This is a genomic window from Paenibacillus sp. RRE4, from assembly GCF_031844205.1.
In the GTDB taxonomy this organism is placed as follows: Bacteria; Bacillota; Bacilli; order Paenibacillales; family Paenibacillaceae; genus Paenibacillus; species Paenibacillus xylanexedens_B.
In genome coordinates this window covers 1,267,879-2,190,624 of sequence record NZ_JAUZUT010000001.1, presented here as the reverse complement: position 1 = coordinate 2,190,624, position 922,746 = coordinate 1,267,879, and the positions used below count along the sequence as shown (strand labels likewise).

793 protein-coding genes, 4 pseudogenes, 1 riboswitch and 1 other annotated feature (2 of these 799 cut by a window edge) are annotated in these 922,746 nt (G+C 45.4%); of the genes and pseudogenes, 127 read left to right on the top strand and 670 right to left on the bottom strand.

The annotated features are described in order from the left end of the window. Positions 1-428, bottom strand: the 5' portion of a protein-coding gene (locus Q9R46_RS09840; protein ID WP_311279880.1) for a class I SAM-dependent methyltransferase. 313 nt of this gene lie to the left of the window's left edge; the window shows 428 of its 741 coding nt (coding positions 1-428); the start codon lies at positions 426-428; the stop codon falls past the left edge of the window. Positions 429-566: 138 nt separating this feature from the next. Between Q9R46_RS09840 and Q9R46_RS09835 the strand changes: the two genes are divergently transcribed. Together Q9R46_RS09835 and Q9R46_RS09830 are read left to right on the top strand one after the other, a co-directional pair. Beyond that, positions 567-1,769: an MFS transporter gene (locus Q9R46_RS09835; RefSeq protein ID WP_311279879.1), complete on the top strand. Its 1,203-nt coding sequence runs from the start codon at positions 567-569 to the stop codon at positions 1,767-1,769. Then, positions 1,762-2,403: a TetR/AcrR family transcriptional regulator gene (locus Q9R46_RS09830; RefSeq protein ID WP_311279878.1), complete on the top strand. Its 642-nt coding sequence runs from the start codon at positions 1,762-1,764 to the stop codon at positions 2,401-2,403. Before Q9R46_RS09835 ends, Q9R46_RS09830 begins: the two co-directional genes overlap by 8 nt. Positions 2,404-2,574: 171 nt before the next feature. Here the strand turns inward: Q9R46_RS09830 and Q9R46_RS09825 are convergent, their stop codons facing one another. After that, positions 2,575-3,612, bottom strand: coding sequence for a ketopantoate reductase family protein (locus Q9R46_RS09825; RefSeq protein WP_311279877.1), 1,038 nt, complete (start codon positions 3,610-3,612; stop codon positions 2,575-2,577). A gap of 13 nt (positions 3,613-3,625) precedes the next feature. Next, entirely contained in the window at positions 3,626-4,372 is a 747-nt protein-coding gene (locus Q9R46_RS09820; protein ID WP_311279876.1) for an acetoacetate decarboxylase, read from the bottom strand. Positions 4,373-4,537: 165 nt separating this feature from the next. Between Q9R46_RS09820 and Q9R46_RS09815 the strand changes: the two genes are divergently transcribed. Both Q9R46_RS09815 and arr read left to right on the top strand, forming a co-directional pair. Continuing rightward, entirely contained in the window at positions 4,538-5,425 is an 888-nt protein-coding gene (locus tag Q9R46_RS09815) for a LysR family transcriptional regulator (protein ID WP_311279875.1), read from the top strand. 236 nt (positions 5,426-5,661) lie between these two features. Further along, positions 5,662-6,078, top strand: coding sequence for an NAD(+)--rifampin ADP-ribosyltransferase (gene arr / locus Q9R46_RS09810; RefSeq protein WP_311279874.1), 417 nt, complete (start codon positions 5,662-5,664; stop codon positions 6,076-6,078). A gap of 71 nt (positions 6,079-6,149) precedes the next feature. Here arr and Q9R46_RS09805 read toward each other — a convergent pair whose 3' ends face one another. Both Q9R46_RS09805 and Q9R46_RS09800 read right to left on the bottom strand, forming a co-directional pair. Further along, entirely contained in the window at positions 6,150-7,394 is a 1,245-nt protein-coding gene (locus tag Q9R46_RS09805) for an MFS transporter (protein ID WP_311279873.1), read from the bottom strand. 21 nt (positions 7,395-7,415) lie between these two features. Next, positions 7,416-9,074 (bottom strand): glycoside hydrolase family 43 protein, encoded by a 1,659-nt coding sequence (locus Q9R46_RS09800; protein WP_311279872.1) that lies wholly within the window; start codon positions 9,072-9,074, stop codon positions 7,416-7,418. Between the two features lie 313 nt (positions 9,075-9,387). Between Q9R46_RS09800 and Q9R46_RS09795 the strand changes: the two genes are divergently transcribed. Beyond that, entirely contained in the window at positions 9,388-10,299 is a 912-nt protein-coding gene (locus Q9R46_RS09795; protein ID WP_311279871.1) for an AraC family transcriptional regulator, read from the top strand. A gap of 172 nt (positions 10,300-10,471) precedes the next feature. On the opposite strand, the gene Q9R46_RS09790 is transcribed toward Q9R46_RS09795, so the two are convergent. The 4 genes from Q9R46_RS09790 to Q9R46_RS09775 all read right to left on the bottom strand — a co-directional run bounded on the left by Q9R46_RS09790 (position 10,472) and on the right by Q9R46_RS09775 (position 16,317). After that, positions 10,472-11,938 (bottom strand): glycoside hydrolase family 1 protein, encoded by a 1,467-nt coding sequence (locus Q9R46_RS09790; protein WP_311279870.1) that lies wholly within the window; start codon positions 11,936-11,938, stop codon positions 10,472-10,474. Between the two features lie 235 nt (positions 11,939-12,173). Continuing rightward, on the bottom strand, positions 12,174-14,132 hold the full coding sequence (locus Q9R46_RS09785) for a beta-glucoside-specific PTS transporter subunit IIABC (RefSeq protein ID WP_311279869.1): 1,959 nt from the start codon (positions 14,130-14,132) through the stop codon (positions 12,174-12,176). 156 nt (positions 14,133-14,288) lie between these two features. After that, positions 14,289-15,137, bottom strand: coding sequence for a BglG family transcription antiterminator LicT (gene licT, locus Q9R46_RS09780; RefSeq protein WP_311279868.1), 849 nt, complete (start codon positions 15,135-15,137; stop codon positions 14,289-14,291). Positions 15,138-15,375: 238 nt separating this feature from the next. Further along, positions 15,376-16,317, bottom strand: coding sequence for an ArsR/SmtB family transcription factor (locus Q9R46_RS09775; RefSeq protein WP_311279867.1), 942 nt, complete (start codon positions 16,315-16,317; stop codon positions 15,376-15,378). 279 nt (positions 16,318-16,596) lie between these two features. On the opposite strand from Q9R46_RS09775, the gene arfA reads away from it, so the two are divergent. Continuing rightward, complete coding sequence (arfA, locus tag Q9R46_RS09770) at positions 16,597-18,105, top strand: arabinosylfuranosidase ArfA (RefSeq protein ID WP_186812399.1); 1,509 nt, start codon at positions 16,597-16,599, stop codon at positions 18,103-18,105. Positions 18,106-18,611: 506 nt separating this feature from the next. Beyond that, complete coding sequence (locus Q9R46_RS09765; RefSeq protein WP_311279866.1) at positions 18,612-19,730, top strand: IS110 family RNA-guided transposase; 1,119 nt, start codon at positions 18,612-18,614, stop codon at positions 19,728-19,730. A gap of 613 nt (positions 19,731-20,343) precedes the next feature. Here the strand turns inward: Q9R46_RS09765 and Q9R46_RS09760 are convergent. The 14 genes from Q9R46_RS09760 to Q9R46_RS09695 form a co-directional block, all read right to left on the bottom strand. Further along, complete coding sequence (locus Q9R46_RS09760) at positions 20,344-20,544, bottom strand: hypothetical protein (protein WP_311279865.1); 201 nt, start codon at positions 20,542-20,544, stop codon at positions 20,344-20,346. A 312-nt stretch (positions 20,545-20,856) separates the two neighbouring features. Next, complete coding sequence (locus tag Q9R46_RS09755; RefSeq protein ID WP_311279864.1) at positions 20,857-21,441, bottom strand: hypothetical protein; 585 nt, start codon at positions 21,439-21,441, stop codon at positions 20,857-20,859. Positions 21,442-21,573: 132 nt separating this feature from the next. Continuing rightward, positions 21,574-22,311 carry a GAP family protein gene (locus Q9R46_RS09750; RefSeq protein WP_311279863.1) on the bottom strand — a complete coding sequence of 246 codons (738 nt, stop codon included), beginning with the start codon at positions 22,309-22,311 and terminating at the stop codon, positions 21,574-21,576. 86 nt (positions 22,312-22,397) lie between these two features. Next, positions 22,398-22,877, bottom strand: a complete 480-nt coding sequence (locus tag Q9R46_RS09745) for a hypothetical protein (protein ID WP_311279862.1) — start codon at positions 22,875-22,877, stop codon at positions 22,398-22,400. After that, positions 22,864-23,655, bottom strand: a complete 792-nt coding sequence (locus Q9R46_RS09740; protein ID WP_311279861.1) for a MerR family transcriptional regulator — start codon at positions 23,653-23,655, stop codon at positions 22,864-22,866. The genes Q9R46_RS09745 and Q9R46_RS09740 overlap by 14 nt, the downstream gene beginning before the upstream one ends. A gap of 162 nt (positions 23,656-23,817) precedes the next feature. Next, positions 23,818-24,462 (bottom strand): hypothetical protein, encoded by a 645-nt coding sequence (locus Q9R46_RS09735; RefSeq protein ID WP_311279860.1) that lies wholly within the window; start codon positions 24,460-24,462, stop codon positions 23,818-23,820. A 108-nt stretch (positions 24,463-24,570) separates the two neighbouring features. Further along, on the bottom strand, positions 24,571-25,596 hold the full coding sequence (locus tag Q9R46_RS09730; protein WP_397386372.1) for an alpha/beta hydrolase family protein: 1,026 nt from the start codon (positions 25,594-25,596) through the stop codon (positions 24,571-24,573). Continuing rightward, positions 25,589-26,260: a GNAT family N-acetyltransferase gene (locus Q9R46_RS09725; protein WP_311279858.1), complete on the bottom strand. Its 672-nt coding sequence runs from the start codon at positions 26,258-26,260 to the stop codon at positions 25,589-25,591. Before Q9R46_RS09725 ends, Q9R46_RS09730 begins: the two co-directional genes overlap by 8 nt. Before the next feature lie 37 nt (positions 26,261-26,297). Further along, positions 26,298-27,107, bottom strand: coding sequence for a MerR family transcriptional regulator (locus Q9R46_RS09720; RefSeq protein ID WP_311279857.1), 810 nt, complete (start codon positions 27,105-27,107; stop codon positions 26,298-26,300). Positions 27,108-27,303: 196 nt separating this feature from the next. Further along, positions 27,304-28,110 (bottom strand): CPBP family intramembrane glutamic endopeptidase, encoded by an 807-nt coding sequence (locus Q9R46_RS09715; protein ID WP_311279856.1) that lies wholly within the window; start codon positions 28,108-28,110, stop codon positions 27,304-27,306. Positions 28,111-28,327: 217 nt separating this feature from the next. Continuing rightward, positions 28,328-30,085 (bottom strand): thiol reductant ABC exporter subunit CydC, encoded by a 1,758-nt coding sequence (gene cydC, locus Q9R46_RS09710; RefSeq protein ID WP_311279855.1) that lies wholly within the window; start codon positions 30,083-30,085, stop codon positions 28,328-28,330. After that, positions 30,082-31,842, bottom strand: a complete 1,761-nt coding sequence (gene cydD / locus Q9R46_RS09705; RefSeq protein ID WP_311280989.1) for a thiol reductant ABC exporter subunit CydD — start codon at positions 31,840-31,842, stop codon at positions 30,082-30,084. The genes cydC and cydD overlap by 4 nt, the downstream gene beginning before the upstream one ends. A gap of 97 nt (positions 31,843-31,939) precedes the next feature. Beyond that, positions 31,940-32,953, bottom strand: a complete 1,014-nt coding sequence (locus Q9R46_RS09700) for a cytochrome d ubiquinol oxidase subunit II (protein WP_311279854.1) — start codon at positions 32,951-32,953, stop codon at positions 31,940-31,942. Beyond that, on the bottom strand, positions 32,950-34,326 hold the full coding sequence (locus Q9R46_RS09695; RefSeq protein WP_311279853.1) for a cytochrome ubiquinol oxidase subunit I: 1,377 nt from the start codon (positions 34,324-34,326) through the stop codon (positions 32,950-32,952). The genes Q9R46_RS09700 and Q9R46_RS09695 overlap by 4 nt, the downstream gene beginning before the upstream one ends. A gap of 779 nt (positions 34,327-35,105) precedes the next feature. Here Q9R46_RS09695 and Q9R46_RS09690 point away from each other — a divergent pair. After that, complete coding sequence (locus Q9R46_RS09690) at positions 35,106-35,663, top strand: GNAT family N-acetyltransferase (RefSeq protein ID WP_311280988.1); 558 nt, start codon at positions 35,106-35,108, stop codon at positions 35,661-35,663. Positions 35,664-35,931: 268 nt separating this feature from the next. On the opposite strand, the gene Q9R46_RS09685 is transcribed toward Q9R46_RS09690, so the two are convergent. Beyond that, the gene (locus Q9R46_RS09685) at positions 35,932-36,846 is read right to left on the bottom strand and encodes a DsbA family oxidoreductase (RefSeq protein WP_311279852.1); all 915 of its coding nucleotides are present in this window, start codon (positions 36,844-36,846) and stop codon (positions 35,932-35,934) included. 160 nt (positions 36,847-37,006) lie between these two features. Between Q9R46_RS09685 and Q9R46_RS09680 the strand changes: the two genes are divergently transcribed. Further along, a complete protein-coding gene (locus Q9R46_RS09680) occupies positions 37,007-37,357 on the top strand; it encodes a winged helix-turn-helix transcriptional regulator (protein WP_311279851.1) in 351 nt (116 codons plus the stop codon). Here Q9R46_RS09680 and Q9R46_RS09675 read toward each other — a convergent pair. After that, positions 37,340-38,395 carry an alkene reductase gene (locus tag Q9R46_RS09675; RefSeq protein WP_311279850.1) on the bottom strand — a complete coding sequence of 352 codons (1,056 nt, stop codon included), beginning with the start codon at positions 38,393-38,395 and terminating at the stop codon, positions 37,340-37,342. The two genes, Q9R46_RS09680 and Q9R46_RS09675, sit on opposite strands and share 18 nt — an antisense overlap. Positions 38,396-38,564: 169 nt before the next feature. Between Q9R46_RS09675 and Q9R46_RS09670 the strand changes: the two genes are divergently transcribed. Further along, positions 38,565-39,428, top strand: coding sequence for a LysR family transcriptional regulator (locus Q9R46_RS09670; RefSeq protein WP_090916024.1), 864 nt, complete (start codon positions 38,565-38,567; stop codon positions 39,426-39,428). 137 nt (positions 39,429-39,565) lie between these two features. On the opposite strand, the gene Q9R46_RS09665 is transcribed toward Q9R46_RS09670, so the two are convergent. The 5 genes from Q9R46_RS09665 to codB all read right to left on the bottom strand — a co-directional run bounded on the left by Q9R46_RS09665 (position 39,566) and on the right by codB (position 45,210). Further along, a complete protein-coding gene (locus Q9R46_RS09665; protein WP_311279849.1) occupies positions 39,566-40,588 on the bottom strand; it encodes a hypothetical protein in 1,023 nt (340 codons plus the stop codon). After that, positions 40,585-41,079 (bottom strand): RNA polymerase sigma factor, encoded by a 495-nt coding sequence (locus Q9R46_RS09660; RefSeq protein WP_311279848.1) that lies wholly within the window; start codon positions 41,077-41,079, stop codon positions 40,585-40,587. Before Q9R46_RS09660 ends, Q9R46_RS09665 begins: the two co-directional genes overlap by 4 nt. 207 nt (positions 41,080-41,286) lie before the next feature. After that, positions 41,287-42,351 (bottom strand): polysaccharide deacetylase family protein, encoded by a 1,065-nt coding sequence (locus Q9R46_RS09655; protein ID WP_154889021.1) that lies wholly within the window; start codon positions 42,349-42,351, stop codon positions 41,287-41,289. 338 nt (positions 42,352-42,689) lie between these two features. Continuing rightward, complete coding sequence (locus tag Q9R46_RS09650; protein WP_311279847.1) at positions 42,690-43,964, bottom strand: cytosine deaminase; 1,275 nt, start codon at positions 43,962-43,964, stop codon at positions 42,690-42,692. Beyond that, a complete protein-coding gene (codB, locus tag Q9R46_RS09645; RefSeq protein WP_311279846.1) occupies positions 43,933-45,210 on the bottom strand; it encodes a cytosine permease in 1,278 nt (425 codons plus the stop codon). The genes Q9R46_RS09650 and codB overlap by 32 nt, the downstream gene beginning before the upstream one ends. 461 nt (positions 45,211-45,671) lie before the next feature. Here codB and Q9R46_RS09640 point away from each other — a divergent pair, with 461 nt between their 5' ends. Continuing rightward, a complete protein-coding gene (locus Q9R46_RS09640; RefSeq protein WP_311279845.1) occupies positions 45,672-47,093 on the top strand; it encodes an N-acetylmuramoyl-L-alanine amidase family protein in 1,422 nt (473 codons plus the stop codon). 48 nt (positions 47,094-47,141) lie between these two features. Then, a complete protein-coding gene (locus Q9R46_RS09635; RefSeq protein ID WP_311279844.1) occupies positions 47,142-47,708 on the top strand; it encodes a GerMN domain-containing protein in 567 nt (188 codons plus the stop codon). Positions 47,709-47,882: 174 nt separating this feature from the next. On the opposite strand, the gene Q9R46_RS09630 is transcribed toward Q9R46_RS09635, so the two are convergent. Further along, the gene (locus Q9R46_RS09630; protein WP_311279843.1) at positions 47,883-50,156 is read right to left on the bottom strand and encodes a glycoside hydrolase family 3 N-terminal domain-containing protein; all 2,274 of its coding nucleotides are present in this window, start codon (positions 50,154-50,156) and stop codon (positions 47,883-47,885) included. Positions 50,157-50,314: 158 nt separating this feature from the next. Here Q9R46_RS09630 and Q9R46_RS09625 point away from each other — a divergent pair, with 158 nt between their 5' ends. Next, a complete protein-coding gene (locus Q9R46_RS09625) occupies positions 50,315-51,082 on the top strand; it encodes a sulfite exporter TauE/SafE family protein (RefSeq protein WP_311279842.1) in 768 nt (255 codons plus the stop codon). A 164-nt stretch (positions 51,083-51,246) separates the two neighbouring features. Here the strand turns inward: Q9R46_RS09625 and Q9R46_RS09620 are convergent, their stop codons facing one another. The 9 genes from Q9R46_RS09620 to Q9R46_RS09580 form a co-directional block, all read right to left on the bottom strand. Further along, positions 51,247-51,594 carry a DUF4260 domain-containing protein gene (locus Q9R46_RS09620; protein ID WP_311279841.1) on the bottom strand — a complete coding sequence of 116 codons (348 nt, stop codon included), beginning with the start codon at positions 51,592-51,594 and terminating at the stop codon, positions 51,247-51,249. Further along, positions 51,591-52,250 (bottom strand): TetR/AcrR family transcriptional regulator, encoded by a 660-nt coding sequence (locus Q9R46_RS09615; RefSeq protein ID WP_311279840.1) that lies wholly within the window; start codon positions 52,248-52,250, stop codon positions 51,591-51,593. The genes Q9R46_RS09620 and Q9R46_RS09615 overlap by 4 nt, the downstream gene beginning before the upstream one ends. A 361-nt stretch (positions 52,251-52,611) precedes the next feature. Further along, the gene (locus tag Q9R46_RS09610) at positions 52,612-53,049 is read right to left on the bottom strand and encodes a DUF3237 family protein (protein WP_311280987.1); all 438 of its coding nucleotides are present in this window, start codon (positions 53,047-53,049) and stop codon (positions 52,612-52,614) included. Positions 53,050-53,272: 223 nt separating this feature from the next. Next, positions 53,273-54,247 carry a sensor domain-containing protein gene (locus tag Q9R46_RS09605; RefSeq protein WP_311279839.1) on the bottom strand — a complete coding sequence of 325 codons (975 nt, stop codon included), beginning with the start codon at positions 54,245-54,247 and terminating at the stop codon, positions 53,273-53,275. Between the two features lie 2 nt (positions 54,248-54,249). Continuing rightward, positions 54,250-54,876, bottom strand: a complete 627-nt coding sequence (locus tag Q9R46_RS09600; RefSeq protein ID WP_090915994.1) for a chemotaxis protein CheC — start codon at positions 54,874-54,876, stop codon at positions 54,250-54,252. After that, positions 54,866-55,240: a response regulator transcription factor gene (locus Q9R46_RS09595; protein ID WP_311279838.1), complete on the bottom strand. Its 375-nt coding sequence runs from the start codon at positions 55,238-55,240 to the stop codon at positions 54,866-54,868. Before Q9R46_RS09595 ends, Q9R46_RS09600 begins: the two co-directional genes overlap by 11 nt. A 356-nt stretch (positions 55,241-55,596) precedes the next feature. Continuing rightward, positions 55,597-60,072 (bottom strand): carbohydrate binding domain-containing protein, encoded by a 4,476-nt coding sequence (locus Q9R46_RS09590; RefSeq protein ID WP_311279837.1) that lies wholly within the window; start codon positions 60,070-60,072, stop codon positions 55,597-55,599. A 42-nt stretch (positions 60,073-60,114) separates the two neighbouring features. Further along, positions 60,115-60,993 carry a carbohydrate ABC transporter permease gene (locus tag Q9R46_RS09585; protein ID WP_123063459.1) on the bottom strand — a complete coding sequence of 293 codons (879 nt, stop codon included), beginning with the start codon at positions 60,991-60,993 and terminating at the stop codon, positions 60,115-60,117. Between the two features lie 18 nt (positions 60,994-61,011). Beyond that, on the bottom strand, positions 61,012-61,962 hold the full coding sequence (locus Q9R46_RS09580; protein WP_397351720.1) for an ABC transporter permease: 951 nt from the start codon (positions 61,960-61,962) through the stop codon (positions 61,012-61,014). A gap of 146 nt (positions 61,963-62,108) precedes the next feature. Here Q9R46_RS09580 and Q9R46_RS09575 point away from each other — a divergent pair, with 146 nt between their 5' ends. Both Q9R46_RS09575 and Q9R46_RS09570 read left to right on the top strand, forming a co-directional pair. Continuing rightward, positions 62,109-63,818 carry a sensor histidine kinase gene (locus Q9R46_RS09575; protein WP_311279836.1) on the top strand — a complete coding sequence of 570 codons (1,710 nt, stop codon included), beginning with the start codon at positions 62,109-62,111 and terminating at the stop codon, positions 63,816-63,818. Positions 63,819-63,827: 9 nt separating this feature from the next. Further along, positions 63,828-65,468 (top strand): response regulator, encoded by a 1,641-nt coding sequence (locus Q9R46_RS09570; RefSeq protein WP_311279835.1) that lies wholly within the window; start codon positions 63,828-63,830, stop codon positions 65,466-65,468. Positions 65,469-65,586: 118 nt separating this feature from the next. Here Q9R46_RS09570 and Q9R46_RS09565 read toward each other — a convergent pair whose 3' ends face one another. The 7 genes from Q9R46_RS09565 to Q9R46_RS09535 all read right to left on the bottom strand — a co-directional run bounded on the left by Q9R46_RS09565 (position 65,587) and on the right by Q9R46_RS09535 (position 72,899). Beyond that, entirely contained in the window at positions 65,587-67,224 is a 1,638-nt protein-coding gene (locus tag Q9R46_RS09565; protein ID WP_397351762.1) for an extracellular solute-binding protein, read from the bottom strand. A 220-nt stretch (positions 67,225-67,444) separates the two neighbouring features. Then, the gene (locus Q9R46_RS09560; protein ID WP_311279834.1) at positions 67,445-68,029 is read right to left on the bottom strand and encodes a hypothetical protein; all 585 of its coding nucleotides are present in this window, start codon (positions 68,027-68,029) and stop codon (positions 67,445-67,447) included. 182 nt (positions 68,030-68,211) lie between these two features. Next, positions 68,212-68,925, bottom strand: a complete 714-nt coding sequence (bglS, locus tag Q9R46_RS09555) for a beta-glucanase (protein ID WP_145330760.1) — start codon at positions 68,923-68,925, stop codon at positions 68,212-68,214. A 256-nt stretch (positions 68,926-69,181) separates the two neighbouring features. Next, positions 69,182-70,024 (bottom strand): formylglycine-generating enzyme family protein, encoded by an 843-nt coding sequence (locus Q9R46_RS09550; protein ID WP_311279833.1) that lies wholly within the window; start codon positions 70,022-70,024, stop codon positions 69,182-69,184. Between the two features lie 94 nt (positions 70,025-70,118). After that, on the bottom strand, positions 70,119-70,751 hold the full coding sequence (locus Q9R46_RS09545; RefSeq protein WP_145330756.1) for a glycoside hydrolase family 11 protein: 633 nt from the start codon (positions 70,749-70,751) through the stop codon (positions 70,119-70,121). Between the two features lie 40 nt (positions 70,752-70,791). Beyond that, positions 70,792-71,559, bottom strand: coding sequence for an alpha/beta hydrolase (locus tag Q9R46_RS09540; RefSeq protein ID WP_311279832.1), 768 nt, complete (start codon positions 71,557-71,559; stop codon positions 70,792-70,794). Positions 71,560-71,615: 56 nt separating this feature from the next. Further along, positions 71,616-72,899, bottom strand: coding sequence for an SGNH/GDSL hydrolase family protein (locus Q9R46_RS09535; protein ID WP_311279831.1), 1,284 nt, complete (start codon positions 72,897-72,899; stop codon positions 71,616-71,618). Positions 72,900-73,190: 291 nt separating this feature from the next. Here Q9R46_RS09535 and Q9R46_RS09530 point away from each other — a divergent pair, with 291 nt between their 5' ends. Next, entirely contained in the window at positions 73,191-74,333 is a 1,143-nt protein-coding gene (locus tag Q9R46_RS09530; protein ID WP_311279830.1) for a family 8 glycosyl hydrolase, read from the top strand. A 120-nt stretch (positions 74,334-74,453) separates the two neighbouring features. Here the strand turns inward: Q9R46_RS09530 and Q9R46_RS09525 are convergent, their stop codons facing one another. The 15 genes from Q9R46_RS09525 to Q9R46_RS09455 all read right to left on the bottom strand — a co-directional run bounded on the left by Q9R46_RS09525 (position 74,454) and on the right by Q9R46_RS09455 (position 95,674). Beyond that, positions 74,454-76,112 (bottom strand): ABC transporter substrate-binding protein, encoded by a 1,659-nt coding sequence (locus Q9R46_RS09525; RefSeq protein ID WP_397386335.1) that lies wholly within the window; start codon positions 76,110-76,112, stop codon positions 74,454-74,456. A gap of 17 nt (positions 76,113-76,129) precedes the next feature. After that, positions 76,130-77,056, bottom strand: coding sequence for a carbohydrate ABC transporter permease (locus Q9R46_RS09520; RefSeq protein WP_145413000.1), 927 nt, complete (start codon positions 77,054-77,056; stop codon positions 76,130-76,132). 27 nt (positions 77,057-77,083) lie between these two features. Beyond that, a complete protein-coding gene (locus Q9R46_RS09515) occupies positions 77,084-77,938 on the bottom strand; it encodes an ABC transporter permease (protein WP_397386371.1) in 855 nt (284 codons plus the stop codon). Positions 77,939-78,226: 288 nt separating this feature from the next. Then, positions 78,227-80,542: a helix-turn-helix domain-containing protein gene (locus tag Q9R46_RS09510; RefSeq protein ID WP_311279827.1), complete on the bottom strand. Its 2,316-nt coding sequence runs from the start codon at positions 80,540-80,542 to the stop codon at positions 78,227-78,229. Positions 80,543-80,860: 318 nt separating this feature from the next. Beyond that, complete coding sequence (locus Q9R46_RS09505; RefSeq protein ID WP_145330744.1) at positions 80,861-82,573, bottom strand: RICIN domain-containing protein; 1,713 nt, start codon at positions 82,571-82,573, stop codon at positions 80,861-80,863. Positions 82,574-82,664: 91 nt separating this feature from the next. Beyond that, positions 82,665-82,826, bottom strand: a complete 162-nt coding sequence (locus tag Q9R46_RS09500) for a hypothetical protein (RefSeq protein WP_311279826.1) — start codon at positions 82,824-82,826, stop codon at positions 82,665-82,667. Positions 82,827-82,895: 69 nt separating this feature from the next. After that, positions 82,896-83,843 carry a carbohydrate ABC transporter permease gene (locus Q9R46_RS09495; protein WP_311279825.1) on the bottom strand — a complete coding sequence of 316 codons (948 nt, stop codon included), beginning with the start codon at positions 83,841-83,843 and terminating at the stop codon, positions 82,896-82,898. Between the two features lie 17 nt (positions 83,844-83,860). Continuing rightward, positions 83,861-84,706 (bottom strand): carbohydrate ABC transporter permease, encoded by an 846-nt coding sequence (locus tag Q9R46_RS09490; RefSeq protein ID WP_311279824.1) that lies wholly within the window; start codon positions 84,704-84,706, stop codon positions 83,861-83,863. Positions 84,707-84,759: 53 nt separating this feature from the next. Beyond that, positions 84,760-87,330: a DUF5696 domain-containing protein gene (locus Q9R46_RS09485; protein ID WP_311279823.1), complete on the bottom strand. Its 2,571-nt coding sequence runs from the start codon at positions 87,328-87,330 to the stop codon at positions 84,760-84,762. Between the two features lie 16 nt (positions 87,331-87,346). Continuing rightward, a complete protein-coding gene (locus Q9R46_RS09480) occupies positions 87,347-87,982 on the bottom strand; it encodes a YIP1 family protein (RefSeq protein WP_145412998.1) in 636 nt (211 codons plus the stop codon). After that, positions 87,966-89,390: a hypothetical protein gene (locus Q9R46_RS09475; protein WP_397386370.1), complete on the bottom strand. Its 1,425-nt coding sequence runs from the start codon at positions 89,388-89,390 to the stop codon at positions 87,966-87,968. The genes Q9R46_RS09480 and Q9R46_RS09475 overlap by 17 nt, the downstream gene beginning before the upstream one ends. A gap of 66 nt (positions 89,391-89,456) precedes the next feature. Continuing rightward, complete coding sequence (locus tag Q9R46_RS09470) at positions 89,457-90,332, bottom strand: carbohydrate ABC transporter permease (protein ID WP_090915952.1); 876 nt, start codon at positions 90,330-90,332, stop codon at positions 89,457-89,459. A 2-nt stretch (positions 90,333-90,334) separates the two neighbouring features. Next, entirely contained in the window at positions 90,335-91,252 is a 918-nt protein-coding gene (locus Q9R46_RS09465) for a carbohydrate ABC transporter permease (protein WP_397386369.1), read from the bottom strand. Positions 91,253-91,310: 58 nt separating this feature from the next. Further along, a complete protein-coding gene (locus Q9R46_RS09460) occupies positions 91,311-94,208 on the bottom strand; it encodes an extracellular solute-binding protein (protein ID WP_311279820.1) in 2,898 nt (965 codons plus the stop codon). A 110-nt stretch (positions 94,209-94,318) separates the two neighbouring features. Continuing rightward, positions 94,319-95,674 (bottom strand): extracellular solute-binding protein, encoded by a 1,356-nt coding sequence (locus Q9R46_RS09455; RefSeq protein WP_145412997.1) that lies wholly within the window; start codon positions 95,672-95,674, stop codon positions 94,319-94,321. 274 nt (positions 95,675-95,948) lie between these two features. On the opposite strand from Q9R46_RS09455, the gene Q9R46_RS09450 reads away from it, so the two are divergent. Beyond that, entirely contained in the window at positions 95,949-96,713 is a 765-nt protein-coding gene (locus tag Q9R46_RS09450) for a helix-turn-helix domain-containing protein (protein ID WP_311279819.1), read from the top strand. Between the two features lie 128 nt (positions 96,714-96,841). Here Q9R46_RS09450 and Q9R46_RS09445 read toward each other — a convergent pair whose 3' ends face one another. The 5 genes from Q9R46_RS09445 to Q9R46_RS09425 all read right to left on the bottom strand — a co-directional run bounded on the left by Q9R46_RS09445 (position 96,842) and on the right by Q9R46_RS09425 (position 105,271). Continuing rightward, entirely contained in the window at positions 96,842-98,479 is a 1,638-nt protein-coding gene (locus Q9R46_RS09445; protein WP_311279818.1) for a response regulator, read from the bottom strand. Continuing rightward, a complete protein-coding gene (locus Q9R46_RS09440; protein WP_311279817.1) occupies positions 98,464-100,221 on the bottom strand; it encodes a sensor histidine kinase in 1,758 nt (585 codons plus the stop codon). The genes Q9R46_RS09445 and Q9R46_RS09440 overlap by 16 nt, the downstream gene beginning before the upstream one ends. Before the next feature lie 38 nt (positions 100,222-100,259). Next, on the bottom strand, positions 100,260-101,951 hold the full coding sequence (locus Q9R46_RS09435) for an extracellular solute-binding protein (RefSeq protein ID WP_311279816.1): 1,692 nt from the start codon (positions 101,949-101,951) through the stop codon (positions 100,260-100,262). A gap of 162 nt (positions 101,952-102,113) precedes the next feature. Then, the gene (locus Q9R46_RS09430; RefSeq protein WP_311279815.1) at positions 102,114-103,649 is read right to left on the bottom strand and encodes a glycoside hydrolase family 43 protein; all 1,536 of its coding nucleotides are present in this window, start codon (positions 103,647-103,649) and stop codon (positions 102,114-102,116) included. A gap of 92 nt (positions 103,650-103,741) precedes the next feature. Beyond that, complete coding sequence (locus tag Q9R46_RS09425; RefSeq protein WP_311279814.1) at positions 103,742-105,271, bottom strand: glycoside hydrolase family 43 protein; 1,530 nt, start codon at positions 105,269-105,271, stop codon at positions 103,742-103,744. 206 nt (positions 105,272-105,477) lie between these two features. Here Q9R46_RS09425 and Q9R46_RS09420 point away from each other — a divergent pair, with 206 nt between their 5' ends. From Q9R46_RS09420 to Q9R46_RS09410, 3 genes are read left to right on the top strand one after another with little or no spacing between them, the layout of a single operon-like run. Beyond that, on the top strand, positions 105,478-106,359 hold the full coding sequence (locus tag Q9R46_RS09420; protein WP_311279813.1) for a helix-turn-helix domain-containing protein: 882 nt from the start codon (positions 105,478-105,480) through the stop codon (positions 106,357-106,359). A gap of 32 nt (positions 106,360-106,391) precedes the next feature. Further along, entirely contained in the window at positions 106,392-106,844 is a 453-nt protein-coding gene (locus Q9R46_RS09415) for a ribonuclease domain-containing protein (protein ID WP_311279812.1), read from the top strand. 11 nt (positions 106,845-106,855) lie between these two features. Continuing rightward, positions 106,856-107,131, top strand: a complete 276-nt coding sequence (locus Q9R46_RS09410) for a barstar family protein (protein WP_311279811.1) — start codon at positions 106,856-106,858, stop codon at positions 107,129-107,131. A gap of 167 nt (positions 107,132-107,298) precedes the next feature. Here the strand turns inward: Q9R46_RS09410 and Q9R46_RS09405 are convergent, their stop codons facing one another. The 9 genes and pseudogenes from Q9R46_RS09405 to Q9R46_RS09365 form a co-directional block, all read right to left on the bottom strand. Beyond that, entirely contained in the window at positions 107,299-108,609 is a 1,311-nt protein-coding gene (locus Q9R46_RS09405) for a carbohydrate-binding protein (RefSeq protein ID WP_397386368.1), read from the bottom strand. Next, a pseudogene (locus Q9R46_RS28655) lies at positions 108,601-108,939 on the bottom strand (hypothetical protein); the annotation flags it as partial. The gene Q9R46_RS09405 and the pseudogene Q9R46_RS28655, both read right to left, overlap by 9 nt. Positions 108,940-109,031: 92 nt before the next feature. Then, positions 109,032-109,952: a carbohydrate ABC transporter permease gene (locus Q9R46_RS09395; protein ID WP_311279810.1), complete on the bottom strand. Its 921-nt coding sequence runs from the start codon at positions 109,950-109,952 to the stop codon at positions 109,032-109,034. Between the two features lie 15 nt (positions 109,953-109,967). Then, positions 109,968-110,939, bottom strand: a complete 972-nt coding sequence (locus tag Q9R46_RS09390) for an ABC transporter permease (RefSeq protein WP_145330708.1) — start codon at positions 110,937-110,939, stop codon at positions 109,968-109,970. A gap of 128 nt (positions 110,940-111,067) precedes the next feature. Next, positions 111,068-112,747, bottom strand: a complete 1,680-nt coding sequence (locus Q9R46_RS09385) for an ABC transporter substrate-binding protein (RefSeq protein ID WP_311279809.1) — start codon at positions 112,745-112,747, stop codon at positions 111,068-111,070. 123 nt (positions 112,748-112,870) lie between these two features. Continuing rightward, positions 112,871-114,607, bottom strand: coding sequence for a sensor histidine kinase (locus Q9R46_RS09380; RefSeq protein ID WP_311279808.1), 1,737 nt, complete (start codon positions 114,605-114,607; stop codon positions 112,871-112,873). Beyond that, the gene (locus tag Q9R46_RS09375) at positions 114,604-116,172 is read right to left on the bottom strand and encodes a response regulator (RefSeq protein WP_311279807.1); all 1,569 of its coding nucleotides are present in this window, start codon (positions 116,170-116,172) and stop codon (positions 114,604-114,606) included. The genes Q9R46_RS09380 and Q9R46_RS09375 overlap by 4 nt, the downstream gene beginning before the upstream one ends. 288 nt (positions 116,173-116,460) lie before the next feature. Next, the gene (locus Q9R46_RS09370) at positions 116,461-118,788 is read right to left on the bottom strand and encodes a glycoside hydrolase family 95 protein (protein WP_311279806.1); all 2,328 of its coding nucleotides are present in this window, start codon (positions 118,786-118,788) and stop codon (positions 116,461-116,463) included. Between the two features lie 184 nt (positions 118,789-118,972). After that, the gene (locus Q9R46_RS09365; protein ID WP_311279805.1) at positions 118,973-120,961 is read right to left on the bottom strand and encodes a hypothetical protein; all 1,989 of its coding nucleotides are present in this window, start codon (positions 120,959-120,961) and stop codon (positions 118,973-118,975) included. Between the two features lie 157 nt (positions 120,962-121,118). Here Q9R46_RS09365 and Q9R46_RS09360 point away from each other — a divergent pair, with 157 nt between their 5' ends. The 4 genes from Q9R46_RS09360 to Q9R46_RS09345 all read left to right on the top strand — a co-directional run bounded on the left by Q9R46_RS09360 (position 121,119) and on the right by Q9R46_RS09345 (position 124,314). Continuing rightward, entirely contained in the window at positions 121,119-121,850 is a 732-nt protein-coding gene (locus Q9R46_RS09360; protein WP_311279804.1) for an AraC family ligand binding domain-containing protein, read from the top strand. Then, complete coding sequence (locus Q9R46_RS09355; RefSeq protein ID WP_311279803.1) at positions 121,847-121,975, top strand: helix-turn-helix domain-containing protein; 129 nt, start codon at positions 121,847-121,849, stop codon at positions 121,973-121,975. The genes Q9R46_RS09360 and Q9R46_RS09355 overlap by 4 nt, the downstream gene beginning before the upstream one ends. 51 nt (positions 121,976-122,026) lie before the next feature. Continuing rightward, complete coding sequence (locus Q9R46_RS09350; RefSeq protein WP_311279802.1) at positions 122,027-122,908, top strand: AraC family transcriptional regulator; 882 nt, start codon at positions 122,027-122,029, stop codon at positions 122,906-122,908. 116 nt (positions 122,909-123,024) lie between these two features. After that, a complete protein-coding gene (locus Q9R46_RS09345; RefSeq protein ID WP_311279801.1) occupies positions 123,025-124,314 on the top strand; it encodes a glycoside hydrolase family 27 protein in 1,290 nt (429 codons plus the stop codon). Between the two features lie 122 nt (positions 124,315-124,436). Here Q9R46_RS09345 and Q9R46_RS09340 read toward each other — a convergent pair whose 3' ends face one another. From Q9R46_RS09340 to Q9R46_RS09315, 6 genes are all read right to left on the bottom strand, one after another. Then, entirely contained in the window at positions 124,437-125,849 is a 1,413-nt protein-coding gene (locus Q9R46_RS09340; protein WP_311279800.1) for an MFS transporter, read from the bottom strand. Between the two features lie 82 nt (positions 125,850-125,931). Next, positions 125,932-126,522 (bottom strand): TetR/AcrR family transcriptional regulator, encoded by a 591-nt coding sequence (locus Q9R46_RS09335; protein WP_311279799.1) that lies wholly within the window; start codon positions 126,520-126,522, stop codon positions 125,932-125,934. An 85-nt stretch (positions 126,523-126,607) separates the two neighbouring features. Then, positions 126,608-126,970 carry a hypothetical protein gene (locus Q9R46_RS09330; protein ID WP_397386334.1) on the bottom strand — a complete coding sequence of 121 codons (363 nt, stop codon included), beginning with the start codon at positions 126,968-126,970 and terminating at the stop codon, positions 126,608-126,610. 164 nt (positions 126,971-127,134) lie between these two features. Further along, complete coding sequence (locus Q9R46_RS09325; protein WP_311279798.1) at positions 127,135-127,863, bottom strand: amino acid ABC transporter ATP-binding protein; 729 nt, start codon at positions 127,861-127,863, stop codon at positions 127,135-127,137. Beyond that, positions 127,856-129,304, bottom strand: coding sequence for an amino acid ABC transporter substrate-binding protein/permease (locus Q9R46_RS09320; protein ID WP_311279797.1), 1,449 nt, complete (start codon positions 129,302-129,304; stop codon positions 127,856-127,858). The genes Q9R46_RS09325 and Q9R46_RS09320 overlap by 8 nt, the downstream gene beginning before the upstream one ends. A gap of 349 nt (positions 129,305-129,653) precedes the next feature. After that, complete coding sequence (locus Q9R46_RS09315; RefSeq protein ID WP_311279796.1) at positions 129,654-131,735, bottom strand: serine hydrolase domain-containing protein; 2,082 nt, start codon at positions 131,733-131,735, stop codon at positions 129,654-129,656. Positions 131,736-131,980: 245 nt separating this feature from the next. On the opposite strand from Q9R46_RS09315, the gene pdxR reads away from it, so the two are divergent. Next, complete coding sequence (pdxR, locus tag Q9R46_RS09310; RefSeq protein WP_311280984.1) at positions 131,981-133,411, top strand: MocR-like pyridoxine biosynthesis transcription factor PdxR; 1,431 nt, start codon at positions 131,981-131,983, stop codon at positions 133,409-133,411. Positions 133,412-133,475: 64 nt separating this feature from the next. Here pdxR and Q9R46_RS09305 read toward each other — a convergent pair whose 3' ends face one another. From Q9R46_RS09305 to Q9R46_RS09265, 9 genes are all read right to left on the bottom strand, one after another. Then, entirely contained in the window at positions 133,476-134,735 is a 1,260-nt protein-coding gene (locus Q9R46_RS09305; protein ID WP_311279795.1) for a serine hydroxymethyltransferase, read from the bottom strand. A 23-nt stretch (positions 134,736-134,758) separates the two neighbouring features. After that, the gene (locus Q9R46_RS09300; RefSeq protein WP_311279794.1) at positions 134,759-135,964 is read right to left on the bottom strand and encodes a benzoate/H(+) symporter BenE family transporter; all 1,206 of its coding nucleotides are present in this window, start codon (positions 135,962-135,964) and stop codon (positions 134,759-134,761) included. 20 nt (positions 135,965-135,984) lie between these two features. Beyond that, complete coding sequence (locus Q9R46_RS09295; protein ID WP_311279793.1) at positions 135,985-136,728, bottom strand: YggS family pyridoxal phosphate-dependent enzyme; 744 nt, start codon at positions 136,726-136,728, stop codon at positions 135,985-135,987. Between the two features lie 355 nt (positions 136,729-137,083). Continuing rightward, positions 137,084-138,016 (bottom strand): ribose ABC transporter substrate-binding protein RbsB, encoded by a 933-nt coding sequence (gene rbsB / locus Q9R46_RS09290; protein ID WP_145330672.1) that lies wholly within the window; start codon positions 138,014-138,016, stop codon positions 137,084-137,086. Between the two features lie 15 nt (positions 138,017-138,031). After that, the gene (locus Q9R46_RS09285) at positions 138,032-139,003 is read right to left on the bottom strand and encodes an ABC transporter permease subunit (RefSeq protein WP_090915883.1); all 972 of its coding nucleotides are present in this window, start codon (positions 139,001-139,003) and stop codon (positions 138,032-138,034) included. A gap of 1 nt (position 139,004) precedes the next feature. Beyond that, the gene (locus Q9R46_RS09280) at positions 139,005-140,486 is read right to left on the bottom strand and encodes a sugar ABC transporter ATP-binding protein (RefSeq protein WP_311279792.1); all 1,482 of its coding nucleotides are present in this window, start codon (positions 140,484-140,486) and stop codon (positions 139,005-139,007) included. 14 nt (positions 140,487-140,500) lie between these two features. After that, positions 140,501-140,902, bottom strand: a complete 402-nt coding sequence (rbsD, locus tag Q9R46_RS09275) for a D-ribose pyranase (protein WP_311279791.1) — start codon at positions 140,900-140,902, stop codon at positions 140,501-140,503. Positions 140,903-140,946: 44 nt separating this feature from the next. Further along, the gene (rbsK, locus tag Q9R46_RS09270) at positions 140,947-141,825 is read right to left on the bottom strand and encodes a ribokinase (RefSeq protein WP_311279790.1); all 879 of its coding nucleotides are present in this window, start codon (positions 141,823-141,825) and stop codon (positions 140,947-140,949) included. Next, entirely contained in the window at positions 141,818-142,807 is a 990-nt protein-coding gene (locus Q9R46_RS09265) for a LacI family DNA-binding transcriptional regulator (protein WP_311279789.1), read from the bottom strand. Before Q9R46_RS09265 ends, rbsK begins: the two co-directional genes overlap by 8 nt. Before the next feature lie 268 nt (positions 142,808-143,075). Between Q9R46_RS09265 and Q9R46_RS09260 the strand changes: the two genes are divergently transcribed. Continuing rightward, complete coding sequence (locus Q9R46_RS09260) at positions 143,076-144,110, top strand: DMT family transporter (protein ID WP_311279788.1); 1,035 nt, start codon at positions 143,076-143,078, stop codon at positions 144,108-144,110. 35 nt (positions 144,111-144,145) lie between these two features. Here Q9R46_RS09260 and Q9R46_RS09255 read toward each other — a convergent pair whose 3' ends face one another. The 3 genes from Q9R46_RS09255 to Q9R46_RS09245 all read right to left on the bottom strand — a co-directional run bounded on the left by Q9R46_RS09255 (position 144,146) and on the right by Q9R46_RS09245 (position 147,177). Further along, entirely contained in the window at positions 144,146-145,288 is a 1,143-nt protein-coding gene (locus Q9R46_RS09255) for a DUF4309 domain-containing protein (RefSeq protein ID WP_311279787.1), read from the bottom strand. A gap of 335 nt (positions 145,289-145,623) precedes the next feature. Then, the gene (locus tag Q9R46_RS09250) at positions 145,624-146,757 is read right to left on the bottom strand and encodes a serine hydrolase domain-containing protein (RefSeq protein WP_311279786.1); all 1,134 of its coding nucleotides are present in this window, start codon (positions 146,755-146,757) and stop codon (positions 145,624-145,626) included. 222 nt (positions 146,758-146,979) lie between these two features. Further along, positions 146,980-147,177 (bottom strand): hypothetical protein, encoded by a 198-nt coding sequence (locus Q9R46_RS09245; protein WP_145330658.1) that lies wholly within the window; start codon positions 147,175-147,177, stop codon positions 146,980-146,982. Positions 147,178-147,297: 120 nt separating this feature from the next. Between Q9R46_RS09245 and Q9R46_RS09240 the strand changes: the two genes are divergently transcribed. Beyond that, a complete protein-coding gene (locus Q9R46_RS09240; RefSeq protein ID WP_311279785.1) occupies positions 147,298-147,969 on the top strand; it encodes a cyclase family protein in 672 nt (223 codons plus the stop codon). Between the two features lie 124 nt (positions 147,970-148,093). On the opposite strand, the gene Q9R46_RS09235 is transcribed toward Q9R46_RS09240, so the two are convergent. From Q9R46_RS09235 to Q9R46_RS09220, 4 genes are all read right to left on the bottom strand, one after another. Beyond that, on the bottom strand, positions 148,094-148,882 hold the full coding sequence (locus Q9R46_RS09235) for a VOC family protein (protein WP_311279784.1): 789 nt from the start codon (positions 148,880-148,882) through the stop codon (positions 148,094-148,096). 30 nt (positions 148,883-148,912) lie between these two features. Next, complete coding sequence (locus Q9R46_RS09230) at positions 148,913-149,548, bottom strand: TetR/AcrR family transcriptional regulator (protein ID WP_311279783.1); 636 nt, start codon at positions 149,546-149,548, stop codon at positions 148,913-148,915. Between the two features lie 106 nt (positions 149,549-149,654). Further along, a complete protein-coding gene (locus tag Q9R46_RS09225; protein WP_311279782.1) occupies positions 149,655-150,527 on the bottom strand; it encodes a YitT family protein in 873 nt (290 codons plus the stop codon). 149 nt (positions 150,528-150,676) lie between these two features. Next, complete coding sequence (locus tag Q9R46_RS09220; protein WP_090915862.1) at positions 150,677-151,033, bottom strand: MerR family transcriptional regulator; 357 nt, start codon at positions 151,031-151,033, stop codon at positions 150,677-150,679. 275 nt (positions 151,034-151,308) lie between these two features. On the opposite strand from Q9R46_RS09220, the gene Q9R46_RS09215 reads away from it, so the two are divergent. Then, positions 151,309-152,091, top strand: a complete 783-nt coding sequence (locus Q9R46_RS09215) for an SDR family NAD(P)-dependent oxidoreductase (protein WP_311279781.1) — start codon at positions 151,309-151,311, stop codon at positions 152,089-152,091. Between the two features lie 131 nt (positions 152,092-152,222). Here Q9R46_RS09215 and nspC read toward each other — a convergent pair whose 3' ends face one another. After that, positions 152,223-153,350, bottom strand: a complete 1,128-nt coding sequence (nspC, locus tag Q9R46_RS09210) for a carboxynorspermidine decarboxylase (RefSeq protein WP_145412973.1) — start codon at positions 153,348-153,350, stop codon at positions 152,223-152,225. A gap of 1 nt (position 153,351) precedes the next feature. Next, complete coding sequence (locus tag Q9R46_RS09205) at positions 153,352-154,596, bottom strand: saccharopine dehydrogenase family protein (RefSeq protein WP_311279780.1); 1,245 nt, start codon at positions 154,594-154,596, stop codon at positions 153,352-153,354. 1,120 nt (positions 154,597-155,716) lie between these two features. On the opposite strand from Q9R46_RS09205, the gene Q9R46_RS09200 reads away from it, so the two are divergent. Together Q9R46_RS09200 and Q9R46_RS09195 are read left to right on the top strand one after the other, a co-directional pair. Next, entirely contained in the window at positions 155,717-156,334 is a 618-nt protein-coding gene (locus Q9R46_RS09200; RefSeq protein WP_311279779.1) for a TetR/AcrR family transcriptional regulator, read from the top strand. Between the two features lie 81 nt (positions 156,335-156,415). Beyond that, positions 156,416-158,740: an MMPL family transporter gene (locus Q9R46_RS09195; RefSeq protein WP_311279778.1), complete on the top strand. Its 2,325-nt coding sequence runs from the start codon at positions 156,416-156,418 to the stop codon at positions 158,738-158,740. Positions 158,741-158,914: 174 nt separating this feature from the next. On the opposite strand, the gene Q9R46_RS09190 is transcribed toward Q9R46_RS09195, so the two are convergent. The 4 genes from Q9R46_RS09190 to helD (Q9R46_RS09175) all read right to left on the bottom strand — a co-directional run bounded on the left by Q9R46_RS09190 (position 158,915) and on the right by helD (Q9R46_RS09175) (position 163,619). Next, complete coding sequence (locus Q9R46_RS09190; protein WP_145330643.1) at positions 158,915-159,340, bottom strand: MarR family winged helix-turn-helix transcriptional regulator; 426 nt, start codon at positions 159,338-159,340, stop codon at positions 158,915-158,917. 110 nt (positions 159,341-159,450) lie between these two features. Beyond that, positions 159,451-159,801 carry a DoxX family protein gene (locus tag Q9R46_RS09185; protein WP_311280983.1) on the bottom strand — a complete coding sequence of 117 codons (351 nt, stop codon included), beginning with the start codon at positions 159,799-159,801 and terminating at the stop codon, positions 159,451-159,453. A 331-nt stretch (positions 159,802-160,132) separates the two neighbouring features. Continuing rightward, positions 160,133-160,882, bottom strand: coding sequence for a gamma-glutamyl-gamma-aminobutyrate hydrolase family protein (locus Q9R46_RS09180; RefSeq protein ID WP_311279777.1), 750 nt, complete (start codon positions 160,880-160,882; stop codon positions 160,133-160,135). Positions 160,883-161,198: 316 nt separating this feature from the next. Continuing rightward, positions 161,199-163,619, bottom strand: coding sequence for an RNA polymerase recycling motor HelD (gene helD, locus Q9R46_RS09175; protein ID WP_311279776.1), 2,421 nt, complete (start codon positions 163,617-163,619; stop codon positions 161,199-161,201). 481 nt (positions 163,620-164,100) lie between these two features. Between helD (Q9R46_RS09175) and Q9R46_RS09170 the strand changes: the two genes are divergently transcribed. Continuing rightward, positions 164,101-165,081: an aldo/keto reductase gene (locus tag Q9R46_RS09170; RefSeq protein WP_311279775.1), complete on the top strand. Its 981-nt coding sequence runs from the start codon at positions 164,101-164,103 to the stop codon at positions 165,079-165,081. A 198-nt stretch (positions 165,082-165,279) separates the two neighbouring features. On the opposite strand, the gene Q9R46_RS09165 is transcribed toward Q9R46_RS09170, so the two are convergent. Then, on the bottom strand, positions 165,280-166,320 hold the full coding sequence (locus Q9R46_RS09165) for an NAD(P)-dependent alcohol dehydrogenase (protein ID WP_311279774.1): 1,041 nt from the start codon (positions 166,318-166,320) through the stop codon (positions 165,280-165,282). 211 nt (positions 166,321-166,531) lie between these two features. Here Q9R46_RS09165 and Q9R46_RS09160 point away from each other — a divergent pair, with 211 nt between their 5' ends. Next, a complete protein-coding gene (locus tag Q9R46_RS09160; RefSeq protein ID WP_145412965.1) occupies positions 166,532-166,954 on the top strand; it encodes a MerR family transcriptional regulator in 423 nt (140 codons plus the stop codon). Positions 166,955-167,103: 149 nt separating this feature from the next. Here Q9R46_RS09160 and Q9R46_RS09155 read toward each other — a convergent pair whose 3' ends face one another. Continuing rightward, the gene (locus Q9R46_RS09155) at positions 167,104-168,144 is read right to left on the bottom strand and encodes an ABC transporter substrate-binding protein (protein WP_311279773.1); all 1,041 of its coding nucleotides are present in this window, start codon (positions 168,142-168,144) and stop codon (positions 167,104-167,106) included. A gap of 339 nt (positions 168,145-168,483) precedes the next feature. On the opposite strand from Q9R46_RS09155, the gene Q9R46_RS09150 reads away from it, so the two are divergent. Then, positions 168,484-169,296, top strand: a complete 813-nt coding sequence (locus tag Q9R46_RS09150) for an undecaprenyl-diphosphate phosphatase (protein ID WP_311279772.1) — start codon at positions 168,484-168,486, stop codon at positions 169,294-169,296. Between the two features lie 143 nt (positions 169,297-169,439). Here the strand turns inward: Q9R46_RS09150 and Q9R46_RS09145 are convergent, their stop codons facing one another. Continuing rightward, complete coding sequence (locus Q9R46_RS09145) at positions 169,440-170,072, bottom strand: hypothetical protein (protein ID WP_311279771.1); 633 nt, start codon at positions 170,070-170,072, stop codon at positions 169,440-169,442. 273 nt (positions 170,073-170,345) lie between these two features. On the opposite strand from Q9R46_RS09145, the gene metE reads away from it, so the two are divergent. The 3 genes from metE (at position 170,346) to Q9R46_RS09130 (ending at position 173,438) form a co-directional block, all read left to right on the top strand. After that, the gene (gene metE / locus Q9R46_RS09140) at positions 170,346-172,643 is read left to right on the top strand and encodes a 5-methyltetrahydropteroyltriglutamate--homocysteine S-methyltransferase (RefSeq protein WP_311279770.1); all 2,298 of its coding nucleotides are present in this window, start codon (positions 170,346-170,348) and stop codon (positions 172,641-172,643) included. Between the two features lie 269 nt (positions 172,644-172,912). After that, a complete protein-coding gene (locus Q9R46_RS09135; RefSeq protein ID WP_311279769.1) occupies positions 172,913-173,164 on the top strand; it encodes a (4Fe-4S)-binding protein in 252 nt (83 codons plus the stop codon). Further along, entirely contained in the window at positions 173,157-173,438 is a 282-nt protein-coding gene (locus tag Q9R46_RS09130; RefSeq protein WP_311279768.1) for a GNAT family N-acetyltransferase, read from the top strand. Before Q9R46_RS09135 ends, Q9R46_RS09130 begins: the two co-directional genes overlap by 8 nt. A gap of 92 nt (positions 173,439-173,530) precedes the next feature. Here the strand turns inward: Q9R46_RS09130 and Q9R46_RS09125 are convergent, their stop codons facing one another. The 9 genes from Q9R46_RS09125 to Q9R46_RS09085 all read right to left on the bottom strand — a co-directional run bounded on the left by Q9R46_RS09125 (position 173,531) and on the right by Q9R46_RS09085 (position 182,445). Next, entirely contained in the window at positions 173,531-175,462 is a 1,932-nt protein-coding gene (locus Q9R46_RS09125) for a fructose-1,6-bisphosphatase (protein WP_311279767.1), read from the bottom strand. 862 nt (positions 175,463-176,324) lie between these two features. Next, on the bottom strand, positions 176,325-176,753 hold the full coding sequence (locus Q9R46_RS09120) for a nuclear transport factor 2 family protein (RefSeq protein ID WP_311279766.1): 429 nt from the start codon (positions 176,751-176,753) through the stop codon (positions 176,325-176,327). A gap of 271 nt (positions 176,754-177,024) precedes the next feature. Continuing rightward, positions 177,025-177,618 (bottom strand): redoxin domain-containing protein, encoded by a 594-nt coding sequence (locus tag Q9R46_RS09115; protein WP_311279765.1) that lies wholly within the window; start codon positions 177,616-177,618, stop codon positions 177,025-177,027. A gap of 13 nt (positions 177,619-177,631) precedes the next feature. Then, positions 177,632-178,345 (bottom strand): heme ABC exporter ATP-binding protein CcmA, encoded by a 714-nt coding sequence (gene ccmA, locus Q9R46_RS09110; protein WP_311279764.1) that lies wholly within the window; start codon positions 178,343-178,345, stop codon positions 177,632-177,634. Further along, positions 178,338-179,159 carry an ABC transporter permease gene (locus Q9R46_RS09105; protein ID WP_311279763.1) on the bottom strand — a complete coding sequence of 274 codons (822 nt, stop codon included), beginning with the start codon at positions 179,157-179,159 and terminating at the stop codon, positions 178,338-178,340. The genes ccmA and Q9R46_RS09105 overlap by 8 nt, the downstream gene beginning before the upstream one ends. A gap of 24 nt (positions 179,160-179,183) precedes the next feature. Beyond that, complete coding sequence (locus Q9R46_RS09100) at positions 179,184-179,786, bottom strand: nitrous oxide reductase accessory protein NosL (protein WP_311279762.1); 603 nt, start codon at positions 179,784-179,786, stop codon at positions 179,184-179,186. Continuing rightward, positions 179,783-181,180 carry a right-handed parallel beta-helix repeat-containing protein gene (locus tag Q9R46_RS09095; RefSeq protein ID WP_311279761.1) on the bottom strand — a complete coding sequence of 466 codons (1,398 nt, stop codon included), beginning with the start codon at positions 181,178-181,180 and terminating at the stop codon, positions 179,783-179,785. The genes Q9R46_RS09100 and Q9R46_RS09095 overlap by 4 nt, the downstream gene beginning before the upstream one ends. Positions 181,181-181,402: 222 nt before the next feature. Further along, a complete protein-coding gene (gene bshB2 / locus Q9R46_RS09090) occupies positions 181,403-182,080 on the bottom strand; it encodes a bacillithiol biosynthesis deacetylase BshB2 (protein ID WP_145330607.1) in 678 nt (225 codons plus the stop codon). 20 nt (positions 182,081-182,100) lie between these two features. After that, on the bottom strand, positions 182,101-182,445 hold the full coding sequence (locus tag Q9R46_RS09085; RefSeq protein ID WP_145330605.1) for a YojF family protein: 345 nt from the start codon (positions 182,443-182,445) through the stop codon (positions 182,101-182,103). Positions 182,446-182,677: 232 nt separating this feature from the next. Between Q9R46_RS09085 and Q9R46_RS09080 the strand changes: the two genes are divergently transcribed. Further along, the gene (locus Q9R46_RS09080; protein ID WP_311279760.1) at positions 182,678-183,448 is read left to right on the top strand and encodes a DUF817 domain-containing protein; all 771 of its coding nucleotides are present in this window, start codon (positions 182,678-182,680) and stop codon (positions 183,446-183,448) included. Between the two features lie 22 nt (positions 183,449-183,470). Here Q9R46_RS09080 and Q9R46_RS09075 read toward each other — a convergent pair whose 3' ends face one another. From Q9R46_RS09075 to Q9R46_RS09040, 8 genes are all read right to left on the bottom strand, one after another. Then, positions 183,471-184,190: a hypothetical protein gene (locus Q9R46_RS09075; protein ID WP_311279759.1), complete on the bottom strand. Its 720-nt coding sequence runs from the start codon at positions 184,188-184,190 to the stop codon at positions 183,471-183,473. Positions 184,191-184,395: 205 nt separating this feature from the next. Beyond that, positions 184,396-185,289: a UDP-N-acetylmuramate dehydrogenase gene (gene murB / locus Q9R46_RS09070; protein ID WP_311279758.1), complete on the bottom strand. Its 894-nt coding sequence runs from the start codon at positions 185,287-185,289 to the stop codon at positions 184,396-184,398. 300 nt (positions 185,290-185,589) lie between these two features. Further along, positions 185,590-186,579 carry an SDR family NAD(P)-dependent oxidoreductase gene (locus Q9R46_RS09065; RefSeq protein WP_311279757.1) on the bottom strand — a complete coding sequence of 330 codons (990 nt, stop codon included), beginning with the start codon at positions 186,577-186,579 and terminating at the stop codon, positions 185,590-185,592. Positions 186,580-186,826: 247 nt separating this feature from the next. Continuing rightward, on the bottom strand, positions 186,827-188,878 hold the full coding sequence (locus tag Q9R46_RS09060) for a serine hydrolase domain-containing protein (protein WP_311279756.1): 2,052 nt from the start codon (positions 188,876-188,878) through the stop codon (positions 186,827-186,829). 112 nt (positions 188,879-188,990) lie between these two features. Next, on the bottom strand, positions 188,991-190,289 hold the full coding sequence (locus Q9R46_RS09055; RefSeq protein ID WP_311279755.1) for a GHKL domain-containing protein: 1,299 nt from the start codon (positions 190,287-190,289) through the stop codon (positions 188,991-188,993). A gap of 1 nt (position 190,290) precedes the next feature. After that, on the bottom strand, positions 190,291-191,031 hold the full coding sequence (locus Q9R46_RS09050; RefSeq protein ID WP_311279754.1) for a LytR/AlgR family response regulator transcription factor: 741 nt from the start codon (positions 191,029-191,031) through the stop codon (positions 190,291-190,293). Positions 191,032-191,330: 299 nt separating this feature from the next. Then, the gene (locus tag Q9R46_RS09045; RefSeq protein ID WP_145332779.1) at positions 191,331-191,903 is read right to left on the bottom strand and encodes an esterase/lipase family protein; all 573 of its coding nucleotides are present in this window, start codon (positions 191,901-191,903) and stop codon (positions 191,331-191,333) included. 213 nt (positions 191,904-192,116) lie between these two features. Continuing rightward, the gene (locus tag Q9R46_RS09040; RefSeq protein WP_311279753.1) at positions 192,117-192,425 is read right to left on the bottom strand and encodes a hypothetical protein; all 309 of its coding nucleotides are present in this window, start codon (positions 192,423-192,425) and stop codon (positions 192,117-192,119) included. Positions 192,426-192,802: 377 nt separating this feature from the next. On the opposite strand from Q9R46_RS09040, the gene Q9R46_RS09035 reads away from it, so the two are divergent. Beyond that, positions 192,803-194,083, top strand: a complete 1,281-nt coding sequence (locus Q9R46_RS09035) for a stalk domain-containing protein (protein ID WP_311279752.1) — start codon at positions 192,803-192,805, stop codon at positions 194,081-194,083. Positions 194,084-194,218: 135 nt separating this feature from the next. On the opposite strand, the gene Q9R46_RS09030 is transcribed toward Q9R46_RS09035, so the two are convergent. The 8 genes from Q9R46_RS09030 to Q9R46_RS08995 all read right to left on the bottom strand — a co-directional run bounded on the left by Q9R46_RS09030 (position 194,219) and on the right by Q9R46_RS08995 (position 202,994). Beyond that, positions 194,219-194,437 (bottom strand): hypothetical protein, encoded by a 219-nt coding sequence (locus Q9R46_RS09030; RefSeq protein WP_145330578.1) that lies wholly within the window; start codon positions 194,435-194,437, stop codon positions 194,219-194,221. A gap of 77 nt (positions 194,438-194,514) precedes the next feature. Beyond that, positions 194,515-195,666, bottom strand: a complete 1,152-nt coding sequence (locus tag Q9R46_RS09025) for a Ger(x)C family spore germination protein (RefSeq protein ID WP_311279751.1) — start codon at positions 195,664-195,666, stop codon at positions 194,515-194,517. Positions 195,667-195,709: 43 nt separating this feature from the next. Next, positions 195,710-196,825 (bottom strand): GerAB/ArcD/ProY family transporter, encoded by a 1,116-nt coding sequence (locus Q9R46_RS09020; protein WP_311279750.1) that lies wholly within the window; start codon positions 196,823-196,825, stop codon positions 195,710-195,712. Between the two features lie 44 nt (positions 196,826-196,869). Beyond that, on the bottom strand, positions 196,870-198,534 hold the full coding sequence (locus tag Q9R46_RS09015) for a spore germination protein (RefSeq protein WP_311279749.1): 1,665 nt from the start codon (positions 198,532-198,534) through the stop codon (positions 196,870-196,872). Between the two features lie 164 nt (positions 198,535-198,698). Next, positions 198,699-199,580: a carbohydrate ABC transporter permease gene (locus tag Q9R46_RS09010; RefSeq protein WP_145330572.1), complete on the bottom strand. Its 882-nt coding sequence runs from the start codon at positions 199,578-199,580 to the stop codon at positions 198,699-198,701. Between the two features lie 15 nt (positions 199,581-199,595). Continuing rightward, positions 199,596-200,486: a carbohydrate ABC transporter permease gene (locus Q9R46_RS09005; protein WP_090915781.1), complete on the bottom strand. Its 891-nt coding sequence runs from the start codon at positions 200,484-200,486 to the stop codon at positions 199,596-199,598. A 269-nt stretch (positions 200,487-200,755) separates the two neighbouring features. Continuing rightward, positions 200,756-202,033 (bottom strand): ABC transporter substrate-binding protein, encoded by a 1,278-nt coding sequence (locus tag Q9R46_RS09000; protein ID WP_311279748.1) that lies wholly within the window; start codon positions 202,031-202,033, stop codon positions 200,756-200,758. Positions 202,034-202,118: 85 nt separating this feature from the next. Further along, positions 202,119-202,994 carry an AraC family transcriptional regulator gene (locus Q9R46_RS08995; protein ID WP_311279747.1) on the bottom strand — a complete coding sequence of 292 codons (876 nt, stop codon included), beginning with the start codon at positions 202,992-202,994 and terminating at the stop codon, positions 202,119-202,121. 197 nt (positions 202,995-203,191) lie between these two features. On the opposite strand from Q9R46_RS08995, the gene Q9R46_RS08990 reads away from it, so the two are divergent. Next, positions 203,192-203,617 (top strand): MaoC family dehydratase, encoded by a 426-nt coding sequence (locus Q9R46_RS08990; RefSeq protein ID WP_311279746.1) that lies wholly within the window; start codon positions 203,192-203,194, stop codon positions 203,615-203,617. A 74-nt stretch (positions 203,618-203,691) separates the two neighbouring features. Here Q9R46_RS08990 and Q9R46_RS08985 read toward each other — a convergent pair whose 3' ends face one another. The 23 genes from Q9R46_RS08985 to Q9R46_RS08875 form a co-directional block, all read right to left on the bottom strand. Then, positions 203,692-204,291, bottom strand: coding sequence for a TetR/AcrR family transcriptional regulator (locus tag Q9R46_RS08985; protein ID WP_221788680.1), 600 nt, complete (start codon positions 204,289-204,291; stop codon positions 203,692-203,694). Positions 204,292-204,307: 16 nt separating this feature from the next. Continuing rightward, a complete protein-coding gene (locus tag Q9R46_RS08980) occupies positions 204,308-205,225 on the bottom strand; it encodes a CPBP family intramembrane glutamic endopeptidase (protein ID WP_311279745.1) in 918 nt (305 codons plus the stop codon). Positions 205,226-205,412: 187 nt separating this feature from the next. Next, positions 205,413-206,603 (bottom strand): aminotransferase-like domain-containing protein, encoded by a 1,191-nt coding sequence (locus Q9R46_RS08975; protein ID WP_311279744.1) that lies wholly within the window; start codon positions 206,601-206,603, stop codon positions 205,413-205,415. Between the two features lie 163 nt (positions 206,604-206,766). Next, entirely contained in the window at positions 206,767-207,456 is a 690-nt protein-coding gene (locus tag Q9R46_RS08970) for a DUF421 domain-containing protein (protein ID WP_397386367.1), read from the bottom strand. Between the two features lie 205 nt (positions 207,457-207,661). Next, positions 207,662-208,801: an NAD(P)/FAD-dependent oxidoreductase gene (locus tag Q9R46_RS08965; RefSeq protein WP_311279742.1), complete on the bottom strand. Its 1,140-nt coding sequence runs from the start codon at positions 208,799-208,801 to the stop codon at positions 207,662-207,664. Beyond that, entirely contained in the window at positions 208,798-209,526 is a 729-nt protein-coding gene (locus Q9R46_RS08960) for an SAM-dependent methyltransferase (RefSeq protein ID WP_311279741.1), read from the bottom strand. The genes Q9R46_RS08965 and Q9R46_RS08960 overlap by 4 nt, the downstream gene beginning before the upstream one ends. After that, the gene (locus Q9R46_RS08955; RefSeq protein WP_311279740.1) at positions 209,513-210,670 is read right to left on the bottom strand and encodes a type III polyketide synthase; all 1,158 of its coding nucleotides are present in this window, start codon (positions 210,668-210,670) and stop codon (positions 209,513-209,515) included. The genes Q9R46_RS08960 and Q9R46_RS08955 overlap by 14 nt, the downstream gene beginning before the upstream one ends. Positions 210,671-210,975: 305 nt before the next feature. Further along, a complete protein-coding gene (locus Q9R46_RS08950; protein ID WP_311279739.1) occupies positions 210,976-212,529 on the bottom strand; it encodes a hypothetical protein in 1,554 nt (517 codons plus the stop codon). A 177-nt stretch (positions 212,530-212,706) separates the two neighbouring features. Beyond that, the gene (locus Q9R46_RS08945) at positions 212,707-213,612 is read right to left on the bottom strand and encodes an alpha/beta hydrolase (RefSeq protein WP_311279738.1); all 906 of its coding nucleotides are present in this window, start codon (positions 213,610-213,612) and stop codon (positions 212,707-212,709) included. 69 nt (positions 213,613-213,681) lie between these two features. After that, positions 213,682-214,035 carry an MmcQ/YjbR family DNA-binding protein gene (locus tag Q9R46_RS08940; protein WP_311279737.1) on the bottom strand — a complete coding sequence of 118 codons (354 nt, stop codon included), beginning with the start codon at positions 214,033-214,035 and terminating at the stop codon, positions 213,682-213,684. A gap of 106 nt (positions 214,036-214,141) precedes the next feature. Beyond that, positions 214,142-215,689, bottom strand: coding sequence for a DEAD/DEAH box helicase (locus tag Q9R46_RS08935; protein ID WP_311279736.1), 1,548 nt, complete (start codon positions 215,687-215,689; stop codon positions 214,142-214,144). Between the two features lie 105 nt (positions 215,690-215,794). Next, a complete protein-coding gene (locus tag Q9R46_RS08930) occupies positions 215,795-216,424 on the bottom strand; it encodes a pentapeptide repeat-containing protein (RefSeq protein ID WP_311279735.1) in 630 nt (209 codons plus the stop codon). Between the two features lie 56 nt (positions 216,425-216,480). Further along, on the bottom strand, positions 216,481-217,293 hold the full coding sequence (locus Q9R46_RS08925) for a methyltransferase domain-containing protein (protein ID WP_311279734.1): 813 nt from the start codon (positions 217,291-217,293) through the stop codon (positions 216,481-216,483). A 776-nt stretch (positions 217,294-218,069) separates the two neighbouring features. Then, positions 218,070-219,173, bottom strand: a complete 1,104-nt coding sequence (locus tag Q9R46_RS08920; RefSeq protein ID WP_311279733.1) for a threonine aldolase family protein — start codon at positions 219,171-219,173, stop codon at positions 218,070-218,072. Next, positions 219,170-219,631 (bottom strand): MarR family winged helix-turn-helix transcriptional regulator, encoded by a 462-nt coding sequence (locus Q9R46_RS08915; protein ID WP_311279732.1) that lies wholly within the window; start codon positions 219,629-219,631, stop codon positions 219,170-219,172. The genes Q9R46_RS08920 and Q9R46_RS08915 overlap by 4 nt, the downstream gene beginning before the upstream one ends. A gap of 181 nt (positions 219,632-219,812) precedes the next feature. Next, a complete protein-coding gene (locus tag Q9R46_RS08910) occupies positions 219,813-221,531 on the bottom strand; it encodes an ABC transporter ATP-binding protein (RefSeq protein WP_311279731.1) in 1,719 nt (572 codons plus the stop codon). Between the two features lie 174 nt (positions 221,532-221,705). Next, positions 221,706-223,838 (bottom strand): serine hydrolase domain-containing protein, encoded by a 2,133-nt coding sequence (locus Q9R46_RS08905; RefSeq protein WP_311279730.1) that lies wholly within the window; start codon positions 223,836-223,838, stop codon positions 221,706-221,708. Positions 223,839-223,987: 149 nt separating this feature from the next. Next, positions 223,988-225,340 carry an alpha/beta hydrolase family protein gene (locus tag Q9R46_RS08900; RefSeq protein WP_311279729.1) on the bottom strand — a complete coding sequence of 451 codons (1,353 nt, stop codon included), beginning with the start codon at positions 225,338-225,340 and terminating at the stop codon, positions 223,988-223,990. A 351-nt stretch (positions 225,341-225,691) separates the two neighbouring features. Beyond that, a complete protein-coding gene (locus Q9R46_RS08895; protein WP_311279728.1) occupies positions 225,692-227,062 on the bottom strand; it encodes a sensor histidine kinase in 1,371 nt (456 codons plus the stop codon). Further along, on the bottom strand, positions 227,055-227,732 hold the full coding sequence (locus Q9R46_RS08890; protein ID WP_311279727.1) for a response regulator transcription factor: 678 nt from the start codon (positions 227,730-227,732) through the stop codon (positions 227,055-227,057). The genes Q9R46_RS08895 and Q9R46_RS08890 overlap by 8 nt, the downstream gene beginning before the upstream one ends. A gap of 105 nt (positions 227,733-227,837) precedes the next feature. Beyond that, complete coding sequence (locus Q9R46_RS08885) at positions 227,838-228,380, bottom strand: GNAT family N-acetyltransferase (protein ID WP_311279726.1); 543 nt, start codon at positions 228,378-228,380, stop codon at positions 227,838-227,840. Positions 228,381-228,426: 46 nt separating this feature from the next. Next, entirely contained in the window at positions 228,427-228,723 is a 297-nt protein-coding gene (locus Q9R46_RS08880) for a hypothetical protein (RefSeq protein WP_311279725.1), read from the bottom strand. A gap of 24 nt (positions 228,724-228,747) precedes the next feature. After that, positions 228,748-229,881 carry an NAD(P)/FAD-dependent oxidoreductase gene (locus tag Q9R46_RS08875; protein ID WP_311279724.1) on the bottom strand — a complete coding sequence of 378 codons (1,134 nt, stop codon included), beginning with the start codon at positions 229,879-229,881 and terminating at the stop codon, positions 228,748-228,750. Positions 229,882-230,116: 235 nt separating this feature from the next. On the opposite strand from Q9R46_RS08875, the gene Q9R46_RS08870 reads away from it, so the two are divergent. Next, on the top strand, positions 230,117-230,932 hold the full coding sequence (locus tag Q9R46_RS08870) for a helix-turn-helix domain-containing protein (RefSeq protein ID WP_154889302.1): 816 nt from the start codon (positions 230,117-230,119) through the stop codon (positions 230,930-230,932). 43 nt (positions 230,933-230,975) lie between these two features. On the opposite strand, the gene Q9R46_RS08865 is transcribed toward Q9R46_RS08870, so the two are convergent. The 7 genes from Q9R46_RS08865 to Q9R46_RS08835 form a co-directional block, all read right to left on the bottom strand. After that, on the bottom strand, positions 230,976-231,617 hold the full coding sequence (locus tag Q9R46_RS08865; protein ID WP_311279723.1) for an HAD family hydrolase: 642 nt from the start codon (positions 231,615-231,617) through the stop codon (positions 230,976-230,978). A 42-nt stretch (positions 231,618-231,659) separates the two neighbouring features. Then, complete coding sequence (locus Q9R46_RS08860) at positions 231,660-232,250, bottom strand: DUF1349 domain-containing protein (RefSeq protein ID WP_311279722.1); 591 nt, start codon at positions 232,248-232,250, stop codon at positions 231,660-231,662. Positions 232,251-232,332: 82 nt separating this feature from the next. Continuing rightward, on the bottom strand, positions 232,333-233,577 hold the full coding sequence (locus Q9R46_RS08855) for an MFS transporter (RefSeq protein ID WP_311279721.1): 1,245 nt from the start codon (positions 233,575-233,577) through the stop codon (positions 232,333-232,335). A gap of 33 nt (positions 233,578-233,610) precedes the next feature. Beyond that, positions 233,611-234,642 (bottom strand): zinc-dependent alcohol dehydrogenase, encoded by a 1,032-nt coding sequence (locus tag Q9R46_RS08850; protein ID WP_311279720.1) that lies wholly within the window; start codon positions 234,640-234,642, stop codon positions 233,611-233,613. 44 nt (positions 234,643-234,686) lie between these two features. Next, positions 234,687-235,973, bottom strand: a complete 1,287-nt coding sequence (locus Q9R46_RS08845) for an aminotransferase class III-fold pyridoxal phosphate-dependent enzyme (protein WP_311279719.1) — start codon at positions 235,971-235,973, stop codon at positions 234,687-234,689. Between the two features lie 55 nt (positions 235,974-236,028). Next, positions 236,029-237,183 (bottom strand): glycosyltransferase family 2 protein, encoded by a 1,155-nt coding sequence (locus tag Q9R46_RS08840; RefSeq protein ID WP_186375418.1) that lies wholly within the window; start codon positions 237,181-237,183, stop codon positions 236,029-236,031. A gap of 321 nt (positions 237,184-237,504) precedes the next feature. Further along, positions 237,505-238,407, bottom strand: coding sequence for a LysR family transcriptional regulator (locus tag Q9R46_RS08835; protein ID WP_311279718.1), 903 nt, complete (start codon positions 238,405-238,407; stop codon positions 237,505-237,507). 125 nt (positions 238,408-238,532) lie between these two features. Between Q9R46_RS08835 and dapA (Q9R46_RS08830) the strand changes: the two genes are divergently transcribed. Continuing rightward, a complete protein-coding gene (dapA, locus tag Q9R46_RS08830; protein ID WP_311279717.1) occupies positions 238,533-239,402 on the top strand; it encodes a 4-hydroxy-tetrahydrodipicolinate synthase in 870 nt (289 codons plus the stop codon). Between the two features lie 225 nt (positions 239,403-239,627). Here dapA (Q9R46_RS08830) and Q9R46_RS08825 read toward each other — a convergent pair whose 3' ends face one another. From Q9R46_RS08825 to Q9R46_RS08750, 16 genes are all read right to left on the bottom strand, one after another. After that, positions 239,628-240,194, bottom strand: coding sequence for a TetR/AcrR family transcriptional regulator (locus Q9R46_RS08825; protein ID WP_145412924.1), 567 nt, complete (start codon positions 240,192-240,194; stop codon positions 239,628-239,630). A gap of 120 nt (positions 240,195-240,314) precedes the next feature. Continuing rightward, entirely contained in the window at positions 240,315-240,920 is a 606-nt protein-coding gene (locus tag Q9R46_RS08820) for a pentapeptide repeat-containing protein (protein ID WP_145412923.1), read from the bottom strand. An 86-nt stretch (positions 240,921-241,006) separates the two neighbouring features. After that, positions 241,007-241,615, bottom strand: coding sequence for a GNAT family N-acetyltransferase (locus Q9R46_RS08815; RefSeq protein WP_311279716.1), 609 nt, complete (start codon positions 241,613-241,615; stop codon positions 241,007-241,009). Positions 241,616-241,672: 57 nt separating this feature from the next. Beyond that, entirely contained in the window at positions 241,673-242,035 is a 363-nt protein-coding gene (locus Q9R46_RS08810; protein WP_311279715.1) for an Asp23/Gls24 family envelope stress response protein, read from the bottom strand. Positions 242,036-242,240: 205 nt separating this feature from the next. Continuing rightward, positions 242,241-244,352 (bottom strand): prolyl oligopeptidase family serine peptidase, encoded by a 2,112-nt coding sequence (locus Q9R46_RS08805; protein WP_311279714.1) that lies wholly within the window; start codon positions 244,350-244,352, stop codon positions 242,241-242,243. 18 nt (positions 244,353-244,370) lie between these two features. Beyond that, a complete protein-coding gene (locus tag Q9R46_RS08800) occupies positions 244,371-245,303 on the bottom strand; it encodes an ABC transporter permease (RefSeq protein ID WP_311279713.1) in 933 nt (310 codons plus the stop codon). A 15-nt stretch (positions 245,304-245,318) separates the two neighbouring features. After that, positions 245,319-246,236: an ABC transporter permease gene (locus Q9R46_RS08795; RefSeq protein WP_090915738.1), complete on the bottom strand. Its 918-nt coding sequence runs from the start codon at positions 246,234-246,236 to the stop codon at positions 245,319-245,321. 104 nt (positions 246,237-246,340) lie between these two features. Further along, complete coding sequence (locus tag Q9R46_RS08790; protein WP_145330499.1) at positions 246,341-247,912, bottom strand: ABC transporter substrate-binding protein; 1,572 nt, start codon at positions 247,910-247,912, stop codon at positions 246,341-246,343. After that, positions 247,909-249,120, bottom strand: coding sequence for a M20 metallopeptidase family protein (locus tag Q9R46_RS08785; protein WP_311279712.1), 1,212 nt, complete (start codon positions 249,118-249,120; stop codon positions 247,909-247,911). Before Q9R46_RS08785 ends, Q9R46_RS08790 begins: the two co-directional genes overlap by 4 nt. Further along, positions 249,117-249,869, bottom strand: coding sequence for a FadR/GntR family transcriptional regulator (locus Q9R46_RS08780; RefSeq protein WP_311279711.1), 753 nt, complete (start codon positions 249,867-249,869; stop codon positions 249,117-249,119). Before Q9R46_RS08780 ends, Q9R46_RS08785 begins: the two co-directional genes overlap by 4 nt. 278 nt (positions 249,870-250,147) lie before the next feature. Further along, the gene (locus Q9R46_RS08775) at positions 250,148-250,861 is read right to left on the bottom strand and encodes a glycosyltransferase family 2 protein (protein WP_311279710.1); all 714 of its coding nucleotides are present in this window, start codon (positions 250,859-250,861) and stop codon (positions 250,148-250,150) included. Between the two features lie 224 nt (positions 250,862-251,085). Beyond that, on the bottom strand, positions 251,086-252,171 hold the full coding sequence (locus Q9R46_RS08770) for a Gfo/Idh/MocA family protein (protein WP_311280982.1): 1,086 nt from the start codon (positions 252,169-252,171) through the stop codon (positions 251,086-251,088). Between the two features lie 12 nt (positions 252,172-252,183). Further along, on the bottom strand, positions 252,184-253,107 hold the full coding sequence (locus Q9R46_RS08765; protein ID WP_311279709.1) for an AraC family transcriptional regulator: 924 nt from the start codon (positions 253,105-253,107) through the stop codon (positions 252,184-252,186). Between the two features lie 135 nt (positions 253,108-253,242). Next, positions 253,243-254,250, bottom strand: coding sequence for a Gfo/Idh/MocA family protein (locus Q9R46_RS08760; RefSeq protein ID WP_483874819.1), 1,008 nt, complete (start codon positions 254,248-254,250; stop codon positions 253,243-253,245). 261 nt (positions 254,251-254,511) lie between these two features. Further along, entirely contained in the window at positions 254,512-259,791 is a 5,280-nt protein-coding gene (locus Q9R46_RS08755) for a S8 family serine peptidase (RefSeq protein WP_311279707.1), read from the bottom strand. Positions 259,792-260,439: 648 nt separating this feature from the next. Then, positions 260,440-261,900, bottom strand: a complete 1,461-nt coding sequence (locus Q9R46_RS08750) for an alpha-L-fucosidase (protein WP_145330483.1) — start codon at positions 261,898-261,900, stop codon at positions 260,440-260,442. 119 nt (positions 261,901-262,019) lie between these two features. Here Q9R46_RS08750 and Q9R46_RS08745 point away from each other — a divergent pair, with 119 nt between their 5' ends. Then, the gene (locus Q9R46_RS08745; protein ID WP_311279706.1) at positions 262,020-262,850 is read left to right on the top strand and encodes an AraC family transcriptional regulator; all 831 of its coding nucleotides are present in this window, start codon (positions 262,020-262,022) and stop codon (positions 262,848-262,850) included. 99 nt (positions 262,851-262,949) lie between these two features. Continuing rightward, positions 262,950-263,087: a hypothetical protein gene (locus Q9R46_RS08740; protein ID WP_186331597.1), complete on the top strand. Its 138-nt coding sequence runs from the start codon at positions 262,950-262,952 to the stop codon at positions 263,085-263,087. A gap of 155 nt (positions 263,088-263,242) precedes the next feature. Here the strand turns inward: Q9R46_RS08740 and Q9R46_RS08735 are convergent, their stop codons facing one another. Then, on the bottom strand, positions 263,243-263,536 hold the full coding sequence (locus Q9R46_RS08735; RefSeq protein WP_311279705.1) for a DUF3817 domain-containing protein: 294 nt from the start codon (positions 263,534-263,536) through the stop codon (positions 263,243-263,245). A 267-nt stretch (positions 263,537-263,803) separates the two neighbouring features. Beyond that, complete coding sequence (locus tag Q9R46_RS08730; protein WP_311279704.1) at positions 263,804-264,772, bottom strand: LacI family DNA-binding transcriptional regulator; 969 nt, start codon at positions 264,770-264,772, stop codon at positions 263,804-263,806. Positions 264,773-264,939: 167 nt separating this feature from the next. Here Q9R46_RS08730 and Q9R46_RS08725 point away from each other — a divergent pair, with 167 nt between their 5' ends. Then, positions 264,940-266,373: a glycoside hydrolase family 1 protein gene (locus tag Q9R46_RS08725; RefSeq protein WP_145330475.1), complete on the top strand. Its 1,434-nt coding sequence runs from the start codon at positions 264,940-264,942 to the stop codon at positions 266,371-266,373. A gap of 145 nt (positions 266,374-266,518) precedes the next feature. Here Q9R46_RS08725 and Q9R46_RS08720 read toward each other — a convergent pair. The 3 genes and pseudogenes from Q9R46_RS08720 to Q9R46_RS08710 all read right to left on the bottom strand — a co-directional run. After that, positions 266,519-266,893 (bottom strand): annotated as a pseudogene (locus tag Q9R46_RS08720) (sugar O-acetyltransferase); the annotation flags it as partial. Positions 266,894-267,195: 302 nt separating this feature from the next. Beyond that, on the bottom strand, positions 267,196-268,359 hold the full coding sequence (locus Q9R46_RS08715) for an MFS transporter (RefSeq protein WP_311279703.1): 1,164 nt from the start codon (positions 268,357-268,359) through the stop codon (positions 267,196-267,198). 149 nt (positions 268,360-268,508) lie between these two features. Beyond that, positions 268,509-269,261, bottom strand: a complete 753-nt coding sequence (locus Q9R46_RS08710; protein ID WP_145412911.1) for a TrmB family transcriptional regulator — start codon at positions 269,259-269,261, stop codon at positions 268,509-268,511. 382 nt (positions 269,262-269,643) lie between these two features. Here Q9R46_RS08710 and Q9R46_RS08705 point away from each other — a divergent pair, with 382 nt between their 5' ends. The 3 genes from Q9R46_RS08705 to Q9R46_RS08695 all read left to right on the top strand — a co-directional run bounded on the left by Q9R46_RS08705 (position 269,644) and on the right by Q9R46_RS08695 (position 272,114). After that, complete coding sequence (locus Q9R46_RS08705) at positions 269,644-269,772, top strand: DUF4023 family protein (RefSeq protein ID WP_090924048.1); 129 nt, start codon at positions 269,644-269,646, stop codon at positions 269,770-269,772. A gap of 295 nt (positions 269,773-270,067) precedes the next feature. Further along, the gene (locus Q9R46_RS08700; protein WP_311279702.1) at positions 270,068-270,730 is read left to right on the top strand and encodes a potassium channel family protein; all 663 of its coding nucleotides are present in this window, start codon (positions 270,068-270,070) and stop codon (positions 270,728-270,730) included. Then, complete coding sequence (locus tag Q9R46_RS08695; protein ID WP_311279701.1) at positions 270,717-272,114, top strand: TrkH family potassium uptake protein; 1,398 nt, start codon at positions 270,717-270,719, stop codon at positions 272,112-272,114. Before Q9R46_RS08700 ends, Q9R46_RS08695 begins: the two co-directional genes overlap by 14 nt. Before the next feature lie 108 nt (positions 272,115-272,222). On the opposite strand, the gene Q9R46_RS08690 is transcribed toward Q9R46_RS08695, so the two are convergent. Continuing rightward, the gene (locus Q9R46_RS08690) at positions 272,223-272,780 is read right to left on the bottom strand and encodes a helix-turn-helix domain-containing protein (RefSeq protein WP_311279700.1); all 558 of its coding nucleotides are present in this window, start codon (positions 272,778-272,780) and stop codon (positions 272,223-272,225) included. A gap of 129 nt (positions 272,781-272,909) precedes the next feature. On the opposite strand from Q9R46_RS08690, the gene Q9R46_RS08685 reads away from it, so the two are divergent. After that, positions 272,910-273,500, top strand: coding sequence for a LysE family transporter (locus Q9R46_RS08685; RefSeq protein WP_311279699.1), 591 nt, complete (start codon positions 272,910-272,912; stop codon positions 273,498-273,500). Between the two features lie 69 nt (positions 273,501-273,569). Here the strand turns inward: Q9R46_RS08685 and Q9R46_RS08680 are convergent, their stop codons facing one another. After that, a complete protein-coding gene (locus Q9R46_RS08680; RefSeq protein WP_311279698.1) occupies positions 273,570-274,547 on the bottom strand; it encodes an MBL fold metallo-hydrolase in 978 nt (325 codons plus the stop codon). A gap of 208 nt (positions 274,548-274,755) precedes the next feature. Here Q9R46_RS08680 and Q9R46_RS08675 point away from each other — a divergent pair, with 208 nt between their 5' ends. Further along, positions 274,756-275,736, top strand: coding sequence for an alpha/beta hydrolase (locus Q9R46_RS08675; protein ID WP_311279697.1), 981 nt, complete (start codon positions 274,756-274,758; stop codon positions 275,734-275,736). 107 nt (positions 275,737-275,843) lie between these two features. Here Q9R46_RS08675 and Q9R46_RS08670 read toward each other — a convergent pair whose 3' ends face one another. Together Q9R46_RS08670 and Q9R46_RS08665 are read right to left on the bottom strand one after the other, a co-directional pair. Beyond that, positions 275,844-277,325, bottom strand: coding sequence for a DHA2 family efflux MFS transporter permease subunit (locus Q9R46_RS08670; protein ID WP_311280981.1), 1,482 nt, complete (start codon positions 277,323-277,325; stop codon positions 275,844-275,846). Between the two features lie 70 nt (positions 277,326-277,395). Continuing rightward, a complete protein-coding gene (locus Q9R46_RS08665; RefSeq protein WP_311279696.1) occupies positions 277,396-277,983 on the bottom strand; it encodes a TetR/AcrR family transcriptional regulator in 588 nt (195 codons plus the stop codon). Between the two features lie 246 nt (positions 277,984-278,229). Between Q9R46_RS08665 and Q9R46_RS08660 the strand changes: the two genes are divergently transcribed. After that, on the top strand, positions 278,230-279,816 hold the full coding sequence (locus Q9R46_RS08660) for a collagen-like protein (RefSeq protein ID WP_311279695.1): 1,587 nt from the start codon (positions 278,230-278,232) through the stop codon (positions 279,814-279,816). A 198-nt stretch (positions 279,817-280,014) separates the two neighbouring features. Here the strand turns inward: Q9R46_RS08660 and Q9R46_RS08655 are convergent, their stop codons facing one another. Continuing rightward, positions 280,015-280,941 carry an NAD(P)/FAD-dependent oxidoreductase gene (locus Q9R46_RS08655; protein ID WP_311279694.1) on the bottom strand — a complete coding sequence of 309 codons (927 nt, stop codon included), beginning with the start codon at positions 280,939-280,941 and terminating at the stop codon, positions 280,015-280,017. Positions 280,942-281,372: 431 nt separating this feature from the next. On the opposite strand from Q9R46_RS08655, the gene cyoE (Q9R46_RS08650) reads away from it, so the two are divergent. Beyond that, on the top strand, positions 281,373-282,290 hold the full coding sequence (cyoE, locus tag Q9R46_RS08650; RefSeq protein WP_311279693.1) for a heme o synthase: 918 nt from the start codon (positions 281,373-281,375) through the stop codon (positions 282,288-282,290). A gap of 119 nt (positions 282,291-282,409) precedes the next feature. Here cyoE (Q9R46_RS08650) and Q9R46_RS08645 read toward each other — a convergent pair whose 3' ends face one another. The 4 genes from Q9R46_RS08645 to Q9R46_RS08630 form a co-directional block, all read right to left on the bottom strand. Next, the gene (locus tag Q9R46_RS08645) at positions 282,410-282,724 is read right to left on the bottom strand and encodes a hypothetical protein (RefSeq protein WP_311279692.1); all 315 of its coding nucleotides are present in this window, start codon (positions 282,722-282,724) and stop codon (positions 282,410-282,412) included. Positions 282,725-283,048: 324 nt separating this feature from the next. After that, positions 283,049-284,818, bottom strand: a complete 1,770-nt coding sequence (locus Q9R46_RS08640) for an ABC transporter ATP-binding protein (protein WP_311279691.1) — start codon at positions 284,816-284,818, stop codon at positions 283,049-283,051. Next, positions 284,815-286,560 carry an ABC transporter ATP-binding protein gene (locus Q9R46_RS08635; protein ID WP_311279690.1) on the bottom strand — a complete coding sequence of 582 codons (1,746 nt, stop codon included), beginning with the start codon at positions 286,558-286,560 and terminating at the stop codon, positions 284,815-284,817. Before Q9R46_RS08635 ends, Q9R46_RS08640 begins: the two co-directional genes overlap by 4 nt. A 631-nt stretch (positions 286,561-287,191) precedes the next feature. Then, entirely contained in the window at positions 287,192-288,430 is a 1,239-nt protein-coding gene (locus Q9R46_RS08630; RefSeq protein WP_311279689.1) for an MDR family MFS transporter, read from the bottom strand. A gap of 159 nt (positions 288,431-288,589) precedes the next feature. Between Q9R46_RS08630 and Q9R46_RS08625 the strand changes: the two genes are divergently transcribed. Next, positions 288,590-290,359, top strand: a complete 1,770-nt coding sequence (locus Q9R46_RS08625; RefSeq protein WP_311279688.1) for an ABC transporter substrate-binding protein — start codon at positions 288,590-288,592, stop codon at positions 290,357-290,359. A 144-nt stretch (positions 290,360-290,503) separates the two neighbouring features. On the opposite strand, the gene Q9R46_RS08620 is transcribed toward Q9R46_RS08625, so the two are convergent. The 4 genes from Q9R46_RS08620 to Q9R46_RS08605 all read right to left on the bottom strand — a co-directional run bounded on the left by Q9R46_RS08620 (position 290,504) and on the right by Q9R46_RS08605 (position 295,869). Next, positions 290,504-292,885: a polyprenyl synthetase family protein gene (locus Q9R46_RS08620; RefSeq protein ID WP_311280980.1), complete on the bottom strand. Its 2,382-nt coding sequence runs from the start codon at positions 292,883-292,885 to the stop codon at positions 290,504-290,506. A gap of 135 nt (positions 292,886-293,020) precedes the next feature. Beyond that, positions 293,021-293,818 carry a sulfite exporter TauE/SafE family protein gene (locus tag Q9R46_RS08615; protein WP_311279687.1) on the bottom strand — a complete coding sequence of 266 codons (798 nt, stop codon included), beginning with the start codon at positions 293,816-293,818 and terminating at the stop codon, positions 293,021-293,023. 488 nt (positions 293,819-294,306) lie between these two features. Continuing rightward, a complete protein-coding gene (locus Q9R46_RS08610; RefSeq protein WP_311279686.1) occupies positions 294,307-295,062 on the bottom strand; it encodes an SDR family NAD(P)-dependent oxidoreductase in 756 nt (251 codons plus the stop codon). A gap of 366 nt (positions 295,063-295,428) precedes the next feature. Continuing rightward, positions 295,429-295,869, bottom strand: a complete 441-nt coding sequence (locus tag Q9R46_RS08605; RefSeq protein WP_090924035.1) for a DUF6376 family protein — start codon at positions 295,867-295,869, stop codon at positions 295,429-295,431. Between the two features lie 172 nt (positions 295,870-296,041). Here Q9R46_RS08605 and Q9R46_RS08600 point away from each other — a divergent pair, with 172 nt between their 5' ends. Next, on the top strand, positions 296,042-297,010 hold the full coding sequence (locus Q9R46_RS08600) for a bile acid:sodium symporter family protein (RefSeq protein WP_311279685.1): 969 nt from the start codon (positions 296,042-296,044) through the stop codon (positions 297,008-297,010). A 100-nt stretch (positions 297,011-297,110) separates the two neighbouring features. Here the strand turns inward: Q9R46_RS08600 and asd are convergent, their stop codons facing one another. From asd to Q9R46_RS08580, 4 genes are all read right to left on the bottom strand, one after another. Beyond that, positions 297,111-298,196, bottom strand: a complete 1,086-nt coding sequence (asd, locus tag Q9R46_RS08595; protein WP_311279684.1) for an aspartate-semialdehyde dehydrogenase — start codon at positions 298,194-298,196, stop codon at positions 297,111-297,113. A 164-nt stretch (positions 298,197-298,360) separates the two neighbouring features. Then, positions 298,361-298,683 (bottom strand) — a binding site (T-box leader). A gap of 158 nt (positions 298,684-298,841) precedes the next feature. Beyond that, positions 298,842-299,141, bottom strand: a complete 300-nt coding sequence (locus tag Q9R46_RS08590) for a hypothetical protein (RefSeq protein WP_311279683.1) — start codon at positions 299,139-299,141, stop codon at positions 298,842-298,844. A gap of 142 nt (positions 299,142-299,283) precedes the next feature. Further along, on the bottom strand, positions 299,284-301,095 hold the full coding sequence (locus tag Q9R46_RS08585; protein ID WP_311279682.1) for an ATP-binding cassette domain-containing protein: 1,812 nt from the start codon (positions 301,093-301,095) through the stop codon (positions 299,284-299,286). Beyond that, positions 301,092-301,949 carry an ATP-binding cassette domain-containing protein gene (locus Q9R46_RS08580; protein ID WP_311279681.1) on the bottom strand — a complete coding sequence of 286 codons (858 nt, stop codon included), beginning with the start codon at positions 301,947-301,949 and terminating at the stop codon, positions 301,092-301,094. The genes Q9R46_RS08585 and Q9R46_RS08580 overlap by 4 nt, the downstream gene beginning before the upstream one ends. Before the next feature lie 113 nt (positions 301,950-302,062). Here Q9R46_RS08580 and Q9R46_RS08575 point away from each other — a divergent pair, with 113 nt between their 5' ends. After that, complete coding sequence (locus Q9R46_RS08575; RefSeq protein ID WP_311279680.1) at positions 302,063-302,653, top strand: biotin transporter BioY; 591 nt, start codon at positions 302,063-302,065, stop codon at positions 302,651-302,653. Positions 302,654-302,878: 225 nt separating this feature from the next. On the opposite strand, the gene Q9R46_RS08570 is transcribed toward Q9R46_RS08575, so the two are convergent. From Q9R46_RS08570 to Q9R46_RS08555, 4 genes are all read right to left on the bottom strand, one after another. Further along, complete coding sequence (locus Q9R46_RS08570) at positions 302,879-304,810, bottom strand: beta-glucoside-specific PTS transporter subunit IIABC (protein WP_311279679.1); 1,932 nt, start codon at positions 304,808-304,810, stop codon at positions 302,879-302,881. 216 nt (positions 304,811-305,026) lie between these two features. Continuing rightward, complete coding sequence (gene licT / locus Q9R46_RS08565) at positions 305,027-305,857, bottom strand: BglG family transcription antiterminator LicT (protein WP_090924027.1); 831 nt, start codon at positions 305,855-305,857, stop codon at positions 305,027-305,029. 294 nt (positions 305,858-306,151) lie between these two features. After that, a complete protein-coding gene (locus Q9R46_RS08560; protein WP_311279678.1) occupies positions 306,152-307,594 on the bottom strand; it encodes a 6-phospho-beta-glucosidase in 1,443 nt (480 codons plus the stop codon). Between the two features lie 289 nt (positions 307,595-307,883). Next, complete coding sequence (locus tag Q9R46_RS08555) at positions 307,884-308,714, bottom strand: amidohydrolase family protein (protein ID WP_311279677.1); 831 nt, start codon at positions 308,712-308,714, stop codon at positions 307,884-307,886. Between the two features lie 208 nt (positions 308,715-308,922). On the opposite strand from Q9R46_RS08555, the gene Q9R46_RS08550 reads away from it, so the two are divergent. Together Q9R46_RS08550 and Q9R46_RS08545 are read left to right on the top strand one after the other, a co-directional pair. Beyond that, positions 308,923-310,650: a cellulase family glycosylhydrolase gene (locus Q9R46_RS08550; protein WP_311279676.1), complete on the top strand. Its 1,728-nt coding sequence runs from the start codon at positions 308,923-308,925 to the stop codon at positions 310,648-310,650. A gap of 80 nt (positions 310,651-310,730) precedes the next feature. Further along, positions 310,731-311,630: a manganese catalase family protein gene (locus Q9R46_RS08545; protein WP_090924024.1), complete on the top strand. Its 900-nt coding sequence runs from the start codon at positions 310,731-310,733 to the stop codon at positions 311,628-311,630. An 82-nt stretch (positions 311,631-311,712) separates the two neighbouring features. Here Q9R46_RS08545 and Q9R46_RS08540 read toward each other — a convergent pair whose 3' ends face one another. The 19 genes from Q9R46_RS08540 to Q9R46_RS08450 form a co-directional block, all read right to left on the bottom strand. After that, complete coding sequence (locus Q9R46_RS08540; protein ID WP_311279675.1) at positions 311,713-313,701, bottom strand: sucrose-specific PTS transporter subunit IIBC; 1,989 nt, start codon at positions 313,699-313,701, stop codon at positions 311,713-311,715. Positions 313,702-313,727: 26 nt separating this feature from the next. After that, entirely contained in the window at positions 313,728-315,218 is a 1,491-nt protein-coding gene (locus Q9R46_RS08535) for a glycoside hydrolase family 32 protein (protein WP_311279674.1), read from the bottom strand. 176 nt (positions 315,219-315,394) lie between these two features. Next, complete coding sequence (locus tag Q9R46_RS08530; RefSeq protein ID WP_311279673.1) at positions 315,395-316,378, bottom strand: LacI family DNA-binding transcriptional regulator; 984 nt, start codon at positions 316,376-316,378, stop codon at positions 315,395-315,397. Between the two features lie 233 nt (positions 316,379-316,611). Then, positions 316,612-318,285, bottom strand: coding sequence for a ribonuclease J (locus Q9R46_RS08525; RefSeq protein ID WP_311279672.1), 1,674 nt, complete (start codon positions 318,283-318,285; stop codon positions 316,612-316,614). A gap of 349 nt (positions 318,286-318,634) precedes the next feature. Continuing rightward, positions 318,635-319,084, bottom strand: coding sequence for a hypothetical protein (locus tag Q9R46_RS08520; protein WP_311279671.1), 450 nt, complete (start codon positions 319,082-319,084; stop codon positions 318,635-318,637). 365 nt (positions 319,085-319,449) lie between these two features. Continuing rightward, the gene (gene rhaA / locus Q9R46_RS08515) at positions 319,450-320,706 is read right to left on the bottom strand and encodes an L-rhamnose isomerase (protein ID WP_311279670.1); all 1,257 of its coding nucleotides are present in this window, start codon (positions 320,704-320,706) and stop codon (positions 319,450-319,452) included. A gap of 14 nt (positions 320,707-320,720) precedes the next feature. Then, the gene (locus tag Q9R46_RS08510) at positions 320,721-322,790 is read right to left on the bottom strand and encodes a bifunctional aldolase/short-chain dehydrogenase (RefSeq protein ID WP_311279669.1); all 2,070 of its coding nucleotides are present in this window, start codon (positions 322,788-322,790) and stop codon (positions 320,721-320,723) included. 258 nt (positions 322,791-323,048) lie between these two features. Then, the gene (locus Q9R46_RS08505; RefSeq protein ID WP_311279668.1) at positions 323,049-325,424 is read right to left on the bottom strand and encodes a beta-galactosidase; all 2,376 of its coding nucleotides are present in this window, start codon (positions 325,422-325,424) and stop codon (positions 323,049-323,051) included. Between the two features lie 61 nt (positions 325,425-325,485). Continuing rightward, positions 325,486-328,809 carry a DUF5107 domain-containing protein gene (locus Q9R46_RS08500; protein ID WP_397386333.1) on the bottom strand — a complete coding sequence of 1,108 codons (3,324 nt, stop codon included), beginning with the start codon at positions 328,807-328,809 and terminating at the stop codon, positions 325,486-325,488. Positions 328,810-329,045: 236 nt separating this feature from the next. Continuing rightward, positions 329,046-329,756, bottom strand: a complete 711-nt coding sequence (treR, locus tag Q9R46_RS08495) for a trehalose operon repressor (RefSeq protein WP_154889417.1) — start codon at positions 329,754-329,756, stop codon at positions 329,046-329,048. A 57-nt stretch (positions 329,757-329,813) separates the two neighbouring features. Further along, the gene (locus tag Q9R46_RS08490; RefSeq protein ID WP_311279667.1) at positions 329,814-337,319 is read right to left on the bottom strand and encodes a fibronectin type III domain-containing protein; all 7,506 of its coding nucleotides are present in this window, start codon (positions 337,317-337,319) and stop codon (positions 329,814-329,816) included. Between the two features lie 175 nt (positions 337,320-337,494). Continuing rightward, a complete protein-coding gene (locus Q9R46_RS08485) occupies positions 337,495-338,517 on the bottom strand; it encodes an SDR family oxidoreductase (RefSeq protein ID WP_311279666.1) in 1,023 nt (340 codons plus the stop codon). 153 nt (positions 338,518-338,670) lie between these two features. Then, positions 338,671-339,096, bottom strand: a complete 426-nt coding sequence (locus Q9R46_RS08480; protein ID WP_311279665.1) for a cupredoxin domain-containing protein — start codon at positions 339,094-339,096, stop codon at positions 338,671-338,673. 102 nt (positions 339,097-339,198) lie between these two features. Further along, the gene (locus Q9R46_RS08475; protein ID WP_311279664.1) at positions 339,199-340,164 is read right to left on the bottom strand and encodes an EamA family transporter; all 966 of its coding nucleotides are present in this window, start codon (positions 340,162-340,164) and stop codon (positions 339,199-339,201) included. A 105-nt stretch (positions 340,165-340,269) separates the two neighbouring features. Then, positions 340,270-340,380, bottom strand: a riboswitch (purine riboswitch). Between the two features lie 135 nt (positions 340,381-340,515). Continuing rightward, the gene (locus Q9R46_RS08470; RefSeq protein ID WP_311279663.1) at positions 340,516-342,723 is read right to left on the bottom strand and encodes a DEAD/DEAH box helicase; all 2,208 of its coding nucleotides are present in this window, start codon (positions 342,721-342,723) and stop codon (positions 340,516-340,518) included. Then, positions 342,720-344,111: an ATP-binding protein gene (locus tag Q9R46_RS08465; RefSeq protein WP_311279662.1), complete on the bottom strand. Its 1,392-nt coding sequence runs from the start codon at positions 344,109-344,111 to the stop codon at positions 342,720-342,722. The genes Q9R46_RS08470 and Q9R46_RS08465 overlap by 4 nt, the downstream gene beginning before the upstream one ends. Positions 344,112-344,117: 6 nt before the next feature. After that, positions 344,118-345,698 carry a TerB N-terminal domain-containing protein gene (locus Q9R46_RS08460; protein ID WP_311279661.1) on the bottom strand — a complete coding sequence of 527 codons (1,581 nt, stop codon included), beginning with the start codon at positions 345,696-345,698 and terminating at the stop codon, positions 344,118-344,120. Positions 345,699-345,917: 219 nt separating this feature from the next. Beyond that, a complete protein-coding gene (locus tag Q9R46_RS08455) occupies positions 345,918-348,458 on the bottom strand; it encodes a diguanylate cyclase domain-containing protein (protein WP_311279660.1) in 2,541 nt (846 codons plus the stop codon). Between the two features lie 89 nt (positions 348,459-348,547). After that, complete coding sequence (locus Q9R46_RS08450) at positions 348,548-349,144, bottom strand: biliverdin-producing heme oxygenase (protein WP_311279659.1); 597 nt, start codon at positions 349,142-349,144, stop codon at positions 348,548-348,550. 314 nt (positions 349,145-349,458) lie between these two features. Here Q9R46_RS08450 and Q9R46_RS08445 point away from each other — a divergent pair, with 314 nt between their 5' ends. The 4 genes from Q9R46_RS08445 (at position 349,459) to Q9R46_RS08430 (ending at position 352,310) form a co-directional block, all read left to right on the top strand. After that, positions 349,459-350,283 (top strand): Nif3-like dinuclear metal center hexameric protein, encoded by an 825-nt coding sequence (locus Q9R46_RS08445; protein ID WP_311279658.1) that lies wholly within the window; start codon positions 349,459-349,461, stop codon positions 350,281-350,283. 356 nt (positions 350,284-350,639) lie between these two features. Beyond that, positions 350,640-351,065: a DMT family transporter gene (locus tag Q9R46_RS08440; protein WP_090924008.1), complete on the top strand. Its 426-nt coding sequence runs from the start codon at positions 350,640-350,642 to the stop codon at positions 351,063-351,065. Between the two features lie 33 nt (positions 351,066-351,098). Further along, positions 351,099-351,797, top strand: a complete 699-nt coding sequence (locus Q9R46_RS08435; RefSeq protein WP_311279657.1) for a Crp/Fnr family transcriptional regulator — start codon at positions 351,099-351,101, stop codon at positions 351,795-351,797. Positions 351,798-351,815: 18 nt separating this feature from the next. After that, positions 351,816-352,310, top strand: a complete 495-nt coding sequence (locus Q9R46_RS08430) for a DMT family transporter (RefSeq protein WP_311280978.1) — start codon at positions 351,816-351,818, stop codon at positions 352,308-352,310. A 176-nt stretch (positions 352,311-352,486) separates the two neighbouring features. On the opposite strand, the gene Q9R46_RS08425 is transcribed toward Q9R46_RS08430, so the two are convergent. The 5 genes from Q9R46_RS08425 to Q9R46_RS08405 form a co-directional block, all read right to left on the bottom strand. Then, positions 352,487-353,203, bottom strand: a complete 717-nt coding sequence (locus Q9R46_RS08425) for a YebC/PmpR family DNA-binding transcriptional regulator (protein WP_145332767.1) — start codon at positions 353,201-353,203, stop codon at positions 352,487-352,489. 152 nt (positions 353,204-353,355) lie between these two features. Continuing rightward, complete coding sequence (cysI, locus tag Q9R46_RS08420; protein ID WP_311279656.1) at positions 353,356-355,077, bottom strand: assimilatory sulfite reductase (NADPH) hemoprotein subunit; 1,722 nt, start codon at positions 355,075-355,077, stop codon at positions 353,356-353,358. Between the two features lie 53 nt (positions 355,078-355,130). Continuing rightward, entirely contained in the window at positions 355,131-356,966 is a 1,836-nt protein-coding gene (locus Q9R46_RS08415; RefSeq protein ID WP_311280977.1) for an assimilatory sulfite reductase (NADPH) flavoprotein subunit, read from the bottom strand. 274 nt (positions 356,967-357,240) lie between these two features. Then, positions 357,241-362,493, bottom strand: a complete 5,253-nt coding sequence (locus tag Q9R46_RS08410) for an S-layer homology domain-containing protein (protein WP_311279654.1) — start codon at positions 362,491-362,493, stop codon at positions 357,241-357,243. A 405-nt stretch (positions 362,494-362,898) separates the two neighbouring features. Beyond that, positions 362,899-364,455, bottom strand: a complete 1,557-nt coding sequence (locus tag Q9R46_RS08405; RefSeq protein ID WP_145330381.1) for an ABC-F family ATP-binding cassette domain-containing protein — start codon at positions 364,453-364,455, stop codon at positions 362,899-362,901. 193 nt (positions 364,456-364,648) lie between these two features. On the opposite strand from Q9R46_RS08405, the gene Q9R46_RS08400 reads away from it, so the two are divergent. Next, positions 364,649-365,110 carry an SET domain-containing protein gene (locus tag Q9R46_RS08400; protein ID WP_311279652.1) on the top strand — a complete coding sequence of 154 codons (462 nt, stop codon included), beginning with the start codon at positions 364,649-364,651 and terminating at the stop codon, positions 365,108-365,110. Between the two features lie 240 nt (positions 365,111-365,350). Here Q9R46_RS08400 and Q9R46_RS08395 read toward each other — a convergent pair whose 3' ends face one another. The 3 genes from Q9R46_RS08395 to Q9R46_RS08385 all read right to left on the bottom strand — a co-directional run bounded on the left by Q9R46_RS08395 (position 365,351) and on the right by Q9R46_RS08385 (position 367,805). Then, the gene (locus Q9R46_RS08395) at positions 365,351-365,959 is read right to left on the bottom strand and encodes a DUF1349 domain-containing protein (RefSeq protein ID WP_311279651.1); all 609 of its coding nucleotides are present in this window, start codon (positions 365,957-365,959) and stop codon (positions 365,351-365,353) included. Between the two features lie 184 nt (positions 365,960-366,143). Further along, positions 366,144-367,022, bottom strand: coding sequence for an NmrA family NAD(P)-binding protein (locus Q9R46_RS08390; protein WP_311279650.1), 879 nt, complete (start codon positions 367,020-367,022; stop codon positions 366,144-366,146). 198 nt (positions 367,023-367,220) lie between these two features. Next, entirely contained in the window at positions 367,221-367,805 is a 585-nt protein-coding gene (locus Q9R46_RS08385; RefSeq protein ID WP_311279649.1) for a TetR/AcrR family transcriptional regulator, read from the bottom strand. A 164-nt stretch (positions 367,806-367,969) separates the two neighbouring features. On the opposite strand from Q9R46_RS08385, the gene Q9R46_RS08380 reads away from it, so the two are divergent. Further along, positions 367,970-368,335 (top strand): iron-sulfur cluster biosynthesis family protein, encoded by a 366-nt coding sequence (locus tag Q9R46_RS08380; protein WP_145330367.1) that lies wholly within the window; start codon positions 367,970-367,972, stop codon positions 368,333-368,335. 944 nt (positions 368,336-369,279) lie between these two features. Beyond that, on the top strand, positions 369,280-370,056 hold the full coding sequence (locus Q9R46_RS08375) for a M15 family metallopeptidase (protein WP_145330365.1): 777 nt from the start codon (positions 369,280-369,282) through the stop codon (positions 370,054-370,056). Between the two features lie 207 nt (positions 370,057-370,263). Here Q9R46_RS08375 and Q9R46_RS08370 read toward each other — a convergent pair whose 3' ends face one another. Beyond that, positions 370,264-370,503: a hypothetical protein gene (locus Q9R46_RS08370; RefSeq protein ID WP_145330363.1), complete on the bottom strand. Its 240-nt coding sequence runs from the start codon at positions 370,501-370,503 to the stop codon at positions 370,264-370,266. 137 nt (positions 370,504-370,640) lie between these two features. Here Q9R46_RS08370 and Q9R46_RS08365 point away from each other — a divergent pair, with 137 nt between their 5' ends. Beyond that, positions 370,641-371,273: a nitroreductase family protein gene (locus tag Q9R46_RS08365; protein WP_145330361.1), complete on the top strand. Its 633-nt coding sequence runs from the start codon at positions 370,641-370,643 to the stop codon at positions 371,271-371,273. Between the two features lie 354 nt (positions 371,274-371,627). Here Q9R46_RS08365 and Q9R46_RS08360 read toward each other — a convergent pair whose 3' ends face one another. Then, positions 371,628-372,806, bottom strand: a complete 1,179-nt coding sequence (locus Q9R46_RS08360; RefSeq protein ID WP_311279647.1) for a leucine-rich repeat domain-containing protein — start codon at positions 372,804-372,806, stop codon at positions 371,628-371,630. A 244-nt stretch (positions 372,807-373,050) separates the two neighbouring features. On the opposite strand from Q9R46_RS08360, the gene Q9R46_RS08355 reads away from it, so the two are divergent. Beyond that, positions 373,051-373,515, top strand: coding sequence for an AraC family transcriptional regulator (locus tag Q9R46_RS08355; protein ID WP_311279646.1), 465 nt, complete (start codon positions 373,051-373,053; stop codon positions 373,513-373,515). A gap of 178 nt (positions 373,516-373,693) precedes the next feature. Here the strand turns inward: Q9R46_RS08355 and Q9R46_RS08350 are convergent, their stop codons facing one another. The 3 genes from Q9R46_RS08350 to Q9R46_RS08340 all read right to left on the bottom strand — a co-directional run bounded on the left by Q9R46_RS08350 (position 373,694) and on the right by Q9R46_RS08340 (position 378,352). After that, positions 373,694-374,938 carry an aminopeptidase gene (locus Q9R46_RS08350; RefSeq protein WP_311279645.1) on the bottom strand — a complete coding sequence of 415 codons (1,245 nt, stop codon included), beginning with the start codon at positions 374,936-374,938 and terminating at the stop codon, positions 373,694-373,696. Positions 374,939-375,050: 112 nt separating this feature from the next. Further along, entirely contained in the window at positions 375,051-376,664 is a 1,614-nt protein-coding gene (gene mbcS, locus Q9R46_RS08345) for an acyl-CoA synthetase MbcS (RefSeq protein ID WP_311279644.1), read from the bottom strand. A gap of 683 nt (positions 376,665-377,347) precedes the next feature. After that, positions 377,348-378,352, bottom strand: a complete 1,005-nt coding sequence (locus tag Q9R46_RS08340) for an aldo/keto reductase (RefSeq protein ID WP_311279643.1) — start codon at positions 378,350-378,352, stop codon at positions 377,348-377,350. Positions 378,353-378,565: 213 nt separating this feature from the next. On the opposite strand from Q9R46_RS08340, the gene Q9R46_RS08335 reads away from it, so the two are divergent. Beyond that, positions 378,566-379,402 carry an AraC family transcriptional regulator gene (locus Q9R46_RS08335; RefSeq protein WP_311279642.1) on the top strand — a complete coding sequence of 279 codons (837 nt, stop codon included), beginning with the start codon at positions 378,566-378,568 and terminating at the stop codon, positions 379,400-379,402. A gap of 45 nt (positions 379,403-379,447) precedes the next feature. Here the strand turns inward: Q9R46_RS08335 and Q9R46_RS08330 are convergent, their stop codons facing one another. The 10 genes from Q9R46_RS08330 to Q9R46_RS08285 all read right to left on the bottom strand — a co-directional run bounded on the left by Q9R46_RS08330 (position 379,448) and on the right by Q9R46_RS08285 (position 391,780). Next, positions 379,448-379,846, bottom strand: coding sequence for an Asp23/Gls24 family envelope stress response protein (locus Q9R46_RS08330; RefSeq protein WP_311279640.1), 399 nt, complete (start codon positions 379,844-379,846; stop codon positions 379,448-379,450). 114 nt (positions 379,847-379,960) lie between these two features. Further along, a complete protein-coding gene (locus Q9R46_RS08325) occupies positions 379,961-381,043 on the bottom strand; it encodes an AI-2E family transporter (protein ID WP_311279639.1) in 1,083 nt (360 codons plus the stop codon). A 195-nt stretch (positions 381,044-381,238) separates the two neighbouring features. Next, entirely contained in the window at positions 381,239-383,203 is a 1,965-nt protein-coding gene (locus tag Q9R46_RS08320; protein ID WP_311279638.1) for an FtsX-like permease family protein, read from the bottom strand. After that, positions 383,178-383,948: an ABC transporter ATP-binding protein gene (locus tag Q9R46_RS08315; RefSeq protein WP_311279637.1), complete on the bottom strand. Its 771-nt coding sequence runs from the start codon at positions 383,946-383,948 to the stop codon at positions 383,178-383,180. Before Q9R46_RS08315 ends, Q9R46_RS08320 begins: the two co-directional genes overlap by 26 nt. 307 nt (positions 383,949-384,255) lie before the next feature. Continuing rightward, on the bottom strand, positions 384,256-385,239 hold the full coding sequence (locus Q9R46_RS08310; protein WP_311279636.1) for a sensor histidine kinase: 984 nt from the start codon (positions 385,237-385,239) through the stop codon (positions 384,256-384,258). Next, positions 385,236-385,940 (bottom strand): response regulator transcription factor, encoded by a 705-nt coding sequence (locus tag Q9R46_RS08305; protein ID WP_145330337.1) that lies wholly within the window; start codon positions 385,938-385,940, stop codon positions 385,236-385,238. The genes Q9R46_RS08310 and Q9R46_RS08305 overlap by 4 nt, the downstream gene beginning before the upstream one ends. An 81-nt stretch (positions 385,941-386,021) precedes the next feature. Continuing rightward, positions 386,022-387,356, bottom strand: a complete 1,335-nt coding sequence (gene nagZ / locus Q9R46_RS08300) for a beta-N-acetylhexosaminidase (protein WP_311280976.1) — start codon at positions 387,354-387,356, stop codon at positions 386,022-386,024. Between the two features lie 459 nt (positions 387,357-387,815). Then, a complete protein-coding gene (locus Q9R46_RS08295) occupies positions 387,816-388,919 on the bottom strand; it encodes an NADH:flavin oxidoreductase (RefSeq protein ID WP_311279633.1) in 1,104 nt (367 codons plus the stop codon). A 325-nt stretch (positions 388,920-389,244) separates the two neighbouring features. Next, positions 389,245-390,558, bottom strand: coding sequence for a hypothetical protein (locus Q9R46_RS08290; protein WP_311279631.1), 1,314 nt, complete (start codon positions 390,556-390,558; stop codon positions 389,245-389,247). 172 nt (positions 390,559-390,730) lie between these two features. Then, on the bottom strand, positions 390,731-391,780 hold the full coding sequence (locus tag Q9R46_RS08285) for a 2,3-butanediol dehydrogenase (protein ID WP_311279630.1): 1,050 nt from the start codon (positions 391,778-391,780) through the stop codon (positions 390,731-390,733). A 372-nt stretch (positions 391,781-392,152) separates the two neighbouring features. On the opposite strand from Q9R46_RS08285, the gene Q9R46_RS08280 reads away from it, so the two are divergent. After that, positions 392,153-393,196, top strand: coding sequence for a LacI family DNA-binding transcriptional regulator (locus Q9R46_RS08280; RefSeq protein ID WP_311279629.1), 1,044 nt, complete (start codon positions 392,153-392,155; stop codon positions 393,194-393,196). A 60-nt stretch (positions 393,197-393,256) separates the two neighbouring features. On the opposite strand, the gene Q9R46_RS08275 is transcribed toward Q9R46_RS08280, so the two are convergent. Continuing rightward, positions 393,257-393,874 (bottom strand): TetR/AcrR family transcriptional regulator, encoded by a 618-nt coding sequence (locus Q9R46_RS08275; protein ID WP_311279628.1) that lies wholly within the window; start codon positions 393,872-393,874, stop codon positions 393,257-393,259. Between the two features lie 248 nt (positions 393,875-394,122). Between Q9R46_RS08275 and Q9R46_RS08270 the strand changes: the two genes are divergently transcribed. Then, on the top strand, positions 394,123-395,355 hold the full coding sequence (locus Q9R46_RS08270; protein ID WP_311279627.1) for an MFS transporter: 1,233 nt from the start codon (positions 394,123-394,125) through the stop codon (positions 395,353-395,355). A gap of 85 nt (positions 395,356-395,440) precedes the next feature. Here the strand turns inward: Q9R46_RS08270 and Q9R46_RS08265 are convergent, their stop codons facing one another. From Q9R46_RS08265 to Q9R46_RS08230, 8 genes are all read right to left on the bottom strand, one after another. Next, complete coding sequence (locus Q9R46_RS08265) at positions 395,441-396,553, bottom strand: HD-GYP domain-containing protein (RefSeq protein ID WP_311279625.1); 1,113 nt, start codon at positions 396,551-396,553, stop codon at positions 395,441-395,443. A 357-nt stretch (positions 396,554-396,910) separates the two neighbouring features. Next, the gene (locus Q9R46_RS08260) at positions 396,911-398,746 is read right to left on the bottom strand and encodes a UbiD family decarboxylase (protein WP_311279623.1); all 1,836 of its coding nucleotides are present in this window, start codon (positions 398,744-398,746) and stop codon (positions 396,911-396,913) included. A gap of 289 nt (positions 398,747-399,035) precedes the next feature. Further along, positions 399,036-400,973, bottom strand: coding sequence for an S-layer homology domain-containing protein (locus tag Q9R46_RS08255; RefSeq protein ID WP_311279621.1), 1,938 nt, complete (start codon positions 400,971-400,973; stop codon positions 399,036-399,038). Between the two features lie 66 nt (positions 400,974-401,039). Further along, a complete protein-coding gene (locus tag Q9R46_RS08250; RefSeq protein WP_311279619.1) occupies positions 401,040-402,431 on the bottom strand; it encodes an Ig-like domain-containing protein in 1,392 nt (463 codons plus the stop codon). Positions 402,432-402,631: 200 nt separating this feature from the next. Continuing rightward, on the bottom strand, positions 402,632-403,924 hold the full coding sequence (locus tag Q9R46_RS08245; RefSeq protein WP_311279618.1) for an amidohydrolase: 1,293 nt from the start codon (positions 403,922-403,924) through the stop codon (positions 402,632-402,634). Between the two features lie 77 nt (positions 403,925-404,001). After that, positions 404,002-404,295 carry a hypothetical protein gene (locus Q9R46_RS08240; RefSeq protein WP_311279617.1) on the bottom strand — a complete coding sequence of 98 codons (294 nt, stop codon included), beginning with the start codon at positions 404,293-404,295 and terminating at the stop codon, positions 404,002-404,004. A 119-nt stretch (positions 404,296-404,414) separates the two neighbouring features. After that, a complete protein-coding gene (locus Q9R46_RS08235) occupies positions 404,415-405,521 on the bottom strand; it encodes a saccharopine dehydrogenase family protein (RefSeq protein ID WP_311279615.1) in 1,107 nt (368 codons plus the stop codon). After that, positions 405,505-406,275 carry a class I SAM-dependent methyltransferase gene (locus tag Q9R46_RS08230; protein WP_311279614.1) on the bottom strand — a complete coding sequence of 257 codons (771 nt, stop codon included), beginning with the start codon at positions 406,273-406,275 and terminating at the stop codon, positions 405,505-405,507. Before Q9R46_RS08230 ends, Q9R46_RS08235 begins: the two co-directional genes overlap by 17 nt. Positions 406,276-406,407: 132 nt before the next feature. Between Q9R46_RS08230 and Q9R46_RS08225 the strand changes: the two genes are divergently transcribed. After that, the gene (locus Q9R46_RS08225) at positions 406,408-407,547 is read left to right on the top strand and encodes a LuxR C-terminal-related transcriptional regulator (RefSeq protein WP_311279613.1); all 1,140 of its coding nucleotides are present in this window, start codon (positions 406,408-406,410) and stop codon (positions 407,545-407,547) included. A gap of 77 nt (positions 407,548-407,624) precedes the next feature. On the opposite strand, the gene yidC is transcribed toward Q9R46_RS08225, so the two are convergent. Both yidC and Q9R46_RS08215 read right to left on the bottom strand, forming a co-directional pair. Beyond that, positions 407,625-408,584, bottom strand: a complete 960-nt coding sequence (gene yidC, locus Q9R46_RS08220; RefSeq protein ID WP_311279611.1) for a membrane protein insertase YidC — start codon at positions 408,582-408,584, stop codon at positions 407,625-407,627. Then, positions 408,521-408,871, bottom strand: coding sequence for a hypothetical protein (locus tag Q9R46_RS08215; RefSeq protein ID WP_145330305.1), 351 nt, complete (start codon positions 408,869-408,871; stop codon positions 408,521-408,523). The genes yidC and Q9R46_RS08215 overlap by 64 nt, the downstream gene beginning before the upstream one ends. A gap of 312 nt (positions 408,872-409,183) precedes the next feature. Here Q9R46_RS08215 and Q9R46_RS08210 point away from each other — a divergent pair, with 312 nt between their 5' ends. Continuing rightward, a complete protein-coding gene (locus tag Q9R46_RS08210; protein ID WP_311279608.1) occupies positions 409,184-410,968 on the top strand; it encodes an ABC transporter substrate-binding protein in 1,785 nt (594 codons plus the stop codon). 16 nt (positions 410,969-410,984) lie between these two features. Here the strand turns inward: Q9R46_RS08210 and Q9R46_RS08205 are convergent, their stop codons facing one another. Both Q9R46_RS08205 and Q9R46_RS08200 read right to left on the bottom strand, forming a co-directional pair. Next, complete coding sequence (locus Q9R46_RS08205) at positions 410,985-412,373, bottom strand: FtsW/RodA/SpoVE family cell cycle protein (protein ID WP_311279606.1); 1,389 nt, start codon at positions 412,371-412,373, stop codon at positions 410,985-410,987. Continuing rightward, complete coding sequence (locus Q9R46_RS08200) at positions 412,373-412,708, bottom strand: PadR family transcriptional regulator (RefSeq protein WP_145330299.1); 336 nt, start codon at positions 412,706-412,708, stop codon at positions 412,373-412,375. The genes Q9R46_RS08205 and Q9R46_RS08200 overlap by 1 nt, the downstream gene beginning before the upstream one ends. A 218-nt stretch (positions 412,709-412,926) precedes the next feature. Between Q9R46_RS08200 and Q9R46_RS08195 the strand changes: the two genes are divergently transcribed. Further along, positions 412,927-413,517 (top strand): P-loop nucleotide/nucleoside kinase family protein, encoded by a 591-nt coding sequence (locus Q9R46_RS08195; protein ID WP_311279605.1) that lies wholly within the window; start codon positions 412,927-412,929, stop codon positions 413,515-413,517. A gap of 718 nt (positions 413,518-414,235) precedes the next feature. Here the strand turns inward: Q9R46_RS08195 and Q9R46_RS08190 are convergent. The 11 genes from Q9R46_RS08190 to Q9R46_RS08140 all read right to left on the bottom strand — a co-directional run bounded on the left by Q9R46_RS08190 (position 414,236) and on the right by Q9R46_RS08140 (position 428,589). Then, a complete protein-coding gene (locus Q9R46_RS08190) occupies positions 414,236-415,210 on the bottom strand; it encodes a sugar phosphate isomerase/epimerase family protein (RefSeq protein WP_311279604.1) in 975 nt (324 codons plus the stop codon). A 117-nt stretch (positions 415,211-415,327) separates the two neighbouring features. Continuing rightward, a complete protein-coding gene (locus tag Q9R46_RS08185) occupies positions 415,328-417,022 on the bottom strand; it encodes a hypothetical protein (RefSeq protein WP_311279603.1) in 1,695 nt (564 codons plus the stop codon). A gap of 20 nt (positions 417,023-417,042) precedes the next feature. Beyond that, positions 417,043-417,915: a carbohydrate ABC transporter permease gene (locus tag Q9R46_RS08180; RefSeq protein WP_145330291.1), complete on the bottom strand. Its 873-nt coding sequence runs from the start codon at positions 417,913-417,915 to the stop codon at positions 417,043-417,045. Positions 417,916-417,975: 60 nt separating this feature from the next. Beyond that, entirely contained in the window at positions 417,976-418,878 is a 903-nt protein-coding gene (locus Q9R46_RS08175) for an ABC transporter permease (protein ID WP_311279601.1), read from the bottom strand. A gap of 112 nt (positions 418,879-418,990) precedes the next feature. Further along, positions 418,991-420,595: an extracellular solute-binding protein gene (locus tag Q9R46_RS08170; protein WP_311279600.1), complete on the bottom strand. Its 1,605-nt coding sequence runs from the start codon at positions 420,593-420,595 to the stop codon at positions 418,991-418,993. Between the two features lie 392 nt (positions 420,596-420,987). Continuing rightward, positions 420,988-421,359 (bottom strand): hypothetical protein, encoded by a 372-nt coding sequence (locus Q9R46_RS08165; protein WP_311279598.1) that lies wholly within the window; start codon positions 421,357-421,359, stop codon positions 420,988-420,990. A gap of 226 nt (positions 421,360-421,585) precedes the next feature. Continuing rightward, entirely contained in the window at positions 421,586-423,829 is a 2,244-nt protein-coding gene (locus Q9R46_RS08160; protein ID WP_311279597.1) for a helix-turn-helix domain-containing protein, read from the bottom strand. Positions 423,830-423,874: 45 nt separating this feature from the next. Continuing rightward, positions 423,875-425,098, bottom strand: coding sequence for an MFS transporter (locus tag Q9R46_RS08155; RefSeq protein ID WP_260989787.1), 1,224 nt, complete (start codon positions 425,096-425,098; stop codon positions 423,875-423,877). A gap of 61 nt (positions 425,099-425,159) precedes the next feature. After that, positions 425,160-426,176 (bottom strand): ROK family protein, encoded by a 1,017-nt coding sequence (locus Q9R46_RS08150; RefSeq protein WP_311279595.1) that lies wholly within the window; start codon positions 426,174-426,176, stop codon positions 425,160-425,162. Positions 426,177-426,251: 75 nt separating this feature from the next. After that, positions 426,252-427,490: an ROK family transcriptional regulator gene (locus tag Q9R46_RS08145; RefSeq protein WP_311279594.1), complete on the bottom strand. Its 1,239-nt coding sequence runs from the start codon at positions 427,488-427,490 to the stop codon at positions 426,252-426,254. 259 nt (positions 427,491-427,749) lie between these two features. Continuing rightward, entirely contained in the window at positions 427,750-428,589 is an 840-nt protein-coding gene (locus Q9R46_RS08140; protein WP_145330278.1) for a YitT family protein, read from the bottom strand. Between the two features lie 510 nt (positions 428,590-429,099). Between Q9R46_RS08140 and desA the strand changes: the two genes are divergently transcribed. The 3 genes from desA to Q9R46_RS08125 all read left to right on the top strand — a co-directional run bounded on the left by desA (position 429,100) and on the right by Q9R46_RS08125 (position 432,007). Then, positions 429,100-430,170 (top strand): Delta(5) desaturase DesA, encoded by a 1,071-nt coding sequence (desA, locus tag Q9R46_RS08135; protein WP_311279593.1) that lies wholly within the window; start codon positions 429,100-429,102, stop codon positions 430,168-430,170. Positions 430,171-430,262: 92 nt separating this feature from the next. Beyond that, positions 430,263-431,411, top strand: coding sequence for a sensor histidine kinase (locus Q9R46_RS08130; protein ID WP_311280975.1), 1,149 nt, complete (start codon positions 430,263-430,265; stop codon positions 431,409-431,411). Beyond that, positions 431,408-432,007, top strand: a complete 600-nt coding sequence (locus Q9R46_RS08125) for a response regulator transcription factor (RefSeq protein ID WP_145330274.1) — start codon at positions 431,408-431,410, stop codon at positions 432,005-432,007. Before Q9R46_RS08130 ends, Q9R46_RS08125 begins: the two co-directional genes overlap by 4 nt. A gap of 111 nt (positions 432,008-432,118) precedes the next feature. On the opposite strand, the gene Q9R46_RS08120 is transcribed toward Q9R46_RS08125, so the two are convergent. The 7 genes from Q9R46_RS08120 to Q9R46_RS08090 form a co-directional block, all read right to left on the bottom strand. Further along, positions 432,119-433,042, bottom strand: coding sequence for a hypothetical protein (locus tag Q9R46_RS08120; RefSeq protein ID WP_311279591.1), 924 nt, complete (start codon positions 433,040-433,042; stop codon positions 432,119-432,121). Positions 433,043-433,106: 64 nt separating this feature from the next. Then, complete coding sequence (locus Q9R46_RS08115) at positions 433,107-433,850, bottom strand: polysaccharide deacetylase family protein (RefSeq protein ID WP_311279589.1); 744 nt, start codon at positions 433,848-433,850, stop codon at positions 433,107-433,109. Between the two features lie 371 nt (positions 433,851-434,221). After that, the gene (locus Q9R46_RS08110; protein ID WP_145330268.1) at positions 434,222-434,725 is read right to left on the bottom strand and encodes a ferritin; all 504 of its coding nucleotides are present in this window, start codon (positions 434,723-434,725) and stop codon (positions 434,222-434,224) included. Positions 434,726-434,892: 167 nt separating this feature from the next. Beyond that, positions 434,893-435,012: a hypothetical protein gene (locus Q9R46_RS08105; RefSeq protein WP_017688846.1), complete on the bottom strand. Its 120-nt coding sequence runs from the start codon at positions 435,010-435,012 to the stop codon at positions 434,893-434,895. Between the two features lie 104 nt (positions 435,013-435,116). Beyond that, a complete protein-coding gene (locus Q9R46_RS08100; RefSeq protein WP_311279582.1) occupies positions 435,117-435,374 on the bottom strand; it encodes a YolD-like family protein in 258 nt (85 codons plus the stop codon). A gap of 160 nt (positions 435,375-435,534) precedes the next feature. After that, complete coding sequence (locus Q9R46_RS08095) at positions 435,535-437,241, bottom strand: hypothetical protein (RefSeq protein ID WP_311279581.1); 1,707 nt, start codon at positions 437,239-437,241, stop codon at positions 435,535-435,537. After that, positions 437,238-443,951 carry a DUF7507 domain-containing protein gene (locus Q9R46_RS08090; protein ID WP_311279579.1) on the bottom strand — a complete coding sequence of 2,238 codons (6,714 nt, stop codon included), beginning with the start codon at positions 443,949-443,951 and terminating at the stop codon, positions 437,238-437,240. The genes Q9R46_RS08095 and Q9R46_RS08090 overlap by 4 nt, the downstream gene beginning before the upstream one ends. A 232-nt stretch (positions 443,952-444,183) precedes the next feature. On the opposite strand from Q9R46_RS08090, the gene Q9R46_RS08085 reads away from it, so the two are divergent. Further along, positions 444,184-445,302, top strand: coding sequence for a GGDEF domain-containing protein (locus tag Q9R46_RS08085; protein WP_311279578.1), 1,119 nt, complete (start codon positions 444,184-444,186; stop codon positions 445,300-445,302). 119 nt (positions 445,303-445,421) lie between these two features. Here Q9R46_RS08085 and Q9R46_RS08080 read toward each other — a convergent pair whose 3' ends face one another. After that, positions 445,422-445,946, bottom strand: coding sequence for a hypothetical protein (locus tag Q9R46_RS08080; RefSeq protein ID WP_311279576.1), 525 nt, complete (start codon positions 445,944-445,946; stop codon positions 445,422-445,424). 91 nt (positions 445,947-446,037) lie between these two features. Then, the gene (locus Q9R46_RS08075) at positions 446,038-447,678 is read right to left on the bottom strand and encodes a diguanylate cyclase domain-containing protein (protein WP_311279575.1); all 1,641 of its coding nucleotides are present in this window, start codon (positions 447,676-447,678) and stop codon (positions 446,038-446,040) included. A 307-nt stretch (positions 447,679-447,985) separates the two neighbouring features. Here Q9R46_RS08075 and Q9R46_RS08070 point away from each other — a divergent pair, with 307 nt between their 5' ends. From Q9R46_RS08070 to mnhG, 6 genes are read left to right on the top strand one after another with little or no spacing between them, the layout of a single operon-like run. Continuing rightward, positions 447,986-450,940 carry a Na+/H+ antiporter subunit A gene (locus tag Q9R46_RS08070; RefSeq protein WP_311279574.1) on the top strand — a complete coding sequence of 985 codons (2,955 nt, stop codon included), beginning with the start codon at positions 447,986-447,988 and terminating at the stop codon, positions 450,938-450,940. A 1-nt stretch (position 450,941) separates the two neighbouring features. Then, the gene (locus Q9R46_RS08065) at positions 450,942-451,280 is read left to right on the top strand and encodes a Na(+)/H(+) antiporter subunit C (RefSeq protein WP_090920602.1); all 339 of its coding nucleotides are present in this window, start codon (positions 450,942-450,944) and stop codon (positions 451,278-451,280) included. Then, entirely contained in the window at positions 451,273-452,751 is a 1,479-nt protein-coding gene (locus tag Q9R46_RS08060; RefSeq protein WP_311279573.1) for a Na+/H+ antiporter subunit D, read from the top strand. The genes Q9R46_RS08065 and Q9R46_RS08060 overlap by 8 nt, the downstream gene beginning before the upstream one ends. Before the next feature lie 6 nt (positions 452,752-452,757). Continuing rightward, positions 452,758-453,234, top strand: a complete 477-nt coding sequence (locus Q9R46_RS08055; RefSeq protein ID WP_311279571.1) for a Na+/H+ antiporter subunit E — start codon at positions 452,758-452,760, stop codon at positions 453,232-453,234. After that, positions 453,234-453,518, top strand: coding sequence for a Na(+)/H(+) antiporter subunit F1 (locus Q9R46_RS08050; RefSeq protein WP_090920611.1), 285 nt, complete (start codon positions 453,234-453,236; stop codon positions 453,516-453,518). The genes Q9R46_RS08055 and Q9R46_RS08050 overlap by 1 nt, the downstream gene beginning before the upstream one ends. Continuing rightward, on the top strand, positions 453,502-453,894 hold the full coding sequence (gene mnhG, locus Q9R46_RS08045) for a monovalent cation/H(+) antiporter subunit G (protein ID WP_145330250.1): 393 nt from the start codon (positions 453,502-453,504) through the stop codon (positions 453,892-453,894). Before Q9R46_RS08050 ends, mnhG begins: the two co-directional genes overlap by 17 nt. A gap of 371 nt (positions 453,895-454,265) precedes the next feature. On the opposite strand, the gene Q9R46_RS08040 is transcribed toward mnhG, so the two are convergent. The 6 genes from Q9R46_RS08040 to Q9R46_RS08015 form a co-directional block, all read right to left on the bottom strand. Continuing rightward, positions 454,266-455,384, bottom strand: coding sequence for a rhamnogalacturonan acetylesterase (locus Q9R46_RS08040; protein WP_311280974.1), 1,119 nt, complete (start codon positions 455,382-455,384; stop codon positions 454,266-454,268). A gap of 139 nt (positions 455,385-455,523) precedes the next feature. Beyond that, positions 455,524-456,543, bottom strand: coding sequence for a dienelactone hydrolase family protein (locus Q9R46_RS08035; protein ID WP_311279570.1), 1,020 nt, complete (start codon positions 456,541-456,543; stop codon positions 455,524-455,526). A gap of 117 nt (positions 456,544-456,660) precedes the next feature. Beyond that, positions 456,661-457,380, bottom strand: a complete 720-nt coding sequence (locus tag Q9R46_RS08030) for a hypothetical protein (protein WP_311279569.1) — start codon at positions 457,378-457,380, stop codon at positions 456,661-456,663. Between the two features lie 35 nt (positions 457,381-457,415). After that, a complete protein-coding gene (locus Q9R46_RS08025) occupies positions 457,416-458,336 on the bottom strand; it encodes an ABC transporter ATP-binding protein (protein WP_311279568.1) in 921 nt (306 codons plus the stop codon). A gap of 205 nt (positions 458,337-458,541) precedes the next feature. After that, positions 458,542-460,692: an MMPL family transporter gene (locus Q9R46_RS08020; RefSeq protein WP_311279566.1), complete on the bottom strand. Its 2,151-nt coding sequence runs from the start codon at positions 460,690-460,692 to the stop codon at positions 458,542-458,544. Between the two features lie 181 nt (positions 460,693-460,873). Continuing rightward, a complete protein-coding gene (locus Q9R46_RS08015; RefSeq protein ID WP_311279565.1) occupies positions 460,874-461,494 on the bottom strand; it encodes a flavin reductase family protein in 621 nt (206 codons plus the stop codon). A 248-nt stretch (positions 461,495-461,742) separates the two neighbouring features. Here Q9R46_RS08015 and Q9R46_RS08010 point away from each other — a divergent pair, with 248 nt between their 5' ends. Beyond that, on the top strand, positions 461,743-462,381 hold the full coding sequence (locus Q9R46_RS08010) for a hypothetical protein (protein WP_311279563.1): 639 nt from the start codon (positions 461,743-461,745) through the stop codon (positions 462,379-462,381). 78 nt (positions 462,382-462,459) lie between these two features. Here Q9R46_RS08010 and Q9R46_RS08005 read toward each other — a convergent pair whose 3' ends face one another. Together Q9R46_RS08005 and Q9R46_RS08000 are read right to left on the bottom strand one after the other, a co-directional pair. Next, positions 462,460-463,698 carry a multidrug effflux MFS transporter gene (locus Q9R46_RS08005; RefSeq protein ID WP_311279561.1) on the bottom strand — a complete coding sequence of 413 codons (1,239 nt, stop codon included), beginning with the start codon at positions 463,696-463,698 and terminating at the stop codon, positions 462,460-462,462. Between the two features lie 45 nt (positions 463,699-463,743). Next, positions 463,744-464,490, bottom strand: a complete 747-nt coding sequence (locus tag Q9R46_RS08000; RefSeq protein ID WP_311280973.1) for a GTP pyrophosphokinase — start codon at positions 464,488-464,490, stop codon at positions 463,744-463,746. A 232-nt stretch (positions 464,491-464,722) separates the two neighbouring features. Between Q9R46_RS08000 and Q9R46_RS07995 the strand changes: the two genes are divergently transcribed. Then, complete coding sequence (locus Q9R46_RS07995) at positions 464,723-465,448, top strand: YoaK family protein (protein ID WP_311279560.1); 726 nt, start codon at positions 464,723-464,725, stop codon at positions 465,446-465,448. Positions 465,449-465,504: 56 nt separating this feature from the next. Here Q9R46_RS07995 and Q9R46_RS07990 read toward each other — a convergent pair whose 3' ends face one another. Next, positions 465,505-466,404, bottom strand: coding sequence for a LysR family transcriptional regulator (locus Q9R46_RS07990; RefSeq protein ID WP_311279558.1), 900 nt, complete (start codon positions 466,402-466,404; stop codon positions 465,505-465,507). 175 nt (positions 466,405-466,579) lie between these two features. Between Q9R46_RS07990 and Q9R46_RS07985 the strand changes: the two genes are divergently transcribed. Together Q9R46_RS07985 and Q9R46_RS07980 are read left to right on the top strand one after the other, a co-directional pair. Further along, positions 466,580-467,296: an O-methyltransferase gene (locus Q9R46_RS07985; protein ID WP_311279557.1), complete on the top strand. Its 717-nt coding sequence runs from the start codon at positions 466,580-466,582 to the stop codon at positions 467,294-467,296. A gap of 77 nt (positions 467,297-467,373) precedes the next feature. Continuing rightward, positions 467,374-468,708 (top strand): MFS transporter, encoded by a 1,335-nt coding sequence (locus Q9R46_RS07980; RefSeq protein WP_145330225.1) that lies wholly within the window; start codon positions 467,374-467,376, stop codon positions 468,706-468,708. Between the two features lie 84 nt (positions 468,709-468,792). Here the strand turns inward: Q9R46_RS07980 and Q9R46_RS07975 are convergent, their stop codons facing one another. The 15 genes from Q9R46_RS07975 to Q9R46_RS07905 all read right to left on the bottom strand — a co-directional run bounded on the left by Q9R46_RS07975 (position 468,793) and on the right by Q9R46_RS07905 (position 490,275). Next, positions 468,793-468,996 carry a hypothetical protein gene (locus tag Q9R46_RS07975; RefSeq protein ID WP_145330223.1) on the bottom strand — a complete coding sequence of 68 codons (204 nt, stop codon included), beginning with the start codon at positions 468,994-468,996 and terminating at the stop codon, positions 468,793-468,795. A gap of 73 nt (positions 468,997-469,069) precedes the next feature. After that, positions 469,070-469,333 carry a YkgJ family cysteine cluster protein gene (locus Q9R46_RS07970; RefSeq protein WP_090920646.1) on the bottom strand — a complete coding sequence of 88 codons (264 nt, stop codon included), beginning with the start codon at positions 469,331-469,333 and terminating at the stop codon, positions 469,070-469,072. Positions 469,334-469,370: 37 nt separating this feature from the next. After that, positions 469,371-470,225: a chemotaxis protein gene (locus tag Q9R46_RS07965; RefSeq protein WP_145330221.1), complete on the bottom strand. Its 855-nt coding sequence runs from the start codon at positions 470,223-470,225 to the stop codon at positions 469,371-469,373. Positions 470,226-470,468: 243 nt separating this feature from the next. Further along, the gene (gene treP, locus Q9R46_RS07960; RefSeq protein ID WP_145412815.1) at positions 470,469-472,463 is read right to left on the bottom strand and encodes a PTS system trehalose-specific EIIBC component; all 1,995 of its coding nucleotides are present in this window, start codon (positions 472,461-472,463) and stop codon (positions 470,469-470,471) included. Positions 472,464-472,500: 37 nt separating this feature from the next. Next, entirely contained in the window at positions 472,501-474,216 is a 1,716-nt protein-coding gene (gene treC, locus Q9R46_RS07955) for an alpha,alpha-phosphotrehalase (RefSeq protein ID WP_311279553.1), read from the bottom strand. Positions 474,217-474,499: 283 nt separating this feature from the next. Beyond that, positions 474,500-475,855: a C4-dicarboxylate transporter DctA gene (gene dctA / locus Q9R46_RS07950; protein WP_311279552.1), complete on the bottom strand. Its 1,356-nt coding sequence runs from the start codon at positions 475,853-475,855 to the stop codon at positions 474,500-474,502. Positions 475,856-476,095: 240 nt separating this feature from the next. Next, positions 476,096-476,788, bottom strand: a complete 693-nt coding sequence (locus tag Q9R46_RS07945; protein WP_311279550.1) for a metal-dependent hydrolase — start codon at positions 476,786-476,788, stop codon at positions 476,096-476,098. A gap of 183 nt (positions 476,789-476,971) precedes the next feature. Then, positions 476,972-478,675 carry a glycoside hydrolase family 13 protein gene (locus Q9R46_RS07940; RefSeq protein WP_311279549.1) on the bottom strand — a complete coding sequence of 568 codons (1,704 nt, stop codon included), beginning with the start codon at positions 478,673-478,675 and terminating at the stop codon, positions 476,972-476,974. Positions 478,676-478,857: 182 nt separating this feature from the next. Then, positions 478,858-479,727 (bottom strand): AraC family transcriptional regulator, encoded by an 870-nt coding sequence (locus Q9R46_RS07935; RefSeq protein WP_311279548.1) that lies wholly within the window; start codon positions 479,725-479,727, stop codon positions 478,858-478,860. A gap of 284 nt (positions 479,728-480,011) precedes the next feature. Beyond that, positions 480,012-482,444 carry a glycogen/starch/alpha-glucan phosphorylase gene (locus Q9R46_RS07930; RefSeq protein ID WP_311279547.1) on the bottom strand — a complete coding sequence of 811 codons (2,433 nt, stop codon included), beginning with the start codon at positions 482,442-482,444 and terminating at the stop codon, positions 480,012-480,014. Between the two features lie 332 nt (positions 482,445-482,776). Then, entirely contained in the window at positions 482,777-483,880 is a 1,104-nt protein-coding gene (glgD, locus tag Q9R46_RS07925) for a glucose-1-phosphate adenylyltransferase subunit GlgD (RefSeq protein WP_145330205.1), read from the bottom strand. A 34-nt stretch (positions 483,881-483,914) separates the two neighbouring features. Continuing rightward, positions 483,915-485,078, bottom strand: coding sequence for a glucose-1-phosphate adenylyltransferase (locus tag Q9R46_RS07920; RefSeq protein WP_311280972.1), 1,164 nt, complete (start codon positions 485,076-485,078; stop codon positions 483,915-483,917). Positions 485,079-485,667: 589 nt separating this feature from the next. Continuing rightward, the gene (locus tag Q9R46_RS07915; protein WP_311279546.1) at positions 485,668-487,008 is read right to left on the bottom strand and encodes a glycoside hydrolase family 32 protein; all 1,341 of its coding nucleotides are present in this window, start codon (positions 487,006-487,008) and stop codon (positions 485,668-485,670) included. Between the two features lie 217 nt (positions 487,009-487,225). Then, entirely contained in the window at positions 487,226-488,377 is a 1,152-nt protein-coding gene (locus Q9R46_RS07910) for an iron-containing alcohol dehydrogenase (protein ID WP_311279545.1), read from the bottom strand. Between the two features lie 203 nt (positions 488,378-488,580). Next, positions 488,581-490,275: a M3 family oligoendopeptidase gene (locus Q9R46_RS07905; RefSeq protein ID WP_311279544.1), complete on the bottom strand. Its 1,695-nt coding sequence runs from the start codon at positions 490,273-490,275 to the stop codon at positions 488,581-488,583. Positions 490,276-490,867: 592 nt separating this feature from the next. On the opposite strand from Q9R46_RS07905, the gene Q9R46_RS07900 reads away from it, so the two are divergent. Then, complete coding sequence (locus Q9R46_RS07900; RefSeq protein ID WP_311279542.1) at positions 490,868-491,623, top strand: hypothetical protein; 756 nt, start codon at positions 490,868-490,870, stop codon at positions 491,621-491,623. 120 nt (positions 491,624-491,743) lie between these two features. Continuing rightward, the gene (locus tag Q9R46_RS07895) at positions 491,744-491,956 is read left to right on the top strand and encodes a cation:proton antiporter regulatory subunit (protein ID WP_145330193.1); all 213 of its coding nucleotides are present in this window, start codon (positions 491,744-491,746) and stop codon (positions 491,954-491,956) included. Positions 491,957-492,069: 113 nt separating this feature from the next. Here Q9R46_RS07895 and Q9R46_RS07890 read toward each other — a convergent pair whose 3' ends face one another. Beyond that, a complete protein-coding gene (locus tag Q9R46_RS07890) occupies positions 492,070-494,823 on the bottom strand; it encodes a PAS domain-containing hybrid sensor histidine kinase/response regulator (RefSeq protein ID WP_311279540.1) in 2,754 nt (917 codons plus the stop codon). A gap of 203 nt (positions 494,824-495,026) precedes the next feature. On the opposite strand from Q9R46_RS07890, the gene Q9R46_RS07885 reads away from it, so the two are divergent. Next, positions 495,027-495,851: a protein-glutamine gamma-glutamyltransferase gene (locus tag Q9R46_RS07885; protein WP_311279539.1), complete on the top strand. Its 825-nt coding sequence runs from the start codon at positions 495,027-495,029 to the stop codon at positions 495,849-495,851. A 117-nt stretch (positions 495,852-495,968) separates the two neighbouring features. Here Q9R46_RS07885 and infC read toward each other — a convergent pair whose 3' ends face one another. The 20 genes from infC to Q9R46_RS07785 form a co-directional block, all read right to left on the bottom strand. Then, the gene (infC, locus tag Q9R46_RS07880) at positions 495,969-496,460 is read right to left on the bottom strand and encodes a translation initiation factor IF-3 (RefSeq protein WP_311280971.1); all 492 of its coding nucleotides are present in this window, start codon (positions 496,458-496,460) and stop codon (positions 495,969-495,971) included. 190 nt (positions 496,461-496,650) lie between these two features. Further along, complete coding sequence (locus Q9R46_RS07875; RefSeq protein WP_145330187.1) at positions 496,651-497,583, bottom strand: manganese-dependent inorganic pyrophosphatase; 933 nt, start codon at positions 497,581-497,583, stop codon at positions 496,651-496,653. 244 nt (positions 497,584-497,827) lie between these two features. Continuing rightward, positions 497,828-498,151: a (2Fe-2S) ferredoxin domain-containing protein gene (locus Q9R46_RS07870; protein WP_145412809.1), complete on the bottom strand. Its 324-nt coding sequence runs from the start codon at positions 498,149-498,151 to the stop codon at positions 497,828-497,830. A gap of 117 nt (positions 498,152-498,268) precedes the next feature. Continuing rightward, complete coding sequence (locus Q9R46_RS07865; protein WP_145330184.1) at positions 498,269-499,015, bottom strand: metallophosphoesterase family protein; 747 nt, start codon at positions 499,013-499,015, stop codon at positions 498,269-498,271. Positions 499,016-499,156: 141 nt separating this feature from the next. Beyond that, positions 499,157-500,164 carry an LLM class flavin-dependent oxidoreductase gene (locus Q9R46_RS07860; protein WP_311279538.1) on the bottom strand — a complete coding sequence of 336 codons (1,008 nt, stop codon included), beginning with the start codon at positions 500,162-500,164 and terminating at the stop codon, positions 499,157-499,159. A gap of 307 nt (positions 500,165-500,471) precedes the next feature. After that, a complete protein-coding gene (locus tag Q9R46_RS07855; RefSeq protein WP_397386332.1) occupies positions 500,472-502,421 on the bottom strand; it encodes an LTA synthase family protein in 1,950 nt (649 codons plus the stop codon). A 369-nt stretch (positions 502,422-502,790) separates the two neighbouring features. Next, positions 502,791-504,950 carry a putative PEP-binding protein gene (locus Q9R46_RS07850; RefSeq protein WP_311279536.1) on the bottom strand — a complete coding sequence of 720 codons (2,160 nt, stop codon included), beginning with the start codon at positions 504,948-504,950 and terminating at the stop codon, positions 502,791-502,793. Between the two features lie 210 nt (positions 504,951-505,160). Further along, positions 505,161-505,913: a fibronectin type III domain-containing protein gene (locus Q9R46_RS07845; RefSeq protein ID WP_311279534.1), complete on the bottom strand. Its 753-nt coding sequence runs from the start codon at positions 505,911-505,913 to the stop codon at positions 505,161-505,163. A gap of 80 nt (positions 505,914-505,993) precedes the next feature. Continuing rightward, a complete protein-coding gene (locus Q9R46_RS07840; RefSeq protein WP_311279533.1) occupies positions 505,994-506,236 on the bottom strand; it encodes a hypothetical protein in 243 nt (80 codons plus the stop codon). A gap of 283 nt (positions 506,237-506,519) precedes the next feature. After that, positions 506,520-507,926, bottom strand: a complete 1,407-nt coding sequence (locus Q9R46_RS07835; RefSeq protein WP_311279532.1) for a helix-turn-helix domain-containing protein — start codon at positions 507,924-507,926, stop codon at positions 506,520-506,522. Positions 507,927-508,296: 370 nt separating this feature from the next. Continuing rightward, a complete protein-coding gene (locus Q9R46_RS07830; protein ID WP_397386366.1) occupies positions 508,297-509,283 on the bottom strand; it encodes an ABC transporter substrate-binding protein in 987 nt (328 codons plus the stop codon). Between the two features lie 188 nt (positions 509,284-509,471). Further along, on the bottom strand, positions 509,472-509,666 hold the full coding sequence (locus tag Q9R46_RS07825) for a hypothetical protein (RefSeq protein ID WP_311279530.1): 195 nt from the start codon (positions 509,664-509,666) through the stop codon (positions 509,472-509,474). A 105-nt stretch (positions 509,667-509,771) separates the two neighbouring features. Beyond that, positions 509,772-510,971: a hypothetical protein gene (locus Q9R46_RS07820; RefSeq protein ID WP_145330175.1), complete on the bottom strand. Its 1,200-nt coding sequence runs from the start codon at positions 510,969-510,971 to the stop codon at positions 509,772-509,774. Positions 510,972-511,386: 415 nt separating this feature from the next. After that, positions 511,387-511,746 carry a hypothetical protein gene (locus Q9R46_RS07815; protein ID WP_145412803.1) on the bottom strand — a complete coding sequence of 120 codons (360 nt, stop codon included), beginning with the start codon at positions 511,744-511,746 and terminating at the stop codon, positions 511,387-511,389. Next, positions 511,743-512,429 carry a 3'-5' exonuclease gene (locus Q9R46_RS07810; RefSeq protein ID WP_311279528.1) on the bottom strand — a complete coding sequence of 229 codons (687 nt, stop codon included), beginning with the start codon at positions 512,427-512,429 and terminating at the stop codon, positions 511,743-511,745. The genes Q9R46_RS07815 and Q9R46_RS07810 overlap by 4 nt, the downstream gene beginning before the upstream one ends. A 5-nt stretch (positions 512,430-512,434) precedes the next feature. Then, on the bottom strand, positions 512,435-513,013 hold the full coding sequence (locus Q9R46_RS07805) for a histidine phosphatase family protein (protein ID WP_311279527.1): 579 nt from the start codon (positions 513,011-513,013) through the stop codon (positions 512,435-512,437). Continuing rightward, positions 513,010-515,169 (bottom strand): class I SAM-dependent methyltransferase, encoded by a 2,160-nt coding sequence (locus tag Q9R46_RS07800; protein ID WP_311279526.1) that lies wholly within the window; start codon positions 515,167-515,169, stop codon positions 513,010-513,012. The genes Q9R46_RS07805 and Q9R46_RS07800 overlap by 4 nt, the downstream gene beginning before the upstream one ends. Before the next feature lie 22 nt (positions 515,170-515,191). After that, the gene (locus Q9R46_RS07795) at positions 515,192-516,025 is read right to left on the bottom strand and encodes a phosphotransferase family protein (protein WP_311279524.1); all 834 of its coding nucleotides are present in this window, start codon (positions 516,023-516,025) and stop codon (positions 515,192-515,194) included. Positions 516,026-516,059: 34 nt separating this feature from the next. Further along, positions 516,060-516,650 carry a GNAT family N-acetyltransferase gene (locus tag Q9R46_RS07790; protein ID WP_311279523.1) on the bottom strand — a complete coding sequence of 197 codons (591 nt, stop codon included), beginning with the start codon at positions 516,648-516,650 and terminating at the stop codon, positions 516,060-516,062. 125 nt (positions 516,651-516,775) lie between these two features. Then, a complete protein-coding gene (locus tag Q9R46_RS07785; protein ID WP_311279522.1) occupies positions 516,776-517,672 on the bottom strand; it encodes an AraC family transcriptional regulator in 897 nt (298 codons plus the stop codon). Positions 517,673-517,797: 125 nt separating this feature from the next. On the opposite strand from Q9R46_RS07785, the gene Q9R46_RS07780 reads away from it, so the two are divergent. Together Q9R46_RS07780 and Q9R46_RS07775 are read left to right on the top strand one after the other, a co-directional pair. Further along, positions 517,798-519,087 (top strand): Gfo/Idh/MocA family oxidoreductase, encoded by a 1,290-nt coding sequence (locus tag Q9R46_RS07780; RefSeq protein WP_311279521.1) that lies wholly within the window; start codon positions 517,798-517,800, stop codon positions 519,085-519,087. Between the two features lie 209 nt (positions 519,088-519,296). Then, positions 519,297-519,722, top strand: a complete 426-nt coding sequence (locus Q9R46_RS07775) for a hypothetical protein (RefSeq protein ID WP_311279520.1) — start codon at positions 519,297-519,299, stop codon at positions 519,720-519,722. A gap of 179 nt (positions 519,723-519,901) precedes the next feature. Here the strand turns inward: Q9R46_RS07775 and Q9R46_RS07770 are convergent, their stop codons facing one another. From Q9R46_RS07770 to Q9R46_RS07715, 12 genes are all read right to left on the bottom strand, one after another. Continuing rightward, the gene (locus tag Q9R46_RS07770) at positions 519,902-523,075 is read right to left on the bottom strand and encodes a bifunctional cytochrome P450/NADPH--P450 reductase (protein ID WP_311279519.1); all 3,174 of its coding nucleotides are present in this window, start codon (positions 523,073-523,075) and stop codon (positions 519,902-519,904) included. 368 nt (positions 523,076-523,443) lie between these two features. Continuing rightward, the gene (locus tag Q9R46_RS07765; RefSeq protein ID WP_311279518.1) at positions 523,444-524,169 is read right to left on the bottom strand and encodes a LutC/YkgG family protein; all 726 of its coding nucleotides are present in this window, start codon (positions 524,167-524,169) and stop codon (positions 523,444-523,446) included. After that, on the bottom strand, positions 524,159-525,679 hold the full coding sequence (locus tag Q9R46_RS07760; protein ID WP_311279516.1) for a LutB/LldF family L-lactate oxidation iron-sulfur protein: 1,521 nt from the start codon (positions 525,677-525,679) through the stop codon (positions 524,159-524,161). The genes Q9R46_RS07765 and Q9R46_RS07760 overlap by 11 nt, the downstream gene beginning before the upstream one ends. Beyond that, positions 525,676-526,404, bottom strand: a complete 729-nt coding sequence (locus Q9R46_RS07755) for a (Fe-S)-binding protein (RefSeq protein WP_311280970.1) — start codon at positions 526,402-526,404, stop codon at positions 525,676-525,678. Before Q9R46_RS07755 ends, Q9R46_RS07760 begins: the two co-directional genes overlap by 4 nt. Positions 526,405-526,455: 51 nt before the next feature. Beyond that, positions 526,456-527,217, bottom strand: coding sequence for a DeoR/GlpR family DNA-binding transcription regulator (locus Q9R46_RS07750; RefSeq protein WP_311279515.1), 762 nt, complete (start codon positions 527,215-527,217; stop codon positions 526,456-526,458). A gap of 2 nt (positions 527,218-527,219) precedes the next feature. Further along, positions 527,220-528,716 carry a rhamnulokinase gene (locus Q9R46_RS07745; protein ID WP_311279513.1) on the bottom strand — a complete coding sequence of 499 codons (1,497 nt, stop codon included), beginning with the start codon at positions 528,714-528,716 and terminating at the stop codon, positions 527,220-527,222. Positions 528,717-528,969: 253 nt separating this feature from the next. Further along, entirely contained in the window at positions 528,970-529,461 is a 492-nt protein-coding gene (locus Q9R46_RS07740; RefSeq protein ID WP_260984520.1) for a DUF2500 domain-containing protein, read from the bottom strand. Positions 529,462-529,572: 111 nt separating this feature from the next. Next, positions 529,573-531,375 carry an oligoendopeptidase F gene (gene pepF, locus Q9R46_RS07735; protein WP_311280969.1) on the bottom strand — a complete coding sequence of 601 codons (1,803 nt, stop codon included), beginning with the start codon at positions 531,373-531,375 and terminating at the stop codon, positions 529,573-529,575. Between the two features lie 232 nt (positions 531,376-531,607). Further along, positions 531,608-531,982, bottom strand: a complete 375-nt coding sequence (locus tag Q9R46_RS07730; RefSeq protein ID WP_145330144.1) for a winged helix-turn-helix transcriptional regulator — start codon at positions 531,980-531,982, stop codon at positions 531,608-531,610. 181 nt (positions 531,983-532,163) lie between these two features. Next, complete coding sequence (gene hxlB / locus Q9R46_RS07725) at positions 532,164-532,727, bottom strand: 6-phospho-3-hexuloisomerase (protein WP_311279512.1); 564 nt, start codon at positions 532,725-532,727, stop codon at positions 532,164-532,166. A gap of 4 nt (positions 532,728-532,731) precedes the next feature. Then, positions 532,732-533,364 (bottom strand): 3-hexulose-6-phosphate synthase, encoded by a 633-nt coding sequence (hxlA, locus tag Q9R46_RS07720; protein ID WP_090920812.1) that lies wholly within the window; start codon positions 533,362-533,364, stop codon positions 532,732-532,734. Positions 533,365-533,876: 512 nt separating this feature from the next. Then, positions 533,877-534,959, bottom strand: coding sequence for a lactonase family protein (locus tag Q9R46_RS07715; RefSeq protein WP_311279510.1), 1,083 nt, complete (start codon positions 534,957-534,959; stop codon positions 533,877-533,879). A 222-nt stretch (positions 534,960-535,181) separates the two neighbouring features. Here Q9R46_RS07715 and Q9R46_RS07710 point away from each other — a divergent pair, with 222 nt between their 5' ends. Further along, positions 535,182-536,111, top strand: coding sequence for an AEC family transporter (locus tag Q9R46_RS07710; protein WP_154886230.1), 930 nt, complete (start codon positions 535,182-535,184; stop codon positions 536,109-536,111). On the opposite strand, the gene Q9R46_RS07705 is transcribed toward Q9R46_RS07710, so the two are convergent. The 5 genes from Q9R46_RS07705 to Q9R46_RS07685 all read right to left on the bottom strand — a co-directional run bounded on the left by Q9R46_RS07705 (position 536,089) and on the right by Q9R46_RS07685 (position 540,289). Next, positions 536,089-536,685: a DUF2062 domain-containing protein gene (locus Q9R46_RS07705; protein WP_145330134.1), complete on the bottom strand. Its 597-nt coding sequence runs from the start codon at positions 536,683-536,685 to the stop codon at positions 536,089-536,091. The genes Q9R46_RS07710 and Q9R46_RS07705 overlap by 23 nt on opposite strands. A gap of 58 nt (positions 536,686-536,743) precedes the next feature. Further along, the gene (locus Q9R46_RS07700; RefSeq protein ID WP_145330132.1) at positions 536,744-537,202 is read right to left on the bottom strand and encodes an OsmC family protein; all 459 of its coding nucleotides are present in this window, start codon (positions 537,200-537,202) and stop codon (positions 536,744-536,746) included. A gap of 42 nt (positions 537,203-537,244) precedes the next feature. Continuing rightward, positions 537,245-538,012: a DeoR/GlpR family DNA-binding transcription regulator gene (locus tag Q9R46_RS07695; RefSeq protein WP_311279509.1), complete on the bottom strand. Its 768-nt coding sequence runs from the start codon at positions 538,010-538,012 to the stop codon at positions 537,245-537,247. Between the two features lie 171 nt (positions 538,013-538,183). Next, entirely contained in the window at positions 538,184-539,317 is a 1,134-nt protein-coding gene (locus tag Q9R46_RS07690) for an NADH-dependent flavin oxidoreductase (protein WP_311279508.1), read from the bottom strand. A 294-nt stretch (positions 539,318-539,611) separates the two neighbouring features. Next, positions 539,612-540,289, bottom strand: coding sequence for an SOS response-associated peptidase (locus Q9R46_RS07685; protein WP_090920826.1), 678 nt, complete (start codon positions 540,287-540,289; stop codon positions 539,612-539,614). Positions 540,290-540,516: 227 nt separating this feature from the next. Between Q9R46_RS07685 and Q9R46_RS07680 the strand changes: the two genes are divergently transcribed. Next, a complete protein-coding gene (locus tag Q9R46_RS07680; protein ID WP_311279507.1) occupies positions 540,517-541,038 on the top strand; it encodes a zinc metalloprotease in 522 nt (173 codons plus the stop codon). A 59-nt stretch (positions 541,039-541,097) separates the two neighbouring features. Then, positions 541,098-541,763, top strand: coding sequence for a hypothetical protein (locus Q9R46_RS07675; protein ID WP_311279506.1), 666 nt, complete (start codon positions 541,098-541,100; stop codon positions 541,761-541,763). Positions 541,764-541,912: 149 nt separating this feature from the next. Here Q9R46_RS07675 and Q9R46_RS07670 read toward each other — a convergent pair whose 3' ends face one another. The 6 genes from Q9R46_RS07670 to Q9R46_RS07645 form a co-directional block, all read right to left on the bottom strand. After that, positions 541,913-542,953: a sensor histidine kinase gene (locus tag Q9R46_RS07670; protein ID WP_311279505.1), complete on the bottom strand. Its 1,041-nt coding sequence runs from the start codon at positions 542,951-542,953 to the stop codon at positions 541,913-541,915. Beyond that, positions 542,950-543,654: a response regulator transcription factor gene (locus Q9R46_RS07665; protein ID WP_311279504.1), complete on the bottom strand. Its 705-nt coding sequence runs from the start codon at positions 543,652-543,654 to the stop codon at positions 542,950-542,952. The genes Q9R46_RS07670 and Q9R46_RS07665 overlap by 4 nt, the downstream gene beginning before the upstream one ends. 117 nt (positions 543,655-543,771) lie before the next feature. Beyond that, the gene (locus Q9R46_RS07660) at positions 543,772-544,254 is read right to left on the bottom strand and encodes a stalk domain-containing protein (RefSeq protein ID WP_311279503.1); all 483 of its coding nucleotides are present in this window, start codon (positions 544,252-544,254) and stop codon (positions 543,772-543,774) included. Positions 544,255-544,457: 203 nt separating this feature from the next. Beyond that, positions 544,458-547,007: a beta-mannosidase gene (locus Q9R46_RS07655; RefSeq protein WP_311279502.1), complete on the bottom strand. Its 2,550-nt coding sequence runs from the start codon at positions 547,005-547,007 to the stop codon at positions 544,458-544,460. A gap of 266 nt (positions 547,008-547,273) precedes the next feature. Next, entirely contained in the window at positions 547,274-548,335 is a 1,062-nt protein-coding gene (locus Q9R46_RS07650) for a LacI family DNA-binding transcriptional regulator (RefSeq protein WP_311279501.1), read from the bottom strand. Between the two features lie 195 nt (positions 548,336-548,530). Continuing rightward, entirely contained in the window at positions 548,531-549,442 is a 912-nt protein-coding gene (locus Q9R46_RS07645; RefSeq protein ID WP_311279500.1) for a DMT family transporter, read from the bottom strand. 181 nt (positions 549,443-549,623) lie between these two features. Here Q9R46_RS07645 and Q9R46_RS07640 point away from each other — a divergent pair, with 181 nt between their 5' ends. Then, positions 549,624-550,505 carry a LysR family transcriptional regulator gene (locus Q9R46_RS07640; protein WP_311279499.1) on the top strand — a complete coding sequence of 294 codons (882 nt, stop codon included), beginning with the start codon at positions 549,624-549,626 and terminating at the stop codon, positions 550,503-550,505. Positions 550,506-550,550: 45 nt separating this feature from the next. Here the strand turns inward: Q9R46_RS07640 and Q9R46_RS07635 are convergent, their stop codons facing one another. The 4 genes from Q9R46_RS07635 to Q9R46_RS07620 form a co-directional block, all read right to left on the bottom strand. Further along, complete coding sequence (locus Q9R46_RS07635; protein ID WP_311279498.1) at positions 550,551-551,033, bottom strand: tetratricopeptide repeat protein; 483 nt, start codon at positions 551,031-551,033, stop codon at positions 550,551-550,553. Between the two features lie 187 nt (positions 551,034-551,220). After that, the gene (gene cyoE, locus Q9R46_RS07630; protein ID WP_311279497.1) at positions 551,221-552,078 is read right to left on the bottom strand and encodes a heme o synthase; all 858 of its coding nucleotides are present in this window, start codon (positions 552,076-552,078) and stop codon (positions 551,221-551,223) included. Positions 552,079-552,281: 203 nt separating this feature from the next. Next, complete coding sequence (locus Q9R46_RS07625; protein ID WP_311279496.1) at positions 552,282-552,848, bottom strand: hypothetical protein; 567 nt, start codon at positions 552,846-552,848, stop codon at positions 552,282-552,284. Positions 552,849-553,133: 285 nt separating this feature from the next. Beyond that, positions 553,134-553,487 carry a DUF3243 domain-containing protein gene (locus tag Q9R46_RS07620; protein ID WP_145330107.1) on the bottom strand — a complete coding sequence of 118 codons (354 nt, stop codon included), beginning with the start codon at positions 553,485-553,487 and terminating at the stop codon, positions 553,134-553,136. Between the two features lie 221 nt (positions 553,488-553,708). On the opposite strand from Q9R46_RS07620, the gene Q9R46_RS07615 reads away from it, so the two are divergent. Continuing rightward, the gene (locus Q9R46_RS07615; protein WP_145330105.1) at positions 553,709-553,918 is read left to right on the top strand and encodes a hypothetical protein; all 210 of its coding nucleotides are present in this window, start codon (positions 553,709-553,711) and stop codon (positions 553,916-553,918) included. 141 nt (positions 553,919-554,059) lie between these two features. On the opposite strand, the gene Q9R46_RS07610 is transcribed toward Q9R46_RS07615, so the two are convergent. The 27 genes from Q9R46_RS07610 to Q9R46_RS07480 all read right to left on the bottom strand — a co-directional run bounded on the left by Q9R46_RS07610 (position 554,060) and on the right by Q9R46_RS07480 (position 577,431). Beyond that, positions 554,060-554,974 carry an NAD(P)/FAD-dependent oxidoreductase gene (locus Q9R46_RS07610; RefSeq protein ID WP_311279495.1) on the bottom strand — a complete coding sequence of 305 codons (915 nt, stop codon included), beginning with the start codon at positions 554,972-554,974 and terminating at the stop codon, positions 554,060-554,062. 185 nt (positions 554,975-555,159) lie between these two features. Continuing rightward, on the bottom strand, positions 555,160-556,806 hold the full coding sequence (locus tag Q9R46_RS07605) for an S-layer homology domain-containing protein (RefSeq protein WP_311279494.1): 1,647 nt from the start codon (positions 556,804-556,806) through the stop codon (positions 555,160-555,162). 122 nt (positions 556,807-556,928) lie between these two features. Continuing rightward, the gene (locus Q9R46_RS07600; RefSeq protein ID WP_311279493.1) at positions 556,929-557,528 is read right to left on the bottom strand and encodes a nitroreductase family protein; all 600 of its coding nucleotides are present in this window, start codon (positions 557,526-557,528) and stop codon (positions 556,929-556,931) included. A gap of 100 nt (positions 557,529-557,628) precedes the next feature. Beyond that, complete coding sequence (locus tag Q9R46_RS07595) at positions 557,629-557,874, bottom strand: hypothetical protein (protein WP_311279492.1); 246 nt, start codon at positions 557,872-557,874, stop codon at positions 557,629-557,631. 246 nt (positions 557,875-558,120) lie between these two features. Next, complete coding sequence (locus Q9R46_RS07590; protein ID WP_311280968.1) at positions 558,121-558,963, bottom strand: AraC family transcriptional regulator; 843 nt, start codon at positions 558,961-558,963, stop codon at positions 558,121-558,123. Between the two features lie 83 nt (positions 558,964-559,046). Beyond that, a complete protein-coding gene (locus tag Q9R46_RS07585) occupies positions 559,047-559,595 on the bottom strand; it encodes a glutathione peroxidase (RefSeq protein ID WP_311279491.1) in 549 nt (182 codons plus the stop codon). Between the two features lie 109 nt (positions 559,596-559,704). After that, positions 559,705-560,193 (bottom strand): hypothetical protein, encoded by a 489-nt coding sequence (locus Q9R46_RS07580; protein WP_311279490.1) that lies wholly within the window; start codon positions 560,191-560,193, stop codon positions 559,705-559,707. Positions 560,194-560,246: 53 nt separating this feature from the next. Continuing rightward, positions 560,247-560,726, bottom strand: a complete 480-nt coding sequence (locus Q9R46_RS07575) for a GyrI-like domain-containing protein (protein WP_311279489.1) — start codon at positions 560,724-560,726, stop codon at positions 560,247-560,249. A gap of 75 nt (positions 560,727-560,801) precedes the next feature. Then, on the bottom strand, positions 560,802-561,647 hold the full coding sequence (locus tag Q9R46_RS07570) for a phosphotransferase (RefSeq protein WP_311279488.1): 846 nt from the start codon (positions 561,645-561,647) through the stop codon (positions 560,802-560,804). Positions 561,648-561,707: 60 nt separating this feature from the next. Beyond that, complete coding sequence (locus Q9R46_RS07565; RefSeq protein WP_397386331.1) at positions 561,708-561,989, bottom strand: hypothetical protein; 282 nt, start codon at positions 561,987-561,989, stop codon at positions 561,708-561,710. A gap of 236 nt (positions 561,990-562,225) precedes the next feature. Further along, a complete protein-coding gene (locus tag Q9R46_RS07560; protein ID WP_311279487.1) occupies positions 562,226-562,765 on the bottom strand; it encodes a GNAT family N-acetyltransferase in 540 nt (179 codons plus the stop codon). Positions 562,766-562,983: 218 nt separating this feature from the next. Further along, entirely contained in the window at positions 562,984-564,186 is a 1,203-nt protein-coding gene (locus Q9R46_RS07555; RefSeq protein WP_311279486.1) for a glycoside hydrolase family 5 protein, read from the bottom strand. A 228-nt stretch (positions 564,187-564,414) separates the two neighbouring features. Beyond that, positions 564,415-565,446 (bottom strand): alpha/beta fold hydrolase, encoded by a 1,032-nt coding sequence (locus Q9R46_RS07550; RefSeq protein WP_311279485.1) that lies wholly within the window; start codon positions 565,444-565,446, stop codon positions 564,415-564,417. A gap of 121 nt (positions 565,447-565,567) precedes the next feature. Then, the gene (locus Q9R46_RS07545) at positions 565,568-566,101 is read right to left on the bottom strand and encodes a GNAT family N-acetyltransferase (protein ID WP_311279484.1); all 534 of its coding nucleotides are present in this window, start codon (positions 566,099-566,101) and stop codon (positions 565,568-565,570) included. An 81-nt stretch (positions 566,102-566,182) separates the two neighbouring features. Continuing rightward, on the bottom strand, positions 566,183-566,665 hold the full coding sequence (locus tag Q9R46_RS07540) for a GNAT family N-acetyltransferase (RefSeq protein WP_145413091.1): 483 nt from the start codon (positions 566,663-566,665) through the stop codon (positions 566,183-566,185). 169 nt (positions 566,666-566,834) lie between these two features. Beyond that, a complete protein-coding gene (locus tag Q9R46_RS07535) occupies positions 566,835-567,302 on the bottom strand; it encodes a GNAT family N-acetyltransferase (protein WP_311279483.1) in 468 nt (155 codons plus the stop codon). Positions 567,303-567,323: 21 nt separating this feature from the next. Then, positions 567,324-567,842, bottom strand: a complete 519-nt coding sequence (locus Q9R46_RS07530; RefSeq protein WP_311279482.1) for a P-loop NTPase family protein — start codon at positions 567,840-567,842, stop codon at positions 567,324-567,326. A gap of 6 nt (positions 567,843-567,848) precedes the next feature. Then, positions 567,849-568,340 (bottom strand): GNAT family N-acetyltransferase, encoded by a 492-nt coding sequence (locus tag Q9R46_RS07525; RefSeq protein WP_311279481.1) that lies wholly within the window; start codon positions 568,338-568,340, stop codon positions 567,849-567,851. Positions 568,341-568,382: 42 nt separating this feature from the next. Continuing rightward, positions 568,383-569,366 (bottom strand): phosphotransferase enzyme family protein, encoded by a 984-nt coding sequence (locus Q9R46_RS07520; protein ID WP_311279480.1) that lies wholly within the window; start codon positions 569,364-569,366, stop codon positions 568,383-568,385. Between the two features lie 41 nt (positions 569,367-569,407). After that, positions 569,408-570,286 carry a class I SAM-dependent methyltransferase gene (locus Q9R46_RS07515; protein ID WP_311279479.1) on the bottom strand — a complete coding sequence of 293 codons (879 nt, stop codon included), beginning with the start codon at positions 570,284-570,286 and terminating at the stop codon, positions 569,408-569,410. Between the two features lie 150 nt (positions 570,287-570,436). Next, a complete protein-coding gene (locus Q9R46_RS07510) occupies positions 570,437-570,904 on the bottom strand; it encodes a DUF2691 family protein (RefSeq protein ID WP_311279478.1) in 468 nt (155 codons plus the stop codon). A gap of 17 nt (positions 570,905-570,921) precedes the next feature. Next, on the bottom strand, positions 570,922-571,449 hold the full coding sequence (locus Q9R46_RS07505) for an AAA family ATPase (protein ID WP_311279477.1): 528 nt from the start codon (positions 571,447-571,449) through the stop codon (positions 570,922-570,924). A 121-nt stretch (positions 571,450-571,570) separates the two neighbouring features. After that, on the bottom strand, positions 571,571-572,620 hold the full coding sequence (locus Q9R46_RS07500) for an ABC transporter substrate-binding protein (RefSeq protein WP_311279476.1): 1,050 nt from the start codon (positions 572,618-572,620) through the stop codon (positions 571,571-571,573). 116 nt (positions 572,621-572,736) lie between these two features. Continuing rightward, a complete protein-coding gene (gene yjfF / locus Q9R46_RS07495; RefSeq protein WP_145330067.1) occupies positions 572,737-573,711 on the bottom strand; it encodes a galactofuranose ABC transporter, permease protein YjfF in 975 nt (324 codons plus the stop codon). Then, a complete protein-coding gene (locus tag Q9R46_RS07490) occupies positions 573,701-574,744 on the bottom strand; it encodes an ABC transporter permease (protein WP_311279475.1) in 1,044 nt (347 codons plus the stop codon). The genes yjfF and Q9R46_RS07490 overlap by 11 nt, the downstream gene beginning before the upstream one ends. Positions 574,745-574,748: 4 nt before the next feature. After that, positions 574,749-576,281, bottom strand: a complete 1,533-nt coding sequence (locus tag Q9R46_RS07485; RefSeq protein WP_311279474.1) for a sugar ABC transporter ATP-binding protein — start codon at positions 576,279-576,281, stop codon at positions 574,749-574,751. Between the two features lie 124 nt (positions 576,282-576,405). Then, positions 576,406-577,431 (bottom strand): ABC transporter substrate-binding protein, encoded by a 1,026-nt coding sequence (locus tag Q9R46_RS07480; RefSeq protein WP_311279473.1) that lies wholly within the window; start codon positions 577,429-577,431, stop codon positions 576,406-576,408. 247 nt (positions 577,432-577,678) lie between these two features. Between Q9R46_RS07480 and Q9R46_RS07475 the strand changes: the two genes are divergently transcribed. From Q9R46_RS07475 to Q9R46_RS07465, 3 genes are read left to right on the top strand one after another with little or no spacing between them, the layout of a single operon-like run. Continuing rightward, positions 577,679-579,490, top strand: a complete 1,812-nt coding sequence (locus tag Q9R46_RS07475; protein WP_311279472.1) for a sensor histidine kinase — start codon at positions 577,679-577,681, stop codon at positions 579,488-579,490. After that, positions 579,487-581,085 (top strand): response regulator transcription factor, encoded by a 1,599-nt coding sequence (locus Q9R46_RS07470; protein WP_311279471.1) that lies wholly within the window; start codon positions 579,487-579,489, stop codon positions 581,083-581,085. Before Q9R46_RS07475 ends, Q9R46_RS07470 begins: the two co-directional genes overlap by 4 nt. Then, positions 581,078-582,088 carry a sugar ABC transporter substrate-binding protein gene (locus Q9R46_RS07465; protein ID WP_311279470.1) on the top strand — a complete coding sequence of 337 codons (1,011 nt, stop codon included), beginning with the start codon at positions 581,078-581,080 and terminating at the stop codon, positions 582,086-582,088. The genes Q9R46_RS07470 and Q9R46_RS07465 overlap by 8 nt, the downstream gene beginning before the upstream one ends. Positions 582,089-582,172: 84 nt before the next feature. Here the strand turns inward: Q9R46_RS07465 and bglB are convergent, their stop codons facing one another. From bglB to Q9R46_RS07420, 9 genes are all read right to left on the bottom strand, one after another. Then, positions 582,173-583,261, bottom strand: a complete 1,089-nt coding sequence (gene bglB / locus Q9R46_RS07460) for a beta-galactosidase BglB (RefSeq protein WP_311279469.1) — start codon at positions 583,259-583,261, stop codon at positions 582,173-582,175. Positions 583,262-583,296: 35 nt separating this feature from the next. Then, positions 583,297-585,852 carry a hypothetical protein gene (locus Q9R46_RS07455; RefSeq protein ID WP_311279468.1) on the bottom strand — a complete coding sequence of 852 codons (2,556 nt, stop codon included), beginning with the start codon at positions 585,850-585,852 and terminating at the stop codon, positions 583,297-583,299. A 5-nt stretch (positions 585,853-585,857) separates the two neighbouring features. Beyond that, on the bottom strand, positions 585,858-586,682 hold the full coding sequence (locus tag Q9R46_RS07450) for a carbohydrate ABC transporter permease (RefSeq protein ID WP_154886269.1): 825 nt from the start codon (positions 586,680-586,682) through the stop codon (positions 585,858-585,860). Next, on the bottom strand, positions 586,682-587,587 hold the full coding sequence (locus Q9R46_RS07445) for a carbohydrate ABC transporter permease (RefSeq protein ID WP_311279467.1): 906 nt from the start codon (positions 587,585-587,587) through the stop codon (positions 586,682-586,684). Before Q9R46_RS07445 ends, Q9R46_RS07450 begins: the two co-directional genes overlap by 1 nt. A 102-nt stretch (positions 587,588-587,689) precedes the next feature. Further along, entirely contained in the window at positions 587,690-588,961 is a 1,272-nt protein-coding gene (locus tag Q9R46_RS07440; protein ID WP_311279466.1) for an ABC transporter substrate-binding protein, read from the bottom strand. Between the two features lie 22 nt (positions 588,962-588,983). Beyond that, the gene (locus Q9R46_RS07435) at positions 588,984-589,865 is read right to left on the bottom strand and encodes a helix-turn-helix domain-containing protein (RefSeq protein ID WP_311279465.1); all 882 of its coding nucleotides are present in this window, start codon (positions 589,863-589,865) and stop codon (positions 588,984-588,986) included. A 596-nt stretch (positions 589,866-590,461) separates the two neighbouring features. Continuing rightward, positions 590,462-590,923: a GNAT family N-acetyltransferase gene (locus tag Q9R46_RS07430; protein ID WP_311279464.1), complete on the bottom strand. Its 462-nt coding sequence runs from the start codon at positions 590,921-590,923 to the stop codon at positions 590,462-590,464. Between the two features lie 112 nt (positions 590,924-591,035). Beyond that, complete coding sequence (locus tag Q9R46_RS07425) at positions 591,036-592,526, bottom strand: methyltransferase domain-containing protein (RefSeq protein WP_311279463.1); 1,491 nt, start codon at positions 592,524-592,526, stop codon at positions 591,036-591,038. Between the two features lie 129 nt (positions 592,527-592,655). Continuing rightward, positions 592,656-593,360 (bottom strand): rRNA adenine N-6-methyltransferase family protein, encoded by a 705-nt coding sequence (locus tag Q9R46_RS07420; RefSeq protein WP_311279462.1) that lies wholly within the window; start codon positions 593,358-593,360, stop codon positions 592,656-592,658. Between the two features lie 226 nt (positions 593,361-593,586). Here Q9R46_RS07420 and Q9R46_RS07415 point away from each other — a divergent pair, with 226 nt between their 5' ends. The 3 genes from Q9R46_RS07415 (at position 593,587) to Q9R46_RS07405 (ending at position 595,415) form a co-directional block, all read left to right on the top strand. Further along, complete coding sequence (locus Q9R46_RS07415) at positions 593,587-594,036, top strand: DUF1569 domain-containing protein (protein WP_311279461.1); 450 nt, start codon at positions 593,587-593,589, stop codon at positions 594,034-594,036. 126 nt (positions 594,037-594,162) lie between these two features. Further along, a complete protein-coding gene (locus Q9R46_RS07410; protein ID WP_311279460.1) occupies positions 594,163-594,990 on the top strand; it encodes a helix-turn-helix domain-containing protein in 828 nt (275 codons plus the stop codon). Between the two features lie 110 nt (positions 594,991-595,100). Then, positions 595,101-595,415 carry a cupin domain-containing protein gene (locus Q9R46_RS07405; RefSeq protein ID WP_311279459.1) on the top strand — a complete coding sequence of 105 codons (315 nt, stop codon included), beginning with the start codon at positions 595,101-595,103 and terminating at the stop codon, positions 595,413-595,415. A 97-nt stretch (positions 595,416-595,512) separates the two neighbouring features. On the opposite strand, the gene Q9R46_RS07400 is transcribed toward Q9R46_RS07405, so the two are convergent. The 64 genes and pseudogenes from Q9R46_RS07400 to Q9R46_RS07085 form a co-directional block, all read right to left on the bottom strand. Next, entirely contained in the window at positions 595,513-597,081 is a 1,569-nt protein-coding gene (locus Q9R46_RS07400; RefSeq protein WP_311279458.1) for a glycoside hydrolase, read from the bottom strand. Between the two features lie 175 nt (positions 597,082-597,256). Then, positions 597,257-598,270, bottom strand: a complete 1,014-nt coding sequence (locus Q9R46_RS07395) for a carbohydrate ABC transporter permease (RefSeq protein WP_311279457.1) — start codon at positions 598,268-598,270, stop codon at positions 597,257-597,259. Between the two features lie 20 nt (positions 598,271-598,290). Further along, a complete protein-coding gene (locus tag Q9R46_RS07390; RefSeq protein WP_090920925.1) occupies positions 598,291-599,190 on the bottom strand; it encodes a carbohydrate ABC transporter permease in 900 nt (299 codons plus the stop codon). Beyond that, the gene (locus Q9R46_RS07385; protein WP_311279456.1) at positions 599,187-601,859 is read right to left on the bottom strand and encodes a DUF5696 domain-containing protein; all 2,673 of its coding nucleotides are present in this window, start codon (positions 601,857-601,859) and stop codon (positions 599,187-599,189) included. Before Q9R46_RS07385 ends, Q9R46_RS07390 begins: the two co-directional genes overlap by 4 nt. A 22-nt stretch (positions 601,860-601,881) precedes the next feature. Next, on the bottom strand, positions 601,882-602,505 hold the full coding sequence (locus Q9R46_RS07380) for a Yip1 family protein (protein WP_090920930.1): 624 nt from the start codon (positions 602,503-602,505) through the stop codon (positions 601,882-601,884). After that, complete coding sequence (locus Q9R46_RS07375; protein ID WP_145330016.1) at positions 602,492-603,931, bottom strand: gluconolactonase; 1,440 nt, start codon at positions 603,929-603,931, stop codon at positions 602,492-602,494. The genes Q9R46_RS07380 and Q9R46_RS07375 overlap by 14 nt, the downstream gene beginning before the upstream one ends. Before the next feature lie 17 nt (positions 603,932-603,948). Further along, complete coding sequence (locus tag Q9R46_RS07370; RefSeq protein WP_123066752.1) at positions 603,949-604,812, bottom strand: carbohydrate ABC transporter permease; 864 nt, start codon at positions 604,810-604,812, stop codon at positions 603,949-603,951. 3 nt (positions 604,813-604,815) lie between these two features. Continuing rightward, complete coding sequence (locus Q9R46_RS07365) at positions 604,816-605,733, bottom strand: carbohydrate ABC transporter permease (protein ID WP_145332753.1); 918 nt, start codon at positions 605,731-605,733, stop codon at positions 604,816-604,818. A gap of 60 nt (positions 605,734-605,793) precedes the next feature. Further along, positions 605,794-608,667, bottom strand: a complete 2,874-nt coding sequence (locus tag Q9R46_RS07360; protein WP_397386365.1) for an extracellular solute-binding protein — start codon at positions 608,665-608,667, stop codon at positions 605,794-605,796. A gap of 147 nt (positions 608,668-608,814) precedes the next feature. Further along, positions 608,815-610,221: an ABC transporter substrate-binding protein gene (locus Q9R46_RS07355; protein WP_311279454.1), complete on the bottom strand. Its 1,407-nt coding sequence runs from the start codon at positions 610,219-610,221 to the stop codon at positions 608,815-608,817. Between the two features lie 34 nt (positions 610,222-610,255). Beyond that, a complete protein-coding gene (locus tag Q9R46_RS07350; RefSeq protein ID WP_311279453.1) occupies positions 610,256-611,647 on the bottom strand; it encodes an extracellular solute-binding protein in 1,392 nt (463 codons plus the stop codon). 388 nt (positions 611,648-612,035) lie between these two features. Further along, positions 612,036-612,626 carry an HAD-IA family hydrolase gene (locus Q9R46_RS07345; RefSeq protein WP_145330010.1) on the bottom strand — a complete coding sequence of 197 codons (591 nt, stop codon included), beginning with the start codon at positions 612,624-612,626 and terminating at the stop codon, positions 612,036-612,038. A gap of 105 nt (positions 612,627-612,731) precedes the next feature. Further along, positions 612,732-613,667 (bottom strand): acetamidase/formamidase family protein, encoded by a 936-nt coding sequence (locus Q9R46_RS07340; protein WP_311279452.1) that lies wholly within the window; start codon positions 613,665-613,667, stop codon positions 612,732-612,734. Next, the gene (locus tag Q9R46_RS07335) at positions 613,664-614,155 is read right to left on the bottom strand and encodes a DinB family protein (protein ID WP_311279451.1); all 492 of its coding nucleotides are present in this window, start codon (positions 614,153-614,155) and stop codon (positions 613,664-613,666) included. The genes Q9R46_RS07340 and Q9R46_RS07335 overlap by 4 nt, the downstream gene beginning before the upstream one ends. Positions 614,156-614,222: 67 nt before the next feature. After that, positions 614,223-614,735, bottom strand: coding sequence for a DUF6886 family protein (locus Q9R46_RS07330; protein WP_145330004.1), 513 nt, complete (start codon positions 614,733-614,735; stop codon positions 614,223-614,225). Between the two features lie 24 nt (positions 614,736-614,759). After that, positions 614,760-615,293 (bottom strand): hypothetical protein, encoded by a 534-nt coding sequence (locus Q9R46_RS07325; RefSeq protein WP_311279450.1) that lies wholly within the window; start codon positions 615,291-615,293, stop codon positions 614,760-614,762. Between the two features lie 55 nt (positions 615,294-615,348). After that, entirely contained in the window at positions 615,349-615,942 is a 594-nt protein-coding gene (locus tag Q9R46_RS07320) for a hypothetical protein (RefSeq protein ID WP_311279449.1), read from the bottom strand. A gap of 115 nt (positions 615,943-616,057) precedes the next feature. Continuing rightward, positions 616,058-616,576, bottom strand: coding sequence for a phosphotransferase-like protein (locus Q9R46_RS07315; protein ID WP_145329998.1), 519 nt, complete (start codon positions 616,574-616,576; stop codon positions 616,058-616,060). Positions 616,577-616,680: 104 nt separating this feature from the next. Then, complete coding sequence (locus Q9R46_RS07310) at positions 616,681-617,382, bottom strand: metallophosphoesterase family protein (RefSeq protein WP_311279448.1); 702 nt, start codon at positions 617,380-617,382, stop codon at positions 616,681-616,683. Further along, positions 617,379-617,978, bottom strand: a complete 600-nt coding sequence (locus Q9R46_RS07305) for a methyltransferase domain-containing protein (RefSeq protein WP_311279447.1) — start codon at positions 617,976-617,978, stop codon at positions 617,379-617,381. Before Q9R46_RS07305 ends, Q9R46_RS07310 begins: the two co-directional genes overlap by 4 nt. Positions 617,979-618,034: 56 nt before the next feature. Then, complete coding sequence (locus Q9R46_RS07300; protein WP_311279446.1) at positions 618,035-618,334, bottom strand: hypothetical protein; 300 nt, start codon at positions 618,332-618,334, stop codon at positions 618,035-618,037. After that, positions 618,331-618,876 (bottom strand): P-loop nucleotide/nucleoside kinase family protein, encoded by a 546-nt coding sequence (locus Q9R46_RS07295; RefSeq protein WP_311279445.1) that lies wholly within the window; start codon positions 618,874-618,876, stop codon positions 618,331-618,333. Before Q9R46_RS07295 ends, Q9R46_RS07300 begins: the two co-directional genes overlap by 4 nt. Positions 618,877-618,890: 14 nt before the next feature. Next, on the bottom strand, positions 618,891-619,205 hold the full coding sequence (locus Q9R46_RS07290; protein WP_311280966.1) for a GNAT family N-acetyltransferase: 315 nt from the start codon (positions 619,203-619,205) through the stop codon (positions 618,891-618,893). 157 nt (positions 619,206-619,362) lie between these two features. Then, on the bottom strand, positions 619,363-619,863 hold the full coding sequence (locus Q9R46_RS07285) for a helicase (RefSeq protein ID WP_311280965.1): 501 nt from the start codon (positions 619,861-619,863) through the stop codon (positions 619,363-619,365). A 63-nt stretch (positions 619,864-619,926) separates the two neighbouring features. Further along, positions 619,927-620,433 (bottom strand): annotated as a pseudogene (locus Q9R46_RS07280) (YfiT family bacillithiol transferase); the annotation flags it as partial. A gap of 147 nt (positions 620,434-620,580) precedes the next feature. Continuing rightward, the gene (locus Q9R46_RS07275) at positions 620,581-620,868 is read right to left on the bottom strand and encodes a hypothetical protein (RefSeq protein WP_311279444.1); all 288 of its coding nucleotides are present in this window, start codon (positions 620,866-620,868) and stop codon (positions 620,581-620,583) included. Between the two features lie 17 nt (positions 620,869-620,885). Continuing rightward, positions 620,886-621,355, bottom strand: a pseudogene (locus Q9R46_RS07270) (macro domain-containing protein). Between the two features lie 228 nt (positions 621,356-621,583). After that, positions 621,584-622,243 carry a hypothetical protein gene (locus Q9R46_RS07265; RefSeq protein ID WP_311279443.1) on the bottom strand — a complete coding sequence of 220 codons (660 nt, stop codon included), beginning with the start codon at positions 622,241-622,243 and terminating at the stop codon, positions 621,584-621,586. 64 nt (positions 622,244-622,307) lie between these two features. Further along, the gene (locus Q9R46_RS07260) at positions 622,308-622,742 is read right to left on the bottom strand and encodes a DUF6557 family protein (RefSeq protein ID WP_311279442.1); all 435 of its coding nucleotides are present in this window, start codon (positions 622,740-622,742) and stop codon (positions 622,308-622,310) included. A gap of 88 nt (positions 622,743-622,830) precedes the next feature. Beyond that, entirely contained in the window at positions 622,831-623,280 is a 450-nt protein-coding gene (locus Q9R46_RS07255; RefSeq protein ID WP_311279441.1) for a hypothetical protein, read from the bottom strand. Positions 623,281-623,343: 63 nt separating this feature from the next. Beyond that, positions 623,344-623,799, bottom strand: coding sequence for a hypothetical protein (locus Q9R46_RS07250; RefSeq protein ID WP_311279440.1), 456 nt, complete (start codon positions 623,797-623,799; stop codon positions 623,344-623,346). A 14-nt stretch (positions 623,800-623,813) separates the two neighbouring features. Then, positions 623,814-624,395 (bottom strand): hypothetical protein, encoded by a 582-nt coding sequence (locus Q9R46_RS07245; RefSeq protein WP_311279439.1) that lies wholly within the window; start codon positions 624,393-624,395, stop codon positions 623,814-623,816. Positions 624,396-624,425: 30 nt separating this feature from the next. Further along, positions 624,426-624,845, bottom strand: coding sequence for a GTP pyrophosphokinase (locus Q9R46_RS07240; protein ID WP_311279438.1), 420 nt, complete (start codon positions 624,843-624,845; stop codon positions 624,426-624,428). Between the two features lie 17 nt (positions 624,846-624,862). Beyond that, positions 624,863-625,192: a low molecular weight protein tyrosine phosphatase family protein gene (locus Q9R46_RS07235; RefSeq protein WP_311280964.1), complete on the bottom strand. Its 330-nt coding sequence runs from the start codon at positions 625,190-625,192 to the stop codon at positions 624,863-624,865. 23 nt (positions 625,193-625,215) lie between these two features. Continuing rightward, positions 625,216-625,689, bottom strand: a complete 474-nt coding sequence (locus Q9R46_RS07230; RefSeq protein ID WP_311279437.1) for a hypothetical protein — start codon at positions 625,687-625,689, stop codon at positions 625,216-625,218. A 40-nt stretch (positions 625,690-625,729) separates the two neighbouring features. Then, positions 625,730-626,212: a DinB family protein gene (locus tag Q9R46_RS07225; protein ID WP_311279436.1), complete on the bottom strand. Its 483-nt coding sequence runs from the start codon at positions 626,210-626,212 to the stop codon at positions 625,730-625,732. A gap of 91 nt (positions 626,213-626,303) precedes the next feature. Further along, positions 626,304-627,299 (bottom strand): phosphotransferase enzyme family protein, encoded by a 996-nt coding sequence (locus tag Q9R46_RS07220; protein ID WP_311279435.1) that lies wholly within the window; start codon positions 627,297-627,299, stop codon positions 626,304-626,306. Positions 627,300-627,390: 91 nt separating this feature from the next. After that, a complete protein-coding gene (locus Q9R46_RS07215; RefSeq protein ID WP_311279434.1) occupies positions 627,391-628,017 on the bottom strand; it encodes a Type 1 glutamine amidotransferase-like domain-containing protein in 627 nt (208 codons plus the stop codon). A gap of 53 nt (positions 628,018-628,070) precedes the next feature. After that, positions 628,071-628,616, bottom strand: a complete 546-nt coding sequence (locus tag Q9R46_RS07210; protein ID WP_311279433.1) for a GrpB family protein — start codon at positions 628,614-628,616, stop codon at positions 628,071-628,073. 139 nt (positions 628,617-628,755) lie between these two features. Continuing rightward, positions 628,756-629,664, bottom strand: a complete 909-nt coding sequence (locus tag Q9R46_RS07205) for a phosphotransferase family protein (protein ID WP_311279432.1) — start codon at positions 629,662-629,664, stop codon at positions 628,756-628,758. A 34-nt stretch (positions 629,665-629,698) separates the two neighbouring features. Continuing rightward, positions 629,699-630,112: a GNAT family N-acetyltransferase gene (locus Q9R46_RS07200; protein ID WP_311279431.1), complete on the bottom strand. Its 414-nt coding sequence runs from the start codon at positions 630,110-630,112 to the stop codon at positions 629,699-629,701. A gap of 13 nt (positions 630,113-630,125) precedes the next feature. Further along, a complete protein-coding gene (locus Q9R46_RS07195; RefSeq protein ID WP_145329966.1) occupies positions 630,126-630,593 on the bottom strand; it encodes a GNAT family N-acetyltransferase in 468 nt (155 codons plus the stop codon). 62 nt (positions 630,594-630,655) lie between these two features. Beyond that, on the bottom strand, positions 630,656-631,537 hold the full coding sequence (locus tag Q9R46_RS07190) for a GNAT family N-acetyltransferase (RefSeq protein WP_311279430.1): 882 nt from the start codon (positions 631,535-631,537) through the stop codon (positions 630,656-630,658). A 114-nt stretch (positions 631,538-631,651) separates the two neighbouring features. Then, complete coding sequence (locus Q9R46_RS07185; protein WP_311279429.1) at positions 631,652-632,263, bottom strand: alpha/beta hydrolase; 612 nt, start codon at positions 632,261-632,263, stop codon at positions 631,652-631,654. Between the two features lie 334 nt (positions 632,264-632,597). After that, positions 632,598-633,104, bottom strand: coding sequence for a hypothetical protein (locus Q9R46_RS07180; RefSeq protein WP_311279428.1), 507 nt, complete (start codon positions 633,102-633,104; stop codon positions 632,598-632,600). Positions 633,105-633,216: 112 nt separating this feature from the next. Further along, on the bottom strand, positions 633,217-633,744 hold the full coding sequence (locus tag Q9R46_RS07175) for a GNAT family N-acetyltransferase (protein WP_311279427.1): 528 nt from the start codon (positions 633,742-633,744) through the stop codon (positions 633,217-633,219). Positions 633,745-633,814: 70 nt separating this feature from the next. Then, positions 633,815-634,480: a P-loop NTPase family protein gene (locus tag Q9R46_RS07170; protein WP_311279426.1), complete on the bottom strand. Its 666-nt coding sequence runs from the start codon at positions 634,478-634,480 to the stop codon at positions 633,815-633,817. Between the two features lie 197 nt (positions 634,481-634,677). Then, complete coding sequence (locus Q9R46_RS07165; RefSeq protein WP_311279425.1) at positions 634,678-635,349, bottom strand: hypothetical protein; 672 nt, start codon at positions 635,347-635,349, stop codon at positions 634,678-634,680. A 900-nt stretch (positions 635,350-636,249) separates the two neighbouring features. Continuing rightward, complete coding sequence (locus tag Q9R46_RS07160) at positions 636,250-636,900, bottom strand: phosphotransferase enzyme family protein (RefSeq protein WP_311279424.1); 651 nt, start codon at positions 636,898-636,900, stop codon at positions 636,250-636,252. Next, entirely contained in the window at positions 636,881-637,255 is a 375-nt protein-coding gene (locus tag Q9R46_RS07155; protein WP_311279423.1) for an aminoglycoside phosphotransferase/kinase family protein, read from the bottom strand. Before Q9R46_RS07155 ends, Q9R46_RS07160 begins: the two co-directional genes overlap by 20 nt. Positions 637,256-637,466: 211 nt before the next feature. After that, positions 637,467-637,769, bottom strand: a complete 303-nt coding sequence (locus Q9R46_RS07150; protein WP_311279422.1) for a hypothetical protein — start codon at positions 637,767-637,769, stop codon at positions 637,467-637,469. Positions 637,770-638,017: 248 nt separating this feature from the next. Continuing rightward, positions 638,018-638,464 carry a hypothetical protein gene (locus tag Q9R46_RS07145; RefSeq protein WP_311279421.1) on the bottom strand — a complete coding sequence of 149 codons (447 nt, stop codon included), beginning with the start codon at positions 638,462-638,464 and terminating at the stop codon, positions 638,018-638,020. A gap of 357 nt (positions 638,465-638,821) precedes the next feature. Further along, positions 638,822-638,914 carry a competence inhibitor ComI gene (gene comI / locus Q9R46_RS07140; RefSeq protein WP_007431380.1) on the bottom strand — a complete coding sequence of 31 codons (93 nt, stop codon included), beginning with the start codon at positions 638,912-638,914 and terminating at the stop codon, positions 638,822-638,824. 746 nt (positions 638,915-639,660) lie between these two features. Then, the gene (locus Q9R46_RS07135; RefSeq protein ID WP_311280963.1) at positions 639,661-640,029 is read right to left on the bottom strand and encodes a hypothetical protein; all 369 of its coding nucleotides are present in this window, start codon (positions 640,027-640,029) and stop codon (positions 639,661-639,663) included. A gap of 182 nt (positions 640,030-640,211) precedes the next feature. Then, positions 640,212-640,844 carry a hypothetical protein gene (locus Q9R46_RS07130; RefSeq protein ID WP_311279420.1) on the bottom strand — a complete coding sequence of 211 codons (633 nt, stop codon included), beginning with the start codon at positions 640,842-640,844 and terminating at the stop codon, positions 640,212-640,214. 153 nt (positions 640,845-640,997) lie between these two features. Beyond that, positions 640,998-641,597 carry a GIY-YIG nuclease family protein gene (locus tag Q9R46_RS07125; protein ID WP_311279419.1) on the bottom strand — a complete coding sequence of 200 codons (600 nt, stop codon included), beginning with the start codon at positions 641,595-641,597 and terminating at the stop codon, positions 640,998-641,000. A 123-nt stretch (positions 641,598-641,720) separates the two neighbouring features. Then, positions 641,721-642,371: a DUF1643 domain-containing protein gene (locus Q9R46_RS07120; RefSeq protein ID WP_311279418.1), complete on the bottom strand. Its 651-nt coding sequence runs from the start codon at positions 642,369-642,371 to the stop codon at positions 641,721-641,723. A gap of 177 nt (positions 642,372-642,548) precedes the next feature. Then, positions 642,549-643,382: a hypothetical protein gene (locus Q9R46_RS07115; RefSeq protein WP_311279417.1), complete on the bottom strand. Its 834-nt coding sequence runs from the start codon at positions 643,380-643,382 to the stop codon at positions 642,549-642,551. Between the two features lie 298 nt (positions 643,383-643,680). Next, a complete protein-coding gene (locus tag Q9R46_RS07110; RefSeq protein ID WP_145412713.1) occupies positions 643,681-644,778 on the bottom strand; it encodes a Gfo/Idh/MocA family protein in 1,098 nt (365 codons plus the stop codon). A gap of 206 nt (positions 644,779-644,984) precedes the next feature. Continuing rightward, positions 644,985-646,157, bottom strand: coding sequence for a Gfo/Idh/MocA family protein (locus tag Q9R46_RS07105; RefSeq protein ID WP_311279416.1), 1,173 nt, complete (start codon positions 646,155-646,157; stop codon positions 644,985-644,987). Next, positions 646,154-647,074, bottom strand: coding sequence for a sugar phosphate isomerase/epimerase family protein (locus Q9R46_RS07100; RefSeq protein ID WP_145329928.1), 921 nt, complete (start codon positions 647,072-647,074; stop codon positions 646,154-646,156). Before Q9R46_RS07100 ends, Q9R46_RS07105 begins: the two co-directional genes overlap by 4 nt. A gap of 275 nt (positions 647,075-647,349) precedes the next feature. Beyond that, on the bottom strand, positions 647,350-647,847 hold the full coding sequence (locus tag Q9R46_RS07095) for a metallophosphoesterase family protein (protein WP_311279415.1): 498 nt from the start codon (positions 647,845-647,847) through the stop codon (positions 647,350-647,352). A gap of 17 nt (positions 647,848-647,864) precedes the next feature. Continuing rightward, complete coding sequence (locus Q9R46_RS07090; RefSeq protein ID WP_145329924.1) at positions 647,865-648,314, bottom strand: Rrf2 family transcriptional regulator; 450 nt, start codon at positions 648,312-648,314, stop codon at positions 647,865-647,867. A gap of 42 nt (positions 648,315-648,356) precedes the next feature. Next, positions 648,357-648,734, bottom strand: coding sequence for a DivIVA domain-containing protein (locus Q9R46_RS07085; protein ID WP_123067129.1), 378 nt, complete (start codon positions 648,732-648,734; stop codon positions 648,357-648,359). 200 nt (positions 648,735-648,934) lie between these two features. On the opposite strand from Q9R46_RS07085, the gene Q9R46_RS07080 reads away from it, so the two are divergent. Further along, on the top strand, positions 648,935-649,501 hold the full coding sequence (locus Q9R46_RS07080; protein ID WP_145329922.1) for a TraR/DksA C4-type zinc finger protein: 567 nt from the start codon (positions 648,935-648,937) through the stop codon (positions 649,499-649,501). Between the two features lie 201 nt (positions 649,502-649,702). Here the strand turns inward: Q9R46_RS07080 and Q9R46_RS07075 are convergent, their stop codons facing one another. From Q9R46_RS07075 to Q9R46_RS07055, 5 genes are all read right to left on the bottom strand, one after another. After that, positions 649,703-650,395, bottom strand: a complete 693-nt coding sequence (locus Q9R46_RS07075) for an ArsR/SmtB family transcription factor (protein WP_311279414.1) — start codon at positions 650,393-650,395, stop codon at positions 649,703-649,705. Positions 650,396-650,484: 89 nt separating this feature from the next. Beyond that, positions 650,485-651,744, bottom strand: a complete 1,260-nt coding sequence (locus tag Q9R46_RS07070) for an MFS transporter (protein WP_311279413.1) — start codon at positions 651,742-651,744, stop codon at positions 650,485-650,487. 299 nt (positions 651,745-652,043) lie between these two features. Next, entirely contained in the window at positions 652,044-653,060 is a 1,017-nt protein-coding gene (locus tag Q9R46_RS07065) for a Gfo/Idh/MocA family protein (protein ID WP_311279412.1), read from the bottom strand. Positions 653,061-653,062: 2 nt separating this feature from the next. Further along, positions 653,063-653,437 carry a replication termination protein gene (locus Q9R46_RS07060; protein ID WP_090921036.1) on the bottom strand — a complete coding sequence of 125 codons (375 nt, stop codon included), beginning with the start codon at positions 653,435-653,437 and terminating at the stop codon, positions 653,063-653,065. Between the two features lie 210 nt (positions 653,438-653,647). Then, on the bottom strand, positions 653,648-654,829 hold the full coding sequence (locus Q9R46_RS07055; RefSeq protein ID WP_311279411.1) for an acyltransferase: 1,182 nt from the start codon (positions 654,827-654,829) through the stop codon (positions 653,648-653,650). Positions 654,830-654,915: 86 nt separating this feature from the next. On the opposite strand from Q9R46_RS07055, the gene Q9R46_RS07050 reads away from it, so the two are divergent. Further along, entirely contained in the window at positions 654,916-655,293 is a 378-nt protein-coding gene (locus Q9R46_RS07050) for a YidH family protein (protein ID WP_145329914.1), read from the top strand. Between the two features lie 201 nt (positions 655,294-655,494). Here the strand turns inward: Q9R46_RS07050 and Q9R46_RS07045 are convergent, their stop codons facing one another. The 11 genes from Q9R46_RS07045 to Q9R46_RS06995 all read right to left on the bottom strand — a co-directional run bounded on the left by Q9R46_RS07045 (position 655,495) and on the right by Q9R46_RS06995 (position 670,313). Beyond that, on the bottom strand, positions 655,495-656,103 hold the full coding sequence (locus Q9R46_RS07045; RefSeq protein WP_145329913.1) for a general stress protein: 609 nt from the start codon (positions 656,101-656,103) through the stop codon (positions 655,495-655,497). Positions 656,104-656,451: 348 nt separating this feature from the next. Next, on the bottom strand, positions 656,452-658,980 hold the full coding sequence (gene hrpB / locus Q9R46_RS07040) for an ATP-dependent helicase HrpB (RefSeq protein ID WP_311279410.1): 2,529 nt from the start codon (positions 658,978-658,980) through the stop codon (positions 656,452-656,454). Positions 658,981-659,209: 229 nt separating this feature from the next. Continuing rightward, the gene (locus Q9R46_RS07035) at positions 659,210-660,016 is read right to left on the bottom strand and encodes an SDR family oxidoreductase (RefSeq protein WP_145329911.1); all 807 of its coding nucleotides are present in this window, start codon (positions 660,014-660,016) and stop codon (positions 659,210-659,212) included. Between the two features lie 206 nt (positions 660,017-660,222). After that, positions 660,223-661,065, bottom strand: coding sequence for a protein phosphatase 2C domain-containing protein (locus Q9R46_RS07030; protein ID WP_145329910.1), 843 nt, complete (start codon positions 661,063-661,065; stop codon positions 660,223-660,225). Between the two features lie 10 nt (positions 661,066-661,075). Continuing rightward, entirely contained in the window at positions 661,076-661,828 is a 753-nt protein-coding gene (locus tag Q9R46_RS07025) for a vWA domain-containing protein (protein WP_311279409.1), read from the bottom strand. A 34-nt stretch (positions 661,829-661,862) separates the two neighbouring features. Then, positions 661,863-663,917, bottom strand: coding sequence for a hypothetical protein (locus tag Q9R46_RS07020; RefSeq protein ID WP_145412707.1), 2,055 nt, complete (start codon positions 663,915-663,917; stop codon positions 661,863-661,865). Between the two features lie 156 nt (positions 663,918-664,073). Next, positions 664,074-664,349 carry a WXG100 family type VII secretion target gene (locus Q9R46_RS07015; protein WP_090921054.1) on the bottom strand — a complete coding sequence of 92 codons (276 nt, stop codon included), beginning with the start codon at positions 664,347-664,349 and terminating at the stop codon, positions 664,074-664,076. Positions 664,350-664,531: 182 nt separating this feature from the next. Next, the gene (locus Q9R46_RS07010) at positions 664,532-665,080 is read right to left on the bottom strand and encodes a WXG100 family type VII secretion target (RefSeq protein WP_311279408.1); all 549 of its coding nucleotides are present in this window, start codon (positions 665,078-665,080) and stop codon (positions 664,532-664,534) included. Positions 665,081-665,086: 6 nt separating this feature from the next. After that, entirely contained in the window at positions 665,087-665,917 is an 831-nt protein-coding gene (locus tag Q9R46_RS07005; protein WP_145412706.1) for a hypothetical protein, read from the bottom strand. 16 nt (positions 665,918-665,933) lie between these two features. Further along, positions 665,934-669,938 (bottom strand): type VII secretion protein EssC, encoded by a 4,005-nt coding sequence (gene essC, locus Q9R46_RS07000; protein WP_311279407.1) that lies wholly within the window; start codon positions 669,936-669,938, stop codon positions 665,934-665,936. 54 nt (positions 669,939-669,992) lie between these two features. After that, on the bottom strand, positions 669,993-670,313 hold the full coding sequence (locus Q9R46_RS06995) for a hypothetical protein (RefSeq protein ID WP_145329904.1): 321 nt from the start codon (positions 670,311-670,313) through the stop codon (positions 669,993-669,995). Positions 670,314-670,732: 419 nt separating this feature from the next. Here Q9R46_RS06995 and Q9R46_RS06990 point away from each other — a divergent pair, with 419 nt between their 5' ends. Continuing rightward, a complete protein-coding gene (locus Q9R46_RS06990) occupies positions 670,733-670,972 on the top strand; it encodes a hypothetical protein (RefSeq protein WP_090921063.1) in 240 nt (79 codons plus the stop codon). 104 nt (positions 670,973-671,076) lie between these two features. Here Q9R46_RS06990 and Q9R46_RS06985 read toward each other — a convergent pair whose 3' ends face one another. From Q9R46_RS06985 to Q9R46_RS06960, 6 genes are all read right to left on the bottom strand, one after another. After that, positions 671,077-671,229, bottom strand: a complete 153-nt coding sequence (locus Q9R46_RS06985) for a hypothetical protein (RefSeq protein WP_167375738.1) — start codon at positions 671,227-671,229, stop codon at positions 671,077-671,079. Between the two features lie 246 nt (positions 671,230-671,475). Beyond that, positions 671,476-672,957: an aldehyde dehydrogenase family protein gene (locus tag Q9R46_RS06980; protein WP_311279406.1), complete on the bottom strand. Its 1,482-nt coding sequence runs from the start codon at positions 672,955-672,957 to the stop codon at positions 671,476-671,478. A 144-nt stretch (positions 672,958-673,101) separates the two neighbouring features. Beyond that, positions 673,102-673,623 (bottom strand): GNAT family N-acetyltransferase, encoded by a 522-nt coding sequence (locus Q9R46_RS06975; RefSeq protein WP_311279405.1) that lies wholly within the window; start codon positions 673,621-673,623, stop codon positions 673,102-673,104. A gap of 131 nt (positions 673,624-673,754) precedes the next feature. Next, positions 673,755-674,093 (bottom strand): L,D-transpeptidase, encoded by a 339-nt coding sequence (locus tag Q9R46_RS06970; RefSeq protein WP_311279404.1) that lies wholly within the window; start codon positions 674,091-674,093, stop codon positions 673,755-673,757. Positions 674,094-674,150: 57 nt separating this feature from the next. Continuing rightward, positions 674,151-675,245 carry a ribosome small subunit-dependent GTPase A gene (rsgA, locus tag Q9R46_RS06965; protein ID WP_311279403.1) on the bottom strand — a complete coding sequence of 365 codons (1,095 nt, stop codon included), beginning with the start codon at positions 675,243-675,245 and terminating at the stop codon, positions 674,151-674,153. A gap of 460 nt (positions 675,246-675,705) precedes the next feature. Next, entirely contained in the window at positions 675,706-676,299 is a 594-nt protein-coding gene (locus Q9R46_RS06960; RefSeq protein WP_311280962.1) for a DUF2087 domain-containing protein, read from the bottom strand. 179 nt (positions 676,300-676,478) lie between these two features. Here Q9R46_RS06960 and Q9R46_RS06955 point away from each other — a divergent pair, with 179 nt between their 5' ends. The 3 genes from Q9R46_RS06955 to Q9R46_RS06945 all read left to right on the top strand — a co-directional run bounded on the left by Q9R46_RS06955 (position 676,479) and on the right by Q9R46_RS06945 (position 678,649). Next, complete coding sequence (locus Q9R46_RS06955) at positions 676,479-677,498, top strand: YpdA family putative bacillithiol disulfide reductase (protein ID WP_311279402.1); 1,020 nt, start codon at positions 676,479-676,481, stop codon at positions 677,496-677,498. Positions 677,499-677,503: 5 nt separating this feature from the next. Further along, complete coding sequence (locus tag Q9R46_RS06950; protein WP_090921075.1) at positions 677,504-677,947, top strand: DUF441 domain-containing protein; 444 nt, start codon at positions 677,504-677,506, stop codon at positions 677,945-677,947. A 189-nt stretch (positions 677,948-678,136) separates the two neighbouring features. Further along, a complete protein-coding gene (locus Q9R46_RS06945; RefSeq protein ID WP_311279401.1) occupies positions 678,137-678,649 on the top strand; it encodes an ADP-heptose synthase in 513 nt (170 codons plus the stop codon). Between the two features lie 100 nt (positions 678,650-678,749). Here the strand turns inward: Q9R46_RS06945 and Q9R46_RS06940 are convergent, their stop codons facing one another. Continuing rightward, the gene (locus tag Q9R46_RS06940) at positions 678,750-679,199 is read right to left on the bottom strand and encodes an NUDIX domain-containing protein (protein ID WP_311279400.1); all 450 of its coding nucleotides are present in this window, start codon (positions 679,197-679,199) and stop codon (positions 678,750-678,752) included. A 59-nt stretch (positions 679,200-679,258) separates the two neighbouring features. Continuing rightward, entirely contained in the window at positions 679,259-679,558 is a 300-nt protein-coding gene (locus Q9R46_RS06935; protein ID WP_145329887.1) for a HesB/YadR/YfhF family protein, read from the bottom strand. Positions 679,559-680,082: 524 nt separating this feature from the next. On the opposite strand from Q9R46_RS06935, the gene Q9R46_RS06930 reads away from it, so the two are divergent. Both Q9R46_RS06930 and Q9R46_RS06925 read left to right on the top strand, forming a co-directional pair. After that, complete coding sequence (locus Q9R46_RS06930) at positions 680,083-681,828, top strand: ABC transporter ATP-binding protein (protein WP_311279399.1); 1,746 nt, start codon at positions 680,083-680,085, stop codon at positions 681,826-681,828. Between the two features lie 12 nt (positions 681,829-681,840). Continuing rightward, a complete protein-coding gene (locus tag Q9R46_RS06925) occupies positions 681,841-683,934 on the top strand; it encodes an ABC transporter ATP-binding protein (protein WP_311279398.1) in 2,094 nt (697 codons plus the stop codon). 195 nt (positions 683,935-684,129) lie between these two features. On the opposite strand, the gene Q9R46_RS06920 is transcribed toward Q9R46_RS06925, so the two are convergent. The 5 genes from Q9R46_RS06920 to Q9R46_RS06900 form a co-directional block, all read right to left on the bottom strand. Beyond that, on the bottom strand, positions 684,130-684,762 hold the full coding sequence (locus Q9R46_RS06920) for a YdcF family protein (RefSeq protein ID WP_311279397.1): 633 nt from the start codon (positions 684,760-684,762) through the stop codon (positions 684,130-684,132). Then, on the bottom strand, positions 684,759-685,304 hold the full coding sequence (locus Q9R46_RS06915; RefSeq protein ID WP_311279396.1) for a hypothetical protein: 546 nt from the start codon (positions 685,302-685,304) through the stop codon (positions 684,759-684,761). The genes Q9R46_RS06920 and Q9R46_RS06915 overlap by 4 nt, the downstream gene beginning before the upstream one ends. 141 nt (positions 685,305-685,445) lie before the next feature. Continuing rightward, complete coding sequence (gene argS / locus Q9R46_RS06910; RefSeq protein ID WP_397386330.1) at positions 685,446-687,158, bottom strand: arginine--tRNA ligase; 1,713 nt, start codon at positions 687,156-687,158, stop codon at positions 685,446-685,448. 440 nt (positions 687,159-687,598) lie between these two features. Next, complete coding sequence (locus Q9R46_RS06905) at positions 687,599-687,934, bottom strand: four-helix bundle copper-binding protein (RefSeq protein ID WP_145329879.1); 336 nt, start codon at positions 687,932-687,934, stop codon at positions 687,599-687,601. Between the two features lie 72 nt (positions 687,935-688,006). Beyond that, positions 688,007-689,107: a CobW family GTP-binding protein gene (locus tag Q9R46_RS06900; RefSeq protein ID WP_311279395.1), complete on the bottom strand. Its 1,101-nt coding sequence runs from the start codon at positions 689,105-689,107 to the stop codon at positions 688,007-688,009. 167 nt (positions 689,108-689,274) lie between these two features. Here Q9R46_RS06900 and Q9R46_RS06895 point away from each other — a divergent pair, with 167 nt between their 5' ends. Further along, complete coding sequence (locus tag Q9R46_RS06895) at positions 689,275-689,793, top strand: MogA/MoaB family molybdenum cofactor biosynthesis protein (RefSeq protein ID WP_397386329.1); 519 nt, start codon at positions 689,275-689,277, stop codon at positions 689,791-689,793. A gap of 43 nt (positions 689,794-689,836) precedes the next feature. Here Q9R46_RS06895 and Q9R46_RS06890 read toward each other — a convergent pair whose 3' ends face one another. The 104 genes from Q9R46_RS06890 to Q9R46_RS06375 form a co-directional block, all read right to left on the bottom strand. Further along, positions 689,837-690,400 carry a hypothetical protein gene (locus Q9R46_RS06890; RefSeq protein WP_311279394.1) on the bottom strand — a complete coding sequence of 188 codons (564 nt, stop codon included), beginning with the start codon at positions 690,398-690,400 and terminating at the stop codon, positions 689,837-689,839. Positions 690,401-690,493: 93 nt separating this feature from the next. Continuing rightward, positions 690,494-691,501, bottom strand: coding sequence for an oxidoreductase (locus Q9R46_RS06885; protein ID WP_311279393.1), 1,008 nt, complete (start codon positions 691,499-691,501; stop codon positions 690,494-690,496). Between the two features lie 13 nt (positions 691,502-691,514). Continuing rightward, complete coding sequence (locus tag Q9R46_RS06880) at positions 691,515-692,159, bottom strand: hypothetical protein (protein ID WP_311279392.1); 645 nt, start codon at positions 692,157-692,159, stop codon at positions 691,515-691,517. A 405-nt stretch (positions 692,160-692,564) separates the two neighbouring features. After that, positions 692,565-694,019 (bottom strand): nicotinate phosphoribosyltransferase, encoded by a 1,455-nt coding sequence (locus tag Q9R46_RS06875; protein ID WP_145329869.1) that lies wholly within the window; start codon positions 694,017-694,019, stop codon positions 692,565-692,567. Positions 694,020-694,112: 93 nt separating this feature from the next. Beyond that, positions 694,113-694,670: a cysteine hydrolase family protein gene (locus Q9R46_RS06870; RefSeq protein WP_145329867.1), complete on the bottom strand. Its 558-nt coding sequence runs from the start codon at positions 694,668-694,670 to the stop codon at positions 694,113-694,115. Between the two features lie 48 nt (positions 694,671-694,718). After that, the gene (locus tag Q9R46_RS06865; protein WP_090921102.1) at positions 694,719-695,528 is read right to left on the bottom strand and encodes an NUDIX hydrolase; all 810 of its coding nucleotides are present in this window, start codon (positions 695,526-695,528) and stop codon (positions 694,719-694,721) included. A gap of 84 nt (positions 695,529-695,612) precedes the next feature. Next, positions 695,613-696,017, bottom strand: coding sequence for a PaaI family thioesterase (locus Q9R46_RS06860; protein ID WP_311279391.1), 405 nt, complete (start codon positions 696,015-696,017; stop codon positions 695,613-695,615). A 131-nt stretch (positions 696,018-696,148) separates the two neighbouring features. Beyond that, positions 696,149-696,562 (bottom strand): YlbF/YmcA family competence regulator, encoded by a 414-nt coding sequence (locus Q9R46_RS06855; RefSeq protein ID WP_090921137.1) that lies wholly within the window; start codon positions 696,560-696,562, stop codon positions 696,149-696,151. A gap of 241 nt (positions 696,563-696,803) precedes the next feature. After that, entirely contained in the window at positions 696,804-698,360 is a 1,557-nt protein-coding gene (miaB, locus tag Q9R46_RS06850) for a tRNA (N6-isopentenyl adenosine(37)-C2)-methylthiotransferase MiaB (RefSeq protein ID WP_311279390.1), read from the bottom strand. A gap of 308 nt (positions 698,361-698,668) precedes the next feature. Further along, entirely contained in the window at positions 698,669-699,241 is a 573-nt protein-coding gene (pduL, locus tag Q9R46_RS06845) for a phosphate propanoyltransferase (RefSeq protein WP_311279389.1), read from the bottom strand. A 218-nt stretch (positions 699,242-699,459) separates the two neighbouring features. Next, complete coding sequence (locus Q9R46_RS06840) at positions 699,460-700,461, bottom strand: dipeptidase (protein WP_311279388.1); 1,002 nt, start codon at positions 700,459-700,461, stop codon at positions 699,460-699,462. 120 nt (positions 700,462-700,581) lie between these two features. Next, complete coding sequence (locus Q9R46_RS06835; protein ID WP_007430104.1) at positions 700,582-700,842, bottom strand: stage V sporulation protein S; 261 nt, start codon at positions 700,840-700,842, stop codon at positions 700,582-700,584. Between the two features lie 117 nt (positions 700,843-700,959). Continuing rightward, entirely contained in the window at positions 700,960-701,754 is a 795-nt protein-coding gene (locus Q9R46_RS06830) for a TIGR00282 family metallophosphoesterase (protein ID WP_090923807.1), read from the bottom strand. A gap of 80 nt (positions 701,755-701,834) precedes the next feature. After that, positions 701,835-703,376: a ribonuclease Y gene (gene rny / locus Q9R46_RS06825; protein ID WP_145329856.1), complete on the bottom strand. Its 1,542-nt coding sequence runs from the start codon at positions 703,374-703,376 to the stop codon at positions 701,835-701,837. 311 nt (positions 703,377-703,687) lie between these two features. Continuing rightward, positions 703,688-704,470, bottom strand: coding sequence for a regulatory protein RecX (locus Q9R46_RS06820; protein ID WP_311279387.1), 783 nt, complete (start codon positions 704,468-704,470; stop codon positions 703,688-703,690). A gap of 174 nt (positions 704,471-704,644) precedes the next feature. Then, positions 704,645-705,709 (bottom strand): recombinase RecA, encoded by a 1,065-nt coding sequence (recA, locus tag Q9R46_RS06815; RefSeq protein WP_111268738.1) that lies wholly within the window; start codon positions 705,707-705,709, stop codon positions 704,645-704,647. 242 nt (positions 705,710-705,951) lie between these two features. Further along, the gene (locus Q9R46_RS06810; RefSeq protein WP_145412690.1) at positions 705,952-707,208 is read right to left on the bottom strand and encodes a competence/damage-inducible protein A; all 1,257 of its coding nucleotides are present in this window, start codon (positions 707,206-707,208) and stop codon (positions 705,952-705,954) included. A 109-nt stretch (positions 707,209-707,317) separates the two neighbouring features. Continuing rightward, positions 707,318-707,905 (bottom strand): CDP-diacylglycerol--glycerol-3-phosphate 3-phosphatidyltransferase, encoded by a 588-nt coding sequence (gene pgsA / locus Q9R46_RS06805; RefSeq protein ID WP_145329850.1) that lies wholly within the window; start codon positions 707,903-707,905, stop codon positions 707,318-707,320. A 316-nt stretch (positions 707,906-708,221) separates the two neighbouring features. Next, positions 708,222-708,713 carry a YajQ family cyclic di-GMP-binding protein gene (locus tag Q9R46_RS06800; protein ID WP_145329849.1) on the bottom strand — a complete coding sequence of 164 codons (492 nt, stop codon included), beginning with the start codon at positions 708,711-708,713 and terminating at the stop codon, positions 708,222-708,224. A 150-nt stretch (positions 708,714-708,863) separates the two neighbouring features. Further along, positions 708,864-709,028, bottom strand: a complete 165-nt coding sequence (locus Q9R46_RS06795) for a hypothetical protein (protein WP_167375816.1) — start codon at positions 709,026-709,028, stop codon at positions 708,864-708,866. A gap of 73 nt (positions 709,029-709,101) precedes the next feature. After that, on the bottom strand, positions 709,102-710,172 hold the full coding sequence (locus tag Q9R46_RS06790; protein ID WP_311279386.1) for a RodZ domain-containing protein: 1,071 nt from the start codon (positions 710,170-710,172) through the stop codon (positions 709,102-709,104). Positions 710,173-710,238: 66 nt separating this feature from the next. After that, positions 710,239-711,006 (bottom strand): DUF3388 domain-containing protein, encoded by a 768-nt coding sequence (locus Q9R46_RS06785; RefSeq protein WP_090923944.1) that lies wholly within the window; start codon positions 711,004-711,006, stop codon positions 710,239-710,241. 197 nt (positions 711,007-711,203) lie between these two features. Beyond that, complete coding sequence (locus Q9R46_RS06780) at positions 711,204-711,467, bottom strand: DUF3243 domain-containing protein (protein WP_145329845.1); 264 nt, start codon at positions 711,465-711,467, stop codon at positions 711,204-711,206. A gap of 173 nt (positions 711,468-711,640) precedes the next feature. Further along, entirely contained in the window at positions 711,641-712,405 is a 765-nt protein-coding gene (gene ymfI, locus Q9R46_RS06775; RefSeq protein WP_123064503.1) for an elongation factor P 5-aminopentanone reductase, read from the bottom strand. Positions 712,406-712,461: 56 nt separating this feature from the next. Continuing rightward, positions 712,462-713,742, bottom strand: a complete 1,281-nt coding sequence (gene yfmH / locus Q9R46_RS06770; protein ID WP_311279385.1) for an EF-P 5-aminopentanol modification-associated protein YfmH — start codon at positions 713,740-713,742, stop codon at positions 712,462-712,464. A 2-nt stretch (positions 713,743-713,744) separates the two neighbouring features. Beyond that, positions 713,745-715,028, bottom strand: coding sequence for an EF-P 5-aminopentanol modification-associated protein YfmF (gene yfmF / locus Q9R46_RS06765; protein WP_145329840.1), 1,284 nt, complete (start codon positions 715,026-715,028; stop codon positions 713,745-713,747). Between the two features lie 133 nt (positions 715,029-715,161). After that, positions 715,162-715,995, bottom strand: coding sequence for a spore cortex-lytic enzyme (gene sleB / locus Q9R46_RS06760; RefSeq protein ID WP_311279384.1), 834 nt, complete (start codon positions 715,993-715,995; stop codon positions 715,162-715,164). 179 nt (positions 715,996-716,174) lie between these two features. Further along, on the bottom strand, positions 716,175-718,958 hold the full coding sequence (locus Q9R46_RS06755; RefSeq protein ID WP_311279383.1) for an FtsK/SpoIIIE family DNA translocase: 2,784 nt from the start codon (positions 718,956-718,958) through the stop codon (positions 716,175-716,177). Between the two features lie 90 nt (positions 718,959-719,048). Then, positions 719,049-719,282 (bottom strand): YlzJ-like family protein, encoded by a 234-nt coding sequence (locus Q9R46_RS06750; RefSeq protein ID WP_145329835.1) that lies wholly within the window; start codon positions 719,280-719,282, stop codon positions 719,049-719,051. Continuing rightward, the gene (locus Q9R46_RS06745) at positions 719,279-720,043 is read right to left on the bottom strand and encodes a ClpP family protease (protein ID WP_311280959.1); all 765 of its coding nucleotides are present in this window, start codon (positions 720,041-720,043) and stop codon (positions 719,279-719,281) included. The genes Q9R46_RS06750 and Q9R46_RS06745 overlap by 4 nt, the downstream gene beginning before the upstream one ends. A 257-nt stretch (positions 720,044-720,300) precedes the next feature. Beyond that, entirely contained in the window at positions 720,301-721,950 is a 1,650-nt protein-coding gene (locus tag Q9R46_RS06740) for a ribonuclease J (protein WP_397351758.1), read from the bottom strand. Between the two features lie 512 nt (positions 721,951-722,462). Further along, positions 722,463-723,341 carry a 4-hydroxy-tetrahydrodipicolinate synthase gene (gene dapA / locus Q9R46_RS06735; RefSeq protein WP_145329831.1) on the bottom strand — a complete coding sequence of 293 codons (879 nt, stop codon included), beginning with the start codon at positions 723,339-723,341 and terminating at the stop codon, positions 722,463-722,465. Positions 723,342-723,388: 47 nt separating this feature from the next. Continuing rightward, the gene (gene dapG / locus Q9R46_RS06730; protein ID WP_145329829.1) at positions 723,389-724,606 is read right to left on the bottom strand and encodes an aspartate kinase; all 1,218 of its coding nucleotides are present in this window, start codon (positions 724,604-724,606) and stop codon (positions 723,389-723,391) included. Positions 724,607-724,910: 304 nt separating this feature from the next. Beyond that, the gene (locus tag Q9R46_RS06725) at positions 724,911-725,507 is read right to left on the bottom strand and encodes a dipicolinate synthase subunit B (RefSeq protein ID WP_145329827.1); all 597 of its coding nucleotides are present in this window, start codon (positions 725,505-725,507) and stop codon (positions 724,911-724,913) included. Further along, positions 725,504-726,403, bottom strand: a complete 900-nt coding sequence (gene dpsA, locus Q9R46_RS06720; RefSeq protein WP_145329825.1) for a dipicolinate synthase subunit DpsA — start codon at positions 726,401-726,403, stop codon at positions 725,504-725,506. The genes Q9R46_RS06725 and dpsA overlap by 4 nt, the downstream gene beginning before the upstream one ends. Before the next feature lie 189 nt (positions 726,404-726,592). Beyond that, positions 726,593-727,045, bottom strand: a complete 453-nt coding sequence (gene dut / locus Q9R46_RS06715) for a dUTP diphosphatase (protein ID WP_311279382.1) — start codon at positions 727,043-727,045, stop codon at positions 726,593-726,595. Then, positions 727,002-728,282, bottom strand: a complete 1,281-nt coding sequence (locus Q9R46_RS06710; protein ID WP_145329822.1) for a M16 family metallopeptidase — start codon at positions 728,280-728,282, stop codon at positions 727,002-727,004. The genes dut and Q9R46_RS06710 overlap by 44 nt, the downstream gene beginning before the upstream one ends. A gap of 102 nt (positions 728,283-728,384) precedes the next feature. Continuing rightward, positions 728,385-729,389 (bottom strand): polysaccharide deacetylase family protein, encoded by a 1,005-nt coding sequence (locus Q9R46_RS06705; RefSeq protein WP_397386328.1) that lies wholly within the window; start codon positions 729,387-729,389, stop codon positions 728,385-728,387. 171 nt (positions 729,390-729,560) lie between these two features. After that, on the bottom strand, positions 729,561-731,663 hold the full coding sequence (gene pnp / locus Q9R46_RS06700; RefSeq protein ID WP_311279380.1) for a polyribonucleotide nucleotidyltransferase: 2,103 nt from the start codon (positions 731,661-731,663) through the stop codon (positions 729,561-729,563). Between the two features lie 259 nt (positions 731,664-731,922). Further along, positions 731,923-732,192: a 30S ribosomal protein S15 gene (gene rpsO / locus Q9R46_RS06695; protein ID WP_056700672.1), complete on the bottom strand. Its 270-nt coding sequence runs from the start codon at positions 732,190-732,192 to the stop codon at positions 731,923-731,925. A 158-nt stretch (positions 732,193-732,350) separates the two neighbouring features. Continuing rightward, positions 732,351-733,289: a bifunctional riboflavin kinase/FAD synthetase gene (locus Q9R46_RS06690; protein WP_397351709.1), complete on the bottom strand. Its 939-nt coding sequence runs from the start codon at positions 733,287-733,289 to the stop codon at positions 732,351-732,353. Between the two features lie 69 nt (positions 733,290-733,358). Further along, the gene (truB, locus tag Q9R46_RS06685) at positions 733,359-734,282 is read right to left on the bottom strand and encodes a tRNA pseudouridine(55) synthase TruB (RefSeq protein ID WP_311279379.1); all 924 of its coding nucleotides are present in this window, start codon (positions 734,280-734,282) and stop codon (positions 733,359-733,361) included. After that, on the bottom strand, positions 734,276-735,253 hold the full coding sequence (locus tag Q9R46_RS06680) for a DHH family phosphoesterase (RefSeq protein ID WP_311279378.1): 978 nt from the start codon (positions 735,251-735,253) through the stop codon (positions 734,276-734,278). The genes truB and Q9R46_RS06680 overlap by 7 nt, the downstream gene beginning before the upstream one ends. A 19-nt stretch (positions 735,254-735,272) precedes the next feature. Beyond that, positions 735,273-735,638, bottom strand: coding sequence for a 30S ribosome-binding factor RbfA (rbfA, locus tag Q9R46_RS06675; protein WP_090923831.1), 366 nt, complete (start codon positions 735,636-735,638; stop codon positions 735,273-735,275). A 25-nt stretch (positions 735,639-735,663) separates the two neighbouring features. Next, the gene (gene infB / locus Q9R46_RS06670; RefSeq protein ID WP_145329810.1) at positions 735,664-738,243 is read right to left on the bottom strand and encodes a translation initiation factor IF-2; all 2,580 of its coding nucleotides are present in this window, start codon (positions 738,241-738,243) and stop codon (positions 735,664-735,666) included. After that, the gene (locus tag Q9R46_RS06665) at positions 738,236-738,565 is read right to left on the bottom strand and encodes a L7Ae/L30e/S12e/Gadd45 family ribosomal protein (RefSeq protein ID WP_123064487.1); all 330 of its coding nucleotides are present in this window, start codon (positions 738,563-738,565) and stop codon (positions 738,236-738,238) included. The genes infB and Q9R46_RS06665 overlap by 8 nt, the downstream gene beginning before the upstream one ends. Then, a complete protein-coding gene (rnpM, locus tag Q9R46_RS06660) occupies positions 738,558-738,866 on the bottom strand; it encodes an RNase P modulator RnpM (protein ID WP_090923834.1) in 309 nt (102 codons plus the stop codon). The genes Q9R46_RS06665 and rnpM overlap by 8 nt, the downstream gene beginning before the upstream one ends. Positions 738,867-738,893: 27 nt before the next feature. Then, positions 738,894-739,991, bottom strand: coding sequence for a transcription termination factor NusA (gene nusA, locus Q9R46_RS06655; RefSeq protein ID WP_090923835.1), 1,098 nt, complete (start codon positions 739,989-739,991; stop codon positions 738,894-738,896). A 123-nt stretch (positions 739,992-740,114) separates the two neighbouring features. Next, entirely contained in the window at positions 740,115-740,576 is a 462-nt protein-coding gene (gene rimP / locus Q9R46_RS06650; RefSeq protein ID WP_145329808.1) for a ribosome maturation factor RimP, read from the bottom strand. Between the two features lie 268 nt (positions 740,577-740,844). Then, entirely contained in the window at positions 740,845-745,167 is a 4,323-nt protein-coding gene (locus tag Q9R46_RS06645) for a PolC-type DNA polymerase III (protein ID WP_311279377.1), read from the bottom strand. Between the two features lie 148 nt (positions 745,168-745,315). Then, entirely contained in the window at positions 745,316-746,770 is a 1,455-nt protein-coding gene (proS, locus tag Q9R46_RS06640) for a proline--tRNA ligase (protein WP_311279376.1), read from the bottom strand. Between the two features lie 62 nt (positions 746,771-746,832). Next, positions 746,833-748,104: an RIP metalloprotease RseP gene (rseP, locus tag Q9R46_RS06635; protein ID WP_145329804.1), complete on the bottom strand. Its 1,272-nt coding sequence runs from the start codon at positions 748,102-748,104 to the stop codon at positions 746,833-746,835. Positions 748,105-748,217: 113 nt separating this feature from the next. Continuing rightward, positions 748,218-749,357 carry a 1-deoxy-D-xylulose-5-phosphate reductoisomerase gene (locus Q9R46_RS06630; RefSeq protein ID WP_311279375.1) on the bottom strand — a complete coding sequence of 380 codons (1,140 nt, stop codon included), beginning with the start codon at positions 749,355-749,357 and terminating at the stop codon, positions 748,218-748,220. Positions 749,358-749,429: 72 nt separating this feature from the next. Beyond that, positions 749,430-750,224: a phosphatidate cytidylyltransferase gene (locus Q9R46_RS06625; protein WP_145329800.1), complete on the bottom strand. Its 795-nt coding sequence runs from the start codon at positions 750,222-750,224 to the stop codon at positions 749,430-749,432. 16 nt (positions 750,225-750,240) lie between these two features. Next, a complete protein-coding gene (locus Q9R46_RS06620; RefSeq protein ID WP_311279374.1) occupies positions 750,241-751,008 on the bottom strand; it encodes an undecaprenyl pyrophosphate synthase in 768 nt (255 codons plus the stop codon). A gap of 89 nt (positions 751,009-751,097) precedes the next feature. Further along, entirely contained in the window at positions 751,098-751,652 is a 555-nt protein-coding gene (frr, locus tag Q9R46_RS06615; RefSeq protein ID WP_311279373.1) for a ribosome recycling factor, read from the bottom strand. Next, a complete protein-coding gene (gene pyrH / locus Q9R46_RS06610) occupies positions 751,652-752,380 on the bottom strand; it encodes a UMP kinase (protein WP_311279372.1) in 729 nt (242 codons plus the stop codon). The genes frr and pyrH overlap by 1 nt, the downstream gene beginning before the upstream one ends. A 230-nt stretch (positions 752,381-752,610) precedes the next feature. Beyond that, positions 752,611-753,261 (bottom strand): translation elongation factor Ts, encoded by a 651-nt coding sequence (gene tsf / locus Q9R46_RS06605; protein ID WP_056700641.1) that lies wholly within the window; start codon positions 753,259-753,261, stop codon positions 752,611-752,613. Between the two features lie 123 nt (positions 753,262-753,384). Then, positions 753,385-754,083, bottom strand: coding sequence for a 30S ribosomal protein S2 (gene rpsB, locus Q9R46_RS06600; RefSeq protein ID WP_024630243.1), 699 nt, complete (start codon positions 754,081-754,083; stop codon positions 753,385-753,387). A gap of 243 nt (positions 754,084-754,326) precedes the next feature. After that, positions 754,327-754,917: an endolytic transglycosylase MltG gene (locus tag Q9R46_RS06595; RefSeq protein ID WP_311279371.1), complete on the bottom strand. Its 591-nt coding sequence runs from the start codon at positions 754,915-754,917 to the stop codon at positions 754,327-754,329. Between the two features lie 2 nt (positions 754,918-754,919). Further along, positions 754,920-755,501 (bottom strand): hypothetical protein, encoded by a 582-nt coding sequence (locus Q9R46_RS06590; RefSeq protein ID WP_311279370.1) that lies wholly within the window; start codon positions 755,499-755,501, stop codon positions 754,920-754,922. A gap of 63 nt (positions 755,502-755,564) precedes the next feature. Then, complete coding sequence (locus Q9R46_RS06585) at positions 755,565-755,879, bottom strand: hypothetical protein (protein ID WP_145329792.1); 315 nt, start codon at positions 755,877-755,879, stop codon at positions 755,565-755,567. Between the two features lie 51 nt (positions 755,880-755,930). After that, positions 755,931-757,340 (bottom strand): flagellar assembly protein A, encoded by a 1,410-nt coding sequence (locus tag Q9R46_RS06580; protein WP_311279369.1) that lies wholly within the window; start codon positions 757,338-757,340, stop codon positions 755,931-755,933. A 59-nt stretch (positions 757,341-757,399) separates the two neighbouring features. Further along, positions 757,400-758,188, bottom strand: a complete 789-nt coding sequence (locus Q9R46_RS06575; protein WP_090923849.1) for a FliA/WhiG family RNA polymerase sigma factor — start codon at positions 758,186-758,188, stop codon at positions 757,400-757,402. 15 nt (positions 758,189-758,203) lie between these two features. Further along, a complete protein-coding gene (locus Q9R46_RS06570) occupies positions 758,204-758,644 on the bottom strand; it encodes a hypothetical protein (RefSeq protein WP_311279368.1) in 441 nt (146 codons plus the stop codon). Between the two features lie 3 nt (positions 758,645-758,647). After that, on the bottom strand, positions 758,648-759,145 hold the full coding sequence (locus Q9R46_RS06565) for a chemotaxis protein CheD (RefSeq protein WP_311279367.1): 498 nt from the start codon (positions 759,143-759,145) through the stop codon (positions 758,648-758,650). Beyond that, entirely contained in the window at positions 759,138-759,758 is a 621-nt protein-coding gene (locus tag Q9R46_RS06560) for a chemotaxis protein CheC (protein ID WP_145329787.1), read from the bottom strand. Before Q9R46_RS06560 ends, Q9R46_RS06565 begins: the two co-directional genes overlap by 8 nt. Positions 759,759-759,767: 9 nt before the next feature. After that, on the bottom strand, positions 759,768-760,229 hold the full coding sequence (locus Q9R46_RS06555) for a chemotaxis protein CheW (protein ID WP_123064468.1): 462 nt from the start codon (positions 760,227-760,229) through the stop codon (positions 759,768-759,770). A gap of 42 nt (positions 760,230-760,271) precedes the next feature. Further along, positions 760,272-762,344 carry a chemotaxis protein CheW gene (locus tag Q9R46_RS06550; RefSeq protein ID WP_311279366.1) on the bottom strand — a complete coding sequence of 691 codons (2,073 nt, stop codon included), beginning with the start codon at positions 762,342-762,344 and terminating at the stop codon, positions 760,272-760,274. A 32-nt stretch (positions 762,345-762,376) separates the two neighbouring features. Beyond that, positions 762,377-763,825 (bottom strand): protein-glutamate methylesterase/protein-glutamine glutaminase, encoded by a 1,449-nt coding sequence (locus Q9R46_RS06545; RefSeq protein WP_311279365.1) that lies wholly within the window; start codon positions 763,823-763,825, stop codon positions 762,377-762,379. A gap of 32 nt (positions 763,826-763,857) precedes the next feature. Next, positions 763,858-764,745, bottom strand: a complete 888-nt coding sequence (locus Q9R46_RS06540; protein ID WP_145329781.1) for a MinD/ParA family protein — start codon at positions 764,743-764,745, stop codon at positions 763,858-763,860. Continuing rightward, complete coding sequence (gene flhF / locus Q9R46_RS06535; RefSeq protein ID WP_311279364.1) at positions 764,742-766,106, bottom strand: flagellar biosynthesis GTPase FlhF; 1,365 nt, start codon at positions 766,104-766,106, stop codon at positions 764,742-764,744. Before flhF ends, Q9R46_RS06540 begins: the two co-directional genes overlap by 4 nt. Beyond that, positions 766,103-768,136, bottom strand: a complete 2,034-nt coding sequence (flhA, locus tag Q9R46_RS06530; protein WP_311279363.1) for a flagellar biosynthesis protein FlhA — start codon at positions 768,134-768,136, stop codon at positions 766,103-766,105. The genes flhF and flhA overlap by 4 nt, the downstream gene beginning before the upstream one ends. 24 nt (positions 768,137-768,160) lie before the next feature. Next, the gene (gene flhB / locus Q9R46_RS06525) at positions 768,161-769,270 is read right to left on the bottom strand and encodes a flagellar biosynthesis protein FlhB (RefSeq protein ID WP_145329775.1); all 1,110 of its coding nucleotides are present in this window, start codon (positions 769,268-769,270) and stop codon (positions 768,161-768,163) included. After that, the gene (gene fliR / locus Q9R46_RS06520; protein WP_145329773.1) at positions 769,267-770,055 is read right to left on the bottom strand and encodes a flagellar biosynthetic protein FliR; all 789 of its coding nucleotides are present in this window, start codon (positions 770,053-770,055) and stop codon (positions 769,267-769,269) included. The genes flhB and fliR overlap by 4 nt, the downstream gene beginning before the upstream one ends. 10 nt (positions 770,056-770,065) lie before the next feature. Then, positions 770,066-770,335 carry a flagellar biosynthesis protein FliQ gene (gene fliQ / locus Q9R46_RS06515; RefSeq protein ID WP_123064460.1) on the bottom strand — a complete coding sequence of 90 codons (270 nt, stop codon included), beginning with the start codon at positions 770,333-770,335 and terminating at the stop codon, positions 770,066-770,068. A gap of 25 nt (positions 770,336-770,360) precedes the next feature. Further along, positions 770,361-771,116 (bottom strand): flagellar type III secretion system pore protein FliP, encoded by a 756-nt coding sequence (gene fliP / locus Q9R46_RS06510; RefSeq protein ID WP_311279362.1) that lies wholly within the window; start codon positions 771,114-771,116, stop codon positions 770,361-770,363. Next, positions 771,113-771,649: a flagellar biosynthetic protein FliO gene (locus Q9R46_RS06505; RefSeq protein ID WP_145332742.1), complete on the bottom strand. Its 537-nt coding sequence runs from the start codon at positions 771,647-771,649 to the stop codon at positions 771,113-771,115. Before Q9R46_RS06505 ends, fliP begins: the two co-directional genes overlap by 4 nt. Positions 771,650-771,660: 11 nt before the next feature. Beyond that, entirely contained in the window at positions 771,661-772,026 is a 366-nt protein-coding gene (locus Q9R46_RS06500; protein WP_090923862.1) for a response regulator, read from the bottom strand. A 28-nt stretch (positions 772,027-772,054) separates the two neighbouring features. Next, entirely contained in the window at positions 772,055-773,356 is a 1,302-nt protein-coding gene (gene fliY / locus Q9R46_RS06495) for a flagellar motor switch phosphatase FliY (RefSeq protein ID WP_311279361.1), read from the bottom strand. Continuing rightward, the gene (fliM, locus tag Q9R46_RS06490; protein WP_090923864.1) at positions 773,346-774,344 is read right to left on the bottom strand and encodes a flagellar motor switch protein FliM; all 999 of its coding nucleotides are present in this window, start codon (positions 774,342-774,344) and stop codon (positions 773,346-773,348) included. Before fliM ends, fliY begins: the two co-directional genes overlap by 11 nt. A 39-nt stretch (positions 774,345-774,383) precedes the next feature. Then, positions 774,384-774,842 carry a flagellar basal body-associated FliL family protein gene (locus Q9R46_RS06485; protein ID WP_311279360.1) on the bottom strand — a complete coding sequence of 153 codons (459 nt, stop codon included), beginning with the start codon at positions 774,840-774,842 and terminating at the stop codon, positions 774,384-774,386. Further along, positions 774,842-775,063, bottom strand: a complete 222-nt coding sequence (locus Q9R46_RS06480) for a flagellar FlbD family protein (protein WP_056700597.1) — start codon at positions 775,061-775,063, stop codon at positions 774,842-774,844. The genes Q9R46_RS06485 and Q9R46_RS06480 overlap by 1 nt, the downstream gene beginning before the upstream one ends. Positions 775,064-775,129: 66 nt before the next feature. Further along, positions 775,130-775,945, bottom strand: a complete 816-nt coding sequence (gene flgG / locus Q9R46_RS06475; protein ID WP_311279359.1) for a flagellar basal body rod protein FlgG — start codon at positions 775,943-775,945, stop codon at positions 775,130-775,132. 81 nt (positions 775,946-776,026) lie between these two features. Then, a complete protein-coding gene (locus Q9R46_RS06470; protein WP_397351757.1) occupies positions 776,027-776,356 on the bottom strand; it encodes a TIGR02530 family flagellar biosynthesis protein in 330 nt (109 codons plus the stop codon). A 50-nt stretch (positions 776,357-776,406) separates the two neighbouring features. Continuing rightward, a complete protein-coding gene (locus tag Q9R46_RS06465; RefSeq protein WP_311279358.1) occupies positions 776,407-776,964 on the bottom strand; it encodes a flagellar hook capping FlgD N-terminal domain-containing protein in 558 nt (185 codons plus the stop codon). A 19-nt stretch (positions 776,965-776,983) separates the two neighbouring features. After that, a complete protein-coding gene (locus Q9R46_RS06460; protein WP_311279357.1) occupies positions 776,984-778,447 on the bottom strand; it encodes a flagellar hook-length control protein FliK in 1,464 nt (487 codons plus the stop codon). A gap of 40 nt (positions 778,448-778,487) precedes the next feature. Beyond that, the gene (locus Q9R46_RS06455) at positions 778,488-779,426 is read right to left on the bottom strand and encodes a MotE family protein (RefSeq protein WP_311279356.1); all 939 of its coding nucleotides are present in this window, start codon (positions 779,424-779,426) and stop codon (positions 778,488-778,490) included. A 43-nt stretch (positions 779,427-779,469) separates the two neighbouring features. Next, positions 779,470-779,919 carry a flagellar export protein FliJ gene (fliJ, locus tag Q9R46_RS06450; protein ID WP_311279355.1) on the bottom strand — a complete coding sequence of 150 codons (450 nt, stop codon included), beginning with the start codon at positions 779,917-779,919 and terminating at the stop codon, positions 779,470-779,472. A gap of 10 nt (positions 779,920-779,929) precedes the next feature. Then, a complete protein-coding gene (gene fliI / locus Q9R46_RS06445) occupies positions 779,930-781,249 on the bottom strand; it encodes a flagellar protein export ATPase FliI (protein WP_145329755.1) in 1,320 nt (439 codons plus the stop codon). After that, entirely contained in the window at positions 781,236-782,093 is an 858-nt protein-coding gene (locus tag Q9R46_RS06440) for a FliH/SctL family protein (protein ID WP_311279354.1), read from the bottom strand. Before Q9R46_RS06440 ends, fliI begins: the two co-directional genes overlap by 14 nt. Beyond that, positions 782,086-783,102 (bottom strand): flagellar motor switch protein FliG, encoded by a 1,017-nt coding sequence (fliG, locus tag Q9R46_RS06435; RefSeq protein ID WP_090923874.1) that lies wholly within the window; start codon positions 783,100-783,102, stop codon positions 782,086-782,088. The genes Q9R46_RS06440 and fliG overlap by 8 nt, the downstream gene beginning before the upstream one ends. A gap of 11 nt (positions 783,103-783,113) precedes the next feature. Then, positions 783,114-784,700, bottom strand: a complete 1,587-nt coding sequence (gene fliF / locus Q9R46_RS06430; RefSeq protein ID WP_145329751.1) for a flagellar basal-body MS-ring/collar protein FliF — start codon at positions 784,698-784,700, stop codon at positions 783,114-783,116. A gap of 131 nt (positions 784,701-784,831) precedes the next feature. Then, positions 784,832-785,146, bottom strand: a complete 315-nt coding sequence (fliE, locus tag Q9R46_RS06425; protein ID WP_145329749.1) for a flagellar hook-basal body complex protein FliE — start codon at positions 785,144-785,146, stop codon at positions 784,832-784,834. A gap of 54 nt (positions 785,147-785,200) precedes the next feature. Continuing rightward, positions 785,201-785,653 carry a flagellar basal body rod protein FlgC gene (gene flgC / locus Q9R46_RS06420; protein WP_090923876.1) on the bottom strand — a complete coding sequence of 151 codons (453 nt, stop codon included), beginning with the start codon at positions 785,651-785,653 and terminating at the stop codon, positions 785,201-785,203. 5 nt (positions 785,654-785,658) lie between these two features. Continuing rightward, the gene (gene flgB, locus Q9R46_RS06415; RefSeq protein WP_090923877.1) at positions 785,659-786,066 is read right to left on the bottom strand and encodes a flagellar basal body rod protein FlgB; all 408 of its coding nucleotides are present in this window, start codon (positions 786,064-786,066) and stop codon (positions 785,659-785,661) included. Between the two features lie 1,004 nt (positions 786,067-787,070). Further along, positions 787,071-788,477, bottom strand: coding sequence for an ATP-dependent protease ATPase subunit HslU (gene hslU / locus Q9R46_RS06410; protein WP_145329747.1), 1,407 nt, complete (start codon positions 788,475-788,477; stop codon positions 787,071-787,073). A gap of 116 nt (positions 788,478-788,593) precedes the next feature. Beyond that, positions 788,594-789,136 (bottom strand): ATP-dependent protease subunit HslV, encoded by a 543-nt coding sequence (gene hslV, locus Q9R46_RS06405; RefSeq protein ID WP_090923879.1) that lies wholly within the window; start codon positions 789,134-789,136, stop codon positions 788,594-788,596. 24 nt (positions 789,137-789,160) lie between these two features. Continuing rightward, positions 789,161-790,504 carry an FADH(2)-oxidizing methylenetetrahydrofolate--tRNA-(uracil(54)-C(5))-methyltransferase TrmFO gene (gene trmFO, locus Q9R46_RS06400; RefSeq protein WP_397351708.1) on the bottom strand — a complete coding sequence of 448 codons (1,344 nt, stop codon included), beginning with the start codon at positions 790,502-790,504 and terminating at the stop codon, positions 789,161-789,163. Between the two features lie 25 nt (positions 790,505-790,529). After that, positions 790,530-792,620 (bottom strand): type I DNA topoisomerase, encoded by a 2,091-nt coding sequence (gene topA, locus Q9R46_RS06395; protein ID WP_311279353.1) that lies wholly within the window; start codon positions 792,618-792,620, stop codon positions 790,530-790,532. A 331-nt stretch (positions 792,621-792,951) separates the two neighbouring features. Continuing rightward, positions 792,952-794,082 carry a DNA-processing protein DprA gene (gene dprA / locus Q9R46_RS06390; RefSeq protein WP_311279352.1) on the bottom strand — a complete coding sequence of 377 codons (1,131 nt, stop codon included), beginning with the start codon at positions 794,080-794,082 and terminating at the stop codon, positions 792,952-792,954. Positions 794,083-794,322: 240 nt separating this feature from the next. Beyond that, positions 794,323-795,252, bottom strand: a complete 930-nt coding sequence (gene sucD, locus Q9R46_RS06385) for a succinate--CoA ligase subunit alpha (protein ID WP_090923883.1) — start codon at positions 795,250-795,252, stop codon at positions 794,323-794,325. Positions 795,253-795,315: 63 nt separating this feature from the next. Continuing rightward, entirely contained in the window at positions 795,316-796,476 is a 1,161-nt protein-coding gene (sucC, locus tag Q9R46_RS06380) for an ADP-forming succinate--CoA ligase subunit beta (RefSeq protein WP_145329739.1), read from the bottom strand. A 250-nt stretch (positions 796,477-796,726) separates the two neighbouring features. Further along, positions 796,727-797,182, bottom strand: a complete 456-nt coding sequence (locus tag Q9R46_RS06375) for a MarR family winged helix-turn-helix transcriptional regulator (protein WP_145329737.1) — start codon at positions 797,180-797,182, stop codon at positions 796,727-796,729. A 439-nt stretch (positions 797,183-797,621) separates the two neighbouring features. Between Q9R46_RS06375 and Q9R46_RS06370 the strand changes: the two genes are divergently transcribed. Next, positions 797,622-799,232 carry a YifB family Mg chelatase-like AAA ATPase gene (locus tag Q9R46_RS06370; protein ID WP_311279351.1) on the top strand — a complete coding sequence of 537 codons (1,611 nt, stop codon included), beginning with the start codon at positions 797,622-797,624 and terminating at the stop codon, positions 799,230-799,232. A gap of 325 nt (positions 799,233-799,557) precedes the next feature. Here Q9R46_RS06370 and Q9R46_RS06365 read toward each other — a convergent pair whose 3' ends face one another. From Q9R46_RS06365 to rplS, 8 genes are all read right to left on the bottom strand, one after another. Continuing rightward, entirely contained in the window at positions 799,558-800,109 is a 552-nt protein-coding gene (locus Q9R46_RS06365; protein WP_311279350.1) for a nitroreductase family protein, read from the bottom strand. A gap of 177 nt (positions 800,110-800,286) precedes the next feature. Beyond that, a complete protein-coding gene (locus Q9R46_RS06360; protein WP_311279349.1) occupies positions 800,287-800,685 on the bottom strand; it encodes a YraN family protein in 399 nt (132 codons plus the stop codon). Then, positions 800,679-800,990 carry an EscU/YscU/HrcU family type III secretion system export apparatus switch protein gene (locus tag Q9R46_RS06355; RefSeq protein WP_311279348.1) on the bottom strand — a complete coding sequence of 104 codons (312 nt, stop codon included), beginning with the start codon at positions 800,988-800,990 and terminating at the stop codon, positions 800,679-800,681. The genes Q9R46_RS06360 and Q9R46_RS06355 overlap by 7 nt, the downstream gene beginning before the upstream one ends. Continuing rightward, a complete protein-coding gene (locus tag Q9R46_RS06350) occupies positions 800,987-803,095 on the bottom strand; it encodes a DNA ligase (RefSeq protein ID WP_311279347.1) in 2,109 nt (702 codons plus the stop codon). Before Q9R46_RS06350 ends, Q9R46_RS06355 begins: the two co-directional genes overlap by 4 nt. A gap of 31 nt (positions 803,096-803,126) precedes the next feature. Further along, positions 803,127-803,831, bottom strand: coding sequence for a ribonuclease HII (locus tag Q9R46_RS06345; protein WP_244159417.1), 705 nt, complete (start codon positions 803,829-803,831; stop codon positions 803,127-803,129). Positions 803,832-804,244: 413 nt separating this feature from the next. After that, positions 804,245-805,108 (bottom strand): ribosome biogenesis GTPase YlqF, encoded by an 864-nt coding sequence (ylqF, locus tag Q9R46_RS06340; protein WP_110893198.1) that lies wholly within the window; start codon positions 805,106-805,108, stop codon positions 804,245-804,247. 37 nt (positions 805,109-805,145) lie between these two features. Next, positions 805,146-805,766, bottom strand: coding sequence for a signal peptidase I (lepB, locus tag Q9R46_RS06335; protein ID WP_145329725.1), 621 nt, complete (start codon positions 805,764-805,766; stop codon positions 805,146-805,148). A gap of 304 nt (positions 805,767-806,070) precedes the next feature. Then, positions 806,071-806,412, bottom strand: coding sequence for a 50S ribosomal protein L19 (gene rplS / locus Q9R46_RS06330; RefSeq protein WP_024630190.1), 342 nt, complete (start codon positions 806,410-806,412; stop codon positions 806,071-806,073). Between the two features lie 402 nt (positions 806,413-806,814). Between rplS and Q9R46_RS06325 the strand changes: the two genes are divergently transcribed. Further along, positions 806,815-807,762, top strand: coding sequence for a polysaccharide deacetylase family protein (locus tag Q9R46_RS06325; protein ID WP_311279346.1), 948 nt, complete (start codon positions 806,815-806,817; stop codon positions 807,760-807,762). Between the two features lie 98 nt (positions 807,763-807,860). On the opposite strand, the gene trmD is transcribed toward Q9R46_RS06325, so the two are convergent. The 19 genes from trmD to Q9R46_RS06230 form a co-directional block, all read right to left on the bottom strand. Continuing rightward, complete coding sequence (gene trmD / locus Q9R46_RS06320; protein ID WP_145329723.1) at positions 807,861-808,622, bottom strand: tRNA (guanosine(37)-N1)-methyltransferase TrmD; 762 nt, start codon at positions 808,620-808,622, stop codon at positions 807,861-807,863. Position 808,623: 1 nt separating this feature from the next. Continuing rightward, positions 808,624-809,136: a ribosome maturation factor RimM gene (rimM, locus tag Q9R46_RS06315; RefSeq protein WP_311279345.1), complete on the bottom strand. Its 513-nt coding sequence runs from the start codon at positions 809,134-809,136 to the stop codon at positions 808,624-808,626. Between the two features lie 291 nt (positions 809,137-809,427). After that, the gene (locus Q9R46_RS06310) at positions 809,428-809,658 is read right to left on the bottom strand and encodes a KH domain-containing protein (RefSeq protein WP_090923895.1); all 231 of its coding nucleotides are present in this window, start codon (positions 809,656-809,658) and stop codon (positions 809,428-809,430) included. Positions 809,659-809,681: 23 nt separating this feature from the next. After that, entirely contained in the window at positions 809,682-809,954 is a 273-nt protein-coding gene (gene rpsP / locus Q9R46_RS06305) for a 30S ribosomal protein S16 (RefSeq protein WP_056700527.1), read from the bottom strand. 54 nt (positions 809,955-810,008) lie between these two features. Beyond that, positions 810,009-811,385 carry a signal recognition particle protein gene (gene ffh, locus Q9R46_RS06300; RefSeq protein ID WP_090923896.1) on the bottom strand — a complete coding sequence of 459 codons (1,377 nt, stop codon included), beginning with the start codon at positions 811,383-811,385 and terminating at the stop codon, positions 810,009-810,011. A 68-nt stretch (positions 811,386-811,453) separates the two neighbouring features. Next, entirely contained in the window at positions 811,454-811,804 is a 351-nt protein-coding gene (locus tag Q9R46_RS06295) for a putative DNA-binding protein (RefSeq protein ID WP_123064424.1), read from the bottom strand. A gap of 273 nt (positions 811,805-812,077) precedes the next feature. Further along, positions 812,078-812,725 carry a PAQR family membrane homeostasis protein TrhA gene (gene trhA / locus Q9R46_RS06290; protein ID WP_090923898.1) on the bottom strand — a complete coding sequence of 216 codons (648 nt, stop codon included), beginning with the start codon at positions 812,723-812,725 and terminating at the stop codon, positions 812,078-812,080. Positions 812,726-812,871: 146 nt separating this feature from the next. Beyond that, positions 812,872-813,885: a signal recognition particle-docking protein FtsY gene (gene ftsY / locus Q9R46_RS06285; RefSeq protein ID WP_145329713.1), complete on the bottom strand. Its 1,014-nt coding sequence runs from the start codon at positions 813,883-813,885 to the stop codon at positions 812,872-812,874. A gap of 98 nt (positions 813,886-813,983) precedes the next feature. Then, entirely contained in the window at positions 813,984-817,553 is a 3,570-nt protein-coding gene (smc, locus tag Q9R46_RS06280) for a chromosome segregation protein SMC (RefSeq protein WP_311279344.1), read from the bottom strand. Positions 817,554-817,741: 188 nt separating this feature from the next. After that, positions 817,742-818,440, bottom strand: coding sequence for a ribonuclease III (gene rnc / locus Q9R46_RS06275; RefSeq protein WP_090923901.1), 699 nt, complete (start codon positions 818,438-818,440; stop codon positions 817,742-817,744). 13 nt (positions 818,441-818,453) lie between these two features. Then, a complete protein-coding gene (fabF, locus tag Q9R46_RS06270) occupies positions 818,454-819,692 on the bottom strand; it encodes a beta-ketoacyl-ACP synthase II (RefSeq protein WP_311279343.1) in 1,239 nt (412 codons plus the stop codon). 174 nt (positions 819,693-819,866) lie between these two features. Beyond that, positions 819,867-820,100, bottom strand: a complete 234-nt coding sequence (gene acpP, locus Q9R46_RS06265) for an acyl carrier protein (RefSeq protein ID WP_024630176.1) — start codon at positions 820,098-820,100, stop codon at positions 819,867-819,869. Positions 820,101-820,251: 151 nt separating this feature from the next. After that, entirely contained in the window at positions 820,252-821,001 is a 750-nt protein-coding gene (gene fabG / locus Q9R46_RS06260) for a 3-oxoacyl-[acyl-carrier-protein] reductase (protein WP_145329707.1), read from the bottom strand. Positions 821,002-821,258: 257 nt separating this feature from the next. Further along, on the bottom strand, positions 821,259-822,197 hold the full coding sequence (fabD, locus tag Q9R46_RS06255) for an ACP S-malonyltransferase (RefSeq protein WP_311279342.1): 939 nt from the start codon (positions 822,195-822,197) through the stop codon (positions 821,259-821,261). Positions 822,198-822,222: 25 nt separating this feature from the next. After that, entirely contained in the window at positions 822,223-823,212 is a 990-nt protein-coding gene (locus Q9R46_RS06250; protein WP_090923953.1) for a beta-ketoacyl-ACP synthase III, read from the bottom strand. Between the two features lie 8 nt (positions 823,213-823,220). Beyond that, positions 823,221-824,216: a phosphate acyltransferase PlsX gene (gene plsX / locus Q9R46_RS06245; protein WP_311279341.1), complete on the bottom strand. Its 996-nt coding sequence runs from the start codon at positions 824,214-824,216 to the stop codon at positions 823,221-823,223. Beyond that, positions 824,213-824,761, bottom strand: coding sequence for a transcription factor FapR (fapR, locus tag Q9R46_RS06240; RefSeq protein ID WP_240036837.1), 549 nt, complete (start codon positions 824,759-824,761; stop codon positions 824,213-824,215). The genes plsX and fapR overlap by 4 nt, the downstream gene beginning before the upstream one ends. Before the next feature lie 397 nt (positions 824,762-825,158). Next, positions 825,159-825,332, bottom strand: a complete 174-nt coding sequence (rpmF, locus tag Q9R46_RS06235) for a 50S ribosomal protein L32 (protein ID WP_090923906.1) — start codon at positions 825,330-825,332, stop codon at positions 825,159-825,161. Between the two features lie 65 nt (positions 825,333-825,397). Beyond that, positions 825,398-825,904, bottom strand: a complete 507-nt coding sequence (locus Q9R46_RS06230) for a YceD family protein (protein ID WP_090923907.1) — start codon at positions 825,902-825,904, stop codon at positions 825,398-825,400. A gap of 512 nt (positions 825,905-826,416) precedes the next feature. On the opposite strand from Q9R46_RS06230, the gene hmpA reads away from it, so the two are divergent. Together hmpA and Q9R46_RS06220 are read left to right on the top strand one after the other, a co-directional pair. Further along, the gene (gene hmpA, locus Q9R46_RS06225; RefSeq protein WP_311279340.1) at positions 826,417-827,652 is read left to right on the top strand and encodes an NO-inducible flavohemoprotein; all 1,236 of its coding nucleotides are present in this window, start codon (positions 826,417-826,419) and stop codon (positions 827,650-827,652) included. 365 nt (positions 827,653-828,017) lie between these two features. Next, on the top strand, positions 828,018-829,262 hold the full coding sequence (locus Q9R46_RS06220; RefSeq protein WP_311279339.1) for a nucleotidyltransferase: 1,245 nt from the start codon (positions 828,018-828,020) through the stop codon (positions 829,260-829,262). A 338-nt stretch (positions 829,263-829,600) separates the two neighbouring features. Here the strand turns inward: Q9R46_RS06220 and Q9R46_RS06215 are convergent, their stop codons facing one another. Further along, on the bottom strand, positions 829,601-830,641 hold the full coding sequence (locus Q9R46_RS06215; protein WP_311279338.1) for a SepM family pheromone-processing serine protease: 1,041 nt from the start codon (positions 830,639-830,641) through the stop codon (positions 829,601-829,603). Between the two features lie 327 nt (positions 830,642-830,968). Here Q9R46_RS06215 and Q9R46_RS06210 point away from each other — a divergent pair, with 327 nt between their 5' ends. Next, positions 830,969-832,303 carry a nucleoside recognition domain-containing protein gene (locus tag Q9R46_RS06210; protein ID WP_311279337.1) on the top strand — a complete coding sequence of 445 codons (1,335 nt, stop codon included), beginning with the start codon at positions 830,969-830,971 and terminating at the stop codon, positions 832,301-832,303. Here Q9R46_RS06210 and coaD read toward each other — a convergent pair. From coaD to Q9R46_RS06125, 17 genes are all read right to left on the bottom strand, one after another. After that, positions 832,281-832,787, bottom strand: a complete 507-nt coding sequence (gene coaD, locus Q9R46_RS06205; protein ID WP_145332739.1) for a pantetheine-phosphate adenylyltransferase — start codon at positions 832,785-832,787, stop codon at positions 832,281-832,283. The two genes, Q9R46_RS06210 and coaD, sit on opposite strands and share 23 nt — an antisense overlap. A 1-nt stretch (position 832,788) precedes the next feature. Continuing rightward, positions 832,789-833,397 carry a 16S rRNA (guanine(966)-N(2))-methyltransferase RsmD gene (gene rsmD, locus Q9R46_RS06200; RefSeq protein ID WP_311279336.1) on the bottom strand — a complete coding sequence of 203 codons (609 nt, stop codon included), beginning with the start codon at positions 833,395-833,397 and terminating at the stop codon, positions 832,789-832,791. Positions 833,398-833,700: 303 nt separating this feature from the next. Beyond that, on the bottom strand, positions 833,701-834,063 hold the full coding sequence (locus tag Q9R46_RS06195; RefSeq protein ID WP_311279335.1) for a DUF3021 family protein: 363 nt from the start codon (positions 834,061-834,063) through the stop codon (positions 833,701-833,703). A 48-nt stretch (positions 834,064-834,111) separates the two neighbouring features. Further along, positions 834,112-834,927: an AraC family transcriptional regulator gene (locus Q9R46_RS06190; protein ID WP_311279334.1), complete on the bottom strand. Its 816-nt coding sequence runs from the start codon at positions 834,925-834,927 to the stop codon at positions 834,112-834,114. 262 nt (positions 834,928-835,189) lie between these two features. Then, positions 835,190-835,624, bottom strand: a complete 435-nt coding sequence (locus tag Q9R46_RS06185) for a hypothetical protein (protein WP_311279333.1) — start codon at positions 835,622-835,624, stop codon at positions 835,190-835,192. A 430-nt stretch (positions 835,625-836,054) separates the two neighbouring features. Beyond that, entirely contained in the window at positions 836,055-836,360 is a 306-nt protein-coding gene (locus Q9R46_RS06180; RefSeq protein ID WP_251502899.1) for a hypothetical protein, read from the bottom strand. 145 nt (positions 836,361-836,505) lie between these two features. Continuing rightward, the gene (gene lacZ, locus Q9R46_RS06175) at positions 836,506-839,556 is read right to left on the bottom strand and encodes a beta-galactosidase, LacZ type (RefSeq protein ID WP_311279332.1); all 3,051 of its coding nucleotides are present in this window, start codon (positions 839,554-839,556) and stop codon (positions 836,506-836,508) included. 180 nt (positions 839,557-839,736) lie between these two features. Further along, positions 839,737-840,567, bottom strand: a complete 831-nt coding sequence (locus tag Q9R46_RS06170; protein ID WP_145412658.1) for a carbohydrate ABC transporter permease — start codon at positions 840,565-840,567, stop codon at positions 839,737-839,739. Next, the gene (locus Q9R46_RS06165; protein WP_090923919.1) at positions 840,560-841,459 is read right to left on the bottom strand and encodes a carbohydrate ABC transporter permease; all 900 of its coding nucleotides are present in this window, start codon (positions 841,457-841,459) and stop codon (positions 840,560-840,562) included. Before Q9R46_RS06165 ends, Q9R46_RS06170 begins: the two co-directional genes overlap by 8 nt. A gap of 130 nt (positions 841,460-841,589) precedes the next feature. Further along, positions 841,590-842,888, bottom strand: a complete 1,299-nt coding sequence (locus tag Q9R46_RS06160) for an ABC transporter substrate-binding protein (protein WP_186331572.1) — start codon at positions 842,886-842,888, stop codon at positions 841,590-841,592. Between the two features lie 333 nt (positions 842,889-843,221). Next, positions 843,222-844,991 (bottom strand): cache domain-containing sensor histidine kinase, encoded by a 1,770-nt coding sequence (locus Q9R46_RS06155; protein WP_311279331.1) that lies wholly within the window; start codon positions 844,989-844,991, stop codon positions 843,222-843,224. Between the two features lie 23 nt (positions 844,992-845,014). Next, on the bottom strand, positions 845,015-846,550 hold the full coding sequence (locus Q9R46_RS06150) for a response regulator transcription factor (protein ID WP_311279330.1): 1,536 nt from the start codon (positions 846,548-846,550) through the stop codon (positions 845,015-845,017). Between the two features lie 276 nt (positions 846,551-846,826). After that, positions 846,827-849,901, bottom strand: coding sequence for a X2-like carbohydrate binding domain-containing protein (locus Q9R46_RS06145; protein ID WP_311279329.1), 3,075 nt, complete (start codon positions 849,899-849,901; stop codon positions 846,827-846,829). A 339-nt stretch (positions 849,902-850,240) separates the two neighbouring features. Then, on the bottom strand, positions 850,241-851,122 hold the full coding sequence (locus Q9R46_RS06140) for an SMP-30/gluconolactonase/LRE family protein (protein ID WP_311279328.1): 882 nt from the start codon (positions 851,120-851,122) through the stop codon (positions 850,241-850,243). Positions 851,123-851,136: 14 nt separating this feature from the next. After that, positions 851,137-851,796, bottom strand: coding sequence for an SGNH/GDSL hydrolase family protein (locus tag Q9R46_RS06135; protein WP_311279327.1), 660 nt, complete (start codon positions 851,794-851,796; stop codon positions 851,137-851,139). Positions 851,797-851,877: 81 nt separating this feature from the next. After that, positions 851,878-852,666 carry an alpha/beta hydrolase gene (locus Q9R46_RS06130; RefSeq protein WP_311279326.1) on the bottom strand — a complete coding sequence of 263 codons (789 nt, stop codon included), beginning with the start codon at positions 852,664-852,666 and terminating at the stop codon, positions 851,878-851,880. A 141-nt stretch (positions 852,667-852,807) separates the two neighbouring features. After that, positions 852,808-853,641 carry an AraC family transcriptional regulator gene (locus tag Q9R46_RS06125; protein WP_311279325.1) on the bottom strand — a complete coding sequence of 278 codons (834 nt, stop codon included), beginning with the start codon at positions 853,639-853,641 and terminating at the stop codon, positions 852,808-852,810. A gap of 126 nt (positions 853,642-853,767) precedes the next feature. Here Q9R46_RS06125 and Q9R46_RS06120 point away from each other — a divergent pair, with 126 nt between their 5' ends. Beyond that, entirely contained in the window at positions 853,768-855,798 is a 2,031-nt protein-coding gene (locus Q9R46_RS06120; protein WP_311279324.1) for a beta-galactosidase, read from the top strand. A gap of 128 nt (positions 855,799-855,926) precedes the next feature. On the opposite strand, the gene Q9R46_RS06115 is transcribed toward Q9R46_RS06120, so the two are convergent. Together Q9R46_RS06115 and Q9R46_RS06110 are read right to left on the bottom strand one after the other, a co-directional pair. Then, positions 855,927-857,441: a UxaA family hydrolase gene (locus tag Q9R46_RS06115; RefSeq protein ID WP_311279323.1), complete on the bottom strand. Its 1,515-nt coding sequence runs from the start codon at positions 857,439-857,441 to the stop codon at positions 855,927-855,929. Continuing rightward, entirely contained in the window at positions 857,438-858,955 is a 1,518-nt protein-coding gene (locus Q9R46_RS06110; protein WP_311279322.1) for a tagaturonate reductase, read from the bottom strand. The genes Q9R46_RS06115 and Q9R46_RS06110 overlap by 4 nt, the downstream gene beginning before the upstream one ends. Positions 858,956-859,148: 193 nt before the next feature. Here Q9R46_RS06110 and Q9R46_RS06105 point away from each other — a divergent pair, with 193 nt between their 5' ends. Continuing rightward, on the top strand, positions 859,149-860,027 hold the full coding sequence (locus Q9R46_RS06105; RefSeq protein WP_311279321.1) for an AraC family transcriptional regulator: 879 nt from the start codon (positions 859,149-859,151) through the stop codon (positions 860,025-860,027). A gap of 103 nt (positions 860,028-860,130) precedes the next feature. After that, positions 860,131-860,808, top strand: a complete 678-nt coding sequence (locus Q9R46_RS06100) for a tetratricopeptide repeat protein (RefSeq protein WP_311279320.1) — start codon at positions 860,131-860,133, stop codon at positions 860,806-860,808. Positions 860,809-860,918: 110 nt separating this feature from the next. Here Q9R46_RS06100 and Q9R46_RS06095 read toward each other — a convergent pair whose 3' ends face one another. The 13 genes from Q9R46_RS06095 to rpiA form a co-directional block, all read right to left on the bottom strand. Next, a complete protein-coding gene (locus Q9R46_RS06095) occupies positions 860,919-862,034 on the bottom strand; it encodes a phosphotransferase (RefSeq protein ID WP_311279319.1) in 1,116 nt (371 codons plus the stop codon). An 86-nt stretch (positions 862,035-862,120) separates the two neighbouring features. Then, the gene (locus Q9R46_RS06090) at positions 862,121-862,783 is read right to left on the bottom strand and encodes a GDSL-type esterase/lipase family protein (protein ID WP_311279318.1); all 663 of its coding nucleotides are present in this window, start codon (positions 862,781-862,783) and stop codon (positions 862,121-862,123) included. 184 nt (positions 862,784-862,967) lie between these two features. Further along, the gene (locus tag Q9R46_RS06085; RefSeq protein ID WP_311279317.1) at positions 862,968-866,135 is read right to left on the bottom strand and encodes an MMPL family transporter; all 3,168 of its coding nucleotides are present in this window, start codon (positions 866,133-866,135) and stop codon (positions 862,968-862,970) included. Next, on the bottom strand, positions 866,135-866,590 hold the full coding sequence (locus tag Q9R46_RS06080; RefSeq protein ID WP_311279316.1) for a MarR family winged helix-turn-helix transcriptional regulator: 456 nt from the start codon (positions 866,588-866,590) through the stop codon (positions 866,135-866,137). Before Q9R46_RS06080 ends, Q9R46_RS06085 begins: the two co-directional genes overlap by 1 nt. A 211-nt stretch (positions 866,591-866,801) precedes the next feature. After that, the gene (locus Q9R46_RS06075) at positions 866,802-867,239 is read right to left on the bottom strand and encodes a GNAT family N-acetyltransferase (RefSeq protein WP_154886428.1); all 438 of its coding nucleotides are present in this window, start codon (positions 867,237-867,239) and stop codon (positions 866,802-866,804) included. A 23-nt stretch (positions 867,240-867,262) separates the two neighbouring features. Beyond that, positions 867,263-867,976, bottom strand: coding sequence for a class I SAM-dependent methyltransferase (locus Q9R46_RS06070; RefSeq protein ID WP_311279315.1), 714 nt, complete (start codon positions 867,974-867,976; stop codon positions 867,263-867,265). 42 nt (positions 867,977-868,018) lie between these two features. Next, entirely contained in the window at positions 868,019-868,348 is a 330-nt protein-coding gene (locus Q9R46_RS06065) for a hypothetical protein (protein WP_311279314.1), read from the bottom strand. A gap of 31 nt (positions 868,349-868,379) precedes the next feature. After that, complete coding sequence (locus Q9R46_RS06060; protein ID WP_311279313.1) at positions 868,380-869,324, bottom strand: alpha/beta hydrolase; 945 nt, start codon at positions 869,322-869,324, stop codon at positions 868,380-868,382. Between the two features lie 81 nt (positions 869,325-869,405). Next, positions 869,406-871,106: a sensor histidine kinase gene (locus tag Q9R46_RS06055; protein WP_311279312.1), complete on the bottom strand. Its 1,701-nt coding sequence runs from the start codon at positions 871,104-871,106 to the stop codon at positions 869,406-869,408. A 15-nt stretch (positions 871,107-871,121) separates the two neighbouring features. Further along, a complete protein-coding gene (locus Q9R46_RS06050; protein WP_311279311.1) occupies positions 871,122-872,210 on the bottom strand; it encodes a cobalamin B12-binding domain-containing protein in 1,089 nt (362 codons plus the stop codon). A 210-nt stretch (positions 872,211-872,420) separates the two neighbouring features. Further along, positions 872,421-872,882 (bottom strand): MarR family winged helix-turn-helix transcriptional regulator, encoded by a 462-nt coding sequence (locus Q9R46_RS06045; protein ID WP_145329629.1) that lies wholly within the window; start codon positions 872,880-872,882, stop codon positions 872,421-872,423. 15 nt (positions 872,883-872,897) lie between these two features. Further along, positions 872,898-873,497 (bottom strand): GNAT family N-acetyltransferase, encoded by a 600-nt coding sequence (locus tag Q9R46_RS06040; protein ID WP_311279310.1) that lies wholly within the window; start codon positions 873,495-873,497, stop codon positions 872,898-872,900. A 34-nt stretch (positions 873,498-873,531) separates the two neighbouring features. Beyond that, on the bottom strand, positions 873,532-874,203 hold the full coding sequence (gene rpiA, locus Q9R46_RS06035; RefSeq protein WP_311279309.1) for a ribose-5-phosphate isomerase RpiA: 672 nt from the start codon (positions 874,201-874,203) through the stop codon (positions 873,532-873,534). A 511-nt stretch (positions 874,204-874,714) separates the two neighbouring features. Here rpiA and Q9R46_RS06030 point away from each other — a divergent pair. Together Q9R46_RS06030 and Q9R46_RS06025 are read left to right on the top strand one after the other, a co-directional pair. Further along, the gene (locus Q9R46_RS06030; protein ID WP_311280958.1) at positions 874,715-876,460 is read left to right on the top strand and encodes a methyl-accepting chemotaxis protein; all 1,746 of its coding nucleotides are present in this window, start codon (positions 874,715-874,717) and stop codon (positions 876,458-876,460) included. A 43-nt stretch (positions 876,461-876,503) separates the two neighbouring features. Next, positions 876,504-880,208: a non-ribosomal peptide synthetase family protein gene (locus Q9R46_RS06025; protein ID WP_311279308.1), complete on the top strand. Its 3,705-nt coding sequence runs from the start codon at positions 876,504-876,506 to the stop codon at positions 880,206-880,208. A 159-nt stretch (positions 880,209-880,367) separates the two neighbouring features. Here the strand turns inward: Q9R46_RS06025 and Q9R46_RS06020 are convergent, their stop codons facing one another. Both Q9R46_RS06020 and Q9R46_RS06015 read right to left on the bottom strand, forming a co-directional pair. Beyond that, the gene (locus Q9R46_RS06020; protein ID WP_311279307.1) at positions 880,368-880,988 is read right to left on the bottom strand and encodes a TraX family protein; all 621 of its coding nucleotides are present in this window, start codon (positions 880,986-880,988) and stop codon (positions 880,368-880,370) included. Positions 880,989-881,044: 56 nt separating this feature from the next. Beyond that, positions 881,045-881,545, bottom strand: a complete 501-nt coding sequence (locus tag Q9R46_RS06015; RefSeq protein WP_311279306.1) for a GNAT family N-acetyltransferase — start codon at positions 881,543-881,545, stop codon at positions 881,045-881,047. A 250-nt stretch (positions 881,546-881,795) separates the two neighbouring features. Here Q9R46_RS06015 and Q9R46_RS06010 point away from each other — a divergent pair, with 250 nt between their 5' ends. Genes Q9R46_RS06010 through Q9R46_RS05995 form a run of 4 tightly spaced genes read left to right on the top strand, consistent with a single transcriptional unit; the run spans position 881,796 to position 885,805 of the window. After that, a complete protein-coding gene (locus Q9R46_RS06010; protein ID WP_311279305.1) occupies positions 881,796-883,241 on the top strand; it encodes a spore germination protein in 1,446 nt (481 codons plus the stop codon). Continuing rightward, positions 883,238-884,413: a Ger(x)C family spore germination protein gene (locus Q9R46_RS06005; protein ID WP_311279304.1), complete on the top strand. Its 1,176-nt coding sequence runs from the start codon at positions 883,238-883,240 to the stop codon at positions 884,411-884,413. Before Q9R46_RS06010 ends, Q9R46_RS06005 begins: the two co-directional genes overlap by 4 nt. A gap of 49 nt (positions 884,414-884,462) precedes the next feature. Next, positions 884,463-884,669: a hypothetical protein gene (locus Q9R46_RS06000; RefSeq protein WP_311279303.1), complete on the top strand. Its 207-nt coding sequence runs from the start codon at positions 884,463-884,465 to the stop codon at positions 884,667-884,669. Between the two features lie 17 nt (positions 884,670-884,686). Further along, complete coding sequence (locus Q9R46_RS05995; protein WP_311279302.1) at positions 884,687-885,805, top strand: GerAB/ArcD/ProY family transporter; 1,119 nt, start codon at positions 884,687-884,689, stop codon at positions 885,803-885,805. 10 nt (positions 885,806-885,815) lie between these two features. Here Q9R46_RS05995 and Q9R46_RS05990 read toward each other — a convergent pair whose 3' ends face one another. Next, positions 885,816-886,289 (bottom strand): RbsD/FucU family protein, encoded by a 474-nt coding sequence (locus Q9R46_RS05990; RefSeq protein WP_145329603.1) that lies wholly within the window; start codon positions 886,287-886,289, stop codon positions 885,816-885,818. A gap of 209 nt (positions 886,290-886,498) precedes the next feature. Here Q9R46_RS05990 and Q9R46_RS05985 point away from each other — a divergent pair, with 209 nt between their 5' ends. Together Q9R46_RS05985 and Q9R46_RS05980 are read left to right on the top strand one after the other, a co-directional pair. Further along, complete coding sequence (locus Q9R46_RS05985) at positions 886,499-886,921, top strand: MarR family winged helix-turn-helix transcriptional regulator (protein ID WP_145329600.1); 423 nt, start codon at positions 886,499-886,501, stop codon at positions 886,919-886,921. A gap of 29 nt (positions 886,922-886,950) precedes the next feature. Further along, positions 886,951-888,297, top strand: a complete 1,347-nt coding sequence (locus Q9R46_RS05980) for an MFS transporter (RefSeq protein ID WP_311279301.1) — start codon at positions 886,951-886,953, stop codon at positions 888,295-888,297. A gap of 214 nt (positions 888,298-888,511) precedes the next feature. Here Q9R46_RS05980 and bcbE read toward each other — a convergent pair whose 3' ends face one another. From bcbE to yicI, 3 genes are all read right to left on the bottom strand, one after another. After that, positions 888,512-889,900 (bottom strand): bacillibactin exporter BcbE, encoded by a 1,389-nt coding sequence (bcbE, locus tag Q9R46_RS05975; RefSeq protein WP_311279300.1) that lies wholly within the window; start codon positions 889,898-889,900, stop codon positions 888,512-888,514. 95 nt (positions 889,901-889,995) lie between these two features. Then, a complete protein-coding gene (locus tag Q9R46_RS05970; RefSeq protein WP_311279299.1) occupies positions 889,996-891,078 on the bottom strand; it encodes a phosphotransferase family protein in 1,083 nt (360 codons plus the stop codon). Between the two features lie 126 nt (positions 891,079-891,204). Further along, entirely contained in the window at positions 891,205-893,523 is a 2,319-nt protein-coding gene (gene yicI / locus Q9R46_RS05965) for an alpha-xylosidase (RefSeq protein WP_311279298.1), read from the bottom strand. A gap of 169 nt (positions 893,524-893,692) precedes the next feature. Between yicI and Q9R46_RS05960 the strand changes: the two genes are divergently transcribed. Then, positions 893,693-894,628, top strand: coding sequence for a helix-turn-helix transcriptional regulator (locus Q9R46_RS05960; RefSeq protein WP_311279297.1), 936 nt, complete (start codon positions 893,693-893,695; stop codon positions 894,626-894,628). Positions 894,629-894,772: 144 nt separating this feature from the next. Here Q9R46_RS05960 and Q9R46_RS05955 read toward each other — a convergent pair whose 3' ends face one another. The 20 genes from Q9R46_RS05955 to Q9R46_RS05860 all read right to left on the bottom strand — a co-directional run. Continuing rightward, positions 894,773-895,702 (bottom strand): hypothetical protein, encoded by a 930-nt coding sequence (locus Q9R46_RS05955; RefSeq protein WP_311279296.1) that lies wholly within the window; start codon positions 895,700-895,702, stop codon positions 894,773-894,775. Positions 895,703-896,116: 414 nt separating this feature from the next. Beyond that, complete coding sequence (locus Q9R46_RS05950; protein ID WP_311280957.1) at positions 896,117-897,919, bottom strand: adenine deaminase; 1,803 nt, start codon at positions 897,917-897,919, stop codon at positions 896,117-896,119. Between the two features lie 388 nt (positions 897,920-898,307). Beyond that, a complete protein-coding gene (helD, locus tag Q9R46_RS05945) occupies positions 898,308-900,683 on the bottom strand; it encodes an RNA polymerase recycling motor HelD (protein ID WP_311279295.1) in 2,376 nt (791 codons plus the stop codon). Between the two features lie 289 nt (positions 900,684-900,972). Beyond that, positions 900,973-901,434 carry a pyridoxamine 5'-phosphate oxidase family protein gene (locus tag Q9R46_RS05940; RefSeq protein ID WP_311279294.1) on the bottom strand — a complete coding sequence of 154 codons (462 nt, stop codon included), beginning with the start codon at positions 901,432-901,434 and terminating at the stop codon, positions 900,973-900,975. A gap of 157 nt (positions 901,435-901,591) precedes the next feature. Beyond that, positions 901,592-902,659, bottom strand: coding sequence for an FUSC family protein (locus Q9R46_RS05935; RefSeq protein ID WP_311279293.1), 1,068 nt, complete (start codon positions 902,657-902,659; stop codon positions 901,592-901,594). A 319-nt stretch (positions 902,660-902,978) separates the two neighbouring features. Next, positions 902,979-903,644: an HD domain-containing protein gene (locus Q9R46_RS05930; protein ID WP_311279292.1), complete on the bottom strand. Its 666-nt coding sequence runs from the start codon at positions 903,642-903,644 to the stop codon at positions 902,979-902,981. Then, the gene (locus tag Q9R46_RS05925; RefSeq protein ID WP_145329571.1) at positions 903,644-905,083 is read right to left on the bottom strand and encodes an NAD-dependent malic enzyme; all 1,440 of its coding nucleotides are present in this window, start codon (positions 905,081-905,083) and stop codon (positions 903,644-903,646) included. The genes Q9R46_RS05930 and Q9R46_RS05925 overlap by 1 nt, the downstream gene beginning before the upstream one ends. Positions 905,084-905,354: 271 nt before the next feature. Next, the gene (locus Q9R46_RS05920) at positions 905,355-907,427 is read right to left on the bottom strand and encodes a beta-galactosidase (RefSeq protein ID WP_311279291.1); all 2,073 of its coding nucleotides are present in this window, start codon (positions 907,425-907,427) and stop codon (positions 905,355-905,357) included. A 54-nt stretch (positions 907,428-907,481) separates the two neighbouring features. Further along, positions 907,482-908,567, bottom strand: coding sequence for a glycoside hydrolase family 53 protein (locus tag Q9R46_RS05915; protein WP_311279290.1), 1,086 nt, complete (start codon positions 908,565-908,567; stop codon positions 907,482-907,484). A gap of 32 nt (positions 908,568-908,599) precedes the next feature. After that, complete coding sequence (locus Q9R46_RS05910) at positions 908,600-909,478, bottom strand: carbohydrate ABC transporter permease (RefSeq protein WP_090924410.1); 879 nt, start codon at positions 909,476-909,478, stop codon at positions 908,600-908,602. Positions 909,479-909,507: 29 nt separating this feature from the next. After that, a complete protein-coding gene (locus Q9R46_RS05905) occupies positions 909,508-910,398 on the bottom strand; it encodes an ABC transporter permease (RefSeq protein ID WP_123064365.1) in 891 nt (296 codons plus the stop codon). A 275-nt stretch (positions 910,399-910,673) separates the two neighbouring features. Beyond that, positions 910,674-911,498 carry a TrmH family RNA methyltransferase gene (locus Q9R46_RS05900; RefSeq protein ID WP_311279289.1) on the bottom strand — a complete coding sequence of 275 codons (825 nt, stop codon included), beginning with the start codon at positions 911,496-911,498 and terminating at the stop codon, positions 910,674-910,676. Positions 911,499-911,708: 210 nt separating this feature from the next. Continuing rightward, entirely contained in the window at positions 911,709-913,400 is a 1,692-nt protein-coding gene (locus Q9R46_RS05895) for a type 2 periplasmic-binding domain-containing protein (RefSeq protein WP_311279288.1), read from the bottom strand. Positions 913,401-913,523: 123 nt separating this feature from the next. Further along, positions 913,524-915,152, bottom strand: coding sequence for a response regulator (locus tag Q9R46_RS05890; RefSeq protein ID WP_311279287.1), 1,629 nt, complete (start codon positions 915,150-915,152; stop codon positions 913,524-913,526). A 26-nt stretch (positions 915,153-915,178) separates the two neighbouring features. Then, the gene (locus tag Q9R46_RS05885) at positions 915,179-916,933 is read right to left on the bottom strand and encodes a sensor histidine kinase (RefSeq protein ID WP_311279286.1); all 1,755 of its coding nucleotides are present in this window, start codon (positions 916,931-916,933) and stop codon (positions 915,179-915,181) included. A gap of 551 nt (positions 916,934-917,484) precedes the next feature. Continuing rightward, positions 917,485-918,183, bottom strand: coding sequence for a hypothetical protein (locus Q9R46_RS05880; RefSeq protein ID WP_311279285.1), 699 nt, complete (start codon positions 918,181-918,183; stop codon positions 917,485-917,487). Between the two features lie 173 nt (positions 918,184-918,356). Beyond that, positions 918,357-919,886, bottom strand: coding sequence for an ABC transporter substrate-binding protein (locus tag Q9R46_RS05875; protein WP_311279284.1), 1,530 nt, complete (start codon positions 919,884-919,886; stop codon positions 918,357-918,359). A gap of 143 nt (positions 919,887-920,029) precedes the next feature. Further along, a complete protein-coding gene (locus Q9R46_RS05870) occupies positions 920,030-920,938 on the bottom strand; it encodes a carbohydrate ABC transporter permease (protein WP_145329543.1) in 909 nt (302 codons plus the stop codon). A gap of 17 nt (positions 920,939-920,955) precedes the next feature. After that, positions 920,956-921,942: an ABC transporter permease gene (locus Q9R46_RS05865; protein WP_311279283.1), complete on the bottom strand. Its 987-nt coding sequence runs from the start codon at positions 921,940-921,942 to the stop codon at positions 920,956-920,958. 181 nt (positions 921,943-922,123) lie between these two features. Beyond that, positions 922,124-922,746 carry the end of a response regulator transcription factor gene (locus Q9R46_RS05860; RefSeq protein WP_311279282.1) on the bottom strand. 991 nt of this gene lie beyond the right edge of the window, so the window shows 623 of its 1,614 coding nt (coding positions 992-1,614); the start codon falls outside the window, past its right edge — the gene reads right to left on this strand; its stop codon occupies positions 922,124-922,126.

Genomic DNA, 922,746 nt, shown 5'->3' with positions numbered 1-922,746 from the left:
GGATTGCGCATTTCAAATGCGAATATGCCACCAGGCTCTAAATGCTTATACGCCGTTTGCAGCAATGCCTGCTGATCCTCATCGCTCAGAAAAGCCTGAAATGCATTTCCTGTCAGAAAAATCATGGAGAAGTGCTGATCGGATTCAAACGTACGCGCATCTGCTTCGATAAAAGCAACCGGTAGATCCTTCGCTTTGGCTCTCGCATACGCAAGCATAGGTTCTACGATATCTACACCGCTAATTTGAACTCCTCTTTCAGCTAAATAAAGTGTGGCTAATCCTGTACCACAAGCAAGCTCCAGCACATGTCCCGGATTTTTCTTGGCAAGTTGAAGAAAAAATTCGTATTTGTCCGTCTCGCCGCCAAATTCCAGATCATAATTCCTCGGGTCCCGATACTCTTCCTGATTGTTGTGATCAATCAATACGTCTCACCCTTTTTCCATCAAAAATGTATTTACAACAGGAATTATAACACACTATAATGGTTTACATTGAGTAAAGATTAACTATGTGTTAACCATAAAGATCTGTGCGTGATGGATAAGGAGAAATGTAAACGTATGAGTTCGATGACACAATCTACCCGCTTTCCGATGTTTATTCTGATGTTAAATCTGTTTATTGCTCTGCTCGGACAAGGGATGCTGATTCCGATATTACCGGAGTACCTTAAGCTGTTCCATGCAGGAGGCACCGTTGCCGGATTTTTGGTCGCGGCCTTTGGCGCAGCCCAGTTTCTGTTTTCTCCGCTTGGAGGACAATGGGCTGACCGTTTCGGACGTAAAAAGCTGATTATGGCAGGCATGTTTCTGGTTGTCGTATCAGATCTTATTTTTGCGGTATCCACATCTCTACCTCTGCTCTATATCGCTCGTTTCATCGGGGGAATCAGTCTAGGTCTGATGGTTCCGGCCAATCTGGCTTATGTCGCAGATATTACAACCCCGGAAACCCGTGCCAAGGGGATGGGGTATTTCGGTGCATCGATGAACCTGGGTATGGTGCTTGGGCCAGGTCTTGGCGGTTTTATTGCCGAGATGGGTGTGCGTATGCCGTATTTCGTCGCTTCCGGTTTGGGTCTGGTTGCGGCTATGCTTACCCTTCTCTTGCCAGAGACTCTTCCACCTGAAAAAAGAACGATCTCAACGTCGAAGAAAAAAGGGTTCACCATGGGCGAGCAAATCTGGAGTTCGTTCAAGGTTCCTTATTTTGGATACTTGTTGATTATTCTTGTGATGACCTTTGGTCTGATGAGTTATGAGACAGTCTTCTCGCTGTTTGCCAAATACAAATATGGCTTTAATGCTTCAACCATCTCGGTTATCATCACCATGGGAGCGATTATCGGCATAGTCATTCAGATCTGGTTACTGGACTTTTTTGTGAAACGCTTGGGCGAAATCAAGCTCATCCGTCTGTCCTTAATCATGACCCCGATTGCTCTCTTGCTCATGTTAATCAAGGTTAATCTGGTATTTCTTTTATTTGCATCGGCGCTCTATTTTGCATTTAATGCATTCCTGCGACCAACCGTCAGCTCCCTGATATCCAAAAGTGCCGGGGATCGGCAAGGTTATGCATCAGGCCTGAATACAACGTATTCCAGCTTAGGTACCGTCTTCGGCCCGCTTGTCGCAGGTATACTGTTTGACAAAAACGTAAACTTTCCGTATATTTTTGGTGCTTTTATGTTACTGGCAGCATTATCACTTACGATGAGCGCACAACGTTCCAGGAAAGGAAACCGATATGCAAATGAATGAGAATTGGCACCAGCAGTTAAAAAATCAGAATCGGGATGAACTGATCGAAGCGGGTAAGCAGCTTTTTCTAAAACACGGTCTGCTTCAAGTGAAGATTAAGGACATTTGTGCTGAAGCGAATCTAAGCCGAGTGACCTTCTATAAACATTTTCAATCGATCGATGAGCTGCTGCTCACCATTCAGATGCAGTTGGTTGAATCCATGACCCAGCACGTAGAGCAGGCTGCAAGCCCAAGTGGTAGTGGCCGTGAACAGCTTGCAACAATGCTGAACGCATGGGTTTCTTTTGCTAAGGAAAATCCGGACCATATTCGTTTTATTCAATTATTTGATATCAATTATGAGCTAGTCCATTTTCAGCAAGAACTGAAAGATACCTATGAACGGTTTATTCAAAACGGTAAAGAGAATCACTTCCTGCTTGATGCATTAAACTCAGGTATAGCCGACGGCAGCATCCGCAATGCTACCCCTCCGCTTAAGCTGGCGCAGTTCATATTTACGGTGATGATGGGTATGCTGCAGAAGATGTTTACACAGCGCTCACATGAACTTCATCAACTGGATGATCAGATGACAAAGCAGTTGGTTGATATGCTGTTGCATTATGCAGGCAATGAGGACAAGGCATAGGTTGGATTCCTTAAGCAAAGTAACCTGTTTGAATAGGGACCCTTTAGCTAAACTTCACAAAATAAAAGAAGCCCTCCCTCACACGTATGGTTCATTGTACTCGTGCGGAAGGAAAGGCTTCTTTGTTTGCATTTTTTGTTATGAATTTGTGATTACATCAAGCTTCAAGTTTTACACCTGTGACATATTCAAAAGCTGCTCAAACGCATGCATGTTAGTTGCAAACTCAGGTACGTTCTGTGCTTCTTCTGCGGCTTCGACCAGTTGAACGACCGTATCATTATACGGTGTTGAAATCCCGGTACCTTTAGCCTTGCTCGAAACTACACCGTTGATATAGTGAATTTCCGTTTTACGTTGTTTCTCCAGATCCTGCAACATGCTCGCTTTAAGCAATCTGGAAGGTTCCATTACATGGCGTAACGTTTCAATACGTGCGGGGACTTCCTTTTCGCTCTGTAGCTCCAATGAAGCCATATCGAATCCGTTCATCGTGACAAAAGAAACACCGTTCGCATGTCCGACCTTGATCGTTTCGTCAATGATATGAACCGCACTTCGAATGCCCGCTTCATGATCCAGAATATCTCCATACGTGCCGTTCAGTGCAGCAGATAAACCGCTAAAAGCATTGTTGATTAGCAGTTTTGACCATTTCGTGCCTACCAGATTATTCGAGATATGTGTACCTCCAACGAGATCAAGTACTTCTTTTACACGCTGAATTCGCTCGGTTGTCTCTCCATTCAATTCCCCGATCTGGAATGCGTACTGCTTGAATTGAGGATACGCCGTGGTCAGACTGGATACGCCGGGTTCCATGAATGTAGCACCAAACTCAACGGAACCCGCGATAACCCGGTGCTCCCCAACTATAGATGCCACGTTCTCTTCCGGAATTCCGTTTTGCAGAGAACATACGACACTGTCTTCATGCAGGTATGGAAGCAATTCTTTCAGCACCGATTCATTGAACAGTTGTTTTGTTAACAACAGCACAAGATCATATTGCCCTGACTTTTGTTCAGGGGTGATGGCTTTTACTTTGGCCTGAAACTCGGTCGTTCCTGTTACTTTTGCTCCTGTCTGATTAAGCACATCGACATGTTCCTGATATGCATCAATTAACTCCACATCCATTCCGCCATCTGCCAGATAAGCACCAACGATGGTTCCAAGTGAACCTGCACCTACAATTGCAATTCTCATATGTGTTGCCTCCTTATTTTTCTTCCAGATAGTTATATACAGGTTGTGCTGCATTCAAAGTTAAGTTCGTCAGGATGTGGGAAGCGGACACCACTTCAAGCACCGGCAAATCAGCCAAAGGCGCAAGCGCATGCTCAAAAAGTTGTAGCCGAGCCGGGCCTGTCCACGCTTCCTTCACCTCGATGTCGGTAATCTGGGTACGTATCAGGTCGCAGATCCGCAGATTCCCGGTATAATCCGTGGCGATTTTGATCATAAAGTTGGGACGGCAGATTTCTTTTTTGGCAAGCTCTTTATCCATCTCCACATGTTTGAAACCCATCGTTGCTGTGGCTACGCGCAGTGATCCATAGTCCAGCGTGCCCACGAGGGTATCGGAGTCCGTGTACAGTTTGGGGGCACCGAGCTTTTTGGGATAAGCCGTTAACTCTCGGCCACTTGCGATGGCGGGGAAGTTATCCACGTACATCGAATGCACATAATCCCCGTCTTCCCCATTGAACTGCACGGGAATGACCTGTCCAGCTTCTGTGTATGCGCCAAGTCCGGAGACGTCCGGCATCCACATCACTTCGAATTTCACCAAGGGTTCGGTGATTTGCAATGGCTCAGGAACAGCTGCCCGCAGAGCCTGCTCATCCGTTCGGTAGATAATGTTTAGATACTCGCGATTCACGAATTTATAAGGTGGCATTGGGTATGCCGGGGCTGTTAAAGGCGTGTTCAGGTTTTTAGCAATATTGTGCACATCGATTTTCATGAAAAAGACACCTGCCTTTGCATCGGGTTATTAGATTATTGCTTTAACTGATAATTTGAATTTGTTGATTGACTTATAAATAAAGTCTACATCTTTCTTTAAATTTAATATAATACATAATAAGTACTATATATATTTATTGAAACAAATAAGGAGTGCATACTAATGGAGCTTCTTCAATTGAAATATTTTCAAACCGTAGCGTATACAGAACATATCTCCAAAGCTGCTGCTCAGTTAAATATCGCTCAGCCTTCGTTAAGTCTTACGATCAAACGGCTGGAGGACGAAATGGGTACTTCTCTCTTTCATCGCAAAGGCAGAAACATTGAGCTGAATGCCGCTGGAGAAATTTTGCTGAAACATGTGAACCACATTTTTGTTGAGCTGGAGAATGCCAAGCTGGCCATTACGGAAAAAGAGGATGAACTGTCGAGGTTGATACGGATCTCCATCTCCAATTCAAGATTTCTATCAGGTTTGATACGTGAGTATATCGAAGTTTTCCCCGATTCACAGCTTCATCAAGGTATTGCAAGTCGTGTCGAAATTATTACGCAGCTGAAAAAAGGAGATATTGATCTGGGTATCACGGGCCACCCCATTCTGGATGAGGAGATTGAAAGCGTGGTGCTGGTTGAGGAGCAGATTGTGCTTGTCCTTCCTTCCACCCACGTTTACGGTAGAGAAAAACAAATTACATTGGATGTCGTTGCCGACGAACCTTTTCTCGCGCTCGCAAATAACGAAGAATATCGCCGTTTTACCACCATGTTATGTGAAAAAGCTGGTTTTCATCCGCATCTGGCATTTGAGGTCGATTCCCATACATTAGTTGAGATTATTAGGCTGGATCGGGGTGTGGCATTACTGCCAATCTCCGTCTGCCGTAATCTTGGACTGCACTATGTCTCCATTGCTGATGTAGCCGCGGTCTATCCAATCAGCTTGTCATGGCTAAAACATCGCAAGCTCTCGGCATCCCTCGCGCAATTCCGTGACTTTATTACCTCGTATTATGTATCCAATCGTTCGATGTTCAAGTTTGAATAAAGAAGCTACTTGAACATGAAGTAGTAACCAGCTTCTACAGCTTCATGTTAAAAACAAAAAAGCCGCTACGTTAGCGGCTTACGAATTTCAATGTAACAATTCATGGTCTGATCTGCCCGATCCTCTTCTCTCTACTCTAATTATAACGTTTTAAAACATTGGATAACAGACTGTTTTTTCACCAGCGCCTGCACTATACTTCTAAATACAAATCTAAAAAGTTGAGGTGTATCCATATGGATGACAATAAAATAGTCTTAGATCCGGGTCCTTTCTTTCACGGTACCAAAGCAAAACTAAAGATTGGCGATTTATTGGAGCCCCAATACTTATCCAATTATCAAGACAAAAAGTCGAATCACATCTACTTCACTGGAACCTTAAATGCCGCCAAATGGGGTGCTGAATTAGCACGATCTGATTCAAAAGAACGAATTTACATCGTAGAACCCTTAGGAGATTTCGAAAATGATCCCAACGTAACGGATAAAAGATTCCCTGGAAACCCGACCCGCTCCTATCGATCCAAATCCCCACTAAAAATTGTCGCTGAATTAGGTTCATGGGAACGACACACGGATGAAGAAATTGATCATATGACTTCATCTCTGAAAAAGTTAAGTGATGAAGGTAAAAATGTGATCTATGATTGATTTTTAAGGTACCAAATCGAATTGAGATGCCTTGCTAACGAAGTTCATTCGATAGTATGAAACTTCAAGACTTATCTGGATACTGACTTGATCATCAGAATACAGATTCCTCCAAAGATAGACAGTACAAATGACATCATAAATATAGACGAGAACCCGATCTGTGAGATTAAAAACGCTGCGATTACTGGCGCAATGGCCTGTGTCAACGTATTACCTAGATTGTAAATACCCAGAAACAAACCAACACGGTTTTTGTCAGGAATAACGTTGAGGTTCAACAAGTTGTCCAAGGAGTTCCATATTCCCATCCCTAAACCAGCCAAAAAGGCATAGATAATAATTCCCGTGTCGTTTTGCAAAAAGTACAAACACAGTGCACCAATACCCAAAGATATGGTAGACAGACCGACAGGATACTTTAACACGTTAAACTTGTCCGATAGCGGTCCTGCGACAAATCCCATCAGTATTCCGAAAATCAACATAATAATATTGATCAACTGAATGGACTGTTGTGTGGATGAGTTATCTTTCTGAAGAAAGTCTGTCATGATAAACAGAAGATACCCTGTAATGGCAAAGTTTCCGATCCCTTGGGATAACTTGCCGATGAGAGCCAAGTAATAGTCTCGGCCAACAGACCATTTTGGAAAAACGGCCATCGCCTCTTTCAAGGACAGTTTCTGACGAGTAGATGAATCCTCTCTATCCGTTGTTTCATGCAGATTGGATGGCTCACGGACAATCAAAGCTGCAATAAGCGTACCCACAAATGTGATGATGCCAAAAATGATAAAACCTAATCGAAATTGACCCAAAAAGAAAGCGGCCAGAATGGTGAATCCGTTATTACCCAAAGCCATACCAAGCCCACCGTATGCAGATGACGCGGAGCCTCTTCCACCTTCTGGAGCCAGATCTATCCAAGCAACCATCGGTGCTACAATAAAGTTCAATGCTACTTGGCCAATCATCCAGCTAAGGAGTAAAACAGGTACGTTTGGACTCATGGAGGCAAAGATCATGGCTAACATAAATACAAATGATCCAGCAACGAGCCAAGGAGTTCTCTTTCCAAAACGCGATCTTGTACGATCTGACAAATAACCGGCTGCCATGTTGGATATAGCAGCCACAATCATGCCGAGCGCTGAGAAAAGGGCTAAAATATTAATTTTATTCACCGCATCCAGATGCTGGATCAGGGCCGGCAAAAATAAACTAGACATCGCAATGTATGGTCCCAGCCAAGTGGCTGGTCCAATGATTAAACCTGGAATCAAACGTTTTAGCGGGATTGTTCGGGTATTCATGTCCTACTTCCTCTCTAGTTGCTATTCATTTTGAACGGAATAATATTTAAAATCTGCAAATGAATCATGCTGGTGGGCATCCACAGAGCCGATAAAATTAAATAATCCTGTAAATCCACCGATTTCTCCGGGCTCACCATTAACGCCTTCATCCGACAAATAGGATACATCGATTGCTTTCAGCAGTATTTTCCACTCCATCTGCTCTTCAAAACGATATGAAATGTCTGCAAAACCTTCATTGTAAACCAGTTTAAGTTCTGCCTGTTGTTCAGGCACAAGTACTTGATGATGCACATACTCGATACGCTCACCAAGCTTTGCCTGAAGTACCGTGAGCATCATTCCCTCAGTCCTTTCGGAATAGGTCAGATGGACGTATAACCAGTTATTCGAATCATAATAAAGTCCCATGCCGGCCGTTTCGGAATAGTGATCTGCATGAAACTGAACATGCGTCTTTAACTCATACTTGAAAGATGTGGCTCGTGTCGCCATAATGGATGGATTGACTTGTGAAAACAAGGAATTTTGTCCGTATATCCTCAAATGACCGGGACGTTCGGTTGCATTGACCCATCCCTCTTGCTGCTCTCGATAAGGTGTCATAAAATGTAGCCCTAGTTTCTCCTGCTCAAAATCGTCGAACACATCATGGGACACGGAGCCTGCACTCGATAAACCTGTCATGCCTTCGGTTTCCATCTTCGCCACATTAGAGCGGTCCTTCATCTGTAGCCATCCATCCTCTGTCCACTGCATCTTCTGAATGGAAGTTTCTCGCCCTAGCGGATTGAGAAGTTTATCCCCTAATGGACGCGACATTAAATGCGCGATGTACCACTCGCCGGTATGCGTTTCCACTAATGAGCCGTGACCTGCTTTTTGCATAATGGAATTCGGATTGTACATTTCAAAATGTCCTGCATCCGGATCACCGAGTGAGAATAAATGCCGCGGCGAAGAAGTGATGATTGGCTCTCCAGATGGATGCGGCTCATAAGGACCAAAGACATGCTTCGAGCGGCCAATCTCGACACCATGCGCATAACCTGTTCCACCAGCTGCCAGAAGCAAGTAATAGTATCCATTACGTTTGTATAGTTGAGGTGCTTCTGCACATCCACGTGTCGTGAAACCTTGCGTTACCCGGTGCCATGTACCGATAATTTTTCCGCTCTCCATATCCAGTTCAGCGATCACAATATGCCCTGGAGCCTGATACCCCGTACGGGTCTCCCATTCCAGTATGGCAACATAATGTTTACCGTCATCATCGTGATAAAGAGCAGGATCAAATCCAATGGAAGTGAGATAAATCGGTTCTGACCAAGGACCTGTAATATCTTCTGCCCACATAATATAAGAGTCGGCGTTAAATTCTCTACCAGCCATATTGACCATATGGGAAAAGGTTAACCAATATTTCTGACTGGCAGTATCGTAAGACAGATGTGGAGCCCAGATTCCCGCTGGTGTATTGGTTCCGCGCAGATTGATCTCACCTTTGTTCAAAGCTGATCCGATCTGCTCCCAATTCGCCAGATCACGGGATTGAAACAGTTGAATTCCAGGATTCCAATGAAAAGTAGAGGTTGCGATATAATACATTTCACCGACACGAATCATGGACGGATCAGGTGCCATACCCGGTATGACTGGATTGATAATACGATTCATATTCATTCTCCTTTCAGATGTAAAATTGCGATTATGCTTTCATACCTTGTTCTAACTGGAGCGATTCCAAATAAGCGCTTTCTTTTTCCTGACATGTGAGTTTACCCATTTCTGCTACAATCTCAAAATTTATGTTCATTGATCACGATCACAGCTTTGGCTATAATAACAGAGGCATTCGTTCAATGAAGAGCATTCCCCGTCAGGAAAGCGGTTTCTCATCACCTGATACGTATTATAAGCTCAATAAATCGATCAATTCGATTGTGTTAGTACAGATTAATTTACCCTTATCAAAGGTGGATTCAATTAAATGGAAATAAATAATCAAGATTATATGGTGGGTGACAGAACGGACCTTCTTCCACGGATTGATTGGAATATACGTTTTTTTGGTGCTCACAAACAGACGGTTCGTTCCGGATGGTCGGCGACAAAAGAATTTCACCATGCTTTTGAAATTTTAATTGTGCTGGATGGAGCACAAGAAACAAAACTGGAGAGTGAGTCTTATGAGATACATCGTGATGATATTCTTCTCATCCCTCCTGGCTTTGAACACACAAACACGAACATTGCAGTTGCGTCAATGACCTATTTCTGTGCACATTTTGATGTAGATGAACCTGCGTTGCGTATGAAAATCATGAAGAATTGTGACTGGGTATACACCCCCTCCAATCCGTCCTATAGCCGATTAAGAGCTTGTATTCAGCAATGGCTTGATCTTTTCGACGATACGGATATGACGGTATCTAAAGCTAAATTGAGAGCACAAATCGTTCTGTTTGAATTGTTGGAGATCTTAATCGACTTACAACCTGTGAATACAGAAACGCATGCGAATCAGTCGATGACCACGGCCAAACATGCTCGAGAAATTGCCGAGGCCATTAAAAGTCATTTCAGACAACAAGTGCGCGAAAAAAACGGTGACGCAGACGAGGATGATACGGTTCATATTCAGCCGATCATCGCATCGTTAGGAATCAGTCCTAACTATGGATTAGAGATATTTCAAAAAATTTACCATATGTCTCCGCGAAAGTATCTGTCCGATCTGAAGTTGCAAGAAGCTAAGATGCTGTTGCAACAGCCTGAGATCTCCTTGACCGAGATAGCCCTTCGTTTGGGGTATAAAAACCTGTCCCATTTCAGCAGGCAGTTTAAAAAGTGGACGCAGCTCAGCCCTACGGAATTCCGTAAATTAAAATTGAAAGCGTAATAAACGGCTTTCTGATATTGGAGTATTTATTACGACGCTTCATATTTAGATAACAAAAAAAAGGAGTGGCCTGTATATGGCCCTCCTTCTTTTGCTTTGAAATGACAACAATTAAATGAATTCGTATCTATTCGTTTACAAGGTTAAGAGTATACATTCGGATTTCGAACGTTTAAAGTATCTCACCATTAGACTCAATCACTTGTTTGTACCAATAGAATGAGTCTTTGCGTGTTCTATCCAGCGAGCCATTACCCGCGTTGTCTTGATCAACATAGATAAAGCCATAACGTTTACCCATTTCGGATGTAGAGCAGCTGATAATATCAATCGGTCCCCAACTGGTGAATCCCATCAGTTCCACACCGTCAGCTACCGCTTCTTTCATCTGCTCGATGTGGCTACGCAGGTAATCAATACGATAAGGATCATGTACAGATCCGTCCTCTTCCAGTGTGTCTGTAGCGCCGAGTCCATTTTCCACGATAAAGAGCGGCATCCGGTAGCGGTCATACAACCGGTTCAGCGCGATGCGAAGACCGATTGGATCGATTGGCCATCCCCATTCGGTGGCTTTCAGATGCGGGTTCTTGATCTGACTTACCAGCATACCGGAGTTGCTGTTGTCATTCGGGTCGTATTTTCCGATATACGTCATGTAATAACTGAATGCAATAAAGTCCACTGTGTTGTCACGGATAATCGCATCATCTTCAGGTTCCTTCACCAGTTCAATGCCTTGCTCTTCAAAATATCTTTGCATGTAGGACGGGTACTCCCCACGCGCCTGAACTTCCGGATAGAACAGGTTCATCTGATCTTCCTTCATCGTCTGCAGCACATCTTCCGGTTTGCTGGATGCAGCGTATGTTTCCAGACGGCAGATCATACAGCCGATTTGGGCATTAGGCATTTTCTCTTTCCCGCTTTTTACAGCCAGCGCACTTGCTACAAACTGATGATGTGTTGCTTGATAGGCTACCTGTTCAGGGGTGCCTTTGATTTTATCTTCCAGAATACCGCCGCCCGTATACAGGCTGGTCAGCATCATATTCATCTCGTTGAACGTAATCCAATATTTCACTTTGTCTTTGTAGCGGTCAAATAACGTGTTGGCAAATTTCAAATACAGATCAATCATTTCACGGCTTTCCCAGCCATTGTATTTGCGGGTTAACTCAATCGGCATCTCATAGTGAGAGATCGTGACTAGTGGCTCAATGCCGTATTTCAACAGTTCGTCGAACACTTTATCATAGAAAGCAAGGCCTGCTTCGTTCGGAACGCTTTCTTCTCCTGTCGGGAAAATTCGCGGCCAAGCGATGGAAAGACGGAAAACTTTAAAGCCCATCTCAGCAAACAATGCGATATCTTCTTTGTAACGGTGGTAAAAATCCACTCCATTCCGTTTCGGGAAATACACATCGGTGTTACCACTCAAATATTGTTCCAGTTCAACGGAGTTTACGTCAAAGGTAAAATCTTTACCATTTCGATCTTCATGCGGAACATAAGGTGCCATGTCAGAGGTGGAAAGTCCTTTGCCGTCTGCGTCAAATGCGCCCTCCAGCTGATTGGCTGCGGTAGCCCCTCCCCATAGGAATCCTTTAGGGAATGTGTGTTTTGTTGTTTGTGTCATGATGGTTTCTCTCCTTTTTATTATTTACACGTGCCACTTCAATGACAGACTAACCTTCCAATCGCTGTTATCCCCAGATTTTTTTGAATTATTTTTTAGTTGAGAAATATGGTGATAAAGGCGATCGCGTTGCTTTTCCAGGTTATTTCTGTCCTCTCCGTTTTTGTGTAAATATATCGTTAAATTCTATAACTCGGTTAAAATAGAAAGCCTTCATTCGTTTTGTAATAAGCTTTTAGCGAACGGTGAGTAGCAGTAATTCATTCATTGGAACCACCCCCTTCACCTGAACGGGTACTACATCAAGGTAATCTGGCGTGTTGGCTACAATGACCGGGGTGATCAGATCAATACCGGCGGCTTGAATGCTCTCGATATCAAATTCCAGCAATAAATCACCCTTGTTCACTCGTTGTCCGATGACAACCTTCTCTTCAAAAAACTTGCCTTTCAGGGACACCGTGTTAAGTCCAACATGAATGAGAATGTCGATTCCGCTGGAGGAAGTCAGCATGATGGCATGCTTGCTTTTCGCAATCATTGTGACCGTTCCGTCAAATGGTGCGGTTACACGCCCTTCCTGCGGATAAATTGCAATTCCTTTTCCCGTCATTTCCTCGGCAAACGTAGGATCAGGCAATTCTTTGAGTGCAACCAGTTCGCCGGTAAGCGGACTGAATATTTCACCTTTCTTTTCCTCAATCGAATGAACGGTCACAGGCGGTGGTGCAGGTTCTTGTTTAGACCGATTTGTTGTTCCTGATCGTTCTGCTAATTCCGATGTTGTTGTTGGAGCTATTGCTGACGAACTTGCCCCAGCAGGTTGCTGCGTAATCGGTTCATCCCACTTAAGCAATAAGGTCACTGTAAACGAAACTACGAAGCTGATACCTATACCGATGAGCGCGTACCAGAAATTCGCCATCCCCCCATTTGGACCAATGTATAAAGGCAACGACAGCAGACCCGGGACGGCAAAACCGAAACATTTTAACCCTACCGCTGTAATAAATCCACCGCCGGCTGCTCCACCGATGATCGAAGCATAGAACGGTTTTTTCAACTTCAACGTTACTCCATAGATTGCAGGCTCTGTGATGCCCAGAAAAGCAGATATACCGCTGGATAAAGCAATCGATTTCATCGATTTGTTTTTGGTTTTGAGGAACACCGCCATTACGGCACCAGCTTGACTCATATTGGCTACAAGGTTAAGCGGCAGTAACAGCACGTCGTAACCGAGTTTGCTCAAATTCTGTAATGTTCCCGGGAAAAATGCATAATGCATACCCGTCATAACGATCACTGGCATAAGTCCGCCCAGCACGATTCCTGTTAATGGGCCCGAGTGAGCAAAGAGCCAGGATGTACCGATCTCCAGATAAATCCCGATGTAATTACCGAGCGGTCCAATAGCTATTAGCAGAATCGGGACGGTAATCACCAGCACAATCATTGAGGTAAAAATGACTTTAACCGGACCAGGAATGAAACGATCCACCCAGCGGTGTACATAACTGAGAAGCCACACTCCAAGAATAATCGGAATGACAGACTGGGTGTAATTCACGATCGATACCGGCAGAGATAGAAAACGAATCGGCTCCAGATGATTTTCCAGGTAAGCATTCAAAATGGTTGGATATAATAGTGTACCTGCCAGGGTCAAGGCGATATATTCATTGACTTTAAACTTCCGCGCAGACGATACAGCGAGCAGGAAAGGCAAGAAATAAAAGGCCGCATTGGCTATGGACGCTAAAATCTGATACTCACCGCTAGTTTCTTGAATGGCCCCAAGTGTAACAAGTAATGCGAGAATGCCCTTCAGCATCCCGGTACCTACAATGGCTGGAAGAATCGGGGTAAAAATACCGGAGATCGTGTCCAATACGGCATTAAGACCTCTTGAACGCGGCGGTTCTGCTTTTGTCTCTGTTGCACCAGCTTGTTTCAACTGGTCCTCCAGCTCTTCATAGACGGCTGCAACTTTGTTGCCAATCACAACCTGGAACTGATCGTTTTGGAACTGTGCCCCAAGAACACCATCCAGTGCGCGAATCTGTTCAAGCTGCACTTTCTTTTCTTCACGAACATTAAAGCGCAATCGAGTGATGCAATGCCAGGCTTGCATAATATTTTCCTGCCCTCCTGTTAATCGGATGATCTCTTTGGACAACTCCCGGTGATTCATGCTGCTTCCTCCTTTTTTGGCGAAAAAAAAACCAAATGTAAGCCCGCCCCGCTACAGCAGCGGAATCGGAAACATTTGGTGGTGCCTGATCGTATCAGTAACACTCCATATTCAACTAATATGGTGATGGTGTATCTTCTAACAGTTGTACTGAGGTCAACCCGTGTCGGTACGGGACGTTACTCTTTCGATGTGAATCATGAGGTATACCATCTCATCGGGAGTAATCACGAATCCTCGCTGCTGCTCCATCGCCTCCTTTATCTTGAGTGCGCATTGGAAGCTGACAGGATATCGTTCCGACAATACATCATATAAAAACTGCTGATCCTTGAATGAAAGGACTTCCCGGTTCATTTGCCGAACAATGAAGTATCTCAGATGAGTGATGAACCTGGAAAAATCAGCAGACTCCTGATTCAGTGCCCTGCCAAAATGATCGGTCATGATCCCGAGAATGTCATTGATCATCTGTGTAATCTTGATCGTCTGGTTCATGCTAGCCGAATCAAATTGTGAATTTACAAAATGAAGGGCAATGGAGCTGGCTTCACCCGCAGGCAGTGCGACCAGAAAAGCTTCATTGATCTTGCGTACCGCCAACTCTCCAGCGCGGTATTCTGCAGGATACAGATGGCGAATATCCCAGTGTAGCGGATTTTGCATGTCTACACCTTTTCTGAAACGATCCAGAGCAAAATGGATATGATCCGCAAGCGTTAATAGGATAGAATCATTTAGCTTTTTCCCGATGATCTCCCTGCCTTCTTCTATAATCTGATCCGTGATATCGATAACTTGCAGAGGGATATCGCTAAGAAATTGCTCGACTCGCTGATATTTATCATTCGAGCCGATCCGGAACATTTTCTGAATCTGGCTTTGCTCGATCGGCTGTCCCTTTACTTTTTTGAAGCCTACACCTGTTCCGATGACAATGACTTCACAGCCTTCAGCATCCTCCGCCAGGGCGATATTGTTGTTTAACGATTTCTTGAACCTCATGATGTTTTCACCCCCCATATATGCAAAAAGCACCACCATGGCCAGGTACACAAGAAAATAAACTTGTGAGATCCAGACTGTGGTGGTGCCTGATCGAATCAGTGACACTCCTTATTTAGCTGTATTGTATACCAGCCATGTAATCGTTGTCAATACCATAACGCTGGAATGGGTATGTGCTTCATTTAAGTCGGCTTATGCACTCGCCTTATAGTAGTTTAATACCAAATTGCACATTCTATTCTTCTGAAGTGTTGTTATCTAGAGCATAATTATCATAATAATACCGAATCAGAATGTCCTGATCATAGTTGCCGAAACCTTTTCCAAATAGGGTCAGCCCACCTCGACCTGCTGCGCTCTCTTCGGGTTTTAATCCAAATGTCCAATAGGTAGATGCTCCTAAATCCAGATCCGAAATCGTGACATCCGAAATTTGTTGACCATCTATAAACGTACCTTCCTCGTTGATGCGCAGCACTTTTAACACGCCGTATTGATTCACATCCAGTTTCCACCATAGTGGAGTATGCTTGCCCTTTCGGTCTCCGAAATCGCCAGGACTTGTCCATGTACCGAGATCATTGCCGTTAAGCGTAAAACGAATATCGGAAGGCCAGTTTTCATTGACCTTGGGCGCTTCCGAGCTAAGTTCGAGTGAAAGTTCGATCTCGCGAAGATGCTGATCATTGTGAAGATAATTGGGAATCTTATATTCGAGAAAACCTCGTGCCATCCACAGAATTGCCGCGTTAACCCGATCAGGGTCCATAAAACAAGCGGGTGTGTCGTATTGGCCGATCATCTGAGTTGTCGTCGCCAGCCCGCAGGTTGGCCATGCCTCGTAATCCGTATAATGACCAACGGGTATAGACACTTCATAATACGATGCATCCATAGGCACTGAAGGCGATAAATTAATCGTCATGAACTCTTTTACAATATAACAATATTTGTAGGTCCCCCCGTTCTCTCGTTTCATTCGGCTACCTACAATGCCAGCCTTCTGAAGTTTGCTAACATGTGTACTGACAATGGCTTTGCTCAGATAGAGCTCTTGGGCGAGAGCGTTGATATGCATTTCCCTATTCTCTAGCAACAAACGTACAATATTTAAACGGGCTTCACTGGCTAACGCCTCGTAGACAAGCAATGAAGATGCATCTGTTCCAAGCATCATCGACTTCACTTCCTTTTGTATATTCAGCTTTTATATCAACTTGTACATTTGGTATCTCATTTCTCACATTTTAGAATTCGCTATTTAGCGAACTGCGTAAAATGAACTTGCTCTGTATATCCGCATTATGATACATATTAGATAACAAATCAATGTATTGATTTTGCTTTTAGGCGAATTCAATATAGATTACTGACATCATATGACATTACAAACGATTATATGTATTACAAAATCAATCACGTGCACTATAAAATTAATCTTATGGAGGTTTTCACTATGCTTAAATCCAAAATGCTGATCGATAAAGACTTTCAGATTGCTGAAGTAGACCCGCGTGTTTACGGTTCATTTATTGAACATCTGGGACGTGCCGTGTATGGCGGTATTTATGATCCAGGTCATCCAACCGCAGATGCACAAGGCTTCCGTCAGGATGCTATTGAAGCAATTAAAGCGCTTAACGTACCCATCGTTCGTTATCCGGGTGGCAATTTCGTATCCGGTTACAACTGGGAAGACGGCGTGGGTCCAGTAGCTGACCGTAAACGCAGACTTGAGCTGGCTTGGTGGACGATTGAAACCAATGCTGTGGGCACGAACGAATTTGCAGATTGGGCCAAGCTGGCAGGTACGGAAGTGATGATGGCTGTTAACTTGGGAACGCGCGGTATCGATGCAGCTCGAAATCTGGTTGAATATTGCAACCACCCTTCTGGAACATACTGGAGTGATCTGCGTATCTCCCACGGATATAAAGATCCACATAAATTCAAAACATGGTGCCTCGGGAATGAAATGGACGGTCCTTGGCAGATTGGTGCGATGACCGCATATGAATATGGCCGTATTGCCAATGAAACAGCCAAAGCGATGAAATGGGTTGATCCAGAGATCGAGCTCGTTGCATGTGGTAGCTCCAGCCGTGACATGAAGACATTTGCAGATTGGGAAGCAACCGTGCTTGATCTTACCTATGAAAATGTAGACTACTTGTCTCTGCATCAGTATTACAACAACAACAAAGACAACACATATGACTTCCTGGCGACCTCGCTGGATCTGGATCAATTTATTGATAGTGTGGCTTCGATCTGTGATTTTGTACAAGCCAAGAAACGTAGCAAAAAGAAATTGATGCTCTCCTTGGATGAATGGAATGTGTGGAAATCCATTGGTACTAGCCGTATGGAAGAACGCTGGCAGATTGCTCCTCCAGAGTTCGAAGATGTGTACACGCATGAAGATGCGCTGGCAGTGGGCTGTTATCTGATCACCATTCTGAAACATGCTGACCGTGTAAAAATGGCTTGCCTTGCGCAGCTGATTAACACGATCGCACCAATCATGACGGAAAATAACGGCGCAATCTGGTTACAAACGACGTATTTCCCGTTCCTGCACGCTTCCAACTTCGGACGTGGAACCGTGTTGCGTTCCATCACATCTTCACCGAAATATGATTCCAAAGACTTCACGGATGTACCTTATCTGGAATCGATCAGTGTGCATGATGAAGAAAATGGCACCATTACCATCTTTGCGGTAAACAGACATCTTGACGAATCAATGGAACTGAATGTTGACCTTCGCTCCTTCGGAGAAACGACATTTGTGGAGCACATTGTCCTGGAAAGCAACGACCTGAAAGCAAGTAATACCAAAGAAAATCCACGTAACGTATTGCCTCACAACGGCGGACATACAACCGTCGATCAAGGTAAAGTACAAGCTGTGCTGAACAAAGCGTCATGGAACGTGATCCGTTTGAAAACAAAACAAGCTTAATCGTGCAAATCGCGCTAGATCAAAAAGCCCAGAGCATACCTGCTTCTGGGCTTTAACTTTAGTATTAGCATTTGCTGAAGCAGCACTTCTAGCAATTAGAGGGTGACCGTTCGTCCACTATATTTCCCCCTTCTTTATGTGGAACTTCTAAACCCAATACAGCACTAACCAACTAGGCTATGTCCGAAAACGCTAGAGTAATTCAATTTTGGAATCCAATTGTGATTGATTTTGTTCCAAGCCAGGGAGGTTCACCGCAGGCGTGCCGGAGTACGTCAGGGGAAAGTGACGCAGTGGGGACAAAAAGGCGATAAAAGAAGCACTTCAGTGGGTTTAAGACACGCACATTATGTAGCTTAGATATGTGGCTTGGGTGTCTAGCCTAAATTCTAGCTATGATGAACGTAAACAAGGATAGCCCCCACATATTGCTGAGCATCGTAGGTTAAAATGGAAAGTGTCAAAACCACCATTTCAGAGCTACACAGCAAAGGAGAGCTATCACTATGCAGTCTACCACAAAATTCATCGGTTTAGATGTGTCTAAAGAAAAAATTTCAGTTGCCATCGCAGATGAAGGACAGGCCAAGCCTCGGTATTACGGATCCATTGCGCATACGCCTGCCGCGTTGCGTAAACTCATCAAAGAGCTGGGGCCTGCAAGTACTTTGTCCTTCTGCTACGAAGCAGGGCCTACCGGCTATGAAACCCATCGCTGGATTGAATCTATGGGTGCACATTGCATCGTTATCGCTCCTTCGCTCATTCCGAAACGGGCTGGAGATCGGGTGAAAACGGATCGACGCGACGCAGAACAACTCGCGCGTTTATTCCGTGCGGGTGAGCTCACGCCGATTTACGTTCCGGCTCCAGCGGATGAGGCTCTGCGTGAATTAGTTCGTGCACGTGAAACGGCGAAAGAGGATGCACACCGGGCTCGGCAGCGTGTGCTCAAGTTTTTACTCCGCCACCAGATCCATCCGCCAGAACAGATCAAACGGGCCTGGACGAAAAAATATCGGATGTGGCTGGGAACGGTCACTTTTCCACAAGTCTCGATGCAAACGGCGTTTACCGAGTATCTTCACACCCTGTACGAGGTGGAACAGCGGATTGGTCGATTGGAAAAAGCGCTGATTGAAGAAGCAGCTACCCATCCCAAAGCGGAAATGATTCGCATTTTACAGGGCCTTCGTGGCATTGGTTTCCTGACGGCGGTGACGCTGGTTTCGGAAATCGGATCGTTTGCCCGGTTTTCTTCCCCAGCGAGGCTCATGGCTTACTTGGGTCTGGTTCCCCGTGAGCATTCGTCTGGAGCCAGCACCAAACGAGGTTCCCTCACCAAAACAGGGAATGGGCGTCTACGTCGAACCTTAATCGAATCGGCCTGGAGTTACCGTCACCGACCTGCGGTGAAAGGAGATCTGGCCATCCGTTTAGAAGGTCTGTCTGCGGACGTGGAGCAGATTTCATGGAAAGCGCAACACAGGCTACATGCCAAATACCGCCGCCTGATCTTTGTAAAACACAAGCACCCCAATGTGGCAATTGCCGCTGTAGCGCGCGAACTGATGGGTTTTATTTGGGCGGTTGCCCGAACCGTAGAACAGCCGAATGCCCAGTAATTGGTGTTGCATCCGATCGAGACGTTCGTCACAAGGGGAACGGGTAAACCCGGAGTCTTAAGCCCGGGGGTTCATGGAAAGGTTCGGGAGAGAATCTGTGTTGATCGTTTGCACTAGGCTCTGTGTGAGCTGAACGTGCGTTTCTAGCTTACAACCGCTCTCCTTGACGAAGGCATAACATGTGGTAACCAACCCACGGATAGCAGCGTGCCAACCGTCGCTCGCATATGGACCCCCGCGCTTAGGACTTCGGGCAACAGCATTTTGTGCTGGGCTTGACTAAAACGTTCATAGCAACGATCTCAGCGGAGCTTATTTGGCTCCTTTGAGGTCATTTTTTATTCTAACGATCACAGGAGACGCTATTTCGGACAATTTGGGTGTTTTTAAGGTAAAATCACGTCTTTTCAACAAAATAAGCTCTCTCAGGATCGTTAAATGTTCAAAGCTCAATATCTACCCAAATAAGCTTCCTGGTGATCGTTAGCGCTTTAGGCTCAAAAAACTTCTCTTCACATCAAGTACGGAGAGAAGCTTGCAACGATTTAAAGAAATCTATCCTACATGTTATGCTACATTCGACTTTTAAAGTTAATCTAACAGGCTTTGAGAATCAGTTCTTCACCCTATAAAAATCGAACTTGATTACATAATCAAACAGAGACGTTATTGCAATGGATCCAAGCGGTAACAATAAATATACCCAGCGGGGATTATTGGAAGCTTCACCTGGCGGAGATTCAGTTAAGAAAATAAATAAAACAATACAATATATTATAGCCACTACAATACCTGTTATGTTTCTATTTTTCATTGCTGTTTCCTCCTCTTGATCATAGAAATGATTACGTATTGTATTTTACCTTAAAATATCATAACACATAATTTGGAATAATTTATCATTAATACTTAACAATGCTCCCTCCACTCGAAAAGTCTGAATTTACTGAAGCTAGTCCCCCCATATTGGATTTTTATCCTATTCCGAAAAAACTTAAACGATAAAAAAGCCGCTATAATAGCGACTTAGGAGCGCTTACTAGGCGCTTACTTATCTTCTCTCCTGCTCAAACATCAACATGTTCTTGATACTATACTTGTTTACTTTTACTCTTTTTCACTCTTATTACCCCCGTTGGATTTCCGCTTCAGCCTCATCTTCATTTTCTTGAGCTTGGCTTGCGGGTGACATCAAACCTTGCACGGCACCCATAAACGGCTGGATTTGTTTAATCATGCCGTAGCCCATTTTCACGACAGGCACAAAACGCTGAATCATGCCGAACAAACGCATGCCGCCTCCAAGCATACCTCCAAATGATCCGGCTCCGCCGAGGCCGCCCAATAAGGAGCCCATCATAGGCATGAAGGATGATACTTGCGCTTGACATGACGTCCTACGGGAAGTTATTCGAGATGATGCGGATGACTTGCGGGAATGATTGACTTTTTTTCGTCTCGGGGAGGATGCGTTTTTATTCGCTCCGGTAGCCCGGGGTTTCATTTTAGGCGAATTACTCCGCGCAGCAACTGTTTTCCTTGCTGGGGACGTTGGAGTTTGTGTTAATTTTCCGCCTCCGGTAAGCTCTACCCCTTCGTTACTCACGCCAGAGATGTACCCGATGTACGTCTCACCATTATGAAGAGTCACGCAGACCGGACGATCCTTGAATCGTTTTGCCTTGACGTGTATTTCATTGGTCTTAGCCATGGTATTCACCTCACTCGACTTGATCTACTTCAGTCTACGCGTTGGGTGGACGACTTGCCTGTGCGAATAGCACATCCGTGTGCCGAAAATATGAAGATACGGATGCTGTCAACACGGCTCATACCATACGGATCACTGAACCCAACCTAGATCATAAATAGCGTTAACCGATAACAGAAAGCCAACAATCCCTATAACCCAGGCTGCAGCACGCTGAGCATTTTTCATCAGCCAATTATCTATTTTTTCTAAAGGGTGTTTTAAAAAAGGGTAAGCGAGCAATCGTCCTGCCAGCAAAATGAGCGCAGGTAATATCATAACGAAACAATATCCCAGTAACAGGATACCCGACATAGGCCAAGCAGGTCCTTCAGTCACTAATATGCCAATGGCTGCGAGATAGGGCAGCATTGTTCCCAGTTCCAGGATGACCGCGGTCAGTGCAAGTCCAATAAGTATAGTAATAGAAATTTTGCTGGAAACCGTCTCCCCTGTAAAGCGAGTCCTCCATTTGAAAATATAACCGCCCCCACTCGCTGCACGTTCCGCAGCACGAGCACGAGATTTCTTGGTATCCATGAGTTGGCTTATGATCATTAACAATATGCCTATCACCAATTGTCCTACCAGGAATGGTTTAGATGCCATTTGAAGTGCGTAGTTGTTCAGAAATGCATCCGTTCCAAACATAATTATGAGGCCAATTGCAAAGTAACAACCGGCCACTGTGAATAAATAGATTAAAAACTGATCTACTCGAACACGCCCGGGTGTCATCAGTAACCATACAGGAATCAAGAGAGTGCCCAAACTCGTTGAATCTATTAGTGCCAACAGTACAAGGGTAGATAGTATTGCTGTTAACGTCATGATGTTCCTCACTCTCCGTTATGATTTTAAGCGCTTGCTGGATCAAAATGTAGAACATAGAACAGGACATCCACCTCCGAGTAAAGTTATCCTGGCCCTAGCTGGAACTTCTTCTCACAGACAGCCTTCGCACCGCTCCCTCGGGACTTGTGAGATGCAACTAACTCCCCATCATACTTAATGGAACAGCTTACCCAGCTTGCACTGTCATTTGCTTTTACCCTTACATGAGTGGAGAGCAGAGGGATGAACGTATCTTTTGGAATAACAAATCTCTCTTGATATGGAACTTCAATCGCATCCCAATATACACTCTCCGGATTTTTTCGAGCATTGATCTCTACCTCCAGATCAGATGCTGAATTAACATCACTTTCAACAAGCACCTCAACGACGATTCCATCCGAGTCATGCGCTGTATTTTGTTTGGACTCCTCATGATTCAGTTCATTCACAGTATCTTCTGCTGTCATTCCACAAGCTGTAAATAACATAATTAGACCTGAGAGCAATAACAGGAGCCAAAACTTTTTACTTCCAATCCTCTTTTGTTTACTCTCCATCATCAGCGTTGTCCTCTCGTTGTGTTAGAAAAATGCGGATCATCTCGTCGACATAGGACATGAATTCTTCATCCATGCCCATGACTACAGGCTCAAATGCTTCTCTTGGATTGATAAGTTCCCAATACTTGTCGAGTAATTTTTCATCATGATCGAATAGCTCCAATGCTGTTTCATACAATTGCTTCGCAATGACTTGGACCTCTTCAGAATAGGGAGATGAGGGCATTACGGATCGTACTCGTTGGAAAATAGTTAAAAGTTCCTCCATCCGCGGATCGTTACCCCCGAGAATAGGCAGATGATTCAGTATATCCATCTCCCTGGATGTTAACTGTAAATCATCGCTGAATTCGGCACGAATTATTCCTTCAGAGAGAGGCCGATCCTCCATTTGGGAAATAATCTGCAATAAACTTTCGAGATCGCTCATCCCTCCGAATTTCAACGTATGAAGGGTTGATCTGAGATAATATTGCTTCCGGCTTAATTCTTCTTTCTTCTGTTCAATCAGCTCTATTTGTTCGTTTAAAGAGGCTACCCAGTTTTCATGTTCTCCCTTATTTTCTTGGTTCTGAAACAGTTCTTTAATCTGTTCTAATGTATAACCGATGGACTTCAAAAGAAGAATTTTTTGCAGGCGAAGAATGGCACTTTCATCATAGTATCGATACCCATTCTCCGTAATAAGTGTCGGTTGTAACAGTTCGATCTGTTCATAATAATGAAGTGTTCTTTTGCTAATATTTGTTTTTTTCGCTAATTCTCCGATCAGGATCATGCTTAACTCCCCTTCCTGAAAACATTATAAACAATAACGTATACGTTAGGGTAAAGTCCTAAATTATCAATCAATAACTACGGCTGAGCAAAAACAAAAAGACGATGCTAGGCATCGTCCCCGTTGTGCTACAGTCGTTCTCTCTGGTTGATTTTCACTCTATCATTGCGCCTGCTGTTCTATAGAGTAATATCTTTCATATTCTTTCGTCATCGCGTATCGATTAACCCCTTTACTAGCTTGTACGGCTAGCGCAGCCAACTCTTCTGCTTCCTTGTAATGATTCAGCTTACGCTCAATTTCGGCTAGAAGGGCAAGTCGCATCCACTCTCTTTTAATGGAACTTAAATGCTCTCTGGCTCGTTCAGTCTCTCCTTCTTCGATCAGGACAAACGTTTCATAGTATGTGCGATAAACCGATTTACGCATCTCGCGTACCGCTTTTCTCACGGTAAACAGATCCTTCCGGTAAGCACCGTATGCTGCCTGATAGTTGGCCTTCGTCGACTTGCTGGCCGATGTATTGCTCATCAGCTTTTCCATCGTGAGCTCAACTTCTTCATCCAACCTGTTGGCTGTCGCATAATTAATATAAATATAGGGTGCATTTTGTTTTCTTCTTAAAAAAGCCTCTAACCGATCCATACGTGTTTCCCAGACCATAGGATATAAAACAAAAATGCTAAACATAATGAGTCCAGCAACCAGCACTGTACCTAACACTAGTAAAATCGATTGGTCATTCCACAACATCACAAGCGTGTAAACAAATATAGCAACATAAGAAACAATTTCCCACTTACTCACTCCTGGCCTTCATTCCTTTCATAGTGGATTACTTGTAGAACGGATAATCAAGATACCTCTATAGAATTTACTATTATACCAGAAGTACCAGGTCTTTTTGTATTACAACTATATCGCCACTTTCGTCAAAAACGTTTCAATCTCATCCATGTACCCTTCCGTAGTTATGCTTCTTGGCGCAAATAGAAAACGCAGCCCCATCTTCCATTCCGACCCGGCAATTGATGTGGGTAACATAGAGTGCTCAGTATTGGGGAACGTTTTGACATAAAGCAAATAAGAGGGATCGATCTCTTTACGATAGACACGCTCCGTGTCTTGAATATCCACATTAACGTCATCTTCTCCAAGTAGCAGCAACACCGGACTTTTGAAATGACGCAGACTTTCGGTGGCATCGGAATTAAAGTTTTTGCTGACAAAGTCCCATCGTTCGCGGGACATTGGTTCTTCGTCTTTCCGAATATGTTTCGTGTATTCCTCATAAGATCCGTGATGTTTTAAAATATCTTTAATCTGATTATCGTATTTCACCTGTGCTTCAATCTCTTGTTGTGTATGCCCGTCCTTGGCCATCTGACTCCGCGTATTGTATTCCCCTTGCTTCAGCCAGTTGATCGCTGGTGATACCAGAATGCTGAATGCGAGATCTTCCTTACCTGCAAGCTTGGGGATGACCCAGCCGGCCTGACTTGCTCCCCATACACCAATCCGGGAACCGTCAATCATCGGTTGTTTTTTGGCCCAAGCAATTGCCTGTTGTGCTTCAACGACACGATCATCGATACTCTGATCCAGCCAGTTCCCCTCTGAACCTCCGATGCCACGTTTGTCCAGTGACAAGGACGCATAACCGAGAGAGGCAAGGCGTTCCCACAGCGGTTTGTAACCTTCACTATGCGTTGCATCAATAGGGCCATCACCATGGATAAAGAGCACCAAGCCAAGCTTTTCTTTATCAGCACCCTTTTTAGGAAGTGTGAGAATGCCCGTTAATTTCCCTTGTGCGGTGGGAATCTCCACGGATTGCGAGGCCATATTATAGTCTTGCTGTGCAACGATATATAAGCCTGTACCCGCAAATAATACAATGATAATAAGGAATGAAATCCAGATTTTTTTGTGTTTAAACATATGCGGTTTCAACGTTGTTGTCTCCTTTGCGTGTCATGTAGTTCCATTGATGTTCACCAAGCAGCATGGCAGTTAGCAGACTGTTCGTGCTGCTTTGTTTGCGAAAATGATACCGTTCATATACCTGCATCGCTTTCTGGTTCTGACTAGCTACATGCAGGCTAAGATAAGATAACGGTGCCGTTTGAAGCATGTATCGCTGTGCCCGTGCGAGTAACAGTCTGCCTGCACCTTTACCTTGATGATGTGGGTGTACAACAATATCTTCGATATAACATTCTCCTGTTTCAGGCTCATGTTTGAGCAGGTGTATGCCTGCCATGATATGAAGCAACTTCCAGCACCCGATGTGACTGCGCATGTCTTTCCATTGAATTCGGGCTGTATCTGCCTTTCGGGCAACCTCACGGGTCTTCCACTTCAGAGCCATCGTGCCTATGAGCACATCATTCTCCATCGCTGCGAACCGCAGACTGCCTGTCTGATGCTGACTTGAAAGTAATAATTGTTCAAAGACAAAAGCAAGGTCCGCTGTAGATACGGAAGATGATCTTTGGAATTTGTGCCCGAAACCATAAGCCATTAGTTGTGCTGCAGCCGGATACAGTTCAGAAGTTATAGGTTGGATTCGGACGGGATTTGTTTGATCCAAGCTGGTGTTCATGAGATCCACCTCGCTGAGATGCGTGTTAAAAAGATGCTCATAACTCTCCCGCCTCCGGATTCGAAACATACGAAAGAAGTTCATAATGGAGCAGTTCTGGTGTGAACAGGGATAAGTATGATTTTTCCACCATGACCAACGGCCCTGAGCATAGGTATCCCATTTCTTCTGCATAAGCATAGAACTCCTGAATGGTTGTCGAGAGTCGTTCTTCATTTTGTACAAAAAGTGTACTTGAAAGGTATGAACCGGCACGCAATGTCAGATTACTCTCCCTTCTCTCCTCTTGCGTATACAAGCCGACAATGCCAGAATCGTTGTACACATAATGAATATCTGCTTCGAACAGATTGGAAATATTGCTTCCATGCTTGACTAATGTTTGAGCACTCAGACTTTCAGCCTCCTGCATCTCGAACCATAGAGACAATGGAACTTCGTCACGCTGAATGATTGCATACACACCTCCCTCTGTCAGCGCGGATTTTTGGGAAACCCACTCTTTTTCCTCCAGCAGCTTCTCAATAAAATGTTTGGTGTCCTGCAGCCTTTGGATCTCCGCTTCTGTATCTGACAGCGCCTGACGGAAAATCGGAGTGATCTGCTCGACAGTCAGATGGGACAAGCATTCTTGGATCACTTGCACAGACAAGCCCATCTTACGGAGCAATAAAATATGAGCTAGACGGTATACTTGATCCATGCCATACATTCGGTATTGATTTTCGCCGGTATATGCCGGGGTCAGTACCCCCTTTTCTTCAAAATATCGAATCTGATGTACGGATACTTGCATGAGCTTGGCCAGCTCGCTAATCGTAATTTCATCCTTCATACCTCTCATCATGATCCCCACCTTTGTTGTCCTGTCTGTTAACAGCATAAACCCTAGGTCAGACCTAAGGTCAAGACTAGTTTTCAATGCATTCATTATGAACCAATATCTATGTCTGAAAACATCACAAAGAAGAGCAAACCATTTAGCGGTTCACCCTTCACATATGTATTTTATAAAGTTTCAAAAGAGTGCGTTGGGCGTTTTCTTATCTTTTGAACTTCATATTTCCTTTGTGATGCGCGCTCATCAGCATAGGAATGGCAATCAGTAAACTGACGATGATGGGTACAATGGATGCCTCCAGTCCGAAGCTTCCACCTGTCAACCATGGTGATCCGGTTAGCTGTACATCAAAAAAGCCTTGTGTTGCTATGCCCGACACCGGTATACCCAACATTCCCTCCAGTGCATTCCATGCAAAATGAAGACCCATGACAAACCACAGATTACGCCGCCACAGAAATCCGGCTCCGAGCAAAATGCCTGCCTCAATGACAATAGCAACTGAACTCCAAAGTGTTGCTCCGGGATTTGGCAGATGGGCCAAACCGAAAAAAAGCGAAGTTATAGCCAACGCGAACCAGCTTCCAATTCGCTTTTCAATCGCTTGCAGGAACAAGCCGCGAAAGATCAACTCCTCCACAATGGCCGCACCGATCGCCAAAGCCAAAATAGAACCAACCGCATTCGTCGCTGACCATGTAAAGCTGTATCCGCCAAGCAACGTGATGATCCCGACAGAAAAACCAATCAAGATCAGACCGACTCCTGAGCCTAAGATTAATTCAATTCCTGCATGTCGAAGTTGCAATTCTTGTACCCTGCGCCCTGCCATGAATTTCATTACAGACCAGTAGATCGCAATGGAGACGATACCTCCTGCAAGTGCCAGTAGAATCGACAGAATGCCTTGCGAATCAACGAACAGCTTTTGGGTCATGAACCCGGATAGGCCCACGAGAATAACACCTGTAAACATCCATACGAGCGGAAACTGCGTTATTTTTCTCACCTCAAACAAACCTCCTCACATGATTGGACTAGTTACCTTTAGTATATATGTATGACATGAATGTTGCTTTCAAGCAACGCTTCGCAGGTGGATCGTCTTATTTATAATACTTTGGAGCAATATAACGATTCAGCCGTTCGTCTGTTCTGAATCTGACGCAAAAAAGCCGCTTATATGCGGCTTTGCTTCATAAGTGCTTCACAAGTGCTTCATAGAGTTAAGCTCCTTGCTCTCCAATCATCTGCAGTTCAATCTTCTTCATCTCGTAAAAATAACCTTTACGCTCCATCAATTCCTCAAACGAGCCTGTTTCTACAATCCGGCCTTGATCCATGACCACAATCTGATCCATCCGTTCAAGTCCTGTCAAACGGTGACAGACGAGTAATAGCGTGTCCTCTGCCGCTTGTGTCAGCAAATTCTGTAACACGCGTGCTTCCGTAACGTAGTCCAGCGAAGAGGTTGGTTCGTCCAGCAACCATAACCTTCCCTTGCGTAACATAGCGCGGGCCAGAGCCAGCCGTTGCTTCTCCCCATCAGACAGGTTTTCTCCTTTTTCGTATACGGTGTCGTCCAAAGATGTGTTGAACAGTTGAACTTGATGGAGTATATTTTGCACATATTCATCGGAGTGAGACTCACCACTGAGTAGCAGATTATCCCGAATCGTTCCCCGGAAAAAGTGGCTCTGTTGCAACGTGGCACGGGTATGTTGCCATATGCCTGTTTCATTCAACTCATTCACAGAGATGTCATTGAATTTTATTTTGCCAGTAGCAGGTGTCCGTAACTTGAGAATTAAATCCAAAATCGTAGATTTTCCAGAGCCGCTCGGTCCGACAATCGCCGTTTTGGACCCAGGTGCAAGGTAGAGTGAGACGTCATCTAGCGCAGATCTCCATTCCCCTTCATATTGAAAAGAAACATGAGACAGTTCAATCGTTACCGCTTCCGCTTCTGCATCGACTTGCAGAGATAAATGGGTTTTTGATGAATGAGCCTGACTAACATGCCCATTGGTCTGCGGTTCAAGCACCGTCTCAGCCAAACGTTTCGCAGCATGTTCACTGTCCAACTTATACGCTGGTAACACGACCATTGCTGCGGATTCTTCAAACATCGTTTGTGTTGCCAGAATCAACATCGCAAGATAAACTCCGGCAAAGACTCCGTCTGCAATGAGAAAAGCACTGATTACCAGCACACCCCATGTGACCAAATAGGTGACAAAAACATGCATGGATTGTCCCAGCACCAATTGTGTAGCAGCTCTTTGTTGTTGCGTTGCGAGTTCAGCAGATTCCCGCCGAAGCTGCTCTTCCCGCCCTGCCAATTGCCCATATACTTTCAAATCACGGAAAGCATACAACACTTCGGTTACCTCCGTAGATAGTTTTGCCCGTTGCTCGCGCACATGTTCGTTGATTTTCCGTTGACCGATCAGCACGAGGTTTGGAACAACAAAAGCTGTAATTAACATGCCAATGATGAGCAAACACGCAATCCAGAATGAAAAAACGGCTGTAAACAGGACGGTGCTCAGGAACACCATCACCACCATAATAGGCGGATAAGCCACACGCAGAAAATAATGTTGCAAACTCTCTACATCCCCTACGATTCGTGCCAGCAGATCCCCGCTTCGGTTTTTGTTCAAAATTCCAGGAGTAACCGGTATAAGCTTGGCAAAAAATGAGGTTCGTAAACGGCTGAGGATAGAAAAGGTTGCCCGGTGAGAAGCAAGTCTCTCCCCATAACGGCTAGCCGCTCGTACGAATCCGAGAAGTTTGACCATCGACGTTAGAACAATCAAGGTGTACAGCGGCGGTGCAAATACCGTCTGCGAGATGAGGTACCCACTTGCGGAGAAAAGGGCTACACCTGCTGTACCTGCAATGAATCCGCATAATATAGAGAGCAAAATATCTTTGTGCTCCTGCATCATCGCCTTGGACAGAACAGCTAACTCTTTCATGCGATCCCTCCTGTTCTCTGAATCTGCACCATTTCGGCATATCCAGGCACTCGTTCTAACAACTCCTGATGTGTTCCCGAATCTGCAAGTACACCACCCGACATGAACCAAATCTGGTCCGCTTGCTGAATCGTATACAATCGGTGTGCAACCGTAATGATCGTAGCCTGCTCTGACAATGTTGCGATAGAACGTTGCAGAATCTGTTCCGTACGCAGGTCGAGTCCAACTGTAGGTTCATCAAACAAAATGAGGGCAGGTTTCTTCAAAAAAGCGCGAGCCAGAGCTAAGCGTTGTTTTTCTCCCCCTGAAAGCCCACGTCCTCCTTCCCCGACAGGGGTATCCAATCCTTTATCCAGTTGAGCAATAAGGGATGTGAGTCCTGCGCGATCAGCCGCTTTTTCTATCTCTGCACGGAGTTCATCGTTTCCTGCACCTATAGCTATATTTTCAGCCAATGTGCCTGCAAAAATATAGGGATGCTGTGTAATATAACTGATCTGTTTAAACCAGTAGGCCTCGTTTATTTGTACAAGCGATCTTCCGTTAATCCAAACTTCTCCCGAGGTCGGACGTAACAAACCGGAGATCAGGTTCAATAACGTTGTTTTACCTGAGCCGCTTGGACCAACAATCGCGATTTTTTCTCCTGGTTTTACAGATACATGTCCTGTTTCAAGTACAAAGGAACCCGGGGCATAGCGAAACCGGACATTTTCTAATTCAATGAGTGGCGCCATATCTGGCTTCGATGACGACGGCCCGGCCAAAAATTGCAGAGGTGACGCCTTCGCGACATCTTCCTTGGTCTGTGAATTTTCACTTCGTTGTTCACTGTCCCCAAGCAGTTGCTCCACCTTACGGATAGCCCCCATGCTTGTTCGACCGCTGTGAAAGGCAGTGCCTGTATTTTTTAACAGACTGTAGAACTCCGGAACGAGTAACAACAACAGAAAAGCGGTATGAAAAGTCATCGATTTATACACGAGTAGCTGAATGGCAAGCTCTAACGCAACGATACCGATACTCAACATGACAATCGCTTCAAGCATGAACGTATTCGTAAAAGCAATCTTCAAAATGCTCATCGTGCTATCCCGATAACCTAGACTGCTGCGTTCGATCTCCTGTTGCTGGCGATTCACCCGTCCGAATATTTTCAATGTCACCAGACCTTGAAGCGAATCGAGGAACGTACCGGAAAACTCCGCCAGCTGTGCATACTTTTCTTCGGATTTATTTTTGGTCTGCAAGCCAACGAGAATCATGAACAATGGAATAAACGGTGCTGTACACAACAGAATCCAACCTGTGTTGGCATGTAGTGTGAAGGCAACAACCAGAATTACAATCGGAATCATCGAAGCTTCCATCATACGTGGCATGTACTGGCTGAAATAGCTGTCCGCCTCATCGACGGCGTCCAGGGCAACGCTGACCTTGCCTCCCGTCTGTCCCTGCAATGCAGAGAACATGGAAGCGTGAGTCAGATTTTGTAACACCTTGGCACGCATATTGGTTTTGGCACGTGCAGCCATATGCAAACCAACTTTCCCGTTGCCGTATGTTAACAGTGTACGTAGAGCCATAACGGTGAGTAATAACCCGAGAAGTGGCATAATGGATGATAAGGACGCCTTGTCTACAAAAATACGCTGTACAGCTTCTGCCATGAATACAGCCTGGCTTATGATCGCTGCACCAAGGGCCAGTGAAAAGGCCATAAGGAGAAGTCTGTTTTTTCGAAGTAAAGACATCTGCTGTTGAATCAGAATCGATTTTTGCCGACCCGACTGTTTTCCTTGCTGTTTGGTTCGCTCTTTCCTTTGCCTTTTCACAGGGCGACCCTCCTTTTTATTTGTTTCCTTTGACATAATCCGCATCAAACAGGAACAGTTTGAACACCAGAATCAGAGATGGAATGAGCAGACATAATCCTCCGATAAAGACGACAACCAATGCGAAACCCATAGCTGGCGAGGTAGCACTGCTCTGAATCGTGATGTACGGATCAAGGATGTATGGGTACTGACCGATACCATAGGCAAAGAACGCACAGAAAAACTGTAGCATGATGCAAATAAAAGCAAGTCCGTAGCGGCGTTCGTTATACAGCAGCCACATGGCAACCATGAAGAAAGCGACGGATAAGGCGAGCAGCCACCAGAGATCCATCATATTTTGAAAATGACGTTCATTGTGCTGACCCAAATATATAAATGCAGTCAGCGCTAAAATAATCGTAGGTGTGCTCCAAAATAAGGAATAATTCCGCATGAGCTTCAAGGCACCTTGATCTTCTGCCCGTGAGGCGTAGAAGGTTAGAAAAGTCCCGCTGATAAACAATACAGAGACAATCGCTAGTCCAACGATGCTCCAGGATAACGGGTTGGTGAATAACGCCCAGTAATCCAGTGAAACCGTCTCTCCCTGCTTCAGAATGAAACCACCTTCCGACAAGGTCAGGGCTACGGACAGAGATGCCGGAATCAACAAACCCGTTGCCCCATATAAAAACAGGTACAAGATGTTGTTCTTGGAACCGTAATTCTCAAAAGCATAGAACGAGCCACGGATTGCTAAAAGTATAACGGCGATACTTCCGGGAACGATCAAGGCTGCGCCATAATAAGAGGCCGTATCCGGGAAAAATCCAACGATACCAATATAGAAAAAGACAAAAAACACATTCGTAATCTCCCATACGGGCGATAGATAGCGAGAGATTAAACGGTTAATCAGATGATCCTGTTTCGTTAGACGTGCATAAAAGGCAAAAAATCCAGCTCCGAAATCGATTGATGCAACAATCAAATATCCGTACAGGAACAGCCAGAGTACTGAAATACCAATTAACTCATAACTCATGGGGATGCCTCTCCTCTCTCCGCAACTGTTGCCGTTTTATCTTGTTTGGCCTGCAACCACCGTTCCATTTCAACCTCGGCAGGATTATTATTGAACAATCGTTTCAACACGAGAGCACAGATCACGCCAAGCACGATATACAAAAGCAAGAAAACAAAAAATAAAATTCGCACACTCGGAGAAGATGTGGCGGCTTCTTCGACACGCATGTACCCCCGAATAATCCATGGCTGTCGCCCGATTTCGGCATAGAACCAGCCCATCTCCACAGCGAGGAAAGCAAGCGGCGCGCTCAGTGCAACGAGACCAAGCATCCACTTGTTCAACGGATTACGCTTCTTCCATAACACAAATAGGAAATATAAGCTGGAGATGGCGAGTAGAGCAAATCCGATGCCAGCCATTAGATCGAATAGATAATGCACCAGTAGCGGCGGCTGTTCATCGGGTGGAAATTCGTTCAGTCCGGTGACTTCTGCATTGAAGTCTCCAAAGGCCAGAAAGCTGAGCAACTTGGGCAGATGTAACGCGCCTATAATCTCATGTTCCGCATTCAGCCAGCCGAGCAGGATCAAATCCGCGCCGCTCTCTGTCTCGAAATGCCATTCTGCTGCTGCCAACTTCTCCGGTTGGTGTTCAGCCAAAAACTTAGCAGATACGTCTCCAGCGAGTGTATTAAGCAAGCTGAATACCAAAACCACAGCCATCATCAGGTTTAGGCCTTTCTTGTGGTAAGCAGATACCCCCCTCTTCAACATCGCAAGAGCCGCGATCCCGGCGAGCAAAGCCGCTCCTGTCAAATAAGCCGAGCTTAAGACATGGAACACTTTAGAGAACGTTGCTGTATTCAGCATGGCTTGCACGGGATTGACCGCTGTAAATTGACCAGACTGCATCACAAATCCTTCCGGTTGGTTCATGAATCCGTTCACGGTTGTGATGAAAACTGCGGACATGCCTGCTCCCAGAACAACGGGAATCGTCAGCAACCAGTGGATATACGGATTTTTGAATCGATCCCATGTATAAAGGTAAATGCCCAGGAAGATCGCTTCGAAAAAGAAGGCGAACACTTCCATAAATAGCGGCAATGCAATGACATTACCAGCCAGCTTCATAAAATTCGGCCACACCAGGGCCAGCTGTAGCGATATCGCTGTACCTGTCACCACCCCCACAGCCACCGAAATGACAAAACCTCGTGACCATCTTTTCGCCATAAGTATGTAGTGGGGGTCTTTCTTCCGAATACCGATAAATTCAGCAATCGCAATCATCAGAGGTACACCTACACCAAGTGTTGCAAAAATAACGTGAAATCCAAGTGTCAGACCCGTTACGAGTCTGCTCCATAACACAGTATCGACTGCCATTTTGTATTGCCTCCTCTCAAATTCCATTCATTGCTTCTTCTGTTTTACACATCCACTCCGATGACAGAATAACCTTACAATCGCTGTTATCCCCAGATTTTTTTGATTCCCTTTTCAAAGGGAAAATCCGGTGATAAAGGCGAAGCGTATGCTTCCGATGCAGCTTTCTTTCAGAAAGCTTTTAGCTCCGCTTTTTCAGGTTTTTTCTGTCCTCTCCGTTTTTGTGTAAATTAGTTAGTTGTTAGCTTTCAAGTGAATCGCAAATTCGCTATAGGCAAACTAGCCCAACAACTTATGAGAAAAAAATCACAAACCAAAATACAAGGATAGGTTGCCACATGTCCCGTGCATTTAATCCTGTAACACTTAAACGCTATCCAAGGTTGGATGTCTCTTCTCCTCTGATCCAGCTACGCCGTAATCATTGGCTTAGACTTAATAATCAAAATTATTATATCCTTAATTTTAAGCAATTCAATCGCTGATACCCCCTTGTTCATAAACGTTCAAGAAAGGCTCAACTCTTTCTGACAACTTCGTGAAAATAGGCACAATCACCCTTTAGGGCTATTGCATTATTCAGCTTAGCCGTGATATTGAGTGATAACCATATGAGGTGATTGCTCATTGATTGAGTTTGAATCCTTGAGAGACTGTCCAACCAACATTAGAAATGATCTGTGTTACACTAGAGTTACTTCTGTCCTGCGACAGAGAGACATGCAATTCATAACGATTAATAACGATGCATAGTGTAAGGAGATGTTCTATTGAGTAATATGAAAAATAAATTCGATTATATGTCAGAGACCGAAAGACTCGTGATCCGCCCACTACAAGATAAAGATTACGAGAACTGGCTTCACGGATTCGAGAGCCGTTTTCCCTCCCAGCATCGACACGATCCTGGAAAAATGGATATGAGCGAATGCACATTAGAATGGTTCGAGCGTCTGGTTGCAAGACATCAGGAACTGGCGTTTAACGATAAAGTATATATCTTCGGGGTTTTCCGAAAAGAAGATGGTACACATCTTGGCATGATCGATATTGCCACCTTGGCGAGAGAACCTTTTCAGTGGGCGAGCTTTGGGTACACGATTCACAATCAGCACTGGAAAAAAGGATACGGCAAAGAAGCGGTACGTCAGGTCCTCCGTATTGCAGCCGAGTCTTTAAAATTCCACCGTTTGGAAGCACATATCAATCTGGATAACCTGCCGTCCATCAAGCTGGCTGAAAGTGTCGGTCTGGAGTTCGAATGTATTCGCAAAGGTTTTATCTACGAACATGAGGAATGGACGGATCATCTGGTTTATTTCAAGAACCTGCTTTAAAGCGGTCTATTTATTTAAAAATAGATAACCTGAAAAAAAGCAGCTACCATCCAAGGTAGCTGCTTTACTTCAATATCAGATCGGACCAAGTGAACTAACAAAATACATTTACTTCACGATGTGGATTCAGATCAGAGATACACTTCATATATTATCAACTCATATTCACATGTATTAATGTGACTTTTTTAGAATACAAGCCTCGAGGATTTTGCAATAACGCATGGATAAATGTACTAATTTTGTTTCTATCTTTTTCCTGAATCAATTAAACCCGCTTGACAGCCATTTCATTTAAGATATGCCTTACCTGATAGGTACCATTTTCTAATTCAGATTGTACAAATGACTCCACTCGATCCTCCTCTACGTCATACAGTACTTCAATTTCTCTAGAGAACAGCAGATGTCCTTCTTTGATTTTGTTAGACAATGTAGCAATCTTCTTCGGTTTCGGCGCTTCACCCAGAATCTGCTGTAGCGCTTGAACGTAGGTTTCCAGAGGGCGAGCCCCAACCACTTTAATGCCTTGCTGCTCCTTGTTGACAATAATAATGGATGGGAAACCTCTTACGCCTAGCCGGGCAGTCATCTCAAAGTCTTCTTCCAACAAGTCTTGTGCAGATTGCCGAGCAGCACTGTCCACGATTTCTTTTCCATTCAGCCCTAGCCCATTCACAAGCTCAATCAGCACATCATCTTCTCCAATATTTTGATTCATCGCAAATACGGCTTCACGCGCAACTCTTAGAAAGGCTTGTTCTTTTCCGGGATACATTCGCTCAATGACTTTATACACACGGGAAGGCGGATAGGATGACTGGATCGGGTTCTCAAGCCATACAGAACCGTCAATCGGCATCCGTGAGTGCTCGCCTACTTCTCTCCAGTGGCCTGCCACATCCGCAGGTTTCTGAATGCCGTTTGCCCCATCAGAGAATCCTTCCCAGCTCGCTAATAAACCACCCATTTTGGTCTCCACATTAAAATAATGACCGTATTCTTCTATAAAACGATTCAACACAGGTTCCAGTGCCCAGCAGTGTGAACAAATGGGGTCTGTAGCATAATAAAGTGTTATTTTTTTCTCTTCCTGCTTTAGATTAATCACTTGCATTTCTTCTTCATCCGTCACACTGCATACGCCCGTTTCCAAATCACACATCATGGATTCATTACTCATCATTATCCCGCCCTTTTTGATCTTATCTATTGAATTAACTTTGTGTTAGTATGATTATAATATCTACAATCTACAGAACAAGTACGATTCTTTTTCTGACTAAGTATCAAAAAGTATACTATTGGACCGGAACAACAACTTTGGCTTGGAGGTTTTTTGTGTGAAATATGATTTTAATTTTGATCAACTCTGCCCGGCAACCTATGCTTTTCAGGTGATTGGCGGCAAGTGGAATCTGCCGATCCTAGCCATTCTGAGTGAAGATGACAGTATTCGATATAACGAATTAAAAAGAAGGCTCCCCCGCATAACACCAACGATGTTAACGAATTGCTTGAAAGATTTAATTCAATACGGAATCGTGCATCGGGAGCAATATAACGAAATTCCGCCAAGAGTCGAATATTCACTCACACTATCTGGCAAAGAACTCGTTCCTTTAATTGAATCGATGGTGTTATGGGGTAAGAAAAATATGCAGCAAGGATCAAATTCATCTCAAAACGGATAAATGCCTTGTGGCATCATACGTAGTTAGCGGAAGTCCTGTTGTCCATCTTTGTACCAAATCCGGATTGGCAATGAAGGGTCGACCAAAAGCAGCCAAATCAATTACACCGTCATTGATTGCCTCTTCCGCCCTCTCCAGACTGAGATCCCCTACTCCGATAATCATGTGCTCCCATTGTGTCCGAATGGCCTGATGGAAGTTAAGTCCATCTAACCAGACACTTGCATAACTTTCGGTTGAAGGGTGCAGAATGGTGATGCCCGTTTCACGAAACAGCGCCAGATAGGCGTGGAGAGTCTCGACTCTAGAGGCCCATGAATAAGAAGGATCGTCATCCTTTTTTTCGGAAAACCGGATGCTTATGCGTTCCACGCTGATTTCTTTTTTTACCGCCTCAATAACCTCTCTCAAAAAACGAAGTCTCTCCTGAAGACCGCCACCATATTGGTCTGTTCGTTTGTTCGTACGCTCATTGATGAATTGATCAATCAGATACCCATGCGCTGCATGGAGCTCAACTCCGTCAAACCCTGACAAAACAGCATTGCGCGCAGCAAGCTGAAAACGATAGATTACATCCCCGATCTCCAACGGAGTCATGGCTTGAGGGCATTCATAGGGCTTGTGAAGTTTATGCACCCTCCCCTTCGCTTGTATGGCTGAAGGGGCCTGGGGTTTCCTTCCGATTAAGTCGGAATGCGAAAGGCGACCCACATGCCATAATTGTGCGATGATCGTACCGCCGTGTCGATGAACAGCTTCCGTTACCTTTTTCCAAGAAGAGGTCTGTGCGTCCGTATATAATCCAGGTACCCCGTAGGTCCCTTTGCCTGAAAGCATCGGATTAATCCCTTCCGTAATGATCAAACCCACGCCATCTCTAGCTCGTTGTTCGTAATAAGCAGCGATTTCATCGGTTACCGTTCCGTCCGCATCTGATGCAAAACCTCTAGTGAGCGGAGCCATGACGATACGGTTGCGAAGCTTCCATTGGTTGATCGTTTCAGGTTGAAACAAATTTAAATTGATTTTAGACATGTCATTTCCTCTTCTCTGTTTGAATTAAAGTTATTGTAGAACGGATACGACATATCGTAAAATGATTAGAATATATAAGGATATCACTCAGAGTGATACCTTTACTTAAAGAAATGACGAAGAACTATCGTTCTTTTTCCGCTTAAAAATTGCTGTTCGGGAGGCTGTCATGGAACTATCTGATATTGATATTATGCTGGCCGTTGGACGCTCGGGCAAAATCTCACAAGCAGCCAAAGAACTAAACTATGCCCAGTCTAATGTCACAACACGGATTAAAAAACTGGAGGAGGAATACCAGGTTCAATTGTTTAACCGTTCTTCCAAAGGGGTGATACCCACGGAAAAAGGAACGCAGTTTCTTGCTTATGCGGCACGGATTCGAGGTCTGCTTCATGATTTGCAACAAGAGATGATCGATCCGGAGGAACCATCGGGTACGTTGAAAATCGGAATCGTCGAAACCGCCGCTTCACGTCGTTTCATGGAGATTTTGAATGAGTATCAGATGACTTATCCGGACGTGTCCATTTCGCTGGTGAACGCCACCTCCCCCAAAGTGCTAAGGCATAAAATTCAGTCTTCTGAACTGGATGGTGCTTTCATTAGCGGGGCCTGCGTGAAGGAAGGATTAAAGGTGGAATATGAGATGCAGGATACGGTTCACATCATCTCGAAACGAACGGATACGCTTCTGGAATCTTTTTGTCAGCTTTCGTGGGTTGTCTTTCCCCAAGGGTGCCCGTATCGTGAGCTTACAGAAAAGTTTTTGGCGGAAGAAGAACTTTCGGCCAAAAAATTGATTGAAGTCAGTACAATGGAAAATTTACTTAACTGTGTAGAATCCGGAATCGCTGTGACAATTATGCCCTGTAGCGTTGTTCACAATAAACCTGAGGCATACACGTTACACAATCTATCTGATGTATTTACACCAACCACTACCACATTTGTTCGTGGTGAAAATCGATATGTCAGCAGTGCCCTTAAGCAGTTCATGAGACTGTTACATGAGAAGTGTATAACCTTCTAGGTCTTCATTGAGAACCATTTTGCTGACTATTCGACCATTTATGTATAAAGAGCAGCCAGATGGCTGCTCTCTTTATATACTGTAACTCGTTCTACATACTGAATAGCTCATTCTGCTCACCCAAGCAGCTCTTTTATTTACTTAAGACTGTTCCATAATTGCTTGAATGCCCCCTGCTCTACTTCAAAAAATACAGGTATATGACCGTAACGCACCATGCCTTCCTCACCGAACAACACAAGCTGAACCTTTGTTTTATCTTTCAGGGTCAAATAAATCATTTTGCGATCTTCTTTGCCATAGAGACGTTCTTCCAGTTCAGAACTTGTTGAAACCGGTGTTGCTTTGTACAATGCTTCAATAAAACGGTTCAGTGACTCGTCTGCCGGAAGCTGCTGTAGCTGCCCCAGCCCGTTATTCCAGCTATCAAAGTTCTCCCACTGCGCTGCAGTCACATGGCCCTCGATGTTAAGCTTGCCAATTAGATCGGTGCCGCTGCTAATCGACATACCATTGGTTTTATCGAACAATTGGGCGTAAACTTGTCCATCTATTTCCGTATAAGACATAATCCGAAAATCAGAATCGTATCCGTTCACGCTGTAAATATCTGCTTTACCAATCGTCGAGGCCAGCTCTTTGTAGTCATCCTTACCACTTAGCTCATGGATGCCACCAGTCGTTTTGCCCAGTTTCTCACCTCGTAGCGCCAAGGCATCTGCACCTTCCACTGTTGTCGCAGATTCGGTATAGACGTTACCATCATAAACAACCAATCCAAGCATGTCTGCCTTAACATTCTGGTTATCCCCACTCGGCACCTCAATCTTCGGAATCTCTACAGGAACTATGTTTGAATTCTCAGTCTTGATCACGGTCTGACCTTCGGAAATCGAGCCTTTGATAACCTCTCCGGTATTTAACGCTGTCTCTTTTGCAGGTGCAGTCGTTCCACCCCATTGTTGCCAAACTGTCGGTGCTGCCAGCCCAATACCTGCTGCGACCACAACACTCGCTGCGATGTACAGCGATTTACGAGGACGTTTCGTCGATTGACGCTGGACATTCACGTTCTGTTCGATTCTTTTTTTCATCTGGTCATCTGGTTTCATCTGATCCACCGCTTTCTTATATCGTTGTTTGAATTGTTGTTCGTTCATGGTTGTTCCTCCCCCTCAAGCTCCAGTTTTAACAGTTGTCTTCCCCGTTGTAATCTCATCTTCACAGCTGATTCACTAATCTCTAAAATCTGGCTAATGTCCCGGATGCCATAATCTTCGTAATAATAGAGATGAACTACCGATCTATATTTCACGGGCAGAGACATCACCAGTTCAATCAAAGCCTGATCTTCAGGATTATCCAGCGTGACGGGTCCCACGGCTTCCAGCTTGACTTCCCGTTTACGCCAGCCTTTACGGAGCAGGGATTTGCAATGATTAGTAATCACTCGGATCAACCATGCTTTTTGATGTTCCGCATCGTTGAACGCAGGCGCTTTTTCCATCCATTTAATGAATGTGTCCTGAGTAGCTTCTTCCGCGTCTTCCCGCCTGCCGAGGTGAACCATTGCAATCCGGAACAGCGTATCCGCGTATGTATCATAGATGTTCGTGACTTCGTCACTTGGTTGGGATATGGTTTGCTGCATGGTTGTTGTGCCCTCCTTTATACCCTAAACACTCTTACGGACGACATTTGGTCACATTTTGTTTTCACTTTTTTATCTCCGCTCGCAAAACACGCAAAAAAGACTATTTCGCTGACAACACACTACCAAGTGCGTGTCATTGAAATAGCCCATTTCATATTGACATTAACGGTAAAATGCCCCGCTTTAAACGGGTTGATTCACTAACTAACTAATTTCCAAATAATCGAGATATGCGTCCCATGTACCGTCATCTGCTGTTACGATCAGCTCAATCACCTGATTTCCGGTGCCATGACTGATATTATTCAGCGTATACACTGCGGGACTGCTGCCTCCAAAATAAAACGTACCTTTCGTTTGCCCGCCAATCTTTAGATCCACTCTGGCCATATTGGCATTATTCGACGCACCTCGCAATGCGAATGAATGTGTCCCGCTTGAGAAGTTATGCGTCGTCCGCACGGCGTCGTTATTCGCATACAGGACAACACCATTGAACGGAGAGCTGATATTGCCAGTATACTGTCCGCTCTTGGTCATATTTTCTGTTTCGATTCTTACCGTCGTTGCGGGTGGATTGTTGGTTGCCCCATCCGGTGCAACAGCTCGTCCGGTGGATGGAGAGATCATACCGGCACACAGGCCTCGGTTTTTCAGATTTTGAGCAATCTGAGGAATAGCCTGAAGTGTTGTCTGGTACTGATCATGCATCAGAATAACATCTCCACTCGCCATACGATTCACGGCGGCTACTATCTGGGAGGCACTCGCCCCATTCCAATCCTGTGAATCGACGTTCCACAATACTTCTCTCAAGCCGTTCTGGCTAATGACCGACTTCACCGTTGCATTGGTAGCACCATAGGGGGGTCTGAAGAGTGAAGGCGATGAACCGGTAATGGAACGAATCGTCTGCTGTGTACGTGTAATCTCAGATGCCATCTGAGAAGTATTCAGCTTCGTCATATCCGCATGCGTATAGGAATGGTTGGCAATCCACATGCCGGCGGATACCTGCGCACGAACCAAAGCTTGATTGTTTTGCGAGTTTTGTCCGGTATTAAACATGGTAGCGCGCAGACCCGACTGTTTCAGTGCATTAAGTATATTGTTGGTATTGTTGGAAGGGCCGTCATCAAAAGTCAGACCTACATAACCGTTAGGACAACGGGCATCGGCTGCAGTCGCCGAAGGCAGTGGCGGAATAGCGAATAATGAACCTAAAAGGGCAACAGACATGGCAGCTTTAATGAGCTTGGATTTAAACATGAATACACCTCCAGTTAATTGGTTAACATCACATTCTTTATGTTTCAATCGATATGGCTTACTGCCGTACTTCGCTCTGCCTCCTCTCTTAACCAAAATCACCTTCCGATAAAAGCGCTTACATAGATGAATAGATTAAACTCTATCATTATGATGTTTCTAGCACTTCGCCCGGGTTGAATCTAGTATAAACGATGATTATATTGAAGTAAATTCAAATTATTACAATATATCCTATTTATTTTTCGATCCCAAAAAGAAAATCCTTGATACAGAGTCAACACCACCTAGAACATAGAGGGTTTAAACCTGTATCAAGGAGATAACTTTCACACTATTTATTTATTAAAGGTAACCTTTTCTACACTACCATCCAGAATAATGGATGTATCACGCGGTTTTGTTTCCGCAATTTTACGTCCTTCTCTGAAGGAGTACAGAACCGCTGCCTGTTTGCGCACCGCTTCGTATTCATTCTCTGCTTCCATAATAATGAAGTTAGCCGGCTTGCCTTCTTCAATACCGTAACGATCTTCAATGTGCAGTGTTTTGGCACTATTTTTTGTAATCAGATCGATGGAATTCACAATCTGGTCGTAACCCAGCAACTGTGAAGCATGAATGCCCATGTGTAGTACTTGCATCATATTGCCCGTACCTAGCGGATACCATGGATCGAAGATATCATCATGTCCGAAGCAGACGTTCAGACCCGCTTCCTGCAGCTCCTTCACCCGAGTCAGTCCTCTTCTCTTCGGATACGTGTCAAAACGTCCCTGCAGGTGAATGTTCACCAGCGGATTGGATACAAAGTTCAGATTGGCCATCTTCAGCAGACGGAACAGCTTGTACGTATACGCATCGTTGTACGATCCCATCGCTGTTGTGTGACTTGCCGTCGTGCGTGAGCCCAGCCCGCGTTCATACGCTTCCTTGGCAACAACTTCAACGAAACGGGATTGCTCATCATCAATTTCATCACAGTGAATATCGATGAGACGGTCGTATTTTTCAGCCAGATCAAAGGCCACTCTCATGGAATCAACGCCATACTCACGCGTAAACTCAAAGTGCGGAATGCCACCCACAACATCTACGCCCATTTTGAGTGATTCTTCCAGCAACTCGGCGCCGTTTGGATAAGAGTGAATGCCTTCCTGCGGGAAAGCAACCAGTTGAATATCGATGTACGGTGCCAATTCTTCCTTCACTTCAAGCATCGCTTTAACGGCGACCAGGCTTGGATCTGTCACATCCACATGTGTTCTCACATGCTGAATGCCTTGCGCCATCTGCCATTTCAAAGCTGTTTTGGAACGTGTTTTCACATCCTCATGGGTCAGAAATGCTTTGCGCTCCGACCAGCGCTGGATGCCTTCAAACAACGTACCACTCAGATTCCACTCCGGCTCCCCTGCTGTCAGCGTTGTATCCAGGTGAATATGTGGTTCAATGAATGGTGGCAACACCAGTGCTCCGCCTGCATCCAGTGTCTCTTCATTTGTACCCGAAGCTGGCTGTGGAACTTGTGTAATCTGCTCAAACTTCCCGTCTCTGACGACGATATTCCAGAGGCCTTCTTTACCCCGCAATTTTGCGTTCTGTATAATCATGTGTTTTCCCCTTTTCTTTGGATGATGTCATGGACACGATGCCCATGAGAGCTACATACGCCACGGCTGTACCGATCAGCGCATTAAGCGGTGTTACTCCGGGAGCCAGTTGCGCAAATGCTACACCTATAGCCCATGCAACCATAGCAACCCAGTTTACTTTTTTGAAATTCATGTCGGCAAATGGTGCATACGATCTGCGTTTTACAATGAAGTAGTCCGCAATGATGATTGCTCCAATCGAGGGAATTGCTGCGCCGAGCACATTCAGGAAACCCACGAAGTTGTTGTACATCCACATCGCAAATACGGTCCCGATGATCCCGTTAACGATAACAAAGAATTTTTTCGATATCTTCGTAATGTTGGCAAAACCAAGACCCGAAGCATATAAAGCATTGTCATTGGTTGTCCAGATGTTGAGGCCCAGTACGATGATTGCAGGAATGAGCAGCCCTTGCAGGAACATCACTTCCGAGATGTCAGCCAGATTGTACGCCATCGCGCCGACAGCCCCGAACAAGAACATGAGTGAGTTACCGAGGAAAAATGCAATCACCGTCGCCGTAACCGCCTGCCGCGACGTCCGGGAGAAACGTGCAAAGTCTGGCGTGAGCGTCCCGCCGCTTATGAAAGAACCGATACAGATGGTGAGCGCTGCGGCCGCGGTAATTGTCTGTGATGGCGTGTAATCCAGCAACCCTTGTAGCCCGCCCAGCGAGCCAGCTCCCTCAAACATGGAGTACCCTCCGAGAATCGCTATAGCAGGTACTGCAATATAACCAAGAATAACAAGAGACTTCATACCGAAGATCGCGGATGCGGTCATCGCCAGACCAAATACAAGGATCAACAGGTATACGTTCCAGTCCATCGCTTTGGCAACCGGAATGGCAAACATCGCTACCCCAACCCCGAACCATCCAACCTGTGTAAAACCGAGCAAGAACGAAGGCAGATAAGATCCTTTTTCACCAAACGAATATTTCGCCAGCAAATGGGTGGACAATCCTGTCTTGGCAGCGATATGCGCCAGCGCCCCGGTGTAGATGCCAAGCACCAGATTACCTGCCAGCACAATCGCCATAAATTCCATAAAGGTGAGGCTGACACCGAGTGTCCCACCAGCCAGCATGCTAGCCGAGAAAAACGTGAATCCAAGCATGACGGATAACGTCTTCCAGAAATGATTGCGCTGTGCCTTCGGCACCTCTTGCCATGAAAACTCTTGATCTTGTTTGCTCATCAGAAACCCTCCAGTTAAAAGTGTTCTGATACCATAAAAAAAGCAGAAAAAGAGGCTACTTGTCACGCTTATACGCTGACAAGTAGCCTCTTTATGCATCATAATCCGCGCGAAGACACAGAACATTCCTGTGCAGGAAATGCTCTGATTCTCGCGTGATTACAAAATCCGCTGCCCTTGCCAGCCTCTCTGGACTGAATTAAAGGTACCAGTATTCAATTACATTCTATTATTTTGGAAAAATGGTTGACTGTCAATGTCATTTTCATCCAAATTCATTAATATTCGCATCGCGAGAAACCGGTATCTAACTCATGATTCCAATTGTGGCTTGGCCTCCACGTCTTCCTTTGCTGCGCAAAAAGATGATCCAGTTTATTAAAAAAGAATTAATCACGTGGCAGGAACAATTCGCATAAATGTAGAATATTGTCACAAGCATAATTAAATAGAGGTGTGAAATGAGAAAATTCGTAAGTGTACTCTTGTTCAGTTTATTTTTTCTGATTGTCCTGCCCAATGTGGGACAAGCTGCCCCGCAAACTAAAATTATATTGGACGGTCAGGAGCTTGTGTTGCCGTCAGATGTCGAAGTTGTCAATGTAAACAACAATGTCATGATTCCCATTCGTGTTGTTGCTGAGAATTTGAAATTCAACGTGAAATGGGATCAGAAGAGTCAGAATGTGAGCATTGAACAAAATGCCAAGATCCTGTCTCTCAACGTAGGCAAGAAAGAAGCTAGGGTTCAGAATGAAAAAGTAACTCTGAACACGGCACCGAAATTAATCAAAAATACGGTCGTTGTTCCCCTTCGTTTTGTTAGTGAAGAGATGGGACTGTCCGTAAGCTGGAATAACAAAGAAAAAATTGTTGGCCTGACAAGCACTGAAGTTCCTCCTATTGCTGAGCCATCCCCTGCACCCACTGTTCCAGGTGTAGGAAATAACATCGTATGGGGCAAAGTTAATGATATTGGCTTTGCTAATCAGCAGCTTGTTGTATCTGTTGACAAAGAGGTTACGCCACAGATCACCAGACTATCCAATCCTGATCGTATCGTGGTTGATCTGCCGAATACCACCTTTGGAGATATCGGGTCAACATTACAGCAGGGCACGATGGGTAAGCTTGATGTTAGCGGTATTGCAAATGTAACAGAAATTCGATATGCCCTTTTCAAAAATGATCCGGCTCAAGTTAGAGTTGTCATTGAGTTGAATAATTTGAGCGATGTGCAGGTCAATTCTCAATATGTCAGTGGCAAACTAATTCTTGACTTAACGCTTACACCTACGATCGGCGTTCCAATCAGCCCCGTTGGTAATGAAGGTGGCAAAAAAATCGTTGTCATTGATCCCGGGCATGGTGGCAAAGACCCAGGCACCATCGGCATCTCCAACACACAAGAAAAAGATTTCACGTTGCCGCTAGCCCTCAAAGTCCAGGCTCTTCTGTTGCAGGAGCCGGATATTGAAGTTGTAATGACACGTGACACAGACGTTTACCCTACCCGCCCAGAGCGGGTGCAGCTAGCTAACACGTTAAACGCGGATGTGTTTGTATCCATCCATGGAAACAGCGTGAAAGCCTCACCACAGACCACAGGCACCGAGACGTACTATTACAAACGAAGTAGCAGTAAAGAACTGGCAGATATCGTACACAGACATCTCATAGAAGCGTTAGGCTTCAAGGATCGCAAGGTTAAGAACGGCAATTTGGAAGTGCTTCGCAATACAACGATGCCCGCTGTACTGCTTGAAATTGGATTTCTAAGCAATCTCGTTGAAGAACAAGCAATGCTTTCCGACAGTGTTCAGAATAAAGCAGCTCAGGCTATCGTGGATGGAATCAAGGAGTTTTTACACCAATCGCAATGAACAGTGAATGTAATTGAGAACTGAATGTGAAGATAAGGATGTGCTTTGATGAAAAAAAAGACAAATATGATGCTCCTGCTCTACCTTACGGCTGTATTGCTCATCCTTGCCGGTTGCGGTAATAAACCGGCTACAGACCCTGGAAATGCGGAGCCTGCACCTCATACGACTCCATCTAACGGCTCTTCCCCCTCTGCACCAGATGCCGAGAAAAAAAAATCACAGGAAATTGAAGTGGGTTATGTGGACTCGGAACTCACGCAAGTCAAAACCAAAAAAGCTCAAATTGAATTTTCAAACAATAACGAGAAATATACACAAGCGTTTGATGAGATGCAGCGCTCGGATGACCCAGAGTATATCTCGTTGTGGAGTGACATCGGGCTGGAATCACTTGAGTTTCACGAAGCCGACGGCGTACTTAAGTTAAACATTCATATTCCTGACGAAGCCAGACTCGGTTCTGGCGGCGAACTTCTTTTCCTGGATACGTTGAAACAAACCATGTTTCAGTTTCAAGAAATCCAGAGCATTCAGTTGCTGGTAGATGGGAAAGAAAGCGAGAGCCTGATGGGGCATGTGGAATTGGAGAATCCCATCGTTCGTGGTGACTAAGCATTAGCCACACTGTAAAGCGTAAAAAACCTTGCTACCTGATTCTAGTCAGGGGCAAGGTTTTTCGACGTTTTGCAGAAGCGTACGACGCAACACTCATTTTTCATTTCGAATCGGTGTACAAACACCATGCAAAATTGAAACTTGATCTTTCCTAATGTGATCCGATTCGGTTTATTCGCCGGACTGTCCGTAATCGATTGGAAGTTTGCCTTTTGCCTCAAGTTTTCCTAGCAGTACCTTGATAGCAGCGAGCGTGTTGGGCTCCTGTTTACCATACACAGCAAGGACTGAACGTACATTGTGCAGATGAAGCATTTCATACGGATTGCCAAGAGAGAGCAACGTATAGCGTACCTGGCGCTGGTTCAGTTCGTTGATGAATAACTGGATCTCATCCCAACGGAACTGACTCGCCACGTTGCGGAATTGATACGAAGCCATAAGAACATAGTCAGCCTTGTTTACGGTCTGAAGTACCGTTTTCATATTATTCGAGTTCAAGACAACCGTCATCGTTTCAATGGAAGTTTTACCTGAGATTTGCTTGAGCTGTTGTTGTAGCTGCTCAGCCTGATCGGCATCAGATGCCACAATGGCGACTCGATCACTGGCTCGAATTGTCTCTACGCTGTTGCCTTCCGCCCCAGCCAACGCAGTAACCGCCCGCTCCGCAATGCTACGCTCCACCTGAAGGTGAGCATCGGTCCCAATGATGCTTTTCAATTTGCTTAACTTTTGTGTCAGGGATGGACCGGACTCAAACAGATGATATTTAGATTTCACTGACAAAATACGTTTTACCGACTCATGCACCCGTTCCCTGGAAAGTGTGCCTTTATTCACAGCCTGAATGAGTGCCTCGTGTGCAGTGGACACATCTTGTGGCATTAGAATGATGTCTACACCTGCGGCAACGGCACGTCTAACGGCTTCCGTTTCACCAAAATGCTCGCTAATCCCCTTCATCGTGAAAGCATCAGAAATAATCAGACCTTTATACTGCAACTCTTCCCGAAGCAAGCCGGTTAACACCTTACGAGATAGTGTAGCTGGAAGCGGAACCGGTGTACCGTCCTTGCGTGAGGTTACTTGCTCGTTATCTATCGCCGGAAAGGCAATATGTGCCGTCATGATCATATCGACACCTTCGTTAATTGCCGCCTTGAACGGTTTCAACTCCACCGCGTCAAGTCGCTCACGTCCCTGTGTAAGCACTGGCAATCCCAAGTGAGAGTCAACGGATGTATCCCCATGCCCGGGAAAATGCTTCACGCCTGCAACAACATTCGACTGATGCAGTCCCTTGATCATGGCCAGGCCGAGCCGGGTGACCAGCTCCGCATTCGAGCTAAAGGATCGCATACCGATAATGGGATTGTCCGGATTGCTGTTCACATCAAGCACAGGCGCAAAATTAACCTGGATACCAAGCGCTTTTAACTCTTCTCCGGTCAGTCGTCCGGCTGCTTCTGCTAGTGTCAGATCACCCGTTGCGCCTAGCGCCATTTGTCCAGGGAGATTGGTGCCGCCTGGAATGCGGCGAATTACCCCTCCCTCCTGATCGATGCCGAGAAACAGCGGAATATCGCCAGTCTGGTTTTGGATTTGATGCGTAAACGTTGTAACCTGCTGTGCATCTACGATATTTTTTTCAAAAAGGATAAGTCCGCCCACATGCTGATCTTGGAGATTACGTTTCAAGCCTTCGTTTACAGTCGTTGTCGCTTTGCCGTTCCATTGCCTGATATCAGGCATAAGCATCTGGCCTACCTGCTCGCTAACCGTCATATATGAAATGAGCTTGTCCCAATCCTTTGCCTGAATCGCCGTCTCACGTTCAAATTGAATGACACGCGCCATAAATACAGCATATTCCGCTCGTGTTACGGTCCGATCCGGTTGGTACGTCCCATCTGGATAACCTCCAACGAGTCCGTTTGAACTCATAATCTGGATCGGCGCCGCACCCCAATGTCTCTCCGTATCGATCCACTGAGCGGTCAGAGTCCCTTGTTGAAGCGGATATGCTCGCGTCAAAAAAGCTGCTGTTTCGGCCCGACTAATCGGTATATTAGGTCGAAAGGAGCCATCTGGAAATCCACCAGCCAGCCCATGCTGCTCTGCGATGGCAATCTCACGGTAAAAAGGATGATTTATCGATACATCGGTGTATTTCAGCTTTTCCACTGGCTGTTCAAGCTGATCTGGATAAAGTTCACGCACCAAGAAGGTAATGGCCTGTCCTCGGGTTACGGATGTCTGCGGCTGGAACTTCCCATTGCCATAACCTGCTACTGTGCCTCTTTCGGCCATATACTGAATGCCATCCTTGGCCCATTGCGTATGCTGGAGGTCGACAAAGGTGGTTTCCGCATTGGCACTCCCCGCCCAGATCAACATGGAACCGAACGCTGCCGCCGCAATGGCTTTATACGTTAAACGCACTGCATTTCACTCCCTGTTCAATTGGCTTGTTCATGAAGGGTTAGACGCGTCCTCCCACCTTTTTGTTGCTCATGCATGATATAATCGAATTCATATCACTATTCGTCAAGAAAACGTCTGACACGGTTTTCGGGGGAATACGAGTTTGGAGACGTCTCATGTTAATGATAAATATTGTGCTTGTTATGTTTTTGCTAGGTCTTCTTCTTGGTTTTGTTGGCGCAGGCGGTTCCGGTTTCATTATATCGATCCTGACGGTTGCATTCGGATATCCTATTCATGTTGCTCTCGGGACGGCGCTTGCGGCGATGTTTTTTTCCTCGCTCTCGGGTTCAATCAGTCATTACCGGGAAGGTAATGCAATGCTCAAAACCGGTGTAATCGTTGGTCTGGCCGGTGCAACAGGAGCCTGGGTCAGCTCAGGATGGTCATCCTATATTCCTGAGGATCGGCTTGGTATGCTTACTTCTTTTATGCTTTTTGCATCAGGACTCGCGCTGTGGCTTCGCTTGATTCTTGTTTCGCGGCGCCCTGCTGGTTCTGAAATACAGACTGTCATACTCGGAGAAGGTCTGCGTTACTGGGTATATGCGTTATTGATTGGGGTAGTTACAGGTATGTTATCCGGACTGTTCGGTATTGGCTCCACGCCCTTTATCCAATTAGGACTTATGCTGTTGTTGAATATGCCTATGAGATATGCCGCTGGAACAACGATGTTGGTCATCATTCCTATAGCTTTGGCTGGCGGAGCCGGATATATGAGGATCGGTTATCTGGACTTGCAGTTGTTATTGCTGGTTGTAATCGGCACGATGTCCGGTTCATACGTTGGAGCGAAATTTACGAAACGTGTGCCTGCACTATGGCTGAAAGTGAGTATGGTCGTGACTCCGATGATTGGAGCAACTATATTATGGCTGTGACTTTCTTGAAGCGTTCTGTGTAAGGCGTGCTAGATGTAACGAAGAAGTTCATTGTTCAATTAAAAAAGGATGCCCCCTAACATCTCGATGATGTGAGAGACATCCTTTTTCGGGTGTCTATTTTTAAAGTAAAAATACTAATCTATCATAGATACCCTATTAGATTATACACGCTGGAGATGAGTATCCTTAAACTCCGTTTCATACTTCAAACCAAAACCAAACATGCGATCCATACCAATGTGAGCGATCCAGATGAAGCTGATCAGCATCAGAACGTCTATTTTCAACACGTAACCCGCTGCCAAAAATACCATAGGAATAATGTACGTATGTCCCACATTGTAGATGAAGGCGCCCAGTTTATTGTTAGCCACATAGCCAATCATGAACACATCCGGGACGAGAAGCAACAGCAGGAAGAGCCACCAGGAGTAATCATTGTAAAAGTAAATCGTTGTCGCTGCTGCGAGCACCAGCAAACCCTCTAATCGAATCCATAATCTAGTCATTTGGTTTGATCTCCTTTGTTTAAATGTAATTTATTTTGATTTTCATGTTCTCCATTGGGAGATTTTATTCCACTCAGCATCCACCCGACGCCCTGAGATACTTGTTCGTGTGAGAGCGGCTGAGTTGATAGCAATACAGGCGATTGTAACGTTAATCCGTCGAACACAGCTTGAATTAAGACTGCGAAGGTTTCTTTTTCACCTTCGTCCAGAGGCAGATCCAACCGATCAATGATTAATCGAATACCCGATTTCATCTCTTGATAGAGCTTTACTAACTCGTGCGCAAGTTTCTCATTACTGACACTTTCCGTCCAGAGACTGATTAACAGTGTAAACCACTCCGGGTTTGTTTTACGAAATTCAACGACGTGTTGTAACGCTTGCTGGAGCAATGCTGCAGGTTGTGCTGACATATCCAATTGTTGCAGTGCTTCCTTCATCCCGCGGTTAATCATCCATTCCCGCACAACTTCCACCAGAAGTGTTTCCTTCGTATTAAAATGGTAGCCGATCAATCCCTGTGCCACCCCGGCTTTAGCCGCGATTTCTTTCATGGTAGCTTTGGAATAGCCTACCTGACCGAACAATGTAAAGGCCGCTTGTAAAATGGCGTTTCTGCGCTCATCTTGATTTTCGGATTGTTGCTTAGACATTTAATTTCAACTCCAATACTGTTTGGTTGAACAGTCAATTTATATTCTTATCTTAAAACTGTTTGTTCGAACAGTCAACATGTTTTTTGACATTTCAAATTGTATGTTGCTTCCAAACGAATATGTTATACTATACACGTTATATTAATGGTTTATTTTAGGAGGTTTCAAAAGTGATGAGCAGTGTGGGATTTCCAGGTATGTTATTTGCAATAGTCTTTCTGATTCTAGTGATTATGCTGATTCGAAGAATATTGAAACGATGAGAAAGCGTTGTTTGCCATAACAACGCTTTCGAGATATAAAGTGTCTCAACCAATTTTGCAAGATGTGTTCACGCACCGCCGTTCCCTTCAGCAACTTAAACTAATGACTTCACCTTGAAAATCTTAATATTTACACCGCCGTCCGCCGGATAACCCTCACCAATAAGCGCATCCACGTTCAAATATGATAACGCCTGACTGTTGGTTATAATTCGAGGTGAGGTGCGAAACAGCATGTCACCCTTTACTTCTCCGATATACCCATTATTTTCGATGTAGATCTCACAAGCTTGCCCCGTATAATCTTGTCCCTGTAACATATATCTGGCTGACAAGCTGTGACGTTCTCCCGCTTTTCCAATAATTTGTGTATCCACGCCTCCCTCACGAACGAAGCCTTCGAAACAGGTTCCGGTGACATGTCCTGTAAACGTAATCATCACTACTGAGTCTCCCTCTGCGCTCTTTAACTCAATTGAATTTTCAATCTTAACGTGCACAGTAAACAACTCTTCCATCTCTAGCTTCGTCATCAATCATTGTCATCCTCTCTGTTTGTTATTTCGTGATTCTACCCATGTATTGACCCTACCTTACTTCACTTCGTCAGTTACTTAAGGACTCCTGCTAACAAGCGAGCTAATGAACAGCTTCTCCATGAAGCCTAACAAAAAAAGTTGCCAGAATAGCAACTTTGAGAGGTTGAGCATATATTTTATAAGGATTGGAAGCAGACGCTTATAAAAGAACAATATATTACCAGACTTGATCCAGCTCAGGATGAAAGAAGGCATAACCACACTTTCCATTTTTCTTGATTCTGTACATGGCCATATCCGCAAGTTTGAGAAGTTCCGTTGCATCTTGTCCATGCTTTGGAAACAGACTGATGCCAATACTGGCAGACAGATGGATCTCAATGGCATTAACATGAATCGGAGCTTCAAACGCAGCAGTCAAGTTCCTGGCAACGATCTCCGCATCATCATCTTCCTTAAGCTGGTTCAGGATAATGCTGAATTCGTCCCCTCCGAGTCTTGCTACGCAATCCGAACTGCGAACATTTGCCTTCAAACGTTGAGCCACTTCCGTTAAGACTTGATCACCTATATCATGACCATAGGTATCATTAATCTGTTTGAACCCGTCCGTATCGATATACATTACTGCAAACCGCGACTCACTTCTTAGCGCATTGCTGACAGCCCATGCAAGACGGTCTTTAAAAGCTAAACGATTAGGAAGACCTGTCAAGGAATCATGCAATGAAAGATGTTTGCTGATTTTCTCGGAAACTTTGATCTTGGTATACTCCGTATCCAGCTCCTTAATCAGGTTTTTGAGTTTGTACACGCGAGTGCTCGTATTGGTTGTGTCGCTAATCTGTAGCAGTGCATAACTGTGATCATTTTCATAAAGGGGTTCAACGTGCAGATTCTGTCTGTAAAAACTCTCATCTCCTCCATCCTTCGGAAGGACAAAAGATTTATGTAAAGCGCTGGAGCAGAACCTGCTCTGCCCGTGATACAGCGCATTTTGTATGATGTTCATGTACATATTAGCCTTGAATCTGGGGCAAATCTCGAGCAGGTTTTTTCCCAACACGTCTTCAGCGAGCATACCTGTTAAACGTTCCAACCAGCCGTTCCACACGAGAATTTTCAATTGTTTGTCGACAATCATAATGCCCATTTTGGTTTTGTTCAGCGCCTGTACAATGAGATTATCCATGGTTATCCTCCCAGTAGAGCATTTATCTTATCCAGCAGACTGGAGATGGAATCCATGCTCAATGCAATAACGATAATTCCTTTTATATCTGTATCCGCAAGTAAAAAGGAGGTATGCAACACCAATATGTACACTTCATTCTGAAGCAAAATTTGCGGGTCAGTTCGTGTAACGTGAAGCAGCTCAATATCAGGCAGTACATACTCCAGCTTTATTTCGAGAAAATTTCCGAATTCGCCAATTATGGCATTGAGCAGCACATTGCTGATTTCCTGCAACACATCGAGATCCGTATCCATTAATAGACAATCGTTTGCATCCACGTTCTCTGTCAATTCTCCGAGACACATATTCGCTAACACTTTTGCCTGCTCGGCAGGAAACATTAGGAAAGCTTTGCCTTGGAACTGATACCCGAACTGCAACGATGACCGAAAGAGATGGCCTTCCGCAAATAAAATGTTGTACCTACGATCCTCGGGGTCTACTTCTTTAATGGAAATTAGATCAACCTCGGGGATATTGAGTACAATATGTTTGTCTACAATTTCCGATAACATATTAGCAGCTTGTCCGACGTAAACATTGACAAGTTCAGTAAGCAGATCTTTTTGTAGCTCATTCAGCATGACTTGCCACCTGAATCATTTGGAGCAATGTACCTGCTCTTTCTGCAGTTAAAGGTTTATTCAGGAATCCTGAAATGCCCAGCTCCTCCACTTCCTCACGGGTAGCCTTCTGAATATCCGCAGACAAAATAATAATTTTGACATTCTGATCATTCTCTCTAATCAAACGCAACATATCCTGACCATTCAGTCCTGGCATCAAAAGATCTGTTGTTATCAAATCAGGTTTGTAATCTTGATAAAGTTGGTAACCGTCTTCTCCGTTGGTGGCCGTTCGAATTTCGCAATCCGGAATATGATCACTAATCAACTTGCTCATCAATTTCTGCACAAAAATCGAGTCTTCCACAATTAATACTTTCATGATTCTACTCAGTCTCCTTGATAAAGTTTTAAGGGCGCAAAGATATCAGGCGCTGTAGACAGTTTCTTGAGAAGGAGCTTCGCGCACAGGTGGAACCCCTTAAAAGTGACTGACGAATAAATTAGGCAAAACAATATAAATTATAGTTACTAGAAAAATAAATTGTCAACAATATTTAAAAATAAATTAAAACGTATTCATTTGTCAATGGAAGGGAAATCCCAAGGATACGCAAAGCAAAAAGGACGAGCAGAAAATCTCTGCTTCGTCGCTTCTTGGACTACGTGCTTGATAATCGGTTTACATTTGGAAACATCTCCATTAAAGATCGCTCCATTATATCTTATAATAACGTTTTATTGCGTTTTCCCCATATTAACCAGATTTACATCAGACAGTGTAATCGTGGTATCGGCTTGCTCATTACCATCGATCTTACCCATGTCAAACACAATTCGGCTGTTCGCATAACTCGCCTCGGTCGCCTGGAACGTAAACGTAAATTGTTGTTCTTCCGTCGTCAGATTCATTTGATTGCCATAGAATCCAGTCCACTTATAATTTGCAGGAATGTCTACCCATCCAATCCCAACACCCAGCTTGCGTGCTTTATCCGCTTTTGCTTTGAACGTCAGTTTATATGTGTATCCCTGCTGCATGGCAAAGCCTTCTTGGATCAATTGCCGATCCCATGGGTTCTCTCCGACTTGACCAACCCGTGCCTGCAACTTCTGATCATCCGCGCTGAGCACCAAGTCTTCCGGTTTATTACTTGCCGCATACGGGAACCAGCCGTTCGTTCCTTGCGTAAAGTCACCATTTTTGATCAAATTGACATGTACAGGTTGACCTCCCTCGTCTGCGCCGGGATTGACCTCAAACAACATTACATTTTGAATGGATACCACATGTTCGGCGGCCGGCTCCAGTGACTTACCTAGACCGAAGTTTAATAAACCCGCCTCATCCGCAGTATCTCCCATAGTAAAAGTATAGGCATATGGCTGTTTTGTTGTTGTTAGCTCAGCCGCCTGTTCCAAATACTTCACTTCATCACTGCCCGTTTGCGACACAACCACTTGCATTGGTTTCGGTACTGTAGCCGAAGCATCAAAGCTTAGACGATACGTTTTTCCTGCTTCAAGCGATAACTGACCTTGCTGTAATATAGCATCCCACCAATTCTGGGTTGTACTAGGAACAGTCAAGCTAATTCCCTGGTCGTTATTATATGTCGCCGTAGTTACACTAGCAGGCACCATCCAATCCGATGTTGCTGTACTTAGCTCGCCATTCTTTACTTTACTACGAGAGATGTCCAGCCAGCGTGTGTTGTATTCGTTTCCTTCAAAATTCACGTAATACGTTGTTCCTGCTTTCAAAGATACCGACGGAAAATATACCGTTTTATATGTTTGCCAGCCGCCGGTATCTCCTAACGTAAGATTAGAACTTGCAACGGTATGGCCTTCTTCATCTTTTACTGTAAAACGTACCTTTGCATCAGCTTTTGCACTTGCCATCCGTGTGGAGAAGGCATATGCACCTTCATTCGCTGCAGTAATTTTGAATTGAAGTAGATCCCCTTCATCCATATAGCTAACATGTTTGCCACCTTCATCCGAATTTTCAAGCTGCAATCCCTGCATCACGTAAGCATCTGCGGCAGGAATATGAGTATAATTCTGAATCGCTACCGGTTTTCCACGTTTCGTCAGCCGCACATTATCTACATAAAGCTTGCCAATAGCCCCGCCAAATAAAAGCTTTAATGTAGATGTTGCTGTAGCTTCACCTTCTCCGATCACAATTTCACCAGTGTATGTTTTCATATCAGACCCAATCTGAATCTGCTGGCCTTGATTAACTTGCACTTTATGGCCCTCCTCGGTAGATAAACCGATATCCATAACGCCTGTCGTATCTGCCTTGGCATCAAACGAGAACCCGTAGGTCGTGTTACCTTCTAACTTCATACCGGGCTGAACAACAGCTACCTGCTCAGGTTGACCATTTGTTTTCTTCACATCAACAACAAGCTGTCGTTCCATAATCGGGAATTTCAAGAAGTTATTGACGGATACCTGTGCTTCAGCACCCGACTGAATTTCAGTGTTCCAGAAGCCGAGCCGTTGTTTACCTTGATCAAATGTACCATTAAATACGAAATTGCCATCCGGGAGTGCTTTTCGTTCTACTGGAAGCGGGTCAGCCTCCCCAATCTCTGTCAGTCTCACGTTGGTTAGCGAAACTTCGCCTTCGTTTAATCCCAGATTAAATTCGAAGCGTGCATTGTTGTCGGAACCATTACGCATATTGAATTCGTATTCATACGGCTGCCAATCCGTTGTGACTGAAAATGCTTTTTCTTCAGAGTAATTCGTCCAGCTTTTCTCAAACTGAGTTACTTTGGAGCGGATAATCCGGTTTGCAGAAGCTTTTGCCTCAAACTGGACTTTATATTTTTTGTCTTTCTTGATATACATCGGCATTTGAGTGAGCTGTACCGAATACGTTTCCGTTCCTGCTTTGGCGATCGTTACTTTGGCAACTTTGTCTTTCATCGGATCATCGACAACTTCAACCTTGCCCTCTCCGCCAGCATTGGTAATGAACTTCCAGTCCGCAGGAACACCATTTGCATCTGCACCTTTGGTGAAGCGTTCATTGTAAATCTGGTTGCCGTCTGCCTGCGGTGCGCGCTGCTTCTCTGGCTCAATCGGACTGGAAGTCACGTCAGGCCATTGATCCATATTTTTATACGAATACACCCGCACAAAATCCACATTCATCTTCTCGGAAACAAAATCATTCTCCGGTGATCCCGGCCAGTCTCCGCCAACCGCAAGGTTGAGAATGAGATAGAACGGGCGATCAAACGGTGCAGGGAACGTGTAGCTTTCCGGCTGTCCGGCCGCCGTTGTCTGCCAGTTGTTAATCTGATGATGCAGTTTGCCATCTACATAGAACCGGATCATACCAGGTAACCATTCCACCTGAAAATCATGATATTCATCGGCAAATGATTCACCTTGAGGCAATGTGAATTTTCCCTGATCATGTCCGTGAGAACCATCTGCTTTCTTTGAATCGTAATGGATCGTGCTGTAGATTTCATGATCTTTGTTTTGGCCGCCGATCAACTCCATGATGTCAATCTCACCGGAAGCAGGCCATCCACCATAATGCGCTTCATCCGTAGGCATCATCCAGATGGCTGGCCACATGCCTTGCTGGATGGGAAGCTTCGCTCTCACAACCACTTTTCCGTACGTCCAGTCGCCCTTCTCTTTCGTAATAAGTTTACCGGAAGTATAATTTTTGCTGCCCTTCTGCTCCCGCTTTGCTTCTATCTGCAACACATTGCGGTTGCCATCTTTCACAATACGTGTGTTATTCGGGCTGTAATATTGCAACTCATTGTTGTACACAAGCTCCGTATCTTGAACGGTCCATTTGGATGCATCCACGGAAGGCGCATTGAATTCATCATTCCAGACCATTTCCCACTGCTCATCCGGAATCGTTGTTGCCGGAATTGGTTTTTCACCTGAAGGAGTGCCCGGAACGGATGGTGTCGTTCCTCCTGAATTGGAAGATCCGCCCCCGCCTGAGCTAGAACTACTGCCACCGTTAGAAGTACCTGATGTAGCAGTGTTTGGTTGCTCGGACTGTCCTGTCCCAGACGTAATGTTATCCTTATATTGCCCCGGTGCAACCGCTTTCCCATTTAGTAATACGTTGGTGGCATCTACGTCCAACAGTTTGATTTTACCTTTGCTGTCAATCATCGTATTACGGGCTTTACTATTTACTTTTAAAGTATTAATTGTACTCTCGGCAGACAATTCAACTGTAGCCTTGCGTTCGACAAATAGCTCTTCAACCTGTGTTGTCCCTGTGATCTTCACATGTACTGGACTCACGTTTTTGTCGACCACAACTCGATTCAATTTAGAGTTATGAATATCGATCGAGTGGCTTCCTCCGCCCTTCACGATTACACTTCCAGTGACCGTTACTCCGTCGAGCATCACTGTACCTTCTCCAATGGCTTCAGTAAGTAACAAGTTGCCGTTAACCGTTGTATTTTTCAACGTCACATCGGTTGAGCGAACGATCAGATTGCCATCTACATTGGATTCATAGGTGCCGGGTTTGCTATGAATATCTGCGATCAACGTAGACATGATCGTAGCAGCTTCCGCTCTCGTAATGTTGGATTCAGGTGTTAGATTTCCATTGTATCCGTTTACAATTTTATTATTTACGAAGTAGTTCATCGCATTTCTTGCATAATCAGCTACATCTTTTTCGTCTTTAAATGTAGAATCAAGCGCTTTATTCTCACTGCCTGTCGATAACTGAAACGCACGATCTGCCATCACGACAGCATCCTGCCGGGTAATCGGAAGCTGGGGAGACAGATGTGATGCATTAGTTCCCTGAATAATGCCTGATCGGCTTGCCCGTGTGACCGCATCATAATACCAGTCTTTTTCACTAACATCTGTGTATGACGCCACTCCTGAGCCTCCTGCGAATCCGAACACCCGATCAAGCATCACAACAAATTCGGCACGGCTGATACGTTCACTCGGTCTGAATGTGCCATCCGCATAACCTTTGGTTAGCGCCATATCCTGCATACGCATCACAGCATTTTCAGCCCAATGTCCCTGCAAATCTTTGTACGGCGCCCGAAGCAGGCCTGATGCCTGCCCCTGCTCCGTTACCGTTTGTTGCTTCATCTGTTCTGCCCCGACTACTGCCGGAGCTGCTAGTGAAACCATCATGCTTCCTGCTACGAGACAAGCCAACCCTTTTTTCACTCATATTCCTCCCTAGAATGTGTGGTCACTTGCAGGGCAGTACTACTCTTTTACTGCCCCAATGACGATACCTTTAACGAAAAAGCGTTGCAAGAATGGATATATGACCAAGATCGGCAATGCCCCGATGAAAATCTGTGCTGCGCGAACCGTACGCTGGGAAACATTCTCCAGCATGGATGGGTCCACATTGATTTTACTGAGGTCTTGTTGCACGATAATGGTTTGTAGCAAGGAAGCCAGCGGGTAATTTTTGACATCGGACATATAGATCATGCCGTCGAACCAAGAGTTCCACTGACCTACCATGGTAAACAAGGACAAGGTTGCAATCGCTGGCATGGACAGCGGTATATATACAAGCGCCAGCGTTTTAATGTGACCTGCTCCATCCAGATAAGCCGCTTCCTCCAGCTCTTTAGGCAGACCGCGGAAGAAGTTCATCATCAGAATGACATTCCACACGGACAGTGCACCTGGAAGCACCAGTGCCCAGATCGTATCCATCAAACCCAGCTTTTGGATCAGAATATAACTCGGAATCAAACCTCCGCTGAACAAAATCGTAAATACAAAGAACCAGGTGTAGATCGAGCGGCCTTTGAAATTGAGATCTTCCTTCGACAGCGGGAATGCGGTAAGTAACATAATCACCATACCGATCACCGTTGCAATGACTGTTCGTTTAACCGAAACTAACAAGGAATTAATGAAATTTGAATTGCCGAACGTTTTGACATAGGCATCTGTCGTAAAGCCAATCGGCCAGAAGCCGACCAGATTGGCTGAAGCCGGTGCCATGCTGCTGAACGAAACGGCCAAAATATGAATGATAGGCAGAATGCAAAGCAGTGATAATACGCCCAGAAAAATATAGTTTGCAACGCTGAATATTCGATAGCCTTTTGTTTTGTAATACAAGCCCTTTTCTCCTCTCTACTAAAACACGCGGTAATTCGCCAATTTGTAAGCCATGCGATATGAGATAACGATCAGAATGGTTGCCACGACCGATTTGAACAATCCTACAGCCGTTGCAAAGCTCATTTTGCCGTTCAAGATACCAAGACGGTATACGAAGGTATCGATGATATCTCCTTTGTCATAAACGAGCGGATTGTACAGGTTGAATACCTGATCGAATCCTGCATTCAAAATGTTTCCGATGGAGAGTGTCATGAGTACGATCGTAATCGGCATCAGGGCAGGAATCGTAATGTGCAACGTTTGTTTGAAACGGTTGGCGCCGTCCACCTCCGCCGCTTCGTACAGTGCAGGGTTAATACCGGACAGAGAAGCCAGGAATACAATCGTGCCGAAGCCAAACTCTTTCCATACATCACTAACAATCAGTGTTATCCGAAACCATGTTCCATCCCCCAGGAAAAAGATCGGATCTCCCCCAAGTGCAACCACCAGTTTGTTCACCATGCCGCCCTGCGGTGAAAGAATATCAAGCAATATTCCGCCCAGAATTACCCATGATAGAAAGTGCGGCAGATATACAAGTGTTTGACTAACCCTTTTAAAGGCATTTAAACGAACTTCGTTCAACAAAATCGCGAACAGAAATGGAGCAACTAAACCCGCGATAATTTTGAAAAATGCAATCACCAGTGTATTCCAGATGACCTGGCCTACATCCGGGTATAAAAATAAATACTTAAAATTATCCCAACCTACCCATTTGGATTCGGTAAATCCGAGGTACGGTTTAAAATCCTGGAAAGCAATCACAATTCCGCCCATTGGTATGTACTGAAATACAATTGCCAGCAAAACCGCTGGTACGAGCATCAAATGCAAGGACCAATTCCGTTGCATGTTCCAGCGCTGTCTTGCCTTGATGGCACGCCCCTTGCGAGGCGTTTCTAACGTATGTTCCTTCACCCCTACATCCCCCATGTTCTAAAAATTTGTATTTTACAAGTGGATATGAACTTGTATATTAAAATTATAGCAACGGTTATTAGCAATCTATATCCTAATATTGCAACAACGATAACAATATTTTAATGAGTTGAGGAGGCCACGCATTGTTCGCTCGTCTGAATGTCTTTACCAAAATTACACTGTTATTTGTAGCATTGCTTGTCCTGGTTTTATTCCTGTACACCTATTCGAACCGGGAAAGTGTACGGGTGATTGAACACGAAATTCAGAACAATACTATGAATCATTTGTCCACTTTTGCCGACTCTGTAGAATCCAATATTTACCAACTATCTCTCTATGGGATGTCCATTGGGCAAGATTCCAGCATACAGGAATATCAGCGCCCGGATTACAAAGATGTGCCTTATGAACGGGTCAAAGTTGGAAGTGCCATTCTTGAAAAAATGAATCTGTATAATGCAGCCAGCAAATGGCATTCCACCATCACCCTTTATTTTCCAAGGTTGCAAAAAGTCATTTCCACGGATTATTATGCTTATATCCCGTATTCGGAGGATGAATTTTCCAAGCCGCTTTCAAAATCATGGGCATATAAACATAATCAATTTGAGTGGTACACAACAGATCCAACGTCAGCAATGGTCACTCCCGGGAAGTCCAGACTGATTACAAAGATCAGCTTTCCGGTTCATCATTTGATCAGTATGCTGAATCAGAACAAATTGAATAACAAAGGTGACCCTTTTATGTTTCATCCCGAGTTTGGCTTAATTAGCAACAGCAGTGGAAATGGCACATTGACTGAGATTCAGTCCAAGCTGAAAGAGATGCCTTTACAAGGGAAAGGTGGATTCACCACGACGCTTGACCGCACAGAATACTATGTATCGTACATCCAGTCAGGAAGTCTGGGATGGTACTATGTTGACTACGTGCCTATGCAGCAAATTCTGGGCCCGATCACAAATAGCCGCAATCTTTTTTACGCTTCAATCGCCGTTCTGATTGCCATGAGTGTTGTTGTGTTGTATGTGCTGTATCGTAGTGTGCAGCTTCCTTTGCTTCAGCTCGTGAAGGGAACGAACCGTTTGTCTACTGGAGATTTTTCCGTTCGGTTACAACATTCATCTCGTAATGAATTCAGTTTATTGTTTGCACGATTTAACATCATGGCGCAACGAATTCAGGAGTTGATTGAGAACGTATACGAAGAGCAACTCCGAAGACGTGAAGCAACGTTGAAGCAGCTACAATCGCAAATTAATCCGCACTTCCTTTACAATTGCCTCTTCTACATCAAAAATATGGCAAGGATGAAAAATGAGAAAGCCGTTGTGGCGATGGCCCTTAATTTAGGCGAGTATTATCGATACATCACCAGATCCGAGAATGATCAGGCCACCATCAAAGAAGAGTTGAACATGGTGAAAAATTACTTGGAAATCCAGGCACTCCGGCTGGAACGCATGCATTTTACCATCGACGTACCGGACGATATGTCGCATAAAACGTTACCTCGTTTAAGTTTACAACCCATCGTTGAGAACGCTATCATTCATGGCATTGAACCTCGTACCGAAGACGGTCATATCAACATAACAGGGTATCATACGGATGAAATGTGTACGATCACCGTCGAGGACAGCGGGCTGGGTATGACGGAGACTCAGATGCAAGAGTTGGTCGATAATCTGAACAAACCGCTCGATGGCAACATGGGATGCGGAACCTGGAATGTTCATCAGCGTTTGTCTTTTTTGTATGGTGAAGATGCGGGTCTAAGCTATGAACATACGTCTGGCGGAGGCGTTAAAGTAAGTATTACATGGTACAACAATATCAATGAGTAGGTGAAGTACATGTTACAAATTTTGTTAGTTGATGATGAACGTTCGGTTGTAGAAACGCTGGCGGAAACCATTCCGTGGGAAAGCTGCGGGATCGGCACTGTACACGAAGCCTTGTCAGGTGCCGTAGCACTGGAAATTATGGAGAATCATGATATTGATATCGTCATCACTGATATTCGCATGCCGGAGATGTCCGGTATTGAGTTGATCACGGCAATTCACGAAAAATGGTCACATGTGCAGACCATTTTACTCTCGGGGTTTGCCGACTTCGAATATGCCAAACAAGCGATGGCTCAGGAAAGCTTTGATTATTTGTTGAAGCCTGTAAGCGATGAGGATCTGATCGAAACCGTACAGCGGCTTGTTGACCGGATCAAGCAAAAATGGGAAGCTGCCGCCTCCTATCAACGTGCCTTACATGCATTCCAGGATAACTTGCCGTTGTTGCAATCTACAATGCTCCATGAATTGCTGACAGGCAAAACCTATTCTCCCTCCGCACTCGCGGACAAGCTGGAATTACTGAATCTGCCCTATTCGGTTGGCGAGGAACTGGGCATGCTGGTCATTCGGATGGAAGAGCATCTATCCGAGATGGCTGACCATGATCTTTCCCTGATGCAGTACGCCATTAGCAACATTATTAGCGAGGTGACGCAGCACCATTTTCATATGTGGCATACGCGGGATGTCCATGATTATCTGGTTGTGCTGGTTAGTGTCAAAAAAAGCGGCATACATAGTGTGAGCAAAGAGGAGAAACCTCAAGCGTTGCTGGAACATTATGCTGCCCAAATTCAGACAAACGTTCAGTTATATTTAAAAGGGGCTATTTCCATCGCAGTCTCTCACTGGGGCAAGTTCCCTAATGAGATTGGAGAGATTTATGAGAGTGCCGTCAGATCCATGCGGAAGCGTATGGGACATGCTCAAGGTTTGTTTATTACGGCATCAGATGATAAGGATGTACATCCCCTCCCTGCCATCCGGTCTCTGTACAAGCCACCAACCTTAATTAGCCTTCTCGAAGCCGGTCGCTTTGACGATGTGGAACAGAAGATTGAGATCATTTTCGAGGAATTGCTCGAATCGGCGCAGCATCACGATATCGCAGAAACAACAATTGAGGTTTATCATGCTTTGGCAGGGGCCTTTGCTTACATCATCCACAAGAACGGAAAACAGATCTCTTCTGTCCTGCCTGCCGAAACGTATAAATACTTCCAGGCTCCAAGCTATGCTACCGCCCAGCAATTGAAAGACTGGTCGATCCGCACACTGCATTCCATCAGTGAGGACGCAGAACAGGAGCTTAAGGACAATCACAGCACCATCGTTCGCAGTGTCAAAAGCTTTGTGGACCTGCATCTGGCTTCCGATGTTTCTTTACCGGCTATTGCCGAACATGTCCACCTGCATCCTGTGTATCTTTCCAAAGTGTATAAGGCAGAGACTGGAGAAGCGCTGACAGCTTATGTCTATCGTTTACGGATGGAAAAAGCGGCTTATTATTTACGCTCCTCAAGCGCCAAGGTATTCGAAATTGCGGAGCTTGTCGGCTACAACAACACGGCCTATTTTATTCGGGTATTTAAAAAGTTTTACGATCTGACACCGCAGGAATATAGAGAGAATCTGCCGGTTTGAAGCATAAAGGCCTTGCTGGAATGATTTCCAGCAAGGCCTTTTATTTGTACTTTTCCACCTGCTTTAGCAACTTGGTTAGAATGAAATAACGGACAAGATCAAGTTACTTCGCTCGTACTTACTTGCCGCTAGTGACGGATTGGTACCACTCATTAACTTCCTTCGTATTTTGTTCTCCACCAGAAGAATTCCACTTTTCTACAAACGTATCAAAAGCATCGATCGAAGCTTTGCCATAGATGATTTGCGAGAACAGGTCCTTCTCCATTTTGGTTAAGATGTCGTTATTCATTTGCATTGACATCGTCGGCGCACCTGTGAACATCTGTTTTAATGCGATATCTTTTTGATCCTGAACAATCTTGGCCGCTTCCACCATTGCTTCCGGTACGCCAGATTTAAGTTTTTTCTCGAAAGGCGTTGTTGCTTCTTCACCGTTAGCGAATTTCGCAAGCGTGGCCATGTTCAGACTCGGGATACGTGCACCATCAAACGTTAATGTGTATTTCTCAGGCGCATAACCGCCTGTCACACTAGCATCCGTTGTTACTTTGCCGTCTTTCATTGCCCAGTCATATCCTTCAGCAAAGCCGTGTTCGAATTCATCTCCTGCTTTCGGATTGGCATAGTGATCAAAGAGATAGTTTTGATATGTGAAAAAGACTTCCGGGTTCTTCATATCTTTGTTAATCAGAATTACACCGTTATCGTTCGCGGTACCGCGTCTGCCTGCCTTGCCATCAGGTCCAGATGGAATCGGGTAAGCTTTGTAGTCCGCTTCCGGATTGTTTTTCTTCACATCTTCGAGCGGCCATGACGGCATCCAGTGAGGCCCGACAACAATGCCTGCTTTACCTGCCGTAAACTCTTCTGCTGCTTTGGTTTCATCATATACCCCGGCTTCTTCTGGAATGTATCCTTTTTTCATCCAGTCAGCCAGTGTTGCCAAAGCTTGTTTTGCACCAGGATTTACAGAACCGTACTCCAGTTTGCCTTCTGCGTTCAGATTCCACTGATTTGGCATCGTGCCGTAGGCTCCGAAGACCCAACCAGCATCAGACATCCATGTGCTGAGCCAGTTTTTGAATCCGATGGTCAGACCGTAGGTATCTTTTTTACCATTGCCGTCCGGGTCTTTATTCGTAAACGTTTCCATAATGACTTCAAGATCAGCCAGCGTTTCAGGTGCTTTCAAATTGAATTTCTTCATCCAATCCTCGCGAATCCACATCACTGGATCGCTATTGTAGGAGTAATCCAGAATCGGAATACCAATCCGTTTACCATCCTGCATGTACGGATACCACACGGAAGGATCTTCATTTACGGCAGCTTTCCAAGTATCACTTGCATATTGATCAAACAATTCACCAGCATCCACGAACTTGCCCGTTTCAATCAACTCGCGTGCCAGATTGAAATCGCCGCGATACGAGATAATGTCCGGCATTTCTGCATTGGAAGCCAGAGACAGGCGCAACTTCGTTTCAAACGCGTTGTTTGTGGATGGTGACACCCATTGATTTTTCAATTCAATGCCGAGCTTGTCTTTCGCCCATTTCGTGTGTACGTTATTGTCCTGATCTTCACCAGATTTGAATTTGATTTCCGGTCCCCAAGGACGCAAATAAGTAAGCTTTACGGGTGGATCATACTTCCCGTCCTTCAATTCCAGTGCAGTACTCGGTGTGCTCGGTGCAGCTTCTTTACTTGCTCCACTGTTACATCCGCTCAGAACCGCTGTAAGCGCCAACATTCCTGCCAAAGCCAAACCGCCAATCTTTCTTTTCTTGATTGTTCTCAACTTGTGTGTCCCCCTGTATGTAGTGATGTTGTCTACAGAGTCCATCATAATGAATGAACCATATGGATGCCCATACTAATATTGCAACATTTATTGTATTAATTTAGGATATTAAAAAGTGAATACGGATGTTGCATTAGTGCAACGTCTTACTTTTGTCTTCTCTTACTTATCAGGGGGCGAACACTTCCGGGAAATCACTTTGCCAGGCACCCATGCAACCAATTAAGCAAAATGTAACGCAAGTGATCACACTGCTGTCCTCATCCGTGTCGTATTCGACTGATATATTGATGCCGGATTTGCGCCAAGCCAGATAAGGGCCACTGCCGCCAAGCCAGTCACCTTGCTCATAGATATCCGGATGACCATATGCTTCAATCCATTCGTCAGGTGTCGCATTCATCGTCATCCCTTTGGGCAATTGTCCCGCAAACGGTTTTTTAATTCGATCGTCCGAACCCGGTGCAAGAAAATGAATCGCTCCAATGATCCACTCTTCCGCAGGGAGATCATCACGTCCGGTTAACGTATTGATCTTGGGAGAGCGGTACACATCAATACGCACAGATGCTTTAACAGACCAGAGGATGTCATCCTGAAAAGGACCGTCTGGCTTCGCTATTTTTTTCACACCGAAAGGTTCTAGTAAGGCTTGTATCTGCTTGGCATCATATGGTTGACCCAACAGTTCGATAAACTGCTCAGGTAATTGGTTGTTATTGGTATCGTTATTGGTATCGTTGTTGTTACTCATGTTCATGTTTTTCCACCCTCTCTATGCGGAGTTCATTTCCACCCTTTTCCCTCATCATCTTACGTTTCGTTTGTTCTGTAAAGCATGAAAATAAACATAAAAAAACAGAGGAATGCGGAAGTAATCCGCTCCTCTGTTTCATTCAGTTTATTGCGCTAGTTGTAAGTGCCCGTGAGCTTCTGTTAATTACTCGTATATTTCACCCAATCATATTCTGCATGCAGAGGATTAGCGCCATTATATGACCCAAGCCAGCTGTCCACGCCCGTTCCATTCCAGATATTCATCATAATTTTACCTGGTGTTTTTGGAATGTTGGTAGTAGCTGTATGTTTCAGCACACCGTCGACGTACCACTTAATGTGGCCTGGCTGCCAATCAAACGCATAGGTGTGAAATCCCTGGGATGCATCGAAGCCCAGATTAACGATTTTCTCATGATTGCCAACGCCGTTCGTATAATAATTGAATTGGACTTTCGTTGTGTCTTTGCCCAGGAACTCGATATCAATCTCATCCCATTGTGTGCCATGCGCAGGACCGGTATAGGTGAAGAAAGAGGATACAATCCCTGTATTTTTAGCAGGCTTCATGCTTACTTCATACAGACCATACCCGTAAGTATTCGTGGACCGATATTCTCCACAATCAAACTTGTTGTTTGAAGGACTTGTCAGACTCAACCGCAGCTTGCCATCATTCGTAAAATTAGCATTATTCGCCCGCCATGTACAGTTGAACATGGAACCGTTGGAATACCCATCCGCCTTCTGCCAGGTACTTGCATTGTGGTACGTCAGTGGTTCCCAAAACACCCACCCAGCAAAAGCACTAACCGAAATAAATAATGAAACCACACCCGATACCATTAATGTAAACCATGTCTTCCTCTTCATCATACACCTCCATTACTGATTCCAACCGGGTAAACGAATAAATGAATGAAACTTCCTTACTCTCTTAGATTCAACATGCAATGGATCGATTCAATCATTTTATAAAGCGCTTACATTGGTTGTTGTTTCCATTTTATATCCAGTACGATGGATGAACTATAGCAAAGTTTAAAGAACGCATATTCATTTTTAAATATTGCTATCCCACTTTCCCGGGCAAAATGCCAAAAGGCCCATCTTTAAGAAAAGGGCCTCGTTATTTACTACGTACGACTCGCAATCCCTGATCGGGACCAAGGCCATTCGCATCGAATTTTCCTGGATATGAAATCTCTTCTGTGTTTACGCTGCTGACCCAGCCGCCTCCCTTGCTGACTCTCCAAGTGTTATCCGGCGTTTCCGGATGTTTGTGCCAGTCCCAGCACCATTCTCTAACATTACCAGACATATCATAAATGCCTAATTCATTGGCCTTCAGCTGACCGATTGGCTTGGTTTGATTCCTATTATTTTCGATTGCAGGCCAGTTCCAGTCTCCTGTTAACGGTTTTTCTCCGGCATTCATCCAGTACCATGCTACCTCGTCGGGATTATTGCTTCCGCTATAGGTGAAATTCTGGCTTTTCTGACCTCCGCTCGCCGCGTATTCCCACTCTGCTGCAGTTGGCAGACGATATCCGTTCGCATCTTCATTAATGGTTACTGTCCATTTTATATTATCATTTCCATTTTTGTTCTCGGGATCCATCGTTTCTTTATCAATGTTGTAATACGGCTTCAAATTTTCCTTAATGCTGCGTGCGTTGCAATATTCTATTGCATCATACCAGGTCACTCGTTCAACAGGCCGGTCTTCACCTTTAAAACCAGAGGGATTGTCCCCCATAACGTCAGCCCATTGTTTCTGGGTTACTTCATATTTACCGATATAAAAGTCAGCCAGTGTGATGTCTTTGCCGCTATAGCTGGTTTTACTGCTCTTGAATGCCCCACCTTCTACCAATACAAGATCATCGCTCACAGTAGTACTGCTGCCTGTCGAACAAGCACTTAATCCAACAACAGCTACGATGAGCAGAAATACCATCCACTTTCTCATCTGGAAGTCTCCTTTAAAACGGGAATTGAGAGCAAGACAGATCCGCAGACCTGTCTTGCTTGAGTCTAGGCTTGAAAATAAAAGAGAATGGCAATTACCAAACAGTCACGTTTGAGCTACCGCTGCTTTGATATCCTTCGGTTGCCATAACTTGATAGGACCAGCTGTTACCCAGGTACATTCCTTTGCTTGCCCACGCATTTACGTGATTCTGGAACGTAATTTGGGAGTTTACGCCGATCGGACGTTTGGATTGTCTAACACTCCAGTATTGAGGGAATGTTGAATACCCATCAATGGATGGCTGATTGTATCTCATCGTTGTATAGATGTCGTACGTGCCTCCGTCACTAGTTACCGTGCCTTTGTAAGTTCCTGTAGGACGATATGTGCCCCAGTTATCCACTACATAATATTCAATAAGGGCATTACGGGTCCAGCCGTAGAACGTCAGATAACCATTGCCGGAAGGCGAGAATACGCCAGCATTGTAGTTAACTACACGATTAGGTGTTCCGTAAGTCCAACCTTTACCAACGACGAAATTCCCGGTATTTTGCCAAGTTACGCTGTAGTTCCCACCTGAACCGTTCACAGCATTAACGTACCCTCCGCCATCTGTCCAGTTCTGCCAGTAATCTGTAGCACCTGTAGTAGCGGCGAACACACCAAAACTCATGGAAGCTGCAAGAACAACAGTCAACAATTTTTTACCGAATTTGAACATAGGAAAAAACCTCCTGATATTTTTATTTTTTGTAATTCACTTACCTGAAGAGGCGCTGAGAAAAAAGATACAGATCATTTTTCCATACGGGCCAGTCGTGCCCTCCGCTTTCTTCATACCAAATATGAGGTACGCCATGCTGCTTCATATAGTCATGAACATCAACACTAATCTGAATCAGATTATCCTGATCCCCACAAGACACCCAGAGCAATGACAGAAGTGATGTCGCTTTAGCGGGGTCTGGAACGAGAACATCCGGCGCTTTCGTGTTCGGCGCTGCCGAAAAAGCACCGACCCATGCAAAATGATCCAAATTACGTAGTCCGATGTTCAAAGACTGCCCTCCACCCATGGACAAGCCGGCAATGGCTCTTTTGTCCCTCGTTTGAGCTACCGGGTAACAGGACTCCATGTACGGGATAAGATCCTGAATGAGATCGAATTCAAATTGTTCAAATGCCCGAATTTTCTCAGGATCAAACAGGTCACCTTCTGCAAGATCATTAGACATTGCGCGCCCGTTAGGACAAACAACAATCATTGGCTGGATGAGATGATCGGCATAGAGGTTGTCCAGGATGATGGCCGGAGAGCCATAAGTATGCCACTCCTTTTCATCCCCTCCAATTCCGTGCAGCAGATAGAGTACAGGATAGGTAAGCTCCGAAGAAAAGCCTGGCGGCGTATATACCATCGCTTTACGCACGTTGCCAACCGTCTTGGAATCATACTCTATCGTTTCAACTACGCCGCGTGTTATGTTATCACGATACTGGTCAAAACCAGCAGATGCTGAAGCTATCATTCGTCATACTCCCTTCACGGTTAGCAAAGTCCTCTAAACCTCAACTCAAGTTCCCGCTAATCAACGTAACCAAAACCCAGAATCGTGAACTGCTTGTCCTTCTGTCCAGGCGCCATGTCAATCTCAATAACATGTTCCCCCACTTCCTTGTTACTAAATAGAAGCATGGCATGGCAGTGAGTCCAGTTCACTTGGTGCGGATCCGCGTCTTTGACAAGTTCTCCATCCACTTTGATGTGGGCCGTTCCGAACTTATCACTGTCCGAGTCTTTAAAGATCAGGATGAGCCGGCTGCACCGCAAATGCAGCTCGAAACCTTTGTCATCTGCTGTTTCACCAGGAACATACATCCAGTTATTCGGAAAAAGCGGTGTACCATAATCATGATCGTCCATCTCGGTCATCTGTAGCTCTGTATCTGTGAGACAGAAGCTCCCTGATTCAATCCGGGCAATCTGTTCCCCGTTTTTCCGATCCAACAGTTTGACATTCACATAATCATTTCCAATAATCGGTATATCCGTTAATTCATCTTCTTTCTGATCGAGATTTGTACGATCTGTAACACCAAACAAATTCGCCAGTGCATCCGCCATGATCCGATGTCCCACATTGGTGGGATGATAAATATCATGGAAATACTGCTCTTTAGTTATAACGCCACCTTCATCTTTCGTCTTCTGAAATTGCTCTACAAGAGCATCCTTCATGCTCACCATAGGCAGATCATAATGAAAGCCCACGGGAGCGAGACGATCCTGAAGATTCCAATCATTTTTAAACACACTGAAAAGCAGGATGACCGCTGGTTCGTTACTTGAAGCAAGCGCTTTCAATACTAAGCTTTCGTAACAGTTTCCACGCGTCTCATCGTCAGCATCGTTTACCGCAAACTCGATAATGACAATGTCCGGTTGCACGTTACCATCCCGGAGCACATCCCGCTCATAACGAATGACGCCAAGTTGCGAAGGCGTCCCGCCTACACCCGCCTTGATCAGCCGTACTGCATTGCTGTCCATTGAAGCGAACATTTTTTTGAAGTGTTCATAAGAGTGGTAGGCATAACTTTGGAGATGAATCGGTGCTGCACCAGCGCCATGAGTAATCGATCCCCCAATAAAAGCAATGACAACAGGTTCACCACGTCTAGCTTTTTCGATCGCTCTCTTTAATCTGACGTTATTCCCCAAATTCAGGAGTGATCTGTCGATCATGTCAAGATAAGTCGGAGAGTTATAATCAAATTCAGCCTCAAATGATGAAACGGTAACTCCTACGGGGTCACGTGGTGCATGGGTTCCTTGATTCTCATCTACATCTCCTGAATCGCCAAGCATGTTACATCCTCACCAACCTTCCAGCAAAAATTTACACTCCGAGTATTGCCATGTGAAGAAACCTGAACTTGATTGATGTCGATATCAGGCGGTTCCTTCTCTCCGAGTGTAGCGCTTACATAATTTAACAACAACCTGATAAACTATAGGACTTGACTAAATATATCATCCATATCACCAAATGGAAATAGATGGTATAACAAACCTATAATTTTCCATGTAAACGCTTTAATTTGAGTAGTATTACGAATGATATACTTGCATATATAAGCATTTTTAAAGGAGGAACTCATGAATTTCACAGGAAAAGGCGCTTATGAGACCGGTGAATATGTCAATTTTTTCCACAAATCGGGGTATAGCGAAGAAGAAATCAACGTAAGACTGGAACGGATTTGGAATGATTTGTTCTATGGAGACGAACATACACGAATCTACTATCCTGTTGGCGAAGACAAAGGTTACATGCTGGATACGGGTAACGACGATGTACGTTCCGAAGGTATGTCCTATGGCATGATGATGGCTGTACAGATGGACAAGAAAGAGGAATTTGACCGTTTGTGGAATTACGCTGTGACATATATGCAACACACGGAAGGACGATATAAGGATTATTTTGCATGGCATTGCAAACCTGATGGAACCCGTCTATCTCCGGGGCCGGCTCCTGATGGTGAAGAGTTCTTTGCCATGGCATTATTTTTTGCCTCGAATCGCTGGGGTGATGGGCCGGCTCCTTACGATTACAAAACTCAAGCTCAAAAGATTCTACATGCATGTCTGCATCAAGGAGAACGAGGGGAAGGCGAGCCCATGTGGGAGCCGAGTAACCGGCTAATCAAGTTTATTCCAGAGTTACCTTTCAGCGATCCTTCCTATCATCTTCCTCATTTCTACGAACTGTTTGCCAAGTACGCCAATGAAGCAGATCAGACGTTCTGGAAAGAAGCTGCCGAAGCAAGCCGGGTTTATTTGCACAAGGCCTGTCATCCGGTAACCGGGCTATCACCTGAATACGCCAATTATGACGGGACTCCTGCCCCGATTCAGCCGCACGGGGATTTCAGGCATTTTTACAGCGATGCCTACCGCGTAGCAGCCAATATTGCATTAGACTGGGCATGGTTTGGTAAAGACCCGTGGCAAGTGGAACAATCCAATCGGATTCAGGCCTTTTTCAGTGATATCGACGTAGCGGATTATCGCCGTTATACGATTGAGGGTGAGGCTTTTGACGAACCTGCACTGCATCCCGTAGGTTTGCTGGCCACCAATGCGATGGCTTCACTGGCAGCAGACGGCCCTCATGCAGATGCTTTTGTTCGGTTATTCTGGAACACGCCGCTCCGCAAGGGAAAACGTCGTTATTATGATAACTGTCTTTATTTCTTCACGATGCTAGCCTTAAGCGGAAGATACAGGATGTATTAAAATATTTTAAAAAAAATTTGCTGCACCGGCTCTGTTTCGGATTGGGATATAGACGCAAAGACGACAAAAAAGACGGACCAAATCGCATATTGCGAACAAGGTCCGTCTTGGTTTTGTTTTTTACTTGGAAGATACGGATGATGCATCATAAGCGGACTGCATAATTTCCAGATAACGATTCATATTCAGCCCTTCCAGCCCTTTCACATATTCATCCCAGTCTTTCTCCAAACTCTTTGCTCCTGTGATAAATTGTAGTGCGTTCTGGTCGATATAATCCTTGATGTTGGTTTGCATCATGCTCGTTTCATCCGCAAGGGACGGATCAACCCACAATGCCCAATGCGGGAATACTTCTTTAGGTTCCTTTCCTTCCATCAACAGTGTCGCTTCATACAGACGACGTTCATACCCATCGTTAGCATAGATGTCTGTTCCCTGTACTTCCGCATCACGATATGCCCGGTGATGATTGTACTGGCTCAGCGCAGACCAGCTGTCATTCCGAGGCTCTTCCCCCGATGGAAGAGGGATGGCTTTGTAGAGTGGTTGCACCTGATCGTTCAAAGCAACTTCTCCCTCCTCCGGTTTGCGCCAGCTTGTGCCCTCTTCTCCCAGATATGAAGCCATAGCTCCTTCTTGCGTATAGAAGTAATCCAGCATTTTTATGGCTGTAATCTGCGTTTGCTCACTGGCTTTGTTGGTCAATACAAATGTTGCGCCAGGATCAACCGGATAGTTGTACGATGCATATTCAGCGTTCGGCCCTTTTAATGGTGGAATCGGATTATAATCATTGCCGTAAGGTGATCCTTCAGCTGTAGTTACGAACAAGGATGGATGCATGGCCGCTCCTGCACCCAGAAGCTGCGCATCGGCATTGTCTCCAATTTTTTTGAAGGCACCGACATTCTGTGTAAAAGCACCCGGATCAATCAAGCCTTCATCATATAAGGATTTGATGTACGTAAGACCTTCTTTCCACTCCGGTTTGTTCGCTACCGTTTCGACTTTGCCCTGATTCAGAATGAGGTAGTTCCGGTCATCGTCATAGATGAAACCATTCATCAGATAGGGAATGATGTGTACGCCAAAGTTCTCCGTTGAACCACTCAGCGGTACTTCATCTGCCTTGCCATTTCCGTTCGGATCTTTCGTTTTAAACGCTTTCAGCATTTCCCGGAACTCTTCTGTCGTTGTTGGTTCTTTGATATTCAGCTGCTCCATCCATTTGGTATTGACCCACATCTTGTTTGGATACGAACAGTGGAAACATTCATTCAGCCCGGTCAGTCCATAGATTTTACCGTCAGGCGCGGTATTCATCGCTTTGTAATACTCATTGCTATCCAGCACCTTCTTGATGTTAGGCGCATGCTGATCAATCAGATCGTTCAGCGGCAGAATTACACCCTGTTGCCCGAACTTCAACAAGTCTGTCTGTGAGAAACGATCCACCCAAGGGATAAGCAGGTACAGATCTGGATAGTCACCGGAAGCAAGGGAGATCTGTCTTTTTTCAGCTGCCCCGTCAAAAGGAACGGTCGTCCAATTAAACTTGATGTTGAACTTTTCCTCCATCTTCTTGGTGAATTTATTCGTAGCCAGGTTCATATCCGATCCTTGGTGCACAAATACATTCATCGGGACTTTTCCATTCGCATCTACTTCACCACTGCCTTTTTCCGAAGACGAGCAACCTGAAAGTACCAACGTAAGAAGCAACACACAAGCGAGTATCCATGCACTTGTTTTCCTCAATAAAATCCTCTCCCTCATGAAAGTTGTAATTAAACTTATCCTTTAACTGAGCCAATCAACATGCCTTGCACGAAATAACGCTGTACAAAAGGATAGATGATCAGAACCGGTAAGCTGGCCATGACAATCAAGGAGTACTTCATCAATTCAGCCATTTGCTGTTGTTTGATCATTTCGGAAGCGTCCATATTGCCCGAGCTGCCAAGAATAAGAATACTTCGTAAAATCAGCTGTAGCGGGTAGAGCGACTGCGATTTCAGATAAATGAGTGCGTCGAAATAGGCGTTCCATTGACCGACCGCGTACATTAATGAAAGCACCGCCACAATGGGCTTGGCAAGTGGTAATATGACACTGAAGATAAACCGAATATCACTGCACCCATCGATGTCAGCCGCCTCTGACAGCTCATCCGGTATGGAATTTTGAAAGAAGGTTCGCGCAATAATGACTTGCCATACCCAGATCGCATTCGGAATCAGAAGTGCCCAGCGTGTATCGATGAGTCCCAGGGATTTAACAACCAGATACGTTGGAATCAAGCCACCAGCAAAGAGCATAGTGAAGGTAATGAAAATCATCAGCGTACTGCGTCCAACAAAGGTCTTTTTGGACAATGGGTAAGCGATCATAATTGTTAATGCTACGCTGATAAATGTACCGCAGGCCGTATAGAACAATGAGTTGGCGTATCCCATCAGTACCTGTTCATTTCGCAATACAGCCTTGTATCCTTCGAATGACAGATCAACCGGCCAGAGCCATACTTTGCCAGAAGAAACGGCTGACGGACTGCTGAGTGATGAACTTACGATGTAGATCAGTGGATACAGCACAGCAACCAGCACGAGTGACAGAATGATGTAGATTGCCGTAATAAACAGACGATCCCCAAGCGATTCTCTGATGACAGGGTTTTTGTTCGCTCGTGAACGACCTGCCTGTGATTGTAAATTAGACATCCTTCAAGTCTCCTCCCCTCCGTGTGGTTACCATAGGCTTGTATTGGACAGCCGTTTTGCAGCTGCATTGACCGTTAACAACAAGATGAGATTAATGACAGAGTTGAACAAACCAACTGCCGTAGCGAAGCTATAGTTCGCATTGAGAAGTCCCATTTTGTAGACATACGTTGAGATAATCTCGGAAGCCGATAAGTTTAAAGGATTTTGCAGTAGATATATTTTCTCAAATCCTACCGCCATGATATTTCCGACACTTAGAATCAAAATAATGACGGCTGCCGGCAACAAGCCGGGTAAATCTACGTTAATAATCTTCTGCAGTCGATTGGCTCCATCCACTTTGGCGGCCTCATATAACGAAGGGTCAATGCCGGCAAGCGCAGCCAGATAGATGACTGCTGAATACCCCATACTTTGCCATACATCAGAAAAAACATAGATCGACCGGAAGATGTCTGGATTGCCAAGGAAATTCACCGATTCAAAGCCAAGTGCGCCTGCTATAGTATTGACAATACCAAGCCTCGGTGAGAGGAATAACATGATAATCGATACCATAACCACCGTGGATATGAAATAAGGCGCGTAGGTTACCATCTGTACGGTTTTCTTGAACTTCATGTTTTTGATTTCATTCAAAGCCAGTGCCAGCAAGATCGGGATCGGGAACCCGACAATGAGACTGTAAAATGAGATGAGAAGCGTATTTTTGATTAACATCATAAAAGCAGGATTCTGGAAAAGCAGGTCGAAATACTTGGTGCCAGCCCAAGGACTACCCCAAATTCCTTTGATGACGTTGTAATCCTTAAACGCGAGGACCGTATTTACCATCGGTACATATTTGAAAACGATAAAGTACACCACCGGAGGCAAAATAAGCAGATATAACTGCCAATGCCTCCTGAAACTTCTGGCTAGCGCATGCTGTAATGTTGATCGCTTGCGCTCCTTCACACCAGACTTGCTCTCACTTGTTATTGTTGTTCTCAGAATCATCCCCCCAGTCAGTGAACCCTTTGGTTGAAGTGAGCGTCACCTTGTATTGGTAGCGCTTTCTTTGTGCCCATATCATAAGTTCGACTTGAGGGAATCGTAAAGGTACATCTCGGACATCGGCGTACATTATACGCATAGATACTATATGGGCTACGTACATTCACCGACCTAATTATCCATCTTCCGAAATACACTTGGTGAAATGCCGCGTACACGCTTGAATGCTCTTCGAAATGAATGAGCACTGTTATATCCCGTAGAAAGTGCAATTTCATCAATGGTCTGATGACTTTCCCGAAGCAGTTCAGATGCTGCATTGATTCTCACCCGCTCCACATAATCGGAAAGATTCTCTCCGGTATGTTCTTTGAATAGTTGGGAGATGAATTTTTCGGATTTTCCCATATGTTCGGAAATGCGGCAGATCGTCAAATTCGCGTCTCCATATTGATTTTCTATATAACACGTAATTTCTTGTACGGTATCCGCATGTGTGGATGATCTTTTTCGTAGCACTTCTTTGCACATATCTTCGGTTAGGCGCTTGAATTTACCCCGTAATGCGGCAATGGAATCGGTAATCTGAATACTGGTTACACCATTTTTGTATTCTTCTGCAAAGGAATCATCGTGTTTAATTTTGGGCTCATCCAGCTTCAGGTATGTTCCCTTTAACTCCATTATAAATTGCTGTGCCATCTCATAGGAAAGTTCACGCTCCTCAAAATTGCGTACAAACAACTGATCCAAAATCCGAAGAGCCTCTTCCAGTTCCCCTGCCTTGATCGTATTCAGCAAGCGCTGTTCTGACTCAATGGGATAATAGTACATTTCATTTTCCTTCAATGTATCTTCGAATCGGACAAGCTCATCCACTCCCATATGAATCGCATATTCCATGGCTTGTTTGGCTTCATCAAATGAACGGCCTACGTCATTCCACACTTCGTATGCGGCTCCGGTACCGATTGTTGTTGATATCCGGTATTCCTTATAAATGAGTTCGGTTAATCTGCTGAGTTCGGACTCACAATGACGTATTGCTGGTTCCAGAGGCATCTTGGTTACGGGACATATAAAAGCAATCTGATCTGTGCCCCAGTCCGTCATCAGCACATCTGCATTCCATGCTGTCATTGTCTGTCTGATCATCAATTTCGCCACACCAAGCTCCTGAATCGTTTCTTCACTATCCAGACTCGCATAACCGTTCACCTTGAGCAGACCTGTGATTCCCTGGCTGTTCTCAATGGATAGTTGTGTCTGAGAAGAAATGGCTTCCAGCTCACGAGTCGTATAGAACTCACCCGTAAGCAGACGTTTGATGAATCCATCGCGCAAGAGCGGTATTTGTTCATTCAACGCGTTCTCCAGCGATTGATTATTGGCGATCAAATGATGAATATGGCTTGCCAGAAAATCATACTCATTGCGCCTTTTACCTGAAGGCTCACTGACTTGTTCTCTGAAGGCAGACAACAGTTTATAGATGGGGGCACTATTTCGATAGGCCAAGATCAGTCCAAAACCTAAACCAAGCGTTAATGTTGCAAGCGTAAAGGCCAATGTCACTTTTTTGATCTGATCCGCATTGGTCATAAGTGCTTTCTCGGGAATACCTGCCATGTAACTCCAGCCGTTTCGATCTGAATGAATGGATATGAGTAGCCGGCCAACTTCAATAGGCTGTACCTCATTCGAATGGTTACCAACATTTTGCGCCAAACGTTGCGCTTCTCCTTCATCAATACCCCGTGAGAAGATAATTTCGCCGTTCGCATCTCGAACCAAAGTCCAGCCGCCATACTGATCAACGATATGCTGCGTCAGGCTAGCCATCTCATCTTCATCAATTAAAACACCAATGGTAGCCTGTGGTTTATTGAAACTATTCAGCGGCAAGGATTGCAGAAAGGTAATTGCCGGTGCGGTGGTGCGCAAGTTGCTGCTTATTTCACGTTTGTAATTTTGAAGTGGAATAATCTCGTTAAAGTGCGGCTTTTTCAAAATCTGTTCACTCCACTGCTCGAAAGTCATCCCTTCCAAGGCGTTGGCTGCGTAATAATGTTCAGGTCTGTAATAAACCGTATTAGGTGTGATAATGACGTTATAGTTAGGAATGTAGATAAAAAAATGAGATAAGTATTCGTTTGTACTGCTGTACATGGATAAACTTCGTTGCATTTTACCTATGCCATAAACATTGTAGGCATCCAGTGGTTTGGGATCGGCAATCAAACGGTACAGCTCCTGATTGATGGCTAGTTGCCTCGTAAACGCTTCGACCTGTAGCAGATTCCGTTCAATGATTTCTTTTCCCAAATTCAGAGACTTCAGACTGTTCTCTATCGAGCTGGCCCTTGCCGCTTCGATGGATGCCCGATAAGAGGCGTATCCGGCGATCTGTGGAATCATTAGAATGATTAGATACGAAATCAAATAACGACGGAACATCGGTGAAAACTTGGACCATAGGAGCTTCAATGTACTCCCCCCTTTTTCTAATCAAGCGCTTACATTTCTCGGTTTATGATCATCATTTCATGATACAACGGGCATTTCTGAACAGTGAAGGTACAACTTCTTCCCTATGGTACATTTACACCTGTAGCTATACAATACTTGATTTCTATAGTGTAATGTGCCGCTTCACGAGACAAAGGCAATGAATAACACCCTTTTCGCTCATTCCATTTCGCTGTATCCATACATAAGTACAATAAAAATAACCTTCTCAAGTCATCAGATGACCTGAAAAGGTTATTTATTGCCACTAATTCGTGATGGAGATATCGATGTTCGTTAATTACTAACCGCTACGAATTTCCACTGTTGGTTCGTTGCACCCGTGTAGGTGTTCTGTTGAAGTTTGGCTCCATCCGATGTGGAAGCGTTCTCAACTTCAATGGCTTTATTGCTGTTCACATTGATAATGCTGTAGTACCCATTACCGAGATCATTCACTTTGAAATGTTGTGCCGTTGTATTGAGATTAGCCATGAGTTGCACGGCTTCACCATTGGTCTGGGTACCGTTACGAATGTCGATCACTTTATCCGGTGAGTTCACACTCGTCAGCGTGTAGTTGCCCCCACCAATGGAAGTCAGCACCCACTTCTGAGGGTTGCCGCCCAGATCACTCCACTGTTGTAATTGGAGGTTGTTCTGATTTTGACCACCAGGAACATCAATTACTTTGTTGGAATGACGTGCTACAATTTTGTACGTTGCACCGGAGACAAGGCCTGTAGACGGATTCGTTGGATTGGTTGGAGTACCGCTGCCATAATTCTGGGAGCGCTCATTGTACCAATTGAATAAGAAACGTCCCATCGCACTGCGTGAAGCATCTCCATCCCACTTCAGTCCTGCGGTTGGATCAGCAAATGAACTGCGTGCTCCCGGTTCGAGGATAAAACCATTCATATGAGCTGCGATGCTGACATTGCCCGCTGCATTGAAAATGGTTTTGGTATTCGTTCCAAAGCCTTCATTACTACCGTTGAACAGATTCCAATAAGCTGAATCACCCGGTTTGTTTTTGAACCACGTCACTTCTGTGATGTTAATTGGGTATTTATCCGCAGCTGCCTTCACATTGGTGTTCCATTGATCTTGCAGAATGTTGAAGTTGTCATAGGCTCCGTACCCTGGATACCAGTGAACTGCATAACCGTAGTTGTTCAGAGGGTCAGTCAGCGGATGACTTGCTGTCAGGCTGTAGAACTGGTTGTAACCCAGACCCGCAGCCCAGATGACGTTGTCTGCGCCCTGATTACGAATGGTGGAGATCATGGAATTTTGGAAGTTACGCAGGTCATTCCAATGATCCACGAAATCATTTTCCCCGTTGTATCCACCCCAGTGTCCGTTGGCATACGATTTCACCGGCTCATTAATCAGTTCGAAGTGAACATTGTCTGCACTTTTAATCTCTGGACGTGAGGCAAGATAACCCCAGATTTGATTGAACTTCTGCAAGTTGGCAGCTGTCGTAGCCTGATCATCCTTCAAAGTGAAGTCCAATCCCAGAACGACATATACGCCTTTTGTTTTTGCATACTGGATATAAGGAATGATGACGTTCTGCGTCACAGTCTGCACACCAGCAAAGTTGTATGTACCTGCCGCCACATCTCCCATGTCCTGACGATCAATGAACAGACGTACCTGATTCATTTTCCAGCCATGATTGCTACCATATTTCGGACTGGTATCCGCAAACGTGTCTGTGATGTCTTTCAGATAGGCCAATGTTGCGGCATGACGGTTGTTACCGTGAAGGTTGAGGTAATAATTACTGTCCTGATAAGTCCAGTATGCACCGGAAGGTTGATGCCAACCATTGAGAAGTACCGGTTGATTGTTGCTGTTGACCAAGTGTTTGCCACTCACTTTTAGTTTCCCCATAGGCATACCTACCCAAGCATCCGCTTTGCCGCCTCCCCATGGAGCAATTGTAATCAGTAATGCCAGAACGAGTAAAAGCTTACAAGACATCAACCATTTTTTCACTGCTATTCCTCCTGTTTGATTAAATTGGCTTACATTACTGCGATAGGAAGCTGCCGTCAAACCTGATTTTCAGCAAGATCAAGATATAGCCTCATCCAGACTCGGTCGGCGCGCGCTCCCTTAAGCCATTCCATATCCAATGATAACGCGTGTTGTAACACAACCGATTAGTTGTACGCCATTCTCTGAAATCCATCTCATCGAGGCAAGCTTCCTTGGTATAGTCCCTAATATAATTCTTGGAATCACTCATGAGATATGCCTCCTTTCGTTTAGGAATGTTTGAACAAGTTATAGCTGTACACCTCTTCGCTCTAAACGGCTATCCTACGATACCTGTACGTTCCACACTTTCCACGAAATATCGTTGCACAAACAGATAAATGATAATTAACGGGAGGATCGCAAGCAGAATACCCGTATCTTGAATCATGCTCAGATAGAACGGATCGGCCTGAGAGGCTGCACCGTCTGTAACCTGTTGAGCGAGATTGTACGGCAACGACGATAGCTGTGTTGACATGACCTTACTCGAAGTCAGATACGTTGTTGTATAGAAGCTGTCATTCCATTGCCATACGAAGGAAAACAGCATAACGGTGACCATGGACGGAATGGCATTCGGTAGCATGATACGAGTGAATGTGCGACTGATCCCGGCGCCGTCCACGTATGCCGCCTCCTCTACTTCTTTCGGAATACCTCTGAAGAATTGGCGGAATATAAAAATATACAAACCTGCTTTTAGTGAATTTGCGGTAACGGCTGTCAGGATAAACGGCCAGTACGTATTGAGCAGGTTTACCGGTTTCCCGGAAAACAGCGTCATCAGTCCCATCAGATCAAAGCTTTTCAGGTTCAGATACACCGGAATGAGAATGGTTGTTGTCGGCACCAGAATCGTCAGAATGACCCCTGCAAACAACCAGTTGCTTCCTTTGAACTTCAGTCTGGCGAATCCATAACCTGCAAGTGCGCATGAGGCTGTAGTCAACAGTGTTGTTGTGGCAGACAACGCAAACGTATTAAACAGCGTTACCCAGTAATCCATGACACGAATGGCCTGTTTAAAATTGTCAATCGAGAAGTTCTGCGGAATCCATACAACGACTGCCGAATAGAGATCGCCCTTGGCCTTGATCGATGTGGATATTTTTTGGAATATCGGAAATAAAATAACAAAGGAAAGTCCGGTGATCAGAACAAATCGGATGATAGACCACAGCCAACTCTTCCATTGCTCAAGCGATAATAATCGTGATGTCGTCACGCGGAATGCCCTCCTTTCTAATCTTGATAGAAGACTCGTTTTGAGAAAATGATCGATACGATCACTAGAATAATGGCAATGGCTACGAAATACACCCATGCCATCGCGGAGCTAAGACCAAAGTCAAATTTCACAAATCCCGTGTCCCGAATCAATTTGGTCATCGCATTATTCGCAAAGGAGTCAATAATCGTATAGATCGCGTTCACAAAAATAAGCGGGCTGACCATCGGAAACGTGATTTTCCAGAATGCCTCGTATCCTGTCGCCCCTTCCATCTTGGACGCTTCATAGAGCTGCGGGGAGATCGTTTGAATACCGGCAAGGAAGATCAAAATTTGTACACCCGATTGACTGACAATCTGGTAGATTCGATCAACTGCACCGCTTAAATACGTCACGATCCATTCGCTTACGCCTGCATTAAGCATCAGACCTTCCAGTTCCAATGTGCCAAAAGCACTTCCGCCTGTGCTGTTCTGGTTCACAGCTTCAATCAAACTTGAGCTTTCGAGCGACATTATGACGCCGGATGCCAGAATAACAGGCAAGAAAAAGATCGATCTGGCCACAGCACGGCCTCTGAATTTCTGATTCAGAATGACTGCAAGGAACAAACTGAAAATGACAATAAGCGGCACGTTCACAAGTACGTCTGTAATCGACTCAATCAGTGCCCGGTTAAAGCTTGTATTAACGGTAAGTGCCTGAATATAATTGGCGAATCCCGTAAATTGAATCGCAATTCCTTCTGCATTGGCTTGAATGGTGCTCATGCTGTATCGCAGAGATGCCAACAGCGGAACGAAGAAAAACAATACAAATCCGATCAGCCACGGAAGTACGTAAATGACACCCCACATTGCTTTTTGCTGAGCATACGTACGACTTCCCCATTTCGATTTCAGGAGTGTCTTCAGAGCTGCTCACCACCAGTCACATAGCTTAGGGCTTCAACGGTATGATTCTCTACTTCAACAGAAGAGTCATTGTAATTGACAATCACATATCCTCCGCCTTCATAGGTTGTTCGAAATACACCTTCACTCAAAGATTCATGAGTAATCATTGGACGTCCGATGAACGACCCGTTCACTTGGCTGACTTCGGTATAAATCTCCGCTGCCAGATCCATCCACTGCTCGTAATTTGCAGCATACAGGTTGTTATAGTCCGTTTCTTTCACCACATGGTTAGGCGCATTAAACCAGGCAAAATAAGGGCTCGCCCCATATTCAATCAGCTTCAGCACATACTGTCTTGCATCGGTATACGTGGACAGATTATACGGAGAACCGGTATAAGGAATACGGCCGTGAACGACCAGCTGAAAGAACGGAACTTCTTCATCCTCCAGTTTGAACCGGCTACTGCTCATCGGAGCATCCGTAAGGCCTGTAATGTAAGGAAGCGCGTAAGCGTTACCTCCTTCAGCCACAATGGAGCCCGCTTGTTGTTTAATTTGATCCAACGCTTTTCGAACCGTATCCAGTGCCTGCGTCCGATCAAGCAATTTCTTCGGATTCATATCACTGTTTAACTGCTCTGCCATATCTCTTAGGGAAATGCCTCCCGCCTGGAGTGATTCCATGTCCTTAAGCATATCTGTTGTCACATCGTCAATCTCATTCGGTGAGAGGACATATGAAGCTGATAAATCTTTCGCCCGTCGCTCCAAAGCCAGATCCATTGGATATAGAATCGCAGGTTCCTGTGTTAAAGACCGGGAAGCCTCACTCGATGGACTGAATCCTTTCTTCGATTGCACGTGAAGTACAGCTACATCGGGATAAAATCCAATTCCTGCTTCACTCGTAAAAGCGCCGAACTCTTTCATTCCTTTTTTCCCGCCAATTACTCCGTCCACCTTAATGGAATCCGGCAGTCGGTGATGCAGTCCGTCGTTGAACCATCCGGCATAACGTACTTGAATGTTCGATACGTTTTTTTCCATCAACTTCGAAAGAATCTCTTTTCCCTCATCAAAGGTCGTCAGAGCTTCTGTGGAGTTATACGGTATACCGAGCATATGCTGTCTCGTTGTCATTCCTCCAAAAAGCTTGAGATAAAAAGGGATTGAAGCCTGCTCCTCAGATAATTTCATCTCAGGAAGTCCTCCATTTTGTACCAGGTACTCCCGGTACAGTGAGGCCAGACCCGAATACGAAGCCTGCTCCGCACCTACAAATGCGTAACGAACTACAAAATCAGACGACGTCGGTTTATTCTGAAACTTCGGCAATGTACGAACCATGTCACTGGACTGAAGTGTAATATCACTTTTGTTCACGACATAGAAACTGGGATATACGTTATTGTAGCTGTTCAGCTTACCGCTGATATCCGCATTCACTACAGCCACCGCATCCCCTTCTTCGATAATTCCCAGAAAAGCACCTTCCGGACGAATCACGCCAAATACAGGCAATCTCGCTTTGCTTTCATTGGAACTGGCTTCACGCAGCTTCATCGTTAAGTCGGGGCCGTAAATATCTTGCTGGTAGGATGGGTATTGCAATTTACCATTGTTAAAATGAATCAGAGCTCCCGAACCGTCTGGTACGAGAATCGATCCATCCTCCTTGGAGCCTCCAGCTCCGAAATACTCCAGCACAGACAGAGTGTTGATTGGATACTCTTCTGGAAAATGAATACCGGAAGCTGGCACTCGTACTTTCAGCTGCTCTCCGTCCAGTTCATACTCCATCGTGAGCATGAACAGACGTGGCCCACTACGTTCTTGCTCAATGCCATGCTCCGCATGATCTTTGGCAAGGTCTTCTTCTGTGTATCCGGCGTCTTCAAAGGCTTTCAGAGCACGCGTCAACTGTAAACCCTGCATAGCTTTGTCGATCCGGTTGTACACGCCCTCATCTTTATCTTCCGCGTATCCTACTTTCAACGCCCGTTCGCCAGATTTATCGAGCTTCGCCAGCACGTATTGTTCAAAACGTTCCTTGCTAATTTTTACCGGAAGATCTTCAATGGATCGCTCCGTGTTGCCGAATTGATAGTGCACGCGCACCCCGTTTGGCAAAGCTTCATAGCTCACTTGTTTGTGCCGAACACTGTCCGTGTACGAATTCACCATACTGCTCTGGCCTGAACTGTTGAAAAAGCTAAGTCTGGATTGAGAGGACAGAAGGTCCTTGTTAATTCCGGCTGCAATGCCATCCTTCTCGCGTTCTTCCGGGTTACTGCGCCAGATTTGGCCGCTTTTACTGTGGATAACGGCAATCTCGGCGGTCTCTTCGTTGATCAACAATTGCAAAGCATTGTTTCGGGCGACGCCGATCATGCCGGGAATGCGGGCATCGCTAAAAGCAGATTTCAGTTTTTCTCCGGGAGGCAGGGAAGGAATCTCCACTTGACTAACATCTGCTGCCGTCTCGCGAGCTGCCGTAGATGGCGAGAACTGGCAACCGCTTAGAAGCAAGCTGCTCACCAGCAGTATTCCGGTTATTTTTTTGGCTGCGGCATATTTCATTGTGATTTCCTCCTTCCTAGCCCCGAAGCACTAATTCCTGATAGATGGTATAAACAAAAGAAACGATCTGCTGCACAAGGCTAAAGAACAACAAACATAGAAATGCCATAAATGCCATAGCTACTAGCGTGAGCAGCATCGTTAGAATCGTTTTGGCCGGTGTGTACTGATGTACGGTCATGTTGCCTACAAATAAAAGATACACGGTCCAGCAAACCGCAATCGCGTTAGAGAAGTAATAAAATGCCGTTTCCTGTGCAGAAATAGCGAGACTCAGCCAGATCCACGGGAAATGCACCAGAAACATCGGAACCAGGGCAAAACACGTAGACATGAAAATTTCAGAGAACTTGCCCTCGCCATCCATCAAGGTGGTTAACGACCAGTTGGCCACACACCAGAACAACACGGGAATAACAACGTACACCATCTCAAGTAGGCTGTTCAGGTACTTGGGATTGTTAAAATTAATCAGAAAGCCACTGTATTGGGCTTGCAAAATTTTAGTGAATACAAGCAACACCATAATCATCAAAGAGATCAGCAGTGTCGTTTTTTGATTCCGCTCATATTTCAATTCCCAATACCCGTCAAAGGGATGAAAAATAAGATGAAGCGGGTACTGATACAATTGTTTACTTGATGCCTGCATTCGTTGTCCTCCTTTTCTGCCTGCGAACGATGGCGATGGTGACGAACGCAGCTACAGCCAGGAATATACCGGACATCACCCATGAAAAGTGTTCACGCATCAGTTCTTTCCGATAGAGAAGAAAAGCTTTGGAATACCCTTGACGCTCCATGCTTTGCTTGAAGTATTGCGCCGACTCGGCATATTCTTTCTGGCGAAGCAGCGCTTTACCAATACCTGCATAGGCATATTCCAGATTGGCATTCATCTCGGCAGCCTTCGCAAACAGTTCCGAAGACTGATCTTCTTCTCCGTTGTAATAACTGCGCACGGCATCATGTAGTGTGCGTCCATACTCTGTCGTTTGAAATACGGTAATTTCACCGAGCGCTTTATCCAGTACAAGCATCCGGTCTCCCGCTCGCTCTAGCGCAACAGGTGTATTAAACATGCCCAAGCGGTTCCCGATACCGCCAAAAATATGGAGCAGATAGCCGTCGCCATTGTAGGTAAAGATACGGCCCCTGTTTGAATCGAGAACAGAGTACATGTCACTGTCGCCCACATCCACATCAATCAGACGTGATGGTCCAGCTTCCGTGGTATATCTCAGATCACCTTGAGGTGCTGAATATCCTTCTCTCCGCAAAATATCTGTTCCTTGAGCATTCAATTTCTTAATGGGATCTTTGCCACGATCACCGCTCGTTGCGTAGATAAATCCTTCTTTGTCCATATCCAGATTGGTGAACTCGGTTGGAGTGAACATGACCATCTGACTGCGCTGCTCCCGAGTAGCGAATCGTTTCCAGAGATATTCAACCGGATCAACCTGAACCCGATTCGCACCAATGAAAGAGGAAAACTCACCATCGGCGCTGAATTCCATAAATCCGTCAAATACACCTGCGGCCATTACGTAAATGCGCTCCCCCTGATCCATCACAATCCGAATGGGTTTGAATTGAAAGTCCTCATTTAACAAGTCCGACTTGGGTTCAGATACAATTTTCACAAGCTGTCCCTTGTTATTCAAATGCACAACCCGCTGATTATCCGAATCAGCAATCAATAAATCTCCTTTTTCCGTTACAAACAACCCTTGCGGGTTTTTAAACTGATCTTCTTTGCCGTCGTTTTTGAACGACTCAATGGTGCGCACAAGCTTAAAATTGCGATCCATTTCTACAATTCTTCCATTGCCCGAATCAAGCACATAGACACGCTCATCTGCGGTAACATGCATATCACTTGGTTCCTTGAAGGGCGTTAAATTCAGCTTCTCACCTGTAATAATCGTTGTGGCTTCGTAAGCAGCAGGAGCTGGAACGGTATCTCCGTAATAGGAATAATGATAGGCATCTGGCTCACCGTCTGCGCTCACAGGCAGTGCCGCTGAACTGAACAGCAGGAGGCAGACCATGCCCATGATGACCCATTTACGTTGTTTCCATGTGCTTTTTCGCGTGCTATGTTGCACTTTGCTGCCTCCTTTCTATTCTTTCATGCCCGAAGTAGCCATCGTCTGCATCACACTGCTCTGAGAGATAACAAACAACGTGATCGGTACGATCATGAGCAGTAGCGCTACTGCAGCACCAACCCCTGCTCTGGCAATCCCGCCTTGTACGATCTGACTGAGTGCATAATGCAACGTTTTGAGATTTTCACTGTAAATAAAACTACCGCCGTCTGTTCCCCATAGGGCAGGGAATTGCAAAATCATAAGTGTGAGCCATGCTGGCTTCACGTTAGGCATCACAATGCTCCAAAAAATCCGATATTCATTCGCACCATCAATCTTCGCCGCTTCCAGCAACGCATCCGGAATCTGTTCCATGAACTGTTTCATTAGAAACAGCCCGAGTGAGAATGCCAGCGAAGGCACAATGATGGAAGCGTGTGTGTTGATCCAGCCCAGCCAGGACATCACCATGTAGTTCGGAATTGCCGTAACGTGCGGCGAGAACATCAATGACAGAATAACAATGGTAAATAATATTTTTGATCCCGGAAAACGATATTTTGCCAAAGGGTAAGCCGCTGCAGAAGCAAGAAGAATGTGCCCAGCCGTGCCCACTAGTGTAATGAGAAGTGTATTAGCAATATATCTAGACAAAGGTACCCAGGAATTGCCCATCAGATTAATCAAATCTGCGAAATTTTCTGTCGTCGGATTGTTCACCCAGAAGCGCGGCGGGAAAATAAACAGCTCATCCAGCGGCTTAAAGGCATTGTTGACCGCATAAATCAACGGAAGCACCATAAATGATCCGAACACAGCCAGTAGCGCAAACAACATGAAACTGACGGTAAATGACCGGTTAAGTCTCTTCGGCATGCCGAAGACGGCACGTACTTTGCTGGTCATCGTCATTCACCTATCTTTCTCAGCATTTTTTGCGTGAAAATGTTCGTTCCAAGCATCAGTGCAAACAACACGGTTGCGATCGCTGAAGCATATCCCATCTCAAAGCGAATCGTACCAAAGTCCATTAAATGAGTGACTACCGTATGCGCTGCATAGTTAACACTTGGGAATCCAGCCAAGGCAATCGAAATTTCGGCTACTGCGAACGAGGCTGTAATCTGCATGACTGCACCAAACATCAACTGAGGTCTCATGGATGGCAGCGTAATATACCAGAGCTCCTGCCAGCGGTTCTTGATACCGTCCACCGTTCCGGCTTCCACCAGCGAGCGGTCAATCGTCTGCAAACCTGCAATAAAAGCCAAAAAGCTGGTTCCGAGGCTAAGCCATAGCTGCACCAATATAACGATGCCCAGTACATACTTCTCGTTGGTAAGCCACTGAATCGGCTCCAGAATCACGCCAAGGCGCATAAGGAATCCGTTCATATATCCGTAGCTGTCACCGGAGAAAATGATCAGCCAGATGAAAAATACATTACCCGAGATCGATGGTGCATAGAAAACCAATGTCATAACTGCCCGGACTTTAGGAGACAGCTCATTGATGATCCAGGCAAACAAAAAACAGGCAATATAACTGACTGGACCGGTGATCACTGCAAAAAGCAACGTGTTTTTGAGTGCGATTAGAAATACGTCGTCGTTCAGGAACAACCGGGAATAGTTTTGCCAACCGACAAAACGTGGAAATTCCAGCATATTAAAGTGAAAAAAGCTAAGACCGAGCGATATGCCGACCGGAATAACCGTAAACATGAAAAAGATCAGCATAAATGGTGCCATTAAGACGTAATAATGCCTGCTGAGATACAGATTCCTTTTCAATAAGGACCACCAGCCGACCTGGCGTGTATGCATAACAGGAGCGGCGGCTGTCTTGGATGTTTTTGCTTGCAACCGTTACCCTCCCTTTCCTTTATTTCAGATTAAATTCCTTGCGTTTCAGTTCAATCTCATCGTCAATATATAGTACATAGTCTGATAAAGCCTCACGTGGATTTTCATTCGCGTTAACCACTTTTCGGAAAGCATTATCCAAATGTCGACCTGTAAAATAGCCCCCTGGCATCTGCGGAATCCCTTGCACCCATTCCCATTGTTTCTCCAGGTTCTGGTAATCCTTCACTGGCCAAGGTAACTGTTCTAAAGCTTCAATGTTCGCTGTAGGATAACGAGCAGCCGCTCCCATCAGGCCTTCCATTTCTCGTCCATACTCGATCTGGGTTGACTCATCCGTCCACCACTTCATGAATTTCCATGCCGCTTCTTTGTTGCTGGCATTTTCGAGCATCATGACCGCACTACTCGCGCTAGCTACCTCATGCCGTATAGAACCATCCGGAAGCTGTGTGCCAGGCACAATCGTGAAGTCCCACAGGTTGCGGATTTCCGGTGCTAATACCGTCAGCATGTTATAAGTCGTGTAATCGGCAATGCCAATCGGCATTTCTCCTGTACGGAAACGGTTCGGGAAATCGGCTTTCAACGGAAATTTGTAATTCGTATAAAATTGCGTCCAGCGTTTGAATGCTTCCATCGAAATTTCCGAATCAAGAGCACTCTTTCTCCCGTCTTCGGTGTAGAAATTTCCGTCATTTTGATACAACAGCATCGCAAAGGTTGCGTTAGGAACCATGTTGGCATTGTTCAGCGTATCTTCAATCGGCAGATAGAACTCCATATTGTGTTTTTGCAACACAGCGATCGCATTATACACGTCCTGCCAAGTTTTTGGCGGCTCCAGACCCAGTTCATTCAATATATCCTTGCGGTAAAAAAGCATTGGGAAATGCTGTTGCTCCGGTAGTGCGTACACTCCACCGTCATACTCATAAGGTGTTATTCCGCTTGCACGGAATCTGCTGGCCACCTCTTTGAAATCCGGGAACTTGCTCAGATCTGCTGCCGCATTTCTCATCGCATAGTTCACAGGAATATCTTCACCCATTTGCATCGCTACATCGGGACCTTCCCCAGCCAGCGTGGCGGGTAACAAAATATTCGGCGGCACAAGTCTCAGTTGCACAGACACATCGGTATCCGGTGTAAACGTATCGTCAATCATGCCCTTAAGCACTTGAGCCTGATCCCGTCCGGTGGTGATCCATACGGTGATCGAGTCCTTCTTTTTCTCCACGTTACCGATGCTGTCATAGTCTTCCGTATAGGAAGCAACATAGGCACCAAGTTCGTGTTTCACTTGTTGGAACGCAGACGCTTCAGCCTTTGGCATTTCTTGTCCTGAAGGAGCTATAACCAGGTAATCCATCGTGATCGGTTGCTCACGTACGGTCAGAATCCATGTGCCTAGGCCACCGACGTTAATTTTGAATGTATCCAATCGTTTCGGAACGGTTTCCGGCCTTGCCGCCATATCCTTGAGCTGTACAACCATGGCATTCAGAATAGCTACTTTATCACTCTGTTCCCCGGTTGCTTTTTCGAGATACTCAGCGACAGATGTGAGTACAACAGCTTGTTTTTCAAAAACCTCAGTCATCTCTGGAATACGTTTCTCCAACTGATAATCCCGAAGTGGATCAGGTTTGTTGGAGGTAATCATTAGAATTTTGCGGTACATTTCATTTAATTCAAGTACGCTTGATTCTACGGTTCGAAGTAACGGGGCAATATCGCCAAGTGTGACCGTCATCCGTAAGCGGTGTTTTCCTTTCTCCAGATGGAACTGATAAGGCTCATCTTCACCGCTTCCAAGCACTTGTGTCTGCCAAGACGGACTATAGTTGAAGCGAATTCGCTTCATCTCTTCAAAAGGAGCTTTGCCGTTAATGGTAAGACTTCGTGTAGCATAGATACCCCGAAGCTGATCCTGTTTTACTTTTAACGCAATCTGGTACAAACCATCCTCAGGCACATCAATCTCCCATTCAACCCATTCCCCAGGAAGTTTCCAGTTCACGCCTCCGATGGCATTGATCCGAATTTTGGATACGTCGTAGGGTTCCAGGGATGGACTGGATCGATCCGAGATGGGCGCAAGTGTAGGTGAAGATTTGGTGATTGCTTCTTCGCCTTGCACTTTCAGCATGATGGGGCTGGCTGGCTTTAAACCTAATGAATCATACGTCTTCTGGATTTCGGCATACGTAGGAACGGCCTCTTCCTGATAGAGTTCGATGTAATCAATCGCCATACTCTCTCTGAGAGAAGTCAAAGATAATTGCTGGTTGCCTTTTTCAAAATAAAACTGGAACGGTTCCTCAAAATATCCGGCACTATCTCGAAACGAAGCGAGCTGCCATTCCGGCTTCTCCACCTGTCTTGGTCTGAGATCGTTGCCTCGATCATCCTGCCGGACGTGATCTTCGCGATTGCCCCATACCCTGTCGAACAGAAGTACATCCGCTTCCCGAAAAGGAACTTCTCCGTTTAACTCCAGCTTGCGCTCGATTCCGGAGCTTTTGCCTTCGACAGGATAATAGTGAATGCGAACCTGATATAAACCACTCACTTGAACGGGAACATCCCAGCGAATGGTTCCGGATTCGGGTGTAATGACTGCACTGCCGTCCAGCCCTTCATATCCTTGCACCACCTTGAACTCTCCGTTATCCGCCTCCGTATAAGCTTCACCTTGAATCCTTACGGTCGTGTCCGGTTTGGCAGTGCTCGCATACGTTTCCTGATAATGTTCATAACTTCGTGAATCCCTGGTGCCCGCTACAGCTTCAAAATCCTCAAGTGCATGCACTGTCCCGGGGTTCTGATTCTTGGATGGATAGATCACGATGATCGAGAACACCAAAGCCAGAACAAGTGCCAGAATCAGTACCTTTTTCTTACGTGACCGCATGTTTGCAAGTATCCCCTTTCCTGTGGACGTAGCGTATCAAAAATTGAAGGATTGACTAACCCGGACAGACCGCGCTTCTTACTCGCGCGTTCTGCCCGTATTAGCAGTGCTTATTTGTATACCTCATCTATTGCGGCTTGGAAAGGAGCCTTGTATTTCTCGATCAGCGTGGATACGGATACGCCTTCTTTCAGTTCTCCATCGAAATCCCAATAAGGAAGGGACGGGAACGTGTTATGGTCGAGAACAAGCATGCCAGCTGCCACTTCTCTGGCGTTGTTAATATCTGCTTCATCCGTCAGATGTCTTTCCAGTGTGGATTGTTCCGGATAATCATAGATGGAATCAATCTCATTGATTTTTTCCCAGATGTACATCAGTTGCTCCGGATTTTCTACCGCTTTAGGGATGGTGATCGCTTGATAACGGGATTCGCCAGAATGGTAGGCAGAAGCACTTGGTCCTTTCGGGTACGGCAAGAAGCCGATATCATAGTCGGGCATATCTGTTTTAATGCCTTCAATCTCGTACATTGCGCCAGAGTACATCAGTGTATTTCCTTGACGGAAGAAGGTAGCGGGTTCAGTCCAGTCACCGCCTTCTGTTGGTCTGCCCACTTTCTCTGTAGCCAATTTGTTCAAGAAATTAAGCGCTTCTTTTGTTTTTGGATCTTCAAGGTTCTGTTTATCCTCTTTGGTCAGTGAAGCTTCGTTGGAATACAGGATGGGTTCAAGCAGGCCCGTTTGAGCGAGGCCCCACGTATCCAGCTTCCCGTCATTATTCCGGTCTTTGTTGGCTTGCTTGGCAACAGCCAGGAAGTTATCCCAATTCCATTCGTCAGCATCGACATATTCCTGCAGTGGCTTCAGGCCAAGCTCCTGCATCAGAGTACGGTTGTAGAAAATACCGTTGATAAACGAAGACTTATCTTCCGTAAATCCGTAACCTTTCCCTTCGTACTGCATATATTCCTTGGTTGTTTTTTGATTGAATACTTGGTCGTTCTTGATATAATCATCTACCGGCCACAGCAGATCCTGTTTGGTCAGTGCCGGAATAGCGTAGTTTTTACCGAGTCTGACAAAGTCGCCGAGCGGCTCGCCTGCCATTAAGGAGGCTACAACTTTTTCTTGATATTCACCAAAATCGATGGATACGTATTCGATATTGAAGTTATGTTTTTTCTTCAAAGCTTCGAGGTTCTCGAGTCGTTTGATATTGTCCGGATTGTTATCTGTAATTTGCATATCCCACCACGCCACAACCTTAATCGTTCTGCCACCCATGTCAAAATCCATCTCCGGTGTAGAATTTTCATTTTTCGGCTCGGTTTCGGCTGGTGCTTGCTCTTCCTGTGGTGCCGGTTTTTCGGGTGCCGGCTCAGCAGCAGGTGCAGAACTACAAGCATTGATCATCAACATGACCGCAAACAAAAGACTCAGTAGCATAAACTTGTTTTTCTTCATTGTCTTCCCCCCTGATTGTCGTGTGCTACCAAAGTGTATCGTTCAAATGTAAGCGCAAACAACCTGCTTAAATACAGGTGTTTACCCGGTCAGATTATAGATCGGGTTCATTTGAGGAGTGATTTGGGGTATTTCGCCTGCAATTGGTAAAGAAATGCACTATCTGCAAAATAATGCACATTGTATGCGCTTTCTTTCCTTCCCATAATGAAACTAAGCCTTATTTCAGTTGAACAGTGGATCGGAATATCAGGAGAAGGTGAGGTCATGCTTCATGTACAGTGTTTTACTTGTTGATTATAGCCGCCGCTTGTGTAGAGAGCTTGAACAGCTTCTGCAAGATAACAAATTCCCATTTACAATTACAGAATCGGTATCCTCTTCAAACGCTGCTCTTGCCGCACTGTCTAACCGGGATTTCAGTGTTGTCGTCGTGTATACAGAGCAGTACGATACGGCGGGATTATGGTTGTGTCACCACATTCGAAAAACAAACGATATCCCTATTCTCCTGCTCGGTGGAAGGGATCAATTCAGACTGGTCCGCAAAGCATTAACTTATCAGGTGAATGATTATTTACCCTCACCTTTTAGCGCTTCCGCGCTTGTACACAGTTTATATGAACTTCTGAACAAACTTGGGCCTGTTCCCGTGAAAAAAAGCCCTGCCGTCAAGCCTACGATTCAGCTCAATGGCAAAGCGATGGATTCCAATCACGTGATTCGGATCGTGAAAGCTTATGTAAGAGATCATCTGAATGAAGAGATTACGTTGAAAAAGATCGCTGATATGTTACATTTCAATTGTGCCTATCTTGGTCAGAAGTTTAAAATGCAAGAAAAGGTTTCCTTTAATGACTATATGTTGAAGGAGCGAATGAAAAAAGCCAAACAGCTTCTCCTGTCCACCGACCTGCGGATTTACGAAATTGCTCTGGAGGTCGGATATCGGGATATCGATTGGTTTTATAAAAAATTCAAAGCTTACGCTGGGTCAAGTCCCAATGCCTATCGCAGACAAAAGACTCACACGGCTTAATTTAATAAGTAATATACGGAGCCGTTTGTGTTTCGGAGCGTATCCCAGGCTACATATATAGAAAAATCTATCTAATGAAAAGCACGCAGGATTTCCTATTCCCGCGTGCTTTATTATGTTCTTATCACTTACCGATCAGCCGAACGGGTAAGTTGAGTTTCCCGATACTCCTGAGGAGTCATACCCGTCTGTTTTTTAAACAGCCTGGTAAACGAATGTGCAGATTCATAACCGACCTGCAGTGCAACTTCCCGCACCATTAACTCATGGTTCATAAGCAACTCCTTGGCCTTGCGGATTCGGGTATCATCAATAAATTCGGATAAATTAATGCCCATCTCCTGTTTGAAAAATCTGGATAGATACGAAGGATTAAAGTGATGCAGTTCTGCCAGTCTTACTAACGTAAGATCTTTTTCCAGATTACTCTTAATATAATTACATAAACTCTGTACGACTATATTCGCACGTTCCTCTTCGTTTGATCGTTTGAAGTTGACCAGTTCATCGGCTGCCAGATAGAGATATTGAACGGCATCTTTCATGCTTGGAAAATGGTCCAAATGCAGAAAACTTCGCTGATCCGGGGTTTTCTGCTTCAGTCCCCAGCGATTAAATGCTCCGTAAAAGGTCAAAGCCAGATGATAATATGTCTCCATGGCTCGCTCCATCGTCATATCCTGTTGAAGGAGCTCTCCCACAAGCTCTTCGAAGATATCATAGAAGGATTGAAAACGTCCTGTCTCCAGATAACCATTCATTGCCTCTACCCGGCTTGAGATCCGCAGTGATTCCTTCGGAGTGCCCGCCTGAGCCTCCTTGTAATTGTCTGTCAGAACCATGGACATGCCATCCCCGACTTTCATCCACTGCAACAAGCGCAGACGCTCATATTGCTGTGGAATCTGGAACCATTCACACCCCCGCCCACTAAGAGTACATGCAATAGACAGGCCAAGTGACGCTAGACACGACTCCTGTACAAGTTCTAACGTACCTTCCAAGTATCTGGCGAAATGCTGATCTGCATCTCGCTGGCCATCTTTGGGCTGTAGTAGCCACACCGTATCCCCATAGTGATCCGTAGCACTGGCACATTCCGTATATTCACTCATCAACGATGTTCCAATAATCCGAATAGAGGATTCAGTACACCCTTGTTCAACTTGTGCCGGTTCATGTAGCTTATTCAATCGTGCAAGCACCAGAAACACCGGAGAATCAGCTTTTAGATGAATCTCCCTCTCCAGTAGTTCAGCCTGAAGTTCAATTAACGAAGCGGCAGTCGAACCTTCCTGAAGAAGCTTTCGGATGTATTCATCCTGCCTAAATGCGGTTAGCCGGGATGTAATCTCGGTTTGCTGTTTCAGAAGATTATGCATATCATGACTTTCCCTGATTTCTTCCATGATCTGCTCCACCATCTGCATCACTTTATCGTATCCTTCCGTCTTCAGCAGGTACCGTACATTGTTCATCTGAAAAGCCTTGTATGCATATTCAAAATCACTATGTCCTGTCAGGAAAATAACACGACACTGCGGCCAGCGGTTTTGAATCTCTTCCGTCAGCTCCAGCCCGCTCATGCCCGGCATACGAATGTCAGTCAACACAATATCAATTCTGGAGCGCCTCATCCAGGAAAGTGCTTCTGCAGCAGAGTAGGCTTTACATACATCCAGCCGATCCGGCATATGTCTCGCAAATGTTTCATACAAACTATCCGTAATGATCTCCTCGTCATCTACAATCAGAAGTCGATACATTCGTGTTCCCCCTCGTTCCACTGGATTCGAATGACAACCTTTAAACCTTGCAACTCACTTCGTGAAAGAAATAGTCCACTTCCTTCGCCAAATGTCAGAACCAAACGCCTATGGATGTTCATTAATCCCGTAATCTCATCCGTCGTTGCCTCACGATGCATGTTATGTTGCAACTTCTCTATGTCTTCTGTCTGGAGATCATGCCCGTTATCTTCCACCGTAATTTCCGCCCATGATGACTCCATATGGAATTGGATACGTAACAGACCTGCGGACGTATTTTTTTCAAGGCTATGCTCATAGGCATTTTCAATAATCGGCTGGATTACGAGTCTGGGAACCTGAATCTGTTGCATTTCCAGCGGAACCTCACCGAATTCTACCTTGATTCGTCTGGAGAATCGCAGTTGCTGGATATCCGTATAAATACGGGAATGATGTACTTCTTCCTTCAGTGGCACATGATCTGTCCCATTACGAGTAATAAAACGAAAATATTCTCCAAGCATATTCGTAAATTGTTCAATACGATCCGTTTCTCCTGTTCGTGCAAGCGAGTTCAGAATAAAGAAACTGTTGTACAAAAAGTGTGGATTAATCTGGGACTGGAGTTGCTTTAATTCAGCTCTTTGCATCATCATCGTTTTTTTGAAATCACGGTCAATCAGCAACTGCAGATTCTCAATCATATGGTTGAAGCGGCCATACAAGAATCCGAACTCGTCTTTGCGATGGTGTACGATCGGAATATCCAGCACCCCGCCCTCCATCTTTTTGAATCTTTTGACCAGCAATAATAAAGGAATGTGAATCAGTTTGTACGTAGAATATAGATAAGCTGAAATCGCAATAAACGACGTGATAGCAAAAATCCATGCCCATTTATAAAACTTGCTCAAGGGTTTGGTGACCATTTTCTCAGGCAAATATGTAGCAATGGATAAACCAAGAGGCTCCATATGATGTTGGTTCACGTGGTACGCTGTATCCTCTACATTTACACGAAAGCTGTCCAGGGGGTTCTTTTGACTATATTCACGGTAGTTTGCAAGAATGATCTCGCGCTCTTCCCGATCTAAAATAGCAAAACCTGTTTTGTCTTCAATAAGAAGGGAAGCACTTTCAGGGTATAGATTAAGTTGAGATAATTCATTCTGAAAAGCAACATTATCCAGTTCCACCTGAACAACAAACAGCGGTGCGTCTCCCATTTTGCCTGTTAAACGGACCGCACTCAGATTCAGGGTATCGTCTTTAACCATGAATCGAATGCTTTCTTCGTGCGTGAATGAACTGAAATAATCGTATGAGGTACTATTAAATTCATCGATGCCCTGCACTGCAGAGATACTCTTGTTGACTGTAGGAATATGTACGTAAACGTTCTTGATATAAACACTGCTGTTTTTGAAAGAGGCAAGCCGTTCGGACAAATAATTTAGTATTTCCCGTTTTTCAATCTGGTCCATATTGTTCCAGAGGATCGCCAGCCGATTCAGCTTTCGGTCCTCTGCAATGTCAAACTGCTGCAACTCCATCCACTCGATCTCCCGGTTAAGTTCTGTCGCGTATTGAGTTAACCGCCTCTCTGTCGATAAAGAAATTTCCTGACTTGCCGTATCGTAGCTCCAGTGGTACAGATACACGCCAAGAAGAATCAAAGGTATGACAAAAACCAGGTAGGTCATAATCAGCCGTGCAAATATACTGTTAAACCACGACTGTGCCGGTATCTTGAACAACGAACTCCCCTCCTGATTTCAGATCAAAGACACCTGCTTTAATAGGATAAAGCGAACGCCTGATGATCCCTGACGGCATCCGTTCTATACCATGCGTTCACCTCCGATGTAATCTCTTTTCCGCCCAGCTCAAGCCAATCTTCTACAAATTGATCGAATTCTTCGATAGGTGATCCATAAATAATATTCATAAATACTTCGAGCTGTAGATCCCGAAGGATAATCTGCCGATCTACCATCGTTTCCGTAATCCCACCTGTGAATTGATCATAAAGAAGCTGTCCATTCATATCGTAATCGTCCGCGATGCTAAACGCACCTGTTGGCCCATAAGTCTGCTTCCATCCCCACCCGCTCTTCAAACCTTCTGATTCATAAGCAACAATTCGCTTGTGGATTGCGAGCGCTTCGTTCTCGAGGATAGAGAAGTCACCTGTTTTGCGTGCATCCCGAATATCTCGATATGCATCTAAATTTTTGGTTCCCGGAAAAGGAGTTACCGGAGACAGCATCCACACCGCACGTGAGTCGTCATTATAGTAGGTTTCATATTCCGCATTCTGTCCCCAGTTTTTGTCCAAGTGCAGATTCATCAGTTTAACGACAACTTCAGGATGGGAAAAACCTTTTCTCACAGCAAAGTAGTTTCCTGTATTGGAACGAAGCGGTACAACCCTGTTTCGACCTGTCTCGGCTACGATCGGATATGCCTGCCATTCTGCTTCCGGATCTTCATCACGGGTAGACTGGACAACAAAAGGAGTCCACTGCTCACCATAGAGCATGCCAATTTTCCCCTGATGAATGAGACGGTATGCCTTGCTTCCATTTTTGTAAGCAAAGTCCGGGTCAAGCTGTCCTTCAAGGTACATGGTCTGTAATACTTCCAACGCCTTGCGCACCTCAGGCTGTATGCCTCCATAGGTCAGGCCGCCTTCGTGATCTTTAATCCAGATGTTCGGAAAAGCACCATACCCGGCCATAAATCCGGAAACGCCCATAACCGGGTCCCAGAGATAACTCGTTAGCGCAAGCCCGTAGGTGTCTTGTTCTCCATTACCATCCGGATCACGCGATGTAAACGCTTCCGAAATTTTCAACACATCTTCTATCGTTTCAGGTGCCTGCAGACCCAATTTACCCAGCCAATCTGTTCTGATCCACAAATACTGTGCCGTTTCAATGGATGAAGAAGATTCGGGGATTGCCATTAGCTTGCCGTTAATCGTAGCTGCATCAAATGCCCCTTTCCCTTCAGCCTCCAAAATATTTTTGGTAAGTGGCGTGGCGAAATCACGATATACTTCCGTCAAATCTTCAATTAAATTGGCATTGCTAAGTTGCCTTAGCTGATATGGGTTAACTCTGACGACATCCGGGAACCGCCCGGCGGCAAGGGAAACCCCTAACTTTTGATTATACACATCGCCCGTTGCAATCCAGTCATACCGAATCTGAATGCCAAGCTCCTGTTCATACAAACGAGTCCAGCGGTTATCGACCAGTGTCTCACCGGGTAGTTGCTCAATCATGCGCTGCAGATCTTCTCCCGTTTCTCTGACAAAAGAAACTTGAATGGGCGGGGAATAGGCCGCCAAAGATGAGGCCTGCTGATCCTTAGATAGGTTGTTGATGTGACCGAAGTCTCCCTGCGTATGTCCAGCAGGTATACACACGGTTAGAAAGATAATAATCGTCCATCTTGTTCTGTACATCCATCGCTTATGCATGGTGACATGCCCCCATTTTGATTGAATGAACGTATCTTTTTCTTTTTTTCCAGAATTGTTATCATTGTACAACATTTGCTCTGTCATGAGTACGAAAAAGCCGCCGTTTGGCGACTTTTATTTACAACTCTGAGCACGTACGGATTTCTGAGCACGACGGATTTACGAAGCGATATGATATTCAAAATCCGAAAAGTCGGCCAAGCCTCCAATCTCTTGTGTGGAGAACAGAAACAATCCAATTCTACAGCCCATGAAATGATCCAGCTTGTAGACCATTTTGTGCGGCGTCCCGAGGCTCTTCCATTCTGACCCATCCAGATAGGCAAAGCGACATTCATCCTGATTATCTACAAAATTGGCCGAGGCTTGCAACTTCACTACAGGCCCTGTTACAGGTATGCGGGCATACTCTGTGGCAGGCTCCTGGTCAATCATACTGCCAAATATGCTGTTATCCTGACTCGCTCTGGCCTGCATAACGAGATAGTACCTGCCTTCATTTTTGGTCATTGCAATCAAACCATACGTGCCAATCAGAAAACATAAACCCGCATAATCACCATCGTTCAGGCCGCTGCCATCTAATGTTACCGAAGCCACACAAGCCGGCCCCATGGCCCGCTGAGTGAGTGTATTCACTGCAAACGTCAGGTTAGGGCTAAGTTGACCCGTTCGAATTCGGTACACTCCCGGTACTTCCGTAACAGACCACAGATCATCATGCGGTGTATGATTCCACTGCCAAACGTCCCGAAGCCGAACCTTACCCTGATCATCCAGCGTATATTCGAAACGATCGCTTGCAACCAGCGGTTGGTAACGGTAGCCCGGCCTTGTGCTAGCTAGATCGATTTGTTTCGGAGCCTCTTTTGCAAATACGGGTACGCCTTCCTGGAAATGCATCGGTACCAGAACCGGAATTCGCCCTACGGCACCATGGTCTTGAAAAAGCACAGCGTACCAGTCACCATCCGGTGTATCCACGATTCCGCCTTGAGCAACCCCTGAATTAAAGTATCCCATATCATCATCGAACACTTCTCCGCCAACAAATGTACCGTCCAGCGTATCCGCCCTGTAACAAGCTTGCGTTCGTCGCCCTGCTTCCTTCGTCATATGAATCAGGAAGACATAATAGATACCTGCAATTTTGTAGAAATGTGCACCTTCATACCCCAAGTAGTGCGGCTGATGGTCTGTCACTAGGATGCGATGCCTCCCTTCCGGCTTGGGGCCGGAGAGATCGGTTTTTAATTCGGTTAAATGAATCTCTCGATTACCATGTACCAGATACACCCGTTCGTCATCATCAAAAAATAACGAGCAGTCGTGGTAGAATCCCTCTACAATCTGTTTATTCCAAGGTCCGGTTATCGTTTCGGAAGTATACAGATACGTTTTACGAGTATCATTGGCCACAAAAATGACGTAGAACTTGCCTTGATGATAACGGAGTGAAGCCGCCCACATGCCTTTTCCATAGATCTGCTGCCCGTTCTCCAGCCGCTGGGCTGGTGTATTATCCAGTCTGTCATACACATACGAAGCTGTTTCCCATTGGATCAGGTCATAAGAGCGCAGGATAACACATCCAGGCATCATATGCATGGTCGTACTGACCATATAATACGTATCTTCTACCCGAATGACGTCCACATCCGGATAATCGGCCCATATAATCGGATTTGAATACATCTTCTAGAACACCTCTTTTTTTGGAGTTCAGCATCATATCTGTTCACTCTGGCTCCAGCTCTCTAATCAGCAAGATAAATCCCTTCCTGATGTTAGGCTTCTTCAAACATCCAGTGGTTTAAAAGAAGGCATGGGTTTTCTTCTGAAGGCTTCAGTACAAGATACAGGTCGTGTTCATGCCGAGCGCCAGTTATTGAAGTCGATGCCTCCATCCATTCTTGACCTTCCGCTGAAGCAGGAATATGCACCTTTCCAATTAAATCGCCGTCTTCTCGTCCTAGTCGAAGTTCAAGAGTACATGATCCACCTTGACTGCATACGGTTGCAGTAAAGCTTGCCGCTCCTTTTTGACCGAAATCCACACGCGAGATCGCAATCCAGCTTCCTCCATGCATCACACTGACAACGTCATCTGGTTTTGGAGACTGGCCTTGTTCTGCTTGCTCCGAACCCGATCCGCTTAATTGACGGGTGATCACTCCCGCATTCCAGCCAATCGTTGACCCGCTGACCTTTTGATATGGATTGAATGATTTCAGTTGCTCTACACCAACGTAATCCGCTTGAATCGCTTTGATTCTTCCACTTGTCTCTTCATACTGCACCTTGTTCAGATGTGTTGAACGATACCCTTCCGGAATATCCATCGCCTGGCACAGAGTCTGCGCATGATAAGCAATATACCACTCATTCCCCAGTGGGAAGATGGCATGATGATTGTTACCGCCAATCCCGAAGAAGTGACCCGGGTTTTTGAGGATTGTTCCCTGATACGTCCATGGACCCATCGGCTGCGCACTTGTCATGTATGCAATTTCTCCCGGGGGCGGACTATCCTCGTCACGTTCCACTTGGAAAAAGTTAGAGCAATAAGTGTAATAATAGATGTTATCATACTTATGTATCCCCGAATTTTCAAACATAAAGGGAGCAGGAATGATCTTGGCCTTGCCCTCAACGCTGACCATATCCTTTCCAAGTCTCATCACTCTCGCCGTGTCCGGACGCTCTGGTTTCCCCTCAGGCACGCCTCCACCAAAATAAAGATAAGCTTGATGGTCATCATCCACAAGAACAGCAGGATCAAATAACCAGGTTACGTCTTCGACACCCGGCGTTTCTCTCGTCACCAGTGCTTTTCCGATTGGGTCTGTCCAAGGGCCGATAGGTGTTGGTGCGCTCAAAACACCAATACCGCTGGCATTATTGGCAAAATATAAATAAAAACGATCTTCGCCATTCAAACTGCGATGTGCAGCTGCTGGAGCCCAAGATTGGGAAGCCCATGTAGCTGCCCCTTCTGGACCTGCTACCTTGATCTCCCCATGATCTGTCCAGTTGATCAAATCATCCGATGAGATGACTGTAATTTTATTGATCGACTGATAACTGTTTTTCTGAGGAATCTCATTCGCATCATACTCCAGTTTATCACTGGTCATATAGAGGTAGACCCGGTTATTAAACACAAGTGCATATGGATCAGCTCCGAATTTATGTGCCATTAGAGGATTGGCGTTGGGACGAAGCTTCCCAATCTCCTTTTGTATATGTCGTGAGTGACCCGATAAGCCAGCTTCAGGCTTCTGCTCGTCAGCTTGTGCCATCGTTTCTTTATTCATTTCATTTCCTCCCGTGAATAGAATAGATCTTGCCATTATCTTCAAATCTACTTTGATATCTAATATTAGGGCATACCAAATAGAAAGCGTTTGCAAATCAAACGTTTTCATGATAATATGATTACATTTTAGGTGAAACTAAGTCCAATTTCATTGCGTAGTTTGCTTGTTTTATTGCGCGAAATGACAGGAGGTACTTCTACGATATGTCTTCTGATTATTTTTATGATGCGATCCAGCCAGAGCTTTTGTACCGCCATCCCCTAACAACCTACAGGTACGATTCCAGTTATCACCGCCACAACGCGTATGAAATCTACTTATTCCTGCAAGGGAATGTGCACTTTTATGTCGATCATCGTTGTTATCCCATGCAGCGTGGCGACTTACTTGTCATTTCTCCTGAGGAGATGCATCGGACACTTATTGTAGACGAGAGTGAATATGAGCGGATCACGATTAACCTCAAGAAAACCTATGTGTGCCAGCTATCCACAGTTTTGACGAATTTATTATCCTGTTTTGATCATCGCCCTGACGGAAGTGGCAACATCATTCATCTGAATGAGAACCAGCTAAATCAGCTTCTGTATTGGACCCGTCAGATTGAAGAATCCGCTGATTCTAACAGATATGGTGCAGACGTGCAGACCAATGCTGCTATGGCACAACTACTTGTTCTGATCAACCAGTGGTTTCAGCATAATTCCTTTGTACCTCAAGACATCATGCCAGATTTGGTACGCAGAACGATGGAATATATCGATAATCATATTACTCAAAATATTACACTTGGCAAACTGGCCGAGGAGTTCTATATGAACAGCACCTCTGTCAGCCGCCAGTTTAAAAAACATACCGGACTTACACTTCGTTCATATATTCTAGGCCGGCGCATCGAACTAGCCAAATTACTTCTGACCGATGGCATGAGCATCACTGACGTCTGCTTCCAGTCCGGCTTTAGTGACTATGCCAACTTTATTCGAAGCTTTACCAAAATCGTTGGGATTTCACCGGGAAAATATATGAAACATCGGCAAGCCGAGGTTAGAATTGATTTGTTGCCGCAAACCGATTACCATTAAGAGCATTGTCATGATTAAAAGGAGATCAAAACATGCTTTTAAGAAAATGGTTGTATCCACTCTTCATTTTACTTTCCGTATTGCTGGTTGCGGGTTGTAGCTCACAGTTCATTACCAATACCGATGCCAATACCAGTTCTCACGCTGGTCAGCCCTCCAAAAAGACGGGATTTCAGGAGGTCGCCGATTATATCAAAGAGCATCATGAACTTCCGCCCAATTATATTACGAAAAAAGAAGCTCGTAAGCTGGGCTGGGAGCCTAGTGAAGGCAATCTCGGTCAGGTGGCTCCAGGAAAGAGCATCGGCGGTGACGTATTCAGAAATCGCGAAGGGTTACTTCCCAATAAAAAAGGTCGGATCTGGTACGAGGCGGATATCCATTATACTGGTGGAAAACGCGGAAGCGACCGGATTCTATATTCAAATGACGGTCTGATCTATCACACCACCGATCATTATAAGACCTTTCAACAGATCAAATAACGGAGGAACACATGAATATCATTCAAATCGACGGTCGTTACCTTCTTAATAGGGAATCACTCCATCAGTCGTTACAGGATAAATTGAATCTGGACGAACACTACGGACACAATCTGGACGCTCTATGGGATGCCTTGACAGCTGAAGTCAAAATGCCGCTGACAATTCGCTGGAGTCATTTTGATGTAAGCAGAGAAAAGCTCGGGGATTATGCAGAGCAGGTGGTTGATTTGATGCGCGAAGCAGAGCAAGAGATTGATGAATTCACATTCGAGTTATGTTCGTAGTAAAACAGGCTGCCTAAGAGCAGCCTGTTTTACTAACTTCTACGATCTTCTATTTACTTCTATTCACTTCTAATTACTTCTTTTCCTCGTTCTTCTCGTTCTTCTCTTCCTTATTTCTATTCTTGCTTCTTACCTTCTTGCTTTATTCTCTTCATTAACATCTGTGTTTACGGTTGAACAACAAATGTTGTTACACTTTGGGCTGGCAGGTCCGCCGAGAATCCGTTGCCGGAAATCTGCAGGGCGGAGCCGGCCGCCAGATTGCGTGTGCTGTCCGTTACCCAGGAGGATACAGCCGAGGCTGTTCCATTTTGCACAGTAAACCGCTGATTCACGCTTGAAGTGTTTTTGTTGATGGCTACGATAACAATCTTGTTATCCGCTCCCTTGTATGCCGACACAAACACGCCGTTTGCCGGATTTTTGGTAGCATCTACTCTGACATCACCCGGACGCACGAATTTGGAGTAATGAGCCATACTATAGCCACGTTTACTTATCGTTCCATCCTCTTTAATCGGTCCATAATGTCTGCGGATATACCACCATACATACGTCTGAAAATTACCTTCTACCATCGCATTATACATATGCTCCGCTACTCCTAAAGCTTCAGGCCAGCGATCCGCGGAATTGGTCTCACTGTTCGGATAGTATACCTCTGTCATCCAAAGCTCTTTTCCTGCTCCCTTTTGTTCGAATAACGGATATGGAAAGTCGCTGTATTGTGTACCATACGTATGCGCCCCCAGAATATCCATGTTCGCAAGGGCTTGCGGATCATTCAAAATAGGGTCCGACATGTTTTTCACATAAGAGAAGGATTCCGGGGCAATGACCCGATTGTTGATGGAACCCGCGTTTTCTTTCATGAAACGAAGCATTTCCTCCGGAGACCACCATGTCCAGTCATGGGCATAGTCCGGCTCGTTTTGTACGGAAATCGCGTACAGGTTCACGCCGTTATTTTTCATAAATGTATCAAATTCATTCAAATATTGAGCGTAAGCCTCGTACTTGTCGTACTTGAGTCGTTTGGCCTGTGTAATCTGCGTATATGCAGTTACGTTGATGTTGTCAATGTTCGGTCCACCCGTTCCCGTAGTAACCAGCTTCAACGTGCTTGTGCCATTGACCATCGGTACCTGAATCGACTTGTCCTTCCATGTGTTTCCACTACCTGTAGCTTCAAATGGCACGTTACTAAGCGCTAATGAGCCGTTCACGTAAACATCCAGGTTACTCGTTCCTGATGGAAGTGAATATCGAATCTTAATGTTTTTGGTGCCCGTGCTGCCAATCAGAATCGTATTCCACTGAACAGCCGAGCCGCTCGCATTTTGGAAAGAAACATAACCTGATCCTGTATACCCTGTAAAAGAACTGCCCGCTACTGCACCAGTCAATGTTGTCAAGGATTCAGCTTCATACGTCGAACCACCACCCGAAGTCGTGCCGATGGTGACCAGTTCCGTCATATCTGTTGGTGGATTCCAAGGAGATGCAAATACAATCGCACCATGTTCAATCGCTTTTTTGGCTGTGTCCACTTCCCGTTGCCAGTTGTTCCTGTTCTCATCAATCGGAATTCGTAGTACAGAAAATCCAAGCTGGTTAGGTCCATTGCCAAAGGCCGTTTCCCGCTCAGAAGCAGTGAGATCACCAATCCAGCCGGAATGCGTCATACCTCCAAAACCCCGAATCACTTGTTTGGATGAAGCTACATTAATTACAGCATCGTTTGCAGCAGACACTTTGGAAGAAACGGGTACGTAAAACAGGGGCAGTGCTGTCATAGCTGCAAGCATTGTACAGAGTGTTTTTTTGATCAAAGCATTCACGATCTCTCATCTCCCGACCATTAGATTCGAACACAACAACCTCAACCTTAACCTCACTTTTATCCCTTTACGCCTCCAATAGTCATCCCTTGTACAAAATATTTCTGCAGGAAAGGATAAACCATCAGAATTGGAACGCTTGCAATAATGGTCATCGTTGCCCGAATTGAAGTTGGTGTCACGGCGATGCCACTGTTATCGGCAGATTGATACACATCACTTGCCGATGACGTTGCCGAAGTTGTGGATGTCTGCAAAATCTTCATCAGTTCATATTGAAGTGTGCTTAATTCCTTGTTAGATGAGTTATAGAGAAACACGTCAAACCAGGAATTCCATTGACCCACTGCCACGAAAAGAGAAACCGTTGCCATCGCTGGAATCGTCAACGGCAGCACCACTCGCATAAATGTCGTAAATTCTCCGGCTCCGTCAATACGGGCCGATTCCAGAATGCCCTCGGGCAATCCTTCGATAAAGGAACGAATGACGATCATATTGAACACACCGATTACACCCGGAATGATGTAAACCCAGAAAGAGCCAATCAGTCCGAGATCACGAATCAACAAGTACCCTGGAATGAGTCCTCCGCTGAAATACATCGTGAAGACAAAAAACATCGTAACAAACTTACGAAGTACAAATTCCTGCCGGCTGAGTGTATAGGCAAGCATCGCGGTACAGAAAACGGAGACAATCGTTCCGATAATTGTGCGCAGTGCCGAGATCAGCGTGGCATGATAAATGTCGGATTCTCCGAAGATATATTTGTAATTATCCAGTGTCCACTCCCGTGGCCACAGATAGATCCCTCCGCGTATGGCGTCATTCGCATCATTGAGAGATACAGCTATCATATTGATAAACGGATAGATCGTAACAATCATCAAGCAGATCATAAATGTGATGTTAATCGCATCAAACGCCCGATCCCCGGCGCTGCTGTTCCGCAAGCGGGATGATTTTGCTTTTGGCATGGCCTAGGCCTCCTCTTAGAATAGTCTGCTTTCTCCCATTTTTTTGGCGATATAATTGGCGGTGAAGAGGAAGATGAAGCTGACCACAGTTTTGAAAATCCCTGCTGCTGTACCCAAGGAGAAGTTCCCCATTCCCAAACCATACTTCAAGACAAAGATATCCAGGTTTTCTGAATAGTCCATGTTCATTCCGTTGCCCAGCAAATACTGAGGTTCAAATCCCGATTCCAGAATGCTACCCATATTCATAATGAGCAATATGACGATAACCGGTTTTAAGCCTGGCAATGTAATGTACAGCATACGTTTAAAACGACTGGCTCCGTCAATCTCAGCCGCCTCGTACTGAGCAGGATCGATGGCTGTAATCGCCGCCAGATAGATGATCGTGTTCCAGCCCACGTCTTTCCATACCTCGGTGGCCCCCAGGATACCCCAGAAATACTCACCTTTTCCCATCCACAACACCGGACTATCGATCAGGTGGAGTTTCATAAGTATCAGGTTGATAATCCCATCAGGTGACAATACGGTCAGCACGATACTTGAAGCAACAACCCAAGAAATGAAGTGAGGCAAATAACTGACGGTTTGTACAAAACGTTTAAAAATGATATTTTTCAATTCATTCAAAAGAAGTGCCAAGGTAATCGCTGTGACAAACCCAAGCACCAATTTAATAGAACTCATCACCAGCGTATTTCGCAGCACTCGATAGAACGTATTATCTTCAAACAGCGTCTGAAAATGCTTCATCCCCACCCATTGTTGATCCGCGAAAGCTCGTGCCGGTTTGAAGTTCTGGAACGCCATCGTCCATCCCCATAACGGCAAATATTTGAATACAAACGCCCATATCACAAAGGGAATGCACATAAAAGCCAATGTACGCTGCTGAAGCAGTCGTTTGTAAAAACTGGTTTCGCTTTTCCCTTTTCGACGGGAAGTCGGCGGAATCGGTTGGAGAGTTACATTAGGTTCCTCCATGATGCGGTTACTCCTTTCCCTATCTGTTATTCATGCGCGGAGAGAGTGAATACGGAGATATTCACCAGAAAGTGATTCCCTTTCTCTCCAGCGCACGTAACAGTTTATTTTATATGGTCTTGATTAAATCACCATTTACCTGCGACACGATTTTGAATGACTTCGGTCATCTTTTTCTCGTAGCCTGCTTTATCCAGCTTGCTAAATTCAGCCATGTAAGCATTCCACAGGTTATCAAAGTTCGAAGGTGCACTCAAAATCATCTCAGGCAAGTACTTGCGCTGTATGTCATCCGATTTGGTGGTGAAAACTTGTTCAGGCGAACCTTGTTCGAGCGCAATAGACCATGCCGGGAACCAAGGACGTTCCTCTGGTTTATTGAACAGCTCACTGAACGTCTTGATCCCATAGGCATCGAGGAATTTTTTGTCCCCTTCCGTATATGTTCCTGCTACAACTTCTGGCTGATTGCCTGGATTAAATGCGTTCCCATCGGACAGAGTCGATTCTCCGCCATAACGCGGCCAGTCATTACTGAAATAGGTAAATCCGAATTTACGGCCAAGCTCCACATCGTCGTGAATTCTACGTTGTTCATCATTCGCATAATAATAGCGCCCTTTTTCATCTACACTGTATGTCTGATCTTTGATCCCCCACTGGATCAGGATCTGATTCTCTTCTTTGAGCAAATTATCAAAATACTTGATGATCCGTTCCGGGTCTTTCGCATTTACGGTAATACCCGTAGCATAGTTGTTTACGAAGCCAGGAGGATCAATGTATTGATCTTTGATGCTTTTGTCGAAGACAATGGGAAGAGGTGCATAGCGCTTCTCATCTATGCCTGCTGCGAGCAAGTTTTTGGTTGCGTCTCCAACCTGCCAAGCGTAGTTAAAATAACCGAGAACACGACCCGAGGTCAGTTTCGCCAAATATTGATCCTTGTTCATTGTGAAGGATTCCGGATCAAGCAAGCCTTTTGCGTTAATTTCATTCAGCTTTTTGATCCAGCGTTTCTGTTCTTCCGTACCGGAAACGGTCCTTGCGACATGAGTTTGCATGTCTACCATAACGCCGCCGTCGTTAGGATATCCAGCAAGGTGCATGGCTGGATTTTGCAGGGTGAAAAAGTTATTGGCTACGCCAGCAAGAGATACAAACCCGATCGTTTCGGCTCCATCCACTGTCGGGTGCTTCTTCTTATAATCCTCGATCAGATCGAAATATTCATCCAGCGTCGTAATTTTAGGATAATTAAATTCCTTCAATACAGAACGTTGAATCCAGAAAGCCCCCCCGCCAATGTTAGGGCTACCTGAATATTCACCTTGGTTAGCTGTGTATGGCAACGCGTAAATTTTACCGTCTTCAGGATTTCTCATTTTATCGAAGTACGGGCCATACACTTTCTTAATATTCGGACCGTATTTTTCGATCAGATCATCTAACGGAATGTAAGCTCCGGCATCCAGCAATTTTGACATTTCTCCGCTGGAGGCAATGACGTCAGGATAATCTCCGGATGCAATCATCACGCCAGCCTTGGTCGCACTGTCACCGACCAGATATTCCAATTTAAAATCTACACCTGTCTGCTTCTGCAGTTCTTTACCAATCGTTGTTTCACTTGCCAAAGTATCTTTCTTACCCGAAGAAAACATGTAATATGAAAATGTAACCGGGCTGTTATCATCTTCTTTTGCTGTAGACGAAGCCCCTGGAGAAGAGCTGCCTGACGAGCACCCGGCCAACAGGGAGGCCAGCAATACGGCTAATCCTGTCGTTTTCAAAAGCGGTTTTAACATGTGTTTTGTTCCCCCTTTTTAGTTAAACGGTGTATGTAAGCATTTTCAATATATCAAGATAACGCTTTCATAGTTACCCATCAAAGTGTACATTGTTCTTTAAAAAGTATATCGAACCATCATTTACCTTTCGGGCTCTTCCCCATCTAGTGGGAGCCTGATTTGGATACTCGTTCCCTTGTCTTCCTCTGATTGAATGGAAAAAGAGAATCGATCTTTGTAACAAAGTTTCAACCGGCTATAGGCATTTTTCATCCCGACATGCTCACCTATATCCATATTCTGTTCCAGATATCCTACCAATTCTTTCAATCTCGCTGAGGACATGCCAATACCGTTATCCTCCAGGCAAATATGAAGATTCTTACCCTCCAATTGAACAAAAAGCCGAATAACCCCTTCTCCCGGTGTAGATTCAATGCCATGTATGCTGGCGTTTTCCACAAACGGCAGGATGACCATCTTTGGTATTCGGTACTTTAACGCGACAGGATCAGCTTCAATATAATACTGAAGTTTTTCTCCAAAGCGATATTTCTGGATTTGCAAAAAGCTTTCAATTAGCTCCAGTTCCTCCTTCACGGTCACGTCATGCTGATTCCAGCTAATGGACTTACGGAACATTTTGGCCATATGATGCACAATCTTAGCCGTCTCTTTTTCGCCCTTGATCAGACTCCGCATTCGCACAGATTCAAGCGTGTTAAACAGGAAATGAGGATTAATCTGACTATGTAACGCATGAAGCTGCGCCTGCTGCTGTTTGAGCTCCAGGTCTTTTTTTTGAATATCCGCAAGGTATACTTCATCAATAAGATTCCGAATCGTCTCGGTCATCCGGTTGAATTCGGTTGTCAATTGACCAATCTCGTCCCTTGCATCTTCAGGAGGAATGGTCTGGAAATTTTGTGTTTTTACTTTCTTCATATGTTTGAGAATACGTACCAGCCTAACGTGAATGGAGCGGGACATCGCCGCAATGATAATCGAAGGCAACACGAAATTGATACATGCCAGCCAGACGACGAAGGATCGTGATTTACGAACTTCCTGTAACACGATTTCCTCATCCATCACACCTTGCAGGGACCACCCTTCCAAATAGTTAATGCCAGAATAGACACGATCAAATCGAATGGTTTTATTGGGGAATTCCAATTTTCCGTACAGCTGTCCAATTGAAACATTCTCTGTGCTCATATCATTCGAGAAGCGAATGTGGCCTCCTGGATCAACCAAATACACTTTGCCATCGAATCCGCTGTTGCGAAACTGCTCTTGAAGTAGATCCATATTAAAGTCAATTTTGAGTAATTGTTCGATACCGCCCGTGTCCTGATTATTTAACCTCTGTACGAGGCTTAACATCTGATCGGTTGCAATCAAGGTTGGATAAGGTACGGCATTATTCTGTAATTGCTTATACCAGCTACTGTTGCGAACCGCTTCATTTAAGCGTTCAATGTATCCTGAGGACAAAATTGTTGGATTATCTGTATATACTTGGTACCAGCGAATGCCTTGACTCAGTTGACCGGAAAACTCTCCTTTGAGATAGGAGTTATATGCCCGAATATACTCCGAGTTACTTTCAAACGAACGAGATAACGTGTCATTAAATACTGGATCAGCATAGAGCGAATAAGACAGACCCACCCCTTGGTCAATCGTTACACGCAATTCGTTTTTCAGGTTGTTTAACGCCATTCCGGCATCACGACTTTTCTGATTACGGATATTAGCTGTGGTTACTTGATAAAAAACGACATTCGTTACAACAATCGGGATGAATACGGATAACACGTACATCAGCAATAATTTATCCCGAAGCTTCATGTAGTTCCATTTCCACCTGATCATTGGGCCCCCCGCTGTCCATCCTCTTTCAGAAGATTGCGGTAAGTTGTTGGCGTCATATTAACGATTTTCTCAAACTGGGTCACAAAATAATCCGCATTCTGAAATCCGATCCGGGCGGCCACCTCATACATTCGCAGATCCGTCTGGCGAAGCAACTTCTGGGCTTCCTGAATGCGGAGATTGAGCAGATATTCATTAAAATATTGATTGTAGCTTTTACGGAAGAGCCGGCCAAGATAGACCGGATTCATGTAAAACTGGGCTGCAATGCTTTTGAGACTGATATTCTCCTTATAATGGGCATCAATATATCGCTTGATCTTGTTGATGTCTCCTTTGGACTGCTCCAGCCGCAGTTGCGCAATATATTCCTCCGCTTCCTCCAATGCAGCTAAAAATGCAACTTTTAATAGTCGTAAATTCCATCCATCCTGACCTTGCTCTGCTAATAACTTGAGTTTCTGTAATCCTTCGTCCGTGCCTCCCATTTCGTGCACAACCGCGAGTATACCCGTAATGCAGCGCAACAGAGAACCTGTAACAGCCTGGGTAGAAAACCGGCGCGAGTGAAACTTGTTGAACATCTCGTACACAATGTCATGACAAACCTCACGATTTCGCTCTTCAAGGCTTAGAATCAGGGGGTCAACCTCTTGCTGATTTATGTTAAATACGTATAACGCTTTATCTTTCACTTCTGTATAATGGACAACACTTCCAGGCTCTGCAAATTTATGCTTGTATGCTTCCTCTGCTTCCCCGTAAGACCGGGGTGCATCGCTCATGTCATCTACCAATGTACCTGCATACAAGCCTACATCCGCGCCAAGATGGTCGCTGAGCATGTTTTGAATCCATTGAATCTTCTCGACTATACGTTGTTTTGGTGAGGGTTCCTTCAATAGAACAATCAAGGCAAATCTACCTAGTTGCTCCTCAATAACGTATAGGTTGAACCGATGATCTGCCAACGGATGAAGGATTTCATTAACCTGGTGAAGAGTCACTTTCCGATGCTCTGAACCCGTTTGTAGTTCAAACAGCACAATGATCAATGACGTCTGATGGTCAATACCTAACATTTCTGCATACCGGATCTCATCTTCTTTTCGAATCTGACCCTTAATCATATCTTTTAACATTATTCGGTTGGCTTGTCCTTCCTCCAAAAATACATGTTTTCGCTTATTCTGGATCAGGTTAGCCGCCTTCTGCAGCGTTGCGGTCATTTCTTCGTCATCAATCGGTTTAAGGATGTAATCCTGGACGCCGTACCTTATCGCTTGTTGTGCGTATTTGAAATCATGGTAACCGCTAATGATAATAAATACAGGCTCTAGCGTAGGTGACTTGTCAACAGCACGAATGAGCTCGAGTCCATCCAGGATAGGCATTCGGATATCTGTAATTATGACATCGGGACGTAGACACTCTGCCTTATTCAGCGCCTCCAGTCCATTCTCTGCTTCCCCCGCAATCTCCATACCAAGACTATGCCAATCAATCAGTTCATGCATCCCTTTACGGATATACATCTCATCGTCGACCAGAAGTACTTTTAACATATTATTTTCCCCTTCCCTTCAAGCAAAATCGTTGAATGAAATCAACAAAAGAACCTATATTCCAATTATAGTTAGAAACCGCTTACATTTCTGCGCCTATTTGCACAAGATTGTTACCATTCTATCGTTTGGCGTTTGCAAATTCATTGCGCGAATCGCTGATTTTATTGCGCCAAAGTACAGCCTATAGCCTCATAAAATAAAAAAAGCGAAACGGAGCCGAGTTTATCCCGGTCGTTTCGCTTAAGGAATAGAGATGAATTTCATCCTAAATCCATATCCTTCTAATCAAGAGGTCACTTTCCACTTTTCTCCTTTTAACATGATTGAATCTTGTGCACTCTGGAAATTCAGTTCCATATGTTGATCCAGATAAGAAACGCTGACTTTGCTTGCCTCGCTTGCACGTATGCTGACATGCAGCAACTTCCCTTCGTTCCATTCCATATCCACTTCGAATCCACCGCGCGCTCGCAACCCTCGAACTGAACCTTTTGGCCATGCCATTGGCACCGCAGGAAGTAAACGAATCTCACCGCCGTGACTCTGGAGCAGCATTTCGGCTATGCCTGCCGTACCTCCAAAGTTACCATCGATCTGAAACGGAGGATGATCACAGAATAAATTAGGCAGCGTCGAGGAGCGAAGCAGCTCCATAACGTTATCATGTGCCTGTTCAGCCTGCTCCAGTCTTGCCCACATGTTCAGAATCCAAGCCCGGCTCCAGCCCGTGTGTCCCCCGCCATGTTGCAATCTGCGCTCCAGCGTGATGCGGGCGGCAGTTGCTAATTCGGGAGTCGTTTTCGGAGTAATCTGTGAACCCGGATGGAGCGCAAACAAATGTGATATATGTCTATGACCTGGTTCAAGTTCATCATAATCCTTGCTCCATTCTTGAATCTGTCCGTGTTTTCCCACAGCGATATCCGGAATGCGAGTTAATGCTTCTTGCAACTGTGATGCAAATTCCTGATCTTGTTGCAGCATGTGTGCACTTTCAATACACCGCGTGAACAGCTCCCGAATAATCTGGTTATCCATCGATGCCCCGTAACAAAGGGCACCTGACTCCCCACTATCCAGAATGTAGATATTCTCCGGTGAGGAAGAAGGACAAATCGTGAGACTCCCTTCCGGGTCTTGCACCAGAAAATCCAGAATAAACAAAGTTGCCTCTTTCATCGTTTCATACACTTTTCTTAAAAAATCCTTGTCCCTGCTGTATTCGTAATGGTCCCACAGGTGAAGAGACAACCAAGCGCCGCCCATCGTCCAGAAGGTCGACGTTAGACATACATCCTGCGGAGCAGTATCTGCCCATATGTCAGAATTATGATGTGCTACAAATCCGTTGCAGCCATACATCTTACTTGCAGTTTCCCTTCCACGAACCTGTAGTCGCTCGATAAAATCAAATAAAGGGATGTGACACTCCGGCAGATTACAACTCTCCGCTGGCCAATAGTTCATTTCCGTATTGATATTAATGGTGTATTTACTGTCCCATACCGGAAGCATGTCTTTGTTCCATATGCCCTGCAGATTGGCAGGTAACGAACCGGGCCGGCTGCTGGAGATTAGCAAGTATCGCCCGAACTGGAAGTACAAACTTACGAGTTCAGGATCATCACCGCCTGCTCTAAGACGCGCGAGACGCTCATTCATCGGCATACTCATATAACTGGTATCTGTGTGTCCACCCTCCAGATGAAGATCCATTCGTGTGAACAGCGCCTGATAGTCAGCGATATGATCCTGAAGTAACTGCTCATATGTTTTGGCAGAGGCTACATCTATTCTTCGTAAACATTCCGCCTCCAGGTCTTCCTTGGCATAACGAAAATCGGTGCATGCCGATATTAGCACGGTGGCTGAATCCGCATTTGACAGAGATAGTTGACCGCTCGAATACTGAATCTCTCCTTGTTCGTGCATGACCCGAATCGCACAGCAAAAACGGATCCCCCCTTCTCCCCCGCTTCTGCCCCGGATGATCATATCGCCATGGCTACGTTGTTCGATTCGATCAATCAAAGATTGGAACCCGACCGGATGCCTTAGCGCCCCCGACAACGGCGACCAATGTAACACGGAACCTCTGCCAAACAAGGCTGTGAATGATAATCCGCCCGGCACGCTACTAGACAGACGGACTGCCATGACCTGATCAGGATAACTTGAAAAATATTCTCGCTTGTGTTTTGTATTGCCTGATGTGTACTGAACGCGAGAGACCCCCTGTTCCAAATCAAGATATCTCTGATACTCTGTCGCCTCCTCGTCTGCATGATGCATGGCCATATAGAAATCACCAAGCGGTTCATAATGTCGTTGTCCATCAGGCACACCAACTAATGAGGTTAGCGCCAGCTCCTCTGCCTGCCGAATCTGACCTTGGAACAGAAGTTCCCTTATGTTATCCAGTGTTTGAAGTGATTGCGGGTTGTTGCGCTCCATCGGTCCGCCGTACCAAAGGCTATCTTCATTTAACTGAACTCTTTCCAGATCTGTTCTTCCAAATACCATACCACCGAGGGTTCCGTTTCCAATCGGAAAGGCTTCCTCCCACTGCCCGGCAGGGTGATCAAACCCAATTTTATTTTTATTTGTATTCATCATTATACCTCCATTAGAGATGCCAAGGTTCACTGTTGCCCGGCAACATGACAAACAGAACTCAATATGACCCATCTTACAGGCCGTATAATCAGTTTACTTTGTTCACCCGGCTTCGTTGAATGAAGAAAACTAACCTAAACCTTCACAATGCTAACCCGTTTGGAGGCATGATCGTATCTATTCAATCGCTGGAGGTGAATTGATCCCAGTAGTCACCAACGAGACCTTCGATGATGGAGCCGCTGGCCCACGGCATCAGACAGAACCAGGTGCTTGCCGGCGTACCATCGGCATAAGTCTCCGTAACGAGTCCTTGCGAGTGACAAAAGCGCTCGGACATCCATCCTTTTTTGCCATAACCATATTCACCATCAACACGATTATAGGTTTGACAGCCCCAAGCGATCGTATCATTCATACGCTGACGGATATAGTCATCCTCACGATGCTGAAGATAATACAAAAGCTCATCAACGAGATTGCTCGACATGGGATGAATGTGCGGGTTAGCTACCGAAGTGACGCTTCCTCCAGAACTTGACCAGTTCAATGTACTCAGCGGCGGAATCTGCACTGGCGAGTTATAACAAAATTTAAAACTGAACTCATAGCTGATGGCGTCTCTCATATGATCAAGGAACGTTTCCTCACCGGAGAGTGCATGCAGGAAACGGAGAGCTTTGATATATGCCAGAATGCCTTCCGAATCCACTGCTTTGTCCGCATCAAGCGGAGCACCATAACATTCCATCTGTTTCACATAGGCATTGTAATAATGTGTTTCACTGCGTCTCATTTCCTCCAAATCGGATAACTTATTGGTCAGCCAGCTGTAATAAGCTTTCGCAGCGAGACACCACGCCCCGCTAAAAGCATCGTACTCCAGGCCTGCACCCGTGCGCTCGGACAATATCGCCGGATATTCGCCATCCGCATTTTTGCTCCGTTCCAGGCGTTCCAGTACTTGCTTCACATAGGCGAGCCAGTCATCATGTCTGATCTGCCTTATGCGGTATTCGTAGTCATAACATTTCAGGATATAAAACATGGCTTGTGCAACGAGATAGGATGAGTGCCCTGGTGTACGCATACCGTCAAACCACCAGCCCTTAATGCTCCAACTTCCATCCTGATAAGCATCATACGGAAGTCCTGACTCCGGATTCATCGCATTTTCGATAATGTTTGTGATGCAGGACAAGGCCTGCTGACGCATGGGTTCATCGTTCTGACGTAATGCTGCAATCAGCATGGGGGTTGCAATGGTCATGCCGTTGGTCCAACTGATCGAGATGATTTTGTTATATCGATAGCCTCCGCTTTCTGTGTCTTCATACACAAAAGTAGAATAGTGACGGTCATCTGGAAGCCAGGCGTAGTCTCGAACAGCAGCGGACATGTCAGATACGGCTGTGCGGATGTCGCTTCCTTGCCTCGGGTGCTCATGGTACTTTTGATAGACATGCTCTAATGCAGAATTAATACCCAAGGGCGAAGAGGATTCATAATCATATAGTTCAAGGGTAAACGTTACCGATTCTCCTGCTTCCAACACGAAGACGTTCTCTGCCAAGGCTGAGCGCTCTTGCACAAATCTTGATTTGATAAACAGCAACGGAGCATTCTCATACCCTAAGGTGTAACCAACGGTGCCTCTCTCGATCGAACATGTGAAACCTCCATATTGTAGAAAAGTACCTGTTTGACCCGAATACCATGGCTGCTTCTGTCCACTATGCATGCTTTCCACCCAATATGGGCTTGCGCTTAGCCCGACAATTCGCCCCTTATCATATACAAGTGCAGCCGGATGCGATAAACGATCACTTCGAACCATCCACCAAGGGGATGAAGGGCGGGATGGTTTTCCTTCACGAATTCTTGGAAATTCATTAGGTACATTTTGCGGTGCTTCTCCCCGATTACGACCGTACATAAAGGCAGGCAGAAAAAATCTGGGTTGCTGTTTGTCAAAAGCAAGCTCTATATGAATCACTCCGCTCCACCGTTGACTGTCTTCATTCTTAACGATAATCTGTGCCTGCTTTGGATCATCTGTCCTGCCTGTCCCGACAGTCATATTAACGTCAGCCCGAAGCTTATGTGTGCTCAAGCTGGTATACGCTGTCCCTTCCTGTCCTCTGCTGCGTGCGGTAAAAATCAATTCCATACAATCCTCCAATTCTGTTTTCCCTGTTCCTTCAGAAAACGCTTGCAAATTTTAAACCAAGATGCTAGGATGGTACCATTTTATAGGTTCAGGTTCGCAATTACATTGCTTAGATCGTGATATTTATTGCGCCAAACGATTAGGAGGCCTTCATGATATGAATGAATCGCTGGAGTACCTGTATGATCCCATTCAGATGGATCTGCTGTATCTGCATCGTGTCACGACCTACAATATGGGCACATTCTACCATCGGCATAATGGGTATGAGCTTTACATTTTTCTTCGCGGCAATGTGAATTTCTATATCGAGAATCGATGTTACCATCTGGAGCGAGGTGATCTTATTGTTTTAAATCCAGAGGAAATGCATCGGTCCTTTGCACTCGACAAGAATGAATATGAACGAATCACAATTAATCTGCAAAAATCATATCTTAATCGATTATCCACATCATCTACCAACCTCTCTGCCTGTTTTGATCATCGGCCTAAAGGTAAAGGGAATATCATTCATTTGAATGAAGAGGAGTTAGAGCCATTTCTCAATCTTACAACCCAAGTGGAGCAAATGTTGCTAATCTCAGACTACGGTGCGGATATTATGAGAAATACGCTGATCGCCCGACTGCTTCTCATGACCAATCTGGCTTTTAAACATACGGATTTTGTGCCCACCGACATTATGCCTGAACTGGTTCGTAATACGATGGACTATATTGAAACGAATCTGACCGAATCTCTAACCCTTCAGCACTTATCAGAAAAACTATTTACCAACAGCAGTTATATCAGCCGTCAATTCAAAAAACATACCGGACTAACGATTCGAAACTATATACTTAACCGCCGCATCGAGCTCGCCCAGATCGTTTATTGGAAGGTATGAGTATTACCGATGCCTGTTATCGTTCCGGATTCGGCGATTATGCCAACTTTATTCGCAGTTTTACCAAGATAGTCGGAACATCGCCAGGTAAGTTTCAACGTAAACATTCCACTGAAAAGTGTTAATTATCGTTAAATTACGCTACAAACCAAATGATCAAAGGACGGAGGATATGCATGGAACTTTCAAAAGGTACCTACGGTTTTCGATTCGCCGAAGATCGTGAACTTGAGCTATGCAAGCTGTATGCAACGGGGAGCGATATCATTACTGATCCATCGTATTACTGGGATGGGCTGGAACGAACGGATGGTCCTCTTCTTTTATTTCAGTACACCCTTGCAGGAGAAGGTATTTATGAAACGAATGACCGTACATACCGCGTCACTTCCGGACAGGCTTTTCTTGCAGAGATCCCGAGCGCTCATCGATATTACTATCATCCAGAGTCTGATGAGCCATGGCAGTTCATCTTCCTACTATTCCGTCCTGATCTCATTCAGGCTCATTGGCAGAAGTTTGTGCGAGAAACTGGTGAGGTCGCTTTTCTCCCTATGGATTCTGCTCCCATCCGTCTGTTGCGAATGATTGTAACGGATGCGGCGGCAGGGAGGATAACGGACCCTATGATTGCCTCATCCAGTGTGTATCAGTTCATGACAGAACTTGTTCGTTTACAGACAACTACACGTCATAATCGGGAGAACTGGCCGGAACATATTCAGCAGGCTACGAAGTACATGGAAACCGATTACGCCAGTATGATCAGCGTGGATCAGCTTGCAGAACGCGTTGCCCTATCCAAATACCACTTTATACGCAGATTCTCGGCTAGCACAGGTCTCACTCCAGGTGCCTATCTTACCCGCGTTCGGATCGAGAAAGCGATGGAGTTACTTCGCGGCACGACATTAAGCATCGAACAGATTGCGGTACAAGTGGGATACTCCAGCGGAAGTTATTTTATCAAAGCTTTTCGAGGTTTAACGGGGTTTACTCCAGGGGAGTTCCGAAGCGGCGGCGAGAGCCTCGTGTACCGCAGATTGTTTTTCGACTAACCGCAATATTTTGCTATTGAAGACTTAACATTACTGTAGATTAATGTATTTTACTTCATTATGATAAATGTGACTGGAGCAATAATTTAAATTACGTCAGATAAAGGAGCCTTCAAATGGATCATACTCTTGTTGCACCAACACCCCCTCTTGGCTGGAACAGCTGGGACTGCTACGGGGCTGCCGTCACTGAAAAGGAAATTCGCGGTAATGCGGAGTATATGGCTACACACTTGAAAGAATATGGTTGGAGCTACATTACCGTTGATATTCAATGGTATGAACCTCTGGCAAACTCATCGCAATATCGCCCTTTCGCTCCACTGATTATGGATGAATACTCACGTCTGATGCCTGCAGAAAATCGCTTTCCTTCAGCTGCGGATGGCCAAGGATTCAAGCCGCTTGCTGATTACGTACACAGCCTTGGACTGAAATTCGGCATTCATATTATGCGCGGAATTCCAAGGCAAGCGGTTCATGCAAATACAGCTCTGTTGGGAACCAACTCCACCGCCCGTGAGATCGCTCACACCAACTCCATCTGTCCTTGGAACACGGATATGTATGGCGTAGACCACAACAAAGAAGGCGCGCAAGCCTATTATGATTCACTGTTTGAATTGTATGCTTCATGGGGTGTTGATCTGGTCAAAGTGGATGATATCGCTGCCTCCAGATTATATGACACACATCAGCCTGAGATTGAGATGATCTCAAAGGCGATCAAACGTGCCGGACGCCCCATGGTATTAAGTCTGTCTCCCGGTCCTGCCCCCGTGGAATACGCTGAATTTTTTGCTGAACAGGCTAACATGTGGCGGGTCACGGATGATTTCTGGGATCAATGGCCTCTTTTGCTGGATATGTTCGATCGCTGCCGTAAGTGGCAGGGCCTTCCTAAGGAGGGATGTTGGCCGGATTGTGATATGTTGCCTCTGGGGCACATTGGTATTCGCTCTGTGGATGGAGGCGGAGCCGATCGGTGGACAAGATTCACTAAGGATGAGCAATTGACGATGATGTCTCTGTGGAGTATCTTCCGTTCTCCTCTCATCTTTGGCGGTGAGTTGCGGGATAACGATGCCTGGACGCTTTCCTTGCTGACCAACCGTGAAGTTCTGCGTATGCATCGTGAGAGCCATAGTGCAAGAGAAGTGTTACATCAAGGCGATCTGATCGTATGGACGGCATCTCATGTCGATGGTTCCACTTACGTAGCTGTGTTTAATGTTGGCGAGCAGCCAGTGCTCCCGGTGGAAATCAATCTCAATACAGTTGGTTTATCCCCTTCTGTTGCAAGCCACGGAATTGAATTATGGAGTGGCGATGTGACAGAAATTAACGAGGATATTTTACGCACTCATGTGCCTTCGCACGGTGTGCGCCTGTACCATTTTGCGTGAAGCACTTCGCCTGAAACGTTCCATAAAGAAGGGGCCTGTCGTTTATGACAGACCTCTTCTTCTCTATTTTTGAAAACCGACGGATTCTAACTATTGGCCCGCATGAGCACCTTCGACTTTATTTAAAACAAACGAGATGATCTATTCATCTGTCCTTCGGATTTATGATCAAAATGCCATCTATACACAAAAGTCATGACCACAACCAACATCGCAAGCACAATAAATAGATTACTATATACAAATGCAGACGTTAGGCTGATAAAAGGGTTGAAACGCATCTGCTGTGCTCCCCCGTCGATGACCTTGCCAAGAACAGTTGTGGATACAGAAGCCGCGATAAAATTAAACATCGACAGTAGTCCCATACCAATGCCGACCTGTTCTTTGAAGAGGGTCTGTGCGATCGTATTAGACAGCGCTATTTGCATATAGGATTGACCAAGGACTGCCAAGACTAGAAAAGATGAAACGAAAAACAATGACACACCGGCAGCAAACGATAGACTTAAGAAGCCGATAACAAGCATCGAGGAGGCTGTATAAATCAAATGGACATTACCTTTCTCATCAGCTAACTTACCTCCACGTCTTCCCAGTAATGCTGCAATCAGAGCCGACGGTAACATAATTAGACCTGTCAGAGCCGGATAAGAATCATACACATGGGTTAACAGTTGCGGGATAATAAATGGAATGCTAAATCCACATGCGACCAACACAAATGAAATAACCATTCCCCATGTGTAGGAGCGGTTGCGAAAAACAGCTGGTTGCACAAACGGTGATGCTGTGTGGAGAATTCGAAGGATAAACAAGCCTAAAACTGCAATACCCAGTAGCAAATACCACAAATTTAATTGAGTCAGTGCGAGCAAAATGGCTCCAATGCTTACGGCGAGTAGCATGCCTCCAAGATAGTCCATCTTTTCATAAGCTCCCCTTTCATCATTCAAATACTTTCTATAGAAGGGGAGCGTTAACAGCGAAAGTAGCGGAATCGCAAATAGAAACTTCCAATTCAGTGCACTGGATACGAATCCGGCAACAATAGGACCTAAAGCAGATCCCAGCGCGATTCCGATCGCAGAAGTACCGAGAGCCTGACCACGCTTGTTTGGCGGAAAATATCGAACCGGTATAATCATGGCCAGAGCTGGAATGACGGCAGCACCTGCGGCCTGAATCAGGCGTGCCAAAATAATCATAAAGTAGGAAGTCGAAAGAATTCCAATAGCGGAGCCAGCAGCCAACAATAAGAGTCCAAATGTGATTAAATGTTTAATGCTGTATCGATCTGTTAGCTTCCCGTAAGTGACTGTACCAACGGCGTATACAATTAAATATCCCGTAACGATCCAGCTTGTCTCGGAAGCTGACCGTTCGAATTGATCCCCAATGACGGGTAAGACAACATTAAACATCATTCCGTTCATTACAGAGATGATCAAAGTGAAGACAAGCACGCGAAGTAGTGCCTTTTCTTTTCCCGTTGCAGATGCATCCTGGATTTCTAAACTCTCTCTGGTCTTCATCGTTTCCCTCTTTTCCCTATACTGATTGAAAAGTGCATAAAATAGACTGTCAGTACTTACTGTCAAAATAAGATATAAAATACTAGGGCGTTAGCGCCCTAGTGAACGTCCATACACTTTCGGTAATCACATCTTCTAACGAAAGCCACGGAAAATGCACATGATCCTCCATATGGTTAATAAACAAGCCGTAATTCAATGCCATGAAGGAGAAAGCCTGTAATTCAGCGTTGATCTGAACCACCTTACCTTGCTCATACATCGTTTGCAGATATCGGGTTAAAAGCTCAAGTAACTGCTGGGGATGTTTTATCGTTCGTGTTCTTAACTCCGGCAAATGATTCATTTCCTTCAGACTGATCATGAATAGTTTACGGTTCTTATGCATGATTTCATGATAGGTTTTACTGACCAGCAATAAATCTGGATGCAGATTCCATACCAGCTTTTCCTCAAAAAGTCGTGTCATTTCCGCGACATAATGATATTCGTCAAATGCGCTCTCGAGCAGATTAAGTTTCGTACCAAAGTGGCGAAATAACGTCTTCTCACTTACGCCGGCGGTTAAGGCAATCTCCTGTGTTGTAACACTTTTATATCCCTTTACCGAGATCAGCTCAATCGCCGTTAACATTAACTTTTCTCTTGTGTTCCGTTTACTTGAATTGGACATGAAACTCTCCTTCTACTCAAATGTCAGTGATCACTGTCATAAAAGAAGGTTACCTTTTGAATCACTCTTTGTCAAGTATTTCAACTCATCTCTGTTCCATCGCCTGCACAGCAAGTTGAAAAGCTCGAATTCTTCTCTCCAGTAAAGTATGTTGTGGTGATCCAGCTACCGACTTATCTATCATTCGTTTAAGAGAAGGCAAGAGATTATTCATCACATGACGTGCCTCGGATATCTCCAGGCTGCTATAATGTTGATCAACTCTCTCATTCCAGGTGTGTTCCAATATATACAAACTGACATTTAGCGCATGAAGTCGCTTCTCTATCAACGATGTATTTGCTTCTTTCCCCACCATGTTCTTCAGAGCGTTCTCCGATTTTCGGATCACTGACTGAAAGGCTTCAATGGATTGCCGTTGTACAGTCTCGGATACGGATTCAATCATGGGCAAGTACTCCTTTTCATAAAATTTATAAATGGTGTTATGTAGATGTTTTATACAATATATTCACTGTTTCAGGAATCCTATTATATTCCATTACGGAATCAATGTACAAAACAAAAAGCCGCATATCGCGACTTTTTTGTTGAACTATGATAAAACCGGGATTAGAGCACCTTTTCCAAAAAGCTGATCGTACGTTCGTGCTGCGGTTTCCCGAAGATCTGTTCAGGGTTTCCTTCCTCAACAATATATCCGCCATCCATAAAAATAACACGGTCCGCAACTTCGCGGGCGAAGCCCATTTCATGGGTAACGATCATCATCGTCATGCCTTCGCTCGCGAGATCCTTCATGACACCAAGTACTTCCCCAACCATCTCCGGGTCAAGTGCCGATGTAGGTTCATCGAACAACATCACATCCGGATTCATCGCAAGTGCGCGAGCAATAGCTACGCGTTGCTTCTGTCCACCCGAGAGCTGGCTTGGAAAGCTCTCCGCTTTATCTGCCAGACCGACACGGTCAAGCAAGCGAAGCGCGGTTTCCCTGGCCTGTTCTTGATTTAATTTGCCAAGTTCCATTGGTGCGAACATAATATTTTTGAGCACACTGAAGTGCGGAAACAGATTAAAGTGCTGGAATACCATGCCAATGTTCTCACGAGCTTTATTAATATCGGTGTCACGACTATTCAAGTCCTGATCATCAACGATCACATGGCCTGCGGTAATGTCTTCCAGACAATTGATGCAGCGAAGAAATGTACTTTTTCCCGAACCGGATGGCCCGATGACACATACAACCTCGCCTTCATTAACAGCAATGTCGATGCCTTTCAGCACCTGATTGGAACCGAAGCTTTTCTTCAGACCTTCTACTTTAATTTTAGTCACGGCGAATCTTCACCTCCAGATAATCGGCAAGTCTAGTCAGTGCAATGATAACAATCAAGTACATTACAGCTACCGTTAACCATATGTCAAACGAGGATAACGTTCTGGCAATAATGATTTTACCCGACTGTGTGAGCTCAACCAGCCCGATAACGGACAAGATGGACGTATCCTTCAGCGTAATGACCATCTGGTTAATAAACGAAGGAATCATCACACGAACCGCCTGAGGAATGACAATTTTCATCATCGCTTTGCGATATGGAAGACCTAGTGAACGAGCGGCCTCCATCTGTCCACGATCAATCGATTGAATACCCCCACGGATAATCTCAGTAACGTAAGCTCCCGCATTTAAGCTCAGCGTCAGAATCGCTGCAAGGAACAGCGGCATCGTAAAGCCAAATGCCTGAGGAATACCGAAGTAAATGAAAAACGCGAGTACAAGCAACGGAATACCGCGGAAAATATCAACGAAAACGGTAGCAATGCCGCGCAACACTCTGTTACGCCCTACTTTCATAAAGGCGAAGATCAAACCAATAATAAACGCGAAGAATAGAGACATGATTGTGTATAAAAGGGTATTCCCCAAACCTTTCAACAAGGCTGGAAAAGATTTGTATATAAGTTCCATACGCCCCAATTGTGCAACGGATTCCGCATTGTCACCTATATACTTATCTACAATACGCTTGTATTCACCGCTTTCCTTGATGTTAGCAAGGCCTGCGTTGAACTTCTTCAGCAACTCCTGGTTTTTACCTTTACTTACAGCAAAACCGTAAGGTGCACCTTTTTCTGGTTCTGTAACAACCTTCAATCCGTTGTTCTGATTCTCCCCATATTTCAACACAGGGAAGTCATCAAAACAGGCTGCGGAATTCCCCGTTTTCACATCATCATACATCTGTGCCGAATCATCAAAAGGTACAATGGTAAACCCATACTTGGATGCATTCGCTTCTGCAAAACGATAACCTTCCGTCCCCGTTTTTACAGCTACCTTTTTACCACGGAGATCTTCATAGCTTTTTATCGTATCATTGCTCGCTTTAACGCCCATAACAACGCCTGATTCAAAGTACATATCGGAGAAATCGAATTTGGTTTTGCGCTCATCCGTAATACTCATACCTGCAATGACGCCATCCACCTGGTTTGATTCCAGTGCCTGAACGGCAGCATTAAATCCCAAGGCTTTGATCTCGTATTTAAAATTCTGATCCTTGGCGATCGCTGCCATGAGATCCATATCGATGCCGACAAAATCGCCGTTAATTTCCTGAAATTCAAACGGTGCAAAAGTAATGTCGGTACCGATAACATAAGTTTTGCCCGAATCCGACTGTGCCTGCACACTTCCCGTCCAACCTGTAAAGCCGGACACCAGAAGCAGCACCATGGTAAGTATAAGTAATGTAATCCTGTTATTCTTCATATGTCCTCCTCGTCTTGACGTCATGCCATACGTATGTCCCGAATCATGCTAAGGTTATTATTCTCAGCTCTTGACCAATCAATGCTCTTTCTACCCACCTTCATTTTTGTTTCCATGGCATTTCTTCATTCCACTTGTAAAAGTCCTCTTATACTTACCCTGGAGGTCAGGTTGTCGAAACTTAAATTTTAAATTTGAAACATTAAACGCAAAAAAAGCCGCAAAATGCGACTTTTTAGCTATCTTATGAATAAGCATTATTTTCAATCGATAAACTTTAATGGTTAAGATCGATCAGTTGCTATGCTTTAGAAACCGTATTATTTCGTTTATATCGCGGGTTCAAGCTTTATTTTAACGTAATCTCAAAGACTGATCCTGCTTCACCAGCAAAGACAATGTAGCCTCTCTCGGGCAACACCATTGTCGTTTGACCACTGACTACGCTATGATTCAGACTGGCACCAGACGCATCATACACAACAAATGAACCTTCGGCGGGTAGATCCACTTTCATTTCTTTGCCTCCAGCCGTAGTCGGAATTGAAAACCATTTGGCGTAACCGTTCGACTGAATCGTCGTTTTTGATTGCTGACCCGCATAGATTGGTTTCACAATATCCTGACTGGCATATATATTGCCTCCTTGTGAGACATATTCCACACCGTCATGCTTGAAAAAAGTGAATTCCATCGTATCTCGACCCGCTACACCCGGAATTTGCAATTGATTCACAGCCTGATCCCCATCTGTAATAGCATTTGTATAGATATAACCTGGTAACTCACTGAGCAACTGAATAGGGATCAGCGGCATTGCTGTATTATATAAAGTCGAGGTATGTTTTTCATTCACGAGCACATATGCTTTACCTGTACGTGACTGCCACGCTGCTTTGGCTTCATCCGACAATGGATTGGCTTGAAGCTTCTCAGCCTTATACTCCGAAGAAGCAAGCTGACCGAGCCCAGGTGCCGATTGATACGAACGTGTCCAAAGATACGTATTTCCGTTATCTTCCTTAACAAATTTCACTTTCTCTGTACCTGCCTCATTTACAAAAGAACCGTCAGCAATGTAGATGTATGTCTGTTTCGGGCTATTCGGAGCAGATAACATCGACATGGTGAGTTGTCCGTTCTCCTGCACATCCAGTTTCATCAACATGTTAGCGCCGCCGCCATAGATTCCCGAATGATTCATCTCTTCCTTCGGCATCTCTGCTTTCACAGGTACTCCATGTGACTTCTCCGCTTTACGCTCCGGAATCAGCTTCTTTTCTTCCAGGCTACTTAGCAACAGCTCTGTTGCAATCAATTGATTCGTTGAACTTGAACCTCCCGAAGATGTAACGGCTGCAGCCATATTATGCTCAGGCAATACAATCAGAGAGGCGTGATAGGCGATTGTATTTCCGCCTTTAGTCCATGCCTTGATCCCATACTGATTGAAAGGAAATAAGTTTACACTGTCCCAGCCAAGTCCATAGGCAATCGATGAATCACCATCCTCTGGCCACATTCCTCTCTTGTACTCTTCCTGTCCGGTAGCTTTCGCTGATTCTTTGGAAAGAACACCATTCTTCTCGTTCGTGAATACTTGTGACAGCTTGGCCAAATCTTCGGCTGTGGAATAGATGCCGCCTGAAGCAATCATATTGGTTGTCTCCAATGGCTGACGTTCCTTCTTGGCGGAGTACGTCGTTGCCATGTGTTTCAAATCGAGCGGATCTTGTGGCGTCTTGGTATGATTCATGCCAAGAGGTGTTGTGATATGACGGTGCATGAATTCCGTAAAACTCAACCCGCTAACTCGTTCTACCAGAATCTCGGCTAATGAAAACCCGTCATTACTATATACCGAGTAAGCTCCAGGATCTGCCTTCAAATGTTGTGAGGCTAACTGTTCCAATAATGTATCATGTGCGTGTGTATCTGGATCTTCGAACAGAATCGCGCTGTTACTGGATGTGCCAAGCAATCCCGATGAATGATTTAACAGCATACGTACTGTAATCTGAGCATAACGCTTGTCCTTCATTTTAAATTCAGGAATATAGTTCACTACAGGATCGTCCAATTTCACTTTGCCCTCATCAACCAACTTCATAACGGCGGTTGTGAGAAACATTTTACTTGTTGATCCTATGCCATACATGGTATCTGACGTGAGTGGTACACGATTCTCCGGGTCGTTAATTCCTGTCTGTCCAGAGAGAACGATCTCTCCTCCATCGATAAGTGCGTACTGTACACTCGTGACACCGTAGGTTTCGGTCAGTGTTTTCGTTTGCGCCGTGACTGCTTTTTGAGTCAATCCGTAGTCTAGTTTACCTGGAAGCTCGGCTGCATATGCAGCTGTGGGAGTTAACATTGCAAATGCCAAGGTCATGGCAACGATGGACGTTCTTTTTATTCGAGTCAAATTCATCTTCTCCTATTCTGCTCTGTGGTCGTCATGTTTGAGCTGTTACCTAACGCAGTATAAACGAAGAAAATGAACTGCTCGCGTCCTGAATATGAACTGGAAATGAACAGAAAAAATATATTCATCGTGATTCATCATTGCAGGTTGAACCATTGTCATGATAACATTTCCTGAAATGGAATGCCCAAATTTTCATTATGCGCAACAAGTATGCAATCCATAAATTCAACAACAACGGAGTTGTTATGATGTTAAAAGTGAACCGAAATGATGAGCGTCCCATCTGGCAACAGCTGCTTGACCAGGCTATTCACAACATTACAACCGGGAACTGGCCTCCAGGTGAACTGTTGCTTCCGTCACGTGAGTTAGCCGGGCGAATTGGTGTTTCACGATCTACCATTCAGATCGTTTACGAAGAATTATTCAGCCGGGGTTATACCGTAACTTCACGTCGCGGTGGAACAAGAGTCAGTAGCTCGATCCAAGTGCTCCGTTCTTTAGAAGAGGAGCCACCGTCCGGGCCTGTAACGCCCGCACTGCCCGTAGTACACGAATCCATTGCCAAGCTACAGGGCTGGTTTGGAGATCAAGATACAACGCAAATGGATATTGATTTTAATCCGCATGAGCCTTACATCGATGAAACGTTCACGCAATCCTGGAGAAAAGCATTTTTACAGGCATCTGCTGAACCCAATCTTGATATTTGGTCGTACGGCGATGCCCGGGGTTTACTTCCGTTGCGAGAACAGATCCAGCGTTACTTGTCACTAGAACGAGGAATTCATATTGAAGCTGATCAGATTTTGTTAACTTCAGGTGCACAGCACAGCATTGATTTAATTGCACAGGCGCTTCTGACTGAAGGAGACAGAGTATCCGTGGAGGACCCCGGTTTTCCTGCTGCCTGGACCACCATGAAATACCGCGGTATGCAGATTGATGCCGTACCGGTAGATGAGCAAGGACTATGTGTAGATCGCATCCACCCGGAATCTAGGCTCGTATTTGTCACCCCTTCTCACCAATGCGCCACCGGTATCATCATGTCAGAACCGCGCAGACAGCAATTCATGCAATCGGCCAGCAAACGTGGAATGTGGATTATCGAGGACGATTACGATAGCGAATTCAGATATCGTGGAGAACCGATTCCCACCTTGTTCAGCCAACTGCCGCAGAATACGCTTTATATGATGAGTTTCTCCAAAATGATTGCGCCCGGTATACGTTTATCCGCAATTATAGGACCTCAAGCAGCGGTTGAGCGGCTTACCCAGATTCATGAATTGACTTATCGCCATCTCCCCATAATGGAGCAGTTAACGCTGAATCATTTTATTGAGCGGGGGCAATTTATGCGCCACATGAGAAGAGTTCGTAACATTTATCGCCGCAGACACGAAGTCATGACCAAAGCGATCCATTCTTCAGGTCTTGGTTCGCGTTTCAGATTAAGCGGAGTAGAAACGGGATTACATATACTTCTTGAAGCAGATGCGTCATGTGATGAAGCAGCAATAACCGCTGCCGCCCGCAGGCAGGGTGTCTGTGTTTATCCGCTAAGTAGATACTGTCTGGAAAGTGATCGTAAGGGATGGGTATTAGGTTTTGCAAAAGTGGATGAGGAACGAATTGAAGAAGGTATCTCCCGATTTGCCCGCGCCGTATTATAACAATTAAATATAGCCCGTCAGCATTGCAAAATCGATAAGAAGATTGCAGACGGGCTGTATCTATTTATGAGGTGAACGATGTTCCTGCTTCGTACAGAGGAAACCGGGATGTGATCTCGCGCACACAACCTGATATGTGCTGCTTTACTTTGGTGTTCGCTGGATTTTTAAAAGCAAGTGCGATAAGCTCGGCAATTTCTTTCATCTCCCCGGCACCAAGTCCTCTGGTTGTCATGGCAGGCGTTCCAAACCGAATACCGCTTGTAACTAACGGACTTGCTGTATCATAAGGAATCGAATTTTTGTTTGCTGTGATGCCAACTTCATCCAGCATCATTTGAGCGTCTTTACCCGTAAGGCCAACGCTGCGCAGATCAACGAGAATGAGATGATTATCTGTCCCTCCAGAAACAAGAGTAAGCCCCTCATTGATCATCGTTTCCGCCATTACTTTGGCATTATTCAGAACGTTGCTCATATAAACAGTGAAATCAGATTGCAATGCTTCCCCAAAAGCGACCGCTTTTCCCGCAATAATATGCATAAATGGCCCACCCTGCGTTCCTGGAAATACAGCTTTATCGATGGCCTGTGCCCAGGATTCTTTACACAAAATAGCACCTCCACGCGGACCTCGCAGCGTCTTATGTGTCGTGGTTGATACAATATGTGCATGCGGTACGGGGTTAGGGTGTAATCCTGCTGCAACAATGCCCGCGATGTGTGCCATATCTACAAACAGTAAAGCTCCCACTTCGGAAGCAATTTGAGCAAAAATCTCAAAATCAATACGCCTCGGGTATGCACTTCCGCCTGCAACGATCATTCGCGGACGATGTTTGTGAGCCAGTTTTCGAACTTCGTCAAAGTCAATAAGACCTGTTTGTGGATCGACACCATAGGGAACAAAGTGATAAAATCTTCCTGAAAAATTAACAAGATTCCCATGCGTCAGATGGCCGCCATGAGCAAGATTCATTCCAAGAATCGTATCCCCCATCTGAACTGAGGCAAAATATACAGCCATATTCGCCTGTGAACCGGAATGCGGCTGCACATTCGCATGTTCAGCACCAAATAGTTGCTTCAGGCGATGATTAGCAATATCCTCCACCGTATCAACATGCTCGCAGCCACCATAATATCTTCTGCCCGAATAGCCCTCAGCATATTTATTGGTTAATACGCTGGCCGTGGCCTCCATTACGGCTTGGCTCACAAAATTTTCTGAAGCAATCAGTTCTATCGTATCCCGTTGTCTTGCAAGCTCGTGACGGGTTGCTGCTACCAAAGTTTTATCTTGGCTCTCTATATGTTTTAACATTCTGATCATCCCTTCCAGGTTTCTTAACCATTTGTTCCAAGTGGTTTTTTGGCAAATTTATAATGAATTAGCAGATGCGCCATGACTCCAGCCACAAGTCCCCAAAATGCACCGCCGATGCCAAACAAAGTTACATTAGCCGCTGTTGCCAAAAATGTAATTAATGCCGTCTCCCGTCCATTCGGGTCCGCCAGCGCGTTAGCCAAGCTGCCGCCGATCGTTCCAAGTAAAGCCAGCCCTGCTAATGTGGCGATAAAAGCTGCGGGAAGAATTAAAAATAATGCGGCTAAGGTCACGCCAAAAATGCCGACAGTTATGTAGAAGACTCCGCAGGCAATGCCCGCAATATAACGCTTGGACTTATCTTCATGCGCATCTTTCCCTGTACATATGGCTGCGGTAATGGCTGCCACGTTGAATGCATGTGAGCCGAATGGTGCAGCGATAAGCGAACCCAGACCGGTTACCGTTAATATAGGGTTGGCACTCGTTCGAAAACCGTCATTGCGGAGAACCAGCATCCCCGGCATGTACTGCCCTGTCAGTGTAATAATAAATAACGGCAGGGCCACACCCAGTAGCGCCTGAATGGAGAATTCGGGAGCTGTGAATACAGGTAAAGCCACCGCCAGCTGAATGGAGCTGAAATCGGTTTTTCCCATAATCACCAAATAGATCAGGCCGAGAATCAATATACCAACGATTGCATAGCGAGATGTAAACCGTTTTAACACGATATAGGCAGTGAACAACAGAATAACCAGTACGGGTTCGACCTTGGCCCCTTCAAACGCGGAGATACCAAACTGGAGCAAAATGCCTGCAAGTAAACCGGAAGCGATCCCTGGCGGGATTAATCGGACGAACCGTTCGAACAAGCCAGACATACCCAAAATGACAAAACCAACGGCTGATATCATATAAGCACCTACGGCTTCTGAATAAGGAGTTACAGCCAGCATGGAGACAAGAAAGGCTGCAGCTGGAGTAGACCACGCTGTAATGATAGGTTCTTTGTAGCGGTAACTAAGCCATATCCCCGTGATCCCGACGCCAATCGAAATGGACCATATCCAGGAAGCGGTCATTTCCGGGCTCAATCCCGCTACTTTGGCCGCTTGAAACACAAGAATGAACGTCCCTCCGTAATTAACAATTACAGAAATTAAAGCAGCGGTCACTGGAGATATTAGATCACGCCCGCGAATCTTATTAGATGCTGTTTTCAATGTAAACCCCTGCCCCTCAACTAATCTTCTATCTTTGTATGTTCGTTCCAGTAATATTCATCGGGCAGATAACGTGGCCCAAATACATTGGTTCCTACACGAACGATGGTTGCTCCCTCTTCAATCGCCATACTGAAATCACCGGACATGCCCATCGATAATATTTCCATCTCGACACGTGGGATGTTTCTCTCTCTGATCTGTGTGCTGAGCTGTTTCAACAAGCGAAAACATTGGCGGGTCTCATCAGCTGATGCATGCAGCTTCCCTATCGTCATTAATCCTTTTACATGTAGCGTTTCAAATTGAGACAATTGTTTAACGAGCTCCACTGCTTCGTCTGGAGAAGCGCCGAATTTACTTTCTTCATAGGACGTATTGATTTGTACTAAAATGTCCATTGTCCGCTGTTCTTTGACAAGCTGTTCATGCAAGACCTGCCCGAGCTTCAGACGATCCACCGAATGAATCATTGTCACATACTTGACTACCTGCTTTACTTTATTCGTCTGCAGATGTCCGATAAAATGCCATTCCACCGCTTTGGACTGCTCCATAAGAGGATATTTATCTCGCAGTTCCTGCACCTTGTTTTCTCCAAACAGATGTTCACCTGTCTGCACGGCGATCTGTAACTTCTCCAGCGGTACCGTCTTCGTGGCTAAAAGCAGCTGCACATCGTTAACATTTCGTCCAGAAGCCTTGCAAGCCAGTGCCATTTGTTTTCTAACCATTTTTAAATTGTCTTCAACCGGATGATTCAAGCAAGATCCCCCTTTCTACTCCCCATTTGAATGACAGTATAACAACCTATGGACTGAATACACATATCCAAAGATGCAATTTTCGTGCAATCCAAAATCTAAATTCAACAATCTTTGCTTTGAGTATTTTTTTATTTCCAATAAAAAAGAGCCGCACAGTGGCGACTCATGGTATTAAAAATGATTGTTCAATCCAGTTCATAGGGGGTTGAGTTTAATCACCGACTTGCCACAAGATAAATTTCTAAAGAACTGCATTATCTTGCAGGCTTAAATAAAACTTTATAACAAATATCAAGACAAAAATCCCATTCCGGCTTTTTTGTCCAGAACGGGATTCTCTTACTCGCTAACTTTATTGATTCACATTATCTTTCGTTACCAGCTTCAATTCAGCCGGGATAGATTTCTCCACTTGTTTACCACTCAGCACATCGAGTGCCGCTTGCAATGCAAGCTGTCCGATCAACTCAGGTTGTTGAGCTACGGTAGCTGTTAGTTTACCATCCTGAATCGATTTAATGGCATCATCGTTACCGTCAAATCCGATCACCGGGATATCTTTACCCGAGCTTTGGATTGCTTCAATGGCACCAAGAGCCATTTCGTCATTATGGGCAAACACGGCTTGCACTCCTGGGTTACCTTGCAACAAGTTCTCCATGACATTTAACCCTTTAGAACGGTCAAAGTCAGCGGATTGTTTGGCAACTACGTCCAGCTTTTGGTCTGCAATCTCGTGGAAACCTTTGCCACGCTCACGGGTAGCTGATGCACCAGGTACACCTTCAAGTTCAATCACTTTAGCACCTTCACCAAGCTGCTTCACGATATATTCAGCAGCCATGCGTCCACCCTTCGCATTGTCCGAAGCTACAAGCGCTGCAACTTCACCTTTATCCGCAGAGCGGTCAAGCGTAATTACCGGAATGCCAACACTATTAGCGGATTGAACCGCTGTCGAGATTGCAGCGGAATCGGCCGGGTTAATAAGCAAAGCATCAACGCCCTGCTGAATCAAATCGTCCACATCATTGGTTTGCTTCGCAGAATCGTTCTGTGCATCTACGACCACAACCTGAATACCTTGTTTCTGTGCTTCGGCTACGACACCATCTTTCAGTGAAACGAAGAATGGGTTGTTCAATGTCGAGATCGACAAACCGATTTTCTTCTGTTCTTTACCTCCGGCTGACTTTGGTTTCGCCCAGCCTGGCGGCTCCAGCGAACATCCGGCTAGAACAACGATCAGTATCATGCTAACAAGCGTTAGTGTCCATTTTTTCATGTTGTTTTCTCTCCCTTAAGCGGTTTTCTTGCGGTCCAGCAGGACAGCGATAGCAATAACGACACCCTTCACGACCATCTGGTAGAAGGAGTTCACACCGAGCAGGTTCAGACCGTTATTCAATACACCAATGATCAGCACACCAATCAATGTACCTACAATGCGTCCGCGGCCGCCAGAGAGGCTTGTTCCGCCCAGCACAACTGCAGCGATGGCATCCAGCTCATAGGATGTACCTGCAGTAGGCTGAGCGGAGTTCAGACGCGATGTTAGAATTGCACCAGCCAGCGCAGCAAGCATACCTGCAAGGGAGTAGATCATAATTTTGACACGGGATACTTTGATACCTGAGATAATGGAAGCTTTTTCATTACCGCCGATGGCGTACGTTTTGCGGCCGAAGGCCGTTTTATGCAAAATAGTCCACAGAATCACAAACGTAATCAGCATCGTAATTGCTGGTACTGGAATACCAAGCAAGTATCCGCGCCCGAACAATTGGAACAGAAGACTGTCGCCCAAACCTGTAATCGGATTACCGTTGGTATATACCAGCGTCAACCCTCTGAAAATCGTCATCGTTGCAAGCGTTGCTATAAATGGAGCCATGTTACCCTTGGTAATCATCAGTCCATTGACCATACCCATGACTCCGCCAAGCGCAACCCCGATAATGATCGACAGAATCGGATCAAGACCGGATAACATCATATTGGCTACGAACGCACTCGATAGTGCAAGTATAGAACCAACCGACAAGTCAATCCCGCCAGTAAGAATAACAAACGTCATGCCAAATGCAATCAAGGCATTAATGGAAACCTGGCGTAGCAAGTTCAGAATATTAAGCGGTTCCAAAAAGCTTGGATTGAGCACGGAAACGATAACAATTAGAATGATTAATCCAAGAAGTGGGCCGAGTTTTTGTGTTACGCTAGACAAGCGGAAACCGCTTTTGGCTGTTTTAGTGTCCTGCATTGTTGTCATGTTACTGTCCCCCTGTAGCTAGTGTCATAATTTGTTCCTGTGTCGCTTGTTCCTTGGGCAGCACGCCGGTGATGCGACCTTCATGCACAACAGCAATACGATCACTCATTCCGAGTACTTCGGGTAGTTCGGACGAAACCATGATGATCGCTACTCCGCGATCCGTTAGTTCGTTCATGAGTTGATAGATCTCACGCTTCGCTCCAACGTCTACCCCACGTGTAGGCTCGTCCAGAATAAGTACACTTGGACCAATACCCACCCATTTGGCAATGACAACCTTCTGCTGGTTCCCACCGGACAAATTCCGCGCTGCGGTTTCCGAGGATTGCGTTTTGATCTGCAATCTTTTGATAAGTGTGTCTACAAACTCCTGTTCTTTCGCATTCGAGATGAAGCCTTTGCTGGAAAAGCTGAACAGATTCGTCAGTGCCATATTTTCACGGATGGAAAAGTCGAGCACCAGCCCTTCATCCTTCCGGTCTTCTGTTATAAAACCGATGCCGTGCTTCACTGCATCCGCTGGTTTGCGGATATTTACTTTTTTGCCGCGTATCTTAATCTCTCCGCTATCCAATCGATCCAGACCAAAGATGGCTCTCATGATCTCTGTACGCCCCGATCCCATCAGACCAGAGAAACCGAGTACTTCACCGGCTTTCACGTCAAAGCTGATATTTTCAAATAATCCCTTCCGATTCGCTTCCCTCACCTCAAGCACGAATTCACCATATTTTGGATGACGGGACGGAAAACGCTCAGTCAGTTCACGACCTACCATCTTGCGCACAACTTCATCAAAGCTTGTCTCAGGAATGGCTTTGGTATCCACAGTTCGCCCGTCACGCATAATGGTAATGCGATCACAGATTGCGAAAATCTCCTCCATTCGGTGTGAGATGTATACAATGGATACGCCATTTTTTTGCAAGGAACGAATGACCTCGAACAACTTCTGAATCTCACGTTCGGTCAAAGCCGCTGTAGGCTCGTCCATAATAATCACTTTTGCATTGGTCATAAGCGCTTTGGCAATCTCAATCATCTGCTGCTGTCCGACAGAGCACTCTCCTGCAGGGCGCTCAAGCGGAATGTCCACCGATAATTTAGCGAATTGTTCACTGGCAAGCGCTTTCATTTGTTTTGTGTTAAGCAACCCCATGGAGGACGATATCTCTTTACCGATAAACAGGTTATCCAGTACCGTCATCTCTGGCCAGACATTCAATTCTTGGTGAATAAACGTAAGCCCAAGTTGCTCTGCTTCTTTCGGACTACCGAAGTACGTCTCTTTGCCATCAATCTCGATGGTTCCTTGATCCCGTTGGTGCAGACCGATCAAAATGTTCATCAGCGTTGATTTCCCGGCGCCATTCTCCCCCATCAGGGCATGAACCTCGCCTTCTTTTAATTCGAAATCCACACCGCTTAACACTTGATTTGTGCCAAACGCTTTATGGATATTATGCATCTGAATGTGCATGGTGCTGCCTCCTTTTAACCGAAATGAACTCCCGACTGTAAAATACAATTGGCATACGGTGTTGCCTCGCCTGTCCGAATAACGGCCTTTACTTGACGGGTCAATGCTTTAAACTGCTCATGGTTCTGGCTATCATCGATGGTCTGCGAATCAAATTTCTTATTCAGGTACGCAAGTGTCTGCGGATTTTCTTCATGGATTTCACTGGCGATGATCACTTTCTCAATAACCATGTCGTCCGCAATGACATCCAATACTTCACGAAAGCTTGGTGTACCGAGTTTAAGTGCCAGATCAATCTTGAGCACACCATCCGGAACGGGCAAGCCCGCATCCGCAATGGCAATTTGATCCGTGTGACCCAGATCAGACAAGATTTTAGAGATGTGACTGTTCAAGATGCCGTTTTTTTTCATATAAAGTTCCCCTTTATTTCATTTGCAGACTTTCCTTTAGTACGTTATAGGCTCTCCTCTACTTCGTCCCTGGTTGGCATACCGCCCTGTGCTCCAAACTTGGTTACGGATAACGATGCCGCCCGATTGGCAAAACGCACACTGTCCTGAATCGATTTACCTTCAGCCAGAGCGACAGCAAATGCTGCATTAAATGTATCGCCAGCTCCGGTTGTGTCTACAGCTTCAACTTTATAGGTTGGCACAAGGACTTCTTCATTCCCGTCAAAATATCGAACACCCTTGCTACCTTCCGTAATGAATAATTTGTTTGGATGTTGACGTAGAGCTTCTGCAGGCTTCATACCTTTGAACAAAATTTCAGCCTCATGCTCATTCGGTGTAATATACGATGCATTGTCGATCACCTCTTGTGGAACCGCACGGGCAGGAGCCGGATTGAGCAGCAAAGGTGTCTTGTATTGGGCACATAATTGGCTGACATGAATGACTGTTTCTTCTGGAATCTCTTGCTGGATCAGCACAATATCCGCGTTACGAATCGCTTCAGCAGCTTCATCCACATAAGCAGGTGTCACTTCGCGATTGGCCGCTTCGACTACTACAATGCTATTATCTCCCTCTGCCAAGATGATATGAGCTGTACCACTTTCGGAATGTGTAACCGGTTTCACATTGCTTGTATTTACACGATTCGCTTTAAAGTTTTCTAAAATATCTTTACCGAATGTATCATCTCCTACACGGCCGATCATGACAACCTCGGCTCCCAAACGAGCTGCCGCAACAGCTTGATTGGCGCCTTTCCCGCCGGGTACTGTCTTAAAGCTTTCACCAAGCACGGTTTCTCCCGCGCCCGGTCTTCTGGAAGATGTGACAACCAAGTCCATTGAACTGCTTCCAATCACACAAATGTTAGCCATCGTTTCTCACCTTTCTCGTTGTTCCCCGTTCAATGAAGGACACGGGCAACTGTATGTTTTTATTCTCCATGTTATTTTGCTCTACTAACTGAATAAGTAATCCTGCTGCTTCTCTGCCCATCTCATATGCTGGCTGACGAATCGTAGACAATGCCGGTGACAACAATCCACTCATCGGAATATCGTCAAACCCGATAACCTGCACGTCCTGCGGAACATTCTTCCCGATGCGATAGGCTTCGTGCAATACAGCCATTGCAGCGATGTCATTACTGGCAATAACACCGTCCGTGTCTGGAAATTTTCTAAACAGTTCCTCAGCCCATACCCCTGCTTCATTAAATGAAAACGAGGTGGTTTGAATGACCTCATGATCCAGCCCCGCTTCCCGGATGACTTCAATCGCTCCTTCAAACCGATCTTGAGCCGGTCGAATATGGGACGGTCCTTGCATAACGGTAATTCTCTTGCTGCCCCGTTTGATGATCTCCTTGGCAGCCAGCCTTCCGCCTTCTCTGCCATCGGCATAGACCGAAGGCCGATCCAGCGAAGTTCTGTCCAGAAAGACGACGGGAATCTTCAGCTTTTCATATATCGAAGAGTGAGGGTAATTGGTGGATGAGATCACACCCACTACGTTATTCTGGATAAACGTCTGGATGTAATCCTGCTCCTTCCGTTCATCCTCATCACTATTTCCAAATATTAATCGGTAATCCTGCTCCTGCATCCGATCCTCCACACCCCGCGCAAGCTGAGGGAAATAAGGATTCGCAATGTCTGGAAGCAGTAAACCAATCAGTTTCGACTTGCGTGTGTATAGTGAACGTGCCACTTCATTCGGTGAAAAGTGAAGTGCCTTGACAGCTTCTTCAACTTTCTTGCGAGTATCTGCGTGCACATAGCCCCTGTCATTAATCACTCTGGATACCGTGGCTACGGATACACCGGCCAGATTTGCTACGTCTTTAATTGTTGTCATGGAATGTTCTCCTTATGTGTAACCGGTTACAGACATAAATTATCACATTATTTTTCATTTGGCAAGCGCTCTTTTGCTGGAAATGAAATCCACATCCGCTTTTCTCGCGATCATCTCTGTAATTTCTCTCATCCACCCCATAACCAGGTTCCCTGCTCCAAGCCATTTTTCTTCCAACACAAAACCAGGTTTTTATGATATGGTCTATAAGGCATGATTGTTTATTCTTACATACAGATGTGCACAACAAGCGAGGAGAAGATTAAGCGTGATCGAAAGAGATTCAACACTCATTAGTCCACAGGCAACAGAACATACGCAAAGTGAAAGTACCGCACGAGAAAACAAAAATCAAGGCGAACAGGAACATCGGAGCAAATGGAGCGATCCATTCATTGTCATGCTCGTTGCAGGCCTATGCTGCTTATTATGGGGAAGTGCCTACCCTTCCATCAAACTCGGCTATGTTGCTTTTCACATTTTGCCCGAAGACATCGCTTCAAAATACGTATTTGCCGGGTATCGATTCAGTTTGGCAGGTATATTGCTGCTGCTGCTTTATCGCGTTGGTTTCAGACGCAAGTTGAAACTTAGCGGGCGTGAATGGGCAAGCTTGAGCATGCTCGGCGTATTGCAGACGGGACTGCAATATATGTTTTTTTATGTAGGCGTAGCCAACACCACCGGTGTCAAAGGCTCGATCATGAATGCAACAACCACGTTTTTCAGTGTTGTATTGGCCCATTTTATCTATAAAAATGATAAGCTGAGCCGTAACAAAATCATGGGCTGTGTGATCGGGTTTATTGGTGTCATTATCGTCAACTTTCATGCAGACTTGCTTACCTTTTCATTCTCTTTCACAGGAGAAGGATTTATCATTATGGCCGCTCTCGTTTTCTCGGTAACAGCTATTTACGCGAAGCGTTTAACTGCAACAATTGATGTTATGATGATCACCGGCGCTAGTCTTCTAGTTGGCGGATTGGTGCTGACTTTGCTCGGTCTGTCACTCGGAGGTCAAGTCACTCATTTTACATGGGAATCCACACTGAATCTGGTGTATCTGGCTTTGTTGTCATCCGTAGCCTTTTGCCTGTGGAATCTGCTTCTGAAGTACAACAAAGTAGGCAAAGTATCGGTTTATAATTTCTTGATTCCTATCTTTGGAGCTTTGTTATCCGCACTATTTCTGGGAGAAACGATCTGGGAACTGAAAAACCTTGTTGCGTTACTATTGGTATCTGTGGGAATTTATCTGGTCAACCGGGTAAACTCACTTCGAATGACAAAAAGCCGCTAATCAGCGGCTTTTTTCACCTTGTAAACAATACTAGATTAGTAAATTACAGTGTAATCAATCAAGTCTTCTTCTTCTTCATAATTGAACATAATACCATGTTTACCCCATTTATATATCATTTCGTATCCGCCAACGGCTTCATTGTAATATTCCGAAGACGGTTTTCCAAGCCACAACTTAATGTTATAAGGTGAAAGATATTGCTTTTCATTATAAAGTTCGATGTTGGATACGCGAGATTTGCTCTTCAATTCATGCAGATAGGAACCAAATCCGATACCAAAGTTTGCATATTTGTAAATAGCACCCCACTCCCCATTAGACTTGGATTTAGGTTTACCAAGCTTCTTTTGAACGGTTTGCAGAGTCACACCTGTTTTAATATCCGTTCTTCCTGGAAGCTGACCCTTGGAAGCAGCATCCTTGAGACCCTTCAAGTAAGCACGATCCCCAACACCCGAATTAGGCCAAGCTGCAATCTTTTGATTTCGAGTATCATCGAGACGCATCTGTAATTGGTTTGCATTCATTTTAAAGGTATTGAATTCGTAGATACCCTGTACATTATTATAATACCTGAATTGTACCCGACCATCTGACAAAGACCGAATTCCCTGATCCCTCATAGCAACAGTAGAGTCCCCACCGGTTTTGCCATCATTAAGCACATAACTCACGCGCTTCAACTCACCGGATTGAATCACAAACGTTTTAATCATATTCACATTCGATGAGCCCCACTCCGTGATCATTAACAGATCCGGGATACCAGACTCCTTACTGTTCACAACAAAATTCCAATTTTGACGTAAAATAATGGTATCCAGTTCCAAATTAACATGCTGCACCGTGCCGAATGCTTCTCCCGATTTGAGAAGTGCTGCACGATATGATCCTGTGTAAGTTACATCTCCTGCTTTATTATCTCCCCAGCTATCAAGTTCGGTTAAAGTACTCGCTTCCTCATCTTCAGCAAAAATATAAACCGTATATGCAGTCTGCTGTGCATCTCTTAATGTAAACGAAAGTCTACTTTGTTGCTTGAGTTGGTCGGCAGCAATTTGCTCTCCACTTGCTCCGGCCGTGCTTAAACCCAAGAACAAAGAACTTAGAACAGAGGCAACCAAAGTTAAGAGCATCAGAATTGCCCATTTCGTATGATGTTTCATATAAGTCATGATGTAAGCTCCTTTATGTATTTAATATATTTCTACAAACTTGAGTATTTCTTTTACGTTTAGATTTCTTATATTGGTATTTCTAATTGGATCTGAGTTAATTATTCTCTCTCTCGCGCTCTCCTTTCCGTTTTATTTGATCTGAAGGAAACATCTCCCTCTAGTTCCAATTGCCTAAACTATAATAACATACTTTCTCCCGCTAAAAAATGTAAATAACACGGAATACGTAGCCCACTCCTTACACTAGAAAACAAACAAGAAACCCTGCTGTTCTTCCTCAGCAGGGTTTGAAATAAATAATAGTACTTAAAACTTCCCAATATACAGCCGGTTTATAGGCAAGAGTACACTACATTACGCAAGCGGCGTTGCACATAATGCTCCTGACTGTTCAACAGGTGCTGCGCATACATCACCGTCAGTCCAGAATCCGGATCGATAATGGCCATACAGCCTGCCGCACCGGCCCATCCAAATTCGCCAACCGGACTCAGTGATCCACTGCCTGCTTTGGAGATATGTGTACGAACGCCGAGACCATAGCCGTAACCATACATATGATCCCATGAAAAGTCTAGTCGTGTCATGTCATTCAGATGATCAGCTCTCATGAGTTCGACGGAAGCCCGGGACAGAATTCGCACGCCTTCAGGACTTGTGCCAAATCCGGTCAGTGCATTAAGGAACTTGGCGTAATCGTTCACGGTGGATAACAATCCGGCACCGCCACTATCCAGTTCCGTACCTACACGGAAACCGTTGCCATCCATTCGTACCGCTTTATCTTGCTCCTCATCAAAAAGGTATTGAGGAATCAAACGAGACTGTTGCTGTTCGTTCAGATCAAAGGTCGTATCATGCATGCCGAGCGGTTTAATGATCTCATCTTGCAAATATGTGCCAAATCGTTTGCCACTTACAACCTCGACCAGCGCACCAAGCACATCATGACACATGCTATAATTCCAGTGTGTTCCTGGCTCAAACATCAGCGGTTCCTTCGCCACAGCTCTCGCAAACTCCCGTGTAGGCAGTGTACCGTGGGTACGTTCCACCGCTTCCTTGATACTTGGCGAATGGATATCATATGAAAAACCAGCAGTCATCGTAAATAGATCGCGTACTGTTATTGGTCTTTTCGCTTTCTCGTAATATACCTCGCCATTTGGAAGTGCCTTTTTCACCTGCATTTCTGCAAATTCGGGTAAATACTGAGAAATCGGGTCAAGTAAAAGGATATCTCCTTTCTCAACCAACTGCAACGCAGCCACACAAGTCATAATCTTGGTCATGGAGTAGAGATTAAAGATTGCGTTGTCGCGAATTGGCGTCTTCTCCTCCAGATTTTCGAATCCATTGCGATACTGGAAAACGGTTTCGTTTTGATGCATAATCAGCACTTCTGCCCATGGCACTCTCCATGAGGTTAAGCGATCAATTAATGAAGCAACAGGTGTAAAGTCCATATTTCCCCATCCTTATATGTAGAATTGTTTGGTCTGTGCCCTTCAAGAGCACTTAGCGAAATATACTTCTCTTCCGTTTAACATATACTACTATACGACCTTTTGAACCTGTTGACCAGTTTGATTAAATGTTAATTTCGTTAGGCCAGATTTTGCAATTCAAATGGCAAAAAGCCGATCCATAACTGGACCGGCTAATACACTTCATATCATATTTGCACGCTAATTTGGATAAGATCGTCTATTCTCAACCGATTTCATCCGATTCTGGTCATCCGTTACGTGATCCTGACTAAATTCCTGCCCTGCCTCCATCTCACCGTGACCGGATACGTTGCGGGAGAAATTGGTGAATTGTCTTTTGTGCTCGTCCTGTTCGTGCTTCTGTTTCAAAAGTTCCTGCGGGTCCTGCTTGGTCATCACACTGACCTCCTTTTTGTAATGTCATGTATTTCTTCACACTACTCAAGTTTTCCATTCAGAAGCCCTGCTTATGCAGGCAATCTAAGTCAATGCCCGGGAAAGGAGCTAACGCCGAAAATGAAACGTCTTCTCTTGTCTTATCCTTTGAGTGTGAACACGCCGGTATACAAAGATAATCCTCCAGTCGTGATACAGCAACAATCCAGTATCGCTCAAGGTGATCCTTACAACCAGTTTATTGTCTCAAGCCTTAATCATAATGGAACACATATTGATGCGCCATGGCACTTTAACCCTCAAGGAAAAAGGATCAGTGAGATTGCGATTGATGATTTTATTTTTACGCATCCGTTGGTGATTGATATTCCCAAAAGTGAAGATGAGTTGATCACCAAAGCTGATCTACAGCCTTTTGAACATCAGATCGCTGGTGCAGATCTGTTGCTTATTCGCACTGGTTTTGGCAAAATTCGCTCATCTGATCCTGAAAGATATGCTAACCATAACCCGGGTTTATCCGCCTCGGCAGCACAGTACCTGATGATTTTCAACTCTCTGCGTGCCATTGGTATCGATATGATATCCGCTGGTGCAGCGAATAATCCAGACGAAGCCGTTGCTTTTCACAAGATTATTTTGGGTAAAGGTCGGGTCGATGGCAAGTACATTCTCGTCATTGAAGATCTGAATCTGAATCAGGATCTCTCACACATAGCCAAGGTTTACGCGATACCACTGTACATTGAAGGTGTTGATAGCAGCTTTGCCACTGTTTTCACCGAAGATTAAAGCTCGCCAAGGGAAAGCCAAGAGTGAGGATGGTAAAGTCTATGAATGGCATTCAAGAACCGCAGTACCCTCGCAGTCGGGAAATTTCTGATTTCGTCAAAGGCTTTGAGACCACGTTTGTCTTTCAAGCCTGCTTCATATAGATAGCCGTTCCATCGGCCCACCCTGACGGTAGCGGAAGCTTTGTGGCAATCGGCTGTGAGGTTAGCAAATGAACTTCTGAAATACGGTACTGCTTGGCCAGCCTAAGTAGTACCGTATGGCGCTTTTCCAAAACAAACTCGCATTGCTGCCCATCGTCGGACCAGACCGCATCACCGAAGATCGCCTTATACTTGCTTACCCATTCTTCAAGATCTGGTACATCAATAACCAGTTTATGTATTCCAATCGCACCATTCCGATGTCTAAGCTCTTGTTCGCTACATGGGACCGCCGGGGTGTATGCGCTCATAAAAAATGGCAGGCGGAAATCTGCAGGTGTAGCTATCCACCATGTTTGCTTGCGCCCGTCTTGCAATGTCTTGCTCATATTTATTTTTTTGCCGATGGTTGCCCCGGCTTGTTTCATCTCCGCCAAGGTTGTCTCAACCAACTCGTGGGGCACAGAATCCAGCGCATAATCCGTTACTCCCTCTGTACTTCTGATGTAATGCATATATCGGCTAATTATAGACGGATGAAGGGGACGTATCAGTTGAAGCACAGCCAGAATAAGCTTATCCGGAGCTTTAATCGGCTTCGGATTGAACAACTCCAGAAAGGAGCCGTCGCGGAAATAAATAAGCGCATTATGTGCTGTCGCGGGGTCAGTGCGGTACGTAACGGTAAAGCCCCATTTCTCGTAATTCTTAACCATATGTTTCAGTTGCTTGGCTTTTAACAAAATATGTCCGATCGCAAATTTGTTCATGCATACGCGCCTCTTTTCTATTATTAATCTTTACCGCGGCGTGTCGGTCCTCTCTAAAATAGTGCGCCAGCCTGCACATAAGAATGGGACAAGTAAATTTATGTATTCATTCGCTTCCGCTCGGGTCATTTTGGATGTAACGATTTCGAGCAGCTGTTTATAATTTTGTTTGACCAGTAAGGCGATTACCCTTACCGGCAGGCTATTCTTTAACAAGCCGAGTTGAAGCATTTTGTCGATATAAGCTTGCGTGGAAGTGATATCCAGCTCAATCAAGGAGTTAATAAATCCCTCCATTGAGGAACCTGCCGAATGATTCAATAGTAAATCGAATACGTCAAAATTCTCATAAATGTAGTCTACGAATTGATGTGCTACTGTCTCTGAAGTCGTTAAATCTGTTATAAATTCTTTCGTGGTCAACAGTTCCAACTGGCGGCCTGCTATTTCCTCCAGCTTGCTCTGAATATGGTTGGCTGCCGGGCCTACGACTGCTTCAAATAAGATATCTTTGTTTGAAAAATAGCGGTAAATTGCCCCCGTGGTCATTCCTGCCCGCTGCGCAATGAAGCGCAAATTAGCAGCTGCGTAGCCCTTCTCCATAAATTCGGCTTTGGCGCATGCGAGCAACCTCTGTTCTGTCAATTCAGCTTTGCTGGTGCTCATCCTGAACAGCTCCTTTCACCTGTTCGTCCGCTTGATTGACTTATATGTAGTACCAAAAAATAAGAAAAAGCGCTGACAAGAGGGTTTCTCTTATCAACGCTTGTTCTTAGTGAATGTCTTTCTTCTTGAAATTGCCGCCCTTCACTTCGGCTACATCGTAGACAACAACAAAGGCTGTAGGGTCAATCTCGTTAATAATTTCTTTGATTTTACTCTCTTCCATCCGGTTGATGACACAGGTGATTTCCTTGAACTGCTCATTGGAGTACCCACCATACGCCTCGGTATACGTTGCTCCACGTCCGAGTCGATCACGAATCGTTTCCACCATGACTTCCGGTTGTGTCGTAATAATTTTGAATGTCTTCGAACCGCTCAAACCTTCTTCGACGATATGTATGACTTTAGAGGCAATGAAATAAGCGAGTCCTGACAAAATAGCGCCTTGCAAACCAAATACGGTCGAAACAACGATAAATACAAACATGTTCAGGAACAAAATCAGGTCACTCGTTCCGAACGGAAGCTTACGAGATAACAGTACGGCAAGCATATCAATCCCATCCAGCGCTCCGCCGTTACGCAGTGCTAGACCCATACCAAAACCGATGATGATACCGCCCACAACCGTAACCAACAGTGTATCACCTTTAATAATCGTAGGCACATGATGCATCAGACTGGCACTGATCGCAAGAGATGAAATACCAATGACGGAGTATAGTGCAAAACTTTTACCAATCTGCTTGTAACCGAGCCATACAAACGGTATGTTCAACAATCCAATTAATAATCCGAGTGGCAAGCCGAACAAATTAGAGCCGACGATACTGAGACCGGTTACGCCACCATCGGATACCTGGTTTGGAATCAATATGGCCTCCAGACCATAGGCCGTGATGAATCCCCCGATAATGATGAGTAGCACTTTGGAAAGGATTTTGAGCTGGTTCGACTTGTGTGGTTTGTGTTGATGCATTCCATTTCCCCCTTCATACTTAATAAACGATAAACACGATAAATTTTAACAAACATAAAAAATAGTCTATAACAAAAATCACACATTTGGCAATAGAAGGACAATGCAACGACAGTTCAGTCTGCCGATCACAACCAATCTCTGTTACATTATTTCCCGATGAAGGATCGATATGCCGTAATTTTAAGTTCAAGCATTTCATTCGCCGCATGAAGGGTATTCATCTGATCTTCAACGGCTTTTTTATGGTTCTCTAACAGCTTCAAGCGTTCGGGTGCCGTATGCTCACCTTCTTGAAATAAAGAAGCATACTGTTTGATAATCGCAATCGGCATTTGCGTTTCTTTTAGTTTGATGACAAACTGCAACCATTTAAGATGGGACTCATTGTAACGCCTGTCCCCGCTGGAGTCACGCAAAGGGATTATAATTTGTTCCTTCTCATAATAACGCAACGTATGTGCACTGATGCCCAGCATCTCGGCCACTTCTCCGATCGTATGCATGCTTGTTTTCACCTCCTCTTTCAGATGGCTTGACTTAGAGTAAACTCTAATCAGTATAATCAATTCGTGGTCATCCCACAATATAAATTGAATAGGGCGTGTCTGAAAACGCTGAAGAAAGCAGATTTTGCCGAATTTTCGTTCCAAGCAAGGAAGTTTCCCGCAGGCGTGCCGGGGCACGTCAAGGGGAAGTGACGTAGCATGGGGCGAAAAGGGGGTAAAAGATGCACTTCAGTAGGTTTCAAGACACGCCCTAGATCTCAGGAGGATTTCACATGAAATATACCGTTATTACCGGCGCCAGCTCAGGTATCGGATATGAAGCCGCTTTAGCTTTTGCAACCAGAGGCAAACATCTCATTTTAGCAGCCCGCAGAACAGAAGCCTTGGATACGTTGAAAAATAAAATTGCCGAAATCAACCCGGAACTCGATGTTGTTGTTCGTACAGTGGATTTGTCCATTGCCGCAGATGTACATGCTTTCTATGACAGCTTGAAAGGTTACTCCATTGAAACATGGATTAACAACGCAGGCTTTGGTAACTTTGCTTCAGTCGGTGAACAGCATCTACCCAAAATTGAGCAAATGCTTCATCTGAACATTGAAGCACTAACGATTCTCTCGACTCTGTATGTTCGGGATTATGCCAATACTCCGGGCACGCAGATCATCAACATCTCTTCAGGAGGCGGCTACACCATCGTTCCGGATGCGGTAACCTATTGCGCTACCAAGTTTTATGTCAGTGCCTTCACCGAAGGCTTGGCACAAGAACTTCAGAGCAAAGGCGCTCCAATGCAAGCCAAAGTACTCGCACCTGCGGCCACAGAGACCGAGTTCGCCGAGCGTGCCTTTGATCTGGATCAGTTCCAATATGAAGGCCGCGTGCCCAAGTTCCACACAGCCGAGCAAATGGCAGGATTTTTACTCGATCTGTATGACAGCAAACATGTCGTAGGTATCGTGAATGGGCTCACGTATGAATTCGAACTGAAAGACCCGATCTTCCCCTACGCTACAAGAGCTGCGACCAAACCTGTCGATTCAAACAAATAAAAGGAGTAGCCAAAAAAGGCTGTCCCCTGGTCACACGAACTCCGTGACCTTGGACAGCCTTTTGACTTATACTGCACTATTATTGCTCTCTATTGTAATATCTCTCTATTGATCGGATATATAATAAAGTATCAAGCCAGGCGCATTTTGAAATCCTGATATCCGAATTCACGTACAACTTCGCAATCGCCATCTTTGCGTTTCACAGCTATTGCTGGCAAAGGCATGCCGTTAAACGTATTGGTTTTGACCATAGAGTATATGGCCATGTCTTCAAATACGAGACGATCGCCTTCTTTCAAAGGCTCATCGAAGGAGTAGTCGCCTATCACGTCACCAGACAGACACGTTTGGCCACCCAGACGATACAAGTGCGCTTTCTCCCCTGCTTCTCCTGATCCGATCAATGGCGGACGATACGGCATCTCCAGAACATCTGGCATATGACAGGTTGCGGAAGTGTCCAGAATGGCAATATCCATGCCGTTTTTGTGGAAGTCCAGTACGGAAGTCACCAGATAACCTGCGTTGAGAGCAACCGCCTCTCCCGGCTCCAGATAGACTTCCAGACCATACTCATCTTGCATCCGTTTAATGCAAGCTTCCAGTCTTGGAATGTCGTAATCTTCGCGGGTAATATGGTGTCCCCCGCCGAAGTTAATCCATTCCATCTGCGGCAACCACTGTCCGAACTTCTCAACAACTGCATTCAGCGTTGTTTCGAGATCGTCCGAGTTTTGCTGGCACAGCGTGTGGAAGTGCAGTCCAGATACCCCTTCAAGCAACGCTGCACGGAAATCCTCCTGCTTCGCGCCGAAACGTGAACCTGGAGAACACGGATCGTAGATCTCGTGTCCTTCCTGCGTGGAGCATTCCGGATTCACACGCAAACCGACCTTACAGCCTGCTTGCAATGCTTTATCCTTGAATTTTGCCAGTTGTGAAAAGGAATTAAAAATGATGTGATCACAGATCGATACAATCTCATCCATCTCTTCCTCACGAAAAGCCGGAGCAAAGACATGATTCTCTTTGCCCATCTCTTCGTGACCGAGACGCGCTTCATACAAACCGCTCGCAGTCGCACCGCTCAGGTATTCTCCAATGAGAGGATACATCGCCGTCATAGAGAACGCCTTCTGAGCGAGTACGATCTTCGCTCCTGTACGTTGCATTACACCGTTCAGGATTTTCAAGTTTTTCTCAATAAGGGCTTCGTCAACAACAAAACAGGGTGTCGGTAATTGCTCGAACCGCATGTTAGCGAACAAGCTCCGATTCTTTGGCTTTGGACTCTTCTGGCAGCTCATCCACGAGAACCGGATTGAAGTCTTCTACCCAAGGAAGTCCCCATTTGTTCAGTTCTTCCATGAATGGATCCGGGTTGAACTCTTCCACGTTGTAAACGCCTGGTTTGTTCCACTTGCCTGTCATTACCATAGCTGCACCGATCATTGCCGGAACACCAGTTGTGTAAGAGATCGCTTGGGAACCAACTTCTTTATAGCACTCTTGGTGGTCACAGATGTTGTATACATAATATGTTTTGTCTTGACCGTCTTTTTTACCTTTGAAGATACAACCGATGTTCGTTTTACCTACTGTACGAGGTCCGAGTGATGCAGGGTCAGGCAGTACAGCTTTCAGGAACTGCAAAGGAATGATTTGTTTTCCTTCGAACTCGATCGGCTCGATGGAAGTCATGCCTACGTTTTCCAGAGCTTTCAGGTGAGTCAGATAGCTTTGACCAAATGTCATGAAGAAACGGATGCGTTTCAAGCCAGGGATGTTTTTCGCCAAGGACTCCAGTTCTTCATGGTACAACAGGTACATATCTTTTTCGCCAACTTCTTTGAAGTCGTACACACGTTTGATTTCCATCGGTTTAGTTTCGATCCATTCACCATTCTCCCAGTATCTGCCTTTCGCAGAAACTTCACGAATGTTGATCTCAGGGTTAAAGTTGGTAGCAAATGGGTAACCATGGTCGCCGCCATTGCAGTCCAGAATATCGATATATTCAATTTCGTCAAAATAGTGTTTCAATGCGTATGCAGAGAATACGCCAGTTACGCCCGGGTCAAATCCGCTACCCAGCAGTGCAGTGATGCCTGCTTTTTCGAAACGCTCTTTGTAATCCCATTGCCAGCTGTATTCGAATTTCGCCGTATCTTCCGGCTCATAGTTTGCTGTATCCATGTAGTTTGTTTTCGTAGCCAAGCAAGCATCCATGATCGTCAGATCCTGGTATGGCAGTGCCAAGTTCATTACGATATCCGGTTGGAACTCGTTGATCAATGCAATCAGCTCATCTACATTGTCCGCGTCCACTTGAGCTGTTGTAATTTTTGTTTTACCTCCGTCCAATTTTGCTTTCAGATCATCACATTTGGATTTGGTACGGCTTGCGATACAGATTTCTTCAAAAACCTCGCTGTTTTGAACGCATTTGTGTACTGCTACAGAAGCCACGCCGCCGGCGCCGATGATTAGTGCTTTTCCCATTTTCTCATTCTCCTATCCCCATAATTAGGATTTTTTAGTTTTTGTTTTTTTTCGTAAAATTCCAAGACGTTCGCAGTTGTATTGTTTCATTATGCAACGTCCACCCGCTCCTGATACAATAAAAAAAGCAAGGTGAAAAATGTCGCACTTTTGCGCACACCATCACACTTGCTTGTCGATATACATCATAAAAAAGACGTGAAGACTCCTTGACCAAAAAAGTCCATAAGAACCCCTTCAGCGGAAAGCTTCTTCATGTATATCAATATTGGATCAGAGTCTATATAGCAAATAATTCGCCTTTACCACTCTTATTGACCGTTTCACAAGTTGATGTGCAGATGCACTGGTTGTAAAGTAACCAACTTATAAAATTTGAGCTTTGAACTCAATCAATAAGGCAACAGAAGTTGCCAATCGGCATTTGACCCGGCTGTCCGTATGGCCTTAACTCCTCGGTAGAAGTGGTCAAAAATTATCTGCTGGAAAGCTCTAATTCATATTGATAAATCAACTTTCCAAAATCACAGGTATTACACTATCAGACGTTTCCCGAAAAATCAAGGGATATTTTAAAATTTATTTTTTATTTTTATTAGATCAGGAATCAACAGGTCGTCATAACCTCTAAAGTCATCTTTAGCTTTCTCCACTTGAGATCAAACGTTTCTGCATAAATATGCCCCCTCATTTATTCAAGTCCACTTCTCACGTAATTATAGATAAAGCAATGACTCTTATATTTTCACTTTAACCTCTATCCTTCCGTATTGATTTAATCGATATATTCTCCTAATGAAGCCATACTTTTTCGAAAAAATGTTTTTCCATTTGTCTATATAGTTCTCAGACAGCGATTTAAGAATAATTCAAACCATTTACGGGGATGTAATCCAAAGAGTAGCAATGCTTGCACTGTGTCTATAAAGTACAAATTTAAAATTGAAATAAGGTGCATATTAATAAACTATTATTGGATATTCATTCACGCCAAAATTTTGCACAATGAGTAAATTTGCACATTGAGCAAATTGTGTTATGATTATTTTCACAAATGAGATACTTAGATATTATCCTTTAATCCATCTTAAGGAGGTGAACGCATAGGCGGTATAACATTATGAAACGAACGTTGCGACACTTAAAAAAAGAAGCCACGGAGAAAGCACTTGCCGGAGTTGCTTTTAACCTGACGCTGGAGCATGGACTCGACGGCTTTACGGTAGAGGATATCGTGCAACAGGTCGGATGCTCGCGGAGAACATTTGCCAACTACTTTACATGCAAGGAAGAAGCTGTTGCGCTTGGAGCTCTGTCTGTGCCAAATACAGCCGAGCTTGAACATCTGATTACAGAGATTCCGGATCATGCCTCCCTGCTGGAAATTATGTATGAACTGGTTAAAATGCAACTCACGTCCGAATTAATCGGCAGACTGCATCAACTTGTCATCTTGTCCCGAACCTATCCCGTGCTTGAACCTCACTATTTGGCTGCGATGCACAGACTGCAAACTCAGGCGCAGGAAACCCTGCTCGACCTGTCGAACGGCCAAAACGACGAAATCTACACATACCTTCTGATCAGCGCGATTTATGGCACCGTGTTGCCCTTGATTGAAGGAAGACTTAATGTGCTGTTGCCTGGTAAGCAAATTCCCGCAGGCTCAGAATCAGATGCAGTCCCGTTTGAGCAGTTTATGGAAACGGTGTTTGATCATTTGCGAAAAGGATTTTAAGCCCCTTCTTTTATCGTCTTTTAATCATAATCCACCATTAGAATTGTCATACTTATAATAGAAGGAGTGTAAAAAAGAGAAATGTCTACCTTATTATATAAAATAGGAAAAACCGCTTTTCGCAAGCCCGGATATTTCATCATTGGCTGGGTGATCATTCTGGGGATCGTCATCTCCATGATCAGCATCAATGGCGTGCACATCAGCTCGGAAATGAAAATTGAAGGAACAGAATCACAGAAAGTTTTGGATCAGCTTGCAAAAGAACTGCCTGCCGCCTCCGGCGGTCAAGGAAGCGTTGTGTTCAAAGCGCCGGACAACGAGCGGCTGGATACACCTGAACGTACAGCTGCCATTATGAAAGGTGTCAGCGAAGTATACGGGCTGGATAAAGTGATTAATCCAGTCGACTATGCAGCTGCGCAAGCGAATAGCTCAGGGGCATCTGCGGACGCGGCTCAAGCGATGAACATGGCCCAGTCGGCTACAGCCTCGCCGCCTCCATACGGACCATTCATGGTGAACAACGTTCCCGTGCCAGGATTGTTAATCTCATCGGATGGTAGCACAGCACTGTTTCAGTTCCAATTCACGATTGAACAGTCTGCTATTACGCAAGATGTGTTTGATTCTGTTATTCAATCCGTCATGAAGGTTGAACAAGGAACACAGATTAAGGTATTGCCTGGTGAAACGCTTAAATCGGTGTCCATTGGGGTTGGTTCTGCTGAAATCGTAGGACTGGTTATCGCGGTAATCGTACTGCTTATTACCCTTGGTTCCGTTGTTGCAGCTGGCTTACCACTAATCACAGCCCTTCTTGGTGTCGCTATTGGGGTTGGGGGAGCATTCTCGATCTCCAAATTTGTTGATATGCCAAGTGTGACATCCGTTTTGGCTCTAATGGTAGGTTTGGCTGTCGGCATCGACTATGCACTTTTCATCGTCAACCGTCAGCGCCGGATGATTATTGATCAACGCCTGAGTGCACAAGAAGCTACAGCACGAGCAATTGGTACATCAGGCAGTGCTGTATTTTTTGCCGGATTAACCGTCATTATTGCCCTTTGCGGTATGCTCGTCATTGGACTGACTTTCTTGTCCACAATGGCACTCGTCGCAGCTGCCACGGTACTGATCAACGTATTCGTTGCATTAACCCTGCTACCAGCCTTGCTTGGTCTGGTTGGTGAACGAATCTGCTCGAAGAAAGCCCGTGCGAAGGCTACCAACTCATCAGAGGCGTCAAGTCATGGCGTGGCCAACAGATGGGTCAAATTTGTCATTAAACATCGCTGGGCAACTGTTATTGCGATTATTCTTGTTCTTGGTTTTGCTGCTACTCCGATTACAAAAATGGAAATGGGCATCCCGGGAGCTTCCTCAGCGAATCTGGATACGGATGCAAGACAGAGCTATGATGCCATTTCGAAAGGTTTCGGGGAAGGCTTTAACGGGCCGCTAATCCTGGTAGCTGAACCACGTAATGCCTCTGCCAAAATGACACCAGAGCTTATGGGTGGACTCGCTATGGAGTTGCAGGGTCAGAATAACGTGGCTCAAGTCTCACCTTTAGGGATGACGGAGGATTTGGCTATTTTCAGTCTGATTCCCAAGACAGGTCCTAACGATCAATTGACTAAGACGTTAGTTAACGACCTGCGGTCAGCAGACTCTAATATGGCTAAGACCTATGACGTCAAACTTGGCGTAACCGGACTTACCGCCGTAAACATTGATATGTCCGCCAAGCTGGCTCAGGTTTTCCCGATCTATGTAGGTATCATCATTCTACTTTCATTGATTATCTTGCTGCTCGTGTTCCGTTCGATCATCGTTCCGATCAAAGCAACGATTGGTTTCCTGCTTAGCATTCTAGCCACATTCGGTATGACAACCGCAGTGTTCCAATGGGGCTGGTTGCACTCCCTCTTTGGTTTCGATACAGGCGGCCCGTTGCTCAGCTTCATGCCTATAATCGTAACCGGGATTCTCTACGGTCTTGCCATGGATTATCAGGTATTCTTGGTTAGCTCGATGCGCGAATCCTATGTTCATGGTCACCGTGGAACGGAATCCGTTATACATGGTTATAATCAGGTTAGTCGTGTCGTTGTTGCCGCTGCGGTTATCATGGTTTCCGTATTCGCTGGTTTTATCTTTACTGATGATGTCATGATTAAACAGATCGGTTTCACACTCGCGGTAGGTATTTTAATTGATGCTTTTATCATTCGCATGGCTCTGGTTCCGGCCATTATGGCGATGTTTGGCGATAAAGCTTGGTCTCTTCCGAAGTGGCTGGATCGCATCCTGCCTAATCTCGATGTGGAAGGTGAAAAGCTGATTGCTTCCCTCAATGCCCAAAATGACGAAGTGAAACCCATCTCGGATTCCAAGTCATAAAGGCTCTTGAATAACGTTCTTCAACAAAAGACCCCCTCGGTTCGTGAGGAGGTCTTTTCATTTACATTTACATTGTATTTATATTAACCTTATGCTCTACATACACCATCCCCCAAACACATGCTATAGCATGTATGTATTATAAATACCTCTAACGTCCTGTTTTGAATTGACTTAATTCTCTCGCACATTCAAGTACAGCTTCTCTAATATTGCCTTTAATTGCTCCAGTTCCTCAGGCTCTATCCCTCGCGTAACATAATTATGAGCGTCCTTGACGGTTAACAACAATCGCTGTTTTATTTCTTCACCCTTGGGAGACAAATATAAGTGGTGTGAACGTTTATCTTGATCATTAACGATACGTCGAACCATTCCTTTACGCTCTAGTGAATGGATCATTCGAACGACAGTCGTTTGATCCCGATCGATAGCCTCTGCCAACTCTTTTTGAGTCGTAGCTTTATCGAAATCCATATAAGAAATAATACTCCATTGTTCAGGTGTGACCTCGTAAGGTTTCAATTGTTTGATAAAATAATTCGTAAGCTTGAGATCCGTCCGGTGAATTAAAAAACCAGTTACATTGTATAAGTCCATTGTTGTACCCTCATTCATCATTTTGTTACACCAATTATAGGTGATATGAATGGTTCTTACAAATGACTCTGGCCAAAGTAACTCGTTTACGCCTTCTCCTTATTCGGCACTTAGAAGAAATAATACAGTGATACAATCAAGCTGAGTACAAACAGAACAATGGCAGGAATGGCTTTTTGTATGGGATCTTTAGCTAAAACAATCAAAGTAAAGGCTCCAGCAAGCATTGTCCCCCCCAGTAGCAAACCTGCCCAAAATGCAACGCCAGGTACCCATATGCCAGCAAGCATACCCATAGCTCCAACAATCTCAAAAGATCCGGTCAAAACATTGAAAAATGAGGGCAATCCAAAACGTTTGAATTCATCGGCCATCTTCCCCGAAATAATTTTGCTTCCTGTGAACAGAAAAAAGACACCTAACAGAACCTGTAAAACCGTAATAAAAATGAACATAGCTATCCTTCTTTCTTTGAGTTATACATATAGATCGCAAATCAATTACATGCTAAAACATGTATCTGATCTGTAACTTTGCTAATGAAAAAGGTTATTTAGTTACACTGACAGCTCTCAAGTTTAACAACAACCATCAATCCAATTCGCATTCTATATGCTATAGCATATATTTTGTTTTAAATTTAATCTCATGTCAACCCTGGAGTATAACTTTATTAAAATGCAACCATTCATACGCTATCTCGAATAAAAAAAGATCACTTTCAAGTGTATGCTCTAACCTACACTCGAAAGTGATTTTTGTGTTCAACCTTTCATATCAATCGAACTAGAATCAAGCCGTAATGTCCTGCACAGGACTCTTAAATCGTGCTGAAGTGCATGCTCTGACGAAAACTGCAAATAACTGCCGACTGTATCCGTCAACGGCATAACTATACTCCGGATGCCACTGAACTGCGAGTACAAACGAATTGCCCGGCATGATGACAGATTCAACTAATCCATCCTCCGCAATGGCAACAGCCACTAATTGATCGGATAACGTTTTGATGCCCTGATGGTGATAGCTGTTAACCTGAATCCGATCCGTCTGCAAGATATCATGAAGCAGATTATCTTTTTCAATATGTACGGAATGTACGAGATTGGTGTATGGAGGTTTTTGCTGGTGAATAATCTTCCGTTCTACATCCATATCTGTCGGGATATCCTGATATAACGTTCCGCCTAAAATCACGTTAAACAGCTGTAATCCGCGGCAGATGCCAAAGGCTGGTTTACCGATTGCAATCACTTTTTTAAACAGAAAAACCTCCATCCGATCCCGCTCCATACACAACTCACCACAGACGCTCTCTATCCGCTCATCATAAAGCTCCGGATTAACATCATGGCCGCCGGTAAACAGGAATCCGTCAAAGACGTTCGCCAGCGTTGTGATCATGTCCTCGTCTGTCGTTAATGGCAGCATGACCGGTATACCTCCTGAATCTTCAATGGCCTTCATATAGTCAGGAAGCATCCAGTAACTTTTTTTGTCCGTGTCGTATAAGGGCAGTACCCCTATCATCGGTTTGTTCATCTCAAGCCACCTCCTGTTTTATATTGGATTCAACGCTCATTCGTTGTTTATGTCTTACCGGGATTTACATTCAGGTTTGTTTCATTTTATCAGAGTTTCCGCTTTACTACATGCACAAAACCTTGCATTTCCCTACCTGTTACATCCTCTGTTAGCATGAGAAAAAATAGATTTCAACGCAAAAAAAGCCGCTAGATGCAGCGGCTTTCCTTCGACGTCTTAGAGTGTAAATCGTTGAACCAGCTGTTGAATATTGTCAACCGTTTTAAATAAATTCACAGTTGAGGCAGAGATTCACACTATGGAAAAGGTGAACTTATACACTTTTTAAATGATACAAGTTTTCAGGCAATGCCTGCACGAAAGGCGACCAGTCTTTCGCCGTATAGAGGTGCAACCGATGCATAGCACGGGTACAAGCTGTGTATAGAAGTTTGCGATCATACTCCTCTCCATATTTGCCGGATGAAGCATCATGCACAAGCACTGCATCGAATTCCACACCTTTGGCAAGGTACACGGGAATGACCATCACGCCCTTTTCAAACTGCTCCGTGTCTTTCGTGATCAGCTTTAGTCCCTCTACGCCGGTCTCTCTTAAACGTTCATATGCAAGGTGACTCTCTGCCGCGGTCTTGGTTATGATGGCAATCGAACGAAAACCCTCTGTTTGAAGCGCCTCAATGTCAGATCGGATGAACTCGTCACGCTGATTCTCTCCTGCCTCTACCCGGATTAATGCGGGTTTGTGATCGCTTCTGTCAAAAGCAACAATTTCTTCGCCGCCGGGCAGCATAGCTCTTGTGAATTCTACAATCTCACGTGTTGAACGATAACTTTGCAACAGCCGGATAAGTCTCGTTTCCTTCTCACCATACAACCCGGATAGTGGGGAATCCGCAGCGGCAAGCTCCGTAGCCTGCATATAGATTGCTTGCCCGAAATCGCCTAGTACCGTCATGCGGGCACGGGGAAACAGCTTTTTGATATATTCGTATTGAAATGCCGAATAATCCTGCCCCTCATCCACAAATACATAACGGATATCCGTATTGATACGCACACCTTCAATAATTTCTTTGACATATAGATACGGAGTAGCATCTTCATGGAAGAGCTTGTTCTGACGCAACATGTCTTTGGTTTGTTTGCAGATTTCATCCCACTGAGTTGGAACTGCTGCTCCATACGTACGTTCTTGATAGGCTGCGGCATCTACAAATAGTTGTTCATACGCTGACTGAACATTGACGAACTTGAACTTTCGTACTCGTTGCCTTAACGGCTTGAACGTCTGTTTCACTATTTTTCGCCGGAGCAATTCTTCTTCTCGTTCCAGAAAATCAAACGAGCCTTCATCCAGGTCAGGGCGCTTGCCAGCATTTTCCCGGGCTGCATACTGCTCAGCCACTTCGAATACAGGCTTTTCCTTATGCAGCTTACCATACGCATCTGCGTAATCGTCGATATCGAGATAATTCAACTCTTCCTCCACCCAGTCCGCTTGCCGTTCCTGCTGCTCTAGAACTGTCAGTTGTTTTAGTAACCATTCCTGCAATAACAATATCCGACTGGGTAACGAAAGATGGACATCGTACGTAGAGAATTGTGCCTTCATCTGAGCCGAAGTAATAAACTCCCGTTCACGGAACCCGATGCTGATAAAGTTTAATCCTTCACGTCCAAGCCATTCCCCATAGTTCTTCAAAGCTTTCATAAATTCCGCGGATGCTTTATAGCGAATGCCTTCCATACGAGCGGCGTAACTTGGTTCCCCATCGGCAGTAAGCACATACTCCATCTGGTCAAGGGGATCTTCCGGACGCAGACTAGATCCTAGCCAGTAATTCACATATTCCTGAAACGTCGTCTGTTGAATATTTTCTTCACCCAGCTCAGGCAATACGGTCGAGATATAACTGGCAAACATCGGATTTGGCGAAAAAAGAACCATCTGATCTGCCTTGATCGTCTGGCGATGTTTATATAATAGATAGGCCACTCGCTGAAGCGCAGCGGATGTCTTGCCGCTACCTGCGGCGCCCTGCACAATCAGCATTCGGCTACGATCATCACGGATTATGGCATTCTGCTCCTTTTGAATCGTTGCCACGATGCTTTTCATCTGAGAATTGGCTCCTTTGGAGAGTACCTCCTGAAGCAGTGCGTCTCCAATCGTCTCACTGGCATCAAACATGCCAAGTAGCTGGCCATCCTGAATCTGAAACTGACGTTTCAACTCCACGGTGCCTTCGATTCGTCCCATTGGTGTTTCGTAATCTGCCGGACCAGAGGCATGATCATAATAAAGACTTGCGATCGGAGTACGCCAATCATAGATTAGAAAATTCAAGCCTTCTTTATCCGTGAAAGAGGACACACCGATGTAAATCGTCTCTGCAAAGCCAAGATCCTTTTCCTTGAAATCAATGCGTCCGAAGTAAGGTAAGGGCAACAAACGGTTCACATTTTTCCACTGTTGCACCAATAACTTATGTCCACGTTCTCGCTCAGCCAGTACTCTCGCTTGCTGATTAATGGTATAAAAGGCTTCTTCAAAATCCGTGTATGATCCGGTATTAATCGTGACTTCTTCCCAGAAACGTTTGCGAATCTCCGTGGCCTGATCGGCAAGCCCTTCAACTTGGGGTTCAAGTTCGTCAAGTCTCGCCTGCAGTTCATTTCGCACGTGAGCCAATCTTTCTTTTTCCAATTGCCACTCGTTCGTTTCTGTCATATAAGTTAACCACACTCCTCAACCCATTTTTTGGAATGAAAAAACGCGTTGACAAATCGTAGAATTCGATGTAAAATTAATTTAGGGTAAAAAATGATACATCATTTAAATATTTTAACGAAATGTCAACTGCGCTCATGATTATATCACAGCGCATTTTTGCGTTCAATCTTTTTCTATGCTCATGAAACTTCTTTCTTTCAAAGGACCAACATTTCATTTTATAAAACTACTTATAAAACTTTACTTACCTTTTAGCCTCTTGGTCTGTTCCAAGGGGCTTTATTTCATTTGATGCTCTACTCAACGTTTCTATACGTAAAGGAGTGCTACTCCCCATTTTGATCGGATCAGGCAAACTTTTGATTGAAATGCACTACAGTTTCATTATAGATTCATGACATAATAGAACAGAAAGTAGCCATCCTATTAAATATGTGAAATACGTGGCAATTTTGAGTAGAAAGGACATGTGATTACGATGGAATACGTTAAACTTGGCAATACAGGGCTCGATGTCTCGCGCTTTTGTCTCGGTTGTATGGGGTTCGGGGACGCCAGTAAATGGGTTCACGAGTGGGTGCTGAACGAAGAAGACTCCCGATCCGTGATTCGTAAGGCACTGGATCTTGGTATTAATTTTTTTGATACGGCCAATATCTACTCACTCGGCACAAGTGAAGAATATTTAGGACGGGCTTTGAAAGACTACGCAGACCGTGATCAGGTCGTGATTGCGACCAAGGTTCATGGACGAATGCATGAAGGTCCCAACGGCTCCGGGTTGTCCAGAAAAGCCATTTTAAGTGAAATCGACAAAAGTCTGAAACGTCTCGAAACGGATTATGTGGATCTATATATCATTCATCGCTGGGACTATAACACGCCTATTGAAGAAACCATGGAAGCACTCCATGATGTGGTGAAGTCCGGGAAAGCCAGATATATTGGTGCTTCCGCCATGTTCGCATGGCAGTTCCAGAAAGCGTTATATACAGCGGAGAAAAACGGCTGGACCAAATTTGTTTCCATGCAGAACCATTTGAACCTGATTTACCGTGAAGAGGAACGGGAGATGCTCCCTCTGTGCAAAGAGGAAAAAATCGGCGTCACGCCATACAGCCCACTCGCATCCGGCAGGTTGACAAGAGATTGGTCGGTGACGACCCATCGCTCTGAAACGGATATGATTCAGAAATCAAAGTACAATGCCACCAGTGACGCGGATCGCATCGTTGTCGAACGGGTGGCGGCTATTGCCGAGAAGTATGATGTGCCTCGTACACACATAGCGCTGGCATGGCTGTTACAGAAAGAGACCGTGACTGCTCCGATTATCGGCGCAACCAAACATTCACATCTCGATGTTGCCCTGGGCGCACTGTCTGTGAAGCTTACTTCAGAGGATGTCGCTTTTCTGGAAGAGCCTTATGTTCCGCATCCTGTCGTGGGTGCTCAGTAAACAACCTTCAAGGAGCACAACAAAACATATTTATGATCCGTCAACGATATGGTCGTAAGGTTTACGGTTTTCAAAATGTTATGGTAACAACAATAGCCCCTCCTTTCCTTTGCGGAAATAGGGGCTATTTGCTAATACATCATTTTTATTTTATTCATAGGTGAAGGCGTTAACTAAACTCTCTTCCCCTCTGCTCTGTTAAATAGTGCTTGCATCAATTACAAAGCGATATTTTACATCTGAAGCGAGCACACGTTTATAAGCTTCATCAATCTGATCTGCCGAAATAACCTCAATGCTCGGGACGATATCATGCTCAGCGCAGAAATCAAGCATTTCTTGTGTCTCACGTATGCCGCCAATCATGGAACCTGCGAATGAGCGGCGATGTCCGATTAGCGAGAATGCATTGACGGGGAGTGGATCAGGCGGAGCCCCTACATTAACGAGTGTGCCGTCCAACTTGAGCAGCGAGAAATAAGCATTGATATCAATGCTGGCACTTACTGTATTAATGATCAGGTCTAATGAGCCTGCCAGCTTTTCAAATGTTTCCGAATCGCTCGTTGCGTAGTAGTGGTCTGCCCCAAACTGCAATCCGTCTTGCTTTTTACTCAGCGTTTGGGAGAGGACCGTAACCTCAGCTCCCATCGCATGTGCGATTTTAACCGCCATATGACCGAGGCCACCCATCCCTACGACTGCGACCTTCTTACCCGGACCAGCGCCCCAGTGATGCAACGGAGAATAGGTGGTAATGCCGGCGCATAGCAGCGGTGCGGCAGCATCCAGCTCAATATTGTCAGGAATGCGCACTACAAAATTCTCGGTTACCACGATATGTGTGGAATAACCGCCTTGGGTCGGCTCACCGTATTTGTCTACTCCTGCATACGTTGGAATATTACCTTTCAGGCAGTACTGCTCTTCTCCTTTACGGCAATTCTCACATTCGCCGCAAGAGTCGACCATACATCCAACGCCTACGCGGTCGCCTACTTTATATTTCGTTACACCACTGCCTACTTCAGTCACAATCCCGGCAATTTCGTGGCCCGGTACGAGCGGATAATTGACAGGTCCCCACTCCCCATGGGCTGTATGAATATCCGAGTGGCAGATACCGGCAAACTTAATCTCAATTAATACATCCGTGGTATCCAGATCACGGCGGTTAATTTCTGCGGAACGGAAGGGTTGATCGGGTCCATCCACGGCTCTGGCTTTAGCTGTAATCAATAGTATAACCTCCTTATGATTTTGGAATCCTCTCTATCTTACGCCCTATAGTTAACTCTAGGTCAAATGTTTTGCTCTACTTTTTTTAAAAAAATTGCTCGTTTTGACATCACTCCTGACCGCATGATAGAATTCACTCGCATCAACGAAAGCCCTGTACCATACATGGTTTAATCTCGATCTGATCTAGAATGGAAAGGAACAACTCGATATGACATATTCCATAAGTGAAGTCGCTAAAAAATTGGATCTGACTGTGTATACATTGCGCTATTATGACAAAGAGGGACTCATGCCCTTCGTCGAACGTAATTCGACCGGAACGAGACAATTCAAGGACTCCGATATTGATTTTCTGAAAATAATCCAATGTCTGAAAGCTACCGGAATGCCAATCAAGGATATCCGGGAATTCATAGCCTGGTGCTCGGAGGGTGATGCAACCTTGCATCAGAGGTATGACATGTTTACCGAGCGCAAAGCCAGCGTTGAGGCTCAAATGGAAGAACTCCGGAGAACAATGGAGGTTATTGAGCATAAACGCAGTTATTATCAGCAGGCCATCGAAGCTGGAACGGAGAATATTCACAAAATCGCATTGGCTCCTAACCCTCAGCATATAGCAAGCTCCTAGAGTAATGCAGGATATTAAATGATTGGGAGGGGCCTACTGATTTTCCCTCCAACATTATCTCGCTTCACGCAAAGAGGCTCCTACCTAAACGGTCGGAGCCTCTTTTTTCCTTCGGTCTATTTGTTATAAATGAAATCTACTTGCTGAAACTACTTGGATGCTGAAAGTAAGCTATCCGTAATAAATTTAAGCTGTCCTTCCAACGATACCGGGTCGTTATAGGTATCTGACGATGGATCTAGCTGAAATACATGATTGGCTTTGACAGCGGGGAGGTTCTTCCATAGCTTATTTTCGTAAATCTTTTTGGAATCACTCGTGTCCCCGGACCACGGGCTGGTGAAAATAATATCCCCTGCATAATCCGGCAGCACTTCTATCGAGATGGAAGCCCAGCCTGTGCCGCTGTCAATCGCTTCTGCCTGAGCCTTGGCTGGGGCTTTAAGTCCAAACTCGCTATAAATAATTTCTCCCCCGCGCCCATAGTTATGACCGAAGACATACAACCCTTTATCATATGGATTCAGGATCGATACGGTACGATTACCCACTGCTGCGTTTACCTTCGGTTTTAAATCGTTGATCTGAGTTTCCCACTTGCTGATCCAGGCTTTAGCTGCATCTTCTCTGTTTGTGAGTTTACCCATCTTCAGCATCAAGTCTTTGTAGTTATGCTTACCATACTCGATTTGAACAACAGGTGCGATTTGAGACAGCTTATCAATGCCTTCTGTACCTGTGTAGACAATAATCAGATCCGGTTTTAGAGCAAGCAGCTGCTCCGGCGTAGGCAGTTGATCACCTAAATCTGTTGCGCCTTGGGAAGCAAGCTGATCTTTGATGTATTTATTTTTCATCGAGCCCGATAATGCTCCAACTACTGGAGCATCCAGTGCTACAAAGTACCCTGTGTTGAAGGCTGTTAAATCCACAATTCGCTTCGGATTTTTAGGGACTTGCACTTCACCTGCATCAGACTCGAATGAAACCATCTCATCTTCTGCACCTGCTCCCGTGTCGGTCGAACCAGATGAATTGTTACTTGTTTTGCTTGTAGTATCTGAGGATGTAGCAGTCTTCTCTGCCCCATCTTTAGCTGTATTCGAAGCAGACTGACCACATGCACTCAGGATGAGCACGAACACCAGCGCCATCATGATCCATATTGAACTTCTTTTTGTACTACTCAAAATAACCCCACCTTTAATATATTGTATTCTTTGAATCAAATGATATTGATAATCGTTATCAACGATATCACGACTCTATCTTTTTTACAATACAAGTTTAATATATTCATTCCGAACTTCGTCTATTAATTGCAAAAAGAGACTTCACATCACATTTTCTCTGACAATTTTATTCCAAACTTGCCATCTGGTAAGTTAAAAGGCTATCATCATTAGAGTGGATAGAGAGATTTAAGAAAGAGAATAATCTTAGAGTATGGTTTTGAACATGGTTTTAGAGAGAGTATGGTTGAGAACATGGTTTTAGAGAATGAAGAGAAATGTTTCAAGGAGGACAAGATGGATCAGATTATACTGTGGTTAAAGTACTTTTTTCTGGGCATTGTTCAAGGTGCAACGGAGCCGATTCCGGTCTCTTCCAGCGGCCATTTAATTATTGCCCAGCGGCTCATGGGGCTGAAGCAAAACGGCCTTTCATTTGAAATTTTGACGAACACCGCTTCATTAATTGCCATTGTTTTTATTTTCCGGGAAGACATCATGAAGCTGATTACCGGTGGGTGGGGTTATTTAACAACTCGCAAATCGGAATATCGGGCAGACTTTATGTTTTGCTTATATATCGTCATCGGTACAATTCCTGCCGCCGTTGCTGCAGTGCTGTTCAAAGATCAGATTGAGGACATCTTCTCATCTGTTTATACGGTTGCAGTGGCCCTGCTAATTACGGGTGTAGCTCTCTGGCTTATTCGTAATCTGCGCGGTCGCAAGCAGGACGGTGATTTAAAGACAAAGGATGCTGTGCTGGTTGGACTCGCTCAGGCTGTCGCTCTTATTCCGGGGATCAGCCGTTCGGGTGCTACCGTCATTTCGTCCATTGCGGTCGGCATGAAACAGGATACCGCGTTGAAATTTTCTTTTATGCTCTACATCCCGATCAGTATCGGCGGTCTGATTATGGGTGCATCTGATATTGCGCATGATCCAAACCGCGCCCAGCTTGCTATCCCTTACCTGATCGCGTTTATCACCACGCTGGTCGTTACCTATTTCTCTATGAGATGGTTTATGGGCATTATGGCCCGAGGCAATCTGAAGTATTTTTCATATTACTGCTTTGCGGCAGGAACATTGTTACTCATCTTTCTATAAAAAAATTCTCTATGCACAACAAGGGGCAACCATGATGGTTGTCCCTATTATGCTTATAGTTTGTTCAATGTGCTTTGTTCCTCTCATTTACTTGATACTTCTTTTATTCTTACTATTTCAACGCTCAACCGAAGCCGGGCTTATCACTTGGCATATTGCAAAATCGCGGTTGCCGCTTGGACTCTCAGCCGTTCATCCTTGCTCTTTAATGCTTCTTTAAGTACTTGCAATGCGGCCTCAATCGTGGATTGATCAACCCGTGCGGGTGTGTGATCTTCTGTCTCCACAATCCCCGTTGCATTGCTATTGCCCCTAAGGGCCTGATCCAGCCTCGCCTGCGTTACAGGCAACCTGAATTGAGCAACAACGTTTGGATCATGCAACAAGGTCTGCATATGTTCATTGATCTCCTCCAGCGGTACCCGTCCAAGCCAGGTTACGCCCCTGCGGTGGCAGATCAAGTCATCGCTTGTGCCAATCGAGTCGTCATAATAATAATCGCCGAGGTCTCCGACATACATCCAATCCTCATCCTTAATCACGACATAATCCCCATCACTCATCCCGTGTGCAAACAGCTGGATCGATTGCAAAACTTCGCCTGATTTATCCGCGACAAGGCCATAGCGCTGCTCCAACAGTTCACGTAATTCCTCCGATGACGCCTGCTCCAGATCGCCAAGCGCTGACCACGGGATGCCGATATAGTTATCCTCCAGAAAGCTTTTCACCTTGCTGACTCCATCTACAATCGATTGAACATAAAACAAATTCACAGATGCCGCCTTCCCTTCCTTCTTGCCATAAACCTAGTTAACCATCGGAACGCCCGTATGTCTACTTCCAGACAAGATTACCTCTTTCCAGTAGAAGCGTTATGGCTTTGTTCCCCCTTCCCTCTTCACTTCCATCGTCCTTGTTCTATATCTTGTTCGTGATCTCCCCTGATATAGGCCAAAGCTATAGCTAGATATAATTTAATGGAATTACTTAATAGCCATGCTTATATGATACCTTACTGTTAACACATTGCAGAGGGGTTAGGACAAATGACAAAAAGCAGCGTATTGGGGTATCCGCGAATTGGCGCCGACCGGGAATGGAAAAAAGCACTTGAGGCATTCTGGTCAGGAAAATTGCAAGAACATGAACTTCATGCGAGACTACAGGAAATTCGTTTCGATCATTTGCAAAAGCAGCAAGCCAAAGGCATCGACCTGATTCCAGTGAACGACTTCAGCTATTATGATCATATTCTGGATACAGCCGTGATGTTTGGTATTGTGCCAAAACGCTTTGCTTATACCGGAGGCGCTGTGCCTCTCTCCACCTATTACGGCATCGCCCGTGGAACGAAAGATGCCGCAGCCAGTGAAATGACCAAATGGTTCAACACGAACTATCACTATATTGTACCTGAACTGAACGATGCTTCGCCGATTTTAACCGAGAATAAACCGCTGATCGCATACCTTGAAGCCAAAGAGAAGCTCGGCATTGAAGGTAAACCAGTCATCGTTGGACCGCTGACCTTCCTGAAGCTCTCCAAGGGGTATGATGCATCCGAAACCGATGCTTGGCTGGATCAGTTGGTTCCGCTTTACACTCAGGTATTACAAGAACTTGCGGACGCAGGCGTACAGTGGGTACAGATCGATGAGCCGATTCTTGTCACCAAACTGCATGACCAGGACGTACAGCGCTTGAACAAAATCTATACAGCCTTTGCATCCGCTGTTCCTGGCTTAAATATCTTGCTGCAGACATACTTTGAGTCCGTGGAAAACTACAACGAAATCATTCAATTGCCAGTGCAAGGCATCGGTCTTGACTTTGTACATGGACTTGAAGGCAACCTGCAATCCATTCAAACGAGTGGTTTTCCAGCAGATAAAGTGCTTGGCGCAGGCATCATTGACGGACGCGGTATCTGGAAAGCCTCCCTTCAGGACAAGCTGACATTGTTGGGCACCCTTACTTCAGTCGTCACAGCTGAAAGGATAATCGTACAGTCCTCTTCCAGCTTGCTGCATGTGCCTGTGACAACAGCAAAAGAAACCAAGCTTGCTGCTGAACTTAAAGAAGCACTCGCATTTGCCGATGAAAAGCTGGATGAGATCGTTATTTTGACCAAAGCACTCAAACAGACCGATGCAGACATTACCGCTAAAATCAACGAAGCCGAGCTGAAACTGCAAGCATTGCAGCGTTCTGAAGATCGTAATCGTAAGACAGTACAGGATGCTGTGGCTTCTATCCGGGTACAAGAGCCTAACCGCTCACGTCCGTTTGCACAACGTCATATAGCACAACAGGACAAATGGCAATTGCCTCTGTTTCCAACGACAACGATTGGTAGCTTCCCGCAAACAACGGAGGTTAGAAAAGCTCGCCAGCAATGGCGCAAAAACGAGTTGAACAATGAACAGTACAGTTCCTTTATCCGTGATCAGATTGACAGCTGGATTAACATTCAAGAGGAGATCGGCATTGACGTGCTGGTTCACGGTGAGTTTGAACGTACGGACATGGTTGAATTTTTCGGAGAGAAGCTTGCTGGCTTCGCCTTCACCCAATATGGCTGGGTACAATCTTACGGATCACGCTGCGTGAAACCGCCTGTTATTTTCGGAGATGTTGAATTTGTAGGTGAAATGACGGTGGAGGAAACAAAGTATGCGCAGTCGAAAACAGATCGCCCTGTCAAAGGTATGCTGACTGGCCCGATCACCATCATGAACTGGTCTTTTGTTCGGGATGATATTGAACGGGAAACGATTGCGTATCAATTGGCATATGCACTCAGACAAGAGGTTGAAGCGCTTGAAAAAGCTGGCATCGGCATGATCCAGGTGGATGAACCTGCCGTTCGTGAAGGCTTGCCGCTCAAAGAACATAAACAAGCCAGTTATCTGGATTGGGCGGTCAATGCTTTCCGTATTACGACCTGCACTGTACAGGATACAACCCAAATTCATACCCATATGTGCTATTGCGAATTCCACGATATGATCGACTCTATTGAAGCGATGGATGCCGACGTCATCTCCATTGAAACCTCGCGCAGCCACGGCGAGCTGATTCACAGCTTTGAAGAGAATACCTATGAGCTAGGTATTGGACTTGGCGTATATGACATTCACAGTCCGCGTGTACCAAGCGTCGAAGAAATGAGCAATATGATTGACCGCGCTTTGCGTGTGCTCGATCCGAAGCTGTTCTGGATCAATCCGGACTGCGGTCTGAAAACCCGTGGACAGGAAGAAACCGTGGCTTCTCTGAAAAACATGGTGGATGCAACCCGAATTGCACGGGCAAAGTATAATGCTACTCCTGTTCTGAACTAGAAAAGTTGAACAACTGATGATTTATACGGACGCTTCAATTATTATAAGCCGGAAACCTGTATCATGCAGGATTCCGGCTTTTTAATGTGATCACGTTTTAAAATCAGTATTACATCAACGTATTAGGTCATTCGTCACGTTGACTAATCCATGATTCCTCATTATAATTCGGACATCAAGAGCCGCCTGGCAGACATGTTTACCATGAATGCATGGGATAGCAATCTGTATACAAACTCATACTCTAAAGTGAAAGATGTGAAGAGATTATGACGAAGGAGAAGTTATACTACGGTAAAGATATCGAGGTCATGTTTAATTCGGATGTATGCATTCATTCCGGTATCTGCGTAAAGGGCCTCCCTGCTGTTTTTGATTTGAGCAAGCGTCCTTGGGTTGATCCCGATGGTGACACTTCAGAGGCTGTTGCCCGGCATATTGACACATGCCCAAGCGGAGCATTAACGTATAAGCTTCTGAACGATGAATTTTCAACAAAGAAAGAGGATGAACATGCATAACGTAGAACATGAAGCTGCCAATAAAAGATTTGTTATTCAAGATAACGGCGACATTGCTGCGGTGATGACCTATGTAATCTCAAGTCCAGAGCTGTACACTATTGATCACACATTGGTCGAAAATGCCTACCGGGGACAAGGGCTCGGTGATGAGCTTATCAAAGCTATGGTGGAATACGCACGGGAAAACGGTATTAAGATTTTACCTTTATGTCCTTTTGCCAAGGGACGTTTCGAGCGTATCTCTGAATATGCAGATGTTCTCCATCAATAATGCTACTAGTTGCAGTTGATTTTTATAAGTGCAGAAAAAAGTACAAAAAGCCTCCCTCGCATGGGGGCTCTTTGTACTTTTAGCATTTGCTCTCATTTCATATAGCGATAGTCTAGTAGGTCCTTCAAGTTTGAGATTTTCTGCTGCAGCTTCTCCCCAACATTGGTTTCCTTCACCAGTTTCCGTTCCAGCTCTTTATCCACAAGTCTTTTTACAGACAATACGTCCGTTCCGTTGCATAACACCTCTTCTTTTGAATTGAATTTTTGATGGGCGACGAGCTGCATGCCAAAAGAGTTGTAAAGCAAGGTATATCCGGCAATGCCTGTTGTGGATTGATAGGCTTTGGAAAAACCGCCGTCAATCACGATCATTTTTCCGTTGGCTTTCACAGGGCTCTCTCCACTAATTTCTTTGACCGGCGTGTGGCCGTTAATGACATGTCCATGATCCGGATTCAAATCAAACTCCTGCAAGATTCTTCGACAGATCTCTTCATTTTCACGTAAATGGTAATAAGGATTTTTTCTCTCCTTATGTGCTTCTTTTTCTTGAATAAAATAACGTTCAAAAGTGGTCATTTCTCTCTTGCCAAAGAGTGAAGAACATTCTCCTGTCCAGATGTACCATACCATATCCGTCGCCAGATCTTCTGTCTCTTCCGGATGCGCAAATGCGTAACGTAAATATTCCTCAAAAACATCAAGCAATTGACGGCCCGAATAGGTCTTGTCTTCAATCTGCATTTCTTCCATATTTCCTTCTTCATCCATAGGAATGCAGCCGTGGATTAACAAATTCCCGTTGTATTTTAAATAAAGGCTTCCCTTCTTCATGAGGAAGTTCATATGTCTGGCCAGCTTTTCGGAATGCTGAACGGAGAACAGCAGTTTCTCCATCACTTGGCGTTCTTCCTCCAGCAATTGTTCAGGCTTTTGCGGATTTACGGTTGTAAAACAGGTGTTTTCCAGCTTGTACGTTTTTCCGCAGATCTTGATTTCATTTTTGTCGTAATCAATCTGCTCCAGCAAAAGTCTTTCAGACATATTAAAGTATGGCCGTCTCTTGATAATCGGGCTTTCAAGTTTAAACTGTATCATGGCAATGGCTTGGTGAATTTTGGTGATCTGCAGTATTTCCTGCTCTGATACATGATGGCCAGCCTGCACCTTAGGTCTGAAAGGCAGATTGTCTTCATAGTATTTCTCCGCCAAGTTTAGCAGTGGGCGCAGATTAATTCCGTATACATCTTCTATGATGTCCAGATTATCGTATCTGGCACATATTCGGATAATATTAGCGAGGCAGACCAGAGAACCCGCGTACGCCCCGATCCAGAGGACATCATGGTTTCCCCACTGAATATCTACAGAATGGTAATGGATTAGTGTATCCATAATTTTATCGGGGTCTGGACCACGGTCATAAATATCCCCAACCACATGAAGATGGTCAACCACCAGGCGCTGGGTTGTATAAGCAAGGCCGATAATGAGCTTGTCCGCTTGGCCCAGGGCTATAATTTGCCGATATATTTCCTCATAATAAGGATCTTTATTGTTGGTCGAATCCGTCTTGTATAGAAGCTCCTCTACAATATATACATATTGTTCCGGCAGAGCTTTACGCAATTTCGAGCGTGTATACTTGGAAGAGGCATAAGAAATAAGCTTAAGCATGTGTTCAATTGTTTGTCTATACCACTGGCTTAGAGCCGATTTATTACTCAATTCCGCTATAACCAGCTGTATTTTTTCTTCTGGATAATAAACCAGAGCTGCAAAATCATTGATTTCCTGATCCGTCCATACCTCCCGGAATAATTCCTTGATTTTTTCTTTGACGGTACCCGAACCATTTCGTAGTACATGCTGGAAAGCCTGAAACTCCCCATGCAAATCACTGACAAAATGCTCGGTTCCCTTAGGGAGATTGGAGATCGCTTCAAGGTTGATGATCTCGGTGATGATTTTTTCTTCAGTATCATATTTCTGCGCCAATAAATCTAGAAACTGCTCATCCAAAACAGATGTCCCCCTTCAAAGAAGTTATGTGGTATTGATTGTATAGTAAGTTTCCAAGGGACTTTTACTTATATGATGATTATCAGCATTGTCCTCCCTAATCATACTCCAGTTCATCCTATATGAACAAATTTCATCGAATGAATTTTGATTGAATTTATATTGAGACAATGTACTGGAGTTAATTTAGATAAATGATTACTATTGTTGTGTATACGAGAAGAAACCCAGAGTCTACAAATGACTGGGGTTTCTTGAACCGATGTAGGGAGCGTAATTACTCCTACATACGAAAATTTGAGGTGATGATCTACATAAATTTAAGATACACGTACAAGTATTCGTCCGAAAGTTTTAGAATGTAAAACTGTTGATACTGCCTCAGGAACCTCCTGAAGTGAAATTTCACGATCTATCAGTTTCTCTAAAGTAGTGCGTTTCATTTCTCCTGCCATTTCTTTCCACAAAATATTTCTTTCTTCTTGTGGACAATAAACCGAATCAATACCTAACAGATTAACTCCACGTAAGATGAACGGTAGTACTGTTGTTGGAAGGTTGCTACCACCAGTCAAGCCACTAACTGCAAAAAGCGAACTGTTTAGAAACCTCCAGATGTGAAGTTGGAAAGAAATCCGTCGGTGGTCATAAATAACGAGATCAGTTTACTCGTATATGAACATATTTTTTCGTTAAAAAAATAAAAACCGATGGGCTTATACATTTGTAAAGGTCCCATCGGTTTCTTTAGTTTTAGAATAGTTCGGTTGCTTTAAAAAAAGGGTTACTTGGGTTACTATGTAGCAAACCAGTGATTATTGCATACCAGAGGCCTATAAAGTAACACCTACATATATTTATCTTACGAATTATATTCCTTGTAAGCATCTTCAGTCGTCTGCACGTTCTTCATATACATAATCTTTCCCTCTTCATTTATACGCATAATATCTATACCTGCTTTGGTGAAAACCGTGCCATCTACCGCTTGACCGCATACCACCCAGTTCGTTCGATAACTGCCGTCGGGCTGAAGAACCCATGCATCCCACATATGTTTAATGTCTTTGTTGTATTCATAAATAGTCTTAACAACGACTTCGAATCCTGTACGACTGCTACCGTTTGAAACAATTTCAGCATCCTGCGTGAACAGGGATAACAAATCCTTCATAGCCCGATCGTCAGTGCGAGATGCATCAAACAAGCGGAAATAGTTATTTAACATCGTGATGTTTGCATCGGTATTCAGAGAGTTAGTAGTGTTACCAGCGGTTGCTGTATTAGACATAGTATTACCTCCTGTATTTTTACATTATTTTATGTAGCATAATTTAGTTCGATTTTTTTCGAACTGTTTGGCACGAAAAGAAATATATCACACTATCCACAAAGCAGCAATAAATAATTCGAAAATTTTCGAACAATAAAAAGAATTCAGAAAAATAACGCTAAAAAAATGATCAAACAATCTGAAATTCCTTACATTAAGGAACCAGCTTGTTTGATCATTATTTTGAAATGCCCTTTATTTTTAACAATCATATATTAATCGTCGACATTCACAACCTTTCCTCCAACCATTGTTGCAAAGGAATATCCTCTGTCAGTTCACCGAGCAAGATATGGCTGAAATGCCCCCCTTGATCAATAACCATTGTGGCTGGCAGGCCATTGATACGGTACAGTTTGGATACCTTGCCCGTTGCATCAATGATTACCGGAAAATCGAACCGATGACTTTTCATAAACTCGGTAATGGTCCCCTTGCTCTCCCCCACGTTAACAAACAGTGTCTCCACGTTGTTTTGATTTTGCTGTGCCAGCTCGTGAACCAAGGGCATTTCTCTTACACATGGCGTGCACCAGGATGCCCAGAAGTTAATCATCACGGCTTTGCCCCGGTAATCAGACAACTGGACTTGCTCCCCTTCGGAATTAACCGCTGTAAAATCAGGAGCCTCGACTCCTGTACGAATTGGATTGTTGCTCTTCGCATCTGAGTTCGATAGATTCGCCAGCACGGCCCATACTCCCGTAGCCAATGCTGCCAGTGCAATCAACATCGTAGCAATCCGTCTTATTTTCGGCCCTTTCTTTTTTTGTCCGTCCTGTTGCGCACTGTTCGTATCCCTGCTTTGCGGCTTGTTTAGCATGATCACATCACCTTCACTTTATTCCCAGACTCTGATGAAAAGCAGCATGAAGTGAACCATACTGATTTCGAATATCTTCTGCGGTGCCTTCCCCGACATTTGAACCCTGATTCATAAACATCACCTGGTCTGCAATGTCATTCGCCACTTCAAGCTGATGTGTGGAAAACACAACTATGTGCCCTTCCTGCTTGATATCTCCCAGTAAGTGTACGAACTCCTGCATCCAGAATGGATCTAGTCCATTGGTAGGCTCGTCCATGATCAGAAGAGCGGGCTTTGCAAGCATCGCCTGAGCAAACAATACACGCTGCCGCATGCCTTTGGAGAAGGTGGTCACTCGTTTATGTTTTTGCTCGCTGAGTCCCACCATCTCTAACACTTCCTGCACCCGCTCTCGGGGAAGCTTACGGAGCGAAGCCCAAAATAACAAAGCTTCCCCGGCCGTAAGACCTTGGCTGAACTGATAGTCATCCGGCATATATCCGATCTGATTTGCGTACCTTTTGCGATCCTGTGACCAGCGGACGTTATTTACCGTAACCTCACCTGATGTCGGGCGCAGAATGCCTGCCAGCATACGCAGCAACGTACTTTTGCCTGCACCGTTTCCGCCGCAGACGGCAAGCACCTGACCCGAATCAAGACGAAAGGAGATATCTTTGACGATGCTCTGACTTTTAATTTGTTTGCATAGTCCCTTCACAATAACTTCCGGTTCAAGCACGAGAGCGCCCCCTTTCCCAGATAGCGTAGACAATGAGAATGGAGAAGCTTATCCATAACAGACATATTCCGATAAATAGGGTACTTCCCCATGGCTGTTGCACCCACATTACCCATTGATAATACTCGGGCCCCAGGATAGAACCACCGCCGAGCCTGATCACAATAAACAACCTTACCAATTCAGCAGGGTTCAGAAAGGTCAACACCACCAGCAACGGTTTTATCCAGAGGTACGGCAGTAACCCTAGTATCGAAAGTAATAATGTCGGCCAGCCAATAACGGCGAAAAACCAGATCGATACGGAAATCGTCAAAGCTTGCCAGCGGTTACGGGACAACGATCCAATCCATAACGCAATACTTAGAAATAAAAGCACAAGTCCACAAGAAAACGCCAGAAATAGCAGATAGGTCAGTAGATCGATCGGATTTCCAAGCAACCCGCTAACCAGCCCCATCAGGCCGTAGCCAAATGTCACGATGAGTAGTAACACGGCGGCTAGTCCAAGATATTTGCCTGTAATGAAGGAGAACGTGCCGATGGGATACGTCGATAGAAGCTGCCAGCTTCCGTCTTCCTTTTCAGCAGTCAATGAGAATGAACCCAGGAACAGCGTCATCAGCGGTAAAAGATACAGAATCAGGTTCAGCATGGAACCAGTCGTGCCCGAATATCCTTGAACCGGATTCTGTGCATTCAGAAGTAACAGACTTAAGCTAAATGTGCAAAAAAGAACGAGAAACGAATACGACCAGGGGTTACGAAACCCCGTTTTCAGCTCTCTTTTTGCTATGTGTAACATATCAGACATCGGCTTCACCACCCCCTATCCGCATCAGTGGTTGCCTGATCCTTCTTTCGATTCACCTTCTTGATGCATATCTTTGCTCATATCTTCACCCGTATCATGCTTCGAACCTTGATCCGTCACGCCCTCATCGTGACCATGCCCGTGCCCGTCTCCGTCCATATTCATGTTATCCATATTCTGAGTCCAATCATGAGAAGAGAGTTCCTCCGCAGTCATGAGTTTGCCTACACCCTGCTCGGCCACGAATGCCTCGGCAGAAGCTTTATCCTTGAAGTTAACAATGCCATACGCCATAGGTGTTCTGAGTGAAGGGTCATATACATAGGTCGCTTTATTGAATTCGATCCATTCTTTATCGTTATAATCACGCACATAGTCCATGCCAATATTGTCTGTGCCATTTTCTTTTTTCCATTCGTTCATGCAGCCGAGGTCATCAAACTTGAAGTTTTTACCGTCCTTCGTTGTAAGCTGTGTAGCAAACGCATCATCCTTCACCTGCATATTACAGATCGCACAGATATCCACATCCTCGTTAATAGGCACAGCCGCATACTTCTGCCCACAGGCCGTTAACATCACAGTCCCTAACAGCAACACCATTGCCAAAATCCATCGTTTATTCATTTTCTCCATACCCCCATATAGATCATCGTACTAGCAGACAAACCAAGTAAAAGTAAACCAATTATCATAACCGTACTTGACCGGCTTTCCACATTTCTTGCATCTGTACCGAAATTTCCGGATGTTTCTGAAACATCATTATGCTCGTTTACAATGCTCATTTGCGGTGATTCATCTGTTGTCCAATTGCTCTTCCCTTCCGAATGCAAGTCACTCAGAAAGACCATGCCCGGTGATTGAAAAAAGAGCTGATAAGCAGCATTTCTGCTTATTAATTGCTCATAGAACGGGTTAATTGCATAAGAAAGCTCGCTGATTCCATCCTGATTCAGATCCAATCCCTGAAAGGAATCCCAATAGTTTTCTTTCAAAATATTATCCTTGCTGTCCATTGTCGAAGCATCGATAACGTTGGAAACAAATCGATTTTTCGTAAATTGATTTCCCTCAGAAAGCACCATCTGAATTCCTACAAAATTGCGGATCAAACCGTTGTCGTAGATTTTATTATCCGTGGACTCAGCGATATTCATGCCCACACGATTGCCCTCTACTGTATTGCTGCGGATCTTGGACTGATGCACGTCATAGAGCAAAATACCTTGGGAATGAACATTCGAACTTTGTTTGCGAAAGGTATTGCCTGATACAACCGTATTTTTAACCCCCATGATCATGGCACCAGTCATGTTACCTTCTCCTGTGTTATTCGTAACAGATGATCCATCGATATACATGCAATGAATACCGTACCTGGTTTGCATGAAACGATTATCGTTCACTGTTACGTTTCGACTGTTCTCCAGATAGATACTATCGAGCACGCCCTCAATCTGATTACCCTCAATCCTACTGTTATGTGAATTGTAGAGATCGATCCCGTTGCCTTTTTGACTGCTGGATGCTGTGCTTGCACCTGCCCACTCAATCGTATTATTTCGTATGACAGAAGTAGCAGCATCACGCACAAGCAAACCAGCGCCTTTGGTGCGAATCATAAGTTCAGATATTTCGTTATTGCTACCCGTTATCTGCACAGCTGCTGCTGGCTGACGACCGTGCTGTTCAATTGTAAACCCTTCCAATTTCACACCTTCCGCCTGAATGGATATCGCACTTTGTTCCTGTTCATTATGGATGGTAACCGAATCATCCCCAATGAGAGTGAGTGCTTTAGAGATGTTTACGGGGCCTGCATATCGACCAGATTCAAGATGAATAACCGCTCCTGTATCCGCTTGGTCTATAATGGGCTGAAGCAGGATGGATTCACGATCTTCAGTGACTCCAGTAGCATTCAGGGTAGTTTGAAACACTGGAAGGAGCCCCAGTCCGATCACGATCAGAGTACTTACTGCAAATCTACGGATACTGAATCGTTTATTACTGTTCATATTTTTGTTCCTGCATTTTTCATCCATCTCATCACCGCTTCCCTCCGTTCCTTCATTTGCTGTTACATAAATGCGTTATCCCAGTCCTTCACACAGTGTATCGAAAATGATAAATTTCCCATATAGCCCCATCAGGCTATAGGTTGCTTACTTTTGTGTCCAAATTGTGATTGAATGAAAAAAAGCCGCCAACTTGGCGACTTTAGACATGACATGTTCAATTTATGCAAAGGTATAGGTCCAGAACCGTTCACGCCCGAAGCGTGCTTGAAGTTCTTCATCGTTCAACTTGCGATTACCGAGCAACTCGGCCGCCTGAAACTGCGAGCGATGGGCGCGGATCGAGGCGAGCTTTTGCGCAAGAAATTGGGAGACATCTACGATCACATCAGGCTTGCCAATATGCTGCTCATGATTATTAGAAAAAGCCACGCAATGAACAACAGGACGCTCTTCCAGCGGTATACGGCTGACAGCCCTGATCACCGCGGCTCCTGTCGCATCATGATCGGGGTGAACACTGTATCCGGGATAAAATGTAAAGACCAGCGAAGGTTTAATCTCCTCAAGAAGAGCCATAATGCTGCCATCCAGCAGTTGAGGATCTTCAAACTCTACCATTTTATCGTGAAAACCTAGCATCCTTAAATCTTGAATACCAATCGCACTCGCTGCTTCAATAAGCTCCTCTTTGCGGATGGATGGCAGGGTCACGCGGTTCGCAAACGGCGGAATGCCCATGTTACGTCCCATCTCACCCAGCGTCAGACAAGCATATGTAACGTGTGCTCCAGAATCAATGTATTTGGCTAACGTGCCCGATACGGAGAATGCTTCGTCGTCTGGATGGGGATAAACCACCAGGATGCGTTGGTGCTCATCGTGTGCATTCTTTGTCATATGTTGTTCCTCCGCTCCCATTAGAACTTCTCCCGGCTCAGCTGTAATGCGACAACCAGTTTGCCTTGGCTGTCATGGCCGGCCATAATCAATCTATTTTGTTCCTGCTCATCAATATGGGTGAGCCCTTCAGCATAGACCCAGCCATCTGTCGTCTTAAGACCGACACGGTAGGGTCCCTCACCTGAAATAGAGCCCTGCGTATATCGAATGGCGGCATTGGTGATAAAAGCTGAAGCCGGATGCCGTGAACTATCGTAATGTTGAGCGTAAGCGCCCGTTGTCATCTCAAGATGCATATACACATCCTGATCAACAAAGCGATCAAGCCGAAGCTGGATATCTTGTGGTTGTATCAGTTGCATGACGGCCTCCCTGTTTCTTATAAAGTATGAACTCCATTTTATCATATGCAACAAAGAATATACATTTAAAGCTGCTCTGCTGCGTAAAATGACAGGGCTTTAGCCAAAACATGAACTTTATTCTTCATTTTTTTCTATTTTTCAAATGGTACAAAATCGATTAGATTAATATAAGTGATCATGCACATTCAAATTTACTCCAGATCAGAAGTGTCAAAGGGAGCTACTTCCTATGAAATCAATCATTCAGTTATTGCATTTCGGCTACCATCAGGCCATGAGCTGTATTTTTCCCGTAGCCATTTTTGGCACGCTGGCTCTTTCAACGATCATTCCATTTCCTTACATCCAGCGCTATGATGCCATTCTGCTTATTCTGCTTGCTGTTCAATATTTGATGTTTCGCACCGGGCTGGAAACGTTGGACGAAATCAAGGTCATTTGTGTATTCCACGTGATCGGTCTCCTGCTCGAAATATACAAAGTGCATATGGGATCATGGTCTTACCCGGAACCAGCATATAGCAAAATATTCGGTGTTCCGTTATACAGCGGATTTATGTACGCCAGTGTAGCCAGCTTCATGTGTCAGATCTGGCGAAGGTTGCGTATGGATATGACCGGCTGGCCGGGCATGGTTCCCTCCATGTTACTCGGCGCAGCGATCTATCTTAACTTTTTCACGCATCACTTTATCCCGGATTTTCGCTGGTGGCTGACAGCACTCGTCTTTGTTGTCTTCTGGAAAACGTGGATTATCTACCGGGTACGCCATACAACCTACCGTATGCCTTTATCCCTTGCTTTCATCATTGTAGGTTTCTTTATCTGGCTGGCAGAAAATATCGCTACCTTCTTTAACGGCTGGAAATATCCCGATCAGCATGAGAGCTGGCAGCTGGTGAGCTTCAGCAAAATCAGTTCCTGGTTTCTGCTGGTTATTATCAGTGTAATCATCGTCGCGCAACTTAAATATGTGAAAGCCAGTCGCACTGTAAAATAATTTAAAGAAGTACATGTCCGGATCACATTGACGCTGACCTTTTCCCCAGCGTCAATGATCCGCTATCATTTACCATTTCACTTTGCTTGCTTCCAATTTGTTTTCCCTCTTCATCGTATATTTTAATGGTGTAGGGTGTACCCTCCGGTGAAGGTAACATCACAAACCAGACATACTCTTCCACATCTGTTCTGATCAACTTGGCTTCCGTTATGGACATGGATCCGTTCTGTTCTGTTTCAGCAGTTACACGCTGGATCCCCGGATGCTCGACTGTACCAAACACCATTGGAAAAAGAGTGTCTATCCCTTCTAGCTTCGGTAAGTTCATATAATACAATGCATACTCAGACGGATCTATATCTCCGATTCCATAACCTCCGCCCCACACCCACTTCCACCCAAAACTATTTTTTCTCACGTACTCCAGCTGCATATTACTTGATGCTTCACTGTTGCTTCTCTGAGTGAACAAGATCATACCATCGTCCACAGGCTCCTGATGAACTGCACGGACATTAGGAGTTGCATTCCTGAATTGTTGAACTGCATCTTCTGGCGTATTGCCGATCGGAATCGACATGGTTTCATCCAGCCCCATAGCCTTGGACAAGGTCTGATCCGCCAGACCACCCGGTTTTTCTTTTATATACATATAGGTGTATACCGATACCACAGTAAGTAATAAGAGCGCTATAGTTGCGACTATAATCTTAAAAATGTTTCCCTTTTTTTTGCTCATGTTGAAGCCTCCTTATTCGAAATGGATAAATTAATAATATAACATAAAAACCCATCTAATATTACCATAATTTATCATAATCATTTTTTCAATATCTATAAGATACGGCAAAAAAGCCGCCAATTGGCGGCTACATCTTATTAACGGCGCATAGTTATGTCTTAGACATCCTCCAGCGCCCCAGTCTTCATAAACTGTGCCTGAATTAATATTCTCCAAGAAAAATGACTTCTGTCTCCAATTCAACCTGGAACGTATCCCACACTTTTTTCTGAATAAACTGAATCAGATCCTCATAATCCTTGGCAGTGGCGTGATCCACATTCACGATAAATCCTGCGTGTTTGGTTGAGATTTCAGCCCCACCGATGCGAGTACCCTGTAGCTGACAATCCTGAATTAGTTTACCGGCAAAATGTCCTTCCGGACGTTTGAACACACTTCCGCAAGAAGGGTATTCCAATGGCTGTTTCGATTCTCTCAGGAACGTTAATTCCTCCATTTTGCTGGAGATCTCCTCTTTGTCTCCTTCGCTAAGCGTAAACTCGGCATCCAAAATAATATAATGATCCATCTTGAAGAGACTATTGCGGTAACTCAGCTTCATCTCTTCACGTGGAATTACGACAACGTTGCCTTCACGGGTAATGACCGTCGCCTTTTCGATCACATCTGCGATCTGACCACCGTAAGCGCCGGCATTCATATAAAGAGCGCCTCCCGTACTGCCAGGAATGCCACAGGCGAATTCCATACCCTTCAGGCTATGTGCCAAAGCAGTTCTGGATACGTCAATAATATCGGAGCCGCTTTGTGCCATGATACGTGTCCCACTTACTTCGATCTGATCGAAGCGGCTGAGCGAAATCGTGACTCCCCGGATGCCTCCGTCCTTAATAATAACGTTGGAGCCTTTGCCAATAACGGTCAGCGGCAACTGATGGTTGTTCGCAATTTCAACCACTTTGGTAATCTCCTCCACAGTGGTTGGATGAACAAGAATATCAGCCTTGCCTCCAATTTGGATAAACGTATGATTTTTTAGCGGTTCATTAAATTTCACTTTTTCGTTAGGTATGTGGTTCTCAAAAATATTCATGATTTTCTCTCCCTGCGTTCTTCAAAAAGAACATGATTCCTACATTGTAAATCGAAACACACTCCGATGACAATCTATCCTCATATTTCCCTTTACAGACTGATGAAATTCAAACGTATTATTATAATGATATTCGCCTGTTTGCTGAATAGGTACTCGAGTACACTTTAAATTATAAATGAACAGCATTTTTCGGATCGTCAGGCATAAAAAAATAGCGCCGCGGATTTATAAACCGCAACGCTTGAACATTCTACCACATATTTTTAACATTCTCTATCTTCTAAATAGAAGTCTCGTTCATTCTCGTCCGTCGACTGGAATATCCGTCTTCGTCAATTCAGCAGATAACGCCCATAAGCGCTCCGCCTGCTCAGCATCAATTGCATATGGCTTCACGCCGTAAAAACCGCCATCTTCGGGAGCCATCTCACTGATATTGCAATCTTCACAGTACACACCGCCCAGGCCTTCAAGCTTGGGAGAAGTCGCAGCCCACACTTGAGTTGCCGCACCCTGCTCCGGTGATTTAAAGCCCGGATTAGCCACGTTCCCGGATTCATCAATCCAACCGAGAACAATCATCTCATCTTTGGGCATATAACGCTGTAATGGAGTCATGATTCCGCCCGGATGTACAGCAAATGCACGAACTCCATGCTGCTTGCCAAGTCTGTCGAGTTCTACCGTGAATAAGCTGATCGCTGTTTTGGACTGACCGTATGCCGGGAACTTCTCGTATCCCTGTTCAAAATGAATATCATGCCAGCGGATTGGTGAGAAATGATGTCCTGCAGAGGAAAGCGAAACGACACGGGCTCCACCTTCACTGACCAGCGCAGGCCACAATTGATTGGTTAGCGCGAAATGTCCCAGATGGTTCGTAGCAAACTGCGCTTCCCATCCCGGACCAATCCGGGTCTCGGGACAGGCCATGATACCTGCATTCAGGATTAACATATCGATACTGCGTGCACTTGCCAGAAAACGTTCCGCAAACGCAGCAACACTGGACAGGTCAGCCAAATCAAACTCGTGCACTTCCACGTTCTCAAGATCAGCCAAAGCTTCGCGCGCAACATCTGGTCTGCGCGCTGTCACAACAACGTGTGCTCCCGCTCTAACCAATGCTCGTGTTGTTTCCAGTCCCAGACCGGAATATCCGCCTGTCACTACGGCGAGACGTCCTGACAGATCCAGTCCGCTTAATACCTCATCAGTTGTACTACTTTTGTCAAAACCTGAATGTATGTTATGTTGCACTGTTCTTTTCTCTTTGTTTATGTTCATCTGCCTCAGCTCCTTCATATTCGTACTTCTAACTTCTTATAGTAATTATCCCTGTTAGGACTTCTATAATCAGTCTACACCTTAGAGTAAACTCAAAGTCAAATGATGTCCCTTAAAACGTCTATCCTGAAAATTCACCATTAATCTTCATTCGCCAATCAGGATGAACGAAAAAGCCGCCATTCGGCAGCTTTTTCCGTATAGATACATTTAAAAAAACTGAAGCATTTAACCATTTCGATTCTCTTTATTTCAGACGAATGTGGAAAACGTCACCGGCGTTACCCCCAAATACGATAAAGCCTTTCTTCGGTAGCTTCGTGGACTGTTCTCCAGTTGCGGTAGAGAACTGTAGCACCTGGCCTTGATCATTATAAACCGCGTAACCACCTTGCTCAGGAGAATCCACCGTTATCGTCTTTTCAGCAGATTTCCCTTCAATTGCATACCATCGTGCCTGACCATTCGCTGGAATGGTCGCCATTCCTGATTTCCCACCGAAGATAGGCTGAATCGCCTTTTCCGAGATGAACTGCTGTCCGTTCTGGGTGAGAATCTCAGCATCTTTTTTCTTCATTAATTCCAAGTCAAAAGCATCTCGGCCATTCATGATCGGGATTTCCGCAACATTAACGGCATGATACACATCTTTAATTTGCGTCCCATTCACATAACCGTGTTCTGCGTTGACCTTAAAATTTTTAATTAGCTGTGATGGAACCAGGTAGAAAATCGATGTGATTTTTTCGTCCAGCGCAAAATAGTTCAAACCGTTTCGTGCAGCCCACTTCTCCCGGGTAACTGCATCCAGCTTGTTAGGCTCCAGCTTTTGATAATCGTACGTGCTCATGCCCATCTGTCCCAGTCCCGGCAAGCTAAGGTATCCTTGAACTTTAACATAGGTCTTGGTATTGCGTTCCTTCACAAAGCTCACTTTCACACTTCCGTCCTTGCTGGTAAAATACCCGTCACCTGTATACACATACTTTTGTTCAGCAATCAGTCCGCCCAGCATAGCTGGTAATGTGAATGCTTCATTCTGAATATCAATTTCTGTAGTACTACCAACGTTCCCATACAAACCGGAGTACTCTTTCAACTCAGCAGGCATCTTGGTCTGGACTGGCGCAGAGAAGGTACGATCGGGTTTAATGTTGTCAATGATACCTTGCTCCTTCAGCACTTCAAGCAACACTTTGGTGGCAAACATCTGGTCAAAAACAGAGGATCCACCTGAAGATAACACAGCCATGGAAATGTCGTGCTCTGGAATCGTAATTAAGGAAGCGTGATACATCATCGTATCCCCGCCCTTGGTCAGTGCTTTAATGCCATATTCACTAAATGGAGCAAGTTCTACTGCATCCCAGCCCAGTCCGAAGTTGAACGAATTGATTTCGTCAGATACCCAGATGCCTTTGCGATATTCCGGACTTTGCATCGCTTTAACCGAAGCCTCCGATAGAAGATCCGAACGGTTACCCATTAGCAGTTCCGCAAATTGCGTTAACTCCTCAGCCGTTGAATAAATACCACCCGTGCCGATGATATTGGCATTTTCAACAGGCATCTTCGATTTAAAAGTTGGCCAATAGGTTCCAGCTAATTTGTCTCTATTGAACGAATCAAGTGGTGTTTTCGTTGAATTCAGCTTCAACGGCTTGCTGATAGAATGTTCTACATATTGACTGTAACTTTGCCCACTCACGCGTTCCACCAAAATCTCCAGCAATTGAAAGCCATCATTGCAATAGACCGAGTATTCCCCCGGATTAGACTTGAGACGTTCGGCCTGAAGTTTGATTAGCAGTTCATCATGGTTACGTGTGTCGTTATCATCAAACAGCATGCTGTTTCCATACTGCGAACCATATAATCCGGATGAATGATTCATTAACATACGCGGTGTGATTTCTTTATAGCGAGAATCTGCCATTTTGAAATCGGTAATATACTTAGTAAGTGGCTGGTCCAAGTCAACCTCACCAGAATCAACCAACATCATGACAGCAGTTGTCACCACCATTTTGCTTACGGAGCCTATGCCGTACATGGTGTCTCTGTCCACGGCTTTCTGGCTCGCCTTATCATGAAATCCAGCACCGTCCGATAAAATCATTTCCCCCTTGTCCATAATCGCATACTGCAGACTTGTGACACCGTATTGTTGAACCAGCATGTCAGCGAGTTGTTTAGCTTTCGCTTGGGTTGTCTGCTTTTCTGTCGCCTCAGCTTTGACATCTGCTACAGGCATAATGACAAGCATGAATGCACATAAAACCATAATTATCCTTTTCATTCAGACTTCCTCCTTTAGATCGATATACGTGAATAGATCCATCATACCCGGCCAAAGTGTCGCCTGCGGAAAAGAACCCCGAATGGAAAAAAAACAACCCCTGAACGACAGTTCAGACGTTGTTTGTGTTGTAAGGAAGAACGACCATATTGTTAAAAGACCCTTGTCCTTGCTCAATGGTCATATGTCCTCCATATTTGCTACATATTCTGGATATATTGGTCAGGCCAAAACCATGAAATTCCGAATCCGTTTTGTCACTTTTCAGATCCGTTGCCGGTTGGTTGGTATGATTCATAATCTGTATTACCAGAGCAGAAGCTGTAGAATGAATAGATACTACGATATAACGATCCTCGGCGACCCGTACTTTCTTGGATGCTTCAACAGCATTGTCTAGAATATTTCCGAGCACCACGCACAAATCATAACGCTCAATGCCTATGTGCTGGGAATGGAGCTGGATGCGCGTATCGATTCGAATGCCGTTTGCTTGCCCGACGGTCAGCGTATTCGTAACGAGAGCATCAATGACCAGATTACCGCTATTCACACGTTGGTAAGCATGCTCGATGGTGTTCATCGTAACGTGCATATGCTCTGTTGCTGCCGCAAGCTCGTTGCGTTTCACACATTCTTCGATATATAGAAACTGCTGATTGATATCGTGGATAATACTTTTGATACTTTTGAAACTGTGCACGGTCTTCTCATAATTGGCATCCTGATAATCCATCTGCCTCTGCAATTGTTCATTCTCATGCGCAAGCTGCGCTTTCTCCACGATATTATCAAATACATACACGATAAATACATTGAGAAAAAGCGAGCCGAGCACCGAAAAAATATAAAAAATATTTTTTTCGCTGTATATCGAAATGACATTAATCTGGTACACCGTAATCGCAGTTACGATCAAAAATAAAAAGTAAGACCGCCGATGCACCTTAAAGCTCCTGCGTTTGGCAATGAGATGAACAATGGGAATCACAACAAACATAATGCTACATCCTAACAGCATAACTTTGGTGAACATCCATAGCGCTTCCGGTCCATATATTGCCTCTTTCAAATAGTCTATTCCATCGATCACACTCAGAATATACACTGAAATGATGTTCACTGTTGTTAGCAGTGCTGCATACATAACCGTAAACATAATCTTCAGTTTTAATTCTACCCGGTAGGATTGTGCAAGAGTGAAGATAAAGATCAATGCAAGCAAAGTCGAAAGAAAAGAAGGTAATCGCGTGGCCAAATAAAAGAAATTAAGCAGGATAAACACAAAAAAATAGATCGTTCTGCGTGGTTTACGTCTGGATTTACCCAGTACAGCATCAAAATAATAATTGGCTTGAAAGGTCATGAGCAGGGTCATAACAATGACGGGTACCAGTTGCAGGATATTCATCCTACTGAACCCTCATGATCATATATTTGGTATACGTATCCTTGACTTCTTTGATTTTGGAACGACCTATAGGCAGAGAGGTTCCATCCAGCATCGTGACCTGTGCACCCGTGAACTTGTGTACATGCATCAGATTAATAAGCACGGATCGGTGAATTTGCATAAAACCATGCTCTGTCAGCGTTGCAGCATAAGCCGATAGAATACCCTTCGTTTCATAAGAGTTATCACGAGTAATCACTTTTAGCTTGTTTTTAACCGTGAGGCTTTTGACTACCTCAATCCATAAAATATCTTCATATTTCAACATCAAATCATCGTAATCTGATTTAATCACCAGGTACTTGTTATCCATAGCTTGAAAATACTGATGCAGTTTGATCAGCTTCTCTTCCAGCACGCTCTCTTGAATCGGCTTGATCAAATATTGGAACGTCATGACATCGAAACTTTGAACCATATACTCGGGATAACTGGTCAAAAACATGATCTGCACATCCATGATCTTCAGTTTTCTGATTTCATTTGCCGTCTGTATGCCATTCAACCCACCCATCTCTACATCCAGAATGAGCAGGTGAAACGTCTCTCTCTGATCCTTATAATGAGTCAGGAGTTGTTCTCCTGAACTGAACATGGTGATATGAAACTCGATATTGGTTTTGAGCGAGAACGCTGTCAGCATATGCCTCATCAGTTCTCGTTGCTGCTCGTCGTCGTCACATATCGCTACATGATACATCCTATCCCGCCTTCCTCGAACACAAGCCGTTTTTATCCATTCTAATATACTATCTTATCACGCTCAGACCGTTAAGAATGGATTGAAAAGCATTTACGCTACCCTGAAATGCAGGGAAACGCATAAAGAACAACACAGCGATGATGCTGAGTTGTTCTATCCCTTGGTTGTTTTTCGTTCTTTCCACTTGCGGGGTTGTAAGAAACACCTTCGCCTTGAACAAAAAAACGACTGACCAGTAGTGGTCAGTCGTTTAATAAGCGCTAATATATGTGAGGATATAAGTTCTTAAACCACAGCTATTCGATAAGTGCGGCCTTAATCAATGCATTTACCCTTGAGTTATAGAGCAATCCGATATGAGATACCAGACTAACGGAAATATTGTTCGCCCCGTCCAGTCTGGATAAAAGAGGCGAAACAATGGTGTCGCTGGTGGAATAGATCGAGGTAACTCGAATGCCGCTGGGTGCGCTGTTCGTTGTCAACCGATTTGCCCCGCCCAGCGTAATCAATTTATCCACCTTATCTATGCCACCGCGGTTCAATATATAATACAGGCTGTTAGCTCCACCCATGCTATGTGCAACGATATGAACTTTGGAATGCCCCGTTTGGCGAAGAACATCGTCCACAAATCGGCTGATCGCCGCCGAATTCAACAGTTGATTGCCTGCTTTGCTCGGGAGATCAATGGCAAATAGCTCATCACTCGACCATCCCTCACCGCGCAGATACCTTTCGATTAGGGCGAAATTACTGTCCGAGCCCGTCAATCCATGAACAAAGACAATGGGTGTCCGTGCAGTGGCAGCAGAAGCGGTCGAACTCTGCCCAATCCCGGGTAAAGCAAAAGCAAAAATCGCACTCATCAAAACAATTAGCAGTGGTCTTAACCTTCTCAATCAGATCATCCTCCTGTGAAATGAGATATCCACATTTTACAATTTAAAAAATGTAAATAAAATGGTATTTTAGTCTCATTTAACCAATCGAGTATGATGTTTACTGCTAATTATTTTGTCGAAATACAGAGATTCTCCTCTTTCAGCTAGGCTCATCGTGCGACTCGGAGCACGAGACAACTATCCCTCTACAATATCCGCATGTAGATGCGATGCCGCTTCCATCATAACCGGAACAATCGCTTCATTGGAAATAGCAACGTACAACTCTCCCATATACAATCGGAATGGATATTGTTGTCCTTCATGCTCCCACATAAAAAAGTCACCCTTAATGGTCATTGTACTCTCCGCCCCGACAATATTTAGCACTGTGGAGTAGGTAAATTCCGGCTTGGTGGCAAAATAGGCTTTGCATTCCTCCAAAGAAATATGTTGTTCCCGATTGTTTTCCTGCATCGATCTCGTTATTTTAAAACGCTGGTTCATCTTGTTATGCCTCCAACTTCAAATGATTTGTTTTTCTTCATATCATAGAAAGGTATTTTCTCATTTCATTCTTGATGTGTCAAAACATTGCCTTTCAGGCGCTTCCCAGATTATGTCCTGAGCGGTAGATCTTTGAGTTAAAATAGCAGGAGCGGCGGTAGCGAGCAGATTAAAACGTAAACCCTATAGAGTTCGGCAAAGAATCACACTCCTTCCACACCATACACTCCACTATACTTTCCAAGAAGCTTGTGTTATGCAGATTCTATGTTTTCTCGTATTGGAACAATATGAAAATTTTGTTATGATAGATTTGCTTAATTTCATTCGTTTGATAGATTTACGCAAAACCACAACGCTTGGAGGTACACCTATTTATGTTCATACAACGTACTGGAAAAATCGCTGTGGCAGCCGTCATGGTAATATCCATGATGGGCAGTATACCTGCAACTCAATCCCATAAACTTCAAGCATCCCCTGCGATCTCTGTTCAATTGGACCATGTACCCTTAACCTTCGATGCAGCACCCCGGATTGATAAAGGGGTTACTTATGTTCCATTCCGTACAGTCGGAGAAGCACTCGGCATCGATATTACCTGGAACAGCAAGACACAGACCGTAACGGCGGTGAATACATCCAAAGGAAAAACAACAAAAGTTGTGCTTCAGGTGGGAAGCAAGACCGCCACTGTAAATGGTACGAAAGTGAACCTACCTGCTCCACCTGTGCAACGGGAAGGCCGTGTGCTCATTCCTCTAAGTTCCTTCAGCAGCCAGTTCGGTGTCCGCACAGGCTGGGACCAGACGACACGAACGGTTTCGATGATTTCACCGCAACGTGAAATGCATCTCCGGGCGTTCTATGCCGTAAGAGCGTACCACGAAATCGATCTGTTACCTTCTATGAATTCGGTTGCTTTCGGCTGGAGCCGGATTGACCGGGATGGTACGTTTACGCTGGAAGGGAAAGAATATCAGGTTCCCGTTGCCGCTGGTGAAGTAACTCCTAAATCTATTGTGGCTGACGCGGCCAGTCAACAAATCCAGCCCAGTTTGATGGTGTATGCCCTGGACGGAAATGGCGAGCTAACTAAAGTACTGAGTGACAGCACTTTAAGGCAAAAATCCATTGAAGGCATTCAAGCAACCATTCAGGAGTATGGCTTTGGCGGAGTTGTGCTTGATTTTGAGGGACTCGGCTTCAAGCTGGACGCTAAAGAGCAACAGCAATTGCTGAATCAGTATGTGAAACAGCTGAGAGAATCGCTGCCTCAAGAGATTGCCATCTCTCTCGCAGTTCCTCCGCTCAATAGCGCCTACAAAGGGTATGATTACAAAACACTGGCTACGCTGGCGGATGACCTTATCATTATGGCTTACCAATATAACCCTGCAGGAACCGAAGCCCAAGTTGCAGAGCCAAACAGTCTGGTCAATCAGGCGATTGTGCTCGCACTCAAGGCAGGAGTGCCCAAAGAAAAACTTTTGCTTGGCATCAGTATTAATAGTGAGACACCTGCATCTGTCGGGGACAAACTGGGGCTTGCGAAGCGTTACGATCTGAAAGGTGTAGCCTTCTGGAGGCTTGGCCTATTCCGTACGTACAGCGCTGATATGCAATCTGCTGTGCAAGCATCGGTAATCAAGGAATAATAAGCTTGTCTTCTCAAATCTATCATTCTCATATCTATCATCAACTTCTTGATCTGATTCAAAAGTAGCAAGAAAAAGCTACGTTCCCTGTGCAGTCAACAAGGAGCGTGCTTTTTTGTGTATTGGTTCCTCTTCTTATTTCATGACCTTATCTATACCGCCAAACAGCAGCTTAATGATTAAACCTGGTCCCGGCAACTGGGGATCAAATAACAGGATCATGCCAATAACCGCACTTACAGCGCTGACGCCTGCGGTGATCATCCGGACTTTTTTTTCTTCGCTTCGCTTCCATTCCACATAGATGATCGTTCCGGCTAACAACAGGATACCTAGCATAGATGCAATTTTCATGACTTCTCACCTTCTGTCTGTCATATCTTATCTCTGCATGAGCGATATCGTTACGGTTACAACTACGGCTAAAACGGTTATCTCCCCTGCTCATCCGGTATTCCTTGAGGCCCGGCGGATTTGCCTGTACGTACAACCTTCGCGTGGATCTGGAGATCTACATCCATGTCGGAGTAGATCTGCTCCCATCTCTTCTCCTGCTCCTTCCACTGTTTCGGATAGTATCTGCGAAACTCCACCGCGAACTTAAACAGATCCGTTCGCATCTCTCGCTGGGATAACCGAAGGGCTGATTTAGCCATTTCTTTCAGCTGAGATGCCCAGGTTTCCTCCAGCTTTTTCAGTACAGCAGGATCTGTGAGATTCCCGTCTGTTGTATTTAACAACACCTCTCCCCGTGTCTGTACATCCACCTGCATGCTCCACTGCCCAGCCGAAATTTTCGGCTTCAAAATGGTCTTCACTTCGAGCGGCTGGATCGAAAAAGAACCACTCTCCGGCTCTACATTTACAGGCATGATAATGTTGTTTAATTCATTGGCAAGCATTAAAATGCCGACGGTTAACGGCTCCTGTGCACTCCGAATAAACGTATCGCCCTTATAGAGACTTAGTCCTTTGATATATGGAGTCGACGTTAATTTATCCTGCCCCTCTTCTGGTGGAAGTGACAACATACGGGACAAAATGACAGATTGACTAGGGCCTTCAATGGATTGAGCGAGCTCCAAAACGGTGATCCGTGTACCCAGTTTCATATTGGCCATCTCGCGCAAGGATTCGGCAGAACTTCGTTCCAATGGGTCAAGCAAGGCAAGAATGTTTTTGGCAGGTTCAGGTGTCGAAAACACGTAAGCGTGTTCCCTGATCTGGGGATATCGAAGGAAAAAATCGATAAATTCACGTATGCCTTTTTTTCCGGCGTCTTCACTAATTAAGATCACTTCGCAGTGTCCCCAAAACATATTTCTCGGCATTTTCCGTTGCAAACGATTCAGTGCCTCTGCAATGGTATGACCTTCGGCAGATCGAGTAAGGGTCACTCCACTTGGACTGCCTCCACTACCCGTGCTGTCCCCTCCTCCAGCTTTGCGGGGAATAAAAATCTGTGATGTTAATTCGATCTGATCATTTTTGTAGTCCACTCCGGTTGCCAGTACAATGGCGAGATCATTAATCTCGATCCGATCCCAGCATCCCGTAAGTAATGTGCAACATAACCAGATCATAAGCCAAATCCTGCATGCTGAAATCCTTCTTTTTTTCATGGGATCAAACATCCGTACGTTTTTTTCGCACATAAGCCCACCCCTTTTTCACCCAAGCTATCCCGTATGTCAAACCTGGAAGAACCAGCAACACGGCGATGGTATATAAATTGGCTGAAGGACTCACCAAACTGGATAACCCGGAACTGCTCGAAGCTACCCAAAACGAAAAAATCATACAGAGAAAGGAAAGCGGGCTTACTAGCGGTTTGTAATCCTTCAGACCAAACCATTCCGCTGTCGACGTCACAGATATATACAGAAACACGGAAACCTTCACAAACATGCCAAAGATCCACACGGCAATAATAATCGATTCAATATGTTGTAAAAAGTCCGCTATCGTAATGTACCTGGCGGCGATCATCACCGGGAAAACAAACGTATCTGTCAAATCTCCAGTTAAAAAGAGACACACGACATTAATGACGGTCATCACTACCGTTGTTGTAAATAACGAGCCAAGCATCACACGAGTGGTTCTTTTTTGACGATTCACATACGGCAGGAGAAAGGCAATCACAATATATTCACTGAACCAGGCGGCAGGAGCGAGCGCTCCTTTGACAGCAGGCATTGGCCCATTTTCCATAAAAGGAAACAACTCTGACGGATGCAATTCCCCGATGAGCAGCACAAAGACAAGTCCGAGCATAATCATGACCAGTGTCACAAATACCTGTGCTGTCCTGCCAACCACTTCAATGCCAAGTCGGACATTAATCGCACACACGAGCATCATCGTGCCCATAATTACAAACATCGGTGTGCGTGGAAGCGCATTGTTGGCGATAAACTCCCCATATTCCCGTATAATCAGCCCGGTTAAATGAGGCATAAACAAAATATAAATAAGTCCCACCAGCTTGCCTGGAATGAGACCGGCTGCGAGTACACTGGATTGAATGAGAGATTTTCCGGGGTACATTCGTGCTAGTCCAAGTGATACACCAATGGCGGCAAATCCTACAACCGATCCAATAATGGGAGATAACCACATATCATGTCCGGCATAATGCATTGTAATTCCAGGTACAGACAAGATCGCAGTGGCAATCACAGCCGGGAAGATCATGAAAGCCAGCTGTGTCTCCGATATTTTTCCTTGGTCCGTTAACATGAATCCTCCCGCCCCTCTCCTAAATCATGAATGCAATTCGATGCCTATCGCGGCTTGTTCCAAGGTGCTGGACGCCACCACAAATCCTTCAACCCTTTGGCATTCGTCGGTGCCACCGGAGATAGATACGGCGCCCCAAATGAGCGAAGACTGCTCAAATGAATGACGATCAAAATGATGCCCAGCATGACCCCGATTAGCCCCAGCGTTCCAGCCAAAATCATAATGGGGAAACGAAGCAGCCGTGTCGAGATGCTGGCGGAGTAACGAGGAATCATAAAGGATGCAATGCCTGTGATCGCAACGATGATAATCATGGGAGCAGAGACGATACCAGCCGTGGTTGCAGCTTGTCCAATGATGAGCGCGCCGACGATGCTGACCGCGGAACCTACCTGTTTCGGCAGGCGAACACCGGCTTCCCGGAGCGCTTCAAAGGCAATTTCCATAATCAGTGCCTCTACAAGTGCGGGAAAAGGAATCTCTTCTCTGGCTCTGGCAATACTGAGCAACAGTACTGTAGGAATCATCTCTTGGTGATACGTCGTGATTGCGACATAAGCCGAGGGGAGTAACAAGGACAGAACATAAAATACGTATCGCAGCCAGCGGAGAAATACGCTCATAAACACATATTGATAGTAATCTTCAGGCGACTGCAGCATGGAAAATAGTGTTACAGGAGCCACCAGCGTGAACGGTGTTCCGTCCACCAGGATCGCAAAGCGCCCTTCCATCAGGTTGGAGGCCACAACGTCCGGACGTTCGGTAGCAATCATTTGAGGAAAAGGAGAGAATCGCTGGTCGATGATATCTTCCTCAATATACTGACTTTCCAAAATGTCTCGAACTCTTAACCGATCCAGTCGCTGCTCTACTTCTGTCACCAAAGAAGCATCAATAATGCCTTCCACGTACGCAAGTGCAATACTGGTATTAGAGCTTTCTCCAACGGTTCGTGTTCGGAATTTGAGTGCAGGTGTTTTGAGCCGTTTGCGAACCAAAGAAAGATTCGTTGCCAGCGACTCGGTGAAGCCATCCCTTGCACCACGAACCGTCGATTCAGCTAGAGGCTCTTCTGTTGAACGATTGGCGGCTTTATACAGCGGATACGTTGTTGCCACATTAGAGCCTTCCAGCAATAGCAGTGCTTCGCCTTCCAATATCGCTTCTGCGGCCTCTTTCGACGTTTCTACGGTTTTTACGGAAGATAGAGGAACCTGAGCAGCCTCCATGCCAATCTCCTGAACGGGCGTTAACACCTGGCGCTCAAGCCGCTCCGTATCACATAAACCCACGCAATATACACATAGTGCCGAGGTGAAGCCCGCGGTCTCGAATGAATGAAATATGACATCGGAACAGTCCGTAAATACGGCGCGTAATGTCTCTTCATCAATAACCAAATCTCCTGTTAAGGGCAAGTCCTGCTGCGTTTCTTGTTTTTCTTGATCCGATTGATCCTTATTCTGTTTTGATTTTTCTCTGTTTTCGCTGTTTTCGTCGTTTTCTTTTTCTTGCTGATCTTGTTTTTGTTCTTTCTGTTCCTCTCTTGTATCCTGTTTCATATTTTGTTCGGTTGACCGCTCTGTACCTTGCTTCGAATCCTGTTGTTCCGTGGTGCTTGTGTTGCTACTTGTACTTGAGTTCGTATTCGTATTTGAGTTTGTTCCTGAGTTGGTATTTGTATTTTGACTGTTTTGACTCATGCGCTCCCCCCCTTTCCACCGATTCGTCCAAGTATTCTCAGTAAAAGATATCATTTGCTTCCTTCACCAGAAATATGCAATCCGAACGACGAAAAGAGCCGCTCCGTGAGCGACTCTCTTCTAAACTAACATTTAACTGCCACTGCACAGATTGTGTGCAGTAGCTATCCTTTTACAGCACCCAGTGCCACACTTCCGATAATCTGCTTGGAAAATACGGCGAACACAACAATAATCGGCAAGATAGAAATCGCTACGCCCAGATACAACAATCCGTAATCCATACCGTAGTAGCCCTGAACGAGAGCGACCAACACGGGTAGCGGATACTTATCCAGGGAGAAAAAGAGTACGAGTGGTGTCAGGAAATTATTCCATGACCCGATGAAGGTGAAAATCCCCAGAGCCGAGATCGCTGGCCCAAGGATGGGCAGTACAATCTGATTAAACGTCCTGAACTCATTCGCACCGTCCACCCGGGATGATTCAATGATCTCATCCGGAATGCTGCTCTCCATAAACTGTTTGATAAAAAATACGTTAAAGGCATTCGCAGCCGCAGGTAAAATAATCGCCGCATAACTGTCCAGCAGGCCAAGCGTACTGAACAACCGGTATACCCCGATTAGCGCCAGTTGACCCGGAACCATCATTGTGGCGAGCAGAAACAGAAACAATCCGGTACGCCCTTTGAAGTTAAACTTGGCAAAACCATAAGCCGTTAAAGCACCGATATACAATGACAGCACTGTAGAACTGCCAGCAATAAAGAAACTGTTGGCGAAGCCACGCCAAATGTTAATTTTTGAAGCCATATTCACATAATTGTCTATCAGAAAGGCACCAGGAAGAAACGTAAAGCTTGAAGCAATCGACGCATTGTTATGTGTGGAATAGATCAGCATCAGGTAAAACGGAATCACACACAAGACAGCGAGGGCGATCAGAAACAGATAAACGAGGATTTTGCCCAATGTCAGCCGCTGACGAAGCGCATGATGTTGAACTACGGCCTCCCGCTGCGCGGCAACTTTAGCAGTTTGCATACAATCTCTCCCTCCCTATGAACGGCTCTTCCGTTTGGTCATGATGAAGGATGCAACCGATAACAAAATAATAATGATGAACAGACAAAATGCAATGGCAGCTCCATAACCAAAACGTGTACTCTGGAACGCTACATTATATAGGTACATGATGCTGGTCATTGCCGCACGGTCCGGCCCTCCCGTACCATTGGTCAACGTAAACGGCTGGTCAAAAATCTGAATGCCCCCAATGATTGAGGTAATAATCTGAAACAATATAATGGGTTTGAGCATCGGCACGATGATGTGCAGAAAAATATGTTTTTTCTTGGCACCATCGATTTGTGCAGCTTCTTGCAGCGCCGGGTCTATCCCTTGTAATCCAGCCAGATAGATGACCATTGAATAACCAAAGTATTGGAAGAACAGAATGGATGACACGATCAGCCGCATAAACCAAGGATCATCTTTCCAATTGATCGGGTCCTGAATTAACCCTGTCTGCACGAGAAAATGATTCAGTCCACCCGACTGCCAATCAAAGATCAGACTGACAAGCAAACCGAGCGAAGCAGCCGTAACGATGTTAGGGAAGAAGTATACCGCCCGGAAAATATCCCGTCCTTTTAACAACTTGTCGTTCAAAATAAAAGCAAGTACAAGGGATACCGTAAGTTGCGGTACTACTGATACACCCCAAATGAAGAGGGTATTAAACAATGTTTTGTAGAACAGCGGGTCTTGAAGCACCGCGACATAGTTACCGATCCCGACGAACTCAGGCGTGGTGATCCCGTCGAAATTCGTGAAACTGATATATAACGAGTACAGAATCGGATACAGTCCAAAGATGGCAAACACGATAAAAAAAGGAGCAATAAAGTAGTACCCGTAATGGTCTTTTCGAATTGTCTTGGCAAACATACGCTGTCCTCCAATCATTAATTGACCTAAAGCGAACTACGATGGTTACACAAGCACTCCGATGACAGAAGAGTCTTTCAATCGCTGTTATCCCCAGATTTTTTTGATTCCCTTATTTTAAAAGGGAAAATCCGGTGAAGCGTATGCTTTCGATGTAGCTTTCTTTCAGAAAGCTTTCAGGCGACCGCTTCGCTTTTCCAGCTTTCTTCTGTCCTCTCCGTTGTTTGTGTAAACGCTTAGTTAACTTCGTAGGTTCTGGAGTAGTAAACTTACTCTACCTGTAGCTCTGGGAACCTTAAGCGCACGTCACGTTTGATGCGTTTCACCACTTCTTCCTTCGTCTGAATATCGCCGTTCAGATACAGCTGTAGCAAGTTTCTATAGATATCATTGCTGATAATGCCGTCATATTTGGTGCGTTCATACACCGGAACCTGCTTGGCGGCCTCCGAGAAAAATTCAAAATGTTTCTGTCCACCCAGATAGGCCGAGGTAAGTGAGTCCGCCAGCTTGTCATTTACGACCATGTTACTCGTAAAGTAATCCTGCTCCTTGGCAAGCCCTGTCAGAAATTCATGATTAAAATTGTAAAATTCGATGAATTTCCAGGCCGCATCCTTCTGATCACTTTGGTTATACATCGCAATGTAGGTTCCTCCTGAACTGAAGGACGAAGGCCCGTGTGCCAAACCCCATAACCCTTCGGTATCGGGTGCGTTCGCTTTGAATGTAAACTGCAATCCCCAAGTCGCCGCAGGATAGAACATCACTTCACCTTTTTGCATGGACGCCGCATACCCTGCACTTCCATCCTCGTATTCAGCCAGAACACGGCGCTCCCTTGCCTCACGCACCAGATCAAGCACCTTCATATACGTAGGATCAATGACGAGCTTCCCATCTTTCACCCAAGGAATGCCTCCGTACGAGTTAGCTATCCCGTTCCAGTTCGCCAGTGCATGTACCTTGTTGCCACTTTGTTCTTGTACTTTTTCTCCGATAGCAAAAATCTTCTCCCATGTATCAATCTGGGCGCTGACTTTCTCTGGATCGTCAGTGCCCAAATATTCCTTCGCCAGATCACGGCGATAATAGATGCCTCCCGGTGTACCTTGATAACCGATGGCGCGGACATTACCCTCACTATCCTGCTCATTAGCCTGTACAAAAGGGTACTGTTCCTTAATTAGCTCGTTTGCGTTGTAAGGCGCAGCTGATAAATTTTCCAAATACTGAACATCAATGAGTTCACGGATATTTGCATTTTCGATCATAAACACGTCGGGTGCTTTCGAACTGGTCTGAAGTGCTGATTTGAGCTTGGTCAGATAAAAGTTACCTGGAATATTAACGAAATTTACTTTGATATCCGGATACTTCTCTTCGAATTTCTCAATGGCATAGCCTGCCTCATCCGTGAAACTCCAGACCGTAATCTCCTGCTGCTTCGCTTGATTGGATGCACCTGTCTGGCAACCCGCGAGTAATAATACTGAACTTGCAAGCAACGTGACTGGTACAACAAACCGCTTAAACCATCTCTTCATAAAGTACCCTCCCTGAAAAGGAAACGCTTACAATTTATTTGAGTATAAGAATTTGAGCGGTGGCTTTCTCCACAAATATTGTCAATCATCCTTGATATTTTGCGATATTGGAACGATGACGTTTGCGAAATTCGGACGGCGTGCAGTTATTGTATTTCTTAAAAAGACGATTATAGGAGTTCACATTGTTGAATCCGTGACTGATCGCAATCTCCAAAATGGATTCCTGACGAAACAGAAGCGCCCACTCCGACTTAATAATACGGAAATGATTCAAATATTCCATTAGCGTGATGCCCTTGATTTCTTTGAATAGTTTGCAGATATGGAACTTACTGAACTTCATATGTTCTGCCACCTGCTCCAGCTTAATCGGCTCGGCATAGTGCTCTTCCAAATATTCGCATACAGATTCGAGAAACTCGAACTTTTTGGAAGATACGCAGGGCCAGCATGGCGACGAATCCGATTGTGAAGCTAGGGGCGTGGTACGTAGTAACAAGACGATCAGATCATATAACCGAGATACCATAAGCCAGCGGTAACCAGGGTTCTGATTTGTTTTCTCCGCGGCAATCGCATCAATATAAGGACCGGGGTTGGACTGACTGTTAGACGGAATGATGGATGTTTGATTAAAAAGTGTCCCCAACTCTTGCATCTCCGCTTCACTCGTGAAGCTCCCGGTTAACAATTCAAGCCGAAACAACAAAATCGTCAGCCGTCCGGTGCCTGGCATAAAATAATGCACGTCCCCCGGTTTGATCAGAACCATATCCCCTTGGTTCAGTTCAAATATTTGCTCATTTACACCGATCCGTGCATGTTTTCCAGTTACGATAACAAGTTCCACTTCATCATGCCAATGTGCCGCATAATTGAATTCTGCACCTGTATAAATTAACCGAATGGGAAACCCGTCGGCCATGTGACCTGTTTCGAGAAAAGTAGGTACGCCCATGTCATTTGCCTCCTCTTTTTTCCATACACATCTGCCTCATGTGTCTATACTTATGCCTGAATGTACTTCCCCGTTTCTCATATTCTATCTAAAATAGGACCAAACATCCAAATTTTCTGATCTCAATGGTTAGGGAGATTGAACATAAGCATGTTAATATAAGCTAAGGAAATCCAATGAAATCGGAGTGGTCAGACATGAAATTCAGCGATTTTAAAATAGGACAGCGTTACGAAACCGGGTCGGTTCTTTTAACGAAGGATGACATCCTACATTTTGCCGAACTTTACGATCCGCAATACATGCATCTGGATGAGGACAAAGCGAAAAAAGGACGCTTCGGAGGTCTGATTGCATCGGGCATGCAGACTCTGAATGTCACGTTCCGACTATGGATCGATGTTGGCGTGTATGGTGAGCATATTATCGCTGGCACGGGCATGAACCATATTCAATTTCTGAAACCTGTCTATCCAGGGGATGAACTTCACGTTATCGCTGAAGTCACCGAGCTTCGTCCGAGACGAACCGGGAATGGCACGGTGACGGTATTGCTCAGTACATATAACCAAAAGGGCCAGAATGTATTTCGGGCGGAATTGAGTGCGCTGGTGGACAATTAAAAGACTAAAAAAGAGTCGTCTACTCGGTAAAATGTTTGTACCCTACAAACAACCGAATAGTGACGACTCCCTAGTCAACCTATAGCAATTCCCTTTAAAAGCAACTTAACCGCTTTGACATGCAGAGCCGCGTATTCATCCCCGCTTAGATTTGGCTTAGTTAAGCAGAGCTGGGTTGCTCCAGCCAAGGTTGACATGACCCCAAAGCTCAATGTTTCGATGTCTTCATTCATAAAAATGCCCTGATTAATCCCCGTCTGTAACACCTGCCTAATTGCAGTATAGGCTACTTCTGTGATCTCCTTTAATGTAGTCAATGACTCGGATTCGCTAGAAAGTGTTCTGGAATACTCTTCAAGCGCCTGGATTAATGGACTTTCACAGTCTCTTCCGAATAAATCAGCCATTTCAAGCAGTTGTTCGCTGGGAGACGAAGTATGCTCCATCAAACGAAGCCATTTTTGTGACATTTGTTCAGTATGCTGAGTAAGCAGTTGGAGAAACAGTACCTCTTTATTTTTAAAGTGATGGTATAAGTTTCCTTTGCTCATCTGTGTCAATGCACATAAGTCATCCATCGTAGCTCGGTCATAGCCTTTTTCGATAAATAACTGTTTAGCATGGTTTAAAATGATTGTTTTAGCTTCCTCTGCTGGCAATCTTCTTCTGGTCATGAGTCCTCCCGAAACCTTACGAACGGTTCCTTTTATGCTTGAATAATTGAAAAGCGACATATGAGATAACGATAACAAAAATCCCAAAGAATGCAAATGGCATGTCTAATGTGTGGCGGTATACAACATTTTGCAGACCCATGTTTTCCAAAGTCGACGTTCCATATCCCCAGATGGATGTATTAAACATGTTCGTGGCAAAATGAATACCGATGGGAGCAGCCAGACCATTCGTATGGTAAGCTACGATTCCCAAAAAGAGCGCTACCAGCAAATAATACAGGGGCCCAAAAATCCCGTAATGCAGCATTTCGGGGTTAAACCCATGGAGCAGAGCAAAAATCAGGGAAGTGACCAAGATAGACCAGAATGCACCGCCTCTTAATGATCTGAACATACGGTACATATAACCTCTAAATAAAATCTCTTCAGCAGCACTTTGAAACAAAACCAAAGGAGCAGTTACTACGAGTACACCTAACCACGGAAGCGGATCAAAATTAAGCGTAAAAGCTTGAGGATGCAAAGCGATATCGACAAGTAAATACAGGATAAGCGCAGACAAGTACCATGCAAAATAAATAGCAAACTTGCGGAGATCTGGTCTTTTAACTTCAAACAAAAATGTACTAAAAGGGATTTTAAAGAAATACCTGGTGATCATGTAAACGCCGAGAATCAGGAAAGAAAAAGACAAATATAGTGTGATCAATTGAGGTAATCCGGAACGGGTAGCAGGAATCAGAGTATTTACTAAATGAAACCATAATATAGTACCACCCTGCCAAATGAACAAAATAAGTACGAAGCCTGCCACGGATTTTAAACTTAAAGGTATCGGCGGTTGAAGGCCATAATTTCTTTCCATGATACACACCCATCTCTTATTGTATTTACCGACTATATAGTCGGTAAATACAATATATATAGCCACGTGGACTTCTGTCAACATTGAACAAAATTTTAATGTTTACTGGCGTGCAGATAAATATTCGGTTATGAAATGCTGTACCAGACTTACAGCTTCTATTTTACCTTGTTATGCAAACTGTCTAGTAACGACTGGCTAATCTGATCATACATAAAGCCGCCCATGGGCGGCTTCGTCATAAATTTGTTTTTTACGAGAACGAGTTCCTTAACACTTGTCCAAGGATCTCCACACCTTTGGCAATTTGTTCATCAGATGGTGTTGAGAAATTCAATCGAATTGCATTGCAAGGGTCTTGCTCATTCACCAAGAAGGCATTTCCTGGTACCACAGCTACACCTTGTGCAGCCGCCGTTTTGGCATAATCCACCATCGGTACATGAGCAGGCAGATCACACCATAGGAACAGTCCGCCATCTGGACGAGTATAGGTCACAGCATCGCCTAGATGCTCTTGTAGTTTGTCCATCATCAGTGTAGCCTTTCGGAGGTAGACTTCACGAATGTGATTGATGTGCCCGGCGTAATCATACTGCGTCATAAAACGATGAGCCAGAATCTGCGGAAGCATCGCTGTATGTACGTCTTCCCCCTGCTTGGCTACAACCATCTTCTCCACGACTTCATGCGGAGCCTGTACAAAGCCAACTCGCAGTCCGGCCGACAAAATTTTGGAGAACGATCCGACATAGATGACCAAGCCCTCTTCGTCCATAGACTTAATCGTTGGCACGTCCTCACCATTAAATCGAAGCTCTCCGTATGGATTATCCTCCAGAATCATAACACCATATTTCTTAGCCAGTGCATAGATCGCTTGGCGCTTCTCCAGACTGGTGGTTACGCCTGTAGGATTTTGAAAACTAGGAATAACATAGATCATTTTTACATTCGGCTCGGTTTGGAGCGCATGCTCAAGTTTATCGATGTCCATACCGTCCGTCTCCATCGGAACCCCTGCCAGCTTCGCGCCGGAAGCACGGAAGGAATTCAGAGAACCGATAAAGCTGGGACTTTCGCAGATAATGGTATCGCCTTCATTACACAGCACTTTACACGCAAGCTCAATCCCCTGTTGTGCCCCTGACACGATAAAGAGTTGGTCGGACGGCTTACCTGTGCTGAAATTCTGTTCCAAGTGTTGCTGGAGTGCTTCACGAAGCGGTATATATCCTTCCGTGATGCCATATTGCAGCGCTGTAACCGGATCTTGTTCCAGAATCGACTGCGTGAAGGTACGAATCGCTTCAATCGGGAACGTTTCTGGCGCAGGATTGCCCGCTGAGAATGGGATTACATTTTGACCTGAAGAAGCTTTCAAAATCTCACGAATAATGGACGGTTGCAGTGATGCAATCCGGTTGGAAAAGGTATAATTCATCTTTACTAACATCCTCTCGGCTCTGATCTAATTTCTGTCTCGTATTGATCCATTAAAATCTATTATACGAGCATTTTTCAATTTGCCAAAGAGACGATTTTAACTCGTATCATTTTTTATTAAAAGCATATTAAAATTGTTATTATATTTCTTGTTAAGCTATCTACTCTACGTCAACTGGATGTTGTAACTGATCTTTATAATAGTCGATATATAATTTGCCATTGCTCCCTATAACAGCATAAAACACATCGCTAACCTGTTTTTTATTAGATTTGAGCTGTTTCAATAACTGAACCTCAGATACATCGTTTAGATTTATATTTTCTTTCAGCAACTGACCATCCATAATCATTTCAACGGGCAAACGTTCTTTAACATCTTTTGTTTGATTCATATCTTGCATAGTGACTGTTCTGAACTGCTTTTTTTTCATGACCGAAATTTGACCGTTAACCTCAAGCAAGGCGTATTCGACTTCATTGATATCAAAAACCTCTTTTTGTCTAAGTGCTTGGTTAAGAGAATCCAGCGTCATTTTATTCTTTGCTAAATTATCCTCCAGAACCTTGCTGCCTTCTATTAATACCGTAGGTGAACCTTCCGCAAGCAAACGCATTTTTCTGCTCTTGAGATTCCATTTAGACAACATATAAGAAGTCCCGGTGAAAACAACAAGCGAAATCAAGAGATGGATCACCTCCATTTTTTCATTAAATGCTAAATTTGCAGCAATAGCTCCCATAATTACAGCGGTGACGAAATCATGAAAGTTCATATTAGATAGTGTCTGTTTGCCAAGTATTCTCGTTATGAGGAGTAAGAGTAGAAACGCAGATATACTTCGGACCAAAATAATAAGATGATCGATCAACTAAAGCACCCTTCCATTTTTCATAAATAGAATCTGATTCTCTAAAAGTATGTACATATTAGATTTAAAATATAAAACCAAAAATGGATTTTGATACACATGCTTGATATGTATGGTTAAACAACAAAAAAGCTGCCGCCGGCAGCCTTCAATCTTGTCATGATTTGTCTTGATTTGTCTTGTCTTATCTCATCTCAGACAGCCTCGTCGCTTTTACTACGTAGGTCGCAAGCCCAGGAAACATTCGAGCTAGAGCAGGATAAAAGCGGTTGGTTTTTGCAAAGGCAAGATTCTGAATCATTCTGGCTCTTCGAAGCAACGGTGCGAACTCCCGATTCGCTTCGAGTGTATACTCGCTTTGCCATGTGGTATAGTCAATCTCGCCCTTAAGGTATGCATCTGTCCACCGCGCGCACACGATCGAAGAACGAAGAGCAATGGACATCCCGTCTCCGCACAGAGGTGGAATGACCATCATCGTATCCCCAATATGCGGATAATCGGACCACGGTTGCGGGACATTAGACAGTTGCAATGGCGCAACAGACACTTGGGTTCCCTGAATGGCCTCCCCTTCTGCTAAACGAGCCGCCAGATTTGAATTCGTCATCGCGGCTGCCTGCAAAATCTCTGTTACGGACTTGCCGCTCCCCTGTACAGAATCAAGTGTTAACAATGCGGCAACATTAACCGTGTCGTTTTCAATCGGAGATATGCCCATATAACCACCATCACAAAAATATAATTCTACCCTCGCCGGTATGTTAATACCTTTGTAATGAGATTTGACACCGACATATATCGTCTCGTCCCGAACTCCTTCTTCGCTACTTGTTCCTCTCAACTTTTTGCTCCCATATGCCCCGATAACGGCCTTGGCTTGAAAACATCTCCGTTCATTGCCCTGCTTCACCTCGACTTCATAACTCTGATTTTCAAGTTGCCGGATTGAAGCAATATTCACTTTCGTTAAAATTTCGGCCCCGGCGGCATAAGCCTGCTGATGCAGTAGCTGATCCAGCTCATATCGGCTTATTCCATAGGCGAATCCAGGCAAAGGTGCTTCAATCTCACCACCATCCGGCATCGTAATCCGGGCATGATCCATACTGCTGGGGCTCTTCTCCTGATTCAACAGATGAATGCCAAGACGCTCCAGCATCTCCCTCGTTTCAGGTGACATGAACTCCCCACATGTTTTATGTCTGGGAAACTGTTGCCGATCGAGCAACAACGTTCGATGACCTTGCCTGGCCAGTTCGATCGCACAGCTACTGCCCGCAATGCCAGCTCCAACAATGATTACATCGGTTGATTTCATCATGTTACGAGGCCTCCCTTTCGCGGAATCACCACAGAATATCGGAATAACGGTTTCCACTCATAGGTCATTGTCTCATGCTTCAATCGATGTTTGAGTTCCTGCCAATCCCGATCTGTAAATCCCTTGGCTACCGACAACGGTCCGTCATGACGAATATAACGGTTACGCGAGATAAGTCTTGTTGTAATCCATACCGCTTTATAAGACACCGGATGACGGTGAATATCATTGATAACCACACCATATTTCGATGCACGAAGCATATGACGAATCATATCGACAAGTTGTTCTCCTTCAAAATGGTGAATGAACTGTGAGCCTGTCACAATATCGGCTGAATCATCAGGCAACGCTGTTAGATCGGCACGCTGTACTCGAACACGAGGCTCGCTCTGAAACAACTGTCTTGCTTCTTCACAAGCCTCTTCGGTCAGATCCACTAGCGTAATTTGCATATCTATCCCTTGTTTTTTCGCCCAATGCAATAGCTTCAGATTCACATCTCCTGAACCTGCACCAACGTCCAGAAGGGTTAGCTTATCCGGCTTACCTACGGATTTCCATAATTTCTCCACACCGGACACGGTGGGACCAGGAGCAGCAAATATTTTGTTCAACCGCCGTAAATGTCGCAACGCTTCACGCAGTTCTTCGCCACCCATGGAAAAGTCATCCATCAATTCTTCTTCCCTGGCACGACTGCTCAATCTTCTAAAGAAGGACATGATCCTGCTCCTCCATGACCGATGTTAGCGCCGGAACATAAGTGAATTTCATTAATTCTGCAGTAAGTCCAGGACCAAAAGCCATGGCTACGCCTTCTGTGGACAACTGCTCCTGCTTTTTCATATCCATGCGCATCGCTTGAAGTACAAACAAGATCGTATTCGAAGACAAGTTGCCGTAATCTCTCAAAATATCCCGACTGTACTTCGTCTGTTCCGACTTCAAATTCATCACTTCCTGAACAGAATCTACGATTCCTCGTCCGCCCGGATGTATTGCCCATAGTTCGGGGAGCTGTTCACTTTGCAGCAAAAGACTCAGTTCTTCTTGCAAATGATTGCCAAGTAACTTCGGAATACGGGGCGACAAATGCAAATCATATCCGTAATCGGCCACTTTCCAGGTCATGTCCTCCGTCGAATCGGGTAGCAACACCGAATAGCCGGTTCCCAGACTCAGGTAGTCTCTATGCCGCGCCTCTGGCGTACCCACAATGGATGCAGAAGCGGCATCTCCAAAGAACGACGCAGCAAACAGTGCCTCCCGATCTTGCACCGGCTGGAAATGAAGTGTACATAATTCAACGCAAACGATCAGCACTTGTGAACCTGGGGCACCCTGCACGACGTCACGAGCCATCTGAACTGCTTTTAACCCTGCTGCGCAGCCCTGAAAAATGAGTGGTAATCGGTTGACTCGAGCAGAAAGTCCAAAGTGTTGGATCAATTGCACATCAAGTCCTGGCAGATACTGCCCGGTGCAGCTCACCGTAATGATGTGAGTTATCGCTTCGGGAGAGATCTGCGCGTCTTGCATTGCTTCTTCCGCGGCATTAATCGCCAGAGGGAGTGCCTCCCGCTGGTATGTATCCATGCGTTCCCGTGTGGTTGGAATATCCGGCTGTGTACCAGAAGGGATATAACCGCATTCTTCCAATGTTCCAAGATAACTCGGTTCCACGGTATACCGTGTCTCTACACCACAGGATTTGAAAATACGCTTGGCAAACCTCGCCAAATCCGGTCGATCAACCAGTGAAGAAGCGATAAGCTCCGCAATGTCCGGCTGAGCTACCTTGTGTACGGGGAGCGCCGTTCCCATGCCAAGAATGGCGATATCACTCGAATGGTTATTTGGATTCATATGAACCTCCTGATTTTGGCTATAATTACCTTCAATTAACACCTCTTACCCTTTATGAAAAAGTTGTAATCCCAAAATGATATTGATCCATATAAAATTATTGCGAAGATGTATTGAAGCCGCAACATGACTTCACTGTTTCCAGGCGACGAGTTTTCTGCCCGGATTATATATTTTATTAAGATGATGACATACTCAGAAGCCCCGTTTGACGAACTACAACAATTCATAGAAAAAAACACCTCCTAAGGATAAATCCTTCCGCTACTTACAGGCGGATTTCATCCTTAAAAGGCGTTATTCGATTAATCAACGATTCTTAATTCTTTCCAATCTTCAGAAGCTTGCGAATTGGATTCGACCAGCAATTTTAACGATACCCCGGTCAGGATTTCTCTCAAAGGATAATAGATCCGATTCTTCCACTCGATTTGTTTAGCCGGATTTAGAGTGAAGGACTTGCCTTGATATTTTACGATGATCTGATCCTTACTGCGATTTACAGTGCCATCAATTAACTTTACCAATTCGTCTACAGGAGTGTAGATGGTAGAATCCATCGCTCTGAATGTTCCTTGACCCTGGAATTGCATATATTCCCCGTTGTATTTAACCGGCACAGGATCATTAATCGTTAAATAATTGGCCAGGTCAAATGTAAACAAGTACTCGCTCTGACTTGAAACGTTAATGACATTTCCGCTTCTGGAAGGTGTCATCAGATTAGAGCCAATGACTCGTAAAGCACCTTTATTCAGCAGTCCCGATTGCATAATGTGATCCGTATTATTGTTATCCACCCAACCCAGTCCGAAGTCAATCGCAGAAGATCGTCCTGTCGTATTAATGGGAATCGTTTGGATTAGTTTCGCGGATGAGGTGTCAAATATACGGTATTCTTCCTTTCCAGGAACGCGACGGCCATTCTCCGTATAGTTCACCCAGAGTACAACATATTTCCCGTTAGGACTAAACTGCGCAACACCGAATGTGTATTTCGCTTTGGATGTGTTAGACTCGAGAAGCGTATGCGCCTTACCGTTTATGATCAGTTCATGTTTGAACATTCTTTTTTGGCTTGTTTGTTTATACATTGTAGATGAAGTTAACATTTTCTTGTAGACGTAGTCATACGTGTCTTTTTTCCTATATGAGCCTAGTCTGCGCTCGCTCCCATCTGGTCTGATCTCGTAAGAATATTCACCTGGATTGTCCACATAACCCCGACCCGAAACGTAATATTTCCCTGGCGTAACATATAACGAACCTTTCGTTGGTTCTGGATCGAAGTCATTATGAAATAACAAATTTGTCACATAAAGACTCGTGTGTTGGGAAGGTTTTTCTTTAGTTCTATGTATTAACTTATTCGTTGATAATGAATATACGAGATACTCACGTGGTCCTTTTTCGACAACATACATGTTCGCATCGGGATAAATTTCATCCATTGTACCTGTAGACTTACTTACATTTCCGATTAAAGTCACCTTGTTGGAGCGACTATCATACTTCAAAATTTGCTGGTTAGATGCCGTGTTTAATGTACTGTACCTGATCCAAGGGTTCTTTGTATTCGATCCATATGCTTCTGTAAAAGAATAGTCCTCTGATGTGTCTATAAAATCAATTACCGTATCTTCTTGACGAAACAGACCTGTGGAATAATCTACAATCGTCTTTCGAATAAAAGGCTGTTTTGTTTCGTTTTGCTTGTAAGTATGATACATCCATTGAAAATATATCTTTTGCTTTACTCCAGCTCCTCCCTCACTAGCCATAGCTACTTTCCCCGGAAAAGTACAACTTAACAAAAATATCATAATTAAAAATAATGCTGTAAAATGACGTTTTCTCATCCTAATCTCCTATCTTAAATGTAATGAATGGACTTTCAGGACTATTATAAATCTGAGAGAGATTAGCCCACAAGGATTATAAATCCATTTCTTTTGAATTTTGATGGTCACACGAAGGAAACTTCTTCTCACACACAAAAAGCCGCCCATAGGCGGCTTCAACGTCATCGTTATATATCAAACTTCTGCGCGGCTAAAAACGTCCCTCAACTTGTCACTCATCAAATACCAAGCATCTTCAGCCATTTCAATATCGCCATGATGTGTAAAACCGTGCACTGCCCCTGCGTACTCTTTGTGGGTCACCTTTACACCGTCTGCTTCCAGCTTCGCGGCATATACACGAGCTTCTTCAGCTAGAGAATCTCTCTCCGCAGTAATAATCAGAGCCTCAGGCAAATCAGAGAGTGATTCGGCAAGCACCGGAGAAGCTAAGGGGTTCGAGGCATCCTCTGGTTTTGACAAATACATTGCATTAAACGTTCTAGCCACATGGGCTGGGATAGCTTCCGGAAAGTCAGGTTTCTCCCCGGGTTCTGTAGCCACATCCAGCACAGCATAATCAATAATTTGGAGTAAAATTGGGAATTCATCCCCACGTTCCCTATTCAGCAAACATACCGATGCTGCCAGATTGCCTCCAGCACTATGACCGCCGATAGCAAACATAGCTGCATTAGCGGAGAACTGATCTGCATTGGAATGCATCCATTTCACGACGTCGTAGCACTCATAGACAGCCGTGGGAAATTTGTGCTCAGGTGCTAACTTATAATCAATGTTAACGACGAGACATGCTGCACGATCTGCAATCAAACGACACCAAGGGTCGTCCCCGTCGGCCTGACCCAGCACAAACCCGCCTCCATGCATGTTAAAAAACACGGGCCAAGTCAACGCTTCTTCGTTTTTCTTTTTTGGATTCGGCACATACACCAACACCCGGGTTTCTCCGGCGGAGGTAGGAATCGTGTATTCTTTTACAGTAACATCATATGTAAGACTTGGTTGGAGACTCTGATCATTTCCCGAGCTATGCTGACGCATTTGTTGAACCATGGCAATCTGCTGCTGTTGATCCATTCACATCCACTCCTTCATCATCTTTGTGTTTACCGAAAACTGCTACAATCACATCTGGCTTCATTCAATCTATTCGCTGAGTGTCTCCTGAATCCTCTTTGGAAGCTTCTGCACAATCAAGTCATAAGAGTGATCAATCATGGCATAAACGTCCTCGTTCGATAAGGAACCATCCAGTATGACGGAATTCCAATGCTTTTTATTCATATGGTAGCCGGGAATAACAGCTTTATGCTGCTCTCTCAGGTTCTCCGCAATAATCGGATCACATTTCAGATTCAAACGGCTATTCTCTCCATTGCCTTCAAACAGAAGTGCAAACATTTTGTCTGCTACCTTAATCACTGCCGTTTCAGGACCGAATGGAAATTCCTTTACAGCCCCTTTTTTGCCAAGACAATAATCCATAATGCTATCCGTCACAATACTTCCTCCTCTAAACTGAACTCGTTTATCTTCCATTTTAATCGAAGCCTTACACAAAGAAAACCTCCTCCGATAGATCGGAGAAGGCTTCGTTCCTTGTATGTTAATTAACCTTATCGTTGCGCGTTTTGCTACGGCGCTGCTGGCTCTGATAGGTAGAACGGCTACCTGTTTGGCTATGATCTGCTTTACGCACTTTCTCAGATGACGGTGTACCCTTAACTTTGGCTTGAGGATTGTCGCTACGTCCGGAACGCGATCCATTCGAGCTACGCTCTTCGCTTCTACCGCCGGATGTTGCTTTATCCCGTTTGGTAAACCATTCGGACCTAGGCTTACGCGCCGGATTGGCCTTGGATTTCGCCGGTTTATCCGCAGTAGCGCGATTAAATCCTGATCTACTGTCAGCTGTTCTGGAACTTTGTTTTGTCCGTTTACCTTGATTCGTTTGATTCATTGGGGCAAACACAGGCGTATTGGTCATCGGGTAAGGATGGTCCTTCACTTCGGGAATCGATTTTTTAATGACTTTCTCGATATCCTTCAGGAAAGGAAGCTCATCCTTCTCACAGAACGAGATCGCCATCCCGCTTTTCCCGGCTCGGCCTGTCCGACCAATACGATGGACATACGTCTCAGGAATGTTCGGCAGATTGAAGTTGATGACATGAGTCAACTCCTCCACATCGATACCTCTCGCTGCAATATCGGTTGCAACCAGCACACGAGTTACACCGCTTTTAAAATTGTTCAGCGCCCGTTGGCGTTCGTTCTGTGACTTGTTGCCGTGAATCGCCTGCGCCGTTACATTAATTTTGGCCAAATCTCGCGTAACCCGATCAGCACCGCGTTTTGTACGAGTAAACACCAGTGCAGTAGCAATAGATTTATCTTGCAAAATATGATTTAACATGTTCTGCTTATTGCCCTTCTCCAGCAAATATATAGACTGTTGAATACGATCCACCGTTGATGATACCGGAGTAATCTCCACTTTCACGGGGTTCACCAACAGTGTTTGCACCATCTTCACAATTTCTGGCGGCATGGTAGCCGAGAAGAACAAAGTCTGTTTCTTGTTCGGCATCTTGGCAATGATGCGTTTCACATCGTGGATAAAACCCATATCGAGCATGCGGTCCGCTTCATCCAGGACAAGAATTTCCACTTTGCTCAGATCTATCTGCTTCTGATTCACCAGATCCATCAAGCGTCCAGGTGTAGCAATGATAATATCTGCTCCCTGATGCAGTGCGCGCTCCTGTACTCTTTGAGATACGCCGCCTACAATCGCCACGGAGCGAATGTCCGTGTATCTGCTGTACATTTTAATATTATCGGATATTTGAATGGCAAGCTCCCTTGTCGGGGACAAGATCAGTGAGCGAATAGCACGGACGGATTTTGCTTTTGGGTCTGACTGTTTACCGGGAGTCGCTTGTTTCTGCTTGCTACCTTGGCTCAACAACTGGATAATAGGCACCGAAAATGCTGCTGTCTTACCTGTTCCCGTCTGCGCACAGCCAAGTAAATCTCTGCCCGCAAGCACGGCAGGTATGGATTGCTCCTGAATCGGAGTGGGTTTACTGTAATTTGCTTTTTTCAATCCTTCCAAAATCGGAGGCATAATGTTTAATTCCTGAAATGTCATGTTATCTCCTTCATCTACGCACATCTCTACATAAAACGAATCTTTATGTCACACGTAACGGTTAAGGATAACACTAAATCACGATTCTGTATATCTTTTTGAACGTTATTTGATGATCAGTCCCATTAATCCGGCAAACGTTGCTGCTTGATGCGGTGCGATCGCACACCCGGCCAGATCCTCCAGCGTAAGAACAAGAGCATCAAATTCGCTATCACTGAGGTCCAATCCTTTCATAGATGTTCCGGTAAACGTCACCTGATCCAGCCTACATGTACCGAATGCAATCTTTTGTAATTTCAGATAGGCAAAATCCGCACCGATCAAGCTACATCCGAGGTACTCCACCTGTTTAAGATGGGAAAAACGAAAATTGCTATAGTCGCATATACTCTCCACAATGCTAACGTTTTGCCACCTGCTACCGGAAAAGTCCGTTCCGACCAGTTTGCAATTGGCCCACTCCGTACGATGCATAAACGTATTTTGCAGATTCACATTGGACAAGTCGCAGTGCTCGAACCGCACATCCGTAAACTCACAATGTTCAAGTGATGACTCCAGAATGGTTACATGCCGGAACACCACGTTCTCGAATGATGCTTTGCTCACCTCCAGCATGTCCAGTGTCATATGTTCAAACAGTCTGTCCTTGTACTCTGTTTTCGAATCCAACGTATAGATCGGTTTAGATTCAAGCAATTGCAAGGTCAGCTTGGGTTTCTCTATTTTCATGCGAGCCTCCTTTGATGAGTCGGAAAATAGCAGCCTGGCTATTGTATTCTTAATGGTTAACCTTTTACAGCCACAACCCGCATTCTGGCAATATCCAGATTCCACTGCCCTTCACGATAAAGCTGCGGTTCTACTTTCTTTTCGACAACCTCCATCATTATCTCCTGCTCCTCTGCATCTATATCATGGAAGAGATACGAAGCAAAGCTACTCAGCCATTGACGGACCCCCTGTTTCAGCGGCCTCATCGTGTCGGCATGTTGTATGAATAACACTCGGAATCCATATTGCTCCAGCAAGCTTGAAAACTCACCTACGGTTGGATGATACCACGGATTACGTCCTTCCCAAGTGTATCCTCGTGTGAGCAACTCCTCCTGAACCGCATGAAGAAGGATCGCCGTATTACCGCTACCTGCAAACTCAGTAACAAAGCGCCCTCCCTGCTTTAACGCCAATTGCACGGTTCTCAAGGCAGCTGGAGCGTCAGCCATCCAATGAAATGCAGCATGAGAAAATACGGCGTCATAAGGTTCCTTCGTCCGATAATAAGCAGCATCTGCCGTCTTAAAATCAAGTTCCGGATATTTTTCCAAAGCTTGCGCAATGCTTTCTTTCGAAAAATCAATTCCGGTGGTGATCGCTCCGGTTGCCGCAATTTTAGCCGTCAGCATGCCATTCCCACATCCCAAATCCAGAATCCGTTCTCCGGGGGATGGCTGTAACATCGTTAGGATAGGCATAGACTGTATGGGAAGCTTAGTTTGAAGGTCTTGGATCGCTGGAGTCGTTTCATTTATTAAAAAAGTAGATGAATTCTTACCCAATGAACTGTTTGTTGGAAAGGATTGTTTTTCTTCAGGTTGCATAACTTCTCTCCTTCACATTAGAGACATAATATGTCTATAATACCTTAAATTATTCGGAGAAAGATGTCAATCTAACCTCACCACTAAGGTCTAACCACTAAAATTTAGCAATCACAGTCTAACAACGGAGGTCTAATGTTTCTAACCCCTGCCAAACTAACCCGTAATAAACTCACATCTAGTAAACTAATTTCTAATACTAATTTCTAATAATCTGTCTTCTAATAAAATAAATTACCACTACCAATATTTAGCTTGCACAAAAATCCGGATTGCATCATTTTCATATAAAATACAAAGAAGTGCCTTACAGGTTACATCTCACCTGCAAGACACCCCAAATTCTATTCTAGGCACATTTCATCCCTATAATTAGTTCTCTATCCTTGGATAATTGTATGAGGGCACTAATTTATGAAAACAGTAGGTCACTCCTGACCCGTTATAAATTTCTAACGATCACCAGAAACGCTATTCGGCTCAATTCAGGCAATGCTAAATTCTAACGATCACCAGGAAGCTTATTTTGTAATAAATCAGCATTTTATCCTGAAAAAGCGCGATTCTTAGTCGAATAACGTCTGTGGTGATCGTTAGAAAAATTCACTCGCTAAAACGCCCCAAATAAGCTCTGTCATGATCGTTAGCGTTTGACCCTTCACTCAACTCTCTTGCTGAAGTTTTAATAAAGGTGCTCTACTTCAGTGGCAGCATGCTTGATTCGGATAGCCCACTTCATTCTTCTGTTATTTGCGCATTCAATCACACCAATTCAGTTACACCATTACCGTAGTCTCTAACACCGCAACCGTTTCAGTCGATTCAGCTTGACCTTTGTCTTTCTGCAACAGTGATGCAATATCATGCGTTAGTGCTTCTACGTTTTCTGGGCGAGTGGCCCAACTGGTACAGAAGCGAACTGCACTGCGGGAATGGTCAACCTTTTCCCAAAATGTAAATGTGTAGTCTTCGCTCAATTGTGCCAGCAAGGAATCCGGCAGAATCGGGAACTGCTGATTCGTTGGAGAATCATACAAGAACTCCACACCATGTTGTTTAAGGGTATCATGGATTTTCAAAGCCATATCTACGGCATGACGGGAAATTTCCAGATACAGACCATCTTCAAACAACGTTTCAAACTGGATACCGAGCAATCTGCCCTTCGCCAGCAATCCACCTTTTTGCTTGATAATATAACGAAAATCGCGTTTCAACGCATCATTGAGAATAACAACCGCCTCACCCATCAATGCACCGATTTTGGTTCCGCCAATATAGAATACATCACAAAGTCGAGCAAGATCGGTCATCGTCATATCACAATCTTTGGATGCAAGAGCGTAACCGAGTCGTGCCCCATCCACAAAAAATGGCAGACCACACGCCTTGCTTACCGCATACAGCGCTTCAAGTTCAGCTTTGCTATACATGGTGCCATACTCAGTCGGTTGGGATATGTATACCATGCCCGGTTGAACACTGTGCTCTGGAGATGATTCCTGTGCATGTGCATCATAGACCGCTTTCACTTGCGCAGCCGTAATTTTTCCATCCAGACTCGGAACCGTCAGCACCTTGTGTCCAGTCGCTTCGATTGCACCTGTCTCATGAACAGCAATATGGCCAGACACCGCAGCTATGACGCCTTGATGTGGGCGAAGAATAGATGCAATCACCGTTGTGTTGGTTTGCGTACCTCCGACGAGAAAATGTACATCGGCCTCTTCGTGACCGCAGGCCTTCCGAATCAGCATACGCGCTCGTTCACAATGATCATCTGTGCCATAACCACTCGTTTGCTCCATATTCGTTTCCATTAATCGCTGCAAAATGCGTTCGTGCGCACCTTCGTTATAATCACATTCAAATCGTATCATCGTGCTCTCTCTCCTGCCTTCTTGTTCAGCTTCTCTTGGATGTTCATCATAGAGGCATAGACCTCTTGAATCTCTTCTTCATTCAGGTTTTGCATTAATTTCATAATCTGCTGGTCGGATCGGTCATTCAGCTCATTAAACAACACTTGCCCTTTTTCCGTCAGGCGAATGAGGCTAGCCCGGCTATCCTCTGTGGAATCCACCTTAACGAGCACTCCTTCCTTTGTCAGCTTGTTCACGATGCGGCTCATATAACTGCGATCAATGGTAAGTGTATCGACCAGGCTGTTCGCAATGCTTTCCCCGCGCATGCCAATCTCAATAATGACCCGGACTTCGGCAAAAGAATATCCCGTCCCGAGAATATGCTTATCAAGCACCCCGAGAATATTGGTATAAAAACGGTTAAACCGCCGCATGTCTGCGAGAACTTCCGGTTGAATATGTTGAGAGTTCATTATGAAACCTCCCTTTTAGTGGACATTGTCAACATTATATTAATCAGGATTGTGGACACTGTCAACATTATTCTTCCAGTTCAACAACTCCAGACATCGCACATCATATCTAAAGGACAAAAAAAGCCGCGCAAGGCGCGGCAGCTTTAATGAATTTTAAAAAATTTGGTAAAATCCCATCCTACGAGTGATTATGTTGTACTTGATGCAGGCGGCTGTAAATGCCTCCGGCAGCAACCAGCTCTTCATGATTTCCTTGTTCGGCAATCCCATCGGTGTTGACCACGATAATGCGGTCTGCATTTTTGATCGTGGTAAGTCGGTGAGCAATCACCAATGTTGTTCTGCCTACCGACAATTCGGCGAGAGATTGCTGAATGAGTGCTTCCGTTTCCGTATCCAGGGCAGATGTCGCTTCATCCAAAATTAGAATGGGCGGATTTTTCAGGAACATACGGGCAATGGATAACCGCTGTTTTTGCCCACCGGACAGCTTGACCCCACGTTCTCCGATAATCGTGTCCATGCCGTCCGGCAAGCTCAAAATTAATTCTTCCAGTGAAGCACGGCGCGCCGCCTCCCAGATCTGATCCTCGGTTGCCATAAGGTCACCGTATGCAATATTTTCTTTAATCGTACCCGAGAACAGGAATACATCCTGCTGTACGATTCCGATCTGTTTACGTAGAGATTGCAGCTTAATATCTCGAATATCCATACCATCCACCGTAATTCGGCCTTCTTCTACCTCATAAAAGCGTGGAAGCAAGCTGCAGATCGTCGTTTTCCCCGCACCTGAAGGCCCGACAAAAGCGACGGTTTCACCCGGATGAATCGACAGGCTAATCTGATTCAAGATGCGCCGGCTGGATTCGTAACCAAACGATACATTTTCAAAACGGATATCCCCCTTCACCTCACGCAACTCAACCGCTTCTTTGCGATCTGCGATTTCAGGCTCGGTGTCAATGATCTCCAGATAACGTTTGAACCCCGCGATCCCCTTCGGGTAACTCTCAATCACGGCATTAATCTTCTCGATCGGGCGGAAGAATATATTCGACAAAAGCAGGAATGCCATGAAATCACCCATGTTGATTCGGCCATCGATGTAAAACCACGCTCCGCTGATCATGACAAACACGGTCACCAGACGCATCATCATATAACTGACCGAGATGCTTTTCGCCATCGTTTTATACGCGAGCAGTTTCGTTAGACGGAAATTGGCATTATCTACAGCAAACAGCTTTTTCTCATGCTCTTCATTGGCAAAAGACTGAACGACACGCATGCCGCCTACGTTGTCTTCAATACGTGCATTGAAGTTACCAACGTCACCGAATAGTCTCCGGTACGTTTTAGTCATTCGCCCCCCGAATACAATGATCACCCACGCCATAATCGGAATGATGATAAATGTCAGCAAAGCCAGCTCCAGATTGATATTGGCCATCAGCCAGAATGAACCAATCAGTGTCATCACGGCGATAAATACATCTTCTGGTCCGTGGTGAGCCACTTCGCCAATATCGTTGAGGTCATTCGTAAGATGACCGATCAAATGCCCTGTTTTGCGATTATCAAAGAACCGGAACGAAAGCTTCTGCAGGTGGGCGAACATTTTCTCCCGCATATTCGTTTCGATGTTGATGCCCAGCATATGCCCCCAGTATGTAACAACATAATTCAGTACCGTATTGAGTGCATAGATCGATAACAACACGATACACGCCAATAAAATCAGCGGCCAGTCTTGGCCAGGCAGCAGTTCATTGATAAATTTACTAACGGCAAGAGGGAATGCCAGCTCCAGCAACCCCGCAAATACAGCGCACCCAAAATCGATCAAAAACAGTTTTTTATACGGTCGGTAATACGAAAAAAAACGACGAAGCATTTCGATTCACACTCACTCTCCACATTCATATTCGGTTATACAGTGTATATCATTCTATACAGTCTACCAAAACATGTAAACCTATTCTCGTTGATCTATAGCTAAAAAGCCTTCTCCATATCATAGAGAAGACTTTTTGCATGTTCATTCTGCAAATACGTGCATATACGCTGTCTATTTTTTCAATGAAACTTCAAATCGAGCACCTGCCTCACCCGCAAACACAATACGCCCGTTTTCGGGTAAGACTACCTCATTCTTGCCACTAATTACCGTGTGATTAATACAGATACCTGTCTTATCATATACAGCAAAGGCGCCATTTACAGGCATTTTCACTGTCATAACTTTACCTTCGGCAGCTGCAGGCACGGAGAACCATCTGTTATAACCTTCCGGCTGAATCGTTATCTTGGATTGCTTGCCTGAATAAAGTGCTTGGACAATCTTTTCACTGGCGTATTCATAGCCTGTAAAATGAATATACTCTACACCATTTTTTCTGGAAAAGTAGATATCCCTCGCATCCCTGCCAGCCATGCCGGGAATCTGGAGTTGGTTCACTGCATGGTCGGCTCCAACCATTTTGTGGTTGATCATATACCCGGGAACGACATTCACTGTATCGAATGGAATGATAGACGAAGCATGGAGGTACGCCGTGGAAGTATATTTTTCATTCATCAAGTAATACCTCTGCCCATCACGCTGATCCCATGCCGCCTGAATATCCTTAGGCAATTCATTGTTTTCCAGCTTTTGTGCCATATATTCCGAGAAAGCAAGTTGCCCTAGTCCAGGTACAGACAGATAGGATCGAGACCACAAGTAGACATGACCGTTTGACTCTTCAACAAATTTCAATTTTTTTGTGCCTTCTTTATTCACAAACGTTCCATCCGACGTATAAATGTATTGATCCGAAGGACTATTCGGAACCATTTGGGGAGTAACCAACAGTTCTCCGGTAGCGTTTACATCCACCTTCATAACCGAGTTATTACCTCCATAGTTTCCTGCATACTTAGACATCTCTTTCGGTATATCCGCCTTTACAGGTAAGCCAAACGATTTCTCAGGCTTGCGTTCTTGAATGATACCTTTGGTCTCGAGTGCGCTAAGTAACAGTTCGCTCGCTATCAATTGATCGAGTGCGCTCGAACCACCTGAAGAAGTAACGGCTGCAGCCAGATTATGCTCTGGAAGTACGACCAAAGATGAATGATACGATACGGTATCGCCACCTTTCGTGATCGCCTTAATACCGTAATCACTGAAAGGGAACAAGTTTACACTATCCCACCCTAATCCGTAAGATATAGAAGAATCACTCTCTTCTGGCCACATGCCTCGTTGGTACTCCTTTTGCTCCATAGCTTTTACCGACTTGTTGGAAAGAATACCTTCAACCTCACCTGTGAAGATTTGTGAAAATTTAACAAGATCCTTAGCAGTGGAATATATGCCTCCAGTAGCGATAATATTATAATTCTCTTGCGGAAGCTGACCTTTATATAGCGGTGAATAGATTCCCGCCATGTTTGCCGGGTTAATCACATCCTGTGGTGTTTTCGTATGTTCCATTTTCAAAGGCTCTGTAAAGTGTTTGTGTATATATGCCGTAAAACTCAAACCACTGACTCGCTCAACCAGAATTTCAGCTAATGTAAATGCATCATTCGAATAAACCGAAAAAGCACCTGGTTCTGCTTTTAGATTCTGCGTTGCAAGCTGATCCAAGAACGTATCATGGGAGAGCGTATCATTATCCCCGTACAATGTTGCATTGTGACTTGAAGTGCCAAGAAGACCTGCCGAGTGATTCAGCAGCATACGTGGTGTAATCTGTTTATAGCGTTGATCTTTCATCTTAAATTCTGGAATAAAACTCGTCACCGGTTGATCCAGATTGACCTTGCCTTCATCAACAAGCTTCATCACAGATGCTGTAAGAAACATTTTACTAGTCGACCCTATGCCATAGATAGTATCGGATGTGAGTGGAACTTTCGCCTTCAGGTCATTTTTGCCTGTCTGCCCGGAGACAACAATCTCTCCTTGATCCATAAGTGCATATTGCACGCTGGTTACCCCGTATGTTTCAGTAAGTAGGCTAGCCTTCTCCATCACTGTTTTCTTGGTCGTTCCGTACATGAGGTCATTGCTTTTAGTAACAGATGGTGCAGCCATAACAGTCCATGGTGTTAACAACATTATCACCAGACTCAACGCAGCAATTGAAGTCCGTCTCTTGACATTTTTTTTGATCATGCCATTGTTGATATTCTTTATATCTTGGGTTATCATTCACATCTCCTCCTGATGTGTGATCAGACCCTCACCTTGGATCTCAAACAAGCTTAATCCATTCAGATGTACTCTTCATGAAGTCTATATGAACACAGTATGAACAGGAAAAATACGTTTCGACGTTAATATGTCATCGGCAGCCTTGTTTACAGATCTCCCGGTTCTATAAATTTCACTTCAGGATAACTGTCATTTGGTCCCTCGAGCAGTTTTCCACCCGTTTCTTTCAAATGTTTATTGAAAAAATCAAGTACATATTGATTAACGATCCACGAGCCTCTTTTGCCATCGATATCTCCCGTGATACCTGTCAGTTTAATCAACGGAGAATAGAATTGCAGATCTGTGAAATTGAAATGCTCCGTTCCTTCTACATAAATCACATTTCCCTGATGATGGATTACATTTTTCATAATGTTCAGCTCATCTGTAAGTTGTTTAACCACTTCGTTATCCGAATCTGTATTGTTTTTAAACTCTTCCAACCATGCCTTGAAAACTCCTGATCTGATGAACATAAACGGCTTATTAATAACGTCTCGATTCTCCACTTCGTATAGTGAGCCATCCATATTCATTCCGGCTTTAATTCTGTTATCTAAATAAGTGGTATTAAACGCTGTAGCACCCCCAAACGAATGACCCATTGCGCCCATATGATTTAAATCTATCTTTCCTTGGAATTGACTCTCAATTTCGCCTGAATTCAGCTTTTCTATCTGATCCATTACAAACTCCACGTCTTGTGTCCATATTTCCCCGACTTTTCTACGGTCGTCAATGGTTTTCATCTTGGTTCTATAATCCGTTACACGTCCATCTGGAAAAATAGTAGCAAAGGTGCTATACGTATGATCGATGGTTACCACGATATAACCATGACTGGCCAGATTCTCGGCCTGTGATGCATGTAAAACCCTGCTGGTTCCCATGCCATGGGATAACAGTACGACGGGATAAGGACTTGTTGAGGGCAATATTTCTACATTTTTATAGGAGTTGGTTTTACTATACTTCCAGTAATCAAACACAAAGTCAGGCAGGTTTAAAGAATTAGAGTATGTCTGGATATACTTCTTGAACATTTCTTTATCTTCAGGGAAAAGAAATTCACGCTTCTTGTTATCTTTATTTTCAGTAGGATACCAAATCTGAATCATGAGTTCCCTTTTATCACCCTGCTCCTCAGTGAGGACCTCATCTCTGCTTGAATCCGTCAGATGAAAGGTTTGAGTGCCCACTTTCTCTGGTCCATCCGGTTTAGACAAATGAAAGACAGGCAAGTACACCATCAAACTAACAGATAATGCCATTAAAATAATGATTAGCGAGGCTGTACTGTATTTCAACAGCTTCCCTGTTTTGATAGTCATACTCTTCTTCACACGCTTGAATAGAACGATGACTATAAGCAGGACCATCAGGATATAGATCAACAGCATCTGCCATCTGTATCCCTCAGCCAACAATTGAACTACGAGCAAAACGCCGCTAGCCATGCCAAGAGCGACACCTATTTTCTGCGCATTTCTTTTAACAAACCATAAATCAATGAACAACATGAAACAGGATAGCGTCAAAAGTATTTCAAATAATCTCATTTAGATCCCTACCTTTTTTTAATAGCCCCACTTCATCGAGTGTTTGATCCGTGTATTGACCTGGCTTCTCACCAAATAGTAATCACTGAACATGTACTGCTCATGACCCCTATATGAACAGAACATGAACAAAATAAAAATGCTACGTTTCACATACAAGCGAACTTGTACATGAACGTAGCAAATTAGAATTAATTGGCGCATTGCCTACCATTATCAGTAATCAATAAATATACAATGGGAAGACAGCTATTCTGCTATTGGTGGACTGTTTGGCAAGGTGATGATAAACGTTGTTCCTTGATCAACCTTACTTTCCACCTTAATATCCCCTTGATGTAACGAAACAATTTGTTTGGTGATCGCAAGTCCCATTCCGCTGCCGTCGTACTTGCGGCTATGGGAACGATCAGCCTTAAAGAAGCGCTCAAAAATACGCTTTTGATCCTCGAGAGGAATACCAATGCCTTCATCCGATATCCGCACGGTTACATTCCTGATATCTCGTTCCATCCTGACGAGAATTAAACCGTTATCTTCTGAAAACTTAATCCCATTGCTGATAATGTTGGTCCATACCTGATTCAATTGATCATGATCTGCCTTGACTTGAACCTTCTGTAAATCCAGCTCAAACCGGATATTTCGGGCAGACCATTGAGGCTGTAATGCAACAATAACTCGTCTGATCTGCTCATCGAGATCACGAGTAGCGAGTTGCAGCTGATGGGATTGTGACTCAAGCATACTGAGTTTGAGCAGACTATCACTCATTTTAGACAACCGTTTCGCCTCTGAGATAATAATGTCGAGATACCGTCCTCGTTCCCGATCCGGTAACTCTACCTTTTTCAAGGCTTGAGCATACCCTGATATGGAAGTGAGCGGTGATTGTACCTCATGTGAGACGTTGGCTACAAAATCTCTTCTCATCTGCTCCAGCTGCTGCAGATCCTTCATCATATCTTCGAAACTGCGAGCAAGTGTGCCCAGTTCACTAGATTGCTTGATGTTCAGCTTTACATTGAAATCACCTGCTGCGATACGTTTGGTTGCCTGAGTCAATGTTTTGATCGGTCTTACCAGATACATGGAAGCAATCAAAATGATCAGACTACCGGCGGCCAGAGATGAGGTGGCAAAAATCGTACCCCATTGGATCACGGCAGCAGCAGCGGGCGGCGATAAGGTTTCCAGAAACATGGCTCGAGTTCCGTTGCTCGTCCGGACGGGCAATCCCAGTAGAACTGTACCCAGACCATTCGGTGTCGCCTCGACTACTGCTCCTCCGAGTACCTTCTGAAGCTGCTCTTTCGTCACTGAAATCGGGTTATGATCAATCGCCTTCCCGTACGTTTGGAACTGTCCTGACGGCTCATACATTCGAATATAGTATAAATCGAGTTGCTTCATTTTGTTGACGAATGCATCCGCTTCTGATAACGGAAGCGTTTTGTATATCTGTACAACATCCTGACCAAAGTTACGTATATTGATATGTGAATTTTCATTGAGCTTATCTTCAAAAATCCAGGTGGACAAGAGGAAAGCAAATACGGTCCCTGCAATTACAGAAACCAGAAAAGTCACAACGACCCGGATATACAAAGACTTAATCATGCTTGACCTCTAACCGATACCCCAGTCCACGCACCGTTTCAATCTGAAAATCAGAAGTCGTCGCAAAACGTTCGCGCAAACGTTTGATATGTACATCAACCGTTCGATCATCCCCTGTGTAATCCAGCCCCCAGATCTGATCGATCAATTGCTCCCGCGTATAGACTTGTCCCGGCGTTCCAGCCAGCTTGTATAACAATTCAAATTCCTTGAGTGGCAAAGTTAACGCCTCTGTTCCCACAATAACTTTGTAACTCTGACGATCTAGTGTGACGTCCCCAAACTGAATCATGTGCGTGGAGCCAATCTTGTACCGTTTCAGCAAAGCTTTCACACGTACAGTTAATTCCAGAGGGTCAAACGGTTTCGTTAAATAATCATCTGTTCCAAGCTCAAATCCTTTTACTTTCTCCCATGTCTCCCCTCTTGCGGTCAACATAAGTAAGGGAAGATCCGCGTTTAATTGTCTCAATTCTCTGCACAAAGCCCAGCCGTCCATCACTGGCATCATAATATCCAGTACTACTAGATCAATCGAGCGTTCCATGTATAGCGTGAGCGCCTGATGTCCGTCCACAGCCTCTACGGTATCGAATCCGTCATTTCGTAAAAACAAACAGACAAGCTCACGAATATTCGCATCATCGTCTGCAACTAATATGGTAGCCATATGCTTCTCCTTCGGCAACATTATACGAATTGTTATGCATTTATATCGCCAGTTCGTTAATTTAGTGAGTCCTCAATCTTTGCAATCTCATTCGATTCTTTTTCCTTATTCCACATCCGTCAGGGATATCGTGAACATCGTATGTTTTTTCATCACTCCCTGAATAGGTACATCGTGTGTGCCACTTTCCTGGAAGCCTGCTTTCAAAAGCACTCGGATGGAGCCTATGTTGTCTGGAACAGCACCCGCTTCAACTTGTGTAATGTTCATCTCATGTTCGGCATATTGAAGCACACGTTTTAACGCTTCGCTCATATATCCTTTACCGTGGTGTTGCTGATCTGTTGCATAACCTATCACCCATTTATCTGCACCGTTCAGTTCAATTCGAAATAATGAGATTTCTCCCACCAGTTCATCGGTATCTTTAAGAAAAATGCCAAAAGAATGTCGTTTTCCTTCATTTCTCAGCTCAAGCCATTTTTCTATCAGACCGATCTGTCCATCTAGACTATAAAATGCTTCATCTCGATGACCAGCCGAAGTCCTCTCTATTTCCTCTCTGTTGCCCAACTGAAACTCCAGCAGCAGTGCAGCATCTTCTAACGTCCAAGCTCTGATATAAATTCGTTCCGCCTCATATTTCATCTCAAGTTACTCCTTAGATATTCAGTTCAAGTCATCTGAAAACAACCTAATCCACGAGTTCATCCAGTGTATTCTCCAGCTCTTCAAGCCGAGTTGACAGCATATTCACATGTTCTTTCGCGTCAGCAATCTTTTTCTGTAAAACCTTTGTCTGTCCGTTCTCTGCGACTGCTTCTGTCTCAGGGATTTCAGAATTAATCTGAGCTTGAGTCCATTCTTGTTCATACCGCTTCAGTTTTTCAACAGCTACAACGTGCTCTTCTTTTCTTTGATCGATCTGCTGTTCCAGATACAATACTTCGGACAGGCTTGCTCCGCCTGATAAACGCTGTGAATACGTCATTTGCTCACCTCATTCATGCAACTGTTATTCTGCCTTTAACTCGATCGCTTTACTTACATTATACGCGTCCATCTTGATATCCGGTGCCATGTCTAAAGCCAATTTGGCCAGCTGACTACCAATATAAGGCCCCATAGTTAAACCGGAAGCACCCAGTCCATTGGCCGTAATCAGACCCGACCATCCCGGGACATGTCCCATGACGGGCAAAAATCCCGGGGTGAACGGGCGAAAACCTACACGAACCTCATCCAGTGTGCTGTCTGCAAGCTCAGGTGCCAGCTCTAGTCCCTTGTTCAACACTTCCTGCATACCTCCGGCAGTAATTCGTGTATCGTAACCGTCGACATCATTTTCATGCGTAGCGCCAATAACTATTTTCTGTTCTGCAAACGCAAGTAAATACTGATCCGTAGGCGGCATGATAACAGGCCACTCTTCTGTATTTTGCTGATTAGAAGTACGCAAGTGCACAATCTGACCCTTCTGATAATGGACGTTAAAATGAATCCCCAGTGGTTTCATGAACTCATTCGCCCACGCTCCTGCACACACGACCACCCGATCCGCGACATAATGCTCCGATTGCACCTTGGCGCCAGTTACTTGCCCGTCCTCATAGAGCAACACGGCTTCTCCTTCAATCAGACGAGCCCCGTGCCGCTGTGCAGAGCGGATCAGCGCGTCACGCAACGCTCTTCCATCCACACGAGCAGCGCCGCTAATGTGTACAGATGAATAACCTTCACCAAGTAAAGGGAACCGTTCACGGGTTTCGTTTTCATCCAGACATGTGATTGTGCCAATCTCAGGCGCATCTTCCCTGCGCAGCTTCGCCCGCTCCGCCATTTTGTTAATCTTCTCCTGATCCGTATGTATGCTGAGTGCGCCTGTCTGCGCATACCCTGTCTCGGTTTCTCCAGCACGTTCTAATTCGGTTATAAGCTCAGGGTAATAACGAGCACCCGCCTTGGCTAGCTGATACCAATCCTGATTCCGACGCTGAGACAACCAAGGACAGATGATACCAGCAGCCGCATCCGTGGCCTGCCCTGCATCTTTCCGATCGATAAGCAGCACTTCTGCTCCTGATTTTGCTAAATGATAGGCTGTTGATGCTCCTAATATTCCCGCTCCGACTACGATGACTTTTTTCATGCGAGTATTCCTTTCCTTCGTTCATTCATCTATATAACGTACCCTTTTTGGCATTCTGTTGGCAAGCTGAGTCACCTGGATAACGCAGATACCGTTATCGGTAAAATACGATGTTACGATGTTGATTCATTTAAAATAATTACATTTATGTAATATAATTCTATTCAGGTTTCTTTCATGCTCTAATCATGCTACCTGCACAAGACCTTTTAACGAAAAGAGGAATTATTCAACGATGCTGAAACCTAACATGGGAAATCTGCTAGTGCCCGATATGCCTCTCATGATTACTGGGCAAAACCGGTTGACCGTTAATGAATTAATGGATTGGAGCGACCATTCACGGGATTACACCATTGTACAATGCATCGGCGGAACAGGGAGGATCGCAGCCAAAAATCTCGAGCTTTCTGTTCGGAAAGGAACAGCGCTTATCATGTTTCCTGAAGTTCCCTACCGTTATAACAATTCAAGTAACACATTACAGTTTGATTGTTTGTCGTTTAATGGCTACATTTTGCCGCGTTTCCTGCACTCCTTGCAGATCGGGGAACTGCGCGCCTTCAAACCGGAAGGCATACTTGGCCTCCTGTTACGTGAGATCACACTGGCGCTACAGTCCCGTCACAAGGATTATATCTGGCATGGTTCTACACTGCTCTATACTCTTTTGGTTCGTTTAACCATTGAGAGTGAACGCTACAGCAAGGTTGAGCGCTCTGAGGCTCGGCTGCGTCTGACAGAGCTTGTTGCTTTTATCAAAGAAAACTATCAACAAGATCTCTCCCTCTCCCTACTCGCGGATCAGATGAATGTGACCGAGCAACATCTGAACCGCATCTTTAAAAAAGAGTTCCATATGACTCCACTCGATTACCTGGTTCGCTATCGCTTGCTTAAGGCCAAGGAGATGCTTGTGCAGCAAGAGGATATCACCGCACATGAGATTGCAAAAGCCGTCGGTTTTAACAGTGCCAGTTATTTCGGTTCCGTGTTCAAAAAATATGAAGGCATCTCACCCATTGAACTGCGCAAAAAGTTTCAGAGATAAAAAGGTATTCGGTATGAGATACGAGTAATTAGAGGTACAGGAATTATATCTTCATCTCGGCCAACGAGGATAACCGCCGTTCATGTATGGTGAATTCCAAACCGCGTGTTACCTCGTTCGGCACGATATAACAACGGATATTTGCGGCATTCGCTGCCTTTAGTCCGTTCGGAGAGTCTTCAAACACAATCGCTTCATCTGCCTCCACACCAAGTTTCTGTAAAGTCAGTAAGTACAGTTCCGGGTCAGGCTTCACCCGCTTCACATCATCCGAAGTATGAATGACTTCAAAATAATCAAACAACCCAAGCTTTTGCAAGTACCCGTGTACCCAATCACGAGTGGAGCTCGAAGCAACCGCAAGCCGAATTCCCTTCTCCCGGGCAGCGTCCAGCAATTCAAGTACGCCCGGGAGTATGCTTGCTTTTCCCAAATATGCTTCGTACTTCTGTTCAGAGAGCAAGCGGATTTGCTCATGATTAATCTCTTTTTGCAACATCTGCTCCAGATATCGATACGGATGAAATTCCTCGAAGGAGGTGCCTATGTTCTTAGACCAAAGCTCAAGTCCCAGCTCCACACCATGTTCTTCATAGATATCACGAAAAGCGTAATACCATGGTGTTTCTGTATCGACAATCAGGCCGTCAAAATCAAATATAAATGCTTTTAACTTGTCTACCATTGTTCTATTCCTCTCTCTCTCAGCCATCGCTGGAGAAACGGATCAGAAGCGTGCAGTCAAATCCGGCTGGGTCATGCTTACGGATAAAAAGTGGCAAGTGCAACCCGTGCCGGTCGGTGACTGAGCAACAACTCCAACTCGAAGCTCTCCATCCATAGGCATGCCAAAGTATCGAATTAACTTCCATTCTTCCCCATCGGGAGAGTAAAAGAAGGATAGACATCCCTCCACTTTTCGTATGCGCAGGTAAGGATCTGACACAGGCACCTCTATCGAGTTACAATCATCGGATGATCCATCCCGCGTAACGACAGATACGATGGTTGCTGCTTTACCATCATATTCAAAACAGAGTTTGCACCAGTTACGTTCGTCGAGCATCACCATCAAACAACCGGAATCATATTGATGCTTCATCTCTACCTTCAGCTGTGTGGTCATCTCGAAATCACCAGCCACGGACATCGACAAGAACGGTGCAGTTGCTCGAATATGCTTGCCTGCCGGGTCTTGGAAGAAATCCGAGTCGGCTTGTGCCTCAATGATCAGTCCGCCTTGATCCGTATATGACCAGTTGTGTGGCTCATTGATCCAGCTCAGTTTTTCCCTTGCTTGCGTTGTCATTACATTCATCTTTCCAACCTCCCAAGGATTGTCCTTGCTTACTGTATTTTACCGTTTTATATATTCGGCAACATACAGAAAAGCCCTTCTTCTACATTTTTTTGTAGGATTCTATCACTTGGGGGCGTTGCTGTGGATCATGTAAAAACAGCATGATAATCATCAAGAGAATATACAGTGCAAGAATAACGCCGAACAGAAGAAGCGGATGATAATGATACAGCAATCCGGTCAGATACCCGGAAGGTATTGCTGTTAACGTCATAACCGTCTGTACAGCCGAGAACATGTCCGCCTTCTCATGTGTGCCCAGTCGGTTCATCAGTAATGAATCACGGTACGTTTGCAGAATGAAGTTCCCGGCAGCAAGTACAATAAGGGTGAGAAACAGCATCGCTATATTACCGGCAGGGATTAAAAGAAATAACACAGCACCCGCGCTACTGAGCACAATGGAGAAGCTCACATACTTCTCTTCCGATCTCTGCTTCAAGCGCGGAAGAATAACCAGATAGAGCAGCATGACGGTAACCGCTGTAACGACGGGAACAAACGAGATCACTCGATCACCAAAGCTTAACTGCTCCTTAAAATAAATGACCTGAAAGAAGTTCAACTGCAGTACCAGATTGGACAATACTGTAATTAAAATGATCGGAAACAGCCTGCGCTTGTAAAACGACCGCCCAAACAGACGAAGGCTGGTGACAAGGCTGCGAAATACATGCGTTTTGCTGTGTATGCCCATTAGCTCTTTGCCAACTTCCGTCTCTTCCGTGTAACGATTGCGGATAAAAAACATTGCTGTCATCAGCAGCCCGCCCACAAAATAAATGCTTGCCAGCGTAGGCGCGATGCCAAAGTCCGCAATTACAACCCCCGCAATCGGTGTAAGCACTCCTGCACCGGTAATAATCATGTTCAACATGGCGAACACTTTGTATCGTTTATGTTCTTCCACGTCTTCAATGATCAGACAATTGAAAGACACGGTGACAAACTTTGATGTCGCATTGAGCAAATAAGCGATGAGGAACAACCAAAAATTTTGAGAGAATGCCCAGATCAACATGGGGACACTCCAGGCGAGTAAATCAAAGATCAGGGTCGTTCGTTTACGTCCCAGCTTGTTGGTTACCGACCCTGCAAACAACTGAAAAACGAAGGCAAAATACAGATTTACCGAATTAATGATACCAATCTCAATGTCGGACAAACCGGCTTCTTTCATATATAAAGGGGCGTAAAATAAAACAATCGTTCCCGGAATGGCCCATACCGGTTCTAGTAAAATGGAATACCGCGGATTTCTCGGCAAATCCCGAAGCAGCTTCACTCCATATCCCTTCTTTCTCTCTGCTCTACATCATTATAGAATCAATGCGGTCTTCACCGAATTCATCGGTAGCTTCTCCCCGCTTCTCAGGTCATAACCTATGGTGCCATTAAAGGCCTGCTCATACTCCGTCAAATATTCTTTGGCGGTTACCATCCCCTCCAGCTCAGGAAGGCTTTGCGCGAATTTCAGCGCCGTGCTAATCATGGAGTGTACAGCTACCGCCCCAATAATACTGAGTCCATCGTTAATGACATGGGTTGATTTAAAAGTCACTTCGTAACTGTCGTCATACCCCATCGGAATGATTCGGCCGCCTTTCGCAATCATCTCAAATCCGACATGAAGCTGATTCCCTACAGCATCGACAACAATATCAAACTTTTTGTTATTGTTGATCTCGTATACTTTGTCCAGTGTTAGATCCTGTGGATAGTAAACATAATCAGCGATACCTTCTGCGAATTGTTTGCGATAAGGATCAATTTCGGTACCCACCGTAAGTCTTGCCAGTCGTTTGCTCACCAGCTGACACAGTGAACCAATGGCGCCTGACCCCAGTACGAGTACAGAGTCGCTTGGCTTCACGCCTGCTTTCATGAACGTTTGCAGCACACAACCCAGAGGTTCGATCATCATGGCCGCTTCCCAGCTCATGGAATCGGGAATCGGATAGATATATTTTTCATCTCCCACAAAGTATTCGGCAAACGTTCCGTGTGTGGTCATTCCTACTTGGTAGTCATCGAAATTTTCGCAGTAAATGAACAAGCCTTCGCGGCAATACGAGCAGTGTCCGCAAGATTGCGTCGGGTCCACGAGAACCCGATCTCCTACGCGAATACCCCGTACTTCATCTCCCACCTCGACCACAGTCCCTACACCTTCGTGACCGATAACGGTTCCTTTGTTTGCCGGGACTTTACCTTTAACAATGTTCAAATCTGTTCCACAGATCCCTGATCCATAGATTTTCACTTTGACCTGATTCGGTCTTTGAATACGTGGCTCCTCAATCTCTTGTAGCTCCACCTGTTTCAAATCTTGATATACGAGTGCTTTCATGAGATATCCTCCTGGTCATATCATAAATTTTCGTGTTACTTTCCTTACAGATTGGCATATTTCAGATGTTCAAGCTTCTGCATTTCTTTCCAGTCCGACAAGATCTGAAGCAGTGCATCCTCCACCCAAATCAATTCCTCCCGCGTATGCGTATCCGAGAAAATAAAATAACCTTTGGTGAAAATGCCGTAATGAGCCATCTTCTTCACCATAAATTCGCGGAACGGGTCCGTCTGAAAATTGTGCTCATCCAGGGACTGAATGTAAAAGCTCGCGTAGGTTCCCTTTAAGGCTAATTGTTCGGTGAGACCAAGCAACACGAGTTCGGATTCCAGTCGTTTCATGATCCGCGTAGCGGGTTCACGCCAAGTGGGCCAGACATTGGCATTTTTAATTAACCTTTCGCAAGCAATAGCCGCCGCAAGTGCTGTTGTCTCGCTGGAATGCGCATTGCTGAATCGCACCTGACCTGCAAGGGACATGAGGTGCTCTGGCCCCAATACCGCCGCAAGCGGAAGTCCGTTGGCCATGCCCTTGGAGATACAGAGCAAGTCCGGCCAGATGTCATACTCCCCCGCAGTCGCCTGTTTGCCCATTCGTATTCCCGAAGTCACCTCGTCGAAGATAATAATGATGTCCAGAGTACGGCATAAATCCACTACCTTCTCCAATTCTTCCTTATTCCACTCGTTGGGGCACAAGACAATACAAGCGATATCATCCATAGATGAAATGTGTTCCCGAATGTTAGTATAGGAAGGCTTGTTCACCCAAATCGTGGAACGCTCAATATCCACCGGAATGCCGCGTTCTTTGGTCTGACTGCCGTAATAACCATATGCGGACCAGTCATGCCACCCGTGGTAAGCCGTTGCAATGACCTTGCTTTTACCACTTCCCGCACGGGCCAGCCGCACCGCTCCACTTACCGCGTCTGCACCGCTCTTGGTGAAGCGCAGGGACGGATAACGTCCCTCGAATCGCTCCAGAATTAACTCGGCACACTCCAGTTCAATATCCGCCGGGAGTGAAAAGCCTGTCCCTTTTTTCAACTGATGAATGACCGTAAGCTGAATTTCTCGTCTGGCATGCCCCCAAGGAACCGTGCCCATGGCCATCTCACAATCCAGCCATTCATTACCGTCAATATCTGTGAATCGGGAATGGTATGCTTCCGCACAGCAGACCGGGGTATGTCCCGGAAATAAGCGTTCTGGCGCTTTGGCTAGTGTACTGCACCCGCTCGGAATAACTTTTTCAACCTTCTCCAGCCACTCCAGATTTTGAGTAAATCTTGCGGCACGATCCAGCGTGCTTTTTTCATCGCTCACTTTGAAGTACCTCCCTAAGGCTTAATAGTGGTGTATCACAACCTGAATGATTAAGTTATCGCACTTTCGTGCCCGGCCAACATCCATCATAGATGCGATCCATCGTGATTACGTTACCGTAGAGGTCAATAATTAGATCCTTGGCTCTGTGGGCATGTCTCATTTCGATCCAGTAGCGGTTCTCCAACAATCGGGTGAAGTTGTCCACCAGAAACAGCAACCGATTTTCGCTATGAATTAACTCCTTGCCTAATACTTGGGGTAGCCATATGGCTCCATTCGAGTTAAAGCGGTTGGAGTAGTCTCGCACGTCGGCAAGGGGCGCGATACCTGCCTCGTCAAGCTTGCTCCAGAACGTGTCCGCATCACTTCGAACCTCGGCAAGATCGATACCAACCATCGGCAGATGCTCGTATTCGCGTTGATGATGCAACTGCTCCTTTAGATGACTGAATACGAAGGGCCATACATCGGCTTCGATCTGACTTCCCCACTTTTTCCAAAATCGCGCCAGATTGTTCTTGCGGTTAAAATTGCGATGAATGCCGCTGCTGCGTTCCCAGTGATAGGCTTGAATGTTAGGATTAATGACCGTATCATATCCCGCTGCTCTTGCCCGCATCTGATAATCAAAATCTTCATATCCGTTGAAAAACTTTTCGTCCAGACCACCAATCGTCTCATATACTTCCCGTTTCATGCCAAACATCGCAAACACAACAAGCTGCACGGAAAATGTCTCTTTTGGGATATCGTCCGGAGATGCGTTCAGAAAAAGATGTCGTCCAATCGAGTCCGCAAAGGCAATACCACAATGCTGCACTCCGCCAGTCTGCGGATATAACAGCACACCTCCGATCATGCCGATCGTAATATCCGTGTCGAGCGTCTCCTTCATCATCGTTTGCCAATGAGGCTGCAATATCGTGTCGGAGTCGAGGAAAAAGATATATTCTCCCTTAGCAAGATTCAGGGCGCTGTTAATGGATACGGCGCAGCCAAGCGGAAAGTCATGCTGAAGAATGTCAATTGTCACACCTTCTCTAACCTCTTGTTTGAGTTTATCCAGGTGTTGGAAGACAGCCGAGCCTGAACCGTCATTGATAAAAATAATTTGTGTTGATGGGACGACTGTTCGAAGCAGTGAATCTGTAAACAGGTTCAGAATGTTATAGTCCTGATTGACCGGTACAATAATGGTGTAAAGCATATAATTCCTCCTCATGAAGTTAATATTGATGGAACTAATAAACCTGAAATATGAACTGTTGTGCATGAAAAAACTTCTTATTTTCTGTCGTCCTCCTCCGCTCAAACTTTGTCTTAATTTGGTAATGATTTGAATCTAATAGAAATTTATATCATTTATTGGAAGTTTTAAATCTTAAATTCTGAACACTATCAAGTTCTGAATCTCTTTAAAATCAAAAAAAACTCTCGATGGGCCCCTCGCATCTAATGCGACAAACCGATCAAGAGTTTCCAGAGGTTATTGCTTTTAATCTATCCTGTACGCCTTCACTTGCTCACTTTATGCCCTTGCAGGCAACCAATCGGATTCTTTTGCACCCAGATTCGTGATGAATTGCTGCAGTGCATGCGATATCCATTTGCGAGCATGAATAACTAACTGAATTTCCAGTGTAAAGTCGGTATGAACCAGTGGTAATACCGTAAGCTTCTGTCGTTGGATCTCATCCATGGCAATCATTCGAGGCAAAAGCGAGATGCCCGGCCCAGCCATAATACTTCGTTTAATAGCCTCAGGACTTCCCAGCTCCAGCCCCACTTTATAAGGAATGCCATTGGTTCGGAGTACTTTCTCCAGCAACTGCCTGTAATTGCACGAATCCTCCGGCATGATCCATTCTTCGTCCGCCAGATCGTTCAACGTTACCTCGGATTTAGCGGTAAGTGGATGGTCAGAATTCACGATGAGCACCAACGGTTCCTCGCGAATCGTAATCCATTGTAATCCTGATTCCGGTGAAGCATTGGCCAAAATCAGACCAACATCCGCTTCCCCTTCTCTTACTTTTTGTAGAATCAGATCTTCCCGATCGGTTTGTAGCCGAATGCCGAGCTCGGGATATTGTTTACGTGTCGTTTGAATGGGCACTGGCAGATAGTAGGAAGCAAGCGAGTCCATCGTAGCAATGGTGAGTGACCCGCCGCCCTGTTTGGTCAGCTTCTCCTGAGAATGTTCAAATATCTCCAGAAGCTGTCCGGACAACTTAAATAGCTCTTCTCCAGCCGAAGTCAGCCGGATTTTATTGTTATTAAAACGCTCGAATAGTTTGACCTGATAAATTTTCTCCAGCTTTTGAATCTGGGTTGTCACACTCGACTGCGCGTAGCCAAGCTCTTCGGCTGCTTTGGTAAAGCTTTGCCTCAATGCCACCTCACGAAAGGTTTGAAAATAATTCAAATCCATTATTTATTCCCTCACATCATCGAAATTATTGATAACACCTATCATCTATTATAGCTAACTATGATACGTTTTCCCATGGTAAAGTGAATGAAATGGAATTCCAACATACATTTGGGGGTTATACGATGTTAACCGAACAACAGATTCAAGGTATTTATATACCTGTAATCACACCTTTTACCAAAGAACGCGAACTTGATCTCCCTTCGTTTCAAAACTACATCAAAGTTATGGTAAACAGCGGCATTCATGGCTTGGTGATTAATGGTACGACTGGAGAGTCACCTACCGTGACATGGGATGAAGTGGAACAGCTTGTGAAGGCCGCGAAGGAAACACTGAGCAGCATCAACTCCTCCGTACCCATTATGGTTGGAACTGGAACCAATGATACCGCTTCAACGGTGGCAAGAACAAAGAAAGCTGCCGCACTCGGAGCCGATGCCGTTCTTGTCGTTACTCCATACTATAACAGACCAACGGAAGAGGGCATTTACGAGCACTTCCGCATGGCAGCCAGCGTGGGCATCCCCGTGATGGTATACGAAATCCCAGCCCGTACGGGGGTTAGAGTTTCCATAGATATGATGAAAAAAATTATGAACATCGATGGTGTTATTGGTCTTAAGGATAGCACAAATAACCTCGATCTTATGACCGAACTGGTACGTTGCGGCTCGAAGCCCATTTTGTGTGGAGACGATACCTTCTTCTTGGATATGTTGACGAGAGGTGCAGCCGGCGGCATGATGGCATCGGCCAGTATTCATCCGGAGCGGTTCCTGGAAGTGTATAACCGTTTTGTGGCTGGCGAAAAAGAAGATGCCTACCGTCTCTATACGCAGTTGCTTCCGTTCATTAAACATCTATTCGAAGAGCCTGCGCCTGCCATGCTGAAACATCTGCTTGCACAACAAGGCATCATCGCTTCTGCACAGTTGCGCCTGCCTCTCATGCCAGCATCTGAACAATTAAAAGCAAAGATTGCACTGTAAATTAACACGTTGAACATAGTTAAGTTCAATGGATTGGTGCATCCCACCTGTATTAAAAATAAATGTGTTGCTTATTAAGTGGGTTTCTCTGAAATTGTGCTAGCCATATGTCCGAATATAAACAAGCCGCAGCTTATTCTGCGGCTTGTTTTGTGCATTTTATATTTACCCAAGCAACGCAACAACGTATTCCAGGTTTTGCCGAAGTTCATTCCGATTATCCGCTCATTTCGCAACAAACCCGTGATAGAACGTGTCCACGACAAGCGCAGGGGCGGCATTTCTGGCAATATTACCTTGAATCACTTGCTGCCACGTCAAGAAAAGGATCGAATACAACACCTCTACAATCCACGATTTGTCCACATCCGAACGAAAAAAACCTTTCTCTTGAAGTATACCAATGGCATGAAGCACCGGTTGTCTCAGCTTCTGATCGGCCCCTTCAATCTCGGTATTATAATTGACGGTTGCATCATGAGCCAGAAAATATATCTTATCTCCCAGTGGAATCAGCGCTTCAATCAGCTCCGGGATATACTGTTCAACCCGCTCCTCATCGAGCTTGACGTGCTGCAACGTCTCGTTAACGACATCAATCGCACGCATCGCCAAGTGAATCATGAGTTGCTCACGGCTCTCCACATATCGATGTAATGTGGCAATTCCGATATTCGCAGCTTCAGCAATGTCGTTCATCGACGCATTGGGCTTCTCTATAAGTAATTTGGTGGCTTCATCCAGAATGGCAAGCATTCGATTTTGCTTAAATGTTAACTTTTCATTTTTCATCTCAAACGGCACCTCGGAACGAATAGACTACTACTTTTTATTTTGGGCATAGGTACATGAAGTTGTTCTTTTTCTGATTCATCATATGTGAAGAATGGCAATTTCAAGTCAGAAGTCCAGCTAGTCTACTTTCGCTCCATAGGAGCGTGCAATCAGAACGGCCTGTTCGCGATCCATTCGCACCCCTTTCAAATCCAGTGATTTGAGATCGATTCCATCCAATATCGCCCCTCGCAGATCTGCTCCCTGAAGCTTCACCTTACTCATGGATACTCTCGTGAGATCACAGTCACGCAGGTCGGCCTTGGTTAAGTCGGATTCAGCGAGATCCGCTTCAAAAAAACGAATACCTCGCAAATCCTGTTTTCCAAGTCGCGTATGCCTCAGATTAGTATAAGACCAATCCCCTTTGACAAGTGTAATGCCGTCCATCTGCGCACCGGAAAAATCCGATCCTGTCATCTTGCAGGCTGTAAATTTGGAAGCAAACAGGTTCGCCCCCCCAAACAGGCAGTTCTCAAACGCAGACTCCGTATGTAAGGAACCATTCATGGATGCCCCTTTGAAATCACATTCAATGAAACGGCAATGACTTGTTTCGACTTCCTCCATGGAGGCATTCATAAACGTGCAATGCTTGAACACACAGCTAATCAACTCACCGTAACGCAAATCCCGTCCTTCAAAGTGAACGCCCTCATATTCCTGATCCTTATATTGATACATGAATTACACCTCATCTGGTATCGTGTTAACGTCGTAGTCATTTTGAATAACAACTCATTCTACTATACCATATGAGGTTGCTTCGGTCAGTTAAGTGATTTCGACATGCGATACATCGATACAGCAGGTTTGTTAATCACGCCTACCTTGTTGTACCCCAGTCGCTCGTAAAGTTTGATCGCACCTGCATTCTCCTGTTTAACGGTTAAGGAAGACTTTGCAAATCCTTGCAGGAGCGCCTGTTTCTCCGCATGACGGATCAGTTCTGTCCCGATCCCAAGCCCCCTGCTTTCTGGTAAAGCAGCTATAGTCCCGATGTGAAACTCATCCTTCTCTCCTTCTTTTAGCGTTACCATCGTATAAAACTCCTTCCAGTTTCGCAGGTTGTATCCGAGCAGCCTCCATTTATGTATATCAAACAGCTGCGAGAACGTCGGCCACGCCAGCTTATCCATCAGTATTGTTGGATAACACATAATCATGCCTAGTGTTTTCCCCTCCCGAACCGCTTCATAAGCGTACTCGTGACTAAACCGATTATTTCGGGCCTTCCAAAGCTTCTGGAAGGTATTATTGATAATTGCGGGCTCTCTGGAACCTGCCAGCGAATATTTCATATAATCAAGCGCCATCTCCGTCAGTTTTCCTCCGACGGCGGTTTGCGGGTTTGCTTTTACAATAGATACTTGGCTCATGGTGATCACTCCTCATATGTTGTTATGCTTGCTTGTTAGAGTCCCTAGTTCTATACTTTATCCTTTAGCGTAATTCGGTTCGGATGTCATGCCATCTACAAAAACGTTCACCGCTTGAATGGATACCCCGGTAAGATGTTCAACCTGGTCAATGACCTTTTGTTGCAGCTCTCTGCATACCTCATGTACTTTACTACCGTAATAAACAATGATTTTCACGTTAATCTCAACGCTATTGTCTACCCTGCGAATAGCAATGCCGTTCTGCAGACTTCGACCGCTCCATATTTTGCTGACACTTTCAACCAATCCAGCCGACATGGAAGAAATCTCACGGGTAGCAGCTGTTATTTTACCGACCATTTTGGAGATGACCTCATCGGAAATTTGGATCTGACCTAACGTTTGTTGAATGATCATATGAATCACCTCTGTCAAATTTGATAGATAGTACTATCATCTAATTAAAATATATATCATCCAATAACTAAATTCAACTATTACTACATAAAGCAAAAAAAACCGCAGGATTTGCGGTTTTTTGGCTTCTCTCTATTCGGCTTTTATTCTATATTAAAAATATGAACGGAAGGGTATTTCCTGAATTCGTTCTGCATCTAATGAGTTACAAGTACTCTTTAAACCAGGCATTCACCTGTTCGAAGCTATCGACTCGAAGAGAAGGTTTGCCACTTTTGAGCAGTGAATGGTTGGAACCCGGGTAACGGATCAGCTTGGTTGTTTTTCCATAACGCTTCAGCGTCGTATACAATTCCTCCGCCTGAGCGATCGGCGTTCGGTAATCCTGTTCCCCGTGCATGATGAGCAGAGGAGTTTCAATATTGTGCGCGTGAGCAAGCGGCGACCGGGACCAAAGATATGCGGCATTCTCCACGGGATTCCCCCCAATAACACCCTCCACGTACGAAATGCCAATGTCACTTGTGCCATACATGGACAGCCAGTTGGAGATACAGCGCTGTGTCACAGCTGCTTTGAAACGGTTTGAGTGAGCGACAATCCAGTTGGTCATGACCCCGCCGTAACTGCCGCCGGCAACACCCAAACGAGATACATCCAGCTTTGAATTCGTCGCCAGTGCGTCATCCACAGCTTCCATCAGATCCCGATAATCACCGCCAGCGAAGTCTCCACGACAAGCTCTGGCGAACTCCTGGCCATAACCTATGCTACCTCTAGGATTAACCCATAACACAGCATAACCTTCTGCTAGAAGTGTCTGCATCTCATGACTGAATGCTCCGGTATACATGGCGTGAGGTCCACCATGAATCTGTAAAATCAAAGGCAACTTACGATCAGATTGCTGTTCAACTTCATTCTGAATTCCGGACGACGGTGCCGTTGCACCCTTAGTTTCAGCCAAATCTGCATCTTTCGTTAGTTCAGGCATCGCTAGCCAGCCTTGAATCCGCAAACCGTCCGATGAGGTGAATTCCACTCTTTCCGGTACGTTAACCGTCCGTTGCCCCATAAATTCATCATTACGATGAGTGAGCCTGGCCATTTTACCGCTTTTCATGCCCACGGTGTATAACTCTCCTGGATGCTTATCCGTTAGTGCAGCTACAACCAAAGTCTCTTCATCTGCAGAGATCGTATACTGATAAACGTCTTTTTCTCCTGCAGTTGTGATCATTTCGCAGTTTCCATCGGACTGAATTCGATATACATCGACATTACCGTGATGCGTGCCTAATACATATACTCCCGGTTGAGAAGATGAACGACTAAGGATTGGCGAAGGGGAGGCGCTTGCCGACTTCATATCCCCCAGTGCAGCATTGCCGATGTGCATATCTAGCTCAGGTGCGAATAGCCTGGGAATCCCCCGATTCACGGGAAGTGTAAACAGTTGATGATGACTTCCACTTCCGTATTTACGATCACTTGCAATCAGAATCAGTTGTTTTCCATCGGCTGTAAAAGAAAATTGGGTGATCTGAAGACTGGAATCCGTAACCTTAAAAGGTTCTCCAACGTTTCCTGAGTTTGCTTCAATGCTGGTCATATACACGTCCGTATGATGAAGCAAATCCGGATCTGATCCTGCTTCTTCTGCTTGTTTGGAGATAAAGGCAAGATTCAGGCTGTCCGGTGACCAGACGGGGGTCGTGATGTTCCATAACCCGGAGGTTATCTGCTTGATTAGTCCACTCTTGATCTCGTAAAGAAACAAATGGCTGTACTGACCATCCCACCAACCTGATCCTTCAGCTTTCGGCGTAGTGCGGTCGTAGACTTTTCCCCGCAATGTTGCTTCTGGTTGCCGGGTTGCTTCATCGTTAGTGTCTTTCGCAAACTCATCGGTTGATAATTGAGCTGAACTCATCTGAGCTTTACTCGTAAACGCAATATACTTCCCATCGGGAGACCAGACGTAACTCATGATTTTACGTTCAGGAGATATGAGCATGGACGGTTCTGTACATTCCGTATGAACAGACCAAAGTCCTTTTCCAGCCTGAGTCGATCGAATAAACGTCAACTTGTTACCGTCTGGTGACCATGCAGGAGAGGAATCCTTCGTTCCATCCGTCAGCGCTACATCTTCTGTCCCATCCAGCGAAATTCCCCGAATTTGTGTGTTATATTCGTTCTTCGCCCGATCAATCGTTTGTTCAACGTAGGCTACTTGTCCATTTGCACTGATCACCGGCTGACTGATCCAGCGATAGTGATAGAGATCCTCCGGCGTAATCTGGTTTTTTTTCATATCCATAACTCCCTTCCGTTATGATTTCTGAGCTGACTCTGTTCGAGGATCAAGCACATCCCGCAACCAATCGCCGAGAAAAATAACACCCAGCACCGTAAACGTAATAGCTAGTCCCGGAAATGTAGCAACCCACCAGCTCGTGGCTACATACTGCCGTCCGTCACTTAACATGCCGCCCCATGATACATCCGGTGGTTTTATTCCAAGTCCCAGAAAACTCAGCGACGCTTCCATGATGATTGTTGTGCCTACATTCATACCGCAGATGACAATAAACGACGACAATACGTTAGGCAAAATATGCTTGATAATCAGCCGTCCATTTTTGGCACCAATCGATCTGGCGGCAAATACAAAATCCCGCTCTTTCATACTAAGCACTTCACTACGAACTACGCGGGTGAATGGCACCCAGTTGGTTACACCGATAACAAAGATCAACGTGGTCATACCTGGACCCACAATAGCCATCACTACTAACATGAACAGGATCGTTGGTATCGCCATGAATGCATCACCCACACGCATAATAATGGCATCCAGCCACTTTCCATAGAATCCGGATATCAGACCCAGAACGGCTCCAATTATTCCGGAGACAATGACGGCGCCCATACCTACAATTAAAGACACGCGTGCGCCATATACAATACGGCTCCACATATCTCTGCCCAGATTGTCGGTTCCCAGCCAGTATTCGGCCTTTCCGCCATCAAGCCACGCAGGCGGTTTGAGACGGTTCAGCGGGTTGACCGCTGACGGATCATGACTCGTTAGCAGAGGTGCGGCTATTGCAATCAGGACAACAACCAATACAAGCACTGCACCGATGAATCCGGTCTTGCTGATGATTAGCTGTTGCCAGATGGATCGAATTCCAGCAATCGTACGCGAACTTCTGTTGTCCGGTTCGGTAACCAGAACATTTGTTTCATCGTTGTCTCTCATAGATCGCACCCCCTTCTAGTCATATTTGATACGTGGATCCAGCAGTCTGTAGGACACATCCGTGAGAATATTAACAACCACTACAATGAATGCAATCACAAACACGGCTGCTTGCACAATCGCCATATCATGTGTATTTACGGCCACAACTAACAGTTGACCCAAGCCTGGCCAGGAAAATACGGTTTCTGTAATCAAAGTACCTCCGATCAGACTGGTAAACTGCAGACTCATGATGGTCACAACCGGAATTAAACCGTTACGGAACGCGTGCCTCGCGATCACTGTCATGCGCCCCAGTCCTTTACTTCGTGCCGTACGAATGTAATCTTGATTCAGAATCTCCAGCATGCTGGATCGGATTAGCCGTGTCATCTGTGCAGCAAGTCCCACGCCCAGCGTAAAAGCAGGCAGAATCAGATGGGATAAACCTCCGCGACCCGAAACCGGTAAAACGCCCAGCACAACGGAGAATAGCAGAATGAGCATAATGCCCATCCAGAAGTTCGGCATCGCCTTGCCAATCACTGAAATACCTGAAATGAGTAGATCGGTAAATGTATTTCTTTTCACTGCCGAGATCACTCCCAGCGGAACAGCCATCAATACTGCAAATAACATGGCAGCCGCGGCAAGTTCAAAGCTTGCAGGCAATCGCTCTAACACAAGCTCAAGTGCAGGCTGACCGTAACGGAAGGATTGACCGAAATCTCCCTGAATGGCATTACCGAGAAATTTCATATACTGCGCGTATAAAGGCTGATCGAGTCCCAGTGCCTGCGTCAACACAGCCCTGTCCTCTGCTGTAGCGGTCTCAGGTAACATCAGAGCCACAGGATCACCCGTGACCCGAACCAGAATAAAAACAATTAATGAGACAATAAACAGCACCGGAATGACCTGCAGTAAAGATTTGAATACGTATTTTCCCACTCCCGGCTCACCTCCTCTTTCCAAAAAAGAACGGCAGGAACTTGTTCATCCAGTCCCTGCCGTTCACGGCTTACTCATGCAATGACAGGTGGTATTAGCCTCTGTTACTTTGCAACAGGTGTAATCTCATCTGCATAGAACATCTCATCACTGCGTGGTGCAAAGTTCACTTTGTCATTGGTTCCATAGACGCCTTCCATCTGATACAAATATACGGCAGGGCGCTCTTCTGAGAAAATCTGTTGTACTTGCTGATATTCTTTCTCACGAGACTCCGGATTCATGTTTACAAGTGCAGATTGCAACAACTTCTCCACTTCCGGATTGTTGTAATCCGATTCCCCTTTGGCTTCTTCCACCATATAGCGGTTATAGTTGTTCGAAGCGTCAAACAGGGAGTTACCGATTCCGATCATGAAAATTTCTTTAAACGATTTGGAGCTATAACGCTCGCTGAATGCACTCGGCTCAAGCACGTCCAGATTGATTTTGAATCCGGCCTGATCCAGCATGGCCGCAACAACTTCAGCTTGTTCCTTATACTGAGAAGATACGGAGATGGTCATCTCTGCTGTGCCTTCAGCGTACCCTGCCTCTTTTAGCAACTGTTTTGCTTTTTCCAAATCATACAAAGATGTCTTATACAGTGACGGATCAGCCCCAAAGTTTCCAGGTGTTACAGATGTACGTGTAACGATTCCTGCTCCCCCGGCAATGCTGTCTACAATCCCTTGTTTATCAATCGCCAGATCAATGGCTTCACGCACTTTTGGATCAGCCGTGATGCTGCCCTCAGTTTGACGGAAGATCAGTTGAAGAACACGTTGAATAGGTGCTTTTACAATCTTTTTGTCTGCCTCGCCTTCAATGCGTGTAATATCTGTCGATGGGATGGCTGACGCAATGTCAACTCCGCCGGCAAGCAATTCAGATACACGTGTGGAAGCCTCAGGGATGACACGGAACACCACTTCATTCCACTTCGGCTCACCGCCGAAATAGTTTTCGTTTTTCACAAGCTCAATGCGGTCGTCTTTAGTCCATTTGCTGAACTTGTATGCGCCGGTACCCACCGGTTCTTTCAGGAATGTGTCGATGCCCTTGTCTGCAATATATTTGGAAGGCAGGATGCCAGCGCCCATTTTGGACAAACGATTGAGCAGCAACGGGTCTGGTCCATCGGTAATGATGTCTACCGTATGCTCATCCACCGCTTTGACTTCAACGATGTTTTTGAAATAACTGTTTTGCTTCAGCGTATTATCTTTGGCGACTCTCTCCAGCGTGTACTTCACATCAGCGGAAGTGAACGGGTCACCATTGTGGAAGGTTACACCTTCACGCAGCTTGAATCTCCACGTTGTATCGTTCACTTGCTCCCATGAAGTGGCGAGCGCAGGAACTTTTTTCTGCTGACTGTCATTTTTGATCAAATAATCAAACACGTTTACAAGCACAGCTTCACTCGCGGTATTGTTATTGTTGTGTGGATCAAAGCTTTCGATATCCGTTGCCGCCGCAATTGTTAACGTGTTACTGGCAGCTGCACTTTCGTTCCCGCTTCCTTCAGAAGTTGTATTACTCGTCGTTCCTTTACTGCCTCCGCCACAAGCACTTAACACCATTACGATTGCCAGCAAAGTGATCCACAAACCTGTCCATTGTCTCTTTTTCATTGTGATTCTTCCCCCTTGGAAGTTGTATTCCTTGCCAAAAATTCAAGTGCAATTGCTGACAACAGGCCTACGCCATAAGGCATGACCGTTTCGTCAAGATCAAATCTCGGATGATGAAGCGGATACCGTGTACGCTCCTCTTCATTTCCCGATCCTAACCGGAAAAACACACCCGGCACATGTTCGCAATAAAAAGCAAAGTCTTCCCCGCCTGTCGACGGTTTGATGTAACTCCACCCCTTCTGCGCATTCACCTCTTCACAGACATCTGTGAGCAGATCAACCATGCCAAGGTCATTCACAACGACCGGATAACCGTCACCATAGGTGACTTCACATTCCGCTCCGAATGAACTGCAGACACCGTTCACGACTTGCTTGATCAGAGATGGCATCCGTTCACGCACTGCAGGAGATAATGTGCGGACCGTGCCAATCATCTCAACTTCAGGCGCTATAGCCGTACCCATATAACCTCCGGTGATTTTACCAATCGTGACCACTACAGGTTCAAGCGGATCAACCATACGGCTGGCGATGTTCTGCAATGCAGTAATCACCTGAGCAGATACGGCAATCGCATCAATACCTTCATGCGGACGAGCCGCGTGACCTCCCCGACCCACAATCTTGATGACAAGCGGATCAGCCGAAGCAAAAGCAACCCCCTGGCTCACCCCTACTGTGCCCGTATCCTGACCGGGTGTCATATGCAAGCCAGCAATGGCATCCACCTTTGGATTCTCCAGCACGCCGTCCTGAATCATGGCTCTTGCACCGGCTAGTCCCTCTTCCGCGGGTTGAAAGATGAACTTGATGTTGCCGGACTTAGGCCTGCCAAGCCCTGTGAGTAGTTCAGCAGCCCCCATCAGAATGGATGTGTGTGCGTCATGACCACAGAGGTGTGCCTTGCCTTTCACCGTTGAGCGATATTCCACTGATTTCTGATCCTCAATCGGCAAAGCATCCATATCCGCTCGAAGTGCAAAGGTAGGACCATCTGTTTCCCCGCGAAGCAGGCCGGTTACGCCCGTCTTCCCAACATGACGAGTAACCTCTAGTCCAAGGCTCTCCAAGTGCTCGGCCACGATGGCAGAGGTGCGATGCTCCTCATAACCAATTTCCGGATGGCGATGAAAGTCTCTGCGCCAAGCACTTAACTTCGCTTGTAGCGGCTGAGCCAGCTGTATTAATTCAGATTGTTTCATTGGATCTCATTCCTTTCATGTTCCTCGGATTCCGACACCAACCGCGCATAGATGGCATCAGCCGAGAATTCGATGTGCCTTTTCATCGTATCCCGTGATCTCACGCTGTCTCTTGATTTCAGTGCTTCAAGAATCTCCATATGTACTCCGTAATTTACGGAACGAATTCGCTCATCGTAAGGCATCAGATCGAGCGCAGGGTTAATCTTCGTCCGAATTTGTCTGACGGCGGTTTCGAAGTATGGATTTCCCGCTGCTTTGGCTATCGTTAGATGGAACTTTACATCCAGTGCTCTGAACCATTCCCGTGTACAATCCGGCTCGATACTTTGCTCCATATAGTTATACAGCTGTTCCAGTTCGCCTGCGGTGATCCGCTCAGCAGCCAGAAAAGCCGCTTCCGGCTCAATAATGGTCCGGTATTCAAACACTTTGAGCATCTGAGCCCAGCCTCGTTTGATCTCTTCTCTCGTACGTTTATGCGAATTGGTCGTGAGTGGCAGGACAAACGTTCCACCTTTGGCTCCAACTCTTTTCTCGATCAATCCTTTATCTTCCAGTGCGGAGAGCGCTTCACGAACCGTAATACGACTTACATCGAACATCTCGGCTAAATCCCGTTCAGCGGGAAGTTGCTCTTCACTCATCAACTCTTTTAAAATAATAGCTTCTTCCAGTTGTTCCCGAATAAATTCACTAACCTTTTTAGTCGATACTTTTTCGAAATGAAAGGAGAATGGATTAGACATCTGATCACTCCGATCTGTATATGGTCTAGACCTTATACCATTAATATAATTCCGACTAAACTGATATGCAATACTTTTTTGATAAATTTCAACATTTATTTTAATCCTCTGCATAGCACCTTTCTTTCCCTATCGAAAAAACGTGATCTGTAAAGAAAAAAAAGACGCTCTGCATCGGTCAGAACCTCTATCGTTCAAGAAGATGTGCTATTCATTTTCATATTGAAAAAAAACGAAGATAGTAACCGGTAGCCCTTAATACTCTGTATATTCATCTTCTATAAATCTTTGTGTGCAAAAGGCCTGAAATCCCCGGTTACAGCCAGCCGCTCGCTTCCTTCGAGATAGAACCGATCCTCTGCTCTCCACGTATGGCTCGCTTTGTTTTGCCTTCGCAGATACACATAGTTGTAAGGTGAGGTCGCATATGTTTTATAACCTCTCTTCCTGCATTGCCGCAGAAATGTGACATCCTCCCCAACCGAACGATCCGTGAATCGAACCCGCTTTAACACCTTTTTTCTGAATAACAAGGTGCCTCCCTGAATGAATTCCACTGGTTTATTGCTCTCGCCCGGTGATCTCACCAACAATGTTCGGGAAGCTTCCAGATAGACCAAACAGGAGTGTTTGCCTACAATATCACTACCGGATCTTCTGAGCGCACGCACCTGTTCTTCCAGATAATAGGGAGAGTAGTAATCATCATCATCCATTTTGGCCAGGAGTGAAAAGCGGGCTCTCGTCATTCCAGCGTTCAAACACTGCCCCAGTGATACCCTCTCTGGCACCCGGTATACATGAACATTTGCGTATTTCTGTACCTTTTTCCGAACCAAACGCATGTTCATGCTGTCCAAATTCAGAATAATAATCAGTTCCTTGGCCTTGTAGCGCTGTCGAAGATAATTTTTCAGGATGTTATCGAGAAATTGTGGGCGATTGGTACAAACCACGATGGAAACTCCTGGAGAAGTACGATATTTAGACACAACATCCCCCTCTTTTCCGCTTATTTTCTCTCATCCTATGTGCTTGGTTCTTACCAGGTATGGACTGCTCCCTCTAGTCTTTAAAAATAATAAAAACCTCTGCCCTGATTACAGGGACAGAGGTTTACAGGAAAACTGATTTTTTAGCATTATTCATGATCATTGCTTATTTGCTAAAAGAATACATTACATTCACAGCAAAGATAAGTGTACGCACGTCTCCGTTAATTATTAAAGTATACGGCTTTGCCCGTGTGTGCCGACTCGTAAATAGCTTCCAAAATCTGTGATACCACCAGCGCCTGTTTCGGTGTTACCACCGGCTCCAAATCTTTATCGATTGCTTCAATCCATTTGCGCATCTCCACATCTGGTGCATTTTCGGACTGCCCTTCATAGAAGTCTACACCGCCAGAGCTGAGTTCAATTTCATTGGTATACAGACGGCTGAACTTCTCGCCATTGATACGCAGTCCGTTTTTCATGTCCGCGCCTGCCTCGGTGCCACTCAGACTGCATTTAGCTTCATCCACATCAAGCGAGTTCAGCGCCCAGCTGGATTCCAGCATAATCGTTGCTCCGTTTTCCATGACAATCATACCAAAAGCTGAATCCTCCACTGAAAATTTCTGCGGGTCCCACGGCCCCCAAGCATTCGCTGCATTTTCTCTCTGGGAGAGCTCATGATGCGTGGTGCCAAGTACCACTTTCGGCTGATAATTGTCCATCATCCATAAGGTCAGATCCAGTGCATGTGTTCCGATGTCAATCAGCGGGCCGCCGCCTTGTTTCTCTTCATCCAGAAACACCCCCCAAGTCGGCACGGCTCTTCGTCGAATCGCATGGGCTTTGGCAAAATAGATCGAACCTAACTCGCCCGCTTCGCACAGTTGCTTTAAAACCATGCTGTCCTGCCGGAATCGGTTGTTGTAACCAATCGTCAATTTTTTACCTGTACGTTCCGCCGCTTCCAACATAAGCTGCGCTTCAGCCGCAGTCTTGGCCATCGGTTTTTCACACATCACATGTTTGCCAGCCTCCAGCGCAGCTATTGAAATCTCCGCGTGGGAAATGTTCGGGGTAAGCACATGTACAATATCAAGTGAATCATCCTTCAGCAGTTCCAGGTAATCCGTGTATATCTCGGCATCGGCAGAACCGTACTGTTTCTTTGCCTCTGCGGCACGCTCTTCCACGATATCACAGAAAGCAACCAGTTCAACGTTCTCCAGCTTACTCAGACTTGGCAGATGTTTGCCATTTGCGATTCCGCCACAGCCAATAATTCCAATGCGATATACTTTACTCATCATAAGTCACCCTCACTTTAGTATTGGTTGTTTCATTTTGCGAAAAGCCGACGGGGTCATCCCGAGGCGTTTGCGAAACACAGCATGTAAATAGTTGGCGTTGTTAAAGCCGGAGCCAACCGCAATTTGCTCAATGGACACATTGCTTTCCTGTAAATTCCGGCACACCGCGCGCAAGCGAATGTCCTCCAGCACACGGCTGAACGGCATATCAGGCTGTACCTGATAAAAAATGCGTTGCAACTGGCGGCTGCTGATGTGCAGCTTCTCGGCAACATGCTCCAGCGTCACCACAGAAGCATGGTTAGCCTCCATATACTGTAAGGCATAATGGTATCGATACACTGTCATATCCCTTACAGGGGCTTCAGCTCGAATCCCGCCCGTATCGTAAGCGCGAACCGTTTTTAATAAAATGCTAACAACCAGCTGCTTAATCGAGGTGTAGTATCCGACCATCTTGTGGTCACATGCTTCATACGCTTCGAGAAAACAGAGCATTGCACGGTGATAATCCTGAACCGGTTTATGCGGAAGTGTCTTTAGTTTTTCAATGGTCTCTTCCGATTCCGCAACTTCCCATGGATCGACATGTTCTCGTGGTTTATGCACGATATCCACATGAAGACACAACTCATCCATATCCTGCTCGGCATCAGCTTCCTGATAATGAACAACCCCTGGTCCAGTCAGATACAATACGCCTTCCGATAGTGCATGGGACTGATCATCAATAATAACTTTGCCTTTTCCTCTAGGAATGAGATGGAACTCATACTCCGCATGGTTATGAAAGTCGACAACCCGACCCGCTGGAAACGTCGTCAGGTGAAATCGCAGCACACGAATCTCGTAATGCCCCCATACCACGGTAATATCAAGCCGCTCCAGAAGATCCTGCCGATCAAGCATTTTCTCATAAGGATACAGACTCAAGATGCCTTCCTCCTTAACGCCTTGCAGGATGAATTTATATAAGTTGAACTAAAGGTTTTACACAGTCCACTCCGCTATAGTGTAAATAAATCATTCAACTTATATAATCCAATCTAATCCTGTATGGCCCTCTTATCAAAAACTTTGCAACTCAGTCAGCGCAATTCGTCTACCTTCCTTCGCTGAGCGATTCGCCGCTTCCATCAACCGGGTCAATTCCATCGCCATGTTGATGTTTGCGCTGTCCTCGGTATCATGTTGGATGTGTCCGACCCATTGATTGAATGCGCTTTCTACATTTTCAGCAACAGGAAGTTCGGTCCAATCCGTATACTGACCTTCCGCTACTTTCGTGCGGATCAACAATGTGGAATCCGGCGTGCCATACAGCAACGTGCCCTCTGTGCCATGTACTTCGATGGTGAAAGGTGAATGACTGTTCACAAATCCCGCTTCGACTACCCCAATCGCTCCTGATGCGGTTGAAAGGGTTGCCACTGCGTTATCCTCAACTTCTTTGCCTGTAATATAACCAAAGCTTGCGCTCACATCGGTAATTGGCTGATTTAGAAACAATCTCGTTAAATACATCGGGTGACAGCCCAGATCAATCAGTGCTCCGCCTTGACAGTCATGCAAATCATAGAAATGCTGAGGAAGCCAATCTGTGATTGCTCCATCATGGGATAATCGTGCCCTCACGTATGTAACTTGACCGAGTAATCCGCGCTCAAGCACGTCTTGAATGGTCAGCGTATATCCAGCATATAGACGCGGAAGAGAAACGGTCATTTTAACTCCGTTTGCCTCCACCTCTTTCAGAATAACATTAGACTCCAATTGCCTAGCGGCAATGACTTTTTCGGTGAAAATATGTTTCCCCGCCTTGGCAGCAGCCGTAATCACCTCTTCATGGAGACGTGTAGGCGCATCTACAATTACCGCATCAATGTCATCTTGTGCCAGCATATCCTCAAGCGATGAATAAAAGGGCACGTTCAAGCGGTCAGCGGCTTCCTGCCCACGCTTCGGGTCTTCGTCCCACACGGCGGCGATTACTGTATCCTTATGTTCCTGGGCTTGCTTGATGTAGTCCCATGCATGTACATGCCACAAACTGATTTTTCCAATTCGAATGGTCACGGATGTCATCCCTCCATAGTATATAATATTCTGACAACGTATCTATAAGGTATCACATGATTTATTTATTTTTAATCGAAACTCACGACAATTCATATATAAGATTACGACATTTAATTTTCCTCTCCCAAATGAAGGTGAACCAGACAAAAAAAGCGGCAAGCCCTGATTACTGGGCTTGCCGCTTCTACTGCCATAACCACATCTAAAATAAGTCATTCGTTAAAATTGCCTTTTTAATACGTTTGTCTTCTACTCAATTCATGATTCAAGACCTTCAGCAGGAGCAGAGCCTTTATCCGTTTGCTCCGATTCCAAATCACTTCCTGCTTCAGCTTCCTTCTCAGGAGCTGGCTGCCCTTCTGCTTTGTTTTCTCCTTGCTCTGCATGGACAAACAATTTTCCAGCGGCTTGAGCTTCAGCCTTGTTGCCTGCTGCATCCTGTGCCCGGATCACAATGACTCCACCTTCAAGCACAAGATTAGCAGGTGTTGTGTAAGAGCCTGTGTATACACCCGGTTCTGTTTCCACCAGAGGCACCTCTCCCGCACCGTCCGCGTTCAGATTCAAAGGCAACTGAACCCGGAAAGAAGCTTGCAATCCCGGTTTGCTTTTGAATGAAACGTTGAGACTTTCACCTGATGTAATTCGTACATCTTGGGCTGGTGTGATATCGGTAAGTTCAGGCACTTCCGTTTCCACATAAACCTTACGTGTTACTGTCGTTTTATTTCCGGCAAGATCGGTTGCCACAATTGTAATGATGTTTTCACCTTTGTTCACCAGTACGCGGTGACTGAACTTTCTGTCTCTGTCAACTTGCACGGTCTGACCATTCACGGTGACTTTGTCGAGGAATTGTTCCACCACAATGCCAGTCACATGAACGACCTCGGTATTAATCCGGCTTCCTTCCGCTGGACTGACAACGTTCACTTGAGGTTTGGTCTGGTCAAGGATGATAATGACTGGAAGCGAACGATCTGTCGTTTTACCATTAATGACAGCTTCTGCGGTAATCACATTAACGCCAGCCCGCAGCTTTACTCCATAAGAGAATTTCCCGTTATTTACGGTTGTTGTTCCTGCAGCATCCTTGTCATTGTAAAACTTGATCTGTGCTCCAGAAGCAGGAGATGTTCCAGCGACCGTAAAGGTAGACTGATTGGTATACGTATTCGCTGGTGGTGTAAGCACCGGAGCATTCACCGGATATTGTACCACCGCGCGGATCATGTAGTTCCCCTCTTCAGCAGGTGAAGCACTCCATGCCCCGCTTACACGCTGCCAGCTACGTGCCGCATAAGTCCCGTCCTCGTCCGTAGCCAGACCAGGAGCGGCTGTACCCGCTAAACTCTGGATATAAACGATGTAGAAATCACCTGTCACAATAATTGGCTCAGGGAATTCAACGGAAGTCCACTGATCGTTCCGCAGTGCAGTACCATTGAACGGTCCAGCAAGCTTTTTGCCTGGTGCGCCACCAGCGCCTGATGCATCATAAACCGCGTATTGGAAAGCAGTCCCACCAGGTACAGGCCACTCCGTATTCCAGAATCGGAACGAAGCTCCCGTGAGTTGTGCTGTTTCAAGCTCTGGAGTCATTCGAACGGCCCACGCATTATCGGCAGCATTAAATGCTCTTGCATTCTCGGCTGTACCGTCGTCATACGCAATTTCACCAGGGAAACCGATAAATGGTTTCAAAGCGATATTACTATCTACTGTGCCGTTGCCCGGTACAGTCACCGTAACTTTTTTGCTATAGTAGTCCGCCGCGCGAACCGACAACGTGTAACTTCCCTCTAACACTTGAAGCGTAAAGCTTCCGTCTGCTCCTGTACGAACCTCTGCGACTTTAGCATCCTCCACAACGAGCACCGAGGCATCCGCTATCGGTTGACCTGAGCGTTCATCCTTAACTACCCCTTTGATCTGTCCATAAGGGATCGTTTCCAGATTGAAGTTGGCTTTGGCTCCGCCACCATCTGTGATCGTCACCGTTTTCGTTTGCGGATAATAACCGTATGCTTCCGCTTTTAACGTATACTCTCCTGCAACATGCGTAAAGCTGTACTTGCCTGTTGACGAGTCTGTTTTCACGGAACGCCCGGTCTCAAGTACAGTGACCGTTGCACTCGCTGGCAGACTTTGTGGCTGAACTGAACCTGTTCCCGGTTTTAGGACGTCAGGCTCCTGTTGTTTCGTCTGATTGAACGTTGATTTGTCTGTACGCGTGACTTTGTACCATGGATTATCATAGTCCGGTTTAGGTTTGTCACTTGAAAGCACAACGGCTTCATCCTTTGTTACCGTTGGTGTAGCAACACCCAGTACACGGAAATCATCGATAAACCAGCCCGTTCTCACCACGCTGTTATCCGAGGTTAATCGGAAACGGAATTGAACTTCATTCCCGGTCAGTGCATTCAGTCCATAGAAGACAGGTGTCCACTGTTTTCCGTTGGTATTATGCGAGAATTTGCCGAGTTCCGTCCAGGTTGTTCCTCCATCTTTGGTTGCTTCGACATAACCGAAGTCATATCCACCTTCAATCTCATACCAGTGATTAAATGTAAGTGTCGCATCAGAGACATCCGTCAAATCAATCACCGGGGATACCAGCGAGTAGTTGGAACCATTCTCATACGTGTTGTCGAGATCGGTTGCCCACACATTAGGCGGGGATACCGCACTTAAAGGACCCGTTAACGGGATACCTCGCTCCCACTCATCCTTGGTTCCGGCATGAGTCCAGCCATTATCATCGTTTCCATCAAACGAATCGATATAAATATCTTCCGGCACCTCTACTGTAATGGAAACTTCATTCGATTTCTCACTTTCGTTACCACTATAGTCACGTGCCGCCACAGTGTAATAATACGTAGTGTTCGACTCCGTAGCCGTATCTGTAAATGTGGTTTTCTTCACCGTGCCGACAGCCTCATAACCGGAACTAGCCGTTTCGGAACGATAGACCACATAAGATTCAAGATCCTCATCATCCGAATCCGTCCAGTTCAGGGTTACGTTACCTAAAATATCCGCAGTTGCAGACAAAGCTGAAGGCGTTCCTGGAGCAATATCGTCTAGTTCCTGAACGGCAAAGTCATCAATATACCAGCCAGCTTTTTGAACTGTACCATCACTGGTCAGATTAAACTGGATAAACACCTGCTGTCCGGCATAATCACGCAGATCAATGTACTGTGTTTTCCATCCACCGCTCGTACCTGTGTAACTAAGCAGTTCCTCAAATACATAATCGTTGTCTTCAGTAGCAATGTATACCTTGCCAAAATCGAGATTATTTTCGAGGTCATACCAATGCTTGAATGTTAACAGTGCCCCTTCAGGGCTATCTGTCAGGTCAATCGGCGGAGCAAGCAAGTACGCGTTACTGTTAGGCAGATACGTGCCTTGCAGATTTGTAGCGATAACCTTTTCACCTGAATAAGCGGCCTTTGGTCCGCTCGCAGGTGCCCCCCAAACCCAGGTGCTTCCTGTACCGCCTGTAGTAAATCCAAGCTGATCAGCTTCAAAGTCCTGCAAATATCCAGGTTTCACACCATTAGACACAGCAATGTTATACACCTTGCTCTCGAATCCATTGTTGCCGTAATCATTCACTCGAATGTAATACTCCACGCCTTCTGGTTCAATCAGGAAAGCCGGAATCGTCGCAGTATACGTACCTGCTTTACTGTCTCCTTCAATCCGATTCATTGGCAGATAGACGTACTGCTTCGTGCCTTTGGTTCTGGCAAAAGCTTCGACGGAAACCACCGCTACATCATCTGTCACATGTGCTGTTAAAGGAATGTCCAGACCCGTAAACGCCGTATTTACTGGCGTGTGCTCCAGCACCGGCTCTTCCAAGTCATCGCCAGCCGTGACAACTCTCCCGGAGACCGTGCCGATGCCTTCGAGAACCGAACCAACCGCATCCAATGCGTTAATGATTCCGTGACCATAACCGTTATTCGGGGTAACCGGAAATTTGCTATCGGTTCGCGGTGTAGCCGTATCCATGATGATCTGTTCCAGCTGATCCACGTTAAGAGAGTGGTTCGCTTGAAGCAACAATGCTGCGAGCGCCGTCGTATGCGGACCTGCCATGGATGTGCCGTTCCATCCACCTTCATATGTACCTCCAGGCACGGCTGAACGAATGTTCACGCCAGGGGCGGATACTTCTGGTTTGATCTCATTATACGGGGATGGTCCAAGCAATGAGAATGAACCTAAATTGCCGTTAATATCGGTTGCTCCTGTAGCAAAACTCTCCGGATAGTTGGCCGGGTTCGCAACGGAACCAGGACCGCCCGGATTCCCCAAGCGTACATTCCCTGCAGAGAATTCAGGGAAAATCTGAGCATCACGCCAAGCCTGAACCATCGGTCTAAACCATTCGTCGAGCCCTGCGCCTCCGCCCCATGAATTGTTTACAACGTCCGGTGCAAGTTCAGGATGCAGATTGCCTTCGGCATCCACTGGGGCAATGAGCCATTGTCCGCCATCCAGAATAATGGCATCTGTTGTTTCCGGATTAAAAATACGCACTCCGATCCACTTTGCACCAGGTGCAACGCCGATCTTATTCGTGCCGTTCGCTTCGGAACCAACCATCGTTCCCATCGTGTGGGTACCGTGTCCATCCCCATCAGCAGGAAGAGTCGCGCCACTATGCGGATCGTACCAGCTTAGCTCTGGATCAACGACATTGCCTGAAGCGTCCAGACCACGCCATTTACTGCGAAGCGCAGGATGCGTGTAATCCACGCCACTGTCCAGGTTCGCAACTACGATGCCCGTGCCATCAATGCCTCGCTCCCAAACTGCAGGTGCATTGATGTAGTCAATATTCCATTCCACATTTTCCGTCTGTTTCTTCACCTTGGAATCCGCTTCTTTGATTGCGGTTCCTTGTGAAGCCGACTTTTTAGCCGGTGATTGGACGGAATCCTTCTCTGTCGAGACACTCGCTGGCTGCTTGCTTACTTCCGCCTTATCCAGATATCGCGTTTCGTTCGGCAGAATTTTCTCTACCTCTGGCAGCAACGCAATCTGTTCCATGACTTCTTTGGTACTGGTGACCGCGAGTGAATTCACGATAAAATAACTTTTATATTCTTTGACCTTCCCGAGGTCAATTTCCTTTTCCAGATAATTTTCGATCGAATATTGTGTCCGCGAGGCGGTTTCACGAAGTGAACTCACCACAGAGTTCCGCACAGAGAGCTTGGTTGCCGAAGGTGTTTCCTTGGCAATCGTTGCCTTTTCCATTGCTTGTTTGGAGACAGCCTTGGTATCCACCTGTTCCTTCATTTTGACAAGATAGGTGACATATTCGCTGCCTTCAAAGGCTTTGGTCAGTTTGGCATTCACTTTAGACGTTGAAACCTCAGCCAAGCTGGACTTCATATCGATTTTAGATGAGGATGAGTTCTGTGCAGAAACCGGAAGTGCCATTGATAATGCAAGGAGAAGCGAGAGCCCCATGGAAACGGGCTTGCGTAACGGTTTTAATTTAATCAAACTTTTCCACTCCTTTTACCCGGCTTTATTATTTGATCTAGTACAAGTACCCTTCTCTGTGAATGTATGCAATTGCTGATTTTGTAGCGGTGTAGTGAGCATCATCGGACATTATTTACTTCACCTTGCTTACCTTCTTTTCACTTCACATACGGCCTCACCTCCTTTACAGGTTTGGTTAGGAATATAGGGGGCTGGAACATTCGAAAATTGTCCATAGGTTAAATAAATGTGAAGAAATGGTGTTTAGATCAAAGTCTTTATGCTGACTGATGTCATCAATAATTAGTGTGGATGTCATAAGAGAGTAACCGGGATGTCGTAAACATTCGTGTGGAGGATATTCAGAAGTGATCGTATAACGCTTGCCGTGAAGTGGTATGTGAATCTGGGTGATTCGTACGGGTTTGAATAGTAGGGTACATCTTGAATTACATATAAAAGTTAAATTTAGGCTTTAATTGGATTTTATTGGTATAGTATAGTTTCAAACTGGGAACTGCACAAGCCCTTATTTGAAAAAAATAGAAAATAAGTCTATATCATGCTTTTGAATATCTATTGTATACACCTTCGACCTATACCCCTTTCGCATTTGCGCATAATCCAAAAAAAAAGAACCAGCTCTAACGCCGGTTCTCTTCACACTTAATCCAGATCAATTTTAAATACAACAGGTACGTTGCTCTGCACACTCGTAGTGGTAATCGTTAGAGCATTTTCATCCCGCTCCCAATTCGGCTGTTCTTCATATCCCAGAATCCGAACCTGCTCAATCATTCCATGAAAATGCGGAGATCCGTCTTTCAACGATTGAATGTGCACGATTCCGTTATCCGGGTACACCATTACCGTCGCATAAAGACTATTTCCTTTCACTGTAAAGCGTATATCCTCACATGTAAAAACCTTCGTATCCCCGTCCGTGAACTGGCCTTCCTTCACTTCTGTTGGCCCTTCCCCATACGTACGCCAGAACGAGGTCTCATAGATGGCCTCTCCGTTCACTTCCAGCCACTTCCCTATAGCCAGCAGAATATTGCGATCCTCGTCTGGAATCGTTCCGTCTGCACGTGGCCCGATATTGAGCAGCAGACTTCCATTTTTACTGACGATATCCACAAGATCCCGAATAATCTCTTCTGCCGTTTTGTACTCGTTATTTTCCGTATAACACCAGGAATTTCTCGCAACTGCTGTATCCGTCTGCCAAAAATAAGGCTTCAGCTCAGCGAATTGTCCACGCTCTACATCAGGAACCGCTGCACCAAACATGAACGCATCATGCTTGTAATTGATGGCAACCGGAATGCCCCACTCCTCGCCTTTATTATAATAATACGCTGCGAACTTTTTTAGATAGGGCTTGAACGCCGCCGTATGAATCCACCAGTCGAAATAGAACACCCTCGGTTGATACTCATCTACCAGTTCACAGCACCGAATGAGCCAATCCTCCAGGAATTCGTCCGAAGGCGGTGAGCCGTACAGGTCTTGAAAATCGGGAGGCTCCGGCATGGCGGGCCAATAGAAATCTCCGCAATGCAACGGTTCCTTGATATCGGAATCAAATTCTTTGCCATGAGACATGAAGAACCAGTGCTCGGCACGGTGGGACGACACACAGAAGGTCAACCCATGCTTTTCATAGGCGACTTTCATCTCACCTAACACATCACGTTTAGGGCCCATTTCATATGTGTTATAGTGAGAGATAGAACTTTTATACATCTGAAAACCGTCATGATGCTCGGCAACCGGCATTACATATTTTGCACCTGCTTGTTTAAAAAGAGTCGCCCATTCATCTGCATCAAAGTTCTCTGCCTTAAACATCGGGATGAAATCTTTATATCCAAACTCCTTATGATCCCCATACACCTCAAGATGGTGTTCATAAGCCTTGGACCCTTGAATGTACATATTACGGGAGTACCACTCACTATCATAAGCCGGAACCGAATACACGCCCCAATGGATGAAAATGCCGAATTTCGCTTTTGGATACCACTCGGGAACGACAATTTCACGAAGCGAAGTCCAGTTGTCCTTGAATTTTCCGTTAGCAATACGGGTATCGATATGTTGCAAATATTCATGCTTGTTCATGTGTTATCCCCACCCTTTCCTGGTTGACCACAGTTGTATTGTAGTGTGGCAGGATTCCGATGAACATGCAGAACTCTAACAATTAGATGGACGATAATAACCTTCAGGGAGATATGCTCATGGATCATCAAACACTGCTGACCAGCTATTTGTCGAATCTGGAAGTGGATCTGTTCATGGTGAATTACAATCGCTGCGGCCCGGATTGGAGAGATCTGGACTACATACCGGACTATAGCAAATTGTACTGGATCTGCGAGGGAGAAGGCTGGCTTCGCATCGGGGATCAGGAATATTACCCCAAACCAGGACAGCTTTTTTTGATGCCGGAAGGAATAAAGCAATCCTACTCAGCAATCAGTGACAAACCTTTCCTTAAATATTGGTGTCATTTTTCCGCTAAAGTCGGGGGGATCAATCTATTTCAGATTCTCCAATTCCCGCACGTTGTTAACATGGAACAGCCCGAACGATTTCAAGACATCTTTGACAGTGTGTTAACCTATGCGAATTCGAATGAAATTTACGCCCCTATGATGGCCAAGAGCAAATTGACAGAACTTCTTTCCTATTACATCATGAACTTGGATATGAACCAGATTACCTACTTGAATGTGCCCGTGGTTGAGAAATTATCCACCTTGCTCACCTATATTGATTCACATATTGAAGAGAACATGTCCGTTCAGGATTTGGCTAAGATGCTGCACATGCATCCGAATTATTTCATTCGTTTTTTCAAACAGCATATAGGCATGCCCCCCATCCATTATCTGACCAGCCGAAAAATAGATAAGGCCAAAGAGATGCTTCACTGCACCTCTCTAACGATGACTCAAATCGCGGGCAATCTCGGATTCAGCGATTCGTATTACTTTTCCAGACAGTTCAAGAAACATACCGGATTGAATCCCACCGAATATCGCAAGCAAACGACGGTAACCACATAAATTTCAAAATATAGTTCAACTCAAAAAAACATTCCCGCAAGTTTCATTTTTGGATTAAAATGGATGTGTGGCTCATTCTTGAAGAAAGGAGGTTCGTATATGACGAAGAAGACGCTCCTGCTAATTGCTGCTCTGTTTGTTGTCTCCTCGTTCGCTGCTTTGGCTTCGGCGGCACCGACAGACAACGGGTATAGCGTGTTATCTGATCGTGAAACGGGAACCGTTAAACCAAGATAACGATTCATCTTTCCATGCTGGACATCATGGTATACATAACTGATACAATTCTAAGTGTGCAAAAGCTTACACAAAAACAACCTCCTGACTTATGTTCAGGAGGTTGTTCGGTCACGTTAACTTTCAATATGCGCCATGCGTTATGAGCGCTATGGTTACTGCCAATTTCTTTTTCTAAGATAATACTCAAACACAAATGTTCCAAAAGGAAGCAGACCCGCCAGTAGGCCCATAATCCAAAGCGATATCTTCCACTTTTTGACCAAGCCTACATGTACCAGTGCAATGAGGTATAGAGGAAATAAAATACCATGAATCATCCCCAGTATGGCTACGGCTGAAGAAATATCCGCAAAATATTTGAGTGGCATTGCAATAAATACGAGCAGTAGAAGGGATATCCCCTCCCAAATACCTGCAATTCTGAAGCGACCTGTGACCGTGTTCATTCCGTATGCTCTCACCTTTCCGCTAAATCGTTTGTGAAATATGTAACTTATAACATGACGCTTTACAACGCTGTATTCGATTCTCACACAACGTATGTAAGCTCCTTCCCCGTATTATAAAACATGCAACCGAGTTAGATTTACTTTAAATTTGAATAATTGTTGAATAGAATCGATCGGATTTACGCCGTACGTATATTAACTCCGTTCAATAAACATCATTGCGGGTCAAACCACAATAAATCAATATCATACGTTTTGCTTCGCTCAAGTCGTTGCTCGTTCAACCAAACGGTATGCCAGTGATGTCGCCTTATGTTCCTCGTTCCCCAGCACTCTCCACAAATGATAAAAAGCCTGTTTCGCTTGCTCCGCAATCGGATTATGAATGGTTGTCAGCTCAAGCACACGTGACAATTCAATATCATCAAATCCCACAATGGCGAGCTGTTCTGGAACCCGTATGTTCTGTCTGCGCGCTTCACTCATGATGCCTATTGCCGCATAGTCGTTGGAACACAGCACCGCTTGGGGTAGCTCGCCCCCGTTGGCCATACGTCGAAAGGCTGTTTCACCGTCTGATGAAGTGAATACGGAATACTGATATGCTTCGGCCCACACGGGAAGTCCTTGGTTCGTCATGAATGTCTCATACGCTTCGCGGCGGCTTTTCGTATTCAGACTGTTACTACGGCCAAACACATTCGCAATACGTGTGTACCCTTTCGATACAAGATGCTCCAGCGCCAGTCTATACCCTTGAGCCTGATCCATTGCGATCGAAGGAATCTCGTCGTTCCCCATGCGTTGCCAGGACACCATCGGTCCATATTGCATATATGTTTTCAATTTCCCCGGATCATTCACACAAGTCACGATTAACAAACCATCCACACGTTTACTTCGCAAATCCTCGAATGCCTGCAGCTCAATTTGTTTATCACCGCGCGACATATACACGATCGTCTGAAAACCGTAATCCATCGCGGTATCCATAAATTGGTTAATAAAGGTCAAACTCAGTTCGTCAATCATCGCAGTGACAATCCCGATCTGCTTTGTCTGCCCTGTGGACAGAGAAACTGCATTCCGGTTCGGTATGTAGTCCAGCTCATTCATAATTTCGGTAATAATGCGTCTTGCTTCATCACTCACGTGTGGTGAACGGTTAATGACCCGGGATACCGTAGCCCTTGAATAACCGGAACGTTTCATAATTTCATCAAATTTGGACATGCCGATGCTCCTTTCCTGCGAATAAACGCCAAATATAGTATGCCTCATCTGCTCTGTAAAAGTAAAACTTGACGTGTAACCCGTTACAACGTGTAAGCTTTTTTTGAGAGAAAATACTACCGTGAACGTAGCACGTTCACCATGAATTAATGAATGGAGCGATCTATATGAGTAAATCTTCGAATCATACGTATTCATTTCCTGAAAACTTTCTGTGGGGCGGTGCCATTGCGGCGAACCAGGCTGAAGGTGCATACAATCTAGGCGGCAAAGGTTTGTCCACACAAGACGTTGCTCCCCGAGGTGTCATGGGTTCGATTACGGAAGAGCCAACGGACGACAATATGAAACTGATCGGTATCGACATGTACCACCGTTATAAGGAAGACGTGAAGCTGTTTGCCGAGATGGGTTTCAAAGTGTTCCGTACTTCTATCGCATGGTCTCGTATTTTCCCTAAAGGGGACGAGCTTGAGCCGAATGAAGAAGGCCTGCAATTTTATGATAATCTGTTTGATGAATGCCGCAAGTACGGTATTGAACCGCTGGTCACGTTATCCCATTATGAGACACCTCTGCATCTTGCCAAAGAATATGATGGATGGGTTAACCGGAAAATGATCGGCTTCTATGAACGCTATGCAACTACTGTTTTTAATCGATACAAAAACAAAGTGAAGTACTGGCTTACCTTCAACGAGATCAACTCTATCCTTGAATTCCCGTTCATGAGTGGTGGGATCTACACACCTAAAGAAAAGTTAAGCAAGCAAGATCTGTATCAAGCGATCCACCACGAACTGGTGGCGAGTGCATCTGCTGTGAAGCTATGTCATGAGATCATTCCTGATGCTCAGATCGGATGTATGATTTTAAGCATGCCGACGTATCCACTAACTCCGAACCCGGATGATGTGATTAAAGTCATGGAGTACGAACATAGCAATTATTTCTTCGGTGATATGCATGTCCGTGGACGTTACCCTGGTTACATGAAACGTTACTTCCGTGAAAACGGCATTGAGATTCATATGGAAGACGGCGATCAGGAGATGCTGCTTAACACCGTCGATTTCATCTCGTTCAGCTATTACATGAGCACATGTCAGACAGCCGATCCTGCCAAACAAGTGGCTGGTGAAGGAAATCTGATCGGCGGAATCCCTAACCCGTATTTGCCTGCAAGTGAGTGGGGCTGGCAGATCGATCCGCAAGGACTGCGCTATGTGCTGAATATGTTCTATGATCGTTACCAGAAACCGCTGTTTATCGTGGAAAATGGTCTCGGCGCAGTAGACGAGTTAATCACGGGTCCGAATGGCGAGAAAACCGTTGAAGATGATTACCGCATCCAGTATTTGAATGACCATCTCGTTCAAGTCGGTGAAGCCCTGGAAGATGGAGTAGACATTATGGGATACACCTCTTGGGGTTGTATTGATGTCGTGAGCGCCTCCACTGCGCAGTTGAAAAAACGTTACGGCTTCATCTATGTAGATCGTCACGATGATGGTTCAGGTACGCTCGAGCGTTATCGCAAAAAATCCTTCCACTGGTACAAAGATGTTATTGCGAGTAACGGAAATAGCCTGAAGCGTTAAGCTTCAAGATTTAAACTTTAGGGCATAAACTTCAAGGCGTAAACTACCTTAACCCTTCTTTCGGCAGTATACCGTCAGGCAAGCCATAGAATCCAAGCTTGGCATTCTGACAGTTCTGCCGAGGAGGGTCTTTTTTCATATCGCGCTACTCCATATTAATCTCCTTGATGACTCTTGCAGGATTCCCGCCTACAATCATATTATCGGGTACATCTTTCGTAACTACCGCCCCCGATGCAATAACCACGTTATCTCCGATGGTAACTCCTGGATTAACAATTGCTCTACCGCCAATCCATACATTGTTACCAATGGTTACAGGTTTACCGTATTCCGCTCCGGTGTTGCGCTCATGTGGATTAAGCGGATGAGTTGCTGTATAGATATGTACATCTGGTCCCAACAAACCGTTCTCTCCGATTCGAACTTCACATACATCCAGAATCGTACAGTTAAAATTGGCATAAAAATGATTACCTACGTGGATGTTATAACAGTTCCCCGCCCAGCATCTTCTGTTTCTCTGATTTGATGGTCATGTAAATCTCCTTTGTGCAGATCATAAATGTGTATTCTTTGTAAGTAAGTAGCGACGTTCATACAAGTTATAAAGCTTAACAACTTATACTTATACTTTTTAAAACTATTTTAATTATATGGGTTCATGATTGAAAATCAAGCCTCTTTTGTATTTTCGGCCTACGGACTCAGTCCGCTAAATAACGAAAAAACCTCTGTACTTCCGCAAAAATGCTGGAAACACAAAGGTTCTATTTGATTTTAAATATCGTTTAAATAATGTCTATGTGAATCATTGTATCCTCATGCGATCGCATGAACATGTTTTTCTTTCATACTAATGGCGAGAACGGCAGAACCAAGTCCAACACATACAAGGATAGCGCCGACCCATCCGGTGTACATAATGGAAGAGTGATCAATAACAAGACCGCCGATATAAGTTCCCAGTGCGATGCCCGCATGGGCTATACCTGAGTTCGTGCTAATTAGAATTTCAGATGTCTCAGGCGAAGTCTTAATAATCAGACTATTTTGTACGGGTGTAACCGTCCAGCTTAGAGCACCCCAGATACTTAACAGTAGCAGAAAAGCAATCAAAGGCAGTCCGGTGCTGAGAGGAATCACAGCCATACTGATCATAAATGGAACTAACACGATGATAATCGCTTTAGCAGGATGTAGCCGATCGGATAACATTCCTCCCATGCCTCCGCCTGCTACAGCAGCGAGTCCAAACATCATATAGATTAAGGTGATTGCCGTTGAACTAGCCCCTATGGTTTCCTGCAGAAACGGCGTAAAATACGCATATAATGTTAAATGCCCAGCCAGTACGAGCAGTGTAGTAGTGTGAATCGCCAGCATTTTCGGATTCCATAATGCCTTCAACTGATTTTTCAAACTCACGGCAGGAGCAGGTTGTACACGATCCATCGCAAGGCCAATCGCCACCATGACTAGCACGGTAAGAACCGCAATCAGCATAAATACTTCACGCCATCCAAGCGCATTACCGATAAAGATGCCAATCGGTACGCCGAGAATCAGAGACGCACTTCCTCCCATCGTTATCGTACCCACCGCACGTCCTTTATACTCCGGCTTAACAATGCGGGAAGCTAGTGTCAATGATAATACAAAAATAAGCGAACCTGTTGCGGCTCCAAGCATGCGCCCTGCCATTAACATATAAAAGTTCACACTAAACGCTGAGATCAGATTGCTGATCAGAAATACAAATAACGTAACCATATATACCTTTTTACGCTCGAATCGGGCTGTCATATTGAGTAGTATGGGTGCGGATACCGCATAGACCAATGAAAAGATTGAAATTAAATATCCCGCTTTGGCCAGAGACAGATGAAGATCCGTTGCAATCAGATCCAATATGCCTCCCAATATCAGTTCAACCGTTCCGACCACAAAGGCTGCAATGGCTAAAACATATACCTTTTTGTTCATCTTATAAAATCCCCCTAACAAGTTACAACTACGATAGTAACCTAATGAGAAGAAAAGTTCAATGAATATTTCTAATTTTTTTCAGAATTTTTCATTCCATTTACAAAAGTTTAAAAAACAAAAAAACTATTCTTCGAAAGAATAGTTTCCTAGTAAATCAATCTCGTAAGCAAACGTTCGATTTCTTCGTCCTGCAATAGTTGCTCCCCGTATTTTTTGGTGATCTGTGTCAACGCCACATCGTGATAGAAATAATCCGTCATCGCTTTAACAATCGGTTTGGACGTCGTCTTGATTGCTTTCCACGACTCATTTTCCAATCCGGCGAACAGCAGATAGGCATGATCTACAATAAGTAGCTGTGATGGCTCTGGCGCATCAAGGAGCGGTATGAGCGAGTATTTGCGAGTTAGAGTGCTTTCCAGACCACCAACCGCAAGCACTTCTACATACACACCCTGTTTCTCCTTCTGCTCCAGCAGACCACGGTATCTCTCCAACCGCTCATTCCAGGCCAGAAAAAGAATCGATGAATCTGCCTCTTCAATCAGCTGTTCTATGTTTGAAGCAATGGATGACTCATCCTTTAACGTCCAAATATGCTCATCCGTGAACGTACGCTTGATTTTATATTGTTTCAAGGTTTCTATATCTTTGTCGAAATCAAGCTTAATTTTGTGAATGACCGCCTGCAGATCTACCGCCATGTACAGTTTTTTCTTGCCATCCATCGTTGTCAGAACAATACCTTTATCGATCATTCGATTAAGCACTTCATAAATTTTAGCCTTGGGTACATTCGAGGTGCTTACAATCGTTGTCGCATCCAGCGGCTCATCCTGCGCAAGTATAGCTTCATAGACCTGACTTTCATATTGGGTAAATCCGAATTTTTGCAGCATGTTTTGTTCAGAACGTCCCTTCGTTCTTGTTGTAGTTGAACTAAAATGGTTTACACGAAACACTCCGATGACAGAATAACCTTTCAATCGCTGTTATCCCCAAATTTTTTTGATTCCTTTTATAAAAGGGAAAATTCGGTGATAAGCGTATGCTTCCGATGTAGCTTTCTTGCAGAAAGCTTTTAGGCGAACGCTTCGCTTTTTCAGGTTTTTTCTGTCCTCTCCGTTACTGTGTAAAAAAATAGTTCAACTTGTATCTAGTTTAGAGACAAGTTCAGCACCTGTCCAGTTTCATGGTGTCTGTTCAAATAAAATGAGTTAAGCCTGGTTATATTAAGCTTGAATTACCCATTCCCTGTTTTGGAAAGGAGCATGAACCCGAATGGAGAGCACACAAGAATTCGTGAAAAAGGTCAACGAAAATGCCGAGAAAGCACGCCACAACAAAAACAATGGTAAAGGTACGCCCGGTGATAAATTACCGAACAAACAACATTCCACGAACAAATAAATCCACGATTAATATGCTTCGTCGAAATTTTGAATCAAGTATAACAGCCTCAAAGCAGAAAATATGGTGCCTTCTCTTTATCGAGGCACTGTTTTTTTATTAGATCTCATATTTTCAGCCCTAGCAATATCGTTTTCACCCTTTATCACTAGATTATTTTATTATATAATTCGAATTTCATTGTTCTCCAGCCTTGTTGTTCTATTGCTGAAACTTATTATACAATGAAACGTAATATTTACCTGTTGATTTCCGAGAAAAAATGGATTAATTCTGATAACAAATGAGGGAGTTCATGAAAAAACAATTTATGGTTCTTGGTCTTGGACGATTTGGTTCAAGTTTGACACGTACTCTAATTAAAAACGGACATGAAGTGCTTGCCGTTGACAAGAATGAAACTCTGGTACAAGAAATCTCGGCGATAGCAACTCACGTTGTACAGGCTGATTGTACGGACAAGTCAGTCCTTCAAGAGCTTGGAGCCAGTAACTTTTCACATGCTATTGTAGCCATTGGTGAAGATCTTCAAGCCAGTATACTAGCTACGCTCTTACTTAAAGAGCTTAATGTCCCCAAAGTTACAGCAAAAGCGAAGAACGAAAACCATGGCAGCGTGCTTAGCAAGATTGGCGCTGACCAGATCGTTTACCCGGAACGTGACATGGCAACCAGATTGGGAAATCAACTGAGTTCTGACAACATGATTGATTCGATTGAATTATCTCCTGATTACAATTTGGTTGAATTAAAGGCTCCGGCGAGTATGCATCAGCAAACATTACTGGAGCTCAATATTCGAGCTAATTACGGTTGCACGATCATCGCTATTAAAACGGGAGAGGATATCAATATCTCTCCGCTTGCAGAGGATCAGATACAGATGGGAGACACGCTTTTGTTGATTGGAAGTAATGATAACATTCGGAACCTGGAGCGTGATTATGAACGGAGCTAATAACAATAACATAAAATCTTCAGTACTAACCAAACTTGAAAACATTGTTAATATCCTGAAAAATAAGACAAGTCCTCCACAGCTTATTATGATGATTTTCTTCGCACTCATCTGGGTAGGTGCTATATTGCTGGCATTACCGATTTCCTCCAAAAGCGGTAACTCCATAGGTTTGCTTGATGCTCTGTTCACAGCTACCTCTGCAATATGTGTTAATGGATTGGTTGTCCTGGATACAGGGAGTGTTTTTTCTACGTTCGGCCAAGTAATCATTATGATATTAATTCAAGTAGGTGGGCTCGGCTTTATGACCTTGGGTGTGATGGTCGCCATCATACTTGGTAAACGAATCGGTTTAAAGCAACGGCTTCTTATTCAACAAGCGGCCAACGCTTCCTCCGCCCAAGGACTTGTAAAACTTTCATTGTATATCGTTCTGATTGCCTTTGCTTTTGAAGCACTTGCCACCTTGATTTTAACCTTACGCTGGCAAAGTGAATTGGGGCTGGGTCAAGGTTTCTATTATGCATTGTTCCATTCGGTATCAGCATTCAACAATGCCGGGTTCTCGTTGTGGCCCGATAGTCTATCATCATTTGTCGGAGACCCGATCGTTAATATAACAATTATCCTCCTCTTTATCATGGGAGGGTTGGGTTACATGGTCGTCGTCGATATTTTCCGTAAGCGATCCTGGCGTAAGTTGTCATTACATTCCAAAATCGTTTTAGTGGGTAGCTCCTCGTTATATATCATCGGTTTCATTATTATCTTTTTGCTAGAGAACTGGAACCCTGCCACATTCTCCAACTTATCATGGGGTGAACGTGTCTGGGCTGCTTTATTTCAAGGCACTGCACCTCGAAGCTCTGGATTTAATACCATTGATATCGGGAGCATGCTTGCAACTTCACAGTTCTTTATCATCATCCTCATGTTTATCGGCGCGTCCTCTGGCGGAACCGGTGGAGGAATCAAAATCAACACCTTCGTCGTTCTTGTATTGGCGACGATTCAAACCTTTCGAGGTGGTGGACAAGTTCATGCCTTTGAGCGGCGAATCGCAGGAGAAACTGTAATGAGGGCTCTCGCGGTTGTTATGAGTTCGTTAGCATTTGTATTAGGTATTTCGATACTGTTATCTATCACGGAGGGAATACTAGAAAATCATTTTCTCGATGTTCTGTTTGAAGCAACTTCTGCCTTTAGTACGACTGGGCTTTCAATGGGATTAACCAGTGAATTAAGCGTGCCAGGTAAACTGATCGTGATCTTCACCATGTTTGCAGGTCGATTGGGGCCATTAACGCTTGCATTTGCTTTGGCACAGAAAAAACATAAGTCCAAAATCGGTTACGCCGAAGAACATGTACTTATCGGTTAAGATAATGAACAGCTCTTACCCCGCCAGCATGAACTCTGTTATTGAGCAGAATTCATGCTGGCATTTGAATTTATACGCATGTGTGAGGCTATGTGCATGTTCTTAAACCTATGTATGATTATAGTGTATCACCATGCATAGTTTATTACTGCGTGCTCCCCGATTATCGTAACCATGTGGCTGATCCGCCTTGAAACGAATCGAATCTCCCTGTCTTAACTTGTATTCTTCTTGGCCTACTCTGATCGTAAGCTCCCCTTCATACATCGTGATGAACTCCTCAGCCCCGTCAATATGCGGCTCAGCAGTCAACGATGCCCGTTCATCCATCTCCATCATGTACATTTCAAACCGGCGCCCCTGTTCCAAAGAAAAATGAGGATAGATTCGGATTCTTCCCTCATCTTCTCGCATGACTTTAATGTCTTCCCTCACGAGAACGGTTGTATCCGACTTCGCTTCATGAATTAATTCACTGAATGATATTTTTAACCCGTTTGCAATTTTCCAGACTGTTGCAATCGAGGGATTAGACTCCCCGCGTTCAATCTGACCCAGCATCGTCTTGCTAATGCCCGACAGATCTGCGACCTTGTCCAGACTAAGTTTTCTTTGCTCTCTGATTTGCTTCAAGTTGTGAGCCAAAACCAAATTAATATTTTCCATCTAAAATACACCTCTCTCCTCGCGCCCTCTTGTGCACTATATAGCACATATTGTACAATCAAAGAGAACATCCGTTATAACGACCATATCGTTCATTATAACATACATTATATAGCACAAGGAGAGCACATGGATATTTTATCTTTAGTAACGTACGCGATGATTGCTTCTTTTACACCCGGCCCCAACAACATCATCTCTATGACCCGTGCAAGAGAGCATGGATTCAGAAGCACGTTTCCTTTTATTCGCGGAGTCGCTGCCGGCTGCCTTCTGATCATGATGTTATCCAGTTATTTCAACCTGGCTCTATATCAATACATTCCGTCCATCACCCCGGTCCTCAATGTATTCGGATGTATTTACATGCTCTATCTGGCTTTCAAAATCATATGGAGCACTTCTTCCACGAGTGGGTCCGAGCACAATTCGAAGAAGACTCATTATTCGTTTTGGTTCGGTTTCAGCCTTCAACTGATTAATCCGAAGGTTATCCTATACGCGCTTACAGCGCTATCTGTGTTTATCCTGCCCCATACGCAGTCACATTTTCAACTCTTAGGTTACTCGCTACTGCTGACTTGGATTGGAATAAGTGCTAATCTGTCCTGGGCATTGGGTGGACGTATATTTCAACGGTTCCTGTTAAAATATGAACGCCTTTTTAATATGATCATGAGTCTTTTGTTGATCTGGACCGCGATTTCTTTGATTAGATAAAAAAAATCATTAGATAAAAATAAAAGCGTCCGCTCATCTACTGAGCGAACGCTAGCTTGAATAGAACCGTTACTCCTGATTCCTTCTCCACCATGACCTGGTAGCATGAGCTACATTACTCAACGCAACCGTCTCGCCTATGAACGGTGTAATGACAGATACATTCAAGGCTCGTGCGGCGCGAGTTACCCGCTCTGCTGGTTCGTTCCAGGCATGATAGGCGAGTGTAAATGCCCCCCAATGAATCGGGATCAATACATTCCCGCCCACATCCAGATGGGCTTGTACGGTTTCTTCAGGCATCATATGAATATTGGACCAGCGTTCGTCATACTGGCCGCATTCCATCAAGGTCAGATCAAACGGTCCATACTTGCTTCCAATTTCTTTGAAATGAGGACCGTAACCACTATCCCCACTAAAAAATACTTTCTTTTCCCGCCCAACAATTACCCATGAACACCATAACGTGGAGTCCCGATCAAATAATCCTCTGCCTGAAAAGTGACGAGCAGGTGCACAAGCGAATGTTAAACCCTTGAAGGAGAATTCATCACCCCATTGATGCTCCGTAATCTGCCCCGCTGGCACTCCCCATTTGATTAAACGTTTGCGCACACCGAGTGGAACGATAAAACGATTGGTCTTGCTTTTTAATTTTCGAATAGAAGAAGCATCAAGGTGATCATAATGATCATGAGAGATCACAATCGCATCCAAAGTAGGAAAGTTTTCAGGCTGCATAGGCAAATCCTTGCGGAAACGTTTCGTTCCAACCCACGACACGGGTGACGGCCTGTCACCCAACATGGGGTCAAAGAGTAGTCTGTGACCTTCGATTTCGAGCAAAAAAGCCGAGTGTCCAAACCATGTCACCTGTGAATGTTCAGACACACCCTCTGTTGTAGCAGCTTGATAGCGTTCCATAGGTATATCCCCTGACGGCCTGCGTTCTGCATGTCTGCGCATGGAATCTCTCAATATACTTGTGAGTGACTTGATGCTCATTCCGGCGGTCGTTGGAATCTGATTTTCGTATTTCGTCATATTTCACCCTTCTGATCTCCATATTCCATGGCTAGTCTTGCGGAGAATGCTAATCTTTACTTCATCTTAATTCAACGCTTGCCGATATTCAATTTTATATGAACCGGAACAACTACGATGCCGTTAAGCTAGAATTAAGATACTGTTTCCACTCGTATAAGACTGGGCATATATGATATAGAAAAAACAAGAGAGAGTGTGAGCTACCATGAGCAAAAAATGGCTTAAAAGACTTGTTAAATTTCTGATATTCGACCTGTCACTGATTATTATTCTGTTAAGTTCCGGATTGATCTATCAGCAGATCAGTTCTTCACAAGATGAAAAAACATTTACACCTCCGGGCAAACTGTATGAAGTACACGGAGATAAAATGCACCTGTATACAGGCGGTGAAGGCGATGTAACCGTCGTTCTTGCCTCAGGTTGGGGAACAGCTGATCCTTATGTAGACTATTATCCTTTATATGAAAAGCTTGCTCCTAATACGAAATTCGCAGTATACGACCGCTTCGGTTATGGATACAGTGACAGGACCGATAAAAAACGGGATGTGGACACGGTAGCGGACGAATTACACGAATTGCTACAGGTTTCCGGGCAAAAGCCGCCTTACGTGCTTGTTGCTCACTCCCTTGGCTCATTAGAGACTCTTCGATTCGCGCAAAAGTATCCTGACTTGGTTAAAGGTATTGTGATGATTGACGGCGGAAGTCCTGAATTCTACGCAACGGGTCAGGATAACCTGGCAGATACGATTGCTGGTTTTGCGAATCAATTCCGTATCAAAACCGGACTTTTCCGGCTCAGTATGCAAGTCCCGGCAGTCGTTGAAGCTTCTAATGCCAACCGCAATGAATTAAAACTGGTACCAGAAGATTTGAGAAAAGTAGATAAAACGGCGCTTCTGCTAAACTACGGAAACGCCAACACGGTAGACGAATTACGTGAAACGCAAGGGAATGCCAAAACGGTGATTGCCAATAAGCATCCTTTCCCATTCCCGCTTACGATTCTGACCGCAGATTACTTTGGTAAACCTGAACCGGATTGGGTGAAAACACAGAATGAATTCAAATCCTGGTCAACGTTATCCAAACAAGTTACTGTTAAAGATACGGAACATTACATTCATCAATACCATCCGGATATTGTAGCTAATGAGATTTTGGATATTGTTAAGAAATAATTAATCATGCGGAATAGCTGTAATTAACCGAAAAGGTAGTTCCGGAAAGTAAACAAAAGAGCGATGTCCCTTACATTAGGGAACATCGCTCTTTTCAATGATTCGTTTTAGTGCATCGGACTCTGTTGTTTGTCAGCCGAGCCAACCTTCACTCTTCTTACAAATAAAGCAATGACAAAACCAACGAGGGCCAGAACAAGCGCAAAGACAAACGCATTCTGTACACCTGATGTGAATCCTGCAAGGATATTTTCCGGACTTTGCGGATTCTCAACACTGCTCAGGAACCGCGTCTGTCCAGCACTCAAAATACTTACGGCAACAGCTGTACCAATCGCACCAGATACCTGTTGAAGTGTATTCATAATCGCAGTACCGTGAGGGTAAAACTCACGCGGCAACTGATTCAATCCATTCGTCTGCGCAGGCATCATCACCATTGAAATACCAATCATCATGAACACATGCAGCATAATAATCTGGAACAGAGGTGTTGTTGCTTCGATACCTGTGTACAGGAACAAAACAACCGCAACGACCGACATCCCGATAATAACGAGCCATCTCGGACCAAACTTATCAAACAATCGTCCCATCACCGGAGACAAAAATCCATTCAGCAAACTACCTGGCAATAAAACGAGTCCGGCAGTAAGTGGTGTAACAGCCATTCCCTGCTGCAAATACATCGGCAAGATCAGCATGGATGACAGAATCATCATCATACAGATGAAGACCAGAAGCAGTCCCGTCGTAAACATCGGATATCTGAACGCTCTTAGATTCATCACTGGTTCTTTCATACTTAATTGACGAATGCTGAACAAAAGCAATGCAGCGATACCGATGGCCAGCGTGGCAATCACAACCGGACTAGTCCAGCCTCCGCCAGATTCACCGTGTCCACCTGCGCTACTGAAGCCATACACGATTCCGCCAAAACCAAGTGTGGACAGAACAATCGACAACACATCAATCTTGGGCTTGGTCAACTTGGAAATGTTCGGCAGGAACAACAACCCACATACCAAGGAGATTAGGAAGAACGGCAATGAAATCCAGAAAATCCAGTGCCAGCTCAAGTTAGCGAGAATCAGACCTGAAATACTCGGGCCGCTTGCTGGTGCAAACATAATAACGAGACCAATCAAACCCATCGCTGCTCCCCGCTTTTCAATAGGGAAGATGACCAGTATGGTATTAAACATTAGCGGGAGCAAGAGTGCCGTTCCCACCGCTTGTAACACACGGGCTACGAGCAGAATTTCAAAGCTAGGGGCTAACGCAGCAACCAACGTTCCTGCGATAGAGAAAATAAGCGACGTTGTAAACAGCTGTCTAGTCGTAAACCATTGCAATAACAATCCAGAAACAGGTACCAGAACACCAAGGACAAGCAAGTATCCTGTAGTTAACCATTGAATGGTTGTAGGTCCAACCTCGAGCAGACCCATAAGTGGTGTCAAAGCGACATTCAAAGCCGTTTCACCGAACAAACCGATAAACCCGCTTAGCAACATCGCAAACAAAATCGGGAATACCTTGTATTGCTGTGTTTCTTGCTGGTCTTTTGCTGTACCAGCCTTCATGGAAGCCTCCACGATCCCATCCTCCTCAAACATATCCTGCGATTTCTATTTTCTCTTTCTCTTGGTACAACTATTGATGCTGCTGGACATTCTTCGCTACAACTGACAAATAATCCGCAGCCGTCAGCATCGGCTGTTTATCCTGATTGGTCAGCGTAATAATCAATGCGCCTTCCATTAGAGAAATGACGAGCATTGCCGTCTCACGAGCCTTCTCTTCACTAATACCGTCCAACATAAGATGCCTTGCGATAATATCCTGCCACCCCGCAAATACGTTCTGTGAAGCCGTACGCAGCTGTTGACTGATACAGGAAGTCTCTACAGCAGCCCAGAAGCTGAATGGCACGAATCCCGTATAACCATTTGCTTCCGCTTCATTCGCTGTTTCGTAAATGAATTGCCGAATGCCTTCTGCAGTCGTCTCATGGGCTGCAAAAATTTCTTCAAATCTTTGCAAGATATGGGCATTGGCTGATTGAATGCATTCGAGAGCCAGCTCTTCTTTCCCCTGTGGAAAATAATGATATAACGAACCTTTCGGCGTGTTACTCTCCTTAATGATCTGATTCAGACCGGTCGCATGATACCCTTGTGAAAAAAAAAGTCTCGCTGCTGTGCCAACAATAAGATCTCTGGCATTCGACTTTTCACTCAAAGAAAGCCACTTCCTTCAATAAATTATAACAATCGGTCTATATAATTAAAGTCGCTCGCTGGCAACATGTCAATGCTTTATTTTAAATTTTACAGAAAAATAACATCCTTCATTCAAAACTTACAGACAAATACGGATACTGATATAAAATTCTTCTGTAAGGAAAAAGAATACTTCACTGATGTCACGGAATATATGTACATAAACGCAGACTTGGTACATTGGTATAAAAAGGAGGAGGATTATTTGGCTGTTTTGCTTACCGGCCCAATTGATAACAGTCCTGTTAATGGCGTTAGACCTACTCAAACCGTCTCAATTAAGATTGAAAACGAGAATTCACTATCCACAGCTATAGTACTCATAGAGGGCTACGTCCTGAGCGCGACACGCTCATTGTATGTTAGTGAACAGATTTCTCTTTTGCCGAACGCAGTAGTAACACGTAATTATTATGCTAATCTGGACAGTTTTGAGTATATTATTACCGTAACTGGTTCAACTCCGGAGGACATCCTCTTGTCATTCTGGGGAAAAAATAGCGCAGGAACATTAGTCACTGCCCATAGGCTTGTTAACTCAGAATGGACCGGGAGCGATGATACTGCAGGCATTACTGGCGTAACCGGAGCCACAGGTGTAACGGGCACCACAGGTGCGACAGGCACCACAGGTGTAACGTGCACCACAGGTGCGGCAGGCACCACAGGTGCGACAGGCACCACAGGTGTAACGGGCACCACAGGTGCGGCAGGCACCACTGGTGCAACGGGCACCACAGGTGCGGCAGGCACCACAGGTGCAACGGGCACCACAGGTGCGGCAGGCACCACTGGTGCGACAGGCATCACAGGTGCAACGGGCACCACAGGTGCGGCAGGCACCACAGGTGCAACGGGCACCACAGGTGCGACGGGAGCTACTGGAGATACAGGGCCTTCAGGAGGTCCAGAAGGCCCTACCGGTGCTACCGGTGTGACGGGTGTCACGGGAGCCACTGGCGTTGCCGGAAATTCAGGCGTTACTGGGGTTACAGGACCATCTGGCCCTACTGGTGCTACCAGAGCGACAGGAGCTACTGGCGTTGCAGGCAATACCGGTGCTACGGGAGCCACCGGCACAGTCCAACCTAATCCATTTGACGTATATGTTTTACAAGGTGCCGTGGGCGGGAACGGAACACAGGCCAGTCCTTTTGGAACGATTCAACAAGGAGTAACCGCGGTATCTCCAACAGGAACCGTTCATATTCTTGGAGGAACATACCCGATTACCGCAAATATTACTATTAATAAAGCCGGTATAACTTTAAAAGGTTATCCAAGTACAGTCATCCTGTTACAAGCTGCCGTTATCCCTTTCACCATTATTGGGAGCGGAGTAACTGTGGACGGACTAACGATAACGAGCGATAACCCTTATGCTGTTGAATTTATTCAATTAGGCGGAACCAATCATACCGTAAAAAATAATACGATCTTTGGCCCTCCTCAAGCCGGCCCCTCTTCAGGCTGGGTAGTTAATAGAGGTCTAGTCACTCAGACTGGCAATATGACCGGCTTGATTGTGCGAAATAATATTTTTTATTCCTTGCGCCAACCGGCGTATTTCAATCCTAATACGACTGGCGAAATTATTAGCAATGTTGTATATAATACCAGAGGATTCGTTAATGACCAGGCTGTTATGGTCTTCTCTGGAAATTCATGGGGCAGTCCGGTTAATGCCGTGGACATTGCACTGCTCGTAGGTACAATAACAGGCCCACCCTTTGATCCAATATCCGATTTGAGCGCTAACAATAGCTCTGCAACGATTCAGGATTCCAGGTGAGAATCATATAGCATTGTAAAAATAAATAAAAGGATGTCCGTATGTCATGAATATGACGAGGACATCCCTAGTCGCGTTGTTTTCTCTAATGTATCGTACAGACACTATTCGCTTCAATTTACTGATTTTCGATAAGCTTGCACTACCATATGCATGGCTTTTGCTGATTTAACCGATTCCACTCACCTGCCCCCAAGTTCATTGACATCGCTCATCCCACGTTTCTAAATTCAACTCACTGTTAATACTTACTGCAGTTAACGCACCTAACGATGCTGCCGTAATCGCCTGATACAGTTCAGATGCGGCATCGCCGGCACTAAACACACCAGGGACCGATGTTTTTCCTTGTGCATCAACAACGATGGTTCCTGTCTCCGTCACCTCACAACCTATGACTTTGGGCAAATCTGAGCCAGCCTGAAGCTTGGGCTGGAAGAAGATACCCGTGCAAGGAATTATTGTTTCGTCACTCAGTTCAACTGAACTCACCATCCCTTCTTCCGATCTGATCGATTGAACGAGAGCTTCATAAACCTTTACCCCATGACGTGAAAGTTCTTGCTTCTCTTCTGCTTCCAAACGATTGTCACCTTGGATGCACAGCGTGAACCGACTTGTCCAGCCAGAGATTAATTTAGCCATATGTAACGCGTGGTTGGCGCTAGTTATGATGACAAGCTCTCGATTCCTTAGTTCCCATCCATCACAATATGGGCATACAAATGCGCTTTTTCCGTAGACATCAGATAAACCTGTTATATCCAAAGGCAAATCTCTTTTGCCAACAGCAAATAAAACCTTTTTCGCAATATATTGCTTTCCTTCGGCTGTTTTAACAATAAACTCACCATCTTGTCCGCTAATCTCCATCACGGTATCAGAAGCAAATTGCACTGAAGGATACGTAGCGATCTCTTCTTTCGCAATTCTACGGAATTCCCGTGGGCTCACGCCATCTCTGGTCAAAAAGCCGTGTGTCTCGCGGGTAACCCAGTTACGAGGTTTTTGATCATCAATAACAAGTACATGTTTTCTGGCTCTCCCAAGTACCAGCGAAGCGTTAAGTCCAGCAGGTCCTCCTCCCACGATCACGACATCAAATGCATTACGATCTTCATTCATACATAACATCCTTTCCAGACATTTAATATCTCTAATAGTAACAAAAAAATATTCTCTTTCCTCTGCACACTTGCTACTTAAGAAACAAAGATATGTGAGATATCTAATAGCGTCCCTTCTAACAGATAGTGGAATCCAGACTTTATGTCTCTTGAACAAGACCATTAGAGATATCTTATATCTACAATACAGTTATTATTTCGTATTTGCAATATCTTTGTTTCATTTCTACAATTAAACGATGACAATCTTTCGAAAATATGCGCGTAGCACAGAACTGTTGTTTTAACAATTAAAAAAGTTCTTGTTTTTAAATTGTTCACAATCAAATGACATTATTATAAATACTAGAATGTAATTTAAATCACAACGCGAATTGAATGATATAATGTACACATATTATATTAAGTACAAACATAGGAAGTGAGTATTTGAAAACATTAAATAATGAGTCACAAGCCAATATCAGCCTGGAGTACAGCTCGATTCCAAAAGTATTTTTAGATACGATCAAAATTGGAATCATCAAGTCCAACTTGATCGCCATGTTTGCAGGTTTAAGTTTAGCTTTATATGTATTTGATGCATCTATCGTTGCTAATATTTTTCCGATTTTACTTTCATTTCTCGGTTCTTCATTAATCATCGGAGCAGCTGGAGTGTTCAACAATCTGTATGACCGTGACATTGATGCGATTATGGAACGTACGAAGAAACGTCCTACCGTCACAGGGCGGGTCGATACCAAGTCTGGTCTGATTCTAGGGTTTACGATTACGTTGATTGGTGCGATTATGCTGTACATTGCATCTCCATCGGCCGCTTTTTTTGGCCTTCTTGGTTTGTTCCTTTACGTCATTCCATATACGATGTGGACCAAACGTACAACGATTTACAACACTGAGGTAGGTAGTCTGTCAGGTGCTGTTCCTCCGCTGATTGGATGGGCAGCCATCTCTCCAGAACTTGGACACTTTGAAATCTGGGCACTGGTCGTAACGATGTTACTATGGCAGATGCCTCACTTCTACGGTATCGCTATTCGTCGCTTCGATGAATACAAGGCGGCAGGCGTTCCGATGTTACCTGTGGTAAAAGGGATTGGACGTACTTACGTACAAACAAACGTTTATCTGGTATTGCTGCTGCTTTCCAGCTTCCTGTTCTGGCCGATGAGCCCGTTTGTTGCCATTGTGGCTTTTCTGGTAAGCCTGGCTTGGCTCATTCTTAGTGTGGCTACGTTTGACAAAAAAGAAACTAAAAAATGGTCACAGCGTATGTTTATTTTCTCCATTAACCATATCACCATCATTTTCTTGGTTATCATTGCGTATTCCTTAATTGCTTAAAGAAACGAGATAAATTTATACTTCTCATAATGGAACAAAGCCCTGAAGAAACTCATTTCGAGAATTTCTTCTAGGGCTTTATTTTTATTCATAATATAAAGATAAACTTTAATACAAAATTAATAGGTAACATACCCTCCATAAGTAACAGTCCATGTATAACCTGTCTGTCCATCTACAGATAATAGTGTCAATGTTCCTCTATACGGATCAATATTATAGCTTGCTGTCATTGGGATATCACCGAGTGTAGGAAATTGAGATTTAGGTAAAATGATTTGCCATGTGATATATTTCTGAGCCATAGGGGACACAACTTCAGAAACGGCATTGCTACTTGGTAGATTTGTAGCGGCGGGACTCGCGAATGAAGTCGAACTGATAGTAAAACATGCGACAACACTTAATAATCCAATCCATATTTTCTTACTCATGTTCATCTCCCTCTCTTATTTGAACTACACTTTAAGTATAGATAAAACTAAGGATTTAGTAAACATTATTTTCCATTTATTGAATCATTAGTTTTTTTATTTGTCTTTTAAGTGAATTAACAATTAAAATTTATATTAAATATAAGCTAAATTTTTTAAAAAAATATAATCACAACTGACATTCTTTGATAAATATGATACTTACCGTTAAATAACTCAGCAAAAACAAAAAAGCTGACACTTTTTTGTCAGCTTTTTTCCAGTCAATATAATGAGGAATTCTAACTCATTTCCACAATAGCTTTGTTTAAATTACTAATGCTACTATCCTGCCTTCACTGGCACCTGCTCTCCCTGCCATAGCAACTGCATCTCTTCATTGCTTTCAAGTAAATCGGCCAGGTTTCCTTCAGCTTCAATACGACCATCTTTCATAACGATAATGTGATCTGCCTTGGTAAGAGCGGCCTTGCGGTGAGATACGGCAATACATGTGACATCTCTCTCTTTAAAGAGTCCGTCCCATACCAGCTGCTCTGTTTCCACATCAAGCGCACTGGACAGATCATCAAAGATAAACAGATCTGCCTCGGTCATCAGCATTCGCGCTGTTGCTGAGCGCTGAATCTGACCTCCGGATAACATGACACCTCTTGGTCCAACAGGCGTTTCCAATCCTTGATCCAATTGTCTGATGTCTTTATCCAAAACAGCCAGTCGAATGGCTTTTTCCAGTGCTTGATCTACATTCCCCTGTTTGCCTTGAACGATATTTTCTCTGAGCGTGTCACTGAACAGCCTTGGAACTTGAGGCGTATATGCAGCTCTAGGTGGCATAAGAAATGTTGCCGGATCTACGTGCTCTCCATTCCAGAGAATTTCACCCTGTTGCTTGGGAAGAAGTCCAAGCAGTGTACGAACCAGTGTGGATTTACCAGAACCGATGCGTCCTGTAATGACAAGAAATTGTCCCTTTTTCAGCTTGAAGCCGATGTCTTGTATACCGTTTGAGGATTGCTCATAGCGATAGCTAAGACCATTCACTTCAAGTTCACGCAATTTCTCCTTCGAATTTCTTGATTCGTTCACTGGCTCTGGCGGCTCTTCATTAAGATAGATTTCCCGTTTCTCCATAATCTGATCCTCTTCACCTGGACGAAAAAGTGTACGCATACGGTCATATGACACTTTGAGTCTTTTGTGCTGAAATACCATGTATCCAAACAAGGAAATGCTGAACCCAATATTCATGAGATAACTCGTAAACAAGGCAAAATCACCCACTGTGAAGTTACCGGCCTTCATTTCGGCAGCACACATCAACAAAATAAGCCCCGTACATATACTCAGCACGTGCTGATTAAGTGACTTCATCCATTGCTTGAACAGATTATCTCTTAAGGCAGCCTGACGCCGTTCTTCATTCAATCGATTAAACCGTGCAGAGACATGTTCTTCTGCCTGACCCAGCTTCAGTGCCTGTACAGCCCCAAACGTTTCGGCAATAAAACTGGTAATCCGCCCCGTCGCTTCACGATTAACCTGAGCATACTTTCTTGCACGATTGCCTGACAAATTATTCAGCAGCGTCACCACCAAGAGCGGTAAAACGGCAACAAGTGTAATCTTCCAGTTAATGTTGGCCATAATTACAATCGACACCACTGCAAACACCAATCGACCCCAAAAGTCTACCCAGGACTCCATATATTCAACCACTTCATCTACGTCATCCCGGAAACGACTCATTGCTTCACCTGGAGATGCAGGAAGATTGCGTCCCGGCCAGCGCATAATGCCAGCCAGCATATTCGTCCGCAATATAGCCTGAATGTGGTACATATAGGTGACCCAAGCATGGAAAGCGACAAAGAACGTACCAACCCTTGTTAAGCGGAATAGCGCAATGACAACAAGCGGTACGGCAAGCCACATGTAGTCTGTACTTCCCGTTGCTGTCCGGTCAAAGAACCACTGCATGCCAAGCCCCATTGCCAGCGGAAGCGAATGAAAGATACACCATAACAAACCGTTAATTAGAAACAAATAAGGCTTGAAGCGAAACAAACGCCCTATAAAACCTGTAACATTCATGCCAGTTCCTCCTCTCGCCCTGTAACCAAAAGCCGTGCGTAATGGGAGGACGGATTATTCGCAAGCTCTACTCTTGATCCAAATTCCAGTAGCTTGCCCCCGCCAAGAACCATAATTTTATCGACCTTCTCCAGCGTGGCTAATCTGTGTGCAATAATAATCCCTGTTGACCGCTTCATTAATTCGTCAATAGCAGCTTGAAGTAAACTCTCGGTCGCTGCATCAAGCCGGGAGGAAGGCTCATCCAATATGACCAGACTCGGCTCCGTCAGAAATACACGGGTCAAAGCGAAGAGCTGGGCTTCCCCCGCAGATAATGAAGCACCTCCTGCAGTTAGGTGTGTGTCCAATCCTTCCGCTTGTGTATCAATCCAGTGATGTAGCCCCAGCCGTTCTGTTGTTTGCCTAATCATGGCATCCGATACTTCTGGATTAAATAATGTCAGATTGTCACGCAATGTACCATCAAATAACTGCACATCCTGTGTTACCATACCCACCCTGCGATAGAGAGCCTGCATGGATAACTTCGTAATATCCGTTCCACCGATCCGGATCGTTCCCTGATCCAAATTGTAAAGTCGCAGAAGAACACGGCTAAGACTTGATTTTCCGCTCCCCGTGCGACCAATGATGCCCAAACGTTCTCCCGGTTTCACCTCAAAGGTGATATCCTGAAGCACAGGTTTATCCTCATTGTAACTGAAATACACCTGATTAAATTCCAGTCCGAGCGGGCCATCAGGCAGCCTCTCTTCACTTCCATCCTGTATTTCGCTTCGTAAAGACAATAATTCGCGGGAGCGAAGCATGCCTGATTTTGCCTTTTGAAACTCCTGTACCTGATCGCCAAGCAACTCAATGGGGTCATTCAACATCTGGCTGTATTGATAGATCAAAAACAAGGTTCCAATGCTGATTACACCCTCAATATAGTAGTGCACGCCGAGAAGCAAAACGACCGTGACGGATACAATAAACATGACAACCGTGGTATTCCAAGGAATTACTCTAAGCATCCATGCCTTTCGACCTTTGAGAAAAACAGTGCGCATCGTGCGATAGAATCGGTTCATTACATATGGAACGTGTCCATTCGCCTGTACATCCTCAATGCCGGCAATTCGCTCCTCAATCAAGCTGAACAAGGAAGCACTAGCCGCTCGCTCATTTTTAGAGGACTCTACCCCAAGGTTACGAATAACGACCATGAACAGAATAGACAATAACGTAAATACAGTCATCACCAGTGCAATTGGCACATTAATCGTAAACATAAATCCCAGAATGCCTGCAAGCAGGACAAAACTACCGATGACCTGCACGATAAACATGGCGAAGAAGTTCGAAATGCTCGTTACGTCGCCATCCACACGTTCGATCATCTCTCCGGGTGTTTTGACGTTATGAAAACGCATATCGAGCCGCAGGCAATGTTTCAGCAAATCTCCGCGCATCCGGTTCGTTGCCCGCCAGGCCACATCGTTTCCTAAGTAACTGACCGCGATCGTAATCAATTGATTGCTCACAGCAATGAGCAGGAAAATCCCTGCAAGCTGTACCAGATCACCCAGAATTCCGCCGCTTGCAGCCGTATCAATGAATCGTCTGGTGATCTGTGGATTTAGAAGCTGCAGCCCTGTTGACGTTAACAACAAGATCAGCAACACGGCCAGCTTGCCTTTCACCGGCTTTAAATATCGTAACAGCCATGACATGGAGCGTTTTTCTGTTTTGGGCACCAGCCCCACCCCTTTAATTTTAAATTTTACTCGAATGGATACTTCGTCTCGCTCATAATCACAATATGAATGCTGGGATTATCCAGCCATACCTTCGCTATGATGAATCATGTATGAGCCTGTTGTAGTCAGCAAGGCCTCCCGAAGAAACATATCGTTTACAAACATTAACCATAGTTTATTCTCCCTTCGTATGGATATAGATCGATCTTAATGTAACCAATTAGAATTGATGTCTGCCTTTACTTTAACCTGTAGTCTTACTCATGCTCCTTCCCATGTGAACAGTCTGGCGGAATGAAAAAAAGCCATAGATGAATGAAGTTCATCTACAGCTTGATTGGATTGAAAAGCCAGCGAGAAAACGTTTCGTTTCAGCCTCTTCTCTAACATCGCAGTATGAATGAGCGTCCAGACAGGGTTGCACGAAGCTGGACAGTCCAAACGTGCTCAATACTCTACCCGGATAATGTCACTATGCTCATGCATATTCAATTATTGGTTGAAGGTCCTGCGCTGGCTGATCCACCATTGTTTATCCCACCCGTTTCACATATTTGTTGTTTATTGTATTCGCTCATTCTTTATACGTCAACATAATTATTAACTAAATTGTTATTTAATTCATCTGTTAGAGTCCAACTTGTATAGATTCAGTTGCTTGCTTTTCTCTGCTAACAAGACGTTTATGTGCCATCAGTAGAAAAGGAACCCCAAGTGCTGTCGTTACAGCAATCGGAATAAAGACAGCAAGTCCATTCCCCGCACCAAACTGGCTTAACAGCAACCCACCAATGACCGGAGCCGCAACATTTCCGATATTGTTGAAACCGATTGTACCAAAATACGTTCCTTTCCATTCGGGCTTTGCAATTCGGTCGATTAGCATATCCATCATCGTAAAGAGCAGTACTTCCCCTATCGTAAACAGGATGACACTGACCATCATCAATACGATTCCTTCGGCTAAACCAAATAACAGCAGACTTGCGGAAACGAGCAGATTTCCCAGAATTAGCGGGACAAGCGGCGGCGCATTCCGGAAAGTACGAACGAGCGGGTACTGGATAACCAGTACAGTAATCGCGTTAAGTGAAAGCATATACGAGAACATCTGACTTCCATTTTCAAAGATCGGACTTCTCGCCAAATACTGCGCTAACGTGGAACTGAAGTGGCCGTAACCCAACACACAAAACGTCGTACCGATCAGCACAGGCAGGAATACCCGATCCCGTCCGGTGGTCATGAGGGCTTCGCGCAGACGGGGTGCAGCCACTTCTAGACGTCCAGGGAGATTGGCATGATGAAGTCGAAATTGAAGACCTAGAATCAGACCATAAGCGATATAAACGAGCCCCGAGATAACAAAAGGAAACGTCGATTCCGATGATCCCAGCTGAAATCCGATAATTGGACCAAACACGACCCCCAGATTAATCGCTGCATATCTCAGATTAAACACTAGCAGTTTGTTTTGAGGTGAAGTTATATCGGATAACAACGCTCTTGAGGTTGGCTCAAACACAGCCCGGCACAAACCGTTTAACGTATTGGCAACAAAAAACACCCATAGATGCTCGGCTGCCGCAAAAATGAAAAACACTGCTGCCCAACTGAACACCGATACGAGCATAACGATTTTGCGACCGATTCGATCAGAGATATATCCCCCGTAAAAGCTAACGAGCACCCCCGCCAGCGAGCTTACCGCAACCGTGATTCCCGTCTGGGTCGGCGTAGCTTCAAGCACACGTGTCAGATAGATGGACAGAAACGGAATACTCATCGACGTCACGAGGCGCCCGAACATCGTTCCTAAAATAATGGTCCAGGCCAGCGGGTGAATTTGCTTCAAAATATGCTTCATCTTTCATTCTCCTATCTTGCTGCGTTCTCTATCTATCCTGTTGCTGCGAAAAATGGATGAATTCTGTCATCCTCATAGGTATAATTGTAAAGATAAAAGGGGGAAGTAAAAGTGTAATGTTTCATTCTCACTTTTCACCTTTATGGAGGATCTATACACATGGATACGATATACACTCACTTTTTAAGACTTGCTGGCTCTGATATGCTCTCGATTAAGATCAATGACCCTGTACCCGTGACGATTGAAAATTTATCCTCCATCCTCTGTTGCACTCCACGAAATGTCAAATTTATTCTACGGAAGCTGGAAGATCAGCATTTTATCCATTGGAAACCTGGACGTGGACGAGGCCATCATTCCGAGCTTACACTACTGCGAAGTCTGAATGATGCTTTAGAATTCAACTTTACTGAACTGTTATCCAAAGGCAAACTGAAAGAAGCCATCGAGTTGATTGGAAGTGTGCAAATCGATGACTTGATGCGGGAAAAACTAATGCTTGCTCTTCATGAGCAGATGGGATTTCGCAGTTACACAGAAACCGCCTCTGGCCAGGATACACTTCGCATGTTGAGATCACGTCAACTGGGTGATCTGGACCCGGCTTCGGTTTATACGGCTTTTGAAACCTATCTTCTTGGCCAAATATGCAACACACTGATTACTTATAACGCCCACACCGATACCTTCTTACCCGCACTTGCACATACATGGGAATCTAACAAAGACCATAAAGAATGGGTATTTTATTTGCGAAAAGGGGTTCGTTTCCATGACGGACGTGTGATGACATCTCATGATGTTCAGGCTTCATTGATGCGTTTGTTTGATACAAATTGTTCGTCTTTGTGGCTGTACCGTGATATTAAGCGAACAGAAGTGAACGGCGATTATTGCATCAGGTTTCTATTGCATCGGGCGAACCGTTTTTTTCTGCATCTGTTCAGTTGTATTCGGATGACGGTACTGCCCGCCGATTATGACTCGAACCAGACTTTGGTCGGCACAGGCCCGTTTCAGATCACCGAGATGAATGAAGATGTGATTAAATTGAAGGCATTTGATGCTTATTTTGGTTTCCGTCCTCATCTCGATCAGATCCACATCTGGTTTCTCCCTGAGCCGGCTTCAAGCGACGGTTATTATGATATGTCTGGTACTGACCGGCTTAGTCTGCCTGGAAGCAGTCATGAGCGACCTCACTATATCGACTATCCTGCACTGGGATGTCAGTATATGCTTTTCAACTTCAATGTCCCGGGTTGTCATCATACACTGCCTTTCCGTCAGGCCATGCGCATCGTCTATGATCCGGTCAACCTGGTGAACGATTTGGGTGAAAATCGAATTACACCCGCCAGCAGTTTTCTGCCCTGGAAAAGCGCTGCACAGAGCTGGGAAGCCACATTACTCGCCGACGCTCAATCATTGCTTGAACAATCGGGTTATCAAGGAGAATCCTTCTTGTTATCTTATAAGAAGAACAAAGATTCCGATGTGGCGGAGTGGCTGCAACAACGCGCACGCCAAATTGGATTACGGATTGACCTGGAGCCTTTTGACGATTATCTGGATGTCGTGAAGACCTCAGATGCACCTTTGATTCTCAGAGAAGAAATACTGGAGGACGACTGGCAGTATGGCATGATTCACTTTTTCAAAAACCAAAGCAATACGCTGCATGAATACATGACTCCCGAGCTTCAATCGATATTGGATGCCCTGCTGGACGCCTTTCCACAGCTTCCTCACTCCGAGCGTAGCGATCTTCTGGAGCAGGCTGAAGAATTACTGCGGGAAAATAGCTGGATGTTGTACGGATGTCATATGAACAAAAAAGCGGAATTGCATCAGAGTTTCTACGGCATGCAAACTTCAGAGTTTGGATTCCTGGATATCTCGAAGCTATGGATCAAAAATGCGTAATAAAATAACCCTCAGCCCCGTTAAAATACGGGTGAGGGTTTCCTTTAATATACATCGAATAGCAGTTATAAGTTCGGTAATTCGTTGTAATTTCCATTAAGAGGATCATGCAAGTCATCTACATCTGTTGCGTCCATATTAGCCTTACCGTTCACGGCCAACGAGATAATTCAGTAGATGTTTTAGAAAGGGGATCGGTTTAGGCATTTGACGTAATGCGTCGGTAGCAAGGCAATAATGCTCCCACATCACTTTTTGAGCACCTGTCTCCCCAAGAATAGATACAAAGGTTGAATTGTTATTTCGCTCGTCCTGACCGGCAGGTTTGCCTAGAATTTGTTGATCTCCACCATAATCCAGCAGGTCGTCCCTGATCTGAAAAGCAATGCCTGCATGATACGCAAACACTTTTAGCGCGTCGATCTCCTCATCCTTTACTTCTGCCAAAATCGCTGGCATAACCAGCGCCGCCTCAAAGGCAATGCCTGTTTTGTAAAAACAGATCGTGTTCAGCTCTTCCAGTGAGAGCAGCTTTCCTTTTGAACCCAGATCCATCGCCTGACCCATACACATATCCTCGGCTTTTATCGCCGAATACTGAATCAGCTTCAACACGGTCTGCGCATCAAACCGATGCAGTGAAGACTGCTCACGAATCGCTCGCTGAATCAGAAATAGTCCTGTAAGTTCTGCTGTAGCACTATTATGCAACTGATGAAGCGTGGAGCGTCCGCGCCTTGTCTCGGCATTATCCTGTGTAGGCAGATCATCAAAGATGAGTGAAGCCGTATGCATATACTCCATGGAGCGTAACAACGGCATGATAGCCGACTCGCTAAGCCCGTACTCCTGAACACCCATGACCCAAGTCAGGATCGGACGCAGACGTTTTCCATCCCCTTGCAGACTGTAGTTGGCCGCGTCCATCAGCTTCCCCTTCATTTCGAGTTCTTCAGCGGCTTTGTTAATTTGCAGTTCCACATTAATCCGCTCACGTACCGTTTGGATTGTCTGCTGGAACGACTCCTTCTCTAGTTTTTCATTACTGAGCTGCAGCACAACCTGATCCCGTAGCAATTTGTCCAGAAAGTCCACGTCATCTGCTTTTCGCACCATTTGTTGTACTACATGATTAAGTTCGGGTTGGCCTGAAGCAAAGATTGTCATGACCTCGTCATACTTCGCCTGACCGAGCCGCTCTCTGCAACGCTTCAGCCCGTTAATGGCACGATCCAGGATAACTTCCCTCGCCTTGGCATTGGAATGGTAGACGTCATGGATTAGAAACGAGATGACTGCCCAGTACAATTCATACGGGTTAATCAAATCCGGACGCAGGTCGCGATATTTCAAATAATACGTGTAAGGTGTCACTGCTTCGTCCTGCATATCATCGAACATATCCGCAAAATCATCCGCAAGCTGATTATAAATCCCGTAATGAAAGGTACGCAGATCAAACCCTTCATCTTCCGGTGCGCTCAGAACAGAACGAACAATCAATCGCGACGACGCCGACTTAATAATAATCGGGATGTACAGCTCTTCATTCGTATAATGGGCATTGGATAGTTTCTTGCCACGGTCGATCTCCTGGGATTGGAAGAACACATAAGACTGTTCAAGAAAAGTGTTCCGCATCTCTTCACGTTGATAGTTCCGAATATATTCAAAGGCCTCTCGAAGCTCGGAGTGTACATACCGAATCACTTCAAGCTGCGGCCCTTTCCATTCTCCAAGATCAGGTACAATCCCAGTAAGCAAAGCTTGTTGTATCATCGCTGAATATTGTTCCTTCTCCTGCGTGGTCAGCGCCTGAGAATCGAGAAGATCATCCACAAAAGGGTACGTTAAACCGTAGGAATAACCCAGCCTGATGGCTGCATCGAGCTTAGCAATCCGTTCCTCCCGCGGCGTGTCCTCTGTAAGCTCATCGTCGACATGAAGCACGACGCCCAGAATAATCTTGATCAGTTTACGTTGTGCCTGCGCCGCATCAAGTTCTGGGGGAATGTTTGCTGCAACATGTTTTAATTTGTCCATCACCCAGATCACAGCCTCTTCAATCTGCTCCCGCTGTCCCCACCGATATAAAGCTGCCGGGCTTATGTAATCAGCCTGACGTTGTTGTTCACTTGCGACACGCATAAAATATGCTTTGGTATCCTTGGCGATACGCTGAATTTTGTCTTTTGTGTTCGGGGTGTCAAGCGACTGCCCCAGATCGCGCATATAGATATATGAGATGCTGCGATCCAGATAATCATCGATCTTGCCTGTCGCACTGAGCCAATGCATATATTTCTGAATATCTTTGGAATCCGGTTTTCTTTTGCCAGCGAACCAGGATAACCGGCTCCAACGATGGATATGTTTTTTTTGCCAAATCCTGAAATCTTGAATAAGTGAATCTATATGTGTGTTATTAATTAGCTGCTGAGAGAGCTTTGCAAAATACTGAGATGCTTTCTGCTCTGCGAGACGGTATGCTTCATCCGCATTAGCCTCGGCTTTCGTCTGATTCATAAGTAGGTTGTTCATCGGTTGATCCCTCAACTTCGGTTAAAGTTAAACATGGTCCGCTCATGTTCATATCCTATATACGGCACTTCAGCAGTTTGGTTACGAAATCGCAAATGTCTGAGAGATAAGAGCGTTAAATTAGAATATCGAAGACCATACTTTAACTGCGGTAATCGCAATCAGAAGAAGCAACGCATATCGAAGTAGCCGCACATTAACCATTGAACTTACTCTTGAGCCAATTGAAGCGCCAATCAAACTTCCCAGCACCGTGTAAATAATCGGCTCCACCGGAATGTCTCCCGCAGATAACTTTCCAATAACTCCACCTATGGCAGAAATGAAGACAATCGCGAGGGATGAGGCAATCGTTGTCCGAACCGGAATCTTCAGAATAGTCAGCATAACAGGGATGAGTACGAATGCACCGCCAGCCCCTACAATTCCTGAAACGATTCCAACGGCAAGCGAAGTACTTGAAGCAATCATTTTATTAAACGTCAACGGTTGGTCCAGATCCAGCCTCCCTTTGCTCGGAATGAGCATTAAAACGATCGCTATGATCGCCAGAATCCCGTAAACCAGATGAATCATACGTTCATCCAGCACACCTGAGATAAAACCGCCAATTAAACTACCCACCAGAATACTGCTTCCCATATACAGTACAAGTTTGGAATCGATCACAGCGCCGCTAGTCTTGCCTGCTTTTGCTTTTCTGCGAAATGCAACTACGCCCGCAAGCGAAGCAAAGAATACTTGAAACATGCTGATGGCAGATACCTGATGAGCCGTGAACGGTTCGAGCCCCGCCATTTCCGGCACATACAGCAAGAGAGGAAAGTTAATGATTGCCCCGCCAATGCCAAGCAATCCGGAGAAAAATGAACCGATTAGACCCAGTATAAACATGATGAAGAACAGCAAAAGATCCATCGGTTATACGCTTCCTTTCATGAACATAATACGAAGATACAAAATCAAAAAAAGATAAAATTTCATTCCAAAAAACATATACAGGACACTTGGATTCGGGTATAATACTTTAAAACCAAGTAATTTAATCAGAAATGAGTGATTAAGCATGTTGAATGTGTTGAAGACACTTTTTGTGAATACATGTCCTCGCTGTAACGAAAAATTACAAACACATCATGATGAATTATGCTCAGTCAAAACCTGCACTCATTGTCACTATAAAGAAGAAAGTTATGGCTCACTCGGAGTCCGTATTGTGTACGACACCACAAATGGATAAAACGAGCAGCTCTTATATTGTATCATGAACTCCTAAATTTCGGGATGATTCGACACTATTGTATGATGAATTTATTACAAGAGTGAACATGAAAAGGCACAGGATGATTACATCCTGTGCCTTTGGTTCATTTTAAACGCAATATGGTTTAGAAGCAGATAACTTGTTATTTCGTTTTGAAACTCAGGAAACCATCATCCACTGCTACCGTTGTGCCATTCATGGCGCTAGCTGCATCACTAAACAGGAAGGTAACTACACTTGCTACTTTCTCTGGCTGGATTAGCTCTCCACGCATGTGCTGGGTTGCCAGCGCATCCTTCATGGCTTGATCATCTCCCAAAATCGGAGTTTCAATGAATCCAGGCGCCACACCGAGAACGCGGATTCCATGCTCGGCCAGTTCAAGTGCACCGGATTTGGACATCATCACAACCGCCGCTTTCGCCGCATTGTAGTTGAAGCTACCTACAGCTGCCACGCTTCCATAGATCGATGCTGTATTAACAATTGTGCCCTGTACGTTTAATTCAACCATTTTCTTCGCGCCATAATACATACCGTAGTATACGCTGTGTTGGTCTACATCAATAACTTTGTGATAGGATTCCGGGTCCATCTCCAGAAACGGCTTTACAAGACCGATCCCAGCGTTGTTGAAAATTCCGTTGAATGTTCCATACTTTTCGACAGTCCAGTCAATCAAAGCTTCAATCTCATCACCTTTGGATACATCTACTTTATAAGCTCCGGCTGTGCCACCGGTTGCTTCAATCTCGGTCGCAACCTGTTTGGCTCCTTCTTCGTTAAAATCCGCCACAACGATTGTTGCTCCCTGTGCAGATAGTTGCAGTGCTGTTTCTTTACCAATTCCGCTTGCTCCACCTGTGATAACAATGACTTTTCCCGTATGTTCGGACATAACATAGATCTCCTTTGCTAAATAAAAATTGGTTTCAAGTGACTGAATTAATGTTAGTTACTGAATAAATGTTTATATAATAACCATACTAGTCTATCATTCATTTGTCAAATGGGTCGATCATACGATGGGATTACGATAAACCGCATGTTATCCAACAAACAATTAATCACCATCATAGTATTCCTGATTGATACACGGCCAGCATTTGGATCTTTGTCGTGATCCATATAGTTTTTCTTTCTTCAAAATAAATATGCAAAAAAGACGAGTAACCCTTCCAAGATCACCCGTCTTCTGTAACTTTCCTGTTCAAATGCTCCTTAAGGAGAAGGAAAGATTATTCTTATATTTAAATTAAACCTATTATTCCGTTTGTAATCCACTCAGTGGTTCCTTCAAGCTGTTGATGTTGTTGATCAATTCCGGAATACCTGTTTTTTCCCAATTCTCTGCGGTAATCCCTTGCTCCGCGATGGAAGTTTCGAATTGGTTCATAACCTCTGTCAGCTGATTATTATAACTAACCAGATTCTCATGAATGTTTTCTCCAATAGCAGGCGCACTCATCTCCGAAAATTCTGCGGCTTCCGCTTGAATCAGATCAATTTTCTCTTGAATCTGACCCGTTACATCCGGGTTATTGATGGCATCCGTTGCAAGTTGCTGTAACTCGGTTCCAGCACTCGATACCTGATTAATATAATCCGTAGCACCGCTTACATAACTCAAACTTTGATTGGCTTGCTCTACAATCGAACAAGCGGACAGCATTAACATACTGGAGGCCACAATGGCTGTGATCATCGCCCTGTGTCTTCTTTTTCGCCTTCGCATGATCATCTCCCTTTCTATATCTCAGAATGATGGTACCTTATTTCATGATACTTGTTCACAAAGCTACATTGCAAATCAGCCTGCATACCCGGACATTCCGATGTATAATAGGAGAATCACACAATAAAGGGATGTCGACATTATGCTTCAGGCCTTGAATCATCGCTTGAACCGCATCATGCCACTGATTACCCCCGCTAGTATTATCATTGGTGTTTTATGCGGCAGTTTTTTATCTTCTTACACGTATTTGTCACCTTGGCTATTTGCCTTCATGACGTTCGCGGGCAGTATTAGTCTGAGCGTACGAGACTTTGTAAATGTCTTAAAAAAGCCTTTTCCCTTGTTTGTTTGTCTTCTGATCTTGCATTTGGCCATGCCTCTTATTGCGCTGGGCATGGGTCATCTCGTGTTTCCAGCGGATGCCTATACAATTACAGGACTTGTTCTCGCTGCAGTCATCCCCACTGGAATTAGCAGCTTCATATGGGTAAGCATCTACAGGGGGAATATTGCGCTTACGCTTTCGATTATTCTCATTGATACCTTGCTAGCTCCGTTCGTTGTTCCTGGCGTGTTATCTCTACTTGTAGGTACAAGTGTTTCCCTGGATATTGGGGCCATGATGAGCAGTCTGTTCTGGATGATTGTGTTTCCATCCCTTCTGGGTATGCTCCTGAATGAGTGGACCAAGGGCGGCATCGTTCCTGTATGGGGACCTCGGCTTAATCCGTTATCCAAACTGTTTATGGCTTCGGTCGTTGCCATTAACGGCTCGGTTGTCGCACCCTATCTGGCTGACTTCAACTGGCGCTTGGCCGGGCTGGCGGTGATTATTGTTTTTCTGGCCTCCTTCGGCTATGCACTCAGTTATTTCATCGCGAGGTGGCTAGGCTGGAATGAGGCCGATCAGGTCGCACTTGTCTTTAATGGGGGAATGCGTAATATTAGCGCTGGGGCCGTTCTTGCCGTTACTTATTTTCCACCGCCTGTTGCGGTTCCAGTTGTACTTGGCATGGTATTTCAACAAATGCTCGCGTCTCTTTCAGGGTACTTGCTCGGCAGGCGTTCACAGCTATTGAGCAACTCGGATAAAACGTCTGCCGCTTGATATCGATTTCACTCGCAGAAAATCGAATAAAAAAGGCTCCTGAACTGTCACTTAGTGATGACGGATTCAAGAGCCTTTTCAAATTATATAAGAAAATCACTTATTTCGGTTGAATATATCCTTCTGCTTTAAGCAATTCCGCAATCAGAACCGCACCGCCTGCTGCTCCGCGCAGTGTGTTGTGGGACAATCCAACAAATTTATAGTCATAGAGTGAGTCTTCACGCAAACGGCCTGTAGATACGCCCATTCCACGCTCGATATCGCGATCCAGCTTAGTCTGCGGTCTGTTCTCTTCCTCAAAGTACGTAATAAATTGTTTCGGTGCACTTGGCAGTGCCAGCTCCTGTGGGCGACCTTTAAACTGCAACCAACGCTCCAGAATTTCATCTTTGCTCGGTTTTTTCTCAAAGTTTACAAAGACCGTAGCCAAGTGACCGTCTGTTACCGGTACACGAATACATTGTGTTGTAATCAATGGTGCGGATGCTTTAACGATCTGATTGTTCTCTACACTTCCCCAGATGCGAAGCGGCTCCTGCTCACTTTTTTCTTCCTCTCCACCAATGTAAGGAATCACGTTATCCAGCATTTCAGGCCAGTCCGTAAAGTTTTTGCCTGCTCCGGAAATCGCTTGATACGTGGAAGCCACAACCTGTGTCGGGTTAAACTCACGCAGTGCATGTAGCGCCGGCACATAGCTTTGAATGGAGCAGTTTGGTTTTACAGCGATAAAACCTGTCGTTGTACCCAGACGTTTTTTCTGAGCTTCAATAACCGCCAAGTGGCCCGGGTTAATTTCAGGAATAACCATCGGCACGTCTGCTGTCCAGCGGTGAGCGGAGTTGTTGGACACGACAGGTGTACCTGTTTTGGCATAAGCTTCTTCAAGCGCTTGAATTTCATTCTTTTTCATATCGACCGCACAGAAAATAAAGTCAACCTGGCTTGCAAAAACTTCAACCTGAGATGCATCTTGCACCACAATGTTTTTCACCGGCTCAGGGATTGGAACCGCCAGTTTCCATCTTCCCTTTACAGACTCTTCATATGTTTTGCCTGCCGAGTTGGCACTCGCTGAAATCGCTGTTACTTCAAACCACGGATGTTGATCCAGCAGGTCTACGAAACGTTGACCTACCATTCCTGTTCCTCCGACAATACCGACTTTTAATTTTGCTGACATGGAATCATCATTTCCTTTCGATTTAAGTTAGAACATCTGTTACTGTCATCGTACATGGGATATTTGAAACTTGATTACCCTATCATTCACACTATTCAGGTCCATCCAAAGCGTGTAATGCCAGCTCCGAAAAAACCAAAAAATCCCATCCCCAAGACAAAAGTCTCAGGGACGAGATTGAACACTCGTGGTACCACCCAGATTCGCAAATATGTCGCCATATTCGCCTCTTCAAGTATGTGAAGAATGACCCCGCCCCTATATAAGTTGAGGTAATTATCAACTAATTAGATGCTGTCTTCATCCATACATACTCTAGCTCTATAACAGGAGCACCTGTCACACCATCCTCCCGGAGTATACCGGTCCGATTCCGATGTGCTGCTCAGAGTCTTTATTCGATAAAAGGTTCTTTGCCCCTTTTCAGCTACCGGAGCTCTCTGATGAAAGAATGATTTTTATCTACTCGTCTCGTCGTTGCATTTGATATTGCGATTATAATATCAAAATTCCAGTACGGAAGTAAACACATTTTTTTATAATTGCTTGAATTGGATGTAATAAGACAAATGAAAAACAGCCCTCGCACGAACTTGTTCATGCCGAAGGCTAGGTATATGGATTTCAATTGGACAAAAAACGTTATTACATTTTACCCGGGTATTGAGGTTCGTGCACATCATCTGGCACCGTTTCATCAAAGACATCTTGACCCGGATAATCCCGCACTTCACCCTCGTGCAACTCATGGTTCTCATAGTCAAAACGGTGTGCGGTTCTCTGATCTGCTCGCCACGGAGAGCTTTTCCCAAGCGACTCAGACAGCAAGGATGAACCGTAAGGCCCCTCTGGAAACTCCTCTAGCGTAATGTCATTCCGCTGTGATTCTACGGTGGACACGTCTGTATATTCACTTCTATCTTCCTGCAAAAACTTCTCATCCATCACTCGTGCCTCCTGATCGTCTTGAGATGATCAACGCACCTTTAAGGTGGGCGAAACGTGAAGTTTTTATGCATTTCCAATGGAAAACACTGCGTTTCTGGTGCTGATACGACAAGCGAATCAGCACCTTCATCTACGCCACTTACCAATGGCGCAACGATACCAGCACAACAAACACGAGCAGTCCAAGGATACTGATCCAGGTATCCCGCCTGCTCCAGGACAGAAGTGAGGAACGAGCGCCAAGCGCGCCGTTTTCTCTCACCTTACGCATCTCCATCGCAATCGTCATATCTTCAGCACGCTGGAACAACGCCATGATCAGCGGTATAATCATAGGCCCCGAATCTCGTACACGAACCGTATTTGGCTTCAAAGCCGCTTTTCCGCGTGCCCGTACGATTAGTGAAAACCGTTGCCACTCACTCCAAATCATCGGAATAAATCTAAAAATTAAGGATACAGCCAGAGCAAACGAAGCTACAGGCAGCTTGATTTTTCGCCCGTAAGACAGCACCCAGTTCAGTCCCTCAACCATGCGTCCATATGGCGTCGTAAGTGAGAACCACAGACTTGCAAGTGTTACGATCAACAAGCGGTAGAGATTAAGTAATGTTTCCTCGGCCTGTGTCAAGGAAAAGCCCAGTTGAATCCCGCTTTCTCCTGTGGTCAGGGTACTGCCCGATAATGCTGTAGAAAGAACAAAAAACAGGACAAGCGGTTTCATCAACTTGATACATCCCATCAGCATTTGTCGAGGCAAGATAGCCAAAGCACCAGCCACAGGAATCAGAGTTAACGTTAGTCCTCCCCAATGATGCTGAAGCATCGCCGCTGTAACAAGCAACATATACAATATCCATTTCAGACGCGGGTCCATTATGCTTTTCAGACGGCTGGAAGAACTGAATGAACTCGAAGAAGGGACCGTTCTTTCGTTACCGCTCAACAATGAATCTGTTACGGGAGAAACAGCAGCTCTAAGTCGATCTGCTTTGGAAATAACCGTTCCAGATTTCCTCGTATATGTCCCTTGTGTCTCTTGTGTCATCTCAAATGTATCATGTTCACTCTCCGCGTTGAGAGAATTATCCGTAGTCTCCATCCCGGATCTTAAAATGGATTCCGCCATTTCTTCCGGAGTCATCGCTTGAGAACCGATTGGCATCCCTGCTTCCCTCAGCTGCGCCGCAAGTCGCATGGATGGAGGCAGACCGATTCCAGCTTGCACTAATATCTCAGGATGCTGATGCAGTTCCAGCGGCGTCAGGTCTGCTTCCAAACGCCCTTCCCTTAATAAAAGTACACGATCTGCATGCGGCAGGAATGTATCCAGGTCATGCGTCGCAATGACTGCTCCTCCGCCTTCCTTACGATGCTCATGCAGTGAATCAAGCAGCAACTTGATACTCTGTGCTTCAAGCCCTGCGCTAGGTTCATCTAACAAAAGCCAGTCTGGCTTAGTCACATAACCAAGTGCAAGCCCTAATCTGCGCTTCTCTCCACCACTAAGCGCAAATGGCGACCTGTCCAAGTGAAAACGTCGCTCCGCGTCATCTCCTCTATGCGGGTCCCAGTGTGCCAAGGTTGCTTCGATCCGCTGTTCCTGCTCAGCTTCACTCAAACGGTAAGGTCGAAGGGAATATAACAGCTCCCGCTTAATATTTCGGGCAAACAATTGTTGCTCTGGAAACTGGAACACAAGTCCCATCTGAAACAATACGGATTTAGGTACCTTGCCGTCATGCCACATCGGCTCTCCTGCAAGCGTAATATCTCCGGAATCCGGCTGCTTAAGACCGGCTATCGTCTGCAGTAGCGTTGTCTTGCCAGAGCCAGTGCAGCCCAGAAGCAATGTGATCTCACTACGGTTCAGTGTTAACGAAATATGATCAAGTAAGGTTCGTTTCGTTTCATCATGAACTCGCACGTAAATATTATTAAGTTCAATCACCAACGCGCAGCCTCCTTCGCAAGCTGCTCAGGCCGGAGGGGGTTAACACTCTTCAGTCTTCCCCGCCGTTTCAAGATCAGGCATGTCTTCACTGTGAAAGGCGGTTCCAGTCCTATCTCTTCACAAGGAGATTGAAGCCTTTCATACGGCTTCGTATTTGATGTTGCCTCCGTTGCTGTTACCTCCGGATAGAAAAATGATTCTGGTACGCCGTCATAGACACATTTTCCCTTACTCATAGCCATAATCCGATCACATAAGGTCGCTTCCTCCAGGTGATGAGTGATCCAGACCACTGCCGTACCATGGCTCGTGACGGCATGGACAATACCCTCGATGCGTTCTCTGGCATCTGGATCGAGCATCGCTGTAGGTTCATCCATTATCAGTACATCCGGCTTGGCCGCAAGGGCTGTTGCAATGTTAAGCAACTGTTTCTGTCCGCCGGACAAACGCGCGATCATTGTATCCAGCGGGTGGTGAAGTCCAACTAGCTGTAGCGCTTCTTGTCTGCGCTTTCCCTTCTCCTCGCTCGATATATGTAAATGCGATAAGGCAAAATGAAATTCTTCTTCGATTGTATCTCCCAGCACCTGTGTATCAGGCTGCTGTAATACTCCGCGAATGGTCAGGTTTGCAGGAACATTTCGCTCTCCAGCGGATAAGGGAATGAAACCAAGCAGCAATCCGGCTAATGTGCTTTTCCCACCGCCATTAGATCCCACGACACTTAACCACTCTCCCGCTTTGAGCGTGAGTGAGACACCGTCCAGTGCCTTTTTAACTTCACCGTCTTCGGCAGCATAGTGGACACGGGCATCTAGCAATGAAATGATAGATAACTTGTCTTGCATTTCGAAATTAGTCCTTTCACATTCTGAAATTATATGATAATATGCTAATCGTCAACCAAATACAAACAAGAGGTTAACAATAATTCTATCAAAATCGAAAGGATTGTACAAACATGAAATTATCTTTGCGAGGCATTGTATTTAGTGCACTTATGGCTGCCATTCTCGTTATTTTCGGATACATAAGCATTCCTCTTGGCTTTTCACCTGTACCCATCACGTTACAAACTTTAGCAGTGATGTTGGCCGGTGGACTGCTTGGGCCACTCTACGGCTTTCTCAGTATAGCCCTTGTCGTTGTACTTACAGGACTCGGTTTTCCTCTATTACACGGTACAGGCGGCCTTGGTGTGCTACTGGGGCCAACCGGGGGATACGTAGTGATGTGGCCGTTTGCCGCATTGCTCATGGGTCTGTTGCTCTCCAAAGTGCAAATTCGGGGCTTCAAAGGGTTTTTGTTTGCTTTTATCATTATTGAGTTGTTTGGTTCCCTGTTAAACTATGTTACGGGTGTTCCTTGGCTGGCTTACCGATTCAGCATGTCGTTATCGGATGCGATGATTCAAGGCTTCTATCCTTATATTATCGGTGATTTGGTCAAAGCCATCTTTGCCACAATCATCATTGCTCCAGTTCGCATCGTATTTCCGCCTTCGCGGCTGACAGGTCATATGCACTCTAATGTAGTAAAAGCAAGTAAATAGCAATCATCTTTGCAGAAAAGATGCCTTGTCATGATCACACACGACAAACAACCGCCATATCGTTCTTAGCGGTTGTTTGTTTATTCATAAGATGCATAATTGCAATTATCCATGAGTGATTCATCTAGTGTAAATCATCAAAATGTGTATTGTTAATCTTCAGAAACTCTATTTGCCTAACAATCGTTGTCTAACTCTATCAAAACGCTACATATTGCTACCTAATTACTTAGCCTTACTCGTTTCTGTTCCGACAATTTTCAAGAGCATATCCTTGTTGCTTACTTGGCCGGTAGCTTGCGGAACAACATCATTGTAATCTGCCGAATTGGTTACAATGATTGGAGTTACGGTATGATAACCAGCCGCTTTAATCTGCTCAATATCGAATTCCAGCAGCAGATCACCCGCCTTCACTCTATCGCCTTCCTCGATGTAAGAGATAAAATGCTGTCCATCAAGTTTAACCGTATCCACACCCACATGTACCAGAATCTCCGCGCCTGAATCCGAAACCACAGCAAGCGCATGTTTCTTTTTAAAAGCAACCGTTACCGTTCCATCAAAAGGAGCAACAACCCGGCCGGTTGACGGCTCAATCGCGATCCCTTTACCCATAGCACCGGAAGAAAACGCCGGATCTGGAACCTCGGCCAAATCTACAATTTCACCTTCAATCGGACTTAATACCTCTTGATCGGAAGTAGCTGTAACCTGAGCTGCGTTTTTCGAAGAAGCATCTTTGCCATGTGTAGCATCAGCTCCATCGGATGGTGTTGTTGATGCTGTCTTTGTTTCTTCATCATCGACAGGGTCTTTGAAGCCCATGATATAGGTTAATACTGCGGAAACAATGAATGATGCGGCGATACCCATAATCAATCCCGGGAATCCTTGACCACCCGGCCCGTAGAAGATCGGCAAAGTCAGCAATCCAGGCGCGCCGGATGCAAATGCTTGCGTACCTGCCTGACCGATAATCGCTCCACCGACAGCACCACCGATAACCCCTGCAATAAACGGACGTTTCAGCGGTAGCGTTACACCATAAATGGCCGGTTCGGTAATCCCGAACAGTGCTGTAAGTGTTGAAGAACCAGCAAGTGTCTTTAATTTTTTGTTTTTCGTTTTGAGCATTACGCCGAATGCTGCACCCGTTTGAGCAAAGACAGAAGCGGTCGCTGCCGGTTTCACACCGTCCTGTCCGTGTACGGCAATGTTATTAATAAATACAGGCACCAGACCCCAGTGTACACCGAAGATAACGAGCAACTGCCAGCTTGCACCCATCACAGCTCCGGCAAGTAGCGGGCTGAATCCAAATGCAGCCACCATTGCGGACGCAATTCCATTACCTACATATACTCCGAATGGTCCAAAGGCCAGCAGCGTGAGCGGAACCATAATAACAAGCAAAAATAGCGGTGTAACAAAATTTTTAATACTGTCGTGAAGCAGCTTATTAAAGAACTTCTCCAGCTTGCTCATCACAATAACGGCTAGAATGATTGGAATTACGGTCGAAGCGTAACTCATCAGGACTACAGGAATTCCGAAAAAGTCTGTTGGCGTTCCGTCCGTTTTCAACTGAATAATCGTTGGATAGATCAGTGCTCCTGCTATGGTCAATGCAACAAATGCATTTCCTTGGAACTTACGTGCAGTTGTAACCGCTAACAGCAACGGCAAGAAGTAGAACAAGCTATCTGCTGCTGCATACAGAATGATATAGGTTGTATCTGTCTTTTCCAGCCAACCGACATTGTTGGCAATCAGCAACAACCCTTTTAAAATACCGGCTCCGGCCATTACACCAAGGAGCGGTGCGAAAATACTGGAGATGACGTCAATGATACCGCCTAATCCCTTGACCTTTTTGCCGCTTTTTTCTTTAGTGGATGAATCATCCAGAATGTTGCTGATCTGCCCGATTGCCTGATACACTTCGGGAACCTTGTTACCCACAACGACCTGGAATTGGCCTCCGTTTTCCTTAACGGCAATAACGCCTTCTGTTTTCTCCAGACCTGCTTTGTCAGCCTTGGAATCATCCTTCAATACAAATCGTAAACGTGTTGCGCAGTGAACCAGTGATTCTACGTTTTTCTCACCGCCAACCCGTTCCACAATCTCTCTGGCCAGTTTCTCTTGACTCATGATTTGCCCCCCTACGTTTTGTCAAACAGGCTCTCTACCGATTTTTTGCACACAAAAAACCTAAGCCTTGCGTAAATGGACATAAAATGCCGAAATACACATGACTTAGGTTTTGCCTGCATAACCAGTAACAATCCCAGTTAAATCGTATTAAATTCCTGTTACAAACATAATATTATAATATAACCATTTATGTCAATAATTAAATTTAACAGATTAACGATTCACGACACGTTCGATGTGCACTGTAAGATATAACTTTTCCTCATTGGTGAGTTCGTGATCATACTCTTTTTTAACAAACAAGGCGATTTTTTCTACACATGCTGCCGCTTCGGGATGCTTCTCCTTAATCATGTCGTAAAAATGATCATAATTGTTGTCATAATGCGTTCCGCTAAGCACTCGCTGGGAGAAAAACTTTAGATGAGTGATAAAACGGAAGTAACTGAGAGACTCCTCATCAAACTCCATTTTGAAATGATACTTGGCGATATTAATAATCTGCTGGATAAACTTCGTAATATTCATCGTCGTAATCACTTCTTCGTTCATTTCCGCGTTCACGATATGTAGCGCAATAAAAGCCGCTTCATCTGGCGGGAGTTCGATATTCATCCTGCTGTTGATCTGCTCCAGCATGCGAAGTCCCAACCCGAATTCCGCTTTGTACAATTGCTTGATCTCCCACATCAAGGCATTTTTAATCTCGATCCCCTCATGATAACGCTCAATGGCAAAATGAATATGATCTGTAAGCGAAACATAGATGTTCTCGTTCAATTTACGTCCCAAATTGTCACGAGCATGGGCGATCATTTCCTCCACAATCTCAACAAGTTCCATCGGAACTTCCCGCAGAAGCGTTTTGAAATTATCGGATGTCTGTTTGTTTTTCAAGGCAAATACTTTTTGAATGCGGGTCTCGTCTACTTTATCTCCCGGCTTCTTCTTAAAGGCAATCCCACGTCCCATCACCACAAGCTCTGCCCCGTCGGCCTGATAGATGCTAATGACGTTATTGTTGATAACCTTTGCTATTTTCACTTCAATCCCCCCGTCACGTTCCACTCTCTAGTCGCCAAGATATATCCAATTATGGGCATGCAAAAAAAAACCTGGAGCATCACAAAATAAACAAGACGTGGCGGTCTGCTTTTTTTGGTGCTCAGGTTTTGCCTACGCGTGTGATGTAGTAACAATCCCAGTAACGATATATTTGCGTCAAGTATAGCGTGAACTGCGTCATATGTCAACGCTTTCAACGAGCAGACATGAGGAAGCTACAGGAATCCTGCAACTTCCTCATGCTTGGAAACAGCTACGCTCAAAACACTGAGATTACTTGTCTCCCAACTCTGTACCGCCGGAGGCAATGACATTTTTATACCATTCGAAGCTTTTCTTTTTGATCCGAGTCAACTCGCCCTTACCTTCATTGTCACGATCCACATAGATGTAACCGTAACGTTTTCTCATTTCACCGGATGAGGCACTGACGATATCGATTGGCCCCCAGCTTGTGTAACCGATGATGTTGCATCCATCCTGAATGGCTTCACCCATCTCAGCTACATGACGCTTCAAATAATCGATTCGGTACGAGTCGTCGATTTCACCTTCAGCGCTCACCTCATCGTGTGCACCAAAGCCGTTTTCCACCACAAACAGCGGTTTCTGATAACGGTCATGTAGCTGATTCGCCGTAATACGGAAACCTTTGGGATCAACGGTCCATCCCCACTCCGATTTTGCCAAGTATGGATTGGCTATGGAGCCGAACACGTTACCACTGGTCATATTTTTGTTCACTTCCGGATCTGTGCTGGTTGTCCGACTTGAATAATAGCTGAATCCGATGTAGTCTACCGTGTGGTTTCGCAAAATGTCAGCATCCTGCGGCTCCATTACAATGTTCAAGTTGTGATCCTTGAAGAAACGTTTGGCATAACCCGGGTACTCCCCGCGTGATTGCACGTCGATGAAGAAATAGGACTCTCTGTCCTTCTCCATCCCCTGGAATACATCTTCCGGATTGCATGTGTATGGGTAGAAGCTACCCGCTGCGAGCATACAGCCAATCATGGCATCAGGGATGATTTTATGGCAAGCTTTAACGGCAAGCGCACTTGCAACGAGTTGGTGATGTGCCGCCTGGTATTGAATTTCTTTAATGTTGTCACCTTCGTTAAACGCCAGTCCAGCACCAAGGAAAGGAAGATGAAGCAACATGTTGATCTCGTTGAACGTCATCCAGTATTTCACCTTGTCTTTGTAACGGGTAAATACCGTTATAGCGTAGGTTTCAAACAAATCCACCAATTTGCGGCTTCTCCAGCTGCCATATTTCTCAATCAGATGTACAGGCACATCGAAATGTGCCAGCGTAACCACAGGTTGAATTCCATGTTTCAAGAGTTCATCAAATAGATCGTCGTAAAATTGTAAACCCGCTTCATTCGGCTCTGCGTCCTCACCTGTCGGGAAAATCCGTGCCCAAGCGATCGATACACGTAATGCTTTGAACCCCATTTCGGCGAAAAGAGCAATATCTTGCGGGTATCTATGATAGAAATCAATCGCTTCATGTGATGGGTAAAACTCGCTAGCGAGCGGTGTAAACGCTGGAACGTTCCCTTTCATAATGCTTCTCCGGTTTTCTCCTGTTGGCAGCAGGTCAACGATGCTCAGCCCTTTACCACCTTCAAGGTATGCTCCCTCTGCCTGATTGGCCGCAATGGCTCCACCCCACAGAAAGTTCTCAGGAAATTTAAATGTTGTCATTTGTATTCTCCTTTCAAATATGTAACTCCATGATCCGCCCCTCTTCTGCCCTCCATATCTGCCACATGGAAAATAGAAAAAACCCGAACCAGCCTGTATACACGGTAGCGTGTATCACAAGCCAGCTCAGGTTATGCCCGTATTCGGTAACATTCCCAGAAAACATTATGCGGATTAGATAAAACATTACCAAGAAACAGGAAATATGTCAACGCGCGCATTTTAATTAGACATACCTCTTGGCTCATCAAAGGTTTACTTTTTCATGTCAACACCGTTTCTCAAATACTTATAATTTGTAAAATGTAGCACAGTTATCACTAAAAATCAGCTGCCGCTCAGCTTCTGGCAAGCTCTGAACATGCGTTTGCAACAGATTGAAAACCTGTGCGTATGTACCAGCTACGGTACATACCGGCCAGTCTGATCCATACATCACTCGCTTTGGTCCAAAGGCTTGAAGCACGGTATTTATATAAGGCGCAAAGTCCTCCTGTGTCCACTTATTCCAATCTGCTTCGGTGACCATGCCAGATAATTTGCAATAGACATTTGGATATGCCGCAATCGCTTTCATGGTTTCCTTCCAAGGTGAACTGATTCCAGCCTTAATGGCCGGTTTAGCCAGATGGTCAATGACAAAGCGCTGCTGTGGAAACTTCTGAACCAATTCTACGGCATAAGGAAGTTGCTCCTTCGATACGAGCAAATCGTAGGCTAGATCGTGCTGTTGTAGCAAGGCAATCCCTCGTTGAAAATCCTCACGCAACACGAACTTTACATCAGGTTCGTCCTGTATCACATGGCGCACCCCCTTCAGCCAAGGGTTAGCCGCAAATTTTTCCAGTTGAGATGAGGCTTCCTCAGAACAGAGGTCTACCCAGCCAACCACACCTTTAATGAAACCATGCTTGTCTGCGAGTTCGAGCAGCCACTCGGTTTCTTCAAGACTTTGTCGTGCCTGCACAGCTACACAGCCCGAGACGCCAGAATCCGAAAGGATTGGCTCTAGGTCTTCCGGCAGAAATGAACGCTGAATCACACTCATCTCTTCACCGATCCATCCATAATCACGAATGTTATAATTCCAAAAATGTTGATGTGCATCGAGTTTCATCATAAGTGCCCTCCTGTGTTGTCCACGGTAGTTCAGTTTACTACATTCATATAAATATAAATCAAATGCAGCAGATAAGCACTAATTTTCGAATGAATTTTATTCCAATTGTAATGGTATTTCCTTCCTGTCGACTGTGATATATTTACTGTTCAGAAAACGCTTTCAGTATTTTAGCTTCATCATCTTGATTTTAAAAAAGGAGATGTTATTGATGCCAAAAAAACGAAAGTCCATCCTCACCATCACCGTAGCCGCCGCCTTGGTTCTGTCAATGTTCTCTGCGGCCATGGCCTCTGCCGCTACAGGCCCCCACGAGCCCGACAGCAAACCAGCCCCCGTAAGTAAAATGCAAACCTATGTCAATGCGATGGAACCAGGCTGGAATCTGGGTAACTCGCTGGATGCAGTCGGGGATGATGAGACGGCTTGGGGCAACCCACGCATTACGAAAGAGCTGATACAATCGATTGCCGATCAAGGGTACAAAAGCATTCGTATACCCGTTACCTGGGAAGCGCATATTGGTGACAAACCAGATTACAACATTGACGAGGCTTACATAAATCGGGTTCATGAGGTCGTAGGCTGGGCGCTTGATGCCGATCTCTATGTCATGATCAATCTGCATCATGATTCCTGGCGCTGGATCAGCACCATGGAGAAAGACTATGATCACGTTCTTGCGCGCTACAATGCCATTTGGACACAGATTGCAAGCAAGTTCAAGGATGCACCCGAGAAACTGATGTTCGAAAGTGTCAATGAACCCCGCTTCACCGAAGGTGGCACTACGAATGCAGATACCGGATACCGCATGCTGGATACGTTGAATACTTCTTTTCATCATATTGTAAGATCTTCCGGCGGAAATAACGATACCCGTCCACTTGTACTGCCTACCATGCATACTTCGTCGGCTCAGCCTGATCTGGATGCGTTGAATCAGACGATTCAAAAGCTGGATGATCCTAATCTCATCGCTACCGTACATTATTACGGCTTCTGGCCTTTCAGCGTGAACATTGCAGGTTTCACCAAATTCAACGATGAAGTACAAAAGGACGTTACCGATACGTTCGACCGAGTTCACGATGCATTTACAGCCAAAGGCATTCCGGTCATCATCGGCGAATATGGTTTACTCGGGTTTGACCAGCATACAGGTGTGATTGAACAAGGTGAGAAATTGAAATTTTTTGAATTCGTTGGACATTACTCACGCCAAAAACAGATGACCACCATGCTTTGGGACAACGGACAACATTTTGGACGCACTAGCTATACTTGGTCAGATCAACAACTGTTTGATATGATCCGGGCGAGCTGGAGCGGGCGTTCATCCACCGCAGAGACTGATCAAGTATATCTGAAACAACATGAACCCATTCAGGATGTAAAAATCAATCTCCATTTGAATGGAAATCGCTTCTTTTCTCTGAAAAATGGCACAACTCCACTTCTACGAGGTAAAGATTACACGATTCGAAACGGTGTGCTCACTTTAAAATCAGGCCTGCTCTCCCGATTAACTGCTGAGAGCAAGCCGGGGGTAAATGCTACACTGACAGCCGGGTTCAGTGCAGGTGCAGACTGGACGTTGAATATTATTCAATACAACACACCTGTTTTAAATGACGCGCAGGGTACTACCAGTGCTTTCGCTATTCCTGTCACATTCGGTGGCGATCAGCTCGCAACGATGGAAGCGACCTATGCCAATGGAGAAAATGTCGGCCCTCAGAACTGGACGTCATTTAAGGAATTCGCCTATACGTTTAGCCCGGATTATGATCGCAACGTCATTGAACTGAAACCCAACTTTTTTAACGAAACCAAAGATGGCGAAATCCATCTCAAGTTCCATTTCTGGAGTGGTACGGTGATTGAGTATACCCTTACGAAAAAAGGCACAAGCGTTAAGGGTTCATCCTCCTGATGTGCGCAAAACATTAGATTGAATAACGTACAAGTCAACCTTCATACCTTGATTGTAATGAGGATTGAGGAGGAATTGACATGTTTAAACGTGTAGATCGTCTTGCCATTGAATTGCCTATATCGAATAATCCGGACCCCAACGGAGCCAGTGCCGTACAGGAATTGCTTGGTGGAAAATATGGCGAGATGTCAACGCTGAACAATTACATGTATCAGTCGTTTAACTTCAGAGGCAGATCCAAGCTACGTCCCTTCTATGACATTGTTGCCAGTATTACGGCAGAAGAATTCGGTCATGTCGAACTTGTCGCGAACACGATTAATTTGATGCTCGAAGGCTCAACGTCACCTGGCGAACCAGATTCCACACCGCTTCGCATTGCCAAGGATTTACGTATGACTTCACATTTTATAGAATCCGCTCAGACAGCGCTGCCTTATGACTCCATGGGAAGACCCTGGAATGGCTCGTATGTATTTAGCAGTGGTAACTTGATTTTAGATCTGCTACACAACTTCTTCCTGGAATGTGGCGCAAGAACACACAAAATGAGAGTGTACGAAATGACCGATAACAATACGGCACGTGAGATGACGGGTTATCTGCTTGTCCGGGGCGGTGTACACATTCTGGCATACGCCAAAGCACTGGAGATTGCAACGGGGGTTGATGTGACGAAGCTGATTCCTATCCCCTCTCTTGACAACAAAGCGTTTGAGACTACCCGTAAATGGGAAGCGATGGGTGAACAAAGACGATTGTACACGTTCAGTGACAAGGATTATCAGCAGATTGCCCAGATATGGAAGGGTGTGCATCCTACCGACGGAGGTAAACTGGAAGCCTTTGCTGGTTTACCGGGTTACGGAGGGCCCATTCCCGAGCTTCCTGATCTACCGGAAGAATTTGCTCCTGGAATATCACCGGAGGACTTTCTTCAGATTGCAGAACGACTTAAACGGAATGCCGGATTATAATAGGATAGAAAAAGGGAAACCTGCGGAGGATGTATCCACCCGGTTCCCCTTTTTTTGTAGCTCTTATTTTACATGATATTTCCTATTGCGGCTCCGTAAACTCTATCGTCAGTATCTTTTTCTCATTCGCCCGCACGATACCACTTGTTATCGCTCGCACAGAAGCAATAAACTCATTCCCGCTCGGGATCAGCACAGGAGTAATCAACGGCAGGCCAGCCTCCTCGATGATATCCATATCAAATTCAATGAGTAGTTGTCCAGCAAGCACGGAATCCCCGCTTTTCACATGAGTAACAAAGCCTTTTCCTTTCAGACCGACGGTATTGATGCCGATATGAACCAGCAGTTGAACTCCTGTCTCGTGCTCTAAAATAACCGCATGTTTACTCTTATCCATGACATGGGCAACAACGCCATCAAACGGAGCATAAACTTTGCCTTCGGAAGGCTCAATAGCGATGCCCTCTCCCATATGTTTTTCCGCAAATGCCGGATCAGGCACCTGCTCCAGTTCAACGAGTGTACCATGGATCGGGGATGCGATCTCAAGTAGTTTCACTTTGGGACGAGATGCGGCGTTGACCGATTCCGTTACCGATGCAGACGTAGATGAAGTTAAGTTCGATGCGGATGACTCAGTCGTTGATTCCATATTTTTCGAACCAGTGTCGGAAGCTGTCTCAACAGATTGATCTTTATAACCAAAGAACCATGTCAGTGCAAAAGCAATCGCCATTGCCGTTACGTTGGACAAAATGTACAAAGGCAATTGACTATTCAGATATAGCAGTGTTCCGGGAATTACCGTTACTGCCATACCCGTACCTTGCAGATGAAAGAGTGAAGCGATGAAACCACCAACTGCTCCCCCGATCAGGCCCATTACAAACGGTTTCATATAACGCAGATTCACACCAAAGATGGCGGGTTCAGTGATACCAAGGAATGCAGATAACGATGAAGGAAGCGCGAGTGCTTTGAGCTTCATATTTTTGGTTTTCAGACCCACCGCAAGACATGCCGCTCCTTGTGCAGCCATTGCACATGTAATAATCGCGTTAAACGGATTGAAGCCCGTTTTTTCAAGCAATTGAATCTCCAGAAAGTTAAAGATATGATGTACACCCGTAACCACAATGATCTGATGGAAAAAACCGATAATAATGCCTGCGATTCCGTAAGGCAGATCGAGTACAGCCGTTGTGCCATGCAGCACCCACTCTTCAAGTGAGTGAAATACAGGACCAATAGCGAATAGTCCAAGTGTAATCATCACCGTTAGCGTAATGAATGGAGTCAAAATCAAATCCAGTGCCTCAGGCACACGTCTACGCAATACTTTTTCAAACTTTGCACCAAGTAAACCTACAAAAAAGGCAGGCAGTACCGATCCCTGATACCCTACGACGGGGATAAACCCGAACATATGCAAGGGTTGCGCCGAGCCATCAGCTACAGCATAAGCATTGGGAAGCGCTGGATTCACCAGCATCAGACCAAGTACAATCCCGAGCACGGGGCTCCCGCCGAATACGCGGAATGCAGACCAGGCGACAAGCGCAGGCAGGAATGCAAAAGCCGTATCCGTTAGAATCTGCGTGAAGAGCAGAAAATTTGGCGATATGTCATCAGGTGTTGCGCCGAACCATGCCAGAATTTCATTTTGCGTAAGCAAACCGCGCAGACCCATGAACAGCCCTGTCGCTACCAGCACAGGAATAATCGGAACAAAGACGTCACCAAATGTGCGAATAGCCCGCTGGAATGCATTGCCTTCCTTTTTCCCCTGGCTCTTCACGTCTTCTTTCGATGTCCCTTCAATTCCCTGCTTCTCAACCTCTTCAAAAATTCGATTGACCGTACCTGTGCCGAAAATAATCTGATATTGTCCCGAGTTGAAAAAGGCACCCTTGACCTTGTCGATGTTCTCGACTTGCTTCTGATCAATCTTCTCTTTATCCTTCACCATGATGCGAAGCCGTGTCGCACAATGTGCAAAGGAGGCGATATTATCTTTTCCCCCGACGGCCTGGATGACCTCTTTGGCAATACGCCCGTTATCCGACATGTTGTCTCATCCCTCTCTCATTCAATCTAAACATTCCACATGACTGCTTTGAAATCCGCCTTGCCTCCGTGTGCAAAAAATCGAATATCCGTACTATCCCGGCTTGGGAAGATTCGGCTGGTGAAGACTTCCTGTCCATCGTTGACAAATATCTCGACCGAGGATGAATCCACGAACATATGCAGCTTGATTACGGCATCTACATCTATATCTTCATTTAAAGTACAGGTGCGAATGGTACCACTCGCTTCGGACAGTGCCGCACCGGACTGACTGCGATCCAACATAAGTTTGCGTTGCAGGCGATCATACTGAATGACCGTTTTCTCCGTATCACTTGCCCGAAACTCAATCCCCACAAGGTTTGCATCGTTCTGGCTAATCTCACATTGGAGTTCGTAAGCGATACCATGAAAGTCTGCAAAGGATCGGATTTCATTGCGAAGCGAGTCCTGCGTCCGAATACCTTGCTGATTCTTTCGCAGCTGAGCCATTTCAGGAACGGGTTGCTGAATAAGCTTGCCACCTTGAATCGATAATTGCCGTGGAATCGTTAAACAATGGGCCCAGCCACTGTCATCTGTGGGATACGCCAGATCAGGAAGTCCCATCCATGCTACCAGGATTCGTCTTCCGTCTGGGGACTGCATCGTTTGCGGCGCATAGAAATCAAATCCACGATCCAGCTCCTCAAACTTCCCATGTGTGAATTCTCTCGTCTCCAGGTTCAGAGGTTCACCAATGAGGTATCCCGATTGATAGATGTTTTGGTATCGGTCTGATTCGGCCGGAATGCCTTGCGGTGAGAAGATGAGTACTCCCTGGCCTTCCAACTCCATATAGTCCGGGCATTCCCACATGTATCCGAAGGAAGACAATGTTGTCCCGATCTCCCCAAGAAACTGCCAATGTTTCAAATCTGCCGAGCAATACAGGACCGCGCATCCCGTCTCATCCGTACGCTGGGCTCCAATGACACCATAATAGACATCTTCGTGCAGCCACACCTTCGGATCTCGGAAGTGCTCGGTATATCCAGGCGGTACATCCGAAATGACAGGATGCTCGAATTTTGTAACTACATTATCTTTATCCATGAACGCCAAGCACTGGTACGGATGTCTGATCCAGTTCCCATCCCGCGTATTGCCTGTGTAAATCAGGTTTAATATGCCATCTTTTTCAATCGCACTTCCGGAATACGCTCCATGAGAGTCGTAAGAACTCCCTGGTTCAATGGCTATACCAACATTCTCCCAGTTCACCAAATTACTCGAACGGGTATGATACCAGTATTTCATGCCGTGCTCCGTTCCAAGAGGGAACCATTGATAAAATAGGTGGTAGTAACCTTCATAAAAGGAAAATCCGTTCGGATCGTTAAGCAGACCGGTTACGGGCTGAATATGATAACTCTGTCTCCACGGACATGCAGCGATCTTAGCTTCCAGCGTAGCAATTTCTCCCGGTTCTGCTTGCTCAATCCGCCGATAGAGCTGCTCTCTTGTCATTTTCATACGTCATATCAATCTCCAATCATGATGCAAAATCAGAAGTTCCGCCTTTAAAGGAACCGGTTCCAAAGCGGATAAAAAAATAATTCCATACAACCATTGTTGCTGACCGGTGTCATCATTCTCGAACTAAAAACTAGAATGGAACCGGTTCGATGGAATTATCATAAAGGATCGATTTATATTTTGTCAACGCTTTCTCGGGGAATTAATTCAACATCCATGACGGTGTGCTGACTTACACTCTCCCCTTTAACCAGCTTGCTAATATGACTTGCGGCAAGTTTTCCGGCCTGCAAATAATGATATTTTACCGTAGTCAATGTCGGGTGGATCATTTCAGTAATATCGTATCCGCCGAACCCGGCTACTGACATTTGCTGCGGGATGCGAACTTTTTGAAAGGACGCGGTTTTCATGACGCCCATCGCGATATTATCTGTCGCTGCAACGATAAGAGAGGGTCTGTTTTCTTGCAAAATCTCCGTTGCCGTAAGCGCTGCTTCTGACATTTTGAAGCTCGTTTCATAATACCTCACCGTGCAATCACTGCACTCGTCAATAGCACGTTGAAACCCTTGTTTACGATGGATACCTACAGCCTGGTCCTTCTCGCTTACTCCCATGTACACGATGTCCCGGTGTCCTTGTTCCACAACATATTTGCCCATGAGATACCCTGCTTGTTCGTCGTTGTGAATGAGACTATGCAGTAACTCATGCTGCTGTCCTACCAGTAACACGGGAATCCGAATGTCTTCTATGGCCTTCAGGTGTGCATCGGTCACTTCAGCGGCAAGAAGAATGATCCCGGACACTTTTTGTCTGGCAAAATCATAAATGGCATCAATCTCACGCTGCATATCCTGGCTCGTGTTCGCAATGAGCATCTGATATTGCAGCCCTCTTAGCTCCTCATCAATGCCGATTAGCGTCTGTGATGTCGCATAGGAATCCAGCCTTGGAACCACTGTACCGATAATGCTGGTCTTTTTGGCTTTGAGACTCTGTGCAAAGGTATTCGGAACATAATTATATTGTTTAATAATACGCTCAATCTTCTGACGGGTATCCTCGCTAACCGAGCCGCCATTCAGGAAACGGGACACGGTACTCTTCGCCACGCCTGCCATTTGAGCGATATCTGAAATCGTTTTATTCATATGAAACTCCTCTAGTGTTAATAAAATCATTCATTTATGTATTATAACTCGAATCGCAAACCTCAGCGAATGTGAACAGAATGACATAACAAAAAAGCCCGGTTCATGCAAAAGCTCACGACATCGTGTGCTTCATGCGAATTGAACCGAACTTGGCAAATTCATTTTGTAAACACATAAGTCTAAAGTCATTAATCAAGAATAATTTTCCGTTCTGCCTGCGAACATTTAGTTCATACCTCAATAATAATCGGTAAAATCATCGGCCGCCGCTTGGTTTGTGCATAAATGTAGTGACCAATCTCATCCTTCAGCTTCCGTTTGATCACGTTCCACTGATTGACCCCGGCACCCGTTAATTCATCCATACGGTTGACGACCCGTTCATGAATCTCCTTCATGAATTGTTCCGAGTCCTTCACAAAAACAAAACCTCGGGAGATGATCTCCGGGGAGGCAACCATTTGTTTTTCTGTTTTGCTAAGCGTGGTTACAATGACCAGCATCCCATCCGATGATAGCTGCCGTCGATCCCGAAGCACCACATTGCCGACGTCACCAATAATAAGCCCATCCACCAAGCTGTTACCTGAGGCAATCTTCGGACCCAATGAAGCTGTTCCGTCTCTGTATTCCACCATATCTCCGTTATTAACGATAAACACATGACTTTGCTCAATCCCGACAGATTCCGCAAGCAACCTGTGCTGATACAACATTCGGAATTCACCGTGGATGGGTACCAAATAATCCGGCTTCATCAGTGTAAGCATCAGCTTCAGCTCTTCCTGACTGCCATGTCCCGATACGTGCATTCCTGCCGCTCCGCTGGAGCCATAAATTACACGAGCGCCCAGAACATACAGGTTGTCGATGACATGGGCGAGGTTTCTTTCGTTACCAGGGATTGCTCCTGCGGCAATGATGACCGTATCTCCTGATTCAATGCTTACTTGAGGATGTTTTCCGGCAGCTAACCGTGACAATGCCGCCATAGCCTCTCCCTGACTTCCCGTACATAACACAACGACCTGCTCTCGCGGAAACTGTCCTGAATCAGCGGCCTCGATCAATAGTCCGTCCGGAACGTCGAGATAACCGAGTTCACTTGCAACATTCACGACGTTAATCATGCTTCGTCCAAGCAGTGCAAGCTTGCGGCCTGTCTGAAACGCAGCATTCACGATCTGTTGAACTCTGCTGATATTGGATGCGAAGGTAGAGATAAACACTTTTTGCTTGGCACGAATAAAGGCATCCAGAATATGATCCCCGACAACACGTTCTGAAGGAGTAAAACCCGGTCTTTCGGCATTGGTACTCTCGGAAAGAAGCACATGCACCCCTTGTTTCCCAATCTCAGCCATGCGGTGCAAGTCCGGGAAAGGACCGTTTACAGGGGACATATCAAATTTGAAGTCGCCCGTGTGCACCACATTGCCTGCCGGCGTTTGAAAGAAAATACCCAGACAGTCCGGGATACTGTGACTCGTTGCAAAAAATGAAACGTCGATACTTCCTAGCGTGATCTGAGAGTTTGCATCAATGGTGTGCAGATCCGATTGGCGCAGCAAGTTATGCTCTCTCAATTTCAACTCAATTAGACCTCGTGTTAGCCTGGAAGCGTAGACGGGGATATTGATTTGTTTTAAAAGATACGGAATTCCACCAATATGGTCTTCATGTCCATGGGTGACAACAAGGGCCTTTACTTTATCCTGATTTTCGAGCAAATACGTCACATCCGGCACGATGAGATCAATGCCCGGCATCGTTTCATCGGGAAACTTCGAACCACAGTCAATCACAATGATGTCTTGATCATATTGAATCAAATACATGTTTTTACCGATTTCATTCACGCCACCCAGTGCTGCTATATATAGTTTGTTATGAGCAAACTTCAAAATGCTTTCACCCTCCTCTGTATGGTGATCCTCAATTTCTTCTTGTGTATTCCTAGTATGGAAAGAATCGCCTTGGTTATGCACAAGTATGTATGTATACCAAAAAACCATATACGGAACGTTCGTTCCGACGTGGTTTAAGAACGTTAGTTAATTTATATGACCAAATGAGAATTCAAGTTATTATTAAATATTAAACAAGAAAAAAAGCCTTTCTTGAAACAAGGCTTAATCAGTAACTGCTCTGTATTTTATAATCGTTTATTATCATTCTTCTTTCTCTTTGAAACTAACCAGGTAATAACAACGACTACTGCAATAAAAAAAATAATGGCTCCGGAGACACCAACTATAATTGTCGTATCTGCACTAGAAATACCAAACCCCCCTCTCCTTTAAATGTAGTTGGGTTTGATATCTTCCAATGTGTCCCTGACTTTTCCACATCAAAATCGTAGCTCATATTTATAGCCATTCCATCATACGAAGCTGTCCATGTACCTGGATACACTTTTACAGAATCACTGCTTCCTCCAGACAAGGGTGTAATATTATCACTAGGAGTATATCTCATTCCTATAGTGTACGGATTTCCTTCAGCGTCCTTGTATTGTCTAATTTGGATAAACGGCTCTGTTGGATCTACTGAACTTATGTTGAAATCAACATGTGTATTTGTTGAAAGATCTACAGTAGGTGTAGATTGCCCCGCAGTAGCATTGTTGGTAGCTGGCGAGAACCCAACAAACAATGAAAAGCCAAGAGCTAAACTGGTAATAATTTTAAAAATCTTTTTCAAAATATCATCTCCTTAAATATTGTATGAAGCTCATCTTGATAGACATGCTGTTAAGTACGTAAAGCATAGTTTACTACGGCCCCCTAACACACAACTTTTAATTACATAAATGTAAAATAATTCACTATATTACAAATAAATTTATTTACTGGAATACCTTTGTCGAAGCATGTATAATACTGTCATATTGACTAAAAAATAAATTACATATGCAGAAAGTATTTTAAAAATGGAGAATAGTAGTAAGGTTACTGGGCCTGCAAGCTACCATTCAGCTGTCGACAAATAACATCGATCAAGCTGTATGATCAAAATATTTTATATGTAAACAAAAAACCCTGTAATAACAGGGTTTTCGCAATATTTTACCTTGATTGAAGTATATCCTGCTCGTAGGACTTAACTTCCTTAATCCACTGTTCACGAACAGGTACACCTTGCTGAGCACAATAGTAGTCCCATACTGCGCCAAATGGATAGGATTTGAACTCCTCCGTCAAAGCCAGGCGTGTCGTGTAATCTCCAGCCAGTTCCGCCTGTTTTAAAGCTTCTACCGGTTCCAGCATGGCTCGCAGCAAAGCTTTAATTGTATTGCGGGTACCAACTACCCATGCCGCCACACGGTTAATACTGGCGTCAAAGAAGTCCAGCCCGATGTGAGTTGTGCCGAGAAGTTCGTGACGCACCAATTCACGGGCAATTTCAAGCAATTCGTCATCCATAATAACGACATGATCGCTATCCCAGCGCATTGGACGGCTAACATGGAGCAAGATTCCACTCGTAAATAATGCGAGAGAGGACAGCTTGTTAGATATCACTTCTGTTGGATGAAAATGGCCGGCATCCAGGCAGATTAATATATCATTTTGCAAACCGTATCCCATATAAAACTCATGTGAGCCGACAACGTAAGCTTCAGAACCAAGACCAAACAGCTTGCTTTCAACCGCATCCAGATTATGCTTGGGATTCAGTGGTTCTGCGAATACTTCGTCCAAGGAGTCCTTCAAACGTTTGCGGGGAGCCATCCGGTCAACAGGGTTGTCCTTGAATCCATCCGGCACCCATACGTTGGTCACACAGGTTTGGCCCAATTGTTCGCCGAAATACGCACCAATTCGCCGTGAAGCTTTGCAATGATCAATCCAGAATTTGCGAATCTCCGGATCAGGATGACTGAGTGTGAAGCCGTCGCTTGATTTTTCATGTGAGAAACACGTTGGGTTGAAGTCCAGTCCAAGCCCGTGCTCTTTCGCCCACTTCACCCAATTTTCGTAATGTCTTGGCTCAATCTGATCCAGTTCCACTTGTTCGTCTGTATCCGCATAGATCGCGTGCAAATTGACTTTATGTTTACCGGGAATGAGTGCAAAAGCCTTCTCCAGATCGGCACGAAGCTCCGCAGGGGTTGTTGCTGCGCCCGGATAGTTTCCCGTAACCGATATACCACCCGTCAGTTCACCTTCCTGGTTGAGAAAACCCCTGACATCGTCTCCTTGCCAGCAGTGTACGGATACTTTAATATCTGCCAACTTTCTTAGAACATCATCTGTATTGATGCCATGTTGTGCATATAAGGACTTCGCAGCTTGATACGCTTGTTCCACCTGATTTTGCATCGATCTAACCTCCCTTAACGTGTAAATGCTGCTGGTACACCACCATCAATGGTCAGCATACAACCTGTCGTTTTCTCCGATTTCGATGAAGCGAAGAAGGCAATACCTTCCGCGATATCTCTCGGATAGATGTTCACTAGCAGCGTTGTGCGTTTGCGATAATATTCTTCCAATTGATCCGGTTCAATGCCATATGCGGCCGCACGTTCGTTCCTCCATGATCCGTTCCAGATCGCTGAACCTTGCAGGATCGCATCCGGTAATATGGTATTAACGCGAATGCCATATTCGCCACCTTCCGCTGCAATGCAGCGAGCCAGATGGGCTTCGAGCGCCTTGGCCGAGCTGTAAGCAGAAGCGCTTTTACCTGCATATACCGAGTTTTTTGATCCGATGAAGACCATACTTCCGCCGATGGCCTGCTCCCTCATCAATTTGAACGCTTCGCGAGCGACCAGAAAATACCCTGTGCCCAGTACACTCATATTCAGATTCCATTCCTTCAATGAAGTTTCATCAAATGGACTGGATGTGGCCAGGCCCGCATTATTCACGATGATATCCACACCACCGTATTGCAGAGCCGTTTCCGCATAGGCCGCCTGCACCGCTTCTTCGTCTGTTACGTCCATCTTGAGTGCATATGCACGATTGGCACCATATTGATCGTTAATTTCCTGTGCTACCTTCTGCGCGCCTTCCAAATTCAGATCTGCAAGCACAACATGTGCGCCTTCCGAAACGAGTCTGCGTGCTGTTTCACTACCGATACCGCCTGCCCCGCCCGTAATAAAGGCTACTTTGCGGGAAAACTCCGTCTCTGCAGGAGCCAGCGACAATTTATATAACTCCAGCGGCCAGTATTCCACATTGTAAGATTCATTCGCACTGAGCGAAACGAATTTACCGAGGCTTGTTGCCCCGCGCATTACCGCAATCGCCCGATGGTAGAGCGCACCGCTGACTTGGGACAACGCCCAACTTTTGCCGGTATTAATCATCCCTACGCCAGGAATAAGAATAACGCGAGGAGCGGCTTCGAACATTACGTCGCCTTCGTTTTTGTTGTCCTCAAAATATTGCTTGTATTGCTCTTTGTACGCGGCGACGCCTTCCGTAAGCTTCGCTTTCAATCCATCAACATCATCCACGTTCGGCGTCCAGTCAATGAACAGCGGCACCACTTTGGTATGCACCAGATGATCCGGACAAGCCGCGCCAACCTGAGATAACTGCGGTGAGTCTGCTCCACCTGCAAAAGCAAGTACATCCTCCTGATCGTCAAAGGACAAAATCATTTTTTTGCTGTCCGACACCGCTCCGCGAATGATTGGCATCACCCGAGCAGCAATCTGACGACGAACTTCAGCAGGAAGTGCAGGATGCTTCACGCCGCCAAACAGATTTGCTTCATTGACACGTGCCTCGATGAATGCTTCCGCTTCATTAATGATTTTGATCGTCTGAGCGTAACATTCCTCAGAGGTCTCTCCCCAAGTCACCAGACCATGTTTCTCCATAAGTACAAGCTCGGCATTCGGATTGGCGAATACGCTTTCAGCAATCATCTTAGACAGTGTAAAACCTGGGCGCACATAAGGAACCCATACAAAACGATCTCCATATATTTCACGTGCCAGCTCTTTCCCGTTATCCGCGCAGCAGAGGCTGATAATTGCATCCGGGTGTGTATGATCTACATGTTTGTAAGGCAGGAACGCATGTAGGAGCGTTTCAATGGAAGCACGCGGATGTTTCGCATCAATCATGCAATGCCCAAGATATTCAACCATCTCTTCATCCGACATGGAGTCACGTTCCATGAGCGGGCCGATATCCTCAAGCGCCAGTCCGGTAAAATGCTTTGCTTCCATGGAACCGAGATCCGATCCGCTCCCTTTTACATACATGACTTCGACATCACGACCGCGAAAATCCTTTACTGTTGTTTTAGTAGATGTGTTCCCCCCATAAATATTGCAAACCCGACGATCCGTTCCGATCAGATTAGAGCGGTAGACCAATTGTTCAAGCCCTGTTGTTTTCTCTGATGCATTCGCTTCATTCCATAAACTCTGTACCATTTGTTCCCCTCCGATAATGTTTGTTTTCTTCCTTATTTGAGTTTATCATCTTTGTTTTGTTTTGAAAACAAATATTTTATTAACAAAAACAGAAAAAATACAAAGAATACAGAAGGAAACGAAGCGGCATGAACATTCATCGTATATTACTTGAATGAACAGCACGTACGGTGTTGGCCGCCGTTATTCGTTAAAGCGGGTGACAGCAAAAAGACTTTCACTCCATACGGGCAGAGTAAAAGTCTTTGAAATATAATCTTAGGAAAGCTTTATAGCTACCCGGTAATGCGGCACCATTCGAATGTTCTCGAACCTGCCCAGTTCTACACCGTGGAACCTCTCTACATACGCTTGATTCACAAAATGCTCTGTCTTTCCCTTACGAAGAGGTGTTATTAATAACCTCAGAGCGTGGTCATGTAACAAATGCCGGGATTGCTTCAGTCCAATGTTCCATGTGTGACCATACTGGATATGATCCGTCAATAACTGTTGATGGATGTAGGCTGCTGCAACATCCCCTTCATAATCAACCTCTACAAACAGGTCATGTACCTGTTTAGGCCAGCACGTATCTATTTTTAAAGAAGCAGCATGCTCTTGCGGATAATTGATCTCCACTTCCGGCTGATATACAGGTACCTGTAAAGTATAGGTTACAAACCACCGTTGTTGCTGCATCCGGGAGATGATTGTATATTCAGGGGCTATGATCCTCTCAGGTGCAGGATATATGGAAACCTCGATCTCATTCTGTCCAACAGATGTGCTTATCAACTGCTCATTTTGTTGGTATATATGACTGCTACTGATCACCAATCTTTTTTCTCCGTCTAGTTCAAAAAGATAACTTCGCAGTGCTTCCTCACGCGTTAACGTAACGATACGAATCACTTTCCCATCCATGGTGCTAACACTAAAGCCGTCATTTTTGCCAGCCACCGGATGAAGCACGTACTTTCCATCCTGTTCGCGGACTGTACCTGCTGTCAGTTGCACACTTGCTACAGAGGATGCATCAATTACATATTCTGGAGTCATGCCTTCATGAGCATAAAAGACAGCCGTAAGCTCCTCTTTTACCAGAAATTTAGTCAGAGGTTGAACCGTAGCACTTATGAGCTTTATCCCCCCAAGATTCAAATGAAAAGGCAGGATTACTGCTTTGCCAGAATTCAATTGCATGGTGCCCTCCTTATGAGGAAACATCGCATTTCCTTGAGAGGTTAGAAGCTCCAGTCGAATGTCACGCGCCGGCATATAAATATGATCCTGATAGTTACTCATAAAAAGAAACCCTGCTCCTGAACGCTGGCGGACCGACCAACGCAGATCCATCGTATTTTCTGGCACAATAGTCAACTGATCCTCAGAAATGACACACCCCATCGGTGCCAACTGCTCCCCATATGCATCCAGGAACATGGACAAACTTCGGATTCGATCATACGATTCTTCGATACGTCCAAACTCTCCAATAGGTGCTTGATAGTCGTACGTCACCTTCGGTAATCCACGTTCGTTCATGTAGGTTTTGTTACCAATGGGATTGGAACCTCCATGATACATGTAATAGCCCACCATATTGCTACCATTCGCCAGCTTGACAATAGTCATCGCCTCCACACTGTCTGCATCGACCACAGGGCGGGCATGATAACTAACCTGCATTCCGCCGGCAAGTTCGCAATAGGCCGCTGGGTAGTGTTTACTATCATAATCCACTTCTTCTGCCGGATTTAGATGCAAGTCACGAAACAGATACTCCCCGCTGGGTGGCTGATTAGGTATCCAAGGGGTATAAGCATATCCTGCGAGCATTGGTAACGTACCCTGCGCAGGAACTGCCGCTTTCCCCCAAGCAGTCGCCGTGTAAAACATCGGTTTCATGCCCGCGTTTTCCGCAATACGGCGAAGCCGCTCCATATGTTCTTTTCCGTCACGTCCCGAAGAGATATATCTATCCTGCGAATAACCCCACGAATCCATTGGCGCACCAGCATGCATATATTCATTCTCCAGCTGGATACCGATAATCGGGCCACCATCTTGATAAAAACAGCCTTCTATCTGACGTGTAATCTCCTGATACAACCGTTCAGCATAGAATAAATACCCCTCGTCATTAGAACGGACCTCAAATGCATAGTTGAACAGCCAATCCGGCAAACCGCCATTCCGAACTTCTCCGTGACAGAACGGACCAATCCGAAGAATTAACGCCAGCTCATGTTTACTACATAGATCCGCAAACTGCCGCAAATTCAAGTTTCCCGACCAGTTGAACACGTCCTCCTGCTCCTCATGGAAATTCCAAAAGATATAGGTTGCTACGATATGCACTCCCCCTGCTTTCATCTTCAACAATTCTTCCTCCCACTGAAGATAGACAAATCTGGAGAAATGAAATTCCCCGACGACCGGAATATGCGGTTTACCGTTATGCATCATATAAAAATTGGTGAAATCATAGGATTCTCCGCGCGTGTTGTAACCCCCGTAGCCTTCCATGTGGCCAGGTTGGATCAGTTTATCCTCGGCTTCCAATGTGAAGCGAATACAACGATGTGAACTAAACTTGTCATTTGGTTCGTTGATGTGCTTACACATATCGGCGTTTATCTTATCTTTCATTTTGGGAGATCAACTCTTTCTTCAATAGAATAGGCAGGATGTCACGATGTGAAAATCCAATTTAAATTCCTTTCGCCAACAGCAAAAATGCCTGCTGGTGATTTGCATTGTTTTCCAACACTTGCCGCAATTCCTGTGATGCTTCTTGCTTCTTACCCAGACCAAGGAGGCCTAATGCCCGCATATAATGGCAGTGCTCTTTATTTCGCTGATCCAGATCATCATCGAATACGAGGAAGTCTGGCAAAGATACGGCAAAATAATCGATCTGAACATGGTCAAACATATGTCGCTCGGCGTAATCAATCAGCTTATTAAATCGTCTGCTTGCTTCCTGGATATGATTAAGCTTCTGCCAGGCAAGTCCCTGATAAAATATAGATTCTGGTGGCTGGTCGTTATAAAACATCGCACTTGCTGGTTCATGCAAACCTGTGCAAGCTCTGCGGAAGCTCTCTTCAGCGGCAATAGTCTGCTGCATCTGTTCATATGCACAGCCTAGAGCATAGTAAAGTGCATTGTCTGCACTGCCTGCAAGCTTGCCTTCCCCCAGATTTTCAGGATACTTCTGAGCCCGAAGCAACAATTCTATAGCTTCTTCTGTATGCTTTTCCGTGAGTTTTTGCTTAGCAAGTTCCGTCAGAGCCGTCACATACTGACCCGTAACTTTACCTTCTCCGCCCTCCCATGGATGAAATGTTCTTGTTTGCAGTGCATTGTAAGCCTCCTGATGATGACTTAACATATTCAACAACGTAACCCACTCGATGTACAAGTCATCCCGTTGATGTACCAGCTCCATGTGAGCCTCAAACCGCTGCAATCGTTCTGCCGGAGGGCAACCCAGTTTCTTCTGTAATTGATCCAACTCGTAGAATACACGGGCATCCTGCGGCTCCAGCCGAAATGCTTCCTCCAGCGAAGTCAACGCTTGATCAGGCTGATTCATCTTGTTGTAATAAGCCAGACCTAGATTTCGGTGTACCGTAGGGAAGGCCGGGTTTATTTTACAAGACATCTCCCAGTGGTTTATCGCATCCTCGTAACGTTTGTGGTCGTAGAGCCAGTTACCCATATAATAATGTGCATGTGCATCCTCTGGGTCCGCTTCAAGCGCATCTTGAAGAATCATGCAATCGAACGGTGTATTCGGAAAACAATACTCCGTCTCTGCGGCACTCGCCTGTGCCTGACATTGAGATGCCTGATCCAGTTGATCCAACTGCCGATACAGATATGCCTGAGCATAACAAAGCATCGGGTATGGTCTGGTCAAATCGGATTCTATTATGGAAAGTACATTTCGTGCTTCCTCCCACATGCCACTCTCTGTATAATCTGCAGCCAAGTGCAAGTAATTGTGAACATCCCTGCTCATTATCCGCAAGAAATACTCCTTCGCCTGCTCCACAGACAATAACATCAGTTCATATGCCGTGCCATATTCCATCGGGTCTATATCCAGTGTTTCACGAGCAAACGCAATGGCTTGTGAGTTACACCCCGTTTTTCGAAGCAATGATGTCTTCAAGTGACGTGCTTTGAGATTTCTACTGTTTCGAATTAGCGCACATTCAATGTGTTCGAGTGCCTGTGCATACCGATCCTGAGCTACATCAATCTGGGCGAGAGTGAAATATCCGATATCCTGAAACTGTGCCGACCAAACGGATTTATATAATGCATCATAGGCCTCTTTCATCTTTCCTTGAAGCTTCAAACTCAAACCAAGCTGGTAATAAGCCTCACTATCATACGGATTGGTGTTTTTCCATGTGAGGGACTGAACGGCCTGTCTAAAATGAGTCTCTGCCTCCTGAAATAGGCATCTTCGTAAGAGTAAAGTCCCATATGCAACATTCAAGCGGATATCAGTCCGATCACGTTTCAGTCCTTCTAGATAATATAATTCCGGTTCATAGGTTGCATGACGATACTGCTCCAGATGAAGACCTGCGAGATAGAGCTGTTCGTTGGTCTGGATCTCTGAGGGAAGCAGTAGCGGCTTCGCAGGATCAGGCACTTCCTGAATGCGCGTCTGTTCTGGCTGATACGCCACAAGTACTCTTCCCTCCTTTGTACATACACTCAGTTTTAATTGATGCCATTCTTCCTCTTCATTCCATGGGAATGTACCTGTATAAGATTGCGTTGGCGAGATATCACATATGTCTTCAAAATAATTCCCTGCAGCGCCCTTTACTTGAATAGAGACTTTCTCATAATTAGCTGTCGCGTAAACCAGAATCTTGGCCGTTCCCGTCTGCTCATCCAGCGCCAGATTAACTGCTGCGTCAATCGTTGCATTTTTTACTACACCGATTTCTTTGTAAGGCATGAAATATTGAGTAAAAGACTTGCTTTCATATGGCTGTAGCCAACTAAAATCAGGCTGATTATCCGTAAAAATGCCTGTCATCAGTTCAATATACGGCCCATCTTCATCCGTCAATTGCCTGTCCCATGCTTTGCCGAAATCCCCATTACCCCAAGTCCATTGTTTCTTGCCTGGAGAGATATGATGATTGGCAACATGTAACAGCCCAGCCTGTAAACGATGATCATATCCACCTACAAAGTTATATTCGGACTTGTATGCCATGTAGGAAGTAGGCACCGGAATATTCTTGTACCGCGAAATATCCACCCCCTCCGAATAATCCATCTTATAATACGTTCCTGTAGCAATGGGAAATCGGGAAACATCACGTTTACCATGATCCAGTACGGCGTTTACATCTGGTGGAAACACAGATTGCGTATCATCGTTCACAGCGACCGCTGGATTAGCCCACCATAGAAACGTCTGGGGTTCACTTGTCCGATTGTATACTTGGGAATGAATCTCTAGGTAAGCTCTCCCGGGATACAAAGTAAAACCAGTCGTCACCTTGGTACCGTACATCCGATCGATCTCACCCACCCATACAGTAGCGCTTCCGTCCTTATTGCTACTATAAGTGCAATCTACTTTGCCAAATGTGTTTGGCCTATGGTGCTGTGGCCAGTTGAACTCAATGCCTCCTGATATCCAAGGCCCAGCAAGACCAACCAAAGCAGGTTTGATCACTCGGTTGTAATAAACGAAATCATACTGGTTTGTCAGATCCAGCGCACGATAGATACGGCCACCGAGTTCTGGCATGATCTCGATGCGGACATATTCGTTTTCAAGAATAATCAATCGATAAGATTGCAGTCTCGCCTCATTCTCGATTCGATCAATGACGGGATAGGGATATACCTTACCCGAACTGCCCTGATAGATTCGTTTTTCAAGAAACATTGGATTTTTATCGGGTTTACCTGTGCCATACGTTGGAATGTCTCTATTCTCTTCCCAGATCCGAACGGACGTCTCTGCACTAACCTGCTTCAATTCCAAATTCGCTCACTCCTTGCTTCGAGATAGGATGATCATACGCTTAGATAAGCAAGACTGACATTGACATTTAACGGTTATTGATGGACGATCTTCGGATCATGACTGGAATGCTGCATGGCAAAAAGAGTACCCGATCACCTCTGATTACAGTGACCTGATACTCTTTTTCTGTCGACATTAGGTTATGGGTTCAATTACTGAATACGCATTACACATATTCTATCTTTCTACCCCGTTTACTTGCGTCTGGCAAAGTCCACAAATGTGAACTTGTCCGGTCGATGCCGTGATTCCGTATACTGGAACTGACTAGTATCTTCTAGATACACCTGACTTCTCACGACAACAACATTGTGAAAACCGTCAAGATCAAGTAACTCACGATCCTCAGCCGTAGGCTCCTCCACCAAAATTTCTTTCTTGGCATAAGAAATCGATAGCCCAAGCTTTTGTTCAATATACTCATAGATGGAGTCATTACAAATTTCCTGGTTCAGCCCCGGAATTAAGCGCTGACTGATGTAGTCTTTATCCAGAATGACATGTTCTCCATCCACAATGCGAACACGATTGATCTGCCACACTTGTTCATTCAGACCAAAGCTGGTCTTTTGGCTGAGCGTCTGATCAATCCCTTGTTCCTCAAACAGCTTCACAACCGTTTGTGCGCGGTGTCCCATCTTTTGTGCGAGCTCCTTAAAGCTAACGAGACCTGACACGGGAAAATCAATTTTACGGATATCCAGTACAATGGAACCCTTACCTTGAATCTTCTGAATATAACCTTCTTCATATAGCATTTTCAGAGCTTTACGTATCGTTTCTCTGGATGTTTGATATCGTTCTGATAAATCCAGTTCTGATTGAAGCAGTGTGCCCGCTTCAATGTCTCCGTTCCGAATACGTCCAGCGATATCTTCGTATATTCGGATAAATTTATTATTCATTTTTCATCACCATAATTCATTACCTTTTTTGAAACCAATCATAACATTAAAACCAATTCAAAGGGAATCTGCGTCGCTGGCAATAACCTGCATCAGTTTATTCAAACGGAATATTAACGCGGCCGCTTCAGCTCTACTCAACGCTTGTAATGGGCGGAAACTGCCGTCCTCGTATCCGTTAATCATATAAATACCTGCTAACTCCGCGACCTCCTCCTTGGCCCAGTTGGAGACATCGACCTGGTCAGTGAATGTCTTATGTGAGGTGATCGGCTCGCTTCTAATCTGATGAACCACATTGGCTATAATTTTGGAGGCTTGCTCGCGAGTCACCAGAGCATGTGGAGCAAATTTTCCATTCCCCATACCTTGTACAACATCACGCTCGGCTGCTGTGTTGATCTCAGGTGCAAACCAATCCGTGTCATTCACATCCTGAAAAACATGTGATGGTTTCAATGAGATATCCAGCCTCATTAAACGCACAATAAGTGCTGTAAACTCTGCTCGAGTAATGGGGCGACGCGGTTCGTAACGCGTTGAGCTTACCCCTTGTATGATATTGTGCTCGGCAAGCCAAGTAATCTGGTCTTTATTAAACGTTTGGTCAATATCCAAAAAAGCAACTCGCCTACTTGTTATTCCTCCAGTCTGAGTATTCGTTGTATCCTTATCTTTTTCCTCATCCTTGTTCTTGGAATTTTCATCCTGATCTTTTGAATTAGTTGTATTGGTGTTATTTCCTGCACTTCCACCGTTCGATGAAACTACTGGAACCGAAATGGTTACTGCTGCTGCGCTTTTCTTCTCACTTGCCTCACCAGCCGTATTTTCCGTCCACGCTGAAATCTCGTAATGACGTTCTGCATCTAAGCCTTTCCAGACATATTCTCGCTCTTGACCGCGATAAATCTCCTGATCCTTATAAGCGATGACAACAATCTCATTTTGGGTTTCCAATCTCCACGTAAGCAGGATATGATCAGGCCCTTTTGCGGTGGCTGTAATCGATTCAAGCAACGAGGGTAACGTTTCAAATTCCCGCACCTTCATGCCTTCACCTTCACCGGCCTCATTATAAGGAATAATACTAAAATCATCATATTTTGCAGCACTAGTCAATCCGGAGATTTGAAGTGACGTTTCAGCTGTTGTTCCGACTACTTCTTTATTTTGATAAATCCGATAACCCTCTGCACCGGGTACAAGTTCCCAAACCAGCGTCGCACCAGATACGGAACGGTCCTGCACAATTGGCGGTACATTTAACCTACCAGGTAAAGTCACAGCTTGCAGCATAAATCCATCATCACTTGTGCCCGAAGCGTTGATCGCTCGAATCACATAGTTGTATCGTGTTCCGGGCTCAAGATCCGTATCTTCATACCTTGTCTCCTTGGCGTTAATACGGGCAATCTCCAGGCCATTCCGTTCAATTGAAAACTGCTCAGCACCAGCCGCTCGCGCTTCTTCCAATAGAAGATGTACCTGATCCTTGGTCGCTTCATAGACTACATTTATCGGGGAACCCGGCTTGGTTAAGAGGGAATAGCTTCTTTTGTCCGATGCAGTCTGCTCACCATTTACCGTGTATACCTCAAGCTGATATTGTTTGCCCGCCTCCAGTCCATCAACTACATATTCTTGATTCCGTCCCCGATATCGCTCCACACCATCCAATACAATCACAAACGTTTCGTTAGGATAGGAAAAGTCCCACTCCAGTTGGATATGATCAGATTCTGGAAAGACTCTCATATCGAGCGAATCAATGCGTGGCAATGTATAAAAAGGGGCAACCACAATTGCGGCGCCTTCTCCTGCCGAGTTGACCGGTATGACTTTAATTTTGTCGTTCACGTCCGCACTACTCATATTCGTTAACCTGAATTCTGTCATGTTCGCGTCATCTAATCTAGTGACTTCCTCATCATTAATGCGAACAATGTAGCCTTCCGCTCCCTGTACCTTAGGCCAGACCAGTACGGCATCTTCTTCCCCAATCTCTTGTGCACTCAACACTTCATCCACCGTTGCTGGCAAGGTTCTCACCTCAAGATAAAACCCGTTTTCACTCTCGCCCGCTGTATTAAATGTATGAATAGAATACGTATAGCGCTCTCCTGGTACGAGCCCACTGTCTTCAAACTGCTTCTGATCTGCCTGATTTGCAGCAATTCTCGCAATCTCGACACCATCCCGCCGAATGATAAATTGCTCCACACCTCGGACAAAACTATCCGATATATCCAGCTTGACTGCCCGATCTGTGAACTGATCTACACTGGCAGTCTGCGGCGATGCAGGCTTCGTTAACGTTTCGATCTGAACAGGTTTGGAGCGCTGTCCCTGCTCATTTACAGCCACAATTTCTAATCGATACACCGTGCCGTCCTCCATACTCACGAGATGTGCATAAGGCTCAGATACACTTGTGATCTCCCCTGTAGCCCGGTTTCGAATTTCATAGGCAACGGCCCCGGTGACCGCTTCCCAGCTTATGTCTTGTGAATAGGTTCGTGAAATCACTTCAATCGTGTCTGTTGTGAGCGGTAGCGTTTGTGTCATCGTTCTGATCGTTAGCGGTGCACCGGTACCACTTGCATTCACTGCACGGATAACGTAAGTGTACATTGTGCCCGGTTTCAAATGTTCTTCTACAAACTGAGTTTCGCTTGCTTCCATACGAGCCACTTCTCGCCCATTACGTTCAATGATATATTGATCAGCTCCACGTACACCCGTATGAGTAAAATCGAGTGAAAGCCCATTCTCGGTTACGTCACGTACATCCACCTTCTCCGGTTTAATAGGCAATGTCAGAAACGATACTTCTGTTGCTTCAGAACGGGAGGACTGCCTGTTGACCGCGAATAGTCTATAATGATGCCATCGCCCAGCTTCAAGCCCTGTAATTACGGCATCTGTATCCATGCCTCTGTATACTTCTTTATCCTCTTGCAATATGACATATTCAGAAGCTCCCGGAACGGCAGCCCATAACAAACGGGTGACATGTACATCTGGTTGCATCGTAATGTTCGTTGGACGACGAGGTTTGGACAATCGCACAAGCTCTGCTTGTGCACCAGCACCCGCTGCGTTTACCGCCTGCACCTGCAACGTGTATTCTTGGCCGGGTAACAATCCCTCCGCCCTATATTCGAGATCGGACGTTCTGCCTGTCTCTACACCATTAATCATAACGATATACATCTCTGCTGTAGGAACAGCTTGCCAGCGAATACCGATCCGCGTTTCTTCCGTTAAGCTGACCTGTAATCCTTCCGGCCTCCTTGGCAGCGTCAGAACAGTGCTCGTTACGCCCTCACTATACCCCGCAGCATTCCCTGCTTGCACTTCATACGTATACAGATTGCTACCTGACAGGTGGTTAACGGTAAGCTCTGTATCCGATATCTCGTACGTTTGCCCATCAATGGTCACACGGTATTTGTCTGCTCCAGCCACCGCTTCCCAACTCAACGTCGCTCCCTGTTCCGTAGCCCTTACAACGTGAAGTCCTATTGGACTTTCGGGAATAGTTAGTCCCGTTATTGAACTACTCATTCCATGTCCACCTCTGTTTACCGCCCGAACTTCCAGCTGGTACGCCGATCCCGGATTTAGATTCGTCAGTGTCCATGCATTCTTGTCAGCTGTAATCTGGCCCACTTTCTCTCCATTACTCCATACCTCATAAGCTTCTGCTCCACGAACGGCTTCCCAGTTCAGATGCAAACTTGAGTGCGAGGCATCCGTGACGTGTAAACCCGTCACCTGCGCAGGCAACGTTCTTAGCAATGGTAAACTCGCATAAGGACCTGAGCCTGTTTCATTTTCTGCAACAACGGTATAACGGTAATCTGTTCCACTTTCGAGTCCAGCATCCTTGAAGGAGAGTTCCCCTCCCTCGTAGATCGTATCTCCGTTACGTGCAAGTGCATAATACGTAGCCGATGTTACGGACTCCCACGTCATGGAGATATCATGCTCACGAATCTGCACTGCTGCGAACTCACCCGGAGCGGCAGGTAGACTCATAAATGCGGCTACACAACTTGCACCAGCACCGCTCGCATTCATAGGCGTAACAGATATCGTATGAACCATTCCAGGAGCAAGATTGCTAATGTAAGGAAGACTTTCCGGATCAGAGATGGTTTCTTCAAAAACGATTCTTCCTTTAGAATCCGTAGCCGTCACCCGATATGCTGTGGCTCCTTGTACGTGATCAAAGTCTACTTTAGCCAGACTTGGCTCTGCGTCCACTTTTTGTACGCGAACCTCAGTTGGAGATGGCGGTAAAGTTAAAACACTCATCATCGCCGGCTCACTTACACCCGTATGATTTCTTGCTCTCACTTCATACTCATAAACTCGCCCTCCGCTCAATGTGTCATTAACTAGACTATTGTTCGGATATTGCAGTGTCCAGGATTGCCCGGTCGTTCTATTTTTGATTTCATATTGGTAACCTGCAGTGTAAATTTCACCTGAGGGTAAATCAGCTGTTAATGTTACCGATGTTTCACCAACCGCACTCCACTGGACTTGAGTTGGTTGATTAGGCTTCCGTTGAATTCGATAAGGAGAAGATGTCACCTGAACGGTATTGCCTGCTCTGTCAGCGGCCTTGGCGTGGATATACCAAGTACCTTCAGACGATATGGATATGCTCTGCTGATCGGATTCAGCCTCCAGCCAGTCTCCTTGAGCTTCTGCCTGAGCTGTGATCTGATAGAAACGTTGTGTTCCATCTATGCCAGAATGGCTGTCTGCGAATTGTACGGTAGCGGTTATATTTTCATCTGTCCAAGCCGCTCCCTCAGGAGTAAAGCTAATATTTGGTAGAGTTTTATCCAGATACACCGTCCTGCTGACTTCTCTGCTCACATTACCGACTGCATCTTTGGCCCGAGCATAAATTACAGTTGCTCCATCTGTATTGACCGTACCTTTATTTCCGGTCGTATATGGCTCATTTTCCAATCGATATTCATATGTAATTTCTCTATCATCCACACTTCCAGCGATCGTAAACTGTACCCCTTCTTTACTCCAGCCGGATTGGCTCAACGAGATCTCCGGTTCTGTCGGAGCCGTCTTGTCGATCCGAGCCGTGGCTTGCGCCAACATACTTACATTGCCTACGCGGTCAAATGTACGAGCATAAACTACGGTTTCACCTTCATCTTTAATCGTGACCTCACCTAAATAATCTAACCAAGGCCCGTGCTCTGTTAACCGATACTGCGTTTTGCTTGTCCCGCTTCCTTCATCTGTCCCACTTGTAATGACAAAAGATACATCCTCTCTCGTCCAGTCGGCTTCGCTTAATTGGATCACAGGTTGTTCAGGTGCTGTTTTGTCAATTCGAGCAACGGTTGACGTCAATGCACTTACGTTCGAAGCTCGATCTATACTGCGTGCGTAAATTTCGGTTACGCCCTCATCTTTCAGAATGAACGGTGTTTTGTAATCGATCCATTGTGTATTCTCGCCAATTCTATATTGTGTTAAGGCGATACCACTTGCATCATCCGTACCTTCCGTCAAGGTAACGACAACCGATTCCTTCGTCCATTCCGCTGGATTCAAGGAAATCAACGGCGGGGTTGGAGCCGTCCGGTCAACTCGTGCAGTCACACGGCTTTCCTGACCCAAGTTCCCGAATGCATCCACACTCCGTACCGTGATTGTTGTACTTCCCTCATCGTTCATCGTCAATGGCCCGGTGTATTCTCTCCATTCACCAGTAAGGCCAATCTTCACTTCCGTCTTCTGTGTTCCACTCCATTGATCCGTCCCCGCTTCAACCGTGACAAGAACCTCTTCTTTTGTCCACGTTGAAGGGGTGAGGGTAATGGAAGGAGCAGAAGGTCCGGTTGTATCTTTCATAATCGGCCCTGCCAAGACAAAGGCTGTCTGAATACCTTCAGCATTCAAAGCTGCTACATGCAGTTCATAACGTCCATCCTCCAGTCCTGTTAAGGCTGTAGTCATCGAGGTAGAAGTTGTCGTTGATGATTGAAGCACTTGTCCATTCACATTGCGGATTTCCGTTTTGTATCTGGTACCGGCAGGATTACCGTTTGTAGTCCAGCCGGCTGTTACGTTATTTCCGATTTGTGAAGCAGCAACATCCGCGGGTGGATTCGCAAGTGTGTATTTGGAGGATGTAGCTGAGTAGCCCGTATAAGCACCGCTTGAATTTTTCGCGCGTACGGCAAACGAATAACTTGTATTGGGTGTTAGACCCGTCAGCTGTCTCGTGTTGGATGTGCCTGTATCGTAGGTCTGATTCGTTGTCATATTTTTCAGTTCATACGTTACAGAAGCATCATTTACTCTTTTATCCCAGTTCACCGTCAGATTATTATTATTCACCATGGTATAAGTCGGAGTTCCGGGTACGACAAAACTTCTGACCAAGAAGTTAACTGTTCCCGCGGAAGATACTCCGCCCTTATCGTCCATAACCCATACTTGCAAGTAATGAGATCCGTCCGGCAATGTATCAGGCAAGGTATAGCTGGTGTTAAAAGCCTGGTTCGAACCTGTTGCCGTTATTTGCGTCAGAACATTCTCAGGCCCGCCGTCAATGGACCACTTGACCGTTAACAGATCGCCTACGTCGTTATCCCGTGTTGTGCCTGAAATCTGCAACTGTTCCCCTTTGTAATACGTTTGACCTGATGCAGGTGCTGTTAATGTAAAAGAAGGCGGAACGTTTTGTGGCCCTATGCCTACTATGGTTGAAAATTTCCGTGATCCCTGATTAGCCGTAAATCTCGCGTCCCACCAGAACTGAGCTGCAGTATCACTCGCATTCACGATCTGTCCAGGTGTATAGGCTGATGGTGCCGATCCCCCTGTCAACTGGGCACTATCCGGGCTTTGATATTGTCCCATGAATACACGGTCAGCATTAACAACGTTGTATGTGTTAGCGTAAAAGGCAGTCACCTGTACGCCTCCGCTATAATTGCGCCACCCGTTCTGAATGACTTCAAAAGGAGAAGCATCGTTGCCGTTCACCATCGTATCCCAATAAAACGTCCCCCCGAGATTCAGCGCTGACCCGCTTCGATTTATCGCTTCCAGTTCCACCTTCATATATCCGCCTTGAGATGTCGCATTTACGATAGAGACTCGCAAAATATACTCTACATTGTCTTTTTGTCTGGACATCTCGATGACATTGTTGTTAATTCGATAATAATTCAGCGGCAATGATTTGAAATTGATTGCTGTGCCATGATGTTCAATAATCGTTGATACATTACCGGTGTCACCTCCGTAAAAAACGTTCGTACTTGGTAGTAATACGATTCGGTATTTTCCATCACTGTTCATCTCCACTTTCACTTTGGAGGATTGTACCGCCTTTAATGAGGATGTATCGGATACCACCCCAATATTCTCTACCGTTGCTGCCATTGCCGTGCCCGCTTGGCTCCATTCAGGTATTAATGACTGAGGCGACAATAATGCAAACGCTAGCATCACTTTAGACATTTGCTCCGCTTGCTTTTTCAACCGTTTTCTTGAGTTTTTCAATACCTTGCTCTCCTTTTTATGCACACAAAAAAAGGAGGCACCCCAACCAAGGAACAATGTCCTGAGTTGGGGTGCCTCCCCTAAAGTGTTATTTTTTATTGATTATAACGATTTGGAAATCGAATGTAAATACCTGGAATGGGGTCGTATATAAAAAGTTATTCTCTATCTAGTTTTACTTTCCATCTCTGATTTTCAGCAACGCCTCGTCCAATGTGCTGACAACAAGGTCACACCATTGATCGAATTCAGGGTCCTCCATCTGTAATTCCGGGTGCTCCAGAATATGCTCAATCGTGCTGCGAATGCCCTGGTCCGCCCTTGTTGTAGCTACAAATTCAGGAACTAGTCGTTTCAGTTTGCTGTTGTCAAAAACAACCGTGTTGGCCTTATCTCCAAGCAAACCACCCCTGAAATCCAAATCACTGCTAGCCGCCAAAAAATCCGATGGCACATGGACTGCATGCAACTTGACCCCGAGTACATCGGCAATGATTTCATGAATCTGGTTCCATGTGACAGACTCATCCGAGGTGATATGTACAGCCTCACCGATGGCGTGGATGTTGCCCATTAAGCCGATAAAACCTTTGGCAAAATCGGTGTTGTGTGTAATCGTCCATAACGAAGTGCCGTCACCGTGAATGATCACTGGTTTATTTTCAAGCATACGCTTCAGAACCTGCCAGCTTCCCTTCTCACCATGTACACCAAGCGGTACGGACTTATCCCCGTAGGTATGGCTTGGACGAACAATGGTCACGGGAAAACCTTCATCCCGATATAATTTCATCAGGTAGTCTTCACACGCAATTTTATTTCGGGAGTATTCCCAGAATGGATTGGATAATGGCGTTCCTTCGGTAATTCTGTAATCCGACAGCGGAGTCTGATAGGCCGATGCGGAGCTTATAAAAATGAACTGCTTGGTCTTGCCTTGAAACAAACGATAATCTCTCTCCAGCTGAGCGGGTACAAAAGCAATAAAGTCAGCAACGACATCAAATTGTAAATCGGCAATCAGATCGGCTACCCGTTTTTCGTCATTAATGTCGGCTTGAAGAACCTTGACTCCTGCAGGCAAATTGTCATTATGATTCCCGCGATTCATCAAATACAATTCACAACCTTGCTTCGCAAGCATGTCGGTAATAGCTGTACTTATAGTGCCTGTTCCTCCGATAAATAGCGCTTTCATTGCTGCACCTCCAGATCGATTATGTTCCCCGTTCATGATATCATGCAGGCGAAAAAGGAGCAAAGTCCGGTTGCCCGAACTCTGCTCCTCCTTTTGAAATTGATATAAAGAACTCTAACCTACATGTACTGTCCGGTTCAATTCGTTGACTCTTTAAATAACCTTAATCGTACCATAGATCATGTACATCCCGCAGTGAAGCTCGTATTCCCCTGGAGCGACGTTCTGATCAACCGTGTAGTAGTTATCTCCCTTTTGCATATAAAGATCCATGCCTAACTTCTCTGCAGCGACAGATTTGACGTGTGTCACGCTTCGGGTCAGGATGAAATTAATTTTCGTAGGCACTCCAGATTTCACCTCAATGACATTCGGCTCAAATCCATCGTTGCTCACGTTCACGTTAATGACCTCATATCCTTTCAAATCCTCCGGTGTCTCGATCTTTGCTGTTACTGAACCGCCTGATCCCGGGGATACGTCCTTACCCATGAAATATACAAAAAATCCACCGAGCAGAGCAACTACAGCCACGCCCAGAGTTAATAACGGCCACGCTTTTTTAAACCAGCTATTCATATACACACTCCTTATTCCGTTGTCCCATCTTCATTCGTAAGTGGATGGATGTACTCTACAAGCATACCCCATTATGCACTTAATGAAAATGACCCCTCTGGGCTATCCGGAATATACAGGTGTGCTCCGACTTCGCCGTGCCCTCATTTTATACAATTCCGGGAGAGCCACACCAATCAGTACGATAACGACACCAAACCACTGTAGAGCGCTGACATGCTCATGCAGTACGATGGAGGATAATAACACGGCAACCGGAAGTTCAACTGCCCCCAGAATCCCCGCCATATCTCCCCCAATATGAGGTACGCCGATGGCGAACAGCACTGGCGGGATAAAAGCTCCAAAGAATCCAAGTAACAATCCAAACACAAGCAGTTGACTCCAGATTAGACCGTTAAAGAGGAACGTCGGCGGGAATAAAATGCAAAGCAGAATCAATCCGCCTGTAACCATCCAAGCACTCCGAAATGCTGGGTGTGCAGAAGGAACTGCTTTACCGCTGAATAGTACAAACAAGGAGTAGCTCACTGCTGCCATTAATCCGAGCGCAATCCCGATCCCACTTACATTACGAATGCCCTGTTCCAGAAAACCTGCTGCCAGCAAGGTTCCACCAAACAAAATAAAGAGGGTTAGGAACGTGATTTTATCTGGACGCTGACGTTTGCTAATCGCCTGAATCAGCACACTGATCCATGTAAATTGGAAGAGCAGGATGATGGCAAGCGATGCCGGAATGTAACGTAACGATTGATAATACACGAGTCCGGTAATTACCGTTGGCGTTCCAGCCGCCATCAGCATCAAACGCTGTTTCCAAGTTAAACGTGTGAAGACGTTTGAAGGACTAGCCGATGTAACCTTTACTTGGCTAACAACCTGTGCTTTGCGTTTAGCTCTAAAACGCGTGTATAAAGCCAGCATCCACGACAAGATGAAACCGGTAATCAGCTGTGTTCCCACAACCTCACCAAGTTGATATCCCTGGCCATACGCCAGTACAACAATGGTGGACAGAATACCATAACTCATCGCGCCTGCAAGGACTGACAAATAATATTTCATGTGTAATTAACCTCCCGATGATTCAATAATGCGCCCCGTGTCCGGGTTCATGTAAGGTCACAACCACGTATTAAATGCAAAAAATCCTAACTCCGAGCAAGGAATATGTTGATTCCTTTGCTTCGTAGTTAGGAAGTATAGGCTTCCCGTAGAGACCCTCGCCCTGTGTACACTTTCGGCCTGCGAGGTTATACGAAATGAAGTATGCAATTTAAATATCGCTCATGTGTGACGACTTTTCATATATTACATGGGAGGTCAGGTGGTGTCAACCCATTTCTTTTTAATTTCAGATTTTAAAATTTAAGAACTTCAGACGCCCACTCCCATTTTTTCACTCCAACGTTTGATCTAACTTTCCCACTCCAGGGTCTTTTGCAATCCTGATTTCAACCCTTCGAGATCTAGCCCATCTACCGCAAAAGCTTCACGAATCAAGGGTGGTGCGATAAATTCGTCATATTTGCCAAGATAAGGCGCTTCATCCTCAGCAAGCAGTTCGGATGCATTCTGAGCCAATCGACATTCACTCATCATCTCGGCTAACAAGGTTCGTTCGTCCACTTTGCCCGAAACTACAAAATAGTATGGTTCCATCGGCACAACGGAGCGCAAAGCCAGCCTTTCAGACAAATTATGTTTCATCAAACGCTCTAGCGTACGAAACGATTTACTTCCCACCCAAGGTAATACATACATGGAGTCCCCGCCTGCCGGAATGACAACCTGCTTGAGCAATCCGCTTTCGCGAGCCAGACGACGCGCACGTTCCAACCGATTAACGGCTTGTGGAGACAGATATGGGTAGATCTCGGATTCGGACAGCACCTCACGCATTTTTTGAATGACCGCGGTATGGATATCCCCACCTGCACCGAGCCACAGTGTATCGACTTTGCCCTTCGCGGACTTCACATACACCGCCTTGTGTTTATGATCTACCTCCTCCACTTTCCACAGTTTTCCTGCGAGTGAAAAACAATAGCCTGGAGGCGGCACGGTCGTGATTGACCCGATCTCTTCCGAGCCGTTTAGCACTTTATGCTCTTCGTCGTCCTTGAACACCGCATAGAAGCGATAGTTGTTTACGATCTTTTCACCCGTGAGTCCGATAATCAGCGTCTGTTCCTCCGTCCATTGCAGATGATCCGTCGCGATCAGATAATTCAGAAACGTTTGATAGTGATCCGGTGTAATCTCTGCAAAAGGCGCCAGAGAGAGGATTGCTGCCGCAAGCTCTCTTGGCTCAGCCTCTCCCATACTTTTCAACATGCTCATCGTCTGGTGGTAGAGGACACCTATGGGCATTTTTCGTGCTTCCAGCGGTTCTACCCATTTTGTTTTAACATACAGCTCAATAACGGCAATGGCGCGCAGGAGTGTCCATGGCATACGGGCCGGCAACTGTGCTTCTTCATCCTCTTCCTCCGGGCATACAAAAAGCATCTCCGATGCCATGTCATCACGTCTGCCCGAGCGACCTAACCGCTGAACGAAACTCGAAGCACTATAAGGTGCCCCAAGCTGAACGACACGTTCCAATTCTCCCAGATCAATGCCAAGTTCCAGCGTAACCGTCGCTGCAGCAACAGCGGGACCTGCACCTGTCCGCAAAGCCGCTTCGGTTTCTTCTCTCAGCATGGCCGATATACTTCCATGATGAACATGGAACACATCCCGTTCTTCTCGGCGTGCTGCAACACGGCGCATCTCAAGAATCGTGACTTCCGCATCCGTGCGGCTGTTGGTGAAAATCAGAGCTTTTTTGCGATGAGTGCTCTCGTAAATAAAGTCGTAATAGGCTTTACGCGCATGATGAAGTTGCTCAGCCTGCTCTTCGTTCTGTGCATCCGGGAATGAAAAATGCTCCACCCGGAGCCGCAGCTTACGTCCGCCCGGGGAGGATACGACATCGACTCCTTGCCGTGTTCCTGCTGCAAGCCAGGCTGTCGCTGCTTCATAATCGCTAAGTGTAGCGGATAATCCAACTCTTCTAGGAGCACAGCCGGCCATACGTTCAATTCGGGCCAGCTGGCTTAACACCTGAATGCCCCGATCCGCTCCCATGAACGCATGCACTTCATCGATAATGATATAGCGCAGATCATGAAAAAGCGCAGGAATCGCATTCGGTCGATTCATCAACAGCCCTTCCAGCGATTCGGGCGTAATCTGCAACACACCGGACGGATTTTTCATCAGCTTGGTTTTCTCAGCCTGCGGCACATCCCCATGCCAATGCCAGACAGGAATATTCCCTTCCGTGAGCAAGTCTTTGAGTCGTTCGAACTGGTCGTTAATCAGTGCTTTTAAAGGGCCAATATACAGAATACCCACCGACTTGGAAGGCTGGTCATAAAGTTCAGTCAACGCGGGAAAAAAAGCGGCCTCCGTCTTACCGGAAGCCGTGCCTGCCGCAATCAGCATGTGGTGCGGAGTATGAAAACAAATGTTGCACGCTTCAATCTGCGCAGGACGTAGCGATTCCCATCTTTTTTTATAAATAAATTCCTGCACAAACGGAGCCAGTCTATAAAACGGATTTGGGTTCTCACTCATAGTTCGAACTCCGCAAGAAAATCATCCAGCTCATCGGATTCCTTCCGGGAACCCGTCGCTCCACGAACCGAATCATTGGAAAGCGCCGCACGCTCACCAAGTAACTGCTCGTAAGTCACATCAGGATTCTGATGCAGCGTATGCAGCACATCCATAAAGTCACGCACCACTTCTCGTGTTGTCAAAAGTTCATCCGCACCCAAACGATTCACAGCCATTTGCATAAAACCTACTAATTGTTCATCGCTCAAGCTAGCGGTATATGCAAAATGAAGGGCATGAATCTGGCGTAGCTTTTGTAGCAAAATCAAAATTTCTTCATGCGATAACATCGCGAGTTTGATAATGGGTCCGGTATAATTCGCATAAGCACTTGCGGCATAACGACCGTCAATAAGTCTGGAACGAAGCGCTTCATAGCTGTACAAACCACGGCGTTCATCCTCCACGAATTGAGGAGTTCCCCCCACAAAAATGCCCAGATGCTCGGCTTTCCCCTGCATCGTGTCATTAAACATCGTTAGCAACTTCTCGTAGTTGCTTTGACGCGAAACGCTGTTTGTAATTTTATACAGATTCACAGCTTCGTCGATAAAGAGCAACAGCCCTTTGTAACCGATACGTGCCGTAAATTCAGACCATAATTTGAAATAGTCATACCAGTTATCATCATCGATAATAACACCCACGGAGAGCTCTTTTTTGGCCTCCGTTTTGGTCGCAAATTCACCCCGAAGCCAGCGGAGTGCAGACTGTTTCAGGTCATCATCAGCAAGTTTGTAACCACTCCAGTAAGAGGCCAGCACTTTGGCAAAATCAAAACCGTGAACCAGGTTCTGCATTTCACCTGTTACCAAGTAAATCTGTTTTTCTACCTCCAGCGGTAACGCAGGATCATCTGGACGTATATTCAACTGGGTCATCGCTGTTTGCTGCAAGCCTGCAATCCATTTTTGCAAAATCGGCTCCAGTGCCCCGCCATCCGGGCGTGTTCGTGTGGACAATCGTGTCATCAGCTCACGATAAGTCGCCAGACCTTGCCCTTTCGTGCCGACAAGTCTGCGTTCCGGGGAAAGATCCGCGTCCGCAACCACAAATTCACGATCCATGGCATAGTTACGAATCATTTGCAAAAGAAAGCTTTTACCGCTGCCATAACGGCCAGTAATCAGTTTAAAAGCCGCACCGCCTTCAGCGATGTTCTCCAAATCTCGCAGGATCGCCTCTACTTCCGGCTTTCGCCCTACAGCAATTTGCTCCAGTCCAATCCGTGGCACGACACCTGCCGTTAATGAATTCACAAGTGCGGTGGTCAAACGTTTTGGAATCTTAGGCTGGTTTGGTTGATGTTCTATTCTCTGATGTTCATTCAATTGATGGTCAGTCATTTTCGATCACCTCTTCACATGTTCAAATATATCGATATAATCAGCAACGATTCGGTCACCATCCACTAGCAGATCTCCGACGGTTTCCATAGCGATATCGTTCATTTCATCTAGTAAAAGGGCTGGCATCGTTCCCGTTTCTTCGGCAAGACGCATCAGATCGCCATCCGGATGTTCACCAAGCAAAGCATGGATGGCTCTTATATGCCGGGTATCCAACCTCTCGGCAAATTCCCGCCACTCCTTTGGTACATGGGCTTCTGCCGATTCGTCCCATATAAGCACTTCATTCCACCGATCTGAACTCACCGATGGCTGAGCCGTGTGGTCTGAGATCGATAGTGACTTGTTTTGCTGTTCCTGGAAGAGCAACTCGTCCATTACGTGTCTTTCGTTCCCATCGGCGTTCTCCTCAAGGTCAGATTCAGCATCATCCAATTCGGAATGCGTATTATCTTCAATGCTCAGTGCCTTACGCACATATTCGCTATCCTTCTGCAAAGAAGCCAGTTTGGCCGTATCGATCTGAATGACTGGCGCAGTTACGGCCTCAGCTTGTTCCATGGCAAAAGCTCTTTCCAGATAACGCTCAATCACACTGGCAAGCTCAGGCTCCAGCGTTTTACCGCGCAGACGGCCCCGGAAACCTAACAGTTCACGCAGCTTATTTTCCGTACAGCGGTAAATCCGGGTTAACCTCTCCACAAATTCACGTTCCAATATGAGAGGAACATGAGTGAACGTAACAAATCTGCCGTAAACGGACTCGTCATACACCGCTTTATGAAACAGCGTGCGTTTCACCGTCTGCTCGGCTTTCGGTCCAAGCTCAGGCAACAGCCCTCTTTGTTGCGTCCGCTTCAAATATGAATCCATTAGAGCCATCACTTTGGGCACATATCGTTCCATCCATTCTTTGCCGCCATCCCGGTAAAAGGCATTTAAAGTAACATCATAGTCATAATACCATTTCAGCATATCCAGCGTTACCTCATCGACATTCTCCTGTAACACCTGTTCTAATTCCTTGTCCATCAATGGTGCTGGCAAATAACCATCCGAGATCTGCATCACTTCACGAAGCAATGTATGAAGATCATGAACCAGAACGTAATCGACCATCCACTCCTGCATATAAACATGAAGTTGAGGAAGCCTCTCTCGGTAATTCAACCATAATCGTTTTAACTGATGATAACCATCCTCTGGATGCAACCAGCCGATCCCGTTAATCAACTCGTAAATATGAACAAACAGATATGAGAGGTCGACATCCGGGTATCTTTCCTGGCGCACCTCCGTTCTCCAGTACAAATACCATTTCAGCTGTGCATCATTCATCACCCCATACGTCGGCCAGTAACTCATAAACGGAACAGGTGAACTTTCTTCTCCCGTAACTTCCGCAAGACGTCTAGCTTCCTCCACAAATCGCTTCTCCGAAGACAATACAGCTCCCTGCGACTTGTTTGGTTGGCGACTCTGCTTCTCAATAGATGAACGATCAGGTATACGAATCGAGGTTGTCTCTGTATCTTCACTTAGATCAATCTCCATGAATTCCAGCTGTTCCGAATGATCTCTCATGGAATTGAATCCACCTCTTTCACTGCAAAATACGAACACGTGTATCCATACGCATCATTATAACACTTGTGCCGCTTCTATGGGCGGGAAAATCATACTTTCTTCTCACGCAAAAAAAGAAGGCATCCCTGCCCTCTTCTCTATCATGTATTTCCTATCTATTTTACAACCAACTGAACCACTTTTTTTGATACACCGTGCGGCGGTTACCCGTTCGAATCAAATAACTCTCGTGCGGTTTTTGCCTTCGTCCTTGGCCTGAGACAAGGCTTGAGCAGCCATTTCAATTAGATCACCTGCGACGGTGTTCTCATCAGGAAGCAGAACCGCCCCGCCAACGCTGACTGTAACCACACCACTCTGACCCGTAAGCTCTCGCTGGATCTGCAGAGCGAGAACATGTTCCCTAATCTCTTCGGCAAGTTCGGATAAGTAAGCCGACGTTGTGTCTTTTAATTTCAGCATAAATGTCCCTCCGCGCTGACGGGAAATGAGGGCGTTGTGCTGTTCGCTAACCACCGTCAGCACCTCGCCAATCCATTGTAAACACAGGTCGCCGCCTTGCAAGCCATACGCAGTATTGTAAGAGCGGAAATCGTCGATATCAATGATCAACAGCCCCAGACTGCAGTTTTCCTGCAGGCAATCATTCCAATCCCCTTCAAGCTGTTGCTTGAATACCGTTTGGACCGGCATATCGGTTAACGGATCGGTGGTCAGGTAATTGTGAAGCTGCGTTGTGGTTTCATTGTATCCATCGTGTTCCTGTTGTGATGTTCTGCTGCGAAGCAGTAACATCACTGAAGGCTTACCGGCGTGAATGACGGAAGCCATTGTTATTTCTAGCAACAAGGCAGTACCCGAAGCTGTTGTAAAATACAACTGATTGTTCATCAAACTTGTGATGTCGAGCTGTAAATTTTCAAAGTCTTGCCGTAATATGTCTCGTGTATTGTCAGGCAAAAAATCGTTGAAACTCTTCCCGATCAGACAACCTGTACTTTCATATCCAAAAAGTTCAGCCGCCATCCTATTACAGTAAATAATACGCCCTTCGGTAAGTGTGAAAAAAGCAACGGCGGAGAAATCCATCAATTGTAAGTACCGTTGCTCGTTTCGCTTCAAGATACGGGCATTCTGAAAAGCGTGCTCCTCGGCTTGAGCCAGCTGATTTTCCGTCTGACGACGCACAATAGACTTTAGCAAAGGTAATATGCTCAGCTCTCTCGTTGTCCATGGATAGGAGGTCGATTGCACAACCTCCCTCCATTTTTCAAACGATTTGCGCGGAGACAAACGTACACCATCATCCGTCTTCAGCACGGCTTTCGCCGGATCACCAGCCCATTCGACCACCTGAACCACCTCGGGACGGAACCATAACATATAGTTATGATGACCTGGTGAGATGGCAACATAAATAACCCCCGAGGCTACATCTTGAAATCGCTTGGCTGTCTCGTATTCCAGACTCAGCTTCGACGTGTGATAGCTGTGATCCTCTGCCTGTCCAGCCAGCCATCCCGCCAGTTCACGAATTTGCCCATTCGTCGGCGTCTCGCCAAATAACAGCAGCTTGTCCTGGTAACAAACTGCAGCACCGGATGCATTCATTAATTGAAGAATGGTTTCCTGTTCTCCCTGCAGTTCTTCTACCACACGCGCCGGGCTTGTATTGCCAATAAAAATATTAACGATCCGCGCAGCGGCTTCACGGGACTTAATCTCTGCCTGGTAATCATCCAGCTGCTGACGCTGGAACAATTCATTGGAGAAAAAAGATCCCAGAAAGTTACACAGATTACGAACACGATGCGGGACGTATCTTGCAGAATAGTGATGACACGTAATAAGTCCCCAAAGTTGATTATCATGGATCAGCGAAATAGTCACGGTAGCACCCACGCCCATGTTTTGCAAATATTCAATATGAAGCGGAGATACACTCCGCAACACAGATAGACTTAAATTCAAGGGTTTGCCTGTAAGAGGCTGCAGTGTAGGTACGATTTCAACAGGGGTATAATCCACGTTGACGATAGTGCGTAGCCAGTTACGAAGATACAGTTCTCTTGCTTGCTTGGGAATATCCGAGGCCGGATAGTGATGCCCTAGAAAAGGTTCGAGTTCCGGTTCGCGTGCTTCCGCGATCACTTTACCGTTCCATTGCTCGTCAAATTCATAGATCATGACTCTGTCATATCCGAGCATTTCTTTGACCTGTTCAGCCGCAATTTGACTCGCCTCCACGCGGCTGTCCGTGCTTTTGATTCTTCCGAAGAAACGGGATATCCATTCAAAATCGTTGGATTCGATGTTTTCTTTTTCATAATAAGGCTCGATTTCAAGAATTAACAGATTTTCGCTCTCATGCAGGACAGAGGAAAAAACCTTCTCTTCCCCTGCCACATCTATAATCAAATCCGTATAATGCAAATCTGATGTTACAGCTGCGTTCGAGCGGTTGTTCAGGAGTTTGTTGACGTCTTCTTGAGAGATCAAGCTGCTTAAAGGCATGCCTAAAATATCCGAGTAATGGATGCCCAGATGATCCTGAGTATTTTGGCTGCACTGCACGATCGTTGCTATACCGCTGGGATCGATAGCCAGAAGCACGCCATGTGGCTGGATAAAGCCAGGAATATGAATAGGCTCCTTATCGCAGTTATTTAAGTCGATCGGATCATTCGTATATGTCCCTTGCGGGAGTAAGGTGCGGTTAAGCATGCTCATTTCTTGCCTCGACCTAGGTTCAGCCATGAACTTAAATATCCCCTCTCAGCGAATGTGTCATTTCTTTAAAACAGAACTTACGTCGGGTAGCTAATCGGGTTTTTCAGGCGTAATTTTTACGAATTGATCCACTGATCCAGTAGCCGGAATGTCTCGGAGGCTGTATGCAAAACGCTGTCTTCATCCTCGGATGTCTGAATGGATTGCTGTAATAATTGCATAAACTCGCTCCATCTGGTGCGGGTCTCCATGCCGTATGCGTAGAAATATTGCAGTCCACGGTCCGCTTCTATAGGCAAAAATTGCGATAAACGCTTGGTCATGATCTGACCGCCGTTCGTCGAACCCTCAATGACATAGAGATATCCGAACAGTCGTGCAGGCGTAGAAATGTCGGGTAAACCCTTGTCGTTACATTGTGGAATCTGCTTGATCTGCTCTTCGCTTAAGCCAAGATCACTCAGATCTTGCTCTAATAAACCAGCCTTGCCTCTTATCTCGATATCCAATCCTGTTTCTGCCCAAAAAGGAAGCCTAACCGCTTGACTCTCCAAAGGTTTCAGGAAACCGTAGAATTTCTCCAAATACGCTCTATATTGTTCAATCGTTATGGTTGAATCCATAATTGCCTTCGCATAGGGGTTCTGTTCAACTTGTCTATGATAATGTGATGTCTCACTCTTCAGGCGTTCCATAATATTAACAGCCGTCATGTCGTTGTCCCCTTTCGTATATTGATGTGAATCCAGGCTATGAATAGCGTAAAAATCCATTTGCGAATATAGTAAATTTTACCTGATTCAAAAAAGACTCTATGTAAGTATACTTTTTCTCGTACCAGAAAACTACATGAATTCGAGAGGCTTGTGAGCTGGTTTTTCACTTACGTTGTTAGGTTAACTGTGGAATGGATGGATGTCTGAAAATCGTTCATTTTCAGGGTAATGAAGTATCTTATGTATAGCTGGTTTTTAACTATGAAGATGATACACTAGCACTATATCCTTATTTTGGAGGAATGAAGCTAATGGAAATTAAAGATATGACAGTGCCAAAGGAACTCACGGTACAAGAAATTATACTCCACCTCACAGAGGGGATCACACTTCCGGAGAATACAGTGGATCAGCTAATCACGGGTGCACCGGATCAGTTCGTAACAGGAATTGCGGTTGCTTTTATGCCAACACAACAGGTCATCGAACAGGCTATTCAGGACGGAGCCAATTTGATTATTGCCCATGAATCCCCATTTTATAACCATCACAGTGCCACGGATTGGCTTGCGAACGACACGGTTTATACGGATAAAAGAACCCTGATCGATCAGGCATGCATTGCTCTTTTTCGTTGCCATGATATAATCCATCGCTTCGAGCCAGATGGCATTACGGATGGACTCATCCAGGAGCTTGGCTGGACTACATATCTGAGCGAGCGAACAGCAGAGTCGGATATGGTTACATTTCCAGAAGGAATGACCGTTCAGGAAATTGCTCGGCATTTAAAGCAACGTCTAGGCATTGACTATGTTCGCATTGCGGGCAATTCCGAAATCGTTTGCAGACGTGTTGCCGTTCTGGTTGGATTTCGTGGAAATGGCCCTGTCACGATACCTCTTCTTCAGAATGAACAAGTTGATCTGATTATCGCCGGAGAAGGATTTGAATGGGAAACGCCCGAGTATGTTCGAGATGCTGCGCGGCAAGGTAAATCCAAAGCACTCATCATGGTTGGACATGCCGAAAGTGAAGCCCCGGGAATGAGACTCTTGGCGAACAGATTGAATGAGTTTTTTCCAGAGATCAAAGTTACTTTTGTGAAGGAACAGCCTGTATTTAAAGTGTTTTAACGTTAGGCTAGTTAAAGAACATGTTTAACTACAGCTGACCTACCTTTTTACGTAACTTGTCTCATTTATGAACCTAACGAGCCTCAGTGACCCGATCTCCTCGATTTTTCCACATACCCAGCGTTTTGACCTCGTTTGGTGGAATAGCGCTCCTGCTGATCGTTAATCCACTCCTTCCTCCTTTCCTCTTTCCTTCCGTAGCTACTTCCTCCCTTGCTTTACTGGAATATGCTGAAGCTTTAGTGTACGCTAAATGCTGTAAATTTCAGACTCAGGACATTTGTCCTTGGCTGTTTGGAGATATTTATCATTTAATAGAAGTCGAAGTCATGCATTGAAGGAGTGTACGGAGAAAGATGAGAGGAATTATTTTTGCCCTGCTGGGCGGAGCTTGCATTACGTTGCAAGGGGTTGCTAACACCAGAATCAGCACAGACATAGGCACATGGCAGGCCGCCTCAATCACCCAGCTAACGGGATTTATACTCGCGGCGATCATCCTGATGTTTGTGCGGGATACCAATCTTCAGGGTATTAAACAGGTTAAACCGATGTATCTGGCTGGAGGCGCATTTGGTGCAGTTATTATTTTCAGTGAAGTCTCTGCGATTCAGCAAATTGGCGTCACTTTTACGATCTCGGCATTGTTGATTGCCCAATTGTTTCTAACTTTTTTGATCGACAGCAATGGATGGTTTGGCGTGCTTAAACAAAAAATGAAACTGCCGCAATTCCTAGGTATTGCTCTAATGATCGCCGGTGTCATCATCATGAAGCTGTAGTTTCATTACAATTAATGCAGAGGTGAGAACCGCATGGAAGAGATTCATCAATCCCAGCAAATTACGGACTATTTGAAACAGTATCAATTGGAGGCGGTTTTTCACGAACACCTGCGTCCTCATATGAGCCTATGTCAATTCGATAAATGTGAGCTGATCTGCCGCGAAGGCGAAGCTTCCGAATACTTATATGTCCTGGTAGAGGGGAAAATTAAAATTTTCACCACCTCTCCACAAGACAAAACACTCGTGCTCTGTTTCAAGACACCCCTTGAAGTGGTCGGAGACATCGAGTATGTGCGTGAAAGTAACATCGTTAACACCGTTCAGGCGGTGTCCCCTGTTGTGATGCTACGTATTCATTACCGCTGGCTTACTGAGCTTGCCAGTGATTACGCACCATTACTGCAATTTTTGCTAAAAATCATCTCACACAAGTTTTACATTGATTCGAACTTTTCGAACTTTAATCTGATGTATTCGGTGGATGTTCGCTTAGCCAGTTATCTGTTATCCATCTCAACGGATGAAGACGGAACCGTAATGCATGAGGAACTGGATGCTTTTAACCTGACGGACATCGCCAACCTGATCGGCACCAGCTATCGCCATTTGAATCGGGTGATTCAGAAGCTATGTGCTGACGGTTACATCCAACGGGATCAAGGATTAATCCGCATTAAAAATCGTGCAGGCCTTAGGCACATTGCGGGACACAACATTTATGAATAAGGAGTTAGGACACGCATGATCATTACAGGTATTTTACTTGCGCTACTGGCTGGTTCACTGGTCAGTCTGCAAACGATATTTAATAGTAAAGTCAATGAACGCACCGGTTCATGGTCGACCACAACGATGGTATTATTTACCGGATTTATTGCTTCTTTCGTAATTTCTCTCCTCGTTGAAGGCAAAAATACATTTAGCTTTCAGCATATGCAGTCGTGGTACTGGCTGAGTGGTGCGATTGGTGTAGGTGTCGTGTTCTGTCTCGTTCAAGGCATGAAGCTGCTCGGTCCAACTTATGCGATCTCCATCGTACTAACTTCTCAGTTAAGCTTCGCTTTACTATTTGATTCTATGGGTTGGCTTGGTCTGGAGAAAATTCCGTTCTCATGGAACCAACTTATTGGTGTACTTGTCATAGTAGGTGGCATCGTGCTCTTTAAATTTGGCGGACTGAAAAAAGAGACATCCGATTCATCGGATAAGCAAGCCCACACTTTGCCGAGTAAATCTTAACCATAAACACAAAGAGTGTCTCCCAATCGAAATGGATTGGATAGACACTCTTTTTAATTCAAACATTTTAGAGCATAATTAAATTTAGAACATACGTAAGTAAGTTAAGTAGATTACTCTGGAGTCACGATATTAATCAATCAAAAAATATCAGACTGAGTGAGTAATTAGCTCGCTTACACAAACTCCACGTTATGATATACCTGTTGCACATCTTCCAAGTCTTCGAGCGCGTCGATCAGCTTCTCGAACTGAACTTGGGCATCTGCAGGCAATTCAATGTGGTTTTGCGCCAGCATCGTCAGCTCGGCTACGGTGAAGTCGTTCACACCCGCAGCCTTGAATGCTTCTTGCACGGCGTGGAATTGGTCTGGCTCTGCGTATACGATAACCGCTTCATCTTCATCCACGATATCACGCACATCTACGTCTGCCTCCAACATGATTTCCAGCACTTCTTCCGCATTTTTACCTTCAACGCCGATGACTGCTGTAGGATCAAACATGTAAGCAACGGAACCACTCACACCCATGTTGCCCCCGTTTTTGTTAAACGCAGAACGCACTTCAGGTGCTGTCCGGTTGACGTTATTCGTGAGCGCATCCACGATAACCATTGCACCGTTTGGCCCGAAGCCTTCGTAACGCAACTCTTCATAGTTCTCATCGCCGCTGCCTTTTGCTTTTTCCATCGCACGGTCAATGATAGCTTTAGGTACGTTATACGTTTTGGCACGCTCCAGAACGACCTTCAGCGCACGGTTCGCTTCTGGGTCCGGTTCACCCTTTTTCGCCGCAACATAGATCTCAACGCCAAATTTCGCGTAGACCCGGCTTGTGTTTGCGTCTTTTGACGCTTTCTTTTCCTTAATATTATTCCACTTACGACCCATATCGTTTCCGCTCACTTTCAACATGTAATCTGCTTTCTACTTTGTCATTATATCGTGTTGCGCTTGGTTCAACAAGTTCATCTCATCAAACGATGCTACATCGAAGAAACAAAAAGCACTCCGTAAGGAATGCTTTTTGGGTAAACGTCAAGTTACGCGTGGAACTGTCTTCCGTCCAGCACTTCAGGGACATAACCCGCACGGATCACGAAGTCTCCGAAATGCTCGCCTTCATTGCGCTCTTTGGCATATTGATTAATCATCGGTGTCAGTGTGTCCAGAATCTCATTTTCACCGATATTTTCACGGTACAATTTGTTCAGACGATGACCTGTAAAACTACCACCGAGATAGAAATTGTACTTGCCTGGTGCCTTTCCGATAAAAGCAATCTCGGCCAGCATCGGTCTGGCGCACCCGTTCGGGCAGCCTGTCATACGAATGACAATCTCTTCATCCCTCAAACCCGCTTCATCCAGTACAGGCTCCAGTTTGTCGATCAAGGATGGCAGGTAACGCTCGGACTCAGCCATGGCAAGGCCACAGGTCGGGAGTGCGACACAAGCCATGGAACTTCTGCGAAGCGCTGAATAATGAGCTCCGTCGGTCAGATTGTATTGTTGCATCAATGCTTCAATCTTTTTCTTTTTCTGGCTGCTAATGTTACCGATAATCAGGTTTTGGTTCGCCGTCAGCCGGAAATCTCCGGTGTGTATTTTGGCAATTTCGCGCAAACCCGTCATAAGCGGATAACCGTCTACATCTTTTACCCGTCCATTCTGAATGAATAACGTGTAATGCCATTTGCCATTACTGCCTTTCACCCAGCCATAACGATCCCCATTATGGTCAAAATGATACGCACGTGCCGCTTCCAGACTCCAGCCCAGACGACTCGTTAACTCATCAACAAACCACTCCAGGCCATGGTCATCGATGGTATATTTGAAACGCGCATGTTTACGAACCGCACGATCCCCGTAATCACGCTGAATCATGACCGTTTTCTCTGCAACATCGATCATCTGCTCCGGCGTGCAGAAACCAATGACTTTGGATACCTGAGGATATGTCTTCGAATCTCCGTGAGACATGCCCATTCCTCCGCCAACAGACACGTTGAATCCTTGCAGTTTGCCGTTCTCTACAATGGCGATAAAACCGAGATCCTGTGAAAATACATCTACATCATTGGACGGCGGTACCGCGATACCAATTTTGAACTTACGCGGCAAGTATACCTTGCCATAGATCGGTTCTACCTCTTCGTCCGAATCCTGGGAATCAATGACTTTCTGCCCATCGAGCCACAGTTCATGATATGCACGAGTTCGAGGGTCCAGATGATTACTCACCTGACAAGCCCATTCATACACCTCAGCATGAATCTCAGACTGATTCGGATTCGGGTTGCACATCACGTTACGGTTAACGTCTCCACATGCAGCGAGTGTACTGAGCAAAGAGTCATTGACCTCACGAATCGTATTTTTGAGATCCCATTTCAACACCCCGTGTAGCTGAAACGATTGACGGGTTGTCAGACGGATCGTCTGATTCGCATATTTATGGGCAACACGATCCATCATCAGCCACTGCTCCGGCGTTACGATTCCCCCGGAAGCACGCACACGTAGCATGAACTGGTATGCGGGCTCCAGCTTGGATTTGTTGCGCTCGTTGCGCAGATCCCGGTCATCCTGCATATAGCTGCCATGATGTTTCATCAGACGGTTGTCATCTTCAGGAATCGCGCCAGTAATGCGATCAGCCAGTGTCTCCGTGAGACTTCCACGCAAGTAATTGCTCTTGATCTTTATATCTTCCACATCGCTGTTGGTACGTTGCGGATTAAGTAAGTTATTATAAGCCATGCCGCTTTCTCCTCTCGTTTCTGCGGAATATAACCTTTCGGCTTAGCCTTGGATTAATACACATCCCGCTGATAACGTTTCTCCTGTTGTAACCGTGTCATGTATTCCACAGCCTGCTCGGACGACAAGCCGCCTTCCTGCTGTAGAATCGTAATCAGCGCCGCGTGTACATCATGAGCCATTTTTTTCTCATCGCCGCAGATATACACACTTGCCCCTTCCTGAAGCCATTGGTACAATTCCTTGCTATGTTCCAGCATACGATGCTGTACGTATACTTTCTGTTCCGTATCACGAGAGAAGGCAACATCCATTTTCGTCAGAACGCCATCCTTGAGCCAGCGTTGCCACTCCGTTTGGTAAAGGAAGTCTGTAGCGAAGTGCTGGTCCCCGTAGAACAGCCATGTTTTTCCTTCCGCACCCGTCTCTTCCCTTTCGCCAAGGAAAGCTCGGAATGGAGCTACCCCTGTCCCAGGTCCAACCATAATGATCGGTGTTTCCGGATTTTCAGGTAATTTGAAGTTCGGATTATGCTGAATATACACCGGCAAGGTGTCACCTGCCTCGATTCGTTCAGCGAGATGCACCGAGCATACACCATAACGTTGTCTGCCACGCGCTTCGTATCGTACAGTCCGAACCGTCAGATGAACCTCATCGGGGTAGGACTTGGAGCTGCTCGCAATGGAGTACAGGCGTGCCGGAATTTTTCGAAGAACCGCTAGAAATTGAGCGGCTGGAATGCCCTTCAGTGCGTAGTCCTGAACTACATCAAGCAGATCGCAGCTATTCATGACGTTACGGAATTCGGAATCGTTGGCAAGCAATGCTGTTAATTCGTTTCCTGAACTCAATTTGGCGAGTTGTTCTGCCACCGGTTTGGTTACTGCTGTAATTTCGTAATGACGTAGCAGTGCTTCGTAGACCGATACCTGATCTCCATTTTTGTTCACCGTAACCTGTTCGTCTGCATTCCACCCCATAGCTGCAATTAATTCATCTACAAGGCGCGGATGGTTTTCCGGGAAAACCCCCAGGCTGTCGCCCGGCTCATAATCCAGATTGGAGCCTTCCAAAGATAGTTCAATATGACGTGTCTCACGATCTGATCCGCGGCCATTCAAGTTGAGATTTTCCAGCACCTCTGCCTTGAACGGGTTTGTGCGGTTAAATTCCGATTCTCCACCACTTACCGCGGCTGTGATCGCTTCACTCGTTACCGCACCCGCAGTAGCTGCTGTGCTGCTAAGCGCAGCAAGTACATCATTCATCCACGCTGCAGCTGGCTCATCAAAATCAACATCACAGTCTACACGTGGAACCAAAGCTGTGCCGCCCAGCTCCTGAAGCCGTTTATCAAACTCCTTACCCGTTTGACAGAAGAATTCATAAGAGGTATCTCCAAGCGCCAATACGGAATAACGAAGTCCGTCCAGCTTTGGAGCACGTTTGCTATTCAAGAACTCATGAAAAGGAATTGCATTATCCGGCGGTTCGCCTTCTCCGTGTGTGCTGACCACAATCAGAAGATTTTCAATTTTCTTCAGTCCGTTCGGCTTGAAATCTCCCATGGATGACAAGGTCACTTGCAATCCTTGCTCTTCCAGTTTTTTTCCTAGTTTTTTAGACAGCCCGATTGAATTTCCTGTCTGGGAACCATATAATACCGTAACTTCTCGGGAAACGGCCGGAGCGCTGACTGGCGCTGCTACCGGATTTTGTCCAACTTGCCCGATCAGACCTGCCTGTGGTGTTGCCACACCTGCTTGAAACGCTGCAATATACCCACCAAGCCAGAGTCTTTGTCCGTCCGTTAATGTAGGAATAAGTCGATTGAGCAATTCTACCTGCTCTTGATTAAAAGGACTATTTGTCACTTGAAGTTCCACCATCTGCCACCTCACGCATTACTTCGATTTTAATTCCTACTAAAATGATCATATTAATTTCTTCTCTCTAGAACCTAACACACCGGGGGATGAGGGTCAATTTCAATGATTTTATACCATTTATCAGTTTCACTGATAAAGGAACAAAACGTGCGAATCGCCTGTTTGCAAATACATCAACAACCATCGACAATGATCAGCAAAAAAAGCTTGCTTTGACCTGACTTCAGGTCAAAACAAGCTTCTTTTCTATTTTACAAGTTACAGTGATTCATCACTTTTTCCAGACCAGCTTGCTCATCATGGCATAGATCAGCGCAGCAGATTCGGCTCGGTTGGCTTCAGCCCCGGGTTTTACTTCACCGTTGTAACCACCTACGATGCCGAGTTTCACAAGCGCAGCTACACTTTCTCTTGCATACGAGTTGATCTGGCCTGCATCCCGGAAACGAGCAAGATCCGTTGCGGAAGAATTCAGTGCTTCATCATCAATGAGTCCACCCGCGACGAGCGCCCTTACAGTTAAGGTCATCATCTCCTGACGAGTAATAGTGGACTCTGGCTTGAAACGTCCATCTCCAGCCCCATCCGTAATTCCGAGTGATCGCGCTATGTTAACAGCCTTATAATAAGAAGATTGTTCATTCACATCCGTGAATGGATCAGTAGAACTCCCGTTTAGGCCGAGCGAAGCTACAAGCCACTGTACGTATTGCCCGCGTGTCATCTCCTGTTTGGGATGTAGTTGTCTGGTGTCCTCACTACCCGTTGCATCCACCACGCCCCGAACTGCGAGTGCCTCCATTGCTTTTTGTGCCCATGGCACTCCGGCCAGATCCGAAAAGTTCTCATCCATAGATAAGGCAGCATAAGCACCAGTCAAGGATAAAGATTTTGCAGAAAATATAATCTCGCCGCGTTGCGGATCGTAAAAACTCTGTGGCAACGGTGTAATTTCCCCGCTTGGTCCAATGAGTACAGCAACCACTTTATCAGCCACGGTATCTTTCGACGAGGTATATGGTAAATCAATTGAAACCTCTCTGTCAGGCATGAAGTTCTGATGATTAAGGCTAAATTCGATTAGCACACCATGTCCTGCTCCCAAACGATCCGTTATCCCTTGTGGAAGTGGTGTGCGGGTTAATCGTATCGCCGCTGTCCCCTCTTTAGCTCCCTCTCTCGCCAGAAAATCAGCAGGTAACTCAACCGTTGCAAATGCTGACACGATACGGAAAATATCTGATTTCTTCTGCTCCAGCAGGGATGAAACTGGCAGGGTCAGCTCATAAGCAGCCGCTTCTGGAACAGACTTTAAGCGAAATTCTACCAGACGTTGTCCTGTACCAGTAAGAGGTGCGGCTTTGACCGCAGCTTCAATCACCGAAGCATCTACTTTAGACTGTACATTACCTTCAGAAGCCGAAGAGACCTGTAGTTCAAGAACAGCCCGGTCCTTTTCTGTGACAGGTTGAGTTGACGACTGCGATTGCCCTGTCCCTGAGGTGCCATTACTGTTGCCTATCTGACCACCGTTACTGCTTGATGAACCATTTCCGTTATTACCGCCTGAGCTATTTCCCGATCCTCCGCCAGAATTCCCTCCCGAATCATTGCCGCCTGGAGATTTTGTACGTGCAGGCACTTTAATGATCAAAGGCGTCGTTATCGCCCTGCTCCCATCGGAGGTTCGTGTGATGGCAAGTTCAATCCAGACCGTCGTCTCACTCGCTGGTAAAATAATGCTTCCGTCCAGTTGGACTACAGACGGAGCTGTACTTGAATGAACGGATGCCGTAAAACCTTGAGGCAACACCGGTAGTTTAATTTTTGCAGAAGCTGTCGTTGGCTGTTCGAGTGTTGTAATACCTGAAGCCACGTCAGCAGCCGTCTGGCGAGTTGTTGTGACTTGATAAGGATCAGACAATCCTTTGATGGATTGGCTTGCATCGTCCAATGCCTCGACCTTGTAATAGTAGACCGTATCTTCACGCAGCCCAGAATCCGTATACTCTGGAAGCGCGCCGGAATAAACGATCTCGTAAATTCCTTGTTCTTGATTCGAACGATACAGCTTATAGGTAGCCGCACCGGGTAATGTATCCCAGCCAAGTGTTACACTTGAAGCCGTGGCGGAGACAGAGTGCAGACCCCCGCTACCGTAACCAGGGGACGATATATCAGGTTTTACAATCATGATCCAGCTGATCAGCGGGTCCTGGGATGCAGTATTACGCACCGTGATATCCAGTTTACCGTCAGACACCTCGGCGCCCTTCTGAGCCCGAACACTTGCAGGGATATACGTAATCGCCCCGGTGTTTGTACCGTTAATAATAAAATCCGCACGACGAGAAGTATTCGTCCAAGGGTCATTAAATCCTGCATACACATCATATTCACCATTTGGCACATCAAAACGATACGTCAAATCTTTGCCTTTCGGAGAATTGCTGATATTGCCACCATTCAGGTAACGTACGGTTGAGAATATATCACCGCCGTTCGAACCGGAAGGCAGCGCATCGGCACTAACATATCCCCAGGATTGACCATTAGCCGGAGCATACATCTGATCTACAATTCCCGGATGCATAAGCGTATCTTTCATATAACTGCTCATCAGCTTGTAATCTGCCGTATCATAACCACCGCTGTTCACAAAGTATAGTGTATTCTCGGGAATGACAAACACACGAACTGCCTGCGTTTTGTTGTTATACTCAGGTGTCGTGATCTGTAGTGTGAGCGGTCCCGGCTTGGCAAAATCCTCCGCTGTCATCGCGCGATGATTAATCGTCCATACGGCTGGCGTTGACACGAGATTATTTCCATCACGCACCTTTACCGTGGAAGGAAGCACCGGAACTTCGCCAAGCTTCACCGCTTCAGGCAGTTTATCAGCGATATCTACCTTACCCATGGAATTCAACAGATCAGGTGTCCAGCTGTTATACCACTTGATCGCAATGTCTGACCCTATACCGAATTCGATTGGCAAAAACACGTACTTGGCTGCATCGTTGGCAAAATTGCCTCCGTTCCACGTATCTCCTACATAAATGAACTTGCCCTTTTCCGGATCAACCGGGATGACCGAAGTCGCCTGTGTACCAAATGCCTTCCCGGGATCAGGATCACTCGGCAACGTGCGGACAAACGGATTTGCCATCGCCGACCAAGGTCCGAAGATATGATCCGCGACCGTAACTTTGTTCTCATTAGGAGCCCAGCCTGTTGCACCCGATGTTATAATATAGTATTTACCCTGATACTTGAACATGGCCGGTGCTTCTCGCTGTCCGCCCGGGAATACCCGGACATAGTCTACGCCGTATTCCGCCTGATACACGCTATCGCGAACAGGATTGCCCTTATCATCCTTAAGGCCTTGCTTATGCCACCCTGTGACGTCACTGTAATCCTCGGTGAGCTTGGAAATGTATAACGTCAGATTTTCTTCGCTGGAGTATATCAGGTAACCCGTGCCGTCATCATCCTTAAATAGCGTCATGTCACGGGCCATACCTCTGTCACTTGGGAAATAGTCCTTCTCGCCTTCAGGGGCCATGTCCATACGATAACTTTTCTGATATATAAAAGGTCCAGCAGGTGAGTCACTGATTGCATAACCGGCCTTCGCTTTACCGTAATTCGCATTATTGTTGTAAGGGTCCTTGTCTCCATCCATATGGGCCCACATGACATATTTTTTCGTTTTCTCATTGTAAATGACCTTTGGCCGTTCGATAATCCGTCCTTTGCGAATATCGGCCCAGATGTCCACACGATCCTCGCGACCTGCATAGAGTTCCTTGATTAACGGGTTCGTGTCAAAATCGTCCATCGATTGAAGCATCGTCAATGCCATGCCTTCGTCTGTCCAGTTCATCAGGTCTTTGGAAGAATAGGCTCGCACACCCGCGGCAGGCCACCCCCCCGTATGATATTCGCCATACCAGTAATATTTTTCTGTTTTTTCATCGTAAAAGAAACCTGCGCCATGGGCATCAATCGGTTTGCCGTTTTGATCCGGCCACATTTGTCCTGGCGTAATACTTGTGCGCACCGTGGATACACCAAGCGGTGCGGATACAGGAGTGTCCATTCCCTCCACTTTGGCCTTAATCGTATAAAAGTATCCCGTACCCATCGTCAAACCTGTGTCATCAAACGAAGTCGCACTCCCTGTATAGATTTGCTGATACGCCCCCGAAACACTGGTCGCCTTCGACACGGTGTAAGAGACTTCTGATCCCGGCAGTGCATCCCACCCTAAAGAAACGGATGTATCCGTTGTAGCAGTAACAGCAAATCCTGAAGGAGAATCTACCGTGTACGTCTGCGCTTCCGCTGTACTAAATGCCGATTCACCCGCAGCATTGTACGCCGTCACCCGATAACTGTAGTTCTTTCCAGGCTCAAGTGCCTGATCTGTAAAAGACAACAGGGTGCCGTCATATACCTGTACATAATCTTCCGTTCCTTGTTCGGCGCGAACGACACGATAACCATTCGCTTTACTGACTGTATTCCAGCTCAATTTGACACTTGTCGATGACAGCGCTGTTGCCTTCAGATCTCCCGGTGCCTGTGGTGCCTCGGCAGCCGTTTTGGCTTCAAGCGGGACAGACCACTGTGACTCGGTTAATGCCCCGTAGTCAAATGCAAGTCTGTAATAATAGGCTGTATCCGAGCTTAGTCCTTCATCCACATAACTTGTTGATGACGTCTGACTTACATAGGAGTAGTTGCCTTCCTGCGTGTTCGAGCGATAAAGACGGTAACCTGTCGCCCCTTCAATCTCCGGCCAATGCAATGAAATTGAAGATGCCGTCTCTCCATCCTTTGCAAGCACAGCTTCATTCACTCGAGGCGGCTCCGCAATCATCACATCATCAATATGTACGGTCTGCCACTTGTTCCGAATGCCTACTGTACCGGTCGGAATGGCTGTGTCGTTCAGATCAAAAACCATTTGATCCATCCCGTTTTGGACAATGTAACCGCGGATGGAGGTGCCTGAGACCACCACTTTAAGCGTATACCATGTATTTTTGCTGAACGTATAGTCCACCGATTTCAGCGTGGTATCCGCGCCATTTACTCTTTTGCTGAAAACGAGTTTGTTGCCGGGCACCTGCATTTGGAAATAGTAGTAGTTGCTCTTGTCTTGAAACCGCGGTAAAATGCCGGGAAATCCCTCACCCGCTCCTGTATAAAAACGCATCGACACTGTCTTGTCCGGTGTGGGCTCACCCGTTGTGATAAAACCTTCATCGGTACCATTTTGAAAAAGAACCTGGTTGGATGCGTCCGCCGGATCTGATGTCACTTGCCACTGGCCTGAGATCACATGCCATTCAAGTGAAACGGTATAGTCTCCATCGGAAAAATCGTCTTGAATTAACAATCCGGGAATGAGAGCTCCATCTGCAAGAACCTTGTTCGGGTACATTAACGGTCCGGAAGTCAACATCAGTGCAGCGGATAATAGAATTGCAACCGGTTTTCTCAGTTTATCCAATCTCGATTCGCTCCTTTGCGCCTGAAAATATAAGCAGGTTCCTTACATATTCAGCGTAGTGGTTTAACACGCCCTAGTACACATGAACCAGTCAATCGGGCCTCAGACCATGCTTTCTCCGCTAATCACACCTCCCCATTCAATGAAACCGGTTTCATTCAAGAGCAAAAAAGCCCCGTTTACTCAGGCAGGTGCAATCACGCACGTTACGGAGAACAGAGAACCGTTTTTTTTCTTGCCCATGTCGTAAACAGGTTTCTTCAAACAAAATGTAACCGCTTTCTAAAATTAGAATATCGTTTGCTTATAAGGCTGTCAACCATTCTTTTGTCCTATTTCATCCTCCGTCCAATATGACAAAAAACGCGTATTCCACATGCTCTATGCAAGTGAAATACGCGCCTTTTAGAATACTTTGGTCGTCCAGGATTCACAGTTCCATGTGTCTGTCACAACGTCACGGTAAAATTCAGGTTCGTGTGAAATCAGCAAAATGCTGCCTTTGTACGCTTGAAGCGCACGTTTTAACTCATCCTTCGCATCCACGTCCAAGTGGTTCGTCGGCTCGTCAAGCACAAGCAGGTTCGTCTCATTGTTGATCAGCTTGCAAAGACGCACTTTCGCTTTCTCTCCACCGCTGAGGACCGCGACCTTACTCTCGATGTGTTTGGTTGTAAGTCCACATTTGGCAAGTGCGGCACGTACTTCAAACTGGGTGTAGGAAGGGAACTCCTGCCAGATCTCTTCAATACACGTATTGTAGTTGGCATCCTTCATCTCTTGCTGGAAGTATCCAATCTCCAGGTTCTCGCCACGTTGGACATTGCCTTCCAAAGGCTGAATCTCCCCTAAAATGCTACGCATCAGCGTTGTTTTACCGATACCGTTCGCACCGACAAGAGCAATTTTCTGACCGCGCTCCATACGCAGATCAAGCGGTCTGGACAGCGGTTCGTTATAACCAATAACCAGGCCTTTCGTTTCAAAAATAAGCTTGCCTGACGTTCTCGCATCGCGGAAGTTGAACTGTGGCTTCGGTTTCTCCTTGGCCATCTCGATGACATCCATCTTATCGAGTTTCTTCTGTCTGGACATCGCCATATTCCGAGTGGCAACGCTGGCTTTGTTACGCGCTACGAAGTCTTTCAGGTCTGCAATCTCTTGCTGCTGACGCTTGTACGCCGACTCCAGCTGTTGTTTCTTCATTTCGTAGACTTCCTGGAAGTGGTTGTAATCGCCCACATAACGTGTCAGGTCTTGATTTTCCATGTGGTAAATGAGGTTGATTACGCTGTTCAAGAACGGAATATCATGCGAGATGAGAATAAATGCATTCTCATATTCCTGCAGATATCGTTTCAGCCATTCAATATGCTGTTCATCCAGATAGTTTGTCGGCTCGTCGAGGAGCAGAATATCCGGTTTTTCCAGCAAGAGTTTGGCGAGCAATACTTTGGTCCGTTGTCCACCGCTCAAGTCATTAACGTCCTTGTCCAGACCAATGTCGGTCAAGCCCAGACCACGCGCGGTTTCGTCGACTTTGGCATCGATCATGTAAAAGTCCTGGTTCGTCAGCGTATCCTGAATGGTACCTACGTCCTCAAGCAACTGCTCCAGTTCCTCCGGCGTAACGTCGCCCATCTTGCCGTACATGTCATTCATTTCCTGTTCCATGTCAAACAGGTATTGGAATGCGCCGCGTAGCACATCGCGAATCGATTGTCCTTTGCTGAGTACCGCATGCTGGTCGAGATAACCTACACGCATACGTTTGGACCATTCCACTTTACCTTCGTCTGGCTGTAGCTTACCTGTAATAATATTCATGAAGGTCGATTTACCTTCTCCATTCGCCCCGATCAGACCAATGTGCTCGCCCTTAAGCAAGCGGAATGAAACGTTGTTAAAGATAGCACGGTCACCAAAACCGTGACTTAATTTTTCTACATTTAATATGCTCATTCATGACACCTTTTCTATATAGACTTAATTCTTTGTATATTATAAGCGTTATCTGCCGAACAACTCAACGCCCTATTTAAAAAATGTGATGTTCCATTTGCCTTATCCCGGCGTATGCGGTAAAATTTTGCCTTAAACGAATTACAACTATTATATAGAACGGAGCTCTCAGCGAGAGCATCAGGTGAATGTCATGATTGAAGTAAAACAGTCCAAGCTGGGTGACGGCGGTGAGTTTAACCGCGGGGTATTTGCTACAGTGGATATTGCAAAAGGTCAACTAATTCATCAGGCACCCGTTGTGCCTTATCCGAATGAAGATCACGAGCATATCGAAAAAACGATTCTGGAGGATTACGTCTTCGAATACGGCGCCAATCATACCGCGATCCTGTTAGGATACGGTAGTTTGATTAATCATTCCTACGAGCCTAATGCCACGTATGATATCAACTTCGAAAATCACACCTTTGATTTCTATGCTTATAAAGACATCAAAGCTGGCGAAGAAATCCTCATTAACTATAACGGCGAAGAAGATAATATGGACCCGCTGTGGTTCCTGGACGATTACGAAGAACGTATGCGTGAGATACAAGATAAGGAAGAACAAGAGGCCGAACCTACTCAGGAATCCGAAAAAAATAATGCGTAGTTCTGCTCTCTATTCCCGGTAATATGATTGATTAGACCCTGGTGTAGAATGAATCATGCCCTCTCACTATTAAGCTTGAGTATTCATAGTAAGAAGCAAGGAAGCAAGTTTCTCTATTGGAAACTTGCTTCCTTGCTTCTTTATGTCGATTTGTTAGGCCATGGATTGCATGTTCCTTGTGTCAACTTATCCTTTACGCATAGTATACCTTTACAATAATGTTCATGCACCATTCCCTGTTTAATCATTAATCGGTGGATCGGTATGCAAATCTTCGTCTGGTGCGGTATAGGTCCATCTTGTAAAAGCAACCTCAAAGCCTGCCCGTTTAGGCGAGCAAAGGAACGGTCCTGCCTGCTTATCGGTTGGATAAGCAAATCTCGCCACCCGGATCGTACGCCACGGATGCTCATCTGTACGTGCACGAATGACAACGGATTCCTGGTGATACGACGCACGAATGGTAACGATTCGTCCTCCCCACTCCGGTACAGGTGAGAGTGACCAATCTGAAAATTGATCTGTGACAACAGCGCCCACATGCACAATACCATCATTGACTTCAACCCCGGCTTTAATCCACTGATGCTCTCCATGCCACAGCATTAATCCTGCCTGATCATATAATTCTGTAAAAGAATTTAGATCAAACGAAACTTCAACAGCTTGTTCCCCATCCCACGGCGCGAGCAAGGCATGGCCATTTCGGTGACAGAAACCATAGAACGTCTCTTCCCAGAAATCACTGCCTTCCTGAGCCTGTACAATCAACCGTTTTCCATCATGTTGGGTATGAACAGGCTCGGTTGTCCAGCTTCCTCGTTCAAGGTTTGTAAAGTTGACGGACATCTTCATTCTCATCCTCTCTGCCGTTCCTTGCAAAAGCGAATCTTGCAACCCCCATATATTCACTACTCCTATGTGCGAAGAATATAGCAGTTGCAAGTTCTACTCACTTTTGCAATAACATATTTTTCAAAGTTTCGTCTATACGTTTACAAATTCGACATCCCCTGTACATTTACCTTGTAAACTACCTTGTGTGCTTCACTGATGTTCTTATCCGCATCTGTTTTGAAAACAAGCACACGATGGATCGTGGATGATTACCCGTTATGCGCAAAACGGTATCCGTTACCTGATCTTCTCTCCCTTCCTCTCTAATATGAGTATCCAAACCTGCAAGCATTATCGCATAATCCTCAGGCATCCCTGCTTGAATCATCTGGTTTCTTAAAGTCTCCTCCGATAATGGTTCATGCTGGATCGGCTGATTTAATATTTCACTGGCTTTCTGCGCTACCTCTGCATAAGATAACGATTCCGGTCCCGTTATGATGTGCTCTGTATTATGGGGTACGGCATCGGTTAGGGCATGGAAGGCAACAGTTGCTATATTGTCCGCACTTACAAAACCAATTCTCCCCTCACCCGTTGCACTGTATATTTTGCGAAATTGAGCAATCGTCTGTCGATGAGGACCCTCCGTGAAATTTTCCATAAAATAAGAAGGCCTTAACACGGCCCACTCTGGCGCAAGCTTTTTCAAGGCTCGATGCACTTTGCCAAAAACAGGCCCTTCTTCATCGACAGATGCACTTCCCAGCAACACAAAACGCTTTACTCCACTCCATATCGCTTCCTGAATGAAAGGAACCATCACTTTCTCCGGATGTATATCCATCTGTGGAACAACAAGATAAATTTGATTAACACCTTTTAGTGCTGGGCCATATGTCGCAGGATCATACCAGTCAAAGTAGACATGATTCCCACTAAAATCTCCTGAAGACGAACGCTTTCTTCCAGCCAAACGCACCGGATAACCTTTTTTCTGCAATTGTGCGGCAACTCGGCTTCCTGTCTTGCCACTCGCTCCGGTAATGAGTGTAAGAGGTTTCTCATTGCTCATCTACAACCCCCCCCATTTCCGATTCCATCTAATTTGCCTCCAAGCAGAAGCCCGGTGAAGTATTGCATGATTTGCCGGGGTACATTATGTTCATTGTCCACCCGTTGTTCTTTCATTTTAAACCCTCTCCTTTTCGGACTAATCAGTCTAGAATAGTTAAAAAAATAAACGCTTTTAAGGCGTTCATTTATTAAACGTTTAATCCAAAACCTTCAAAGTCGTTTGCACTAGTTCCCGCATTTCTTCTTCACTAGCACCACTCTTCGCCGTATATGTGAACGAAAGCCTTGAATAGTTAAGAAACCGTGCGATACGATGCAGTTCATCTTCTTGTAGCTGTAACTCTCCCGTATTGCACCCTCGTAAAAGCGCTGTGTACAATACGTTCTCCATCATGCGATTATTCGACTGTATAAACGCAGCGATCTCATGTTGCAGAGGTGCCTGTTCTATCGCGCTGTTAATGATAAAACATTCGTTGCGCCGATCCGGATCGGTTAACACGTTGACAACCTCATCAAACAAATGCTGTATTCCCTGACGTACACTGCTACTTTGTTCCAACAGTTGCGTCGATGCTTCAGTTTTCTGCTGCACATAAAATTTCAGAGCAGAGACAAACAAATCATGTTTTGTTCCGTAAGTGTCATAGAGGCTTTGCCGGGCAATGCCGAGCTCATTGAGTAAAACCGTTAACGAGGTCCCTTCATAACCGTAAGCGCCAAAAACAGAAGTCGCTTTTCGTAATACTTGTTCTGTATCAAACTCTTTCGCTCTTCCCAACTGGTGTCCCCACCTCCTCTTCGTTAAACTCATCATATCCTTTCCAGACTGATCAGTCAAGAAAATGAATGATTTAATTTTCGACAAAGTGGTATAATGGCATTACAGGCTGAATGTTCCTTAACCATTTATGACGGTGTCAATATATAGAGGAGTGAAGCGATATGCATATGCAAATTACAGATTTGGCAGCCCAACGACTGACAGCAAGTTTGAATGATCAACCCGGTTATTTCAAAGTATTTTATGATATGGAAGGTTGCGGATGTAACGGTGTTGTCGTGTTGCTGATTGTTGATGAACTGGGTGCACTGGATGAGCAGATTGAAACCAATTTTGTTCCATTCTACGTGGATCCCAAACACCAGCTTAACCTGGAATCCAGCATGAAATTGGACGCACAAAAAAACTATCCTGCATTTACGCTCAGCAGTGACTCTGGTGTAATCAGTAGTAACCTCCGGCTTCGTGATGCACGCGCTGCCGCGGTAGGTACACCTAGTGCGGAAAACGCTTGTACACTATCCTAAACAGCAGGTAAGCAACGTATTACCACCCTTATAGAGAAAGCATCAGCCTCGGAAAAGGGTACGTTTTTTCTTGATGTAGACCCATCTAACTGCTCCCAATCCAAAGGTTATTGCGTCTGCAAAGATGATTTGTCCAGTTTTCTGGCTTTCTCGCGCACCTGATGCTTGGACCAACTCCTAACGATCATGAGGAACCTTATTTAGGCTCAAATCGACAGAATGAAAATCTAACGATCACCAGTAACGTTATTTCCTTTGAAAACAGTATTTGATTATAAAAAAACGGGCTGTTTTCGAAAAATAAGCCCTCTGGTGATCGTTAAAATTTCAGAACGCATAAAAAGCGGCAAATAGCGTCTGTGGTGATCGTTAGATTTTTTACAGATTGATAGATAGATTAAATCCTTGGGTTACTTGCTTGAATTGCTTTACTTGCACCTACCCTGACTTTGCTGATGTATAACTTATGCCCTCCCTCTTTATGCTCTTTATTCCCTTTATGCTCTTTATTTTATGTTCTTTGGGCTCTTATATCTTACTCACTTTCACTTTTATCCTTTCTTTCTCACCGTTTACATACATTTCTCCTTCCAGCATCTTTTGTGCCGCAGCACCCGATCTCCTGCGTCTTCCATATCTCGCAACTGCGATATCCGAACTCCTATCTACTTTTTCAATACTTTTCTAATTTACGATTTTTCCAATACTTTTTTACGATTTGTTGGTGCACATCATAGAAACTGCCGCTAGGATCAGACTCCACTATTTTCGATTGCCAACCTCTTATCTCGAAGATGATATTCTTACTCCCGCCAAATCGGCCAATGAAAAATAGATTCCAGAAAACTTTGTTTACAAGTCGGAAACATTTGGAGAACCTATCGATATAATCCTCCAGTATACTTGGTTTATAGATTAATATATTCCAAGGAGGAACTCCCATCATGTCATCATTTACTCGTAAATCCATCATATCGACGCTACTCGTTGGCTCGGTGCTTGCGGGCACAGCGTTTACTACACTTCCGATTAATCAAATATTTAACCCGGTTGCTTCTGCGGCAAGCTCAAGCTTCTCTCAATTTTTGAAAGATAACGCGCCAAGCCGTACCATTACGACCTCTAGCAAAGGCATTGCTACCGTAACGAACCTATCCAGCACCGTTGTGCTTGTGAATAAAAAAAGAAACCTACCATCTACTTATGAGCCAAAAGATCTGGTCGTTCCTAACATCCCGTTCAGCTTCTCTGGCTCCAGTCCGAAGAAACAGATGCGTAAAGTCGCAGCATCAGCCATTGAGAAATTGTTTGCCGCCGCGAAAAAAGACGGTATCGATATCAAAGCGGTTTCGGGCTACCGTTCTTATGCTACGCAGAAAGCAATCTTTGACCGTAATGCCAGCATCAAAGGCGAAGCTGTTGCCAACAAAACAAGTGCTCGTCCAGGACAGAGCGAACATCAGACCGGACTCGCCATGGACATTTCCAGCGCTTCGGCAGGTTATGATCTGCAGCAAAGTTTTGGCAACACCAAAGAAGGCAAATGGCTGAAAGCCAATGCCCATAAATACGGCTTCATCATCCGTTATGGCAAAGATCAAGAGAAATTAACCGGATATTCATATGAACCTTGGCACGTTCGTTATGTTGGTGTCTATATCGCTGGCGAGATCACTAGTCAAAAATTAACTCTGGAGCAATATTTGGAGCGAGCAAAATAAGTTCTTGATTTGGCGAGCAGCTTAGTTAACTTGATCTGTTCATTTGTAGGTGAATACTGGAGAACGGGGCACACTTGCCCCTTCTCCATATAAATTACAAGATGGCTGTAGTTACAGGAAAGCCTCTTTGCACCCATTTGTTCAGAGAAAATGTTCTTGAGAGCAGTCTCACATCCCATACGGTTACAGACCATCTCTTCAAGTTTTTCAGACTCCAGCAATACGCCGAATCAAAATAGGCAACCGTTTCACACCTTCGGTTCCTGCCCAGGAACTTGCCCCTGCCAGTAAATCGTTGTGGCTCAGATAAAAGGCTGTTTTGTATACAAGGTAACCCAGTATGATCTCCACCACCACAAACTTTTTAAGGGCAGAGGATTCAAAGACATATACTTGAAACTCATGATGCCGCCAAGCTGATTTTAATCTGAGGATGAATGATCTCATGACTCACCTCTGCTGTTTTCTATTAGCGTATGGCGAGCACATCTTGTCTTATTCAAAAATAATACTTACATAAAGTAATTAAGTATGTTATATTCACTTTATAAGCAAGCAAACTATACATAAGTGAGGTAAACAACATGAGCGAATTGGATCAATTGATTAAAAACCGCAGATCTGCTGTTATTTTTGAAGAGGGAATTGAGATTTCAGAGTCCGAACTGGAAGACATGTTTGCTTTGAATAAATTTGCGCCATCCGCATTTAACCTGCAACACACTCATTATCTTGTACTGACCGATGAAGCTCAGAAAGAGAAAGTATATCAGGCTTCGCAGCAGTATAAAGTGAAAACAGCTTCTGCGGTCATCATCGTGTTAGGGGATGTCAACGCACATCATCATATTCGCACGATCAACGAAGGATTGCTTAACTTGGGCGCAATGACACCGTTTCAATACGAGCAGGAATCACAGAGCGTTATTGAATTCTACGAAACTCGCGGTAGATTTTTCCAACGTGAGGATGCCATCCGTAACGCCAGCTTATCAGCGATGCAATTCATGCTGATTGCTCAGGATCGTGGCTGGGACACTTGTCCGATGATTGGATTTAATGCTGAAGAGCTGCAGCAGAGCCTTAACATTCCGGATCATTACGTACCTGCGATGATGATTACCATTGGCAAAAAATCAGAATCCAAACAGCGTCCGCGCGGTTATCGCAAACCTATTCATGAGTACGTTAGCTTTAATAAAATGAATGCCGAATAACTGCTATATAAGTTGAACTAAAGACTTTACACAGTCCACTCCGAGGACAGAAGAACCTTCCAATCGCTGTTATCCCCAGATTTTTTGGACTCCCTTTTCCAAAGGGAAAAATCCGGTGATCAAGGCGAAGCCTATGCTTCCGATGCAGCTTTCTTTCAGAAAGCTTTTAGCTTCGCTTTTCCAGGTTTTTTCTGCCCTCTCCGTTAAAGTGTAAAAAGAGTAGTTAAAATTATATAGATCTTTCCTAAATAAAAAATGCTTGAAAAGCCACGACTTCGACTTCGTGGCTTTTTCGTGTGTACAACTTAATCAAGTTACTGAATGCGTTCATAGCTTTTTTAACATTCCGTTGTTTCAATACGTTTCATATATTAACTCATCCGAGATCTGGAGATCGCTATCGAATGCAGCATAGATATAGAGCTGTCCGGCTGGCGTATCGCCAGCATCAAAACCCAACTTTAAACTGCCCTCTGCTTGAAATTCTACATCTGCCAGTACCAAAGTATTTGCATCCTCGTCCGGATGAGCTTTACCAATGATATGAAGTGCCTGTTCTCGCAGGACATGCCATTGTTCCCAAGCAGCTTCGAAAGAAGCGGACAATGCATCCATACCGGCCTTCGTCGAAATTTGTGCCGTGACTTGCAGTTCTCTTCCTTCCTCCTGCAAATTCATATGATACATCGTCGTTTCATTATCATATTGAAATATACCCATGCCTGGGACTTCATGATCCGGTTCAATGATGAGATTATCACCGTACTGCATGCGCTCCATCTTGGAATTATAGCTCACGTCAAGGGATTTCAACTTATTTTCAGAACAATATAGTTCCACAAGTTCGGTATTTTTACGTAAATCCAGTTCACGAATATGATTATTGAAACAACGTACACTTTCCAAACGGTGATTGGAACGGAGATCCAGACTTTTGAGTTGATTGTGATGACAACGAAGCTCTATTAAAGCAGGACAGCCACTGACATCAAGCTCAATAAGATCATTGCTCGCACAATCCAAATAAGTTAGCTGCTCATTATTTACCATATCCAGTGAGAAAAGTGTGTTGTAGCTGCATGCGAGTCTCTGCAATTGCTTTAAATGCCCTACTTTCAGTTCAGAGAGCAAATTCCAGTGACATTCAACAGACTTCAGCTTTTGATTCTGCGCCAGTTCCAGTTTACGCAGACGATTAAAGCTACAGTCCAGTGTTTCAAGCTGTGTATTGGAGTGCAGATTTAGTTCGACAATTTGATTTTCTCTGCATAATAACGTTTTCAACTTCAAATTATGTTCAACATTCAGACTGACCAAAGCATTATATGTGCAATCGAGCACCCTGAGTTCCGTGAAATATTCAATGCCCTCAAGATTTTTCATACCGACTTTTGGAAGCTCCAGGGTCTCCACTTCACTCACATCTTGTGCCCAAATATAACCTCGTTGATCACAATAATTTGCTAATATGTATTGCTTGAAAAGTTCATCTGTAAAGGCATTTGTAATATCCATTCCATCCATACTCACCATCCATTCTCCCTCCTAACCACTTTTACGTACGGCTCACTGTACATATCATATCATGCCTATTTTATGAGTTCTTTGAGTGGTTTACAATGCTACCAAACTATCATTTCTCTACGATGTCCCTTACTGAATCAACATTTTTACCGACTTTCTAAAAAAAAGTACACATTATTTTTTATAACATGTTAGCATTCTTCAAGTAAGCATAATGTCTAATTAGGAGATGATAATCATAGGTAAGAAAAACTTGTATCTCGAACAGCTTCGCCCCTTCCGTATGGCATATGTACGTCACACTGGAGCTTATGGCCCTTCAAACATGCAGACAATGGAAAAACTGAAACAATGGGCGAACCAGAAAGAACTGCTGAAGGAAGATGCTATCCTGTACGGTATTCCTCAAGATGATCCTCGGGTAACTATGCCAGAACATTGCAGGTATGATGCGTGTATAGTGATTAGCGATGATTTTCATTTTGAACAAGAGCCTGGCCTTGATATTAATTTGGGAACCTCACCGGGTGGAAACTACCTCACGATCACAATTCCACATACGACTGAGGGTATTCAGAAAGCTTGGAATGAGATGATTCCACAATTACACTTGTATGGCTATAGCATGGATAATACAAAACCTGTGATCGAAAGATATCGTCTTTCACTGCTTAATCAGCATTTATGCGAACTTTGTATTCCTGTAACAACCTATTAAAGCAATTTACATTCCGCATATTTTATTCCGGACTTAGTCTTTTATACTCCTTAATGATTGAATATAAACAGAAAAGTGACTTCCATTGAAGTCACTTTTCTACGTTTCATCTGTTATCGATTTGACTACACCAAAATTGCACTCATCGTTTCATCATTAACAGACTATGCATTTCATATTAAAATGCCCAGTTTCCGTTGCGGAATACCGGCTCAATCGTGCCGTCCTGTAACTCCCCGTCAATGTCCAGTTCCGCAGAACCAATCATGAAATCGACATGCGTTAAACTTACATTGCATTCATGTTTCAGCAATTCTTCATTCGACATCGATGTGCCGCCCTTCATGTTGAACGGATACGCACTTCCGACTGCCAGATGGCAGGATGCATTTTCATCAATGCCCGTATTATAGAAAATACGATTCAGATTCGAGATTGGCGAATCATGCGGCACAAGCGCCACTTCTCCCAAGTAACGAGCCCCCTCGTCTGTCGCAAACAGGTTCTTCAGATGTTCTTCGCCAGAAGCTGCTGTATATGCAACAACCTGACCCTCTTTAAATGTAATTCGCATCTGATCTACCAGCTGTCCGTTCAGATTCAGCGGCATCGTGCTACTAACATAACCGTTAACACCGCTACGCTTGGGCATCGTAAATACCTCTTCTGTCGGCATATTCGCGACGGTGTAGACCCCTTGTTTGTTTTCACTGCCGCCACCGCCCCAGATATGGTTGTTCACCAGTTCAATTTTCAGATCCGTACCTGGTGCACGATAGTGCAGGCTCTTATAATTTTTCTGATTGAGCAAGTCACTCATTTTGTTCAACGTCTCAATATGCTCTTTCCAGTTCTGCACGGCATTTCCGCCGTCAACCCGATTCATTTTGAAAATGGTATCCCACATTACGTTGATGCGATCTTCCTCCGGAATGTCAGAAAATACTTTATTGGCCCAAGCTTTGGTTGGGGCCTTGATCAGACACCAGCTAATTTCATGGTTACGTGTATATTTGGAATAGCCTTTGCGCGCCTCTGCTGCCGCTTTGGTTGCACGGGATACGTTGGTCGCTTCGATTCCGTTGTACAAGTCTGGGTCAGGCACTTTAATTGTCAGTGTCGCTCCTCCAGCTTCGGCGAAACGTTCCATCATGTCGCCTTTCCACTTCGGATAATAATCAAAGCTGTCATCCGAACCATGCTCAAACCGGCTACGTGTAATTTTATCGTCCTCAAAATCGACTTGTACATAATTAGCTCCGGCCGCGTATGCTTTTTGGGCGATCAGACGGGTAAATTCCAGTGTTTCAATCGGTGCTGTTACCAGTAGGTCTTGTCCCTTCTGGATATTCACACCCACTTTAACCACTAGTTCGGCGTATTGTTCCAATGATGTTGCAAAAGATTGTTCAAACGAGCTCATGTTAGGTTCACTCCTGCTTTGGTAAGATTCAAATTGCTGTATTCTCAAACATCAACATCAAAGATGCTGTTTCATCTATTGCCTCTACATTGCTCCATACACAGTCCGCAAACTAACCGTTGCGTTTTTCCTGTTCACGGAGTTCAATGCGGCGAATTTTACCTGAGTTGGTCTTGGGTAGATCTGTCACAAATTCAATTTTGCGTGGATATTTGTAAGGTGCCGTCCATTCCTTCACATGTCTTTGCAGTTCATGCGCGAGTTCCGATGACGCTTTGGAAAAGTCTCGTAGCACTACAAAGGCTTTGACAATGTTGCCCCGAATTTCGTCCGGACTAGCCACGACAGCACATTCTTTCACACTTTCATGTTTCATCAGCGCTTCTTCTACCTCAAATGGCCCAATCGTATATCCCGAGCTGATGATGATATCATCACTTCGGCCTTCAAACCAGAAGTACCCATCTTCATCTTTGCTTGCCCGGTCACCTGTGACAAAATATTCCCCGCGCTGGTTCGCTTCCTTGCGACCCTCGTCCTGATAATAAGCACGGAACAGCGCAGGCATGTCCTGATGCACAGCAATATCTCCAACCTCTCCAGCAGGTAGTGGTTGCCCATCTTCACCGATAATCTCGATCAATCCCGGGGTAATGGACTGACCCATCGAACCTATGCGCACAGGTGCATCCTTCAAACTGCCAATTAACAGCGTGCTTTCCGTCTGTCCGTAACCATCCCGGATGGTTAGATCGAAATGACGCTGGAAGATTTCAATCACTTCCTGATTCAGGGGTTCGCCCGCCGATACAGCGCTACGAAGATGGGATAGATCATAATGTCCGAGATCATCCGTTTTAGCCATCAGGCGGTATTCCGTCGGTGTACAGCAGAGCACGTTAATCTGATGGGCCTGCATCAACTCCAGGTATCGCTTCGGCTGGAATGAGCCGTTGTATACCAAACCTGTTGCTCCTTTTCCGAGTACCGACAGGAACGGGCTCCAGATCCACTTTTGCCATCCAGGTGCTGCTGTTGCCCATACCATATCGGTCGGCTGGATATCCAGCCATAACGTGGATGCAATTCGCAGGTGTGCATAACCCCAACCGTGGCTATGTACGACGCCCTTTGGATTGCCCGTCGTGCCTGAGGTATATGCCAGAATGGCCATGTCATCGCGGTGCGTCTGAACAGCAACCATTTCATCCGGCTGATTCTGCATCAATTGATGTACGTTAACCCAGCCTTCTCCAGGAACAGTGTGGTCTCCGTTAGGGGATGCAACGATACGATGGGCAAGTGCTGGCAGGTCGGAATCCATTTTTTCCACTTCCGATGTGGTCTCAGACCAGACAATGACTGCCTTCGCCGATGAATGACGTAGACGATATTCCAAATCTTTCGCACGCAGCATCTCCGAGGATGGAATCACAGCAATGCCGAGTTTCAGACAGGCGATATATATCACATAAGCGATAATCCGGCGTGGTACCATGACCAGCACCCGATCTCCTTTCACCAAACCAAGCTCACGCAGTCCTCCAGCCAGACGGTTCGCCTGTTTTAACAAATCACCGTACGTAATCTCTTCTACTTCTTGCTGATCGCTGAGCCATCTAAGTGCAATCCGATCTGACGGGTGGTTCTCCATTTCGGATGTCAGGTTATAGGTTTCAGGCGCAATCCACTGTTCAAAATTCAAATGGAGCCTCTCCTTTATCATCTAATATATATAAATTGAACAAGTTTACACATTGACTCCGATGACAGAATAACCTTCCTATCGCTGTTATCCCCAGATTTTTTCGATTCCCTTTTAACGGGAGAAATCCGGTGATAAAGGCGAAGCTTATGCTTACGATGTAGCTTTCTTACAGAACGCTTTTAGCTTCGCTTCTCCAGTTTTTTTTCTGTCCTCTCCGTTTACGTGTAAAAAAGTTCATTTATATATCGTCTTTATATTATACATCAAATCCTATGACCAGGTACTATGAACAACAACCTTTTTATCATAAGAACAGGACTCTCTCATTGTTCCCGCTTCGCACCTGTCCTGCTCCTGTCATAATAAGCATTAATTGCGGTGAAACCGCCTGGTGGTATCCAACCGCACCGTTAACGGGTAAATGCATACAGCCTATATGCGCGTTACCACTCGTTTGAATGATCCGAGACATCACAAAATTCGAATCAAATTTCGTGATTTGCTTGCCGCTATCTTGATCAAATCGATAAAACTCCTTGATGCATCTCCCTTTCTTGCTCGTCTGATAACCTGATAACGAATCATTCCAGTATAAACCTTATGCTACTCGATACGCCAGTTCTTCCCTTCTGAACACAAAAAGCACCTCTCCTCTATTAGAGAAAAGGTACTCATTGTAACACGTTTTGTATACAGAGCATTTACCAAGGATAATTGCCGATCCCGTCCAAAATCGTATCCATCTCACTCAGCTCTGCGGCTGTTAGTTCAGGAGCTTTGAGTGCAGCAACGTTTTCTTCAATCTGAGATACACGGCTGGCTCCAATCAATGCAGACGTTACACGACTACCCCGTAAAACCCAGTTGAGTGCAAGTTGTGAAATCGTCTGTCCTCTTCGTTCTGCCACGGCTTGCAGCGCTTCGAATTTCGCGATACGTTCGTCGGTATACGATTCTTTTTTCAGACTTCCTGTAGGATTACCCCGTTCCGCTTTGATTTTGTCCACGTATTTGTTCGTCAACTGACCCCGGCCGAGTGGGCAAAACGCGATGGAACCTACACCTTGCTCATCCAGCACATCTTGCAGACCATCTTCAATCCAGCGATTTAACATGGAATAGTTTGGCTGATGAACGAGGCACGGCGTGCCAAGCCTTTGCAGAATGGTTACCGCTTCCTGAGTCTGCTGTGCATTATAGTTGGACAAGCCCACATATAATGCCTTCCCTTGCCTTACGATATGATCCAGCGCTGTCATCGTTTCTTCAAGTGGCGTGTCCGGATCTGGGCGATGATGATAGAAAATGTCGACATAATCCAATCCCATTCGGCGCAGGCTCTGGTCGAGACTGGCAATCAAGTTTTTACGGGAGCCCCATTCGCCGTAAGGACCGCTCCACATATGGTACCCCGCCTTAGAAGAGATCAACAGCTCATCCCGGTAAGGACGAAGATGTTTGTGGTAGATCACGCCGAAGTTCTCTTCTGCTGACCCTGGGGGTGGTCCATAGTTATTCGCCAGATCAAAATGGTTAATACCGAGATCGAACGCACGTAAAATCATTTCTTCCTGAATATCGAGCGTGCGATTGCCGCCAAAATTCTGCCATAATCCCAGTGCAATCTGCGGCAATTTAATGCCGGATCTGCCTGAGCGAGAATAGCTCATATCATTGTAACGTTGTTCATTTGCAATATAAGGCATCGTTCATTCACTCTTTTCTGTAAAGTTGGTTAAGCTCGGCCGTTAACACTCTTTTATCTTAGTCATTTCCTTGCATAAACGATATGGTTTATCACTACATTGATATGTAAAAATGATCGTTATAACTGTAATTAGACTTTAATTTATGTAACATTTATATTTTAATATATGTTAAAATGCAAGAATCAACTGATTCACTCAGGAGTGGACGCAATGATTACGTATATGTTCAAAAACACGCATTTTCAGGAGCTGCAGCTCCTTCATTATGGTACTGAAGCTTGTACACCCGGGCACCACTTCGGGCCAGCCATGAGAGATTACTATAAAATTCATTATGTCCTGAACGGCAAGGGCACATTTGAAGTTGCAGGGAAGACCTACCATCTACAGAAGGGACAAGGCTTCCTGATCGTGCCTCATTCCGTGGTGTATTATAAGGCTGATCAAGATGATCCATGGGAGTATAGCTGGGTTGCGTTTCAGGGCACACACAGTACTTCCTTTTTACAACAAGCCGCTTTATCGGAACAACAGCCTGTCTTTAATCTCGGTGACGAAGACGACGAGATGCGTTCTTGTCTGCACCGCATCGTTCATTCTCGCACGGCTCATAAAGGCTGGGAGATTAGTATGACCGGATGGCTGTATCAATTTTTTTCCATTTTGATCGATCATGCGCATGACGAGAACGTACAAACCACCGTAGATTACGGCAAAGAAACATATGTAACCCAGGTGATTGATTTTATCGAGATGAACTATGCCAACAACATTACTGTACAGTCCATCGCTTCTCACATCGGGTTGCAGCGAAGTTATCTGTGTTCCCTCTTTAAAGATCAGATCGGAAGCAGCATTCAGTCTTATCTCGTCCATTATCGTATGCGCAGAGCAGCCGAGCTGACGCTTGATCTTAACCTGAGTATCGGGGATATTGCCCGTTCCGTGGGATATGCAGACCAGCTCCTTTTCTCCAAAATGTTCAAAAAAGTGGTGGGCGAAGCTCCCACCTATTATCGCAAACACAAAACAGCACCTTCCCCGTGACCCCATGCGTCGGAAGGTGCTTTCCTAATAGAAAGATTATAAGATTTACACGTTTTCAGGCATGGCAATGCCCACAACCTGCACTTTAACCTCTTTGACAATTACGCCTGCCATCTGCTCCACCGCTTGCTGTACGTTATGCTGCAATTCTTGGCAGACCTCATGCATTTTGCGGCCATATTGTACATTAATGCGCAATTGAATGGATGCTTCATCATTTTGAATATGCACGTCAATTCCTTTTTGCAGACTTTTGCCGCTAATGCTCTTGGCAAGCCCTTCCGTCAGCCCAACTGACATCGAAGACACCCCTGGAGTAGTTTGTGCGGCCATGCCAACAATTTTGGACACGACATCGTTAGAAATATGAATGGTTCCGAGCTGAACCGCTGGAGGGGCAATATATTCCGCTTCTGCTACACTTTTTTCAACCATTTTAGACATAAGTTCCTCTCCTTATGATCTTTTTTGTTGTTCTAAGTATGGTGTTATCCCTTCTATTCTACCACGGTTTACGAGCAGTTACATTTCTGCCCTATGGGTAGCTCTCCTAAGAGCCTAAGCATTCTGCCACTTTTCCTTGAAAAACATCTGATAGATTCGAACCAGCAATATTTTCACAATCATATAAACAGGAATAATAATGAGGATGCCAATGATTCCACCGAGATCGCCAGCACCCAATACCAGAATAATCGTCGTCAGCGGGTGAATATCCAGCTTTTTACCGAAAACGTACGGTGCAACGAGATTATCCTGAATCTGCTGCGCTACGAGAATAATTACAAGTGACCAGATGGCAACCGATGGTGATACAACCAGTCCCATAATGACGATGGGGATTGAAGAAACAATCGCTCCGATAAAGGGTATAAAATTCAAAATGACCGCGACCACCGTCAACAGCAGCGCATACGGAAGCCCGATAAACAGAAAACCGATGTACATCAACACCCCGAGAGCCAGATTAACTAGCACTCTGCCAACAATGAATCCACTCAGAGCCTGATCAATTTCAAGCACCACTTCGCGGCTGTCTTTCTGGAATCGTTTAGGGGCAATATTCACCAATTTGCGTCCAAACAACTTGTCCTGCTTCAGCATGTAAAAAAGAATGATCGGGAACGTAAACAGAATGATTGCAAAGCTGGAAATCAACGAAATGAAACCACTCACATAGTTGGTTACAAACGTAAATCCTTTATTCACATACTCCGTAACCTGCGATAATGGCGTGGAATCATTCGGGAACAACGCCTGAATCGCACCATTCTGCTCCAAATCTTTTAATTGCAGACTAAGCGCGTTCAATAGATTAGGCGCATTTTCGACCAGGTTCACCAGTTGCTCTCGCAAAGAAGGCCACAGCCCCACAATAAACGCCACACCAAGCAGAATAGCCACAACGTAGATTAGCAGAATACTTAGCGTTCGATTCAAATATTTTAATTTCTCCAAATAACCCACGAGCGGCCGTAACAAGTAATAAAAAAATACAGACAGCATCATTGGCACAGTAATTACTGTAACCATAGTAACCAGCGGTTGAAAAATAAAGTTCACACGGGATAATAAATAGATATTAACCAAAATCAGGGCCAGTGCAATACTGAACCGAACAAATGCATTGCTTTTTAACAATTAATTCCCCTCCACATCGCCGTTCTTCTGCTACGAATGAATCTTTTTTCTCTATTTATTATTACTATATATCAAGTCCCTTCATTCCTGCTAATCCCTATATCTTAAATCTTTCTTAACTAAAAAAAGAAAAAGCCCTGACCTCCCGGCCAAGGCTGATAAAAAGCAGTGAAATGTATAAGGTGCACTGCTAATTTACACCAGCTTCGAATACATATGACGCAGATAACGCCAGCGTACCAAGGCAAAGAAAACAACCTGCATCGTAACAAACACCACAAATACGCCAAGGCTATGATCTAGAACCGAAAATTGAACCATCTGATAGAGTGCTACAAATGCCACCGAGCTGTGAATCAATGCGACCAGAAGCGGCAGGAAAAACATCAGCACGAGCTGCCTTGTTACAATTTTGCGGAGCTCAGGGCGGCTAAGCCCCATTTTACCAATCATGCGATACTGTGCCTCATCCCGTTCGAGGTCGGCATACAGTCTGAAATAGGTGAAACTCGCCGCAAAGGTGAAAAATACAATACCGATCAACCCACTTACAATGAGAATAATTCCGTTGGTTTGTTTGTTATTCAGCCAATCTACGACAAGAGAACTGAAGTTGATATATCCCTCCTCCGGACGGTCTTTCTCAATCGCAGCCAGCAATTCCGGAGCAAAGCTACGCGTCGACATCCAGTCTTTTACCACAAAAAACGTCGTCTGATCGGAGTAAAAATCAACATTCATCTTAATCTCTGCAATGTATGCTTCTCGAATCCTGGAATACAGGTCATCGGAAACAACGTAGACGCCCGCCTCACCCTCCATCGGAATCACGATATCGGTTGCCGGTGGCAACATCTGCATTTGTAAATGCTGCTGTTCACCAACATACAAGTCAGCGGAGTATGGGTAACTGTCCTCTTTCGTATCTAACAGTTTATTGCGTGCAGTAATATTGGGAGCTGTATTAAACGCCAGATCATTGCGATCCAGCACCCGTTCTTCATAACCAAGTGCTTTGGCAAGACGGTTATATGAACTCAGTTTGACGATGTAGTTGTTATTGTTCTCATAGAGAGGCTGATAACTACCTTTTACATATGGAACTTCATGATTAACCAGCGTCTCTTCAATTTTTCGGATCTGACGATCAACGACAGCTAAATCCGTAAAGCCCGAATTTGTATAGGTAAAAGCATATGGATTCGTCATGGAAGACAGCCTTGGATCACCTATAGTCAGCATGCTGCCAATGCCCGTAAACGCGGAAGCAGAGATGACACTGACCATAAAAAACATCACGGCATTATCCTTCATGCGGTAGGTAAGTTCTGACAGGAAGAGCAGATTGGTTTTACGTAGAAATAACCCTTCATTCCTTTTCAGTGCCCGAATGACATACACGCTAAGCTGCGTAAACAATAGATACGTACCTGCAATTACACTGAACACACTGCCGAACAATAAAGGGAAAATATATGTCCCCCACGCGAAGATAAATACACCTGTATACCCTCCACCAATCAGCACAACCGAGAGCAGCGAGAATAGCGGGGATGCCTTCGGTTCAGGCTTTGGTTTTTCCTCTGACTTCACCAGCTCAATCAACGTTCCCTTACGAATAAGCAATGAGGAAGACAGAGCAATCACTACAAAGAGCAACAGAAACGCTCCGGCTGTCAGGAGAATTCCTTTGAGTGGAAAATAAAACCTCAGACTGTTCTCCACTGCAAGCATGGAACCGCAAATGAGCAAAACTAATTTACCGAAGATCAGACCAAGTCCGATACCTGCCACGATGGAGGCTAAGCCGATACACATATTTTCCATAAATAAAAGCCGGTTCATCTGCTTGCGAGTCATGCCGATGATCAGGAAGATGCCAAACTCCTTCTTCCGAGTCTTCAGAAATGAACCGACCGAATACAGCAGAAACAGGAAAGAGAATATGAAAATGATGATTTCGGCAATCATCAGACCCTGGTTAGCAAGCACCGTCACCGTCTGGGAAGAACCTTTCAAACCATCTTGTAAATCCGGATGAAACAGCAACAACGCATAGATAAAAAAGATCATGACGGAGAACGTACTACTCAGAAAATGAGCCAGATAAATCCGTTTGTTTCGAACTACGTTATTAATGGCGAACTGGCGAAAATTCATGTCCAGAGCCTCCCATCAGGGATAATACGTTTATAATCTTTTGATAGAAGGCCGCACGATTATCACCGTATTGAATTTCGTTATATAACTGACCATCCTTAATGAAGACCACTCGGCTACAGTAACTGGCTGCAACGGCATCGTGGGTCACAAGCAACATCGTCGCCTGATCCTCTCGATTGCGCTGTTCAAGAATCTCCATTACATCCTTGGCCGCCTTGGAATCCAGATTCCCTGTCGGCTCATCTGCCAGAATCAGCTTGGGAGAATGGATTAACGCCCGAGCGATCGCTGTCCGCTGTGCCTGTCCGCCTGATATTTCATACGTGCGTTTGTTTAAAATCCCTTCAATGCCCAATTTGCTTGCAAGCTCAGCTACTCGCGCATTCATCTCCCGAACGGAAACACCGTCTAATGTTAAGGGGAGCACGATATTTTCCTTCACCGTTAACGTGTTAAGCAAGTTAAAGGATTGAAAAACGAAGCCCAATTCACGTCGCCGGAACAAGGCAAGCTTATCCGAATCCAACTCAAACGGGTTCTGACCCGCGATCCGTAACTCTCCTGATGTGGGATGATCAATGGTTGAAATCATGTTCAGCAGCGTTGTTTTGCCACTTCCTGACGGTCCCATGATACCTACGAACTCGCCTTCCTGAATGCCAAGATCAATGCCTGACAAAGCCTCGTAAGAAACCACACCTTTGTAGATTTTACTGATTTGTTTGACGGAGCATATCTCCATACGTACAACTCCTTTAACGACTAACGTCTAATTTTAACTTCTTGGTACTTATCTTGATGCTTCTTATGTTCTTGGCTAACCTTCTGACTACAGTCTACCCGATGATTCCTCTATTCTCCTATGGTTTAACCTTTCACCAACATGACAATATTGTAAGATTCGGAGCTTTTATGAAAAGGCAGGAAAAAGACGCCTTCCTCCAGCGCGGCAAAAGACGTCGTTATATTAATATTTAACTTATAGTTAACTCATATTCAATCATACATAAGTAAGGTTTAACTCGAGTTTAACTCACGGCCTCTTGCATTCAAACCAAAAAGGTAATTCGGACCGTCGTTCCTTCCCCATATACCGATTCAAGCCCAATCTGATGATTCATACGTGTCAGCACTTCTTTTGCGATGTACAGCCCCATACCAGTAGATTCCTTAAAATGCCTCCCGTTCTCCCCGGTGAAAAAGGGTCTAAACACCCGGTTCAGGTCCGATTTGGGTATGCCAATCCCATGATCCTGAACTTCCAGTATAACCTTCTGCTCCGCTTCGTAGGCGCGAAGATGCACTTTCTGTCCACTGCCTGCAGCATACTTGATGGCATTGGATAACAGCTGTACCAACACAAATCGAATCCACTTTGCATCGGATTGCACCACTAGCGAAGCATCCATCTGCATCTCGGGATACACATGGTTGCGAATGAAAAATCGTTTCAACTCATGAATCGCTTCTTCACCTACCGCTCGCAGTTCAACCGGTTCAACGCTGAAGTCCTGCTCGAAGGTATCCAGCCTTGCGACATATAGGACCGTTTCCAATCCCCGTCGCATCTGATCTGCTTCCTCGCGAATACTGCGAAAACGAGCATCATCGTCCTCTTCTTCTTCCACGGTCAGCTCAATGACCGATAACGGTGTTTTCATCTGGTGCACCCACTGGTTCATAAACGTAAGATATTCCTGTTGCTTTTGTTCGAGCCGGCTCAGATGTGCGTGATATTGACCGTACTGGGAATCCAGCAGTTTTTCCAAAGAGGCTGATAACGGTGTTGTTTCATGTAATGCTACCAATTCATTCAGCGAATTCACGGGCTGTGTCATACGGGTGTAAAAGGCTCGATGCGACATGTAACGATACACGAGATAACCGACATACAAAAACAAACCTAATCCTACGGCATATAGCGCCGTCTTCCAATGGTCGTATCCATCGTACCAAAATACAGCAACCACGGTGAACATCATCGCGAACACCCAGCACGTCAGAGCGATATGTTCTCGGATAAACAGCTTCATAACGATGGTGCCGCTTTCCAGTTATTAATCAGCCTGTATCCGGAGCCTCTCACCGTTTCCAGCGCATCGGTAATGCCTAGTTCGGCAAGACGTTTCCGTACCCGCGTAATATTAACGCTAAGGGTATTATCATCCACAAACGAGTCATCCCATAACTTCTCCAAAATGGTTTCCCGACTGACCAGCTTTGGACTGCGGCGCATCAGTGTTTCCAGCAGAATCGTTTCCTTTTTGGTGAGTTGCACTTTCTGATCGCCGAGTTCAATCTCAAGCCTTTCCAAGTAGACCACGAGCCCGTTCAGTTCGACCTTACGTTCTTCATCTCGAGCCGCATAATCACCATACACCCGGCGCAACTGACTGCGAATTTTAGCCATAACAATCTCGTGTTCAAACGGCTTGGTAATATAATCATCGGCCCCGTTCTCCAGCGCCATAACCTGATCCATCTTACCACTCCTCGCGGAAATAAACAGGATCGGACATGTCGATATTGTTCGAATCTGCCTGCACCAGTAAAACCCGTCATAGCTTGGCAAGTTGATATCCAGTAACACAACATGAGGCTGGAGCTGTTTGAATTGTTCCGTCACCTGCTCAAAGTCTTCGACTAATACAGCTCGGTCCCCATAACGCTCGATATGCGATTTCAGCAGTCCCGCAATTTTGGGATCATCTTCGATAATCATAATGGTATACATTTAAAGCTCTCTCCTCTAACCTGTTATGATGGCAACCTTCTCTCTGTTTCTGTTATAAGCCAAATCATAACACAGGATAGATCAGCGGGCATCGACTTGCTTGCGCCAGCTTCGAATATCTGCGTTTAACTGCTTCACGTCTCCAGTGGCCTCTTGGTCGTCAGACAACTTGAAATGCTGTTTTAATGCCAGAATCCGATACACACTCTCATCAATACGAGACTCCTTGATTTTACCTGATTTGACTGCAGTAATTAATGTATCAAAAATCGTTTTGGCACTCTCATAACTATGAGCCACCAGCAAAATATCACTTCCGGCCTGAACCGTTGCGATTGCAGCCTTGTTCAATGGATAGTTTTTCGAGATCGCTCCCATGCTTAGATCATCGGTGATCACTACACCGTCATACTTGAACTTTCCTCTTAGATGATCCCCGATGATTACTTTCGACAGAGACGCCGGGTGATCAGGGTCTAACTTGGGAAACAAAATATGGGCAACCATTACCGCTTCGGCCTGTTGTTTCACGGCCGCCTGAAACGGAATCCACTCCAGCTCTGCAAGCTGTTTCTCCGATTTGTTCACCACAGGCAAGTCTAGATGAGAATCGACGGAAGTATCACCGTGGCCAGGAAAATGTTTCACCACCGGGATGACCCCTTCACTACGCAATCCTTTCATCTCGGCGATGCCCATACGTGTAACCAGGTCAGCAGTAGTGCCGAAGGATCGATCTCCAATGACTGGATTCTTCGGATTACTGTTAATATCCAGCACGGGTGCGAAATCGACATTAAAACCGGCAAGCTTGATCTGTCTCGCCAGCAGCGTACCCATCTTCTCAGCAAGCTTGGTATCATTGGTTTTACCTACTTTTCGATTGGACGGGATCGACTCAACTGCGTCCGGCATGCGACTTACCTTGCCACCCTCTTGATCCACACTCATGAGGATGGGAACCGGGTTTTGCTGATTCGCCTGTTTAATCGATTTCACAAAAGCGGCCGTTCCCTGAAGCGTTGTTACGTTGTTGGCATAAAAAATGATGCCCCCGACTTTTTGGTCTCTGATCATTTGTTTCGCCTGATTATCCAATTCGGTTCCTTGCACACCTGCCAGAATCATCTGACCTATCTTTTCCTCCAGTGTTAGTTGCTGCAGCTGTTGTTTTACCGGATCAATCTCTTCCTGTGTTTCATCCTGAGGTTTCTCATGGACTTCATCTTGAGACGGAGCGGCGTTATTCCCAGATGGTAATTGATTTTGGCCCGATGCTGTTCCATTATTGTTACCTGTTGCAGTGGAAGGCTTTGGAGCTTGTCCGCATGCGGCCAGTACAAGACTCAGAGTAGCAATCACAGACAACAGCACTACAAATCTGAAGTTCCGCTTCAAACGCAGGTTTCTATTCATCTTCAAGGATGTTCTTCCTCCTTATGTCTTATCGGTTCTGAAAATTTTTGGATTTCGTTCAGGCTAACCTTACCATAAGGTAAATGTTTTTCAAAATAGGTCTTATATAAGTTGAACTACAGATTTGAAACTTATATAGATGCGAAAAGTAATCTTGCTTCTTGTACCTGGATATGGCATGAATAGCTGTTTTAACATTGGGCGGGAGCAAGCGTAGTGGATGCGTTCTGGGTATATGCGGATTTCCGTTTTCTATTGTGAATTTTTCATATGATGAAATATTTACTTTTGAGAATGGTGGGTATTAAGTTCGTTGTTCAAGAGGATCGTTATTGGGAAAATAAAAAACCGCCTTGCGGCGGCTCTGCTGTTGATTTTAGACCACTTTTTGTCCCGTTGTTATGGATGTAATCACAAAGTTAAGTATTACTATTTCGAATTTTTCATATAATGAAATTCTCATTGCAATCTGGACAATACTTCTTTTGTAAAAGGAATGATATCGGCATTATGTCCCTCTTGCACTTTAATCGGCCATTCAGGATCACTCAATAGTACACGTCCGAGAGCAATTAGATCAAATTCCCCATTCACCATCTTCTCATCCAGCAAATCAAGATGCGCATCTCCTGTTTCTTGCTTTTCACTACCACGTTCCACAAACTCTGACTCTAAACCTACTGAACCAACCGAAATCGCGGGTTTTCCCGTTAATTTCTGAGTCCAGCCCGCAAGATTGAGATCAGAACCTTCAAATTCCGGCAACCAGAAGCGGCGTGTGGAACAATGGAAAATATCTACCCCCGCTGCACTCAGCGGTTCCAAAAATTGTTTCAGCTCATCTGGCGATTCGACCAGTCTAGCCTCGTAACTGCCCATCTTCCATTGCGAGAAGCGTAAAACGATCGGAAAATCTGGTCCTACCGCAGCGCGGCAAGCTTTGATCACTTCGACTGCAAACTGTGTCCGGCGCACTAAATCTCCGCCATATTTGTCCGTCCTGCGATTCGTCTGCCCCCAGAAAAATTGATCAATTAAATATCCATGCGCACCATGCAACTCAATGCCATCAAAACCGATACGCTTCGCATCAGCCGCTGCCTGAGCATAGGCTTGTATAAGCGCGTGGATCTCTTCTTCCGTTAATGGTTCGTAAGCCGCTTCACCAGCCATACTGATTCCGGATGGACTAACGGGGTGAGCTTCTGCATTAGGTAAATCTCCAGAACGCCTTGCAGTGCCAACGTGCCAGAGCTGAGGCATTATTTTCCCGCCAGCATCGTGAACAGCCTTGACTACATTCGCCCATCCTTGCAACGCTTCTTCACCATAAAAAAGCGGAATGCTCTCACCACTTACTGAGGATGGGTGGTTAATCCCTGTGCCTTCTGTAATAATAAGTCCCACGCCGCCAGCCGCTCTACGGCGGTAATAGTCAGCCACATCGGGCCCTGGCACACCGCCCGGTGAAAACCCCCGCGTCATCGGTGCCATAACAATTCGATTGGGCAAGGTAAGTTTGTCAGATGTGAACGGTTTAAACAATGATGAAGGTACGTTCATGTTTTAGTCTCCTTTGCAATGGAAAGTATACATTTCGCACTTACCTTGAGATGTGACATGCTTTGGATAACATTAAGCAGTGGTCATACGCCTGTAGACTGTCATAAATATTTCTCTTTATCCATTTTATAGATTCTTATTTTTATTTTCAAACAAATTTCTCACACGAAACTGAACCACAAAAAAAAGAACAGCTTCGGAAGAGCCGCTGTCCGTTGACCTGAGTGCCGCAGATTGTTCTACACAATGAATATCATCAGCACATCGCCGGGTCACCAACAATGTGGATACAGCATAGTATATAATCCATAATCTTCCTTCTACTTTAATTTGAATTTACAGGAATATCCACCCGATTCACTCGTAATATTTTTCCAGATGAAGGGGATAGGACGTCCGGGTCTGTACCCAATCCAAAATAAAAATCGCCATCAAGCTCCTCAAATGATTTGGCATACGTGTCTTGTGTAAAGCGCAAAATTTCATTCCATGTTGTCAGATCATTGGTTTGATAGACCCTGCTCACGTAGACATTAGCCTGCTTGCGAGTGTACGTTAACACATAAACTTTATCATCACGCACAAGCAGGTCTGTTGGCAATGCATTCGCATCTGACAGAATGACACGTCTCGCCTGGTTGATATCCGTCATCACGTTCAATGATTTAGGCAACAGCTGACTATCATTGAAGACACCGCCAGCAATATATACCAGCTTATTGTTAAAATTAATATTTTTACCGATTTTATTGTAAGGAACCGTACCTTGTTGATAGGTCAACCCTGGTAACATTTTGTTACCGTAGATGGCTACATCTTTCTTTTCCAATCGCTCATTAATCTCCAGTATATTCGTTTTGTCATTCCATATTTGATTAGCGGGGTACATCATTCCTGAGGCATACAATTTCCCCTGGATTTCAAACAGGGTATATGCTCTAAAGCCAAATGTGTTGATCGTTCCAAACAGCTGCCAACTTTGCCCATCATTATGTGAGATTAAGACGGTTGGTTTGGTTTCTGTGCCAAGTGCAGCAAACAACTTGCCTTGATAATATGCGAGATCATAGACATGAACGCCCTTGGGCAGATTGCGATATTTGGTCCACGTCCCTTCGTTCAGGCGGTAAAAGTTGCCAAAGTCCCAGCTTTCACCATCGGAATCATGACCAGGGATATACAGTTTTCCATTTAACACCTTATAGAGATCTATCTGCTCTTCATCCACATACATTTTTGTTGAGGGTATAATGCTCGGATTACTGTTCGTCACCGCCTGTGTCTCAAACTTGGCATTCGTTGCATCATAGTACACGATAGGGATCGGCCCCGCATTTTGTGCAGGCCCCGTATTACTGCTATTTCCATGACCCAGATAGATTTTACCGTTGTATCGTTGCATGTCCCATACGTTGTTGGCATAAGGCGATTTGTTAAAAGCCCTTCCTAACAATTCCAGCTTGCTCGTCACATCAGCTGACTGAATCTGGGTATTTGACACCTGGACATTCCCACGCTCTGTAGCCGCAGGTCTTAGTGCCGGGGTGTTCGTCTTGAGTTTGGTGTTTCCCATGAGCATCCAGCCCGCTCCGGCGACAAGAGCCAGCCCGATTGCTGCCCAGGTTACTTTCTTTTGCATATCCGCATCCTCCTTCAACATAATCACTTTTCATACGTTCAAAAAAAGATACAAATTGTATCTTTTTATAGTATGTAAATGGTGCTTACACTGCAACAAATTTCGCCCTTTTTAGCAAAAAAAGTAGACGCTCGTATCCGAAGATAAGAGGTCTACTATAAGAATTGAAGGACTATTCTGCCTTGACCAAAATTTTCACCTGATTCTTTTCTTTAAGCAACGCTTCAAAACCGTGTTCTACAACCTCATCCAGCACAATTCGTTTGGTCACCAGCTTGTCGGCCGGGAAAAACCCTTTCTCCATCAAACGGATGACTGCCGGAAACACATCGCGATAACCGATGATTCCGTTTACTGTGCGCTCTTTCATCACAATGGAGTTCGGCTGCATTGGCGCTTCTTGTTCAAAAATGCTTACAATCATCAGTTCGCCACCAATACGTGTTGAGTCAATCGCTTGTTGCAGCACACGAGGCACACCTGTTACTTCGTAGGCTACATCGACTCCCCCTTGCGTAAGCCGGTGAATCTCTTCAACCACTTGAACCTCGGTCGGGTCAATCACAATGGCACCCAGCTCTTTCGCCTTTGCTTTACGCTCCGGCGACAGTTCCACAACATAAATATCGGATGCCCCGGATGCCTTGAGCGCTTCAATCACCAGAAGTCCAATCGGTCCAGCACCAAATACCGCTGCCGTATCCCCAACGTTCAGTTTACTCTGGCGAACAGCGTGCAGAGCTACTGCGGAAGGTTCAACAAGAGCACCCTGCTCATAAGATATGGAATCCGGAATGGCATGAACCATCTTCTCGTCTGCTGTCACATACTCGGAGAATCCCCCGCCGCCCCCGGCCAGACCTAAAAATCCCATCTTGTCACATAAATTGTACCTGCCCTGTTTACAAGCTTCGCAATGACCGCATGCATAAATGGGCTCTACAACCACACGATCACCTGCCTGAAAACGATTCACCCCTTCGCCCACTTCAACCACTTGTCCCGAAAACTCATGTCCCATAACCACAGGTGCTTTTTCCCCTGTTAGCGGATGCGGAGCCTGAGCTGGTATAAAAATCGGTCCAGCTGTGTATTCATGTAGATCGCTGCCACAGATCCCGCACCATTCCACTTTTATTTTCACTTTACCCTGTTCAATCTGAGGTTCAGAAATATGTTCCAGACGAAGATCTTTGACACCGTGCCAACGCAATGCTTTCATTTCATTCATCTCCCAAATGATTAATTCGTATAATATAGGAAACGTTTCCGTAAATTAAATATGTCACATTTGAGATACACTGTCAAACATCTTTCTCCATAAATATGTCGATTTCGTGAGTAAATTCGTCAATTAATCTGCAATTTTACGATAATAAAGGAAATAAACACGATGATCATTCTAAGATTTCGTTTATTTTTAATCATAAATTAGGAAATTAAACATAAAGATGCATAAATTTACATCCATTTCTGTTTGTTGACGGGCTACTATGATGTTGCAATGGTATAATCAAGTTATATGCATACTTTGCAATACATACATAAGCCTAAAATACGGAATCGTTTCCGATGAAGTGAGGTCAATGATAAAGTGAGTAAAGAGCAAAAAATCACGATTAAGGATGTCGCTGAACGCGCTGGTGTAGGAATTGCTACCGTATCACGGGCTATCAACAATTCGGATGGAATCAGCAGTGTAACACGAGAAAAGGTTATGCGTGCCATAGAAGATTTAGGCTTTGTGCCAAACACCTCTGCACAGAGTCTCAAAATCAGACAAACGCATCAGATTGCACTTGTTGTTCCGGATATCCGTAACGCCATCATTCCCGAAATCTCCTGGTCCGTTGAGCAGACCGCGAAGCAGCACGGGTACCATGTTGTGCAGATTAACACAGCTGGCAATGCCAGAACGGAGCTTGAGACGATACGTAATGTGAAGAAATTACACGTTGATGGTCTTATTTTCATGCCACTTGCCTATCCAAAAACACTGCCCGGACTCATTGACAAAGCACCTCTCCCAATCTCCATTATTAACTACGGAAAAAAATTGGAGCCTGGCATTCAAGCAGACATCGTCTCCTTGTCGCAACCTGAGGGAAAACTGGTTATGGACCATCTGTTTAAAATCGGAAGAACCCGGATTGCTTATGCCGGAGCCCCCAAAGATATTATTGAGGAGCGCTATCGCGCCTACGAGCAAGCTGTCGGTCATGTGGATATTTCTCTTGTTTACTTCGGTGAGGACTTCTCTCTTGCTACGGGAGCGAGTGCCGCGGATTACTTCTACGGTTTGACCCATATGCCGGATGCGGTCTATGCAATTAATGATATGGTTGCCATTGGACTTGTGAACCGCTTTAAAGAGTTAGGTGTACGGGTACCCGAGGATGTAGCAGTGGTGGGCGTGGATAACAATCAATGGACAACGGTGTCGTCGCCTCAGATCAGTTCCGTCTCCATCATGGGTGAGGAGGTCGCCCGGCTTGCAACGGAGTTGTTGCTTAAACGGATTCGTGAGATGAACACTTCGGATTACGAACATATCCAGTTCGAACCACGCTTGATTGTCCGCGAGTCCAGTGTAGCTATGATTCGCTCGTCAAACGCGATAAACAATATCCATTCCTAAAAAAAAGCACAAACCGATCTGTACACAATTATCTCAGTATCCGTTCAAAAAACGAGCTTCTTATTTTAAAATAAGAGGCTCGTTTCTATGATTGTTGTTGTCCAATATCGATAACGTTGCCTGAATGCTTTGCTCGATGAACGAACGATCCGGTCCCGCCTTCATTAGCACGGTTAACCCGATCATCGAAACAACTAAACTTTGTGCCACAAGTCCAGCGTTTAACTCCTCTGGTAACTCTCCATTCTGTCGACCTTTTTCGAGTGTTTCTCTGAAAATGACCGCTAAATACATCTGATGCTCACGTGTTAACACAGCAAACTTGGGATCATGGGGAGCCAGTTCAACCATGGTGTTGATACAAAAACAACCTTGACTGGCAGTAACTTTCTTCTCCTCTGATGTAATCCAGTCAAAAACAGCGCGAAAAGCTTCTCTGACAGACTTTCCATGACCCAGCATTGCTCTAATCTGCGCTGCATGTAAAGTGGTATATCTACGAAGCACAAGTTCAAACAACTCCATTTTATCTCCAAAGGCTGCATACAAACTGGGACGCTGAATCCCCATTGCCGTTGTCAGATCCGTTAGTGAGGTTGCCTCGAACCCTTTAAGCCAAAATACATGCATAGCAGCATCCAGTGCTTCTTCTGTATTAAACTCTCGCTTTCTAACCACAATACCCCTCCATTATTTATCGAACAGTATAGTTATATACTAACGCAACGATTCGAAAATTCAAAATGTATTTATATCATCAGCTAAAAATTTTGCTCAAATTACGCGGCATTCCAATGACTTAATAAACATTACCTCTTTTCTAATCAGCACCCTATTGACATTCATAAAGATAAAATATATGGTTAATCCCATCAATAAAATACCGATCAGTATAAAATAAAAAGTAAGAAAGGAATGCGACACAAATGCAACATTCTATTCAACATGCAAACAAGGAATCTTTTACAAAACAGAGCATGACAGGAGCATTAGCATGGGTATTTGCCGTGTGTAGCGGTCTATCCGTAGCGAATATTTACTATGCGCAACCTTTATTGGATTCCATCGCACTCGATTTCCATCTATCCACTGCAACCCTTGGTCTCGTGATTACCATTACCCAGATTTGTTACGCGCTTGGCCTCTTACTGCTTGTTCCACTGGGAGACCTCGTCAACCGCCGTAAACTGATTCTAATCCAGATGATTTTATCCGCATTCGCTTTAATTGTTGCAGGTACTTCTGCTTCATCATCCATTTTATTCGCATCTATTGCAATGGTTGGGTTATTAGCCGTTATCACTCAAACCTTTGTTGCTTATGCGGCTCATTTGTCAAGCGACTCGCAGCGAGGTAGCATCGTAGGCCGGGTAACCAGTGGAATTGTCATTGGTATCTTGCTTGCACGATCTGTGGCCGGTTTGATGAATGACTGGCTGGGCTGGAGATCTGTCTATTTATTTTCAGCCAGTCTCACTCTGATCAGTATATTTGTGCTGGGGCGTATGCTCCCTCAACGCTCGTTCACACAATCCAAGCTGAGCTACATACAATTGCTCGCTTCCACCCTGCGACTATATAGAGAGTTACATGTACTTCGAATCCGCGGGATACTAGCCATGTTCATTTTTATAGCCTTCAGCATATTGTGGACTGCCATCGTGTTACCACTCAGTGCGCCCCCAATATCGTTATCCCACGTTGCTATAGGTGCTTTCGGCTTTGCAGGCCTTGCTGGAGCACTTGCTGCCGCCAAAGCGGGCAAACAAGCTGATCACGGCTCTGGGCAGAAAACAACCGGCATTTCTCTCATCATTTTAGTGTTGTCCTGGATTCCTATCAGCTTGATACATACTTCATTATGGTTTCTGGTTGTGGGTGTGATCCTGCTTGATCTTGCTGTGCAAGCTATACATGTAACCAATCAAAGTCTGATTTATCGAGTCCGTCCGGAAGCTCAAAGCCGATTAACTGCATCGTATATGATCTTCTATTCCATCGGCAGTGCAACTGGTTCCATTATTTCTACACAAGTGTATGCCTGGTCAGGCTGGAGGGGAGTATGTTTGTTAGGTGCAGGCGTCAGTATCACGGCTTTGCTGGTATGGATCGTGGATCGTCTGTCGGAACGGTTTGTTTTAGCGAGGCATGATCGCTAGCAACAGTTGAAATTTTTTCATTAAAAAAACGAGCTTCTCATCCAATGACAAGAAGCTCGTTTTGCCTGTTTTCTTTTTTGCGGTATTAAATCAGCAATTCATTAATGGAAAGAGTACGCTCTTTGGACAGATCACGATACTGTTCCGATTCCACTTTAATCAGCGGTTTGAAAATATCGGACGCATTGTTCATGACAATAACACCCTTCTCTCCATTACTTAGCAGCACCTGTTTGCCAATAAAGTTAGGCAGCAAATGCTGCATTAGCGCTTGGACCGCCTTTTCGTTCAATTTTCCGAATCCCATGCCATAGATATCTCTGAGATTGTTAATCAGGTTCGGATTGCTTGCTCCATGTTTACCTGTACGCATACCAATATAGATATCAGCTACAGACACAATTTGAGTATACGGATGAATCTCACCTTTTCCAAGTTGCATTGGATACCCTGACCCGTCTTCACGCTCATGATGCTGTAAAGCAACCAAAGCCGTAGCTTCATCTGTCATGGAACTTTTAATGATTTCATGCCCGTAAATCGTATGACGCTGCAATTCGAGTTGCTCTTCTGCCGTCAATGGTTCTGTTTTGTTTCGAATTCGGAGTGAAACCTTACACTTGCCGATGTCGTGCAAGTACCCTCCCCGGCTGATCTTGTAACATTCTTCCTGCGAATAACCTAGCCAGCTCGCAATATAGAATGATAACAGACCTACCTGTATGGAATGAGTGTAATTGTTAACGTCATCACGTTCCAGCATCATCAGGAGATGTACAACGTCCTTCTGCTCATCAAGTCCATCCACCATAGGCTGCAGGGCATCATCTACCATTGTCGCATTAAATTTGCCTACCGTCAGCGCTTCCAGAAACGCATTCTGATAATTATGTACAGTCTGAAGAAATTGGGATTTCATCTCTTCTTCAGGAGGTTGTTCACCCGTGCTTGTCCCGCTAGAACTGCTGTTACTTCTGGATTCTGATGCATGTTTCATGGAAGCTGCGAAAAACTCTGCTTCGGTAATTCCTTCTTCACGCAATTCAATGTCTACGTAATCTACCCGATGCTGCATAAGCAAGGTAATATCCTCGCTTCGAATGACAGTCCCCTTTCCGAGAATGTGCAGTCCTGCATCGCTAAACGTATCCGCTGTCAGACGGTCCCCGTCTTGCAGGTTCATAATATGGATTCTCAATCGGAACTCCCCCTGAACAAATGATTATAGTTAACAACCCCGGATCAACGGGGTCGAGACATACTTATACATCTTATATCGTTTGAATCCAACATTTTCTACATAGTCCAAATGACCTTAATCATATGGACAAAAACGAACGTCTAAGACTTTATCCTCATAGGCCATAAGATATTATCCCGGTTTTTAATTTCGTGTATGCGAGATTTAATACCTTTTTCACGTGTTCCAAGCGAATGAAACGAAACGAACTTAATGAAAAAGGAGTCCCCACACATGGTTTGGACTCCAGATTCATGAGCGATTCACTACAACTTGACTTACTATTCGAGAACGTTCAGCCGTTCGGACCATGTCTTAGAGTTTAATGGATTCCAGACTTGCACCTTTTACGAAAAAACGTTCAATGCCCTGCTCCACCGATGCATCGGGAATGAGCGGCGGCGCCTGATGCGGTTTCACCCGCGCATCGATAATGAGCTGGTCACAGCCCCAGTGCTTGTGATTATAACTGCTGTTCACTCCGTACATGTCATGTGATGGGTTGCTGCGCGTAAACGTAGCCCATAAGAAGTTACTGAGGTTTGCACTAAGGAACGAACTGTCATCACACACGATAATCAACGGGCATGATTCCAGTCCCCCATGCTCTTGCAGCAGATCTGTAAACTCTCTCATCTCCCGCGCAGTATCTTCATACGTAGTGAAGGCAGATGTCTGTATGGAAACCATGCCCGGCATGATCAGTTGCGGATTGTCATAACCTCGAATATTCTTCAGCGATTCCGGCACTTCTTTGCACAATTCACGAATCTTGTCGCCGTATGCCGCCATAACCACCTTGCTACCACTGTTAAGCCCCGTACCTGAGTAGTCGAGTGTATCAATCGTAGTATGCGTATGAAAATGAATATCCCTTTGCAGATCCATCCGTTCCAAAATATAAGTCAAAAATTCAACTTCTTTATGCGTATCCAGCGGTTGCTGATCCTCCGCCGTAATAAACAGATACTTCGCCAAGCTGAGTTGGCCTGTTCCTAAAATTCGATTGGCAATCGTCAACAATTCGGTTGGTTGCTTCACATCGGTATAAGGCGTATAACGCTCACTGCCGATGGCAAATAACAAAGGATGGACTCCAGCAGCATCCACAGCATGCACTTCTTTCACACCCGGAATTTCCTGTTTGATGGCATCTCCCGTAATTTCATGAATAAGATCGCCAAATGCCGTATCTTCTTGCGGCGGACGCCCTACAACCGTAAATGGCCAGATCGCGTTCGGTTTGGCATATACTTTATGAACACGCATAAGCGGGAATTCGTGAGTCAGGCTATAGTAACCCAAATGGTCCCCAAAAGGACCTTCCGGCTTGGTCTCGCCAGGATAAATCTCCCCCGTAATGACAAAGTCCGCGTCATTGCTAATGCAGTACCCATCCTTGTAGCTATATCTGAAGCGGCGTCCGGCAAGCAGGCCCGCAAAGGTCATCTCACTTAATCCTTCTGGCAGCGGCATGACTGCTGATAACGTATGAGCTGGTGGGCCGCCGATGAAAATGCTAACTTTCAGCGGTTCGCCTTTTTTCACCGCTTTGGCTTGATGGATTCCGATTCCACGGTGAATTTGATAATGTAATCCAATCTCTTTATTCATCTCGTAGTCGTTACCACTCAGCTGCACACGATACATACCCAGATTGGAATTCATAATGCCCGGTTTGTCCGGGTCTTCCGAATACACTTGAGGCAATGTGACAAACGCTCCTCCATCCATCGGCCAGTGTTTGATGAGCGGCAGATCAGAAATCTGGATTTCCTGCGCCGATACCGGAAGGCTGATAGATTTTTGCTTCGGCAATGCCTGCCAGGCGGCAAGTCCTGTTTGAATATGCTTAAATGGCGTCTTAAGTGCCTTCATAGGGTCGTCCCGCACATCCATAACGCGCTGTACACCTTCCAGTGTCTCGCGGAACATGAACTTACTGCGTTCAACGGTGCCGAATAGATTCGATACGGCTTTGAATTTGGAACCTTTTACATTTTCAAATAACAGCGCCGGGCCCTTGGCCTCGTGCACCTTCATATGAATCGCAGCCATCTCCAGATTCGGATCAACCTCTTCCTTAACCCTGATCAGATGACCATGTTGCTCCAGATCGTTTATACAATCTTCCATATTGCGATATTTCATCGGATGGCTCCATTCTGTGTATTATAAAATCGCTAGATTATGTTCATATATTCACATAGACGCACAACAAGCCTCATAGGAAAGAAACTAAAATGTGCCGATATATCCTTTTCTATTAGAAAGTGTACTGAGGCGTCCCTTCTATTTTATCAAATGATCCGTCTCTAAACAAAGCTTTCGTTTGAAATAAAAAACACCTGTCTTCCATTCAACGATAACGTTAAACGAGAGGCAGGTGTTCTATTGTGGTTAGGAAATACATTTTACTGAACAATCATTTAAAAATAAGTTAGATCAATCCGGCTTTAGCGAGCAAACGTTTCACAATAGCTGCCGTCTGAGCACGGCTAATGTCTGCATCTGCCATCAGTTTCCCGTCAGCGCCTTGAACCAGACCTTGCTTAATGGCTGAGGCTACAGACTCTGCAGCCCATGCTTGGACTTGGCCACTATCACTATACGCACCAAGCAAATTCGCCGTCTCGGAAGCATCCGCTTTAGCCAAGTCTACCAGTTTCATGGCACGCGCAACGATGGTCATCGCTTCGGCACGGGATATTTCGTCGTTCGGACGGAAGCTGTTATCCGTGTAACCGGAGATCAGTCCATAGGAAATTGCGGTTTGCACTTCATTTTCATACCAGCTATCTGCGTTCACGTCTGTAAATGTTGTCGTTACGGCACTCTCAGGAGAATGCAGACCAAGACCTCTGAGTAATACAGCTGTGAACTCTGCGCGCGTAATGCTTCGATCCGGTGCAAATGTATTATCTCCTGAACCTTCCACAACTAGACGCGAAGCCAGATCCTCAACATCCGTGCGACTCCAGTGATTGGAGACATCCGTGAACGTTGCCGGGTGGTAGATCAACGCATACGTACTGTTTGTCAAGCTGTTAATTACCGCGGCATCATTGGTTGTTCCTTTGATTACTTTGGTTGGCACATGTAGCATTGTACCGTCCGCTTGAAGAACGACACCTGTGGTGATTTTGGAGCCGTCGGTGTCTTTAGGCAAAGTGATCGTGCGCTCTACATAAGCATTGAAGCGATTCACATCCACCTGCTGACCTTTGTAAACGGCCTTCACTTCAAAATCAACCGGAGCCGCGATCACCGTTGTATTATTCATTTTGCTTGCCGCCGCCGCAATCGCTGCTTTCTTTGCATCATTGCTTGGTGTAATCGCAATCTGAAACTTAACATCTTCCAAAGATGCTGAGCCGCCAAGTTGTCTAACCACCTGATCTACCTTGATTTGATTGGCTGGAAGGGTATACGTTCCTGTATCCGTTTGAATAACAACTTGTGCATTACTGCCTTCCATCGTCTTCACCAGCCTGCCATTCAGTTCACCGACAACCGAATTAGTACCCGTGCCTGTAACCGGAAGTAACAGTGTACGAAGTCCGTTCCCCACCTGATTGATCACTTTGTTGTTATCCACTTGAATCGTTGTAGTCACTTTATTATCAATCGTGGAGATTGATGCCGTTGCAGACTGCTCCTGCTTCTGTCCATTCACGTAAATGTCTACGCCTTTAGTTGGCGCTGGAGTGGAAGATGTGGTTGGCACAGATGGTGCAGGAGTTGGTGCGGCCGAGCCCCCGCCACCTGATGAACCCGTTGAAGGCGAACTGGAGTTACCACCTGAACTAGCTGCTGTAATGGTAATGGTTCCACCTGACAATTGGGCATTAGTACCATAGTCTACATTTTCGAAATGGAAGTGTTCTGAGTCATCCTGATTCACTTTGAGCTGTTTTTGTCCTGGAGTAGCAGTGGATTTAGCTTTAAATTCGATATCGAACATTTGGTCACCTGTATCGATCCAATGCTCTACTTCACTAAGATCCATCCAGATAATCCGCACCCATCCTTCCTCGTTATTAATAACGTACTGGAAATCGGATGGAGTATTTAGTTCTGGGGATGAAGTGATTGTATTGATCGTTCTTGGAGTGATTCGAACAATCTCCAACGCTGTTGTATCATAATCAACTTGCATATTATAAGCTTTGATCGGAAGTTCCGTCGCTTTCATAACAACAGGCACATGAACGGTTTGACCTGCCTGTACACTCACATTCGCCAATTCGACTTGTGATGATTGAGGAGGTGTAGCTCCTGCGGAGCCCGGCAAGACAAGTGACGAGAATAATGTCAACATAATCAGGCCTGACATCGTTTTTCTCATTTTAATACGTTTCTTTTTCAGTTGAAGCATGGTATAACCTCCATGTCTGAATCAATAATGGGTAGATATAATCTTTGAAGAAGATAGAATTTTAAATTATTGTGGTATCCGTGTAGTAAATGTCCATGGAACACCATTTTGTTCTACGACAGTCCCTTGCATATAAGCATTATCATCTGGATCCGCAGCTTTGAAAGCGTCATTTGAGATTTCAATAGAATAATTAGCACCGTATTTCAAACCCGGGTTGTTAATATAGATCTTATTCTCATCTATTAAGAAATCATTTCCCATTAAAACCATATAAGAAGCTTCAACTTGATTAGATGTCAGGTTCCTAATGATAATGCTGGAGTAACTGCTCATATTTATTTTTACAGGCCGATTATACGTAATTACTAATGGTGCATTGGTCTTAACTTCCGTAGAACCATTCGATGGCGAAAGATTTACGATATCCTCCTGTTTTACCGCAACCGTTGACTCACTACGAAGGACTACCGGTTTTCCTTGAGGACGATCAGATGAATAAGATTCAGGTGTAATCTGTAAAAAGAGATATTTCTCTTGCTCGGCATCAGTAATCTTATATACTGCATCAGTAGCTCCTATGATTTCTGTTTTATCTTCTCCACTTGCTTCGGAGCCCCGATACCATTGATAGTGCATCGTTCTAAGTGTATCGCCGTCAGGGTCAAAGAAATCGGTGTTACTTGTTAACGTAGCGCCCACTTTCAAATCCCCATTTAACAAGCCATTCAACACATATGGAGCGTCATCGACTTGCTTGAAAGTTAATACATAGCTATTATCTTTAGCCCCAAGAGATTGGTTAGCGTAACCACTTAGCAAAGCATTCATATCTGCCAATTCAGGTTCACCGTTTCGATCTACATCTGCTTGATTCATCTCTACAAAAGAGAAGCCACGACGGGTTACCATGTTACGAAGGTAATTGTATAGCTGAACTGCATCCGCAGAATCAACTTTGTCGTCACCGTTTAGATCTCCTTTTTTGCTGATGTAGAGCTCTATATTGTCTCTAATCATTTCCCCTTCTGGGGATAGTGCATTTTTAGCCTGCAATTGAATGTTGATCTTGCCGCTACGGTAAGGAACAACAATAAGTTTATTTTCACTAGTTACATAAGCGCGAGCGACATTGGTATTATCTGAGATCGCACCGAGTTGAGTAAACCTCTCAGAAGGAAAATGAGTACTCAAATCTATAGTGACCGTATTATTATCAACTCCGATTGGCATAGAGGGCATAATAGGTAGCGCATCCACTTGCTCAGACGAATGGCTTAGCCAATAAATATCATCATTAAGTACCGGGCGTGAGATGTTAATAGTCGGCTCAATTGCTCCTGCTTGAACCTGAGGAAGTGAACCAGTTACAGGCAAGGCAATACCAAGACCGAGTGCAGCCAACATGCTTTTTCTCATGATCGGCTTTAATTTATTGTGTTTATTTTTCCCCTTCAATTCATGTTCCTCCTCGTGTTTATCTGATTTTTAATATAGATACATAGCAAGTATAACGACCTATTCTGAACCGATTCTGAACAGGTCCATAGAACTATTACCAGTTAATATTCGACAAAAAACGCCATGGGATATGCTCCCATAGCGTTTTAACCATCAAAAAATTTCCATATTCCATTTAATTTTCGAAAAAAATATTTTTAAATGCCTTCCACAATTCGCTTCGCGCGAGTGCTTACTTCACGATATAACTCATCCTCATCTATGGTAAGCAACTTTCTGTCCTGCATCAGGATCTGCCCATCTACAATGGCGGTGTGCACATCCGCCCCATTCACGCTGTAGGCCAACAGCGACTCTACATTATGAATGGGCTGCAGGTGAGGTTTGACAAGGTCAATCAGAATGAGATCCGCTTTGTATCCAGGTGCAAGCATCCCCACTTCATTTTGCAATGATAACAATTTTGCACTCCCACGGGTTGCCATATCAAGTACTTGACGTGCTGGAAGCCGGGTTGGATCACCGTATTCCAGCTTTTGCAGCCAGCATGCAGCCTTGATTTCTTCGAACATATCCAGTGTTGTTGCGCTCCCTGCTCCATCTGTGCCGATTCCTACCGTGATCCCTTCGGCAATCATCGCCTCAACCGGAGCTATGCCACAACCGAGCTTAAGGTTGCTCACCGGATTATGGGCGACACCGCCGCGCATGCCCTTCAGCCTGCGGATGTCTTGAGGGTTCAGATGTACTCCGTGAGCCAGTAGCACATGCGCCCGCTCGAACATACCTGATTCCTCCAAATATTCCGTGGGTGTCATATCATAGCGGCTACGAATCTTCTCTACTTCTTCCTTCGTTTCTGCCAGATGAATGTGCAGCGGAATCTCGTCCTGAACAGCCATCGCAATGACTTCACGCAGCGGTTCCATCGGACAAGTATAAGGAGAGTGCGGCCCATACATCGTTGTGATTCGACCATTCGCTTTCCCCGACCAGCGTTGCACCAGATCGATCGCTTCCTGCAACCTGCGTCCTCCGTCATCCTCCATAAAAACCATTCCCCGTGTCAACGATGCACGCATGCCCGTTTCAGTGACTGCTTCCGCAATCTCATTCATGTGAATGTACATATCGGCAAAAGCGGTTGTTCCGGAACGAATCATCTCTGCAATGCCCAGTTTGGCCCCCCAATAAATATCTTCGGGTGTCATCCGCGCTTCAGCAGGCAGCATCTTGCGCTCCAGCCAGTCCATCAGCTTCAGATCATCGGAAAAACCTCGAAGCAGACTCATTGGCGAATGCTGGTGGGCATTCACAAGACCGGGCATCGCCAGTTTATTTCGAGCATCGATCACCTCGTCCTCAGGTTGAGGCATGATATGACTGGCGATCTGCACAATCTGGTTCCCTTCTATACGAATATCGCCCATAAAAGGTGCTCCGGCTTCTTGCATCGTTAGAACCGTTGCTTGCTGAATCAAAATACCCATGTACTTTCACTCCTCTGAATTGGAACTTGTAATTTGTGTCCAATCCAGCGTAAGGCTTCACGCAGCGGCAAGGTCAATCACTTTATCCGGGCAATTGCCAATTGATGAAAAGTTCGGATAAATGGTCTGGGATCAATCTCTACCATATAAGGATACACCCCTGTACTCGTATGCAAATAGAAAAAACCGCCTTCATCCCCCATCCGGCGAAATGACATATCAAACACTTCCGTAATCCTGAACTCCCTGTATTTGGTTACGATTCGATCCGAATAAAGCGTCATGGTACGTGCATTCCTCTCAATCTCCTGCGAAAGGCCTGTCATCTCTCGTTGTACTCTGTAATAAGGCAGTATGGCGATACAGTCCATGTTCTCCCTCCAATCGTGCTTGATCCATAGTTTCATCATAGCAGATTGGAGCTTTCAGACAAAAACTTTAAGCCGGGTTTAAGAACTGAGGCCATCCGTCGCGCCTCTTACCCGTCAGGTTAGATGATCTTCGTTACCACATTTAACGGGTATTCCAGCTCCTCTTGAATATCCTGTATGGAGAAACATTGCTCCACATGATACACGCCTGGCTGTTGAGACTTTGTATAAACTCTTTTGGCCACAGCGGCAGCGACCTCTGCTGTTAGAACTGCTTCCTTCTCGCCAACCAAGAGCTGTTCCATTCCCACCCGCTCTCCATTTTTCCATCCAGCAACATCTACCTTCACAGCAAACATCGGCTTACCACCCGGAATCCAAGCAAATGCTTTAACTGCCAGATTACGAAGCCAGGCAAAACGCAACAGCTTCAGTAGTCCTGCTCGTCTCGATATCGAAAGTGCTCTCGTGATCCAGCGTGAATCCAGACACAGCCGCGTTGACACATTGGGAATACGAAGTGTTCGAGCTACAGCCTGTTGATCTGAAAAAGGGAATCGATACGCAATATGCCGTCCCAGTCCCTCTCCAAACTCAATCGATTTACCACCGCTCAGGCTCTGTACTTTGACTAGTTGCCCGTGCTGCATGACTTCATAATTGGCATTCATCTGATCCACCGTCCATTCGATTGCCGCCTTGCCGTGTTTCTCCCCGAGACCGAGCATCACCGTGATGTCCGCATCCTGCACTTGATCCAGCTGCGTCGACGCCTCACGCACAAGCAGATTCGTTATGCCGGGTGACAAACCGACGCTGAGAATTGCGGTTGATCCATGGGCCTTCATTACGGAATGCAACCCTTCCATTTGTTTCAAAAAGCCAACCTTGGCGGAAATATCGATATAATCCGTTCTGGCTTTGGCACAGCTTTCAACGAATCGGGTATCGTTCTGATCTACACACATGATGACGAGTTTAACGTGTCGCAACATGGCAGGGTCTACCGTTTTCATAATATCCAGTTGCAGCGGCTTAACTGCGCCACCTGTCTGGCGACTGAATTGTTCCGCACGTTCCAAACGTGTACCCGCTGCCCACACATTGCCGGGAAATGCACGCGCAAGCTGAGTGCAGACCATCTGCCCCACTTGGCCGTAACCACCAACGACCCAGATCTGATCTTTCATGATGTTGTCTTGTTGTATATTAGTCTCGTATTGCATAGTACCCCTCCACCCAGAATGCTCCAAAATAACGGGTTATCCGGGAAAAACCACATTCCGCGAGCAATTTCACTAAAATTTCTGCAGACACGGGATCGGATGTCTGACCGAGCGATGCGGCAAACCGTTCCCATTCCTCGGCAAGCACACCCGCCTGCATCATATGTTCTCGCCAAGCTTGCATCATGACCGGATAAACGGGAGAATCCAGATCTGCATTAACAGACGCAAGAATTAGAGGTGCACCGGGTTTGAGCCTACTGGCGAGATGCATCAGGAAAAACTTTTTAGCTTCCAATCCCTGAATAAAATGCAACATCAACATACTCGTGGCACCATCGTACAAGTCATCCTCAGGTAATTGTTCAATGGTCACAGAATGAAGCTTGACCCGATTCGAGATACCAGCTTCTTGGACTCTTTTTTTCGCCAAATCCAACATCGGCTGAGAGGTATCCATACCCGCCAACAACCAGTCAGCATGTTTTGTACCCAGCAAAGTAATCTCCGTTCCTCCTCCAGCCCCGGTAACTAATAATTTAATATCGGCGTTGTTATCTGCTATTGTTGCTGTGAGAAGTTTATCCATCAGATCATGCATATGGGCATACCCCGGAATTTTGAGAGTTATCGATTGCTCATATCGATAGATGTCTGCGTTCTCCCAACTCATCGATAAAGGATTGTCGGAGAGTGTACACTCCGTTCCATGATTACGTTTTTCGCCCCACGTACCATCTATATGATCTTTCATCGTAGCTACACTCCTCTGAATTTGAAGTTAGACTTGACTCTGTAATCGTCTAATTTCATTATAGAAGGATACATACAGATGACCATCCCATAAGTATGGGATATTAACGTACTCGGGAAGGAGCCTATGCATTTGACCAGCTTGATCACTCCACAGAATAGCCACCGGATTACTTCCCTTGAAAAAGGAAACTGGACCTCTCGGACCTATCGGGAAGCTGTTCTCAAACAAATACAAATGGTCATCGCATATGATGCCTATTGCTTCACCACCGTAGACCCTTCCACCCTTCTTTCTACAGGTGCGGTGACGGCAGATGGCATTGAAGCCATTCATGATCGATTGTTTATTAATGAATACATGGAAGAGGATATCCATAAATATAGCGATTTGATTCAATCCGGTAAGTATGCAGCCATTTTACATGCTTCCATTCAATCAAGGCCTGGAGCAAGTTCACGTTATACGAATATTTTACAGCCTGCCGGATTCGGGGATGAGCTTCGCACGGTGTTTGTGAATAACGATGCCTGCTGGGGTTATCTCACGTTGTACCGCAAACAGAACAAACCTACATTCTCGGAAGAAGAGCGGGAGCTTATGCAACACTGGGCATCGTCAGTTGCATTTATGCTACGGACAACTCATCTATTATTGATGGAAGAGCTTCAAGGTGGCAGTCCGCGGGAGCCGGGCATTGTTATTTTACGCGCTTCGCTCGAACCTGTAATGCAAAATCCGGCCGCACATTACTGGTTATCCGAATTACGCCGATTGGAGCAGGTTGAATCCGATGTGCTTCCGAGACCAGTCCGTGCCGTGAGTTCTCATCTACTGAAATCCATTCAAAAGAATGCCTCGTCAGCTTCACCAGCATCGGACAGTTCACTGTCCAAAGTCTGTGTCCAGTTGGCGGACGGTCGTTATGTTATGCTTCAGGCTAGTTTGATGCAGTCTTTCGAATCGGCAGAACATTCAGAGAAATGGGATCAGATCGCCGTTTGGCTGGAGCAGGCCATGCCTCAAGACTTACTCCCCCTGCTGTCCGAGAGTTATGCCTTATCCGCTCGGGAGCGTGAATTGCTCGCCTATGTACTACGCAGCTTTTCCTCGAAGGAAATTGCAGCGGCTATGCATATTTCAACCTACACCGTTCAAGATCATCTGAAGTCCATCTTCGCCAAAACAAAGGTTTCCTCCCGTCGGGAGTTAATCTGGCATTTTGTTTCCCGTTTTCAGTTATCCGGAGAGCCGGAGATACCTGGAATGTAGGTTAAGCAAACAAAAGGAGCGTGTCCCCATGGACGCGCTCCTTTTGTTTGCGTGATTTAAATATTTTTATACCTCTACTACGACTTGGCAGGTTTAGCAGAACGTTTGGAAGCACCTGCATTTTTTTCATTTTTTGTATTTTTTGCATTATTCGTATTTTTAGTATTCTTCATGCTTTTAGCACCTTTGATGTGATCTGGCTTTTTCGTACTTACTTGCGTCACTTCGGCTACCTGAGGATGCTCTACTGGGTACAATTTGCGGAACAGCAGTGTCTGCAGTACTAAAAACGAGCCCCCGACCGTCCAGTACAGCGGCATAGCTGCTGGTGCGGAAAACGAGAAAAATGCCATCATCAGCGGGGAGATATAGCCCATAATCGCAAACTGTTTGCGCTGTTCAGGAGCCATATTTGCCTGTGACACCTTCGCCTGAATGAGATAAATAACCGCTACAACTACGGCCAGTACATAGTCAGGTGCTCCAAGCTTAAACCATAAAAACGAATGGGACGACAGCTCTGGCGTTAGCCGAATTGCTGTGTAGATCCCTGATAAAATCGGGAGTTGAATTAACAATGGCAAACAGCCAATATTCAGCGGGTTGAATTTATGCTTTTTGTACAACGCCATTGTCTCTTCAGACAACTTCTGCCGACTAGCCGTATCGTTCTTGCCCTCGTATTTTTTCTTAATGGCATCCAGTTCAGGTTTCATCGCATTCATAATCACCCGTGTTCCCTGCTGGGACTTCGCTTGACGCATCATGAGCGGTAACAATGCGAGACGAATGACAAGTGTGATGACGATAATCGCTACACCATAACTTCCATTAAATATACTGGCGATATGCTGAATCAGATACGACAGTGGGAATACGATGTAATGATTAAAGAACCCTGGCGTGGAAGAATTAATCTCTGATACATTATTACTGCATCCGGCAAGCAGCATAACTGCGAATAAAATCGCAATCAGGCCATAGATCCGTCCCTTGCCAGATGTGAGCGTAAACCTCTTGTTTGCATTATGTTCCATATATATCCTCCTTGTTGATTGGTTGATTCCAGTCTCAACAAGGAAATACAGTCTGGTTCATCTTCATCCGGTGCTTCTTTTCGTCTGACCATGCGGCTCCAGTCTTCCGGCCTGCGCTGTAAGTTCAAGCCAAGTGCCGGAAAGACAGGTTCAATTCCGTCTCCAGCTCCACCTTCCATCCAGTACTCCGTCATACCACAATGAAGATGGGCAATATAGGCGTAACTGACGGTAAAAATCAGACCAATGGAGAATATATACGGTAATAGCTCATGTAATTCAAACAAGAGATTCACCCCCTTCATACGTTTATTTTTACATTATAGCACTTACATATCACGTTTGCATAAATGAACTGCTGGCAAATCCAAACTCCGCTCTATTCCGTTCTTAATTTGGACAATTCTACCCGGGCTACAAGATCACAAAGATGGGATGAAGAGATTATTTTATCAATCACGGGAAAAAGCTCCATTCATCTATCTACGTTTTATTCTTAATGATAAAATAAGAACAAAAATAAAAATCTTGACCGATATAACTTCTTATTTTAGATTGCTAAGGAACGTCATACATCATGTCATTAAGGAGGAACCCCGTTGAAGTTGCATCAGCAATACTTGCTACTCCACAGCCAGCTCGGAGAAGCATTAGAACACACCATAACGCTAGCAGATCTCGCTGTGATCCTTGACTGTACCCATCGCAACACATTAACGATTGTGAAAAAAATGGCTTCTTTGGGCTGGATTCATTGGCATGCCCAGCGGGGACGGGGACGGCGTTCGACTCTGTCATTACTAGCTCCAGCAGACCAAATTGCTACAGAGTACATGATGAAAGCGATGAATCGCCTGGAGTTGCAAGAGGCTGCCGATCAAGTTCGTGCATTCTCCAATTCAATGTCTATGCAACATGTTCTGAACCAGTGGCTGCTCGGTTATTCAGGGCACCACACGGAAGCTGGAACAAACAATGAACAAATCGATACGCTTCGTTTGCCTGTTCGTCAGCAACTTCATGCGCTCGATCCGTTATATATTAATTTGCTTGCCGAGTCTTTTGTAACTAGCCACGTATACGATGGACTTGTGCAGCGAGACGAGCGAGGACACATTTTGCCCTGCCTAGCGCATACATGGGATGTATCCGATGATAGACATACATGGATTTTCCATTTGCGGAAAGGGGTTTATTTTCACAACGGCAGCCCCTTTACAGCATCAAATGTGGTTTATTCGTTTGAACGATTGTTATCTACGGAGCGGCGTACATTGTACCGTGAGGTTATGAAGCAGATCCATTCGGTTGAAGTGTTAAACCCATTAACTGTGCGATTCTGTTTAAAGCGACCACAGGAATTATTTTTATCTTTTCTGACGACAAGCCGGGCCGTCATTGTTGCTCGAAACCTGGATACAGATCAGGCAAACATACCTACCGACCCGACACAGTCCATGCTAAAACCGGTAGGAACGGGGCCTTTTAAAGTGACTGTATGGGATCAGAACCTGTGCAGACTTGAAGCTTATGCGGCATATTTTCAAGGCAGAGCCCTTATTGACCGGGTGGATATTCTGCAAATTCCGTGGGGGACTCCACTCGATGAACTTGATTCAGATCAGAAGCCTGCATCTATCGAAAATGTGGAATCTCCCTTTTTTCACCTTGTGCATAATCCGACTAAAACGACGGGAACGGCTTGGACACAGGCAAGTTCAGGTGTGACCGTGACCAAGTTGCTTACGTGTAACACACAAAAAACCGGACCGTTAAACGATCCGGCTGTACGAGCCTATTTGCAACAGTCTATTCACCTGGCACAACAGAAGGGGACACCAAATCGGTCTCAACATCATGAATATAAACATGAGAATAATCCCACTTCGCAGGAGAGCCCTTTTTACGATGAGCCCATCGCCTTGCACCTCGCTACCATCCCGCAATATCGGCCCGATGCTGAGCGGCTTGCACTGATTTTGGAAGGATCCGGTTTTCATTGCACCATACACACAGGCAACATGGAACAATTCAAAGGCGATTGGCGGCTTGAATCTGATCTCATTCTCTTCTCCTTGATTCAAGATCGGGACGTGGAGCTACGCAGATATGATCTGTTCTCCACAATATCTGAGCACCTCGAATCCTCATCTCAGGAGCAAGTTCAACATAGGTTACAATCTATTGCCGCATCTCCACATACCAGCGAGCGTAAGCAGGCACTATTCGACATCGAAGAATTTCTAATTCGTGAACATCTAATGTTCATTTTGTCCCAAAAACCTGTAGAGACCGCTTATCTTCCTTCCGTTCGCGGAATGTCATTCAACAGTCAGGGCTGGGTTAATCTGCGGCATATCTGGTTTCCCTCAGAAAAGTTGTGAACCTTGGTATAGTCCATCATCTTTCTGATAACGTCATACTCTTTCCCGTGTGGGTTCGGGTGTAGTTACGGCTCAAGGAAACCGTATCCTTTCGACGATAAACACCAAGAAGCAAACCGATCATGGCGTATTCAAGCATCACATGAGATCCATATCCGATAAGGGGAAATTCAATACTCATGATTGGGACCATTCCCGTGATGATCGCAACTGAATAACTCAGTTGAAGCGCAAGTGTAGCCGTTATAGAAAGGACAATGATCGAACCAAACTTGTCTTGTATACGCGGCAGCATTTTAAATAATGTACTTACAAACCACACGAGGCCAACAAAAAACAGCGCAAAGGCAGACCATCCAAACACATCAACGAGCATCACCCCGGGAAAACTCAGATAAAGATATTTTAAAGTTGAACCTGTCGGAATGCTCGTTCCATTCCCCCACCACCCCGCTGTTTTGATAATATCTATAATAGCGTTATTCGTAAATCCCATACCCTTAGAGTCTTGATCGAGATTAAATACAACAGACAACCTTTCGAACCGACCATATTGATCGGTTACAAGTAATAGAACGGCTGCAGCCGCTCCGCAAAAACACGCAGTAATCAGCGTATACAGCCACTTTCTTGTAATCCATCCGAACAGTAGCAAAGATATGCACCCAAATAACGACAATCGGACCCAATCCGAGATTTGATAGATAAGTACCATAGGCAAAGCTACTAACGCAACATAGGTAAAGATCATTTGTACGTTCAGACCCGAACGAAAATGGGAAATGACAATCCCGCCGATCGCGAGTGGCAATATCCAAAGGGCGGACGTGGTAACATCGATTGAGAAGCCAAATGGCAATATAAGCATTCTATTCAAGCTACCATACGAGTCTGCTATCACCGGGGTAATCCATAAGAGAACATTCATTAGAATGTATACCCACCAAGCAGATTTAATCCATTTCCTATAGTCGAAAAAGAGGCAGAACAACATGGCTAACATCCCCATACTTGTATATAGTAGATGGACGGATGAGTATTCATTTCCCAAGTCTAATAGACTATTCGTATATATCCAGGTCAAAACCATGCCAATAAGAGCCATCCCCACGACTCCCGCCAATAATCCCCAGTGCATTCGGTGACAATGAATGTTGTGCATTCTTTTGCCTAGATCAGCCGGATCACCCATTTGTTCAATAGCGTATGTGGCAGCTTCCTCCGTTGTAAATCCTTCCTGCTCCTTGTCATAGGTCATCTCTTCGAGATGATTCCCGATTTCTTCACGAAGATCGTTATGTACTTCCCTCGCCCTGACCTGACCACAGATTTGATCCAGATAATTCTGAATCTGTTCCTTTTTTTCTTTCTGCTTCCCCTGCTCTTTCACTTTCTTCTGATTCATCAGGCTAAACCTCCTTCACCGATCACGCGATCTACAGCACGACGAAATACAGACCATTCCGCTTTTTTCTGTTGTAATGCCTGTATGCCTTGCTCTCGAATGGAGTAATATTTCCGTTTTCTGCCCTCCACTTCTGCCCAATAAGCCTCCACCCATCCTTCGATTTCCATCGCATGTAGGATCGGATACAACGTTCCTTCTTTGAGAATAAACACTCCCTCCGATTGACGATGCAGTTCCTTAATCAGCTCATAGCCATACATGGGTTGTGCATGAAGTAAAGTTAAAATTAATGTTTCTGTACTTCCTTTAATCATTTGTTTATTAATCTGCAAACAAAACGCTCCCTCCTAAGTACTGATCTAATGCATCGGAAATCTATGCATAGTTAATCTAGGTGTCATGATACCTTATTATTCCTTCTATGTCCAGCACTCCATTTATCTATTTATGTTAAACTACCTCTATCCAGCCTTGAATTGTGTATAGAATTTTTTTTGATCTTTACAGATTTAGATAGACCGATATTACGAATTAAAGGAGACTTTCTCGCATGAGTAGAAGTAAACTTATTTTCTTTCTTGGCGGAGCCGGAAGTGGCAAAACTACGCTTGCCAAAGCGCTCTCGCGCAAATACAAAGCCGCCTTTCTGGACATGGACATCCTGCTTCGCCCAGCCGCTGAGGCCATTATGACGTTACAAGGGCTTGATCCATCCGACCGGGATTCACCGGAATACAAACGACTGTGCCGTGATCTGGGTTATCGAATCACGATGGACGCCGCCCTGGATAACGTGCAGCTTGGTGTAGATACCCTTGTTGTAGGTCCTTTTACCAAAGAGACCGAGACACCGGATTGGATTGAGCAGGAACTCGCACGCATCGGACGGTCTCTTCATGACACCGATGTTCGAGTCGCTTACGTTTATTTGCAGAACGAAGCATTGTATTACCAACGGATTACGGCAAGGCAATCTCCTTTAGATGAATGGAAACTAGCCAACTGGGATGCATTCCGTACCTCTCTAGAGCGAAAAAGAGTCGCTTGGCCTCTTCCCGCCGAATCTGTTGCGTATATCGACAACTCCAGTGACGATCCTGACATTGCCTTTGCTGAATTGGAACGCCGGATGTATAAGTGAAAGGAAAGGGTGACTTTTTCAAAAGGAAGGTGTATCCATAAATTCCTGTACATCGTTTAATGGAAATTGGAGGATAGCTTGACTGAATTGTAATTGGACTGTAGTGAAATGCCGGTTTTTTTACAGGTTAAGCTTTCTTCGGGGCGCAGGTATTGGGGTGAACTGGAACTGGTTCGGGTACCATGGGATTGCAAGTTGCGTTGAGCATGCAAGGTAGGTATGAAGGCAATCAATCTCTAACGATCCTGAGAGAGCTTATTTGAACCTTTTTGGCGGTTTTAAAATTCTAACGATCTCAGGTGACGCTATTTTCCTAAAATCGCCCCGATCACAGCCAAAAAGTCACCGAAACAACGAAATAAGCTCTCTGGTGATCGTTAGATTTTCCTATCAGTCTAGATGGAGGAAATAAGGTTCCTAGTGATCGTTAGAACTTTAAGGGTGAGGATTAGAACTCATTTTTGCTATTCTTGACTGATACGTTAACCTTTCCTATCACCACTCCGTTTGATCACTCTCTCCGTTCTGCTCTTCCCCATAACCTGCTTGACACACTCATTTCGACTCGGTAAACAAAAAACACGAGAGAGTGTATGCTCTCCTCGTGTTTTCAGTATTTTCAGTATTTTCAGTGTTTTCAGTGTTTTCAGTGTTTTCAGTGTTTTTTCTATTTTCTCACGCTCGTTGTACCTTGTATTTCCCCAATTCCACTACTGCATCACACTTCACTCGCCTGCTTCTTTTTCTCCCGCCGTTCAGCAATACGAGCCGTAATGAGTTTATGACTCTCGTCAATCTCCTCGGGCGTGCAGGCCGCTTTCAGTTCGTACACTTTCACTGGGGATCGATCAATGATATCCAGGAATGAATCAAAATAAGTCATGTCCTGACTATGAATATAAGGACACCAGTGATCTGACAACCCTACCGTTTCATGGATGTGAACCCCCACGACATGATCGATCAGCGCATTGGCTTCACGCACGTTATCATACAATCCCATCCGATCCATCATCATGCCGTGGCCGATATCATACCATAACCCAAGCGGTGCCCCCTTCATCTGACCAATGATCGATCCTGCTTCCTGTAGCGTAGGCATCTGATAACAGCGTGAACGGGTTTCAATTCCGAAATTCACACCGTATCCACGCTGCTCCGAAAGATTACATACCTCTTCCAGGCTTTCCTGTATGCGTTTCAAATAGTGTTCACTTCCAGCCTGCCTCTTCTCCAGCATCTCCTGCCACAAAGCTTGATAAGCCGGTGAATCCTTGCCTTGCTCGTGATAGATCTTTTTCAGAGCTTCGTCAATGTTATACTCAAACGGGACTTCTCCCGGGTGCACAACTACTGCCTTTGCCCCGTAGCGATGAGCATACTCCGCAGAACGAAGCAACAATTCAATTGCCCTTTTGCGCAGTGGCTCATCGTCGAACCCAAGCAACACCGAATCCGTTCCGTAATCCGGATCGGCCACATGCGGGAACGTGTTATGCACACTCGATACACCCACTTGCCCACGTTCAATCATCGGTTCAATCGTCTTTAATAGCTCATCCGTCACATTATAATTCAACTCCACCTGCCTGAATCCAAGCGACAGAATCTCTTCGATCATACCTTCGCCCTTCGTATGGCGCTTGATATTCCAGCATGTCGAGAAAGAGTACTCTTTTTTGTCTGTGTACATTTACCCTGCCCTCCTCCTTACATACTTTAACCCTACCATAGCCCTTCTAATAGCCTTCTGAAAACGTCCACTTATATTCTTCTGCCTAACCCTATGATACCGTCTTGCATCATCGATCTATTCAATGATACTGAGTTCAAACCTCATCCTGTTATCCGTCACGCCCGGAACATAGCGGTAGATTATTTCAGCATAGTCGGTATACATTAACACTGTCGGCGATGGGGCTTCGGCTTTTACAGAACAGGTTAGCCCCGGAAGCGTCCAACGTGTTGGTTGTAAATGCTGTGGATGCAAGTGAGGTCCTTTAATTTCAAAATAAACCTCGATCTCCTCCGCCGTATCCAGCTGCACCTCAATTTGCAATGACTCCGCTGTGACTTCTGCTTCAAAAGTGATACCGCGCAGATGGCTGTTCCAGTCTCCGCCTGTTTCACGCCGAACAAGACGCAGGTAATACCGCTCCCCTGTCTCGGTCTGCCAATGAATCGTTGCAGGATGCATCTGGCCGTTCGTATTGCGACTGCCGGACATCGCACCTATCATTCGTGTTTCACCAATCCAGGCCGAAGCGGTGCACAAATTTCGATTCGCTTTTGGATCGCTCCGTTCACACAGCTCCATGAACTGTTTTTGCACGAGTCGATCTCCTTGATGGGCTTTGAAATACGGTACAGCCTCTTCAGGGACATCAACACCCAATAATGCAATCATCGGATCATGCCCTGATTCACAGTTCATTCCCGTCAAATACTCGTAGCCTTCTCCCAGCAAAAGATAGAGAAATACACCGATCGAGCTATGCTCCCGCATCTCCATATCATATGCGCGGGCGAATGGACCCGATAGATTCTCCAGGTTGGCATTGTAATAAAGCGCAATATTGTTCCATAATCCATGTTCAATCCGGTGTGCAATTTCAGTCATTCGTTTCGTCATCGCATACTTTCGGAACATGCCAAGTACGGCAAGATCCACCCCGTAATAGGTCGTGGTATTGAACTCGGCAAACGTCCCTCCGTACTGCTCAAACTCCTGTAACAGACCTTCGGCCTGCTCATCCGCATGCTGAATCCAATCTACCCGCTCGAACCGGTGTCCATAATAATGGGTAATAAAAATATGCATCAGTTCAATGTTCGTGTTCATCGGAATCACATCTGACCGTCTGCGGTCCACAGAGCCCTGAACCGCTCGTTCCATCGCTTCATCCATCCGCTGAATAAGCTTATCCGGCAGAAGTTCCGCAAACTCGGTTGTCGCTATAGCACACACACATGCGATAAATTCCCGCCAGTTTGGATCATAACTTATCCAGACCGGGGGCAAAACAGCGTCCACGGACGCATAGAACAGCTCTCTCAATCGTTTGACGTCTGCGTCTTTCTTCACCAAATCATTCTCTTGCTGCAGGTTATGAATAAACTGCGCAGACACCTTCTCAAAGGTGCGTTCCAGGAAATAGGCTGTGCCTGGCGCAAATGATTTCCACGCATAATGACCCGCGGGTGGATGCTCTTCATTCGTCTGGGTCGCGAAGGTGCCGTGATAAATTTCTTCCGGTGCATCATATTGATAATCAAGCACTTTATGAAGTACACGAACAGCCCGCTCCACATCGCCGGGCTCCTGACGAATAAGCAAGCCCAGCGCATAATGCGCACTTCCTCGTGTACCGTGCTGTGATGCATCGTCTTCAAAACTGCGAAGCAATGCAAATTCATCGTCATAAAAACGATCCATCATGACCATGGACTGGTGAACCAGATGCTGCTGTTCGTTGGACATCTTCTTAACCATCGGTTGTGTCATGCCTATGACCTCCTGAGACGTTAGCCTTTTACAGCACCTACCATTACACCGCTGATGAAAAACCGCTGCAACCACGGATAGACAAGCAGAATTGGCAATGTCGAAAATATTACGCTGGCTGCTTTCAAGCTTTCCGGTAATACATGAACTGCACCAATACCTTCATTTTGCATCAGTTCGGTAATTTGGTTCTGCTGAATCATCTGATATAACTTCAATTGTAACGGATACAACTCCGGTTTGGTAATATACATCAATGCATCCTGGAATCCATTCCAGCGTCCTACAGCGTAAAACAAGCTGAGTGTAGCCATTACCGGAAGAGACAGCGGTAGAATGATGCGGATTAACGTTCCAATCTGGGTACTGCCATCAATATCTGCCGCCTCCTCCAGACTCTCCGGAATGCCGCGGAAAAAGGTGATCAGAATAATCATATAAAACGGGCTGATTAGTCCAGGAAGAATGAGTCCCCAAGTGCTGTCAAGCAGATGCAAGTTTTTGATCAAAATATACTCCGGGATAATACCCCCGCTAAAAAACATCGTTACAACAATGACCAGCATGAACCATTTGCGGCCTCTCAGACTGCTTTTGGCAAGAGGATATGCTGCCATAATCGTCATAAGCATACTAAGCACCGTGCTCAGAACCGTCAACCAGATCGTATAGATCAGGGAACGAATCATGGAACCATCACCAAACACCTTACCGTATGCCTCCCAGGACAGCTCTTTTGGGAAAAAGGAAACCTCTCCCGAACCAATCGCCCGGTTCGAGCTAAGCGAGATGGCAATGATATGGATGAATGGTGCAAGGCATAATACCATCGCAATGATAATCAGAGTTACATTTACTGTGTTGAATATTCGATTCGCCGTGTTTTCCGACATCTCACTCACTCCTTACAGATCATAGATGGACACCGTGTTGCCGCAGATGCATTCGTTTTGTTACATAATGCTCTCATCTGTCAATTTTTTAGATGCGTAGTTCGCGCCCAGGATGAAAATCAGTCCAACGACAGCTTGGAACAGTCCCACTGCGGTCGCCAGAGTCACCTGACCGGATTGCAGACCCAGACGGTATACAAATGTACTGAGTACATCCGAGTATTCGCGTACTGCTACATTTCCGATGATGAACGGCCGGTCAAAGCTGATGGAAATCATGTTTCCGACGTTAATGATCAGCAAGGTAACAATGGTCGTTTTGATGCCTGGCAGAGAGATATGCCAAATTCTGCGCAAACGGCTCGCCCCGTCTACCTCGGCTGCTTCATAAAGCTCACGGTTAATGCCTGTAAGGGATGCCAGATACAAAATCGTTCCCCAGCCTGCACTCTGCCACACACCTACGGCGAGATACGTAAAGATCCAATAGTTTTTATCCGAAAGAAACGGAAGCGGATCAAGCCCCATGCTCATTAACATGTTGTTAATGAAGCCTGATTGTGTGCCAAACACCTGCAGTACGATACCACCTATGATGACCCAGGAAATAAAGTGTGGAATGTAAAGCAGCGTCTGTGCCATTTTTTTGAACCAGGCTACTCGTAATTCAAAGAGTAGGATAGCGAGAATCAGCGGTGCCGGAAAGGATACGAGCAAGTCGAGCAGATTCAGAACGATTGTATTACGAAGGGCGGTGTAGAATCCCTGATTTTGAAACACTTCCTTAAACGCATCGAATCCAATCCACTCACTGCCACCGATCCCTTGGAAGAAGTTAAAATCCTTGAAGGCGATCTGTACCCCATACATTGGACCGTATTTGAAAATGATGAAGTATAACATTGGCAGCACAAGTAATGCGTACATTTGCCAGTTTCTGCGGAAATACGTGCCTGTCTTCATAATGTTCCCCCCAAGTCGTGAAGGATATCTCATGGAAGGCGATTCTAACATCGCCCCCATGAAATGTCCTGTTCAATTGCGGTCAGACCTGTCCAACCTGCGCTTATGATCATTACTTCATCGCTTTGTAAGCCTCCGTGCGCTCATCAAGAATGGCTTGACCCCCACTTGCCATATAATCACTCATCATGCTGTTATACACCGCTTCAAAATCAGACGGCTTGGAAATCGTTGTTTTCACAATGAACTCCGAAAATTTGTCTTTTAAGCCGTTACCATAACGAGATTCCGCCTCAATGGGTTTGGAGAAACGTACAGGCTGAATCGTATCCGTATTGGAGATGGTTACGGATTTGCGCATGTCATCCCGGTATTTGGAATCCACCTGAACGACATAAGCCTCTTCGTTTTTCTTTTCGTCTCCGACATATTTGCCGTTTACAATGATCGCAATGTCACCGGAGTTGTAAATCCGACCAGCAATTTCAGGAGGAGCATCTTCTTTGATCTGTGGTACACCGTCTACCAGCTCATAGTTTTCGTCTTTCACGCCGTATTGCAGGTCAAACAGATTGTTGCCAGATGCCATCCAGTCCAGATATTTCATGGCTGCTTCTGCATTTTGACTTGTTTTTGGAATCATGACGTACATTGCATTGGGGGCATATGCCGGCTTGGCAAATTTGCCTTCCGAGTTTTTGAACGCGTCAATCGGTGTCATCACCGCATCCGGTTTGTTCGTTTGCAGGTTTTTATACGTACCTGAGATGTAAATCTCTCCCGCATCTTCACTATAGAAACCTACTTTTCCGTTGGATACATCTTCCCACAGTTTTTTCTTGTCTTTATCCAGCCCGAAGTCTGCACTCATTAACCCCTCGTTATACAAGGTGTTCATATATTTCAGCGCATCCTTGAAGCCAGGCAGCAACGTTGGATAATCATTCGAGCCAAGCTGTTGAGTCAGTGTATATCTCTGTTCTTCCGTGAGAGGCTGAATGAAAGACCAAATCAATGGCTCATATTGTGCCGAAGCGATCGACATCCCCATGGGAATGAGTCCTGATCCCACTTTGCCTGGATCTTTCTCCTTGAATGCTTTCAGGACGGTGTGCAATTCTTCAGCCGTTTGAGGTGAAGGCAATCCGAGTGAATCCAGCCAGTCCTGCCGGACATACGAAGCATACTTGCCTAACACCAGACGTTTACCCGGGACTGCGAATTGTTGCCCATCATATTGACCGTATGCGAGCGTGTCATCACCCAGGAATGTTTTCAGATTACTTCCTTCTTTGTTCAGCAGATCGGTCAATTCTGTCAAACCGCCTTGTGAAGCATAACGATTAAATGTACCGGAATCATAAGTGAACACAACATCAGGCACTTCAGAACCGCTTGCCATGAGCACGTTAAGCTTCTGCACTTCTTCTGAACGCGGAACCGGAACAAATTTAACATCAATATTGTTCGGGTCACCAAATTCCTTTTGAATGAAGCGTGTCAGATAACTATCGGAGATGGTGTAACCTGCCGGTGTATTTCCCCGGTCAAAAATTTCTACTTTCAACGTGGTTCTGTTCCCCGCCCCCGCTTCCCCGGATGATGAAGATGATGATTCACTACCTGACGAACACGCGGATAATAATAGAGTGAATGCTGTTACCGCTGCGAGAATCGAACTTGCCTTTCCTGCCTTGCGTCTTTGAAATAATTTCATTTGACCTTTCCCCTTTCGCACCCATCCTGTAATGATTCACATGATCGCCACTCCGTTATAGCTGTCCAACTTGTCGCACCTGTGAATGTCATTAATTATTACATTGTTTTCTGAAAATCGACAATAAACTATTTTCAAAACAGGAAAATTCTATTTTTTACGTTAAAAAACCTATCTCATAAACAATATTCCTGACAATAAACTATTTTCAAGCCATTTATGTTATATAACCTAACACATTTTTAGGTTGTTCTCACTCTTTTTCAGGTGGTAATCCTCTCCAATTCGACAATTAACGACATTCACTAATCTATTTTCCTGATCAGCGCGCAAATAAAAAAGACCGCCTTATTCGCGGTCATTTCTAAACAACCTATGATGATGCTAGTTGGCTAGTTTCTTGGAGCAAGATTAAAACGAACGTCTCCAAAAAGCGTATCTACTGCGCTTCCCCCGAATTCATCCAGCACATACTCTTTACTCTTGTCGAGATGTTCCAGAATTAATACATTCAACTTCTGATCATCATGAATCCCGCCCAGCTTGAACCGCACAGGTAAGCTCAGTTGTTCAGCTGTCCCAGTCATGATCTGAACGAGCTCTGACTCATGTCTGTTCCTACTAGTCATGTAACTTCCCGTTGGAATGTCCAAAGAATATCGTGATCCATCCATGCTAAAATTGAAGGTATTGTTATCCGTTGTAATGTTAACCTTGCTACCAAGCTCCAAGGAGCCCCAAACTTGTTGCCCATACTGATGCATTTTGTTTCCCCCCTTTTGATATCTATAGTTTAGAACATGTTGTTTGTTTTCTAACTGTTTTTACTTTATTTTTCGAGCAGCCTCACAAAAAACTCCTCTAAGAAGCAACAGAGAAAATCTACGTTGCTTCTTAGAGGAGTTATCCAATAATATCTTATTTTATTAAGGTAAGACATCAGCGATATCAACAGATTTATTCCGCTTAACCTAACATCCTGCCTCGGTTTTATAGTTCATCTTGCTTGCCATACTGCTTGCGATAATCCCCGGGAGTCACGCCAATCACCCGTTTGAACACTCTGCCAAACGAGATCGCATTAGCGTAACCCACTTGTTGGGCAATATCCTGAATAGCCATATCCGTTGATGTCAGCATTCGGCATGCTTTTTCCACTCTCAGCTTCACAAGAAAATCCACAAACTTCATATCGAATTCTTCTTTGAACAAATAACTCGCATATTTACCCGAGATTTGAAAACGGTCGCTCAGATGTTTCAGCGACAGATCCGGGTCATCGAAATGCTCCTCAATGTATACGCGTAGCTCGTTAATCATCGCACGGTGACTTTTCGTTTCGTTAACGGCAACATAATTGCGATAGACCTCTTTGAGCCAATCCATCAAAATCCCCCGAATGCCTTCGAGTGTGTCAACCTCCTGGATTTGCGAGCGGAGCCGCACCAAAAACAGCTCATCAAATTGGTGTTGCAAACGTTCGGATAACTCCCCAAACTCACGCGCCAACATCTGAATCAGCGATTGCAAGAGCATACGAATATCTTTATCGTTCATTTGGTCTTCATGGAACGCAATAAACATCCGGTCAAGCTGTGCACGCCACCCATCCCCCGTAAGTCTGAACTCCCGAACGATGTCTGCGAGCATTTGCAAATATTTGTACGAATGCAGCTCCATATGGCCTGGCAGTTGTTCACTGAGCACAATCGCATTCTGACCAAGGGTGAGCCGGTGCTGCAGAGCTGTGTCTGCGCTGCTATAGGATCGAGTGATTTCCTCCCATCCATTAACCGTCTGCCCAATTCCGAACGTAAACCGAATACGGAAATGCTCAGCAATCCACATATGCAACTGTTTAGCCAAATCCATCAGCTGTTCACGGCTCAGTCCTTCTTTTTCATTGGAGGCAACTACAACGATCAGACGACGATTGCCAAACCATTCTGCCCATGCACCAAACTGGCTCTCTTTCTGCACCAGTTCCTTGAACACGTTCATCAATGCCATTTTCAACGTATTGGAATGAGCGGGTAGGTCTGTCCCATCCATCTCCGCTACCAATACAGCGGCACACTGCGGCTCAAGAAAACGTTCCTCAAGCGGCTGCAAGTGACGAAGACGCTGACGGAAAGAATCTATACGTTCACCCTCCATCAAATCCACAAGCAACTGCCTGCGATGAATCAGTAGATTCTCATGATGCTGTTTCTCGTAATCCACCGTTTGAGCAATGAGATGTTCCAGCGCCCGGTCGATCAGTGCAAGCTCGTTTTTGACAGAAGGTGCGGCATTCTCTTCATGCACACGTGGCTGTAGCGCCTGAATGCGATTCATCATCAGCTGCATGGGTTTTACGTTTCTACGTGTAATATAGATTAAACCTGCGACCGCACCAGCAATGGTGAGAATACCAATCCCAATCCACACATAGGACACCAGCGATACCCATGAATATAACTGACCCGTTTGAATACCACTCTCAAAGGTAAGCCCCAGCTTCTCAGCCTTGACCCGGTTAAGGACATTCCCCTCTGCCGAGTCAATCCGATGAGCCGAATATACGAGATCCCCATGGCTATCCTTCACCTGTAGAAAAGAGAGATTCGCATCCGTCATATTGTCAATTTGCCTCTCCAAGGCATACAACCGTATTGTAATAACAAGCAGGCCTTCACCACCCCAAGGTAGTGGCAGCCATTTATTCATGCTGATGACCTGTGAAGGGACGTCAAATGAACGTTCTTTGTAGGATCTGGGCTGATTCCAACCCAGATTCAGTTTATTTTTCAACGCCTGTTCGATATACGATTTATCCTCAAATTCCTCAAAACTTACCATGCCTCTAGGTGTAATAATGCTCGAATCCGACATTCGGTAGAGGTAAATCGATTGCACCATACCCTGTTGATCAACCATACGGTTCAGATCACTGGCTGCATCATAAATAAACTGACTGGACAATTGTCCTTTTTCGGCTTCCAAAAAACGACTGTACATTTTGTTCGTTACAATTTCATCCAGCAGTTTCATCTCGATATCGCCTAACGAACGCTCCAATGTGCTGACAATGTAATGTGAAGAGATCAGATCTGCTTTTCTGGTTTCTTTTCGTGACAGTTCGTTAACAATCAGGAAGGAGAGAAAGATCAGAATGGAAATCGTGAGCAGAAATAGGGGGAAATATGAATAAATCAACCTGGTGTGCCAAGTCCGCTTCAGATTTACCTTCATAGGCTTCAGTTCCTTCCGTTTTTACTTTAGTTTCTACCTCTACTTCTACTCTAACGGGTATGCCCTTCTCTGCTCTTTGGCCTGTCTGCTGACGATATACAGAATGATTGCCCCCATTGCCGCACTGATTGTACAAGCCAGATACATCATTGACGGGCCGCCAGTGTCCAACAAATAGCCGTTAAGCATATTCCCCACAATGCCTCCGAGTCCTGCAAACACCATGTTAAACAAGCTTTGACCCGTCGCCTGCATTTCACGTCCAGTAACAGACGCTACATATTCCACTGCCGCGATATAGAAAAATCCAAACGACAATCCGTGCAGTACCTGAACACCAATCATCACTTCCGGGCTGGGCCATAACCATTGAATCCCCCAGCGCAACATGTAGGCTCCCGCCGCTAGCAACATGGTTCGTTCATGCCCCCACCTGCGTAACACATAAGCGGCTACCAGCATAGAGGGTACATTGGTGATGGAAGCGATCAAAAGAGCTGTACCCGTCAAGGCAACCGAGCCGCCAGCCATCTGAAATGAAATAACAAAAAAGGAGTTAAATGCAGTAAGTGTCTGATTCACCAGAAAACAACCCGTGAGAAAGAGAAGGAACGTGCGATTTCGAAGTAATCTTGCCAAACCTACGGAGAAAGTGACCGAGGACGAGGAAATGCTCGTCTGCTTGGGGAGCGTACCCGCCAGTATTGCGCTTAAGATGTTGAAAAACAGAAAGGGCAACCATAACATATGAATGGAAAACTGGGAAAGATACATCCCTGCAGCGAATCCACCAAGCCCTGTCCCCAGGCTTCCGAACAGCCGAATCATACCGTAAGAGGTATTCGCCGCTCTCGCTGCCGTTACCGCATAGGAGTCAGCTACAGGTATCTGTGTCACTTGAAATATAGTGCACAAAGTATAAATCAAAATTAATATAATGTATACCTGAATATTATAAAAATACGCTAACGCCGCTGGAACAAGCAGGCTGACCACCAATACAAGGCGTGTCTTTTTGAATTTATCCACCAAAATTCCCCAGACAGGCTGGAGAATGATGGATATTAGCGTTCCGAATGCCATGATGAATCCGGTATCCTTACTCGAAAAACCCTGAGCAACCAAAATCGGATTGATGTAAGGGTTAAATATGCCTCCGGCAAGTCCCATAAACAGATATAAACCCTGCAATTTAATTAATACAGCTTTCGCTCCATTGAATTCGGCTTTTGTTTTTTTTGTAGTAGCCGTCATATGTCTATCGCTCATCCGGATCTCCATCCTTTTATTTCTGTAGTCTCTGTGTATGGTTTACTCCTATGACTAGCCGCTACATACGTTCAAGGTGACGTCTAATGGAAGCAAGCGCTCCGATTGCCCCTGCTTTATTGCCAAGCTCGGCAATGACCACTTGAACAGGAAGCACAACATAACGTTTGAGTCTGGCCTGAACTTCATTCAGATAATAGGTTGGATTGGATGCAGCCACTCCGCCGCCGAGTACGATAATCGATGGGTTGAGCAACGCCGTTATATTCGCGAGTCCTCTTGCCATATAACGCATAGGCAGTTCCAGAATTTCAAGTGCAGCCACATCGCCTGACTCCGCCGCCTTGAACACATGTCTTGCTTCAATCTGTTCCACTTCGCCTCCGGCCAGACTCCAGATCAGGGATAGTTCATTTCCTTTTCCCGATCTAAAATAATGCCTTGCCCGCTCCGTAATGCCGGTCCCCGACGTCACTTGTTCAAACACACCGAAGGCATCACCATCTGCTACATATTCGGAGCTAAGTCCCTCATCACCTGTGATAAAATGTCCTATCTCACCAGCCGCACCGTGTTGCCCACTGTGCAATTCTCCATTCAGAACGAGCGCAGCGCCAATGCCTGTACCTACGGTTACCATTACACTATGACGGTGCCCTTTGGCTGCTCCCTCATCCACTTCTCCCATGGCCGCCATGTTCACATCGTTATCCAGAACGACCTTTCCACTGTAGTACTTAGCGATAATCGGCCGAATATCTTCTTCGGGCCACTGGAATGCAGGAGCATTCCGAAGCACAGCTTCATCTTGCAAAATAACACCCGGGAAACCTAGCCCTACACCCGCGAGCCGATCCCAATCACATCCAATCTCTGCACAGAACGTTTTTAATTCCGTAAATAACCACTGGAAAAACAGTTCCGGTTGCTCCGCGAATTGCGTTGGCAATCTGTGCTCATGAACTTCTCCACCGCTTTTCTGATTGGATAACAACATCAGTATTTTGGTTCCTCCGATGTCAACACCGGCAACCCATGAGCCTTTCGCTTCGAGCACTTCAAGCTGTGCTTCTGTCATTACACTTCCTCCTTGGCAGATCTGTTCTTTATGATTCGTAGTACAACGGTAAAAAAAAATTATTTCCTTCGACTTCTACTCTTCAGGTGTCCCTTGTTTAAGCTCCATTAATGTATGTTGTAAAGCTACTTGCACAGCCCCTGTAACAACCGCTCGTTCTCCAAGATCCGAACATATCAGCTGTGGTTGCACCGGAAATTGCTCGGCAACAGCTTTCCTTAGCAGAGGCAACAATACATCACCATTTCCACCAATGCCGCCTCCAAGCACGACTAATTCAGGGGCGAGCAGCGTACTAATCTGACGCAACGCCCAAGCGATCATCTGACTGTACTCTTGTATAATCTCGATAGCCCATGCCTCTCCGCTCCGAGTCGCCGCAAAAATATCCTCAGGTTGCATGTCTGAACTTAAAGGGCCGTTTAGGTAACGTTGCTTCGCTAGTCTCATCAGCCCATCAGCCGACAACACATCTTCGAGACGGCGGCCATCCTGCATCCGCATCTCGGCTACTTCACCAGTCAGTCCCCCCAAGCCATGCAGCAAATGACCCTGAACCATGATCCCCGCACCCGTTCCCGCGCCAATGGAGAGGAATACGAACAAAGGTGAATTCATCGCAGCTCCCTTTCTGTACTCCCCGAGTGCAGCGAGATTCACATCATTGCCCAGCATAATATCACATGGAAAGGCACGAGCTAAGGCATCACGGGAGAAGTTCTGCTCCATGCCTGCAAGCGGGTCTACAATCCGGCTAATCTTGCCTGAGACAGGCAAAACAACACCTGGAATCCCAAACCCGATGCAACGAAGATCACTCCACAGAAGGTGATTATTCTGAAGCAGCTGATCCACATAGCTGTGTAACAATCGAAGTACAGGCGCTTCAGAGGGAACAGATGTCTCATGCCCACCCTCGACTCCAGCCTCTCCAGAGGACTGCGCGATTACTGAGTTGGACTGCACGTACTGATCTGGATCAATTGGCGGATAAGTAGCATAGGCTATGATTTGCCCATTCAGGTCAGACAGGGCAATTCGAATTCGTGTAGCCCCGATATCAATACCGCAGACATAATAAGCTGTTTCATTAAATTGAATTAACATGGCCTTGCGCCCTTGGGCATTGTCTGCCCGACCTGTTTCCTTCACCAGATTACGCTCAATCAGGTGCTCTACCGCTGATGATACTGTCGGTTTGCTAAGTCCTGTTTGACGGCTGATATCCGCTCTCGACATGGAGCCTTGTGTAATCAGGGCATCCATAATCAGGTTTTCATTCAGATTACGGATATATTGCGGTGTGCCAGCCATTTTATCACCTCCGCTCTATAGTTAGTTAAGTTTCTTAACGAATTAAATTCAATATATCATCCACTTTGAAGTGTGTACAGCATATTCTGAGCGAATACATCTCATGCAAATGACATCTGCTGCAATCATGTTGAATCAGGAAAAAACAGCCAAAAAACTTCTGTGTATTATCGAAGGCAATATCATTCCACAACGTAAAAAGGACGAAGCGGGAATCGTTCCTCACTTCGTCCTTATTATATCGAACCATTACAATATATTATGACTTCGAAAGCTCAATAAACCCTTCTCCGAATACATCGCGTACGTCATGAATGGTGATAAATGCAATCTCATCCTCTGCCCGTACAATTTTCTTCAGCATCGGCACTTCTTGCTTGCTGATTACAATATACAAAATCTCTTTCGGATTCTTCGTATAATAACCGTGGCCAGACAGAACCGTAACCCCACGATCCATCTTCTCAATGACCTGCTTCGCGATCTGATCCTGCTTCGATGAGATAATCATAACTGCCTTTTTCGGATTCAGTCCCTCAATAATAAATTCCATCGTTTTCGTTCCAACAAACAGTAACACGATCGTACACATCAAGCCCTGTGGCCCAATAATAAAGTAAGAAGAGAATGCCACAATCAGATCAAAGAAAAGCAATCCGTAGCTGATATTCCAGTCCAGATATTTATTCGCAAGTCGTGCCAGAATGACCGTACCTGCCGTTGTTCCTCCTACTTTGACAATTAAGCCGATCCCGAGACCTGCAAATACACCTGCAAAAATGGTATTAACCCACAGCTCATCTGATGCGATGCTCCAGCTTTCTGTCAGGTGCAGGAACAGCGAGTTAAAGATAACTGCAATAATCGTATATACTGTCGTGGTTCGATCCAGGAACTTATAACCTACGATTAACAGTATACCGTTGAGGATCAGGTTCATCAGTCCTGGAGACCAGTGAAACAGATAATACAAAATGATCGTGATCCCTGTTACGCCCCCCTCTGCCAGATCATTGGGGATGACAAACAAGTTTACCGCCAGCGCAAACAGAAACGCACCAGCCATAATAAATAAAATATCCGTGATTCTTCTTTTCATTCAGCGCTCCATCCAATCCATCCAAAAATAATAGCTTATCTAAACCTTTCAAAATCAATGTCCCTCATCTACACCTTTTAAAATCAATCTACTTCATCTAAATCCTCAAAAAATCAAATCGCATTTCATCTAAACCTTCCAATATTCGTCTTACCCTAACTAACACATCTAAAAATAACTCTCTACCTAATAACCTGTCATACACACTCCAGGATAGATTCTACCATGCTCTTCGCAAAATTTGTATACATAATACAAATTGTTGCGTCATTTGTGCAAAGGAAATTTGAAAACGTCATCTTTTCGCGCTATGTATCATGTAAAACGGAAACTGACCATGACAAATGTCATGGTCCATACTTGATATTTGTCATTACAGCAGGCTGACGTTTATGACTTACCGTCATGCACGCATTCTTTTACAATGATAAAAACGCTTCCCAAAAGAAGATTATCGGGAATCGACAGGGTACAGACCGCTATGGTTTGTACGCATAAGGAGGAACATGCATGAGCAGAAGCAAAGAAATGGCGCTGAAAAAAGAAGTTACACCTTTTGAAAAAAACGATCTCAAACTTAGCATTCGTCAATTAATCAATACATTAGTCCCGCTCTTTCTATTATGGGCAGCTGCATATTACAGCTTATCGATCTCGTACTGGCTTACGTTCCCTATCGCACTAGTCGCATCGGGATTCGTGCTTCGAACGTTTATTATTTTTCATGACTGCTGTCATGGCTCATTCTTCAAAAGCAAACGGGCTAACGATATTCTCGGCACCATCACGGGCGTATTAACCCTGACTCCCTACCAGCAATGGAAAGCAGAGCATTCCATCCACCATGCAACAAGCGGCAATCTGGATAAACGCGGTGTAGGTGACATCTGGGTTATGACCGTCGATGAATATAAGTCTGCAACACCTTGGATGCGTCTCTTCTATCGTGTGTATCGTAACCCGGTGATCATGTTTGGCATTGGACCAATCTATGTGTTTCTGTTTGCCTATCGTTTTAACCGCAAAGCGGCAAGACGCAAGGAAAGAATTAATACCCATTTAACAACGATTCTAATCATCGCTCTGTATAGCTTCATGTGCTGGCTGATTGGATGGCAAGCTTTTATCATGGTGCAGGCACCCGTATTTTTCTTCTCCGGTTTCTTCGGCATCTGGCTGTTCTACGTACAGCACCAGTTTGAAGAGACCTATTTCGAACATGAAGATGAATGGAGTTATGTCAAAGCAGCAGTAGAGGGAAGCTCTTATTACAAACTGCCTAAGCTACTGCAATGGATCAGCGGAAATATCGGATTCCACCACGTGCACCACTTGAGTCCGCGTGTACCAAACTACTATCTGGAAGAAGCACATAATGCAACACCGCCTTTGCAGAAAGCCACAACGATTACCCTTCGTTCCAGTCTGGTTGCGCTCCGCTTCCGTCTGTGGGATGAAGAACACAAACAATTCATCAGTTTCAGAGAGCTGAAACAAGCATCACGCAAAAAATATATTCCGAATCAGAATCCGAATCCTATTCGGGTAACCAATCAAGCGGGTCTGACAGAGAAGCCTTAGGCTCTGTCGGATTCGTTTTCTTGTATTCAGACGGCAGTCATGCTACAGTCAGGCTAAAGTCCGGTAACACCTTTTTCAAGGAGGAGAATGACATTCAGAAGTGGTCGCAACTATTTTATAAAAATACGGGGTTGAATCCATATGTATGGCTTGTTTTTTTCATTCTGCCCTTCTACTACATCTCTCAATATTCGCAATTGTGGACACTGGTGACCGGTATTATCATTATTCTTGTATTTTTCGTGTGTTATCTACTGGCCTTCATCACCAAGGGCTGGCAGGTCTACATGTGGATCGGACTACTGATTGCCATCTCCATTACGATGACGATTGCGTATGATTATGCCTATTTCTCATTATTTCTCGCTTTTTTTATTGGCAATATTAAAAATAAAGCTGGATTTTTCACCCTTTACTCGGTAAATCTCGGTGCAAGCTTCCTTACGGTCAATTATGGTTTTATCAACCAAAGCTCGCTGTTGCTTAGCCAATTTCCATTTGTCTTTATCAGTCTGATGGCCTCGATTCTTCTGCCGATTAGCACGTACAATAAAAACAAGCGTGAGCAGCTAGAGGGCCAGCTGGAAAATGCGAACAAACGGCTGGATGATCTGGTGAAAATGGAAGAGCGTCAACGGATTGCACGAGACTTGCACGATACGCTGGGGCAAAAGCTCTCGCTGATCGGTCTCAAAACCGATCTGGCCAAGCGCCTGCTTCGCAAAAATCCGGATCAAGCCATCACTGAACTGAATGAACTTAGACAGACAGCAAGCACAGCGTTGAAGGAAGTTCGCGAGATGGTTACAACGATGCGTGGAACGCAACTTGTGGATGAAATGTTCCGGGCGGAGCAAATTCTGAAAGCCGCTTCCATTGAGTTTATTTTACATGGCAACCCCAAGCTACAGGACACCTCACAATTAAATGAAAATGTGCTCGGAATGTGTTTAAAGGAAGCGGTGACCAATGTAGTCAAACACAGTCAGGCTACGAGGTGTATTATTGAAATTGAAGAAACCCCTTCCCACAATGTCTTAACCGTAGACGATAATGGGATAGGCATGGAGCGCACCCGCAAGCAAGATCGACGCGGAACGGGCATCCTCGGTATGAAAGAACGACTGGAATTTGTGAACGGCTGCATGGACATCCGGTCAGGTACAGGAATCGAAGGTACATCGCTGATCATCCATGTGCCCAAGCTGGTACGCAAACCGATAAAGGAGGCAGAAGAATGATCAGAATCGTCATTGCCGAAGATCAGCGTATGATGCTAGGCGCATTATCTTCGCTGCTTAATCTGGAGGAAGATATGGAGGTTGTTGGGCAAGCTAGCAATGGTCAGGAAGCTCTTGCACTCGTACATCAACATGCTCCTGATATCTGTTTAATGGATATCGAAATGCCTGTTAAAAGTGGGCTTGAGGCTGCCGAGGAACTGAAAGGCATGAACTGCAAAGTCATTATTCTCACCACGTTTGCCAGAACCGGATATTTCGAACGTGCGCTTAAAGGCGGTGTTCGCGGTTATTTGCTTAAGGACAGCCCCATAGAAGAGCTCGCCGAAGCGATTCGTCAAGTGATGAATGGCAGACGCATCTTCGCTCCCGATCTGGTCGACGAAGCTTATGTTGAGGAAAATCCATTAACCGAACGTGAACACGCCGTTCTTGGCCTCATGGCTGACGGAAAAAACACGAAGGAAATTGCCGGACACTTGTTCATCACAACGGGCACTGTTCGGAATTATATCTCGATTATTCTTAACAAATTGAATGCAAGTAACCGCATTGAAGCAATTACCCGCTCCAAAGAAAAAGGGTGGTTTAAGTGAAGGAGCCGGTAATGGACGCAAACGATAAACGATTCCCGTTACCTTGCATAAGAAACGCAATAAGCAAAAAGCTCGGCTCAAGAGGATTTATCCCTGTGCCGAGCTTTTTGCTTATTTTACCGATACAACCATTCCAAGTGCGTCCAATGGAACCTGGTCTGTTTTCAACTGATGAATTTGTTTGCCGTCTTGCCATGAAATCGTGACACGCACGCTTTTTCCGCCACTAGCATATTGCACGTCCACAAATCCTTTGTCTTTGGGAGCAGGTAACATATGTGACTCCAGGTACTCAACCATTTTCTTTGCAATCCCCGGGTTGTTCATCTGGTCCTCGGAGACGGAGCGAATCTGTAATGTCCATCGCCCTTCCTGCCATGTTAGATACTGACTACCGGCCGCGCCTTCCACCATGCCCTTGATGCCGTGTCCCAAATCAACACTCATATCCTTCGGTATATTTTGCAAATCTGTTTCAGGGAATACATCCGTTTGATTGGGATTCTCATAGGTTTTCACTTCATAACTCGCTAACCAAGGCATTTTGCTGTTTGAATTCGTTAATGAGGGATCATTTAATGCCAGTGGTTTGTTTACTGTATAAAAGTTTACATGTGAAGCATCGATCGTGTTTGTTGTAATTGCTGCCCCCAAATACTTACCCTTAGGTAATGGGAAAGAGGTCGGGAGCGACACGCTCTGATTCTTCAACTCGCTGCGGACAGCCTTCACAACTTCGTCAACATCGGATAACTCCGAATGGGTTGTACTTCCACTGGTATTTGAATTGGCGGTGCCATCTTTGCCTGATGAAGCAGAAGAAGCATTGGTAGCTGTATTCGTTTTCGTACCGTTCTCTCCAGTATCGGAAGAAGCGGAGCTCCCGCTTCCCGACTGCGTTTGCTCACTACCGGTTGTTGCGGATGGTTGCCCGCCCGTCGATGCCTGATTCGAGTCTGGTCCTCCGCATCCAGCCAGCGCGAGCAAAACGGCTGTCGTCACCGGAATGGTCATCCATAACGATTGTTTTTTCATGATGTATACCTCCTAATGTTTGCACCGGTCCAGTTCCTAGTTTTTCGTTGCTAGTGACCTGTTCTCATCGCTTGTCATTCCAGAAATTCACCGGTTGCACGTTCTTGGTTAAAATTTCGAATTGATATCCTTCCGCCTTCAATGTTTTCAATACTTGAGGCAATACTTTCAATGTAGCCTCCTGATCATGCATTAGTACTACAGGTGTAGTTCCATTTTTATGGATGTTGTGAACTTGCTGCATGACGTTATTGTATACTTTCTGATGATCTTTCTTGTATTTCCAGTCAAGTGAGTCAACGTTCCAATCCCACAGATGAAATCCTCCCTGCGCAAGAAGCACGTTGCGATAAGCAGGTTTCAAATAAGGTTTACTGCCATAGGGTGTGCGTACAAGACTCGTTTTAACACCAGCAACCTTATTCAAGCTTTCATTGGCTTGTTGCATTTCTTTCAATCCGCTGTAAGCATTTTTGTAAAATTTGCTTGGCACATGGGTTACACCATGCAATCCAAGTCCATGTCCTTCTTTTACAATACGTTGCGTTGCTTTCTGATATTGTTCCATATGAGGCCCAAGCATGAAAAAGGTAGCTTTGACTTTATATTCATCCAAAATATCGAGAAGTTGATTGGTATGCGCTGTAGGGCCATCATCAAAAGTCAGATATAAAATTTTTGTACTGGCCTTAGGGCTTGATTTATCGGCGGATGACGCTGTGGCTGATGCAGACTGTGGCAACAATAACAACGGTAACAGAAGTACAATAGCGAGTGTAGCAACGAATGATTTACGAAGTTGTAGCATAATAATAGTCTCCCTTGTGTGTGTTTTTACCCGGGTGTGTGTGTCCTCTTAACTCGTATCCCTTGGCGATTAATTTTAATAGTATCAGAGACACCTTTCACTCTTCTCGCTTCAAAGGCTACGGATGAGTTACACTTTTGTCAGATAAACTTAAAAATTAAAACGATTTTGATAGATTTGATCTCCAACCTAGCATCGATATCCATAGATCAATGTTGACATACTATTTATTACCCTATTTCTATATTCTGATAGACATATAATGAATTTAATAGGATTGAACACAGCAAAAAAGCTTGCACGAATGCAAGCTTTCTTCCGTATACACGGTATGTAATGTTACGAATATACGCTTTGACGTTTAGCTCTGCTTACTCCGCAGGAACCGTAAATGAACGTTTGCTGAACTCTGCATCCAGCATGTAGAAGGCGTTACTGTCATTCTCAATACGGCGCAGCTTCTGAATGATGTTATCAAACAAAGCTTCCTCTTCAACCTGTTCATCAATGAACCATTTCAAGAAATACATGGTTGCGTGTTCACGCTCGTTTAGCGCGATATCCGCCAGCGCATAAAATTTCTTCGTGTTTTGCTGTTCATGTGCATAACCGTGTTCAAACACATCCAGCATGGAGTCGTATTCATTTTTCGGTTCAGGCATCGCAGCCAGTGTAGCACGATGTCCGCGGTCATTCAGAAATTTATAAATTTTCATGCCATGGAAACGTTCCTCTTCCGCTTGTACGAGGAAAAAATTAGCAAATCCATCCAGGCTTTTGCTGGAACAATACGCAGCCATTGCCATGTATACATGAGCAGAGTAAAACTCGAAGTTCATCTGCTCGTTTAAAGACGCAGTCAGTTCTTGACTCATGAAAAAACACCTCTTTCTGTGGGAATGTTTTCATTTTAACACAACACGAAAGTAGCTTGCATCCGATTTTCTACATTATTCGTCATAGGACGAATTCACAGCACATAGTAATAAAAAAAAGCTCTGCCATGACGGCAGAGCTTTCTTTTATCATTTTGATGAAATGATTATACCAAGAACGCTTTGGAGATGATTACCAACAGGATGAACAGAACCAGAATCGCGCCTACAGAAGTGAAACCACCATAGCCGTAACCTCTTGTTTCTCCACCTAAAACTTCGCTCATTGATTGTACCTCCTCTGCAACAGGTATGGGTTATCTTATGCAGAGAACGAAACTTTGACAGGGCGAATGCCCCATTGTTAAAATTCGTTTGAATTCATTTTGAATCAGTACCGCGGCGACTGTACCTGCATGATATCCATAAAAGGTACCTTCGCCGTGAATTCCTCTTCCGTATGCTCAACATGTACAAGGCGTGTACGGGAATCCATTTTTACAATAATGCCCTGTACCTGGTCTTCCTTACCCCAGACGGTCAATAACACTTCTGAGCGCTCATGAAAAGCCTCCACAAGTTGATTCCCTAATTCCTCCAGCTCGAACTCATCCCGTGTGGGTCTTTTTGCGACTTTTGCTTTGGCCAAAACAGCTACCTCCTCTACTACGACGTCCCGATTCCACGGTTGCTTGCCGAGTGCATATTCAATTAGTATACCATTCATTTACGCTTGTGTAATGTCATGACACCTTTTTTCGGTAAGTTCCTTCGTATATTTTCAACTTGTATTCAGTTCCCATCATCTCTTACTCATCTTGAGCTTCAACCAGTATGGTGTATTCGTTCGATCTAGTCTCTCCCGAGCGTCGTTGTGCATTCCACTCATACGTGTAGAGGGCCGTCAAGGTCCCTTGCAGAATACCCGTTTGTTCAGGAGCAAGTTGCACAAGGTAAGCAAATTCTTTTTCCGATCCTGCGCCGAGCTCACCAATGTGAAGATACCTTGGAGTCGAATACTCGGGGATATTTAACTGCATCTGGCCACCCTCCTGCCCCACCCATTTAGCTCCCTGAGGCAGAATATTGCCCAACTGCACGCGTGCAGGCAACGAACCCGTGTTACTGACACTTACGTTAAAAGTGACCGTGCCTCCCTGCTCAACAATAGAGGGAAATACCTCCACATGAACCTGAATGACAGGCAATCTGACCTCCAGAACAGCTTCATTTGAGATAAGCCTGCGTTGAACTGTACGAGAATCCGGCAAGCGGAATGTGTATAGTAATGCGGCGCGATTCACATAACTGTGTTGCGTGGAAATCTCTGCCCCAGCCACTTCGTTTTCCACCTGAGCCTCAAATTGAATATGTAGCTCGGAGCGGGCAGTTAGTGTGCCCAGGTTAATCCCTGTATTGGGGTTCGAACCTGGACGTTTGACTCCATTCCAGCTGAGACTACCATCAACAAAGACTAGCGCTGCAGGCAAAACATCCTGTAGTTTGGCATCCACTGCATAATTGCTTTGGTTGGACACTGTGATATGATATTGCGCCGTATCTCCTGGTGTCGTTATTACAGGAGATACCGTTTTGAAAACAGAAATTTGAGGTTCAACAATAATCGGTGTGACCACATTGGAATAAACCACTTCTTGTTTCCCTGCAGTAATGTATTTTAATACAGCCTCACTTGATAATTGATCCGGGGCTTGCGAACCTGTTACCTGGGTTACCTGTACTCGATACTGCACTCGAATCACATTTCCTGGCCCAATATCACCAAGATCAATTCCAGCATCCGGTGTGACTTGTGGTGCGAACATATCGTTAATCGTCACACTTGCCGGGATAAAGATGGCACCTTGTGGCAACCTCACTGTTAATACGGCATCTGTCGCCGCGGCAAACCCCGGATTGCTCACTAGCACCGTGTACATCAAGATATCTCCAGCAAACGTGTTGCTCCGGTCCACTTGCAAGCTCACTTCGAGCCGCGATGTTTCGATACGAACTTCAACAACGTTGGATTTTTCCGTCCCGTTAACCGTTCTACTGTCTGTTGTGACAAACTCATATTTTACTTCCGCCTGGTTCAATAGCGTGAGATTTCCAGGCACTCGCACTATAACGACTTGAAAATGATAGGTCAGCACTGCACCAGGTGCAACTTCTGCCGGGGGCAATCCCTGCGTGGGAGAGACTCCTGGCAAGGGGATACCATTGCTCAGAACGCTGTTTGGCAGAAGCGACGTTTCCTGAGAGAGCGGGTCTACCACACGGATCATTGCCGTGCGGTTTCCCGTATTCACAATCTCAATCTGATAAGTCAGAGATTGGCCCAAGGCTGCTGTCGTTACATTGCATCGTTTGCTCACTTTGAGCCTGGGGCCGACCCATGGTGTCACAACGGTGTTGGAATAAGCCACCTGTTCCAGTTCAGTCGTACCCGAGCTGAATCGAACCAGGGACTGATTCTTTAACCAGTGGGACAACGTACCTGGAATTTCGCTCATATCACCACAACCTCTACATTGAATGTAACTGTAGTAGAAGCACCGGCAGCAATGGAACCTAGTGTGATACCCGTATTCGGATTACCTGTCGGTCTTGCCACACCATTTACAACTACACTTCCCGGCACAAATACAGTTCCAACGGGAACCGGATCGACCATGACCACGTTATTCACTGTTTCTATGCCGTTATTCGTCACCACCACCGTATACGTGATCACATCACCAACGACTGCATCAATGGCACTGGTGCTCTTGACAACACTTACATTCGGTGCCGATACAGGAATAATAAGTACATTGGACGATACCGTTCCCGTCAATACACGCCCATCTGGTGGACTGAATGTATAGTTCGCGACTGCTTGGTTGCGGAGTTGCTGATTTTGAGGCAACGAATCGACTGTTACGCCCAGGGTGACCGTAACATTTACAGAGCCACCAGGAGGAATGTTACCTACGACGATGCCCGTTTCGGGGTTAGCACCTGGCTGTGGCACACCATCGATCAGAACGCTGTTCGGGAGAAGTACCGCACCGGTTGGAATGTTATCTGTTAATGTAAGCGTCGCAACAAGGTTACCGCTGTTGTTAATTGTAAATGAATACACGATGTCGTCACCAACCGTAGCGTTTGATGTGCTTGCTGTTTTGGAAACGGTAATAATGGGCTGATAGATTGGAGTAACAATCGTATTGGAATACGCAGCTCCAGAGAACACCCCCGATGTAAAGCTTACAGATGATTGACTGCTGACTTGCGGCGGTGTCGGAAGAGAGTTGACGCGAACAGCATAGGATACCGCAACCGACTCCCCAGGAGCAAGTGTACCAAGTGCAATGCCTAGTGCCGGGTTCGCCGAAGCACGAGGTATGCCGTTAACCAGTACACTTCCCGTAACAAAAGTGGTCGCCGGATCGATCGGGTCTGTCAGAACGATATTGTTGACCGGGTCTATACCACTGTTGGTCACAACCATCTCATAAACAATGGTGTCGCCTACGACGGCATCTGTAGATGTTGTTGTTTTCACAACAGTGACATTCGGTGCCGAGACTTGAATAATCAGAGCGTTCGAAGTAATGCTTCCCCCAAGTGTTCTTCCATCCGGTAGCGTGTACGTAAAGGTTGCTGACGCCTGATTTGTAATCGATTGGCTCACCGGTAGCGTTGTGATGACGATTGAAAAAGTGACGATGGTCGTGGTGGATACCACACCAAGAGAAATTCCCGAAGCGGGGTCAACGCCAGGTGCCGAAGCGCCATTAATAACGACACTGTTTGGCACAAACTCCGTTCCGGCAGGAATGGTATCGGTCAGTGTCACCGATGCACCATAGTTTCCGGTATTTGTGACAGCAATGCTATAGATTACCGTATCTCCCACCGTGGCGATGGCTTGATCCCCCGTTTTGACTGCAGCCAGAATAGGCTGGTATACCGGGGTCGAGACCGTGTTGGAAAACGTCGTCGCTGAGAATGCTCCTGAAGTAAAACTTACCGTGGATTGATTGTTCAATACAGCCGTTGCGGGCAGACTTGTCACTCGTACACTAAATACAACGGTCACAGTGACCCCAGGTGCAATGGAACCCAAAGTGATGCCTGTTGAAGGATTGGCATTGGGACGCAGCACGCCATCCACAAAGACACCGCTAGGTGCAAGTACTGTACTCGCTGGCAAAGCATCCGTAAATATGACATTGCTGACATTCTCTATACCATTGTTGGTAACAGCAATAGAATACGTCACCGTATCGCCTACCGAAGCGGCTGTGGAAGTTGTAGATTTTACCACCTGAACATTAGGTGCGGACACCGGAATCGTTAGTACATTAGAGAGCACGGATCTATTGATGCTTCTTCCATCCGGCAGGGTGAATGATAAGGCAACCGAAGCCTGGTTCACAAGTTGTTGCGGGCTTGGAAGTGTCTCAATGACAACAGAAAATGTAATGGTTGTTGTCGCCCCGGCTGCAACCGTCCCCGCAGGAATACCCGTTGCCGGAGTGGCCGCTGGAAGCGGCTGACCATTGACGATAACACTGTTCGGCACTAGCACTGTGCCTGTCGGCAAATTATCGGTCAGGTTAATCTGCGCTCCAAAATTCCCCTGATTATTCACACTAATCGTATAACTGACTGTGTCGCCTACGGTGGCATTCTGGGTACTGGCTGTTTTCTGCGCTACTAATACGGGTTGGAATACCGGGGTTAATACGGTATTCGAGAACGTTGTACCCGAGAAGGTTCCGGAAGTAAACGTAACCGTCGACCGATTACTCAACTGATTGTTCGTAGGAATTCCGTTAACAATGACGCTGAATGTAACGGTTGCCGTTCCACCTGGTGCAAGGGTCCCTAGCGGTATTCCTCCTGAAGGACTTGCTGCGGGTTGTGCCACACCGTTTATCGTCACACTCCCCGCCACAAATGAAGCCCCGGACGGAATCGGGTCTGAAAACTGCACACCGTTCACAGGCGCAATACCGCTATTAGTCACCAATACGGAATAAACAATAGTGTCACCCACGGTTGCAGCTGTAGATACTGTGCTTTTTACTACACTAACGTTAGGCGATGAAACCGGGAAGGTAAGTGTGTTAGACGTTGCTGTTCCCGTTAATGTTCGCCCGTCAGGCGGTGTGAATGTAAACGTCGATGAAGCAAAATTGCTAAGTTGCTGTGGAGACGGCAAGGAATCCACAACGACTGCAAACGTTACGACGGCTGTTGCTCCTGCCGCTACAACGCCTACCGGAATGCCAGTGCCTGGCGTAACACCCGGCTGTGGTATACCCGAGACAACAACACTATTAGGAACAAGGGTTGTCGCTGCCGGAATCGCATCCGTTACCGTAACATTCGCTTGCAGATTTCCGGTGTTGCTCACCGTTATGGTGTAAACAACGGTATCTCCCACGGTTGCGTTGATGGTATTCGCCGTTTTGACAAGTGCAATTTGCGGCTGTATGACAGGGGTCTGTGTTGTATTGGATGATGATGAACCCGAAAAAGAACCGGAAGTAAAGCTGACCGTCGACTGATTGTTAATCTGGGAAGGGATCGGCATAGTAATCCTCACCTCAAAAGTTACGGTAACTTCGGCTCCCGGGGCCAAAGTACCGATTGGGATGCCGGCGGTCGGATTGGAGAGCGGTGAAGCAATGCCGTTCACCAGGACACTTCCGGGTATAAATGGGGTGTTCGAAGGCAGCGGATCGAGAAAAATGACGTTGTTCACAGCGGTGGTGCCGTTATTTCGTATGACAGAGGTGTAACGAATCACATCCCCGGATACCGCATAATCCGCGTTATCGGTTTTGATAATGCTGACATTAGGCAAGGACACCGGAATGCTCACTGTATTGGATGAAACAAAACCCGCAATAACTCTTCCGCTTGGCAATGTGTAGCTGTAGGAGGCAACCGCCTGGTTAATTAACTGTCTTGGATCGGGCAGACTTGTGACAGTTGCAAGAAAAGATAGCGTCACGGATGCTCCGGCACCCAATGTTCCCAAATTTATTCCCGTATTGGGACTAACGCCCGGAACGGGGGTTCCGTTAATCAAGACACTGTTTGTCACAAATATAGCTCCAGCAGGAACCGGATCGCTCAGGGTAACCACTGCCGGGATATTACCTGTATTCGTAATCTGAACATTGTAGTTGAAAGTGTCTCCCACGGTCAGACTTGACGTACTTGCTGACTTCAGCACTTGAATAACCGGTTGATAGACAGGGGTGTTCACTGTCACTGATGAAGACACGCCATTAAAACTGCCTGAAGTAAAGGCGGCACTTGCCCTGTTGCTTACCACACCTGATGTAGGAACAGCCGTAATTCTGGTCTGATATGTCACTGTGATACTAGCGGAATTACTCAACGTCCCCAGGGCGATACCTGCAACGGGGCTGGCATTATTTTGCACGACTCCGTTCACTGTCACAGTCCCCGCTATGAATTCGGAGCCGGTTGAAGGCGTGTCAGAGAGCACCAGATTTTGTACAGCAGCCCCACCAGCGTTTGTGATGATAACCCTGTATGTCAACGCATCTCCAACTGTGCCGTCTGTCGTGTTTACTGTCTTGGACAGGGTAATATTCGGTGCGGAAGCAGGAATTCGGACGGTATTGGAACCGGAACTGCCCGATAGATTTCTGCCACTTGGAAGCTGATAGGTGTAAGTAGCTGATCCCTGATTTTCTAATACAGGTGGAGACGGAATCGAAGTCAATGTGGCTCGGAATATTACGGTTGCGCTGCCTCCAGGCAGAATGCTTCCCAGTGCAATCCCCGTAAGTGGACTTGTTCCTGGTCTAGCTGTGCCATTGACCGTTACTGAATCCGGCACAAATGTAAGGCCAGCCGGAATTGTATCTGTCACATTGACTTGAGTCGCAATATTTCCCGTATTGCTAACAACGAGTGTATAAGAAAGCTGATCTCCCAGTGTTGCATTGGTTTGACTTGCCGACTTCACAATGGTAATCACAGGCTGATACACTGGCGTTGTTATGGAGTTGGAATTTGAAATACCTGTAAAAGCTCCTGAACTGTAAGACACAGAGGCCCGGTTAAGAAGTGATCCTCCTGTTGGTACGGACTGCACACTCACCTGAAAAGTCACCGTTGCGGAGGTCGCTGCATTTAATGTTCCCAAAGCGATTCCGCTGGCAGGGTTAGCAGACGGTACACTTGTACCCCGAACCGTGACACTTCCAGGGACAAAGCTCAGCCCTGTTGGAAGACTATCTGACAATATTGCATTCGTGATTGGCTGTATGCCCCCGTTGGTTGTAACTACCGAATACGTGAAGGTCTCACCGACAGCAACATCCGTAACCGTTGCCGTTTTGAGAACCGTCACATTCGGCAAGGTTACCGGAATGTTGAGTGTATTGGATGCCACAGTCCCCGTAATCGTTCTTCCGTCTGGTGAGTTAAAGGAATAAGAGGCTGTCGCCTGATCAACCAATGTCGGCGGTGTGGGCAAGTTAGTTACCAGTACCTGAAACGTAATGGTGGTTACGCTTCCTTCAGCAAGTGTGCCCAGATTTACACCTGTTGCAGGATTGGCTCCTGCGACCACCGTTCCATTAACACGGAAACTACCAGCTACATAAGAGCTGCCGGCTGGAATATTGTCAGCTATGGTCACACTTGCGCCTACATTCCCTCCATTCGTCACTTGAAGCGTATAGGTCACCTGATCGCCAACCGTTGCATTCGTTGTGTTCGCCGATTTTACGATAGACAGGTTCGGTGAATATACAGGTAGCGTTGCATTATTGGAAGGGATAACACCACTAATGATTGGCCCGCCAGCAACACTCTGAAAAGTAAATGCGGCATTCGCGGAATTGACGAGTTGCAGCACACTTGTGTCGTTTGTAATCTGAGCACGGTAAGTGACGACAACACTGCTGTTGAGAGCCAAAGAGCCTAAAGGTATTCCTGATGTTACATCCAATGTCGGCCTTGGCACTCCGCCTACCGTAATGCTTCCAGGGACAAATGTTAAACCGGCAGGAAGCGTATCTGACAGGACCACACTGGCTGCACTAGCCGAACCGCCATTCGTAATGGTGGCTGTATACGTGACGGTATCTCCGGCAACTGCGCCCGTTGCTGTAAATGACTTTGCCACAGTGATTCGTGGTGCGTTAATATCAACTTGTATGGCGTTACCATTGACGATGTAAGCATCGCCAGAGGTAGTCAGTGTCAGAACTGCCGAAGACTGATTGTTGATCAGCCTTGCAGACACATCGACATTGGTAATATCCCAGCCCTGACGTCCCCCGACAATATTGGTTCCTGGTGCTCCATTTATCTGGTTGCGAGTTCCAAATGTGCCTGTCGTATTCAGAGCACCCGTATCGCCATTAATTTGAGATGCAAAAAAATTGGCCGCTAGATTATTTGGCCCGGACAATGCAACTGAGGTTGCAGATGTCGCTCCAAATAACGCCTGATCTCCTGTCCGGTTCGCATCCCCCTCCTGCGCACTGAACAGCGCTCTTCCCCCGAGCGCTCCGGAAATAGGCGTTGCAAAGCCAGTAAGCGTCGTAACAACCGGTGCCGAACTCGCTTGAACAAGGACTCCCCCCGCACGTAAAGACATGTTACGAAAAGGGAGATTTCCGTTTTGATAAATGACGCCCAGCGTCCAGCCTGCATGATTCGCTGTTGCATCATTGGTAATCACAATCGTACCTACGACTCCCCCGGTGACATATGTACCTGCGCCCCCATTTTGTACAAGAGTGGTAACGTTAGCCGATCGTACATATCCCGCTGCGTTGTTGCCAAGGTCGAACTGATTGTATGTGGCCGGATCTGGAGTAACACTAAATGTGCCTGCAGGGGTGGTGAACGTAACCGGATTATTGATTGCTGCACTGAGATTGACCGTTCCATTAATATAACTTCCGCCCCAGATCAACTCCGCATATAGAACCGTGCTGCCTGTTGGTAGAACCAGAATCGCTGCCGAGCTATTGCTCTGGTATAGACTGGTTGTTCCAGCCGGGTATGTTCCATAAGTGGAAGCCGTATTAATCGTGGTAAAGCCTCCGATACTGTCTTGCGTTCCTGGCACTCCTGCCGTGTCAGAACGGCTTAGTCCAAGTGTATTGCCCGTAAACGTAATTGCACCTGTAGCGTTGACAGTTGAACGAACGACAAGAGGAATGGATTTCACCTCCCCTTCAGCGGAAAATGAGAATTCTGCAACAGAGCCTGTTATCAGTCTATGATCAAACGGCAGCAAATTTGTATGTCCACTTTCAAAACTTTGGATATTCTATGGATTTTTATGTAAGGTTTATTATCATGCTTAAAATTTTATCCCTTGCGTTTTAACAATAGTATCTTATAATCTACTTATACGAGAGCAATCTGTCGTATCATTTTGATGCAGTCAGCGGTGATTTATGAATAGTCAAGCAGAACATAACAGCCCTATTCCAAGAGAGTATGAGATCAAGCAATCCAAATGGTTACGTAAAATGCTTCATGCTTACTGGGTCGTTGTTATTGTACATTTCTTTATTCAGATTGGTAGTTATCTTTTTTTGAAATATGATCGCACTCCCCAAGATTTTATAGTAAACGTCCTATTTTGGCCCACAGCCCTAGCTGTTTTTTGCATTTTACTCACCCGTTATATGGATCGAAAATTTCCTTCCTGTTCGTTCTATACGATGTCCGTAACCAGTACGGTAATCGCTTGGACCATTATTCATGTCAATTACGATATTCGGATCATGCCAGCGATATGTCTATTACCGATCTTTGCCTCTGTGTTGTTTTTTGACAGCAAACGCGTCTGGTTTATTTTTACATTGCAGATGGCGGGGTATGGACTGCTTCTGATTGATCCAGCGTATCGCGCATACTTGAGCTCATTTGATATGGTCTCGATTCCAGCATTCCTGATCCTGGCCACTTATGTGGCACAAATCATTGTCACTAGCGGTGTGGAGGTACTGGACGATTTGCAGACAAGTATGAACGCGAAGGAAGACCTTATCGTACGAAACGCCATTATTGCCAAACAGTCCAAAACAGACGGGTTAACGAATCTTTACAATCAGAGCTCGTTCAAGGATTATTATGAAAAGGCATTTGAGTACGCCAATCTCGGAATGAGTCTGCATTTGGCGCTGATTGATATCGATGATTTTAAAGTGATCAATGATACGTACGGTCACCGTGTGGGCGACATCATTTTGGAAAAGGTGTCCTTGATCATTCAGGAGAGCATCACAGCTAGTGACATTGCTGCACGTTATGGCGGCGAGGAATTTGCTTTGTTAATGTTCGAACAATCCTTTGAACAAGCTTATGATCTGGTTGAACATATCCGGCAAAAAATTTCATTAATGGGCCATCTGGAACTTGGGGGCGCTTCCATTACCGTAAGCATCGGCCTCAAAGGATACAACCTTGATTTGAGTAAAGATAAGTTGTTTGAAGAAGTGGATGCTTGCCTGTATGCTGCCAAACGTTCAGGTAAAAATAAAACCGTAACATCACTCGTTTCAGCATAATGAGGAGGAGCCAGTAATTGGAAAAAGTTGTGTGGCACACACCCGGATAACCGGATCACCACACAACTTTTTTTGCTTTTTATACGAATCGGCCTGTTTTCCGAACTTGCCTTCTTGCTTTATTCTTCTGCCCATTCCCAGCGATGGCGATATTGCTCCAGCCTTGGGTGGACTTGTTCAGGCTGACCGTCAATAATGAGACGAAGTTCCTTGATCCAATCCGTAAAGGAGTCAAAGGATGCCCATTGATTAGCCATTTCTAAGGTCATATACAGAAAAAGAGGGGACGGGTATTCGGCTTGAATATGTCGTAGCGCTGTGTCGATTGGCGTATACTTTTTTCGTTTCCCTTCTAATCCCTCTACCCGGATTGGTGCAGACGGGTGATCGCGCCTCCATTCATGAAGACGATCCTCTCTCTTGTAAAAGGATTGTACCGAATCTCGGCTCATTCGTTTTACCGTGCTTTCATGTAATGGGTAGAGCACTAGCTGCTTGAAAGCTCTTGCATCCATAATTGCCGCTGCACGCTCAAGCTGTTCGTCCGTTACGTTTTCGAACGAATCGTAGAAGATCAGTGAACCCTTGCGACTAGGCTGGGCAGGCTCATAGCCAAAGGGTACGTTTGCATATTTTCCAGACAAGCGCCCCACCTCCCTTCTCAGTTAAGTTACTATTAGCCAACCACACCTGCCTGAATGATCCATGAGTCAAACTTCATATCGTTATTATATCCTAGCCCTCGTTATCCGACTCGGAATAAAATGTGACTCTGTTCTTGCCCGCACGTTTGGACCTGTAAAGTGCCTCGTCGGCCATCCGAATAATCTCACTCGGATTGTTGCTATTCGTCGGATACTCCGCTCCTCCAATACTGCAACCAATATGAACACGCTCATACTCGATAATGAATGGTTTGTTCAAACTTTGAATAATATTTTGCGCATACTGGATCGCTTCCTGCCGCGGATCATCTCCGATAGAGCGAAGTACAATCAGGAATTCGTCACCACCAAGCCGAACGGTTATACCCTCTTCATGACTTAGTGCTGTAAGGCGCTGAGCAACCTTTTGCAACAAAACATCGCCCGTCTGATGTCCAAGCGAATCGTTCACACTTTTAAAACCGTCCAGATCCAGATAGAGAAACGTCAACGTATGGTCCTCGCTCTCTGTCTGTAGAGATTCCTCAAGATACGTCTCAAGGGCTGTGCGATTCTTCAATCCGGTCAGCTGATCATAATGTGCAAGATTCTGCATCACAACCAGTTCTGAGTCTTTATTCATGATCGAAGATACCATGTTTCGGAGTGACCGTGACAATGCCTCAATTTCCTTCAGCCCTTTGGTCTCAGGGATGTCAATATTCTCTCCAGCACCAAGACGATCTGCTACACGGGTTAGTCGAACCAGCGGAGCCGAGATCAGTCTGGAGAGAAACCACCCAATCGGCGCAAACAAAAGCATTACAACGATGCCAGCAAAGATGTTAAACCACATCAGATCAACAACAGAAGAAAAAGCTGCCGATTTACCCTGACGAATGATAATGGTCCAACCCAGTCCCGGATAATCCTTATATCCCTGGCTATACGCTAAACCGGTAACGTACTCCTTGCCATCCGGCCACTTTTCAGTGGACCAGCTACTTGTACTGTTCCGATGATCTCCAATCTCTTCTAGTGCAAGTGGTTTACCTACCCACTCTTTGGGGCCAAGAAGCACAGTGTGCTCTTTTTTGCTAACGATAAAGAATTCAATATCCTTCTCCTCACGTTGCAAGGGAACGAGTACGGAAGCCTCAACTTCTTTGGCCCATGCCCAGCTGAGATGTGCTGCTAATACACCACGAATCCGGCCATCACTATCCTTAAGCGGGAAGCTGATATCTACAAATTGCAATGGCTCTCCCGACGGATTAGGCAATAGTTTGGCGAGCAGCACCGCATTATGTACATCTCCAATAAATTTACCCTTGATTCCTTCCTGGTACACAGGCCGCTCCGATAAATCTTCCCCTAAAAGTATCCCGTCTGTGGCGGCTAGCACTTTTCCTTTTGGGTCCATGAATCCAACCCATGAAAAAGAGGGGAAGCTATTTTGCAGCTGATCCAACAGCAGTTGAATATCCTTGTGGTTAAATTCATCATTCATAGAGGCCATGTTGCCCAGAAGATTCATTTCACCAGAACGAGAGTACATGAAACGATCCAGCTTGTCCACGGTCTGTAGAGCCGTGCTTTCCAGGGAGTGGCCAATTTCGGTTTCCACCGCATCAAATGATTTTTGGCTGAAAACATATCCAATGGTTAAAATAACGAACAGAGATAACCCAGCGAAAATGACGGTGAGCACCGTTCTAAGTTTAAATGACATAATTCCTCCTGCACATACGGTGAACCGCTCTTACAATCTCAATCATCCACAGTTTTGCGTTGCAAAATGATAAGAAATAGCTCTCACTTATTTTGAATTATATCGGTATTTTAGTTTGTATTCTTAATATATGTACCCATACAAAATTTACCCAAAATCACAACCGAGTTTCTTCCATTCAAAGAATAGTCACGATTCTGTATATACAAACTTGGGTTATGAATAGAGAGAGCAAGCATATCCTTAAAGGATTGCGCCTGTATGTCACAGAGAGAATGACAAGAAAAAACATTGGGGGTGTAATTATTTGAGCCTGCTTCACATTGCTGTTATTTTGCCTTTTGCAGCTGGCATCGTTCTAGCCTTGCTACAGAGACTAATCCGTAAAATTCATCTCGGATGGCTGGTACTTGTCGTACCGGCATCGTTATTTGTTTATTTTGCAAGCCAGATTTCTGCCGTGTCCCGGCGTAACCCGGTATCCGGACAAATTCCCTGGATTCCGTCCCTAGACATCGGATTTAATCTATATTTGGACGGACTGAGTCTACTGTTAACGTTGCTGATCAGCGGAATAGGCGTGCTTGTCGTCTTTTATTCCATCTTTTATATGAGCAAAAAAGAGGCGTTAAACCGGTTCTATCTCTACTTGTTAATGTTTATGGGCGCTATGCTTGGCGTCGTATTATCCGATAATATGATCGTGCTGTATGGATTCTGGGAACTCACCAGCATTACGTCATTTCTGTTAATTGCCTTTCATTACAAGCGTAAAGCTTCCACTTCGGGTGCACAAAAATCGTTTCTGATTACGGTTTTTGGCGGATTCGCCATGCTTGCCGGATTCATGTTGATGTACTTGATGACAGGTACATTCAGTATCCGCGCAACCATTACCGAATGGGGGCATATTCAGGACAGCCCGCTGTTCTTACCGGCTCTCGTTCTTATTCTGATTGGAGCGTTCACCAAATCGGCACAATTCCCGTTTCACATCTGGCTGCCTGATGCCATGGAAGCCCCGACTCCAGTCAGTGCGTATCTGCACTCCGCCACCATGGTCAAAGCCGGGTTGTATGTAGTCGCCCGTTTCACTCCCATCTTCGGCGGACAAGGACTCTGGTTCTGGCTTGTAACTGGCGTCGGACTGCTCACACTGGGTTACGGATCGTTTTTAGCAGTGAAGAAAAACGATCTCAAGGCCATTCTTGCGTATTCCACTATCTCACAACTCGGCTTGATTATGTGCCTCTTCGGGATCGGATCTGCTGCTCTCTATTTCGGATATGGCGAGTCCTCTGCCATGTATACCGTAGCGATCACTGCTGCACTGCTCCATTTATTCAACCACGGTACCTTCAAAGCGGCTTTGTTTATGGTCGCCGGTATTGTCGATCATGAGACAGGTACACGAGATATTCGGAAACTTGGCGGTCTGGTAGCATTCATGCCTATCACATTCAGCCTGGCGCTCATCGGTTCACTGGCTATGGCAGGTATCCCGCCTTTTAACGGATTCCTCAGTAAGGAATTGTTCTTTCAAGCGATGGTACAAGTTACGGATCTTCGTATCTTTGGTTTAGGCTCCTGGAGTATTCTCCTACCTGTCATCGCGTGGCTTGCCAGCGTTTTCACACTGATCTATGCCCTGATTTTTGTGTTCAAAACATTCCTCGGTCGTAGCCGAAGTGAGTTGCCTGCCGAGAAATTACATGAAGCGCCTGTCGGACTGCTCATTCCACCGATCGTTCTAGGCGCGCTGGTCATCGGTTTTGGACTCTTTCCGGATCTGCTTTCCGGGTCACTGATCGAGCCGGCAATGGCTGCCGTTCTCCCTTCCCTGCTGAATGGGAATGAACGCTTTGATGTACATTTCTCCCTATGGCATGGCTGGACTCCACAATTGTTCATGACCATCGGTGTTGTTGTGCTCGGGGTCATGTTATACAAGTTACTGCCACGATGGAGGAATATTTATGAGCATTATCCACGGGGATTAACCATTAACAACATGTATCATGTCGTTCTCGACAATGTGCAACATTATGCACGGAAGTGGACAGAAGCCTACATGAACGGCTCGGTCCGCAATTATCTGGTTTATATTTTCTCATTCACCGTTGCGCTACTCGTTTACGCCTTCTTCCGGTCTGGTGAAAATATTACCTGGCATGTGCAGGATAATGCTCCATACTCATTCTACGAAGTCGTATTACTGGTCACGCTGATTGCAGCGGCCATTTCCATTCCTTTTGCCAAAAACCGATTATCTGCTGTCATTATGACCGGAGCTGTCGGCTACCTGGTTACACTGCTGTTCGTTCTGTTTCGGGCACCCGATCTTGCGCTGACGCAGATGATTGTGGAGACGGTCTCCGTCGCGTTGTTCCTGCTCTGCTTCTACCATCTGCCCGAGTTACAACGCGGCAAATCCAGCTCCCGGTATCTCACGGTGAATGCCATTGTAGCTGTTTCCGTTGGCGTTGTGATGACATTCGTCGCACTCGCTGCAAGCGGCACAGTATCCTTGGACAGCATCTCGGCTTTCTTTATTCAGGAAGCTTACAGTTCCGCGGGGGGGAAAAATGTCGTAAACGTATTGCTGGTGGATTTCCGGGGTTATGATACGTTGCTTGAGATTATGGTTCTTGGCGTAGCCTCGTTGTCGATCTACTCCATGATCAACCTGAATCTCGAAGCGAAGGATCTTGGAGCCCGATTGAAATTCCGTAAAAATGAGGAAAAAAAGGACGAAGAACCCGAACTTGACGATGAAGCGGACAACACGAAAAAATACGGTAACCGCGAGCGTAGTACATTGTCCTGGGATACGGTTCCTTTGCAAAGTAATGATGTTTTGTTGCAAACCACAACGAAAGTCGTTGTGTTTATCATTTTAACCTTCTCCATGCATCTGTTCTTTGCCGGACATCATAATCCTGGCGGTGGTTTCATCGGTGGACTCGTCACAGCCGCAGCCCTCGTACTAATCGCTCTGGCCTTCAGCACGGATACGATACGCAAAGCGCTACCCATCGATTTTCGAAGTTTGACAGCCATAGGTTTAGCCATAGCTTTGCTTACCGGTGCAGGTTCGTTCCTGTTCGGTGTTCCGTTTCTCAGCCAGACGTTCGGATATTTCGAACTGCCCCTGCTGGGCGAGACAGAGCTTGCTACAGCCATGCTGTTTGACCTAGGCGTATACCTCGCTGTGCTCGGCGTCACCATGACTATCATTTTACAGATCGGGGAGGATCGTTGATATGGAAATTTTGATGTGTGTGGCCGTAGGCATTTTGTTTGCGGTTGCCGTCTTTTTAATCTTGTCACGGAGCCTGCTCCGTATCGTACTAGGCATGTCCATTCTCACACATGGAGTGCACCTGTTATTAATAACGATGTCACGTCTCAAGACGGGCGCTCCTCCACTACTGGGAGAAATGGCAGAGAAATATGTTGATCCGCTCCCTCAAGCGTTGATTCTGACGTCCATTGTCATCAATTTTGGTCTGACAGCCTTCTTTTTTGTCCTTTCCTACCGTTCTTATCTGAAGCTGAGAACGGATGATATGGAAGAAGTAAGGGGGCGCCCATATGAATAATCTTGTGGTTCTTCCTATCCTGCTTCCGCTGATCACGGGTGTGATCACCCTGTTGTTCTTCCGTAAAATCAATATACAACGTTTCTTTAGCGTGATTGGTCTGTTAGCCACAGCAACGGTTTCAACCATACTCATCACACGTGTTGCGCAATCCGGTGTCTTGACACTTCATATGGGGGGCTGGAAAGCACCTTATGGAATCGTACTTGTTGCCGATATGGTCGCAGCGTTGCTGGTTGTTGCTGCTTCCATTATTGCGCTGGCTTGCCTGCTTTATGCTTTTCGAAGCATCAACAAGGAGCGGGAGCAACATCACTTCTATCCGTTCTTTCATTTTTTGATTGCGGGCGTGAACGCATCGTTTCTAACCGGGGATCTGTTCAATTTGTTTGTCAGCTTTGAATTGATGCTTATCTCTTCTTACGCTCTCATTGTACTCGGAGGCACGGAAAGACAGCTTCGTGAAACCATTAAATATGTACTGATTAATATCGTGTCTTCTGCCTTATTTGTCGCTTCCATCGGCTTCCTGTATTCCATCACAGGTACGCTGAATATGGCCGACTTGTCGGTACGCATTGCTGAAGTGGGACAGAGCGGAGTCGTCACCTTGATCGCCGTTCTTTTCCTAATCGTATTCAGCATCAAGGCGGGCTTGTTCCTGTTTTTCTGGTTATCCGGGTCTTATGCGGCTCCGCCCGCCGTCGTTACGGCATTATTCGCTGGTTTGCTCACCAAGGTTGGCCTGTATGCCATTGTGCGGACATTTACGTTGATCTTCTACCATGATCCAGACTTCTTTAATGCCCTGATCGGCTGGATGGCGGGAGCCACGATGATTCTTGGTGTGATTGGAGCGATCTCGTATCGTGATGTGAATAAAATTTTGATCTACAATGTCGTCGCTGGCGTAGGTTTCGTTGCGTTTGGTATGGCTGCTGCCAGCCGCACTGCTCTGGAAGGATTGCTGTTCTATATGCTACATGACATGTTGATCAAAACACTGCTTTTCCTGCTCGGCGGTGCTCTCATTGCTGTTGCGGGAACTTCCAGGCTCGATAACATGGGCGGATTAATTCAACGTTATCCCGTGCTGGGATGGATGTTCTTCATCAGTGCGCTTGCGCTTGCGGGTCTGCCTCCGTTCAGTGGATTCCCGGGAAAATTGATGCTGTTTGAGGGCGGCTTCGAAGCCGGACTATACGGTTTAACGGGTATTGCCGTACTCTCTAGTCTGCTCATGCTATATTCCGTGCTCCGTATTTTCATCCAGGCATTCTGGGGTGAGCCTCCAGCAGGCATGGCGAGACGTCCCTATGCGGTGAACGGGCTGCTGATTCCTGCCGGAATTCTGTTTACTTTTATCATCGTCATAGGCCTCGGGGCTGAAGGTATGTTCCAGCTCACGTCTCGCGCAGGTGATATTCTGCTACATCCCAACATTTATATTGATGCCGTATTGAAGGAGTAGATGTCTATGGCCTTTCAGATTGTACTCAATCTTATCATTACCTTTGTATGGATGTTTTTGAATAATGCCTGGAATGGTGTTGGTTTTCTCGTTGGATTTATGCTTGGATTGCTCCTGATCGGAGGCATGCGACGTTTCTTCCCGCAACGCTTCTACATCGTCCGAGTCTGGGCTATCTTCAAATTGATTGGATTGCTGTTCAAAGAACTCGTTCGAGCAAGCGTTGAGGTCATTCGGGAGATTATCAAACCACGGCTTGATATTCGACCCGGCATTTTCACCTATCGCACACAGTTATCTTCCGATTGGGAAGTGACGCTACTATGTCTGCTGATCTCATTGACACCGGGTTCACTGCCACTTGAAATCTCGGGGAATCAGCGTAAACTTTTCATTCACGCACTGGATATCAAAGACGAAGAAAAACTACGAAACGATATTCAGAATACGTTCGAAAAAGCAATCATGGAGGTGACACGTTAATGTTATCCTCATTACTGTTTATCTCACTGCTCATTCTATCTTTGGCGATTCTGGCTTGTTTATATCGTGTTCTTCGGGGTCCCTCCATGGCTGACCGGATTACGGCTCTTGATACGATCGGTATCAATGTGATCGCCATCGTGGCTGTACTCTCCATGATGCTGAAGACACAGGCTTATCTGGACATCATTTTGCTGATCGGCATTCTGGCTTTTCTAAGCACAGTTGCATTTGCACGTTATATTGAACGAGGGGCGGTGTTTAAAAATGAAGGAGATCGTTAGTGGCACCGCTGAAACGGGAATTGGGCTACTGGTGTTGCTTGGGGCCCTCCTTAGTGCACTCAGTGCCTTCGGACTCCTTCGTCTGCCTGATGTATATTTGAGAGCCCACGCTGCCACCAAAAGCATGACACTCGGCGTGTTTTGTGTGCTCAGCGGTGCATTTTTCTTCTTTTGGTATTTTGACAACTATATCAGTGCTCGCTTGCTACTCGGTATTTTGTTTGTTTTCATCACCGCGCCTGTTGCGGGACATCTGAACGGCCGTGCGGCCTACCGCACCGATGTGCCTCTCTGGGAGCAAAGTGTGCAAGACGAGCTTGAACCGTTGTTAAAAGGAAAAAAGATGAATCACGAAGCAAAGGATATGATGGAGTAGCTTATATAAATTTAATGAATAGTTTACACGGAACACTCCGATGACAGAATAACCTTCCGATCGCTGTTATCCCCGGATTTTTTTTATTCCCTTTTCCAAAGGGGAAAATCCGGTGATAAAGGCGAAGCGTATGCTTCCGATGTTAGCTTTCTTTCAGAAAGCTTTTGGCTTCGCTTCTTCAGGTTTTTTCTGTCTTCTCCGTTAATGTGTAAAAAATAATTCAACTTATATAGTGGCGAATAATAAATAATAAAAATCCCCCGGAGGATGTGTCGCTTCGTAAGCGGCTTTCCTCCGGGGGATTTCTGATATAACCTAATATGTTATCTATACTACGATACAGATCGAGCGTATTAATAACTCGTTATTTGTTAGAAACCGTTTAAGCCTTGGCGTTTCAGATCCGCAGCCACGATTCGGGCAAGCTGTGAAGCCCCTTGCCGGTTCGGATGCAAGCTATCGCCATTCATGTACAGAGCAAGCGTAGCTGACGGCCCAATGGAAGTGAAGTATGCCGAGCTGAGCTTGTTCAGATCCACGAGCGTTACTCCCTCTTCCTGTGCCAGTGCACGTGTAGACGCGTTATACCATCGGTTCTCGGCTTGATGCACATTGGCCGAATTAAAGTCTGTTGCCCGCCCTTGAGGCGTCGAGAGAATAACGGTTGCGCCTTTGTTTTTCGCCAGACGAACCATATCACGCATGATTTCTTTGAACTGAGCCTCAGTTGTGTTGTTTTTAGCGTTTGTATCATTAATTCCGAGCTGCAGAATAAAATAGTCACCCGGTTTGATATACTTCAGAATCGCTTCCATCTGACCATCATCACGGAATCCTCTGGCAATCTGCCCGCTTGTGGCCATGTTACGAACCTGGAAAGTTGTATTGTTTACATAAGAAGGAAGCAATTGCCCCCAGCCCCCCTGTACGCTGCTACCAAGAGGATAATAGTTGCATACCGTTGAATCTCCACCAATATAGATCGTACGGTTCGTGACAGGCTGGTTCGACAGTTTCCGAATTTCAAGGGCACTTAACGTAAAGGCAGTTCCCGCTTTTCCTTCCGTTACCAGCAGATTCAACTGTCCGTCTGTCACGGGAATCTGGAATTGATCCGTTGCGCCGTTGCCCGTCATATTCATGATCTGATAGACCCCTTCGGCTGCCACACTAGCTCTGGCGGTGTTACCCAGAGTCACTTTGACCTCATACAGACCATTCGGCAGGTCAACATTGAAGGTGTTATCACTTTTCGTACCAAATTTCAGAAATTGAACGGCATCACTTGCAACACCACTACCTGATGCGGAAACATTTTTCATATTAGCCGGAGTGTTGAAACCATAACCCCTTGCAGCTGTATAGGCCGTTGTGGCAGACACTCCAGTATATCCGTTCGCCACTGCTCCTGCACCAAAATCGAATTTGTAATGATCCGATGCCGCCTCGGCTACGTCTACTCTGTCACTTCCTAATCCAACCGCGATCATACTCGTAGCAAGTACAGTACATAACATCATTCGTAAAGAAGTTGGCCATTTCATCATACAGTGCTCCTCTCGAATTCAAATGATACGATTTTGTACCCATCACATTCCAGATCATGATGAAAAATTACGATTACTACGATTACAATACCTGTTCAAGCCAATCATAAGCTTTTGCACCACTAATCTCATGTCCACCGTCGAAATAATCGGCATCCAGTGCTCGTCCTGCACCAGCATGCTCATAGATCATTTTCAATCGTTCGTGAGCCTCCCGTGCGGAATGAAGCGGAAATACAAGATCTTCACTTCCAATCTCCAGAAATAGAGGACGCGGAGCAATCAGACCAATGATATCCGGCAGCTCTGCTTCCTGCAGAATCCCCGGAATGTAGTTGTCGAGGCAATGATTGCGATCCAGAATGCTGCCATGAAACGTACTTGCGTAACCACTGACAACGACCACTTTGCATCGTTCGTCCAATGCTGCCGTGAAGGCTGTAACCAGACCCCCACCGGAGATGCCCATGCTTCCGATTCGCTCCGAATCCACTTCAGGTCGAGTGGATAAATAATCAAATACTCGTGTGGTTTCATAAACCCGATGTCCTGCGAGCGTTTTACCCACCATAAGCAGATGTGCGGCGATCTTCGTACAGGAACTTACGCCCGGGGGCGCCTCTCGATCCTCATCCAGTCTTCTGTCCCCAAACCCAAGCAATTCTGGGGCGGCCACAACGTACCCACGCTTCACGAGCGCAACGGCAAAATCTTTGTGTAATCCAGGCTCCCCTGCCCGTGGCGAACCATCCGGCTCCATTCCGCAAATCTCCCGGCTCCCATAGCCGTGTCCATGACAAGCAACAATAGCAGGCCTCTTTACATCGGTAGCGCTTACATTATCAGGGATTAAAAGATAAATAGGCATCCGTAACCCCGAGTAGGTTGTGATCTCAATCCGCTCCCGGATGTAGCCATCACATGGAACACGTTCCAGTACGACAGGGTTCAATGCAACGGGCATCATTGGAAAATCGCCCAGCTTTTCTTGGATACGTGTACGCAATTGATTTTGCCATAACTCCAAGGGTTGATCTGCATCAAACGCAGAACGACCTCGAAGTGTGGTTTGTTGCTGCAGATAAGCTTCGATTTCGGACATGTTTCTGTGTACCTCCTATAGGTGCTGGAATGATGCTAATGATGAATTGTAAAATTTGGTAACCCCTATCTATTATAGTACTAGAAGTAACATCGTCGCCACCTTTAGTTTACGGCATTAGACCACTTTTTCGACTTTAAAATATCCCATTATTAACTTTGAGAAAAGTATAGCCATCACGAAGATTCCCAAACTTAACCCAACATAACGAAAGTCCAGACCACTGAAATCCATCCGAAGGACGTTTACCGCTGGAAATGCCGCGACAATGCCAACCAGAATCAATATGCGATAAACCTTCAATATCAGTTCACTTCCATGTGTTGCCCATACGATAGCGTTCGCAAGATACAAAAAAGCAGCTATGCCGAGCAGTATCGTTAACGCAGAAGAAAACAGACTGACGGATCCTACCGAACGGAATCCGAGTACAGTGAAAATACACCAGATTAGTATCCCATTAATCATGGACATAACAACAACACGAATCAACGCGAACAACCAGACAGCAAGCATAAAACCCAAGTTTTTTTCGGCCTTTTCTTTAGTGAAGAACTGTAAAATATGGGGAATGCCTACGTATAAAGCAAACACAAGTGCAGACGACAGGAAACCAACAGTCATTAAGCTATTCGTAAACATCAATCGATGTTCACGTGTCTCATTTAACTTATGAAGTAGCGGAACCATACCCTCTATAGATAAACCAAGATTCGCTTCCAGCTCCCCCAACTGACTGATTGTAAAAATAAAAAACATTCCCAGCATCAACACCTGCATGGTCAGTGATCTTTTCCAATGAAGAGTTTTAACATCTTTGCGTAATAACGGCAACATTTACAGCCCACCTTTTCTCAAATTGTTACTTAATCTCACTCTCGAATAGTGGCTTGTTTGATTTTTTTGTAGAAATCCTCCAGCGAGTTTTTTTCCTTGAAAAATTCCTCTACTTCAATGCCATGTTGTAATAAGAGTTGTAGAAGATGCTTGACAGATCCTGATCCCGACATAAAAGATACAGACTGTTCATCCTGATTCACTACATAAATACCCTTTACATTATGAAGAATCTTTACCGCGTGTTGCGGGTTACTGCAAATAACGATGTAACGTTCGGTCACTTCTGTTATTGTCTGAATGCTCTGATCCGCCACGATTCTTCCTCGATGAATCATCACAACCTGATCAGCGATTTTCTCCAGATCAAATAGATCATGAGAACTAATGAGAATTGAAGTACCTTGATCCGAACAGATCGCACTTAGTTGGTCTCTCAAAAAAAATTTAGAATCCGGGTCCAGCCCGTTAAAGGGTTCATCCAGAATTAATAACTCTGGATTGTGTAACAATTCACGTATAATCCTGAGCTTTTGCTTCATTCCTTTGGAAAAATGCCCTACCTTCAAGGAAGTCTTCAATTCAAACTGTTGCACAAGTCTGTTGTAGCGTTCTTCGATTCTCGCTCTGGGTATTCCACGGAGTCGTGCGAAAAACAGTACATTCTCCCAGGCTGACATCTCACCATACAATCCGCCCTCATCGAAAACAACTCCCAAACGGTTTCTGCTCCCCTGACTCATGTGATAGGCTTGCTCTCCAAACACCGCACATATTCCCTGTGTTGGAGGATACAGACCTGTAATACAACGAATCATAGACGTTTTGCCCGCACCATTCTCCCCGATCAAAGCTGTGATTTGCGCCGGACGGACAACCATATTTACATTATGAAGTACAGGCTTACCCTGTAAGCTCAAGTTCAAACCATGTATTTCCGCCACTTGAGAGCTCATATTTTACCCCTCCTGAGTATTCCAACATGCATATGATAGGGTAATGATATCTATTTTCATAGGATGAAAATCACTATTTTTTTCTAAATTAGTTAAATAAAAAAGGAATATTCCAAACCTAGATTCAGGTTTCAGAATACCCTTGATATATCTAGAGACGACTGAATTCTCGTGGCTACAAATCCCCTTCTTTATTTACCTACAATCAGCCAGGCATCCACCAGTTCCATCTCCCCATCAGTTTCATCAAGGACGGAACAAGCACAAGACGGATCAGCGTCACATCGATAAATACAGCTGCTGTGATCCCAATGCCTAGCTGTCTTACCCCTTCAACCTCGGCAAAAGCAAATGGAACCGTTACCGCCAGTAAAATACCTGCTGCAGACGTAATTAAACGCCCCGTTGAAGCCAAGCCTTGTTGAACCGCTGTGTCACTGTCTCCTGTTTGTCTGTACACTTCCTGTATCCGGCTCAACATAAAAACACCGTAGTCCATCGATATGCCGAATACCAGCCCAGCAATAAAAACAGGAATCATGATGGCTATGGACGATACTTCCATTCCCAGATGACCCTCGTTAAAGACCCATACAAGTATGCCAAACGAAGCGGCCAGACTAAGCAAGTTCATCAGAATTGCTTTTAGTGGTATTAGTAGAGAACGGAACGCGAGTAGCAACACCAGATAATTGCTTACCACGACAAATACAAGGACCTTGGGCAACTGTTGCGCAATTTCATACTTGATCTCATCCTCATAAACCGCTTCGCCGCCATAACGAATTGGAATACTCTCTGTCTGGGCTATTACATCATCTGCTCTTGTCTGCCCCAGCCATTCTTTCATCTCATCTGAACCCGCTTCCCCATATACACCAACCGTTAAACGAATAAAAGAATCCGAAATGCCCCCTCGGGAGTCAATACTCACCACTCTTTCATCCTGTTGAAACTTGGTTACTTTGTGTTCGGCTATCTCCCAGTGAGAAGCTGTTAACGGCTCATCCTTTTTCCCGATGATAATATCGACCCGAGCAATATGTTCCTGACCGAAATTTTGCTCGATCTGCTCAGATGCTTGACGGGACTCCATTCTGGATGGTAAAGAAGAAGCATCGGGAACGGACAAATCCATCCGTGTAACGGGAAACACGCAACACAATAGTAACGTTGTGCCTGCGAGCCCCATCCGTACAGGACGTTTCATAACAATCGCTGACCAGCGGTACCAGAAAGTGTGTTCAAGTGTGTTATCCTTTGTTTGTTGTCCTGTAACGCTGGATGTGCGTGTTACGCGAGCAAATAATCGGTCTGTACTTAGGGAAAGAATAGCGGGTAACAAGGTTACATTTAACATCAAGGCCAGCACAAGAACAATAGTAGCCCCAAGCGACACACTGAGAAACATAGGTAGCCTGATCCAGAGCAGACCCAGCAAGCCCAGAAACACACATGCCGCTGAGAACAGAACCGCTCGACCAGCTGTGCCCAATGTCCGTTCCAAAATTTCGCGTTGGTTGATGCTGTTGCGCTCACTATTTAACTTGCCCGTACTTGCGTAACGCTGCTTTAATTCCTCCCTGTATCTGCTCAGAATAATAAGTGCAAAATCAATACTGAGCGCCATACCCACCATTGGAATCACGTTAATAATAAAGTTGGAAAGTTCCAGATAATGACCCAGCAAAGACGTTATGCCCATCGCCGTAATCACTGCACTGATCCCCATCATGACAGCAATACATGCCGCATACAGTCCTCTGAATGCAAAGCAAAGAATAATGAATGCGATCGGTAGCCCCACGATCTCTGCTCGTTCTAAATCCTGAAAGCTCAGTCGATTTACATCCTGTTGCACCACGGTTTTTCCTGTAAGTTGCACGGTTCCAGGCACATCAGCTTGCTTGTCCACTTCAAGAATCTCTCGTAATTGAGCAAGTGGATGCTTCATCCGGTGAGGTGCGATGTCCATGTGTACCAAAGCGTAAGCCTGATTATCACGCAGCATTCTTCCCTCTGTGTTTAGATCAAAAGGGGAAACCACTGAGGATATCGCTGGCAATGCGCGGACTGCGGCAAGCTGTTCTTGAATCCACGTCTTGAAGGATATCTCAGAAGTATTCCGGTGTTTATTAAAAAGTAACACGACCGGATCAGGCGGGGAACCAAATTCCTGGTTCAATATCTGTTCTACGGCTTGGGCTTGCCCCCCAGCCAGCTTTAACCCGTGATCCTGAACCATGTCAGGCAACTTCCATGCCCAGGCGACCGACATCCCGATGATAAATACCCAACAGATGATAATAAACCAAGGATATCGACTAATGAGAGCAGCCAAGCTTCGATATCCCATCCCCAAGCTCCTCTACATATAAATTGGATTTTAATTACGGTTAGCACCATAAGATATGCTTTATGTAGTACAAGTCTATTCATGACCAAACATGATTATGTTCCTAATGAAACAAAGACAAATAGCCTCATGTATTTGCTACATGGGGCTGTTCGTCCTAGCGGTTTCATTTCATATCCAATTATTCGGGGCGAATAACCGTGAATCGATCACCCAGTTTGGCATAATCATTACCTGCCAGACGACTGACCGGTTTTAACTGATCCATCAAGATATACCCTTTATCTGCAAGATAGACCTTTTCGCTAAAATGATACTGCACGATACGAACCAGAAGCAGGTCACTTACAGGCACGCCTTCATCATTCGAGATCGGAATATGCTGATACAGCTTACACTCCATCCGGATCAGCGCTTCCTGAATTCCGGGTACAGCGACCACGGAACTGGGAACAGTTGTCAGACGAGTTCTTTCCAATTCACTTTCATGCGGCTCCAGTAAAGCCGCCGTTTCATTGACGTCTTCAATAATGTCTTCGTCACAAATATGCACAACCAGTTCATTATGGGCGAGGATATTGCGTGCCGTATCCTTCATTACGCCATTTTTACGTCCCACCGAGATAGATAACAATGGCGGATCAGAGCTCACCACATTAAAAAAGCTAAATGGCGCGGCATTAATAATTCCATCATGATCTGAGAGCGTAGTTACAAAGGCAATTGGACGCGGTACGATTGAACCGCTCATTAATTTATAATTATCTTTAGCCGTGAGTTCTTCCGGATTTAGTGAATACATATGTAAGTCCCCTTTCCTAGTCGCATGCATGAGGCCGATCCTCATCTTCGTAATCTTCTGCTTTCTTCTTCGTTATTATATATGCATACCGTCCATAAAAACAAAAATACTTGCATAGACTTGCCGGCAAGATAATTATTCCATTTTCATTGCTCACGTTTAATACACACTTGTTAAACAATCACAACTAGGCGAATACCGTCATAGACTGTTTTCAGAATAAGATGACAGGAAGGATGTTCTTGAACATGAACCATGTTTATTACCCTTATGCAGGTTATTATGATGGTCGTTATACAAGTTACGGCGAAGAGCGTTCCATTCAATTCCCTCCACTCTTCCCAGGTGGAGGCAGTCTCCCTGGAGGGCAAACCCCGCCAGGCATTCCCGGAAGCCCGGGTTCCTATCCTCCTTTCATTCCTGGTGCAGGAACCCCTCCTGGTCCCTATTTCCCTGGCGGCATACCGGGTCCTGTTCCTGGTCCGGGCCCAGCACCAGGTGTGCCAGCACAGCTAGCTCAGGGGAATCTTCCTTCCTTGCTAAGTGCCTATCCTCGCCCGGTGGGTCAGCCGCCTGCCGAGATGTTATTTTTGTATAACCTTATCAAAAGCAGTCCTGGTCTGCTGCCACTCTTCCTGCAGCAGCAACCGCAAAGCTTGACACAAGCCGTTCAATTTGCACAGACAGGTGCGGCCGCGCCTCGTGATCAAGAGCAGCGTGTACTCCCTAACTTCTGTTATAACCGGTGGTCGCTCGTGTTTACGTATAATGATGTGTATTTAATGTGGCCTGCCATTAATTTGTTTGGCTTTGTTGTCGGCTATTTCTATCCATACCAGACACCAGGAATTCTGCTCAACACCCAAATTTTGTTCGCCCTTTGTTGATTGGCAGGCAGACTAAAAAAACGGCCCGCATTGGAAGAATATGCTTCCCTGCGGGCCGTTCCTGGTTATACCAAAGCACTATGCAGTTGTAGAAATGGACTGTTTCGGTTTGCTTCTGCCGATCATGACAACATACAAGAACAATGCCCCCAGATCAGCACAGGCGATCACAATTCCCATTGGCACGGCTGTATGTTCTCCTCCAAGACCCACGAGTGGAGCAACGAGTCCGCCAAACAGAAAGGTCATAACACCAATCAACGCTGATGCACTTCCAGCGGATTTCGCCTGATCCGCCATAGCCAGCGCGAACGACGCTGTATTAATCAACCCCACGCTGGATACAACCATGAATAAGGGTATTAGCACTGAAATCAGCCCGCCACCAGCAAGGATCGCGATAAGTAAGGAAGTTCCCCCGACTGCCGCTATAAGTAATCCGGCGATTAACAGCCGTGTCTCTGATACCTTACCGGCAAGCCGGCCTGCAATCTGGCTGGCAAGAATAATGCCAAGTCCATTGATGGCAAAACATATACTGAACATTTGAGGGGACACCCCGTATATTTTCTGAAGCACAAATGGTGATCCCGATATGTAAGCGAACATGCCTGCCGCTGCGAAACCTTGCGTTAGAGCATAACCCATAAAACGGCGATTCCTCGCTATGCTGCCAAACGTCAGCAACGTCTGCTTAAGCCCCCCGCTCGATCTTCTTTGTGCCGGAAGTGTCTCGCCCAAACCAAAGATGACCGCGAGAAGCGCGAGCACGCCGATAAGACTTAGCAAAATAAATACGCCTCGCCATGAAGTATACGTCAGGATTTGTCCACCTATAATCGGTGCCGCGATAGGTGCCACTCCGTTAATAAGCATTAACAGAGAAAAGAAGCGGGTCAGTTCTGGACCCTCATATACGTCCCTGACCACTGCACGCGCGATGACAATCCCCGCCGCTCCGGCCAAACCTTGAATAAAACGTAACACAACAAACGAGCCCATCGATGGGCTGATAAGGCATAATATAGACGCAATTGTATAAAGCACAAGTCCGGCAATCAGAGGCATTCGGCGACCTCTCACATCGCTTAATGGCCCTGCGAGCAACTGACCCAGCGCAAGCCCGATCATACATGCTGTCAGGCTAAGCTGAGCATATGAAGTGGACGAGCCAAATTCATCCGCCAGCGTTGGCAGGGCTGGCAGATACATATCCAGAGACAGCGGTCCGAATGCGGAGAGCGTCCCGAGAATTAGCGCCATTCTCACTCTTGGCGTAGCCGTGGTGTGTAATGAAGCTACTGCTTTACTTTTCATCCCAAAGATGTCCCTTTCGTTCCAATCGTGTTGCCATGTTCATTTTTAGTTTTCTCCGCCTCCAAGCAATCTTAGCAAGTTGTTCGGCAGGGTGAACTGTTGATTATTGATAATAATCCGGCGTAACTCCTCCTCATCCCGTTCGTTCTCGGCGTCCTTGATCTCCTGGATCTCACGGTGCAAACGTTCCATTTGGTGATCCAATGCGTTGGCAGAATCCGCCGCACTTTTCAGTTCTCTTGTTAAATGTTCCGGAACATCTTTGTTGTATTTATAAAAGATTTTATGTTCAAGACTTGCCCAGAAATCCATCGCAATCGTACGAATCTGAATTTCCACACAGGCACGTTCCTCGCCATTGGACATGTATACCGGCACTTCAACAAGCAGATGCAAACTTTGATAACCGTTCGGTTTCGGATTTTGGATGTAGTCTTTCACTTCGAGCACACGCAAGTCACTTTGGTTGCACAGCATATCCTTAATCCGATAAATATCAGAAATGAACGAACATGTGATGCGTACACCGGCAATATCCTTAATATTTTGCTTGATGCTTTCAAACGTCAGCTCATGATTTTTACGGAACATTTTATTCATAATGCTCTCGGGAGACTTCAATCTCGACTTGGTATGCTCAATCGGACTGTAGTCATGAAGGGACTGGAACTCTTCTTTCAGCACTTCTATTTTGGTTTCCATCTGATCCAGCGCAAATTTATAGATCATCATAAATCGTGTAATTTCGTATTTGAATTTCTTGAACTGGTCAATCGGATGCGGAGCATTCATCATCAGTTTCTTCCTTTCTTTTGACACCACTATGATTTGATAACCAACTTGTATACATTCGTATGAACGCTGGTCTTATGACATGTCTTCTATATCATTATAAAACATCTGACATGAATAAACGAATTTTAGAAATGGACGTGTGCCGCTTTGGTTCAGATTTCGTTTTGATGAAGGCGGTGCAATAGCTGTATACTGGAGAAGTTATGTTTGCTTGAAAGGACGGGAAAATATGAATCAAAATCATCTCCAGAAATACGCCATGTTACTGCTCTGCATGTCAGCCGGTATGGTCGATGTCATCGGGTATCTAGGGCTTGGGCATGTACTCACAGCCAATATGACAGGAAACATCGTGTTGCTGGGTATCGCTATTGCCCGTGCTCAGGAGTTTGTTGTACTGCGGGCTTTGCTCGCCCTTATCGGTTTTATTGCGGGGAATGCGATCGCGGCACATATGCTTGGAAAAGTCAAAATCAAAAATGGCTGGTCCCCGCGGGTCACTGCCGTATTTACCGTTGAAAGCATACTACTTCTGCTGTTTGCAATCCTTATGATCACTCCCTTTTCCGAGCAATTATCCTATCTGTTAATTGTACTGCTTGCAGTGGCCATGGGGATGCAAACAACGGCTGCCCGGAGGATTGGTATTGCGGGAATCTCGACAACGGTGCTCACCAATAATCTGGCGGCGGTGATTGAAGATGCTGTAAGCATTCTTCATCGGTTAAGACATGCCAATATCCGCTCCTTGGTCAAAGCGCTGTCTACAGACGCCTACCTGCGTGCAGGCGCAGTTGTGATCTATCTCGGCGGGGTCATCATCGCAGCATTGCTTTTCCATCATGTGCCACTAGTAGCGGTCTGGGTTCCTGTACTGGTCATTGCCGGCGTAACACTCCAGGCAAGATTCACGTCTTGGGGCAAAGAATTAGAGCTACATCGTAATCCGGAGTGAGAGGACATTTGCGATGATGCGCTGCTGAAACACGTTCATAATACTGAACAATTTATTTAAGAGTGCATGGCAAGTGCTTCTTGCCTGATCCATTGAACCAATTGTTTTGCTGCTGGCGACAACTGTTCTCCTGCCCGTGTACAGATGGCAATCGTATTCTGTAACTGTACGTTTTGTACATATACACGGGCAAGTTTACCTTGATTAACGTCCTCTCTTACAACAAGGGATGAGATGAAATTAGCGCCATATCCTGCCTTTACTGCGCTAATCGTTTCGTTTAATCCGTTGAACTGAAGTGTTATTCGTGGGGAGGGCAGGTTATTGGTCGTGCACAAGGCAGCCAGTCGATCTCGTGTTGCACTGCCTTTCTCACGCATGATGAATGGCTCAGCCATCATCTCGTGCAATGTAATGTTTTGACCTGCATACGGATGATCTGGATGCACCACAAACCACATTTCATCCTCGAATAACTTATCCCAATGCACACCCGGATGACTGACTCCACTTCCTCCGTATATTGCAATCTCGGCTTCATAACGAAGCAACTGGTCAAAAGCCATCTGTGTATTGCTTGTGCTTACGACAAGCTCAACATCCTCATGCGTTTGCTTGAACGTGGCAATCCAACTCGGCAGCAAAAAATTGGCCGGCAAGTAAGTCGCCGTAAGACGAATCAGTCCTTTTCTCCCCTCCCTCATGTCTTCTACAAATTGTTCCACCTCCTGTTCCAGCATAAACAAACGCTCGGCATATTCCATTAAATGTTTCCCTGCATCGGTAAGCACAAGTTTTCGTCCTTCGGAACCAAACAGCCCTATGCCTAGTTCACGCTCAAATCGTTTTACCTGAGAAGAAACCGCAGGTTGACTGATATTCAATTCTTCCGCAGCCCGGGTAACTCCGCCGTACCTCACAATGGCGTGAAACAATCGTAATCCATGCAAATTCATACAACTTCTCCCCCTTCCTTACTTACTGGCGTAATGATCCAACATTTTATCCATCACATTATATAACTTAATTATATATTAACATACAAAATATATATTTTATTTATATTTCAATCTCCTCTATAGTTGAATTATAAGAAATACAAATGCATCCAAACAGAAAGGAAGATGTGTAATGAGTAAGCATGAATTGAATAATAGCCAGGTTAACCAGCCCGCCCGTTGGAATGAGGTCGATCATTATATAAACAGCCTTCTTCTTCCAAACGACAAAGACTTGCAAGCTGCACTTGAAGCCAATGCAGAAGCAGGGCTACCGTCACATGATGTCACACCGAATCAGGGAAAGTTCCTTCAGCTATTATTGAAAATACAGGGGGCTTCGCGCGTACTGGAGATTGGAACTCTAGGTGCTTACAGCACCATCTGGATGGCCAGAGCTCTGCCGGATCATGGACGAATTGTTTCGCTGGAGTCAGAACCTAAACATGCGGAAATTGCTCAAGCCAATCTGACCCGAGCCGGGCTAATGCACAAAGTAGACCTTCGAGTAGGCCCGGCACTAACCTCCCTCCCAGATATTAAGGAAGAGTACCCTGAACCCTTTGATCTGATTTTCATCGATGCTGATAAACCGAGCAATCCGGATTACCTGAGATGGGCTTTGCGTCTGACACGACCAGGAAGCTTGATCATCGGAGATAATATTATCAGGGATGGGGAAGTCATTCACTCTGACAGTGAAGACCCGAGAGTTCAAGGGGTTCGAACCTTCCTCGAATGCATCGGAGATCACCCTCATCTTGAAGCCACGGCACTGCAAACCGTGGGCAGTAAAGGATACGATGGATTTGTGATTGCTCGTGTCACAGATGCCCCTGTAACAAAATAAACAGTGGTCAATTCTTCCGAAAATCTGCCTTTCCTGTTACACTGGTATCACTGCACAGGCAGACTGGAGGGAGTTACTTGAGAGCTTTACGACAGATCCATGTTGAAATTGGCGGGTGGTCTCGCAATATTCAACTGTTCTTTCTGGCAAGTCTGCTGTATCAGATCGGAAACGGCATGTTCTCGGTTCTTTATAATCTGTACATTCAAGGCTTAGGTTACGATGACACCATGAATGGCCAAATTGTCAGTATCCAATCTCTTGCTACAGCAATCATGTTCATTCCTATTGGATTTAGCGGTGACAAGTTCAGCCGCAAAAAACTGTTGATTATCGGGGCGCTATTCAGCGGTGCTTTTCTAATCGGACGATCCTTCGATTATGCCGCGAGCGGGTTGATTTGGTTTGCTGTATTTTCCGGCCTGTTTGCCGGTGTTTTCCAGGTACTCGCCATTCCTTATCTCGCAGAGAACGTCAAAAAAAGCCAGCGCCTCAAAATGTTCAGTTATTATTCCTCTTTGGTGCTCGCATCTCAGGTTCTTGGCAGTCTGGGCGGAGGCGTGCTTGCAGACGTGCTTCATGCTGCCGGCATGGCCAAAGTCACCGGATTGCAGACGGTACTATTTATGGGCGGAGCTGCGACTCTAGCGGCATTTATTCCGTTGCTTTTTGTAACCGAGAATCAGGAGTCTCGGACAGATCTAAAACCGAAACAGCTTCAGCCTCACCAACACTCTGTCCAGGGGGCTGAAGCAGAGCTTACTCGTGCTGTAATTACACCACTCCCCGTTGATGATGACACACGTATTAAAAAAAGAGATACCAGGCTGATTGGTCAGTTCATTGTGACACAGTTGCTGATCGGATTAGGATCAGGACTCGTTGTGCCTTATCTGAATTTGTATTTTACGAATCGCTTCGCCGTATCGTTAAGCGGCATGAGCATCCTGATTGCACTCGGTCAGATCATGACCATTGTATCCATGCTGATTGGCCCAACGTTAGCTGCCAAAGTTGGCAGTGTACGAGCTGTCGTTATTTTCCAAGTATTATCGCTGCCCTTCCTGTTATTCACAGGTTTTACGAACCTGCTTTTCATTGCATCCGTCAGCTTTTTGTTCAGGCAAGCGCTCATGAATGCTGCTAATCCAATTCATTCCGCCATATTAGTGGATCGGATCTCGGATAAACGCCGCGGGATTGCCAACTCCATGATGCAAACTTCGTTTATGATTGGTTGGGCGACGATGGGGCCAGTGCAGTCATATCTGGTTACTACCTACGGAACTTATTGGGGATACGCGATTACGTTCAGCATTACAGGCTGTCTCTACGTCATCTCTTCCCTGATGTACTTCTTCATGTTTAGAGAGCCAAAGCCCTCTGTTACTGTTCTTGCAGACAGATCGTAACCATAAACAACTAAAAAAAAGAGTATCCCCATGCTCTAGCACTCACGGGATACTCTCTTTTTTGAATTATTTCTCCTTGATTACCTACCAATATTTTGGATTATACATAATAACGACAATACCCAGGGTGACCACCGTTGCTAGAACAACAAAAGTGTAATATCTCGGTTTATTTTCTGGACTTGGAGCTTGCTCATCGTAATGATCAGAGTTGCGACGATAAGACCCCATCCACAGATCGCTCATCATATGGCCAACCACTTTCACCAGACGTTTCATCCAATCCATTATTAATCCCCCTTCCACAATCAATATTATTCCATATTAAGTATAATTAACCTTCTATAATCAAACAAGTCTTTCATCTTAGGCCCGGTGCTGTCTGTCGTTCCAACTGTGTCAAAATATGAAAGGCTTCTTGATTGTTGCTGCCGCACATCGCTTCCTCAGCCTGCAATCCACTACATACCGCCGGGCGGCTGGCTTGACCGAATATACCGCAACGATTATCGTCCGTCAGCTGGATGCATCGCATTCCCGCAGGTTTGCCCTCAGGCATGCCGGGAATCGGTGATGATATGGATATGGCAATACAACATGCGGCACATCCCGTCCTGCATTCCATGATGTTTCCTCCTTCGTTTGCCTCGTATAACACTCTGTTACTTTGAGCGATTTACCCATGTCCATGTTCGTGCTAATCCTTGAGCGATTCTGCGGTTCATGTGCTCACTGGTAAAATATCCTCCGTGGCTCAGTGGATTCCAGCTTGTAGCTGGTCCACCGACACGCACCTCAATATCCTCCTTCACAGCGGCCGCATATGCCGGGTCAATGGGACGCAGTGGATAACCTAATATATCGTTGCTTTCATAAAAATTAACCCACTCCCCTTCCAGATGTGGAAAGTAATGCGTGGCCTGCGGCGCAGGCACCCGAATGGGACGGCTGAAATTATCGTAGCGCAGACTCCATAGCGGCAGTGTTGTGCCAAAGGAGTAAAAATTGGTCAGCGTATCTCCCCGCTCCAAAGCAGAGTTCACATCCACAATTTCCGGTATTCGGTTGGATGACGGATACTGCAGATCATAGAAAAAGTTGCTTGCAATGACAGCTCCGAGACTATGAGCGATGACACAAAGCGGAGCTTCCGGCCCATTGCGCTGTGCGAGAACGTGCATGGCCTGATTCAGCGTTCGGTGCACAGCATCATAATGATGTCCTTGGTTCTCTACAGGTTGGTAAGCCACCGCATCGGCGAGATAATGAATGACAAAACGGCGCAATGCCTGATAGTTTAATCCCGGTGTGCGAACCAGCTGTTGAAACAAAGCCTCTTCACGCTCCTCGAACACGTCGGCCCAGAAGACGGGTTCAATATCAAGCATCTGTTTCGCGGCGCCTGGCAGCACCATAACACGTTCCATTTCTTTGCTCAAGCAAGCGATCAGCTTGTCAGCGTAGTTTTCTTTTTGCATACCCAGTCCATGAATGACCATCACCGCTACCCGAGTCATGGCTTTCCTCCTTATCATTTGACTAGGAACGCTCCTTGTACACCCACTGTATGAACTGCTTTTTCTCCGTATGACTGACATTCAACTGAAGCACCAAAAGAGTGCACTTCGACTTATTATCAAAATTTGTAATTACTTGATCACATAACTATTTTATCATGATGCCTATGCAAAATCACACCTGTAAATGCCAAAAGAAGCTGCAGGTTTCACAGCTCCTTTTGACTACAAGCAAATATGCATTTATTCTTTCAGATAAATTTTGAGAACGCCGTTCTGACTTGAAGTCACATCTCCTGTCACCGTCTCAATCCGTTCAACCATATCCTGACCATCCGGGATAATGACAGGCGTAATGAGTGGATAACCCGCATTTTCGATGATGTTACGGTCAAATTCAAGCAACTTCTCTCCGGCTCTCACGCGATCACCCGTGTCTACATACATAGAGAAACCTTCCCCTTTAAGGGATACCGTATTAATGCCGACATGAATCAACACTTGAAGTCCGCTCGCATGTTCCAATATAACCGCATGTTTGCTCTTAATGACATGTGCAACTTTTGCGTCAAATGGGGCAACCACCTGATTGCCCGAAGGTTCGATTGCGATGCCTTCACCCATTTGTTTTTCGGCAAACGCCGGGTCAGGAACTTGCTCCAGCGGTACCGCTTTACCCGTCATTGGCGCCATAACTTCGAGTGTTTTTGCAGATGCATTTTCAGACTTCGCTGTACTACGATTGCGCTCAGCCATCTCTGTTCCTGCTGCTGTCTCGGCAGATGTGATCCCTGAAGCGGACTCTCCGTTCGCCATCAGTCGATCTTCTTTTCTCAGCTTCGCCCGTCCAAACACAACGGTCAACAGGAACGGCACCACCAGAACGATGGCCATACCGATAAAGAAGACCCCCCATTTATCCGGGAAAATGGACAGGAATCCAGGCACACCGCCTACACCGATGGACGTAGCTTGAACATTATTCATCGTAAGCAGTACACCACCGATAGCGGAACCGACCATACCGAAAATAAACGGATAACGGTAACGAATATTCACCCCAAAGATGGCCGGTTCGGTCACTCCGAGGAAAGCAGATACGGATGAGGTCGCCGCAAGCCCTCTCATTTTCTTCTCACGTAACACGAGCATCATGGCAAGTGCCGCCGAACCCTGCGCAATATTGGACAAAGCGAGCATCGGCCACAAGAAGGTGCCGCCTTGGCTACCAATTAGCTGTACGTCTACGGCAAGGAACGTATGGTGCATACCGGTAATAACGAGCAACGCGTACAGACCACCATAGATCAAACCACCCAGCGCAGCGTACGAATCATAGATGTAAATCAAACCGGATGTGATGGCGTTTGCAATTGCAAACGTAACCGGTCCGATAATCGTAAATGCCAGGAATCCGGTAACCAGCAATGTCACAGGAGCTACGACCAGCAATTTGATGGAATCATGCACCCTTTTATTCAGGAAAACTTCCATCTTGGCAAGCAGATACGCCGATACCAATACGGGCAGTACCTGACCCTGATAACCGATCTTCTCAATCTCCCAGCCAAACAGATTCCAGGTCGGAACCGTTCCTTTGTTCACCGCATCAGCGTAACCATATGCACTCAGCAGATCAGGATGTACCAGAATCAGACCCAGCACAATCCCGAGCAGCGGACTGCCGCCGAATCGGGTCACTGCTGACCAGCCGATCAAAGCGGGCAGGAATGTAAACGCGGTGCTTGCAATGGTATTAATGATGGAAGCCAGGTCTTTCCATGCCGGATACACATCCACTAATGATTTCCCATCAAAGAAGATACCAGGACCTGTCAAAATGTTGTTAATCCCGAGCAGTAGACCCGCTGTAATAATTGCTGGCAAGATCGGAATGAAAATGTCCGAGAGCGTTTTGATGGCACGCTGCAACGGATTTTGCTTTTTACCCGCGGCTGCTTTCACATCATCTTTGGAAGACCGTTCGCCTCCGGTAATCTGAATCATCTCTTCATAGACTTTATCCACCAGACCTGGACCGATGACGACCTGGAATTGGCCTTGGGAAGAGAATTGCCCTTTGACCAGATCATTTTGATCAAGTAGCTCTGTGTCTACTTTGTCCTCGTCATACAAAGCAAAGCGTAATCGCGTTACACAGTGCGTCGCCGCTTCAATATTGTCTTTGCCGCCGACGGCCCGGACGATCTCTTCGACTTGTTTTTTATCGATTGCCATAGTGTCACTTCCTATTTATAAAATGGAATTCATTCTGTTACTGCTTGATTAACCACATATAAGAAGCATACGGACTAAGCGAGAGTTCTTGCTTCAGCTCAGGTTTTGCATCCGTATTGCTGATCAGAAGTTCAGGTGATTTACCTGCAATATGGTTGTTCCAGACCGCTTCAGGAACTTGAAAGGTTGTATCCTGTTTACGGAAGTTGGACACTACGATTAATGTCTCATTCCCGTTGGCGCGTGCATATGCAAACACTTCAGCGTGCGCATCATCCAAACGTTCGTACAAACCGTCAGTCAGGACATTCACCTCTTTACGCAAATGGATCAGCTTACGGTAATGATGATAGATGGAATCCGGGTTGCCGATCTGCTCCTCCACATGGATGGACGGATATCTCTCATCCACCTTGAGCCAAGGTGTTCCGGTTGTAAATCCAGCATTAGCCGTACCGTCCCACTGCATCGGTGTCCGGGAATTATCCCGGGAACGCTCCTTCACAATCTGGAAAGCCTCTTCGGCCGTTTTGCCCCGCTCTTCCTGCAACAAACGATACATATTGGTGGACTCAATGTCGCGGAACTCGCTGATGTCATTCCAAACGGGGTTAGGCATACCAATCTCTTCGCCCTGATAGACATAAGGCGTACCTTGTAATCCATGTAAAGTCGTCGCCAGCATTTTGGCACTCTCCGCACGGTATTCTCCATCATCTGCGAAGCGGGATAACGCACGCGGCTGATCATGGTTGTTCAGGAACAGTGCATTCCAGCCGCCACCAGCCTGCATTCCGGTCTGCCACTCACTGAACAGTTGCTTCATGGATTCAAAGTCGTATGGAATCAGTTCCCATTTCTGTCCATCTGGGTAATCCACCTTCAAATGATGAAAGTTAAAGGTCATCGAGAATTCTCTTGAAGCCGGATTGGAATAACGAATACAGTGCGCAAGCGTAGTCGAGGACATCTCCCCTACCGTCACCATGTTATAGGGCCCAAATACTTCATCGTACATTTCCGTAATATATTCGTGCACTCGTGGCCCATCTGTATAGTACTTGCGTCCATCACCCGGTGACACGCTGCCATCATCGTCCGGGAAACGCTGATCTTTGGAAATGAGGTTAATGACGTCCATCCGGAAACCGTCGACTCCTTTTTCCGCCCAGAACTTGATCATGTCGCGGACAGCCTTGCGTACTTCCTCATTCTCCCAGTTCAGGTCTGCCTGCGTTTGATCAAACAACGTTAAATAATATTGTCCGGTCTGCTCATCATACTGCCAAGCTGGCCCACCAAATTTCGATTGCCAGTTGTTCGGTACACCGCCGTCCGGCGCGGGGTCTCTCCAAATGTAATAATCCCGATAAGGATTGTCCTTCGATGAACGAGACTGCTTGAACCATTCATGGTCGGTTGAGGAGTGATTCACCACGATGTCAATCATCAGCTTCATGTCACGCGCTTTCAGCTCGGCAAGCAATTCATCGAAATCTTCCATCGTTCCATAGTCGGGGTTAATGCGGTAATAGTCTGCTACGTCATACCCGTTATCACGCTGCGGGGAAACGTATACGGGCTGCAACCAAACAATGTCGATCCCCAAATGCTGCAAATAATCCAGCTTCTCCGTTAACCCCCGTATGTCGCCAGTCCCTGATCCTGTTGTATCATTGAAGCTCTTCGGATACACCTGATACACCGTAGACCGCTTCCACCACGATGATGGCTCTGTATTCTTCGAACTCATGTTAACGCCTCCAATTGTTGTATTGCTCTAACCAGACTCCTCGGATATTTCATCATCTATATTACATAACTAAACATGTATATACAAGTTGAAACGCAAATATGTACATTCTGCTTCTCTTCTACTCATTCCCCATTAATGTTTTAGCTGTAACATTTATTTGAAGAATTCGTCTCGCAAACTCCATGATATGTGTATTACATCACCAAAAAACCGTCTGTTCCCCTGGACTAATCCCGGTTTTTCAGACGGTTGAAAGATATAACTTCAATCTATTTCACAATTAAAGCACCTCGGGTGTTGCTAAGGATTGGCCCTGTTTCTCTCGAAGATTCAGCTTCAATGTAGCTCGCGCAGCCTTTTCTTCTGCTTCCAATTCAGCGGCGCTAATCTCACCGGAGAGCACAGCACGCATCCGTTTCTGATCGAGCAATCCTTCCCATCTCGCAACGACAAATGCCGCTACACAGTTCCCCATCAGGTTCGTAAAAACACGCATCGTATCCATAAAGCGGTCTGCACCGAGCAACAGAGCCACTGCTGCTACCGGAAAAGCATTCACTGCCGCCGCCGTAGCTGACAGAGCAAGAAACGCCGAACCGGGAACACCCGCCATGCCTTTCGAGCTTAGCATCAGCACCAGCAGAATGGTGATCTCTTGACCCAAGGTCAGGTCAATGCCGACAGCCTGAGCAACAAAGACCGTCGCTAACGATAGATAGATGGAAGCCCCGTCCAGATTAAATGAGTATCCCGTAGGCACCACCAGTCCAACCACTGCACGATCACACCCCGCCTTCGTCAGCTTGTCCATCATACGCGGCATCACAACTTCTGATGAGCCTGTTCCAATCGCGAGCATCACTTCTGAACGAGTGTATCGGACAAACTGTATAAAGTTCAGCCCTGTAATCCACCAGGCAGCCAGCGCTAACAGCAACAGGAATAACAGAGCAGCGCCGTAACAAGCCGATATTAACAATCCAAAGGAGGAAAGGGTGGAAGCGCCGTACGCCCCTATAGTGTAGGCCATTGCACCAAAAGCGCCTATCGGAGCCAGCTTCATAATGTAACCGATCATTCGGAACACAATCCCAAGTAGCTGCTCCATCAGGTTCAGTACATTTTCCTTAGCCTTGCTCTCCGTGGCTGCCAAGGCAACCCCGAACAGACAGGCAACAAGCAGCACTTGCAGCAGGGCATTCTGGGCAAAGGCATCCACGACACTTGTTGGAATAATGTTCAACATAAAATCAACCGTATGCGGAAGCTCGGACCCCTTTGTTTTTGCCTCGATTCCGCTGGCGTCAATGCTGGCGGGATCTACATTCATTCCCGCCCCTGGACGAAGCAGATTGGCTGTGCATAAACCAAGCACAAGTGCAACCGTTGTGGCAAGCTCGAACCACAAAATTGCTTTAAGCCCGATTCGGCCAACAGACTTAAGATCACCCATTTTAGCGATACCTGTAACGATGACCATAAAAATTAACGGTGCAATCAGCATTTTGATTAATTTGATAAAACCTGTACCCAAGGGTTGCAATAGACTCCCCAGATCGGGCCACAACATACCTACTCCAATACCGATGATTACTGCTGCAATGATCTGAAAAAATAAAGATTTTACAAATGTCATGAACGCTCCCCCGTTTGCAATCGTTTCGGATATCCGGTTGGTTTCCGTGTAACTTTTTATAACATTGCTGTCTTTCAAGCTACAATGCCATTTCGTTCATTTTGTGATAGTGACCAACAATTGCCCTTTAAATTGAATGCTCAGCACAAAAAAAGCGAATGACGCATCATCTTTCTTGACGCATCATTCGCCTTTTATAATTATAATGAATATGGATCTGACCTCAAACCAGCTTCCTTTTTACAGGGAAATGGACTCACCAGGTGCCAGTACACGACCCTCCAACCCTTTGGAAGCCAGCTGCTGCACAAAATGCTCTGCATCCTGACGAATCGCGGGGAACGTGTCATAATGTACGGGAATCGTCAGTTTGGCATTAAACCATTCCGCTGCCTGTAATGCATCTTCAGGCCCCATCGTATAATGTCCGCCAATCGGCAGGAAGGCAACATCGATTTGATGCCGATCCCCGATCATCTTCATATCGCCAAACAGGCTTGTGTCGCCAGCATGTAGAACCGTTTTGCCACCAATATCAATGATAAATCCGGCAGGCAAACCTGCATACATAATCCGCTGTTCTTCTTCCAGCACAATGCCGGACGTATGGAACGCCTGAATCATTTTCGCTTTGGCGAATTCAAGATCCACCGTACCGCCCATATTCATGCCGAGGGTATCAAGCCCCTTCCACGACATATATGTAGCCAATTCCACAATCGCCACCACTTTGGCATTGTTGGCTTTGGCAATCGGTTCAGCATCCAGAATGTGATCCATGTGCGCATGTGTCAGCAGGACTACATCCGTCTTGATATCCTCTGGTTTGGTTACCGCCAACTCATTGCCACGCAAAAATGGATCAATCATGAGTGATTTATTTTCTGTGCCCAGTTGTACACTGGAGTGTCCGTGGTACGTAATATTCAACAATTCATATTCCTCCTGACTTTAATATAAGTTGTCCTCTCCGTTGCTGTGTGAACAAAAAAACTCAACTTATATTTTTAGATTATTATAATTCAGAACGCTGCGCGAGCGCAAAACTGCCATCCTTGTTACGTTCGTCAGCTAGCTATGCATAATAATCACTTTCATACGCCGCTTGCGCATTGCTTACTCGCCGCTCTTACGCTTTTTGCAATACACCCTTGCTTCATATGGTTGCAACAAAATAGCTCCATCATCGGTTGAATACCGTCTGCTCACGTTGCCAATCATGAATTTGCTGTCTTCTGCATTCCAGCCTTCCGGCCATATCATCTCTGGCTCATTTGAACTGAAATTCATCACGATTAACCACTGCTCATCATCCAGTGTACGTGTGTATGCATAAATTTCCGGGTCATCCGCCAAAAGCAGTTGGTATGCTCCGTAAATCAACACCCGGTTTTGCTTCCGCAGTGTTATTAATTTACGGTAATAATGCAGGATCGAATGTGGGTCAGTCTCCGCGTCCGCTACATTGATATCCTTATAATTGTTGTTCACTTCGATCCAAGGATTACCTGCCGTAAAACCGGCATGCTCCGATTCATCCCATTGCATCGGTGTTCGTGCATTATCCCGGCTCTTCAGCCAGATGGCCTCCATCACCTCATGCTTGGATTTCCCTTGCCCGATATAGTGATTGTAATAATTTTTAGTTTCGATATCCCGATATTGGTCTATGTCAGGGAACGCTACGTTGGTCATGCCAATCTCTTCCCCTTGATAGATATACGGCGTGCCTTCCAGCGTTAACATCCATGTTGCCAGCATTTGTGCAGAACGCACGCGGTATTTACCGTCATCTCCAAAACGCGAAACCGGGCGCGGCTGATCATGATTGCCCATATAGTTGGCGTTCCAGCCCCGGCCGTGCAGCACCGTCTGCCAACGGCTCATGATTTCTTTTAGCTCCGTGAGCTTCCAAGGTTTATAGTTCCATTTCCCAATGCCCGAGGACTGGGCATCAATGAACATATGCTCAAACTGAAACACCATGTTTAATTCATCCCGATCCGTACCGACATAAGCTAAAGCCTGTTCTGGCCCTAGCCCCGAGGTTTCTCCCACCGTCATCGGGCCGTATGGCTTCAGTATCATCTGATTTAACTTGCGGAGGATGGAATGGACCTGATCCAGATTGGAAAACAGCTCATACGCCTGTACGACAGGCAGGTTGTTCGGGTTATGTGCATTGGGTAAGCCATCGGCTTTGGCGATATGGGCAACTGCGTCAAAGCGGAAGCCATCTACCCCTTTTTCCAGCCACCAATGCACCATCTCGTACATTTCTTCAGCCATCTCCGGATTATTCCAGTTCAGATCGGGTTGATGCTCCGAGTATAGATGCATGTAATATTCGTTCGTTTCCGGGTCATGCTTCCATACTGAACCCCCGAAATAAGACTCCCAGTTGTTCGGCACCTGTCCGTTTTTACCGGAACGCCAGATGTAATAGTCACGCCTTGCATTGGTTTTGGAAGAACGGGATTCCGCAAACCAGGCATGTTCATCCGAAGTATGATTCAGCACAAGATCCATCATGACTTTGAGTCCACGCTTATGCGCTTCAGCAAGTAGCCGGTCAAAGTCCTCCATCGTGCCATATTTTCGTAAAATAGCGTAGTAATCACGGATGTCATATCCGTTATCATGACCTGGGGAATCATAGATGGGACACAGCCAAATGACGTCTACGCCCAGCTTTTGCAAATAATCAAGCTTCTCATAGATCCCCTGCAAATCGCCATATCCGTCTCCGTCGCTGTCTTTGAAGCTACTCGGATAAATCTGATATACCACACTTTCCTTCCACCAAACGATAACACCCACCTCGCTTTCTTCTCTTGTGAAGCAATTCACCCGTTAATATGTTTTATCCGAAAAGAAACCCTTATAAACACCTGAACCTAGGTTTTATACCAAAAGACCAAAAGACCCGAAACCGCAATCGCACCGGGCGATCAGCTTCGAGTCTTACTTGACCTCGTTTTCCGCCGAATGAGCGGTAAAGTCTATTTTAACGGGATGTAGATCTTCATATCCAGCCGCTCGGGCGTCGACTTCCACACATCGGTCACTTCAAAGTCCGGCCCTTCCCGCCGTTCATACTTGGAAGCTGGCAGCCAGCTTCCGTAGATCATTTTGCGCACATCCTGCTCTGAGCCTTCGGTTGTAAACTCGGCATATAGCCCGCCTGGAATCTCCAGACAGGTATATCCGGGTTTTAAGGAATCACCGCTTCCTGCACTCTCTTCGCCAACGATAAATGAAAATGCCCCATCCTCCTGAAAATGAGCCGCAACACCATACGCCATATCGGGGCGAATTCGCTCGGGAATGTTCATAAACTTCTGCTCACGCCCGAATTCATGATAGAATCCGGGAATCTCTGTGTAATGTTGCTCTGAATTCAGGTTGGTCTTATATTCATATCCGATGATCCGGATCGGCTCCAGCGTCACCATACGTGGCGGATTCATATGGAACGCTGTGCCAAGCTGTGAACGATATTCATTAAAATCAATACGTTGTTGCATGAACTCCTCTGTTAAAGCTTCCTGTTGCTGCTTGCGAAACCGCGCCGGTGTGACGCCAAAGTGAGCGTCAAATGCCCGGGTAAAGGCTTCCTGCGATTGATAACCATAGCTAAGCGCAATTTCCAGTACACCCTGCGCCGAGTTTCGCAAGGTCGAAGCTGCCTCCGTTAGTCTTCGTCTGCGCAAGTACTCCAGAACAGTAAAACCTGTAATCGCCTGAAACAAACGTTGAAAATGAAATACTGAAAAACTGGATGCAGCCGACACATCCTTTATGTTGAAAGGCTCCTGCAGATGCTTTTCCAGATGCTCGATGGCAAGCTGAATACGCGCATAGTGATCCATATGTTCCGTCTCCTATTCGTTCGCGTGATATGTACCCTACTTTGTCTTCCTTACTGGTCTGTTGCTTCCCTTAGTATGACTGAAATGCCCCGGCAGTTTTTGATGCTCAATGCGAACTTATGACATTCATAACAAAAATCTCTTGTTCCTGTCCGCAGCCCTGCAGCGAACTTCCCACTGCCAGGCGCAGACATCAAACAAGAGAGAGAGCGGATTTCCATTTGTAAAGCTAACTTAAATGCTAATTTATCCGTTCTATTTTTTAAACATGCTTCTTCTCAATTCTAACCATTCCAGTGCCCAGACACAGGATGAATGCCCCATATATCGGTTGCATACTCACTTATTGTTCGGTCACTGGAGAAAATACCTGAATGTGCTGTGTTAAGCACAGCCTTGCGAGTCCAGTCCGAAACATCGCGATACGCTCGATCAATCGCTGCATGTGCGTCGGCATACGCTGCAAAATCCCGTAATACAAAGTATTCATCCCCATGCGCGAGCAAAGAGTCATAAATATCCCAGAACTCCCCATCCCGATAACAGAATGCCCCCGGATGCACCAATTGCTCTACGACTTCACGAATACGTTCGTCCTGATTCACGATTTCGTTCGGACGGTAGTTGCCGTTCCGATAATATTCCAGCACTTCGTCGGCGCGCAAGCCATAGATGAACATATTCTCTTCACCGACTTGCTCTGCCATCTCCACGTTTGCACCGTCCATCGTACCAATCGTCAGTGCGCCATTCATCATAAATTTCATATTACCAGTACCCGATGCTTCTTTCCCCGCTGTCGAGATCTGTTCACTCACATCTGCCGCAGGGATAATTTTCTCGGCAAGCGAGACCGAATAGTTCTCCAGGAAAAAGACCTTCAACCGGTCATTTACTGCTGCATCGCGATTCACGGTATCTGACACCGTATTGATCAGTTTGATGATCTTCTTCGCAAAATAATAACTCGGCGCTGCCTTTGCTCCAAAAATAAACGTGCGCGGCACCATATCAAACGAAGCATCGCTTTTCAGCTTGTTATACAGATGCATGACATGCAAAATGTTCAGAAGCTGTCTTTTGTACCCATGCAACCTTTTCACCTGCACGTCAAACACGGAATCCGGGTCAACGGGTACTCCCGTGTGATCCAGGATATAAGACGCCAGACGATTTTTGTTATCTCGTTTAATTGCACGAAATTGCTCCTTGAACGCGGATTGCTCGGCGTAATCAGCCAGTTGCTCCAGTTTGCCAGGTTCCGTGATCCATTCATTGCCGATCGTTTCTGTAATGAGATTCGACAGCTTCGGGTTGGCATGCATTAACCAGCGACGGTGTGTAATACCATTGGTTTTGTTGTTAAAACGTTCAGGGTACAGGGCATAAAACGGCGCCATCTCCCGCTCTTTCAAAATCTCGGTATGCAGTGCAGCCACACCATTGACACTATGACTGCCTACGATGGCAAGGTGTGCCATGCGAACTTGATCATTCGCAATAATTGCCATCTGCTCAATGCGTTCGTCATCACCCGGATAACGATCCAGCAGCAACCCGCAGAAACGTTTATTAATCTCTTCAATGATCATATAAATACGTGGCAGTAGCTTGCTGACCATAGGTACAGGCCATTTTTCCAGCGCTTCGCTTAGAGTCGTGTGATTTGTATAAGATACCGTGCGTGCAGTAATATCCCACGCCTCATCCCAGCCATAGCCCTTATCATCCATTAGAATTCGCATCAGTTCGGGAATGACCAGAGTAGGATGGGTGTCATTGATATGGAAGGCCACTTTGTCCGGCAGGCGGTCATACGACAGTCCCAGCTTGCTAAATGTACGTAGTGCACTCTGCACTCCTGCGGAACACATAAAGTACTGCTGTTTCAAACGCAACAACTTGCCCTCGTATTGGGAATCATCCGGGTACAGGAATTCCGAGATCGACTCCACCGAACGGCTGTAATCCAGATATCCGTAATAGTTCGAAGGGGTATCCAATGACGTTTCTCGTTTCGGCTCCGCACTCCATAACCGTAATGTGTTGACATGGGACTGACCATAACCGATAACGGGCACGTCATACGGTACGGCAACGACCGCTTCAGCATCCTTTGTCACGAAATGATAATGTCCATCCTGCTCATAGGCTTCTACCCGGCCCCAGAACTGAACCTCTACCTTTTTATCTGGACGCCGCACCTCCCATTCATTGCCCTTTTCCAGCCAGTTATCAGGCAACTCTACCTGATTGCCATTAATAATTTTTTGCTCGAATAGACCGTATTTGTAGCGGATACCACATCCATGTCCCGCATAGCCAAGTGAAGCCAAGGAGTCCAGGAAACAGGCAGCAAGCCTCCCCAGTCCTCCATTGCCTAGCCCTGCATCTGCTTCCTGTTCCTCAATACACTCCAGTGAAAATCCAAGTTCCTCCAGACTGTCACGAACCAGTTCCAGCTCATTTACGTTCAACAGATTGTTTCCGAGCAGACGTCCAATCAGAAACTCCAGCGAGAAGTAATACACCTGTTTATCCTGACGCTGCTTGAATCCCTGATTCGAAGCCGCCCAGTCCTGACCCACGTATTCACGGATCATGCTGCCGAGCACATGGTACACGTCTTCCTTCGTAGCTTCTTCAATTGGTTTGCCCAGTTTGCTGACGAGATTCCGTTGAAAGATTGATTTGAACGTTTCTTTGTTGTCAAACAAAAGTAGGTTCCTCCCGGTGAAATCCTGCGAGGTGAGGGCGGTTCGTGATTTTAAGTACCCGGGCTTCTCTGCTAAGTGACCGTTTCGGTCACGAATCATTCTCTCGATCGCTGTTGTCTCTTCCATTTCCTGATCACCTTTTACAAGGTTGAAATGGAGAGACAAAGGCGAACGCTTCGCTTCTACAGAATTGATTTCGTTCCCTGCACTACGGCTGCACGTTAGCGAGAAAACGAACCCTGAGTTACTTAAGTGCACACAAACCTGAAAACTTACCCGCAAAATTTTATTTTTTATATATAGTTATGGATGATATCGGACAGATTTCAGATTTAAATAATAGTGCTTTTGGCCAAAATATACGGGTTCGACGGGGCACCGATTAACGTCTGCCCGCCAGTCAGCTTCACGTCTTTATCCAAAATGACATTCTCCAGCACAGTTCCCTCGCCAATGTAACATTTCTGCATAATGATTGAACCCTTAATCTTCGCACCCTTGGCCACATGCACACCCCGGAACAGGATGCTGTCTTGCACTTCACCGCCTACGATGCATCCATTGGCAAGCAAGGAATGTTTAACATCCGCTGATTCCAGATATTTGGCGGGGGCCTCGTATTTGATTTTGGTTTGCACGGGATCTTCTTTAAACAGTTGTTCATACTGCCCTGTATTCAGCAGATCCATGCTATTGCGGTAATAGCTGTCAATCGAGTTAATTACGGCATGATATCCTTCGTAGGCATAGGCCGCGATCTTCAATCCGCTCGGATTTTTCAGGATGGCGTCACGGAAGAAATGAGTCTCACCATGTTCAATGCAGCGCTGCACCTGTTTAAGGAACAGTTCTTTTTCCATGATAAAAATCTCCGTATATATATTCGTATGGTCAGCACATTGGTGAATGTCCACCACATTGCCATCTTCATCATGATCGACTTTAACGCAGGATTCATGCTCAGGTAGCAGTCGGTCTACTTTTTTGCAAACCAGTGTAACGTCCGCTCCCTTACGGATATGATACTGATAGACATCCTGAAGATCGGCCTTGGTCACATGGCGGCTGCCTGCGTGCACAACGTATTGCCCTGCGCCTCTGTGGAAGAAATCCAGATTGTTGTGAAAATGTTGCAAATCACCCTGCGACGTGTCCGTTGGATCGTTCCAATCGGGAGGAAGAATAAACATGCCCCCATGTTTGCGATCCAGATCCCATGGCTTACCATCGCCCAGATGGTCCATCAGTGAACGGTATTTGCGGCGAACAAATACGCCTATGCTCTCAATACCCGCATTCATCATGTTAGACAGGACAAAATCAATAAGACGATAACGCCCGGCATAAGGTACCGCGGCTCCGCAGCGAAAGTACGTCAATTCCTTCAATTCTTCCAGTTCATGGTCAAGGTTAATAACTCCAATTAGTGATTTCATGCCGCGCACCGTCCTTTGCCAACATTTTGGTCAATCAATTCGCTATTCCTTGACGCAACTGCCGTTCCAGTTCTTCCTGGTCTACCAGCAAAATATCACTCTCGTCTCCAGGCGCGGGGGCAATCCGGACTCCATCCGGAATGGCTAAGCCCTCGGCGATAATGGCGTTGTGAATGGACACATTACGGCCAATTTTGACCCGAGGCATAACCACGGAATCGATCACTGCACTGTTCTCTCCCACCTCGGTTCCATAGAACAGGACGGAATGATTCACCTCACCGTGCACGATGCTGCCCTCACTAATGATGCAGTTACGCACCTTGGCGGCAGGCGATATATATTGAGCAGGCTGATTGGGGTTACGGGTAAAAATCCGCCAGTTGGGATCATTCAGATTCAACGGCGTTTCCTCGTCCAGCAGATCCATATTGGATTCCCACAGACTGCGAATCGTTCCAACGTCTTTCCAATACCCTTCGAACGGATAAGCAACTAAAGATTTGTCATTTTCAAGCAGCAACGGAATGATATCTTTACCAAAATCGTAGGAGGTGGATGCCTGCTGTTCGTCCTGAATCAGGAAACGTTTCAGCACATCCCATTTGAAGAGATAAATGCCCATGGAAGCAAGCGTGCTTCGGGGCTGAGAAGGTTTTTCTTCGAACTCATAAATGCTGTAGTCTTCATTTGTATTCAAAATACCAAAGCGGCTCGCTTCTTCCAGCGGCACATCAATTACTGAAATCGTGCAGTCTGCATTTTTTTCCTTATGATACTGGAGCATCTTGTCGTAGTCCATCTTATAAATATGATCACCCGACAGAATCAGCACATGTTCGGGATCAAATTGTTCAATAAAGTTCAGGTTACGGTAAATCGCGTCAGCCGTCCCACGATACCAATTGCTTCCATCTTCCCGTTCATGGGGAGGAAGCACATAAACTCCGCCATTTTTACGATCGAGATCCCAGTCACTGCCAATACCGATGTAGGAATGCAAAACAAGTGGCTCGTATTGGGTCAACACACCAACGGTATCAATACCCGAATTCGAACAATTGCTCAGCGGAAAATCGATAATACGGTAGGTTCCACCAAAATAAACAGCGGGTTTTGCCAGTGATTTCGTCAAACCCTTTAATCGTTTACCCTGCCCTCCGGCGAGCAGCATCGCTACAACTTCTTTTTTTGCCATCATTACAGCCTCCTCCACGTGCATTCATTCTGATTCATTTCAGAGCCCATAATCGATATTTTGTTGTGAAAACACGACTGTCTTGATTAGGAGCATGCTGTACAGATGTGAAACGGATAAAGACATCATTCATATGTAACCAGACGTCTTTGGTTAGATGATCACAGGAATGTTGGTGCGGATCAAATCAATGATCTGTTTGAGTCGAAGTTCTTTTCAAATGCAGATGAGCGAAGCTGATGGTGTGTTTTAAAGCATGTAGATGGTGTTGATCTTGCAGAACATGTTGATTGTGTTGAAAACGACTTGGCTTGCATTGTAGACCGTGCTAATGATGGGTAATGAAAAATGAGCTTATTACCCATTAAACAGGAATTCGATCGGGGAATCTTGCGGTAACAGCAAATTTGAAAAAAATCAGGGCATCGCCGGTTTGAACCTTACGCGCTCCTGTAACTGCCGCTGTTATTTAAATCTATTCGATAGACACGAATTAAAATCCTCTTGGTAATAATATGGTAAAACCATGCCAATTGATGATCAGGATGGTTGACACACATCAAAAAAAAGCCGGATTTCTCCGGCGGCCCTACACATTACCTATTTTACATTCTAATTCACCCGTATAGCTTACATAAGCTTTCAGATCATATACCACATTGCTTAATACATACTGCCCCTGATTCACAAAAATTTCAATCAAGTTAGGCTCTACAAAGATGTTGAGTTCACAGCTTCCCTGAAGCTCCGGAGTCTGAAACTGAAGATCGTATTGATCCAAGCCTCTAAATACCTCTGTACGATCGGTATGCACTCTTCCGTCTTCCAGCCATACGCGATAACCGCCAATATCCAGAACTTGATGTTCCTGCAACACAACTTTCAATTGAAATGGCTTGGCATAATTAATATGCTCGACAGGGATAGGTGTCTTAAAATGAGTCTCCACCTCAGGATGCACCCGGAAATAGATCTGTTCGTCCTCGACCTCGATAACTCGTGGCAGGGCCATCATGCCAATCCACGGCTTCTCACCCGGATTCTTCACAGGTAGCGGCATTCGCATCCAGGCTACCATAACCCTGCGCCCTGCGGCATCCAGATTCGTCTGAGGCGCATACAAGTCCCCACCATAATCAACCATATTCAATTGATCCGGAATGACGATATCACAGCTTTCTTCTATAAAGGAAACCAGACTGCACATCGCATGACTTGTATACAACGGTTCCTTTTGAATCCCTTCAGGGGACATCAGCAGTACAGTCTGCTCGGCTCCGCTCGAACGATCTGACAACCTGAAAATATCCGGACATTCCCACATATAACCGAGCCCTGGCTTGGTATAGCTGTTCACATACGTCCACCGGAGTAGATCCTCGCTTGAATAAAACAAAAGCTTGCCCCGCTGATCTCTCGTCTTCGTGCCCAAAATCATATAATACCGATCCCGATACTTCCACACTTTAGGATCACGTGTATGCGTGCGATGCCCCAGAACAGAATCGACGATCGGCGGGATGATCTGTTGCTTGGAAGCGAGGTTGTCAAACGTATAACCATCCTCCGAGATCATCAAAGCCTGACTGGACTCGAATTGATCATCCACAATCACATGAACGTTCTCCTCATTGAGCACATCGTATTTGACAGCGGTATAAAAAATAAACATTTGGCCCTGCACTTCGAGTGCCGTTCCAGAGAAACACCCATTTTGGTCATAACCTTTGCTTGGATACAGAGCGATAGGATGATGCGTCCATGTGACCAAATCCGGACTGGTCGCATGCCCCCAATGCATCGTGCCCCACTGCAGGCCATACGGGAAGTATTGATAGAATAAGTGGTACTCTCCCCGGTAATAGATAAACCCGTTCGGGTCATTCATCCAGTTGCCAGGTGCTTTTACATGTAATTGATCCTGTTTCATCACGGCCTCCATCAACGATTTAAATAAACCGGAGTCTCCATCATAATATGTAAAGCCAACATCGTTAACTTTTCTCAACGACAGATGTAAGCGTATCCTACAATACATATCTGTTCAAGCCAAAAAAGCCGCCGGTCTCAGCGACTTCAATTGTAACATTAATTTCTTCTCTGTAGTCTAAACCGCAGTAAATATAAAAGTTTCTCTGCAATCTGTTCTAGATTATCTTTCGGAACAGGCTCATAACCTCATCCTTCGACGGTTGATACGGATTACCTGGTGCACAAGCATCTTTCATCGCATTACTTGCAAGCAACTCCACATCCGGGTTCTGTACCCCAAGTTCGGACAGCTTCTCCGGAATTCCCACTTCTTTGGCAAGGTCTCTAATCGCTGTAATTACGTATGCTGCACATTCCTCGTCGGTACGTTCCTTCACATCCATCCCGATTGCCTTGGCGATATGACGGAATTTGTCGGGCACATGTTTGGCATTCATCTCTTCCACATAAGGAAGCAACATCGCGTTGCAGACACCATGCGGCAGATCATACACTCCGCCTAATTGATGTGCCATGGCATGAACATATCCAAGCCCCGCATTATTAAAAGCAATACCACCCAGGAAACATGCGTAAGTCATATACTCCCTTGCTTCCAGATCGGTTCCATCCTTCACCGCTCTTGGCAAATATTCGAAGATTAATTTGACCGCAGCTGCTGCCGTTGCACTTGTAACTGTAAACCCACCTGGTGTAACCATCGCTTCAACCGCATGGGTTAATGCATCCATGCCCGTTGCAGCAGTCAGACTCGCAGGTTTACTCAGCATAAGCTCAGGGTCATTTACCGACAGATCAACCAGACAGTTTCGGTCTACCATCACCATTTTCACTTTTCTCTCCTCATCTGTAATCACATAGTTCATCGTTACCTCGCTTGATGTACCAGCCGTTGTATTGACAGCTACCAGCGGGACCGATTTGGATCGGGATTGGTGCAGTCCTTCATATTGACGGATGTGTCCACCGTTTGCTGCAACGATCCCGATCGCTTTTGCAGCATCCTGCGGTGAACCTCCGCCTATCGATATAATGGCGTCACAGCCATGGTTCTGGAACACTTGTAACCCTTCATGCACTTGCTGACATGTTGGATTGGGCTGTACCTCATCATATACGACATAGTCTAACCCTGCTTTCCGCAGCGTAGACAATACACGTTCGGCGATACCTGACGTAACCAGTTCCTGATCCGTAACAACCAGTGCCTTACGTATACCCATCTGTCCAATCATTGGAGCTGCATCCTGCAAACACCCTCTACCCATTAAATTCACGGGTGGGACATAATATGCATGCGTTGCCATCTGAACCAGCCTCCTGTAACCCTGATTTACTACCTTTATTGTAACTGAATCCGTTTCCAGCTATAGTGAAATAAATCACATTCACTTGATAAATGTTACATTGTCCCATACAGCGAACCGGATTTTATGGTTTCTTTGATCATAAAAAGACGGCTTAGACACCCTCAGGGTCCAAGCCGCCATATCTTTGATTACTTTTTTGATTACAGTGCCTTGTCGTTTACACCATCAAGCCAAGCTTCAATCTCGCCAATGACGGATGATACACAGCCGTCTTCAAAAGGCGATTTTAACCCGGCAAGTTCCACCAGACCTGTGAAGGACAAGCTACCGCCAGCTTTGCACAACGTCAGATAATCAGCCCATGCTGATTTCATATCCTCATTACTGCGTTTCCAGAACTGGAACGCACAGATTTGAGCCAGTGTATAATCAATGTAATAGAATGGTGAAGAGAAAATATGACCTTGTTTATGCCAGAATCCACCTTGCTCCAGATACGCGTTATCTTTGTAGTTGATATGCGGCAGATAGATTTTCTCAATGTTGCGCCAAGCCTGTTTGCGCTCAGCCGGTGTTGCCTCTGGGTTCGCATACACAAAATGCTGGAATTCATCCACAGCGACCCCGTAAGGAATGAACAACAACGCAGAGGACAAATGGTCAAACTTATACTTGTCCGTATCTTCCTTGAAGAACAGCTCCATCCACGGCCAAGTGAAAAACTCCATACTCATCGAATGGATCTCTGCAGATTCGAAGGTCGGCCAGTTATATTCCGGCACTGCAAAATTGCGGCTCTCGTACACCTGGAAAGCGTGCCCTGCTTCATGGGTCAATACATCAATGTCACCCGACGTACCGTTGAAGTTGGAGAAAATAAACGGCACTTTGTAATCGTTCAGGAACGTACAATATCCGCCGCCCTGTTTGCCTTTTTTGCTCACCAGATCCATCAGCTCGTTGTCAGTCATCATCTGGAAGAACATATCTGTTTCTGGTGAAAGTTCGGCGTACATCCGTTTCCCGTTCTCTACGATCCAGTCCGGATCACCTTTGGGTGTTGGATTGCCCGTCTTGAAACTAAAGCCCTGATCGTAAAAATAAAGCGTATCGACATCGATCCGGCTACGCTGACGTTCTCTGAGCTTGTTCGCAACAGGCACGATGTAGTCGCGGACTTGTGCGCGGAAATTAGCGACCATCTCCGCATTGTAGTCTGTACGGTTCATACGGTCATAACCAAGCTCCACATAGCTTGGATACCCCAGCTTTTTCGCAATCTGTGTACGTACCTTCACCAGTTCATCGTAAATGCGGTCGAATTCCGCTTCGTGCTCCGCCATAAACGTGTAACGGGCTTCTGAAGCACGTTCGCGCATCGAGCGATCCGTAGACAGCTCAAACGGATGAAGCTGCGGCAACGTGCGCTCTTCGCCTTCGAATGGAATTTTGGCAGAAGCAATCAGCTGATTGTATTCGGTAGAAAGTTTATTTTCCTTCTGGAGGTCTTCAATGATCTCCGGGCTAAATGTTTTCAAAGCTTGCTCAGCGAGCTGAAACAGTTGGGTTCCCCACTTCTGTTCTAGTTCTGCACGGAACTTGGAGTTCACCAGCGCACGGTAAAAATCGGTAATGTATTCCTGAACAACAGGCTGACTATCATCCAGGAACTCATTCTCTGCCTTATAAAACTCATCATTCGTATCAATGGAATGGCGGATGTAGACCAGCTGTGCCTGTGTTTCAAAATCACTACGCAACGCATTGATCTTGTCCATGAATTCACTTTGCTCTTCCACTGAAGCCGCCGCTTCGAATCCCTTCAGCAGTTCACCGAAAGAGGTCTTGATGTGTTCCAGATCGGGACGTGTATACGTGTATTCACTAAACTTCATTTATGTACACCCTTTCCTGTTTGGCAAATTTCGGGAAAAACCCGAGAAGCTATCCCCTATTATACAAAAGTGAAGCCTAAAAATCCCAACTTTACGAAAAATATTTGTCCATCGGTCAAATGCTTTTACACAAATATCAAATAAGCCCGCCTCGCATCTGCGAAGCAAGCTTATAGGCTTGTCTTTTTCAATTGTTCCTATGGATGGTTCCACAATTAATGTTTGTCTTCGTCAACAATCTTATAGAACCAGCCCATTCCAATCATACCCACAACCATAATCGCAGCCAGAATAATAATATAAGTCATGAATGTACCTCCCTTGCCCGTATATTCATCTCTATCTTAGTGTACACGCGGAATGGCCGTTTGAATTAACCGAACATTGACAAAAATACGAAATCTTTAATTTTAATCAACGATAAACATCACTTTCACTTTACTTTTTTCATCCGGCGCCATAGTAATCTCACCATTTAACTCGTTTTATACATCTTGTTCGCATCTCCCGTCGTTCCGTTGTATACTATACTTCTGGATTGGATAGATATGGACATTATCACACTAGACCTAAGCAGAAAGGCAGGCTCCACATGTCAACTCGCATTTATATACGCCAATTATCGCTTTCTATTATGCTTTCCCTCATGCTTGTCATGTTGTCTGCCTGTGCAGATGGAGAAGCCCATGTAACCGTGAATACCAATGGAACGGCCGATCTGGATCTGAATCTAAGTGTGTCGGACTCGGCTCTTGGCAAAATTGGACAAGACAATCTGATGCCCTTGCTGGCTGAAGCATTGGAACGGAATAACTTTAAGACAGAAGTGACCAAACAGGCGGACCAGAACGTGTTGAAAGCAACGACTCATTACGAAAAAAGCAACATGACCGGATTCGATTCCTCGAAGCTACCGCCAGGAATTCATATCGAACAATCCAAGACACCGGGTTTCTTCACTTCCCAGATGCATATCCTTGCCGAAGCCGACCTTATGGAATCGATGCCGGATGGGGATATTAAAGATAGGATCAACAGCGTTCCGGGTTTTCTCAAACGGCTTTTGTTAAAAGATGTGAATTTTGATTTCAAACTTTCTCTGCCGATTAAAGCCCAGGATTCCAATGCCGATCAGGTAGAAGATGGCGGTAAAACGCTAATCTGGAACATTTCTCCTTTGCAAAAAAATAAGCTGGATTTGACGTTACAGATTCCGAATATTCGGAATATCCTGTTGGTGGCTATCGCTGGCCTTGTCTTGATCCTGGCCCTGCTCATCTGGTTCTTCATGCGGCGCAGACGGGCAAGACGACAGCAAAATTTGATTGCAGATCCAAAAAAATCATAACCCCTGCCGGGCAATGAGATTTGTGACTTGCCAAACGGTGTTATGGATAGTAGAATACATCCGTACTGTGAGAACGGTTAACGATGATTAAAGCAAAAATTAAAGAGGTGAACAAGTTTCATGAATATCCGGGAATGCGCCCTGCCTGGTATCGGGGTGAAGTACCAGTTCCATACAAAAGGTGGTAATCAGTTAGTCATCATCAAGCACGAAGACGGACGCCGCGAGTTATTTTCGGTGGACCCGAAGGATGAGGAAGAGCTCACGCTGATCGCAGAATTGGAAGATGATGAATGTGTAACGCTCTCAGGATTAATCGGAGGATGGTCCTGATTACGGAGTTTCTAAACCGTATAGTAACTTCAACCACTTGAACGCACAAAAAAACAAAAAATTTATAACCACAAAAACCTGTACTCCGTTGGAGATACAGGTTTTTGTCTTTGTTATTCTCTGGGCGCCCTCTGAGAATGAATGTAAGGTACCCATGTGTTTAACACTCGGATAATTTCTGCCGAGTGGAAAGGTTTGCTTATGAAGTCTTGCATTCCGCATTGCAGGCACGCTTCCCGGTCTCGTTCCCCTGCAAAGGCTGTTATCGCAGCGATCACAGGGATTTCAGGATGCATTTTCCTGATCTCACAGGTCGCTTCAATCCCATCCATCACAGGCATTTGAATATCCATAAAAATCAGATCATAAGGGGTAGTTGCAAGCAAATGTATAGCTTGTTCTCCATTTTCGACGACATCGCACACACCACCAAATTTGCGAAGCATCTCCTCCAGAAGATGGCTATTCACTGCCTGATCCTCAGCGATTAATATCCGAATGCCTTGTGCAAGACGGTTACGTTCGGGCAATCCTACCGTGACAGAAAAATCACCTTCTTCGGACACCATTTCCTCTTTCCACCTGTCCAGCACAATTGTAAATTGGAATTCCGCCCCCTGGCCGATCTCACTTTGAACCCCGATGGCTCCGCCCATCAGCTCAACTAATTTCTTGCTAATGGCAAGTCCCAGCCCCGTTCCTCCAAATTTCCGATTAATCGCTGGGTCCAACTGGGAGAAGGATTGAAATAATTGATGCTGTTTATCAAATGCAATGCCAATGCCTGTATCTTTAACTTTAAACGAAAGCATCAACTGATCTGGACCGTATTCTTGCGAAGAATCCATCTCCGCGACGATCGTGACGCTTCCTTTTTCGGTAAATTTAACAGCATTACCTACTAAATTAATTAGAATTTGACGGATTCTTGTCTCATCTCCACGTACACGTTCCGGAATGTGATCCGATATTTCACTGTACAGCTCAATATTCTTCTCAGAGGCTTTAATGGAGAACAGCTCCATTACATTGCCTAACATGTCCCGAATATCTACTGGCCCCTGTTCCAGATCCATTTTGCCTGCTTCGATTTTACTGAAATCCAATATTTCATTCAAAATATAGAGTAGCGACTCCCCGCTATCAATCATGATCTCGGCAAATCCCTGTTGCTCCTCGTTCAGCTCTGTTTCCATCAAGAGATGTGCCATTCCCATAATCCCGTTAAGCGGTGTACGAAGCTCGTGGCTCATAATAGCAAGAAACTCGGATTTCGCACGGTCGGCATGCTCTGCTGCTTCCTTGGCACGAATGATTTCTTTTACCGAAGTCATATCGCGGAAGACCAGCACAGCACCGCGTGTTTTCCCTTGATCCATAATCGGCTTCAGTTGGAACTCTGCGAGAAAACTGGAACCGTCCTGACGCCAAAATACGGATTCGGTACGAGGCAAGGCCCTCCCTTCACGCACAGCCTGCAAAATAGGTGTGCCATTCGTCGGATATGGAATGCCTTCGCTCTGCATCTGTATCATCATTTTTCCCAAAGGTGTACCGTTCATCTCACTCGGACAGATATTCATCATCTCCGCCGCTGCAGGATTGGCGAAATTCACGTTTCCATCCAGATCCAGCCCAATCACACCTTCGGACATTCCATTCAAGATCAGTGCTCTTTCATAACTTAGATTTTCAATCTCTTCGACGTACCGTTTGGCTGCTGTAACATCACTCGTAATGCCATAGACACCAACCACTTTATCCTCTAATAAGATTGGAACGTTGATCACACTTGTCTCGATTCGTTGTCCATCCTTATGAATCAGACCAATCTCATAACGCTGCGCTACACCCTTGACCGATTCTTCAAAATGATAACGCGTCTTCTCCAAGTCGACCGGATCAATCAGATGATCAAAAGGTCGGCTTAACAGTTCTTCTTTGCTATGCCCTGTTAATTGCTCCTGCCCAACGTTCGCTTTCAGCAAGTTCCCATCCAGATCCAGCGATGCCACACCAAGCGGGTTACAATCAAACAATGACTTGTACTCCTGCAAATTCAATTGCTGCTGTTTGCTTTCTGTAATGTCACGTGTGACCGCAACCATCTCTTGCAGATTACCCGACTCGTCACAAACATAATGGGTCAATGTATCTCCCCACACTACGGACCCGTCCTTATGCAACAGTCGATAACTGATTCTCTCAGGGGTAAGTCCCTCCGTCTGACCGCGGATATATGCCTTCACCATCGGGATATCTTCCGGATGAATACAGAACATTCCAGAGCGTCCGCACATTTCTTCCGGCGCGTAACCCAGCATTCTTCTGCTGGCATCCGATACATATTTAAACGTGCGCTCGGCATCCGCTTCGTGAATGGCAATCAAATCCATGGACGATTCAGCTAGAATACGAGAAATACGACTGCTTTCTTCCAGTTGCTTACGCTGTTCAAGGAGTGTTTCTTCTGCCTCTTTTTGCTTCGTAATGTCTGCAGCTTGTACTAATAAATATAAAGGCTCTCCGCTTACCTCGTCCCGGACTATGCAAGCTCTGATTGTTGCCCACAGCAACGTACCGTTTTTTCGTTTCAGGCGCACCTCTGTTTCGTACATGGGCTGTTCACCGTTAGTCATCTCCCAGAAATTACGGCGAAACTCTTCGTACCTGAGGTCCTCTTCATAAATCATATGTACAACGGAAGTATGCAACAGTTCTTCCTCCGTTGATCCAAGCATCTCGCAAAAAGCTGGATTTAACTGCACCCACAGTCCATTAACATGAGAAGCGACAGCAATGCCGATTGGCGCGTGTGTGTATAATTGTTCGAACAGTGACCGGCTCTGTGTGATGGAGTTCGACACTACATATCCTCCCTTACTAAGAATGTGAATGTTATTCGTATGAACAGATCGACGTGAACATAACTATATCTTATAGAGTAGTACCCCAAATGCCACGATAGTTAAACGAAACAAAAGCAAAAAAATATGACAACAATCGACACGTTAAGATCTTCAGCTTTTCAGCACAGCCCATGTCATGAAAGAACGGAGGTTACTGCCCCATGATTATTGTTGCGAATCAACCGATTCAACTGTCTCCATCCGAATGGTCTGCATTTGAATGGTATTGGTTACAGCAGCTGCAAAACCGCCCTATAAGGTATGTGTACCAGTCCATGGATCATCTCCATTTTGAATGGAACTTAAGAGAATCCCTTGTTGACGCAGCCGAAGGGTTGAACCGAAGCGGTGTCAGCTTTGCCTCATTCGAAGACTCCAGGTGTAACCCTGCCTTTTGGAATCGAAATGCACAGGGTGGATTCGAGCTAAGGCCAGATGTAACACCTGCAGAGGGCATCCGAGATATATGGAGAAACGGACGCTTGTATGCGTTCGAGTGTGCAACCGCTACCGTTATTGTACTCTATGGAGGCGTACTTGGAAGCATCCGTGAGGATGCATTTAATTCATTATTCCGTAATCTGTTGCTGTTTGACTGGCATTACGACAGTGATCTGCGTTTGACAGAAAAAAATGGCAAGGAACTCGCTCTACCTGGAGATGTGCTTTATTTCAAAAATCCGGATGTGTCACCCAAAACTCCTGAATGGCAAGGTGAAAACACCATTATGTTGCGGGAAAACTGGTACTACGGACACGGTATTGGCATTGCAAGCGGTCAGGAAATTATCCGGACCTTAAATCATTTTCGTTTTCCCGGCAGCATGACCTCGGCCTATTTAATGGATATGGTCATATATCCAGACTTTCTTTATTTATCCCGCTATGCCAAAAATGCTACCGGCAGCAACCCGGACGTAACCACACCCGTATTACCTGGACAAATGTATGTTCGAGTGGGTAGCAGCCGCTATTTGCGTACTTGAATGTTTTGATCAGACGATCAGCTGCCGTTCATTAATAGGATAACCTATGCATTGCAAAAAGCCCAAACACAAGCAGCAATGGCGCTGACTTGATATTGGGCTCCTTGCAATACGTTATCAGTTCGTTGGATCAAGCTGAACAACGACTTGCTTGCCGCTAACCTGAACTCCCGTCGTTTTAGTGCCGTGTTCCTTCAACGCTTTGCACAGTTCTTCTGCCCAGGCTTTGCCCGACTCTCCCTCTTTGGCTCCATGCACTTGGATGACCAATTTCACGGAGTCACCTTTTTTTAAAATACGCTCTGCTTGGAACTGCTTCACATCCCGGTCATGGTCCTCCATCTGCAGATGCAACCGAATCTCCTTTACTTTGCGTTTATCCGGAGATTTGCCTGCCTTTTTCTTCGCCTGCTGTGCTTCTTCACGGGCAGCGCCCGCACCAATCAGTTTACACGGAGGTGGGCTGGTCATCAGGGACAAGCACACCAAATCTACCTTATGTTGTTTGGCCAGTGCCAGTGCTTCCCGTGTTGACATGACGCCCAGGTCTTCTCCATTCAGACCGGTAAGTTGCACTTCGTTCGCTTTGATCTTTTCATTTTTAATGATCTGAGCCATGCATCTTCCTCCTTGACATGAAAAGCCTGTCCTGATCACTGAAGATCAGACAGGCTTAATAATAGATTGCATGTTGTAAGACTTTATAAATTATAACCGTTTCCTGCGTTACCCAGTTACGTTAAGATTAACGACTAGTCATTTACGTTGACTTCTCGCATTATCTTGTCGAGTCCCCGAATTACAACGAGTTAAATGCTTCAGTCAGCACAGGTACGATCTGCGATTTGCGAGATACAACACCTTTGAGCAATGCTTTGTGGTCTGTCAGCGTTACGTTGTATGCTTTTTCAACCGCTTGAGTGGATGCACCATAAGCCAGTCCAACGGAGTCATTGTTCAAGATATCCGTCACGACAAACAAGAACAGGTCAAGTCCTTTGCTGGAGATGATCGCTTCAATCGCTGCCTCAAGCTCAGGCTGTTTTACCAGCACATCATTAACGTCCACCGCATTCACTTGTGCGATTTCCACTTTCGCTGTACCCATAGCGAATTCTTTCGCATCCAGAGAGATCAGCTCAGCGATTGTTTTCTGACTCAAGTCCGCTCCAGCTTTCAGCATGTCCAGACCGTAGCTATCTGCATCCACACCGGCAATGGCAGCCAGCTCACGTGCTGCTGCAACATCTTGCTCGGTGCATGTTGGAGATTTGAACAACAAGGAATCCGAGATAATGGCGGACAGCATCAGACCCGCAATCGGCGCGCTGATTTCAACGCCGTTCTCTTTGTACATTTTGTTCAAAATCGTTGCGGTACAGCCTACAGGCTCAGCACGGAAATACAATGGCTGGCTTGTCTCAAAATTGGCAATACGGTGGTGGTCGATCACTTCTACAACGGTTACGTCTTCGATATCGCTTACGCTTTGCTGACGTTCGTTGTGATCCACCAGAATAACTTTGTTAACTTCGTTCGCTGCCGTTTTGATCAAACGTGGTGCAGCAACCTTGAATTGATCCAGAGCATACTGCGTTTCGCCGTTCACTTCGCCCAGGCGCACCGCTTCAACTTCCTGTCCCAATTTGCTTTTCAGGTCTGCATACGCGATTGCTGAGCAGATCGTGTCTGTATCCGGGTTTTTGTGGCCGAAAATTAGTACTTTTTCCATATCATAGCCCTCCGTCAATTCGAGTTTAAGTTAAACTTATCCTTGTTTTGAATCATACCTTACTGATTATAGCGCTTATACGTCTTAATTCCAATCCCTTTACAGCGAATTAATTGCAGCTCATGCAAAAACCAGCTTCGGTAGTGGCAAACACCGGGAACCAAGAGGACGCTATTAGCTTATTATTATCAACAGGTATCCACGTCTGTTCTAATTTGCAGGTGCATTCGCTACATTGTCTGTTCTAATTTGCAGGTGCATTCGCTACATTTGTAATCAGATGTCCGTCCAGCTTGTCACCTTTACACAGCGCTTGTACGAGCTCCCGGCCTGATTCCGGGGTCATTTTACCGTACCAGTCCCCTTGCGGATACACAATCGTTACACATCCATCATCGCAGCGGCCATTACATTTGGTACGTGTTGTATGAATGAATCCTCCGGCCTGCTGTTTCGCAATTTCGTCCCGCACCGCCTGAGTGACTTCTTCCCCCTCATTACGCATACATGTTCCGCCGTTACAGAGTAAAATATGGTGTTGCAGTTGATCCAGATTATAGATAGCCAAACTCGCTTCATTCCTCTCACATCAATAGGATATGTATCTTCTTATGATTGCATAGTATAACATTACAACTCTATAAATTAGCACATCTATCCAGGTTTGTGCAACGATAATGATAAACTACAGCTCAGGATCGAACGTCTTCAATCCTTTTTTCACATAGAACGTCTGCAAACGACCTGCCTCGTTAATCTCCAGCAAATTCAATTGTGCGCCATAAGCACATCCACCGTCTATACCGATCTTGTCTCCGCGCGGGTCCATCCAGATTCCAGGCTCATCCTGCAAATATTGCACAGGCGTATGTCCAAACACAACAATGTCCTGAAGTGCTGTAGGTTTGCTATAAAAAGGTTCGCGAATCCAGATAAAATCCCGTTCGGACTGGTTTCTCCAGTCGGGTACATCCGGGTTAATCCCCGCGTGTACGAAAATATATCCCGGAATTTCATACGACAACGGAAGTTCGTCCAGAAAATGCAGATGATGCCCATAATGAGAGCGCATCCATTGTTTGTCCTGAGCATACGCCTGCCAGTCCATCTGATCACTATCATACGGAACGGGTAGATAACTCGCCAGCGTCTGTAATCCGCCATTGCGGATCCAGTGTAAATCGTACTCCTCTATATCATGGGTCAGAGCCTTCACCATCATGGCATCATGATTCCCTTTGAGAATAACGATCTGGTTCTCTTGTCTTAGCTTCATGATCTGCTCAATGACCTGTTTGCTTTTAGGGCCTCGATCTACATAATCCCCCAGCAAAATCAACTCATCCTGCGACGGGTCGTAATGAACCTGCTCCAGCAGTGCATTGAATTCATCATAACAACCGTGAATGTCACTGATGACACATCTGCGCAAGTGAATCTCCTCTCTTTCCGGTTGAGCCCAAAATGCAAACCGGAACCCTGTCTGCCAGCTGCAACACAACTACAGCCAAGTCAAACAAGGTTCCAATCCTATCCAGACTTATATTCCCGATCCTATGGCTATAATCCTGCTTTAATTCTGATTCAGATCGAAAGCTTCTGCAATCAGACGGAAAGAACGCAGACGTGCTTCGAACGAATGGATGGCAGAGGCGATAATTATTTCATCGGCTTCGTGACGTTCAGCCATTGCAATAATTTTGTCCTTCACCTGATCCGGCGTGCCAATGATGGAGAATGAGCGGCGCTGACGAATCTGTTCCAATTCCATCGCTGTATATGGGTAGTTATTCACTGTTTCAAGAGAAGGAAAGGACTTCTGTTCCAATCCGCGTCCAAGTCGCAGGAAAAATAACTCATTGCTGCGAGCCAGTTCAGCGGCTTCTTCTTCTGTATCTGCACAGAAAGCGGAGACCGCAATCATGGAGTGGGGTTTGTCGCCTAGAATGGACGGTTTGAAGTGGCGACGATAGTGTTTCATCGCTTCCTCACCACCTGGTGTTCCAAAGAACTGGGCAAATGCATAAGCAGTCCCTTGGGCCGCGGCGATCCTTGCTCCTTCCGAGCTGGACCCCAAGAGCCATACTTCGGGTACCGTTGGAACGGAAGGCCCCGCTACGAGTGAAGCAAAACGATGATCTTCAGGCAACTGCTCGTAGAAGTACCCACCAAGATCCGCAATTTGCTGCGGGAAAAACTGTACATTGGATGATTTGCCCTCGTTCAATGCCCTGCTGGCAATAGGCATACCTCCTGGCGCACGCCCAATGCCGAGGTCAATACGTCCAGGGTGCAATGCTTCAAGCAAACGGAAGTTTTCCGCCACTTTATACGCGCTGTAATGCGGCAGCATAACGCCTCCTGATCCTACTCGAATCCGCTCCGTATGGGCAGCCACATGGCCAATCATGATTTCCGGACTTGAAAAGGACAGCGCACCGCCTCCGTGATGCTCAGACATCCAAAATCGGGAATAACCCAGTTGTTCGGCATGCTGCGCTAACGTTACAGCCTCCTGCAAAGCATCATGTACATGGCGACCCTCACTAATGTGTCCATGCTCCAATACACTCAATTTCATATATATTCATTCCTCTCGTCTGTGAAGTGATGGAATAAAGGTGCTTTTCCTTTTTGCTTACTTGTCCATTGTAACATTAAAAATTACAGTTTCAAACTTTACATTACTTTACTCTTCATTCTTCCCCCTGACGTTTCGAAAAGAAAATAAAAAACACAGCCAGTTTTTAGCTGGCTGCGTTACAGGACGTTATCTCGGCCTACCCTATTTAATCTACCTTATTTAATCTACTTTACTTAATCTACCTTACTTGCCTAGCTTACTTATTTACCCTACTTATGCCACTCCATTACTCAACTCATTTGAATTAAGGTGCTCGTTTAGGCAACAGCTTCACGTATTCATCAGACAGCTTCATCAGGCTGAGCACATGCTCGTAATCGGAACGGTACGGTTCCAGATTTGTCACGGGTTCGTAGGTTTTGAGCGAATATGCCGTTCCATCGTCAAAGCCCGCACCAGGAATGAACATGATGTCATTATTCACAAATGAACCTGTTGGCAAGTAATAACGAATACCGAATGCATTGTGATCCATATTGAGCAAGTCATGCCCAAACGCTGTGAACTTCTCCTGCGCAAGCGATACGCCCATCAGATTCATGAGGGTAGGCAAAATATCCAGTTGACCACCCGGCTGCTCAATCACTTGCCCTTTCGTTTGTTTCGGCGTATGAATCATCAGCGGAATATTGAATCGGCTTACTTTTCCATCGTATGGAATATTCAAGTTTTCCTGAATCTGCTGTGTAATCTCTGGTTCCTCCGGTAGTCCGAAGTGATCGCCATAGAGCACAAGCGTTGTATTATCCCATAAACCGTTGGCCTTCAATTCGTCAATCAGTTGACCTACTGCGTAGTCTGTATAATTGATCGCTTGTAGGTAATCATGTAACAGTTTATTTGTAATCGTCGCCGGAATTTCAATACGTGCGCGATCGGCTGGAACAGTAAACGGCGAATGGCTTGACGCCGTGATGAACTGAGCATAGAACGGCTGTTTGGCAGCCTGATGCGCAGTCATTTTTTCCACACCCACCCGATACAATTCTTCGTCCGATGGCCCAAAATCGTTGAATTTATCATTCGTAAAGCTCGGTTTATCGAAGTATCTTGTGAAACCCAAGGCAGGGTACATCTTGTTGCGGTTCCAAAAGGTTACGTCATTAACGTGGTATGTCTCGGACTCATATCCTTCTTTCGCCAGCAGTTTGGGCAGGCTTGGAAGGTCGCGGTCACTATACCCGGCTGACATCGGTACGACTCCTGTAGGATAAATGGACGTATTCGACATAAACTCCGCATCCGACGTATTTCCTTGGCCGATCTGTTGGAAGAAATGAGAGAAATAATAGCTTTCTTTCGCAAGATTATTTAAGACTGGCGTTAATTCTTGACCATTTAACGAAGCGTTAATCGGAAAATTTTGAAAGGATTCCAATTGAAGCACAATCAAGTTACTGCCTTTTGCTTGACCAAAATATTTGGCCTTCACCGCTGCACCGTTATCCGTTTTGTTCTGGTAGGGATATTTGCTCACCAATCCATTAATCTTGGTAATCGTTTCGTTAATATTGCCACTCGCAATGGCTTCATTTTCCTTGCTCGTCAGAATTGCCGAGGACACCTGATAGTTCAGAAAACCGAGATTTTCAGCCCGTACCAGCTCGTTATCAATCGTTTCCCCCTTGACGATAAAGCTACCAGACAAAATAATGCAGAACGCCGCCGTAAGTGCGACGCCCAGTTTGCCCCAGTAGCGTCTGCGACTTCTGCCAAATGTCAGGTTGCTCTCCTGGTAACTGCTTCGATACGCTCCTTTGCTGCGTCTGCGTCTAATCAACCAGATCGGTATAGCCAGAATAATATCGGCAAAAAACATAAAGTGTTGCGGCCGGACCAGCGGCCCGATACTTCCTCTAACTTGCGCAACCTGGCCCAGCTCACTTAGCGCGGTGTACGTAGGAACTGAACTGAAATGTGCATTATATAGTGTGGCTGCGAACAAAACGAGGGAGAACAAAACGTTAAACGCCCCGTATACCGTTCGCTTCCAGCTCAGCGGCACAATCAGATCCAGTACACAGACAATGGTAAGCGCAGCGAGAGCATCCGTGAACAGCCCCACGCCAGACAAGCCATTGAAAAAGAAATAACGCAGAAGCGATAACTTCAGCAGCATTAAAATAAACAAAAGGGCAAATAAGGCCCGCGATGTTGACTGCCTGCTTTTATTTGTGGATGTAAACATGGTCATTTTCAACCCTTATCTGAAATTTTACGTTCATTTTACAAAACGCATATTTCAGTATAACAGTTTTCGTGTGTCTGTTCCATTGAGGTTATGCTATATAAGTAGAACTAAAATGATTTCCACAGGCACTCCGAAGACAGAATAACCTTTCAATCGCTGTTATCCCCAGATTTTTCTGATCCCTCTTTTCAAGGGGAAAATCTTGTGATAAATGCGAAGCCTATGCTTCCGACGTAGCTTTCTTTCAGAAAGCTTTTAGCTTCGCTTTTACAGGTTTTTTCTGTCTTCTCCGTTCTTGTGTAAATGAATCGTTCTACTTATAAAGACGTCCACACTGGCTCAGATGTGTTTTAATGAAGGACAAGGATTGACTCAGGCGATCGTTGATATATCCTCGTTCTTCATGCTTTGATTGTTATGTGATGCTCGTATGACTGCCTGCGCTGCTGCAATTCGAGCCCATGGAATCTGCTCCGGTTTGCAACATACAGCCACTAACTTGATGTCATGAATAAACGAAATGCACGCCGTATCCAGTATATGTTCACCGGTTATGGATGTTTTCAGATGTGGTTTGCGAATTCGCCCTTGTGCAGCTGCCATTTCTACTAAACGGCCTACCCCTTCTATACTAAAGGTATGAGAAGAGTTACATTCTATCTGGGAAGTCTCTCCCTCAACCAGTTCTCGCCCCGATGTTTTCTCACGAGTGTTGCCATATATAGATTGTGTCAGTGTATCTGCATCAAACGAGATAAAGTCCGCATAACGTGCGATATGTGCAGCGGTCCATGCAACTTTTGCTGAGGTAACTGCAGCCCCTACCTTATATACACAATGGCGTCGCTCTTCACCAAGCACCTGATCCGCTACATGATCCACCAATGCTCTCATTTTTTGAATTTCCTGTACATGCTCCACATGCGGAATCATGATTTCGGGACGAACCCATAGCCCTTTACGAATACTCTTGACCGCTGCCCGGAAAATAGCCTCCAGTTGCATTTCATGAATCTGGGATAAAACCAGTGCCGAATCATTACTTTGTGACTCCAGCACCTTTTCATCCTGAAACAACTCTTGTAGCGGAAAATCAAATAATTGAATGTTCACCGGTCGTCCGTCCATCGCTTCAAAAAGACATTCCATATCAGACTGCTGCATCGGCAACAATCGTTCCAACCCACGCCTGCGATCTGCTTCTGTTTCGGCCAACAGCATCTTCTGCATATAAGGCTTTCTGGACGGAGACAACAGCATGGTCTCGGTTGTACATAACCCGACTCCCTCAGCATCCCATGCTCGCGCATGCCAAACCTCTGATATATGTTCAACCTTGGAGAGAATGGATAACTCTTTTATGTCATCAGCCCATTCCAGCAAAATTTTCAGTTCGGGCAGCTCCTGTTGCATACCTGCTGCTATATCCTCTGATCTCATTCGGAGGAGTGCTTCCTCTTTTGAAACCAGCCCCTCATGTACGAAATTGACTGCGTTTCTGATCGTAGCCAATGAACTTAATCTCGCAGGTTGCACATGCTGTATGCATACCGAGTCCGTCTTCACCACGTAGGTGAGTTCCAGCACTGTTCCAGTGCGTCTCTCTAGCTCCATACAGATCATCTCAAGCTCTGTATAGCGCTTTGAATTATTTCTTTTTAAGTAAGAGAGCGCATGCACCATTCCAGACTTGCTTCTTGACGGAAGATAATCTCCTATCATGCCTTGTTCCCCCGTTGCCGGATTACGGGTGCAGACTTTCCCTGAGCCTTTATAATCGACATCATTACCTTGTACCATGGCCTGCATAAGTACAGCGGGCCCGTTTGTTGTTCCTTTTGCTGCTCCTTTTGTTGCTTCTTCCTTTGTTTGATCCTCAAGGGGATCAGCTCCATGATTCATCTGGTCAGCAGAACAGAACACCGCTCGAACAGCTGTTTGAAGTTGAGTAAATACATCCTGTGGAAAAGGACTTCCGCTGACCGCCTGAATCAAGTCCTTCCATTCTTCAATCCATGATTCAAGCTCCGTCTCTCCTGAAAAATAAGGCTCTGAAGCTGCAGGCTTCACAAAAGTCATCTTATAGGGAATACCATGAACTAAGTGCCCGTATTGCTGAAGTACGGCCAGATAACATTGAAGCGCATAAAAACGATCTCCTGTCTGGTGAGCGAGACCTTCAACGGTTTCATCATTCAGACCCACGTATGATATAGCGTATTTTTCTAATGCCGAAAAAGAAACAGTCTCATCGGATCGCACATCAAACAGGAGAGGATGATTCGGGCCACCAAAAGATGTACCTGTTTGCTGCTCCAGCTGTCGGATGGCACTAACCAGCTCTTCCATGATTTCATCCGAAAGTTGACCAAGACGGGTACAATATGAGCGGCAGCCATCCGTCGTAACGACCATTCCCGCTGGGACAGACCAACCTTCTTGCATCCGTTCTGCGAGAGCAGCCCCCATACTGTATGGTAGCCCTTTCAACTCTACCCCACTTTCTTCCAAAGAAATTACCCGTTTAGTCATTGCAACTCTCCCATCTGCCGTCCATGGCTGTGATTAAAATAGCAGCGGTCTTAAATCTTGAACTGTGCTGCCTTCACTCTAATGTTATGTTGCAGTAGCGTCTTCAAAGACTACAGGTTCAGCATTTTGTGAACGTTATTCTGTTGTTTTGTTAAATTTGATTCCGTACCAAGCAAAAACTCCCTCAGCATGAGCTGAAGGAGCGCTTATTTAGTATTCGTTTACTTCAAATGTCAGAATTCGATCAAACAGAATATAATCTTTCCGGCTTATGAATGGGCCCTTATTATTATTATGCTTATCAATGGCATATGAAGCTCGACCGCTTCCAGACTGCTTCGTTTCATACCAATTGATGAAATCATTCACTTCTTTCATACTTAGATCAAATTCTTTTTCCAAACCTGTATTCATCGTAACCACAAGAATTGCACGGTTACTTGAGGGTTGCTCTGGTTCCGGCTGTTCCGTTGATGGTGGCTCTTCAGGAGTAGGTTCAACTTCGCCAGTGCTTTCAATAAACGCTGAAGCTTCGTTTGAACTTACACTTTCTCCAACAGGATTAACAGCTGTTACCACATAATAATATGTTGTACCTGGAGTAACATCTGCATCAGTAAAGCTGGCTTGAGTAACACCTGTAGCAACAGTTGTATAAGGTCCATTCATTGTCACTGACCTTTTAATTGTGTAACTTGTTGCCTTTTCTACCTCATTCCATGTTAATCCAATTGATGATCCATCTGGAGTTGCAAGGAGATTTAAGGGTTGGCTAGGAGGTGTAATGTTATACATTTGGAATTCTGAAACATTTACGGTTCGTGAATTAGAGTAGTTGAACAAGTTAACTTTTGCTATCCCTGCATAAGTTTTGGGAAGATAAATCAATCTTCCATCAGCCTGATTCGCTTTTACTGTAAACCAGTATGTTGGTAAAATTGCCTTTCCACTGGAATCAAACAATCCAACGTAAATGTCGAAATCTGCTTTTACACGGATTGCATTTGCTTTAACTGTTCCATTAAAAATAGCAACAGCATGGTCTAGAGCGGTTGAAGGTGTGTTCCATTTTCTATAATTGCGCTCGTAGATTCATTATTATCCGTCAAAGCATTCGTAGATTTTGGCCCTTTTTCTTCGGTATCACTAAGCGTCATTACCATTCGATCCATTAATCCGCCACTGTAATCTATCGCAGCATATGCATTCGAATGAAGTGTAATTCCAATTACAAAAATAAAAACTCCTAGCATGCAACTTATTTTTTTAAACAATTTTGTCTTCACATGAATCCTCCTAAAGTTATGTATAGGACTCACTTTAAATCAAGCCATTTTCGCTGTCTAAACATAAACTTGCACATCTATAAATTTAAGCAAAATTTTTGAATTTTATTTTTTTATTGGAAGTTTGCTAGGTTTTAATTTTACCTCAAACTAAATAAAGTAAAGAGAATAAATTCTCTTTACTTTTTCACCTTTCAGCTATTAAATAACATCTTTCTAAGTAAAATTCACTTCTTTTATACCCTATATATTCATTGATTCGAGATCGTTTCTCTCCAGTGTACTAACCTATAAACCGCAAGATATCGTCGATTTTCTTCCCATGAGAGATTACACCGTAGTTCATCCACGTCAAAAAGTCTACCTCATAAACATGACCACTCTTCACGGCTGGAAGTTGCGTCCATTCCGTTCTATCCAGCAGTTGCCGTTCCTCTCCGAAACTTAAAGAGTCACGAGTATCAAAGGTAATCAGTAGATGATCGGCACCAAGCTGACTTAATTGTTCTAATCCAATGTCGACTCTACGCTCATGTCGTGTCCACTGTGTCACATATTCATGAGGGTTGAGACCGAGATCCCGATAGATGACTGGGCCTACATAACCACATTGATCACCGTAAAGTGTAATTCCAGAAGCCGAAACACGGAGAAAAGCAACCGATTCTTTGCGCATACGTCCTTGCAGATGTCTTTTGGCCTCCATGGCTTTATCTTCATACGACTCAATAACGTCCTGGACTCTATTGTTTCTACCAAGCACGTCTGCCGCCGATTTCAAAATGGCACGCCAATCTTCACCCTCTTGATGAACATAATAAACGGGTGCCACCTGTTCAAATCGATCCAGGTTCCATGTTTTGTATCCCATGTCCAGCATAATAAACTCCGGTACATGCTCCGCCTGAAATTCGGCATCCCGCTGACTGACGTCAAATTCGGGCACATCATCCAGCTGTAAATAACGTTGTTTGCCCCAAGACCTGTGCGAACCTTGCAATATCGGCTTTACTCCGAGCGCCAGCAGGAAATCCTCCAAATAAGGAGCAAACACACGAACCTCCTGGCGGTGATGACGACGGTACACTCCTGGTGCGACTCCCGCGTATTGCTTGAAGCGGCGACTAAAATAGTACTCATTGTTAAATCCCACATGACTCGCAATATCATGCAGACGATCATCCGTTATCTGTAACAGCTTTTTGGATCGCTCCAGTCGAACACGGTTCACATAATCAAGAGGAAGCTGGCCTGTCAATCTCTTGAAATGCCGCGTATAACTTGTTCTGGATAGACCGGCTCGGGAAGCTAGCTCGTCCACGGTGAGTATCTGATTATAATGTGATTCAATGTATTGAACGGATTGCTGGAGTGGGGTCCGATCATGATTCAGCTGAAGCTCTGGATCATTTTGACGAACGACATCTCGGAACCACTGTTGGAACTGGATTTGCACATCCCACATGTCATGCACAACCGTAGCATGTTGCTGGCGATATAACTGTTCTATACACTCCACACAGGCACTCCAAGGGGTATATGTAAAATTAATGACGGATATTAAGTTGTCAGTAGCCAAACTTATTTCACGGTTAATAGCCTGCTTCTCCAGATTGTTTTGGATCGGCATTATCTTGCCCGAACAGCTGTCTTCAAACATCGGATTCATATCCAATGTATAAAATGTCAACGCCTCTCCTTCTCCAACATCAGCTGTTACAGAGAAGGAAACATCTTCACGCACCAAACATATGGAACCAGGTTCCAGCTTCGTTTGAACCTCAGAACACGTTAAAATGCCCCTTCCTTGCACCACAACAATGAAAGAATGAGCTTCCGCTTGCTTAACTGAATATGTTGAGCTTGTTTCCAATGTATAATCTATGTATTGTATGCGTTGTAAAGAGCAGAGCCATGGCTTGGTAATGATGTGCTGTATTGAAGCGTACATTGTGATCCATCTTCCTTATATGAGAATTGTTATCAATTAGAGTCAGTGTAAACGAAAAAAGAAAGCTCTTCAACCCACGCTGAAGAACTTTCTCTATTCAACTCACAAGTTATGGCGTCATCTTTTCCAACAAATCATCAATCTTCATGGAATTTGCAATGACTGCTCCCGACTGCCAGTGAGACCTTTCCATCAAGTAGACATGTTTATTTTTAACTGCAGGAAGCGACTGCCACAGTTTTCCGTCCAACATACGGATAGCCTCCTGATTTTCTGGGGAATCCCAGGTTCCGTTCGAAGGAAATACGATAATGTGATCGGCATCCAGACTCGGAATCGCTTCTTCGGACAGAATTTCTTGATACTCTTTCATATCTCGGGCAAGTGGATGTGGAGTAAGTCCAAGATCAGAGTAAACAAATCCGGTATACCGATTTTTGACCCCGAATAACGCCAATCCTTTGTCTGCTACGTTTAACCTCACAACCGCAACCGTCTCATTTCCGATGGTTTGTTGTAATTTTGCTTTCGCATCTGCAATTTTTTGTTTGAATTGTTCTTCAAATGCTACCCCTTTTTCCGGCTGCCCTACAATATCGGCAATTGTCGTCAATACCTGATTGGAGTCCTGAAGAACACTCTCCGGCAGACGGTAGGTTGGGGCTACCTTGCTATATTGTTCGTATTGTGTTGCATCTACCCCACCGTCCACAATAATCAGATCCGGGTTATATTGCAAAAGTGCCTCGATGCTGCCTGTCGTATCAAACTTTGGCGCATCCAACTTCAAATAATCCTGTACTCCCCAAGTGGGATGATACCATTGCACAACAGGTGTAATATCCAGCGCCTTGAGATAGTCCTCGACATAGATACCTGCAATACGCTGTGGATGAACCGGGATCGTTACTTCTCCAAATTCATCCTTTACGACACGCGTCGCGGCGCTCGAAGCTTCCGTTTCCACACTGTTGCTCTTCTTGGCATCTCCCTGTTGCGCTGATGTTTCCTTATTTGCGCTACAACCGGATATCACCATTGCGGTGAGCAATAACAACATCAACCACCCTTGAATTCCTTTGCTCCGTCTTGCCATCATGCATTTCCCCCTATTTCTAAATCTGTAGATGTCATCATGAGAACAGAGTACTTTAATCTATAATGATAATCATTCTCACATAACTCTGTAGGTGAATTGTACATGATGTTGACCCAAACTCTCAATACACATTTGAGACCTCTTTTTTATACAAACGAAGCATTCTTGATAAAAAATAATCCCTGCTACGAATTACGAAACTTTCTGGTGATCATTTCAAAGTCAAAACAATCCGCTCCATCACCATCATCAGTTCCGATGCAAGCGGTACCTGACAGATAAAAATCATCTCCAATATCTTCTGTTCCTTTGAACTGTAATTTGCCATGGATACTGGCGTTTCCTGTAATGACAATATCTTCGAGTAAGGGTTGGATCATGTTAGTGCACCTCTTACAGTAAAAAATAGTTTACTAGTTTATTTGGAATCAGTAGCAAGAAAAAGCCTCACTAGTCAGACAGACTAGCAAGGCATAGGCTCAATTTTAAAAACTCTCCAACCAGGTGTTCCAAGCATCTTTATTTGACGGCTTTCCATAGTCATTTAATTTCATGTATTCAAGTAATTGGTCCAGGTTGTTTGAATGGTTAACTCGATAGTTCTGTATAAATTGCAACATTGCTTTGTAAACAATTAGATCTAAAGGTGAGTATGTTGGGGAATCCGTTGTCCCCCCATCTCCGTTACCATTTCCTCCACCGCCCGGTTCTTCGGGAGGCGCAACTGTGACAGCGTCTGATGAAGTAAACGTACCCGTATCTCCAATAAAGGTAGGATAACTGATCGCAATTTCTCCGGTAAGGCTGTTTCCAACCCGACCGATGTTCGGTTTCTCAAGAGTAGTTATTTCTCCGCGGCTATTTACAATCCCCTTTAACGCAGGGATCGTTAACCGTGTTGGAAAAGTTTCAGGGAACGACAAGGGATTAAAACGAGCACTAGGGTATTGCACTAGAAACGTTGGCTCAATACTTCTTAAAGTTGGTTTTATCCCTAACTCCTTGACTACTGCACGATATGCAGCCAATGCATTAGGGTACTTTTCATTTTTTAAAGGGCTATCCTTAGGTAAAAAGTAATCTTCATTGAAACGTACACCAGTTATAGCTCCAACCCCATCTATCCTTACCTCCATAAGATAAATATCTTTACCGTACGAGGTCTTCATAAATCCCAGTTCACCGAATCCTACCGTTTGTTTAGATGCGTCAACATATGAATTCGTAATAACCGAATTAATCGTAGCGACTTTTTCTACTTTATTGGTCGAAGCATTGATCAAAACTCCCGCGCCAAAATATTCATTAAATTTTTTCACGAGATAGATTTGCGCATCAGAAGACCATTGAAGACTGTACTTTCTGTTTGTCCCCCAAAGATCATCCAAACCCTTGATTGAAGACGTAATAGCGGATCTTGTTTGTGCATCCGCATCTTGCCAGGCCTGTCGTCCAAAATGATGAAATTGCTCCATAATAACCGGGTCAATACTAGTTGCATTTCCCGATGCTGCAAGGAGTGCTGTTCCACCCCATTGCATGATAACACCCGCTTCCAGTTCACCGACAGCAAAATCTGTACTTGCAGCCTCTACTTTTACTTCTACCGCTACAACAAACATTAGAATAAACACGTTAAAAATAATAAAAGTTCTTTTGAGTAAACCCTTCCTAAGGTATTGCAATTAAGTTCCTCCTAGTATGTATGTTTCTTCCAAGCAATGAAATCCTCTAAATTTCTTATATTACCATCTTCCTTTCCAACAGGATAAATTTAACACCTCCCACATTATCTTAGATAAAATAGGTTGTCAACTCGTCATTTTCCTCGAGAATACCAATGTTCCTGTTCTGAACCTTGTCACAATTTTGGCAACCCAGAATGTTAAAACTCTTTTCCTGTTCACGTATACTCATGTGTTCCTCGTTGACAACCAGCCAAGCTACCTCCAGTTCCAAGTCTAATTTGTCCTTTTTTAGCCATGAAAAAATCCCCTTTGTTTGGCAAGATTAAGTCCATCTTAACAGATGTCTTTTTTCTCTTGTCTACAAAAAGGGGATAATACGATTATAGCCGCTTTAAAAAAGTACTTTATCTCCCTACGCTTTAACGTATCCCTCATACAACCGTTCCACAAATGCATCCTGTCCGCTACCTTGCAGCAAGTAACAACCGATCAATCCAAAATCATCGCTGACATAACCCGCTAACTCCGGTTCACCTGTTAAAGATAGTGTTCGTTTAAATGCCGTCTCCCTGATCTGTCGCAACACTTCATCTTCGGCTATGACCGAGTCACCGGCATAGCGTTCATAAGCCTGCATCCACGCATCTGCAAATGGGGCTTCGTCACGCTCATCCAGATAGGCCTCTACATCCAGTCCTTCGAAATTCCGTTCGTCCAGCAAGCGTCCTTCCTTCAAATCTTGCAACAATGTGTTCACATCGCTTCTGCTCATTCCGTCACTCCATTCTCCTTCTTCAAATACATCTCAGGTATAACAAAACGTTTCATGTGTTTACTGGAATCGGCTATAAAATGATCTAGTCCCCGCTCCTCATATTCCTCAAGTACACATTCGAAGATACGGGCAATAATGCCACAATCCGCCAGCGCATCATGTCTGTGAATGCCTTCTGTATCCAGATTGTAATATGCGATAAGAAAATCGGTTGAAACTACGTCCGTTACCTCGGGATGAATATACGTAAACATCGCCTTGGTATCCAGCACCTTGTTGGTAAACATCTTTAGCCCTAATTCTTCACAATGACGCTCCAGCATAGGCAGATCATATTCATATCCCGCATGAGTCACGAGGACCTGATCTCCGATAAAGCCGCAGAATCGTCCGTAAACCTCATTAAAAAGCGGAGCCTGTGATATCGCTTGATTCGTAATACCCGTGAGTTTTTCCACCGCTTCCGGAATCGGTTTGCATGCCCGAACCAGAGAAGAGAAACTGGATTCACTAGCTCCCTCGCTCCTTTTGTAGCGTACTGCACCAAACTGAGTGACACTCTCCACAGCGGTATCAATTCCTGTTCCTTCCAGATCGAATATGCAGTATGTTCTATCCTGTAACGGTGTCACGTCTAATTTGTCCACCGTATATGTACCCGGCAAAAACGTGATTTTCACATTCTTCACTCCCACATTCGTGTAATCTCAAGCATCTTGTCAGTTTGATCCAAATCCATCCTGTAAATATCCGGCATCGTTGTGCTCTTCCAGAACTCGAAACCATAACTCGGATTATAATGCTGAAAAATAAGGGTCATGATATCACCATGCGTACCGATTACGACCTTTTTCCCCCTGTGCTCACCTAACATTTGTTCAATCGTGTTAACGGCTCTCTTCTGAGCCTGAATGCCAGACTCTCCACCTGGAAAAGCAAACGCAATATCATCATACAGCTGCCGCTTGGCTTCATGAAAATCATCATGTTTTACGTGGGAACAAGAGAGCGTACGCTCACGTAAATCTTCCTCAATGAATACAGACTTCCCGCACAAATCAGCCAGACGCTGAATGGTATGTACAGCCCTGAGAAAAGGACTGGAGTAAAATACCTCCACGTCCTCTTTATGCAGAAGCTGAGCGACCTTTTTCGCATCCAAATCCCCCTGTTCCGTCAGTCCACGCTCGCGCTCCTGACCTTCGATGAACCTAGATTCTGCATGTCGTACAAAATACAAGCTTGTATAAGCTTCTGCGCTCATTCACCTACCCTGCCCTTCTTCTCGATTACAATCAGACAGGTGCTGTCAGGCAAGGATGCAGGTTTACCCTTCTCATCCATAAAAATAATCCGATTTGCCAAAGCTTCGGTATACCCTTCTTGCAGGAAATGACGTAGCATAATGATATCCGCTTGCTCCCCTAACGTGTCCCGTATGCATGTCTCATAGGCTTGCGGTGTAAATACGCCGAACTGCTCCTGAACTTCATGCACATAGGCTTCCTCCCCCCAGGTATACGTGTACAGAAACTCCATGGCATCATTAATCGGCATAATCACCTCATCATCGGATAGACGCTCGTAACTGATCCCGCGCCCTTTAAAGTCAGTTGCATAACGTTCCAGCCAGCTTAACCCATCCGGCTCCATGAATCGAATTCGTCGTTTCTGTGACTCCGGTTCGCTCATGATACCATCCCGAATAAGGATTCTTCCGCCCGGCGAGAGCACCTGAAAAGCACTTTGCAACGCAGTCGCCACCGTATCTGTATTAAATCTGCGTCCGTCACGCTCAATATAGGAATACAACTCATGCAGGATAGAGGAAAAGATCACCGTATCCACTGTTCCCGGCTCCACATACTGATCCAGTTGCAGGGCATCGCCTTTCATCACATGCCAGCGACGAGACTCCCGTTGCTTCTTGCGCTCCAGCGCTTCGATCACGTTGGCCGAAATATCGATGCCAATCGCTTCAACCTCGGGCTTCTCCTGCTCGATCAAATCCAGCAACACACCGCCACCCGGGCCGATATCAAGTACACGTTTGCCCACCATATAGTCAAGGAGCACTTTTTTGTAGTCTCCCGAGCTATTCATATCCGAAAGGTACGTCTCTTCGTTGTGGAACCGATCATACGCATCCCGTCGCAGGCCAAATAGATCAAATAAAAGCAGTACCGCCTGTTCGTACAACGGAGATTTCTCTGCTTCAATGCAAAAAGCAATCAATTTTTCGGCCGCAGGCGAGAATTCAAAGGTTACAAATAACGTATCGGGCAGATCGGGATACCGTTCACTCCGATGCCCCAGATGCGGATAAGGCAACTGCTCGCCAGCGGTAATCTGTTCCCATGAATACTGTTCCAGATATTTTTCAATCATACGTTTCTTGTAAATATTCAGCTTTTTGACACCTTTGTAGTCGTAATACATCGTGTTCATTAACGGTTCAAAGCTGATATGACGTATAGAGGTCAATGAAGAGTCCTTTGAGTGCCCCTCTATTTCCTCCTCCCATTCTTCGCTATGAAGTGCAAGTAAAAACACCTTGACCATCTCTTCCAGCGAAAAATCCCGCATGGCCGACTCCACATACCACAACGTACGTGAAGCAAGAGCAGACAGTTGTTGCTCCACAGGAAACTGTTGTTTCAGCTTCACATACGTTTCATCCATCGCCTCACCTTGCCGGATGGAATGACTTCTTAGGCGAGATAAACGCTCCTTCACGCTCCAGTCTGTATGCTCCGTTCCTGACACGATCCAGTCCACAATCTGCGCGACTTCATCCTGAACCTGCTCCCAAAGAACCGAATCAACCGCTCCAATAATACATTGGTTCAGAGCCATTAACATGATACGAAGTTCACCGCTGGTAACCCAGCCTTCGGTAATCAAAGCACGCAACGGTATATTCTCGGCGTACGGGATTTCCCCCCGTATGTATTGCCCAATCAGTCCATGCGTTGATATTAAAATACGAATGATCTCCTGTCTCGGCGAGGCTGCCGATTCTAGTCCATTTTCTTGATCACTAGTATAAAGATGGTACAGCTGAGCAGAGCCAATATTATGTACGAACAGGTTAATCCCCTGCTGTTGCCACGTTCTGCGCTGTTCCAGTGAACCCCCTTTTGCCGTTTCTGACCAGGCCAGCACCTCTTCGAGCAACTCCCGAATCCAGAACGAAAGCTGCATTCCATCCAGCATGCGAAGTGTGCGCTCGGTGTAATCCAATACCGCATTCGTCTGCTGAAGTTCGGCAATGGAATGAATCCGCTCCAGATTAATTCGCGGCTTCTCCGCCGCAACTAACCATTGCAGCCATTGCGGCTCTTGTTGCTCTTGTTGCAAATGTTGTTGTTGGGTCTTTCCTGATTTATAACGTTGAATCACTTCCAGCGCGTGCAGCATGGATTCTCCACCCTCTTTATTTTCATGATGTTGTATGAACCGTTTCATCCAGCAAGCGCAGTCTGTTCCGCACAAACTGAAGGAGATACTCCTCTTCCGAGCAAGGCAGGCTTTCGTCCAAACGTGCCGCAGCGACAGGTAACATCCAGGCATCAATCCGCTCAAGAGTGATCCCGGAAAGAGCAACGTAATGCGTGATGTACTGCTCTAATATCAAACTTCGAGCCCGCTCGAATCCTTCCCGAATCGCAGGTTCCGCATCGTCTGGCAGCTTGCCGCTCTTTAATATTACCCACGTCCTGGCCACATCACCCGCAGGATCACCCGCCATGCCCGTCATCCAATCGATGACACAATGTTGTTCTCCGTCCTTACCCAGCATTACATTATCAGGATGATAGTCACCATGGCAAATCACCCGTTGCTCTGGCAATGCGGACAAATAGTGAATCAGCCGTGCGCGTTCAAGATCAGAGAAGCCCGCTACGCGTAGCATGGCGTGCTCCAGAATCTTTTTCTGAGAAGGTAATATGTTGCCCTCATCCTGTACCGTGTGCAGTTTATAATGAGTTGCTGCCATGATGTAGGATAGATGTTCCAGCAATTCCGGTTGCTGCATCATCAGCGATAACAACGTTGTTCCCTCAAACCGCTCAAATACAATACCCGTACGTGTAGCATAATGTATTTGTTTTACAGCACGAGGAACGGGCAACCCCTTTTCATACACCCACTGACTGACGCGATATTCATTCTGTACCGCTTCTCCTGAGAATCCTGTCCGGTATAATTTCAAAATAAGATCATCTGCATAATGGTAGATTTCCGCCGTTCTTCCTTGACCAATCAGCTTCATCTGCTTATCCCCCTGAGTATGTGAGATTCTTTTTTTAATCGAACTCGATCCCTCTTACTTTGGAAAAAATGATCGTATCTACCCATGCACCTGTGCGATCTTGTTTTATCCTGCGCAGTATTCCTTCCTGTGTGTAACCGAGCCGTTTAGCTACACTTGCACTGCGTACATTTCGGGCATCACAACGAATCTCAAGCCGATTGGCCTGCAGATGTACTATGGCAAACTTTTCGATTCCCCGCACAGCCTCTGTAACCAAACCTTCGCCCGACCGGGAGGTCCGCACCCAGTAACCAATCTCGAAAGAGCGTGCATTCCAGTCCATCCGGTGCAGACCGCTGCTGCCCACAAACTCATCCGTAGCTTTATCGCGTAAATGTAACATCAAGTCGCTGCGTTCCAAAAATCGTAGTCTGGCTTTTCGGACTGTTACTTCTGACTCCTCTAATGAAGGAATGTTCTCCGCAAAAGGTAACCACGGCCTTAGCTCCTCCACACTTTCCCGAATCGCTTCATTAACATCTGCGCCATCCCCCCACTGCGGTGAGCGAATCGTAAGACGTTCCGTATCAAAGCTCTCCGGAAAGTCAAGCATCATGGGATCAATCGAACCATAATCTGTCATAAAATCTATTCCTCCACCTGAAAGATCGAATCAATAATGAGTGGTAACATGATTCCTAATTCATGTAGTCTGGCTTCGAATATTCGAAATAGCTGAATTCTTTCGTACCTCAAAATAACTAAATCCTAGTTAATTGTTGATTGTGTTTTTTTAATTCCATCCCGTCCATTGTACTCCTGCCTGTATGTTCTTGGCGACATCTGAACCGCGCGCTTGAACATCTTCCCAAAATGCGAAAAATTCCCGAATCCCGCCAGCAGGGCAATATCGGTAACCGACTCTTCACTCTCACGTAATAGGCGCTGAGCCTCTTTCAGCCGCAGTAAATTCAGATAATCGCTAAACGTAAAACCCGTCGTTTGTTTGAACAGCCGGCTTAGATAATGCGGACTAATCCTAAACTTGTCTGCGACCTCCGGCAGCGTAACCGGATTCTGGTAATTCTCATTTAAATAACGGACAACGACCTGAATCTTGGGGTGAAGGACAGGGTCCTGATCATCCGGCTGTATACGTGCTAGATGACGGTGACGGTACGTGTGTAGCAGCAGCTCCAGCGTACGGTGACGTAGCAACATTCCGCTCCCCTCGTCGGGATTACGCATTTCTCGGACCATTTCTGCCACGATCTCCTCCGTCACCTTGGCGACCTGAGCGGGGAATCTCACAATCGGTATGTCCCAGCGAAAGGGCTCCGTTAACCCTTCTGTGAGCTCACTCGTGACCGCCATGGCGGCAAACAGTTCCGGTTGCAGATACAGCACAATTCGTTCGTGGTCCGGCATTCCACTTTCCAGTGTTTTGTGCACCGTATTGCGGTCTACAAATACCAAGTCACCTGCTTTGACCAGATACGAACGATCTTTGATAAAATAAATGCGCTCCCCAGAAAGCAAATAATACAACTCATAATGGTCATGAAAATGATCATTAGGCATAGAGTAATATCCGATCCGGCGATCGTATTCCATATGTAATAAATCCGTTGCATCATGATAATCTGCACGAATGGCTTCGGTCATATCACTCTCTCCTTTTTCACAATTATAGCAAAATATGCGGCATTTGAAAGCGGTTACGCATAAAATGCGGTGAAAGAAGTGCTCCTTTGTTATAGTCTAAACCTACATTCAAGGAGGCGATATACGTGGGGAACAAAAAACGTTATGTATTAGTCGGAACCGGTGGTCGTGCTGAATTTTTCTATGGTGCTTTGACCCGGGATTTTAGCGCAACTTCCGAACTTGTCGGCTTTTGTGATATCAATCAAGTACGTATGAACTATGCGAATAAGCTACTGCGAGAAAAATATAACTATGCTGAGGTGCCTACATACCTTGCAGATCAGTTTGACCAGATGATTGAGAACGAGAAGCCCGACTACGTTATCGTGACCAGCGTGGATCGGACTCACCATAAATACATCATTCGAGCAATGGAACTCGGCTGTGACGTGGTTACGGAGAAACCGATGACGATAAATGAAGAGAAATGTCAGGACATTCTGGATGCTGTGAAACGTACCGGACGGAATGTACGCGTGACGTTCAACTATCGTTATGCACCGCATCACACGAAAATACGGGAGCTTATTCTGAACGATACCATCGGCAAAGTGACTTCTGTGCATTTCGAATGGCTACTGAATACCCGCCACGGTGCGGACTATTTCCGTCGCTGGCACCGGGACAAGCGCAATAGTGGCGGTCTGCTGGTTCACAAATCGACGCATCACTTCGATCTCGTAAACTTCTGGATCGGCTCACAGCCAGATACTGTCTTTGCGTTTGGAGATTTGATGTTCTATGGCAGAGAAAATGCCGAGGATCGCGGGGTTACCCAATTCTACAACCGCGCTACAGGTAATCCGCTCGCACAGGATGATCCATTTGCACTGCATCTGGATTCTGATGACCATCTGAAATCAATGTATCTGGATGCCGAGACTGAAGACGGATACCAGCGCGATCAAAGCGTATTTGGTGAAGGAATCAACATTGAAGATACGATGGGGGTTCTTGTCCAATATCAGAACAAGGCAATCTTGACGTATTCCCTTGTTGCTTATCAACCGTGGGAAGGTTACCGCATTGCGATCAACGGCACCAAAGGCCGTATCGAAATGAGCATTATCGAACAATCCTACGTCAATTCCCTGGGTGACAAAAGCAAAGAAGGCGCTTTGATTGGCAAAACGCTACGTGTACTTCCGATGTTCGGCTCACCTTATGACGTTGAAGTCGAGGAAAAGGAAGGCGGCCATGGTGGAGGCGACCCTGTACTGCTCAACGATCTGTTCGGCGCACCGTCAGAAGATCCGTTCCATCGTGCAGCCAATCATGTGGATGGCGCTCGCTCGATTTTGACAGGCATTGCAGCCAATCGTGCGATTGCAACAGGCCTTCCAGTTAAAGTGGATACTCTGGTGCAATTCTAATAAAGTGCACGTAAATAGGCATCAGATAGAGACCTTGTACCTCTAATCTGATGCCTTTTCTGATTTTCATTTCATTGCACATTCTATTTCACATCCCATAGTATGTCTCATGTACCTTTCACCTCGGCATGAACATGGGCTGTCAAGTATTCACCTTCCTCCTTGCTTCGTTCATATACTAGCTATAAATGACGAACGGAGGAAGAATTATGAGCTGGCAGCATCTTCGCACAGGCAAAACACTTCAGCAACGGTTGGCCCAATTCCAGGGACATCTTGCTGAGCTTAACGCCCCGCGTTCCGGTCTGGAACCTGGACGCATCCGTCGGGTATTTCCTCGTAATTTTGTCAAAATCAATCATCAATTATTTATTCCGCTTAGCCTGAATTCCATTCGTGTGTTCAACGTTCCACGTACACAGCGGGGGATTCGGGTTGGCATTCGTACAACATTTCCTTCCCGCAATTCATTCCGAAATATTAGACTGGTTGGCGTTGGACTCAATTACGTTGAGTTACAAGGCAAAGGCAGAGTTCCTTCACGTATTCTGTTTCCGCTTTCCAGCGTGGAGTCCATCTATCGCCCCCGCAAGCGAACCTTGAAGCGGAAACGCGGTTGTATCCGTCGTAAATAGATCCGAACGATGAAAGAGCTACCCAAGTTAGATAAGGTTAGACGACTAATCAACAAGCGCATGAGAAAAAAACGGTGAGAATCGGTTGTCTCCGCTTCTCACCGCGAGGTTAAGTGCCTGCCTTGCTACAAATGGCCCGTACTCCTATTCAAATCGTAAAACACGTTCGCTCCATCCAATCAAATGCCTGTCCAGACATCTTTGGCATAACGTCCTTGCTCCTGAAGCTGTTCAAGCCAGGCTTCTGCCTCTTCTACCGTCTTACCTTGAGTATCTGCATAAGCCTGCTTTAGCGTTGTTTCCACATCAGGAGCCATTTTACTGCCATCTCCGCAGATGTATAGATGCGCCCCGTTTACCAGCAAAGGAATTAACAGATGTGCATCCTCTTTCATCCGATGTTGCACATAACATTTGTCTTCCCCTTGAATCCTGGAGAAAGCTGTATGAAGCTGTACAAGCCCCTCCTGCTCTGCAGTTTCCAGCTCGTTTTTGTACAAATAATCATGCTCCGGATTGCGGCAGCCAAAATACAGATGCGCTTCACCAACTAGCTCGCCTCGTTCCTTCATCACATGTCTCGCTTGCAAGAAACCACGGAATGGAGCTACCCCTGTTCCCGGACCCACCATAACGATCGGCACGTCTGATCTTTCAGGCAATTGGAAGCCGGATTCCGGTGTACGGACAAACATCACAACCTCGTCACCAGGCTTCAGATCAGCTAGATAATTGGAAGCAATACCTTTATATATCCCTTTTCCACTCCAGGCAGATGCCTTTACGACACTTACCGTTATGCTCGCTTGCGCTGCTTGTACCCGTGGTGAGCTGGATATGGAATAGTATCTGGCCTTCAACGAAGGCAATAATGCAAGAAAACGTTCAAATGGCAATTCACATGCTTCATATTTCTCCAGATAGTCCAGCATGGATATCCGTTTGCCACGAACTTCCTTCATATATGATGCCTCATCCAAGAGCGCTTCAAGTTCCTTCTTGTGTGGAGGGCAGACCGTATATGCAGCAAGTTCCCTTAATTGCGCACGTGTTGCGGCCTCTTGCAATTCCACACTGTGGCTGAGCAGATCGTACAAATTCACTGGCCGTTGCAATGGCAGATGCGCCGCGCTTCTCCCCGATGCATCCAGTACCAGATGCTCTGTTCCGGTGAAACCGTAACGACGCAGCACACGCTCCACAAGCTCTGGTGGATTTTGTGGCAGAACGCCAAGATGGTCACCTTCCTTATAAGTGATGCCCTGCGGCAGCTTAATCTCCAGATGTCTCGTGCTTCGCTCGCTCCCTTCATCATGAAGCTCCCGATTCTCCAGCACGGTTGCAACATGAGCTTCATAGGTTTCAACCAGCGGAGTAACCGCTCTGCCACTAACAAATTGTACCGACAGGGAGCCGTGTTCACTTTTGGCTCCCGTATTCAGATTCAGTTCCAGCGTTCGTGCAAGATCAGGCCATAACTGTTCCGTCCAATCCTCGACCTGCTTCTCGAAATCCCCGCTGGCATCTGACTCTCCCAGAGAGGATAAACGCTTGGCTCCCCGTAAGGCCAGCTGTTCATCAATCAAACGGGGAATTCGCTGATACGTGCTGGCCCAGTTGTGGTCACCACATCCAAGAACGGTATATTTCACACCCTCGAATTCTTTCTGATCGGCATGCTGAATCCACTCTACGAACGTTCTAGCGTTGCTTGGCGGCTGACCATTATACGATGCGCTGACAATGATGACGGCTCCTTCTCTAGGCAGCCTGCCTACGCGATCATCCAGTGCAGCGACTTCACTACGGAAGCCTTGGTATCTAGCGGTATCCGCAATTTCCCGAGCGATCCCTTCTGCCGTCCCCAGATTTGAGCCGTAGAGTACAAGCAATGGAGTATCGTGCGCTTCTACAACATCTTGTTCATGCTTTTGTACAGTGTTAGCAGGCTCTTGCATAGCAACACCCGGTACAGCCATTACAGGTTGACCTCCGCGCGGCCGTACACGGATGATGAATTGATCGGGTTTAAGAGTCAATGTCTCTTTGACTTTTAACTGATAATCCATATGATCGATGAAGTCAAAATGTTTCAGGACCATGCCCAGCACAAGCGTCGCTTCCTGAAGCGCAAACTGCTGACCAATACATGCGCGCTGACCGTTGCCAAACGGTTTATACGCGTTATGTGGCACTTTGCTTGGGTCTTCGAAACGTTCAGGGCGAAATTGCTCTACATCTTCTCCCCATGCCTCACGGTCACGATGCAACTTGGGAATGAGCACGCTGACACTGTCCCCTTTTTGAAGCGGGTATTGTCCGCCGAGCATTGTATCTTCTTTTGCATACAAGGAGAATGCTGGCGCGGTTGGCCACAATCGCAGTGCTTCACTCAGCACCATACGTATATATTTCAATTGACGAACCTGATTGTACGTTGGCACCGGATCTTTCAGAATCTCATCGGCTTCCGCCTGGGCTTTCGCGAGCTTATCCGGGTTTTTCATCAGGTAGTACACGGCAAACGATAACAAACCACTTGTCGTTTCATGCCCTGCAATCAGAAATGTAATAATCTGATACCGGATATTTTCATCATCCAGCGTTTCGCCTGTCTCCGGGTCCTTGCCGCTCAGCATGTGAGAGAGCAGATCGTCTGCACCTTCCTGAGGCTGCGCCTTGCGCTCCGCAATGATGTGGTCCACCAGCGAGAACATGGAACGGATATCCTGTTCGAATTGTTTCTTTTTGCTGATCATCAATTTATCCTGCAAACGCAGACGTTGCAACGAACTCATGGATTCATCCAATGCACGTACCATGCTTGTAATGAATGGATGTGGCTCTTCGCGGTAGAAGCTGTTGAAACGATAGTTAAACCCGCATAAACCAATGGTGTCTAACGTCAAACGAGTCATATCATCCGGTACATTCACCGTTTCATCGGGATTCAGTCTTGACCACTTCTGCACAAGCTGCACGGCAAGATCCACCATTTTGTTATGATATCCTTGCATCGCACGCTGACTAAAACTTGGAAGCAACACATTATGCGCCTTTTTCCAGTTAGGCTCGTCCGTCCAGCTGGTAAAGAGGCCATCCCCGGCAAAAGCACGTACCTTCGCAAGCGGGGCCCATACTCTTTTATCGAATTTGGACTCATCCGTCACTTCGGCTACGTACTTCTCACTTGAAATATAAAGCTCACTTCTTCCAGGGTAATCCATGCGAAAAATAGGTCCGTACTCGCCTGACAGCTTAACTAAAGACTGAGTCGGCTCATCAAAATTCAATTGTGGCAGATTGCCTAGCGGGCCGTACGTTTTGGGCTGAGGTACTGAAATGGATGACATAGCTCTCACTCCTTCTTTTTTTCCAAATGTAAATGATGAGTAATGTAACATAGCGTGTTGAATCGGATTTCCGTTGAATCCACCTTTTAATCACGTGTGTAATGTGTGTAATATGTCATACCCAAAACCAACTGACCACAATCGTAATCTGGTCAATTTTAAATAAAAAAAATGGGCACTACTCTATGTCTATCTTTACCATATCATTTCCAGTTCCAATCTTCAACTGTCCTAAAGTCTCAGTTTCTCTCCCCGGCATTGTTGCTGATCAGAAAAAAAACTGCCCTCAGCAGAAATTCTGCCTTCTGGACAGTTCCATGTTGACCGTTGCTCCCGCATTTAAAACATCCAAGCAAGCAACCAGCAAGCTAACCTACAATTAAACCATATACAATTCCTGGGCCATGAACTCCGATGGTTAAATCATTTTCGATATCAGAGGATCGGCTGGGACCTGAAATAAAATGAATGCCTGCCGGCAACTGCGCTCGTCCTGCTTCGTCAAAACGATTCAATGTCTCTCCAAGCCTTGTATGCAGCCGTTCAATCGGAATTATCAGAATCAGCACGGTTGGAAGGAGGCTGACTGAACGTCCCTTTTCCGCAGAAGAAAGGACGGTGACTGAGCCAGTATATGCTGTGGCGTAATCCGCCATAACTACACCGATATCCGCTTCGGCTGCTCGGGCTCGCCAGTCTACATCCGGAGCACTGTTCCACACCGAAACTTGTACATCCTCAAGACGTTCTTCCAGTCCCAGATCCGTAAGAGCTTGCTCATTCTGGCGAATTACATATTTAGCGCTTAATTCGTGAGCTTTATTGCCTATAAACTCAGCTGCTTCTTCCATATTTGACAATCTGGCAATATGAGCACCCACGCTGACAAAGTTATCCGTAAACGCCTGTATTCGCTGTTCCTCGTCCCATTCCAATTCATTCCAGAAGTCCGGGGAACCTCGAAAAGCATGGATCGGTGCATGGCGCTGTCTAGGTCTTTTCAACTTGGCTGCGATATCGTCCATGAACTTCTCCTGTCTACGTCTTGACTTTTCCTCCATGGATGCAAGCCATTGCTGATGTTCACTTTCCATGCTTCGAACCTCCCTGCCCGCGATCACGAACAATCTGTTGCATACGCTCTCGTACAGATGTATCCATGTCGGCATCTTGCTGCTGATCCAACTCTCGATCCAGAATGTCCCACTGTTGCCGGAAGGATTTTTTCGCTAGACTGGGGGCTACTCTATACGTATTCCAGCCTTTAAGTGGGCCAAGCTTCAGTGAAATACCTTCATTCCGTACAACCGTCTTTTGTCCGATCTGTCCAAGCCGAATAGCAAGAGCAAAGCGTTTGGAGTTTGCCGCAACCGCCGCAAAGCCCTTCATGCCCATCGTTTCCAGCTTGTTTCCATGTCCTTCCTCCACCTTGCGTCTGCGTAAATATACAAGCATGTCATGCAGTGGAATTTTGACGGGACAAGCTTCATAACAAGCACCGCACAGACTCGATGCGCTCGCAATATCGTTCCACTCCTCAATGTTACCGTTTAATGCAGGAGTCAGTACAGCCCCAATCGGACCACTGTAGGTTCCACCGTAAGCATGACCGCCAATGTGCCGATATACCGGACAGGCGTTAAGGCATGCTCCGCAACGAATACAGTTAAGCAGTTCCTGAAACTCGGGATCTCCGAGTTGTAAAGAACGTCCATTATCTACGATAATGATATGCATCTCATCCGGTCCATCAGCATCCGCCGAGCGACGAGGACCTGTAATGCCTGACATGTACATTGTGAGCTTTTGTCCGGTGGCAGAGCGTGGCAGCAAGGTTGCCATGACTTCAAGGTCTGCCCATGACGGAATGATGCGCTCCATGCCCATCAGGGTAATCTGTGTTTTTGGCACGGTAGATACCATACGGGCATTGCCTTCATTTTCAAATAACACCATCGAACCCGTCTCCGCAATCGCAAAATTGCAACCAGTCAACCCGATATCGGCCTCCAAAAATTTCTCGCGCAGCTTTTTGCGAACGAATCCGGCAAGTACCGTCGTATCGGGCTCCAGTATCTCTCCAGCTTCCTTGGATAGTAACTCGGCAATCTGATATCTGTTTTTGTGTATGGCAGGTATAACGATGTGGGACGGCGCTTCACCCGCAAGCTGTATAATGTATTCGCCAAGATCAGTTTCAATCGCTTCTATGCCTGCCTTCTCCAGCACATGGTTCAGATGCACTTCCTCGGACACCATGGATTTGGATTTCACCACACTTGAAGCTTGCTTGTGCATGGCAATATCAAGGGCAATGGAAGCCGCTTCCGCTGAAGTATCTGCAAAATGAATATGCACTCCGTTCGCACGGGCGTTGTTCACAAACTCATTCAAGTAATAATCGAGATGTGCGATTGTATGCAACCGAATCTGGCGTCCACGCTCCCGCCATTCTTCCCAGTTGCCATGCTCTTCCGACGCAGCTTTCTTGCCATTGCGCAAACGTTCGGTTGTGAACTTGACCGCTTTACGGAGAAAATCATCATTCAGTGCCAGACCCGCACGGGATTTGACCGTTTCATCCATAACACCAGGTTGGCTCATCGTGTCTGCACCCCCTCATATAAAAGTTCAGCCAGATGCATCACTCGCACAGGTTCATTTCGGTGCCGCAGATTGCCCGCAATATTCATCAGACAAGCCATGTCTAGCCCAACGAGAACTTCGGCTTGTGTTTCTTTCACATGATCCACCTTCTCGGTCACCATCGCTCCGGAAATATCCGACATTTTAATCGCAAACGTACCTCCGAATCCGCAACAATCCTCTGCATGAGGTAATGGAACCAGTTCAAGCCCTTTCACGTTGGACAGCAAGGCCAGCGGTTCGTCCTTCACCCCAAGCAGACGACTGCCATGGCAGGACGGGTGGTAGGTTACTTTATGCGGAAAATGAGCACCGAGATCGGTTACGCCTAACACCTGAACAAGAAATTGTGTAAACTCGTAAGTCTTGGCCTCAAGGCGCTTCGCTTTATCCAGCCAATCCGGCTCATCTGCAAACAGCTCCGGATAATGATGAATCATATATGTGCATGAACCTGACGGACAGACAACAAAATCACTGTCATCAAACGCTTCTAATATCGTCTTGGCAGCTACCCGGGTCTCATCCCAATATCCACTGTTATACGAGGGCTGACCACAACAGGTCTGCACCTGCGGAAATTCCAGCCGAATGCCATGAGCCGCCAGCAATCGAACCATCGCCTCTCCCACTCGGGGGTATATGGCATCGCTGAGACAGGTTATAAACAAGGAGACTTTCATCATTACACACTCCAATAAACAAATTATTTCATGTCAAACGCCTGGTTATCGTTATACCGTGCGAATCAGCAATTGATAGTTACTGCACAAGGAAATCTGTCCTTCGGTCAAAGATTGATCCGTAATAACCGTGTGCACCGCATCCAGTCCGGTCACACGAGCGAAAGCCCTCAGGCCAAACTTGCTCGCATCAGCCAGCAGGATCACCTGATCCGCAATGCCTACCATCTTCTGTTTTAATCTGGCTTGAAGCTCATTGGATTCACTGATGCTGCCGCTTTCAAGATGCACGCCCTTGCAGGATAAAAAAAGTTTGTCCACATGATACGTTTCGAGAGAACGCTCCGCGAGTGGTCCAACAAAGGATAAGGAGCGGGCAGCCAGCTGCCCTCCAGTAGAAATCACCTCGATGTTGTCCCGACTGCTGAGTTCGGTGGCGACTTGAATCGAGTTGGTCAGTACCGTTAATGGCATATCCGGCATGTTCGCCGCCATATAACCTGCTGTTGTACTGGCATCCAGCAAAATGCGATCGCCGGCTACGATTAGCGCCAATGCCGCATCAGCAATTCGTTTCTTCTCCATTGCATGGGTCGTTTCCCGTATCCGGTAAGGGATTTCCGGCTGATCCTCCTTGACACTGACCGCTCCACCGTGTGATCGGCGTAGCCGCCCAGCCTGTTCTAACCGATCCAGATCACGGCGGATCGTCTCTTCGGTTACCCGGCAACGTTCACTTAGCTCGGATACACGCATGCTGCCCTTGATATTGATCAGTTCTACAATCCGGTCATATCGTTCTGCCGCGAGCATGTCTACACCTCACTCCCGGTTTCTGTACCCGGCGATATGGCGATTATCCGCAAAAATCGTTCATAGGCTTCTGCCCATGCCGCCCTGTCTTGCGGCTCATATTCCCTTACCGGGAATGAATCACGAATAGCACGGCGCGCTTCCCAAATATTCTTAAACGTTCCGCTCGCGATCCATTGCACAGCCATATTGCCGATTGCACTTCCCTCCGCTGGCCCTGCCCATACAGGCTTGCCAATGGAGTTCGCTGTCCACTGGCATAATAACTCGTTCTGAATGCCGCCGCCTACCATATGCAGTCCGCCGAATGTTTTCTCTGACAGCTGCTCTGTCCATTCCAGAACCCTCCTATACTTCAAAGCAAGACTCTCTAAAACGGCCCTGGCTATACTGCCCTGATCCTCTGGCACACGCTGCCCTGTCTTCTGGCAATATCGACGAATGCGTTCCGTCATATTGCCTGCAGGCAGAAACAACGCATCATCCGGATCGAAGAGACTTGCAAACGCGGGAGCTATCTCGGCCTTCGCAAGCAATGAGGCATAGCTAACCCCTTGTCCTTCACTTTCCCATTGCCGCATACATTCCTGCAAGATCCAGAGCCCCATAATGTTTTTGAGCAGACGATATGTGCCCCCTGCCCCGCCTTCATTCGTAAAGTTCAGTTCCATGCTCTCCGCACTGATGACGGGCTGATCCAGCTCGGTACCCATCAGTGACCACGTTCCGCAGCTTAGATAAGCAAAGCTTCGTTCCGTAGCTGGAACCGCTACCACCGCCGAACCGGTATCATGCTCTGCTACGGTCAGAACGGGAATGGGCGCAAGACCGATATCATTACATATACTGCTGCGTAATTTTCCAACAGTACTCCCCGGTAAGACCACATCCCCGAACCATTGGTCAGAAACACCAATATGATCGAGTAGTTCACCATCCCATTGTCCACGTACAGGATTGTATAACTGTGTTGTTGTAGCATTGGTGAACTCATTTACCGCTTCTCCAGTAAGAAAGTACCTTAGTAAATCAGGGATCATTAGAAAACGCTCCGCTTCCCGTAGCAATGGAGAAGTACTCCGCTGAAGTGTTGCGAGTTGGTATAGTGTATTAAATGGAAGGAATTGTATTCCTGTACGCTCGAAAATCCGTTTAGCCGTTAACTCCTGACAAACCGTATCCATCATACCGTTGAACTGTGTGTCACGATAATGATAGGGATTACCCAGCAGTTCGCCGTTACTTCCCAGCAAACCAAAATCTACGCCCCAAGAATCAATGCCCAAACTCTCCGGCACTTCACCTTGTTGTTTGATAAACGTCAAGCCTTGCAGTACTTCATGATGTAGCCGCAAAATATCCCAGTGCATCCGATCACCAATCTTCACGGGTTCATTTTTGAACCGGTGAATCTCACGGGTTTCGATCCCTCGATCATTCAGATGACCGAGTATCGCTCTGCCGCTTCCTGCACCCAAATCATAAGCCAGCACACTCACTGCTCTCCCACCTTTCAGTTATTAATGTCTTCATCTTCGCTCGTATCTTTATTTAACAACCAAATAGCTGTTTGTTTTTCTTTGTTTAATACTGTTTAGTTTTATTTTACGAGTATACCATCATTGTAAACGTTTGAATACCCATGGATTCGCTTTCCTCATTACAACACAAAAAACGACTCATTCCCTTGCGGGAGGAGTCGTTGCTTTCCTTTTACATATAAAACTGTCCAGTCTCCGCCCCGGATACGGATTACCCGAATTGAGGCTGGATATCTCGTTCAAAATGTTTAAAGCGTGTCCCCTGATAGGTTAACATGCCCCGATCCTGCTCCACCAGCATGCCGTACATTTGACCACCCACATTGAATTCCAGACGCTCCCCGTTGTCGAACTCAAAGGTTGTGTAATAACTTGTAGTTGCACTACTATCCCCACTTCCACCACTAACCTCCGTTCGTTTTGCAACGACTCTGGAATGTAAGGTAAGTACAGCTGCAGCATTGTTGGAGGACCAGGTTCGTACACCTGAGAAGATGGCATATACGATAGCGCCTGCCACAACCAGAAACACGATACCGATCAAAATAGGGACGATCGTGCCCATTGCCCCAAGCTCGCTAAACCCGGAAAAAAAACCACTCTGATTGCCTTCGAATCCCGGCACGCCGCTCATATCGTCTAATCCCCCGAAGCCATCTACACTCAACTGGCCTACTGACGAGAATATGCTCGTAACTGCCATAACACATCGTTCCTTTCCCCACGCAAAATAACAGTTCACCACTTCCCGTGCAGGTAATGGTGCATTGGCAGACCACCCTCTCTGCCTTGTCCCTATACTATATGAGCCGAATCAGGAATACAGACGTTCAAGTTCGTCCACAAGGCTGCCGACATAAGAAACTGCTGTGCGGATTGGTTCAGGACCGGACATATCTACACCTGCAAGCTTCATCAATTCCTGCGGTGCAAGACTGCCCCCGGATTTGAGCGCTTCAAGCCAGCGGTCCACCGCGGGTTGTCCTTCTTCTCTAATCTTCTGTGCAGCTGCGGTTGACGCCGTTAAACCTGCTGCATACGTGTACGGATACAAGCCCATATAATAATGCGGCTGTCTCATCCACGTCAGCTTGGCACCTTCGTCCACTACCAGCTCTGGTCCCCAGAAATCCGAGAGGATTGCACCTTTTAGTTCGCTTAACGTCTTAGCAGTAATTGGCTTATCATTCGACGCAAGTGCATACACCCTACGCTGTAGCTCGCCTTCCAGCAGATGAGTAACAAAGTTATGATAGTACGTATTCAGCAATTGCAAAATCACCCAACGCCGCATTCTCGGATTCTCAGAACGATTCAACAGATGATCTGCCAGAAGCATTTCGTTCATTGTCGAAGGTGCTTCTATAAAATAAAGTGACGGCCGCGTATTCGTAAGCCGCTGATATTTGCCAGCTAGCATAAAATGGCCCGCATGGCCCACTTCATGCGCCAGGGTAAACGCTCCGCGCATGTTATTCGCCCAAGAGATTAAGATGTAGGAGTGCGACCCGTAGATGGAGGAACAGAACGCTCCTGTGGATTTACCCGCATTGTCCGCGTAATCTACCCAGCGGTCATTAAAGGCTCGTTCAACAATCTCCCCATACTCCGGCCCTAGTACATCCAACGCCTCACGGATCAACGTGCAAGCTTCATCATAGGTAATCGCTGGACTGAATTCGGCATCCAGCGGAGCCTTGAGATCACAGAACATCAGCTTGTCGAGTCCGAGCTCGCGTTTTTTTAGCGCAGCCAATCTGCGCATATGCGGAGCTAGCTCTTTTTGAATAATATCGAGGACATTATTGTACATTTCCTTGTTTACTTGTTGCGGAGCTAATAACATGTCCGTCACGTCTTCATATCCACGTAAACGGGATAACACCACTTGTTTTTTGACCTCAGTCGCATATCCTTCAGCAAACGTATTTTTGTATTGATTCAACGTTTCAGTAAAGGAGGCATAAGCGGAACGACGCAGTTCGGTATCGGGTGACATCTCGTAATTATTTTCGTAAAAAGACCATGATAATGGACGTGATTGATCCTCACCATCCAACACTTCATCAAAAGTCATATCTGCCAGCTTGCCGCGTTGATAGATTCGATAGGGGGAATCCAGCACTTCACCAAGTGAAGCAAGCACTTTTTCTGTTTCAGGCGAGAGTCGGTGTGCTTTTTCTTCAATAAGTCTCTCGAGGCTGCGTTTATACGGTTCTAGAACCGGAAGTTCACTCAAATACTTCTCAATCGTGCCTTCTGGTAGCGAAACAATCTCCGAGTTGACAAATGACAGGCTGGACGACAAGTTAGACAGAATATCACCAGCTTTAGCCGCATTCTCGATATTCACCGGGTTCATGCTGTCCTCGGATTGTTTTAAGCGCGCATACGCTGCCGTTTTACCGATTCGTTCCTGCAAAGCTTCACGAGCATCAAGGCAAGCGAGCAATTGCCCCGCACTTTGACCCAGTGTACCTTTGAATGTTTCAATATCAGAAGCAGCATCCGGTAGCGATAGAAGTTCCTGTTCCCACTGCGCATCGGTTGCAAATAAATCACGCAAATCCCAGGTTGTTTCTTCCATAACTTCGGAACGTGTATGTATCTTATCCATTTTGATTGTCATCTTGTTTGTCATCCTCCTCGCATTTCCAATATCTCTCATCGTACCATACTATACTAATAGATACATGACATCTCCTGATTATGAGACTTTTGGTTTAAATCTGCAGAAATCAATCCGGCTGGAAAAGTAAAAAAACGTCAAGCACCGGAAGTGTCCAGTTTACTTAACGTTTCATTAATCGATCATTCATTTCTGATTCTTACAGATATTCATTGGTGTACTATAAGATATTCATTTCATCCGCTTTCCAGATGACATTCTCACCGTAGTTTTTGCCCCAGTTATACATAGCATGCAACACCGGCATCAGACTCTGCCCATGATCCGTCAGTGAATATTCGACTCGGGGCGGAACTTCGGCGTACACTTTGCGCTCCACCAGTTTGTCCTCTTCCAGCTCCCGTAGCTGGTTTGTCAGCATCTTTTGCGTAATATGGGGGATCAGGCGTTTCAACTCACTGAAACGTTTGGTGCCCTCCAGACCCAGATGCCACAATATAATCAGTTTCCACTTGCCACCAATTACCGCCAGCGTTAATTCCTTTTCACAGTTGATTTCTTTTAAATTAATGCGTTCTTTGACTTCGGACGCCATGGCTCCAAGCCCCCTTTATCTCGTACGATATCAAACTCTAATACTTCATTTTACTACAGCACGTACCGAATGCAAAGTTTGCTCTTCTTTTTCACAGAAAAGACCGCAATCCTTGCAATAGCACAGGACTCCGGTCTACTTCATTTTTAGCTATATTAAACGCGTGAGCACTTTAATCGAACTACTCCAGATTCGCGTGCCGGCTGAACATATCTGCACCGGTCATGCCCTTCATCTCCATCATGGTGAGGATCAGCGCATCCATGCTTAACAACAGGCTCTGTTCAAACAAGGAACCCATGGGCTGAATGGTTACATCCGCTCCGGCTCCCGCCGTATCCTCCTTGGCAGAGGCAGGCAAACGAACGACCGCTTGTGCCAGCTGTGCAATTGTGGAATCCGGCTTAATTGTGATTAAGCCTACAGGTGCACCCGCTTGATTCGCCTTTCTTGCCATGGCAACCAGCCCGCCTGTCTCTCCAGAACCAGAGCATAGCAGCAGGAAATCTGCTGAGCTGATCCCTGGCGTCACCGTCTCGCCTACGACATAAACGGTAAGTCCCATCTGCATCAATCGCATCGCGAATGCTTTTCCCATGAGACCTGAACGACCCGCGCCAGCTATAAAAATGCGTTCCGCTGCTAACACCTGCTCGGCCATTTCCTGCATCTCGGCATCGTCAAGCTGGCTTAACGTGCGTTCCAGTTCCTTCAGGATATCTGCGGCGTATTGTTTGCTGCTCATCAGCTTACCCTTGCTGAACAAGGCGCTGCATTTCGGATGCTACAGCTGCTTTATCTGCTTGCCCTGTAATACCGCCACCAACGATGACCAAGTCAGGTTGTGCTTTCACAACTTCTGGCAATGTGTCTAATTTGATGCCACCAGCAACCGCAGTTTTTGCATTTTTTACTGCACCTTTGATCGTTTGCAGGTCTTCGAAAGGACTTTGTCCAACTGCTTGCAGGTCATACCCGGTGTGAACGCAGATATAGTCTACGCCCAGAGCGTCAACTTCACGCGCACGTTGTTCCAGGTTAGGCACGTTGATCATGTCCACGAGAACTTCTTTGTTTTGTTTTTTCGCTTCTTCAACAGCGCCTTTGATCGTCATATCGTTACTTGCACCCAGAACGGTGATCAAGTCTGCACCCGCTTCAGCTGCTTTCATAATTTCATATCCGCCAGCATCCATAATTTTCAGGTCCGCAAGGACTTGCAGGTTAGGATAGGCTTCCTTCATTGCTTTTACAGCATGCAATCCTTCATTAATAATAATCGGTGTGCCAATCTCAACGATATCAATATATTGTTCTACTTCTTTAACCAATGCGATACCTTCCGGGATGTTAACCAAATCAAGTGCGAGTTGTAATTTCATGTTTTATGTCTCCTTTGTATTTGAGGTTGATTAATGATGCTGTATAAGTTGGAATAAAGACTTTACACTATCCACTCCGATGACGTGTAAAAACAGTTCAACTTATACAAGTCCAAATGTTTATCCTTACCGCCAATGATCCGTTGCTGAGATCAGCATCTTGTAATGGTGGTTGCTAGTTCATTGTAGAGCCTGACTATCCATTCAGGAAGTACGCACTTTCAAGTGAGGTAGTTACTTGGGAGAAACCAATGGATATTAGACGTTGTTATACGAATCTATTTCTGAGGTACATCTATCTTCATCTATTCCACAGTCAGTGCTGTTTACGAACAGCGTTTTGTTTGTACAACATCAATGATGTAGGTTTCTTACAATGGATGTTATTCACTTTTTAAAGACATTTCATAAAAAAAGAAAAAGAAGAACCCTGTCTTCTCAGGCAGGATTCTTCTTGATTTTTCACAGCAACATAAGTGCTGTATGTCCATTTCTATTTATACATCGACCTATTACAGATATACAGGTTTCACACATACCGGCTTGGATACGCCTGTGCTGTGACCTGTGTATTTGAGGCGGCCGCTCTCCTGATCTACTGTAAAGGTAACCATGTTGTTTGTATCACGGTTAGCCGCAATCAGCAGTTTACCATTCGGTGTCAATGCGAAATGACGCGGGTGCTGTCCCTCTGCGGAGACATGCTCTACCAGGCTCAGATGACCTTTGTCTGCATCTACTGCAAATACGACGATGCTGTCATGTCCACGGTTGGAACCATACACAAAACGGCCATCGTTCGAAACCGTGATCTCAGCAGTAGTATTCTCAGCACCGTCATAGCCGTCTGGAAGCGTTGAAATATTGGAGATTTCAGTCAGCGTACCCGCAGCTGCATCATACTTGTAAGATGTGACAGACGAATCCACTTCGTTGATCACATAGGCAAACTGACCATTCGGATGGAACGCCAAGTGGCGTGGTCCAGCACCCGGATGAGTTTTCGTTTCACTGTGAAGCACCAGTTCACTGCTGTCTGCGTTAATGGAATAGATCGCAATTTTGTCTGCGCCCAAATCCTGTACCATCATATACTTACCATCCGGGCTGAAGAAAGCGGAGTGTACATGCGGCTTGTCCTGACGCTCAGGATGCGCCCCGTGGCCTTCATGTTTCTTCTCGTCCAGAAGCGCTCCAACTTCTCCGTTGTCTGTGAGGGCTTGAAGTCCCACCAATCCACCGTGATAGCTGGACAGGATCAAATATTTACCCGAAGGATCACGCTGAATGTGACATGGCGGAGCAGAGATGGAGTCTTTGCGATTGAGCAAAGTCAATTTACCCGTCGAAGGATCAACGCTGATTGCTACCGCTTCAGACATTTTATTACCCTCAGCAGACGCCGTTTCACCAATCGCATATAGCTTGTTTGCTTGCGCATCCACGTTAACAAACGTTGGGTTTTTCACGCCCGCAATGCCGTCCAGCTTCGCCAGACTGCCTGTATCCTCATTTAATTCATATGCGTAAATGCCCTCATTTTCCGCTTCGGCATAAGAACCGACTAGTACGAGCAAGCGTTTTGATTCACTCATTACAGTTTCCTCCTCTATGTGTATGTAATCTTGTTGCACCTCTTCTATAATAAATCTGCCATATCAAAATAGCAATCGGACCCCTGCTCACTCCACCGGAGCCTGCCATGTTTAACGCAATGAAATGCGTATCTGTACAAGGATTATGTCCCTATACATTCAACTGTCGAGCATTTCCTGCTATGATAAGATAGGTTTTTCATCTAGAAAGGACTGAACAGATTGTTTACCTCGTTTTTCATTACGCTCTATCATGTGTTCCTACCCATATCCTTGCCCGTCATTGGCGGAATATTGTTAAAACATTTCAAGGATTGGGATACACGGCCGCTTTCGGCATTTTCACTCTATATTTTAAGTCCTGCGCTTATCTTCCATACCCTGCTACACGCAGAGATTACCTGGACGGATGTCACAAGTACTTTCTGGTTTTCTATCCTCAACTTGATCGCCCTCTGGGCTCTGGCTGAGATCATAAGCAGAATCTTTGGTCTGGGTGCACCTGAAAAAGCAGGACTGACCCTCGTCTCCACATTTACCAACTGTGTGAACTACGGGCTACCGCTTGTGTTGCTTGCCTTTGGTCAACTTGGACTGGACAAGGCTTCGGTCTACGTCATTGGACAGATGATCATCGTCAATACTGTAGGTATTTTCTTTGCCGCAAGATCCGAATTCACGGTGAAAAACGCGATGCTGTCCGTATTCCGCATGCCTACCATCTACGCAGCTGTGATCGCAGTCATCATGCGGAGCTCGGGCATTTCCCTTCCTGATGCTCTGGATGGGGGCGTTTCGATGATGGCTACCGGTTATTCTCCTATTGTCTTGGCGATTCTGGGCGCACAGATGTTACGACCCAAAGGAGATACAGCACCTTGGCAATCAAATGTTCGTAAGGCTTTTTGGGCCGGACTTGTTGTCAGGCTGGTTGCAGCACCGATTTTAGCCTGGCTTATACTGAAAGCACTGCAAGTCGAAGGAACATTATTCCCTGTGTTGCTTATCCTCGCCTCGATGCCAACCGCAGTGAACGCTGTTATTTTGGCTGAACAGTTCGGTGCATCTCCGCAATTTGTATCCCGCTGTATTCTGTGGACTACCGCTGTTTCCATGGTCTTCCTGCCAATTATGATTGTGATGTCTTCCTGATCAGCACAGGTGCTGAACTAAGGCCTGAAGCGTTTGCCGCTTGGCGGCGCTTCTCCAGCCGGCGTTCATGCCGCCGATGAAGAGCTCTGACATAGAAGTATTTGACGACAAAGTACGAAATGAATCCCAAAATTAGCCCAAGCACACTCATACCTGCCAGAATATCAAGTCCGCCGAGCAAAAGTTCGCTTACCGCCGACCAGTTTCCATGAAACAGTTCCCTCCATGCGCTCTCATGCATAGGCCCCTGCCCCATACTGTGCGCTGGCAAAATCCATGAACCTATCTGTTTCGCAAGTGGCATAAGAATAATCGGCAGAAATGTAAGTTTGCCCACAACGTTGCCTACAATGGCCGCTGGCATGGAGCCGCCAGACAAACGAACGATCGGATAAAACACAAGATAAATCAGGGATGCAGTCGAGATTACGATCAGTTCGAGACCGAATCCTATAGCAAATCCGGTAGATACTTTATGAGCACCACCCGGAGCACGTAAAAGTTTGAGAAAATTCAGTTTCATTGCACGAGTCAAACGTGCCATTCGATTGGGTTTGCGCTTCCGGTTTTTCATCCTGAATTTCTCCTTATTTGCACAAATGACGAATCATGTCGTCTACCCACCAATTATATCACACTGCGTCGGCTCCAGTGGTTACAATCACCGGACAGGTTTCCATCGTCACATTGCCAGCTACTGCGCGAGAGATCATGCAGGATGCTTCCGCCTTATGCGCCAGCTTCTCGGCCTTGCTCAGATCGGATTCGGGTGCATCTTGTGGAAGCACGATTCGCGGCCGATGCACAATGCGTTCATACGTAAAAACATTATTGGTCACATCTACCGTTGCCTCCGATTCCAGCGTCAGCTCGTCAGGTGTAATATCTGAACGCTCCAACATGGCCGCAAGGGTAATCAGGTAGCAGGTTGCCGCTGCCCCCAGCAGCATCTCGTCCGGATTCGTTCCTGTACCAGGGCCGCCCATCTCCTGCGGGATCGAAATGACGGTTTTCAAACCTCCCGCATCAATCGTGCCCTCGCTGTTACGTCCGCCATTCCATACCGCCTTTAAGTGAAACGGATGTTTCATTGCTATCGATCCTTTCTGTACCGTTTATATAAGTTTATTCCGTCACACACGTATACACGTAATTTGAAGTTCATTCAGTGCGTCAACATGTTCATCCTGCACACTCTGATCGGTGATGACCTTCCCAACACTCTCCATGCCAGCTACCCTTGTAAAAGCTTGAATGTTAAATTTGCTCGAATCGGCTAGCAAAATGACCTCGTCAGCAATATGGATCATTTTCTGCTTCACCAAAGCCTGTAATTCATTCGACTCGCTGATGCCTTTGGTCAGATGTACACCTTTGCAAGACAAAAACACTTTATCCACATGATACGCATCCAGCGAGCGCTCTGCGAGCGGCCCGACAAAGGACAAGGATGTTGAGGCAAGCTGTCCACCTGTAGCAATGACACGAATCTGTTCTTTCGTACTTAGCTCCGCGGCAACTTTAATCGAATTGGTTAACACCGTCAGCGGAATATTGGGCAGTCCAGCTGCCATATACCACGCGGTAGTGCTTGCATCCAATGCAATCCGGTCACCGGGCTCCACCAGTTTTACTGCTTCGGTTGCAATGCGGCGCTTCTCATCGGCATGAGCAACAGCACGCTCGGGATAGGGAATCTCGGATTGCGACTCATCCTTGTATTTCACACTTACCGCTCCACCATGCGAGCGTCTAAGCCTGCCCGCCTGCTCGAGCTTGTCCAAGTCACGACGAATCGTTTCTTCGGTCACTCCGCAGCGCTCACTGAGTTCGGTGACACGCATGCTTCCATGCGCATCCACCCATTCCACAATTTTTTCATATCGTTCCGCAACGAGCATATTCCTTCACTCCAAACCGTTAATATACCAGTTAATCCTGTCATCCCATCATACCATAGAGCGGTTGGAAGGAGAATTTAACACATCTACAAGATATGACATTCCTAAACATTCATACATATATGCAAAAAGAGGAGGCTTGCGCCCCCTCAATCCAGTCATTCCGATAAGTTATTTATCCTCTGCCATAGGGAACCAACCCGGTGTGTGGATAATCGCATTCCACAATCCATCAGGAATCACCAAACGCTCTTGATCGGATTTGGTCAGAATCGTCTCAATATCCTCTTCACGTCCGCTTTCAATCTTCTCGACCCAGTCTGGCTCGATGATCAGTTCACGTCCAATGGCAAGCAGCGGTACGCCCGTTTCCAGCGCTTCTGCCGCCTCATCTGCCGTATGGATCGCTCCGACACCGATGACAGGCACTTTACCGCCAACGCGATCCAGGATGAATTCGATTCTGGATCGCGTATCCTCTTCACCACGTCTTGGCTTCGACCAGAACTCATTCAAGGAAACATGCAAATAGTCGAGATTTTTATCTTTCAAAGCATCAACCAGTGCATACGTATCCTCCATTGTTAGTCCTGGCGTTTCTGGCTCTTCCGGCGAGAAACGGTAACCCACAATGAATGGAAGTTTAGTATGCTCGGCAACCACACGCTGTACCTCATCTACAACGGCTAATGGGAACGCCAAACGTTTCTCTACGCTACCGCCCCAGCGATCTTCGCGCCGGTTGGAATGTGGAGAGAAAAACTGCTGAATCAGATAACCGTTTGCGCCATGAATCTCTACACCATCAAAACCAGCTTCAATGGCACGGCGGGTCGCTTCACCGAAATCACGAATGACGGAAGTAATCTCTTCATCCGTCATTTCTCTTGGTTCCGGTGAACCTGGACGTTCACTTGCGACTGCACTAGGTGCAACCACTTGGCCCGCAGGGACGGCTTGTTCCGGAGTCAGACGGCCTGCATGGAACATTTGCAGTACGGCAACAGAACCTTGCTGTTTAATCGTTTCAGCCAGACGTTTCAGTCCAGGCACAAAGCTGTCGTCATAAGAGCCAAATTGTGCAGGGAAGCCGATACCGTTAGGCGTAACATGGGTTACCGCTGTAACCGACATGCCAGCCCCACCTGTGCGACGTGCATAATATGCAAGCTCAGCATCGGATACCGTGCCATCCGAATTAGAAGACATATGAGTCATAGGAGCAAGCACGATCCGGTTTTTCAGTGTAATGCCGCTGCTTGGCAGTGAAACTTGTTCAAACATTTTCGAATACTTTGGATTCATTCGTGGTTCCCTCCTGATATTATATCTCTTTAAATAGATATATGGATATATACATTCAACTACTGTAATTATTATAGTTACGTTTCAACTCAATTGCAACTGTTCCTTTTTCCATTCCTTGTCAGCCTGTAACGGAAACGATGACGAATGTAAAAAGGATAGCGCGTCCTCGGACACCCCATCCCGTTTTTTAACCATTTCCAGAGTTCAGAAACTCAGAAACTAAAACACAACTTAGCTACATCTTCAGAAAACCTCAGTAATACCTTAGGCATTCATTATTCAAGTCATTCCTCAGTAACTCCGCACGTAAGCCAGCTTCTGCTCCATCTCTTCCACACATTCATAACAATCATGTTCGTCGTTCGCCACCATCGGCGTAACCGGGTATAGATTCATCTCTGTGCGATTGTATGTTTTAAGAAGCGGCAACAACTGTGTAACTCTGGTATTGGCCGGATCAAGCCAGGTGTTGATCTCATCATCCATGAGAATAGCCGGCATCTTGTTGCCAAACTCACGAGTCGCCAGATTCGCGCCAGCCATGAGCATCGTACAGGTACGGAGCGGTTGCTTGCGGGTATCTTTCCAGATCTCATACAATCCCGCAATGCCAAAAAGTCCGCGATCCGGCATGACAACACGCACGGCATAACGCTTTTTGCCTTCCTGCCGCCAATAATACAACCCATTGCAAGGAATAACACAGCGTTTGGTCTCTACCAACTTATAATACGCGGGGTTTTCATGCACAGTCATTAAGTTGGCATTCACCGCATCCCTCCCCCAAAAAGGAATGAATCCCCAACGAAACTCATCCAGCACACGCTCTCCATCCTGATGCAGAATGATCGGCGTATGTTGCGTCGGGCTGATATTATAGCGATTTTTATAATAATACATGACCCGTTGTACCTTGAAATGATCCCGAACTTCATCCAGATCAGCCGCAAGTGAAAATCGTTCGCACATCACTATACACTCCTTTTTCCTAGTCAGGTTGAATGTATTATTTGTGAGTTAAGGGAATTTATGCATACGTTTCCCGGACAGAAAGCGACTCGTTGTGACAACATTCCTTGGCGGCACAGCTTTTTTCCTTTTTTCCACGGCAAAAACAACGACTTGAGACTCATTTCAGGTACACATTTCCTTGTTACTATAATAGAGAAAATATACATTTATTGGAGGTTTTAAGTATGAAAAGGAAGTTTTTAATGAGCATGATGTTGTTCTCTGCGCTTGCGATGTTTGGTAGCACGATCTATGCAGCAACCTTTTTGAATTACGGCTATCCAAGTTCCACCATTCCAATCCGGACCTACAACTACGCTTCTGCATGGCAGGGTCCAATGGATGCCTCTCTTGCCAACTGGAACAATGCGGGAGCCAAAGTGCAATTCGTTAAAACGAATAATTCTCCGAACACGATCACCGCTGGTAACTTCAATAATACCGCTTATGGTGTCAACTACGCTTCCGTCTCCGGAAATCAGGTTGTCAACTTCCGCATCGAACTCAACGCCTCCACGATTACTGCTGATGCATCCAACCTATCCAATTTTATACAAAGCGTGTTCGTCCATGAACTGGGCCACTCCGTCTGGCTTGGGGACAACCCTACAACGAACAGTCCTTCCATTATGTCTTACACACGTAACCGGAATTCCATGACCAAACCGCAAGCCTTCGATATCAACAATGTCAGATCCAGATACTAATCTTTCGTGCGTCATCATTCCACCAATTTACATTTTATTCCCAAGGAGGATTCCAATCCATGAAAAAGAATCGAGTACTTACCTTGCTCGTCTCGTCCATCTTTATCTTGTCTGTCGTCGGTTGCTCTCCAGTAACTCCGGCCGCTTCTCCCCCGGGTACTCCCGTCACAATCATCGCCTCCGAAGATTATCCCACTTATGGCAGTGTAGATGCCTTGTCCCAACGAGCCGATACCATTGTGAAGGGCAATGTCATCCAAACCCGGGTTGAAGCTTTAGATGACAGGGTGTCGCCCGAGTCCCAAGATCAACATAATATGGACGCAACGGGAAGCGCGGCAGATGCACAGGTTTCTTTTGACAAAATCTATACGATCTATACGGTTCAGGTGACTGAATCCTACAAAGGCGGTTACACAGCCGGGGATCGGCTTGAAGTCAAACAGCTTGGCGGACAACTGGGCAACACCGAAATCGTCAACGATGACAGTCTTAAGCTTATGCAGACCAAGGATTATGTACTTTTTCTCGAAACGTATGAGGACACCCCTGCAAGCCTTCTGAACAGTGTTCAAAGTCTCTATGTGGTCAAACCTGCTTCGAAATCAAACCAAGCCAGCCAGCAATCCCAGTCTGAGGTGATTGTCAGCGCAAATCCGGAGAATGATTTGACACTCAGCCTGAGCGAATTGCAACAAATCAAAAACGAACAGTCCAATCCATAACGTATATTTCTTCTTTTTATCAACTTACTTACTTGCTTGATGCCCACCTCAACATAACGCTCTACATAAAATAAAAGAACGTGCTGCCCTTAATACCGGGTAGCACGTTTTTACGTTATGGCTATGATCCATTTTTCCATGCCCAATGGCTAGCGATTGACACACACCGGAAGAGTAAACCAGAAACAGCTGCCTTCTCCCTTCTTACTCTGAACCCCAATTTCTCCTCCGTGCCTTTCCACGATGGATTGAGCGATCGCTAGTCCAAGTCCCGCACCACCACTACTTTTACTACGGGATTTATCAATCCGGTAAAACCGTTCAAAAATACGTGTCGTCTCTTCCGCTTCTATCCCCTCACCTTGATCCATCACCGCAATTTGCAAAAATGATGCCTGCTCTGTTGCAGTAAGCGTGATTGTGCCTCCTGTAGAAGAGTATTGGATGGCATTTTGCAATAAATTGGAGACCACCCGTTTCATCTGTGCAGGCACCATCATGGCGGCTGGCAATTGATCAGGCAACTCAATCTCCACATTCAGCTGTTTCTCGGCAAGATGGAACGAAAAACTCTCGAGCGTGCTAAGCAACAACTCATCAACATGACTGGGCTCTGGATCAAATGGCTCCCCTTGGGCTTCCAGACTCGATAGATCAAATAAGTCCTGGATCAGCCCTCCCAGCCTCTTCGTTTCAAGGCGAATCGTATTCAGATAACGCTGAAAGGTGGCTTCATCCTTAATGACATCGTCCTCCAGCGCTTCGACAAAGGCCTGAATCGAGGCCAGTGGTGTACGTAAGTCATGAGACACATTCGCTATCAGCTCACGCCTGGCCGATTCGGATTGATGAAGATCGTCAAAACTATCCTTCAGTCTGGAACTCATTTCATTAAATTGCTGTGCCAGCAGTTTGAATTCCTGTGGTCCGATGAGAGGGACTTCCGTATGGAAATCCCCTTCGGCTACCTTCACCGTACGCTCGGTAATACGGGCTATTGATTTTTCCAATGGCTTCGTTAAAACATACTGGAGAACAAAAGAAAGTAAACCGACTCCGGCCGTTATCCCTGACAGCCAATACAGTTGATCGATGGTGAGAAGCATTTTGGAATAACTGACGAACAAACAAATCAACAACACACCAATGCCCAGAAGACTGGACAATACCAGATACGAGCGTAGCTTCATGATGTCCCACCTGCAAACTTATAACCTATACCCCAAACCGTTTTAATATATCTCGGGTCTGAAGCATTTTGCTCGATCTTCTCTCGTAATCTTCGAATATGCACGGTTACGGTCGTCGTATCTCCTTCGTAGCTAAAATCCCAGATTTTGCTTAACATCTGACTACGCGAAAATACCTGTCCGGGGTGGCTGGCTAACAGATACAACATCTCAAACTCAGTAACCGTCAAGTCAATTAGCCGCCCGTCTATCTCTACCTCACGTTTCACAAAATCAATGGTCAGCCCTTCATAACGAATCGTATGTGATGAATGAGTGGCAGGCGACACCTGTACCGTTCGCATTCTGCGCAATATCGCTTTGACACGCAGAACGAGTTCTCTCGGACTAAACGGCTTGGTCAGATAATCATCTGCTCCCATCGTCAGACCCATCAGTCGATCCTGCTCTTCTCCGCGAGCAGTCAGCATAACAATGGGTACATCCTCGCTTTGCCGAATCTCGTTACAGATTTCCCATCCATTTTTATGTGGCATCATCAGGTCGAGCACAATCAAATCTGGCGTGTAACTGCGCCACAACTCAATCGCCTCCATACCATCCTTAGCTGTCACCACGGAATAACCTTCCCTTTCGAGGTACCTGCGACAAACGTCTGTAATATTACTGTCATCATCGGCAACCATGATACGCTCATTCAATGAACTCACCCCATATTCAAAACAAACATCTGGCATCATCATATCACAGGGTAAGGATCATGTTTCAGTGTTATTGATCTGCCTTACTTTCATTTTTTTACGTTTACTTCGTTACCTTCACTTCATAGCCTTCATCGGCATCATGTATTTGGAAATAACCATATCCGTTACATATGTGTTGCCCTCATGAATCATGGGCATCGACTTCAAACTAACCTGCATGCCATCTACCATCATTTTGGTAGAACCAACCCACACTTTAATGGTTTTAGCCGCAGGCATCATAGCACCTTCCATCATCATGTCGTCCTTCATCATGTCATTTTTCATTTTCATATCGTCTTTCATAGTCATATTGTCTTTCATCATCGTGTCGTGCATATTGTCCATGTACATTAACGTGACCGAACGGTCTTTGCTGTCCCACATAATGCTGTAACCATACATTTTTGCCGCCTGTCTCAATTGAACAAATTCCATTCCATCCTTTTTAATCATTTTCATCTCTGCTGGACTTGCGCTTGCTAATCCTGAAAAAGTCATAGACATCATCAACACCGCTGCTGCGATCATTTTTTTGCTTTTGCTTGTTTTCATCATTGTTATCACTCTCCATGGTTTAGTTACTTGCATGGACTACAATAAGGAAAACAACTTACGATTCTCTAATCAAAATATTACGAAACTATTACGATGTACATTTTTGTATCTATCCTGTTATAAAAAACGGTTGAAATCCCTCTTCACGAGAGACTTCAACCGTATCATTCGTTGCTAAGTCTTAATTTCTCCTTGCCTCACATTTACTTCACTCGAATAAAATCAGCCATGGATCGAACCTCGACCGCTCCTGGATTCGAAATGACATCTGCTTGCTGTAACCCTTCTCTGGAGGTGAACTTCACCTTTACTGGAAACCCGGGAATCAGATCAAAGAAGTTATCCGAGAAGACCCCTTCAACTTCCGAAGACATCCACACCTGCTTGGCAAGAACGTCACTTTCCAGCACTAGATGTACACCATCCTCATCGGCTCCTCCGCTGACTCTGATGCTCGCAAGCTGAAGCACAAGGTCTTTCGAAGGCACGAAGTAATGCTTCTGCACAATGTCTGTTAATCCCTCTTGACGGAGAGCGAGTCGCAGTAGCGTCGTCGCAGCATCATGCCCTTCGAGCCAGTCTGCATTATGCAAGGACAACAACTTCTCGCCTGAATTGGATGCTACGTTCACTGCAAAAGTCTCTTCCCGGTGCACCATGCCATCGAACCCAATCAATTGAATTTGGAGTTGCCCTTCCACCTTTTTCAATTGATCCGAAATCACATAGATATCGGTAACATCTTCTTTGGTACCGTCCACAGAGACCAATACGTCATTGAAACTACGTTTCGCATAATATTGCAATGCCTTCCAGCGACCAAGATAATCCATCCCCGCCCACGAAGCGACAGGCCAGCAGTCATTCATCTGCCAGTAGAGCGTGCCCATACAGTACGGTTTACGGCGGCGGTGGGCTTCAATTGCCGTTCTCATCGCTTCTGCTTGAAGGACCTGACTCATATACAAGAAGGATGGGAAATCCTTCGGTTCATGCAAATACATATCCATATACTGTTTGATCAGCCGATTACCCGCACCGTTCTTCTGATGTGCAAGCATGACCCCTGACTCCAGCGCCAAGTCCTCTTCCTCGGCATATGTGCGTACCGACTTGTATTCAGGGAATGACTGGAACCCATACTCACTCATAAAACGGCCTACATAAGTATTGTAATTTTCAAAAGGCTCGACATTGTGCCACACGCCCCAATAATGGATGTCTCCTTCCGATGTAGACGGATGGGCGTGCTGTTTTTCATCTCCTGTCAGCGACACCATAGGGGAAGAAGGCCAGTAGTCGATACCAGGTGCATACGCTTCGACCACTTCTGGCAGTAGGTCATGGAAAATGGCTTCATAATCCGCCCAGATGCGTTCGCGCTGTTCGGCGTTGTAATCCTTTTTCCAGCCCCAGCCACCATTTTCAATATAGTGCGCCCAAGCCGAATCAATCTCGTTGTTGCCACACCACAGGACAATACTCGGATGGTTGCGCAGACGTTTCACATTGTCAATCGCTTCATGACGGACACTGTTCAGGAACGCTTCGTCACCCGGGTACATGCTACATGCAAACATAAAATCCTGCCATACCATGATACCGTATTCATCACACAAGTCGTAGAATACATTCTCTTCGTAAAAGCCACCGCCCCATACACGTAGCATATTCATGTTGGACTCCGCTGCCGATATGATCTCATGCAAGTACCGTTCGCGTGTCACTTCGGTGATAAAGCTATCATTAGGAATGTGGTTGGCTCCTTTAGCGAACACTGCAACTCCGTTCAGTTCAAAATAAAAGGAAGCCCCGGCTTCGTCCGGATTACGCACAAGATGGATGGAACGAAGTCCTGTTTTGACCTCGTACGTTGCGACAGCACGCTCACCTTGAAGTAATTCGGCAGCAAACGTATATCGATACGCTTCACCCAATCCGCGGCTCCACCAAAGCTTTGGATTCTGAATCGAGATTGGGACCTCTACCGTATGGGAACCCGCTTGCAAAGATACGGCCTTCTCCCAGCGCTGACCATCTGCACCTATGCGAATAACGGTATCTATAGGCTGCGAAGTTTGCACCTCTACCACGGCGGTGACTTGTGCCGATGTGGCATTTACTTCATTTTGACGGATAAATAGATCATTGATTTTCACATCTGTCCATCCCTCAAGCCTAACTTCACGCCAGATGCCACTGGTAACAAAACGCGGACCCCAATCCCAGCCGTAGTGATATGGCGCTTTGCGCGCAAAGATACTGACTCGTTTATCCCCGAGACCGCCCACGTCAGATTGGTCATTGGATGCAGGCAAGGCATATCCCAGCTTCTCCAGCTTCGGTAAATCCTCCTGAATGGGAGAACGAAAATAAATGCGAAGCATGTTCCCCTGTTCCTTCACGAATGCTTTTACATCTGCCTTCCATACTCGAAACATGTTATCCGCGGACAACACATGTGTGTCATTCACATATACATCCGCATACGTATCAAGTCCGTCAAAAACAAGTTCCAGATGTTCCTGCGTGAATAAGGGAGGTTCAATATCGAACGTTGTACGGTACTCCCAGTCCTTCTTGTCGATCCACTGCACTTCCTTTTCATTTGTCCCGTAAAATGGGTCAGGAATCTTATCTAGTCTCAGCAAATCGGTATGTACGCATCCAGGCACCTGAGCCGGCATCCATTCCTGATCTTCACTAGCCTTGAACGTCCAGTTTTCAAATCGTTGCGATAGGTTTGTGCTCATGACAGCCTCCCATGTCGTTAGAGTATCCAACGTATTTTGTTAGGTTTTGTTATTATATTAACAAACGATTCACAAAACAAAATTATCATGTTAGTCGTATAATAGTCAATGCATTTGGCCAATTACATTTTTTCAATTATCATTCCATCCACAAAAAAGACATAGAGATATACTTCCCCCATGTCTTTTCATATCTTTTCATGTCTCTTCCTTCCCTTTTGTTTCCATCCACCTGAGAAGGCCGGCAAACTCCAATCAGTACCGGGTTAGGCTCGTAACGAATGGTACTCTTCCCGCATAATGATGTCCGCATGAATAAGCTTACGCTCATATGGAACCTCGGGATTGCTGATACGCCATAGTAGCTGATCTACAGCACGGGCTCCGAGATGTTCCTTATGAATATGTGCCGTAGCCATAATAGGATCATCTGCCCTTGTATTATCGAATCCTGTTACCGCACACTGTTCAGGTACTTGAACGTCACGACTTCGCAAAGCCTCAATGATAATAAATGCCGTGTGGTCATTCGCGCAGACGATCACCTCTGGAATCTCTTGAAGCTTGAGCTCTCTAATCGTCTGTTGCATCTCCGAATACTCCTGCACGAGCAGCCCCGCATGTTGTTCTGCCAGCAGTTGCATTTCTTCAAGTCCCATCCGGTACCCGAGCCACCTTTCCCTGAAACTGACCGCATCAGGTAGCTGTCCAGCAAACTGGAACCGCTTATATCCCTTCGCCGCGAGCATAAGAACTAACTCTTTCATGCCTTTCACATTGTCAGTAAATACAGTATCGGTATGTATTGCCGAATCCTCGTGATCCACCATAACGAGCGGAATCCGCAAGCGATATATTTCGAGCAGCACCGGCGTTGAGATCGTACCTACCGTAATGACACCCCGAATGGCGTCAGGATTAAGAACCGAAAACATATGGTCGGAAGATGGTTCCGTCAGTGTCAAAATATCCATACCCTGCTCATTCAAACGCGCCGAAATCCCGTCGAATACAGGCCCCCAATACAAAGAAGAACGATTTTGAGAGCGTATATTCGGAAACAAAATCAATATCGTACCTTTGTTTTTCTTCCCCGCTTTGCTGCCGGATACTGTATGAGAATCGACTGCATTATATTTTGGCTCTATTTTAAAATAACCCAGTTGCCCAGCGATTCTGACAATCATCTCGCGCGTGTACTCGCTAACCCCCGGCTTCCCCGTCAGTGCACGGGAAACTGCGAACTTGGATACTCCTACAGCATCTGCGATCTGTTGCATGGTCACTCTTTTGCCCATCTTGCTCACCCGATTTTCCTGATTTTTCATCCAGTGTAGCACAAAACCCCGAATGAACAAAACATGTTTTGTTCATTCGGGGTTTGTTAGGTTAGATCGGAGCAAGACGGAATAACTAGAACAGATTAACCTGTAACTTCGTTTATCTTTCGTATATCTACGTTTATATATAGGCAATTGTCTTCAACTAAATATATCTAGATGGACAAACAGATTCACTTCACATTATAATGCCGGGCGCTTTCTGCGTCTGAACACAGGTTGTTGCAGTTTGATCTCCGTAATTAATACGCCAGCCAGCATCAACGCCGCTCCGCAGTATCCTTGCAATGTAAGAGATTCTCCCTGAAAAATAAAAGCAAACGCTGCGGCAAACAGTGGCTCCAACGAAAAGATCAGGCTCGTTCTCGTAGGTGAAGCATGGCGTTGGGCAAAAGTTTGCAAAATATAACCAAGCCCACTGCATAATACTCCAAGTCCAAGGATCGATGCCCATGATTCCGGTGTATCTGGTAACTGCGGTGTTTCGAACAAAAATGTCGCTACAGTTCCCAACAAAGCCGCTACACCAAGTTGAACGATTCCGAGTGTAAGCGGATCATGATTCGGTGTATATTTACCTGCAATCATAATATAAACGGCATAAAGCAATGCCGCCAGAATACATAACAAATCCCCGAGATGCAGGCTCATTTCATGTTGAAGCGTTAATAGTCCAAGCCCTGCTACTGCGACCACAATACTGACACCTAGACGTTTGCCCGGCAATCGCCGGCGTAAGAATGTCGTTAATATTGGCACAAAAATGACGGCCAAACTGATCAAAAACCCCGCCTGAGAAGCTGTCGTTCGCTGTACCCCATAGGTAATGAATACAAACGCAGCAAATAACGCTGTACCCAGCACGCCTCCAGCAAGCAACGTACCACGATCTACACTTCTCAAACGGCGGTGAAAGAGTAGCCCTGCCGCTACAAAGGCGATTCCAAATCGCAAAGCAATCAAATTCAGTTCCTGCATGGATGCTAGTCCCGATTTCATAAACAGATAAGAAGAACCCCATATAACGGTTGCAAGCAGCATCTGCACGTCTGCTCTTCGTGATGCTTGAATCTGCTTTCCTTGTACCCCATTCATCTAACTTCTACCTTCATTCTTCTATAATAGTCTGAGCTACGTTGGTTATATGTACTAAACTAACTCGCCTTGGCAAGTATAAACGATCTCTTTGCATTATAAAAATGAATATTTATAATAGTTATTATGAAATAAACTCATGTATATAATTATGGTTAAACCTGAAAGGGAGTTAATATATATGTCACTGATTAAATACGAAATTCTAAACACGGTAGTTGAATATGGCAGTCTGACCAAAGCATCCGAGGCCCTGAATATTACACAATCCGCCGTCAGCCACGCCATTGCCAGCCTGGAAAGCGAATATGGTTTCTCCTTGCTGCATCGCAGTCGCTCGGGTGTCCGGGTCACCGCGGAAGGCGAGCGTATTCTCGGTTATACTCGTGAAATCATCCGCTGGGCCGAACTGATGAACCAGGAAATCTCCCTGATTCGCGGTGCCGAGATTGGCACCGTACGAATCGGGACATTTGCCAGTGTATCCACACAGTGGCTTCCGGGTATTCTCAAGCAGTTCAGGCTTCGCCACCCCGGAATAGAGATTAGGCTGTGGGAGGGTGACTATGCCGAGATTGAGAATTGGCTTACCAGCGGTGCCATAGACCTTGGTTTCTTGTCTCTCGGCGACTCGTCGCCATTTGAAACGATCACATTGCAAAGAGACAGGATCATGTGCATCCTGCCTCTGGGTCATGCTCTGGCTTCAGAGAAGTCAATATCTTTTGAAGTTTTGCTAGAGCAGCCTTTCATTCTTCCCAAATGGGGCGGCGACAACGAAATTGAACGTTTGATTCGTCAGCATGCTGCCAAGTTAAATGTTGTGTACGAGGTTGCCGAGGATCAGGCTATAATGGCCATGGTACGTAACGGACTTGGCATCAGTCTGCTTCCCGAGATGGTGCTGCAAAATCATACGGAATCACTCGCGCTTGTGCCACTTGAGGGTGATCCTTACCGAATGATAGGTTTGGCTTGTGCTTCTCTTCGCAATCTGTCGCCAGCTGCACGCCGTTTTATCGAACATGTCCAGCAATGGCTCATTTCAGATCGAGAAGTTTAGGTTAGCATGATGCAACTCAATTGATGGCTTAACGATGATTATACCTTACTCCCAGACCCGATCTAACTGATCTGCATAATAGCCTATCGCCCGGCTGTAGTCCTTTATTCGCTGATCTCCAGATGTATCCGCGAGCTGAATGAGCAGCCGCTGCATCGCTTCTGCGTGTTCACCTAAATTATAGAGTACCATCGCATAGAACACTTCGAATTCCCGGTGCTCCGGAAATTCCGATATCCCTGCCAGTAGCCACGTCTTGGCCTGCTCGTATTGTCCGAGCGTACGATAAGTACTCCCGAGTCCGAGAATAGCACCAGCCCGGTCTTCTGCTGATAGTTCCAGTTGCAATGCTTTTTCATAATAAGGCACAGCCTCACGTTCCAGGCCAAGTGAATCATGTGCCCAGGCGAGTTGATACCAGCCTTCCCCGAGCTGCGGCTCCAGCTCCGTAATTCGGTGCAGAAGCTCTATGGCCTCCCGCACTTTGCCTTCCTGTCGCAGGCAGATCGCTTGTTGCAAATCATTCATGTTGTTGTCACATCCAATAACAAATAATATAGTTCCTGAGCATAACTCTTTTTATTACTTACATTTACTAACCATAGCTTAACGCATAACAAAAAGCACACTTTCGAAAAACGGGACAACCAGGGTTGTCCCTCTTTCATTCAAAAGGTGCGTTCATAAGAGCATGAGTGCCCTCCTATGATTCTGTTCAAGACCACGTGGTGTTCGCAACCATTACAATAAATATGAGCATGAGATAATTGACCGAGATCAAAAAGTTAACCTTCGCCCACTTCTCATCATCCTGTGTTTTCAATCCGCCAAGTGTATGTACAAACCAGATGATGCTGCTAATCAGAGATACAATCAGAAATACCAACCCAACGTAATCAAAATAATACAGCAAAAACACAGCAGGAATCAGTAGAAAAACATAAGGAATCATCTGCATCTTGGTGCGTTTAACGCCTTTGACCACCGGTAAGAGCGGAAATCCCGCAGCACGATACTCTTCCACACGGCGAATACCCAGCGACCAGAAATGTGGAGGCTGCCACAAAAATAACAGTGCAAACAACAGCCAGGCTCCTGCATCGATTTCATTCGTTACGGCGGTATACCCAATGACAGGTGGCATTGCCCCTGCAATTCCGCCCAGTGATGTGCTCCATGTCGATGTTCGTTTTAGCCACATCGTATAGATCACAATATATGCAAACCAACCGAGCAAAGCCATCCAGCCGGATAACGGATTCACCAGTAGATACAATATCGCTAAACCAGCGACTCCGAGCACCAAGCCGTAACCAAGAACAAATCCTGGTTTCAGATGATTAATGTAATTCATTCTTTTTTTCGTTCGTTCCATCTTTTGATCCAGCTCACGGTCCCAATAGTTGTTGATGACACAAGCCGAAGCAATGACAAGCGTTGAACCAATCACGACCATAAGCAGAGATATCCATGCGATATCCCATTGTGAAGCGACCCAGAAACCGACGGCAACCGCAAATACATTCAGCCTTAACAGTCCGGGCTTGGTTAATGCAATCATGTCTTTAAGCATCAGAAGCCTCCTGAATGATGTAAAAACGCCATTCCTATAATGATACATGTACCACCAATGAATTACAATCGCTTTCAAGCATTTGTCATAACAAAAAGCATTCTTCACCGCCGAATGGAGCGGAAAGAATGCCTTATGTTCAAATCTTTTTCTTTTTTTATTTCCCTGATCATGCTCTAATTATGGTTTATCCCTATTAACTATCAAGGGATATACTGTTGTACAATTTTAATGACCTTTCCATCTTGAATCGTCAGATGATATGGAAACACGGACAGATCCATAATCCGTTTATCCCCATACAGCGATTCAAACTTGGACAAGCTCACTGGCTCATTCCACTGAATTTCTGCTCCTTGAACCGTTCCATCACGGTCATAGAGTTGCATGAGCACGTTGGCGTCAGCTTTGACCTCAACTTGTTCCTGCTCTTTATTATCATTAACAATATAGTAACCGTCAGGTGCTTCGTCCATGCCTGCATCCGGATTTCGTTGTTTGAAAATGGTGTTTGCTTCCTCACCCTGGTACCAGCCTATTTTATCTACAGTCAGCATTAATTTACCGTCTTCCACACGCATTCCGTCAATATAAGCTGTATATACTTCAGAATTGGCCAATTGGGCCTTATTAGCAGAAGGTGACTGAACATCAGTACGCTCCTCTGCATTTGCAGGGGTAAGCAAATATGTAGTCAGCACGATGATGCCAAGTAAAGCCACTGCTGCACCGATCATCCGATATCTCCATTGTTTCGCCGCGTTCTTCATGCCAGCATCTCTCCTTATTTCATAAGTCTCTTTAATCATTAAACGAAAGCTCTTCTTCTCAAACGGACACGCCAAACATTAACGATTCGTTTATGTTGTACTCATCATACGTCATAGCACTTTCTGAAAAGTATCAGCCAGATTAAAAATAGTTACAATTCGCGTCATCACTACTGAGCTTGTCCACCGCTTTACATGGAGAAACCCCAAATCAGCTGCATTCGGGGTTTCTGCTGCATCTATATTAATCTATGCTTGTACAGTCCATTTATGCCTGAACTTCTTTTAATGACTTGTTCTGGTGTCTTGCGCCAAACGAACCAGCATATGAGCCAGCATATGGCGTTCCTCTTCTTTACCAACATTCCAGAGTTCCTGTAATAGTTTCTCTTCCCGGTTGCGAGGTTCTTCGTTAGCCGCCAGATGATCTGCTACCTTTTGTGCAATTTTAGCCATTTGTTCTTCACTTAAACCGATGGATTCGCCCATGGCAATCCGTTTACCGAGGTATTCCTTGAATGCATCAAAATTTTGTAAAATCTGATCTCTTTCCTCCGGTGCAATCTTTTCAATTGCGTTGTCTACCTGATCTGTCGAAACCTGTCCGTCTTTGTGGATCACATGATTTTGTTCATTCATGCTTATTACCTCCTTCAGTTTAATTGCATCATTCATTTTGTAACTTTTGTTCAGCTTGCAATAAGCTTCACAACCTTGGGTCTTTTATAATATAAACGTCTCGCTGAAGTTTAATCAGCCGTTTCAAAAATCGTAGTTGGGTTAAACGTTTTACATATACATGTAGATGTTTGGTTATGTTAGTAAACATTGATAACTACCGAGTTTAAGGAGGCAATCTCATGAATGACAAGTCTAAACATGACAAAACAAACGATGAACTCAAGCCAGGCGTAAATACCGTTATCGAACCAGACAAGAGAAATCCGGGACCTACGGACATGATTGAAGGCGTCGTCGGAGACATTGTAGACAACATTCGCAAAGACTTTTCCCATAAAGGACATGATCATTCTTCCAATAAAAATGCAACCGATGAACCGGGTAAATAAGCATTAGTACTCCGATATTATTGAGAGTAGATCATGCTTATGCTTGTCACTTTCCTCAAAAGAAACGCACGAAAACAAGTCCTCCTAAGCCAACAGGAAAGAGAGGACTTGTTTTTTTATGATTTTTTTATAAAATGCTCATTATCCCTTAGCCATCTTCTGTAACGCTTTGTGAATCCATATGGCCGCGATCGCGCCTTCGCCCATAGCCACAGTCGCTTGTTCGGCATGTATACCAAGATCTCCAGCAATCCAGACGTGAGGGGCTGCCTGCATACTACGCGGATTCGCCTCTACATGTTTATTGTTCGCAATGACGGCTCCAAGCTGCTCAGCGAGCTCATAGTGTACCCGGTTCCCGCCAAACGCGATAAATCCACGTTCTGATTCGAAAATCTGACCATCTTCGGTTAAAACACCTGTAATGTGACCGTCCTCCATCTGCTGTACTTCTTGTACCGCCGCTTCGAGATAACGGACTCCTGCTTGTTTCATTTGACGATGAAGGTCAGCAGAGATTTCGGTCTGTTCGTGGTTGATATATAAAAGATCATTAGTACGTTCAATTAAGGTCATGGCCATATTCGCTCCAGCTTCGCCAGCCCCCAGCAGGATCGTTCGTTTCCCTTGAATCTCATAACCATCACAGTCAGGACATACATACACGGTTCTGCCGAGTGTAGACTTCATTCCCGGAATATCAGGTATTCGATCCGATAGCCCGGTTGCCAGCAGCACTGTTTTGGCCTGATACAGAGTTCCAGAAGCTCCTTTAAGCCTGATCTTATCCTCAGGCACACGCATAGCTTCTACAATTCGATCCTTTTCAAACAAAACGCCTGTCTGCTCAGCTTGCATCCTGCCAAGGGCCCGTAATTCCTTGCCCGACACCCCATCCGGATAACCGAGAATGTTATGATAGGTTCTGCATAACGTTGATCTGCCCTCCCCAGCATCGACTACCTGTACTTGATGCGCTGAATAACGTCCCAGCTGAATGGCTGCCTGAAGCCCTGCAATCCCTCCGCCCACAATAATACAATCCATCTCTCGCATGTTATTCCCTCCTGAATATCCAGTACTCTCTCTTTTTAAAAGTATATTTTCACATGGTGATTCTTGTCCTTCTATACATTAAACCGTACAAACAGGCTTAAACGGCCCGACTTATTCCATAGCTTAAACCAAAAATAAAAGACCCAAACCTCCGGTTTCAAACGAAAGGTTTAGGTCTTCAAGTGTTAGAACTGATACGATTCGAATCGCATAGCATTGGTAATGGCGTTCCATACATCCGCAGTTTCGCCGCCCATATACCAGTAAGCCAGTCCTGCAATGTTTCGTTCACCACTCATCAGCACTTTGGCAGACAAGGAGCGGCTGTCTTCCGCCCAGATCGCTCGTGTTACCGAGTTAGACGTGTAGTTAATCATATACTGTTTCAGTTGCGTATCCCAGCTCCTTAGCGAACCTGATGCCGATGCACGAATTCCTTGCTCTCCCAGTGTAATGTCCCAGGAAGCTGTTGCAGGATTCACGGTGGACCAATCCCTCGTATATAGTGGAAGCGCCAAAATAGTCTTGGTACGTTCGACCTCGGAGAGCATCTTTGTCAATGCTCGATCCACCCAGGGAAGCGAAGCGACCGAACCGGGCTTGGGGTCACCGTTCCAATGCTCTTCATAACTCATAAGTACCATATAATCCGAGATCGCCCCCAGCTTGACGTAGTCAAAGGCTGCCGTCCAATCTGAACCGAGATTGGGAGATACATCAACCGATACCACAGCGCCAAGAGCGTGCAAGGATTTCGTTAACGAAGTCACAAACGCGGTAAAACCTTCGCGATCGACAGGATCTACATTTTCAAAATCCACATTAATACCGCCGAGTTTATATTTTTTCACATAAGCACTCACTTGATTGACAACTGCTTCACGGTTCGCTGAACTCGACAGCATCTGATGTGTCATCTCTTTATTGGAACGGTTACCGAGCATGGGCCAAAGCGCTCTTCCCGTAGCAGATGCCCAAGAGATCAATGTTGCATTGGCGTGATCCGAAACGTTCATATCTTGATTCAGGAAAAACCAGCGCGGAACCACCGTGTTGACAGGCGACCGCTCCACTTGTTTTATAAATGATGCTGTCGATGAATTGTACTGCCATCCCAGTTGAATCCCATGATCCTGCTTCCGCTGAATTTGTGTAGCCCATGTGTTATTTTGCAAGATCGCATCCAGCATCACTGCTGCCTCTTCCCGTGTGACTTGGTCAGCAGGCCGGAACATGCCGCTACTTCCGCGCATCAATCCAAGTTGATGCACCTTCTGTACATATGGAAGAGCCCAGCTTGAAATGTCCGCTGCGTCTGCATATGTATTGTATATACTATCACTTGCCACGGGGCGCTGTTTCAGCATACGAACAAGCAAAGCAGCTGCCTCTTCACGTGTGATGGAAGCGTTCGGCTGAAACTGGTTCTGCCCTTTACCCTCAAGAATCGATAGATTGGTCATCGCAGCTACGTTACCGTAATACCAGGCGTTCGCAGAAATATCTGCAAAAGGTTTAATATTGTTTGAAACTTGCTCTAGTCCAAGCAAGCGTACCGCAAATGATGCATATTCAGCGCGTGTGACCGCTTTTTTCGGTTCAAACGTGTGCTCCGTTGTTCCTGCTACAATCCCTTTTTGTACCAGTCGCGCAATGGCTTCTTTTGCGAAGCTTTTGCTTGTATCCTGAAAGTTAGGCCGCTGGCTCCCCGCTGCGTTAACGCTACTTGCATCGCCAACCACTGAACCGAATAAAATGACGCCGCTTAACACGATCTTCCATACGGGATGAAGGGTTTGAAAAGCTACTCTATTATCATTTACTATTTTCACATCAAAAAGCCTCACTTCAATAGATTACGATCTTCATTATCGTATCAAATTGAAGCGAGGCCGTATGTGGTTAAATATTGGTAATGTTAGAGTATTACTTGTGTACTTTGACGCGCTCTTCCTTATTTGTGTACTTTAACACGCTCTTCGATTGGTTGGAACTCTTTCTCGCCTGGTGTTGCGATTGGTTTACCAAACGGCATCTGAGCGATCAGTCTCCAGTGCTCTGGAATATTCCATTCTTGCTTCACTTTTTCATCAATCAGTGGATTGTAGTGCTGAAGGGATGCTCCCAGTCCTTCTTGCTCCAGTGCAGTCCAGATGACCAGTTGCAACATACCGTTCGATTGGTTAGACCAGATCGGGAAGTTGTCTGCGTACGCAGCAAAGTTCTGTTGAAGCTGCGCTACCACATTATTGTCTTCGAAAAACAGAACCGTACCGTAGCCACTACGGAAACCTGCCATTTTCTCAGCTGTGGATTGGAATGCCTCTTCGTTGCCCACAACCTCACGCAAAATTTCTTCAGTGTGATTCCATAGTTTATCATGCTGTTCACCAAGCAATACGACTGCCCGGGAAGTCTGTGAGTTAAATGCAGTTGGTGTATACTTTACCGCTTCTTCGACGATTTCCTGAATTTTAGCATCCGAGATTGTGGATTCCTTGCTGATTCCATAATAAGATCTTCTGTTCTTCAACGCATCAAAAAAAGTAGACATTCATATACGCCTCCTAAGTCATTTGTAATTCATTGCTAACAAGGTAACTATAATATAGTAACATACATTAGTCAATAAACTATTTTATTTTCATGTAAATTCAATCTCTCTTGCGATAGTCTGCCCGATACTTCTCTTCTGTAGACGAATTACTTTTCGTCTGATCCTTATTTTTTTCTTCCTGTGCTTTCATATTCAGATCTTGCATCGGAATCGGGTCTACGGTTTGTTCTTGCTCGAATTGATCCAGCATGCTTTCGTGTTCCGTCTTATGTTGCTCCAGGTGGTCTGACATATTAACCCGTTTGCCATTTTCCCGTTGTTGCGCCGGTGTTTGCTTCTCCATTCGCTTTTCGCCTCCTGTAATCGTCTTTTTCTCGTTACCTTTCTTTACCTGTTCATTTGGCATTCTAAACATCTGCGTTACGTGAAGGGTGCTGACCCTTGCTCGCTATTTGCTCATTGTTATTAAAATAAAGCTAAAGAAGCCGACCCAATGAATCTGCGGGTCGGCTTCTACATGACAACCATTTATTCTTCTTTTACGCTAACAACGCTAAACTTCATTTTAACATCCGTATCGGTCCTACAACTACCGATGCAACTGACTTCGATACAGATCGGGCGAGCAGCCCACGCTTTGTTTAAAAATCCGGCTGAAATGAGACAGCCTTTTAAAACCAGACAATCGACTGGCCTCCGTCACACTCATCTCGGGCTGAAACTGGAACAGTAGCTTCGCTTGGTTAATACGCCGATCATATAAGTACTTAAATATGGTCAGTCCCGTCATCTCTTTGAACATACCTGCCAAATAGGGCTTGGACAGATGGAGTTCCTGTGCCAGATCATCCAGACCGATGTCATGCATATAGTGCGTATCCACATATCGAATGATATGCTGGACATGTCTTTCTTTTTCCGATGAAGAACGCTGTTCTTGCACATGTCCCTGACAGATCTCTGCCACACAATATAACAGATCACAGACCCGGATATGCATACGCTCCTGCCTGAATCTGGACGAGTGAGAAGATAACTGGTGCAGATCATGTAGCAGTTTTTCGAATTCGGTGCGGATCTCACCGGTAAGGTTCACCCGGCAATTGCCCAGCTCATCGAACGGCTTCAGTACGTCATGAATGCGTTCGGGGTGCAGACTTTTACGAATGGCAGAAGGGTCGAAATGAAGCGTAGTCCGAACATAGGGTTTACCGACTTTGGGATGCGGCCGATGCAAGGTCAGTCCATGCATTAACACCAGATCCCCCGGCTCCAGAGCATATACCCGGTCTCCAATAATATAAGTGCATTCCCCTTCATGAAAATAATAAATCTCATAGTGTGGATGCGAATGGAAGCCGTCTGAATTACCCGGATCGAACTGACTCGTGGCTCTATAGGTATACGCCAGTGGGGCATTAAATTGCATCATGCTTGGCACATCATCACCTCCTGTGCAAAAAGAAAGCGGGATACCACTTCATGCCTGGTTGCCCCGCTAATGTTCACTTGAATTTATAACAACTCTCGGATACTTGCTTTGATCTCGTCCATGGAATCCACCGGTTCGAAGCGCCGAACAACTTGACCTTCTGCATTAATCAGGAATTTCGTGAAATTCCATTTGATTGCATCGCCGTGCAGCCACTCTGGTGCTTTGTCTGACACCATCAGCTTGAGCAATTTGGCCTGAATGTCGCTCTCGTCAAAGCCGGCAAACGGACCTGACTTTTTCAAAAAGTCATACAGCGGATGCGCTGCCTCTCCGTTCACATCCAGTTTCGCAAACATCGGGAACTTCACCCCGTAGTTGATCTGACAGAAAGACTCGGCTTCTGCACTGCTACCCGGCTCCTGCTCCGCAAACTGATTGCATGGGAATCCGATGACCTGCAAACCCTGATCCTTGTATTCATCATATAATTTCTGAATGTCGTCGAATTGATGCGTATATTTACATTTGCTTGCCGTGTTCACAATCAGTACAGGCTTTCCTTCGTATTGAAAGAGCGGGAAACGCTCTCCACTCGTTCTCGTCACAGTGAAATCATAGATCGTTGGCATAAGTCAAAGTGCACCTCGCAATAGTATGTAGTTACTTGTTTTGTAGAGTCATCTCTCATTATATACGAAGTCACCCAGGTTGTATTGAGAAAGGTGGAGAGTCCCCCATTTACTCCAAAATTTTAATGCTAATCACATACTTTGAACGGGGCAACATCTTGATCTCCATTTTTTTGTATCGATCATGCAAATCAATCTTCCTTGTATTAATCAGTTCCAGTCCATTTATTTCAATAGTTTGTTCTCTTATTTTCCTAACGCTCATAGACCCCACGTAGTCTGGCCTGCCTGATACCGTAACATAGTCTTTTTTGTAATACGAACCAAGATCCAGAACACCAGCCAAAGCTTGAGGAGAAACATACCATAAACATGCAAATCCAAAAATGATAAATAAAAATTTAGAGCTTAGCCGTTTTAGCTTGCTTCTAATCGATTTCAACCCATGAAATAATCCGATACCCAAAAAAAATGCTGAAATACCAACAAGAAATAAACGTACAAAGACCCAACTGGGGAAAAAGGCAGGAAACAACACGGCTACAAAAGAACATATAAAGATCAAAAATATGAAACCGCCTAAGCCAAATAATTTCATTTTATTAAATTCATCTTCTTTCTCAATAATCTAACACGATGAAAACTCGATAATTAAGATTGCAAAGCCACATAAATATCGATCTCGTTATCGGCACTTTCCGGCTGGTAACGTTCATTCCAGATTTCAAAATCATAACACTCAGGTGTGTGTCCAGCATCTTCTAACCACTGTCCATAGATGTAGTCATAAGTATCACCTATGTCGGATTCTGGTCCTCTGTGCGTACATGTAACGTATGAACGAGCTGGCACATGATGAATAATCATTCCAGGCGGCGCACCCTCCGGCTCGTTTACTTCATAGCACAATACATGTGTGAATGGATGAACTTTGGCATTGAAGTCCTCATGGGACGGATAAAGTTGCATCAAGAGAACCTGATCATTTTTCCGGTGCTTGATCTCGTCTTTCTTCTCTATTAACTTATCATAATGGCTCTGCCTTAATCCTGCTTCAAACTCTTCCACCGTAGCTTCAATGCGATAACCTGCAACATGAAATGCAGTCAATGTAACGATCTTCGTTTCCATCTTTTTCTCCCCAATGTACAAAAAAATTACAGGCCTTTGCTACGTTGCATTTGCCCGAAAAAGATACGACAAAAACTATATCCACTCTTGCCAATGTTGCTCCAGAAAAATCACTTCTCTCTCATAGTGAGCCAGATGGCCTTCTTCAACCATCTTCACAAAGGCTGCGTCTCCTGCTGCTGCACGCTCCTCTAAGGTTTTGCACATAAAGCGAATACGGGACACAACCCAATGTTTCAGATCAGGTGGCACATCTAAACCGTAAGCTTTCATAAACATTTCAATGCGTTTCTTCCGAACGTTTGCGTGCATTTCTCTATCATATGAGGCAACTGATTTCCTTTGGCCTTCAAGCTTGGGAGAAAAATTGGCTAGGGGTACACACGTATATAACGTGTAGGCGATATCCCACATACGCGGCCCCGGGCATGCCAGATCAAAATCAATAATACCCTGCGGCAAACCATGCCTGAACACGATGTTATATAAAGCAAAGTCGTTATGGCAGACTACTTCGTAATTCTCTGAATTTGTATCTACTGAGGCATGTGAGCTTTCATCTCTACCTATGCCTGGATAAAGGTTATCAGGCTGTTCCACCGTGGTGAAATTTACGGTTGCATCGTGATAGGCTCTTAATAAACGGGCAACGGCAATCAGAGATTCGTCTGACCACATATAACTTTCGATCTCCGGATAAACATTACCGGGGACGTCACCATCAAGGTAAGAGAGAATTTCCCTGCCCTTCTCATCCATGCCCAGATACTTTGGTGCCTGATCGAAGCCCTCTTTTTCCAGATGCAACAGCAGTTCATGTACGTAACGATTCGGGTGGGTATTCCGGCGAACCGTATCTCCAACGCGCACAACGTCATTCACGTTACCACCTGTTAACTTCTCCTCCGGTAGTTCAGACAACTTGCATCCTCCTCTATTTGTAATTCTCTGGGCGCTCCTGCTGACGTTTATTTTTGTTTTTCATTCAAAAAGAATCTCACTGTACACTCCAGTCAAAAAGGTCTTTAGCGTTTGAGCCAGTGCATAGTGGTTGGGCAGGTCTTTAGCAATGACACCCCCAATATTACCTGCCTCGCCTGAGGTTAGGCAGGTTAGTTGAAGCTCATTCGAATTTCCATGTATGTATGAGAGCAAGTATTCCATTGGATTTTCTGGTTCTTGATATATTCGAATTTTGGTACCTGCCCAGATCGGCTCCTGATCCTGAATCTCTTCCACTTGAATCCATACCTCTGTTGTCAAAACAACAACCTCCTTCAATAAAATTCATCTCAATTATAATCCATGTTCTTCCATTAAGGAATTTTTATAACCCTTTAAACGAGGTATGCAGCAGCTTCTATCCCGGAGTTTTCACCTATGCTTCTACGAATGAAACGACAGCTAGTTTCAAGGGGGCGTGTTTCCCTACATATCAAATAGCGTCGTCATCTCTGACGGCGCCTTGTATACTACTGTCTGACTACTCTCTAGTTATCTTACGTAGCTAAAATATGATGTAACTCCATATGACTTTCGAGAAAAGTAGCACGTTCGACATGATACAAATCATATATGGACTGCTTCACATTAATGGCTTGCGTGACCTCTGGGTAGAGATCGTTGGAAAATTTAACGTAAGGTAGTTTTTCTACCGCTTTGCGGGAACGAACATTTTGCTTGCGTATTTTCATAAAAACCGTCTGTATATCATGTTCAAGAAACAGTTCTGTCAAAAACGCGGACTTCGCTCGCTGGCTGTATCCTTGTCCGAAATAAGGAGCACCAATCCAAGTTGCCAGAAATCCAGTCTGGTTGACCATGTGATACAGATCAATGGTACCGATTGCGGTTCCAACCTCATTCAAAATCGTACGCGTTATAACGCTTCCCTGTTCTTCTTCTGCGATCAACTGCCTTGTTAAAAACATAAATTCCTCTTGCGACTGACATGCATAACGAACATAAGGGGAAACTGCGGGATCCATCATCAAGCTGTGCAGAGATTGACATTCATGCAGCTCACGCTTCTTCAACATTTTGTCTACCACCCAATCCTTCAAGTTCGCTAGATCAAAGCAAAATTAAGTATAACCATGATTGTGTGGCATTTAATGAATTCTGCTTGCGGCTTGTGTAAAATTCATGGGAAATTACGAGTAAACTCGCACCACGCTTTTTTGAGAAAACACACTAAAGCGACATGTCCCTGGTTATAAGAAACATGCCGCTCGATTCTTGCTTCTGACAATATCAATTACTGCATGCCCTGCATAATAGCATTAATGATATTTTGCTGTGTTACCGTATTGTTAAACCGGTTGAACAGCGCGAATCCATGCTGGCCGTTGAACCCGTTGTCCCAATAAACTGGAACCATTTTATATTTTTTCGCCTTGGCAGTCACGGCTTTGGCATAAACCGCACGATAGGTACTGTTGCTGGAATCATAAGAAGATTTATCGATGGAACCGAACTCACCCATGACGACTGGAAAACCTTGAGTTACAAATTTATCGTACATAGATTTGAACTGAGATTCCAAGTAATCCTCTTGCCCCCATGTCGATCTTTTGGAAGGATTCGTCGCGGTAGCTCCCCATTGCGTAATGTTTCCGTTCTCTTCACCAGCAAAATCCCATGGCGAGTAATAGTGCGCCGAGATCATGATGCGCTTCTGAGAGCTTGGAATGGCGGACGATCTGAAATTATCACTTGGAACGACAAAACCATAATTGCCCACAGTGTAGTCTATGTTTGTATTCCAGCCTGGAACAAGCAACCATCTTGCATTATTATTGCCGCCTGTTTTGCGAACGGTATCCACAAAGATCTGATTATACGCGTTCAAGTTACCATAATAAGACGTATTCGGATTGTTGTAATTACCGTCAAACACCTCATTCATCGATTCAAAAATAAGACGTTCGTTATAATTACTGAACTTGTTGGCAACTTGTTGCCACACCTTTTGATACTTCTCACGAATAACATTCTGATTGCCACTGTTCACATGTAACCACGAGCCCGGAATCGAGTGGAACCCGTCTCCATGCATATTGATGACTACGTATAAACCTTCGTTATACGCATAGTCCACCACTTGCTGTATACGATTAAGCCAAGATGCATTCACTGTATAATTGGGAGCGCTTCCAATATAGTTCAGATAAGAAACCGGAATACGAATCGTTTTAAAACCTGCCGCTTTTACCTTTTTGATCAGCTCAGGTGTGATTGTTGGATTGCCCCATGACGTTTCATTCGGTGTCCCGTTCACTGTGGCTTCCAGCTGATTCCCCAGATTCCAGCCTGCCCCCATCTCCGCCGTAATCTGCGCAGCGGTTAATGATCTCATGTCAGCGGCCGATGCTTTAGAGCCCCATCCCGCAAACGCCGCTGTGGCCATAAAAAGCAGTGCCAAACTGGCTATGCCAAATTTTTTAAACGTTTTCGTCATAACGGTACCTCCGCTTATTTTATTTTAGAACAAGCAGTGCAGTTACTCTAGTGATTCATCTAGATGGTTAAAAAATGGATTGATTGAAGAAATACGAAAATATATTCCTCCCTTCTCTATGAATAGAGTGGTGAGCGAAAAAACGGTTTGCACCAACATAATAACACAATTATGGTAAATAAAGTTCATTTCCTTGTCCTTTTTGACAGGTTTTTACACTTTTTAATCCTATTTGAAATGTTCGATCAGCCAAGCCATGAATTTCCCCTTCTCTTCAAACTGAGGATAATGCGCGGACTCATGAAATATAACCAGTTCTTTCTCGGGCGCTTTCAACTTTTGCAAGTAATCCTTGGCCGCATTAAGGGTCGTCATATAATCATATTGCCCCATTAGGAAATAAGTCGGAACTTGGATCTCGTCCGCAATCTCAGGCAATGGGTAATTCAATGATTCTCGCACAAGCCGATCTTGCAATTGGAGAACCCCGGTATAAAAACGAATGACATCCAATCCATTGTACTCCGGATTTATCAGAAATCCTTTAACATAGTCAGCGTTCTCGTTAATAAGTCTGGCTGAACCGCCATACTTTTGCACAAACGTTCGTGGAGTCAGTCCTTTCCCTTGCTGTACGGAATCACGCAATAACTCCAACTGTTTCACATCCGCTTTGTTTCCTGACGCTTTTGCCTGTTTTATCGTATAATCCAACGTTTCCATTTCACTCTGAATGGTGTCGGCCACCTGTCCAATTCCAATATAAGCTTTAAACTGTTCTGGAGCCTTCGCAACCCCCTTGATGCCGATATACGTCCCAAAAGAATGCCCGACCAGGATCACCTGCTCTTGATGAAGTTCCTCAGTAACATACTTTGTCAGAGCGACTAAATCATCTGCAAGTACGTCGGTTGTCAGCTTTGAATAATCCTCTGTAAAATGGAACGACTTTCCGCTACCGCGTTGATCATAATGAACAATTGTAAAATGCCGTTCGAGCTCACGCTGATATTTTCTTACATAAGGAATTTCTGAGTACCCAGGTCCACCATGAACAAATAACAATACCGGATTGGTCCGATCCGCTCCCCTGATCATCACTTCATGCCCTTCACCGTTGATGTCAATCTGCTCTATACGGCTTATACTGTTCTCCCCTTCGATACTCGGTGTCCATGTAGGAAAAATGAGGAAAACTACGAACATTCCTACGATGGTAAAGATCGTATATTTACAGACTTTAGCTATCTTTTTTCTCATTCGTTCTCCTTTAATTTTAACGGATAAATCCAATGAACAGCCTCATTCTGTAACTCATCCTGAAATATGTAATTGTGATCCGCACCGACGTTATGAATGGTTCCTAACAAACCAACCGTTGTCATCCGTTAAGCTCTTTTACCATATGAATATCTTTGGGCTCTTTGGTGTACAATTCTTCGTCCACCTCTCCCGTCATTTCACTGCCCTGGCTTTGATAAAAGGAAACCGCTGATCTCGTTTCGGTTGACGAGATGTACAAGGATTGCGCTCCACGCATTCTTGCCTCTTCACTTAAAAAAGCAAGAATTCGTGTCCCAATTCCCTGTCGTCTGTACGCTCTAGAGACATACATGAGATCCAATTGCAACTGATTCTGCTCTTTCCCCCTAAATTGATGGGCAAGTACACCGAAGCCGACTAATCTTGTACCATCAAAAGCCCCATAAGCCATTCCCCCATGCTGCAATTCATAGATGTAACGATCCTGCATCTCTTCCAATTGCTCCTGACCCCAATTCGCGCACTCATGATCTTGCTTGTGCTCAACTAAGCCCTGTTCACTCACCTCATAGATCAGGTCAATATACTCAGAACGATCAATTTCATGTAACTGCTTTACATGATCCAAGTTCAAGATTTGGTATGTAATCATGCTTTTCGTCGTCTCCTTTTTAAATCCTCTAAGCCCCAAGGTTCAGGTACTGCTTCTGCTCAGGTAACCATTTCTCTATAATCAGAGCTCCAAAACGGTAATATACTCATCATGGCAGATCTCACCATTATCACGGAAACCAAAGCTTTCATACAACCTTTTAGCATGTACATTTTCTGCACTATATGATATCCAACAATATTGAGCAGGGCCTGCAGGACAGGTCCGAATCCACTCTAAAATCTTTTCCATCGCTTGGCGCCCGTATCCGCGATTTTGGAATTGCTCGTCAATCATCAGCCTCAGAATACAGTAGCTACCTTCTGCGATTGATGGCAGGTCGTACCCTGTAATTCCATAGGTGATCATTACAAAACCAACAGGTTTGTCATCCGCGTAGATTGCAAAAGGAAAAGGGTGACCTCCGTTCTGGGAAAGTACATAACAGGAAGCCACGCTCGACAGATTGGAGGCAACGAACCGACGCTGTTCCTCCCCGACCTCCAGATTAAATACGGCTCGCCGATTGTCGAGTGTGATGTTTTGCAATGTAATGGTACTCATATTAACCCCCTTATTTGTATCTCGATTAGCGAGATACTCATCCTTCGTTAATCCGAACATAATAAAGTCCACATGTTTCCCATGAATATAAACAACCTGACGACGAATTAACTCCTGCATACAACCCAATTTCTGTATCATTCGAGCCTATCCTTGTTGACTTGGTGAATCACCTTATTTTCAATCTGTAAATAATCTCATCATCCGAATTGGTCAGATTCTCGCTTGCAAATGACATGCTTGTATATAAGTGTTGGGCAATATGATTGCCTCGTTCAACGGTCAGAGAGATGATCTGACATAACGGATGTTTATAAGTGATAAAATTGATGATGGCTCTTAATGCTCGTTTTCCCATACCTCGCCCTTGAAACGTTTTGTCAATCTGGAAACCGCCAATCCAGTAATTATCTGTACTTTCAGGCGTATAACTTATATAAAAGAATCCAATGATTTTGCCTTCGATTTGCAAAACGTAAGGATCAAATGCTTCATCCCATGGTTTAATATAGGCATAAGCAAGTCCTTCTGTAATACTTGGAACCAGGTGTTTTTGGTTTTCATGTAGCGAAATTTCTAGAGCCTGTTCCCAATTATCTCGTGTAACGGGATGAATCTGAATGATGTGTGTCCTCATGTAAATCTCCTTATTCAATCTTTAAAACTTTGTTGTTGCAGATTTATAAGTAGAATTGATCTTTTCTACAGCCTGCTTCTCATTCGTAATGACAACTACATCCTTGCCATGTTTACTCGTCATCTCTATGACATCCTGAACGTCATATTGATGGTTCCATTTCACCATCATCTTGCACAAATTCCTAAAAGACTGTTTATAATTACATTCCTGCACCCCTATTCGAGACAGCAGAAACCTTTTAATGATCCGATAATCTCGAACCAATACATGGGGGTGCAACACAAAAATCAAATCTGCTTCAAGAATAGATGATGAAGTCCATGGTTTCAGCTGTGCTCCTTCAATGATCCAGGCATCTGAGCCAACAATAGCTTGCAGAGAACTGTCCCTAACCTCATCAGGATATCTCCTATTTTCTGCGCTTCGATCCCAAATCAGATTATCTATTTCATAGAAAGCAATGTTATATTTTCGAGACAGTTCTCTAGCTAAAGTCGATTTTCCGCTTCCGCAAGCGCCAATAATGCGAATTTTCAAATTCCACTACACCTCGATTGAAAATACCGCAACTTGTTTCCCTACGATGTCGACATCCTTCTCATGGGTCATGCCATTCTTTTCCGCTACTCGCATCGAGCCTGAGTTTCCATATTGGATCAATGAAATCAAACGCTTCTCTCCTCGTTGCAAACCGTACTCCTTCCAGGCTTTGGCTTGCTCATACCCGTAGCCTTGTCTCCAATAGGGCTCTCGCACCCAATAACCGACTTCAAGCTCATCTTTGCCATCAATGACTTGCGGGATCAATCCAGACGTTCCAACAAACTGTTGATCTTCTTTATTAAAGGCAAGTAAAAGTCCTTTACCTGCCTTGTTCCATTGAATAAACTTCTCTAGTGTCTGCATCGTCTCTTCTTTCGTCCATGGATTTCCGTGGCGAATATATTTCATCACGTTTGGTTCACTTGTCATGGTATATAAATGTTCAAAATCATTCTTAGTGTATTCACGAAATATAAGCCGCTCTGTTTCCATAATGCACACCACTCCTCGCTTTAAGATCTTAATTTGGTCTTCTTATAGTTTAAAACGGCAACCTTCAAACGTTAGATCATTTTGGATCAGTTTAACTGCTGATGCGATAGCCCCTTTTTGATGATCGGACAAGCTACCTTCATCCTCATTCCAATCTTTCAACCACCAGAAGAATGAACTTATATTTCGGTACTCCATGAATAAAGGAATCCGAGCGATCCATTCCTGACTTATTGGCTGTTGTTGCACATACCCTTCCAGAAAAGCGGTCAGAAACGTCTTCGCGAACTCATCCTTCGTTCCCCACTTCGGATCATGTGACCCCCACCAGACCGCATGTGTAGCCGCGATCCTAATATCCAGAGCATACCAGCCGCGTATCGCATCATCAAAGTCAAAGACATTAAGCTCACCCTGATCAATCAAAAAATTATAAGGATGGAAATCATAATGAATTAGGCCATAACCCTCGGCCTCTCTGGGCAAATCCATCAGTTGTTGCTCCAATGCTCGAAGCTTGCCTAGGAGCAAGGCATGGTCACCTGTATGCAGATATGTATTCTCCAGTTGCAGTGGAGCCCAGTCCGCTCTAGTGAACTTCGGATCATCGGGTTGATAGCTCTGTGTTAGATGGTGTAACGTGCCCATCACGCTTCCCCATCGAGTAAATAAATCTGTATCCCATACACTCCAGTCATTATCAAAAAAATATCCGGTCGCTCCTTCAAATACCGCAGCAACATAACATTTCTCTTGATCACGGCATACAGCAGTCAGCTTGCCTTCTACTGTAAGAATGGGTAATGATGCTCGAACTCCCTTGGATACCAGATAGCGAACCCAGTGAACTTCTGCCCGAATAGATGTTTCATATGCTTCCGGTTTCTCCGATAACCGAAGAAAATATGTTTTATCATGCCAATTGTATTTGTAAACCACATTCGTGGATTGACTTACTAAAACCAGTGACTCCGGAGCGAAGCCAAAGGATCGAGAAGCTTGTGAAAGTATTGCTTTAGACACCATCTTATCTCAGCTTCCTTTCCTAGCTATAAGTAAATTAGAATTCATCGTACTACAATTCCGCTAGTAATTTTCATGTTCGGAGCATATGTCATATACGAGTTTTCATTGAGCTTTCTAGCAAAACGCTCCTCTGCCTCATACTGATGTGTGGCTTCCTCGGAAGTTAATCCTCGTCCAATGAGGTGGGCAATGACTTCATCCCGGTTACCCGGGACGGCTCCTAACCCTTCTTCTTTTAACGCGTTATACAACGTATGTTTATCCGATGCATCCATCTGTTGATCTAGAAAGTTAACCCGATCGCTTACTCGGCATTCCACGCCTCTAACACCAAGCTGACTGAGCAGTGTCGGAATCTTCATGCCTATATTCCCATCTTTGCCACTTTCTCCGGCAGCCTGCTCATACAACTTCTGAAGTACGCCCAGGTGCATAATGCTGGACTGCTCCATGCCATCTAATGTATAACTTGCCATGTTGGCAATCCAGTGTGGCTCGAAACAAATCACTCGGCCTCCATCCACCACACTGCCAATCATCTTTTCTAATATCACGCGTGGTTCTGTCATATGTAACAAAAAAGCATGACTTATCGCGATGTCATAAGCTCGTTCGACCTGCACCGTTTCAATGTCACCTTCTATAAATTCAGCCTGATAAGTTGTGTGTGCGTAGAGTTCTTTCGCATGTTTAATCAGTCCTGATCCTTGATCTACTCCCGTGTACCGTGAGCCAACAGGCAGGAGCGGGAGTAACTTCAGTCCCATGTAACCAAAACCACATCCATAATCAATCATATGTACGGCTTGCTTAATCTTCCAAACGCGTTCAACCAGAAATTCGAGATAATCATCGTTATAATAAAGCCAGCGTGTATTTCTTAGATACTCTATTTGGTTATCCCAATAATAATCCGGCAATAGTTTACACCCCTTTCTTGTAAACGCATTCATACTTCTAAAGGACTTCCTCTAACTTCATTTGCAATTCAGCACATCCAATTCTACTCCTAAAATATGTCATAGTCTATCCAACTTCAGGATGATCTGTTCCTGAAATTCCATCAATCATCACCAGACGGACAGTTTTGTTCTTACGTCATTATCATCCGTAATATAATCCAGCGCTTCGTATCCTATTCTCTTGATATGCTCAAGCATTTCTTCCCGTATTTCAGCATCTTTAATGTATACCGCAACGTAACTGCTATCTATGACAAGCAATGCGAGTCGACATTCACTCTCTGCATAGTCTTCGTAAGTCTCTATGTCTATAATGGTTGCACCTCTCGGATAGGCCTTAAGATTGGCGAAGATCAAATAATAGTTGTTCTCATCAATCATTTTCTGCAACTCTTCGCCTGCCATGCCAATAACCCGGTCTGGAAAAAGACTGTCTCCCAAGTTATTCTCAACCACTAGATAGGATTCTTCCCCGCCAACAAACCAGTCATAATCCGCGATCTTGATCGGTTTCAGGATTTCTCCCAAAAAGCTGCCATATTCATTTGGAATTTGAAATTGTATGCCTCTTTTCATATTTTCTCCTCGTCGTTTTAGCCTTTCACTTTCTTCAAAATGATATCGATCACTTCATCCGTTTCCAGATGGTCCGTCGCAATTCGGGTTTCGAATGCAGCTTCCTTGAACGCTTCAACACACTTCGGTGCTTGTTGATATTGCCAGCCGCCGTATTCATCTCCACGTTTTGCAAGGCGCTTGTATATCGTCTCTATCTCAGCCGTCAAACAAAAATGATGCAGGTCCGGGTCAATCTCCTTTAACCCATTATAGATGTAATCAAAGTTAACTTTTTTATAGAGCGTCATGGGAACAATCAGATGTTTATTGTATTTTTGCTTCACTTCTCTGGCTGCGTTCACCGTCAACACTTTCCAGAGTTCGATATCTTGAAAATCATCCGTACGCTCCTGTTCTTCCCGATGTTCCTCAGGCAGAAGCTTTCGGATCATATATCCAATCTCTTCTGGATCATAGATCATGCTATTTTCAATTTTTGACTGTAAAGCTTTTGCTGCTGTAGTCTTACCAGAACCAAATGCACCATTAATCATAACGATCATACAATCACTCCTTCACATGAAATCATACCGGCTAAATACTATAAGTCATCTTTAATAAAAATGCAAAAATGCAAAATCCCGTCGGGATTGTCCAACAGGATTTTTTATAAACTCTGGCCGCTCAAAATTTTCGATTAAGCATCTCACGCTTCGCACTTTCTTGTGTGAAAATATCCTCTCGGGGCACCATACGTTTCGGAAGTGTACGCCCTGCCATAATTTCTTTGGCCGCCTGCATGAGCTGAGGGCCAAGTAACGGATTACATTCCACCACGGCGTTAATCTGTCCGTCCGCCAAAATCTGCAGCGCTTTCCGTGAGCCGTCTACCGACACAATGATGATGTCCTCTCCAGCTTTCAAGCCAGCATCCTGAATTGCCTGAATAGCACCAAAAGCCATCTCGTCATTATGTGCAAAAAGGACTTGTGGTCGTTCCTCTTCCCGAATTTGAAGAAACTCTTCCATCACTTGCCTGCCTTTGTCTTCTGTAAAATCAGCAGGGGCACTTTGCGAGAACACAATATTCTCCTTATCCCCTAAAACACTTCGGAAGCCCTCACCCCGCTGAATAGACGGCGTTGATCCGCTTGTACCCTGCAATTCAGCAATTCGAATCGTTCCTGGTATATTTCTCAGCCGGTCCTGAATATACTTTCCGGCTTTCACACCTTCTTCATAGAAATCTGAACCTATTGTCGTTACAAACAGAGAAGTATCCTTCGCGTCAACGGATCGATCTACGATAATGACAGGAATTCCGGCTTGCTTCGCTTCCTGCAGAATATCATCCCAGCCCGATTCCACCACCGGTGCAATCGCGATCACATCTACTTTTTGCCTGATAAACGAACGAACAGCCTCAAATTGTTTCGTCTGAGACTGCTCTGCATTTTTTATAATAAGGGTAATCCCAGATTCCTTGGCGGCATCCTGAATGGAGGTGGAATTGGCGATACGCCAGGCACTCTCCGTACCCAGTTGCGAAAAGCCCAATATAATCGGTTCTTTAGAAGGCAAGTTATATTCCGCTGATTGCATCCATTCCTCTAACGAGGGCAGGGATTCAACGTTTGACGGGACAGGAGAGGGCTTGGACTCGGATTCAGCCATGGTGCATCCAGAGAGACACAACAGAAGTAGCAGACTCAACCAGTTCACAACTTTTCTCACCAGATCCTTCCCCCTCGAACATCATTTATAACCGCCAATTCCCTCACAGCAATCTGATTTTACGGGTTTATCGTCAATGTGTGATGTGTAGTTAAGTTGCCTTATGTTAAAACAGGTTAATGCAATGATTTGGCGGATACTCGCCGTTCACTGAGAAGTCGTTGGAATAAAATAAAGACAAACAGCATCAGACCGATCACAATCTTCGTCCACCAGGAACTGAGCGTGCCTTCGAAACTAATTATAGTTTGGATAACCCCCTGGATCAATACACCAAGGAACGTGCCGGCTACGTAACCAACGCCACCCGTCAACAATGTTCCCCCGATAACAACCGCTGCAATCGTATCCAGTTCCATACCCATCGCGTGTAAACCATAACCGGATAACATATAGAATGTAAATACAACGCCTGCCAGCGCAGAGCAAAAACCACTGAAGGTATACACCAAAATTTTGGTGCGGGCTACAGGAAGACCCATCAGCATGGCCGATTGCTCACTTCCGCCAATGGCGTAAACATTACGTCCAAAACGGGTGTAGTGGGCAAGGAAGATGGCAAGCAATAAGATGATCAGAGCTATGATTACATTAATGGAAACGAAGCTGCCTCCAGGTAGCGGAATCTTGGCTTGAGCAACGTCCGTATAGAACGAGTTGGTAATTGTAATGGTGTCGGTACTGATGACATAACAGAGTCCCCTTGCAAGAAACATCCCAGCGAGTGTCACAATGAAGGGCTGAATTTTAAAATAATGAATGATGGCTCCCATCAATGTGCCAAACACCGCGCCCATAATAAGCACCAAGGGAATGACAACCGTGGGCGACCAGCCTTGTTTTTCAACCAAACTCGCACTAATAATGGTTGTCAGCGCAATGACCGAACCAACGGACAGATCAATGCCCCCGGATACGATTACAAAGGTCATGCCAATCGCCGTCACAATGAGAAAAGCATTATCAATCAGCAGATTAAACAGAACTTGTGTGGAAAAGAAACCCGTGTAACGGAACGAGCCAATGGCAATCATGACAGCCAGCAAGCCAAAGGTAACCAGAACCGGGAGCAACTTTCGATTAAGATACATGGCGATTCACCCCTTGTTCAGCAGGAAACTTCCGCTTTTTCAGGCGCTCTGCCATAGTCTTGCGGAAAGCATCGGATTGGATTAGACATACGGCGAGCACAACGAAGGCTTTGACAACGAGTGTAACCTCTGGCGGTACACCAATCATGTAGATGGTTGTCGTTAAGGTCTGGATAATCAGCGCACCGACCACCGTACCCATCAGATAGAAACGTCCACCATTCAGCGAAGTTCCACCGATCACGACGGCCAGAATGGCGTCCAGCTCATACCAAAGTCCGGCGTTATTACCGTCCGCACTGGATACATTGGAGCTAAGAATCAATCCTGCAATCCCCGCGCAGAGACCACAGAACACATAAACGGCAAGGATGACGGTTTTGGAACGAATGCCGGCAAGTTGGCTGGCCCGCGCGTTATTGCCAACGGACTCTATAAACAACCCGAGTGCTGTTTTTCTGGTGAGAAGAACGGCAACGAGAAGTACCGTCAATACGATGAAAATCGAAAAAGGCAACGCTGCGAGTGAACCCGCGCCAATGTACTGATATTGTGCATTGGAGACCGTTATAATCTGTCCGTCAGTGATTAATTGGGCAACACCTCGGCCAGCCACCATAAGAATGAGCGTTGCGATAATCGGTTGGATTCGAGCTACGGATACCAGTGCTCCGTTCCACACGCCAAGGACCAGAGAAAGACCGATGGATAACGCAAGTGCACTCAAAACAAGCCAGAGGGAGCTTTGATCCGTTCCTTTACTGATCGACATACAAGCCATCGCCCCCGAGATCGCTACGATCGAACCTACGGACAGATCAATACCGCCGGTTGCAATGACTAGGGTCATACCAATGGATACCAGAATTAGCGGTGCGCCAAAATTGAGAATATCGATCAGACTGCCATATAGATTGCCTTCACGTATCACAAGCGAGAAAAAATCGGGCGAATAAAGCAAGTTAAATAATAAAAGTACACCCAGCATACATAACGGCCAAAACAAATGATGTTTTCGCATCCTGCTCATCATGACGTCAACCTCCTGCCATCGCTTTCATAATTTGCTGCTGATTGATCTCTTCACCACTGAGCTCTTTTACTTTTTTCCGGTCTCGCAGCACGGCTACCCGGTCGCTAACCCGAATCACTTCTTCCAGCTCCGAGGAAATAAACAGAACCCCCATGCCTTGCTTCGACAACGACAGCACCAGCTTCTGAATCTCTGCCTTCGCCCCAATATCTATGCCGCGTGTAGGCTCATCGAGGATCAGCAGATCGGGATTCATCAATAACCAGCGCGCAAGCAAAACTTTCTGCTGATTGCCACCACTCAGGTTTTTGATCAGCTGCTCCGGATTTTTAGGATGAATCTGTAACAGATTGATATATCTCTCCGCAAGCTCATCCTGTTTTTTTCGAGAAATAGGCTTTGACCAGCCCCGTGTCGCCTGATAGGCAAGAACAATGTTCTCCCTGATCGTCAGATCGTCGATGATCCCTTCGGTTTTGCGATTCTCCGAGCAAAAGGCAATATGTTGGTCAATCGCATGCCGCGGTGACTTTACCGAGTTACCTGTATCTGCAACCGTCAACTTGCCTTCGTCCGCACGATCTGCGCCAAAGATCAGACGCGCAATCTCTGTACGCCCCGATCCAAGCAATCCGGCCAAACCCACAACTTCTCCCTTGCGAATCGTTAAGTCAAATGGGTCAATGGCCCCTTTTCGTCCCAATCCCGTTGCGGTAATCATAACCTCCCTTGCATCTGCCTCCACTTCTGTCTCTGATTTCCTTTCGCCCGTTTGCCTTGGAAGTTCCTCCAGTATTTCGAGCTCTTTGCCAATCATCTTGAGCACGAGTTCCATACGAGGAAGCGTGGCGGCAATATACTCCCCTTCGAGTTCACCATTGCGTAGCACGGTCAGGCGATCTGACATTTCGTACACTTGGTCGAGAAAATGAGTGACGAACAGAATCGCCAGTCTTTCACTCTTCAGCTTGCGCATAATCTGGAAGAGCTGCTGCACTTCATTTTTATCCAGACTGGAAGTCGGTTCATCTAAAATAAGGACTTTGGCCGATATGCTAAGTGCTCTTGCAATGGCGATGAGTTGCTGTACCGCTACCGAATAGGTCTGCAGAGGCGCTTTTACGTCGATGACCAGATTTAATCGTTCACGTAACAGCTTCTCCGCATCCTGGTTCATCTGTTTCCAGTTAATTCGGCCAAACTTTATCGGCTCCCGCCCGATATAAATGTTCTCTGCTACCGTCAGATTCGGACAAAGATTCACTTCCTGATATACCGTGCTGATCCCCGCTTTTTGAGCCTCCAGCGGCCCTGATATGGCAAGTGTTCGATTGTCCATCGTTACCGTACCTTCGTCGATCGAGTAAACCCCTGTCAGTACTTTGATCAATGTTGATTTTCCCGCGCCATTCTCACCCATTAGTGCATGAATTTCACCGGGAAACAGGCGAAAGCTGACGTTAGAGAGTGCTTTAACGCCTGGAAAACGTTTGGTAATGCCCGTCATTTGCAGGATGGGGGTGTGATGATCCTCCATATCCATCGCTCCTTTATTGTAGAAGCCGTTCGCATGCGATCGGCCCCCTCCGATTGGATAGAAAAAAGTCATTTAGCGACAGTGAGGTCGAAAAATGACTTTTCGGTGTTAACCGCAGCTGCTTTTAATATTGCCGTGATGGCAGTGCTTCTTTGGCTTGCTCCGATGTAAAGGTCGTTTCTTCCGTGACGATGCGCGGCTCAATCTCTTTGCCGTCCACCACAGCCTGAACCGCCTCCATCAACTGAGGTCCGAGCAGCGGGTTACATTCCACGATAAAATTGATCTTGCCATCCGCTGCTGCCTGCATACCATCTTTCACCGCATCAACGGAGATAATGGTGATATCTACACCTGGTTTTAAACCGGCAGCTTCAATCGCCTGAATGGCGCCAAGTGCCATGTCGTCATTGTGTGCATAGAGAACATCGATTTTTTTATGGGCCTTGAGGAATGCCTGCATAACCTCTTTCCCTTTGGCACGAGTAAAGTCACCGGATTGGGACGCGATCACTTTCAGTTTGGCATTGGAACCAATGACTTCCATAAAGCCTTCCTGACGATCATTCGCTGGAGCAGAACCTGTTGTACCTTGCAGTTCAACAATATTGATCTCCTCTTGTGCATCTTTATACTTATCGCTCAGCCACTGGCCTGCTTTACGTCCTTCTTCTACAAAGTCGGAACCGATAAATGTCTTGTACAAGGATTTATCCGGTGAATCCACGGCACGGTCCGTCAGAATGACCGGAATGCCTGCATCCTTCGCTTCTTTTAAGACCGTATCCCAACCGGACTCAACTACCGGGGAAAAAGCAATCACAGTCACCTTCTGCTGAATAAAAGACCGCAAGGCTTTGATCTGATTTTCCTGTTTCTGCTGCGCGTCCGAGAATTTCAGATCATACCCGGCTTCCTTGGCAGAGTCCTGAATGGATTTGGTGTTGGCTGAACGCCAGCCGCTCTCCGCACCCACTTGAGAAAAACCAAGTGTTATCGTCTTGGAAGTCGCAGGTGCACTTCCGCTATCTCCTCCAGAACTCGCTTGATTTGTACCGGATGTCCCATTACTGCTGTTACACGCTGTGCTTACAAGCATAACCATCGCCAGTGTGATGACGAGTCCCCACTTTTTTTTGCTTCGCATCATGTGATCCTCCCTTTTTCAGTTCACCTTGTGTGGTGTGATCACATTATAAAACGCTTACAACATGCACTTACATGGAATGTGATGCGAATTTTATGTAATAATTTAGTAATTGTGGAGGAGATGTTATAGAAACGTGTAATTTTTTTAGTGAATGGTGTACTATTTTGCGATACGCTTTCATTGGCTAAATTCATGTTATAATAATGCTACGTTTGGATCATGATCCCTTCAGATGGAGTGGAATACGTTGAAACTTGTTAGGTGGATAGCTTCGAGTCTCAGACTTAAATTACTCAGCATGTTCATCATCCTCAGTTCTGTACCGCTGATTATCGTTGGATTAATTTCGTACCACAAGTCATATACCGTTGTATCGAATCACAACAAAGCCTCCACCCAACTGGCTGCCGACCAGCTTGCCAGAAACATTGACATCATGTTTGAAGATACGGAACGGCTGCTAGAACTGGGCAAGAATCCACAAGTTCTACAGTATTTGTACGCGCAGTCCGAGTCGTATGGCGAAGCCAAGTCTATTTTACAGACCTACAATCTCTACCGCGAAACCTACAAATACGATAAGGTACTCAACATCTCATTTGTTAACTTCTATGGCAAAGGCATCAGTGAACGAAAAGGAGTGTTCAAGCTGGATCGTAACCCGCTTCGCAATCCCTATTTTCAGTATCTGGTACAGTACCCAAACGCTATTTTGCGAATTCCTCATGCTGCACCTTATGCGGAATATAACCGTTTGGATGGATTCGTATACCCAAAACAGAATGCGCTTTCAATTATGACGACCGTCAAAGAACGCATTACACACGAAGTGATCGGCTTTATTGTGATTGATATGAATGATTCATTCATTGATGATTTTTTGACTACGACGAAAATTAAGGATTCCGGCTTCTTTTATATTAACGATCAATACGGGAAAACACTTTTCACACCGCCTGCAAGCGAGGCATCCCTCGCCATCATCAACCAGATCAACTCCGTGCCTCTGCACGCAGAGCAAGACAGCTTTAACTTGTCCGCAGGCTCGAAACCGCAGTTTGTTGTATATAGTACATCCAAACAGACGGGATGGAAAATCATCGGAGCTGCGCCTTTTCAAGAAATTATTACGGAGGCCAATGGCATTCGCCAGTTAATTATCATCAGTGTTTTATTAAGCGCATTCTTTGCGATTTCTTTATATTTTTTCCTGAATAACAGACTCATTCATCCCATACAGATTCTCATGAACAAGATGCGCAAAGCGGCCAGCGGATATCTGGAGGTCAAAGTCACCCCTACCGGTTCGGACGAAATCGCGGATTTAGGGCAAAGTTTCAACATTATGCTGGAACAAATTAAAACACTTATTGACCAAAGCATCAAAGAAAATGAACAAGTCAAAATAGCCGAATTGCGAACGTTGCAAGCGCAGATTAACCCTCATTTTCTATACAACACGCTGGAGTCTATCATCTGGATGGCCGAAGCCGAAAAAAAGGAAAGTGTGATCAAGCTGGTTCAGGCGCTCTCCAAGTTCTTTCGGTTGGGTCTGAACAAAGGCTTTGATTGGGTATCGATCCAGACGGAGCTTGAACATGCACGCAATTATCTGGTAATTCAGCAGATGAGGTATCACGATATTTTGACATACGAAATCAAGGTTGAGCAGGAGCTTCAGGAGTATCCCATTCTGAAAATGACTCTACAGCCTTTGATTGAAAACGCCATCTATCATGGCATTAAAAACAAACGTGGTCAAGGGCTCATCTCGATTCAGGGTTACTCGGACGATACAAGTATTGTGCTCACCGTGCAGGACAACGGCATTGGTATGACCACTGAACAACTAACCCAGTTGAGAGAAAAATTAGATCAACCGGCAGGCTCCCGTTCTCCTCAAGAAAATGAGCAAGACGGCGGGTTTGGTCTGCTGAATGTGCATGATCGTATTCGTCTCTATTTCGGCCCGTCTTATGGCATTGAGATGGAAAGCACGTATATGGAAGGAAGTACATTTCAGATTCGCATCCCCAAAAGCAAGGAGGTTCAGCATTGAAAAAGGTAATGATTGTCGATGATGAGATCGGGATTCGGGAGAACATACGTAACAGCGTACAATGGGAGAAGGAAGGTTTTCACTACTGCGGAGATGCACCGGACGGGGAGCTAGCTTTACCCTTAATCGAAGAATGGGCACCTGATATTCTCATTACCGACATTAAAATGCCGTTTATGAACGGTTTAGAGCTGGCCTCTATCATCCGTGCACAAAAACCCCAGATCAAGATCATTATTATGAGCGGACATGATGAGTTCAGTTATGCCCAGGAGGCGATCCGGCTTGGCGTTACCGAATATTGTCTTAAACCCGTTAGCGCAACAGAACTTCTTCAGATATTGCATGAAGTCAGCCAGAAGATGGATGATGAAGAACAACGACTGACTAGCCTTACAATGACCAAAGAAAAATTGCTCGCCGATCTGTGCGGGGGGCTCATCGGCACTTCGGATGCCATCGATTCTGCCAAAAAGCTCTCACTGTCTCTTTCGGCCAAATTCTACACCATCGTCATTATGGATATCAGACCCCATGATGATTCTCAAAATTCGGAGTTATTATTAAATAAAACACTTCGGATTCTGGAGGAATGCTGTAGCGTTGATGTAGAGCTCCTCTCTTACATTCGGAGTCGAACGGAACGGGTGCTGTTGCTTAAATCCAGCTCCGAAGACCGTATTATGGCTTATCTGGAACAGCTTCGAGGACAGATCCGTCTGGATCTGGAGCAACAGCTCCACTGCAGTGTCGTTATTGGCATTGGAAGTCATCAGGAACGCCTGCAAGGCATTCATGTTTCCTATCTGGAAGCAGATGAAGACAAATATATCACGCGTTTGACCCAACAAAACAAAGCCTCGTTACGGGAGATTCACCTGGATGAGAAAATGAATATTTTGTTAGATCGCAGCCGGTTTCTTGAATTTCTCAAGATTGGTGACCCCCATCTGCGTGACAGCTTTGTGCAGGAATTCGCAGCTCCATTACAGTCGATGGACTGGAATTCTTCATCGTATGGCGTTTATTTGTTAAACGATCTTACTCTGGAATCCTTCCGTATCGCGAATCAAATCTTTCGTATGGGCGCCGACCCGGACGAGAACATTCGGAGCTTGCAGCAGATGATCCGGGGAATTACAAGCTGGGAAGCCTGTACCCAATACTTGTGTGATCTGCTCGATCAATTATGGCAGCGGAGAGCAGCCTCTTCGGGCAAATACAGTGATGTCATTGATCAGGTCAAAGCGTATGTGTCTGGGCAATACAATAACGAGCAGGTTTCCTTGAAGAGTATCTCAGCACATGTACGTATTAGCCCAAGTCATCTCAGTAAAATTTTCAGCCAGGAAACCGGTCAGACCATAACGGAATACTTAACCCAAGTGAGAATCGGCAAAGCCAAAGAACTGCTGAAAACAACGAGCAACAAGACATTTGAGATTGCGTTCAAGGTCGGATATAACGATCCACACTATTTTTCAAATATATTCAAGAAAACAACCGGATGTACGCCCAAGGAATATCGCACACGGGGGGCCGTGGTACCCGATGAATCGTCTGTGGACATGAGAAAAGAGCCCATGTATGAGTAAGCTCCAAAGGGCTCGCTGGCTCTTGCTGTTGATCTTGCTTGCATCACTGGTAACCTCTTGCACAAGAGCCCCTTCGAGTCCAACGATACATTCGGAATCAGGCGCTTTACATCCCAAAAGTCAGGAAATAAGCCAGTATGTTGCTACAGCTGTGGAACCATCCGCGTCCAAAAATAAAACCTTCGGAATCATCTATCCGATGACCTATCCGACATATGAGATGATCACGATGGATGCTGCGCAATCTGCTGAAAAACATCATGTGACGCTTACCGTCAACGCGCCAGACGAAGCAAGTACCGAACAGCAAATACGCATTCTGGAAAACATGATCAAACAACATGTTGACGGGATCGCCATCGCTCCTATTGATATTGCCGCGCTTACACCGGTCATTCTTAAAGCTGCGGCAGCAGGTATTCCGGTGATTACATTTGAATCCGATGCCCCTTCCAGCGAACGGGTGGCGTATGTCGGAGCAGACAATTATCAAACCGGGCGACAGTTTGCTCAGACCACAGCCAGGCTACTGAATAATGAAGGCATGATTCTAGTCGAAAGTGGTATGGAAGAGATGGTTGGTCTACAGCAACGTCTGGACGGATTCATTGATTATATTCGTAATGACACTGACATCGAAATTTTGGAAGTCAGATACAATCAAGGCAATGAAGATCGAGCGGTCAACGATATTGAATCCATGATTGATGCACACCCCCATTTTAATGCAGTGGTGGGGCTGGATTTTGTATCCGTTTCAGCCTCTGCACTCGTTTGGAAAGCCAAGGGCTTGAACCGGCATCTTATTGCTTTTGGTGGCAATTCAATTAGTGAGGAAGGACTGTTAAATGGGCAGATATCAGCCGTGATTTCGCAAAACGAACAGGTATGGGGAACAAAAATGATTGAGACGTTGCTGCGTGCAAGTGAAGGACTTCCTGTTGAGAATTTTATTAACACTGGGATAAAGGAAATCAACCAAACTGAGGTTACATCTGAATAGTAACGAATCAAAATCACCCTATAGAAATACCCTTTCAGAGGGCTTAGCTATAGGGTGATTTTGAATTGAATCATGTGAGAAGTATTATTTTTTAGCAGGCATATCAGCTACGACTGAAGACCGCAAGCCCTCAATGAGGATAAATAACGTCAAGGCTTGTCCATACCCCATCGGACTGATCGGTATATCTTTATAAAACTGTGCATCATTCCCCACAGGCGTTCCATAAGATACCTGCTGCACAACTCCGTCTTCATTAATATGTCGCAGCACGGCTTCAAGTGCCTTCATGCCGATACCCCGATAGGACTCGTCCAGGTAGCCGTATCGGATTCCCTTGAGAATTCCGTATCCAAACGCTGCCGTTGCGGACGTTTCTTTATAGGAGTCTGGATCATCCAGTACCGTGTGCCACATGCCATCCTCATGCTGCAGCTTGCTAAGTGCTCTGACTTGTGCAGTCGCTGTATCTAACAGATAAGACTTCAGCCCATCTTCAATGGGGATGATATTTAGAAAATCCATCACTCCGGCCGTATACCACGCATTGCCTCTCCCCCAATGAACAGCACCATAGTTATGGTTTTCATTGAAATCCCAGCCGTGATAGAACAATCCGGTTTGTTTATTGTACAGATATTTAATATGCACAAGGAACTGTCGCTTGGCTTCTTCCACATAGGCTGGTTTCTCAAAGTGCACTCCTGCTTTGGCCAAAAACAACACCGTCATAAACAGTGTATCAATCAGAATTTGTCCGTCATTCGCATCTCCCGTGATCATATGCTGGAACGCGCCATCTCCGGTTCGCAGCAGTTCCTCCATAATCCAGTTGCTCCATTCTTTACAGACACGTTCATACTTCTCGTTCCCGGTCAATTCACATATTGAAATCAACGTAAGCAACGGTGCACAGGTATTCACATTTTTCTCTGGTAGTCCTTCGTTGAGCCTAGCATCGTACCATGATTCAAGAAAACGAAGCACCTCTGCGTCCTTTGTTGCTTCATAGAGCTGAAGGAGACCGTAAAGTCCGACCCCTTGCGGCCATTCCCATAGATGAATGTCGATCAGCCCAATCGGAAACTGCTCGTTGATGCTTGTATTTTTCATCGATTTCATTGCATCAGATACCTTGCTTATGTTCTCCATAAGCATATCTTGATTCAGCATGATTGTTTCACTCCCCAGATTTTATTCCACACGATTCAACGTTTGATGTTATCTAGATGCAACTGTCCCATAACACCATGACCTGCATGTACGATTTCCTCTCCTTGGACAAATAAAGGTTTGTTCATTCCCCACTGAACGGAACCGTATATCGGATCGGTCAGGCTAAGCGTCAGAGAAGTACTGTCGAATTGCGGGCTGGAAGAACGAACTTGGTCTATAAAATGGCTAAATGATCCGAATTGCGATTCATTGCCTGCTCTGATAATCCAGGCATTACGCAATCCGGGGGAAACAAGCTCACGCTCTCTTGTCACTCCGTTCCTCTCCATGCTCGTTCCATTCGCTGCATATAGAGCCACATACCCTTTATTCAGACAGCCAAAATACCAATTCTCATGTTTCTCCCATGTTGTGAAAAATGACGTAGGAAAATAAGCATGTGTCCAATCCGAAGTATGCGTTGCCGGAATATCAAACATCATCAAAGCGATCGCTTCATGCTGAACAACGTCAGGCAAAATACCATTTCCAGCCCAGAAACAAGGTCTACCATCCCCATGTTTGTATATCTCTGCGGGATGATTCACCCATACCTGCGCCTCTGGCGACAGGGACAGATGGTTGACATGCTCCTGATAACCTGGCTTGCCTGGTCTAAAGTTTATAATGGAGGACAGTGCGTATGCTGCTGTTCGATAGTGATAGAGTTTGGCATACCCGCCCTTGCCCTGCTGATTAGTAAACGTTAGCTGTTCATTTTCCTCAAGCAAGAGATGTTTCTGATACTCCGCAGGAGGCATGTAATCGGATAAACTCAAGCCCACATTGCTGATTGAATAATTGTTCACATGACCGACACCATAACCGATCCAGCACATAGACGTTGTTCCCGCGGCATAACTCCCCAGCAATTCTTTCTCGTAGCTACGGCCAAACGTGGTTGACATCACCCCTTGATGCATCTGAATCGTAATATAATAAAATAACAAATCCATTGCTTTTTTCGCTTGCTCTCTAAGCTGTTCATTCTGAGCAAACTCATAGATATGCAGGAGTCCAACGGCATCAATGGGAATGTACGCACTGGAATTCCATTCTGCCAATCCTTCTTCCATAAAGCGTTCAAACCATAAAGCAAGTCTCTTCTCTGCCTTCTGACGATGAACTTCGCCGTTTTCCCCACTGTTGCTGAACATTTCGTCCCCGAACAGTTGTCCGGCTAACAGCTCGTTTGTATGGAACAACAAGGCATGATTCTCACTGAAAAACCACATCACATCATCGCCTGGTTCATCAATCCAGTAACGATAGTTCAGAATACTTGCTTTGACCCGATCCCAGAACGCTTCACTGAACAAACCGCTATTTCGTTCATCTCTCCACAGCCGGAAAAGTCCAACTAGATAAAAATCACTGCAATCCTTCCGTTGCTCGATGCCTTCTATGCCTTCCAGCAGCATGTTCTCCGCCTCTTGCACATCACCATTGGTTTTGAGCGTGGCGATCGCTGTGTGAATGTTAGAGCTTCCCTTCCCTGCGATACATTGCAAAGCCAAAGATTTCCGTGCTTCCATATCCTTCGCTTGCTGAGCAGCCTCATCGTAACGGGTATCGTAGGATTGGCAGCCAAACTTCTTCGTCAGAACTACGTTTGAAACCGAAAGGGTCAGCGTGAAATAGACGTAATGATGTCCAATTTCATTGGTATGTCCCAGAACCAGCTCCGCTTCCTTCTCGGCGATCTGTATCGTCTTATTCTCGGTGCCATCAAAGAAATTGCCATACTGGATATGCATTTCTCTGACGATGTCTGGCAAGGGAAGCGGAAGCTTAAGTCTAATCTGTTCACCTCTGAAAATATCAGAAGGAAAATAGGCTTGTTCCAAGGCACGTTCTGCAGCTTGCACAGGCTCTACCAAATGAGATGCTATAGGCAGCGAAATATGCAATTCTTCGTTTCCAAGGTATTCTAAGGCAAAAGCATACATCGTATCTCGTTCAGCCAGATCCTCCCAGCAGGCATAAATCTCATTGATTCCGGCTACAAGATCGGCTTGAATCACGATTTCCTGCTCCTTGTTACGAATAAGCGGTGCAAAGTCCGTTACCTGTGCTCCATTGATCCACAGGGTCAAGCTTCCGTATGTTTTAATCCGGAATGAGGCCGTATGAGCGATTGGAGATACGAGGCGTGTCGCCGCATAACTGCGAAGATGGGTAGGCACAAACCAGAAACCTGATTTCTCTACTCGTGGATTACCCCAGGGAGAATAGATCTCCCATGGCATCCCCTCCTGCTCTCCGCGAAATGGATCTCCGGGACCCGGAAACTCACTCCATTGATCAAAAAACCGGGATAAGGGCTGTGATCTTCTATTTTCAACAAATTCCTGCCTGCACGGGTTTTCGTGAATGGCAAATCCATCGATTAGCCAATCATTAATATCTCCCTCCATCGTTGTTGGAACAAAGGTAACAGGCTTCGTATATATACCACTGATCAACCAATGATTGATCACTTGATCTCCGCCTAGTTTCATCGGCTTGTAATTCAACGTATCCGTCCCGCCCTGGGTGGATTCTATCATTTAACTCATCCTTTCATGCCTGAAGTAATCATACCGCTGACAAAATAACGCTGGAAAACCATAAATACAATTAAGACCGGAAGCATCGTGATGACAGACATCGCAAGCAGGCTTCCCCAATCGACGTTGTATTCCCCAATAAAATTAGAGAGCGCCAGCTGGATCGTATATTTAGATGGATCACTAATTGCGATTAACGGCCATACAAAATCATCCCATCTCCACATAAAAGAGAAGATCGCAAGTACAGCCAGAATGGGCTTGGCTATCGGAAGAATAATGCTCCAGTAAATTTTCCATTCGCCAGCTCCATCCATACGAGCCGCTTCTAACAACTCATCCGGTACGGTCAGCAAATATTGCCGCATAAGGAATACACCTGTCGGCGTTGCTGCAGGCGGAATGATGATGGCAAGCAGGCTGTTATATAAACCAAGTGCACTTAGCACTTTGAAGATTGGGATCATAATGACCTCAATCGGGATCATAAGTGTTGAGATAAAAGCAATAAGTATAATGGAGCTTCCACGGAAACGATATTTTGCGAGTGCAAACCCCGCCATGGAATTGATCAATAACAGCAATAACGTTGAAGATATCGTGACGATCGTGCTATTCATAAAATACAAGCCAAAATCGCCTTTTTTGAATGCCGCCTTAAAATGTTCGAAGGTCACTGGATCTGGCCACAATTTAGGAGGAAAGCTGTATAGATCGCTATTGGTTTTCAGCGCAGAGATCACAACCCATAGTACAGGCAGGAGCCATAACACTGCGGCCACACTCAATATACTGTAGATTGCAATTTTGGCCATAGGTTTCATCACCATCAGACAGCTCCTCCTTTCGATAGGCGGAATTGAAGTGCCGAAAATCCGCCGATGAGAATAAACAGAATGACCGACATGGCACTGGCAAGACCTAATTCCTGCCTGTTAAATCCAATCTCATAAATGTATTGAACAATAAAGGTCGTTTCTTTACCTGGCCCACCGCCTGTAAGCGCAAACATAAGTGGGAAGGCTTTAAACGCGTCAATCAGACAAAGCATAACCACGAGTAAACTTGTCGGCTTCAATAGCGGCAGGGTAATATAACGAAACACTTTGGTGCCCGTTGCTCCATCCAAGCGAGCGGCCTCATAATAATCTGTGGGTATAGCTTGCAATCCCGCGATAAAAATGACCATGAAAAATCCCGCTCGTGACCACACCGTCGCAACTATGACAGCCGTATTGGCCCAGAAAGATGAGGTTAGAAAGCCTACAGGTTCTGCACCTGCCATCGTTAACAGATGATTCAGAATACCGAAGGAATCTCCGAAAATCCACTTCCAGGTTAAACCTACAATGATAAAGGAAATCATGGTCGGCCAGTAAAAGATAGCTCTGAAGAAACCTCGCATCCGAATCTCGCGCGCCAGCAACAACGCAATGCCTAAAGCCGCTGCATAAATTAATGGAACAACAATGACAGCATAAACGCCTGTTCGTCCTATGGTTGACCAAAACTCCTGATCCGTCAGAATCTTCAAATAATTGTCCAGCCCATTAAATTTCATCGGATTCAACCCATCATAGACATGGAATGAATAGTACAGTCCTAATAAAGAGGGAAAGACAATAAATGTACTAAAGATCAGGAGATTCGGAAGTATGAACAGATACGGAGCGATGAGAAGCTTCCTGTTCTGTTTTGCCAAGGTTTTCGGATTGGATCGTTGTGTTTCGCTCATCTGTGTGCTCCTTCCTTCCTATAAATACATGGAAAGGGGGCCTGACAGGAATCGCTAAGCCCCCGTTGTGATGACCACGTAACTTTAGGTCACGCTTTGGTGTTATTGACTGGCAATCGCTTCATTAATCTTCTTGGCCATAATGTCCAAGGCCTGTTGCGGAGTTGCTTTGTCGGATAATACGTCCATAATATTATTTTTCAAGTCCGTTGAAATTTTGGAGATCAGCGTTTGTCTGGACCAGTCATTCGCCGCAAGAGGCGAACTGTTTTTCAGTTCATCGGAGAATATTTCAAACATCTCCTTGCCAAATTCATAATTCAGTGTGGAACTGTCCTTCCTCGGACTCATGAACAAGGACTCTTGATTATATTTGGAATTCACTTCTTTCGACGTTAAATATTCAATAAACTTGGCAGCTTCCTCTTCCTGTCCGCTTCCCTTAAAGGCCATAAGGAACTTCCCTCCGGGTACGGAAGAACGCTGCGTACCTTTTGGCATGTAGGTGACACCCCATTCGAAGTCGGTAATATCCTTATAATTGCTAATCATCCAGTTGCCAGCCCAGTGAGCGGCTACCGTACCGGAACGGAACAAGTTGTTCGGATTCTCTCCACCGAGCCATACCGATTCAGGCATGATACCCTCTTGATGAAGCTGTTTGAACATCTCCATGGAGCGAATTCCGGCTTCACTGTTAATCGCCGCAGCACTGCCATCCTCTGTCAAGATGCTTCCGCCATTCTGGTACAACAGCGTAGACCACCGGTGGGGAGTGACATCCCAAACCATGCCATACCGTGCTCCTCCTTTGTCCATCACCTGCTTTAATGCAGCGATATATTCATCCCAAGTCCATACTTCATCTGGAGAAGTTGGCACCTTGACACCGGCTTTATCAAACAAGGTTTTGTTATAAATCAATCCATTCGCTGTAACGTCCATCGGCGCGGCTACCAGTTTGTTGTCCATAATATAGTAAGGTTTGAGCGAGTCGATAAATTGATCTTGGAATTGTTCCGCATTCTGTACATAAGGGGTAAGATCAACAGCCTGATTGGCAAAAGACCCCGTATCCGTCACCCTAGTCAAGGCTGGTGGTTTGCCTCCAGATAACATCGTTTTCAACTTGGTTTGGATATCCTTGAAGCCAACTTCAATCAGATTGATTTTTACGTTGGTATTGCTTTGCTCGTATTCTTTAATAATCTCCTTGATGACTTCTCCTTCTTTCCCATCTGAGAACCATAAGAAATCAAGAGATTTTTGTTTCCCACTTTCGTTGTTACCCGCACTTCCACAAGCACTCAGCAGGATGAGCACAGCTGTCAGTAACACGCTGATGCTCATCTTAAACCATGTTTTTCTTGTCATTTTAACCTCTCCTTAAGAAGAATTAATGATTTTGGGATACATGAAGTAATTCGTTTTTACGGAACAACTGTGGAGAAACACCGACGTATTGTTTGAATGCTCTGCTGAAATACACAGGTGTATTGAAGCCTAATGTCTCGGATATAGACAAAATCGGTGCATCGGTAGACAGCAACAGCTTTTTGGCCTCTGCCACCCTTTTGCGTATGACATAATTGCTGATGGTATATCCCGTTGTTTCTTTAAAGGAATGACAAATATAATATTTATTCAAATGTAGTGTTTTGGAAAGTTCATCAAGCGAAACGTTCTCCGCATAATTTTGGTTCAAATAATGAAGAACTCGGCTCACACTGGACTGCTTCTGTGAAGAAATCAGAATCGGATCGACCGATTGCTCCGTAGTCATTTTTCGATAAATCCGCAGTAGCAACTGAGTAAGAATCAATTTAACCATCGTTTTACATCCCGCACTTCGGGCATCCATCTCCTCTTTAATTCCTTTAAATGTACTTGAGATGTATTCACGCTCCTCTGGGGACCAATGTATCAATAAACCGTCGGGGTGACGGAAAATAGACATCAGATTCTCTAATTGACTAAGCTCAAGCATGTCTAATAGCAATATTTCCGTAAAATTAACAAAACTTCGCTTGTACACAATCTCTCTCGAAGGATTAATCCGATGAGGAACTCCACCTCTGAAAATAAACATATCCCCAGGCTTCGGCTTATAGATTCGGTCACCGATCAAGAAGGTTGCATCCCCCTGAATAAAATAATGAATCTCATACCCGTTATGTGTGTGAATGGGCCATTCATCCTGAAAATTGTCAGCTTCTGAGCGCACATAAACTTCATTTTCCTGCAATGCCATATTCGTCGGGGTGTGTATAGTTAACATCAATAAAGATCTCCCTTCTCTGAATATAAATAGCAATATAGTTTAATCTTTTGTAATGATAGCGCTTTACAATGAATTGTATCACAGATATTTCGAACTAATATAAACTATATTGCTGTATTGTTGATCACAATTGTTGCAAATGATTCCAAAGGATCTCTACCATCTAAATGCTGGAAATAAAAAAACACGCCATAGCTCTTAGTCTATGACGTGGTGGATCAATCATTATTGAATATTACCTCCCGGTTTGTTTCCTGATCTTATCCTTCTTTATTAATTTATCAATAATCAGACCCAATGCTGTCCAAAAGAGTAGATGTAATCCACAAATGAGAGGTTTAAACAAGTACGTTATCTCCGGGTTCAAATTGATGTCTGTTAGCCAGCGGTTTAATAGTGGATTGAATGGATTCGTTAAATATATCAAAATGTTTTTATCGTCATTGCCCGTTAGGTTATTGAAACACACCAGTAATGAGAAAAGGACTAACCAAAAGGTCAGCCTTTTAAATATGTTCATCTTCGTCTGTCCCTCCTCTCTAAACAAGTTGAGGCTCATCGGCTCAATCCAGCATCCAGCATAGAGATGTTATTCAAACCCTTTGTATGCCGAATGTCAAAGCTCGAACAACCTCCCCATCGATAAGTTGCTCACTGATCCGCTGGAAACCAAGAGATTCGTATAAGGCGCCGGCAACGTGATTATCAGGCCTATGTCCAATTAGAATGCGTTTGCAGTTTAGTGTCTTTTGTATCCTTTGAATCAAAGCACAAAGTGCTTCTTTTCCATATCCTCTGCCCTGATATTTACTATCAATCATCAAAGCAGGCAACCAATAATCACCCTCGTCATGCTCTTGATCGGAGTACACTGCAAAACCTACCAAATCTAAGTCCTTGTAGATGGCCATGGGTTGAAAGTCAGTGACAAACCTGGACTCAGCCAACCAATATACCACGGGTGCAGGGAACGCCTTTTTCTGTTCTTCACTTACCTGTAATTGAGTACAAGCAAACCAATCATCCATCGAAACCGTTCTAACCTGAATAGTCATTTAAAAATCCTCCTAATGGTTTTCTTCGTTTTCTAACGCACATATTCAACTGTTTTCTCATAATACATCACTCCTTTCACATAGGCATAGGTACTTCGGTGTTTTAAGTTCATTACCTAATCTGATCACCGATCTCCAAAAGCATAGGACTATGTTTAGTCAGTTCAGAGAGCTCAAAGGGTTTATTGGCAGCCAACGCTGTTCGAGCGCTAATTGCTCCTTCCGACTTCCAGATCGAATAAATATATTTGGATAAGGCATATCCATTCAAGACGTACCCTCGATCTTGTAGCTGTATGAACAACTTCGCACTCTCTTCAGACTGCTCAATATCCGCTAGAATACAAGCCAGATTGTTTAGCGCAATATGAATATCTCTCTGTGAGTTTCTGCTTGAATTCACATCTTCCCAACTGCCGACAACTTCTTCTTTTTTCATTGGCTCTAAGAAAGCCCAATCGATGTTACCTATTAAATGCATCGTTTCATGCAGAAGTACATCTACTTGTCTTTCGTCTCTGGTGTGATACAGATAAGCTAGACGTTGTTTATTATATGTAATTCTAGCAAAAAGAAGATTGTCCCACTGCTGATCTTCTTCAATAAGCCGTTTCATATGTTCTAAGACTTCCGGCATCTCGCTGTATCTCTCTAATGCCCAGAACGTACCGCTTAAGGCCCGATGGCTCTCAAAACGAACGACGCGATTGCAATCCAATCTTGGCGCATGATCGCAAGCATATCGATACCAGTCAATCCAATGGTTGAAGTAATTCCCCAGAGACAACGACAAAGCCTGTGTGGAATCAGAAACGATCCAATGATACTGTTCAGGGGAAAGAATCTGCTTTCCCCATTCGAAAAATGCCAAATGATTGGCATAAAGTGGCTCCGGATCTCTTAAAAGGGCATAGGCTTCTGGTGAATGATTTATAGCTTCGAACGCTCGCTGTAACTGGGCAAACTCCTCCGGGCTAATGATACCCTTTTCAACAAAATGTACAAAACGCTGGAGATTGAATTGTTGCTTGAAACCCTCGATCCCGATGATGTCACTGTGTTGAACAACCGTATCAATATCAACATCAATGTATCCACTCTCTGAGAGGAGCCGCGGCAAACTTCTGCCAATTAACCGATTACCCCCATGTTGTGCCACATAGTCCGCGATTTTCATTAATACGGTATGCAACGCTGGTATATCTGGATTCACTGCCCCAAAAACAACATCGTCAACATCAATAATGGCCAGTCGGCCACCAGGCTTGAGCACACGATAAATTTCTTGCGCAGCTTCAATCGGATTGTTCAGGTGAAGAAAAATCAGCCTAGCCACCACAAAATCGAATGAGTTATCCGGCAGATCCATCTGATAAATGGAAGACTCCACAAATTGCAGCCGCTCGGAAGAAACGTCCTTCAGCCGTTCTTTGGCTTGCGCCTGTAACGTACGATCGATCTCAAGCGAGGTGATCTCGCTGCCCGGTAGACTGTTCAGTAATTGTTCTGTGATGTAGCCTGGTCCGCTTCCGACCTCTAATACACGCATTCCATTTTTGAGCCCATACCACGACAGATTACGAAATTCCTTGAACCAACCCATACCGGCTTATATCTTTAACCTCTCTAATTCTCCTTCGAAACTTAATACTGCGGTTTGGATATTGTAAGTTGATCGCGGATCAGTCATATTTCTCCTCCTGCTCTTGATTGAAATGATAAACCTGCATTCTTACCCTTTTTTTCTTCCTAAAAAAAGAGCAACCTTATGATGTTTGTCTATTGTTCCACCTGCATCATCTATTGAACATTTGATTCTCTCCAAAAGCTCACTCCGAACATCTTCAGAAAGCTGCTGATGCTTGGAATTTGTATTTAAAAGTGCGACATATTCATCGCTCGAACAGGACTGTATCCAGTTGTATTCCTTCACCTTAATATCTGTGAACAAGCCGGAACGCTCCGTTATTTCTTTACGCTCCTGAATCACTTCATCGGGCGAAGGATACTGAGAATCATCCAAATGAGAGGCTAACGAAATGTAATGGGAACGAATTTCTTGATGCAACTGATCTTCTCCCGGAACATGAATCGTCCAAAAAAGTCCAATGCATCCCTCATCCTCAAGCAATTCTGAGGCCCTGCGGTAACCAATTTCCGGAGCAATGAAGTGAAATGCAGTTCCTGAAACTAGCAACTTGAAAAGTTTTCCTTCAGCATTCCACTCCTCAAACGAAGTGTTGATGACTTGAATCGATGGATATGATTTGAATTTATCTGCGGTAAACTGTGCCAAGTTACTTCCCAGTTCAATACACGTAATGTTTGTGTAGCCCTTACTTACTAAACCTCCAGTAGCCTGCCCTGTTCCGCAACCAATTTCTAAAATAGAATCTTGCTTATGAAGCTTCGCGTATGTAAAAATATCATCAAACATGTCACTCGGATAAACAGGTCTGTACCGATCATACTCACTCGCTACGAGATTAAACGTTTCCTTGTTTTCCATTAATTCAGCCTCCTGTTTTGCTAACGTTATTTACCATTTTATTTACTAAACTTACCATATCATATTATTCTTGAACATATCGGAATAAACCTTTCAATAATGGAATGTTACTGTTTCTAGTTCATCAGTTAATATAATGGATCGGGGTGATTCGATGAAAAGTATCTTTGAAACAAAACATGCGACTGAAATAACAGAGCGTATTAATCGACTCCGTGAAGAGTCCACACCTCAGTGGGGAACGATGCAGGTTGCTCAAATGTTAGCTCACTGTGTAGCTTTTCACGATATTCCTCTGGGTAATATTTTGCCGCCAAGAGGGTTGCTCGGAAGACTAATTGGACGGTTTGCCAAACCGATGTTTTACAATGAAAAACCTTTACCTCAAAATATGTCGACCATACCAGACATCCTTATTGATAATGATCGAGAGTTTGAGACGGAGAAAGAAAAGCTGAAACAGCAGATTGCTAATTTTCAAATAAACGGCTCTGATCAATGCTCCCGTTATGCTCATCCTTTTTTCGGAAAACTGACAGCTGAGCAATGGGGAAAAGGAATCTATAAACATCTTGACCATCATCTCAAGCAATTTGGCGTTTAGTTGTTTGCGTTCTTCGATCTCCTCCTTCAGAAGCCTGCTTGACATTGATAACGGTTATCAATAATGTGAAAGTAATCATCATTGCTCTCCAAGCATGTTAAACACATTTGAAACGGGGCAGGTCTTGTGAACATAGACGTTAATCAGTTAGCAGAGCATTTTGCTTATACTCCTTTTCAAGTTAAAGGAATCTATCGATATACACAATTTCGCGGGGTGCCACACGCTGACTACACCGATTCTTATCCAGGATTTGTGTTTCCTCTCACAGGAAAGATACAATTTCAATTCAATGAAATTCCTTATATTCTTTCGCCAGGAAAGGTAGTACACGGTGGTGCCAAAATGAAACTGGCCAAAAAAACATTCCACAACTCCAATTGGGAATACATTCTTGTTTTATACGAGACATTTGGTTCGCAACTTGAAAAATCAAGCTTTTCAAATCAGCATTTTGAATTACCAACGGGACAATCTCCCCGCCTTAAAGAACTCATTCTGCAACTCTGGCAAGTATATAACCAGTGCGGAGGTCTTTCGAGGTTTCAAACTGAAATGTTATTTCGCGATATACTTAACGAAACCCTCCTGTCAGTTGCACAGCGACAAAATCAGCATGACTCTTCTGACTTGTTTGAGCAGATTTCCCACTATATTCATCAAAACTATCACTTAGATCATGACGTAGCATCACTTGCAGAACAATTTGGTGTTAATCGTAATCGGATCTCTTACGTCTTTAGAAGACATTCGGATATGGGGCCAGGTGAATATTTATCCAAATACCGTATTGAAAAAGCCAAAACGTTACTGCTTAAAAGCCAAGCCACGATACAACATATTGCCCAAGCTGTAGGTATCCATGATGCCTATTATTTTAGCAGAGTATTTAAAAAACATGTGGGTTGCTCTCCTGCTGCATATCGTCATCAATTCATCAATAATCCATTCTGATTTCAACAGGTATCTATTTTAGATGTCTAATGAAATTTATATACTTATAGACAAGATTAAAAAACATCTTTAATCAGGCAACAAACCCCTAGCTAATAAAAGGAGGAATTATGAACCAATATCAAATTATAAAACCAATGGAGGAGCTTACTACATTTACGGAGTATTGGTCTCCGAAATACATTGGTGAGATGAATGAATATCAATTCAAACTTGTTAAAATGATTGGTGAATACGAATGGCACGCTCATGAAGAAACAGATAAAGTATTTTTTGTGCTCGAAGGCGTAATGATCATTGATCTGCGTGATCGTCAAGTGAGAATTGCTAAAGGCGAAATGTTTATCGTTCCTAAAGGACTCGAAATCAAACCCTCTGCCGAGAGTGAATGCCATATCATGCTGATGGAGCCTAAAGAACTTTAATTATGAATTAAAAGCCCATGACAAAATTTCAGCTTAATCACACATCTCTGTATGGTTCAAGCTTCATGATGTCATGGGCAATATCAAGATTAAACTCTTACTTTTCACTTTCCGCTTTCTGCGCACCGCCAGTGACGGTCACAACCGATTTCCCCGGAACGTTTACGATAAAAGATTGCTCATCCTCCGCTGCGTTAACTCTCTCCTGACAAACCAGATCCAGTTCCGCATTGGTTACGTAAGAATCCATTGTCGTAATTCGTTCATTGAACCCCAGCTCATGGAGGTGTAGTTGAATGCATTTGTCCTGTTTACCATGATTCACAAAAACGGCAGACACGGTTTGCTCTCCTTCATGGACATAAGCAGAACCTAACAAACCGCTGTCGGCTTCCTCACCAAGCCCGGTCAAGTCGATTCGCTTCGCACCAGGCCGAATAAATCGGCTATAGTTACCGAGCACCCACAGCATTTTCGAAGTCAGAATATTTTGCTCATCGCCAGTTTCATTAAAATCTGTATAAATTAATCCATCTTTGTAGTCTACTTTGGAAACCGCTGTCCACCATTGCCATGCTGCCGCATTCGCTTCTACCAGGTCAAAATGAATTGTTCTTGCCACATGAAGCGCAGGCTCGATTCCCAAATCACGTCCAGGACCATAATCCCCCAGAATACAATATTCCGTCACCCAGTACTTGCTCTCTTCATCGTAATGCTTCATATTAGCGTGCAGTAATTGCCTCAATCGGACCAACCGATCGTCTCCGGGATTACTGTAGTCAGACCAGTATGAATGGGAAGCCATTTTATTACCTATCGCTTCTTTCACCTCAGGATCACCAATCAAATCCTTTATGTATTCCCGATACTTCCCTGTGCCCAGCTTATTAGCACCGCTGGAATACGTCCCACTTCCCGCAAACTGACGATAGTATTCATCGTCCAAGAGCGACGTAATTTCCACACCGTCCGGTGCACTGATCCGTGTCTGTAGATCGGTCTGCTGTAACTGGCGGTACAACTCCAGAATCACTTGTTTCAGATCATCGTTATTATAACGATTCCCCTCCTGCCAAGACTGATTCCAGTCCCAAGTCGGCTCGTTGATCGGGCTGATATAGTCAAAAGCAAGTCCTTTTCCCTTGAAATACGATAAAATATCAATCAGATAGGACGCAAACTTTCCATTATAATCTGGTTTCAGATTCGTCGAACCTACTTCAAGATCAGGCTGGGCATGCCCATTTTGGGTCATCCATACCGGCGGGCTATTTACAAAAGCGATAAGTGTTCCCACGCCCCGGTCACGTGCGGCTTGAAGAAACCACTGTTGACCGGATTGTTTGCTCCAATCGTACTCATGCTCCTCTGATATTTTGAAAGCTTCGGCTCTTCTCCAGGGGTCCGGAATTCGATCCTGATCGGTTTCTGTTGAACCTGCACCTATATTAAAACGCCATGCGGACAACCCTATGCCACGCTCCCTGGAAAATAACAGATCGGCGATTTGTGCCTTGTTTTCCTCGCTCCAATGCTTCCCTAGCGGTTCCATCGACCACGCATCCGACGCGCCAAAATTGTCAATGCTTTGATAAGATTTTTCCCCATTAATTATGACTTCTGCATCCAGCATGTCTTTTGTTCTCGGGTTATCTCGTTGCATCTCTGATCCTCCTCTTCCTGATCTATCTTTGCAGGTCTTTGCACCATACACTGTTAAATGGCTATGGGTTAGAGACTGCCTTCGATGTAGGCAGCCTCTTAACGTTTTACAAATGCAGCATCCTTCTCCGGTCATGAGGGACTTATTCCCCTTCTGTTCACCACTCTGGTTCCTTTTATCCTACAAGACCGGAACGTTCCACACTTTCCACGAAATGACGCTGAACGAACAGATAGATGATAATCAGCGGCAAAATGGCCATCAGTACACTGGTATTCATCATCATGGACATGAAAAACGGATCTTGGGTATAGGATGCCGCGGCCTGACCTCCGCCTGTTAGATACGTTGCAATCGTAAAACCAGAGGACGACATCATCGATGACATGACTTTAGGTTCATTCAGATACATATTGGTAAAGAAAGAGTCATTCCATTGCCATACAAACGAGAACAACATGACCGTAACCATCGAAGGTATCGCATTAGGCAAAATAATACGCCAAAACGTTTTGAAATATCCTGCACCATCCACGTAGGCAGCCTCTTCGATCTCACGCGGAATGCCTCTGAAGAACTGGCGGAAAATATAGACGTACAGACCTGTTTTCACACCCATACCGAGTGCTGCCGAGATCAGAAACGGCCAGTATGTGTTGATCAGATTAGCAGGACTGCCACGAAATAGCTCGATTAAACCCATCACATCAAAGTTCTTGAAATTCAGATAGAGCGGAATCATGATCGTCTGTGTAGGTACCAGGATGGTAAAAATTACGGCAGCAAACAACAAACCACTGCCTTTGAACTTGATTCTTGCAAACCCATAACCGGCTAGCACACAGGTTATTGTCTGCAGAAGCATCACCGCAGAGGATAACCATAAGGTGTTCATCAACACGCCGGGATAGTTCATTGCCGTGAAGACCAGTTTAAAGTTTTCGAGCGTAAACGTACGCGGAATCCAGATCACCGTTGGGTCATATAGATCGGACATGCTTTTAAAGGATATCGATATTTTCAATAAAATCGGATATAGAATGACAAATGAAATGCCAAAGATCAAGACAAACCGAACCAGAATCCACGCCCACTTCTTGATCGCTTCAAACCAGTAGGCCATGGAACCCAGGCGATGTAGCCATTCCTTTTTCGCTGGCGGTTGCCCTGCTGCGGTTTCTGTCTTCATGTCAGGCCTCCTTCAGAATACTAGTTTTGATAAAAGACCTTGCGGGATACCAGGGCGGTCGTTACCCACAGGATTAGTGCAATCACGGCAAAATACATCCATGACATTGCCGCACTAAGCCCGAAGTTAAAGCTTTTGAAGGCCGTATCCACCACAAGCCGGCTCGTCTGATCACTGATGAAGCTATCCACGATGGTATACACCAGATTCGTCAGAATCAACGGGCTTAGCATCGGGAACGTAATTTTCCAAAAGGCTTCATACCCTGTAGATCCTTCGATTTTGGCTGCTTCATACAGCGATGGAGAAATCGACTGCAGACCGGCAAGGAAAATCAGAATCTGGACGCCTGATTGACTGACAATCTCGTAAATCCGGCTAACCGCTCCTGTCAGATATTCGACCAGTATCGGACTCATGCCGGATTCAAGCAACATAATGGTCAGATCCAGATTTTTCATCACGGACAGTCCACCGCCCGTCATGTCGTTGGCACTACGTACAACGGATTGCATCAAATCCCCGTTTTCGATACTTGCAATAATACCCGAAGCCAGAATAACCGGAAGGAAAAAAATCGCTCTCGCCAGCACTCTTCCATGAAACTTCTGATTCAAAATCACCGCAAAAAACAGGCTGAAAATAATAATTAAAGGTGTATTCACGACAATATTGATTACAGATTCCGTCAGCATCCTCACATAGGATTCATGAGAGAATAACGCCTCACGGAAATTCGCCAAACCGATAAACTCCAGTGTAAACCCTTCATTAGATACCTGCAGATTGCTCAGACTGTATCGGAACGAAGAGATCAGCGGCACCATGAAAAGTAACAGGAAACCGATGAACCAAGGCAGGATGAAATACAAACCGTAATATCTGTTTTTTTGCTCCAGGGATAATTTTTTAAGTTTCATTCCGGCATGTCACCTCCTACCCAGTAGCTCTTCGCTGCCACACGTGTGCCATTCCACTCCACAGCAGCATCGTTGTAATTCACAATGACCGTTTTACCTTTTTCGTAAGTCGTTTGATAAACACCCTTACTCAGCTTCTCATGTCTAACAATCGTTTGATTCTGTACATCTTGCAACACATTCCTAAGTTCCTTGTATCGCTCTGCTGATTCCTCGATCCAGCGTCGATAATCGGCCGAATATAACGCGTCAAAGCTCGTCAGTTTGATCGCAGATGGATCTGCGTAGAACCACGTGTAATACGGTGCCGATCCGGTTTCGATCGCCCGGAGCATCTGTACATGGGAATCCTGATCATCCGCCATATTCCAGGCCTGCCCTGTATATTGCACGAAGCCGTGATAGACCAGTTGGAAAAAGGGAACCGCTTCATCGGTGATGTTAAACCCGCTGTTGCTAACAGGTGCATCTACGATATGTCTGGCATAGGGGCTTGCATAACTATTGCCGCCCTCTACAAGAAGCGATGCATCCGAGCTGCGCACCTGCTCAAGCTGCTTTATCACAACCTCTTTGGCCTGCTCGCGATTGATCACATTAGCGCGGTTAAAATCGGAATTCAGGTGGTCGCCTAAATCTCGAAGCGACAGACCTGTAAGTCCTGTTTCCTTATAATCTTGCATAAATCCGCTCACAATGCCCGGCACCGCTTCCGGACTCAGGACATAGCCCGGAGAGGCTTCATTATCCTGTGTAAAGGAGGCGATATAGTACGGGAACAACTGCGCAAGTTTACCTGTAATTTGGCGAGAAGCATACGATTTTTTGAATCCCTTCGCTTCTGGGAACGCCTCCAGGAAGGATACGTCCGGGTATAATCCAAAACCATTCTCTTGTGTATAGGCCTGTAGGCTTTGCAAGCCTTTAGCGCCACCAAGCTTTTTATCCACATCGATGGACTTCGGCATATCATGATGCATACCGCCGTTAAACCACCCCGAGTACCGAAGCTGGATATCCTCCACACCAAGGCTTTGCATTTCTTTTAAAATATCCTGTGCCTCTTCGAACGTGGTAAGCGACTCGTAAGCATTGTACGGGATGCCGAGGAAAAACTTTTTCTTCGGGATACCGCCGATTAATTCCACGTAAAAAGGGAGTTCCGTATCATCACCTAAACGGGTGAGTTTCTTTTGCTCCGTCAAATAATCCCGATAAGTCGAGGCCATACCGGAATAGCTCGCATCATCTGCGCTCAAAAATGTATAGATAACGGACATTTCATTATGAAAAGGCTGTGCCTGAAACCGTTTGACTGTGCTGGAACGCCAGCCGTTCGTCAGGGTAACCTCTTCCATGCTACTAAGCGAAAAACTGGAATGCACCGTATTGTACTGGTTCAATCTGCCGCTGACATCCGCTTCAACAGACGCAACCGCATCACCTTTATCAATGACAGCAAGGTATCCTTTGTCTCCGTAACTCATGCCAAACACCGGCATCCTCGCCTTCTGTTCCTTCTGGATCTGGGAGAGCTGATTTACAGCATGATCACTTCCATACAGAGCCGTACTATATGGGGATACCGTCGTTTTTTTATTATTAAAATAAATCAGAGACCCCGATCCGTCTGGCACCAGACTGTATCCTTTATCTTTTGGACCGCTCGCTCCAAAAAACGGCAGCAGGGACAAGGATTGAATTTTCATCGTATCGGGATACTGGATTCCATTTTCCGGAATGGATACACGCAGATGTCCTTGCTCCAGTCGATAGTTGACAGGCACAATGACACTTGCGCTCCCGCTTTCCTCTTCACCATAGGCCGCTTTGTCTATGGCAATCTGTGCCTCATCATAGCCGACAGAATCGAAAATTCGGGTTACTTTGGACAAACCTACGCCTTTAAGAGATGAATCCCGTCTTTCGTAACGTTTGTTCTGCTCATCATACTTGAAGCGCTTCTCAATTTCTTTCTGGTCTTTTTCTTCCAGTTTCCCGAGGATCAACGTGTTAAAGCGTTCCTCGCTAATATATTTAGGGATGGCTTCAATATCACTTTTGACTTCACCCAGCGTGTATACAACGTTGAAACCGTCCTCTACTTTTTCAACTTCAAACTGACCATTCTCTACACTGTGCGTAAAATTATCGTATTTGAGCGCATTGCCCGTATTGTCGTAATACGTCAATTCAAATTGCACATTCAGCTGGGATTTGTTATAACCGGTCGCGATGGAATCCGCTTCCCGATCCTGCGGATTAGAAAACCACATCGCACCATTCTTCAGATCCTTGACCGCAATCTCTGTCGTTTCCGGCTTTAGATACAGGATCAAGCCATCCTTTTCTGCAACAGCTTCCATTCCCTCAGGAACAGCCACTGCTTCATTATTCTGTTGTTCTGCAGATGCTGTTTTCAGTTCAGAGCTGGTAGTAGTGGATTGCTCTTTTCCCACACGCTCAGAATCCGCCGCCTCAGACTTTTGTTCTGTTGAAGTTTGTTGTGTTTTAGAAGACTCAGCAGCCGTACTCTGATCCACCTTTTTTGAATCACCTGATGTGGTCACCACTCGTTCCGATACCGACTCCGCATAGTTGATATTTTGAGCCAAGATCAAGCTTGCAATGAGGATGACTGCTGCAAACGCAGTACGCTTTTTTCTCATATCACGCACCTCCTTTCTTCTCCTATTCGCGCAGTGTAATCTCTTGAAAGAGGGTATAACCAAAACTGATGATTTGCTGGATCAGGCTAAAGAAAAGCAAGCCCAGGAAGATCACAACTCCCATCACAACCAGCGTAAGCAGCATGGTAGTAATCGTTTTCATGACCGAGTATTGATGTACTGTCTTGGTTCCGATAAACAGCAACCACACAAACCAGATCACACCAAACGAGTCAAGCAGGTAATAAAAAGAAGATTCACGTAGCGTGATCACATTACTCAGCAAAATATTAGGAATGTTGACCAGAATAAGCGGAAGCATCGCGTACCCTGTTGCAATCAAGATGTCTTTGAACTTGCCTTCCCCGTCCATCAGCGTAGTCAGCGACCAGTTGGAAATACACCAGAGCAGAAAAGGGAGTACGATATATTTGAATTCGTTAATACTATTAAGTGAGAGCGGATAGTTATCATTGACAACATATCCGGCAAACTGTCGCTTCAGGATCATCGTTATCGTGACAGCCAGAAGCACTAGCAATGCAACGCGCAATCTGCCTTTATTTTCATATTTCAAATCCCAGTATCCGTCAAAAGGTCGTACCGCCACATGCAGAGAGTATTTGAGTTCCTTAATTAGCGACATCTCTGACCCCCCTCTCATTCCTTGTTCTGGCAATCCGGCGCCAGACGATGACGCTGATTAGCAATGCTATTGCTACAGTCATGTACATCCCGAAATATTCACGCATGTATTCTCTCCGATACTTCGCTAAAGCTTTGGAATAGTATTCGCGGTCGTTTCCCAGCTTCAGGTAGGTCATGGCATCTTTGTATTTCCCTTCTCGCAGCATGGATTTACCAATCCCGATGTAAGCCATCTCATAGTTCGCGTCAAGGCGTAGTACCTCTTGCCATAACTTTGCAGCTTCCGTATGTTTACCGGAACTGTATAGGCGGTTGGCTTCGTTAACCAGGCTTCCAAACGTTGTTGCCTTGAACTCCGTAATTCGTCCAAGATCGCGATCCAGTACATAGATCGCGTCCCCATAACTTTCGATGGCGACCGGATTTTTGAATGTACCGATCTGATTGCCAAGCTGCCCTATGACATAGAGCAGATTACCGTCCTCGTTATACGTGAACACCCGGCCTCTTGTTGAATCCAGCGCACGGTAGACACCGTTACTGGATACCTTGATATCGACGAAGGAAGAGCGATTGAAGGTCAAGTCTCCGACCGGTGCGAATTCACCGTTGACCCGAAGTACGTCGATACCGGACGGATTCAATCTTTTGACCGCAGAAAGCGAGTTTTTGTCCGCTGTTGTGGTGTAGATAAAACCGCCGTCATCGATGTCCGCGTTGTTGAACTCCAGCGGGATAAACCGAACCATTTTCTCACGCTGTTCCTTGGTAGATACGGTTTTCCAGAACAGGTCGATCGGATCAAACTGCACACGATTGGTACCCATAAATCCGGTGAAACGTCCGTCACTGTCGAACTCTATCAGTCCTTCGAAGACCCCGCGGCCGACCACATAAATTCGTCCAGCTTTGTCCACGATCACCTTGCGAGGAAAGTATTCAAAGTTATCACTAAGCACATCCGACTCTGGTGCACCGATGGCACGCACAAAAGTACCATCTTGATTCAACTCTACGATCCGTCTGTTTTCGGTATCCGCAACGTAGATTTGACCTGCTTCCGTCACAAAAAGTCCCTCGGGATTTTTAAAGCTGTCCTTTTTACCGTCATGGTTAAACTCTTGAATGACCCGAACCGTTTCCCATTTCTCGTTCAAGACAACGATCCGTCCATTGCCTGAATCCAGAATATAGAGCAAGCCATCTTTCGCAGCATATAAATCCAGCGGAGACTGCCATGCTCCTGTTCCGGCCTCATCCCCTGTAATTACTCTGGAGGGAAGAAACGCAATCGGTGACTTCACCGCATCTCCCCAATAGTTGTAGGTATATCCCTCATACGGTGCCGCATGAGCCTGGTTGTGTCCTAGTCCGGCAATCAGCAGGGAAGCTGCCAGAACGATTAGCCATGATTTCACTCTCATCTGTAACACCCTCTCCCTTAATCCTTCATGCCGGATGAAGCCATCGTTTGAATGACATTGCTCTGCGACAACACAAACGTCACGATTGGGACCGTCATCATGATGACAGCAACAGCCGCGCCTACCCCTGCACGAGCAATCCCTCCTTGCACAATCTGTCCCATGGCATAGTGCATCGTTTTGAGCTGCTCACTGTAGATAAAACTGCCGCCATCCGTTCCCCACAGCATCTGCATCATCAGGATTAGCAGCGTTAACCAAGCCGGTTTAACGAGCGGCATAACGACCTGAAAGAAAATACGGTATTCGCTCGCACCGTCCATTTTCGCCGCCTCCAGCAGTGCATCCGGGATCTGTTCCATAAACTGTTTCATCAGATACAAACCCAGCGGATAAGCAAAGGCCGGGATAATAATCGCTTGATACGAGTCAAGCCAGCCCAGTGTCGACATGATCATGTAGTTCGGAATCGCCGTGACATGCGGCGAGAACATCAGCGACAATACGATGACGGTAAACAGCACCTTGTGTCCGCGAAACTTGTGTTTCGCCAGTGGATATGCCGCCGCCGAGGCCAGAATGATATGACCGAACGTACCCGCCGCAGTAATAAACACGGTATTAAAGATGTATCTGGAAAAGGGAACCCATGAATTTTTCATCACCTGAAACAAATCGGAAAAGTTCTCAAACGTCGGATTCCGAACAAACAGGGTTGGCGGGAATATGAACAGCTCATCCAGCGGTTTAAACGCATTATTGATGACGTAGATGAGCGGAACCGCCATAAACGCGCCAAATCCGCCAAGCAACAGGAACAGCAGGATATCGACCTGCCAGGATCGGTTGATTTTTCGTTTCATACGCAGGGCTATTTTCATCTGCTATTCCCCCACTCTCTTAAGAAGCTTTTGTACAAGCAGGTTGGAACCCAGCATCAGACCGAATAACACCGTTGCAATGGCAGACGCATAACCCATTTCGAAGCGAATCGTTCCATAATCCATCAAGTGAGTGACGATCGTATGCGCACCATACTGCACACTTGGGAAACCGGCCAGCGCCGTAGCGACTTCGGCAACCGCCAATGACGCCGTAATCTGAATGACCGCACCAAACATCAGCTGCGGGCGCATCGAAGGCAGCGTAATGTACCATAGCTCCTGCCAGCGATTCTGAACTCCATCGATTGCACCCGCTTCATATAGCGTACGATCCACGGTCTGCAAACCGGCGATGAACGCCAGGAAACTTGTTCCCAAGCTGAGCCATAGTTGCACAAGCATAATGATCGCCAGCATATATTTCGGATCTTGAAGCCACAGAATCGGCTCGTAAAGAATACCTGTTTTCATCAAGAAACCGTTCATAATGCCGTACGAATCCCCGGAGAAAATAATTTGCCAAATAAAAAACACATTGCCCGAAATGGAAGGCGCAAAAAAGATCAGGGTCATAAAGGCTCTCACCTTGGGATTCAGCTCATTGATCAGCCATGCAAATACAAAACAGGCGATGTAACTGATCGGGCCGGTGACTACCGAGAAAATAATCGTATTTTTGAGACCAATCAAGAACACATCATCATTCCAGAGCAACTTGGAGTAATTCTCCCAGCCGACCCATTGCGGAAACTCCAGCATATTGAAGTTAGTAAAGCTGAAGAAAATGGAGATGATGACGGGAAACACAGTAAATAATAAAAACAACAACATATACGGAGATAGTAGAACATACAGATGTTTATCCCGCTTCATATCTCTGACAAAGAGTTCCCATTTCCCCGGCATGCCGGCAGGCATGCGCTTGGGCCGAGAACCGGTTTTGTTCACAATGTCTGTCTTTTGCAAAAGAGTCCCTCCCTAGCGCATTCCGTCCAATTTAAACTCTTTTCGTTTCTGCTGAATTTCGTAGTTAATTTCCTGCACATAATCATAGATGGCATCCGTGGAATTGGTACCGTTATTCACAACCTCACGCAAGGCATTGTCCAGATGACGACCTGTAAAGTAACCTCCAGGCACTTCAGGCACGCCCTGCACCCACTCCCATTGTTCTTCCAAACTGCGGTAATCGCGGATTGGCCAAGGCAATTCCTGTAATGCTTCAATGTTAGCTGTCGGATATCGCGCTGCAGCTCCCATCAGACCTTCCATTTCCCGTCCGAATCGAACCTGCGCATCCTTGCTGACCCACCATTTCATGAATTCCCAGGCGGCATCCTTATGTTTGGATTGCTTGAGCATCACCGTCGCTGTGCCACCACTGGCCACATCCCGTTTGATGCTTCCGTCCTTCTGCTTGATTCCTGGAACCGGAATGAACTCCCATAGTCCCTTGATCTCTGGCGCAGATACGGACAAATAGTTGTAGAAGGTGTAGTCCATAATACCTACTGGCATTTCACCTGTTCTAAAACGCATCGGGAAATCGAAGGTGAGGGGAAGTTTATAACTGGTATAGAAATTCGTCCATTCTTTGAACGCTTCCAGTCCCGTTTCCGTATCCATACCACTTCTGGCACCCTGGTCTAAATAGAATGAACCACCCATTTGATAGAGCAACATTGCATACGCCCGGTTCACTTCGAGTACCGGTACGCCTGTGGTTTGAGCAAGCGGCAATGCCATTTCCATGTTGTGCTTCTGGAGCACAGGAATCATGGCATATACGTCTTCCCACGTCTGCGGTGGCTCAAGGTCAAGCTGTTCCAGAATATCTTTCCGGTAAAATAACATGTTGAAAATTTGCTGTTCCGGCAGTGCAAATACTTGATCCTCAAATTGATAAGGAACCATAGCACTGTCCCTGAACTGTTTAATCAACTCGTGATACCCTGGATACGTCGACAGATCCTCTGCCGCGTGGCGCATCCCGAAATTAACTGGCACATCATTGCCTACTTGCATCGCTACATCTGGGCCTTCTCCTGCAAGTGAGGCGCGTAGCAATACATCGGCATTGACCAGCTTGAGATTGACACTAATGCCTGTCAGCGGCGTAAACGTGTCATCAATCATCGCTTTTAATACCTGTGCCTGGTCGCGGCCTGTACCAATCCAGACGGTAACGGATTTATCTTCATCCGCCGTGCTGCCGATCGTGTCGTAATCTTCGAAAAAGGAATGGAAGAAAGACGACACTTCATGTCCAGCTTTACGGAATACCGAATCATTTGCTTTTGGCAGCTTCTCATCAGGTGAGGCTAAGAGCAGGTAATCAATTTCAAGCGGTTGCTCCCGAACTTCAAGAAGCCAGGAACCGACACTTCCGACGTTAATTTTGAATTGAGACAACCGTTTCTGAACCGTTTCCGGTTTGTCGGCCAGATCGGCTAACTGATAAGCAGTTTTATTCAAAATTGCAGTTTTATCACTCTTTTCTCCTGTTAGACGAATCAATTCTTCAGAAACCTCATTCAAGATATCGCTTTGCTTATGAAATACTTCCACCATATCTGGAATCTGTTTCTCTAATTGATAATCGCGATACGGGTCAGGCACATTGCCCGTGATCATCAGAATTTTTCGATACATCGCATTGATCTCAAGCACGCTGGCTTCAACCTGACGGATCAAAGGCGCAATGGCTCCGAGACTGACCTCAAGCCGTAGATCATGTTTTCCTTTGGTTAAATAAAATAAATACGGCTCTTCTTCGCTACCAAGCACATGCATCTGCCAATCCGAATCGTAGAAGAATGGAATCTGCATCATTTCTTTGAATGGGACTTGGTTATCAATCTGCAACGAGCGTGTGGAGTAAATGCCTCGCAGCAATTCCTGTCTGCCTTTAATCGCAATTTTATATAAGCCATCCTCCGGTACATCCATTTCCCATGCAATCCATTGTCCCGGCACTCGCCAGTTGTTTCCACCAATCGTGTTCATTCTGATTTTGGAAACATCATACGGTTCTGTTGATGTGCTGGATCGATCCGTAATCGGATATAATGTCGGTGATGACTTGAATGCGGCCTGCTCCCCTTGAACTTTGATCAAGTGTCCGCTTGTTTTTGCGTATCCCTTCGTTTCATAGTCCTGCTTGAGTTCCGCATAGGAAGGCGGTTCTTCGTAATGATGCAGTTTGATGGTATCAATGACCATCGGTTCCCGCGTCGACACAAGCTTTATGGAGTGTTTCCCTGCTGAAAAATAAAACTGGTACGGCTCTTCATAATAGCCTTCTTTATCTCTCAGGATGGACTCCTGCCACATTGGTGCTTCGATCTGACGGGGGCGAAGGTCATTGCCTCGATTGTCCTTCTCGATCTCAGACTTCTCATTAACCCAAATCCGATGAAAGCTCATGTTGCGTGCACTGTTGAACGGGATCTTTCCATCAATCCATAACTCACGTTCGATGGCAGAGCTTTTCCCTTGAATCGGGTAATAGCGCAAGGTCATCTGATACATCCCGGATTCCGGAACATCCACGTCCCATTGCAGGGAACCACTTTCCTCTGTTCGTATGAACTTACCTGTTTCGCCGCCAAGCTCTGTGATCATCTCGGGCTTCATGCCTTCAGAAGCTGTGTAATCTGCTCCCTGAATGACAATTTCCCTGGAAGGCCGCTTCTCGTTCTGGTGTTGCTGCAGATAATAATCGTAGCTCCCCTCCGCAGCAGACTCCGATATCGGCATCACACGGCTCGGATCTGATGTTCGATTTCCGGTTTTTGAATTACCACTCGCACCGGAACTGAATATCGCATACACCACGACGAGCATTACCATGACGACGACAATCGTCACTCGGGATAATGTGAATTTCACCCAATGCCCCTCCTTTAACTGACTCTCTTAAAAGTAATCAGATGGACGGCCCGCAAATTTGTTTCCCGGCTAACCGAGAACAGATATGAGGCCGTCAACTTATATACATTATTTTTTCTTGTCTTGCTCTCCACTCAACACTTTTTTCACAGCAGCCTGCGCAGGTGCGATAACTTGTGCAACACCTGTGGAAGGTGTAATCTCGCCTTTAACAAATTTTTCTGTTACGCTGTCCAATTGTTCTTTGATGCCCAGACCGCCGAAGCGTCCGCCAAACAAACGTTGTACCTCGCCGTTATCATTCATCGCATTCGCGATTGAAGTTTCATCCGGTAAAATATTTTCAAGAGACAGTCTGCGGTTATCCTGCCAGTTATCAAAGTCTTGCAGATCTTCCCAAATTTTCACGATCACATCTGCATCCTTAACGCCTTTTGGAATAACATAAGCTGCTGTCTGACCGAATGGTTCATAATAAGACTGTGCTTTAGGGCCCTTCGGCATATAAACATATCCCCACTCATCCTTCAGCTTATCTACGATCCGGCCTTCAACCTCCCAGAGTCCGCCCGGATACATCGCAATCGTTCCTTCTCCGAAATATTTGGCCGGATCTTCCCAGTCGTTGCCCCCGTTGGCTTTGATCACTTTATGCTCGGTGTACAGGCTATGCAGGAAGTTAAGCGCTTCCATGGCTTCGGGAGAATTAAACGTCACTTTGTTTGTCTGCTCATCGTACAGTTTGCCGCCGTTACTCGCGATCAGCATCTCCGAAAGCACGTAATGTGCTCCAGCCAGACCGTATTGATCCATCTTACCGTCACCATTGCGGTCAACGGTTAATTTTTTGGCGGCATCCAGCATCGAATTCCAGTTCCAGTTATCCTCATCCATTAACTGCTGTGGGTCTTTCAAACCCGCTTCCTTGAAAATCCGCTTGTTATAGAACAAGCCGCTTTCATTCGGTGTATACCAGCTTTCGAGGCCATACACCTTGTCACCGCCAAAGCGCATCGAGTCCACAACATCCTTCTCGACCCGAGTGTCTTTGAGATAATCATCCAACGGTGTCAAGAATCCACCATGCATAAGTCCCCAGATGAAGCCGTCAGGAATGCGGACAATTTCCGCAAAAGGCTCGTTAGCAAGCACGGAGGAAGACAGTTTTTCAGATGTAGACCAGTATTCAGTATTTAAATACTTGATTTTCACGTTATATTTTTCTTCCACCATTTTGATCCGCTCACGCGCCAATTCATCTGACTCTGAATCTCCTTTGGGTGTGGCATCCCACCAGTGAGATATGCGAATGACCCGTCCGTTCAAATCAGCAGCTGGCGCCGCCTCCTCCTTCTCTTCTTCCTTGGCAGGTGTGGTGTTTGTCTCCGTCTCGGCTGGTTTAGTCGCCACAGGCTCGGCTGGTTTATCGTTAGAACCACTACATGCAGACAAAAGCGTGATCAAAGCGGCAAACAAAACGATGAACATGATTTGGTTAGAAATCAATTTTTTCAACACGGGTTGCCTCCCTTAAGTAAATGATTTTACTTTACTTGCTTTTTTCGCCCTTCAATACTTTCTGAATCCCTGCCTGTGCAGGTCCAATGACCTGAGCAACACCTGTAGATGGGGTCACTTCACCTTTCACAAACTTTTCGGTTACACTACCCAGAGCTTCCTTAACACCTAATCCTCCAGCACGAGCACCGTATACACGTTCAACCTGTCCGTTGTCATTCATGGCGTTAGCGATCGAAGCTTCGTCAGGCAAAATGTTTTCTAACCAAAGACGGTGATTATCCTGCCAGTTGTCAAAGTCCTGGAGCTCTTCCCAAATTTTCACGATGATATCGGCATCCTTTACGCCTTTGGGGATAACGAAACTTTCTGTACTGTTGACTGTATCCAGATACGTTTTTGCTTTTGGACCTTTAGGCATGTAAACATAACCCCAGTCGTCCTTTAACTTATCCAGAATACGACCTTCGACTTCCCATAATCCGCCAGGGTACATCGCTATGTTGCCTTCTGAGAAGAATTTGGATGGATCTTCCCAATCATTACCGGCGTTAGCCTTCACAACTTTGTGGTCATTGTACAGACTATACAAGAAGTTAAGCGCTTCCAAGGATTCAGGTGAATCAAACGCTGCCTTCTGCGTTGCCTCGTCATACATCTTGCCGCCGTTACTTCCAATCAGCATTTCATGAAGTACATAGTACGCACCCGACAGACCATACTGATCCATCTTGCCGTCCCCATTTTTATCTACAGTTAGCTTCTTGGCAGCATCCAGCATCGTATCCCAGTTCCAGTTATCCTCTTCCAGCAATTGCTGCGGATCTTTCAAACCAGCTTCCTTAAAGATTCGTTTATTGTAAAACATTCCGCTGTCATTCGGGGTATACCATCCCGTCAGACCATATACCTTATCACTGCCGAATCGCATCGAATCGATGACATCCGGCTTAATCTGCGTATCCTTCAGATAATCATCCAGTGGTGTAAGGAATCCGCCCTGCATAAGACCCCAAATATTACCGTCAGGCACACGTACAATCTCTGCAAAAGGTTCATTCGCCATTACAGATGAAGAAATTTTCTCGGATGTTGCTCCATAATCTGTATTCAGATAGGAAATTTTAACGTTGTATTTCTCTTCTACATTTTTGATTCGTTCACGTGCGCGCTCATCCGCCTCCGAATCTCCCTTGGGAGATGCATCCCACCAGTTCGATATACGGACTGCTCTGCCCTTCAAGTCCACCTTAGGCTCCTGTTTTTCCTGTACAGGTTCGACTGCCGCTTCTTTGTTTTTATCCGCTGGTGGCTGAGTCGCCGTGTCAGGTGGTGTACCTCCACCACTGCAACCAGCAATAATGGTTACGAGTAAGGTGAATATCACCAACGGGCTGAACCTTTTCTTTCTCACAAACTTCATCTTTCACACGCTCCCCCTCAAAGTTAGATAAAGATGAATCAAGCTTGCAGCATGCTTGGATGACTTCCTGGAATGACTTAACTCATCACAAGGCTGTCACGGATGGGAACTTGAAAACCTGCCTTCTCCCTTCAACAGAAAGCGCTTACGAAGTTGTCGGGATTTAATGAAACGGATTTCATGAAACCCATTTCATTATAGTATCATAAAAAGCCTTGGGTCAATACATATTCTGTTATTATTTAGAATATTTTGATCCCCTCTATTTCATTCCGCACAATTTCAGGAAAACATAACACTTAAAGGGGATAAATCATCAAAACCCTCTTACACCATACTAAATGATATCGTAGAGGGCTTCATATATGATTTAGTTTGGTTTGGGGTTTTAAGTTTGAGGCACAACAAAAGATTCTACTTCCCGGGTCCATTTCCCCTCTTCATCCGCCAGTAACGTTTTCCAGCCGAGTTGATTAGCCGAATGCAAATTTTTCTCTTGATCATCTATAAATAAGACCTCTGCTCCATATACAAAGTGAGTTTCAACAAGTTGATATATCTCAATCTCCGGTTTGCATAGACCTACCTGATTCGAGATTGTTACACTTTGCGCATATGTGCTCAAGCTACCCAGATTCGGCTCTATCCATTCCTTGCAATGATTGCTCAGCAGATGAATATCGGCGTACTTACTCCAGCGCTCTAGGAATTGAGCCGCAGATAACGGAACGATTGAATCGAATAAAATGTCCCTTGCTCGGCTAATTGATAATTCAGGATAAGCTTTCCCTAAGGATACCCAAAACTCTTGTTCGCTCATCTTTCCAGTCCAAAGATCTCTTTTGATGCCGCCAAAGTGCTTTTTTAATTGTTCTGCTGACAGGTTTGTTTCTTGAATCATCTCTTTCCAGCACCTTAAGGACATATTACTCAACAACACCCCTGCGATATCCAAAACGAGCTGTGGTCTTGTCTGCATGGTATCAATCCTCTCCTTAACTTTCGGAATCATAATCAAACCAGAAACTTATATGCATATTTTGATAGCAGAACAATCTGTCCGGAGACTTGCTGAACATTCTAATCACTTAAAAGCATCATGAGGCAGAAAAGCATGTACCCCTTTCACACCATTAACAATTTGCGTGATACGCAGATCAACCACCGCGCTTCCCAGCGCAATCGCTTCTACCCGCTCCAGGCCATATAACTCGCCCATCAGGCCCAACATGCCGTCCAATGCTTGAACCGTTGCTTCATTCAAATCCTCATCAAAACCAAAGGTAATCCATCCAGAAGGCGTATGCGCACGTGGATTGGCCAGTTTCATATCGTTGATGACACTCACCGTGATATCTACAAGCTCCATGGGACATTCAATCGCCTGACAGCTAACTTCCCCATCGCCTTGCCGTGCATGACCATCACCAATGGAAAGATAAGCTCCGTCTACAGGAACAGGCAGATATAACTTACTTCCCCGCACAAGTTCCTTGCAGTCGATGTTCCCCCCACAATATCGCGGCGGCCATGTCGTATGGATTCCACCTGATTCTGGCGGCATGCCCACGACACCCATGAATGGATTTAAGGATACGCTATATGACTTACCCCGCACTTTACAAGACCCGCTCATCGCTTGTCGATCAAGTGTCCAATTTAGGGATAGTTCTTCGACCTCTGTTAGATGCAATTTCCGATTCTGCCAGTTTGGATATCCTCCTGCGGAAGTAAACCCGTAACTGCCTGGAATAATCTCATTGAAAATGATCTCAAAAGTCTTTCCTTGCTTCGCCTCTTCAACATAAATTGGACCGATTAAGGCGTGACCTCCATCTTTTTCACCTTGTCGTGGAAAAGGTTTCTTCCGTTCCGCATAACTTTTGCCTGTCCCCCAACCTGCGTCTAACGTCTGAAAACGGATGGAATCCCCTGATTTTATTTTCAATATGGGTGTTACCTCATTGGTAAATGAACCGATCAGACTTTCCTGAGCTAATGTAACGGTATGAATGCTCATAACCATCCCTCCGCAGCGAGATATGTTTTCAACGGCTTCATATGATGCTGGTCATGCCATATAAAATCTTTAAGATATTGGGGAATGTAAAATACATTTTCCTTGTTCTCTGGATCCACATATCGTTGATAAAGCTGTTCCTCCGATAACCCTCGGATATCATTCATAATTTTATGACGGTATGTGATTGCCTTGTCGATGATTTCAGACGTCTCTGTACGGCTTCCGTACTCCACAGCTTTGCGATTAAACTCATCAAAATCCAGATGCTTCAACGTAATCTGCTGATTCAGAGCAATCTTCTCAATCGCTTCCTTGTAAAAATATCGATCCCATAACATCATATGGCTTACGATCGACTTAATCGTCCATTTTCCTTTTTCTAGACTGGAATTCCAGACCTTTTCTTCGAGACGACTCAACGTTTTGACAAACAACGTCCATTCTTCAAAAGTTTGAAGCAGCTGTCCCATTTCTTTGTTCATCATCTATGTCCCCCTTCTCTTCGTAAACGATGGTTCACTCTCTCACTTTCTATATCTGTGATTTCTTTGGTCACGATTTTCTTGCATGATTGAAACGATGTATTCCGAATTGTTGGAAGTCTGACTGTAACACAGCATCTCTCAAAGGATATAGATTTGCCGTGAATCGCAACTCAATCCCTCTGGCCAAAAGCCTCTCTACCAGATGATCTATTTTTTCTATGTAACTTGGTATAATCACCTGATCAGAAATATAGTACCCTGCGGTTTCATCAAAAAGTTTAAACGACGCTTCATCCATATGGTATCGATATAACGTTTGCTGTATGATCCTTGGGTACCAATCGCTCTCAACGGTTACAATGAGGTCTGCATTGGTGTGTTTAAAAAACAACTCATGATGTTCATCCTTCATGTCTTTCGTTCTTCGAATAACAATACGAGGACAATCTCTCGGAAAGTAATAACTGAATTCATGCTGCTCATCAATTGCCCAGACAACCGCCGGAAAATCAGGCCGATTTTGTTTCATTCTTGGTTTAAAGATATGAATATCAGATTCTTCACTGAAATGATATAACATTCGATACACCTCTGATCGATGAAGTTAAGCTTCAAGCAGTATGTTCAACCCTTTTCTAATCTCATATGTTAAATGATTATTCGCTAACAAACCCTTGATCAGGTCCTGATTCACAACCTCATTACTTGTTTGCAAATACTCTAAAATCAAATCCGCTTTCTCGTGTCTACCCATCATGTGATAAGCAACGTACCACACTTCGGGACTTGAAACGTGCATTCCGTGCCATTTTACATTTGGAATAGGCGATATAGTTAACTCCAGCCGTCTTCCATCTACATCAAATGCGAATCCGCCGATGACATCCACGTTTAACGATTCAATCTCAATCCTGTATTCACTTGCAAAAGGTTTGTCGCCGCTTTCCTTCTCGTTCCACTCATATCCAGCAATTGCTTCTAGGAATTTGGATTTTGGGCAATCGACCATCAGATCCCAATCGTTCACGGAATCAACCAAGCCAAGAAAATACAACATCGCACTTCCACCCAGTGAATATGCAATATGATTCGCTTCTAAACGTTTGACTAACGGTAAAATCTCTTGAGGATTCATCATTATGTGTCCCACTCCTAGCGCTCATTTTATATCAATCATTCATATCTAAATTAAATTAATATAAAATCTCAATCTGGCTGTATACGTTCAACGGCTCCTGATCAATCAACACATTTGGATCTTTCTGCTCGGTAAGTAACATATTCAATATATTTAACTCATAGTACCATTCTCCGGTATCCTGATAGATATGCCGTCCGTTGTACACCACTCTTCCATATTCGTTTGAAGTCAATCCAAATGCCCGCTCTGTCAAAGGCTGATATCGCTTGTCATATCGGACAGGTTTCCCACATTCCGGGGAGTAGGTGAAGGTTACATCATATTCGGAATTTTCGGATTCAGGCTCCTTATTATCAATCAAAACACAACCCAATTTGAAATTCTTTGCAGCAGGTTTCAGAATGACACTTTTATCTTGAATCGTCTCAAAACCGTTCTTGTTCTGCAAAATGACCAGCCTGTGGTAAGGCAGACCATAGGACGTGTCGTAACTGAACAGCATATCCGGTAAACGGAAGGCTTTCTCCATATCATTTCGGCTTGTGGAAAAAGGGGCCCCTCTCACATCCTTCTCCCAGCGCAAGGTTATGAACTGAAGAAGTATTCTTTCTCGATTCGATCGCTCTTTATGTTTCCCAAACTGCATATCTGTTTGCTCCTTCTTCCTGCTATTGTGCTGAAATAGTCAAGAAGCTGGTCCATCTTGCTTTAGACGTCCCAGCTTCATTTTATTCTCCTCGTTTCATGCCACAGAAGAAACCTTATTCACTTTTGAATAACTTGTTTATAATCATTTCGGCGCATTCTTCAGGTGTATGCTGACTCGTATCTACCGAGTATGTGTACTGAATGTCGGACGCCATAATACGATGTTGCTCTTCAGACTGGTCTTCTCTGCGGTCTCCCCGTTCAATGTTACGCTGACGACAGATATCGAGAGGGCAGTATAGTTCCACAATATCGAGAGGATATCCTTCGAAAATTGTTTTCACTTGTTCATAATGCGGTGCGAGCTCGGGTCTCTCCACCAATATCCCATCGATCAGCACATGCTTGCCATGGTCTGAGAATACCTTCGCTGTGTGATACATCATGAGGATGGCTTCACTCAGGTACTTCCAATAATCAGTCTGCAGATGTTTATCGCCGATTGTATTCTCAAATAAATCATTCGCCACGACATAGAAAAACGGATCATCATATGACTGCATCGCCTCGACTATAGACGTTTTCCCCGAACTCGTTACTCCATTCAAAAATATAATTTTACCTTTATCCATTATGTTATCTCCCTTTGCTAAAATAAGAATCTATAAATATTTTACAACGTGTACTAATACGCATTCCAACGCTCATTAATTCGAGCGAGATCGTTTACAATATTTTAGAAGTGTTCTACCGAGTAAGTACCATTCTGATAAATTAAACAATTAAGCTGCATTCCAAAGGTACATCCACCGTCAATGCCAATCTTATCTTCAGCAAACCAAACGTCCGCTGATCCATGTATGTCTTTCGTTTTGGTATGTCCAAAGACAACTTTTTTGTGAAGGTCTTCGAATGCATGCTGGATAAATTTATCTTTTATATACATAAAATCATGCTCGGGCTGTTGCCTCCATTCACTGTAATCCGGATTCAATCCAGCATGAACATAAATATGATTTTCATCCTCGTGGAATAAAGGTAAGTTGCTCAAAAAATTAATATGATGACTATAATCCGCCTGTATGATCTTCCTTGCCGTTTCTAACACTTCATTCGAAACTTGATCGTTCAGTTGACAGTAACTTTCAAGGGTTTGAAGTCCTCCATGTTCCATAAACTTGGATTGAATGGATGAAGTTCCGTCATATATGAGATCCACGAACCTTTGGTCATGATTTCCTTTTAATGCGATAGCGCGATGTTCTTGTACTAATTCCATGACCTTAGCGACGACTTCTCTACTATTTGCACCTCGATCTACGTAATCTCCCAAGAGGATTAACTGATCATATTTTGAATTGTAGTCTACGTTAATTAACAATTGATTTAATGCATCAATGCAACCATGAATATCACTAATCATGAGAGTTCGATTCATAGAAACCCTTCCTTTTGGATCTTCATGCAGTAAAAACTGACATTTGAAAATCGGTTATATTCTTCGATGTGCTTTAGCTCAAATTTCAATTCAGTCAACAGTTCGAATAGATCTTCTTTTTTGTGGTATCTATCAAAATCCATATACATAAATTGAGCGTTCGGTTTTAACACCTCTGATATTTTCTGCAAACCTTTCCGGTATGCGCCTGTCTCTTGCAGAGCAGAGCCAATCATGGTGACCAGATCATAAGTTTGAGGCAATTCACATGCTAAAAAGTCCTCACATATAACAGTAGAGGCATTGGGATGGCTCTCCTTTTTTTGTCGGTATTTGAATATGTCACATATATCAGAATCAATATCAATACTTGTTAAACTACCTACCCCATTCAATAAGTAACCGATATAATCGTCCCATTCCCCTACTCCAATTCCAATATTAAGCGCCTTCATTCCGCTGAACACATTAAAGTATTTGGTTAAAAAATCTCTTGTCTCCAGCTCCAAATACAGACTTGCAGGTGATAAATTCCATTGATAGGCTTCCTTCTCCCTCATATGTAAATAAAAATTCAAGAGATTTTGATCATCCATCCGGGTCACCACCTCAGAATTTACAATCAGTTACTTCAGCGTACGATTACCTGATGTTATTTATATTGCTCCTCAAACTCGTTGTCTCTCTTTTTCATTTCGGTAAGCGAATGTTGAAAGAAAGCGATGTGACGAATGAAATAAACTGCTCCCACCAGGATACACATTCCTCCAACCCAGTAATTCAGCCTCAAATCCATCTCATAGTTAATCGGGCTGTAACTTCCTGCTGCTGCGGACTGAAATGCGGTATATCCCAGTTTGGGGATTACCTCTTCAATCGTTTTGGTAAGTGTCACTATACTGATTCCTACAATAATGAGAATGAACGAAAAAATTTTGGGTAGTGCCTTCAACTCGGGTGACCTCCCTTCAATATAAACCTAAAGTTGTTTTGAATTTCTTCAATAATTTCAGATACTTGTTCTCGCCTGTACTGCTGCGTATAGAGTTTATTTTGTTCTTTTAATTCTGAGCATGTTTCAAATTCCTCTAGTAAAACCAAACTGCGCTCACCCATCTGTACGTCTGCTGATCTCGATTGGTCCCTGGCAATCAGGGTACTTCGATCTACCAACAAGACAACATAGACGACCCTGAATTCAAAATCCGTTAACTGTTGCACAAGCCATTCTATTTCTGAAGGGAAAGTAACGTAATCAATGACAACGTCATAATCCTGTTCTAACAGATTCCGGGTTAAGCTCAGTATATTTTTCCATGTCAGATCATACGTCTCTTTGCATAACCATGGTTTACCTCGTCCATTCACTGGAATTTGACTGATTGCGTCTCCCGAAATATACGCACTTTTGCTTAGGGCCTGAACAAGCTGTTGCGACGTTGTCGATTTCCCTACCCCAGCAGGCCCCGAGATCACGTATATGGTTTGACTCATGTTGTCCTCACCTTCTATTTATACATCTGGATATACCACATATCGAATCCTAATTCTTCGTAAAATGATGCCGTATCTTTCCATCTCCGATTGGATGATCCAACCAAAGCCCTCACAATCTGATGCTCACTTGCCTTATCGATTAAACAATTAATGAGTTCTTTGCCGATCCCTTTACTCCGATGTTCAGGATGGATGTAGACCTCATGAATTTCCAAATAACCATCAGCTTGAGGAATGACCGGCTCTGCGTTTCCACACCTAATCTCTCCGAAGGCATAACCAATAACCACACCATGTAACCCCACAACATAAAAGTATTCGTTCAGCTTTTTTTTCTAATTTTTCTGGAGTCCAGGCCACATTCTCGTAACCTACTGTAATGTTTTCTTTTTGCCACAGATTAGAGAGAGCAATAATGTGTGTAAGATCTTCCTTTTGCCCTATTCGGTAATAGTACATATGCAAGTCTCCTATCGAACACAGTCAAGTTCTGCAAAAGATAAAACGGTCATTAGGATTCCACACATGTAGATCATCCGCAATGTACCCTCGTAACCACAACTCGTCTTCTATACGTCTGAGATAAAAACCTTTTGGAAAATAATCATCCTCAGTAAGAGGTTTAGAAGCTATTGTAATCGAACCTGATGGTGCTTGGTTTCCTTTTTCAGTGCTTGATGTACATATCTCAGGTTGATCCAAATTCTGAATTCGAAGAAAGGGACCCAAATCCATTGGACATAACTGCAAACCAAGAGTATCTGCCATTTGAAAGAGTTGTAAGGTCGTAGCTCCATCCAAAAACCCTAGATTTCTAACAGCTAACTCAACCGTCTCTAGCCGCCTCTTGGTGGGAGAAATGACAAATTTCTCATCATCAAACAGTTTATTTCCGTATTCATTCATTCGAATTGAACACTGCTGTAATTTATGTTTAAGTTGCGGTTTGCTTACTCCCCCAACTTCAACGACTCTTATTTCCATGGGACAATGAGGATAAATTTCGTTTTGGTCAAGCACTCCTATTTCTGTGACACTTTTTAAAGATTTAATCTGGGCAATATGATGGTGTCCATGCCAGACCAATCGTTGAATAGCAATATCCAAAGAAATGGTACCCAGTAGTTCTGTTCGCAGCTTCCGCTTGAATTGCTCAGGTTGTAAGCAACGTAGTAGCGTGAGAAATCGTTTGTGCAGTATTTCAAGCATCTGTATGGAATCCTCCAATGGCAAATCTTGATACTCCTGTAACGATGCCCACAAATCTTCCCGATACGAGCTTGCGAGTGGTTGGTCCTCCGTTAATGCTCTTTTGAATCTTATGTACGCGTTCATATCGTTGTCTGCAAGGTGGTGCACAATCTGGATAACCGTCCAGCCGCCTGTACGATAAGGAGTACGAAGTTGCTCATCATTAAGGCCTTGTGTAATCTCTCTTAAGGTTTTCGCAATCTCGGGAACTTGATCTATGATTTGTTTTCGATCCTTATCAGTAAATTCAAATCTGGGCTCAAAGTGTCCGATTGGAAAACGTATCTTTTCATCTAAGTCCATATTTAAAAACCGCTCCAATCGTCTACTTCAGGATCAAATCATATCCAATATAACCCACAATGTTCCATTTGCGAAGTGGAAAAATAAAAAAAGAAGCAACCTTGTTCCTAACGGCTAGCTTCAATGACTTCTTTTTATATAGTAAAATCAGGCATAGTACCCTCCTTCTTTTATATATGTAGACGTTTTTTTATAATGTTTATAAATCTTACTGAATGCCCGGTTTGCTTTATGTTGACGTACTCCATCACTTAAACACGGCTTGGTTACCTTAACAACTTCTCTCATATCTGTATCCATGCTCATTTCACCTGAGAGTAGGCGTTCTATATTTAATTCAAACCTGCCTTCAAGATTCTCAGAGCAGTCTCCGTAAGCGTACGTTGCCTTACCGTCGTCAACACCAATCAATTTAAAATCGATACAGAATGCCATGCATATGCCCCCTCACTTTACAAATGATGCTTCATTTTCATTATCCCAATCTCTTTAATTTCATTCGTGTATATTTCTAAACTCTCGTCATCAAAACAAACAAATATTACCTTCTGAATTTTTGTTTGATTTTTCAATAGATATTGTGATACCTCATCCAAGGCCACATTACAGGCTGATTCTTTGGGATACTTATATATGCCTGTACTAATATTAGCAAAAGCCAAGCTGGAGACGCTATGAAGATCAGCTTGCATTAACGAATTTTTATAACAGTTTCTAAGTTTTTCTTCTCATTGTTTTTTCCACCATTCCAAACAGGGCCTACAGTATGAATCACATATCGGCATTTCAGGTTACCCCCAGTCGTTACTACTGCTTCTCCGACTGCACAACCACCTCGTTGATTCCGGATCTTTATACAATCATCTAATAATGCTTTTCCTCCAGCTTTATGAATAGCACCATCTACTCCGCCCCCTCCCATTAAACTAGTATTAGCAGCATTGACTATAGCATCCACTTCTATTTTGGTTATATCTCCTCGAACTAGTTGAATTATCGAGTCATTAAACATTGCTTCCATCGTTGCCCTCCGGTCACATCATTATTTCTACTTTTTTTATCTTACTACGTTACCCCCTAACCAAGCTAAACCAAGGGCGAATTCCCCTTTCAAGGATATAATAGGAATGTTGTTATTCACTTAAAGCTATTACATGGTTTCTATATTCCAATTTTCTGCAAAAATATAGATTGATCCATAAGTGTTTGAAGACTCTGATCCCGAAAAATAAAACAGTCTTTTATCCGTTATAGTGCCTACCTGGCTAATCTTTAAATGCTTCAAAGCAAAGCTGATGTTCGGTACTTCCCCATCTGACAAAATGCAAAAATCCTGAATATGAACTAGGTTCTCAATAATTGTCCCTTCTTCTGTCTGATAAAAACAACTACCTACGTTGTAAAAAGTCAGTTCTGCTTTTTGATAATCCCAAGAATCAAGTTTGATATGAAGAACGACTTCCCTTGGATCATTCACAGAAATTGAATCTATGGTTGAATCATGGAAACTGAAACCATTAAAATCTGAAGGTAATGAGCTATAGGGAAAAAACAATGGCATTCCATCTAACCCTTTCAAGTATGGAGACTTGCTTGGCCAACTTAGGCATTCCAGCCAGAATAATTGATAATCAGCAGTAGAATTATCTAACTTACGTAGTTCGTTCAATAGCTCGTTGTGATGAATATTCCATACTTCTTTGGTTAACAACCTAATTTTATTATATGTACTTGTGTAGTCCTTTTCCTCAACCAAGTAATTAGCAACATTGTATACAAGCTTGGTAATGGTATTTATTTTGTACTTCATCCTGATCACCCCAACATCATATCTGCGCCAATTTTGCCTAAAGTCCCTGTGTTCACTCCGATTGCTAATCATCTTCAAGATGATCAATCCGATCTTTGATTTGTTCTTCAGAAAAACCAAACCAAGTCATTTCAACCAAACAAAGTGCGACGATTTGTTCATTTGAGAATTGCTCAAGTACCTGTTGATCTACATAAAAACCTAACCATTCTCCCCACTTACTTGCGGAAAGATCCCAATATCCTTCCCACTCAGGTGAATTATTCTTTCCGTGTACTCTATATTCGATGTCTTTTTTATCCTTATCACCATCAGAATCAATCGAGTCTATATGAACAATCATTTCAACTACATTAGTTGCAGGGTTTTGTAAAAGAATGGATTCATATAGTATTAAATACTTTTCTTTTATTTGAGACATATCAGGATAGTATTTAATCAAGTTATCCCAAACGGCATCGAAAGTAACACGCTCTAAAATCTCCTTAAAAGTTATCAATTCATTGTACTCCTATTCTTTATAAGACTCTCAATGGTTAGGTTAGCGTTTAATTGCTAATCTGAGAATTTAATAAGCACAATTGCTACTATTTCTCATTTATTTCATACCAAATTTCATAACCCTCAATGTTTGTTTCGGAATAGTCGCTAGCGTTGGATGTTTTGAAATATCTCGCATAATAAGCATGTTCAATAGTTTTCGTATCCTCATCCGTATTCATATCAAGATAAATTTTGGATATTTCCAGCCCCCATTTAACGCTACGGGCAATCTCTTTCATGTTATCCACTGTTGTAAATCTCTTGATTACTGTAAGAATCGCTTCCAGTTCCTCTTTACTCGGTTCTTTGCTCATGTCTATTCTGTAATAAAGATTTGGGCGGGTAAACGTAAATTGAACTCTTTCAATCAACGGAGAAAGTTTCTTCAGCTCTTTTGTTAATTCTTTGGTTGAATCGGTATTGATCTTATGTGTAGTACTGCAACCTGTAATAAGTAGAAGGATACCTATTAATAGAGGAATTAATTTACTCATCCTGAACTCCAATCATTGAGTATTCGTACAGATCACTCTGAGCAGCCCAGCTTCTATGATCTATTAGATGTCCTGCTCATATCTCATGGCTACATCAATAAGTGATCTATCCAATGTTTTTGATATCCTTCCAAATGATTGTGAATTGATCCCTTCAATCAAAGGGGAATAGAATACGATCACATTGATCTCTTCATTAGCCACATCTAATCCCTTCGCTTTGAAAAACCTTGCTGAATATTTATTTTCAAATCGATCTGTGGAGCAAATTTCTTCTTCCTTAACCTCACTCACTTCAATAGATACCCTGAAATATTCCTCAAATTCAATTCGATCCTTAATTAACGTCCATCTGAATAAGGTAATCTCTTGACCATCAGGTCTTAAATAGGCATGACATCCCGTGCCATCCGCATGAAATTCTAACTGTGTATCTTCAAATGCATCATAGAAAAACGCTTCAGATGACCACACTCCTATAAGATCATCATTATAAAAAAACTGCACTGGCTCACTCATATAACATACCTCATTTAATTATTTCGCTTCATATTACGTATAATCAGTTCTATGGATTTCTTGGTTGAATAATGATCAAAATGTGAATGCCCTGAATACGAGCTTGCTAAGTAAGCACATTGATGAATTAATAGTTCGTATCCCAGCTGAGATGCATTAATGATGGCTAAATCTTTGTTCGCCATGACTCTCAATTGTTCATCGTATTTCCAAGGTTGCCATGTCTTCCATATTGATTCATCGTGAGATTCTAGCAACGGAATTGTATAAGTTTCTGGCTGTGTATGCTTTATCGCTGTTTTAAGATTTTTTAAATCTTTTTGATGTATTGGAGTTATTGCACCGTTAAACACCAAGAGATCACAACTTGAATCATCTTCTCTTGCAAAATAAATAATGTCGTGAGTATACATGGCGTGCTGAAATAAACTGGCTAATAAAAACATCTCGGGACAGTCCTTAGCATCTACTAACAGTAGATGACCCAGCTCTTCTTTTACTTTGATATTTATATCCTTCTGTCTTAAGACTACTGCTGTCCACTCAGCACTTTGGAATTTTATCTGTATTCTAGGAATTGTCATCGTCTGAGACATGATATACCTCTTTTTAGTTTCTTTCACATGTTATTCACGCTCTAACCTTTCCAACGCCTTTCTATATTTCTCAAGTCTGTTATAGTCTTCCTGCGTTGGCTTTTTTATTCTTGATATGTTCATATTCTCTTGAATATCTGCGATCTTTACATTTCTTGCAGTTCGATTCATTATCGTCTTCTCAATAAATTCTTCGTAACTATCCTCTGTCGATCTCGTCAACAAATGAATGGCTGTTAAAATTTCTTCCGAAAATCCCAAACCTCTTAACTCTTCAATTGTGACTTCCGAATCTTCAATGACATCATGGAGAACAGCCACAATCTTCTCTTCCATGCTTTCCACTCTGTTCATAACAGCTAGCGGATGTAAAATATACGGGTGCCCACCTTTATCAAGTTTCCCTTTATGAGCTTGTAACGCGACAGATATAGCCAATTCGATGTCCAAAATAATCAACTCCTTATTTAGATGGGCATTTCAATATATTCGGATACTCTTGCTTTCAAAATTTCTATTAATTCTTCATCCATGAATTGATAATCATCTGGAATATCCAGACAGATTAAACGTTTATCTTTTAGACTTGTTGGAAATTTTTCCTTCAATCTTCTCACATGTTTTTTCTCCATAACAAAAATTAATTCTGACCATCCAATGTGCCCTCCCGTAACCTTGATTCTTGCTCCCGTTTCGGTTCCTGCTGACCTTGCTTCATATCCGTTGTACCCTTCAAAAATTTTCTCAGCAGTTAAGCTACGCCATTTATTCCGGCTGCAAATAAACAGTAATTTGATGTCATCTCACCTATCCTTTTTGGTTATTCATTTGTTTGACTTATTATTTTAGGACAAATATTTAAGATATAGTCATTTTCAATGGCCTCTTCTATCCAAAGCACCCTAGTTTCTTCTTCATTGTAGATAGCATGCTCATATGTAAACAGTTTGAATCTACAGTCATTAAGCCCCCCATTCTTTGGTACTACTATGCTTCGATAAGTAATCCTGTCCATATTAATAATATGTATTAAATCGTCTCGATCATGAGGCTTATACCAATAAACTAATTCATTTTCGACAAATGAATAATTCATTTCAAACACTTTCTCTTTGCTCCTTATTATTGTTCGCTCTTCAATATATGCCCGATCCTCGGGAAATGCCCGAAAATTACATTCAAAGTAAGGAAATAACAAGTCATGATCTGCATCTATAAACTGACTTAAAATTGTTGCTTCTTCTTCAGTTGTTAAGTTGAAATTGTAAATAGCCAGATTCTCAAAAATCAACATTGTATTCACTCCCATGAATGGATAGTAGTCTAATCTGATATTATCTACCTCGAATTTGTTTCTTTAATAACATAATTTGTCCAATATGATATGCGCTATGAATACTTAGATTAGAAACAACTCCCCACCAAGGGGCATTAAAATATTCTGGAAGTTGCTTCGTAAGTTTAGATTCATCTGTTTCTTCTAAAACTACTCTCCAACTGATAAAAACATGCTCAAGTCTATTTAATGTTTCCTTCCAGCCAGCATCATTCAATTGATCTTCATTCAAAACAAAAGTTTCATCATTGTTGATCCCATGATTTAATACAAATTCTCCAGCCTTATAACGCTCAAGCCATTTCTCATTCCAATAAATAAGGTGATTCACGATGGACCAAATGGTTTGTTTATTATCATCCTCAGTCAATGCTTCTTCCGTTGTTACATCTTCCAATATCTCCTCCAGCGGAAGAAACCAGCTCTTATCGTTATAACATGCCGATATTTGATCTGTTAAAATGGATTTATAGGTCATCATTTGATCCTCTTCTCTTCATTCATTCTAAGTGTTAAGTTCTTCAGTAAACGTCTTGCATTTATAATACAAGCTTAGTCCATGCCACATTAAACTACCTACTAAAATCCATATCAATATACGGAATATCTTGCTCGATATTATTTAGATAGAATTTCAACGCTTCCTTGTCCCAATCACTCCAGTTGTTATAATTATCAAAATTATAACTTCTATAAATCGCGGAAACTACCCCAAACTGTCTAAGATTAATAAAATCAGGGATTAATTTTAACCATGCATGATCTATTGTATTTTCTTTAACATAACCATCCATGAAATTATAATAATACCTCTTGGTTATCTCTAACCTTTGCTTTCCATCGACTACCCAAGGGATTGGAATTTCATAGAATAACGGGATAGCAATATCACTCACAAACCAACTGTATTCGGCTTCATCAAAATCAATAAATACAACGTCGTCGTCTACATTTAAGTAATTCCCATGATTTAAATCCCCATGAATCATTCCATACGAATCCGTATTCTTTGGAAGCTGACTAAGCTTTCTCTTCAGAATTTCGTATTGATCCATGACATAAGAAAGTTCCGGAGGTAAATAATCTTTCATATGGATCAAAAACTCTTTTTCATGCCATTGTCTCCTGTTTAAATGATGTATCAGATTTGAATTCTTTGAAAGACTATGTACTCTTCCTGCATAACCACCGATTCTTTGATAGAACAGATCGCTCTCTTCAGCAATTTTAGCCTTTCTTCCACTAGAAAACTCAAACGATGTTGCATAAAATTCCCCATCACTGATTTCCTCTACAAATTTCCCATGAACAGATGTTATCGCTTTGGAAACAGATACATGATGAGTAAACAAGTAATCTATAAAATCAATTTCAGATAAAATCTCTTTTTCGGTTCGATGGGATTTATGTGTGATCCGGAGAACAACATTTGTACCATTAGACTCCCCAAAATATACAAAGTTCTGAAAACCTTCCAAATCTTTAAGACTGGATTGAATAATATTAAATTTTTGCGCTGCTTCATGAAGCACTTCCTCAGTAAATAGTTCTTTAAAACGCTTTTCCATCAAATCTCTTCCTTTCTATTCACGATCCCCGCCTAACATTTACGTATTTACTTAGCCTTCTATGGCTTAAGGACTTCAGCATTTACGACTTCTACTGTGTTTGATTCTTTAAAATCGAGATATATTCATCATCTCTAAGCCTTGTCACTCTACAGTTCTCATTAGTTTCAAACGCTGCAATTCTTTCTTCAATTGTTCTATTCATACTATCTTTAAATATATCCTCTCGGTCATAGTGAGGAAAGATAAGCTTGTCGGTTACACCTAATGCGCTAAAATCTGTTATATCCATCGTATTCATCTCTGGAGTAAAGTAATTGACAATGTTAATATTCGGCCCCAGTAATAACGTTCCAGCACTTACTCCAACTATAATTACATTCTGTGCAGCCAGTGTTTTAATAATTTCATCAGCACCACTGTTCTTAGCGTAATACAATAAAGTAAATGGATTTCCACCATTAATATATATAACATCAGTATGTAAGAGAATTTGTGGGTCATCAAATTCGATATCTACAAACTTAATATGCTGAAACCCCATATCCTTGAAATCTTGCATTGCTTTTTGAGCATATCTATTATTTCCTCTCATCGGAGATGCCGTTGTAATAATAGCAACCTTTAACTGAGAGATATCTCTATCAATGAAATTTAGGAATTGATTTTTAATATCCTGAGTATAAAAACCACTTGATGTTAGTAACAGGCTACTCATTGAAACCACCGTCCTTAATAAGGATTTGTATGATCTTGATAACCTGAAATACTCTACAAAACATCCTTGTACTCATTCAATATCTTCGTAATAAATTCTGTCTTTCCTTCAGTATAAGCTTTGCGATTGTTTCTGAATTCATCTGACAGCTGGTTCTTCAAATTTGTGTACTCGGATACCAGTAAGGGGTGTTTCCTTAATATGTCTCGAAACATGATATGTCTTTGTAGTTCCTCACTTTCTCTATTGCAGACATATAGATGATGTTCGTGCTTTACATCGCCTTCACTGCTGTAAGGTACATAAATGTCCTTTCTCGCAAACGCCTCTCTGTTCTTAATGCCTAAATCACCTTCGTGAATGTATCCCAGTTCGTCTAGCTTCTTGATTACCTCTGGCAGGTAATCCATAGATTCAATGACTACATCAATATCAATGATTGGCTTGGCTGCAAGATCCGGTACCGACGTACTTCCAACGTGCTCGATTCGTAATGTTAGACTACTAAGTTTTTCTGACAAAATTGATTTTATTATATCAAATGCTCTAGGCCATTCTTCATTGTATTCTTCTATGACTACTGGTTTTTGATTCTCCATCGCCATCCTCCATTTCCAAAGGTTTACGATATTCACCGCTCAAAAATACTGATTTTCCGGCGAATGCCGGGCCTAGGGCGAATGTGCGTAACATAAATATTACGTTATATCCCATAACTAAAGTAGTTTCATATTTCATCTAAAATACAGTCATATTTATATACTTGTTTAATTCGTCCAGCCATCGCTTATCATCTTTCCACGTGGATAAAAACCATGACATATATCGTAATCCCAAGTATCTGGACGTAATTGTATAATTCAGCTTGAATTTATCCTCGGATAGATTTAACCCTCTCGAATTCATCAACATTATATAGTTCTCGGCTTGAGAAAACTCTCTATACCTAAGCGCTACATCAATGTATAAGGAACCGTAATGTGCTTCTTCCCAATCAATGAAATACACCTTTCTATTTTTGTAAACCAATGTATTACCCGGATGTAAATCATTATGTATAAGGGTATGTGAACTTTCATCCCTGAGAACTTTATCCATGTCCTTAACTATATGCTCTGCAACCATATCAATCTCTGGAATAAGATCACCAAAATGACTTATAAAATCCGGATCTGATTTCGTATTATTCCAAGTCGGTCCCCATTTCTCGTTAAGTACGGATTGAATATATTTTGAATCAAGCAATGGAAGCCATTTCAATTTATAATATTTTTTAAAGTTGAACGCATGTATATCTGCCAGAGCAGCTTGTTCATTTTTTTGAAGCAGTTCAATATCTAAATTATTGTAATCCGTTTCATAATCTACATCCTGCATGCAAAGATATTCTCGGCTGTTACTTGTCATATTTAATGTAAAACTAAATGGAACATTTGCTGATTGATCATAGAGATAATTTAATGTACGCCTTTCAATGAGTGACGCTCTTTTTGTAATAAGATTAATACTCCAATCATGAATATCATTTCTAAGTAGTATTTCATGTCTTTTGAGTTCTACAGCTGAGGTGCCATAAGCCAGGTCTAAATCTTTGATACTCAATATTTCTGCATTAGGCGATACGAAACGGTCAATTGTACTCTGCATTGTGTTTCTAAGTTCTGTATTTATTGATCCTCCTTTATGAATCAGGCATTCGCCGCATAAATCTATCATTGTCTTTTACAAATTGATATTCCTCATATAATCCATGAGCATCCTTCGTTCCGAGAATACCTAATAAATTCTTATACTTGTCAGAGGTCGTAATACTTTCAATTAATTTTTTTCCTATACCTCTACCGCGATAATCTTCATCTACATATACATCACATAAATAATAGACCGTCTCATAGTCCGTAACTAACCTTGCGACGCCGACTTGTCTATTTTCATGATACACACCAACACATTCTGATGATTGGAATGATCTTATAATCTTTTCTTTAGGTCTCTTATTAGCCCAGTAACTTCTTGATAAGAAGCCACATATGGTTTCATAATCTAATAAAGATTTTTCATCGGAAATAAGAAATTCATCAAATTCAATATGCATTTTGGTCCACCCTTCATTGGGATTTCTGATCTGTATCAATCACATAAATTTTTGACTCCCTGTTCCAAGGGTGATACCCGTTACATAAATGAAGCCAGCCATACTTCTCATAATAATCGATATGATCTGTACATAAATACAATTTACTGAATCCTAGTTTATAAGCTTCTTGTCTTGCATGTGCCATCATGTCTGACCCAAGATTTTTTCCTCGTTCCTTTTCCTCGATATATAGATTTGATAAGTACGGCCATAAATCTTGTCGACTCACAAAATCATTATTCATTAACGAGTAACTACCAACGATTTCATCTCCATTTATCATAAAATACCATCGAGGTAATGGACTTGTTGTTGTCATACTGGAAGTGATACATTCCTCGAATATTCTTCTATGTAATCCCCATCTTTCCACAACATACTCAATAGCTTCTTTTAAAAGATTTGAATGTTCTCTCAAGTCAATGATTTGATATTCCATGAGTTCCCCCAATTCATGTTTTAATTTACGGTTAGGAAGTACAACTATCAACTAATCGAATATCAGCTATTATGCCAATAAAACGTATAATGTGAATGTCGCTGAAATCCTAATGACTTATAAAAATGACTATCAGAAATAACATATGCTTTTTTAGCACCTAATGAACGGCTTCTTTTTAGAGCTTCCATAACCACTGCTTGGCCTAGCCTCTTATGACGATACTCAGGAACCGTACATACAGGTTCAACATAAACATAATCTGTTTTCGGACTATACCATAAGCCACAGTATGCAACATATTCTCCATGTTCATTTTCAGCCACAACATGTATAAACGGGTTCAAATGGGTTGCGGATAACATTTCTTTTTGCTTACTCATCGTAATTTCATCAACGGGCACAGGCCCTTCGTTATCAAATGCTTGCCATAACATATGATGAAGTTTATATAAGTCATTCTTTATATCGATGTTTTTTAGGGTTATGCCTTCAGAAATTGTACCTTCAAGGCTAACATTCTCTAGTGCAAGCTCAAGTATGTTTTCCGTCTGATCATGCTTCACAAAATGATGACTACGCAATAAATCTAAAATGTGAGTGTCTTTATCATTCACCGCAATCCCAAGGCCATTTTCATTACTGAAAGTAGCAATAGCATATTCTAATATATCTTTTTCGAACTCTTCAAATCCCTGTTTAGTAGCAAAAAAAGCTTCACCGAAATAATGGTCATACGTTGCTATAGCTACCAACTCATCAGCAAGATACCATAATCCAATTTTATTTTTTAAGTCACGATTAAATTCAGGATGAAAAAACATCCATTCCCACCTTGCCCAGTTCCAATTAATATGTTTTCGGTCGTCTTTTGATAATTCAATTAAAAAGTCACAAACTTGTTCATAACATGAATCATCGAAATTTCTAAAAGAAATTTTCATTTTAATCCCTCCTGAATGAACTCTACATGGAACGTTCTTGTATTCAAGAACCCCAAGGGTGTTATCTGCTGAAACAGTTTTTTTAAAGAATGCCGCTCGCGCAGCCTCTTTATTTTATTCTTTCAAAAAATGCATGTAGATTTTTACAAGTTTTTTTAGAATTTCAACGCTTTCTTCGACATCATTTGTTTCTAAAGAATGATTGGCATTCATGATTGTAATGATTTCATTTTCCTTATTAATTCCACTTGCCAACTCTTCGTTAAATACTTGATCTTTCGTTCCATATACTACAATTCCGTTAAACTTGTTGACGTAAGGAATAGTGTCTTTATTAGGTGTTAAAAATATATGTTTAATTGGTACGTCCAGTTTTCCATGGACTTCTCCAGCTATTATTGTTCCTAGGCTCTTACTAATAAAAGCAACTTGATTATATTTATGTACGACTTGCTTAACTGACTCATAGCTGTCTTCTACGACTCTTCGCACCTCATTACGATCAAGATCTGCTCGCGCAGCTTGATAACCATACTCCAGGATCAAGAGGTCAAAACCACTCTGAATAGCGGAAGTTCCTGCAAAATGCAAGGTTGGTTTATTACACGGATAATTTTGTCCAGGGAAAAGAACAACTAACTTTTTATTTCCCTCGTGAATTTGATAGTATCTTTGCTTTATCTCCACTCCCCAAAATGAAGGCACATTTAAAATCTCTAATTTCATTTTTATCATCCTTTCTTGGTATTAGATTCTTTCGTCTAACGTTTTGATTAAAAATATTTAAATTACGATACACAAAGTCATTAAATTCATTAATGTATGTCAGTTGCAAAGAAAAAAATTCTGAATGGATTAACTTTAAATTTGACTTACCCTTAAAAGTGTCCCAGAAGTCACCTCTATTTTCTTTTTTCCAATTTTCCATATATGTTAAGAATCCTTCTTTAGTCCGCTCAATAACCACATACTTCTCTGCCCATTCAATTAAATTTTTGAAATTAATTTTACTACACCTCTTCCAATAATTTCTGATAACGTTCCTATATTAACGACCCGACTAGGTCCTAATGATCTTTATATATGTTTTTGCGACAACAGGAAAGACATCTTCAGACTGTTCTTCTACATGATCTTCGCTTGTTTCATTCTCTATGATTTTCAATCCATCAAAACAAGCATTTTCTTTATACCAATCCATTAGTTCAGGCAAGGAGCAACTTTCCTTCAAACTCTCGCCTTCAAAATAAGAAAGCAATGTCACTGTAAATGCAGGTACTACGGAATCCGCTTTCAAATATAAAATAAAGTTTTTACTCTTATAATACGTTTTAAGATACTGCACAATCTCTTCCTCTAAATAAGAAAAGACTTCAATTAGTTTCTCTGATGATATTCGATTATGCTTAATCAATCGGTTGAATCCATGGATGTAGAAGTAGTTATGATAAAGTTCCTTCTCTCTCAACTTGGGATCATTAGCAAATAAAAAAACGGGGGAAGTGGTTATCGAATGAACTTCTCCATATGCTTTTTGAGCATACTTCTTTAAGTAATCCAGGATCAAAAGCTCACTCCTCTTTGGTAATTTTACTTAACGTTCCTGTACTCACGGCCTCAGCCTATGCAAAAAGCTTGAATATAAAGTTAACTCATCTCGCCACATCGTTAATTTACATTCACAGCTCATTATCCAATGGTTTAATTAGATACATCAGCAGATCATCGTCTACCATTACTTGCTCTCCGGGTTTTACTTCAATATTCTTATAGGTAATTCCTCGACCATCCATGTAATACCCGCGTTTGTTGTACATCATCTGAGCATTACCGTAATCTTTATAGAGCCCTACTCCTAAGCCAATGAATCTGGATCTCATGGATGCTATTCTTTCAAGTTCATCGAACATTGTACTGGCAATCCCCTTCCTCCTGAACTCTGGAAAAACATTCAAGTCATTTATTTCCGGGATATTGCCTGTTTTAAAATACGGATAATCCGAAGTAAATATTAAGTGGCAACACCCAGCCAATGTATCTCCATAGTAGGCCATTAAAGTCACTCTCTTGCCTTCTATATTTTCTTCCAAACACTTATCAAAATAGTCATTCGAGGTGTACCATGGATATCGTTTTGAAAATTCAAAATTTAATAAAGATACTTCTTCATGATTTGAAAGGTGCCTAATTCTTATTTGGTTTTCCATTTTCATTCCTCTTTCTATCAATTTTAGTTAACGTTCCTGTATTCTCGAACCCTGGGGTTGTCTGCTTAAATTATCGGATGTCAGTGTCTTCTTCAAATTCCTCCAAAAAATGATTCACTTCATTCTCATAGTCTTCCCAATTGTACTTTTCGTTTTTTATGATCAATTTTGGTATCTCCCATTCCTGAACGATATTGAAAATGAAATCTTGGTTTTTCGTCCAAAAATGTCCCGCTTCAATAAAATCATTATCCGTATAAAGTCCACAACGATCTTGTGTGAACTCAGGTCCGCGAACACTACATATCCATTTCCAATGTTGCTCTACATGAGTTTGATAAAAATAAATGAGGATCGGATCGAGACGACTTAAAATAAGTTGTACTTTCTTGGTCAAATCTAATATTCTTTGTTCGTCCATTTGCATATTAAAGGCAAAACCAAGCGTATTCTGAAAAACGTAACTTTCCATAATTGTAACTTCGTCTCCCCCTACTCTTTCATTGACAAAATCAGTGAATAGCTGTTCAACTTTTGTAGTAAACCACTCCGCTTCATCTTGAATAGTAAAGGAAGTAAACGTCTTATCATATATTCGCAATGGATGGTTCTCTTCTAATTCGTGATAAAATCTATTTTGAATATTCATCATATTCAACTTTGCACCTATTATTTTTCCAATCGTTGACTTACCGGAACCAGGCATTCCATCTATCAGTATCAATCTTGACTTCATATGTATTCCTCACTTCTATGTTTAAATTGTTCCCCCACAGCTCATTTCAGATAACGTTCTTGTATTCACGACATCCAACTCCCTTAAGCCCGAAGGCCAGCCCTGATGCGGTTAGAGAGTTGGATGTATCCGGCTGAATCCGCTTGCCTGCAAATACATTGCCTCCCCCGAATCGACTTCAACTTCTGCCGGACCGATTAATCAAAAAGAAAGTACATATGAATCTCTTTTATGACATCACTCTCATCAACAATAAATTCTGCAAAGAATCCAAGATCACCTTGAAAGTATTTATATATCTTTAAATTTGATTTGTTGTCAATCGTCTTCGGGTTTTCGTATTTAATATTTGAATATGCATTCTTCAACTTTTCTAAACGATCCCCAACTTTTATCCCTTCAGATGTTTCATATTCATTCTCATCTAATATAATTTCTGAAAGCCATAGACTGTTTTTTTCCACCCCCAGAAATTTTAATGTTAATCCACTATAATAGAGATTCTTAGAATACATACCACTAAAGGTATCTGCTCCATCACCAAGTTGCTTAACTTGAGAAGCTTCGTCAGGCTCCCCTAATATATGCACTACAGTCTTTTCATTATCTCTCAGCTGAACAAAGGATTGTTTATATTTTATTGAATAATATTTATCTTCTTTAATATTTCCTAATTCAAGAGCTGAGACTGGCGGATCAATGGATAACGCCTCTTCTGTAGAATTATCTGATTCTGAATTTGCATTTGTCGTTGGGGGTTCTATCGAAGGATCTGTAGCAGTAATTGAGGAATTTTCTTCTTTGAAATCAGAACAACCAACAATGAAAAGTAAAGTAACACATATAATTATTGAACTTATAATTTTCATTGCATAACTCCTTTTTATGAACTTGCCGGAATTTCCTATAACGTTAATGTATCCCACCATGTCCCACCGACTTAAGTGACCTACGGGAGCGGCCGCACTGCGGTTAGTCGTGTGGATATGTCCGCTGATATCAATTCCCTGCCTATAGTTCCTCGCGGACCGAGAGCTACTAGGCCCGTTGCGTGCATATAATGTTATATGCTGTTCGAGCAATCTCTGAACTACTACGGGAATATAATTTTCAATTCACTTCTTATTTGATTTAACTTTAATATTGATCGTTGTTGATCTTGAATTGATTCAATTGCATATATCGTTCTTGTATTCACGACTCGACGTATGCTAGGTGTCCGAAGCCATTTGGACTAAAGGCGTATGCCCATAGCGTGAATATTATCTTATCGGAAGCATCTTGCTTCCTTCATTTGGGTCAATAGCTGTAACCTCATGACCTGCTTTTGCAAAATGGTTTTTAATCTTCCTGTGCCGCAACCTAAATCCGCTTTGTTCTTAAAGTTGATTTTCTTTAATAAAGCTCAAAAGAATTCATCGTCTTTACCCCAGCTATTAATTTGATCATATACCATTGGAATCATTTATTTACCTGCTTCCTAAAAATTAATTATTATCCTTCCAGTCTTTTGTATTGCTTGGACAAACCTTTAGATACCACGTTCTACTTCGTTTATCTGACATCTTTTAACGTTGTATTAAAGTCTTTAGAAATGTACTTCCTTTGAATTTGGGCGATTTTATCTAACGTTGTTGTGTTCCTGAAGTTTATGTGTCTTTCAGAATCAGCTTTCTTGAAATACCTCTGGCAGACCGAGCGGGGATAGCCGCGAATCTGGAACATGGTGTTATATGCTGTATGAAACTTCCTTGAGTTACAATCCAAAATCAATTAAGCCTTGATCTTAACGTTTCAATAAATTCACATTCATTCTGTTCTATCCATTGCTTTCTAATAACCAATTGATTAAGTATGAATCGAAAGTATTCTTCTATCTCCCGTCCTGAATAATATTGACCTATGTAAATACATATCAATGATACATAGTACATCTGCATCAAAAAGGGAATCCATTTAATTTCTTCATCTGTTAATCTCATATGTTGAGAATACTCATCCAAAAATAATTCTAGATTTAAAAGTGAGCCATCATCAAATTGAAGAAGATGGTTAATACAAATAGCTAATTCTAATGCACGAACATCATGTGAAGCAAAGTCAAAATCTAATACCCCACTCATCTTCCTTGTTTGGTTATCAATAAGCAAATTAAAAATTAATATATCATGATGAATAATTTGCTTTGGTAAATCGTCTACATTGGATTCATTCCTTTGAACAGTTTGTAATGAATTTAGTAATATAGATAATTGATTACTTTCAATCTCAAAAGGTGGCTGATCAAAAAAACGCTTTACAGATCTTTCGTTAGATAGTGGATGAAGATTGAATATTTTATAAAACTTAAATTCTTGCATTAATAAGTCACTTTTAAATTTGTTAAAAGCAACCGATAGTTCACCAACATTTTTTTCCATATTCCTTAACATCTGATATCCGTGTTAGGTCAGGAACTTCTCCTTCAATAAAACGCATAACTGACCCAAATTGACCATTTGATAGCAGGACAAATCTCCCCCCTGTCTTGGCAACTAAAAAACTAGGAAACTTAAATGAAAGATTAATATGTTGTTCAAGGAATGCCGTTAATTTAATTTCGAATATTAATTTCTCTAGATTTTTTGAGTAGTTGTCATATATTCTTGCAACATATTTCTTATTGTTAACGGTTAATACTTGAGAGTAATTAGTAAGACCGAATGGCACTGATTCTATGTTTTCAACTGCCTCATTAAAATAATATGTAATCAGTTCTTTAATTAAATGTTCCAATATGGTTTCCTACTCTCTTTGTCATCTATCGCATAACGGTCCTGTATTCGCGACCCGACGAATGTCCGTAGCGTGAATATTTTGTTATACGATGTCAGTGTTCCTCTTTGTATTACCGTCAACCATTCACTTCGCAATTCATTAAGGTATATAGCTTTTAAATTACTTTACATTCTTTGAAATATTCACATCCAATTTAGTTACCACTAGATCAATGGCTTTCAGATATAGTGTTGGATATATTTATGGCGACCTCGGCCATTTCCTTTAATTTAACAATATCTAAGCCTTCTATTTCAAAACCTTCAGCTATGCTTTTAAAGTATAGCCAATCGTTATCTGTCTTTATGATCTGTATCTCTTTTATTAGATTAAAAAATTCGTCAATTCCTTCTATATCTATGTACAACTTTGCTAGTTTTTCAAATCCAGCTTCATTTGGCATATAACCTAAGCCTGAAAAACTAAAAATGTAGTGTTCGAAGTAATGCTCGGGATACTTATTATTTTCCATTACTACTCTCCTCAATTTTTAATTCATGGAATGTAATACCTTGTAGAACTTAAATCACTTTTTGTTTTGACTTGTATATTTTTCACTGATTTCTTATAACGTTCTTGTATCTACGAACCCGAGAGGCTTAAAAGAGCGTCAGCAGCTTCGCTTCCTCGAAAAACCTCTGCCGGGCCGAGGGGCGAATGCCCCAAAGCGAGAATATGTTGTTATCCTATGATCATTCCTTCATGAATAGCTTCCTAATACTACATTTTATTTTTCTTTTGTACAGCTTTTAATATATTCTCCACACTACTATCATCCCAAATAACTACATAACACTTTTCTTTATTTAGCTTTTGAAAAGCGCCAAGTCGATGATTACCATCCCTTACACTTAAAAAGCCTTCTCTGTTTTCAGCAATTAATGGGGGGACATCCCATCCGCTTTCTATACGATTAGAGATTTGATTAATGTTATGATTCCATAAATTTTCATCTTCTACATATTCCATATTTGATTCAGGACCAACAACTCTATCTAGATAACTGATATTGATTTCAATTGGCCCTAACCAATAGCGTCTTTTCATTTTTAGTCCTTCTGATAATCCAACATTGTCTCCTTCGCCATTCAAAAAAAGATGAATCCATGATTCAATATCATCATTCGCAGCATACTCCATTGCAGCATTTAAAGTAAATCTAGTCATAACTACACCTTTCCATTAGTATTTAAAATCCATGCATAAATTTCGGATGACGTTTCTGTATTCACGAACCCGAGAGGCTTAAGGCGCAACGCGCCGGGTCGAAGACCGAGGCTCCAATGGAGCCGATGCTTGAATATTATGTTATATGACGGAAATACTTCTTCGAGATTGCTTACTAACCTGTTCATTTTATAGCTTTTTTATTTTGATTCATCTTTTTCGATGTGTTATCATATTCTTAAATAAAGACCAAGTGCAGCGAACACTTGGTCAGTACAATTGGCTTGGATGGTCTATTCCCTTCTAAGTCTCAGGTAATAAAAACCCACCTTCGGCGGTCAACCTTTGGGTGGGTTTTTACTTTCTCTTGTTGTTATTGATGTAAGTTAAAAGTGCAAGAATGAATGTTCCAAATAATAACATCAGAGTCATCGCATCTTTCACTTCCATGGTCTCACCTCCTTTCGAAGGGAAACCATGCCCACCCAAGATTCAATTGTATCTATATTTTACCTGTGTTTACATCTCCGTACAAGTGTTCTTATCTACTTTTTTGTATTATTCCTATATTCTATTTTCAGTCCATCATTTCTATCATATAACGTTCCTGTATTCACGACGCCCAGCGAAGTCGGATGTGTCTGCTGAAACGCTTCCCCTAAATTCATCCAGCAGACCAAGGCTCCAAAGGAGCCGCAGCTTGAATATTATGTTATGTGCTGTTGATGCTTCTCGAGTTACGATCATATAATTATTGTTTCTATATCGCTTTTTTAATGTTTTCAATATAGGTCGTTCGTGTTTCTTCATCCATTAAATTGTTATTTCTGTATTCTTTATTTAAAAATAAGTTCAAGAGACTTTCGGTACTCAATATTATTTCCTTATATGTTCTATCATTTAATTTCCCATTTATCCATTTGTTCTTCTTCGAATATGTTTTAATTATTACTCGTGCTTTCAATTGTTTGATTCGCAAGACAAATCGGTTAAATAAAGGCTCCAATATCAATTCAATTAAACTGTACATCGGTTTCATCCTTTGTTTATATGTTCATTCTTATGTTTCAGCAGTTGCACATAACGTTCCTGTATTCACGACCCGGCGTATGCCGGTTGTCAGACGAATGTCCGCAGCGTGAATTTTACGTTAGGTGAAGCCAATCTCCTCTTTGAGTTACATAACAAATTTCTAATTATATTCTTTGTTGTTCTTCCATCCATTCTTCAAGTGCCTCTTTTATTACAAAACGATCTTTAGAAGAAATGCTTTTGATTTCATTCCAGTCCCCATCTACAAGTTGTAAACTATACTCTCCGTTAATATTTGAATCAGGATACCATCCTATGTCGAAAAGGATCGTGTCTTCTCTTTCAGGCACATACCATTCCCCTTTTTTTATTTTCAATTTAATTATTTGTAGTAAATCTTCTGTGAAGAAACCCCAATTCTCAATGAAATCACCACTGTCTTCGCTGAGAATAGGTTCTACATCATAAAACTTGTTATAGACTACTGCATAGCCTGCTGGAACCTTAAGTTGTATTAAATTCAATCTCCTCATCCTCTTACTAAATTTCTCATTGATTTCACCTAACGTTCCTGTATTCACGAACCCGAGAGGCTTAAGGCGCAACGCGCCGGGTCGAAGACTTAGCCTCGCAGAAGTTGTCTTCCTGAACACACTTCCCCGAAATGCCTCAAGCAGACCAAGGAGCCGACAAGCGACGTAGCGTGAAAACGATGTTAGGCGGAGTCATTGTCTTCCATGATTAATCTTGCATATTCATTCCATTCTTTATAATCAGTGTTGATTTCTAAGGTAGGCACTATTGATCTTGTTACATTATATCTTAGATTGTTTTGAGTACCGATAAGCTCGTTACATGCTCGTCCAATATCCGACTTCGACTTATTGAGCCATTCATCTGGATCTCTACTCTTTATTCTCTCTTCTACAACTTCATCCGATATTGTAAGCAGAATACATTTAGCCCCTAGTTCAATTAACTGCTTTTCAATATCGATAATTTCAGTATCATCGTGTTCTGGGAAAGCGACACGATGGTTTAGATGAAATCTTTCTAGGACGAAGAAAAGCCCCCGAGATCTTCTGGATGCTGGTCCTAAATGTATTGCCCAATCATTAAGTTTCTTTAGCATTTCTACTCTTTCCTTAAGTAAATTCAAATGTTCATTTCGAGATAAACTCACATACTCCCCATGATTGTTATTTAGTATTTGTGAATAATGTTCTCCAAGAACAACTACACTCCGTTCAGCGGATTCATCTTGAGATTGATTCTGTTTTATTGCTCTTAATACTGATGTTTTTCCAGCATTGGAATACCCTTCAAGAATTAATCCTCTGATATTCATCCATTAAACACTCCTTCTTTACAATGATTTCGCCTAACGTTTCTGTATTCACGACTCGACGCATGTCGAGTGCCCGGCGAATGCAGGGCCTCGGACGAATGTCCGCAACGTGAATATTATGTTATCTGATTGAGACGACTTCTTGATCTGCATTCAACCAATCTTTAAAGATTTATTCCATTCTGGCTGATATTTTTTTATTAAGGATTTTTCCAATTCTATGATCTGAAACTCATCCTCGAGTTCTAGTATATAAAATTTGATCTTTTCTTGATTTTCACTTATTAAGTTATTTAAATGACAATTTGTTGATTGACCATCTATATAACAGTTTTTTGGATGAATTTTTCCATAGCCTTGATTAATACGTTTTCCAAATGAGTCTCTGCATCTTCCGAAATACTTAACTTCGTCCTCAATGCTATATAAATATATTCCTTTACTTCTTTGAGCAATCTTATCTGTAATAAAAAATTCAGAATATACTTTATCTCCGTTCTTATTTAACATCTCTTTATAAAATACATCGTCATTATCTTTTAGCGTAGCAAGAAAAGCTCCTAACCCAATATCCAAATAGTTGCTATATCGACTCTCAATAATCTTTTTGAATTTAATATATCTTCTGTGCTCAATTGTTTCTCTAAGGGTTTTATTATTCTTCTGAGAGAAAATGTCCGAATAAATTGAAGGAACGAATTCAAGAGAGATTTCTCGAAACACCAAATCATGATTTTCAACTACTAACTTCATAACGTTCTCCTTAAATGAATTTTGTCTCTTTCAGATAACGTTCTTGTATTCAACGCCCGGCGCATGTTTGGGTGTCTGGCAAATGCTGGACCAAGGGCATATGCCCGATGTGTGAATATTGTGTTATAAGATGTTGGCGTCTTCTTCGAGCAATCTAATCCCAATCTTATCTTTTGATGCCTTTAGAAAGTATTCAGTTTTCATGTATAGAGGATGTACTGGATAGCTTACATCCATGATTGTACCTTTATAATTCAATTTATTTACGACTATTGCTTGTGGGTATTTTGTAAGAAGGTCTTTTTGACGCTCTACCCCAATATCTAATTTGCCCCAAGCAAAAAATACAAAATCATAGTTGTTCAATAATTCTCTAGATTTAAACATTAGATGCTTTACTCCACTTATGCTTCTTGCATATCTTTTAGCCTTATCACTGTCTTTCTCACGAATATTAAATATATTCTCAATATGAATTGAATATTGATGTGGAAGTTTGATTTCATTGTCATCATAAGCTTTCCGAATCATCCGCATAACCTTTTTCATTGTGTTATCGGGCACTGTCAAAACTGGTTTTTCAGTTTCATATTCAGAATTTTCGAGGATATTAAAGAGGACATCATCTATAGGTCTTGCATCTCCAGGATTCATCATGACAACTAAGCCTATTGCTTTCCCAGGGCCGTTTATTGAATGAAACTCTGTATGGTGCCTGAATATTTTCATACCTTGACTCGTTTTCTTTGAAACAAAGTGAGCATAGGTTTTCATTGTTTTCCCCTCTTTACACCAATTTCGTATAACGTTCCCGTATTCACGACGTCCGACAAAGTCGGATGTGTCCACAGCAACTACTTCATTGAAGCCACTTCTGGGACCAAGGGCGAATGCCCGATGCGTGAATATAATGTTATAAGATGTCCCCTATCTTCTTCGAGTCATCATAATTTAATGTTTTTCAATATATTTCAAGATCATTTCTTTTGATATTTCTTTACATTTTTCCAATTCGCTTATTTCAACCATTTTGCTACTACTTCCATGTGCAACAAATTCATTTCTGTAGTTCACTATTACATCTAGATCTTCATCATATTTATCTAAACCTAAATCTTTTAAAGCCAAGTGCATTTTCATCTTAGTTTCCACAAATCCGAGTTTATGTATTTGTGTGCAAATACTTTTTATACGGTTTACATTCAAGCTATTAGATTCTATATTTTTCTTCAGTTTTAGCACTAAAGAATCAAGATCGGATTGAACTTCAATTTCCTTTTCTTTTTTTCCTTCATTAAGATAGGTTCCAGCTATCACTTCTATGGCTTTATAAAAGTTAAGAAATGCTTCGTTATACCATTCTCCAACTTCAAGTCCTCTTAAATATGATTCGTAAGCTATTCTTCCTATCTTGTCCATTTCATTGAGCTTTGAGAAAAAATTTTCAATACTTTTCAGTTGGTCATCTGGAAATGGTCTTCTGACTGCAACACTACTATTCACATATGAAGCTCCTACTAGTTTGTTATTGTCTTCTTTATTAATTTGTTTTATATCAATGATTCCATAATTAATTCTTTGATTTATAGTAAATTCGATTGTTTTAAGAGTTTCTCTTAGTTTGTCTTCTCCTTGCTTTTCTGCATCGCACATTTCAAAAGCTTGAATTTCTAAACTAGCATAATTGTTTCTATCTTTATGATAAAATTTAACTCCGTCAATAGAAAATTGATTAAAAAAATTAACGTAAGATTCGATATGATATGTTATTTCCCATCTATTCATTATTATTTTATCTCCTTTATATCTTTTTATTTTTAGTATAGGGGATTTCTTATAACATCATATCTACGAACTTCCTATATACCGCTCATTTCAAACTCATATCCTCACTACATCTATATCTAATATAACCCAACTTGTTCCATCTGCGAAGTCATCAAATAGAGAAAAGCAGTCCCACAACTGCTTCGCTTGTTATTACTTGCTAACAAGCATACCTACAGTTACAACGGGACTGCTCTGACTTATTTTAAAGCCTTACTGCCTCATACCTAAAATCGTACTCCCTACTCCTAAAACTTTACTTGCTTCCGACACTCCATACCACGCGTTCGCTCATGGCTTTATGCTGGGCGATCAGGCAGAGCTCTGCTGCCTTAAATGCGTGCTCCTGTGTCATTGCGGTCTCGGTACGGTCCAGACAGTCGCGGATGAGCTGACCGAAGAACGGATAACCGACTTTGCCTTTGACGTTGTATCTGAACTCACCCTCATGGTTAACCAGGTACACCTGATCCCCTTCCGGCTCGCGTGCAATATCGATGTACTTGCGTAGCTCGATGTAACCGTCTGTACCGAGGATTACCGTACGTCCATCGCCCCAAGTGCCGAGGCCGTCCGGTGTGAACCAGTCTACGCGGAAGTAGCCGGATGCTCCGTTATCACCGATCAGGGAAGCTTCACCGAAATCCTCCAGTTCAGGGAACTGTGGATGATTAAAGTTGTTAACCCGGCTGAATGCTACCTGTGCATCACTGCACGACGCAAAGGTCAAGAACTGTTCAATCTGGTGACTACCAATGTCACAGAGAATGCCGCCGTACTGCTGATGGTTGAAGAACCAATCTGGTCGTCCGCCCGCGTTCAAGCGGTGTGGCCCTGTGCCCATGACTTGAACTACTTTGCCGATGGCTCCTTGCTCAATGAGCTGTCCAGCATAGATGGCACTTTCCACATGCAAGCGTTCACTGTAATACACCATGTATTTTTTGCCCGTACGCTTCACTTCTTCACGTGCCAAGTCTAATTGCTCCATCGTGGTGAACGGGGCTTTGTCTGTAAAATAATCCTTCCCTGCTGCCATGACCCTCATCCCAAGTGGTGCACGGTCTGACGTAATAGCGGCGCTTGCTACCAGCAACACCTCTTCATCCGCGAGTACTTCCGCTTCGGATGCGGCGACCTGTGCCTGAGGGAACTGTTTGCGGAATGCATCCACTTTAGCCGGGTCCGGGTCGTACACCCACTTGAGCGTAGCTCCAGCCTCCAGCAATGCGCCGACCATGCCATAGATATGTCCGTGATCCAGAGCCACTGCTGCGATAGTGAACTCTCCCGGTTCGCACACAACCTCTTTTGTAGCACTTTTGGGTGCATAGAACATTCCGTCTTTAGCCATGTTATCCCATCCTTTTCTTTGCATTTAATGTATATTCATCAAGCCTTTTGATATCCCAGACTCCATCAATACGTTTGACTTTTCATTTACAACCGGATTTCCCTCTTGATATTGGTAATCAAAAAATCAGGAGATAACAGCGATTGAAAGATTATTCTGTCATCGGATTGGTCCGTGTAAATCTCCAGTTGAACTGATCTACATCATCATTTAAAGGTCTGACTCAGATCGGCAGGCTGACCGCCCGCATATGCTTTGTCTTTCTTCGTTGTTGAATTGGCAATCCGCTCCTGCAAGTGCTCGTAGAACAAGTCTTCATTGATCGGCAGATCAACCCAGTTATCCGTCCAAGTGGAGAGCAACATCGCGTTGGATAACGTTAAGCCGTGAATGCCATCCTGACCGGGAGCAATCAATGGAACCCCTGTGCGAATCGCATCAACCCAATTGCGGATTAACCCCGGATGACCTGTCTCAATGCCTGTAATCGGCACATCGCATTTCCAGCATTCCGGCTGTCCGAATCCGCCGGTAAAACGTTGATTGAACTCTGGCTCCGATTCGCGCAAGCGCCAGAAGGTGAGTTGTCCGTCTTCGATGACAATCTTACCGCGGTCGCCGCTAACCTCGAAGCGGTTTGTTCCTGGTGCTTCACCCGTGGTGGTTACAAACACACCCGTCGCTCCATTTTCATATTCGACATAAGCGGTCACGTCATCTTCCACTTCTATGTTCCGGTATTTACCGAAGGCGCAGAAGGCACGCATACGCACAGGCATCATGCCAATCGTCCACTGCCACAGGTCCAGCTGGTGCGGGTCTTGATTAATCAACACACCGCCTCCTTCGCCTGCCCATGTTGCACGCCAGCCGCCGGAATCATAGTAACTCTGGGAGCGATACCAGTTTGTAATAATCCAGTTGGTACGCCGCACCTCACCAAGCTCACCTGAAGCAATCAGGTCACGTAGCTTAATGTACAGCGGATTGGTCCGTTGATTGTACATGATGGAGAACACTTTACCGCTTGCCGCAGCAGCCTCGTTCATCTCCCGAACCTGTTTCGTATACACACCCGCCGGTTTTTCGATCATGACATGCAGGCCATGCCGGAATGCCAGAATCGCTTGTTCGGGATGGTCGTAGTGTGGCGTGGCAACAATGACGGCATCAATTGTTCCCGAAGACATCATCTGCTCCGCATCCTGCCAATATGTTACGGTAGACGGAAGGTTACTCGTTACCCAGCTCTCCATCTCTTTTCTCACATCACATACAGCTACTAATTCTGCACCCGGTACTTCTCCAGCCACCAATGTTCTGGCATGTGACGCACCCATGTTTCCAATCCCAATAACCGCTACTCGAACGATACTCATGCTTGCTCCTCCTCGTTTACGCGACGCTCAATTGCAGCAAAGACGTCTGCAAAATGCTGTAACATCGCTCTGGAATCCAAAGTTCCGCTAAAATCTTCGATGCCATAATAACCGTCATAGCCAACTGCTCTCAGATCACGTACCATCTGCACCCAGTCCACCATACCTTCCGTCAGCGGAGCCCAGTGACATTCCCATGACGTGCTTAGTAATTGTTTAGAGCCGCCGCTTCCAACCAACGATCTCGCATCGGATGTGTCCCCCGAATTCTTCTTGTACCATCCCGCATTTTTCACATGCACATGGGCGAGATACGGACCAAGCAGTTCAAGTCCCATCCGATGATTTTCATACCCTTCGTGCACCATGTTACCCGGATCATAGAGTACCCCGACATGCTTGGGATCAAGAGATTGTACAAGGCGATAGGCTAGAGAAGCCGTGGGCGCGATCGTTTGATGATGCGTTTCAACGATAGCTTTAATGTTATACTGTTTCGCTATATCCTGAACTTCGTTTAGATAACGAACGGCCTTCCCGTATAACTCGGGATAAGCTGTACTCCGGTCATAACCCGGAACGCCCACACGCATCATAGAAGCGCCAAGTGCAGAAGCGGCCTGGAATGCTTGCTCGGTTGCAACCATGTCTCCACAATTGAGATACGGCACAAGTGCAATGGATTTTCTATCATGAACCTCAGCCGCTTCCCGAAAAACAGGGACCTCTGCCTGCCACCTGTCCGGATCGATGGAGCAACGATTATTTCGCCAGTACGAAGGTTGTTCAGACAACGCATCCTCCGGTATGCCGCGATATCTCCACTCGATTCCAGCGATACCCGCTGACGCCGCTGCGGAAGCCAGCTCGTTAGCATCCAGGTCTGGGACAGCAACGGTGAATATGGACAGTTTCATGTTTTTGAACCTCCCCTTTATGTAAACGCATTCATTTTATGTCGTAAACGCATTGTATCACTCTCTTGATCACTGCCATAGAGCCTAACGCAAACAGATGAATGACAGATAACAAACCGCACATATTCCCCATTCAGAGATAACGTTTCGAGTCACATCATCCTCCAAAAACAAAAAAGCGTCTCTAAAACAGAAATAACTTCTGTTCAGAGACACCTTTTATATGGAATGCTGTTCTATTGTTGTCCAAGTAAACTTGTCCATACAAATACGATCTAATCACGATCAAAAAAAACATGCTCGGCCTGCAATCTCCCATCTTCTACCGTCATGATTCCGAACGAAAATCGCTTCTGAAATCGGCGGTCTGTAGGTGAACCCGGATTAAATACAAGCAGGCCATCTACGGTGTGCATCACCGGAATATGTGAATGCCCGTAGACTACCGCATCCAGCTGCTCTCCAGCAAAGGTCTGAATGGCGTTCTGCTCTGTGCCGTTTGATCCACGATGACCATGTACAAGCCCCAAGCGAAGCCCTTCCGCCTCAACAATGCGGGAGAAACCCAGCTTCTCCCCGATCTCGGATGGGTCAGTATTACCAGCGACGCCTTCGACCGGAGCGTAATGGCTTAGCAATTCATACACACTCCAGTCTGACCAGTCCCCTGCATGGAGAATGAGATCTGCGCTAGTCAATGCGTCAACCAATGGCGCGGGTAACGTTTTTGCTTTTTTCGGTAGATGCGTGTCGGAGATAACAATGATTTTCATGTGATTACCGCCTTCCCTTAGTTCGACTTCTGATTCGCCTCTAATTGTGAAGCCTGGATCCGCTCGGTACTGGTACGCTCCATATCTTCAAGCGTGATCGTTGCAAAAAACTGCTCCACTTTAGATTCAGCAATCTGATACAGGTTGGTCAGCAGTCCATCCATCTGCATGCCCACCTCGCAATTGGGATTGCAACTTCCATGGATCGGGAACAATGGCCCTTCATCCTTGGCTGCCTCATAAACCATGGCAAGTGTAATCTCACTCGCTGGCTTTGCCAGATAAAACCCTCTAGTGCCTGGTGAAGAATTGACTAATCCTGCCTTTTTCAGCCCTCCCAGTATACGTCTGACAACGACAGGATTGGTATTAACGCTACCCGCAATTTCAGCAGACGTGATTCGTTCAGGCGCGCTGAGAGACAGTAGCAACAAACAATGCACACTGACCGAAAAATGAGTACTCATGATTAACCACCTTTTTTAAATATAATCCCGGATGTTCCAGCCTTATTCCGTAAACAGATCCTTTTCAGGACGTGCTCTGACTTTGAGTTGTCGCACAGTATACTCCAGTTGCTTCACGATGTCATCCAGTTGTTTGCGATCAATCTTGTTCGGGTCATCGACAGGTTTGACCGAATTCTTGAGGTCACGAATGGTCAGCTGCTGCTCCTGCCATTTATCCATTAAATCCGCAATATTCGCATAAAAGCGCTCGTAATCCTTAATCACCAGATCCAGGTAAGCATCTACCTCGTCCGGGTCATAGCCACGAAGTTTATAATTGAACTGTTTCTCATGAATTGATAAAGCATCCAGCTGCACACCCAGTTGTTTGAACAATTGTCTCTGTTTGTCCAATCTTCGTTTCATATGTTCATCCATCTTGACAACCCTCCATTATAGCCGAGCAGCGGTTCCATTCATCCGAAAAGAACACACGGCAATTTCTCTCTCTATTTTTTATAACACATAATGCATCAGATATAAAACGAAACCGCCCTCTCCCGTGCAAAATGATTGTTTCTCTTGCTTTTCGGGTAAGAAGTCGTTACAACCCTCAAGCGGGAAAGGAGCATGTCCTTATGAGTACATTAACCCAAGAACAACGTAAAGAATTGCAGCAAGCCCTGCTGGAGCAGCGTGAGGATCTGCAACGTCATTTTGAATCCAGCATGGAGGATGGCGCACCAGCAGAGTCGTTAAAAGATTCTACAGGCGAACTCTCCTCTTACGATAATCACCCGGCAGATGCGGGAACAGAAACGTTTGAACGTAGCCGTGACCTCGCAATCGACGATACACTAACCGAAGAGTTTAATCAGGTCAATGAAGCCCTCGAACGTATGGATGAGGGTACATATGGAACCTGTGTTACATGTGGCAAAGAGATCCCTTTTGAGCGTTTGCAAGCTATACCTTATACCGCCTATTGCATCGATGATACTCCAAACCGGGACGTAAGTAATGATCGTCCTGTTGAGGAAGAGGTCATGACGATGCCACCGAGTGGTGCCGGGGAAGTGAGACAGCGTAACGCTGGCAAGTTTGACCATGCAGAAGCATGGGAAGCTGTTGAGGACTACGGTACATCCAATTCCCCCGCGATGGCCGCCAAACGAGATGTGAAGGATTACGACGAGAACATGTAAAGTAAAAGAAATATACCTCAAGTCCAGATTAACCAAGGCATTTAGACATCTAATGATCCAATAGTCTGGACATCGACTCAGATGGAATCAGCCCTATCCCATTATGATAATAAAAAGCCGCCATTGGCGGCTTTTTTGCTGTAACTCCATGCTACCCGATTGTTTTCTCTTCCTAAAATGAATGAATCGACTATCATACGTCTACATTTGGTCCGTCCTGCGCGCCTTAGGTTCTGAGGCTTTCCGTTTGGTAGCAGGTTTCGATTTTTTCGCCGTGCTTGATGTTTCGGATGTTTTCGACGCCTTGGGAGTATCAGCTTGCGGTGCAGCTTGAACTTCTTTGGACAACGCCGTGAACAGCTGAAAAACCTGATGGTCTGATTTCTGTTCATCCTTGGTTAAATACGGTTTGCACAGCTCCACAATGTTCTGATATAGCTCCTCTACTTCATCCGCAGTAGCGTAGAGCGTCATATCCGAGATAAAACGTTTCTCCTGACGATCATGCTCTGCATGATTCATAAAGCGCTGGCGGCTCTGTTCGAACATTTCGTTCAGCAACTTTAGCGTTTCGGAGCGAAAAACCTGCTTCAGCGGTGAATTTTCATCCTCTTCATCCTTGTGACGAAGGTGGATTTCACCCGAGAAGGGTTCGTAATATTTTGCGATAATGCCGTTGATTTCCCGAGTGGATACCATGGTTAGAAGACCGATTTTCTCCAGTTTTTTCACATGATAATGCACCTTCGCAGGCACTTCTCCCATCAGATCTGCAATTTCCTTCACGGTGGAAGGTCTGCCCTGGCGGTTAAACATATTCATAATCTGTATCCGGTACGGATCAGAGTAGATTTTGATCTCTTCAATTGTTGAGAGCACTTTATGTTGCTGCATATCCGAATCCTCATTTCCGGGGTACCTGCCTGCCCTTCGTTCCCTATATTATACCGTTCAGACAGGACTTCGGTCAAAAGGACGTACACTTACATCTCCCGCCGAAAACTTTTGCTCGTAATCAGTAATATCGCAGACAATCCCAGCAACACGCCAAATACAATGAACAGGATCGGCATTGAAAACCAGTCGGCCAGAACACCGGACAGAAGACTACCGAGTGGTGAAACACTTAGGACCAGCATACTTTGCAGCGCAGACACTCTTCCGAGCATATGGGAAGGCGTCACTTCCATCAGATATGAAACGAGCGGCGTTGTCGCAAGCGGTATGCCCAAACCCATAAGCAAACAGAACACACCTGCAGTCAGAAGCTGGAATGACGTCATATAAGCCGGAAGTGCAGTCATCGCATATCCGCAACCAAGCATAACAATGCCGATGATGACCAGCACGCTTTTACGGTAACGTGTCCCTTGTTGTGACATCCACAGACCTCCAAGCACGATTCCTCCAACTAAAAGCCCGCTAAGCAGACTTAATCCCCAAGCACCTGCTTGCAGTATTTCCATCACGTAAGGTGTACGCAGCACATTAAACGGCATCAGGCAGAAGTTAACCCAAGCGAATAACACGGAAGAGACCAGTAACAAAGCATGTTTACGTAGAAAATGAAAAGCTTCCGCCATCTCGGAGATCAGACTCCTGGCGCCAGATGACACGGCTCGCGGTGACATCCATTCCGGATAGTCCACCCGGCTCATCAGGATAGCGCTCACTGCAAACAACGCCGCGTCAATCCAGATGGTCCACGCGATACCCACAGTTGCAATTAAAGCGCCTGCCGCGGCTAGCCCCGCCAGTTCAGCCAATCGAGTGGCTGAAGAGGTCATCGCGTTACCTGAAAGCAACATGGACTGAGGTAATAATCTGGGAACACTGGACACCTCGGCAGGTGACGTGAAACATTCCAGCAAGGAGTTCAGAACCGTGAATACAAATAAGTGCCACACTTCAAGTTGCCCCAGAGCGAATAAAAGTGCTGTGAGTCCAACCATCACTCCGCGTCCGGTATTCGTCATGACGATGACTTTTTTCGGAGATAATCGATCCACCAATGCCCCGGCGAACAGCCCAAACAGAATATTCGGCAAAAAGTTAACGGCTAGAAGTGTGCCCATCAGTACCTTCGATCCGGTTAAAATATACACCATCCAGCTATACGCAATCGAATCGATGGAATCTCCAAAGCGGGACACCATTTTACTCAGCATAAATTGCATATACGGCCTGATTCGAATTAATTCTCCCAAACCTTGTTTCCCCGCCACAGCACCCTCGTTCATCATTGTTCCACTCCTCAACGTTAAAATATTTTTCATGTTAATATTATTTTAACGAAGTTTATGCAAAAATCAATACAAACGTGAAAATATTTTTAACGTTGTTTCTTAAGGATGTTGTTAACGTTGAATATCTATAAAATCAATGAGCTTGAGTCTCCATCCTGATTGGTCTTGCATAACCATACAAAAAGACTCTCATCGTCATTGATGGAGTCCTGTATCATCCTGATTTTAAAATTTACAGCCTAAAGGTTAAGGTCTGGAGGTCATTGCACTACAGCTGTAGCAGTTGTACGAGTTGTTTAAATCGGACTACGATCCACCAGCACCCGCTGACGCTTGCGCGCTGATTCCAGACAGGCATCAATCACACGCATGTTCAAAATGGTGTTGTCCGGACCGAACGGCAACGCCTCTCCTTCAAGAGCTGCCGTTGCAAATGTTTCGACCTGAAGCACATAGGAGTTGGATACCGAAACTCGTTCCTCCCGGCTGACGGAATCCGTATGAATGATGATCTGAGGCGGGATATCGCTATTCTCCCAGCCGAACACTTTAGGCAGCTCAATACGTCCTTCCGTTCCGAGAATCTCCATCTCAGCCCGTCCTGACGCCCACATGCCGCAATCAAAGGTCAGAGCCACTGCGTTCGGAAACTCAATCAGCCCTGAAGCCATCATATCTACACCATCATGTTCCTCCGAGAATAAAGCATGGACCGTAACGGCTTCCGGCTCTTGTCCCAGATACATGCGCGCAGCAGAAATCGGATATACACCGAGGTCAAAAATAGAACCGCCACCCATGTGTTTCTTGAATCTCACATTATCTTTGTCATCTGCGGTATTACATGTAAAATTACCATGAATCGCTCTGACCGTTCCAATCTCGCCACTCTCGATAATCTCCTGCACCCGTCTGTGTTTCGGATGATACCGATACATGATAGCTTCCGAGAACAACACCCCATGGCGTTCACATGCCTTAATCATCTCTATGGATTCTTTGGCATTCAGCGCGGCAGGTTTTTCACAAAGCACATGTTTTCCCGCCTCGGCAGCTTTAATCGTCCACTCTCGGTGTAGATGGTTTGGCAACGGGATATAAACGGCCTGGATATCCGGATCAGCAATAAGTTCCTCATAACTGCCATAGGATCTGACAATGTCCATCTCTTCAGCCAGAGCTTCAGCCTTTTCCTTGGAGCGGCTGGCAATTGCCAGTACTTCACCACGTTCAGACTGCTGAATTGCAGGAATAATAGCATTTTTGGCAATCGTTGAAGTACCCAGTACACCCCACTGCAGAGGTCTGTTCATGCTCATCTTCCTTTCGTACCGTAATTATCCGCTTCTGCCTTGTGCAAAATGCCAAGACAACGATCCAGATCGGCTTTCACCTGTTTCTTGTATAACTCTGCTTTGGCCGCACCATCATCTGTGAAGTGATAGAGAACAATTTCCTGGAAATCAACTTTGGGATCGTTTCCCTTTAATTTTTTGGTTCGATAAAAGATGCCCTGTTGTACCAGCTCATGTAATGCCCGATATACCTCACTTTGGGGTGGTACATATCCGTAATCTTTGAATTCTTGCTTCATCGCTTCCAGCATCTCGTAACCATAACCTCTATGTTGCTCCACCATCGTGATCAGATAAACTTTGATAAATGCCCGCTGTGCAATCATAAAAGCCATGCGCTTTCCCTCCTGTCAGAACCTGTCTATCTCTCATTATAAAACATATGTTCTGATCCTGCCATCTTGATCCTGATTTCACTCTTGTAACGTGTGGTCACGGTGAGTAAGCGGGCTGAAGATTGAGTATAGACAGGCTGGAGTAAGAAAGAACGACCTTACTTATTGTGAATTTTTCATATAATGGAATACTCATATTTATTGAAATACTCACCTTTGGGTCGAAGCAGTCGGGTTATTGGCTTGGGTGTGTTTCGGTACAACGCCTACGATCCATTTTCCCCATTTAAAACGCGAGATCAGCCAAGTCAGCGCACAAGATACACTCAGTGCTACAATCCAAGTAACAATCATACGAATCGCAGGATTCCAGCCCCACGCCACGTAAAACCATTCGTCTGGAATGTAACTGTAACGCAGCACCAGCATGTGCATCAGATATCCCCCATACGACATGCCGCCAATCCATCCCAGCCAGTAAAGAACGCGATGGTGATGAAGCTTACTGGCTAATTGGTACATCACCATAATGGAAGCAATCAGGAACAGAACCATATCCGGCCTGATCAGGCTGACGGTATAAAAACGGATTTGAATTCCTTCGGGTTTCTGAAACTCCAGCATTAATAGATACATAAACCGTAGACCCAAGATCATAAACACCAGCCAGTAGACCCAGCGCAAACGCTCAATCCATTCTTTCCAGCGCTGTACCGAAATTCCCGCCGCAGCGCCCAGTACAAAATAAAAAAAGAAATAGATGAAATTACGGTCTGCGTAGGTTGTAAAAGCATCTGTCAGTACCGGGATTTGCATACGCTCCATCCAGCCGGCAATGTTCCTTAATTGATCGGATAGAACCAGAAATAAGACGCCTGAACCCAGCAGTGCGAGCATTCGTCCCTTGGCTTGGTAACGATGGACTACATACCGGATACCAAGCAAGAATAACGGAAAGAACACGTAAAACTGAATGAGCATAATGATGTACCAGAAATGCGAAGCCGTCTTACCTGTCACCAGCTTCAGAGCGAGGTCAGGAATGTCCTGCCAGCCGAATGTTGTCCAGTTACGCGGGGCGAGTATAAAATAAATGAGAGACCAGACCGCATAGGGCAAGATGACATCCATGACTCTTTTCCGCATAAACTGGCCGTAATGGAGCTTATCACCGGTGTTGTAGAACAGCACCATCCCGGTTATAAATATAAAAAGTGGCACAGCGAACTTCGCTAACATCAGTAGCAAGGCCAGCACGACGCCATCCTGAAGTCCAGCCTGCGGAACCAGCGAATAATGAGCAATAGAATGTTGCAGTACAACCGCTGCAAAGGCCAAGCCTCGTAGTGTTTCGATTTCAGTAATTCGTTCTTTGCGAGGCAAATCACTCAACCTACCTTTCTTGTTTATTTTTGAAATATCAAATACGAAATCAAATTAAAAAACCTTTAACCATCCATTGGAGGTATGTAAAAGTAATGTCAGACAAACCATCCGGTTCACATGAATCCAAAACGGTTCAACAACATCTAGCTAACGAGCGTACATTTCTCGCTTGGGTACGCACAGGCATTGCCATGGCAGGGATCGGTTTCCTTGCCGCTGGTTTCGGTTTTCATTCCACCGCCTATGACCGCATTGCCCATCTTGCTGCCATCATCACGGGAATCACTTCTCTGTTTGGCGGCATTGCCATCATTGGTTGTTCAGCCATTGCTTACCACCGTAAACGCACACAGATTAATGAGCAGACCTTCCAAGCCACTACCGGACTTATCACGTTTCTCAGTCTCCTGTTGCTTGTGATTGGCCTCGCGCTAGCTGTGCTGCTGTATGTATTGTTATTCCCTGTCTGACCTTGTGAAAAACAATATTCGGATCTTATCATTACAAACCCATTGCAAACCTGAGACAGCCGAATCCCGTATGAGGACAAAAACCGCTCTCCTCAGCGGAGACCGGCTTCAGTCTGTTTTATCGTTTATCGTTCACATGCATCATTGCTATTCAAGCCTCTAACCCGAATGAGCCCGCATGTGTTCTGTGGCGTTCAGTCTTTACAAAAAGGTGTTGTTGCCGAAACGAGCGGCTTTGGTCTGTGCTTCCATTCGGCGTTCTTCCATATCGAGATCTGGACGTGAATCAACAGTATTCACATCTTCACCATGCACAGGATCGATGTTGGAATGAGTCTGACGGTTAAGGTTAAACACATCGTATACCGCGTTATCCCGATCCGATGAGTCTACGAGCAACAGAATTTTACCATGCTGCACATACTCCTCATATTGTCTTGCATCCTCTTCTGGAATACCCAGTCCTACAAGTCCACCAACCAATCCTCCGGCTCCTGCACCTACAGCTGCACCTGTAAATGCTGCGGCAATAGGTCCTGCAGCCAGAATCGGGCCGATCCCCGGAATAGCCAGTGCACCAATGCCAGCAAGCAAACCTGCTACACCTCCAAGCACACCACCTGTGGCTGCACCTGCTGCTACACCCTCTGGCGCTTTTGTGCCTGTCTCTTCCCGAATAGCCTTCAACTCATCTCTGTCCTGCGTTACGACAGATATCTCATCCGATGTAAATCCTTCGGCTTTTAAACTTTCAATCGCATCGGATGCCTCACGCTCTGTATTAAACACACCTACGATTTTCTTCTTCATAGTGAATACCTCCTCATGGATTTGAGTGGTTCGCTATGTTATTACCCGTCATTCTCTCTTTCAAACGTCTCTGGGCTAATGATCATATGCATAAATACTAATTTGAGCCAAAAGACCGAATACCTTTGGAGACAAAAAATGACGAGATCATCCATAGAAAAAAACTGAAACAGCCATACTGCAGGGATGTTCCCGCTCAAAATGAAATTTGCGTCTGATGCATATGCTTCGCGACGAGAGGGGCATACAAGACAAAGCGAAAATACAGCGTTCCGTAGGGTTATTCTGTCATCAGACTGTAGGTATAGACATGTTCAGTTTGACTTCTGTAGATGAACAACCTGATTATCAGGTTGTTCGCGGTTTCGCACGATTCGTTGCGATCGCTTCAAGCGGATTATCCGGCCAGTAATGTTTCGGATATCGCCCTTTTAAATCTTTCTTCACTTCAAAATAGGTCTCACGCCAGAAGTTCGCCAAATCTCTTGTAACCTGTACAGGGCGTTGCGCGGGAGATAACAGATGCAACGTGACCGGAACACGACCGCCTCCGATGTGAGGGGTCTCTTGCTGTCCAAACATCTCTTGTAATCGAACAGCCAGAATCGGATCTTCCGGATTGCTGTAATCTACGGGAATACGAGAACCACTTGGAACCTGAATGTGGGTAGGCGCCTCTTCATCCAGTTGCTGCCGCTGCGACCAGCTAAGTCCACCTAAAAGTACATCATGCATGGACAGTTTCTTCAGATCAGCGGCCGAGCGCATTCCTGCCAGATACGGTGCAAGCTGTTCCTGCAGCTCATCCGTCAGATGATTCTCGATCAGATCAGGCCAGTCTGGCATGTGCAGATGCAGAAAACGCATGCGCTCCGCAAGTTGGCGCGATGTTTTACTCCACGGCAGGATGTCCACCCCTTCCAGTCGTATCCCAGACAATAGTGCTTCCAGTACCTGATCTTCCGGTGGCTGTGCAATCATGCTTTCCTTGATCATTATTGCTCCGATGCGCTGCCGCTTATGTGCCCGCACACTTCTAGTCGAGCGATCCCAAGCCACCAGCACCTCCTCGTGCAATAGATGCTGCGCGGCACGCAGCATCACCTGCTCCTGCACCGGCGCAGCCAGCAGGATACGCGCATCTGCGCCCTGGTCGTCGGCCTCGACTGCGACCAGGTAGGCGGAACGGCTCAGCGACTCGGCCCCCGCGAGCCGTACCCCGCGGCCGCTGCTCAGCAGATAGCGGCCATCCTCGCGGCGCTGCCCGATCCGGTCCGGATACGCAAAGGACAGCAGCAACCCGCAGCTGTCCTCATCCGGCCGCACCGGATCGGCCGCCGCGCTTCCGAGCGCCGAGCATAGCTGGCGGCTCTCCTGCAACATGCGCCGCACGGCAGCGCCGTCTGCGCCAGCCGCTGCCGCTGGCGGCCCCCCGCTGCTGCCCGCGGCCAGCAGCGCTTCTACGCGCGGGCGCAAGTCCGTGCCCGCGCCGCCAGCACTTGCGCTGTTGCTGCGGAGGCCTGCCGGCTCCTGCAGCAGCGCCGCCAGCGTGCTGGCGTATCTGGCCAGCCCAAGCTCCGCCGCGCGGAGCAACATGCTGGCCATCCGCGGATGAACGCCAAGTGTGTTCATCCGCCGCCCCAAGGGCGTGAGGCGGCCTGCTTCGTCCAGGCCGCCCAGCTGGCGCAGCAGCGCCTGTGCCTGAGCGTAAGCCGCATCAGGCGGGGTGTCCAGCCAGCTAAGCTCAGCCGGGGACTGGACACCCCACGCGGCAAGCTCCAGCGCCAGCGGCGCAAGATCCGCGGAGGTGATCTCCGGGCGCGTTGCTTCAGGCAACGCGCCATGAGCCTCCTCGCTCCATAGCCGGTAACACACCCCAGGGGCAATACGCCCCGCACGTCCGCGCCGCTGATCAGCGGACGCCTTGGAGACCGGCTGTGTGACAAGCCGGCTCATCCCCGTCCTTGGCGAGAAAGCCGACGCCCGGCTTAGTCCGGCATCCACGACCACTTTCACACCCGGAAGAGTCAGACTCGACTCTGCAATGGAAGTGGACAGCACAACCTTGCGCCAGCCACCCGCCGCAGGCCGGATGGCTTCATCCTGCTTCTCGGCAGACATACTGCCATATAGCGTATGTACAAGGACCTGCGGAGGGAGAGTTGCTTGCAACAATTCCCTTTCCGTACGATGAATCTCTCTCGCCCCGGGAAGAAAAACCAAAACGTCCCCCTGTTCTTCACTCAATGCTCGGATAACGGTACGAGCCGTCCAGCTCTCGATTTCAACTGCGGCAGGTTTCGCGACATATTTCGTTTCCACCGGAAACGTACGGCCTTTACAATGCACAACTTGTGTACCTTCGCCCAGCAAACGACAGACCGGTTCCGGGTCAAGCGTTGCCGACATGACCAGCAGTTTCAGATCCGGCCGCAACATAGCCCGCGATTCCAGCGCCAAAGCCAGTCCCAGATCACCGTGCAGGTGCCGTTCATGGAACTCGTCAAAGATGATCATCGCCGTATCTTCAAGTCCCTGATCCTGCTGTAGCATACGCGTTAATACGCCCTCAGTGACCACTTCGATTCGCGTAGCCGGGCTTACCCGGGTATCCATTCGTACGCGGTATCCGACCGTTTGTCCTGCTTTTTCACCCAGCGTTGCTGCCATTCTCGACGCGGCTGAACGAGCAGCGAGTCTCCGCGGCTCCAGCATAATGATTTTTTTGCCATCCAGCCAAGGCTGCTCAAGCATCGCCAGCGGCACAACCGTTGTTTTTCCGGCGCCCGGTTCAGCAATCAAAACACCTGTGTCCTGGTCACGGAACAGCTGCTGTACCTCCGGAATAATCGCTTGTATTGGTAAATCAGTGTACATATCATCGCTCCTAATGCATATCTTGCCGTTTCGATATCATTCTATAAGCTCAGCATTCGAATGTTAGCATTATAACAAAAAAAGCCGTCCCGAAGGAACGACTATATGACATCCATATCTTATAGATGTTACCCAAACTCATTCAATTATCTAACTTTCAGCTTGTGGGCTAATCATCTACGAATAACGGTTATTGTCTTATCCAGTTACTTCCCCATCGTTTACCCGATCAACTCAACAGCGACTCCGCACCATCGATCACGATCTCTGCCCCAGTAATATGTTTGGATGCGCCGGAAGCGAGGAAGCTAACCAGATCCGCAACGTGCTCGGGCTGTCCTGGTCCATCCGCAAGCGGCTGCTGTCCTTCCGGGAACTCCATCGGGATGATAATGTCCTGCAGGTCATCTGTCTTGATCGTACTTTGATCAATATTGGTAGCAATCGCTCCTGGACAGATCACGTTGACTCTGATCTTGAATTTCGCCAGCTCCAAAGCCGCCATCTTGGCAAAAGCAACCTGTCCTGCCTTTGACGTGCTATACGCCGACATACCGAAGCTGGAGAAACGCTGGTTCCCATTGATCGAGCTTGTAATAATAATGCTGCCGCCGCCGCGTTTTTTCAGATGCGGGAGAGCATATTTTACGGTGAAAAATGTGCCGTCCAGGTTTGTCGTAATAATCTGCTGCCAGTCCTGCACCTGAATTTCCTCGATTGGAGCAGATACCCCGTTTATGCCCGCATTGGCAAAAACGATATCCAGTCCTCCAAACAATTCGACCGTTTCCAGTACAGCCTTTTCAACCCGCGCCGGATCGGAAATATCCACATCGAACGCTCGTGCCGCCCCTTCATGGCTCGCATTAATCTCCGCTTCTGTCTTTGATATCCGATCATTCACCAGATCGAACAACGCCACATGCGCCCCTTCATTCGCCAGCTTGAGTGCCGTAGCCTTGCCGATTCCCGAGCCAGCTCCTGTAATGATAGCCACCTTACCTTGAAATGGTGATCTGCTGCTGTGTTGTGTCATAGCCGAGCCACTCCTTCGTCTTGGAAATTATGTAAAGATTTAATCTGATTTTATTTCAATCAATTCTTCACAAGATTACCCAAAACCAGTAGCTTTTAAATCAACACTCGTAACTTTTTTCAATATACAGACAACTACATACACTGACGATCTGCCCAGCCACACGCCGATCTATTTCAGAAAACGATCCTCGTTACAGGGCGCGTTCACCACTCCAGTTCGATGAAAGCGGCATCATCCTCAAGTCCGCCGGTATGGGCGGCATCCAGCAACACTTGAATATGCTCATCCGGGATGTATGTACCAATGGCATCGAGATCATTCAGTCCGTCTGTATACAGTTGAAGGCGAAATGATTCACTCCCTGAACCTTTCATTTCGAAAACATGGGGTCTTCCACCTATGGAACCTTCTCGTGTAGACCAACGCTCATTGGTCTTGCAATGTGTTTGGAATTGTTCCGACTGCTCCTGTCCATTACGCCAGAGCCGGATTCTGGAATCTCCTTGCCATGCCAGCCAGACTCGGCTCTTCCGTCTTCCAGATGTGAGTTCAATGCGTCCGCATACATACATGGCCTGACTACCTTGGCTTCGCTTTTCCATCAACACCTCCCGTAACAGAAGAGGCGAGGTATCCAAAGGCTGTAATTGTTCTAACTGTTCAGATGCAGAACCCGTTAGACCTTGCAGAAACTGTTCGACCCCTTCAGCGGTTAATGATGACGTCGTTTCAAGCCATTCCAGTAGCGCACTACCGAGAAAACGCGCAGCAAAATCACCCAGATAACTCATGCCAACTCCATCACACAATACAAAATGACAGACATTACCTTGCATGCGAATCGCAACAAAATCCTGCCCTGCGTCACCCTGGTTCACGGTTTCTGCTGCACGTCCATATCCGTATCTGCATTTCAGCTTGCCCTGATAGCGAGTTAACGGCTGTTCCCCAGTCTGAATGCTTACATAGCGAAAATTGTCCTGTTGCTGCTTCGCATGTCCTCCTCGATCACTGGCAGACAATGTTGCCATACGCACTGCTCGCATGATTCCCCTCCTATCTTACAGGTGTTGCAGCAGACATCTGGAATCCAATGGATACCAGTTCTGCACAAGTGCCAGGCAACATCATGAGTGCGCCTGGTGCCAGCAAATAATCTGCCTCCACCAACATTTCGCGATAGCTTTCAGGCAGCACGGATGACATATTACGCAACTTCTCTCCATGCTCGTCTTGCAGGTTCGTCTCTGGAGAGATCCCTTTCCATCGTCTAGGCTCTGCAATCGGAGCTTCCAGCAGATGATCACTTATAAATATATTTTCAACCAAAACATTGCCATCCGGCACACTCATGCCCATAATACGCTTGGCAATCGGCTCCGGGTCTTCACCGGTAGCAACTCCATCAGTCATATGACATACGAGCGGAGCCGGGCAGTCCTGCATATTAGGTATTTCGGCTTGCAAAATTTTCTCTGCCTGCAAAAATGCTTTTGCGGAGTCCGAGAAACGTTTAGGTGTCAAATCAGGCAACGAACCTACAGCCGCAACCTCATCGATTCCTTTAATCCCGTTTAATACATCATATACATCATCACTGTAGGCCAAAATAGCGATTCGGTAACGCGGCGTCAATCGATTTCCTTTGGTTGAACGAAATACCATTTGCCGGATCGCCAAAGATAAAGCATCATAAACGATGTCAATCCGGCGACGATTATCCAGAACCATATTCATGGAGGCGCTAATATCAATTAAATAAATAATAAGTGCTGGCGTACGTTGTGACGCTTGAATTGTGTAGTTCATCTAGAGTGTGTCACCTCTATTATTCAATATAAATTTATAAGTCCGGTAGTGAGTACTTGGAATTACTCAAAAATTTGTTGATCGCACTCATCCGCGCCGCCACTTTCCCTACCCCTTTAAAATACGAAGCATCCGTATTATATAGGTTTTTGAAATCACGCGCATAGGCAAGTGCATTATCTGTTTTTCTGCCTTTTTGCGCGTTGTATGCCTTGTTATAGCTTGCAATCAGAGTAACGACGTTTTGAGCACGTTCTTTCTTAAGAGCTTCTTTCTGCGCCAACTCTTGCTTGCGTTTGGCTTCGGCAGCAGCCTTCTCTTTTGCAATTCTGGCGTCATTTTCTTTTTTCCACGCTATATAAGCTTCATATTTCGCTTGCTGGTCATATTTTGCTTGCAGTGCTTTACGTGCTGCTTCTTTTTTCTGTTGCTCCTGCTTCGCCAGATAAGCTTCATATTTAGCCTGCTTGTCGTATTTAGCCTGCAAGGCTTTTCGTTCTTCCTCTTGTTTCTTCGTTTCCGCTTCCTTTTGTTTAGCCTCAGCAAGCTTTTTCTTTGCAGCAGCTTCCTGCTTTGCCGCTTCTGCAGCTTTTTGCTTTTCGGCTTCTGCCTGTTTGAGCCTATCGGCTTCCGCATCTTCTGCTGCTTTTGCCGCGGCTATACGAGCAGCCTCCTGCTGTTTAACCTCGGCCTGATCGGCAAGGATTTTAACTGTGGGTACACCCCCGGCAAGCAGTACAATGAGCACTGCCGAGGAGATCATGAATTTTCTGGAACGGTAGAATGGAATCACTACCGGCTCAGCGTTCTCCGTGTTTGAGTTGATTTTGGCATCCAGTTCCTTGATCGCGGCCTCTACTTCCAGCTGCATTGCACTATTATCCGGAATGAAGTGATACAGTGAACGATAAACCTCAAGTGCCGCCGCTGGTTTGTCTTCATCCTCCAGCGCTCTCGCTTGTAAAAACAGCCGGTTCACAACGGCCTCCTGGTCCGGAGATTGTTTTGAATTCGATGTATTGCCAGCTTCCGCATCTTGTTTCACACTTGTTGATGTTTCATAGTCTTTTGGCCTCGCAACCACATCCGTTTCTGAAGATCCTGTTACATCCTCTTGCGGCGCTTCCAGAGCAGCCAGAAAGGCCTCAGCCTGCCGGGTGTCTACAGACGCAAGGGCAATGTACCATTCCCCAAACGTTGGACAACTGCTCAGATCATGACTTTCCCATGCCCGGATAAACAGATCTGATAATTTGGAGCCCCAGCGATTCTCAAGGGAACCGCGCATCGCAAAATAACGCTCACTCGAAGTCTGCATCTCGTGTTGGTCGAAATAACTCTCTCCCCAAGCTTTCTCTACGACGGCAGGGTCAGACCAGCATAACATCTCGGCGATAATAACAGCTCCGGCAAATCGATCAGCATAAGAACTCCACAAGCCGCTGTGCACCGTTCGATGGGCTGCGTAACCAGGTGAACCAGCAAGCAACGCATCTGGTCGATCCATCTTGGAGCCGTACATCTGCTCCACATCAACCAGTTCAACTGCAGAAGTCATGGCCGAGTTCTGCACTTCGGAAAAAAACGGAATCATTACATTAGGAGCAGACATATCACAATGTGCGAGTCCACGTTGCTCCATTGCAGAACCTGTACCTGCAAGTGCTCTAGCCAGCTGCAGACTTTCCTCCGCTGTCAGCTGCTTTTGATCACTGATCACATCGAACCAGGTCAGACCCTGTATCCATGGCATCAGTACTGCATATAACAGATCGGGATGTTCTCCAATAAGCGCTCCGTTTCTTTCCGGAGTGAGCACTTCACGCTTGCATACCCGCAAGCCTGGCAGTTCACTATATGGCTCCATATGCTCGGACTGATAGACCATAGCCGGGATACGGAATTTTGGAAAAAATACTTTTAGTGCTTTCGCCCCATGAATGGTACCCGTGCGGGGAATCAATTGATACACTATTCCTTGCCTTCCCGCTTGGGCATAAGCAAGCCCCGGCGCAGCCGGATGCTGACCAATCGTATAGGCGATATCATTAATCACCACTTCATCGCCGGGATTCGGTTGAAAAGACATGCTCATCCCTCTCTCTGTTTTTTGTGTCATAGTTGCGGCAAAAACCGGGTGTAATCCACCCGGTTTTTGCCGTAATCTTGCAATCTTTAACTCGATGCCCGCATATGGCCAGAACGACGCAAATTATCAAATCGTCTGGACCTATGTAGGAGCAGATTAACGAGATTGGTCTGCTGTGCGGAATTTAGTCGCGATTGCTGAAAGTTCTACACTAATGCTATTCAACGTTTGAACGAAGGATTGCATTTGTTTGCTAGCTTCCTGGAACTCTTGGAAGAAACGTTGCTTCGTCATACCTTCCCATTGTCCTTCCATGCTTGTGATGGATTGAGTCAATGAAGATACGATTTGTTGACTTTGTTCTCCACTTTGTTTGAATTGGTTCGAAACCTGATCCAGTTGTTCTGGGGTAACTAAAATACGTCCTGCCATTGTTAAATTCCTCCTTGATGTGTGCAATTAAATTTGTTTGTTCAAATTGTACTATACAAGGATCATTCGGACAAAAGCCGAAGGACCTAATCCTATTTACCCCATTTTTAGCATATGAAACTTCAACTAACAGACTATTTACAATTTATTTAACGTGCAGTTGTACTATATTAATTAGGCCGCTATGAAACTACAGGTTCAGTTCCTCTTCTTTCTCGAAAAGAGGGGTCTCTGAATCTCCATGCAACAGGCTCAAGCTGTGTAGCCTGAACAAGGGTCGCCGGAGAACCATCAGGTGGAGCACTATCCTGTATCCGGTACACAGCCGCCATAGCGGAAAGCGGGTCGGATACAACAGCTACATCAGCAGCATGTGCAGGCAGGATATCGCCACTACGGCTACTCTGAAGAACATTCAGCATATTGACCGCATTGCCATAGGCCACATTGACATGACTCAGCACGGAACGATATTCCATGTCTGCTTGTTGAAATAACAATGCCTTGCGCCCAAGCTGTACACTTAAGTCTATCAAACGACGAAGGGCTTCCTCTCCCAGCCGTTTACTACGATTCCATTCGCTCATCACCGCTGCACGGGACTCGATATCCCAATCCAGGGAATGTATCGCCTGATCCAACACTGTCATTTTTTGCTGTATTTGCTCCGCTGCATACTGAATCTGCCTGCTCAGTGCCCGAAGCACATCCGGTTCCACACGAATGCGCATTTACCATCACCTTTCCTCTTCCCCTGCAGGCTGTTTAAGCCAGTCCAGCAGCATTTCGTGAAACTGTTCTTTTGTTGTGAGCGCTGCAACGAGCCAGTCATCCGAAGCCGCCGTGCTCATACGGAATAACCAGTTGGAGGCTGCACTCGCGGTAAATGCCGCCGATTGTGACTGCCAGCCCTCCTGTCCCCATACAAGCAATCTGAGCTCTCCATCAGATTGCTTGCCTACCAGACAACGTGCTAATGCCAGTGAACCTTCAGGATCATTCGTTTCCTGCGAGAGCTCATCAGCAACGGTTTGTACTTCATACCCCTTCAAGCCGTTCATGACATCATAAAACTTTTTCTTGGAACACATCAGTGCCGGTTTATCCACTGGAGAATGGCCGCTCCACTTCATTCGTTCAATCAGAACATTAATGGCTTCACGAACATTTCCCAAGTCACTTAGACGGAACGAATCGGGGACATCCGTAGCGCGGGCTACTTCAACGACCCGTTCATCCGTGCAGTGTATATAACTTTCCTGCGACTTCCCGTCAATTGTATAACGGAGCCAGCACGCTCTGTCGGATAATCCGGCAATGGCTACTCTGGAAAAAACGGTTGGTGTCATGATCAGCTCATTGGTATCTTGATCCTGAATCAAGTAGCCTTTGTCTAGCAAAGAGGTTTTGACACGCTCCCATTCCATGGCAATATCTTCTGCCATATAACCTCGGAAAGGGTCTTCCACGCCGAGCAATCGATCTGAACCGAGAATACCAGCCAGGAAAAATAGTTCCTTAATCTGCAGCGTCACTACCTTTTGCTTAGAATCATGAACCGTCAACATTATGAGCCACCTCCCCTCAAACTACAACATGCCATCGGTCACGAATTTCTGAAATCCAATTATCCATTTTCCAGCTGTTATCGCATGGAATTGCACCTTTAACCCTGGAATATTTGCGTTTTATATAATAACCTTGACCTGGTGGCAGTACCTTCAGCCCACCTGCGGTACCCCCGGATTCCGAATAAGGTATACGGAAGAACGAGAGATCATTAGGGTCCAAAGTCCCGAACAGCAAACCGCTTTGGGATGCTTTTACATCACTTACCCAATCCGAACCGAACGTTGGAAAATCCGCCGGAACGCCTGAGAGAATCACATGAATGCCTCTGTCTCTGCCCTGACGAACAATAACACCGAGCTGATCTTTGATATTAAAATCGGTGAGCTGTTTGGACAAGGTGTCCGCATCATCCACGACAAGTACGATATCGGGTCCTCCGGTAATTTCACCACGTTTTAGAACTTCATCGTACAATTCCTGAATGACAGGCGCAAGCAATTCTTCCCTCGATACGTGTCCACGGACATGGGGCAAACTGCTGATTTCACCTAATCCACCTGACCCATACCTCATATCTACCGTGTATATTTGCACATCCTCAGGTGAAGCATGGTAGGCCAGTGACAACATCCAGGTTTGCAAGAAAGTCGTTTTACCACCTTCCATTGGACTGGTCACCATAAAGTGCGGACCTTCACGCAGATTAAGTTCAAACGGCTCCAAATCATCCGTGAGCAGACCCACAGGTACATTTACCGTTGAAGTTCCCCCTACTTTGCCGAAGGAACCTGTACGAACAAGCAAATCTTTAAGCTTGATCTCTTCCGGTAGTGGCGCAATTTGTGGCGTTTCCTCACCCGTCCAACCTTGACGAATCTCTGTAATTGCCCTCCGTAAAGCGGCCGATCGTTCACCCTCGTCCGCTCCTGAAGATGGCAGAGCAGCCTGGAACATTAGCGGAGGGACTTGTCCCTTCACGAGACCTCGGCCAGGAGGTAGCTGGCTTGGCGCCTTGGAAGGCCGCCCCACAGCATAATAGTAATCACTTGGATCAGAGAGCTCAAATGAAACAGCATTTTGAATATTACTTCTGAATTTTTCGAAAATATCGGTTACCCGATTGGCGGTCAGCACAAAGGTAATACCTAAACTTCCGCCTTCACGCAAAATGGTCTCGAGCGATTCATTCTCATCGGGGTAAGCATTACGGAAAGACATATATCCGTCAATAACCACAACAATCTGTGGAACTGTAGCATGAGCCGTACGACGATAAGCCGAAATCGTTTTAACCCCGGCCTCCGAGATCATATCTTTGCGCTGCGCCGAGATTTTCAGAATATAACGGAACAAGCGCTTGATCCGGTCTTCCTCTTCGGCCATCATCACGCCACCGATCTGAGGAAGCTTAGCAAAGTCTTTCATCATACGTCCCATATCAATAATGTATCCGTTCCACGGCTCTGTGCGCTCCGTACGGGCAAGAGACATTAATAACGTTTGAACAAAAGTCGTTTTACCAAGTCCAGGCATGCCATATACGACAAGATGCCCCTGATCCATAGGCAATGCAAGTGGCAACTGACGCTGATTCGGAAGATCATCCAGCATACCAACCAAAGGTTTGAGACCGTTAGCCCCGTCATCAAGCAGAGATTCTCTTTTCTCCTTCTGCTTCCAGTCGTGCAGGCCGTCCAGTTCCAATATTTCTGGAAGCGGAGGCAACCAAGGTCCAGGCAAACGCTCTATGCCGGCTTCTGTAGCAGCCTTTGCCACATAATCAATAAACACTTGTAGCTGTTTCGGCACATCCTCTCCCTTGAGAACAGCTCTTCGCTCTCCTGTCAGCAGTGGTTCACGTTTGCCATTCAGGCGTACTTCCATTACAGGCAGTACCGTCGTTGAATCCTCCTGCTGATTATAAGGTGCGCCGCTCCAGGCAAACTGCATTTCTTCAAAGACTTCGTCACTGCCGACCTGAAAATAACCTCGGCCAGGCTTCGTAATCCAGGCAGCATTCGGAATTTTTATCATATCTCTGCTGTCTCCCTCGCTCTGAACACGAAGACAGATACGGAAACGCGAGTTACTCCAAATTTTATCATCCACGACTCCCGCAGGTTTTTGGGTTGCGAGAATTAAGTGAACCCCCAGCGTCCGGCCGATCGCGGCAATACTGATCAACTCATCCATAAATTCCGGCTGGTCACGTTTCAGTTGAGCAAACTCATCTATGATAATCACAAGATGCGGCAATGGTTGTTCATGTCTTGAACGCAAAATCTTATAGTACTCATCAATATGTTGCAGGTTCCCCGCATCATTTAAAATCTTCTGTCTTCTCACCAGTTCAGCCCGAAGAGAAACATTGGCACGTTCAATGAGATTGCCATCCAGATTCGTAATGGTACCTACAACATGCGGGAGATCGACAAAGGTATTAGACATGCCTCCGCCCTTATAGTCGATCAGCATGAACGCCAGATCATGTGGATGGAACTCAGCTGCCAGTGAAGCAACAATAGACTGAATAACCTCACTCTTACCTGAGCCGGTTGTACCCGCAATCAAACCATGGGGACCATGCCCTTGCCGCTCGATTTTATCGTGCAGATTAATAGCTATTTTTTTACCACCAGCTCTTACCCCCATAGGTACAGGCAGTGTGTCCGGATATCTGGTTTGCCCCCAACGGGAGACAACATCCAGATCCTCCACACGTGAAGTGCTGAGCATATCGAATAGTGGCAACACTTGCGGGATCTCCGAAGCGGAGGAACGCTTCAGGCGAATCGGTGACATGTAACGGGATAACGCCTCTGCCGTCTCCTTGGAGATCACATCCGGTTTATATGTCTGCGAGATGACATCCGCATCTTCCGTCTTTTTGATGTACACTCCTTTGCCTTTGGAAGCTTCCATAATTAACTGACAGTGCATAGGCAGGGATTGTTTGCGGTTCGCCAGCACAATCGTGCATACATCAATCTCTTGCGCAGCCTCCAGCAGTAATGGAAGTAAAGGTTCTTCTTCGATCAGTTGCGTATCCGACAGAATGATAACGTAACAAGGAGTTTGCACCGCTTTTTTGTAGCGATCTTCCTTGTTATTACGGCGGCGGTTCAACACGGAAAACAAGCTGTCCGCCAATTGATGCGCACTGCTGTGCCTGTCGGCCATATATCGCTGTCCCTGATCCTCATCCCAAATATGAGGCAACCAGCGGAGCCATTCCCACTCCTTGGTATCCTTTTCTTCATAAAATGCAGCAAGTTTCAGTTCATCCGGTGAGTGCCTTACCGTAAGTTGTGAGACGATAACACGTAACGAAGCCATCACTTCTTCCCGTTCACCCACTAGCCCCATCACCTTGGATTCGAATAGAGGCAGGGTTATCGTGGCATCAGGCACGGTCTGGAATTCCGCAGCGAGTCCATGAGCGGCCTCAATCAACTCATCCTTTTCATATCCATCGATACGCGGTACCTGAAGTTTGATCCGAAACGGAATCTCCCCTGTACCAATACGTACCTGTAAAAAATCGTCATCTTCCGGGGAACGTTCCCAAAGCGAGCTGTTTCGGTTTTTGACAATTTGCAGGCAGACGGATGGATCACCATGGATTTCATGCAGGCTCTTCACTTGCTCCACCTGTGCTTCCTTCAATTCTTCACGATGTTTATCCAGCTGTGCAAGATACATCGCTTTACGTTCCTCGATCTTTTTGCGATATGATTTTTTATTACTGAGATATACAAAGAACGGGATGGTATAAGATGTGAGCATCATCATAACCGTCATCATCTGGAACATCATATAATTGCTGTTATTCATTTTGCCAGTCATATTAATGTACACATAGAAACCGATGCTGACCATCGTCATCATGACGGGAACCACGATTGAAATCATGGAAAATGTAGGTTTGTTCGGCTCTGCAGGCGGCCTGAGAATTTCGAGGCTTTCTTCCTTCAAAACCGGTGTCATTCTTGGAGAACGCTGATATAACACATTCACGAAGAAAAGACCTCCTTTTAGTCGTTCAGTTAATGAATGATACGCCGCAAAGCGTTATTCGTTGCTCTCCTGCTGAAATAAGGAACGTCTCCCGTAGATGGGGGCCTCTTCAGTAGTCGTTGAAAAAGCACGTTGCACACGCACACAGCTTCCCTGACGTAGCCCCGTCTCCATTAGTTGCTGGGCGTTCTGGGGGGTAAACCATAGCCCTTCAGGAAATCTAGCTTCCAAAATATACTGAATGCCATCCCCCGGAGCCTGTCCGAATATTCGTACACCGAGCAACGTCTTCAGGTGTTCAATGGTGCATTCATCCGGAACCTCAATGTCGAACCATTCGCCTTCCTCCCGGCCGGAATACACGGTTAGAATCATGTGAATCCCTCCCAAGGTCTCATATGTAAATTGTCCTAATGTCAGATTAAATCAAAAAAATGCGAGTGAAACGGTATTCCATCCTATTTTCTTATATAAAACCCTTGTTTGCAACGTATCCACTGTAATTTTGTTACATATGACCCACGTTTATATTAAAATATCGTCCATTTGACTCAGAACTTTCGTGTCATTGTTTGGTAAAAAAATTGCAACGATGCGAAACTATCGCTGTGATTACCATTTAATAGAAAAAGAAAGAAGGAATTCGGGACTTTTATTCCTTCGTCCACAATTGAATTGTGAACACTTTTCAAACTTTATCCACCTTTATGTTTTCATAAGCTGATTTTAAGGTAATTTTAAGCATTGGTATTTAATATTACCTGTATGAAATAACTCTCGTGAGGTGATTTCAAGTGAGAACTCTAATAACTTTTCAAGACAAATCAATCCCTGTATATTTTAATCAAGAAAACAAACAACCTGTGCAAAAAACATTAAGATTGCTTAGCAGTGCTCTTGAGCATAAGATCAGTAACGGTAAACGCGCTTTGCAAAAATGTCTGCACTCTTTGATTAGTATTGAAATTGTTGGCGGCGAAGCTATTCTTCATAGCCGCAGTGAAAATGACTCTCTTGCTCTATCGTTATATTGAAGAAGAGTCCAGCAACCTTCGTTTATGCGTTACCATGAAAAAGGAAGCTTCCCTATACAGGACAAGCTTCCTTTTTGACGTGGTTTGGGCATATCCGCACCCTCTTATTTCAGCTTTTCCAACACGTAAGCCGCATCATGTTCTTCTGCAAACTCAGCTTTTCGTATCCGAATGACAAACAGTCTAACTAAATTTTCTCGTGTATGTTCTTCCTGACAGGTATTTATTTTCCTTAAAATAAAGCGGTCAATGGACATAAGTTCCAAGCCCCTTTGCCATGATTTTTACGGAGTACTTCGTCCCGTGTATCCATAAATAACCAGATCAGAAGTTGCCCAAACAGCTTTTTCATTCGATCGAGATTGTTATTTGCATCCGTTGTAAAATGATGCAAAAGCCCGTCCCAATATCGCTCAGACGGGCTTCATGCACCTCCTGTCGCTTCATCGCGAAATGACTCGGATAAATCCCTGACCGCCTCTCTCTATTCATGCATATTCGACTTAGTTCACGCCCGGATACTCCCGGAATTGATGCTGCAGACTGATCCAGCGTGTACGTGTGAATTTATCAATCGCCCAGTCTCCGCCAAAACGACCTATACCGGACGATTTCTCTCCGCCAAACATGACATGGGCTTCATCATTCACTGATTGATCATTGACATGTACCATACCTGCTTCAATCTGCCCTGCCACCTTGTACCCACGCTCCAAATTTGCCGTAAAGACAGAGCCACTCAGACCATAAGGAGTATCATTAGCCAGCCCAATAGCATCCTGCTCATTTTTAGCTTTCATAATGATAGCTACTGGTCCGAATAGTTCCTGCTGTACAATCTCCTGTTCGCGTTGGACATCTGCAAGCACGGTTGGCATAAGTACATTCTCCTGATGTGTTCCGCCAAGCACTAATTGTGCCCCTTCCTCTTTAGCCTGCTTTACTAGCTCAAGAAGCCGTTCCACTTCTTTCTTTCGGATTAGTGGCCCTACTAATGTTTTCTCGTCAGTCGGATCACCGGCATGTATACGTTTCGTTTTGTTAACAAAGGATTGAACAAACCGATCGTAAATATCTTCGTGTACGATAATACGGTTTAGCGCCATGCAAATCTGACCCTGATGCAGGAACTTACCGAACACAGCAGCTTGTGCCGCATGCTCAACATCCGCATCATCCAGAACGATCATCGCATTGTTGCCACCGAGTTCCAGTGCAGTTTCTTTGAGATGTTCACCGGCGAGTTTACCAATGCCCTTACCCACTTCTGTAGAACCCGTAAATGAGATTACCTTGGGAATTGGATGTGTGACAAAATAATCCCCAATCTCGCTGCCACTTCCGGCGACTACATTTAATACCCCCTCTGGCAGACCCGCTTGTTCAAACAGATCCGCAATCAGCCAGCCTGCTGTAGTCGGGGTATCCGAAGCGGGTTTAATCACCACACCGTTGCCGAGTGCGATCGCGGGTGCAACGGAACGCAAACATAGATGTAGCGGGAAATTCCATGGTCCAATAACGCCGATAACCCCTTTGGGCTCACGGACTACCCGATTTTCTTTACCCGGCGTATTGGATGGAAGCAATTCGCCTTTCATTCGAAAAGGAAATGAAGCCGATTCATCCACAATACGTCTCGCTGCGGCAAATTCCGCTTCAGCTTTGATGCGTGTGCTGCCGGATTCCGTAATGAGTAGATGTATAATCTCATCTTTTCGTTCTTCCATTAAAGACGAGACTTTCCGGAGCACCCCTTCCTTAATGGAAGGCAACGCTGCTCTCCATTCCACCGAACTCTTTTGCGCAGACTGATAAGCCTGATCTATATCCTCTTGACTGGAAGAACGCCAGGTCGCGATCACTTCACCCGTATAAGGATTAATGTTCTCTATCGTTCTCTCGCCTGAGCCTTCCACCCATTTACCTGAAATGAACTGTTTAGTCCACGTTGCCGTTTTATGTTGGTTATCTACTAAAGTCATGACATGCGCCTCCGATCTTCAGATTAGAATGTACAAAAAAAAACGATGTCTCATTCATTAACCTGGTTCGAAGTTAGGCAAACCGATAATGCAACCATAAAAGCGAGCTGGCTTTGTCACAACATGAGTAAAGCAACGTGTGCACTAATTCTCAAAAGAAGTTAGATCAGACCAGCCATACGCGATTTCCGCCAGATCTTCATCCCCGATACGAATCGACTGTGTATGAACAGGTATACCGCCCATTTTTTCGTAAAAGTGACATGCCGGGTTTCGCTCCAAAGCCCAAATAATCATACTACCAATCTGGCATGTCTGAAGATGCTGAACCACCCTCTTCACAAGTTGTCTGCCTATTCCAGATTGCTGATGAGACTTCAGCAGATAAATGGCGTACAGTTCGCCATCATAGGGTAATTGACCCTCCCGTTCCTTACCTCCACAGGCAAAACCGACAATTTTCCCCTCTTCATCCTCAGCAACGATCAAAATCAGGTCATTTTCGCCAGAGCGTAACTGCTGTTCCCACTGAGCTAATCGGGATTCTGTAGTCAAAAAATCCAAAACATGATCTGGCACAATTCCGCGGTAGGTCGTTTTCCAGCTCTCTGTATGTACGTATGCGATCCCCCGCGCATCCTGCTCACGTGCTCGTCTAATTCGCATAGATTTTTTCCTCCTCCTCTCTTAAAATGAAATTCTCCACACTAATGGCCCGATTACCATTCACCACGTTTGCTATATCTATCACGTTTATCATGCCCATCACGTTTCCTAAAATAGAAGAAGAATCCGGCCTATGGCCGGATCGTAACTCGGGTTCCAACGGATACCTTCGAGGACAAATCCAGCACGTCTGAATTATACATGCGAATGCAGCCATGTGATACGGACTTGCCAATCGACGAAGGTTCATTCGTTCCATGAATGCCGTAATGGGGTTCGGACAGACCCATCCAGAGCACACCAAAAGGCCCTCCAGGATTCTCTTGTTTGTTGATAATGGTGAATTCTCCATTTGGAGTACTGGTAAGCATTTTACCTGTCGCTACCGGATAACCTTTCACAACTTGATCTCCATCCAGCAGATACAACATATGGTCGGACAAGTCCACGATGATTCTGTAATTCGGCATCACCACATCCCTCCTGCCTTATCCTATGCAAGACAGATACGAATGCCCCGCCTCATATCAGTCTTGTTCCCAATTTTTGGCCCGCTGTGCATGCTTGGCCTTGCGTGTTTTTACCGGTTTACTTGAAGCAGTCCGTTTACGCGAAGCCACCTCTTCCTTGCGCCGCTGATACTGCATTTCTTTCTGCATTTTGAGGAAGTTATGGAGCCGCTTCTCATCCAGCTCACCGTTTGCAATGGCCTCTTTAACTGCACAGCCCTCTTCCTTCGTATGACTGCAATCCATAAATCTGCACGTGCCAGACAGCTCCTCAATCTCTCCAAAAGCCTGAGAAAGACCTTCTTCTCCTTCGTCCCAGAGATGAAGTTCACGCATGCCCGGCGTATCGATCAAGACGGCTCCCTGTGGTAATACAAACATCTCCCGGTGCGTCGTTGTATGTCTGCCACGGCTGTCCCCTTCGCGGACGGATTGCGTAATCTGAACCTCCTTGCCCATCATCCAGTTAACGAGTGTGGACTTGCCACTTCCGGAGGAGCCTGTGAGCGCTACGGTTGCCCCTGGTTTCAGATAGGTTTCCAGCATTTCCTTCCCTTGTCCTTCGATTGCCGAGATCGCCAGTACCTCCACGCCCGGTGCAATCCCCTCCACTTCACGGATTCGTCCCTGCACATCATCGCACAGATCACTTTTACTCAGGACGATAACCGGTCTTACTCCCCCGTTCCAAGCCATTAACACATATCTTTCAAGTCTTCTAAGGTTAAAATCATGATTAAGCGCCGCAACGATCAGAAGAGTATCTACGTTTGCTGCAATCAGTTGCTCTTTCGTTACCGGGCCAGCGGCTTGCCTGGATACACGACTCTGACGTGGCAATACATGATGAATAATCACTTCCTCACCCTGTTCCCCTGCCACAGCAACCCAATCGCCAACAGCAGGTGCAAGTCCTGTCTCCAAGCTATCATGACGAAGTTTTCCTGACACTTTGCCCCAACATTCTCCGTCAACTGTGATCAGACGCTGCATATGTCCATGATCCGCGACGATTCGGGCAGGCCGTCTGGATTCCCAGCTCAACTGTTCCTCAGACCATCGTTTCTCCCATGTAGCAGACCAGCCATAATTTTCAATCCCCTTATTTTCCATACGTTGATTTAAAATAAAAATTCCTCCCAGATTGTTTATGTTTCTTCATCTCCGAATACAGATCCAAACAAAAAAACCACGAGGTTGTTCAGACCCGCGGCAATCCATAGTTATCCGAATATAAAGCAGCCTCCACAGCATGTTGAATAACGGTCATCCTATGCCCGATCCGTTATCCCAGCCCTGGAACTCCCCTTATCAGCACAAAAAAAGCCACGGGTACGTCACCCGTGACTTTGTCTGAAGGTCTTATCATCGCTCGCCAAAGTTGGATATTTCTATCCAGCTATTGCAAAATCGATGTACCTTGATCCGTTCCGGAGACGCTGTTCCTATTCAACTCCACGTATACTGCCGTTAGATTTGTCATGAACATCGCCTCCCTTGTAGAATATGCCATCATGTTACACAGTCTGTCGTGCGTTTGTCAAGCCCATTATTTTTTATTGCTATTCTATCTCTACTTCACCTGATCCCATCTCGTCCACATTTCCCGCGGATTTAATTCGTACACTCCGTCTTCGCGGTACATGAACTGATGCATGATAAACTCCCGGCGAAGGGTAGCAAAATCCTCATGGTATTCCTGAATAAACGTATTGATTTCTTTCTCGCTGTACTTGCGTCCGAACTCCAATTGCTCCACCAGATATTCAAGCACAACCAGCTTTTTCTTGTACTGTGCAGGAATTTGACGAAGCCGGCCATCCTTGGAAAAAAAGTTTCTCATGATGGACGCTTTCAGGGTTTCGTTCACATCTGTCATATCAGACTGCTCCTTTCTTTTGAAAATAAAATCAACTGAAGCCTGGGCATGTTCGCGAATAAACGAAGGATTAAGTGCAAAATAAACCGTATTTTTCTCCCGCCGCTCTTGAATCAGCGCAGCTTCTCTCAGCTTGGCAGCATGATGAGTCACCGTCGGCTGAGACAAGTTAAGGCGCTCCGCCAGCGCTTGTCCATGCAGTTCTCCTTCAGAAAGAAGCAGGAGCATCCGTAGCCGTGTAGGATCAGCCAAGGCTTTGTGATAGGCCACAATTTTCTCAAGCTGCATCATTGTACACCTCACATTGAATTAGATAAATATCTAATTAGATAGTAATCTTTAACATTCTGGAAGTCAATTCAATTTATTTTTTGATTTTTCATCACATTGTGTTGCCTGGCAGAACTGGCATTGAAGTGTTATTTACGGTAGGATTATATTGCTTGTAATGAAGGAGGATTAAGAACATGGAAGATGTCATTATTATTGGCGGAGGCCCATGCGGTCTGTCCGCTGCCATTGAATGTGAGCGGGTAGGATTGTCCGCTGTCATTATTGAGAAACACAATATCGTACAATCCATCTATCTCTATCCGACTCATATGCAATTTTTCAGTACAGCGGAGTTGCTGGAGATCGGGAACGTGCCGTTCAGTTCGGCCAATGACAAGCCGTTTCGTTATGAAGCACTTGCCTATTATCGCAAAGTAGCCGAACATTTCGGCCTGCGTATTCATAATTATGAGGAAGCCCGTGAGATCCAGCGTAAGGAAGACGGCACCTTCGAGGTACATACGGTTAATCGGCGTGGAGAAGCCATCGTACATCAGGGACGACATGTCGTTGTGGCTACCGGCTATTTCGATCACCCGAATTATCTCGGCATACCAGGTGAAGACAAGGATAAAGTCACGCATTACTTCCGCGAGGCACACCCGTATACCAATACACGCGTGGCTATCATTGGTGGAAGTAACTCAGCAGTTGACGCCGCCATGGAGCTTGTCCGGGTTGGCGCTCATATTGATATGGTCTACCGCGGTACAGGTCTGTCCGAGCATATTAAGCCTTGGGTTCGCCCGTTATTCGAAAGTATGGTGCAGAAAAACCGCATTACGCTTCATCTTGGTTCACGTGTCAATGAAATCCTGGATGATTCCATTCGAATTGTGCATACAGACGGTTCGGAAAGCGAGCTTGAGAATGACTTCGTGCTCGCCATGACCGGCTTCAGACCTGACCGCCATTTGCTTGCTTCCATTGGAGCAGAGATGTCTGAGGATATGGATAAGCCATTATACGATCCACAAACGATGGAAAGCAGTGTACCAGGCGTTTATGTGGGCGGAGTTATCGCTTCGGGGCGCAATGCCAATGAAGTATTCATTGAGTCAGGCCGCTGGCATGGACGGTACATTGCTGAACATATCATTAGCCAAACAGAACATCGTGGCGGCAAACATCATGCTCAGTCTGAGGAGCAATGAAATCCATGGATATGACCTCCCTCCTGTTGCTTGTGTTCGCAGCGCTTGGCATCATTAGCAGTAACACACCTGTAACTGTAGCGATGGTATTCCTGTTACTGCTTCGTGTACTTAATGTCAATCAAGCCTTTCCCTGGCTTGAAAAATACGGGCTCACACTGGGTATTATCATTCTGACAATTGGTGTAATGGCTCCTCTCGCCAGCGGTAAAATGAGCTTGCAGACCATTGGTGAATCGTTTCTGCACTGGAAGTCACTACTCGCCATTGGTGTTGGTTTGCTTGTAGCTTATCTGGGCGGTCGCGGCGCATCGCTGATGAGCACACAGCCAACAGTTGTGGCAGGCCTTTTGATCGGTACAGTTCTTGGCGTTGCCTTGTTCAAAGGTGTACCTGTCGGGCCTTTGATCGCAGCGGGCATCCTGTCCCTGCTTTTAGGTAAATCCTGAACCGTATGGTACGGTAATCGTGTATGCTTTTGCAAACTGGCTGTATTTCCCACCGCTCTGTGCTATACTTCTATTCATGCAAACCGATACATGAATTTTGCAACAGGGAATGGGCATCTTTTTCACCTTGTCAGATGAACTCATTCAGCACTTCACGACGTTTATCGTCCTCAGGAGGATTCAGGAACCATGTCACGTCCCTTTGTTACCGAAGCCGTGATGGTGGCTATTTACGGTCAATTGCTTGCGCCTCCGGCGCCTGTGGAATATATCGTTCCTTACACCACCATCCTTGAACTATATGAATTTCAGAGCAGTGCTGACCCCATGATGGATAATCCCACAGATGATCAGCATGTTAAAACCAAGATCAATGAATTAATCTCCTACTTTGAGGAGCCCTTAAATAAGAAAAAGATTGAGCGCGCCCTGGCGGTACCATGGGCAAAAAGCCCGGCCATTCTATTTGGTGATCAGGCCTCCATTACGATTATTAACGCCATGGATACCGCTCAATATGGAGAATATTTTGATCCGATAGAGACAGAGCTTATTCTCACATCCCAACGTCTTGGCATTCCGATTTTGACCGATCAAGTGGAGTTAATCGCCCGGATCATTGAGTCCGAATCACCTGTTCAGGTGTTTGATATCGATGATTTCGATTTTGCAATGGATGATGAACCGCTGGATCAGGTATAATCCCAAGAACATATGTACGAACGAATGCAAAAGACCTCAACTTTCACTTTATAGTGGCAGTCGAGGTCTTTTTGGAGTTTATGCACTTCAGTTTCACATATTACTTTATGCCAGACTGTTCAAGTAGCGTTTGGCTGATGCTGTTCATCGGAGGCAGTGCATTCGGATCAAAAAACTTTAATCCCGCATCGCTGTTTACCCGCGCTTCCACAAGATGATCAAGAATAATTCGAGCCTTAAACAAGGCGATAACATAGTACTCCTCATCTCCGTTTGCATGCACTTGGCGCAACTCCGGCCCAGAGTATAACGATTCAAAGCTCATCGACTCCGTTGTCCAGCCGGTTTCTTCCCAAAGTTCACGATGTGCTGCCCCTTCAATCGTTTCCCCGGGGCGCATCTCTCCAACAGGAATTCGCCAATGCCCCTGTTCCGCATGCTGGATGAGCAGTAGCTCACCTTGATCATTCGTAGCCATAATGGCCGCTTTGACTACAATATTTGCACGTTTCGCAATATATTGCCCAATATCCCGTGTCGGCAGATCCACTCCTCATCCCTCCTTTTTAAAAAAAGACGGTGCTCATCTTCCGTTTATGGAGTAATGTTTTACTGCACTTCGGTATAACGATATTCAATATCTTGGCCATCCTCTACAACATCTACATGTAACTGATGCCCTTTCAGATACCAGTAATCGTGATCTTCCATAAAAAACTGAATGCCAGAAACTTCCGTTTGATCCGCAGGATGTCTCGGTTTTTCAACGGCAATTCCTAAAGAAAATCCCGGATGAAGACCACCGCCAGAGCTGTAACGGGCAAAAAAGCGGATGCTGTCTCCTTCATTCAAATTCAATTCTTCTTTGTACCAGCGAGCAGCTTGGTCGGATACATGTATGGTACTCATATGATGTCAGCTCCTTTTGTATATATATGTTACATCATATCGCTAGAGCGCCTTGAACACAAACTCTGGAAAACATACGCAGGCATACGATCTTGTGAAAAATGTTTGACAGATTGTAAAAACGGGTGGTAAGATGCAAACATACGAGGTCTACATTGCATTTATTTCCATTAACAAGAAAGGGTGATTACGGTGTTTAACACACATAAGTTGGTTCACATTCACACACAATCAAATACCGGAGTATCCCCGAAATTACTTTTCCGTTCATAAGACAGCGCTTCAGGTGTCTCTTTTTATAAGGCCCCTGTCAAGCTCGCTCACAATACCTTATGTACGGCGGCGGCTCTGCTCTCGGAGTCATGCTGCCGTATGAAGATATAAGACATACCGCCTGCGTGCGGTGTGTCTTTTTTTGTGGGTTTTTTATTGGATTGAATACGCTTGAATGGGCCTTAAGAGCGTTAACTGTCATGTTGAACGAAACTTCGCACTTCTTGGACATCGAAAGGAAGGGATAACACTTGTTCTCTGTACTTAAAAACCTGGCCTGGTTCTTCAGGCTGGAGCGCAAAAGATACCTGATTGGTGTCATTTTGCTCATCCTTGTGGGCATTGCTGAACTGCTGCCCCCCCGCCTTTTGGGGAACGCCATCGACGAGATCGTACGCGGCTCCATTACAAGCGCCTCATTAACGTTTTACATTGCGCTTATTCTTGGGACGGTCATCATTATCTATCTGATTACGTACATATGGATGCACAAATTATTCGGGGGAGCCAATCTCGTTGAACGGTTGCTACGCTCCCGCTTCATGGATCACTTGTTGCGAATGACACCACCCTTTTTCGAAAAGAACAGAACCGGAGATCTCATGGCTCGCGCCACCAATGACCTTCGTTCTATTGCCACAACCGCTGGTTTCGGTATGCTCACGTTAACAGACTCCACAGCTTTTCTCTTAACTGTACTGTTCGCCATGGGTTTCCTCGTCAGTTGGAAGCTGACTTTGGCTGCAATTCTGCCCCTGCCTTTTATCGCCATCGCTATGATGATCTATGGTAAAGCGGTGCATCAACGTTATACGTTGGCACAGGATGCTTTTGGTGATATGAACGATCAGGTGTTAGAGTCCATTGCAGGCATCCGTGTTGTACGCGCGTACGTTCAGGAACGTCTGGACGAGAAACGATTTGCTGATGTCACGGAAGATGTATATCGCAAAAACTTAGCGGTTGCGCGGATGGACGCTTTATTTGAACCAACCATTCGACTATTCGTAGGTCTGAGTTATGTTATCGCACTGGCCTACGGTATCTATCTTGTATTCCACAATGAAATCACCCTGGGAGACCTCGTATCGTTCAACATGTACCTGGGGATGATGATCTGGCCGATGTTTGCCATCGGTGAATTAATTAACCTCATGCAGCGGGGGAGTGCTTCTCTGGATCGGGTGAATGAAACGTTATCCGTAGAGCCTGCTGTTCAGGACAAAGAACATCCTGTTCATATTACGCGGCCGGATGAAATCGTCATGAACGATGTGACATTCCGCTATCCAACCTCTACCGTGGATAACCTGAATCATATCAATGTTACCATTCAACGCGGACAGACACTTGGCGTGGTAGGACGCACGGGAAGTGGTAAATCCACCCTGCTCAAACAATTGCTGCACGAATACCCTGCTGGATCAGGTACGCTCAGCATTTCAGGACATTCCATCGAGGATATTGCGAAGGATGATCTGCACAGCTGGATCGGATACGTTCCTCAGGAACAAGTATTGTTCTCCAAATCGGTTCGTCAGAACATTCAATTCGGTAAGCCGAACGCCTCGGATGACGTCATTATGGAAGCGATTCGCACCGCTGCCTTCGACGGCGATCTCGGAACGTTATCTGACGGTCTCGATACACTCGTAGGTGAAAAAGGTATCGCTTTGTCTGGTGGACAGAAACAGCGGGTATCTCTGGCTCGGGCTTTTATCGCTGATCCGGATATCCTTATTCTTGACGATGCCCTGTCTGCAGTTGATGCTCGCACAGAAGCTAAAATCATTGAAAATATTCGCAACAAACGTGCCGGCAAAACAACACTGATCTCGACACATCGCCTGTCCGCTATCGAACATGCGGATCGGATCATCGTGCTGGAGCACGGTAAAATTACGGAAGAAGGCACTCATCAGGAATTACTCGCCAAAAATGGCTGGTACCGTGAACAATATGAACGGCAACAGGTCGAGTCCAATCTGTCCACGTAGGAGGTAACTCATTTGAAGTCCAATACAGGTAAAAGGTTGCTGGATTACGCCTTGAAAGCCAAAGGTACATTCATCGCTGCCTTGATCATGCTGACGATTGGCGTTGCGGCTGAACTCGCCGGACCCTTTATCGCCAAATCCATGATTGATAATCACTTGCTCGCCATCGAGCAACCATTTTATGAAACTGCTACTTCGCAGGAAGCCGCAGTTTATCAAGGAAAAAACTATAAACGTGAAGGTTTGTTTTCACCAGACGAACCCAAAGGAGCCGAGGTACGCGTACTGCAAGCCGGCAAAAGCTTTTATTTCGTGAGCGAGCCGGTTAGTGCTCCTGACGGCGATCGTTCCTATGCGAACGGAACCTTAACCGTAACTCGCGCAGGTGAAGTTACCGGGCAATACGCGGCTGTGCCGCTGTCTGCTGGTGAACTGTTTGCCTTTTACAAGCCCGAGATGCCAAGCATCTATCAATTAATTGTGTATTATCTGATCTTTCTTGTCATCTCCGTTATCATGGAGTTTGGTAAAACCTTCTGGCTACAATCCTCTGCCAACAAGGTCATTCAGCGCCTTCGTAACGATGTGTATGCGCACATTCAGCGGTTGCCCGTGAACTTTTTTGATAACCTGCCCGCAGGTAAGGTCGTTTCCAGGGTCACCAACGACACCGAGGCCGTTAAGGATCTGTTTGTGGCGGTTCTATCCAACTTTTTCTCAGGTATCATTACGATCACTGGGGTTTATATTGCCCTCTTCTTGCTTGATGTGCGTCTGGGTCTGATTTCATTATTCGTTGTACCGATGCTCATTGCGTGGATTGTGCTCTATCGCAAATTCGCCACCCGTTATAATACGATCATTCGCTCGCGACTAAGTGAGATTAATGCGATCATTAACGAATCCATTCAGGGCATGTCCATCATTCGTGTGTTCCGTCGCCAGAAGCAAACCCGGGAGGAATTCGAAGAACTGAATGAAGATTATATGAAACATCAAAACAAAATGCTCAATCTCAATGCCTTTACCTCTCATAACCTGGTGAATGTGTTGCGGAACATCGCCTTTGCGGTTGTACTGTGGTACTTCGGAGCAGGTGCAATCACAGGCACAAGTATTATTTCACTTGGTGTACTGTATGCCTTTGTTGATGTTCTCGGTCGGCTGTTCCAGCCGATTATCGGTATGGTTAACCAGCTTGCGAACCTGGACTCCTCCCTTGTCTCCGCCGGCCGTGTATTTGAGCTGATGGATGAAAAAGGAGAACCGGTTACAGACGGCTCGATGCCGAGATACAAAGGTAATGTTGTCTTCGACGATGTGTCGTTCGCTTATAAAAAGGATTACGTGCTGAATAACATTTCGTTCAAAGCTTCGCAAGGTCAGACCGTAGCACTCGTGGGTCACACCGGTTCAGGTAAAAGCTCGATCATCAATCTACTGTTCCGGTTCTATGATCCGCAAAAAGGCAAAATCACGATTGACGGACAGAACGTTAAGGAATTGCCAAAGCAGTGGATTCGTGAGCATATGGGGATCGTACTGCAAGACCCCTATCTCTTCACAGGCACGATTGCTTCCAATGTCAGTCTGGGTGATGAAAAAATATCCCGGGCACGCATTGAGCAGGCATTGCGCGATGTAGGTGCAGAACGTATTTTGGCGCATCTGCCGCAAGGCTTTGACGAGCCGGTAGTTGAGAAAGGCAGCACACTGTCTGCCGGACAGCGGCAGTTGATTTCTTTTGCACGAGCACTCGCCTTCGATCCCGCGATCCTGATTCTGGACGAAGCCACCGCCAACATTGATACGGAAACGGAAGCTTTGATCCAGAACGCGCTGGAAGTCCTCAAAAAAGGACGTACTACTTTTATCATTGCTCACCGTCTGTCAACCATTCGCTCCGCAGATCAGATTCTCGTGTTGCATCGCGGAAAAATTGTAGAGCAAGGGGCTCATGATGAGTTGATGGAGCTGAAAGGCCGATACTATCAGATGTATCAATTGCAGCAAGGGGCTCAAGGCGAAGCCATCGCCGACGGCTCGGCTCGTTCAGCAGATACCTTCAGCACAGCTGCGACATCACTCGCCGGAGGAAATGTGTAACCTTCTTTTCTTCCACTATCATTTAGCAAAACATATTTCGTGATTAAAGAAATCTGGCAAGCATTAAAGCAACACGTCAAACCCGTTCTGTACGGCAACCTCTTGGTTACTGACAGAACGGGTTTTATTATTGTTCTATGGAATGTATCTCTATCTTGGACTGTAAGATTGTATCCTCATCTTTTGGTTCAGCCTCTATGTCCAGCCTCTCAGTGTATACCCCATATACATGATTGTTTCTCGAACAAGAAACGGAATTCGGGTACTCCAGCTCAGATACGCTGTCGTTTGTGTAGGAGATGGTACGGCGTCCATGCCAAGTTCGGCTGCCATTTTCATGGAACGTTTCATATGCAGGGGATCGCTGACAATAGTGTAAGTGCGATAATCTTCCCTCTCGCCTATTTCCAGCGCATATACAAGATTCTCTTGGGTGATTACCGACTTGATCTCCACTTGAATGTGCTCTGGTCTCACGCCATGGGTAAGAGCATACTGCCGTCCGACCACAGCTTCAGCAGGAACACCCTCTTCACTGGAGCCACCAGTAAATATGAGGTTACGTACTGTGCCTGCCTTATATAACCTGATCGCTTGTTCAATTCGTTCACGGAATACCGGCGAAGGAATGTCTCCTTGCACCGCTGCACCCAACACAATCGCTGCATCAGATGTTCTTGGTGAACTTGCATGCATGTACGAGAGGATGCTTGCAGCTGTGATCCCTGCCCAGATGAGAACACATAAGAACAGCAATGCCATTCCCATAACTACACTGCGTTTGGTAATACCTTTATAGCTACGTCTGCTTGAATGTTTAGCACTCATAATTCCTCATCTAGCCCACGTTCCTGAAACCTCGCGGCATGCATTCGTTCCAAAGCAGCCCATGCTGCCGCAGACTCATCCTTTAATCCCAATGCTGCCATCCAGGTACCTATATATTGCTGGAGTACGAGCTCCAGTTCCTGTGCACGTTCTTTAAAATCTTGCAATTCCTTAATCATACGTGTGCGACCTTCCGGACTGAAGGTTTCATGAATGCGCTCTTTGAAATAATGATGCACGATCCGATTTCGTTGCTGCCATAATTCATTCAGACTGCTTATTTCTTCTTCGGAAAACGTAAAATGATGCCGTGCTTCATGAATAAGTTGTCCCAGTGAACTACTCATTTTCCGCTCGTACAGCTCCTCCAGTTCCTCCTCAGTTACTACCTTGCCTTGTGACATTTTAGTTAACAAAATAAGATTAACCAGTTGCTGTTCCAGCGCCTGTCCATAATATACGGCCAAGCCGTAATAGGCAAACAATTCCTTGGAGTGTTCGCTGTCCAGCATGAAATCATTCTGGAAATCCGTGTTATGCATATGCGAGCGCTCCTTTCAATCCGTGCACCTTGGCTGTTTATTATGTCTATATCGTAACCAAACTGCAAACAACATTCAAGTTGCCGGAAAAGCCAGCGCCTAACTTCGGATTCCCTCCTGTTTTCGTAATCTGAACCTAGATCACATCTGCCCGGGAGCGTGTACGCCCAATAAAGACAAGTTGTACGCCAGACGTTTGGCGGTGTGCTCGGCCAGTTTCACCCGAAAAGCTTTGACATCTGACCGTGCATCGGCAATCCGTTCAGCATGATAAAACCGGTTAAAGGCTTGGGCAACGTCAATCGTGTATTTAGCAATCACCGATGGTTCGTTGCGAAGCACTGCTTTTTCAAGATAAGATGGATACTCATTAAGCAATTTCAGCAACGCCCAAGAGGTATCGCCGACAATTGCAACAGGAGGGTTGTTCGTCCGGTCCGTGTCCAAGTCCGTTTTTTGTTCTTCACTTGACACAGTAGCAGCTTTGGCAAGCACACTTTGAATCCGGGCATGAGTATATTGCACATAAGGGCCGGTCTCCCCTTCAAAACTTACCGCGTCCTCCAGCGAAAAATCAATGTCATTCATGCGATTGTTGCGCAGATCACCAAAAATAATCGCCCCTACACCAACGGCTTCGGCTACCTGCTCAGCCTGCTCCAGATTCGGATTTTTTTCCTGAATAATTTGCAAGGCACGAGCGACAGCTTCATCCAGTACTTCCTGTAAGAAGACAACCTTCCCCCGGCGTGTGGACATCTTCCGCCCCTCGAAACGCATCAGGCCAAACGGAATGTGCTCACAATGGTCTGCCCAGTCATTCCCCATCTTGGACAATACCGTAAATACTTGACGGAAGTGAAGCCTCTGCTCCCCACCAACAACGTACAACAACCGATCGGCCTGCATCACACCATGACGATAGATCGCTGTTGCCAAATCGCGGGTTGGGTATATTGTGGTTCCATCTTTTTTAATGATCAGACATGGTGGCATGTTCTCCTCATCCAGCCTTACAACGAGCGCACCGTCACTTTCCTCCAGCAGTCCTTTGCCTTGAAGTTCCTCCACAACTGCACCCATCTTGTCATTATAAAAGCTCTCACCGAGCGTATGGTCAAAATCCACATTCAAGCGTTCATACATCCGGTTAAACTCCTGCATACTCACGTTTACGAAGAATGTCCATAGACGCTTCGCTTCTTCATCCCCCTGCTCCAGCTTACGGAACCATTCCCGTGCCTCGGTCTCCAGAGAAGGATCTTTCTCTGCTTCATCATGAAAACGAACATATAGTTCGAGAGAATTACGAATCGGGTCTGCTTGTAGCATCTCTTCATTTCCCCACCGCTTATATGCCGTGATTTGCTTGCCAAACTGGGTCCCCCAATCTCCTAGGTGATTCACACTTATAGAGGTATAACCCGCTTCGTTATATAAACGATACAACGCTGCACCAATAACAGTGGAACGCAAATGCCCAATACCAAAAGGTTTCGCGATGTTAGGTGAGGACATATCAATGACAACACGCGCTCCTTGCCCAAGCTGCAGTTTACCAAAAGTCTCGTTACCCACTTCTTCGAGCAATCGGGGTGCCAAGACATTCCGGTCAAAACGAATGTTCACATAAGGACCCGCAGCTGCAGCATCCATACCATCGGTCTGCAATGCAACGGCAATTTCTCCAGCAATAACGACAGGTGCCTTTCTTAGCGACTTCGCTAACGTAAAACAGGGGAATGCAACATCTCCCATCTCCTCCTGCGGTGGGACTTCCAATAATCCCAATACTTCTTCTGGCGTAAGCCCCGTTAACGGGGCAATCTGAGTTGCAGCCTGATTCATTAACACATCGAGCACTCCTTCTCTGCATAAAATATGCCTAAAATAAACGCAAAAAAGCTCTCGTCTCTTTAAAAAGAGACGAGAGCTGTGTTTACAGTTCCCGCGGTACCACTCTAAGTGAACAGTCACCTTCATTACAGCAAGCTGCAAGTCAGGTTAAACCGATCCGCTCGGTGCAAATAACGGTTGCATGCCGGATTACCCTCAAATCCATATATAACGAACGCCAAATGGCGCTTATACATGACTTCGGATAACCATCTCACGGGTGCGCTTCACACAGTTCATCACATACCGGCTTACACCTGTCCCGGCTCGCTGCCATGGCCTGAATCTGGGCTACTCTCCCGATCACGGATATTGCTGTTTCGATCATTTCAAATCATTATACATATCCTGGTATGGATTAGCAACCCCGTTATTTAATATTGATAACCGAAGACAGTTTAGGCAACCGCAGCCATTAAACGGCAAGCCTCAGCACATCTACGGCAAGCTTCAGCGCAGGCCTGACAATGATCATGATCATGTTTCCCACATTCTGCAGCGCAGGCTTCACATGCTTTGACACACAGTTCACAGATTTCACCGATGAAATCACTTCCACGTGTCATCGCTTGCGCTGCAAATGCACATATATCAGCACATTCCCGGTTCAGACGAATACAGTCACGGAGCATCGCCAAATCATATTCTTTCAAACTCGATATGTAACATACATTGCAAGCATTCATGCACTCCAGGCAAGCATCGATACATTGTTGGTATTGTTGTTGTGTCATTTAAAGTTACCTCCCAGGCAAAGTTTGCTATGCTTCTTAATACCCACCAGGGAGGAACTTTGAACCATTATCCTAGTCTTGTTTTACCGCTTCCAATTCCAGCAATTGTTCGCGGATGGCAGTTTGATCAAAATGCTCACCGATAAACACAGCTACATTCGGCACATCACCTTGAGGTGTAATTTTCATGTAATCTGATTCACGATAGGCATACTGGAACCAGAACCGGCTTGCGGTATCGCTAAACGAAAGGATTCCCTTGGCCCGATATACGTCACGCGGCAAGCTAGCCACAAAATGTTCGAATGCTTCGCTGTTCACAGGTTGCCTGAAATAATGTGTGTATACCATGACATGTTCATGTGATGTATGTGGCTTGACAGAATGCTCGTGGTGGTCGCTTGAATGATTGCTACCACGTTGATCCGTGTGCTCATGTTCATGATTGCAACCGTGAGTACGGCAAGCATCTGTATGCACATGAGTCTCGCCTGCATTTTCCGATGCATCGCCTGCTATATTGGATTGGTGAATGTGGACGTCGGCACCACTATGAAGCAATTGTTCGATAGACACTTCACATTTGACCGTTGGGATCACGGGAGCAAAGCCATTCCATTTATTCAGAAGCTCTTCCAAATCCTGCAGTTGCTGCTCTTGAACCCGGTCGGTTTTATTCAAAAGCAACACCGAAGCGCAACGAATCTGTTCTTGCATCAATTTGAAGGTTTTTCCCTTTTGCTCCTGATACAGACCTGACAGATGTGCCGCATCCACTACGGTGATCAAACTTTTCAACTCCAAACGCATATATAGAGATGTTTCCGTCACCGCATCCAAAATTTCCATCGGATTCGCTGCACCTGTTGCCTCGATTACGATAACATCGGGTGACTCTTCTTGAACGAGGTCTGCCAGCTGCAGTCCAAGATCTCCTCGTACAGTACAGCAAATGCATCCGCCCAACATTTCTGTCATGGGCACTTCCTCATCTACGATCTGACCATCCAGATTCACTTCACCGAGTTCATTCATCACCACAGCCGGCCGCAGACCCTTCTGTTTCCAGTATTCTATGAGCTTAACAAGCAATGTCGTTTTACCGCTACCTAAAAAACCGGACAAAATATATACAGGAATACTTGGTTTTTGTTCATTGATGATACTCATCATTTACACACCTCTCTGCCCATCTCTATCCTTAGTCTGACTCTATTAAGCGAGTGTACACTATCCTTCAATTGTTGTGCAATATGCCTGTTCTGTTGACGAAAACTTCATTGCCTGATTAACATGAATAGTCTATGCTATGAGGACATGTTTATTTGAGGAGGATTTCAATGACCAATTCAGTTGAACAGCACCGTCAGGAAGCTCCGCAAACGGTCGCCTGCATGGTTGTTACCGTTTCGGACACACGTACCAAAGAAACGGATACGAGCGGTCAACTTATGCATGAGTTATTATACCAAGCTGGTTATCAGGTTGTGGAGTATATCATTACACCTGACGAGACAGAACGGATTCAGACGATTCTGCAAGATGCTGTTGTACGGGATGACATCGAGGCTGTACTGTTAAGCGGGGGTACCGGTATTGCTCCAAGGGATACTACATATGAGGCTGTATCTTCCCTTCTGGACAAAGAACTGCCGGGCTTTGGTGAAATATTCCGTTACTTAAGTTATTCCGAAGATATTGGTTCAGCAGCTATTCTCAGCCGGGCAGTTGCCGGAACTATCGGGCGTACAGCTGTATTTTCAATGCCAGGCTCTCGCGGAGCCGTTAAACTTGCCATGGAACGCATTATTTTGCCTGAACTGCGCCATGTCATGCGCGAAATATATAAACCCGTCTGAACCATTCAGACGGGTTTGTTATTTCACTTGGACAGCTTGTATGTCACTGCTCTTTTATTTGTTGCAATACATCTTCAAATACTTGCAGGACGTCCTGTGCATACACATCTTTCTCTCCACCGGAAGCCGTATAAACCAATGATACATGCCCTTTGCTACGAATCGTCGTTCTGCCCATTACATTCTCCAGAACGGCATTTCCTTTAGGTTCCCCATACATTTCTTCCATTCGTGCTGCACGGATTTTCGCGTCACGATAAATGTGTACTTTCACGATATGTCTTGCACTACCATTCAATAAATACATATATGACATCCCACCATCAGCATCATCCTCGAACATATTGTTCATCAGCTTAATACGTTTGGCAGCAAAACCGCTTGTCATTTCTCTCGCTAACGTACCGTTTAAGCCGTGACCTTGTTGCTTGGCTCTGAAATTCCCTTCTGTTGTTGCTTCCCCTGTATAGAGCTTACGTTCCTGCTCAATAGATGAGGATGTGCAAGCCGTTAGAGATACTACGCTCAGGATTACCAAGCCACTTAACATCAAAAATCGTTTTACATTCCGCCCCATCAGGTTCGGATTTTTCTCCTTTAACAGCATGTCTATCCTTCCTTTCCATGAGTCACAGTATTTGTGACTCTTTCAGGTAGAATTAGCATGTCTAGGAGATACACATTTTATTCCAAGTAAGGATTATTCAGAGGAGACACGTACAACGGTACGCCCAACTGCACCACCCTGTAGTATGTTCTCTAATGTATGCGGCAATTGATCAAGTGTAATTTCCCGAACTCCCAGCGAAAGAGCACGGTCTGGCTTCCATTCACCGCCCAGCTTGTTCCAGATCCGTTCTCTACGTTCCATAGGACAATACACCGAATCAATGCCGATCAACTGGATGCCACGCAAAATGAATGGAAAGACCGTTGATTCAAATCCGTTGCCCCCAGTTAACCCGGATACAGCAACTGCTCCACCATACTGTACCTGTTTCAACCGCTCCGCCAGTGCCGGCCCTGCTGTAGGATCAACTACACCTGCCCACTTTTGTTTGCCCATTGCTCCCCCGACTGGAGCATCAGCCTCCTCGCGTGAAATGACTTCGGAGGCTCCCAAGCTGCGAAGCAGTTCCTCTTCTTGTTGCTTCTTACCCGTGCTTGCCGTCACTTCAAAACCAAGCTTCGCAAGGATAGCTATTGCCATACTACCAACGCCTCCCGTGGCGCCAGTAACGAGAACTTTGCCCATTTCTGGCGCTACTCCTGCTTGTAACAAGGCGTCTACCGAGAGTCCGGCGGTGAACCCTGCCGTTCCAATAGCCATCGCTTCTTTTTCACTCAGCCCTTGCGGAAGAGGCACTAACCACTCACTACGAAGACGAGCATATTCACTATATCCCCCGTAATGGGAGACCCCGGGTTCAAATCCCGTACTAATGACCCGATCCCCAGGTGCAAAACGACCACTTACGGATTCATCTACCGTCCCGGCCATATCGATTCCAGGCACCATCGGATAATTCCGTATGACACCCCCTTTTTCAAGAGACGCTAATCCGTCCTTATAATTCACACTGGAATAGTGTATCTGTACGGTCACATCCCCGTTAGGAAGGTCTTCTTTTTTCAACTGCTCAAGATTGGCTGTAACCCCCTTTTGATCATCTTTGCGTATTACATAAGCCTGAAATTGTTCTTTCATTAGTCTCATCTCCTTATTTTCGTTCCGTAAGCAAATATAATAATGGCCCTGCAAGCGGCAGTAACCCTGCCCACGCCCAGTTTGTTGTTCGTCCATTCACTCTGGCATCGCGATAGATAGCATACGTGGACAGTAACGTCAGTACTACGAAATCAATCGTCATGATATGTACAAACGAGGATTGATAAAAAACATTCACAAAGCGATCGGGATTGCCCTCGATCAACGCATAAAGTGCTGTTCCTAGTGTTAGTAATAACAGGATCAGATGTGTCAGCTTATGCGAAACCAGTCGCGAAACACCTCGCTTCGACTGTTTAACAAAAGGTACTGGATCATGTATGCCTGTTCGGGATGGTGCAATCAACGCGAAATAGGGCAATAATGCAAATGCTCCAAGCCCAAAAGAAAACAAGACAAACGGCCATGCTGGTATCCGCTGTCCCTTCGAAGCTGTGACTGATTTTCGAAGTAAAATACATGCATACACAGCCGGGAAAATGCCTAGCCATGAGAACACCGTCAATAGCCATGGCTCCTTGCTCTGCAATGTAAGTAATTCTTTGAATATCGGATCATTCGTGGGGGAGTTCCCCGGCGCCATAAAGAGCGCATAAGCTATAAATGCAACCCATAGTAGTCCAAACATGTATCTCATTAGCCACCCCTCCTCTACCTTTCATCCCCTGCTGACATCAATTTGAAACAGAGCTGATTTTCATTCCAGATCACCGGTTTTTCTAAGGTGCCCCTTCCTGTCGAAGTCACTTTCGGAATGTGGCGGCATTTGGCGTTTCCTGCGCTTTCCCGAGAAATAATGATTCGATTTTACTTGGGTCAACGCATGGGAAAGGTGATGCAATGGATGGGGTGGGATGGGATGCTGTGCAAAAGTCGCTTCACAATTATTGCTTATTCAAACAGTGTACATCTTCCTCCAGCATACTTCTATGAAACTGCACACATGTTAATTGAGAATCATCATATCATCACATCAAAAAGGCATAAGCCGGTAATCCCTACCGGTTATGCCTTTCAGATTCTCACATACAGCTATAAAATATTATTCTTCCGTTGATTTTACATGCTCAGCAATCAACTTTTGCTTCATATTCCAAGCGGCCGGGCTGATGTTCACGCGGTAAATTTCCGGGTTCAGCTTCCGTTGGTACTCCGGCCAGAAAAGGTTCAACTGCTCCTTATGGTACGCACGTATTTCATCGAGTGTAGGCAACTCGTACACTTTACGTCCATTCACAAATATCGGCTCCAGCATGTTAACTGCTTCATAACGGGTCACCGTTTTTTTCAGATAGGGATGTAGCGGGTTGAACAGCTTGAGCGGTCCTCCCTGGAGCGGTTGCTCCTCATCCGGATAGCAGATATAATCCGCAATAGCTTTGCCATGCTTCGGATCAATGATGCGGAAGACTTCTTTTTTCCCCGGTGTCGACACCTTCTCGGGATTGGCCGATATTTTAAGCGTTGGCAACATTTCTCCGTTCACTTCACGCTCTACCAGCTTGTAGACACCTCCCAAAGAAGGCTGATCCGATGCGGTAATCAACTGTGTGCCGACACCCCATGTGTCGATCCGTGCACCTTGAGCTTTCAAGTTAAAGATCGTATTCTCATCGAGATCATTCGAAGCTACGATTTTCACATAGTCCAGTCCAGCTTCATCTAACATCTGACGGGCCTGAATCGAAAGATAGGCAAGGTCGCCGCTATCCAGACGAATCGCATTCATCTTTTTGCCTTGACTCTCCAGCCATTTGGCTGTTTTGATTGCATGAGGTACGCCGCTATTCAGCGTATCAAACGTATCCACGAGGAGCGTCACCTGATCCGGTAGCACTCTAGCATACGCATCAAACGCCTCCTGCTCCGTCATAAAGCTTTGCACCCATGAATGTGCGTGTGTACCTGCTGTCGGAATGCCAAACTGTTCACCAGCCAGCATATTGGACGTCGCATGAAAACCGGCAACATATGAAGCACGCGCACCCCAAATCGCAGCATCCGCTTCTTGTGCACGGCGTGTTCCGAATTCAAGCAATGTATCTTGCTGCGCCACCTGTTTAATACGAGATGCTTTCGTTGCAATCAGTGTCTGATAGTTCATGAAGTTAAGGATTGCCGTTTCCACCAGCTGTGTCTCCATAATAGAGCCTTCAACCCGAATGAGCGGTTCGTCAGGAAAAACAATTGCACCTTCCTTCATGGAATGAATCGTTCCTTGGAAAGAGAACTGAAGCAATTCCTCCAGAAAGACCGGATCATAGTTCTCTGGTTGTTTGGATAAAAACTTGATGTCCTCCATCGTGAAGCGAAGCTGGCTAATATAATTCACAATACGTTCCAGTCCGGCAAATACGGCATAACCGTTACCAAAAGGAAGCTTACGGAAGTAGGCTTCAAATACTGCCTTCCGTTTGTGTGTACCATTCACCCAGTGCGCATACATCATGTTGATCTGATATTTATCCGTATGTAAAGCCAGGCTTGTTGTCTGCATTTGTCTCATCCTCTCTGACTTCCGCTCGTTTCTCAGATCCATTTCTGAAAATACGGGCTTAAAGCTGATTACACCGCAATGTTCGGTGGCGAATCAGGCCAAAATCGTTTCACTTGCCTTAACCACCTGTGCCCCCATACTGGAACGAAAGTGCCCAAGCGCCCATTCATGCCCAGCAGGGTTAAAACTGGCTACAGCATCCTCATAGATCGTGATATGGAATCCTTTGTTATAAGCATCCACAGCAGTATGTAATACACATATATCTGTACATACCCCGATTAGCGCAATATCTGTTATGCCTCGTTCACGCAGCTTCAGTTCCAGATCCGTTCCGCAGAACGCGCTATATCTCGTTTTATCCATCCAGCGGATTTCACTCGCGTGCTTCTCCATTACCTCGGCAAGACGACCGTATAACTGTCTTCCCTCTGTGTCACGAATGTTATGAGGCGGGAAAAGTACCGTTTCCGGATGATAAGGATCATTTTTTTCATGCAAATCTACCGCCATGATCACTTCATCTTTATTATGGAGATACGCCTCGGTAATCGCCGCTACCGTTTCCTGAATCTCAACGGCCGGCTGACCCACAGGCAATGCTCCCGTAACAAAATCTTTTGTAAAATCAATAACAATCAATGCTTTCATCGTCCACACTCCCTTGGTTTGAATATGGTTGAATGCATCATACGCTTTTTACGTATAGATCGATAAACGAGGTACTAGTTCGGTGAATCGATACAGCTGTGCCGGACGTTGGGAGTACTGATTGGAGCTGACCAGATTGCCCTCATCGTCACGCACTTCCTCGACAATCCCTTTACGGCTGCGTGTTGATGTTATTTTACGAATAAAGTTAGGCTCTTCAAAATCGGGCACAACACTCTGGATGACCTGATATAATTCACTTAACGTGAAATCACGCGGCAGAAACTGTCTCGCAATCGTTGTCTCCAGCATCTGCTGCTGGATTCGTCTGTAAGCGTCCTCGATGATCGTTCTGTGATCAAAAGCGAGTTCCAGTTCTTCCAGTGCCTCCTGGATCGTAAACAACCCAACATCTTCCGCATCATCTGCTGCCTGCCTGTGTTCCAGCATCCATTCCTCTACAAGTGCAAAGAAGGCATGAGAGATAATCCAACCTCTGGGGTCACGTCCGGGCTGACTGTAAACGTTCAGATATTCGAGATGTCCGCCGTCTACACCGGTCTCCTCCATCAATTCGCGCTTCGCGGCACCGTAAATGGACTCATTCTCTTGGCAAAAGCCACCTGGCAATGCCCACCTTCCGGCAAACGGCCAGCCCTTGCGTTTAATTAACATAACCTTTAACTCCCGAATCGGGAGGGTTTTCGTTACCGTTTTGCGCTCCCGCTTCGTCAAGGTGAACATGACGATATCTGCAGGAACCCCGTCGGGGGTACGATATTTTTTGGAACTATAATTACGTGCTTCCAGTTCATCGTTTGCTGATTCAGTGTTAACGTGTTTGTTGTTTTCGCTCATGGGCACCACCGACTATATTCATTTTGATAATCTCATTATGACATAATAATAACTTTTGTCAACCGTGGATACCGCTTTTCCTATTCAGACTCTCGATTTTGCCACACGGAACGTTGCTGTAGACATACATCCCAGTGTTCCTGAGGCATCGCGAACCTCTGATTGGGTCGTGATGCTACGCCCAGCTTGGTGCAACACGGTTGACGTTACGATTAATTCGCCCTGACTCATCGGCGCCAGAAAATGTACATTGAGGTTAGTCGTGACACAACGATCCACCTCCATGGCTGCTGTTGCGACCATGCCCATCGCCTGATCCATCAATGAGGTCAACACACCACCATGAATAATGCCCATGGAGTTGGTATGATTCTCTTCTGCTGTCAGCGCAATTTGGACTTCTTGTTTGTTGCCCTTGATGTACCGGCAACCGAGAAATCCCCAGAATCGGCCATCGCCGTCTTCCACCATTTTGTCCAAAATACTCATGTTTCATTTCTCCTTCTATTCCACACGTTGTTTAACTCACTCTAGATGTCTTTTTCGTTGCTTCATTCGGAGTTCATTGATCTCCATGATGTCAAAAAAGGCGCGGACTGCGTCCGCACCCTTCCGTTCATTTAACCGCAGCTGGTTGGAGGTGAATCCGTTCCAGCTTCGACATTGACTTTCTCGGATACTGTATCCCGAATCACCGAGATGACCAATTGAAGCAGATAATTGATGTCACTTTGACTCTGCTGGAATTCGGTTACTAGCGGAATGCTGTCCAGTTCGTTTTGCAAGTCATCAATTTCCTGTTCAATTTTGCTAACCATCGCACTGTTGTTGAAGCTTTCAAAAGCAACGATTTCTTTTTGTTTTTTCTTAATCGTTGCGATCAATTGCTGAATGCGCTCATGATCTCGGATTTTGGCTTCTGCCTGTTGAAACTGTCTTACTTCTTCGCTCGTTCCGAGCATATCTGCCAGTTCTTTGGCCTTTCCCATAATGTCGTCGCGTATGATCAGATTGCGCGTATCGTAGGTTGGCATTCCATAATGGTTGTACTGCACTTCTTCCTGCGCCACTGTAATCGCTCCATTCGTATGAGATGATATAAGATGAGACTGCGGTTAAACACTGTTTGGACATCGGCTTCGGTGGCCGCTACGGGTACGGATCGTTCTTTCGATCGCTGTTATCTCCGGATTTTTTAATTATCCTTCTCAGAGGGGAACATCCGGAGATAAAGGCGAACGCTTCGCTTCTACAGAACCGATTCCGTTCCCTCCACTACTGATTCGCAGCTACCGACTCCGTAAGCAAGTTGCCGCGAATATAAAACGTCATCGGATCGGTAATTTCAACTTGTACAAAGGTACCAATCAGTTCCTTAGAGCCTTCAAAATGCACCAGCTTGTTACTGCGTGTACGTCCAGCGAGAACTGTTGAATTACGTTTGCTCTCGCCTTCAACAAGCACCTCAACGATCTTGCCACGTTGCTGCTCGTTGCTGCGCTGGCTGTACTCGTTCACCGTTTCGTTCAGGCGTTTCAGACGTTCTTTTTTCACTTCCATTGGTACATTATCTTCCATCACCGCCGCAGGTGTACCTTCACGCGGAGAGTAGATGTACGTATAGGCAAAATCATAACCAACTTCACGAACCAGCGAGAGCGTATCCTCAAACTGCTCGTCCGTTTCACCAGGGAATCCCACAATGAAATCCGTTGTCAGAACGACGTCCGGAATGGCCGCTTTAATCTTCGCCGCCAGATTCAAGTAGTGTTCCCGCGTATATTTACGACTCATACGTTTGAGCACTTCCGTGCTGCCTGATTGCACTGGCAGATGGATGTGCTCCACCAGATTGCCACCTTTGGCAAGCACCTCGATCAAATGATCATCGAAGTCACGCGGATGGCTCGTTGTAAAACGCACACGTGGAATATCTATTTTACGAATATCGTCCATCAAGTCACCAAAGGTGTATTTCAGATCCGTAAAATCTTTACCATACGCATTCACGTTCTGACCTAACAGTGTAATTTCCTTGAATCCCTGTCTAGCCAGTTCTCTTACTTCTGCAATGACGTCCTCTGGACGACGGCTCCGTTCTTTCCCCCGGGTAAACGGCACGATGCAATATGTACAGAACTTGTCGCAACCGTACATAATGTTTACCCAGCCGCGCATACCTTCCCGCTTCTTCGGCAGGTTCTCAATGATGTCGCCTTCCTTGGACCATACCTCAACAACCATCTCTTTACTGAAGAGCGCTTCCTGAATCAGGTGCGGCAGACGGTGAACATTGTGGGTACCAAAGATCATGTCAACAAAACCGTGCTTTTGCATGATCCGGTTAACGACACCTTCTTCTTGAGACATACATCCGCATACGCCAAGCAATAAACCCGGGTTCTCCAGCTTGAGTGTCTTCAGATGGCCTAGCTCGCCAAACACTTTGTCTTCCGCATTTTCACGAATCGCACAAGTGTTAAGCAAAATGATATCTGCCGCTTTGCGATCTTCCGTAGCTTGATATCCCATCGTCTCCAGCAGACCTTTGATCGTCTCGGAGTCGTGTTCATTCATCTGACATCCGTAGGTATATACGATATAATGCTTGCCTTTTCCGATCGTTTTCAGTTCATCGGGAACAGCAGTTTCATACAGAACCTGAATGTCTTCCTTGCCCCTTTGTTTCTCCTGACGATGGTTCGGTTCCGCTTTGATATTAATCTCGCGTCCGCGAATTCTAATCTTTTTGCTGAATTCATCTTGCGAAATTACTTTGGCATCGGAGAAATCAAAATATTGGGAGTAATCCTTTTTTGAGTCTTTAGCCATTTCCTTCGGTCACTCCTTACAGCCTCTATTCATAAAAAGCGTTCTTTTCATCACAAAATCCAACCACTTGGTTCCTCATGCTTCAAAAGAGCATTACAGCAAATTATAACATGAAATGGGCTGTAGTTCCACAAGCAAACACGGTCCTGCTGGCTCCATTCTACCGCCCTAATCGGCTTTGCACAAAAAAACCTGAGCACATTGACGCACAGTTCAAGAAGAACTGCCTCGGCCAGTGTACTCAGGTCTTTTTTTACTTATATCCAAACTCTATGTTGCACTGCAACGCTATAGGCCGTGTAAAATCATTAATCAATGATTTCAGCAGTGTCGCCATTGCGAGCGCCCGCTGCATTTGCTTCATCTGTATCGATGTGCATATCCAGTGCAAAGGAATCGGATACACGAGCCAGTACATTTTCCAGTACCAGCCCACGGTCCCCACCCAAGCGAACTTTCAACATTTGTTTGTCTTCAATACCCCATTTTGCTGCATCGGACGTATGGAAGTGGATGTGACGAGCCGCAACGATAACACCTTTATCAATCGTTACTTCGCCAGCTGGGCCTTTGATTGTGATCCCCGGTGTACCTTCGATGCTACCAGATTCACGCACAGGTGCTTTTACACCGATCGCAAAAGAATCTGTCATGGAGATTTCCAATTGTGTTTCCGGACGAACAGGTCCGAGGATACGCACTTTATCAAACTGTCCTTTGGAACCAATCACCGCTACCGTTTCATTTGCAGCATATTGTCCGGGTTGGGACAGAGGTTTAAATTCAGTCAGTTCATAACCTTTGCCGAACAAAATGTCAACGTGCTCTTGGGATACATGAACGTGACGGGCGGATACGCCCACAGGTACTGTTTTACTCATCGTAAATTCACTCCTTGTTTATCTATGGCCTGTATACAGGCTCTTAACAATCCAAGTGGTATTATACTCCTTTTTACTGTGAAATGAAAACAAACTGATGAAAATTCATGAAATACACTTATTTTCGCGAATTCATTTCCATTTCCAAGCACTTATCTTGAAAAAAGTGAGATGTATTACATCTTTTTTCCTGCTTTAATTCCTTTGCTCCTCTTCCTTTAAGAATTAAAGTGACTTGCATTCACCATTTTGCCCTCAGGCAAGTGTTCCCCGAGATAACGCATTGCATTCCCCCATAACCAACCATGCACTAGTGCTTCGTCATAATGCTTCAGCAATATTTCAGTCAGCTTGGGATAACATCCCGCATGTTCCAAACCCTGAATTTTGGTTGATATCCCGTCAAAATCTGATCCCATCATCAGATGATGAGCCCCTCCAAGCGAACAGATCTGTTCGATGTGTGGTAACAAATCCTCTATTCGCACTTCATCTGATTCTTTGACAAACCAGGGTACAAACGTCAGGCCAATACGTCCATCTCTCGCAACTATGGCCTGAATCTGGTCATCCTTCAAGTTGCGTACATGCGGACATGCGTTATAGCTGTTTGAATGCGAGGCTATGAAAGGACGTTCGCTCAGATCGGCCAGTTCCCAAAATCCTTTTTCCGATAAATGAGACACATCCAGGAGCATCCCCATTTGATTGCAGCGACGCACAAGTTCCTTGCCTTTATCGGTCAGACCCGCCCCCCGCTTTTCCACAATACCGTCCGCAGCCCAGTTCGCATGATTCCATGTAAGACCAACGACGCGTACCCCCATCTGAAAACACAATTCCAGATAAAACAAGTTTCCTTCCAGCCCATCGACACCCTCTAATGTAATTAGGCCCCATGGAGCGGTTTCCACTTCCGTTTGCAAGTTTGCTACCTGTTCTCGCCAAAGCAGTGTCTTGACCCCTCCAGAGCGCTGTACACTATGCTCTACCTTTTTACGGTACAACTCCAGTTGTCCCATCACATGTTCAAACTTGCCTCGGCCCAGCACTTCTGGCAAATAAATCGCAAACGCCTGCAGATGAACACCACCTTCTTGCATGCGTTCCAGATTGACATCCAGTTCGAAAGTCTTCTCAAAAGAAAGTTCAGGTTTCATCAGCAACTTGCTTAGTGCATCACAATGAAAATCAGCGATACGCTGGCCAATTCTCCCCATAGCCCACCCTCCTAATAAAATATAATTACCCATTTACATTCCAATTCTTTTGGAAAATAACGCAAAAAAACCTGTCTACTTTATTCGTAAACAGGCTCATGCGTACGTTCAACTCATGTATTATCTGGGCTCCACAATCAGCTTAATGGCCGTTCGGTCCTCACCGTCAATCACAATGTCTGTAAAAGCTGGAATACAAATCAGGTCAACTCCGCTTGGTGCTACAAATCCCCGGGCAATCGCTACCGCTTTAATGGCTTGGTTCAGTGCTCCTGCTCCAATTGCCTGCAGTTCAGCATTTCCACGTTCACGAAGAACTCCTGCAAGAGCGCCGGCTACAGAGTTAGGATTGGACTTTGCTGAAACTTTTAATACATCCATGGTAAGTACCTCCCTGGGAATGTTGAAAGTTTGTTTCCACTTACTAGATGTTATTCGCGGGAGGAAAAAAAATTCCTTCTTTTTAGCAGGGTTTCCCGGCAAAATGGGACAATACCCCTATTCCATGCGCCACTCATCTTCCATTAATCGAATTTTCTCAATCCGCGTAGCCGCACCGGTTTCTTCGTCAATATCCACGATCACGCCATGAAAATGCCATTTGCCGTCGTCTACGACAAATCTCACTGGAAGCTGGGTGTAAAATTTACGTAGCACCGCATCACGCTCCATGCCCAGAATGCCGTCACGCGGTCCTACCATACCCGCATCGGTCAAATATGCCGTACCTCCAGGCAAAATACGTTCGTCATTGCTTTGCACATGGGTATGCGTACCTACAACGAAGGATGCACGCCCATCGAGATGCCAGCCCATCGCGATCTTCTCAGACGTTGCTTCCGCGTGCATATCCACAAGAATACATTTGTAGTCTCTCCGTAGCTCGTCCACAATCTCATCCGCTGCGCGGAAAGGACAATCAATAGCAGGCAAGAAGGTTCTGCCTTGCAGATTCACGATCGCAAGTTCTTTCCCTTCTCCCTTAACTACGGTATACCCACGTCCAGGTGTACCTGGTGGAAAGTTGGCTGGTCTGATCATGCGTGGTTCGTCATCTATAAAATCAAAAATATCCTTATTGTCCCAAGTATGGTTACCTAGCGTAATTCCATGCACACCCCAGTTAAAAAATTCGTTTGCAATTGCACCTGTAATTCCGCGTCCTGCCGCGGCATTCTCACCATTCACAATAATCACATGGGGTTTATATTTCGATTTCAGGTATGGTAAATTCTCTTTTAGCGCTTTACGCCCTACGTTTCCTACGATGTCCCCAATAAACAAAACTTTCATGATTTGTTGCCTCCTCAGTTCCTGCATGGCTTATCAACAGGAAAAGTGGCCCACTGAAGCGGCCACTTTTCCAAAATGCTCTATTTTGCGTATTCAACCGCCCGGGTTTCCCGGATCACGGTGACTTTGATATGACCTGGATAATCAAGTTCATTCTCGATCATCTTCGTGATGTCACGAGCGAGGCGGAAAGCTTCAGCATCATCAATCTTCTCAGGCTGCACCATGACGCGAACTTCACGTCCAGCCTGAATGGCGTACGATTTCTCGACACCTTCGAAAGATTCCGAAATTTCTTCCAGCTTCTCCAGTCGTTTGATGTATGTCTCCAATGTTTCGCGGCGTGCACCTGGACGAGCCGCGGACAGCGCATCAGCTGCACCCACCAGCATCGCAATAACCGAAGTAGCTTCGCAGTCCCCGTGATGGGAAGCGATACTGTTAATAACCACTGGGTGTTCCTTGTATTTCTTCGCCAGCTCCACGCCGATTTCAACGTGTGAACCTTCCACTTCGTGATCCAGCGCTTTACCGATGTCATGCAACAAACCTGCACGTCTTGCCAAAGTTACGTCTTCTCCAAGTTCTCCAGCCATTAATCCTGCCAAATAAGCAACTTCCATCGAATGTTTCAAGACGTTCTGACCGTAGCTTGTGCGGAACTTCAGGCGGCCCAGAATTTTGATGAGATCTGGGTGCAGACCATGCACGCCCACTTCAAAGGTAGCTTGTTCACCGTATTCACGGATGCGCTCATCCACTTCTTTACGTGATTTCTCCACCATCTCTTCAATACGCGCCGGGTGAATCCGTCCATCCGCCACCAGTTTCTCCAGTGCCGTCCGGGCAATCTCACGGCGAATCGGGTCAAAGCCCGACAGAATAACAGCTTCTGGCGTATCATCGATAATGAGGTCAATCCCGGTAAGGGTTTCAAGCGCACGGATGTTACGTCCTTCACGACCGATAATCCGGCCTTTCATTTCTTCATTAGGAAGCGTTACAACGGATACCGTTGTCTCCGCTACATGGTCAGCCGCACAGCGTTGGATAGCGAGTGTAATGATCTCGCGGGACTTTTTGTCCGCTTCTTCCTTCGCTTGCTGTTCGATGTCCTTGATCATTTGAGCCGTCTCATGACGAACTTCCTGTTCTACGTTGGACAGTATGATACTGCGTGCGTCTTCCATTGTGAGATTGGAGATTCGTTCAAGCTCCGTCACCTGGTTTTTGTAGATCATTTCGATTTGCTGTTGTGTTTCATCGATACGTTTCTCTTTGTTAGCCACTTGCTCTTCTTTACGTTCGAGTGATTCCAATTTTTTATCCAGCGACTCTTCTTTTTGCAACAATCGTCTCTCTTGTCGTTGAATTTCGTTCCGACGTTCACGAGTGTCCTTTTCAGCCTCGGCGCGAATGCGATGGATCTCATCCTTCGCTTCCAGCACCGTTTCTTTCTTCAGTGCCTCTGCCTCTTTTTTCGCGTTCTCCACGATTTGTACGGCAGCTTGTTCCGCACTAGAGATTTTAGCCTCTGCAAGAGATTTGCGAATAAAATATCCGACTCCGAACCCAATAACGAGCGCGGCCACAACGAGAATGATCGTGATAGCAATGTTCATACTGTTCACCTCCTCGTTGGTTCCTCCAAGGCACTCCTTGGGTCAACTTTTCTGTTTTCATGCCTTACATATGTTTGGGAATAACGAATACTCACGGCGATCCCCCGCCGATTTTCATTTCACAAGTACATGACTACATGTACTATCCACTGTTTCCAGTGAACCCATAATCAGGAATGGACTAAATCTGAAGAAACCGAAACCGCTTTTTTGGAAGGAAAAAGGGTTGTCCATTTCTTACAGACTCATGTCCATTTTAGTATTTGACGAAAGAAATTGTCAAGAGAATGCAGTATTGTTAGTCTTCTCGTCTAGTCCCATAACAATGCTTCATCCTCTTCGGCATCTTCTGTCCCATCCTCTTCCATTAAACGGTTCATGACCCGGCGCACCAGATCCATGCTAAAACCACGTCGCATCAAGTACGGGAACGTTTTACGTTTCTTCTCCTGCACATCTCCACGAACCTGTTTCCACTTCTTGCGACCAGCAATTAATGCAGTGTCGTATTCTGCATCCTCACTCACATCATCTAGTACCTCAGCAATGAGTTCATTTGCAATGCCTTTTTGACGCAATTCTTGCCTTATCCACAGTTTTCCCTTCCGTTGCCCCTCCATACGCTGTCTTGTCCATTCCTTAGCAAACAGATCATCATCAACGAGTTTCTCTTGTACAAGCCGTTCCATAACCTCATCAATGATTGGCACAGCGAACTCTTTTTGCTTGAGCTTCTCCTTTAATTCATGACGTGTCCGCTGCTTAAACTCCAAAAAACGTAACGATTGCACATACGTTCGCTGGCGTTCATCCGCAACGATAATTTCCTCCAGATCTTTCTTCATAAAAGTGTTGCCTCGTGTCATCCTGTACTTAATCATCACATCTTCCAGAACCGTAAGTGAATAGTGACCGAATGAAATTCGGTAGCGTGCTTCACGACTCTTCGTTCGTTCCACCCGAGTAATGACTAGCTCTTCATCATCTGGAAATTGGGAGATACCATGTAATTCTGCTGATTCCTGTAATTCTTCGTCATCATCATGTGCATCAAGTTTTTGCTCATTTTGGCGATATTTCACTACGGTCTTCACGCTCCCCTTTGTTTAGGTTACAGATGGCATAGATGCTAACAGCCTCTGTCCGGAATGGACAGAGGCTGTTAGCATCGCGAAAAACCAATCCTATTTAGCTAGCTAAGCATTAGCAGTCGCTCATTACACGTTCATACTGTGACAGAAGAGCAAAGCCCTCCCTCACAGAAGAAATTATTCATTAATTTCGAACAATTCCTGTTCTTCAGCCGCCTCTTTTTCTTGCTCCTCACTCGTTGGAGCAGGAACAGCCGTTGTCAAGTTGCTGGCTTCACGAATTTTCTGCTCAATCACATCAGCAATTTCTTTATGTTCTTTCATAAACTGCTTTGCGTTCTCACGGCCTTGGCCTAAACGTTCACCTTCATACGAATACCAAGCACCACTTTTGTTTACAATATCCAGCTCTGTACCGATATCGATGATACTTCCCTCTTTGGAAATACCTTCACCATACATAATATCAACTTCTGCTTGCTTGAACGGAGGTGCTACTTTATTTTTAACAACTTTAATACGGGTACGGTTACCTGTGATGTCATTGCCCGATTTGATACTCTCAATACGGCGTACATCCAAACGAATCGTGGAATAGAACTTCAATGCACGGCCACCTGGTGTCGTTTCGGGGTTACCAAACATAACACCAACTTTCTCACGAAGCTGGTTGATGAAGATGGCAATCGTTTTGGATTTACTGATTGCACCGGACAATTTACGGAGTGCCTGAGACATCAAACGAGCCTGCAGACCAACGTGGGAATCTCCCATCTCTCCTTCAATCTCCGCTTTTGGTACAAGCGCTGCTACCGAGTCAATAACAATGATATCTACTGCACCACTACGTACAAGAGCCTCGGCGATCTCCAATCCCTGCTCACCTGTATCCGGTTGTGATAAGAGCAATTCATCAATGTTAACGCCCAGTTTGCTTGCATAATTCGGATCAAGCGCATGCTCAGCATCGATAAACGCAGCTTGTCCACCTACACGTTGAACTTCAGCAATGGCATGCAATGCCACAGTTGTTTTACCTGAAGATTCAGGTCCATATATTTCAACAATACGGCCTTTAGGCAAGCCGCCTGTTCCTAATGCAATATCCAAAGCCAAAGATCCGCTGGGAATGATTTCCACATTCATGTGAGTTGACTCACCCAATTTCATGATGGAACCTTTACCAAATTGCTTCTCTATTTGACGGAGCGCCATATCAAGCGCGGCACGACGGTCTGACAATAAACTCACACCCTTTACTGTTTATAATTTAATGATACCTTGTTTTAACTCGTTTGCCAAGCTTTTTTTCGAACATACATTCGTTTTTTTTGTTCAGGCCGAGGCGCCTCTTCCTCATGGAAATCGATGAAAAAACAGAAAAAGAACCGTAAACAAGGCTGTGAAGCCACATTTTACGGTTCTTCCGTCTACGATCTATTATACTTCCTCAATTATGCAAATGCAATCTGCCTGCGTAATCATCAATCAATAGCGACTAACTTTTGCCATAAGCGATACAGAATGGCTTTTGCCGAGCGAATGCGAACCGTTTCCCGGTTACCGTTAATCCGGAGTTCATGAATCTCCGTATCCTTCCCACGCTCAGCCAAAGCGATAAACACGAGGCCTGGCGGTTTGCGTTCCGAATATCCCGGGCCGGCTACTCCAGTAATCGCCAATCCAAAGTCAGCATCCCCGATCATACGGATCTGCTCTGCGAGCACTTTTGCCACCTCTGGGCTAACGGCACCTGGTGCATCTTCACCCTCCAGGTAACTGTGAGGTACATTTAACAGCTTTTCTTTGATCTCATTAGAGTAACATACAATGCCTCCTTTTAACATGGAGGCACTTCCAGGCACCGAAGTTAAGCTCTGCATCACAAGCCCTCCTGTGCAGCTTTCGGCCGCGCTCAGAGTCAGCCCCATATCAGACATCATTGTAACAATCGTATACTCTATAGGCACATCCTCGTTAGCGTAGAGATGTTCAGATAAACGTTCACGGATCTGCACTTCCATCGCATCCAGCTTCAGCTTGGCTTCTCCTTCGCTCGCAGCCTTGGTGGACACACGTACGGTTACTTCTCCCTCGCTCGCGTAGGGAGCAATAGTCGGGTCTGTCTGCCCGTCGATCAAATCTAACAACCGATCCTCCAGAGCAGATTCTCCAATGCCTGCGAATTTCAACATTCTTGAATAGATCGGCATTTCTTCTGTAAGGGCGTGCTGGAGCAACCAAGGCTTGACTTCCTGCTCGAACATTGGAATCAATTCTTTAGGTGGCCCAGGCATAACAACATAATATTTATCGTTATCCGCAATCGCGTTTCCTGCAGCAAGTCCGGTTTCATTCGCCAGAGGGGTTCCACCCTCGAGAACAATGGCTTGGCGCCGGTTATTTTCCGTCATTTCCACATTCCGATCGCGGAAGAAACCTTCAATTTTATCCATAGCCATACGGTCGATGTGCAACTTCCGATTCAACACTGCGGCCAGCGCGTCTTTAGTCAAATCATCCTGCGTTGGCCCGATGCCCCCGGAAAATAAAATAATGTCTGCACGGCCCTGCGCGATGCGTATCGCTTCACTTAGCCGATTCTGATTATCTCCAACTACCGTTTGAAAATATACGTCAATCCCCATTGCAGCAAGCTCCCGGGAAAGGTATCTGGCATTGGTATTTACGATCTGTCCCAGCAGTAACTCTGTCCCAACTGCAATAATCTCTGCCTTCATTTTCGCTTCCTCCTGTACACATGTGGAGTAATCAAAGGGCAATAGGATGAGCTCCTATTGCCCTTTGACCCAATGAGTCTTTCATCATTACCCGTTTCAGCTTAAATCATTACGCTTTTGATAAATGAAGCAGGTTTTTGTTTTTGATAAAGTAGTCAATTCCAGACCAGATGGTGATCAGAGCCGCTACCCATACCGCAATTTCATCGACATGAATACCTGTGTATGAGAAGGGGAAATTATTCAGCAACAGCAAAACAATGGCTACAATCTGAACTACTGTTTTCAGTTTGCCCCATGCACTCGCAGCTACAACCGAACCGTCCAACAAAGCAATCTGACGTAGACCGGTCACGGCAAATTCACGGCTGATAATAACGACTGCAATCCATGAATCCAGCTTGCCCATTTGAACCAATGAAATCAAAACAGCGGTAACCAGAAGCTTGTCTGCCAGAGGATCCAGCAGTTTGCCTAGATTGGTGACCATATTGTTTTTCCTTGCAAGATAGCCGTCTATTCCATCCGTGCTTGCAGCAACGATAAAAATAAAAGCAGCAATTAACTGATTATACGGAAGCGTAAAGCTCCCAAGATGTAACGGCTCGGGATAAAACGGAAAATCCACAAGCAGAAACACCATCAAAAAAGGGATTAAGCAAATTCGTGCAAGCGTAATCCGGTTGGGTAAATTCACAAGACGCCCTCCCTTTGTATCCTCCATTACTTCAAACAATCATCTTAATTCCGTTCATCATCTGAAGCAAGAAATAAACGATTGAAACGTCGACTTATATTTACATAAAAGCCTATGTAGAAACGCAAAAAATAAAGTCTACCGCTCAAACGCAAAACTGCTTTTAAACGCTCCGGTGACTTCCAGAAGTGTACTGCTTTTCACAAAGTCAGCTAACGATGAAGACTGGACTTGATGCATGACTGCCAGCAATGCACATTCAGTATAATATACGTACCAATACAGTGTCAAAAAGACATTTCTGTACAAGAACTTTTTATTTAAAATTGGTATATTGCAGATCCAGTGGCAAGTTAGCTCCATTAAGAAGTTGCATAACGGCTTGCAGATCATTTTTGCTCTTACCTGTCACCCGAAGCTGGTCTCCCTGAATCTGACTCTTCACCTTCAGTTTGGAATCACGGATGAGGATATTGATTTTTTTAGCCACATCTTGATCAATGCCCTGCTTGAAATTCAAACGCTGGCGAACTGTACCGGAGGAAGCCGGCTCTACTTTCCCGTAATCCATATTTTTCAGCGGCAGACCACGCTTTGCCATTTTGGACTGTAATACTTCAATAACCGCTTTTAACTTGGTCTCATCATCTGACACAATTGTAAGAGAATCCTTATCCAGTTTTAAACTACTCTTACTGCCTTTGAAATCATAACGAGTACTAATTTCCTTTTCCGTTTGTGTAACCGCATTGGTCAATTCCTGTAAGTCCATTTTGGACACAATATCAAATGAATTTTCTGAACTCAAACCGAGTCACCCTTTCAAGTTAATCATATGTTCTGTAACATTATAGAGTAAACTTCAAGCAAAAGTCTAATCTTAGTCATGTTTACTCATAGAAAAAAGCATTTTTGGAGTACCGTTTGGTCACCAAAAATGCTTGCTGGTTGAGCTTCTTTAATACCGGCTACGGTTAGGCTGTCTGAACATATCGAGCACACCAAGAACGATATGTGCAAGTCCAAAGCCCAATATTCCGTAACCCCAGGCATTTGGAGTCAGGTAATAACCCAGGAGGCTGACAATGATCCCTAAACCGGTTACGATCCAGCTGACTGTCACGGCCTTCCACCTCACTTCACCATAAGTTAACTGCAATTGAAGACAAGATTATTGTCCCCTGCATTTAGCCAGGTTATTCGTTGCTGGAGCTTCCGCCTTCCGTGGAACCACTGGTCGTTGTCCCTGTCATGCCTTCAGTTCCCGAGGAAGAAGCCGTGCTATCTGTATCCAGTTTAAGACGAATGCGGTTGGTTGCTTTGCCGTCCGTTACGACTTGACCGCCAACATCAATGGTTGTTGCCGCCGCGTAACCGGATTTAATGTACATGCCAGAGTTGTCCAATGTAAATGTGAACGTGTCACCGTCGGCTGTATTGCCATACTGGAGTTTCTCTCCGCTTGAATTCTCACCTTTATACACTTCAAGCCAACTATGACCTGTCGCCTTGATCGTTACGGTTACAGGCTGACCCGTGCTTCCGCTAACTTTGAAGTTTGTAATATTTCCTGATTTCCCATCTTCAGAAACAGTAACAGAACCAGGCGTGGTTGGCGGTGTTCCCTCTGGGTTCTCACCTGTTTGTCCGTCTGTTTGTCCATCGGTTTGACCGTTATTTTCTCCATTGGTCTGCCCATTCGTTTCATTACCGCCGCCGTTTCCGCCAGCATCACCTTTCCCGGAATCATCCGTTCCCGAATCGGTTGCAGGCGGAGTTGCAGTTTGCCCGTTATCGGATGGTTGATCAGGTTTGTCATTAGCAGGCTTTTGACTGTCCGTAATCTTTGTATCATCCAGCCCTTGTGGATTGGTGTCATCACCCTTGTTGTTTGCCATATACAGATACAAGAGCACGATAATCAGAATAGGGAAAGTCCACATTAAAGCAACAGACATCCAGCGGTTGCTCCGCTCCGCCGGCCGGCTGGAGCGCTTCTGGATTACCGGTTCCATCGTTGCTTCCGCGGTTTCCGCAGGTACGTCCTTTTTGTGTCCTTCCAGCAGCTCATCGGCATTCAGTCCCACCGTTTCCGCATAGGTTTTTATAAATGCACGCACATAGAAGCTGCCGGGTAACACTTTATAATCCCCTGCTTCTATGGCCTCCAAATACCTCTTGCGAATTTTCGTCATTTCCTGTACATCGTCGAGACTCATCCCTTTTTGCAGCCGGGCCTCTCTTAACTGCTGACCCAGTTCAGACATGCCATCTCCTCCTTATGTTTATCTCTTCGGTTGTTGCAGATCTATTCCATGATTCCGTACGGAGCTTTACAGTTCGTCGGTATAGCTTGCCGTAAACGTATCATAAATAATTTCTTCGTTAGGATTGTTACGCAATTCAATAATAATATCAAAATCATTATAATCATATTCGGATTCCTGCACAAAAATATCCGGATGCTCAATCACTTTCGTACTAGGCATCGACATGATATCCTGCAAAAGATTATAGTGCCGCTCACTGGAGCGAATCGTGCTGACAATCCCATCGATAATAAATACATTATTCGGGTTCAACTCATCTTCAGACATCTGGCTCCGAATCGTTTGGCGAAGAAGAGTAGAAGATACAAAAGTCCAACGCTTCATGGCACATACGCTGCCCGCGATGATTGACTCTGTTTTACCAACTCGCGGCATCCCCCGCAAGCCGATTACCTGATTTCCCTCTCTTTTAAATACTTCACCCAAAAAATCAACTAATAACCCAAGTTCGTCCCGAGTAAAACGAAATGTTTTGCGATCATCCGAATCCCGGTCAATGTACCTACCGTGACGTACAGCCAGAATATCCACCAATTTGGGTTGACGCAATGCCGAAACCGTAATGCTGTTGACTTTACCAAGCATCTCTCCGAGCAGACGGATCTTTTCATCATCATCTGACTCGAGCAACATGCCCCGTGTTTTGCCTTCTACTCCGTTGATGGTCAATATATTGACTTCAAGCATCCCTAGCATAGAGGCAATATCCCCCAAAAGACCAGGTCTGTTCTTATGTATTTTATATTCCATATACCATTGTTTAGTTTCCATGTATACACCCCGTAATGCATTATTCCACATTATTCGACAACATCCGAACGTGTCCATTGGACGCTTATTCGGGTCATCTTCTAAAAATGGGTCACGTTAATGATATATAAAATGAAAATGAATTACAAGAACAGCTCTGTAATCCGTTTGTAATCATTAGAGAAAAGCCCCCTTGCGGGAGCTCTCCATCTCTTGCCTTATGCGTTTTGTTTGGCCAATTTGACCATCAGGCACGCGATCGTACGACGCTCATCCGCATCGCCGACATCCCATAGTTCCTTCAATGCTCGGTTGGAATGGTTCGCCGGATCAACTTTCTCATCCAGAAAGTCACCGATCTCGTACGCCAGTTTGTTGATGGTTTCTTCACTCATTCCCATCTTCTCAGCTTGCAGTACGCGATCACCCAGGAACTTCTTCCAAGTGTCAAAGTTAGAAACTACTGTGTTTTCTGTTGACATGATAAATCCTCCTTAGCTGACGCATGAGATTTAAAATCAACAGTTGTAATATGTGCTTCCCGGACACTTTATATACGAGCTTTTAAAATTAAATCAAGCTGTATGTCAGAACTCAAACACCTAAATCTCACATTCACTAAGCATATACTGGTCTTATAACTTGAACACCGATATTAAGTCAGCCAGCCTCCATTGGGACTGATAATCTGTCCATTGATATATCCCGACTCAGGCAAGGCAAGAAAATAAACCAGTGACGAAATCTCGTCCGGCTGCGCCAGTCGCCCAGCAGGAATTTCATCTTCCAACATTTTCAACTCGCTCTGATCCAGGTGGTCTAACATCGTCGTCTGAACAGCCCCTGGAGCAACAGCATTCACCGTAACGCCGGAGGGAGCAAGCTCTTTAGCAAGCGCCTTCGTGAAGGCGTTTACCCCGCCTTTGGTTGTGGAATACAACACCTCACAGGATGCACCAGACAACCCCCAGATGGACGACACATTAATAATTCGACCGTATCGTTGGGAGATCATATGTGGCATCATCTCTTGTGTGCATAGAAAAGTACCTTTTAGATTAATCGCCATCACTTCATCCCAGATTTCCTCAGTCACATCCGCAAGTAAACCATAGTGAGATATACCTGCGTTGTTCACAAGAATATCCGGCAACAACTCGTGAGAAGCCAATTTTTCCCTCATCCGCTGAATCTGTTCCCTGCTGCGAAGATCGGCTGACACCGTCATAATGCGTCCATTTCCCCGCTCCATACAACGTCTCGCCGCCTCATTGGCCGCTTCATGCGACTTCATGTAGTGCAACACCACGTTCATACCTACACTGGCAAACCGCTCTGCAATTGCAGCTCCTATGCCTCCGCTTGCCCCGGTAACCAGAACGGTCATTTCCCCTATAGCTTTCACAATGTGTCCCCCCATAACTTCACTCCCAGTCTAGTGAACCCTTCAAACTTCGTCCTATTTCCTCTTCATCGTTAAGGACTAACAACGAGTGATACAGCCAGCTGATCCCAACGAATATGCTCTTTCAGTCTTTGATTCACATCTTGAAGTGTAATCGCTTCATACAATGAAATCATATTGAAAAAGTCACCGCCACGGAATTGCTGACGTGTGAATTCATTCGCAATGTTTTCCGGTGAATTGAGCATGCGCAAATAACCGCCAATTTTCTTTTTGCGCGCACGTTCAAAATCGGAAGCATCGAATCCTTTTTGCATAATCGCTTCGACTTCCTCGCGTATCCGTTTCAACAATTGATCCGGGTCTTTCGTATCCCCACCGACCGCAGAAAAGGCATATTGTGGCGAGCTGATATAGTCATGTCCAAAACTGTCCGAGATCAGATCTTCATCATAAAGCTTCTGAAACAGACGTGTGCTGGAGCCAAACAACAGATCCATCATCAGCTGCGTGGTTGTGTCCCGGCGCAACAGTTCCTCTCCTGTAAGTCCGACATCCGTTTCTTTGAATCCAAACAAACATTTCGGCAGGGAAACGGATAATCTGACCTCTCTTCTGGCCTCCCCCACCTGCTCTGGCTCTGGTTCAAAGAAGCGTTGAATCGGGCCCTGCGGCTCGAAATTTTTCTGCTCCTGATTGGAACGAACCATGCTGATAACCTGCTCGGGATCAACACCGCCGACAACAAACAAGAGCATGTTACTTGGATGATAAAATGTGTTATAACACGTATACAACGTTTCTTTGGTGATCGTCTGAATGGATTGGACCGTGCCCGCAATGTCAATATGCACCGGATGTTTTTGATACATTGCTTCAATTAATCCGAAATAAACCCGCCAATCCGGATTATCGGCATACATATTAATTTCTTGTTCAATGATGCCTTTTTCCTTGTTGACGTTTTGATCTGTAAAGTACGGATTTTGCACAAAATCAACTAATGTTTGTATATTTTCGTTTATATTTTCGGTTGCCGAAAACAAATAAACGGTCTGATCGAAACTTGTGAATGCGTTCGCAGAAGCACCATGGGAAGCAAACGTTGCAAAAATATCCCCCGTTGGCTCCTCAAACATTTTGTGTTCCAGAAAATGAGCAATACCGTCAGGCACTTTTACCTCAGGTTGTCCTTCCACTTGAAAGTGATTGTCCACTGACCCGTATTTGGTCGCAAAGGTGGCATAAGTTTTCTGAAAACCCGGTTTAGGCAAAACATAGACATGCAGTCCATTCTCCATTACTTCGTAATATAATGTCTCCTGCAAATGTTCGTACCGAATGCTCTCCACGACTATTCCTCCTTCTCGTCCCGCAAGAAATAAATCGTATCCAGTCGGAACTGCTCTGCGGCCTCACGAACATCCTGCTTGGTCGTCTGCTCGATTTGAGCAAGCAGCTCTTCAGATGTTCTCTCCTTACCGGACAACTGACGGTTAAAATCATAAGCAATCATCTCAAAAGCAGCATCCTGCATTTCTTTTAACAGATTACGGATCATCGCTTTTGTCTGGGACATCTCCAGATCGGTGATATGACCAAGTTTCATTTCCTCAAGCTGTTGCTTGATAATGGTCACTGCTTTTTCATAATTGGGAATTTCAATTCCGGATTGAATGGTGGCAATGCCTTTGTGCCCATCGTATCTGGAAGAAGCATAATAGGCGAGGCTTTCTTTTTCACGAACATTGACAAACAACTTCGAATGCGGGTATCCACCCAAAATACCGTTATACATTAGCGCTGAAGCGTATTTATCATCTGCATAGGTAATGGAAGTGCGAAGCCCCAGGTTCAGCTTGCCCTGCCCAATGTTCAGCCGTTCAATGACCGTATGTGGCTCCTCATCCCCACGCACCGCCTTCTGAGCCTGATAGTCAGAGGAAGTCTTGCGTTCAAGGTTAAAATGACGCTGCACCAGTTCCTCTACTTCTTCAAGTGTTGTATCCCCGACCACATACAAGTCCATGCTGGCTTCCCTTAGCCAGTTTTCATAAGCAACTGTTAATTCAGAAGGTTCCATGGCTGGCAGTGCTTTTCGTTCACCCAAGGGATGAAGCCGGTAAGGCTCATGTTTGCACATTTCTTCGATACACCGTTCAGCAGCATAACGCATTTTATCGTTCACAATGGACTCCAGCTTTTTACGAACCGTCTCGCGTTCTGCCTGTACATACGATGTTTTGAAGTGTCCATTTTCCCTCGCGGGCTTGGTCAGCACTTCTCCAAGAAACGCAAACGAACGATCCAGAAGTTGCTGCTCCCCACCTCCGACAAACGAATCATTAATGGTGTCCATACGAAACTGCACAATCTGATAATCACCGCGTTTATAGACGTCAAAACCAAATCCTGCTCCGTACAAATGCTCCAATTGCTCTCGAAATTGCGTTGTTTCCGGATAGGACTCTGTCCCTCTTCTTAAAACAAACGGTGTCAATGCCACAGGAGTAACGGTGTCCTCGCGTAGCGGAACTCCGGCATACAGTGAGATAGCGAACGTTTTGAAACGTTTGGTTGGAAGCACATGGATACGTAGCTGTTTACGGCTCCCCCGTTCAAATGCTGCGGTATTCAAATGTCAAAACCCCTTTACGGCGTCATTTAGATAACCTGTCTCAAGCTTAAACGTAACCTCCATTTTAAACCATCCAAAAGCCAAGAAGCAACCGAAGTCATGCCTTCTGGTTGCTTCCCGCTGGATTGCCCGATTACATGCAGAATATATGCTGCCCGATCGTTTTCACCTGCGGACGAGTCCATATCCATTTGGATGTGGCTGTCTTCGGGTTAAAATAATACAAACATCCACCGGAAGGATCCCATCCGTTCAATGCCTGCTCTACCGCTTTTTTCGCTTGTGCATTGGGCTCCAGATAGATCTGTCCATCCGCTACCGCTGTAAATGCTCCAGGCTGAAAGATAACCCCGGAAGGTGTAGATGGAAAACTTGGTGAGTTTACGCGATTCAGAATCACAGCGGCAACGGCTACCTGACCCTCAAACGGCTCTCCTCGCGCTTCGCCATATACGGCGTTCGCCATAATTTTAAGCTCGTTTTCCGAGAGTCCCATGGCATTGGCAGAACCCATATTGTCCTTCTCGTTACCGGAAGTATCTCCACCTCCAGCTGTGTCTCCGCCAGATGCTCCTCCTTTATGCAGAGGGGGCTCCGTTGGTGACCACTTGGTGCTGGCATTATACAGTTTTAACTTGGTTTTGGCGCCTACCACACCATCTGCCTTCATGCCAAATTCGGATTGAAACCATTTCACTGATTTCAGCGTACTGCTGCCAAAATTACTGTCGATTTTACCATTGTAAAAACCGAGATACTTCAACCGTCCCTGAAGCTCATAGACATCCTGCCCATAACTGCCATATTTCACGGTATTGTTACTGAAAGTTGGCATTGCCTTTTCCTCTACCGGAAGGTTGTTCTGAGCAGCACTTTGAGGTGCTGTATGCTCAGGAAGCAAATAACGGATTCCGAGCGCGGATATCAACAAAATAGCAGTGAAAAGCCATAGGTTCATTTTTCGCATCGACTATGCTCTACCTTTCTCTTGTGGGATTTAACAGAATCGCTACCGTTATTATGACAAGCCGCCTTGTTTCCTATGCACCAAACGAGCCGATCTCTGGAGCAAATGGCAAAACCTCAAAAGCTGCGGAACAACAAAAAACCTCCAACCATAAAGGTTGAAGGTTTTCTAACGCTTCTCTATGAGCTTATTTTGTTCTGTTGATACTGTTCCAACGAAACAAGGACTTCGCGAGGTTTGCTGCCTTCATATGGCCCAATCACACCTCTGGCTTCCATCGAGTCAATCAAACGCGCTGCACGAGTATAACCTACCCGCATTCGACGTTGTAAGAGTGACACCGAAGCCTGCTTTGCTTCCAGAATGATCTGTACAGCCTGCTCGTATAATTCATCCTGTACTTCTTCTGTTGCTTGATTGGAGTCATCTACCTCTGGCACAAGGGATTCATCATACTGCGCTTCGCCTTGACCTCGAACGTAATTCACGATATTTTCAACCTCTTCATCACTCATAAACGCCCCCTGAACACGAATTGGCTTGGAAGCACCCATTGGCATGAACAGCATGTCGCCACGGCCTAACAACTTCTCTGCTCCACCCATATCCAGAATCGTACGTGAATCGACTTGTGAGGATACGCCGAATGCAATCCGTGAAGGAATATTCGCTTTGATTACCCCTGTAATAACATCAACGGAAGGACGTTGCGTCGCAATGATCAGGTGAATTCCGGCTGCACGGGCCATCTGCGCAAGGCGCGCAATCGCATCCTCTACATCTCCAGCAGCTACCATCATCAAATCAGCAAGCTCGTCCACAATGACCACAATGTATGGCAGTACCGCCGCCGGATTATCTTTCATCAGATTGTTATATCCCTCAACGTTACGTGTACCTGATTTGGAGAACAACTCATACCTTTTCTCCATCTCGACTACGATCTTTTTGAGCGCAAGCGACGCTCTTTTCGGATCGGTCACTACCGGTGCCATCAGATGCGGAATTCCGTTATACACATTCAACTCAACCATTTTGGGGTCAACCATTAGAAACTTGACCTCATCTGGCTTAGCTTTATACAAAATGCTGGTGATAATGCCGTTGATACATACCGACTTTCCTGATCCGGTAGCCCCAGCCACTAACAAGTGGGGCATACGGGCCAAGTTGCCAATGATCGTCTGACCTGATATATCACGCCCAAACGCAATTGTTACTTTGGATTCAGCATCCTGGAACGTGGCTGTCTCCATCACTTCACGCATGGTCACAACGGATACTTCGCCATTCGGGACTTCAATACCAATTGCCGATTTTCCTGGAATGGGTGCTTCCATCCGAATATCTTTCGCAGCCAGAGCTAAAGCGATATCATCGGTAAGACTGACGATCCGGCTAACCTTGACCCCGATATCTGGTTGAATTTCATACCTTGTAACCGCTGGTCCTCGGACAACCTCCAGAACTTTGGCACGTACACCGAAACTTTCTAACGTTGCTTCCAGCTTGCGTGCAGTCTGCATGTAATCCTTCTGATCGCTACCTTTTCCACTATTATTAGGCTTGGACAAAAGACGGAATGAAGGAAGCTTGTATGGCTTCGGCGGAGGAGGTGGCGGTATGACAGGTTGTACGCTCTCTCCTGCCACACCATCCTGCTCCATGCCAGAGTTCAACGTTTTACTCGGAGCGTCTTCTCCATCCGTTATCTCTTGCTCAAGATCCGCTTGAAGCATGTCTGTTGCGCCATGGGCTTCAGTCCACTCTGCTTCTACCAGTTCATCTGTAAATTTAATATCCGTTTTGTCTACCTGATCTAGAGTGCTGTTATTATGATTCAGATCATCCGGGAAAGGATAGGCATCATCCAGATCATCATCCTTGTCAGAGCCCTCTGATCTGACATGTTCAAAGAAGTCACGAATAATCGGTGCCGAATCAACCTTTGCCTGCGTTACTGATGCTGTTGCACCAACTGCTGCTACACCAGAACCTTTGATCGCAGATGACTCAAGCTCTCCAGACCATGCCTCGGTTGGCAAATCCTGCCCAGCACGATAAACGACCTGTTCCGATTCGAGCACATCTGTTTCCGATGATGATTCCTCAGCCTGTTTCGCGGGCTGCCGATCCGCACCCCATTTTCCGAACAACTGGAAGAATATCGGAGCTTTACGTTTGGGCAGCTGTCCTTCTTGGGAATCGGGAGAATCATAATCGTCATCCTCTTCCTCATCATCAACGGGTACAGGTGCGAGTTTACGTGCGTTGTTTTTCTTAACTCCCGTCACACTGGAAGCGGAACGTTTTGCTGGTCTGGATTCCAGCTTTTTGTACATGGAGCTGCCAGCATCCCAAATCTTAGTTCGGAATATGCGTATCAAATCAACATAGGAAAGCCCCGTAACAAGCATAAAGCTAATCACAAACATGACGATCATGATCAATCTTGCGCCAAGACTGCCAAATAACCACAAAAATAAAGCAAACTGTCCTGCACCAAGATACCCGCCGCTAATATCCTTACCAAGCATGGAATCCCGTTCTCCAGGGGCAGCTGGTGTCAATAATTCAGTTTGCATATCATTATGTACCTGGGTCAGCACCGCACCTGGTTCAAGCGCGTCAACCGGAAGCAACTTCTGATGCATAGCCGATATGGTGCTCATCAAGGTTAACGCAAAGACAAGCAGTACCAAACCCGTCTTGCGTGTAGTCCAGCCACTAGGCCACTTCCGATGAATCATCACCATCAAACCGTAGTATATGCCCACAAGCGGAATCGCAAAATAAAACTTGCCAAGCATCAGTCCAAACATCTTGGAAAGCGAACGTCCCACTGTGGCTTCACCCGATAGTGCTATAACTGCCAGCGTGATTAGCACAATTCCATAAATTTCATATTTTAAGACACCACTAAACCCGGCACCCTTTTTTTTCCTCTTTTTTCTTCTGGCCAAAATCAGGTCACCCCCAGAAGAATATTATACCATACAAATATATTCCGTACATATGTTCTTTTTCTGCACCATTTGTCTGAATTCGTCGCGTTATGTTGGACTTGTGTTACCCGAAAGCGGAACGGTTGAACCCGGCAGATTGGACGGATCCAGATATGCTTCAAGTGGGCAGTCAAGTAAACGCACAATAACAGCCTCGGTGTCGTTTACCGGTCTGACCTGCATCAACAAACCATTCATTCGGATCTCTTTCGTATCCCCTGCCTCTGTCCACATGCCTGACCATAGTTGCTCTGGAGGCATCACAGTATACATGGTTGTCATTGCGTGTATCCTCCTGCTTGCATCGCCTGTCTTCTATCTCCCATAAGCTTGTTTAATTGTGCGATGGCTTGACCAATACCACCAACAGCATCCATGAGACCGTACTTCACCGCGTCTGCACTTCCTACTGCTGTTCCTATATCCCGATTCAACTCTCCTGTCTTGAACATCAATTCTTTGAACATGTCTTCGGAAATGTTAGAGTGTGAAGTTACAAACCGTACAACGCGCTCCTGCATCTTCTCCATGTATTCAAACGTCTGGGGTACACCTATGACAAGTCCATTCATACGTATCGGGTGGATCGTCATTGTGGCACTTCCCGCAATAAGCGAGTACGTGGAAGCAACTGCAATCGGTACACCAATACTATGCCCTCCTCCAATGACAACGGTCACCGTTGGTTTGCTCAAAGAGGCAATCATCTCAGCAATAGCAAGGCCAGCTTCCACATCTCCACCTACGGTATTGAGAATGATCAAAATGCCTTCAATCTTCTGATTCTGCTCTGCCGCTACCAGCTGCGGAATTATATGCTCATACTTGGTTGTTTTGTTCTGTGGAGGTAAAATTAAATGTCCCTCTACCTGACCGATAATGGTCATGCAGAAAATATTAGATTCACTGGCTGGTGACTGTGTTTGCCCGAACTGCTGAATGGATTCTGTGACTGGAGAAAGTTGCTTCTCCTCCTGCACCGGAATATCTGGAGCTTCGGCCTCCGACTGATTGGATTTTGGCATTCGTTTGTTGTCATTCATCTGCTCATTCATAACATGCTGTCTCCTTCTCCTGAAAAATATAATTGTTGTCTTTTCCTTAGTATGGGGAATCTGTCAACGACCTTATACTTTCCCTGAACAAACATTTCCATCAATCAGCCTTTGAAATTTTTCTCCCCTCTCATACCTTCTTTTAAAAACACAAAAAAGCCCCTTCTCTACGAGGAACCGTCCAATATTACTCGTAGAGAAGGGGCGACTGTGTGCCTGATTATATGTTTTTTATTAAACTTATTTTAAACTTCCATAATGATTGGCAAAATCATCGGTCTACGACGCGTTTGCTCATACAGGAAACGTCCCAAAGCATCTTTAACGTTTGTTTTAAGTGAAGCCCACTCGTTTACATTTTCACTCATCAGCTTCTGCAAAGTACTGCTTACAATGCGATTAGCCTCATCCAGTAGTCCTTCTGACTCGCGTACATACACGAATCCGCGGGAGATAATATCCGGACCAGAGACGATTTTACCATCCTGCTTGCTGAGTGTTACCACGACAACCAGAATACCGTCCTGAGACAGCAATTTACGATCACGCAATACGATGTTACCAACATCACCTACACCCAGACCATCGATCAACACGTTACCTGCAGTTACTTTACCTGCTTTACGTGCAGCTCCACCTTGAATCTCGACAACTTCACCGATATCCGTAATGAAAATATTGTCCGGGTCGATGCCTACGGATTCAGCGAGCACCGCGTGACGACGTTGCATCCGGAATTCACCGTGAATTGGCAGGAAGTATTTCGGTTTCATCAGGTTGAGCATAAGCTTCAATTCTTCCTGGCTACCGTGACCAGATACGTGAACGCCGCTGTTAGCACCGCTGTAATGTACGTTAGCTCCCAGACGGAACAGTTCGTCAATTGTACGGCCTACATACTTTTCGTTCCCTGGTACAGGTGTTGCTGCAATGATAACGGTATCTCCGGGAAGGATGTCCACTTTGCGATGCGTAGAACGCGCCATACGCGTCAATGCGGACATTGGCTCACCTTGGCTACCTGTGCAGAGAATAACTACACGATCTGCAGCCATTTTGCCAACTTCTTCCGGCTCAATGATCATTCCATCTGGAATTTCCAGATAACCTAAATCCGAAGCGATACCCACCACATTTACCATGCTGCGTCCGATCACTGCAACTTTACGTCCAGTAACCTCTGCTGCATTGATAACCTGTTGAATACGGTGTACGTTGGAAGCAAACGTTGCGACAACGACACGTTGGTTAGCTTTGCGGAAAATATCTTCCAGCACAATGCCTACGTTTTTCTCAGATGGAGTGAATCCAGGTTTCTCCGCATTGGTACTGTCAGAGAGCAACGCAAGTACGCCGTTGGTTCCGATCTGTGCCATACGTTGGAGATCTGCATACTGACCATTCACTGGCGTATGATCAAATTTAAAGTCACCTGTGTGAACAACTGCGCCTTCCGGCGTTTCTACACATACCCCGACGGAATCGGGAATACTATGATTAGTAGCAAAGAATGATGCTTTCAGCGTTGTTCCCAGTTCGATCTCTGAATCTGCGTTAATGAGGATACGTTTCGTCTCACCCAGCAAATTAGCTTCTTTCAGTTTGTTCTCGACAAGACCAAGTGTAAGTCTGGTTCCGTAAACAGGAACATTCAAGTGTTTGAGGACATATGGCAAACCGCCGATGTGATCCTCGTGACCGTGAGTTAAAATAATGCCGCGTACTTTATCACGGTTCTCGGTCAAGTACGAAATGTCAGGGATGACAATATCAATACCAAGCATATCTTCTTCAGGGAATTTAAGACCAGCGTCTACGACTACAATGTCGTTCGCGTATTGGATAACATACATATTTTTACCAATCTCGCCTACGCCGCCCAATGCAAAAATCATCAGCTTCTCGTTATTATTATTTTTCTTAGACAAATGAATCTGAACCTCCTATGGTAGTTGGACGTCGTACCTTATTATTTATTGTAAGTTAAGAAAAGTAGTTCAAACATCACACCCCTATGAATTAGGGATGAATGCAAAAGAACACCTTTATTCACGATATTTGGAAGAAGTTCTTCGAAGTTATACCCCATCACCAACAGGTTGGATCCGAATTTCCCCTCTTAGCCGTTCCTTCCTTTTTCACCGCAAAGCCACACCAACGAAACGATGTCGCTTTCAATTTCAAAAAAATACCGCACCCAGTCACTTGACATCATTATACATGATTAAAAACAGAAAAAACAAGTCACTCTCTCGTTAACCTGTAGGTTTCCCTTCCTGCAAAAAAAGAAACCTTACATCGCTCGTCAAAAAAAGAACCGCTGCCTCTACCTGAGAGGTGCGGTTCTTTCGTTAAACATAGCGTTCGTGCTTATCATTAATAAACGTCTAATGAATCCAACTTTTATTTACAATTGAAGCAGATTTTTAATGTAATCCTGCTCCTCTACGGTAGGCGGAATCAAAGGCAGACGCACTGAGCCTACGTCCAGTCCACGTAAAGTTAATGCATATTTTACCGCTACCGGATTAGGCAAAGGCTGTGGGCACTCAAACAACCCTTTAAATAGCGGGAAGAGCTTCTGATGAATGCGTCTCGCTTGTAGAGGGTCGCCGTCATAAAAGGCATCGATCATCTTTTTCATCTCTGCTCCCACGACGTGACTCGCCACGCTAACAATACCGTGAGCACCAACTGCAATAGCAGGCAAACCTGCCGCATCATCCCCTGAATAGACTCTGAAATGATCTGGTGCATCCGCTGCAATTAAAGTTACCTGCTCCATGGAGGCACATTCCTTCGTCGCCACAATATTCGGGATTTGTGCCAGTCGCAACGTGGTTGCAGCAGACAGGTTTGCGACAGTACGTCCAGGAACATTGTATAGCATCACTGGCAGCGTAGTTGCTGCAGCAATCGCTTCAAAATGTCTAAACATACCTTCTTGGCTCGGCTTGTTGTAATACGGAACAACTAATAATACCCCGTCTACCCCAACACGTTCAGCTTCTTTTGTCAGATGGATAGAATGGGCTGTGTTGTTGCTACCCGTTCCGGCAATAATCTTACACCTTCCAGCCGCATGTTTCACTGCAAATTCGAATAATTGAACTTTCTCTGTATCACTAAGTGTTGGCGACTCCCCTGTTGTTCCAGAAATCACGAGAGTCTCCGACTTTTGATCAACGATCAGATAATCGATGAGACGTGCCGTTTCCTCCCAATGAATCTCTCCTTGTGCATTGAACGGAGTGACCATTGCTGTAATCAATCTTCCAAAGTCCAATTCGATTCCTCCCTCAAAACAAGTCTGGCTCCGCTAACATGGGTGAGTTACAAGTGAAGTTCGAATGAGGCATGAAGTGCTCTCAAAGCCTGAACCATATCTTCTTTTTTAACAAGCACCCAGATCGTTGTATTGGAATCCGCCGATTGCAAAATCTGAATATCTGCGAGTGTAAGTGACTCCACAATGCGGGCCATAATTCCAGGCACACCGTTAATTCCTCCGCCAATAACAGATACTTTGGCACAGCCGGACAGACTTTGAGGCTTTAGTCCGATCTCCTGCAATACGCGTATAGCCTTCTCGGAATCACTATCAAACACGGTATAGACGACTCCCGAGGGGGTTACATTAATAAAATCAACGCTAATTGAATTTTCCGCCATCGTTTTGAACACTTTTAATTGGAGGCGATCCGTCCCACCAGGAACATCCACCGTAATCTGCGTAACATTGCTCACATAAGCAATACCGGTTACATAGCGGTCAATAATGCCTGTCTGTACATCCTGAAACCCTTCCGGATGGGTAACAAGCGTACCTTCTGTATCGGCAAAAGTAGATCTTACCCGCACGGGAATTTGCGATTGCATCGCAATCTCGACGGCACGCGGATGAATAACTTTCGCCCCATGATGAGCCATGTTACAGATTTCCGCATAGCTTACTACGGTCAACGGACGAGCATCTTCAACAATCCGAGGGTCAGCCGTTAATATCCCGTTAACGTCCGTGTATATGTCCACCATCTCAGCTCGTAGTGCTGCACCCAGAGCTGTAGCGGATGTATCACTACCTCCGCGTCCGAGTGTGGTAAAATCGCCTTTTTCCGTTTGTCCCTGGAATCCAGTTACAATGACAACGCGACCGAGTTGAAGCTGTTCCAGCACACGAACAGGACGGACATCCAATATCCGGGCATTCCCGAAATTGTCGTCCGTCACAAAACCTGCTTGTGCGCCGGTCAGCACTGAAGTTGGAATGCCTTCATGTTCAAGCAAACTGCTGAGTGTTGTTGCAGAAATAATTTCACCACAGCACAGCAGTAAATCTTTTTCGCGAGCAGATAAAGCATTCCCGTTCTGTGCAGCCCAGTCCAAAAGTGTATCCGTAGCATAAGGCTCACCGCGGCGACCCATGGCTGACACCACAATAACGAGGTTAAAACCCGCTTCGAGCTCACGTTTAACATGCCGGAGCACATGCTCTCTCGCTTGCACAGTAGAGAGTGATGTACCTCCGAATTTTTGTACCATAATACGCATCTTTATTCCTCCATTTGTGTACGCAAGAAGACTGGACACGGGTCAAATCAACAAATGCATAACCCTTGGGAGCGTTCCGATGCGATAATCTCAGCAATGTATACGGCATGTATGACATGTATATCAAATACATCTCTCCTGCTTGCTGCATGAAGATCATATGCAAGCAGGAATGCCCTTATGAACAGGAACGTGTTTAGAGGTAGCTGTATAATCCAGCTATCGTCCCCCATGATTTTCTTTGTCTCTCGTACCCTTCTTCATTTCTCCAAGCGCATAGCCGTTATTGCCCTGAATGCCATCCTTAAGCCTGTGGAGCACGCTCCACAATCATCGGTTGCAGTTGCTTTCCTTCCAGTGCACTCCAGCAAGCCTCCGGGATAAGTTCCATTTTGGCAACTAACGAGTTTGGTTTTTTCGTTGGATCATCTTGACCAAACGGTACAAAATATACATATTTGGCCACTAATAATTTAGCTATATTTGCTGCATTCAAACCAAGTCCATCATTTGTCGATATCGCCAGCACAAGCGGACGCTGATTACGCATCTGCGCTTTTGCAGCCATAAGCACCGGACTATCCGTCATCGCGTTCGCCAGCTTGCTTGTGGTATTCCCTGTGCACGGAGCAATGACCAGCACATCAAGCAGCTTGGAGGGCCCTAAGGGCTCCGCCTCAACAATTGTAGAGATAATCTCATTACCCGTTATATCTTTCAATTGTTTTTGCCAATTCTGCGCTGTTCCGAAACGCGTATCCGTCGTCAGTACCGAGTTCGAAATAATCGGAACGACATTCGCGCCTTCGGATACAAAGCGGCTAATGACTGGCATAACCTCTTCAAACGTACAATGAGACCCCGTAATTGCGTAACCTACCGTTTTACCCTGCCAGTTCATGATTTAACCTCCCGTGCGTTCTGTTCTTCCAAAAGCAAACGGATTAACGCGTCGGCAATAATGCCGCCAGCCGTTCTGGGAGCAACAATGCCGGGGAGGCCTGGTGCGAGCAGTGCCTTAATGCCACGTTTGTCTGCATATCTGAAATCGCAGCCGCCTGGGGCGGATGCAAGGTCGATAATGACGGCTTTTTGAGGCATCCTGGACAGGATTTGTGCTGTGATTATCATAGTCGGTATCGTATTAAAAAGCAAGTCAACTTCCCCGGTTTGAGCGGCCAAATCCGTTGTCATGAAAGGCTTCCAGCCCATGATCGTTGCCCTGGCAACATCCTCATTCCGCCGAATCCCCACTCGTACATTAGCTCCAAGTCCTTGCAATGTTTTGGCTAGCGTAAACCCTGTTCGACCGATGCCAAGCACGATGCATTCAGACCCGTGAATCGTAAAATCCGTTTCTTTAATTGCAATGGCGATGGCCCCCTCCGCTGTCGGAATAGAGTTGTATAGTGCGATGTCATCACGATCAAGCACTTCCACAAGCCGAAGGCCATTCTCCTCACAAAGTTCACGCAAAAACGGCTTTGCCATGCCAGTAAACACGGTGCAGTGCTCCGGCAGGGCGGCCATATGTTCCTTTTTCAGAACAATCGGTTCAACACTAAACGAAGAGCTCACTTTTCCTTGATCATCACAGCTCACAACAGGCAGGACCAATACATCTGCAGAAGCAAACACTTCATCCTTAAGTTCGCGGTGCTCAATGCCCGGAATCACTTGCTCCAGTTGATCGAAGCCTACTACACTTACCGTTGCATCAAGCTCGGCGCATTTTTGAATGACTTCAAGCTGCCTTGCATCTCCGCCAAGAACGACTATCCGGACTCCGGTCAGCATCGGGACGTCACTCCTTTCACCACATGTATGCCTTATCGTATGCAGTGGCCTACAGCGGGGTGAAAACAATAAAGGAATGAAATCCATGTTCAACATAAAAAGCCGCCCTGTAAAGGGCGGCCGGGATACACGCTATTATTATCGTTAGCCAACAATATGTTTGTAAAAAAGAAATCACGTACGGTATGGTTATTTACCTGTGTGTCCGAATCCGCCTTCGCCCCGCACGGTTTCCGAAAGTTCGGCCACCTCCGTCAATTCGATGGAAGGCACCGTCTGAAACACGATTTGAGCAATTCGTTCCCCTCGCACAATCGTAAACGGCTCCTGACCCAAATTAATGAGTAACACCTTCACCTCACCGCGATAGTCCGCATCAATGGTTCCAGGAGTGTTGAGGCAGGTAATCCCGTGTTTGAACGCAAGTCCGCTACGCGGACGAATTTGAGCTTCCAGCCCAGCTGGCATCGCCATCGCAAGACCAGTAGGGATCAACGTACGCTGCCCCGGCTCTAGTACAACCTCTTCGTCCAATGCGGCCACCACATCAAAGCCGGCAGCCAGCTCGGACATCTTTTGCGGCAGTTTAATATCTTCGTTACCCGGTAATTTCTTTATTTGAACGTAATGCAACCAAATCATCCCTTCTCAGTCCAGCAATCGTCTTGTCTGAAGCTCCTACCATCGCGAGCGCAAACGGCTCTGCGAACATCAGATCAAGCACAGCGTCGATGTCATTCATCGTGACTTGTTCAATTTTGGCAATCATCTCGTCAAGCGTATGATGTCTGCCAAGCATCAATTCATTTTTCCCCAGTCGGTTCATACGACTGCCCGTGCTCTCCAGACTCAGGATCAGACTGCCTTTCAGTTGCTCCTTGCCTTTACGCAGTTCATCCTCGGATAATCCATTTACAGCCAGATCACGTAGAACTTCTTTGGTCAGATCCAGCACTTCTTTGGTCTGTTTCGGCGCAGTCCCCGCATAGATCGTGAATAGTCCGCTGTCCGCATGAGAGCTATGATAAGAATAAACGGAGTAAGCGAGTCCACGCTTTTCACGGATTTCCTGGAACAATCTGGAGCTCATACCACCGCCAATCGCATTGTTAAGAACAACCATGGCGAATTGTAACGGGTCTCCGATTTTGCACCCTGGAAACGAGATACAGATATGATTCTGCTCCGTTTTCTTTTTGTGGAAGAGCTGACCGCTTTGAAAGGTCGGAATGTTTACTTCCTCGGTTACACCGTTAACATCAAACGCACCAAAGTGTTTCTCCATCAGATCAATCACACTATCGTCAATGTTACCCGCAATACTGATCACGGTATTCTCGATGGTGTAGTGTTCCTTCATATATGCACGTAAATGACTGGAATCCATCGCTTTAAGTCGTTCTTCGGTTCCCAGGATCGGATATGCCAGCGGATGCTCTCCATATGCAGCGAGCGCCATCAAATCGTGAACCATGTCGTCAGGCGTATCCTCGTACATTGAGATTTCTTCCAAAATTACGTTTTTCTCTTTGACCAGTTCACCGTCGTCCATTTTGGAACGGAAAAACATATCGGACAACACATCAACCGCAATTGGCAGATGCTCATCCAGCACTTTCGCATAATAGCAGGTATACTCTTTGGATGTAAATGCATTCACATTACCGCCAATGGCGTCAAATTGCTCCGCAATCGCTTTGGCATCGAAACGATCTGTTCCCTTAAACAGCATATGTTCAATAAAATGGGATACCCCGTTATTTTCGGTACGCTCATTACGCGAACCTGTTTTCACCCAGATTCCAAATGACACAGAACGACAGGTCGGGATTTGTTCCATCACAACTCTGAGGCCATTGCCCAGCTGAATTTTTTTCACGGTTGGCCCTCCTACATCTCTATAATTGCCCTGATCTCAATAATGAACAAATTGAAATCGACATTTGGTTCCAACTTTTTGATATTAACAAAAAAACGGCGTTCACTCAACCGTATGGCCCTGCACCCGTTCAGAAGACAACGTCTCACTTACAGTACCTAGTGACAGCCCCTTAGCGTGGATGGAATCGATCATGCCTTTCAGTGCTCCTGCCGAGGAAGCAGTAGGATGCATGAGAATTAACGATCCTGCTTCGGTTTTCTTTGCAATTTTGGCAATCACAGAGTCCGGGCTCGGTTTACGCCAGTCCACTGTATCTACCGTCCAGAGGACGGTTTTTAGCCCCATCGATGCAGCGATATCCACCGTTTTTTGATTAAAATCACCCGAAGGCGGGGCAAACCAACGATTTTTCACACCGAGCGTTTGCTGTAATAACTCCTCGGTTTTGCTAATTTCTAATCGCGCCCGCTCAGCACTTAAACGACTCATGTCGGGATGTGAATATGCATGGTTGGAAAGCTCATGTCCACGCTTCTGAATTTCCTTGGCGAGTTCTGCATTTTTGCTCAGCCAGCTTCCATCCAGAAAAAATGTAGCCTTCACCTTCTCCGCGTCAAGCGTGTCCAGCATTGGAACGAGGAATTCATTCCCCCAAGCCACATTAATCATAAAAGAAACCATCGGTTTACTCTCATTGCCTCGATAAATCGGATGTGCTCCCAGGTCTTTTAACTGAATTTCCGGCTCAACTTGGCGATAGACGTATGGAATTTTGGTATTCAGCGTGCCGCCCAGCGCCTTGCGATACGTAGCTTCTACGTCAATCTCCAGGCCGTTATAACCGGGGATCGCTTTCCATACCCGATCAACTCTCGCATTCACCGGTGCAATTCGAGTTTCTGCTGCCTTATCCCTGATCGCAGATAACAATGATTCTTCTCCGGTCGCTTCCTTGAACATATCAAAAGCATTCTGAGTACCCGGACCATTACGGATCTCCGTAATGTATGTACGTACACTGTCCACTTGTCCGATTAGCATGACCGCCGCCACACCCGCAAGAACAACCGCCAGTTTTTTGGATTGGTTTCTCACAAGCTCCATCCTCCTGCCGTCTTTGTCCCCATCATATGAGGACAAGGACAGGAATATGAATAAAAACGGCAATCTTATGAATAGACATATTCTTGTTTAAACGTTAAAAAAAGAGCCAGAAATTCACATTCTGTCTCTTCATTCAACCATGCTTATGTTATTCAAACAAACGTCAGCAACCTAGGATTGCGCAGGAGCTTCTGCTGTTAGTACTGCTTTACGGGACAAGTTGATTCGACCTTGCGGGTCAATCTCGGTTACTTTTACAGTAATAGAATCACCGATCGCCACAACATCTTCTACTTTAGCTACACGCTCAGTAGACAATTGAGAGATGTGAACCAGACCTTCTTTATTTGGCAACACTTCAACGAATGCACCGAATTTCTCAACACGTTTTACTTTGCCGACATAGATTTCGCCAACAAGTACTTCGCGTACAATACCTTCGATAATCGCTTTGGCTTTATCATTCATCTCCTGATTGGAAGAAGCGATAAAGACACGTCCATCCTGCTCGATATCAATTTTAACACCGGTTTCTTCGATGATTTTATTGATGATTTTACCACCAGCGCCGATAACATCACGGATTTTGTCCGGATTGATATGCATAGTCGTAATTTTAGGTGCATATTGGGACAATTGCTCACGAGGTGTTTTCATCACTTCGGTCATTTTACCCAAAATGTGCATACGTCCCTCTTTGGCTTGAGCCAGCGCTTCGGACAAGATTTGACGATCGATTCCATCAATTTTGATGTCCATTTGAATCGCCGTTACGCCTTCAGGTGTTCCTGCTACTTTGAAATCCATGTCACCCAGATGATCTTCCATACCTTGAATATCACTCAAGATCGATACATGGTCTCCGTCTTTAATCAGACCCATCGCTACACCAGCTACCGGAGCTTTGATTGGTACACCTGCGTCCATCATGGCAAGTGTACTCGCACAGATACTTGCTTGGGACGTAGACCCGTTGGATTCCAATACTTCAGATACCAAACGAATCGTGTATGGGAAGTCCGTTTCAGAAGGAATGACTTTGGACAACGCACGCTCACCAAGCGCACCATGTCCGATTTCACGACGTCCTGGCGCACGAAGCGGACGAGCTTCACCTACGCTAAACGGCGGGAAGTTGTAATGATGCATGAAACGTTTCGTTTCTTCCAGACTGATGCCATCCAGAATTTGAACGTCACCCAGTGCACCCAAAGTACAGATGCTCAGTGCTTGTGTTTGTCCACGTGTGAACAAACCTGAACCATGTGTACGCGGAAGCAGGGAAGTATCACATTCAATTGGACGAATTTCGGCCAGGCCGCGTCCATCCGGACGAACTTTATCGTGAGTGATCAGACGGCGCACTTCTTCTTTGACGATATCGTGCAGCACTTCTTTCACGTCTTTGAGCAATTCAGGCGTTTCAAGATACTTCTCTTCGAAGTGAGCAACGGTTTCGTCATTCACTGCATCGATGGCATCCTGACGTGCATGTTTCTCGGCAATTTTAACTGCTTCCACCAGACGTGCGCTTGCATACTCACGAACGCTGCTGTTTACTTCCGCATTAACCGCATGCAGTTTGACTTCCATTTTTTCTTTACCGGCAACTTGTACAAGCTCCTCGATGACCGTCACGATGTTTTTGATCTCGTCATGTCCGAACATGATTGCTTCAAGCATTACTTCTTCTGGCAATTCATTCGCTTCCGCTTCAACCATCATGATTGCATCTCTAGTTCCTGCAACCACGAGTTCAAGTTCGCTAATTTCCAACTGTGCAATCGTAGGGTTGATAATAAATTCACCATTAATACGACCAACCTTCACGCCACCAATCGGCCCGCTGAAAGGTACATCGGAAATACTCAGTGCCGCTGAAGTACCAATCATTGCTGCGATTTGTGGTTCACAATCCTGATCCACGCTCATAACAATATTCAGAACTTGTACATCATTACGGAAACCTTCCGGGAACAATGGACGAATCGGACGGTCTGTCAGACGACTTGCCAGAATTGCTTTCTCGGATGGTCTACCTTCACGCTTGATAAATCCACCTGGGATTTTACCAACAGCGTACAATCTTTCCTCATAGTTCACCGTTAGTGGGAAAAAGTCCAAATCTTTCGGCTCACTGGATGCTGTCACGGTACACAATACGACGGTATCTCCGTACGTTACCTTTACGGCAGCATTTGCCTGCTTGGCCAAACGCCCGGTTTCAAGCGTAAGCTTTCTTCCACCAAGCTGCATTTCAACACGCTGTTCCATGAAATCCCTCCTTTAATTCGTTCCTATCACAATGGATTCTGCATATTAACAGTATTTCCTGCTTGTCCAGCATTCATTAACTACGGTTGGACAGGCCGGAGACTGACTTGCAAAACAAAAGCTCCTTGCGGAGCCCTCAGCTACAAATATATGGCAACATGTTCATCTACAAAACAACCCGGCTGTAAGCTCCGCTTGTCCTTTTAGACAAAAGAAAAGCGGATAACAGCCAGGTTGATTTTGAAAACATGTACGATAATTAACGACGCAATCCGAGTTTTTCGATCAGTGCGCTGTAACGTTTAACATCTTTGTTTTTCACGTAAGCCAAAAGCTTACGACGTTGACCTACCATTTTCAAAAGTCCACGACGTGAGTGGTGGTCTTTCTTATGCGTACGCAAGTGGTCTGTCAAACTTCTGATGTTTTCCGTAAGGATAGCAACTTGCACCTCAGGTGATCCAGTATCGGACTCATGAGTTTTGTGCTCGTCGATCAGTTGTTGTTTACGTTCTTGAGTCAATGCCATCCTATTCACCTCCTTCATTATAATCGCCATTAGCCTCGTCACCGCCGGTGAGAGCGTGTAACCAAGCTAAGGTTAATGTTGCCTCATTCGACAACGTAGTACATTATACCATACTTGCCCGGACAAAGTAAATGTAAACATCCATTTTATTAAAGTTTTTAGGAAAGTAAGCGAGCAGCCGCGAGTGCATCTTCACGGATCTGAGCAATCAGAGCATCGATGGAATCGAATTTTCGTTCATTTCGAATGTAATGCACCAGTTCTACTTTCAGTTCCTGATCATAGATTTGGCCGTCAAAATCAAGCAGATGCACTTCGTACGTCGGTCTCATTCCATTCTCGTGAAAGGTAGGTTTGACACCCAGGTTCATCACACCTGTCAATTCTTGATCGCCAACGTTTACTCGTACAGCATATACACCTTTGGCTGGTGTAACATAGTGATCGGTAAGTTCGAGATTGGCAGTAGGAAAACCGATGGTCCGTCCCCTTTTCTCTCCGTGAATCACAGTACCTCTGACACTATAAGGACGTCCAAGCCACTGGCTTGCCTCATCCATCTCACCACGCTTCAACAGAGCACGGATCAGCGAGCTACTTACTTTCTCCCCGCCCAGCAAGAACGGAGGCACGGTCTCTACTGTCATTTCTCCATTACCAAGCGTACGAAGCATTTGTTCATCCCCGGCACCTTTGTGCCCGAACCGGAAATCAAATCCAACAACAGCTGTACGCGTTTGGAGAGGAAGCAACAGTTCATGAACGAATTGCTCTGGCGAGAGCTGTGAAAATGATTCATTGAACTCGACAACATAGAGTATATCTACGCCCATGCCAGCCAAAATTTCTTCTTTGTCTCTGAGAGGCGTCAGATAACCCTCGTAATCCCCTTTGCGCATAACTTCCTTCGGGTGTGGGTGGAAGGTCATGACGGCTGCCTTCATATCCGATTCCCTAGCGATGCGAACGGCGGATAGAATGACGCTTGCATGTCCGAGATGCAACCCGTCAAATTGACCGATAGCCAGCACTTGGGGATGTGTACTCAGTTCCGCGGATTGCAATGTTTGCGGATAGGTTAGCATTACGGTTTTCACAATCATTCACCTGCATTTCACTTGATAGGCCAAGCTTGAACCTCGTCATCACGCCAAGCCATTGCCTCTTTATTCCGGTAAAAAGACTTTAACAGCCCTCACGGTTGGTTTCAATTCATCCCGCTCAAAAATACCTAGAAACGTTCCATCTTGAGCATATAGACGCAGTAGCCCTGGCTTCTCCACAGGCGGCTCCAGTAAACGTGCTGACAGCTTTTGGCCCTGTAGAGCGCCCTTCGTCTGTTCTTCTCCAACTTTATGGGCTGGAATGGAAGAGATCGCTTCATCTACGGGAATCAATGCTTCAGAGAGAGTCCCTTCGTTCATACGTTGTTCCACATCTTCAATACGAAGACAATGATCTGCCGAGATACCAGCAGATATCGTGCGTTCCAACTTGACCATGGTGGACGGGAAACCAAGTTCACGACCGATGTCTACACATAATGTTCGAATATACGTCCCTTTTGAGCACAAGGCGCGGAACGAAATATCCGTTGTTCCATCATGGGTTTCGATTCCGATAAGCTCAAGCTCGTAGATGGTGACTTCACGACTCTTGCGTTCTACGGTCTTACCCTCGCGGGCAAGCTCATATAACCGTTTTCCATCCACCTTTACTGCTGAATACATCGGCGGAACCTGCGAAATGGTACCCAAAAACTTCTGAAATACCTGTTGCACCTGATCGTGAGTTACTTCTACAGGGGATTCCGAACGTTCAATAATTTCACCCGTCAGATCCTCGGTGTCTGTAGCAAGGCCCAGCCTTAGAGTCGCAAGGTATTCCTTCGGAAGTTCCTGCATATACTCTACCACCCGCGTCGCTCGTCCAAGGCATAACGGAAGAACTCCGGTTACTTGCGGATCGAGTGTGCCCGTATGACCGATGCGCTTCATTTTCAAAATCCGACGCATTTTGGCTACAACATCATGGGAAGTAAATCCCGCTGGTTTGTATACCGGGAGAATACCTTCAAACGGTTTTACCATTGTGTATTCACCTGCTTCAACACTTTTTCCACGCTTTCTTCGACCTTTCCTTCCAGTCGGCATCCAGCTGCGAGAACATGTCCGCCGCCGCCAAAGGTTTGTGCCAGTGCTGCAACATCTATTTTACCGGCAGAACGCAGGGAAGCTTTAACAGCATTATCGTTGATCACTTTGAAAAAGATACCCACTTCTACTCCACGAATGTTACGGGTATAGTTGACGATCCCTTCCAGATCTTCGTTGGCTGCTCCACACTCCTGCATATCTTCCGGTGTAATAACAACCCAGGCAACTCTGCCGTCTTCTGACACTTGCAAAGATGACAGTGCCTTGTTCAAGATGCGGATCTGCGGGAGAGTCACCTCTTCGAGCAGCGTTTGCGCCAAATAAGGTCCATCTACACCATGCTCCAGTAAGCGGGAAGCAACATTCATCACATTGGGACTTGTATTCGCATAACGGAATCCGCCCGTATCTGTTAGCAGACCTGTGTATACTGCCGTAGCTATATCCTTATCCCATGTAATGTCGAAGAGTTGTAGCAATTCAAACAAAATTTCGGCTGTTGCTGCTGCATCGGATTTTATAATATTCACTGAACCATATCCGTTATTCGTAGGATGATGATCGATATTCAAAATAATGGCGTCTTCTTCAAAATATTGACGGGTAAGCCCCACTCTAGCAAAGTCAGCGCAATCAACACAAATGATCGCTTTATACTTACGCTCCGGGGGTTGTTCGGTCATGTTCACAATGGCATCCGCATGATACAGAAAACGCATGCGTGATGGAATTTCACCCTCATTAATCATTGTGAATGTTTTTCCCAGACATGACAGCAGCCAGCCCATCGTTACCGTCGAGCTGACTGCGTCACCGTCCGGCTGTACATGCGACACGACCAGGTAATCGTCATGCTCCAGCAAGAATTGTTTTCCTGCCTGAAGCGCCTGTTCATAAGTGTGCATTGCCGTCTCCTCTATTCTGTTACTGGGATTCGTTTTTGTCGTTGTCAGAACCAATATCGCCAAGTAGCTTTTCAATTCGGCTACCATATGCAATTGATTCGTCGATCTTGAATATCAACTCGGGAACATGACGGAAACGGATACGTTTGCCCAACTCCGTGCGCAAAAAGCCGTTTGCTTTCGCAAGTGCTTTAAGCGAGTTATCCTTTTGCTCCTGTTCACCGAAGACACTCAGATAAACTTTGGCTTGCGACAAGTCGCCAGTTACTTCAACTCCTGTCACGGTAATAAAACCGATGCGTGGATCTTTCAGTTCTGACTGGATGAGCAGACTCAGTTCTTTCTTGATCTGCTCGCCCACTCTACCTGTACGAATCTTAGCCATTGTTGTTCACCTCAAACTTCCTTGCTTATCGTTGTACGGTCTCCATGATGAAGGCTTCGATTACATCGCCTTCCTTGAGATCGTTGTATTTATCCAATGTGATACCACACTCGTAACCTTGAGCCACTTCTTTGGCATCATCTTTAAAGCGTTTCAGGGAATCCAGCTTACCTTCGTAAAGGACGATACCATCACGAATCAGGCGAGCTTCCGCAGAACGAGTGATTTTGCCAGAGGTAACCATACAACCCGCAATGGTACCCACTTTACTGATGGAGAAGGTATTACGTACTTCAGCATGGCCAATAACTTTTTCTTTGTAGATCGGATCAAGCATACCTTTCATTGCTTGTTCAATCTCTTCGATAACACTGTAGATGACGCGGTGCAGACGAATGTCTACTTGCTCTTGATCCGCAGTAATTTTGGCTTGGTTTTCAGGACGAACATTGAAACCGATCACGATGGCATTGGAAGCCGCAGCCAAAATGATGTCGGATTCCGTGATCGCACCAGCACCGCTGTGAATGATCTTCACGCGTACACCTTCAACCTCGATCTTCGCAAGGGAACCTTTCAATGCTTCAACCGAACCTTGCACGTCACCTTTAATGATCACGTTCAAATCTTTGATCTCGCCATCTTTGATGTGCTGGAACAGATCATCCAGAGTAACACGTGTGTTCGTGCCCAGATCGGATTCACGTTGCGTAATCGCACGTTTGTCAGCGATGGAACGAGCTTTACGCTCATCTTCAAACACCATGAACGGATCTCCTGCCCCTGGTACTTCAGTCAAGCCTGTAATTTCTACCGGTGTAGATGGTCCAGCTTCTTTCAGACGACGGCCTTTATCATTGACCATTGCACGTACACGACCGAAACAGTTACCCGCTACGAACGCATCTCCGACTTTCAGTGTACCGTGTTGTACAAGGATGCGCGCAACAGGTCCACGCCCTTTATCGAGCTCAGCTTCAATGACCGTACCCCGGGCACGTTTATCCGGATTTGCTTTGTATTCATTTACTTCTGCAACGAGCAGAATCATTTCAAGCAAACCTTCCAGGCCCATTCTTTGTTTCGCAGATACGTTTACAAAGATCGTATCTCCGCCCCACTCTTCCGGAACGAGTTCATAGTTTGTCAGTTCCTGCTTCACTTTGTCCGGATCAGCGCCAGGCTTATCAATTTTGTTAACCGCTACGATGATTGGCAAACCTGCTGCTTTGGCATGGTTAATCGCTTCAACCGTTTGTGGCATAACACCGTCATCGGCTGCGACTACAATAATCGTCATATCCGTAACTTGTGCTCCACGCGCACGCATTGCTGTAAATGCTTCGTGACCCGGAGTATCCAGGAACGTGATTTTCTTGTGGTTGATCTCAACTTGATAGGCACCGATATGTTGTGTGATTCCGCCAGCTTCGCCGCCAGTTACATTCGTAGAACGAATGGCATCCAGCAATGTTGTTTTACCATGGTCAACGTGACCCATGATCGTTACAACCGGAGGACGGGATTGAAGATCTGCTGGATCATCATTCTCTTCAACGGTTTCGAAACGGTCGTCTTCAAGCACAATCTTCACTTCAACTTCAACACCGAATTCACCTGCAAGCAGGAGAATGGTATCGATATCAAGCTCTTGGTTAATGGTTGCCATAACACCCATACCAATCAGCTTTTTAATAACTTCAGAAGCATCCTTGTGAAGAAGTTTCGCCGTTTCACCAACAGTCATGTCGCCACGAACGATGATTTTCTTCGGTGTGTTATCGATTTTCTCACGTTGCACATACTGTTGCTGGTTTCTGTTACGGTTGTTTTTGCCACCACGGTTATTACGGAAGTTACCGCCACCACGGTTATCGTCGAAACGACGTCCGCCACCGCCACCACTATTGGAACGGTTGCCGCTGTTATTACCGGAATTGCCTTGACCGCCTCTACGCTGGCCACCTTGTCCCTGACCTTGGCCACCAGTACGGTTAGCATTGTTGCCAGAGTTACTGCCGGTGTTCGGTCCTGCCGATCTGCCTGGACCGCCGCTATTGTTCGGACGTTGACCGGACCCTTGCGGGCGGGAACCCGTGTTTCCTTGACCGCTCGAAGCTGGTCTTGGACGATTTCCTGTTTGTCCTCCCTGGCTTGAGCCCTGGGAAGAAGAATTTGTTCTGTTACGGCTGTCTTGGCCGCTTGGTCTTTGAGCGCCATTGTTATTGTTGGAATTTGGTCTATTGTTCATACCTACCTGCTTTTCCTGTTGTATTTTTGTTTGTACGGGACTACCGGCTGTTGTATTGCTATTCGGCGTGTTCACTCCGCCGCCCGGCTTGTTGCTGTCCACTGGTTTGTCACTGCGTACAGCCGAAGTCGCAACAGACTTGGCTTCGCCACCTTGTTTCGAAGCAGCAGTGGATTTTATATCTTTAAAAAATTGTTCCACTTTACCGACTGAACCATTCTCCATCACACTCATATGATTGTTAACGGGAATATCCAGCTTTTTAAGAATGGTTATAATTTCTTTACTGCTCATGTTAAGGGACTTCGCATATTCATAAACTCGCAATTTTTCCTTGTTTTCCTGTTTACTCAATATACTCCACCTCCGACATTATACCGACTTGCTTGGAGATCATTTTTGCAAACCCAAGGTCTGTTACTGCAAGAACCACCCGCGTGTCTTTACCGATGCTTGACCCAATACGGTCACGATCCAATCCGATAAGAAGCGGAACCTTGTAAGTAGCACATTTGTCGCGAAATTTCTTTTGTGTATTCGCCGAGGCGTCGCCTGCAACTATAACCATCTTGGCTTCACCCGAACGGATCGCCTTGTGCACAATCTCATCACCTGTGAGCAGTTTACCAGCGCGCATGGATAGACCGAGGTAAGACAACACTTTCGTATCACTCATCCTCTTCACGCTCCTGTGCAGCAATGAATTCATCCTCAACTGCAACGAAATCAGCAGCGAGCTGTTCATAGATTTCTGGTGAAACTTTACTCTTCAGCGCACGATCAAGCGCGCGATTTTTAAGCGCAAGCTTGAAACAAGACTCTTTGCCACACAGATATGCGCCTCGTCCGGACTTTTTACCGGTCAGATCAATCAGCACTTCGTCCTCAGGCGTTTTAACGATGCGAATCAGTTGTTTTTTGGGCATCATTTCTTGACATGCCACACATTTGCGTAGCGGCACTTTTTTAGGTTTCATACGTCAGCGCCCCCTCCGTGCTTTCCTTTAGTCGACGGAGACGGAATCCTGATGCATTTCCGAAGAAGAATCTTTTTCTCTGCCGAATTCCTGCTCCGCCTGGCTCTCGCTCTTAATGTCGATCTTCCAGCCCGTTAATTTGGCTGCCAATCTAGCATTTTGACCTTTGATGCCGATGGCAAGGGACAGTTGATAGTCAGGAACGATCACCCGAGCCATCTTTTCCTCCTCGAACACGTGAACTTCCAAAACTTTAGAAGGACTCAGTGCATTCGCCACATATTCGTCCACTTGTTCGGAATAACGAACGATGTCGATTTTCTCACCGCGCAGCTCACCCACAATGGTCTGCACGCGCATCCCTTTTGGACCTACACAAGATCCAACCGGATCAACTTCCTCATTGCGAGAATGAACTGCAATTTTGGAACGGAATCCTGCTTCGCGGGCAACCGAACGAATCTCAACTACACCGTCAAAAATCTCGGGTACTTCCAGTTCGAAAAGGCGTTTTAAGAGGCCCGGATGAGTACGGGACAAGATGATTTGTGGCCCTTTAGTCGTATTCTCTACTTTAGTGATGTAAGCCTTGATGCGGTCACCGTGAACAAACTTCTCGTTCGGCATTAACTCGGTGAGTGGCAGTGCCGCTTCGATTTTGCCCAGGTCGATGTAGATATTGCGCAAATCCTGACGCTGCACTACTCCCGTAACGATATCTTCTTCCTTATCCACGAAAGCATTGTAGATCAGGCCACGTTCGGCTTCACGAATCCGCTGAGTTACAACCTGTTTAGCCGTTTGTGCGGCGATACGTCCAAAGTCGCGCGGCGTAACCTCAATCTCCGCAATATCTTCCAGCTGGAAGTGTGGATTGATTTCCCGTGCAGCAGGCAATGAAATCTCAGTCCGTGAATCCAGAACTTCTTCCACGATCAGTTTGCGGGCATATACGCGAATAACCCCCGTATTACGGTTCATGTCAACACGTACGTTCTGCGCCGTGTTAAAATTACGCTTGTAACTGGAGATAAGTGCAGCCTCGATCGCTTCAAACAGCACATCCTTGCTGATCCCTTTTTCCCGTTCCAATTCATTCATTGCTTCAATAAAATCCATACTCATGAATGTTGATCCCCCTTTCAAACATGGCATCCCATACGTAAAACGGCGAAGGCTCGAAACTTGTGAGCACCTTGCCGTTATCGTGAGATGTGTCTTTTTCATTAATCAAGTGAACAAGGCACTTTAAAACAAAATGGCCAAGCGCGCACTGGCAACCTTTTCATAAGAAATGGTATGCTGCTTCTTGCCTGTTTCAATCACAAGCTCCCCGTTGTCAAAGGAAAGCAGCTTGCCTTCGAATTCCTTTAATTTATTCACCGGCTCGTAGGTTGTAACAAATACGTTTTTGCCTACGGCTTTGGCAACATCCCCCGCTTTTTTCAGTGGACGCTCCGCACCGGGAGAAGACACTTCAAGGAAATAGACAGATGGGATCGGATCGTTTTCATCCAGCTTGGCGCTCAGCTTTTCGCTGATCAAGACACAATCGTCGATGTCGATTCCACCCTCTTTGTCGACATACACCCGTAAAAACCAGTTGCTGCCTTCTTTGACGTATTCGATGTCAACCAGCTCGAAGCCTTGTTCGTTCAAGTAGGGTTGGATCATTTCTTCCACGGTAGATTTAATATTCGTTGTGCTCAAAACCGATAACCTCCAACTTAGGTCACACCAACTATAATCGTTGGCAGATAATTAAATACCCAAGATTCTTGTATACCAAAGACTAAAGAGTGGGTTTCCCCACTCTTCAGAAATTCGTACTATCTCGTTCACTTCAAAAATTATAACATAGTCTGGTAATAGTGACAAGTAACCCACCTTTGCATAGCTACTACACTAATGAAGGAAAAATCGAAGTGTATGGCTTCAGGACATAACGAATGGAGTTATCCTGCTAATTGCCTGTTAATTAGAACAAGGATAGCTGATTGCTTTCAGGCAAACCACGGAAACATCCCATGTTGGTCAGCAACTCCACAATCGTTTTGGTTGCTTTGGACTTCTGCTGAAAATCCTCAATCGACAGAAACTCACCATGCTCGCGGGCCGCAGCAATGTTACGAGCCGCATTATCCCCAATACCTGCAAGTGCAGAGAATGGAGGAATCAAAGACTTCTCGTCCACGATGAATTTCGTTGCTTCCGAGCGGTACAGATCAATCGGTTTAAGCGAGAAACCACGCGCGGTCATTTCCAGTGCCATTTCGAGAACAGGAAGCATGTTTTTCTCTTTTGGAGGCGCCTGGAAACCGAGCTGTTCAATCTCTACGATTTTGCGATAGATGGCATCATAACCCTGACACACCAACTCAATGTCCAACTCGTCTGCACGCACGGTAAAGTATGTTGCATAATATTCGATCGGATGATACAGCTTGAAAAACGCTGTACGTACAGCTGAAATAACGTAAGCAGCCGCGTGGGCTTTCGGGAACATGTACTGGATTTTGAGACAGGAGTCAATATACCATTGCGGTACCTTGCAGTTTTTCATCTCGTCAATCCATTCCTGCGGCAGTCCACGTCCTTTACGAACACTCTCTGTAATCTTAAAGGCCAGACTCGCATCCATTCCCGCCTTATAGATCAGGAACAACATGATATCATCCCGACAACCAATTACCGTTTTGATGTTACATGTGCCGTTCTTGATCAAATCCTGCGCATTACCAAGCCATACGCCCGTACCATGAGAAAGTCCCGAGATCTGCAACAAATCGGCAAAAGACGACGGCTGCGATTCGACAAGCATCTGACGTACGAATTTCGTCCCCATCTCCGGCACACCGAATGTGGCAACAGGGGATCGAATCTGCTCCGGGGTTACGCCAAGGGCATCCGTTGAGTTGAACATGCTCATTACTTTGGGATCATTCATCGGAATCGTTGTTGGATCAACGCCCGTAAGATCCTGTAGCATACGCATCATCGTCGGATCATCGTGTCCCAGAATATCAAGCTTCAGCAAGTTTTCTTCAAACGCGTGATAGTCAAAGTGGGTTGTTTTCCACTCTGCTGTAACATCATCTGCTGGATACTGAACAGGTGTAACATCTTCCACTTCAATATAATCCGGTACAACAACGATACCGCCGGGATGCTGTCCCGTGCTTCGTTTTACACCAGTACAGCCAGATGCCAGACGATTCAGCTCGGCGCCGCGCCACTTCTTATGATGTTCTTCTTCATATTTCTTCGCAAAACCAAACGCCGTTTTCTCGGCCACCGTTCCGATCGTTCCCGCACGGAATACACTCTTCTCACTAAACAGTACTTTCGTGTAATTATGGGCATGGGGCTGGTAATCCCCCGAGAAGTTCAAGTCGATATCGGGAACTTTATCCCCTTTAAACCCAAGGAAGGTTTCAAACGGAATATCCTGTCCTTCCCCTTTGAGTTTTCCCCCGCAATCAGGACACGGTTTCTCTGGCAAGTCAAATCCACTCGGTACGCTACCGTCCAGGAACCATTCGCTATGCTTACATTCAGGGTTCACACAGATATAATGTGCAGGAAGCGGATTAACCTCTGAGATGCCCAGAAACGTTGCTACGACGGATGACCCCACCGATCCCCGCGAACCTACAAGATAACCATCCTGATTCGATTTTTTCACCAGACGTTCCGAGATCAGATAGTTGGCAGAAAATCCATATTTGATGATTGGCTGCAATTCTTTTTCCAAACGAGCAATAATAACTTCCGGCAGGTCTTCACCATAGATTGACTTCGCCGTGTTGTAACAGGTATTACGGATTTCCTCATCTGCCCCCTCCAGAATCGGAGTAAAAAGCTTGTCTGGAAATAGCTTGATTTCCTCAAAACGATCGGATAACTCAATGGTATTGGTAACCACGACTTCATATGCCTTATCCTGTCCAAGGAACTGGAATTCCTCCAGCATTTCGGCTGTTGTTCTAAAGTGAGCATCCGGTTTGCGCTGATCTTTAAGTGGGCTGAATCCGGTAATTCCATGAATCGTAATATCCCGGTAAATTTTATCTCTCGGCTCCAAATAATGAACGTTTCCTGTAGCAATGACCGGTTTATTTAATTTTGCGCCGATATCTACAACTTTACGAACCGCAAGTTTCAACTCTTCGGGTGTGGCAACGAGTCCTTTGTCCACCAGATGCATATACATGGTCAGTGGCTGAATCTCCAGAATGTCGTAAAACTCGGCAATTTCCTCGGCTTCTTCCACTGATTTGTTCAGGACAGCCTCGAAGAACTCACCTTTTTCACAACCGGATATGACGACCAATCCTTCGCGTAAGCTTACAAGCTTGGACTTAGGTATACATGCAACACGTTTGAAGTACTCGGTATGTGAGAGGGAAACCAGTTTATAGAGATTTTTCTTGCCTACATCATTCAACGCGTAAATTCCGCAGTGGAAAGGACGTGTATTCGACAAATCTACCCCAACGAAATCATTCAAACGATCCAGCATCGTCAGACCTTTTAGTTGGGCTGCATCATTGATGAGTCCATTCAGAATCCCTGCCAAAGCAATCGTATCATCGATCGCCCGGTGATGGCTTTCCAGCGCAACTTTATATTTATCAGCGAGTGTATTCAGGCGGTGATTTTTCATTTTTGGATATAAAAGACGAGCGAGTTCTAAGGTATCAAGCACCGGGTTTGGCAACTCAGACATGTTCAGATTTTTGAGGGATGCCTGAATAAAGCCCATATCAAACCGTGCATTGTGCGCGACCAGTACACCATCACCAGCAAAGGCAACGAAATCACGAATAACCGGTTCAAGCTCTGGTGCATCCTTTACCATTTCATCTGTAATGTTGGTTAATTGCTGAATGTTGTATGGGATTCGTTCATGCGGATTGACAAAGGTAGCAAAACGATCCACCTCTTTCCCCTCTTGGACTTTGACAGCGGCAATCTCAATAATTTTGTTCTGTGTTACCGACAGTCCCGTGGTCTCGATATCAAATACGATATACGTGGCCGTTTTCAGATCCATTGATTGTGGATTCAGGACAACCGCTACAGAGTCATTCACCACGTTGGCTTCCAGGCCATAGATCATTTTAATTCCGTTTTTCTTCGCTGCCTTGGCTGCTTCCGGATAGACCTGAACACCACCATGGTCAGTGACGGCAATCGCCTTGTGTCCCCAATCAGCAGCTGTTTTTACATATTTATCAATGGACGTTACGGCATCCATTGTACTCATCGTGGAGTGTAAGTGGAATTCTACACGTTTCTCCTCCGCTGTATCCTTACGAGATGGCGGTGCTTTGATTTCAGTCAAATCGGAAGGAATCATAGCAAGCTCAGGAATTTGCATAAACCGGTCGTACTCTACACGTCCGCGAACTTTTACCCATTTTCCATTCGCCAGCAAGCTGAGAATTTTGACATCTTCTTTGGTTTTGGCAAACATCTTCATTTGCATTGAATCCGTAAAGTCTGTCAGATAGAAGGTGAATAGCGTATTTCCATTCCGCAGTTCCTTGCGGTCCAGACCAAAGATCGTTCCCTGGAGAGTAATTTTCTTCTCCTCATCCTGAACTTCCTGCATCGGAACAGCCGGCTCTTTGATCTCATACCCCATCTGCAACCGCACATCACCTTGATCTTCTTCTTCCGGCAGTTCGGTATCGATGACTTCACTCATCATTTTTTCGATAACCTGTCGTTCTTCTACTTTTTTCTGAGCCTGGAATTGCTCCATTGCCTCTTTGTTGCTTCCCGCTTCGCCCACCTGCATTTTAATACGTAGTGGCAAGTGAAAATACTTTTCGTAGAATCGGGTAATGGCTTGGTCAATCTGCTTTTTGCGAGCGAGCTCCATAGATGTGGAATCACTCATCGTCAGTTGCAACAGATCGGCTTCACATTCCACTGTCGCACGATTCATCCAGCCATTTACAGACGGAATTTCACGAGTAACCCATTCCAGAAACAGGTTCCAATACTCATTTACGATATCGTTAGGCAGCACCTTGTCTGTATATTTAAAAGCAAATGTAATTTTGGCAATATGATTCAACTTCTCCTGAATATGCAGACTGAACGTTCGATAGATCGGCGCAGGCACCAGTGTGTCCTTACCAATCTGGATATGCCATTCGCGATTCGTACGATTGGTCTCGACCTGTTCAATCCACCCATCCAGGAAATAAGGGTCAGTCAAACCTGCCGGAAGTTCTGCCTGTTTCATCAACAACTCAAACCGTCTTCTCTTCTCCTCAAATCCACTCATCGTGTTCCTCCTGTGCCCCCTTAAAACATGAAAAGCTTCTGTATTCAAAAATGTCCCCGATCCGAACCCGCACCGATCCATTTTATCCGACAGAAGCTCTTCATTCATTGCTAAACCGGTGAATAAGCTCTCTTCATCAAACCGTTAACTAGTATGCTCTTGCAAACACAACCGTGTGTTGCGCTTTTTCACCACAAACCAGACATGTATGTTTTTCTTCCGCTGGCTGGAACGGAATGTTCCGGCTGGTTGCACCCGTGACTTCTCTTACTTTATCTTCACATGCTTCTGATCCACACCAGCCAGCCAGTGTAAATCCGCGTTTGTTTTCCATCAGTTCTTTCATCTCATCCAGTGTGTCTACGGAGTAGAAGTTGTCTGACATAAATGTACGAGCACGATCAAGCATGTCTGCCTGAACTTGTGTCAGCATTGTTTGAATCTCTTCAACGAGGTTTGCTTGTTCAACCACTTTCTTCTCTCCAGTAATACGGGAGACAAGCACACATACGCCGTTCTCCATATCGCGAGGGCCAATCTCCAAACGGATCGGTACACCACGCATCTCATACTCGTTGAACTTCCAGCCTGGACGAACATCACTGCGATCATCCATTTTCACACGAATACCTGCTTTTTTCAGTTCAGCAAACAATTCATCCGCACGACCTACAACGGCATCACGTGTTTTTGGCGGTCCAATCGGAATCATCACCACTTGCGTTGGTGCAACTTTTGGCGGCAGTACAAGACCACGGTCATCTCCGTGGACCATAATCAAAGCTCCGATCAAACGTGTACTTGTTCCCCACGAAGTGGTATGCGCAAGTTCCAGAACGTTATTACGGCTCAAATATTGAATTTCAAAGGCTTTTGCAAAGTTAGTCCCCATGTAGTGAGAAGTACCTGCCTGTACGGCACGTCCATCCTTCATCATGGCTTCAATCGAGAACGTATCCACTGCCCCGGCGAACTTCTCGGATTTAGTCTTCTGTCCTGTAATAACGGGAATGGCAAGGTATTCTTCGACTACTTCACGATAGATTTCAAGCATTTTCATCGTTTCCTCGCGAGCTTCTTCTTCTGTTTCGTGAGCTGTATGGCCCTCTTGCCACAAGAACTCACTCGTGCGAAGGAAAGGCAACGTTCTTTTTTCCCAGCGAACAACGTTAGCCCATTGGTTAATCAATACTGGCAGATCACGATAGGACTGAATCCATTTGGAGTACATATGTCCAATGATCGTCTCGGAAGTTGGGCGGATCGCCAAACGTTCTTCGAGCTTTTCTCCGCCTGCTTCAGTTACCCAAGGCAACTCAGGGTTAAACCCTTCTACGTGCTCTTTTTCCTTTTGGAAAAAGCTTTCGGGAATGAACATTGGGAAGTACGCGTTGCGATGGCCTGTTTCGCGGAAACGGCGATCCATCTCATCCTTAATGTGCTCCCAAATTTCGAAGCCGTCCGGTTTAAATACAATGCAACCACGAACTGGTGAGTAGTCCATCAGATCTGCTTTTTTAATAACATCAATGTACCAGCGAGAGAAATCCTCACCCTGCGGTGTAATTTCTGTCACGAACTGTTTATCGTTTTCCTTTGACATAAGACTCCAGCGTCCTCCCATAACGACTAGTACTGAATACTCAGCACATAGTCAAACCGTAATTATCCGTTAATTAAACGTAGTATATCATTATATGTTACAGCCAGCATTAGTACAAAGAGCATCGCGAACCCGACAAAATGCACCATACCTTCCCGATTAGGGTCAACCGGACGTCCACGCAACGCTTCGATTCCGAGAAAAACGAGACGGCTGCCATCAAGCGCAGGAATCGGGAGCAAATTGAAGATTCCCAAATAAAGGCTTAGAATCGCTGCCCATCTTGTTAATTGCTCGATACCCTGCTTGGCAATCTGGCCAGTTACCTCAAACGTACGCACAGGTCCACCAATGTCATCCATGCTAAACTGATTAATTAAATGTCTGAATCCTTCAAAAATAACCCTGGTCGTATCCACCATAGCTACTCCCGAGAACTTGAACATTTCCACGAATCCAACAGAACGAGTAGGCAAGACAGGCGCAATACCTACCTTTCCGCCTTCCTGACCTTCTACCGCACGAGGTGTAATCGTGACATTAAATGTCTCGTTCCCCCGGCGCAGAGTCCATTCCATCGGCTTGTCTTTGGATTCAGCAATCATGGATACCATCTTCTTAGAATCCGTACCGATAACTGTACCGTTAATGGTTTCAATGATATCGCCCTTTTGCAGATTCGCTTGATCTGCCGCTCCCCCTTTAAACACTTCACCGATCTGCAGATTCTTTGGATTCTCTACCGGAACGCCTGCCATCTGTGCATAAACAGCGAACAGAACAAAAGCAAGAATAAAGTTCATGAGTGGACCTGCAAAAATCGCCATAGCGCGTTGAGCAACCGTTTTACTACCGAACTGTCGATCTTTAGGCGCTATTTGTGTCTGCTTGCCTCGGCTAACCAACATCGCTTGTGGATGTATTTGGTAATGCTGCACTTCGCCATCCACATCCAGTTGTAACTTAAGCGTGTTCTCCATATCAATGGAGATCACTTCTCCGCGAATCACATTTTTACGGTTATCCAATTGGTCGAGATAGATCATTTTGACCTGATCGTCCACAGTCCGTACCGCTATGGTCTGTCCTTCTTGAATCTCAATCAGTTCCGGGTCTTCTCCTGCCATCCGTGCATATCCGCCAAAAGGCAGCAAGCGCAGCGTGAACTGCGTCTCATTTCTTTTATATGAGAATAATTTGGGACCAAAACCGATCGCAAATTCCCGTACAAGAATGCCGGCGCGCTTGGCAAAATAATAATGCCCCCATTCATGCACCGTTACGATGACAAAGAACATGAGCACCGTTAGAAATACCACTTGTATGGTTTCCAATCCCTATCCATCCTCCTTCACGGCACGTACCGCAGTCTGTCCCTCTAGACTATCATTATTCTCTAATGCTGCACAAGAGAATCGCTTCGTTCCGTTTGTCTCAAAAAAAGAGTTTACAGCACGGACGCAAGCTTGCGGCTATCCTGATCACAGGTAGCAATTTGCTCCAGATTAGGTTTGTCCACATTTTGGTGCGCTTCTAGCACTGAAGCAATGATATCTTCTATTTTAAGGAATGAAATCTCTTTCCGCAAGAAACGTGCTACAGCAACCTCATTGGCTGCGTTAAAAGCCGTCGTTGCAGTCCCTCCCATTTTACCACATTCATATGCCATTCTTAAACACGGGAAACGATCCATATCCATCTCCCTAAAATGAAGTTGTCCAACTTGGGCAAGAGACAACCGTTTTGCCGGAGAAGGCATGCGGTCAGGATAGGTCAAAGCATATTGAATGGGGACACGCATATCCGGAGTACCCAGCTGGGCAATGATACTAGTGTCTTCGAATTCCACATAAGAATGGATGATGCTCTCTGGATGAAGTAGTACATCGATCTGCTCATAATCAAGACCAAACAACCAATGTGCCTCAATGACTTCAAGGCCTTTGTTAACCATCGTTGCAGAATCAATCGTGATTTTCGATCCCATGGACCAGTTTGGATGCTTGAGTGCATCCTCTACAGTCACATGTTCTAGTTGCTCACGTGTAAGATGTCGAAACGAACCACCTGATGCAGTCAATGTAATCCCAGCCACACTGGATCGATTCTCTCCATTTAAACACTGGAAAATTGCCGAGTGTTCACTGTCAACAGGTAAAATAGAAACTCCTTTGGCTGCTGCTCTATCCATAACGATATGTCCCGCTGTAACCAGAGTCTCCTTGTTGGCAAGTCCAATCTGTTTCCCGGACTCGATCGCTGCAAGCGTAGACTCCAGCCCAACACTTCCTACAACAGCCGTAACAACCGTGTCCGCATCTGTTCCTGCAGCAACCTCGATGAGACCCTCTGAACCGTAATACACTTTCGTGCCTGCTGACACATGTGGAGCAATCTTATCAGCCAACTCTTTTGATCCTACCGAAACCTTTTTAGGCTGATAACGTCTAGCCTGTTCGATCAGCAAATCTATATTGCCCCCGGCAGCTAGTGCTTCCACTTGAAAGTGTTCTGGATGCATATCAACAACATCCAATGTCTGTGTCCCAATCGACCCTGTCGAACCAAGAATCGCTATTTTTTTCATTACTGCACCTCACCTCTAACGAATCCAATGCTTGTGGGCGAGCCACCTTAACCATCTTTAAGCTGTCTTCTTCTAATAAGGCAGTAGCATCAGTATATGTACAAATGGAAACACCACAATCCAACTGTCGCACCGATCCAGAATACCACCATGCCCAGGAAGAAGATTGCCTGAATCCTTAATGTTGTAAACGCGTTTGTAGGCTGACTGGATCAAGTCACCCATCTGACCAACTACTGCACAAGCAATCCCGATTAAAATGGCTCTCTGCCAGGAGAGTAAGCCGTCTGATACCAAGGCAAACACCACCGCGGTGGCAATCGCAATAACAATGCCGCCGAGTGCACCTTCCACGGTTTTGTTTGGACTGATCGAAGGCCAAAGTTTGTTTTTCCCAATCCACTTACCTACAAAATATGCTCCGGCATCACTTGCCCAGATTGAACCTAGCAGAAGGAATGTCCAGAATAAACCATGATGCAAATGTCTAGACTCTGCGATGTAATAAAATCCTGTTCCAATATACAACACACCGATGAAAAGCATAGCGATTGTATTGACTGGTAATCTGTTCTTCGTGACAACCGAAGCGGTCATCAAAATGAGCATGATGATCCACGAAATTTGAAACAAGGATAACGGTCTTACATCCCATACCATCTCCCAAGGAAATACCATAGAAACAATTCCAGCATATCCGATTAGGGCTACACCTGAAAATGGCTTCACTCCGGTCATTTTCACAAATTCATAATAACCGATGAGTGCCATAAGCAAGACCAAACCGTGATACCAAGGCCCGCCAAGCATACAAAAACCCAAAAACAACACACCTGCAATAATTCCAGTCGTTAATCGCTGTTTCAACGGCTTCATCCTCCATCTATTTCAAACCGCCGTAACGCCTTGTTCTGCGCTGATATTCGGCTACTGCTTCAAGCAGATGCTGTTTGCCAAATTCGGGCCAGTATATATCCGTAAACCATAATTCGCTATATGCAAGTTGCCATAACATAAAATTGCTCAGTCGCAGTTCGCCACTCGTTCGAATCAACAGATCCGGATCCGGCATATCTGCGGTCAGCATATGTTTGTCAATAAGTTCAGGTGTGATATCTTCTGCATCCAGTTCCCCTGACTTTACCTGCAGAGCAATGTCTCTCACACATTCCGTCATCTCCCGGCGGCTTCCATAGTTCATCGCAAAGTTCAACACCAGACCAGTGTTATGTTCCGTAAGACGAATGGCTTCCCGCAAAGCATTAACCGTATGTGAAGGCAGATGTTCCTCATGTCCCATCATACGGATACGTACATTTTTTTCGATCAGTTCTTCTAACTCAATAGCCAAAAACTCTTGCGGAAGTCTCATCAGAAAATCCACTTCTTCTTTTGGACGCGTCCAGTTTTCTGTCGAAAAAGCGTACATCGTCAGATATTTGATGCCCAGTTCATCCGCCGCGATGGTTGCACGTTTGACTGCCTTCATGCCGTTCTGGTGTCCAGCTATACGCGGGAGACCCAGACGTTTGGCCCATCGTCCATTGCCGTCCATGATGATGGCGACGTGCTGCGGGATATTATCCTCGGATATAGTCAGCGTTTCCTGCTTGTCAGCCCCATTCCACCACGACCGAACCCGTTTGATCATTCCTGTTCCTCCAAAATCCCTGAAGTTTCTTCATCTGAAGCTTGGAAAAAGAGACAAAACCCCACCGTATTGGAGGGGCTGCGCTTGTCTTACACTTCCATGATTTCTTTTTCTTTGGCAGCAAGTACCTTATCGACTTCAGCGATAAATTTATCAGTCGACTTTTGGATGTCGTCCTGATGTCTCCGGGATTCATCTTCGGAAATCTCGGACTTTTCCATTTTCTTAATATCATCATTCGCATCACGGCGAATGTTACGAATCGCAACTTTACCTTCTTCGCCAAACTTTTTGGTTAGTTTGACAAGCTCAGCTCTACGCTCTTCCGTCAGCGGCGGAATAGCCAGACGAATCATGTTGCCATCGTTAGCCGGGGTGAGACCAAGGTCTGATTTCATAATCGCACGTTCGATATCACTCATCGCTGATTTGTCCCAAGGCTGAATCATCAGTGTCCGGGAATCCGGTGTACTGATATTTGCCAATTGGTTCAAAGGTGTCATTGCACCATAATACTCAACTTGCACACGATCCAGAAGAGCAGGTGTTGCACGGCCTGCACGCAACGTAGCCAAGTCACGGCGCAATGCCTGAATCGCTTTTTCCATGCGCTCTTCAGCATGTTGTTTAACTGCTTGTGGCATTAATCTACACTCCCTTTAACGATTGTTCCGATACGGTCGCCCAGAACAACACGTTTGATGTTACCTTGTTCAGTAATGTTGAATACAATCAACGGAATATTGTTATCCATGCAAAGCGAGGACGCCGTTGAATCCATTACACCAAGGTTTTTGTTAAGGACATCCAGGTATGTCAACTGCTCAAACTTTTCAGCTGTACTGTCTTTGAATGGATCTGCCGAATAGACACCATCCACTTTATTTTTGGCCATCAAGATCACTTCTGCTTCAATCTCCGCTGCGCGCAGTGCTGCTGTTGTATCCGTGGAGAAGAACGGATTACCTGTACCTGCTGCAAAAATAACGACACGGCCTTTCTCCAGATGACGAATGGCTTTACGACGAATGTACGGCTCAGCAATCTGCTGCATAGCAATTGATGTCTGCACACGAGTTGGCACTTCAATCTGTTCAAGTGCGTCTTGCAGCGCCAGAGAGTTCATCACCGTCGCGAGCATACCCATATAGTCCGCAGTTGCACGATCAATCCCGTTCTCACTGCCAGCAATACCGCGCCAGATGTTTCCTCCGCCGCATACAATCGCAACCTGTACGCCAAGCGCAACCACATCTTTTACCTGCTGGGCAATGGATGAGATCGTTACTGCATCAATGCCATAGCCGTTTTGACCGGAAAGAGACTCCCCGCTCACCTTTAAGACAACACGTTTAAATACTGGCTGTTCCAATTGTTCACCCTCCACTTTGAATTGAACACCTTCCAGTGTTCAACCAACAAAACTTCTCGCGCATGGACTCCTGCTTAAAAAGAAAGGAACACAGAAGTGTTCCGCTCTTTTAGGAATAACAAATTACCGTTCAGCATTGTTTTCCTGAGATATAAGGGAGTTTACGCTTCGAAGTTTCATCATTCTTATATCTTCGAAAATCAATCCTGCTTTGTCGGTTTGATAACGTCTTATTTGTTAACTTGGGACATAACTTCTTCTACGAAGTTATCCACTTTTTTCTCCAAACCTTCACCCAGTTCGTAACGAACGAAACGACGGATAGAGATGTTTTCACCAATTTGGCTGATTTTTTCATTCAGCAATTGGGAAATTGTTTTGTCTGGATCTTTAACAAAAGTTTGTTCCATCAGGCAATATTCTTCGTAATATTTACCGATACGACCTTCAACCATTTTTTCAATGATTTTTTCTGGTTTACCTTCGTTAAGCGCTTGAGCTTTCAAGATCTCTTTTTCTTTTTCCAACTCATCCGTAGGAACTTCTTCGCGTGTAACATATTTAGGATTAGCTGCAGCGATTTGCATAGCTACGTCTCTAACGAAATCCTTAAATTGATCTGTTTTACCAACGAAGTCAGTTTCGCAGTTAACTTCAACCAAGACACCGATACGTCCGCCAGCGTGGATGTAAGATTCTACAGCGCCTTCAGTAGCTGCACGACCCGCTTTGCTCGCTGCTGCAGAAAGACCTTTTTCACGCAACAATTCAGCCGCTTTCGTTACATCACCGTTTGCTTCTTCCAGTGCTTTTTTACAATCGAGCATTCCAGCGCCCGTTCTTTCGCGAAGTTCTTTTACTGCACTCGCATTAACTGCCATTATAAATTCCCTCCAGATTAAGTATTGTACGTACACGTACACTCTAAAAAAAGGGCAGTGAGAGGTTATCCACCTACCAACCACCCTTTTCATTTAATTCATGAATGTTATGTTCGAAAACTATTAAGCGGAAGTTTCTTCGCCTTGGTTAGCTTCGATAACGGCATCAGCCATTTTACCTGTCAGCAATTTAACAGCGCGGATCGCGTCGTCATTACCTGGGATAACATAATCGATCTCGTCTGGATCGCAGTTAGTATCAACGATACCAACGATTGGGATACCCAATTTGCGAGCTTCAGCAACAGCGATACGCTCTTTGCGTGGATCGATGATGAACAGGGCGCTAGGCAGGCCTTTCATATTTTTAATACCGCCCAAGAATTTCTCGAGACGATCTTTTTCTTTGCGAAGCAAGATAACTTCTTTTTTAGGCAGAACAGCGAAAGTACCGTCTTCTTCCCAAGCTTCCAACTGTTTCAAACGATCAATACGTTTTTGAATAGTAGAGAAGTTAGTCAGGGTACCGCCGAGCCAACGTTGGTTAATGTAGAATTGACCAGCGCGTTCAGCTTCTTCTTTAACGGAATCTTGAGCTTGTTTCTTAGTACCTACGAAAAGAATAGTACCATTCTCGCCTGCGATTCCTTTAACGAAGTTGTAAGCCTCTTCGACTTTTTTCACCGTTTTTTGCAAATCGATGATGTAAATTCCGTTTCTTTCAGTGAAGATATAACGATCCATTTTTGGGTTCCAACGACGAGTCTGGTGACCGAAGTGTACCCCAGCTTCGAGAAGCTGCTTCATGGAGATTACTGCCATCTTCACACACCTCCTAATATGGTTTTTTATTGTGTCCTCCGCCAGCATCATTTTTCGCTAAGACTCTCCATCAGGAAAGCACCCTCAACAAAATTAGCATAGCGTGTGTTTTAACACCGTTATTTAATATATCATAAGTGTCAGTATGTTGCAACAATATCTGAATCTAAATTTTATAACTTCATTATATCAGAAATAATCCACCTATCATCAAAAAGAACCGTCCAGTCCGAGCATGTGCGCTCAGCTTGACGGTTCTTTGGTAATTTTGGCGATAATCGACTTAAAACTCTCACCCTTTTCAAGAGAGTACGTGCCCACTTGAATTTTTTTATTAATACCTTGAGACTTCCCTGCCTTGATAAAGGCTTGTGCATCGTCCACAATACCGGCTTCTTTCAGATTTTCGGCAACCATAACCAAACTATTTCCAGAACGAACCTTAAATGTTAAAGCAGGTCCATTAGGTTTAGTTGGCGTCACAGGTGTATTCGTCTTGGGCTGATCTGTCTGTGGCTGCTTTGGTTCCGTCGGTTGTGCAGCAGAGGTAGTTTGCTCTGGTTTTTCAGCCGACTTCCCTTGCATCTGGCTGCTTTCCTGCTTTTTCTTTGACACCCATTCAGCTTCTGTATATAACTCGTCTTGGGTACCAACCAGTTTCATATCCAGACTCTTTGCTGCTGTTTCCAATTGTTCTTTCGTCCAATTGTCACGTTGTACCGGTTCCAAATTACTGTCAGATAGGGCCTTTTGCCCCACCATAGCTAGCTGAAGCAAGATTGCTCCAGTAATCATGCCACTTCCTATACCAATCCACAAAGATCGCTTGTCCATGGTCAGCTCTCCTCCCGCTCTGCAAGCTGCAGTATTAATTGCACCTCACCAAGCTGTATGCCTGTTTGTCTAGAAATAGCATCCATAGACTTTCCTTCATCATGCAACCTAAAAAGCTCTGTGTAACGATCTTTAATCGATTCACGCTTCTGATCTTCTTCTTGCGCCGGGTTATCTTGTAGCTCTGATGCTAATACAACTTCTTGATTCGTTTCAGCCCTGACACTGTCCATGAGGCTTTGTGCTTGTAAACCCTCTGATCGCTGGACCGTTATGTTCTCTGCATTGGTGAGTTCATTCGTCTTACCCTTTTGTTGCTCCAGCTGGTCAAGCCGTTGTTGTAATTCCTTGAGTTGTGACTGCATCCGATGATCTGCTGCGGTGGCTTCCCCTTTAAGTTCAGCCACACGTTGAATAAGAGCATCGTTATCTTGTTCAATCTCTGTCATATAATGTTCAAGCGTTGACTCCATCTCCTGCACCAACTGATGCGATGGTTGCTGTACTTTGTCCTTACGAGGCATAATGAATGCATAAGCAATTGCGCAAGCTCCTAATATGACAATAATGATCCATGGTGACAAATTGCTTCTCTCCTTTTATTACGACCACCCTCGGGCGCAAGCTTACAGCATGTTTGTAGTCTTTTACATAGACAGATCAATATGTTTACCTTTGTAGGGATGTTCAGCAGGTTTCAAGTGCTCCTGCTCGTCCATCGTCTCCCGTCCATCAGTCCCACTATGCTGGTCTCGCTCATCCGCATGACCATCTCGTACCGAAGTATGCGATGTCTCAGCCATGGCTTCACTGCGTTGCCGTGCCTCATTGGCTTCTTTATTTGTCTGTTCGGCGAGCAGATTCTGGTCAGTAACCGGTCTCTGCTGGGCTTCACTTTGATATCGTCCCGCTTCACTAGTTCGCGGCACCGCAATCTGCAACTCCACTGCTTTGAAACTCATACGCTCACCTCACGGTTTCGAATGGATTTCCTCAAAAGGCTGTTGCCGGTTTTAAACGTACGGCACCATGGTAATATCTCCGTCCTGATAATAAAATGACATTCGGCTAACGGGATCTTTAATAAATTTCGTATATCTGCCGATAACTATTTTAGAGCCCCCATAGATCATCTTCAAAATATCAACACGAGCTCTGCTTGTATCTTCAAGTACCTTTTCAATTTCCAAGATACGCATTTTCATTTCTTCACTCTTATGAAGAGCCGATTTTTGAGTTGAGTTTAATTTGATTCTCATCGCCATCTTGTCTGGCGTTAGTTGTCCTGCTGCAGCCAGCTGATCAAGAAGAGTCAATGCTTTCTTGGTTTTATCCAAGGAGTCCATCTGTTCTCTCATTTCTTTACGCAATTCATTCATTTCGTTTCGGAGTCTTGGTAGCACGCCAACCTCAATCGAGGTGACTGTAGACATCGTGTTACCTACAACACGCGCAGATACATGCTCTCCGGCCTGTGTTGAGCCGCCAACGATAAGCCCTTTTGTTCCTGCACAGATTACAGCATGACCCGCACGGACATTGGAGTGCATAATACTTTGGGATACAAGTACATCTTCACCTGCATCAACATTGCCTTCTTGAATGAACGTGCATTTCACATGATGTCCGGCATGAATTAAACCTTTGTTGTAACCGATGATCCCACCGGTAATTTCGATAGAGCCACCTGCCTCCAGTTCTGCTCCTTCGACACCACCGACGACACGAATGTCACCTGCCGCTTTTACTTTAAAGCCAGTAAGTATATTGCCTCGGATCACGACATTACCTACAAAATCAATATTTCCATGTTTATAATCGACATCACCATTGACTTCGTACACTGGAAATACGTTAAGTTTGTTTCCATCTGTCCTACTCACCAAGCCGTCAATTGCAGCATACATCGCAGAACCGTCAGGACTGACAACAACGTTTTTTCCGATTTTGAATCGGGCTTCCTTTCCGGAACGAAAAGGGATTCCTTCACCAGTCACTGCTTTACCTGGTACGCCATCTACAGGATCGATACGCTTTGCAATGATCTGACCACTGCGCACATTGTCTAACCGTATTAGCTCTTTGTAATCCACTTTTCCGTCTTCTGCTTCCAGTGGCCGCTGCTCGCTGTCATCTTCTTTACCAATCAAGACTTGAATATATCCATCAATCCCTTGTACAGGAGAAACGCCTTCGGCTATCTTGCATTTATCTTTCAGGTAGGCAGACGGGTTATTCACAAATACTAGTAATGCTTCTCGCAATAGACCATGTTTAATGCCCTTGCTCTCCACAAATTGTTCAAGCTCTTCCGTGGTACAGGAAAAGCCTTCTTCTTCGTTGTAATATTCAAGATAAGCGATACATTTATCATCGGATAAAACAACATTTAGTGATTTATCCATAGCAGTCCGTTGTGTCAACGCAGATCTTCCTCCTTATTAGCCTGTCCACTCCCTATACATATCTTAACTTCTGCTCTCTAGTCTTTACGCATCAGTAGATCTTTTTGTTTATCCAGTGTGCCGCGAAGCCGCAATATGGCTTTGGAATGTAACTGGGAGATACGAGACGGCGAAAGAGACATAACCTCTGCAATTTCACTTAAAGACAGGTCTTCGTAATATAAAAGGGAGACCACCGTTCGTTCTTTCACTGTCAGCTTCTCAAGCCCTTGAACCAGCGCTTCTTTTAAATAAAACTCATTGACTTTATAATCCGGATTTTTGGCTTTTTCATCTACCATTAAAGACAGACGTGTCTCTGATTCTTCTTCACGGATGGGATCTTCCAGCGAGCAGAGCGACATAACTGCCACCTCCTGAAGCATATGTTGGAAATCCTTTGTTGACACGTCCAGATACTGACTCATTTCTTCATCACTGACAGAACGCAAGTAGGTCTGCTCCAATTGCTGGTAGGCATCTTCAATCCGCTTTGCTTTCTCACGTACAGATCTGGGAACCCAGTCTCCTTGACGCAATCCGTCGAGTATGGCTCCGCGAACCCTCCATGAAGCGTACGTCTCGAATTGCAAGCCTCGTTCATAATCGAATTTTTCCAGTGCATCAATTAGACCCATAACGCCGTTACTCTCCAAGTCATCTTTCGGAACATTTTTGGGTAAACCAACGGCCAGACGGCCTGACACATAGTTAACAATATGAAGATATTTTTCGATCAACAATTTCTTTGCTTCAAGATCTCCGTATTCTTTCCACTTTTCCCATAGATCTGAATGGTTCAAATGTGAAGCTTTACGCTCGTTCAATTGCTTTCACCCTCCTTATTTGTCTGTCAGGTGACGAACGGCCTGCGCCAACTCCTCCGGCTCCTTGGTCCGGACAAGTTTAGGCGGATCCAAGGGAGCAAATCCCGTTGGAGCTTTCGTCTCAGATGGTGGATGATTAGCCCCGGCGGAGTCGCTCTGTCCGTTCTTGAGCAAGTCATTCAGCTCTTGTCCATCGTCTTCGAGTTTGATGTCCACCTGTGAACCTCTTAGATCTTGAGTACCCTCTGAAGCATAAACAGATCCATTTTCTACATGAGGGCTAAACAATATCCCCAATCCCCAACGCAGACCATATGCAAGAACATACCAGGCTGCGAATCCAATTAATCCGCGTATTAAACTGGTCATCAACACATTGCTGCTGAATGCTACAAAAAAAGTCAGAACGAATCCGACTATGCCTGCTCCAAGATTAATGCGGTAGTTTCCTATCATGTATTATAATTCCTTTACACCCATTTGTACGCTGCGAATAGTTAAAAGTCCTGTCTCACAATTCATTTCGATAGTTCGACCGTAATTTCCTCCTGTATCTTCGCCCAAAAGCGGAATTTTGAGCTGTTCCAACATTTCTCGACAGGAATCTGCATTTCGTGGCCCAATTCGCATGGTATCTCCTGCACCCGAGAAAGCAAACATCTGCGAACCTCCGGCCATCTTAGATACAATTCGCGATTGAGACGCGCCCATTTTTAGCATCTTCTCAAGCAATTCTGGCAATGCTGTATCCGCGTATTTAGCCGTGTTTAGCTTACCCTCCCGGGCAATCTCTGAACTCGGAAGCATGACATGTGCCATTCCAGCGAGTTTCAACTGTGGGTCATACATCGTTAGCCCCACACACGACCCTAAGCCAGTTGTACGGATTACGCCAGGAAGTTGAGCGATATTCAGATCCGCCATACCGACTTTAACGATGCTTTTGTCCTCAATCATTGTCCAGTGGCACCCCTAGCGATTCAAAAATCTTTGCAAATGACGGCGGATCAGGAATCAGGAAAAATTGCCCTTCTACTTGATCTCTACCTTCAAAGAAAGAAGTGTCAATTAACAATGCCGCATCGCCCATCTCTCCAAATTGCAATAGCCCATAACTCAGGATTGCTCCTGCCATATCAATCGCAAGTCCCGGAACCGTTGGGTACATCGATAACTTTGTGAAATCCGCAAGAGAAGACAGGTAAGATCCAGCCAGAATGTTTCCAATCTCAGATAGAGCGGATTGTTCCATATCAGTGAATGCCAAGCCTTCTTTTAGCTCAAAACCAGCGAGACGGTTCAATAACATTTTAGCAGCCTCTGGTGTCATCATAAAGAAAAGATTACCAGGCGCTTCACCTTCTACACGAAGAAATATTGTGACTACAATGCGCTCGTCACCACCCACTTTTTCAGCAATCTCCTCAAATGGGAGCATCTGAACAGTGGGTACGCCCATATCAATCGGTCTGTTAAGGAGTTGAGACAACGCCGTAGCGGCGTTGCCTGCTCCAATATTACCGACCTCTTTGAGCACATCCATTTGGAAACCCTCAAATCGGTTAAACATCTCCACGTTCTAGCCCTCAACACTTTCCAGCTGCACAATCTCGCTTTTATTTAATACTTCGTTGAGGTTGAGCATAATCAACAAGCGGCCATCTTCCAATTTTGCAACACCACGAAGATATCTTGCTTTCACGCCACCAACCACTTCGGGCGGAGTATCGATCGAACTGCTTTTAATGTCGATAACATCATTGGCAGAGTCAACGATAAAACCAACCTGCATATCGTCAACACCAACAATGACGATCCGTGTTTGATCTGTATATTCCGTTTCCGCAAGGGAGAAGCGTCCGCGGAGATCAATAACTGGAATAACAACACCGCGCAGGTTGATAACACCTTTTACAAATGAAAGTGTTTTGGGAACGCGGGTAATAGGCATCATACGCTCAATAGTTTGAACCTTGTCTACCTCAATTCCGTACTCTTCGGTTCCCAATTTAAAGACGATGACCTTCAACTCTTCTTCCATGTAAAAAACCTCCCTATTCGATTTAAAACTCTATCATCATGCTTATTTAATAAATGCGTTTGGATCAAGAATCAAAGCCACTTGTCCATCTCCAAGTATCGTCGCACCGGAGATTCCTTCAATCGCAGGAAGATACGTGCCCATAGACTTCAGAACAATTTCGCTCTGACCAATGAACTCTTCAACAGCAACAGCTGCCAAACGCTCTCCTTTTCGAATTACAACAATCTCGGTTTCTTTCTCATCCGCATCGTTGAAATCCGGCACCCCGAAAACTTCGCTTAATGAGAGATAAGGAATCAAAGACTCACGGAACGTAATCATTTTATTACCATGAATATTACGAACTTGCTCACGCTGTACAATCGCGGTCTCTACGATCGAAGACAATGGAACTGCATACTTCTCTGAACCGAGTCGTACAAGCATCGCAGCAATGATAGAGAGAGTCAATGGAAGCTGTACGGAGAAGTTAGTACCTTTGCCTGGAGTTGACGTAATCGTTACATTACCGCCAAGCGAAGTGATTTTTGATTTTACAACGTCGAGACCTACTCCGCGGCCTGAAATATCAGAGATCTTATCTGCTGTACTAAATCCAGGGGCGAACAACAATTGATTGACTTCATCATCGCTCATTTTCGCACCTTGTTCCTCCGTTACAACGCCTCGTTTGATGGCTGTTTGCAGGAGTTTGTCACGATAAATCCCTTTACCATCATCTTCAATCTCAATAAACACGTGATTACCACTGTGGAAAGCTCGCAGATTAACTGTGCCCATTTCCGGTTTTCCAGCCGCAACTCGCTCCGAGATCGATTCAACACCATGGTCAACCGCATTACGCAACAGATGCACAAGCGGATCTCCGATTTCATCAATCACCGTTCTGTCCAGCTCTGTTTCAGCACCTGTAATGACGAGATCGATCTTTTTATCCAATGTTTTAGCCAAGTCACGAATCATCCGTGGGAAGCGGTTAAAGACGGTATCCACAGGAACCATCCGCAATTTCAGTACGATGTTCTGCAAGTCTGTACTCACACGGCTCAAGTGGGCTACAGTATCCGACAGATCGTTATTGCCTGTCTCACTTGCTAATTGCTCAAGGCGCGAGCGGTCGATCAATAGTTCGCTGAACAAGTTCATCAGCACATCAAGACGCTCAATGTCAACACGAATTGTGCGTGAAGGTGCGGCTGCCTGTTTGGGCGTTGCTGCCTTCGTGGAAGCTGCTTTACCTTCTTCTTGAGGTTTAGAATCTAAAACAGGCGAATCCGAACCAACCACAGGGGCTGGTGCTGCTTCTACCGCAACCGCGGCTGCCGCCTGATTGGTCATCTGTTGCAACGTTTCTTGATCCAGCTGAATCAATTTGGCACTCTCGATCTCCGAGATGCTCATAATGCCCTTTTCCAGTTCTTGCGCCTCTTTGGTCGTTATGTAATACAACGAGAAACTGCGCTCAAACTTCTCTTGCTCGATATCCTGAACAGAAGGATAGGCTTTAACGACTTCACCTGAACGCTCAAGCATGTCAAACACCATGTATGCCCGAACACCTTTTAACTGACTATGCTCACTCACAAGGACGTCAACATAGAATACACGGTGACCTTCTGCGATAGACTGATCAAGTACTGAATATTGGAATTCGTCCAGTTCTACAGCATTGGAGATCGAGGAGTTCGTTTGCTTGTCTACCTTTGCAACAGGAGCACTACCTCCTGTCCATTCGCCACTTTCAATAGCCTGAAGCGAAGCAACAATGGAGGAGACATCCGCTTTACCTTCACCGCCACCGGTAATGTCCTGAACCATAGTCTCCAAAGCATCCAAACTCTTAAACATGGTGTCAAAAATGTAGTCCTGCATTTTCAGCTTTTCATTACGAACCATATCCAGTACATTTTCCATTTTGTGTGTCAGTGAAGCCAAATCCTCGAATCCCATGGTTGCCGCCATACCTTTGAGAGTATGAGCCGAGCGGAAGATGACCTGCACTATACCCAGATCTTCCGGATTCGCTTCAAGTTGTAGCATGTTTTCGTTAAGAGATTGTAGATGATCATTAGACTCATCAATAAACATGGATAAATATTGGTTCATGTCCATTGTGAGGCACCTCCTCCGTAAGTTACACTCCGTTATTTCACTGCTTGAACAAGTCTTGGCGCAATCTCCTGCAAGGGCAGAAGATGACGCACGCATTGCAGCTCTACAGCTGAACGCGGCATACCATAGACAACACAAGTTTCTTCATTTTCGGCAAAAGTTGATGTGACTCCGGTCTCGTATAATTTTTTCATCATACGCGCCCCGTCACTCCCCATACCTGTCAGAAGAACAAGATGTCGTTGTAAAGATGTAAAGGGCAGAAGCGACTCAAACATCGTATCCACTGAAGGTCTGTGACCATTCACCTGTTGATCCTCACTCAGCTTCAAAATAAATCTTCCATCTGCTGCTTTGTGAACTCTCAAATGGAAACCACCAGGTGCGATATAAGCTGTTCCTTTTTTTAGTACCATACCGTCTTCTGCCTCGACTACATGGAGCGGACTAAATGTATTCAACCGTTGTGCAAGTGAACGGGTGAAATTAGGCGGCATATGCTGCACAATAATGACTGGCGCCGGCAAATCCGCTGGCAACTGTTCCAGTAAAGTCTTGAGAGCTCTTGGTCCACCGGTTGAAGAGCCGATCGCAACAAGTTTGTTGAACGATCCTTCCGATCCCGCTGAAGTTTTAAAAGCCGTATTAAGTTTAGTTGGCTCCTTCGCAGGAACAGGCACAGCCGTAGAACTGGTTGCTGGCTGCTTCGTCTGGGGCCGGGGCACCTCTGGTGTTCTGACCTCTTTGCGAGCCTGCAGTGGACTCACAGGCGGCTTACTCGGTATGTCCGTTTTCGTACGAGCAGATTGATCAGGCTTACCTAAGCCATCCTTTTTGGTGATCGTACGCTCCGATTTCGGAGGAGAAAGCGGGACACTCGGTTGTTTTTTAGCCTGTAAAACTCCAGTACGCTCTTGAAATGTCTCTTTTTTTGGAAGTATCGGCGGAACTGTTTTATGAAGCGGTTCAACAATTTCCTTCGTCATTTCTTCCTTCTTTACCGATTGTGCTGGAGGAATTACAGTATTGCGGGAAGCCTCCATCTTTTTGATCGATTCTTTACGCTCAGCTTTTCGCTTCACTTCATGCATGGCAGCACGCATTCGTTCAACCAGCGCTTTACCAACCTGAGCAATATCCTGATCATGCACAACAGACGGCTTGCGAATAAAGTCAAATGCGCCAGCTTCGAGAGCCATAATGGTCTCTTTCATACCTTGTTCATTAATACCAGAGAGCATAATCACAGGAATGAAGGAATCCTCCATTATGGATTTAAGTGCATCCAGTCCATTCATCTCCGGCATTTCAACATCCATCGTGATGATATCAGGTTTCAACTCTAATGCTTTTTGGATGGCTTCTTTGCCGTTTGACGCAGTGGCTGTAACCTTGAACTCTGAGTCCGCTTCAATTAAATCGGTCACAATTTTGCGCATAAAAGCGGAATCATCGACAACCAATACTTGATAGACCGCCATATTGTGTCACCTCTGTTTCCTTTTTTCAGAAATCATGTTGTTCGTTTAAGCCACTTTTTCATAAATCCCCTGATTCCTGACAAGGTTCCGGATTCCGGAGCTGCAGGTACAGCCAGATATCGAAGGGCAAGTTTTTGTATATCTTTAGAAGCCTTGCAATGAGGATAGGCTAATCGATAAGGCATCTGTTTCTTTACTGCTGTCACAACTTGAGCATCCTCTGAAATATACCCTAAAAGAGGGATATCTGTTTGCAAAAACCTTCTCGCCACTCCAGCTATTTTATCTGCTACACGCTCCGCCTCCCTTTCATCTTCAACCCGATTTACGATCATTCGAAAAGGAGTTGCATGCTCCTCGCCATGCATGACTTTAACTAAGGCATAGGCGTCTGTTATTGAAGTCGGTTCAGGAGTAGTTACAATCAGGCATTCATCAGCAGCGCCGATGAATCTCATATTTTCCTTGGAGAGGCCAGCCCCGGTGTCGAAAATGACGTAATCCATCTCTTGCGCAATGTCCTCCACCTCACTGGCAAAAAACTCCAGATCCCGATCAGACAAGGAGAATAATTCCTTCATTCCCGACCCCCCTGCAATATATGGCAGGCCATCAGCACCAAGTTGTATGATTTCCCTTATAGTTTTATGTCGGTATAAAAGATGATACAGATTATAGGAAGAAGAAGTTCCCATTAAAACATCGATATTTGCCATACCGATATCTGCATCAAACACCAGCACTTTTTTACCCATAGAATGAAGAGTCAGTGCAAAGTTTAGTGTGAAATTGGACTTGCCTACCCCACCTTTACCACTAGCTACCGTAATAATTTTGGAGGAACGGTTCCTAACTTTGCTCTCATCGTTCTCGAGTGGCGCGGATACCAAACTTCGGAGTGATGCTGCCTGATCCTTCATTGTGTCCCGTCTCCCAATAACGCATGGGACAACCATTCCACATCGGGCTTCAGCAGATCATCAGGAACATTCTGGCCGTTTGCCACATAAGCAAGTTTGAGCGGAAAACGATGTAGAAGGTTAAAGAGCGGACCGCAAGTTCCTGTTTCATCCATTTTGGTAAAGATCACTTTATCCAATCCATATTTACTGAAATGCTCCGTAATCTGTACCATATCCAGGCTTTTCGCAGTCATGCTCATCACCAGAAAGGTTTCACTGTTCTCAACAGGAGCAAGTAAACTCTGCAGTTCGGAGACAAGCAATTCATTTCTATAGTTTCTGCCTGCCGTATCCATAAAGATCAGATCGCAGTTTTCTAGCCGTGAAATGGCACGTTGCGTATCTCCTGGCGACTGTACAACTTCAAGCGGCACATTCAGAATCGATGCATACGTTCTTAGCTGTTCAACCGCAGAGATACGGTACGTATCTGACGTAATAAAACCAACTTTACGCTGTTTCTTAAACATCTGCTCCGCAGCCAATTTGGCAATCGTTGTTGTTTTCCCTACCCCTGTAGGTCCAGCCACGTACACAATTCGAGTGCTAGGCATGATGCCCTCTTGAATACGATCTTTCAGAAAAGTCGCTATCTCCAACCGAAGCGCCTCTTCAACATCCGATTCTTGCAATTTCCCCTCAGCTAAGCCCTGCTCAATAGGTTCAAACCAGGATTCCCATACTTCTGGCCAAATTTCTTGTTCCGCAAGCCGCTCCTGGCTCTTCATTAATTCTTCAGGAATTGTTGTCGCTACTGTTCCTTGCTTGGAAATCTTGGTCATCATCTGTTTCAAGTCCTGTAACTCGTTCAACAGCTTGTCCTGTTGCTGATCCAAACCACGATCTTGAATACTAGGCGTTGAAACCGAAAAATCCGCCCCTTGCGGTCGCGGTTTATGCTCACTGCTCAGAAAATCTGAGCCGTAATCCGTTTTTTCATCTATACCACTTGATTTGGATACAGATGGAACAGCCGCCGTTTTCTCCTGCCCTTTTTGGTCCACCGCCGCTAGAGTTTCCCTTGCATCGGAACCCCCTACAAACGAACGAGCGGTTTGAGCATAAGCTTCAGGTACAAACGAACGAGGCACAGGCGTAAATGAATTTTGCGCCTTCTTAACAGAAGAACCATTCGCCTGACTAGGCTGCTCTTTATCTACTGCTGCAACCACTTCGATACGTTTTTTGCGGAACATCCCGAGCACTCCGCCCACCTTGATTTCTTTGGTGGACAGAATGACCGCGTCACTTCCCAGGTCTTTGCGAATTTGAAGCATAGCTTCGGGCATGGTCTCAACAACGTATTGTTTTACTCTCATAAGTTCACCACCCCGATACTTTGAATTTCAACATTCGGCTCCAACTCGCTATAGGAAAGCACCGGAATATCCTGCATCGTTCTTTCAATCACCTGACGCAGATACATTCGAATGGTTGGAGAAGTTAACACGATGGGTTGTTGACCCGATTGAATTAATCGATTTACTTGTTCACTTAACTTTTGGTATACACTTTGAGTAGAGACTGGATCCAGTGCAAGATAGCTACCTTGCTCTGATTGTTGCACACTTTCAGCAATTTTCTTCTCAAGTCCTGGTCCAACCGTGATCACTTGAAGTGTTTCGCCTTTTTGCGAGAATTGTTGTGTAATCTGACGAGATAACGATTGTCTAACGTACTCCGTTAACACATCTGGATCCTTCGTATAGGTTCCATAGTCTGCGAGCGTTTCAAAGATGGTAACCATATCTCGAATCGATACTTTTTCACGTAGCAGCTTGGCTAATACCTTTTGTACATCACCGATCGAGAGAACGGAAGGAATCAACTCATCCACCAGTGCAGCATAATTTTCTCTAAGGTTGTCCACAAGTGCCTTCGTCTCTTGTCTTCCAAGCAATTCGTGCGCATGTTTCTTGATGAGTTCTGTCAGATGAGTCGCAACGACAGAAGGCGGGTCGACTACCGTATATCCAGCGAGCTCTGCCCGATCTTTAGTCACTTCATCAATCCATAGCGCAGGCAAACCAAAAGCCGGCTCTGTTGTTTCGATTCCTGTTACGGATTCTTCATCATATCCAGGACTCATCGCAAGATAATGGTTCAGAAGCAGTTCTCCGCCACCAACCGCATTCCCCTTAATTTTGATCACATACTCATTGGGTCTTAGTTGAATATTGTCACGAATACGGATGACTGGTACCACCAAACCGAGTTCAAGCGCACATTGCCTTCGAATCATAATGATCCGATCCAGCAAGTCTCCGCCTTGTTGATTGTCGGCCAGAGGAATCAAACCGTAACCAAACTCGAATTCGATCGGGTCCACCTGAAGCAAGTTAATAACACTTTCAGGACTTCTGACTTCTTCAATCTGTTGCTCTTCTTCCAATTGCTCCTCTGCTTCCTGTTTCAAGTTCAGATTATTCTGCATTCGCCAGGCGGCAAAAGCAAGCGCGCCTGCGAGCGGCAACGTTGTAATTACGTGAATTGGCGTAAAAAATCCCAGCATTGCGATGACAAAAGCAACAATATAGATGAGTATCGGATATGTAAACAACTGGCCAGTGATGTCATCTGCCAAATTCCCTTCCGATGAGGCTCTGGTAACAATCAACCCCGCTGCAGTTGAAATAAGCAGTGCGGGAATCTGACTAACTAATCCGTCCCCTATGGTAAGAACCGAGTACGTGGAAAGTGACGTTGTGAAATCATAACCATGTACAGTCATACCGATGATAAAGCCACCGATCAGGTTGATTAGGAGAATGATAATACTTGCAATAGCATCCCCTTTTACGAATTTGCTGGCACCATCCATTGCTCCATAGAAGTCGGCTTCACGTTCAATTTTGGAACGGCGCTCACGTGCCTGCTGTTCATTAATTAAACCAGCATTCAAGTCGGCATCAATACTCATCTGTTTACCAGGCATAGCATCAAGGGTGAACCTTGCTGCTACTTCAGCTACACGTTCGGAACCTTTGGTAATTACGATAAACTGTACGACCACCAGGATCAAAAATACGATAAAACCAATCGCTATTTGCCCGCCAGCTATCCAGCTCCCAAATGTTGCAACTACCGCTCCTGCATCCCCTTTACCAAGGATCAGCTTCGTTGTTGAAATGTTGAGTGCCAATCGGAACAACGTAGTAATGAGCAACAACGCCGGAAATATGGAAAACTGCAGCGCTTCTTTGCTGTTCATGGCAACAAGCAGAATCATCAAGGCAATTGAGATGTTGACAACAAGCAACATATCGAGCAGCCAGGCCGGGATCGGGAGAATCATCATCAACACAATGCCGATAATACCCGCAAGGATAGCTAAATCTTTTGTTTTCAATGAATGTACGGCCTCCGATCCCTGTTATTTCGTTCTGCCCTTAAGTTTATATACATAAGCCAGCACTTCGGCTACAGCTTGAAACAAATCGGCCGGTATAGCGTCACCAATCTCAGCTCTCTGGAACAATGCCCGTGCCAGTGGTTTGTTTTCCATCGTAATCACACCATGCTCTTTGGCAATTTCTTTAATGCGCAGAGCGACATAATCCTGCCCTTTAGCAATAATTTGCGGAGCCTCCATCTCAGACCCCTCATACTTCAGCGCTACTGCAAAGTGTGTCGGGTTCGTAATGATTACATCTGCGTTCGGTACTTCCTGCATCATACGCTGCATAGCCATACGACGCTGACGCTCCCGGATTTTGCCCTTAATCAGCGGATCGCCTTCCATTTTCTTATACTCGTCTTTGATATCTTGCTTTGACATGCGTATATTCTTTTCATAATCGTACTTCTGGTACATGTAGTCGAATACGGCAAGTACCAAGAGTGCAACTGCAATCTTGACACCAAGATTCAAAGTAATTGAAGCAGCAAACTGTAAAATCGCATCCATTGAGAAATGTGATAATGAAGCAATATCAGACTGGTAACTAATAATTGTGCTGTACACAAGGTAGCCGATAATAGACATTTTCAAAATGGACTTTGCAAATTCAACTAACGAGCGAAGCGAAAAAATATTTTTAAAACCTTTGATTGGATTTAATTTCTCGAGCTTTGGCTTTAACCCCTCACCTATAAGAAGAAAACCCACCTGCATGTAGTTAACGATTAACGCAATTAGTGCCGCGCCAAGCAAAACGGGAGCAAGCAACAACATCACTTCAATCCCGTAACGCATCATTAATGCCATCACGTTGTCTTCTGTAACATTCATGCTGAGTCGGTTAATAAAAATATCCGTAAACAGCTTTACCATGCGCTCTTTATAGAACGAGCTGAACATCATCATGGTCAGAAATGTAAACAGGAGAATCGAGGCACCGGATAATTCCATGCTTTTTACGACTTGGCCCTTTTTCCGTGTATCCTGCCGCTTTTTAGGGGTGGCTTTCTCTGTCTTCTCTCCAGAAAACAACTGGAGGTCAAGTTGAAGTTTCATCTGAATCCTGTCCTCCGTTTCACTCATCCCGGCCTTTGTCCGATCGTTCCAAGCAGTTTTTCCATAGTTCGGAACATGACCTCGAACAATTGACCAAACACAAAGGCGAAGCTGGGAACCAGCAGGAGCAAAATAGCAATTCCAACGAGTACCTTGAGCGGCATACCTACAGCAAATACATTAAACTGCGGAGCCGTTTTGGCTAAAAAGCCTAACCCTACATCCGTCAGAAACAGAGCGACCACAATCGGAGCAGCCATCTGGAAAGCAAGCATGAAAGCTTCTCCTAACGTACGTACGAGAAATTCCGCAACGCTGCCATCCGCCATCTTCAAAAAGAATATATTGGATAGTGGTATCCACCGATAACTGTATACGATGCCATCCAGCAGATAATGATGTCCATTCATAGTTAAAAATAGAAGTACAGCAAAAGCATATTTAAAGTTACCTGTAAGTGGTGCAGATGCACCTGTCATCGGGTCATACACATTAGCTATACCGAAGCCTATCTGGATATCAATAAACGCCCCTGCAGTCTGTACAGCAGTCATCAAGAGATAAGCCACGAATCCCAAAAGTAAGCCGATGAGAACTTCTCTGATGATCAGCAGAATGTAACTCAAGTCCGTTGGAACAGTCTGATGAATGCCAAAGGCCATATATACTGTCAACGTAACAAAAGCAGAGATCCCTATTTTAAACGATGTAGGTACATTTCGAGCTGAAAAGACCGGTGCAGTTACAAAAAATGAGGCTATTCGACAAAACATAAGCAGAGCAACAGGGAAACTTTGCAGCAATGTCTCCATCGGCTAAAGCCTACCCTATGTATCTGTACAAATTATCGAGTATGTTAAACGTAAAATCGATTAATATATTCAAGATCCAGGGCCCAAATAAAAGTACCGCCAGCAGTACTGCGACAATTTTAGGTACAAAAGCGAGCGTCTGCTCTTGAATCTGAGTCGTTGCTTGGAAAATACTAATCATAAGTCCTACAACCAGAGCTAGTATGAGCATAGGTGCACTGGCCAGCAATGACGTGTATACTGCTTTTCCGGCCAGACCGATAATAAACTCCGAAGTCATGACCGTCCTCCTTTAACTCTCCGGTTCAAGTATTAAAACTCAGCAACAGTGACTTGACTACCAGATACCACCCGTCCACCAGAACAAAGAGCAGTATTTTAAAAGGTAATGAGATCATGACCGGTGGGAGCATCATCATACCCATGGCCATGAGCGTACTCGCCACAACGATGTCGATCACCAGAAAAGGAATAAATATCATGAATCCCATCTGGAAAGCTGTTTTGAGCTCACTGATTGCGTATGCCGGTACCATTACCGTGATTGGAATATCCTGATACGATTTAGGCTGTTCCGCCTGATTGTATTTCATGAACAGCAAGATATCCTTCTCACGCGTATGAGTAAACATAAATTTCTTAATCGGATCTGCTGCCTTTTCCAGCGCTTCCGTTTGGGTCAAATCTCCTTTAAGATAGGGCTGCAATGCTACCTGATTAATAGAAGACAACGTAGGAGACATGATGAAAAGTGTAAGAAAAAGGGCCAGACCGACCAATACCTGATTCGGAGGCATCTGCTGGGTTCCGAGTGAAGTTCGGACAAACCCAAGCACGATCACAATCCGAGTAAAACTGGTCATCAGCACCAGCAATGCCGGGGCTATGCTAAGCACCGTAATTAATAGAATAATAGATAATGAACTAGTACTTGGCGTGCTGCCATCACCATTCCCAATCTGTATATCAATATTAGGAATCGGCTCGGCAAAAGCCACCGTAACGGATGCCAGGCTGATAAGCCCTACGAAACAACACGCTAACCAAATCTTTTTATTCATGAATCCCTCGACCGATCTGTAGTATTGTCTTGATCCAGGAGCTTCTCCATCTTCTCTTTACGGTTTGGCATCTGCCGAAGTTTGGATTCAAACATCTCATGAAAAGAAGCAGTGTCCTCAATTTCCATTTCCCGAGGCGGATCTTCTTTACGAAGACGTTTAGCGAGCTTGGCTATGATGGGTGGGAGGCTTCCTTGCTGTGAAACAGCATCCCGTTCAAAGGAATCCACAATTCTCTGTGCTTCTTCCAAATCCGAAACCTTATCCAGCAGCTGTATATTCTCGCCAACACCAATCAAATAAACGTTGCCGCCAATCTCTAAAATTTGCAGTGACTTGTTTTGTCCTAGTCCGACCCCGCCCAAAATGCGAATAGTTCCGCTTCGAAACCATTGCTGATTTCGTTTGTTCAAGAATCGGATCAGGTAGACAATAAGAACCAGGATGACGGCCAGGACAACAATCACCCATACTAGCTGTAGATAATAATTGATTCCTGCGCCAGCTGGTTCTGGAGTACTCCCCTGAGCCATCAACATGCTTCTTAAGCTCCCAGTGTTTTGCTGATTGCTTCGATAACCCGATCAGATTGGAAAGGTTTAACGATAAAATCTTTGGCTCCAGCTTGAATGGCATCAATAACCATCGCTTGTTGGCCCATTGCAGAACACATAATTACTTTCGCATTTGCATCAATTTTTTTAATTTCTTTCAGAGCAGCAATACCATCCATCTCAGGCATTGTAATGTCCATTGTAATCAGATCCGGACGAAGTTCCTTGAACTTCTCAACGGCTTGTGCACCATCTGGTGCTTCTCCTACGACTTCGTACCCATTTTTGGACAAAATGTCCCGGATCATCATTCTCATAAATGCAGCGTCGTCTACGACTAAAATTCGGTTTGCCATGTTGGTTCAAATCCTCCCTGAATTGTGCTTATTGTAATTTCTGAATACGGTCCCATTGGCTTAGAATATCTATAACACGAACACCGAAGTTTTCGTCAATGACGACAACTTCTCCCTTGGCGATCAGTTTGTTATTGACCAAAATATCGACAGGTTCACCAGCCAACTTATCCAGTTCGACAATCGAACCTTGTGATAATTCCAATATATCTTTAATTTGCTTTTGGGTCCTTCCTAATTCTACGGTGACTTTAAGGGGAATGTCCATCAATAAATTCAAATTGTTCTCATCTACATTAGCAAAAGCTCCATTTTGCAGATTGGCGAATTGAACAGGCTGTACATTCACATTCCTATTTGGTGCAGCACCATAGTGCTGAGGCTCACCATAAGCTGGCTGTGGTGGCATATGATATGGTTGCTGCGGTGGCATACCGTATGGTTGCTGTGGAGGCATACCTTGAGGCATTCCCATCGGAGCTTGCCCATATCCACTATAGTCCTGAGCAGGCTGCTGTGGCACATGTGGAGGCATCTGTTGCTGAACCGGCGGCTGTTCCATAACTGGTGGCGGCGTTGGTGGTGCCACTGGCGCCGGAGCAGGCTCGGGTGTTGAAGCAACAGGAGCATTGGAGGTCGACTCTTGAGCACCTCCAATTAACATATCCACCATGTTTTTCGCAAAATGTACAGGAAGCAACTGCATCAAATTGGAATCAATTAGATCTCCTACTAACAGACGGAACGAAACTTGAATGAGTGTTTCATCTGGTGGTAGATTGGTCACACCCTCGCCGCTTTCCAAGTTGAGAATATCAATCCCCGGAGGAGAAATATTAACAAACCGGTTGAAGATGGTCGACATAGATGTGGCAGAAGACCCCATCATTTGGTTCATCGCTTCCTGTACCGCGCTAATGTGAATTTCGTTCAACTCTTCGTCGGCCGGATTTCCTTCACCGCCCAGCATTAAATCAGCGATAATTTGCGCATCTCTCTTTTTGATAACCAGTGAGTTAATGCCCTCGAATCCATCCACATAGTTCACATGAACAGCAACATGTGGTTTAGGGAACGCTTCTTCGAACTGTGTTCGGCTAATAATTGATACTTTAGGTGTTGTAATATCCACTTTAAGGCCTAACAGTGTGGACAACGCAGTCGCAGCACTGCCAAAAGTGATGTTACCAATCTCCCCCAAGGCATCCTGTTCCAGCTCCGTCAGAAAATCGTCAACCGTTTTCTCAGCGGGTTCAGAAATCGAGATAGATTCCGATTGCCGAAGCAAAGCGTCGATCTCTTCCTGGGATAAATAATCCTTACTCGTCAAATTCTTCAACTCCTTCGGTGACAATTTGATCTATTTGTACAGCCACACGGTCCTTAATCGTTCCTGGACTGCCAATATACTTCAGTCTGTCACCAACTTTAATGGAAAGTCCCTCTTCCACCGGTTTATTCAGCGTAATGACATCTCCAACCGATAATCCTAAAAATTCGGCTATTGAAATTCTGGATTCACCAAGTTCGGCTACAACAGGTAATTTGGCTTTGTTTACACGTGATCTCAGTGCTTCGTATTCTTCTGGAGCTCTCGTTTTCTTCTCTGAAACAAACCACTGATGTGTTGATAACCGGGACATAATAGGCTCAAGAACGACATGCGGTATACACAAATTGATCATGCCTGTGGTATCGCCGATTTTGGTACTTAGCGAGATCAAGGCAATGGTCTCATTGGGAGATACAATCTGCATAAACTGAGGATTCGTCTCCAGCGCTTCCATTCTAGGCGAGATATCCAGTACCGTCTTCCAGGCTTCCTGCAAACTTTCGAAGGCTCGGCTGAATATCCGCTCCATTATTGTCGTTTCAATTTCAGTCATGCTTGCAATTTTGGTCGGAGCACTGCCTGTACCTCCAAGCAGACGATCCAGCATCGCATATCCCACGTTCGGGTGAACCTCCATGACCATTCGTCCCTGTAATGGTTCTGCTTCGAAAATGTTCAAAATCGTCATCTTGGGAATAGAACGGATAAACTCGTCATAAGGCAACTGTTCTACCTGCACAACATTGATCTGAACGAACGTCCGCAGCTGGGCCGAAAAATAAGTGGTGAGAAAACGAGCAAAGTTTTCGTGAATACGCGTCAGGCTCCGAATGTGATCCTTGGAGAAACGCACTGCCCGTTTAAAATCGTAAGACCTGATTTTCTTCTGAGTTTCTTCCTTTTTCAATTCCTCGGCGTCCATTTCGCCTGAAGAAAGGGCTGCTAATAGGGCGTCAATCTCGTTTTGTGATAATACATCCACCATGTTCTCACCCCCTTACAGGTCTACAGCTTGTTCTATTCATTACATTGGTGCTATAACAATGTCTGAAACACTTGTGCTTTTCAAGTTCGGCTCAGGCAATGCCTCATTAATTAGCCCCGTTAGTTTCTCATTGAATTGTTTCATACCTTTTGCCGAACTCAGTGCCTCAGCCTTGGTATCCGCAAGCGTCTCAATAATGATTGGCTTAACCGTAATACTTTTAATTTTCTCAAAGTCTTCTTTGGCTTTCTTATCCGACAACTTGAAAGAGAAACTAACCATAATAATACGATCTGCATCAGCCAAATTGGTCTTAATCTGTCCAAGCTCGGACGAAACCTCTACAATTTCATCTGCTGTCAGCTTTTTTTCTTCAGCAGCTGCCGCTGTATGTGTATTGTCGTTCTTGCTTTGCGATTGCATAAATACAAAAACTACGACCACAATGAGTGTGATTGCAAGCAACGTTGTTGCAATCCAGGGCATCATCTTTTTCATCAGGACTCCTCCGTTTGCTGCACTTTAATCGTGGCTGCCTGAACTCCAATTTCACGGTTGTATTCTTTGATTTTGGAAATCACTTCATCGGCCTTTTCAAGCACGATTAATCTTTTTCCCGTTACCAGAGTAATATACGTGTCCGGCGTCTCTTCCACGATTTCGACCATCAGCGCATTTAACCACATGGGAGAACCATTTAACCGCGTAACTGAAATCATGTCAAGCCCCCTCAATCATAGTGGAGGAGCAAGCTCCCCCACCATTTCAAAATCACTAATCAGTTATTATCGTTTCAGGTTAACGACCTCTTGAAGCACCTCGTCTGATGTTGTAATGATCCGGGAGTTCGCTTGGAAACCACGCTGTGCGACGATCATCTCTGTGAATTCACCAGTCAGATCGACATTAGACATTTCAAGCTGACCGGCAATGATCGCCCCTGTACCATCTTCTGCACTATTTGCTGTTACCGGGTCAAGCGCACCTTCCGGATTGGCATTCGCCGTCATGCGATACAAGTTACCGCCAATTTTCTCTAGACCTGCAGGGTTAATGACTTTACCAATCCCCAGCTGTGCTCCGGCTTGAGTTGTTCCGTCAGCCATCGTCTGGTTGATAAACCCATCCTGCCCAATCGTAAAGGATACAGCATCTTCCGGGATCGTAATGTTGGCGCCGCCATTATCCAATACAAATAATCCATCAGAGGTTACCAGGTTACGAGCAGCATCAACATGGAAATCACCCGCACGAGTCAAGTAAGGTACCTCTTGCGCATCACTTAAACGTACCAGAAAAAATCCATCTCCATTGATTCGAAGGTCAGTTGGATTATTCGTAGTCATTGGACTTCCTGCCAAGTGCAAAGTGTCAATCGATCCTACCGAAACACCAAGACCAATTTGTTTTGCATTGACACCGCCATTAGCATCACCTGGGGCTGTCACACCTGCTGTTGTTTGGCTCATAATATCTTTGAACATCACTCGGCTTCCTTTAAATCCAACCGTGTTTACGTTCGCGATATTGTTACCAATGACATCGAGTTTGGTTTGAAAACCCCTCATCCCGGAAACGCCTGAGTACATCGATTTCAACATTTTACAAAATCCTCCCAGCCTTAATTTGGTTGCCGCATCAGTCGGTCAGCGGCATTCCGGCTCCCGAGAAGGGCCAGCCGGCTATGAAATAATGACAGCACTATCGATTTGAGTAAAGACATTGTCTTTCATACTTGCACTGTCCATTGCCGTAACGACAGTACGATTTTTGACATTAACGATAAAGGCCATATCCTGCATCAAAATGAGTGATTCTTTTGCCCCCTTGGCAGCAGCCTTGTCCAGTGCAGAACCAATTTGTTTCATTTGTTCGGTTTTCAACTCGATACCACGTTGTTCTAATCGTTTAGCTGCATGGTTGCTGAGTTTTAAAAGGTTATCTTCCAGCACTTGAGCAAAGGGTTTAGAGGGTGTTCCAGATGTGTCTCCCGTTTGGGGTTTGCGAAGCATATTTGGAGTAACAGGACCCGTATATAACTGTCCAACGGTTATACGGTCACTCATATGCTCTGCTCTCGATCTTCAGGCTCACTCGTCCCGGCATTCACATCAGACGGGTTACTACCTTTAGTATCTGTAACATCACTTTGAACGTTCTGGAGAGCTGGATTCGTTTCCTCAGCTTGCTTGGCACGATTCACCTGAATGATTTCATCCAGTTTAATTTCGTCGTTGCCTACCTTCGCATACTGAACGCCGTCTCGCACAATGATTGAATCTACAGTTCCCTGACGAAGCGTACCATTGTCTGTTTTATCAGAAGAAAGCCAGCTGATCTCCATGCCGATCATACCCGATACCGCCCCAAGTGACTGATTTAACGTTTTAAGCTGTGTAGAGATGTTGACGAGTTGCTCCACCGAGCTGAATTGTGCCATTTGAGCGATAAACTCTTTATCTTCCATCGGCTGCATCGGGTCCTGATTCTGCAACTGCGTAATCAAAATTTTGAGAAATTGATCCTTACCAAGTTCTTTCGTTGCAGCACTTGTTGTGGCTCTATTCGCAGCCGCGTAATTAGGCCACGTATTATTAGTAGAAACAATTTCATTTGCCATATATTCACCTCATCCCTGTTTAAGCCTCTGCAGTAAACGAATCTCTCTGGATTTCGTTGCCTTCCACTTGCTCACTACGCCAGTTGCGTAACTCTTCCTGCAACCCCGCGGCCGTTACAGCTTCATCGGTATGCTCCCCACGTTCACGGGAACGTCTTTGTTGCTGAGATTGATTTCCTTGTTGACGTCCGCCATCCTGATACATTTCAGATCCGAGCGAACTGTTCTGAGTGACCTCGAGTCGTTCCACCTGAATGCCCTGAGATTGTAATGAAGAACGTAACTGCATCATCTGTTGCTCAAGCATGTCTTTGGCCATGACATGTTCAGTCATGAACCTGGCAACCAATTGTCCGTTTTGCAACGTAATCTGTACATCCAATTTCCCCAAATGCTCAGGACGGAGTGAGATTGTGGCTTCAGAAAATCCTTTTTGATTCACGATATCCAGCTTACTCACCACAAATTGCGTCATTTCTTTAGCAAAATTCGTTGCTTGCATGACAGGCTCAGCAGGTTTGCTCACGACTGTACCTGAGCTTCGCAAGGACAACTCTCCAGCTGTTACAATGTTTGAATGATGGATTACAGGTTGCGCATCCGCAACGGGTGTTGAGTCATTTTTAACCGTTACTGTTGTCGCTTTAGTCTCTGTTTGAACTGTTGCAGATACAGTGTTCTGAGGTGTTATCCCATCTGTTTTGGATACTGCAGTCGGAGCAACGTTAGGTGATTGAACAGGTGCATCCTTTATTGCCGAGAATGTATTCAGTATCGATTTGAGTTCAGACCAACCCTTTTTCCCATCCGTTTCGACTCCAGCTTCTTTCAACTGACTTTGCAACTGCTGAAGTAAGTGTTGGAATTCGGGAGCGCTCTTGACTACATTAGGACCTGGTTTAAGAGCTTCGTTTGCCAATTGTGTCAGCACATCCTGTAATACAAATCGGACTGCGGCTGGATGCTGAGACAGTTCAACAGCAGATGCAGACGTAGGAGCTTGATCTAAATTAGAACCAACCTCGCTTAACGAAGCTTGCTGATTTCCGTCGGAATCTCTACTTAATAATGCGTACAATTGCTGAATCAACGATTGAAGACCTGCAAGCAAGGCCGGATCATTTTCCAGAGCTTTGTCTAAAGTATCCAGATCACCAAATAGTTTTCCAAGCTTTCCCATTAAGTCTGAAGAATCTGCATCAACAAATAGTGAACTTAACGCGTCTGTTGCGGATGTGTTCTTTTCTTCATTTTCTGAGGCAAAAGTGAACATCAGGGGAGCAGACGTATTTGTTGTTACTGCACCATTCGTTCCATCAGTACCCTCACCAGTTCCGCTTCCCCCAGCCAATGACTGTGCCAGCGTCTGCAAGAACTCAGCTCCAGTTCCTGTAACCGAACCTTTAGACTGCGCTGTTGATGACTGTGTTGAACCAGCAGCTTTGGAAGAAGCCCCAGCGTTCATTTGATATACGAGTGACATTTTTTCACCTCCCCTCCATGCATTAAGAATAGAGTTGCTACTACTTATTGCCCATTAGCCGATTCAACACTTTGGCTGTCTCAACCGAATCTTCTTTAGACATGTTCTCAAGTAACTGGGATCGTGTTGCATCGTTAACTGAATTGAGTATGGTCAGTGTTTTATCCGGACTAATTTTATAGGTTTCGAGCAATAGTTTGGCCCCGCTTGACGCAGACATCGAAGCAAAGGTCTGGCTTAATTGATTTTTATCCAAATTTTTACTATTAGTGGATGTTGTCGTGGACGTTGCTGCTGTTTCCTTTTTCAATCTGGACTGCAGGGCATCCAAAGCAAGATCGCCTGAAGGCTTCGCATCCTTCATCAGCATGGTCACATCCGCTGCAGTCTTCGGATCCATCTTTTCCAGCACCTTCGTCCGGGCAGTCGACTGCATCGCGCTCAACATAAGCACCATTTCTTCATTCGTCATATTTTGCAAAATCGGCGCAGCTTTACTTGGGCTCATATCAGCGTACATTTTAGCCAGACTTTTGATCTGCTTCTGATAATCACTTTCGGTTTCCGGTTCAGAAGCTGTAGCTGTTTCAGTTGCCTTATTCGCATCATCCAATTTCTTTTGCAAATCAGCTGTTTTCTGCGTCTCCGCAGTAGCCGCATCTTTGGCTGCTTTCAGCTCTGCTTCTTTCGCAGTGACCTGAGATTTTAGCTTTTCAATCGTTGCTTCCGCGCTTTCAACCTGTTTTTCGCTCTTTTCCAACTTCTCCTTCTCAGGGTCAAGAACCGGATCAGGCACCCAATTCTTAACTATAGGGATTTTTTTGGCAAGTTCGAGCGCGTTATTCCGAATATCTACATTAAATAGAGTAAGCAGTACACCTAAGAGCACAACCGTGAATACAATCGGGATCGAAATCATGAGAAACTTTTCCCATCCGCTCCCTGACTCTTTTTCGATATCAGTGTCTTTTACAGCCACCGTTCATTCCTCCTTCACGAGACAACTTCGCATCCGGCTCACATCAGTTCGCGCGGGCTTTGGCGGCGAAGCGTACAGTAGCCATCTCGTCCAGATCATTCTGTTCCCGGAGGAGCATCTCCTGCTGAAATCTGCCTTTAGCCTTATCTCTCGCTCCAAGCCACACTTTTTCGTCAACTACTTTACCATTCAGAAAGCTCTGATTCCGTTGCACATTGACCTGAGCATGCTGGACATCACTGTTCTTACGCGATATACATTCGTCAAGGTGATATGCATATCGTTGCATCTCCTGCAAACTGGATACGGAAGCACAATTTTCAGTTGCCGTTTGAATAATGTTCATCAAATTATTTCGATCATTAATCAATTGCAATAAATGCTCTTCTTCCGTCTGAAGTTTACCGATCGCTGTGGATAACATCCATTCTGCCTGTGTCTTCTCATTGCTTTTCAGGTCAACAACCTTCTGGAAATGATATCGAAATTTCATCGTTTACCCTTCATCTCCTTGCGAATTCAAGAATCAAACGCTCCTGTACTTCACTTAACGTTACCTTTTCATCAACTTTTTGCTTCGTAAAATCCCAGATATGATCAATCTGATCCATCGCTTCATCTATAGCTGCATTTGATCCCCGTTGATAAGCCCCGATGTTGATTAAATCCTCGGACTCCTTATACACAGCCATCAGACGTTTCATATTGTTAACCGCATCAATCTGCTCTTCAGGAGCGATGTCCTTCATGACACGGCTGATACTTGCAAGCACATCAATTGCTGGAAAATGACCTTTATTCGCTATCGCACGGTTCAACACGATGTGACCATCCAATATCCCCCGGACTGCGTCTGCAATCGGTTCATTCATGTCATCCCCATCGACGAGAACAGTATAGAAGGCAGTTATCGAGCCTGTAGGACCTGTTCCTGCACGTTCCAACAGTTTCGGCAGACTTGCAAAAACGGAAGGTGTATAACCTCTCATCGCCGGCGGTTCTCCTACCGCCAAACCGACTTCCCTTTGCGCCATGGCGTAACGGGTCACCGAATCCATCATTAACATCACGTTCATGCCCCGATCTCTGAAATACTCTGCAATCGTTGTTGCTATGACAGCTCCCTTGATTCGTATCAGAGCCGGTTGATCTGATGTTGCCACGATGACGACAGAACGTTCCAGGCCTTCTGGACCAAGATCCCGTTCGATAAAATCACGAACCTCCCGTCCACGCTCACCCACCAATGCAATCACGTTTACATCCGCAGCGGTATTCCTGGCGATCATGCCCATCAATGTACTTTTTCCGACACCTGAACCAGCAAATATACCCACGCGCTGTCCTTTGCCTACAGTGAGCAAGCCATCAATTGCCCTCACGCCTACACTCATCGTTTCAAGCACACGCGGTCTATCCATAGGGTTAACAGGGGTATTGGAAGTAGAGTACATCGGCATTCGGGATGGCAACAATGAACCGTCAAGCGGCTGTCCCAGTCCATCCAGCACTTTCCCAAGCAATTCAGAGCCTACTTGTACTCCTAAAGGTTTACCGGTTCCGACCACGTCGCAGCCCGGACCAATCGATTGAAGTTCTCCAAGCGGCATAAGCAACACCTTGTTATCCCGAAACCCCACAACTTCAGCCTGTAGCGGCTTAGCTGATTTGCCAGGATAGATGTAACATACGTCGCCAATGCTGGCATCCGGTCCTTCTGATTCCACCATAAGTCCAATAACCTGAGTTACTTTTCCATTTATACGCACAGGATCAAACTGTCGCAGATGCTCCATATAACGCTGTGAACTAAGAACTTTCATGTTGATTTCTTCGCTCCTCATCCTCAAGTGCTATGCGGATCAGTTCTTTTTTGATCTCGGCCAGCTGTGTATCAATTCTTGCATCAACACTTCCAAATGAAGAACGGATAACACAGCCCTTATCTTTAACCGTAGCATCCGGCAAAATCTGTAACTCCGCCTGCGAATCAATGGAAAGAGCCAGTTCCTCCCTTGAAGCTTGTACAAAAGAAAACTGCTCAGGCGCCACACAGAGCGCGATCTGTCCTTGCTCCCTTTTCCTCGACAAACTCTGACGTATCAGCTCAATCGTTTGTTCAGGTTCTACCGTAAGCTGCTTATCTATCACTTTCTCCGCAATGCCACATGCAAGTTCAACAAGGAACGGCTCGGCTTCCTGAATAATCTGTTCTTTGGCAATATACGCTTCCTGAAGCACCCCTTGTGCTTCTTTCATCATCTCTTCGATCTTCACCTGGAGATCCAGTTCAGCTTGTGCTCGTCCCTCTTCAAACCCTTGCTGAAAACCTTGAGCGCGGAGAGCTTCAGTCAGATGTTCATCCTGCTCTCGTTGCTCCTGCCACCAGCGTTCAATCTGTTCCTGGGCTTCTTGAAGCATTCGCTCCGCCTCTTCCGAAGCATCGCGCACCTGCTTTTCCGCAAACTCCTTGGCATCTTCCAGCATCTGAGCAGTAAGACGTTCTGTCTCTTCATCGACTCGTGCCTGAAGCACTTCTGATTCAGAAACTGCTGCGCCGTCCTCTTCCAATCCAGTCTCGTCTTCACCACCATAATGGTGGTGATTTTCGAGCCTTTTATGGTCTTCTACCGGTACATACTGGAAAGATTTAATCAAATTAGACAATGATATCATCTCCTCCACCACGTGCGATAATGATCTCGCCAGCTTCTTCCAGTCTGCGGATCGTACCTACGATACGTGTCTGAGCTTCCTCCACATCACGCAGCCGCACAGGGCCCATGAACTCCATCTCTTCCTTGAATGTTTCGGACATCCGTTTCGACATATTACGGAATACAGCTTCACGCACTTCTTCGCTTGCGACTTTGAGTGCAAGTTGCAGGTCGGCATTGTCGATATCCCGAATAATGCGTTGAATGGAGCGATCGTCCACATTGACAATGTCTTCGAAAACAAACATCCGTTTTTTGATCTCTTCTGCAAGTTCCGGATCTTGAATCTCAAGGGAGTCCAAAATCGTACGTTCCGTTCCCCGATCGACACCATTCAAAATCTGAACAATGGATTCGATACCGCCTGCATTTGTGTAATCCTGCGTAACAGTAGAGGACAACTTTTGTTCAAGCACACGTTCCACCTGTGAAATAACTTCTGGTGAAGTGCTGTCCATCACAGCTACTCTACGAGCAACATCTGCCTGCTTCTCCTGAGGGAGCGAGGACAGAATGGCCGCCGCTTGCTCAAATTGCAGATAAGACAGTACAAGCGCAATCGTTTGCGGACTTTCGTTCTGAATAAAGTTCAGAATCTGATTCGGATCAGCTTTACGTGCAAAGTCAAATGGTCTGACTTGCAGCGTAGCTGTCAAACGATTAATAACTTCAAGCGCTTTGGAGGAGCCGAGTGCTTTCTCCAAAATTTCTTTTGCATAGGTAATCCCCCCCTGAGAGATATACTCCTGTGCCAAACAAATTTGATGGAACTCGGACATAATCATGTCCTTCTCGGATGCGTCAACCTTACGCACGTTAGCAATTTCCAACGTAAGTTGCTCAATTTCCTCATCACGGAGATGTTTAAAGATTTGAGCAGATACTTCCGGTCCTAATGTAATTAACAATATTGCTGCTTTTTGTCTGCCAGTCAATCCGGCATTGCCTGCCTTCGCCAATGCGTTCACCTCTATTCGTCAGCCAGCCACGTACGCAGCAGATTGACGAATTCGTCCGGCTTTTTCTTGGCCAAACTCTCCAATTGTTTGCGCACCTGACTTTCGTTCGTCACACTGTCCAATGTTATGGACGGGAACTCTGTTGCTACTGGAAGCGGGATTTCTTCCTCTTCTTGAATCTCATTTTGTTTACGACGACGACGTACTAACAAGATCACTACCGCAGCGATCAGGACCGCAATAAGTGCTCCGCCGCCCCACATCATCGCAGGTGTCAACTGGAAGCCCGTATTGGCATCTGCAGCTGTTGCAAAGCCCTGTGACATGACTGATACTTTTTTTGTTAGGTCTGCGTCAGTTATTGTCGTGCCTGAGTCTGCCAATGACGCGCGAACGATATTAACCAGAATATTTTCGATCGCATCTTTAACAGGCTGTTGCAATTCGTTTTGCCCTGCGGGTGGTTCGACCGCCACGTTGATGGTTAAATCTTTTACAGTATATGGGCTCGAAATGATATCTTTGGCAATTCGATTCACTTCATAATTTATCGTGCTTGATGATTCTTCCGAATTCGCATTGCTATTGGAATCAGAAGAAGGATAGCCTGGAACGTCCTGTTGGCCGGTTCCTGCTACACCACCTGTCGGAGTTCCCCCGCCAGTGTAGCTCTTCTGAATTTGCTGTACACTGATCTCGATCCCTTTCATGTTCTCTTGATCAACAGGTGTAACGAGATTTTCCTTGCTTGTCACTTTATCAAAGTTCAGTTTGGAGGCCACCAAAACGTTGACCTTATCCTCACCTACAATTTGAGAGAGGAATTGCTTCACGTTGTTTCGCACGTCACTCTCAAACTTTTTCTGTAATGCCATGTTCTCCTGAACTTCAGATGACAAGCCACCACTGCCACCGCGAGCGGTTGGAACGAGTTCAGCTTCGTCCGTGTTCGTGATGGTGATGTTCTCGATCGGCAAGTTCGGAACAGCTGTTTTAACCAAATTAAAGTAACCATCGACAGCTGCCTGATTCGGGTGATACCCCGGTTTAAATTGCAACGCTACGGAAGCCGAAGCTTTGTCTTGTTCTTCCAAACCTGCAAAGATATTATCTTTTGGCATGTTAACAAGGACTTTGGCATCCTGAATCCCCTGCATTCGCTGGAGTAGCTTTTCAACTTCTCCGTTTAATGCATTGTTGTATTTCACATCAAACTCTTTATCTGTCATGCCGATTGGTGATGATGAGCTTTCAAACGCTTTATAACCAAGGGAACCATTCTGTATGATGCCTTGGGATCCGATATTCACTTTGGTCAGCGCTACATCTGTACTAGGTACAGAAATACTTTTTCCGTCCGCGCTAAGTTTATATGGGATATTAGATGAGTTCAGATAATTGATGACACCAGCTGAATCACTTGCATTTAAATCTGTGAACGCCACTTCATATTCTGTCTTGGATAACTGCATCGTGAGAACCACTGCTGCCAAAATCAGAAATAAGAAGGTTGAAATAAATAATGTTTTCTGCTTTTTGCTAAAGCTATTCCAGTACTGTGATGCCTTGTCCCTGTACTGGGCAATTCTCTCATTCACTCTGTCACCCCATCCGAAACTTTGCTTAGTCTGTCCTGACAAAAGCTTGAGCGTTCTCCTAGCTTTGATCAGGAGCAGCATCGCAGCTGCTTGTCGTAATGATCAGCGCTACTGTTTGCGCAAATGAACTCTTATAGTTGTGTGCGCATAACCTCTTGATATGCCTCAACCACTTTATTACGTACCTGAGTGGTAAGTTGCAGACTAAGCAGGGCTTGTTCCGAAGCAATCAACACCTGATCTACATTCGCTTTGCCTACCAAAAATTGATTTGACATTTCATGAGCCTGGGTTTCCTGTGCGGCGACAGACCCCAGTGCATTTTGTAAATATGTACCGAAGCTCTGAATGCTTTCGGCTGGTGTAGAAGGTTTATTTTCAGTTGCTGCACTCTTCATCTGCAACTGCTGAACTCCCTGAGTGCTAAACATATTGTTCTGAATCATGAATGTCCCTCCCTTTTATCTCTTCTTTTAGTTTGTTGTCGAAGAATGCAACAGTTAACCTTTTCCAATTTCTAACGCTTTGGAAATCATTGCTTTGGTTGAATTCAGTGCAGTAACGTTAGCTTCATAAGAACGTGAAGCTGAGATCATATCGACCATTTCTTTTGCAATATCCACATTAGGCATGAACACATAACCTTCTGCGTTTGCATCTGGATGAGTCGGGTCATAAACCGGTTTGAATGGCGACTGATCTTCCCGAATCTCGGTTACTCTTACACCATCACCTGAACCTCCACCACGCATCTGGTTTTGTAGCATCGTGCTGAAGGATGTTTTATTCGGTTCAAGTACTACCATTTTCCGCTTATAGGGAACTGCGACCCCATTCGACATGCTCGCGCGCGTGGTTTCCGCATTTGCAATATTGGAAGAAATGACGTCCATACGCAAACGTTGAGCTGTAAGAGCCGAAGCACTGATTCCAAAACTGTTGCTAATGTTCAACGCGGTTATCTCCCTTCTACGCCTACTCGCATCATTTTAATTTGTTCGTTCACTTGCTGGATATAAGCGTTGTAACGCAATTGATTATCCGCCAGAAGACTCATCTCTCGATCAATGTCCACATTATTCTGGTTGTTATTCATGGAAGTGGACTGGTCCATATTAACTACTGGTGTTGGCACTAAAGAGGAAGGACCTATGACAAAATGCCTTGGATCCGTTACTTTCCCTTTAAGAACAGGTAAATCACCGCTCATCTGATCCTGTAACATTTCTTCGAAAGAAACGTCTGATCGCTTGAAATACGGGGTATCGGCGTTCGCTACGTTATCAGCTATCGTTCGTTGTCTCATGTTCGACGCATCGAGCGCACCTTGTAATCTTTTAAAGCTAATATCGTTTAAAAGATTCACAATATCCCTCCTCTCATTAGTATATATGGAAAAAGATTGAATCTTTTCACGCGAAACGGCTGTTGTTTTTTCGACAAAAACATTCGTGTTTACACGGTTTTCTAGGACTTAAGTAGAATTAACTCTGATGTTGTCGTATAACATAAGTTTCTTCGAGTTTGGGATATATTACAATAAGAAAAAAGCCCTATCTTTTCTGAAAGAGAGGGCTTTTTGTGTATTTTCTGCAAAATATGATTTTTTTCGTAAATATTCAGTCCCAAATCAAAATTGTGTTAACAATCTGACAGCTTCTCCTTAAACATTCTTAAAATATAACTCAATTTCCCAGACAGTATTTCAATCTGAACACAGCCAAGTGTTCATTTCCACAATAGGATTTTTATTTGTTAAGTTTAGCATATATTACCGTCGTATTAGGGTTTTAAGCTTACATCATACTTTATTTTTATGAATTCGACTCTGTTTTATTGCTCATTATATATTTATAGATTCATTGGATTCATCATTTTTGACACAACACTTTCTTAACAATTGTATAAGTCACTACTATTTTATATTTAGAAACAATTGATGGCTTCTCGGTTTTCCACAAAACGACGTTTTGCGCATTTGCGCAAACTTTTCCAGTGGATTCGCTTAACAAAAGATCACATTTAAATATTTAAAATTCTTTTAATGGAAATACATGGTTGCATAAAAATAGGAATACCAACTAATCCGCTACCCTTTATACTGTTATCCATGCGGCCCAAGTCCTAGTTTCTAGCATAGATGATCGCCACCTCTCTATTATCGGTCCAATCATCAGAAAAGGTTAGACCATAATATAAAATAAGGGTACGTATCCATAAACACGACATCTAACACAGTATCCTCTGCATACAAAGCACAGAACATATTGATTAAATGTTCACTGTTCATGGTACATACCCCTGATTTTACTCCATACAACCATCATCTCATATGATACTACAAGCTATATTCATTACCCTTTGCACTTACTAAAGGATGTACTGACTTAAATCTCGATCTGTCGCAATATCATGTAATTTTTCACGTACATACTCTGGTGTAATCACCATACGTTCCAACGTAAGCTCGGGAGCCTCGAAGGACAAGTCTTCCAGAAGTTTTTCCAATATAGTATGCAGACGGCGAGCCCCAATGTTTTCTGTGTTTTGGTTAACGGATTCCGCGAGCTTGGCAATCTCGCGTATTGCATCCTCCGAGAACTCAATCTCAATATCCTCTGTGCGCAATAAATCGACATATTGCTTCGTTAGCGCATTCTGAGGTTCCGTCAAAATGGAGACAAACTCCTCCAAGGTAAGACTGTTTAACTCTACACGAATGGGGAAGCGCCCCTGAAGCTCCGGAATCAGATCTGAAGGTTTAGCCACATGGAATGCGCCAGCCGCCATAAACAGAATATAATCCGTTTTGACAGGCCCATATTTGGTCATGACCGTTGATCCTTCAACAATCGGTAGAATGTCACGCTGAACGCCCTCACGGGAAACATCCGGTCCGCTTCCACGACCTTGACTGGCTACTTTATCAATCTCATCGATGAAAATAATGCCTGTCTGCTCTGCGCGTCTTATGGACTCCTGAGTCACATCATCCATATCGATTAATTTGCCCGCTTCTTCTTGAATAAGCACTTTACGTGCTTCCTTAATAGCCAATTTACGTTTCTTCGTACGCCGCGGCAACAAACTGCCAAACATCTCCTGCATGTTCATGCCCATCTGATCATTACCCTGGCCAGCAAACATATCCATCATGTTCGGCGTATTGTCCTCTACATCGATCTCAATGATGTCATCTTCCAGTTTACCAGACAACAGATCGAATTTGATTTTACGACGACGCTCAGCAACGTTTGCATCGGGTTCAGGTTCGTCCTGATCCTGAGAGGCATTTCCATTCCCGTTGTTCCCAAAGATCATTTCAAACGGATTACGCTGATTTTTAGACTTGGACTGAGAAGGAGCCAAAATATGTACAATGCGCTCGTTAGCAGCTTCTTCCGCTTTATCCTTCACTTGTTCAGTTCGTTCAAGCTTGACCATACGCAGGGATGTTTCGATCAGATCACGAACCATTGATTCCACATCACGTCCAACATATCCCACTTCGGTAAACTTGGTTGCCTCAACTTTGACAAAAGGCGCCCCTACCAGTTTTGCAAGACGACGCGCGATTTCCGTTTTACCGACGCCTGTAGGTCCAATCATCAGTATATTTTTAGGTACAATATCATCCTGTGTATGTTCTGGCAAAAGACTACGTCGATAGCGATTACGAAGGGCTACTGCCACTGATTTCTTCGCCTGTTTTTGACCTACGATATATTTATCCAGTTCGGTAACAATCTGTCTTGGCGTTAAAGCTTGAGAATTCATATGCTTCCCTCCTACAAGTATGTTGACGTCAATTCAGCCACAAGAGCAAAGAATCTCCTTAGCGTAAACCGGAGCAGATGTAGCATCTTGTTCCTGTACGGGAGATTTCTTTGTTCCTACAATTCTTCGACGATAATATTACTATTCGTGTACACACACAGCTCGGAAGCCACTTGAAGAGACTCACGCGCAATATCTTTCGCTTCCATCTGTCCAGCGTGACGTTTCAGCGCCCGCGCAGCGGATAAAGCAAAATTACCACCTGAACCGATCGCAATGATATCATCATCCGGTTCGATAATCTCCCCGCCACCCGAAATAAGCAACATTCCTGTTTTGTCCATCACAATCAACAAGGCTTCGAGCTTCCGCAGTATGCGATCCTGCCGCCAATCCTTTGCAAGTTCAACCGCTGCCCGTTGCAGATTGCCATGGTGCTCTTCCAGTTTACCTTCGAATTTTTCAAACAGTGTAATTGCATCAGCTACAGAACCGGCAAAGCCAGCAACAACTTGTCCACGATATAAGCGTCTTACTTTTTTGGCTGTGTTCTTCATAACAACGCTCTGGCCCATCGTTACCTGACCATCGCCCGCAATCGCCGCCTTGCCATTATGACGGACAGCACAGATCGTTGTCGCATGAAATGACATATCCATGATATCAGCTCCCCCACGAATAATTTATACGCGTTCCGGAACGGTTAGACCTTCTGAAGCAATAAACTTGGCGATACCATCCAGGGCACGATTAGCAAGTGCTTCATTTTTTTCTTTTTTGTTACGGATTCTAGTTTCCAATTTCGGTAACAAACCGAAGTTAGCATTCATTGGCTGGAAGTGCTTGAAATCCGCTGTTGTAATATATTGGGCCATGCTACCTAGCGTGGTTTCTACCGGCAGTACAACAAGTTCTTGTCCTAACGCCGCTTTAGCTGCATTCATACCGGCAATAAGACCCGATGCGGCAGATTCAACATAGCCTTCTACCCCTGTCATTTGGCCAGCAAAGAACAAATTAGGGCGCTCTTTGAATTGGTACGTTGGACGAAGCAGCTTCGGTGAGTTAATAAATGTATTCCGGTGCATGACACCGTAGCGCACAAACTCAGCATTCTCAAGACCCGGAATCAGTGAGAAGACACGTTTCTGTTCTCCCCACTTCAAGTGCGTTTGGAAACCTACCAGGTTATACAACGTTCCCGCTGCATTGTCCTGTCTAAGCTGTACCACAGCATGAGGCAATTCACCCGTATGCGGGTTAACCAGACCTACCGGCTTCATCGGTCCAAACAATGCTGTTTGTTTACCCCGTTTCATCATGACTTCAATCGGCATGCAACCTTCGAAATAGATTTCTTTTTCGAATTCTTTTAACTGAGCAACCTCTGCAGTAATAAGAGCCTCATAAAAGACATCAAACTCTTCTTCTGTCATTGGACAGTTGAGATAAGCCGCTTCTCCTTTATCATAACGAGAGGCAAGGTAAACCTTGTTCATATCAATGGAATCTTTTTCAATAATCGGAGCTGCAGCATCGTAAAAATAGAAGTATTCCTCACCCATCAACGCTTTAATCTGCTCGGACAATGCCGGCGAAGTCAGTGGTCCGGTCGCTACAACAACAATTCCGTCCTCTGGCAAAGAAGTCAGTTCTTCGTTCACCACTTCAATCAGCGGATGCTGATGCAATGTCGAAGTAATCTCACCCGAGAAGCCATCCCGGTCAACAGCCAATGCTCCTCCCGCCGGAACAGCATGTCGATCAGCCGCCCCGAGCACGAGCGAATTCAACATTCTCATCTCTTCTTTTAAAACCCCAACAGCATTCGCCAGTCCATTGGCACGCAGAGAGTTACTACATACGAGTTCTGCAAATTTATCCGTATGATGAGCCGGGGTTTTGACTACCGGTCTCATCTCATATAACTTCACTCGCACACCGCGACTGGCAATCTGCCACGCCGCTTCTGACCCAGCCAGTCCCGCACCAATAACTGTTACTTGTTGTTCACTTGTCAAAATCATTTACCCCCATAATATGCTAATCCTTTTATTCATCTTCCGATTCTTCCACCGGCTCCTGATGATCACAAGAAGTACATTGTAATCTTGTTCCCTTTTTGTTTCGTTTCTCAATCATTAATGATCCGCAACTTGGACAAGGTTTAGCCGAAGGTTTATCCCATGATACGAAATCACATTCGGGATACTTGTCACACCCATAGAATATACGTCCTTTTTTACTACGACGCTCCACGACATGTCCTTCCTTACACTTTGGACAAGTTACGCCGATATCTTTAATGATCGGCTTTGTATTACGGCAATCGGGGAAGCCCGAGCATGCGAGGAACTTTCCGAAACGACCCAGTTTGTACACGAGTGGCTTGCCGCATTTCTCGCAGATCTCATCCGAAACCTCGTCTTCAATCTCGATCTCTTTCATTTCTTCCTCGGCAAACTCCAGCCGCTTCTCGAAAGATTCATAGAATTCAGCTAACACTTTGACCCAATCTTCGGAGCCTTCCTCCACATGGTCGAGATCACCTTCCATGTTCGCAGTAAACTCGACATTCAAGATTTCCGGGAAAAACTCTTCCATCTGCTCGATGACCAGTTCTCCCAGCTCTGTCGGCATAAATTTCTTTTCTTCGATCGCAACATATCCGCGCTTCTGTATGGTCTCCAGTGTTGGCGCATATGTACTCGGTCTGCCTATACCGAGCTCTTCCAAGGTTTTGACAAGTCGTGCTTCCGTATAGCGCGGTGGTGGCTGCGTAAAGTGCTGTTTAGGCTCAATCTCCTGCTTCTCCAGCACGTCTCCACTCTTGAGCGGAGGCAACAAACGATCTTCTTCCGTTGTACCGTCGTCATTGCCTTCCACATAAACTTTCATGAATCCTTGAAAACGCACTTTGGAACCCGCTGCACGGAAGATTGTATCTCCCGCAGCAATGTCTACGGAAAGAGTATCCAGAATAGCCGAGGACATCTGACTGGCGACAAAACGTTCCCAGATCAGCTTGTATAAACGGAACTGATCGCGACTCATGAACGATTTAATCGAATCTGGATCACGTAAGATAGAAGTCGGACGAATCGCTTCGTGTGCATCCTGGGCATTTGTAGCTTTCTTCGAATAATTGCGCGGGCTCTCCGGTGCAAATGTTTCACCATACTTGCCAATGATGTATTCTTTTGCTTCTTCCTGCGCAGAAGTAGCGATACGAGTCGAGTCCGTACGCATATACGTGATCAGACCGACTGTGCCCTCTTTTCCAAGATCGACACCTTCATAGAGTTGCTGTGCAACCGACATCGTCTTGGAAGCCCGGAAATTAAGCTTACGAGCCGCCTCCTGCTGCAGTGAGCTTGTTGTAAATGGCGCCGAAGGATTTCGAGTTCTCTCTTTCTCCTTCACTTCCTTGATTGTAAAATCAGCGCCCTCAATCTGTTTTAAAATCGCCTGTACTTCCGCTTCACTCCCAAGCTCAGTCTTGGTTCCGTTTAACTTATGAAACTTCGCTTCAAACGGATTGCCGTCTGCACTTAGTTTGGCAGTAATGCTCCAGTACTCTTCGGGTTCAAATTCATCAATTTCATTTTCCCGATCCAAAATAATTTTGACAGCAACGGACTGAACCCGACCTGCTGACAACCCTTTTTTCACTTTCTTCCATAATAGTGGGCTAATCTTGTATCCAACAAGCCGATCCAGAATCCGTCTGGCTTGCTGTGCATTGACCAAATCCATATTTATTTTACGCGGCGTTTTGAATGCGTCCTTAACCGCTTGTTTGGTGATTTCATTAAATACAACTCGGCAATCAGCCGTGTCATCCAGTTCAAGTGCATGTGCCAAATGCCAGGCAATGGCTTCACCCTCACGATCCGGGTCGGCCGCGAGATACACTTTTTTTACCTTCTTGCGCGCATCCTTAAGTTCCTTCAATACTGAACCTTTGCCGCGGATCGTAATATATTTCGGATTAAAATCATTCTCTACCTCAACGCCGATCTGACTCTTTGGCAAATCGCGCACATGTCCCATCGAAGCTTTCACGATGAACTTGCTACCTAAATATTTGCCGATCGTCTTCGCCTTTGAGGGCGACTCCACGATTACGAGTGCATCCGCCATAGGTCCATCCTCCTCTCAGTCATGAAACTGTTTCTTGCTATATAAGTTGAATTTAAGATTTTACACTAAACACTTCGATGACAGAATAACCTTCCGATCGCTGTTATTCCCAGATTTTTTTTATTCCTTTATTCAAGGTTAAAATCCGATGATAAGCGTATGCTTCCGATGCAGCTTTCTTCCAGAAAGCTTTTAGGCGAACACTTCGTTTCTTCAGGTTTTTTCTGTCCTCTCCATTGTTGTGTAAATTAAGCATTCAAATTATATAGTTAAATACTTCACTTCATACTTCGTATTATATACTCCACATACTGCACAGGTTGCAGCATCGTCATACCCTCGCATACTTGGTTCCTGGTAATTGGCTAATCTGCTTTTTTATGATTAAAGATAACAGAACTGAATGTAAATGTCCAAAATCCCAACCCAACCGCTCTATCAATTGATCTAAAGACTGCTCTTCCTGCTCAAGTAAAATGATGATACGTCGTTCATCTGTAGAAAGTTCTGCCTTTGGAAATAAATCTTGCTCTGCATGTCCTGACATTTCTGCCGAACGTCCTCTATTGTAAGGAAGTTGTTCTGCATTTGGCAAGTCCAAACAATACTCTTCTAATAAATCAGCAGCACAAGTGACCAATTTGGCCCCCTGCCGTATTAAATTATGTGCCCCTCGACTCTTCGGCGAAGTAATCGGCCCTGGAACTGCAAATACATCTCTACCTGCCTCGAGTGCTGCATCTGCGGTGATGAGAGAACCACTTCGTATATCCGCTTCTACAACGAGCGTTCCCAATGTTAATCCTGCGATAATCCGGTTTCGCTCGGGAAAAAGACCCTGACGAGCCCTGGTTCCCAGAGGATACTCTGACAAAAGTAGGCCCGTTTCAGCAATTTGTTCCGCTAAGCTCGTATTCTCTGGTGGGTAGACCATGTCTACCCCCGTACCAAAAACGGCAATGGTTTTCCCTTCTACTCTTAAAACAGCTTCATGGCACACACGATCAATACCTCTGGCAAGTCCACTGACAATGGTTAACCCCGCAAGAGACAATTGCTCTGCAAGCTTTTCCCCAACCTTACGCCCGTAAACTGTAGGCATCCTTGTTCCTACCATCGCAATCGAAGGTTGATGTAATAACCGAGTATCTCCTCGAGTGTACATCACCCAGGGAGGCTGTGCGGTTTCCTTCATTAATATAGGATAATTTGAATCCAGATAAGTAATAACCTCGATCCCGCGATTATAAACCTGCTCTCTTCTGCTCTCAATCCAGCCGGCATTAAATTCTCTAGCCAAACGAGTCGCCTGATCCTTCCTCAGTCCAGCTTCAATCCAGTCTCCTTCCTCGTAATAAAGCAACTCCTGCAACGAGTGCTGACCTGTCATCAATTTTGCAACACTTTTCTTCCCGATGCCTTCCATTTCATAGAGTCCAAGCAAAATCCAGCGTTCTTCCATATTCATGCCTCCTGTAAGAGGACAAATTGCCCTCTAATTGTGTGATAAACAACGATAAATTGCAAACGTTAACATATTCTGCACACTAAAGCTCGCCCGCATTTTTCTAAAAAAACGCAAAAAAGCAACCCTTCGCCCTGTTTAAAGGACAAAAGGTTGCTTACCTTTACCGTCTCCTGAATCAACGGCTCCGAAAATGAGTCATTTCCGTGCTGTTTCTTCTATTATAACGGAATAGGATTAATGTGTCGTGCACAAATTCAAAATACCGCGTTCTTCGAGCACACTTACCAAAGTGGAGCCCATTTCCGCTGGTGTCGGAGCAACTTTAATACCGCATGATTCCAGCTTCGCAATTTTCTCTTTGGCTGTACCCTTACCGCCAGAGATAATCGCACCCGCATGACCCATACGTTTGCCTGGAGGCGCTGTAACACCACCGATGAATCCTACCACCGGTTTAGTCATGTTAGCTGCCACCCATTCTGCTGCATCCTCTTCCGCAGTACCGCCGATCTCACCAATCATGATGACAGCATGTGTCTGTGGATCTTCATTGAAACGTTTCAAGATATCGATGAACTCAGAGCCTTTAACCGGGTCTCCTCCTATACCTACCGCAGAAGATTGGCCAATACCACGAGTTGTGAGCTGATGAACAGCCTCATACGTCAGTGTTCCACTACGTGAAACGACACCAACATGCCCTGGCATATGAATGTATCCAGGCATAATGCCGATCTTACACTCGCCCGGTGTGATAACACCTGGACAGTTAGGCCCAATCAATACTGTATTTTTTCCGTCCATGAAACGGTCTACTTTGACCATATCCAGAACCGGAATACCTTCTGTAATACAGATGACCAAATCCAGTTCTGCATCAACAGCTTCCATAATGGAATCCGCTGCAAATGCAGGAGGAACATAGATGACGCTCGCTGTTGCGCCAGTAGCCTCCTTCGCTTCCTGCACCGTGTTGAATACCGGCAAGCTGACTACTGAACCGTCTTCCAGCGTGATGTCAACATTGGTTCCGCCTTTGCCTGGCGTAACACCGCCTACCATTTGGGTTCCGTAGTCCAATGCGCCCTTCGTGTGGAACATTCCCGTTGAACCCGTAATGCCTTGCGTAATGACTTTTGTATTTTTATCGATCAAAATACTCACGTTGCTTCACATCCTTACGGTTATTTTTCAATTCCCGGACAGCTCCGGTACGAAGGAATGGACCTATTTTACGAGGGCAACAATTTTCTGTGCTCCATCGGCCATGGAATCAGCAGGAACGATATTCAGGCCGGATTCACCCAAAATACGTTTGCCCAGTTCCACGTTAGTTCCTTCAAGACGAACAACCAGCGGTTTGGTCAGGCCAAGCTGCTTCGCTGCTTCAACAACACCGTTGGCAATGACATCACAACGCATAATACCACCGAAGATGTTAACAAAGATACCGGCTACTTTGGCATCGGACAGAATGATCTTGAATGCTTCCGTAACTTTCTCTGTTGTTGCACCGCCCCCAACATCTAGGAAGTTGGCCGGGTCTCCACCATAATATTTGATGATGTCCATCGTAGCCATCGCAAGTCCCGCACCGTTAACCATACAGCCAATGTTGCCGTCAAGCGCTATGTAGCTGAGGTCGTATTTGGAAGCTTCGATTTCTTTTTCATCTTCCTCATCCAAGTCACGAAGTTCTTGAATATCTTTGTGACGGAAGAGAGCGTTGGAGTCAAAGTTCAGCTTTGCATCCAGCGCGATAACGTTTCCATCTCCGGTAACAACCAGCGGGTTGATCTCGGCAATGGAGCAATCTTTTTCAACAAATGCCTTGTACAAGGCGAGCATGAACTTCACAGCTTTATTCACGAGTTCATTCGGAATTTTGATGCTGTAAGCCAGCTTGCGAGCCTGGAACACTTGCAATCCGATTGCAGGGTCAACAACCTCTTTGAAAATTTTCTCAGGTGTAGCTTCAGCTACTTCTTCGATCTCTGTTCCGCCTTCTTCGGAAGCCATCATGACTACACGTCCTGTAGCACGATCGACAACAACACCCACATAATATTCTTTGCGGATATCGCATCCTTCTTCAATCAAAAGACGTTTTACTTCTTTACCTTCTGGTCCTGTCTGATGGGTTACTAATACTTTGCCCAAAATTTCGGATGCATAGGCACGAACTTCCTCTGTGCTTTTTGCTACTTTCACGCCGCCGGCTTTACCCCGACCCCCTGCGTGAATTTGCGCTTTAACTACAGTCACCGGACTGCCCAGTGCCTCTGCGGCCGCAACCGCTTCATCGACTGTATAAGCAACCTTTCCGTTTGGAACGGTAACTCCATACTGTTTCAGTACTTCTTTTCCTTGATATTCATGGATATTCATTCTCGAATCCTCCTATCAACATGACTGCAACAAGGCGGGCTGGTAGACGAACAAAAGACATATGTTGACTATTTTCACTTAAACCCAATTCATTGTAACATGTTTTTAAAACGCTTTCCTTAAAAAAGTAATGGTTAATAGACAGCATTTTGATATGGATATGATCCCTTTTTGTGAATGCTTGGATATATATGGAAAAAAACCTTAACCGAGTAGGCTAAGGTTTTTCATCACATGGAGACTTTTATTATTATTTTTTAGCCACATTGATATTCGTTTCATGAACTTTCTCAAGCAAACCCTTAAACTGTCCAAGCAGTGTTTCAAACTCTGTGCTGTTCAAGCAAGCATCTCCCTGAATGGCTTCAGGTATGGATAATGCCTTATTCTTGAGTTCACGTCCCGCATCGGTTAGTGTAATCATCACTTTACGCTCGTCTTGTGCAGAGCGCTCACGATGGATGAACCCGGCTGATTGCAACCGTTTGAGAAGAGGCGTCAGCGTACCTGAGTCGAGGTACAAGGCTTCACCGATTTCCTTAACGGTACATTCCTGCCGCTCCCACAATACCATTAATACCAGATATTGAGAGTACGTTACACCAAGCACTTCCAAATAGGGCTGGTACAATTTTGTAATTTCACGTGAACAAGCGTATATGGCGAAGCATAATTGATTATCCAGCTTTAAACGGTCTGTCTGCATGTTGTCTGTCTCACCTGCCTAATGTACTTTAAATTGCATATCTTATTGGGTTAATCATCCTGCTTCGCCTTTATTAGCGGCGAATTTTAGTTTCCCCATTACTATCTTATCACAAAATAGATTAAAAAAAGAATAATTGAGCACAAATTATTTTACTTTCTTATTTAATCATGTTAAATTAAGTTGTATAAAATATAATTACAGGTGATCAAAGTATGAATAACCCACTTATGTTAGGGTTATGTTAGGGCGATCATCAGAACAACCACAATCACCAGAACAATTCAGGATCAGACAAACTTATCTCATAACCATTCACACCGGGTTGACGCTCTGATTCCTTTTATATAAAATGCTAGTAGAAGCTGAGGAAGCACCTTAATTCGAGACTGGCTCGCCCTGCGCGGAGCCTACTATTCGAGTGAGGTGTTTCTTTGTTATGTATGGAAAGCTGTATAGCTCGTGTCTGTATGGAATTGACGGTGTATTAATTGAAGTTGAAACGGATTTATCTAATGGTTTACCTCTGACCTCCATTATCGGACTACCGGATTCGGCGGTCAGAGAAGCTGTGGAACGCGTTCGGGCGGCGATTAAAAACTGTGGATATCAGTATCCTTTGCAACGTATTACGATTAATTTGGCCCCGGCAGATCTGCGTAAGGAAGGCTCCTCCTTTGATCTTGCTATTGCCATTGCGTTACTTACAACCAGCGGTCAGCTTGTTCTTCCCCCGCAGGAACGCACTTTAGTTCTCGGGGAACTGGCACTGGATGGTTCAATCCGGCCTGTACCCGGGATATTGTCGATGGTTGATCTAGCCAAAAGACAAGGCTTTACTTCGGTTCTGCTCCCTTATGAGAACGTGGAGGAGGCACGTTTGATTCGTGGAATCGGGATTTATGGGCTTCAACATTTGAAGGACCTTGCTCGTGATCATACCTTTACATCCCAAGGTTTAAATGGCAACACATCCGGGGGAACAGCGAGTGCGGGGCCAATCATCTTAAAAGACTACAGTCACCTTCATTTCTCCGAACCTTCCAGTGCACGTTCCAGTCAAGGTAGAGAAATTTTCTCTTCCCCACTTGAAGACTATAGTGATGTACTTGGACAGCATCATGTCAAGCGTGCACTAATGATTGCCGCTGCGGGCATGCATAATATCATGCTGGTTGGCCCACCTGGTACAGGCAAAACGATGCTGATTAAACGATTACCGACGATTTTACCCCCTTTATCGGAAGAAGAAGCACTTGAAGTAACTAAAGTGTTAAGTGCGGCAGGACATCTAAAAGAAGCACCTCAAGGACTGATTGCAGACAGACCCTTTCGGTCACCTCATCATACGATATCCACCTCCGGCTTGATTGGGGGCGGCGGCATTCCAAAGCCAGGCGAGGTCAGTCTCGCTCATCGCGGAATTTTGTTTCTGGATGAACTACCGGAGTTCCAGCGTCAGGTTCTTGAAGTACTAAGACAGCCGCTTGAAGATCAGACCGTTACGATCAGTAGGGCAAGAGCTGCGTTCACTTTTCCTGCACAATTCATGCTGGCCTGTTCAATGAACCCTTGTCCCTGCGGTTATCTGTCGGCTCAGGCGGAGGAACAGCGTTGTATCTGCAGTCCGGCTCGCGTTGCAGCGTACAGGGCAAAAATTTCGGGCCCACTGCTGGATCGTATCGATCTGCAAGTCGAAGTTCCCCCACCAGGAGATTGGCGTATGGCTGGCACTTCCCCTTCATCTGTCGAGATGCAAGCAAAAGTGATGGTCGCCCATTCCATTCAGGCCAAACGCTACCTGAACCGTTCAGTGCGCTGGAACAGTCAGCTCTCTGGCACATTTTTACGGAAGACCATACATCTACCTCGTGAAGCAGAGCAGTTGTTGGATCAAACAATACAGACGCTGAATCTGAGTATGCGTGCCCATGACCGAATTATGAAAATGGCACAAACTATTGCTGACTTGGATCATGAAGGTGAGATTGTGACAGCCCATGTCGCGGAAGCGATACAATATCGGCAGTTAGACTTGAGTTTATTTTAATACTGATATTCAGATGCTAAGCAAAAGCCGTATTTGAACTCTGCTTACATGTTAATGAAGAGTACCTATACGGCCTGGTTGGCATTATAAGCACATTCAAAAGGAGTCGGGAGTCGTGTTGAACAACCCTCAAACGCTTACTCGGATGTAGATTTAATGTTAACAATTAAAGAGTTTGGAAATCGATTTGAAACAATGATGAAAACAGTGAACTTGTCACACTATTCCGAAATAACTGATCCGCTTGATTGCCCGGCATTCAGACGTTATCCCGATCTCTATTGCAAAAAAAGACCACATGCATGTGGTCTCGAATGAAGTTCTTTTATTCAAATAACGTTAGCTTCTCCTTGGCAGGTGTACGCTCTTTCGCTGATGGGATGACATCGGGGTATCCCATATAGATCATTCCAATAATTTTTTCTCCCGCCTTGATACCTAGTGGCTTCCGAAATTTAGGTGCATATAAAAATGGTTTGGTCACCCAAAATGTGCCTATATTTTCGCTCCATGCTGCAAGCATAAAGTTCTGAACCATGGTGCTGACTGCGGCAAAATCCTCATCCCAGATCGCTTGTCTCGGGTCTTCCTCCAGCACAACCAGCAAAATAGCAGGCACCTGTTGCACACTCTCCGAAAACTTGTTATCCTCACCCATCTCGGCTTCAATGGCCTCTGCGAGCTTTTTGCGTCCTTTGCCATTGAACAACACAAATCTCCACGGCTCACGCAATTTATGGTTAGGTGCCCAAACGGCTGTATCCAGCAAATCGATGATTTGCTCCGTTGGAACAGGATCTTTCTTGAATTTTTTGACGGTGCGGCGATTCTCGATCGCATGGCGGACTTCGTTGATTGTCTTCGTCGTTTTACTCATGGGTCATGCCTCCCTCTCCAAATGGTACACAACAGGTTGCAATTTTTATTATACACCTCTATGTTAGCCAGATTCAAAGGATGGCAAATTTGAGAGTTCCGGATCAAATAGAAAAAGATGAACTATAGACAGCATACTTGTCTATAAGCTCATCCATTTTATCAACCAACTTCAAACTTAAAATGCATTTTCTATATGATTTATGGACATGATGTCCCCAAAATGGTTCATCATCACCGCTATGACATCAAATCGAATCTGACGAGTATATTCTCCGTTCATTTGCAGATAAACCGCCGCCGTCGAACGAACCTGTTGCATTTTGCGCTGATCGACAGACTCTTGTGGAGTTCCGAATCCTGAATTGAAACTTCGGCTTCGCACCTCAACAAAAATCAACAACTCTTCACGTGCCGCAATAATATCGACTTCTCCGCTACGACAACGCCAGTTTCGCTGCAGGATAGAATAACCTTGTTTCACTAACCAGCGGCAAGCTTCCTCTTCGCCTAACTTTCCCTTTTGCTGACGGGTCAACTTGCCACTAGGTTTCTGGCCAGATCCCTGTTCTACCATGATTCGTTATCACTTCGGCCCGAAGCAAGCCGATCGGCTTGATAAACATAGGTAAGCACCTCTGCTACCAACTGATACAATTCTGTCGGGATCTGTTCATCCAGATCCAGCTTGGAGAGCACTTCAACTAAAGCTGCGTCCTCCTGTACGGGAACGCCGTTTTCCTTGGCTTTGTCCAGAATGGCTTCAGCTACTTTGCCACGGCCTTTGGCTACAACAACAGGTGCTTCACTTTCTCCCGGGACATATTTTAGTGCAACTGCTTTTTTCGATAACAGGTCCGGCTGTGCTGATTCATCTTTCATACCTTGAAATCCACCCCTTTGTATCGCTCAGGGCTATAATCTGCAGCAGTTATCTTACGCTCCATCCCCGGCTCCTGCCCTGCCGGCCAAGGTTCTGCCCGGAAGGTCAACAGCTGATATCCAAGCTTGTCCAGCGATTGATGGATCACTTCACGTCCACTCTCCAAAAGCGCTCCCATTTCTTCCCGATCGTTTAGGACACGCAAACTGACAATGTTATTGACCACATGTACATCAACGAGGGTATGCCCCAAACTTCTCATTTCCAAGTCAAACAGCAAACGGCAATTCGAGGCATCCAATTCCCCACGCGGACCGCGGCGTGATTGAATCTGCACAGAGGCTGTCTGTTCACCGTCCGGACCCGTGATGGGGATAAACCAGTGCATTTGCGCAAACGCTGCACCGCGATCGGTTGTAAGCAATAGCTGCTGACCCGTCAGGTATTGTATGGCTTGATTGGCGGCATCTTTCAGCGCCGCCGGGGCACTGTCGCTGCTGGCTAACTGCAGCAGCAGACCCTTAAGCGAGTCCGTGTTCGCCGGACTCGCTGCCTCACCCACGCGCGGCTGCATCGCCGCGCCGTGAACGGCCTGCTGCTCGTGCTCCGCACCGAGCAGCTTCAGCACGCGCCCCACCCACGGGTCTCCCCCGTGGGTGACGGGCGCGTGCGCTGCCGCCGCACCTGCGGGAGCGCCGGCAACACCGCCAGCCGGCTGCGCATCAGCGCCGGCTGGCAAGGGCTGCGGCGAGCCTGCGGCAGCCGCAGCCGCTTGGCCGCCCTGCTGCGCAGCAGGGGCGGCTTGTGCTGCCGCACCCGGCTGTGCCGGTGCGGCAGTGGACGCGTTGCGCAGCGCGTCCAGTAGCGCCAGCAGCTTTGGCGCCAGCTGTGCTGGCGTAGGCGCTACTGGCGCGGCCTGCCCTGCTGCGGACGGTGTCGCCGCAGCAGCAGGCGTGTCTGCGCGGCCGTCTGCACGCACGGCCGCACCTTCCGGCTGGCCCGCACTTGCACGGCCAGCCGAAGCTTCCGCCGCCCCAGGTGTACCCGGGCGGCTCGCAACTTGGCCCGCTTCCGTAACTCGCGGCGAGCCTTCCCCAGGTATTCCGGTGCCAGCCGGAATACCTGCATTGCCTTTGCCAGCCGTTTCCGCTTGGCTGGCAACACTCTTCGCAACAGCCTCAGCCCCTGTCTGTCCACCATTCGCCTGGCCTGCATTCGACGGCACGTTACCTTTAGCCCGTTGCCCCTGGTCTGATGCCGCACTTTCAACAACATCTGTAGTCAATCCTGCACCCGCCGCTGGAGTGGTCTGAACCTGATTCGGCTGTGACGCTACAGGAGAGGCTACGGGTATTCCAACTCCTGGCCTGCTCACATTTACCACTGGTGGTCCCTCTTCTGGCTGAACAGCAACATTAGTCAAGGCGCCAGAAGCTCCGGCCTGTCCTGTGGACGCCACCGCTTTCAAGCCTGCTGCTTCGCCGCCAGGGAGCGGCTTACCTGCCACCGTTTGAGACAAAAATGACTCCAGTTGATCCGCAAGACCACTTAACAACTGATGCAAAGGAGGTCCAAATACGGTCTGATGTAAACCTTTCACCGTTTCTGCCGTAACAGGCAAGCCCCGCTGAAAAGCAATGCCCGCCGCCTGTACCCATTCCTCCACAGGTACCTGTACAGGTTTGGCTACCATCATGTTTTGCACCATGGCTACGTTATCCTTGGTCAGCGGCAACCCACTGCGTTGCATAGCAAGTAACAACTCCCGGTTTTCTTTGGTATCCCCCAAACCTACCTCTTGCAGCAAGTTATTCAGTGAAGCCTGAGGTAGCTCTGCAAGCGAGCCAGCAACAGGTTTCATTACCGTTATACCGTTCTCACCCGGAGGTTGAACCTGCAGAAGCGTCGTCTCACCCGGACGGAGCGGTGTCTCCAGTTTGGCACGCACCTGCACCCCTTGAATCTGGAGCACAGCCTCTCCACCATCATCCGATACACTGACGACAGATCCACGAACGACCTGACCTTCTTTTAATTCGAGCGGCTTGGCGTTTCCGGGCTTACTGTCCCCCATTAAACCACGAATCATGGAGCTGATATTCAACTCGTTCTTCCTCCTTTCCGTTCCCTTTCAATTAAAACAACGTATGCTGCTCACCTAATAAATTCCCGAGAAAGCTCCGCCGATGCATCGGTGTTGCGCCGAGTGCCATGATCTGTTCCCGATGAAATTGAGTTGCATAGCCTTTATGTACGGGCAGACCATATTCCGGGTATAACGTATCCCATTCTTCCTTGCACAGCCGATCTCTCGTTACCTTGGCCACAATAGAAGCCGCTGCGATCGATTGGCTATTTGCATCCCCTTTAATAATAGACAACTGCGGTATATTCAAATCCACCTTTTCCGCGTCCACCAGCATGTAATGAGGTGTTACATCAAGTGCCTCTACCGCACGTTTCATCGCCAGTCTGGCGGCTTGTTTAATATTCAGACGATCAATCGTTTCCGCATCTGCATATCCTACACCTACAGCCAGCGCGTTCTCCATAATGATGTCATATAACGTATCGCGTTTCTTTTCTGACAACTTTTTAGAATCATTGACCCCTTCCAAAATAAGTCCTTGAGGCAAGATCACGGCCGCCGCAACCACATCCCCAAACAAACACCCTCGTCCCACTTCATCAATTCCTGCGATATATTCAAATCCGCTCCCCCAATACTCCCGCTCATACACCAACAGATCCCGAGGTTCGCTAGTTTCTTTTTTCTTTTTCTTCGGTTTGCGTTGCAGTTCTGGCAATGCAAGCTCCGGCATTTCATGGTTTGCTGTCATTCTGTTCATCTCCTCACCCATGTTTCATGTAGCTGTTTAATCCCATGTAATGTATATAATTAATTAGACGTAGGCTATCGCATATTTGTTCTGATTAATCGTATTCCTGCACAATGTTTCGTCTTAAAAGTATGATTTTTAAAAATATCCTGATGTCTTCATTTATCGGTTGTCATGACGTTAAATTGAATACATACAAACTGATGTTCTGCAAATTTTCAACATCATTTATCATAGCATGATTTCAGGACACCTCCTATACAGAACAAACAATTCCATCAAGCACACTTCACTTCATTTTTTTACCATACTCATGCCAGTTTTATATCCCCTGTAGCCTTAAAACACAAAAAGGCCGTTCCCGGTAATCCGGTAACGGCCGCTTCTTTCGGCTCTTGTAAGGATATTTTCGTTTAGTAAGGAGCTTCCATGGAGAAACGCCCCATCTTGCCCGCTCTTAATTCCCGCAGAAACGCTCGTGATGCCTTCTCCAGATCAATCCGTCCACCACTGATGACACAACCGCGGATTCGGCCGACCTGCTCCATAATGGCAATAACACTGTCCGAATCGTCCGCATCTCTGGAGAACTCTTGAAGACCATATCTCTCTTCCAGCGCGTCCCAGTAATAACGCATCAGATAACTGATTCCGAAAAATGCGATATCCTCTGCATTCAGGATTTCTTCTTTGATCGCACCCGTCACAGCAAGTCGGTAACCTACGTTTTGATCTTCAAATTTCGGCCACAGAATACCTGGGGTGTCCAGCAGTTCCATTTCCTTGCCTACTTTTATCCATTGCTGGCCTTTGGTTACACCTGGACGATCTCCAGTTGCAGCAATGCTCCGTCCAGCCAAACGATTGATCAATGTGGATTTACCTACGTTAGGAATACCGACAATCAAGCCTCGAACAGCTCGGGGATTAATGCCTTTTGCCAGTTGACGATCAATCTTCTCCTTTAGAAGGAGTCTTGCCTGAGCAGGAATATCTTTGACATTGGTACCTGTTGAAGCATCCACAGGGAACGCTGTAATGCCTTCTTTTTTAAAATACTCAATCCACTCTTGTGTCACTTTGGCATCCGCCAAATCCGACTTATTGAGCAAAATCATGCGGGGTTTATCCATCAAAATCTCGTCAATCATCGGATTACGGCTGGAGACAGGCAGACGGGCATCCAATAGTTCGATGACCACGTCAATGAGCTTCAACTTGTCCTGAATCTGGCGTCTGGCTCGGGTCATATGACCTGGAAACCATTGTATCGTCACCTTGTCTTCACCTCATTTAATACATGCTTTAAGTTTTTTAGTGGTTGATCCACTTAATTTCTCCAATAGGCCAGAAAATAACATCAGCACGGCCAATAATCTCTTTAAGGGACACATAACCGATCATTCGGCTATCTGTACTGTTAGGTCGATTATCCCCCATAACAAACACATGACCCGCTGGCACTTTACCATCTGGGAATTGTTCATTCGGGAAATCCTTCACGTTATACGTTCCGCCACTCGCTTCAGCCGCATCAATAGCACCCTGGATGTAGGTCTCATTCACCTTTTGTCCATTTACCGTTACGGTGTCTCCCTGAACCTGAACCGTATCTCCCGCTACTGCGATAACACGTTTAATGAAATCCCGTCCTTCGGAAGGTACATGGAAGACGATTACTTCGCCACGTTTTGGCTCGCGGATATCATACAGTATCTCATTGACAATGACACGTTCTCCTGTCGAGAAATTCGGTTGCATGGATGGCCCGTCCACCACAAATGGTTTAAAAAGTAACCAGCGAATCAGAATAACCAGCACGAGTGCAATGACAATGGCCTTCAGCCACTCGACAATTTCATTTTTCGCTTTTTTGGATCGATTATTTTTTTCTTCCGCAGGTAAGCTCTGGTCCTGTTGAACTTCTTGTTCCATTCAAGATCTTCCTCTCTTCACAGTACATGATTATAGCAGTATACATTCAGCTTTTTGCTTCCTCCCTGTCTAAGACTAGAGAAAACAAATTATTCAACTCAGTTATGTAATTCTTGAAGCCAAGCATTACAACCGTACATTGAACCACAATTCAAATGCCTTGGATAACTGATGTCACAATCCTCCCGGACTTTACGCCGCATATCCGCCATACCATTTTACTCGGAAGTGTACCTCCGGTTCAACTTTTCCCGGACAAAAACGAAAAGGGCTTGTCTCCAAGCCCTTCCCGGTATCCGTTATATTAACGAATTTCTTTAATTCTCGCTGCTTTACCGCGTAGTTCACGAAGATAATAAAGCTTCGCACGACGCACTTTACCACGGCGAGCCACTTCGATTCTATCGATTTTAGGGGAATGAAGCGGGAAAGCTCTTTCCACACCTACACCGTAAGAAATTTTACGAACTGTAAAAGTCTCACTGATTCCACCACCACGGCGTTTAATCACAACACCTTCGAACAATTGGATACGCTCACGAGTTCCCTCGATTACCTTAACGTGCACTTTCAAAGTGTCACCAGGACGAAAACTCGGAATATCTTTGCGAAGTTGTTCTTGTGTAATCGCTTGAACGATATTCATCTATGACTCCCTCCTTCCGTACAGGCGTTCATACTTCTTCCAGAGATCACCTTGTCTCTTTCATTATCCATAGAGGACCGCCGTATTCCACACAACAGACTTATTGTATCACGCAGCATATCAAAACACAAGCAAAAATAAACAACTTTATAATGGATCACCTTACAAACATAAGTGTTTTTTTCAGGCCATAGTCCGCAAGTTCTCGTATCCACTTCCTCCCTTCTTATAAAGATAGGTAAAAATTTTGATCCCCTTTAAAAAAGTCAACCACTCTCGTGGATAAAATAATGTAACTTTCCGACATAGAAGATCGTCTATCATATACTTAAAAGCTCATTACACGGGCAGCGTAACGAATTTTAAGAAATAGATGAATGCTAAAGGAGAACCAGGAGAGACATGAAACACATCAGAAAATTATTGTTAGCCTCACTTGCCTTGCTTACATGCACCGTTACATTATACGCTTATGCTGTGAATCATCCCACCAACGCGTTATCCCATAAGGCCTGCTCGTCTTGGAATATCGTACAACGTAAATTCTTCACGTTAACTCACTCGGACTTTTCGTTGCATTCCAAGCTGGATCGCTCTAACTTTGTTATCAAACAAGGCACCGCTACAAAAGTTCCTGTTCTCATGTATCATTACGTTACCCCAAAAGTAGACAATCACGAGCCAAGGAATAAATCCATCATTGACCTGGATGTGTTCGAGCAGAATATGAAATATTTATACGAAAATGGATACCGAACAGTTACTCTGGCTCAGCTTGAACAATACGTTAACGGTGAAATCTCGCTACCCGAGAAATCATTTGTCATTACCTTTGATGACGGATATCAAAACAATTATACGCTGGCTTATCCCATACTCAAAAAATATCATTTCCATGCTTCCCTTTTTGTTATAGGTAGCCGGATTCAGTCCACACCAGTCGCTTTTAACCCTAGTAAAAAAAGTGATATCTCCAAGCAAGAGATGGCCGCAGGAAGCGATGTGTTTGAGTATAATAGCCACACCTTTAACTTGCATCACAAAGGATATATGGTATGTGGAGACGATCTGCCCGTTACGCTGGATACCAGCCTGCTGGATCACGATATTGAACAGATTAAACATATCGGTATCGATACGCCATATATCGCCTACCCTTATGGATATTTCAGTGAACAAATGATTTACAAACTCCATCAGCATGGATATCGCATGGGATTCACGGTTAGACCCGGATTCGTTCACCCTGGGGATTCACCAATGGTTTTACCTCGCTTAACTGTTACAAATGATACCGATCTCCCCACCCTGCTACAAACGGGCTCCAATGTACTCAGTGAGCGGTTCTAGATTAGTAATACTTCCTAAATAATAATTCAATTCTGTCCTGATTAAATCAAAAAAGCCGATGGATACAGTCTAAGCTGTCCACTCGGCTTTATCTTTACCTATTTCTTATCTCGTTCCGCTTGGTACTGTTCAAGCCATCTCCGTTCCTTCTCCGTCAAATCTGCCGACTCTAACAGTTCAGGTCTGCGCTCCAACGTACGAATTAGCGATTGTTCTCTACGCCAAGCCTCGATATTCAGATGGTGTCCAGACAAGAGCATATCTGGCACTTTCATGCCTCGAAATTCAGGCGGGCGAGTATAATGAGGGTACTCAAGCAATCCCGTACTGAATGAATCCGTCACTGCACTTGTCTCGTTGCCCAGTACTCCCGGAATCAGCCTTACAACGCTATCAATGGCCACCATAGCAGGTAGTTCTCCGCCAGTCAGAACATAGTCACCGATCGATAGTTCATCCGTCACCAGAAATTCGCGGATACGTTCATCATATCCCTCATAATGACCGCAGATAAAGATCAGATGATCTTCTTGAACCAGCTCTTCTGCCTTTTTCTGTGTAAACGTCTCGCCCTGCGGACACATTAGAATAATCCGGGGCGCTTTCATTGTGGTGGCAGCTTCTCCGCGTTGCTGCAAAACATCCTCTACGGCAGCAAAAATCGGATCGGGTTTGAGCACCATACCTCCACCGCCGCCATATGGTGCGTCATCCACAGTGTTATGTTTATTGGTTGCGTAATTACGGAAATTGGTCGCCCCAAGCGATACAAGCCCCTTGGCCTGCGCTTTACCCAGAATGCTTGTGCCAAACACACCGTCGAACATTTCCGGGAATAACGTTAATACATCCACCTTCATGTTACAGCAATCCTTCCATCAGGTGAATCTTGACCTGCTTCTGCTCTACGTCCACATCCAGAACAACATCGTCAATCACCGGAATCAGCACTTCTTTTCCCGCTGGTGTTTTGACTACCCATACATCATTCGCACCCGGGGTCAGAATCTCCGAAATCGTTCCGAGTGTTTCTCCCTCTTCCGTAATGACAGCACATCCTACGATTTGGTGGAAGTAATATTCTCCTTCTTCAAGCTCAGCAAGGTTTTCCTTGGATACTTTGGCGATCCCTCCCTTGAACTTCTCCACTTCGTTAATGTTGCCGTATTCTTTCAGACGAACGATATACATATTTTTATGCAAACGCGCAGATTCCACTGTAACCGGCACCGGACGATTATCCGGAGTAAACAAAAATAATTCAGCATTCTTGGCGAAACGTACTTCTGGAAAATCAGTCAAAGGCATAATCTTTAATTCGCCGCGAATCCCATGCGTATTCACAACTTTACCAACATTCATAAACTCTGCCATACAATCCTCCTACGAAATTCAATCAAAATGATAACCGATTACCCGCACACTCGACGGTCAGAAACATCTTCCGATCGCTGTTATCCCCGGATATCTTGAACATATTATCAAAAGTTGATATCCGGTGCTAAAGGCGAACACTTCGTTTCTTCAGATTTTTTCTGCCCGCTCCGTTAAAGTGTAATCTCCAAATTAATTTTAACCCTAAATTCCCATTAAACAATTAAATGATAAGTTCAGCATGCACGAAAAGGGGCTAGGACATGCATCCTAACCCCCTTTCGTATATCTTTAAGATATGATATCAACGGTAACCCGTTTATCCATCTTAACTGCTGCTGATGTGACGACCGTACGAAGAGATTTTGCGATTCGTCCTTGTTTTCCGATCACCTTTCCGACATCGTCGGGATGCACCGTCAACTCATAAACGACAAGCCGGTCTTTCTCAATCGTCCGAACCGCCACATCATCCGGATGATCGACCAAAGCCTTAGCAATTATGCTTACTAATTCTTCCATAGATGACCCTCCGAATCAGCACCTTATTTAGATAATTTGGACTCGTGGAATTTCTTCATCACGCCCGCTTTGCTCAGCAAGTTGCGGACAGTGTCGGATGCTTGCGCACCGTTTTGAAGCCATTGCAATGCTTTATCTTCATCGATCTTAACAACAGCCGGTTGTTCAACCGGGTTGTAGTAACCGATCTCCTCGATAAAACGACCGTCACGTGGGGAACGGGAATCCGATACCACTACGCGGTAGAAAGGAGCTTTGTGAGCACCCATACGTTTCAGACGAATACGAACTGCCATTTGAAAATTCACCTCCTTCAATGAAATCTGGTTCTCATGTAAACGGCTGTTCAATCAACGGAAAGGAAACTTCATTCCTTTACCGAGACCTTTCAACTGTTTCATTGCTTTATTCTTGCCACCCTTAGGACCCATCATATCCGAGAATTGCTTCATCATACGGCGCATCTCATCAAACTGCTTGATCAGACGATTCACCTCTGCGAGTGACGTTCCACTTCCGGTAGCAATCCGTTTCCGGCGGCTATGGTTAATCATATCCGGGTTACGCTTCTCTTCCGTTGTCATTGAATAGACAATCGCTTCGATTCGGCCCATCTGTTTATCATCGACCTTCAGGTCCTTCGCTTGTTTCATCTTGCCCATACCCGGAATCATATCCATGATCTGGTCAATTGGTCCAAGCTTTTTCACCTGATCCATCTGCTCCAGGAAATCCTCGAACGTGAATTCTGCATTCCGCATCTTGCGTTCCATTTCCTTCGCTTTCTCGGTATCGATATTGGACTGTGCCTTTTCAATCAAGGACAACATGTCACCCATACCAAGAATACGTGAAGCCATACGTTCCGGATGGAATGGCTCCAGTGCATCAAGCTTCTCCCCCAGAGAGGCAAACTTGATCGGGCAACCTGTAACTGCTTTAACAGACAGTGCCGCACCACCACGTGTATCGCCATCCAGTTTGGTCAGTACAACCCCGGTCAGAGCAAGTTGCTGATTAAAGTGTTCCGCCACATTTACAGCATCCTGACCTGTCATACTGTCGACAACCAGCAGTACTTCATCCGGGTTCACTACACTGTGAATCTGGCGAAGTTCTTCCATCAGTTCTTCATCCACATGCAAACGTCCCGCTGTATCCACGATCACATAATCATGTCCGTTATCTTTTGCATGTTGCAAACCTTGGCGAGCAATTTCCACCGGGCTTGTCTGATCACCGAGGGTGAACACTGGCGCCTTCAACTGTTCTCCGAGAACTTGAAGCTGCTTGATCGCAGCCGGACGATAAATGTCACCCGCAACCAGCAAGGGTCTGCTGTTTTGCTTTTGCAACATTTTCGCCAGTTTACCGGAAGTCGTCGTTTTACCCGCACCCTGTAATCCAACCATCATGATCACTGTAGGTGGTTTGTTTGACTTCGCGAGTTTAGCTTGGCTTCCACCCATTAACTCTGTTAACTCTTTGTTAACAATGTCGATGATGACCATTCCGGGAGTAAAGCTGTCCATCACTTCTTTACCGACAGCCTTCTCCTTCACTTTGGCGATGAATTCCTTGACCACTTTGAAGTTTACATCCGCTTCAAGCAATGCCAGACGTACTTCGCGCATCGCTTCGGCTACGTCTTCGTCAGACACCTTGCCTTTGCCGCGCAACTTGCTGAACACATTCTGCAATCGGGTCGTTAATCCTTCAAATGCCATGATCCCACCTCCTTCATGCTTCAATTCCATTTTAAGACCGATTCGTCTCACTTCACTGCAGACAATGGCTATTCTCCCAGTAAAGCAACGAGATCGTGTATTGGTTTGTTGTTATCCACGGTAACGCCAGCGCGTTCCAGTGCTTGTTGTAAATCTTCAAGGCAGCGGCTGCGTCTTTCATACTTCTCAAGCAAGCCAAGCTTGCTCTCATAGTTTTCAAGCACTTGTTCAGCACGCTTGATATGTTCGTATACCGCCTGGCGGCTGATCTCAAACTCGGCTGCAATTTCACCAAGTGAAAAATCATCATGAAAGTAATATTTCAGAAACGTTTGCTGCTTCTCTGTCAGCAATGATTCATAAAAGGCAAACAGCAAGTTAATCCGGTTTGTTTTCTCAAGCCGGTTTTCTTGACTCATATCAGGGCACTCCCTTCGTCAAGGAAAAACACTTTACACTCTTGCAACGTTCCTAATAATACCTAAAACAAATCAGGATGTCAAGCAAAAATACTTGTCACAATAAAAAGAGATGTAAAGCTTGGCATGGACCGTTTAAAAATGCCATCTTTAGGCGCTCTGAAGCCTCATTTTTGTTACTATATCTCTATAACATACGAGTAGCTCCTTCAGGCCAAAACCAGGAAGAAAAAGGAAAAGCCCCTTTATGAAGAGACGATTCGTTTAGTACTTCTAACGAAGTGGTGTCAGATAGATTAAGACCGCAAAGAAATGCAGAATACTGCCTGCTAGTACAAACAGATGCCAGATCGCATGATGAAACGGGAAACCTCTCCATACATAGAACAATGTCCCCAGCGTATACATCAGGCCTCCTGCAACCAATAGTACAATCCCACCTGTGGGAATCGCTGACACAAGCGGTTGCCAAGCAATAACGATCAGCCACCCCATCGCGATATAGAAGATCGTAGACATAAACAGAAACTTCTTGGTGAAAAAGGCTTTGAAGATCACTCCGGCCAGTGCAATGCCCCAGATGACACCGAATAACGTCCAGCCAAGTGTTCCCCGAACTGCGACGAATAAAAACGGCGTATATGTGCCTGCAATAAACAGATAGATGGAAGAGTGGTCAAAAAACTCAAACAAATCTTTTGCCTTTCCCTCTTTGAGCGCGTGCACCAACGTTGAATTCGTATAGAGCATCAACATGGTAATGCCATAGATTGTAAAACTCACAACATGCCAGGCCGTGCCTTTCATACTGGAGAAAACAATTAACAATACTAACGCAGCTACACTAAGCGCAGCGCCAATTCCATGTGTCACGGCATTAGCGACCTCTTCACGGCGGGAATAGGTATAGGTATTGGCCATATCAACCTTCCTTTCTAACCCATTACAATATCAGTTACCTTTCATTATACACGTATTGCCGATGACATTACACGTGAGCTCTCACATGATGCAGCGGCAATACGGTGAACATGATTATTCGTTTACGCCCCAAGATCAGGACAGGATTAGGATTGTGTACTCTCGTCTTCGGCACTCTCTACTGGTTGCTCCTGAATTAACCCCGCGAACAATGCGTGAACAAACTGCTCAGAATCAAATTCCTGCAGATCATCAATCTTCTCCCCAAGACCAACCAGCTTCACAGGCAGGTCCAGCTCCTGACGGATTGCCACTACAATACCACCTTTAGCTGTTCCATCAAGCTTGGTCAACACAAGACCTGTTACTCCACTTTTCTCTCCGAAAAGTTTGGCCTGGTTCAGCGCATTTTGTCCCGTCGTCGCATCCAGTACCATCAGCACTTCATGCGGCGCACTTGGAATCTCACGCTGAATGACACGATAAATTTTGTTCAGCTCGTCCATCAGGTTGCTTTTATTTTGCAAGCGGCCTGCCGTATCGCATAACAACACATCAGCTCCGCGCTGTTTTGCTGCCTGCACTGCATCGTACATAACAGCAGCCGGATCAGAACCGGATTGCTGTTTAATCACATCTACGCCAGCACGCTGGCCCCATACTTCAAGTTGCTCGATCGCTCCAGCTCGGAACGTATCGCCCGCTGCCATAATTACTTTTTTCCCTTGTTGCTTGAAACGGTGAGCCAGCTTGCCAATCGTGGTTGTTTTACCAACACCGTTCACACCAACAAACAAAATAACCGTAATGCCATCCGGATTCATTTTCAGTTCATTGTTTTGTTCCCCACGAAGCAAATCTGTCAGTTTCTCCGACAATACAGGCTGTAACTCAGCCGCATCCTCAATTTTGCGTTTCTTCACCTCTGCGCGCAGGTCTTCAATCAGATTCATGACCGTATTGACGCCTACGTCCGCTCCGATCAGAATTTCTTCAAGTTCCTCGTAAAATTCCTCATCAATTTTTTTGCGGCGAATGACCAGATCGGTTACTTTTTCCACAAGCCCTTTGCGTGTCTTTTCCAGGCCATCCTTGAACTGTTTAGTAACCGACTCCGTTTTACTTGCAATGCTGTCCCGTAGCTTTTTAAAGAAACTCATAAAGCCCCTCCATCGTGTAGATAATTAAATCGTAAATGGTCATGATTTTGTAAAATTAAATGAATCCTATTTTGAAGCGAACTGCCCTCTCCATGCAATTAGGCGATTTCCGCTTCCTCATCATCCAGTTTAACCGAAACGAGCTTGGATACTCCGCCCTCTTCCATCGTAACTCCGTATAGGACATCTGCCTCTTCCATCGTGCCCTTCCGGTGCGTAACCACAATAAATTGGGTTTGTTCAGAAAACTCACGCAAATACTGGGCAAAACGAACAACGTTCGCTTCATCCAAGGCTGCCTCAACTTCGTCCAAAACGCAGAATGGTACAGGTTTGACGTGCAGAATGGCAAAGAGCAGCGCCATCGCCGTTAAGGCCCGTTCTCCACCAGACAACAGTTGCAGATTTTGCAATTTCTTACCTGGCGGCTGAGCTACGATATCAATGCCTGTTTCAAGGAGTCGTTCAGGGTCCATCAGGACCAGATCAGCACGTCCACCACCAAACAGCTTGGTGAAAACAGTACCGAATTCGCGGCGAATCGCATCAAACGTAATTTTGAATCGCTTCGCCATTTCATCTTCCATTTCCTTGATGACCTGATACAGTGTCGTTTTGGCTTCCACCAGATCATTCTTCTGTTCATTCAGGAACTCATACCGCTCATTCACCCGCTGGAACTCTTCGATTGCACCGAGGTTCACATCGCCAAGAGCCGATATTGCACGTTTTAGCTTCTGTACCTCAGCTTGTGTGCTCTCCACATCTTCAGGCACAGGATAACGTTCTTTGGCAAGCTCATAGCCTAACTCATATTCATCTGTCAGCTTACGCAAAATATTTTCCAGCTCAACATCCAGACGGTTCACGGAAATTTCAGTCTGACGCATCTGCTCTTCCACCGCTTTGAGCTGTGTGCGCTGCTCCTTCGTTTCACTCTCGGCCAGCTCCAGCTTTTTCGACAGTTCACTGCGCGCGGCACGTTTGAAGTCCAATTCTTGAGATGCCTTTGCCTTTTTTAGCTTATACTCGTTAAGGTCTTCAATCTGTTTTACACTTTCACTCTGTGTTTTCTTGAAATCCGCTTCCATCGAAGCGAGCAGTGTGCGATTCTGGCGCAGATCTTTAACAAGTGAATCGACCTCGCGCTCCAGCCTCCGCAACTGCTCCTCATTTGAGAAGCGTTCCTGATCCAGCTTACCTTCCCGCACTTTCAGTTCGGTCAGCTGCGTTTGCAACTCTTCTTTTGCAGACTCATTGGCTTTCCGGGCAAACTCTGCTGCATGAATAGCGCGATGGGTTGCTTTCTCCTCTTCCTCAAGCTGTTCGAGTTTTTTCTCCGCTTCAACCCGGGATTTGTCCAGTTCCTTAATTTCTTCCGTAAACCCGTTCTTTTCCTGACCTGCCACAGCGACCTGCTCCAATACATGGCGCAGTTCATGCTCAACCTGCTTCATCTCCATCGAGGCCTGTTGCTCTGCATTTCGGGTATCGTCACCAGACTGACGTAGCTGATCCAGCTTGTCCTGACACTGCTCCAGCTGAGCCTTGACATCTTCCACACTGCGATGCAGCTTCACAATCTGCTGCTCGGTATCCAGAATATCTTGATCCAGCTGATCCAGTTGCCGCTTGCGGCTGAGCAGACTGCCATTTTTTTTATGCTGACTGCCGCCAGTCATGGAACCGCCAGCGTTGACGACATCCCCTTCGAGAGTTACGACACGGAAACGATACTGACAACGTGCTGCAATTTTATTCGCAAACTCCAACGTTTCTGCAATGATGACATTTCCGAGCAAGCTACCGATAATCGAGGCATATCTTGAATCATACTGTACAAGCTCAGCACCGATGCCAACAAAACCGTCCATCCCCTCAACCATCGAGCGCTCACCTGCACCAATTGAACGAGGACGAATAACGTCCAGCGGAAGAAAGGTTGCACGTCCCAATTGACGTTGCTTCAAGAAAGCAATAGCCTGTCTCGATACGGCCTCGTTCTCCATGACGATATGCTGTAGCGCAGCCCCCATCGCTGTTTCTACCGCAAGCTCGATCTTTTCGGGAACTTTAACGAGTTCTGCCACAGCACCATGTACTCCGTTTAGCGTCCCTTTTCGAGAAGCTTTGAGCACTTCTTTTACGCCCAGCATGAAACCGTCAAAATCATCCTGCATTTCTTTCATCGTATCCCGGCGGGACACTTGTGCCTCACGCTTTTGTTCCCATTTACGTACGGTGCCACGGCTCTCTTCCAACAGTTTTTGCAAAGACTGCAGCCGTTCACTTTCCGAAATATAACTCCCGCGCAGTTCACTGATTTCCTTACCTAACCGAACCACTTTTTTCTGAATTTCGGCTTTACGGCCTTCTAACGTTTCTTTCTGTTCTTCCCACTTGCCGGATTCCTCTGATGCACGGTTCATTCTGCGCTTCAGCGCTTCCTTTTGCTGGTCCACATACCGTATTTCGTTTCGTGCCTGCGCCATCTGATTCATCAGTTCCAGCAAGTTGCCTTTGAGGCTCTCTTCCTGCTGCTGACTTATTCCACCTGTAACACCGATTAGCTTGGCTTCTTCTTCCGACAGTCGATTTTTTACGTCAGCCAGTTCCAGTTCCAGCTTGCCAAACTTCTCCCGCAAGGCAATCAGTTCAGCTTCACGCTCCCGATGTCTCTCCTCGCTCACCGCCAGCGTTTCCCTCAGTTGCTCCTGATTCGCTTGCAGATTACGCGAGCGTTCCCGAAGAAGTTCTCCATGCCCTTCGCTTTTCTCTGTCGCCTCACTAAATTGCAGCAAAGCAACCTGAAGTTCTTCCGTCTCCGTTTCCAGCAGACGTAGCGCATTCCGATCATTCTCCAGCTTCGCATCATGTGTGGATACAATCGCCGCTAAACCAACCTCTTCGTGTTTAAGTGATTCCAGACGTTCGCTCGCTTTGCTCCAGGACGCATGAATCTGTTCAATCTGATACACATACATCGAAATTTCCTTCGATTTGAGTTCGGTACGAAGCTGCTTGTAATGCATGGCTTTCTCGGATTGTTCTTTAAGCGGGCCAATCTGATCCTCCAGTTCGGTTACGAGATCGTGAATACGTAGCAAATTTTGTTCTGTCTCATCCAGCTTGCGCGTTGCATCCCGTTTGCGGGATTTATATTTAACGATTCCTGAAGCCTCTTCAAAGATTCCGCGGCGATCCTCTGAACGAGTGCTCAAGATCTCCTCAATACGTCCTTGTCCAATAATCGAGTAAGCCTCTTTGCCGATCCCCGTATCCATGAATAGTTCTGTAATATCTTTCAAGCGACAGGATTGTTTATTGATAAAATACTCACTGTCCCCGCTACGATGAACACGACGGGTCACGGTTACTTCACCGAAATCCAGAGCGAGTGCATGATCCTCATTGTCCAGTGTAAGGGAAACCTCTCCGTAATTAACAGCTTTACGCGCATCACTGCCTGCGAAAATAATATCTTCCATTTTACCGCCACGGAGTGACTTGGCACTTTGCTCCCCTAGCACCCAGCGGATACCATCGGATATATTACTTTTACCGCTTCCGTTCGGACCTACAACTGCTGTAATGCCTCGAACAAATTCCATTTCCGTTTTGTCGGCGAATGACTTGAATCCACCCAATTCTATTCGTTTCAGAAACATAGGGCTTCTCGTCACCTCCTCTTGCAAATTTCAAATAATGCTTTCAGCACCTAGTTAAAGATCCGAAATCTCTCTCGAGTCCCTTTACAAAAAAAAGAGCAAAAAGCAGTCCGGCCGATTACTTCCGCCGGGGCGGGCCCGCGGGCTGCTCTTTGCTCTTCGTTTGTCTAAGCGCTGCCTGGTACAGTTCAGGCCTCCGGAAGCTTCAATCGTTCAAGCGCCGCAGATGCTGCCTGTTGTTCCGCCTCTTTTTTGGAGCGTCCTGTACCTCGGCCAAGTCGTTCTTGGCCCATATGAACCTCCGAGACAAACTCACGTTCATGGGCTGGTCCCCGTTCTTCGACGATCCGGTACTCCAGAGCCCCCATATTGTGATGCTGTGTGAGTTCCTGCAATTCTGTTTTGTAATCACTCATTTGCAGCTTGCTGCCAACAACGATTAACGGAAACACATGCTGATCCAGAAATGCTCGCACAGGTTCAAGACCCTGATCCAGGTATAACGCACCTATAAATGACTCGAACACATCCGCCAGAAGAGCTGGACGTGTACGTCCTCCAGTTAATTCCTCACCTTTTCCAAGAAGTACATATTGTCCAAAACTAAGCGCTTCAGCAAATTTGACGAGGGAAGGTTCACAGACAATGGATGCCCGCATCTTTGTTAGTTCTCCTTCCGGACGGTTAGGGTACAGATGATACAAGTACTCCGATACAGTCAACTCCAATACGGCATCGCCCAGAAACTCCAGACGTTCGTTATCCTGATGTTGACTGAATCGGTGTTCGTTTACGTAAGAAGCATGGGTAAACGCTTGTTTTAGAAGCTGCCTGTTGTCAAATTTGATTTGAAGTTTTTGTTGTAACTGCTTCAGATCTTCACTCAAACGAACTAGCCCCTTATGCTTCAAATTTTTTGAGAATAATGGTGGCGTTGTGACCGCCAAATCCAAATGAATTAGACATTGCTACATTCACTTTGGTTTGACGCGGAACGTTAGGTACATAGTCCAGATCACATTCAGGGTCCTGATCTTCCAGGTTGATCGTTGGAGCCAGTGTCTGATGTGTCAGGGACAATCCGCAGATAACAGCCTCTACCCCGCCCGCAGCGCCAAGCATATGGCCTGTCATGGACTTGGTGGAACTTACGGCTAGCTTGTACGCATGATCGCCAAACGCCTTTTTGATCGCTAGCGTTTCGGAACGGTCACCTACCGGTGTTGAAGTTCCGTGTGCATTGATGTAATCCACTTCTTCCGGCTGAATGCCTGCATTACGTAGCGCCATCGTCATACAACGTGCTGCTCCGTCTGGATCTGGTTCTGTCATATGGTGTGCGTCACCAGTCAGACCGTAACCGATGACTTCACCGTAGATTCGTGCGCCACGAGCCTGAGCATGTTCCAGAGATTCAAGAATCAGAATTCCGGCACCTTCACCCATAACAAATCCGTCACGCCCCGTATCAAAAGGACGACTTGCCTTCGCAGGATCGTCATTACGTGTAGACATCGCACGCATCGCGCAGAAGCCTGCAAGTCCAGTTGGCCTAATGGTTGCTTCAGCACCGCCGCAGATCATCGCATCTGCATCACCATTTGCAATCAGCTTGAACGAATCTCCAATGGAGTGTGTTCCTGTTGCACAAGCGGTAACAACGTTGATGTTCGGTCCTTTGGCACCAAGTGAAATGGACATCTGTCCAGATGCCATATTCGAAATCATCATCGGAATAAAGAACGGGCTAACACGTTTAGGGCCTTTTTGCAAAAGCGCATTGTGCTGATCTTCCCAAGTTCCCAATCCACCAATACCAGAACCAATCGATACACCAAAACGTTCTGCATCAATGTTCTCGTTGATTTTCAGGCCGCTATCTTCAACTGCTTTGAAACCAGCTGCCACAGCGAACTGTACAAAACGATCCATCTTCCGTGCATCTTTTCGATCCATATATTCTTCCGGGTTGAAATCTTTGATCTCGGCTGCAATCTGTGTCGTGTACTCACTAACATCAAATGCCTCAATCTGAGAAATTCCGGACTTTCCTGCCATTAAACTGCCCCAGAACGTCTCTAAATCTTTTCCGAGCGATGTCATTACGCCCATTCCGGTAATTACAACTCTTTGTTTCAACCGACTCACCTCTATATCGACTGCATTACGCAAGTATTTTGTGGGAATATCCGCAGACTCGAATGCACGACGCCTCTCCAGAGATCAGCAAGCATCTTGTCTGCGGGATGTGAAAAACCAATGAATGATGAGAAGTCCCGCCTGTTCGAAAACAGGAGCGGGACTGAATTGACTTTAGGTATGAGATTGTATGTAGTTTACAACTTCACCTACGGTCGTAATTTTTTCTGCATCTTCATCAGAGATTTCCAAATCGAATTCATCTTCCAATTCCATGACCAATTCCACTACATCCAAAGAATCAGCACCCAAATCTTCTTTGAAAGATGCTTCAAGTGTAACTTCAGCTTCGTCTGCGCCCAAGCGGTCGACGACGATGCGTTTTACACGCTCCAATACATCGGACATCCGGTTCACCTCCTCCTTGGTATTATACGAGAATCGCAGGCAAAATGCCATAGAAGACATATGCGGCTCCCGGCCGGGGAACCCGGCCTTTTTCCGGCATTTCGGATCGTCCAGCGCCTGTTCCCCGACTTTGATTCAAAGTCCAGGAAATTTACATGTACATGCCGCCATCAACATGCAGTGTTTGACCTGTCATATAGGATGAAGCTTCTGATGCAAGGAATGTAACCACACCAGCAATTTCATCCGGCTGTCCCAGACGGGACAACGGAATGCCACTAAGCATACCATCGACCAGCTCTTGAGACAATTCCTTGGTCATATCGGTTTCAATGAAGCCTGGTGCAATGCAGTTCACCGTAATTCCGCGAGAAGCAAGTTCTCGAGCAGAAGCCTTCGTTAAACCGATCACTCCCGCTTTGGCAGCCACGTAGTTGGCTTGACCCGGATTACCCAGCACACCAACAACAGAAGAGATGTTAATAATCCTTCCTGAACGTTGTTTCATCATTGGACGTGTTACTGCCTTCAGACAGTTAAACACCCCTTTAAGATTCGTTTCGATAACTTGATCGAACTCTTCTTCTTTCATTCGCATAATGAGGTTGTCCCGTGTAATCCCCGCATTATTCACCAGAATATCGACATTGCCCCATGCTTCAAGCGTTGTTTTCACCATCTGTTCCGCTTCAACCATCTGACCTACATTCGCCTGAATCGTAATCGCCTGTACACCTTTTGCACGAATCTCCTCGGCTACTTCCTCTGCCGCAGCCTGACTGCCCGCATAGTTTACAGCTACATTCGCTCCGGCTTCAGCCAGGGCAAGTGCAATACTACGGCCAATTCCGCGGGACGCTCCGGTTACTAATGCATTTTTACCTTCTAACGGTTTAGACATAACCATTCCTCCTCTCCCTGAATCTACACAAGTTGAACTTCGATTATTTACACAGCCACTAAGGTGACAGAATAACCTTTCAATCGCTGTTATAACCAGATTTTCTTGATTCCCTTTTCCAAAGAAAAAAATCTGGTGATAAAGGCGAAGCATATGCTTCCGATGCAGCTTTCTTTCAGAAAGCTTTTAGCTTCGCTTTTCCAGGTTTTTTCTGTCCTTTCCGTTAAAGTGTAAATAAATAGTTTTGCTTATGTGATTTAATTATTTTTCAGATCAGCTGCGGTTGCTTCCAAGGTTTCAAGACTGTTCACATTGTATAACTTTACGGTTTTATCTGTTTTTTTAATCAAACCGGTTAATACATTGCCTGAACCAATCTCAATAAACGTATCCACACCTTGCTCAATCAGCCATGTCACACTGTCTTCCCATAAAACCGGAGAATAGACCTGAGTCGTAAGCAAGTTCTGAAATTGTCCATCTTCAGCAGGTCTTGCGGTTACGTTAGCTACCACAGGAACCTTCGCAGGTGAGAACGTCGCTGTACTCAGCTTATCGGCCAGCTTATCTGCAGCGCCTTTCATCAATGAAGAGTGGAACGGACCACTTACTTCAATTGCAATTGCGCGCTTGCCACCTGCCTCTTTCACCCGTTCTGACACGGCAGCGACGCCCTCTTTTACACCCGAAATAACGATTTGTCCAGGACAGTTCATGTTGGCAAGTTCAACTGTATCTCCGCTTTCTGACACTTCACGGCAAAGCACCCCCAGCGCTTCCCGATCTGCACCCAGTACAGCAGCCATTGCTCCCTGTCCACCTGGAACAGCTTCTTCCATATACTGACCACGTGCCCGGACAATTTGCACAGCATCCTCAAAGGAAAGAACACCCGCTGCCACTAGTGCACTGTATTCGCCCAAGCTATGACCTGCAACATAGTCTGCCTCAATTCCTTTTTCTTTGAAAGCCTCCAGCAGTGCAATACTCGCGGTGAGCAGTGCCGGCTGGGTATTGGATGTCTGTTTCAGCTCCGTGTCTGGTCCTTCAAAGATCAGGTTGCTCAGCGAGAAGCCCAGTGCCTTATCTGCTGTGTGAAAAACTTCCGTGGCTGCAGGTACAGACTCATATACATCTTTGGCCATACCTACTTTTTGTGATCCCTGTCCAGGGAATACAAAAGCGATTTTACCCATTTCATTCATCCTCCAGCTGTCTAGTTTACCATACGAGTACGGATGCGCCCCAAGTCAAACCGCCGCCAAAGCCAACCATCAAAACAGTATCTCCTGCTTTCATGCGGCCTTCTTCTGCAGCTTCGACCAGTGCAAGTGGAATGGATGCCGCCGACGTGTTGGCATACTTGTCTACATTGACAACCACTTTCTCCTCTGGAAGTTCCAGTCGTTGCATAGCCGATTGAATAATTCGAACATTCGCCTGATGGGGAACGAACAAATCAACATCCGTGCGATCCATGCCAGCTTTGCGAAGGACTTCAATCGTTGCTGTACCCATGACACGAACAGCAAATTTAAACACTTCACGGCCGTTCATATAGATATAATGCTTTTTGTTCTCAATCGTTTCCGCACTTGCTGGCAGACGTGAACCACCGCCTTCAATGTTAAGAAGACTGCCTCCTGCCCCTTCTGCACCGAGATCAAATGCTTTGAAACCACGGCCTTCCGGAACTTCACCAACAACAACAGCTCCTGCTCCATCACCGAAAAGAACACAAGTGTTGCGGTCTGTGTAGTCTGTAATACGCGACAAACAATCTGCACCAATAACAAGCGCGTTGTTGTACATGCCGCTTTGAATGAAACTGGTTGCCGTTGCAAGGCCGTATACAAACCCGGAACAAGCAGCAGACAAATCAAATGCAGCAGCGCCTTTGGCACCCAGTTTATCCTGCAGAATGCAAGCTGTCGACGGGAAAGAGGAGTCCGGCGTAATCGTAGCAACGATAATCAGATCCAGATCACTGCCTGTCATGCCAGCAGATTCAAGCGCTTTTATTGCTGCCTCATAGGCTAGATCAGAAGTGGCTTGATCCGGTGCAGCGATATGCCGCTCCTTAATTCCTGTACGACTGACAATCCACTCGTCATTCGTATCGACCATTTTTTCCAAGTCACTGTTTGTCAAAATTTTCTCCGGCACATATTTACCTGTACCAATAATCCCTACCGGGCGCAAATTATTCATATCGTCACTCACTTCCCACTAATTTCCTTAGATATGCTCTCCACTAACTGGTTTTGTACTGCAATTCGTGCCTGACGCACGGCATTTTTGATCGCATTGCCGTCAGCGGAACCATGGCTTTTGACGACCAGGCCACTCAAACCTAGCAACGGGGCACCACCGTGCTCCGTATAATCCAGTTTGCTTTTTAACCCACGCAATTCTGGCATGAGTACCGCCGCAGCCAATTTATTTTTGAAGGATGAAGTAAACTTTTCTTTGAGCAGGCCAAAAATCGCTCCTGCCGCGCCTTCCAGTGATTTCAGCAGGATGTTGCCGGCAAATCCGTCACACACCAGCACATCACAGGCGCCAGTCAGTACATCACGTGCCTCTACATTCCCGACAAAACGAATCGGAAGCTGTTCTAAGAGCGGATAGGCATGTTTGGTCAACTCATTGCCTTTGCCAGGCTCTGTCCCTACGTTGAGCAACCCCACTCTCGGGGATGCAATGCCTTGTACTTTTTGCCGGTACAAACTGCCCATCAGCGCGTATTGTGCCAAGTGCTCCGGTTTAGCATCCATATTCGCACCGAGGTCTAGCGCAAGCACACCTACATCATCCATCGTGGGAATCATGGGGGCAAGTGCAGGGCGTTCAATTCCGTCCATCCGGCCTACAACAAGCAAGCCAGCCGTCATTAATGCCCCTGTATTTCCTGCCGAGATCATGGCGTCGGCTTCCTTCTCTTTGACCATACGTCCGGCTACAACCATGGAAGAATCCTTTTTGCGCCTTACTGCCTTTACCGGTTCATCATCTGAACCAATTACTTCGGAAGCTTGCCGAACGCTCAAGTTGGCCGGTCTTATTCCTGACTGACTTAAAAGAGGTTCAATCTTGGCTTCATCGCCAACCAGGACGATCTGTGTATCCGCCCATTCCGTAGCTGCGGCTATAGCCCCTTCTACGGTTGACGCAGGAGCATGGTCTCCTCCCATGGCATCAATGACGATTTTCATTCCAAATGACCTCCTTCTTTGCTGTCTTCTCCACCTGAATGATAGATCACAAAATTACCTTGGAACACCATTTCTTCACCAACATAGGTGAACACTTCAACTTTGGCTTTCCCCTTCTGACCGGGAATTGATTTCACATATGCTTTGGCAATACACTTTTCTCCTAAACGAACAGAGCGAACAAAACGGATATCTGCCGAAGCAGTTAACGCAATCTCATCATTAATGACAGCGACAGCAAGTGAATTCGCTTGTGCAAAGACATAGTGCCCGCGGGCAATACCTGTTCTTGAAAAAACATGTTCCTCTTTGATCTCAAATAAGGATATGCCGCTCTTGTCCAGCTGTAAATCCACAATATCACCGATAATCTCATGCAGGGGCAGTGATCGCACCTGATCATACGAGCGCTCCGCCATCAGTTTCATCCGTTCCCGAAGCTCTGGTATGCCAAGTTCCAGCCTGTCAAGACGGATCGTCTGGATACTTACCTTCAATTGACGTGTAAGCTCCTGATCGGTCACAAACGGATTCTCGTCTATCATTTTGGTTAACTGCTGTTGCCTCTGTCTCTTCGGTAAACGCTCGATGCCTGACACCCCCCGCTGTATCGTTTCCAGAACCTGCCTTTAGGTCAAGTTCGTTCTTTCAAACCTTACTTCTTTATATGCTGTAGCCCTGCTTATTCAGGGAGCTTCTAAATAAAAGTGTATGATGATCTGTATGTAACGTCAAATCTTAGAACCTGGTACTAAACTATAGTATATCTCATCCTGTGTCAAAAAGAAAGGCTAGTATAACAAATTCACATCACCTCATCAAAGTGCTAATGAACATGTGTAGCAAGCATACATACCCGCTTGAACAAGCTTATGCGTTCGCTTTTCTTTCACACAAAAAAGCAACACCTCATCGAATGAAGTGTTGCTTGATGTGTAGCTATTATTGAGAGATGATCTCTCTTGCTTTGTACGTTCCGCACACTTTGCACACGTGGTGAGCAAGCTTCAATTCGCCGCATTGTTCACATTTCACCATGCCCGGTACAGCCAATTTAAAGTGAGTGCGACGTTTGTCGCGACGCGTCTTGGACGTTCTCCGTTGAGGTACTGCCATTATTCCCACCTCCTTATCAAAATCAACCTTTGCAGGTAGTTGTTACGTTCGATTTTCAATCATGCTCATTTAAAAAAATCCTTGAGTCCTGCAAGCCGCGGATCAATAACCTGGTTATCGCAACCGCAGTCACCTTCGTTCAGCTCATGGCCACACTTAGGACAAAGTCCTTTGCATGTCTCGCTACAGAGCGGTACAAACGGAAGATCCAGCAGAAAAGCTTCCTCGGCATAACCTTTCAGATCAACGCTATCCTCATCCACATAGAGAGTATCGTCGTCTTCAGATAATTCCTCTGGCTGTTTTCCCTGCTTGAATTGCTCATGAAAATCAATATGAAAATGTTCACTTAGCGGCTTGAGGCAACGGGAGCACAACATGTCCACCCCTACTGTCAGCTTGCCATGAACATCCACAACGTTCTCCTCTCTGATCTCTGCAGATAAATCTGCAGTCAGCGGAGTAACGGCTGTGATATCTTGTCGGTTAGAAACCAGATGTTTGATATCCCACTGTTCGTTAAAGCGCAGGGGGCGATCACTGGTTGCCACTTTGCGAAATGGCATTATCATGTTCTATCACTCCAAACGAAACCAATTTCATAAATAGTTGTCTAACGAATGGCGGCAGTGTACAGTACAAGACGATCCTAATATGTGCGTTCATTCCTGACTGTATGTATGCTGTCTGTCACTCACAAAAGATTTATGAAACTGACTTAACAAACAAAAATCATTATACCGATTTTCCAAGAGGTTTGTCAACACTTTTAACTTTACACCCTTTGCGGAAAACGATCACTTCGATTAAACCGCCACATCTGGTCTATTATAGACCTACTCCATCTTAACTAAAAGTCATCCCTACACTTATACTTATGTTTCTATCCCCTCTGCTTATATTCTGATGCTCTCCGCTCCTTACATCGGTCACCAATCGTTAATAAATGGTGTGATCTATGTCACACAGGTCGCTAAATCTGATGCCTATACTTTTCGTAGATTCAATAACAAAGTAACTTTCACAACCATTTTTATAACAATCTATTATTGATATTTCAAAAGAAAATCGGGAGGGAAAATACATGTTAAGCCAACAAACGATTAACGTAATCAAATCTACTGTACCCATACTTAAAATTCATGGAGAAGCCATTACACGCCACTTTTATCAAACGATGTTTGCGGCTCATCCGGAGCTATTAAACATTTTCAATCACGCGAATCAAAAACAAGGCCGCCAGCAAGCCGCACTCGCCAACATGGTTTACACCGCGGCAATGCACATCGATAACCTCGCGGCTATTAAGCCAGCCGTTCGTCAGGTTGCTCACAAACACCGTAGCCTCGGCATTGTACCTGAACAATACGCTATCGTTGGCACTTATCTGCTTCAAGCCATCAAAGATGTACTCGGTGATGCCGCAACCGATGAAATTTTAGCCGCTTGGGACGATGCTTATCAAGTGATTGCAGATGCTTTTATAGGCATTGAGCAGGATATGTATAGCGAAGCCGCAAATCAAACGGGTGGATGGGACGGTTTCAGAACCTTCAAAGTTGCGAAAAAAGTACAAGAAAGCGAACTCATCACTTCGTTTTATTTGATACCGGAGGATGGCAAGTCTATTTCTTCATACCAACCAGGGCAATATATCAGCATTAAAATCCAGCTTGCTGGACAGGAATTCACCCAGATTCGTCAGTATACCCTTTCCGACGCACCTGGCAAACCCTATTATCGTATATCCGTAAAACGTGAATCGGGTGGATTGGATCGCCCTGACGGTGTAATTTCCAATTATCTTCACCATCATATTACAGAAGGGAGCCTGGTCGAACTCTCCGCTCCTGCGGGTGATTTCATATTGGATATGGAAGATCCGCGTCCTGTTGTGCTGTTAAGCGGAGGTGTAGGGATAACCCCTATGGTCTGCATGCTGAATACGATGTTGGATTCGGATGATCAGCGTTCCATTACCTTTTTACATGCTAGCCCGAACGGATTATCGCACGCGTTCCGCGATCACGTAAGTCAACTGGCTCAGGAGCATGTTAATCTCAACGCACACTATTGTTACACTTCGCCTGCCGATTCCGATCTGGAAAATGAGCTGGTTTACAAACAGGGATACATGGATGCGGCTTGGCTTCGTCAAGTCATTCAAGAACCGGATGCGAACTATTATCTGTGCGGCTCTGTCACGTTTATGCGTTCGGTATATGCAGAACTTCTGTCCATTGGTGTTGCAGAAGATCGTATCCATTATGAATTTTTCGGGCCAAAAGCCAGTCTTGCTCCTGCTACGGAGAATGTGTGAGCATAAAATACAGTCGGAAAATGTGTAGAATTCATCTTAAAGGTACAAAAATGGATTCCGAGGAAGTTGCGGTTACTTCTTAGGTATTTTCTGATGAAAGATTTTCCGAAAAATAATCAGGACTATATTTCAGGTACAGGCAGCATCGGCGGATGCTGGTTCTGTGCCTTTTTTCATCATTTGCTCTAATGCCGGCTCTACTCTATGATGAAAGAGGTAAAATAAGCTTTGACGGTGAACTGATTGTTTATGACTACTTATGTATGCAGATACGAAGATGACAGAACAACTGCCGAGGCAGGTTACTGCCTGGACATTTTTAAGATTAAGTTTGCTATAGTTAAAGTACGAAAGGAGTAACGCTCATGAAAGCTGTAGGCGTTATTGTGGAATATAACCCGTTGCACAACGGACATGTGCATCATCTGAATGAATCGCGGCGGCTTAGCGGAGCAGACGCCGTTGTTGCCGTGATGAGCGGCCCTTTTCTCCAGCGTGGCGAACCCGCCATCGTTGGTAAAAGGGCACGCACCGAGATGGCGCTCCATGCCGGCGCCGATCTCGTGATTGAACTGCCGGTTGCCTATGCGGTTCAACCGGCGGAATGGTTTGCCTTTGGTGCGGTATCACTGCTTCACCGCACCGGGGTTGTGGACTCGCTCTGCTTTGGCAGCGAGTCCGGCGACATCGACAGCCTGCAGCGCATTGCGCGCGTGCTGGCTGTGGAGCCCGCAGGGCTGCGCGAGGATATCACGCGCCGCCTGCGGGAGGGCGCCAGCTACCCCGCCGCGTACGCAGGCGCGGCGGCAGCGCTGGCGCCCGGCGGCGTCGATGCTCACGACGCCGCGGCACTGCTGGAGCAGCCCAACAATTCGCTTGGGCTGCACTACCTCATCGCGCTGCAACGGCTTGGCAGCGCGATCCAGCCCTTGACGGCGGCACGTACCGGTGCCGCCTATCACCAGGCGACGCCCGGTCCGGGGGCGATCGCCAGTGCCACAGCTGTCCGCCGCCTGCTGCTGGCGGACGGGCCCGATGCCGCGGCACCATACGTGCCGGCGGCAACCCTTGCCATTCTGCATCGCGAATGGCAAGAAGGACGCGCTCCCATGCACTGGGAGCGCTTTGCCCAGCCGCTGCTGCACATCGCGGCCACCCGCCGCGCCTCCGAGCTGGAACGTATCGCCGAAGTCACGGAAGGACTGGAGCATCGGCTTATACGTGCACTCGCCCAGCTCCCCGAGCCTTCGGTTGAGGCTCTCCTGAATGCGCTCAAAACCCGGCGTTACACGCGCACCAAACTGCAGCGCATGCTTGCCCACATACTTCTGAACCACACGAAGGATGAATGCTCACCAGAGCGGTTAGCCACCGGACCCGGATATCTGCGAATCCTCGGCTTTACTTCAACAGGCCAGAGCCTGCTCAAACAGATGAAAAAAACATCCAGCCTGCCTGTTGTAATGAAGCCATCCGCCTTTGACCACGCTCAACTTGATCTGGATATTCAGGCACAAGCCGCCTATGCTCTTGCCCATGACCAGCAGGATTCAAGCAGCATATCACGCATAATGTTTAGCGACTACTACGAATCACCCGTGAGAATCTAATTTATCTCGCCCAATGATTCAAAGCCACAAAATGCATATATACGAATACGATTCAAACTATAAAAAAAACAGCAAAAAATCCCCTGTGTCCAGCCTTTGGCTGCCATCACAAGGGATTTCTTCATTTCATTATTTTAAAAGCAAGGTCTTACATGGCTATCATACCTATGAATACATATCGTAATATTTAACTTCATCTTGATACTTACTGTGACATCGTTCCATTCACTGCTTTATGTTCTTCTGTAAGAATCGCCCTATACCTGTTTTTCCAAGCGTGCCCTTCACTTTTTAGAAAAAGCAACTGTCCAGGCTCTTCTAAACGCATCTCATTCCACTTACGACTTTACGGACATGGTGTTCAGGTAGGTCAAAGCATCATCGAGTGTACTCACGGGCACAAGCTTCATTGGAGTGTTGATCTCTTTTGCTTTGGCCTCAGCTTCTTTGTAATTATCTTTAGGTACAAAGAAGATTTCCGCCTTTTTACGGTCGGCAGCGACTATTTTATGTTGCACACCGCCAATGGCTCCTACAACACCATCTTTCGTAATCGTACCTGTACCAGCAATCCGATGTCCCTTGGTCAGATCACCAGGAGTCAACTGATTGTAAATCTCCAACGTGAACATTAACCCGGCAGAAGGACCTCCCACCTGCGTGCTTGAAAACGTGATTTGTTTGCTCGGGTCTTCCGGCTTCACCTTCTGCACCGCACCGATCATCACCCCAAGTCCAGTACGCATCTTGCCTGTCTTGCTGTCTTTCACCTCAACCAGCGTGATATCCCGGCTAATCGTCTCACCGCCGCGCTCCAATTGCATCTCCACCGTATCCCCGGCTTTTTTTCCTTCCAGCTGTTTGGCAAGCACCGTATTATCCGGTGTAGCTGTACCGTTCACACCCAGTATAATGTCTCCGGGTTCAATATCTCCATCCGGTTTGGGATTTTCCGAAAGACCAAACACAAAGATGTTCTCAGGCACAATGGAGTATGCAATACCCGCTTTCTCATAGGCCGCTTCCATGGCAGAGGATTGCGAATCACTCATGAACCAGACCTGTTCAGCGGAGTATTCCGCCTCGCTTTTGCCACGCAGACGATCTTCCTTTTTATCCACTTGCGCATTTTTATCAAAGTAAGAAGTAGCTAGCAAAAATAAATTGGCATACGTCGCCGACACGGTGGTCATCATGAATACGCCTTTTTCATCTTTGTCACCGCCCTTCACGGTAACCATCGGTTTAACTTCATCCGCACTGCCAGGCGTATAAATAATATACGGCGTTGGCATGTACACCGTAAGATAGACGATCAGAGCCACCGCGATCACGTAGATCGAAGCTCTGAAACCACCCGTTTTCCGGAACCGATTCATCTCATGAGCCTCCGTTCTTTATCCTATTCAAGCTGAACCCAAGCTCTACACTAAAACGCCGCTTATGCAGTATTCCATTATGAGAAAATGGCTCTCTAAATCAACTCCACAAGGTATGCGTTCATGTAAACTTTTAGCCCATCCTTATTCCATATGGTTACAATCCAAGTCTAACACCTTGCTGTTCCTGCATACAATGGTACAGGCCGGATAGGCCGCAGGATGATTCGCCGTCTATCCGGTCAAGGCCGAACCGTTCACGAACGTGATTCGGCCGTCCACTATAATCCCAATGCCGAGAGGCGTTAATTGATATGAGGTGAAACGATGACCGTATCCAGTGAGGTTCGAAGTCCAGGTTTGGTACGAACCGTATTCCTGAGCGCCAGTGCATTTATGCTGGTTGTTGCAATAGTTGCATCTCCCAAAGAAGCCTTCGACGCCTCCATTCAGGGACTCGACATCTGGTGGAAAATTGTCTTTCCCGCCCTGCTGCCGTTCCTGATGTTATCCCAGATGCTGACCGCGTTTGGCTTTACCCACGCCTTGGGGGTTCTACTAGAGCCTCTGATGAGGCTTTTGTTCAAGTTGCCAGGCCATACCGGCTTCGCTCTCGCTGTGGGCATGTGTGGAGGTTTTCCAGCCGCCATAGATGCCGTATCCCGATTACTCAAGGATCAACAAATGACCGCCAGACAGGCGGTTATTATTACGGCAGCAGCCCATTTTGCCAACCCCATGATGATTCTGCTTGTTGTTGGAGGTGCTTTTCTTCATAATCCTGCCGCCGGATATTTTCTACTCATCATACACTGGATCAGTGGCTGGATTGCAGCCGGCGTTGCCATTCGTTTCAGCCCTGCACCCCGCCAAAAAAATCTTGTACCAGAATCCATATCACCTAACAAAGCCGTCCATTCTCTCTCATCCGTCCAACATCAAGCAGAGACCGATAAGAAGCAACTGCATCCCTTAGCTCCGAAATCTCAGAAACTTCGCATTGGTTCGCGTGTGTTGCTCGCCGCTAGAGAAGCACATAGCCGGGATGCACGAGGTTTTGGAAAATTATTGGGTGACACCGTATCTCATGCCGTACAGGTTCTAATGTTAACTGGAGGTTACATCATCGTTTTTGCAGTATTCATCCGGTTGCTCTCCCTCTACCTGACTCCCGGTATTTCAGCCGCAGTTTGGCCTTCTGTGCTGGAGCTTCACCTGGGGACATATCATATTAGCAAAACAGCAATAGCACCCGCCCTACTGATGGCATTCCTGGCAGGTGCGCTTGGCTGGGGAGGCGTATGCTCGCATCTGCAAGTCTCATCGATGCTAAGAACAGCCATTCCCGGACTGCAATCCGTGCTCTTTTTTATTATCGTTCGATTAGGACATGGGTTAACCGCCTTTAGCCTTACCCTCTGGTTGTGGGAACCCTTCGGCCGTTATAGCACAGAAGTATGGACCACGTGGCAGACCACTGCGGTAGAGCGCTCAAATTCTTTGTTCTACTGGCCGTTTCTGCAATTTCCAGACACCACAAATACGTGGCAACTCATCTGGAACAGCTTTCCTGCAGCAGCTCTAAGTCTCGCTTTGCTTCTTGGGGTGATGATCGGTCTTTCTGGCCTTACCTTATGGATTAACCACCTTTTTTCTCGCTGATCTTCTGGCGAAGCGCAGCTTCAACTTCAGGTGATACCAGATCCGTTACATCCCCATGATAGTGGGCGATTTCTTTAACAATACTGGAACTGAGGTAGGAGTATTTCGGGTTGGTCATCATAAAAATCGTTTCCGCATCCGGGTTCAACTTGCTGTTAGTGGATGCAAGCATAAGCTCATACTCAAAATCAGTCACAGAGCGAATGCCTCGCACGATGACCTGTGCTTCCTTTTGCCGCACATAATTGGCCGTCAGATCACGGAAGCTGTCCACCTCAACGTTGGGCAGATCGCTGGTTACCGTTCGAATCAATTCCTTGCGCTCTTCTACGGTGAACATCGGATTTTTACTCATATTGTTCAACACAGCGACGATGACACGGTCAAACTGTTTCGACGCTCTCGCAATAATATCAAGATGCCCCATCGTTACGGGATCAAAGCTTCCCGGATATACAGCAATGCGTTCCTGACGATGAATCATTTCAGTCATGAGGAGCCTCCTCTTCTGTGATGCTGTTTTCTTCATCCTCTGCCGCACCGGGTACATAATCGTAAATGGATACAGCTGTCTCCCCGTATACCGCTTTACGCGTTTGTTCAAACGGGCCAAATTGCTCGGGGTATTCATGTTTGGACTCATACTCAAGCACGATGGTTGCACCCTCTTCAAGCAGTTCCAGTTCGTGCATCGTCAACATTAACTCGTGTCCGTTCTTCATGCGATAGGGCGGATCGAGAAACACCAGATCAAATGTTGTGTTACGTTTGGCCAGCGCTTTGAGCGCACGACCTGCATCATTCCGATATACAGCCGCCTGACCCTCCAGCTTCGTTGCCTTCAGGTTTTCGCGGATCACTTCAATACTTTTCGTTTCCAGATCAACAAAAACAGCCTTGTCCATGCCGCGGCTCAGCGCCTCGATCCCGAGACCTCCACTGCCTGCAAACAGATCCAATGCTGCGCCGCCCTCAAAATAAGGGCCAATCATACTAAACAACGCTTCCTTCACCTTATCAGTGGTTGGACGCGTACCTGTGCCGGGAACAGCCTTCAGCGGCCTGCCCTTCGCACTTCCAGATACCACTCTCACGAATGTGTCACCTTTTCTCTCTATGTAAGTTTATTGATAAAGCTATCGTACCACACTCAGGTTCGGTTTGAAAAACACTGCTTCTGCCTATACAAAAAATTGTTGACGGATTGTTGACAGATATGTATAAAAAGGAAACCCTTGGGCCATTCTATAATTATCGACATCACAAGTGTCGTAGACAACCGCGGAGAAGACTTACGTTTCCCCATAAGCTCTTCGTCCGGTTTCTCCTCTCCCATGAAAAAGAAGCTCTCGAAAGAGGGCTTCTTTTTGTTATGATGCATATCATCTCTCCATAATTTATCGAGAGAAAAATTGGGTTAATGTGTAAAGCACAGACCATAAAATGATCCCAACAAAAATAAAAAGCAGAAACACTTTAAAAGCATCGAAAACAGAATTAATCGTAAACCAGCCACTTAACAGCAGGATCGGATAAATGGTTACAAGCATTAAAATAAAGTGGATACCGCTTTTTTTGAACAAAGTCCAATGTTCTATGTTGTAAATAACAGTTGCTGCACCGACAAAAAGAGCAATCAGACTTGCAACAAATGTGCCTTTAGCGTCAGCATATTTTCCTTGAGAATAAAGGATCAGAGCGATTATGTTCATAATCACGAAGGGTATTCCACCTCTTAATAGTGCATTCGTAACCAACATTTACAACCTTCTTTCTCTTCTGGATAAATCGCTTGGCCTCTTCTTTCTTTAGAAGGATTTAATGTCCTCTGCAATTTTACGAACCGGAATCCATACCTCGGTGATGAAATCCTTCTGCCGATCATCCGCCCAGTAATATTTCTCTATACAAGGTCCTTCCACTTGTTCAAAACTCGTTGACGGGAACCACTCGGTGTAGATCCGTTTCCAAACATTCATAATACTTGTATCAATCTCGACATCATCTTCCATCGTACCTCGACTGTCAAAAACCGCATAAGTTTGATCAGGGATATGAACAACGGTGAATCCATCCGGTACCTCAATGCCCTCTGGCGCTTCTGCTCCCATCAAATACCGCTTCGAACCATCCTCAGCAAAATCAAAATGATACCCATATAGCAATGTTCCATCCGGTTTCTCTAACAACTCGAGGATCTGGCCATGAGTCCCATCTTTCCAGATACCCTCCACAAATACGGGTATCTCTTTATACGCATCTTCATGGATGTTAACACTTTTTCCAAATACAATAGAGCCTTTTTCCTCGACAATTCGATAATCCATCTCTGATTCCCCTTTAACCTGAATTTGAAAGGAGATTCGAGGAAATGCTTTAAGTTTCACATTCATTTTCTTCGCCTCAAGAGGGGTTACCCCATGCATCCTTTGGAACGCTTTTGTAAATGCTGCTGGACTTTCATAACCATACTTAAGTGCAACATCAATAACTTTACAGTTTGTGCCTGCTAATTCCTGAGCCGCAAGCGTAAGTCTTCTATTTCTTACGTACTGGGTAACCGTTACGCCGGTTACTGCATGAAACATTCGCTGAAAATGATACTTCGAACTCATGCCTGCCATAGCAATATCTTCTATCTCCATTGGCAAATGAAGATGTCGTTCCACATAATCAATCGATTGGTGTAGCAGTTTAAATATTTCCAGGATCTCTCATCTCCTTTCTTCTACAGTGTAAAAGAACCCGTAATGACCTTCTTGCTTAGAAATGCTCTACTTTGTCTATTAATAAAAAAACCGACTAATCAGTCGGTCAGATGCTACTATTTTGACACTTAACTTATTTCTTATAGGATACTCTAAGAATGATTGAACTCACCCGTTTCTACTCGTACTTCTCCTGCATCTCATCCAACGCTGCTTCCTCTTCCGTCTGCAACCATCCAATTTCTTTAAGCCACGCACCCATATCTGCAATAAATACATCCCTATCCAAATGATCTATCTTATACTTCTTCATCTTGTCACTCACAAACGTATAAAACGCATGGCTTAATGCATATCGCTGTTTACTTTTGCTCCAGGTCTTATAACGGTCTTCGCTAACCGTCATATCGAAATAGATCACCTTTTCTGCCTTTACATATCTCGCACTTGATTTGCGTCCGTAATCTTCCGGCAGGCAGCGGAACACAAAGTACAGTTCAATATCACACGATGCGTATTTTTCAGCGGCTTTGTCGAAAACAGGCTGCAATTCATCGGATAGGTCAGCAACTTGTATCAGCCCTGACGTATCGGTTGTTTTGTCCAGAATCAAAGTACAACCTCCTTGTCTCGACAATTCAAGTACATTCTTGTTTGACACGTTCTCTTTGTTTTCGATTCGAGATTCGCATATTCATTAATGTTATAAAAAGTAGTACAGACGGTAAGAACATAGAAGATGATCCCGATCTGATCGCATAAAAAGCAACAAAAATCAGTGCAAGCCAAGTTATGATTTCAATTATCTCCAACTTCGTTAACGTCACTTTAAAAGTCTTTTTTGAAATGAAGCGAATCAAGACGTAAGCAATTAAGCTATAGAACGCTAACATACCCAGCAAGGAAAGTGCAACGATTAACATCATCATGCTGAATCACTCAACTCTCATACTTTTCCTTAATTTTACTACAGAAGTAGAATTATGTCTCCTGATCTATCCACGTACTCTGGATCACCAGAGTGCTTGTCACCTCACTTCACTTTACTTCTCCTCGGTCACAATCGTAGCATTGTAGATCACAATCCGTTTCCCGTTCAGGTCAAACAGTACTTTATTGCCATACTCCGTATCCTGTACGTCAATCTTGCCTTCGTAAGTCTGAATCAACTCACCCGAATTACTATATACCTTAACTACACGTTCCAAACCGCCAGCATTATTTGATCTCATCGTTTTGAGTGCACGTTCACCTGAAGCCGTATTGAAATACCATATAAATGATCCAACAATGATGCCCAGAACGGCGATCACTGTCACCCACACCCCTGTTTTTGCTTTTCTGCTCATCCTGTCCCCTCCTCCGTATCTTTGTCCAGTACTCTACGAGAATGAAGCGAGAACGGTTTCAATAAGGGAAAGCAAAAAAAGCAGAGGCCCCCATCCAAGGGAACCTCTGCCTCTGATATAATCACGTTTCAATTCAAGTTACCACTTACAGTGAACGAATAACGAATTCAAAGCTCAGTTCACCATGGGAAGGAATTTGATATTCCGGATGTACCGGAGCGCCCCAGCTATCGTCACCGCCAACACCCATTTGTTTACCGGCTACCGTAACGACAGTGTAATGCACGGGCGGCAACTCATACACATGCTGCGCATTCTCCAGTTCAAACGCTGTATAAGGTGACACATTCAATTCAACCGGTGTACCGGAAGCTTCGATTTTGAAACCACGTCCTGCATTGTCCGTCAGCTTAGCCCAGCGTACCCCTGTGCGGTTCCCCGACTCTTGAGGTACGAGATATGGAGCCATCGTATCTGCAACCTTGCTGCCATGGATACCCAGGCGAGCGCCAAATGCGCGATCCGAATAGTTTTCCTCCGGTCCCATTGCCAGCCATTCCACGTTCTCATAATCCGGAGATGTTCTGAACGACAGTGCGTGAATAGGCAGGTTTGGCAATCCTTCAGTACCTTTGTACGTGTTATGCACATGTACACTTCCATCAGCCAGCACTGTATAGGTCACTTTCACCACTACATCGGCCGAGATGTTCAATTTATAGGTGAACTCAATCCGGTATTGATCCGATTTTTGTTCATGTTTCCATTCTACAGAACGTGGCAACAGGCTGGCAGCATACCATGCACCAAGCTCGAAGCCCATTGCTGTACCCTTATCATTGTCTGTCGTTGCACGCCAGAACAGTGGTGCAGGCGGGATCGCAATGGTTTCACGCCCGGAGAATTTCAGGGATACCAGTGTTCCAAACTGCTTGGAGAACAACGCATGCGTTTGACCAACGCGAACGCCGATGTTTACGTCACCTTCGACCACCTGAATATCGCTCACAACGTTTTTATCCGTTACAACAGCCGCTTGGCTACTTTCTTGCGTGAAAATAAACTGGCCAAATGCTACTTCTTCACCTTTGTCAGCCCACAGCGTTGCTTCTTTCAGTACAAATGCTACGTTAACAGCATATTCGCCACCTTCAAGAGCCTTTGCATTCAACGGAAGTTCTACTACGGATTCGCTTTCGGCAGCGACATTTACATCCAGTGTGCCACGCAATACTTCATGTCCCTCACGCTCCAAACTGTACACCAGTTCAAACGCGGAAGTGTCTGCGAACAGATTCTGGTTCACAATTTTAACGCCGTCACGGCTTGGGAACAGCTTGATATTTTGATACAGGAATTTAACCTCCTGCATTTTAGCTGTCACTTTACGATCCGCGTGTACAATCCCGTTGCCGCAGAACGAATAGTCTGATGGACGATCCCCGAAATCCCCGCCATACGCCAGGTACTCTTTACCGTAACGGTCTTTTTTGTAGATCGATTGGTCAATGTAATCCCAGATGAAACCACCTTGATACATCGGGTACTTGTCTTCCAGTTCCGTGTATTTATGCATACCACCAATGGAGTTACCCATCGCGTGCATGTATTCACAGCTGATATATGGTTTGGTTGGGTTATCATTCAGGAATTCCTCGATGTCAGCCGGTTTTGCATACATCCGGGATTCCATATCACTTGTGTCATTGAAACGGCGGTCGTGGAACACACCTTCGTAATGAACCATGCGTGTCGGGTCTGCCGATTTGAAGTATTGGGATACTTTGTAGATCACTTCACCACCATGGGATTCGTTACCACAAGACCAGATCAGAATGGACGGATGGTTTTTGTCACGTTCTACCATCGAAATTGCACGATCCATAACAATATCATGCCATTCCGGCTTATCGCCAGGGATTACCCAAGAAGGCTCAACAGCGCCAAGCTTTTGCCAGGAACCGTGCGTTTCCAGGTTCATCTCATCAATCACGTAGAGTCCGTACTCATCGCAGAGCTCATACCACAAGCTTTGGTTCGGATAATGTGATGTGCGAACAGCATTCATATTGTTTTGTTTGATCGTACGCACGTCCCACAGCATGTCTTCCTTCGTTACAGCACGACCACGGCGCGGATTGAACTCGTGACGGTTTACGCCTTTGAACACAATACGCTTGCCATTAATGTGCATCACTTTGTCGATCATTTCGAATTTACGGAAACCAACAGCTTGAGGAACAACTTCCACAAGGTTGCCTGCTGCATCATACACACGGATGTAGAGACGATACAGATACGGAATCTCTGCACTCCAGAGATTAACTTGGCCAACTTCCTCACGCAGCTGTACCAGACCGTTGTCCACGACATTAGCGTCAAGACGTTTAACCGAGTTTCCCTCTTTGTCCAAAAGCTCAGCTTCAATCCGTGCACCTGCCGCTGCTTTTCCTTCCAGTTTCAAATCCAGTTCCAATGTACCGTTTGTATATGAAGCATCCAAATCGGTACGAACATGAACGTCACGAACGTGTGCAACCGGAACAGTATACAGGTACACATCTCTGAAGATACCGGAGAAACGCCAGAAGTCTTGATCCTCTAACCAGCTACCTGTACTGCGTTGGTATACTTCAACCGCCAGTTTATTCTCTCCATCTTGCAGGAACGGTGTCAGGTCAAAGTCAGATGGTGTGAAGCTGTCTTCCCCATATCCTACGAACTGTCCGTTCAGCCACACATAAAATGCGGATTCCACACCTTGGAACGAAATGTATACCGGATTCGCTTCCCAGCCTGCTGGCAGATGGAATGTGCGAATATAACTGCCCACCGCGTTTTTATCCTGCGGCAGAGCTGGCGGACGGAGTTCATTCAATCCATCCCACGGATATTGCGTGTTCACATATTGAATCTGTCCGTACCCTTGAAGCTGGATATGTCCCGGTACTTCAATATCATCCCAGCCTTCGCTGGAGTACTCGGACGTATAAAATAGTTCAGGACGGCAATCGGGACGGATTGAATAGTTGAATTTCCATGTTCCATTCAGATCGTAACGAAGTGCCATCTCAGCGGAAGCCACAGCTTCTTCCATCGTTTGATAATAGCGGTGATCGGAATAGGCATGAAGACGGTTTACCTCAAATACACTTACGTCACCTAACCAGTTGATATCTGCCTTTGTTGCTTTCATCGGCTCTCTCTCCCTCTATAGTACGAATTTGGTGATGAGTTTTCGTTGTGAGTTCTTTGAAGCTTATCATGTAGTGTGTGTCTGATTTTGCATCTATACAAAAAAGATAGAGGTACGCCTGTACAGGCGTCCTCCCTTCTTTCCTGCATTCGTCCAGTTGGACGTGATATGCACTTATGCTTATTTTACGGAACCAACCATACCTGCAACGAAGTGTTTTTGCATGATGAAGAACACCAGTGCAGTTGGAAGTGTTGCAATAACGACTGCGGTCATGATCACGCCGTAATCTGGAGCATAACCTGCGCCCAGGTTAGAGATCAGGAGTGGAATGGTTTGCTGATCTGGCGTTTGCAATACGATGAGCGGCCACAAATAGTTGTTCCAGCTGCTCATGAATGTAATGATCGCTGCTGCTGCGTATGTTGTTTTCATCGTAGGCATATAGATTTTCAAGAAAATCCCCAGCTCACTCAGACCGTCAATACGTCCAGCTTCCAGCAAATCTTTCGGGAACATTTTGGTGTTCTGACGGAAGAAGAAGATCAGGAACGCTGTTGTAATGGTCGGAATAATAACCGAAGCCATCGTGTTAATACCGATTGCCGGTGCCGCACTCGAAATAGTTGCAAACATCCGATAGAGCGGAATCATAATCGCTGCAAACGGGATCATCATCGACATGAGCAGGATGTTAAACACGACATCACGTGATTTTGTACGATATACTTCAAACCCGTAACCCGCCATGGAACCAATCAAGAGAGCAAGAATGGTAGACACGATGGAGATAATCGCTGAGTTGCCCAGTGCCTGAATCAGATTCGTGGTGTCGAGCAATTTGTTGATGTTTTCAATCAAAGCGGAGCCCGGTAGCAAAGTGCCTCTAGTTACGTCTACCGATTTATTTGTAGCGCTGATGATCATCCAGAAAAATGGGAAAATGGAAATAAAAGCGACGATGGACAGGAAAACATATGTGAAAATGCGTTTTGCTCTTGATTTAGCCATTTTTATTATCACCTGCCACTTTAAACTGGATAATGGACAAAATAATGATCAGGATTACGATGGAATACGAAACGGTTGCCGCATATCCAAAGTCCGGTGAATATTTGAACGAAAGGTTGTAGATATATTGAGAAATCGACATGGTCGCGTTACCTGGACCACCTTTGGTAATATTCATAATTTCATCAAAGATTTGAAGTGTACCAATCGTTGATGTAATGGACGTGAAGAGAATGATCGGTTTAAGCAATGGTACAGTAATTTTGAAAAATTGAGTGAACGCATTCGCTCCGTCAATCTTCGCTGCTTCATAGATCGATTGATCAATGTTTTGCAAGGATGACAGATAGAAAATCATGTTATATCCGGTCCAACGCCAAGTAACGGCGATTATGATCGTAATTTTAGCCCAGAACGGGTCGGTAATCCATTGAATTGGTGTGCCGATAATGTGTAAACCCAGCAAAGCTTGGTTCACCATACCATCCGGTGCAAACAAATACTTGAATACAACCGAGTAAGCAACAAGTGAAGTTACGCAAGGCAAGAAAATTGCAGTACGGAAAAAGCTGCGGAAACGCAGTGTGCTGTCATTCAGCAATACGGAAATGAACAATCCGAGAATGATCATTAGAGGTACTTGAATGATTAAGTAAATAAACGTGTTCGATAATGCCGTACGGAACGTGGTATCCACGAGCAATCTTTTGTAGTTCGCAAGGCCCGAAAACTCAAGGTTGGCACCTTTGCCTGACTTGAATGATAAGAGCAGCGCTTGAATCATCGGATAGAAGTAGAAGGCTACAATTCCGACAACCGCCAGCAAAACAAAAGCCCATCCAGTCAAATTATTTTTCTTTTGGAGACTGTCTCCTGTATTTATGGCTTTCACAGTATGGCTCCTCTCTCTCCATGCAACATGGGTAGAACCTACAGAGCCTCTCTCCTTGTCCAGCTCGACTTGCGCCAGACAAGGGAGATGGCTCCGTTGTTTCCTAGGTTCTATAAGTTACCCTGGGATATTAGTTTAATTGTGCCTCAGCTTGTTTTTGTGCATCATTCAGAACGTCATCAATTGATTTACCGTTCAGGTATGCTTGCATTTCAACAACCAGGATGTCTTCGATTGCATAAGTGTTGCTACCATAGTTTACTTTTGGAATTTCTTTCGTCCAGTTAGCGAAATCAGCAAAGATTTTTTGACCGCTGAAGAATTCATCTGGTTTGTTGTAAGCTTCGCCGTCAACAGCCGGTGTGTACGTACCGATTGCACCGATTTTAGTCAAGAGGTCTTGATACAATTCTTTGTTAGAACCGAATGTCTTAGCCATGAAGTCAGCCGCTTGATCTGCACCAGGAACATCGTTCATGATGTACCAGGAGCTACCACCCAAGTTGGATGCGTGTACAGAGTTTGCTTGACCAGCCATTTTCGGCATTGGAGCTACAGCCCATTTACCGGATTGGGAAGCTTCTTGACGAACGGATGGTGAGAACCAGTTACCTGTAGGAATTGTTGCTACGGCACCGTTATTGGCGTTGGCAACGAATTGGCTCCAGTCGGAGTGCAATTTAACAATGTTAGCATCCATCATTTTTTTGTATGTTTCGAACGCTTCTTTCAATGCAGGGTTGTTGTTCAGATCAGGTGTTTTACCATCTTCAGCTGTGTACCATTTACCTGCAGTTTGGATCATCATACGGATGATACCCAGATCGTTCGGGTCAAGAGACAGAAGTTCTTTACCCGTTTTTGCTTTTACAGCTTCACCGATTTTGATGTAATCATCCCACGTGATATCTTGCAGATCAGCAGCTTTGTAACCTGCTTCTTCAAGCAAGTCTGTTCTGTAGTACAAACCAGCTACGCCGGAGTCAAACGGAATACCGTATTGTTTACCTTCATAAGAAGTTGGTCCAATTTTATACTCTGCAAAATCGGATGCTTTAATTGTTGAAGACAAATCTTTGAACGCATCTGGATAAGCGCTCAGGAAGCTTTGTGCACGATAGTCTTCAATCAGAACTACGTTTGGCAGACCGCTGCTTGTTCCGGAGTTCAATCCAGTGTTCAGCTTCTGAATGATCGCGTCTTGAGCATTCTCAATGATGTTGATTTTCAGATCAGGGTTCTCTTTTTGATAAATGGCTTTAGCTTGCTCCAGAGCAGCAACGTTAAATGCTTTATCCCAAGCCCAGATCGTAATTTCGTTTGCTTTTTCGCTGCCGCCACCGCTTGCAGCTTCTTTACCTCCACCGCCGGATGAACATGCGGACAACAGCAATACCGTTACGAGCATCAATACCCACATTTTTTTCAAAACATTCAACTCCCCTTCGACCTCTTTGTTTGTAAATTTGTTTACGTTTTCTGAAAGCGGTTGCTTTCGATGTATTCATCTTATCATTCCCATTTCTCCATTCGTTAGTAAAAATTTTGTGCAGATTTGTCTTCTTATTGCCTTAATGAAAACCTTTACAGAAAACGGTTGCACATAATTTAGTTTTTTGTATTATCTTTTGATTTTGTACTATTTTGAGCTGAAAATTTTACAACTATGCAAGTCGTTCATGATTTTGCATATGAAAAACCCCTCATCTCCGGGGATCAGAAATGAAGGGTTGTTGTATTTTGAAGCTTTTTATTATCTTGTTCAACTCGTAATCAACGGCAGCGTTACAGTGACTCTTGTCCCCTCGCCAACATTGCTCATGATCGTCACACCATACGGTGAACCATACAAAAGCTCAATCCGATCATGAACGTTTCGAATACCTATACCGCTGAACAGTTGACGATTATTTTTCGGATTGGGTAGTGTACCTTCTACATTAAGTCCTGCAATACCATCTCCATTATCCATGATCTCACACACTAATGTTTCTCCCGCACGGGAAACCATCACATGAATTGTGCCCGTTTCTTTTTTAATAAACCCATGGAAGAAGGCATTTTCGATAAATGGCTGAATCACCAGCTTAGGGACGTGATAATGCGTGCAATCCGGAGCTACATAAAAGGCCGCTTTGATCCTTCCGCCATAACGCACATGGTTGATAAAGACATAATTTTTTAGGTTCTCGACCTCTTGCTCCACCGTCACCGTTTCCCTGACATCGCTGATCGTATTTTGCAACAAACCAATCAGTGCATTAATCGTCTCGGCTGCCCGATCTTTGTTACCTTGCTGTACCAGAACTTTGACAGAAGCCAGGGTGTTATACAGAAAATGAGGATTAATCTGGCTCTGAAGCGCCGCAAGCTCGGCATTGCGTTGCTCACGCTGTGTCTGTACAAGCTGATCCACGTAATCATGTAATTCATCCAGCATGTAATTGTACGCATGACCTAACTGCCTGCTCTCGTAACTGCCGCTGATCGGGATGTAGTTGTCCAAATCACTCTTCGTAATGTTAGACATCTGTTTGACCAGTCTGCGCAACGACTTCGTCATCTGACTCGTAATCAGGAATACGAGCAACAGAGCCGCCAACACAATCGCAGCACAGATCAACGCGACCGTTTTCATATCAATGAGCTGCCCCATTGCAGATTCTTTGTCAACGATGTTTACCATATACAAACGATAAAACGGCAAATATTCTGAGACTATGATGCTATCCTGCCCCATGACTCGTGCGTTGATGTTTTTAGGTGCCGTTTCATTTATCGTTTTGGCATAAGATAACAGTTCAGATTGAGTCGTGCCCATCCAGTCTTCACGGTTAGAGGATACGATCTCCCCTTTTTCATTCATGATGACGACGTCATTGCCCCTGCTTGTAAAACTGGCGTAGAACTGACGGAATGACTCTTCTCTCATCGTGATATAAACCGTACCGTAGATTTTGCTTCGCGTTCGATCCGTCAGCGCTTTGGTTGCAGAGATCATTTGCAATGTGCCCTCTTTGGTCTGGGCCTGATAGTCATCGAAGATCAGACGACTCGGCGATTCGGTCGCTGCCTTTGTGATCTGATCCTGTTTTAATTCTTCCGCTGTTTTCTGGATGTATGAGGGATTGGTCGAAAAACTTCGTCCATTTACTCCTGCAATCGTAATACCTACTTCATAAAACTCAATGATGGACTGAACCCGCTTCATCGTTTCACGCATACTGTAGTACGATTTGGACATGGTAACCGAATCCCCATCCCCATCCGATAGAAACCCCCGAATAGCCCCACTTTGGGCCACATTGTTCGTCACCGCGGCAATGGAGTCGTTAAACGCATCGAAATTCGTTTTGATCTGGCTCAGCACCTTCGAATTCGTGATACTGAACGTTTCAGTAAACAGGTTGGTTGACATATGAATCGTTGTCCACAATATAAGCACTGACACCAGGACTATACTGACAACCATAACCAGAATCAGCTTGGGGAATAATCCGAGACGCGACAAGCCATTTTTCCACTTTTTCATGAAGTAATCTCATCCATTTCTATTTAAGCCCAAAATTTACGCCGATAGCGACTTGGAGATAGTCCTGTGAATTTTTTGAACACTTTACAGAAGTAACTGTGATCGGAATACCCAACCATACTGCTAATTTCCGATATCGTGACATCATCGGATCGTAGCAATTCCTCCGCTTTCTCGATGCGAATCTTGTTCAGATATTCATTAAATCCTTCTTTTTTATGTGACGAGAAATAACTGGATAGATACGACGGGTTAAAATGAAAATGTTTGGCCACTTCGGACAGGCCTAAGGGCTGGTCATAGTGCGCATGCATGTAATCCAGCAACATAGTCATATTCGGATCACTTCGTTTGCCTCCTGAACCGGAGACACATTCCTGAACCTCCGTCATGAATTGATCCAGCACCAGCATCACTTCGGTAAGCGTCGAGGCTCCATCCACGTTTTTAAAATACGTATATTTACTCTCTTCAAGCCCAGCTGACTGTACATCCATATCTGCCAGGGTAATCGTGACATTGAAGATCAAGTTACCCAGAAATGATTTGATCTCAAATACATCAGCAATATAGTCTCTCCCGAGTGTCGCGGCATGTTCATGCAAATATTCTTTGGCCGTTTCCACCCGATTGCGTTTTACATGCTGCAAAAACATATTGACGTTGAATTGATACCCTGCGGGATGCATCGGCGGAAGCTCACCATCAATCAGAATCGCACGATTCGTATAATAGAAACAAAACTCCATTAATTTAAGCAGACGCTCACGGTAGATGTTTCCCATCTTTTCAAAAGAAAGAAATCTCTCACTAAGCACCCACACCGAAACATGCTGCCCTGCTCCAGCTTCCTCAGCCCATTCCCTGATCTGTTTAACGATAGCTTCATCTTGCTCAGGTTTCATGTTTAGCAGCATAACCGACAATCGGCTTTCCGCTGGTAAAATAGCACATTCAATCTCAGGCAAGCGTTTTCGAACCTGAGCTTCAATCTGATCCTGATTTTTCAAACTGCCTTCAGCAATCTGAAATGCGAGCAAGCGAAAAGCGCCTAACGGGAAGTTTTCCCGAATAACAGGCATTTCGTTGTCTTCGTCCAGCGTGAATCCGGACAACATTTTCTCCATTAATTGACCAAGCCGCCAGCCGTCATGGGATGGCTCGTATTGAAGCTCCGGTATTTTGCCAGCCGTGCGTCTTAACACTTCCAGAAGTTCATTCGTATCCAGCTTGGGCTTCAATATATAATCTGCCGCTCCATGCTGCAATGTAGATCGAACATATTCGAATTCACTGAAACTGCTCAGCACAATGACCTCAATATGGGGATAACCCGCTTTGAGTGTACGAACAAAAGTTTCACCGTCCATGACAGGCATCACGATGTCGGTAATAACGATATCCGGTTTTAACACCTCCACCTGTTGCAGACCTTCTTCGCCATTGGATGCCTCCCCTACAATATTAAATCCTTCTGCTTCCCAGTTCATGTGGTGCTTAATACCCTGTCTAACCAGAAATTCATCGTCAACAATCAGCACCTTGCATAACCGGTTCATGATCGCGACCCCCCTGTCTCTTCTATCACTCTATATCTATACGGTTTAGCCCTCTATATGTTGGTTATCAAACTCTCCCCTTGTTAGCGGTTACATGAACAATATAATAATCGTACATATTGTTATATCTTAAATCCTATGTTTAAGCAATAGTTACTACCTATAGTTTACACTATAATTCGACAAAACAAGAAGTCCCAAAACGCCGCGACCTACTCAGGCATCTTGAGACCTCTCGTTCATTATTATTTTCTCAATTCAATCATGAACCGAATGTTACGGCTCCATTCCCCATTCAAGTTGTCCGGCAACATATCCGGTTACTTTAGACCAATCCGCGTAAGAGGTATGCGTTCCTTCAAAGGAGTAATCATCCGTTTGAGTGTAATTGGTCCAATTGTCTTTGGAAAAGCGAGTCTGGATTTCCGTGCTCTGTCCTGCGTTCAACGTTCCCGCAGTTGCTTTGAATCCAACCTCTAACACATGGTCCGCTCCTGGGAGTGCCGGAGTAACAGAACTGAACGTACCGGTAACATTGGCACTTCCCACAGCAGCCCAATCACAGAAGAAATTTTGAGGCTGACTACCGTCAATCGTATAGTAATATCGAATCTTTACATCGGACAGATGGAGTGGAGTCGTGCCGGTATTGGTCAATCTGAATTTAGGAGTGATCGAATTGCCCGTAGCTGCCGTTGTTCCATTGTACATCTCGATGCGAATCGTTCCACCTGGGATGACCACGGTGGTATCCTTGATGGTCAGGTTCAACACCGCAGGGTTGCCTGCACTGAACTGAAAAGTTAACACTGCTGCACCTTTCGGTAATGTGGCTAAATAGTTTTTCGACAGCACAACCTGATTACCTGCTATTGTGTAGTCGGTTCCGGCTACAAGTATCGTATTTCCGTTCCGAATCGAGGTTAGTGTATTGCCATTAAGTGTTAACGTTACAGGAATATTGGCCTGCTGATCGACCTTCAGATCAAATTGAGCCATCACCGGGGTGATGGTTGAATTAGGTACTGTAGGTGTGCCGCCATTGCCATTAACCGGGTCCGCGTACAGTATTCCGCGTCCATTGGTACCAAGATATACTCTGCCATAAATACGTGGGTCACCTGTAATGGTAGTTACACGGGCGTACTGATGCTGATCATCGTTAATCCGCACCCAGTTCGTGCCACCATCATCGGAACGGAAAAATCCGCGAGTCCCATCAATCTGTGCTACGGCATACAAAGCGACAACACTTTGACCAGGAGCCGCTTTACCAAAACCGATGCTGTCCGCTTCTTCTACATTGGCAAGCTTCGTAAAGGTTGCTCCAGAATCTGTTGAGTGCCACAAGCCGTAGGGCCCTTCTTCTTCATTTCCTCCAGCAAACCACAGCTCTCCTTCTACCCCTGGTACAGCGTCGAGGTCTGAATTGCCTGAGGCAGGAAGCCCAGTAGCCGGAGATGCCGTAAACGATGCTCCACCATTAACACTGACATAAATTTTCCCTGCAGCGAAGCCATAGAACTTGTTCGGGTTGACGCGGTCGGAAATGACTTTGGCCCCTGCTGGTATACCTGTGCTTGCGGTCCATGAATTACCGCCAACAGAGTGGAATACCCCGCGATCCGAAGTGCTCCAGACCAGACGGTTGCCTGTAGCCGAGATGGAGACGGTTCCGCCTCCGGCGGTGCCTGACGGCTCTGCGCTTGCTTTGTACCACGTTTTTCCTCCGTCGCTGGATAAGCCGATAGACTTCGCGTTGGGATCAACCGTGTAATCCGCTTTCCCAACCCGGACCATCGTGTTCGGGCTTAATTCTGCAAAATCAATACTCTCCGTTGAAGGATAATTCGGGTTTGTAAACATCGTCGCTGGAGCTTGGTTCAGATCATCATGACGGAACCCGGCAACATCACCGAGTGCACTGAGCAGATTCGCTCCGCTTGGCGGGCTAATCAAACCCAGGACGTTGGTTTCTTCAATGCCTTTGGCCATAACGGAAATGTTAATCTTTTTATCCTGGTCCCAATCGGTCAAATTGTTGGTTCCATAGATCGTTGCCCCCGTTCCGTACATCAACCGGTCGGAATCAAACGGATCAATTTCCAAAGCAGCAATCATCCAGCCCAGCTTAGGCGAGATTTCCGGCGGTGCAGGATTCACACCGAAAGTTAACCAAGGCGCCGCGGAAATATCCTGCGTATATCTGAATTTGCGGTCTGGATACCCTTCAAAATCCCATATCCGTGTCCAGGTGTCCCCGCCATCTTTACTTCGGAACAGGATTGCATCTGGCCACCAGGAATTCAGTGTTGCGACCATTAATGTACCAGGCTCCTGGGCATCGATCGCCAAGCCGCCATAGCCGTAGTAGTTATCCGAGCTGCTGCTCGGAACAGGACTGATGTTCTTCCACACCCCTGTCGCTGTGTTCAGCTTCCAGACATCCCCTTTCGTTCCATCATAGGGTCCGGCACCATTGCTGTAGGTAATATACAAACTTCCATCTACGTCCATTTTCCCATGATGAGGCAGATAACCTGTAGGCTGTCCGGAAACAGCATTCCAGGTCAAGCCCCCGTCGGTACTGCGATATATGCTTTCACTTTTATCAGCTACCCCGACATAAATGGTTTGTGAAGCCTGTCCCGCTGAGCCGCTCGTTTCATCAAAGGTGATCCAGGCCAAGCCTATAATGTCACTTGTATACTCGTTGGCTGGGTTTTCAACATAGTTACCCGGATTCGGGAAACTGGTTACTTCACTCCAGGTTACCCCATAATCCGTACTTTTCCATAATCCGTTGCCACTTCGGGCTCCGAAATACAAAATGCTATTATCATTCGGGTCAACAACCAGACGCTCCCCCATGGAACGTCCGGGCATGTTCCCCCCTACCTTGAAGGGTAGCTCGGTTTTTTCCCACGTATCTCCGCGATCAGTGGAACGGAAGATATATCCGTTGTCCTTGACCCATGAGTTCGTATACGTCCCTACCGCCATATATACTCGGTCTGGATCAACGGGATCGGAGGCGAGTGCATCTACCCCGTTATTGTTCCAGTCGTCCCAACCTACAAAGTCAGTTAGGGGAGTCCAGCTGCTATCCACCGGATTCCAGCGATAAGCTCCTCCTATATCGGTGCGCGCATAGATCAAGTCCTTTTCAGATTCGTTAAAGATGATACCAGGTATAAAACCTCCGCCTCCGCCAGTAACAACGTTTTTCCATTCGTAGGCCTCACTTGGCGCTGCCTCTGAAGTTCCTGTCATCCCCAGACCACCCAGTGAAGCTGTAACAATGGCCACACTTAAGCTCAGGATTCGGAACTTGCTCATCCACGTTTTCATCTCAACTACTCCTCCTTTTCGCGTCTGTACATTTTGGTAATTCGGTCTTTCCCCGCTGTCTCATCCTGGTGATGATGGCGTATCAGACGAATCCATACCTTCTCCTTTAGAGGAGAACCACCTCCCTTCACTTTGTGATTAAGCGCTTACAAACTTTTTTTCGAACGCCGCCAAAAAATGGATAATTCTTTCAATAATAACATTCGATAGAAAACGTTTTTCCCCTCTGTGCAAATATCCACTTTTCAAAAAAAATTTGTAATCCTTTGGTAAAATAAAAAAAAGATGCTGTTCACACAGCACCTTTAAACCCACTATGATTTTCCCTGCTCACTTTGCTTAAGCTTTCCGTCCATAAACATGGGTTTCCTGCCCTTTAACACCCGGTTTAACGACAAATAATGCACCTGCTTGCGGCGTTTCCTGCAAACGCTCTTCCTTAATTCCGATACGTGCGGTAGTAATATATAACTCTTCGAGATCCGGGCCGCCAAAACAACAGGAAGTCACCTGATCCGCAGGCACTTCGATCTGCTGTAGCAGTTCCCCTGTCTCCGGGTTCCAGCGTGTGACTCTTCCTCCACCCCAGTGGGCAACCCACAGCATACCTTCAGCATCCACAGTCATGCCATCCGGGAATCCCATGTCTTCCGGAACAGAAATGATACTGGTCCGATTAGAGATCGTACCCGTAACCAGATCAAAATCAAAACGATCCACGGAACGCGTCGGCGTATCGATGTAATACATGAACTCACGATCCGGGCTCCACCCCAGACCGTTGGAGGTGGATACCTGCTGCACCATATTGCGAACAGGCTTCCCTTCCTCCAGACAATATAGCGATCCGGCCTTTTGTTCGTTGTTCAGGCTCATTGTACCGGCCCAAAAACGTCCGTATGCATCACATTTGCCATCATTGAACCGATTGGTCAATTTGTCTTGCTCGGGGTCCGCGATTGCTTGCTTCTCACCCGTAAGCAGATGATATGTATAGAAGCCGCTTCGGAGTGCAACGATCACTTCATCCCCACGATACGGTACCACTGCGCCGACGTGTTCACCCACATCATACACCTGATCCTTACCTGTCTCGGGATCGTATGCATGTACTTTAAACCCTTCAATATCTACCCATAACAAACGATTATTTTCCGCATCCCAGCTTGGTCCTTCTCCCAATTGTGCTGGTGCATCCACAACTACAGTTACATGACTCATATGATCGCTCCTTCTTAGGATTTCGTATTTCTCGTCCATTCAAATCCAATCGTATCTAGAAAAGCTTTGCTAAGTACCATGTGACCCGTAGCATCCGGGTGTACTCGATCATGTGTGAGAACCGATGTATAAAAATGATTCCACAGTGGCGCAAATGCTGCCTGCGTATCTACAAACAGCGCGTCATATTCCGATGCTACTCTGCGAACCGCATCTCCGTAAATGTCCATCGTCGCCCGCATCGGATCTTCCGGGTTCGCTTCCAGATAATACGGGGTCATAAGCACAAGCCCTTTCAGATTCGGGCGCACAGATGCTACCAGTTCACGCAATGTTGCCTCGTACTCCTCCAGAAACACCTGTGATTCTGCCAGCGGATGGTCAAACTGACGCCACACATCGTTAATACCGATCATGATGGTCAACCAGTCCGGTTTCAGATCAAGCACATCCTGCTGCCAGCGTTGCTTCAAATCACGAATGGTGTTCCCACTATTACCCACATTCTGCAATCTCAGCATCAGTTCGGGATAAATGGACCGCAAAAGGGCATATACCTGTGCCACATATCCATGTCCCAATCCTGAACTACCTTCACCTACAGGATGTGCTCGTCCGCAATCGGTAATGGAATCCCCGATAAAAAGAAGTTTGTCATTCTTTTCCAATTTCATGGCGCTGTTCTCCTTTGCTGGATATTGATCCGGTTGATCCGTCAGTTCACTGGCTAAATAAAGTTTCTGCCGTTGCCGACGTCACCAACCTTGATTCTTAAGCCAAGTAAGACACAGATCAGTCCATACTCGAACCGTAGCATCATGCTCGGCCAGCCCTAAACCATGTGGACCTTTTTCAAAGATGTGAAGATCATATGGAATTCCGTGTGCACCCAAAGCCAAGGCATATCGCAAACTGTTCTCCACAGGTACAGCCTGGTCATCACTCGTGTGCCAGATAAATGCTTCGGGAGCATCTGCTCGAACCTGTCGCTCTGCACTGAACGCTTGAATCTGTTCTTCGGCTGCATCCTCGCCTAACAAGTTGATACGCGAGCCCTCATGTCCGTAAGACTCCATTGTGATGACCGGATAACAGAGAATGACACGGTCTGGACGGGAACTTTCCCGCTCGATTCGATCCTCGTTGCCCGGTTGTCCATCATCGTACTGCGTACCCAATGTTGCTGCGAGATGGCCACCTGCCGAAAAGCCAAGTACTGCGATTTTGGACGGGTTGATCCCGTAGTGTTCCGCGTGAGCACGTACATAACGGATTGCACGCTGCCCATCCGCCAGAGGCGCCGGATGACTGTGCGGTGCTACTCGATATTTGAGTACAAAAGCACTAATGCCAGCGCGATTGAGCAGCTCAGCAACGGGCGCACCCTCATGGTCTGCGAGATGGCCATAACCGCCCCCTGGACATACTATGACAGCGCTCTCGGAACCTGGTTGAACAAAAGGAATCAGATGTGGCATTTCGTCTTCATGACCTGCAGCCGCGTATGGGGCGGCCTGCTCCCACAAAGGAATAATTGAACTCATGATCGGACTCATCCTCTCTCTCGTGCATATGGGATAGATTCGTTTAATCGTTTTCGATTCTAAGATTCGATACCATCATAACGGCAACAGAAAGAAGCATCAATACCCTTCTGCATATCTTTTTGTTCAACCTGGCCTCGATTAGTACAAGTTGCGAAACTGTTCAGGTGTAACCCCTTCAATCCGGCGAAATGTGGCAACAAAATGACTGGCATCCCGAAACCCGGCCCGTGCCGCAGTCTCCTTGATCGTAAGTTCCATACTGCCCGTCAGCATTTCTTTGGCTTTACGTATGCGAAGCAAAATGAAGTAACTGTATGCCGTTATGCCGAAGGATTGTTTAAACAGCGTATTCATATGTCTGGATGAGATTCCGATAATGCATGCCATTTGCTCTAGCCCGATGTCCGGGTCACCATAATGTTGCTCCATAAAGGCAAGCAGCGGAGCAAGTCTTGCTACAGCTTGGGAGATGGAGGAGCGATTGCCGGTCATTCCGTGTTTTTTCAGCAAAATCAAAAAACGATACATGTCCGCCGAGGCTTCCAATCCGGATAAATCCTGATCACTCCCGATCGAACTCAGCACATGCTGACCATAATGGTTTAGTGGACTATCTGTCTCCCACTGGCGAATATCGGCCTCACCCAACCCGAGTGAATCTACGATGGCGGCACACTGCGAACCACCAAATGTAATATAGATGGTCTCCCACTCGTTTTGAACACGAGCATATTCATGAGGCAGGTTTGGAGGGAGTAGAATCCCCGAGGTTCCGCCCAGAATCGCTGATGCTGCTGACAGCTTGAACTCTCCTGCTCCCTTGACCGTTTGCAGCCAGTGGTAATACGGATAACCTGCAGGTCTGGAGACTTTTTCCTGATTTCCGTTATATCCTATACTCTCGATATATAGTGGAAGCGGCTGATCTCGCGGTGTCATAAAAAAACGCTGATGCCCCGGTGAAATGAGCATGATAACCTCCTCTAGTTTCATAGAAACACAGTTCCATATTCTTATATGTATCATCATTTTTATTATATTTTAAAAGTCATATGTATCATATAGTATAGGATTATTCTTATACAAGAGGTGAGCACATTGATCAGCAGCAAATTACCCAAAATGTTTTATGGAGGCGATTACAATCCTGAACAATGGGATCATGAGACCCACCTGGAAGACCTCCGTATGTTTAAACTGGCAGGCATTGATATGGCCACGATTAACGTTTTTTCCTGGGCACTGATTCAGCCTGACGAGGTGACGTATCATTTTGAATATCTGGATCAATTGATTGATCGTTTGCATGAAAACGGAGTTTATATCTGCCTTGCCACAAGTACCGCCGCGCACCCAGCATGGATGGCCAAAAATTACCCCGATGTCCTGCGCGTAGATGCGGACGGACGCAAACGGAAATTTGGAGGCCGGCATAACTCCTGCCCGAACAGTCCGACCTACCGCAAGTATTCCGAAATCATCGCAGACAAACTCGCCGAGCGATACAAAGATCATCCCGCAGTCCTGGTCTGGCATATTTCCAATGAATATGGCGGCGATTGTTATTGTGATAACTGTGAGAAAGCATTCCGTGTATATCTCAAGAAACGTTATAAAACCATTGAACAGGTCAACAAAGCATGGAACACCAGCTTCTGGGGTCATACGTTTTATGACTGGGACGAGATTGTGCTTCCAAGCAATCTGAGCGAACACTGGGGTCACAACAGTTCTTCTTTCCAAGGCATTTCACTGGACTACTCCCGTTTTAACTCGGACAGTATGCTGGAATGTTATCTTCTGGAGTACCATGCCGTTAAAAAGCATATTCCCGATTCCGTCGTCACAACGAATTTAATGGGATTTTTCAAACAGATCGACTATTTCAAATGGGCTAAATATATGGATATCGTGTCCTGGGACAGCTATCCCGGTCTTGCGACACCAATCAGCTATACCGCCATGGCTCATGATCTCATGCGTGGTCTCAAAGACGGTCAGCCATTTATGCTAATGGAGCAGACACCCAGTCAGCAGAACTGGCAACCTTATAACTCACTGAAACGCCCTGGTGTCATGCGTCTATGGAGTTATCAGTCTGTCGCACACGGCGCGGATACCGTGATGTTCTTCCAGCTTCGCCGTTCCATCGGTGCATGCGAGAAATACCATGGTGCCGTCATTGAACATGCGGGACACGAAAATACAAGAGTGTTCAGGGAGGTCGCACAGCTCGGCAAGGAACTGCAGATCCTCGGTGACGCCACACTTGATGCCAGAGTTCAGTCCAAGGTAGCGATTGTATTCGATTGGGATAACTGGTGGGCGATTGAAAAATCAAGCGGGCCTAGTGTGGCTCTGAAATACGTCGAGCAAATTCACAAATACTACGCGGCATTTTTCCACCGCAACATTCAAGTGGACATTGTAAGTGTAGACAGCGATATCAGCTCATACGATCTGCTTCTTGCGCCCGTACTTTATATGGTCAAACCAGGCTTTGCTGCAAAACTGGAGCAGTTCGTTGCGGCCGGTGGGACCTTCCTGACCACCTTCTTTAGCGGAATTGTTAACGAGTATGATCTCGTGACCACTGGCGGTTACCCGGGTGAGCTTCGAAACCTGCTTGGCATCTGGGTCGAAGAGATTGATGCTCTCCTACCCGAACAGAAGAATAGCATCGTTCTGAAGGAAACATGGGGCGCACTTGAAGGCGTATACGAATGCGGTATGTTGTGCGACCTTCTGCACAGTGAAGGTGCAGAAGTGATTGCCGAGTACGGTGAAGACTTCTATCAAGGCATGCCTGCACTTACACGTAATACGTTTGGTCAAGGGCAAGCCTGGTATGTCGCCTCTGATCCGGAAAACATTTTCCTCGAAGGTTTACTCGCAGAGCTTGCAGCCGAAAAAAATATTAAGCCTTTGCTCGAAACCCCGCAAGGTGTAGAAGTAAGTGCACGTACGAAAGAAGGGTTAACTTATCTTATTGTCATGAACCACAATGCTTCCCCGCAGTCATATGATCTCGGTGATTCAACCGTCCGTGAGTTGTTAACAGACAAGGAATACACTGGGGAGATTAGTATTGAAGCCCGCGGCGTGCACATTTTAGAACGCACAACGTAGCGGTATAATCTATATTGTTGCACCGCTACGCGTGCATAAGACTTCGAAACGAAATAAAAACAATCCGGCAATTTATTACAACTCGCCGGATTGTTGTCTTGTTTTATTTTGCAACACGTAGATGAGGTTTAGAGAATAACTCCGTCTTTGAAGATCGCGATCTCCCGGAAACCATGCTGTTCGCTAAGGGTCTGAGCACGCCCTGAGGCAATATCAATAATTTGACTGAATAATTGCTCTTTGACTTGCTCCATCGTCTGCCCTTCAAGTAGCTGACCGGCATTAAAATCAATCCAGTGCTTTTTACGGTTCGCCAGATCCGATTGCGTTGCAATCTTGACCGTAGGTACCGGACCGCCAAACGGTGTGCCGCGTCCTGTCGTAAACAGCACGATATGCGCTCCTGCCGCAGATAAAGCTGTCACGGAAACGAGGTCATTGCCGGGTGCCTCTACAATGTTTAGACCCGTTTTGGTCACCCGTTTACCGTAGCGCAGCACATCGACAACCGAAGAGCGTCCTCCCTTTTGCGTACATCCGAGTGATTTTTCTTCGAGTGTTGTTATACCGCCTGCTTTGTTACCCGGCGAAGGATTTTCATAGATATTTTGACCATGGTTCACGAAATATTGCTTGAAACCATTCACAAGGTCTACCAGATCGTTGAATACATGTTCATCTGCGGCCCGGTTCATCAGAATGGTTTCCGCACCAAACATCTCCGGAACCTCAGTCAGAATCGCTGTTCCGCCCGCGGCAACGAGCAGATCTGCCACAGCGCCTACGAGCGGATTCGCTGTAATGCCGGATAAGCCGTCTGAGCCTCCGCATTTCAATCCAATTTTCAGTTTGCTCAGTGGCAGAGGCTGACGTTTCTCTTGCTCAGCGATCTCAACCAGCTCTTCCATCAAACGTAGTCCTTCTTCCAATTCGTCTTCGGTCTCCTGCGCTTTGAGGAAACGCACCTTCTCCCGATATTCCGGAGCGATGCACTCACGGAACTGATCCACCTGGTTATTTTCACAACCTAATCCAATGACCAGTACACCACCAGCGTTTGGATGCTCGACCAGTGAGGCCAGCAACTGTTGAGTATATTTCAGGTCGTCCCCCAGCTGTGAACAGCCGAAAGGATGCGGAAAATGAAACACACCGTCCACCCGGCTACCGAACTGGGACTGCCCCATCCGTGCAAGAGCTTCACACACCTTGTTAATGCATCCAACGGTATTGACGATCCAGATTTCATTGCGAATTCCCGCTTCCCCATTCGGACGCAAATAGCCATCGAACGTTCGCAAATGTTCAGGAGGCATGTCTATCGTCATCGGTTGTCCTGGCTGATATTCATATTCAAGCAAACCATGCAGACCTGTCTTCAAGTTATGGCTGTGTATCCAGCTCCCCTGGGCAATGGCTTCCTGGGCAATGCCGATGGAAAAACCATATTTCATCACATCTGCTCCCTGTGCAAGATCATGCACAGCGATTTTGTGCCCTTTAGGCACATCATCTAGCAGTGTGAACGAGTGACCATCCGGCAGACCGATACGCTCTCCCTTCACATAATCGCGAAGTGCTATGATGACATCGTCCTGAGGCTGGATCGCAATCCAGTCGTTGATTGTGCTTGTTGTACTCATTTTACTTCACCTTCCAGTTTACTGATTTCATGTACGAGTGCTGCCCGCAGTCCTTCTTTTGCATCCAGATTCTCTCCCCAGATCGCTTCATTGGAGAGTACCGTGGCAACTCTTTTCTCCAGTTCAGCCGTTCCACTGGTCAAGTGATCGTAACCTTCCCAATAAGTAGCCAAAGCTGCCAGTACATCAGGGTCATCTCTGAGTGGAATCGTTTCTCCGCTCAAAAGCTGCGCTTTGTAGCCCTCCTGCGTCTGCAATGGGCGATATAAATAGAGGAATCCGGCAAAACCTTGAATTAACCGCTCAGGCCAGCTTCCCTGACTCTGTTCATAGGCGAGCAGGGTAGGCAGTACACGTACTTTGAATTTACCGGCCGTATTCAGTGCAATATCCTGCAACTTGTGATCAATGTATGGATTTAAGAAACGTTCAAAGACTTCTTCCGCATATTGCTCCAATCCCAGCTCAGGCATATCCATAGCAGGTACAATCTCTTCAAGCACTGCTTGCCTGATCCAGGAACTAAACTGCGGATCTTCCATGGTTTCTCTTACATGTTGTTTACCGCGAAGCAAGCCCAGAGAAGACATCAGGGTGTGTGAGCCGTTCAGGATGCGCACTTTCCGAAGCTGATATGGTTTCAAATCTTTAACCCAATGCACATTGAGCCCTGCTTGTTTCAATGGAAGGCGCTTGTCCAACGACTCCTCGCCTTGAATCGCCCAGAAATGATAAGGCTCTGCCGTATTAATCAGTTGATCCTCGTAACCCCAGCGTTCCGTGAGTGCATCTGCCTCTTCCTGAGTTGGCGCACCCGTCACAATACGATCTACCAGATTGTTCAAGAACAGATTATGGTTTTCGATCCAAGAGCGGAAGCTGCCTGAGAATCCGAAATCTTCACTATGACGGAGCACGCATTCTCGCAGAACATCACCATTGCCCTCCAGCAATTCACATGGCAGGTGAATGAGTCCTCTCGATGGATCTCCAGCAAAACGTACGTATCTTTGATGCAAGAAAACCGTCAATTTACCAGGAAAAGATTGAACGGGTTCTCCTGGGATATAGTCTGATTGGATATATTTCAAGCCGGATTCTGTCGTATTCGAGATTACAAATTCCAGCGATGGCAACTCCGCGAGTTCCAGAAACGTCCGCCACTCCTCGTATGGGTTAATAAATTGGGAGAAGACTGAGACCATTTCCGTACGTTCCACACGTTTCCCTTCAGAGAGACCACGCGTAATCATTGTATATAATCCATCCTGATCACGAATCTGCTCCAGCTTGGCCTTGCCCCCAGGCCGAGGCTGTGTCACGGCTACAGAGCCGTGAAACTTGCCTTGCCGAGCACTCTCATGAAGCATCCAGTCTGCGAATCCCCGTAAAAAATTACCTTCCCCGATCTGCAAAACTTTGACGGGACGTTCAATCATTTCTTTGCATTTGCGCTGACTATCATTGCCGAGCAGATGCATCTTCAATCTTGGCCGCTTTGTGCTTGCAGACATGGACACTCACCTCACCGATTATTTGCGAACTCAGAATGCGAACAGCAAATGCTGGCATCCTTTTATTGTAAACGCTTTAAATTCATTGTATCATCAATAAAAGGAAATTAAATTGCTTATATTGCGTTAAATATACTGTTTTTTGATCAGAATTGACATCTTATCTGAGACCTTTGTCTCCAAAGGAGTCCCAATGGAACATTCACCAGTTCGCACCACCATTCAGACCGAATCGGGCATACCGTTCCGCCTTGTCTATAGTGATACGAAATCTCCGCAAAATGAATTACCGGATCATCTGCACGACTGGCATGAAATTATCTATGTCTATAGGGGACAGGGAAGTATTTTTATCGATACAGGTCTCGAAGATATGCAGGAGGGAGATTTATTTCTTATTCCAGGCAGTACCGTGCACCGTGCGTTGCCTGATGCAGGTAATCCGGTTACCTCTTCGGCACTGTTCTTCAGTCCGGGGTTACTGGCTTCAACCGCCGGAGGCATGTCCTCCTCCTTGCTGCACCCATTTGAACGCTGTCGCAAACGACGAGTATACAAAAGACATCTGAGCCATGCCGAGCAGGCACAAGTGTCTGCCTTCATCGATGATATTCATGCCGAGTTCCGTTCCGATCATCATCTGAGTTCTCACGCCGCATTGCTCCGACTGCAGCTCTTGCTTATTTTCCTTGAACGTCTGGATTCAGCTACCGGTCCTGCCCATGCTACAACATCACTACCTACTCCGTCATGGCTGTCCTCCATTCTGTCTGACATTGATCTTAAACTGCGCAATCGATTGACTTTACCTGAACTTGCACAACAAGCTGCCGTGTCTCCTGCCCATCTTAGCCGGGCATTCAAGCGTTACACCGGAATGACGCTAACGGATTATGTACTCGCTCGTAGAGTTATTATGGCGAAGGAGCATCTTCTGAATGGGGACGAAACGATGGCTGCTGTCGCAGACGCTTGCGGATTTGATAGTTTGCCTCATTTTTACAGACAGTTCAAGAAACTGACGGGCACGACACCGGCCGCATATCGCAGAACGATGGTACAACATCGCTAGGATGTAAAACGGAGATATGTACACACATATTATTCCAAGAGAGGATATGGTATGATATTCAAGGTTTGCGCAACACGATTATATTGTTACTGGAGTTGAACCTGTGATTATTAAATTTCTTATTTTTGGCCTGCTCTGGCAGATCGTTGGCAATCCGTTCATCGCCATTCTGATTCTGCTCGTTATCCTGTATTTTCTGGATCGTCGTTTTGTCGGCGTATTTCCAAGCTTCACCAAACCCCTTAAAAGGCTGCGTAACATTTCCAGGTTGAAACAACAGCTAGCGCTGAACCCTAACGAAGTATCTTCCAAGTTGGAACTGGCCCGACTGCTCATTGAACGTAAACGTTACCGTGAGGCACATTCCTTTTTGCTTGAACTGGAACGCCCTTACGAACAGTCTGCTGAGTACTGGGAAGCTTTGGGCACAACTGAACTGTATCTCGGCAAAATCTCGGAAGGCGAACGTCATATCTTGCATGCACTCGAGATTAATCCCAGAGTCAAGTACGGACAGCCTTATCTGAATCTGGCTACAGCCTTCAAGGATACGGATCGTGACAAAGCACTTCATTATGTGCAACAGTTTCAGGAAATCCATTCTTCCTCCAGTGAAGCCTTTTATCTGCTTGGCTCGGTATACCGTTCGCTAGGGCGTAATGAAGATGCCAAACAAGCATATGATCAATCCCTGAATGTGTATCGTTCCTTGCCCAAATATAAAAAACGTCAGGAACGGCGCTGGGCTCTCCGCAGTTGGTTCCGCAAACGTGCTTTGTAGATTGAATTACCTTCGTATGTCAGCAAGCATCCTATAAAAGAAGATAAGTGTGCTGGTTCTGCTCGTTTATCCATAGCAGAACCGGCACACTTATTTATTTTCCAAGCATGTTATTTCGTCAACAATCGACGTAACTGATCCTCGTGCCGCCCCATCCAGTCCATTCGCTGTTTGAGTTTTACAATTTGCTCTGCGGCCACCTCCGGTTTATCCGTCCCTTCCAGCATCCGGCTGATAAAATGCATAACCACGTCCAGACTTCGTAGCAAAATCAGTTGTGGGATTGCTTTCAGTTCGTCAACGGTGAGTTCAACCTCTTCTCGAAAACCCTGCACCAAATTGGCCTGCGCCTGCCACATCCATTCTTCGCTCTTGTCCATGGTCAGCATGTCAGACATCGGAACCGCCAGTTCCATGACTCGCAGATCCCAGGTGGCAAACTCAAAATCAAGAATCGCACTCATGTTGCCTTCCAGATCTACCAGCACATTGGATGCATTCACATCACCATGCACGATTTGATGCGGAAGCTGCTCCATCCCACGCAATGCCGTGAACAAACCTGGCAGTTCATCCTGCAACTGTCTTAGCTCCTCGGCACAAGCCTCAAGCATTTCCGGCGGCGAAGCGCACATTTCCAGTAAACGTTCTGGTGTACACAGCGGATATGCCTCGTCGATCCGGTAATATGGCGGATATACCGGCTCAAGTTCCAATTCAAGCTTAGCAAGAGCTGTTGAGAGATGTCCTGCCGCCCGCCCCAAAGAAAGCAATTGATCCGGGGACTCCCATATCGGATTGACGCCTTCCAAATAACGAAACAGAGTCACGACTTTAAATGTTCCCGTGATATGATCTCGTACAATCTGGTAAGTCTCCCTATCCTCCTCATTAGGATGGTTACTTTCCTTCGATTCTTGATCCGCGGTCTCGCGGCTACTGCTAGATAATAAAATGACCGGTGTCGGCGAATGAAATTTAAAATCTGTATTGGACAGTGCGATAAGCACGCCATGTTCAAAAGCTATTTTCGCTTGATCATTATGTGTTTCGTATTGTCTCATAACATAATCTGCATCACGGGTATGAAGCACAAAAGTAGAATTATTCATACCTCCATTGCTGCGCTTACCTTGCCAATCCGATCTGAAGCCGTATAAGGCTAACACTTCAGAGATTAGTTGCTTTTCCGTTGGAAGAAGAGAATTTTGCTGTTTGTTAGACACCGATTTGAACTCCCCTGTTACGATAATTTGAATGAACTCTTTCATCATATCGGAAGTTGTATGGCGGGTCTAGTTTTCTTCCGGCTTCAAGCAAAAGGAACATAGCCCGTTCGATTCAACTGCTCCGCGATAATCCGGTAGCCTCTTGCATTTGGATGGACTCTGTCCCAGAACAGCAATTCTCGTTCACGTCCTTCAAACTTGTCGTACACCTGAGCACATGCATAGTTGCCTGAACCTGCACCATTCAGATAAGAATTGTATTGTCGCACCCAGTATGCCGCTTCGGTGGATTGCGGATACGGGTTGTACAATCCAATGGAACGAACAAAGTACTTCTGATCCCCTTTTAACTGCCGAATTTGTCTCATAACCTGAGATACATGATGACGTGTTTCACCAAGCACCTGTGTCATCTTCCCGGCATTGGGAATGCCTCCGCTAGCTTTAAATGTACGGATCAGATCGTTACCACCGATGGATACCGTAATCATATCTGCTTCACGTATCGCTTGACGCACCCGAGGATGTCCGTTAATCATCTGCTGCAGTTCTCCCGATGTTAGTCCGTTCACACCCAAATTATCCATAGAGACAAATGTACGTAGGTTCATTTCCGCCATACGGCGATAGATTGGAACAAATCCGGTTCCGAGCAAAGCTCCTGTACCTACCGTCAAGGAATCCCCTATAGCCACATAACGATATACCATCCCGCCGCCCCTCTCTTTGCTGATCTCCCTGATCATTGATGAACTCCCTATATCCTATGAAGATTGATTCGGCAAAGCGCGGGATAGTGTCCTTAGGCAAACACCAATCTTTGTGTCCATGATAAGTGTTATAAAAAAAGAAAGCCCCGCCGCATGATGCGACAGAGGCTCCCTTCCATTTTTAAATATTAAATCCCAACGATGATTACATGCCTGATCATTACATACCAATCGTATGATTTGATTCGGAGGATTCCGACTGTTCCTTGTTGCGGAACGGCCACCAGTTCGCCCGCCCGAACATTTTCACCATTACAGGTACGAAGAATGGCAGGAATAACAGGGAATACAGAACCAGACCACCAAGCACAACAGTAGCGATTTGCATCATCGAGAGCACCCCGGACGGATACATCGCCGCAAACGTTCCACTTAGAATGACCGCAGCGGACAAGATGACGGTTCCCATGTTTTTCATCGCGTATAACATTGCATCCTGTACTCTCATTCCTTTGTTTTCGTTAAATCGATCCATAAGGAAGATGCTGTAATCTACGCCAAGCGCAATCAACATAACGAATCCGAAGAATGGCGTAACCCAGCTGATTCCGGCATAACCCATGATATTCACAAAGACCACTTCCGTAAGTGCCATCGCTGTGAAGTACGCAAGTAGTAGCGAAATAATGAGATAAATCGGCATGATCACGGAACGGAGCAGGATTACCAAAATAATAAATGTTCCTGCAAGCATCAGCATAACGGTACGTGTGTAGTCTTTGTTCGAAATCGACTGCAGATCGGCAAACGTACTGGTTACGCCGCCTACGGCAACGTCGGCTTTTTCAAGCGCACTGCCCTGAACTGCACGATGTACTGCCGCTTCGATATCTGGCACACGGTTAATGGCTTCTGTACCATACGGATTCTCTGCAAAAATTACATCCAGCGTCATCGTCTTGCGATCCTTGGACAGATACGTATCGAATACCTTCTTGAAGTCCTTGTTATTCAAGGCTTCTTCAGGAACGTACCAGCCTGCGAGATCGGAATCCGGTGAATTTTGCAGTTGTGTCAGGTAATCCTGAGCGGAATCGAGACCGCCCGATACCTTCTTGATTCCATCAACACTTTGATTCAAGCCATCTGTCAGTTGTGTTAATTGACCACTGAGATCCGAGAAGCCCTTCTGGATCTTCTCCTGTCCTCCCTGAAGTTGACCCAGACCGTTCTGGATGGAAGGAATCTCCTTGATCACTTTACCTTGACCATCAGCAGCCTGTTTCAATCCGGTTTCCAGTTGACCTATACCTGCTACAATCTGACCCAGACCATCAGCCAAAGCCTTCTGTCCGGATGCTGCGGAAGCAAAACCTTCATTGGCCTGATTGATTCCAGCCGCCGCTGCACTCAGATTCGTCTGAATTTGGGAAAGTCCCTGCGCAAGCTGCGCAGTGCCTGAGCCGGTTTGACCAATCGTGCCTTTGATACGTTGATAATCAGCATCTTGCTGCAGCTCAGGGAAACGCTCTTCCAGAGCAGAGAAAGATGCCGTAAGACTCGTCAAAGCTGTTGAAACACCTGTCAGTTGCTCTTCCAGTTCCTTCGTTCCATCGCCCAGCGCAGCAACCCCTGCTCCTGCCTGACGGTAGGCCTGCAACAACTGATCATTCGCTTTGGCAAGCTGATCTGCACTCGTTTTGGCTTGTTGAAGTCCGGCTTTGAGATCCCCTGCACCAGATGATCCGTCCCGAATCCCTTTTTCAATACGCTTCAATCCATCGCTGAGCTGTGTAATTCCGGATTGCAGCTGACTTGTTCCCTTGGTAAGCTGACCTGCGCCGTTTGCTGCCTCTTTAAGCTGTGGTTCATTTTTGCTCAATTCATTACTGGCTTTGCTAAGACCATCGCTGATTTTATCCAGACCTGTCTTGCCCTCGCCCAGACCATCCGATAGTGTACCTACCTGTTTGGTTACTTCAAAATCTTTGATCTCATCCCCTGTTGGACGTGTCATACTGCGAACACCCGCAACACCGGGAACTTTTTCTACTTCGCGGCTGATCTTCTCTGCCACAGCCATATATTTGGCATTATCCATCGTTTCGTCATTCTGAATGACGATCTGACCCGGCAGGGATTCTCCTGGCCCGAAGCTATCTGAAATGATATTAAAAGCTTTGACGGAATCATATTTATCACCAATCTCATCCAGACTGTTGAATGATAATTTCCCGTCATATGTTGACAAAAGAGGCACAGTAACTGCCGCAACGATCAACAGAGCCGCCCACGGACGTTTAAGTGAGAATTTGCCTGCTGCACCGTAGATTTTGCTCTCGGCATGTTCCAGCGACCCTTTGGATGGCCAGAATAACTTTCTGCCCAGCACAGCCATAAAGAACGGCACAATCGTTACAAGTGCCAGCATCATTACGGCGATCCCTACGGCTACGGCTACCGCAGAACGGTACAACATAAACTGTGCGAAACCGATGGCCACGAATCCAACCAGCACCGCCAGAGCTGAGAAAAACACCGTTTTACCTGCGGTGCGGTATGTAGCAATAATGGCATCCCATGTGTTCTCATGGTGTGCAAGCTCTTCCTTGAATCGGCTGATCAATAGAATGCAGTAGTCTGTACCAATCCCGAACATGACTGCAACCATAAAGATCTGTGTGAACGTGGACAGTGGGAAGTTAACCCCATCAACCAGGAACGCAACAATCTGCTGGGATACGATGTAACTGATCCCCACCGTCAGCAGCGGTACAAATGGAGCTACGAACGAACGGAACACAAGGAAAAGTATAAGCAAAATAAAGACAACCGTAATATATTCCGACTTCTTGAGTCCTTCTTGAGAGCTCTCAATCGTATCTTCATCTATCAAACCTTTACCTGTAATATAATGCTCCACATTTACTGATTCCAGCGCACCATTCAGGTCATTCCGCATTTCCTTTACCGTGCGGTCCCCCATCTCAATGGAGAGTGAAGTCAGAATGGTTTTACCGTCCTTCGAGATCATCTTGTCTGACAGTTCCGGCTGTGAGAATGGTTCCAGAACAGACAAAATGCCGAGTTTTTGCTTATCGGCCTCAAGCAGTTTAACCGCCTTTTCTGCCTCTTGTTTACCTGTTGTGCCAAGACCATCTGGATTATAGAACACCAGTGCAATAGAAGTTCCCTTTTGTTCTCCATTTTGGGCTGCGGCTTCATTCAAAATTGCCGCTGCGTTTGTGGAAGAGTACCCCTCCGGCACGGAAAACTGTCCTTTTTCACGAATTAATTCGCTCATGTTTGGCGCGGTAAACATCAATACAGCTGCGGCGACAATCCACAGCCCCATGATCCACCAGCGTCCTTTTAATATCGCTCTCATTACTTCTCCAGCCCTTCTTCTTGTGTTAGTAACGCTGCAAGCTTCTCAAAAGATTCAATAAAGTTCTGGACCGCTTCTGGTGTAAAATGCTTCAAGTAAGGTTCAAGAACCTTCTGAATTTCCAGCTCAGTCTCCTTGTAAATCTGAAGACCAGCCTCGGTCAGAGTCAGATAGATGACACGACGATCACGCTCATCCCCTGTACGGTGCACCAGATTTCGGTCAGCCAGCTTGTTGACCAGAGCCGTAATGCTACTCTTGCCCACACACAGGAGCTCCGCAAGATCCGACGGGGTGCAGGCAGGCTTCTCATGTATAAGACGCAGTGCACAAAACTGATCCGTTGTGACCGTTTGCCCTACCTTTTCCCGTATCTGGGTATCAAACCGTTTGGTAACCAAGAAAGACGCATCCAGATAACGAGTCACCAAACTTTTGGCATCTGGAATGTTCATATATTTTTCTCCTTTCAAAACTAGTTCATATAATGAACTATTCATCAGTAAAACTATTCTATAATGAAACTATGTTGTAAAGCAATACTTTTTTCCTACTCTTTAAACAAAAAAAACAGGACATCTGGCTCAGCACTTTTGCCAAGCCAAATATCCTATCTGATTGAATCGTATATGATTATATAGAGAGAATGCTTTACACACTCGCTGGCTAAGCTTCCTGCTCATCGTCCTCTTTCTCAAGCACACAGCGGAATCTCTCCACGCCTGGATACAGTTCACCGAGACTATAAACGACAAATCCCGTGTTTCGGTAAAACTCCACCGCTTCCTGATCTGTCTCTGCGATCAAAGTATCCGGATTGTACTCTGCAAGAAGCTGTGAAATCATGCCCCGCCCGTAATTTTTGAAACGGTTCTCAGGCAGAACTGCAATATGGCGAATGGTAATCTCGCTCGCTCCCGTATGTTCATAGCCAATTAGACCAACCAACTGTTCTTCATCCTCATATCCCGTCAGAAACAGGTTACTTTGTGTCACATATTGCTGTACCGTTTCATTAACCTGATCTGGGTCTGGGAATACAGCGTAAGAGAGCAGCTCCTGTACCTCCGGCTCCTGCAGTCGTGGCTTCAAATTTTTCAACAAAACAATTCCTCCAATATAAGTACTTAGTCTTTCTGCACAGCAAACCGAAGCAACTCGCAACGAAACTCTGTCGGTTCATCATACTTCTCTTCTTGGATCGTTTGGGTTACATGCTCCTGAAACAAAATGTTCCAGCCCTCGTAGGCCTGTTCCAGTAAAGCCATGACTTCGGATGTTGGCAGGTTCAATTCAATCAATGGCTCAATCTGACGGCCTGTCTGGATTTCTTTTTCCTCCACACTGGTACTCATCGTAATACAATGGATACCTCCGAGCCGGGTTCCCTCTTTTAATCGTTCCACTGTTTCAAGAAAAGCCTCTTTGCTAGATGTGTGTTCGAGACAGGAACAGGCCGCAATAAAGTCAAAAGCTTTCGGTTGAATCCGGTAATGCTCAACATCTGCTTTTTCGGCCTGAACGATGTGATCCACCTCATACTGTTTCGCATACTTGCGAAGTCCGTCTACCGCTTCATCCAACAGATCCACGCCAATAACCTCGCTGTTTGTATCTGCCAGACGTTGTGCAATCGGAATCGTATGTCTGCCCACACCACATCCCAGGTCAAGTACACGTAATTCCTGTTTATGAACAAGCAAACGTTCCAACATCTCCATCACCATAGGCATGGGTCTGGACATCCATGTTCCATCTTCAAACAATTCATTGTTTTTATAAAAGTTAGAATGATATCCCGCTTCGGCTTGACGAGCAGCCTCAAATTGTTCTTCCCGCATTCAGTTACCTCCTGCAATGGATTTAGACCTTTACAGTAACGTTCACCTAAAAGCGAAGAAAAGAATCATATAAATTACTATCATAATTAAACTGGCCGTGACAAGTATTTTCCCCGCATCCCGTTTACTGGCATAGTCATTAAACAACAGTATTCCACCAATAGTCATCGCAATGGGCGCAAAAAATATCGTCATGATCACGAGCAGCACCATAGAATAACGATCCAATGTCGATTCTTCATACTCCGACATATATGGCTGATCTGGCTTGGCCGTTTTGGTCGTTACCATGTTGCCGCATGACTTGCATTTGAATTCATCTGCTCCCATTGGTTCATGACAATACGAGCATTCTCTTGAAAAATGTGGCATATCCATCTCCCTCCATCAGTGAACCGTTATCTCAAAGTGGCATATGTTTCTGCAAAAAAGCTTCTAGTACAGCTTCATATTTCTCGCGATCAACTTGATAGGCCGTTCCGTGACCTGCACGAGGAATCGTCAGCAGTTCCTTCTCTGCCTTACAGGCTTCGTACAAGCGATATACCATTTCCGTTGGCACAAACGTGTCCGCCTCACCATGGATGAAAAGCACCGGAACGTTAACTTTGGCGAGTTGTTTCAATGCGGATGCTTCTTTAAATGAGTATCCGGCTTTCCATTTTGTAATCAAACTGGTCACCGGAATGAACGGAAAGGGCGGCAGTTTGTACAACTGCTTCAACTGGAACGTCAATTCCTCCTCCACAGAGGTATAGGCACAGTCCGATATAATGGCTCTGACCTGATCAGGTAGCTCTTCCCCGCCTGTCATCAGCACAGTGGCGCCTCCCATCGATATGCCATGAAGAACAATATCTGTATTTAGTCCTACATGTCCCAGCACCCATCCGATCCACTGAACATAATCTTTCCGATCTAACCAGCCAAATCCGATGACCTCTCCTTCACTCTGACCATGTCCGCGATCATCCGGCATTAATACGTGATAACCCAGGGTTTCAGCGTAAAATCGGGCGAACCCCGCCATTTCTCTGCCTTTCCCCGAGTAGCCATGAGCAAGAATAACTGTGCTTGCAGACTTGTTCTTTGATGAAAGCCAGGTGCCGAAGAGTCTCAATCCATCTTGAGACTGGATGGTAACAGTCTTGGTATCCTGAGCATCAAGCCATTGTAAATCAGCAACAGTGCTGATCAGTTCATCCTCCACTTCCGTCTTGAGATTGGGGTTATCCGCCAAAAAAGTTTTCGGCGTACGCCGAATCGCTGTCTTGAAAAAATAAAGTCCTCCGACCCATAGCAGAGCCATTATTGTTATTATGAGAGCCGCCAGCCCGTAAAATATCATTAAAAAATCCTCCATTTCAGTCAATGAGTTAAGCGACTCCATATAAAAATCAGGTTATAATGCGGCATAACCTAACATGCTTCAACTTTTATTAGCTTGCTGAAGTGCTCCACAAGCAGCCTGATACGCGGGAAGTAGCTTATCAAGCAGTGGTTCTGCTTGATGGGTTTGTTCCCGTTTCGCGTATTTCTCAATCTGGCTGAACAACGTTGAGAGATAATTAATTCCGAGGCTCAGACTCCCTGATTTCAAATCATGTGCTGTCTCGGCTGCCGCCTTATGATCGGCTGAAACAACATGTCTGCGCAAGTCCTCGATTTTCCCCGGCGTTTCCGCACGGTACATCTCCAGCAACATGCTGAGCAACGTTTGGCTACCATCCGTATTTAATTCGGCAATTTCACGGACAACGTCCATATTCAGAATCTGTACAGGTTTTGATGACGATTGCCACTTCCGAATGGTCGTGTCAAGCACCTCTAAGGTAAATGGCTTACCGATAAAGTCATTCATTCCAGCCTCATAACACCTGTCCTTCTCGCTTGGCATTACATTGCCTGTCATTGCGATAATCGGCGTAGCTGGACGCATCTCATCCTGCTCTATTGCACGGATCTGGCGTGCGGCTTCAATCCCGTCCATAACGGGCATCATACTATCCATCAAAATCAGACTGTATGTTTTATTGCGAAACGCATTCACAGCTTCTTCCCCACTGGATACACATTCGAGTTCAGTAAAACCTAGCTTTTTGAGTTGCAGTTGAACAAGCTGACGGTTAATAACATTATCATCAGCCAGTAGGATGGGCAAAGTATGGGCATCCTGCCCAAGTGCATCCTGAGAAATATTCTTCATTGTATCCCCAACTTCGCTTTTCACCTTATATAGCCCAAGTTCAAGCTCAAACCAGAAAGTGGAACCTTCCCCTTCGGTACTCTTGATTCCGATCTCTCCATTCATTAAATGAACGAGCGACTTACAGATCGATAAACCAAGGCCTGTACCTTCATACTCTTTCGCACGTCCCCGTTCTGTCTGCATATATGGCTCGAACAAGCTTTTCTGATCTTCTTCTGAAACACCAATCCCCGTATCATGCACTTCGAAGCGCACAAGCTGATTACGTGACTGATGCTTAACAAGCTTAACCTCAACTTGAACAGATCCATCGGTAGTGAATTTGTTTGCGTTCTGAATCAGGTTAATCAGTATTTGTGTAATTCGGGTGGAATCTCCCTCAAGTACAGCGGCGATTTCCAAATCGCAATTCATAGTAATGCAATTTCTTTTCTTATCGATCTGTGGTTTAAGCAAACGAAAGATGTGATCCAAAATCCCTTGTAGCTTCACCTCTCCTTGCTCAAGACGCAATTGACCTGCTTCAAGCTTGGAAAGATCCAGAAGATCCTGAATTAATTTGAGTAAAAGCTTGGCTGCCTCTTGAATAACAATGACTGAATCTTTCTGCTCTTTCGATAATGACGATAACGTTAACAATTCAGCCATCCCCAATATTCCGTTTAGGGGTGTCCGAAAGTCATGGCTGATGACTGCCATAAAAGCACTTTTTGATTCGTCCGATGCTACAGCCTGCTGGCGTGCTGATTCAAGACCCGCATTGTTCTTGGCGAGCTGCCGCTGAAGCGTCACAAGCTCATTATTCATATCCGAAAATGCGGACAATGTGCGTTCCTCTTGTTCCTTGCTTCGAATCAGTTGGTCGGATAACTGCTCGATCGTTTTACGAAGCCTCTGTATCTCTTCATTGTCATTAGACATCCCTTCATCCCTTTCCTATTCACTTGCCATACTTACATTGTCAAGCGACACCGGATGAATAAGCAGACGCTCTGCAACAGCAACAGCCTCTTCCGCTCCAGGTGCATAACCATCAGCACCGACTGTTCGCCATAATTCTTTGTCTATATTAAACGGATAACCGCCAACCATCACTTTGACATGAGCCGTTTCTGCATGGTTACGTATACGTTCGATTAACTCTTTAGCCAGATGAAGATGGTAAGTCATCGTCACCGAAATCGCTATTACATCACTCTCATGTCGCTTGATTGCTTCCACAATGCTCCCATTTGGAACATTGGCTCCAAGATAATACGTATCCCAGCCTTCCATTTCGAATACATCTGTAAGCATGCGTAACCCAATCTCGTGCTGCTCACTCCCCACACAGGCTGCAACTAGTTTTTTTCCCTTATTCGGTCCAATCAGCCATCTGGAGTACAAACGAGAAATAAATGATTGTGTTGCTGCTGTGCAAAAATGTTCCTGACCAACACTAATCTGTCCCCCTTGCCACAACCGGCCGATCTCGTATTGAACAGGCTGAAAGATGTAGCGATACATATCGCGGATCGTTGCACCCTCGTCCAGTTCTGACTCGACAATTTCGAAAGCTTCCTTGCGTTTATTATCTAGCAAATGTTGCAAATACGTCTTTGCTTCGAGCCCGTAGGGCATAGATGCATGAATAAAGCTGGCTTGGGTATCCATTTGCTTGATTACATCGATTCCCATCTCCAGATATTCCAACAGAAACTCACGGTGAGGTTGTTCGATTTCTTCATTTAACGCCTCTTTAATCAACTGAAGATTCACTTCGAGATCTTCCGCAGATACCTGATAGCCGGCAAGCAGTACTTTTAACCACGATATATAGTGAGTGAACAAACCGGGACTTTTCACAAGCACACTTTCTGCCAGATAGCTCAGACTGTACTGTGAGTCCTGCTTGGTTCTTATTTTACCAATCGGACCGAAACGCTCCATTAAGTCGGGCTGCAACCGATACTGCATTTCGGTTATTTTTTCAGCCAAGATCTCTGCATCCTGAAGTAAACGTTCTCCGGCCTCCCGATGACTCATCGACGCACTCCTCCTTTGTCTGCATCCTGTGCCGTACAAATCTACTTCATGTAAATCATTCCGTTTAGGACAACTCTACTAATCTAGTATACATGAAGAGTTCTATATCATTTTGATGATATAAAACAATCTTCCTATATTATGTAGCTATACGCAAGCCATATAGCCAGTATCCGAGGTATGTTGAAGACACAAAAAAACGGATCCACGTTATATACGCAGGTCCGTTTTGCCTTCTGCAGCAAGCCCTAGTTTCTTCAGCAGGCGTATTGCCTCAACTTTTTCGGATGGTTCAAGCCCCTCCAGAATGTCAATAATGACTTGATGATGCTGTGGAAATATTTGCGTGAATAACTGTTTCCCTTCTTCCGTCAATTCCGCATATATAACCCGGCGATCCTCCTTGGAGGGACGGCGAAAAAGCAAATTCTTGTTTTGTAACTTGTCAACAACATAAGTAATATTGCCGCTAGACATCAATACTTTTTCACCGATCTTTTGCAAGGCCTGTGGTCCTTTATGATATAACAAGTCAAGTACTCCAAATTCTGTGGAATTGAGTCCATGGCTTTGGATGTCCCGATTGGAACGTGATGTCACTGCATTGTATGCGCGAATAAGAACCACGAACAATTGCAATGACAACTCCCGGTTATCCTCCGTTTTCAGCATTTCTATAATCCTCCATCAGTTATATACATTTCCGTCCGTTTCACCGGATAATCTCTGCTCCCACTCCTCGCGGAGCATACCCATCCGGATTGAATCATAATACTCTCCAAGAACGAGCCGGCACTTCCGCATGCGCCCCTCGATTTGCAGTCCACTCTTTGTTGCAGCCTGCATCATTCGCTCATTACCAGACCACGTAGTCAGTCCAACCCTCACGATGGGCAGATTTTCAAATAAATGACCTGACCACATATGAAGTGAACGTGTACCAATCCCTCTCCCCCATCGAGAAGGTTTGTAGATGATAATCCCCATCTCAAGCCACATCGATAACGGATCTTCAATATAATAACTAATCATTCCAACGATTTCTCCGTCTGCCTCAATAATCCGAAGGGATGCTGGCCGCGCTGCTTTTTGATCTGCCTCCAACCGTGCAAGCGTATTCTGCACAAAACGTTCGTATGGTTCATGCTCCAGCGGATAATAAGGTGCATCCCACTTTTTCCATTCGGGATTGTCATCCTTATAAATCAGCTCATATAGTTCAGTAAGGTCATCTTGCTCCACGTTACGAAGAACAAGCTCATCATCTCTAAGGGGAAATTCTCTCATTCTAGATCATGACACCAACTTTCCGTCAAATTCGTTACGGACGGTGAAGTTCGTCGATACTGCCGTCTTCTTTGGCAATGATCACAACGTCTGCCATCTTCACGAATAGTCCATTATCCACGACACCTGGTAACATATTCAGTTGCACGTTAAGTTCGGAAGCATTGTCAATGGCCCCCATATGGCAGTCTGCAATCAGATTTCCGTTATCCGTAAGGTATTGTTTTTGCCCATCCATCCGCCACTCCGGCTGACATCCCATGTTCTCAAGCGCCTGAAAAGTCCATTCCGATGCAAAGGGTACAACCTCGACCGGTAAAGGGAATTTTCCCAGTGTTTGTACAGCCTTGCTACCGTCAGCAACAATGATCAGCTTATCGCTATTTGCTGCCACTATTTTTTCACGCAAAAGAGCTCCGCCACCGCCTTTGATCAGGTTAAAATCCGGATCCACTTCATCCGCCCCATCAATCGTCAGATCTAATCGCCCAATCTGGTCAAAAGGAATAATCGGAATACCCCATTTTCGTGCCAGCTTGTCTGAAGCCTCTGAGGTAGCTACTGCTTGTATGTTCAGACCTTCCCGAACCCGCTCCCCAATTCGACATATCGCATAATATGCGGTTGAGCCTGTGCCCAAACCCACTTTCATTCCATCTTCAACGAACGCTGCCGCATGTTCTGCTGCAATCTGCTTCAGATTCATTATTTAACCCCCGCCTGCTCATTAATTTGTATAAAACCATATGTAGTTATTATAGATAAAACCTCATCCGATGTATATCCAAGCTTCCTGAACAGATTAAGACCGATTTTCTGATGATAAATGGTGTAATTTTTCCCGCTATGTTATAGAATACAGAATGAAACTAAAAAATGGCAATTTTTAAAAATAAACAGTACTAATTACCTATAAAAAGAAAGATATGTCCATAAATACGTAAAATATTAAAAAAGTTTTAACAAAACTATTCAATTTAACGACATTTTACACGACATAATAGATATAGATGTGTTTTAATAATTAGACACACTGGATTCAAAAGGTACATAAGTCTTGCATACAGTGACTAAGAAACCAAGACCATTGTCGCACTTTCCCTTTAAAAGGAGATGACAGAATGAAGTAACTTTTTGCTCCAAAAGCGCATCTTACAGATTTTTAATTTACAGAAGATCAGGAGTGGAGTTTAGTGAAATCATTGAGTTGGAAAAACATGTCGTTTTTCTCTAAAAACCTATTGCTCTCATTTACCAACATCATCATTATTGGCGTGGCTCTGATTGCAAGCAGTTATTACTTCCAAAGAACGATTCTGGTTGATCAACTGCATGGACAAGTAGCGCAGATTACGAAAAAGTGGGCTCAAGATATCAATGCGGCAGATGTACAAACTGCCATCACAGAGCGCAGCTACGAAGGTACTGCTCAGACGAAACTAAGAGCTTATTTTGACGAAATGCAAAAATATTATCCTAACATTGCACAAGCCTATATCTTTGGTGTGGAGCTTGGCGGCGACAACAAACGGTTAACTTCCCTTGTTGCGATGCCAACAAACCTGAGAGAGGCTTTTCAGAGCGACAATGTAAATATTGGGGATATGTATGAACAACCGGTCGTTGTAGCCAATGCTCTGAAAGAGATGTTAAATACCGATCGACCAACGTTCACCACTTTTTATTCCGATGACTTTGGAACCTGGACAACCATTGCTTATCCGATCAAAGACAGCAACGGCAAAATTTTTGCTTACTTCGCCGTGGATGCGGATGCCAGCGCAGTTCCAAAAGGTCTGAATTCCTTGTTATTAAATGGTGTCATTATTCTAGTAGCGTTCTTGCTTCTGTTCCTCATTATTCAATATCTTGTCGTTAAAAATACCCTCTCTCCAATTCGTCATCTGATCAAAGGCATTGATGAAGTCAGCAGAGGTAATTTGGATGTCAATATCCCGACAGGAAAAGACGATCTGGGACTTGTAAACGAAAAATTCAACGTCATGGTACGCCGTATCAATGACACGATCGTTAAAGTGCAAATGACTTCCCAGGAAGTAAACCAGTCTGCGAAGGAACTCTATGAAGTCTCTGAGCGCAACAGTGAAAATGCAGACTCCATTAACAATAACGTTACTCATATTAGTTCAAACATCCGTTCACAAGAACAGGCTACCCGTGACAGTGCACGCGCAATGTCCGAGATGGCTACCGTAATCCAGACCATTGCGAGTAGTTCCGCAAGTGTTGCGGACGAAGCCTATGAGATGGAGCGTCGTTCACAACAAGGTAATACTGTAGTTCGTCAGGTATCCGAGCAAATGAACCTCATTACGCAATCTGTGAAAAATACGGCTTCCGCAATCGAAGTTCTAGAGAGCCGTTCACAGGAAATCGGCGATATCCTGAACATTATCTCAGGGATATCAAGTCAGACCAACCTGCTTGCGCTTAATGCCTCTATTGAGGCGGCTCGTGTAGGTGAAGAAGGAAGAGGTTTTGCGGTAGTTGCTGGCGAAGTACGTAAGCTTGCCGAACAGTCTGAACAGGCAACCAGTCAGGTTGGCGTATTGATTCAAGAGATCCAGGCTGGTATTAAACAAGCTGTTCAAGCCATGGAACAAGGTACTGCTGAAGTAGATACGGGTCTTTCCGTAGCGGATCAAACCGGTCAATTGTTCGATGAAATCCTTGAAGCAGCGAAAAAGGTATCCCATCAGATTCAGGAAGTTTCAAGTGCAACCCAGGAAATTTCAGCTGGCACAGAAGAGATGACCGCAACAGCGGATGACCTGTCTGCAAGTGTAAGCAAGACAGCGGATAGCAGTGAAAAGATCTCTGTATCTGTAGACGAGCAAAAGGCTTCTCTGATTACGCTGGTAGACTCCTCTACTCGACTCAATGATATGTCTGAAGAGCTACAGCAATTGATTTCTCATTTCAATGTAAGCAAGCAACAATAAAAAAATAACTAACATTCGGTTTCAACCAAGGAGGATACCTGAAGTGATTGAAAACCATACTTTCTCCCACTCCGTGGAATCTGGCTTACCTGTTCTTCAGATTCCATTGGATTATGGACGTCGCCAGCAAACATTCTCTTATGAGTCTACTCATATTACATTGAAAGCGTCATTGAGTCGTGAACTTAAACAGAAGTTTGGGGAACAGATGGTGTACCCTGCATTCCTTTCAGCTTATGCAGCCTTGTTATTCCGATTGTCTGCTGAAGAGGAGCTCGCGATTGGAGTATTTGCTCCGGATCAGGCAGCTTCTTATCTTTCATTAGAGCTTCAGGGCAAGACAACTTTCAGTGAATTATTCGAACAGATTACAAAACAACTTGAGATTCCCTATACACAACAAATCGGGGGATATCCTGAGACAGTGTTTATGCTAAACAGTGTTCAATTGCCTCAGGCTCCTCAGGTGATGAATTGGAACGTTCGTTATGATCAGAACGAGATGATTCTCGATCTGTTTTATGACCGTTCGTTGCTACAAGAATCAACGATATTGCGATATGCGGAGTATTTTCAAACATTGCTTCTTGCTCTCTTGCGTGATGATCACAAAGCAATCGGTGCAGTAGACATTCTGTCTACTTCAGACCGTTTGCTCTATCGGGAAATGAATGACACCGCGGTACTTGAGCCAACACATCCGACCATCCATGGCTGGTTTGAAGCTGTCGCTGCGGCATATCCGAATTCTCCAGCGATCACCTCACATGCAGCGAGTTATACGTACCGGGAATTAAATGAACGCGCGAATCAGGTGGCTCGCGTGTTAATATCCAACGGTCTAAAGCAAGGTGAATTTGTCAGTATTTTTATGGATCGCAGTCTGGATACGATTATCTCGTTGCTCGGTGTTCTTAAAGCAGGCGGTGCCTATGTGCCGATTGATCCCGAACATCCACAAGAACGGAACAGTTACATTGTCGAAGATACTGCTTCTCCGTTTGTACTGACAACAGAAGCCTCGTTTGATCAGGCCAAAGCAATGTTTTCCGGCATTACTACGGTACGTCACATTCTTTCCGTTGACGGACGACTTGCAGGATTCGCCGCCAGCAATCCCAACCTGGATATCAAGCCGGATGATCTGGCTTATGTAATTTATACTTCAGGCTCTACTGGCAAACCAAAGGGTGCGCTGATCGCTCACCGTGGTGTCACCAATTTGGGTAGTGTTGTACAGCGTGACTGCGACATTCAACCTGGCGATGTATTAACGCAGTTTGCCACATACAGCTTCGATGCATCCGTGTGGGATACGATTGGTGCTCTGTTCTATGGAGCCGAGCTTTATCTGTTATCGGCGGAAGAACGAGTATCTATTGAAGAGTTTGCAAGTGCAATTGAAAGAACAGGAACGACCATTATTACGATCTTGCCAACTATTTTCTTCAATCAACTGGCCTCTTATCTGTCAGATGAAGGCTTTCATAAACTGGCAAAAGTGCGTATCATCACCGTAGCTGGGGAAGCTCTCTACGGGGAGCAGGTTCGGGCTTTCCAACGCAAATTTGGCAATCAGATTGACATCGTTAATGTATACGGGCCAACGGAATGCACCGTGGCTACCACGACACACCGGATTAGTGAACAAGTCCCGGAACACGTTGTTAATATTCCGATTGGTAGACCTATTCATAATTACAAAGTATACATTGTCAACGAAGAACACCAGCTATGCCCTGTAGGCGTACCAGGCGAAGTGTATATCGCAACTCCTGCACTTGCCAAAGGGTACTTGAACCTGCCGGAGCGCACAGAGCAATCCTTTATTGATAATCCGTTTGCGATTGGCGAGAAAATTTACAAGTCCGGAGATATTGCCAAAGTGCTGAATACCGGATTACTGGAATATGTGGGACGCAGTGACTCTCAGCTTAAAATTCGGGGTCACCGAATCGAAATCGGTGAAATCGAAGATCATCTGGCCAGACTGGAACAGATCCAGGATGTTGCCGTTATTGCAAAGAAAGAAGCGGACGGCCAGAACATGCTGGTGGGTTACTTTACATCCAAAGATGGAAGCACCCTGTCCGTGACGGATATCAAAGCAGCACTTTCAGAGAAACTTCCATCGTACTTCGTACCGAAATGGATTTGCCAGCTGGATGAGATGCCTATTGCCCCAACAGGAAAAATCAACCGCAAGGCCATGGTATCCATGCCACATGCTGAACGTCATACCGATCAGCCAGACCGAGTGATGCCTGAGACAGACACGGAATCTATACTCTTCCAAGCTTGGAAAGAGATATTACAACACGAAGAGTTTGGTGTCGAAGACAGTTTCTTCAGTATTGGTGGCGACTCCCTGCGAGTCATCCATGTTCTGGTTCTTCTGAAACCACATTATCCGCAACTGAAAATCGCCGATTTCTTTGCGGAAAAAACGATTCGTGCTCTTGCTCGCCGAGTCGCACTTTTAACGGAGCAACGTGAACCAGCGAAACGGACATCCACTGCAAATGGCATCATCACGCAGCTTTCCGAACATCCGGTGGAACTGTCTCCCCAACTTGGATATCCGAACATTCTTCAGCCTGAACATGTGCTATTGACGGGTGCGACCGGTTATCTGGGCTCACATGTACTGCAACAGTTAATTGTGACGTCTTCGGCACGGATCTACGCGCTTGTTCGTCGCCCAAGCGACGGCACGACGGCAATGGCACGATTAAGCACAGTGATGCAGGGCTATTTCGGCAAACAACTTGCTGACCAGCTTGAAGATCGTGTTGTAATCGTTGAAGGGAATTTGGAGCAAGAGAACCTGGGTCTTGTAGCCGAGCAACAATCGTTGCTTGAATCAAGGATTGACCGTATCATTCACTGCGCGGCTGATGTTCGTCATTTCGGGGAGGCGGCGCAGTTCGCTAAAACCAATGTCGAAGGCACAGTTGCTTTGTTAGACCTGATACGTAACAAAAAAGGTGCTTCGTTCCATCACATATCCACGATGGGCATACCCGAAGATCTGGCCCTCAGCGGACAATGGGAATCTACATTGCAATATGACCGTTTCCCGGAAGAGTTACATGTGGACAACGTCTACTCCGACAGTAAGCTCGAAGCGGAGAAAGTACTCATGAAAGCCGCAGCAGAAGGAGTGCCAGTCAGCATCTATCGTGCAGGCAACCTGACATGTGATTCCCGTACAGGTCGTTTTCAGACCAATATCGATAGCAATGCGATCTACCGCATGATCAAAGCCATGTTATTGCTGGGCAAAGCCCCTGCCGCGGATTGGCTCATGGACTTCACCCCGATCAATTATGCCAGCGAAGCAATCGTGCATCTGGCCTTACGTCAAGATACAGCTGGACGTGTATTCCACATCTGTAATCCAGAGCCGATCCGGTATGATGACTTGGTAGAAGCCGTGAAGCGTGCAGGTTACGATATCGAAACGATGCCGTTTGAAGACTATCACCATTGGCTGTTTGATACAACCATTGCCAAAGAACCGGAAGCTCTGCAACTTGCAATCGCTCAGTTGGAAGGTGACGGGGCGAAGGATTCAGCATATGCCTATGCATCACCGGTAACAACGGCTTACGTCGAACCAGCAGGAATCTACTGCGCCAGGACCGATGAGCGTTTTATTCATACGATGCTGGGCTATGCAGTTGAGATCGGTTATTTCCCCGCAGCAATTCGTCCGAATTACGGTACAACAACGATTGCAGATTAAACGATATATCGGATAACGATATCAATAGAAAGAAATAAAGCAAAAGCCACTCTATCGCTACGGCGATAAGTGGCTTTTTTTGTATAAAGATGAGTTAAAATTGATAGTTGATCATCATAAGCGTTACCCCTTTTATACGCTACCTTTGCATCACAAAAACTATAGCCAGCGGATTACTGCAATGATAGCAAGATGAGCAGGATAGAAATAACGCCAGATCCACCGGGGCCCTTTCATACGAAAACCTGCCTGGTAGTACTGTGCAATGGCAATACCAGTTGTTGCAAGCACACTGTACATCTGCAAAAAACTATGGTGCAACATCAGGTAAAGGGCATTTAAAATAACATGTGCCATAACCAGCACAGGACCTTTGAAGTAACGGAACAACAACACGAGTAGCAGACCATACATCCCATAATCCATATGTGACCACTCCATTATCCAGCCCGCCCCGATCGCAATCGGGATACTGATCAGCTTCGACGGAAGCTTATCCAGGGCTAGCAAAACAAGCAGTGCCGACCATAGGGTCCAGACCACATTCAATGAAAAATGATTAAACGCAGCCATAAACGGAATCTGGGAAATCACTGCGATCCAGAATAACCGCCGTATGTATTTCTGTACATTACGTGTATGCTTGTAACCTATAAATACGGCAAAGGCATAGATTGGAAAAGCGATACGACCGATGATTCTCAGTTCAACCACATGCGGAAAAAACACAGCTCCGATATGATCAATTAACATCGTAATCATGGCAATCCATTGCATCATATCAGGTTATCCCTCCTCAGCACGTCAACACTAGATGATGAATCGTAAAATCTTAATCAGGATTCAGTTTCACGCTCAACGTTACATTCATAATACATGAAGCTTTGATCCTGTGTATATCCTTCGGATTCATATAATGCTTGTGCTTGCTGATTACTGATCGCCGTAGAAAGCACAATTCGAAGAATCTTGTTTCTCTTCGCCTGCTTCATTACGGCCTGCATCAGCTTTCGGGCTATCCCTTGTTGCCGATATTTTGAATCCACGAACAGATCGTTCAGAATCCAGATCGGTCCCATCGAAACGGAACTATAACTCGGATAAATCTGTACCAAACCCATGGCAGTATCAGTCACCTTTGATTCTTCGTTACACGCAGCCATGAAAATCATCGATTCTTGCTTATTCATCCGTTCTTTAATAAAAGAGGTCGCTGCCTCCAGATCCGAATGCTGACCATAAAACATGCGGTACTCATTAAAAAGCCTGGATACTTCTGAAATATCATTTAGATTTGCTTGTCTAATGTCGATTGTCATTTCTTTCGGGTTTTTCACGTGTTTCTTTCCCTTCTTTCACTTCATTCTTTGCCTTGGAATACATCCCTCGAATCGAATCTTCCTTAAGTTCATTGTAAAAGAAATCATACCTTTCCCCCATTCATCAACAGGAGTAAAGTTTGCATTTATGTATCCTTAACCGAAAGATATCATCGATAAAGTATATTTCTATCCAAGTGTTGCACACTATAGGGATCATTGTTTACTGACAGATGCTGTTTCATCTTGCAGTCAGGAGGAAAGCGCTATGAATGAAAACATGCTCTTGCAAGTACAGTCCAGACTTATCGGTGTATCCGATATGATGTACCAGCCACTTCAGATTGGACCCGTTTCCTGTACCGTGCTCTACATTCAATCCATTATTGATAACCAGGTGCTACGGGAAGCGATTGTCAAACCATTGCTTGAAGCGGCTGTACGAACCGAGGTCGGCTCCGACTTCATCAGCCGGATCGTAAGCGGGACTTTTTTTTCAATCGAAAATAGACTCGCGGATACTGCGGAACTTGTTGTGAATTACCTTGTTTCCGGGAATGTTGCATTGTGGCTGGAAGGCATGTCAAGCATGCTTGTTTTTTCTATACCTAGCTATCAAAAACGTTCTGTTCCCGAATCCACGAATGAGGTCGTTGTTGTTGGCCCGCAAGAAGCTTTCATCGAAGATATCCAAGTAAACATGTCGCTGTTACGTCATAAAATCAAACATCCTGATCTCAAAATGATTCAATTCAACATCGGGAAATATACAAAAACCGAAGTATATGTCATCTACATTCAAGGACTGTGCAAACCTGATATTTTGGAAAATGTGTTGACGAGTCTAGGCGAAATCAACATGGATAGTAGCTTGGGGGTGAGTTATCTCTCGGAATTCCTCGAAGATCATCCGCTATCTCCTTTTCCACAATATCAATATACGGAACGCCCCGACTCCGTTGCGGCCGCTTTGGTAGAAGGACGGATCGCCGTAATGCAAGATGGCACTCCCTTCTCCCTGCTTATTCCGGTTACGTTTTTCTCTCTGATGCAGTCATCCGAGGACTATTATCAGCGGTTTCATTCCGCTACGTTTATTCGGCTGATTCGTTTATTGTTTGCCATTGTCGCTTTCTTGCTACCCTCAGCCTATGTGGCGGTCACGACTTTTCATCCGGAGATCATCCCCACCAACTTGTTAATTACCATTGCATCGGCTAGAGAGAATATCCCGTTCCCGGCGCTGGTTGAAGCACTCCTGATGGAAATTACGTTTGAAGGGCTGCGGGAGGCGGGCATACGTATTCCCAAACCGCTGGGGCAAACGGTATCCATTATTGGCGGAATCGTGGTGGGCCAGGCCGCCGTTCAGGCTGGTATTGTCTCTGCACCACTAGTCATTATCGTCTCGATTACGGGTATCGCCTCGTTTATCATCCCACATTTTGAGCTCGGGCTTGCTTTCAGGTTGCTACGTTTTCCAGTGTTGCTTATGGGCGGTACACTTGGTTTATTCGGGGTGGTCATCTCTGTCTATTTGATCTACTGGTACATGGTGAGTCTCCGCTCATTCGGCGTTCCCTACATGCAGCCCTTTGCTCCTTTCGTCTTGCGAGATCTCAAAGATACATTCATTCGTGTCCCTTGGTTCCGCATGAAAAAAAGAACCCAGGCTTACACGCCGGATAATGAACCACGGCAGGATACAACATGAAAAACATCAGAGTGACGAAAACTATTCATACCCAGAGGTGGTTACAAAAGCTCGGACTGGTCTGCCTATTTTGCTTCATTTGCACCGGGTGCTGGTCCAAAGTAGAAATTAACGAACGCACCTTTATAACCACGCTTTTTGTTGATACCACAGACAATCCAGGGGAGATCGAGGTGACTCTAAGCATGCCCCTCCCCAATCGTCTATCTCCCGAAGGAAGCGGAACAGGTAAAGCTCCTTATGCATCGGTTTCCGCAACCGCGCCCACCATAGCTGATGCCATCGAGAAAATTCAGACGGATTTAACGCGGAAAATTTCATGGGGGCATACTCGTGTAATTGTCTTTGGACAAGATTATGCACGCGAGGGTATTGATGACACGATGGCCTGGATTTCACGCCAGCCGCTCTTTCATCTAAGCAGTTACGCCATGGTTGCCCAAGGCAAAGCGAAAGACATTTCCGATTTGACACCTGTTTTTGAGGAAACCCCCAGCGATGTATTACGCGAGTTTTCCACCGAGGAAAATTTGTTAAAGACACAGATGCTGAACATCCTTGCCGCTGACAAAATGAATCAAGGATTCGCCGCATCCTTGTTAGACTCCCGGATAAAACCTATGGCGAGCGAGGAAGGCGAAAGTAAAAAATGGGTCAGCCAGATTGGTGGCGCTGTTTTCAGGCAGATGCGTATGGTTGATACGCTGACAGAGCAAGAGGCTCGCGGGGTGGCCTGGGCTTCGGAGAAGCTGGATACATTGGCACTATCCGTGCGTACCCGCAAACAAAAGGCCAGTATGTCACTGTTTGATATGAAGTCCAAGATACAATGTGAGCTCCGGAATGGCGAGCCCTTTTTCACCATTCATCTTACAGGGAAGGCTGAACTGATCTCCGTGATTCCCGTATTAAAAGTAAAAGATGTCCTCAGTGTTAAGGATATCGAACAAGCCGTCAATGAGCAGATCACTGCTTCTCTAACCTCTGCGTTGCATAAGGCGAAGCGTCATGGGGCGGATATCCTTTCGCTTGGATATCGGCTTGAATGGGGGCATCCTGCAACCTGGAAAAAACTTCGTCCTGTCTGGAACCAGTTTGTTAAAAATGAACTGCAGTTTGATGTGCACACCGCTGTTGACATCCAATTTGTCGGCTCAGAGTCCAGTTTCTAGAAGTATACAGTGAGTAGCTGGCTTGGCTCTTTCAAGGAGGTTTGATCTTGTGTTTGCTGTCTTGCTCTTCGCGGGCCTGTATTTACTGGATTGGCCTGCTGTTAAAACGAGTAAAAAATCCGTAAAACGATCCTATGTTGCCGTACTTACGCTGTTCCTCGCTTGGAACACACTGGCATTGATTTGGCCGACCTGGCCCAATCCCAATCAAGTACTGTTGCTGTTATTCGGATGGGTTGACCATCTTATGTTATAGAGAAAGGGGAAACAGCCGTGAATCACCTTACCTCCGGACAGGCGTACCGTTTTATGTTTGTGTACCTGTACTCCGAGCCTGTGGCTTTTCTTCTGCAGCGATTGTTCAAAATGAGCGGATATCAAGGCTGGATTTCGACCATTGGTGGGTTTCTAATTAGTTTGATCCTTCTCATGTTCACGTATCGTTTGGGTTCTCTCTACCCTGACCGAGCTTGGCTCTCCTACGGTGAAGAAGTGGTCGGCAAAATGATACATCGTTTTTTCACCAGTTTAATCGCGCTGTTATGTCTGTATCTGCTCTCCATTGATGTGGAGAACTTCATCGTCTTTTTGCAGTCCATGTACTTGCCCCAGACACCGATCTGGCTAACGTCCTCCATCACCCTACTGTGTATTTGTTTGACAGCACGTTCAGGACTGGTAGCGATCGTTTTTATATCTGAGGGCATATTTCTGGTTCAGCTTCTCACCTCAACCTTGTTATTGCCCTCTGTGGGAGGCGGAGGTAACCCGGAAATCTTAATAGCTATGGCAACTCATCATGACTGGTCCGAAATTTTTATGGGCTCTATCTCCACTATGCCGTGGTTCTCTGAATGGATGCTGTTTCTATTCCTCGCTCCTGCTGTCGCATTCAGGCGTCCCATGTTTACGAGCATGGTGTGGGCAGGATGCACTGTTGTCATCTTTATTTTGTTCTTCTGGGTGTTTATCCTGATGAATTTCGGTCCTTATGTGGCAGCGAGTCTGAGGTATCCTTTACTGGAATTGGTTCGTTTTGCACGATACGGTGATTTTCTGGACAACCTTGATCCCGTTCTGATCGCCATCTGGTCAACAACGATGTTTACACGCAGCTCTTTTCTGTTATACGTCTCCTCGGTTTGTCTATCCAGCATCAGCGGCGTACGGCAAAACAAGTCCCTCACGTTTATTATTGCTGGGACGGCTGCCGTCATTGTGATGCAATATGCCCGAGACGCAGCTGCCTACGAGCTTGCAATCCGCTCCTACGCCATACCGGCTTTCACCCTGCTTGTGGAATCCATGCCCATTGTATATGTTGCCGTCTACTGGCTCCGACCAGGCAATCGTAAAAAAGCGACGAAAGCCTCGCCGGCCCCGTCGCCATAACGATATGATTTTAATAGGTTTCTGAATTCATCCGCTCTTGAGCAGGTTCTGATTCAGGGAAAATAACACCCTTTTTCAAAATAAGGTTCGCGTATTGAGCACGTTCACCCGTTGCAACAATGACATACGCTTTAGTGGCACGATCATAAAAATCAAAACGATCCTCGTATTCGAGGGCATCTCTCATATCCTCGTATTCCTCAATTAACCGCCGGTAATCTTCCCAGATGATCGGAATGACCGGATCACCTTTAACGACCTGCATGACAGCGGCCGGTCGATCTACATACGTGTCCAGCGGAAACAATTGTAATATGGCTTCCAGCAGTTGCACCGTCCCTACGCCATCACAGCGTACTATGCGCTGAGCATGACTGGCTCCAGGGAAATTCGCATCCGTTAGCACAAGTTCGTCTCCATGTCCCATTTCGGACATGAGTTTGAGGAGTTCGGGCGGAAGGATCGCAGGAATATTTTTCAGCATCATTAAACGCTCCTTACATAACAAATTTTTATTACTTTGGAAGCCGTTTCATCCTTATTCTAGCAGGATTTTTTACGCTTTGCATCGTTATACTCTGCCCCTGTGGCGCAACAATTGCCTTTGACAAAAGTACTTGTTCCACATATAGTTGTTATAACAACTATATGAATTTTAGAGATATTTTCTACGGAAGCGAGGTTCATCCATACATGGATTATTCTTTGGAGCAATCTGTTGGATTCATGCTCGGACTCACCCACCGCAAAACGGCTGCTCTTCTAGCAGCACAATTCAAACCCTACGATATTACTACAGAGCAATTTTCTGTGCTTTTTAATGTAGTACGTAAGGAAGGCGTTAACCAGAAAGAAATGGCAGGGTATGTGTTCAAAGACCAGCCTACCACCGCACGGATTATTGATTTACTGGAGAAAAAAGGCTGGGTCGAGCGCCGCACGAGCGACCAGGATCGTAGAGCGTATCTCTTGTACCCTACCAAAGAAGGTAAAGCATTAATCGATGTCCTTGTCCCGATCGAAAGAGAAATGAATAAAAAACTTGCTGAAGGTATACCCGATGACCAGATGGAAGCATTTAAACATACTCTTTCCCTCATTAATCGCAATCTGTAACTATTACAACTCAGGGGGAATGTTTCACCATGAAAGACCAATCAGCACCTGTCCTATTATGGACGACCGATTTTATTTTACTCATGTTATGTAATTTTCTATTATTCCTGCAACTGCACATGATCGTTTCACCATTACCTTCCTATGTACAGGATCGATTCCATGCCAATGCATTCCAAGTCAGCCTATTCACCTGCCTGTTTGCATTAAGCGCTATTGCGGCACGACTCTATTCTGCGAAAGCGCTGGAAAAGGGTTTCCGTAATGCGATGATCTATATTGGCTTATCTGTAGCCCTGCTTGCCACGCTTGGCTATTATTTTGCTGCGGGCATCGCTGTTCTGCTTTTGCTCCGTATGGTATTCGGTGTTGGATTCGGGCTCAGCAGTACTGCGTTTCCGACCATGGCATCTGATATTGTACCTGTTAAACGAATGGGTGAAGGCATGGGATACTTTGGACTATCCACTAGCCTTGCGATGTCCATGGGACCCATTATTGGCGTTACCTTATTGCAAGGAGCCGGATTTGTCACACTAATGCTAAGTACTGCCGGTGTGATCGCTGTGATCTATCCGCTCAGTTATAGCCTGACACGTAAAAAAGTAGCCAAAAAAAAGACGCCCCAGACTACTTCGATGCAACCATCAAAACAAGAGCAAGCGACTCGCGATGTTGCCTCTGTTTCAGGAGCCAAACCGGGTTCCAAAACAAAGGCGCCTTTTAACCGGAAACTGATCCTGCCAAGTGTACTGAACGGTTTGTTATCTATTACCTACGGGGGATTAGTTGGGTTTATCGTTTTGTATGGCAAAGAAGCGCATCTTGCTAATCCAGCGCTGTTCTTCCTGTTTAATGCACTGGCTGTTCTAATGGTCAGACCGTTTGCCGGTCGCATTTACGACAATAAAGGCCCTAAAGCTTTATTGATTCCTGGGGCAATATGTATCGCACTTGGACTTATCACGCTATCCTGGGCAACGACGATGCCTATCCTGTTTGTGGCTGCTTTTATCTATGGTATTGGATATGGCTCTATGCAATCATCCATACAGACCTGGATGATTCAGGTCGTCTCCCCTGCTCAGAGAGGGATGGCGAACGGGATGTTTTTGAATACACTTGATTTTGGCATTGCTACGGGTGCACTTCTGCTCGGTGCTATCGCTTCGTTGACAAGTTATACGGAAATGTATCGCTACTCCGTTTTATTTATGGCATTGTTCCTGCTGATCTATCTGATTCAGGGTAAACGAAGTGGTAGCTTCCAGATTGAAACACACCCGTTGTTATCTCATACACATATTACGGCAACGGAAAGTGCTGCTTCACATGATACGAATGATTTACAAGCAGAGCCTAATAAAAGAAATTAACAGATCATTACGTTGAATTTCACAATATGTATTTCCCGGATTTTCACCTAATCATAGGTGTTCATAAAAATAAAAATATCTACACTAACAACGTCACCTGTGATGATGTCAGTACAAAAACGCGTTTACGTCTGGCAAGCAGCTACTCTGCTTTCCATGGCGTAAACGCGTTTTCAATTTTCCCTTTAACGTAAGGGATCATTCCATGTACCCGTCAGTAAGGACTTTTTTTGCGGCGCAGTGGCGAAGGTCTGTATCCTTGATCGGTTTCACTTTCTTGCACACGCCTTTTGCGTAGCTTATCATGACCGTCTTCTTTCTCTTTATTATCATGATTGCCTTGTTCGTCTTGTTCACCCTGCTTCTCCTGATCATCCTGCTTAGAATGACTGCCAGAAGTAGGCTCTCCACTCTTCTCAGGCTTAACCGCCAGCAATGTGAGCAAACCACCAACAGCACCTGACGCAGCCAGAATGCCAAAAAGCAAAAAATGGTGAGAACCAATCAACAAAGAAACAATGGGTGGACCGAGCGAAACGCCGATAAAACGCATGCTGCTGAACAGGGCTGTAATGGTTCCACGTTGCTTTTTGTCTACACCTTCTGTAATCAACGTGTCGAGACATGGCAGTGCAGCACCGATACCCGCACTCCCTAGGGTGAACAATCCCACCACAACGTAAATATTATCGAACATGCCGATAATCCCCAGCGATACCGTTACCAAGGCTAGTCCGGCAAAACCGAGCCATTTCATGCGTGATTTATTTTTACCAATCCACTTGCCTGCCAAAAACGAAGCAAGACATAACGATGCCAGAGGGATGGCCAAAACCAATCCTTTGACTACACCTTTAAGCGCAAACTCACTCTCCAGCGTTTCAGAAAGATAATATAAGACGCCAAAAATAAGAAACATACAAATTCCACCGATCGCAAACAAAGCGTACAACCAGCGTCCCTTTACTTTAAGAACATCACGGATAGAAGCAACAAATTCCGAAAATGTAGGCGGTTTTTCTTTCCTCTTCGGTGTTTTCACCAAAAAAACCACGAGTACAAGTGAAATGAGGCATAGTACTGGAATCGCTAAAAACGGCGAATACCACAACCATACCGCCAGCGCAGCACCCAGAATCGGACTAAGCACTTTGCCAAAGGTGTTTGAAGTTTCAATGATACCCAGACTTTTGCTAACCTCATCTTCATTTTTGAACATATCTCCCACAAGAGGTATCACAATCGGAAATGCGCCTGCTGCACCCACTCCCTGCAAAAATCTTCCCCCAAGAATCGTCCAATAGGCGATATTACCGCTCATGAACCATGCGGCAACCCCTGCCACAGCACCTCCGGCCGCTGCAATGACAAGACTGGGAATAATCACGGCTTTCCTGCCGAATCGATCCGATAAATATCCTGCCAATGGAATGAGCAAGATGGCCACTACAGCATATACCGTTATCAGCATACTGACCTTGAATGAAGATACCTTCAATTCCCGTTCAATCTGTGGCAAAATCGGTATAAGCATGGAGTTTCCCAATGTCATAATGACAGGGATAGAAGCAAGTGCGACGAGGTCCCACTTTTTATCAGACATACCCTAACCACCTTCGCAGATTTTACACACAACAGCGTTATTGTGGGTTTATCTGGGGGCGATTATTCAGCATATGTCAAAATGGATAGGTTCCGTTAGCGGAATTGTCCCATCTTCCACTCTTCCAACAAACCCAGCGTACGCTCCTCAAATATTCGGCCATCTTCCGGTTGGTCTACCTGATGCTGATGGACGTAGGCGTTAAAATAAGACGACAACAGACGATATGCAAGCCGGCGCGCTTGCCCTTCTGGCGATGATTCAAGGGAACGACCGTAACCTGCGTGAAATGCAGCAGAATCCGTGTTGAGGATGGCCTCATATTCCCGATCGGCGAACATCGAGCGATCTCCATCAATAACAGCGGCAATGCTCATATCCCCTTGTTTACCGTGCACGAGCACATTTGCTGCCCATAGATCATTATGAACAAGCACAGGTTGCTTGATTTGATCAAAAAGAGCTTTATTTTGCTCGAAGATCGCCATAATCTTTTCCCCTACGCCAGGCATAAAGTCTATTTGAGCCGCCTTTTTGCTTGTTTCATCGGCTATGGCCAACAACACCTCAGACCAGTGCTCCGATCCGCGGATCGTGCCATCCGCCTGTGGCCAACCGAATGATGCTCCTTCGATGCGATGCATTGCGGACGTGTACATGCCTAATTGGGTATACAAATGATTTTTGTCCGTCTCTTCAATAGACGCATGATCAAGCTGCACGCTTGGGATAAACGCCATAAACATATATGTTCGCGGAACATCCCGAGCGCTGTCGTCACAAGCCAGCACTTCTGGTGCGGGTATGCCAGCAACGCGGTAATGCTCATAGATGACAGGTTCCGCGGCCATCATCGTGCGTTCAAACGAAAATAACGGATCACGCTCGGTTAGTTGCTCACCCTTTTCGTTTGTCAGTTGCAGTGGTTGTATATACTCCGGTGCAAGGCGCAAAATGACGTCCGTAATCGCCGTATGCTCCAGTTGGATGCGATATGTCGTATTAAACAGACCACCCTGCAACAGTCCAAACTGTTTTACGACAACGCGATCTCCAAAATGTCGATGCACCAGTGCATGTAACACTTTCGCTGATATTAAGCTATGTAAGCCCGAATATTGTTTTTGATCTTGGTTCTGATTTGGATGCTGTTGGTTATCGGAGTGTTGGTATGCCATATTGTATTCTCTCCCTCTTTATCTTTCCATTCTCTCCTTGAATGAACCATATCCATTTATTTCGTATAAATAAACAAAACAGACGGCGCCTTCAGGCACCGTCCCTTTATGGTCTATTCTAACATGTTACAGCTCGATTGTAAGTCTGCTTGCACCCGCTGATGCCGTTACGATGATGCCTTGCTCGCCAGCTTCTTGTGATCCGCCATCCACGCCGGATACGGAATCAATGCCCCGAAGCACGATTTTCCATGGCTTGCCTGCACCTTCAGCACGAACTTCCAGCTTCGAGCCGTTACGTGTGACGGTCACTTGCAATTCACGCTCAGCACTTTGATTTACAACGACCGCTTGTGCTGTCTGCCCGTCGGCAAGTTCAAATAAATGCAGCGATACGTTGTCCGCAAAATCATAATCTGGCTTACTGTCCACCGCGCCTACCGCAATCAGACTGTTAGGTTTGATCATCATTGGCAGTGTTTTGAAGTCATGATTTTCACTGATCCAGCGCCCACCTTGAACTTTTACCCCTGTCAGATAATTGGTCCATGTCCCTTCTGGCAGATAATAACGAACGAAACCTTCTTTGTTGAAGATCGGTGCGACCAGGATAGAATCTCCGAACATGTACTGTAAGTCAAGTGTCGCACAAGTCGGATCTTCTGGATATTCCAGCACCATCGCCCGCATCATTGGCAATCCCTGTACAGAGGACTCTACCGCGGAATTAAACAGGTACGGCATCAAACTGAGCTTCAGCTTCGTAAAATCACGTACTACATCAACAGCCTCTTCATCGAACAACCAAGGCACACGATACGATTCGTTTCCGTGCAGACGGCTGTGGGAAGAAAGTAATCCGAACTGAACCCAGCGTTTGTATACGTCCGGCTCGGCAGTCGCTTCAAAACCGCTGATGTCATGGCTCCAGAAGCCAAACCCGGAAAGACCGAGCGACAATCCGCCGCGCAGTGATTCTGCCATGGACGAATAGTTGGACGAGCAATCGCCACCCCAGTGTACAGGGAATTGTTGCCCCCCTACGGTTGCCGAGCGGGCAAACAGAGCTGCTTCATTTTTACCTAAGTTTTCTTCAAGCACATCAAATACCGCTTTGTTGTACAGGAAGGTGTAGTAGTTGTGCATTTTCACCGGATCGGAACCGTCATAATACACAACATCGGTCGGAATTCTTTCGCCAAAGTCGGTCTTGAAGCAGTCCACGCCCTGGTCAATCAAACCTTTCAGCTTGTCTTTGTACCATGCAGTTGCCTCTGGGTTCGTGAAGTCCACAAGCCCCATGCCCGCCTGCCATTTATCCCACTGCCATACACTGCCATCCGCTGTCTTGACGAGATAACCTTTTTCCATGCCTTCATCGAACAGAATAGATTTCTCAGCAATATACGGGTTGATCCACGCACAGATTTTAAGTCCCTTGTCCTTCAACCGTCTCAACATGCCTTCCGGATCAGGGAACATATCTTTGTCCCATTCAAAATCACACCACTGATACTCCTTCATCCAGAAGCAGTCAAAGTGGAATACGGACAGTGGCAGATCACGCTCAGCCATGCCATCGACAAAATGATTAACGGTCGCTTCATCATAATCTGTAGTAAACGAAGTCGTCAGCCACAAACCAAATGTCCATGCCGGCGGAAGAGCCGGTTTGCCTGTGAGCTTGGTGTAGTTATCCAGTACCTCTTTCGGATTAGCGCCGCCGATTATGAAATATTCCAGCGTTTCGCCCTGCACGCTGAACTGTACTTTCGATACATTCTCGGAAGCGATCTCGTAGGATACCTTCTCAGGATGATTGACGAATACACCGTATCCTTTGTTCGACAGATAAAACGGAATGTTCTTGTAGGCCTGTTCGCTGCTTGTACCGCCATCCTCATTCCAGATATCCACGACCTGACCATTTTTCACAAACGGAGTGAATCGTTCACCAAGGCCATAGACATATTCCCCCACGCCCAGCTCCAGTTGTTCCCGGAAGAACGTACCTTCTGATGCTGACTCAATGTACGCCGGACCTCTCCAACCGCTGCCTGTCAGGCGTTTTTCATTATAATGGAAGCCGATATCCCAGCCTTTTGTTTTGTTCACGGTTACACGCAGGTTTCCGCTTTTCAGCTCTGCACCGTTCTCATCCTTCGCAATTTGCACATCGGTATTTAGCGTGTTCAGTGCAAACTCGGGGCCTGGATTAACTTTTCCCTTATGGTGGTTCAATTGCACACGAATAACATCAGGCATCGGGGAGCTGTAGGTTGCTTTAAGCAACGTTCCGTTCAGTGTATCGCCTTTGCGCTCGATGCGTTTCGTTGCTGCATATACAGTAAAGGAATCACCCTTTTGTACAATATCTCGAATATCCGCCGGATTTTGAACATGATATCCATCACGGATCTGCCAGTAGCCATCGGTAAATTTCATCTTGGATTACCCCCTTCGGTTATACTATAATGATATTGATATCAATGACGATTTTCTTCTTGTATTTTGATCGTTTATATAAGTATTTTGATATTTTTAACGTTATTCTGACCAATTCCTATAATAATTTGCAAACGATTACATCTATTTATATGCATAAGGAGGTTCCATGATGGAACGGGAACATTTACGCGAAGATCGAATCCACGGCAATGCCATGTATCCGGTCAGTGTGTACCCCGATATTCAGCAATTAAATGGGGACAGCATTCTCGATTGCCACTGGCATGATGAGATGGAGTTTACGATGGTGACGCAAGGCTCTGCTGTGTTTCAAATTGACATGAACCGGGTTGAGGTGAAGGCCGGAGAGGCTATTTTTATTCATCGAGGTGAGATTCATGCAGGATATCTGATGGGCGATGAGCCTTGTATATTTTCTTCCATTGTGTTTCATTCGGATCTGCTCGGTAGTCATACGTTTGATGCGGTGCAGGAGAAGTTTATCGGACCTATTTTGCTAAAAAGTATACAGCTCCCCTATCACATCACAGCTGATGAAGCTTGGGGTTCAGAAGTTCTGGCCTACCTGAAACGCATCTTCGCAGATCACTCGAGCGGGACAGACACCTGTGAGATATCCACGAAAGCCTATCTCTATCTCATGCTTGCTCGCATGTTTGAACAGCGGAAGGTACTTCCGCTCAAAAGCGCAGTTAACGGGGGCACACCGGATAAGATGGAGCGTCTAAAATTAGTGCTCAGCTACATTCACAAGCATTATCCTGAACCGTTGAAGCTGAAAGACCTGGCGGATGAAGCCAATATGAGCGAGGGACATTTCTGTCGTTTTTTCAAAAAGTTGGTGCAGAAGAGCCCTGTCGATTACATCAATTATTATCGGGTACAGCAAGCTTGCGTACAGCTGGAGAATACGGACCATAAGATTGTTGATATCGCTATGGATGTTGGATTCGAGCATTTGAGTTATTTCATTACTACCTTTAAGAAACACAAGAATACTACACCGTCTCAGTATCGTAAAATATTTTCCGAAAATATGACACTGGTGCCTGTTACGTTTACAGAAACTTTGCTGGTTTAACAAAGGAATGAATTACATCGGGCGGTTACCATTGATGAGTTTTTGATAGAATATACGTGTACAAGATCAACAAAAAGGTGCCTTCAGCACGTAAGCTGCAAGCACCTTTTATTTACGTTAAACTCTATTGTTTCGTGGCTTGCTCTACTTTCTTAACGTCTTCCATGAAGAATACTCATGTACAGAAAAACCATTAAAGGAAGTGTGGGCACTCGCCATCTTCTCCACCAGCTTCAACTGTTCCTCCATGTAGGCGTCTCCCTCTTCGTAAAAGGTAATAAAGTCGCCTTCCTTGCTTTGCTTCGTTTCCACCGCAATCGATATTTTCTTACCTACAGAAGCCGCATCGATAAGTTCGTCCTTTGCCACATTGTAGATGGCGGCAGCTGTATCCCGATAAGCCATAATCGTAATGGAATCAAATTTGCGGATCATCCAGCTACTCACAGCCATCGTTGAACCCGGAATTTTGTAATTGTCCAGCCAGAACGGCAGATCAGCGGCCACAGGCATCTTCATACGCGCAGCACGGTCTACAATATAATTCACATTTCCCTGCCACTGCGTAATCACGCTGGCTTGATTGATCTTCCACTGCGGATGCACATGAGGTTCAATGTCAAGATGAATACCTGCAAATTTCTCATTAGCCAGTGCCTGTGCCTGATAAGCTTCAATCCAGTCCATAAAGGAAGCTATCTGTTCCCTGCTTTCAGTCAGTCCCCAAGCCGAACGTCCGTCCATGATATCCACAGCGATATTTTGCCCCCGTGCAAGACGGATAAAGTTCTTATATTCAGGGATTTTAATATCCCGGTTCATCTGCAGATAGATCGTATTAATGTTGTTGGCCTTAGCAAAAGTTAAAATATCCTGCGCATTATTTCGGATTTGAGTCGTATCCCACACCCACGTCCCCCGCACAGGGCGATCCAGTTTGCCATGTATTGTGGCATAACTGTCTACCGGTTCTACCGAACCTACCGCATCAACTCGGGTAGAACAGGCTGTGCTTAAACACAGCACCAGACAACTCATCAGCAGAATAAAACGAAATTCTTTTTTGGTTTTCATATTTGTACACTCCCTTGAAGTTATGGCAGCTCTTACGTATAAATCCGGGTGAAAGGATGTCGTTTAGGATTCATTTTTTGCATCATTACGGAAATTCCATGAATTAAAACTGCTTTTATACGCAACATCACCTTTAAGACTCACGACGAAAGAATCATATAACTTATTTCGGGAATTCACAGTTCTGAATATATAGTTCAAAAGTCACAAAATTTAATGTTGTATGTAAAAAATCAGAATTTAAGTTACGACTTCAGTCTATATTCCCTTTTAACACTTCGATTCTGTAGACCTAGAAAGCGTTTTCTTCTCCAAAACAAAAAAAACCGCCCGAAGGCGGCGCGGCTTGCAAGGAAACATTGATATTTATTCACCGATAACTCTCATTTGATGCTTTACCTGTATTTTACCTGCTTAATCCGCATTCGGTTCATCAAACAAAGAGACCCGTTCAATTCCCTCTGCAGAGATGCGTACCAGCCCGATGTCAGACAAACGCAGTTCAGGAATAACGACCAGCGCAAGTAGCGATAACGTCATAAACGCATTGTTCAACGTACATCCTGCCGATTGCAGTGCTTCGCTGACTGCTGCCGATTGTTCCGCTACCACTTCGAAGGGTTCCACCGACATCAGACCGGCGATCCGGAGAGGAAACTCTGTCACACCCGCATCTGTTACTACAGCTACACCGCCCTGCATACGAATGACACGATTACCGGCTTCTGCCATAAGTGCATCGTCATTCCCGATGATCAACAGATTATGACTGTCATGAGCTACCGTCATGGCTATCGCTGCTGGCGAAGTGAACCCGATCCCACCGACCAGCGCCACTGCGCGATTTCCGGTTTGTTTATGGCGTTCCAGCACGGCAATTTTGCATACCTCACCTGCGGCAGGCAGAACCACCTTGCCACCTTGCACATTCACTTGCACATGCTTCTCCTTCGTTTCCACATGATTTTCCGTCACATGGATAATGCGTGCGCCTATAGTACCCTCGCCAATGGGTGCAGACAATTCCAAATCCTGTGGCTGGATGTTTGCTTCCAGCTTCACCGTATTGAGCGCTTCCTCAGGATAATTGAACGTATCCCACACGGCTGTCATTTTACCGTTCTCGGCGACGACTTGCCCGGCTGCAATCGTCATGCCAACACGGACATCCGCAAGGCGTCCGTTTAACAAAATAATATCGGCCATGTTACCCGGAATCACCGCTCCGATATCACGCGCCACGCCAAAACGTTCTGCCGTATTAATCGTAGCCATCTGGAATGCCGTAACGGGCTTCACGCCCTGGGAAATGGCTAGTCGAACGACAAAGTCCATGTGGCCCTCTTTCAGCAAAGATTCCGAGCTGCGATCATCCGTTACCAGCATCATTCGCCGTGTATCCAGTCCAAGCTCCGTGCATGCTTTAATCGTCTCCGCGACATCATGCCATGCAGAGCCCTGGCGCATCTTCGCATACATTCCCAGCCGCAAGCGCTCCACTACATCTTCTTTCGTAACACACTCATGATCTCCTGTTACACCGCTCGCCGCATAAACAGGTAGACGCCAGTCGTCCGAGGCCCAGGTAAAATGTCCGTCTGCCACTTTGCCAGCGCGTAGCGTCGCCTGAATCTCTCCAATCATGGTCTCATCCCCGTACACCACTCCCGGGAAGTTCATGACTTCACCGAGGCCAATCATATCCGGTCCCCATGAGAGTGCCTCAGCTACCTCTTTCGGCCCAATATAAGCTCCTGTAGTCTCCAGCCCTGGGTGAGTGGAAGGTACACATGAGGCTACTTGCATATAGGCTGCCATCGGTGTAGTACGTGCTTCATCGAGCATGAGCCGTAGTCCTTTAAGCCCAAGCACATTGGAAATTTCATGTGGATCGAAGAATCCGCCTGTCGTACCGGAAGGCAGGACAGCTCTTGCAAACTCGGATACTTTCATCTGAGTGCTCTCAATATGACAATGACCATCTAACAATCCGGGAGCAATATACTTCCCATGTGCTTCAATAATTCTGGTATGTTCTCCAATGGTATGACTTACATCTCTGCCAACATACGCAATTCGTGCCCCTTGTACAGCGACAGACATATCCGGCAAAATTTCTCCTGATATCACGTTTACCAACGTACCCCCCCGAATCACCAAAGTTGCCTTCATATCTCCTCGGGCTGTAGCGACCAGATCCGGTACACAATCGGCCATCAGCGGCCGCTCAAAAGCTGTTGTTTTCAAATTACCTGCCTCCTTCGTTAGATTACCTGTTCCGTTGCCTGTTCACAAATTTAAAGTATTTTGTACCTCATACAATGAATTTTTCCACTTCATCATGCAACGCTCGAAAAAAAATAGATTGTTACGATTATATGAGTCTGAGCTTCGTGTGTAAAGAAAAATTACATCTATTGAATACATGCACAAGGAGATTCACCTTATTTATCAATAACAACTAAGATATGTCTGTACATGTCACTATTGTTAGCAACTTTCTCTTCATAGCATACACAAAAAAAGGCCAACCAGAACATGTCTGACTGACCTCATCTTGCAAGAGTATTCACCGCAATATATCGCTCGGAGATTAGTGCTCTTTTTACTCCACACGAGTTGCAGGGATATCTTTCAGCTCGTACCACGCTTCTGACTGTGAAGTGATGAATGGACTTGGTTTCCCTAAGGAGTATACATGCAGTAAATGCATCGCCCGGGTACAGGCGGTATAGAACAGCTTACGTTCCTGCTCACGGGTATAGGCATCAGCGGAGCCATTATAGATTAAGACTGCGTCAAACTCCACACCTTTCGCCAAATAAGCAGGGATCACGTGAACGCCATGTTCAAAAGCCAACGTTGTTTTTTTGATCAGCTTAGGCACAGTATTCAGCTTTTGACTTAGTAAGGCGTGAACTTCCTGGCTCTCTTCTGCCGTCTTGCAGATGACCGCTACGGATTCATATCCCTCCTGCATCAGATGATGCAGATCTGCCGTAATTTGCTCCATATGCTGCTTTGGATCAGAGGTCACGATGACTTTAGGTTTCTCTCCATTTCGGTTAAACGGGATGATCTCCTCCCCACCAGGAACCATGCCACGCGTAAATTCCACAATCTCCATCGTAGAGCGGTAACTGCGCGTCAGCACAATAACTTCTGTGTTCTCTGGCCCGTATAAGTCACTTAATGGTCCAGTGCCGCTGAGTACGGATGAATGGGCATAAATAGCCTGGTTAAAGTCACCCAGTGCCGTAATTTTCGCGTGTGGAAACAGTCTCTTCATAAAAGCAAGCTGGAAGGCTGAATAATCCTGAGCTTCATCAATAATGACATGGCGAATGTTCGAATTAATATGGAATCCCAGCAACAGTTCGCGCAAATACAGGTACGGCGTAATGTCCTCATAAGCCAACTCCTGGATCTTTAATCTGCGTAACGTCATGGTCGAGATTTCTTCCCAGTGGGCAGGCAAAGACTCCCTGTCAAGCAGACGAACCATCTGTGCCTGGTCTTCGAACAGGTTTGCATACAACTGACGGACATCCACAAAACGCAGTGATTTGATCCATTTGCGCAAAGGCTTCAATCGGTCACTGACCACCATTCTCGCCAGAATCTCTCTTTCCTGCTGAAAATCATCAAATGTATGGGATTTGCCTTTTTGTTTACGTTTCAAGCGTTGATATGCGCGCTGTAAATCTTCCGGTTCCATCAGATCAAGTTGCTGATCAACCCAAGGTGCATTTAGTTCGCCTTTACCAAACGTCGAGAGTTCCTTCAGCAACCAATCCCTCAATAGTTCCAGCCGGCTAACTAACTTGACAGATGAACCGAAGCTGTAAAATTTCGCTGCCATCGCTTCCGCATCGACAATCGCCTTGCCCTGAAAACGAACCGGCTTGAATTTCATGCCTCCGGTTAACATGCTTTCTTTATAACGTGTAATGACTTTCAAAAATGATGCAGAGGACTTGAACCGTATGCTGGACATTCGTGCATCGTAACCAGGCTCCTCCGTTCCTGTAAGCACATATTCCAGCTGGATAAATGGATCTTCAAGCTGATATTCCCGTCCCAAACGGCGCTCCAAATACTCCTGAAACGTCGTCTGCAACATATTCTCTTCCCCAAGCTCTGGAAGTACCGTAGATACATAACTGTTAAACATCGGATTTGGTGAAAAAAGAACCATCTGATCCGCTTGCAGATGCTCGCGGTATTTATAGAGAAGATAAGCGACTCTTTGGAGAGCGGCAGAGGTTTTGCCGCTTCCTGCTGCGCCCTGAACAATCAGCATACGTGTCCGGTCATTACGAATGATCCGGTTCTGTTCTTTCTGGATCGTTGCCACAATGCTCTTCATCTGTGCATCAGACGTTCGGCTGAGCACAGCTTGAAGCAATTGATCTCCGATCGTTACCCCTGTATCAAACATGAAACGAATACGCCCATCCCGAATAACAAATTGACGTTTCATTTCAATTTCTCCACTAATCTCGCCGCTTGGGGTACGGTAAGAGATCGGTCCAGGTGCACCATCGTAATACAGGTTGGAGATCGGTGCACGCCAGTCATAGATCAGGAAGGACTCCTCCTTCTCATCCAGCAGGGATGCAATGCCCAGATAGATACGTTCCGAGTCCGGGTATCCATCCTCCTTGAAATCAATCCGTCCGAAATAAGGCGAATGATGCAGTCGTTTCATTTTATCCAAAGCCGCAGCTGTATTCAGATGACTTCGTTCACGATCGGACAAAACCTGCGATTGTTGCCGCATACTCGTTGACGTCTCCCCGACATCGTCGGCTTCACTAAAGTTCATCGTCACTTCATCCCAGAAGTCCTTACGCATCCCGACTACTTCGTCACGGAAGGACCCGACCTCTTCTTCCAATGTAACGATTTTGCGCTCAATCTGATCAGTTACGGTATTCACCCGCTCCTGTTCCTGGCTCCACTGTTGCTCATTACTCATATGTTATGCGCCTCTCTTTCCCCGGATTGTGTCTTCGAATATCCATTTGACAAGCCCGAAAAGGCAATGGTATAATTATTAGAAAGTAAACATTTTAATTTTATGTTAATTAATTCTAATTTTCTGAAAACCATTTTATATTGTACCAGTGACAACGTCCCGATGCAAGCGGAGACGTTTTTTGTTATTTTCGCTTGTGTGTTCTTTGCGTTATGTGATTTAATCCGGGAGTTTTACCTCGTCACACATTATTACCCACATATAGTATTACTCACATGCGCATTTCCCTCTAAATTCTCAAGTCATCGATAGTTGAAGTCCAGCGTGCCAATGCCCCCGTTTGATCTTTTAGTTGAAACGTAATCCCTGACGTGATTTCTGCATAGGGTGCCTGATCGATCCGTATATGAAGAATGTTACACTCATACCGATCTCGCGGGTGAGTCGTGTCCACGAGTTCAGGAAGTAAACGGACTTCAAGGCGAACATGCAATATACGCTGTCCATGCACTGCAATTAACGTAGCCTTACCCGTTTCCATCATGTTCATACTCGTTTGTGTCCCTTGCCAGAGCGCCAAGCGAAGGCAACCGGGGCTTATAGCGATAACTTCTCCCATGCTGATCATCGCCAGATGCGGCCACTGTCCGCCAGTTACGGTTAGTAACTGCATCGCTTCATGCTGTTTGCTTTCCAGATCGCTTCCGCCCAACCATTCCAAGAGCTCTGCATCTAACTGCTTGATCTCCATTTCTATCCCTCAGTTCATTCATAATGGTTATCATCTGTTGCCATTAATTCCTATCGATTCTCTTTGATTCACGGCACTAACATTCACCGATAGACCAAACAACCCGGACGCTTCTGTCCGGGCTTTATATTGCCTATATTGTATCTTATTTTGGCATCTAAGGCCATTTCAGCCAGTTTAACATGTGGTCAGGTGATTCTTTGTCTTCGTTTGAAGTGTGCACATGATCTGCCAGCCGGTTTAACCGTTCGAGCTGATATCCGTAATCGTATATAGCCGCGGCCACGATGGATAACCTTAACATGCCTTCCTTATCGACATCAAACTGCGTAATGGCCTGTTCCATAAAATGATCATTCTCGTTTACAAATTGTGCGGCCTCTTCACCATTTGGTTTGAGTTTGTCTTCGAATTTGAGCAAGGCATGCTCATGGAATTTAATCACCCGTTCGAGATGGGTATCAAAAAACAGATCCATTTCCGGTGTTCGCTGTGCCTGAAAGTAGTGACGTTCTACCGAATCCAGTACATCGTATCCTTTTTGCAAACTTAACAGCATTTGTTTATATACAACCATCTGGCGGGTCTCGCTGAATTTGGCACGTTTCATCTTCTTCTGCTCTTCTTCGAACAGATGATACTTGTCAGATAAAGACTTGATCGATCCGCCCAGATTGCTTTTCTCTTCCCGGAAAACAACCTCTTTAATCTCATCGGAAATCGATGTACGAAGTAGCAGTGACATGCCGTTAAACACACTCTGTATCTGCTTCACAAACTGCACCTTCGGTTTAGGAGGAAACACCGAGATATTAATCAGAAAGGCGGATATGATGCCCACAAGCGTTAGCAAGAAGCGATTCAGCGCAAAGTGCCAATCTCCTGAGGCTTCCATAATCGATACCACCGTGACCAGTGTCAGCCCCACCGTTTCACCCATATTTAATTTAAGACAGATCATAATAACCAGCACAATAATTAAACCCACGGCAATGGGCTCGTTCGACAGCACCATCCCTCCCAGTAAGGCTACAATTGCACCCAGCGTGGTCGTCTGCAACTGATCCAGAAAATACTTCCACGAACGATAGATGGAAGGCTGCATGGCAAATATCGCCGCGATCGCGGCAGGCACGGGAGATTGCGGATTCAGAAACAGACTGCTCAGATATAAAGCCAGCGTGACCGCTATACCTGTCTTAAGTACTCGTGCTCCGAATGACACGGCATCTCCCTCCCTTTACCCGACCTGTTTGTTTACGTTTGATGATGATCATTTTCATTATTACCCCATATTTCTTATTTTGCCCGAATGAGTTCAGGAGAACGATTTATTGTACCATGAGAGGTTATGCCTTTGCATCTTCATCCTCCGAAGTCTTAGACATATTTTTAAATAAGTAAAATATTTATACCGCCACTACGAAGACAGAAGAACCATTCTTCCCGTTGCTGTTGTCCTAAACTTCATTTATGTAGGGAATTAATCTAAGAAAGAAAGTCACCACGTAGCCTTTAAAGACTTATGGTGACCTTCTATACGTTTATGCGTCCGTGCCTTCCCATTCCTGCTTGAACTGCTCCACAAACTGCACCATATACTCATGACGTTGCTGCGCAAGTTCCTTGCCGTAGGACGTATTCATCAGATCTTTAAGCTTGAATAACTTTTCATAAAAATGATTAATCGTTGTGCTGCGCCCATTGCGATATTGCTCACGGGTCATCTGTTCCCGCGGCGGTAAAGCTGGATCATACATTTCACGCCCACGGGCTCCGGAAAAGGCAAACGTACGGGCAATGCCAATCGCCCCCAGCGCATCAAGCCGATCTGCGTCCTGCACCACTTGTGCTTCCAGCGAACTGACTGAAGCACCTTTACCACCCGCATAGGATATCGTACTGATAATGTTCACTACCAATTCGCGTGTGGAAGACTCCAGTGGCTGGTTATCCAGCCAAGTGTGTAGCTTTGCCATACCGGCTTCCAAGCTGTCGTTGAGCTTCTCGTCGGGTACATCATGTAATAGTGCAGCCAGCTCACATACAAATGGATCTGCACCCGTGTGTCGAGCTAGCCTAGTAGCTAGCTTAGTCACACGCTCAATATGTGACCAGTCATGTCCATCTGAATGCTTGGAAGCCTCTTCTTGCACAAAGGCACGAGCCGCATGTAGCACGGCTTCTTTATTGGTTGATTCGGAAGTCATCAGGATTCTCCACCTTCACGCGCCTGCTCACGCGGTACACGTCTAGCCACACCTGTTCGGATTGCCGCCTCAATGACACGACTGCGCATGGATTTAACAACTTTATCGTTAAATACACTCGGGATAATGTAATAACGTGTACGCTCTTCATCCGAGATGGAAGAGGCAATCGCCTGGGCAGCAGCCAGTTTCATCTCTTCGTTAATTTCCGTTGCCCGGCAATCGAGAACAGCTCTGAACATCCCTGGGAAACAAAGCACGTTATTGATCTGGTTCGGATAATCCGAACGTCCTGTCGCCATGACTGCAACAATATCTTCCACTAGAGCAGGCATGATCTCGGGTACAGGGTTAGCCATCGCAAATACAATGGGATTGTCTGCCATCGTCTGTACGTCCTCACGCGTCAACAGATTGCCGCGCGATAAACCAATGAATACATCAGCATCTCGTATAACTTCACGCAGGGAACCTGTCTCTAGATCAGGATTAGTACGTGCCGCATATTCGGTCCATACCTCATTCTCATACGTATTCGTGCGCACGATGGCCCCGTCGCGATCCACACCGATCAGTCGCTTCGCACCTGCAGACAACAAAATATTGCTGCAAGCTACACCCGCTGCTCCAATGCCGCACACGACAATTTTCACATCTTCAATAGACTTGCCAACCAGTTTAAGCGCATTGATCAGACCTGCGTACAATACAACCGCTGTACCGTGCTGATCATCATGAAATACCGGAATATCGAGTTCTTCATTTAACCGACGTTCGATCTCAAAACAGCGCGGAGAAGAAATATCCTCCAGATTAATGCCGCCAAATGCAGGTGATATCGCTTTCACGGTGCGAATGATCTCTTCGGTATCTTGTGTATCCAGACAGATCGGGAACGCATCCACGCCTGCAAATTGTTTGAACAACATCGCCTTACCTTCCATTACAGGCATTGCCGCACGCGGACCAATATTACCGAGTCCAAGTACTGCACTACCATCGGAGACTACCGCTACAGTATTCCGTTTAATCGTTAAGGAAAAAGCTTTGCCCGGCTCCTCTGATATAGCCGAACATACCCGAGCCACATCCGGTGTGTACACACGGGATAGATCTTCCCTGTTGTGAATCGGTGTCTTCGGTGTAACTTCAATTTTTCCGCCTAGATGCAACAGGAATGTACGATCCGATACGTTAACGATGGACACGCCTTGCAGCTGGCGTACCGCTTCTATAATTTTGCTGTTATCCTGTGAATCGGTGACCGCAACAGTCAAGTCGCGCACACTGACATCCTGATTGGTCGAAATGACGTCAATGGCAATGATGTCTCCCCCAGCTTCCGAGATGGCCGAGGCCACTTCGCCAAACTTGATATCTTTCGTTGTCATTTCCAGCCGTATAATAATGCTGTTGCCGTCCAGATTTCTCTGATTCATTTCAATTCCTCCCAGACAATGAAAGTCTTAAGTTGACAAGTTACGTATTTGTCTTCGCTACGTGGACACGATTATCCTTTATCTTGTCCAAAAAAAGCCCTCAAGTCCCACAGATGACAAAATAAAATGGATTGCCCTGGTACCTGTTAAAGGTCCAAGACAATCCAGTTAATGTCTCTCTGTGTGTAACATTCGTTCGTTTATCGGAATGCATACCTAAGGCTCATATTTCCGATGAACTCCATTCCCCTATTCATATCTCTCGTTACTCTTACTTGCGATTCGCCGCTCTGCGTAATACACGAATGTCGTAAGGCTGTAAGTCCAGACTCGCTTCAACCGCTTCTCCACTAAGTACATCGGTATAAGGCAGACTGTCCAACTGAACCTGTTTCTCGTGCTCGGTGTAGTTCTGAACAAACACATAATCGGAATTACCGTCGGTACGTACATGTGCAGTAGTCCCTGCAGCCAAGTCCGATTTCAGTCCACGCTCCAGATCCAAATCTGCAATCAGCTTGCCGTAAAAATCATCATAGAACGGCGCCTTCATCCGTGCCGCCATATAGTAAGCTTTTCCTGAACCAAGCTCGTTCACCGTCAAAGCTGGTCGTCCTGCGTAGAAATCCGAACGATACACCGCAAGAGATTTTGCACCTTCCAGGTGAATGAGGTCACAGAGCTCGATTGCATCATACTCCGAAGTGAGTCCCAATTCATTACCCTGCGCTGGAATAATTCCATTGAGTTCACGATCATGCAATCCGTCGATCTCTTCTGACCAGATGCCAAGCGTTTTACGAAGCGGACCAGGGAATCCACCCAGGAAACATAGATCATTCTCGTTCACAATGCCAGACCAGTAGGTTGCCACAAATGTACCGCCCTGTTCTACAAACTTCTCGATCCGTTCGCCTACTCCTTCACGAACGAGGTAAAGCATCGGCGCCACGAGCACTTTGTACTTGGATAGATCAGCTTCCATATCAATGACATCAACCGCTACACCCTTTTTCCAGAACGCTTCGTAGTGAGCTTCTACTGTCTGCTCATATTTCACGCCGATGTTACGTGGACCTTGGGAGTCGTTCACAGCCCAGCGGTTCTCCCAATCAAAGATAATCGCCACTTCAGCAGGAACCGTGGTTCCTACAATATCCTCCATACTTTGCAACGCTGTACCTACGTCGGTCACATCCTGAAATACACGGGTGTGCTCTGTACCTACATGGTCTACTACCGCACCGTGTAACTTCTCGCTTGATCCACGGCTTTTTCTCCACTGGAAGTACTGAACACTATCTGATCCATGGGCTACCGCCTGCAAGGAGGACAACAGATGCATGCCTGGACGTTTCAACTTGCTTACATCCTGCCAGTTCGTAGAACTAGGTGTGCTCTCCATGAGCAGGAAAGGCTGACCGCCTTTAATGGAACGTACAATATCATGCATCATCGCAATTCGCGAAGCCTGTTTCGCATCGTCCTCTGCATCATGCCATGTCGGATAACTGTCCCAAGAGAGAAAATCAAGAATATCCGCGAACTTCCAATAGTTTAAACCGCCGTAAAACTCCATCAGATTCGTCGTTACCGGCAGATTTGGATTTTTTGCCTTGAGTGGCTTCGTTTCATGAACGATGAAATCCGCTGTCTGATCCGTCACGAAACGGCGCCAGTCCAGATTCATCGCATGAACCTGAGTTTCGCCGTGTGGTGCCGGAGATTCGACTTGACTCCAATCCGTCACCGTGTGACTCCAGAACGTTGTCCACCAAGAGTGATTTAACTCATCCAATGTCTTGTACTTGTTTTGAACCCAGGCGCGGAAGGCTTCCTGACAGTAGTCACAGTGACAATCCCCACCAAATTCATTCGAAATATGCCAGCCGATAACAGCCGGGTGATCCGAGTAGCGTTCCGCCAGCTTACTGTTCATCGCCGTTACTTTTTCCCGGTACACCGGAGAGGTATAACAGTGGTTATGACGGAACCCATGCAGATTACGAACCCGATTTTCCGAGACACGCAACACTTCAGGATATTTTGCCGACATCCATGCAGGTCTAGCACCGCTTGGTGTTGCAAGGAACGCATAAATACCGTTCGCTGCAAAACGGTCCAGCACCTGATCCAGCCATTCAAACGTATACACGCCTTCTTCCGGCTCTAGGGATACCCAGGAGAAAATACCGATGGACATGACATTACACTTCGCCAGTTTCATCAAACGAATGTCCTCTTCCAGCACCTCTGGATAACGAAGCCACTGCTCCGGGTTATAGTCAGCACCATGCAGCATATGCGGGGCTTTGGAACTTACGGGTGGAAATTTGTACGTCATTTATGAAAACTCCCTTGCTGTTGAATTACGATAATTTTACTGTTGCATACTATCTTAAACGAGAGTAGTAACATTTAGTTCTTGCGCCGCAGTTAAGGCCTTAAATGATTCAAGCTTGCGCCCTTTAAAATCAAACATCGTCAGATTGCCCCAGTTGTTCGGATGTCCTACAGACCATTCTTCCTTGCTCGGAATCCATGCTGGCTCCCAATAATAGAAGCCATGGCCCAGACCGCCGGGAACCTCGCGAATAATCTGCAACATATCCTTCAGGTATCGGGTTTGCCCTTCTACCGTTGCAGGATAACCTGGCAGTAGCATGTCTTCCTGATTCATGATCCATTCGATGCCTTCCGGCTGTTCCAACGTCCACGGGTATGCCGTTTCAACCACGTTGATTGGTTTGCCGTAGCGTTTGGCAAGATCATTCAAATTGTCACGCAAGGCGTCCAATGTTCCATGCCACCAAGGATAATAAGACAGACCGATGACATCGAACTCTACACCTAACGCTTCAAAACGATCATAGAACTTACGGCTCTCGGCATTATCGCCGCCGCGGTCGATATGAATCATGATTTGAATGGAAGGGTCAACGGATTTAACCGCTGCAATACCATACTTCACAAGCCCTGCAAAACGTTGCCACTGTTCGTCTGTATCATGTTCTTCACCACCGACACGTCCATCATCCCATAACATGCCTGGCGTAATTTCATTACCAACCTGAACCATATCCGGCAAGGCGTCGTGTTCTTTCAATGTGCGGAGCACATCCGCCGTATATGTGCATACAGCCAGTTTAAGCTGTTCATAGGACAAGTTCTCCCACGCTTTCGGTTTCCACTGATTCGCGGGATCAGCCCAGCGATCAGAGTAATGGAAATCAAGCAGAAACTGTAATCCCTGCGCCTTGATTCGTTTGGCTACTTCTACCGTGCGCTCCAAATTACAGTATCCGCCGGCGGGATCATTCCAGATGCGGAGCCGGATCGCGTTCGCATCATTCATTTTGAGAATGGTCAGCAAATCTTCCTCTTTGCCATCCACATCACGATATGTTCCCCCATGCTGTTCGATCTCGTCCATAAATGACACATCCATGCCGAGAACGAATGGTTGATTGGTTGATGAATTCAAAATATCAGCCTCCAGTGATTAGGGATTGAGGCTCAGCCTTTTACTGAGCCCAGTGTCATACCTTTTACAAAGAAACGTTGCAGGAATGGATACACAATGAGGATCGGCGCACTTCCGATAAAGATTTGGGCTGCGCGTACCGTCGTTTGCGAGATCGTTGCCATTTCCTGCGGATTCATTGCCATCGTGCTCATATCACGTTTGATAATGACCGTCTGCATGAAGGTTGCCAAGGGATAATCTTTCGCATTGTTCATGTACAAGAGACCGTCAAACCAGGAATTCCAGTGAAACACCATGCTGAACAGCGCAATCGTTGCGATGGAAGGCATGGAGATCGGCAGGAAGATGCTGAACAAAGTTCTGAAATGATTCGCTCCGTCGATCAGTGCCGCCTCTTCCAGCTCTTTCGGAATGCCGCGGAAGAAATTAAGCATCAGGATGACGAGAAACGTATTGACTGCACCCGGAAGTACCAGCACCCAGAAGGAATCCATTAAGCCAATCTTTTGAATAACCATGTAGAACGGTACCAAACCGCCGTTGAAAATCATGCTGAAGACGAAAATCCAGGAGTATACCGTTCTGCCTTTGAACTCACTATTTTCCTTGGACAGCGGGTATGCTGCCAGGAAAGTAATCAGGAGTGTGATCCCTGTACCAATGACGGTACGGAGTAGTGAAATCCAGAGCGAGTTCAGGAAGATCGGATTATTCATTGTTTTTTTATAGGCTTCGAGGGAAAACCCTACCGGCCAGAGACTGACCAGATTTGCATCTGCCGCAGCCTTGTTACTGAATGATACAGCCAGTACGTGAATCATTGGCACAATACACATGATAGCAATCAGAATAAGAAAACTGATATTGATGACATTGAAAATGCGATATGATGGTGATTTATGATACATCGTAGTCCCTTCCTTCTCTGTTCATTCGATTAGAATATGCGGTATCCGGCGTATTTCTTGGCCAGGCTGTAGGATACGAGGATCAGAACCATACTGATCACGGATTTGAACAATCCGATCGCGGTTGCAAAGCCCATCTCTCCATTTTCCAGCGCCGAGCGATATACGAATGTATCGATGATGTCTCCTGATTGATATACAAGCGGATTGTACAAGTTGAAAATCTGATCGAATCCAGCATTGAGTACGTTACCCAAAGCCAACGTTCCAACGACCATCAACATCGGTACAAGCGACGGAATCGTAATGTGAAGTGTTTGCTTCCAGCGGTTTGCTCCGTCAATCTCTGCCGCTTCATACAGCGCCGGGTTAATGCCAGCTAGGGCAGCCAGGAAAACAATCATGTTATACCCGAATTCCTTCCACACATCCGTCACAATGATCGTTGGTCGGAACAAGCTGTTATCTCCAAGGAAGAAGTATGGTCCAAGGCCAAATGTGCCGAGCACTCGGTTCACAAGTCCTCCCGTTGACAACAGATCAAGCAGAATCCCGCCCAGGATAACCCAGGACAAGAAGTGAGGCAGATATACCAACGTCTGGATCGTGCGCTGAATGGCCATCTTGCGAACCTCATTCAGCAGAATGGCGAACACAAACGGGACAAACAGGTTAAAAATCAGCTTGAGTACCGCGATGATCAGCGTGTTCCAGATAACCTGCAAACTATCATCACGTTCAAATAAATATCTAAAGTTATCAAGCCCGACCCAATCCGAGCCGCTGATGCCCATCCATGGTTTGTAGTCCTGGAATGCCATAACAATTCCGCCCATAGGCACATAACTGAAAATGATCAGAAAGATGATGGCTGGCAGCAGCATTACGTGGAATGGCCAAGTTCGTTTTAAAGTTCTCATGATTGCTCCCCCTGTAATTCTTCCTACTCAAGTACTCCTGAGTGGCTCTATAGGCAAATTATATCAACCTTCCAGCACCTCCAAACAGCGCATAAAAGCAATATAAATGGCACAAAAGCAACCTATTCAAAAAAAAAAGATGATCCATGTAAAATCCAGTGATCATCTTTTTCAAGCCGTATATTTTATTATTTACCTATTACATTGGAAAAGTTTAAACAGAGGGAAATCAGCGGATTACGAACTATTTCTGAATTGTAATTTAATTAATAAATTTAGTAGCCGAGATTTCTCTGCCTGCTAATTTCATAAAGAATGATTGACGTCGCACAGGCTACGTTTAAGGAAGAAGCGGATCCCCCCATAGGAATCTTGATCATAGAAGTACTCATTTCTTTATACTTCTGTGACAATCCTTCGGTTTCGTTACCAATAAGTAGTACTGTTGGCTTGGAAAAATCATTATAGTAGATTTCCTTACTACCAATGGCACTTGTACCCACTATTTGAAGTTCAGGAAACGTTCCATTTAACCCATCAATCCAGTTCTGTACTTGATTTGGAGAAGACATTCGGATAATGGGAACATTAAAAAAAGAACCTGTTGTAGCCCGGATGGTCTCTGAATCATATGGATCAACGGCATGACCCGTAATTATTAATCCTTGTGCGCCTAATGCATCACAAGTGCGAATAATGGTTCCAAGATTCCCTCTATTAGAAGGTCTATCAAAAACCACAACGAGCATTTCGTTAGTAATTCGCAGTCTCGAAACATTATCTTCGGGTATTTCAACGATTGCTATAATTTCAGATGTTTCTTCTTTATCACTCAACTTTTCCATTAAATCTCCATGTAATTCATAGTGATACGTCGCTCTTGAGTGACTAAGAATATCTTTTGCCCAGTTTGAGAGCGGCTTATGCTTTGAATAGAGAAAGTTTTTAATCTTCCAGTCGCTCTTCATCAATTCATTTATATTACGAACTCCTTCAACAAAAAACTCATTATATTTATGTCGTTTGTTTCGATTACGTTTCAGGACTTCGAATCTTTGATAATCATTATTTTCAGTAAAAATATCTATTACTCTTGACATAACTTCTCCTATCTTCCCTTTATAATATTCGCATTTTATCATAATTAAACTAATAAGGGAAACAATCTTCATTTTCAAAATTCAGTACAAGGTGGTTAACGATAACTAAATTTTAAAAAAAGTCATCCTCGAACAGACCGTATTACACAGCCTGTTTATCAAGGATGACTTTTTAAAATACTTATTTACTAGTAAACAACTGAATAAAACTTATTTTTTCACGCCGTCATACCACTCGTTTACTTCTTGAGTGATCTGATCGCCACCGCCGGATTTCCATGTTTGAACAAAGGTATCAAACGAATCGACCGGACTCTTGCCATAGATAATCTCATTAAAGGTCTGGTTCTCGATTTTGTTGAGATAATCCAGTTTGGACTTCATCGTTTTTGTCGTAGGCCCTGTGAACATGTTTTTGAAAGAAATGTCTTTCTGTTCGAGTAGCACTTTAGCCGCTGCAGGTGTTTCAGGTCCATAGTTCACTGCTACGTCTTTTTCCAGCTTCGTTTGCGGCTCTTTGCCATCTGCCAGATTCATCAGTGCTTTCATCTGTGCATCTGGAATACGAGCGCCGTCTCGAACTAACAGGTAACGCACAACGTTAACATATCCACCGTCAATTTGATCAGGTTTTTTCTGTTTTCCATTGGCATCCAGCTGATAGTCGTATCCATCGAACAAACCGTTATCATACGGGCTTCCTGGAGCCGGGTCAGCATAGTTGTCAAACAGGTAGTTCTGGTATGTGAAGAATGCTTCTGGATGTGCCATATCTTTTTTGATCAGTGTTACACCGTTAACAAACTGTGTTCCGTGACGCATCGCTTTACCATCTGGTCCAGCCGGAATAGCAATGGGCTTCCATACAGCACTTGGTACGTTCTTCACTGTATCGATCAACGGCCATCCACTCATCCAGTAAGGTCCAGGGATAATGCCTGCTGTTCCTGCAACTGCCGGCTCAGCCGTTTTGTTCTCATCCCACAGCGCCGCTTCCTGAGGAATATATCCTTTTGTCAGCCATTCATTCAGCTTCGTCAACCCTTGTTTCATGCCTGGGTTAATGGAACCATACTCCAGCTTGCCATCTGCACCTACATTCCATTGGGAAGGCAGTGTACCATAAGCGCCGAAGACCCAAGAAGGATCACCCATCCATGTGTTCATCGATGTTTTGAAACCAATACTCAGTGGGGTTACTTTATCTGGCGCAAGACCATCCGGATTTTTGTTTTTGAATGCATCCATAACCACTTCCAGTTCATCAATGGTCGTAGGTGCTTTCAAATTCAGCTTGTCCAGCCAGTCTTGACGAATCCAGAGCAGGTAATCGTTGTTGTACGCGTAATCCAGTACGGGAATACCCATTCTTTTACCGTCACGGCTGTATTGATTCCATACGTTTGGATCTTGCTCCATTGCTTTTTTCCATGTGTCTGAAGCATATTTATCGAACAACGGGCCAACTTCCTGATACATACCCGAGTCAATCAAATCTTGAGCCACCAGATTGTCCGGTTGTCCAACCGTAACGATATCAGGCATTTCCTGACCGGAAGACATTGCCAAACGCAATTTTGTTGCGAATGCACTGTTCGTATCCGTCACAGACCAAAGAGATTTGATATCAATACCAAATTTGTCCTTCGCCCATTTGGTAGCTACGTTATTTTCCATGGATTCACCGTTTTTAAATTTCAGTTCCGGGTCAATCCCCCATGCCGTCGTGATCGTTACTGCCGGATCATACTTTTCCTTGTATTCATTTTGAGCTCCTGTGGAGCTTGGTGTTGCACTCTCTTTGCTTTCATTGCCACCTGAACATCCTGCAAGCACGACGGTCAGACACAGCGTTGTAGCGAGAAGCGACAAGAATCTCTTTTTCGTTGATTGCGCTCTCATGTTGTTCCCCCTTAAATCGTTTTGGTTACCCTTTCATTATAAGACGGGTCAGGACATCAGCCTATGATACGAAATCAAGATTTCTGCACCTTTGCCAACCTATATGCTCGAATAATGTTGTATTTATGTCTGATCCCGGAATTCATTCGGTGTCAACCCATAATGTTTTTTGAACATTTTGCTGAAATATTGCGGATTCTGATATCCGAGTTCACTCGTTATCTCATATATTTTTTTATTCGTATTTTTAAGCAGATACAGCGCCCGTTCCATACGCATACGAATCATATAATCTCCCAGACCCTCGCCTGTCTCTGCTTTATATATTTTCGATAGGTATACCGGATGTAGATAGACTTTGTCCGCTATCATCTTCACAGAGAGGTCTTGTCCGGTGTCTCTGGTCACCAGCTCCTGTACCTGTTTAATAACGTGTCTGCGGCTTTGTGCTCCCTCCTGATCGGACAATTCCTCCTGCAGCTTCGCCAGCATATCCATAGCCCAGCGCCTTAGCTTATCTGGAGATTGGATCAACTGATGAGCCAGTAACAAATCAAACCCCGCATGGTCGATCTCGTGTACCAAGTGACCCTGCTTGTGGGCGATGTACATAAAAGCATTGGTAACCGACAAGTACATCTCATACACATACTCTCTGGACAAGCAAACCTGCTCAGCCGCATCAAAAACGGCATTCAACTTTGCGGCTGCCATCTCCCATTGTTTCGTCTCCAATAGCTGAGGCAATACCGGTGGCTTGTACAACTCTTCAAGAGCCTGAGCCGCATCATTTTCGGGGCGCTTGTTTAGGGTATTTTCCATATCCATATAGATGATCTTGTGTTCTTCCGGTCCAGTAAGAACAAGAGAACCCAAGCTTTTTCGATACACGTTGGTGAGTTCTTTAAAAGGAAACGGCGGGGTCACAACGATGGACAAATCCCCTTGAAGGTAACGCACCACATGCTCTCGGAAGGTCTCGGCAACATTACGTGATGGACTGTTGACCAGCAGGGACTCTTCCGCCTGTTCCCGGTTCTGCAGGAACATCACCAAACAATCATGTGGCCCACGGCTGAACCAGACATGATAGGTCTCCCCGAGCACTTCCTCGGCGATATTTCCAACAGCAAAATCCATCAAATCAATGGACTGCTGATCCATGGATGCAAAACGTCCTGCAAGACGAATCAGCATCATCGCAGCAGGCTGTTCCGGCTCTATATAAAGCTCATATTGCTCTAATTGCTCACGCAGCGCTTTAGACGAAATCTCTCGACCAAGTAGCAAATCATGCATAAGATTCTCTCTTAGAATCTTGTAATCGGATTTACGACTGTACAGCAGACGATGATATTTGTCGAACTCATCCCACTCATCCCGCAGCGAGGTAATCGCCACTGATACCGAATTCATAAACTCATCATCATTAACAGGTTTTAAAATATAGTCAGCCGCCTGTAATTGAATTGCCTTTTTGGCATAATCAAAATCACTGTGACCTGTCAGCAGAATACAGCGCACATGAGGCCAGCGCCGGTTTACTTCCGAAATCAGATCAAGGCCTGTCATACCTGGCATTCGAATATCTGTAACGATGATGTCTACTGCATTTTCTTCCATAATCTCCAGCGCTTCCTTGCCCGATGCTGCACGCAACACCGTTGTGACTCCAAGTTCCCCCCAAGGAATCGTTAACTCCAAACTTTCTGTTACATACGTTTCATCATCCACAAGCAATATATCAATCAATGCGGTCACTCCCTAGTCCCTTATATTCACTCTTTGTCTTTCAGCAGAGGTTGTTGTTCCACTGGCCATGACAAGGTCACACGAACTCCCCCGAGCTCAGATTCCGCCAGTTCAATGCCGCCCTTCCCTCCATACCTGAGTTGTAACCTTTGATTCACGTTCCACAATCCGCAGCCCATCTCCTGATCCATCGTACCTGCAAGTTTGATCAGCATTGCTTCTCGCTCTTCTTGCGTCATCCCTTGACCATCATCTTCGACAATCAAAAACAATGTACCATCTCGTTGCTCACCGGATACCCGGATCTCACCGGCTTCTGCATCCGCTTCAATACCATGGATGACCGCATTTTCAACCAGAGGCTGTACGATTAACGGAGGCACTTCAATCCGCAACATATCTTCTGGCAGATCCAGCGTGTAGTGGATACGTTCCATACGCATACGTTGAATTTCAAGATAGTTAGTCACAAATTCAATCTCTTCAGATAACGGAACAACATCCCGCTCCTGTCTTGTGGTGTACCTGTAATACCTCGACAAATTGTGCGACATAGCCACAACGGCATCGACTCGCTTCAGCTTCGCCATACTCGTAATGAACGAAAAGCAATTATAGAAGAAATGCGGGTTAATCTGTGACTGCAATTGCTTTAAACGTGCTTCCCGAACATGGATTTGCTCGAGATATACGTGCTCAAACAATTGCTGAATCTTTTCAACCATGGAATTAAAACGTTCAGACAAAAAACTGAACTCATTACGGCCTTTGGGCTCGATACGTACCGAATAATCTTCTTGCTTCAATCGCTGGAAACCGCGAATCAGTTGCTTTACTGGTACTTGAACTTGCACATATAACAAGTAAGCCGCGATACAACTCATCAGTAACAAGCAGATCATTGCAGAATAAAACAGCAGATTCGACTGGTGAATCGGTTTCAAAATATCCGAAAGCGGCATGTAATCGACCAAATACCAGCCGGTTGTACTCGATTTCACAGAATTGACCATGTAAGGCTCATTTCCAATGACGATCGTGCGATTTTCTACGTCTTGCAGTGTATGGCTAGATAATTCTTGGATTAATTGATTCGTTAACGTACGATCTGATGTCCGGTTATAGATCACCCCTGTCCCTTCGCGAAAATAGAACGGGTCATGCCTTCCGTCGCCTTTGAATTTATCGAGCATGTCACGGATATTATCGCTGTCGAACTCCAGCTTGATAATCGTTTCTGCATTCTCCGCAGGATTCTCTATGCCATAAGGAGACACTGTAATCCAGCTGAATTTGAACCGATCATTCTGCCCATCCTCGATTTTGTGCACATCCCAGCCAGAGATGAGGCTTTCTTTTAAAGCCTGCTTGTCATAAGTACGGGCATCCCGTTCCGAGATCACCCTGCCAAGGGATGGGGAGTACAGATATAATTTGGTCTCCCAATTAGAGGAACTTTCCTGAATACTCAGCTTGTTCTGGATTCGCTTGACGAGATTAATAGCATCCAGGTCAAAATAACGGCTCTCCGCAAATATGCGCCGAAAGCTCGCAATATCAGGGTCATGAATCAGCAGGTTCGGCCAAGACGATAACAACTCAATATGGGTGTTGACCTGATTTTGGAAAAATTCAAGCTGATTGCTGTTCGAACGATTAAGCTCAGCCCTTAGTACTGCTGTTGTTTTATGATTGGAATACCAGTACAGGAGCACAACGGGAATAAGCATGATCAAAATTAAAATGACCATCTTGGAAAACAGATTTGTCCGGTATGACATGGAAGTTTCATCTCGCTTTATTTGTTTTTCTACTTAATTTATAAGTTAGCTCTTTTTTACACATTAACGGAGAGGATAGAAAAAACCTGGAAAAGCGAAGCGTTCGCCTAAAAGCTTTCTGCAAGAAAGCTGCATCGGAAGCATACGCTTATCACCGGATTTCCCCCTTTGGAAAAGGGAATTCAAAAAATCTGGGGATAACAGCTACCCTCAAGGTTATTCTGTCATCGGAGTGGGCTGTGTAAAATCTGTAGCTTAACTTATATCGTGACATTAATTGTAGTCAAATTGGTTGTAAATACAAACTATTTCTTGAACGTGGGTAAACCCAATCAATAGAGTAACCCACTATCTATTTTAAGAGTTAGAGCCCCTATGAAAAAGGAGATAAAACCAATGTATCAGCACTAAATTCAACTTCTGTACATGAAAAAAACCGGCAGATATGCCGGTTCCGTCCGTATAAGCAAAGACTTGCTTTTATGTTTTCCTTCTGCAAGTGATTCATTATATATGTTATGTACTTGAAACTAGAGTCTGTTTATCACGAACTAAGGAATGTCATAATCAAAAACCGTATTTCTCCCATCGACTGCCACATCTAATACAATATCCTTCAATCTGCCCCTTACTTCGAGCGGGCTTTCCGCCACACCTGAAAATTCAAGTGTACCCGTGAATGTCTTCCTCGGTTCAATCTGGATGGGCTTCGCCTCTAACTGAACCGAGTGTAAAGATTCGGATAGCGGATCATCCTGATTGGAATAACTTCCATACAAATCAGGTTTAACCATTACAGCAACCGCAGAGTTACTGTAATTTTTCAGCGTCAATTCACAGGTTGCCAAGGCATATCCATTGGATGACACATCATAGGTGCATGAGCTGTCATTCTGTAGGTAAGATATGCTATTCATACCTGTTGCTCCCCATTTCACCACATACATCAACTTATCTGTCATAAATGAGTAACAGAATATGATGGTCAAAACAGCAATCCATAACGTCTTTGCCACAAGTGGAAACTCGCACATGATCTCTTTCCGTGTAAGATAATATCCACAGGCAAGCATGCCAAGTCCAAAGTACATCGTGATGTGAACACCACTTAAGTAGGATGTGGTATAAGGAGAAATACCAATGGATAATAACAACGAATCTCCTACGGAGAAACCGAGATGATGTTTAAAGGTAAAAATGATGGCAAACAGTAATAACCCCCCTGAGAACACAAGCCTGGTTCTCGACACGCAAACACCTCCTAATCATCCACCATATTATATCATATTTTTCCTATTTTTGATTAACGATCCATACATAAAAAAAGGAGTTATCGGTAAAAACCGATAACTCCTTTTTGGGAGCCCTGCTGATGAGATGTATTGGATGATGGAAACATGTACTCTCTCAGGATAGCACTGTATTATTTTTGAGCCAAAAATGCATCCAGTTGCTCTTGTTTGGCCGCGATAATTTTATCGATACCTGCTGCTTTCAATTTTTCCAAATACTTTGGAATCATTTCATTCGGATCAACTGCACCCGAGGTCATGCCTGGCTTAAACTGTTTGTTGACGTTATTTACAGCCGCTATTTCATTTTTAACCGACTGGCTGTTAAATGTGAAACCAAGGGCAGGAGATTTTACGCCTTTCGCATTAAACTCCTTGAACTTCTCCCATTTCTGCGGATCTTCGTTATCCCACAGATAGTTCAGGAACTGGTTACCCAGTTGCCATTGTGCACCTGGATTGTAGGTACGACTGTTCGCATCTACACCGTCAGGCAGCTTGATGATGTTCTCTTGGCCTTCTACTTTTACATAGTGTTTGCCTTCGATACCGAAGTTGAGCAAATTGTTAATTTCTTTGTCGGAGTGCAGCAAGTTAATGACTTGCATTGCTTTCTCCGGCTGTTCGGAAGAACGGGAGATGGCAAGCATCGCACCAGAGGCATCACCGGTTGTAATCGTTGGACTCGTCATCTCAATTTGCGTGAGCGGATGTCCTACATAACCTTCCTCTTCCTTGTCTTTACCTGGCTTCATGCCATCCGTCCACATAAAAGCTTTGCCGGCTTTCGCCTGATCTTTCGGGAATACATTGGACGTAGCCGCATCACTATTGATATAGCCGGCTTGATACCATTTACGTGCAAGTTCGGCTGCTTCTTTGAATTCCGGTGTTTCGACCTCATTCAGCACGGTAGTCTCCCCCGCTGTTTTGGAGATCACTCCAGGTACAGAGGCATCCCCGAGGTAATCCCAGTCGAGATTTTCGAGCAATCCGTTACCGTTTGTATTGGACATATAGAACGGAGTCACAGCTGGCTCGTTTTCCTTGATTGTTTTAAGCAGTGGCTCCAGATCAGCCCATGTTTTCACTGCTGTCAGGTCCAGTTTGTATTTATCAGCCAGATCCTTGCGTACCAGCACGCCACGAGTGGCTGCAAGCTCCTTATTCGTTGGTACACCATAGTTCACGCCGTCTACCTGGGAACCTTCCAGGAAGGCAGGGTCCAGATTTTTCTTGATATCCTGACCATATTTATCCAGCAGTTCATTCAGCGGCAAGAATGCACCCTTCGCCACGTTTACCGTGTAATTCTGCCAAGCAGCGGTAAAGATAATGTCTGCTTTTTCCCCTGAAGAGATCATCAGGTTCAGCTTGTTATCCCACTGTCCCCAGTCCACAGCATTAATTTTGATGGTTGCCCCAATCTTGGGCTCCATCTTTTTGTTAATTTCTGCTTCCACAAGAGCGACATCTTTCTGAGGTGTGCCCGGATAGAACAAGGAAACCTCATAAGGCTTTTCATTGTTTGTGTTCGGCGTACTGCCCTCAGCACCAGGTGTTGCAGAGTTTCCCTTGTCTGACGAACAACCAGCAAGCACCAGTGCCAGTGCCATGGCCGCTGCCGTCATACGTGACCATACTTTTAACGATTGAACCAATTGAACCCCTCCTGTTCGTATAATGGACCGTTGTCTTTCACACGTTTACCGTTCTTCCCCAATTCCTCATAAACGGCAAACTTTCTGTATATGCCCTTTCGTCTATCTCCCTTAGACCATACTCACTCCCTAACCGGCCGGAGTTATCCTTTCACAGCACCTACCGTCAGACCTTTGATGAAGTAACGCTGGAAGAATGGATACGCCAGTACGATTGGACCAATACCGACGACAGCCATCGCCATTTGCAACGTTTTGTTTGGCAGATTGAGAAGCCCGCCCTGCGATGAAATCTGTGAAGAAACATTAGAGTTGGTTGTTAAATATTGAATATCGAGCAGCGTCCGGTACATAAGGTACTGAAGGCTGATCGTCCGGTTATCCGAAATAAAAATCATACTAAGATACCAGTCATTCCAGTAGTTCAGCGTACTAAACAGCGCAACGGTTGCCATAACGGGCAATGAAAGCGGCAGTACGATTCGCAAAAACGTTTTCAATTCACCTGCTCCATCGATGCGTGCTGATTCCAGAATGGAAACGGGAATGGAATTCGCGAAGAACGTACGCATGACCAGTACAAAGAACGGTGATAAGAGCAACGGCAAGATCAAGGCAAAAATCGAGTTTTTCAAATCCAGCACGTTGACGTAAACCAGATACCAAGGAACAAGTCCACCGTTAAACAACATCGTAAAGAAGATGAAAAAGGCGAACCAGCCTCGGTATGGCAAATCTCTTCGTGAGAGCGGATAGGCATATAATGCGGTCAGCGCAACGCTCGTAATCGTACCAACGACCGTTACAATGATAGAAATTCCGTACGAGTGGATAATCTGATCCATATCTTTAAAGAGGAATTCATAGGCCGTAAGGCTGAATTGCTCCGGAATAAGCTTGTAGCCATTCGCAATAACGGTTGTCTCGTCCGAGAAAGAGATGGCGAAGACCAGTATGATCGGCACGATACAGGCAATGGCATAGAATAAAAACATGAAATGAATGACAGCAGCAGAACGCTTCGATACAGCTAATGGATCACGTGTTTTCACAACTGACTTGCCTCCTCTCAAAATAGTGCATTATCTTTGTCGATCCGTCTGACGATGGTGTTGGATACCAGCACCAGTACAAATCCGACAATCGCTTGATATAAACCTGCCGCAGATGACATCCCGATGTCTCCACCAATGAGGAATGTCCGATATACATACGTATCAAGAACGTTGGTTACAGGGAACAGCGCGCCCGATTCCAGCGGAACCTGATAGAACAAGCTGAAGTCTGCATAAAAGATCCGGCCAATCTGAAGCAAGGTCATAATGACAATCAGCGGGATCAAAAACGGAATGGTGATAAAACGAATCTGATGCCACTTCGATGCACCATCCAGCACAGCCGCTTCATAATATTCTTCGTCAATGCCCACAACAGCGGCGAGATAAATGACGGCATAATAACCGATATTTTTCCACGTATTCACGAGCGGCAGGATATACGGCCAATACTTCGGTTCCGAGTACCAGTCAATCGGCTGTCCTCCGAACATTTGCAATATGGTTGAGTTCATAAATCCCGAGTCCTTGCCGAGGAATGCCAAAACGAGATAACTGACCACGATCATCGATAGAAAATAAGGCAACAACATCAAAGACTGATACAGTTTGGACATCGCTTTGTTTTTGACTTCGTTGAGTAAAATGGCGAGACCTACACCGACTATCAGATTAAGTGCAATAAACACGCTGTTGTATGCAAGGGTGTTTCGCGTAATCTCCCATGCATCGCTGGTTGAGAACAGATATTTGAAATTGTCCCACCCGCTCCACGGGCTTCCCCAGATTCCATCCGCGTAGTTTACATTTTTGAATGCGATCAGAACGCCGAACATCGGCATATAATTGTTTACCAGCAGAAACAGAATGCCTGGCAAAAACATCAGGTAAAGCACCTTGTACTTGCCAAGATTGTACAACACGGACTTGCGCTTTCGAGCCGTGCCTTCCGGTATCTCCGATATCCGTACGCCCTTACCCGCTTGGGGTTGTGTCTTCATAACGTGTTCTCCCTCACTCCTCTTGAATTCTTCCTCAGGATGAAGCTCCGTGCGCCTCCTGTGGTTCAAGTATACGGCGGGGCGATCAACTCCTCTATCTGCTGTGGTGACCTATTCAGTTATCAAATTATGACTTTAATCCCATAAAAAACAAACAAAAGGCGCAGCATGCTGCGCCTGATTACACGGTTCTGGATTGTTTGCGAAACTCCTGCGGCGTGATGCCGGTGCATTTTTTGAACATTTTCGTAAAATGGGAGTAGTTATAGTATCCGACCTTACCTGCAATATCCGTTACCTTGACGGTGGATTGGGATAACAACGTTTTCGCCATGGCCACTCTGCGCTGAAGAATAAACTCGGACAGAGACATGCCCTTTTCTTTACGGAACAAACGGGACAGATATGCCGGGTTAAATCCGGCAAAAGCAGCAAGCTCTTCCCGCATCAATTCTTCTCCAATGTGGTTTTCAATGTAGATACATAACTGATCTACAATTGACATCGGGTTCTGATCGTCCGGGTACAGCACGGGAATGACTCGATCTATGAGATCAAGTGTCCACTGTTTCAACTGCGGCAATGACCTCGTGACTACCGTTTCTTCCGGCTCCCGTTCTCCGGGATACAGGCTGCGAATGGACACATTATTCTGATGCAGAAGCGGATAGACAACGTGCAACATCGCATGATAATAAAGCCGTAACATCTCTGGTGACAACCCTTCCTGAGCAGCAAGCAAATCGAAGATTTCATCCACACGTTCACGCAAATCTTCTACCTTGCCGGTTTCGAAAAGGATGG

Bases quoted from the DNA above. Each gene is read 5' to 3' on its own strand.
- Q9R46_RS09835 (WP_311279879.1), top strand. From the start codon at position 567: ATGAGTTCGATGACACAATCTACCCGCTTTCCGATGTTTATTCTGATG.
- Q9R46_RS09830 (WP_311279878.1), top strand. From the start codon at position 1,762: ATGAATGAGAATTGGCACCAGCAGTTAAAAAATCAGAATCGGGATGAA.
- Q9R46_RS09825 (WP_311279877.1), bottom strand. From the start codon at position 3,612: ATGAGAATTGCAATTGTAGGTGCAGGTTCACTTGGAACCATCGTTGGT.
- Q9R46_RS09820 (WP_311279876.1), bottom strand. From the start codon at position 4,372: ATGAAAATCGATGTGCACAATATTGCTAAAAACCTGAACACGCCTTTA.
- Q9R46_RS09815 (WP_311279875.1), top strand. From the start codon at position 4,538: ATGGAGCTTCTTCAATTGAAATATTTTCAAACCGTAGCGTATACAGAA.
- arr (WP_311279874.1), top strand. From the start codon at position 5,662: ATGGATGACAATAAAATAGTCTTAGATCCGGGTCCTTTCTTTCACGGT.
- Q9R46_RS09805 (WP_311279873.1), bottom strand. From the start codon at position 7,394: ATGAATACCCGAACAATCCCGCTAAAACGTTTGATTCCAGGTTTAATC.
- Q9R46_RS09800 (WP_311279872.1), bottom strand. From the start codon at position 9,074: ATGAATCGTATTATCAATCCAGTCATACCGGGTATGGCACCTGATCCG.
- Q9R46_RS09795 (WP_311279871.1), top strand. From the start codon at position 9,388: ATGGAAATAAATAATCAAGATTATATGGTGGGTGACAGAACGGACCTT.
- Q9R46_RS09790 (WP_311279870.1), bottom strand. From the start codon at position 11,938: ATGACACAAACAACAAAACACACATTCCCTAAAGGATTCCTATGGGGA.
- Q9R46_RS09785 (WP_311279869.1), bottom strand. From the start codon at position 14,132: ATGAATCACCGGGAGTTGTCCAAAGAGATCATCCGATTAACAGGAGGG.
- licT (WP_311279868.1), bottom strand. From the start codon at position 15,137: ATGAGGTTCAAGAAATCGTTAAACAACAATATCGCCCTGGCGGAGGAT.
- Q9R46_RS09775 (WP_311279867.1), bottom strand. From the start codon at position 16,317: ATGATGCTTGGAACAGATGCATCTTCATTGCTTGTCTACGAGGCGTTA.
- arfA (WP_186812399.1), top strand. From the start codon at position 16,597: ATGCTTAAATCCAAAATGCTGATCGATAAAGACTTTCAGATTGCTGAA.
- Q9R46_RS09765 (WP_311279866.1), top strand. From the start codon at position 18,612: ATGCAGTCTACCACAAAATTCATCGGTTTAGATGTGTCTAAAGAAAAA.
- Q9R46_RS09760 (WP_311279865.1), bottom strand. From the start codon at position 20,544: ATGAAAAATAGAAACATAACAGGTATTGTAGTGGCTATAATATATTGT.
- Q9R46_RS09755 (WP_311279864.1), bottom strand. From the start codon at position 21,441: ATGGCTAAGACCAATGAAATACACGTCAAGGCAAAACGATTCAAGGAT.
- Q9R46_RS09750 (WP_311279863.1), bottom strand. From the start codon at position 22,311: ATGACGTTAACAGCAATACTATCTACCCTTGTACTGTTGGCACTAATA.
- Q9R46_RS09745 (WP_311279862.1), bottom strand. From the start codon at position 22,877: ATGATGGAGAGTAAACAAAAGAGGATTGGAAGTAAAAAGTTTTGGCTC.
- Q9R46_RS09740 (WP_311279861.1), bottom strand. From the start codon at position 23,655: ATGATCCTGATCGGAGAATTAGCGAAAAAAACAAATATTAGCAAAAGA.
- Q9R46_RS09730 (WP_397386372.1), bottom strand. From the start codon at position 25,596: ATGTTTAAACACAAAAAAATCTGGATTTCATTCCTTATTATCATTGTA.
- Q9R46_RS09725 (WP_311279858.1), bottom strand. From the start codon at position 26,260: ATGAACACCAGCTTGGATCAAACAAATCCCGTCCGAATCCAACCTATA.
- Q9R46_RS09720 (WP_311279857.1), bottom strand. From the start codon at position 27,107: ATGATGAGAGGTATGAAGGATGAAATTACGATTAGCGAGCTGGCCAAG.
- cydC (WP_311279855.1), bottom strand. From the start codon at position 30,085: ATGAAAGAGTTAGCTGTTCTGTCCAAGGCGATGATGCAGGAGCACAAA.
- cydD (WP_311280989.1), bottom strand. From the start codon at position 31,842: ATGTCTTTACTTCGAAAAAACAGACTTCTCCTTATGGCCTTTTCACTG.
- Q9R46_RS09700 (WP_311279854.1), bottom strand. From the start codon at position 32,953: ATGAGTTATGAGTTAATTGGTATTTCAGTACTCTGGCTGTTCCTGTAC.
- Q9R46_RS09695 (WP_311279853.1), bottom strand. From the start codon at position 34,326: ATGGCAGTCGATACTGTGTTATGGAGCAGACTCGTAACGGGTCTGACA.
- Q9R46_RS09690 (WP_311280988.1), top strand. From the start codon at position 35,106: ATGAAAAATAAATTCGATTATATGTCAGAGACCGAAAGACTCGTGATC.
- Q9R46_RS09685 (WP_311279852.1), bottom strand. From the start codon at position 36,846: ATGAGTAATGAATCCATGATGTGTGATTTGGAAACGGGCGTATGCAGT.
- Q9R46_RS09675 (WP_311279850.1), bottom strand. From the start codon at position 38,395: ATGTCTAAAATCAATTTAAATTTGTTTCAACCTGAAACGATCAACCAA.
- Q9R46_RS09670 (WP_090916024.1), top strand. From the start codon at position 38,565: ATGGAACTATCTGATATTGATATTATGCTGGCCGTTGGACGCTCGGGC.
- Q9R46_RS09665 (WP_311279849.1), bottom strand. From the start codon at position 40,588: ATGAACGAACAACAATTCAAACAACGATATAAGAAAGCGGTGGATCAG.
- Q9R46_RS09660 (WP_311279848.1), bottom strand. From the start codon at position 41,079: ATGCAGCAAACCATATCCCAACCAAGTGACGAAGTCACGAACATCTAT.
- Q9R46_RS09655 (WP_154889021.1), bottom strand. From the start codon at position 42,351: ATGTTTAAATCCAAGCTCATTAAAGCTGCCATGTCTGTTGCCCTTTTA.
- Q9R46_RS09650 (WP_311279847.1), bottom strand. From the start codon at position 43,964: ATGATTATACAGAACGCAAAATTGCGGGGTAAAGAAGGCCTCTGGAAT.
- codB (WP_311279846.1), bottom strand. From the start codon at position 45,210: ATGAGCAAACAAGATCAAGAGTTTTCATGGCAAGAGGTGCCGAAGGCA.
- Q9R46_RS09640 (WP_311279845.1), top strand. From the start codon at position 45,672: ATGAGAAAATTCGTAAGTGTACTCTTGTTCAGTTTATTTTTTCTGATT.
- Q9R46_RS09635 (WP_311279844.1), top strand. From the start codon at position 47,142: ATGAAAAAAAAGACAAATATGATGCTCCTGCTCTACCTTACGGCTGTA.
- Q9R46_RS09625 (WP_311279842.1), top strand. From the start codon at position 50,315: ATGTTAATGATAAATATTGTGCTTGTTATGTTTTTGCTAGGTCTTCTT.
- Q9R46_RS09620 (WP_311279841.1), bottom strand. From the start codon at position 51,594: ATGACTAGATTATGGATTCGATTAGAGGGTTTGCTGGTGCTCGCAGCA.
- Q9R46_RS09615 (WP_311279840.1), bottom strand. From the start codon at position 52,250: ATGTCTAAGCAACAATCCGAAAATCAAGATGAGCGCAGAAACGCCATT.
- Q9R46_RS09610 (WP_311280987.1), bottom strand. From the start codon at position 53,049: ATGACGAAGCTAGAGATGGAAGAGTTGTTTACTGTGCACGTTAAGATT.
- Q9R46_RS09605 (WP_311279839.1), bottom strand. From the start codon at position 54,247: ATGGATAATCTCATTGTACAGGCGCTGAACAAAACCAAAATGGGCATT.
- Q9R46_RS09600 (WP_090915994.1), bottom strand. From the start codon at position 54,876: ATGCTGAATGAGCTACAAAAAGATCTGCTTACTGAACTTGTCAATGTT.
- Q9R46_RS09595 (WP_311279838.1), bottom strand. From the start codon at position 55,240: ATGAAAGTATTAATTGTGGAAGACTCGATTTTTGTGCAGAAATTGATG.
- Q9R46_RS09570 (WP_311279835.1), top strand. From the start codon at position 63,828: ATGTTACAAATTTTGTTAGTTGATGATGAACGTTCGGTTGTAGAAACG.
- Q9R46_RS09565 (WP_397351762.1), bottom strand. From the start codon at position 67,224: ATGTTGGCGCTTACAGCGGTTCTGAGCGGATGTAACAGTGGAGCAAGT.
- Q9R46_RS09560 (WP_311279834.1), bottom strand. From the start codon at position 68,029: ATGAGTAACAACAACGATACCAATAACGATACCAATAACAACCAATTA.
- bglS (WP_145330760.1), bottom strand. From the start codon at position 68,925: ATGAAGAGGAAGACATGGTTTACATTAATGGTATCGGGTGTGGTTTCA.
- Q9R46_RS09550 (WP_311279833.1), bottom strand. From the start codon at position 70,024: ATGAGAAAGTGGATGGTATTTCTGCTCATCGTAGCTGTTGTTGGATTA.
- Q9R46_RS09545 (WP_145330756.1), bottom strand. From the start codon at position 70,751: ATGTTCAAATTCGGTAAAAAATTGTTGACTGTTGTTCTTGCAGCTTCC.
- Q9R46_RS09540 (WP_311279832.1), bottom strand. From the start codon at position 71,559: ATGATAGCTTCAGCATCTGCTGGTTTTGACCAGTATCGTGATAACATA.
- Q9R46_RS09535 (WP_311279831.1), bottom strand. From the start codon at position 72,899: ATGCTTGGCGATTCAGGAGATGTAGATGAGAATCAAGGAACCCATGCA.
- Q9R46_RS09530 (WP_311279830.1), top strand. From the start codon at position 73,191: ATGAATTTCACAGGAAAAGGCGCTTATGAGACCGGTGAATATGTCAAT.
- Q9R46_RS09525 (WP_397386335.1), bottom strand. From the start codon at position 76,112: ATGAGGGAGAGGATTTTATTGAGGAAAACAAGTGCATGGATACTCGCT.
- Q9R46_RS09520 (WP_145413000.1), bottom strand. From the start codon at position 77,056: ATGTCTAATTTACAATCACAGGCAGGTCGTTCACGAGCGAACAAAAAC.
- Q9R46_RS09500 (WP_311279826.1), bottom strand. From the start codon at position 82,826: ATGAGTGATTCCAAGAATTATATTAGGGACTATACCAAGGAAGCTTGC.
- Q9R46_RS09490 (WP_311279824.1), bottom strand. From the start codon at position 84,706: ATGTGGGGTGTCATTTACGTACTTCCGTGGCTGATCGGATTTGTATTG.
- Q9R46_RS09485 (WP_311279823.1), bottom strand. From the start codon at position 87,330: ATGAAATATGCCGCAGCCAAAAAAATAACCGGAATACTGCTGGTGAGC.
- Q9R46_RS09480 (WP_145412998.1), bottom strand. From the start codon at position 87,982: ATGCAGGCATCAAGTAAACAATTGTATCAGTACCCGCTTCATCTTATT.
- Q9R46_RS09475 (WP_397386370.1), bottom strand. From the start codon at position 89,390: ATGGGCATGGTCTGCCTCCTGCTGTTCAGTTCAGCGGCACTGCCTGTG.
- Q9R46_RS09470 (WP_090915952.1), bottom strand. From the start codon at position 90,332: ATGACCAGCAAAGTACGTGCCGTCTTCGGCATGCCGAAGAGACTTAAC.
- Q9R46_RS09465 (WP_397386369.1), bottom strand. From the start codon at position 91,252: ATGCATACACGCCAGGTCGGCTGGTGGTCCTTATTGAAAAGGAATCTG.
- Q9R46_RS09460 (WP_311279820.1), bottom strand. From the start codon at position 94,208: ATGCGGTCACGTAAGAAAAAGGTACTGATTCTGGCACTTGTTCTGGCT.
- Q9R46_RS09455 (WP_145412997.1), bottom strand. From the start codon at position 95,674: ATGAAGAAAAACAAGTTTATGCTACTGAGTCTTTTGTTTGCGGTCATG.
- Q9R46_RS09450 (WP_311279819.1), top strand. From the start codon at position 95,949: ATGTACAGTGTTTTACTTGTTGATTATAGCCGCCGCTTGTGTAGAGAG.
- Q9R46_RS09445 (WP_311279818.1), bottom strand. From the start codon at position 98,479: ATGTATCGACTTCTGATTGTAGATGACGAGGAGATCATTACGGATAGT.
- Q9R46_RS09435 (WP_311279816.1), bottom strand. From the start codon at position 101,951: ATGCATAAGCGATGGATGTACAGAACAAGATGGACGATTATTATCTTT.
- Q9R46_RS09430 (WP_311279815.1), bottom strand. From the start codon at position 103,649: ATGTATTCAAATCCGATTATATGGGCCGATTATCCGGATGTGGACGTC.
- Q9R46_RS09425 (WP_311279814.1), bottom strand. From the start codon at position 105,271: ATGAATAAAGAAACGATGGCACAAGCTGACGAGCAGAAGCCTGAAGCT.
- Q9R46_RS09420 (WP_311279813.1), top strand. From the start codon at position 105,478: ATGTCTTCTGATTATTTTTATGATGCGATCCAGCCAGAGCTTTTGTAC.
- Q9R46_RS09415 (WP_311279812.1), top strand. From the start codon at position 106,392: ATGCTTTTAAGAAAATGGTTGTATCCACTCTTCATTTTACTTTCCGTA.
- Q9R46_RS09410 (WP_311279811.1), top strand. From the start codon at position 106,856: ATGAATATCATTCAAATCGACGGTCGTTACCTTCTTAATAGGGAATCA.
- Q9R46_RS09405 (WP_397386368.1), bottom strand. From the start codon at position 108,609: ATGACGGAACTGGTCACCATCGGCACGACTTCGGGTGGTGGTTCGACG.
- Q9R46_RS09395 (WP_311279810.1), bottom strand. From the start codon at position 109,952: ATGCCAAAAGCAAAATCATCCCGCTTGCGGAACAGCAGCGCCGGGGAT.
- Q9R46_RS09390 (WP_145330708.1), bottom strand. From the start codon at position 110,939: ATGGAGGAACCTAATGTAACTCTCCAACCGATTCCGCCGACTTCCCGT.
- Q9R46_RS09385 (WP_311279809.1), bottom strand. From the start codon at position 112,747: ATGTTAAAACCGCTTTTGAAAACGACAGGATTAGCCGTATTGCTGGCC.
- Q9R46_RS09380 (WP_311279808.1), bottom strand. From the start codon at position 114,607: ATGATCAGGTGGAAATGGAACTACATGAAGCTTCGGGATAAATTATTG.
- Q9R46_RS09375 (WP_311279807.1), bottom strand. From the start codon at position 116,172: ATGTTAAAAGTACTTCTGGTCGACGATGAGATGTATATCCGTAAAGGG.
- Q9R46_RS09370 (WP_311279806.1), bottom strand. From the start codon at position 118,788: ATGAATACAAATAAAAATAAAATTGGGTTTGATCACCCTGCCGGGCAG.
- Q9R46_RS09365 (WP_311279805.1), bottom strand. From the start codon at position 120,961: ATGGAATTGATTTTTACCGCACGCAGCAGAGGACAGGAAGGGACAGCG.
- Q9R46_RS09360 (WP_311279804.1), top strand. From the start codon at position 121,119: ATGAATGAATCGCTGGAGTACCTGTATGATCCCATTCAGATGGATCTG.
- Q9R46_RS09355 (WP_311279803.1), top strand. From the start codon at position 121,847: ATGAGTATTACCGATGCCTGTTATCGTTCCGGATTCGGCGATTATGCC.
- Q9R46_RS09350 (WP_311279802.1), top strand. From the start codon at position 122,027: ATGGAACTTTCAAAAGGTACCTACGGTTTTCGATTCGCCGAAGATCGT.
- Q9R46_RS09345 (WP_311279801.1), top strand. From the start codon at position 123,025: ATGGATCATACTCTTGTTGCACCAACACCCCCTCTTGGCTGGAACAGC.
- Q9R46_RS09340 (WP_311279800.1), bottom strand. From the start codon at position 125,849: ATGAAGACCAGAGAGAGTTTAGAAATCCAGGATGCATCTGCAACGGGA.
- Q9R46_RS09335 (WP_311279799.1), bottom strand. From the start codon at position 126,522: ATGTCCAATTCAAGTAAACGGAACACAAGAGAAAAGTTAATGTTAACG.
- Q9R46_RS09330 (WP_397386334.1), bottom strand. From the start codon at position 126,970: ATGATTGAATCCGTATCCGAGACTGTACAACGGCAATCCATTGAAGCC.
- Q9R46_RS09320 (WP_311279797.1), bottom strand. From the start codon at position 129,304: ATGAAGAATAACAGGATTACATTACTTATACTTACCATGGTGCTGCTT.
- Q9R46_RS09315 (WP_311279796.1), bottom strand. From the start codon at position 131,735: ATGAATTTGACTCGAATAAAAAGAACGTCCATCGTTGCCATGACCTTG.
- pdxR (WP_311280984.1), top strand. From the start codon at position 131,981: ATGTTAAAAGTGAACCGAAATGATGAGCGTCCCATCTGGCAACAGCTG.
- Q9R46_RS09305 (WP_311279795.1), bottom strand. From the start codon at position 134,735: ATGTTAAAACATATAGAGAGCCAAGATAAAACTTTGGTAGCAGCAACC.
- rbsB (WP_145330672.1), bottom strand. From the start codon at position 138,016: ATGAAAAAATGGACACTAACGCTTGTTAGCATGATACTGATCGTTGTT.
- Q9R46_RS09285 (WP_090915883.1), bottom strand. From the start codon at position 139,003: ATGACAACAATGCAGGACACTAAAACAGCCAAAAGCGGTTTCCGCTTG.
- Q9R46_RS09280 (WP_311279792.1), bottom strand. From the start codon at position 140,486: ATGCACATTCAGATGCATAATATCCATAAAGCGTTTGGCACAAATCAA.
- rbsD (WP_311279791.1), bottom strand. From the start codon at position 140,902: ATGAAAAAAAACGGCATCTTGAACAGTCACATCTCTAAAATCTTGTCT.
- rbsK (WP_311279790.1), bottom strand. From the start codon at position 141,825: ATGGCTAACATTTGTGTGATTGGAAGCAGTTCAATGGACTTGGTTGTC.
- Q9R46_RS09265 (WP_311279789.1), bottom strand. From the start codon at position 142,807: ATGACAACAATTAAAGACGTAGCAAATCTGGCCGGTGTATCCGTAGCC.
- Q9R46_RS09255 (WP_311279787.1), bottom strand. From the start codon at position 145,288: ATGACTTATATGAAACATCATACGAAATGGGCAATTCTGATGCTCTTA.
- Q9R46_RS09250 (WP_311279786.1), bottom strand. From the start codon at position 146,757: ATGGACTTTACACCTGTTGCTTCATTAATTGATCGCTTAACCTCATGG.
- Q9R46_RS09245 (WP_145330658.1), bottom strand. From the start codon at position 147,177: ATGACCAAGCAGGACCCGCAGGAACTTTTGAAACAGAAGCACGAACAG.
- Q9R46_RS09240 (WP_311279785.1), top strand. From the start codon at position 147,298: ATGAAACGTCTTCTCTTGTCTTATCCTTTGAGTGTGAACACGCCGGTA.
- Q9R46_RS09235 (WP_311279784.1), bottom strand. From the start codon at position 148,882: ATGAACAAATTTGCGATCGGACATATTTTGTTAAAAGCCAAGCAACTG.
- Q9R46_RS09230 (WP_311279783.1), bottom strand. From the start codon at position 149,548: ATGAGCACCAGCAAAGCTGAATTGACAGAACAGAGGTTGCTCGCATGC.
- Q9R46_RS09225 (WP_311279782.1), bottom strand. From the start codon at position 150,527: ATGCATCAACACAAACCACACAAGTCGAACCAGCTCAAAATCCTTTCC.
- Q9R46_RS09220 (WP_090915862.1), bottom strand. From the start codon at position 151,033: ATGCATACGATCGGAGAAGTGGCCGAGATGCTGGGCATCAGTGCACAT.
- Q9R46_RS09215 (WP_311279781.1), top strand. From the start codon at position 151,309: ATGAAATATACCGTTATTACCGGCGCCAGCTCAGGTATCGGATATGAA.
- nspC (WP_145412973.1), bottom strand. From the start codon at position 153,350: ATGCGGTTCGAGCAATTACCGACACCCTGTTTTGTTGTTGACGAAGCC.
- Q9R46_RS09205 (WP_311279780.1), bottom strand. From the start codon at position 154,596: ATGGGAAAAGCACTAATCATCGGCGCCGGCGGCGTGGCTTCTGTAGCA.
- Q9R46_RS09200 (WP_311279779.1), top strand. From the start codon at position 155,717: ATGAAACGAACGTTGCGACACTTAAAAAAAGAAGCCACGGAGAAAGCA.
- Q9R46_RS09195 (WP_311279778.1), top strand. From the start codon at position 156,416: ATGTCTACCTTATTATATAAAATAGGAAAAACCGCTTTTCGCAAGCCC.
- Q9R46_RS09190 (WP_145330643.1), bottom strand. From the start codon at position 159,340: ATGGACTTATACAATGTAACTGGTTTTTTAATTCACCGGACGGATCTC.
- Q9R46_RS09180 (WP_311279777.1), bottom strand. From the start codon at position 160,882: ATGAACAAACCGATGATAGGGGTACTGCCCTTATACGACACGGACAAA.
- helD (WP_311279776.1), bottom strand. From the start codon at position 163,619: ATGACAGAAACGAACGAGTGGCAATTGGAAAAAGAAAGATTGGCTCAC.
- Q9R46_RS09170 (WP_311279775.1), top strand. From the start codon at position 164,101: ATGGAATACGTTAAACTTGGCAATACAGGGCTCGATGTCTCGCGCTTT.
- Q9R46_RS09160 (WP_145412965.1), top strand. From the start codon at position 166,532: ATGACATATTCCATAAGTGAAGTCGCTAAAAAATTGGATCTGACTGTG.
- Q9R46_RS09150 (WP_311279772.1), top strand. From the start codon at position 168,484: ATGGATCAGATTATACTGTGGTTAAAGTACTTTTTTCTGGGCATTGTT.
- metE (WP_311279770.1), top strand. From the start codon at position 170,346: ATGACAAAAAGCAGCGTATTGGGGTATCCGCGAATTGGCGCCGACCGG.
- Q9R46_RS09135 (WP_311279769.1), top strand. From the start codon at position 172,913: ATGACGAAGGAGAAGTTATACTACGGTAAAGATATCGAGGTCATGTTT.
- Q9R46_RS09130 (WP_311279768.1), top strand. From the start codon at position 173,157: ATGCATAACGTAGAACATGAAGCTGCCAATAAAAGATTTGTTATTCAA.
- Q9R46_RS09120 (WP_311279766.1), bottom strand. From the start codon at position 176,753: ATGTCTAATACAGCAACCGCTGGTAACACTACTAACTCTCTGAATACC.
- Q9R46_RS09115 (WP_311279765.1), bottom strand. From the start codon at position 177,618: ATGCTAAACAAGCCGCAAAGCAGGGATACGAACAGTGCGCAACAGGAC.
- Q9R46_RS09105 (WP_311279763.1), bottom strand. From the start codon at position 179,159: ATGTCTGATATGTTACACATAGCAAAAAGAGAGCTGAAAACGGGGTTT.
- Q9R46_RS09100 (WP_311279762.1), bottom strand. From the start codon at position 179,786: ATGAATAAACGATGGATTTTGGCAATGGTGTTGCTGTTAGGGACTGTG.
- Q9R46_RS09095 (WP_311279761.1), bottom strand. From the start codon at position 181,180: ATGAACAGTAATAAACGATTCAGTATCCGTAGATTTGCAGTAAGTACT.
- bshB2 (WP_145330607.1), bottom strand. From the start codon at position 182,080: ATGACAAAGAATGCACACGATGAGCACCAACGCATCCTGGTGGTTTAT.
- Q9R46_RS09085 (WP_145330605.1), bottom strand. From the start codon at position 182,445: ATGCAACTGATACAACCACAAGATATCCAGCTTCGGCTTGATCGCTTT.
- Q9R46_RS09080 (WP_311279760.1), top strand. From the start codon at position 182,678: ATGAAATCAATCATTCAGTTATTGCATTTCGGCTACCATCAGGCCATG.
- Q9R46_RS09075 (WP_311279759.1), bottom strand. From the start codon at position 184,190: ATGAGCAAAAAAAAGGGAAACATTTTTAAGATTATAGTCGCAACTATA.
- murB (WP_311279758.1), bottom strand. From the start codon at position 185,289: ATGAATATTTTTGAGAACCACATACCTAACGAAAAAGTGAAATTTAAT.
- Q9R46_RS09065 (WP_311279757.1), bottom strand. From the start codon at position 186,579: ATGAACATAAACAAAGAGAAAAGAACAGTGCAACATAACATACATTCA.
- Q9R46_RS09060 (WP_311279756.1), bottom strand. From the start codon at position 188,878: ATGAAAAGGATAATTATGGTTTTATGTGCATTCATGCTTGTCATTATG.
- Q9R46_RS09055 (WP_311279755.1), bottom strand. From the start codon at position 190,289: ATGAATATCCTGCAACTGGTACCCGTCATTGTTATGACCCTGCTCATG.
- Q9R46_RS09050 (WP_311279754.1), bottom strand. From the start codon at position 191,031: ATGTATCATGTAGCGATATGTGACGACGACGAGCAGCAACGAGAACTG.
- Q9R46_RS09045 (WP_145332779.1), bottom strand. From the start codon at position 191,903: ATGAGTGCGATTTTTGCTTTTGCTTTACCCGGGATTGGGCAGAGTTCG.
- Q9R46_RS09040 (WP_311279753.1), bottom strand. From the start codon at position 192,425: ATGAACCAGCGTTTTAAAATAACGAGATCGATGCAGGAAAACAATCGG.
- Q9R46_RS09035 (WP_311279752.1), top strand. From the start codon at position 192,803: ATGTTCATACAACGTACTGGAAAAATCGCTGTGGCAGCCGTCATGGTA.
- Q9R46_RS09030 (WP_145330578.1), bottom strand. From the start codon at position 194,437: ATGAAAATTGCATCTATGCTAGGTATCCTGTTGTTAGCCGGAACGATC.
- Q9R46_RS09025 (WP_311279751.1), bottom strand. From the start codon at position 195,666: ATGATCTGGTTATGTTGCACATTACTTACGGGATGCTGGGATCGGATC.
- Q9R46_RS09020 (WP_311279750.1), bottom strand. From the start codon at position 196,825: ATGTTAACGGACCAAGGAAAAATATCGGAGACACAGCTGGCTTTCATG.
- Q9R46_RS09015 (WP_311279749.1), bottom strand. From the start codon at position 198,534: ATGAGTCAAAACAGTCAAAATACAAATACCAACTCAGGAACAAACTCA.
- Q9R46_RS09010 (WP_145330572.1), bottom strand. From the start codon at position 199,580: ATGCAAACTGCTAAAGTTGCCGCGCAGCGGGAGGCCGTAGTTCAACAT.
- Q9R46_RS09005 (WP_090915781.1), bottom strand. From the start codon at position 200,486: ATGTTTGCCAAGACAATTCGAAAAGACCATTACGGGTACTACTTTATT.
- Q9R46_RS09000 (WP_311279748.1), bottom strand. From the start codon at position 202,033: ATGAAGAGATGGTTTAAGCGGTTTGTTGTACCAGTCACGTTGCTTGCA.
- Q9R46_RS08995 (WP_311279747.1), bottom strand. From the start codon at position 202,994: ATGGGCGTACCTACTTTTCTCGAAACAGGTCACATGGCCGACGGGTTT.
- Q9R46_RS08990 (WP_311279746.1), top strand. From the start codon at position 203,192: ATGAAATTCAGCGATTTTAAAATAGGACAGCGTTACGAAACCGGGTCG.
- Q9R46_RS08985 (WP_221788680.1), bottom strand. From the start codon at position 204,291: ATGACCAGAAGAAGATTGCCAGCAGAGGAAGCTAAAACAATCATTTTA.
- Q9R46_RS08975 (WP_311279744.1), bottom strand. From the start codon at position 206,603: ATGAATTATACCTTTTCCAACCGGATTGCATCACTGCAACCGTCCATT.
- Q9R46_RS08965 (WP_311279742.1), bottom strand. From the start codon at position 208,801: ATGATGAAATCAACCGATGTAATCATTGTTGGAGCTGGCATTGCGGGC.
- Q9R46_RS08960 (WP_311279741.1), bottom strand. From the start codon at position 209,526: ATGTCCTTCTTTAGAAGATTGAGCAGTCGTGCCAGGGAAGAAGAATTG.
- Q9R46_RS08955 (WP_311279740.1), bottom strand. From the start codon at position 210,670: ATGAATCCAAATAACCATTCGAGTGATATCGCCATTCTTGGCATGGGA.
- Q9R46_RS08950 (WP_311279739.1), bottom strand. From the start codon at position 212,529: ATGAGAAAACGTCATTTTACAGCATTATTTTTAATTATGATATTTTTG.
- Q9R46_RS08945 (WP_311279738.1), bottom strand. From the start codon at position 213,612: ATGGATCAACAGCAGCAGATTGCCATGGTTCAACAAATGCGTCAGCAT.
- Q9R46_RS08935 (WP_311279736.1), bottom strand. From the start codon at position 215,689: ATGACATTTCAGGAATTAAACATTATGCCTCCGATTTTGGAAGGATTG.
- Q9R46_RS08930 (WP_311279735.1), bottom strand. From the start codon at position 216,424: ATGAAAATAGAGAAACCCAAGCTGACCTTGCAATTGCTTGAATCTAAA.
- Q9R46_RS08925 (WP_311279734.1), bottom strand. From the start codon at position 217,293: ATGCAACCTGAAGAAAAACAATCCTTTCCAACAAACAGTTCATTGGGT.
- Q9R46_RS08920 (WP_311279733.1), bottom strand. From the start codon at position 219,173: ATGATACGATTTGAATGTGATTATAACGAAGGTGCGCACGAACGCATT.
- Q9R46_RS08915 (WP_311279732.1), bottom strand. From the start codon at position 219,631: ATGAACTCTCAACATATTCAACCGGAAGTTCTCGCAGACATGCGGCGG.
- Q9R46_RS08910 (WP_311279731.1), bottom strand. From the start codon at position 221,531: ATGCTTCGTCGTTTTTTTTCGTATTACCGACCGTATAAAAAACTGTTT.
- Q9R46_RS08905 (WP_311279730.1), bottom strand. From the start codon at position 223,838: ATGATAACCCAAGATATAAAGAATATCAACAATGGCATGATCAAAAAA.
- Q9R46_RS08900 (WP_311279729.1), bottom strand. From the start codon at position 225,340: ATGGCTAGCGGCGTTTTGCTCGTAGTTCAATTGTTGGCTGAGGGATAC.
- Q9R46_RS08895 (WP_311279728.1), bottom strand. From the start codon at position 227,062: ATGATTAAGTCTTTGTATATCCGGGTCGTTGTGACTTTTCTGGTTTCT.
- Q9R46_RS08890 (WP_311279727.1), bottom strand. From the start codon at position 227,732: ATGGCTACCATATTAGTTGCAGACGATGATGCGAATATTCGTGAGCTT.
- Q9R46_RS08885 (WP_311279726.1), bottom strand. From the start codon at position 228,380: ATGAAATATGAGGCGGAACGAATTTATATCAGAGCTTGGACGTTAGAA.
- Q9R46_RS08880 (WP_311279725.1), bottom strand. From the start codon at position 228,723: ATGACGTATTCACAGCGTTTATCAGGCGGAGCAAGCCTGTCCGAAGTA.
- Q9R46_RS08875 (WP_311279724.1), bottom strand. From the start codon at position 229,881: ATGAAAAAAGTCATCGTAGTCGGAGCGGGAATATTAGGAGCATCAACA.
- Q9R46_RS08870 (WP_154889302.1), top strand. From the start codon at position 230,117: ATGCTGAAACCTAACATGGGAAATCTGCTAGTGCCCGATATGCCTCTC.
- Q9R46_RS08865 (WP_311279723.1), bottom strand. From the start codon at position 231,617: ATGGTAGACAAGTTAAAAGCATTTATATTTGATTTTGACGGCCTGATT.
- Q9R46_RS08860 (WP_311279722.1), bottom strand. From the start codon at position 232,250: ATGAATGTAATGACAACGCAAGCAAGGGAAAAACTGAGCTGGATCAAT.
- Q9R46_RS08850 (WP_311279720.1), bottom strand. From the start codon at position 234,642: ATGAAAGCACTCGTATATCAAGATTTGAAACAGGTGGAGCTACAAGAG.
- Q9R46_RS08840 (WP_186375418.1), bottom strand. From the start codon at position 237,183: ATGCTTTACACCATTATTGTACCGGTCAATCAGGACTATAACATTCTG.
- Q9R46_RS08835 (WP_311279718.1), bottom strand. From the start codon at position 238,407: ATGGATTTGAATTATTTTCAAACCTTTCGTGAGGTGGCATTGAGGCAA.
- dapA (WP_311279717.1), top strand. From the start codon at position 238,533: ATGTTAACCGAACAACAGATTCAAGGTATTTATATACCTGTAATCACA.
- Q9R46_RS08825 (WP_145412924.1), bottom strand. From the start codon at position 240,194: ATGAAAAATGAAAAGTTAACATTTAAGCAAAATCGAATGCTTGCCATT.
- Q9R46_RS08820 (WP_145412923.1), bottom strand. From the start codon at position 240,920: ATGTATCAATATAAGGATCAGGAATATGAGGGCGTTCACTTTGAAGGA.
- Q9R46_RS08815 (WP_311279716.1), bottom strand. From the start codon at position 241,615: ATGAGCCAAGTATCTATTGTAAAAGCAAACCCGCAAACCGCCGTCGGA.
- Q9R46_RS08810 (WP_311279715.1), bottom strand. From the start codon at position 242,035: ATGATCATTCAACAAACGTTAGGTCAGATCCAAATTTCCGATGAGGTC.
- Q9R46_RS08805 (WP_311279714.1), bottom strand. From the start codon at position 244,352: ATGAAAAAAAACCAGATTACGCCGGAGGATCTCTATCACTATCGCTGG.
- Q9R46_RS08800 (WP_311279713.1), bottom strand. From the start codon at position 245,303: ATGAGAGACAACGATGAAACAAATGTTCTGGTTACCGAACCGGACAAC.
- Q9R46_RS08790 (WP_145330499.1), bottom strand. From the start codon at position 247,912: ATGAAAAAGAGACAATGGACAGGTTTGTGGATCACTTTGCTGGCAATC.
- Q9R46_RS08785 (WP_311279712.1), bottom strand. From the start codon at position 249,120: ATGAAACAATCTGAATTAATACAGCTGGCTCAGCCGCTACAAGCGAAG.
- Q9R46_RS08780 (WP_311279711.1), bottom strand. From the start codon at position 249,869: ATGTCTAATCCATTCTCCTTTCATTTCGAAAAAGTATCGACTAAAAAG.
- Q9R46_RS08770 (WP_311280982.1), bottom strand. From the start codon at position 252,171: ATGAGTAAAGTATATCGCATTGGAATTATTGGCTGTGGCGGAATCGCA.
- Q9R46_RS08750 (WP_145330483.1), bottom strand. From the start codon at position 261,900: ATGAACAAGCATGAATATTTGCAACATATCGATACCCGTATTGCTAAC.
- Q9R46_RS08745 (WP_311279706.1), top strand. From the start codon at position 262,020: ATGGATCATCAAACACTGCTGACCAGCTATTTGTCGAATCTGGAAGTG.
- Q9R46_RS08740 (WP_186331597.1), top strand. From the start codon at position 262,950: ATGACGAAGAAGACGCTCCTGCTAATTGCTGCTCTGTTTGTTGTCTCC.
- Q9R46_RS08735 (WP_311279705.1), bottom strand. From the start codon at position 263,536: ATGAACACGGTCACAGGTCGCTTCAGAATTGCAGGTATTTGGGAGGGG.
- Q9R46_RS08730 (WP_311279704.1), bottom strand. From the start codon at position 264,772: ATGTCCAAATTTGATGAAATTATGAAACGTTCCGGTTATTCAAGGGCT.
- Q9R46_RS08725 (WP_145330475.1), top strand. From the start codon at position 264,940: ATGAGTAAATCTTCGAATCATACGTATTCATTTCCTGAAAACTTTCTG.
- Q9R46_RS08715 (WP_311279703.1), bottom strand. From the start codon at position 268,359: ATGAACAAAAAGGTATATGTTTTAGCCATTGCAGCCTTTGTGGTCGGA.
- Q9R46_RS08710 (WP_145412911.1), bottom strand. From the start codon at position 269,261: ATGCTGCAAAAATTCGGATTTACCCAATATGAAAGTCAGGTCTATGAA.
- Q9R46_RS08705 (WP_090924048.1), top strand. From the start codon at position 269,644: ATGGAGAGCACACAAGAATTCGTGAAAAAGGTCAACGAAAATGCCGAG.
- Q9R46_RS08700 (WP_311279702.1), top strand. From the start codon at position 270,068: ATGAAAAAACAATTTATGGTTCTTGGTCTTGGACGATTTGGTTCAAGT.
- Q9R46_RS08695 (WP_311279701.1), top strand. From the start codon at position 270,717: ATGAACGGAGCTAATAACAATAACATAAAATCTTCAGTACTAACCAAA.
- Q9R46_RS08690 (WP_311279700.1), bottom strand. From the start codon at position 272,780: ATGGAAAATATTAATTTGGTTTTGGCTCACAACTTGAAGCAAATCAGA.
- Q9R46_RS08685 (WP_311279699.1), top strand. From the start codon at position 272,910: ATGGATATTTTATCTTTAGTAACGTACGCGATGATTGCTTCTTTTACA.
- Q9R46_RS08680 (WP_311279698.1), bottom strand. From the start codon at position 274,547: ATGACGAAATACGAAAATCAGATTCCAACGACCGCCGGAATGAGCATC.
- Q9R46_RS08675 (WP_311279697.1), top strand. From the start codon at position 274,756: ATGAGCAAAAAATGGCTTAAAAGACTTGTTAAATTTCTGATATTCGAC.
- Q9R46_RS08670 (WP_311280981.1), bottom strand. From the start codon at position 277,325: ATGAAGGCTGGTACAGCAAAAGACCAGCAAGAAACACAGCAATACAAG.
- Q9R46_RS08655 (WP_311279694.1), bottom strand. From the start codon at position 280,941: ATGAATGAAGATCGTAATGCATTTGATGTCGTGATCGTGGGAGGAGGA.
- Q9R46_RS08645 (WP_311279692.1), bottom strand. From the start codon at position 282,724: ATGAGTAAGAAAATATGGATTGGATTATTAAGTGTTGTCGCATGTTTT.
- Q9R46_RS08640 (WP_311279691.1), bottom strand. From the start codon at position 284,818: ATGAATGTTACAGGTTTTATAGGGCGTTTGTTTCGCTTCAAGCCTTAT.
- Q9R46_RS08630 (WP_311279689.1), bottom strand. From the start codon at position 288,430: ATGAAGCATATTTTGAAGCAAATTCACCCGCTGGCCTGGACCATTATT.
- Q9R46_RS08625 (WP_311279688.1), top strand. From the start codon at position 288,590: ATGGATACGATATACACTCACTTTTTAAGACTTGCTGGCTCTGATATG.
- Q9R46_RS08620 (WP_311280980.1), bottom strand. From the start codon at position 292,885: ATGAATCAGACGAAAGCCGAGGCTAATGCGGATGAAGCATACCGTCTC.
- Q9R46_RS08615 (WP_311279687.1), bottom strand. From the start codon at position 293,818: ATGGATCTTTTGCTGTTCTTCATCATGTTTATACTGGGTCTAATCGGT.
- Q9R46_RS08610 (WP_311279686.1), bottom strand. From the start codon at position 295,062: ATGTCCGAACATACGGGAAAAGTCATTGTTATCACAGGTGGAGCAAGC.
- Q9R46_RS08605 (WP_090924035.1), bottom strand. From the start codon at position 295,869: ATGATCACAGCCATTGTGGCCTCCAGTATGTTAATGCTGTCCGCTTGT.
- Q9R46_RS08600 (WP_311279685.1), top strand. From the start codon at position 296,042: ATGCTTCAGGCCTTGAATCATCGCTTGAACCGCATCATGCCACTGATT.
- asd (WP_311279684.1), bottom strand. From the start codon at position 298,196: ATGTCAGCAAAATTAAAAGTCGGTATTGTCGGAGGAACAGGAATGGTA.
- Q9R46_RS08590 (WP_311279683.1), bottom strand. From the start codon at position 299,141: ATGGATGAGAAGTTTTTGCAGGAAGATAGAAGTGAATATACAGACGTG.
- Q9R46_RS08580 (WP_311279681.1), bottom strand. From the start codon at position 301,949: ATGCAAGACAAGTTATCTATCATTTCATTGCTAGATGCCCGTGTCCAC.
- Q9R46_RS08575 (WP_311279680.1), top strand. From the start codon at position 302,063: ATGAAATTATCTTTGCGAGGCATTGTATTTAGTGCACTTATGGCTGCC.
- Q9R46_RS08570 (WP_311279679.1), bottom strand. From the start codon at position 304,810: ATGAGTCAAGAGAAACTGGCCAGAGAGATTGTGGAACGGGTTGGCGGT.
- Q9R46_RS08560 (WP_311279678.1), bottom strand. From the start codon at position 307,594: ATGACAACATTTAAATTTCCTGAGAACTTTCTGTGGGGTGGAGCCATT.
- Q9R46_RS08555 (WP_311279677.1), bottom strand. From the start codon at position 308,714: ATGATGAAACTCGATGCACATCAACATTTTTGGAATTATAACATTCGT.
- Q9R46_RS08545 (WP_090924024.1), top strand. From the start codon at position 310,731: ATGTTTAAACGTGTAGATCGTCTTGCCATTGAATTGCCTATATCGAAT.
- Q9R46_RS08540 (WP_311279675.1), bottom strand. From the start codon at position 313,701: ATGTCGGATAACGGGCGTATTGCCAAAGAGGTCATCCAGGCCGTCGGG.
- Q9R46_RS08535 (WP_311279674.1), bottom strand. From the start codon at position 315,218: ATGAAAATGACAAGAGAGCAGCTCTATCGGCGGATTGAGCAAGCAGAA.
- Q9R46_RS08530 (WP_311279673.1), bottom strand. From the start codon at position 316,378: ATGAATAAAACGATTTCAGATATCGCTCAAATGGCAGGCGTGGCGAAG.
- rhaA (WP_311279670.1), bottom strand. From the start codon at position 320,706: ATGCAAAATCAGGTGGAACAAGCGTATCAAGCTGCGAAGTCCTTATAT.
- Q9R46_RS08510 (WP_311279669.1), bottom strand. From the start codon at position 322,790: ATGGTACAGAGTTTATGGAATGAAGCGAATGCATCAGAGAAAACAACA.
- Q9R46_RS08505 (WP_311279668.1), bottom strand. From the start codon at position 325,424: ATGAAAGATAAGATAAACGCCGATATGTGTAAGCACATCAACGAACCA.
- treR (WP_154889417.1), bottom strand. From the start codon at position 329,756: ATGAATAATAAATTTATCCGAATATACGAAGATATCGCTGGACGTATT.
- Q9R46_RS08485 (WP_311279666.1), bottom strand. From the start codon at position 338,517: ATGAAAGCGCTATTTATCGGAGGAACAGGCACTATAAGTACAGCTATT.
- Q9R46_RS08480 (WP_311279665.1), bottom strand. From the start codon at position 339,096: ATGAATAGCTGGTTTAAAAAAGCGTGGCCGTTATTAACTCTGGGCGTG.
- Q9R46_RS08475 (WP_311279664.1), bottom strand. From the start codon at position 340,164: ATGAAATATTATTTGTCAGTCCTTGCAGGCGCGATGAGTTATGGTATT.
- Q9R46_RS08470 (WP_311279663.1), bottom strand. From the start codon at position 342,723: ATGAGTGAGAACCCAAATCCGTTTTATAGACTGGCTCCGTTTGTGCAG.
- Q9R46_RS08465 (WP_311279662.1), bottom strand. From the start codon at position 344,111: ATGACTGACCATCAATTGAATGAACATCAGAGAATAGAACATCAACCA.
- Q9R46_RS08460 (WP_311279661.1), bottom strand. From the start codon at position 345,698: ATGAGAGATCATTCGGAACAGCTGGAATTCATGGAGATTGATCTAAGT.
- Q9R46_RS08455 (WP_311279660.1), bottom strand. From the start codon at position 348,458: ATGGCTGAACCTAGGTCGAGGCAAGAAATGAGCATGCTTAACCGCACC.
- Q9R46_RS08450 (WP_311279659.1), bottom strand. From the start codon at position 349,144: ATGACGGCTGTTAATATTATGGAACGCCTGAAGAGTGAGACATCACAT.
- Q9R46_RS08445 (WP_311279658.1), top strand. From the start codon at position 349,459: ATGGAAATTAAAGATATGACAGTGCCAAAGGAACTCACGGTACAAGAA.
- Q9R46_RS08440 (WP_090924008.1), top strand. From the start codon at position 350,640: ATGAGAGGAATTATTTTTGCCCTGCTGGGCGGAGCTTGCATTACGTTG.
- Q9R46_RS08435 (WP_311279657.1), top strand. From the start codon at position 351,099: ATGGAAGAGATTCATCAATCCCAGCAAATTACGGACTATTTGAAACAG.
- Q9R46_RS08425 (WP_145332767.1), bottom strand. From the start codon at position 353,203: ATGGGTCGTAAGTGGAATAATATTAAGGAAAAGAAAGCGTCAAAAGAC.
- cysI (WP_311279656.1), bottom strand. From the start codon at position 355,077: ATGGCTTATAATAACTTACTTAATCCGCAACGTACCAACAGCGATGTG.
- Q9R46_RS08405 (WP_145330381.1), bottom strand. From the start codon at position 364,455: ATGAGCATATTAAATGTAGAAAAATTAAGTCACGGTTTTGGTGACCGT.
- Q9R46_RS08400 (WP_311279652.1), top strand. From the start codon at position 364,649: ATGATTGAAGTAAAACAGTCCAAGCTGGGTGACGGCGGTGAGTTTAAC.
- Q9R46_RS08395 (WP_311279651.1), bottom strand. From the start codon at position 365,959: ATGTCCGTCAACTTTACAAACCTTGAACGAGGAAGCTGGACAACCGAG.
- Q9R46_RS08390 (WP_311279650.1), bottom strand. From the start codon at position 367,022: ATGAGCAATGAGAAACCTCTTACACTCATTACCGGAGCGAGTGGCAAG.
- Q9R46_RS08380 (WP_145330367.1), top strand. From the start codon at position 367,970: ATGCATATGCAAATTACAGATTTGGCAGCCCAACGACTGACAGCAAGT.
- Q9R46_RS08375 (WP_145330365.1), top strand. From the start codon at position 369,280: ATGTCATCATTTACTCGTAAATCCATCATATCGACGCTACTCGTTGGC.
- Q9R46_RS08370 (WP_145330363.1), bottom strand. From the start codon at position 370,503: ATGAGATCATTCATCCTCAGATTAAAATCAGCTTGGCGGCATCATGAG.
- Q9R46_RS08365 (WP_145330361.1), top strand. From the start codon at position 370,641: ATGAGCGAATTGGATCAATTGATTAAAAACCGCAGATCTGCTGTTATT.
- Q9R46_RS08360 (WP_311279647.1), bottom strand. From the start codon at position 372,806: ATGGTGAGTATGGATGGAATGGATATTACAAATGCCTTTACAGATGAA.
- Q9R46_RS08350 (WP_311279645.1), bottom strand. From the start codon at position 374,938: ATGAGCTCGTTTGAACAATCTTTTGCAACATCATTGGAACAATACGCC.
- mbcS (WP_311279644.1), bottom strand. From the start codon at position 376,664: ATGATAAAGGAGAGGCTCCATTTGAATTTTGAACAGTGGATTGCGCCT.
- Q9R46_RS08340 (WP_311279643.1), bottom strand. From the start codon at position 378,352: ATGCCTTATATTGCAAATGAACAACGTTACAATGATATGAGCTATTCT.
- Q9R46_RS08335 (WP_311279642.1), top strand. From the start codon at position 378,566: ATGATTACGTATATGTTCAAAAACACGCATTTTCAGGAGCTGCAGCTC.
- Q9R46_RS08330 (WP_311279640.1), bottom strand. From the start codon at position 379,846: ATGTCTAAAATGGTTGAAAAAAGTGTAGCAGAAGCGGAATATATTGCC.
- Q9R46_RS08320 (WP_311279638.1), bottom strand. From the start codon at position 383,203: ATGAATTTTCGCCAGTTCGCCATTAATAACGTAGTTCGAAACAAACGG.
- Q9R46_RS08315 (WP_311279637.1), bottom strand. From the start codon at position 383,948: ATGGAGATATGCTCCGTCAAACAAATCAGTAAAATCTACAAAGGTGTG.
- Q9R46_RS08310 (WP_311279636.1), bottom strand. From the start codon at position 385,239: ATGAAGCTGTTTATCCGAGAACATATCGCTCTGACGTGCTGGGTGTTC.
- Q9R46_RS08305 (WP_145330337.1), bottom strand. From the start codon at position 385,940: ATGTATACCATTATGATTATCGAAGATGATCCCAAAATTGCGGGACTG.
- nagZ (WP_311280976.1), bottom strand. From the start codon at position 387,356: ATGAATAGAAACCTGCGTTTGAAGCGGAACTTCAGATTTGTAGTGCTG.
- Q9R46_RS08295 (WP_311279633.1), bottom strand. From the start codon at position 388,919: ATGAACGTACCTTCATCATTGTTTAAACCGTTCACATCTGACAAACTT.
- Q9R46_RS08290 (WP_311279631.1), bottom strand. From the start codon at position 390,558: ATGCAAAAGAAAGTAACCTGGGCAGCAATCGGGCTGGCTCTTGTCGCC.
- Q9R46_RS08285 (WP_311279630.1), bottom strand. From the start codon at position 391,780: ATGAAAGCATTGCGTTGGCACGGTGTCAAAGATCTTCGTCTGGAACAT.
- Q9R46_RS08270 (WP_311279627.1), top strand. From the start codon at position 394,123: ATGCAACATTCTATTCAACATGCAAACAAGGAATCTTTTACAAAACAG.
- Q9R46_RS08260 (WP_311279623.1), bottom strand. From the start codon at position 398,746: ATGAAATATCGCAATATGGAAGATTGTATAAACGATCTGGAGCAACAT.
- Q9R46_RS08255 (WP_311279621.1), bottom strand. From the start codon at position 400,973: ATGCTTCAACTGAAAAAGAAACGTATTAAAATGAGAAAAACGATGTCA.
- Q9R46_RS08245 (WP_311279618.1), bottom strand. From the start codon at position 403,924: ATGGGTATTTTGATTCAGCAAGCAACGGTTCTAACGATGCAAGAAGCC.
- Q9R46_RS08240 (WP_311279617.1), bottom strand. From the start codon at position 404,295: ATGGACTGTATCGCCATACTGCCTTATTACAGAGTACAACGAGAGATG.
- Q9R46_RS08235 (WP_311279615.1), bottom strand. From the start codon at position 405,521: ATGCAATACGAGACTAATATACAACAAGACAACATCATGAAAGATCAG.
- Q9R46_RS08230 (WP_311279614.1), bottom strand. From the start codon at position 406,275: ATGAAAGATCATATAGATGGTACGTGGGGCGAAAAACGTAATCATGGA.
- yidC (WP_311279611.1), bottom strand. From the start codon at position 408,584: ATGGAACATAATGCAAACAAGAGGTTTACGCTCACATCTGGCAAGGGA.
- Q9R46_RS08205 (WP_311279606.1), bottom strand. From the start codon at position 412,373: ATGAATCAGAAGAAAGTGAAAGAGCAGGGGAAGCAGAAAGAAAAAAAG.
- Q9R46_RS08195 (WP_311279605.1), top strand. From the start codon at position 412,927: ATGAGTAGAAGTAAACTTATTTTCTTTCTTGGCGGAGCCGGAAGTGGC.
- Q9R46_RS08190 (WP_311279604.1), bottom strand. From the start codon at position 415,210: ATGTACACAGACAAAAAAGAGTACTCTTTCTCGACATGCTGGAATATC.
- Q9R46_RS08185 (WP_311279603.1), bottom strand. From the start codon at position 417,022: ATGACACAACCGATGGTTAAGAAGATGTCCAACGAACAGCAGCATCTG.
- Q9R46_RS08180 (WP_145330291.1), bottom strand. From the start codon at position 417,915: ATGTCGGAAAACACGGCGAATCGAATATTCAACACAGTAAATGTAACT.
- Q9R46_RS08175 (WP_311279601.1), bottom strand. From the start codon at position 418,878: ATGAAGACAGGCACGTATTTCCGCAGAAACTGGCAAATGTACGCATTA.
- Q9R46_RS08170 (WP_311279600.1), bottom strand. From the start codon at position 420,595: ATGAAATTATTTCAAAGACGCAAGGCAGGAAAGGCAAGTTCGATTCTC.
- Q9R46_RS08165 (WP_311279598.1), bottom strand. From the start codon at position 421,359: ATGCATCAGTATGGGCAACAAGTTTGGGGCTCCTTGGAGCTTGGTAGC.
- Q9R46_RS08160 (WP_311279597.1), bottom strand. From the start codon at position 423,829: ATGAAGGTAAATCTGAAGCGGACTTGGCACACCAGGTTGATTTATTCA.
- Q9R46_RS08155 (WP_260989787.1), bottom strand. From the start codon at position 425,098: ATGAGCGATAGACATATGACGGCTACTACAAAAAAAACAAAAGCCGAA.
- Q9R46_RS08150 (WP_311279595.1), bottom strand. From the start codon at position 426,176: ATGACAGAAGCACAGCTTGAAGTGCTCGAAGCGAAAGGCTCATGGGTT.
- Q9R46_RS08145 (WP_311279594.1), bottom strand. From the start codon at position 427,490: ATGGCTGGCACACCGCAATATATCCGTAATCTGAATGAAAACCTGATT.
- Q9R46_RS08140 (WP_145330278.1), bottom strand. From the start codon at position 428,589: ATGAAAAGAAGAATCACGGATATTTTATTTATTATGGCTGGTGCGTTT.
- desA (WP_311279593.1), top strand. From the start codon at position 429,100: ATGAGCAGAAGCAAAGAAATGGCGCTGAAAAAAGAAGTTACACCTTTT.
- Q9R46_RS08125 (WP_145330274.1), top strand. From the start codon at position 431,408: ATGATCAGAATCGTCATTGCCGAAGATCAGCGTATGATGCTAGGCGCA.
- Q9R46_RS08120 (WP_311279591.1), bottom strand. From the start codon at position 433,042: ATGAAAAAACAATCGTTATGGATGACCATTCCGGTGACGACAGCCGTT.
- Q9R46_RS08115 (WP_311279589.1), bottom strand. From the start codon at position 433,850: ATGCTACAACTTCGTAAATCATTCGTTGCTACACTCGCTATTGTACTT.
- Q9R46_RS08110 (WP_145330268.1), bottom strand. From the start codon at position 434,725: ATGAGTCAAGAACTGACTGCGTCTTTAAACGAGCAGATGAACTTCGAG.
- Q9R46_RS08105 (WP_017688846.1), bottom strand. From the start codon at position 435,012: ATGAGCGAAGTTTTAGGTGGAGAAACAAGAGGTTACGGCTATGGTGGT.
- Q9R46_RS08095 (WP_311279581.1), bottom strand. From the start codon at position 437,241: ATGAGCGAAATTCCAGGTACGTTGTCCCACTGGTTAAAGAATCAGTCC.
- Q9R46_RS08085 (WP_311279578.1), top strand. From the start codon at position 444,184: ATGAATAGTCAAGCAGAACATAACAGCCCTATTCCAAGAGAGTATGAG.
- Q9R46_RS08075 (WP_311279575.1), bottom strand. From the start codon at position 447,678: ATGTCATTTAAACTTAGAACGGTGCTCACCGTCATTTTCGCTGGGTTA.
- Q9R46_RS08065 (WP_090920602.1), top strand. From the start codon at position 450,942: ATGGAAATTTTGATGTGTGTGGCCGTAGGCATTTTGTTTGCGGTTGCC.
- Q9R46_RS08060 (WP_311279573.1), top strand. From the start codon at position 451,273: ATGAATAATCTTGTGGTTCTTCCTATCCTGCTTCCGCTGATCACGGGT.
- Q9R46_RS08055 (WP_311279571.1), top strand. From the start codon at position 452,758: ATGGCCTTTCAGATTGTACTCAATCTTATCATTACCTTTGTATGGATG.
- Q9R46_RS08050 (WP_090920611.1), top strand. From the start codon at position 453,234: ATGTTATCCTCATTACTGTTTATCTCACTGCTCATTCTATCTTTGGCG.
- mnhG (WP_145330250.1), top strand. From the start codon at position 453,502: ATGAAGGAGATCGTTAGTGGCACCGCTGAAACGGGAATTGGGCTACTG.
- Q9R46_RS08040 (WP_311280974.1), bottom strand. From the start codon at position 455,384: ATGATCGCGGTTGGATTAGGAAGTGACAGAGTAGACGTAGCCGAGGCG.
- Q9R46_RS08035 (WP_311279570.1), bottom strand. From the start codon at position 456,543: ATGTCCGAAATCGAAGCTTATCTGCAGCAACAAACCACACTTCGAGGT.
- Q9R46_RS08030 (WP_311279569.1), bottom strand. From the start codon at position 457,380: ATGTTGCCGTTATTACGCAAAGATGTTAAAACTCTTCATTGGAAAAGA.
- Q9R46_RS08025 (WP_311279568.1), bottom strand. From the start codon at position 458,336: ATGAGCTCTCAAGTGGCGGAAATACATGGTTTGAACTTGAGCTTACAG.
- Q9R46_RS08020 (WP_311279566.1), bottom strand. From the start codon at position 460,692: ATGGGATATCGAAGCTTGGCTGCTCTCATTAGTCGATATCCTTGGTTT.
- Q9R46_RS08015 (WP_311279565.1), bottom strand. From the start codon at position 461,494: ATGTATTCACTAAATCCGGAAGAACTCACGGCTAAAGATAATTATAAA.
- Q9R46_RS08010 (WP_311279563.1), top strand. From the start codon at position 461,743: ATGAACCATGTTTATTACCCTTATGCAGGTTATTATGATGGTCGTTAT.
- Q9R46_RS08005 (WP_311279561.1), bottom strand. From the start codon at position 463,698: ATGAAAAGTAAAGCAGTAGCTTCATTACACACCACGGCTACGCCAAGA.
- Q9R46_RS08000 (WP_311280973.1), bottom strand. From the start codon at position 464,490: ATGAATGCTCCGCATCCGATTGACCAGTTCAAGAAATTCAAATACGAA.
- Q9R46_RS07995 (WP_311279560.1), top strand. From the start codon at position 464,723: ATGAATCAAAATCATCTCCAGAAATACGCCATGTTACTGCTCTGCATG.
- Q9R46_RS07990 (WP_311279558.1), bottom strand. From the start codon at position 466,404: ATGAATTTGCATGGATTACGATTGTTTCACGCCATTGTGAGGTACGGC.
- Q9R46_RS07985 (WP_311279557.1), top strand. From the start codon at position 466,580: ATGAGTAAGCATGAATTGAATAATAGCCAGGTTAACCAGCCCGCCCGT.
- Q9R46_RS07975 (WP_145330223.1), bottom strand. From the start codon at position 468,996: ATGGATTGGATGAAACGTCTGGTGAAAGTGGTTGGCCATATGATGAGC.
- Q9R46_RS07970 (WP_090920646.1), bottom strand. From the start codon at position 469,333: ATGGAATGCAGGACGGGATGTGCCGCATGTTGTATTGCCATATCCATA.
- Q9R46_RS07965 (WP_145330221.1), bottom strand. From the start codon at position 470,225: ATGACTCGGGTAGCGGTGATGGTCATTCATGGACTGGGTATGCAAAAA.
- treP (WP_145412815.1), bottom strand. From the start codon at position 472,463: ATGGCAATCGATAAAAAACAAGTCGAAGAGATCGTCCGGGCCGTCGGC.
- treC (WP_311279553.1), bottom strand. From the start codon at position 474,216: ATGAGTTCGAAGAATACAGAGCCATCATCGTGGTGGAAGCGGTCTACG.
- dctA (WP_311279552.1), bottom strand. From the start codon at position 475,855: ATGACATTTGTAAAATCTTTATTTTTTCAGATCATTGCAGCAGTAATC.
- Q9R46_RS07935 (WP_311279548.1), bottom strand. From the start codon at position 479,727: ATGGATCACTATGCGCGTATTCAGCTTGCCATCGAGCATCTGGAAAAG.
- glgD (WP_145330205.1), bottom strand. From the start codon at position 483,880: ATGAAATCACTAATTGGAGTTATTAACCTTGACCATGAACTGGAAGAA.
- Q9R46_RS07920 (WP_311280972.1), bottom strand. From the start codon at position 485,078: ATGGCAAAAAAAGAAGTTGTAGCGATGCTGCTCGCCGGAGGGCAGGGT.
- Q9R46_RS07915 (WP_311279546.1), bottom strand. From the start codon at position 487,008: ATGAAACAGGATCAATTACATGTAAAAGCACCTGGCAACTGGATGAAT.
- Q9R46_RS07910 (WP_311279545.1), bottom strand. From the start codon at position 488,377: ATGGCAACGCATGCATATTATGTCCCACCCGTGAATTTAATGGGTAGA.
- Q9R46_RS07905 (WP_311279544.1), bottom strand. From the start codon at position 490,275: ATGAAGTTTAGTGAATACACGTATACACGTCCCGATCTGGAACACATC.
- Q9R46_RS07900 (WP_311279542.1), top strand. From the start codon at position 490,868: ATGTCAACTCGCATTTATATACGCCAATTATCGCTTTCTATTATGCTT.
- Q9R46_RS07895 (WP_145330193.1), top strand. From the start codon at position 491,744: ATGAATATCCGGGAATGCGCCCTGCCTGGTATCGGGGTGAAGTACCAG.
- Q9R46_RS07885 (WP_311279539.1), top strand. From the start codon at position 495,027: ATGATTATTGTTGCGAATCAACCGATTCAACTGTCTCCATCCGAATGG.
- Q9R46_RS07875 (WP_145330187.1), bottom strand. From the start codon at position 497,583: ATGGAAAAAGTACTAATTTTCGGCCACAAAAACCCGGATACAGACACG.
- Q9R46_RS07860 (WP_311279538.1), bottom strand. From the start codon at position 500,164: ATGAAATTGAGTGTATTGGAGCATGGACACATTAGTGAGGGTCGCCAT.
- Q9R46_RS07855 (WP_397386332.1), bottom strand. From the start codon at position 502,421: ATGACCATGTTTACATCCACAAATAAAAGCAGGCAGTCAACATCGCGG.
- Q9R46_RS07850 (WP_311279536.1), bottom strand. From the start codon at position 504,950: ATGACTAAACGGGTAATTTCTTTGGAAGAAAGTGGGGTAGAGTTGAAA.
- Q9R46_RS07830 (WP_397386366.1), bottom strand. From the start codon at position 509,283: ATGGCAAGACGGAGCAAAGGAATTCAAGGGTGGTTGATGTTGTTATTG.
- Q9R46_RS07825 (WP_311279530.1), bottom strand. From the start codon at position 509,666: ATGATCCAACCCTTACTCGAAGATATTGTCATTACAGGAAACGCCAGT.
- Q9R46_RS07815 (WP_145412803.1), bottom strand. From the start codon at position 511,746: ATGAGCAGAAGCGATGTGAACACATTGTTGCAAGATTTGAAGGAAGGA.
- Q9R46_RS07805 (WP_311279527.1), bottom strand. From the start codon at position 513,013: ATGAGCGCAGAAGCTTATACAAGCTTGTATTTTGTACGACATGCAGAA.
- Q9R46_RS07800 (WP_311279526.1), bottom strand. From the start codon at position 515,169: ATGCTGCACGCGCTGGAAGTGATTCAACGTTATAAATCAGGAAAGACC.
- Q9R46_RS07795 (WP_311279524.1), bottom strand. From the start codon at position 516,025: ATGAAGCTGATTGGTCAAGGAAGAACGGCGGAAATCTACCATTATGCA.
- Q9R46_RS07790 (WP_311279523.1), bottom strand. From the start codon at position 516,650: ATGACAGATTATGGTTCGATTGATCCCATGATGCTTGACTTTCCGGAG.
- Q9R46_RS07785 (WP_311279522.1), bottom strand. From the start codon at position 517,672: ATGACCGAAGCCATTCGTGCAGATTATCATGATGCAACGGATTTATTA.
- Q9R46_RS07775 (WP_311279520.1), top strand. From the start codon at position 519,297: ATGAGCTGGCAGCATCTTCGCACAGGCAAAACACTTCAGCAACGGTTG.
- Q9R46_RS07770 (WP_311279519.1), bottom strand. From the start codon at position 523,075: ATGTCATCCATTTCAGTACCTCAGCCCAAAACGTACGGCCCGCTAGGC.
- Q9R46_RS07765 (WP_311279518.1), bottom strand. From the start codon at position 524,169: ATGGAAAGTGAACATCAGCAATGGCTTGCATCCATGGAGGAAAAGTCA.
- Q9R46_RS07760 (WP_311279516.1), bottom strand. From the start codon at position 525,679: ATGAGCCAACCTGGTGTTATGGATGAAACGGTCAAATCCCGTGCGGGT.
- Q9R46_RS07755 (WP_311280970.1), bottom strand. From the start codon at position 526,404: ATGAAAGTCTCCTTGTTTATAACCTGTCTCAGCGATGCCATATACCCC.
- Q9R46_RS07750 (WP_311279515.1), bottom strand. From the start codon at position 527,217: ATGCTCGCGGCAGAACGATATGACCGGATTGTAGAACTGATCAATATC.
- Q9R46_RS07740 (WP_260984520.1), bottom strand. From the start codon at position 529,461: ATGGCAGTTACGAGCATATTCTCGTCAGTAGGCCAGTTGAGTGTAGAT.
- pepF (WP_311280969.1), bottom strand. From the start codon at position 531,375: ATGGATAAGATACATACACGTTCCGAAGTTATGGAAGAAACAACCTGG.
- Q9R46_RS07730 (WP_145330144.1), bottom strand. From the start codon at position 531,982: ATGGCGTCCGAAGTCAAAGAACGCATTAATTTAAAAGAAATCAACTGT.
- hxlB (WP_311279512.1), bottom strand. From the start codon at position 532,727: ATGAGCAGCAAACAATACGCCGCAGATATCCTGAAGGAACTGGAACGC.
- hxlA (WP_090920812.1), bottom strand. From the start codon at position 533,364: ATGAAATTACAACTCGCACTTGATTTGGTTAACATCCCGGAAGGTATC.
- Q9R46_RS07715 (WP_311279510.1), bottom strand. From the start codon at position 534,959: ATGAGTGAATCAAAACGCTTGCTCGTACTAGTCGGTTCTTATGCCGAA.
- Q9R46_RS07705 (WP_145330134.1), bottom strand. From the start codon at position 536,685: ATGAAAAACCGGAAGCGCAAACCCAATCGAATGGCACGTTTGACTCGT.
- Q9R46_RS07700 (WP_145330132.1), bottom strand. From the start codon at position 537,202: ATGAAACATCCGTTTCACTTAAAGGCGGTATGGAATGGCGGACGTAAC.
- Q9R46_RS07695 (WP_311279509.1), bottom strand. From the start codon at position 538,012: ATGCTCGTTGCGGAACGATATGAAAAAATTGTGGAATGGGTGGATGCG.
- Q9R46_RS07690 (WP_311279508.1), bottom strand. From the start codon at position 539,317: ATGAATCCAAAGTATTCGAAAATGTTTGAACAAGTTTCACTGCCAAGC.
- Q9R46_RS07685 (WP_090920826.1), bottom strand. From the start codon at position 540,289: ATGTGCGAACGATTTTCACTTGCGGCTGATCTGGATGAAGTTCGGGAT.
- Q9R46_RS07680 (WP_311279507.1), top strand. From the start codon at position 540,517: ATGAAAAGGAAGTTTTTAATGAGCATGATGTTGTTCTCTGCGCTTGCG.
- Q9R46_RS07675 (WP_311279506.1), top strand. From the start codon at position 541,098: ATGAAAAAGAATCGAGTACTTACCTTGCTCGTCTCGTCCATCTTTATC.
- Q9R46_RS07670 (WP_311279505.1), bottom strand. From the start codon at position 542,953: ATGAAGCTACGCTCGTATCTGGTATTGTCCAGTCTTCTGGGCATTGGT.
- Q9R46_RS07660 (WP_311279503.1), bottom strand. From the start codon at position 544,254: ATGATGAAAACAAGCAAAAGCAAAAAAATGATCGCAGCAGCGGTGTTG.
- Q9R46_RS07655 (WP_311279502.1), bottom strand. From the start codon at position 547,007: ATGAGCACAAACCTATCGCAACGATTTGAAAACTGGACGTTCAAGGCT.
- Q9R46_RS07650 (WP_311279501.1), bottom strand. From the start codon at position 548,335: ATGAAAAATCAGGAAAATCGGGTGAGCAAGATGGGCAAAAGAGTGACC.
- Q9R46_RS07645 (WP_311279500.1), bottom strand. From the start codon at position 549,442: ATGAATGGGGTACAAGGAAAGCAGATTCAAGCATCACGAAGAGCAGAC.
- Q9R46_RS07640 (WP_311279499.1), top strand. From the start codon at position 549,624: ATGTCACTGATTAAATACGAAATTCTAAACACGGTAGTTGAATATGGC.
- Q9R46_RS07635 (WP_311279498.1), bottom strand. From the start codon at position 551,033: ATGAATGATTTGCAACAAGCGATCTGCCTGCGACAGGAAGGCAAAGTG.
- cyoE (WP_311279497.1), bottom strand. From the start codon at position 552,078: ATGCTTAAAGACATGATTGCATTAACCAAGCCCGGACTGTTAAGGCTG.
- Q9R46_RS07625 (WP_311279496.1), bottom strand. From the start codon at position 552,848: ATGAAGAACGCGGCGAAACAATGGAGATATCGGATGATCGGTGCAGCA.
- Q9R46_RS07620 (WP_145330107.1), bottom strand. From the start codon at position 553,487: ATGAATGAACAAAATCATGTGATCCACAAAGACGGACAGGTTTCGACA.
- Q9R46_RS07615 (WP_145330105.1), top strand. From the start codon at position 553,709: ATGAATGACAAGTCTAAACATGACAAAACAAACGATGAACTCAAGCCA.
- Q9R46_RS07610 (WP_311279495.1), bottom strand. From the start codon at position 554,974: ATGCGAGAGATGGATTGTATTATTGTGGGCGGAGGGATTGCAGGGCTT.
- Q9R46_RS07600 (WP_311279493.1), bottom strand. From the start codon at position 557,528: ATGTCTACTTTTTTTGATGCGTTGAAGAACAGAAGATCTTATTATGGA.
- Q9R46_RS07595 (WP_311279492.1), bottom strand. From the start codon at position 557,874: ATGGAGAAGCAAACACCGGCGCAACAACGGGAAAATGGCAAACGGGTT.
- Q9R46_RS07590 (WP_311280968.1), bottom strand. From the start codon at position 558,963: ATGATGCAATTTAATGCCCCACTGGCGTATACCTATAGAGCCACGAGT.
- Q9R46_RS07585 (WP_311279491.1), bottom strand. From the start codon at position 559,595: ATGCCAACGATCTATGATTTCACTGTGACGAGAACGAGTGGAGAGCGT.
- Q9R46_RS07580 (WP_311279490.1), bottom strand. From the start codon at position 560,193: ATGAAATTATTTGGCTTAGGCGGTTTCATATTTTTGATCTTTATATGT.
- Q9R46_RS07575 (WP_311279489.1), bottom strand. From the start codon at position 560,726: ATGGAAACGAAGATCGTTACATTGACTGCATTTCATGTTGCAGGTTAT.
- Q9R46_RS07560 (WP_311279487.1), bottom strand. From the start codon at position 562,765: ATGTTGAAGAAGCGTGAGCTGCATGAATGTCAATCTCTGCACAGCTTG.
- Q9R46_RS07555 (WP_311279486.1), bottom strand. From the start codon at position 564,186: ATGACGAAAACGTTTAAAAAATTTGGCATAGCCAGTTTGGCACTGCTT.
- Q9R46_RS07550 (WP_311279485.1), bottom strand. From the start codon at position 565,446: ATGAGAAAAAAGATAGCTAAAGTCTGTAAATATACGATCTTTACCATC.
- Q9R46_RS07545 (WP_311279484.1), bottom strand. From the start codon at position 566,101: ATGATTACATACCAAATCTTGAACTTGGATCATGTAAAGCAGTTACAT.
- Q9R46_RS07540 (WP_145413091.1), bottom strand. From the start codon at position 566,665: ATGAGTACCATTACATTGCAAAACATCACACTCGACAATCGGCGAGCC.
- Q9R46_RS07535 (WP_311279483.1), bottom strand. From the start codon at position 567,302: ATGAGGACACACATCATTCAGATTCATCCCGTTACACGAGATAATTGG.
- Q9R46_RS07525 (WP_311279481.1), bottom strand. From the start codon at position 568,340: ATGGAAACAGAGCGGCTTATATTTCGTGAATACACTAAGAATGATTTT.
- Q9R46_RS07520 (WP_311279480.1), bottom strand. From the start codon at position 569,366: ATGGTGTCTAAAGCAATACTTTCACAAGCTTCTCGATCCTTTGGCTTC.
- Q9R46_RS07510 (WP_311279478.1), bottom strand. From the start codon at position 570,904: ATGAAAAGAGGCATACAATTTCAAATTCCAAATGAATATGGCAGCTTT.
- Q9R46_RS07505 (WP_311279477.1), bottom strand. From the start codon at position 571,449: ATGATCGTTATGATTAATGGTGCATTTGGTTCTGGTAAGACTACAGCA.
- yjfF (WP_145330067.1), bottom strand. From the start codon at position 573,711: ATGTATCTTAATCGAAAGTTGCTCCCGGTTCTGGTTACCTTTGGCTTG.
- Q9R46_RS07490 (WP_311279475.1), bottom strand. From the start codon at position 574,744: ATGATGAGCAGGATGCGAAAACATCATTTGTTTTGGCCGTTATGTATG.
- Q9R46_RS07485 (WP_311279474.1), bottom strand. From the start codon at position 576,281: ATGGAGGATCATCACACCCCCATCCTGCAAATGACGGGCATTACCAAA.
- Q9R46_RS07480 (WP_311279473.1), bottom strand. From the start codon at position 577,431: ATGATGCGAAGCAAAAAAAAGTGGGGACTCGTCATCACACTGGCGATG.
- Q9R46_RS07465 (WP_311279470.1), top strand. From the start codon at position 581,078: ATGAGTAAGCTCCAAAGGGCTCGCTGGCTCTTGCTGTTGATCTTGCTT.
- bglB (WP_311279469.1), bottom strand. From the start codon at position 583,261: ATGCTGAATCAAGATATGCTTATGGAGAACATAAGCAAGGTATCTGAT.
- Q9R46_RS07455 (WP_311279468.1), bottom strand. From the start codon at position 585,852: ATGATAGAATCCACCCAGGGCGGGACGGATACGTTGAATTACAAGCCG.
- Q9R46_RS07450 (WP_154886269.1), bottom strand. From the start codon at position 586,682: ATGGTGATGAAACCTATGGCCAAAATTGCAATCTACAGTATATTGAGT.
- Q9R46_RS07445 (WP_311279467.1), bottom strand. From the start codon at position 587,587: ATGAGCGAAACACAACGATCCAATCCGAAAACCTTGGCAAAACAGAAC.
- Q9R46_RS07440 (WP_311279466.1), bottom strand. From the start codon at position 588,961: ATGACAAGAAAAACATGGTTTAAGATGAGCATCAGCGTGTTACTGACA.
- Q9R46_RS07435 (WP_311279465.1), bottom strand. From the start codon at position 589,865: ATGTTAACTATACACACCCCGACGAATATGGCATTGCAGGAAAATGAA.
- Q9R46_RS07430 (WP_311279464.1), bottom strand. From the start codon at position 590,923: ATGACTATTCAGGTTAGAACGGTTTCGATGGATGATTGGTTTGCTTGT.
- Q9R46_RS07425 (WP_311279463.1), bottom strand. From the start codon at position 592,526: ATGGGTTGGTTCAAGGAATTTCGTAATCTGTCGTGGTATGGGCTCAAA.
- Q9R46_RS07420 (WP_311279462.1), bottom strand. From the start codon at position 593,360: ATGTTTGATGATATTTTTACATACGCGAAGCTTCATAAGCAAGATTCT.
- Q9R46_RS07415 (WP_311279461.1), top strand. From the start codon at position 593,587: ATGAAAAGTATCTTTGAAACAAAACATGCGACTGAAATAACAGAGCGT.
- Q9R46_RS07405 (WP_311279459.1), top strand. From the start codon at position 595,101: ATGAACCAATATCAAATTATAAAACCAATGGAGGAGCTTACTACATTT.
- Q9R46_RS07400 (WP_311279458.1), bottom strand. From the start codon at position 597,081: ATGCAACGAGATAACCCGAGAACAAAAGACATGCTGGATGCAGAAGTC.
- Q9R46_RS07395 (WP_311279457.1), bottom strand. From the start codon at position 598,270: ATGAAGACAGAAACCGCAGCAGGGCAACCGCCAGCGAAAAAGGAATGG.
- Q9R46_RS07390 (WP_090920925.1), bottom strand. From the start codon at position 599,190: ATGAAACTTAAAAAATTATCCCTGGAGCAAAAAAACAGATATTACGGT.
- Q9R46_RS07385 (WP_311279456.1), bottom strand. From the start codon at position 601,859: ATGAGAAAAAAGCGTACTGCGTTTGCAGCAGTCATCCTCATTGCAAGC.
- Q9R46_RS07380 (WP_090920930.1), bottom strand. From the start codon at position 602,505: ATGTCGCTAATTAAGGAACTCAAATACTCTCTGCATGTGGCGGTACGA.
- Q9R46_RS07375 (WP_145330016.1), bottom strand. From the start codon at position 603,931: ATGAGAGTGAAATCATGGCTAATCGTTCTGGCAGCTTCCCTGCTGATT.
- Q9R46_RS07370 (WP_123066752.1), bottom strand. From the start codon at position 604,812: ATGAAAATAGCCCTGCGTATGAAACGAAAAATCAACCGATCCTGGCAG.
- Q9R46_RS07365 (WP_145332753.1), bottom strand. From the start codon at position 605,733: ATGCCTGCCGGCATGCCGGGGAAATGGGAACTCTTTGTCAGAGATATG.
- Q9R46_RS07360 (WP_397386365.1), bottom strand. From the start codon at position 608,667: ATGGTAATGCTCGTCGTGGTGTATGCGATATTCAGTTCCGGTGCGAGT.
- Q9R46_RS07350 (WP_311279453.1), bottom strand. From the start codon at position 611,647: ATGAAGTTTGTGAGAAAGAAAAGGTTCAGCCCGTTGGTGATATTCACC.
- Q9R46_RS07345 (WP_145330010.1), bottom strand. From the start codon at position 612,626: ATGCAGACAAGACCACAGCTCGTTTTGGATATCGCAGGGGTGTTGTTG.
- Q9R46_RS07340 (WP_311279452.1), bottom strand. From the start codon at position 613,667: ATGAGCATTCATACCGTTACATTAGCTCAGGAAAGTCTGATCGGTTCA.
- Q9R46_RS07335 (WP_311279451.1), bottom strand. From the start codon at position 614,155: ATGATGAACAAAGAAATGGGACAGCTGCTTCAAACTTTTGAAGAATGG.
- Q9R46_RS07330 (WP_145330004.1), bottom strand. From the start codon at position 614,735: ATGTTATATCATTTCAGTGAAGAATCTGATATTCATATCTTTAAACCA.
- Q9R46_RS07325 (WP_311279450.1), bottom strand. From the start codon at position 615,293: ATGATGAATCCTCAAGAGATTTTACCGTTAGTCAAACGTTTAGAAGCG.
- Q9R46_RS07320 (WP_311279449.1), bottom strand. From the start codon at position 615,942: ATGCAGTTTGGGAAACATAAAGAGCGATCGAATCGAGAAAGAATACTT.
- Q9R46_RS07315 (WP_145329998.1), bottom strand. From the start codon at position 616,576: ATGGATAAAGGTAAAATTATATTTTTGAATGGAGTAACGAGTTCGGGG.
- Q9R46_RS07310 (WP_311279448.1), bottom strand. From the start codon at position 617,382: ATGAATCGAACTCTCATGATTAGTGATATTCATGGTTGCATTGATGCA.
- Q9R46_RS07305 (WP_311279447.1), bottom strand. From the start codon at position 617,978: ATGGATGATCAAAATCTCTTGAATTTTTATTTACATATGAGGGAGAAG.
- Q9R46_RS07295 (WP_311279445.1), bottom strand. From the start codon at position 618,876: ATGAGTCAAACCATATACGTGATCTCGGGGCCTGCTGGGGTAGGGAAA.
- Q9R46_RS07285 (WP_311280965.1), bottom strand. From the start codon at position 619,863: ATGGAAATAAGAGTCGTTGAAGTTGGGGGAGTAAGCAAACCGCAACTT.
- Q9R46_RS07275 (WP_311279444.1), bottom strand. From the start codon at position 620,868: ATGGCATTCTGTATCGATTTTAAATTGATTGGTGTTGACGACGGTAAG.
- Q9R46_RS07265 (WP_311279443.1), bottom strand. From the start codon at position 622,243: ATGAAGTACAAAATAAATACCATTACCAAGCTTGTATACAATGTTGCT.
- Q9R46_RS07255 (WP_311279441.1), bottom strand. From the start codon at position 623,280: ATGAGTAAATTAATTCCTCTATTAATAGGTATCCTTCTACTTATTACA.
- Q9R46_RS07250 (WP_311279440.1), bottom strand. From the start codon at position 623,799: ATGAGTGAGCCAGTGCAGTTTTTTTATAATGATGATCTTATAGGAGTG.
- Q9R46_RS07245 (WP_311279439.1), bottom strand. From the start codon at position 624,395: ATGTCTCAGACGATGACAATTCCTAGAATACAGATAAAATTCCAAAGT.
- Q9R46_RS07230 (WP_311279437.1), bottom strand. From the start codon at position 625,689: ATGTTGATTTTTGAGAATCTGGCTATTTACAATTTCAACTTAACAACT.
- Q9R46_RS07225 (WP_311279436.1), bottom strand. From the start codon at position 626,212: ATGATGACCTATAAATCCATTTTAACAGATCAAATATCGGCATGTTAT.
- Q9R46_RS07220 (WP_311279435.1), bottom strand. From the start codon at position 627,299: ATGGAAAAGCGTTTTAAAGAACTATTTACTGAGGAAGTGCTTCATGAA.
- Q9R46_RS07215 (WP_311279434.1), bottom strand. From the start codon at position 628,017: ATGAGTAGCCTGTTACTAACATCAAGTGGTTTTTATACTCAGGATATT.
- Q9R46_RS07210 (WP_311279433.1), bottom strand. From the start codon at position 628,616: ATGGAGAATCAAAAACCAGTAGTCATAGAAGAATACAATGAAGAATGG.
- Q9R46_RS07205 (WP_311279432.1), bottom strand. From the start codon at position 629,664: ATGCAGAGTACAATTGACCGTTTCGTATCGCCTAATGCAGAAATATTG.
- Q9R46_RS07200 (WP_311279431.1), bottom strand. From the start codon at position 630,112: ATGCATATTGAATTTGATGAATTTCTTATTTCCGATGAAAAATCTTTA.
- Q9R46_RS07195 (WP_145329966.1), bottom strand. From the start codon at position 630,593: ATGGAATATCAAATCATTGACTTGAGAGAACATTCAAATCTTTTAAAA.
- Q9R46_RS07190 (WP_311279430.1), bottom strand. From the start codon at position 631,537: ATGAAAATTTCTTTTAGAAATTTCGATGATTCATGTTATGAACAAGTT.
- Q9R46_RS07185 (WP_311279429.1), bottom strand. From the start codon at position 632,263: ATGAAATTAGAGATTTTAAATGTGCCTTCATTTTGGGGAGTGGAGATA.
- Q9R46_RS07175 (WP_311279427.1), bottom strand. From the start codon at position 633,744: ATGGAAAACCAAATAAGAATTAGGCACCTTTCAAATCATGAAGAAGTA.
- Q9R46_RS07170 (WP_311279426.1), bottom strand. From the start codon at position 634,480: ATGAAGTCAAGATTGATACTGATAGATGGAATGCCTGGTTCCGGTAAG.
- Q9R46_RS07165 (WP_311279425.1), bottom strand. From the start codon at position 635,349: ATGAAAATTATAAGTTCAATAATTATATGTGTTACTTTACTTTTCATT.
- Q9R46_RS07160 (WP_311279424.1), bottom strand. From the start codon at position 636,900: ATGGAAAAAAATGTTGGTGAACTATCGGTTGCTTTTAACAAATTTAAA.
- Q9R46_RS07150 (WP_311279422.1), bottom strand. From the start codon at position 637,769: ATGGAAAATAATAAGTATCCCGAGCATTACTTCGAACACTACATTTTT.
- Q9R46_RS07145 (WP_311279421.1), bottom strand. From the start codon at position 638,464: ATGACTAGATTTACTTTAAATGCTGCAATGGAGTATGCTGCGAATGAT.
- comI (WP_007431380.1), bottom strand. From the start codon at position 638,914: ATGGAAGTGAAAGATGCGATGACTCTGATGTTATTATTTGGAACATTC.
- Q9R46_RS07135 (WP_311280963.1), bottom strand. From the start codon at position 640,029: ATGAGGAGATTGAATTTAATACAACTTAAGGTTCCAGCAGGCTATGCA.
- Q9R46_RS07130 (WP_311279420.1), bottom strand. From the start codon at position 640,844: ATGAATATCAGAGGATTAATTCTTGAAGGGTATTCCAATGCTGGAAAA.
- Q9R46_RS07125 (WP_311279419.1), bottom strand. From the start codon at position 641,597: ATGAAGTTAGTAGTTGAAAATCATGATTTGGTGTTTCGAGAAATCTCT.
- Q9R46_RS07120 (WP_311279418.1), bottom strand. From the start codon at position 642,371: ATGAAAACCTATGCTCACTTTGTTTCAAAGAAAACGAGTCAAGGTATG.
- Q9R46_RS07115 (WP_311279417.1), bottom strand. From the start codon at position 643,382: ATGAATAGATGGGAAATAACATATCATATCGAATCTTACGTTAATTTT.
- Q9R46_RS07110 (WP_145412713.1), bottom strand. From the start codon at position 644,778: ATGGCTAAAGACGGAATGTTCTATGCACCCAAAAGTGCTACAAAAGAG.
- Q9R46_RS07105 (WP_311279416.1), bottom strand. From the start codon at position 646,157: ATGAGTATCGTTCGAGTAGCGGTTATTGGGATTGGAAACATGGGTGCG.
- Q9R46_RS07100 (WP_145329928.1), bottom strand. From the start codon at position 647,074: ATGAAACTGTCCATATTCACCGTTGCTGTCCCAGACCTGGATGCTAAC.
- Q9R46_RS07095 (WP_311279415.1), bottom strand. From the start codon at position 647,847: ATGAAAATCATTGTTATCTCCGACACGCATCTACCGAAAAAAGCAAAA.
- Q9R46_RS07090 (WP_145329924.1), bottom strand. From the start codon at position 648,314: ATGAGTACTCATTTTTCGGTCAGTGTGCATTGTTTGTTGCTACTGTCT.
- Q9R46_RS07085 (WP_123067129.1), bottom strand. From the start codon at position 648,734: ATGGATGAACATATGAAACGAAGATTGGACAAACAGAGACAATTGTTC.
- Q9R46_RS07080 (WP_145329922.1), top strand. From the start codon at position 648,935: ATGAGTACATTAACCCAAGAACAACGTAAAGAATTGCAGCAAGCCCTG.
- Q9R46_RS07075 (WP_311279414.1), bottom strand. From the start codon at position 650,395: ATGCAGCAACATAAAGTGCTCTCAACAATTGAAGAGATCAAAATCTAC.
- Q9R46_RS07070 (WP_311279413.1), bottom strand. From the start codon at position 651,744: ATGATGAACGAGGGTGCTGTGGCGGGGAAACAAGGTTTGGGAGAATTA.
- Q9R46_RS07065 (WP_311279412.1), bottom strand. From the start codon at position 653,060: ATGAACAGACCTCTGCAGTGGGGTGTACTGGGTACTTCAACGATTGCC.
- Q9R46_RS07060 (WP_090921036.1), bottom strand. From the start codon at position 653,437: ATGGCTTTTATGATTGCACAGCGGGCATTTATCAAAGTTTATCTGATC.
- Q9R46_RS07050 (WP_145329914.1), top strand. From the start codon at position 654,916: ATGTCAGACAAACCATCCGGTTCACATGAATCCAAAACGGTTCAACAA.
- Q9R46_RS07045 (WP_145329913.1), bottom strand. From the start codon at position 656,103: ATGAAGAAGAAAATCGTAGGTGTGTTTAATACAGAGCGTGAGGCATCC.
- hrpB (WP_311279410.1), bottom strand. From the start codon at position 658,980: ATGTACACTGATTTACCAATACAAGCGATTATTCCGGAGGTACAGCAG.
- Q9R46_RS07035 (WP_145329911.1), bottom strand. From the start codon at position 660,016: ATGACACAACACAGCAGCAGATCACCATTTCAAGGTAAGGTGGCTATC.
- Q9R46_RS07030 (WP_145329910.1), bottom strand. From the start codon at position 661,065: ATGCGAGCAGTGCGTATGGCAACATTGTCTGCCAGTGATCGAGGAGGA.
- Q9R46_RS07025 (WP_311279409.1), bottom strand. From the start codon at position 661,828: ATGAACTACACAATTCAAGCGTCACAACGTACGCCAGCACTTATTATT.
- Q9R46_RS07020 (WP_145412707.1), bottom strand. From the start codon at position 663,917: ATGTCTTTTCAACCGAATCCCGGCGATGAAGTGGTGATTAATGATATC.
- Q9R46_RS07015 (WP_090921054.1), bottom strand. From the start codon at position 664,349: ATGGCAGGACGTATTTTAGTTACCCCAGAACAACTGGATCAGGTTTCG.
- Q9R46_RS07010 (WP_311279408.1), bottom strand. From the start codon at position 665,080: ATGCGCATTCGTGTGGAACCGGATGTGCTTCGGGCACTGAGCAGGCAG.
- Q9R46_RS07005 (WP_145412706.1), bottom strand. From the start codon at position 665,917: ATGTTGACGGTTCATGATTCTAAGCAAAAGGTAGTGACGCTGCAGATT.
- Q9R46_RS06995 (WP_145329904.1), bottom strand. From the start codon at position 670,313: ATGATTCTAACCGTGTATTCCGGCCGGGAGGAAGGCGAATGGTTCGAC.
- Q9R46_RS06985 (WP_167375738.1), bottom strand. From the start codon at position 671,229: ATGTCCATTGACCGCTTTATTTTAAGGAAAATAAATACCTGTCAGGAA.
- Q9R46_RS06980 (WP_311279406.1), bottom strand. From the start codon at position 672,957: ATGACTTTAGTAGATAACCAACATAAAACGGCAACGTGGACTAAACAG.
- Q9R46_RS06975 (WP_311279405.1), bottom strand. From the start codon at position 673,623: ATGCGAATTAGACGAGCACGTGAGCAGGATGCGCGGGGGATCGCATAC.
- Q9R46_RS06970 (WP_311279404.1), bottom strand. From the start codon at position 674,093: ATGCCGAATTACAGAATCATCGTGGACTTGTCCGACCATATGTTGTAT.
- rsgA (WP_311279403.1), bottom strand. From the start codon at position 675,245: ATGGAAAATAAGGGGATTGAAAATTATGGCTGGTCTGCTACATGGGAG.
- Q9R46_RS06960 (WP_311280962.1), bottom strand. From the start codon at position 676,299: ATGCAGCTTGAGAAAATTGTGGCCTATCACAAAGCCTTGGCTGATCCT.
- Q9R46_RS06955 (WP_311279402.1), top strand. From the start codon at position 676,479: ATGGAAGATGTCATTATTATTGGCGGAGGCCCATGCGGTCTGTCCGCT.
- Q9R46_RS06950 (WP_090921075.1), top strand. From the start codon at position 677,504: ATGGATATGACCTCCCTCCTGTTGCTTGTGTTCGCAGCGCTTGGCATC.
- Q9R46_RS06945 (WP_311279401.1), top strand. From the start codon at position 678,137: ATGTCACGTCCCTTTGTTACCGAAGCCGTGATGGTGGCTATTTACGGT.
- Q9R46_RS06935 (WP_145329887.1), bottom strand. From the start codon at position 679,558: ATGAGTACCATACATGTATCCGACCAAGCTGCTCGCTGGTACAAAGAA.
- Q9R46_RS06920 (WP_311279397.1), bottom strand. From the start codon at position 684,762: ATGAGTGCTAAACATTCAAGCAGACGTAGCTATAAAGGTATTACCAAA.
- Q9R46_RS06915 (WP_311279396.1), bottom strand. From the start codon at position 685,304: ATGCATAACACGGATTTCCAGAATGATTTCATGCTGGACAGCGAACAC.
- Q9R46_RS06905 (WP_145329879.1), bottom strand. From the start codon at position 687,934: ATGACACAACAACAATACCAACAATGTATCGATGCTTGCCTGGAGTGC.
- Q9R46_RS06900 (WP_311279395.1), bottom strand. From the start codon at position 689,107: ATGATGAGTATCATCAATGAACAAAAACCAAGTATTCCTGTATATATT.
- Q9R46_RS06895 (WP_397386329.1), top strand. From the start codon at position 689,275: ATGACCAATTCAGTTGAACAGCACCGTCAGGAAGCTCCGCAAACGGTC.
- Q9R46_RS06890 (WP_311279394.1), bottom strand. From the start codon at position 690,400: ATGCTGTTAAAGGAGAAAAATCCGAACCTGATGGGGCGGAATGTAAAA.
- Q9R46_RS06885 (WP_311279393.1), bottom strand. From the start codon at position 691,501: ATGAAAGAACAATTTCAGGCTTATGTAATACGCAAAGATGATCAAAAG.
- Q9R46_RS06880 (WP_311279392.1), bottom strand. From the start codon at position 692,159: ATGAGATACATGTTTGGACTACTATGGGTTGCATTTATAGCTTATGCG.
- Q9R46_RS06875 (WP_145329869.1), bottom strand. From the start codon at position 694,019: ATGCAGACAACAAGCCTGGCTTTACATACGGATAAATATCAGATCAAC.
- Q9R46_RS06870 (WP_145329867.1), bottom strand. From the start codon at position 694,670: ATGAAAGCATTGATTGTTATTGATTTTACAAAAGATTTTGTTACGGGA.
- Q9R46_RS06865 (WP_090921102.1), bottom strand. From the start codon at position 695,528: ATGAGCGAAAACAACAAACACGTTAACACTGAATCAGCAAACGATGAA.
- Q9R46_RS06860 (WP_311279391.1), bottom strand. From the start codon at position 696,017: ATGAGTATTTTGGACAAAATGGTGGAAGACGGCGATGGCCGATTCTGG.
- Q9R46_RS06855 (WP_090921137.1), bottom strand. From the start codon at position 696,562: ATGCCAACCTACGATACGCGCAATCTGATCATACGCGACGACATTATG.
- miaB (WP_311279390.1), bottom strand. From the start codon at position 698,360: ATGGCTAAAGACTCAAAAAAGGATTACTCCCAATATTTTGATTTCTCC.
- pduL (WP_311279389.1), bottom strand. From the start codon at position 699,241: ATGAGTAAAACAGTACCTGTGGGCGTATCCGCCCGTCACGTTCATGTA.
- Q9R46_RS06840 (WP_311279388.1), bottom strand. From the start codon at position 700,461: ATGGGGAGAATTGGCCAGCGTATCGCTGATTTTCATTGTGATGCACTA.
- Q9R46_RS06835 (WP_007430104.1), bottom strand. From the start codon at position 700,842: ATGGATGTATTAAAAGTTTCAGCAAAGTCCAATCCTAACTCTGTAGCC.
- Q9R46_RS06830 (WP_090923807.1), bottom strand. From the start codon at position 701,754: ATGAAAGTTTTGTTTATTGGGGACATCGTAGGAAACGTAGGGCGTAAA.
- rny (WP_145329856.1), bottom strand. From the start codon at position 703,376: ATGAACATTGCTATCACGATCATTCTCGTTGTGGCCGCGCTCGTTATT.
- Q9R46_RS06810 (WP_145412690.1), bottom strand. From the start codon at position 707,208: ATGAAGGCAGAGATTATTGCAGTTGGGACAGAGTTACTGCTGGGACAG.
- Q9R46_RS06790 (WP_311279386.1), bottom strand. From the start codon at position 710,172: ATGTCTGAACTGGGTCAGCAGTTAAGAGAGGCCCGGCTGCAAAAAGGG.
- Q9R46_RS06785 (WP_090923944.1), bottom strand. From the start codon at position 711,006: ATGGAAACTAAACAATGGTATATGGAATATAAAATACATAAGAACAGA.
- Q9R46_RS06780 (WP_145329845.1), bottom strand. From the start codon at position 711,467: ATGTCAACAGAAAACACAGTAGTTTCTAACTTTGACACTTGGAAGAAG.
- ymfI (WP_123064503.1), bottom strand. From the start codon at position 712,405: ATGGGGGGACACATTGTGAAAGCTATAGGGGAAATGACCGTTCTGGTT.
- sleB (WP_311279384.1), bottom strand. From the start codon at position 715,995: ATGCGAAAAATGAACCTATGGCTTTTCACTGCTATTTTGTTGATATCC.
- Q9R46_RS06750 (WP_145329835.1), bottom strand. From the start codon at position 719,282: ATGACAACCATGTATACTGTGATGCCTCCAGAGCAACTATGGTCAGGC.
- Q9R46_RS06745 (WP_311280959.1), bottom strand. From the start codon at position 720,043: ATGAATGACAACAAACGAATGCCAAAATCCAATCAGTCGGAGGCCGAA.
- Q9R46_RS06740 (WP_397351758.1), bottom strand. From the start codon at position 721,950: ATGATTTTTGCATTGGGCGGCGTAGGCGAGATTGGTAAAAATATGTAT.
- dapG (WP_145329829.1), bottom strand. From the start codon at position 724,606: ATGCGTATTATGGTACAAAAATTCGGAGGTACATCACTCTCTACTGTG.
- Q9R46_RS06725 (WP_145329827.1), bottom strand. From the start codon at position 725,507: ATGAACTGGCAGGGTAAAACGGTAGGTTACGCAATTACGGGGTCTCAT.
- dpsA (WP_145329825.1), bottom strand. From the start codon at position 726,403: ATGCTGACCGGAGTCCGGATAGTCGTTCTTGGCGGAGATGCAAGGCAG.
- dut (WP_311279382.1), bottom strand. From the start codon at position 727,045: ATGATTTGGTTGCATTACGTTCAAATAAAGAAATTACCGGGTAACGAA.
- Q9R46_RS06705 (WP_397386328.1), bottom strand. From the start codon at position 729,389: ATGGAGCTTGTGAGAAACCAATCCAAAAAACTGGCGGTTGTTCTTGCG.
- pnp (WP_311279380.1), bottom strand. From the start codon at position 731,663: ATGGAACAGCGTGTTGAAATGCAGCTTGGTGGAAGAAAGCTTACGCTT.
- rpsO (WP_056700672.1), bottom strand. From the start codon at position 732,192: ATGGCATTGACTCAAGAACGTAAACAACAACTGATCGACGAGCACAAA.
- truB (WP_311279379.1), bottom strand. From the start codon at position 734,282: ATGGTAAAACCGTTTGAAGGTATTCTCCCGGTATACAAACCAGCGGGA.
- Q9R46_RS06680 (WP_311279378.1), bottom strand. From the start codon at position 735,253: ATGCACACTTATGAACAGGCGCTTCAGGCAGGAAAACAATTCTTGCTG.
- rbfA (WP_090923831.1), bottom strand. From the start codon at position 735,638: ATGGCTAAGATTCGTACAGGTAGAGTGGGCGAGCAGATCAAGAAAGAA.
- Q9R46_RS06665 (WP_123064487.1), bottom strand. From the start codon at position 738,565: ATGAGTGATACGAAAGTGTTGTCTTACCTCGGTCTATCCATGCGCGCT.
- rnpM (WP_090923834.1), bottom strand. From the start codon at position 738,866: ATGAAACCTAAAAAAGTGCCGCTACGCAAATGTGTGGCATGTCAAGAA.
- nusA (WP_090923835.1), bottom strand. From the start codon at position 739,991: ATGAGTATGGATTTTATTGAAGCAATGAATGAATTGGAACGGGAAAAA.
- Q9R46_RS06645 (WP_311279377.1), bottom strand. From the start codon at position 745,167: ATGAGTGGATTTGAGGAGAAGAGAAGACGGTTTGAGTTGTTGATGAAA.
- proS (WP_311279376.1), bottom strand. From the start codon at position 746,770: ATGTCAAAGGAAAACGATAAACAGTTCGTGACAGAAATTACACCGCAG.
- Q9R46_RS06630 (WP_311279375.1), bottom strand. From the start codon at position 749,357: ATGAAAAAAATAGCGATTCTTGGTTCGACAGGGTCGATTGGGACACAG.
- Q9R46_RS06620 (WP_311279374.1), bottom strand. From the start codon at position 751,008: ATGATCAAACGGGTTCGGTCGTGGTGGAATGGGGCTGACAAGCAGGAA.
- frr (WP_311279373.1), bottom strand. From the start codon at position 751,652: ATGCCACAAGCAGTTAAACAACATGCTGAAGAGCGCATGGAAAAAGCG.
- tsf (WP_056700641.1), bottom strand. From the start codon at position 753,261: ATGGCAGTTAATGCGAGTGCAGTAAAAGAACTTCGCGAAAGAACGGGC.
- rpsB (WP_024630243.1), bottom strand. From the start codon at position 754,083: ATGGCAGTAATCTCCATGAAGCAGCTTCTCGAAGCTGGGGTACACTTC.
- Q9R46_RS06595 (WP_311279371.1), bottom strand. From the start codon at position 754,917: ATGGACAAGCGATCTTTGTGGATTGGTATAGGAAGTGGCATGATTACT.
- Q9R46_RS06585 (WP_145329792.1), bottom strand. From the start codon at position 755,879: ATGAGTTTCAAAGCAGTGGAGTTGCAGATTGCGGTGCCGCGAACTAGT.
- Q9R46_RS06570 (WP_311279368.1), bottom strand. From the start codon at position 758,644: ATGATAGGAAACTACCGCATTAATCTTGGAGCAGGCATAGTCGGATTC.
- Q9R46_RS06565 (WP_311279367.1), bottom strand. From the start codon at position 759,145: ATGATTGAGGACAAAAGCATCGTTAAAGTCGGTATGGCGGATCTGAAT.
- Q9R46_RS06560 (WP_145329787.1), bottom strand. From the start codon at position 759,758: ATGTTTAACCGATTTGAGGGTTTCCAAATGGATGTGCTCAAAGAGGTC.
- Q9R46_RS06555 (WP_123064468.1), bottom strand. From the start codon at position 760,229: ATGGAAGAAGAGTTGAAGGTCATCGTCTTTAAATTGGGAACCGAAGAG.
- Q9R46_RS06550 (WP_311279366.1), bottom strand. From the start codon at position 762,344: ATGGACATGAACCAATATTTATCCATGTTTATTGATGAGTCTAATGAT.
- Q9R46_RS06545 (WP_311279365.1), bottom strand. From the start codon at position 763,825: ATGGCGGTCTATCAAGTATTGGTTGTCGATGATTCCGCTTTTATGCGC.
- Q9R46_RS06540 (WP_145329781.1), bottom strand. From the start codon at position 764,745: ATGAAGGATCAGGCAGCATCACTCCGAAGTTTGGTATCCGCGCCACTC.
- flhF (WP_311279364.1), bottom strand. From the start codon at position 766,106: ATGAGAGTAAAACAATACGTTGTTGAGACCATGCCCGAAGCTATGCTT.
- flhB (WP_145329775.1), bottom strand. From the start codon at position 769,270: ATGAGTGAAACGGAGGACAGGATTCAGATGAAACTTCAACTTGACCTC.
- fliR (WP_145329773.1), bottom strand. From the start codon at position 770,055: ATGGAGACATTGCTGCAAAGTTTCCCTGTTGCTCTGCTTATGTTTTGT.
- fliQ (WP_123064460.1), bottom strand. From the start codon at position 770,335: ATGACTTCGGAGTTTATTATCGGTCTGGCCGGAAAAGCAGTATACACG.
- fliP (WP_311279362.1), bottom strand. From the start codon at position 771,116: ATGAATAAAAAGATTTGGTTAGCGTGTTGTTTCGTAGGGCTTATCAGC.
- Q9R46_RS06505 (WP_145332742.1), bottom strand. From the start codon at position 771,649: ATGGCTCAGGGGAGTACTCCAGAACCAGCTGGCGCAGGAATCAATTAT.
- Q9R46_RS06500 (WP_090923862.1), bottom strand. From the start codon at position 772,026: ATGGCAAACCGAATTTTAGTCGTAGACGACGCTGCATTTATGAGAATG.
- fliM (WP_090923864.1), bottom strand. From the start codon at position 774,344: ATGGTGGATGTATTATCACAAAACGAGATTGACGCCCTATTAGCAGCC.
- Q9R46_RS06485 (WP_311279360.1), bottom strand. From the start codon at position 774,842: ATGAAAAAGATGATGCCCTGGATTGCAACAACGTTGCTTGCAATCACA.
- Q9R46_RS06480 (WP_056700597.1), bottom strand. From the start codon at position 775,063: ATGATTTCAGTTACGCGGTTAAATGGTTCTCCCATGTGGTTAAATGCG.
- flgG (WP_311279359.1), bottom strand. From the start codon at position 775,945: ATGTTGAAATCGATGTACTCAGGCGTTTCCGGGATGAGGGGTTTTCAA.
- Q9R46_RS06470 (WP_397351757.1), bottom strand. From the start codon at position 776,356: ATGCTTCGCAAACCCCAAACGGGAGACACATCTGGAACACCCTCTAAA.
- Q9R46_RS06465 (WP_311279358.1), bottom strand. From the start codon at position 776,964: ATGGCAAATGAAATTGTTTCTACTAATAATACGTGGCCTAATTACGCG.
- Q9R46_RS06460 (WP_311279357.1), bottom strand. From the start codon at position 778,447: ATGTCACTCGTATATCAAATGAACGCTGGGGCTTCTTCCAAAGCTGCT.
- fliJ (WP_311279355.1), bottom strand. From the start codon at position 779,919: ATGAAATTTCGATATCATTTCCAGAAGGTTGTTGACCTGAAAAGCAAT.
- fliI (WP_145329755.1), bottom strand. From the start codon at position 781,249: ATGAAAGTTCTTAGTTCACAGCGTTATATGGAGCATCTGCGACAGTTT.
- fliE (WP_145329749.1), bottom strand. From the start codon at position 785,146: ATGATTCAGAACAATATGTTTAGCACTCAGGGAGTTCAGCAGTTGCAG.
- hslU (WP_145329747.1), bottom strand. From the start codon at position 788,477: ATGAATTCTCAAGCTTTAACGCCAAGACAGATTGTTACCGAACTGGAT.
- hslV (WP_090923879.1), bottom strand. From the start codon at position 789,136: ATGGATATGTCATTTCATGCGACAACGATCTGTGCTGTCCGTCATAAT.
- trmFO (WP_397351708.1), bottom strand. From the start codon at position 790,504: ATGATTTTGACAAGTGAACAACAAGTAACAGTTATTGGTGCGGGACTG.
- topA (WP_311279353.1), bottom strand. From the start codon at position 792,620: ATGGCGGATGCACTCGTAATCGTGGAGTCGCCCTCAAAGGCGAAGACG.
- dprA (WP_311279352.1), bottom strand. From the start codon at position 794,082: ATGGAAGAACGCTGGATTTTGCTTGGACTCTATGAAATGGAAGGCATC.
- sucC (WP_145329739.1), bottom strand. From the start codon at position 796,476: ATGAATATCCATGAATATCAAGGAAAAGAAGTACTGAAACAGTATGGA.
- Q9R46_RS06375 (WP_145329737.1), bottom strand. From the start codon at position 797,182: ATGCAGACAGACCGTTTAAAGCTGGATAATCAATTATGCTTCGCCATA.
- Q9R46_RS06370 (WP_311279351.1), top strand. From the start codon at position 797,622: ATGTATGGAAAGCTGTATAGCTCGTGTCTGTATGGAATTGACGGTGTA.
- Q9R46_RS06365 (WP_311279350.1), bottom strand. From the start codon at position 800,109: ATGAGTAAAACGACGAAGACAATCAACGAAGTCCGCCATGCGATCGAG.
- Q9R46_RS06360 (WP_311279349.1), bottom strand. From the start codon at position 800,685: ATGGTAGAACAGGGATCTGGCCAGAAACCTAGTGGCAAGTTGACCCGT.
- Q9R46_RS06355 (WP_311279348.1), bottom strand. From the start codon at position 800,990: ATGAAAGATGAATCAGCACAGCCGGACCTGTTATCGAAAAAAGCAGTT.
- Q9R46_RS06345 (WP_244159417.1), bottom strand. From the start codon at position 803,831: ATGACAGCAAACCATGAAATGCCGGAGCTTGCATTGCCAGAACTGCAA.
- lepB (WP_145329725.1), bottom strand. From the start codon at position 805,766: ATGGAACAAGAAGTTCAACAGGACCAGAGCTTACCTGCGGAAGAAAAA.
- rplS (WP_024630190.1), bottom strand. From the start codon at position 806,412: ATGAATATCGTTCAAGCGATTACACAAGAACAACTTCGCAAAGATATT.
- Q9R46_RS06325 (WP_311279346.1), top strand. From the start codon at position 806,815: ATGAAACACATCAGAAAATTATTGTTAGCCTCACTTGCCTTGCTTACA.
- trmD (WP_145329723.1), bottom strand. From the start codon at position 808,622: ATGAAGGTGGATGTATTAACGTTATTCCCGGAAATGTTCGACGGTGTG.
- rimM (WP_311279345.1), bottom strand. From the start codon at position 809,136: ATGGCAGAGTTTATGAATGTTGGTAAAGTTGTGAATACGCATGGGATT.
- Q9R46_RS06310 (WP_090923895.1), bottom strand. From the start codon at position 809,658: ATGGAAGAATTAGTAAGCATAATTGCTAAGGCTTTGGTCGATCATCCG.
- rpsP (WP_056700527.1), bottom strand. From the start codon at position 809,954: ATGGCAGTTCGTATTCGTCTGAAACGTATGGGTGCTCACAAAGCTCCT.
- ffh (WP_090923896.1), bottom strand. From the start codon at position 811,385: ATGGCATTTGAAGGATTAACGACCCGATTGCAGAATGTGTTCAGCAAG.
- Q9R46_RS06295 (WP_123064424.1), bottom strand. From the start codon at position 811,804: ATGAGTCAAGAAAACCGGCTTGAGAAAACAAACCGGATTAACTTGCTG.
- trhA (WP_090923898.1), bottom strand. From the start codon at position 812,725: ATGGCCAATACCTATACCTATTCCCGCCGTGAAGAGGTCGCTAATGCC.
- ftsY (WP_145329713.1), bottom strand. From the start codon at position 813,885: ATGAGTTTCTTTAAAAAGCTACGGGACAGCATTGCAAGTAAAACGGAG.
- smc (WP_311279344.1), bottom strand. From the start codon at position 817,553: ATGTTTCTGAAACGAATAGAATTGGGTGGATTCAAGTCATTCGCCGAC.
- acpP (WP_024630176.1), bottom strand. From the start codon at position 820,100: ATGTCCGATGTATTGGAGCGTGTAAAACGCATCGTCGTCGACCGCTTG.
- fabG (WP_145329707.1), bottom strand. From the start codon at position 821,001: ATGTCTAAACCGTTAGAAGGTAAAAATGCATTAGTAACCGGAGCGTCC.
- fabD (WP_311279342.1), bottom strand. From the start codon at position 822,197: ATGGGTAAAATCGCTTTTGTATTCCCTGGACAGGGATCACAAAAAGTA.
- Q9R46_RS06250 (WP_090923953.1), bottom strand. From the start codon at position 823,212: ATGAATAATTTGCGCCCGGTAGGGATTATTGGTACAGGTAAATATGTG.
- plsX (WP_311279341.1), bottom strand. From the start codon at position 824,216: ATGAAAATCGTCATTGATGCCATGGGAGGAGACCATGCTCCTGCGTCA.
- fapR (WP_240036837.1), bottom strand. From the start codon at position 824,761: ATGATAGACGAGAATCCGTTTGTGACCGATCAGGAGCTTACACGTCAA.
- rpmF (WP_090923906.1), bottom strand. From the start codon at position 825,332: ATGGCAGTACCTCAACGGAGAACGTCCAAGACGCGTCGCGACAAACGT.
- Q9R46_RS06230 (WP_090923907.1), bottom strand. From the start codon at position 825,904: ATGATAATGCCATTTCGCAAAGTGGCAACCAGTGATCGCCCCCTGCGC.
- hmpA (WP_311279340.1), top strand. From the start codon at position 826,417: ATGTTAAGCCAACAAACGATTAACGTAATCAAATCTACTGTACCCATA.
- Q9R46_RS06220 (WP_311279339.1), top strand. From the start codon at position 828,018: ATGAAAGCTGTAGGCGTTATTGTGGAATATAACCCGTTGCACAACGGA.
- Q9R46_RS06215 (WP_311279338.1), bottom strand. From the start codon at position 830,641: ATGAATCGGTTCCGGAAAACGGGTGGTTTCAGAGCTTCGATCTACGTG.
- Q9R46_RS06210 (WP_311279337.1), top strand. From the start codon at position 830,969: ATGACCGTATCCAGTGAGGTTCGAAGTCCAGGTTTGGTACGAACCGTA.
- coaD (WP_145332739.1), bottom strand. From the start codon at position 832,787: ATGATTCATCGTCAGGAACGCATTGCTGTATATCCGGGAAGCTTTGAT.
- Q9R46_RS06195 (WP_311279335.1), bottom strand. From the start codon at position 834,063: ATGTTGGTTACGAATGCACTATTAAGAGGTGGAATACCCTTCGTGATT.
- Q9R46_RS06190 (WP_311279334.1), bottom strand. From the start codon at position 834,927: ATGGCAGGCATGAGTTCGAAGTATCATTTTCAGCGAATGTTTCATGCA.
- Q9R46_RS06180 (WP_251502899.1), bottom strand. From the start codon at position 836,360: ATGAGCAGAAAAGCAAAAACAGGGGTGTGGGTGACAGTGATCGCCGTT.
- lacZ (WP_311279332.1), bottom strand. From the start codon at position 839,556: ATGAAAGCAACAAAGGCAGATATCAACTGGTTAGGTGACGTAAGTGTA.
- Q9R46_RS06170 (WP_145412658.1), bottom strand. From the start codon at position 840,567: ATGGCTAAATCAAGAGCAAAACGCATTTTCACATATGTTTTCCTGTCC.
- Q9R46_RS06155 (WP_311279331.1), bottom strand. From the start codon at position 844,991: ATGAAAAAGTGGAAAAATGGCTTGTCGCGTCTCGGATTATTCCCCAAG.
- Q9R46_RS06150 (WP_311279330.1), bottom strand. From the start codon at position 846,550: ATGAACCGGTTATGCAAGGTGCTGATTGTTGACGATGAATTTCTGGTT.
- Q9R46_RS06145 (WP_311279329.1), bottom strand. From the start codon at position 849,901: ATGAAAACGTGGATGAGCAAGTTCCGAATCCTGAGCTTAAGTGTGGCC.
- Q9R46_RS06140 (WP_311279328.1), bottom strand. From the start codon at position 851,122: ATGAGTCATGTAACTGTAGTTGTGGATGCACCAGCACAATTGGGAGAA.
- Q9R46_RS06135 (WP_311279327.1), bottom strand. From the start codon at position 851,796: ATGAAATTGGAAAAGAATGACAAACTTCTTTTTATCGGGGATTCCATT.
- Q9R46_RS06130 (WP_311279326.1), bottom strand. From the start codon at position 852,666: ATGAGTTCAATTATTCCTTTGTGGGAGCAGGCCGCCCCATACGCGGCT.
- Q9R46_RS06125 (WP_311279325.1), bottom strand. From the start codon at position 853,641: ATGCTCATTTCACCGGGGCATCAGCGTTTTTTTATGACACCGCGAGAT.
- Q9R46_RS06115 (WP_311279323.1), bottom strand. From the start codon at position 857,441: ATGAGTACAACAAGCACAATCAACGACTGGATTGCGATCCAGCCTCAG.
- Q9R46_RS06110 (WP_311279322.1), bottom strand. From the start codon at position 858,955: ATGTCTGCAAGCACAAAGCGGCCAAGATTGAAGATGCATCTGCTCGGC.
- Q9R46_RS06105 (WP_311279321.1), top strand. From the start codon at position 859,149: ATGGAACATTCACCAGTTCGCACCACCATTCAGACCGAATCGGGCATA.
- Q9R46_RS06090 (WP_311279318.1), bottom strand. From the start codon at position 862,783: ATGATCAGGGAGATCAGCAAAGAGAGGGGCGGCGGGATGGTATATCGT.
- Q9R46_RS06085 (WP_311279317.1), bottom strand. From the start codon at position 866,135: ATGAGAGCGATATTAAAAGGACGCTGGTGGATCATGGGGCTGTGGATT.
- Q9R46_RS06080 (WP_311279316.1), bottom strand. From the start codon at position 866,590: ATGAACATTCCAGATGCCAAAAGTTTGGTGACTCGTTATCTGGATGCG.
- Q9R46_RS06070 (WP_311279315.1), bottom strand. From the start codon at position 867,976: ATGCGGGAAGAACAATTTGAGGCTGCTCGTCAAGCCGAAGCGGGATAT.
- Q9R46_RS06065 (WP_311279314.1), bottom strand. From the start codon at position 868,348: ATGCCACATTTTTCAAGAGAATGCTCGTATTGTCATGAACCAATGGGA.
- Q9R46_RS06060 (WP_311279313.1), bottom strand. From the start codon at position 869,324: ATGATATTTTACGGGCTGGCGGCTCTCATAATAACAATAATGGCTCTG.
- Q9R46_RS06055 (WP_311279312.1), bottom strand. From the start codon at position 871,106: ATGTCTAATGACAATGAAGAGATACAGAGGCTTCGTAAAACGATCGAG.
- Q9R46_RS06050 (WP_311279311.1), bottom strand. From the start codon at position 872,210: ATGAGTCATCGGGAGGCCGGAGAACGTTTACTTCAGGATGCAGAGATC.
- Q9R46_RS06045 (WP_145329629.1), bottom strand. From the start codon at position 872,882: ATGCTGAAAACGGAGGATAACCGGGAGTTGTCATTGCAATTGTTCGTG.
- Q9R46_RS06040 (WP_311279310.1), bottom strand. From the start codon at position 873,497: ATGAGAGAATTTCCCCTTAGAGATGATGAGCTTGTTCTTCGTAACGTG.
- rpiA (WP_311279309.1), bottom strand. From the start codon at position 874,203: ATGAATCTGAAGCAGATTGCAGCAGAACATGCGGCAGCGTTCGTTGAA.
- Q9R46_RS06030 (WP_311280958.1), top strand. From the start codon at position 874,715: ATGTCGTTTTTCTCTAAAAACCTATTGCTCTCATTTACCAACATCATC.
- Q9R46_RS06020 (WP_311279307.1), bottom strand. From the start codon at position 880,988: ATGATGCAATGGATTGCCATGATTACGATGTTAATTGATCATATCGGA.
- Q9R46_RS06010 (WP_311279305.1), top strand. From the start codon at position 881,796: ATGAATGAAAACATGCTCTTGCAAGTACAGTCCAGACTTATCGGTGTA.
- Q9R46_RS06005 (WP_311279304.1), top strand. From the start codon at position 883,238: ATGAAAAACATCAGAGTGACGAAAACTATTCATACCCAGAGGTGGTTA.
- Q9R46_RS05990 (WP_145329603.1), bottom strand. From the start codon at position 886,289: ATGCTGAAAAATATTCCTGCGATCCTTCCGCCCGAACTCCTCAAACTC.
- Q9R46_RS05985 (WP_145329600.1), top strand. From the start codon at position 886,499: ATGGATTATTCTTTGGAGCAATCTGTTGGATTCATGCTCGGACTCACC.
- Q9R46_RS05980 (WP_311279301.1), top strand. From the start codon at position 886,951: ATGAAAGACCAATCAGCACCTGTCCTATTATGGACGACCGATTTTATT.
- bcbE (WP_311279300.1), bottom strand. From the start codon at position 889,900: ATGTCTGATAAAAAGTGGGACCTCGTCGCACTTGCTTCTATCCCTGTC.
- Q9R46_RS05970 (WP_311279299.1), bottom strand. From the start codon at position 891,078: ATGGCATACCAACACTCCGATAACCAACAGCATCCAAATCAGAACCAA.
- yicI (WP_311279298.1), bottom strand. From the start codon at position 893,523: ATGAAATTTACCGATGGCTACTGGCAGATCCGTGATGGATATCATGTT.
- Q9R46_RS05960 (WP_311279297.1), top strand. From the start codon at position 893,693: ATGATGGAACGGGAACATTTACGCGAAGATCGAATCCACGGCAATGCC.
- Q9R46_RS05955 (WP_311279296.1), bottom strand. From the start codon at position 895,702: ATGAAAACCAAAAAAGAATTTCGTTTTATTCTGCTGATGAGTTGTCTG.
- Q9R46_RS05950 (WP_311280957.1), bottom strand. From the start codon at position 897,919: ATGGCCGATTGTGTACCGGATCTGGTCGCTACAGCCCGAGGAGATATG.
- helD (WP_311279295.1), bottom strand. From the start codon at position 900,683: ATGAGTAATGAGCAACAGTGGAGCCAGGAACAGGAGCGGGTGAATACC.
- Q9R46_RS05940 (WP_311279294.1), bottom strand. From the start codon at position 901,434: ATGGAGATCAAGCAGTTAGATGCAGAGCTCTTGGAATGGTTGGGCGGA.
- Q9R46_RS05930 (WP_311279292.1), bottom strand. From the start codon at position 903,644: ATGACTTCCGAATCAACCAATAAAGAAGCCGTGCTACATGCGGCTCGT.
- Q9R46_RS05925 (WP_145329571.1), bottom strand. From the start codon at position 905,083: ATGAATCAGAGAAATCTGGACGGCAACAGCATTATTATACGGCTGGAA.
- Q9R46_RS05920 (WP_311279291.1), bottom strand. From the start codon at position 907,427: ATGACGTACAAATTTCCACCCGTAAGTTCCAAAGCCCCGCATATGCTG.
- Q9R46_RS05910 (WP_090924410.1), bottom strand. From the start codon at position 909,478: ATGTATCATAAATCACCATCATATCGCATTTTCAATGTCATCAATATC.
- Q9R46_RS05905 (WP_123064365.1), bottom strand. From the start codon at position 910,398: ATGAGAACTTTAAAACGAACTTGGCCATTCCACGTAATGCTGCTGCCA.
- Q9R46_RS05900 (WP_311279289.1), bottom strand. From the start codon at position 911,498: ATGTCAAGAGTAATAGATATTTTTACTGAAAATAATGATTATCAAAGA.
- Q9R46_RS05895 (WP_311279288.1), bottom strand. From the start codon at position 913,400: ATGAGAGCGCAATCAACGAAAAAGAGATTCTTGTCGCTTCTCGCTACA.
- Q9R46_RS05885 (WP_311279286.1), bottom strand. From the start codon at position 916,933: ATGTCATACCGGACAAATCTGTTTTCCAAGATGGTCATTTTAATTTTG.
- Q9R46_RS05865 (WP_311279283.1), bottom strand. From the start codon at position 921,942: ATGAAGACACAACCCCAAGCGGGTAAGGGCGTACGGATATCGGAGATA.